This is a genomic window from Methanosarcina mangrovi, assembly GCF_052057765.1.
Lineage (GTDB): Archaea > Halobacteriota > Methanosarcinia > Methanosarcinales > Methanosarcinaceae > Methanosarcina.
The window spans coordinates 3400148-4322893 of record NZ_CP195120.1 but is presented as its reverse complement, the minus strand read 5'-3'; the positions used below and the strand labels follow the sequence as shown (position 1 = coordinate 4322893).

The following is a 922746-nucleotide window of genomic DNA, read 5'->3' as shown; positions in this document are numbered from 1 at the left end:
TCACAGGTCCCGCATCCTACGTCCAGTACCTTTAACCTTCCCGGGGGGAGCAGGCTTTTAAAAACACTTTTCCAGGCTTCCCTTTCCATTTCACTCTGAATTCCGTGTCCCTGCTGGCTGTCGTAGGTCTCGGATGAGACATCCCAGATACGAGCAATATTTTGTTTGATCTGGTTTTCCTGAATGGTCATGTTTTAATGCCTCTGTTCATGTTTTCAATTGAGGTAATAGTCCCGTTTTCAAGGTAGGCGATCCTGTGGCAGACTTTCCTTAACACTTCAAGGTCATGGGAGATCAGCAGGTATGAGACTCCTGTTTCTCTCTGGAGTTTCTGCATAAGGCGCAGGATCTGAGCCTGGACTGAGACGTCAAGCATGGAAGTGGGCTCGTCAGCGACTATAAAATCAGGAGACAAAGCCATGATCCTGGCGAGCACTATCCTCTGGACCTCTCCTCCGCTGAGGTGGCCCGGATAGCGGGCAAGGTGTTCCGGGCGGAGACCTGTAAGTTCTGCCAGTTCTTCTCCTCTTTTCAGGAGGGCGTCCTGTTTAAGCCCGGAATGAAGTTTCAGGGGCTCAATAAGGTTTTCGAAGGCTTTCATACGAGGGTCAAGGGAAGTTTCAGGGTGCTGGAAAATCATCTGGATTTTAGGGCGCAGTTTCCGAAACTCTTTTTTGCCCATGCCCAGGATATCCACCCCCTGGACCAGGATCTCTCCCCCTGTGGGTTTTTCAAGCCCTACAATACATCTGCCAATAGTGGTTTTTCCTGACCCGCTTTTTCCGAAAAGTCCCAGGGTTTCTCCGCGGGATACCGAGAAACTGACGTTCCTGAATACCTCCGAAGTCCCGAACCTCATTGCCAGTTCGTTTACTGCAAGGACCGGAAGTGGCACCTGATCCAGCCTCCCTTGTGATTTTTTATTTCAGGATGCTTCCTGGAACACTCGGCCCCTGAGTACCTGCACCTTTCATGGAAAAAACAGCCCTCAGGAAGCTTTATCCTGCTCGGGCTCTGCCCGCTCAGAGGGACAAGCCCGTTTCTGGGCTGAGCCCGGACAAGCCCTTTCGTATAAGGGTGAAGGGGTGCTCCGAGGACTTTTGAAGCCCGGTCCAGCTCCACAATCTCTCCCGCATACATCACAGCTATGCGGTCGCAGATCTCAAGAGCCAGATCAAGGTCATGGGTGATCAGGAGCATTGTCTTTCCATACTCTTTTTTGATTTTAGTGAAAAGCTCCACCGCTCCTTCCTTTGCCTCGGGGTCCAGCCCCTTTGTGGGTTCATCCGCTATCAGGAGCTCGGGCTCGAAGGAAAGGGACATACAGGCAATCAGCCGCTGCCTCATACCTCCGGACAGCTGGTGAGGATAAAGGCTACAAAGCTTTTCAGGGTCTCTCAAAAAGAGCTGTTTCATGAGCTTCAGGGTTTTTTTCATCCCTTCCTTTCTTTCCGTCCCTTCGAATACCTCCTTCACCTGAACCCCGTTTTTCAGGACAGGGTTAAGGGCTCCGGCCGGGTTCTGGGGCATGAGCGAGATGCGTTTTCCCCGGATTTTCCGGAGTTCGGAAGGCTTAAGGGAAAAAAGGTCCTTGCCCTGAAAATAGACGGTTCCTGAAACCTTTGCATTTGCCGGAAGAAGCCTGAGCAGGGCAAGCCCGATTACGGATTTTCCTGACCCGCTTTCTCCTATGATCCCGAAAGTCTCCCCTTCCCTGACATCAAAAGAGACCCTGGATACGGCTTTTACGCTGTCTTCCCCTGCAGGAAACTCTATTGATAGGTCTCTTATTTTAAGCAGGCTCAATATATTTCCCCTCCGTCATGGTTCGGGTCAAGGAGATCCCTCATACCGTCTCCCAGGATACTGAAGATGACCACGATGAAGGTTATGGCAAGCCCCGGAAAGATCGTCTGGTAAGGAGCTGTCCTCATGAACTCCTTTCCTGCGGAAAGCATTGCTCCCCATTCCGGAACATCCGCAGGCAGCCCCACTCCAAGAAAACTCAGGGTGGCAATTGAGAGGATTACGTGCCCGAAGTCGATTGTGGCAAGTACCAGGAGAGGGGCGATGGCATTGGGCACTATATGCTTGCGGATTATACGGAGGTCTCCGGCTCCGCTTGTTACGGCGGAAAGGACAAACTCCTGTTTTTTGATGGAAAGGACCTGTCCCCGCATCATTCTTGCATACTTTGCCCAGTGGACAATCGAAAGGGCAAGCATCAGGTTGAATGCCCCGCTCCCGAGCACTCCCATAATGGTAAGGGCAAAGATAACCCCTGGAAAAGAAAGGAAGATATCTATAACCCTTGAGACGCTTTCGTCCACAACCCCTCCGTAATAGCCTGCTGCACATCCTGCGGCGGTTCCCAGGAACAGGGAAACAAGAACCACTCCCGAGGCAATGGAAAGAGAAGTCTGGGCCCCTACCAGGATTCTACTGAGCAGGTCCCTCCCGAGGTAATCGGTACCAAGAAGGTGCTCTCCTGATGGGCTAAGGTTTTTGTTCTTCAGGTCAATGACATTCGGGTCGTAAGGAGAAATCAGGGGAGCAAAAAGGGCAAGCCCGGCAAAAAGAAAAAGGGCTGCCAGCGCAAAAAGCATATCTTTTCTTTGAAAGATTCTTTTTGCAAATTCACTTTCGTAAGCTTCCGGCAGCAGGAAACTTTTTTTTCTTAACCTGTCAGCAAATGCATTATCCATAGTATCAGCCGTACCTTATCCGTGGGTCCAGATGCGTATAGAGCATATCCACAAAGAAATGCACGAGGAGGAACATTGTAACAATGGCAAGCACGCAGCCCTGGACCATGGGCAGATCCCTGGCCGAGATTGAGTCCACAAGCAGGCTTCCTATTCCCGGCCAGGCAAAGATCTTTTCAATCACAACTGCTCCTCCAAGCAGGCTTCCCATCTGAAACCCGATCACCGTGATGACGGGAAGCATGGCATTTTTAAGGGCGTGCCGGCTTATGATCTTCCATACGGGTAGCCCTTTTGCTTTTGCAAACCGGATGTATTCCTGTCCCAGGGTTTCAAGCATGCTTGTCCTTGTGACCCTCATAACCGCAGCAACAGAATGGAGGGACAGGGCTGCAGCGGGCAAAATTAGGTTTTCCAGGCTCCCGTACCCTGACACAGGCACAAGTTTCAGTTTCAGGGAAAATATCAGGATAAGCAGCAGAGCCACCCAGAAACCGGGCATTGAAACCCCAAAAAGCGTTGCAATCCTGAGGATGTGATCCGAAATCCGGTTTTCCCGGAGGGCAGAATAAATTCCCAGACTTACTCCCACAAGCACTGAAAGAACCATGCTTGCCCCTGCAAGCTGGATCGTTGCAGGCAGCCGCAAAGCCAGAAGGTAAAGAACCGGTTTTTTAAAGACATAGGAAGTCCCGATGTCCCCTCTCAATACGGCTTCTTTTACCCACCTGAAGAACTGCAGGTAAAGAGGATCATCAAGGTTGTACCGGTTTGAGATCTGGTTAATCTGTTCTTCGGTTACGCTTTCTTCCAGCCCCACGAAAGTATGCTTGATGATTAGCTCAGCTGTACTTCCGGGAATCACATTCATCAGGAAAAAAGTCAGAGCACAGGCTGCAAAAAGCGTAAGTGCCATGAAACCTGCCCTTTTCAAGAAATATTTCATGCTTCCTCCTCATGCGAACAGTGAGCAAATCCCCTTTCTTTCCGTTTTACTTTGAGTGGAAGGAAACTCAGGGTACGGGCCCGAAACCTGCACCCTTTCGAGACTCCTTTCTTTTCACTTCTCAAGATACATTTCTGCATTTATGCGGTAGTCGTGGGCTGTAGGGTCGAAAACATAACCCTTTACATAGTCCTTCTTTACAATTGCACAGCCGTAGTAAGCCACAATGATCATGGGCTGTTCGTCATATACAATAGCCTCGACTTCATTGAACTTCTTGTAGCGCTCTTCCAGGTCCGTTATCTTCCTGGCTTCCGTAATCAGGGTGTCTACTCCCGGATTGGAATAGCCGGGGGCATTGTCAGGTCCGTCTGTCATGTACCAGTTTGTCAGAATATATTCGGGGTCCGGAACCATTGCAATGTTGTAGGCGGCAAGGTAAAGGTCCCAGTTGCCCTTTTCTTTCCTGTCATTGATTGACCCCATCTCCATTACTTCTGTCTCCACATCTATGCCTGCCTCCTTCAACTGGGCGGCCATAGCTTCAGCCATTGGGGGAAGGCCCGGCCTTGCGGAATAGGTCATCAGGTTGAGCTTGAGGGGTTCTCCGTCTTTGTCCCTTATCCCATCCCCGTCAGTGTCCACCCAGCCTGCGGCTGTCAGGAGTTCATCGGCTTTTTCAAGGTCCCGGGTGTAGGGGCTCAGGCTCTGATTTGCCCAGACCATTGTGGGGAGGAAGGGGCCTGCAGCAGCTTCTCCTACATTGTAGAGCACGTGTTCCACGATCCCGGACCTGTCAATGGCATAGGACATCGCCTGCCTGACTCTGACATCTTCAAGAGGCTCATGTTTCAGGTTGACGTCGAGCTTGTAAACCCTGGGAGTCTTATACTTCTCCACGGTAATGCCGTCTATGGCATCAATCCGGTCCGTTTCGCTGTAGGGTACATCAACGGTAAAGTCAACCTCCCCGTTTTCGATTGCCATTGCTCTTGTGTTCGGGTCAGGGATTCCTTTAAGGATCATCGCATCAAGCCCTACTTCTCCTCCCCACCAGTTTTCGTTCTTGACGACCGTGAGGACTCTGGTCTGCTCATCAAAGGATTCGAACTTATACGGGCCTGTCCCGATGGGTTTTACGAACTCTCCGCTTTTGTCAAAAGAAGATGGGCTTATTACGGCAGTATCGGGGTAGTGGAGAATTCCGGGCAGGATGGGGTTGATTTCCGTGGTTTTGATTTTGAGGGTATAGTTGTCGACTACTTCCATGGAGTCTATCTTGAGCATGGAATCGACCCTCGGGTTTGCTCCAATGACCTTTTCCAGGGTAAACTTGACTTCATTTGCAGTCATCGGGCTCCCGTCATGGAAAGTAACATTTTCTCTTAGCCTGAACTCCCAGGTATTTTCATCGAGCTGTTCCCAGGAAGTTGCAAGCCCGGGCCTCAGGGAAAAATCTTCATTTGCTCCGACGAGAGTCTCGGTTACCGCGGCTTTCTCGCAGACCAGCGTCCCGCCGTCCCCGTCAATAGTGTTAATTGAATCTATTTCCCACATCTCTCCAAGTACAAGAGTGTTCGATTCGGATTTTCCTTCCGCCTGGGGGGCAACATCTGCCCCGGAGGCAAGTTCCAGCCCGGAAACTGCTTCCTTTGCGTCGCTTTTTTCCGTACTGCTGCACCCGGAAGTCATCAGGATGGCGCAGGTCAGCAGAATAATTAACAATATAAGCAGGGGGGAATTTTTGTTCTTCATTTCGGAATCTCCACTGTTTTTGATGATTTTTATTTCCGGCCGCAGATGAGATAATACTGATAATTGCGCATAATCCGTTCGCCTAAAGGCATATTCTCTTTCTGGGCCTGCCGGACCTCTTTCAAGTTCAAAGTCCGGACTTCCTCAAAACCTGAAGCTGCCAGGTACTCCTTTACTTTTTCAAGCGGAGCCCCTCCGGCGTGCGGGAGCCTGGATTTGAGTTCCTCGGAATATCCGGGGTGTCCTTTTCGGGGGTCTTTCCTTTCAAGAAGCAGGGTCAAAAAGGCGCCTATGTTTCTACGAGCCCTGTCTCCCAGGGTTCCTCTGTCCCATACTCCGTCGATGATCACAACTTTCCCATTTTTTCGGAGTACCCGATTCCAGTTCTCCACAGCCTTTTTCGGATCCGGAAGGGTCCAGAGCAGGTGACGGCTGAATACGATATCAAAAGAAGGGGTCATGAAAGGAGGGTTCTCTGCATCTCCCTCCCTGAAAGTTATTTCGGCCCCGCAGGCTTCAGCTTTTGACTCTGCGGTCTTTAGCATCTTTCTGGAAATATCAATTCCCGTAACTTTGTGCCCCATTTCCGCAAAGAGCAAGCTTAACTCTCCTGTCCCGCAACCGACATCAAGGATTTTCAAGCCCTTTTCCGGAAAAACCTCCCGAAAAGCACGTTTCCATGCATCTCTTTCTTTTTTACTCCGGATTCCGTGCCCGACATGAGTGTCAAACGTCTCAGATGCGAGGTCCCATTTATGGGCTACCATTTCTTTGATCCGGGTTTCTGAAGAAGACATCAACCAGTACTTGCCTATCTTATAATTAATAATTTTCTATTTTGTAACACTAATTATAATTAAAATCTATTTTTGTAGTATTAAGTTGTAGTGTCATCGTTATGGTGGTTACGAAAAGAGTAATGAAATTTGTGAAGATCTTACTACTTTCAAAGGTATTACTGATTCCTGGGGTATTAATGATATGTGAAGGTCTTACTGCAGGCCTTATCCGAATTCTTTCTCAGTTTTTTCCCTCATGATAGGTTAAAGAATCTGGACAGTTCATTATTGAGGCCACCGGATCTTCGGTCTTCTGCCTTTACATTGTTTCTATCCCGGCAGAGTTGCGGCTCTGCAGCCCAAGTTTCGCTTCGGGATCACAGGAAATCGGAAATTTTCTGGGAGTTGCACTGCAAGTGCAACAGCACGAGGTCCTTTTCGCTGCGCTCAAGAGGACTAACTAAAAACAACGGTAAAATAAAGAGACGCAGGAGAGCGGTCTTCCCCGCGAAAAAAGAGAAAGGAAGAACGAAGAAAATAGTAGTTAGAAAATGGCAGATGCCGTAGACGTTTGTGAGTACGGAAAAAAACTAAACAGGTCAAAGTGGCGGATATTTCAGTCTTTGTTTCTCTTCATTTACTCTGCTTTTTTCCTTTATTTTTTTGCATTGTAGATTAGACGAGTTCAGCCCTGCAAGAAATAGAATCGAAAAACAAAAGATTCCAGGGCGGGACCACAAAATCCGGATTATTTCAATCCATTGCTCCGAAATAATCCTCTATTCCTGTTTTTTCGTTGAGAAAAGGCCTTTTAGAGCTTTAATTCTTGTTTTCCTGTTATTTGGGGAGAATCTTTTCTCAATCGATAATTTTATAAAATACCTGTTTATATATTTTGAGCGCAAAAGTTTTGTCTTCCGTTTTTATAGATATGTCAAGCTCTACATATCTGGAAGCTGCAGAAGTATGGCTGGGTTTCTTTCCGATTCCTCTGCCAATTAAGAGGGGGTTTTATCCCTCAGGGAGTTTCATCCCTTTAACTGGAGTTTCGTCGTCTGAATCAACTAAATCCGAGAAATTTCTGTCCAGAAGAAGTCAACTATAAGTACAGTGTATCCTTGTGTGTTATGTTGAAATTTACATAATAACTCTCCAGATTACACATCTATCTGGCATTTACTCTGTCTTGACTTCAATATCTCTGTCGTTATGTTTATTTAAACATAACGGTGAAACCTGTGGCGGTGTATACATTGCATAAAAATTCAGATTCAGAGAAATCCAATATGGAAGCAATTCTAAAGCAGGTAAAGGATCCTGAGCTGCTTTCGCAGATTGAAAAGGTCGTCCCCTTTCACGGCTTCCTGACCTCAGGGGCATTAATCGGCATCCAGATGCTTAATATTGCAAGAAGGGAGCTCGATGTCCGGGACGGGGAGCGCATATACGTGACCTGTGAAACTAAAAGTTGCATGCCTGATCCCTTCCAGGTCCTTGCCGGGGCTACCATCGGAAACAACGGGTTGAAGATCAATAACCTGGGGAAGATGGCGGTTACGGTAAACAAACAGGCGCCTGAAGGAGTTCACGGCATAAAAGGTGTCAGGATCATCCTCGACCCTGAGAAGACAAAGAACTATCCAAAACTCCACGCCTGGTACCTGAACACTGAAAAGCTTCACCATGAAGAGGTCGTGCCCATCCTTCTGGCCGCAGGGGAAAAGGTGTATTCCTGGGAACCTGTGGACCTGGAAGTTCCGGTCAGGAAGAAAAAGAGGATACAGTGCTGCAAAAAGTGCGGTGAAATGTTCGTTCAACATGATAATGAGCTGCTGTGCGGCGGATGCACAGAATAACGCTGAGAGGTAAGCAAAATGCAAGATGATATGCGATTGTCTGTCTTTTCCGAAAAAAAAGACCGGCAGCTGGTCTACAAGCCTGAAAAATGCATTGGCTGCGGGACTTGCGTACAGGCATGCCCCAAAGGCACCCTGGCTGTTGGGGCCGTGGGAGTTATAGAAAGAGGGCTTCTGGATGCTGATTTCCTGGAAATGAAAGAAAGCGAAAACTGCATCGTCTGCGGAATTTGTGCGAGAGTCTGCCCCACAGGTGCTCTTGAGTTGAGGCAGGAAGGAAAAACCCTCAACGACAAATCCTATCTTTTCGAGGCCATGAAACCAACAACAGTAAACGAGAATTGCGTTCACTGTGGGCTTTGCGAAGATATCTGTCCCAGAGGCTGTATTGAGGTAACCCGGGAGATTTCAGGGGATGGGAGCCTGAAGCTGGTCGGAAAGACCCTCATTGATACCGAATGCTGCATTCATTGCGGCTGGTGTGCCGCAGTCTGTCCGGTGAGTGCTATTTCTGTGGAAAAACCCTTTGAAGGACGCTGGACACGGGATGAAAATGTCTGTCAGACCTGCCATACATGTGTGGAAGTCTGTCCTGCGAATGCTATTTTTAATAAAAAGGCTAAATCCGGAGAAAGAGTCGAAAAGATCAGTCACCGGCCGGACGCCTGCATTTACTGCGGGGCCTGTGCTGTTTCCTGTCCTGTGGATGCCATTGATGTCAGGAAAACCGCAATTCTGCCGGATGTGGAGAAAAAGGGTCCCCTCGAAAAAAAGCTGCTTGAAGTCCCTGTTCCGGAAGCTCTGCTCCGCACCCGCCTGGAAACGGATGAAGCCGCATGTCTGGGCTGCGGGAACTGTGTGATTGTCTGTCCGGTAAACGCTCTCGATAACCGTGAACTTGCCTCCGGATACCTTAACGATATGGACGAAAAGGCTCTCCTTGAGGTTAAAAACGGAAAAATTTCGGTCGTAAACCAGGACCGCTGCGGAGCAGACGGAGCCTGCGCCCTTATCTGCCCTGTAAATGCTATCTGGCTCGTGAAAAAAGAGGTGGAATAAATGGCAGGAACAATTGCAATCAAGAACGGATACGTCTTTGACCCCCTCAACGAAATAAACGGGGAGAAAATGGATATCTTCATCAGGGACGGAAAAGTCGTAAAAGAGCTTTCTGCAGCCGAAATGAAAGAGGCAAAGGTTATCGATGTCTCGGGCATGACCGTTATGCCAGGAGGGGTTGACTCCCATTCCCACGTTGCAGGTGCAAAGGTCAACGCCGGCAGGTCGATGCGCCCTGAAGACCATTATAAAGCAAATCTTAAGAAGACCGCACTCACCCATTCAGGTTCGGGTTATACTGTCCCCTCGGTCTACAAACAGGGGTACGATTACGCAGCAATGGGCTATACAACTGTTTTTGAAGCTGCTGTTCCTCCTCTTGAAGCTCGCCACACTCATGAAGAGATGCGTGCAACCCCCCTCCTTGACATGGGCGGGTACCTGGTGCTTGGAAACAACTTCTTCCTGATGCGCTATATCCGGGACGGGGACATGGAGAAGGCTGCTGCATATGTTGCCTGGATGATGAAAACCCATAAGACATATGGGATCAAATGCGTCAACCCTGCAGGTGTCGAAAACTGGGCATGGGGTAAAAACGTAAGTACTCTTGATGAGACTAATATCCATTTCGAGATTACTCCAAGAGAAGTCATTAAAGGGCTTACCGAGATCAACGAAACCCTCGGCATGCCAATGCCGGTCCATCTGCATGCAAACAACCTGGGCCACCCTGGCTGCTATACGATTACCAAGGATTCCCTCAAAATCCCCGATGGGGTAAAAACAAAGCAGAATATGGATGTGGAATGGGCAGAAACCAAAATGGATCCTTCAAGGGACCGTTCCGTATACCTCACTCACCTGATGTTCAACAGTTTTGCAGGCACAACCTGGGCAGACTGCGAATCCGGTGTTAAAGATATTGCTGACTACATCAACAACAGGGACCATGTGGTAATCGACAGTGGATGCACTCCCTTCGGAGAAGCAACAGTTATGACCGGAGACGGACCTGCCATTCACGACCTTTACACCCTTACAGGAAACAAGTGGTCGAACACTGACGTTGAGATGGAATGCGGCTCAGGGGTCCTTCCATTTACCTATCTCAAGTCCAACCCGGTGCACAGCCTGCAGTGGGCAATGGGGCTTGAATGTCTCCTGCTTATCAATGACCCTTGGAAGACCATCATGACCACTGACAGTCCCAACGGCGGACCGTTTACGAAATACCCTGAGGTTATGACCTGGCTCATGTCCGAGGCTTTCAGGAAGCAGACCTTCAGTGAGTGCCACAAGTGGGCAAACGACAGGAGTGCGCTCGGGGGCGTAAACAGGGAACTTTCCCTCTATGACCTTGCGATCCTGACCAGAGCCAACCCTGCAAAGACGATCGGCATGGTCCACAGAAAAGGCTCTCTGGGTGTGGGGGCAGACGGAGATGTTACAGTCTACAACATAAACCCGCAGCAGCTTGACGCAAACAATTACGAGGCTCTCCTCAGGACCTTCAGGAAAGCAGAATACACCGTGAAGGATGGCGAAATCGTGGTTGTTAAAGGAGATGTAGTTTCCCTGCCTGAGAAACGGACTTACTATTCCGAAGTACATGTAGAAAACGAGCGGGAAAAGGAGATGCTCGTCGATGTTAAGGATTGGTTCAGGTACTACACCCTGGGCTTTGCCAACTATCCGACTCCAGAGAAATATCTGGAAAATCCGACTCCCATACAGGTAAACGGTGAGAGGTGAAGTGATGACAGAGGGAGTACTTATTCATAAAAAAACCGATACTGGCAAAATTGCCGGAGAAATGGAAGAAGTAACGCTTATTCCTAAAGGAAAAATCGACATTAAGCTGGAAGCAGACGTGATCACTCCTGACTCCTTTGCAGGCAAAAGTGCCGGAGAAATAGGGATGCTTTCCGTCTGGCAGGGGCCAAAGACCTATCCCCTTTCCGATTTCTTTGAAGTGACAGGCAATGCGGGCAGTTCTGCTGCCGGGACCATGATCCGCATAAAAGGCGACGCAATGAGGATCAAAAGGATCGGGGAAGGCATGAGTGCAGGAAAAATTGAAATTGAGGGTTCCGCAGGCATGCATGTCGGGACCGGAATGAAAGGAGGCGAGATTCTCGTCCATGGAGATGCCGATTCCTGGGCTGGCATGGAAATGCTTGGCGGGCTCCTGCACATCAAGGGCAATGCCGGGGACCATGTTGGCTGTGCTTACAGAGGTAAGTGGCACGGCATGAAAGGCGGGCGCATCGTGATCGAAGGCTCGGCCCGGCACAATCTCGGAGGCGGCATGGACGGCGGTGAAATTCTGGTGGACGGCAATGTTGAAGGCTTCTGCGGGATTCGCCAGAACGGCGGGCTCATTGTTGTAAAAGGCGGAGCTCTCCGCACAGTGGGCGTGGAAATGGCAGGCGGAACCATAGTTATAGGAGGTAAAATACAGCGCTTCTCCCCGGGTTTCGAATTCGTGTCCATGGAAAACAAGGTCACTTCGGGTGAAGTTGAGTTAATAGGCGAATTCAAGAAGTTCACAGGGGACTATGCGATCAGCAAGAGGGCAAAAGGAGCTCTCTATGTGTCTGCAGCCGCAAACCCGGAACTCTGAGGTGAGATGCATGAAAGTATTACTCATTACCGGAAGTACGATTGATGAAGGCAGGCTTGCCAAAGGCGGGGACAAGTTCACGGACGATTACACTATGGAGTGTGCATCCTGCTGGATTTCTCCTGCGGATTTCATCTTGCTCTGCTCCCCTGAGAAGGTGAAAGTAACAAGCAGGGACGGAAAACATTCGATTGTCGTTTATACGAAATGTACGGATTCGGTCCAGCCGGGGCAGGTATTCATGCCGAGGGCTATCTGGTCAAATGTTGTCATCGACCCTGATACCCTTTCTACGGGCTCCCCTCTCTATAAGGGCGCCCCCGTAAATATTGAGCCCTCGGAAGAAGAGGTTCTTAGTGCCGAAGATGTGGTGTTGAAAGTTTATATCGGAGGGCAGTGAGCATGATTTACAAAAACATAATCTGTCCTGTTTGCGGGGCAGCCTGTGATGATATCCAGGTTGAGTTCGGGGACGGAAAGATTGAGGCCAGAAACGCATGTAAAATGGGGAATGCCAAGTTCAAGGAGGTCGTAAGTTCCCACAGGCTCAGACAGCCCCTAATAAAAGATGGCGGCAAACTGACCCCTGCAGCCTGGGACGAAGCTCTTGAAAGAGCTGCCGATATCCTTGTTTCGGCAAAGCGCCCCCTGCTCTTCATGGGCAGTGAGACTTCCTGCGAGGCCCATGAAATCGGGCTCAAGATAGGGGAATACCTGGGTGCGCTTGTTGACTCCAATGCTACTATCTGCCACGGCCCGACAGCAATGGGGATTCAGGAGTCCGGAAAAGTCGGTGCAACCGAAGGGCAGAAGAAAAACAGAGGCGACCTCATAGTCTACTGGGGAACCAACCCTCTCGAGTCCATGCCCAGGCAGATGTCCAGGTACGGAGTTTTCCCGAGAGGTTACTGGACCAAACGCGGACGTTTTGACCGAACAGTTATCACCGTGGACCCGAGAAGAACTCCGACTGCCGTAGCTTCCGACCTGCACGTGCAGCTCAAACCCAGCTCGGACTACGAACTGATAAGTGCTCTCCTCACCCTGCTCCACGGGAAAACTCCCCACCCTTCGGTAGAAGAGATCACAGGAGTCCCCATTCCGGTCATGGAAGAGATGCTCGATATGATGAAGAACTGCAACTTCGGGGCTATCTCCGTGGGGCTCGGGCTCTCTTCCTCTCTGGGAAAGCACAGGAACGCCGAAATTGCCATGAACTTTGTAAAGGAGCTGAACAACTACGCCAAGTTCACCCTCGGAGCTCTCAGAGGCCACTGTAACGTGGCGGGCTTTAACCAGGTCGCCTCCTACATGTACGGCTACCCCTTCGGGCTCGACTTCATGCGCGGGCACCCGCGTTACAACCCCGGCGAATACACAACAGTGGACGTGCTGAGGGAAAAGGACGTGGATGCAGCCCTTGTGATGTGCGCTGACCTTGTCTGTCACATCCCTGCGGACTGTGCAGCCTATCTTGCCGAAATTCCAATGGTCTGCCTGGACATCGCTCCCTGCCCGAGCACAGCCGCTTCGGATGTCGTGCTCCCCGGAGTCATTGACGCCATGGAATGTGACGGAACCTTCTACAGGCTTGATGACGTGGCAGTACACTTCGAGCCTTTTACAAGCTCTCCCTTCGAGTTTACGAAGAGCAACGAAGACACCCTGAAGCAGCTCTTTGAGAAGATTAAAGCAAGGAAGTAAATCATTTACCGGTTTTTTCTTTCTGCATATAAGCTGAAGGAAAAAGCAATATCTATGGGAGGGAGTAGTCTCTCTCCCGCCTTTTTTCTTGAAAACTTAAGGTAGAGATTCAGCGATGATGATCCTTTTTTAAGACTTTAATTTTGAAGCTTCCGTACCCCCATTAAGTCTTTAAGTCTAATACATTATTGCGTGATATTTATATTCATAATACATTGATTGTACGAAAATAGTCTCAAAACCATACTTACTTGCAACTTTTTTAATTGTATTGGGATCGTGGGCAAACCCGAGAATGTCTCTCGGACGATTATTCAAGCTTGCCGATAATATAACCTTTAACTCAAAACCGACTTTACGTAAAATTTTCCAGATGCCTGCTTCTTCTGAGAACAGTCCTATTTTCCACAATGGATATAAGCGGGGGTCCAGTATGTCGAACAATACTATTTTACCCCCTTCATTAAGATAATTTGACGCATTAAAGATGAAGCTATCAACTTCTTCATCCGTGAGGTACTGGATCACTCCAGCTGCGGTTATTCGATCAAAAGAGGATTCCAGTTTATCCCAGACAGTTTTGTTATCAGCCTGGATTAAAGATACATTCCCATATTTTCTTTCCATAATTCTTTTGCTCGCTTCGTCAAGCATGGATGCGGAAAAATCAACTCCTACAAGCTTTTCATATTCCGGTGTGTAGTAAATCAGAAGTTCGCCTGCACCGCATCCGAAGTCAAGCAGTGTTTTGCCCCCATCAAGATGGAATAGTTTTTCCTTAGCTTCCATGGAAATAAATTCTTCAGATGAAGATCTGTGGCCACCGTCTCTCCTATTTGCGAAAAATTCTATCCAGAAATCCTTTTGTTTGGACACGTTCCTTTCATACCCCCCAAACATATTTGTATACCCCCAGGTCTCGCGTTTTTCTTTATCTGTCCCCTATAATATCCTCAAAGATGATCTATTATTTAAGAGCTTATGGAGCTTATTTCATGACTTAACTGTATTCTTATTGCCTTCTTAATAAAAATACAGTATGTCATTAAATTATCTTCAATTCTAACAATTAAGAACGGTTACTTTTTATTTTTAATATTTTATATTACTCATTTCCTGTATTTAATCTAAATTAATGAAAATGATATCAAATGTCATTATTACACATGGGTATAATTTTTAAGAACTACTTTTCATTTCAATTCTTTCCCGGTAGAATCATATAATTTCAATTGAAGATAAAGGTAAATACGAATCAAAATTTCAAAAAGTATTAAAGAATAAATCCGTTCTGCTGGAAATTCAGGCTCCCTTTCTAAAAACTACCCTTTGCTCCACAGTGCATGTGAAGTTTTCCAGTGCCTCCTATCTCTCTGAAAACTGTGAGAATTGTCCGGGGATCAATGATCCGGGTTCCCATTATTGCAGTAATCCCTCTCTTGAAAATGGGGTAGGAGAGAGGTTCGCTTGGGCCGAGCAGGACAACTTACCTTGCTTCGCCCTTTCCACAGAAACTCTTTTTTCATCTTTCACCTTCTTCCTCTTTCATTACTTTATGCATATTTTTCCTTCACTATCAGGTGACTGTTATAACTGCGGCCGTAGTTGAAGTTTAAGGAATTCTTTAATATGTGCGTGTACATCTATTACTTGCTAGAATTGGTTGAATCTCCAGTTAACAAATCATTGAAAAAGGAGTATGTGAAAATGTCACAGGAAAATAAAAACGACAAATCTTATTACGTTATCATTGCGCTATCAGTTGTTCTGGTACTGATGTCAGCAACGATATATGCCATTTCACAGAGTGGGTCCGAAAAGGGTGCGGAAAATACTATTTCCATGAGTGGGTATGCTGAGCAGAAAGTTGTCCCTGACACAGCGACATTGAGAATAGGTGTGGTAGTTCAGGCTGCAACTGCAAAGGAAGCGTCCGATGAAAATGCAGCCCTTATGAGCGCTGTGATAGCAGAACTCAAAGCAATGGGATTGCAGGACAAGGAAATACAAACATCCTATGTTTCCGTGTACCCGCTATACAACTACGATAATGAACGAACAATCACAGGTTACTCTGCATCCAACAGCGTGCAGATCACAACCAAAAATCTCGACAACCTGAGTGAGATCATTGACAGGTCCACAGCCGCCGGAGCTAATGAAATTGGAAGTATTTCCTTTTCAGTATCCGATGATATGCAAAAGCAGCTTCGTGAAGACCTGATGAATGAGGCGGTAGCTGATGCATCATCAAAAGCCACTGCGCTTGCTAAGAGCCTGGGGGTTGAGATTACTGGCGTGCAGACCTCATCCATAAGTGAAAGCGGCGGTTCCAGAGTCTATTACGAATACGAAATGCCAACAGAAGAAAAGGACTCAGGAGCAGGTTCCACTCCTATTCAGCCAGGCGAGTCTACCGTTTCAATGTCAGTACAGGTCACGTATTACATTGAATAAGAAATCCTTATAATTCAAAGTTGGGCTAAGCTGTTTGAGCACAAGCGTACAGGTGATCAGGAGTTGCAGATAAAGAATATTGTTTGCAACTTCTCGGGTCAATTTTTGACAGAGTTACAGCCAAAGTAAACAGAAAAAGTATTTTTAAAAGATTCTCTTTTTAAGTACGTAGCTATAAAAATACAAAAATTTAAAAAGTATTTTATGCTATTCAAATGTCTCATATAAGGAAACTATGCAGTTGAGCTCTGAAGCCAGTAGCATAGAATGCCAAACTGTCTGAACCTTTCATTTTTTATAAACTCGAAGATGCTTGATTTTTAGATTATTTCAAACAATAGTATAGCTAAATTTCCAAAATAACCAATAGGGTCCGATTTAAATGCTCAAAAGAAGGAATCTCGGCAAATGGCTGGTGTTTACGTTATTTATTTGTTTTTTATTTTTCGGTTCTGCAAGTGCAGCCAACAGTGAATCGAACGATTCCGAATCTGATGAAATCCCTGATTCTATAAAGGAATTTGTAAATGATCCCTCTTTCATAGCCTACAGGGGAAACATACCGGAAACAGCTGATCAGAAGTGGAAAAATTCAATTGTAGATTGCTGGCTAAATCTTAACCGAATAGGACCTTCATATTCAGAATTTGATCGCTCTATAAAAAGCGTTGCTGCCAGTGATGTAATAATAATCGAACTGGGATCTGCCTATAAAGGGGAAGTAGATGACCCCAGAATTGACGAGATGTATCAGAAAATTGAGGATTATTGTGAAGAGCAGGAAGGAATAAGTGATATTCCTGTTGTCTTTATGTGGGCATGGGATGAGGAGGATCTCCCGTTACCGGATTATGGGCCTCAGATTTTCGAGGAAGTTAAATATGGACCCGGGTTCATTGCTACTAGGGGAACAATGCCTGTAATTACAGATGCCAGCGAAAAAGTGGAATGGGAAGAGACTGCAGGAAATTGTATCCATAGTTTCAGAGATGAACTTGATCCTTATATGTTGGGAAATGGCGGGCCACTGGTTGCTTATGGTTATGACTATAGAGGATACATATTTGTGGAGTTTGATAAAAACTCACTGAAAAGCGTTAATGACTCAATGATTGATGAAATATATCTGATAATTGAGGACCACTGTGAACAGGAAGGCGTAAGTGAAGCACCAGTAGTTTTTGAATGGGGAGAAGTGCCAATCGAAGATGAAGAGCTTTTACCAGAAGATGAGATTCCAGGTGTGAATGAAAGCGATGGTACCAGCTTATCTGCTAATGAAGAAAAGATTAATGGTACCGAAGCAACCAATCAAACACCTGGCTTTACTTCAATAATGCTAGTCCTGAGCTTATTGTTCCTGGTTAAAACAAGAAAATAGAACTCTCATCTTAAGCAGGTTCCTCAAAAACGACTTTTCTTAAGATTTATTGCCCTGCTGCTGATTAAAACTCACGGTCGGAGTTCTTTATGAAAAGTGAAGATACAAAGAAATTACATATTGCAATATTTGCTTCGCACACAGGAACCAATATGCAAGCGATTATTGACGCTTGCAGAAGAGGAGATTTGAACGGGGAAGTATGTGCTGTTATAAGCAACAATTCAGATTCGCGGGCATTGGAGAAGGCAAGAATAGCAGGAATTCCTGAATATTATCTAAGCAATAAAACATATCCGGAAGAAGATGAATTAGATGAAGCAATATGTAAAGTACTGACTGAAAGTGGTGCAGACATAGTTGCTCTTGCCGGGTACATGAAAAAGTTAGGACCTAAGGTTTTGAAACAGTACAAAGGCCGTATACTCAACATTCATCCTTCGCTCTTGCCCAAATACGGTGGCAAAGGAATGTATGGAATCCATGTACACAGAGCGGTTATTGATGCCGGAGAGAAAACAACAGGAGTTACAATTCATCTGGTAGAAGAGGAATATGATACCGGAAAGATAATCCGGCAATGTGAAATTGAGGTTCTGGAAGGTGACACGATAGATACCCTGTCAAAAAGGGTACTTGAAAGAGAAAACGCCTTCTATGTGGAGACCTTGAAACTAATAAGTGAAGCTGTAATCAAATTATAGTTATAAAAATGGCAATGACAGGTTATTCATTCACCCACTGTGTCCATGTAACCTGGCGCTGATGTTGATATCACAACATCTTCGCGCAGAAGGGGGGATAGGCGGGTTTATTTAGCTTCTTCTGAAAGTAACCTTTTCGCCTCGGTATTTGTGCAGCTTTTCCGGCAGGGTTGCGGCTCTGCAGTGCGCTGTCCGTTTCGCTTCTCTCAAGCAGGCCTATTCTTGTTTTTCTTTTTTATTTTGAAACGCAACCTTCTCACCGCAGTACTGGTGCAGTTTCTTAGTTCCCCCCGCCTCGCTTACAACTGTAAGCATGGTCTCGGGGGCGATGATCCGGGTACCCATTACTGCTGTAATTCCTTGCTTGAAGAAGGGTTCCGGGTAGAGAGGGGCACTTGGCCCGAGCAGGACAACTTCTCTTGCTGCACCCCGGAGGGAAAGGAGTTCATCGAAGGTCCGGTTGGCAAGAGTACTTGCACTGAGGATGATAACATCCGATGCAGGGAGGATTTCTCTGGCTTTGTCCGAAGGGAGGGTCCTGGTTTTGGGAGTTTCGATCTCACGCTTTTCGAGGACTGTGAGTTTCTCGGTTATTTTCAGAATTCTTGGGACTAGAGGTCCGAAATAACCTACCATTGCAACCCTGTCCCCGGGCTTTATCAGGTCCAGGATGTCCAGGTAGGAGCGCTGGAAGTGTTCGGGTTCCAGGTCCCGCAGCATGTGGGAAAGAGCGTTTGCGGTTGCAATCCCGACTGCTGCTTCAAGGGGGTTTTCCGACAGGGCAAGTTCGAGCACCTTATCCGCAGTTTTCCCTTTCAGGGTTTCCGTAAAACCCAGAGCAGGGCAGCAGGAAAACTCGTAGAGAGGAGTGCAGGCAACGCCCCCGTAGTTTTCGGAAATCAGGACTCCGGTATAAGCAAGCCCTATCCTTACATCCTTTACTTCGATTTCTTCAAGGGCAGGGCCCAGGTCTCTTTTAAGCACAGCTACGAGGATGGACAGAATTCCGGTTTCTTCTCCTTCTCCTCCTTCTTTTTCCTCCTTCCTTCTTTCCATTTCTGTTCTTCCCCCCTCCTTTTTTCCCTTGTTTTCCTTTTTTTCCGGAAGTTTTGTCCTTCCGAGATATTTTATTCCCGGCATGCTGCTACCTGCTTGTTCTTTTTTCTCATATCCTGTTAATCTTCGTTGTAAAGTCAAGGGGATTTGCATAATACGGAGCACTTATGACGATAATATCAACGAAGGAAGCATATTCAGGAATCCTTTTCGCTTCAATTCCTCCCACTGCAAGTTCGAGTTTGGGATTGAGCTTCTTTAGTTCGGGCCCGAGTTCCTGCAGTTCTTCCGGGGAAAGGTGATCAAGGAGCATAATATCTGCCATTCCGACATATTTGAATGCTTCTTCCCTTGTCCGGGGTTCGATTTCTATCTTCTTCATAGCTCTGAGCCTTCCCAGTTCTCCAACGGCTTCCAGGTGGTTCTGGCTGATCTGGATGGAATCGCTGAGTGAGTTTCGGTGGATATCTCCTCCGCCTGCCCGGACGGCTTTAAGCTCAAATATCCTGGACCCGGGATGGGTCTTCCGGCTTGTTGCAATAACAAGGTCCGGGTTTGCCTTTCGGCCTGCACTTACCATAGAGGCTGTTTTTGTGGCAATGGCGCACATGAGGGTGAGGAAAGTCTGGGAAACTCTCCAGAACCTGAACAGGAGTTTGAGGTCTCCTTCGGCTTCGAAAATCGAATCCCCGGGCTTGAAAGTCATGCCGTCTCCGAGGTAATTCAGGATTTTCAGGCCTTTTCTTTCATAATACTCCGCCAGCTCCCCGGCGCAGGCACAGGTCCCGTTTTCTCTTGAGATAATCCTCATTTTTCCCCTGCCTTCAAGTCTGAGCAGTTCTGCGCTTTCGTCCTGATAGGGACAATCCTCGTAAAAGTAAAGGTCAAAAAGATCTATCATGTTTTGCCTCAACAATTTTTATTTCATGTTTCTATTTCTTTCCTTGACGTTTTTCTTGATGTTTTTCTTGACGTTTCTGACATTTTGCTTGACTTTTCCTGGCTGCTGGCTTTTCGTATCTATTTCTTTGTTTCTGATCCGTGTTAACTTCATTTCTGATTCCGTTAACCTTACCTGTCCGTGTTAACTTTGACTGCTGTTTACCTCATTCCCGATCGGGTTCACCTTATTATCCTGGCATTTGAAGCTTTGAACACAGCATATGTTTCCCCGCCCTGTTCGAGCCCGAGCATTTCACATGAAGTCGGCGTAATCACGGCTTTAATTTCCGCACTACCCATCTTCACCTCAACCACGACAAGGTGCTCCTTTTTGAAAATTCCAGAGACTTTTCCCCTCAAGGTGTTCCGGGCCGAACTTTCCACAGCCTCTCTGGCAAGAATTATCTCTTCCGGGCGGATGGAGACCGTGACATCTTCTCCGGGCTCGGCGGGGTCTGCGGAATAGATCTCCAGGCCATCGGCTTCGATCACTGCGAGTTTTCCTTCAAGAGCCTTTACCGTTCCTTTCAGCACATTGGTGCCAAGGAACTCGGCCACGAAATCGGGAGACGGCCGCCTGAAAACGGATTCCGGGTCTCCTGCCTGCATAACTTCCCCTTTTCTTATGACGACCACCCTGTTTGCCAGGGCCCAGACGTCTTCGAAATCATGGGTCACGTGAAGGACAGTGGTGCTGTAGTCCGCAATTGCCTTTTTCAGCATCTCCCTGAGTTTTTCCCTTGTCCTTGCATCAAGGGCACTGAAGGGCTCGTCCAGAAGGAGCAGCTTTGGCCTGGCAACCAGGCTTCTTGCAAGGGATGCTCTCTGTTTTTCTCCTCCGCTCAGGGTGTCCGGTTTCCTGTGCAGAAGTTCTTTTATCCCGAGGACTCCGGCAATCTGCGTTACCTCAATTTCGATCTGCTTTTTGTCCCTGAGCTTTTTCTTGAGGGCGTATGCGATATTTTCAAAAATATCCATATGGGGAAAGAGCATGTTGTCCTGGTACACTATGCTGATCTGCCTTTTGTCAGGGGAAAAGAAGGTTATGTCCCTGCCTTCAAGGAATACGCTTCCTTTCCTGGGCCCGTAAAACCCTATTATGGTTTCAAGCAGGAGGGATTTCCCGCTTCCTGAGGGGCCTATAAGCGCTACATAGTCCCCTTTTTCGGCTCTCAGGTCTATGCCCCTGAGTTCGAAGCTCCCCACGTCAAGGCAGATGCCCCTGACTTCCAGGAAACTCACAGCCTTCCCCCTTCAAACCTTTCAAAGCTGAGGATTGCAAGAAAAGCGATCCCCATGAGCAAAATCCCGCTTGTCACCGCCATTTCCAGGTTTCCGTAGGAGATGTTCAGGTAGAGGGTCACGGGCAGGACCTCGGTGTGCATGTAAGAGCCTCCTGCAAGCACGAGTACGGCCCCGAAAGCCCCTATGCAGCGGGCAAAGGTAATTATGCTCGAAGCAAAAAGTCCGCTTCTGGCCATCGGAAGGGTTACGTATCTGAAAGTCTCGAACTCCCCGTACCCGAAGCTTCTCGAGACCTGTTCGTACCGCGGGTTGATGTCTTCGAAGGTGGAGTAGATAACCCTTACAGCATAAGGAAAGGCGACAAAAAACTGGGCAACCACTATCCCGAGCTTTGTGAAGGTCACCTTTATTCCCGCAGCTTCAAGGTAAGGCCCGAGAAAACCATGCCCGAAAAGGAGCAGGAGGGCAAGGCCCATAACCAGTTCAGGAAATGCCATCGGAAGCCCGAGTACTGCTTTTATGAGGCTTTTTCCCGGAAATGAAAAGCGGGAAAGGGCATAGGCTGTCGGGATCGAGCAGCACATGACCGAAAGGGTCGAAGCTGATGAGGTCAGCATAGAAAGCTTCATGGAATAGAACATCTCTTCCGAAAGCAGGGCTGAGAGGATTTCCGAGGGCGTGAGGACGAAGAGCAGGACCCCTACGGATAAAAAAAGAAGCAAAGTGAAGAAGAAGGCAATGCCAATGGTAAAGTTCCTGAACCAGGAGTAATTCGTGCCCGGAGATTTCATGATTTCTGGGGATTTCGAGATATTCAGAGACTTTAAGATATTCAGAGACTTTAAGATATTCAGAGACTTTAAGATATTCAGAGACTTTAAGATATTCAGAGACTTTAAGATATTCAGAGACTTTAAGACATCTGGAGATTTTGAGACATCCGGGAATTTTATGAATCGCATGGCTCAAAGCCCCATTTTTCCCAGACCTCTTCTGCTTCTTCACCTGCAATGTAAGTATTGAATGCTTCTGCCAGTTCAGGGTCTTCGGTATAAACAGAAACCGCGGTGGGGATGGTCTTTATTTTATTCTGTTCTTCGGGAATCGGGATAATTTCGAGTTTTCCGCTGGCTTCACTCCAGCTTGCCATATCCTCCCAGATGATTGTCGCGTCCGCTTCTCCGGATACAATATAGATGAGAAGCTGGTTTACGGTCGCAGTTTTGACAATTGTGTTATTCTCAACTTCAGGAAGGATTCCCTCCTTTGTAAATATTGCTTCCGAGACTCTGCCTATAGCAGGGCCTTTAGGGTCTCCGAGAGCCAATTTTACTCCGGGGTTTGCCAGGTCTTCGAGCTTGCTTATGTTTGCCGGGTTTTCCTCGGGAACTGCAATTATCGGGACGTGCAGGGTCAGGTTGGTTACGCTTTCATTGAAAACATAATTCTTTTCCATAGCCTGCCCGGTGTAGTAGAAATCTCCGGGAATAAAAACATCACATTCCTTTGAGGTCAGGATTCCGAAGAGTTCGGCGCTTCCTCCGTATCGGACCTCAATATCCGCTCCGGTCTCGTTTTCAAAATTCCCTATCAATTCGTTCATGGGCTTTATCAGCCCGGCACCGGAACAAACCGTTATCTGCCTCCCGGCAAACTCTTTTTCCAGGTTTTCCGAAACAGGTGTGGATGTTCCTTTCTCAGCACAGCCGGAGACGGCCAGGGCCATTGACAGTATCATGATAATTATGAATGCGCAGACTTTTTTCATTCAAGAACCTCTTCAGGTGGAAATTCAATGATATGTCTGAACATACATAACGATTAATAAAGTTTTTTATAAAAATATTCTATTAAAATATTATTTAGAAGTATTCTAGAATTAGGGCTGCTTTCCAGCCCCGAATTCTAAAAAATGAAATAAAGGCGTTTTCTTCCTTATTTATAGCTCAGAGATTCTCTTTCTATATCCATCAAGTTCTTCGGCTCCTCTCTCCTTTGTCATACTACTGGCTTCATAGACTGTAAAAGAAGGCAGCACCTTCATTCCCATAAACTCAAAAACGCAGTGAGTTATGGATTCGAGATGTTTATGAATATCTCCGTGTGTCCCGCCTTCGGAATACACTTCCTTCGGGGACCCGGTGGTGAAGGTCAGCATTGCAGATTTTCCTTTGAAGAGCCCGGTGTCATAGGCACTGTTAGTTATCGGATTAAAACCAAACCCCGGAGCCAGGACACGGTCAATCCAGCCTTTCATTATGGCTGGCATGGCTGTAAAGTAAATAGGGAATTGAAAGATCAGCAGGTCAGCCCATTTCACTTTTTCCATCTCTTCTTTAATGTCGGGTGAAAAAGCCCCTGTTTTTGAGGCTCTGATAGCTTCGAGGAAAGGATTAAAAAAATCCGGATTTTTTCTCTCAGGGAAGTCCGAAGCTTTCAGGACAGGGTTAAATTCCATTGCATAAAGGTCTGAGAGCTTCACTTCGTGCCCTTTTTCTTGCAGGGCAGCGATGGCTGTATCTTTCATGGCAGCGTTAAAGGACTTTGGCTCAGGATGTGCATAGACATACAGGACTTTCATTTTATTCCCCCTTGTTGTATTCATGAAATTCGTTTCCCGGAATAAATAGGTGAGGTTGCTTCTTCCGTAGAGTTATGCATTTATTTTCTTCAGTAACCACGCCATGTTCTGTCCCAGCACCTGCATGGTCCGGATGCCCTCTTCGTCTTTTTCGACTTCCCCCTCAGCAAGCCCTATTCCAATATTCCAGTAACTGGACCCTGGAATTACCATCTGGGAAATCGTGAAGAAATGGTTGATAGAATCAAAGACATGGACCGCCCCGGCTCTCCTGACCGCAACAACAGCTGCTCCCACTTTGTACCTGAACATTTCGTTATTGGCTTTGGCAACAAACCCTGCCCTGTCTATAAGGGCTTTAAGCTCAGGTGTCAGGTCTGCGAAATATGTAGACGAAGCAAGGATTATGCCGTCGGCTTCAAGCATTTTTTCAATGCATTCATTGACGATGTCTTTGTCAATTACACACCTCTTGTCTTTGTTCTCATAGCATTTTGCACAGGCTGTACAGCCATGGACGCTTTTCCCCCCGATCTGCACGGTTTCGGTTTCTATTCCTTCTTTTTCGAGCTCGGCAAGGACATGTTTTATCAGGGAGGCGGTATTTCCCTCCTTCCGCGGGCTTCCGTTAAATGCAACTACTTTCATTGTCTGTATCCCCCAATTATTTCCTGCTCATTATTTTTCAGTTTCATCATCCTCAGCTGGTTTGTCCTTTTCAGGCTTTTTTCTTCAGCTGTTAATCCTTTTCAGATTTCTCTTCTTCAGCTGTTAACCCTCTTCGGTCCCTTTTTTAGCCATCAGACTTTTTCCCGTTTTCCAGGCCTCTCCTGCATAGTCCCCTAAGGTCCAGTAGCTGTTATCCGGCATGGTAAGGAGCAGGGGTTCCATCTTCTTGATGTCCGGCCTTCCCTGTGTCAGGTATCGCTCTTCGGAATAAGCTGCAATAATTTCCCCTACAAAAAAGTAGTTTGTCGGAAACTCTAAGGTTTCTGCAAGCTTGCACTCAAGGTTCAGCGTACACTCTTTGATCATGGGCGCGGTTTCAAGTTCTCCGTAGAATACTTCAAACAGGCCTGACTTGTCAACCTTTTCCCCGGAAACAAGCCCGCAATAGTCGGTTTTTTCCACCATTTCGGAATAAGGGAAATTCACACTGAAACTTCCGTTTTCCATTATACCTTCTGGCGTATAATGGGATTTGCTGACTCCAACTCCAAGCATTGGCGGGTTTCCATTCACTCGGCTGACCCAGCCCAGGGCCATGAAATTGGCTTTTCCTTTCACATTTGCCCCGAGGAGGGTCACAGGCATCGGATAGATGAATATGTTGTTATTGATCTTGATTTTCTCTGCCATTATTCCTTTCCCCCAGCCTATTTATGCGTTCATATCTTATATCGAGTTTGATGGAGCTTCTTCAAAAAACGCGTGGGAGCAGAACCCATGGAATGAAAAAGATATGAATGGAAAAGGTAAATCACAGCTTTTTTCTGTATACACTAATTTCAGTTTCTTTCTCAAGGCATTCTGAAAGCAGAGGAAATATTTCTGTAAAATGATTGGATTTTAAGTGTTCGTCAAGGCTGCTTTCATCTTTCCATTCTTCTAACATCGTCAGGATTCCCGAATTCTCCAATTCCTGATATACCCCGTATTCTATGCAGCCTTCTTCTTTTACGGATTCTTCAACCAGATTTTTACACAAATTCATAAATTCTTGAATTTTTTCAGGTTTGACCTGATTTTTTGCAACAACCCTTATCGTCAATAAAATCACCAGCCTGTACAGAGTCCTGTTCTTTCAGTTCTTGATTCTGTCAATTCTTGATTCTGTCAGTATTACAGCCTCATTCTCTCTTCTGACCGTACCGGTTATGGTAAACTTTTTCTTCCCTGTACCTGTCCTGAGATTCGGGCTCCTGGGCTGGGTAGCCGATAGGCACAAGCCCGAGAGGAAATACATGTTCCGGTAGCCCAAAGGCTTTTCGGAAGCTCTCAACCCTGTCTTTTACGGGATAAATCCCTGTCCAGACTGCCCCAAGCCCTGTATCGTGAGCTGCCAGCAGGAGGTTCTGAGTGGCTGCCGAACAGTCCTGTACCCAGTATCCCGGTGCTTTTTCCTGGGCTGTATCTCCGCAGACCAGGATTGCAAGAGGAGCTTCCCTGCACATGCCGGCATAGGGGCTGTATGTGGGAATTTCATCGAGGATTTCCCGGTCATCAATAACAATAAAGACCCAGGGCTGGGCATTAACTGCGGACGGAGCACTCATTGCGGCTCTCAATAGTTCGGTTACAAGCTCTCTCGGAACTGGCCTGTCAGTATATTTTCGAATACTTCTGCGTGTGTGGATTGCTTCAAGAGTTTCCATGTTCAGACGCCCCCTGTTCATTCCTGAAAGATCCGGGTGAGAAAATGCCTCTGCAGTTCTCTCTCACCCCCTGTTTTACTTTCTTTACCTGTTTATTGAATTCGGGTAATTACAGATTTTTTCCGCCATAAGATCTGACATGCTTCCAGGCTTTATGATGGCTGGCAAAAAGATCCTTATCCACATATATTGCATCGTTGTCCCTTTTATATAGCGCTCTATCGTTTCCTACCGGGCAGACCTTGATACATATTCCGCACGGTGAAATGTAACGCTTGTGTAATTCGGCACTGTAAGAGGAACAGGCTTTCTTGTCCGTTAGTCCGCCGGGGTAATCTTCCCGATTTAGTGCATTCGATGGGCACATTTTTACACAACGCATACAGCGGGTGCAAAGTTCAGTCTCCAGCATCGGATCTGGAGGAAGTTCAGCTGTAGACAGAATTGAACCGAAACGGACCCTGGGGCCATACTCCGGGGTAAGGATAGTATTATTTACCCCAAAGTTCCCCAGGCCGGCGAGCAAAGCAGCATGCCTGTGAGAAAAGAATGCAATGGGATTTTCCATAAGTACCTGAATGTTCCCATACCCATCTCTAGGTACGAAAATAGACGGGTATCCTTTATCGGTCAAGAAATTGGCAAGTCGGTATGTGTATTGATCCAGTAAGGTATTTACAGTATTGTACAGTTCGCGGTAATATATCGAAGGGGACGTCTCCAGCACCGGTAGAGGGACAGGCAATCCGATAACTATCACTGATTTTGTTTCTGGATATATGGATTGAGGATAGAATTCTTCAGGTATCCACGGCAAAAAAGGAGGTTTATTCCATCTCTCAATACTGGCAACCCCTACCATGGGTATATCCATACTTTCACATTTCTGCAGGAGGGTTTTTTTCAGATCTTCAGGCGTAGGTTCATCCCTTCTTTATAATTCATTATTGCCACAGAGAGTCGTTTTTTTCTACTATTTTTTCCATTAATTCTAATATTTCACTCATTAACATGTATCAACATGTCCGGGATTAACATGTCCGGGGTTTGTGGCATTGGAGAAGAGGCGCGAACACATCCCGTTGCTTATAGCAGGGTGTGTCAGCGCAGCTTTGATTTTTTTTAATGTCTGCTTACTTAAACAGGTTAAAGCCTGCGTTTTTCGCTTTTTCCATAAGTTCTACATCGCCCTTTACTTCTCCGGGGGCGTGGTATCCGACTCCTACTATCGTATCCTTTACTTCCATGCCCATGAAGTTTGAGATCTGTCCTGCAAACTCCTCAAAGACTCCTTTGAAAGCAGCAGCGTCGGGGGCTCCCTGAGTTCCTATAATTACAGCCTTTTTCCCGGCCGGGACGCGGGAGGAGAAGTCTGCACTTATGAGGGAATAGCAGCGGTCAAGGAAAAGCCGCATCTGGCCTGTAAACTGGCCGAAGTAAATCGGGGAGCCAAAGACAACGCCGTCAGCTGCTAACAGTTCATCGAAAAGCTCCACAAGGTCGTCTTCAAGCTTGCATTTGTCATTGGCTTTGCAGTAGTTGCAGCCCTGGCAGCCTTTGTAGTCCATCTCGTTGAGGAAGAAGTTCCGGGTCTCAGCCCCTGCTTCTGCCGCGCCTTCAAGGACCTGCTGGACGAGGATATTTGTGTTTCCGTTCTTTCGGGGACTTCCGACAATACCTATGACTTTCATTTTGTTCACACCTTTTAATGCTTTTTTAATTACATCAATTCTTTTTTAATTACATTTATCTGTCAGATCTGTAAATGACTTCTATAAATTGCTTCTATAAACAATTTCCAGAAACGATTTGTAAATTTTTTTGCATTACGTAATCTGCGCGTGCTGCTATTTAATTTGCAACTACTATACTTATATACCATACATACAATCCGGATACTTAGTAACAAAAAGGATAGAATGAGAATTTATGGTTAGCGAGAGGAACAACAAAAAACACTATCAATGCCCTGTGGAAGCTACCCTGGATGTCATAGGGGGCAAATGGAAACCCCTTATCCTCTGGCAGCTGAGAGCAGAGAAACTGCGTTTTTCAGGACTGCAGCAGAATATGCAGGGCATTTCTCCCAAAATGCTTACAAAACAGCTCCGGGAACTTGAAGATGACGGACTTGTTTTCAGGGAGGTCTATCCCGAGGTCCCGCCCAGGGTTGAATACTCTCTCACAAAATTTGGAAAAACCGTACTTCCGGTCCTGGAAGCGCTTTGTGAATGGGGAAACGGCTACCTTGGCAGAGAGTGCATTCTTGGTAAAAATGAGGAAGTAAAAGCCGCTGACAGGTTTTCAGAGTAACTGTCTTTTATCAGCGGAGTTAAAAACGTGTAATTAAAAGTGAGCAATTCCCGAAAGTAGCTTAATTCCCTGCAAGCGGGTCGTTTCTTATAGGGTCGTTTCTCATATTTTCTCCTTTTTCGGCTAGCAGTTTGAACTCCCGGATAACCATGATCAGGGTTACTGCAAAAGCCAGGGTATCTGCAAGCGGGAAGGCTGCCCAGACCCCGAAGAGTTCAAGGTATTTCGGGAGTACAAGCACCAGCGGGATCAGGAATAGCACCTGCCTGCACATGGATAAAAACAGGGAGGGCCTTGCTTTGCCAAGCGCCTGGTAAAGAGCTCCTCCTACGACCTGAAAGCCTATCAAGGGAGTTGCCAGTACCACAATTCTTACGGCGTTTTTTCCTTCAATTATCAGCTGGTGGTCTCCGCTGAAAATCCCGAAAAGCTGCTCCGGGAACAGGTATAGTACCAGGAAACCTGCAATGGACATGCCTGTGGTGATAATGATAGCGAGCTTTACCGATTCCCTGACACGCCCAAAGTTTTTTGCCCCGTAGTTAAAGCCTACGATCGGCTGAAGGCCCTGGATAATTCCGAACATGGGCATTAAGGTAAACATCAGGAGCTTACTGATGATCCCGAAAATAGCGATGGCTATATCTCCTCCGTAAAAGGCGAGGAGGTTGTTCAGGATTATTATCATGAAGCTGCTCGACACATTGCGTGCAAAGGGAGATGCTCCTATTGCCAGGACTTCTTTTATGATTTTGCTGTCAGGCTTGAGGTCAGCAGGATGGAACCTGAGTGTACTTTTCCCACTCAGGAAGTACCGGGTAATGTAAAGCACTCCTATCCCCTGGGCCAGGACCGTTGCAATGGCAGCTCCCCTGATCCCCATCCCGAAACCAAAAATAAAGATGGGGTCGAGTATTATGTTCAGACCTCCTGCCATCATCATGGAGTTCATGGCAACCTTTGCATTCCCCTCGGAGCGGGCAACGGAATTTGTCACCATTGCGAGGGAAAAAAGTACTGTCCCGTAAAGGATTACTTCCAGGTATTCGAGGGAGTAGGGGAGAATAGTGTCCGTAGCTCCGAATAGTTTCAGGAGGGGAATTATGAAGGAAATCCCGACTCCCGTGATCAGGAGGCTTGAAAGAATGGACAGGAATATCAGGTTTGAAAAGGTTTTATCTGCTTTTTTCATCTCCCTTTCTCCCATGCGGCGGGAGATTATGGATGAGCCTCCTATCCCTATGGCAAGGCTTACAGCCATCCCTACCATCTGGATCGGGAAGGCTACGGCAATTCCTCCGATAGCCTGGATACTGTCTGCTCCGTAGGCATGACCTACAAATATCGTATCTACGAGGTTATAGAAAGCCTGTACCAGCATTCCTACCATTGCCGGCACTGAAAGTTTAAGGAGAAGTTTACTTATTTTCTCGTTTGCAAGCATCTGACTTCTTTCGTCCACCTGAAAATTCCTCGAACCTTTTCGTATATTTTTTTTATATTGGGTTATGAGTACTCTCAAAATCACCTATATAATATAAGGTTTATCTAAGGGTTTATCGGCAAAAGGCCTGTATCCGGGGAAAATCGGGATTAATACCTCAGAAGAGCTTCCGGAAAATGCATTCGTCTGCCGAAATAATGAGAACCCCGCACCCAACAGGTAAAAATAATACCACTCAACAGGTAGGAATAATACCACTCAACAGGTACATAAGTCTTCCACTTGTACGCCTGCATTAAGTTGAAGCCCTACTTTTATCTGGATGTAAAACGTATGGGATTCAGAACATTGTAATATTTCTTTAGTTTGCTCCGTACAGGGCCCGAATTTATGCCGGGCACAAGGACTAAAGAAGGTCGAAAAAGGTTCGAAGAAGCCCGATGAAGGCCTAAATATTTCGAAATCTCAAATCTCGGTGACAAAAACAGGGTTAAGCGCATGGAACAGAAGAACGGATACATGAGGTACTTTACAAAACAAAGCTGCTACCCTAACCAGGCAGAAGCCATGGAGAAGATTCACTCTGCTCTCCTGCATGAGAAAATAGTGCTTTTTGAAGGGGCGTGCGGGACAGGCAAGACCCTGAGTTCCCTTGCTCCTGCCCTTCATGTGGGCAAGAAGCTCAACAAGGTCGTGATCATCGTCACGAATGTCCACCAGCAGATGGTCCAGTTCATCCACGAAGCCAGGGATATCAACAGGGACAACAGCATAAAAACAATCGTTTTCAAGGGCAAGACCTCCATGTGTCCGGATAACCTTGACTATGAGGAGTGCAGGCTGAAAGGGGAAAACACCTATGATTTCCTTGATTTTGAGCGGGAAGTGTCTTCAAAAGAAAAAGAACTTAAAGACGCCTACGAAAAATACAAACGGACAAAAGACCCTTCCCTTTACGCCCTCCGAAACGAGCTTGAAAAAGAACTCGAAGAAGCCCGAAAAAAAGCCCAGTCCCTGAGGGGTCACTCCTGCTCAAAGCTTTATGAGGTCCTCAGGTTCGAAGGAAACGAGTTTTCTTCCTGGCTATTTTCCGATGTAAGAAGCCCCGAGGAAATCATGGAATATGCGGAAGACCGGGGCATGTGCGGGTATGAACTGCTTAAAAAGGAACTCAAAAATACGGAGCTCCTGATCTGCAATTTCCATCACGTACTGAATGCTGACATTTTCATGACCCTTCTTAAATGGCTGGAGCGAGACCCCGAAGACATTATTCTGATCTTTGATGAAGCCCACAACATTGAGGCTTCGGCACGGTCTCATTCCTCCATAATGCTCTCCGAGCTGACCATCGAAAAAGCCCTTTCCGAGGTGGGGGAAATTCCCGAACCTGACAGTTCTCCCGTATTCGGAGGCGGCTCAGGACCGGGGCTCGGGATCCCTCTTGACCAGGACTATGCCTCCCGGCTCTACGCAAAAAGGCTCTTTTCCTGCCTTCTCACCGCAGTCAGGGAAACCTATGACTCTAAACTGAAGTTCGGGGAGAGAAACAGGCTTGGAAAACACTGGCAGGATATCCAGATCAGCGACCCCTATGAGCGTTTCGACATTCTGAAGGCTCGTTTTTTGCGGGATGCGAAGAAAGAAGGGTTTGCAGATGAAGAAAAGGTCCTGACCAGGCTGCGGGAAATCGGAGAGTTCGGAGGCAGACTGGAAGAGATCTATGCTGAGAACTATAAAAAAGGGCTGCTTTCCGTGCCCAAACGTTCCCAGATCCGGTATGTTGCCGATTTTCTTTCTTCCTATCTTGTGCTTTCGGACAGGCAGAACTATTACCCGATCCTGAACATGCGCAGAGACTTCAAAAGCGATAGGGTAGTCGGCAGGCTTGAACTTTTCACCTGCATTCCTAAAAATGTGACCCAGCCTTTGCTTGACTCCGTCTATTCGGCAGTATTGATGTCGGCTACCCTGCGACCTTTCGAGATGGTAAAGTCCACCCTTGGCATTACCCGGGAAGTGGAAGAAATTACCTACGGAACCACTTTTCCACAGGAAAGGCGGCTTACTCTTGCGATTTCAGTCCCACCCCTCTTTGCAAAAAACAGGGACAGTCCCGAAACCCTGGAAAGTTTGAAAGAAGCGCTTCTTGCAGCCACTGCTGCCTCGCCGGGGAATGTGACCATTTATTTCCAGAGCTATGCGGAAGCCCTCCGCTATACAAAACTCCTTGAGCCCGAGCTTTCGGTCCCTATTTTCCTTGACGAGGTCGGAGTCTCAGCCCAGGAAATCAGGCAGAAGTTTTTTAAAATAGGGGAGCAGGGAGGAAAGGCCGTGCTCATAACCTATCTCTGGGGAACCTTAAGCGAAGGTGTTGATTTCAGAGACTCCCGCGGCAGGACCGTTATTGTCGTAGGTGTGGGATACCCGGCCCTTAACGATAGGATAAAAGCTGTAGAGTCAGCTTATGATACGATTTTTGGCTGCGGGGAAGGCTGGGAGTTTGCAGTCCAGGTACCAACTATCAGGAAGGTCAGGCAGGCAATGGGAAGAGTTGTCCGCTCCCCGGGAGATTTCGGGGTAAGGATCCTCCTTGATGCCCGCTATCAAGGTTCTCAGGCGCGCAAACTGGGCAAGTTTTCGGTTTTTGGGTACTTTCCGCCCGAGGAAAGTAAGGAATTTCTCGATGTAGCTCCGAGGGATGTGGGAAACCTTGTAGAAGAGTTTTTTGCAAATATAGTGCCCTACTTCCCTGAAAAAAAAGAGAATGAAATAAAAAGGACTGGAAAGGAGGGACGGGAATCTCCGGCTTCACGCCGGCTGGAGTTCGGGAGCCTTGCAGAAAAGCTCTGAATGGTAATTTCTGACAGGTAAATAGCTCCTTTCCTCCGGTTTTCTTCTTCCTGCCCGCGAATTCACCATATTTATTATGTGAACTGCAAATTGGGAGATGTGGAACGTTATGTAACGTTCCGTTATTGTCTTTTCATGCTCTTCAGTATTAATCCTACTACTACCAGAGCTCCGATCACGATCCCTACACTTAACATGACTCTGCCGTTCTTGCTGCTCTCCTCAGACTCAGGTTCTTCGTTCTCGTTCTTTTCTGATTGAACGTCACCTACCGATCTTTCTTCAGCTGGAATCTGTTTGCTTTCTTCCTCAATCTGCCGGATAGCCGTACCTGTTATCGCAAAGGAAGAGAACCCTGGGACACTGGCTGTGAAGTAGAGGTAGTTGTCATCTTCAGCTGTAAGGTTTGCCGTCAGTTGCTCCCAGTTTTTCTCATCATTATACCTGTTAAGGGTAATCGAATCCTGCTCTATACTTTCATTCTGCAGCCAGGACTTTTCAACTTTGAAGCAGACCACCGGATTTTCTATGTTCTTTGAGGTCGCATATCCGCTGTTTCCTACCCAGACATTAAAGGACTTGTAGACTTCTCCTTTGGGCAGCTCCGAAACAAGAGCGGATTTACCTTTTAACTGTTCAACAATTGTTGTGGTCTTGCCTGCGTTCTTGATCGCATCAAAGCCGACATAAACAACACAGGTTGCATTCTTTGTGAAATCAAACTTTACCTCTTTTCCGTTTGTGATAAAGACCTGAGCAAGCTCTTTAACCTCTACGTTTCTTGCAGGCTCGGGGGAACCTCCGCCGCCACCTCCGCCGCCTCCACTGCTTCCGCCACTGCTTTTCCTCTTTACGTCTATTTCCATAGTTTTTGTATCCGTGCCGTTAGCATTGGTTGCTATCAGGTTTACAGTATAGGTCCCTCTGGAGGTGAACACGTATACTATGCTACTGGAGCTTACATCGACCACTCCGTCATTGTCAAAATCCCAGCCGGTTTCGGTTGCGTTTTGTGAGAGGTCGGTAAAGAGGACTGCAAGGGGATAATAGCCGCTGGTGACATTTGCACTGAAGTCCGCAGCAGGAAGGCCTTCTTTCTTTTCTGCCTCCAGCACTTTTATTTCTAGAGTTTTTGAAGTCGAACCGTTTGGATTGCTTACTGTCAGGTTAACGGTATAGTCACCTGCTGAGGAGTAGGTATGTACAGGATTTTTATCTGTGGAATTACTTCCGTCTCCGAAGTCCCAGTCCCATGCAGTGGGAGTTCCTGTACTTTTGTCAGTAAAACTTACCTCTAGTGGGGCTTCTCCTGAAGCCACATCGCTACTAAAGTCTGCAATAGGGGGTACCGGTTCGGGCTCAGAGCTCTGGGTAACCGTTATAAGTGCAGTTTTTGAATCCGTTCCGTTTGGATTGCTTACTGTCAGGTTAACGGTATATTCTCCTGCTGAATAATATGTGTATGCAGGGTTCTGGTCTGTTGAATCATTTCCGTCTCCGAAGTTCCAGTCCCATGCAGTGGGAGTTCCTGTACTTTTGTCAGTAAAACTTACCTCAAGTGGTGCTTCTCCTGAGGTAACGTCGCTGCTGAAGTCTGCGTCAGGGAGTACCGGTTCGGGTTCAGGCTCAGGAGCCTGGGTGACGGTTATCGTACCTTCTTTTGAAGCTGCTCCGTCTTCATTGCTTACTGTGAGCGTTGCCGTATAAGTTCCTGCTGAGGTGTATGTGTATTCCGGATTCTGTTCTGTTGAAACATTTCCGTCTCCGAAGTCCCAGTCCCATGCAGTGGGATCTTCTGTGCTTTTGTCGGTAAATTTAACCGTCAGCGGGGCTTCCCCTGAGGTCACGTCGCTGCTGAAGTCCGCGACAGGGGGCACAGGCTCAGGCGAGTGAGACGGGTATACAAGAGGCAGGTTATCTACGTATGAACTGCCCGGTAGAGTGTATGTTGTGTCGGAAATTCCATCTCCATCATTATCTTTTGCTGTGTCGGAGAAACCTGTTCCGTCCGGTTTTCCCCAGTAGTTTCCTCCGATGTAAGGACCGTCAACAATATTTGTTTCTTCGGTTTTTGTAGTATTAAATTTGCTTCCTGACCCGGTTATCACGGTCACATCTGTGTTGTTGAAGTAGTTATTATAAATCAGGTTTCGGTCACACCGGCTACAACTATAGAATCCTACATAATTGTTCAAAGTGACAGTATTGCCTGAAACGTTGTTATCGTCAGAATTGCCCATATAGATGCCACGTTCGGAATTGGTAACCGTATTTCCGGAAATGGCATTGCCGCTGGAACTCCCGAGCACAATTCCATATATTTTATTGTTTACGACTATGTTTTTCGAGACGGTGCACTTTCTAGAACTTACAAGATAAATTCCCTGCGCGTCGGCTGTTAGCTTGTTATTCTCAACTATACAGTTATTGCATCCGGAAAGGCAGATCCCTGAGGTGCCGGAAGCGGTTGCTCTGGCAGCTTTAATGCCGCTAATTTTGACATTATCTGCCTGCACGAAGATCGCGTCGTCTGTCGAGTCGTTAGCCATAATCATTGTATTGTCAGGGTTTCCGGACTCCGACCGGATAGTGAGGCCATCTGTATATATTTTGACATTTTCTGCATAGGTCCCGGGCTGTATGGTAATTATATCCCCTGAACTTGCATTGTCAATAGCAGCCTGTATCGAATCTTCTGGCTTGACTGTTATCTCAGCCGCTGCTCCGATATCTGAAATTAACATTAAAATGAGAAAAGTAATTAGTAAAACAGTTAATTTATTTTTAATTTCTAACTCCTCCGTCCATTCAAGAAATTGGGGGTGAAATCTGTATTATGGATCAAATTTCATTGGTTAACGGCGACTCTGACATCTCCTAAATTCCAACTATGTACAGATTTGATTTGTAATATCTTCACTAATATATTTTTTATAAACAGACTCATTCCTTTATATTAAAGGCTTTAATTAAATTGGAAAGCATGTGAAATGATATAAATATACTGATTTAGATTAATACTTTTAAATAGATATAAAATATGTCATATGAGGCTGAAGTCCGGAGGTCTTCTGGATAAAAGGTTTATAATCACAAACTGGATAAAAGGCTCGCTTGAACCTGAAAAATCTACAAAAAAAATGAAGGGGGAACCTTCATCAATCATTTCTCTGTCTTAAATCCTGCAATAGGCTTTTGATCCACTTTCATTTCTTTTGTATTCTTAACTTTTCTACTTTCTTTTATACAGGAAAATGGCGGTAAGGCAAATTGTCCCGTACACTATCCCAAATCCCGGAGCTTTGGCATCCTCTCCCTGCTCAGAGGTCTGCCCGGTTTCTGACTCCAGATTTTTCAACTCTTCGTCTGCGAGTCGAGTTTCCTGTTCCGGCCCCGATTCTGTTTCATTTTCTTCGGATAACCCTTTTGCCGTTCCTGTTATTGAAAAGGAAGAAAATCCTGGAAGATCAGATGTGAAATACAGGAATTCATCGTCTTCTCCTGAGAGGTTGGCTGGCAGCTGTTCCCATTTTTCGTCACTGTACCGGTTGAGGATAATGGAAGTCCTGTCTATCTTTTTATCCTGAAGCCAGGCTTTTTCAACCTTGAAACCGATGACAGGATTTTCTATGTTCTTTTCAGTTGCAAACCCGCTGTTTCCAACCCAGACATTAAAGGACCTGTAGACCTCACCTTCAGGCAGTTCGGAAACAAGTGAAGACTTATTTTTTAGCTGCTCGACAATTGTTGTGGTCTTTCCGGCTGTCTTTTTTGAATCGAAACTCACATACACGACACAGGTTGCATTCTTCGCGAAATCAAACTGTACAACCTTGCCATTGGTTATGTAAGCCTGTGAAAGTTCTTTTGTTTCAATGTTTCTTGCAGGTTCTGGGGAACCTCCACCGCCACCACCGCCGCTGCTGCTCCCACCGCTGCTCTTTCTTTCCACAGCTATCGGTGTAGTTTTTGAAACAGTACCGTTTGCGTTGCTTACGGTCAGATTAACGGTATAAGTCCCCGTAGAGGTGTACGTATAAACAAAACTTGCATCCTTTGAGTCTTCGATTCCGTCACTGTTGACGTCCCAGCTCCTTGAGGTTGCGTTTTTGGAAAGGTCGGTAAAGAGGACGGAAAGGGGGGCATAGCCGCTGGTTTTATTCACTGTAAAATCTACTACGGGAAGATTGTTATTTTCGTTTTCATTCTCTTCGTTTTCATTCTCTTCGTTTTCTTCCTCTTCCTCTTCTTCCTCCGGTTCAAGCACAGTTATATCCGTAGTTTTCGAATCCGTACCGTTCAGGTTGATTGCTGTCAGGTTAACAGTGTAGGTTCCTGCCAGGGAATAAGAATGGACTGGATTCTTTTCGATTGAAGTAGCTCCGTCTCCAAAGTTCCAGCTCCTTGATGTTGCATTTTCCGAAAGATCGGTAAAGAGGACAGAAAGAAGGGCATTCCCGCTGGTTGTATTTGCCCTGAAATTTGCAGTAGGGAGGATAGGTTCGGGTTCGCTTTCCGAAAGAGTGCACATATATATATCGTATTTCGGATACCCGTTGCGTGTATCGGACCAGACTATCCTGTCACCATAGATAGCAGGGGAAAACTGCTCGGATTCATTGGTAGTTATCTGGACTTCACTGGAAGTGGAAAGGTCATACATGTAGATATCTGAGAAGTTGCCAGTGCGCCAATCCCACCAGACGATCCTGTCCCCGTAGATAGCAGGCGTGTTCGCAACTTCGTTGGTGGTAATCTGAGTTTCCTTCCGGGTGGAGAGGTCGTACATGAAGATGATGCCCATTTCGCTATTGCAATACACTATCCTGTCACCATATATAGCAGGGCTCAGATGGTCGGATCCCGCGTCAGTTAGTTGAGTTTCCTTTGAAGTTGAGAGGTCGTACATGAAAATGCAGGACTGTCCTTCATCCTGGCCATAGCGGAAGTCTGCCCATACAATTCTGTCGCCATAAATGACAGGTTCTATCTGAATAACCGGCTCATCCGTGATCTGGTTTTCCTCCTGAGTGGAGACATCGTATATATATATGTCAGAATTTATCCCGTTTTTATCGTTACGGTCATCTGTCCAGACTATCCTATCCCCGTAAATAGCGGGGTCGTATTGCCTGGAGCTATTGAAGGTGATTTGAGTTTCTGTGGACGTGGAAAGGTCGTACATGTAGATATCCAGGTTTCCGTTGCGGTCATCCTGCCAGACGATCCTGTCCCCGTAGATAGCAGGCATGCTTTGATTTGACTCATTGGTGGTGATCTGAATTTCCCTGGAAGTGGAAAGGTCGTACATGTAGATATCCAGATTTGCAACGTTTCCGTATTCATCCAATATTCCATTACGGGCATCTGTCCACACGATTCTGTCCCCGTAGATTGCAGGGTACAGCTGAGCTGATTCATCGGTGGTTACCCGGGTTTCAGTGAGCAGAAGTGAAGTTGCCAGCGCAGGAGATGAAACGAGAATCAAAAGAAAAACCATAGACGCTGCTGATACTAAAGCTATTGAATAGAATTTTTTAAGTTTCATTTTATCCTCTTCCCTTGCTTTTATTAAAAAAATTTAATACCTGAATTCAGATAATTATACAAAATAAAAATCTTTTCTTTTTATTTTGAAATTTATTTAAAGTATCCAATATCTGACTATTATGTTTGAAATGAAAAGAGTGAAAGAAATCACCTGAGAGTTTCAAGTGAGATTAAGAGGATTTTAGGAAATCCATTCATTAATTAGAGTAAGATCCAAACTGAAAATATTTAATGAGACTTACTTTATTTTTGTTGCTGTGCTGCGATACGAGGCTGGTGTGGCCAGGTTATCGTTAATGAGCAAACAAGCAGATAAAAAAATCATGGCACTCTAAAGGAAATAAGGTTGGCTGTGAAACTCTGGCTGTGAAATTTCTTAAAAATAAGTATAGTAGTGGAGGAAGTTCCTGAATAGGATCAATAACTTTCTTATACCGAATTGCAATTCACCATGTTTTATCTTCTCCACTGCAAAAACACACCAAGAAAACCAGTGACACAATAAACAATTCCAAATCCGGGGGTGTTTTTGTTTATGCTCTCTTCCTTCTCAGGCTCGGGATTAACCTCTGATCTCGGTTGTGGTTCAACTTCTGACCTTATTTCTGGTTCAACTTCTGACCTTATTTCTGGTTCAACTTCTGACTCTGCACCCTTCCCTGAGACAGTGCACATGTAGATGTCATTGTTCCCATTGCGTTGATCCCGCCAGACGATCCTGTTCCCCCAGATGTCAAGCTCTCCCCACTGGTTTGATTCATTGGTTGTTATCTGAGTTTCAGTGGAGGTGGAGAGGTCGTACATGTAGATATCCAGGTTTTCCCGCCCTTTGCGATAATCCATCCACACTATCCTGTCCCCGTAGATAGCAGGCCCGGATTCAACTGACCCGCTTGTGGTTATTTGAGATTCGGCGGAAGTAGAAACATCGTACATGTAGATGTCCGCTTTTCCGTTGCGGGCATCGGTCCAGATTATTCTGTCCCCGTAGATAGCAGGAGAGTATTGAGCTGCAGGGTCCGTGGTGATTTGAGTCTCCCTGGAAGTGGAAAGGTCGTAAAGGTAGATATCCGGATTTCCATTGCGGGAATCCTGCCAGACGATCCGGTCCCCATAGATTACAGGGTGTTCCTGCATCGACTCATTGGTGGTGATCCGGTACTCGGTGGAGGTGGAAAGGTCATAGAGGTAGATGTCCCAGTTTCCTGCCCTGTTACCCTCTTTATCCCAGCCGCCTCCGTTGCGGGTATCCTCCCAGATTATCCTGTCCCCGTAAATATCAGGAGCATATTGACCTGAGATATTTGTTGTAATCTGAGTTTCAGTGGAGGTGGTTAGATTGTACAGATGAACATTCGCGTTTTGATAACTATCGCGAGTATCCTCCCACACGATCCTATCCCCGTAGATAACAGGTTCCCTGTGATCGAAGCCGCCATTCGTGATCCGGCTTTCCTCGCGAGTCGAAAGATTGTACATGTAGATGTCCCAGTTCTTCCCGTTACGCAGATCCTGCCACACTACCCTGTTCCCGTAGATTGAAGGGCAGGCTTCATCCGAACGATTTGCGGTGAGCTGAGTCTCATTTATGGTAAGCCGGTTACTGTGTAGAGAAAATGCTAATGCTACAGGAAAAGTAGAAATAAACAGAACAAAAACCAGAACTGTCGAAGCTAAAACTATTAAGTACCGATCTTCTCTATTTTCCATTCACGGCCCTCAACAATATAATATCTGAACTTCAGGTAATTTTAAATGTTTTCATTTGGATACATATTTTGAGGAAGTCCTCCATTTTAGGACGACTTGCCAGAGACAGGAGGCGGAGCAAAGATTTCGGAAATAAAAAAGAGCATTGATGTTCCTTGCCATTGTTGGCATCTAATTTTGTTGCTTACATCCCCGCTTACTGCCTAAATCTAAAGTTGTTGACGGCATCTAAGTAAACCCGAAACGCTAAAAATATCCGAATCGATTGTACTTTACTTTATACCTCAAATTTACTTATACCTCAAATTTACTTATACCTCAAATTTACTTTCTACCTCAAATTTACTTATACCTCAAATTTATTTTATACCTCAAATGAATATATTGTGATAAAATATAATCAACTCGAGGTTAAAAGCATGGAAAAAGTGATGCCTGTCCTGTTTATAGGTCATGGTTCTCCCATGAATGCTATCGAAGAAAATGAGTTTACAGAAAGTTGGAGGGAGATTTCCGAAAAAATTCCTGAGCCGAAAGCAATACTGGCAATATCCGCACACTATGAGAGAGAGGAAAGCAGTGTTACTTCAAATGAGAAGCCGAAAACAATCCACGATTTTTACGGGTTCCCACAGGAATTATATGACCAAAAATACGATTGTCCCGGCTCAAAGGAGCTTATTACAAAAGTGAAGGACCTTGTTCAGGAGGTCAACTTTGACAGCATGTGGGGCATTGATCACGGAGTCTGGTGCGTACTTTCGAAGATGTATCCTGATGCTGATATTCCGGTAGTCGAACTCAGCATAAATAGAAAACTAAACATGCAGCAGCACTATGACCTGGCAAAAAAACTCTCTAAATTAAGAGAAGAGGGAATTCTTATTTTCTGCACCGGAAACGTCGTGCATAACCTCATGCTGGCAAGAATGTCAAAAACTCCATATAAATGGGCAATGAGTTTTGATGAAAAAGTGAAAAAGTACGTTACAGCCAGAGACGACCCGAAGCTGGTCAAGTACGAGTTACTCGGAGAAGATGCATTATTGTCCGTCAATTCCGCCGAACATTATATCCCTCTAATCTACGCTCTTGGCGCAACAGGTAAAAACGAAAGTGTCAGCTTTTTTTGTGAAGAGATAGTTTTAGCATCGGTTTCCATGCGCTGTATATTGTTTGAAGCTGATGAATAAAAAATAGCTCGCAATTCTTTAACAGATCTATTAAATGGCTGGGTATGTGAATTAGAATATCATCGGCCTACTACACATTTCTACTGTTCTCAATGTCTATTTCAATAATTTATTTTAGCACGCTAAGAGCGTGTTTTTAATTTTGAGTTATCCAATTACGTTACAACTTTTGTGTAATTTGTATTTCACCCTCAAAATCCTCCTCAAAAGCAATGATGAATAGCGATGAAAACTATCAAAGATAAATTCTATTGTAAGCACAGAAATATGGGCTATCTAGGGTATTTACCGTCCATTATCATTTACTTATTTTTTACACTTTCTGGCTAAATAATGGGGTTGAATAGAGAACGGCACTACTCCATTTAAAGAAAAATTGAAGATGTATTTCGAGGATAGTGGAGTTCACCAAGATTTGAAAAGTTGAGAAATAGAATATTGTTGCCAAATAAAAACAGAATATAACTTTTTTTAAATAAAAAGAAATATATATGCTCAGGTTCATACACTAAATCCTAAAATTGAGATAGTAACTTTTGTAATAATATAATTATGAGACAGCGGAGAAACTAAAATGGAAAAAAATGTTTAAAAACCTTCAATGTTTAGAATATTTCAATCTGATTTCACAGCGGGAATGTCATTGGCATTTATTTTAGTAGTATGGGGATTGTATATAATATCAGCCTATTTTAGCGGATTGCTAATTCCGAGATTAACTGCTTCTGATGCACCATTTTACTTGCAGATGGCAATTTGTGCAGTTGTACTATTAGTGCCTGTTATTGTATGGAGACTCAAATATTACAACAAAATGTTCAAAGGTGCCGACGAAGTTACGGGATATATTACCGCTATAAGGTTCTACCGTGACCGAGGACGGGTAAGGTATGAGTATACATACAAAAATGAAAAACATTCTGCGAAAAATCGCATCTTAAAATCGGGAAGAACAAAATACTATCAACTAGGGGATGAAATAACCCTGATGGTAGATCCGGAAAATCCAAAGAAGGCTATAATCAAAGATATTTACATATAAAAGACAATAGGACGAAAAAAGATAACGGAATGGGAAAAAATAACAGGATGAAAAGATGTACTATTTTTGTTCTTTCCTATTTAGTTGGTTTGAGCAGGGGTAACCTGCTCCAGCTAATTATTGTTCACCGTTTTCATTGATTGTACTTATTAGCTCCTTGAAACTTGCCAGTGGCGCCTCCGTATTCTTGATTATCTCGTTTGCAAGAATATAAGTGTCAGAAGGTTGTCCCGGTCAGCGAGGCTTTTGTCTTTGAGCCAGAAAATATCCAGGTTAGTCTTATCCCTTGTTACAATTTCGTCATAGCCGAATTTCCGGAACCTGTCTTCGGGAAATTCTTCATTCCAGGTCTCTTTTGAAGCGGTTTTCCGGGTTGTAGCAACCGATATGTAACAAAGGTTGAAAAATATTTTATTCGCAAAATTATATAATTCTTTAGTCTCTTTACTAATTTATCACATAATTGGTTGGGAAAATATTCCAGGTTTGGATTAATGCGACTTTAGTAACAGATGATTCAGATATTATTACAGAACCTGAAATATCCGAATCATATAAACTGTACATTAACTTTGAAAAATAAAGCTACCTGGGGGAAAATAAATGAAAAATAAGGGAAAGCTATGTTCAATAGCTTTAGCTTCAGCATTCCTGGTTTTTGTTTTTTTGATTTTAATTTCAGTCGCAACTTCAGCGGCTCAAGTTACGAAAATTGGCACCGGATACGATCCTGCTATTTATGGTAACAAGGTAGTATGGACAAATGGGGTTGTTATTAATCTATACGACCTGACCAACGGAACAGATACTAAGTTTGGCTCTTCCGGGGCCTCTAGTCCGGATATTTACGACAGCAAGTTAGTGTGGCATGATGAAAGCGGCGGAACGCCAAGGCTTGCTGTGTACGATATCCCGACAGCCACAAAAAGTTACATCACGCAGAATGTAGATCAATTTAGCAAACCTGCTATTTACGGCAACAGGATCGTCTGGAGTGCAAATGATAGTGTGTATCTGAGGGACATATCTACATCCACACAGACAAAAATAGGAAACGGCAGTAATCCCGACATATATGACACAAAAGTGGTGTATTACTCATATTCGGAAGATCCAGAAGCGGATATGGCTATCAGAATGTACGACATCAATACGAAGGAAAAAACAACTGTCACTTCATACGGAGATCCGAACATACCGCATATATGGGGTACTAAAGTTATCTGGTCTGATGTGTATAATCATCAGGGATATATTGCGATGTATGATACGTTAACAAAGAAAACCATAGACGTCACACATCCACTTGATACCTATTCAGATGGAAAAGAATACGGCGCCAGTACAGGGACACATATTGACATACAAGGTGATAAAATTGTATACAATAAAGCTGTTGATGATTATGAAGGCAAACCCGGAGTATATGTATATAACATATCTACAGGACAAAGCACACTAATATATGAATATCCTGAGGAAGTTTATACGACACCAGAGATATACAATAACACTGTTGTATGGGGAATGGATAAGAACTATGTTGATAGTACGGCTGGCAGTGATATCTATTATGCGACCTTGCAGCCTGACCCGGAAATCTCACCGTAAATAAGTGGTTCATAGTAATAAGTGGTGGATACCCACCACAACATTTTATTGAAAAACATCTGAATTTTTGAATTCGGTGATGATAAAAAGAGTATCAGCATATTCTTTAATCTTTAGACATATGTGGAATTTATTTTTCAATTCTCTTCACTTTCACCGTTAATAGTAGCCATAATCCCCTTAAAACTCGCAAGTGAAGCCTCCACATTCTCAATGATCTCGTTTTGCAAGAATATCAGGGTCCGGAAGGTTATCCAGATCAGCGAGGCTTTTGTCCTTGAGCCGGAAGATATCCAGGTTAGTTTTATCCCTTGGAAGATATCCAGGTTAGTTTTATCCCTTGGAAGATATTCAGGTTAGTTTTATCCCTTGATACAATTTCGTCATAGCCGAATTTTCTGAACCTGCCTTTTGAAGATTCCTCATTTCAGGTCTTTTGCGGCTGTGGCGGTTTTCCGGGTTGTGGCATTTGATGAAGTCTTCGGGATCAGAGTATTTCATAGGGTTTTTCTTCGAGGTGTAGTACACATTTATGCGGTAGTCGTAGATCCGGATTTCTTTGGAATCGTAGATCCACGCTCCCTCTGGTCCTGGGTTCTTTTGATGAGGGTTTTGCTTCAAGTCCGTAAGAGATGCCAATGAGAAATATAATACAAAGTAATTACATATAGTCACATATTCTATGAAAAAGAGAACACTATTCCAGATAGCAGCGAACATCGAATTAAAGGTTAAGGGGGAGCAGATTGAGAATTTCATCGGATAATATTGAAGAGGACCTTTCTCCGTTAAGCATTACAATACTTGAATTACTGAAAATGAACGATGAGGAGCCGGTAAAAGGAAAGGTTGCTTTTCAAAAAGAAATGTTTCTGATATCGAATTACATTGATAAAGTGAATGAGTGGACAGAATTCGGTCCTCATTACCTCGGGCCGTATAGCGAAAATTCCGAGGTCAGTATGGATAATCTGGTATCAATGGGCCTTGTTGAAAAAAAAGAGGACTATACTTACAAAATAACTTCTTCAGGGATAAAGGCATTGGACCTGAAGCAGGACTTTTTCTCTTCAGAAGAAAAAGAAGCAATTGCCGACTTCAAGATATTTCTCAGTAATCTCATCGATGATGAAATTCTTTTGTTTATCTATGCCTCACATCCGGACTTTACCATTGAATCAGTCAAATATCGGGCAATTATGAGAACAAGGGTTAAAGACTCGATTTCAATCTACAGAAAAGGAGTCGTCAGTCTGGAAAAAGCGGCTTTCCTTGCCGGTATAAATATCGAAACTTTTCTTGATTTACAGGAGGCGTAAAGGAATGATAATTTTTGACGCTTCCTCGATCATCTATTTACTTCGGGAAGCTTACTTCCCAAGAGCTTTTGAAATCTCCAAAAAACAGGGGTACGATCCGGCAATTACAGAACAGGTATATGACGAGCTTGAGAAAAGTCCTGAAACCTTCAATTTATTAAATTCCTGCAAAGATTTTTTAGTTATACATAACGTTGACGAACAGTGTATATCAAGAATTTCGAAACGTTATCCCTGGCTGCATGAAGGAGAAATTAGTGTTCTCTGCGCCTGTATAGATAAAGAGCAATCCGGAGAGAATTACAAATGTGTCGTTAATGAAATAGCCGGACAAATAAGTTCCAGGTTTGGGGTAAAAGCAAATGGAACCATAAATTTGCTCTTGGGGCAAAGAGAATAACTGAACGAACTGACAGATGCCGGTTGCAGGGAAGTATATAGCAATATGACACATTTATGAAGATTGTTCAGACAGCAAAGAAACTGTGAGTAAATGCATATCAGTAAATCTGTGGTAAGTCAGCGACAAATTTGAGATGCCATTTCTGGCTCAACTCATCAGAGAAAAAAGCTCGTTGAGTTGAAAGTCAGAGCTTTCCATTCAATTTGAAGAAGATACATAAAAACTTGACATAGGATTTACAGCAAATTCGCGACACTGCCGCAGTACAATAACTATAAGGTTTTGTCACTTTCACTCCACTTGAGTTAGAGACTTATTACTTCAAATTCAAGCCTGAGTGAGGATTATCACATGAGCCAAGCATTTAAAATACTAGAAAACGAATTCGAAGGAAAAGTTGCTATTGTAACCGGGGCAGGAACCGGCAATGGCGAGTCTATTGCTGAGAGACTTTATGCAGGGGGAGCTTCTGTTGCGCTTGTTAGTCGTCATATCGCACCACTTCACGACATATGTAATAGAGTTGATCCATCAGGAAAACGCACTTTTCCCATAGAAGTTGACGTTCGAGATCCACATAGTGTTCAAATAGCAGTGAGCTCCATAATCGAAAGATTCGGAAAGATTGATATTGCTGTCAACAATGCCGGAATTACAGGACCAGCAAACACTCCACTTCAAAATATTGATATCGAAATATGGCGAGATGTTATAGAAACCGATCTAACTGGTGTTTTCTATTGCATGAAATACGAAATACCAGCAATGCTTAAGAATAGCTCTGGCGCTATTGTGAACATGTCATCTGCCAATGGACTTGTCGGCTTGGCTGGCATGGCAGCTTATACAACAGCAAAACATGGCGTAATCGGGTTAACCCGTTCAGCAGCTTTGGAATTAGCAGAATCTAATATTCGAGTATGTGCAGTTGCCCCGGGTTATGTTGCAACTCCCAGAATCATAGATTCTGGAAAGGAAGCTACGGACTACATGGCAGCTGCACACCCCATGAAACGTCTTGCTACAAGAGAAGAAGTAGCTGACTTGGTCGCCTATTTACTTAGTGAGAGAGCTGCATTCATAACGGGCAGTGTTCATTGCATAGATGGAGGATACACAGCCGAATAATAGATATGGGTGCATCCGTCTGAGTCGGGGAGGGATGGAAACACAGATCTTGGCAAGCTTAAGGCATATCCGAACTCCCGATATCAACTTATTCAGTTTTAACTTTTCAATCACAAACCCTGCAGTACCGGCAGTGTACCATAAAAATTGTAATTTCAAAAATTGATTGAGTCATAAATTCCATATCAGAAGATCAACATTTCCAACTGTATACAAAAACTTGATTCAAGATTTACAGCAAATTCACGACACTGCCAACTGGATTGTCTCAAGTGAAAACTATTATAGAAAAAATAAGTGATTTTGTGCACAGTCACGTTGGGACTGAACAATAAAGCAGAGTAGACGAGCTGGAAAGTCGATTAAATTCTGGGTATTGAGGAAAATATCCCGGAACGAAAAGATAAGAGAAGCAGTAAAAGACGAGAAAAAGATATCTGTATACTTTAGCGTTGATTAAAAGAGTGAATAAAGGGTCCACAAGGTTTGGTCTGCAACAATGAAATTTATTGCAGGATCAGAACTCTGTCCTGAATTTGCTTCATTTTTAGCTTACGCATCAATGAAGTAGATTACGGGATCAACTTTTAGACTGTCCTGAATTTACCTCATCTCGCAGTTTACGCCATAAATGAAGTATATTAGAGGATCGGTTTTCAAGCCGTCCTGAATTTTCTCCACCTTATAGCTACGCGTCAATGAAGATTATTACGGGATCAGCCTTCAGCCTGCTTTCAGCCTGTCCTGAATTTACCTCATTTTACAGCTTATGTGTCAATGAAGTAGATTTCGAGATCGGTTTTTAAGCCGTCTTGAATTTGCTCCATTTTACAGCTTACGCGCCAATGAAGTTTATTACGGGATCAGATTATTACTCTGTCCTGAATTTGCTTCATTTTACAGCTTAGTTCCTTGTGAACAATATCTAATATGTAAGTTCTGGTATAAAATACCGTCGGTATTATTACTAAGGGTAATACTTCCCGTTCATTTCTTTACGAAGTCTACACGCAAATCGTTAGTCATATACTTTGTCGATAAGTATGCATATCAAATGCTTCACTAATTCATACTTAAAATGATGTCTTAAAGTTCCCCTATATAGATAACAAACCTTTATTCTCTTTTATGCTTAGTTTTCCACTGCAAGCTGCTTTTTTTATACTTTTATCCTTTTATTTTCACCCCCACTTTTCACCCAGCCCGTTCTTCTCATTTCATTTTCATGCCACCAGTGCCTCATTCAATTCACTAATCACCGTATTCATCTCATCCCCGAAAAGTTGGTACATCCTGCCACGCCCGCCAAGAATATCAAAGGGTGGTAATCGAGGTCCTCTATTTCCAGGTGGAAGCTGTTAGCCACATAATCTTTTATCATACGGAGCCAGTTCATCTGGTCCTCGCTGAACTTGAGGGTGACGGCCTGTTTTTTGAATACCCACTCCTGGAAATTCCGATTCGCTTCCTGGTAGTATGAGGTCAGCACAGGGTCGATTTCGGTTATCCTGCGGACCAGGGAGACCAGGGTTGTGAGTTCGTTTTTCGAGGAGTTGCCGTTCACCTTTTCCAGCTGCTTGTAAGCCTGCCATATCCTGAAGGGGGGTGAAATGGGGTTTTTCGAGTTTCAGTTTATCCGGCACTTCCTTTATCATCATAAAGTAACTTCCCTGCGCTGGTAGGGCTGGTTGTAGAAAATTCCCAGCTGTGATCTCGTCTTTGTTAGCTTACATATATGCCTTGAAGTCGTTTGCCAGCTCATCGACCCCTACTACAACGTCTTTGCCCCATTCGGCTCTGAGGACGGTGTCGGTGTTCACGGTGTCGATTATCTGCTCATGGACTCCGCGGACGTTTTCGATGTACTCGTTCAGCTCGCCGGAAAAAGTGGATCCGGCAATATCAGTTAGCTTTTCCTGCGCCTTTTTCTTTGCCTCAGCGTCCTGAATTTCCGGATGGAACTGTTTGATTTCGGAGGCGTGGAGGTCGATAATATCAGGGTTATACGCATAGAGCAGGTCCCTGATTGTCTGGTTGATGGTCTTTCCGTTCGCTTTTTTAGCAAAAGTGGCTCTTCCGTTCTCGCTTAGCTGCCTGTCCAGCCTTGCCAGCCTGTTTTTCCTTCCGTTTGTGCAACTTTAATTTCATCATTAACGAAAAAGAAGGCAGAAGCATAGTAAACGATTACACAAAAAAGGCCACTGTGCCGGAAAAAGAGAGGAGGAGTAAAAACAATCTCAAAAGGAAAGAGAAAAAGAGATGATGAATTGGGAACATTTTTTATTGGGAACGTTTTTTGCATTCATCAGAGTATTTAGAGTATTTAATTCTGTAATTTATTGCTATGGTCGTCGAGTTTTCATATGGTCGCCCGGTTCTTTCGAGCCGGGCAAAGGAGGTACATTTTGATACTTATCAAGCGATATGCAATTTGGGTATAATCTGGTGTAGGGATTTGTTCGATATGTTTGTTCTGTGTTTAGTTCCGGTCTGTCTGAAAAGATGAGAAGATTCGATATCGTCTCCTTTCCAACTTCCTATCATCTCCTTTTGAGTTTTTCACCATCTGGATTTTTCATCATCTCTTTTCACTTCCGATTTCATTTAGGACTCCCTATCACCTCCTTTTAAGTTTTTCTATCATTTATTCATCGTCAAATATGATTTGTGCATCATTAAGCCTGTTATTCGTCCATTAAGTCTTTAATTCATTCTCAAGCGTTCAAACTTATGTGTTCAAGCTTGTCAGAGTTTACCGTCACAGCTTACTGTCGACAACTTACCCATCACAGGTTATCCGTCACAGGTTCTCAGTATTGTCGTTACTCAGTACTGTCTTCAGTGCTGTCATCGGTACTGTCATCGGTACTGTCATCAGTGCTGCTGTCCTGAGCTTCGGAGGGGGGCATGGGGCAATCGCAGCCACCGTGCTGCATCGGGCCACCGATTCCCATTCCGGGCATTCCCTGGGAAGAGGACATGACCTCCATAAGGTCTTCAAGGGACTCTGCTCCGTTGATATCGTCTATCAGGGCAGTAAGTTCCGTGATCCTGCTGCTGATGTTCTCACTCATGTTGTCATCGGTCTCGCTATTACTTCCCATCTCTTCGAGATGTTCTATTTCCATTTCGAGTGAGTCAACAGCCTGGGTCTGTACATAGGTGAATACAACGTCCTGAAGTTCGTCTGCACTGGAAGCTGCACTTATTTCGCTGGATAGGGTTTCAAGCTCGGTTATTTTTTCATTGAGCATCTCAGTCATATTTTCATCAGTTGTGTTATCCAGCTGACTGTTAAGCATCTCAGTTATATTTTCAAGGGAATCTACAATTGCTGCCCGGGCTTCGGTATAATTGTCGTCAGTTACGCTCTCAACCTGGGCGAAACCGAATAATCCGGGCATTCCGCAGGGTCCCTGGCCCATTCCGCCCGGGCCCATATTCCCATCACGTCCTCCTCCGTTTTCCGGCATACGGCTGGACAAAACTTCCTGGAGCTCCGAGGCATCGGATGCTTCACTCACATTGGAATAGAAGCTTTGAAGCTCCGAAATTTGTTCGCTGAGAGAATCAAGGATCTCTGCCTGAACATCAGCATAATTTTCTTCTGTTATGTTCTCTGCAGGAGCAAATGCAGGAGAATTTTCCGATGCAAAAGCCCCCGAAGGTATTATACATAACACCATTAGTACCGCTGCAACACGGTAAATCGAATTGAATACTGTTGTTTTTATTTTCATAATATACTTCCATTACTGATTTTTGTCCTTTTTATGTTCTTTATATCCTTTTTATGTCCTTTAGATTCGTTTTTCCGTTAGTCTTGTTTTTTCAGTTGTTCGTTTTACCTGGTTTTTCAGTTGTTTCGTTTGTCCTGCAGGACACTCGCCTGCTGACAGTCATGAGATAAGCGGGCTAAAATATAAACTTACTTTCAGAAATAAAGGATCTAAAGCGATTTAATTCAAAGAAGAAGCTTTATAAAAGCTTATAAGAATGAAAAAAACTTAAATATGTAGATTAAAACTAATTAGAGGTATTAAGAGCCGTATTTTCTAAAGGAAAGAAATTATATATTTATCTTCATAAGAGCTCCATGGCGCAGATTTTCTCCTGGACCACTCTTCCTTTTCTTCGAGTATGTGGGGAATAATGAGAAATATGAAACACCGGACTATTGGACAGTGAAGTTTTCTCGTCTGCGACGCAAAAAATAACAGGCAAACTCATGCTGTCACCAGGAAATACGAATTCAGAACCGTTTTCCCTATCCAAAGAATACTTCCCTTGACCGGGGAACCTCATTTTAATTTACAGATAAATGTAAATGCCTCCGTCAATTTGTCTGGCGGCCCCCTCACAAAAAGCAGAATAAGTAAAAGAGAAATAAAGACCTAAATTTCTTTCTCTTTTGTCTGTTTGATTCTCGTTCTTACTCAAAAGCGTCTCCAGTAGCTGTAACTTTTGGCTTGCAAAGCTTATTGCTAAAATCCAAAATTAGTCTGCTTGAGCCGCAGCCCACTACTATATCCCAAAATTGGCCCTCTTGAACGAAGCTTCCAATTTTAACCTGCAAATTAGTCTGCTTGAGCGCAGTTCACTACTTTATCCCAAAATTGGCCCTCTTGAGCGAAGCGAAAAGGGCAGCGTACTGCAGAGCCGCAACTCTGCAGGGATAGCAACCATGTAGAGGTGGACAACCGGCTGTTGCATAAAAGAGACTATCCCATTTACCGGGGCTCCATGTCAACAGTTTCCCGTCAGCGGGAAATTGTTATCCTGATAGGATCAAAAAAGAATTTCCAGGATATGATGAAGAAATAGCATATCCCGGGATTGCGGGACTCAATATTCTGCGTGCCTTAAAATTCAGTGCGCCTTAAAATTCAGCGTGCCTTAAAGTTCCCTTTTCTATTGAAACCTTGAGTTTTTCCGGATGAGGGCTGGCTGCTTTTCTCTTCCCCGGACACTTTGAAGTTTTCCAGGAGTGTATCGACTGTTTTCCGGGAAAGCTCGCTGACATCCTGCACAGCGGTGCTTACCTGTTGCATGGCAGCAGTCTGCTCTTCGATGGCTGCAGAGGTTTCTTCACTGCTTGCGGCATTTTCCTCAGCAGTAGACGCAGCTTCACTGATACTCTTCTCAATATTTTCAATTTTCACCAGGCCTTCATCTGCAAGCCTGTCCAGTTCGACAAGCATGGAGTTGATAGTGGCAACCTCAGTGGCAATTTCGTGACTCTTATTCAAAGCCTGTTTAATATTTTTGCTCCCGGTTTTAGCCTGGACATCTGCGGTGTTAATAGCTTCCGTCACTTTTTTAGTTTCTTTCTGGACGCTTGTAACAATTTCGTGTATCTCATCAGTGCTCTTTCTCGAGTCTGCAGCAAGTTTTCGGACTTCATCGGCAACAACGGCAAAGCCCCTGCCGTACTCCCCTGCCCGTGCAGCTTCAATTGCGGCATTCAGAGCAAGGAGGTTGGTCTGGTCGGCAATCGACTTGATTTTTCCTGTAACGGCTCCGATGTTATTGACAGCATCATCCAGAGAGTGGACAATGTTTCCGAGTTTGAAGATCTCTGCAACAAGCTGTTCCACTTCTTCAAGAGCCATATTGCTGAGTTCCTGGGCTTCTTCACTGGTTTTACCTGCCTGGGAAGCATAGCTGGAAGATCTGGTGGAAGATTCGCCGAGCTTTTTAAAGATTTCCTGAGAAGCTTTTATGTCCGAAGCTGCCGTGCCCGCATACCTCGAAAGGTTTTCAGAACCGGTTGCGATCTGTTCGGCAGCAGTTGAAATCTGATGCATTCCCATAGTCATCTGATTGACAGCTTCTTCGGACTGCCGGGCTTCTTCAAGTGTTTCGAGCATATCTGACAAGATATTTTCAATAATAGATTTCAGATTAATGACAAGTTTATTGAACTCGTCAAAAGTGTCTCCAAAATCGTCGTTTTTGAGCTTCTCCAGATGAGCATCAAGGTCTCCCTTACTAATGTCTCTGATGCCCTTCCCAAGCTCCTTCAGGCAATTGTTGATATAATCTAAATGGCCCTCAATCTCTTTTTCTCTGTCTTTCATCTCGGACATATCAGTTATAACTGTGAGGCTGCCAATAATATTACCAGCTTTGTCATGTATTGGCACAGCTGAGAGCACGGTAAACAGCTGTTTGTCCATAGCCCTGAATTTAAAAGATTTCTCAAGATTATAAATGCCTTCTCCGGTTTCCATTACTTTTTCAGCAATCGTTTTTTTGGAACTCGTCTCTAATAATTCGGAAGGAGCTCTCCCGATTGCTTCATCTGCACTTTTAAACTTACAAACTTTTACAAAGTAGTCATTGATATACTTTATTTTTCCAGAAACGTCTACATAAAGCGCAAGTGATGGCGCCGGAATGCTGCCAACAATTATCCTTTGAGATTCTTCCCTTCGTATTATTTGCGGGGTTACGTCCAGAAACGCCCCTTCGATATAAGCCGTGTTACCTGAGTCGTCATTCACCAGGCAAGCTTGTTCCTGGATAAATACTGTCTCACCATCGGATTTTTTGATCCTGTATTCAACCTGATAAGGAGTTCCGTTTCTCATTGCTTTCTCTATAACCTTATCGATTACAGGAATATCCTCTGGAAAAACAATATCCGACCATGACAGTTTTTGAGAAGTAAAATCCATCTTGGAATAGCCGGTAAGTTCTTCCACATTTTTACTTATGTAATGTATAGGCCACGAAGGCTCATTCGAAACTCTGAAAACAGTTACCGGGAGATTATCTATTAACCAGCTTATCTCCTTTGCTTCCAGACCTACAATCTCATCAATTTTTTTTTGAGAGCATTCTTGCTCCGACTGTTTTAAATCGATATCTTGTAAAGTCATAACCAATCTAGCCCAATAGTTAGTTATATAATTACTGATTGTATAAATAGTGAAAGTATTTAAGTGTATAGGATAGTACAAAAAACGGCCTTATGCCTCATTCATGAACTATATAGATATTTGTAAAGAGAATCCGTATTCTAAGTAGCTTCAAATTTATACCGAATTAAAAGCATCAGGAATCTGTGTTTACTGTCCCGGGATAGTTGTGAGGCTCAAAATCAATATTCAAAACAAAGCAGACAAAAATTACATTATTTACCTGCAAGCATAGTAGAAAAACCGGGGGCAGTACGATGAAACTGAAGGGAAAGTGGAGTTTTAACACAGCTGCAGGCGGCTGGGGTCTGAAGTCAGAAAATAAGTTCGAAGTGGAAGAACCGGGTACCTATGAGCTGGACAACTTATTCGGCTTCGATAAGGAGACCGGGACGCTGCATATTTACAGCCTTACCAATATGGCAGAAATACATGACCATACGGCTGCCTGGTCTGACGAGAATACCCTGAACGGAGGATACGAAGGGTTGAAAGACGGGAAAAATTTTCGGGAAGATTTCACAATTAAGCTTGTCAGTCCTGACGAGATTACAATTGATTACATAGAGAAGGTCAATGGTCAGGTAGACTCGATTATGAATATGATATTAAGGAAGTAAACTTGCGGACAACTGGTAGATAGAAATTACAGGCTATCCATTCAGGTTTCCGGATTCGTGTTCTTCAAGGTTCTCAGATCCAGATTCCGCATCTTGACTAATCTTCTTTCCGAGTGCAGCGGGCATGAAACCCTTCCTTATCAAGAGTGAGAACTCTAAGGAACCCTCCGTTTAGGCTTTTATCGCATAAATTAAATGTCCTGCCGTTTTCAACCGGGAGATTTTCGGGATTCCTGTGGCCATGTATCTGATATGTGCTCTCACCTGTGTTTTTGTTGAAACTTTCAGCAACCAGAGCCGCATCCTCAGGCCCTCCAACACCGTTAATCATCTGTTCGGTTCCCATAAAAACCAGATTATCAGGGAGGTTGCTCAGGCCTCCGTGCGTTACGAGCACACGCTTGTTATGAAATTTATAATAAACGCACGGTACCGTTTTCCTGTATAATTCAGAGACATTGTTACCCGTAAAGTCTGCCTGTTCGAGTTCTGGCAGGGAATACAAGAGCAGGGAGTATGAGGTGTCCCTGAACTCTGAGATATGAGTTTGTGCTTCACCGGCTGCCGGACTGCAGAGGCACTTTTCGTTATCCCCTTCGAGCAGTATCACATTCTCTCTGCACATAACCGAGATCAGGAACTTAATGACCCTGGCGCTTCCGGTCCCTTTGCCTGTGTAATCTCCCAGGAAAATATACAGGTCACTTTCCTTCAGTCCGCATGCTAGGTATTTCATAAGGGCTGTATAACTGCCGTTAATATCTCCGATGTGATGGATTTTTCTGTAGCTGGAAAAATCAGTAATCCCGTACTGCAGTTTCTCACGGAATTCATGAGGCTTTATTACAGTAACAAAGGAAGGCACACTCTGCCTGCTTATTATGGAGTACATATCTTCAATTACCGCCTCCGGTACAATCTCATGTGCAGGCCTCTTCATGTTCCTTTCTTTCGCAAGCTCAAGAGGCACGTCCGAGAAGTCAACACAAAATGCCTTATATCTGTAAGTTTTAACGAGCTGCCTGTACTTTGCGATATCTGCATTTCCAGCATTGGTCGCATTAAGGATCGTAAATTCCCCCTCTCCCATACGGCTTTTAATAAGCGAATAAATGAGCCCCCAGGCTCTGCGGTTGATTTTTTGAGAGATAGTGATCTGTCCGCCAACAGAGAGTACCGGAGGCTTTAAGAGAAGCCTTATCTCATCCGAGGAAATGGTATAGGGCTCAAGCCTGTTTTCCCTAACAAAAGTTGATTTGCCGGACCCCGGTATTCCTCTCAAAAATACCAAATATCTCATATGACACCCCATAACAAATTTTGGAACTGCAGGATTCGATTCTCTTAAACATTCCGGTTTGAACAAACTTATCCGGAAGTAGATAACTTCAAATTCTCTCAAGATTTCGGTCTTTTTTGATTAATCCTGCTTAAACGGTGAATAGCTGGGCTAATACCTGAATTATTATTGCTTGAGTTAATACCTGAGTTTATCTGAGCTAATACCTGAATTATTATTGCTTGAGTTAATACCTGAGTTAATATTACTATCAATTTTTATAATATTTAATTAGATAATTTTAGAACATCTATTCGGGGATAGATACGGGGGACCCCTTTAGCAAAAGGATTGCACGAAACGTGAGTGGACTCCTGATAGTCGTTCCACCTGCGGGGAGGCAGCTCCGGGAAAAAAGCTCACCGGGTCCAGTCCCGGAAATCGGGATGGTGACATACGTGGCGGATCAAAAGAAAATTGGTTATACTCTTCCCGGCAGGGCAGAATCTTACTGGATGGCAACTATGCCGGAATCTGAGTATTCCTCTCTTTCAGGAGATACTCGTGTGGATGTTGCAATTCTGGGGGGCGGGATAGTAGGAATCACATCTGCCTTCCTTTTGAAGGAGGCAGGCGTGCAGTCCGTGGCTGTGGTCGAGGCAGACCGTATTCTGGCAGGAGCGACAGGCCACACTACAGCAAAAATTACATCCCAGCACCACCTGATCTACGACCACCTGATCTCAAAATTCGGGAGAAGGCAAGCACAACAGTATGCAGAATCCAATCAGGCAGCCATCGAGAAGATAGCTTCCATAGTAAACTCAAGGAAGATAGACTGTGACTTTGTCCGAAAGTCTGCCTATGTTTATGCAGGCTCTGAGGATTCTGCAGGAAAAATTCGGGATGAAGTCGAGGCAGCGAGGAAACTCGGGCTTCCGGCTTCGTTTGAGGAGAAACTGCCCCTATCCTTCGAAACACACGGCGCAATCCGTTTCAGTCATCAGGCGCAGTTCCACCCCACAAAATATCTCGGTGCACTGGCAGAAGAGGTTCACGGGGACGGGTGCCATATCTTTGAGAAAACAAGGGCGCTGAAGATAGAAGGGAAAGGTCCCATAGCCATAAAAACGGATAGGGGAACAGTAACGGCGCAGAAGGTTATCCAGGCAACGCATTTTCCGATCCATGACAGGCCAGGGCTGTTTTTTGAGCGCCTTTATCAGTCCCGCTCATACGTACTCGGCGTGCGCATCGGTGAAACTTTTCCCGGGGGGATGTTCATAAATGCCGAAGAGCCTGTCAGGTCCCTGCGCTCTCAGAGTACGGAAGGAGAAGAGCTTGTGCTTGTGACCGGAGAGGGACACCGAACAGGTGAAGAGGGGCGTGAAAGTGATCACTACCGGAATCTTGAGAAATGGATAAGGTCATCCTATTCCGTCAATTCAATTGATTACCGCTGGTCGACCCAGGATACCATAAGCATCGACCATATTCCCTTCATTGGCAGGCTGACCCCCGGTAGCGAAAACTCGTATCTGGCAACAGGGTTCAATATATGGGGTATGACCACAGGCACCGTTGCAGCAATGATTCTTACGGATATAATCCTCGGAAAGTCCAATCCTTGGCAAGAGGTCTATGATCCTTACAGGTTCAAGCCGGTAGAGTCGGCAAAGACTATTCTTTCACAGGCTGTCACAGCTACCAGGAGTTTTGTGGGAGACCGAATACTTCCTACCCATAAAGAAGCATTACAGATTGCCCCCGGGGAAGGGGGGTATTGTCAAAGTAAAGGGGGAAAGGGTAGCAGTGTACAGAGACAACGAGGGGATGCTCCACATACTCGACCCCTCCTGCAGCCATCTGGGCTGTATCGTTTCCTGGAACGATGCAGAAAAGACATGGGACTGTCCTTGCCACGGCTCTCGATACAGTGCAACAGGAGAAGTCATTGACAGTCCGGCAGTTTCCGGGCTTCCGGAAAAGAAAGTTGAGAAATAAGGCACTGCACTATGAAGTGAGAGTGAGGGATGAGAACCGCCAGAAGTGAGAGTTGAGGGATGAGAACAGCCAGAAGTGAGAGTTGAGGGATGAGAACAGCCAGAAAAGAGCACCTGGAAATGAATTTTGGGCTGGGATAACTCTACGAAGTAAGGGAAAGGGGGAATAACAATGTCAGATAGGAATGAAACCGGGTACATTCTGCCTGGAAAAGCAGAATCTTACTGGGTGGCGACCACTCGGGAATCAAATTATCCTGCTCTCCAGGGAGACATTCGGGTTGATGTGGCAATAATTGGGGGAGGAATAACCGGAATTACTTCAGCCTTTCTTTTAAAGGAGGCCGGAGTATCCGTTGCAGTTATTGAAGCAGACAGGATTCTCAGGGGTACTACCGGAAATACGACCGCAAAAATAACCTCCCAGCACGGTCTTATCTACGACCGCCTTATATCGGAAGTGGGAAGAGGGCAGGCGAAACAATATGCAGACTCCAACCAGGCAGCAATCGATAAGATTGAGTACATAGTCCGTTCATGGGATATTGACTGCGACTTTTCTCACAAACCCGCTTATGTCTATGCGGGTTCGGAGGCTTCTGCACAAAAGATTCTGGATGAGGTTCGCGCAGCCCGAAGCCTGGGCCTTCCGGCTTCATTCGAAGGAGATTTGCCGCTTCCTTTTAAAACCTACGGCTCGGTACGTTTTAGCCATCAGGCGCAGTTCCATCCCAGAAAATACCTCTGTGCCCTTGCAAAAGAAATCGAAGGCGGCAGTGGCCACATCTATGAGAAGACCCGGGCTCTCGGAATCGAAGGAGGAGGCCCCGTTATTGTAAAAACGGATAGAGGAAACGTAACGGCCGAAAATATAATTCAGGCAACGAATTTCCCTATAGTGGACAGGCCCGGAGAGCTATTCAAAAAGCTGTACCAATCTATGTCGTATGCACTCGGAGCATACATAGAAGAACCGTTTCCCGAAGGCATGTTTATTAACGCCGAGGAACCTGTGCGATCTCTGCGCTCGCAGCCTACGGAAAAAGGCGAAATGGTACTGGTGGTTGGGGACGGGCACCCTACAGGAGATGGGAACCCCACGCATGAGCACTACAGGCACCTTGAGGACTGGGCAAGGTCGATCTATAGAGTACGTTCCATTGACTACCGCTGGTTGACTGAGGATGTCATGCCTGAAGACAACATCCCGCTTATCGGCAGGCTTACTCCGGACAGCGAGCACCTGTATCTGGCGACCGGCTTTAAAAAATGGGGTATGACTGCAGGCACTGCTGCGGCAATGATCCTTACGGATACGATCCTCGGGAGGGACAACCCCTGGACAGGGGTATACGATCCTTCAAGATCCGGACAGGCACCACAGTTTTCTATGGAAGATATATCCGGAATTGAACCGGGGCAGGGGACTATTTTTGAGAAAGGGGAAGAGGAGCAGGTGGCAGTATACCGGGACCTGCAGGGCGTACTCTACACTCTCAATCCGGCCTGCAGGCACATGGGCTGTTTTGTCTCCTGGAACGATGCAGAGAAAACATGGGACTGTCCCTGTCACGGTTCCCGTTATAATGCCAGGGGAGAAGTTATCCAGAGCCCTGCAGTATACGGGCTCCTTGAGAAGAAAGTCAGGGGGCAGGACAGAAAGCCATATTCATACACAAGAAACAATTCTTAATTCCTATTTTTATAGGACAATATCGAAATAATAGTTTATGCCATCGGAAAATAAGGATGCTGACCCCTTCAAAGAGCTCAGGTGGAGCGACCTGGAGGACTGGGCGGGAGGAAAAGCTACTGAAAAGGGGATAAAGTACCAGGAAGAAGAACGGGTAAAAGAGCTTAAGCGAACCCCGGAAGGCAGCCTTGTAGCCCGGGTGGAAGGAACAAAAGAATATTTCACGGAAATCTCTCTGAAAAATGGAAAATTGAGCTCGGTCTGCACCTGCCCTGTAGGGCATGACTGCAAACACGGGGTTGCAGCCGTACTGGAGTACCTGGAACTCACAGAGCACGGAGAAGAGATTCCCGTAATTTCTGAAGAAGATCCGTTCGTTGCAAGAGCCAGACAGGGATACACAGAAGCTGAACCTCCTCTTAAAGGGGCTGAAAAATTCTCAGCCAGAGCTCTCCGCGAATACCTCGAGCAGCTGACAAAAAAAGAATTAATAGAAATACTTGTGGCATTTGCAGAAAAAGATGCTCTGCTCGACAGGTACCTTAGAGACAGGCAGAGTCTTGCAGCAGAAGATGTGGAAGAAATTATCGGGGAAGTCTATTCCGAACTTGACGAGCTCCTGGAAGAAACCGAGTATCCGGATTATGTGAGTTACGAAATTGATGTGCCTGATTTTTTAGATGTGCAGGTAGGGCTGGAAAGCCTGCTTGATGCGGGGCACCCTGATGAACTGCTTGATGTCGGAAAAGAGCTGATGGACAGGTACGAAAAAATAGCGGAGTATGATGAAGAAGGAGAGATCGGGGCAAAAATATCCTCCTGCATGGACGTGGTGCTTGAAGCCCTGTCTCAATCGTCTCTCCCTGCCCATGAGAAAATGCTCTATATGCTTGAAATCGAGCTGAGAGATAACTACAATATTCTTAACGAACATGCTTTCTGGGAAGGAGCCTTTACACCTGAAGAATGGAAGCGTTTTGCAGAAGCCCTGAAAGTTAAGCTGCAGGAAGCCGAAGAGGAAGAAAATTCCCTCTACAGCCCGCCCTGGCAGAGGGATTACGCCGTTGACAGGTTGATTGATGCCCTTGGAAAAGCCGGACTTTCCGAAGAGATAATCCCGGCCTGCGAAAGCGAAGCTGAAAAAACAGGCAATTATATCCGGCTGGTAGAGCTGCTGCTTGATTCCGGACAAAAAAAGAAAGCAGAAGAATGGATTTACAGGGGAATTAAAAAAACCAGGGAATATCAGCCGGGGACTGCCCGCCAGCTCTGGCAGATCCTGCTTGAACTCAGGGAAGAAGAAGGTGACTGGCTTTTTGCAACTGCCCTTGAAGCAGAAGAGTTTTTCAGGGCCCCTTATACGGCCAATTATTCCGGAATGAAGGAAGCCGCCAGAAACGCTGGAGTCTGGCAGGAAGTCCGGGAGGCTGCCCTCAACTACCTGAAAACAGGAGAGCTGCCGGCAGGTCAGGCTGAGGCCAGTCAGATTAAGGGTAAAGAAGAAATCTCAGGTAAAGAAGAAACTTCAATTCTTCCCTGCATTCTCCCGAAAACCGGACTTCCGGAGGTAGGTTCCATACAGAAGATCAAAACTCCTGCCTTTGACCTTTTAATAGAAATAGCAATTCAGGAAGAAGACCCCGAAGAAGTGGCTCACTGGTATGAGGAACTTAAAAAAAGTGGAGAAAGAGCCGATAGTTACTGGCGTTCAATCTCTGAAAATAAAATTGCAAACGCGGTGAAGGAGAAATATCCGGAAATTGCGCTTGAGATCTGGAAACAACTTGCAGAAAAGCTGATTTCCGAAACAAAAGTAAGCTCATACGAAGAGGCAGCCCCATACCTCCGGAAAGTAAAGGAAACTCTCGAGGCCAGAGGAAGAAAGGAGGAGTGGGAAGCCTATCTCTCTGAGATTAAGGAAGTAAACAGGCGCAAAAAGAGACTGCTTGAGATCCTGGACAGACTTGGGGCAGACAGGATCATCGGGGAGTAAGAAGAAATGGGGTAAAGAGAAGTGGAAAGCAGTATTAAACGGGATAAAGCAGGAGCAAGTTTATATATATAAAAAAAGATATATAAAAATAGGGACAGGATTGCCCTGGACCCGAGCCTTGAACTTTACTTCAAAAATACTGATCCTGACAGAACAACAGAAAAATGAAATGAGGAGTTGAAACAAATGCCGGCAAAAGTTAACAAAGAAGAGTGTACAGGCTGCGGAACCTGCGCAGAAGAGTGTCCTGTAGAAGCAATCATTATTGATGAGGAGGAGGGTTATGCGGTCGTGGACGAAGACGAATGTGTCGACTGCGGAGCCTGTGAAGAAGCCTGTCCCATAGGCGCTATAAAAACCGAATAATTCCGATGTCTGTAACTCGTATCTAAATACTTAATTATCCAGGGAACCGGAACTCACAGTTTAAGTTCCGTTCCGTAAACGAAAACCATAATAACATTATATTAGAAGGGGGGAAAGAGTGGGACAGCTGAAAAGGGAAGCTTTTAGCGCTTCAGAACATTTTCCCATTCATATTCTCTCATTTTTAAATTTCTACGATTAATCCCGCTTGAAGAGGGCAGGACTTTTGTTTTATAGCCCATTGCCCTCAGGACCGGCTCGTATTGTCCTGATTTTTTGCCGTTGAAACAGACCAGCTTCAGCTCTGGAGCTATTTCCTTTAAGATTGAAAACCGGTTTATTTCTTCTTCCCTGATTTTTGAGTCCTCACTTCCTTCTCTTTTTCCGGCTTTAAAAACATCCCAGAGTCCTATTTTGTTGCGCTTCAGAGTCTCAAGTCTTGCCTCATAATTCATGTCCTGAAGATTTTCTCCGATCGCGTTGCCGACCAGCCTCCAGAAATCATTACCAGGGTGCCCGTAATACTGCTGCCTTCTTAAGGACTCATCCCCCGGAAGGGAGCCCATAATCAGGATTTCGGTGTTTTCGTCAAGAACAGGAGGAAAGCCTTTTTTTATCATGCTTAAAGAAAGTTAGACTCCAACGCTACTTTAATTTATGGAAGATCAAAGTAGTGTTTCCTCATAAACTGGTTAATCTACTCCATAGCCCCGGGAGGAAATCTTTCAGTTCTGATTTCCCTGCGCCGCAATGAACCCGGGCCATCGTCAGCCGGATAAAATGCGACCCAAAAACCGGCACTGCAATTAAAATAGACAGATACTGAAGGAAGTAGCCCCAGGACCGAGAGAATACTTTCCTTGACCGTGGGGCCTTTTAAATTCCGGGTAAATACAAGCGTTTCCGCCAGCCTGTCTGGCGTCCCTGCCAGTCTGCTCAAACCTGCGTGATCTGCTCAGCCATATCCCTGTAATAGGCGTAAAGCTCCTGCCCCCATTCAATGGCGCTTTTCTCAAAGCTCACCATTTCATGGTTATAGTACCTTCCATCCTTAGAGATCATAGACATCGAGATAAAGCGGTCCGTAACAAGGCTGGACGCGAGTTCTATCTTATTTTCACAGACAAAGAGCTGCGTATTTTCCAGGTTCAGGAACTCTTCGACTTCCGGCCTGTAATCGGAGATAAGTTTCCCGTAGATGGGCTTTTCGAGAACAAGAGAAACTTCAATGCCTTTATTCGCAAGGTCAAGGTAGAGGCCCGGATATCCCGGACGGAAAAAAGAAGAGACTTCCATGACTGTTTTTGACCTGTAGAGGGGATCCATTATTTCAGGCGGGTAATCAAAAATATGAGTCCTGTCGGGCACAAGCTCCATACACCTGCCGAGATCCCCTATTCGGTCAAGCAGGTGGGAGGGAAGGGTGAGAAGATTTTGCCTTGCCCAGTAATCATGGTTTTCATCAAAGACCTGGAATGTGGCAAGGAGAGGTTCCATTTTGGGGACTATAAGTTTCCCTTTTACAGAAAGTTCGTAACCGTCTTCTTTCTGCACCAGCAGCCCGTCTTTGAGCAAGATACGGATCTGAGCCATAATAGGGCTGGAACTGACTTCAAGTTCAGTCTTGATCTCTTCAATCGTTTTTGGCCCGTTCTTCAGGAATAGAAGCAGATTTTTTCGTTTGTCTGAAAAGAAAATGGTATCTATTAACTGCAGTTCCATACTCATTCGATTCGGCCTCCTTCCGGTAGGAGTTTTAGATTAAATAATGGTATTTATTAAGATTATCCTGAGTTACTGAGGTCGAAGTTGCTGAAGTCTGAACAGGGATATTCCAGCTGTCCGGAATAATTCCCTAATAATTTCCCTAATAATTCCAGTTGCTCCGGATAATCTCAATTCCCTTGCGTATTTCGAGGAAAAGCCTCAAACCTGTATTAAGCCTGTTGATGCACCGGCATAATATCAGTGGAGGCTTAAGAGCAGAGATTCTGAAAAAGCTCCGCTTTCGGACGTGCATATAAAACTGTCAAGGCTCTTCTCCCCATCGACCTTTAATGCCCTTGATTTATAGAAATCAAAGAGCTCTCTTGCCCAGGAAATAGCCTGAGGTTCGGAACAGTACATATACTCATGATAGAACCTGCCCTGACTGTCAAAGAGGGAGATCATCATCCCGAGATCCGAAACAATAAGTTCGGCAATTTTTACGCCATCCTTACAGACGAAAAGTTCGGTATTGTCCATTGTGGCAAATCTTCTTATTTTCTTTTCATAGTTGTACAGGAACTTTTCGAGTACCGATTCCGTGAAAATAAGGGAAACCTCTGACTCAAGCCTTCCGAGCTTTGAATAGAGGGGCAGGAACTCCGGCCTGTAGAAGGATGAAAACACCATAAGGTAGCGGGCAGATGAGAAGAAATCCAGAAGCTCGGTATTGGGCTCGAAAATCTGGCTCGGATCGGCTTTGACCAGATTGCAGTCCTTAATGTCTCCTATCCTGTCAAGAAGGTACTGGGGGATTCCTCCCAGGTCGTGTTCGATCCAGTAGTCGTCTTTTTCAACCAGGGTAAGGACATCCACAAGGGACCTGACTTTTTTGAAGACCTGCTCTCCCATATCTGTCAATTCGTAGCTGCCGTTTTTTTGAATAACAAGGTTGCTGTCTGTAAGCCTCTTGATCTGGGGCAAGATGGCCGTGGGAGATGCATCAAGGAGGACTTTAATATCTTCCATTGTGCGGGGTTCCTCTCCCAGGAGTAAGAGGAGATCTCTTCTTTTCTGGGAACGAAATACTACATCTACTAATTCAGGTTGCATTCAAACCACTCCTATCTCTTTTTTCTGTAATATAGGATAATCTGCATCATGCGGCAAGGAAATATTCGCATAGGAACGAATAAAATTTTGAGTTACACTCGGGCCATGTACGACCTTAATAGGAGGAAGAGTTTGCGCCATATACTGGGGATAACCGATAGACGGATTTATATAAAAGAATTTGGATGAATAATTTAAAACGCAATGTAATCTGTCTGACATAGTTTGTATAGTCGGGGAAAAATGTATAACTTAGGGAGAAACAGTATCTGACGGCATAATTCAAGATGGGAATAATGCTTAAACTATCAGTGTAAATTTTAGATGTTCTTGGAAAAAGTAAATCTGAACATTGAAATTTTTTACCCGCTTTATCTGAATAATAACATTGTTCAAAAAAAGTGCAAATGTTAAAAAAGAGAAAGCTTCGAAAAGTATTGAGTGAGATTTCTCTTCTTCGCCTCAAAAATTCAGAACATAAATCTCTGGAAAAACATGGTCAAAAACTTTGATGCCAGAAAGCAGCGCAATAGCTCCAAAATTTCAGACCCCATGTTGACCTGTAAAAATCAGGAAAAAATTTCCGTCGGTTATGGTATATGTGATGATTTCCCCTAATTATGCTGTAAGCACATGTCGGCATGCAGGCATGAGATACAATAAAAAAAGGAAAAGTTTCGGTAACAGGAGAAAGAAATTCTTTCACCGGTGTCGTACTGCAGAAATCTGGAATTTACCCCCTCAAAAATTGATAAACTTCAGATGTTTCTCAGGGTACCACCACAGGAAGAAAATACTTTTCAAAGGCAAAACCGGAACATCCCATGCCTTCTATATCCGGAAACTGCAGAGCCGGATGGCAAGGACCTTTTTGTTTGATCTAAATGGAGGTTTAGAAATATGTTGGACTTTACAGAGGCAAGTCTGAAAAAAGTATTAACAAGATACAATGTGGCTCTGGAAAAGGCAATGACGCCTGAAGACGCCGCAGAAGAGCTCTATCCTAAGGACGAACTTATTTACCCGATCGCAAAAGCCATCTTCGAAGGAGAAGAAGACGACGTGGTCGAGGGTCTCCAGGCAGCAATGGATGCAGGCAAGGACCCAATCACCCTCATCGACGATGCCCTCATGGTCGGTATGGGCGTTGTCACCAAACTCTATGACGAAGGTGTAATTTTCCTCCCTAACGTCATGATGTCTGCTGACGCCATGCTCAACGGCATCGAATTCTGTAAGGAAAACTCCGAAACTGCCCCTGTAACAAAGGGAACCGTTGTCTGCCACGTCGCAGAAGGTGACGTTCATGACATCGGTAAGAACATCGTTACCGCTCTCCTCAGGGCAAACGGCTACGATGTAGTTGACCTCGGAAGGGACGTCCCTGTTGACGAAGTTGTTGCATCAGTTGTTGCAAACAAGCCCCTCATGGTTACCGGTACTGCACTCATGACCACCACCATGTATGCATTCAAGGAAGTTAACGACAAGCTCCTTGAGAAGGGCATTCAGATCCCATTCGCATGCGGTGGCGGAGCAGTTAACCAGGACTTCGTGTCCCAGTATGCACTCGGTGTGTACGGTGAAGAAGCAGCTGACGCCCCCAAGATTGCTGACGCAATCATTGCAGGTACAACAGATATCGCAGCATTAAGAAACAAATTCCACAAGCACTGAGGTGAATGAGATGGCAGCAACAAGATACACTTCAATGGCATATGCCAGCGCAGATGAAATGAGCTTCGGCGTATCCAAGCACCCCGTAAAGGCAGGCCTTGGTCTTGAGATCGGTGCAGGCTACACAATTCCTGAAGTTAACTACGCACCCAGACCTGAAGCAGGTGCATCCAAGGAAAAACTCGTAAAGGAATACGAGAGGATCACAACCGACATTATGGCAAGAATGGTCCAGGTCGGTTTTCCGGCAGTTATCCTTGAAACTGAACACGTTCAGCAGATGTCCAACAACCCCTCCTGGGGAGCAGAAGTTGCACATGCCCAGAAAACCATCATGGAAGAATACCACGATGAATACGGCATAAAGTGCGCACTCCGCCACACCATTGGTGACATCCGTGAGAACAGGGACTTCCTCCAGCTCAGAGGCGACAAATACTCCGTCTTCCTCGAAGCCTTCGAACAGTGTGCCAAGTCCGGTGCAGACCTGCTTTCCGTAGAGAGCATGGGTGGTAAGGAAGTATTCGACCACGCAGTTCTCAGGAACGACATCCCCGGTATGCTCTACGCAATCGGCTGCCTCGGCTCCATGGACATGGAAATGATCTGGTCCGACATTGCAGCAATTGCACAGAAGACCGGCACTGTCGCAGCCGGTGACACCGATTGCGCTCAGGCAAACACCGCAATGTTCATTGCAGGCGGTCTGCTTGACAAGAACCTTGCCCACACCCTCGCAATCCTCGCAAGGGCAATCTCTGCACCCAGATCCCTCGTTGCATACGAATGCGGCGCAATGGGCCCCGGAAAGGACTGCGGATACGAAAACATCATCATCAAAGCCATCACAGGCAAGCCGATGACCCAGGAAGGTAAGACCTCAACCTGTGCTCACTCTGACGTAATGGGTAACCTCATCATGCAGTGCTGTGACTGCTGGTCCAACGAATCCGTTGAATACCACGGTGAATTCGGTGGTACCACCGTTCAGTGCTGGTCCGAGTCCCTCGCATACGACTGCGCCCTCATGAACACCGCTCTTGAAACCAAGAACGAAAAAGTTCTCAGGGACCTTTTCATGCTCTCCGACAGGTACAGAGACCCCCAGTCCTACGTGCTTGCATACGACAACGCATACAAGGTCGGCCAGGCAATTGTTAAGGACGGAGACAACATCTACCTCAGAGCAAAGAACGCTGCAGTTACATGCTGTGACATCGTCAGCGAAGGTGCAGCCGGCAAGCTCGAGCTCTCCAGGTTCGAATCCAAAGCCCTCGCAGACGCAAAGGCTTCCCTTGAGACCCTCACAGACGACATGGACAAGTTCATGGACGACTGCCTCACAAAGTACAAGAGCGAAGTTAAAGTCTTCCTCCCCGAGAACTACGGCTTCTAAGCCCTCAGTTCTCTTTTTCTTTTTTTCTTTAACTTCACGTACTGCAATTTTATCCTCACTTTTTTCATGCCGTCAGATTAACTACTTTTTCTATCCTTGAAACCAGTGGCTTTTCAGCCCTCATGTACATATAAGCAGGAAGTCCTGAGCGAGAAAAATTCTGGAAAAATTTCATTGCCAGCCCGTTAATCCTGGGAAACTCCTTTATCCTCCCATTTGCAAAGAAATCTATCAGCCTGTCAAAAGTCCTCACATTTGTGGTGAAACCCACTTCTCCTCTTGCATTCCGGTCTATGGAAAAGACCAGTTCTACCCAGGCATTCAATTCTTTTGTAAGGTGGCGCCTGCCTCCTCCTTCGACTACTATATAGGACCTGCCGTTTTTGATGTTATCAAAATATTCTCTGAAAGAATCGCCCTTTGCGAGCGTATAGACGGCCCCCATGCCTCCTGTGTGGCTGTCCGTAGTGGCAGCAATCCCTTTTCCGTATTTCCGGGCAAGTGCAGCCGTTATCAGGTTTTTTTCCGTTAAGTCCTGCATGTTGTATTCGACAACAGGGAATTGTTTTATGAGTTCGGGTACTGCCCGGAGGTTGGGGCGGTCCCCTATGGCAAACCAGAAGGGGTGGTTATAGATGTGCGGAAGGTCGTGAACCCTGAGGTAGCGAATAAAACTTTTGAAGTCGTGTTCCTGGTTTGCAATCGACTCAAGTTCTCCGAACTCTTCGGAATCGAGTTCAAAAACATTAACGTGAAGGGTATGCCCTATATTTTCAGGGTCTTTGATTGCAATCTCAACTCCCGGGACCAGCCCTTCTCTGTCCCAGCCAAGCAGGTTATATGCCTCGACAGTATCATGGTCGGTAAAGGTCACGTAATCAAGCCCCCTGGCCCTTGCTTTTTCAAAAAGAACTGCAGGGTGCATTGCCTTTGCGGGAGGGACGTCGTAGGAACAGGAAGAGTGCACGTGCAGATCCACCTTTTTCCATCCCTCCTGAAGCATAGTTTCTGCAAGCTCAGAGCTTACCGTTGTTCTGGAATTATTTTTGGGTTTTCCTCGCATAATACGCACGACCATTTTATTCGGATACTCTTTCGGTGCGAAATATTCAAGAAATTCTTATCCAGTTAAAAGAAGACGGGGAAAATATAAATATATTTCGTTAAAAAATATGTTTTTCTTAATTAATACATATATTATTTGAAAGTAAATTGATTTGAGATTGGACTAAATACAAGAGCTCAAAAAAGAAAAGAGTTACTGAAAAGGAGAAACAGAAAGAAAAGAAGAATAAACCCGAAAGGAAAAGGAAGAAAAGAAAAAAAGAAGAGATCATGAGGTCAGTGTCCCCTGGTTTTTGCATGAATATAACAAATAAAAAGTTAGGAGAAATTTAAAGCAGATAAAGACCTTCTTTTTGGAAAAAACCCTGATTAAAGGCAAAAATAATCTGACATAAGATCTACGGAAATATAAGGCGTAGAAAAATGAAAAATATAGTTTTCTAAAAATAATAAACATACTTAAGAGAATTATTCCATAGAAAAAAGAAAAAATATATATACAGGAGATGAGTATCTATTAACTAGTAGCGTGGGACCAAAAAAGAACGAGCGAAATATACGAACAGATCAAAAAGCATGCGAACAGACCACAAAATATGCCATCAGTAAAGAGCTAATTAAAATCTTCCTCCCATGTTACTTCCCTTTAAATGGATTTTACCTCAAATCTCTTCTTTTTAATTATTTAGTCATACAGATTTTTTCTGAAACTACTATAACTCTGCAGGCAAGGGGACAACTCCAGAAAAATATTTATTATTCCAGCTTACGGCAGGGAAGGGCGATAGGGATATGAAAATCTTACTGTTCATATGCGGAGAAGGGCTTGGGCACACAAGCCGCTGCCTTGCGCTGGGAAAAGAATTTCTGGCTGCAGGGCATGAGGTGAACTTTGGGGCTTATGGTTACTCAAAGGAGCTTGTGAAAAAAACAGGCTATTCGGTATGGGAGATCCATCCGGAAATCAGGCTGATTGGAGAGACCGGGACCTTTGACATAGGAAAATCCATTAAAGAATCTCTGAACAATCTTTCCCCTGCAGGGTTCAGGCAGCTCCTTAAACTGGTTGAAGCCCTGAAACCCGATGTTGTCCTTTCGGACGGATACTACTCCGGCATCCTTGCGGCACGGTCAAAGAATGTTCCTGTTTACTTCATAGGGCACCAGTTCAATATGGAGGAATTTTTTCAGAAAAAGGGACCTCTTTTAAGAGCAGCAGGGACGCTTGTCAGAAGATTTTACAACTACATCTTCAGCAGCGTTGACGGGATAATAGTCCCTGATTACCCGCTCCCTTACTCTGTAAATCGAAGGAATTTCACCATTTCAAGAGATCTCAATGCGAATATCTTTTTCAGCGGACCCCTTATCCGGCGCAGGTACAGGGAAGTTGAGGCAAAACCCTGCCGGCATCCTAATGTCCTTTCAACAATCGGAGCCTTCGGGTACAGGGCAGCCATATTCCGAAAGGTCCTTGAAGCTGCAAAACTGGACCCGGACATTCACTATACTTTTATCTCAGGCCCCGGGATAGACCCCAAAAAGTTTCCTGAAATCCCTGACAACGTCGAGTTTACGGGTTTTACGGACAACCCCTTTCCTTATTACAGAGGATCGGACCTGGTAATTACGGCCGGAGGACACGGCACTATTATGGAGAGCCTCGCCTTCGGGCTTCCCGTGCTTTCCTTCCCGGACGAAAAACATACAGAGCAGGAAAATAATGCCACCGTGCTCGAAGAGGAAGGGTACGGGAAGCGAATGAGCTATCTGACAAGGCAAGAGGTTATTCTTACCTGTATTCGGGAGGTTCTGGAAGAAGAACAATATCGAAGAAAGACTCGCAGATTAAAAGAGCTTTCCGAGAAACTGGATGGGCCGGCAGCCGTTAGAAAACTTCTGGAAGAACAGCTGGAAAACAGGTCTCATATAAAAAAATAAATGTGTGAGATTAAATGTGTGAGATAAAAATAAATGTCTGAGATTAAAGGTGTGAGATTAAATATTTCAGGTTTCGCGCTTCAAATTCCTGATAGTTTAATATCCCGATTTCTAAACATCTTCAATATTTAGCTTCCAGGGGCATGAATATATTAGAAGATTCATAGTTTTTCTCTTTGTTTTTCCATCTCTATCGTAATTTTCGGATTACATATTTATAAAAGCGGAACTCCGAAATATATGTAAAGTGAAAACCTGAGAAATAATTGGAAAAAATGTTAAGGTATTTTGAAAAAAAGTGATTATAGATGAAAGTAATGATTTTTATATGCGGGGAAGGGCTCGGACATACAAGCCGCTGCCTTGCGCTGGGAAAAGAGCTTCTTGCGGCAGGGCATGAGGTGGACTTTGGAGCTTATGGTTACTCGAAAAAGCTGGTCGAAAAATCGGGGTACAGACCATATGAAATTCCCTCGGAAATAAAGCTTGTCGGAAAGGCCGGGGCACTGGATTTTACGGGATCGATCGAAGCAACTCTCAAGAACGCCAAGCTTCTGGGAGGTCCGAAGCTCCTGAAGCTTACGCGAGACCTTAAACCGGATGTCGTGGTTTCGGACAGCTATTACCTGGGAATACTTGCGGCAAGGGCCTTCAAACTTCCGGTATATCTCATAATCAACCAGTCCAATATGGAAGAATTCTTTAAAAACAGAGGTGTACCTATCAGGGTACTCGGGGAAATGACCAAAAAACTCTATAACCGCACCTTCAAAAAGGTCTACAGAATCATTATCCCGGATTACCCCCTGCCCTATACGGTTTGCAGGAAGAACTTGAATTTTGCCCCCAAACTCCGGGAAAAGCTGTTCTATAGCGGCCCTCTTGTGAGGGAGAAGTATGAAGATATAGACAGTATCCCTCTGGAAAAACCGCATGTTGTTTCCCTTATCGGAGGCTTCGGGTACAGGGAGCCGATTTTCAGGAAAGTGCTAACAACTGCCATGCTTGACCCCGGAATTAACTATACGCTCATTTCAGGTCCTTCCTTTGACCCCTCAAAGCTAGGGGAAATCCCGAAAAACGTTAAGATTCTCAGCTTTGTTGAAGACACTTATCCTTACATCAAAAGTTCGGATGCCGTAATAGCTCCAGGCGGGCACAGCACAATCATGGAGGCTTTAAGCTTCGGGGTTCCCATCCTTTCATTCCCGGACGAAGGACACAGCGAACAGGAGAGTAATGCTGCAGTGGTAGAGGAGGAAGGATACGGAAGAATGCTCAGTTACTCCACTCCTCCCGAGGTCATTCTCGAATGTATAAGGGAAGTTCTTGAAGATGAGGCGTATAAAAATAAAGTGGAGAGACTGCAGCGCCTTGCAGGAGAACTGGACGGCCCAAAAGCGATCAGAGAACTGCTGGAAAAAGAAATAGGGAAAAAAGTTTCCTGAAAACCTTCCTGATAAAGAGCTCATTCGGGCTGAGACTCCCCGGGTATGAGACTTTTCAGGTAGTCGAGCAGGGCAGCATGGTTCTCGAACACGAGATCTGCATGCTTCACCTTTTCAGGAGCAAGCATACTTGCAACCGCTACACAGTAAAGTCCGGCTCTTTTGGCAGCAGTGATTCCAAGAGGTGCATTTTCAACTACAATGCACTCATTCTTTGCCAGATCGAGTTTTTCAAGTGCCTTAAGGTACGGGTCAGGGCAGGGTTTTCCGCGCGCAAGGTCGCCTCCGGTAATAATGACCTCGAAGCAGTCCGGGAAAAAAGAATTTGCAAATGTACTGACGACATCAAAGTTCGACCCCGAAACCATTGCAAGCCTGAAATGCCGTTTCAGTTGATTGAGACAGGAAGGCATACCTTCAAAGGGTTTTATGAGGTCAAACTCGAGAACTTCGCGTTTTTTTACAGGCAACTGCTCATAGTGCCAGGGTTCAGGCTCTTTTCCTGCCTTCTCAAAGACCAATTTGATCAGCCCTAAATTATTTGAGCCTTCAAGCTCGTAAATGTCTTCCCTGCTGACAGTGACACCCACTTCCTTGAAAGTCTTAACCCAGGCCTCAGCCTGAAAACACATGGAGTCGACAAGAACCCCATCCACATCAAAAATGATTGCTTTTAACATCTGTGCGGTAGATTGTCATGCTTCTTAATAAGTTTTGTGAGAAATCCAAGCTTATCAAAGTTTCTATATAGACAATTGGGATAAATATAACTAAGATAGACATATCAGGATAGACGTATCAAGATAGGCCTATCGGATAGGCACATCCGGACCTGAAAGAAACTATATCCTGACTTTGACAGTTAGATAAAAATAAGTGCTCTCTATTTTGTGTAATTCGGTCCAATGAACATCACAAAACAGAGAGCATTCCCTACAATTCCTAACAAGAATATATGTGTTCCTATCGGATCGATTCTTGCCATTCAACTCTTTTATGAAAAGCTTAATTTCTGTGATATTTTTAGCAAACATAAAAGCAAGGGTCTTGATCTCAATAGTTTACTAATCGGATTGTTAAGCTACAAATTGACTGAGAATTTTAGTATCAAAGAAGCTGGCAAATGGTTAAATCAGAAAGAGATTCTCGATATCTTAAATTTTGAAAGGTTTCATGAAAGAGTTCTTTACAGAACTCTTGAGCTTTTAGGACGTAACAGAGAGGAGATTCTCTCTGATATTCTGGATTCTCTGTTTTTTATATACGATTTTGAAGAAACGAATATAAACCTGGATTGGACGAGTATAGTCCTTTACGGGACTAAATCCAACCTTGGTAAATACGGGTATAGCAGAGATCACAGGCCTGATAAGCTGCAGATAACCGTTGGAGTCAGTGAATTAGCTGACCCCATTAACATTCCTATTGGAGTGACAGTGAATAGAGGAAACGTTCTTGATCTGGAGCACTTCTCTGACACATATAACCAGGTGAAAAGCAGACTTAAAAAAGGTTCTCTTATTGTTTTTGATAAAGGAGCTAATACCACAGAGAATATCAAGAGTATACAGAATGATGAAATGGATTATCTAACTGCCATGAAACTGAATACGAGTGACGATAAAATTATAGAGAACTTTGATCTGAAAAGAGCAGAACTGATAGATTCCGAAAAAGGTATATATGGGATAAAAATCGTCAAACCTAGCAGCATTAAGTATTTCTATTTCTCTGAATCTTTACAGAAAAGGCAGTTAGAAGCAAAAGCAAGAGCTGTTGTTAGAAAACTAAAGGAAGCAAAAGAGATTCACAAGGCTGTAGTAAACAAGAAAAAGCTTCCCAAGAAATTCAGAATTAATAATGAGTTGATTGAGATTGATTACTCTTTTAGAACTAAGCTCGAAGAGCTTAGTGACGAGGAAGCTATAGAACTCCTGAAAGCTTCACTGATTAATGGAAGAGAAGGATTTTTCTGTCTGAAATCAAGCAAAGATTTGACACTTGAAGACGCATTGATGACATACAGAAAAAAGGATTCGATTGAGAAAATATTCCATTCATTGAAAAACGAAATTAATATCAAGCCGTTAAGAGTGTGGTCGGAGGATAGCATTTATGGAGCAATTATCCTTGGATTTATCGCTCAATTATTCATATCGCTGATGCGATATGAATTTGAAGATCTAAAACACACGTCTACAAAATTCATTAAAAAAAGCTTGAAGAATTTGACACTTACAATCAAGGTCAAGATAAATGGAGTCAAAAACTATATTTTTGCGAATTTTGAACGGATCAATAGCTTGATAGTAGCAAAATGGAATGGGATTACATAGAATATATCATAAATTTATATAAATTTATAGAACCTGTCAAGAACAGTTGGGGCAAAAATAAAGGGAAATATTCAGTACCAATTAGTGGGTACTGTCAAACTTAGGATATCAAAATCTTGAATTTGACTCCCCGGTTTGTTTACAGGGCATTTCCTGTTCTTATTTCAGCCGGATCTTCGCCCCAGATATTTATCATAAAGATAGCCTCCCAGCCAGTACCCGAGGAAAGCAAAGATAAGAGTTCCGGGAGCGTAAATCGGGTATCCCGGGCCTTTAAAGCGGAATACCAGGTTGAAAAAAACAAGGTAAAGGAACAGAAAAACTAAAAATCCACCAATTTCGGTCTGCCTTTTCGTCAGGTTCAAACTTACCGGGACCTCCTTTTGCCGGATCTAAAACTGACCTGAAAATCCAGTTTTCGGGATATGCTTTCGTGTTTTACTCAATTTCATTTCTTACTTTTTAATTGCTTCTTCTATTGCTTCTCCTCTGCCTGTCTCTATTGCTTCTCTTAATTTCCGATTTCATCTATTGCTTTATCGATTACTTTTTCTCTTACTCCATCTACGTCCTGCTTTTTCTCTTACCCCATCTAATTATTTCTCTTCCTTTCCTGCTTCTTCTTCCTTCTTGAAACCGAGAGAGACGGCATTGATGCAGTAACGTTTCCCTGTTGGCGCAGGCCCGTCTTCAAAAGCATGCCCGAGATGGCTTCCGCAACGAGAGCAGACCACTTCGATCCTGTTCATGAAATAGCTGGTGTCTTCCTTTAGCCTGACTTTGTCACTGGAGATCACATCATAGAAACTTGGCCAGCCGGTTCCGGATTCGAACTTGGTATCGGATGAAAAAAGTTCCTGCCCACAGGCAGCACAGGTATAGACCCCTTTTTCTTTGTTATAGTACAGTTTGCCGGAGAAGGGTCTCTCCGTGCCTTTCTGCCTCAATACGTGATATTGCTCAGGAGTAAGAATCTTTTTCCACTCTTCTTCGGACTTTTCTATTTTGTTCTGTGCCAGTTATATACCCCCTTTATGCACATAATTCAATTTGCCGGAAAAGGCTATCACCCTTCGGGTCAGGGAAAAATCTGACTTCTCCTGACAGAAGGACATTGTGTACTATTAGAGATTATTAGATTATTATATGCCGAAGAAGTATAAAGAATAGTATATACCTATTCAACCGAACTGCATTGCAGGAATAAAAACTCGTGAGTCGGGGGACCATGGAGGAAAACCGGAGGAAAGGAAAAAACCACAGTATAATGGTAGCTGCCCTTTTATTTTTTCTTCTTACGATTGTGTTTGCCCTTGTAGTTACCAGGAAGATCTACCTGGGAAAGTTTACTCTCCCGTTTTATCTCGTTGTCTCAGGAACGTATTTCTTTGCTACCTCCCTGGAAACCGAGGGAGGTATTGGAGAGTGGATTGCTTCTTTCGGCTGGACTCTTAACATGTTTGGCCTGATCCTCTTCTACCAGTACGGAACAGGAGACACGGAAAGCTGGGCTTACGCCTGGCCTCTTATATTCCCGACAGGACCGGGCCTGGGGAAGCTGGGTTATGGGGCGGTGAAAGCCAGAAAAGAGCCTTTCGAACGGGGGAAAGTCCTTATTCAGGTAGGGTTTGGGCTTTTTGTTCTTTCCCTGATAGTTTTCAAGCTCTTTTTTCAATTACTCGATATTAGGTAAAAGAATTTGAAAGGAAAGGGATTTGAAAGGAGAGGAATTTGAAAGAAGAGGGATTTGAAAGGAGAGGAATCAGAATGTGAGGGAATCTCATTCATATCTGAGCGAGTCTACCGGCTTCATTTTTGCGGCTTTTCTTGCAGGGTAGACGCCGGAGACGAAACCGACAGCAACAGCAACGATAAACCCGGCAACTATCAGGCTTAACGGGAATACTACAGGCAGGGAAAGGAGGCTTTCAACGCTATAAGCACCTGCAATTCCGACAGCTCCTCCGATAATGCCCCCGAAGACTCCGAGCAGGATTGATTCTACCATGAAAAGAAAAAGGATGTCAAAGCCCGTGAAGCCGAGGGATTTGAGCACCCCTATCTCTCTTGTTCTCTCGGTAACGCTTACGAGCATGATGTTCATGATCCCAATGGACCCTACTAGGAGGGAGATAAGGGCAACTGCTGTCAGGAAAGAGCTGAGGGCTGCTGCCATCATGTCGGTCTGCTCTAAAATCTCAGCCTGGTTAACGAGCATGTAGGGCCTTGAATCTTTGTCGTCAAGCTCCCGTTCGGAAATCCCGAAGCTCCGGGCAAGGCGCCTGTCCACCTCATCCGAGGTCTCCTGAATAGCTGCCGGGTCTTCAGCCATTGCAAAAACCCCACCATAGTCATTTTCGCCAAGAATCTCATTCATGACATCAATGGGGATCAGGACAGCTTCGTTATCGTTGTACGCCTGGACCATGGTGTTTTCCGGGTTCTGGATTATTCCCTTTACCTTGAAGGTTTTTGTGATTTTTTCGTCTTCTCCGACCCTGAAGGTTATATCTATGGAGTTTCGGACCGAAAGGTTCCTGCCGAATTTCTCGTTTGCAATGTCATGCCCGACAATTGCAACATACCCGTCATTGTCGTTGATAAAAGAGCCTGTCCCGAGCCGGGTATTTGCAACCTCGTCATAAGCTTCCCCCACTCCGCTTACCATGATGTTTTTGGTCTCGGACATGTACGTGACTTCAGCAGTCTGGGACTTCAAAGGCGAAACCCCGGAAATCCCCGGCGTATTTTCAACAATCTTGAGCTGGTTGTCGTAGAAGAGCTTTTGCTGCATCCCCTGAATGTAAATGAAATTTGAGCCGAGGTTCGAGACCTCATTTGTAAAGTGCTGGTTGAAGCTTGCCCCGAGGGACACATTGGCAATTACAGCCGCAACTCCGATAACGATTCCAAGCACGGTAAGGGTTGAACGCATCTTTGCACTTTTAATGCTTCCAAAAGCTATTTTTCCTGCACTGAAAAGAGGGATCATGATGGGGGCTCCGTTTTTCATCTTTCACGGGAAAAGATAAAATTGAGATTGAGGGTCAAACTGAGATCCTTAAACTTTATTTAAATGAATATATCAAACATATAAATCCTGCTAATTAGGGGACATTAATCTGGAATGAAGAATGCCCGTTTTACAGTTGAACCGTATCATCTTACTACTGAAAAATGGTTCCCGTAGTTTTCTTATCTTCAGATTTTCCAGCATCGCAATAGGAAACAAGAGAGCTATAAAAAGAGAGGAAGAGATTTATATGTCCCTTAAAATCCGCCCCGAAACCCCCTCCGACTATCCTGCCATAACTGAAGTAAGTGACCTCGCCTTCGGGCAACCTGCGGAGGGAAAACTCGTTGAAAACCTCAGAAAAAACCTGAAATTTGTCCCTGAACTTTCGCTCGTAGCTGAAGTCGACGGGAAAATCGTTGGGCACATCCTCTTTTTCCCGATAAAAATCAAATCCGAGGCGGGAAAGGAAAAAGAGACTATTTCACTTGCTCCGGTAGCAGTTAAGCCTGAGTTCCAGAAACGGGGGATTGGAGGCGAACTTATAAAAGAAGGGCTAAAGGCTTGTCTGCGCCTGGGATACGATTCTGTCATCGTCCTCGGGCATCCCGAGTATTACCCGAAGTTCGGGTTTGAGCCGGCGGGAAAATGGGGTATAAAAGATCCCTTTGGCGCGCCGGCTGAAGCGTTTATGGCGCTCGAGTTAAAGAAAGGAGCACTTGAAGGTGCCGGCGGGGTTGTGGAGTATCCTGAAGAGTTCAATAACGTGTGAAGAATAACGTGTGAAATAAATTCAAAAAAACCTGGAAATGGGAAATAGAATTCCCACAGAAAAACTCCCTCAGCAAAAAATGATTTAACTGAGTTTTTGGTTTTACGGCTTTAAAGGCTCTTTCCGATTTCTTTTGCTTTTTCAAGGATATCCGGCTGTTGAAGAATATCTTCAGGGGCGCGGGTGCCGGCTGCGACTATACTGCCCTGGACATCGAGATGGATGAAAGAGAAGAGCCCTTCCATATAATCGAAGTACTGTTTGAAGGTATTCGGATCGGGGTTGCCCTGGGTATAGGCAAGGACGAGTTTCCTGGACCCCTTAAGCCGGGTGGAAAAATCAGGATTAATAAAGGCGACCAGACGGTCTATAAAGAGTTTCGTCTGGGCAGTGACTTCCCACATGTAAAGAGGAGAGCCGAGCACGACAGCGTCAGCTTCCTGGATTTCATCATAAAGCTGCTGCATATCGTCATCGATTACGCATTTGCCATCGATCTTGCAGGTCATGCAGCCCTTGCAGGGGTTGAGCTCCAGTCTGGAAAGGTTATAGGCTTTTGTTTCAGCGCCATTTTCTGCAGCTCCTTCAAGAATTGCATTTACAAGCTTTGTGGTGTTTCCATCTACTCTGGGGCTTCCGATTAATCCTAAAACTCTCATCTAAAATCTTCCTCCAAAAAAGAAAATGAAAAGTAATAAAATAGACAGGCTAACCGAGGTATAAAATGTTCCCTCAGAAAATTTACTTTCGACCAGCCTTTACTGTAAAACTGTAGAGAAATTTAGAGTGAGGAAGTCAAGCTAGATTCGATTCTGTTATACTCCATACCAGGAAGGTTCGAAACCGAGATCAATTTCCCGAGGTCCTTTGCGTTCTCCAGCAGCCTGGGCCTGAATGCAACTTCAAGTTTATCCGTGCCTGCTGCAATGATTGTATCAAGAACATCAAAGCCCAGATAATAGAGAAGACCTGCTGTATATTCAAAATACGGTTTAAAGGCATCCCTGTCCTGAATTCCCTGAGTGAAGACAAGGATTAGTTTTTTATGTTCAAGCCTGCTCGAAAAATTTGGCCTTAAAAAAGCTGTCATTCGGTCGATAAGGAGTTTTGTCTGGGCTGTCACCTGCCACATATACACAGGAGAGCCAAGTACAATAACATCGGCTGTCTGAATTTCGCGGTAAAGTTCCTGCATATCATCATTTATGACGCAACAGCCCTGTTCCTGACACCTGCCGCAGGCATCACAGCCTTTGATGTCAAGAGAAGCAATGTTATAAACTACAGTTTCTGCCCCCTTTTCCGCAGCCCCCTCGAGAACTGCATTCACAAGTTTTGAGGTATTACCATCGATTTTAGGACTACCCACCAATCCGAGAACTTTTATGTTAGAACCCCCATTCAAATTTTAAATAAGATATCGAACATTTTTGAGCAAAGGTATAAACGACCGGTCAGGATAAAAAAGTTTCTCTTGTTGAAAAAAATAAGTAGGTTTGTATAGAAAGCTCAAAATAAAACAATAAAAAAGAGAAAAAGAGAATTCTGCTTTTCCTGGTTTGTATCCCTGTTACTTTTTAATTACATAAAACGCGCCAAGAAGCGCTGTAATAAAAAGCAACCCCGTAAAGAATGTTGAATAACCTGATTTTTCGGTGCTTTCGGTTTCCTCCTCACCTGCTTGAGAAACAGGCTCCTGTATGTCAACAGAGCCTTCATTTGCTCCTTCCACACTGGCTTTTTGAGAATCTTCTGCGGAATCGTCTTCTGCGGAATCATCCTCCGTAGAATCCTCAGATTCGGGGTCCTTTTTCACAATTTTGACATCTCCTACCGAATCACCATTGCTACTTGAATCCGTACTGCTTGAACTCTTATTTGTGTCAGCAGAGGAAACGGAAACTTCGAGATCAATTTCAGAGATCAATCCGGGAGTTTTGTTTACAGCTTCAATTTCTGAGGCAGGGATCTTAAAACTGGAATTATCTTCATAGACATAGAGTTCCACATCCCCGAGATTAGTGTAGTTTTCGGGAGTGAGATTCAGGTTCAGGCTGTATTTGCCCTCTTCTTCTACAGTGCTTTTCGCAATTAGCTCCCCTTCATAATATGCCAGAATCTCAGAGCCCTCAGAGACAGGGTCTCCATCTACATTTAGCCCGCCACGCAGGATGAGCGGCAGGGCAGGCACATCTCCAATCGAATCATTTTCTTCGGATAAGGCAGTTACACTTAACACTGCAAACACAGACAATATCATCAGGCTTAAAATAAGCACTCCGAATTTTCGGTACTTAATCAAAATACTTCCCCCAACTCCATTTTAGTTAATGTAAAACTCAAACCACTATCCGGATTTGATTCCCGCTTCATCCAGACTCCGACTGCATGATCTGCAGGTTCTTCGTTAGAAAGGGTTTTTGCTTACAGTTTTTTATCCCTTTTGTTCAGGCAGGATTTACCCCCGACAAAACTCCCAGATATTCGGTTTGAAAATATTTCCTGCCCAGAAATGTAATAGGGCAAGAGTTATTGGAATATAATATTATTAGATATTATAAATAGCAGTATATTGAAAAATAATAATTAATTAATAATAATAACCGGCTCAGCTCGCATGCCCCATGTCAATCAAAATCGAATCTGGCTATTTGGAAAACTGTTCAGCACTCCACACACAGGTTCCAGCTGTAAAGCGATGAAACAATGAAATTCCATGCAGCAACGTAAATGAAAGAAATGAGGACAACGAGAGAAAAGAGATAAGGGCAATAAAAAATAGAAACAGGGCAAAGATAGATAAAAAGAAACAAGGAAGAGAAGGAAAAAACAGCTAAAAAAATGGAGAAAAGGAAAGACAGCTAAAAAAAGGAGAAAAGGAAAAACAGCTAAAAAATGGAAAAAAGGAAAAACAGCTAAAAAAGGGAGAAAAGGACGGAAAAAAATAGAAAAAGATGAAGGAAAAAATAGATAAAAAGGAAAAATTCCCTTTTACTCTTTTTTCACTTTTTATTCTTCCCTTTGCTCTGTTTTCTTGATTAATCTTTTATTTTTCCTATTTTGTTCAATCTTTTCTCACCTTAAGGAGAGCAAATGCTCCGAGCCCTGCAAGCAAAACAGAGAGCGTTTCGAATCCGGGCAGTGCCGACTTCTCTTCTTCGGGTTCGGCCTTCACAGGCAGGTCTTTATATGTATCATAACTGGAAATTGAAACTCCCATAAAAGTCGAATCGTTAGCATAGTATTCTGCCAGGGTGGCAAAAAGATTCTGTATTGAATTCTTATCCTCAAAGCCTTCTTCTACGGAAATTTCAATTATTCCTTTTGAGCTCACGCCTCTGATTTCCCCCATCTCAAGTGCAACGGCATCAACAATATCCGATTCGGAGGTAAGGTCTTTCTTCTCACGGTCATAAGCCCTGAGAACAAAGAAGTCTACCAGAGGAGCAATTTCTTCAACCTTCGATGCATCATAATCGGGAGGAAGACTTGCTGAAATGGATACTTTTTCTCCGGCTTTCTCCCTGGCAGCCTCAAAAAGGGCTACATAGTCTATGCAGCCCTCTTCAGAATCATTAGACGTCTTCATGTAGATGTTAATCCCGTCAAAGGGTGCAAGCGATTTTTCGTTATAGTCAAGAATGGCATCCAGGGAAGCCTGGGAGGTATCCATAGCTCCTTCTTCCGTGCAGTTGAGCTCTTCAAAAAGCACTGCATGCACAGTCATTCCTTCTTCACGAGCCATTTTTACAAAGCGCTCGTACTGCCAGACATCTTCCCCGTTAATGCTCAGGAAGATGGTATCGATCCGTGAGGACTCAAAATCTTTTGTAGGTGCCGGGAAATCGAAACTGTACGGGGAAGAGAGTTTAATGCCCGAAACGCCGACAATGTACCTGGGGAACAGGGGTTCGGGGGCATTAATCGTGTTTGCACTCTGGTTTTCTTCCATCTGTGCCGGGATTTCAGAGGATTCTTCGGGAACCGAAACCTCAGAAACAGGAGTCTCCGTTTCATTGGAATTTAAAGAGTCGGAAATCGAATCAAGTTCAGAAATATTTTCTTCCGGGGTTTCATCTTCGACCTGGGCCGAAGCGAATGTGACAGTTGGTTCGGGGTCTACGAATTTACGGACAAAAGCATAGTCTACAGCCATATAGCCGGTGTTCTTCGAAGCGTCGGAGTAAGAAGCTGCATAAAGATAAACATGCATCGGGATGTTCGTAACATACTCATTTGAAGTATAGTCCATCTTTGTATCCCGAACCCCGTTCTTAAACCAGGCAATGCTGCGATTATCGTTTTCTTCGTACCAGGCAATTCCCGAGGTGTACCATTCTCCTTCGGAAACGCGGACATTTGTAAGATCAAAAGAGTTGTGCCTTTCCTTTCTATAAGAAGTCTCCCAGCGCACACGGGTCTCATTGGCAAACTCGGTCTCGTGCTGAATTTCGTTTTTCTTGCTGCTAATCTGATCTATGAAACCCTGCCTCAGCAGAGGGCCTCTCTCATCCGTTCCTGTGGTAACCTTCATTCTTTTGACCACGAACATGGAATTTATGTCAAAACTGGCTTTGCTGTAGATCATGGAGGAATCATATGCATGAACTTTGGGGGCTGAAACTTTACATATGCCATTTTCGACCTCAACAAGCCCTCCCCCGGCACTTTCGGATCTCCATACAAGGCTCTGGAGTTTGTCTTCCTCAAAGCCATCGAAAAAATCAAAGGTTTCCTCTCCGTTGCTAACTGCCGTAGCTTCCGAATTTCCGCACTTCATAAGAAGCGTAATGCTTTTGTTCGCAGGCAGGAAGGGAACCCTAACCCAGATGAGGGCCTTTTCAGCATCCGGGTCCCAGGTTTCAATCCAGTAACTGAGATTTCGCCCTCCAGATAAGAAACGAAGGTCAGAACCATCTTTATTTGCCTGTGAGAAATTAAAGTTAGTAGAATTCAGGTTGATTGGAACCTGATAGCCTGTTAGATTTTTTCCAGTATTTTCAGTAATTATTATCTCCTGGGAACAGGTACTCGTGTTATTTACTGCAGATAGAGCCCATAGATCATTAGCTGAAGCCAGAGCAAAGCCTGTGATCAAAACCAGGAAAAAAGTAGAAACAATCCCATACGTGAGCAGTCTCTTTTTCATTTTTAGCAGCCTCTTTTTAAGTCATTAATATCAAACACGATAAAGAATACTATCAAGACTATTATCCGACATTATCAAGACATTATCAAGACCATATAACAGGTACTATGTATTTTACCTACTTATTAACCCAAAAACAATAAACCTTTTCATAAATACTTGTACAGAATAATAGTTAAAATGATAATATTGATTAATATAAAAATTGAGTGAAAGAGAAGAGAAAGTCCGAAACGGTAATAAAGAATCTTTACAATTACAGTTTCCAATGACTCTCCTATCCAGCAATGAACTTAGAAAACTTATACAGGCAAACCCCCCCTTGCTTGAAAATGCAGTTGATATCGAAACCCAGATCCAGCCAAACGGGCTTGAGCTTACCCTGAAAGAGATAAAGACGATAGAGGGTACCGGAGCTGTCGACTTTGACAACTCTGAAAGAAAGGTTCCCGGTGCAAAGCCTCTTGAGTTCGGGAGTGACGGCTGGATTCATCTCCACGAGGGAATTTATAAAGTAATATTTAATGAAATCGTAAATATTCCCATGAACCTGGCTGCAATTGCGAAACCCAGGTCAAGCCTTATTCGCTGCGGGGCAACCCTTGAAACCGCGGTATGGGATGCAGGGTACAGGGGACGCAGCGAATCCATGCTTGTAGTTTACAACTCAGCAGGCTTCAGGCTGAAGAAAAACGCCAGGATCATGCAGCTCCTTTTCTATACCCTTTACAGCGAGGTAGAAGAAGGCTATTCCGGAGTCTACCAGAACGAAAATACAAAATGACTTTCGGGATGAACTTCTGGAAAAGAGGACAATATTTTGAAGACCGGAGAGGGGGATCTGTTGAAAATATGTAGATAAAGTATATATCATCTGATTTGTATATCACAGCCTATGAGTACTATAGGGAAATCCGTAAGGATGGAGCGTATTTTCAACAGAAATACAGGTAATGCTATTATCATTCCCATGGATCATGGAGTCGGGGCCGGTCCAATTTCAGGGCTTACAAACCTTCAGGACGCTGTAAATAAGGTTGCAGAAGGTGGGGCCAATGCCGTTCTCGGACACATGGGGCTTGCCAAACACGGGCACAGAGGATACGGGCACGATGTGGGCCTTATAATCCACCTCTCAGCTTCAACCTCTCTTGCCCTTGACCCGAACCATAAAGTGCTTGTAACGACTGTGGAAGAAGCCATAAAAGTCGGAGCTGATGCCGTCTCGGTCCACATTAACATAGGGGCTGAGGACGAATTTGAAATGCTGCAGGGTCTCGGTTATGTTGCAGGAAAATGCGATGAATGGGGAATCCCCCTCCTTGCAATGATGTATCCTCGCGGGAAAAAGGTCCGTTCCGAATACGATGTGGATGTGGTAAAACATGCAGCTAGAATCGGGGCCGAGCTCGGAGCAGATATCGTTAAAACAAACTACACCGGAAGCCCTGAAACTTTCAAGGAGGTCGTCAGTGGATGCCCCGTACCTGTTATTATTGCAGGAGGGCCCAAGATGGGTTCGGAAAAGGAACTGCTGGAAATGATTGAAGGTTCCCTTGATGCAGGAGGGCGCGGTGTCGCAATAGGAAGAAACGTATTCCAGGCAGAAGACCCCACAGGCCTTGTGCAGAGAATTGCAAAAATCGTCCACGAGGGCATGACTGCAGAAGAAGTGGCAAAACTGAACAGTAATGCCTGAGACCTCAATCTTTGAGGCAAACAGGAGAAGGAGTCAATTAATAACTTAAAAAGTAATGAACTTAATTAAAATCTGAATTTCGAATGAACTCAATTAAAATTCGAATTTCAGATCTGACGAAGCGGGAAATTTACCTCTTGGGAAATTTCTCGTTACTCTTTCCATCAGAAATGAAGGATCAGCTCTTTTTCAGGAATAATTTTCCTTCAAATACTTAACGAACAAAAATGAGAAGCTGACTTCAGAAATTCAACTCAGCTTCAGAAATAACAAAAAATACTTAACCAGGATTTTAAGTTTCAACTCAACTCACCTCAGTGTTCTTAACTGAATAAGTCCTGACTTAACAGGTCCTGACTTAACAGGTCCTGACTTAACAGGTCCTGACTTAATAGGTCCTGACTTAATAGGTCCTGATTTGATAAGTCTTAACCGAATAAGTCCTGACCGAGTAAGTAACTTTCAATGTTTTTTCGTGGTTTTTCCTGTAAAATTACAGTTTTTGAATGATGCGTTCAGGACCTGTTAGGGACATCTCCAAAACCCCTGTTAGAAATACGTCCGGGATTGCATTACCTCATCAGGAACTTCAATCTAAGTAGAGAGATGTGAGGCGTTCAACAATATGATTTTCTTTCAAAAATAAGCTTTCCGTCAATCGAAAGCTTACCGGATCAAGACCCTGTTATTGTATACACAAGGAAAAGGGTATTTGTTTACCTGTAGTTTCCAGTGGAAATAAGGGGGTTTGGAGATTACTACCTGAAAGGCAAAAATATGAGGTTTGTGCCTTTCGAAGAGTTAAGAGAATAACATCCGGGTAAGTTAAAGAAAAGGCAGGGAAAAGAGAATTTTTGTGAATCAGGAGTCTCCTCGAGAGTGCAGGTGCATGTAAAAATCCATGACAGTCTAAAACAATAGCAGAGTGAGGAAAAAAATTTCTTCTCTGAAAATAGAAATAAGTGGAACAATCGAGAAAATATATAGAAAAAAGATGAAAAGTTGTAGAACCGGAGAAAATAAAGATTATAAAATAAGTTAATCTGCAAATATCTCCAGTGGAAACAAAGGGGTGCCTGTTGGAGAAGATAAAGAAAATTGAAGGGCTTCGGAGAAGAGTTTGAAAAACCTTTAAAAAAACAGAGGAACTTTCTCAAAACGCTAAAAATTAAAAACCAGGGCATGAGGCCTAGAAAGGATTGCTGTTTCAGACAAGGAATGCATTCAATGAAATCATGCCTGAATCAGGCCATGCCCGAATTAGAAGTCTACAAAGGGCACAAGGTCGCAGCCTGTGCATTTAAGGCACATCGTCTTCGCAAGCCCGGGATCAAGCCCGTATTTCGTCAGGATTTCAGCCTCCATTTTCGCAAGCTTTAGAAGGCGTTCAGGAGACGGGCGTTCGGTAAAACAGTCTCCGGACCTGAGAGGATGAGGGTTTACCGGGCGCAGGACAGGAATTACTCCTATCTTTGCAAGGGTCTCGATTCCTTCCCGGACAGCAGAATCGCTCTCCCCAAGCCCGATAATAAAGTTGCTGAAGACCCTGTTTTTTCCGAAAATATCTACAGCTTCTTTAAGCCTGTCCAGGATATAGTCAAGGGAGAGGTCTCCACAGACTTTCCGGAAAATCTCTCTGTCCATGGTTTCAACATTGTATTTGACCTCGGCAACCCCGGCATCATGGAATTTGCGGGAACAGCCTTCGGTCGGATAAACCGAAACTCCTATGGGAACATTGTATTTTCTGAGAGCGGGAAGCAGCTTGAGCACGCGCTCAACTTCTCTCTCGATTGAGGTCTCTACTCCTGAAGTGAGAGAAATGGCTTTGAGATTTCCGGCCTTTATGACCTCATCAACTATGTTCATGACTTCCTCTTCACTTTTGACGTGCCCCTGAAGTTTGGGCACAGGGCAGTATTTGCAGTCAAAGATGCACCTCTCGCAGAGTGTGATGAAAGCCTGCTCAGGGCAGTGGGCAGGGGCAGGCTCAAGTTTCCCCCTGAGAAGTTCTTTTCCTTCATGTAAAAGCGCAACTGTTCCTTCCTCTCCTGCGGCTTCGATGGAAAGCGGAGAGTTCTTATTTACACTGAGCCGGACTCGTTTTTTCCCAGAACTGAAAAAGACGGAGCTTGTACCTGCCCCAGGACCTGCGGTAGAACCTCGCGCCCTTGGAATGAGCGAAGTGTCCACGGAAACGGAACCTATTGAGATAAGAAAAGCTTTTATTTCCGGCGTAATTTGCGTGCCTTGCATTCGGATGTTCCTCAAAATAATTATTTTTTCTGTAGTTCCGGCCTTTTTTTCATCTCCACCGATAGTATATAAATTATTCTGAAAATATAATTTAAACAGTCTGGAACCAGCTTTGAAATAAGGAAGACTCTTTTCATTGAATATTAATTTATTGTACCCGGACCGAAAAAAAGCCTTTTTTCCCGGAAAAAGTCGAAGTAAGCATATATAAATAAAATAAATGCAATTTAAATTTTGAAATTAATCGAGGAGGAATAGAGTTATGTTGAAGAAGTGGTTTCCAGTACTGGTAATACTCATATGTGTCATTTTTGCTGTTTCCTCGGGGTGTAGTGAAAATAGCGAAGAAGACGCAAATGTTCCAGAAGAATCGATTGAAGACGTAAACGAAGAAGGAACTTCTGCAGAGGGTGCAGGAGAAGAAGTTGAAGTGGAAATGGTATCCTCCGGGGACTCCAGCGAATGGTGCCCTGTAGGTTCTTCCTGGAAGTCCACAAACCCCCAGACCGGCGAAGAAGTCACAATGAAGATCACAGGAACCGAAACCGTTGATGGAGTCCTGATGTGCAAAGCCGTTTATGAGACTAACGTCGAAGATGAAGATGTTTCCAGAGTTGAATATTTATGGTCCGAAGACGGAGCGACCTATTTCTGGACTGCTTATGACGCTTCGGGAGACATAATATCCGAGATGAGCATGAAAGACGGCAAAATGAAAATCGTTGATGAAGAAGGAAATGTGATGGAATACTCTCAGGGACAATAAAATAAAAATAACAACCCTGCAATTCTGCTGGATTTTTTCCAGCATATTCTGTTTTTTTCAGGAAATTCCTGAGCTTATTCGTACTTATTCTGTATCGTATTCTGAACCCTATTCCATAATGGGTCCCCAGATATGTATTAGTAGATCTTTTGACTTAATAGATTTTCTGACTCCTCAAAAAACGGGTAATTCACACTTTTACCTGCCAGGAATTTGCATCATAAACCGAATTTTATAATTCATTTTCAAAGTCTTTTTTGCAGGAAAGAAAGTGCCGGATTAATGTCCGAATATCCTTAAACCCCGATGAAATAAAGAGAAAAAAGATGGCAGATGATCATGTTTTTCTTAGATATCCGGTAGGGATATAAAGGTTCTATAATATTAGATCAGAGATTTAAAGTTAGATTAATGTAATAATTAGATGCGGATGAAATAACATTATGTGTTACATATATTTACAAAAGTGTTATATACATGAAGTGCATAGTATAACCTGCGTTCTCATCCCTTCAACACCCCACGCTAGTACAAGATCCACTCCACAAGTAAAGGGATAAAGAAGAAATAAATGAAAAACTCGCAACCCGTGAGTCCAGTACCTCAATATCTCTTCCCAGACAAAAAGAATCTCTTAAAGCCGTTCGGAACTTCCAGGTTTTTGGATGGGAACGCAAAACTATTTTTGGGAAATTTGTACAACTGCGAATAATTTTTGTTTTTCCGGAATTGTTGACATTGTTTCCAAAGATATCATTTTCAAAGATATCGTTTTTAAAGATATCATTTTCAAATTACGTAAATACTATTTTGGTGATTTCTTTCCACGCCTCGCGCGACGTTTGAGCCTGCTTGCGTACATTGAAATGAGAAATGAAAGCTTTCCTAGCTGAATCTTTGCCCCGATACCACTTACAGGTACAGGGATTACATTCAAAATATTTCGTATCTTCAAACCGGGAAAACAAAATCAAAATAATTATATATTTACCCTCCGGAATCTCAAAGGATATTTTTACGACGCAGGAGGGCATTATTGATGGAAGAAATCGATGAAATTGACCTTTTTCTGGATTCGCAGGTAAAAACCGAAAAAGAACTCATGCAGGAAAAATGTGAAAAAACTTACTATGCAACATCCAGCCAGGTCCGCAGGGATGTAATGCGAGCCGTTTGCTTTCTCGGAAAAAGGAAAGAGGAGCTTCTTAAAGAAACAGGCCTTGATGAAGCTGCTTTAAAGTTCCACACTGAAATTCTGATAAGTGCTGATTTTCTCTCCCAGGACGAAAAAGGCGTTTACAGGCTGACCGAACTCGGGCTACAGGTGCTTCCCAGACTGTGAAAAGTTTTCAGCCTGCGTGGGAATTAACTCTGGGTTCATTCTGGATATTTACCGGTTTTCGTCTGTTTCAAGAAAGATTTCTGTTCAGGGTTCCCTTTTCAACACTGGAAAAAAATGGAAGCGTTTCCTGATACGACAACCCTGGAAGGTTAATCAAACAGCTGTCCTGTGAAAGGAAAGTTCTTTAAAGAGAAATCCGTGAAAAGCCAGCCGTATAGAAAGCTTTACCAATTTTATATATATGAGTAAATATATTGTATTTGTCAGCTCTCAACAAAATATTCTTGTACAGAATCTTTTTTCAGGATAAAAAGGACAGAAAAACATGAAAGTCATGATCATAGGAGGTTTTCTCGGAAGCGGGAAAACAACCGCAATTCAGAAAATCAGCAGGCAGCTCAGTGATGCCGGAAAACGGACTGCAATTATCGTAAATGAAATCGGAGAAATAGGGCTTGATGGAGAGACCCTCAAAAGCCCTGAAATCAAAACTGAAGAATTGACAAGCGGCTGCATCTGCTGTACCCTCAAAATCAGTATGCAATACACTCTTCAGACCCTTGAAGAAGAGTTCAGGCCCGAGATTGTAATCATCGAACCAACAGGAATTGCTTTCCCAGGACAGATAAGGGAAGAAATTAAAATGATGGGCCTCTCCGAGCTGTCCTTTGCCCCGGTTGTGACCATAGTAGACCCGGGGCGTTTCGGCACCGAAGCAAAAGAAATCCCCAGGTTTATTGAGACCCAGGTAAAGGAAGCTGAAATCCTCGGGATAAACAAGGTGGACATAGCCCCTGCAGAAATAGTCATGGCAACAGAACAGATGCTTGCCGAACTGAACCCTGAAGCGAAAATCCTGAAGTTTTCGGCAAAACTGGGAGATGAACAGTTCGAAAACCTGCTCACCCATCTTGCAATTCCGGGGACTGCGAAAACTCCTCAGGAAAAGCAAAATTCCATTGAAATTTCGGAAGTCTCGGCTCACTCGGTGCTCTATACCCTCAAGGCCTGCAGCCTTAGCCCCGAAAAAGGCAGGCTCCTTATTGAAGAGAGCCTTCAAACCATAAGGGACAGGGTAAAGGAAATAAACCCTGAATTTATAGGGCATGTCAAACTTTCCCTGAAACTCCCGGACTCCATGATCAAGGGCAGTGTAACTTCCTCAGAAGAAACTCCGCAGTTGGAATTTATTCCCCGCAAAAATGAAAAGTTTGAACTCAGGTTGCTTTCCGCAATTACAAAAATTCCGAAAGACAGGCTCCGAGGAATAGTGGAAAGCACACTTGAAGCAAAGCTGAAGGAATCAAGCACCCCTTTTGAGAAAAAGGAACAGCATCATGGCACGCTTACGAAAATAGACGGGCTCATGAAAAAGAAGGTTTCATTTTAATTCCAGATATTTTAAGAAATCCGTTTCCAATCAATAAACAATAAAAGCAACCAGTTCCATTCAATAAACAATAAAAACAACCAGTTCCAATCAACAAAAAATAAAAGCAACCATATTCAATATCAAAAACTGCAACAAACTGAGAAATTAAAGGATAAGAATTGGAGTTTCAATATGCACGATGAAATTGATGAACTTGATGATTATTTCGCCTCAAAGGGAGAAGTTACCGAAGGCGAAGCTGTCAAGCTGGAACACATGATGATGGAAAAGGTTTCCGTAAACCCTGCAAGAAGGAAACTTCTCAGGATAGTCGGTATCTTTGGGAAAACCGAGGAACAGCTAAAGGAAGAGTCAGAGTTAACCGATTTTTTCTATAAATTCCATATGGATTTCCTGCTCAAAGAAGGACTCCTCAAATTTGAAGACGGGATGTACCGGCTTACGGATTCCGGAATTTCATTGCATGATTCCGTATGTTAAAAAAAAGATTTTCTCATATTTTTTATTATTTTTGCGTACTTTCAAAAACATAAATTTTGGAAGCGTGAGCCTTAGCTCCTTTCGATTCCTGAAAATTGCCTTTTGCTAAAAAGCGATAAGTTTTTATGTTTATCTGAGTAATGGCGTTATGACCAATTTTTCGATATTCTATGGAAGTTTCAAAAACGCCCCGATATAATTTCCTGGTACATATCGAGCAAACAAATAGGAGTGTGAAAAAATATGCCAGCATTAGTTAACGCAGATGAATGTTCTGGATGTGGAACCTGTGTCGATGAATGTCCCTCTGAAGCAATCACCCTCGATGAAGAAAAGGGGATTGCCGTTGTTGACCAGGATGAATGTGTAGAGTGCGGTGCATGTGAAGAAGCATGCCCGAACCAGGCAATTAAGGTACAAGAGTAAAAACAGAACTCAGTGTGGAATAATTATTTATTCCATTTTTTCTTTTTCCTTTTTACCAAATCATTTTTTATCTCTCCGGAGGCAATTTTTTAGATGGCAGCAGTTAAAGCGGGTATTTTAGGCGCTACTGGCGCTGTAGGGCAGAGATTTGTAGAAGCACTTGCAAACCATCCCTGGTTTGAGATTACAGCCCTTGCAGCATCCGAAAGAAGCGCTGGCAAAACGTATAGAGAAGCGGCAGGATGGAGGCTGGACACAGCCATGCCGGAAAGTGTCGAAAACATAGAGGTCGTCCCTGTAGACCCGAAAGCCGTTGATGCGGACGTGGTCTTTTCGGCTCTTCCTGCAGACCTTGCCCTTACAGTGGAACCCGAGTTTGCAAAAGCCGGGTTTGCAGTTGCAAGCAATGCATCTTCCTACAGGATGGAAAAAGACATCCCCCTGGTGATTCCGGAAGTAAACCCCGAACACCTGGGACTCCTCGAGGTCCAGCAGGACACACGGGGCTGGGACGGATACATCATTACAAACCCTAACTGCTCCACAATTGTCATGACAATTACCTTAAAGCCCCTCATGCAGTTCGGGCTCGAAACCGTACAGGTAGCAACAATGCAGGCGATTTCCGGAGCAGGTTTCTCCGGCGTTGCAGCCATGGCAATCTACGATAACATAATCCCCTATATCGGAAGCGAAGAAAAGAAGATGGAAACTGAAACCTTAAAGCTCCTCGGGGACTTTAACGGCTCGGAAATCGTGCCTGCGGATATGACTGTCAGTGCTTCCTGCCACAGGGTCCCTGTAGTTGACGGCCACACGGAAGCCATCTGGGCAGGCATGAGGGATAAACCCACCCCTGAAGAGGTAAGGGAAGCCTTCCTCAAGTTCGACCCGAAACTTGGAGAACTCCCCTCGGAACCGGGGAAAGCGCTTATAGTCCGGGACGAAGTCGATAGGCCTCAACCGCGCCTTGACCGCAATATGGGAAAAGGCATGAGCGTTTCGGTGGGCAGGATCAGAGAAGGAATTCGCTACATCGCAATGGGGCATAACACAATCCGTGGTGCCGCAGGGGCAAGCGTCCTTAATGCGGAACTCCTGCACTCGATGGGCAAGCTCTGAGTTAAGGCAAACCCAGCTACAGTAAACAGCAGGATTGGATGCGTAAAACCACGGTTAAAACCGTGAAAACCAGTAAAAAATCGTAAAGAATAAGAATGAGAAGTAAAAAGTCGGAAAACCCGGACTTTTACTTTTCTTAAAAATCTTTCCCCAGAAACTTTTTGTTTTGAATCTCTTTTCCTGATCCGGTTCGTTTTCAATTGAGAATTACTTTTTAGAACATTCGGTTTTAGTAAGTTTTCAGGAAAAGAGTTTTCTTGCGACTTCTTCTGTCCTGCGCATGACCTCTCGAACAGGAATGCCGCTGGCTTTTGCAATCTTTTTGCAGTCCTCAAACTCCGCAGAGATATTGAGCAGAACCCCTTCCGAGTCCCTGGCAACCTTGACTGCGGTTTCAAACTCCTGACCTTCGAGTTCTATTTTGATCCTTTCGATGTTGCGGGCAGCCATGAGCCTGTGGCGTGCAGGCATAACCCTGACTCCAAGAGACCCTGTTTCAATAATGATTTTCCTGGCGAGTTTTGCACTGTCTTCGGGCTTTGCAATGACCTTGATGATATGGGCAGGCCTTCCTTTTTTCATGGTCGCGGGCATAATCGCAACATCCCTGGCCCCCATCGAGAGCAGTTCTTCAAAAAGGTTGCCCAGGACTTCCCCGCTTACATCATCGGCATTGGTTTCAAGCACCTCAATTATATCCGAAATCAGGTGGGAGTCAGGTTCAAGAAGCACTCCCTGGAGCACATTGGGCCCTGGAAGGTCGGCATCTCCTGCCCCGTATCCGATGGCTATTGCCTTCCCCTGGGGGAAAGTCTCAACAGGCTTTGCAAAATGTGAAAGGATAGCAGCCCCTGTAGGAGTCAGCAGTTCCTTATTCACGCTCCCTCCTCTGAAATAGAGTTTCCCCTTCCTGAGAATCTCCAGGGTTGCAGGAGCCGGCACCGGAAGGGTTCCGTGGGCACATTCTATTGTCCCGCTGCCCACGTTGATGGGAGCGCAGTAGATCGAGTCACAGTTAAGCGAATGGAGAGCTGCAGAAGAACCTATGACATCGGCAAGGGCATCACTCTGCCCCACTTCATGGAAATGGAGTTTTTCAAGGTCAGGCTGCCCGTGGACAGCAGCTTCGGCTTCGGCCATTTTCAAAAAAATGTCAAGAGCACTTGCTTCCACTTTCGATGGTAGTTTCGCAGCCTTTACAAGATCCACGATTTCAGGATATGTCCGGACATGTTCTTTTTCGGGCACGTTTATGCGGACATCCAGGGCTTTTATTCCCTTTTTCACCACTTCCTTGAGATCCATGGACACGGGCGCAGAAGCTTCAACCAGTTCCTTTACCGCTTGCCTGTCTGCTCCGAGATCGAGAGCGCATGCCAGAATCATATCCCCGGCTGCCCCTGAAAAGGGATTAAAGACCAGTGTTTTCATAAATTCCTCCCTAATACTCCTAATTATCACAGTTATGCTTCTTCCTGTTCCTCTCTCGGTTCTTCTTCCTGTTTCGGGTCTTCGGGATTTTCTCTTTTTCCGGAAGCTGCAGCAATCATGTTTGCGATCCTGGCTGCATAAGCCCCTGCAACAAACCCTGCATCGATGTTTACCACTGCAAGGGTCGAGCAGGACTGAAGCATTGACAGCAGAGCTGCTTTTCCTCCGCCACCCGCCCCGTAACCCGTAGATACGGGAAGCCCTATCACGGGCACGTCGACAAGTCCTGAGACTATGGTCGGAAGCGTCCCCTCTCTTCCGGCTGCAACAACGATTGCCCCCGGGTTCCGGACCTTGAGTTTCTGGAGCTCGGGGAACAGCCTGTGGATCCCGGCAACCCCTACATCGTACACTGCAACGGTTTCACAACCCATTTCGGAAGCAATAACCCTGGCTTCTTCTGCAGCGGGGATATCTGCAGTGCCTGCGGATATGATCCCAACGACACCTCCCGTGCTTGGGGCAGGAGTACCGTCATGAATAACCACTGTATGTGCCCGGCTGTTCCATTCGAGTTTATCCGAATCGAAAGCCCTCATTAAGGCTTCCAGGTGTGGGGCAGAAACACGCGTGATAAGAGCTCTTTTACTTTTTTCTACCATAATCCTGGCAATCTCGACAACATCTTCAGGCTCCTTGCAATCGGCAAGGATGGCTTCGATTACTCCAGTCCTGCTTTTCCTGTGGGTATCCACCTTAGCTATGTTCGAACAATTGACAAAACCCAGGCTGCAAACCTGTTTTTCTGCAGTTTCAAGGTCTATTTTCCCTTCCTTAACAGACTTTAATATATTAGTAAGATCCATGCGCCACCCTTATTCGAAAAGAATTGAATGCTTTAGCAATAAACAGCTTAAATACAAAGCTACCAGACACTAATTTATTATTTTGGAGGCTCTTTAGAGTTTCGTGCTAACTCATACAGATTTGATTTTTATAATTATTTGGGTTACTTCTTTGTAATTTGAGGTGAAAAATCAAAATTCTAAAGCTGGATGAGTATGGTTAACCGAACCTGAAGATCAAAAGCGAAAAATAGAGATATTGTTTTATCTTTCGATAAAAGTCAGCTTAAACAATATCTTCTTTTTGTCATTTTTCACTTCAATCGTTCTCGCTTTTAAGTCTGCTTCTTGAACATCTCCCTTGCCATAGCAACTCTCTGCTCAAAGTCGGGTCCTTCCAATTCTTCCACGACAGATTCGAGAACAGTAGGTATGTCAATGTGCTGGGGACATTTTTCAAGGCACTGTCCGCACTGGACACACAGGGATGCAAACTCGGGTTCTCCGAGACCGACAGCGCCACCCAGCCGTGCCGCATACATGAACCGTTCCCCGTCGGGATTGTCGACCAGGTACAGGTTGTTATATGACTCAAAACAGAGAGGAATATTCACACCTGCCGGGCATGGCATACAGTACTGACAGCCGGTACATCCCACTTTCATCAGTTCACGGTACTTGTTCTCCACTCTCTTTACAAGCTTCAGTTCCTCTTCTGTCAGGGAATTCGGGTACGCCTCGCCTGCCACTTTCAGGTTCTCTTCCACATGGACTTCCTCATTCATGCCGGAAAGGACGACCGTGACCTCCGGGTGGTTCCAAACCCAGCGGAGTGCCCATTCCGCAGGGGACCTCTTTATCGGGGCTTCGTCCCAGATATCTTTCACGGCTTGAGGCACGGTTTTTGTCAGGTTTCCTCCGCGGAGAGGTTCCATGATGATAACACCAAGCCCTCCGGAGGCAGCGTATCTTAGACCGGAAGTCCCTGCCTGGTTCTTTTCGTCCAGGAAATTGTACTGGATCTGGCAAAAGTCCCAGTCATAAGCGTCCACTATCCGCTTGAAATCCTCCCCTGCGCCGTGGAAGGAGAAACCTGCATTCCTGATGCGGCCGTCAGCTTTGGCTTTGTCAAGGAAATCGACAACATCCAGCTTTTCAACATTGTCCCACAGGTCACCAACGAGAGCGTGTATGAGATAATAGTCGATGTGGTCTGTTTGGAGTTTTTCAAGCTGAGCATTCAGAAACTTATTCATATCTTCCCGGCTCTCTATAAGCCACGAAGGAAGTTTTGTTGCGAGTTTCACTTTTTCCCGGTATCCGTCGGCAAGGGCACGACCCAGGAAAGGCTCGCTCTCTCCCATGTGATATGGCCATGCCGTATCAACATAGTTAACTCCCTGGTCGATCGCATAGCGTACCTGCCTGGTGGCTCTTTCTTCATCTATACTACCGTCCTCTTTCACAGGAAGGCGCATGCATCCGAATCCAAGTATCGAAAGTTCGTCTCCGTTTTTAGGCATTTTTCTGTACAGCATTTTTAGTTCTCCTAGTTTATTGAATTATTTTACTTGCTCCTGCTTGATCTTTGATTGACTGCTTATTTTTACGAGAGATCATCCGTTAATTTTTGTACTTGATTGACCGGTCATTCGCGTGTGGAGTGAAATTTTTATTTTGGGGCGAGGTCATTGTATAACGTAAGTTCGGCTGTGACTGATCAGTCAATCAACAAAATACTTAATACTATATAACTATTTGCTCACTCAATAACGACGGAATGAAAAGAGAAACTGATAAATAACTCACGGATACGACTTCTTATTGATTTCCTAACTAGCTGGGTATTTTGAGGCAAGTTTTCAATTAATTTCTAAATCCGATTAACTGATCACTCACGCAATGAGTGAAAAAATTACTTTTTAGCCAGACCTCTCCGGATAATCCGGAATCCATCCTTTCCTTTATGATCTTATTTTCATCCTGGGATGAATCTGAATCAGGGATAAAGCTCGTTACCGCTCTTCCAGCCTGATAAAACATTACAATGGTCAGTTCCTCGGAAAAATCTCTGATCTCTCCTGTTTTCTTTCCTTCATTCACAAAATGCACTAATTTCTTAGTGTTTTCTGGCACTATCTCATTTAAACAATTACAAGAAACGCTGTTAAGCAATTCATAAGAAAGCCAACAAAAGCCAAAATATACATTCGGATCAAAATCGAGGAAATTAAAAAGTTGCCTGCAAAGCAGACAAATGAGTAAGTCCTAAACTCAATGAGCTTTTTTCTCTGATGAGTTAAGCCGGAGATGGCATCTCAAATGTGTTGCCGACTCTATCACATATGTACTTATATGCACTTGCACCCGGTTTCTTTGCTATCTGGACAACTATCTGGACAATCGTCATAATGTGTCTTTCGCCTTTGTTCCTTATCTATTGTTCATGATCTCTGAATCTTAATTTTCTCTAAACCCACTGTCAAATCTGGTTATCACTTTCCCCCGTATTTTATGAAGAATTTAAGACAGATTTCCGGCAGCGATGCAGGGAGAATTCGATTTCAGGTGATAATCATGTTTCTTCTGGTCTACAAAAAGAGGATCTGCATAGATGTCAGTGGTTGAACTCACGTTTTTATAGTTGCCTGCAGAGTTATTGTAAAGGCAGTTATTTTCCAGCATAAGAGTATGCGTTTCAGGTAAATAATTGATCACTGCGTATCCTGTCCCGTCAGGGTCTTTTGTGCGTTTCCGGGTATTTACAATTATATTGTTGCGGAAAATCGTTGTGTATCCTGTACCTTGAGGTGAAAGGTCAACGGTATCACTTGTGCCTGTAGAAACCGAAGGGTACATATTGATAATAGCAGCATGGTATACGCCGTCAAATACGTTATTCTCAATGAGAGTATCGTAAAACCCACTCGTCACTATACCTCCTACCCAGTCAATAGTGGGGTTCGTACCGGTGTCGTAAAAGGTATTTTGATAAATGTGGACATTCTGTGCTTCTTTCTCAGGATATAACTCTCCATAACCTATCAGCCAGATCCCGGGTCCGTAGGTGTTATGGATAGTATTATTGTACACCTCTACATCGTTCACGGTGCCTGTTGATTTCTCTATCAGGATTCCCGGGCCGCCTGCACTCCAGTGGTAAAAGGAGTCGATCACATTATCGTGAAATTGTACGTGGTTTGAGTTCCATATTCTAAGACCGCTATTGGTCCTGCAAGTTATTGTGTTGTTCCAGGCCTCTATATTCTGGCAGCCAATGGCATAAAGGCCATCATGCCCCAATTTGTACACTTTGTTGTTGTAAAATTGAATATTGGACCCTCTCTCTACTTTTAACCCGTCTCCATGCCCGTCATGCAGGTACATATCATGAACCTGTATGTCTTTAGAGTCAAGGAAACTGATCATATTGTAATATCCATCTCCTTTCTTTTTGTCCTCATTGTTGTCATGATTTCCGTTGATCTCAAATCCTTTTATGGTGACTCCGTGTATTCCGGCACTGACCTTCTGAGTTATCAGCGGCTTTCCACTTTCCCAGCCTGCTTCGTCTTTAAGCTTAATAACGGCTGTAGAATCCCCTTCCAGGACTGTATCGCTTCCAATTAAAATGCTGTCAGAGATAACGTATGTATATGGGCCCTTTAAATGAACGGTTGAATACTGTGGATTTTCTGCAACATATGCAAGAGCTTGATTTATCTCTACCTGATCATCACTCCCATCACAGGTGAAGTTTCCGCTTCCATCGCCAGCTACATAAACAGTCTTATCCAACGGTATAAGAGAATAGTCGGATTGTATAGTATAAAGGATGAATATTCCCATTGCAATCAGGAAAATAAGAATTACAATGGAGACTCCTATTTTTTTCCTGTTTTGCCGTACGTACCTCAGATGTTTTTCATTCATTTTATCCCTTACTTTTAATTGGAAGATTCAGCCTTGAAAACCTTTTGGGCTAGGATTTTTGACCACGGCTGATGAAATAAACACGTTGATCCGATTTTGAAACACTATCGGGGATTTTATGATTAAGGTTTGCGGTAAACGACTCAAATATAATGGCTGCCTTAGAATCATCGTTCTGTAAACCTATAAATCTAAATTGAGTGGAATGATGATTTCGGTAGTTATTTGAGCTAATCCCAAAGTCAATTTTTTCTCAAGTCGATAAGAGTTCAAGGACTGCTTTTTCACGATCAGAGACTCACTTAATCCTCCCTCTTTCGAGATTTGGAGAGGCGGTTTTGAGTTTTGAGACGAGCTCATTATATACCGTGAATCCTGTTAATAACTGAGTAATCAATCATCAGAACCCTTTATATTAATCATTAACACCCTTAAAAATTATCGACTGATTACTAACGCGCAGGATGAAAAAAATTATTTTTTAGCCAGACCCCTCCGGATAATCTTTAATTTCTGTTTGCATAAGTTTACTCTTTTTCGTTGTATTTCCTGCTCCAATCAAACCGCCTTTCCCATTTCATATGCCTGTTCCATTGCTTTGCTTCCTTTGATGTCTCCAATGTTCCAGGCACCGGTTCCATAGATAATACCCTTTTCCTTTGCTCCTTCAAGGCAGGAAGTAAATCCCCTGAATCCTTCCAGTGTTCTCTCCATAGCCTGCTTACTCTCGTCGGCTGCCGCTACGATAAAATAAAAATCCTTATCGCTGATTTCTGTGTAACGGGAGCAGGTACGGTCAATTAGAGTCTTCATTTGACCATTCATCGTGTAGAAATAAACCGGTGTTGCCATTACGATCACATCTGCCGCAATCATTTTCCCCAGGACTTCAGCCATATCATCTTCTTGGGGGCAATCCTTTCCCATGCTATAACAGGTTCCGCATCCTGTGCAGTAATTGATCGTTTTGTCTCTCAAAAAGATCTTCTCCGTCTGATTACCTGCTTCTTTTGCTCCAAGCATAAACCGGTCGCACAACAGGTCGGAGTTTCCGCCTCTCCTCGGGCTGGCGGACAATACTAATATTTTTTTACTCATCGAAATTATCTCCGTATTCTGAGCTATTTTTAACTTATCAAAATAATATTTTACTTTCAGCATCCTGCTGTGGATTACCATCTGGCTCTCTTTGCACCATTAATCTACTCGGGTATTACTTCATTCAAACATCTGATTGCATTCAATGTTCTCGGATACCCGACATATGGCAATAGCTGCGTAACTGCGCTAAGCATTGTTTCTTTATCGTTCCCAACATTCAGATTGCCCTGTATATGTCCCTTTAACTGAGGCTCACATCCGCCCAGTGCCAGGATCATAGAAAACGTAAGGAGTTCTCTTGTTTTTACATCCAGACCTTTTCTGGTGTAGTAATCACCAAAGCAGTTTGCAGACAGATATTTCTGAATATGGATCTGGTTTTCAGGTGCTGCCTCGTACATTTTATCGATTATGTCGCCAAATATTTCCTTCTGCACTTCCAATCCTTTTTCAAATCGTGTTTCAGGTGAAGTTGTAGACTGGCATTCCAATGGTAGTTCAATTCCTCTGCTTTTCAGTATTTCATTGGTGGCATGGATAAAATCAAATGTCTTCGCAATCCCGACATATGGTACGGATTGATATACGATCTCCTTGACCTCGATCGGAGTTACACCGACATTAAGTGCAGCACCAAGCATTACTTTATATTCGCTTAAAGTCTGGCTTGCAATCAATGATGCTAAAATGACCATTAACCTGGTTTTTGTATCCAGATTTCCATAACTGATCACTTCATCAAAAGCAAAATTGTCAAAGATTTCTATAAGTTCCGGGTCAGTTATTTTTAGTGTTGACTTATGATCGGGAAATAATTCTTCATGGTTCTTGTTTGCTGTTTCACTGATACTCATAATTTACCTCTTTTTCAGCCCAAGCGGATATTCGGAATCCTTTTTGTTACTTCCTCATAACCCCCAGTTTATTTCGCAAACTGTCCGGTCAAGTTATCATCCATCTTTATTTTGTCGGTAATCCCGGTCCGCCCTCAAATTCAGCTGACACATCTTTTAGGTGCTCTGTTATCTTCAGATGCTGAGGGCATGCCTTTTCACATTGTTTGCAGTCTATACAATCGCTAGCCTTTCCATGAGTTGAAGTGAGGTTCAGATAGTAAACAAACTGGCTTGAAATATTATCAGTTGCAGCACGCTTTGCACTATTATACAATGCAAAGTAATCCGGTATTGCAATATTCTCAGGACACCCTGCTTCACAATATCTGCAGGTTGTGCAGGGAATCGCAGTATTTTCATTTATAATATCAATTATCTGGTTGATGATCCTGTATTCTTCCTCGTTCAGAGGTTTGAAGTCCGCCATATATGAGGTATTATCAAGGACTTGTTCCATGGTATTCATACCGCTGAGTACCATCATCACGCCTTCCTGACTGGCAGCAAATCTGATCGCCCAGGAGGCAACCGACACTTCAGGATTATATGCTTTCATCAATTCTTCCGCTTTTTCTGGAACTAATGCAAGATTTCCACCCTTGATGGGTTCCATCACAACAATTGGCTTGTTATGTTTCCTTGCAACTTCATGGCATCTTCTTGACTGGATACCGGGATTCTCCCAGTCAATGTAATTGATCTGTAACTGAACGAAATCCAGTTCTGAATGAGCAGTTAAAATTTCATCCAGCAGTTCCGGCGTGTCATGGAAAGACATACCTACGTTCTTTATTTTGCCTTCTTCCTTTTTCTTCAAAGCAAAACCGAATGTATCATATTTACATGCCTGCTCATAGGCACTCACACCAATATTGTGAAGCAGATAATAATCAAAGAATTCTACACCACAATTTTGCAGTTGCTCATTAAAAATTCTATCCTGATCTTCCACTGCTTTTAACATTCTGGGAGGAAGTTTCGTCGCAAGAGTAAATTCCTCTCTGTTATGTCTTTTTACCAAAGCTTCTCTGATAGCTTCCTCACTCTTGAATCCATGGTATGTATACGCGGTATCAAAGTAAGTAAATCCTCTTTCCAAAAATGTATCTATCAATTTGTTTAATGCTTCTGTGTTAAATGATGTCTGATCATCTTTGTCCAGAAGTGGTAACCTCATACAGCCAAAACCTAATCGTTTTGCCATTTTTACTCCCCTTGATAAATGATCCATAAATGTCCTGCGGACTTGAACAGTTCATAAGGTCATACTGATTTTATTCAACCAATCCGCAACATCTTTTTTCGCTGCACTTACACGAGAGCCATGGATAGCCAGCCCCTTCAAAAGAGTTGCTTTCGGACAAAGTTTTGCAATATCTTTTTCACTGCGGCCTAATCCGCTTCCTTCGTGTGTACAAAACGGAACAATAATTTTTCCGGAAAGATCATATTCTTCCAGGAATGTAAACACTGGCATCGGCATCGTTCCCCACCAGTTGGGATAACCCAGGAATATCACGTTATAAGAGTCCATGTTCTCCACATGGCTGGAAAGTTCAGGTCTGGCATTTTCATTCAATTCCTTTTTTGCCACGTTGGTGGTTGCAGAATAATCCCTGGGATAAGACTTTACCGTATCAATACGGAAAACATCGCCTCCTGCCATTTCCCGGATCATGTCGGCTACTACTTTTGTGTTACCTACAGGCAAATTCACGATCTTTCCACTGACATAGTTATTCCCCTCACGTGAAAAACAGGCTATCAGACATTTCCCTTCTTTTAAATTCGTCATTTTTTGCCCCTCACATTCTTTTTGTTTATTCATACTCAAAACTTTCAAATAATAATCATTCCCGAATGAAATTTGTGGAGATCCTTTCTTCCTTCATCGGGAGCTGTACGCCAGCCTTCATGCCAGCTTCCTTGCACTTCAGGAACCATGCCATATTCCGTGCAAGCACACGCATGGTCTGCAATCCTTCCAGATCTTTTTTAACATCTTCCGGCTTTGCTCCGTGAACCATATTCCAATAGCGGGAAGAAATAATGGGCATCTCCGAAATGGTGAAATACTTATTAATCTGGTCAAGTGTGGCTGTCGTTCCCGCTCTCCTTGCGGAAACAACTGCTGCCGCTGGTTTCAGGTAAAAAGACTGTCTTCCTCCCTGCAGGTCGGTATAGAAAACGCAATCCATAAAAGACGTAATCGCACCACCTGCGGCTGCATAATGCACCGGAGAGCCGAAAACAAATCCATCTGCATCCTTAGCAATGTCAAGAAAATCGTTGACACGGTCATTAAATGCACAGAGCCCTGTTTTGGCGCAGCTCTTACAGGCAGTGCACCCGGTAAGAGGCTTTTTTCCTATCCAAAAGATTTCTGTGTCAATCCCTTCTTTATTCAAAGTCTTTGCTACTTCTGAAAGAGCCGTATAGGTACAGCCTTTCTCATGCGGACTTCCGTTTACCAATAATACTTTCACTCTTATGCCTCAATTACGTCTTTAACAGTCTTTTTTAACTCTCTCTATTCTGCTACCTGCAATTTTTATTTTTGATGATGCTGTTAGCTTAAATTGTAATATTCTTCATCGGTTACGGGTTCCAGCCATTCTGCCGGGCCTGCGTTAGCATTTGTCTCAACGGAAAGATGCACAAACCAGCTGTCAGGTGCTGCTCCATGCCAGTGTTTCACATTCGGATGAATTTTTACCACATCACCGGGATTAAGTTCCTGTGCAGGCTTTCCTTCTTCCTGGTAGTAACCACGTCCACCTGTTACTAACAGAATCTGTCCGCCCGGATGCTTATGCCAGTTATTCCTGCATCCGGGTTCAAATGTTACATTGCCGATCGGACAATTAAATTCATCATCTCTCTGCACCAGCATACTAAGCCATGCTTTACCTGAAAAATACCTGCTGAACAGTTCCGGAAGTTCTTCTCCTTTAGGGAAAATTACACTTTCACTTAAGTTTGATTTGTCCATATTTTGCTTCCCCTTTGAATTTTTAATTGAGTTAAATTTCTTGAATGTCAAATATTCTTACTGAAAAGTTTACTAGCCGTGGACTGCCGTTAATGACGACAACTTTCATAATGTTCTCTCTGATTTTAGTTTCTTTAAAATTTTCTCGATATTCTTTCTTGATCGTTTCTCGATCAGTTTTTGTGAGTGACTGGTCAGTCAACAGATAAGATTTAATGATATATAAAAGTAAGCCCTACAGAGAAAGGTAGAATGTAAAAAATTGAAAAATAATTTTCCAACATGCTTGGACTTCTCCTTCGCTCAAACTGCTTTTCGCATTCATATCCCGGCTCCATGACTTTGCTTCCTCTGATATCCCCCCACATTCCAAGCATCATCTCCAGATAATGCCCTTTCAAAAATCCCACCATGGAGTTGAAGGCATGTGCAGGTCTGAATCTAATAGAACGGTTTCACCGATTTGAGGGGCAATAATGTTCACTTCTCTTATTTTTGCTTCTTCCAGCGCCCTTTCTATTGGTTCATTCCAGGCATGATTAGCCAATGTAAATGCTCCCCAATGCATCAGCATCATTGTCTTACCACCTACATCCAAATTGGCTTGGACAGATTGTTCAGGTACCATATGGATATCCGACCAGCTCGGATCATACTGGGCACCTTCAATCAAAGTGATATCAAAAGGTCCGTATTCCTTTCCTATTTCCTTAAAATGGGTGTCATATCCTCCATCTCCGCTTACATATATCCGGGTCTTGTTTCCCAGAATGACCCATCCGCCCCATAGAGTAGTATCGATACTAAACGGATCTCTTCCGGAGAAATGTCTGGCTGGTATCAAAGCAACGGTTAAGCCCTGATACTCCGCTTCTTCCCACCAGTTGAGTTCGGTGATCTTTTCCTCCGGAATACCCCATCGAACCAGATGAGCACTAACCCCAAGAGGAACGAAGAAATGTGATACTTTGCTGTTTAGCTTTACAATAGACTGATAATCCAGGTGATCATAATGGTCATGTGTAATAAAAACTGCATCAATAGGCGGCATTTCATCAACAAGATGCAGCATAATATCTTCACTATATTCGTATCTTTTAATTCCCACAAATGAAACCGGTGAGGCAATAGGACTCAGCATAGGGTCTATCAATAACTTTTTATTATCAATGCTAAGCAAAAAAGCAGAGTGTCCGAACCAGGTCAAACTATCATTTTCACTTTTAATTTTGTTCCAGTCAATGGCAGAAACAGAAATTGGACCGGTCGGATTGCGGTCTTTAGCCTCTGAAGCAGGATCCTCATTCGTTGATGAAACATCTGAAGAATTTATAACCAACTCTGCAGGGCCCTCATTAGTAAATTTCCCATCAACATAATTATCAAAATGTTGATACATTTCTTTTTGTTCTGTCGTTGGCTTTCCACCGAAAGCTGGGTCTATGTTTATAAGCAGGGTTATAATAGTGGAAAAAATACCTATCAAAACCGGTATCTAAGGAATCAGGTAGAGGAGCAGCATCTGCAGCCCAGTTTGCCTTAGTAGAATCTTGATATACCAAATTGACACCTGCACGGATTAAATCTTTATGTGGGTTTGTCCCCCACTTAACACTTTGCTGATCTGCCCAATAAGTTTCTTCAATGTACTCAGTTACCGCATCTCCTATTTTTTGAATCACCGGACAGTCTTCTTCCGTGATTTTGTCTGGAACACGACTCCAGATATCTTTCAATTCTTTTTTCATTTCTTTTTTCTCAGCTTTTGATACTGATAAATTGTCAATATATCCTAAAACAACCTTTTTAGTCTCATCATCGGCAGTAACCAGACCTATATAAGGGGCATTCTGAATAGTGTCCGGCATGTTCCTGACACGAGCTACTTCAGCTTCTATTTCTTTCACCTTTTCAGGAGTCAGACCTTCAATTCCATAAGTTTCAATCTCATTGTCAGAAGAATTGTTTGCATTTACACTTTCGGTCGTTGCACTCGCAGCAGGCACAAACACCATGGTCACAAGCAGTGTTGCCAAAATAAGTATTCCGAGTTCAAATTTTATCTTAACCATTTATTTTTACTCCTAAGTTATTTTTACCTTAGGAGGCAGGATCAGGCAAGCTTAAATACAGACAAAGCTAACATAATCATTGCCTCTTATGGCAGATTTATGGAGTTCAGGTGTACCGGAAAATACTTCCAAACTCCATAAACTGGTTTTTATTGGCTCTTTAAATATTTTATGGCCAAATCGTTTAACAATTCGATTTTATAACTAATTTGGAGCTTATATGTTACTTATTAGTCATTCATTGTTAGATGGTTTGGCCAGAAAATATAGATATGAGCATACCGCCGTAACTCAAAATCCAACTGTGGTACTAAAAAGAGAACTTTTCCTAAATATTAGTGGGAGAAAATTTATATTAATATTCCACTACGTATGCAGAATGTAAGAGATCATTATAAATAGAGCATAATAGTTGGGGCGTTACACTTCAAGAAAACACACATAAAATTCTACGAATAAAATGTGAAAAAATTCTTCTCCAGGAGACGCTAAAACAGTGGTTTATTCCAGGACAATGTCATAGATGTCTAAAAGGGAGAGAACTTCAGGAAGAGAAAATACTGTCTTTTTTAGGAAATTGTTTTTGGATTTATAGTATAATTTTTTGCATTCTTGAACGAGGTAAAGCTAAGGTTCGAATTTTTAAAGAGACTGTTCTTAAGATCTGAATTTTCAAAATTCGCATTTGTAAGATTAGTATTCACAAAATCACAGTCATATATCTGGCAATTGGTAAAATCCGTATTTTCTAAATTCATATCGGAAAATACTGACAGGGAAAGAAAAGAATTTTCAAATCCAAAAGCGAGTATAAAAGTATTGCATTTTGAAAAATCCAATCCCAGAATTTTGCAGCTCTTGAATCTTATATTCTGAAATTTTGTGTTATCCAGATCAACGTTTGATAAGTTGCAGTTTTCAAAATCACAATCAATAAACCTTGAATTTTTGAAAGATACGTATGTAAAATCGATATCTATAAAGGTTTCTGCTTCAAACTCTTCGTTCTGGCATTCCACGATTTAGAGGTATTGTTTCTGACTTATATGATTTTTTCGACTTTTTACTATTTAGAGTGGGTAACTTACATTCATCTATCGAATGTCGAAGTAGCAAATCTAAAATTTAGAAGCACCTATAGTTGAAAATCAAATTCAAGCTTGATGTTTCTCTTTTTGGAGTAACACTTTTAAACTGAGCAATTAGCTCGCTGTTTTCCTTAAACTCGGCTACCTTTTGAATTCGCAACACATCACAGCAAATTCCAACCCCATTGTCAGAAATCTATAAAGGCACCAGAGCGAGAAACAACGATAGAAATTCAGGGAGTTTGGCAAGCAATAGAAATCAAGCAATAGGAATCAAGTATATAGGAGAATATAGAGTAAACCAAAACCCCCTTATTTCCAGTGGAGTTTACTGAAATAACTTTAATTCAATATATTCAAAAGCTAAAGTGCTGTATCCTGAAATGGTTTCGCAGATCCAAAACCGTTTGAAAGTTCAATACAAAGTATAACAGCAGGCTATGCGAAAGGTTAAACGCTGAGTAAATTCCATTCCATTTTGGTACTGTGGAATGATCATGTAAAAGAAACAAATTCAATACTCCCTCTTCCCGAATATGGCAGAACCCACACGTACCATCGTGGCTCCTTCCTCGATGGCGATCCTGTAGTCGCCGGACATGCCCATAGATAGTGTCCTGATATCGATGTTGTCCCGGTTTTCCTGCTTCATTTCATCAAAAAGGGCCTTCATCTTTCTGAAATAGGGACGGGTTTGTTCAGGGGGTACGAAAGGAGGGATGCACATGAGACCTTCCACCCGGACATTCCTTAAAGAGCGGACCTCTGTTATTGCGTTTTTTATCTCATCAGGTCCGAATCCGTATTTTTGTGGCTCGTTGCCGATGTTAACCTGGAGATAGACTTTCTGTACTTTGTCGATATCCCTGGCTTTCCTGTCAATATTCCTTATGACCTTCAGGGAGTCAATTGACTGAATAACATCAAATAGATGTACGGCTTTTTTGACTTTATTTGTCTGTAGATGGCCTATAAGGTGTGTCTCACAGGTCAGTATATCATCACGTTTATCCTCGTGCTCCTGAACCCGGTTCTCTCCAATGATAGTGGCCCCGGCCCGAATGGCTTCGTTTATCCTTTCAGGTTCGATCGTCTTGGTGACACAAACCAGTGTTGTGCTTCCAATCTCCTCAAGGGTTAACTTTGTATTTTCATAGACTGGCATTGATGTCCCTAAACTGTTTTTATTCAAAGGTAGTTGTATTTAAAAGATTCCAATTGTGGCTTTATGGAGCGAGAATATAATCATATTAAAAATGAAAATAAACTGATAAACATTTCAAATACGCAATTCCTATAATAATGATATTATCGCTTATGATATTATAATACGACCTAATTTACAATGGTTGATCACTCTGGAAAGTAACAACAGCGGTGAACGAGGTTAAACGATGTTACATGAAGATTTCACCAGACAACATCGCATGCTGGGACGAGTTGCAGCCTTTGCCGTTTTCTTCCTCCTGATAGCATATGCAGTTACGCTGGTTCTTGGATTTCTCTCACTCAAGTCGCCTCAGGACCAGATAGGGGATCCTTATTTCTCCATATTGGAATTGCTTATCGTCGTTGTAGCGCCATTGATGATCATTGTCATGATTGCGGTTCATGCTTATGCCTCTCCCGAGACCAGAGTGTATAGTCTTACTGCGCTTGCATTTATGATCATTATGGCGAGTATTACCTGTACTGTTCACTTCGTTATCCTTACCGTAAGTCGGCAGATCGAGTCTGCAGGATTCCCGTGGACTTCGCTGTTCTTTTCCTTCAAGTGGCCATCCGTAGCTTATACAATGGACATACTCGCATGGGACTTTTTCTTTGCCCTCTCAATGCTCTTTGCAGCACCTGTATTCAAGGTAGGACGGCTTGAGAAAACTGTCCGGATTCTTATGATTGTCAGCGGTTTACTGAGTCTTGCGGGGTTAATCGGTGTGCCACTTGCAAACATGAATGTCCGAAATATAGGAATCCTGGGCTACGCCGGGGTTTCTGTGGTTGTGTTTTTACTGCTGGGAGTAATTTTCGGACGTACCGAGAAATACTGATCGGTTTACAGGTTCGGAACCGAATAAACTCAAAATTTTTTATATTAATATCTGTGGTTCTTGCAGAGTCTTGCGAAATTACTCTATCCTGTAGACGCATTTGCAATCTTCCATCATATGAAATTTAATTATGAATACCGAAGGCACACAGTTAATCAAAAAATCGAGAACAAAAGCTTACGAAGAGCGGCAAACTATAAAAGAGAAACTATGCCCTGATCTGATGAGTTCAAAAATGGAAACTAAATAATTTAACAAATTATAAATATTGTATTATACTAAAATAATAGTGAAAGCCATCTGTAATAAACTGGATTTTGATCAGGGGGATTTGGTAAAAGAATATGACCGAAGAGTATTACAGCCGTACAGCTGAGCCTTCAAGCCTGTCGGCAAAACCCCACGAAGGTTTGGAGGACCTCGTTAACGAACTTCCCCTTGGCATACTTTCATGTGACAGAGAAGGGAACATTACCGCACTGAACGATTTTCTGCTGAACTTACTTGGGTTCCCTTCCGCGGATTTCACAAAAAAACTTAATATATTGACCTTTCCGCCTCTGGTTGAATGCGGCATATCTGCTACTGTTGAAAAGACGCTTAAGACAGACAAGAACTCTTCGATAGAAACGCTTTGTCGATCGGTCTCGGATAAGGAACTTTTTCTGAGTTTCAAGGCCTTTCCCCGAAAGGACGAGAATGGATTTGTTTACGGATGCCACGCTATTATTGAAGACCTTACTGCTAAAAAAAGAGAAAGGGACGAACGTGAACAAAGTAAACTCAGGGACGAACTGATATCACAGATATCTGATCGTTTTATAAATAGTAACTTTAAAGATATTGACAGGGACATCAATAAAACCTTGAAGGACCTGGCAGATTTCACAGGTGCGGATCGTGCAACTGTGTTCAGTATTACTGAAAAAGCAGGATATGTCATCAAAACACACGAATGGCGTGCAGATGCCGTAATCTCCAGAATACCACTCAACGAGAAATGGGATGTGAAAAAGCTTGTATTTGAAAAATTTAGGAATTTACAAATTTTCAATGTCCCTGATGTTGATAAAATCCCGGAAGAAAAAGAGCATGTAAAAAAGATGCTGCAGGACCTCGAGATTAAATCCATTGCGATGATACTTCTCTCACGTCACGGTGTTTTCAAAGGCTTCCTCGGAGTCGATTCAAAAAGTAAAAGACATAACTGGGATGATAAGGAACTCTATGTTCTGAAGATTGCCGGAAGTATGATAGCAAACATCCTCGAACGCAAAAATACGGAAGCCATGTTCCTTAAAAAGGAAAAGGAATATGAAGAGGTTGTTAACTCCCTTGATGCAATAATCTGGAAAGCTACCTTTGACGGAGAAGGAAATGTACTGAGTACCTATATTTCCAAACCTGTGGATAAAGTACTGGGACTCCCGGATGGCACCATAGGAAATGACTGGAATAAGTTTTTTGCGCACATCCATCCGGAAGACATGGCGAAAGTGAGAGAGGCATTTGAACAGTCTATTAAACAACCTGATATTCCACAGGGAATAGATTACAGACTGGTCTCCGATAAAGGTAAACCCATCTGGATAAATACCATAGGGTCCTCCCATAACCTGAATGATGGGACCTTTCTCGCCTATGGAACATCAGTGAACGTCACCGAGAGAAAAATGGCTGAGGAAGAAGTCGTTCGAAGCGAGAAACGATACAGATCCCTGATAGAACAATTAAGTGACGCTGTTTTTATAAACAATCTCAAAGGACAGATACTGGAAGTAAACGACAGTGCCTCCAAAATGCTCGGATATTCAAAGGAAGAATTACAAAAAATGAATGTTTGCGACCTGTTAATTCCGGAACGTCGGAAAAACGGACCGGAAGTGATGAAAAAACTGGAAGTTGAAGGGGCTGTACGGGGGGATACAGGATATCTCACTGCAAACGGGGATATTATAGATGTAGAGGTAAATGCCAGACTCCTTGAAGGGTATCGTGACATAGCCCAGGCAGTTGTCAGAGATATTACACAGCGTAAACGGACAGAGAATAAACTGCGCGAAAGCGAGGCTCTTTTAAGTGAAGTAGGCCGAATTGCCAAAATTGGCGGATGGGAGCTTGATGTAGTGTCCGGAATAGTCACATGGACACCTGAAGTTGCAAGGATTCATGGAAAAGATGAATTTGCCAATCCAGACGAGCATGAATTGAGTAGTCGCCCCCCCGACTCGGGAGAGATCTTTAAAAAATCAATTAAAGATGCTGTGGAAAAAGGTGAATCATACGATCACGAACTGGAACTTATCTCGGCAAAAGGCAAACATAAATGGATCAGGACGATTGGCCGCCCGGTAATAAAAGATGGAAAAGTCGTAAAATTAATCGGTACACTGCAGGACGTCACTGAGCGCAGAGAAGTCCAGGAAGAACTGAAACGCAACGAGGAAAGATACAGAGCACTTTTCGAACAGTCAAATGACGCCATATTCCTGAATCGGCTTGATGGCCGGATAGTGGACGTAAATGAGAAAGCATGTGAGATGTTTGGGTACACAAAGGAAAGGCTGCAGACTATGAACGTGGTAGATCTCCTGGCTCCCGACCATAGAGATGCCGGTACTCTGGGAATGAAAAAATTCAGGAAAAAGAGGTTTGTCCATACCGATACAGTGTACATAAAGGCAAATGGTGAAACCTTCGATGTGGAAGTCAGTGCCAAGGTACTTGAGGGATACCGGGACCTTGCCCTTGCTATAGTGAGAGATATCAGTGAGCAGAAGAAAGCAAAAGAAAAGATAGCAAGAAGTGAGACGAAATACAGGAGCCTTTTTGAAAAATCGAATGACGCCATAATAATCCATGACTTTAACGGAAGGATACTCGAAGCGAACAAAATGACCTGTGAAGTATTCGGGTATAGTGAAGACGAACTGAAACGAAAATCAATATTTGAACTGATTTCGCCGGAAGAGAGGAAAGCAGTCCGATCCGAAATAATGAAAGTAAGGACAACAGGTTCCACGCGTAAGGAAGCCAGAATGATACGATCGGACGGAACTTTAATCTTCATGGACATTAGCGCTTCACTCGTCCGGACACAACATAACAGCATCCAGGCAGTGGGAAGGGACATCAGCGACCGCATACGGGCGGAAGCAGCCATGCTCAATGCCAGGATAGAAGCAGAAACTGCCAGCCGTACAAAGAGTGAGTTCCTCACCAACATGAGCCATGAACTGAGGACGCCTCTGAACTCTATTATCGGTTTTTCGGATATCCTGATTGAGAGAATTTTTGGAGAACTCAACGGAAAACAGCTGAAGTACGTTAACAACATCTCTGCAAGCGGAAAACACCTTCTGGGACTTATAAATGATATTCTTGACCTCTCCAAAGTGGAAGCCGGAAAAATGGAACTTCACTACAGTGAGTTTTCGGTAGACTCGGTTTTCGAAGAAGTGAACTCCACGCTTTCCCCCATTGCCCAGGCCAAGTCCCTTGGAATTGACTTTAAAATAGAGCAGGGCTCAGGCTATATTCAGGCTGATAGAAGCCGTTTGATCCAGATCCTCTACAATCTTGTAAGCAATGCGATCAAGTTTACCCCGGAAGGAGGCAAAATCTCGGTCTATTGTAAAAAGGACGGGAACAGGGCTATTTTTTCCGTTACGGATACGGGAATCGGGATTTCTCCTGAGGACCAGAAAATCCTTTTCCAGCCCTTTACTCAGATCGATTCCTCATGCGCCAGGCAGTACTGCGGAACAGGGCTCGGGCTTGCTTTAGTGAAGGAACTCGTGAAACTTCACAACGGGACTGTCAGGGTTGAAAGTGAAGTTGGAAAGGGAAGCAGCTTCACATTTGAATTACCGGTAGATAATGAAGAGAACATCATCAAATTGGAATTTTGATTAAAATATCCATCACCTTCAAGCCCGAATAAATGTCATATAGACAAATCCAACAGTCATCAGCAGGAAAATATGCAATCTCTGGTTTTGCTTTTTGCTTCTTAATCTTAGATATTCTGAAGACTTCGGCTCTGTTAGAATAAACATGATTAACTCATGTTTCCGGATTTCGGAACCAGATAGTGAATTCCGTTCCTGTATCCCTTTTGAGTTCTATATAACCATCTATCTGCTCAACAAGCAGGTTTACAAGCTGAAGTCCGAGAGAATCCGTATTTGGAAACTCTATTTCTTCTGGAATGCCTTTTCCGTTATCCGCTACGGTGAGTATGAAATGCAAGTTATTTTTACCTGTACAGGAAGGGCAAGGACCGGGGAGATCATCGTTTGCGGCAAAACTTTCTTTTTTGCAGAAACCGATACGGATTTCGCCTACATTTTCGGCGGAGAAGGCATGCTTCAGGGAATTTGAGACGAGCTCGTTTACAATAATGCCAAGAGGTATTGCGATATCCATATCGAGATGAATCCTCTCAAGGTCCAGCTTCAAGCTGATACCGCTATTTCCAAGATTATACGAGTCAAAAAGATCTGCAGCCAGTTTCCGAAGATAAGCTGCAAAATCAAGTGTGTCCAGCTCTTTTCCTTTATAGAGTTCTTCGTGAATCAGGGCCATCGAAGTCACACGATTTTGGCTTTCCCTGAAAGATTCAAGCATTTTTACGTCACTGAATTTTTCAGCTTCGAGGCTGAGGAGAGATGAGATTACCTGCAGGTTATTCTTGATCCTGTGGTGGATTTCTTTTATGTGGGTTTCCTGCATTTTTTCCAGGGCTTCCTCAGCTTTTTTACGTTCTGTAATGTCCTGAACTGTCCCTCTCATTTTAAAAGGGTTATTTTCTTCGTTAAAAATGACTTCACCCTGTGCATGGACCACACGTTCTGTTCCGTCAGCTGAAATTATCCTGTAGTCAATTTCATAAGGTTCTCCATTTAAAGCTCTTTTAACGGCATTATTCATATAGTCCCGATCGTCAGGGTGTATGTAATTCAAAGCTTCGCTGTAAGGTAAGCCGAATTTTCGGGGTGTAAGCCCAAAAATTCGATACAATTCATCAGACCAGTAAGACCTGTTAGTTAAAGTGTCCCAGTTCCAATTTCCGATATGAGCCATTCTTTGAGCTTCGGAAAGACTTTTTTCACTCTCTTTCAACGAGTTGTAGGCTCTCTCAAGCTGCCCTGTGCGCTCCTCAACCAGTTTTTCCAGGTTGCCATGGGCTTTTTTTAGGGCTTTTTCTGCCTTTTTAAGTTCTGTGACATCACGTGCCGAAGCAAAGACCCCAATGACCTTACCGGATTCGTCCTTATAAACTGAGGCATTATACAAAACAGGAGTTACATACCCATCTTTATGCTGAATCTCAAGAGGATAATCCCGTACCAATCCTTCCTGGAACACCCGCTGATAACCCTCTTTGGCTTTTTCAGGCTCGGTGAAATAGTCTGAAAAATCGGTACCTATGAGTTCATCGCGAGAATAGCCGGTAGCTATTTCGGTGGAATTATTGACGTCGGTTATTTTCCCGTCTGACCCGATGGTTACAAGAGGGTCCAGACTGGCTTCAATCAAACTGCGATTATAAATATTTGATAACCTGAGAGCTTCTTCTGCTCTTTTGCGCTCGGTGATGTCCTGCGTTATACCAAAGCCGGCGATCAGCGATCCGCCCCTGTCAAATTCAAGATAAGCTTTTTCACGTACCCACTTTACCTTATCGTCCGCGATAATGCGGTGCTCGATGTCGTATGGTTTGCCCTCCATCCCCGCCTTCCATTCCCTATCGACATATTCCCTGTCACCCGGATGGATCGTTGAAAGAAAAGTTTCATAGGTCAGAGGGATACCTTTCGGGATGCCAAAAATACGGTGATTTTCATCGGACCATGTCAATACATTATTACACAAATCCAGGCGCCAGCTTCCGATATTCCCCACTGCCTGGGCGCGATCGAGATCCTCCCTGATCTCCTGCAGCACATTTACCAGGACTTCGCGTTCCTCCAGCGACTGAGCCAGCTTGATATTACTGTAGCCTAGTTGTGAGAGCATGTTGGCAAATGTCATAAAAAAGGCCATACCTGTGTCCACAGCTTCCCTGCTTAACTTTGGAACTTTTTCAAGCGCTGCTATGTATTCTTCCTCGTTGAAGCCGTATTTCCTGGCCTGGACCCGGAAAAGCTCATAGTCCAGAGGTTCGTCATCAAAAAAGAACTGCCCTGCGAAGACATAGCCGACATGCTGGTCCCCCACCATGATGGGAGTCACTGCATCCCACATATTGTTCTTGCACCTGTAGAACTTAAACTCGCCAGGGGCAACACCTGAGGATAGATTTATATCGCTTTCTACACAGTGCCTGCAGGTTACGGGATGAGCCCTGTGGAATTTGGTACAGATATCCTGCCATCCGGCGCCTGCCAGAACATTGCCTTTGAGGTCGTTTAAGCCTATGGGAATATGAGTAAGTTTATAGAAATTATCCAGCAGAGGCTGGATAGCCTGTACATCAATAATCTCGGCCAGTTCCAAGTTCTCTACCGCCCGAGCAGGCAAGAGACCTTTCTCCAGCTTTAGCCCAAAATGTCGTTCATTCTGGCTCAGAACGTCGTCTACTCGCTTTTTATCTATACCGGAATTTTGCAGGTTTTTCCTCATTTCATACCTTCCCCGACCGGAGAAAATTCATTTCGTTTTTCACTTCAAATAGGACAGGCCCGGTCATCTGTTTCCCAGGAAAATCATACCTGCTTGCGATTGACACCGTAATTATATATAAATTTTTATATAACGGGGACCATATTAAATTTGTAAGGCAATTGCTGAATTTAAAATTATTGCATAAGTGGTATATGTTTTCGATGAATTATACTGAAAAACAGGAACTTCCTTTGTTCAGGTTTGAAGGTATGGATAGAAGGTAAAGTTTTGTGAATAAAATTAAATCCTCTGACGTACCACTCAAAAAAGGTTATCATTCACCATTGTTTTCTAAAAAGGTTATCATTCACCATTGTTTTCTAAAAAGGGTATCATTCACCATTGTTTCCTAAAAAGGGTATCATTCACCGTTTTTTCTAAAGAAATTATCATTCACCGTTGTTTTTTTAAAAATAAGATAGTAGTGGAAGTAGTTATCGAATTAGATCAATAACTCTCCAATACCTGACTGTAATTCACTCCATTTAATTATCTTCTGCCAACTTTATGCAAAAAAATACAGATTAGGCAGAGAACTCCGCTGACTATCCCAAATCCCGGAGCTTTTGCACCCTCTCCCTCCTCAGAGGTCTGCCCGGTTTCTGATTCCATACTTTTCAAACCTTCATCTGCGAGTCGAGTTTCCTGTTCTGGCCCCGACTCTATTTCATTTTCTTCGGATAGTCCTTTTGTCGTTCCTGTTATTGCAAAGGAAGAAAATCCGGGAAGGTCAGCTGTGAAATACAGGAATTCATCGTCTTTTCCCGAGAGGTTGGCTGGCAGCTGTTCCCATTTATTATCATTGTACCTGTTGAGGACAATGGAAGTCTGGTCTATCTTTTTATCCTGAAGCCAGGCTTTTTCAACCTTGAAACCGATGACAGGATTTTCTATGTTCTTTTCAGTTGCAAACCCGCTGTTTCCAACCCAGACATTAAAGGACCTGTAGACCTCGCCTTCAGGCAGTTCGGAAACGAGCGCAGACTTATTTTTTAGCTGCTCGACAATTGTTGTGGTCTTTCCGGCAGTCTTTTTTGAATCGAAACTTACATACATAACACAGGTTGCATTCTTCGCAAAATCAAATTTTACAGCCTTGCCATTGGTTATATAAGCCTGTGAAAGTTCTTTGGTCTCAACGTTTTTTGCAGGTTCGGGGGAACCTCCACCGCCGCCACCGCCGCTGCTGCTTCCACCACTGCTCTTTTTCTCTACATCTATAGTTGCAGTTTCTGTATTCGTGCCGTTTGCATTGCTAACGGTCAGTTTGGTGGTGTAGGTTCCTCTGGAAGTATACGTGTAAACGAAGCTTGCCTCGTTAGAGTCTTCGACTCCGTCATTGTTTACATCCCAGCTCCTTGAGGTCACATTCTGTGAAAGGTCGGTAAAGAGGACTGTAAGGGGGTAGTAACCGCTGGTTTTATTCACTGTAAAAGCTGCTACGGGAAGATTTTTAGTTTCATTTTCACTTTCGTTTTCGTTTTCATTTTCATTTTCATTTTCGTTTTCATTTTCGTTTTCATTTTCGTTTTCATTTTCTTCTTCCTCTTCCTCTTTTTCCAGCACGGTTATCTCAGCAGTTTTTGAATCTGTGCCATTAGGGTTGATTGCTGTCAGGTTAACGGTATAGGTTCCTGCAAGGGAATATGAATGGATCGGGTTCTTTTCGGTTGAAGTAGTTCCGTCTCCAAAGTTCCAGCTCCTTGATGTTGCATTTTCCGAAAGATCGGTAAAGAGGACAGAAAGAGGGGCATTCCCAGTTGTAACGTTCATGTTGAAGTTTGCGACGGGATACACCGGAGCAGGCTCTACTCTGGGAGTTACAAGGGGGAAGTAATCAACAACAATGTCAGAGGTTGTTGTAGCTTCGCTACGACCTTTTAAAAAAAACTCAATGTTGTACGGCTCCTCAGCTATTCCATCGCCGTCAGTGTCGAGATGGGTTTCGGAAAAACCTGTCCCGTTGGGAGTTGCCCAATAGTTGCCACCTATGTATGAGCCTCCAATGATATTCGTTCCCCGTATAGGAGCGCTTTTATTCCATTGATTCACCTGAGGATATTGATACACATAAGTATCTTGATGCAGCTTGACATTCACGGTATTGTTGAATACGTTGTTGTAAACTTCATTAACTCGTGTCTCCAACATCAGAGTGAGACCTACATCACATCCCTGGATCTTGTTCCCGGAAATTTCGCCAATATCTTGCAGCGCACCACCACCGGGAGCGATTACGATTCCATAGTCGGCATCGTAGATCTCGTTTCCAATTATTTTCTGACTTCCGTCTCCTCCGTAACTGAGAACAATCCCCCCGCCATGGAATACATTATACTCAACAACATCGCCAGGACCGTTTAACCCTCCGTATTCCATGGCGCTCAGGTAGACCCCGCAGTTATAAAAACGGTTGTCAGAGATGACATTCCCATCACTATCATGCCCTTCTATCCTGATCCCGTCTTTCACTATTGAAAATCCCTTTATGGTTTCGAATTCATTCCCCACATCAGGGATGCCATAATTATCGAACCCGTCAACTTCTGGATATCCCTTCCCTATAAACGTTAAATTTGAAGAACTCATGTTCACGGTTTCCCTGTACGTCCCGGGCTGCACTATGATAGTATCTCCGTAACTTGAATTGTCCACAGCAGCCTGTATTGTCGTATAATCTGCGGACCCGTCATCGTCCACGTAAACTGTTGCAGCTGATGCACTTCCTCCTGCAGACAGATAAAGTACAAGAATTACCGCAAATAAAAGGCTGCTATTTCTTTTTGCTTGCCACACAATAAACCCCTCAAAATATATTTTTGCGTTTCATTTCAATTAATATTACAAATTCTCGTTTCCGGTTCTTGTAACATGCTCCATTCTGAAAGCGGTGTTGCTTTTATAATATATTTCCAAAGTCGCCAACGCACGGAGCCAGAATCTTTGATTTTAAAACGTATTACTTTTTAGAGGATTAGTACTGTTATATAATATTAACGAAATACTCTCTTATTATTTCAATAAGTATTCCCATTTTTCTTAAGGGAGATGTTTCTCAATGGACAGCTCTCAATCCAAAGCGCCATACATTTTCAAAAATAATCTCAAGTCATCCGGGTATTCGGTTGAAATCAGGGGAGAAAAATTGGAGGAGAAAATATGCCCGGGAAGACAGGCCGGAAGAGAAAAAAGCATAGACTCTGAGAAGCTCCGAAAAACTACAATTCTTACTCAAAAAATTGCATTTTAAGCCGAGTTACGCTTTGAACTGGGAGTACAGGATTACTCAAATATAATGAAGTTAATGTTTATTAAAACTAGATTGGAAATATAAAGAGGATGGACAACATTTATTATCCTCGTAAACAAATGATACCGTACATAAATAGGGGGATAAAAAAGATGGGCGTAGAAGAGACCATTAAAGAAATTGCAGGTGAACTTGAAAGAATCGCAACCACGAAAACTGTCGTAGGAGATCCTATTACAGCTGCCGGGAAAACAATCATTCCTGTTTCCAAACTCACAATGGGTTTCGGAGGCGGAGGCGGAGAAGGCAAAAAGGAGAACGAATCCGGATATGGAGGAGGTGGCGGCGCAGGTGCGAAGATCGAGCCTGTTGCTTTTATCATGCTTTCCGAAGATGATGCAAAAATCTTCCGGATCTCTGAGAAAAACGATGTAGGGACAATCCTCAGTTCCCTTCAGGAGGTTGTGCCTGACATTCTGGAGAAGATCAAAGGCAAGACCGGCAAACATAAAAAAGAAGAAGAAGGCCCGGAAGTCATCAAAACGGAAGTTAAAGAGCATGTGGAACCCGAAGAAAAAGGGGGATGTTTCCAGTAAATCCCTTCGGGTTAAACCTTTTTAAGGGATTTTCCAGGAACCGGAACTAACGGTTAGGGGCTTCGGGATAGTCAGGAGCTATCTTTCCCTCTCAATTTGTTTAGCATGCTTGCCATTTATCTCATCCTTCTGGTTTTTCTGCTTCTTTTATTCGTACTTTTTACAGCAATAGTCCTCACTTTCAAGCTCAATATTCTGAGTGTGGAAGAAAAGAAAGAATTGGGAGGCATATTTACTGTAAAATGGCTGCTTTTTTCCTATACCTTTTCAATCAAAGAGCCCGGGGAAAAAGAATACCCACCTGAAGGGCCAGAGCCGGATGAAGCCGAGCAGAAAAAAGAAATAGAGGAAATAATAGTGGAAGCAGGTACTCCACAGGACAAAAAAAAGTATGAGCAGGCTGAAAGCAGAAAAGAAGACCTCCTAAAAGCAGAACTCAAGATGCAGATGGAAAAAGACAGGGAACTCGGAGAAAAGAGACCTGAAGAGCAAAAAGTAATTCTTGAGGATAAAGAGAAAATTACGATTAAAGAACAGGCTGAGGGCAAAGAGAAAAGAGGAATATTTGCCCGGATAAGAAGGAAAAAAAGAGCTGTTCCGGAAGGTGAGGTTGAGGCAAAGAAAGGAATGAGCACCAGAGAAAAACTTCACTGGGGCCTGGAAGCTTACAAAGCCCTTCGAAAACCTCTGTTCCGGCTATTTTCCGATATGCTTAACGCAATAAAAATCAAAAACCTGAAAGCTAACCTCACTTTCGGGCTTTCCGATCCCGCAGATACGGGGATGCTTTGCGGGTTTATACATGCACTTCTGGGAACGGTTTACAGCCGCTGCCGGAACTGCAGCTTTTCTGTATGTCCCGTATTTATGGAGACGCTACTGGATTTCCGGGGGAGTGCGGAGATCCGTATAAAAATATATTCGCTGATTTTCCCATTCATTAAATTTATATTTAACTGGAAAACTTTATCTTTCACTTATTCGATTGTTAAGGAAAAACTTCGGGGTAGTTCGAAGATAAACTCCTAAGCTTTATGAATAAGCAATGAGGATACAGATGAACATGATTAATGTAGTGTCTCCATCCAGACTGCATCTTACCCTTATCGATCTCAATGCGGAGATCGGCAGGGTCGATGGAGGGGTAGGGATTACTCTCGAGTCACCCGGCCTGGAAATTTCGGCAACTGAAGCGGATGCTGTCGAAGTTGTAGGGGATTCTCTTCTCGCAGGCAGGATGAAAAAGGCGGCAAAAGTTCTGCTTCCGGAAGGGAAAGGTATCAGGATACATATTAAAAGGGACCTCCCCGATCATGTAGGGCTCGGCTCCGGGACCCAGGCTGCACTCTCGGCAGCAGCTGCCGTAAATGAAATTTACGGGCTTGGAAAAAGTGTCCGGGAACTCGCGGTTGCCGTAGGTAGAGGCGGGACTTCCGGAATAGGGGTTGCTGCTTTTGAAAATGGAGGTTTTATCCTGGATGGTGGGCATAAGTTCAGGGATAAAGGGGCATTTTCTCCGTCGGCTGCCAGCCATATGCCTCCGGGCCCCGTGCTTTTCAGGAGAGACTTCCCCGACTGGCATATCGTCCTTGCAATTCCCAATACCAAAGGAGTCCATGACGCTGAAGAAATCGATATCTTCAAAAAGGTCTGTCCCGTCCCTCTCAGGGAAGTCCAGGAAATCTCTCATGTGATTCTCATGCAGATGCTCCCTGCGATAATCGAGGAGGACCTGGAAAGTTTCGGCAGGGCAATCAACCATTTCCAGACTGTGGGCTTTAAAAAACGGGAAGTAGAACTTCAGCCCGAAACCGTGCTCAAGGCCATGAAGTATATGCAGGACAACGGAGCCAGCGGTTCGGGGGTCAGCTCTTTCGGGCCTGTGGTTTACGGGATTGTAGGAAGTCCGGGTGAAGGCAAAAAGCTCCAGAAAGAAGTCCAGCGTATGCTTGACGAATCTCTCGGCGGAGAAGTAATGCTTACAAAAGCAAAGAACCGGGGTGCGGATATCTTCGGAGGCTCCGATTGAAAATCAGCACCTGGTTTGGAGGTCTTGAGGTCGGCAGTAGCGGAGAAATTCTTGCCTCCGATCTTTTCCCCAAAGACATAAGAGAGCTTGCGCTCCGTTCCCTTTCTTTGAGGAGCAGCCGGGAGAACCTTCCTCCCGAAGGTTTTGACCTGAAAGCCGCAGCCTTTGAGTGCGGCTTTGTTACCTCCTTTTCTGAGTATTATTCCATTTTACATGAAGTCACGCTGGAAGCCGCAAAAATCCAGGTCTCAGAGGCTCTTACCCCTGATCAGCGCATAGTCCAGGCAGTAGAAGCCCTGGATGACATCAATGAAACCACCAATTCCCTTTCGGAAAGGCTTTTTGAGTGGTATGGGGGCTATTTCCCCGAAAGCGGGCTTTCAGGAGAAGCTCTTGCACTTTTTATCATAAAATACGGCTCCCGGGAAAATGTTTCTCCTGATGACCCGCTTTACTTAAAAGCCAGGAACTCCATGGGGGCAAAACTCGAAACAGCAGATGAAACGCTTCTTAAGGGTTTTGCAGAAAGCGTATGCAGTCTCTATTCCCGGCGGAAGCAGCTCGAAGCTTACATCGAGAGCAGTATGGAAGCCCTTGCCCCCAATCTGACCATGATTGCGGGCCCTATGCTCGGGGCAAGGCTCATAAGCATTGCAGGCAGTCTTGAAAAACTCGCTGCTTTTCCTTCAAGTACCATTCAGGTAATAGGAGCAAATAAAGCCCTCTTCAAACACCTGCGTGCCCGAGCCCCATCCCCAAAGCACGGGGTAATCTATAGCCATCCCCTTATCAATACCTCTCCATGGTGGGTGCGGGGGAAAGTCGCAAGAGCCCTTGCAGCAAAAATTTCCCTTGCTGCAAGAATTGACTTTTATTCTGCGGAAAAAAACCCTTCCCTTGCAGGGGAACTGGAAGAAAAAGCCCGGACGATCAGGGCTGCAAACCCGAAGCCTCCCCAGAAGCGGCAGGAAGGCGGGGCAAAACCAAAGAAGAAGAGGAGGAAGTAAATGCCCGATATAAGGCTGCTTTCCGAAGGGATTTTTGAAGTTACGAAAGATAAAAGGCAGCTTGCTACCCTGAACCTTGATCCCGGAAAAGTGGTTTACGGAGAAAAGCTGATCTCTGTTGAGGGGATCGAATACCGGACATGGGACCCTCGCAGGAGTAAGCTCGGAGCCATGGTGCTCAAAAAGTTCAACATCCCCCTGAGAAAGGATTCAAAAGTTCTTTATCTGGGAGCGGCTTCCGGGACAACAGTCAGCCACGTCTCCGATATCGTCTCCGAAGGGGCAGTTTATGCTGTTGAATTTGCACCAAGAAGCATGCGTGACTTCATAGGGCTTGCTTCAAGACGCAAAAACATTTTCCCTATTCTTGCTGATGCGGGAAAACCGGACAGTTACGCCCATATCGTTGAGCCCGTAGACCTTATCTTTCAGGACGTTGCCCAGCCCAACCAGGCAGAAATCGCTGCAAGAAATGCAGCCCGCTTTTTGAATAAAGGCGGATATCTCCTGCTTTCGATCAAGGCCCGCAGCATCGACACTGCGGCAAGCCCGAAGGAGATTTTCAAGGAGGAAGTAAAAAAGCTTGAGCAGGCATTCGAACCCGGATTCGAAATCCTCACTGCCAGGGACCTTATGCCCTACCACGAAGACCATCTTGGAGTTCTGGCAAAGTTAAAGGAATGAATCAAAGAAGTGAAAACCCCTGAAAAGAGTGAAACTCCAGAGAGATATTCCGATAAAAACAGCTCTGAGAAGGGCTGCTTTATCTTCTAATATTTACAAACAGCCTTTTTTTCGTGACCGGAATTAGCTTCTTCCATTCAACGATGGCATCCTCGTAAAACTCGTATTCGTCTACAGTTTTATCAGAGAATTTGCCATCCACCTCATAGATATAAAAACCTTCTTCTCCGTCCGTAGAGACAACCTTTATCCTGTCTCCCATTTTCCTTACCTCTACAGCGGCTACACTTTTCAGGGCTTCAAGTAAACTCGTCCCCTCCTCCACCTCAAGCTTCCTGTTTTCTGCAAAGCGATCCAGAAAAGAATATACATTGTTCAGCTTTATGCCTATCATGTGAGTATTTCCAAACTTTTTCCTCTCTATAAGTTTGGCTTTTTCCAGCACTTTCACATGTTTTGCAGCAACGGGCACGGAGATCCCGATTTCCCTTGCAAGCCCCGAGATATGTTTATCTCCTTCACTCAGGCTTTCAAGAATAGAGAGGCGTGTGTCGCTCGAGATCGCTTTGAAGAGGTTTTCTCCGTCACCATTCATTCCCGAATCCCTCTGATACTTACTACCATGATAATTCTCTATTTTACCCCAAGTACTTATAATTGTTGCCCCGCATAAAACAAGTAAATTATGTTATTGTACCTACTAATCGCCTTTTTCCTTGATTACTATAACAAATTTACTTTAATTGCACATTTTCACCTTCTTTAGTCCAAAAAATATTCAATGGTTAACAGAGAGAATTATCGCATAATTTTTGTTAAATTCTGACTTCCATTTGCTATTTAATTCTCTAAATCTTTTTTTTAAGATTTGCTATATATTAATACATTCATATGGCTGCTTCTTCACTTTTATGATTGTTTCTCTTTAATTCCTATCACTGAAAGCCGGGAATTTTCACTTTATTTTGAAAAAACGTCATCATTTGACCTTATTACCCCGGAGACTAACGATCATTACCCAAAAACCAGTTTTTATTTAATTCTACTATAGATGCTCAGAAGGTACTTATGGACTCTTCGACATTGACTGTTATCGGTATTTTGATAGGTATCCTTATCTTCGGGATTAAAACTGGATTAGGTTGTGGATTTTCAAATATTACTACGCGAGAAATTCTTACAATTGGCGGTAGTTATTTTTTTCTTGCCCTTTTATTCGGAAGTGTTGCTGACCACCTGAGCCTGGATGCCTTTGAACGCCTCTCTGCAATGGGTATGGGAATCCATGTTCTTGTCTCCCTGCTCCTTATAGGGGCTGGCATCTATACCCAGAAAAAATGGAATTCCGGAAAGGATGTTTCCAGACACACTTTCCTGGCTATATCCATGCCCTGCCCTGTTTGCCTGGGGGCTCTTGCGGTCTCCTGTATACTACTTTCAGAAAGTCTCAACTTTTCCGGAATAAAAATAGGGCTTCTTGTAGGAATCGCTTTTTTTATTGCAGTAGTAGCTTCTTCTTTTCTTTTCAGGTTTGGGAAAATCCGGTGTGGAAAGACCCCCGAAACTATGGGAAGCGCCATGATGCTTCTCGGAATTTATTATCTTCTGGGGGCTCTGCTAATCCCGGCCTATATGAAATCAAAACAGATGAACCTGGCTCCTATGCAAACCGGAGAATCAGGCATTTTTCCTCTTCTGGCTTTCGGGATACTGGTCCTTGCAGGTTTTTTCCTTGACCGTGTGAGGTCTAACCAATGAGCAATATGGATCTGTTATTCCGGACTATATACGTATTTTCATCGGCTTTGCTGTATCCGGTAATGATACTTCTGACTCTCCTGGTCTTTGCTTCACTTATTCAGTTAGGAGAATTCCTCTCCGAGTATTCAAAAAGGGCCAGAGACCGGAACAATCTGGAAGCTAGTTGCAAAAAAATCAGGCAAAGTCTTCACAGTTCGGCTTTTTCGGAAGCATCGAAGGCTCTTCTGAATATAAAACAAAATTATATGGTCATGACCTTTGCAAAAGAGTCTTCACAATACCTTGAAGAGCAGAATTATCCTGCAATCGGGAAGCTCTCCGAGGAATATGAGATAAGAATGGCAAAACGCCTTGAGCACACGAAAATCATCTCGACTGTTGCTCCCATGCTCGGGCTTATGGGGACGCTGATCCCTCTCGGACCTGCCCTGATAGGGCTTTCACAGGGAGACCTCGAAACCCTTGCCCAGAACCTGATGATCGCTTTTGCAACTACCGTTGTAGGGCTCTTTTCTGCCGGAATAGCTTATGTGCTTACCCAGGTCCGGAGGCGCTGGTACTGGGAGGATATGTCGGATATTGATTACATTCTGGATATAATCGAGGAGAAGAGCGGAAATTGACCGCTTTTTAAAAAGGAGGAATATCATGCGAAAATCCAGACGGTATAGGCGGACCGGGCTTTTAAATGACCCTGAAGAGCAAAACCCCATGACCGGGGTTGCCAACCTCTTTGATGTTGCAATGGTCTTTTCCGTGGCATTGCTCGTAGCCCTTGTGATGTCTTACCATCTCCCCGAACTTCTGAGCTCAAATGAGGATATTACAATTGTAAAAAATCCGGGAGCAGAGGACATGAAGATAATCATCAAAGACCAGGGGAAACCCATAGAAGTCCTGAACATGACCGATAATATCGGCGGAGGCACGGGGGAAGCTCTGGGAACGGCTTACAAGCTGGCTGACGGCAGGGTGATTTACGTGCCTGAAGATTCGGAGGGGAATGAGACCTCCACTTCAAGTGGTACATCCACTTCAGATTAATTTTTTTCAACAATTTACACAAGTTTAATTGTTTTATCTAAATTTTTTTTTAGTTACTCCCTTTAGTTACTCCCTTTAGTTACTCCCTGTATTTCCACCCTTTAGTTACTCCCTGTATTTCCACTCTTTAGTTACTCCCTGTATTTCCACCCTTTAGTTACTCCCTGTATTTCCGCCCTTTAGTTCCACCCACAAATTATAAATCATCAAAACCCTGGCTGCCATTCTTTTTTTGAAGATCGGATGGTGGTGTTTCGTGAGCTGTATCTATGTATAGAAAGAAAGGCGAACCTGGAAGAAAACTCTTTTATGTGCTGCTCCTGTTTTTATTATTTTCAGCACCTGTATCGGCAGAAGATAACAAGATCAATATAACTTATATCTCGCTTTCACAAAGCGATGCACTGGAACTTGCCAGCCAGACAAATCCATATAGAGGCTCCATAGGATACACCTGGATCTCTGCATTTAATTCCAGCACCTACGGGGCAAGTGATGAGTTGCTTGCTGCAGGTGAAAATGGTTTTTTCGAGACGCAGGATGTAGTTCTCTGTGATATGTTCTGGGAACCTGTATATACGCCAATGAATGAAAGTTTCAAAGCAGCCTCTGACAACGGAACTGCATTCCTGGCCATTCGCTCCTCGGACACACCTTCTTATTTTGTTTATGATTCAAACGGCTCCGTTGATGACCCCATCTGTAATTACTACAACAACATGAGCACAAAAGGAGACGGGCTCGAGAATGCGGAAAACATGCTTATCTACCTTGCAACAGAATACGGAGGACTCTCGGAAACCGGTACTGATTCGCAAAATACTGATAATAACTCCGGCAACGAGTCTTTGGTGAATACTACTTCTCCCACTGCTTCTCTCACCACTACCAGCGCTACTGATTCTAGCAGCACGAATATGAACATAGGTAATAAATTCCTGTTTATTCTGGGCACGGAATTCAATGAGCCTGCTCTGAGCAATGCTGCATTAAATTCCGATACTTCATCGGAACTGGATATAACTATTTTCACAAAGAACGATTCGGTTCCTGAAGGGTCTGATTTCTCCGGGTATTCGGTGATTTTTATCGAGTCTCAGGAAGAATCCGTATTTGAAAACTGGGAGACAGGCATAGCTTCTGCCGAAGCAAACGGTTCGATGGTCATAGGCTACAACCTCTCGTCCAATTTCACCCTCTCCAATGTTGACCTGTATTCTGAAAACTACACCGACATCGAAAGGTACTGGGTGCAGGGAGGAGAAATAAACATGGAGAACATGCTCAAAGTAATGGGGCAGAAGTTCGCAGGTTCATGGGCAAATGAAATCTTCACACCGGAGATAGTGCAGACAAAGACGAATATGACTTACATCATCAACTCTGACGTTGAAATATCTTTCATGGAGGATGTCCTTGCCGAAAGACAGGTGATAACGGACAGGTTCAATGTCAAAGTTATGACAGGCATGGAAGCCATAAACAGTGATATTGACGTATCAAACGATGATGTAATAATACTCTACATGGTGGGAGCTAACGAACTTCCTGAACTGAAGGATAAACTTCTTGAAGCTCGGGACAACGGTGCACAGATAGGGATGTTCGGAATGCTGGCGGATGTGTACGGGATAGCAACGTTCGACATGGAAGCATCTCCGTATGATGTGTTGAAAGAATATCGCGTAAATAGCGGGTATGAGAATATGGAGAACTGGATCAGGTGTACCGGTGCGATGCTTGAGGATGTTTATATACAATACTCTCCTGCACAGGTACCTGATGTTCCGAAGAACGGCATCTACCATCCGGACGCTTTCCCAAGGATATTTGAGAACTGTACGGAATACCTTGAATGGTATGCCGAGCACGGGTATGATCCATCTGCCATCACAATAGGTATTATAAGTAACGATTTTGGACAGACTAATATCTCTTTCACAGCTGAGGATGCACTCATCCGGGAACTCGAGTCAAGAGGATGCAATGTCATTCATACGACAGATGATGTTTGCGCCGGAAATCTGGACATTTTTACCAGGGACGGAGAAGTACTGGTTGACGCGATCATTTCAATGAAAGGTTTTTACCTCAACTATGACGACCATGAGAAAGCAGTAGAATATCTGCAGGAAACGTACAATGTCCCTGTATTAAAAGCTGTTACTGATTATTATCAATCTCCTGAAGAATACCTTGCAAATACACAGGGACTCAGTTCCACTTCTATTCCTTCCCAGGTCACACAACCGGAAATAGACGGACTGACCGATTATATATGGATAGCAGGAAGGACTCAAAACGATGAAGGAACGTATTACTATGAACCTCTCACGTACCAGGTCGAATGGATATGCGGCAGAGCTATTTCCTGGGCAGAACTTGGAAAAATGGATAACGATGCCAAGAAAATCAGCATCATCTACTACAACCATGAAGGCGGTAAAAACAACATCGGAGCCAGCTACCTTGATATCGGTTCAAGCTTCACCCTCCTGTTAGAGGACATGCAGGCAGCCGGGTATGACCTTGGAAACAATAGCATTCCAAATGGCAGCGAATTCATTGACCTTTTCATAACGAGCAGAAACGTGGGGACATGGGCACCCGGAGAACTCGAAGAAGTCGTAGAGTCAGGCTACGTAACCCTGCTCCCTGTAGAGGAATACCTTGAATGGTATAGCACCCTGCCTGAAAGCGTCCGCGCAGAAGTCGAGGAAACATGGGGAGAAGCCCCGGGAGATGTCATGACCTATGAGAACGGGAGCGGAAAGTACTTTGTAATACCTACTATACAGCTTGGCAATATCAATTTCATACCCCAGCCGACAAGATCAAAACTTTCCGATGAATCGCTCACATACCATAACTCATCGATACCTCCGACACACCAGTACCTTGCGACGTATTTCTGGATAAACAATGTATACGATGCCGATGCCATTATCCATTTCGGTACCCACGGTACGCAGGAATGGTTGCCGGGCAATGAAGTAGGGTTGTGGAGATACGACTACCCATCCCTCATGGTGGCTGAAACACCGGTTGTATATCCCTATATTATGGATAATGTAGGTGAAGGGACACAGGCAAAACGCCGCGGTAACACAGTTATAATCGACCACCTGACCCCGCCCATCGTTGAAGCCGGCCTCTACGGAGACCTTGCCACAATGCATGAGAAAATCCATAATTATGAGGATGCAAAAGATGACAACGAAACAGAAATGATGGCACTGTACCGCAACAGTACGATACAGCTCTATAACAATCTCAGCCTCGGAGAAGATCTCGGGGTTTCAACTGATGAATTGTCTGCTATGACGGGTAATGAATTTGGGAGCTTCCTTGACAATGTGCTGCATGAATACCTGCACGAACTGCAGTCGGAACTCATGCCTTACGGCCTCCATGTATTCGGTGTTGCACCGGAAGACGAAAAACTTGTCTGTATGGTCAAATCCATGCTGGGCGATGATTTCACAGACCATATCTATGCCGTGTTACCCGGGGACAGCGGAGATGAAGAAGAGCGGGAAAATGAAGCGGATTCGGACGCCCTTTTACTTCTGAACGCTACTTTGCTCAACGGGACAAACGTATCAACTGCCCAGCTTGAGATACTTAACCTCACAGATGACAGCATCACATCGGACCTTGAACTGGCAACCGTATATGCCAGTAACCTGGCTCTGGCAACACGCGAGATTGACCAGACCCTGAGAGCACTCGACGCGGAGTATATCGAACCCGGAACCGGTAACGATCCGATACGTAATCCCGATGCTTTGCCCACAGGAAAGAACTTCTACAGCTTTGACCAGAGGACCATCCCGGATGAAGAGACCGAAGCCATGGGACGTGCAGTTATCAACACATGGCTTGACTCGTATTATGCAGAAAACGGTACCTATCCCAACAAAGTGGCCTTTGTCCTCTGGTCCGTTGAAACCATGCGCCATGAAGGACTGATGGAAGCACAGATTTACGAACTCCTTGGTGTGAAACTTAACAGGACCAGCGGAAGGATAACAGGGTTTGAAGTTATTCCTGAGGAAGAGATGACGCACCCGAGAATTGATGTATTGCTTGTGCCGTCGGGACTTTACCGTGACACCTTCCCGTATCAGCTTGAACTGATGGATAATGCGGTTCGCATGGTTGCCGACCTCAACGAGACGAATGAGACAAATTACGTCAGGATGAATTCGCTCATGATAGAAAGCGCAATGCTGGAAAGCGGGTACAATGAGAGTGTTGCACATTATATCTCAAGGTCCAGGATCTTCAGTGAAGCCGAAGGCACTTACGGTACCGGTGTGACAGAAGCCGTAGAGGCAAGTGATACATGGGAAAACACATCCGAGATTGCTGACCTGTTCATTTCCAGGATGTCAAATGTTTACGGAGCGGATGTATGGGGAGACAATTATGAGGATGTATTCAAGCTCAACCTGATGGAAGTAGATACAGCTATCCACAGTGACACGTCTAACCTCTACGGCCTCATGGACAACGATGACTACTACCAGTATCTCGGCGGTCTCGGGCTTGCCGTAAAAACGCTGAGTGGTGTGGCCCCTTCAATGTTTGTTGCAGACTTTACAAGTGTGGACAACCCTGAGATAATCACCCTTGGAGAGGCCTTCAGTAAAGAGCTGACAGCCAGATACCTCAATCCTAACTGGCTTAACGGAATGATGGAGTATGATTATGCCGGTGCCAGGGAAATGATGAAGGCTGTTGAGTATATGTGGGGCTGGGAGGCAACTACCCCTGACCTTGTAACGGATTCGGACTGGGACAAAATATATGAGACAATGATACTTGACTCACAGAATGTCGGTGTGGACGAATTCCTTAAGAAAAATGCATACCAGTACCAGTCCATAACGGCAAGGATGATCGAAACCATAAGGAAAGATTCCTGGGACGCCTCAGATGAAGTGCTGCAGAACCTGGTCAAAGAGTACGTTGAATCCGTAGTCAAGGATGGGGTTACCTGCTGTCACCACACCTGCGGGAATGCCCTTCTTGACGAATACGTCCAGGGCGTAATGTCAGTCCCGGGTGTTGTTGATGAGGCAACCGCAGAAAAATATAAAGAACTGATGGAGGAAGCTACGCAAGCTTCTCAGTCTTCCAGTGAGAGCAGCAGCCACAGCAGTAAAGGGCACCAGACAAGTGTTGCCGAAAAGCTCAACCAGACTTCTACAAGCACCGAAGAAACTGCCAGCAACCAGACTGTTCAGAATTCTGATGCCGGGTATGACGTTGATTCTCCTGAACCTGCTCCGGATGTCCGACAGGCCGCAGATCCCAATTACGTGGAGGGTTATGAAATGCAGAAAGAATCTGTCGAAGAACCCGAAAGCGGAGGGATGTCTTTCTCTGGCGCTGACATCCTGGGAACCCTCTTTGTGGTGATAGCAGCAGGTGGAATCTATCTGGGATTCAGGAAAAAGAAATTTTAAATCTCCGGTGAAAATACGGCGCAATATACCCGCCGTATTTTTTTCTTTTTACCTGGTTCCGAGTCCAATTTTTTAGTTCGGCTTAATTGCAGACTTCTGGAATTAAATATCTGATGAGCTATGAGTTCCGGTCATTTTCTATCAGAGTGCTCCAGAGTTCATGATATATTGTATGGGGATAAAGATGCAAGAAAAATCTATAATGATATCGATTTTTGTTTTATTGTTGTTAACATCGTTATCAACTGTTCTGTATTTGTGGAGCCTGTCCAGAATTAAGGAATAAGAAGTTTTGTAATCGTATGTGAAATGCGGTGAAAAGTAATTCTCGCCGTATTTTTTTCCTTTTATTTATTGTCAGAAGATTACTTTTTCTGTAAAATTTTATGGTATTCCCGGACAGGGAAACATTGTAAGCAACGATATCAATTCGGACATACGCGGTTGAACTGAGAAATCAATAACATCAAACCTCCAACTGTATAAAACACTGCTCAGTCACAACGCTGAATGTGATTGATTTTGTAATTCAAGTGTGCAAGTCCCAATAAATACTTCATTAACCTTTTTCTGCCGCGTCGATTTTTTGTCTGCTTGTTAGGATTTGCATAAGAATTGTTATCCTTTTATTGAGTATTATATAATGCAGGGGATAAAATCATATACAGGAGTGAGTCTCCAATGCTTAACCGATGACGCATGAAGTTCGCTTGAATACTTCTTTATAAGGGGTGTAACTCAATGGCAGAAGAAAAGAAAGAAGAGAGGAAGGAAGAAGAAGAAGAAGAAGAAGAGGCTGCTCATGTAGATCCGATACATCCTGAAGATGAAAGAGGGGGAAAAAAGAAGCATATGTTAAGTTGTGATAAGAGTAGCTGATCATAACTTTATAATTCAACAGGTTGCTGGAAAGGGCTGAATAAGGCCTTTGATCCTCTGAATGCTGCAATTAACCCGGATGTTCAGGAGACCCTTTCCCATTAGAAAGTCCTGCTTGAAGGGCAGTGTCGCGGATTTACTGTAAATTTTAAGTCAATTTTTTGTGTACTGTGTGTAATTTTGTTCTTCCGGTATGGAATTTTCTACCTTGTAACTTCTTGAGAGTCGTGATTTTACAGAAAATTAGGCATACTGCCGTTAATCACTCTTATCACCTAGAAAAATGGCACATAAAGGTATTAATTATAACTTTAAAGTGCGAGAAGAATATTTTTGCAACACAACCCTTTCATTTGTTTGTGCCTGTTTTGCAAGAATTTCATGCTCGTTTGGCATGAGTAAGGTCTTAAATTTCGGGTTGCAAGAGAAGGGGGAACTGCAGGAGCGGTTCAGGGTGGACCTCTGCCTGCAGGGACGCCGAACATGCAATTAAGTCTTGATAATTGCTGTGCTAGTATTGCAAACTCCTGTCCGAGGGCAACAGCAAGCATCGGATTAAAGCCGCCTCTGAGTCCATCAAGGTCGAGATCGATGTCTCCTTCTATAGTTACACTTTCAAGGGATAGTATTTGTACGTCTTTGAATTGTTCTGTCATTTCTGATAACTTAACTTTCTTTGTCATGCAAACATCACTTTATCCGTAAGTTTTCGTTTGATAGTGACTGTATAAATAAGTATAAATACAGATTTTACTATTCGACATGAAAGTAAAGGTTCTGTTGAAGAAATTCTGAAAGTTAACCACTCTAATCAGCCGGAGAAATGGTACATAAAGGTATTATTAATTATAGTCTTAAAGTGCGAGAAGAAAATTTTTGCAACGCAACCGAAATTTGGGACCCCAATGAGGGACTCCCACTTTGTTTCTATTCGGTTTCTATGTTTTTTCAATCCTTGAGGCAAAGTTCTGGAATGTTTTTCTTTTGGTGAAGTTTCTGGCTTATGTAGTTGATACTAATTTCTCAATACCTTCGCATTAGTTCTCAAGGCGGTAGTAATGCTCTGTCAAATTGTTTGACATCTTTACTTCCAAGCACTGTTTATAGAAGTTACTTCATATAAATTTAACAAAAATGATAACAAGTTTGAGCTTTATGAGTAAAATAAACACATTATAGGTATTTTTGACCAACCCCACCTATCTGGCCTTATCGGGCTTTGGCAAAACAGTCAAGACTGTTTTCCTCTGTAAATATTTGCACTCAGAAGAGTTACACCGGGAAATAAATGAAGGCCTGAATGTTAGGTCGTCCATCATTATGCGGTTGATGTTTTCATGATTAATTTTCCAGTGCTAGAAATTTCTTATGTTTCGTGCATCAAGCTTGCTATTAACCTTATTGAATTGCACAAAAGGCATGATGCACCACTAAAAGTGTTTCGGAAACAACATCAACTAACTAATAATATGAGAATTGCTTCTATTAATTGATTATAAATAATAAAAAAGAAAAAATTTTGGAGGTTTACAGGCAAGTCATTCCCTGAAGACCGCAGGTTTAAGGAGATATAAAATGGCAAATTACTCCTTAAAGACTGCAGATTTAAGGAGGATTCAAAATGGAACCTCATAAGACAAATCAAGTAAATTTGACTTGCTAGTAAATAAAACCACGTTTAAGTATATAAATATTTCATGATCATAAGGGCCTGTTTATAAAGAAAGAAAATAACAAAACAAGTAAAAACGAATAAGTTATTAAATGATGAAAACAAAAATAGTCTGAGATAAATAAAAGACTCCATTGCTTGGGAGATTATCAAATATGTCGCATTTAATAATTCCAAAATACGTTTTGGATGATATTAGCGGGTTCATACATGAGAATTATCATTACTCTTTGCCACACTCTTTGATTATTGCTCAAGCATTTTGTTTAAGGTTTAAAGATTATGGGAATGAATTTGGTGTATCTGAAATAACCGATGCCGTAGAATATGTAAGAAATCGTCAACAGGAAACGAGAGTAGTTAATCTGAACAAAAAAACGTTTGATCCTTGAAAACCTGCAAGATCTTCATTAAAATCGATATCCCGGTAAGTTCTATTTATGGTTCCGATTCCCCGTATCATGATAACAACATTTTAGGGATAAACATTGCTATTCAAGCAGATGAAAAATCAACTGCTAAAGTTCCATGATATTCAATTTTCAATTCAACCTTATCAGCATCTTAATATCCGTAGTTTTTTGTTTTCTTTCTTTAAACAATGTTTTGGCTTTCTCTGCTTGATTCCTGAAATCGGCAATACCATTTGTTGTCAGGTCTATTTCTCCGTTTGAAACGTTTTCAAATTTTATACCGTGGTGCATATCTAAAATCATCTTGCCAATGTACAGATTGTTGTAGGCATCAATATAATTTTCAATAATTCTGATATACGTCATATCTCATATTATCTCTTTTCTTGTATCCTGTAGTTAATACAATTTAATGGCGCATAAAATCAACGATGAATATTGCATGCATTTATCTCTGCAGAATATTGATTCCTTGATCTTTTTTTCTACATACTTTAAACCTTATCCCGCATATTCTCTTTCTTGGGAGAACTGCATGGGAGATGTAACAACTGCTTTTTTTCTTACAACATTTGCAGGAATTTCAACTGGCCTTGGCAGTCTTATAGCCTTTTTAGTGCCCAATTTGAAGTTTTCCTGGATGTCTACGCTGCTCGGTTTTGCAGCAGGGGCTATGATTTATATCTCATTCGTGGAACTACTTGCTGAGTCTGTTAGCACGGTGGGTTTTTTCCAGGCAAACGCTGCTTTTTTCCTGGGAATTTTCGGGATGTTTCTTCTGGACCGTATGGTCGGGCACATCTATATGGATACACTTCGTGGCGGGAACTCTTTTCCCATCGGGAACGCTTTTCCCATAAGTGAAAATAGCAATCTTCGAAAAACAGGCTTGTTAACGGCATTTGGGATTGCCATGCACAACTTTCCGGAAGGGATGACAGTGCTGGTTTCGGCCCTCAGTTCCACTTATCTGGGTTTTTCAGTTGCTGTAGCCATAGCAATCCATAACATCCCTGAAGGGGTTGCGGTTTCGATTCCTATTCTACTATGCCAGTGGCAGCCGGAAAAAAGCCTTTGCTTATTCTTTCTTTTCAGGGCTCACCGAACCCCTGGGCGCGGGGATCGGATATTTTCTTCTTTTCCGTTTCCTGACTCCGGAAACCCTTTTCCTCATGCTTGCTGCGGTCGGCGGGGTCATGGTTTTTATTTGTTTTGATGAACTGTTGCCAATCGCCATAAGGTATGGAAATGAGCATCTGACATTTTTGGGAGTATTTTCAGGGATGCTTGTGGTTGCTCTGAGCCTCTATCTTGTGCATTGAGATTTTTTTGATTCCTGGCTTGAATGTAAGGATAAGCATACCCTCAACAGAAAAGCGGTTGCTAAAGAATTGATTCTGATCTCTTGATTTGATTTAACTACGTTTCTTTCGGTCATTTTACCTTAATAGCTAATAATTGTAAGCCAAAAACCGCGTTTTATGTATTTTATTCCCTAATGCTCCGAATGTTGAAGATATAATCAGAATCGGCTGCTCATTCGTTTTTGGAGGTTCCGGGGTTGATTTATCTGTTTGAATCGAGAGCTTCCACTTTCACTTTAAAAACTTGACGGCTGTTTTCCTGTAAGTTCCTAAAATTAGCAAACTTTCGCTCAAAAATCAACTAGTAGGCCAGGCATCCTGGTTATTTTTCTACCGGGGTGCCGCAGGGTTCATGATAAATTGACTGGGGATAAGATGCGTACGGCACGAAGTAGATTATTGGTTTTATGTGCGGTTGTCCTTTTACTGCTTGCACAGAATGTATCGGCTGATGAAAATCAGGTAAATATTACTTTTATCTGTTATGACGGAAACGCTTTGAATGCGGCAGAGCAGTCCAATCCGTATAATGCAAGTATAAATGTAACGTATATTTCGGGTTATGCGGACTTTTCCAATGTCACTATCGAAAACCAGGATGTAATATTTACCTATATGTTATGGTCTCAATACCAGTATATCGGGGACGACCTTGAAAGGGCTCATGAAAACGGAACCGCACTCGTAGATATCACATCTGTGATGGACCCAACATACATCAACACCTCAAGTTACGACCTGCTCCTGTCGGGGACCAAGCCTTATAATTCTACTGAAGAAAAATACTTTTACAGCATGGGTCCGACAGGAATTTTGCTGAAAAATACTGAAAATTTCCTTATATATCTGGCAAAAACTTACGGAGATAAACCCGAGCTTACGGACAGCTGGGTTTACAATGATCCCATAGAATTTCCCGACGCTGCCCTCTATCATCCGGACGCCCGTTCATCTTTGAATGAGTCGGAACCTGACTGGTTTGAAAACACAACCGATTACCTTGACTGGTACTCCAATTCAACTGTAAATGAGTCTCACCACGTTTACGATAAGAACAAACCCACCATAGGGATCTGGTTCCATGCCTCCGATTATACGGCTGGTAACCTTGAAGTCATAGACTACCTTATCCGGGATCTTGAAAGCAAGGGCTGCAACGTAATTGCAGGTTTTGAAACTTTTAATGATATCCATAATTTTTACTTTGATGAAAATGGAGAACCTCTGGTCCAGTGCGTAATTTCTCTCAAGAGTTTCCGGTTGAATTACGAAGATCCTGATAAAGGAATAGAGGAACTTGAGGCCCTCGATGTCTCTGTCTTGAGAGGTATGGTTGTTTCAAATCCTGCCGAGTCCTCCGATACGGCTGACAGCAACAGGGGCATTCCCAACAGTGAGGTTGTGTACAAAACCCTGCTTCCGAGCATTGACGGAATTTTTGAGTATATTGTGATAGGGATCGATAACTATGATTCCGAAACCGGGGAAAGCAACTACGAACCTCTGCCTGACCAGGTCGACTGGATAGCAAATAGGGCGATAAACTGGGCAGACCTGAAGTTAAAGGATAACGAGGATAAGAAAGTTGCTGTTATCTATTACAACTACCCTTCCGGAAAAGACAACATAGGGGCAAGCTACCTTAATAGCACCCGGAGCATGCTGGACCTTCTCAATGCGATGAACGAAAGCGGGTACGAAGTCTCCGGAATCCCGGAAAACAGCAGCAAGCTTCTGGAAATGATGCAGGCACAGGGCATCAATGCCGGATCCTGGGCTCCGGGAGTTATGAACGAAATGGTAGTAAACAGGACGGAATGGGGCCTGCACCTTATACCCATGGAGACCTACAGGGAATGGTTTGAGTCGGAAATTCCGGAAGACCTGAGATCCGATGTAATAGAGGAATGGGGAGAGCCCTGGGCTGAAGACCTGCCCCAGAATAAGAGCCTCATGATCTATGAAAACGAGACAGGGCAGTATATTGTAATCCCTGCAGTGCGTTTCGGAAATGCCTGGCTCATGCCCCAGCCTGCCAGGGGCTTCCTGCAAAATGACGACACCCTCTATCACAGCAGCCTTGTACCTCCACCTCACCAGTACATAGCTTTCTACCTCTGGCTGAACCATGAGTGGCAACCCGATGCAGTAATCCACATGGGGACTCACGGTACGCATGAGTGGCTTCCGGGCTCTACCTACGGTATGAACAGGACTTCCGATTGGGCACCTTTACTGCTGCAGGACCTGCCAAACATCTATCCCTACATAGTTGCCAATGTGGGAGAGGGACTGACTGCCGAGTACAGGGGCAATGCCCTGATTATCGACCACCTCACTCCTACCCTTGAGCGCAGCGGACTTTACGGAGACCTGCTCAATCTCTCAATCAGTGTGGAGCAGTATTATGATCCTTCTATTTCTTCCCAAACAAAAGCAGCGTACCAGAAAGACATAGTCGACCAGATAATCGAACTTAACCTGGACGTTGACCTGGGAATAGAAAATGTGACCGAGCTTCAGGACTATGACGAAGAGGAGTTTACGGCTTTCGTAAAGAATGTCCTGCATGAGTATCTGGAAGATGTTGAGGGAGAAAACATTCCTTACGGGATGCATGTCCTTGGCCAGGTGCCCTCAACAAACCTGACAGATCCTGAGAAAGACGAACTCTCTGCAATGGTAAGGTCCATGCTAGGAGGAGATTTCGAGGAGAACATCACGGCTGCCTTCTATTCGGAGTCTGTTTACCCTCTAGGGATCCCATCGAATGATACGAGGGTTAACAGGCTTGTCTGGGAGGTAGTGACCAATAATACCGGAGTTACTGCGGCGCAGCTTGAGGTTTACGGGACAAGCAACAGTTCGGTTACCCTTGACCTTGAACGCGGGCTTGAGTACAGGAGCAGGCTTCTTGACTGCGATGTGGAGATTGACAGAGTCCTTTCAGCCTTAAACGGAGGCTTTATCCCTCCAGGTCCGGGTACGGACCCTGTTATGAACCCTGATGCGGTACCGACTGGACGGAACTTCTACGGCATCAACTCAAAGCTCTATCCTTCAAAGGCAACTTGGGAGCTCGGGAAATCCCTTGCAATCCAGCTGCTTGAGGACTACCACGATAAATATGGGGAATATCCGGAAAAGGTTTCGTTCTCAAGGTTCGGGGTAGAATTTATCCGCGACCACGGGACCCTGGAAGCCGAAGTGCTCTACATGCTCGGGGTGCAGCCTGTCTGGGACGAGTACGGTTATGTAATCGGGGTTGAGGCTATCCCGGAAGAAGAACTGCTGCCGAATTATGATTCTTCAAAGCCCGGGAGGCCGCGTATTGACATTGTCTATACAACCGCTGGCATGAGGGACGCTTTCCCGGATAAGATCAAAATGGTAGATCAAGCCGTAAAGCTTGCAAGTTCGCTTCCTTCGGTAAACTATCCCAACTACGTAAACCAGAGTTCGCTTGCGATCTACGATTCCCTGCTTGAGGCAGGATACGACAGTGAGACCGCAGCCAAGCTCTCTACAATGCGCTGCTTTGCGGTAATGGATGGGACCTATGAAATAGGGGTCTCAAACGCTATCGGTGCGAGTGGCAGCTGGGATAATGAAGAAACGATTGCAAACGTATACCTGGATAAGATGGGCTATGCTTACGGAGAAGATTTCTGGGGCATAAAATGCAGAGAACTCCTGGAGGGCAACCTGAAAAACGTAGAAGCCTCCGTGCATTCGGATTCTTCAAACCTTTACGACACTCTCGACAACGATGACTTCTTCCAGTATTTCGGAGGCCTTAACCTGGCAACGAGGTACGTAAGAGGAGACGGCAGAACTCCGGAAATGTACGTTTCGGATACCAGAGACCCCGATAATGCTCAGATGGTTGGAATGAAGGAGTACCTGAGCAAGAACCTGAGATCCAGGTATTTCAATGAGAAGTGGATTGAAGGGATGCAGGGCGCCGGATATTCGGGCGGCAGGCTGATGTCCGAGTTCGTGAACAACCTTTTCGGCTGGGAAGTCAGCGACCCCGACCTTGTGGACGATACGGTCTGGGAGCAGGTATACGAGACCTATGTCAATGATCCCTCCATGAAAGATTGGTTCAAACAGAATAACCCTGACGCTTACCAGTCCATAACTGCCAGGATGCTCGAAGCTGTCAGGCACGGTTACTGGACGCCATCGGATGAGATTATTGAGAGCCTTGCAACAGCATATGAAGAATCCGTGGCTGAAAACGGAGCTACATGCTGCCACCATACCTGCGGAAACCCCCTGCTTGACAAATTCGTCAGCGGGATTGTCTCTGTTCCCGGCTACTCCGAACAACTGGAAGCAGCAACCCAGGCCAAAACTCCGGAAACCACGGAAGAGACGCAGAGCAGTAAAAGCAGTAGCAACAGCCACAGTACCGGAAATGCTACCGTAGTCTCAAAAGAAAGTATATACAGCAACCAGACTACTCAGGATTCTGACGCCGGGTATGGTATGGATTCCCCGGAATCTTCTTCTCCTGAGAAATCCGCAGATTCCAATTATGTGGAAGGCTACGAGATGCAGAGGGACCCGGTTGAAGAAGAAAGTGGAGGCATGTCCTTCTCGGGGTCCGATATTGTCGGAGTTCTCTTCGTGATTGTGGCAGTGGGTGGAATTTACCTGGGAATGCGGAAAAAGAAGATGTAAAATTCGTATGGAGGAAAAGAACTTTTATTTGTGTTCTTTTCTTTTCACTTTTCTTTTCACTTTTCCTTTCACTTTTTCTTTTTATCTTTTCATTCTTTTTCAATTATTTTTTCCTTACACAAACATTATGATATTTTTTTGTTACCTTTCTGGATAATAATTCTTATCCGAAATCACAGGTTTTTATGCAAGTAAAGTAAACTTGAGCTAAAATTGTCAAATATACATTATCATTAAATGAGAAAAGTTGATACTTTCCAAGGCTACAGTTCTTTAAAATGTCTTCCAATTTCATAATCTGGATGATGTTTTCTTGCGGTATTACAAAGTAAAGTTTACTTTATTTATTTGGGAGATATGAAATTTTTTTCCCTCAAACCCGGGCTATCAGGTTTGCTGGTGAAATGTTTCAAACTGAACTTTTTAAAGTACTCCCCAAAAAGCATGCAGTTTCGAGATTGTACTCCGGTATCCTAACAGAACCGAACAATTATCTGGAGAAAAGGTTATGATAAAAAATTTGAAAAAAGGAACAATCCCTTTGAATAAAAAAATTAAAATTTACGGATTAGTTTTCTTGATGCTTTTTTTACTGGTTTCAACTGCTCAGGCATCTGAAAGTGATGATGTGCAGTATGAGCTGGTCGCAAATACGACCTGTGATGAAAACGGATATTATGTTTTTAATAATATCCCTGATGGTAACTATACTCTCGTTGCAACGAATTATTCTGATGATAAAAATATATGGTATACAGCCTCATTGAATATTACGGTGCACGGTACGGACCTGGTTGACCGGAATCTTCGGATAAACAGTAGCAATAATATTGATCCTTATTGGGTGCAGGATTTAATGAATAATTCTTCTGCTACGAATTATTCCGATTCGGGTTTTTCTGTTTCCGGAGTATCTTATGTCAGGAGTCTTGATTACCCGAGAATGAGTACTGTTATTTTGCTAAAAAGTACATCCGATGATGGATTTGTAAATCTTACATACATCTCTGATTCTTCCGACTCTGATTCCTCGGGTTCTGATTCTGACTCTTCCGGTTCTGACGACCCTGATCAAAATGAGACGGAATCTCAGGACTCAGAAGAAAATCAGGACTCTACATCCGGAGCTTTTTTCGAATTCTTTGGCAACACTGCAAGTGATGAGAACGGAGAATTCCTTTTCTCAGATATCCCGAATGGAGACTACCGGCTTTCTGCCGTAACATACAGTTCTTCCATGGGCGGGATGTGGCTTACCAATGAAAGTGAATTCAGCATTGAGGACGGTCAGCCAGTAAATATCACTTTTGCCATGAGAAGTGATGAGAGTATCGATTACGAAGAGATACTTGGCTACTTGAACAGGACTACTGTTTCCGGAAAGACTATAGGCAAGTCAGGGGATATCAAGGCTGGGACGGACCTTGTACTTACCACTCAGGACGAAGAATTCGTTGCCAACACTACGAGTGATGAAAATGGGGACTACCTTTTCCCAGATGTTCCGAATGGAGATTATCGGCTTTCTGCCGTAATATACAGTTCTTCCATGGGCGGGATGTGGCTTACCAATGAAAGCGAATTCAGCATTGAAGACGGCCAGCCTGTAAATCTCATTTTTACCATGAGAAGCGATGAGAGTATCGATTATGAAGAGATACTCGGATATCTTGACAGAACCACCATCTCTGGCCAGACTCTCAGCAAGTCAGGGGATATCAAGGCCGGGACCGATCTTGTCCTTACCACTCAGGAAGAAGAGTTCGTTGCCAACACTACAAGCGATGAGAATGGGGAATATGTCTTTTCAGATGTTCCGAATGGAGACTACCGGCTTTCTGCCGTAATATACAGTTCTTCCATGGGAGGAATGTGGCTTACCAATGAAAGCGAATTCAGCATTAAGGACGGCCAGCCGGCAAATATCACTTTTGCCATGAGAAGTAATGAAGATATCGACCATGAAGGGATACTCGGATATCTTGACAGAACTACCGTTTCCGGCCTGACTCTCAGCAAGTCAGGGGATATCAAGGCCGGAACCGACCTAGTACTCCTGAAAAAGACATCCGGCTCTTTGACTCAGGATTCGGATTCTTCAAATTCCGGCAGCGCTTCCCACCTCAATGTAGCTATAATCACGGGATACTCAAATTATGACCTTAAATTAAGTGCTCTTGCAGAAAGGATCAACGGCAACTCTTCCCTTAATATGAGTGTTTCCTATTACCTGCCTGCCACAAGTGGAGAGGATGTTGATCTCAGTGATACGGACATAATTTATATCAATATGTTCACAGACAGTGCCAGCAAACTTGATAATACCGTCAATGAAGCGATAGCAAACGGGGCCGTTGTCATAGGCTATAACACCTATCTGCCTGAAAGCATAGACAACTCTTCCCTTCCCTCTTCGTTTTCAGATATGGGAGAGTTCAAGGACTATCTTCAGGATTACTGGGTGTACGGGGCTACGAATGACGCAAACTTTGATAACCTGATCTTCTATCTGGCCCGGACGTTCTATGCCCGGGACGACCTTCAGGTCTCAGCCCCGGAAGGAGCTGCCAGCGCCATTTATCACCCGGGTATGGTTAACAGTTCTTATTTTACTGCCAATGCGAGTGAATACTTCGAATGGTATGGAAGCAGGAATGAAAGCGAACATTCTTTTGATGAAAACGCTCCCACGGTAGGGATACTGTTCTATCTCTCCTACTATCCTTCGGATATGCAGCCTATCGATGCGCTTATAGAGGAGTTTGAGTCCAGAAATGTGAATGTCATAGCGTGCTACGGGTCCAGCAAGGAATACGTTGACAAATTCCTCAATCATGACAGCTCTACAAAAGCTGACCTGATAGTCTCGACCACATACCGCAGCCAGTATTTTGATGTTGAAGAACTAGGAGTTCCGGTTATCAACTGCGTCCTCAACGGTTACATGAACCTTAGCGAATGGCAGAATGTCAGCGACCCCCTGACAAGTACCTATATGATCAGGCTGTACAGGCCCGAGACCTGGGGCTGGATCGACCCGATAATGATCGCCTCCAATGAGCTGGATAACGAGACAAATACTGAAGTGTACGTCCCTGTTGAAGCCCAGGTGGAATGGCTTGTTGACAGGGCGATTGCCCAGACCGAACTTTCCGGAAAGAGTGAATCCGATAAGAAAGTTGCAATCCTCTATTACAGCCACGGCTGCGGAAATGACAGCATAGGAGCTTCTTATCTTGAGGTTATCCCGAGTATTAACAATCTCCTTGAAGGGATGGCCGATGCTGGCTATGATATTGATAAGGATTCTATTCCTAATGAAAGCGAATTAACAAACCTGATGTTAAAACAGGGTACGAACATAGGGACCTGGGCTCCGGGAGAGCTTGAAAGGCTTGTCAGGTCAGGGGAAGTCGAACTTATTCCAGAATCAACATACCTTGAATGGTTTTCGGCGCTCCCTGAAGAGAGGCAGCAGGAAGTTCTCGAGACCTGGGGGCCCGCACCCGGAGAAATAATGGTCTATGAAGACGATTCAGGGGATAAATTCCTGGTAGTTCCGAAGGTTGAAGTCAGCAACAATGTAATCCTCGCTCCCCAGCCAACAAGAGGATGGCTTTCGGACAATGAAATTCTCTATCATGACGGGGACCTGCCTCCCCACCACCAGTACCTCGCATTCTACCTCTGGCTCCAGAATGAATACGGAGCCGATGCGATTGTAAATATGGGCCGCCACGGGACTATGGAATGGCTTCCCGGAAAAGAATTCTGCCTCTTCAGTGATGAGTGGCCTGCAATCGTTAGCGGAGACATCCCTATAATCTATCCCTATATCATGGACGGGATGGGTGAAGGAATGCAGGCAAAGCGCAGGGGCAATGCGGTGATTATAGACCACCTGATCCCGCCTGTTGTGCTTTCCGAAAGTTATGGGAATTACACCGAGTTGAGCAGCAAGATTTCCCAGTACCAGACCCTGCCCAGCGAATCCGAATTGAAAGAACTTCGCATGCAGGAAATCGTTAACCTCACCCTGGAACTTAGCCTTGACGAGTTTGTGAACGTAAGCCTGTCCGAGAGTGAGGATACGGAAGAAGAGTTCCTTGACGAGCTTGACGATATTCTGGAGGAACTTAAGACTACTTCCATGCCCTATGGGCTTCACATACTCGGGACCTCCCCTGAGGGAGAAAACCTCACACAGATGGTCTACTCGATGCTGGGAGACGAGTTTTCCGAAGAGGTGGCCGAATACAATAGTTCCGGAAACGCTTCTCTTGACCTTCTGGACCTTGTGCTCCTGCAGAACGTGAGTATTGAAGACGCCCAGATGCAGGTTCTCGGGAGCAGTTCCGAAGAAGTGACCGGTTACCTGAACACGGCTCAGGAATACGCAGAAAAACTCGGAGAAAGTAAAAATGAAATCCAGCAGGTCCTTAAGGCTCTGGACGGTGAATACATCGAACCGAATATTGGTGGAGACCCCATACTCCGGCCGGACGCGCTTCCTTCGGGGAGGAACTTCTACGCTTTTGACGAACAGCTTTCCCCCACGAAGCAGGCGTGGGAACTTGGTAAGGAAATGGCTAACCAGACAATCGAAGCCTACCAGGCCACACACGAAGGGCAGTATCCGAAGAAAATAGGCCTGATCCTCTGGGCTGGGGAATCTACCCGGAATGAGGGCGTAACCGAGGCTGAAATCTTCTATCTCCTGGGAGTAAAGCCGGTCTGGGACGACGACGGAGATGAGGTCATAGATGTCGAACTGATCAATTCTTCGGAACTGGGCAGGCCGCGCATTGACGTGCTTGTACAGATTTCGGGGCTCTACAGGGACACTTTCCCCCATAAAGTAGAGCTGATCGATAAAGCAGTCTACCTTGCTTACAACGACCCTGACAACCAGTACGGAAAAGATGAGGAAAGACCGACCCCGGAGTATATCTCCTATGACCCGGAAGAAAATACGAATTATGTCCGGGAGAATACCAATGACCTTTTCCTTGTCCTTAACGAGTCTTTAAAGAATGAGACCGCTTCAATGACCGTAGCCCTTCTGAGGGTTTTCGGGCCTGAGGACGGCACTTACGGGACCGGATTGTCAAATGTTGTTTCTGCAAGTAACTCCAGCACCAGTGAAATTGCCGAACTTTACATAGACAGGATGAGCTATGTTTATGGAGAATATGTATGGGGAGAAAGTATAGCCGATATAGTCTCGCAGTTCCAGGTAGACGGCAGTTCCCTTGATAATACGGACATTTTTAAGGCTAACCTTGGAGATGTCGAGGTTACCGTTATGAGCCGCAGTTCAAGTACCTACGGAATCCTGGATAATAGTGATGCTTTCGAGTATCTTGGCGGCCTTAACCTTGCAGTTTCCTCTGTTTCAGGCGAGTACCCCGATTCGTACATAATGAACCTGCAAAATCCGGGGGATGAAGAGATAGAAACCCTGAGTGAATATCTAACAAGGGAGATTATCACCCGCGTCCTGAACCCCAAATCCATTGAAGGTATGCTGGGAAGCGGTTTTGAAGGGGTGAGCCAGTTGGCGGATTATGTTGAAAACCTCTGGGGCTGGGAAAAGACAAACCCGGACCTGGTAAGTGACGATATCTGGAACAAGGTGTACGAAACCTATGTCGCCGATTCCGAACTCAATGCCGAGCTCAAAGCGACCAATTCCTATGCATACCAGTCTATCACGGCCAGGATGCTGGAAACTGCCCTGGAAGGCAACTGGGACGCTTCGGATGAGGTCCTCAAGAACCTTGCTACGGAGTACGCAGAATCCGTTGTAGAAAACGGAGTTGCCTGCTGCCACCATACATGTGGAAACCCGACCTTAAACAGCTATGTTGCAGGTCTGGTTTCAGTGCCCGGTTTCACCGAGGCTATTGAAAAGGCAACATCAAGCGAGGCTTCTCAGGATTCAAGTGAAAGCAGTAGCGGTAATAGTGGCGGTCACGGCACTGGAGAAGCTACTGTAGTCTCAAAAGATAGTACCTACAGCAACCAGACCTCAAAAACAAACTCCTGGGAATCGGACAGCAATCAGACCTCTCAGACTTCAGATGCAGGGTATGGTGTGGATTCTCCGGAAACTGCTCCTGAAATCAGGAACACTGCAGATTCCAATTACGTTGAGGGCTACGAGATGCAGAAAGAATCCGTAGAAAAAGCAGAAAATGGAGATTTCTCTTTTTCAGGGGCCGATATTGTCGGAATTCTCTTTGTGGTAGTAGCAATGGGCGGAATTTACCTGGGAATGCGGAGAAAGAAGATGTAAAACCCGGATTGAAGGAGAGCGCATTTCATTCTGTGCTTTTCTCTTTCCATTTTTTTAAAAAAGAATCTGAACCCGGTGTGTGATCCTGTCTTCTAATAATTTCCGGTTTGAATAAGTAATATTTCACTCTGTTCTCTGCACTATTTCACTCTGTTCCCTGCACCATTTCACTCTGTTCCCTGCACTATTTCACTCTGTTCCCTGCACTTTTTTGTTTATTGCATTTCTTGTTCTTTGTATTCTTTCCGTACTATTCTCCATTTTTTGTTATCTTCATAGCTAATAACTATTATCTAAAATCCCAGTTTTTTATGTAAGTAAAGTAAAATTGCGTTAAAATGCCCTGAAATTGTTTATGTTTTGAGGGGAACAGTCAATGATTTATTGAGGCGATAGGCATCCAAAACATTTACAAATTATTCGCATTCGAATGGTGTTTACCTTTCACAATTAAGTAAAGTTTACTTTAGTTGTTAATTTGCTGTGTATTTTGTTTTTCCTGTTGATCTGATTTGCCGTGTCGGCTGCTAAAAATTGAAAGCTGAAACGTCTGGATTTGCTGCAAATGGCGAACAGAAGCAGGATTTCAGTATGAGGTTTTCATAGCGCTAAAATAAATTATCTTCTGGAGTAGGGATTATGAAAGAATTGATAAATAACGAAATAGATCCTTTGAATAAAATAAAAGCTTCCGGATTAGCAATTTTAATCCTTTTAATGCTGTTTTCTGCTTCCCCTGCAGCTTGCAGTACGGACATTCAGTACGAAGTTGTCGCCAACACTACCAGTGATGCTGAAGGCAATTACGTGCTTTCCGGGATTCCGGACGGAAACTATACGCTTGTTGCTCTCTACAATGAGGACAAATGGCGTCGTGCTGACGAACAGGTCCAGGTCCGGGGTGCGGATCTTTCGGTGAATCTTGATACCTCAAGCAGGGATATCGATGCAAACGAATCCCAGGAGCTTCTTGACCTTAAGGGCAGCGGGGGTGACCTTACAGGCAGTGCTGTAATAAGCGGGCTCACTCGCCAGAAACAGATGAATGGAGATCCGATTCCGCTGGGTTTCACAGACGTTCTTTTGTTGAGGGAAGTGGCAACAGAAACTCAAGGGGACTCCGGCACCAGCACAGGCCAGCACCTGGATATTGCCGTTGTGACCGGATACCGGAGCCATGAGCTTCCTCTCAAAAACCTGATGGAAGAGGTCAACAGTAACAGCAGCCTGAACCTCACTTTCAGTTATTTTATGGCGGACTATGTGACGGAAAATGATGTTGACCTGAGCGGGATGGACATTATCTACATCAATATGCTAAGCCCCTCAACCGCCCAGAAGCTTACACCCACGGTGGACAGTGCGATTACTAACGGGTGTGTGGTTATTGATGACGACACCCTGCTAAACGAGAGTATTCCTCTTCCTGAAGACCGGATTGAGAGCTTCAGGGAAAAACTGAACAATTACTGGCTTAACGGGGCTTACGACCAGAGCAACCTGAAAAACCTTGTATTCTGCATTGCCAGCGACTGCTGCGGGAGGACCGACCTTCTGTATGAGGACCCGCACACGCTTCCCGAAAGGGCGATCTATCATACGAACATGACAGGGTACTTTACCGATTCTCTGGATGACTATCTTACCTGGTACTCAAACAGAAGTGACGGCGGGCATGTCTACGACCCGGCAAAGCCAACAGTTGCAATTACCATGTACCAGAGCTATTTCCCCTTCCAGATCGAGCCCATTGATGCCTTGATTTCGGAACTGGAAGCCAGGGACTATAATGTTATCGCCACTTACGGGTCTGATAGTCTTTCCTCCGGGGAGTTTTTCAAGCAGGGGGACGAAGTCCTTGTGGACGCCATCATCTCGTTTACGTATTTTAGCAATAAGTTTGATGCCGAGGAACTTGATGTGCCCGTAATCAACGGCATCGTTAACAATTACATGAACAGGACCGAGTATGAAGCCAGCAGCAGGCCGCTTCCTGCGGATAAGATGATGAAGATAGATTTGCAGGAGCTCTGGGGAGCTATCGACCCGGTAATAATGGCTGCAACGGAAGTAGACCCTGAGACCGAGACTGAAATGTCGGTTTCCATAGACTACCAGGTGGACTGGCTCATTGACCGCGTCGAAAGCTGGGTGAAGCTCGGGGAAATTCCCGAATCCGAAAAAAAAGTTGCTATAATTTATTATAACCACGGAGGGGGAAAGGACAACATAGGAGCTTCCTATCTTGATGTCGTCCCCAGCCTCTCCGGCCTGCTCGACGCTATGGATGCCGAAGGGTACGCCCTGAACGAAAACCAGGCCCCGAACGAGACCGAACTCCTTAACCTGATGCTGACCCAGGGCATAAACATAGGGACCTGGGCTCCCGGAGAACTCGAAAAGATGGTTGATACGGGCAAAGTCGTTCTCCTGCCTGAAAGCACCTATGAAAAATGGTTTTCGGAGCTTCCCGAAGAGAGGCAGCAGGAAGTCATTGACCAGTGGGGACCCGCTCCGGGGGAGATCATGGTCTGGGAAAACGAAAGTGGAAAATACCTTGTAATCCCCAGAATCGAGGTTGGGGAAAACGTGCTTCTGGCTCCCCAGCCTTCAAGAGGCTGGCTTGATGACAACGAGGCCCTTTACCACGATTCGGAACTGCCTCCCCACCACCAGTATATTGCGTTCTACCTCTGGCTCCAGCATTCCGAAGAGGAAGGCGGGTTTGGCAGTGATGCCCTCGTGCATTTCGGCAGGCACGGGACTCAGGAATGGCTTCCAGGAAAAGAGTTCGGGCTTACGCGCTACGACTGGCCTTCCCTGATGCTCGGGGACTTGCCTGTGATTTATCCTTATGTTATGGACGGGCTTGGAGAAGGCAATGAAGCAAAACGCAGAGGTGGAGCAGTTATAGTCGACCACCTTGTCCCTCCGATTGTTTCTGCCGGAAGCTATGGGGACTATGCAAACCTGAGCGAAGCGATCCTTAACTATGAACAGGCAGAAGCAGATGCCACCCTTAAAGCGGCTCACAGATCTGAAGTTTTAAACCTGACCCTGTCCCTTTCCCTGGACGATGAGTTCAACATGACCGAAGCGGAAAACAACGAGACTTACTTTGAGAATGTTTTCCTGGAAGGTCTTGAGGAACTGCTGGATGAGTACAAGAGCCAATCAATGCCTTACGGGCTGCACATCCTGGGCACAAGCCCGAAGGGGGAACAGCTTACGGGTATGGTAAATTCAATGCTCGGTACTGACTTTGCCGATTCGGTAAATGAATTCAACGAGACCGAAGGAGCCCAGCTCTATCTGCTGGACCTGGTCCTGAACCGGGGAGTCAATTCTACCGAGACGCAGATAGAGGTTCTCGGGACAGAGAATGAAACCGTCAGTACCTTCCTTTCCAGTGCGGAAGAATATGCTGCAAACCTGGCTCTTGGGGAAGAGGAAATTCAGCAAGTCCTCAATGCACTTGACGGCAGGTTCATTCCCGGAAATCCGGGAGGCGACCCTGTCAGGAACCCCGAGGCTCTGCCTTCCGGAAGAAACTTCTATGCTTTTGACCAGCGGATAGTGCCAACAGAAGCTGCCTGGGCACTCGGGCAGGAGATGGCTGACCAGGTGCTTGAAGCCTATGTTGCCGAGCACGGGACCTACCCGAAAAAGGTAGCTTACATTCTCTGGGCCGGGGAGACCACAAGGCACGAAGGAGTCATGGAGGCAGAGATCCTCTACCTGCTCGGAGTCAAGCCTGTGTGGAAAAGCGGCAGGGTAGTTGATGTGGAAGCAATCCCCATGGAGACTCTGGGAAGGCCCAGAATTGACGTCGTGATCCAGATCTCGGGCCTTTACAGGGACATGTACCCTGACAAGGTGCACCTGCTGGACAAAGCCGTAAAACTGGCTTATGCCCAGGAAGACTCTCCCAACTATGTCCGGGAAAATGCCGAAGCCCTTAAAGCTTCGCTGATGAGTGAGGGTTCCCTTAATGAAACCGAGGCTCTGGACCTGGCCCTGCTCAGGATTTTCGGGGCTGCGGACGGGGACTATGGCACGGGGCTCCCCAATGCGATCGCTGCAAGTGATACCTGGGAGAGTAATGATGCGCTTGCAGAACTTTATCTAAGCAAGATGTGCAACGCCTACGGAGAAGACGTCTGGGGTGAAAACCTGAGGGATCTTTTCGAAAAGAACCTTGAGGGAGTAGAAGCCACAGTGCACAGCCGGAGCACAAACCTTTACGGGACTCTGGACAATGACGATTTCTTCCAGTACCTCGGAGGGCTGAATCTCGCAATCAGCTCCGTTTCGGGAGGAAAGTACCCTGACTCCTTTATCACGAACATGCTGACCGGAGGAGACGAAAAGGTCGAAACTCTGGAAGAGTTCCTCACAAGGGAAACTTATTCCCGCTATTTCAACCCGAAGTGGATCGAAGGCATGCAGGGGAACGGCTATGCAGGAGCCAGGGAAATGGCGGATTTCATTGAAAACCTCTGGGGCTGGGAAGCCACAAACCCGGACCTGATCAGTGAAGATGTGTGGAACCAGGTGTATCGGACTTACATGGCAGACCGGGAACTCAGCGAATGGATCAGGCAGAACAACCCCTATGCTTACCAGTCCATGACTGCCCGGATGCTTGAGACTGCCCGAAAGGGCAACTGGGATGCATCGGACGAGACCCTCGAAAGCCTTGCTGCAGATTACGCGGAGTCCGTTGTCGAAGACGGGGTCACCTGCTGCCACCACACCTGCGGGAACTCTCTCCTTAACAGGTACGTATCGGGTCTGGTCTCTGTTCCAGGTTTTACCGAGGCAATCGAAGAGGCTACGCAGGAATCCCTTGAGCAGGAAGAAACTGAAAAGCACAGCAGCAAAGGTCGCCAGACAAGTGTTGCCGAAAAACTCAACCAGACTGCGAAACCAAGCCCCGAGGAGTCTGCCAGCAACCAGACTGTCCGGAATTCCGATGCCGGGTATGGCGTTGATTCTCCCGAACCTGCTCCTGAGGTCCGAACGGCGGGTAGCCCCGATTATGTGGAGGGCTATGAGATGCAGAAAGAAGCTGTTGAAAATGAGGAAGGAGGAAACATGTCCTTCTCGGGTGCGGACATTTTCGGGACTCTTTTTGTGGTTGCGGCGGCCGGAGGAATTTACCTGGGCATGCGGAAGAAGAAAATGTAAATTCCGGCAGGTATGGGCCCGGTGAATGCCAGGAAAGTGGTGTATTATCATGCCTTATCCGCCACTTTCTGTCCATTTTAAAGGCCAAATCTAATAGAAAAAACACTCAAAAATATATTATTCATTTTATGTTTTTTCCTTAAAAAAATCCCAAATTTAGAAAAGAATTGAAGATCAGCCCGTGCCTCCGTTTCCACACACAGGCACGGACTGCATACCACAGGTGTTTGATATGATTGAAAACAGATGTATCTCTATTCAAAAAAACTTTTGTATAAAATTCTTAACTTCGGTATTGCTTTTAATGCTCTTAAGCTCGCTGATATCGACAGCTGCGGCAGCGGAAAATACATTCAGTTTCGTGCTGGGAGCGGAGAACAACACGGAGGCACTTGAAGCCGTGCTTGCCGAAGGCGATCCGGGAGTAACTATAAATCTCTATAATGCCACCGAAGCAAATTCCACGGACTTCAGTTCGGCAAAGGTGCTTTTTCTTGCTTCCCTTGATGAGGAGACCCTCGCAAACATTAACAATACGCTGAACCAGAGTGCGCACATCGTTTCTTATGACCTTCCCGAAGGGTTTGACCTGGGGAACTCAAACGACCCGAATATGACGGAGCTCTGGGAAACCGGAGGGTACCACAACATAAAAACGCTCATACGATACATGAACGACACGTTTTACGGGGGTGGCGTTCAGGCTCCGGAAAAGCTTGAAGTTGCTTTTGTCTTTTCCAGGGAAAGTGCCGTACTGACGATGGATAAAGTGGCTCTTGACCCGGAGCTCTCCGGGGTCATTAATATCAGTACGTACTTCGGGCGTTCCAATGAGGACCTGAGCTTCGATCTGAGCGACAAGGACATTGTAATAATGAGAAACCTTGATGCCCAGGTAATAGAAACTATCTCTCCTACCGTCAATCAGGCAAAAGCCAACGGGGCTTATATTATCAGTTTGGGAGACCTGATTCAGTCTTACAACCTGCACAATGTCAACCTCTCAGACCCGAATTATGCTGATATTACTGAATATTTCACATACGATTCGGAAGAAAACTTCAAACGGCTTGCTACGTTTATAGGCGTTAAGTTCGCAGACAGGTATGACGTGATCGAAGAGCCCGTTTCGCGTCCTTTATACGGGCTTTACCACCCCGATGCCCCGGAAATCTATTCCTCTGCCGGCGATTACCTTGACTGGTACCTTAACAGAGGCGATGGTGGGCATGTTTATGACACTGCAAAGCCTACAGTGGGGATTATCTCGGATAGTTTCACGTACATTGACACCAGGGATGCACCGCTTGTGGAGGTTCTTGTCGATTCCTTCGAATCCCGGGGCTGCAATGTGGTTGTTGCTACTTATTCATATAAAGACGAAGGCTCCAGAGACTACTTAATGATGAACGGGAGCTGTATTGCAGACAGTGTGGTCATAATTTCCCGGGGTTCTCGCTTCAACTATGCCGATTCCGAGCAGGGAATCGAGGACCTTAAGACCTGGAATGTGATCCCCCTGAATGGAATCCGCCTTTTCTACGATGTGAGTGCGGAGGAATGGGAAAACTCCTCTCACGGGGTCGGGCCCGAGCAAACTTACCAGCTTTCGGCTGCGGAGATGGACGGGATCATAGAGCCCATAGTAATCGGTTGCAAGGACCCGTCCATTGGGGATTCGGTTTACTATCCGATCGACTACCAGGTGGAATGGCTGGTAAACAGGACAATTTCCTGGACCGAGCTCCACCGCAAATCAAATTCCGAAAAGAAGATCGTAATCCCCTATTATGCCGCAGAAGCCGGGAAAGCTGAAATCGGAGCTGACATTGACTACTACCTGGACGCCCAGGCAAGCCTTGCAAACCTCCTTTTGGCAATGAAGGAAAGAGGATACAACCTCGGAAATGACAGCCTTCCGGACAGAGACGAACTTGCCGAAATCATGACGGAAAGAGGACATAATGTGGGGGTCTGGGCTCCCGGAGTTCTTGATTCCCTTGTTGAAAACGGGGATGTTATCCTCATTCCCGAAGCCAGGTATCTTGAATGGTTCGAAGCTCTCCCTGAAGAGAAGCAGGCTGAGATGGAAGATATCTGGGGACCTGCTCCCGGAAAGATCATGGTCTGGGAAAACGAGACCGGAAAGTATCTCGTAATTCCGAAGATCGAATACGGCAATGTGCTGCTTGCTCCCGATCCTATGTGGGGCTGGGACCAGGACGAGTCCGTGACCTACTATGACGGTTCGATCCCTCCGACTCACCAGTGCCTGGCTTTTTACAAGTACATGGGAGAGGAATACGGGGCAGATGCTCTTTTCACGATTTTTTCCAGTGTAGAGATGATGCCCGGAAAAGAATCAGGGCTTTCCTCAAAGGACTGGGGTGCAATTCTCCTGCAGGACATGCCTATGGTTCATGTACTTCCTATGGATGCCGAAGGGATTTTTGACAGGCGCAGGGCAAACATGCTGATTGTTGACTTCCTGACCCCCACGATCGTTCCTTCCGGGCTTTACGGGAACCTGACGCTGCTTCAGCAGGATATCGGCCTGTTCGAACAGGCAGCTGACCCGGCAGTTAAGGCCGAGTACAGAGAGCTCATCCTTAATACTACCCGTGAGCTTGACCTTGACACTGACCTGGGAGTGGATCTTGAAAGCATTGCCGGAAATGAAACAAAAACCGATGCCTTCATCGAGGACCTGGACGCTTATCTCGGAGAACTGAAGACTGTCTACATGCCTTACGGTTCGCATACCCTGAGTGAGCCCCCGACAGGGGAAAGCCTGGTCGCAATGGTAGAAGCAATGCTCGGGGATGATTTCAAAGCCCATGTTGAGGAGACAAACTCTACGGAAGGGCTGACGACGGAACTTCTCAACGAGACTATACTTTCCGGAAGGACAGCCGAGGAAGCCCAGAACCTGGTGCTGGGTACGACTTCGGAGAATATAAGCTCCGACCTCGAACTTGCCCTTGAGTATACGGAGAGAATCAATGCCTGTACCATTGAGATCCCGCGCATTCTCGATGCTCTGGAAGGGAAATATATCCCTCCGGGGCCTGCGGGAGATCCTGTCAGGAATCCGGACGCTCTTCCGACCGGAAGAAACCTCTGCACCTTTGATGACCGTTTGGTGCCTACTAAGGCTGCCTGGAATGTGGGAGTCGAACTCGGAAACGAACTTCTCGAACAGCGCCTTGCTGAAAATGGCACCTATCCTGAAAAAGTCTCTTTCCTGCTCTGGTCTATTGAGACATCAAGGAACCAGGGAACGATGGAGTCCGAGATTTTCTACCTTCTTGGCGTGAAGCCTGTATGGGACAGCAAAGGGCGGGTACAGGATGTGGAACTGATCGATTCGGATGAACTCGGAAGGCAAAGAATAGATGTTCTGGTCACGACTTCAGGGTCCTATCGCGATATGTACGCAAGCCGGCTCCAGTTGATCGATAGGGCGGTCAAACTTGCAGCAAATGCTCCGGATAATGAAACTTATCCTAACTATGTAAAGCAAAACTCCAGGAAGATTGAGGAGGCTTTGCTGGCTGCCGGGTATGATCAGGAAACCGCTGAGAATCTTTCCACATCTCGTATTTTCTGTCCGCCACCCGGTTCGTATACTCCGGGAATCGAAAATGCCATTTCCGGAGCTGACTGGGAAGATAGGGAAGATATCGCAGATCTCTATATCGACCGTATGGGATATGTCTACGGGGAAAACATCTGGGGAGAACAGTATACGGATGTCTTCCGGGAAAACCTCGCTGATGTGGAAGTCGGGGTCTTCAGCCGGACTTCCAATGTTTACGGGGTGCTCGAACACCCGATGGTTGCAGCTTATTTCGGAGGACTTTCCATGGCAGTGGAAAGTGTTAGAGGCAGCAGTCCCGATCTGTACATCAATAACCTGCGTAGCTCCGGACAGGAAGGCGTGGAGACCCTGCAGCATTTCTTGAGCCGGGACCTCCGTTCTCGTTATATGAACCCCACATGGATCGAAGGCATGATGCAGGACGGGTACGACGGGACACGTTATATGAATGCCTTTGTAGAGAATATGCGGGTCTGGGAAGTTGCTACCCCCGATCTGGTTACGGAGGACATGTGGAACGAAGTCTACAAAACCTATTTCCAGGACCAGTATTATCTGGAGGTTACCGAACACCTGAAAAATACGAACCCTTATGCCTATCAGTCAATTGCCCTGAACCTTATCGAATCCGTAAGGAGGGGAGACTGGAATCCTCCTGAAGAAGTCCTGGAAGAGCTTGCCAGGGAATATGCGGAATCCGTGGTAGAAGACGGGGTCACATGCTGTCACCACACCTGTGGAAACCCCACTCTCAACAGCTATGTTGCAGGCCTGGTTTCAGTCCCAGGTTTCACCGAAGCAATTGAAAAGGCTACACAGGAATCTCTTGAGCAGGAAGTATCTGAAAAGCACAGTAGTAGTGGGAACAAGGGGAGTTCGACACCTGTGATTCGGGGTTCTGAGAGCAGCAATCAGACTGTTATGGAGGAGGATGCAGGATACGGGGTTGATTCTCCCGAACCTGCACCCGAAGTCTCAAGATCTTCTGCCGATCCTGATTATGTTGAAGGCTATGAAATGACGCAGGAGACTGTTGAAAATGAGGATGCAGGAAATATGTCTTTCTCGGGTGCAGATATTTTAGGAACTCTTTTTGTACTTGTGGCAGCCGGAGGAATTTATCTGGGGGTGAGGAAGAAGAAATTGTAAATGAAATTTGAAAGGGGTTTAATCCCCCTTTTCATCTAAAAAAAGACTTTTGATTTACCGTTTTTGAGTTACCGTTTTTGATTTATCGATTTTGATTCGTCAATTTTGGTTTTCCAATTTGTATTACTTTATTGTTCTTTTTCGGTTCGTTATTCTTCATCCTTTTCTTCAATCTTTCTTATATAGGGCTTAATATCCAGTACAGGGGTTCCGTTGATGGCATCAAGACCTTTTACATGGAGCACGTTGCCTTCGACTTTCAAGAGCTCTACAATAGTCAACCCTATCCCATTAGGTCGGAATGGGCTTCGGCTTGCAAAAACCCCTGACATCTCTCCATCATAGCGGCGGCGGTGGATAAGTTTATACCCTTCTGATTTACTAAAGTAAAATAGGATATAGAGTTTTTCAAGCTCATCTACTCTGTAAAGCCCGTCCACAAGGTCTTTATTAAGAATAATTTTTGAGACCTTTCCGTAGATCTCTTCGTTGTACCCCGGTTCAAGGTAGTCATTCTCAACATAGCCTATAGGGGTAAACTCGACTTTTTCAGGTTTCATTTCCGTATTTTCACTCATTTTTTGCCTCAAAACAGGAGATGCAGACTATTTCTCCGTTTTTAACCCTTCCCAGGGGCTCCATAAAGCCTTCTCCACATTTGCTGCATATTACGGTGGGGTAGATTATGGCTTTCTCAGGAGGCTCGATTTCAATTTCAGTGACCCAGAAAAGTTCTTCTGCCGGCATATCCAGAATTCTCTGACTTTTTGCTTCGTGTGAAGTCCTAAACTCTTCTGCTTCTTCAGAGCTTGCAGTTCCTGCTCTCAGTTTTGCGAAGAGTGCCGTGTGCCTGTCGTCCTGGGGGAGAGCATCCGGTTTCATGGAAATTCTGAGGGCTTTTTTGTCTCCTCTCTTGAAAAACGTATACACATGCTTTCCGTGTTCTTTAAAGATGAGATTCCCTTTCCCGCAGGTGCAGCCATTGATCGCCTGAATCGCATCCACTGAACATGACCTGTTTTCCACAATTGCGACCAGTTCTTCGTCTTTGCTCCTGTCCTTGAAACGGTCGGCAGCCAGTGTCGCCACTCTATATCCTATGGAAAGGCCCGGGCAGACATGTCCGTGGAACTTTACAGCAGTATCGAAATTAGCGTTATTGAATTCCAGGTTTTCAGCTCCTACTTTAATTACTTTTCCTGATATCAAGGATTAATTTAATTAATCAGTTTAATATTCTCTGACCATTATTTATAAATTCTGTATTTCATTGATATTACAAAAAAAGTATGAAGTATTAATTGCAGGGCAATCCCATGCATTGTTTTAACAGCTGCAAAGGTGGATACACTCCTTTTTTCTGCGATCTTATTCCTCATTTATCCAGCATCAGAAGAGTCGGACTTCTCCCCCAATTTTATTTCTCATTTACTATTTATCGCAGGTGTGCTTTCATTGAATTTGTCCATTTCTGTATGATTGACATTTATAAAAAGAAAAAAACCCTACTTTGGGAAGTAACATCGGAAGATAAACTAAGTCAGCTTATGAAAAATTGAACTAATTTATGAAATATTAAGTGGATATGCGAAAAATTAAACAGACTTAAAAAATCCTTACGCTTAAAAAAATCCTTACTTCAGTGAAAAGAGTTCAGGCTTTACGTTATTTCATAATTAGGATAATAGGGACCGTAATTTTCCCTTGTACAGGTCCCTACCGATGATCCAACCCCGTTGGACTGAGAGTAAAAACCCCTAACTCTCAATCTCTGTCATTTTTTTACGGTTTCTAATTATATAACATAAACGATATGAAAAATTGCTTACTAACCAAAAAATTAAAGTTCTTATTTTTTTAGATTTTCTTGAAATATTTATTTACATTAAATTTTTTGTTAGTATTAAAACTTTCAACAGAATTGAAAAAGATTAATATTTTTTTGTTTTCTTTCCTCCTCAAAATTTATTATAGGATTCGAAAATACACAATTAGAGTTTTTTCAACTCAAAAAAATTCAAGTCTGAGTTTTTAGCTAACGATTTTCGCAATCAGAAGCCTCACTTTTCATAATTACTCCAACCCAAACTAACTTACAGAATTTATTTTATTAAGTTATACTGTTTTTTATAAAAGTTAAATCCCCTAATAGGCTGGATTACTCAGTTTTTTATGGATCTGAACTCTTAAAAAAGATTGGTGTTAGAATTGGGAGCCGTTTGCCACCTCTGATTCGGCTCCCAATTGTGTGATTCAACCCCTACGATTAAGAGATAAACCCCTTAACTCTTAATCGTCAACTTCTTCTTTATGTTATAGAGGTATATAACCTATACGACCTTAAAATTTGTTTCACATTAAATAATTTAGCAGCTTCAAAATCAAGGTCCTTTGACCTGAAAGTTCGATTTTACATCCCCATTTTTTCTGATTTGTTTACTCTGAAAAATTTATTTAGATATATACTTTTCTGTAAATGCCTTGAAATAAAAATTTTTCACATAGATATATAGTAATTTTTTGTTAATTGTTATTGTTTTTTGGAAAAAGCAGTGAAATCTACGAAAAATACTTATCACGTGCTTACGTATATCTCAAAAACATGAACAGCCAGCTTCTTGAGTTGATTTTCCTTTCTGAAAAAAGAAAAGATATTCTTTTATTCTTAAAAGAAGGGCAAAAAACTACCGGAGAAATAAAAGAATATCTGAATTCCAGTGCGGTAGCTGTGCTTCCTCAGCTAAAAAAATTAAGGGAAGATTCTCTGATATTAAAGACAGAAGATGTTTACACCCTGTCCCCTCTTGGCATAGCAGTTGCCGGGAGAATGCAGGCAATGGTGAGTTTATTAAATGTTTTTGGTAAACACTATGAGTACTGGTCAAAACATGCAGTTGAGTGCCTCCCCCACTCTTTAAGGACCAGAATTGGAGATCTGGAGAACTGCACATTTTCCGAACCGCCTGACTGGACCCACCTCTTTGAACCTCACAGAGAATTTGTGGAAAAACTTTCAATATCAAGACGGATAAGGGGTATCGCCTCTATTTTCCATCCTCTTTACCCGTATCTTTTTCTCTCTTTCGCAGCAAAAGGAGCAGATGTCTCTCTTCTTGTCACCCGTACGGTTTACGGGAGGATAATGGAGGAATACCAGACGGAATTAAGAGAATTTTTAAAGTTGTCGAATTCCAGTTTCTATGTCTGTGACGAAAAAATAGATTTTTCTCATGTTGTTACTGACAGGTTCCTCTCTCTGACGCTTCCTTTTTCAGACGGCACTTTCGACCATAAACAGGATGTCCTGTGCTTCGATCCCGCTGGCCTTCGGTGGGGAGAAGACCTTTTTGTTTACTACAGGGGCAGATCCGAAGAAATAACCGGAGTTTGAATTTAAGTAATCCGGGACTAAATTCCGGCAATGCAGGAAGATAGCTATAAATCGGACTCTATCTATCCTTTATATTATGGAAAAAGTTCAGGAAACCGCAGAAAAGATCCGGACAATGGAAATCCGGGGCGCAGGCAGGATTGCAAAAGCGGCTGCCGAAGCCATCAGGGATTATGCTGCAGGGCTGGAAGCAGCTTCAATGGAGGAGTTTGCAGCCAGCATCCAGGAAGTTTCGAATTTTCTTATCAGTACCCGCCCAACAGCTGTTTCCCTTCCGAACGCCGTAAAACTTGCTTCAAGGTATTCTTCGGGAAATGTGGAAGAAGCAAGACAGGAAATCATCACAAATGCAAACCTTTTTATTGAAAGAGCAGACCGCGCACTTGGTAAAATCGGAAAAATCGGGTCAAGAAGAATTCAGGATGGAGACGTTATTATGACCCACTGCAACTCTCATGCTGCTCTTTCCATAATCACCACGGCTTTTGAAGCCGGAAAAGAGATTTCGGTAATCGCTACCGAAAGCCGCCCGCGGTGCCAGGGCATATTGACGATCCGGCACCTTAACAGCTTTAGCATCCCAACAACCCTGATCGTAGACTCTGCCGTACGTTACTACATGAAAGATGTGGACAAAGTCATCATCGGGGCGGACGCAATTGCAGCCAACGGAGCTCTTGTAAACAAGATAGGAACTTCTCAACTCGCTCTTGCTGCCCATGAAGCCAGAAAAAGTTTTATGGTAGCCGCCGAGACCTTCAAGTTCAGCCCGAGCACCATCGTGGGAAACCCGATAGAAATCGAAGAAAGGGCTGCAGATGAAGTAATCGATCCTTCCGTCCTTGCAGGTCTCCCTCATGTGCAGGTAAGAAATCCGGCTTTTGACTTTACCCCTGCAGAATACATTGATATGATCGTAACTGATATCGGAATCATCCCGCCTGCGATGGCATATACTGTCATAAAAGAACACCTGGGATGGGAAATCGGAGAAATCTGAAGGATAGAATTCTTTTTTAACTTCTTTTCTTCTTTCCTTTCCTTTTTATCTTCTTTTTATTTTTTTCTTCGTTATTCTCTAATTTTCTCTTCGTTATTTCTAATTTTCTCTTCGTTATTCTCTAATTATCTCTAATCGTCCCGTCCGTGATCCTGAGCACCCTTGAACATTCCTTTGCAACCTCGGGGTCATGAGTTACCACAAGAATTGTCTGTCCCTTCTGGCTCAATTCCTTGAAAACCCGCACAATGGAGTCCCGGGTTTTGCTGTCCACCTCTCCGGTCGGCTCATCTGCAAGGATCAGGGCAGGTTTATTTGCGAGTGCCCTTGCAATCGAAACCCTTTGTTGTTCTCCCCCGGACAGCTCGGTGGGTTTATGGTTTAGGCGGTCTCCCAGGCCCAGGTCTTCAAGCAGGGCTTTTGCCCTCTCTTTTCTCTCTTTTTTTGGTACCCTGGAAAAGCGCATTGCAAGTTCCACGTTTTCAAGGGCAGAAAGGGTCGGGATAAGGTTGTAGTGCTGGAAAATAAACCCTATTTTCTCTCTTCTCACGCCCGGAAGCAGCTTTTCGGGAACAGAGGTAAGGTCTGTCCCGTCGAGAATGATTTTTCCGTCCGTGGCTTTTTCAAGAGTGCCTATCAAAGCAAGGAGGGTTGATTTCCCCGAACCTGAGGGTCCCATTATGGCAAGGAGCTCCCCCTTTCTGACGGTTATGCAGGCACAGCGGAGGGCATGGACAGGAATTTTCCCCTGCATATAGGTCTTGGAGAGGTTTTCGACCTGCATAATGATTTTTTGCCCTTCATCTTCGGAACTGCTGAGTTTGTCTTGTTCTTTTAATAGCCTTTCTTTAACCATTTCCAGCCCTTCAGTCCTGTTTCACGCAGCTTCAAAGCCTTCCATAGAGTTTATCTCCAAAGCTTGTTTTGCTGATCACGATTAAGAGCCTACCAGAAAAAGTACTGTGGCCTGCTTAACTCTTACAATTGACAATATATACACCTGAACGGATACTCGATGTTGTACACTTATGGTACCTTTACAGCTTCATTTTTTATTTTTCGGATGGGCTCGCATACAAAGGAATCACTGTTATATCGAATGAATGTTGGCATTTTTGCAGACTACAAGGAAATTGGGAAATCGTGTTAAAATAGTTCCCGCCGTATGGAAGAATCTAAAGCCCCAACTATATAACATCAACTTTTAATTTATATTGGTTTCTGAATTATATTTCTCTGGATATTATATATTCCGGGCAATAATTTTTCATTGTTACATAATTTGAAGACACTTTCATCGGCATTAAAATGGGATAAATTCGCAAATACAACACCAGGAACGGACATGGACTCGTCTGTCCATACAGTAACAGGGGTCGATTTTTAAGAAGTATTGGTTTCTAACGTGGAGATGGGGGTATTCTTTGACTGACAGGGAAAAGATAACTGTAAAACTAAAAGTCGCAGAAGCCGATCAAAGAGATGTCGGAAATGGAATTGTCCGGGTGGACGAAGATTACAGGGAAAAATTGAGCCTTAAGCCCTTTGACGTTGTAGAAATTAGGGGCGGGAAAACAACTTCAGCTCTTGTGGGTCGCCCTTATCCCAGTGATGCAGGGCTTGATATTATCCGTATGGATGGGCTTATCCGTAACAACGCAAAGACCAGTATAGGGGAATATGTGGATATTCGCAAAGCAGACTGGAAGGAGGCAAAGAGTGTAACCCTTGCGCCTGTAGCCAAAGGAATGCAGATCTATGCTCCAAGCGAAACGCTTAAAGCTTTATTCATGAACCGTGCGGTTTCGAAGGGAGACTTCGTTTCCACTACAAGCGTGAGGCGGTCCAGGCAAAGGGACCCCATCAGTAAAGGGACCATGTTCGAAGGTTTTTTCCAGGACTTTTTCGACCAGGATGCGGGACAGTCTTTTGGTCTTGGGGAAATAAAATTGCAGGTAGTCTCTACTTCCCCCTCTGGCATAGTAAAGATTACAGTCGCGACGCAGATTGAGCTTTTACCGGAAGCTGCAGAAATAACCCCGGAACAGAATATTCCCACTGTCATGTATGAAGACCTGGGTGGGCTCAAAGACGCTATTACCAAGATAAGGGAAATGATAGAGCTACCTTTAAAACATCCTGAACTTTTTGACAGGCTGGGAATCGATGCTCCAAAAGGAGTACTGCTTTACGGACCGCCCGGAACGGGAAAGACAATGCTTGCAAAAGCAGTTGCAAACGAGACTGATGCTTACTTTATCTCAGTCAATGGTCCGGAAATTATGTCCAAGTATTATGGAGAGTCCGAAAAAGGGATCAGAGATGTCTTCGAAGAAGCAGAGAAAAATGCTCCTGCAATCATTTTTCTGGATGAACTCGATTCCATTGCACCTAAGAGGGCGGAGGTAACCGGCGAAGTCGAAAGGAGAGTTGTAGCTCAACTCCTTTCCCTGATGGACGGGCTTAAAGCTCGCAAGAACGTGATTGTGATAGGGTCAACCAACCGCCCTGAAGCAATTGATATGGCACTTCGTCGCCCTGGCAGATTTGACAGAGAGATTGAGTTAAGGGTTCCGGACACTGAAGGAAGGCTTGAGATTTTCCAGATTCACACAAGAGGTATGCCACTTGCCGAAAACGTAAATCTCATGGACCTCGCTCAGATAACTTATGGGTTTGTAGGAGCTGACATTGCTGCACTTTGCCGGGAAGCTGCAATGAGTTCCTTGAGACGGATTCTCCCGAAGATTAACCTCAATGAACCTGAAATTTCAAGTGAGATCCTTGACACACTTCGGGTCACAAGGGAAGATTTTGAAAATGCCCTTAAAGATGTCCAGCCGTCTGCTATAAGAGAAATCCTTATCGAGATTCCTAACGTAAGCTGGGAAGATGTAGGCGGCCTGGAGGAAGTAAAACAACTTCTGAAGGAGGCTGTGGAGTGGCCCCTTAAAAGTCCGGAATCGTACAGGGATATAGGAGTTGAGGCTCCCAAAGGAGTGCTTCTGTATGGTCCACCGGGTACTGGAAAGACGCTCCTTGCAAAAGCCATTGCCCATGAGTCCGAAGCTAACTTCATCACCGCAAAAGGAAGCGATCTGCTTTCCAAGTGGTACGGAGAGTCCGAAAAAAGGATTGCCGAGGTTTTTTCACGGGCGAGGCAGGTTGCTCCATCTATTATCTTTCTGGACGAATTAGATTCTCTTGCGCCTATTCGCGGAGCTTCAATAGGTGAGCCACAGGTCACTGCCAGGATCCTGAACCAGCTTCTTTCCGAGATGGACGGGCTTGAGGAACTCAGAGCCGTAGTGGTAATAGGAGCAACCAACCGTCCTGATATTATAGATCCTGCTCTCCTAAGGCCTGGACGTTTTGACGAGTTAATTCTCGTTCCCGTTCCGGATGAAGGAGCTCGAAAGGAAATTTTTAAGGTCCATACAGAGAAAATGGCTCTTGCAGAGGATGTTGACATTGAAAAACTCGTTTCTCTGACAGATTGGTACACAGGTGCTGACATTGCAGCTGTGTGCAAAAAGGCAGGAAGGAATGCATTGCGCGAGAACCTTCACGCTAAAGAGGTAAAGCAAAAACACTTCCTTCAGGCAATTGAAGAAACAGGACCTTCAGTTACTCCGGATACCATGAAATATTATCATGCTGTACAGGGTAGCCTGAGAACAAAACAGTCCAAAGAAATAGAAAGTCCATTTTACATATGAGTGAAAGATGGGAAGTTAAATCTTCTTTTTTCTTTCTCTTTATATTTCCTCAAACTTTTTGGCCTGGGTGGAGCCAATAGTTTCATGATAGAGTTATAAGATTCCTGCAGATGAGTCTTCAATCCATTAAGTAGCTCTTTTCTTCAGGTAAAAGACAAATTGTAGTTGTGGCTGCCATAGTGTCCTATGGGGGCCTATATGATGTAAGCATTATCTTTGCAGGTACTGTCAGGTCTTCGGGGGATCAGATAGTTTTCCAGTGCTCCGGTCCCCATCTCATGCATGCTTCAAAGCCTCCATCGGACTCATCTTCGAAGCCCTGTAAGCCGGATAAAGTCCTGAAAGAGCCCCTATCAGCAAAGCAAAAAGCATGGCAATTACAAGGAGCCTTGGAGTTATCAGGAAAAGGACGATCCTTGTCGTTTCAAGCCAGGCATTCATGATCTGGACAGCCCCTACACCAACTATAATTCCAAGTATTCCACCTAAAAGGCCCATGAATGAAGCCTCTCCGAGAGTCAGGAGCAGGATATCCCGCGTTTCTGCGCCTATGGCTTTCAAAATCCCGAACTCCCTTGTCCTCTCGGCAACGGACATAAGCATCGTATTCATTACGCAAAGCCCACCTATGATTGCTGCAAGGAGCCCTGAGCTGATAGTGATTACACTGAAAATCATGAAGGACTGTCTCGCCTGTACCTCAAGTTCTCCCGGAGAAAGGGTGCTTGTGCCTTTCACGCTTAATTCTATGCGCTTGGAGAGCATCTCGGCGTCCACCCTCTCGTCAGGCACGGCAAAAATATAGGATACCGAATCGCCCACGTTATACAGGTCCTGGGCAGTCTCAAGGGGAATGATCACGGCATTATCAAAGATCGAACCGGTATAATCAAGAATTCCGACTACGGTAAAATATTTGTCGTGGATTTCGAATTTGCTGCCTACCTCAAGTCCGTATTCTCTTTTGATGTTGTTCCCGACAACCACACTGTAGGAATCTCCGGGATTGAGGAAGCGGCCTGCTTTCAGCTCCACCGGGTTTAGGGCAACGCTGGACTTTTCGGGAGGTACACCAAGGATTTGCTTTCCGGTCATGCCCATCTTGTCCTCATCAAAGGTGGTCATCAAAAGCCCGTAGGCGTCTTTTACCCCGGCTACCCGCAGGACATCGCTTACCTTATCGTCCGTAAGCCCCCCTCCGAAGACCCCGCTTTCGGCAAAAACCCGGATCTTATCGCTGGTTACACTCATGGAACGCTCGAAAGTCTGGTGGAAATTCTCGGACATTGCGCCCATAACTATAACTGCAAAAATCCCGAGGGCTATCCCGCAGATTGTCAGTGCGCTCCGGACTTTCCTATTCGTTATGTTTCGGATGATCAGGTCAAACATAATAATCCCGCGTACGGATGCGTTTTAAACTGTCAGCTTAAGTTATTGTTCTGAACTTCTCGAGACACTTAGCACGCTTTTTTCCCTCTCTTTTTTCTCCCCAGCAAAATTGCAAAACACAGGAAAATTCCAAATGCTGCCTTAATCCCGAAGGCTGGTGACTCTTCCGAGGGAGGTATTTCAGCTACTGGTTCAAATATCCGCAGAACCGTTTCGTGGCTGTCAAGGACTTCCCCTTCCAGGTTTAGCACATAAATCTTCACATTATAGTCACCCCTGGGGACTCCCTGCCAGATAATTCCCACGGTATCTTCTTTTCCTGCGGTCAGGATATCGGCAGTTTCTTCAAAGACCTGCGCATCCCCTTCTTCAGGAGTCAGCGCGACCCTGATTATCCCGTCAAAGGGAACCTGGGATTTCCCTACAACCGTAACGCTTGCTCCGTATTCGTCCACATCGATGTCCGTATCGAGGATTTCCACTTTTTCTTCCGCCCTGAAGTCCGATGTATAGGCTGTGGTAACGTCAGGGGAGTGGGAATGTACCTTCAGGAGCGCCGTGTAATTTCGGTCTTTTTCGAGCAGGAAGGGCCAGATAATTGCTTTATAGTATGCGTCCGTTACGGGGACGTTTTCCGTCTTCTCGGAGTATATTATGTCCGTGCCTGAAAGGAGTTTAAGGTCCAGGTCTACCATGCCGGGCTCGGGCATCTGAACGAACCCGAGATTTGCAGAGCTCATAAGGGTTATCAGAACGGAAGCTTTTTCGGAATCTGCAGAGAAATCCACAATTTTGAGGTTTGAAAGATACTGGTTTTTGTAGGAAAAGGAAAGTTTCCGGGATTCGAGCGTTTTGCTTCCGTCCTTTACAGAAAGTTGTGCTGTATAGGAGTCCCTGTCTTTTCCATAGTCCTCTTTAAGCCCCCAGAAAAGGACTTTCGTGATCTCCTGCCCTTTCTCTACGGAGCCAAGGTTAAAAGTTTCCGATTTCAGAATTTCTTTTCCCGAGCTCAGGGTGAAAACAAGGGAAACGTTTTCAAGGGGCTCTTCAAACCTGACTGTTGCATCGCTCAGGTCATGGTCTGAGAAAAAATCAATAATGAGGTTATTTTCTGCTTCGGCAGCTGTCCCGTTCGTTGCCGCTGAAACAGGTCCTGCCTGGACACAGAAGAAAATCAGGAATGCAATCAAAGAAAATAAACGGAAAGTAGAATCTCTCTGTTTTAAACAGTTCTTTTTTCCTGGCAGCATCAAGCCCGGTTCCTCCTTTTTCCAAAAACTGCCGGGAACCAGAGTCGGAGACATATCTGGCTCTCTGCGATATGAATGTATGTAGGAACCTCTATGTTTAAGTTTTGATATCTTTGAGTCTGATTTTTTGATTTATTGGAGTTCGATTTAATCCTCTGAAAAGGGCTTAAAATCCCTGATTTCAAGCTTTTTATTTTCTTGCTGTAATCCAGGTCCCGCATGAGACCGGAGATTTTTTAGCTGCCTCTCCGCCCAGAATTTCTCCAAGCAGGGCAGGGTCCCGGGCGTCCATAACAAGGGCATCAAGCTTGCAGCGTTCGATGATCTTTGCGGCTACGGGATCGACCGGGGATTTGGAGCCTGCCTTCATCTCGATTGCCATGACTATGCTGATGAGCTTTTCAGGGGAGATTATGTCATATTTTACTGCACTCGGGTCGCAATTGGGGTCTGAGGAATAAACTCCGTCAATCGAGGTCGCAATTGTCAGCAGATCTGCCCGCAGATACTCGGCAAGGATTGCAGCTACGGCATCCGTGGTCTGGCCGGGTGTTACTCCTCCCATTACCACAACTTTTCCCGAGTTTATGGCCTTTGAGGCTTCAAGATAGTTTGTGGGAATTTCAGGATATGCGTCAGGCCCGAGAGCTGCAATAAGCAGTCTTGCGTTCAGGCGAGTGATCTCGATGCCTATGTAGTCGCAGGTTACTTCATCTGCCCCCATAGCCCGTGCAGCACCGATATAGTTCCGTGCCGCTTCCCCACCGCCAGTCACTACAAGCAGTGTATGTTTTTTGGATATGTCGCGCAGGACATTTGCATATTTTAAAAAACGATCCGAATCAAGGTTTTTTGCGAGAATTGAACCGCCTAATGAGAGTACCATGAGCATGATGATCTCTACACATTGACAATTCGGATTTTTAAATGTATCGCTGATATTTTTTACTAAAAGTTTTCCACATTATTCCCATTTTCAATGCGATGCAGGGTTTCTGAGGTTTTCCGTTCTACACCTTTTCCAATATTTATGAAGGAGATTTACACAGTTTTACTTGATTTTTATCTGTTTTTCTATCCGAATTTTTATTTTCTTACGGTAGTCACAGTGTTAATACATAACTATTTACATGGCTAATTTTAAACTATTGAGGGAAAATACTCTCAATGTACTTTCTGGAGGAGGCAATATCTTTTGAATAACGAAGTATATGCTGCAGTAATGGCTTCGGTCTCATGCATTCAGAATCTTACGAATGATAGAATAGAAGCCCTTACCAAAGGTCATGGGATGACAAATATAGCTGCTATCTGTGCTGCAAACGCTATCTCTACGGAGCTTTTCCGGGGCGCGAATATCAAGCTTACCGATGACGATAGCGGCAGCCTGGAAATCGATCAGGTTCTCAAAAAAGGTATTGAAGCTGCAGAAGAAGCCGGAGCAAGCCCGGCAAATGCAGCCCTTTTTGCAGCTACGATCTGCTACTTTGCAGGCTCCAATGCCCAGGCCGGGGTTCCCGCGGGGAACAGGAAGCTCGGGGCTCTTGCCCGTATGATCGCCGGAGCCGATAGGACAGGAGTTATAGCAATTCCCACTCCCAAGTCCAATAATAAGGTCTCGGGTTTTGCGGCTGTTCAGGCTATTTACAACGCCATGGCAGAAGGCAAACTCACCCGTATAGATGGAAGGAAGCTGCCTCTTGGCGTTGCCGGAGGTCCTCTTTATGGGCACAACACTCTTGGAGAAGATATCGGTTTTCCTGAAGTTGCTATGAATGCGGCCAGGATTGGGACCGAAGCCATGATGCAGGCCTATTGGGGGGCAGGGATTTCCGCAAGCCCCATAATTTCGGCTGTTCTCGGAGCCGCAGCAGCTCTTGAAATTGTTCATCCCGATGCTTTTGTGGGGGAGGAATACGGCGGTTTCTTTGAGGTAAATAGTGCCTACCTTGCAGGCAAAGCTGCGTGCCAGGCTGCAGGCATCCCGGAAAAGCTCCATATGCGTGGCACGGACGAAGAATATGACTCTTTTCGGCTGGTAGGAGATCTCGGAGTCATCTTGAAAGATATAGGAGCTCCCACTGTTGTCGGGATGATGTCTTTTGGCGAGATGCTGTGCGCTTTTAAAGAGTCTGTGGAAATAGGGGCAGGGTTTTCCGGCGGACCTATAATGCCTCCTCTAGGGCATATGACTGCAGACACCATAATTGTCCTGAGAGCCCTGATTAAGTTTGGAGGCAATACCGAGCAGGCTGCAGATATCGTTGCAGAAGTAAAAAAGAACGAATGGCTTGACCCGGAAATTGCCTCGGTCGCCCTTAATACGATTGCAAGAAAAACCGAACAGGTCCGGAGAGGCCCTATTACACGTACCATGATCCTCGGGACTGACGGCGTTCGCTCAGCCGCCATAGTCAGGAGGGCAAAAAAGGCATATGAGGACATAAAAGCCGGAAAGTCGGTAGAGGACGTTGTGAAGGAACTGGACCTGGAAAGGAAGAAAACTGTTGAAACCAGGGCAGCTGCAATGCTCGGAGCTATGACAGGGCACGATATCAGGATCGAAATCAAAAAAATGGTCGGAGGTGCCCGCAGATGCCATCCTTTCACGAATTCGTATTACGGGTTTGACACGGACGCCGATGTCGAACTAACTGTAGACGGCAGAACTTTCGAACTGCTGGGGCTTGGACAGAACGTGATCCCGGATGCTATTTTCAATGACCGAAAAGACCTTCTGGAGATTATACCCCTTGCAGCCATACCCGTCTGCGAACTTCAGCTTTCGGGGCACTCAATTATTAATATCACGGTACCTGCAGCCGTTGCAGCTGCAATGAAAGTTACCGACCCGAAAGATGTTGCAAAGCTTGCAGAAAAGGGGGGGAAGTCCTGTTCAGCTGCAATTCCGGGAGCCCGGGAAAAGGCTGTGGACGTTGCAAAACTGGCAGTCAGAATAATGGAATCCATGGAAGGTATCTGAGTACCATCCGGATGAAACCACACCAATCCACAAAAAACGGCCCTGAACCGGGCAGAGGAGAAAGGGTTTAAGTTACAGGCTTAACCCCGTTTTCACCTCTGCCCTTTTCCGTTTTTGAAATCAACGGGAGGTCTCTTTTTGCTTTTGATGACTAACATTGACAATATCACCTGCGACCAGGTTCCCTACCTGATCGAGGAACTGATGAAACTTGGAGCCAAAAACGTACATGTAATACCCGCCATTACAAAAAAAGGCCGGAGCGAATATATTTTCCTTATCGACGGGGAGGAGGGGAACTTTGAGACCCTTGCCGAGTTCATGGCTCTGGAAACCGGAACTCTCGGGGTCAGGCTTTTGAAAACCGAGCATTATCCCTTTGACTACGAGCTGAGGACACTCTGCCTTTCTTTCAGGGACGAAAATGACCTGCTCCTCTGGGAAGGGGAAATTGATATAAAAATAGTTATGGGAAAAGAGCAAAAGCCCCTTTCTGCCAGGGTGGAGTACGAAGAACTTAAGGAACTGGCAAGCCAGGTAAGGGAAGCGGGCCTGAAGCTTTCAATGTACGAAATTAAGGAATTGATCGAAGAAAGGGCCCTGAAAGGCATAAAGGACTTTACGGTCAATTTCAATGACTGTGGTCCGGGACCGGATAATGAGCCTTTATCCGCTATGTCGAAAAAACTGTACTGTAAGAATAAGACGAAAACCTGCTTAGAGAATTAAACCCCGGTTTTTATCTTTTTTCGGAGTAAGGACCCTTTTCCCAAAAGCCTTTCTTATTCTGGAATATTTTTATAGTGAGAGGTATCATCATAAAATGTCTTTTATCCATAGTTGCCAAAGATCTCCTGTGTACTACAACACTTAGCAAGAGTTAAGTAAAAGCACCATTAAGTATTTATAATAACAGAATATTAGATCATAACTGACTAATCAGTCAATTGTAGAGAGAATACATGAAAGAACAGATCAAAGACAAAAAAACAGCAATTATGGATGCTGCTCTGAAGCTCTTCACTGAAAGAGGTTTTCATGGCACCTCCACCGCACAAATCTCAAAAGACGCAGGTGTAGCCACAGGCACCCTTTTTAATTACTTTCCCACAAAGGAAGACCTTATAAACAGCCTATATTTTGAGGTTAAAGGAGAGTTAAGCCAGGCTATGGGGAAAGATATCGAAGCTGAGAGTACCTTTCAGGATAAATTAAGAAAAATATGGTCAAATTTAGTCAAGTGGGGAGTAGACAATCAGGAGGAATTCCTTTTTGTCGGTCAGTTCTGCTCATCCCCCTATATCACAAAGTTTACGCGTGATGAAGTGATGAAAGAGTATGTGTTCCTCCATAAGCTTGTGGATGAAGGAATAAGAGCAGGAGAGATCAGAGACTTTTCCGCGGAGCTGACTATTGCAATGTTTTATCAGGGTAGCAGGACAGTAGTGAACCTTATCCTTGATTCAGATCCCTCGCAGGATGAAAACAGGATTACAGAAGATGGATTCCAGATTATCTGGAGAGGTCTGTCCAAATAATATTTTTTTCACCAACTTGTGAGTGATTAGTCAGTCATATACTATATTAAGGTATTCACTATCTAAAAAAAACAGGAAACCAAAGGTATCTTTCCGGGCATTACTTGAAGGATTTACATTTATAAAAACTTAAAACAGCCCAGTACAAATGCGAGGAGGAAATATGAAAAGACATTTTGCTATTCTGTTAGCTTCCCTCCTGATGTTTTCTCTGATTGCAGGATGCATCGCGAATGAAAGCAGCAACACCAAAAGTAACATCTCAGAGAATGTATCTGAACCGTTGATAGTAGATAGCATTTCTGATGAGGAGTCTCAAGCGATAGCTGCTCCGGACAGCGTCGCGGACGGAGCACCACAAGTCTATATGACCACTGATATCAGCTCGGAAGGGCTAATGGCAGTTTACGAAGCACTGGGCCGTGATGGTACTGGTACCGGAAAAGTAGCGGTAAAAATCACCACGGGTGAGCCTGGTGGTCACTATTATCTTTCGTCTTATTTGATTAAAGACCTGGTACAGTCAGTGAATGGAACGATCGTCGAATGTAATACGGCTTACGGTGGCGGTCGGGCTGAGACGGCTATGCATAAACAGGTTGCAGAAGATCATGGTTATACTGCCATCGCGCCTGTTGATATTATGGATGAAGAAGGCTCTATCTCTCTGCCTTTTGAAAATGGCAAACACTTAAAAGAAGATCTGGTCGGTTCCCATTTTGAGAATTATGATTCTTTCATCATACTTTCCCACTTTAAGGGACATGCCATGGGAGGTTTTGGCGGAGCGATCAAAAACATGGCAATCGGCGTTGCATCTGCAGAAGGAAAAGCGTTCATCCATAGTGGTGGAGAGAGTACAGATCTAAATGATATCTGGAATATTTTTACCAATACTGAACAGGATGTTTTCTTAGAGTCGATGGCTGAAGCAATTGGCGCTGTCATGTACAGTCTGGGAGATAATATTGTCTACATCAATGTGATGAATAATCTCTCTGTTGACTGTGATTGTGACTCAAGTCCTTCTGAACCAACAATGGAAGACATCGGCATTCTGGCATCTCTCGACCCTGTAGCACTGGATCAGGCATGTGTGGATCTTGTTTATGCAGCTCCTGACGGACAGGACCTGATCGAGCGTATCGAATCAAGGAACGGTGTACATACGCTTGACTATGCGGAAGAACTTGGTCTGGGAAGTCAGGAATATGAATTGGTGATACTGGATGATTGATGTACTCCAGAGGGAGTTTATTTATCTGTGGTACTACTTCAGCATCCAATTCAATCAAATTGCAAAATATTGGGCATTTGGTATTTTCCTGGGCTCGGTAATTTCCGTATTTGGTAAAGACAGGATCCACAGGTTGTTTGTTTCAATTCAAAACAAACGCCTTGGAGTATTCGGAGTGGTTCCGGCAGGTCTGCTCGGAATCGCCTCTCCCCTTTGTATGTATGGTACCATCCCCATTGCAGCGTCATTCTCCGAAAAAGGCATGAGAGATGACTGGCTGGCTGCTTTTATGATGAGCTCCATTTTGCTGAATCCCCAACTACTCATTTACAGCGCCGCTCTCGGCAGGACAGCGTTTGTCATACGTTTTGTTTCATGTTTAATTTGCGGTATCCTGGCGGGGCTTTGTGTCCGGCTTTTTTTCCGGAACAAGAGCTTTTTCAATTTTTCCGGATTCTCAGAACCGGCAAATCGAGATACGGATCCCAATATGCTGATACGCCTGCTAAAAAACATCTGGAGGAACGTCAAGGCAACGGGAGGCTATTTTCTTATTGGTATCGCCCTCTCGGCAATGTTTCAGCGTTATGTGCCTTCCGATTCGTTTGCCGCTCTTTTCGGCAGTTAGCGAGGATTTGGCGTGTTGTTGGCAGCAACGGTAGGGGTGCCTCTATATGTGTGTGGTGGGGGTACGATTCCCTTGCTGGTGGAATGGCTGCATTCCGGCATGAGCATGGGGGCTGCTGCTGCGTTTATGGTCACCGGTCCGGCAACAAAAATTACGAACCTTGGGGCTGTCAAAATTGTTCTCGGTGTAAGACGCTTTACCATCTACCTGTTATTTGCAATCCTGTTTGCAGTTACAACAGGGGTTATTATAGATTGTTTTTTGTAAGTGCTTTAGTATCGAACCTATACTGGCTAAAAACAATTTTTCACTCCTTTTGTGAGTGATTGGTCAATCAAAGCAAATATATACTACGAACACCACTATTAATGACTGTTCAGTCAGTCAGTAGCAATGCTATTTGATACAATTCTAATATCCAGGAGAACTAAAAATGTCGGAAAATATGGAATCTAAAAATGAATCAAGTATGAAAACTTTTGAACTCAGTGAAAAGGTAACTGTAGAAAAAGTATCCTATAAGAACAGGTACGGAATTACCATTGCAGCAGACATGTACCTGTCAAAGGACATAGATAAGTCTAAAAAATACCCAGCAATTGTCATAGGAACACCTTATGGAGGTGTAAAAGAGCAGGGTGCTGGAATTTACGCACAGAATATGGCAGAAAGAGGATTCGTTGCCATTGCGTTTGACGAATCCTTTAATGGCGAAAGCAGTGGTGAACCAAGACATACTTCATCCCCAGATATATTTGTTGAAGATTTTAGCGCAGGAGTAGACTTTTTGGGAACACGTCCTTTCGTGGACAGGAACAGGATCGGTGCTATCGGTATCTGTGGAAGTGGAGCTTTTTCAGTTACTGCAGCTCAAGTTGACCCGCGTATCAAAGCAGTTGCTACTGCAAGCATGTATGACATGAGCAGAATGATACGAAATGGATGGGAAGATTCAATGACTGACAAGCAGCGTGCTGAAACTCTAGTTCAGCTGGGCGAGCAGCGTTGGAAAGATTTTGAAAATGGTACTCCTGAAGTGCCTATGGGTTTCCCGGGTGAACCAGCTGATTCTATACCAGAAGGATTGGATCCAATTACAAGTGAATTTTTTGAATACTACGGAATGGAGCGTGGACATCATCCTAATGCAGGAGCCGCATTCACTATTACAAGTAGCATGTCATTCATGAACTTCCCTTTGATGAACTATATTGAAACCATTTCACCACGACCAATTTTGTTCATCATCGGTGAAAATGCTCACTCCAGGTATTTCAGTGAAGATGCCTATGAAAGGGCTGCTGAACCCAAAGAACTCTACATTGTTCCGGGAGCAAGGCATATTGATCTGTACGACAGGACCGACATGATTCCGTTTGACAAATTGGAATCATTCTTTGCAAAATATCTAGGTAAAAAATGAGCAGAACAGTATTCTAATAACCGAAATTTGAACAATTATCTGGAGATGACAGGCTGGAGACTTATTTTTGGCCTTGCCTGATGGCGATTAGTCAATCATGATGCAGATAAACAATTAAACAATTCGGGGAACTTAAAAATGTTATACAGAAAAACACCAAAGAACGGGGACGAGCTTTCGATACTTGGATTCGGATGCATGCGCCTTGCCTCTAAGGAAGATGGTAGCATAGATGAAGAAAGAGCCACCAGGCAGGTACGCTACGCAATCGATCAGGGAGTGAACTATATTGATACGGCATGGCCATACCACATGGGAGCAAGTGAGCCTTTCCTGGGCCGTGCCCTTGCCGACGGATACCGCGAAAAAGTGAAACTCGCAACAAAACTTCCTTCGTGGCTTATAGAGAAACGTGAGGATATGGATAAGTTCCTGAATGCTCAGCTGGAAAAACTCAATACCGACCACATTGACTATTACCTCATACACGCTCTCGCTGGTGACCTGTGGGACAATATTGAAAAGCTTGGTGTAGCAGATTTTCTTGATAAAGCCAAAGCTGACGGTTGCATTATCAATGCTGGTTTTTCCTTCCATGGAGCGTCAGAAGATTTCAACCGTATAGTAGATGCTTATGACTGGGACTTCTGCCAGATCCAGTATAATATTCTGGATGAAAAGAACCAGGCAGGGAAAAAGGGTCTGGAATATGCAGCTTCAAAAGGGCTTGGCGTTGTAATTATGGAGCCTCTTCGCGGAGGGAATCTTACAAAGAACGTGCCTCAAGCCGTGAAAGATATCTGGGACGAATCCCCGAGAAAGAGGTCTCCTGCGGAATGGGCACTCCGCTGGGTATGGAACCACCCCGAAGTCACGGTTATCCTTTCCGGCATGAATGAGGAAACTCACATTGGGGAAAACTTGAGAATAGCAAGCGAAGCATACCCAAATTCTCTGACCGAAGCTGAACTGCAGTTAATAAAGAAAGTAGAACAAAAGTACCGTGAACTGATGAAAGTGGGCTGTACCGGCTGCCAGTACTGTATGCCTTGTCCGGGTGGGGTGAATATCCCATTATGTTTCGAAACGTACAACCACCTGTACATGTCCGGCAATGCAGATGAGGCAAAGTTTCTCTATACTGCAAGGTTGGGTGGTATTCTAGGTGGAGAGCCCGGATTTGCATCCCGGTGCGTACAATGTGGAAAGTGCCTTGAAAAATGTCCCCAGCGCCTGGAAATACCAACGATTCTCGAATCCGTTGCAGAAGAACTTGAAGGATCGGATCTGGAGGAGAGAGTTGCCGTAGCAAAACAGCTATTCAAGCGGACTTAAAAGCGAGAATGATTCAAAGTGCCGAAAAGACAAAGTGAAGATATTGTTTAAGCTAACTTCATTGGAATATTAAACAATGAGCTAGTCTCAAAACTCAAAATTGTTTCTTTGAACTTAGAAAATGGGGAAATAAATCGTGTTTTTGATCAAGAAAAAACAGCCCTTAAACTCCTATTGACTTAAGAAAAAAATGGGTTTTCGGATGAACTTATGGATCGAATTCATCAAATGCAGGAGAGGCACGGGATTTACGATTGAGGATTTGATATGAGTTATAGCATGTATGTGCCTACCCGAACTTTATTTGGAGCAGGTCAACTAAACAATCTGCACACCCGGAAAATGCCTGGCAAGAAAGCTATGATCGTGATCTCTAACGGAAAATCCGCAAGAGAAAACGGTTATCTTGCAAGAACCGAAGAGCAGCTGAAATTAGCAGGAATAGAAACCGTAGTGTTTGACAAAGTTTAACCCAATCCATTGAAATCAACGGTGATAGCAGGCGCTGATTTCGCAAAAGAACAGGGCTGCGATTTTATTGCCGCCCTGGGTGGCGGAAGCTGTATGGATGCGGCAAAGGCAATCGCTATTATGGCCACAAGTGATGGGGACTATTGGGATTATGTGTTTGGTGGAACGGGAAGAGGAAAGCCAGTGGAACATAAACCACTCCCCGTTATAACCGTTACGACAACAGCAGGAACAGGCTCCGAAACTGATCCATGGGCAGTCGTAACACATGAAGAAAATCACGAAAAGATTGGATATGGTAGTGACTACCTGTTTCCTGTTCTGGCAGTGGTCGATCCCGAACTTATGATATTCGTACCGCCTGAATTTACTGCCAATCAGGGGTTTGATGCATTATTCCACAGCATTGAAGGATATGTTTCCAACGGTGTCGATCTTATGAGTGACATGTATGCGATCACAGCGATAGAAAATGTCGCAAAGAATCTTGCAAAGGCGGTCAGGAATGGAAACGATCCGGATGCACGTGAAAAGGTTGCTTTCGGGAATACTCTTTCCGGTACAGTGATGTGTGTAGGGTCCTGTACAGGTCAGCATTCACCGGAACATGAGATGTCGGCATATCATCAGGATCTTCCGCACGGTGCAGGTCTGATCATGATCAGTAAACATATTTTACACATCTTATTGACAAGCACGTATGCGACGACAGGTTTGTAAGAATAGCAAAGGCAATGGGAATGGAGGATGCGAAAGACCCGATGGATTTCATCACAATGCCGGTGAAATTGCAGGAAGATTGCGGAGTTGCAGACCTCAGGATGTCCGATTACGGTATCAAACCGGACGAGTTTGAAACAATGGCTAAGAATGCAAAGGATACCATGGGCTTTTTGTTCACCTGTGACAGGACTGAGCTTAGTATTGATGACTGTGTTGCCATCTATGAAGCTTCCTACAAGTAAAATGATGAAGGAAGGTTGATAGAGGTGACGTTTCACTGACATGTAGTTGTTCAGGAGAAAAATATAATGAAAAAAATGCTAGTCCTGAGCTTCGCATTGCTGATGTTCCTCTCTCTTGCTGTTTATGACAGTCATAGGAATAACACGAATGAAACTTCGCCACTATCTACTACACCCATCGAGAGTGAACTTACCGAATCCTGGAATGAGAGTTCAAATGGAGGGGATACTGTGAGTAATAATTCAGATGTTAGAATAAAATTGTTGTTTGATAACGGGGAAGTGATTGTGAAAATGTATGATAATCCAACAAGCAGGGATTTTTTAACATTACTTCCTCTGACAGTTACATTTGAAGATTATGCAGGAACAGAAAAGATCAGCCTTCTGGAAAGAAGATTATCTACAGAAGATGCGCCAGCAGGCAGTGATCCTTCCGTTGGAGACTTCACCTATTATTCTCCTTGGGGAAATCTGGCTATATTTTACAGGGATTTTGGCTATTCAAATGGACTCATAATATTAGGCAATATTGAATCCGGTGCCGAAAAACTTGCAAATATCGGTAGTGATTTCACAGTTAAAATTGAAAAAATTGAATGAATAAGGAAACTAAAGTAGCCCTGAAAAGTGAGAGGAAATATATGGAATACAGAAGTTTACCGCGTTATGGTGACAGGATCAGCACTATTGGCGTCGGAGCCGGAAGCCTGAAAGAAGCCACATCGCAGGAGATCAAAGACATCGTCAGTTATGGCATGGAACAGGGCATAAATCTGATCGATACGGTCATGTCTGATACCAGTGCAGCGGAACCCATTGCACAGGCGTTAAAAGGACAGCGGGATGAGATGATCATGCAGATGCATCTGGGTGCTGTCTACCCCAAGGGAATATATTCGAAGACAAGGGTTCTTTCAAAACTTCAGAGAGGGTTTGAGCAGGAGCTGAAAAAATACGGCACGGATTATGCTGACATCGGCATTATCCATTGTGTTGATGAGGTTCGTGATTTTGAGAAGATTATGTCCGACTGCATTTTTGACTACGCCAGGAAGCTAAAGCAGGACGGAGTCATTCGCTATCTCGGCTTTTCATCCCATTCTGCGGATATTTGCAGACGCTTTATCGAGACCGGAGAAATAGACATTTTTATGTTCAGCCTCAACGCCGCCTATGATTTTAAACCGTCGCGGGGCAAGCTGGCTTTATCACACGAGCGCGTGGAACTCTATCGAGAATGTGAAAAACGCGGCATTGGCGTCACGGTTATGAAGCCTTACGGCGGCGGACAGCTATTGAACGCAAAGACATCTCCTTTCCGCCGTAGCATGACAATCTCTCAGTGCATACAGTATGCGCTGGACCGTCCCGCGGTTCTGTCATGTCTGCCGGGCGTACGCTCCAGAGCAGATTTGGAAGATGTACTCAAATATTACTCCACTTCCGGAGAAGACCGGGACTATTCTTTTATCGGTAGCCTGCCGCACCGGGACATACAGGGAGCCTGCATTTACTGTAACCACTGTCAGCCATGTCCATCAGGAATCGACATCGGTTCCGTAAACAAATATCTGGATCTGGCAAAAGCGGGTGACGAACTCGCAAAAGACCATTACATGAAATTAAGCAAAAACGCACACGACTGCATAGAATGCGGTGTCTGCGAAGAGAACTGTCCGTTCCATGTTAATATCCGTGGCAGAATGCTGGAAGCAAAAAATTATTTTGATAAGTTAAGATGACCCCGAATATGTAGAGTAATTTCAATGAGTAAAAAAGTATTGACGCAGTCCGCCACGCCTAGCGAAAGCGCAAAATCAGAATTACAGAAGTGAAAATATGAAAAGGCTTAAAAAAATGATATTATATTTACTCGGTTTTTTGCTTCTATTTGGCGTTGTTGTTATATTGTTTATAATCAAGGATACGGTGGAGCTCCAGAAAGATGTCTCTATTTCGCACAATATGCTAAAGACTATTATGATGCTGGTCAGTTGTATAATTCTTTTTACAATCTTGGGCTTGCCAGTCACTATCTTTCAGATGTAGGGAATCCTATGCATTCGGCTGGAGAAGTATCTCAAGGCCTTGATTACTTATTGGGGAATAATTATCATGCAGCATACGAAAATTATGTAGGGAGCAATTGGAATTCTGGCTGTATATATTCTCAGTATGCGAATAACAATGCCGGTATTATATCGATAACTGATCCCTCTAAAGCAGTAAAAGACCTAGCAGCCTATAGTAATCCTTACTTTAGTACTTTGTGGGGAGAGATTACCGCTAATCCAAGCAATTTTGATACAACTACTACAAGGTACATAACGGCTAATGTTGTGCTTAAGACAGCAAAATATAATGCAGGTCTGGCAGAGTATATAAGCACGTAATTAAAAGCAAATATTGGAAACTGAAACAAGGATTTTAGCCAATTTATAAGCTGAAAATTAGTTTCCATTTTTTTTATTTTTAAAAACCTTTGACATTATGAAGTTATATAAATGAATCAAATGTCAATAAGCGGGTAGTTCGTTCAATGATATTAGCAACAAAAAAATCTATGTACATACTACATGAAGCAGTATATATAGTCCAGTTCTTTTTGGAATCAATATCTAACTAAATATCAATCACAAAAGATGTTCTCTTGGCGACGGAAAGTACAATATGCGATTTGTAAAGATTAATCCGTAAATATTTCTATTTAAGATAACAGGGCCGGGGTAAAGTGAGAAAAAGAAATCTGCTACTCATTTCAATACTTTTTGTTCTTCTAATTGTGGGCATATTTGCCCATGCTATTATCATGGACCTAAAAGATTGGAGGGAAGATGCTACCAGATACCACTGTAGTTATGATGTTGAAGTGACAGGTCTTTCAGGGAGGGAAGTGAATGGAACTACCGTGATAATGGTTCCTATCCCTGCATCCAAGGAAGGTAAATTTTTTACTCCTTATGTTCAGAAGGATACTCGTACACAGAAGTTATTGCACATATTTTTTAATCGGTCTGAACCAGATCGCAGTGGACCTTATTACCATTATCAAAATATGTCTGAAATTTTTGATAACAAAAAGATAATTGGAAATTGGATGACTTTCATTGCAGAAACCGACAAGGGGTATATGCTCGGATTCAGAACAAACGAAACCAGCCTCGAAGATATTCATTTTAGTGGTAGCTTTGTTGCAGATTATTTTGATATTTTTGATCCCATAAATAATGGAAGTCCTATATTATTCCCAATTGAAAACATTTCAAATAATTCTACTATCTCTTATGGAGACTACACAAAGTATGTCTCATATCCGACTTATGATACCTACGCCTACATAAGTGATAATCTAAAAGGAGGAGATACTGTTTCTTTCGATATTCAGTTGGATGCAAGTAACGACGCAACGGAGTGGCCTAAAAAATACGTAGGTATGTACCATAATTTGCTATTAGCAAAAGTCAATGACACAGGTTATGTGAAAGTCAGGGCCATTCTGGGACAGGAGCTACCTATAGGAAGTTACTCTAATTATTCTACTTCTTCATGGAGTAGTCAATATGTTCTAAATTTTCATGGAAATGAAACGTCTCAAGCTGTAAACGAAACTTCCAGCTACATTGAAATTGCATGAAGTCCTTAAATTGGCCAGATTTTTGTAAATTCTTTTACCTATCTATTCTGTAGTTTCCTTTGATAGCGATGATCAACCTAAAGGTGACAAAGGCATTACAGAATACAATATTTTGAAACTCATATGAGTATTTTTAGACATGCTGTATTTTGAAATAAAATAAGTAACTGCGAATCTGACATTTCGCAGAGATGCATCCTTAATTTGATATTTTTCTAAAAGCCAATTATTTGTGCCCAATCGTAACACAAAAAACAATATTAGTATTATGAATTGTCATAAATTTACACCTTCTGCATATGTCCGTTACGGCGGAAGAAAATATCATCCTTTTAAGATGTCTGCTGAAAGTTAGGTGAAAACTACCTAAAATGGAGTGTTAAGAACATGCGAAAAAAGATAGAAATATCTTCAAAAAATATAGAAATGAAATTACTAAACGTAAGCTGTACATTAATGCTATTACTATCTTTGTTCTCATTTACTGCATTAGCTGAGAACATAAGTGTATCTGACAACACCTGTATAGATGATAAGATATCAGCAACTTTATCTTCAAAAATTACAGAAGGTTCAGAAACCGAGCAAGTTCCAGTAATTATTCTTTTAATGAATCAGAGTATCCCATTTAATACTGCAAAAGGGAGATCTCAAATTGAGAGTGAACAGAAATATCTAATTAAACTCCTTAAGAATGCCGAATCTAACAATAAAGCGCAAAAAATCAAGTCCATCAAAATTGTTAATGCTGTTGCAGCTAATGTAACGCCGGAAGTTATAGCTTCCCTTGCTGAGAGACCCGAAGTTTCTATAATTGAGCTTGATGAAGTTGTTTCCATAACAGAGGGTCAGGTACTTCCCGTAGAAAATATAAATACATCAGGTATTGTGGGAGGTAATGCATGGGGAGTTGATAAAATTGGAGTGCCGGCAGTATGGCAGCAGGGTATAACTGGAAAAGGAGTTGTCGTTGCTGTTGTGGATTCCGGTATTGATGCGCAACACCCAGATCTTGATGATCTTGATGACGATCCGAATACAAATGATCCAAAGGTCGTGGGCTGGATTGATTACATAAATGGAAATAACTCTCCTTATGATGATTATGGGCACGGCACTCATGTCGCAGGAACTATCTCAGGGACCGGTGCTAATGGTTTACATACTGGAGTTGCGCCTGGTACAGAGCTAATTGTAGCAAAAGTGCTTGACGACTCTGGTTCTGGTCATGCATCTAATGTTATTCTTGCTTTTGAGTGGGCAGTGAATAATAATGCTCGTGTTATAAGTTACAGTTGTGGGGGTTTACGTCATTATTCGCCATACACGATTGCCATAGATAATGTTGTGGCAGCAGGCGTAATTCCCGTTGTAGCTGCTGGCAATTCCGGGATGGACTCTTGTACAATAGAGTGTCCTGGCGATGAACTAAATTCTACAACTGTCGGCGCAACTGATTCATCTGACATTATCGCGAATTTTAGTATCCGCGGTCCTGTCAGTCTTGATGGGCAAAATTACACTAAACCTGATATTTCTGCCCCCGGAGTAGATGTCGAGTCAACGTACCCTGGTGGTTCATATGAGGTTGCGAGCGGGACTTCCATGGCTACACCACATGTTTCCGGTACTGCAGCCTTAATGCTGGAACAAAATCCTGCTCTTGAACCTTTAGAGATAAAACAGATCTTAGAAAGCACGGCAGTGGATCTTGGGTCTACAGGAAAGGATAATGACTATGGTTCAGGCAGGGTAAATGCATATGAGGCAGTATTCTACATTAAAGAGAAAACTGTACTTCCTGTTGCAAACTTCAGTACCAATGTAACCAGCGGTTATGCTCCCCTTTATGTTCAATTCACAAGCACATCGGAAAATGCTACAGAATCGAATTGGGACTTTGAAAACGATGGAAATATCGACTCGGTAGAGATAACTCCTGTTTATGTATATGCAAATCCAGGAATCTATACCGTTAACTTAATAGCAATCAATTCAAATGGTACAGATTCAAAACTTGCCACAATAACTGTTTTTGAACAAACATTACCTCCTGTTGCGAACTTCGGCAGCAACATTACTCAGGGTTATGCTCCACTTACAGTGCAGTTTACCGACCTCTCGGAAAATGCAATCGAATGGAACTGGGATTTTGGGGATCATAAGCACTCAACGGACAAAGATCCTGTACATATATACAGTAAGGCTGGAAGGTATACTGTCAGCTTAACCGTGAAGAATGCAAATGGAATGGACATGGAAAAGAAGACCAAATATATTTCAGTATCCAAAAGCTCAAAAAGTAAATAACAACTCAATTGAAAATAGAGATACTCAAGGTTAAAAATAAGTCATTTTGATGAATCTGGCTAAATGTGGTGAATATATCTGCTTGCCAGATTTGAAAACTATTTCTTTGACAATGATTCGCCTGTATAGCTTTGCTGGACAGTTCTTCTGATCCCCTATATATTTTCATAATATGTAACTTTGTACGATAATTTTGCACAGTCTTTCATTTGATCCTTTGACATCCTCTTATTATTGTTCATGAATACTCTGTGTGCTAACGGATTTTCAAAATTGTACAACCAGAAAATTATCTGATCTCGAAGCGAGAATTGAAGCATTGGAAAAGAAGCTCTCTACGCTCTTAGTATCAGAAAAGAAAGAAAAAACAGAGAGTGGGCCTGCTGAGATTCGAACTCAGGACCTCCGCCATGTGAATGTGTCTTATGATTTTTTATGATTTTGAAAATGAGTTCGTCAACTTATATGTAATTAGTGCCATTTTTCATATGAGCAGTTATACTGCTTAAATTAGGTGGGGAATTGATAAGATGGATGATAAAAAACCTATCATCAGACTGTATTTCGCCAAAATCAAGGAAGCATTTTATAACCTGTCTGACGAGGAAAAGCAAGCTTTCATGCGTAAGGATCGCAAGCAGATGGACGAACTCGGCATGAAACTCCTGATGACGATTGACTGCCGCTGGTCCAATGAAGAGTGGGATTTTATTGGGGTCGAGGAATGGCCAAGCATAGAAGCTCTTGAGAAGCGTGCCAGATTCGAAAAAGAAGAACTGGAAGCCTTCAGGTATGCTGAATCGAAAACTTATCTGGGTACCGGTACTTTTGGAATTGGCGAATATGGAAATGAATTAAACCTGAGGCAATAGAGGCCTGGGCCAGTTCCGAAGCGTCTAATATTCCTCAAAGAGCTTGTTGAACTTATTGAGGTGGGTAAGAAAAAATCGGTCATTGATCGCTATCCGTTGGAACCGATTTCCGGGGCTCACAGGTATGTCGAAAAAGGACGCAGAAAGTGAAATGTAGTCCTAACTTCGGAAATAAGGCACAGAGATTAATGCGCTTTGCGAGTTTTTGACAATACAAGTCCTGCAATAATTAAGATCAAAACACAGAAATAACTCATATAAGTAGACCCTACATCCGGCACATTACTGCCCGGAACCGTTACATTAACAGTTTCATACACAGCACCATAAGTTTGAGACTGCGCACTAATTTTGACAGTGTACGTTTTTCCGGAACAGTCAGTTACTATAAAAGAGTCGGTTATCACTCCTACAGGGTTACTTACGTTGTCATTGGTGCCTGAGATTCCAAGAGGTACAAATGTTTTTCCCTCACTCATAGTACCCAGTACAAAAATTAGGTCGCTGGATTGTGATGACGAATCATAATAGCTTGCATTAATATAAGCGGCTGTATTGTTTATCTGTTTATATGTACAATTTGTACTGATCACAGTCTGCATTGGAGGTATTGCAGATGTGTCACCTGAAGGTATTGTAATAATATGTTGATCCAGATTCGGTGTCAGTGTGCTGGCGTACTTTTGACCGTCCAGAGTAATTGTTACAATTTTATATGTGACATCCCGAGTCAAATGGAAAGTTGCTCTACCATCATTATTTGTCCAGGCACAAAAATTCGGTTTTTCATTAGCCAGGTCGTTATTTGGTGCATAAATCCGAATTTCACATCCGGGAACACTCTCGTTTGAATCAGTACAAACATATAACTGTACATAGTGTGGTTCTGAATAATCAGGGGTTTTAACCATTTTCAAATTTATTTCTGTGTTTATACCTGTCATATTTACCGGTAATTCAGGACTGTTATGATAGCCTGTTGCTGAAGCAGTTAAACAATAAGTGCCTTCTCCATTGTTTACGGTGAAATGGTAAAGCCCGTCAACATCAGTAATTTGAGTACAATCCTCCTGATCATTTGATAATGTTATTACAGCACTCTGAACAGGTTGACCTGTAGCTGCATCTGTTAAGTATCCATATACCCCGGAATAAACTGTAGCCGATTTTTTTCCATTTACGGTGAAGAAACTTACGGGACTGTTATATACCCATGAATTATGAACGTCATCATGTGCACCGATTTTTACAGCATACGTCCCGGTGAAGCTTATCGGTACATTTGCAGATGTTTGTGAAGTGTTAAGACTGTATATTATGTGAGAAGAATCGAATTGTGATGCACTGTTATATACATTGATAGAATAACTTGTTGCATTTAAATATGACCAGCTTATACTTACGTATCCGTTGACAGTTGAAATCGTACTGTCATCAGCTGGAAAAGTAACGGAAGGTATTACAGAACCATTGTAATCAGGCAAATTTCTGGTGCCATTATCTGCAACATACCCGTAATCTTCCGTACCCCTGGAGCATGAATAGGAGCTGGTTACAATATTGCCAGTTGATACAATATCCAGCCCGCCAATTCCATTATACGACGGACTGTTATAGAATATATTGTTTGAAACGGTACCGCTGCCTGAACTGGCTCCATCCGCTAGGTCTTGATAAATTGTATTTAGTCGAAGTGTAGAAAATATGTTATTATGAATATTAAGGCCTGTTACATCTCCTCCCATTACTTCTACACCAGCATTCCCGGAACCGGTATCAGTGTAGAAAGTATTTTTGTAAATTTGAACGTTTTTCGTATTATGAATTTTAATGCAAGAATTTATAAAAGTGCCCCAGCAATTATTATACATCGAAATTCCATCCCCAGCTGACCATGCATCAAAACTGTCATGCCCGGGTTTGCATACTGTATTATAAACCTGAATATTGTTCGTATTCCTACTACAGTAAATAAAGTCCCCCATACTGTATTGCATTTTTAAGTCATGAACAGCTACATTTGAACAGCCACGTAAATAAACTCCTTTTTCATACTCCCTATACCTGTTGCTTGCGGCATGCATTATGCTTAAAGACTCCCAACCGCCATCAATTAAGAAATTCGAGATTTCAATGTCTGAAACACCTTCGCAATGAATAATATTTTGAGTTGCAAAATTAGAGCTCGGATTGTCACAATAGATAACGGTAGCCCCAATCCCATTTCCATTAAGGGTTACCCCTGATTTCATGATTATGGGGGAATTTATGTGAAACGTGGTCGATGCAAGCTGTACAGTATCACCCGAATTTGCTGATTCTATGGCAGCGTTAATAACTTTCTGGTCGTCTGAACCTGCAGGGCTAAAGGAAGTTCCCGGACCTACATTGATAACTGAACCTGAACAATTTGTTGAAAAAAAGCAGATAGATATAAGGAAAGAGATAAAAAGATTTTTAGATTTCATGCTTATTAATAACCTCTCTGATAGGCGAACTCAATTATATTTTTTATATCTACTTCCTTTTTTATTATAAAAACCAAAGATAAATTTAAAATTAGTTACAATCAAAGAAAATTTGTTACTTGATTTGAAGTGCCGTGTCAACAATAATTTGTTGCCCCTCCTTAACTTTCCCCAAATGTTAATGTACTGTCCTTCTATAAGTATTTGAGCTAGTCTCCTTTGAATAGCCTTAAATCTCGAATTTCAATTTTAGAAATGTGAATGGAATATGAGCCTTTGAATTCTGTTCAAGGTTGTACAACTCGAAGAAAAATCTGACCTCGAAGCAAGAGTTGAAGCATTTGAAAAAAAGCTCTATAAGCTCTTAGAATCCGAAAATAAGAAAAATAACAACAAGTGGGCCCGCTGAGATTCGAACCCATGACCTCCGCCGTGTGAAGGCTGGGAAGTAAGTGACTCAAGCACCGTGTTCGACGAGCCAAATACGATAAACCTTTCCTTCTTGCTTGAGGAATCAAACCAACAGAATGTTGATGAACAAAACGATAATGCTCTTAACGATATCTGGGCTGAGAATAAGGACAAATTCAAGGATTGGCTGCCCCATAAGAAAATCTCTGAACCTACTAAAAGAAATTATTTCAATGCTCTAATAAAATTCTTTGGAAAAAAATAGTATATACGCCTGTAGAATTCCAAAACATGCTTTTAAAGGATAAGAAAGAACGCGGTTTACGTAATTTATTCTCTTATTTCGAAGACGGAGAAATAGAGAACATCTGCGGTTATAGTTTCGAAAAATGGAGACATTATGTTAAAGAGCTTATCCCAAAACTCAAAATCGGCTCTCTGAATCATGAATCTGAAATAATCAATTGAGTCATAGATAATGAAAATAATTCTGAAATTTTGACAGATGTAGGAATAAAATAGGTTTTGGGATAAGCTCAAAATCAAAAAATCCGGTGTTGTTGAAATTTATGTTACTGATAGGGAAATAAAGGAGGTTTATGAAGCATGCCCGGGTGATTTAAAGCCAATATATCGTTTATTAGTATACTCTGGAAATCTTTTTACTCATATCCATGGAATGCTGCAGAAATTTGACGAACGCAATATAATCATAGATTGTGAGGTTGCCCATTATCCTACTTCTTTTTTTGTCTAAAGGCACAAAACAAACATTTCATCTGTTTTTCCCGACTTCATATGTTTCCGAACTTAAAAAATTGAATATCTGGATTCATATGATGAAACATTGAAAAAATATAAAATAGGCGTGTATCGGCAATCTTTGCACAGATATTGTCATCTCTTGTAATATAAACAGGTAATTAGCTACATATTTTTTAAAATCGATAACAAGAGAGACTGTTGAATCTACGAAAATTCATTGTAATAAGCGGGATTAACATTTCAAAAGAATTTTTATATCATAATTTATTATTTAATAATGTGATATGATGAAATACAAAACGCTGTTATACATTTTATTGATAGTAAGCATTTTTCTATCCGGTTGTGTGGACATTACGGATTCTTATAAACCAGGAAATTTTGGTGCAACAGAAGAAGAATCTGAAATGGTTAATGCAATAACTGAGAAGTATGGAGATATGACGCAGGACGGCGAACCAAGATTATTGGAAGTTATGATGACTTCTTCAATTAACAACTTTATTCCTGTTGATAAAGTACTAAAATATTCAAAAGATTCAGACAAATTATATGTATGGTTTGTTTATGATAATTTCAATAATGATGTCTTAACTATCGAATGGACTTATCTGAACGATGATTATCTAATACACACATTTGAGTCCGAGACGGGAGAAGATTTCGGAAGGGGAGCATTCATTCTCGAAAAGCCAGATAGCGGATGGCCCATCGGTGAATACGAAGTGAAAATAACGGGTGCAGGAGTTTCAGAATCTGTTGAATTCGAGATAATTGATGGCCCCACCGAATCAATACCATTAGAAATTCTGTCTAATGATGTAGCTCTTATTAATTCCGATTCTGGAAATGAAGAAGAACTCATAGCTCCTCAAAGTGGTTTTGAAGTAGAAGAAACGGATTACAGCTTTGTTGGCGAATGGACATCAAATTGGGGAGATATGAAATTTGAGAGAGCTGGAGATCAAATTATAGGCGAATACACCCATGACAAAGGAAAGCTGGTAGGCATCGTAAATGGCGATGTTTTTATTGGAACATGGTCCGAAAGTCCTTCATATACAGGTCCAAATGATGCAGGAGATGTGGAATTAAAGTTAAGTCCCGACGGCAATTCATTTACCGGTAACTGGAGATATGGTTCGGAAAGTGCAACATGGAGTGGAGGATGGACAGGTCAAAGAAAAGAATGATGTATTACTCCCTCTCCAAATTGTTGGAATTAACACCATAATTCGAACAGGTTCACCATGGTAGCAAGAATTTTTGGGTACATTGCAAGCAAGTGATTTGCCTTTAAATTCTTGTCAAATCCTTTTTTATTTGTGGACTTTATATAATCCCTGTTACGCCTTTCAGATTCTTGTTGACCTCTCAGCAATCCGCCTGATTGAATAGGGAAAGATGGATAACAGGGACTTGATGAAAACTGAATGTTACTTTCTCAGGTTCAAGCTTTCAGGAGCAAAGAAGGTTACAAAAATTATATTTCGGAGTATTCTTCAAGCAAATGCTTTGGATAAATACCCTGACAAGTAATCAATCAAGAAAGCCATAAAAGAATGTTAAAAATGGAGATCAGATTAAGGTGATGTGGAATCGATGAGCTGTACAATCCAATCTCCGGCATAGCTTCAAGGATATACTTTATCCCATGAGGGTCAGGCAGGCATTTCCTTGTTCAGGATGTAGCCATCCATGCTGCAACTGCCCCCAATGCTGTTAGTGCACCAATGAAACCCAGGTCCAGATGTCTTTTTACTGAGTTTTCTCCTCCTTAATATTTTTTAATTAAATCATTTTTATTGTTTCGTCCACGATCTTACTCTTAACCCACCTGATCGAGAGTTTTTTTGCGTAGAAGCGCATATTTACATTATTTTTTCAAAGATCGTTGAGAATAGGATAAACAGCAAGTAAGCTATTGGCAATAATACTAAGATCATGTACAGGAGATTTCCAAGAGAACCCAGACCTCTCATTATCCGGACTTCAATGCTGTTTCCCCCACGAATTACAGCACCATCATAGCCTATTACGCTGTCAAACAGCCTGAAATATGTCTCATCCTTTTTCATATATTTCACCTATAGTTTTTCTTCCCCACTGTAAAGTTCTTTTTTACTTGTATTTTAGATAATTAATACAAAAACTTTCTATAAATAGTTATCTTATTAAACTAATATTATTTTGATAGTATTTCAGAGATATCGATAGTATAATATTAGTTGAATGGGCATAATAAAACCTGGAAAATAGGAGTATAAAAGCTCTTTTGCAGAGTAGTTTTTCTATCTTTACTTCAATTTCTACCAGGAAGTTTTCCAAAATTATTTTCAAAGTTTAGCCAAATAATTACTCTCAGTATTTTCTTTCAACTTCATCCCTGGCGAGACTATCTCCATCAAGCTAAAGTCAAAGAGAAAGAGCACATTAGTCTTGTTTGTCCGAATTCTCCAGGATACCCGTATACAGATTTCTTTTCCTTAAAAGTTCAAAAGGGGAGAGACTGTTCTTGGCAGGCAGATGCAGGATACAAAAGCCTATAAAACCTCTAAATCAGAAAAGAAAGAAGATAATACTTGTGGGCCCGCTGAGATTCGAACTCAGGACCTCCGTCGTGTAAAGGCTGGGGAATGCAAGAGTATGAATTGACAGACCATCTAATTGAGTGGGGCTAAATAATCCTTACCTTTATATCACAGTCTTTCAATCTATTTTCAATAGATAAAGGAGGTTTTTGATGTCCGAGGTTACTATTGTCGAACTTAGCCCACAGCCTGTGCTTGGCATGCGCAAGAAGGGAGCTTACCGGGAAATTCCGGTGATGCTTAATAGAATTTGTGAGTTTGCTTTCAGCAAAAATATTCAGATTACCGGCTATCCTGTTTTCCTCTGGCATGAGACTACAGTTGAAGAAGCCCAAAAAGCCGACATAGATGAAAATGCCGATATCGAAGTCGCATTCCCTATCTCAGAATTTGTTGAAAATACCGGGGATGAGGAAATTCGGGTATATGAACTTCCGGGAGGGAAAATGGCAAAGATTGTTCATAAGGGTCCTTATGAAGAGAGTATTCTCACTTATGGAAAACTATTTTCCTGGATTACAGAGAATGAAAAAAGAATTGCTGGTCCTGTCCGTGAAGTATATCTGAATGACCCTCGGGAAGTTCAGCCTGAAGAGATATTGACTGAAATTTATGCTCCTCTAGAATGATAAGAGAAATAATCTTACTCCGGAAAACGTAAATATCCGCAAATATCAGTTAGTTATTAATTAATAACTTTTTATTGCATAATCATCCTTAAAAGCAAGATCCTAAAAGCTGTTGCAAACCTGCTGGAGACAAAGAAATGGCAGAAGCATTAAACTCCGATAGAGCAAAACCTCTCCAACTCTTAACACCATTCTTATGTCAAAGACACTCTGAAAAACAGCCCTGACAGTGTTGTAACAGTTGCCGAACTCAAAAAAATGCTGCCAAGACAGGTAAACCACAACGCACTGATGGTTATTCTGAACTATCTGGAGCAGAGCAATAAAATTGCTGTCGGGCTTAAGGGAATAACCCGGATTCACAGCAGGAATGAAAACCTGAGAAAGGCAGTGGTTCAGGGACTTGAACTATGAAATATGTTCGAGTAATCCTGACTCAGGAAGCCGCAGATGCATACAGTTCTCTCATGAACAAGCACATGAATCAAAGCAGGGAGAGATAATCCTTAATGCTTTTCTTCAGAAAGTGGAACTTCTAAAGGAAAATGTCCATTATGGTCAACCCATTGCTAAAAAACTGATCCCTGCGGAATATAAAACCAGGTATGGAATAACTAATCTGTTTAGAGTTTAACTTTCTACTTTTTGGTTAATTGATGGCGATTCGCAACTTAATAACCTGCTATTCTCTTGAATTTAAGTTTGAACATCAACTGCATGCTTATGTATGTTTTTCATTTACTTTATATTTGATATCTATTGAAGTGAACGTATTTCAGTAAACTCCACTGGAAATAAGGGGGGTTTGATTTACTCTATATTCTTCTATGTACTTTATTTCTATTGCCAGTCAAACTCCCAGTATTTCTATCTTTGTTTCTTCGCTCTAGTGCCTTTATAGATTTCTGACAATGGGGTTGTATTTGCTGTAATGTGGGTTGAAAATAATTTCTCAGTTTAAATGTAGCTATACCAAAAAGAGAAACATCAAGCTTGAATTTGATTTCCAACCATAAACGTTTCTAAATTTTAGATGTGCTACTTCGACATTTAATAGATGAATGTAAGTTACCTACTCGAAATGGAGAAAAGTCGAAAAAATCATATAAGTCAGAAACAATACTTCTAAATTGTGGAATACCAGAACGAAGAGTTTGAAGAAGAAACCTTTAAAGATATTGACCTTACAGACGTATCTTTCAAAAATTCAAGGTTTATTGATTGTGATTTTGAAAACTGCAACTTATCAAATGTCGATCTGGATAACACAAAATTTCAGAATATAAGATTCAAGGGCTGCAAAATTCTGGGATTGGATTTTTCAAAATGCAATACCTTTATACTCGCTTTTGGATTTGAAGATTCTTTTCTTTCCCTGTCAGTATTTTCCGATATGAATTTAGAAAATACGGATTTTACCAATTGCCAGATATATGACTGTGATTTTGTGAATACTAATCTTACAAATGCGAGTTTTGAAAATTCAGATCTTAAAAACAGTTTTTTCCAAAATTCGAACCTTAGCTTTACATCGTTCAAGAATGCAAAAAATTATGATATAAATCCAAATGAAAATTTTCTAAAAAAGACAGTATTTTCTCTCCCTGAAGTTATTTCCCTTTTAAACATTTATGACATTGTCCTGGAATAAGCCACTGTTTTGGCGTCTCCGAGTGAAGAATTTTTTCACATTTTATTCGTAGAATTCTACGTGAGTTTTCTTGAAGTGTAACGCCCCGATTATTATGTCCTATTTATAATGATCTTCTACGTTTTGCACATGTGGTGGAATATTAATATGAATTTTCTCCCACTTACTTTTTGATGAACTTCCATTTTTAGTACAACGATTAGATTTTGAGTTATGTCTGTATGCTCATATTTACACTTTCTGGCCAAACCATCTAACAATGAATGACTAATAAGTAGCATATAAGCTCCAAATTAGTTATAGAATCGAATTGTTAAACGATTTGGCCAGAAAACTTATAAGGAGTTAACAAAAAGGAGTTTATGGAGTTTGGAAGTATTTTCCGGTACACCTAAACTCCATAAAATCTGCCCTAAGAGGCAATGATTATGTTAGCTTTGTCTGTATTTAAGCTTGCCTGATCCTGCCTCCTAAGGGAAAAATAACTTAGGAGTTAAACGAATGATCAAGAACAAAATTACGATAAGTTTGCTTCTTTTGGCAATGCTGGTTGGTATGGCGTTAACGCCGGCAGTAAGTGCACAAGAAGAGAAAAATTATAGTGTAACTGCTAAGGAAGCTTTTAAGCATGCCAATGCGAACATGATAAGTTTCATAGCAGCCGACGCACCGGGCTTTGAAAACTGGACAGGTGCATCTGTTGATCCCAAACCACTGGAGCTTTATGACATAAATGGTCAGAAATTATTTTATCAATTCTCAGTATACAAAGAAAAAAATTGATAGGTGTGATTGACATATGTGCCGATAAAACATTGGGACCTTCACTCTATAATATTGTATTTGATCCTGAACCTTATAAAGCGGCTGAAGCTATGAAAAAATCAACAGAAATAGCCAAAAGTGAATATTCAGATGGGAAAATCAAATCAACCAATTTGGTTGTATACAACTATCCAAGTGTAGGGGCGATGACTGTAGTAAAAGACAAGACCACTGGAGTTGAACACCGGATATTTGTAGATGCGTACTCCCTTAATGAGGTTGAAGATAAACCCGCAACTGAAACCGAACCCGGAATATGGTCACTGTATGACAAGATTTTGACTTATGGAAAAGAAAACAATTTAAAAGAATGGCAAAAAAGTGATGAAATTACCAAATCTATAGAACAAGCAGCAGCTAATAAAGGAGTTAATATTAATGCGGCAGTCACTGAAGAAAATATTACAAAAATCAGTGACGATGTAGTAGTGAGAAGTTCATTTACAGGTAAAATACTTGATATTAACGGTATTGGACAAGAACGAGATGTTTTTTGTGGTCCAGCATGTATCCGAATGCTTTGTGTGTACTATCACAATCCTGACCCCGCCTCTTCACAGGAAACCATCTATATGGGGGAAGGACTGTGGACTTGAGATCCTGATTCCACCCCATATTCATCTGGGCTCACATCTAATGACATTGTAGAATGGGCTGAAGAGAAGTGGGGTAAAACGGGAACCATAACTACTAGGCTTTTTAATAGTGACGCTTATCAGAAATTGAAAATTATAGACCATTCTTCAGTATGACTATAAATCCAAATCATTTTCGAATTTGTAAAGGATACATAACTCAAAATGGGTATACATATTTGCGTCTTAATGATCCAGAACCTGTTGGTTCGCTGTATGGTAATCCAGGATTACTTGAACGCACATATGGTAGATCAGAATCTGTGCGTATATATATAAGTTAAAAATCCCTCAGAGGAGTTCGATAAACTTCTCGTTTCAACGGTTGTTTATGAACCTATAACAACCAGCCAAAGATTGGGGTTTATCGAAACCTCTTTATTTATAGGGTGCTGGTATGAACAAAATATAGGAGGGAGTCGCTGATGTTGTTGCTTTTTAATAAGTTCATAAGTTGGGGTTTAAAATGGAAGAAATTACATGTAATAAAAAATATCAAGAGCACACTCTCATAAAATTTTTGGGAACAACTTCACTTACGATTTTAATATTCGCTGGTGTAGCAGGTGCGGCTCCATTTGCATATGTGACAAATCTGAGAGATTATGATCAGGGAGGTTATTATTACGATATGAATTATAATGGTACTGTTCCTACTCCTTATGTCGCTGTAATTGACACAGCAACTAACAATATTACAGCTAGAGTGCCTCTCGGTGGAGGATGGCCTGTAGGAGTTGCAGTCAACCCTAGAGGAACAATGGTATATGTAGCGTCCGCAACTATAGACAACGTCTGCATTGTTTATGTAATCGACACAGCCGCAAATACTGTCAATGCCAAAGTGAATATAGAAAGTAGTTATCCTTCGGGAATTACATTCAATCCTGCAGGAACAAGAGTTTATGTGACGAAGCAGCGTGACAACACCGATATCTCTGTAATTAATACAGCGACAAACACTTTAATGGCACCGGTTATTGTGGGGCCGAGTACTTATAGTATTGCATTTACACCGGATGGAAAAAAAATCTACGCTACAAACACTTTCAACAACACTATTTATGCAATTGATGCAGCTACAAACAAAGTTACAGCCAATATATCTGTAGGAGACAGTCCTTATGAAGGTGTAGTCACACCGGACGGAAAAAAGGTATACGTACCTAACTATGACAGCAACACTGTCTCTGTAATTAACACAGACATGGATAATGTAATAGCCACTGTGCCTGTAGGAAACTCGCCCAATCTTGTTGCAGTCACTTCTGATGGAAATAAAGTATATGTAGCTAACAATAACACTGTTTCCGTAATTGACACAGCTACGGATAATGTAATATCCACCGTACCTGTAGGAACTTATTCTAGTAAAATTGTAGTCAGTCCAGATGGAAATAAGGTCTATTTAGGAAACTTCTACAATAAAAGCGTCACTGTAATTAATACAGAAACAAACACTGTCACAGCTACAGTGCCAGTCGGAGAATGGCCCATGGGAATTGCAATCACACCGGACGGAAAAAAAGTATATGTGGCAAACGCTGAAAGCGATAATGTCTCAGTGATTGACACAGCCACAGACACTGTTACGGCTACGGTGAATGCAGGAGTCTACCCTACTAATGTTGTAATTGTACCTCTTACAGATTCTGATATGACTGCCCAAAGCACAGGGACAAACTCCAACGTAACTGAAGATGTCGGAACTGAAAAAACTAATTTATCATCTGAAGGACAAAATGCTGTCGACTTCAACAATTCAAAAAATAATAATTCCGAATCTGATAATGGTAGTAGCTCAGGTAGAAATGAATCGAGCAAAAATAACTCTACTCCAGGCTTCGGATTATTGGGGAGTCTGGCCTGCCTGTGTGGTGGATGGAAGCTCAGAACAAAGTAATAGGATTTGGTGGATAAGTTAGAATTGTGCAACCAGACGCAAAATCCTACCTTGAAGCAAGAGTAAAGCACTAAAAGAAGAAGTCTATAAAACCTCTAAATCAGAAAGGAAATAAGATAAAAACAGTGGGCTCGCTGAGATTCGAACTCAGGACCTCCGCCGTGTGAAGGCCGGCGAATAAGCGACGTAAGCACCTTGTTTGACGAGCAAAAGCATATTATGTCTTTCTCGTTCATTGAATGAAAAAAACCGAACAGTAGGATACTGATAAAAAAATGTTAAGTTGAAGATCAGATAAAGGATATGTGGAATCGATGAGCTGTACGATCTAATCTCCAGCTAACCTCAAGGATCATACTTTATCTCATGAGGATCAGACAGGCATGATGTTATTTCTATTTAAGAAAACAGGGCCGGGGTAAAGTGAGAGACAGAAATCTGCTACTCATTCCTATCTTTTTTACTCTTTTTGCTATAGGTATACTATTCTTCTATGCCATCTATGCCATAAATACGGATACCTATCTTGGAAGGGAGCCAGTTCAAAGATACTACTTTGACTATGAGGTCCGAGTGACAGGACTTTCCGGAAAGGAAGTGAATGGAACGACTGTGATAATGGTTCCTATCCCCGCATCTAAGGAAGGAAAATTTTTTACTCCCTTTACGCAGAAACCTGATGCTTTCCAGAAGTTTCTGCTTAAAGTCACGCATAAGCCTGAACGAGATCATATAGGGCCCTATTTTAGAAACATGAGTGAAGAACTTGACAACAAAGAGATTATGGGGAACTGGGTAACTTTCATTGCAGAAACTGATAAGGGTTATATGCTCGGATTCAGAACAAACAATACAAGGCTTGAAAATATCCACGGTGGTGCCTGGTTTGTTGCAGATCATTTCGATATTTTTGATCCCATAAATAATGGAAGCCCAATGCTATTCCCTGTTGAAAATGTATCTAATGCTTCTTCTGTCCCTTATGGAGACTACACTAAGTATACCTCAAATCCGACATATGATACCTACGTCTATTTAAGTGATAATCTAAAAGGAGACGAAAATGTGTCTTTCTTTATCTATTTGAGTGCAAATAATGATCCATATGAGTGGCCTGAAAAATACAGAGGTAGGTACAATAATCTACTATTGGCAAAAGTTAATGACACAGGCTATGTAAAAGTCAGGGCTATTCTGGGACAGGAAGTACCATGGGGAAATGACAGTCTTGAGGTAATGAGTACTCAGTATTTTTCAAATTTTTATGCTGATGAAACACCTGACAATGTAAACGAAACTCCCAGCTACACTGAAATTGCATGAAGTCCTTAAATTTGACATTATGAAGTTACATTAATGGATTGAATTTTAATATGGGGATAGATTGTCCTGCGATATTAGCAACGTAAAAAATCTATGTACATACTACATGAAGCAGTATATATTGACAGTTGGTTGCGTACCGAAAGTTCTGTAAAATTACAAATTTTAAGAGGTTTTTGAGTCAAAAATTCGAGATCGTTAGATTAGTTTCGCATACAATCTCCAAAAAATTGACTTTAAGTTTACAGAACTTTCGCTACACTGCCCAATTTCAAAAAGTTGAATATATTCTGAACTAAAGCATGATCTCGATTTCATGTAAAAATATCAATAATGAAGGAAGATATCAGGTACAAAATCTATAGTTTTAGGCAAAAAATTTCTTAACCGATGATCAATGAAGGTTGCTTGTTATACAAATAATTGGTCTATAATGTTTATCGAACTTTCTTCATTTCTGAGGTGTTGACATGAGCAAAATTAACAAGGAAATTGCGATTTTTATTGTTTTTCTAATTCTTGTAGCGCTTTGGGGGTTATTTGTAAAAGTACCGGTAGAGGAGACAAAAACACCAGATCCTGAATCTCAAGTAAGTGGTATGACTATTCAATTTAAAGATGGAATTTCGGAGTCAGAGGTAAGAACCATTCTTCAAAACTGCAATATGACTCGGAACTATAGAATGACATATGATAATTCTTCAGAAGACTATTACATAATGGCGGACAAAGATAATTGGAGTGACATCAGACTCAAACTTGTAGACGAAATGAAAGAAACTAATAAAAAAAATTGGACTGTATCCACTCCTGCTCACGTTATCAGAAAAGAAGATTATTACGTTCTTCCGATCTCTGGACAAGCGATTCAGGACGAAAAATTTCTTTCAATACTGGACAAATATGGTATTGGGGTAGAAAAGTTTCTCTGGTGCGATATTCGTTTTCTTTATAGTGATGGACCTCTGACGTACTGGATTCCGAAAGAAGATGCAATACGGATAAAAAATGAGTTAGAACAAAATGATAATATTTTTTCTGTACAGTTTGATTACCTTTTTCCTCCATTTGATCCCACAACCTAAGAGCCTGCCTGAAAATTAGATTTAACTATTTCACCTGAAATTATTCTTCTTGTAACTCGTTTATTTTATCTTGAAATTGACTTAAATTAATGAAGATTTTAGAAAAAGATCCCAAGTCCACATTTTTGATAAGGTATGAGCATGAAAGATAAACATTGCCTGGAGATATTGAAAGTTACAATTATATCAACAACGGAGATTGCTATTTTTTCGAGTCTACTCTCATCTGTAGCTACATCCAATAAGGTACACAAGCAGCTTAAAATCATGAAAGTTTCAGGAATAGCTGCACTTCTGATTTTAATACTGATAGGAGTAGCAGGTGCAACTCCATTTGCATACGTTACTAACTCCGACAGCAATAATCTCTCTATAATTGATACAGCTACAAACAAGGTTACAACCACAGTAGATGTAGGAGAACATCCTGCCGGAGTTACAGTCAGTCCGGACGGAAAAAAGGTATACGTGGTTAACTCATATGATGATACGGTTTCCATAATTAACACTAACACAAAAAATAAAGTTATAACCACAGTGAAAGTAGGAACTTATCCTCAAGAAATTGCAGTCAGCCCGGACGGGACTAAGGCATATGTGACGAGTTTCAGCAACAATATTGTTTCTGTAATTGACACGACCATAGACAAGGTCACAGCCACAGTGAAAGTAGGAAACTTTCCTCTTGGAATTGCAGTCAGCCCGGATGGAAAAAAGGTATATGTGACGAATTCCGGCGGTGACTCAACGAACTTTACAGGCACAGTCTCTGTAATTGATACAACCACAAACACTGTTGTAGCTACGATACCTACAGGAAACAACTCTCTCGGGGTTGCGGTCAGTCCGGACGGAACAAAGGCATATGTGATGAACTCCAATATTTATCGTGACTCTACAGCTACAATTTCTGTAATTGACATAAGTACAAACGAAGTTACAGACACAGTGAGCATAGGAGATATTCCTTGTGGAGTTGCAGTAAGCCCGGATGGGAAAAAGGTATACGTATCTATACAGTATCTCAGCAATTCGCTTACAGGTGCTGTTAATATAATTGATACATCCACAAACAAGGTTACAGCCACTGTGCCTGTAGGAAAGGCACCTTGTGGAATTATAGTCACTCCAGATGGAACAAAGGTATATGTTGTGAACTGTGCAAGCCACACTGTTTCTGTAATTGACGCCGCTACAAGTAGAGTTACAGATACAGTGAAAGTAGGAATCTATCCTGCTAAAGTTGCCATTGGACCCTTTATGGATTCTGATGTGACTGATCAGAGTATAACAACAAACTCTACCGTAACTGAAGATATAGAAGTTGGAAATACAGCAAACACACCATCCGAAGAAATAAATGCCGTCGAACTCAATAATTCAAACAATAATAATTCGGAATCTGATAATGATAATAGCTCAAACGAAAATGGACCGAGAAAGAAAAACTCTACTCCAGGATTTGGGTTATTGGGAAGTTTGATCTGCCTCTGTGGTGGATGGAGGCTCAGGAAAAAATAATGCAGTTTGAGAACTCGAAGCTGCTGGCAATTGGTAACCTATTGCCTTTCGAGTCTCAACCAAATTTTCGGTGCTTAAAAAACACCAGGATTTCTTTTTGATGAAAAAAGATTTTACATCAGCCTCAATGCAACTTTCTAATATCTCTGACGCGTTAATATCCTTATGAAATCCTCACAGCTGATTGTCACAATCATCTGCCTATCCTTAACACTTATAGCAGCCGGATGCACGGATTCTGCCGATACTTCTTCAGAGGCAAATCTTACTGAAGAAACATCGTCAGCTGAACAGCCCACAGAACCTCCTGCACCAGTTCCTCCAACTGAACAAACAACCGCCCAAAATGAAAGTAATTTTCCTTCTGACAAAAAAGAAGGCTATACTTTGTATATCATAAATAACCACGGAAGTATAAATCATGAAGTCACTGTAGAATTATTTGACTCCAAAAATACCTCCATATTTAACGAATCATATCTTTTAGCTCCAGATGAAAAAATAGAAAGCGAATCGTCAATTGGATTGGCAGATAGGACACGCATTGAAGTTACATTGGATAACAATACTACAGAAACTGAAGTTGTCCTCGGAGATTTGAGTGATGTAGCGATCTTATATGTCGATATAGATGCGCATCGCGATGGTTCATTGGATCTAAGCATTGCTGTTCCATGAATTTGATGGCATTTAACTGAATAAGAGTCTCTTAAATTTACTTTTTTATAGAGAATGAAGAAAATGCTGCAGTATTGCTTGTAAGGGATGAAGACCCGGTTAAAATTGACATGTCTCTTTTTTATTGTCTGCAGGTATCAAGGACGAGATGTCCTGAATATTATTATTTCCAGAGATGTGGAGGATACAAAAAAGGTAAATGGGCCCTCTGAGATTCGAACTCGGGACCTCCGCTGTGTAATTTGGCAATTTCAAGGTAATTATTGTGTATGTTTTGATACGTCCAGAATTTTCTATATTATTTAGCCCATGAAAAATAGTATAAGTGTTTTAAAATTAAATATCAACATTTTCTTTTTTGGATAAGCTACCTCTTTTTGGAGAAAAATGTTATATCATCCAACGTTTATACTTTATTTATAGTGTTAGTACACAATTAATGCCTGAGGTTTAAAATGAAAGAAATGAAACATGATGAAACAGGAAGGGGTTGTGTTTTCATTAGAGTTTTAGGAGTATCTGTGCTAGTGCTTTTAATATTGGTAAGTATCGCAGGAGCGGCACCATTTGCATATATTACAAACTTACGCACCAATGATGTTTCTGTAATTGACACGGCAACAGATACTGTTATAGCCACAGTGGACGTAGGAGACAAACCTTATGGAGTTGCAACTACCCCTGATGGAACAAAAGTATACGTGGCGAATTCCGACAAAACCACTGTTTCTGTAATTGATACCAAAACAAATACTGTTACAGCCACCGTGAAAGTAGGAGCTAGTCCTCGGGGAATTGCAGTTCCCCCTGATGGGACAAAAGCGTATGTGGCGAACTACGAAGACGATACTGTCTCTGTAATCGACACTTCAACCGATACTGTTGTAGCCACAATAAATGTAGGTGACGGACCTTTTGGGGCTGTAGCCGCGCCAGACGGAACAAAGGTATATATCTCGAATACGAATGCTAAAAGTAATTCTGTCTCTGTAATCGATACAGCAACAAATACTGTTACAGCCACCGTGAAAGCAGGACGTAGTCCTCGGGGATTGGCAGTAACTCCAGATGGGAAAAAGGTTTATGTGGCGAATTACTGGGGCAGCTCTATCTCTGTAATTGATACAACCACAAATACTGTTATAGCCACAGTGGATGTAAGAGATCCTTTAGGGATTGCAATAACTCCAGATGGGGAAAAAGTGTATGTGACAGAAGTCACCACTGTCTCTATAATTGACACAGCAACCGACACTGTTACAGATACGGTAGATGTAGGACTATGGCCTTTTGGAGTTTCAGCCACCCCCGATGGAAGAAAGGTATATGTGGCTAATTCCGGTGGTAAAACTGTCTCTGTAATTGACACGACAGGAAACACTGCTACAGCAACTGTGAAAGTAGGAAAATGGCCCTGTGGCTTTGGGCAGTCTATAGTTTCAACTTCTCATAGCAAAGGCAATACTACAGTTGTCAGCAGTAGTTCAGCCAGCAGCTCGATGGATACGAAAACTAAATCTGAGACTTCAATAAAGCCTGGAAATAGTACTCAGGATTTTAAACACGAAAATATAACTGCCGTATCAAATGTTGAACAGGCGCCTGAGAAGACCCAAAATGCAAATACTCCTAGTTTTGAAGTGATTGGTGGGATAGCTAGTTTATTTGCTATATTCTTAAGAAAGGAAAGTAAGAAAGGTAATTAAGAAGCAAAAAGAAAAATGAAGCTATTCTGGGAATCTAAATCCAAAAACAAGGAAAATAAATACAAAAAAGAAGTGGGCCCGCTGAGATTCGAACTCTGGACCTCCGCTGAGGACTCATTTAACTATTGCATAGCAAGCTAATTTTAACTGCAATTTGCGTAGTAATAAGCTTTTAAGCTTTTGATAGTAAATTCGTTAACAAAAGCAACTTTACCTCACAAAAATTAAAGGAGAAAGAGGAAAGTGATTACTCAAATGCTTAGTTATTTTTGATACTTAATTTTGAGACTTAACTTTCCATTTAAGCATTTCATTCCTCTGCCTTATAAGCGATCTCACCATCTACCAAAACCATGTGAGTGGTAGAAAATGTATCAAATGGGTGACCGTTCATAATGACTATATCAGCGTCCTTGCCCTTTTCAATACTGCCGACCCTGCCATCTATGCCCAATATTTTGGCAGGGTTTATGGTTATTGCTTTAAGAGCTTCATATTCATCCATTCCGTCTTTAACAGATAGTGTAGCACACAAAACAAGATACTGGATCGGGATTACAGGATGGTCTGTCATAATTGCGACCATTATGCCATTCTTTGATAACATCCCCGGATTTTTAAAGCTTAAGTTCTTAAGTTCTATTTTTGTCCGTCCGGCAAGATTAGGTCCGACTATACATGGATATTTTTCTTTTTTAAGCTCTTCAAGCATCAAGTATCCGTCAGTTACATGCTCTAATGTGAGATTCAGGTTAAACTCTTTGGCGATTCTAATTGCAGTATATATATCATCGGCCCTGTGTGCATGAGCTTTTAACGGAATTTCACCTTTCAAGACCGGAATCAGGCTTTCAAATTTGATATTGAATTCAGGTCCGTCTTCATTTTTTGCAGCAGATTTCTCTTTTTTAGACATATATTCAGCTGTCTTAAAAAGGACTTCTCTTAACATGGCTGCTGTTGCTATTCGAGTTGTAGGAGTCTTATTTTTCTCTTTATAAACTCTTTTGGGATTTTCCCCAAAAGCAACTTTCATTGCAACAGGTGCTTTAATTATCATATTGTCTATTCTTGTACCATAGGTTTTTATTGCAGCAAACTGTCCACCAATAACATTAGCACTTCCCGGACCTGTTGCAGTTGCAGTAATCCCGGTACTTAAGGCTTCGCTGAAAGAAATGTCACAAGGATTTATTCCATCGATTGCTCTGAGATGGGGCATAACAGGATCGGTATCTTCATTAGCGTCTGCACCTTCAAAGCCCATAGAATCCTCATAAATTCCGACATGTGAGTGTGCATCTATAAATCCCGGGAAAACAAGTTTACCACTTGCATCAATTATATCGTCTGCTTCTTCACTTATTCTGCCTATCTCTGCTATTTTATTATCTTCAATAAGTATATCTGCATTTTCCAGTATTCCAGACTCTGACATTGTATAAATTTTTGCATTTTTAATTATTTTTCTCATAAATCCCCTTATGTAATTATGTTATTTTTATATTTTACTTAATATTTCTTTTAGATAATATTTACAAATAAAATCCATTTAGAGAAAATGCTTAGTAAGGCTTTTGAGGGAAGTTTGGAAGGGACTTTCTCACTAATTCTTCCTTAACCTAAATACTCGTTATTTAGAGGTTTCATAACCACTATTTGCTGCGACTATGGGAAAAAGTTTCTATTAATTGTGAACCTCTAATTTTGGTCATTCTAATTTTGGTCATAACTATAGGGTACCAGCCTCGATATTAAAATCCAAGAAAAAAAGATGAAAAAGAACTGCGGGTAAAACAATGAGTGACAACCAGATCCCGGAGCATAGAAGTTACCTTTACGATGATTGCTAACCTTGCAAATTTACTATCAAGCTCCGCTCTGATTTTTTAGATTATACATAAAAATCAGAGACCATATCGTTTTCTCAAGTTTTCAACTGTGCCTACTTCTGTCGCTTCAATTTTTTCTATTTCTCTCAATTTTTTAATGTGTTCGGGTTTTAACTCTGGCTCCAAAATCACTTCTTCATACTCTTCAGCCATTTTAATAATGGCTGCACTTTTATCTTTTAGCCCGTACTTTGCTTTAACTATGTTCAGAATTCTGTTTGTGTGATCATCGATGTTAATGATAGCTTTTACCATAATATCATATTAATATGATCTTAATATCATATTAATACATATAGTTCCGCGTCTGAGAAGTTAACTTAAAAAAACTAATGGAATATATTACTCCAGGTAATATCACCGCCAGTATTTTATATTTGAACTTACATATTATATATTGTTCACAAGGAACTAAGCTGTAAAGTGAAGCAAATTCAGGACAGAGTAAAACCTGGTCTCGCAATAAACTTCATTGACACGTAAGCTGTAAATGAAGCAAATTCAAGACGGCTTGAAAACCGATCTCGAAATCTACTTCATTGACGCGTAAGCTTAAAATGAGGCAAATTAAGGACAGCCTGAAAGCTGATCCAGTATATACTTCATTAACGCGTAGCTATAAGGTGGAGCAAATTCGGGAAGGCTTGAAAACCTATATCTCGAAATCTACTTCATGATGCTTTTACTGCGAGGTGGAGCAAATTCAGGACAGAGTAAAATCTGATCCCGTAATATACTTCATTGACGCGTAAGCATAAAATGAAGCAAATGCAGCACGGTTTGAAAACCGATCCCGTAATATACTTCATTTATGGCGTAAACTGCGAGATGAAGCAAATTCAGGACAGTCTGAAAGCTGATCCCATAATAAACTTCATTGACGTGTAAGCTGTAAAATGGAGCAAATTCAGGACTGAGTGAAATCCGATCCTGCAATAAACTTCATTGTTGCAGACCAAACCTTGTGAACCCTTTATTCACTCTTTTAATTAAAGTTAAAGCGTATAGATTTTGTTTTGTTGTTTTCTCTTCTTTTACTGCTTTTCATAGCTTTTTGTTTCAGATATTTTACAAACAATATCATGAAACTGTTTTGAGACAAAATGAACAGAAATACTGGTCACTGATATACTGACTTATCCATTCAGTATAACATCTTCATATTATACGAAATGGTAACCTCCATCACTATATCTCACTACAATTGCATTTCGATTGTCGTCCAGTATAAGATTCTGGTTATTAATCGAAGCGTAAACGTTCATAGGAGTTCCATAAGTACGTTCAAATGAAGTTCTGACGAATATGTGGTTAGTTAAATTCATCTGTGGGACATCTTGAGAATTTCTGGAATAGTGCTTATAGGTTCCATTTCTTAGAAATGCTATTTTTTCAATATCGTATGTGTTAATTAGTTCCTCTCTGGCATCATCAACAGCAAGAAGACTGTATGTATGTGAGTCCCTATTTTTTACTGGAAGCGTTGTTATGTTTATATCAGGTTTGACTTCCAATGCATAGACAATTTTGGTCCATCTGATGCCACTGAGAGAGGAGGGAGAAGACCTCATCATGTTCTCCGAATCTGCCTTATTGAAGAATTCAAATACACTCCTGTTTACCCAATTGCAAAAAAACGGAGTACCATCACGGTTTAAGTCATCAGTTTCTTCTGAATAAGGCGGTACGCCAAATATCGTTGAGTAATTGAAACGTTCTGCCATTCTTAAAGTTTTTATACTTTTTTCGAGAGATGCTGAAGAAACAGGGGTTTTTTTATACATCAGTAAAAATGATTCATTATAAAACGAATTAACCTGAAAAGCCACGGACCCGTTTATAGTTTGTCCGGGAGATAGAGTCGTATTTTCAATTTTATTTTCTTTTTTGAGGCTTGAAAGCACATCAAGCCTCGGTCTTTCATAAAAACCGTAAGGGTCAAGAGTTGTAGTATTAAATCTCTGATCTCCGTCACGCAGATGAAGTTCATTTAATTTGAAGTCGAGGTTTTTTGAACCGTTATTCTTTATTGAAAGACCGTATATCGCGTAATACCTTTCATTGAGATTATATCCGAGATTGACTTCTGCGGGATCACTTGAACCACGGTATTCTTCAATTTTGTATATGCAAAGCTTACCATTTTCGTCTTTTACTTTTAATTGGATGTCATCGGGGGTTATTAAAACAGTTTTTTTATCATCTGAAAGCTTTAACTCCAGAGAATTATCGGGCGTAAAAACCCGGATAGTATTATTGTCATCGGTTTTAATGTTCTGCGCGTTTCTTACCCAATCAATTCCCAGATCATTCCTGAGGTATTCGCTGAGATAATCACTTTCGTTCCCAGGAACATTATCCCAACTAAATAGGTATCTTAATACATTTTCCGAATTATCATGCATATAAATGCTTGAAAAGGATGTCACTTCAATTTCAGGGATATTTTCTTCTTCGGATGACAGGGTTGTTGATGATAGATTTACTGATTCTTGATATGCTGACTCATTTGATTGATTGGCATTATTTTCTTCAACGCATCCACTAAAAATAAGAAATATCGTCAGAATAAATATTAAAATTCGCAATCTCAATCATTCCCGGTTAATTTTTCGATGCTACAGTGTTTTTGAGACTCTTCTTTATTTGTAATTCTAATAAGTGTATATGCCTTCACACAGTTTATATTTTTGACTTAATCCCTTAATAACAAAAGTAGACAATTATTTGATCATCTGACATCTTAAAAGTACTCCAAAATTGATAATAATAGACTGTGGCTGAAAACGAGAATTCGTCAGTGGAATTCTCTATTAATAGTGGTTTTTCCATTATTTTCCGAAGACTTGCGTTAACTCCAGATATGGGGTTGGGAGAAAAGTGGAGTGAAGAATCTCCCGAAGGCAGGTTCCGGAAATTCAGCTATGATGAAATAGTGGTGAGGTATAAAACGAATCTTGATATTTTCTGGCTCAAAGACAAAAGTCTAGCTGACCTCGATAACCTGCCTGACCCTGATATTCTTGCAAATGAAATCATCGAGAATATGGAGGCTTCGCCGGCAAATTTTAAGGAGATCATGCTCACAATTAACGGAAGCGGTGAGTAATAACTGAAATAATTGTCTGCTTATGCAGACAATTATCTATTCTTAAAAAACTTGAAAACCTGGAATAAAAGCCTGATGAACTCTTAAAATCAACAAAGTAAGTTCTAGGGGACGCTTAAAAGAAAAAATGGGCCCGCTGAGATTCGAACTCAGGACCTCCACCGTGTGAAGGCTGTATAGAAGCAGAGAAGGAAAATATCCTATTTAATGCACATATTTTCGATCTACATTTAAATTCGAGAGCCAGACCAACAAAAACAAATTAAAACTTCTTATCTTCATCGATAATCTCACGAATAACCCTGCAAGGATTCCCAACGGCAACAACGCCAGGCGGAATATCTTTTGTCACAACACTTCCAGCGCCGATGACAGTATTATCTCCTATAGTTACCCCAGGTAGTACAACAACATTCCCGCCTACCCATACATTGCTCCCGACTTTAATTGGATAAGCATATTCCAGTCCTGCATTACGACGTTCTGCATCAAGCGGATGTCCAGCTGTATAGAAGCCACAGTGTGGAGCGATCATTACATTATCCCCAAAAACAACCTTTGCTCCGTCAAGGATAATACAATTGTGATTTGCATAGAAATTGTTGCCTATTTCTATGTTGTAGCCATAGTCGCATATAAATGGCGGCTCAATAAGAAAAGAATCGCTGGTTTTGCCAAAAAGTTTCTGAATTAAAGTTGTCCTTTCCCCAATTTTTGCTGGATGAAGCCGATTATATTCGTAGCAAAGTGCTTTACAATAAGCTCGTTCATCGATCAGTTCTTTATCATAGCTTGCATTATATAATAAACCCTGGGCTGCTTTTTCTTTTTCAGTTCTTTCAGTCATTATTGTTTTCCTTCTTAGTAAAACGATAATTCTGTTTATTTAATTGTTCTTTAAAAAGAGGTCAACTGTGAACTTAAAGTTTAACAACCCTAAGAGCGTGTCTTAAAATTATTCTCCTTCTCTTTAATTCTTGATATTAGCGATTCTTTTAATCATTATTCTGATCATAGCCGCATATATCAATGCTTGACTTGATTCTGTTAATCCTTCGTAGTCTTTACTTAACCTTCGATATCTACCTAGCCATCCAAACGTCCGCTCTACTATCCATCTATGTGGAAGTACTTGAAATTCTTTGATATTATCTCTACGCTTAACTATTTCTAGTACCCATCCACATGTTATCTTGACCCACTCAATCAGTTTACCTGAATAACCAGCGTCAGCCCAAATAAGCTGTAATCGAGGGAATGCTCCATTAACTTGTTCCAGAACAAGTCTAGCACCATCTCGATCCTGGATATCTGCTGTATGAACCACAACCATCAACAGTAACCCTATTGTATCTACCAGAATGTGACGCTTTCTCCCTTTCACTTTCTTGCCAGCATCATACCCACGGACTCCTGGAGTTTCTGTGGTTTTAACAGATTGGCTATCTAAAATTGCAGCACTTGGCTCTGGTTCTCTACCATATGCAATTCTCAGTTCTATTCTCAGAACAGTATTGATATGTTCCCAAATTCCATAAATACGCCAAAGACGAAAGTAATGGTAAACAGTTTTCCAGGGTGGAAATTCGTGAGGTAGCATTCGCCAAGCACAACCAGAACGTAACAAATAGAAGATAGCATTCAATATTTCTCGATAAGAATGAACACGTTTTCTACCTCGATTTGTTTTGAGATCAGGAAAATAAGGATTAATTATTTTCCATTCTCTGTTGGATAAATCACTGGGATAAGGAAGCCTTATAGATCGTTTTGACATCGAAGAAAAACCAAGAGAAAAGGATTATTTAATTTTAAGACAGCCTCTAAGATAAACCCGACCTCGAAGCAAGAATAAGAAGCATTAGAAAAAAGCTCAATATATTCTTTGAATCGGAAAATAAGGAAGATAAAGCCAAAAAACAGAGAGTGGGCCCGCTGAGATTCGAACTCAGGACCTCCGCCGTGTGAAGGCGACGTCATAACCGTCTAGACCACGAGCCCATTAAGAAAAATTGAAAACTAATAAGGGTTAAGCAACCATAAAATAGAACTTCTTATGTATAAGCTTATCGCTTGCGGGCTGGTTTTGGGCTTGCCCGGGCCTGTTATGGGAGTACTTTTTTATCTTTTTGGCAAGGGGGTTTCGGTTCCTTTGTATATTTCGAGGGTTTTTAGTCAGGCGATAAAGTAAAGAAGTAAATAAGTAATAATGTTAATAACTATAGAAATAATTTAATTGTCTGGTTTGTATGATAGAAATCCTGAAAATCCTCTTTACCATGCCGTTTTTGTTCTACTCGTGCTATACCGACCTGAAGGAGCGCAGAGTCTCAAATAAGGTGTGGAAATACATGCTTGCATTGGGTTCGGTATTTGTTCTATATGAAGTTTTTACCGGAGGTGTTTCCTATCTTAAGGCCCTTATTTTTTCGGGAGTTATTGTTTTCCTTTCGATTTACATCCTTTTCCAGCTCGGAGCCTTCGGGGGTGGGGATGCAAAGGGGCTGATAGTGCTTTCTATCTTATTTCCGCTCTATCCGGTTTTCCAGCTCTCGGGAAAGGTCTATCCCCTGCTCGGGCTGCCTCCTATAGGGCTCTTTGCCTTCACTGTGCTGGAAAATGCTCTTCTGGTAACCACCCTCGTGCCTTTCGGGATGTTCTGCTACAACCTCCTGCATTTCTCGCCCGGGATGCTCAAAAAGCCCTTCTACATGTTTCTAGGGTACAGGACTGACGTGTCTTCCCTGAAAAATAAGGAGCACCTGGGGCTGCTTGAAAAGTTCGAGCTTGACGAAAACGGGACTGTCATCAGGAAGTTTGCACGGACAGGGCTCAATTTTGATGCAAACCGGAAGCCTGAGCTTGAAGAATACGCAAAAAAAGGGCTGATCGAAAAAGAAGTCTGGGTTACTCCGGGCCTGCCTTTCATGCTCTCAATTACGGCAGGCTTTATTATCGCGGTTACTTTCGGGGATTTAATCTTTTATGCCGTCGTCAGCTTTCTCGTGATCTGAACGGGGATTTTCTTTACTTTTTCCCATCTTTCTTCCCTTCTTTCCTTTTCCTATCTTCCTTCTTTCCTTTTCTTTTTCGGCGTCTTCTTTTTTCACTTTTTCTGTACGACAAGCAGCCCGTAGAGGATTGTTTCGGCAATCGGGGGGTTATCCGGAGTGCCTTTTGCGATCCTTTCTTCGGGGTAGCCGAGGTTTTCGCAGGTATAGAGCTCGGCTTCTATCCCAAGCTCTTTAAGGATTTCAGCAACCTCGCGGGAGCCGAATGCCTCTTCCGGCAGCAGGAAAATGTTTCTTTCGTTCCTCAATTCCCGGATCAGTTCGGCTTTTGCAGGCTCAAAGTCCCTGCCATGGGCTGTTATTGCGCAGAGGTTCGTCAGGTTTACCTTTGTACGCGCACAGGCTGCCTGCATTGAAGAGATTCCGGGAATTACGGTATCCTTTTCCCCTGCAAATTTTCCGAGCCCGGAAAACATGGGATCGCCTGTGGAGAGGACAACGGCATCCGCGGGCAGGAGGTGGAGCGACTTGTAGTCTTTAATCGTCTTTGCTTCGCAGGTGATATATTCCTGTGCGAGTTCAAGGGCTCTTTTTGCCCCGTAAACCACCGATGCCTTCCTGATCGCCCTTATCCCTTCTTCCGTGAGCATGCCGGGTCCGACCCCGACTCCTACCACAATCATAGTTTTTCTTCCCCTCTGTCCGGTTCGAATTCCGAGATCTTAGTCTCTGGATTTTACTTTTAATTCAATTTATGGATTTAATTTCAATTCAAAGTCCTAATTTAGTTTTAATTCAATTTCCGAATTCGTTTTTATTTCCCGCTTTTGCTGTCCATAAGGACAGACCCGTCCCTGTCAATAACAACGATTCTCGCACCTTTGCCTTTCTCAACCGCCATTTCAAAGGCTTCTTTCAGGCGCTCGTGTTCAGGGACTTTTTCAAGCATCTCAACAACGGTTGCATAGCCACTGCCTTCCAGCATCTCGGGGTTTCCCCATTTCAGGACAAGGCCCGGAAGTCCGCAGATAATGATGTCGCCTGAAGCGTTATCAAGCCCTTCCGAAATCCTGCTCCCGACCATAACAACGGTGTAATCGGGAAAGAGCATGTGAGAATACTTCATTCCTATCCGGCCCGTGGTCAGGACTACCCTGTCCGTGCAGCGGATCAGGTCTCCTCTCATCTCTCCCAGGTGGTCGTTCCAGGGCTCGACAAAGCCTGTGCTCCCGAGGACCGAAATTCCGCCTTCGACTCCTATCCTGCTGTTCAGAGTCTCTTTTCCTATCCTTTCCCCTTCAGGGATCGAGATCGTGACCTCGGCTCCCTTCAAACCCATTTCCTCTACAGCTTCCTGTACTGCAGCCCGGATCTGTTCCATGGGTTTCGGGTTGATGGCCGGCTTGCCCTTTGAGACCTGAAGTCCGTCCCTTTTTACAACTCCTATGCCTTTTCCGCCCAGGATGCTGATCCCCTCGATTTCCCTGGCTTCTCCGACAAATTCAAGCCCCCGGGTAATATCGGATTCGTGGTCGTTAGGGATCTTCTTTACAACTGCACGGCCGGGAGAGGATTCGCTGACTTCAAGGTAGGCTCTCAGTCCTACAGGGGTGGGCACGGAGACGCTGTCAACTGTTTTTTTAAGGGAAAGGACAGCGGCTTTTGCAGCGGCACTGGCTGTGGTTCCTGTGGTATATCCTCTCTTGAGTATGGACCCGTCACTCAGGATCACAATCATCCCGGATGCCACGTTTTTTTCAAGCTCTTCCCTGGGCAGCCCCGTAAGGGCAATCCATTCTTCAGGGATCTTGAAATTGTTAACAGGATCTATCATGGAAGAATACTCGGAGGTTTTTTATTATAAATGTATTGACCTGAAGCCTGGAAAAGAGCCTGAAGAGCCTCAATAAAACAAAACTGATACTTATGAAATCCCAGCAGGCTTTCTATGCAAACCCGGAAAAAAAGCCCGGATCTGGAAAAAATCAGCTGTCTGAAAAGACCAACGAAGGCCATAAACGATCAGCAAAGACCATAAAACAGCATAAGAATCACCAGGACAATATAGAAAAGAAGAATCACAGGACAATATAGAAAAGAAGAATCACAGAATATAGAAAAGAGTGGCATCATTCCAGAAGTGGGGATTTTTTTCGTTTTTCTGGAAGTTGGGGTATTTCTCTTGGGGTTTGAATGGGGGGTACCATTCTTGTGGGGGTTTGGGGGTTGGTGTGTGAAAAATAGTCTTGTGGAATGATGCCTTTTAGATGTCAGTATTCGCCTGACATCTATCTTAAATATTCGGTTCTATTATATAAATTTATAGGAAAAAAATGGTAGATTTCCAGTGGAAATCCCTTCGGGCCTCTCCACGAGTGAAAATCAGTATTCTTTCCGCTCATTCTATCGACAGATCGCGTTTTTTGTGGCGACCCGTTCTTCTCTGAACAGTCCTTTTCCTGGATTTTTTCAACTTTGTTCTTTTTTCAGGAGACGTTGTTTACTGAGTTCTTGCAAACATGCGGTCCAGTTCACTTTTTGTAAAGGTTATTACTGTTGGTCTCCCGTGCGGGCAGGAGTAGGGGCTTTCAGCAGCTTTGAGCTGTTCTATCAGCTCTTCCATTTGCCTTGTGTTGCAGGCTGCTCCTCCTTTGATTGCTGCCCTGCAGGCAAGGGTTTTGCTGACCTTTTCCGAGATCCCCGTATCTTTTTTGACCTTCCCTTCAGCCAGCAGGTCCGCTATCACATCATGGATTACACCTGTATCCTCTAGCCGCCCGAAAACCTCGGGCACAAAGGTAACGACATAGGTATTGTCCCCAAATTCCGAGATCCCGAAGCCGTATTCTTCCAGATATGGGATGTATTCCTCCATCAGCACCCTTTCTTTCGGGGCAAGTTCGATCATTACAGGGGTGATCAGTTCCTGCACTCTGGACTTTTTCGTCTTCAGGACCTGCTCGTACAGAACCCGCTCATGGGCTGCATGCTGGTCGATTATCACAAGGTCTTCCCCTTTTTCGGCAAGGATATACATTTTGGACACCTGACCTATGATCCGCAGGTCTTCGAGAAGATCGGTGTTTGCCTTCTGCTTCTGCTTCTGGCTTTGCCTCTCTCCGGCTTTCTCTTCTTTTCCGCCTGCCCTTTCCTCTTCCTTTCTACTTCCCTGTTCTTCTTCACTCCGGACTTCCCGGATTCCTGCCTTTTCTGCAAAATCCAGCAGACGTTCGGATTTCTTCAGCCTCCTTTCCGTATCCTTTATCGGATAGGTGTAAGCTTCGGACTTTTCTTTCAGGAGTCTGCTGGCACTTTCCTGGACCTTCGCTTCCTCTCTAACCTCTGTTTCCTTTCCGGCTTCCTTCCCGGTTACAGTTTCGCTTGATTTCCCTATCTTCTCTGCAGCTACTTTTTCCTGCTTTTCCTTCAGGGTTACAGGGGTCCCCTGCGGCTGAATTTTTCCTGATAATCCCTGATCTTCAAAGGTTTTCTGGAGTCTTTTTCCTTCCTTTTCCCTGACCTCTGGAGCAAGCCCGTGCTCCGAAAGGACCTTTTCAACTGCATGAATTATTGCATCCCCGACTTCCTTTTCCCGGCTGAACCGGACTTCGGCTTTGCGGGGGTGTACGTTTACATCCACCTCTCCGGGATCGAGGGTGAGAGCAAGCACTGCCACAGGGTAACGGCCTTTAGGGATCTTTGTATAATATCCTTCGCGAACAGCCGTGCTGACAGCCCTTGAAGTGACAGGGCGGGTGTTTACGAAAACGTATAACTGGTCACTTCCTCCCCTATTGTTTTCGGGTTTTGAGATATATCCCCGGATTTCAAAGTCTTCTGTCCTGTACTCAAGGGGCAGCATCGAGCGGGCGGTATCAGGTCCGAGCAGGTTGACAAGGCTTTTAAAAAGGTCGCTTGAGCCCGTACTTCTTATGACTGGCCTTCCTTCGCTTAGCAGAGTAAAGGAAATTCCGGGATTTGCAAGGGCAAGCCTTGTAACGGTATCAGTGATATGGGCAAGTTCGGTCCGGTCGCTTTTCAGGTACTTGCGCCTTGCAGGTGTGTTGTAGAAGAGGTCTTTTACGTGCACCGAGGTCCCGGGAGCCGTACCTGCATCCGCTGTTTCCTGCACCTTCCCTCCGTGGATGACCAGTTTTGTGCCGGTAATCTCTTCCGGGGGACGGGTAAGGATTTCTACCTTTGCAATGGCGGTAATTGAAGCAAGGGCTTCCCCTCTGAACCCCATTGTCGAGACCGTGTCCAGGTCTTCGATCCGCGTGAGTTTGCTTGTTGCGTGTTTTTCATACGAGAGGAGGGCATCGGCTCTGTTCATCCCGCAGCCGTTGTCCCGGATAAGGATGGAATGTTTTCCTCCCTTCTCAACTTCGATGCGGATTTCCGTGGCTCCGGCATCGATTGAGTTGTCCACAAGTTCCTTTACCACGGACGCCGGGCGTTCTATTACCTCTCCGGCTGCGATTTTATTTATCGTGTCCCTGTCAAGAATCCGGATTTTGTTTCCCTGCTCTTCCATCTTTTCTTCAACCTGCTCTTCAGCTTGCTTTCCGGTTTGCTCTTCCGTCATTTCTTCAATCTGCTCTCTCATCTGTTCTTCAATCTTCTATTCTAACTGTTCCTCTACCTGCTTTCCATCTGACCTTCCGTTCATTCTTCTATCCGTTTTTTAGTCTGTTTTTAATCTATTTCTTTTAGCCGAGCAGCTTTTTCAGCTCATGGAGTTTGTTCAGGGCTTCTATCGGCGTCATCTCATCCGGATTAACCTTTTTCAGGGCTGCTTCCACAGGGCTCAACCCTTTTGCTTTCCCCGAATTTTCACTTCCACTCCCGGGGTCGAAAAGCAGCATCTGGGTATAGCGGGCAGTTGCCTTGCTTTTCCTCTTTTTTCCGTTTTCGCCGTCCTCGGTTTCTTCAAACACGTTTTCCCTTTCAAGTTCCTTCAGGATCTCATTTGCCCTTTCGATAACCTTTTCAGGGACTCCGGCAAGCCTTGCCACGTGGATCCCATAACTCCGGTCTGTTGCTCCGGGAACGATTTTCCGCAGGAAAACCAGCTCGTGACCATCTTCTTTTACTGCAATATGGTAGTTTTTGACCCTCTTTAATTTCTCTTCAAGGGCTGTAAGCTGGTGATAATGAGTCGCAAAAAGAGCCCTTACGCCAACCTTTCCCCTGTTGTGCAGGAACTCCACAACGGCTTTTGCAATGCTGTACCCGTCATATGTACTCGTCCCCCTGCCGATTTCGTCAAGCAGTACAAGGCTTTTCGGGCTTGCATTATTCAGGATATTTGCAAGCTCCACCATCTCGACCATAAAGGTACTCTGCCCGCTTGCAAGGTCGTCAAAAGCCCCGATCCTTGTAAAGACCTGGTCGATTATGCCTACGGAGGCATGGGAAGCCGGGACAAAAGAGCCCACCTGGGCCATAATTGCAATAAGGGCGGTCTGGCGCATATAGGTGGACTTTCCTGCCATGTTAGGGCCGGTAACAAGCAAAAACTGATTCTCCTTGCAGTCCATTTCAGTATCATTGGGAACAAAGCCTCCTGATACGGTACTTTCTACTACGGGATGCCGCCCGTTCCTGATGAGGATCTTGCAATCTTCGGTGAGCTGCGGGCGTGTATAGTTGTTGTTTTCAGCAGCCTCGGCAAGGTCTGCAAGGACATCAAGGGTCCCTATTCTTTCTGCGGTTTCCTGAAGTTCCTTTGAACGGGAGGAAAGGGTCTGTGTGATTTCGGTGAAAATTTCGTATTCCAGAGCCACTGCCTTTTCGTTTGCTGTCAGGATAAGGCTTTCTTTCTCTTTAAGCTCGGGAGTAAAGAAACGCTCGGCATTTGCCATGGTCTGCTTTCTTATATAATCTTCAGGCACCTGGCTGCTGTTTGCATGGGTAACCTCAATGTGATAACCAAAGACCTTGTTGTATCCGACTTTCAGGGACTTGATCCCGCTTCGTTCTCTTTCCTTCTGCTGAAATGCTGCAATCCACTGTTTGCTGTTGCTTGCAATATCCCGGAGCTCGTCAAGTTCCGGGCTGTACCCGGGCTTTATCATTCCTCCTTCCCTGACAGATACGGGGGGTTCGTCCACAATTGCTTTTTCAATCATTTCAGCCAGTTCTTCCAGTTCGGAAAAGGAGGCAAGCCCTTCTGCAATCTCTTTTAAAATTTCGGATCCGGCTTTTTCCAGCAGGGAATCCCGGAGAGAAGGAACGACGTCCATAGACTTTTTCAGGGCTACAAGGTCCCTTGCGCTGGCATTTCCGTATACTATCCTTCCTACAAGGCGTTCGATGTCTCTTACATCCGAGAGCCAGTCCCTTATATCGTAACGGAGCAGCGAGTCTTCTGCGAGTTCTTCTACCGCGTCCAGCCTGAGGTTGATTTTTTCTACGGAAAGAAGCGGCTTTAAAAGCCATTTTTTCAGGGTACGATTCCCCATAGGGGTCCGTGTGCAGTTCAGGGTCCTGTACAGGGAATTTTCGTCTCCCTCATCCCTCACGTTTTTTACTATCTCGAGGTTGCGCAGGGTGACTGAGTCCAGAACCATGAACTCGGTGTTTGAGTAGGTTCTGAGGGTATTGATATGGGCAAGGTCCCTCATCTGGGTGGTCTTTGCATACTCAAGGGCAGCCCAGGCGGAATAAACTGCAAACTCCAGCTTCTCGCAGCCCATGCCCTCGAGGGTTGCAACCCCGAAATGGGTTTTTAATTTTTCTCCGGCGTCTTCGCTTCCGAAAACCTCGGGAGCAAATTCCTGCACAATTGTCTGGTCCCTTAGCCTGCCTGTAAGCTCCGGATTCCCGTACAGGGACGGGGGCAGGATGCATTCTGCAGGGTGCATGCGGGCAAGTTCGCTGAGGAGTTTTTCAAAGTTTTCCGAGTCTGTAAACTGGGTTGTAAGGAACTCTCCTGTCGAGATATCGAGGAAGGAGATTCCGAATTCCATTTCTTTTTCCCCGCTTTTTCCGGATTTTCCTATCTCTCTTCCTGCGACCGCCATGAGATAATTGTTTGAGGCATCCGAAAACATAGAAGAGTCTATTGCCGTTCCCGGGGTTACAACCCTGACAACCCCCCGCTTCACAACTCCCTTTGCCTGCTTCGGGTTTTCGAGCTGTTCGCAGATGGCTACCTTGTACCCCTTGTTTATCAACCTGGGCAGGTAGGTGTCAATGGCATGGTAGGGAATTCCTGCAAGCGGCATTCTCTCCCCTGTTTTGTCCTTCCCCCGGGCTGTCAGGGTAATTTCAAGTTCCTTTGCAATGGTTTTTGCGTCTTCCCCAAAGGATTCGTAGAAGTCTCCCATCCTGAAGAAGATAAGGGTGTCAGGGTATGCCTGCTTGGCTTCGTAGTACTGGCGCATTGCAGGGGTCATCATTTCTGTCATTTTTCAACTCACTGTAGGCCTTGAATCTTTAATATTCATAGTTATATCCACAGTTAATATCTATATCCGGCACAATACTGAATCTGGAACGGGGAACCCTGAATAAACGGCTGGCCATTTTAGCGGCTGGTTACTCTGGTTAAGCAGCATCTTTTCTCCCCGCATACGAGTTTGGACATCAACTTGAACATCAGTTTGAACATCAGTTTGACTATCAGTTTGACTATCAGCTTGACTATCAGCTTGACTATCAGCTTGACTATCAGCTTGACTATCAGCTTGGAGATCAGCTTGGAGATCAGTTCAAAGATCAGTTCAAAATACTATGTCTTTATCTTGAATCATGCTTCTTATATATAATTTAACAATTCGGGATTGTAAGCCTTATCAAAGGAGGGAATTGCTCTGAGCCGGGAAAAATTAGTTGAAGTCTGTCCTGTCTGCGGGAACGCGGATATTTACTATGAGGTTGGGGGATTTGTAGGTTCAGTCTACCACTGCAAGGAATGCGGGTATGTCGGAGCTTTTGTTGTTGAGGCTAACGAGGAAATGATTGAGAAAATTAAAGAGAAGTATAAGCGGGAAAAGGAGAAGGAAAAGGGAGAGGAAAAAGAAGAGGAAAAAGAAGAGGAAAAAGAAGAGGAAAAAGAAGAGGAAAAAGAAGAGGAAAAAGAAGAGGAATAAAAATTCAACTATACATTTTACATTTTTATATTTTTCTGGGACTTTAAAATTTGCTGAAAAAGCTCCTGTCTGATTCCTTGAAAATATTTTTTGTCTTGCAGTAGTCTGGACGATAGGTAAAAGAAACTAAAGTTATCCATTGTTATCTGTTTTTATAGTTTTCATCCCAGACTGTAATTTATCCACGTATCTGGCTTTCAGGCTTTCTTTTCTTTCTTCGAAGGGCTGCCTGCTTCTCAGTCGGTGAGTATCTGGGTCCTGAAGACAAATCCAAAATCCTGAACCCTGGATCCAAAGTAAACTCAAAAACTATGGATTAGTCTGGGAATGAGTCTGAAATTGATGAGTCTGACATACGGAAATTGTGCTGACAAATAGAATTACACAACATGATGTCCGGTTGTAAAAATGTGGTAAAATATGTAAAAACGTCAAAAAGCTGAACAAATTTTGGTGGGGCCGTTGAGATTCGAACTCAAGTCGCAAGACCCCCAGTCTTGCAGGATGGACCAAGCTACCCTACGGCCCCGCAGAGCAGGTTATATTTCTTCGATGGCAATGGGCTTTTCCTTACTTGCCATCAACAAACTACTGTAATTAAACATGTAGTATAAATGAGTATCGGTAGGGAAAAGCCAGTCCCCTATCTTTGTTATTTTTTCGATTGTTGGCCTGCGTTTTTTTGCATGGGCTTTTCTCCGGAATTCTGGCTTACGGTTTCTGGATCTCGGGTTCGGATGGATTGCTCAGTATGCTTTTTGCCCGCAGGACCCTCTGGATCATGGTAATATGGGAGAAGATGGCTATCAGGACAAGAGCCCAGCCGAGGAAACCTGAAAGGGCTCCCAGAGCCAGGATGAGCATCCTTTCCGTACGTTCGGCAATCCCGACAGAGAGTTTCCTGCAGCCTGCGGACTCTGCACGGGCGCGGGTATAGCTTACCAGAAAAGAGCCTATAAGGGCAAAGCCTGCCCAGAGCCAGCCGTCAATTCCCAGGATCGGGGCAAGTAAAAGTCTGCCGTTAATCACTCCTGCCATTATCCCGAGAAACATCAGCCCGTCGGAATAGCGGTCGCATACCGAGTCAAGGACACCTCCGAAAGGCGTAATCCTGCCTTTTGCTCTTGCGACTCCTCCGTCAAGGATATCAAAAACTCCGCTGAAGAGGATCAGGAGCCCTCCTTCAAAAGGTTTTCCCAGTGCAAATGCAACTCCGGCAGCCACGCTTACTGCAAAACCCAACAGGGTAAGGGTGTTTGGGGACAGGGGTACTGAGCGGGCAAACGGAACTATCAGCTTTCTTGCGCTGTTTTTCAGGTCTTCGAATATTTCAATCCCTTCCTTTTATCTGGCTACTCTTCCTTTTTATCTGACTCTTTTTTCCTTTTATCCGGCTGTTTTATCTGGCTATTGATACTCCATATCCAGATATAGTCTTATCTTTTTTCTAAAGATTTCGGGCTTCAGGGTTCTGTGCAGTCCTTTGAAAGAGCCCTTTAAAAACTTGAAGGGCAGCTTTCCTGATTGAATGGTCTGCAGGAATGAAATTCTCCAGAAAAGGGTTTTAAGGATCGGTACATGAATAAAGTCGCACGAGTTTAAAATGATATGGAGTTAAAATATGAATATAGTGGAAGAACACAGGGAAAAATGTACACAATGCGGACAGTGCCTTTCAGTCTGCCCCCGGTACGATGACCTCGGTTTGCTTGATCTGCTTTACGGATATCTGGAAGGGACTTCCGGAATCGAACCTGCTTCCCTGCTGCGCTGCCTTACCTGCGGGCTTTGTGCCGACACCTGTCCCGATGGCCTGGGCATCAAGATGCTTATCTCTCCTGCCCGACAGAAATGGGTGAGTGAACACGGGCTTACGGACAGGCAAACTATGGCAGACCCTGATGCTGAAAATAATATCTTCAAAAAAATTGCTGAAATGGATGAAATTCCTGCGTACAAAGACAGTCAGGGTTCCGTAGTGTATTTCCCGGGCTGTGCAGGCACCTATATTAACAAAAATATGGCACGTGCAACCGTCGCTTTGCTGGAAAAGGTAGGGGTCGATTACACGGTTCTGAGCGGACTTGAATACTGTTGCGGGGCTGTTTCGGCAGGAGCGGGAAATCCTGCTCCTATCATGCGGAAAGGGCAGCTAAATCTCAATGAAGTCAGGAAAAGGGGGGCAAAAATCCTGCTTACTACCTGCCCCGGCTGTTTTAAGGCTTTTAAGGAAATCTATCCCAGAATGTTCGGGGAACTGGGCTTTGAGGTGCTGCAGGTCTCTCAGTACCTGGAACGCCTGATTAAGGAAGGCAAACTTTCTCCCGAATCTGCTCTTAAACACAGGGTTTTTTACCACGACCCCTGCCATCTGACCCGGGGCATGGGGGTTTACAGGGAGGCAAGAAACGTGCTCGAAAATATCCCCGGCACAGAGCTTGCAAACAAAACTCCTGAAAATTCAGCCTGCTGCGGTTTCGGGGGCGGGGTAAGGGTCAACTATCCTTCCGAGTCCCTTTCAGTTGCTTCGGACCGCTACAGGGCTGCTGAGAAACTGGACTGTGACGTTATCATAACTAACTGCGGGGGCTGTATGCAGAACCTTGTTGAAGCCGGAGGGGACGAGCAGATAAAAGTCTTTGACCTCGCTGAATACCTTTGCCTTGCTTGCGGAGTAAAAATCGAGCGGGAAGATGAGAAAATGCTTGAACTTGTAAACAGGGCTTACAGGCTCTGTATTTCCGGATATCAGGAGCCCGACTTGCCATAAATTCTCCCGGGAATTTTTTTCTTCATGATTCTTTTTCCTGGGATTCTTTTTTTGGAATTCTTTCTCTTGAAATTCTTTTTCCCGGGATTCTTTCTCCTGGGATCCTTTCTCTTTGGAATTCTACTTCTTTTTGATTCCTTCAACTCTCTTTTTTCTCTTTTTCCTTTTCCCCTTACTTTCTATCCTTTTACTGCAGACACAAAATCGTAGCAAAAATCTAGCCCAGCAATATTTCTTATATATAATGTTTTCTCTTTTTTCCGTTTTTCTAACCTGAATTCTGTTCAAATCCCGGGAGAGAACAAAAGTCCTGCGCAAAAAAGGAATTTATGATTGTCCATCAGATTCTACAGCTCAAAATTCTAATAAAAAACAGCTTCAATAGCCCTCTTACATCATTGTGCCTTTAACAATGAAATATTCTACTTTTTTAATATTTTAGCCGAAATTTCTACCGTTAACTTTATTTTTCCTGCTCTTATATACCTTCAAAAGTCCATCTTTAATGTTTTATATTTATATTTTTCGTTATGTCTTCTCTTTTCCTCTCCTAAACACTCCCTTCAAAATATTTTAACCAAAAAGTATTTATGTAACCCTTGGTTTTGCCCTGCTCGTTCTGACAAAATATTTATACCAGTAAATCGAACTTTAACTTGGAGACATCTATAATGATGAGTAAACAGACGGGATTTAAAATGGCACCAAAAACACTCCCTCTGCTAAAGTACTCATGAACCCCAATCAGGATAATAACGGATCTTTCCTGATTTCACAGTTTCGCCTGTAGTAATCATGATTCCCTATCTGTGGTTATCGTGAATTACTTCTTGTGCACTCATGACTCATCGAGCGTGAGCTGACAATTCGAATGTTCATGGTTATTCATGATATTTCTGGGCCGAGACGTCTCCATAGTTGAAAAACTAAAACGGAGGATGCAATATTAGCAAAGAAGAATTGCTTCAGGAACTTGCAGGTGCTGTAATCACCTGTAAAAAGGATGCGGTACTCGCTGCCGTTGAAAAGGCAAAAGGAGAACTGGATCCCTCCGAAATCATTGAAAATGGGCTTGCAGCAGGCATGAACGAAGTGGGTGTCCTCTTTGAGAGGGGCAAACTTTTCTTACCCCATGTGATGATGGCTGCTGACGCAATGACTGCCGGAGTTGACTCCTTAAAGGACCTTATGCCTGAAGGCTCTGCCAGCTCGAAAATGGGCGTTATTGTGAACGGTACCGTGGAAGGCGATGTCCATGACATCGGGAAATCCATCGTATCCACCATGCTCCAGTCCGCTGGTTTTGAAGTGCACGACATCGGTCGTGATGTCCCGGTCAAGAACTTTGTCCAGAAGGCAAAGGAAGTCGATGCTGACATGATCGGACTTTCCGCTCTTATGACCACCACTCTTCCCGGCCAGAGAGAAGTTATTGAACTCCTCAAAGAAGAAGGTCTCAGGGAAAAAGTAAAGGTCATGATCGGAGGCGCTCCGGCTACCCAGGCCTGGGCAGACAAGATCGGTGCAGACTGCTATGCTGAAAACGCAAGCGAAGCTGTTGCCAAGGCAAAAGAACTGCTGGCTTAAATTATTCTTATTCGGAGGTTACAAAAATGGCAAAAAATAATGCAGTTGCAGGATTTAACGCACTTAACGGTGTAGAATTAAACCTTTTTACCACTGACGAACTCAAAGCAATCCACTACGCTACCATGGATGTTCTGATGAACCCCGGGGTCCAGGTCTCTGACCCCGAGGCAAGGCAGATCTTTAAGGAAAATGGCTGCGAAGTCGACGAAAAAACCAATGTTGTAAAGATCCCTGAATACCTTGTAAGAAGAGCCCTTCAGCTCGCCCCATCCAGGTTTGTCCTCTGGGGTCGCGACAAGAAGAACAACACAGTCCAGGAGTGCGGCGGCAAAGTACACTGGACCTGTTTCGGTACAGGTGTGAAGGTCTGCAAGTACCAGGACGGCAAGTACGTAACCGTTGACTCCGTCGAACAGGACATTGCAGATATCGCAAAGCTCTGTGACTGGGCAGAAAACATTGACTACTTCTCCCTCCCTGTCTCCGCAAGAGACATTGCAGGTCAGGGTGCCCAGGACGTCCACGAAACCCTCACCCCTATCGCAAACACCTCAAAGCACTTCCACCACATTGACCCTGTAGGCGAAAACGTCGAGTACTACTGGGACATCGTAAAGGCCTACTACGGCGGCGATGAAGAAGAAGCCAGGAAGAAACCGATCTTCTCCATGCTCCTCTGCCCGACCAGCCCTCTCGAGCTCAGTGTCAACGCCTGCCAGGTCATCATCAAGGGTGCCCGCCTTGGAATCCCTGTTAACGTCCTGAGTATGGCAATGTCCGGAGGCTCCTCTCCTGTTTACCTTGCAGGAACCCTTGTTACCCACAACGCCGAAGTCCTCTCCGGTATCACCCTTGCCCAGCTCACTGTGCCCGGATCAAAAGTCTGGTACGGAAGCTCAACAACCACCTTCGACCTGAAGAAGGGTACTGCACCTGTCGGATCTCCCGAACTCGGTCTTATCAGTGGTGCAGTTGCAAAGCTTGCCCAGTTCTACGGCCTTCCCTCCTATGTGGCAGGTTCCTAGTCTGATTCCAAGGTCCCGGACAACCAGGCAGGCCACGAAAAAACCATGACCACCCTCCTGCCTGCCCTCGCTGGTGCCAACACCATCTATGGGGCCGGGATGCTTGAGCTCGGAATGACTTTCTCAATGGAACAGCTCGTCATTGACAATGATATCTTCAGCATGGTCAAGAAAGCCATGCAGGGAATTCCTGTCTCTGAAGAAACCCTCGCAGTCGAATCTATCCAGAAGGTTGGCATCGGAAACAACTTCCTTGCCCTGAAGCAGACCAGAATGCTTGTGGACTACCCCTCCAACCCCATGCTCATCGACAGGCGTATGTTCGGTGACTGGGCAGCAGCTGGCTCAAAGGACCTTGCAGCAGTTGCACACGAAAAGGTAGTAGACGTCCTCAAGAACCACGAAGTCAAACCAATCGACGCAGACATCCTCAAGGACATGAAGGCAGTCGTGGACAGAGCTGACAAAGCCTTCAGAGGTATGTAATTAAGGATATTCAGGAGATCTAAAAATGGCAAACAAAGAAGAAATCATTGCAAAAGCAAAAGATGCAATCACTGATTTTGATGATGAACTTGCAGCAGAAGTTGCAGAAGAATCCCTCGCCGCAGGGATTGACCCGATAGAGCTCATTGAGAAGGGCTTTACCGCAGGCATGCAGGAAGTAGGAGAACAGTTCGAACAGGGTACCCTTTTCCTCCCCCACGTGCTTGCAGCTGCCGAAGCAATGAACGCAGGAATGGAAGTTATCAAGCCGGAAATGGAAAAGCGCAAGTCTGAGACCAAGAGCCTCGGAACCATTGTCATCGGGACTATCGAAGGTGACATCCACTCCATCGGAAAGGACATCGTTGCCTCCATGCTCAACATTGCAGGCTTTAAAGTCGTGGACCTCGGAAGAGACGTCCCGATAAAGACCTTTGTTGAAAAGGCAAAGGAACTCAAACCGCAGATAATCGCATCCTCCGCCCTTATGACCACAACCATGGTCAACCAGATACAGATCGAGGAACAGCTGAAAGAAGCAGGCATTCGCGACCAGGTCAAGACCATGGTCGGAGGCGCACCCGTTACCCAGGACTGGGCTGACAAGATCGGCGCAGACCTCTACGGAGAAAGTGCCAACGATGTAGTCAGCAAGGTAAGAGCAGCCTTACTCTAAAAAAGGTCCAATAAGCAGAAAATGCAGAAGATCCGATCAAATGCATTTTCTGCCTTACTTTATTTTGTGCAGTTTTTGCGAAACCGATAGCTAAGGGTATACAAAAAAAGTTCTTGCATATCCGGTCATACTCACGGGAGAATCCGGTTACTATAGAAAAAGCAGTGCAGTAAGCTTGCTCAATATTATTTTCCGGTATACTCAGGGGAAATAATGCGGTAAACTTCAAAGCTGCTGATTCCTGGTTAAAAACGGTAATTAAAACTACAGTTATATAATTGTAGTTCAATAAAATCAGGAAAACCAAAAAAACGGTAATGTTGAAATTCAACTTTAATGTCAATCTGATTCCCTGAGATGCAAATGCCCATAGAGACGGTTCGCAAGCTGTACTTTCAGGCTGTGGAATAGGGTTGAGACGGACTCATACCCTGAGGGAATTCCATAGTGCATCTGAAAAATGGAGGGATTTTCGTGGATTTAAAAGCTTTAAAAAAACAGGAGAGTAAACGAAAAATCAGTAAAGGGTATATGTGGGCCCTTTTCTGCGCTGTATTCTGGGGTATCTGGTATCTGCCAGGGACCGTTGTGTGGGTGCTTAACCCCTTCGATGAGATGTACGGGGCTATTGCCGAAGCCGGTGGAGACGGCACAGCTCTGATCATAACTGCTGTTCTGATTACGGCCTTCAATGCGCTTACGGTCATGCTTGCGCTTATGCTCTGGAACGGGGTTCTCGGCAAATTCGGAGAACTTGTCCGGACAATGAAAGAATTCCATCCGTGCTCCAAATGGTTCTTCCTTGCTTCAATTTTCGGAGGTCCGATGGCAATTCTCGGGTCATTCATTGCTATGGGCTTCATCGGCGGAGCATTCGCAGCTGTTGCGGCTCTTCTTTACCCTGTGGTGGGTTCGATTCTTGCCTACTACTGGTATGGGGAAAAGATCTCCAAAAGAGCGGCAATGGGTATAGGAGTCATCATTATAGGAGGCATCACGATCTTCGGAGGCGGGCTTCTGACCGAGCTTTCCTCAGGTAACGTCCAATGGATCGGATACCTCGGAGGTTTGATGGCTGCTGCCGGCTGGGGCATTGAAGGCGCAATCGCAGGCAAAGGTCTCGACATTTCCGAACCCGATGTGGGTCTGACCCTCAGGTTCGTTGGAGAAAACCTGATCTGGTGGGTCATTATTGTGCCGTTGCTCGCACTTGTGGGTTACCCGATGTATTCCTTTGCATTCCAGGCTTTCGAACCTCTGACTTTGCTGGTCCTGATCTTCGCGGGAATTACCTTTGGTTTCTGTTATGTCTGCTGGTACAAGTCTTTCCCGCTTATCGGAGTCGGAAGGGGCCAGGGTATAGGAAATCTCTACGGGTTGTTTGCTATTATCTTCATTTTCCTCTTCTTCGGAGATGTCCCGCAGTGGACCATCCTTGTAGGAGGCACTCTCTGTGTTATTGGTAGTTTCGTTATGTTTACGGAAGACACAAGTGAACTTGAAACTTTGAGAGGTGAGTGAAGTGAGCGGAAACCGCCCTATTAAATTCAGGATTCTGGAACTCTTGCTGGATGAAAAAGAACGCTGGAACTATGAAATTGTTTCAAAGATCCAGGAAGAGTACAACATGCATGGAAATTACAACCGGGACAGCATCAACTTCGATATAATCGAACTGGCATCCGGAGGGATGTTGAAGGACGTGGAGCAGAAAGTCGATGAGGACGGGATCTACAAAAAAGGTTTCCTCCTGCACAAATACGTAATCACCGACTTTGGAAAAGCCCGTGGCTCCGATGCCTGCCTGAGATATGTATAATCTTAACGGAGGTTAAACATGGTACAAACAGCAGCTGCAATGGAAGCTTACAATGCCTACTGGGCAAACTCCTTCATCCCTGCCGGGGACATCATGTGGATGGTCCTCATCCTGGTCCTGGCGGTAATTGCCCTCTGGCAGGCAAGGACTTTCGTATCCAAGTTCTGAACCCCAAGAGAATACAGCTTTTCAGACCTACTGTTAAATAAACAATATAAATGGTGAAAAAAATGGCAACTGAATATGCTTTAAGGATGGGAGACGGGAAGAGAGTCTTCCTCACAAAAGAAAAAATCCTGGAGGAACTTGAGGCAGGTATGGCGAATGCCTCAGACCTCGGGGAAATCCCTGATCTCAGTGCCGATGAGATTGACAAGCTTGCAGAAATTCTCATGATGCCCGGCAAAGCCGTAAGTGTCGAACAGGGCATGGAAGTCCCGGTTACTCACGACATCGGTACCATCAGGCTTGATGGAGACCAGGGCAACAGCGGTGTGGGGATCCCCTCCAGCCGCCTGGTCGGTTGCATGACGCATGAGAGGGCTTTTGGCGCCGACACTATGGAACTCGGGCACATCGACTACAGTTTCAAGCCGGTAAAACCCGTGGTCTCAAACGAGTGCCAGGCAATGGAAGTCTGCCAGCAGAACATGATCATCCCGCTCTTCTACGGTGCAATGCCCAATATGGGGCTTTATTATACCCCTGACGGGCCCTTTGAAAACCCCGGCGACCTCATGAAGGCTTTTAAAATCCAGGAAGCCTGGGAGTCAATGGAACATGCCGCAGAGCACCTGACCAGGGACACTGTCTGGGTCATGCAGAAGCTCTTTGCCTCAGGGGCAGATGGTGTCAACTTTGACACAACTGCAGCAGCAGGTGACGCTGATATGTACGGGACTCTGCATGCAATCGAAGCTCTCCGAAAAGAATTCCCTGACATGTACATCGAAGCCGGCATGGCCGGAGAATGTGTGCTCGGTATGCACGGAAACCTGCAGTACGACGGCGTGACCCTTGCCGGGCTCTGGCCGCACCAGCAGGCTCCCCTTGTCGCAAAGGCAGGAGCAAACGTTTTCGGTCCCGTGTGCAACACCAACACCAGCAAGACCTCAGCCTGGAACCTTGCCCGCGCAGTCAACTTCATGAAAGCAGCTGTTCAGGCTTCTCCTATCCCCTGTCACGTTGATATGGGTATGGGTGTGGGCGGAATCCCCATGCTTGAAACCCCCCCTGTGGACGCTGTCACAAGGGCGAGCAAGGCAATGGTCGAAGTTGCCGGCGTCGACGGCATATAGATCGGGGTCGGCGACCCTCTGGGTATGCCGATTTCCCACATAATGGCTTCCGGTATGACCGGGATCAGGGCCGCAGGCGACCTTGTTGCAAGGATGCAGTTCTCAAAGAACATGCGCATAGGAGAGGCAAAAGAGTACGTGGCAAAGAAGCTTAATGTAGACACAATGGACCTCGCAGACGAGCATGTTATGCGCGAACTCCGTGAAGAGCTCGACATCGGCGTGATCACCTCAGTCCCGGGTGCTGCAAAAGGCATTGCTGCAAAAATGAATATCGAGAAGCTGCTTGATATCAAGATAAACTCCTGCAATCTCTTCAGAAAACAGATCCAGTAAAGAAAAGATCTGAAAAACAGATCAGGTAAGAACAGACCTTTGAAGGAATCTCAGGCATGAGCCTGCGTTCCTTCTATTTCTTGTGTGGCAGGGAGAACTCTCCTGTCCTGAAAACGAGCTAAAAACAGACAGCTAAAAACAGATAGCTAAAAACAGACAGCTAAAAACAGATAGCTAAAAACAGACAGCTAAAAACAGACAGCTAAAAACAGACAGCTAAAAACAGACAGCTAAAAACAGACAGCTAAAAACAGATAGCTAAAAACAGACAGCTAAAAACAGATAGCTAAAAACAGATAGCTAAAAACAGATAGCTAAAAACAGATAGCTAAAAACAGACAGCTAAAAACAGATAGCTAAAAACAGACAGCTAAAAACAGATAGCTTGAAAAAAGCCGATTTCATCGGCAGCAGGTCAGAAAGGTAATCCTCTGATAAATGACAGTATCTCCCTGTCGCTTCTTATTTTTTACTAAACCATTTCGATTGAATGTCTTATTGGATTTCTGATTGAATGTCTTATCTGGTTTCTGAATGAATATCTTTCTCGGATCTCTGATAGAACCCATTTTAACCTGACTTTGACAGTTAGATAAAACGCATATGAAATTCTTCGAATAACATGCACAAAGAAATGAAAGTAGTTTTTTTCCTTCCCTTTTTATCGATCAACCTCATCATTCTCTTTGGCAGTAAGGTTGTACTTATTTTGGTTCTTCGAAGCCGTGATAAAACTAACCAGTGAATTGCCATCGAAGGCTCAACTGTGACTTTGATCACGGATGCTAAATTGGCCTTTGAGGCAATTCTACTGCCCAAATTAATTTGGTGATCTAATTTGGTGATCTAAATTGGTTGAGGTTATAAACAAAGTTTGTGGTTTAGACATTCACAAACTCTTTTTCATTGCTACAATCCTCAGTAGATCTGGTGAAAAACAGCAACAACATTTCTATAGAACCCCTGACGAAATTTTAGCTTTTAAAAACTGGGTTATCTCAGAGAACTGTGACGTTGTTGCCTGTGAATCAACGAGTGACTTTTGGGTTCCGATTTATGATGCGTTGATAAAACATCTACCTGTTATAGTTGGAAATGCCCGAGATATGAAGGCTTTTACACACAAAAAAACAGATAAGATCGATTCCGAATTCATCGCACAACTTGCATTGAATAATATGGTTCAACCATCAAGAGTTTTCCCAAAAAACCATAGAACATTTCGTTCATGTATTCGGCTTCGCCATAACCTTGTACAAAAAAGAACAGATATAAAAAATGAAGCTCACGCCATACTCGCACCTGAAATGTTTAGTCTGAAGAATGTGCTAACAGATATTTTTGGTAAGAGTGGTAGAGCAATTCTATCAGGAATTTGTTCAGGTAAAAGCGTTGACCAGATTATTGCAAACCTTTCTCCAAATGTTCGTAAGAAAAGTAAGCAGATAAGGGAAATTCTGGACAGAGAAATCTCTCAAGATACTGTATTCAGGCTTCAAATCTGTCTGGATATCATAAAGCATCTTGACAATGAAATCAAAATTTTGGAAAAAGAAATTTTCAATTATGCTTATAGAAATCATAAGCAAGAAATGGAAATTTTAATGTCTGTTCCAGGAATAGGAGAACTTGGAGCAGCAACTCTTATTGCTGAAATAGGTGATTTCAAAGATTTTTCTTCAGGAGATAAGCTTGCTTCATGGCTTGGCCTAGTTCCGAAGGTGTACCAATCAGCGGATAAATACCATAACGGTAGAATCACTAAGAGAGGATCTAAGGAAGCAAGGTGGATCCTAACACAGATTGCCCAGGCAGCAGCAAGAACGAAAAATAGCAGGTTAAAAGAGTTTTTCAACAGAAAAAAGAAGTCGATTGGACATTCAAAGGCGATTATTGCCCTAGCAAGAAAAATTGCAACAATTATCTGGCATCTTATTACAAAAGAGGAGATGTATGAAGATGAAACTGGATATAAAAAGGGAGAAATTCAAAAGAGAAAGATAGTTGAGACTGAGATGTTCTCAGTTGATGAAAGGATCAAAATAATGAGTGAAATATACGTAATTGCGAGAAATGACGAAAAAGAGAGTACGTGAGGAAGATCTCCTCATATACTTTCATGCTAAATAAGTGCTCTCTATTTTGTGTAATTCGGTCCAATGAACATCACAAAACAGAGAGCATTCCCTACAATTCCTAACAAGAATATATGTGTTCCTATCGGATCGATTCTTGCCATTCAACTCTTTTATGAAAAGCTTAATTTCTGTGATATTTTTAGCAAACATAAAAGCAAGGGTCTTGATCTCAATAGTTTACTAATCGGATTGTTAAGCTACAAATTGACTGAGAATTTTAGTATCAAAGAAGCTGGCAAATGGTTAAATCAGAAAGAGATTCTCGATATCTTAAATTTTGAAAGGTTTCATGAAAGAGTTCTTTACAGAACTCTTGAGCTTTTAGGACGTAACAGAGAGGAGATTCTCTCTGATATTCTGGATTCTCTGTTTTTTATATACGATTTTGAAGAAACGAATATAAACCTGGATTGGACGAGTATAGTCCTTTACGGGACTAAATCCAACCTTGGTAAATACGGGTATAGCAGAGATCACAGGCCTGATAAGCTGCAGATAACCGTTGGAGTCAGTGAATTAGCTGACCCCATTAACATTCCTATTGGAGTGACAGTGAATAGAGGAAACGTTCTTGATCTGGAGCACTTCTCTGACACATATAACCAGGTGAAAAGCAGACTTAAAAAAGGTTCTCTTATTGTTTTTGATAAAGGAGCTAATACCACAGAGAATATCAAGAGTATACAGAATGATGAAATGGATTATCTAACTGCCATGAAACTGAATACGAGTGACGATAAAATTATAGAGAACTTTGATCTGAAAAGAGCAGAACTGATAGATTCCGAAAAAGGTATATATGGGATAAAAATCGTCAAACCTAGCAGCATTAAGTATTTCTATTTCTCTGAATCTTTACAGAAAAGGCAGTTAGAAGCAAAAGCAAGAGCTGTTGTTAGAAAACTAAAGGAAGCAAAAGAGATTCACAAGGCTGTAGTAAACAAGAAAAAGCTTCCCAAGAAATTCAGAATTAATAATGAGTTGATTGAGATTGATTACTCTTTTAGAACTAAGCTCGAAGAGCTTAGTGACGAGGAAGCTATAGAACTCCTGAAAGCTTCACTGATTAATGGAAGAGAAGGATTTTTCTGTCTGAAATCAAGCAAAGATTTGACACTTGAAGACGCATTGATGACATACAGAAAAAAGGATTCGATTGAGAAAATATTCCATTCATTGAAAAACGAAATTAATATCAAGCCGTTAAGAGTGTGGTCGGAGGATAGCATTTATGGAGCAATTATCCTTGGATTTATCGCTCAATTATTCATATCGCTGATGCGATATGAATTTGAAGATCTAAAACACACGTCTACAAAATTCATTAAAAAAAGCTTGAAGAATTTGACACTTACAATCAAGGTCAAGATAAATGGAGTCAAAAACTATATTTTTGCGAATTTTGAACGGATCAATAGCTTGATAGTAGCAAAATGGAATGGGATTACATAGAATATATCATAAATTTATATAAATTTATAGAACCTGTCAAGAACAGTTGGGGCAAAAATAAAGGGAAATATTCAGTACCAATTAGTGGGTACTGTCAAACTTAGGTTTTAATTGACAATTTTTACTGGTAATTCCGGCCGGGCATTTTTTATAATGTTTTCTTTGTATTACTGGTTTTACAGGCTGTTATTTCTGCGGCTTTTCACATTTTTTATTTTCACATTTTTTATTTTCACATTTTTTATTTTCACATTTTTTATTTTCACATTTTTTATCTTTTTATTTTTTTGCAGTCATTTTTCTTCTTTTTCCCAATTTGCAGTTTTTCCTTCGGGTCTGAACGATTTTTAATTTTAGAGGTCCGTTCAGGTTGTTTTCATTCTTGTTGTTCTGTAAATTTTGTTTTTTTAAGGACGTAATCTACTTAATGCGATAAATTTATATATTTATACCTCCTTTTATTTATTGGGAAATCAAATTTACTTGATTTGCCTCGTAAAGCGCCATTTTAAGTCTCCGTAATTCTGCAGACTCCTGAACCAATTTGCCTTTGAACCTCCATTCTTTTTTTTAATTTTTTTCTTCCTCTGAGTCGATGCTCTCTTTCTCCGCCGGTTTTCTTTTTGCTCCCCTTTTGCTGTCCTGTGCCCTGATATGGAAAGAAACCAGGTAGATTCGGTTTCTTCATTTCCAGCCCAAAGTTTATCAGTTGATACGATAATTATGCAGGAGACCCAAACCTGTAGATTAATGCATGAACAGGGCCTCATTTCTTGTTTCCATACCTGATTCTACGGTTTATCTGATATTCTGGTGAGAACCATGGCTGACACAATTCACTGGGCAGACGTCATAGCCGAAGACGTGTTGAATAAGAGTGGCAAGCACCTTGTTGCCACAGGAATCACCCCCTCCGGGCACATTCACATTGGCAATATGAGGGAGGTAGTGACTGCTGATGCTGCTTACAGGGCTCTTCTTGATAAGGGAGCAGATGCCCGTTTTATCTATATTGCCGATAACTACGACCCTCTGCGCAAGGTTTACCCTTTCCTGCCTGAAAGTTATGCCGAGCATGTGGGAAAGCCAATTTCCGAGGTTCCCTGCCCATGCGGGGAATGTACAAACTATGCCGAGCATTTCCTGAAACCTTTCCTTGAAGCCCTGAGGCGACTGGGCATCAACCCCGAGGTCTTAAGGGCAGACGAAATGTACAGAGCAGGCCTGTATACCGAAGCGATAAAAACCGCCCTTGTAAAAAGGGATGAAATTGTCAGGATCCTCGAGGAAGTCTCGGGAAAAACAGTTGCAGAAGATTGGAGCCCTTTCAACCCCCGCTGCAACGAGTGCGGGAAAATCACGACCACGAAGGTTACGGGTTTTGACTTGGAAGCCGAAACCGTGGACTATGTCTGTGCCTGCGGGCACTCGGGAACGGTGCCTATGGCAGGAGGAGGGAAACTCACCTGGAGAGTGGACTGGCCTGCCCGCTGGTCTGTACTTGGGGTAACCGTGGAGCCTTTTGGGAAAGACCATGCCTCAAGGGGCGGCTCCTATGACACCGGAAAGCGAATAGTAAGGGAAATCTACGGGCATGAGCCTCCCTTCCCTATTGTCTACGAGTGGATAATGCTCGGAAAGCAGGGGGCAATGTCTTCTTCCACAGGAGTTGTTGTCTCTATTTCGGATATGCTTGAGGTGGTGCCTCCGGAAGTCCTGCGCTACCTGATCATCCGTACAAAACCTGAAAAACATATCCAGTTCGATCCGGGGCAGCCTCTCCTTACCCTGGTGGACGAATACGAGCGACTCAGGGACAAATTCCGGGAAAACGATCCCTCCCTCGGGGACTTTGAAAAGAGGATTTACGAACTTTCCAGAGCAACCGGGATCTGCCATCCGGAAATTCCTTTCAAGCAGATGGTTACGATCTACCAGGTTGCCAGGGGAGATTTCGAGCAGGTGCTGAAGATCGTAAATCGTTCGGGCTTTTCAACTGAAGATGAAAAGTGTATCAGGGAACTTGCAGATAACGTCTCCAGATGGCTTGAACTCTATGCTCCGCCTTTTGCCAAGTTCAGTGTAAAAGAAAAGGTTCCTGTGCAGACCGCAACCCTTTCGGAACTCCAGAAAGCCTTCCTCGGAGCTTTTGCCGACCTTATCGAAGCGAAAGGGAAGATCAGCGGAGAGGAATACCATATGCTCGTTTATTCCGCAAAAGACGAAGGTTCCGAACTGAATCGGCTGATTGCGCAAAAGATAAACGTGCCTGTCCCGCAGGCGGACCCAAAAGACCTTTTCAAAGCGATATACACCTCAATTCTTGGCCAGAACTCGGGCCCGAAAGCCGGCTGGTTCCTGTCTTCTTTTGAGAAGGACTTTCTGGTAACCCGGTTCAGGGAAGCTTCAACATACAGCCCGGAAAAAGCAGCTGAATGAAAACGATGAATATGGAAATGGGTAATGAACAGATTATAATGGGTCCTGGAATCCCGGCCTCAAAGATCCCTATCACGGCAGAAATAAAGGATCTGACCGTAACAGAGGGTCTGGACGCATCAAAAGATCCGGACGCACCGGTGAAAAAATCTGCAAGTTTTTCAAAAGCAGGCTTTTCAAAAACAGGTTCTTCAAAAGAGCACTTCCTTGCCTGGGATAAGGAATATGCCCACCTCAAATGGGGAGGCCCTGCGTCTATCCGGAGTTTGCGGGCTTACCTTGCGCCAGAGGCAAAAGTCCTCGATGCCGGTTCGGGGAATGGAAGGTATCTTGGAGAACTTTCGAGGCACTATAGTGCGGTCGGAGTTGACATCTCCTTAACTGCCCTTGGCAGTTCCTGTGCACAGCTCGCGAGAAGTGGCAGGTTTGCAGAACACCTTGGGGCAAGTATACATGCCCTTCCTTTCAAATCCGGGGCATTTGACGGAATTCTCTGTTACGGGGTGCTCCAGCACCTTTTCAAAGAAGAGCGGGAAGCTGCTGTCAGGGAATTCATTCGCCTTCTCGGTTGTGGCGGTTTAATCTTCTTCGAGGCTTTCGGTAGTGAAGACATGCGCTGCGGAGGAGAGCCTTCAAGTCCATTTGAAGAGAATACTTTCGTCCGGCAAAACGGGATAATTTACCATTATTTTACCGAAGAAGAGGTAAGGGAACTTTTTTGCGGGTTTGAAATCCTTGAACTGGAAAATGTAACAAAAGAGAAAACTTTTAGAGGGGAATCTTATGTCCGGCATATGGTCAGAGGGATTTTCCGGAAACTTTGAACTTGATCCATACTTTTTCTGAATCTTCTAATTCCCCTGTTTTTTGCCGTTTCATACCCTCTATACAACTTCAAAAAACCTGAATATTTTATTTTTATTTTAATTTTTACTTTTGTTTTTACTTTCGTTTTTGTTTTTATTTTTATTTTAATTTCTACTTTCGTTTTTATTTTTCACACAAAGGCTAATTTAAGGTAATTGAGCACGATTATTACAAGGGCTCCGAAGATTCCTCCTATTGCGCATATCAGGACTGCTATCCAGGTGATTGCGATTTCAAGTCCCAGCAAAAATTTTGCTACGATCAGGGTTAAGATCCCAAGCACTGCATTTATTGCAAGGCTGGTGGCAGTCTTGAGGACCTTATACAGCACAAAAGCTGCTATAACTGCTATAATTAATACTGAGATTTCGGTAACTCCAACTACCATAGATTATACATAGGGTTCAAATTATTTATATTTATCACTGAGTTTTATGAAACAGTAGTGGCTTTTTGGAAATTTGTGCCCGGTGTACTTGAAAATGTCTACCGATATTTTTTATTTAAGGAAGGAACACTATTTTACGGCATTTTTTCCTTTAGAGAGCCCGGACAAATCCACGAAGAATTTCCTTAAGTGTAGCCTCGTTTGAATAAGTCCGTACTCCCAGTGAAGGGTCAGGGTTCCCGAGTACCATTGCAGAAACTGCCGCCTCGGGCCTGTGCAGGCAGAGCACGGGAATTTTCCGGACAAGTGCCCTGCAGATCTCATAACCCACGCCTGTGGAAGGTACTGTCACCTCTGCAATCAGGGCATCGCTTTTTGCAAGCAGTCCCATATCTCTGGCATAAATCTCCTGTTCGGTCATTTTCGATTCGGTTTCTTCCAGCTCTGGGTCTGCAACATGCCAGCTGACTACGTCAGCTCCTGCTTCTTCAAGGGAATCATACATAAACCGGTATACATCAAGAAGCTGCCTTCCTCCCCGGATCGAGCCTGAAAGGAAAATTTTCGGGCGCTGCTGTTCTGTGCCGTTATTTATTCCCATTATCCTATCCTCCTTTTTTTTATTCTATTCGTTCCCTTCCCGCCTGTTTCTGCCGGTATCATCTTTTTTCTGTTTCGGCCCGCTTACTGCACGCCCCTGAAGTAATGCCCTGCGGTAAAAACTTTTCCGAGACTCTCACATTTTTCCTTTACCTTCTCTCCGGTCTCGCAAAATGCATCAATAGCCTTCCTGTACTCTGCTGTAACTCGCCTGATTTCTTCTGCACTGTCCATCCCGAGCGTTTCAATTCTCAGACTTGCAACTCCGCTTTCGACAAGTAAGGGGATATATTCGAGCATGCAGAGAGACCTCGAGTTCAGCAGGTGAGTCCGGCACTGGTAGTCCATGAGGAGAGGAAATTCATAGTTCTTTTCATCTACCAGAGTAAAGTTCCCTGAGGCACAGGGAGCACTGCATTTGCTTCCTTCTTTTCCGAGTAGCCCGCCTACCAGGCAGTGTTCGGATTCCATCAATTCTAGGCGGCCGTGGACAATGAATTCGACGGGTCCGTAAGTTGCTACTTCTTTGAGCTCTTCAAGCGTTAATTCGGGAGAAAGTACTACCATTTCTGCTCCTTTCTGCAAAAGGAGGTCGAAGGTGTAACCGTTATAGATATTCAGGGGACTGTCTGCAATGCACGGGACCTTTTTCTCTTTTGCAAGGTTAAACGTCCCGAGGTTTGAAACAAGGACTCCGTCAGCTCCGAACTTTTCCGCACGAGAGAGAAGCCCTTCCACCTGTTCCATCTCTGAGTCCTTCACGATTTTTGGAGTATTAAAATAGATTTTTCTGCTTGCAGCCCTGGCTTTCAGAACCGCGCTTTCAAATATAGAACCCGGATCCCTGCTGGTATCAAGCTCCATTTTGGAAACTTCCTCTACTTCGGGTTTATTCTCTTTTCCGGCTGCATTACCGGCTGTGTTTCCGACTGTGTTTTCGACTGTATTTGGCCTTTTAAAGAGTCCTTCTCCGAAGTAAATACAGTCTGCTCCGCCTGCAAGAGCCCCTTCAAGCCCTTCAAAAGAATAAGCGGTAACTGAGAGCAGGGGCTTTTTTGGAAGTTTCCGGGCTTTTATTTCTTTTATTTCTTTTCTCTCGGCTGTTTTCCCTGTTTCCTCTATTTTCTCTGTTTCCTCTATTTCTTTTGCCTTTTTTTCTCCGGGGGCAGGAAGCTGCAGATTTTCGAGAGGCTTCCGCTTCCACTTTGAGGTGCGCAGGTTTTCAAGCTGCAAGACTGCTTTTGTCCTCAGCTCGTTCAGCTGCCCTACGGGAATAAAAATATCTCCTCCAACACTCACATTAAGTTCGACTGCTTCAAAAAGAGTGTTCCCAAGTTTTGTGAGCTGTTTTTCGATCTGGGCTTTTGAAGTCGGGAGCTTTTTTGCTTCCTCAACAAGATATTCGGATTCTACTGTCACTGCATTTGAATCGCTATCTTTTATCTCGAGCCTGGCATGTTTTCCGGGGGTAAGGGTTGCTGTGAGGCATATAGGGATCTTTGGCCTCAGGGTTTCGGATTCGCTTTCTTTTTTAAGGGAATCCATAAGCTTCTTGTCATGTGTCCTGTAGACCGTGCTTCCTGAAGGGGCTCTTGAATCAAAGGGGATCTCTATGACTTCCCCTTTTCCTGCACTGTATACGGGGCCCTTTTTGGTATACATCGAGGATATGATTTTTCCCTTATCTTCCGGTCTGGTCTCGGCGTTTTCGACCATTATCCCGTCTCCCAGGCGGAGGGTGTTTGAAAGTTTTACACGGATGCGCTTTGTGCGCCTGTCATAGCTGACAACCGTGCCTGCAGGAATCCCGCGGTTGTGGGGGTTTTCCCGGCTCATGAGTTTTCCACGCGGGTTTTCGAAAAAGTAACCTGAGGTAAAGCCGCGGTTAAAAAGCTGGGTAAGGGTCTCCTGCTCCTCTTCGAATACCGAATACCCGGCAGGGTTTTTCACGTACCTGTCAATCAGGCGGCGGTAGATCCTGACAACTCCTGCAACGTACTCCGGTCTTTTCATCCTGCCCTCGATTTTGAAGGACTCAATCCCGGCTTCAATGAGGGCTCCAAGACCTGAAGTCGTGTTAAGGTCCATAGGGCTTAAAAGGTAACTGCCGTCCGTTTTAACCTGCTTGCCTGCACAGTACAGCCTGTACTTTTTGCGGCACGGCTGGGCGCAGTATCCTCTGTTCCCGCTCCTCCCCCCTATAAGGCTGCTCAGGAGGCACTGGCCCGAATAGGAAATGCAGAGGGCTCCGTGTACGAAAACCTCGATCTCCATATCACTTTTTTCTTTTATCTTTCTGATCTCTTCAAGCGAAGTTTCCCTTGAGAGTACGACCCTTTCGATCCCCAGTTCCTTTGCAAAAGCAACCCCTTCGCTGTTGTGCAGGGTCATCTGCGTGCTTGCGTGCAGGGGGAGGTCAGGCAGGTATTTCCTGGAAAGGGCAATAAGTCCGGGATCCTGAATGATAATCGCGTCTGCTCCCATTTCTCTCAGCCGGGAGAGCAATATAAGTGCACTTTCCACTTCCCCTTCCTTGAGCAGGGTGTTCACGGTTACGTATATTTTTACGCCCCTGAGATGGGCATAATCAATAGCTTGTTCAAGCTCTTCTTCTGAAAAATTAGATGCATATCCCCGGGCGCTAAAAGCCCTGGCTCCTATGTATACAGCATCAGCTCCGTTTTCCACAGCTGCCTTCAGGGCTTCCATGCCACCGGCCGGTGCCAGCAGTTCAGGTTTTGCAGGTTTCATCAGATGGGATTACAGAGTATGCTCTTAATTAAGCTTTGGCATCCTCTTCCTGCTGGAAAACTCGAGGAAGCTAAAATCAAAAAGTTCTAAAATCAAGGGTAGAAGGAAACAAAAGGTTCTAATATCAAAAGATAGGGAAAACAAAGAATAAAAAGTAAAAGTAAAGTAAAAAGTAAAAAGGGTTAGATTGCGAGCTACCGGACAGAGTCCGATAGAATGTTTTTTCGGGTTATGTCATTGGTCCTACTATCCAGGTCACGATCCTATCGTTTTTCTGATCTTTTGAGGTTTCGCAAAGTATCTTTCCTTCATGCAGGTGGGATTCGCAGGAATAACTGACTTTATCTTGTTTCCCGATGTACTTGAAGTGTATCTTAAAGTATCCTTCTGAACACCCTATCCCATATTTAATCCAGCCTTCAATATCCGCTCCACCCTCGCAGCTTCCTTCGCATGCAACGAGTCTAAAACTCTTTTCCTCATAAGACTCGATCCTGTCTGGAGCAGTGTGACCTTTTTTGTACATTCCCTTCTCAATTTTCTGAGCTTGAAGTACAAAGTACTCATCGGTGTTGTTCAGGATCTTCAACTGCAAACCTTCAAGAGTTTCCATAGTTTCTGTTTCTGACATCTTCGATTACCCCGATAAATAACGAATCCAATAAAACTCAGAACAAGAGATTGCCTCTAATAAATAAAAAAGTATCTCAAAACATTTGAAAGTAGTATCTGTATTATTATATCTAATTAAAGAGATTAAAATTGATAGCATTGGCTCTGGACAAATTAAATCCCTTAAAAACAGATTGTCCTGAAAAAGCAGATTGTTCTGAAAAAACAGGCTGTTTTGAAAAAGTAGATTCCTTGAAAGTTGGGATCATGAGGATTTTCGCTTTTGAATACCTGGGCTCCAATTCTCAGGTTCTTCTGCTTGAATAAAACTGCCTGGACAAAACCTTGAATAAAATCGTTTGAACAAAACCTTGAATAAAATCGTTTGAACAAAACCTTGAATAAAATCGTTTGAACAAAACCTTGAATAAAATCGTTTGAACAAGGCCCAGCTCCGAACTTTTGCATTCTCAGTCAGTGCAAATGCAGGGCTTTTGACTGCAGGTGGGGCAGACCCCGGGGTATTTTTTAAGGAATGCCTCTTCAAGGTCAACTCCATAAAGGTTAGCAAGAGCCCCTATCCAGGCAAAGCAGTCTGCAAGTTCCTCTTCTATATTTTCGGTCTCTTCTCTGCGAATAGCTTCGGCAAGTTCTCCTACTTCTTCGACCAACCAGAGCATGGTAGCCTTTCCGCCCCGCCTTTTGTCATTATGGGCGTAGAGTTCGTACATAAGCTTCTGAAACTCGGAAATCTCCATTCTTCTCTCTCCTGCCTCTCCTGTTTTGCCCTCAATTTTTCCAGCATTCAGAGCCTTACAGGGATTTCCCGCTCTCTCAGATACTCTTTTACTTCCCTTATTGAATATTCACTGAAGTGGAAAATGCTTGCTGCAAGGGCTGCATCGGCTTTTCCTTCGGAAAATCCTTCGTAGATGTGCTGCGGGTTTCCCACTCCGCCGGAGGCGATGATGGGTATGTCGAGTTCTTCGGAGAGCTTTCTTGTAATCGGGAGATCGTAACCAGCGCAGGTCCCGTCCCGGTCCATGCTCGTAAGCAGGACTTCTCCCGAACCCAGTTCTTCCGCTCTTTTTGCCCATTGCACGGCATCAATCCCTGTCGCTTCCCTGCCTCCGTAAATTACCACTTCATACCAGGCGGGGGTTCCGTCTTCAAGTTCCAGGATGGTTTTGTCGGGATTGTTCTTTATGTCGGTATTTCGCCTGCAGTCAATCGCAGTAACGATACACTGGGCTCCGAATATGTCCGAGGACTCTTTGATAAAATCAGGGTTCTTTACTGCCGAGGTGTTGACCGAAACTTTGTCCGCGCCTGCCCTGAGGATCTGGCGGATAGCGTCAATCGAACTGATCCCGCCTCCCACTGTGAGGGGAATGAAAACCTCATCTGCAGTCCTTTCGATTACATCGATCATTGTTTCCCTTCCGTGGGCCGAAGCTGTGATATCCAGGAAAACAAGTTCATCTGCGCCGTCTTCATTATAACGTTTGGCGAGCTCCACAGGGTCTCCTGCCTCTTTCAGGTCCACAAACTCCACACCCTTGACTACACAGCCGCCTGCCCTGTCAAGGGTCACATCAAGGCATGGTATTATTCTTTTGGTGAGCATCTAAGGGATAATGAAATTAACTGTTATTAAAAGCTTATTGAAATTGAGCGGGAGAAGTCCTGAGGGCAGCAAGCTGTCAGAATAAGTAGAGATGAAATAACCCGGTGGGTCTTTATTAACTGGTTGATCTCTTGTAAAGGTCCCGGGAGGAGATCTTTCACTTTTCTCTACCTGCGCCGCAAGGGCCTGTGCCAGCCGTCAGTCCGACAAAAAGTGATTCAAAAGCCGACACCAAATTAAGAAATACAGATATTGAAGGAAATAGCCCGGGCCGAGAGAATACTTTCCTTTTTCCAGAAAATGCTTCTTCAAGTCACATGGAATATAAGCGCCCCAGCCAGCCGATCTGGAGGTCATGCAAAAAAGGCAGAAAAACAGACTTGAAATACTAAAACCCATCAAGTAGTCCTCTTGAGCGAGCGAAGCGAGCGGAAAGGACAGCGCACTGCAGAGCCGCAACTCTGCCGGTTCAGCCAAAAATATTCATTACACGGGCGCCTTCAAGTCTGGACATTTCTATTTCGGAACATTCCAGCACTTTTTTTCTGATCCTTATAGGGGCTCCCACCCTGAGGGCAAGGGCAATGCAGTCGCTTGGTCTTGCATCAAACTGCATTATGTTATTGTCTTTTCTGACCAGAAGACGGGCATAATAGACTTTGTCTACCTTGTCATCGATCATTACGCCTTCGACTTTTATGTCCAGGCGGTCGAAAATATTAACCATGAGGTCGTGGGCCATCGGGCGAGGAGGAGAGATATTTTTAAGCACGTTTCCTATTGAAAGGGCTTCCAGATGTCCAATATATATAGGAAGCATCTCACCTCTTAAATTCTCTAAAAGTACAACAGGCGTAGGGTCGCTGAATACATCAACTATATAGACATCTTTGACACGAATTTCTTCAAAATCCTCGTAGTCGTCGATATCCATATCCAGTAGTTAATTTCACATGTATTAATACCTTATTTAATTTTTTTCAATTTATTAAAGGAGATGCTTATAGCCTTGATTAATACTTTTTAAATGCCAAATCTTCACATTCTCAATTTCTTGGGAACCCATATCTGCCGAGCATGGGCACGAAGATAACCTCACCTTTTCTTTTCTTATGTATATTGCCATTGCTATCTTTTTTAACCCTGATAAGTTCCTGGAAATAATCTCCTACAGGAATTACCATTATGCCCCCGGGCTTCAATTGTTCCAGCAGAGCCTCAGGAATTGAGGGAGCTGCACATGTTACAGCTATCCTGTCGTAAGGGGCATACCGGGGATAACCCATTGATCCGTTCTCAAGTAATACTGTAACATTATCGTACCCTGTTTGCTCCAGGTTCTTCCTTGCAAAATTTACAAGAGGTTTTATGCGTTCCACAGTGTATATGTGTCCGGTTTTTCCTATGAGCTCTGCCATCACTGCAGCATTATATCCGGAACCTGCCCCGATTTCCAGAACTTTATGCCCTTCGGACAGCTCCAGGATTTCACACATAAGAGCGACCATATGAGGGGCAGATATTGTTTGCCCGTGGCTGATTTCTAGAGGTCTGTCCGTATAAGCTGCCCTCTGCTCATATTCCGGAACAAATCCGTGTCTGGGAACACGGAGCATTGCCTTAAGCACTTTTTTTTCCCGTATGGTGCCTTCAAGCCCTTCTACAAGGAGCTTGCGGAGCTCTTCGAATTCTTTTTCTTCTTTCCTTCTTCTCTTGCTACCCACACCATAGTCCTTTTCGGAAATCGCGTTGACCAGAACCGTCCCCCCTTCTTTCTGCCAAATTTTTACGTATTTTATAAGCACGACGTCGTTTTTTCTGGACCTGAATACTTCATCCCTAACTTTTATTTCTAATTCTTATTTTATTGATGAAAAGGCATGTATTTCTAACTTTTTCTATCTGCTCCCTAGTCTCGGTTTTTTTAAAACCCGTATTTGCCTATCAAAGGAACGAAAACAACTTCCCCTCTTTTCTCTTTGCGTATCTTGCCTTCGGGATCTTTTTTAATCCTGATCAGTTCCTGGAAATAGTTCCCTACAGGAATTACCATTATTCCTCCGGGCTTCAACTGCTCCAGCAGAGGCTCAGGGATATCGGGAGCTGCACATGTTACAACTATCCTGTCATAGGGGGCGCAACTTGAGTAGCCCACAGACCCGTCATCAAGCAGTACGGTAACGTTTTCATAACCTGCCTTTTTCAGGTTTTCCCTGGCAAAATTCACAAGGGGCTCGATGCGTTCAACAGTATAAACATGCCCGCTCTTCCCTACCAGTTCCCCCATTACTGCCGCATTATAGCCTGACCCTGCCCCTATTTCCAGGACTTTTAGCCCTTCCGAAAGCTCAAGGAGATCACACATGATAGCAACCATATGAGGGGCAGAGATAGTTTGCCCGAAGCCGATCTCAAGAGGCGTGTCAATGTAAGCTCCCCTTTTCGCGTATTCCGGGACAAATATATGCCTTGGAACCCTGAGCATGGCTTTGAGGACTTTTTCATCCGTTCCGTGGATCTCAAGTCCTCTTATGAGACGCTCCCGCATCTCTTCGAGTTGATGCAGTTCTTCCTGTTCTTCTTCCTGTTTTCTTTTATCCTTTTTTTCGCGGTGGCCTTTTTTACCACGGTCCTCTTCTGCTCCCACCTTGACCTGACCCTTCTCTTTTCTTTCTGGCAAATATGCGTTTTACATATTTTGCAAGTACAACGTCCCCTTTTCTGGATCTGAACAGTCCGTCCCGGACCTTGATTTTGTTAATGAAAAGCCTGGTGTTTCCAATTTTTTCTTCCGCTCCCACTACAAATTCATAGTCTCCGGGAACGCGTTTTTCTATTACTTCCGTTTTTTCAGTCCCTTCCTGTGCGGAGAATTTTACAGTTACTTCATCAATCGCCCTGCCCCACACCGTCTCGATTTCTTCTGCCCTGCCTGCATTGACCCGTTTTCCTCCGGCTTCAAGGGAGGTGATCAGGATAGGACATACCATCCCGCTCTCTTCGTCATCAACAACAAGCTCATCATCCACCTGAAGCACAGTCTCGGAATCAAGCTCGGTTTTGAAGGCATTTGAGACGTCCATCTTGCTGACAATGACCTTCAAGCTGACGTTTTTCGGGGTTTTCATCTTTGCAGGATGCACCTGGCCGCATTCCGTACAGCGGACAAGGGGGCTCTGTCCTTCTTTCAAAACTTCATGCGTGACTTCCTCTTGCGGGGAACAGGAGGGGCACTCAATCTCAATTTCTCTTATCATAGTCTAATCAGTAGATGGATTCAAAATACTAAATACTTAACTTCTCCGGTGATGTTTTCTTCCGAAGGTATTTCGCAGGAGGAGTCAGGACAGGAGAAACTCAATTTAAAAATAAATTTGAGGTAAAGATAAAAGAGTAAAAAAGCTAATAGCCCCCGAATTTGAGCCAAAATTTTATTTTCCTTTGCGAAGACAGGCTCAGTAAACGTTCCGTACGTTGGAATCCAGGCGCAAAACCCTATTATAAGGGTATTTCAGGTAACAAAAGCCAATTTTCCGGGAGGACCTGCAAATTATGTTTCCTGCACTATATTGACGGCTCCTGAAGGGGTGGAAACTCCTATCATATTTTCCAGAGAAGCAGGGTGTTTTTGTCTCGCCTTTCTTCTCTTTGCGAAAGTGATTTCGTCAAGGGGCCTTGCCCAGATTGTGTCAAGCTCCTCCGCAAGAGCAGAAGATACGCGCCTGACGCCTACCTGGAGCGAGGTTATAATATACTGGTTTCCATCATTGTTTCTTCCTGAAGCCAGAACTATTTCCTCATCTTCGTGAAGAAGCTCTCCTGCATCCAGTTTTACCCAGTGGGTGAAGGGACGTTCGATCCTGTTTACATAAACTCTTACGCTTATTTTATCAGGGGTTTTCAGTCCTGAGGCAACGTAGACAAGTCCGCACTCAAGGCAGTGCACCATAGGGTTTATCCCGAATTTTATCAGTTCGTGAGAGACTTTTTCCTCCGGCGAACAGGAAGGGCATTCGATATTGATCTGTTGTGTCATGGCAAGTCTGCATCCCTAATTCTCATTATTCTACTTAATCGTTTCGTAAACCTTTTTATATCAATATTAGGAACACTGCTTCCGTTTGCCTCCTACCTCACCCAATATCAAAAGTTTTATTATAATGAAATGCGTAGTCTTACATCTCATTATTGAGATGCATCTCAAATTTAAGGCAATAAGGGTGCCGACAGTGCCGGACATCGAATACCTGAAGAAACTTGCCCTCAGAGGGGCGGTAAACAAAACTATTAAGGTCTCTTCGAGTGAGTTTCACAAGCATACGGGGGACAGCTCCAAAACCGCAGCAAGGAAGCTAAAGCAGATGGAAGAAGAGCGGTTAATTGAAAGAAAGATAGTTCCCGGTGGCCAGTTGATAAAAATGACAGAAAAAGGGATTGAAATCCTGAAGAATGAATACGTTGAATACAGCAGGATCTTTTCCTCAGAGCCCGATATTCTGGAGCTCGAAGGAAATGTGCTTAAAGGCCTTGGAGAAGGTCAGTATTATATAAACATCCCCGGATACAGGAAGCAATTTGAAGAAAAACTGCATTTTGTGCCTTTCCCCGGTACTCTGAACGTGCAGCTTTCGGAAACCAGCTCGGCTCTTCGAAACAGGCTTCAAGAAATGCCTGCTGTCCGGATAGACGGTTTTAACGACGGAGAACGCACTTTCGGAGGCGGGAATTGTTATCCTATCAAAGTAGAGGGGATCGAAGCTGCTGTGGTCGTCCCTGACAGGACACACTACCCCACGGATTTAATTGAAATTATTGCACCGGTAAAACTCAGGGATGCCCTGAAATTGAAAGATGGAGACAAAATCGTGACAAGGGTAAAAAAACAGGGTACGGAGGGACAGAAATGAACGAGAGCACGGTATACGAATGCCTGAAGTACGGGAATGAAAACATCAACAGGGCACTGGAAGCCCTGCGTACCGGAAAAATGATCCAGATCTATGACTCGGACTCCAGGGAAGGAGAAACAGATCTTGTGATCCCTGCAAAAGCTGTTGCTTACACGGATGTCAAATGGATGCGGAAAGACGCAGGAGGACTTATCTGTGTGGCAGTGGACCCCGTGGCCTCAAAACAGCTCAAGTTGCCTTTTATGGCAGACCTTGTCCGAGAAGCCAGCAAAACCAGCGAATCTCTCGGAGAAGTTGTTGAAAAAGACGGGGACCTTAAGTACGACTCCCATTCCTCTTTTTCTATCTGGGTCAACCACAGGGACACAAGGACCGGGATCCCTGATCTTGAAAGAGCCCTCACAATCCGAAAAATCGGAGAAATCACGGAACAATCCCTCTCCGGAAACGGAGTCCGTTTTGGAAACGAGTTCCGGACTCCGGGGCATGTAGCTCTCCTCAGGGCTGCCGAAGGGCTCCTTGACGAACGCATGGGTCAGACCGAGCTTTCAGTCGCCCTCGCCCGAATGGCAGGAATTACCCCTGCAATGGTTGTCTGTGAAATGCTGGACGACGAGAGCGGAAAAGCCCTTTCGAAAGAAAAGTCAAAAGAATATGGCAAAGATCATGGGCTTGTCTTCCTTGAAGGACAGGAAATCCTGGAAGCTTATATGCTGTGGACAGGCTTAGAGTGCTGAAACACCTTTTTTTCCCTCTTTTGCCCTTATTTTTTATTTTCCACTCTTGATTTCTTTTTTGCTTTCGATTTCTTTTTTACTTTCGATTTCTTTTTTACTTTCGATTTCTTTTTTACTTTCGATTTCTTTTTTACTTTCGATTTCTTTTTTACTTTCGATTTCTTTTTTACTTTCGATTTCTTTTTCGACTTTTCCGGTTTCTTTTTTCCTTTTATTTTTCTCCGGTTTGGGGAGTCAGAGACAGCAGAATATTATAATATAAAACGTAAGTTACTATCTAACAGCAGCCTCTTCCGGCTATACTAAACCTTTTGTTTCTGTCGTTTCGTATTCCTGTATTTTGCAGTTCACATCCGGGGTGCCATCTGATGATCCATAGGTCCAAAAAAGTTCAGCAGGTTCTTATTCTTGTACTTTTCCTGAACCTTGCCGTAGCTTTTGCTAAAATCATTTACGGAACCTTTACTGGCACCTTGAGCATGACCGCGGACGGATACCATTCTCTTTTCGACGGGGTCTCCAATATTGTGGGGCTTGTGGGAATTTATATCGCATCCCGTCCTCCTGACAGGGAGCATCCTTACGGCCATCAGAAATACGAGACAATTGCTTCGATTTTTATAGCTGTCTTGTTGCTGTTTGTCGGTTTTGAGATCTTCCGGAATGCTCTTGACCGTTTTCTTGTGCGGAGTGCTCCCGAGGTTACAGCCATGAGCTTTATCATTATGCTCGGGACAATGGGCATAAACTACCTTGTCACCCGTTACGAATACGGGAAGGGCGTAGCCCTGAGAAGCCAGGTCCTTATTGCGGACTCCATGCATACTAAAAGTGACATCTATGTTTCTCTCTCGGTTATAGCAAGCCTGGTCGCTATAAAAGCCGGGTTTCCTCTTCTGGACCCGGTAATTGCTCTTCTCATATCTTTCCTTATCTTCAGGGCCGGATTCAGGATTATGAGGGAGAGCTCAAGAGTCCTTCTTGATATGTCCAGACTTGAGGAAGAAGAGATCTGCAACCTTGTCCTGGCAGTCGATGGAGTTATCGACTGCCACAAGATCCGGACTCGCGGCGGCATGGGAGATATCAGGATAGACATGCATGTGCTTGTGCGGCCCGATATGCCGCTTGAAGATGCGCACCTTATCGCTCACAGGGTAAGCAAAATGCTGAAAGCCGAATATAAAGACGTCACCGATGTGGTTGTACATCTTGAGCCAGCTTTACCCCAAGGATCAAATAGCAAAAAAACCAGTTAAGATGCATGGCTGGAAACATTTTCGGGCAGATGTTTCGAATCACGACCTGGGGCGAGTCCCACGGCAGGGCTGTCGGGGTAGTGGTTGACGGGCTGCCCGCAGGACTTCCTTTCTCCGAAGCCGACATCCAGAAAGAACTGGACAGGAGGCGCCCCGGGCAGAGTGAGGTTTCCACACCGAGAAGTGAAGCTGACAGGGTGGAGATCCTTTCAGGAATTTTCGAAGGCATGAGTACAGGCACTCCCATCTCCATGCTGGTCTGGAACTCGGATGCCAGGTCTTCTTCTTATGATGCTATTAAAAATACTCCCCGCCCCGGGCATGCCGACTTTACTTACATGGCCCGCTACGGAATTCGGGACCACCGCGGAGGAGGCAGGTCTTCCGCTCGCGAAACAATAGGCAGGGTTGCAGGCGGGGCTCTTGCAAAGCTTCTGCTTTCCCGTTACGGAGTCCGGATTGCAGGGCATGTTCTCGAACTTGGCGGAATCCGGGCAAAACCCCTCTCTTTTGAAGAAATTCTCGAAAACGTGGAAAAAACCCCTGTGCGCTGTGCCGATCTTGAGGCTGCTGAAAAAATGCTTGAAAAAGTTGCAGCCCTGCGGCAGGAAGGAGACAGCGTCGGCGGAATTGTCGAGCTTATTGTAAAAGGCGTGCCTGCAGGGCTCGGAGAACCCGTATTTGACAGGCTTGATGCAGACCTTGCAAAAGCCCTTATGAGCATCCCCGCAGTCAAAGGCTTTGAAATCGGGGCCGGGTTTGAGGCAGCTCGCATGCGCGGAAGTGAAATGAACGATCCTTTCCGCATGGAAATAGGAGAAATAACCTGTCCAAGCAACAACGCAGGAGGGGTCCTCGGAGGGATTTCCACGGGGCTGGATATCGTCTGCAGGGCTGCAGTAAAACCCACGCCTTCCATAGGAAAGGTTCAGCAGACAGTTGACCTCACAACCCGGGAAAACGCCGAAATCGCAATCAAAGGGCGGCACGATCCTACAATTCCTCCTCGTATGGTGCCGGTTGCCGAAGCCATGGTTGCCCTGGTGTTTGCCGACCATATGCTCAGGAGCGGCTTTATCAATCCCAGGACCTTGCTGGAATAATGAAATGCGATTCAATTAATATTCGCAAACCGGATGACCGTCGCAGGCTCGACAAACCATATATATAGCAAAATAAATAAAAGAGAATTAATATTTATTTGTCCCATGGCTGGTATAGCGTTATAAGCTGTCGCCTCCCTTGCCAAATGAGGTCTTTGATCCTTTCAAATCTCGCTCTTCACAGTATTTTTTAAGTGAAAGTCTAATTATGAAGCACGGAAAGGCAAGACCATACTGTATAGAGATAAATGGAATTCTTGCTTTATACATCGTTATGTAGGAGAAACTTTTGGAATGAAAGAAAGCCTGAGAAAATCCGGGATTGATATAATTGGAGACGTGCCTTGGGGAACGCACTTCTGCCAGTTTTACCACACAGAAGAAGATCTGATGGACATACTGGTTCCTTATTTCAAAGCAGGACTGGAAAATAACGAGCTTTGCGTGTGGATTATTTCACAACCTCTTGAAGTAGAAGAGGCAAAAAAAGACCTTCGAAGGGCTATTCCTGATTTTGATGTTTATCTGGAAAAAGGGCAAATCGAAATCATCCCTTACACTCACGGGTATCTGAAGGAAGGTATTTTCGACCCGGATAGAGTCGTAAATAGCTGGGTTGAAAAAATCGATCAGGCTCTGGCAAGAGGCTATGATGGACTTAGGGCTGCAGGGGACAATCACTGGTTGGAAAAAGAAGGCTGGAACGGATTTGTCGATTACGAAAATAAAGTGGATGCCATTATCGACAAACACCATGTAATAGCACTGTGCCCTTATTATCTCGATATGTGCAGCACAGCCGAGATTGTTGATGTAGTCTCAAACCATCAATTTGCTTTGATCAAACGGGAAGGAAAATGGGAGCGAACAGAAAATTCCGGGAGGAAGAGGGCGGAAAAAGAAGCTATTCAGGCTGCAAAAAATTGGAAACATACCTTTGATGCTGTGCCGGACTTGATAGCCATAATCGATGATAAATATAGAGTTGTTCGCGCAAACAGAGCCATGGTGACAAAATTGGGAATAACGCCGGAGGAGTGTGAAGGGTTAACCTGCTATCGCGTTATCCATCGGACAAACAGTCCCCCCTCTTTTTGTCCGCACCAGCAGTTACTTAAGGACGGGATTGAACACACCGCAGAGGTTTGCGAGGATCGTCTTGGGGGTAATTTCGCAGTAATCGCTTCTCCACTACATGATTCGGAAGGAAGACTCGCCGGGAGTGTTTGTGTCGCCCATGATATCAACGAACGCAAACAAGAAGAGCACAGAATACGCAGATACAACCGTATTCTTGAGGGAATCAACCGGATCTTCAGCAATGTGGTGCAGGCAAAAACAGAAGAAGAAGTGGGAAATGTATGTCTATCTGTAGCCCTGGAAGTGACCGGCAGCGAGTTTGGTTTCATTAATGAAATGGGGCCTGACGGGCTGCTGCACGATGTTGCAAAAAGCGAATTGGGATGGGAACGGTGCTCTATGTATAACAAGACAGGGCATCGGCATTCCCCGAGCGATTTCGCTGTCCAAGGCCTGTATGGCAGTGTAATTAACAATGAGAAAGGCTTCTTTACTAACGATCCACCGTCACATCCCGATAGTATCGGAATTCCAGACGGACATCCACCTCTCACATCGTTTCTTGGCGTGCCTCTTGTCCAGGACGGAAAAATGATAGGCCTGATAGCGGTTGCAAACCGTGAAGGCGGATATAGCTGCGAGCAGCAGGAAGATCTAGAAGCTATCGCACCTGCGGTGACACAGGTTCTGCAGAGGAAAAAGGAGGAACAGAAGCGGAAGCAGGCAGAGGAGGCGTTGCAGGTAAGTGAGGAGCGCTACCGATCTCTATATGAAAACAGCCTCGATGGAATTATGCTGACAAAACCCGACGGTACTATTCTCTGTGCAAACCCTCAAGCGTGTCAAATGTTTGGCATGACTGAAGATGAAATTATACGAGCGGGAAGAGAAGGTCTGTTAGTCAACGATGAGAAGCTTGCTGCTGCACTTGAGGAACGAAGACTGACCGGCCGGGCAAGAGCTGAATTGACATACAGACGAAAAGATGGGTCAACTTTAGTCTGCGATGCAACCTCTAAACTCTTTGTGGGTGCCGATGGCAATATAAACACAAGTCAGATCATTAGAGACATCTCGGAACGCAAACGGGTTGAGGAGGCTCTCAGATTATCAAATCTCTATAACCGTAGTTTGATTGAGGCCAGCCTGGATCCTCTTGTAACCATTGGGCGTGACGGTAAAATTATGGATGTAAATATCGCTACCGAACAGGTTACCGGATATTCCAGAAACGAATTAATTGGAACTGATTTTTCAGAGTACTTCACCGATCCTGAAAAAGCCCGTACAGGTTATCGACGAGTATTCACAGATGGCGAAGTCAGGGATTATCCTCTTGAGATCCAGCATAAGGATGGACATATAACTCCTGTTTTGTACAATTCTTCGGTTTATAGAGATGAGAAGGGTGAAGTTATTGGTGTTTTTGCAGCTGCACGTGATATTACTGAACGTAAGAAAGCAGAAGAAGCTCTAAAAGAAGCACATGACAATTTGGAAAAACTAATTGAAGAACGGACAGAAGAGCTTGAGACGGCTTACAATTCATTGAAAGAAAGTGAAAAAGGTCTTGCTGAAGCCCAAAAGATGGCTCATATTGGAAACTGGGACTGGGAACTTGTAAATGGTGGAGGATACTGGTCTGATGAATTGTACTACATTTTTGGGCGCAGTCCTCAGAAATCATCTCCCTCTTATGATGAACTTTTAAATTATATACACCCCGACGACCGAGACTATGTAGATAAAAGCATCCGGAACGGGCTGAACGGGCTAAAAGAAGAATCCAAAAGTGGCATTGATTACCGTATTATCTTGGCTGATGGGGAAGAACGTACAGTCCATTCACAAGCTGAAGTTGTCCTTGACGAGCAGAAAAACCCTGTTCGAGTGAAGGGAATAGTTCAGGATATTACCGAACGTAAGAGAATTGAGGCTGAACTGGAGTTAGTAGCACGCCTGTCTCAGGAAAATCCCGATCCGGTGATGCGCCTGAGCCAGGGAAGTATCATCAATTATGCTAACCCCTCTGCCCAGGTGTTGTTGACATACTGGGGCAGTGCAATTGGTAAGGAAGCTCCCGGAGAAATCACAGAGCTCTCAGTTGCCGCCCTTGGGGATGGCATCCGGCGTAAACTTGAGTGCACCTATGCCAATCGGGTATATATGATAGATATCGCTCCGTTCCCGGGTGCCGGTTATGTCAATCTTTACGCCCATGATATCACAGAGAGTAAAGAAGCAAAAGAAGCCCTGGAGAAAATAGATAAAATTCGGATAAAAGAAATTCATCACAGAATTAAGAACAACCTTCAGGTAATATCTTCCCTGCTGGACCTCCAGGCAGAAAGATTCCAAAATAAGGAAGTGCTGGAAGCTTTCAGAGAAAGCCAGAACCGGGTAACCTCAATGTCTCTTATCCATGAAGAACTCTATAAAGGGGGAGAAAACAATACTCTGAACTTTTCTACTTATCTTCAAAAACTGGCTGAAAATCTCTTCCAGACTTACAGCCTCAAGAGTAAAAATATCCTCCTGTGCATGGATCTGGAAGATAATACGCTCTTTGATATGGACGTTGCTGTCCCATTAGGAATTATTGTTAATGAACTCATTTCTAACTCTCTCAAGCACGCGTTCACTGAGGAAGAGGAAGGGGAAATACAAGTCAAGCTTTGCAGAGAAGAAAAGGGTGACGAAATGTATAAATCCCTTTTCAGTTTGACAATTTCGGATAACGGAAAAGGAATTCCTGAAAATCTGGGGCTGGAAAGCATCGAGTCTCTTGGTCTGCAGTTAGTAAATATCCTTGTTGACCAGCTGGATGGAAAAGTAGAGCTTAAAAGAACGCATGGGACGGGATTCAGAATTACTTTCAACGTAACCGAAAGGTCATAATCCCGGATAAAATAAGTGTCTCGAAAGCATTTACGCTCAAATGACCTTTCCTGCTCTCTTCTCAAGTTTCAATAAGATTAACTCTCAATAAAACTAATACTTATCTATATTTGGTCTTCAGGTTATGATTCTTACGTCGTCGTTATCGTTAATCTGTACCATCATTAACCTTTGACTGTCGTTAATAAAACCCTTAATTTATGATTGCCATGACAAATCCACCAGGGCTTATTGCATGGGAACTTACTACGGGCTGCAACCTGAACTGCGTGTGCCACAAAGAAGCTTCTACATCATCGTTTCCGCAGGGGAGCTTACAACCAGAGAAGCCAGGCACGTCATTGACAAAACTTGTATAGCCTGGAAAAACTATCTTCATCCTGAGCGAAGGCGAGCCTCTCATCAAGCCGGATTTTCAGATGCCGGTTTGAACGTTGACGTAAATAACTGAGGATTCGCAGTTGTTCTTTTTTATCTATGGAATACGTCTGTGGCAAATAGCATCTTATAAGTTTTCCGACCAGAGCCTCTAACAATCATAAATTACTGGTCCTTTGCATACTTGCAATGAGTATGAAAAACCATTAGTTTGATGATCTGGCTAGAAAACTTATATAATGTCTATTAAATGTCAAGTATGGAGTTCTTATTGACTTTCCCGACTCGCTTGAACTCCATGCTCCTGGGGCAGGATTATACCAGTTTTAGAAGTACTGGTTTCTCTGGTTCTGCCTCTCGAGTAAAGAAAAGGGCTGAAGGTGTGATACCAAAGAAGAAACCTGAAGGAACGCTAATTTCAGCAGTGTTGCTGAACGAATTTGTGTTTTTTTGGGTACTTAAATATTGACCGAAGAAACGGTTGTTATAACATTTACGGACTGTTATATCGGTTTTGGAGCTAGGGATAGAGCTGGGGATAATTATTCTGGCAGAGGAACTACTGGTGAAAAAAATTTTGTAAAATAGTATTATTCTTACCTTTTTTAGGGGAGATTTGGTGATAATATGGGTAAAAAATCAGTTCTTATTTTTTTGACGTTAGTCCTGCTTTCAGTACCTGCATCTGCAGATACTTACAATGTGTCCGGCCAGAATGAAATATTAGAAGAAAAGACTTTAGAGGAAAATACTGGCTGGTCAGAGATACCTGTGTATGATGTACCATACTCTACCTGGCACGATAGTCCGGAGAAAACAATCTCCCTGCTCTCAAAATTAAGCGAAGAATCTCTTGCAAACTGTACGAACCCTGAAAGTCCTGTATATGACCCCAACGTGTTACAAGCATATGGAAGTGTTCCGGCGATTAAAAATGCTTCCCAGCTAACTGAGTTCAGTTCAACCCTGCAGGCTGTAAGAGACAGTTCTATTCGCGAGGCAAAGCCTTATCTTTATCCTGATGGTCCGATAGTTTACTACGGGGGCGGTCCTATGCCAGGGTATTTTTTGATCAAACTCTATGACTATGGGGATAACAAAATAACTTATCCCGAAACCAAGTTAAAAGATATCTACAACGTTGTGGAAAAGAACGCTAATAAAGCCGGACTTGATGAAGTCCCGGTCGTATTTTGTCTCTGGGATAAGACAGCAATATTTTGTTTTCCTGAAAATAAACCTGGTTTCGGCAAAGATATTGTCCAGCTAACAGATGTTGGCTTTCCAATGTGGTTTTATTATATAGTTAACTCCTCATCATTACAAATTATAAAAAACAGTTCACTCCCCGAAATAAAACCATACCTCTACCCCGAAGGACCGATAATTGCCTACGGTTCCGACACCATGGATCAAATTTTCCCTGTAGAACTCTATTATGAAGGAAACGAAACAGTCTATTCCCAAAGCGAACTTACTGAAATATACAATATCGTGACAAAACATGCAAAGAGAGCCGGTCTTGATGGCGTTTCCGTTGAATTCTACAACGAGAAAGGTAAAGTGCGTTTTGATAATTACTATAATAAATCATATTTCCGGCCCGGTGACCTGACTTCGTGGAGTAGCGGCGGGATAGAAAATTCTACATTAAACAGCTCGGCCCAATTAAACGATCCGGAAAATACTACCTTTTCGGTGGGAGATAATGTCTTTCCTATAGGGATATTCATCATGCCACACCAATTTGGTTATGCTCAGCATTCCGGGAGATTTTTGGAGTTGTAATTGTAATAAATTAAACTTTACATTCTCCAGTTGCTGTATGCTGCTTAAATTTTCTAATTTTTAAATTTTCTTACTTTTTATGAATTTGCCTTCTAAAACCAAAATCAAGATTTGAGGGATTTGACTTGAAAATAAAGGCATTGAAAATAAGGGCATTGATAGTTATCTTCCTGCTGGCGATAACACTTATTTCCGAGTCCGGTTGCATTGACAGCAGTAGCGAACCGGTTAACGAAACCGGTTTTGAAGAAATAACAGATAACCAAACAGATAATCAGAGCGATTCATTTAATGATTCCATAAAAACCGTTCCTGTAGATAATTTCTCCGAAAAGAGCAATACCCTTGAACTTGAAAGACAAAGTTCCTTTTCCGGATATTACAGTAAAGAAAACCTGCGGTTCGAGGCTGGTGTTCCTGTTTATTCCCTGCCTCTAAAGGCTTCTGAAGTTGAAAATTATGACGATTTCATCCAGAAAATTCCCCTGACGAACGAAAGCAGGTATCTGTTGTACAAAAATGGATTTGTTGTAATTGAGAAGCCGGCCATTGAAAATCTGCCTGGGGCAGGGGATACGCTGGTAAATTCTACTTATAAAGACCTGAAAGTGGCTGATGTTCCTATTTTCATCACATCGGATTCTCTTCTTCACCTTTATCACATCCAGTTTGATGAGACGCTAAAAAGGGCGGAATCTGAGGAATTTTACGACGAGCTCTGGAAACTTGACAAAGCTCTCCTTGATGCCTCCATAGAGGATTATGACAGTGCTTCAGGGCTGGAAAAGGAAGCTGCAAGAAGAAATGTTGCATATTTTGTAGTGGCTTTGAAGCTTCTTGAACCGGAATCTTACCAGGTAGGGCAGTCATGGGAAGAATCGGGAGAAATCCTACTCTTTGATTCTCAGGAAGCAAAACAATACAGTGTCGAAGTCCCCTCTTTTGTAGAAACCGATGTAGAGGATGAATTGAACTTAATAGACTCTCAAAAAGGAGGAACATCTCCAATTTTCAAATACGGAGAAGATTACTCGCAGTACACCCCAAGAGGACATTACACTCGCTCTGAAAAACTACAAAACTATTTTAAGGCCATGATGTGGCACGGCAGAATGAGTATGCTGCTCCAATCGGATATGATTTCTGCAGAAGATCCGGAAAAGGAAGCAAAAATTCAGACTATTCAGGCTTTTTTAATTTCCGACTATTTTGACAGGGACAAAGAGCTCCGAGATATGTGGGATAGAATTTACGAGGTGACGGCTTTTTATGTCGGTTATTCCGACGACCTCGGGCCTTATGAATATGCAAAAGCCCTGGATACCGTCTTTGGGGGTAATAGACATGGAGTGAGTTTCGACAACGAAAGCCTGGCAGAACTGAAAACCGAGCTGGAAATATATGAAAGTCCGAAAATCTACGGCGGAACCGGTGGAATAATTCAGGCAGGCTCCGAAACTGAAAGCAAAACTCTTGAAGCTACAAAAGGCTTCAGGCTCATGGGTCAGCGCTATACCCCTGATTCCTATATCTTCCAGAAGCTCGGTTTCCCTGCCCTGAATATCATGGATCTTCTCGGTTCTGAAAGAGCCACGGAACACCTTAAAAATATGGGTATTTCCGAAAACGAAGAATATGAACTCAGCCATCAATCTCTTGAAAATGAATTCGGAGCTTTTGATGAAGAAGACTGGAACAAAAACCTTTACTGGGCTCAACTATATGCCTTAAAGCCCCTCCTTGTAAGCTATCCGGCGGGTTATCCTACCTTTATGCAGACCGAAGCCTGGGAAGATAAACAGCTTAATGCCGCCCTTGCTTCCTGGACCGAGCTCAGGCACGACACTATACTCTATGCAAAACAGGCTTACTTCATGGGCTCTCCTCAAATTCAGGAAGAAAAACCTGTAGAGGGATATGTGGAGCCAGTTCCGGAATTTTATGCCCGGATGCTTGCCCTTACCAGAATGGCACATGCCGGATTAAATGATATGGAAGTGCTTGATGAGCAGTCGGATAACGACTTTTCAACTCTTGAACACACTCTTGAAAGGCTGTTGAATATCTCGATTAAAGAGCTAGAAAACAAAGAGCTAACAGAGGAAGAGTATGAATTCATCAGGAATTTTGATCAGAATATAGCTCCAATGCTTGAGAATGTGGATATAAAGTCCCAGACATCTGTTCTGGTTGCGGATGTTTATACTTCTCCTGCTGGAGTACTGGAAGAAGGGACCGGAAAACTGGACCTGATGGTTGTAGCTTATAAACAGCCTGACGGCAGGATAGTGCTTGGAGCAGGCCCTGTAATGAGTTATTATGAATTCTGGCAGCTCTCAGGAGAAAGGTTGACTGATGAAGAATGGAGATCGATGCTGAATAATAACCCTCCTGAAAGACCGGAGTGGACAAGTTCCTTCAGGGGGTAAAAGATGCTATTCTGAATAGGCTATCTTTTTTACTTTCTTTTTTGAGTTTGTTCGCTAAAACCAAATTAAAGATGTGAGGGATTTGAATTGAAAATAAAGGTATCGATATTTATCTTCCTGCTGGTAATAACTCTTATTTCCGGATCCGGCTGCATTGACAGCAGCGAACCAGTCAAAGAAGCCAGCCTTGAAGAAATGACGGGTAACCTGAACACTAACAATAGCGACCCTGTTACAGAGACATTCTCGGAAAAAATGACTGATAGACTGGATGGTTCATTTAATGATACCAGGGAAACTATTTCTGTAGAGGATTTCTCTGAAAAGAGCAATGCCCTTGAACTTAAAAAACAAAGCGCCTTTTCCGGATATTACAGGAAAGAAAACCTGCAGTTTGAGGCTGATGTTCCTGCTTACCCTTTGCCCCTGAAGGCTTCAGAGCTTGAGAATTATTATTATTTCACCCAACAGATCCCCCTTACAAACGAAAACAGGAACTTATTGTACAAAAATGGGTTTGTTGTAATTGAAAATGAGGTTACTGAGAACCGATTTAAAGCGGAGCAGGTAAATGCAACTTACAGGAGCCTTAAAGTGGCTGGGGTCCCGATCTTCATCACAACGGATTCTCTTCTTCACCTTTATCATATCCAGTTTGATGAAACTTTAAAAAGAGTCGAAGAAGAGGAGTTTTACGATAAGCTCCGGGAACTTGATAAAGCTTTTCTTGAAGCTTCCATAGAGGACTATAATGAGGCAAAAGAAAACAATTCTTCATCTGAAGAAGTAACAGAGGCTGCAAGAAGAAATGTTGCATATTTTGCAGTTGCCCTTAGTTTGCTTGAAGAGAAACCGGACCCGAACAGGATCGAAGTCAAATCTACAGAGGATCAGGGTTCCGAAGAATACAGCTTTGAAGTCCCTTCATTTGTAAAAGAAGAGGTTGAAGCCGAACTTGCTTTGATAGAAGCCCACGAAGGATTTGCTCTCTCTCCGATTTTCCTGTATGAAGAAGATTACTCACAGTACGTTCCAAGAGGACACTATACGTCCTCTGAAAAACTGATGAACTACTTCAAGGCCATGATGTGGCACGGTAGAATAAGTATGCTGCTCCGGTCGGATCTTATCACTGCAGAAGAGCAAACAGTAGAAGGCTTAGCTACAGAAGGCTCAATAGTTGAAGGCTCAACAGCAGAAGAATCAGCTATGGAAGTATCAGGAAAGAAAGCAAAAATTCAGACTATTCAGGCCCTTTTAATTTCTGACCATTTTGACAGGGACGAAAACCTCCGGGTCAGATGGGATCGGATCTACGACGTAACAGCTTTCTATGTCGGTTTTTCCGATGACCTCGGGCCCTATGAATACGCAAGAGCTCTGGATGCTGTTTTTGGGGGCAATAGAGAAAGGGTAAGCTTCGACGACGAAAACCTCACGGCACTGAAAACCGAGCTGGAACAATATGAAAATCCGAAAATCTACGGCGGAACAGGGAAAATAATTCCTTCAGGTCCAGATACTGAAAATGAAACTCTTGATGCCACAAAGGGTTTCAGGTTCATGGGCCAACGATATGTTCCGGACTCCTATATTCTCCAGGTTCTGCATCCTCCTGCTCTGAATATAATGTATCTTCTCGGTTCTGAAAGAGCCAGAGAACATCTTATAAACCTGAATATTTCCGAAAGCGAAGGTTATAAAGCACGTTACCGATCCCTTGGAAATGAATTTGGAGCTCTTGATGAAGATGAGTGGAATAAAAACCTTTACTGGGCTCAACTATATGCCTTAAAGCCCCTTCTGGTAAGTTATCCGGCGGGCTATCCTGCCTTTATGCAGACCGAAGCCTGGGAAGATAAGCAGCTTAACACCGCCCTCGCCTCTTGGACCGAACTAAGGCATGATACTATTCTCTATGCAAAGCAGGCTTACTCTACAGGTGCACCCTATGTGCCCCCGGAGGAAAAACCGGTCCAAGGCTATGTGGAGCCGGTACCTGAATTTTATGCAAGGATGCTCGCCCTTACCAGAATGGCACATGCCGGGCTGGCTGAAATGGAAGTGCTTGATGAGCAGTCAGATAAAGACTTTACAACTCTTGAAAAAACCCTCGAAAAACTGCTGGAAATCTCGATTAAAGAGCTTGAAAATAAAGAGCTGACGGATGAAGAGTACGAGTTCATTAGAAATTTCGACCAGAATATAGCTCCAATGCTTGAGGACATCGATGGGGATGCCCAGAGCTCTGTCATGGTTGCGGATGTCTACACAAATCTGGGGAGTGTTTTGGAAGAAGGAACCGGAAAACTGGACCTGATGGTTGTAGCTTATAAACAGCCTGACGGCAGGATAGTTCTTGGAGCAGGTCCTGTAATGAGTTATTATGAGTTCTGGCAGCCTTCAGGAGAAAGGTTGACTGATGAAGAATGGAGAGAAATGTTAGAGAATAACCCTCCTGAAAGGCCTGAATGGGTTGAGTCTTTTAAGACGTAAAAGATGCTGTTCTTTATGGCTTCTTTTCCCTTCATTTTTCTTTCATGGATATGTTTGGGTAGCCCGGAAAAAACAGTAACATTTAGAATTCTGTAACTCTACAACTCTGTACCTATAACTCTGTACCTATAACTCTGTACATCTATGATTCTATACCTATATATCATAAATCTTGATAAGTTACAGAACATTTAAAGCTACTGATGGTCAGGGAGGAATAATTCTGGACGGAAGTAAATGGTTTATGCTGGTGATTCTTGGTTTTCTCTCGGCAATTTTTCTTTTATCCCTCTATGAATCCGGATATTTGCCCCTGGGTATGAATGACGTTGATAATTATGGAGGGATTCACAGAGAGCCCGGATCGGAAATATTAAGAAAAATATACGTGAATGATAGTGATTTTCAAAACCTGACAAAAGGGAAATATACCTATGAAGTTGGAATCTTCAATGAAACAGGGGAATCCGTCGCATATATCCGGATTAATGGCTGGTATATTCACGAAGTAACTGTTGAGCTGCAAAACGGTACATTAAAAACCGTTGGACCTTCCGACTCTCTGGAAGATCTTTACATGGAAGCTGATTCCCTGAACGGGTCCGTAATATCCACTTCTTCTAAAATTACAGGCGGAGAATTCTACATAATAACTATTGACACGCCAAACGGGACAGTGAGATCGATTGAAAAGGTGAACAGATTGCCTGACTGGACTGCAGAAGCTGAAGTAGTGGGATCTGAGCTTATTCCCTGACATGACCTGACATGACCTGACATGACCTGATATGACCTGACATTATCATGCAAATCCGTTTGTTAATTTAATAATCTGTGGAGAACTCTATATGAAGAATAAATCCAAAAGATATTTACTGCTCATCCTGTTCCTGGCATCTCTATCCATTTTTATTTCAGGTTGTGGGGAGAAATCCGTTGTTGAAGGGGTTACATCTGACATACGGCTCGACGGTGAAGAAGTCGTATATAACATGCAGATGAAAATGGATAGTCTTGAAGACTATTCTTTCACAATGTATGTAAATTCAAGTTCAAGAGGGCAGAATCCGGAAATATATGAAGTTGTCTGGAAAAAGCCTGATTTAATGAAAATGATTCTTTTAGGTCCGGATAATGATACGAAAATAATTATGGTCTCTGACGGAGATTTCCAATGGATTTACAGTTCCGAATCCGAGACTGTTTTCAAAGCGGAAACTTCGGATGATTTTGACGGTTTGAAACTTTTTGAGCCTGATGTTTACGCTGGTTTTTTGAACGGGTTCGTCCTTAGTGGGAGGTCCCCTTCCCTCCTCGGGACCGAAAATATAGATGGGGAAAGCGTATATTTGCTTGAGCTCACACCTTCTGAGAATAATGAATCACTTCAATGGAAATCAAGAATATGGGTCGACAGCGAAAACCGGATGCTTCTCGGGTATGAACTATATGGCAGCAAAGGAAATGTTTATCTTGACATGAAAATTCGGGACCTGAAATTGAATACGGGAATTCCGGATTCTGAATTTGAGTTTAATATTCCGAATGGGGCACAGGTAAAGGTATTGGAGCCGGAAGACTTCAAAAATGAGCCTGAAAAAATGACGCTTGAAGAAGCAAAACAACTTACTGATTTTGAAATACTTATCCCTGAATATCTCCCGGAAGGATATGAATTTAATTATTCTACGGTATCTTCCGGTATCGATAGGCCTTATTCCACTTTTCTCCATAGCGGCTTCAGCATTTTTGCAGAATACCCTCGCGAAAAGGTCACTTTGGTATATACGAATGGGGAAGACGAAATACGTATTGTAGAAAGCATTTCTGAACAGAGTTTACCTGAAACTCAGGATTTTGAAAGTGAAGGAGCGCCTGTTCCGGTCAATAACAAGTCCGGTACGATTTCTTCGGTATTTGGAGGAAATATGAAAGCTCTGGCCTGGCAAGATGGGGAACTCGAAATTACTATTTTTTCTTCTCTTGATAAGGGGGAGCTACTTAATATTGCAGAATCTTTCTCCTGATATCCGAGAAATTTTAGAACGAATAAAATAAGCGGTGAAGTTACAGACTTCACATTCTTTTTTGTTGTAAAAAAGTACTGGCGACATTTGGGAGTTACAATCATTCTGTCAAAATCATCATGTAATTTTTCACATAAAGTGTTACAACTGATGAAAGTAATCGTAAATTCAGCGTTTATTGTTAGATGATATGGTGAAAAACTTTATACTTTATATAGGATATCTCAGAAAATAGTTTGTGGAGTTCAAACGCACCTTCCAGAGTAGATTTGAACTCCGTTGTGCCCGGAGGCATGGGTTAGTGTTAGCCTTGCGGTTATTTAAGGCTTGCCTGATTCTGCCTCTGGAGTAACAAAAAGAGGTAAAAGAATGATTGCAAACAGAAAATTTGGAGTTGGTGCGCTACTTGCGGCAATATTCCTAATTAGCACGGCTTTTTTGCCGGCTGCGAATGCCGAAACTGAAAAGAATTCTAATGAAGTTTCAATAGAAAACAGTATAACTTATACTGATGCAGAATTGCAAGATTTGTATCTCAAACATAATATAAGTGAAAACGATATAAAATTTGCAAGAGGTGAGTTGCCTAACTTCTTGAAGGAAACAATTCTAAATGGTGATACAAAAGTTATAGTTACTGAAGATGGTAAACCACTCGAGAATATGAAAGAAGGAATAGATTATGATATGATAATAAGTGAATCTGAAATGCTTAGTATCGTTAAACAAGCAGAAAAAGATTACTTTGATAAATATGGTGTTGATCCGTCAAATCCAAAAATAGATATTGTTGATGGTAAAGCAATTCCAACTGAACAAATAAAAATATTTGTAGAGAATGGTGACATTGAATTGTCTGATTCATCCATATCATCAACTGTTACAGACTGCTTAGTACGCTCAGTTTCTTGGAATCCTAAAGAAGTAAACGACAGAATATACGTGCATGTCTATCCAGCAATTGATAGTGTTCATAAACCACGTCAAAACTACTATCAAGACACAATAGATGGAAGTGAAAGATTCGAGGACTTTGGAATAGATGTATATAGAGTATGGCATTATGACAGTTGGGATGCAGGTGACGAATTATATGATCGATATAATGCATCAAATATTCTTGATGACCTAATAGATGATTGCTCATACATCAGAGATAGCGACAACGACATTGTTCTTGGATGGGTAGATCTTCTAGATCATAATGGAATCGCAAAACGAAACGGACCATACAGTCTTTGTGCAGTTGAAGCATCAGGAGTGGATTGGCCACATGATAGCATTGTACAACATGAGATTTCACATAACTTTGGTGCTTTAGATCAAGGGACGTACATTAACGAGCACCCTGAATGCATAATGAACTATAACTGGGCATACTTCGGAACAAATATCTGGTGTTCAGATTGTGCAAATGATGTACAATATGGAATTGATAATTAAATTAATGGATCAATTTCCATTATTTTTTTATGGGTGATAAATTGAATATATTAAAAATAATAATAGCCATTATTCTGATTTTCTTTGTTTTGATAATGCTTCTTATAATGGCACCGCTGGCGTTCACGACAATCGAACCACTATATACAATTAAGAATTGTGACGAACACCCACATAATGCAACAGTCAAAATCACTGGATATAATGGAGAGTATTTTGAAGAAACATATTATCAACTCAACCCGGGACAAAAGGTAAGTGTAGAAAAACCAAATAGGCTTTTACTAAAATGGTCAAACCCATTTAAGGATGGGTATCTGCACTACGCATCCGGGGATTATAACTACCATATTGTATCTGAGAATATATCCGCGACCTATTATTCAACTCCACACCTTACAAACACGGTAATCTTTGAGTTAATCAATGAAAGTGGAGAATTCAATGTGTTTATTACAGAAAATACATAAAAAACTCACATGAAATTCTTCGAATAACAGACACAAAGAAATGAAAATACTTTTCAAATTACAGTACTTTCATGCCAAAGAAAGTAACTATCCAGCCTATTACACTATGTCAATTGATATTGATTTTGATGAACCCGAGGGGTTTGAGAACTAACTGAGGGACAATGGAAAAAACGAAACCAATAACCCAATCACAGAAGAAAGCTTCTACGGTACTTGTTATGCAGCAGTTCTTAGAGGATATTATACAAGCAGCCGACACTTCCAACTAAATGATCCAAATACTTGGACTGGTGAAAGCACGATGTTTTAGTACTATACAAGTAATCCTTTATTTAACTATGAAGAAAATGTCTATGAGTTCACAGGGTCGACTGATACATCATCAATTGAATATTCCTACTTGGGATAAGAGAATAACGTGAAATATTTAAATGAGATCCATTTGATCCGTTTCTTGTTTTTTCTACAAGTACGTAAGGTTATAGTATGAAACTCAAAAATTTATTTACCATGTTGCTGATTATTTTTACAATCAACTGCGCATCTGCTACTACGATTACGGTGGATGACAGTGGAGGAGCAGACTATTCTTCTATACAGGAAGCAATAAACTTTGCACAGGAAAATGACTCAATCCTGATCTACAAAGGAAACTATTCGGAAACTCTTACTATCGATAAACAATTAAAAATCGGTTCTATTTCTCGCAACCCGGAAGATGTAATTATAAACCCTGACTTCTCTTCTCTACCGATAATCCATGTTACATCAGACAATGTAGAAATAACCAACTTGACAATTTCTGGGAACAGCAGTGAAAATCAAACCTCGGGAATCTTATTGGACGGGGTCAGTAACTCGCTTGTTCAAAATAATATCATTTCAAATGTTCAGGATGGTCTTGTTCTAAATGCCTCTTCCAGATGCAGTATTGAAAATAATACTCTATTTTCAAACACTCTGCATGGAATCTATCTGATTAATTCGGCAGACAATGATTTGACGAATAATCTCATCATTGGAAATAAACGTGGGCTTTACCTGAATCTATCAAATCAAAATACTTTAGCCAACAACAATGCCAGTAACAATGAAAACTATGGGATTGCTCTCCGTAAAGCAAATGCCAATAACTTAACAAATAACCAGTTTTTTACGAACAAATACGGGCTTTGCCTAATCGTTTCTCTCGAAAATATAATAGTGGATAACATTGCTGGCAACAACAAACAATCTGGCTTTCTTTTATGGATCTCAGAGTCAAATAACTTAAAAGATAACATTCTAATAGAAAATGGAAACTCTGGTGTCTATCTTCAGGCTTCTGATACAAATACTTTAATTAGAAATTTCTTCTCTAACAATTCCAATGCTATTTCAATGGACTATTCCAGCAATAACCTTGTCATAAACAACACTTTTAGTTCTAATAAGGAGTACGGCATATTCTATTTACACTATTCAAACAAAAGCAACACTATCAAAGAGAATATTTTTTTAAATAATAAAAAAGGAGACGATAACCTCCCTTCTTCCTCCATACCAATTTATATCTTTATTCTTCTGGCAGGAGCTGGCCTTGCATATTACTTACAGAAAAGATCCCTGTTGAAAAAAGCCCTTATAGGCTTAGGCATTTTAACTATAATATCTTTGATTGCAATTGTTGCCTGGTACTTCCCGTTTGAATCCGGTCTTTCCGGGAACAATGTAGAAATTACTGATTTCAGCTGGTATAATTCCTCTAAAATTAATGAAACGCACACACAGGTTACTCTATCGATGGATATTAATTACAGAAATAAACAGGCCTATGACTACAGTTTTGCTGAAAATTCACAAACTGATGTTATCCCAGCCAGAGTCCAGATCCTTTCGAGGGGATATAAACCAGATGTGGACACAGAAATACCTTATTCACTAATTTATGAAGAATATATTAATCTAACGTACCGGAAACCATTCAATTATGAAGCAACTCTCGATTTAGAAAATGGCATGGAACATGACGTTCAGACGATAATTGTGTTCAAACGAGAATTTGATTATCCGAACCCATATGGGGAAGAAATAAGATGGGAACAACTTGGAGGATGGCAGCAACTGATATTAACCTGAGAGGTTTCCAATCTTGTTTCCCCTTCCGCTCAGGTTGAGTCTGCAGGTATTCAATCGTAAAATCTTCTGTACAAAATACTGGCAATAGCCATGGACATATAATCTTTCTGCCCAGGGTATCAAACAATTTACCATTAAGTATCACTGCTGAAGAAGATAATCTGAACTCCAACATCCTTTTTGATTGTTAGAGACTCTGGTCGGAAAATTCATAAACAGTTAACTTCTAGTGGTTTATGGAGTTCAAACGAACCTTCAGATAGATTTGGACTCCGTTATGTCTGGATGCATAGTTATGTTAGGTTTGCGAATATTTGAGGCTTGTCCGATCCTTCTCTCCAGGATATAAACAGCAGTGAAATGGATAATAATAAAGGAGTTTTGTAGTAAAAATTCTACTTTTGTCAATATTTTGTATAGATTTATAGGGGGATTTCAAATGGAAAATGTCAGAAAAATACTTCTCTTCTTGCTGATCATACCCATAGTTGCAATTGTGGGTTATTATGCATTGATATTTCTTCTAGGTGGTCCGGCTTTACCTAATTTTTTTGAAATCAGAAATAATGATGCAGGGACCAATGAAGTAACTGTAGAAATATTGGACTCGCACAACAGTTCCATGTTCAAGGAATCATACAAGCTTTATCCGGATGAAAGGGTTTCAGAAGCAAAACCGTTTAGTCTTCTATATTCTATTGGAATGAAAAAATATACATTCAAGATTACTCTGGATAACGGTATTGAAGAAGAAACTCTCTCAGTACCCTTACATCGTTGGAGCACAGCTGTCATAGATATAGATTCGGAAAATGAGGATCCAATAATGATAATGATGGAAACGGTTTGAGAGGGAGCTTATCCAGGTATTCTCTAACAAATTTCCACATCACTGAAATCATATTTTGTATGGCAGGGAACAAACTCCTCCCCAATGTATAGTTTTCTTAAACAGCCCTTATTGGGACACAAACCCACAGACCCAACTGCATATTTTTTCATCTCAGCTTGCAAGAAAAATCTCAAACTGATTACTGTAAAAACCGAAGCGCATTAATAGCATACTAGAATAACAAATAGTTAGATCTGGTAAGAAGTTATTTTCTACTTAATTCATCGCCGGTGCCAGGCTTCCCGCTGACGGCCATGTTTTTCCTGAAATGTTCTCTCCACCGGAGTGCAGACGGCAAGGCCGATGTAGCTTCCCGAACTCCTCTGTCCTGAGCCGGTAGGGATTTTAAGCGTTTGATAGCAAAATCTTCGGGCTTCAGTCAAATAAACCTGACTTCCCGTTATTTTTTACAGGTTCCTGTTTGAAATGACAGAATATTAATATTACTTTATTAATATGGTCTCTCAAGTTTCAATAAGATTAACTATCAGTAAAATTAATCCTTATCTATATTCAGTCTTCAGGTTATGATTCTTACGTCATTATTATCGTTAATCCGTAACCTTCATTGACCTTTGACTGTCATCAATAAAACCCTTAATTCATGATTGCCATGACAAATCCACCAAGGCTTATTGCATGGGAACTCACTGCGGGCTGCAACCTTAACTGCGTGCACTGCAGGGGAGCTTCCACCTCCTCGGTTCCCGAAGGGGAACTTACTACCGAAGAAGCTAAACATTTCATTGACGAGGTTGCCGAACTTGGAAAACCCATCCTCATCCTGAGCGGAGGTGAGCCTCTTACCAGACCGGATGTCTTTGAAATTGCCAGGTACGGGACTGATTCCGGGCTTCGCGTGGTGCTTGCAACGAACGGGACCCTCCTGACTCCGGAAGTTGTGAAAAAACTAAGAGATTCCGGAGTGCAGAGGCTCAGTATCAGCCTTGACGGAGCAAATGCAAAGACACATGACGAGTTCCGCGGGATGCCAGGAGCTTTTGAAAGGACGCTTGCAGGCATCGAAGTCCTCAGGAAAGCCGGTTTTCCTTTCCAGATCAATACCACGATTTCGAGGCGCAACCTTGAGGAAATCCCGAAGACTTTTGAGCTTGCAAAAGAGCTCGGGGCAGTTGCGTACCATGTCTTTTTCCTTGTGCCGACAGGCAGGGGAGAAGAGTCCGATGAGGTTTCTCCTGCAGACTACGAGCGTATCCTGCACTGGTTCTATGATATGCAGAAAGAATCGGAAATCCAGCTGAAAGCGACCTGTGCCCCCCACTACTTCAGGATAATGCGCCAGCGGGCAAAAAAAGAAGGTATTGAAATCTCCGTAAAGACCCACGGCTACGAAGCCATGACGAAGGGCTGCCTCGGAGGGACTGGCTTCTGTTTCATCTCAAGCGTCGGAGAAGTTTATCCCTGCGGTTATCTCCCCGTACTCGCCGGAAACATAAGGGAGCAGCCTTTCAAAGAGGTCTGGGAAGACTCCGAGGTCTTCAGGAAACTGAGAAATCCCGAAGAGCTCAAGGGAAAGTGCGGGATATGCGAATACAAAAAAGTCTGTGCAGGCTGCAGGGCAAGAGCCTATGCTGCAACAGGCGACTATCTCGAAGAAGAGCCTTACTGCATATACAGGCCCGGAAAAAAGTGATAGTGATCCAGATGATTGGCATTGAAAGTTTAAAAGATCAGCTCCGGAAAGAGGCTGTCGATTTTTCCTGTGATATGGATCATACTGACAGGGAAGTTCCGGTAGTAGAACTTGATGAGACCGACAAAAAAATCCTCAACCTTATCCAGCAGGAAGTCCCTCTCGAAGTCGAACCTTTTGCAAAGTTAGGCGAGATTCTCGGGCTTTCGGAAACCGAAGTCATTGAAAGGCTGCGTGAACTCAACAGGAAAGGAGCGGTAAGAAGGGTAGGCCCTGTCCTCAGCACGAGAAATATGGGGGGCGTAAGTACTCTTGTAGCCCTGAAAGTGCCTGAGTCCCGCATAGAGGAAATTGCTATTTTTATTAACGAGTATCCCGAAGTTTCTCATAATTATCTCAGAAGTGCTGCACAGTATAATCTCTGGTTTACGCTTTCTGCTCCTAATAAAAACAGGCTTGAGAGGATTCTCAGCGAAATTCGGGAGAAAACAGGCTGTCCTCTTCTTGATCTTCCTACAAAGCACCTGTTTAAGATTCAGGTAAAGTTTGATATCAGGTGAAATTATGGATAAAACGGACGTACAACTGCTAAAACTCGTGCAGGATGGAATTCCTATCACTCATTCTCCTTTCAAAGGGTTTGCTTCTGAGCTTGGAATCAGTGAACAGGAGGTTGTTGACAGGCTTAAAAACCTCCAGAATGCCGGGAAGATCCGTCGCTTTGCGGCTTCAATCGGGCACAGAGCCATAGGCATAAAAGCCAATGCAATGTGTGTCTGGAATGTTCCTGATGAGCAGATCGAAACGGTAGGGAATATCATGGCCGAATTTCCCGAAGTTACGCACTGTTACGAACGCCCTCGCTATCCCGACTGGCAGTACAACCTGTTTACAATGGTCCATTCCTATACCCCCGAAGACTGCAAAGAAGTTGCTGAAAGGATCTCGGAAGCTACCGGGATTAAGGATTATACGCTTTTCTTCAGTGATAGAGAATTCAAGAAAACAGGAGTCAGGCTTTAAAGGATGGCTGTAAAAGCTGGCTGTAAAAGTGACTTTAAGGTTGACTTTAAGGCGTTTCCCAAGAGTTTATCTATTATTTGTTACGAATTTATCAAAGATTATTAACTATCTCCTAATTAATTATATTAACAACCCATCAGGTGTTTATTTACTTTGTATCTCGAGGTCCCTGAAAATGGCTGAAACAAATAATTTTATCCCCCTGATGCTTGACCTTTCAGGCAGGAAAGTCGTGATTTTCGGGGGTGGCTCCGTTGGGGAGCGCAAGGCTGAACTTTTCTGCGGCTGCGCAGATACTGTTATCGTCAGCCTTGACTTCTCCGAAAGGCTACAGGAACTCGGGGCATCAGGGCAGGTTCAGCTGCTCAGGCTTGACCTTACAGCAGCAGGGGACTCCGAGCTAAGGGAAATCATTTCAGGAGCTTTTCTTGTCATTCCTGCAACCAGCAGTTCCGAACTTAACCGAAAAATCACTGATATTGCAGGGGAAAGCGATATTTTGATTAATCAGGTGGATGCTTTAGGTAATGTTGTAATCCCCTCGGTTATAAAAAGAGGTGACCTTGTGATAGGGATTTCCACCCTCGGGCGCAGTCCTGCTGTCTCGAAATACACCCGCAGGCAGATTGAAGGGGTGATAACTCCCGCATATTCCGATATGATCCGGCTTCAGGACGAATTGAGGACTTACCTCAAACTGCACGTAAAGGAGCAGAGGAAAAGGAAAGTGCTTCTCTGGAAAGTCCTGGAAAGTGAGAGTGTCTGGAATGGCTTTTCCGAATCTTACGAGAAGGCCGCAGAAAATGCATATGCAATAATCTCGGAGAATTCCGATAACCTCGGATCACTCTGATTAACGTTCGTTGAATGAAAAATCCTTTAATGATGATAAAATGCTTTAATGACAATAAAAATGCTTCAGTAATATTGAAAATGCTTTGATGGCAATAAAAACGCTTCAGTAATATTGAAAATGCTTCGATAACCATAAACACGTTTTGATATGAAAGAAAACACTTTGGATATTTGTCAGTTGAATGGAAACCCTTTAGTAAAAAAAATGGCTGAGGATTTCCGGACAAGTTTAATTTACAACTCCTTATATTATTCATTTTATTTCCTGTATTCATTCTATCCGGAGGCTCTCTGTGACAGAAATCTCAAGTATGGTTATATCCCATAAAAAAGCAAAGGTTGAGGAAATGGAGTCCGCCTGGCACGGAGATCTGGACGGGCTGCTTAATAACCTGTACAACCATGAGTATGTATACGAGTGCGTCGTCTTAAAAACCTGCAACCGTGTTGAAATTTATGTTGTTTCCCCCAAAAGCAGCAGTGTACTTTTCTCTTTTGCAAAAGAAATGGGAGCTTCCACCCATATCATTGACTTTTACGGGCATGACGAGTCCCTGGAACACCTGCTAAGGCTTGCAGGGGGTCTTGAGTCCATGATTGTAGGAGAAGACCAGATACTCGGGCAGATAAAGGATCTCTACGCTTATTCAAAGAAAGCCGGAACCACAGGCAAAGTCCTTGATACGGCTTTTGACAAGGCTATCCAGGTAGGCAAGCGAATCCGAAACGAGACCCGGATCAATAAAGGTTCGGTCTCCATAGGCTCTGCGGCTGTGGATCTTGCTGAAGATATCTTCGGAGGGCTCACGGGGAAATCCGTGCTCGTAATCGGAGCCGGAGAAATAGGAGTCCTGGTCGCAAAGGCTCTTGCCGAAAAGGATATCGAAGCCATTTACATTGCAAACCGCACTTATAAGAGAGCTGAAGAAATTGCCTACGAACTTGGTGGGCATGCAGTCAGGCTTGACGATATCAGGGAATATCTTCCGGGCGCGGATGTCGTGATCAGCGGCACCGGGGCTCCCCATTATATCCTTACGCGGGATATCATTGAGGAAGCCGTGAAGGGCAGGGACAGAAAGCTACTTCTTATCGATATCGCAAATCCCAGGGATATTGAGGAATCCGTTGTGGAGCTTGAAAATGTCGAGCTCTGCAATATCGATAACCTGAGGGTCATAAGCGAAAGAACTCTGAAGATGCGAAAAGAAGAAGCAAAAAAGGCTGAAGCTATTATCCAGGAAGAAATCCGACTTTTAAATATCCAGTACAAACGCCAGAAAGCCGACCGTTTGATTTCCGAGCTTTACAGGCAGGTCTATGATGTCCGTGTAAGGGAAAGGGAAAAAGCAGTCAACCGGCTCAGCGCCTATCATACCATAGGGGAGATCGAAACCGAAGTGCTTGACGACCTCACTCATTCGATCGTTAACAAGATCCTTGCCGAGCCTACCAAAGTCCTCCGTCAGGCTGCAGAACTCGGAAACGAAGAGTTCCTTGATGTGGTTTCAAGGGCTTTCTGTCTCGAAAAGGATAAGGCAAAACTTGAAAAAATAAACCAGGCAAAGTTTGAACAGATAAAACCCGGCTGTGCAAAAGAGCAGGCTCCGGTTAAAGAACAGGCAGTGGTTAAAGAGCAGGGCAGCGGTTAAAGATTAAGGCTGAAACGTACTGGAAAGCAGATACGAAATTATCCGCATGCAGAAATAATTCTGACAGAATCAGTTTCCAGATTAAATCAACTTCCCGGAAAATAATTTCCGGATTAAAGCATTCACAGTTAAAATATCCAGATATCAGGAGTGATCACATGTTTCCAGAAGTCAGGTTGAGAAGACTGAGAAAAGGAAAGATCAGGGACCTTGTGCGGGAGACTACCTTATCCGTGAATGACCTGGTCATGCCTATTTTTGTGAACGAAAATATCGATTCCCCGGTTGAGATCTCTTCCATGCCCGGAATATACAATTTCTCCCTCTCCGAGGTTGCAAAAGAGGCAAAAGAGATCGCAGACCTCGGGATCCCGGCAGTGATCCTTTTCGGAGTGCCTGCCTTCAAGGACGCCGAGGGAAGCTCTTCCTGCGGGGAAACCGACGTTGTCCAGGAAGCTGTAAGAAGGATCAAAGCCGAACTCGGAGACCGGCTTGTGGTGATCACGGATATCTGTATGTGTGAGTACACAAGCCATGGGCACTGCGGGATAATCGACTTTGAAACCAGGGAAATCCTCAACGATCCTACCCTCGATGTCCTCGGGAAGATTGCTGTCAGTCATGCGAAAGCAGGGGCTGATATGGTAGCTCCTTCGGGAATGATGGACGGGATGGTAGATGCAATCCGGCAGGCACTTGATTTCAGCGGGTTTGAGAATATTCCCATAATGTCCTATGCCGCAAAATACCATTCCTGCTTCTACGGTCCATTCAGGGAAGCTGCCGAATCGGGCTATTCCTTCGGAGATCGTTCGACCTACCAGATGGACCCTGCAAACAGCGACGAAGCACTCAGGGAAGTAACCCTTGATGTGGCAGAGGGTGCAGACATCCTTATGGTAAAGCCCGCTCTCCCCTACCTGGATATCGTATACAGGGTCAAGACCGAGTTCGATATGCCAACAGCCGCATACAATGTGAGCGGAGAGTATTCCATGATCAAGGCAGCTGCAGCCAACGGGTGGCTTGACGAGAAAAAAGCCATTTACGAGTCCCTTATCTCGATCAAGAGGGCAGGGGCGGACTTCATTATAACTTACTTTGCAAAGGATGCTGCCCGGATGCTGAGGTAAGGGCTTCTTTTCAGGCGCTTCTTTTCAGGCATTCCCTTTTTCAGGAGCTTCAATCAGGACTTTCTTTCAGGCTCCTTTTACATTTTATTTTTAAGCCTGCCTGTTAATTGCCTGCTGATTTTACCTGTATGCTGTCCTCAAGGAGTGCTCCCATCAATAACTGCTTAATAGGTGAAGGCTCTGTTATAAAGATAAATATGAATCATAGGTAATGACAAATATAGAGCATAGGACGGAGCATTAACTTGATCCGGACGGAGCATTAACTTGATCCGGACGGAGCATTAACTTGATCCGGAAGCTAGCTCGAAAAAGCAAACCTGCTTTACGTTAATTTGCTTTGATTTGCTTTTATTCGCCTTGATTTGCCTTGATTTGCTTTGATCTATTTAATTTACTCAATTGACTAAGTTAACCCGGTTTATTCAGTTACCCTGATTTACTTAATATTCAGTTACCCTGATTTACTTAACTTACTCAAATTAACCTGTTTACAGTCCTTTATTGAACATCTAAGTCCATCCGGTGAGATTCCCATGACGTTTGAGGTAACACTTGATAAGTCCAGACAGATGTATGAGAAAGCAAAAACCCTTATTCCGGGCGGGGTCAGCAGTCCGGTGCGCGCAATCAAACCCTATCCTTTCTATACGGCATCAGCTGACGGTTCGAAGATAAGGGACCTTGACGGAAACGAGTACATCGACTACTGCCTTGCCTACGGGCCTGCTGTCCTCGGGCACAACCATCCGGTGATAAAGGCAGCAATCAAAGAGCAGCTTGATAAGGGCTGGCTCTACGGGACTCCCACCGAGCTTGAGGTGACTCTCGCAGAAAAGGTTGCAGGCTATTATCCGAGCATTGATATGCTCCGCTTCGTTTCTACAGGGACGGAAGCCACCATGAGTGCGCTGCGCCTTGCTCGCGGCTTTACCCGCAAAAACAAGTTTATCAAGATCGAAGGTGGGTTTCACGGGGCTCACGATGCGGTGCTCGTAAAGGCAGGGTCCGGGGCCACAACCCTTGGTGAGCCTGATTCCCTTGGCATTCCTGCCGATTTCACAAAATACACGCTGCAGGCTCCGTATAATGATATTGAAACAATGACCTCGCTTGTGGAAAAGAATAGGGACGACCTCGCAGCAGTAATCATAGAGCCCGTGCTTGGAAATATCGGGCCCGTCCTTCCGCTTCCCGGATACCTGAAAGAACTCCGAAAACTCACAAAGGAGAATGATGTCCTGCTTATTTTCGATGAGGTTATTACCGGGTTCAGGCTCGCAATGGGTGGGGCGCAGGAGTACTTCGGAGTCGTGCCTGACATGACCACCCTCGGAAAGATCGTAGGTGGGGGTCTGCCTATCGGAGTTTTCGGAGGCCGCCGGGAAATTATGGAAATGATCTCCCCTTCAGGAGCTGTCTATCAGGCAGGGACCTTCAGCGGAAGCCCCTGTTCGGTGGCTGCGGGAATTGCCGTACTTGACTACCTGAAAAAGGAAGATATCCACGCAAAGCTGAATTCGACCGGAGAATACATGCGCGCCGTGCTCTCGGAAATCGTTGAAGACGAAGGGCTTGACTATACTGTCTGCGGAATTGCTTCCATGTTCAAGGTCTTCTTCGGGGCCGAGCCTCATAACTATCAGGAAGTCCTGAAATGTGACAAGGAAGGCTACCTTTCCTTCTTCCACAGGATGCTTTCAAGTGGGGTTTTCCTGCCTCCTTCCCAGTTTGAGACCAACTTCATATCTGCAGCCCACAGCGAAGAGGACATTGAAAAGACCCTTGAAGCTTATATGGAAAATCTCTGAGGCTCCATATCTCTGAGGACTCATATCTCTGAGGACTTACATTTCTGAGAACTTATGTCTCTCAGAATTTATCTTTGAAAACGTTTGAGGATTCTACATGATAATAGGTACCCGGGGCAGCCAGCTTGCGCTTGCCCAGACCGAGAATGTTGCACGCCTGCTTAAAGAACGGGGCGTTGAAACCAGCATCAAGATAATAAAAACCAGCGGAGACCGGTTTACTGACCGTCCTCTGCATGCAGTATCCGCAGGAGTCGGGGCTTTTGTCCGGGAACTGGACGATGTTATGCTTGCAGGAGAAATCGACATCGCTGTTCATTCGATGAAGGATATGCCCACAATCCGCCCGCCAACACTTCCTACTGTTGCGGTTCTGAAGCGCGACACTCCTTTTGATATCCTGATCACGTACGACGGGACTACTCTTGACGAACTTCCCGAACAGGCCATTATAGGCACCAGCTCCTTGAGACGGACTGCCCAGATCAGGCGGTACAGGCCTGACCTTATTACTCAGGACCTGCGGGGTAATATCGACACCAGAATCAGGAAGCTTAAAGAAGGGCAGTATGACGGTATCCTGCTCGCAAAAGCCGGGCTCGAACGCATGGGCTGGGAAATCGAAGGGGAAATCCTTTCCCCTGACTTTTTCTGCCCCTCCCCTAACCAGGGCACGGTTGCAGTGGTAACAAGGGCAGGCACCGAGGCTGAAGCTGCGGTTTCCAAACTTGACCATACCGAGAGTCGGATTGCTACCGAAATCGAACGTATCCTTATTTCCGAACTCGGAGGAGGCTGTACAACTCCTGTTGGTTCCTATGCCGAGCTCACCCCTGATAAGCAAGAAATCCATGTCCGGGCTGAAGTCCTTTCTCTTGATGGCAGGGAAGCTGTCCGGATTGACGAGTTTATCCCGATGCTTGGGGGGCTTGAGAAAGCCAGGGAACTCGGGCACAGGCTTGTGGAGATGGGCGGCAAGCGGCTTGCTGAAGAGGCGCTGCTTCAGATCTCCAGAAATGAGTGCGGTACGGAGAATTCGTACGATTATTGATACAGAGCCTGCCTGTGGCAGGAAACGGAGCTATCCAATGTATAATCTCACCGGACTTGAATTAAAAAATCCGACCATTCTTGCAGCCGGGGTGCTCGGGACAACCGGGGCTTCCCTCTGCAGGGTCGCGCGTGAAGGGGGGGCAGGCGCAGTTGTGACCAAATCCATAGGTCCGGCCCCCAAAACCGGCCATTCCAACCCCAGTATGGTAAGGCTGGCCTGCGGCTTCTTAAATGCAATGGGGCTTCCGAACCCTTCCTATCCCGGCTTCCTGCAGGAACTCGAGTTTGCAAAAAATAACTCCGCAGTTCCGGTGATTGCAAGCATTTTCGGCGGGAATCCTTCTGAGTTTGCTGAAGTTGCCGAGGGCCTTCTTCCTGCAAAGCCTGATGCTTTCGAGCTGAATGTGAGCTGCCCCCACGCCGAAGGGTACGGGGCTGCAGTCGGTTCGAACCCCTGCCTGGTAGAGGCAGTAACGGCGGCTGTGAAGGATGTTGTTAACGTTCCTGTCTGGGTCAAGCTGACCCCGAATGTTGCAGACATTACCTGCATAGGGAATGCAGCCGAATCCGGGGGGGCGGATGCGGTTGTTGCGATCAACACCGTAAAAGGAATGGCTATTGATATTGAATCCGGATATCCCGTGCTTGGAAACCGTTCCGGAGGGCTTTCCGGAAAAGCTGTCAAACCCGTAGCCGTCAAATGCGTTTACGACCTCTACACTGCCCTGGAAATTCCGGTAATCGGGGTGGGAGGAGTTTCTTCCTGGGAAGACGCCGTGGAAATGATGATGGCAGGAGCAGCAGCTGTTCAGGTCGGGTCTGCGGTATATGACAGGGTGGACATCTTTTCTGAAATCGGGGCAGGAATAGAAGCCTTCCTCGAGAGAAAAGGCTATTCGGATATAAAGGAAATTATAGGGCTTGCCCACGAGATGGTCTGATGCTTCCTCTTAATGCTACAATAACACAGATAACTGAAGAATCCCCTCTGGTCAGGACTTTTTTCTTTGACCACAGGTTTGAGGATATGGAGCCGGGCCAGTTTGTAATGGTCTGGGTAAGGGGCGTGGATGAGGTTCCTATGGGCCTTTCCAGAAATAATTCCATAACGGTTCAGAAGGTAGGCGAGGCGACCTCAAAGCTCTTTGAGTTAGAAGAAGGTGACTCTTTCGGGCTCAGAGGGCCTTTCGGAAAGGGCTTTACCCTCCCTGCCAGAGGCGAAAAAATCCTTCTTATAGCCGGCGGGGTCGGAGCCGCTCCCCTCTCTCCTTATGCCGAGGCAGCCTCTGCCGCAGGTGCGGAAGTGCATACCATTCTTGGGGCTCGGAGTGCCGGAGACCTGCTTTTTGAAGGGCGTTTCGAAGCTCTCGGAGAGGTCTATGTCTCGACTGATGATGGTTCAAAAGGTGTTAAAGGGTTTGTGACCGATGTCCTCAAAGGACTTGATGTTGCAGCTTATGACCGAATTGCAGTCTGCGGCCCTGAAATAATGATGGCTTCGGTGTTCAGGCTCCTTGAAGAGAGGAAGGTTCTGGAAAAGACAGAGTTCAGCCTCCACCGATATTTTAAATGTGGTATCGGCGTCTGCGGAGCATGCTGCATAGATCTGTCTGGACTCCGGGTCTGCAAGGACGGACCTGTGTTTTCCGGGGTTCAGCTCCTTGGTTCGGAGCTCGGGAAATATTCACGGGATGCCAGTGGGCGAAGAGTTAAAATTTAAGTTTCGATATATCCTTTTAAAAAATAAAAGAGAGCAGGTAAACAGCTCCGTGAAAACAGTATGAGGAAGGCAAAACTATGATTGGAAGGTTCAGGTCAGGAGATAACGTTTTTTATGGAGAAATCGAAGACGGACGGGTGTATCCCAATGGAGGGGTCTCGGCCGGGACATTCGAACTTTCGGAACTTCGGGTTTTACCTCCTTCTTTTCCCTCTAAAATCGTCTGTGTCGGCCTGAACTATAAGGACCATGCCGAAGAACTTTCCATGGAAGTCCCTGAAAACCCTATTCTCTTTTTAAAGCCTCCATCTGCTGTTATAGGGCACGGAGACAAGATCATTTACCCTCCCTCCAGTTCTCGGGTGGACTACGAAGCCGAACTTGCAGTCGTGATTGGAAAACGCTGCAAAAACATTTCCGCCGAAAAGGCTGAGGACGTGATCGCAGGTTATAGCTGTTTTAATGATGTGACTGCCCGTGATCTCCAGCAAAAGGACGGGCAGTGGACAAGGGCAAAGAGTTTTGATACCTTTGCGGCATTCGGGCCTTATATTGTCTCTACGGACGAAATTGATGTTTCTGACCTGAAGATCTCCTGCAGGGTAAATGGGGAAACCAGACAGGAGTCGAGCACCTCAAACCTTATTTTTGACATTCCTTTTCTTATCGAATTCATCACCGAAATTATGACCCTGGAAGTTGGGGATGTAATTGCTACCGGGACACCCCCTGGAGTTGGAGAACTGCAGAGAGGGGATACCGTGGAAGTCACGATCCAGGGAATCGGAACACTTAGAAACGAGGTTGTTTGATGTTGCTTGAGCATATTGGAACTGAACTTGACCTTACGGAGCGCCACCTGATCGTGCTCAAAAAGGTAATTGAAGAAGGTCCCATAGGAATCCTTAAACTTGCAGAAGTTACCGGGATGCAGAACCATAAGGTGCGCTATTCCCTCAGAGTCCTTGAGCAGGCAAATCTTATCAAGCCTTCAGCTCAGGGGGCTGTGCCGGGGGATGCTGTTCCTAAATTCCTGCAGGACTTTGAGCGGGACCTGAGCAAAATCAATGAGAGAGTGTCCCGCATCCGGGAGATTGAAGCTTCCATCCCGAAGTAAAGGTTCTCGCAGTAAAGGTTCTCGCAGTAAAGGTTCTCGCAGTAAAGGTTCTCGCAGTAAAGGTTCTCGCAGTAAAGGTTCTGGCTTTGAAAAGCCCTTTCGGAATATGCTTTTTTTCTACAGGGTCTTTTCTCTGGGCTGACAGGCTTCGGTGACTTTTTATAATGCTATTTACATGTTTTTTCCTCAATCCTCGGATTCAGCGAAACTTATGGATCTATCTTCTTTGCGGGTTTATCCTTTCAGTTGAACCTGCGGGGTATTCTCATCCCATCCGGCTGAGATTAGATTCATGTTCATTCACCTAATCCAGACTTAATTCATGTTCATTCACTCAATCCAGATTTAATTCGTGTTTATTCGCTCAATTAAGATTAAAATCATATTTACTCGACAGATCACGATTTAATCCATGTTTATTTCAGGAGAAACTCCTATGACTTTAAGTCCTGAAGATCTTAAAACAATAGAAAAATACGCTCTTCAAAATGCTGTAAAATACGAAAAAGCACCCCAGCCCAAAGCTGTAATGGGCAAGGTAATGGGGGAGTGTCCTCAGTTGAGGGCCGATCCGGGCGCCGTCTCTGCGGCACTTGAAGCCATTGTTTCCGAAATCGCTAAAGGAAACCCCGAAGCCTGGGAAGCCCGACTGTCGGAAATCGCCCCCGAGCTAATAGAAGCCCTGAGTGTAAAGAAGGAACCTGACAAGGGTTTAAAACCCCTCGAAGGAGCAGAGCCCGGAAAAGTCGTAATGCGTTTTGCCCCGAACCCCAACGGGCCCGGAACCCTTGGCAGTGCAAGGGGTATGGTTGTCAATTCCGAGTACGTAAAGATGTATAAAGGCAAGTTTGTCCTGCGTTTCGACGACACCGATCCTGATATTAAGCGTCCGATGCTTGAAGCCTATGACTGGTATCTGGACGACTTCAAATGGCTCGGGGTCGTGCCTGACCGGGTTGTCTACGCCTCGGACCATTTCCCTATCTATTACGCTTATGCAAGAAAACTGATTGAGATGGGCAAAGCCTATGTCTGTTTCTGTAAAGGGGGAGACTTCAAACAGTTAAAGGATGCCAAGCAGGCCTGCCCGCACAGGGACACGAACCCTGAAGAAAACCTCATGCACTGGGATAAAATGCTTGCCGGGGAATATGAGGACCAGCAGGCGGTGCTCCGGATCAAGACCGATATCGAACATAAGGACCCTGCGCTGAGGGACTGGGGAGCATTCAGGATTAGAAAGATGTCCCACCCCCGCCCTGAGATCGGGAACAAATACGTTGTCTGGCCCCTCCTGGACTTTGCGGGCGCTATCGAGGATCATGAGCTCGGCATGACCCACATTATCCGGGGTAAAGACCTTATAGACAGCGAAAAGCGGCAGGGCTACATCTACAAATACTTCGGCTGGACCTACCCGAAAACAACTCACTGGGGCAGGGTCAAGATCCACGAGTTCGGGAAGTTCAGCACGAGCACCCTCCGAAAAGCCATTGAAGCCGGCGAGTACAGCGGCTGGGACGACCCCCGGCTGCCCACGATAAGAGCAATCAGGCGCCGCGGAATACAGGCTGAAGCCCTTAAGAAGTTCATGATTGAAATGGGAGTCGGGATGACCGATGTGAGTATAAGTATGGAGTCCCTCTATGCCGAAAACCGCAAAATCGTGGACCCCATTGCAAACAGGTATTTCTTTGTCTGGGCTCCGGTAGAACTTGAAATTGCAGATATGGAGCCTACGGTTGCAAAACTTCCTCTCCACCCCACTGACCATTCCAGAGGTGTAAGGGAAATCGCCGTGGGAAACAAGGTGCTTGTCTGTGCCGAGGATGTCGAAAAACTGGAAGTTGGCTCCGTCATCCGCTTAAAAGATTTCTGCAATATCGAAATCATTTCCCTTTCCCCGCTTCAGGCAAAGCGCTCTGATGTCTCTCTCGAAGCCCTTAAAAAAGCAAAAGCAAAGATCATCCACTGGGCACCTGTTGACGGAATCCCTGTGAAAGTGCGTGGACCGGAGGGTGATATCGAAGGAATCGGAGAAAAAGGAATCACTGGAGAACTTGACAAAATCGTACAGTTTGAACGTTTCGGCTTCTGCAGAATTGATTCCGTAAGCGAAGAAAAAGTTGTGGCTTATTTTGCACACAAATGATTTAGGGAAAATTTGCCTTCAATAATTAAGGGTAAATTTTATCCGCAAATAATTAAGGGTAAGAAGAGGGGCAGAAATAAGACAAAAAAGCTGTCCCTTCCGTTTCCTCCTCTTTTTTCGATTTCAAATTAGTTTTATCTTTTCCGCTTCAGGATATAAGCCACTCCTGTTGCCAGAACCGCAAGTCCCAGACCCGGCCCGGGGGCTCCTTTTTCTTCCTCAGTCTCGGTTTCGGGAGTTTCTTCTCCTTCAACTGCAGTTTCGTTTGCTTCTTCCGTTACTTCTTCAAGAGGGGTTTCTGTCTCATTTCCTGCTCCTTCCCTGTCTGCCAGGCCCTGCTCGTAAGCTTCAGCATCAAGCTTGTTTTCGAGGGCTGTGACCGCAGCCTGGATTTTGGGGTAAAGCGGGGATTTATCGGTTCCGCCTCCGCTTACCTCATATGAGGCATCGCATATCCCATTGCTGTTTCCATCCACACAGGTCTCACTGTAGCCGGTGCCTTCAAGGTCTGCCCAGAAATTTCCGCCGATATATGGACCCCGGATAAGATTACTTTTGGTTGAGAGGGTACTCTGCCAGTTGTTATCTGCGTTTACGGTGTTTTCCTCTACATTTTCGGCGTTTTTGAAGTAGTTATTATAAATGATGTTCTTTCTGCTCTCTTTAAGGGAGATTCCGTACTCGTAGTTGTAAGCTATGAGGTTGTCCTGGATTGTGTTTGAGTCCGAGCCTTCGAGCCTTATCCCTACTTCGTTCAGGGTCATGGTGTTGCCGTTTATGTTATTGGTCCCTGCATTCTGCAGCAGAATCCCGTATTCCGAGTTTTTTTCCAGGTTGTTGTTGATATAGCAGTTATTGACTTCTGTCAGCAAAATTCCGGCTTTATTCGAATCCTCAACCCCGAAGCCGCTGAAAGTTACCCTGTCCGCAGTTATCTCTACGGCACTTTCTGCAGGGTCCGCTGCCTTTACAATCGTATCCTCAGGATTTCGCGAGTCCGACCAGATCTTGACCTGCTTGTTGATTTTGAGGTTTTCATTATAAGTCCCCTGGCTCACAAAAATAGTATCTCCGTCGTTTGCGGCGTCAACTGCAGCCTGTATTGTGGTATAACCCCCTTCTGCTTCAGGGTCCACGTTCAGGTTTGCTGCGGAAACGGCAGAGCATGTGCATACGACTGCCAGGATAAATGCTACTGAGACGATTTTCAATGCCTGTAAATGCCTTTCTTTTATTCTTTCCATCTTTAGTTTCCCCCTTTACTCTTCCTTTTCTTTTGGTTTTTTTCATTCGGTTATATCTATTTAGAAACCGCTAAACTTCTCTTTTTCGAATTTAGCCTCTTTTTCAGGAACGGATTTTATCAGGTTTTCGGGAATGAATCCTTTTTGTTTTTTCAGAGATAATTCTTGCAATATTTTGTCAGGAAAAGAATTTTGTCCTGAAAAGATATATTTTTTGAATCACAATTTCTGAACAATTGTTCTTGAAAAGTAAGATCTAAAAGCTTGCAGGAGTAAAATTTGTCTAAAACAACCGTCGTATAAAGGCCCGTAGTTTCAAATGCCTGCAGGCACAAAATAAAACCTAAAACCATAAACCTAAAACCCTTATATCTGAATCGTTTTATTATCGTCTCGAATGGAGGCTTAAAATGGATGAAAAAATTGCGCCCCAACTTGAAGAGCTAACCAGGGCGCTTGGAGATCTTGAAAAAACCGGCATCCGGGCAGAATTCGATAAACTTCTTGCTTATCGTGTTCCTCCGGAGCTTGCAAAGGAGAGTATCCTCCGAAAGTTTGGGGGAAAAAGAAAAGTCCTGAAGGTAAAAGACCTTTCAGCTTCCCTTAAGAATTTTGAAATAACCGGCAGGATCCTTGACATAGGGGAAAAGGCAATCCGCCCTCAGGAAGGGGATCAGGAAGGACCTTCCAGGCTGTACACCGGGGTTCTCGCAGATGAAACTGGTTCGGTCATGTTTTCCTCCTGGAAAGAGCTGCCAGGCTCAGTCGGAGATGTTATCAATATCAGGAACGCCTATACTCGCCTCTGGCAGAACAGGATAAGGCTTTCTATAGGGGAGCAGTCTCTGGTATCTCTGGTTTCTGACTCTTCCCTCCCTCAGCTTTCCGAACTTTCCGAAAGCCCTGCAAAAAAACTGGCCGATATTGGTGCTGCGGATTTCTCCGTAAGTACCGTAGCCTGCGTACTTCAGCTTTCTCACAGGGAAGTCCTGGTTAGGGGCAAACAGTCTAAGGTGATTTCCGGTGTGCTTGCAGACGAGACCGCCAGATTGCCTTTCACCGCCTGGGTCGAACTTCCGGGCATTGACATCGGAAGCATAATCCGGGTCGAAGGAGCCCAGATCCGCATGTTCAGGGGAATGCCTTCGATCAATCTCCTAAACAGCACCAGGATCTCTCCGGTCGGGCCGGAAGATGCCGAAAAACTTGCTTTTACTTTCGAGTCCGTAGCAAAAAATCCTGTTCCCCTGAAAATCGAGGAAATCGCCTCAAGAGACAGCATGTTCGATGTAGCTGCTGCAGGCAATATTGTTTCGGTCAGGCCCGGATCGGGGATAATTACCCGCTGCCCCGAATGCAGCCGTGTGGTTCAGAAAGGAAACTGCAGGGTGCACGGCAAGGTAGAAGGCATAAGGGACATGCGGATTAAGGCTGTGCTGGATGACGGTACAGGGGCAATGTCCGTTATGTTTCCGAGGGAGCTTGCCGAAACCATCTACGGGAAAACCCTTGAGGAAGCTGAACAGATGATGTTCTCTGATATTTCCAAAGATGTGGTTTATGAAGACCTGAGAAGGTTCCTTACCGGGCGCTACCTGGCAGTGCGCGGGAATGCTTCAAAGGGAGAGTATGGGATTTCTTTTGTTGCGGAAAGCGCCTGGGTGCCTGAAGATGACCTTGCTGTCAGGGCAGTTGAACTGCTGCACAGGCTCGGGCAGGACAAAGAAGATTCCAGCTCCGAGGGAGGGGTAAGTCTTGCTTAAGAGGGAAATTGCAAAGAGGGTTTTTGCAAAGGAATTCGAAGCCTGCAGGGAGCTTGAGAAATCCGCAAGGTCTGCGTCCGAGCCTCCTGATTCGAAATCCCCCAACCTGCTCATCAGCCCTCTGGGGCTCATTCTCAACCGGGTCTTTGTCGTAGGGGTGCTTACCGAACTTGACAGCATAGGCAGTACGCAAAATGAAATGTGGAAAGCCCGGATAGTTGACCCTACAGGCGCTTTTACGGTATATGCAGGGCAGTACCAGCCTGATGCATCAATTTTCTTTTCAACGGTCCGGGTTCCTGCTTTCATAGCCCTTACCGGAAAAGCCAGAATTTACGAACCCGAACCTGGCTCGGTTTTTATCTCAATCCGGGCAGAAGAGGCAAACGTCGTGGACGAAGAGATTCGCAACAGATGGGTTGTGGATACTGCGGAACAGACCGTTGACCGGCTGGAGACTTTTTCGGAGGCTCTTGCAAGCGGATACCGCGGAGAGACCCTCAGGGAATACCTGCTTGAGAGGGGAGTTTCCGAAGAGCTCTCGGAAGGGATTTCCATTGCCCTTGAAAGAGACCGCTTCCCCCGGGAATTTGCAAAACAGCTCAGGATTTCCATCCGGGAAGGACTTAAAGCTCTTGATTTTGAAGCCGAAGACACAACAGGAGCCGTCGACCAGAAGGAGTTCGTCCTTGAGCTTCTCAGGGAAATGGGCGGAGGCAAGGGGGTTGATTACGCTGCTTTTGTGGACACTGCAGTCTCAAAAGGCATCCCTGAAGAGGTGGTGGAAGAAGTTGTCCGTTCCCTTCTTGAAGGAGGACAGTGTTACGAGCCCAGGATCGGGATCATAAGGCTTGTAGGTTAACCCGACGGAGCAGGACTTTAACGCCCACAAATGAGGAAATTTGCCGCCAAAAACATGTGATAATGCTTAAGTGTGATTAAGTTGATTGGTATCCTTTGTTAAAATTTAGCATCTCATGTTTATCGTATTTATCTGGAGAAATTGACATGAAAGTATTGGTCAGCGACTCACTCTCCAATGAAGGTTTGGAGATTCTAAAAGAGCACTTTAATGTTGACGTCAACACCGGCCTCTCCGAAGATGAGCTGGTGGAAAAGATCGGGGCATACGATGCCCTCGTAATACGCAGTGGGACCCAGGTTACTCAGAGGGTAATCGAGGCTGCTGACAACCTGAAGATTGTCGGAAGGGCAGGAGTCGGAGTCGACAACGTCGATGTGGATGCAGCCACAAAGAAAGGAATCATTGTGGCCAACGCTCCCGAAGGGAATATGATTTCGGCAGCAGAGCACACAATTGGCATGATGATGGCTATGTCCAGGAATATCCCTCAGGCTAACGCTTCCCTGAAATCCAGGGAATGGAAGCGCAACAAGTTCATGGGTGTTGAGGTTAAGGGCAAGACTCTGGGAGTTATAGGGCTCGGAAGAATCGGGTCTGAAGTTGCAAAGAGGGCTTCAGGGCTTGAGATGAACCTTATGGGATATGACCCTTTCATTTCCGAGAAGCGGGCTATGGAACTCGGAGTCAAGCTGGCTACGGTTAACGAGATCGCAAAAGAAGCCGACTACATCACTGTGCACACCCCTCTTATCAAGGAGACCAGGAATATCCTCGATGATGAGCAGTTTGATCTCATGAAGCCGGGAGTCAGGGTTCTCAACTGTGCACGCGGCGGTATTATCAATGAAGCGGCCCTGGTAAGAGCCCTTGAAAGCGGGAAGGTAGGCGGGGCAGCCCTGGACGTATTTGTCGAAGAGCCTCCTTTTGGCAGCCCTCTTCTTAACTTTGACAATGTTATCGTAACTCCTCACCTCGGAGCCTCCACCCAGGAAGCTCAGGTTAATGTTGCAATCGATATCGCCAAAGAAGTTGTTTCCGTCCTTACCGGCGGGCTTGCAAAGAATGCAATCAATATCCCGTCCGTAAAACCCGAAGCTATGGCAGTCCTTGCCCCGTATATCAGGCTTGCAGAGCTTATGGGCAAAATTGCAGGGCAGCTCGTGGACGGCAACTACGAAAAGGTAGAAATCGGATACAACGGAGAGATTTCCGGAAAAGATACCAGGCCCCTTACGGTTTCCGCCCTCAAAGGATTGCTTGAAATGGCTCTCGGAGCCGGGGTAAACTATGTAAATGCCCCGACCCTTGCAAAGTCCAGACAGATCGCAGTTGTGGAAAGCAAGTCCGAATCCGCAGAAGAGTATTCTTCCACCGTCAGCATCAAGCTCTCCAGCGGAGAAACCGCAAAGCTGGTTGCAGGAACCGTTGTTGGGGATGAGCCCAAGATTGTTTCCATCGATGAGGACAGAGTAGACATCTTCCCGGCGGGCCGCATGATCTTTGCCAAGCATATTAACAAACCGAACGTTATCGGTCCCTGCTGCATGGTGCTCGGGAAAAACAACATCAACATTTCAGGCATGCAGGTCGGAAGGTCGGAAGTCGGCGACGTGACCATGATGGTCCTTAATGTGGACACCGATGTCTCTGATGCAATTCTTGACGAGGTCAGGCAGGTCCCCGGCATCCTCAATGCCAAGCTTGTGATCCTCTGATTCCGAAAAAATATCCTGCTTCGGCACGGGCTTAACGCTGATTTCTGTGCCGGAGATATTTACTTTTTCCAGGAATTCCTTATATGTGAAACGCGCCCGGGGCGGACTTATATACTATCCAGTCCTTCCAGGTGCAGTTATTTTTCGAGTATTTTTCGAGTATTTTTCGAGGTTCGTGAATGGAAGAACTTAAACGTGTAGTTTCGGCTCCTTTTAAGAAAAACCTTGTAGCTTCTCTCCCGGAAAAGGACTTTGAATTTTCCCTTGCTTTTGACCTGAAATGGTTTTCCCCGAAGATTGCTTCTGAGGTAAAGAGCCGCGCCCTCGAAACAGGCCTGCTTTCCCTTAAAGACGGTGCCCTTTTCCCCGGTTTTGAGGTTGAGAGTGTCCGGCTCCCCCATGCATATAAGCCGCCGGAGGGTTTTCTTGAACTCAAGGAGAAACCCGGAAAACCGGGGAACTCTTCTGCAGGACGTCAAAAGGAAGACATATCCTTTGAACAGATCCTTGACTTCGTTTCCGCGGACACGGGCTTGAACCGGCAGCGGCTTGTTGCCGAAATCAATTCCATGCAGGACAGGCTTTCTTATCTTGTGGACATCCGGATAGTGGCCCTAATTGTTGCAAAGAAGTTCGGATGCGATATCGAAGGGGTAATCGGGAAGGTTTCCAGGGCAGTTCTTGGTTCTTCTTATTAACCGCATTATTTGTTTTTCTAGCGGGGACCGGGAGGTTTGGATGAGAGTATGCCTGCAGGATAACTTTGTTTGGTAGGTCTCATAAATTGTTATGAACTGTTTCTATAATCGGGGGTGCCGACATCTCTGGCGTAGTTATCTCTACATATGCGCCTGTTCCGACATTATCCAGCTCTGCCATAATCTTATCCAGGTCGCCGCAGGTTGTAGCCTTCCTTATCACCCAGCCATTACAGCCAAGTGCCTCCGGCAATTTATGATATTGCCATTGTGTCAGGTCATTGTAACAGTAATCTAACTTCCTGGATAGCATCCTTTCTATCAGGTAGCCGTGATTATTCAGCACGAAAATAATAGGTTTCAAGCCATAGCGGTAAAACTGACTGACCTCCTGAGCGGTCATCTGGTGCGCCCCTTCTCCCGTTATAAGGATTACTCGCCTGTCCGGGGCAGCCAGTGCGGCCCCGAAGGAAGCCGGAGTAGCCCAGCCTATCGCACCCCAGAGCGTCTGGTTGTAGAGTCTGGCTCCTTCAGGTAAAAATACTGGCAGTAAGCCGTAGAAAGATGTGCCTGAGTCTACTATGATGATATCGTCGGGCTTAAAAAATTTCATGCAGCTCGCATACAGGTAATCAGCAGTTATCGGGCTGCCGGCATCTGCATCTGGTGTTGCGGGATGCCTGGCCGCAGGTCCCCTTATATCAGTACGCTTACGAAGTCTCCTGGCGAGTTCCTCCAGTACGTCGGACATTTTCAGATTGGTATAACCGGCATATCCGATATGTACATCGGAAGGCATGATACTGATGATGCGGGATCTGTCCAGTTTTGCCGTGAACATGCCCGTATTAACATCAAACAGAATAGTGCCTATGGCAAGTACGCAGTCGCAGGATTCCACAAACTCCCTTATCTCGGGATTTGCAAGCTGTCCCATATATAGTCCGAGATAGGAGGGATTAGTTTCGTCAAGCACTGATTTATCCATCGCCATGGTCACATAGGGCAAGCCCGAAGCATTAACAACGTCAGTGGTCAGGTCCTTGAGCCCGAAACGGTCAACAAAGATTCCCGGCATAATACAGGCTTTCTCTGCACCAGATAGCCTGTTTATAATTGTCGAGACTGCTTCTTCCAGTACTTCAGGATCGCTTTTTACAGGCACATTTGCCGGTGCCTGGGAAGATAAGATCTTTTCATGCACATGTGAGATGTTTTCATGCACATAGTCGTGAGGTATGGCAATGTAGACTGGACGGCGGTATCCCAGGGCTGCCGCAATGACGCGCTCGACTTCCTGAATGCAGTTTTCCGGGGTGAGCATTGTCTTCGCACATACTGTCGGCGTAGCCATGGTCATGAACTGATCAAACTCTCCGTTGCCGAGCGTATGATGTACTACCGCATTTCTCTCCTGAACCGGCGTTGCCGGCATTCCGACAATATGGAACACCGGATTGTGCTCCGCGTAAGAGCCTGCTATGCCGCATAGTGCGGATAGCTCCCCCACCCCAAAGGTAGTGGACAGTGCTGACATGCCATTGATACGGGCATAACCGTCGGCAGCATAAGCAGCGTTTAGCTCATTACAACAACCTATCCAGCGCAACTCTTTATCATCACAAATGGCGTTATTGATAGGAAATGCATAGTCCCCTGGCACACCGAAAATGTCCCTGATGCCCAGCTGCTTTAATCGATTCAGAAGATATTGAATAACTGTCTCAGGCATTATAGTACCACCAAAGTCATGTTTGATTGTTTCATCTTTTTGGACCGGGTCCTGTATTCATCAATCCGCAAAAATTTGATTCCTGTGCGTATCAACCCGAATTTTGATGCCGGCTATTCGAAAACATTTGCAGTCAACGTGCCCATGCCGCTGAGCCCTGATAGTGACCGCCGCACTATAAGGCGGGGGCAACCAGGCGTAAATATCCCGGGCCAATTGCGCGGTTTTCTTCGTTTTGCAGCTCGACCAATCGTCAGTTTTCCATTTTGACATTTTCAAAGCAATCCAATGTTCGTCTGGCGCTTGCTCTCAGATCGGATACTAACTCTACACGACATTGATCATTGCCCAAAATCGATCGTTACCTCAACGTTGACCGTTCCCCAATTATTATAATTCCTTTAATTATAAAAAATAGGACTAATTAAAAATAGGTGTTCTTCTTTTTCTTCTTTAATACATTCCCGGCTTTCTTAAATTGGCTTTGAAAGTCGGCCTTATCCGGTATGCTGTATGTCACTCCAGCTAGACGTGCCAGTACAATTTTAATTCGTGTAGCACTTTGAGATGTACGGGTTGATGGAGCAAGAATGAATATTTCCGGGAACTACTGCTACACATAATCTTTATGTACTAGAAATGTTATTCACATCATACCAATCCGACTAATCGCTTGATTTTTAATTTACTGCCCTGGCAGTTCTGGCGATGTTCGAACGCGATAGGGAATTTTTTCCGCGTGAGTGAGATTTCATACAAATCTTGCGGAGGAACATACATTGGGTAAAAAATCACTTGTAAAACTAACAAGAAAAACGAATCCAAGAATCGTTTCCCTGATTCTTACCCTGAAAGAGAGGGCAAATGGAGATTCTGCCCCTATCTGGAAGGATATAGCGAAACGTCTTGAGGCGCCGTCCAGAAACTATGCGGCTGTGAATATAAGCAAGATCAACAGGCATACTGCTGAAGATGACGTCCTGCTTGTCCCCGGAAAGGTCCTGGGTGCAGGGCTCCTGGATCATCCCGTTACCGTTGCGGCTGTAACATTCAGCGAATCTGCAGTTGAAAAAATTACTGAAGCCGGCGGTAAGTGCTTGAGTCTCGAAGAGATCATGGAAGCAAATCCGAAGGGGTCCGGTATCCGGATATTCCGCTGAGGTGTTGAAGATGACGGTTATCGATGCAAAAGGACTTATTCTGGGGCGTCTTGCAAGTTCGGTTGCAAAACAACTGCTTTCAGGAGACGAAAAGGTTTATATCATAAATGCCGAACAAGCCATCATTTCTGGTTCAAGGGCAGCCATCTCTAAAGAGTACCGGGAGACCCGGGAAAGGGGTGCAACGGAATTCGGGCCTTACTTCCCTAAACGTCCGGACCGTATCCTGAAGAGAACTATCCGTGGCATGCTGCCCTACAAGAGAGCAAGAGGCAGAGATGCAATGTCCAGGCTCAGAGTCTATGTAGGTGTCCCCTACGAACTTAAGGGCGCTGAAACGGTCACCATTCCGGATGCCGATATGAGGCTCCTGAGTTCCAGCAGGTATATGGAGCTTGGTGAAGTGAGCCAGAAAATGGGTTCAAAGTTCTAATGGGTGAGTCCTCATGGTCAAAGTAGTTAATTCATCTGGAAAGCACAAGACTGCAACTGCACGTGCAACAGTCATGAAAGGTACCGGTAAGGTCAGGATCAACAAAATTCCGCTCGAGCTCTACACCCCCGAGCTTGCAATGATGAAAATCTCCGAGCCTCTGTTGATCGCAGGAAACGATGTTGTTTCCGGGCTTGATATTAATGTTGATGTTCGGGGTGGCGGGATCGTTGGGCAGGCCAACGCAGTAAGAACTGCAGTTGCTCGCGGTATTGTGGAATGGACAAATGACACAACCATCAGAGACAACTTTGCAGCCTACGACCGCAATTTACTTGTAAGCGATTCCAGGCAGAAAGAAGCCAAAAACTTCGGTGGACCCGGAGCAAGATCTAAATATCAGAAATCTTACAGGTAAGGAAAAATATGATCCCAGTCCGATGTTTCTCATGTGGAAAAGTAATCTCTAACTATTGGGATGAGTACAAAAGGCGCGTCACCGACGGTGAAGGGTCTGCTGCAGTGCTGGATGATCTCGGGATCACTCGCTACTGCTGCCGCAGAATGTTCCTCAGCCACGTCGAACTTGTTGACGTGCTCTCACCGTACCAGTAAGGGACCGTAGGGTAGCTTGGTCCATCCTTCGGCGTTCGGGACGCCGGAACCTGAGTTCGAATCTCAGCGGTCCCACTTCCCTTTTTATGGGGTACTGGTTTTCAGGTGTATGTACTGACTATTAAATCTATCATGCTTCTCGATTATTGGAATTCATCGGAGCGTTTTTAAGTTTCAGGGTGATCTGTTGGTCAAGGAAAAGTATACCCGGTTCGAGCGTGCACGAATTGTAGGTGCAAGATCATTGCAGATAGCAATGGGGGCTCCTGTCCTGGTTGATGATGACGGGCGGCTGGACCCCCTGGGTGTAGCCATTGCAGAGTTGAAGGCCGGAATTATTCCTATAACGGTCAAACGTAAGAAAAGCTAAAAACGTAATGGGATACATTTCAGATGCTAAATGCGTTTTATTGTTGATTCTATATTTTATGAGGTGACTTTATGGAGGAAATTGAGCAGACAGGGCAGGAGGAAACCGGAGCACAGCCTATGCCTGAAGAAGATGTCGTGGCTGAAGCAAAACCTGCACCTGAAAAGGAAGCCGCAGTAAAGACCGGATCTATACCTTCAGAATCGGAAGACGAAGCTTCTTCTCACAAAGAGGGGTCAACATCCCTCGTATCCATTGACGAGTACCTGGCAGCAGGTGTTCACATCGGTACACAGCAGAAAACTCAGGACATGATGCGTTTCGTATACAGAGTCAGAACTGACGGGTTATACGTCCTTGATATCCAGTCCACAGACGAAAGGATCAGAGTTGCATCCAAATTGCTGTCTCACTATGACCCTTCCAGGATCCTTGTAGTATCTTCAAGGCAGTATGGGCAGCACCCTGCAAGAATGTTCTCAAGAGCACTCGGCACAAGGGCAATGCTCGGAAGGTTTATCCCGGGTTCCCTTACAAACCCTCAGATCCACGGTTTCTTTGAACCGGATGTTATTATCGTAACCGATCCGGCCGGAGATGCCCAGGTCCTGAAGGAAGCTTCAAGCATTGGGGTACCTGTTGTAGCACTCTGTGACACCAACAACCTGACCTCAAACGTAGACCTCGTAATCCCGACAAACAACAAGGGTAGAAAAGCCCTTTCTCTTGTCTACTGGTTACTTGCAAGGGAAGTCTCCAGACTCAACGACACTCTCTTCAATTACGAGTTGACTGACTTCGAAACTCCTCTCTGATTCCGGAACATTTGTCCTGCATACTGCAAGCATTTATAAAAATTGCCCATATCTTATATTATGGGTGATTGGAAATGAGACAGCCAGCAGTTGCAGGGCAGTTCTATCCTCTGCATTGTGAAAATCTGGAGAAAGAGCTTACACGATGTTTCGAAGGTCTGGAGATCAGGGAACGAGAAGTCCTTGGGGCGGTTTGCCCGCATGCCGGGTATATCTATTCCGGGAAAGTAGCTGCACATGTTTATGCAACCCTTCCTGAAGCCGATACCTATGTCCTTTTCGGTCCCAACCATACAGGGTACGGTTCTCCTATATCGGTATCCAGGGAAACATGGAAAACTCCCCTGGGAACTATTGATGTTGACCTCGAACTTGCCGACGGATTTCTCGGGAGCATCGTTGATGCGGATGAACTGGGGCATACATACGAGCACTCTATTGAAGTCCAGCTTCCTTTCCTTCAGTATCGTTTCGGACAGGGTTTTAAAATTCTTCCGATCTGCATGGGCATGCAGGATGAAGAAACGGCAGTTGAGGTAGGGAACCTTGTTGCTGACCTTGTTTCCGAAAGCGGGAAGCGTGCGGTCATCATAGCATCCAGTGATTTTACTCATTACGAAACCGCAGAGCGTGCAAAAGAGACGGATTCGGAGGTTATAGACGCTATCCTGAGGCTCGATGTCCCGGGCATGTATGACCGCCTCTATCGAAGAAATGCTTCTGTATGCGGATATGGACCTATTGCAGCAATGCTTTCAGCTTCTCAAAAACTCGGAGGGTCCAGGGCAACTCTGCTTAAATACACAAACAGTGGGGACGTTTCCGGAGATATGAGTGCAGTTGTCGGGTACGCTGCGATTATCGTGGAGTAAATTCAGTGATTGCAGAGTAAGTCTCACGACAATAAAATAAGCTCGTTTTTGATTATGCGGAAAATACCCAGTACAGAAAACACCCGGGATAAAGTTCAGGCAGGGTAAGTTTTTTTATAGATTTTTTACTTTTACATATGGTCAGCCTTCTCGAGGATAAGGTTCATTAATTTACATGCCCAAATTCACCAAAACTTGAAAATTTTTTGAGGAATAATATGATTTCGTGTTCTGCCCCCGGGAAAATCTATCTTTTCGGAGAACATGCGGTTGTTTACGGAGAAACCGCGATAGCATGTGCGGTAGAGTTGAGGACCCGGGTGCGGGCAGAGTTAAACAGCTCAATAGTTATCCGGTCACAGCTAGGGAAAACAGGGCTTGATTTTGAAAAACACCCTTATGTTTCTGCAGTTATTGAGAAAATGAGGGAGTTTACTCCCATAAACGGTGTCTTTCTGACGGTTGAATCCGATATCCCTGTGGGTTCAGGGCTCGGGTCGTCTGCTGCGGTAACGATTGCAAGTATAGGCGCTCTTAATGAGCTTTTTGGCTGCGGGCTCTCCTCTAAAGAGATTGCAAAACTGGGGCATGAAATCGAGATAAAAGTCCAGGGGGCGGCAAGCCCGACCGATACCTATGTCTCTACTTTCGGAGGGGTTGTTACCATCCCGGAGCGGAGAATGTTAAAAACTCCCGACTGCGGAATCGTGATAGGAGATACCGGAGTCTTTTCTTCTACAAAAGAGCTTGTGGCAAATGTCAGGCAGCTTCGCGAGAGTTACCCTGAACTGATAGTTCCTCTTATGGAGTCAATCGGCAAAATCTCCCGGATCGGGGAATCCCTTGTACTTTCAGGGGACTATGCTTCCATTGGCAGGCTAATGAATGTGAACCAGGGTCTGCTTGATGCGCTCGGAGTAAATATCCTTGAACTTTCAAGTTTAATCTATTCGGCAAGGGCAGCAGGAGCTTTCGGGGCAAAGATTACGGGAGCCGGAGGTGGAGGCTGCATGGTTGCCCTTACGGCCCCTCAAAAGTCCGCACAGGTAGCTGAAGCAATTGCGAGAGCAGGAGGCAAGGTCACCATAACAAGACCCACTGAACAGGGGCTGAAGGTTGAATGAGCCTGAAGTAGCTCCTTGGTTTTCCAGAGGGGGTTGCTTTTCATCCTTTAGATTTGGTTTTCATCTTTTCGCTTTAGATTATGAAGGAAATTGTGTTACCTGACTATTATTGAAAATCGTTTAAAAAAGGCATCAAGTGGTATTATGAATGCTTCAACCGAACCTGTAATCCTTAAACTCGGAGGCAGCGCCATTACCGATAAAGGCGCATACGAAGGGGTTGTGAAAGAGGCTGCCCTTCTCAGGATTGCGCGGGAAGTTTCTGGCTTCCGGGGAAAAATGATTGTCGTACACGGAGCCGGGTCTTTCGGGCATACCTATGCCAAAAAATACGGGCTTGACAGGAATTTTGACCCTGAAGGGGCAATTGTAACGCATGAATCCGTAAAGAAACTCGCTTCAAGGGTCGTGGAAGCTCTGAACGGTTTCGGGGTCCGGGCTATTGCCGTGCATCCTATGGGCTGTACTGTTTGCAGAAACGGGAGGATAGAGAGCATGTACCTTGAAAGCATAAAACTCATGCTCGAAAAAGGCTTTGTCCCTGTCCTGCACGGAGACGTTGTCATGGACCTTGAACTCGGGACCTGCATCCTTTCGGGCGACCAGATTGTTCCCTATCTGGCAAAGGAACTCGGGATCACACGGCTCGGGCTGGGCTCTGCTGAGGATGGGGTGCTTGATAAGGATGGAAAACCGGTGTCTGAGATTACCCCTGAAAACTTTGAAGAATTTCGGCAATGCATCGGGGGTTCGGGGAGTACGGATGTTACGGGCGGAATGCTCGGGAAGGTTCTGGAACTCCTGGAACTTAGCAAAAATTCTAGTATCACTTCCTATATATTCAATGCAGGAAAAGCGGATAACATTCGCAGGTTCTTAAATGGGGAATCCATAGGGACCAGGATCAGTCCGGATAAAAGGGTATGAAGCATGATCAATACTACCTCAAGGCGAAAGATAGAACACCTGAAGCTCTGTGCGGAAAGCCCGGTTGAATCCAGGGGAGTCAGTGCAGGTTTTGAGGATGTGACCCTGATTCACAGGGCGCTTCCCGAATTAAACATGGATGAGCTCGACCTTTCTGTGGACTTCCTTGGAAAAGGGATGCAAGCCCCCTTTTTGATTGCATCCATTACAGGAGGGCACCCTGATACCATCCCTGTAAATGCCGCACTTGCGGCTGCAGCTGAAGAGCTGGGAGTTGGAATCGGTGTTGGCAGCCAGAGAGCTGCAATCGATGACCCCGCCCAGGAAGATTCTTTCAGGGTTGTCAGGGATGAGGCTCCGAATGCTTTTGTCTATGGAAATGTCGGGGCTGCCCAGATCCGTCAGTACGGGGTTGAAGGGGTAGAAAAACTCATTGAAATGATCGATGCCGATGCCCTTGCCATTCACCTGAATTTTTTACAGGAAGCCATACAGCCCGAAGGGGACAGGGATGCTACCGGCTGCCTGGATATGATTACTGAAATATGTTCTATGGTCAGAATACCCGTGATTGCAAAAGAAACGGGGGCAGGCATTTCCAGAGAAGATGCTCTTCTCCTTCAGAAAGCCGGAGTCTCTGCAATTGATGTCGGAGGCGCAGGGGGCACAAGCTGGGCAGGAGTTGAAGTCTACAGGGCAAAAGAAAGAAGCGACTCAGGCTCTGAACGCCTCGGGGAACTTTTCTGGGACTTTGGAATTCCTACTGTTGCAAGCTTAATAGAATCCAGAGTTTCCCTTCCGATAATAGCAACAGGTGGGGTCAGGACAGGGTTTGATATTGCGAAATCCATCGCTCTCGGAGCCAATGCGGCGAGCGCAGCCCTGCCCTTTGTGAGGCCTTCCCTTGAAGGAAAAGAATCGGTTGTCAGCGTCCTCTCCCGCATGCTGGATGAGTTCAGGACTGCAATGTTTCTTTGTGGCTGTGCAAACATCCGGGCTCTGCGTAATGCCCCTGTTGTTGTCACAGGATGGACACTCGAATATCTTGAGCAGCGCGGTTTTAACATAAAAGACTATTCTCTGCCCAAAAATGCGCTTTAATCAAAGGAAGAGAGATTTTAATTATTCCTTCATCTCCTCCTTCTATGTTTCAAGTACCTGCATAACCCTTTACAGATTTATTCGATTACAGATTTATTGATTACAGATTTATTGATTACAGATTTATTCGATTACAGATTTATTCGATTACAGATTTATTCGATTACAGATTTATTCGATTACAGATTTATTCGATTACAGATTTATTCGATTACAGATTTATTCGATTACAGATTTATTCCATGACAATGTTTATACGTAGGACGGAAGTAATGTCTCGAAAGAAAATAGTTAACGCTCGTAAATATTAATCTGAAAAATAGTTATCTCTCTGAATTCTTTATTAGGGAAAAAGTAGTTATCCTTGTTTCCCTTTAGGTATGCCGGAAGAGTAAAAGAATGCCGTTTATTAAGACTGCATGGGAATCCCGGAAGTTTTCCTGATTTCATCTTAAACACTGGAAGCAGTTTAAGGGACATCGGAAGCAGTCCAACCGAAATTTACAGGGTCGAGTATTGCGGTAGGTTCTTTACAGAGCAAATCCAGTTCGTAAAAGATGTACGTAAAAAACTGGCAGAGTAGCTGTTAGTTCAATGTAACCCTGAAGTCAAGAGTTAATTCCCCTTGATAATTCACCCTTCAAACTCATCAACTCATGACCAATTCCGAGAATTGGCTCTTCGAAATCTTGATTTAAGAAATCAACTTCTTTAAATCATTCATTTAAGTCTTTATGGAATTATTGAAGTAAAAGTCACTTATCAAATTCATTAAACCAGGAATTGTTCGTAAGATCGACTGGTATAAGGGATCAATCATAAAAAAGTCATTAAGGCAGGTATTGAAGTGATTTCCATATTGAATCAATTGAAATATGGAAATTCCTGAAGATATGGAAATTCCTGAAGATATGGAAATTCCTGAAGATATGGAAATTCCTGAAAATATGGAAATTCCTGAAGATATGGAAATTCCTGAAAATATGGAAATTCCTGAAAATATGGAAATTCCTGAAAATATGGAAAATAAGCTATTGAAATATTAAAAGTATCATTGAAGGCAAATTACTGGAATCTGAAAAATAGGTAACCGGAATATAGGAAATAGGTTAGTAAAGTCATTTCACGGCAAAAGCTTACCCTTAATCTGGAATATGTTTGGAGTCAGGCTTTTTGAGAAATAGTTGTGACTGAGGAAGGATACTGAAAGTGCCTGTAGGTCAAGCCCGGATCTGGAATTCTCTCAATGGACGGAAAGCCCTGCTAAATTCTGTATTATATGAGAACAGGATCAGAGGTAGTTTCCGGAAGTCTTGCAGGTTGTAATATTTGTATACTGAAACAAATATATATTTAAAGTTGTATTCTTCTTTCAGGAACTGCAACCTGGTGCATTTTCATCCCAGAGAGGATTTCTTAAAGGGTATAAGAAGTAGCTTTTAGAAGTGACTTTTCTAAAGAAGATGATTCTATACTTCTCCATTATCCCGTTTACATTCATGGTCATTGATTTCATACCGTCTCCCGATTTGGTTTTAGGGTTTCGGTTTCCCAAGGATAGAATATTTAACAAGTAAAACACGAGGTTAAAAATATGACTGAAATAGGTATTGTTGCAGTCGGCGGTTACAATGAAATGGGCCGCAATATGACTGCAGTTATTATAGGTGAAGATATTGTCATTCTGGATATGGGGCTCAGGCTCGACAGGGTCCAAATTCATGAAGATGTTGAAATCGACAAGATGCACTCTCTTGAACTGATCGAGATGGGGGCAATTCCTGATGATACTATTATGAAAGAAATTAACGGGACCGTCAGGGCAATTGTATGTACCCACGGACACCTTGACCACATAGGCGCAATCCCGAAGCTTGCCCACAGGTACAATGCTCCCATACTTGCCACCCCCTATACCGCTGCGATTATCAAACAGCAGATAGAGTCCGAGCGCAAGTTTGAGGTCTGTAACAGGGTTATTCCTTTGCAGGCAGGCGGGACCTACCAGGTTACTGAAGACATTTCCATAGAATTCATCCGGGTCCAGCACAGTATTATCGACTGTGTACTTGCAGCCGTGCACACTCCCGCAGGAGCGATCCTTTATGCCTGCGACTTCAAGCTCGACAGGACTCCGACAATGGGTGAGGCTCCTGACTTTGAGCGCTTCAAATCCCTCGGAAAGGAAGGGGTTATTGCAATGATCACCGAAAGCACGAACGCCGGGCGCTCAGGAAAGACCCCCTCGGAACAGATTGCAAAGGATATGGTCAGGGATGTACTGCTCGGAACAGAAGAGTCCGATGTCGGGATGATCATTACGACCTTTGCCTCTCATATTTCCAGGCTCAAAGCGATTATCGAGGCTGCTGAAGAAATGGGCAGAATTCCGGTGCTTATGGGACGCTCAATGGAACGTTACGTGGGTGCTGCCAGGGATCTGGGCTACCTTGAACTCCCCTCCAATGTGGAGATTTACGGCATGAGAAAAGATATAGACAGGGCGTTCAAGCGCATCATGCAGGACGGCAAGAACAAGTATCTGCCTATTGTTACGGGACACCAGGGAGAGCCGGGCTCCATCCTCGTGCGGGTTGCAAACGGGGAGACGCCTTACACAATCGAACCCGGGGACAGGATCATTTTCTCTGCAAACGTAATCCCGAGCCCGATGACTCAGGCAAACCGCTATGCTCTTGAGACCAAGCTTAAGATGAAGGGCGGTCGGATCTATGACAACGTTCACGTGTCAGGGCATGCATACAGGGAAGACCACTGGGAGCTTCTGCGCATGGTGAATCCCGAACATGTAATTCCTGCCCATGGGGATATGGAAATGCACGGGCACTACATCGAGATGGCGGAAGACGCGGGTTATGTCCTCGGAGATACTGTCCACCTTCTCAGAAACGGCGAAGTGTTATATATAGAAGAGTAACTCTATAATGAAAAACCCCCGTACTCTCGTGATGCCTATGATGCTTATTGATGAGATCAAAAAAAGAAGTTCCCATGTTGATGCTGCGATTGACGAATTGCTTCCAGTAGTCCATCCCGAGGAGCTGTACAAAGCTTCCCGTTATCTCGTGGACGCCGGCGGAAAGCGCCTTCGTCCGGCAGTCCTTATCCTGGCAGCAGAGGCTGTCGGCTCCGATCTCAAATCCGTTTTGCCTGCAGCCGTGGCGGTAGAGCTTGTACATAATTTCACCCTTATCCATGATGATATTATGGATAAGGACGACATCCGCAGGGGAATGCCCGCAGTCCATGTTAAATGGGGTGAAGCCGGAGCTATCCTTGCCGGAGATACCCTCTACTCCAAAGCTTTCGAGATCCTGTCAAAGGTTGAAAATGACCCTGCAAGGATTTTAAAATGTATGGATGTCCTCTCAAAGACCTGTACCGAAATCTGCGAAGGCCAGTGGCTTGATATGGACTTCGAAAAAAGGGGCAGGGTCACGGAACTCGAGTATATTGAGATGGTGGAAAAGAAGACTTCCGTCCTTTATGCAGCCGCAGCCAAGATCGGAGCTCTTCTCGGAGGAGCCTCGGATGAGGTTGCCGAAGCCCTATCCGAATATGGGCGCCTTATAGGAATCGGTTTCCAGATGTACGACGACGTCCTTGATATGATAACTCCCGAAGAAGTGCTCGGAAAGGTTAGAGGCAGCGACCTAATGGAAGGAAAGTATACCCTCATTGTCATTGACGCTTTCGACAAAGGCGTAAAACTGGACCTCTTCGGAAAAGGAGAAGCCACCCTCGAAGAAACCGAAGCTGCCGTCCTGACTCTGACCGAATGCGGGTCCATCGATTACGTGAAAAATCTTGCAATCTCATACATCAATCAGGGAAAAGCAAAACTGGATGTCCTCAGAGACTGTCCTGAAAAAACCCTTCTCCTCCAGATTGCCGATTATATGATTGCAAGGGAATACTGAAGTTTCAAAGATTTATTTTTCTCGAAGGGTTGCGGCAGATCCTGCTGCAATTCGAATCTCTTTTTTTGGATTTTCGATTTTTTTTGGATTTTCGATTTTTTTTGGATTTTCGATTTTTTTTTGAATTTTTGATTTCTGGTTTTTGAGAATTATTGCAGCAGGGCAAATTCGTATAAATAATTCATCTTAGTCCCGATGCATCCCGATGCATCCTGCAATGAGCTGGGCGGGATTAGCAGCTCCGCTCCTTAAAGTTACTTTAAAAAAAAGTATTGGAGGCAGGATCACGTCCTGCCGGGGTTTTAAATTTTTTATTTTGTTTTTCTCATTTCCATCGTGCTCTGCGCAGCTACAAGCCTTGCGATCGGGACTCTGTAGGGGGAGCAGCTCACATAATCAATACCTATCTCATGAGCGAAGGCGATGGATCTCGGCTCCCCGCCGTGTTCTCCACAGATCCCCATCTTGAGTTTGGGTTTGACAGAGCGTCCCTTCTGTATACCGATCTTCATGAGCTCGCCAACGCCTTCCTGATCCAGAACTGCGAAGGGGTCGTGTTCAAGGATGCCTGCCTTCTGGTAGATGGGCACGAATTTGGATACGTCGTCCCTGCTGAACCCGAAGGTTGTCTGGGTCAGGTCATTTGTCCCGAAGGAGAAAAAGTCAGCTTCCCGTGCGATCTGGTCTGCGACGATTGTAGCTCTGGGCAGTTCGATCATAGTTCCTACCTTGTAGTCGATCTTCATGCCTTTTTCATTCATTACTGTCTCTGCCGTCTTGCAGACTTCCTCTTTGGTGAGGGAGAGCTCTTTTACAAGGCCCACGAGCGGAATCATGATTTCAGGGACTACTTCCAGTCCTTCGGCTGTAAGTTCACAGGCAGCCTCCATGATTGCACGAACCTGCATGTTGTAGATCTCAGGGTAAGTGATCCCGAGCCTGCAGCCCCTGTGCCCGAGCATGGGGTTGAGTTCCTTAAGGGAAACTACACGCTGGATAACTTTCTTAACGTCCTCGATCTTTCCGCAGTCTCCGGAGGTTTCAAGTTCCCTGAGCTTCTCATCGAGTTCTTCTTTATCCGGAAGGAACTCGTGCAGAGGTGGGTCAAGGAGCCTTATGGTTACAGGCAGGCCTTCCATGCTACGGAAGATTCCGAGGAAGTCTTCTTTCTGCATGGGGAGCAGTCTCTTCAGGGCTTTTTTCCTGGACTTTTCGTCTTCGGCCATGATCATTTCCCTTACTGCAGGGATCCTGTCTTCTCCGAAGAACATGTGCTCTGTCCTGCAAAGCCCTATACCTTCTGCCCCGAGTTCGCGGGCAAGGGCAGCATCAGCCGGGTTGTCGGCATTTGTCCTTACTCCGAGAGTTCTGATCTCGTCAGCCCAGGTAAGGAGCTTTTTAAGGTCCTCATTTATCTCGGCGTCAATCAGGTCTGTTTTCCCGAGAATGACGCTTCCGATACTTCCATCAATCGTGATATAGTCGTGCTCTTTGATGGTGAAGCCGTTTACCATGAAGAGTAAGCTCTTAATATCTATTGAAATTTCTCCGCAGCCAACGACGCAGGGCTTACCCATGCCCCTTCCAACGACTGCTGCATGAGAAGTCATCCCTCCGCGCACGGTAAGGACTCCCTGTGCTGCAGCCATGCCTCCTATATCTTCAGGAGATGTCTCGGTGCGGACAAGAATTGTCTTTTCGCCTATTTCTGCCATCTCTTCAGCAGCTTCGGCAGTAAAGACTACCTTTCCGACAGCCGCTCCGGGGGACGCGGGAAGCCCTGTTGCAATTATTTCAAGTTTTGCTTCAGGGTCGATTCTCGGGTGCAGAAGCAGGTCGATATGTTCGGCGTTAACTCTGTTTACGGCAGTTTCCTTGTCTATGAGCCCTTCTTCGACCATGTCGGTTGCGATCTTAACGGCTGCAGCAGCTGTGCGCTTTCCGGTCCTGGTCTGAAGCATGTAGAGTTTTCCTTCCTGAATGGTAAACTCAATGTCCTGCATATCCTTGAAGTGGGCTTCAAGTTTCTGGCAGATATCCACAAGCTGAGCATAAGCTTCCGGGATTTTGTCTCCGAGAGTATCAATATAGTCCGGGGTCCTTATCCCTGCAACCACATCTTCGCCCTGGGCATTGATGAGGTATTCTCCGAAGAACTTCTTTTCACCTGTAGACGGGTTCCTGGTAAAAGCAACGCCCGTACCTGAGGTATTTCCTCTGTTCCCGTAGACCATGGTCTGCACATTAACAGCTGTGCCCCAGCTATCATCAATATTGTTAAGCTTCCTGTAGGTAATGGCTCTCTGGTTATTCCATGAATCAAAAACAGCGTCAATTGCCATCTGAAGTTGAACTTTAGGGTCCTGAGGAAACTCAAATCCTTTTTCGAGTTTGATTACTTCCTTAAATCTCTCTGCCAAGTCTTTTAATGCTTTTGAATTGAGGTCAGTATCGGATTTTACTCCCAGTTCCTTTTTCTTGTCCTCAATCAAGGAATCGAATTTTCTGAATTCAACCCCAAGCACCACGTCCCCAAACATGGCAATAAATCTTCGGTAGCAGTCGTAAGCGAATCTTTCGTCATTGACTTTATTTGCGAGCCCGATAACGGATTTATCCGTTAGTCCAAGATTCAGAACTGTGTCCATCATTCCCGGCATGGACACCCTGGCTCCGGATCTTACTGAGACCAGCAACGGATCTTCGGGATCCCCCAGCTTTTTGCCGTTTAAGGCTTCTAGCTTATCGATTGCTTCTTTTACCTGGCTGAGCACTTCTTCCGAATATTTTTTCTCCTTTAGATAAAGTACACAGACTTCGGTTGTTATCGTAAAACCTGGTGGTACGGGAACTCCAAGATTTGCCATCTCGGCAAGGTTTGCACCCTTACCTCCAAGCAGGTCTTTCATACTACTTTTGCCATCAGTTACATCCTTTCCAAAAAAATATACGAACTTGGACAATGATTCTCCTCCCTGGAACGAGATCATTAATCGGAGTTAGAGTCTGGATATTCCCCAGACCTATGGTCTGGTTGTTGCCAACAATGTCCATTTAATATATAAGCTTGTGGATTCCCCCCTCCTGTATTTTATACTTTACTGTATTAACTTAATTGAATTTAACGTATAATATAGGTCTTGCGATATCTTTATATATAATAAGCGTAGACTACATATGCTTTTCAGTCTATGATATATATTCTTATTGGGACTGACGGTTAAATCCACTCGAAGCCGGGGTATTCTGCCCTGCGCATAGAGGCATAACTATTCGTGGCTGATATGAAACGACTCGGTACCGTGCTGCACAGGTCAGGTAATAGAAACCTGATAATTAGAGGGGATGAGGTAAGACCCGATAACGTCTCAGGCAGTCTTCCTAAGTTAAATTCGATTGTTGTTGACAAGGCCCTGAACCGGATTGGTACAATTGCCAGTGTCTTTGGACCTGTGAACCATCCATATTTTTTAGTGAAGGGCTTTAAGCGAATTCCCGATTCGGAAACTCGGGCTCTCGTCAATGAAAGAGTCTATATTCGGTGAGATATCTGACATTCGATGAAGGTTTTAATCCTTTGTTATGGTTTAACTTTAACTGGTTTATATGCTTTTTGCTAGTTATAGCCGCAAGTTTTCTTGTCCCTTCTTTTATATATATACTGTCATTTATATTGTGCAGACTTGAGATTGCAGGGAATCATAAACATAGTCATGTTAATTTGTAAGGTGATATAATATGGTAGAAGTCGAAAGAGTTCGCTATTCGGACACTCTTGAAAGGGAAAAAATACGTGCCATGATCAAAGCTCGCAAAGAAAAACAAAAAGAGCAAAGTTTTGAAAACGAAAAGGCCGTGTGTCCAGAATGCGGTAGCAGGAACCTTGTTCACGATTACGAGAGAGCTGAGCTCGTGTGTGGGGACTGCGGACTTGTCATTGATGCCGACTTTGTGGATGAAGGGCCGGAATGGCGAGCTTTCGATCACGATCAGCGCATGAAGCGTTCCCGTGTGGGTGCGCCCATGACATATACAATCCACGATAAAGGGCTTTCCACAATGATTGACTGGAGGAACCGTGATTCCTACGGAAAGTCTATCTCCTCCAAAAATCGTGCTCAGCTTTATCGTTTAAGGAAATGGCAGCGTAGAATTCGTGTAAGCAACGCAACTGAAAGAAACCTGGCTTTTGCCCTTTCCGAACTGGACAGAATGGCTTCTGCTCTGGGTCTTCCGAGGACCGTCAGGGAAACCGCCGCGGTCGTCTACAGAAAAGCTGTGGACAAGAACCTTATCCGCGGGCGCAGTATTGAAGGTGTAGCCGCAGCTGCTCTCTATGCTGCCTGTCGCCAGTGCAGTGTCCCGAGGACTCTTGATGAAATTGAAGAGGTTTCGAGAGTCAGCAGGAAAGAAATCGGAAGGACTTATCGTTTCATTTCCAGAGAACTTGCCTTGAAACTCATGCCAACTTCCCCGATCGACTACGTCCCGAGGTTCTGCTCCGGGCTTAACTTGAAAGGAGAGGTTCAGTCAAAAAGTGTTGAGATCCTCAGGCAGGCATCAGAAAAAGAACTCACAAGCGGAAGAGGTCCGACAGGAGTTGCTGCAGCTGCAATTTACATTGCATCGATTCTCTGCGGGGAGCGGAGAACTCAGCGGGAAGTTGCAGATGTTGCCGGGGTTACGGAAGTTACCATCAGGAACAGGTATAAGGAGCTTGCAGAAGAACTGGATATCGAGATTATCCTCTAAATGCTTCTCTAAACGCTTCTTCTTTTTTTCAGCCAGCCTGATTCAAGTTTTCTGTTAGGGAGGGTATAAACGTGCCCTCTTTTTTCTGCTTATGTTTTCCCGGATCGGGGGCCTTCTAGCTGTGCATATATTCTTTTTCAGACCGTGTTTCACGTTTCATATTTAGAAGTACGGATTTATAATTGGTTCGCAGGTCGAGAATGCTAACAATTGAGACTTTCAAAGCCCTTCTCTTGGGCTTCACTATCGGGCTTACAGGTGCCTTGGTCCCGGGACCTATGCTTTTTGCAACCATAGAGCTTTCTCTCAAAAAAGGCTGGCTTGCAGGTCCGAAAGTTGTTTTCGGGCATGTGCTGGTTGAGCTTGTACTTTCCGTGCTTATTCTCTTTGGAGCTGCTTCACTTGTCGGCAGCGGCACGATCTCAGCGATTTCCGTTATTGGCGGACTTGCACTTGTGACCTTCGGACTGTTCACGGTAAGAGATGCAAAAACTGTGGCTTCTGCAGGAGCTTCTCCGGAAACTTCAGGCTTTAAACTGACTTCAAATCCCGTAGCACTGGGCCTGGTCACCTCGGTTTCAAACCCATATTTCTGGATCTGGTGGCTGACTGCAGGCAGTGCGCTTGTGCTGAGGGAGCATGAGCTTGGAGTTTTCATCTCAATAGCCTATCTCCTGGGGCACTGGGCAGCAGACCTTAGCTGGTTCACTGCCGTATCCGGGTCGTTCAGCCGGGGAAAAGCCCTGTTCTCCAGGCGTACTCATGAAATAATCCTTTACGCCTGCGGAGGGTTTTTGGTGATTTTCGGGCTTTATTTCATGCTTAACTATAATAATCCCATTCAGCTGTCGTGAGGTAAGACCTTTGTTTTTCTTATTTCCAGGGAATTCTTTTTTATTTTTTCTTCAATATTTCTCCTCAGAGTTTTCCAATAAAGGTCAGATAGATCAATACCCCTCCACTGAAAGTGAACACCCATAAAGCCAGCAATATTCTCATATTTCTGCGAGTTTTCCATCTCCATCTGTTAATAACGAAAATAAAGCCAAAAGCCAGGGATATGGCTCCCAAAAGGCCGTGAGTAAATATGAATGAAGGAGCCCTTCCGGTAATTGCCAGGTTGTAAGCCGAATAAAGCATAAAAAGGACCGATAATACGGCAAGGGCATACCCTCCGGTTGTTAGCTTTCCATGTCTTTTTATGCTTCCTTTTTTTGATTTCTTTTTTAATACTATCAGGCTTAGCAAAAATATCAGTAAAACCCCTATTTGCAGCCCGAATGATATCGTCCTCAGGTTATATATGATCGTTTCAAGTACCAGATTACCCCTTCCTTTCCATTTTAACATTTTTCAATTATTCCTATTTTACATGGTTCAATATATAAATATGTCTTTATAGCAAAATTTCTAACTAAGTCTCCGGCTCAATTTCGAATTGAGAAAACTTAATAACAAAAGGATATCTTTAGGGTTTCAGAAGGTAGGAGCTCTATGAAGCGGCAATGCATAAAAATTCCCAAAAAGAAAGGAGAATCTGCAAGAAGGGTACTCCTTGATTTTGAAATCCTTGATAATTCCGTGAAGATAGGTTCGGATGAAACTTTTCTTTATCTTCCCCTTTCCAGAGAACCTCTTTCGCATGAACTGGCAGATCTTCCTGAAGAAGCCGAACTTGCTGAGTTTGATTTTGAGCCTCAGGAGAGAAAACCCACTCATGGAGACCTCCTCGGTTTCAATCCTGCTTATGAGCTAATCGGGGATATTGCGCTCCTGGAAGACCCGGATCTTGATTCCCAAAAAGCTTTAAAAATTGCCGCCGCCCTTCTCCGGACCCAGCCAAACATAAAAACAGTGGTCAAGCCCCTTACTCCGGTTATAGGGGAGTTCAGGATCAGGGAATTTGAGGTAATCGCAGGCGAACGCAGGACCGAAACAGTCCACAGGGAGTACGGCTGCCGCTACAAAGTAGACCTTTCAAGGGCTTATTTTACTCCCCGCCTTTCTACAGAACGTTCAAGAATCCTCTCCCGGGTCCAGGAAGGTGATACCGTTGTCGATATGTTTGCCGGAGTCGGCCCTTACAGCATCCTGCTTGCAAAGAGCAAAAAGCCTTCAAAGGTTATAGCAATCGATAAAAACCCGGATGCGGTCCACTATCTTAAAGAAAATATAAGCCTGAATTCCGTAAAAAACATCGAAGCAATCGAAGGCGATGCCCGGGAAGAAGCAAAAAGGTTTGCAGGAACTGCCGACCATGTGATCATGAACCTTCCCCACAGCGCCCATGAGTTCCTTGACTCCGCTGTCCTCCTTACAAAACCGGGAGGGGTGATCTATTATTACGGAATAACTCCTGAAGCCGATCTGTTTGAAAGTTCCGTCGGGTTTATCCGAAAAGCTGCGGAAAATGCAGGACGAAAGATTGAAATCCTGGAAAAAAGGGTAGTCCGTTCATATGCCCCTTACCAGTATAATATATGCATCGAAGCAAGGGTAATTTGAGATTTCCGTCCCCTGCCAGCTCCTGGCAAGATTCGGAATATAATATGCTTTCTGTGAGCCGATGCTCATGCTGGCAACAGGGGGCGCACCGATAAAAATAAAAAACTCCTTTGCAGGTGATTAAGAAGGAATTGCAGGACCGGGAATTCAGGTGCCTGTATAAAAGAAATGTTTAAACCTTTGCAGGTCAATTTCGGTAAAAGACCTATGTATTGAATTCATGATCCCGGGATTATGATGTTGAGACCAAAAGACGCTTAAACCGTTTAATTACAGTTTATTATAGTTTGGTAAGGAGCTGGTTTCATATGTCCACATTTGCCTACTTTATGATAGGTTTCTCAATTTTGATTGTTCTCCTATTTATCTGGTTCTACCTCAGGTACTTTAAGAAAGGAGGAAAATGATAATCTACATTCAGCAAAAAACAAAATGAAAGAGTAAAAGTAACTGACAGCTTTTGTTTTTCTGTCTATAATTTTTCTTTTTGCAGGAAAGAGATAAATCTTACGAGCGAAATAGTTAAATTCTTATTCGCTCTTTTAAGTCTGCTTATTCTCAAATCTATGTGCCGTCGTGGCTTAGCGGTATAGCGGCTGATTCGTAATCAGCAGGCCGAGGGTTCAAATCCCTCCGGCGGCTTTCCACTTTTTGATTCAAAACTTACATTCTCTAATAGCCTAAATAAATCATGTTTCATGCTAAATTATGTGAAACTATAAGTTTTTCGTAAAAGAATTGGACAGCATGAATCGACCCGATAGGAACACATAATCCGATAGGAACAATGCCTTTCAGGAATTACAGGATATGCCATTTGCTTTGTGTCTATATTCGTTTGACCGAATATCACGAAACAAATAGTATTTGTTTCTATCTGACTTTATTTGACTGTCAAAGTCAGGATAGAGCATCTGCTTTCTTTGTTTTGCATTCTCAATGCCTGAATTCCATTTGGTCCTTATTGCTTAAGTTACTCCGTTTTTACGCTGGATTTCCAGTGCAATCACACTGAAGTCTTTTTGCCCTTCACCATTCTGTACCGCTCTGGAGTATTCCTCGATGGACACCTTTGTCATCGGCAATATAGCCCCGGTTTTAGTTATCTGTTCATTTACAAGCCTCAGGTCTTTGGCTAAATTATTTAGTGAGAAAGCCGGTTCGAAATTGCCTTTTACGATCTTTGGTCCCTTGCCCTGGGAAATATAGTTCCTGATTGGAGTATTGTTAATAGTCTCAACGAAAGTTTTGGCATCGAACCCAAGCTTTTGCGAGAATACCAGAGCTTCAGAGAACGACTCTGCAAGAAGCCCCAGATGCAGGTTTATTGCCAGCTTCATTTTATGACCGTTGCCGTCTGCTCCTAAGTATATTACACTTTTTCCCAGTTCGTTGAGAAATTTCTCATGCTTCCGGAGTACTTCCTGGCTTCCCCCAACCAGAATTATAAGCTCTCCTTTTGAAGCCAGGTCCTTGCTTCCCACCACGGGAGTGTCAAGTCTTTCCAGGCCTGCCTTTTTTGCTGCTTCGGCATGTTTGACTGATGACGAAGGGTCTATTGTACTCAGGTCAATCCATAAACAACCCTTCTTCGCTCCGTTGAGAAGTCCATCTTCGCCAAAGGCTACACTGTTAACAGCGGCTTCATCAGTCAGCGATGTCATAATAATGTCTGCCACCGAAGCAAGTTCGCGTGGTGTGGAATGGAAAGTGGCCCCTCTTTCGATAAGTGGTTGAGCTTTTTCCTTAGTCCTGTTGTAGACGTGAACATTGTAACCTCGTGAGAGAAGATTGGAAGCAAAAGAACTCCCCATAATCCCTAAACCAATCACGCCAACAGTTATGTTTTTATCACAACCGGAAGTAGTCAATTGATCACCTCTTCTCTAATATACAATTTAAAAAGTGAATTTACTCTTTCATAACAATCACATGAGAGCCCTGGATGCTTAGCCTGTTCTCCTACGATAAATCCTCGAATAAGGCCTGGCCTGCATACTGGTGAGGTCTCGAATTACGTCAATTACGAGCATACCCTCAACATCATTTTCCCCGCGTTAACAGATAGATTATAGACAGGGCTTTTAAGTATTCTGCCCCCTGGTGAAGCGCATATCCAGCAAGTTTTATTAAATTTGCGAATATCCGTGACCTGGTGCAATTAAGCATATCCGGGTTCGCACCTTAACTATGTTCGAATTTAGCAGCCACATCATTCTCGCAGTTGCCACCCTTGAAGAGTAGTCCATATGGACAAAAGCACTGGAATGAGTAGATATCTTCAAGATCGTCCTCACTTATCTTCAGGATGCGTTCGTCACAGCAACGGGTAAATTTGCAGCTCAGGGTTCCCCGGATTCGATGGTAGTCGATTCCATTAAGTTGCCTGGCTTCGAATTATGCTGTGTTCACATAATTCTCTAAGTGTCCCGGCGTTTTCTCCGGTCTGTGCCAGTGCGATCACACCTGGTTTGTATGACGTTCTTCTTCCTCCTGTCTCTCGCGTGCCTCAGTAGCGACAAAATGCGTGACCTGGGGCGCACCTCTGGCGTGGTACCGGTTAACGGTGTCCTGAATGATGCGATCCGCATTTGTCACGCGGCCGTGCTGTCTCATGTGCTCCAGCCACGATTCCACCATGAATGTTTCCAGGAAACGCCCCTGATCGGCAACATCTTCGAACACGTACCAGGCGTAGGCGCCGTCACGCCGCCGCTCATTAGACAGTCCTTTAAGAGCGGCAAGGAATGCTTCACGGTCCCCGGGTTCAACACGATATTCGATGGTCACCAGCACCGGCCCCTGGTCATACTCGACCCTGTGGGTGAGGACTGGTGTGGGCCAGTGCATCGACGGCGTGAGATCGACTCCGACACCCGTCTGCAGTTTCCAGCGCCAGGTAAGTGGAATACTGATGAGAACCCCTGCCGCGGCAAGAAAGTGGGCATTGGGCAAGCCGACCAGTCCGGCAATTTGTCCCCATGCTGCGCTACCCAACGTCATGGCGCCAAAAAGGACGGTGACAAAAGTCGCAAGTCCGCGCCCTCGCACCCAGTCCGGCAGTGCGACCTGTGCGGAGACACTGAGGTTCGCAAGGACAGTGATCCAGGACACGCCGGCGATGAGGCTGGCCAGCAGGCCGACGGAGGGTTCTCGCGCCAGGCCAAAAAGCACGAGCGTGACAGCCGTGCCGACCGTTCCGGCTGCCACCAGCCGGTCAGGTCCCAGCCTTTCCTTGAGCCAGGGCAGGATGAACGCACCAATGACGGCACTGACCCCGATCACGCCCAGCAGAAAGCCGTAAAGCTCCGGCCCACCGGCGATCTGGCTGCGAGCCACTAGCGGTAGCAGCGCCCAGTAGGCACTGGCAAACAGGATGAACCCGACCGTACGCATCAGGGTAGCGCGCAGATGTGAATTATATCTTGCATGACGGACACCGGTGATCATGGCAGAGACGAAACGTTCAGCCGGTAGCCGTTGAGCAACTGCTTTGCCTGGCCGCCACCACAGCAGAGCCACGATAATTCCCAGATTACTGATCGCGTTGAGCCAGAAGGGGGAGGCAATCCCGATGCCGGCGATGATCAAACCTCCAACTGCCGGACCCACCGCGCGGCTGATATTGATTCCCATGCTGTCCGCCGCTACAGCCGGAGCCAGGACGTCTCTGGGAACGAGTTGGGGTACGATCGATCGCCAGGTAGGAGCGGTCAGTGCGGCGCCAGTGCCAAGTAAGAATGTGAACAGGAGCAGTATTGAGGGGGTAACAAGATTGAAAGCAACGAGCATCGCAATTATTGCCGCAACGACTGTTGTCGCTGAGGTGACGATGACAAGAAAAAGGCGCCGGTCAACGATATCGCTCACCGCACCCGCGGGCATGGCAAAGAGAAACATCGGCAGGCTGGCTGCCACCTGAACCAGCGATACGATCAACGGATCTGCGTTGAGACTCGTCATCATCCACCCCGAGCCCGCATTGTACATCCACGTACCGATGTTCGAGATTACCGTCGCGGTCCAGAGAACTGTGTATGACGTATAGCGGAACGGAGCCCATGAAGATTCTACTCGCATTCGATTACCTCGTTATCCCTGATCAGTTACATCCACAAGCTCCTGCATGAATTTGATTATAATCAAAAATTACCCTTCATCCTTTTTACATCACGGCGGTGTACATCTACTGAGCCGTGCAGGTATGGAGACCGATGCCCCAATGGCTTGCCTTAAAATCGGACCAAAATCTTTGTGTATGAACGCGAGCACAAACTATGTGGGACGCTAAAACTGTCTGCATTGTTGGCCCGCCTGCAGAGACAGCATTCCTCATGATTTTCTCGATTTCGTTTAGAGTCTCCAGAGAGAGCTGGAATTCTGTAGCGATACCTCTTGCACTATGTCGATTAATAACACCCCAAAACATCATTCCCCCACGTTAACAGATAGTATCATGGATGGGGCTTTAAATATTACGTCTCTGATGACAGTACCAGGCAGGTTTTACGAAAGCTCCTCCTGCTAGAAGCGGACCGTTTCCAGCTTATTGTTTTCGGACAGAATGGACTTCGATGGATATCGTGGCGTTATCAGCATCGGACTGAGCAGTGCGATCTTCAGATCATGAAAATTGTATGCGAGCCCCTTGAGCACTTATTCCTGTCAGCATGCTTAGACAGGGTTCCCAAAAGAAAAAATTGCTCGTGCAACCCGATAGCTATGCCAGTTGAGAGTCTGTGAATTCGTAATCAGCAGGTCGAGGGTTCGAATACCTCGGTGGCTTTCCACTTTTTGATTCAAAACCTGCTTGCTGGAACTGTGAAGGGATAAAAATCTTTTTTAAAATCCTTTATTTTCTCAGAATTTCTATAATTTCCTTTATATCAGGAAGCTCGTGCCCCGGATATTTTTTGAAGAATATCACTTTCCGGTCTTCATCAATAATTATATTCGCCCTTTCGGAAACTCCTTCTTTTTCCTTGAATATTCCATATGCTCTGGCGACTTCTCCATGCGGCCAGAAATCCGAAAGCAACCTTATATGCGTAATTCCGAGTTCTTTTGCCCAGGCTTTCTTTGACGGTGTGGAATCCACACTTATACCAAAGGCTACCGTGTTCAGTTCGGTAAAGAGTTCATGGTTTTCTTCAAGCGACTTCATCTGTTCCGCGCAGACTTTTGTCCAGGCAAGCGGGTGGAAGGACAGGAGGACCTTCTTTCCTTTAAGGTCATAAAGATGCACTTCATCCCTCTTCTGGTTCCTTAAGCGGAAGTCCTGAATTGTTTCCCCGATTTTTGTCTCGTTTGTCATAAGTCTCCCCAATTTAACATTCATCTATATATTTAAGTTCTTAACGGCTTTGCGCTTCTGAATTCTATCCATAAGGTGAGAATTGAAAAATAAAAGGGTAAGCAAATTCTACCGGGAAGTTCCGGGAAAGAACGGGAAGCCCGATAAATCCCAGGGAGCGGTTTACGGTATTATTAAAAATTATCCCTGATAGGTTTTGCCCGAAAAAGAACACGTAGCCCCTGAATTTTTCGGCATATTTTCAGAAAGCCATATTTTCAGAAAGCTTATGATATTTTTTGGATGTCAAAGGGATATTTTGCTTCAAGAGCCCCTGTGTCCGTTATTTTTTCCTTCTTGTTCTGAATAGTAATTTGGGTTTGAACAGGGTTCCACGTGAATTGAGAAGTGACCGTTACTGCCGCAGACCTCCTTTAACCTGTCTTCAACTTGCGTGGAAATTTCGTGAGCATCTACGATGTTCAGGTTCCTGTCCACCTCGATATGGACATCTGCAGCCATGGCATTTCCTATCTTCCGGGTCTTTAGCTCATGGAAACCGAGCACACCATCCGTGGACATCAGAATCTCCTCAATACTTCTGTAGGTTTCCGAGTCAAGTGAAGCTTCCAGCAGTTCGTTCAGGTTTTTGTACGAGATCTCAAAAGCTACCTTGAAGATGAAGAAACTCAATATAACAGCAGCTATCGGGTCGAGCACCACCCACCGGCCTCCAAGCAGGATTGCACCCCCGATCCCTACCATGGTCCCTATGGAAGAGAAGGCATCGGAACGGTGGTGCCAGGCATTTGCAGTAAGAGCATCACTCCTGAGTTTTCTGGCATGTACCATTGTATAACGGTACAGCCACTCTTTTATTACAATCGAAAGGACCGCTGCTGCAAGAGCGACCCTGCTAGGAGCCGGGAGTATTTCTCCCTGGTAAAACGCAAGAACTTTCTGGAGTCCGCTCCAGAAAATCCCGAAAGCCACTGCGGTAAGTGCCAGTCCTATAAATGCAGCCGAGAGGGTTTCAATTTTCCCATGCCCGTAATTATGTGTACTGTCCCTCGGTTTTCTGGCAACTTTCAAACCTGCTATTACCGCTATGTCGGTCATGAAGTCTGATGTGGAATGAGCGGCATCAGCAATCATTGCTGAACTATTTCCCGCCATCCCTGCAAAAAGCTTAAACCCGGTCAGCAAAAGGTTTGAAACCATTGCAACATTCGTTACATAAATTGCCTGTGAATACCGGGAATTTTCAATCTCCTCCGGGTGAGAGAGAGTTTCATTACCTGTGCCATTAGTTCCTCTCATAATTTCTCAGAAAAGCCGTAATTTATTCAAATAATTTAAAATTCATACCTTCATTATTTCTATTAGACAGGAAAATATAGATAAGTCATCAATAGATATAAATATTCTCTTCCTTCAGTTCCAGGATTTTCAATGTCTCTTGATACTACTTTTCCATCAGATATTTGCTGTATAACTCTGATTTGCTGTATTACTTTGGGTAATATGTTTTATTTTTAAAATGATTTCCTAAAACTTTTTCTGCTAAGGCTAATTCGGTCGTGGGACGAGTTGCCGAAAACCACAGGCCTTCGAATCTCTCCATATCTTTTCCGAACATGAGGTATGCGCTTCTTTTTTCAGGCCTGGTCAATTATTCGCCCCGCAACCCTAATTTTAATGTTTAATTTTAAGTTTGCTCTGAAAGATATTTTTTAAACCACTCCCTGGCTAAACGAGCAACCTCTTCCAGCGTCCCTGGCTCTTCAAAAAGATGTGTAGCTCCGGGAACAATCTTCAGTTCCTTCTCAGGCATGACCATTCTCTCTGATGCCCACCGGTTCAGGTCTATTACCTGGGTGTCTTCTCCGCCCACAATAAGCAGTGTCGGTGCTTTTACATACATCAGGGCGCTTTCAGCAAGGTCAGGCCGTCCTCCTCTCGAGACTACTGCTTTTACGGTTTCGGAGTGCTCTTTTGCAGCTATGAGTGCGGCTGCAGCACCTGTACTGGAGCCAAAGTAACCTATGTTAAGCTTTTCAGTATCAGGGTTATGTAAAAGCCAGTTTGTCGTGTCAATAAGGCGTTTTGAAAGCAGGTCTATATCAAAACGGAGATGGCGCGTTAGCATATCGACTCTCTCTTCTTCGACTGTAAGGAGATCAAATAAAAGGGTTCCAAGGCCGCCTTTCTGAAGTTCCTCTGCAACGTACTGGTTGCGTGGACTATGGCGGCTGCTCCCGCTTCCGTGCACAAAAACGACAATCCCCCTGGCTCCTTCAGGGATAGATAGAATTCCCTCAAGATGTATTCCGTCAATAGGAATGCGGACTTCGGCATCTCTTTTATCGGTATTCGATGGTATGTTCGTTACCCCCCGGAAAGATTTTATTTCGATGGAAAATTTCTTGCTTTATTCTGGAAAATTCCTTGCTTTACGCAGCAGTTCGCATACTTCGTCGTCCGTAGTCTGGCTGAAATCCCCATATGAGGCTCCTACCGCATAAAATGGCTCCGGTGTGGCAGTGCAGATTACTTCGTCGACTTTATCTTCAAAGAACCTGCACATATCCGGGGAAGCCGTAGGGACCGCAACAACCAGTTTAGCCGGGTTTTTAGTTTTAATGGCTTCAACTGCCGCATGCATTGTTGCCCCGGTTGCAAGCCCGTCATCTATCAGGAGTACGGTCATGCCGTTTATATCAGGTTTGGGGTGATCCCCGCGATATTTACGCTCCCGGCGTTCAAGTTCCCTGAGTTCGTTTGCAGCTACCGTAGCAATTACACTATCCGGTACCTGGAAATACTTTACAATGTCTTCGTTCAGGACACGGATGTCGTCAGATGCAATCGCTCCCATCGCCAGTTCTTCATTGCCGGGAACTCCCAGCTTCCGTACTATGAAAACATCCATTTTTACATTCAGGGCTTTTGCAACTTCAAAAGCTACAGGGACTCCACCTCTCGGAAGTGCCAGTATCAGCACGTCCGGGCAGTTTGAGTATTTTAAAAGCTCTTTTGCCAGCCGCTTTCCTGCGTCTACTCTGTCTTTAAAGATTGCCATTATTCCCTTCAACCCCCTGTTGAAACGGATTAATCATAAGATAAGTTATGTTAACTTATAGTATCTATGCTTAAATCCTTAAATGTATAGATTATTATAAATTTAAATTCAAACTCCATATTATCCTGGAGCAGGACAGTACGGTTTACAAAAACTGAGGAGAGTAAAAGTAGAAGAGTTAAAGAAAAACCGGACCAAACTTACCATGTGAATAAAGTTTCAAAAATATTCGTTTGATCCTCAAATATTTTGCCGGTTTTGTGCAGGAACCTGGTATTCAATTGAAACCCTGTTTAACGAAAATAATTCGGAACAATTTTATATATTATACTTTTTCTAACCATGTTGTGGATTAAGGGAGGCACATTTCACGTCTCAAGCCAGGGGTAAACCAGTGATAGTAGAGCCCTATGAAGTGGTACTCTGGGCTGCCATAATTAGTGCACTCTATGTGATTAGCTTCGGTAACTACCTGCTCTTCCATACTCTGGCAGAACTTTTCAGCGTGTACGTTGCATACGTTATATTTCTAATAGTATGGAAATCAAGAAACCATCTGGAAAACCGGTACCTTGTATTTATAGGGATTGCTTACTTTTTTATCGGTGGACTGGATCTATTATACACGCTTTCCTACGAAGGAATGGGTGTATTTCCTGAATTTGATTCAAATATACACTCCCAGTTCTGGATTGCTGCAAGGTATATGGAAAGTATATCCTTTCTGCTGGCTCCGCTGCTTTTAACAGGTTACGGTACGAAACATCTGAAGAAAAGTGATAAATATGTCGGAAGAGCAAGGTTTGCCTGGGAAGTCTTTCTGGCGTATGCGGGAATCACTGTTGTCTGCCTGCTCTCTATCCTTGTTTTCAAAAACTTTCCGGTTGCTTATATTGAAGGTTCAGGGTTCACCTTTTTTAAAATGGCAAGTGAATACTTAATCTCTTTTATTCTACTCTGCTCTCTGGTGGCTCTTTACGTAAAAAGGGACAGATTTGAAAACAATGTCTTCAGATTGCTTGCAGCAGCTATTGTTCTGACAGTCCTGGGAGAACTGAGCTTATGGATTTATACGAATGTAGGTGGATTTTTTGACCAGATGGGGCATTTCTTCAAAATCCTTTCCTTTTATCTGATCTATAAAGCGATAGTTGAGACCGGATTTGAAGATCCTTTCAGCCTTCTTTTCAGGGAACTTAAACATAGAGAAGAGGCTTTGAGACAGGAAACAATTTTCCTCAAAGATGATCAGGGTTATCTGTATAAATTACTCGGTTTAAAGGAAAATCCGGTTGAAGCGGAATCGTGTGTAGAAAAGGCCTCAATAGACGATAAAGACTACCCTTCTTTTGTGCAAAACATAGAGGGGCTTCTCGGCTTTCGGCTTGATGAGAATCTTGAACCTGTACTTATGGACGGGGCTGTTGAAGAGATTACAGGTTACAGTAAGGAAGATTTCCTTTCCCGTAAGGTCAAATGGGTTGAATTAATCCTGCCTGAATACCTGCCTCTATTTTTTGACAACATGGACAAAGCAGTTTTCAATCCGGACCTTTCCAGAGAGCTCGAGTATAAAATACGCAGAAAAGACGGAGAAACCAAATGGGTCAGAGAGGTTCTCCAGAAACTTCCGGAGCGTTCTAGGTTGCAGGGACAGACACAGGGTCTTGTCCGTGATATTACCAGACGCAAAACTGCGGAAGAAACTCTGGCAAAAATACAGGAAGCCCGGATAAAGGAAATCCACCATCGAATAAAAAACAATTTACAGGTTATCTCTTCTCTCCTCAGCCTTGAAGCTGAAAAATTCAGTGATGAACGGACTCTTGAGGCTTTTCGGGAAAGCCAGAACAGGGTTATCTCAATGGCTCTCATTCATGAGGAACTCTATGAAGGCAAAGGCATGGACACAATCGATTTTGCTGTTTACCTTCGGAAATTAACCCTTGACCTGTTCAATTCATATACCATGGAGACCCGGAAGGTCAGCCTCAACCTTGATCTCGAACAGGTCTATCTTGGCATGGACACTGCAATTCCTCTCGGAATTATTGTCAACGAGCTCGTTTCAAATTCCCTGAAGCATGCTTTTCCTTCAGGCGGTGAAGACGAAATCCGAATCAACCTGCGTAGAACTGGGGATTCTACTTCGAAACCCGGTAAAGGTTCAGGCTGCCAGAATGGAAAAATTTTCCATTACATGCTTACGGTAAAAGATAACGGAGCAGGCTTTCCCGAAGAGATAAATCTCCAGAACTCCGAATCCCTGGGGCTCCAGCTCGTAAACATTCTTGTTGAGCAGATAGATGGCTGCATCGAACTTAAAAGGGACAGGGGGTCGGAGTTCACTATCTGGTTTGATAATCCGGAGAAAGAGTGAGGTTCAAATTAATGAAATTTGGATGCGTTGAAAACTTGCAAACGCTTTCAACGGATGTAAATCCGTATACAATCTTATGCTCGCTTTGAAATTTTTAGTATAAAATTATTTTTTGCTTGAAAGCAATTTTTTTGGTAATTAATTTAAAATAGTTAATAATATAATGTTATACTCGTGGAGTTAGGAAGTTAGTGGGTATGATGATAAGTAAAGGACTGCCTGGAGGCCATTGATCCTCTCCGGATCAATATGCTTGGGGAGTATATACTTCGGGGATGCTGTATTGGGGAATCCAGTAAAAGGGTTGTGGCGCCTCCGGGCTTCTTCTTACTCTGCTTTTTACTGTTCTTTCTCTATCCGTCATTTTATATCAAGGTGTGTAAAATCAGGGATCTTCAGCCCTCTGGTATTTCAGTATACTTCAATGTAATTTTGTATCAGGTCGATCAGCACTTTCAGGTAATACATTCAAGGGGGCAACTGCATATATCATATTGGGGGAAACACATTTAAAGTAAGTTTTCATGAGGCAGCGGTCTGGATCGCGATAATAAGCCTTCTCTACTTAATCAGCCTTGGCAACTACCTTCTTTTCCATACTCTGGTAGAACTATTCAGTGTCTACGTTGCATATGTAATATTTTTGATAGTTTGGAAATCAAGAGCTCGCCTGGAAAACAGATATCTTATACTCCTGGGAGTTGCTTTTTTTTTCATCGGCAGCGTTGACTTTCTACATACCCTTACATTCAGGGGGATGGGAGTCTTCGAAGTTCCAGGAATTAACCTGACTGTCCAGCTCTGGGTACTTGCAAGATACCTGGAAGGCATTTCCTTCTTAGTTGCCCCTCTGTTCTTAATACGTAGCAGAGAATCTGGAAACAAAGAGTCTGAAAACATGTATGCAGAGCCTCTTGAGGACTCCGTTTTTGCCTGGAAAGTTTTTCTCGTATATGCAGTAATTACTATCTCCTGCCTGCTCTCAATCTTCTTTTTCAACAATTTCCCGATTGCTTATGTAGAAGGTTCGGGGCTCACTCCTTTCAAAATCCTGAGTGAATACATAGTCTCTTTCATACTCCTCTGCTCTTTGTTTCTCCTGTATATGACCCGGGACAGTTTTGAAACCAAAGTTTTCAGGCTGCTTGCGGCTTCCATAATCCTTACAATCTTCGGGGAGCTGTCTTTTGCCCTCTATACCCATGTAGACGAATTCCCAAATCTCATGGGTCATTACTTTAAACTGTTGTCTTTCTACCTGATCTACGAAGCCGTCGTAGGTGTCGGATTTGAAGAGCCGTGCAGCCTGCTTTTCAGGGAACTCAAGCACAGGGAAGAAGACTTCAGGCAAAAAGCAATTTTCCTTGGGGATGAGTACGGCCATATATGCAGAATGATAGGAGTAAACAGGAGTCGTGAGCCGGATAACAACAGCTTTGGGGCTGACGAAGATCAGGAAGGTTTCCACTCTTTTTCACAACACTTCCCGGGGATAGGGTTCCAGCTCGACGAGGTCTTTTCACCGGTATCCATGCAGGGGCCTGTCGAAGAAATGACAGGTTACAGGAAGGAGGATCTCCTTTCCGAAAAAGTGAGTTTGATGGAACTAATTATTGTACCTGAAGATCAGCCTTTGATTATTGAAAGCCGGCAGAAGTTGAAATCAAATCCTAAATTTGTAGCTGAGAATGAATTCCGTATACGCAAAAAAAATGGGGAGCTAATATGGGTCAGGGAAATTACCCAGAGGATCCAGGGCAGGTCTGAAGGCCCGGGAAAATTCCAGGGGCTGGTCTATGATATCACTGAGCGTAAAATGGCTGAAGAAGCCCTCGAAAAAATAGACCGCGTCCGAATAAAAGAGATCCACCACAGAATAAAGAATAACCTTCAGGTGATCTCCTCCCTGCTCAGCCTGCAGGCGGAAAAGTTCGAAGACAGGGAAGTGCTCGAAGCGTTCAGGGAAAGCCAGAACCGGGTTGCCTCCATAGCCATGATCCATGAAGAGCTTCATGGAGGAGAAAACCTGGATTCCCTTGATTTCGCTGACTACCTGCAGAAATTGACTGCAGACCTTTTCGATTCCTATCGTGTGGGCAAGGACGGGGTAAGCCTTAAACTCGACCTTGAACAGGTCTATCTTGGCATGGATACCGCAATTCCTCTCGGGATTATTGTCAATGAACTGGTCTCAAATTCCCTGAAGCACGCTTTCTCAGATAAAAATGAAGGAGAAATCAGCATAAACCTGCACAGTAATGATGCGTCTCACTCTCTGGTCGAACTCTCCTGTTCGGAGCCGGAGTTTCTGGAAAATGATGCTTTCCATTATACATTGACTGTTGCCGACAACGGAAGAGGAATCCCTGAAAAAATGGACTTCCGAAATACTGACTCTCTCGGGCTCCAGCTCATAACTATTCTTGTTGAACAGATCGGCGGCTATATAGAACTTAACAGAGACTACGGGACAGAGTTCGTGATCAATTTTGGCAACTCCGGAAAATTATAATCAGGTTTGAATTTCATTTCTCGAGTTGCTATTCACCTGAATTTTGAGTTTTTCTTTCTACTCCTTCTTCCTTTTACTTCTTTTCCTTTCTGTTTTTTCTACTTCTTTTACAGAGCCGTCAGACAAGCTGGCGGAGGCGCTTATATTTACTTTGCGAATTAAAACGCAGCCTCATGAAGTTAAAGAAAATGTTTTTTTCAGCCTCCGGGGTATTTCTACAGTATATTATCTCTCTTAATTGGGTGTCTCTTTGCATGTTGCTTTTAATCCGGCTGACAGGTCGGCGCAGGCCCCACGCGGCGCAGGAAGAGAAAACTGAAAAATTACTTCATTGCTTCCCGGAGCGGATCAACAAATTTATCCGGAATAGTGCATTAACCACTAGAGGGAAGCCCTGTATTTCCTTCCGGCTAGTACTTTCCAGCTAAGATCTTTTTATCCGGGTCTTTTTCTCCAGGTTTTTTCCCTAAGGGCTTCGCGGCTGAGGGCTTTTCGGCTGTGGACTTAGTACTCTCCTATGTATGTCCATCCCAGTTCTTTCATTTTCGAAGAGTCGCTTTCTTTTACCGTCCCAACATAATACTCTTCCCCGCAGAGGTATCCGAGATCGCAGCTTTCAACTCTCCGTACGTCGGAGATCTCTATACCGTAAACGGTCCCGTAGTAAGCGGTTATCAGTTCTGAGGGGGTGGGAGCTTTAATAAACTGGATGTTCCCTTCTTCGTACCACTGGTCCCAGGGGGTCTTTTCTTCGGATATGAGGTACTTCATTTCTACAGTATTTCCCTCCGCTCCAGATGCTCCGGTGGTATTATCGGTAACATCAGGCTCTTTTTCCAGGGGTCCCTGGGCAATTTCATCCCATTCGCCATCGATTACGGCAGACATTACTTTCCCCTCAGAAACAGTGATTTCTATGCTGTGAGGGGTGAGAGCTTCGGTTACTATTTGGTCTGTCCGGTTTCCGTAGCCTCCGTGACTGCTCGTAAATGTATAGTTCAAAACATGCTGTTCCGGGAAGCTCTCAAGCACCTCGTGGGTTTCCAGTTTGAGGTTAAAGCCGTCAAAACCGTATGTGGGGGCGGTTTCTATCCAGTCTTCGGCTATCCTTTCAGCTTCTTCCGGCGAGGTGGACATGGCGTAAGCCCGCAGTTCGACCAGGGCAGAATCGATTTCCTGAAGGCCTTCAGGCATATATTCGGAATAATATGGGTCCACAATTACGGTTTTTGTGCCGGTCTCCTCAATCAGGCTGATTTCGAGGGTTCCCACGTCTGCGACCACAGGCTGCCCTTCCTGCGGAACATAGCGTTCTTCCATCTGAAGGAAATCGTTTTCTTCAAACAGGTTGGTGAGTTCTCTGAAAGCGCTTTCATTGAAGGGCTTTTCATATATTTTCCTGGATCCCCCTTCATTGTCCGAGGTTGTAAACACAACCGATGTGCCATTTACGGTTAACTCCTGCAGCTGCATTTCCGGGAGTGTGAACGCTCCGTATGTTTTGTGGATTATGGTCGCATTCTCCGAGATCTCTGTCGTTTTTTCGGCGCATCCGGCTACAAGAGTTAACAACAATATCAGTAGTACAGGAATTGTTTTGTTTATCAAAATCTCCTCCTAACTTTTCCTCTTCGGATCTCTACTTCCAGGGTTACCTTTTTAACTAAAACCTTTTTTGTAATATATCATTTTTAAGAATATATCATTTTCAAGAATATATCATTTTTAGGAATATATCTTTTTAAGAATATATCATTTTCAAGAATATTTCTTTTTAAGAATATATCATTTTCAAGAATATTTCTTTTTAAGAATATATCATTTTCAAGAATATTTCTTTTTAAGAATATATCATTTTCAAGAATATATCATTTTTAAGAATATGTCTTTTTGTTCCGGTTTCGTCTAATTATGTAATCTGTAAAAATCTTCTTCTATTTTTTATTCCATGTTCTCTATTTTTTCCGGTTCAGTCCCAAGACAACATTTATATCTGTAAATTAATGATTATCTCAATGCTATAATTATTTGACATTTTTATACTAATGATTTTCTTAAAAAAAATGCTTATTTACGTTAGAAGGCGCAAACCAGATGAAACTGCAACTTGTTAACCTCCTTTTATTTTCAGATAAAAGGAAGAACTTTCTATTACTGCTGGCAGAAGGACCTCGAAATATTGATGAAATTCTTGATCTGCTTCAGGTCTCAAGGATTTCTCTGCTCCCCCATATCAAAAAATTAAAAAAAGAAGGGTTAATCGTCCAGAATGGGGATGTGTACGGTCTTTCGATCATAGGTAACATACTTGTTAAAAAAGCAAGGCCTTTACTGGATGCGGCAAGTACTTTTGAGGAAAACGATTCTTTCTGGAGCCACAGGAAATTGGATTCCATTCCTTCCCATCTGTTAAAGCGGATAGGGGACCTCAAGGGGAGCCAGCTTCTCGAACCCGGACTTACTCACGGATTTGATCTCTTTCCTGAGCTGATCAATCATTTTACCGGGTCTCCGAAGGTTATGCTTCTTTTTTCTTATTTTCACCCTCAGATTCCCTTTTTTTCCCTGGAGCTCGCAAAAAGAGATATTCAGGTGCAGCTCTTCCTTAGCAGAGATTCATTTGGTAGGTTTTCAGGAGATTTCCGGGATACGGGAGAGAAAATCCTTGCTCAGAAAAACGCCTCTATTTTTGTGTACGCAGGAGATCCACTTGATATTCCTGCACTGATCGCTATTTCGGAAAGTGCGTTATTGCTTGGGTTCTTCAATGAGAAAGGAAGGTTTGAAGGGCAATATCTCCTTAATTTTGAACCTCGTGCTCTGTGCTGGGGAAAAGAACTCTTCGAATACTATCTGGGGAAGTCAGAGAAAATCTGTTCAATTAATTATTCAAACTGCAGCTAGGATAGCCAGAAAGCTTCCCATGACCTTTAATTGGGTCATAATTAGAATTAAAATTAGAATTAGAATTAGAATTAGAATTAGAATTAGAATTAGAATCCAAATCAGAACTACAATAAGAATCCGAGCCAGAATACGAGCTGATGTCCGGAGTATGGACCTTCAGTTTTAAATATCTTTTATTCCCGAAAGTTCTTACAGGGATTTCAATGAAACGAACCTCCAAGGAATGGAAAGAAAAAAGGGCTGAATTCATTAAAGGTAAAACCTGTGCCTGGTGCGGCTCTTCCGAGCGCCTGTGTGTCCACACACCCGGAGCTTTTTCTCCGGCAGAGGTCCGTTCCGGGATTTATAGTCTTGCCTATGCCAGATTCAGGGAAGTGTACAGACAAAAGTACCAGAAATTCGAGCATGTCCTTACCGGCAAACACCGCCACAAAAGCCATCCTGCATGGCACAAAGCCTCCACCGTACATAAAGCCGAGCCTGACCATACCGACCTTGAAGAGCAGTGTATCGAGGTGCTTGTTGAGGACACGGGAGAAGGAAACTTCAAAAAGCTTTACCATGAATGGCTTGAAGAAAGCGGGATTGAAGAGCTGATTGAAGAAGAAACTCGAAAAGCCGAAGAAGAATACGCATCTTTTGAACATGCAATTGTGCTTTGCAATCGCTGCCATTTTGCAAGCCTGAGAGGCATGGAGCTCTGCCCTGTATGCAAAAAAAAGTATAAGCCTTCAAGGTATGAGACCTGCTTTGACTGTCTGCCTGATGAGAAAAAGAAAGATGTTATGGATAGGCAAAAGGAAAAAGAGGATTTTCCGGAGAATTCGGAGCAATTTCCTGATAAAGCATTTCCTGAAGAACCATAGTTTCACTCTATGCACCGGGAGGTGTAGATCGGGAAGCCGTAGGGTTTTATCAGAAAAGAGCCCACCCACTTCCTCCGCACGCCCTGCAGGTTCCTGTCTCCGAGTTTCCGGACCCACCGCAGAGAGGACATATTATTGCAGGCTGGGCAACGAGCACGTTCCCCTGTCCTCCGCAGGCTTCGCAGATTCTACCTTCGGCATACCCGGTTCCGTTGCAAAGAGAACATTTTTCCGGAGCATACTCTGTATCGATATAAGTATAAAGCATCCCATCACCTTCCTGATTTACCAGCACAGGGGTATTTCCCAAACAAAAGATTCTTCAATACATATTTTCAGCGTTCTGGATTAAAAAATCTTGCAAAAAGATAAAAAAGAAAGTGTTATAATGTAATTGCCGGATTTTATCCGATATTTATCTCCTTTCCTTTTGTTTCTCACTAAAATATTTTTTCCTGAAGTTCCGGAGATATGTAATCTTTTGGGCTTTTTCCTGGTTAGAAATTTTGCCTGTAAATTCTCCTTTTTTCATTTGCTTGCTTCCAGGATGCTTTAAATCGCGGGGGGACGGCTTTTCATTCTATTCGGGATCGTTTGCCAGTCAGGCACTCCCTGATCTAAAGAAAGCTTTGCAAAAAACATTTTCTTTCCTGAACCTTCTTGATAAATTTTATAGATAACTTCTCCAGATGGTAACATAAAATAATATTTTTAGTGATTCCAGTAGTTTTAAGTAACATTAAAAAAATAATAATCATCGGGAAAGAGGTCTTAAAGTTCTGTCCTGGGGGGACACGGACTTTAAAATACATGCCTCCTACTTTCGGGAGTTGAAACTATGGACGGTAGAGAAAATCCACAATTTTTGTCAGCACATACAATAAAGAAAGACAAGGTAGTCAACAGGGCGGGAGAGGACCTTGGGAAAATTGAGGAATTAATGATCGACCTTCAGGACGGAAGGATAGCGTACGCAGTCCTTTCTTTTGGCGGATTTCTGGGTATGGGCAATAAGTTGTTTGCACTTCCCTGGAAAGCTCTGTCGCTGAAAGTGCATGAACACGCCTTCGTACTTGACGTCGACAAAGAAGTTCTGGAGCAGGCAGAAGGTTTTGATAAGGACAAATGGCCATTAACAGACCGCGAATGGCTTTCCAGGACGTACACTTACTACGGATACGAACCTTACTGGCAGCCGGAAGGGGTGGAAAAAACCGGAGTAAGGGCGGAAAGCGCAGCAGCAGGTAAAGAAATCCCGGATTTTTTGTCAGCAGGTACGATAAAAGGGGATAAGGTCATCAATAAGGCTGGAGAGCACCTCGGGGAAATCGAGGAACTAATGATTGACCTCGAAAATGGTAGAGTCGCGTATACCGTACTGTCTTTTGGCGGGTTCTTAGGCATGGGCGACAAATTATTTGCCGTTCCCTGGCAGGCTCTTCAACTTAAATTGCATGAGCACGCTTTCGTACTTGACGTGCCTAAAGAAACCCTGAAAAAAGCAGAGGGTTTTGATAAGGATAACTGGCCCCTAACTAACCGTGAGTGGCTTGCCACTATGTATAGCTACTACGGGTACCAGCCTTACTGGCACTGGGTAAGAGAAAGAATTGAGAGTCGGCCGGGTAACATTTAAAACCTCCTTAATTTTGCAAACAGATGAAGGCATTAGCCTTACCGATAAATCGGGAGATTGGGAAGAAATTGATCGGAGGAAAAATTTTGGTATTGTGCGGGGGGACGCAGGCTTTAAAATGTACCTCCTCCGAACCAGGGAGTTGGGAACATGGCAGATAGAAAGAATCCAGATTTTTTGTCAGCAAACACGCTGAAAGGGGATAAGGTTGTCAACAGAGCAGGAGAGGATATTGGGAAGATTGAAGAGCTAATGATTGACCTTCAGGATGGTAGAGTGGGATATGCCGTACTTTCGTTTGGGGGATTCCTGGGTATTAGCGATAAATTATTTGCTGTCCCCTGGCAGGCCCTCCAACTGAGAGTTCATGAGCATGCTTTCTTACTCGATATTCCTAAAGAGACTCTTGAAAACGCAGAGGGTTTCGACAAAGATAACTGGCCTCTAACTACCCGGGAGGGGCTCTCCAGAACCTACACTTACTACGGATGCCAGCCTTACTGGCAGCCTGAAGTGACGGGAAAAACTGGAAGAGTTCCGGGGAAGGCAGAACCGGAAAGAGGAGCACGGATGGAAAGCACGGCAGCCAGAGAGGGTCCTGAATTTTTGTCAGCAAGCACGATAATAGGGGACAAGATCATCAGTAGCACCGGGGAAGATATCGGGAAGATTGATGAATTGATGATTGATCTCAAAAATGGTGGAGTTGCATATGCTGCAGTCTCCCATGGCGGGTACCTGGGTGTAGGAAGCAAATTATTTGCTATTCCCTGGCAGGCTCTCCAACTGAAAGTGCATGAGCATGCTTTTGTTCTTGATATTTCTAAAGAGACTCTTGACAGGGAAGAAGGCTTTGATAAGGACAATTGGCCTTTAACTCGTGAGAGGCTCTCCAGAACCTACACCAACTATGGATACCAGCCTTACTGGCAGATTGCAGCTGCAGAACAACCAGAAGTTTCTACAGGGAAAGTCAAGCAAGCTGGAGTTTCGGCAGGAGTCGTTAGAGAGACAGAAACAGAGAAGACTGAAGTAGTAGAAACTGGTGAGGAGATAAGGGTGAGTCAGGAAAGGGAAAGACTGGAAGGACTAAGAAGCACACAGGAAGAGAAGTTATCGCAGCTAGAGAAACAGCAGATAGAAAGAGAGAAGCAGGCAAAGACTGAGAGAGAAAGGCTGGCTCAGCTGGAAAGAGAACGTATTGAGGCAGAAAGGCAGGCAGATGCCGAGAGACAGAGGTTGGCTCAACTGGAAATAGAGCTGCAGGAAGCAAGGAGGCAGGAAGAGACAGAACGAGTGACCAGGCTAGAGAAAGAGCTGAAGGAAGTACAGACACAGGAAGAGATTCGGAGGGAAAGGCTGGTCCAGCTGGAAAGAGAATGTACAGAGGCGAGAAAACAGGCAGAGGTGGAAAGAGAGGGGCTAGCTCAACTGGAAAGAGAGAGAACTGAAGTGGAGAGGCAGGCAGAAGTCGAGAGAGAGAGATTGGCTCAATTGGAAAGAGAGAGGGCTGAGGTGGAGAGGCGGGCGGAGGCTGCCGGTAAAGAGATCCCGGACTTTTTGTCAGCAAACACGATAAAAACGGACAGAGTTGTCAATACAGCTGGAGAAGACCTCGGAAGGATTGATGAATTAATGATTGATCTCGATAACGGTAGGGTAGCATATGCAATCCTTTCTTTTGGCGGATTCATGGGTATGAGCGATAAGCTGTTTGCTATTCCCTGGAATTTCCTTAAATACAGAGTGCACGAACATGCTTTTACCCTTGATATTCCCAGGGACGTCCTGGAAAGTGCAGAAGGCTTTGATAAGGATACCTGGCCTCTGACTCGTGAAGAACTCTCCGGGACCTACACTTACTACGGGTACCAGCCCTACTGGCAGAGAGAAATGGCGGAACGAGCAGGAATGCCTGGGGGGACAGAATCAGAAATGATGACCCGGGCAGAAAGAAAGAGGCACGAAAAGCTAAAAACCGCAGAAGAGATAATGGCGCAGCAGGATAAGGAAAGAATAGAAAAGCAGGAAGCGACAGAGACGGACAAAGAGAAAAAAGAGAGGCTAGAAAGAGAACGCATGGTTGCAGAAAGGCGGGAACACAAATATCAGTAATTGGTACGTCAGGGTACCGATATGTTTTCCTGAGTTTATATTCTGCGTATCAAATTCTGAGTCCCTGTTAAAAGCTGCGCAAGCAGGGACTTTTTTATCTCCACCGCGTCGTTAGGGCAAAGTTCCCTGCAACAGTAGCACAGGATACATTTTTCCGGATTAATCCTGAAAGTTCCGTCTTTTCTCCTTTCCACTGCCTTAGGGGAGCAGTTCAGATAGCAGGTCCCGCATTGAGTGCATTTTCTCTGGTTTATCCTGGGATAAATGGTATAATATTTGCCGAGGTTGCGCTTAAGGAAAGCGGGGGCAGTACTGACCCCTTCGCTCGATGGTTTGAATTTCTTTTTGACTTCTTTCAATTGGGTTCCGACCACCACAGGGCACTGGTTCCCGAATCCTTTCCTCAGGGCTCCCATTGTAGTGGGGATTTTGAGGGGGTCAAAACCGATCATTTCTGCTGCAACAATATCCAGGGAAACACAGTCCCTGCTTGCCAGAATTACCCCTGAGTTCACAGGCTTTCCGTGGGAAGGCCCGTTTCCTTCCATGCCCCAGACCCCGTCCATGACTGAAAACGCGGGTTTGACAACAGAGTAAACATCGGCTACGGCTTCCCCGAAGAGTTCCCGTTTCCCGAGGAGGTGGATTTCTTTCCGGCATTTCAGGGGGAGGATTCCGAAGAAATTCTTGACTGCGCCCGTGTAATATGTAAGCTCATGGGTTTTCAGTTTCGGAAGGGATATTACAACATCGGCTTCAAGGACAGGGTTTGCAATATACAATTTCCGGAACTGAAGCGGCTCCGGGACTTCTACCAGAGTAAAACCTGCAGTTTCAAAATTCACTACCTTTGCTCCGGCTTTTTGGGCAGCCTCTTCTATCCCCGAGGCTTTCAGGGCTGTTGCCGTAGCCCCGGGCTTTGATATCCCGGCTCCGTCCCCTACTATCGGTTTTCCTCCAGCGGCGAGCACGAATTCACACATTGCTGCTACAACCGACGGATGTGTAGTTGTGGCAGCTTCAGGGGGGCTGGCTGCAAGGATGTTTGGCTTGAGAAGTACGCTGTCTCCAGGCTCAATTATGTCTTCAATGCCACCTAGAAGGTCAAGAGCTTTCGCTATTGCTTCTTTCGTACCAGAATAATCAGGGCAGGGAACTATGGAGACTTTGTTCATTGCTAAAAAATAAATGGAAATAATTATTGAATTCTTTTCCGGTTTCAGTTTATTCTCAGTTTCTCGGCTTTCTAAGTCCTTTTATAGGGGGTCTACCTGTTTTTAAGGCCCATCATTGAGTCTATTTCTTCAGCTATGCTTTCCAGTTCGTCGAATATCCTTTCCGAGTCCTTCCGCATCTCCTTTACTGCAGCTTTCAGGCTGCCTCCTCTCAGATAAATCAGGCGCCTTTTCCTGTAAAGGAGCCCGGAGTCATTGAGGTTTCGGAGGTGATGGTTGATTCTTGAGATTTTCATATCAAGATCTTCAGCCAGAGCTTCCGAAGAGCTTATCCTGTCGTTTGAGAGCTTTTCAAGCAGGCTGAAGATTATCCTGTTGACTGTGTTTTCGGTATCTCTGCCCGAAGAAAAGCCAAAGCTGTCACAGAACCATAACAGGTCTTCTTCAAGGCTCTTGATCTGGGGTTTTTCAATATTTCTGAGGATAATCTGCTGAACCATCTGTGTATTATTTTCGAGATTCAGGTATATATACTTTATTTTGATTTGTAGATATCATTTCGATTTTTTTGAAATTATACTTATTTTACTGGTAAAATATCTCCTGTTTTCCGGTAATTTTTAAATATAAGTTTTGCATTATATGCAGATAGTTGGGTGCTTAAAGCCCAATACATTCATCAATTCCCATGCTGACTTATACCAGTGAATGTTCAGCTAATATTGAGGTCACTTACACATAAGGAGGAACAAAGAGTGATTATCAGACCTATTGGCGAACGAGTCTTACTCAAACACCAGAAGAAAGAAGAAGTGACTAAAGGCGGGATCTATATCCCGGAGTCTGCCCGGCAGGAGAAGAAAGAAGGAGTCGTTATAGCCGTGGGGACCTTTGAAGACGGAAAGGATCTCCCCCTGAAAAAGGGAGACCATGTAATTTACGGGGGATACCAGGCCGATGAGATTGAAATCGATGATGAAAAATTCGTTTTTGTCGATTTCAAGGATATCCTGGCAACCGTTGTTGAAGAATAATTTTGAATGAGGCCGCTTCTGAAAATATAACATCAGGTATCTCGCGAAGGTCAGGCAAACCATGACCCGGACAAATCAGGACTTAACTAAGGTAAGAATATTTGATCAAAATTCAGGTGAATACAGATGGCTTCAAAGCAGATAATGTTTGATGAGGGTGCAAGAAAAGCTCTCTTAAGCGGTGTAGATAAAGTTGCAAATACTGTTAAGATCACCCTGGGCCCGAAAGGCCGCTATGTCGTGCTGGACAAAAGCACAAAACCAGTGGTCACAAATGACGGGGTCACTATTGCAAAAGAAATAGAGCTCCACGACAAGTTCGAAAATATGGGGGCAAAGCTTGTCAAGGAGGTTGCTTCCAAAACCCAGGACAACACAGGAGACGGGACAACTACCGCAACCCTCCTTGCCCAGAGCATGATCCGGGAAGGCTTAAAAAACATCAGTGCCGGGGCAAATCCTATAGAGGTCAAGAAAGGGATTGAGATTGCCACGGAAAAGGTTGTAGGCTATCTCAAGAGCAAGAGTGTGGAGGTAAAGGGCAAAGACAAGATCATACAGGTAGCTACCGTTTCCGCAAACAATGATGAAGAAATAGGCAACCTGATCGCCGATGCTATGGAAAGGGTGGGTTACAACGGGGTAATCACCGTTGAAGACTCGAAGACCATGGAAACAAGCCTCGATGTGGTTGAGGGTATGCAGTTTGACCGCGGGTTCGTTTCCCCCTACATGGCACTTGATACCGAAAAAATGATCTGTGAATTTGAAGATCCCTATATCCTTATCACGGACAAGAAAATCAACAGCATGAAGCAGATAGTGCCCGTGCTTGAGAAGGTCGCTTCCGAAGGTCGGTCCCTCCTGATTATTGCTGAAGACGTCGATGGGGATGCTCAGGCAGCCCTGATCCTGAACATTATCCGCGGAGCCCTGAGGGTCTGTGCTGTAAAAGCTCCGGGGTTCGGAAACGAGAGAAAGGAGATGCTTGAAGACATCGCCGTCCTGACAGGCGGGCAGGTTATCAGCGAAGAGAAGGGCATGAAACTTGAGGAATTCAGTGACTACATGCTCGGGAGTGCCAGGAAGGTCACTGTTGACAACCATAAAACCATAATCGTAGAAGGCAGAGGCGACAAAGCAGATATCGATGAAAGGGTCAGGATCATCGAGGCTCAGATCAATATTGCCGAAGCCGACTACAGAAAGACCGAACTTAAAAAGCGCATGGCAAAGCTGGGAGGTGGCGTTGCGGTAATCAAAGTGGGAGCTGCAACCGAAACCGAGCTCAAGGAAAAGAAGATGAGAATCGATGATGCCCTGAACGCCACAAAAGCTGCAGTTGAGGAAGGTGTGGTTACAGGAGGGGGGATCAGCCTCTTCCGGGCAGCTTCAGTCCTTGATGCCCTTGGCCTTGACGGCGACAGGCAGGTGGGCGTAAAGATCGTCCAGAGGTCCGTAGAAGACCCCGTCCGCCAGATTGCCGCAAACGCAGGCAGGGAAGGCGCTGAAGTTGTAGCAACCATAAGGGCCGAGTCCAGTGAACGCTTCGGGTACAATGCAAAGAAAGATGTCTTTGAAGACCTCTTCGAAGCAGGTGTAATCGACCCGACAAAAGTGGTAAGAAGCGGGCTTCAGAACGCCGCTTCAATCGCAGGCATGGTACTCACGACTGAAGCCCTTGTAACCGATTTTGATGAAGAAAAGGACGACAGGACAGCTGCAATTATCATCTGATTGCAGCATTTTTTTCTTTTCTTTTCTTCTTTTTTCTTCTCTTCTCTTCTTTTTTCTTCTCTTCTCTTCTTTTTTCTTTTCTTCTCTTCTTTTCCTCACTCTTCCTTTTACTCTTCTCTTCTTTTCATTTTTCCCTTCTTTTTCTTCCCTTCTCTTCCCTTCTTTTTCCTTTTTTTCTGATTTCATTCTTTCTTTTCCCGAATCACTCTAAAGCCTTTTTCCCTTCTCTTTATCCTCAGCAAGGGCTGAAAACCTTTTTCTGTTATTATCACAATATATTCGTAAAGGCCTAACTCTCAATATTTATAACTGTTGATCTATAGTCAAACTGTTATACTCATCCATAATCATTAATAATCACTCATAATCTCCTGATCATCCGGGTTGTTTAATAAAAACGCCCCCTGCCAGAAAGGTGAAAGTAAAGATGCTTGAAGTCTACTGCGACTCATCCTATAATGAAGGTGAAGATTCCTACATCGGCTGCGTGGTGCTACGGGACGGCATGCAGCTTCATCAATCAACAACTAAAGTCCCGAACCATCCTCAGAACAATCTTGAATGTGAACTTGCAGCCCTTAACTTTGCCATATCCCTTGTCAGGACTTTTTCCGTAGGCGATACCGAAATAGTCGTTTATAACGATTCGACCGAAGCCGTAAAAGCTTTTCAGGGAAGGGCGCAGCAAGTAGAAAAGGAGTTTCCGGGGTCCAGAATTAACTTCGAGTATATCCCCCGGGAGAAAATGAACCAGGCAACTGCAGACAGCCTCTCTAAAAAGTTTCCCGTTTTTTTATCGAGCACGTCCACATCCGAGGTGGAGTCTTTTTCGAGGCGGAAAGACGTTCTTTCAGATATCGCCCGGGATGGAAGCAACGTTTTTTATCTGGAAAAAGTCCCGGAGATGTCTACAAACAAAAAAACCTGCTACAGATTGATAGTTCGTACAATGGAAAAGATCCTTTCTGATGACCTGTTCTATCCGGTAAAAAAAGGAGGTCCGGGTACTCAGATCAAGGCTGCGGAACAGCTTCGAAAAGATCTTTCAAACCCCGAGATCCTTTCTTCTCTGAAAGCAAAGGGGGTCAGGCTTGAAAACTCCTATTTCCTGCTCACGGATGAAACCTGGGGGCTTCGGGGTACGGACAGTCAGGCTTACTCCATTCTGCCCTCTTCCATTCCTCACAGGATCATATGCGATGAAGTGGATCGGTCACCCCAAAACCTCTTCAGAAGAGCAGAACGTTTCAGGTAATTTCCAAGTCCGGCAGCCCATTTTTATATCCTTCTCTCCGGAATCCGATACCGGTGTCATAGAAGCTGAAGTATCCCGCTTATATGTGTCATTCACCCTTAAACCCAACTTAAATCCCTGAGAATCCATGAAACCCATAGATTACAAAACACAGATTTTACTAACCGTTTTCGTCAGCTCTCTGCTCCTCGGGAATCTCCTCGGGAGCAAGCTAATTGAGATCTTCGGAATTGTAACTTCGGTCGGCTTATTCGGATATCCGGTTACTTTTCTTATTACGGATATAGTAGAAGAGGTTAGGGGAAAAGAAGTAACAAAGATTTTCGTACACGCAGGCTTACTTTCACTCTGCATTGCCGTACTTTTCGTATTTGTAAGTACAGGCTTCCCTCCCTCCCCTCTGTATCCGCATAGTGAGGCTTATAATAGTGTTTTCTCAAACTCCCTGCGGATTATCCTTGCAAGCATGACCGCTTTTGTTATAAGCCAGTACCATGACCTCTGGGCTTTTAACTTCTGGAAACAGAAGACAAATGGCAGATTCCTCTGGCTCAGGAACAATCTTTCAACAATTGTTTCCCAGCTGCTCGACTCCATTGTTTTTACGTTTATCGCTTTCTATCATGCCACTCCCGAACTGGGGGCAGTCCAGATCTTCTATATGATCGTGCCTCTCTGGGCTCTTAAAGTGGGTTTTGCTCTCCTTGATACTCCATTTGTATATCTTGGAGTCCGGTGGCTTGCTTCCAAAAGCGTGAACGATCTCTCCTATCATGGGGAAAGCAGGGAGGCAGGTTCGGTTAATAGTTAAAAAGGGGCAGTCCCTGAAATCAGCTTCGATCCGGAAGTGGTTCGGGAATACATTTCCGGGTCCTAAATCCCAATGCTTATGGACATCCCCGTCCTATATTCTATATATTAACGGGGGTGCTGATTATGGCAGAACGTCCTGAGATAAAAATAGGGCAGGCAAGAGTCAATATTCAGAGCAGTGCGGAAAATCCCGAAGAGACTTACGAAGGCAAGGCTGAAGAGCAGGAAAAGTCAGGTAAAGAGTCCGGGACTCAATACACAGGAGTTCCCTCTGAAGAATTCTGTACCGCCTGTATGGATATCCCTGAGGAACAGCGTAAGGGCATGATTCTGGAAATCCAGCAGGTAGCTGAAAGGCTTCTTAAAGCCCATGGGGTTATTAACGAACCTCGAGACCTTTTAAAGGGAGAATGGTTCCTCAAACTGCAGAAGCCGAAGTTCGAAAAGAAACTGGTTTTTGCAAAGTCCGGAGAGGAGGTCTTTGTAGGCTTTTATAGCTATCAGGAAGAAACACCTGTTCCAGATCCCAACTTTGTTTTGCTTTCTCAATACGGTGTCTGGTACCCGCAGAGGATAGAGGAAAAATTTGAAGAAACGGTTGTCTCCTTCTTTACGGGAGCTTATGGAGACTACGATTTTCTCAATATCGTCCCTGAAAACGTTGAAAAATTCCAGGCTTTTCAGCATGATTTTGCAAAAATGCTTGAAGACCAGGGCTGGGACGGACAGGACGTGGAGGTAGTTGAAAAAATCATGCCGAAAGATTAAGTTTCTCTGGAAACTTATGTCTCTCTAAAAACTCATGTATCTTTGAAACTCATGTATCTTTGAAACTCAAGTTTCTATAGAATCTATCCCGTTCAGAGTGTTCGCTTTTTCTTTTCAACCTCTTCCGGGAATTGATTTTTCTTTCCAACTTCTCCCGGGAATTAGTTTTTCTTTTATGCTCTCTCATTTCTGATTCTTTGTTTTTTCCCACAGAATATTTAAATATTGAAAGCATACGCAGTTTCAGGTACATACTCAGTGACGGTATATACTCAACGATGGTATGTGCTCAATGATGGTACACATTTGATGATATTCCTTGCTTTTACCTTGTGGCTTTTATAATAATCGCTTTTCAGAAGGTCTTTTATGTTTTCGATAAATTCCGAATGCATCCTTTCAAAAAAATCCGAAGATATCCCTCCTTTCTATGTGATGGAAGTACTGGAAAGTGCCAAGGAGCTGGAAGCTCAGGGCAGGCATATAATCCACCTTGAGGTCGGAGAGCCTGATTTCCCTACCGCTCCCCATATCTGCGAGGCTGCCTGTGCTGCTATTGGGCAGGGACTTACAAAGTACACCCACAGCCAGGGGCTCCCTGCCCTCCGAGAGGCAATAGTTGAGTCTTATTACCGGAAGTTTGGGGTTGACCTAGACCCTAACCAGGTTATTGTTACTTCAGGGACAAGCCCCGGACTCCTGATGGTTTTTATGGCTCTGCTTGAAAAGAGGGATGAAGTAATTATGTCGAACCCCCACTATGCCTGCTATCCGAATTTCGTAAAATATCTGGGCGGGACTCCCGTTTTTGTCTATACGAGCGAGACAAACGGCTTTGCCCTTGAGCCGGAAACCGTAAGGCAGTGCCTGAGCCCGAACACCAAAGCCATTCTCATTAACAGCCCTTCAAATCCCGGAGGGCATGTTATGTCTCCTGAAAGTTTGCAGGGCCTTGCCGCAATAGCGGACGAAAAAGGAATTCCTATTGTTTCGGATGAGATCTACCAGGGCCTGATCTACAGTGGAGAAGAACACAGCATCCTGGAATATACCAAAAATGCCTTTGTTCTGAACGGCTTTTCCAAACTTTATGCAATGACCGGCTGGAGGCTCGGCTATATTATCTGCCCTCCCGAATGTGTACGTGCAATCCAGAAAATTCACCAGAACTTCTTTATCTGCGCTAACTCCTTTGTCCAGGAAGCAGGCATTGCAGCCCTCAAAGGTTCCCAGGAATATGTTGCCGAGATGGTCCAGATTTATAACATGCGCCGCCAGTACATGCTGAAGAGGCTTCTCGGCATGGGGCTAGACGTTCGAAAAGAGCCGATGGGAGCTTTTTATGTCCTTGCCGATGCCCGCAAGTTCAGCAACGATTCTCTTGAACTGAGCCGCCGGATCCTCAATGAGGCAGGCGTGGCAGTAACTCCCGGCATAGATTTCGGAAACGGGGCGGAGGGATACCTGCGCTTTTCCTATGCCAACAGCCTTGAAAACATTGCAGTAGGCATGGACCGTCTGGAGGCTTTTCTGGAAAAAGAGCTTGATGGATGAGAATTTCCGGAATTCGGAAGCGGTCAGGTTCCGCTAATTAATTTTTCTAATTTCTCTGGCATGAAAGTACTGTGATTTGACAGGTACTTTCATCCTTTTGTGCCTGTATTTCTTTGTGCCTTTGTTTGAAGAATTTCATGTTTGTCTTCTAATCAACCTGTCCGGATAATCGCTTTTGATGTCAATCTTTCTTTTTTACTGTATATGCAAAATCCGGTTCCGAAAGCTTTTCCAGTTCTACCAGCCCGTCAGAAACTGATGATTCTCCTTGCGTTTTTTCATTTTCAGGAACGGCTTTTTTATTCTCTTCCGCTACTGTTTCTTTTGCAGTTTCTTTTGTAGTTCTCGCTGTTGTTCCCGTTGATGTTTCCTTAGTAGCTTCCGTTGTTGCTTCCTGTGATGTGTCCTTCGATGCTTCCGCTGATGTTCCTTTTATGGTTCCTGCCGTGCTCTCTTTTTTGCCATAAACGGGGGTTTCAGCTTTTTCCCTTCCTTTTTCCTCTCTCTTATCAGGCATCTTCCGAAGTTTTTCGATTGATGTACGGTCCACAGGGATTTTTTCCGGGAAGTTAAACTTTAGCTTCTCGGGATTTCTTCTGATAAAAACACCTGCAGCAAGCAGAACGAGGGTTGCAGCAAGGTAAGTAAGGAGACTGAGGTGAAGTTTTTCTTCTACTACAATCGAGGGATCGTCGGAGGCATTGATTTCTTTTGAAACCGTACCGTATCCTGTCTTTTTTATTGTCAGTTTATGCTGCCTTCCTTCTGCGTTAAATACGACGGGGGTCACTCCTTTATATTTCCCGTCAAGGTAGACCCTTGCCCCGGAGGGGTTTGAGGAAACGCTGTATGTCCACCTGTTTATCTGGAGCTTTTTTGAGATTGAATACGTTTCCCCGGCTGTAACAAAAACTCGCTCGAAGACATCCTCATACCCTTCCTGCTTCAGCACCACTTCATAAAAACCGGGAGGGACGTCCTCTATCAGGACCGGGGTTTTTCCAACAGGCATTTCATTTATATAGATCTCGGAGCCGTTTGGAACTGTTATGATTTTGATATTCCCTGAGTCCACTTCCTCTGCTGCCATCGGATTCTCAGTCTCCTGGACTGTGGAATTGCCCTGTCCGATATCTGCGGCAGAAACCTCCGCAAATACAGGACCGACAGCTAAAGTAAGTATCAGGAAGGAAAATACCGTGCATATAAGGGCTTTCCTGAAGCCCACCGGTTTTAGGTCAGATTTCCTTTTTATACGGAACCCCTTCGTTTTGAATGATGGCTCTTCTTTTAAAGTAACTGGTATTTATAACTCATCATTCTTTCATCTGATAGGGCAGAATTTGAGCGAACAGAATTTGAGTGAACAGAATTTGAGTTAGCAGAATTTAAGTGAACAGAATTTGAGTTAGCAGAATTTGAGTTAGCAGAATTTGAGTTAGCAGAATTTGAGTTAGCAGAATCTCTGATTCCTTTTAATCCGTTCAATTCAGGTTACTATTTTTTCCACTGCAGTAGCTGCCTTTTCCTGCTTAAAATCAAAAATATTGCTCTGATTTCTATTCTCTTTTTCAGGACAGAAAATCCCCGTAATCATCCAGGTTCCATATATGAAATGCGTCCCCATGATAAAGTAAAGTTCTTTTTCTTTCTGGAATTCAAATAGCTGCTCTCTGATTTTCTTTTTCACGGCTCCGGGTTCCCTTTCTTCCCTCACAATATTTCTTACGGTTTCATTAAGTTCCCAGTCAAGCAGGATAATTTTATGCCCCCTGCAGGCTTCTTCCCCCTCACACCTGAAAGTGTTCCTCACTTCCACAGGCATCCTGGCTTTTTCCCCTTTTTCCAGAAAATCCCCCATCATGTTAAAGTACTGCTGCCGGTCCCAGGTCTCAATGCTGTTTACCTTGACCTCCATATCCAGAAGTTCAGGCTTTACCACTCCCAGGCTTGCTCCTTCTATGTTCAGCCTTTCCAGAGACGTTACAAGCGGCAGGATAAGCTCTTTTATTTCCCTGTCCTTTGCGGGCCTTTCCAGGTTTACGTAATCAAGGACTTTCCTGCTTTCCCACCTCAGGTCGTGATCAGGTTTCGTAACCGTAACCTCAAGCAGGTCGTTCTTCCTGAAATCCACCAGCCCTTCACCGTACCTGAACCTGAGAGGGTAGAGCCTCAGGAGTTCTCCCGCTTTGTTGATGCCTGTAACTCCAACGGCATGCACGTCCCCGTTTCTTTTGCTCTTCTCCGGGGTAGCTCTGACAAGGATTGCAATTTCTTCTTTTTCTCGCCTCAATGGGGGTAACCTCAGTTGTTTTTGAGTGAATCTGGAGAAAGATCGGCTTTCGGGGATATTAACCTTTGAGAAAGCTGGGTGAAAGTGTTTTTTCTTTCGGGTGTCGGTTCATTTTAATCTGCAACAGGTCAGATCTGCAGATGTCAGGAAGCGGTATTGTCAAAAGGGGGTAAATATTGAGAGGCCGCTACCGGAATTAGAAAATGACTCCTTAAAATGAGAAAGTCTTCTGAAATACAAAATTAAAGAAAAGAAAAAAGGTGGGGCTGGTGAGATTCGAACTCACGATCGACGGGTATCTCCGAACAACTGCTTTAACAGTTCTCTGGTGAGCATCTATCAGTGCTCCAACGGTTCCTCATTGTCCTGCCCCGTCGGGAAAGACTCGGTAGACCCGTTGTTCATCATTTATCCGCTGGAGCCCATCGCCATGCCGGGCTAGGCCACAGCCCCTTTACAAGGATAGTGAAATAGCCTTTCTCTTTTATATAGTTATCGACAGGGACTCATGTTTTCGAGCAAAGATGTCTATTTTTTCCTCAGTACATCCACAGGAAATATATTATTCCTGCAAGAATTGCGAGCACAAGTATTGCAAAGGAAATATATCCGAGCAGACGGACCGTGAAATCGTATGTGCTTACCTCGCCTGTCCATTTACCCGTTCTCCGGCGGTCAAAGTATTTCATCCATTTCTTGCTCAATTTCAATGGCTTCAGGTCTCCCTTTTCAATTTTGTTCTATAACAGGGGTTTTACAAATAAAGCTATTTATATGACTCCCTGGGAACCGGCTTTACTATTTTCTTGATGCCCTTCTGAGGAGGAGGCAGGGACAAGAGTAGCTTTAATAGGTTTTTTAAGCCGAAATTTAAGCCGAAATCTACGGGGAATAATAAAGATAAGTCCAGAGAGCCTGAGAGCTTCTTCAGGATCGGTTCGATGTGAAAAATATTTGTTCAAAATCTCGGGTTTTTGTTTAAAAAAGTTATGGAAAAGGGTTGGAATTGAGAGGTAAGGGTTTCCTCTCAATTTTTGTGATTGGTGGCGGGGTTTGGGGTGAATCCTATCCAGATCTCTTTTCTAACCGTTTTTCCAGGTTATGCATACCTATATTAAAAATATATACTTTTGTAATATATAATTTTTGTGAAGGAGCTCGGAGCTGTTATTTAAAATATCAACTAACTTTTTTAATATTTCTATAAATTTGAAAAAAAGTATTGAGGTGGGTTGGGATTGAGAGTATAAAGGGTTTCCTCTCAATCTCCTAGGTTAATCAACTGATACTTCCGTTTTTCAGGTTATTATAAAACCTGTAATTATGTTTATCAACATTATAATATAAAAATTTTTTCATACTGTAATAGAAAAATTTTTTAATAAGTAGTTCATTTTCCTTAGATGGCGAGCTTCAACTCTGAACGCCCCATTTCTCTCTTTATGTTGAAGCTGGTCTTCTTTTAGGTTTTTCATTGATTACTTCTACCAGCTTTGACGATTTTTTTTATATATTTAAGGACTTTTTATCTCCCGAAATATATGGGAGTTATAAAAATGTTTATATATTACATCCCCTATTTGAGGCATCGCTAGCCTCTTCCGGGCACTATTGTTCTCACAGGGTTGCGCACCCTGGGGCATCTGCATCCTGAAGTATCATGCTCTGTCAGGTGGGATGTATGAGTATGAAAAAGTACATGGAGAGCTTTTTTATCTGTTAGCTCCCGATGTGTTTCACTGACCTTCAGAAACGTTGTTGTCTGAATTGCGGTTTTTAGTCGATTTTTTCGAACCTGGATGCAGGTGCACCACAAATTGGACAGTTCCCTTCAGGTTCGCCTTCTATAGTATGTCCGCAGACCCCGCAGACGTAATAATCAACCTCTTTATTATTCCCTATTTCTTCCAGGGCTTTTTCATATAGTCTGGCATGAACTCTTTCTACTTTATTTGCCACCTCAAAGCTCCAGAGAGCCCTGTTATCCCCCTCTTTCTTTGCTTCCTCTATAAATTCAGGGTACATTTTCGTAAATTCGTATGTTTCACCGTCAATGGCATCTTTCAAATTGTCCATTGTGGTTCCAATCCCGCCCATACGCTGGAGGTGATTGAATGCATGGATCGTTTCCGCAGCAGCTGCGGCTCTAAAGAGTTTGGCTATCTGATGATACCCTTCTTCATCTGCCTTTTTTGCAAAGGCAAGGTATGTCCTGTTTGCCATCGATTCGCCAGTAAATGCAGCCTTAAGGTTATCTTTGGAACTCATGTGTATCTCCCCTTAATTTGAAATCTTTTTTTCACCCTATTTACTGGTCATATATATTATTCTTAACGCCCGTAAGAATGGTGAGTTTTGCTTCCACAACTGTTGTCAATGATATTAATATGATTGTTATTACTAATACTGCTTCGACAGTCGTCCAATCTCTCCAAATTCATTGGTAAAAATAAGTTAGAAATATGTTTCAATTGTGGCATTCTTTTTTAATTCGCCAGATTCGGCAACAACCACATCCAATTTATTTTTATAAGTTCCTTTATCTCCATCGCGTTCATTAACATCTGGATAGACTTCAAGGCTAATATCAAATTTTATAGCTTCAATGTTGATATTATCACTCATTTCAATATAAGTTTCATATGTGAATACCCGGGACATTAATCGAAAGTATTGATAATCTTCTCCTACTAATGATACTTCACTTGCAATCGGATATAAAATAGGACTGTTTTCATTGATAGGGTCTTCATTGTTCATCTGTTCCAATACTACAATCTTTGAAAAGGAAATATCTGCAAGAACAGATTCGTTTGTCCTGAATTCTAGCATTGGACCATGTTTGGTATTTACAATAGAAGTCGTCCAGTTTCCATTGAGTGATTTATTGTCGAGTGACTCAGCAGTATTTTCAAAATATATTCCTCTTATGTACTTCTCTGGCGTGTGGAATACATGCTCTTGTAGGAGACTTTTGAAAAAAGATGGTTCTTCCCGAGAAGGTGTGATTGCAAAAACTCCTTCTTGTGTTGCAGGAATCGGAACTAAAATTTTAGTTGTTCCCAATACTTCAGTTCCTGAAAAACCACTTATTTTAACCGTATATTCGTAATGTGGCCTTAATTCGTCAGCTCTCCAGTCTCTTAAATTTATCTCAACAATGTATAGTCCACTAAAAACTACCAATAAGATTATTAGAAAATAATTGATTGCCTTTTTCATTGTTTCGTCACCGTTAAATAAAAAATGAGATTATTCGACTTCTCATGTATTTAATAAGGCCGATATTGTACTTGGCAGATTTTAGAGCACGCCTTCTGTATTTGATTTTACAGTTTCACTACTTCCCCATGTGTTCTCGTTGTAATAAATTTCCACCCACCAATGAATAATAATTTTATTTTAACATCAACATTAAGTTTACTTTCAATAGTTGAGCTCATTAATATAAATTTTTATTTAATCTTGCTCTGTTCAGAAGTAAAATTAAAAAACTTCCTGTATACACAGGTTCTACTTTAAAACCTGTAATTACTCTTATATTTTGTATTTCCTGCTCTATTCCTCTCTCAAATCTTCAAAAATGCACATGTTTAAACATAACCTACGTATCCATGTGATAGGTGATTCTTTAGAAAAAAATATTAACCCTACTATTGAGAGGAAAAAGCAAGAGAATTTGGAGTAAGAATATGTATGAATTTCAACTTATTTTGTGATTTAATATCGAGCATATGCGATTATGACAAATCTGGCCCATTTTCAACCGGATTCAGGATGTTTTTATTAGGCTTTGCTATAGTGTTTATGGTTATTTTTAGCCCAAGTTTGGGATTCAACACTAAAGGTTGTCCACGAAGTCCGACAAATAATGCTAAAAGGATAATTGTTATAGGTTTAGCTATAGCTATTTCAGGTTTAATTATTTCGATAGCAAGTGTATAGATGGTGAATATATTTTAAAAAGGATTATATATTATTTAGACAAAGAGGAATTTATTTTTTATCAACTTCTTTGATGATCTCTCCGGAAGTTTCCTTTCCTTACAGCTGCATGCCTGATCTGCAGGAAATAGCCTGAAAACTAAAGGAATAGCAACGCTTCAACTTAAAATATTGCTATCAAAATTAGGAAAAGGAACCTTATAGAAAATGTTAATTTATATGTTTAATATATTGAAACAAGATGAATGTAGTGTTGGGAATCATCACGTCTATAATAATACTTGCAATAGCAATTCCATATTTTTCAAAAACGAAAACTTTAACCTCCTCCACATTCCGCGATTCAATTTTTATAGCAGTATTAATTGGAGCATCAGCTGCAAGTAGACAAGAACTAAGCTGGTATTAAAAAGCAGCTAAATTTTGGGAAAAAATGTTCCCGGTCAGGAAATGTTAAACATGGGGAAAGTTTCAAAGAAATACCTATTATTGCAGTTCATTACGGCCTTTATTACATGTACATTATTAGGATACCTGTTTCACGATATAATGAATGGAATAATAACTGGAATTGGCGTTGGAATCGGGGTAATTATAGTATCTGCGATGCAGAACTCCTGAATTCATTACTTTGTTAAAAATTCCTCTTCGATGTTTTACATTAATAAAAACTCGATTATAAAATATGAAATGAGAGTAATTGACCCTTGATAGAGATGCCTTATAAGTCAATAATTCTAAAAAGGAGTAAGGCGTTGTACTGAAAGAGTCACGCCCAGGGCAGGATTCGAACCTGCGCTCTCCCAAAGAAGAAACGGTTTTCGAGACCGTCGCCCTACCGCTAGACTACCTGGGCATTTTGCTTTAAGAATATCTCAGATTGGTTTTAGTTTGGCTTATAGTTTGAAATTGACTTAAATACCGGATGAATTTTAAATAATGAGGAAGTTTCCGGGCAGAGCCCGGTGTTTCCGGTGCAGAGTTAAGTGAATATACTTTCTATCTTATATATTTTATTCTCAGCGGGCTCCCTCATTTTAAAAATCGAAAAGGGATTTCTGACCTGCAGGCTTTTCCGGAGTTTCTTCTTCCGGTTCTTTTGTTTCTTCTCCTGCTGTATTTTCTTCATCAGTTTTTGTTGTTTCTGCCGATTTTATGTTCTCCAGGTCGGCAAAAGAGATCTGAGCTCCAGACTTTCCTGTCTCCTTTTTTGTTGTTTTTGAGGCTTTTTTCTTTTCCTCGGCGCTTTTTTCCGCAGGTCCGGGCTTTTCGGCTTTCAGGGGTCCGGGCAGTTCAAGCCAGCCGTACTGGCCGCCTCCTCCGGGGTGTATTATAACATCGCCTTTCCTGAAAGCGAGAATTGCGTTTACTACCCTGTCGTCCACTATTTTCAGGGCATTGGGCTCTGCATAGATAAGGGCTTCAACTTCGTTTCCGAAATGTTCCACAAGGGTTTCCCAGGCAGATTTTACGCCTTTTGTCTGGATGCTTGCGTGGCCGAGTGCCATCTGTATGATCTCTGCAAGGGGTATCAGGTGGAGGTAAGGAGGCCGATGGTCAGGGTGCCCCGGTTCTTTAAAATCCGCAAGTTCGTTGACCCGGTCAGCCACTCCTTTTTTAATAATCCCTCCGCATTTCGGGCAGCGCCATCGGCTGGCTTCGGCTTCCGGGAGCGAGTACCGGGTAAAACATTTAATGCATGCGGACCTGTTGTACTTCCCTTCTTCAGGGAAAAACCCTACATTCAGAGTAGGTCCGTATCCCTCCTCCCTGAGGATGGCTTTCCTGAGCCCCTCAAAGGTGATGTCAGGGATATTAAACTGAGTAAATTCCCTTGCCAGTTTGTTGGTGTAAGGGGAATGGGCATCGGAGTTTGTAAGGAAGGTCAGCCGGTGCAGTTCTTTAATTCTATCGGCATAATCGCTGTCTGCACTCAGGCCAAGCTCAATAAATGAAATATAATCGTTCATGTCCCCATAGCAGCTTTCCAGGCTGTCGTGATAGGCGTAGAGAGCAGTCCAGGGAGTAAAAGCGTGGCAGGGGCCGATAAGAGCTTCAAGGTCTTTTGCTATCTCTGCAATTTCACAGCCGTCCAGCTTAACTGTAGGGCGCCCGTCTGCCTGAAGGTTTCCGAAAGGGGCAATTCTTTCTGCCAGCTCTTCGGCTTTTGAAATCGAGGGTAAAATAAGAAGGTGGTGCACCCGGTTGCTATCTTCAATCTCGGTAGTGGGGATGAAAAATGTATTTCCTATCCGGATTTCTTCATCTGAAATGGCTGCTTTTTTAATATCTTCCAGCCATGCAGGGTGAGTACAGTCCCCGGTGCCTATAAGCTCCATCCCTTTTTTTGAAGCTTCACTCGCGATTGTGGCCAGTTCCATCTTCGCGGAACATGCCATCGAGTACTTTGAGTGGAGATGGAGGTCTGCATTGACTTTCATTTCCGAACCTTTTGCCAGAAGTTTTTAACTTTCAGGTTCTTTAACCGCGTGTTTTTTATCCGGGTTCTCGATCCGCGTATTCTCTGCCGGAACTTCCCGATCTCTGTATTATCTGTGGATTTATCCTATATAGCGAAGGTCTTCTTCCGTGGGCTTGACTTCGGGGAAGTTCTGCTGCTCTTCTTTTTCTTTTAATTTTTCGAGGATATTTTCCATTTCCTCGGCTTTTTTCTTAAGGGAGTCAGTGTTTACCTCGATCCCGAACATCTTGCACAGCACCTTCAAAAGAGACTGAGCACTTTTAGGGTCCATCAGGTATCCGGGGGTCATTCCCATCAGGCAGGCCGCATCTATGCCTCTCATCCCGCTGAAAGCTACAAGCAGGCCGGATGCACCTACGATTCCTCCGCTGGGCTCCGATTCCCGGAATTCGACTCCGTATTGCTTAATCTCTTCGATCAGTTCCGTGCTGTTGGCAACCCCGAGTACGGTCTCCTCGTAGGTCAGTTTGCCTGTAGGGTAGCCACCGAGGGTGTATATCCTGGGCACTTTAAATTCCTCTGCAATGTCCAGATAAAGAGAGCAGAGTTCATAATGCCCTTGTGAGGTAGTACTCTGGTGGTCTCCTACAAGAAAAAGAACATCAGCATCGTTTGCTTTCCCATGATATATGGTGTTGCTTACCGGACGGACCGTGCAATCTTTATTGACAAGGACCTGGGGTGGAAAATGAGGGGAATAAACCTCTATAATTTTTTCAGCCTCAAGTTCATCTACAAGATGTTCTGCCACCAGCTTGCCCACAAGCCCCACTCCCGGAAGTCCTACTACCAGTATAGGGTTTTTGAGCTCAAGGTTTTCTTTCAGGCGGACAAGTGTACTTTGCTGCATAAAAATCCCTTATCCTTTCTTTGCCAGTCTTCGGTACTTACCGTAAGGATCCTGAGGAGAAAAGCGAGCCGGGATAGCGGGCAAGGTTACTCCCCCGCAGACCGGACATTTTTCCCTTAAAGTGTACCTACCGCAATTTTTGCATTTGCGGATCTTTTGTCCCAAAGGGCATCACGCCTTTGCCGATTCGATGTGCCGCTTGAAAGTCCCATGTCCGCCAAGTTTGGAAATAGTGTCTATTGCCGTCTGGGCGGATTTTTTAAGGACTGATTCGGCTTTCTTATAGTCAGGAGCTATTACCTTGATTCTGTATCTGGGAGCTCCTGTGTAACTTACTTCGAGCCTGACATCTTTTCCATCAACCTCGCTGATGGAATTTGCAGCATGGAGGGACTGTTTTATTACCTCTATGCCGTTTGGAAGATTGCAGGTCAGATCCACATACCCTGCGATATCCACGAAGGGCAGTTTGATGTTTTCTCCTGCGATCTTGGCCATGCTCTTCAAGTATTTTTTGTTGACTTTGAGTCCTTTGAAGGCTTTCTCCCCTTCGATAGCTGCCTCTTCGAAGGCGGAATATGCGCTTCCGAACTCTTCTACAAGTTTATCGTGCAGAGTTTGCAGGCCGTTTTCATCGGTCTTGGTCTCTTCAGCCACAAACTGGAGCCACTTGGCGGCTTTTTGCTCATTCTTCCATTCCTGGATCTTGGCCCGCCGCTGGTGCTCGTTCACGTCTTTTAATGACAGGTCTATGTGGCCGCGGGAAGGGTCCACGTTCAGAACCTTGCAGACAATTTTCTGCCCTTCCCTGACGTAGTCCCTGACGTATTTGACCCAGCCTGCTTTAATTTCGGAGATATGGATGAATCCTTCCCTGCCTCCGAACTCCTCAAGCTCGACGTAGGCGCCGAAATCAGTTACATTCTTCACTGTACAGACAACAAACTCTCCAACTTCGGGCCAGTTATCGTTTCCCATTCGTACCACTTCTCGATTTTTGTCTTTTATTACTCTCTACTGTACTCCTGTGCAGTGCTTTTACCGGTCCGGTTATTCAAGCACTTCCAGAATGTGAGTGGTAATTGTAGATTTTCCACCGGTTGGTTCGGCAAGGGTCCTTCCACAGACAACGCAGGTAATCTTACGGCTTGCGCTTCCGAATATGATCTGTTCGTTTTCGCAGTCGTTGCACTTTACGCGCAGGAACCTGCTTTTTGGTCTCTGGGTGTAGTCTACCATGTTATCTTACTCCTTGAACTCGAACTTCTTTGCCCTGAAACAGGGTCTCTGGTGGGCTTTCTTACATACGGTACAGCGGTACCTGAGCCAGATGCGCTTTGTCGGCTTGTCGCCACCGGGCACCTTGGAGAACTTTCCGCTGTTTCCTATACCTTCCTGTCTCTTCTTCTGCCTTGCAATGTGAGTCATTGATGAAGCCTGCCCCTTCTTAACCCTTTCAACAACGACTTCGTTGTGGGTCTTACAGAACGGGCAGTAAGTTCTGAACCTCTTTGGAATCTTCATTCTTTACACCTTTTTTGATGATTATTGGTATTGTTGTGCATCTTCCGGCTTTTGCGGAAAAGCACCGATAGATATACTTATTCAATATACGTATGGCGTTACGTATGGCGTTTTATTTTTTCCTGGGAAGCTAATTAATTTGGGAAGCTTGAATTGATGAGTTTGAAATCACTGAACCTCTTTTGTCCCGATATCCTGAGTGGCGAACTCATCTCGAGGACGAGGTCAGAGCACGCTAACAAGGTTAAGCTACACAGATATAGCTACACATATAAATACTAATACTATTGTCTGAAAGACTTTTTTTCATAAGGCATAAGTAAGCTGTTTACAGGATATTCGATAAACCTGCTCACACATGTTTTTTCTGGCAAAAATAAGCTGCATCTCTCAAGGAGTCAGTTCTTTGCGGAACTCTTTTCTCCGGAGCTTTCCTCCCCGGCAGCAATCAATTTTGCTGCATTCCGCTTTATCAGCCCTGTTGCATTCAGTTGCGGCAAAACAACCACGTCTTCGGCATTGACCGTATAGTTTCGGCCGTCTGCGCCTGTGAAGGTAGGCAAGTCCTTCAGTATTCGGACAACAACATATCCCTCGTTTGTATTGTTTTTGCCCGGTTCTATTCCTGTTTCCTTTCCCCCTGCAGTTGCGATTACTTCCTCCTCTTTCTTTATTTCCGGATTAACCGCAGCAGGAGCCTGTCTTGAAGCCCATACACAGGGCCAGACAGCAGTCTTCCCGGAATCAGGGTAAAGAATCGGCCCTAATAGTTCTACTTTTGCAGCTTCAATGCCCTGAAGCACAAGGTCATACAACAGTTTTTCCGCAGGAAGCAGTTTTTCGATATCCTTCGAAATAGGTTTATCAGCGTGAGACTGGATTGTTGCCCTGGTAATGACCTTTCCTATCCTTTTCATAAAGATGGTTTCAAGGTCCGAAAGCGCTCTTTCATGCTCGTCGTTGAGCATCTTTGATTCCGGAGAGCGGGGATTATTGATTTTCCCTATCTCTTTTTCAAGCTCCCGGATGTATTTTTCAGCTTCCAGGTAAAAATCAGCCGGAATTGTTTTCAGTGTCTGGTTTTTTTCTTTATACAGGGTCTGGCTGATTTCTTCTATATCCATATTCTGCAACACCTCTACAAATCAGATATACGGCTGCATACTCCGGAACTTCCTGTATGCCTTCCTCTATTCTTAAATCCTTGCCTTTCAGCTGTACCGAGAAAGGCTTTGAGGCAGTTATTTTTACCGGCCTTTCGCCAAAAACAACCGCATCATCAAGCGGGTCAAACCCTTCCAGCTCGAATAAAGCAAGTTTCTTAACCAGCATCCCGGACCCGCCGTGCAGGGATCCCGGTACGCGGATAAGCCTTTTGATGTCGGCAGTCACCGGCTCGTCAACGCTTGCTCCAAACCTGTGCAGGAAATCCTCAGATGATTCCTGCATAAAATATGCCGCAATCTCCTTAAAGTTTCTGACGTCGAAGTCCAGCCTTCCTTTTTCCAGGATGTCCTTTAAGCCGGTTTCGCTGTTTGCAATATTGATTAGCTTTTTTATTGTGGCATCCCCGACTTTCTCATGCCTGCGGAGTTCGGGGAACATGTCTTTTTTGTACTTTTTTTCACTTTCTTTTTTCATGTAATCCGTAAGATAAAGCGCAATCCTCTTTCCCCAGCCGGAGTCGTATCCGACAAGCGTGCACTTCATGGGCACGTTCTTTACCCCTTTAAACGTCTTTGAACCTGTCCCGAAATCCCCGTCCATTGCAACCTCCCTGAAAAAGTACTTGAATTCCAGATCTCTGCCGCTTACGTAATTTACGATTTCCCTTCTTTCGGAGCTCCCGAGCGTCAGGACTTTCGGGTCCGTAATGTGGAAGTGGTATCCCCTCCCTCCGGAAAATACAAGCTGTATATCCTGCTCGGAAAACCCGAAATCATCTAAAAGAAAGTCAAGAAGCTTGAGGGTCTCCTTCTTCACAAGTTCAAGCATATCCGCATAGTTTCTCGGGGCATTGGGCAGGTGGTCTGCGTCCAGGTCAAAAATCAACTCAGCCCCGAGCCAGTTCTTCTCGTTCATCTTCTTTGCATCAGGGTATTCGTAATACGCCGTAGAATTGTAAACATGCGCAGGAGCCATGCCGTACAGATAGTCCAGAGCCTCTCCCGGCGAGCCGAAAGACTTATGCCTGTGCATCATTTTTTCCGGCATGTCATCGTAGAAGATGAAAGCCCATTCCCGGTTAGGCAGGTGGTCGGGAAGCCCTATCTCTGCGGTTTTGTAATAGTTCTGGAAGCGGGATTTCAAAAACTGGGTTGTTCGTGTGTCCATGGTTTTGGGGTTGGATGAGTTTTTAAGGTATATTTATCAGGAATTTCTCAGGTTCAGGCATTTCCTAAGTTCGGGAGTTTCCTGTTAAGGAGTTTCTTAGATAATATTAACTCATATTTTACTTTTGTTTATATGAATTTTTTTAAAACAGTTTTTTTCGTTGATTCGGATCAGGTCAGAGGCTTCGCTGTTGATTGAAAACCACCTGCTCAGGATCAAGAAAAAACATCATATCTGAAAAACATCATATCTGAAAAACATCATATCTGAAAAATATCATATCTGAAAAATATCATGTCTGAAAAATATCATGTCTGAAAAATATCATGTCTGAAAAATATCATGTCTGAAAAATATCATGTCTGGAAGAAAAATTGGGATCTTAAAAGGAATAGCTAACTATTAGGATTTTTCAGGTCTCTTTTTCAGGTCTCTAAACACAACAAAAATAAATTGATTCGGAAGCCTGGAAATGAATTTCCTGTTAATATATATAATATCTCTATAGTTATTCCTGTTAATGTCATGATAACTTCGATGGACTATCTAAATTGTAAACAAAATAAGGACTTTTGGGGGAAGGTCTTATGGGGAGTAAAATTAGCCTTAAAAATCACATTAACTCGTTTTTATGCCGTCTGAAAATGGAAGAAATTGAAGATCCGTATGCGGCTGAGGATGATGCTATTGAAGACCCGTATGTTGTCGAAGATCCGTGTGTTGTGGCAAAGTCTGGAAATCCCAAAACTTCTGAAACCTTTGCCAGCTCTTCTACGGGCATGGAATTTATCCTGATCCCTGCCGGGGAATTTGATACGGGTTCACCTTTTGAAGAGCAGGGCAGATCGGATTCCGAATCGCCGGTCCATAAAGTAACAATTAAAAACCCTTTTTATATGGGTAAGTCTCAGGTCACGCAAAAACAGTGGAAGAACATAATGAGAAATTCTCCTTCCCACTTCAAGGGCGAAGATAGACCTGTTGAGGTGGTTTCCTGGAATGATGCTCAGGAATTTGTTAAAAAACTGAATGCAGCAGAAAACACCGATAAATACCGTTTACCTTCGGAAGCCGAATGGGAATACGCCTGTAGAGCCGGTACAGAAACCAGATACTCTTTTGGGGACGATGAGTCAAAACTTAATGACTATGCATGGTATGCTGAAAACTCAGGTCGTAAAACTCATCCGATTGGCCGGAAGCAGCCGAATTCCTGGGGGCTTTACGATATGCATGGGAATGTCTGGGAATGGGTTCAGGATAACTGGCACGAAAACTACAACGACTCCCCTTCTGATGGTAAGGCATGGGAAGATGGGGCTGGTTCTCTCCGGGTATCCCGTGGGGGGAGCTGGTACTGCAATGCTGAATCCTGCCGGTCAGCTTGCCGTTTCAGGCGCGAGCCTGAGAGTCGTTTCGGTAACCTTGGTTTTCGGCTTGTGAGGGAGCTGTAATCTCCCTAAAGTTTATTATTTTTAAAGGGATTTTTTCCCTAATTCTTAACATTAATCTATTTTTATGTCAACGTCTTCATTTTACATTCGATACATAATTCTTTAAACAAATTTTTACAACAATTTTTTCGCCAATTTCAAAATTCATTCTTCGTACGGAATTCATTCTCCATACTTTAGATACGAAAATTTATGCGGCAAATAGTATAAAGATGGAATGCATAATATTACTAATAATTCAAGGATTCCTTGGGGTTTAAATCATGAGTGGGGAAAATAATAAGTCTTTCTGGACTACATTGCCAGGCATTCTTACGGGAATTGCTGCAATAATTACTGCCATAGGCGGAATTTTGCTTGCCCTTAATACGCTTGGTGCCTTCGACAATAATGGTAATGGTGGTGTGTCTTCTCCAACAATCGAATCTTTCGGTGCAAGTCCTGAAGAGATCTCTTCCGGTCAGGGTAGCACGCTGAGCTGGAGCGTTTCTGATGCTACGGAAATTTCCATAGATCCTGATATTGGAAGTGTTTCATTAAGAGGGTCCAGAACGGTTCGCCCCGTTGAAACCACTACTTATACCCTTACAGCATCAAACGATGCCGGAAGTGTCGATGCTACTACAGTTATATTTGTTAATGAAAATGCGGAGCTTCCAACAATCGAATCTTTTGATGCAAATCCTGATAGTATTGTTTCTGGAGATAGTGCAACATTGAGCTGGAGCGTCTCGGATGCTACGGAAATTTCCATAGATCCTAATGTTGGAAGTGTTTCGCCTAACGGTTCCGTCAGTGTGAGTCCCACTAAAACCACTACTTACACCCTCACAGCCACAAACGATGCTGGAAGTGCTGATGCTACTGCAGTTGTATCTGTTAACGAAAATGTGGAACCTCCAACGAGAACTGAGTATTCGGATACTGAAAGAGTCGTTTCTGGCGATAGTTCATATTGAGCTGGAGCACCTCTGATGTTATATAAATTTCCATAGATCCAATTTGGAAGTGTTTCACACGGCAATTCTATCAGCGTGAATATAGCTGAAACCGTTACTTCCACCCTTACAACCATAAACGATTCTGGAAATGTAATGCCACTCCAGTTGTATTTGTTAACGAAAGCGTGGAGTATCTACCGAAAATTAATTATTATCCACTCCCCATCCATAAGTCCTCTTGAGCGAAGCGAAAAGAACCTCCGCTCCCGAAGCGAAATTCGGGGAGAACAAAACTTATACATGAATCCTCTATTATATCCACTTCATGAAACAGGATATGTCAAGTGCCGACGTTGCTGCAGTTGTTGCCGAACTGTCAGCGGGTCCCAGGTCCATTATTGATGCGAAGATCGGGAAGATCTACCAGCCTGCAAGCGAGGAGATACGCATCAACCTTTACGTTTTTCACCAGGGAAGGGACAACCTGGTTATCGAGGCAGGAAAGCGCCTCCATATGACTAAATATGTCCGGGCAAGTCCCACGCTTCCTCAGGCTTTTCCCATGCTTTTGCGAAAATACCTGATGGGAGGCAGGATCGTATCTGTCGAGCAGCATGACTTCGACAGGATCATAAAAATAGGGATTGAGAGGGCCGGGGTCAGAAGCACCCTTATTGTAGAACTGTTTGCGCGAGGCAATGTCCTGATAGTGGATTCGGAAAACAAAATCATCCTGCCCATGAATCCCGTGACCCTGAAAGACCGCAGGTTGAGGAGTGGGGAGATTTATGAGCTTCCGGAGGCACAGTTGAGCCCGGTGGAGGCTAAGGTTTCGGACCTCATGGAAGCATTTTCGAAATCGACGGCTGATATTGTCAGGACCATTGCCACAAGGCTCAACCTTGGAGGGGTTCTGGCAGAAGAAGCCTGTGCACGTGCAAGTGTTGATAAAGCTAAACCTGCAAAAGAAGCCACTGTCGAAGATGCCGAAAAACTCCGGGATGCGCTGCATGATCTCTTTTCTCCACTCTTTGCGGGCAGGGCGGCAGGTGAGGGTGAAGCGGAAGTAGGGGTTGAAACAGAACCGGTTCTCAAACCAACTACTGAACCCGAAGCGGAGGTCAAACCCGTAACCGGAATTGAGGCCGAAGCTCCTAAACTCAGGCCCCAGCACGTGAAAAAAGAAATCAATGGAAAGATGGAAACCTTCGATGTGGTGCCTTTTGACCTCAATCGCTATTCTGAGTTTGAAAAAGAATATTTTGATTCCTTTAATACGGCACTTGATGAGTTTTTCGGGAAAAAGGCACTGGAACAGGTTGCCGAAGTAAAAGCGGCTGAAAAGAAGGAAAAAACTCTGGGCGTTTACGAGCGTCGCCTGCTCCAGCAGGAAGAGAGCCTTGCAAAGTTCGGAAAAGAAATTGAGAAAAATAACACGCTTGCAGAGACTGTCTATGCCAATTACCAGCTTATCGAAGAGCTTTTTTCCGTGCTCAACGGTGCAAGGGCAAAGGGCTATTCCTGGGATGAAATCCGTTCCGTCCTGAAGCAGGCGAAAAAGACCGTGCCTGCTGCCCAAAAGATTACAAATATCGACCAGAAGACCGGCACTGTAACCGTTGAGCTTGACGGCAGGAGCGTCAACCTTGATATCCGGAAGACTGTGCCCCAGAACGCTCAGGAATATTACGAGAAGGTGAAGAAATTCACCAAAAAGAAGGATGGGGCTCTCAGAGCCATTGAGGAAACGAAGAAGGCAATGGAGAAAAAGGCTGTGTCAAAGGCTGCAAAGGCGGGGAAAAAGCTGCAGGCTTCCCGGAAAAAGCACTGGTACGACCGGTTCAGGTGGTTTGTGTCCTCGGATGGCTTCCTGGTTGTGGGAGGCAGAGATGCCGACACAAATGAGGAAATTTTCAAAAAATACATGGAAAAGCGGGATATCGTCTTCCATACCCAGACTCCCGGTGCTCCTCTGACTGTCGTAAAGACAGGGGGGAAGGAAGTTCCCGAATCTACCCTTCTGGAAGTTGCCCGGTTTGCAGTTTCTTATTCGAGCCTCTGGAAAGCCGGGCAGTTCAGCGGGGACTGTTACTGGATTAAAGCCGAGCAGGTTACAAAAACCCCGGAGTCCGGAGAATACCTGAAAAAGGGAGCATTTGTCATCCGCGGAGAGCGCAATTACTTCAAGGATATCCCTCTCGGAATTGCAGTCGGGCTTGAGCTGAAAGGCGAGACCAGGGTCATAGGCGGGCCTGCTTCTGCAGTCCGGGAGCATGGGGACTATATTCTTGAAATTGTTCCGGGCAAATTCAACCAGAACGATATCTCGAAGAAAATCTATCGTATTTATGCTGACGAGCTCGACGATCCTCGCTTTGTAAAGCAAATTGCGTCTCCTGACCAGATTGCTATGATGATTCCCGCCGGGGAGTCAGACCTCAGAAACCAGAAACCCGAACGGAAAGGTCAGGAAATCGAACCAGAAGGAGAGGAATACGGGATCTCCGAATCGGAAACCGAATCTGAAGGTAGTGGAGAAGAAGCTGAAGGGGAGTTCGGAGAGGAAGGCGGCGAGGAATTCGGAGAAGAGGCTGGAGAAGAAACCGGAAAAGATATCGAATTAGAAGTTGAAACGGAAGTCGGAGAAGGGGAAGAAGTGGAAATTGAAAAGGTAACCAGAGGGGAAATTGAAGAGAAAATCGAAATGCATGGGGTGAAAAAGATATGAGGGTTACGAACCGCTCCCTGAGAGGCAGGGAAGGGGAAATTGCCGTAACAGCCGAGACCCTCGACGACCTCTGGCACCTGAAATACATAATTGAAAAAGGCGACCTTGTCTTTGCCCTCACCAAAAGGAAAGCCGATGCTGCAAGTGACAAGCTCCGCCCGGAAAAAGTCGAGAAAGTAAAGGTCAGGCTCGGAATCCGGGTCGAGGAAATGGAGTTCCATAAATTCGCAAATAGGCTAAGAATCCACGGCCCTATAGAGCACGGGATGGACGTCGGCTCCTATCACACTCTCAATGTAGAAATAGGAACCAACATTTCCATAATCAAGGAGCATTGGAAAAATGACCAGCTCCAGCGCATCCAGGATGCCGAAGAAGCCGGGAAACGTCCTAAAGTCGTGATTGTGGCAGTAGAAGAGGGGGATGCAGACATTGGTTTTGTGCGCCACTACGGAATTGAGGTCTACTCCCATATCCGGCAGTCTTCAGGGAAGCGAGAGAGTGGGCTCAGGAGTGAATTTTTCAGGGAAATTGTTGACCAGCTCAGGCATGCGGTTCCCGAGGACGCCTCTATAGTGATTGCAGGGCCCGGCTTTACCAAAGAAGATTTTCTGAAATATTTCCATGAAACCGAGCCTGAGATGGCTTCAAAGGCGCTTACCGAAGACACTTCCATGATCGGGATGTCCGGCTTCCAGGAAGTGCTCCGCAGAGGAGCCGTTGACCGGATCATGCAGGAGTCCCGTATAGCCCGGGAATCCTCTCTCATGGAAGACCTTCTTAAGGAGATCTCAATGGATGGGAAAGCAGCTTATGGTTTTGCGGACGTAAAAAATGCCCTCAACTACGGAGCTGTCGAAACCCTGCTCATTGCTGACGAAACCTTGCGGGAAGGGAGGGAAAAAGGAGAAAATATAGACAGACTCCTGATGGAGGTTGAGCAGGCACAGGGGAAAGTTGTTGTATTCAGCACCGCCTTTGAACCTGGGGAAAAGCTTCACAAACTGGGGGGAATTGCAGCTCTGCTCCGCTTCAAAGTAACGGGCTGAACTGAGGCTGAATCTGTAATTTCAGCTCTCTTTTCTTCCGCTCCACTTAATTTCTCTTTTGCTTTGTTTTTGTTCTTGCTTTTGCTTTGTTTTTTACTTTTGTTCCTTTTTTCTTTCCTTTATTTTCTTTCTATACCTTCGGTCTTCTATTTTCCATATATCGAAAGGTGTCCATTTTATTTTTGATTTTTTATGTTCTGTTTAGTATTATTTTTTATTTTTCTGATCTAAATTCGTAAAACTTATCTACTACTTAGGTTTATTTGTTGTTACTTTTAATCTAATTTATAGCACTATTTGTCTATAATTTCCAGTAATGTATGGCTTAATTTATAACATTCAATGAAATTAAGTGATGATGTTTATGTGTTCGGGTTTCAAAAAAGCTTTGTCTTCACTTCTTGTTGTATTTGCAATCTATTTGATGCTCCCATCTCCAGGCCTTGCAGCTACGGCTATCAATGGGGAGCCTTTTGACACAAATGCAACTTCTTCCGATGAGTTTTGCTGGGATGCAACCACTTTTGGGGGCTTTTACTACTCTGCAAACAAGCACAAGGATTTCGTAACTTCTGAAAACTGGTTTGGAGAACGTCTTCAGTACATCGAAACCGACGGCCAGTACGAACTTGGGAAAAACAATCCCGGAAACCATGTTATTGGGGAAGAGGAACTTGTTTATTCTACAAAGCAGTTTCCCAACAAATATAAGGTTGTTTCCGAGCTTGGACTTGATGCCAGTACAACGCCTGCAGAACTTGGAGGCATGGTTTTCTACAAGATTCCCTGGTTTGGCAAACCGTATGTTGCGGTTGAAAACGATGCTACCCAGCTTGCAAACCTGGTAATCGACCAGCCTGACAGCGATAAAAAAGTGCTTAAAGCCGGTGACGTCTGGGATCTCGGTAAAGGTTACTCACTGACTGTTAACCAGGTTGATGTCGAGGGTAATAAGGTCTGGTTCTCCTTATCCAAAGACGGAGAAGAACTTGAGTCCGGGATTGTGAATGCGGATGGGACTGTGGAAAATCAAATCTTTGCTGCAAAGACAGACTTTGGAGACAGAAAAGACCAGCTATATTTCATTACCTATGTCGACTCAGTTTTCGTAAGTTCATATTATTCTTTTGCCGTCTTTAAGTATACCTGGCTTATTGACAAAGATGACATCCTTATTATTGAAGAAGGGGATGAATATCAGGGTTTTGAAGTAAAAGAGGCTTCTGAAGATGGCCTTGTCCTCAAAAATTCCGATTCGATTACCCTGAACCTTGATAAGGATAAAAAGAATTACTTTACCGACTCCTGGTATTTCCAGACCTCGGACGAGGGAAAAGGCAGCACCTCTTCAAGTGGATACGTTATCTATCCTGCAAAAGAACTGAGTAAGCCCGGAAACTACACTCTGAGGGGTTTGCCTTATGATACCGGTTCCACTTCTTCAGATGGTTTTTGCTGGGATGCAACCACTTTTGGAGGTCTATACTACTCTGTAAATAAACACAAGGATTTAGTAACTTCTGAAAACTGGTTTGGAGAACGTCTTCAGTACATCGAAACCGACGGTCAGTACGAACTTGGGAAAAACAATCCCGGAAACCATGTTATTGGGGAAGAGGAACTTGTTTATTCTACAAAGCAGTTTCCCAACAAATATAAAGTTGTTTCCGAGCTTGGACTTGATGCCAGTACAACGCCTGCAGAACTCGGAGGCATGGTTTTCTACAAGATTCCCTGGTTTGGTAAACCGTATGTTGCGGTTGAAAACGATGCTACCCAGCTTGCAAACCTGGTAATCGACCAGCCCGACAGCGATAAAAAAGTGCTTAAAGCCGGTGATGTCTGGGATCTCGGTAAAGGTTACTCTCTGACCGTGAACCAGGTTGATGTGGAGGGCAACAAGGTCTGGTTCTCCTTATCCAAAGACGGAGAAGAACTTGAGTCCGGGATTGTGAATTCGGATGGGACTGTGGAAAATCAAACCTTTACTGCAAAGGCAGACTTTGGAGACGGAAAAGACCAGCTATATTTCATTACCTATGTCGACTCAGTTTTTGCGGGTACTGTTGATTCCTTTGCAGTCTTCAAGTATACCTGGCTTATTGACAAAGATAAAATCCTGGTCATTGAAGAAGGAGATGGATACCAGGGCTTTGAAGTAAAAGAGGCTTTGAAAGACGGTCTTGTCCTCAAAAATTCCGATTCGATCACCCTTAACCTTGATAAGGATAAAAAGAGTTACTTTACCGACTCCTGGTATTTCCAGACCTCGGATGAGGGAAAAGGCAGTATTTCTCCAGATGGATACATTATTTATCCTGCAACGGATGTGGTTATTGAAGCTGAAGACACCCCTGAATCCACAGATAATTCTACAGAAGAGATCAACATGACCTCGGGTTCAAACGAGTCTGAAGCCGTCTCCTCTGATTACAGGGCAGCTTCTTCCGAAATAGTGGGCGAAGATAACAGTAGCCATCCTGAGGAAGCCGCAGAGGGATCCCCCACAAAACTTCCCGGCTTTGGAATAGTTTCCGGGATTCTAGGGGTTATAATATGCGTGGCTCTCAGAAAAAAGGTTTAATCTGTTTAGGTGAAAAATAACGAAGGGATTATTCTCTTAGAAATATTCTCTTAGAAAATTACCTCTTGGCGGTTTAATTTTCCGAGAGAATATCTCTACTCTCTTTTTTCCATAGTTTCGAATCGAGATCATAGTAAATTGGATATTTTCTGGGTGTCTCACTTCTTTTTTCTCAGTGCCGACAGACAAGCTGGAGGAGGCACTTATTTTTTCTTGAATTGAAAAACGTTTTTCGGGATTAAGGAAAGTACTCTCTTGAATCCGGGGGCATTTTTCGGGATTATGGAAAGTACTCTCTTAAACCTAGACATTTCTCGGTATATTGTTCCTCTTAATCTCAGAACTGGTTTACAGGTTATTTTCTTTATTCCGGTGGGCTGGCATGTATCCAGGCGGTGCAGGGAGAAAAAAACTGATAAATTCCAGCTCCGGGTCCGGAATATGTTAATCGGTTATTAAATCGGTTGTTAATGAGCTGCCTTTTTCATATCAGGAGAAGGGCAATAAAACCGCTTAAGAAAATCCCGTCAAAGGTACCTGCTCCTCCTATACTTGCAATCGGAGCTCCGAGGTTTTTGATTTTTCCGAGGTTAAGCAGGTCGGCTCCTATAAGGGTTCCGAGCACTCCTCCCGTGTAGGCAATGATAACACGGCAAGGTTCTGCAGGGCAGCCGGAGATCTGGACTAACGAAGTAAACAGGATTGCGGTGAGGGCCGCTGTCAGGGGCGGGACAAGAGCCGGAGTTGCAATTCCTATTCCTCGAATCGGCTTTGCTACGGAATAGGTTACGACTGCAACAACTGCTATACCGGCTCCTGCAAGATAGATGGCAGATGGAAATTGCGTTAGAAGATAAGCGGAAATCAGGACAGGTATAACTGCCCCTCCCACATTGACGGCAAGTATGGTTTCATTTCTGACCATCTCCCGGATGGGAATCCTGTAGGAAATCCCGAAAACCTTTACATAATTTTCCCTGACAACCGGGGTGTCAGACTTCAGGGTTGTCAGGGGGATATTTATCCCGCTGCCAAGGAGGGACAGGAAAAGGATTAAGAGCGCATCTTCTGCGGAAAATCCTATTTTCATGAAGGCAGAGACGATAATTCCAAGAAACAGAGATCCAAGCCCGAAGATCATGATGAGAATTAAAAGGAAAAGAAATTTCAGGCTGAAAGGCATGTAGAAGATCTGTCTACTCATGGAACCACTCTTTTTCTCCGGTTTTTTGCATATTAGGAATTATTTACACTTTCTTTATTAATTAGTATCCGTTTTCATTCGGATTTTCATGCCTTTGCCGGAAACTCATAAAAACAAGGCTAAATATTTTTTCCCTGCGTTGCATGTTCAGATGTATCTGGTTGCAGGCTGTAAAGACTCCATGCAGATGGTTTCTTTTGCATCTTTGTAAACCCTGAGGACTCCGCCTGACTCCGAGACCGTAACTGCGATTGCTACCGTATCCCTGCTGATGGCGGCTGCTGAGACATGCCGTCCTCCCAGTCCTTTTTCAATATCAATATTTTTCCCGTCCACATCAAGGTATCGCCCTGCTGCATGGATAAGGCCGGTTTCGTCGATCACAAAAACTCCGTCAAGCTGGGCAAATTCCTTTATGGACTCCCAGTTTTTCCTATCAAGGATGTTTCTGTGGGCTTCTTCATGGCCTGCATAAGGGTTAAGGATTATCTGGTGGGAGCGTTTCAGGACTTCTTCGGAATCGCCTACAATGAAAGCCGCTCCTATTTTTTTCCCTTCCCTGCCTGTGAGGGCGATATCAAAAGCAATTTTCAGAACTGCATTCATGACTTCGGGCCGGACTCGCTCTTCACATTCTTTCATTGCTTTTATCAGGGGGTTTTCGTCGAGGCTGTGAACTATGATAGAGCTGGAACTGCGGGTTTCGACAACTCCAACAACTGTTCCGCTTTTCGGTCCTTCAAGCACGTACTCTATGGCTGCGGCATGTTGCAGGTGGTCGACATTGCCTGAAGCTTCCCGGTTGAGCTGGTCGCTGAGTTCTTTTGCAGGACTTTTTCCTTCTTTGCCGGTTGCCACGAGGTGATCTATTATGCTTTTCGGGCGCATGGATATATAATAAACCGGAACCCCCCCGGTCTCGATCCCCTCAAAGCTCAGATCTCCTGAGACCATAATTGCGGCAGCATCAAGTTCCTGGGCTATGCGGGCTGCCGCTTCTGCAATTATACTTGCTCTGTCTATGTCGTCCACCCCTTTTTTATTTCTACCCGACTATGTTTGCAGTCCTGCTTTTTTTGTTCTGAGCTTATTTATATTCTGCTGTTTGCTTTTGAAGATAATTATTATTTCTTCGAACTAATGTTATCCCCATAGGTTAACATTAGTTCTCAGAGTTAACATTTGCGGTAATTGCACACGTAACAGGCCTGTTTACTGTGTAGTGTAATATTTTATATATTATAATTGTTCTGGGTCTGGTTCATTTTTCTCTTTCTCTCTTATTTTTTCCCTCAACTCCAGCTACTTATTTTTCCCATGTTTTTGAATCCATTCCGGTCGTACAGGTTTACAATTTTTCTGGAAAATGGCATCCTGAATTAACTTTCTCTGAAAGGAAAAGGGATAGAAACTTTTTTCTGGTTCTTTCATCTAATTCATACTGGTGAAAGCTCTGATCAGGACATTTATCGCAGTGGAACTTGACCCGAATTTCAGGGAGGGAATCCATCAGGTCCAGGAGAAATTTTCCGATTTCAACCTGAAGTTCGTTGATCCTGAAATCGTTCACATAACCCTGAAGTTTCTCGGGGATATCGAGGAATCAAAGGTTAAATCCATTTCAGCAGCTCTTGATTCTCTTCTTTGTGAGCCTTTTGATGCAAAAATTGAAGGCATCGGGGTTTTCCCAAAACCTTCAAACCCTAAAGTCCTGTGGCTGGGGGCAAAAGGAAACTTCGAGGCTCTTCATGATGATGTGGAGACCGTACTGAAGCCTTTTAAATTCAAAGAGGATGAGAGAGCATTTACTGCCCATGCTACCCTTGCCAGGATAAGATTCCTGAATAAAGATCAGAAAAATGCTTTTGCAGGTGCCCTGAATGAATTAAAAGATACGAAAATCGGAAGCATGCGGGTAGATAAAGTGCTTCTGAAAAAAAGCACTCTGACTCCCGACGGTCCAATCTATGAAACCCTGCACACGACATATCTGGACTGACAGGTCTGCTTGCGCAGGGCCGTATCAGCCCTGAACACACCGATTTACCGGTTTGATCTCAGCTACTATAGTCTTCTGCTTCATATTCTTTGAATCCGCTCGAATACACAAGCCGGCGGTCTTCGGTTATTATAAGGCATTCAATCCCTTCGAGATTTTCTATCATCTCAAGCCCTTCTTCTTCTCCCAGCACAAAGACTGCAGTTGCAAAAGCATCGGCATCCATAGCATTTCCGGCAATTACGGTGCTACTAATAATACCTTCCGAAGGATATCCTGTTCTCGGGTCTGAGATATGGGACACTCTTGCCGACTCGTTGAAGTAACGTTCGTAGTTCCCGCTTGTTGCTACTGCAATATCACGGGCTTCAATTGCAGTGACATATTGCCCGCTTCTGTCAGGGTTCTGAAGGCCTACCATCCAGGGTGTGCCGTCGGGCTTCTGGCCTATATATCTCCCGTCTCCTCCTGCGTTTACGAAAGCGTTCTCAATCCCGTCTTCCTTCAAAGCCTCGATTGCTTTATCAACTGCATAGCCTTTTGCGATACCTCCCAGGGCTACTTTCATCCCGGGTTCCAGGCTTACAGTCCCGTTTTCGATGCTTATTTTCGAGTAGTTTACGAGTTTGAGGGTTTCGTTCAGCTCATCTGCAGTCGGGGGTTCCTGCGAGCCTCCGGGGAGGAATTTACTCTTCCAGAGATCGAGTACGGGCTGGATGGTGATATCAAAAGCTCCTCCGCTTTTCTCCGAATAGTACTTTGACTGCTCCAGCACGTAGATAAAATCAGGGTCAGCATTTTCAACTTCCCCTATGGTATCCAGGATAGTAAGCTGACTGTCCTCTTTTGAAGGGCTCATAAGGGTGTCAATTCGGTATATTTCACTGAAGGCGTCATCTATTGCCTTCGAAGCTTCGCTTTCATTAGAAGCGTAGACAGCTACCGTAACCGTGGTATCCATAATGCTTTTTGTCTGTTGAAACTCCTGAAGTTGCTTCTCTTCTTCAGGCTCGGACTGCACACAACCTGATACTAATATCGATATTACAAGTAAAAATGCAAATAGTGTTTTGTATTTTGAATCCATGCTCTATCAATTTTGCCTGCTAGTTTTTTAATTTTAGGTTTATTTCACTGCTTTATCCAGCTTTTTTACAAAGGTATAAATAAAGGTAAAAACGGAATTTCAAATTTATAATGTTTCAAGTTAATAAAGTTTTAAGTGAATGAAATTTCAAATTTATAATGTTTCAAGTTAATAAAGTTTTAAGTAAATGAAATTTCAAATGAATGTCATTTAAAGTAAAAGTATAATTGAATTTAAAATTTTATTCTACAGACGAGGTTTATATTTTGGTTCCCAACTCTCTTTTTTAATTCCCAATGTTTTCATTTCTTTTTTAATTCTTTCTTCTCATACTCTATTTCTTTTCTTTTCCTTTCGCTTTCCATTTCTATTTATCGGAGCTCTCTCATGCTCTTTTGTTAGCTTTTTTGTTTCTATATTTACTCTTGTGTGGGTGGAAACTTAATATTTTTTTTTGTTTTCGTATGCTGGTTGATCCATGATTAATATCTAATTAATGATTAATTATTGATTACTTCTTAAATTTTCACAAGATTTCTATATATCCAGAGTTATTTTTTTTCTGGCAGGATTTTTCGTATTTTTTAGGTTAAAATAGGTCCTTTTTCTTCTGGTTATCTGTGCAGATACTCCTCCTGATTTTAATGTATAATCATGTATATTTTTCTTCAGAAAACTATATATATAAAAAAAGTGTAAGTTTTTACTTATATTTCAGATATTTTATATATTTAATTAATATACGCGATGTGCTATATATTAAGTATATATTTTAATCACATTATAAAAGTCTATATAATTCCCTAAAACTTATTTCGAAAGAAATAAGTATTACCTCACGCAAACATTTTTCGTTGAAGTGGAATTTAGCTTTGTTTTTCGGAGTAAAATGGCTATCTAAAGCAAGGAAAGGAAAAAGCCGGTGATCAAAAAAACCTTCGGGAAAACCAATGATGCTAAAAAGAGCTAGGCTAGCCGTTCATGCCAGTTCCTTCTCGCTTCAGTTTTCCGTTAATTGATTTTCCTTTCGGTCTCTGGATTATGCCACTGGAGGTCTGGAAGGAACGGCAGTGTACACCCCCCATGGCCGTGTACTATTCAGCTGTAAATATCCTTCAATCTCATTCATTACTCAATAATAAGCTTCAAGTTGTTGAAATTTGAACTTTGTCTCTTTCCAAGCATGAACATAACAACGTGAACAAAAAAAGAGAATGTGGTCGTTATGAATAGGTTAAATCTGTTGGTGTCGGGAGTCGCTGTGCTGCTTCTACTGGCTGCTGGTGCCTATTCTTCTCTTGGGTATTCAGGGAATGATGCAATCGCATCCCATTACATGACCAAAGGAGAATGGTCCGATTCGGTCTGCGGAGGCTGTCACTTCGATGTCTACGAAAACGTCAATAATTCTTATCATGTACAGGTAAATATGAGTAGATGGTCTCCCCTCACAAATTTTGATCTTGAAACATCCGGAGAAGAGGAATGGGTCAAAAAATTCGGGATGTATCATCCCGGCGGAGGTCCGCTTGCAAAATATGGTATCGACATTGACTGCATGATTTGCCATGAGAAGTACGGGCTCTATGACTTTGACGCACGTGCAGAAGCTATTGCAAATGGGGATTTTGCAAATGCGAATAGTTTAGCGGTGGCGAATTTCAGTGCTACCGCACAGGCTGATCCTCTGCACCTTTTTGTCTACAGTGCTAACGTCCTTACTCCATACCCTCTACTGATCGTTTTCCATGATGCTGTAAATGGGGCTCCAACGTCCTGTGCTCAGAAGTGTCACAGAACCGATGTGGAAACGAGTGCCGTTATGTGGGCTGATGAAGAGGCCTTTGAGGAGTCTGACGCCCATGCAGCAAACGGCGTTGAATGTACGGAATGCCACCATACTGAAGCGTTCATCATAACCTCCGATCACCAGATCGGACGTGGAAACACCTCTGATACGCCGGACCTTCCGGATAGCCACTATGATGATACCATGCGCAGCTGTGACGATGCCGAGTGCCATGCAGGAATCTCTCACGGGCCGTTTGCGGACTCTCACATGGAATTCCTTGCCTGTGAAGCCTGCCACACCCCTGAGCTTCCTGGAGGAGATTTGCCGGGTGGCAATGTGCTTGAGTCTTTCAGCTGGCAGAATGGAGAACGTGAGGACGTTTACAGGGATTCGGACTTCCAGCCTGTCCTTGCCTGGTATAACGGGAACTTCGGAGATGTCCTGCCAAGTGTGGATGCGAGAAATGATACAGGTGTGAAGGTTACTCCGTTCAACAACATTACCGGAACCTGGTGGGACGCAGGTACTGACCCTGAAGTGCTCGCAAACCCGAACACTAGCATCTCTACTGGAGACCCGATCCCGGTACAGTATGTAAAGGCAGCAGATGCCAATGGGGACGGCGAAGTCACAGTGGAAGAAATGCAGGCTTATGATGCTAACGGAGACGGAGAGGCCGACTACCCGAATGCGGTGTTGAGAACCGTGGAGCTCTACTATCAGGTTGCTCACAGTATTGTGAGCAGTGATATTGGAATCGCTGATCCATACACCTGTAAGGATTGTCACGGGAATGAATCCGTGATTGACTGGGCAGCCCTTGGTTATGTGGAAGACCCCGGAGGAGAGTCCTCAGCAGCGAAGAGCATATCCATTACCTATCCGAGGCCCAAGCCTGTAGAAGTTGAAACGGAGCCTGCACTCTAAGGAGGTGGCAAACCTGAGTGACGTTATTAAAATTGACAAACTGCCTGAAAAGGCAATTATACCCATGAGGCAGCACGATGGAATTGCTTGTGCTCCTCTGGTAAAGAAAGGCGCAGAAGTTATCGTCGGCCAGAAGCTGGGGGAATGCGAGGGCAGTGACCTCGCTTATGTCCATTCCCCTTTCTGCGGGACTGTTGACTCAATTGAGATGATGCCAAACCCCAGCGGAAAGAGAATCCTCAGTGTTGTGCTCACTCCTTCGGAGTGTGCACAAACGGTTGATTTCGTGCCTGAAAAGGATGCATCCCCTTCAAGGTTAATAGAAATAATAAAGGAAGCCGGAATCGTCGAGTACTACGAAAAACCCACATACCTTGCCTTGAAACCGGGAAAGAGGATCGATACTCTGCTCATGAATGCAACCTTCCCTCTGATTACCCATGCTTATCTGGGCTCCATTGACAAAGTTCTCAAAGGGCTCAGCACTATGCTTGAAGCAAGTGGGATCCCGAGGGGAGTAATTGTTGTCCGGGCAGATGACAAGGAGTCCATAAAAGCCTTCAAGGCAGCTTCATTTGACGGCAAACCTCTGACAGTAGCCCCGATAATAGGGAAGAGACACGCTGACTATTACCTTGAAGATGTTGAAGACCAGATCATTGTGGTTGCAGCAGGGAAGGTCACCTATACTCCGACAATGATGAACCTGCTCTCTGCTGATGTGATGGGCAGGAAAATCCCCTTGGGACGCCAGCCCCCTGATGTGCATGTGGTGGTATGCGGAGTAAAATCTGCCAAAGCCGTATACGATGCTGTGTATGAAGGTAAACCCTACCTTGAAAACGCAGTAACGGTTACAGGGGCTGTCAACAGGCCCGGGACTGTATTTGTAAGGTTCGGAACTCCCATAAAAGATGTAGTTAATGCATGCGGAGGTTACAAGGGAGAACCTGGCAAGCTTATCATTAACGGGTCCATGGGCGGAATAGCCGTATACACGGACGAAGCTCCGGTGGTCAAGAACACCACGGGAATTGTCATCCAGTCCAAAGAAGAAGTCATTAGGGACGAAGCGACTGCTTGCATCCATTGTGCCCGTTGTGTTGATGTCTGTCCTGTAAACTTGCTGCCGACCAGAATCGCATCCTATGCCGACCTGGGAAAATACGAGGAATGTGAGCAGCTATACGCTATGAACTGCATTGAGTGCGGGGCATGTGCTGTAGTCTGTCCCTCAAAAAGGCATCTTGTGCAATTGATCAAATACTCAAAGCTTCAGATCAACAACATGGTTGCAGCTGAAGCTCTAGAGGAGGCGACTGAATAAATGGCCTTTACGATATCCCCACCTCCTCATATAAAGGCAGGTGTGTCAGTTAAGAAACTAATGTGGAGCAGAATTATCGTTCTTCTCCCCTTATGTTTAGCTTCGATTTACCTTTTTGGATTCCCCGCTCTTGGAAATCTTCTTGCCGGAGTGCTGGGTGCAGTTTTTATCGAACTGGCAATCCAAAAGACATTCAAACAGAAAGTCACCGTCGGCGACGGAAATGCAGCCTATATGGGCCTGCTGATAGCACTGATGGTCCCACCCTCAGTCCCCTTCTGGATGCCCTTTATAGGGGCAGTCTTTGGGGTAGGGGTTGTAAAGCATGCTTTTGGGGGGCTTGGCTCTTATATGTTCCACCCCGCACTGGCTACCTGGGTCTTTTTGAAGCTTTCCTGGGCTTCACTGATGGTCCCGGCCTCAGTTCCTCAGCTTGGTTCTTTTTCGGACCTCATCCTTGAGAAAGGAGCCGGGTTCCTGGCTGATGCTTCTCCTATCGCTATGATAGGTGTGCTTATCCTCATCGCTATCAAGTACATTGATTGGAGAATTCCTCTCATGTATTTGCTGACAACTGTGGTGCTTGTGCTTGTGCTCGGAGACCCCCTTGCGTACGTCTTTACGGGATCTTACCTGCTTGGGGTCTTTTTCATTGCAACGGAAACCTCTACTTCTCCGGTAACAAAGAATGGAAGACTTCTTTACGGAGTTGCATGTGGATTCCTCACAGTGATCTACGGATACTTCACCGGAAATTATATTGAGGGGACCTTCTATGGCCTGCTGCTTGGAAACTCCATTTTCCCACTGATCGAACGCTCCACTATTCCAAAGCCTTTCGGAGGTGTTGAGGCGTGAAAAATACCCCGGTAAACATTATTGTTAAAATGATTGCACTCTCAGCTCTTGCAGCTATACTTCTTGCGCTGACCTTTGTTCCCACTCAGGCGCAGTTAAAGGTGCTGCAGGCAGAGCAGGAGAAGGAAGCTTTGAAGGCTGTTTTGCCTGCAGCTTCAGATTTCGAGCCGGTGACCGGAGACCAGCTAGATGCTGACGGCAACCCTGTTGTTCTGTATTTCCGCGGGGTTGACTCTTCAGGGAATGTCGTGGGGTATGCCTTCAGGGATACTCAACCCGGTGCACAGGGGCTTGTTGAGATTCTCGGTGGAGTAACTGCGGATTACAGCACTGTGACAGGAATGGAAGTCATGTCCCACTCCGAGACCCCCGGGCTTGGTGCAAAAATTACTGAACCTGCGTTTAAGGGCCAGTTCGTAAACCTGCCTGTTGCGGATTTGAGCCTGTCCAGCAGTGGTGGAAAAGTTGATGCCATTTCCGGTGCAACCATCTCTTCTGTCACGGTGGTAAATGCTCTGCACTCTGGAATTGATGATGTGAGAGCCGAGGAAGGGTGATTAATATGGGTGATAATAGAAGTGTAGCAAGTGAATTCATGCGAGGAATTACCAAGGACAACCCTACAACTGGCCTCGTGCTCGGGCTCTGTCCCACACTGGCTGTCACCACTTCCGTTGCAAACGGGATTGGTATGGCTGCGGGTACGATTTTTGTCCTTGTCGGTTCAAACTTGCTGGTTTCTGTAATGCGAAAAGAAATTCCGGATACAGTGAGAATCCCTATCGAACTTATTGTCATAGCCACTTTCGTTTCGATCGTGGACATGGTAATGGAAGCGTTCACGCCTGATATCTATGCATCTTTAGGTGTGTACATTCCCCTTATTGTCGTGAACTGTATTGTGATCGGCCGTGCTGAAGCATATGCTCTGAAAAATGGAGTCTTCTACTCCCTGATCGACGGGTTAGGTGTAGGTACAGGTTTCTTGATAATGCTTATGCTGATCGGAGGAATCAGGGAGCTTCTGGGAACAGGTATAATCAATGTCTTTGGAATTCAGTTAATTGACCTGGTCTCCACGCTCGGATTCAACCCGATAGGCATGATGACGCTGTCTCCCGGGGCTTTCCTGACCATTGCGGTCATGATGGCTGCGGTCAATTACAACAGAATCTTAAAGGCTATGAGAGGTGCTTAAAATGGCAGATGCATCTCTATTTTCTGTATTTATGGACGGAGTATTCCTGAAGAACTTCCTTATAGTCCAGTTCCTCGGGCTCTGTTCCTTCGTGGGCGTCACAAAGGACGTAAAAAGTGCGTCAGGGATGTCGGGAGCGGTTATCTTCGTTATTACGATGTCCGCTTTAGTATCATACTTCCTGTATACGTATATTCTCGTACCTTTGAGGCTGGACTACTTGACCACTATTGCATTTATTATAGTGATCGCAGCGCTTGTGCAGCTGGTAGAGTTTGTTGTCCGGAAGTTCATGCCCCCGCTGTACAGGTCGCTTGGTATCTACCTGCCTCTGATCTCCACAAACTGTGCAGTGCTCGGAGCCGTACTGCTTAACGTGATGAACGAGTACACCTTTATCCAGAGTGTGACCTTCGGGATTGCCGCAGGACTCGGATATACTGTTGCAATGCTCATCATGTCTTCCATACGTGAATGGAGCAACGTTGTTTATGTTCCAAAAGCAGTTGGAAGAGGAGTTACGTATGCTTTCTTCATTGCACTGATCATGTCGATGTCCTTTGCTAACTACTTCAAGGTGATTCCGCTATGATCGTTGCATCAGACGTTATGCCCGTACTCATAAACACCGTTTCGGTGCTTGTAGGGCTTTGCATTGCGGTAGGCGCCATGCTGGTAATTGCATCCAAAGTCTTTAAAGTGGAAACCAACCCTCTGGTCGACGAAGTTGCCTCCCTTCTTCCGGGAGCTAACTGCGGTGGGTGCGGGTTTGCCGGCTGTGCTGCCTGTGCCGAAGCTATTGTCTTAAAAGGTGCCCCTATTAACAGCTGTCCTGTCGGAGGCTTTGACGTTGCAAAACAGATCGGCGCCGTTTTGGGACAGGAAGCTGTGGAAACCGAACCTGCCTATCCGTTTGTCCGCTGCCAGGGCGGCAATGTGAACTGTACAACCCTTTACGACTATGAAGGAGTTGAAGGCTGTAAGGCTGCCCTGATGATCTGCGATTCAAGGAAAGGTTGTACTTACGGCTGTGTCGGCCTGGGGACATGTGTCCGGGCCTGTCAGTTCGGGGCTCTCTCGATGGGAGAAAACGGGTTCCCGGTTGTGAATAAGGCTTTCTGTACCGGCTGTGGGAACTGTATTGCAGCCTGTCCGAATGGCGTGCTCACCTTTGCCAGGGACTCGGAGAAAATTCATGTGCTCTGCCGCTCCCATGACAAAGGTAAGGACGTTAAGGCAGTCTGTGAGGTCGGATGTATCGGCTGTAAGAAGTGTGAAAAAGAATGTCCCGCAGGGGCTATCAAGGTCACCGAATTCCTGGCTGAAATCGACCAGGAAAAGTGTACAGCATGCGGAGCCTGTGTGGCAATCTGCCCGCAGAAGGCAATCGAGCTCCGGTAATTCCGGGCTCGTTTTTTTGACCTTGATGAAATTGAGGTAGGTGGAAAATATGTCTTACAATACTTCCTTTGGCTTGCCTGAAAATATCGTGGCAGCTCTTTGTTACCCTGTAGGCTGGCTCTCAGGCCTGTTCTTCCTGCTCCTTGAGCGCAAGAACAAGTTCGTTCGCTTCCACGCCATGCAATCTGTCCTGCTTTTCATGCCCCTTGCTCTCTTCCTCTTCCTGGTATCATGGATTCCATGGATTGGCTGGGCCATTGCAGACAGTGTTGGAATGCCCGGATTGCTGCTCATAGTGATCCCGGCGTACATGGCCTTCAGGGGCTCAAAGTTCAAAATCCCTATCATAGGAAAGATTGCCTACAATTTTGCCTATGGTGAGTAAGCAAACAGATTTAACCTGAAAAACAACCTGAAAAATGGGATTGTCCTCAAAAAGGGCAATTCAACCTTTTCTTTTTGGATTCTTTTTCCGTTTTTTTGGACATTTCTCGTTCCGATTTATTCTCTCTTGTTGGAATATTTTCTCTTTTTTGTTATTCTCTCTTTTCGGAGTGTTCTCTTTTTTGGACCCCTCTATCTTTTTTGATTTCCTTGTTTCAGTCCTGTTCAGTCCTTATCTTTCAGTTTTTTATCTCGCAAGAAGAATTCCCACACACACTGTTTTATCAGGTTTGCAAAACTCAAGCTCTATACCTGCCTTTTCAAGAACCTTCTGCAGGTTGACTCCTACGGCTTCCGGGGGAAAACGCCTGAGTTCGGGCTTTACGCACTTTTCCAGATTGCACTTCTCGCATTCGTTACAGGGGCCTGGCCGGAGGAGATGGGCATAGATGAAGCCTTTCCTGAATGCTTCCTGTTCCAGCTCGAACATCCTATGAAAGGACTCTTTCTGGAATTTTCCCCAGGCTTCGAGGATATCCTGCACATCTGCAGTATTGTGTTCTTCCACAAGGAGGAGCGCATCGCTGTATTCCGAAAGGATTTTCCTGAAATCTTCAACGGAAAGGATGTGGGGAGGGCAGCTAAGCCTCTCTCCGTAGTTCCGGCAGCCGTGGGCGCATTTCAGGGCTGTTCGGTTCTCCACCGCAAGATCTACTGCTTCGAGCGGAAAAGCTGTAAGCCCCAGGCTTGAAGCCTTTTCAATTAAAAGCTGTAAATTCTCGGGCAGTAAAATCCCTCTTTCTGCTTGATTGTTCCGTTAAGCTATTCTGCCAGTTTATTCCTCTGAAACAGACTCGTAAAGTTTTCTCCTTTCCGGAGGCATGGCCTTGAGATATTCTTTTGCTTCTTCAGGTGAAACTGCCCTGCGGGTCCCATCGGGTTCCTGTATGACCACTCCGCTTTCTGTGAGCATCCTGTATCTTGCTTTTCGAGCTTCTTTGTCGGGATGGCAGACGAAATGGCAGTTGGAACAGGTATATTCCATCCTGGACCCCGGAATCAGGCATATAAAAAATCCGCCTTTTATCTCCGGCCTTCCGAGGTACGCTTCTATGGTACCGGGCAATGAAGCAATGAAATCTTCATCTTTTTCCGGGATCTCAAAGCGTGCCGGAGACCAGGTTGACCACTTTCCGGAAGTATTCAGACCTGCAAGTCCTCCGCAGACAAGGAAGCAACGGCTATTGCTTCTTCGTTTCCCGTAGCTGAATTCTTTTCCTCCGAGGGTTACAGTGACCTTCTCAACCGGGTCCACGTATCCGGAGGAGCAGACTGAAAGGCAGAGTTTGCATTCGTCACAGTAGTTTTCTTCTTCCGGAAGGGGGTCCGTCGGGACTAATTCGGCATCCGTAACGACCGAAGCCAGGACAATTGCCGATCCGTATTCTTTTGTGATAATGTTTCCCGAGTATCCGAAGTGCCCTATCCCGGAACGGACAGCCAGATACCTGTGGGAAATAGGTGGGTGCATGTCCAGCGTCCAGTTTTCGGTATCCATCCGGTAAACGAAATTTGCGGCTTGAGGTACAGCTTTGTATCCGTACTGCTGCAGGAACCCTGCCATTTCAAGAGCAATCCCGTTAGCAAGGGTGGTAGTTCGTACTTTATTCGTTTCAAGGGACTCATGGTCCTCTTTTTTAAAGTACGGGTCGATAAGATTCTGGTCAAAAGCCAGGGCAAAACATACAGCCGATTTTGCCTCTGGCAGTACGTATGTCAGGTCGGCAGAAGGAGGGCCTCCTGCAAGCGTTTCAGTTGTTGCAATTCCCACTTTGAAAGCTCCAAGAGTTAGAGCCATCTTTTTAAGTTCTTCGGTCAATTCGTTCATTTTCCAGTCCTCCACACAAAAAAGATTAATTTCCGGATTAATTTATGTAAGGTCACTCTTATCTACTTGATCGGCACTGGAGTATACTTTACTGCCGCAGGTATAGTCCAATGACCTTGATTCAGTTGTCTTACTCTGGTACATGCTCTTACGGAACAGAGTGGAAAATTGGGGAAAAGGAAATAAAACTGAAAAAAAGTTAATGAGAGGGTTTTACGCAATCACAACGCCATATTTCGCAAAAACCTGCGCAAATGCCTGTCTCAACTCTTCTGCTACCTTTATCGTTTCTTCCGTATCATTGAGGCTTGCAGCGTTTCCAAGCTCGGTTATTTTTAGCTCTACAGCCAGCAGGCTGGCTTCGTAGTTTTCATCCGCGCTTTCGGGAGGTTCGGCATTGCTTACGCTTTCCCATTCTTCTTCAAGTTCGGGGATAAGGGCCGCAACTGCAGCAGTATTATTTTCATTTGCATCTTCAATTGCAATTTCCATTGTGGTGTGGAACTCAGTCATACGGTCTCCCATCAGGTCGATCCCGTTCCTTGTGTGCAGTTCAAAGAAAAGGTCCCTCATGGGTTCAAGGGCGGTGTGTGCGGCATCGATGTCATTCTCCAGCAATTTTTCCCGCGAATCCACTGCGATTGCAAGGGTTCTGTCAATGGTTTCAGGCCATTGTTCATCGGATGCATAGACTGCAGGGGGTTTTTCAGTATAACCTTCACTTACTGCGGTAAGGTCTTCTACAAGGCCGGAAAGGGCTTCTGAGGAGGCATTGTAGTCTTTTTTGCTGGTTGAAACCAGAGCTTTAGCATAATTTGAGTTCGCTTTCTGCATCAGGGTATCGAATTCAGCGGTCATTAACTCGCTTTCATTTCCGGAAAATCCCTCTTCGTTTTCCTCTTCTCCTGCTTCCGCTTCTTCGATTCCTTCCCCTGTCCCTTCTTCTGCTGCGGTGTCGTCTTCCTCTCCCGAATCCGATACGCATCCGGCTCCGAAGGTTATAAGGGCAAGGGCAATCAAAATTGATATCAGTACTTTTATTCTCGTCTCTCTCCTCTCCTTATCAATTTAACATATTTTCTTCAACTTTCTTTTTCTCTTAGGTCCAGAACTTTTTATTTCAAATCCTTATATTCTTTTATGCTTTCTTTCTTATTTATTTTCGTGCCCGTTTTTTCGCTATCGGTCCTTTCCTGTTTCGAAATGCGGTCGGCATGCCTTAAATATCGCAAACATTCGAAAGTTTAAATATTATCTTCTCTAATTAAGGTGCAAGCATTAATGGAGGACTCTAAGATTAAAGAAGAGATCTGGATTGAAAAATACAGGCCTGTCAGGCTGAACCAGGTGGCAGGGCAGGATGAAACAATCGAGCGCCTGAAGTCTTATGTGGCAACTAAAAACCTTCCTCACCTCCTCTTTTCCGGGCCTCCTGGAGTCGGGAAAACAGCCTCTGCGGTTTCGATCGCAAGGGAGATCTTCGGGGAAGATTTATGGAGGGAAAATTTTACCGAACTCAATGCTTCCGATGAAAGAGGCATTGATATCGTCAGAAACAAGATTAAAAACTTTGCAAAAACCGCCCCTATAGGCGGAGCTCCGTTCAAGATCATTTTCCTTGATGAAGCCGATGCTCTAACCTCAGATGCGCAGTCTGCACTTCGCAGGACCATGGAAAGGTTCAGCAGCAACTGCCGTTTTATCCTCTCATGTAATTATTCTTCCAAGATCATTGAACCCATTCAGTCCAGGTGCGCAGTTTACAGGTTCAGGCGACTTTCCGATGAAGCCATTAAAGAACGTCTTGAATATATTGCAGAGGACCAGGGTCTGTCCATTACCGAAGGAGGGTATGAAGCTCTTATTTACGTAGCTCAGGGAGACATGCGAAAAGCTGTCAATTCTCTTCAGGCAGCTGCCTTCATTGATACGGAAAAGCCTATTTCCAGGGAAACCATCTACAGGACCACGGCAACTGCGAACCCTGAGGAGATTAAGAACCTTATCGAGACTGCCCTGCGCGGAAACTTCAGGATTGCCCGAAAAGAGCTTAACAGGCTGCTCTATGAGGAAGGGCTTTCCGGCGAAGACATCGTGGGCCAGATCTACAGGGTGGTTTCCGGAATGGACAACCTTATGGTTCTGGACCTTGGGCTGTCGGAAAGGGATATCGTCGCCCTTGTGGATATCATAGGGGAAACCGATTTCAGGCTAACCGAAGGAGCCAGCGAGAAAATCCAGCTGGAAGCCCTGCTTGCGCATTTTGCTCTTTCAAGAGAAAACTGAGGTTTCAGAACTCCTGATAAGCGGTTTTGCCGCAGGCTTTAATCCATATCTCTGAAATGTAGGTAAAAAGGCAGATCGAAGCGAGCCTTTTTCCGCCGAAAGATTATAGTAATCACTCCTGATCATCATGTCTGTTGAAAATTTACTGGTCGAAATGCTGGGGTCTGTGCCTCACTGGCTTGCAGTAATGGTTATAGGGGCTCTTCCGATCTCCGAACTGAGGGGGGCAATCCCTGTTGCCATGGGCATTTACAAAATGGAGCCCTTTGAAGCTTATGCACTCTCGGTGCTTGGAAACCTTATCCCTGTGGTCCCCCTGCTGCTTTACCTCGAGCCGGTCTCCGGGTACCTGAGACGATATCACATCTTCGATGTCTTTTTCACCTGGCTCTTTGCAAGGACCAGGCGAAACCACACTGAAAATTTTGAAAAATACGGGCTCCTTGCCCTGACCCTCTTCGTTGCCGTGCCTCTGCCGGTTACCGGAGCCTGGACAGGCTGTGCAGCTGCTTTTGTGTTCGGAATCAAGTTCAGGCATTCGTTCCCGGCAATCGCTGCAGGGGTAATGATAGCAGGAGTCGTTGTAACTGTACTCACGATGACGGGTATGAGCCTGGCCGACCTTATTTTCGGAGTTTGACCCCTGGGTCAGGCTCTTCGAAATCTTCATATACCTTAAAAATATCAAATATATCATTCATAGACAGAACAAATATAAATTTCTCTTTATATTTGCAGCCAGTCCTGCTCTTACAGCTTCATATACGGTATATTTTCCGTTGTCTGGCAATTCTCTGGAGTTTTTCGAGGTGATTTTTTATGGCAAAGGCAGATAAGAAAAACAAAAAAATAGTTCAGTCCGAAAAGTGTATCGGGTGCGGGATATGCTATTCCGTCTGCCCTGTGAATGCGAAATTAATGAAAAAAGATGATTTTGACCCCGAGACTGCCGAACTTGCAATCCGGATCGTCGACGGAGTGGCAATTATCAGTGACGAAGCCTGCATCCGCTGCGGAGCCTGCTCAAGGATTTGCCCTGTGGAATCTCTTACTCTGGTTGAGCTCGAAACTGCAACTGCTTAATCTTCAGTAAAAATAGGAAAAATGCTGTTTTTCAGCATTTCATTCTTTTTATCCCTTCTCATGAAATTCTTATTCTTGAACCGGGATTTCAGAAAACCGGGAATCCGGTTTTTTCCACATTTATCAGGGATATCTCTTTTGATTTACAGCATTTCTTTTGCCAGCTTTATATCTTCAGCCTTTACGGTTTTTCTACCCGCGTGTTCTGCAAGCTTTATAGCTTCCTTCGAAATCTGAAGCCCATATTCTTCCAGGATCTCCGTAAGGGCCATTCCTGCGCTCTCGCTTACTCTGTGGGCACCAGCTGTCCTGATCAGGCGCTCGATTGGTGCAAATGGTATAACTTTTGCTGCCATATTATCCTCCAAGCTTCTTTTTGTTAATATAAATTCCTTCTAATCTCTGATTTTGTAATCAGATTCTATAAATACCTTTGCTTATATCGGAGTTTTCTTTACTTCTTATTCAGGCTTTAACCCTTTTTTTCCCCTTTATTTACTTTGCAAAGCCTGTTTACCTCTTTTTTTGTTTCTTATTATTTTTATAAGGATTCTCCAATATCCGTAAATTCCTGGAAATCTTTTGCCTTTTTATTTCTATGAACTTTTATTTAATTCCTCTCATTTTATTTGAGCCCTCTTTTTCGAAATCTTGATATTAGATTATTCGAATCTAGTCCAGCATGCTCTTACAGGAACTCCTTGGCATAGATGAAGAGATCTATCTTGTAGAAGAAAGTTACACTGCTCAGAGGACTCCCGAGCGTACGCTCCAGTACCTTAACCGGATCCGAAACTTTCCGGGTGCGGAAGGCATTCGACTTATAAGGGTCCTGGAAGGGGAACACACGCTGGGATTGCTGTTTTTCAATCCTGCCGATGAAGATGTCCCTGTAGATTTCTGGTCGGTATTTACCGGAGCCCTTGCTTCAGCTTCCCTGAAGGTGAGTTTTGAAGCCCTTGCAGATTCCCTTCTGGCCTCAAACCCTCCTGAAAAGGAGGTCGAGCTTTCTTCCGAAACCTGGAGGGACGCAATAAACGAATATTATTCCTTGATGCTTGTTAGCCGAAACCTCTGTCCGGGCTGCTCTGTCAGACCCGAGTCCTATAAAAGTGTTTTTTCAGAAAATCGTGTAAAGAGGGTCACGGAAATTTTTGAGCTTCTCCGAAAAAAAGGCTATTATCCTGAAGGCAGGCTCCTTGAGGTTTGCTGTGGGAACGGGATGTCCACTCTTGCCCTCTACAGGCTCGGGATGGACCCTCTGGCAATAGAAATTAATAAGTGTACTGTCTGTCAGGGGCTTGAGCAGCAGGTTCTGAACCCTCAAAGGGCAGTGGTTATGGATGCAACAGCCATTTCAAAATACTTTGAGCCGGGTAGTTTTGATGCGGTAATGGGTTTTATGCTGGGGCTTGTCTACGAATTTAACAAAGGTCTCTGGACCGGCATTATGAGAGAGGCGGTCTCGGTTGCAGCTGATGGGGCTGTCCTGCTCTTTACCGTAAGCAGCAAGCCCGAGATTGAAATTCTTGCCGATACCCTCCTTAAGGCAGGAGTCGAGGGAGAGATTGTGGACAACACGGATTCGGAAGGTACTTATGACCAGTGGCTCTTTGTCGGGCGAAAGCAAAAAACTATGTTCCCCAGAAAATGAGCTTTTTTTTGTTTAATTCTCTTTTTCTTTTGTTTAATTCTCTTTTTCTTTTGTTTAATTCTCTTTTTCTTTTCGTTCAGTTCTCTTTTTCTTCCTTTTTCCCTCAGGCTCTGAAGTTTTTTATTATTGTATTATAATTATCTTTCTGGACCGGGAGCTTCTTTTTGGGAAGGCGCTCTCTAATGTTAACAGCAGCGAAAAGTATTTACTTGTTAACAATGGTATTAATTAAAATATTCCTATCGACGCAGGACACGTTGTGTTTTGCGTGTGTATCATATTAATCCTCTCCTGAGACATCATGCGGTACCGGAGATTCGGTTATCTATGCCGAATTAACCCCCATCTCCAGACAAATTGCAGGCTGCTGCAATCAACCGCAGTCAGGAGACTAACAATGCTTTGACAGAACCGCATCAAAAAACAGGTTCCCATATACTCGAAGCTCCGGATTAATCTCCTGGAAAAGTAGCTGTTGAGTATATTTCAATAGCTTCTGTTTTTTGATCCGATTTAAGAGGCTCATCCATGCGCGTAAGAATTACTGAAACCGTCCTCCGTGATGCACACCAGTCCCTCCTGGCAACCAGGATGCGGACGAGGGACATGCTCGAAGTGGCTGAACAACTGGACCAGATTGGGTATTTTTCCCTCGAGATGTGGGGAGGTGCCACCTTTGACAGCTCTATTCGCTACCTTAACGAAGACCCCTGGCAGCGGCTCAGGGACCTCAAGAAAAAGATGAACAACACATATGCTCAGATGCTGCTCCGCGGCCAGAACCTTGTAGGGTACAGGCACTATTCGGACGACGTTGTTGAAAAGTTCGTCACCAAAGCCTATGAAAACGGCATTGACGTCTTCCGAATTTTTGATGCGGTCAATGATATCCGGAACATGGAACTTTCCATCAAAGTAGCAAAAGGCCTGGGAGCGCACGTCCAAGGTACGGTCTGCTACACCATAAGCCCGGTACATACCGTAGAAAAATATGTGGAGCTTGCAAAGCAGCTTGAAGAGCTGGAATGTGACTCTCTCTGCATCAAAGATATGGCAGGGCTTCTCTCCCCCAATGAGGCTACCCAGATTATCAGTGCCATGAAAAAAGAAATCTCTATCCCAATCTCCCTTCACTGTCACTGCACTTCGGGGATGGCCCCGATGAGTTATATGGCAGCCTGCGCTGTTGGGGTAGATGTTCTTGACACGGCTCTCTCTCCCCTGGCCTGGGGGACCTCCCAGCCTCCTACCGAGACCGTTGTTGCAGCCCTTAAGGGTACTCCTTATGATACCGGGCTTGACCTTGGCGCTTTTGAAGAGGCTGTCAGGTATTTCAAAGACTTGAAGGAGAAGTATCGCGGGATACTTGATCCTATTTCAGAACAGATCGACACCAATGTCCTCATCTACCAGATCCCCGGAGGCATGCTCTCCAACCTCGTTTCTCAGTTAAAAGAGCAGAACGCCCTCGACAAGTATGCGGCTGTTCTCCAGGAGATGCCAAAGGTCAGGGAAGAGCTCGGATATCCGCCTCTTGTTACTCCTACAAGCCAGATTGTAGGCACACAGGCCGTGCTCAATGTACTCATGGGAGAACGCTATAAGGTCATCCCCAAAGAGGTAAAAGACTATGTACGCGGGCTCTACGGGCGCTCTCCTGCTCCACTCAGCCCTGAGATCATAGGAAAGATCATAGGGGACGAGGAACCGATTCACTGCCGCCCTGCAGACCTTCTCAAGCCTGAGTATGAGAAGAGGAAAAGAGAAGCAGAAGAAATGGGCATTGCAAAATCCGACGAAGATGTCCTCACATACATCCTTTATCCTGCAATTGCTCCGAAGTTCCTTAAAGGAGAAATGGAAGAAGAAGCCCTTGCAGTCATCACCCCTACCCCCGCAGCTCCTCAGGAGTACTCAATTCCTACTCACTTCAAGGTCGAGGTAGATGACGAGGTATACGAGGTCAAGATCGAGCCTCTTGGTGGAGTTTCGGTCTCCGAGGCATCTCCTAAAAAGCCGGGTGCCGAATCTATCAAAGGAGGAGTTACGTGCTCAATGCAGGGCATGGTGCTTTCCCTTAAGGTTAAGGTAGAAGATGCTGTCAAAGAAGGGGACACTGTCGCTGTCATCGAAGCCATGAAGATGGAAAACGCAGTCCATGCTCCGCATTCGGGAACCGTTAGGGAAATTTTTGTTTCCGAAGGGGATACAATCGCTCCCGGTGATATTATCCTGTCAATCGAGTGAATTGAGCAAGGTGGAAGGTATTATGTTCAAAAAAGTACTCGTTGCAAATCGCGGTGAAATCGCAATCAGGGTCATGCGTGCCTGCAGGGAGCTCGGGATTTCTACAGTCGCTGTCTGTTCGGAAGCTGACAAAAATGCCCTTTTTGCCAAGTATGCCGATGAGGCATATCTGATAGGCCCTGCCCCTTCCAGCCAGAGTTACCTGAACATGGAAGCCATCATCGCAGTTGCAAAAAATACCGGAGCCGATGCAATCCATCCCGGCTACGGTTTTCTTTCGGAAAACCCCGTCTTTGCAAAACGTTGCGAGGAAGAAGGTATCATCTTTATCGGGCCTCCGAGCCATGTGATTGCTGAAATGGGAAGCAAAATCAGGGCAAGAAACCTGATGATGAAAGCCGGGGTCCCTGTAGTCCCGGGTACGAAAGATGCGGTTGAGGACGTAAACGAAGCCCTTGAAATCGCTGAGAAGATAGGTTATCCTGTCCTTATCAAGGCGTCTGCAGGTGGCGGTGGAATAGGGATGAAAGTCGTTCATTCCAGAGAGGAACTTGCCACGGCCCTGAGTTCCACAAGGCAGATGGCAGGTTCGGCTTTCGGAGATTCTTCGGTATTTATCGAAAAGTACGTGGAAGAGCCCAGGCACATAGAGATCCAGATCCTTGCCGACTCATTCGGGAATACCGTTTATCTCTCGGACAGGGAATGTTCCATCCAGAGAAGGCACCAGAAGCTGATCGAAGAGGCTCCTTCCCCGATCATGACTCCCGAACTCAGGAAGCAGATGGGAGAGGCTGCCGTGAAGGTTGCAAAAGCTATCGGTTATGTTAATGCAGGGACTGTTGAGTTCCTTTACTCTAAAGGCAACTTCTATTTCCTTGAAGTCAATACCCGCCTGCAGGTGGAACACGGAATCACCGAGATGGTCACAGGGATTGATATCGTAAGGGAACAGATCAGGATTGCCTGGGGTGAGAAGCTCAGGTTCGGGCAGGAAGATATAGTTATTGACGGGCATGCAATCGAATGCAGAATCAACGCTGAAGACCCCTTAAACGACTTTGCCCCGTCTCCGGGAAAGATCCGGAGATACCGTTCGGCGGGAGGACCAGGGGTGAGGGTGGACAGCGGTGTGCACACCGGGTACACAATCTCTCCTTATTACGACTCCATGATTTCCAAACTCTGCGTCTGGTCAAGAAGAAGAGAAGATGCCATAGCCAGGATGGAAAGGGCTCTTTACGAATACGTGGTCGTGGGAGTAAAAACCAACATCCCCTTCCATAAAGCTGTCATGAGAAATCCGGCATTCCGCAAAGGTGATCTGACAACCGGTTTTATCGAAGAGCAGAATATCTTAGAGGCTGTGGAAGACGTCGTTAAGGCTGATAGTGAAAAAGGGGCTACTCTGGCTTCGGCTCTGGAGGCAAAGGACAAGAAGGTCGCAGCGATCACGGCTGCTGTACATGCCTATGTTAACATGGCACAGAAAACACAGCGGTGACCCGTTTATTCTCCGGAAATCAGTAAAAAGAGATTTCCGGTCTGTTTGGTATGAACATATGTCTGGACTAAGACAATATATACGGTGGAACGTATACATTTGTATGGGGTGCACGGATGGGAGACAAAAGATCTCGAATTATAAAGGCACTTAAAGATGCACAGAAAACCCCTGTTTCTGGGGAAGAACTGGGGCTCAAGCTTGGGATTTCCAGGACAATGGTATGGAAATACATCAAATCCCTCCAGGCCGACGGATATGAAATCGAATCCTCCCCGAAGAAGGGTTATGTCCTGAAATCCGTGCCTCAACTCCTGTACCCTGATGAGATCCAGATGGGGCTCAAAACAACTCTTCTGGGACAGAAGATCCATTACTTTGAGGAAGTTAGTTCCACTAACAGTGTTGCTAAAGAAATTGCAGCTTCCGAAGAAGAAGGATCTCTTGTTATCGCTGAGATACAGAAAGGAGGCAGGGGCCGCATGGGCAGAGAATGGGTCTCACCGCACGGTGGGATATGGATGTCCGTGATCCTGAAACCCGGGATTCCTCTCAGGCATGCCTCAAGGCTGACCCTTGTAGCCGGGCTTGCAGTTGCAAATGTAATCCGCGATATGGGGCTTGATGCCCGCATCAAGTGGCCAAACGATGTTCGCATAAACGGAAAGAAAGTCTGCGGGATTCTTACCGAAGCAAAAGCTGAAGTGGACCGGGTGGATTATGTCGTTCTCGGGATAGGAATCAATGTTAACATGGAGTTAAAGGATATTCCCGAGTCTTTCCGTGCAGGCTCGACCACGCTGAAAGTCGAACTCGGGAAGCATATCAGGAGAGTTTCGTTCCTGCAGGATTTCCTCTTTGAGCTTGAGCAGCAGTACATAAGGTTCAAGACCCAGCCCTTTTCCCAGATCCTCAATGATTGGCTTGCTCTCTCGGATACTATCGGTAGGGAGGTGAAGGTAACCACTCCTTCCAGGATTATAGAAGGAAAAGCTGTTGGAGTTACTCCGGACGGAGCCCTTATAATCAGGAAGGCCGATGATACTAAGGAAGAAATTATTGCAGGTAGATGCATTTATGCGCGTCCCAAATAAACATGGAAGAAAAAGCAGGAAAGGAACAGGTGTCCTGCCTGCATTTTTTTTCTCCTTCCTGGTCTTATTTTCCTTTTCACTTCTCTTATTTTTAGTCCTTTCTGTCCCGGCATGTGCAGAGGAGGAGAAACTTCCCATTGTGCTAATTGACGGTGACGAAATTTATGTGCGGTCAGGCAACTATCATGGTTTCTTACAGGATTATCGGATTTATGTAAAAGGTGCTGATACCGAAGGCAGCAGAATATGGATCGAACTCAGCAGGGAAGGAGTTTTTCTCGAAGACGCTATTGTCGGAGAGGGCGGCACTTTTGTATATTCGAATAACTCTACTGAGATTTTTAACCTCACAGTGGATACTATTTACGCCGGAACGGATGGCGTACTGGTAAGGTTTTCTCCGGTGTATCAGTACCTCAACCCCAGGCTTCCCATGCCCCAGAACCCGGAGACTCCTCCTGCCAACAGCTCTGAGAACAACTCTTCTGTCTCCCCCGTACCTGAACACCAGGTAAAAGGTTTTGATATGCCCCTTTTTCTTCTGAGCATCGGAGTCGTTTTTCTGGTAACCGGCTTTTTTGCTGAAAGGTATAAGAAAAAGTGATTTCCCTCCCGAGTTTCGCTTCCAGAATTGCGATTCTGGAGCCCGCTGTCCGTTTCACTCGCTTCGCTCGCTCAAGCAGACTAATTTATGGATTTTAGCAATTAATTTCGCTCAGGAGGGCTAAAAAAAACAAAATCACAGATATTTCTGACTCGCAAATCATTTTCTCTATCTTGTGTCATTCTGAAAAACGGTTTCCGTTAAGGAAAGCATCTATCTCTCTGACTGACAGGCCGTCCTCCTTACGGGGCAGCGCCGGGAGAAAAAGAAAAATTCCTTCCCGGGCTCTGGAAATCGATAAAACAATTAATCAGACTGCCAAAAAACCTTTTCCAAAATGAGAATCCAGCTTTAAAGTAGGGGCAGGTTTGAAAGCCAAAACTATCTGTTTAAACGGAAGCGGATTTTAAAAGTGGGAACTGAAGTTTTGAACCAGAGTTCCCACGGAAAAGGTGAATCTGAGACGGGCTTTTTAAATCCCGGTTTTCTGCCGCTGATTTATTTAATTTTTCTTGCTTCTGCCTTCTCAGTCGTTTGTAGAGAACTTCACATCGCCTTTCTCTATAAGGAGTTTGAGGTCTTCCAGGCTGAGGCGGGCATTTTTCTGCAGCTTTTCGCGGGCATCACTGTGTTTCTGGCTTACTTTGTGCTCATCTTTCGTTAATTGAAGGTCTTTTAGCCTATCAAGGTATAACGAGAGCTCTTTTCGGCTGCCTGCGATGCTGTTCTTGAGGGGATCTATTTTTTCTTTAATGGAATTTATGTTGGCAATTTTATCCGTAAGCTGGGCATGGTACATATTTGCTTCTTTTCGGATCTCGTCTGCTGCCTTGAAGTTTTCAAGCATTTCCAGGTGGCATGTCTGAGACTCGTCCGAAAGTTTCTGAATTTTTTCGTGAAACTCGTCCCCTTCTTTATGAATTCCCTTTGATTCTTTATAGCTATCCTGGATCTGTGCATGCAGCTCGTTTGCCTTCTTTGCAGCTTCAAGGCGTTGACTCAGGTCATTTAACTTCTGGAGTATCTTGATTTCCACTGCAAGGGGAAGGTCTTTGTTTAAAAAAGCGTCCAGTTCAGCTTCATACGCTCTTGAGAGAGATTCTACGCTTCCGTGAGAGAGTTTGTTGCACTCATCGCGCTGTTCCTTGAGGTCCGCAATTCCTGAAAAAAGTTCCTGGGTTTTGGAATTTACGTCGCTCCTTTTGTCCTTGTACTCGCCAATTTGCTTATTTATCTCGTCCCGTCGGTCTCTAAGGGACTGTGCTTTTGCAACCCTTTCCTTTACCTGCTGGTTTAGAGAGTCTCTCTTTCCTTTCAATTCGTCGATATCGGTCCTGTTTATTTTCAGTTCCTTAAAAATCGAAGCCAATTGCCTTTCGCTTTTCTCTATCCTGCTCCTGAGCTCGTTTACCTTGCCCTTGAGCTCCCGTTCATTAAGGTTTGAAAGGTCAGCCGTTGCAGTTTCTGCTGTTGAAACGTCGTTGTTCATGTCCTACCACCCACGTGTTTTCCGAAAATTGTTATACTTTTTGTTTTTCCCAGTAACTCAAGGCTTCTTCGTGGCTTTTTATTTTGCTGCTGAGCCATTTGTGCTGGGGCTTGTTTTTGGAAATTTCACTGTTCTTGCTTCCATCATCCTCTTCAAGCTGTTTTTCAGACTCTCTTATCTCTTTTAGCTCCAGATTCGAGTTCCTGGCTTCCTCCATCCTGGCTCTGGCTTGCAGGAGAAGACTTTCTCCGACTCCTTTTTCCCTGGTGCGTTCCTGCAGGTTTTCCATAAAAGAGTCTATAAGTTTCTGTTCCTCTTCGGGTTCGATCTGTCCTTTGAGTTTTTTAATATCTTCCATTATTTTATCGTCAGTTACAGGGTCAAGCTTCGGGAAGAGTTCCTTCTCGAGCAGACCTTCTACCTGATGATAATATTGCTGGCGCTTTTCCTTCAGGACCTCTTTTCGCTCCGCCATCTGGGTTCTGGAGATTCTGGCATTTTTTGCGTCTTCTTCAAACTGGTTCATCCTGCTGTCCAGTTCTTCAAACTCTTTTCGGTATTCTTCCAGAAACCTTCTGTGTTTTTCCACAACTCCGGAAATCAGTTCTTCTTCCGTCAGCATTCTGACCCCGGCTTCTTTGATATTTCCGCTCACAGTATCACGATTTTGCAATTTTATTTTTTTTATATACTTTATTTTTCCGGCTCCGGGAGAGCCAGCCCGGAAACCTAAGCCGGGAATTGCCATATACCACTTTTTAGGCATTTGAACACAATCAGCGTTAAATATGAGAGTTTTTCAAACTCTGAATCCTTGGGCGTGTGGTACGCAGTCGATCATGATTACGGAGTCAGGATCGATAAATCCACACTTTATGGCGCATTTGATTGTTTTTTCCCCGAAGAGGTTTGCAGTCGTAGCTTCCTCCAGAGCTTTCTGAAGCTCTTCCTCCGAGGCAGGCTCCTCACCATAGAAGGCCCTGTTGATCTCCACCACGCTGTTGCCATGTTTCAGGGCTTTTCCGAGCACTTCCTTGTCACAGGCTGCAACAAGCAAGTGCCCTCCATTTTTATAGATTTTTAGATACATATTTTCCCTTTTTAAATACTATTTCGCCCTTTTAGTATTTACAGCTTAACCGTCATTATTTTGTTTATTGGTAGGCTGCTCCTGCCTGTGGGAATTTCCGGCGTGCAGGGACTTCTTTCTGATTTGTAATATCCGTCATTTTTTAACTTAATTAATGAGCCTGATATGGTTCTGGTCCGGAGAAAGAATGTCCCCTCTCTGCTTCATTTTCTTTATATATTCTTCGGCATGTCCTCTATCGATTCCGTGCTCGTTTTCCGCTTCTGCGTAAACTTCTTCGAGAGGAGCTTTGCCGCCGGGATGCCTCTCACAGACCTTCTTTATTATGTCTTTGAGGAGTTTTATTTTATTTCTCTGGCTCATGCTTGTGCCCGAAGCAAGTATGTCTGCATCAAGGGCTCCTGTTTCCGGGTCAACACCCACGTTTTTAAGGCAGTTCATGGTAATCCTTATAGTCCGTTTTGCATCTTCCAGAGTGACCACGTTGCTCAGGCGGATTCTTGCACTGGCTTCAGAAAGGCGGACAAGCGCCTCAAGTTGCCTTGCGGTCACGGGTACGGGCGTATTCTTGCCCTCTCCGCTTTTCCTGAGGTCCGTATAGAAGTTGATGAGGTGTTGCCTTGCGTCTTCTTCCATTACAGGGTACACGTTTTTCCGTGCGTATGCAACGTACTTCCGCATAATTTCTGCCTGGATCACAGGCTCGATTACTTCAAGTTCCGCATCAACAAAATCTTCTGTGACCTGCGATCCCGGAAGTTTCAGCCGCTGTTCGGAAAGTTCTCCCGCATAATGCGACTGAAGGATATGGTTTGCAATCCTGCTGTCCAGGGCATGGTTTGGGGTATCGAGCAAAACAAAGATGAGGTCAAAACGGGAAAGCAGGGCCGGAGGCATGCTGATTTGTTCTGCAAGCCCTTCATACCTGTCAAAGCGGCCATACTTGGGGTTTGCAGCCCCGAGGAGGGCACAGCGAGACTTCAGGGTTGCGATGATCCCTGCTTTGGCTATACTTATGGTCTGCTGCTCCATTGCTTCGTGCAGTGCGCTCTTGTCCTCGGTTTTCATCTTGTCCATTTCGTCAACTGCAGCAATCCCCATGTCAGCCATCACAAGGGCTCCACCTTCTATTGTCCACCTGCCGTCATTCATGTCGTCTTTAACGGCAGCTGCTGTCAAGCCGCTTGCAGATGCACTCCGCCCCGAAGCAAAGACCCCTCTTGGCGAAAGTTTAACCACATAACGCAGCAGCTGACTTTTTGCAATACCGGGGTCGCCTACGAGCATCATATGGATATCGCCTCTGATTCTTGCTCCGTCAGGAAGGTTTTTCACAACCCCTGAAAAAAGCTGGAGGGCAAGGGCTTCTTTGATATCTTCGTATCCGTAGATGGAAGGGGCAATGGACCCTATAATTTTTTCATAGATTGCCGGGTCGCGGGAAAGCTCAAGGATCTGTTCTTCATCTTCGGGAGTTATTTCAAGTTCATCAAAATCCTTGTCAAGGCGCTCGATTGAATTTGCCTCCAGCACCAGGTCGTAAAAAGTGGACTTTCCGTCTTTGAGGGTACGCTGCCTTGACTTCAGAATTCCGTTAATTATAACGCGGTCTCCGGGAGTGATATTTCCTGTGAGGTCGTCTTCGGTATCCACTTCCAGGCTCTGCGGCTGCGACCCTCCTCTCAGGTTTTCCGGGGACTCCTGGATCTGGAGTTTTTGAGCATCGATAAAGGTGGAATCTTCTATTGAAACCTTAAAAGGCCCTTTTTTTCCGCAGGTCTCTTCTTCGCAGCCTGCAAAGGGCTCTTCGAATTTGAAGCTGTTCTGTTCAACAATGGTAAGGTGTCCGCACCTTAAACACTGGAAGGCGGCTTTCGTGATCCTTGGCCTGACCTCTGTGGCTTTCCTTATCATGCCTTCGATTGCAACAAAGCGGGAGAGGTGTTTGCTTCTCAGTTCCCTTATAGGGATTCTGTTGGGGATTTTAATAACTCTCACATGCGCCTGCTCAAGGCTCTTTTCTACGGGCAGGTCAATTTCTTTCAGGGCGGCTTCGGCTGCAAGTATGAGTTCTGCCGGGTGCTCAAGGAACTCTTTCGAAAGCTCCCTGTCAAACTTCTCTATATCTGTAAAATCCACCTCAAGGCTTCGCTGGTCCGGATATTCGTTTGCAAGCTGGAGGATCTCATTCCAGTAGTAGTCTTTAAAGAATCTTTTTAGTTTCTCGTCCCACTTGCTTTCTGTCTCGGTCATGGCTTTCTCAAAAATATTTGGGTTTTATGTAAAACTTTCATCTTGATCCGGTTTATTCCTTAAAAGCAATCCCAAAAAGAGTTAAAAAACGTACAATAGATTCTGATGTAAAACAGGCTTATTATCATATGAACTTTTCTGTGCTTTCCGAATCCTCGGCTTTCTGCAGGTCTTCAGCTTCTGCTGCAAATCCCATTTTTCTCTCCGTTTTCCGTATTATACCCCTCAGGGTCTGGACCTCTCTCGGGGTCAGCCCGGCTCTTCCGAATATCCTCTTCAGCATCAGAGACGTTTTGTCTTTTTTGTGAGCCGGATAGTTTATTTCTTCAAGCAGTTCGTCCAGGTGTCCGTACAGAAGGTGCAGGTCAAAGCCCCCTGCAAGCGGATTGTTTCCTCCCTCCAGTTCCGAAAGCTCGTAAAGCACAATTGAAACCGCATGAGATAGGTTCATAATCGGGTAGATCTCGGAGGTCGGAACCGTAATGAGCATGTCAAAACTTTTAAGTTCGTCATTGCTAAAGCCGTTGTCTTCACGCCCGAAGAGAACTGCAATAGTGCCGCTGTATTCTCTGATTTTTTCTTTGAATTCCCTTACCGGATAAAGAGGAAGGCGGATATGTTCTCCTGTCTTCAGGCTTGAGACTCCCGTTGTCCCTACGAGCAGGTCTGCCCCTCGAACGGCTTCTTCCAGGGTTGAGGTAACTCTTGCCCCTTCGAGCACGTCCCTTGCGTGGGAAGCCATCGCTCTTGCCTGCCCCTCAAGCTCACAGGGATTCACCAGAACCAGATCGGAATATCCGAAGTTTTTCATTGCTCTTGCAACCGACCCCACGTTTCCCTGATACATGGGTTCCACAAGCACTACGCGAATCTCAAGTGACAAATTTCTCAGTCCCGAATGCATTTTTCATTTCTTAAAGTCAGTTTTCAAGGGTGATTGCATCTTCCATACAGACAGTCACACACATTCTGCAGCCCAGACAGTAGGAAGGGTCTTTCAAGACACAGACCTTTCTCCCATCTTTTTCTTCTATGGAGTAAATCCTCGGCCCTTTAGGACAGGCGGCTTTGCATTTTCCACAGCCTGTACATTTCTCTTCGTCGATATAGATTTTCATACTGGCTATTTTCCATTCATTATATAGTTTATCATACTGGTTATTTTTTATTTATATTATTACTATTATTATTATTATTATTATTATTATCTATGACTTACACAGTTGAATAAAAAACAGCAGTATGAAGCACCAAAATGTCTAAATCATATTATTTATGGGGAGTTCTCATGTTCTTGGCTTTACTTCTCAAGTGCATAACTCTTAATTACCTTTTACTTTGCGTCTTTTTAGTATAGTTTTGAGCAAGCATATGAATCAAAATCTTTAAATGTAAGTAAGTAATTACTTACATCCATAATGAGCACAGAACAAAAAATCCTGGATGCAGCTTTAAAGGTCTTCTCCAGTGAAGGATATGCGGGTGCAACTACCCGCAGGATTGCGGAAGAAGCAAATGTTGCAGAAGTGACTTTGTTCAGAAAATTTCAATCAAAAGAGAACCTGCTGAGAGAAGTCCTGTTTAAGAATAGGGCTGCATTTTCAGCACTGGATAATTTATTCCAGCCGGAAAAAGAATCGGATCTTGAGACAGACCTTCGTATTCTGGGCAAAAATGTTGCAAAGGTTATGAAGGAAAACAAGGAGGATAGTAAACGCCGGATGCTGATGTACATGCTCTTTGAAGAAGGACGAAGAAGGCCCGAAGTTGCGGAGGTCTTGTCGTCAGTTTTTCAAATGAACATAACTCGTCTGAAGGAATATTTCGAATTGCAGATAAAAAAAGGAAAAATGCGAAATATCAATCCCCGATCAGCCTCTATAACTTTTATTAGTTATTTTGTTTACACGTCCTTAATGAGAGGGGTATTCGGTGACTCTTTTTTAGGTGATAATGATGAGGAGATTGAAAGGTTTATTGACATATTTACTAAAGGTATCCTGAAGGTCGAGGATACGAAGAGCGGGTGAAAAAATGGAGCCAATTATTGAGGTCAGGAACCTTGTTAAGGTTTTTCATTCAAGAGGACGGAAAATCACTGCAGTAAATGATGTTAGTTTCGATGTATTTGAGGGTGAAATTTTTGGCATGATAGGACCCAACGGGGCTGGCAAATCCACTACATTTTCCATGCTGACCACATTAATAAAGCCTACAAACGGCAGTATAAAAGTTTCAGGCTTTGATGTCGAAAAACAGGACAATAAAATAAGACCGCTTATAGGTATAGTCCCGCAGAAGCTCAGCCTGTACCCGCTCCTCACAGCCAGAGAGAACCTGGAACTTATGGGCAACCTTTATAATGTGCCAAAAAAGGTCATGGAAGAGAAAATCGATTACTACCTGAAACTTGTAGGGCTTGAATCCAGTGCCGACCGCTTTTCAGGAGGCTTTTCTGGAGGCATGAAGCAGCGACTATCAGTAATCGCCGCAGTATTACATGATCCTGAAATTTTATTCTGGGACGAACCTTCAACCGGGCTTGATCCCCAGACAAGAAATGTTATCTGGAAACTTGCCAGAAAATTCAACGATGAGGGGAAAACACTGATTTTTACAACCCATTACATGGAGGAGGCAGATAATCTGTGTGACAGGGTTGCAGTAATGGACTCAGGTAAACTGGTAGCTCTCGATAACCCGGAAATATTAAAAGAAAAAACAGGGAGCACAAATCTTGAAGAAGTGTTCGTACACTTCACAGGAGAAGAGGTGCGTGATTAAATGACAATAAAAACTGAGCTAACGGATTCCTTAATAGTCGCAAAAAAAGAATTCAAAATCCTTTTCAGAAAAAAAGCGCTCATAATCCCTCTTGTTTTATTTCCCATAATAATGATAGTCTTCTTTGGCTATGGGATGGGGGGGACAGTCAAAAACGCGCCTATTCTCATAGTCAATGATGACACAGGCAGAGCCTCAAGTTCCCTTGTTCAGGAAATCGGAAGCTATACTGGCAAGTACGACGGAGATCCGATGTTCTCGGTGACCTACACTAAGGATATGTCGCAGTCGGAGGCTGAGAGTAAAATAAACGACGGAATGTATAAAGGCGTTTTACTTATTCCTCCGGACTATAGCGACAGGGTCGCGGAAAATGAAAGTACGAGTTTGACGCTTCTGACTGATTCCTCAGACACTACCACAAGTGGCATAATCGTAAATTATATGAGACAATTGCTGGCGGAGACCGGAACAGTTTCTTTAAACATCCCCAATATGTACGGTAGTCTGGAATATCTTGACTTCCTGATCCCGGGTGTTATAGCCCTTACCGTGTTTATGGGATCCGTAGCAACTACAGGTTCTGCTATTGCAGGAGAAAAAGAAGACGGTACTCTTGTTCGTATGTTAATGACACCTATCAGCAAGAGATCTGTAATTCTCGGAAAAACGATATACCAGTTAATATTGCAACTGGGCAGAGCTGTTATCCTGATACTTGCAGCTTATCTTCTATTGGGATTCAATATGAATGGTAGCTGGCTTCTTATTTCTCTGGTGCTTGTTATTTTTACTCTTGGTGGTGTTGGGATGGGGATAGTCATGTCTTCAAGGGTAGAAGACATGGAATCTTTCTTCCAATTAAACATGCTGGTTACTATGCCGTCCATGTTTGTTACGGGTGTATTTTTTCCCTTGAGTTCGGTTCCTGACTGGATGCGCTATATAGCTTATTGCTTGCCTCTAACTTATGCAATCGATGCTATGCGTATTATTATGATCAAGGGTCAGGGTTTGAACGCCATATCTACCGATTTGATAATACTTACTCTCTTTGCAATTGTTACTTTCGCAGCAGGTGTACGTCTTTTCAGGAGGGAAGCATAAATGAGAAAAATGATACTAATCTCTCTGCTATTAATTTCTTTGATATCATGTGTAGCAGGCGTTTCTACTACGCCGGATAATTATAACATCCCCAAAAGCTTTGATCTTGGGAAAAATTACTATGATGTTTACGGTAGTCCTGATCTTAATGCCACAATTATTGGAAGTAATGAACTGGAGAGGGATCAAACGGCTACTTTGAATATTGATATAATGAACAGAGGAAAACTTTTAGGATTTGAGAATGATAGGACTCCTTCCGGTGAAGATGAGATGTATGCTGCCAGGACAGAAATGGATCTGGAAAGTGCTATAGTAGACGCCAAAAGCGTAGTTGTTTCTCTCTCGGCAGACCCCGACAGTCCTATTGAAATCAAATCAATCAGCCAGCAGGCAGGTTCTATAAAAAGTGGAGAAAATGCACTGGCACCGGTAAAATTCGATATTAAAGTTGATAAAAAGGCAAAGGCAGGAGAGTACAACCTTTATCTGAATCTCTCTTATGATTACCAGAAGAATGTGCAAATATCGGATGCCGACGCTGCTGCTCAGACCTATGATGTGAGCCGCTGGTATGGAATGATGTCCCAGAGCCAGATATTAAAAATCAACGTAAAAAAGCAGGCTGATTTCGAGATAGTAAATACAACAGGCAGTATTTACCAGGGTGAAGATAACATAATCGAAATAGTAATTAAAAACACGGGTGATGAAGAGGCAAGGAACGTTAAGGCTATAATTAATCCAGCTGATCCTCTAAGCACAACTGATAGTATGGCATTCTTATCTGCTATAGCACCTGGAAGTACGGCGGTTGCAAAGATCAAAATTAAGGCAGATAGTGAAGCTGTGCCTAAACTGTATGGTGTAGACACTGTAGTGAGATATGAAACTCTGGAAGGTGACATTAAATATTTAGATACCCTCCAGGCTCCGGTAGAGGTAAAGGAAGCCGGATTGTTCGAAAGGCTATTCGGATGGCTTTAATGAAAGAATCTCCAGGTTTTTATTACATTGAGAGTGCGGGGGGCCACTAATACCCCACTCTTTTAGGAAGGAGACAAAGTAAACCCTCTCCTTTTTTGATTTCATTTAAACCTTTATACAATCTCTTCTCGTAAAGTGTGGTTTCTTGATGTTGTATTTAGAGTAGTTGGGAATGCAGGCCGATCATAAGGAAATCTTGTTAAGATACTAAATTCTCTCAAGGAACCGAGCGGGCGACCAGAAAAATACTCTATTCTTTGGGTGATATGGCCACACGCTATTTGATTTCTCTTAATTTCTGTATCGGGCTTTCCAGGCTTGGAAGGGGAAGGATCCAGACTCAAGGATTAACGCTTCAGGAACTTTCAGGGATTAAATGCCCCCGGAGCGTTATATATGCCTGAACAAGGAAGAAAGCTTAGATTCAAAAGCCTTCCATGCGTTTAATTTATAAATAAGGCTATTTTAAGGTAAATGGTGATTAAATGGATCTTGAAAAGATTCTGAAAGATACCTTTAGAGGAGAGACCACCGAGGTTGGATGGTACCTTGCAATGTCCAAGGTTGCTGAACAGGAAGGGCTTGCAGATGTTGCGGTTTATCTCCGTCAGATTGCAATGGACGAAGCTTGGCATGCCACAGAAGTGGCTGAAATTCTGGGGCTTGTGAAAGGCACAACAGTTGAAAACCTTGAGATGATGCTTGAAGGAGAAAGCAAAGCTGAGGTCGAAAAAGCCGAAGCTGCAGAACTTGCCCGAAAAGAAGGCAATACCAGAGCTGCTCTTTTCTTCGAGAGGGCGTCCCTTGACGAAGCCAGACACAAAGCAGGGCTCAAGGGTTTTCTGGAAAGAATAAAAAAGCAGCAGTGAAAACTATTAACGGATCTTCTGATCCGTTCTTTCCCAGCAGAGTTGCGGCTCTGCAGTGCGCTGTCCTTTTCGCTACGCTTTACTCCGCTCAAGAGGACTAAAAAAGGACTAAATTCTAGATATTTCTTACCCGGACAACCTTATTCGCTGTATTTTGTCATTTTTGTCCCGGTAGAGTTGCGCCACCCGAGTTTCGCTTCGGGATCGCAGGAAATCGGAGATTTCCTGGGAGTTGCGATGTAATCGCAACAGCACGAGGTCCTTTTCGGTCGCTTCACTCCCTCAAGAGGACTACTTGATGTTTAAAACAATGAGCTAAGCTCAAGCAGACTACTTTATAGTAGAGTTGGGAGCTTCGCTCAAGCGGACGAACTTAAAAACGATAGTAAACTAAAGAGACGCAGGAGAGCGTTTTTCCCAAAAGACAAAAGAGAGCGGAGAGATGAACTAGAACGGAAATAAAAGCCGTCAAGTAAAAACGACCGGTGGCGCTTGTAAGAAATTAACTTAAGTGACCTGTGGAACCAATAAATCTTTTTTTGCTTTTTCTTCCTTTTTTGCAGGGCCGCCAGACAAGCTGGCGGAGACGTTTCTATTTTTCGTGAATCTAAATGAGGTTTTCGAAGTCAATCGCAACCGATTAATCCGAAACCAGTCGCGTATTTGCTCCGGAAATTTAATTCACTCTCTTAAACAGGTCTTTGTGGCACATAGAATTTATATTGTTTCGAGCAATATATTATCTGGTCTGGTCCCCTTTTACGGGTCCGGAAGTTTAATCTCTCTAATCCGGAAGGGTGCCGGATTATCGAGGTTCTGTGGTTATGGAAGGGGTCTAATTTCCTGGGGCTAAAACAGGTTTACATATCTGTTTTTGCACGGGGCAAAGCTATTGTTCGGGAACTTTACTGTTCATCAATCTTAGTTTTTGCTCTGATGTCTGGACATCGGGCTCAGGCTAAGCGATAATTAGATCCTGAAACAAACTTAAACTATTTACCTGGAGTGTGTAGAAATATGACGAAAGAATATGTTAAGGGCGACCTTCCTGAGAAGGCTGCAATCCTGCAAAGAGATGGAGAAACCTATGCAATTGCTCCCCATATTCCCGGAGGGATCGTATATCCGGAGACCCTCAGAAAGATCGCGGACATCGCAGAAAAATATGGAGCTGCGGCTCTGAAAGTTACCTCAGCCCAGAGAATTGCGATTGTAGGCCTCAAGGAAGAAGACCTGGACGCAGCCTGGGGTGAGCTGGGCATGAGTCCTGGAGCTGCCATCGGGCTCTGTGTCAGGAGCATCAAAATCTGTCCTGGGACTACGTTTTGTAAAAGAGGGAAACAGGACTCAGTCGGGCTCGGCCTGAAGCTTGACAAAAAATACCATGGCATGCAGCTTCCCTCCAAATTCAAAATGGCTGTTTCAGGCTGTCCGAATTCCTGTTCCGAAACGAGCATAAAAGATCTGGGCATAATGGGCACGGCAAAAGGCTATAATTTAACTGTTGGAGGAAGCGCAGGGCCGAGTCCGAGGCTTGGGGATTTGGTGGCGAAGGACCTTTCCGAAGAGCAGGTGCTGGACCTTGTTGAAAAAATAATTAATTTTTACAAAGGTTACGGAAAGCCAAAAAGGCTCGGAAAAGTTATAGACGAGATCGGGATTGAGAAATTCAAAGAAGAGATAGGTCTGTAAACAGTTTTCCATCTAAGTTAATAAGAGTTAAGCAGAAAAAATGCCGGGTATAGAATACTGGTTATTTTTTCAGAGCAAAAGGGAGCTTTCGGACATCTGTAGAATCTTATCTGGATGTCCCTTTTCCTCAATTTTTCTTTATAATTCTCAGTTTTTTTCACCCTATTAGTTCTCAGCTTTTTTCACCCTATTAGTTCTCAGTTTTTTCGAGTCCTTTTTTCTTTTTCAGCAATTTTCTTCCTCTCTGCAGTCCTTTTTTTCATTTTCAGCAGGAAGAATTTCAGAATGGAACTTTATAATTCATTTATTATAATTTTCCTCCTCTCTCCCGGATTTTCTTTTTTTCACCCGGCTGGACTTCTTAAATTTTTCCCCTGTTTTCGAGCCTCTTGCGAGCTTTTCGATGGATTGTATGTTAAAGATAATGTTTAAATATAATAGATACAAAGACTAACAGACTATTCAAACCTTATACAGACAGTTGCTACGGTTCCTGCTCTGTCTTTACTGTTATTGATATTCTATAACATTAACGATACTTCTTTAGCAGTATCAGTTCCCAGTTTTTACCCATATATAGGAGGAATAAACTATTAGCAGTGAGATGGCATATTTCTCTGGGCTCTCGGATGCACTCAGGATTACGTTTGTCCAGATAATGATACTCAGCACAATCGCCATTGTGATTTTCTTATACGGTATGATCCTTAACTTCCAGAAATGGGGGGCAGGAGTGACAGGTTACGCCCTTGAGCCTCAGGAAGGAAAGAAAGGAAGTGCAATCAGATTCTTAAAAACCTGGTGGGAACAGGTCATAGAAGAGTCTCACCACGGACATGGAAAACCAATCCTGGAGGTTCTCATTCTTGATATCCTCTTCCAAAGAAGAATCCTCAAAAGAAGCCCTCTTCGCTGGTTCATGCACTTCACGATTTTTGCAGGCTGGATGACTCTGTTTGCCCTGTCAGGGATGATGTTTGCAGTCGAAATGATCGAAAAGTTCGGAATCGAACTCCCGTTCACCCCCGCCGAATTTAGGGATTTCCTCGCCGTCCCGAACTATATCTTCGGATACATCCTGCTTATCGGAGTCCTCATTGCATTAGTCAGGAGAATCGTTGTCTCGGATGTAAGGGAAGCTACCATCATGTATGACTGGATCCTTCTCGGAGGGGTCTTCATAGTCACTATTTCCGGTTTTGTCGCCGATGGTATCAGGACCGGAATTATCTGGGGCTTTGGACTCGATCCCTCCACAGCGCCACCGGCAGCACTCTTCCACTCCGTTATTTCCCTGTTCTTCTGTATCGCATACATCCCGTACAGCAAGTACATACACGTAATCGCCACCCCGCTTGCAATCCTTGCAAACAAGGGAGGAGAATAAAATGGCAAAAAAAACTCCATCAATCGACACCAAAAACCTTACAGCAGTCCAGCTCATGGAGCTCGACTCATGCACCCGCTGCGGTGAATGTGTAAAATGGTGTCCAACTTATGCAGCTTCCGGCCAGAAGCCCGGGTTAGCACCCAGGGACAAAATTCTGCGCTGGAGGCAGTACATGAACAAATCCTACGGGCTTAAAGCAAAACTTTTCGGCCCGACGGAAATCCCCCAGTCCGAACTTGAAGAATTCAAAGACGATGTGCACGGCTGTACCACCTGCGGTATCTGTGCAACTGTTTGTGAATCCGGTATCAACACCGTGGAACTCTGGGAATCCCTGAGGACAAACCTTGTTAAGAAAGGAATCGGTCCTTACGGAAAACAGAACATGTTCCCAAAACTTATAGGACAGTACCACAACCCCTATCTGCTTGACCAGAAAGATAGGCTTGCCTGGGTACCTCCAGATGTAAAGATTGCCGACAAGGCAAACATTGTCTACTTCACAGGCTGTACTGCAGGATACAAACAGCTTGCTCTTGCCTTTGCAACATCCCGTGTGCTTAACAAGCTGGGCATTGAATTTGCGATGCTCGGAGAAGATGAATGGTGCTGTGGCTCTGCCCTTATCAGGACAGGTCAGGTACACATTAATGATGTGCCCCGTGAAGCTGCAAGACACAACGTTGAAGCTATTAAGGCAAAGGGTGCTACAAAGGTTCTCTTTGCATGTGCAGGCTGTTTCCGTGCAGCGAAGGTTGACTGGCCGAGGCTTCTCGGTGAAGAACTGCCTTTTGAGGTTGTTCACATCACAGAGTTCCTTGAAGACCTGATCAAGAAGGACAAAATTAAATGGGAAAAGTCTATTGACAAAACCATTACCTATCACGATCCCTGCCACCTTGGCCGCCACGTAGGCGTCTTTGATGCTCCGAGGTATGTGCTTTCCCACATTCCGGGTGTCAAGTTTGTTGAGATGGGCAGAGTAAAAGAATTCCAGCGCTGCTGTGGAGCAGGTGGCGGTGTAAAAGCAGGTATCCCGGATCTTGCCGTTGCAGTAGCTGAATCCCGTGTAAAGGACGCTCTTGATACCAACGCAGACATTCTTTCCAGTGCATGCCCCTTCTGTAAGAGGAACCTCATGGACGGTCGTGACTCTCTCAAAGCTGACATTGAAGTTGAGGATGTCATTGTGCTTGTTGCACAGGCGCTCGGGCTCAGTGTAGAGTAACCCAAAAAAAAGAGTGAAAGCTGGGTTTTCCGGCTTTCTTCATTTCTCTTTTTCCTGATCCTGTATTTTACTGTCTTATAGTAAGGCTTAAATACCGATACTCTCTTCCCCTTTCATATGCAGATTCCCTACGAGTTCCTTGGAAAAATCTTTGTCTATATGCTGCTCCTTACCCTTGTGGGTACCGGGCTTGCCCTTTTGATAGGGGCTTATTCGTTTAAAAAGCACAAAATCATTTTTCCGGGCTTCGTATTATTCACACTGTATCTTTTCTATTCTCCTGCAAAATGGATCTGCAGAGTTTTCCGGATAAGGGATACCCTTGTTGATGATATCCTGATTGATGTCCGGAATGCTGTTATGTATGATGATTTCCTTAATATAAAAGGGAGGAGAATTCTACTTCTCCCGCAGTGTTTGCGCCATCCAAGCTGTAAGGCAAGGTGCGACCCTGTTTATGGTTACGAGTGCAAACGGTGCGGGCTCTGCGATATCGCAGAACTCTGTGACGCTGCTGATAGGTGTAATTTTAAGGTTTTCGTAGTTCCGGGGGGGAGTTTTGTTAAAAAGATCTTCAAAGAATACAGGCCTGAAGCCTGTCTGGGAGTTGCCTGTTATAATGAACTCTCTGAGAATATGCAGGCTGTCTCCTTTGTCCCCGTTCAGGGGGTTCTTCTCCTCAAGGACGGCTGCTTCAATACGGAAGCAAATGTTGAGGAAATAATCCAAAGAATGGAGATGTGCAATGTATAACATTATCGGGCAGGCTCTTTTTATCTCAATGCTGGCATCCTTTATCCTTTCAGGGATGGCTCTGCTGGTAAGCCGGAGGAGCCTTACACGCAGTGTTTATCTAGCGGGTTTTTTTGCAAATGTTCTTGATTTCTTTTATCTGCCTCTGAGACAGATTTTTCTCAAGTTTTCGGATACTCGCGTTCTGGACAAGTGGATGGCGTCTCTAAAAAACCGGGCTCATAAATCTGCTTTTGCAAAAACGAAAAAAAGGATCATCCTAGCTCCCCATTGCATGCGTAGCCTTGACTGCCCTGCCCATTCCACTCAGACAGGAATCCAGTGCAAGTTCTGTGGGAAGTGCGTCTTTACTCAGCTAAAAAAGGATGCTGAAAAATACGGGTATAAGGTATTTATCCTCACAGGCTCTTCGTATGTGAAGAATATCCTTAAAATGGAAGCTGCGGACGGTGTCCTTCTGATTGCCTGTGACTATGAGATCAACAAAGTCATGCGGGCTCTCAAAGGCAAAAAAGTGACAACCTACGGAGTTACTATGGAAAACGATGGTTGTTTCGGGACATTTGTGGATTACCAGAAAGTGCTTGGGGTTTTTGAAGATTTTAAAAATCCCTATTCAGTTTGAAAAAAATATTAATATTTTCTCCCGATTTTTCTCACTTTTGTTTTTTCCCACAGGACTTATTATTCCGGGAATCGGAGGAAATTGCCAGAGCTCTCCTCTACCTAAGAAAAATGATGCTTCCGGTCTTCTTTGATTCTCTTTTTTCCCTTACCTTTTTATTGTTCAAGCATTAATCTACTTTATGGGGTAAATCATTTACACGAGGCTGTCTTTCCAGGGCATGCCTCTTATCCATAAGCAGGTGTCCTTAGCATGTATGATCTGATTATAGTTGGGGGAGGACCTTCGGGAGCTTCTGCTGGAAAGGTAGCCGGAGATGCGGGAATCTCAACCCTTCTGCTCGAGAAAGAAAATTTTCCGAGGTATAAGCCCTGCGGAGGGGCTCTGTCCCCGTATGCCCTTTCATGTCTGGATTTCGAACTCCCTGCTTCCGTAGTCGAGAGGGATATCTCAAAGGTAAGGATCCATTTCAGGGAGAACTGTGTTGAAAGGCAAAAAAATCACAGGTTAGCTCTACTGGTTTCCAGAATGGCCTTTGACAATTTCTTGCTTGATAAAGCCCGGGAGGCAGGAATCGAGGTCCGCTGCGGAGAGAAGGTGCTGGACTGTGAAGAAGGGGAAGAATACGTTGAGGTTAAAACTTCGCAGAACAATTATCTTGCAAAATTTGTCCTTATCGCGGAAGGTTCCGGGGGCATGCTCAAGTATAAAGTAAGGCCGCAGAGAGCCCGGAGAACAGAATACGACCTTGCTCTTGTTTCGGAAATCCCTGAAGAAGACGAGGTAATAAAGGATCGTTTTCCCGGCATGGTAGACATTCACTTCGGGATTGCACCCGGAGGGTACGGCTGGGTTTTCCCTCATGCAGGGTACTATTCCGTGGGGATCGTGGGAACAGCCGAACATCTGAAGCGTCCGAAAAAGGTAATGCAGGATTTTTTGCAGGCAAACGGCTTTTACGGGGAATCCCGTGTCTGTTCCCATATTATCCCCGTGGGCGGGATAACACGAAAAACCGTGAGTTCAAGGATTCTTCTGAGCGGAGATGCCGCAGGTTTCGTGGATGCTTTCCTGGGGGAAGGCATTTCGTATGCCATCCGGTCAGGGCAGCTTGCAGCAGAGGTGGTAGCGGGTCTTGTGCTCTATAACCGAAAATTGAGCGACCTTAAAGAGTACGAATCCAGATGCAGACAGGAATTCGGGAATTTCCTTGTAAGTTCCCTTAAGCTGGAAAAGGTTATGCACCGTTTCCCCGAGACCTCTTTCAAACTTGCTCTCAGCAGGAAGGAAATTCTGGACAAATATCTGGACGAAGTTGTAATAAATAGAAGCCACAAAGACTATGTCAGGTGGTTGTTGCTCAATTACAGTCTGGCAGAACCTGCCTCCAGAATTATGTCCATTGCGGGGAGGAACCAGTGATAATGGGATAAAGAATGGGATAAAGGGTGGAAAAAAGATAATTAAATGCTGAAAAAGGCAAATTTGATAATAAATAAGGCAATCCGACTATAAAGAAGGTAATTGGGTTAGAAAAGGGAATTCTCTGATAAAAAGGATTATTATATGCGAGTGAGGCGTGTAAGCTCCCTTCTGTTCATGCAAATATTCCTGCCACCCATCAGTGGGAGGAATGGTCCCTGAGGACTCTTGCATCGACGGCATTCGGCTAAGCGTTACCAAAAACAACCGGGATGAGTCCGGACTGCTCGTGATTTCCCGATTTCCAACTTGCACCCACGAGGATTCGCCGTTTCATCCACTCTCCCTGTGACCTCAGCTTATGGCATCATCGCATTTCCAGGGGATGGTTCTCGTTTCTGTGCCAGAGCCCGGGCTCTCGCCCGACATCCTTTACAGACGTTCGTGTGTCCAGAGCGGTGGGGAGACTTTCCTCAGACCAGAAGGTCCGGCAGCCGTCCAGCCTCTCTCGCATTTTGCTGATTAACTGGCTCTATGTATTTTTTGATAGTATATATATTTATGGGACAATATTTCTGCAAAAGGAGCCTGGTCAGAGAGGGCTCCCGAACTGGTGAGACAAAAATTGCTTTTACCGACTTATAATTTCTTTTTTGCCCGATTTTTTCAGTACTTTTTATTGGGTCTTCGAATTTATTTTTCTGGTTGATTTTAATTCTTTCCCGGCTCGGGATAAACAGGCGTATTCCTTCCGCGTACTCTTTATAACTTTTACGTGTCGGGATATGCCCAAATATTAATATATATGTATTGTAATCGAGAAACTAAAACAGATTTTCCATTTCCAGAAATTCTCTGGAAATTGATTTTCTGAAGTTTAAAAAAGATTCGTTAGCTTAATATGTGACTATAACTATCATTTTTGTGTTCAGTTTCCAGGCTTATTTTTAGAGGTAAAACATGAGTGATTGTCTATTTGATTTGCATATTGGATATGTCCGTTTTAGAAATCCCATAGCATTGGCGCCAATGGCAGGAATTGTCGACAGTGCTTTTGCCAACCAGTATGCAGGTGAAGCCGGGCTGGTAGTGCTCGGAGCCTTCAATCTTGATGAAGGATCTATTGAAGTTGCATCAAAGCTCGTAGCCAGAGATAGAAAAGAGTTCATCTCCGATGAACCTTTGGAACTTATAAAGAAGGAAATCAGGGCAGTAAACTCGGGCAGTGCCGTTGCGGTAAACGTAAGAAGCACCACCCTTGAGCCCTTAATTGAAGCTGCAAAAATCGTAAAAGAAGAAGGAGCAATCCTTGAATTAAACGCCCACTGCAAGCAGCCTGAAATGCTTGAGGCAGGTATAGGAGAAGCCCTCCTGCGAGACCTTCCAAGGCTTTCTGCCTGGATTAAGGCAATAAAGGAAACCGGTGTCGTGCTTTCCGTAAAAGTGCGGGCAAATGTGGTGAATGATGTCGCACTTGCCAGGCTTATCGATAAAGCCGGGGCTGATATTATCCATGTGGATGCCATGCTCGAAGGTTTCGGAGCCGACCTTGATGCGATTACAAATTATAGGGATGCCACAAGGCTCTTCCTTATAGGCAACAACTCTGTTACCGACTTCGCCGCGGCAAAAGATATGTTTTCCCGGGGAGCCGATATGGTCTCGGTTGCAAGGGGAGCTATGGAAAACCCTGAGTTGATTTCGCAGCTGGTAGAAAGTGTCACTTCATATCAGAAGTCAATAGGCTGGTATAATGCTCCCAAGCACGTTTGCAGTGAAGGGGACTTCAGGGCCCTGGCTTTCTGCTGCCTTCCGGTAAAACCCTGCCCTGTGCACGAGAAATTCAAAAAGCTGGGCTATACTGCCGAAGAGTTCGCCCGGACAAAAATGGAATTTGCCAGGGGTACAATGCTGGAGTTCGGGGAAGACACCTGTTTCGGCAGTCTTGTCTGGTGCTGTAAAATTACAAAACCCTGCTGGATCAGGGACGGTGTCCTGAACACACTTGACCTCTCCGATGCGGAGTACATGAAGCTTAAGGAGCAGCTGGCACAATACATCCTTGACCATGCCAGGATTCCGGTAAATGAATCACGTTGATACAGCTTTTTCCTCAGACATTCCTGAATGGGCCGAAGGAGCCCCGAGCCTGATTGCACGCTGTGCTCAGCTTGGCATGCTGCTTGAGGTCTCAGCCTCCCCAAAGCCAGGGAATGTTGATAGGGAACACAATTATTCCGATACCTGTTTTGAGCATTTCGTAGCTTCCTCGGTTGCCGTCTATCCTGTCCTTGAACTTGCTGCAAGGAGCAGAAGCGGAATAGGCTCACTTCTCAGGAGGGCGGTTTATGAAAGCTCCTCCTGGCAGCGAGGAGGAAACACCCATTTCGGGGCTTTCTTACTCCTGATCCCTCTGGCAATGGCTGCAGGTGAAATCTCCAGAGAAGCTCCATCCGAGAAAACTGGTTTCCGGCTTGGAGCCGTGGAATTTGGGAACCTAGCTTCCCGCGCCCATGCTTTTGTCCGCGCAACGAGCTGCGAAGACGCGGTTGAGTTCTACCGGGCTTTCGGGCATGCAGGAGTCAGGGTAAACAGTGTGGAAGAATTCGACCTTGAAGACCCTGAAGCAACTGCCGATCTCAGGGAACGGAACATTACCCTTTACGACCTTATGGAGATTGCCAGAGGATACGACCTGATTGCAAACGAGTGGACCTCAGGTTTCGGGCGCTGCCTTGAGGGTGCAGAAAGCATCCTTGAGTTCATGAAGACGAGAAACTGCGAAGCAGAAGCCTTCACCGGGGACTCGGTTTCCACCTGTTCTGGCACGGGAATCAACGAGGCTGTGGTGTACACTTTTCTAAAACTGCTTTCCAGGCACAGGGACACCTTTATCCAGACCAAGTTCGACCCAGAAACTGCGGATCACGTCTCTTCCAGAGCAGGCGAGCTTCTTTCAGGCTGGGAAGCTTCGGGGAAAACAACCGGGGACTTTTCATTCATCCTTCCTGCAGTACGGGAATTTGACTTCGAACTTCTGGAAAAGAAGATCAACCCGGGTTCTACGGCAGATATTGTCATTGCAGGGCTTTTTATTGCTCTTCTCGGAGGTTTGCGCTTTTGACGGGTTTCTCTTCCGGCTGCAGGGAATTTGAAAAACTATCCCAGATACCCGACCTCTCTTCCTTCGGGATCCGGGAGGGGATTTCTGAAGTGATAGTAAGCACGGGCTTCGAAAGCCCCAATGCTGCTCCCATCGGTATCATTACAAAGGGCGGAAAACCTTTTGTCCGGCTCTTCAAAGGCAGCCATACCTGGGCAAATGTGGCTAAAGAGAGATATCTTGCTTCAAATGTAGTTTATGACCCTCTTCTTTTTGTGCGTTCCACCTTTTTCGACCTTGAACCCTCTGAGTTTGAATATGTGCCTGCAGGTGGGTTTAAGTTTCCGGTCCTCAAAGAAGCCATTGCCTGGGTTGTTTTCGAATGTGTCAATGTAAAGAACACGGACCAGGCTCTTATTGCCGACCTTGTGCCCGTGGAGGCGGGCTTTAATGAAGGGCACAGAAAAGACCTTCCCGTTCTCAACAGGGGATTCAATGCCGTGCTTGAGGCTACGGTCCACGCAACCCGCTATCAGCTTTCAGGGGACGAAAAATACCTTGAATTGATCCGTCATTATGAAACCCTTGCTTCCAAATGCGGGGGCGATGGGGAAAAGAAAGCTATGAAACTGCTTTATGAAGTGTTGGGGATTTGAGTTTCTTTTTAACTCCAGACTCTTTTCTGATTTTTTCCAATCTTTACGAGTTTTGATTTTTTTCCTATCTCAGTTCTCTGTTGTAAGTTTAGGTTCCCTGTTCCAGGTTGCTCTTTTTTAGAAAATTATATTATCTCCCTCCTGCATGAGTTCTTTTCATGAGTTATAAGAGCATTGCATGGGGTATTACAGGAGCAGGGCATTTCCTGGACCGCAGTTACCAGGTTTTTAAAGAACTCAAACTAAGAGACCCCGAACTTTCCGTAAACACGTATATTTCCAGGGCAGCCGAAGAGGTGCTCCGGATGTACGGGCTTGAGCAGAAGCTTGTGAAAATTTCGGGAGGGGACTACCTTGAAGAGATCTTCCGGGAGAGCGAGCAGGGTTCGAGTTCCCCTAAGGTCGGGCGCTTTCTCCTTGACAGGTACGATGCACTCTTCGTTACGCCTGCAACCTCAAACACAGTCTCGAAAATCGCCTACGGGATTGCCGATTCCCTTGTAACCAATGCCGTTGCCCAGGCTGTTAAGGGAAAGGTTCCGGTTTATATCGTGCCCGTAGACATCGAAGGCTCGATCATGTCGGAAATGCCCTACAATATTGACCGGAAACAGTGCAGACACTGCGAAACCTGTCCGCCGAGGGAAAACTGCCCTCACGAGGCAATCACTGAGAAAAATGGCGTTACTAACCAGATCGAGCTCCTGAAATGTAAAGGCTGCGGGATCTGCAAGGAACTGTGCCCTTATAATGCCATCAAGGGCGGGCCTGTCGAGGTTCTGGTCAGGGACGTGGATATGCGCAATGTTGAGATTGTAAAGGGGCTGCAGGGGATCACCGTACTTGAAAGTCCGGAAGCCATTCTGGAATTATTTTAAATCCGGGATTTCAGCCAATTTTCTTTTTTCTTTTCCTTTTCTTCTTTTCTCCTGCATCCGCCTGTGAAACCTTTTGTTTTTCACTTGCTGTTAACCAGTTATCTTCAGCTGCCCTTTTTCAAGCTCTCCATAGCTGTCAGACATAAAACGAATCACAGCCTCATCATGGGAGATAAGGAGGTAACCTATCTTTCTTTCAGCCTGTACTTTTTTAAGCATGTGGAGGATCTGGGCCTGCACCGAAACATCAAGGGCAGAAGTCGGTTCGTCAAGGACAATATATTCCGGGTCAAGCAGGAGTATCCTGCCAAGGGCAAGGCGCTGGAGCTGCCCTCCCGAGAGCTGGGACGGGTAGCGGGTAAGCACTTCTTCCGGAAGGCCCGCGGTCATAAGCAGCTCTTCTATTTTTCGGGCATGTTTGGATTTAGGGATCCTCAGGAGAGTGAGGACTTCAGAAACCGAGTACCCTATCTTTTTCCCGGGATTGAAAGCGTCCGTTGGATCCTGAAACATTATCTGGACTTTGCGGCGGAAGGCTGTATACTTTGCTTTTTTCATTCCGGAAAGGGGAGAGCCTTTATAATATACAGTGCCTGCCGTTGGGTTCTCAAGCCCTGCAATGACCCTCCCCAGTGTGCTTTTTCCTTCCCCTGATAGGCCCATAAGCCCGAAAGTTTTTCCCGGACTTATTTCAAGGGAAATCTCCCGGAAAATACATTTTCCCGGACTCAGCAGGCCAGCTCCGTAAATTTTTGAGAGGCTGACCGCTCTCAGGGATATAGAAAACACCTCACAGCCCTTTTGCCTGTTTCCTTAAGCTCAGGATGGTTCTCACCGCATTTTTTTCCCCTTAAGGGACACCTCGGGTGAAATTTGCAGCCTGCAGGAGGGGAGCTGAGAGACGGGGAAAAACCCGGTATGGGAACAAAGCCCTTTTCAGGCAGGCTGTTCAGGAGTCCCCGGGTGTAGGGGTGCAGGGGGCTTTCAAAAAGGCTTGAGGGGTCGGAAATCTCCACAATTTCGCCTGCATACATTACGGCGATCCGGTCGGCAAGCCTCCGCACGAAGCCAAGGTCGTGGCTTATGAGGAGCAGGGCAGTCTTCTTTTCCCTTTTCAATTTCGTAAGTTCGGTTTCCAGTTCAGTTACGCATTTCCTATCAAGCCCTTTGCTGGGTTCATCTGCTATCAGGAGGGCAGGATTAAGTATGGTTGAAGCTGCAATCAAAAAACGCTGGTTCATCCCTCCCGAACACCATCCGGGATAATAGCGAATGTACTCTGCCGTATTTGCAAAACCCGCATTTTTCAGGGCTTTTGTGACTTTTAAGAATGCTTCTTTTTTCTTTTCCTTCCGGTGTACTCTCAGGGGTTCTGCAAGCTGGTGCCCTATGGAATATACAGGGTTAAGGGCCAGGGAGGGGTTCTGGAAAATAATGGCAATTTCTTCCTCCCTTATCTTTGCTATTTCTTTTTCGCTCAGTTCAAGGATGGATCTCCCCCCGAAGTCTACAGTTCCTTTTATTCTGGACTCGGGGGGCAGGAGGCGCATAATTGCGTGTGCGACCACGGATTTCCCACAGCCTGTTTCTCCCACAAGAGCCAGGGTTTCGCTTTTTTCAATTGAAAAGGAAATTCCTGAAAGGGCTGTTACAGTTTTTACTCCCTTGAAAGAGACCTCGAGATCCCTAACTTCAAGCAGTGTGTCCACGGCTTCGCTCTTCGTCTTCATGCTGCTTCCGCTCCTTCTCCCGAGTATTTCTCTTCCTCTGTTTCAAGCCCGAACCCTATCAGTGCGATGGCCATTACGCAGAGGGTGATGCAGATCCCGGGGGGCAGATACCACCACCACATATCCCTGATAAAACCTCCCCGGAAAAAGGCAAAAGAAAGCATGCTCCCCCAGCTTTTCATACTTATGTCACTGAGTCCCAGAAAAGAGAGGGAGGCTTCGGAAATCATCGCCGAAGCCGTAGCCAGCATGAACTTGGGCAGCAAGATGTGGACTATGTTTGGGAAAATGTCCGATATCATGATATGGTTGGAGGAAAAACCCATACATCGAGCACTTTTAACGTAGCCTGCTTCCCTTAGCTGCAGGGTTTTCGAGCGTGTTACCCTTGCAGTTGACTCCCAGGAAAGGAGTCCCAGGACAGGGACAAGTACCCAGATGCTCGGCCTCAGGAACGCGCCCAGGACTATGATTAAAGGGATCTTCGGGATAATAAGGACAACATCGGTAAAACCCATCAGCAGCTCGTCCAGAACTCCCCTGAAGTAGCCTGCACAGAGGCCAATTGCAGTCCCTATAAGGGTTGAGATAAGGGCTGCCGCAAAGCCCACAGTCATTGAGATCCTGGCTCCGTATACAAGTTCGGAGAGGATGTCATTTCCTATGTCGTTTGTCCCGAGGAAGTGTTCTTTCGAAGGCTCTTCGTAGGGTATGAAACGTTCATCCGGGGCATAAGGAGCAAGAAGGGAAGGAAACAGTGCCATAAACAGGAAAAATGCAAGGAGAAAAATGCCTCCTCTATTGAATTTTCCGAGAACCCCTTCCCGTTTTTGGATACCCCTGAATGCTTTTTCTCCTGAAAGGCTTAAACCGGGAGTTTCAGGATGTACCAACTGTTTTTCGGAATGGTCTTCAGCACGGGTTTCTTTGATGGAAGTCCCTTCAATATGGGCAGCTTCCGGGTTCATACGGGCTTCCTCACTCTGGGGTCGATTAAGGCATAGAGCAGGTCAGCAAGCATATTTGCAAACAGGGCCGTAAGGGCAATTACCAGAAAAGCCCCCTGGAGCAGGGGATAATCTTTTCCCATTATTGCGTCGTAGATGAGGGTTCCCATGCCGTTTAAAGAGAAGATTATTTCTATGAAAAGGGCTCCGCTGAAGAGAAACCCGAAATCCAGGGCAAGGAGGGTAATGACCGGGAGTGAGGCATTTTTTATGATGTGCCTGAAAAGTATGCCGGTATTGTACAGGCCCTTTGCTCTGGCATACAAAGAATATAGCTGCTTTTTTTCCTGGATCACGCTTCCACGCATGACCAGAAAATTCCTGGACGCTGAAAATACTGACATTACACAGACAGGCAAAAAGAGATGATGCAGCACACTTCCTATTTCCGGAGCATCATAGAATCCTTTTGAGGGAAAGAGCCCAAGCTTGAAAGAAAAGAGATAGAGGGACAGGAGAGCAAGAAAATAAGGCGGTGTACAGGAGAAAATGACAAAAGCAAAACCGGTAAAACGGCTCATTTTTCTTTCCGGTTTCCAGCCGGCAAGAGCTCCCAGCAGACTCCCCAGGAGGGCTCCGATGAGCACCGATATCCCCACAAACAGCAGGGTCCAGCCCATCCTGTCCAGAAGGATCTCTGCAACAGGAGCATGGAGGTGGTAGGAGTATCCCAGGTCAAGGTGCAGGAGGTCCGAAAGGAAAGACATGAACTGCTCATGGAGAGGTCTGTTCAGCCCCAGTTCTGTCCTGAGCTCTTCCATCACGCCTTCGGGCACATAAACATCTTCCCCTATGAGGTTTTTTACCGGATCTCCGGGCATTAGCCTCGGGAGGGTAAAATTGATGATGGTTATGAGCATGAATGAAGCTAAATATCGGATTATTTTTCTTGTTATTCCTTGCATCGTCATTATTTTCCCATTTTTCTGCTTCTTCTGTCCTTTTACTCCTCATTTTCCTGGTCCTTCTCTCTTTCTATTTCCTCCTTTTCCTGATCCTTTTCTTCTGTCGTTCCTCTTTTTCCTGACTCTTCAAGTCCTTTTTTCCTGTTCCTTACGCCCTTTTTCCGACCCCTCTACTCTTTTATGCCTCCGTTCTTCTTACATTTACAAAGTTGTCCAGGTTGTAAATCCCGTAAAGGGGGTCGGTGTACCAGCCCTCAAAGTACCTGTTATAGGGAGTGAGCACATTGTTCCAGTAGAGGGGAATTGCAGGCAGGTTCTCTGCATAGTAATCCTGAAGTTCGTATGCATAAGCCTGAAGTTCCGCAGAGTCTGTGGTGGCCAGGATATTGTCGCAGAGCTCCAGGAACTCGGGGTCGTCCAGATTATGCATCACTCCCTGGCCTGTCCTCCTTGAATCGAAATAGCCGCTCCCCCAGCTTGCGTGCATGAGCATGCCCCAGGGAGTGGAACGAGTAACTGTTAGGTCGTATTCATAATTGTCTTTCAGGGTCATCCAGGTATCCGAATCCGCAGTCCTCAGGTCGGCGCCAAGGCTTACATTTTCAAAATATTCTTTAAGGAGCTCCCCGGTGCGGGCGTACTCCGGCCGGATAAGGATTTCAAGTTCGATGTTTTTCCCATCTTTCCCTTCCAGAATTCCGTCCCCATTACTGTCCGAATATCCTGCTTCTCCCAGAATTTCTCTGGCTCTTTCGGGGTCATACTCAAGTTTTTCTGTTTCCTTGAAGTTTTCCATTGCAGGCGGTACAAAACCGCGGTTCGGAACTTCTCCGTACCCCAGGGTCTCAAGCCTGACAATTTCTTCATAATTTATGGCATAGGCAAGGGCTTCCCTGAATTCCGGGTCCGAAAAAGGAGCTTTTTCCAGGTTCGGGGCAAGGAAGATAAGTCCTATGTCGGTTTTTTCCAGAAAATCAAAGTTTCCGGTTTCTTCAAGTTGCTCAATTCCGGAATACGGGTATGACCCTGCATATTTGTAATAAGTGTCAGCCTCCCCGTTTTTAAGGGCGAGGGTGGCAACGTCCACGTTTGAGTAAAAGTGGACCTCCACGGTTTCAGCTTCCGGGATCTTTCCCTTCCAGTAGGGGTTTTTCTCGAAAACGAGTTTTCCGGCATTGAGGTCTATAAGCTTGAGATAATAAGGTCCGCAGCCTACATATGGGCCGTTGTTTGTGTATTCCATCGGGTTTTCTACCGTTTCCCACACATGGGCGGGAAGAATATCGTAGGTTGCAAACTCCAGGTCGATGCGGGTGTAGGGCTTGTTGAATTTGAAGGTTACGGAATTGTTTGCTTCCGATACGGCCGAACTCTCCAGGGTCTCATTGATCCAGCTGGCCCAGGGGGTCTCTCTCCCGTAGTATCGGATTGAAAACTCAATGTCTTCCGGGGTCACCGGTTCTCCGTCACTCCAGTAAAAGTCGTCTCTCAGATAAAAGGTCCAGCACGTGTTATTTTCCGAGACCTCGTAGCTTTCGGCAAGCTGGCCTGCAAGGTGTCCCTCTGAATCCATTTTCATGAAGGGAGGGTTTGAGAGACGGGTAAAAACCCCCAGGTTTGAGTCCCCTATAAAGGATGCGGATTTTATTACGTTTGGGGTTGCTATTTTTAAGACTGTCCCTTCGGAATCTATGGACTGCTGTATTTCCGCGGCTTTGGCTTCAGAGACTGCTTCCGGACCCTGCAAATCTTCTCCATCTCCAAACAGGGCTTTTATATACGTGATAAACCGGTCAAAAATTCCACCTTCTGAGGGTGTAAGGTTTTCTCCGAAACCCTCAGGCTCTGTCGCTCCTGCCGGGTGCATGTTTGCACAAAAAATAAAAATGAGTATGGCAAAGGTTAGCCCCTGTTTCAATCCTCTGTTTAGTCCTGATCCCTTGAAATATTTCCCCTGTTTCATTTTGCTGCCTCTTCCTGTCTCAAATTCTTTTCCATGGATTACATCAATAGCGCCAGAGGTCCCGGTTACTTTGAAAAAGACTTCTACCCTGTTCGTTTTTCTCTGTTCTCTGCGGATCAGCAGAGATCGGAACTATTATGCGCGATACATGAGTTTGAAAGATAATAGCGATCTTAAAGCGCTCTTTTCTTCAATTTATTTCCATTATTTATTAATATCTGATATTCAAATAGTTAAAAATAATACTAAAAATTTATTTTTTATGCTTTAAATCTGGCAATTTCGCAATATAAACCTTTTCATTTTTTACGTATTTTTGAAAAGAAGACATTGTGCAGCGGGTTTTTTAATCCCGGGACATTTCTCAACACAGTTTCTGACGCAACTTATTACACGTATTAGAGCTCATATTCTTTTATGTGGGGAAAGAACAAACTTCTATTGATCTAAACACGACACTTGTGTTTCTTCCTCATATCCGCCAGATCAAAACCTGTAAATTTGTATAGAATCTGATATGTTGAGGAGTATCTTTCAGGTTTATACATCTTAAATATCATTTGGGAAATATTATCCAATACTAATTTATGAAAGTGGAAAAGTAATTTTCATTTGCAAATAAATGAATAGAAACATTCAACTTACAAATAATAAGTGTAATTTATTGAGTTAAGAATATTGTATATTACCATTTATATTTCCAATTGTATTAATTAATATATATAATAACATTATTTTTTATAAAATCTGTCTACGGTTCCTGTACAATTATATTTTTATAGTTATATAATGACGAAGTATTTTATATTAGTAAATACTACATTCTAAGTGTCTAAGTATATGCTTAGTGTCTTCGGAAAAACAGAGCCACCCCACTACACTTATTATTGCAATTGTACCAGGTTATACTATGTAGCCTGAGCAATAAGGTTGAATTTGTAAACCGAGCTTTAATGAGCGTAAGCTATGCTTATAGCCTCTTTAAGCGGAGAAAATTGACATACAACAGATGAAAACACCAGGTATGTACAATTGCTCAAAGTTGATAAGTGTGTCTTCAAACTCCTTAAAAAACAAATAATTTAATCAGTTTTAAAAACAGAGGCCCTTAAAACAGAGACCCTTAAAACAGAGACCCTTAAAACAGAGACCCTCAAACATTAGCTGCATATAAAACTTCGTAAAATGGTGACAAAAATGGACCGAGATACAACCCTAAATAAAAACATCGGAAATGATATCAGGATGAACTACTATATGACCCTAAATGAAAACATAGAAAAAGATGTAATTCTAGCTAGTCATTACCCTTATCTCCAAGATATTTCCTTTCCAAAAACGGATAATGTCCTGCATTTGATCCTAAATACTTTAAATCAGGATATATCAACCTTTTATACATTTGTTAAATTCTCCCGATATATTCCCGAAGACCAACTGAACGTTGAAATTCTTAAAAGAAGCATGGGAATTCACAGAAACTTTGGATCTCTATTCCTGCTTACAAAAGGAGAACTGGTATTCATATATCCAGAGTTTTTAGAAGTAATAGAAAGGCTATTGTTTAAAGGAAGAGAGTGTCACAACTACATAAGTTATACTCACAAATTATGTGGAGCTATAAATGATTATAAAATAGCTTTACAAAGAGAAGGATATTTCCCGAACCAAAGAAGGGAGTCGCTTTTGGGCAATATTTAATTGTCTGAAAATTTGTTTACACATATTTCTTTGGCATGAACTTTGGCATGAAAATACGTGAAGATTTTCTTCATAGTACTCCCATGCCTTTTTATCTTCTTACCCCTCATATGTTGAACAAGATGCCATAGTCTCGTTAATTGCCTTCTCTGGAAACTTAACCTGTTATTTTTCTTGCTGCTACTTGAGCAATCTTTCTTAAAACTCACATTATTACTTTTGATCCTCTCAACTCTTATAAAATAGAATTTATCCTTCTAATGAGACAGTAGGATTTATCCTCAGATTGAGAAACATTTGTAATCCTCAAGTATATAATTGGAAATTATTTTTCTATATTTGAATTTTTGTTCGAAGAACATTGTTATTTTTAGTCAAACGCATGAATAACGGAAATTTTGAATCCGTTTCAAATTAAAATTTCTGCTTCATAAAATAAATCAGTCCTAATATATACAGAAAGACATTCTTATATATTTACTTTTTATTGCGTAAAATAAACAAAAGTGTCTATCTTAACTATCAATTATATTTATCTAGTCATACTATTTTTTAATTATGAATGTGAAAAAATAGTTATCATTCGCAAAGAAATATCTGGAAAACGTTCATCTTACAAGTAAAAACTATAATTTATCGAGTCGTAGACTATAGGTTAAAGAGAAAACTGGAAAAAAGAAAAACTACGTTAAAAGAAAAACTACGTTTTTACTTTTGCCCTTTAATCTCAATCTTTTTTTCGATTTCTCTTGCGAAGTTTTCTTTCGAGTGGATATAGAGGGAAGCGGGGAGACCGGTATTTGAGATCATGTAGAGCAGGCTCATGGTTGTTCTGTTAAGCCTTGGAGAGTAGTTTAAAAGTGTGCTCCTCGAGATCCTGACCATTGCATCGAGGGGCTTTATTCCTGTCAGGTACCTTTTTATATCGCGGTTTCTCTGGCTTTTTTCAAATATCAGGTCTATCCATGTATTCATTTCTTCCGTCAGCATTTCCCTTGTAAGGTCTTCAGGAACAATGTAATTTTTTCCCCTCTCTATATTTTTGAAATACTCCCTGAAGCTATCTCCCTTTGCAAGTGTATACACTTTCCCGAGCCCCCCTGAGTGGGTGTCTGTTGTTGCAGCGATGCCTTTGCCGAATTTTTCCGCAAGGGTGATCGTAAGCTCATTTTTCTGCCTGAGCTCATGCATATTGTATTCGAGTACGGGGAAGAGTTTTGCCAGTTCAGGCACCGCAGAGAGGTCAGGCTGCTGGCGAAGCTCAAACCAGAAGGGATGGTTGTAGATGAAGGGCAGTTTATGGCGTTTGAGGTATCTTATAAAACCCTTCAGGTCATGTTCTGTTTTTGAAATCTCAGTGAGTTCCGAAAAGTCTTCTCTACAAAGTTCGAAAACGTTCACGTGCAGCGTGTGCCCTGCAAATTTCGGATCATAAATGGTCATTTCAACGCCAGAGATAAGCTGTTCCCGGTCCCATCCGAGAATATCGTACGCATCGACCGTATCGTGGTCCGTAAATGTGACAAAATCTAGACCCATACCAAGGGCTTTTTCATAAAGGCTCTCGGGGAGCAAATTTTTTGCCGGGAGCACGTCAAAAGAGCAGGTGGTATGTACGTGCAGGTCCGCTCTTTTCCAGCCTTCCTCCATAAGCTCAGCTGCCCGTTCCGGTGAAATCAGCTTTTCCTCGTAATTCCTCTGCCTTCTCCCCATAGGCTTAGAATCCTGAGATTTTAATTTTGTCCGATTATTATAATTCGGCTTTATATCTCCCCTTATAGTATAGTCTTTTTTTAAATTAAGTTTTTCCGGGAATTTCTTGAAGGCGTGCAGTCCATCTTTTTTGTATGCCATACCACCATGTTTATAAATATGCTAAAGTATCCCTGTAGTTTTACAAAAACGATAGTGATCAACTATGGGGTTATTCAGAAAACTAAGAAAAGTCATCAGCGTTATTTTTGAAAACGAAGCTGAACAAAAAGGAGACGATTTCGAAAAGTACGTGGTGGACCTCTTCGATGAAAAAGGCTTCTCCATTGTGCAGTGGACTACGGATATGGCAAGAAAGCATACGCGATTCGTAGAATCCGACTGCGGCCCTGACCTCGTCCTTCGCCACAGGCGCACCAATGAAATCTTCTGCGTGGAATGCAAGTACAGGTCAAAACTCTTCAAAGGCAAACTCCAGTGGTCGACTCCCAGGCAGCTGGGGCGTTACCGAACATTTGCAAACGATAATCTGATCCCGTTTTTTGTAGTTATAGGGCTCGGTGGAAAGGCCGGAAAACCAAAAAGGATGTTCTGCATCCCTCTTGAGGATGCGAAGTACCCTGCACTTTCTCCGGAGCTTTTTGAGAAATTTGAACGCCGCCCTAAGAAGAAATTTTTATGGAAACAAGAGACACTTAAATGAGAGGCACAGAAGTGTGAGACACTGAAATGCGATACACTGAAATGTGAGACACTTAAATGAGATACACTGAAGTGTGAGACACTGAAATAATTTTAGATCTAAAATTTTATTTTTTATTCCGCTTTCCAGCATATTCGTGTGCGCCCCCGGAAAAACGTATCCCTTTCTCTGTACTTTTATTCCGGATACAATAAGGCTTCACCAATACATTTCCTCCTCTCCATGTTTTATTCTCGTTAATTTATAATACAGGGGGAATTCAATATTAATAAGTGACCCTTTTTGGGGGGAGAGCATGAAAATCAAATCCGTTAATCCTTATACCGAAGAAGTAAACCGGACTTATGATTCGCTTTCTATCGGAGAATGCGAAACCCGGATTGAGAAATCAAGGGCTGCTTTTTCAGGGTGGAGTTCGTTGCCTGCAGAGGAAAGGGCAAAATATTTTTTGAAAGCTGCGGAGGTGCTTCGACAAAATACCGAAATTTATGCCGGGATTATTACAAAGGAGATGGGAAAACCCATCATGCAGTCCAGAAAAGAAATTCAAAAATGCGCCAGGCTCTGTGACTATTACGCGGAAAATGCGGCTGGATTACTGAAGGATGAAATCGTTGAGCTCGGGGCTGAGAAAAGTTATGTTACTTTTGAGCCTCTGGGAGTGATTCTAGGTATCATGCCCTGGAATTTCCCTTTCTGGCAGGTTTTCAGGTTTGCGGTGCCTGCAATATGTGCAGGAAATGTCTGTGTGCTCAAAAATGCCTCGAACGTGCCAGGGTCAGCCCTTGAGATTGAAAAGGTCTTTCTGGAAGCCGGATTTCGGGAATATGTTTTCAAGACTCTTTTAATTGACTCGAAAACTGCAATGGAGCTTATTAAAAAAGAACTGGTGAACGGGATTTCGCTTACCGGCAGCACGGGCGCAGGCTCGGAAATCGGAAAACTTGCAGGAGAAGCTATCAAGCCTCAGGTACTGGAACTGGGAGGATCGGACCCCTTCATAGTGCTTGAGGACGCCGATATCGAGAGGGCTGCACAGGCAGGTGTGAGGTCTCGTTTTCTGAACGCAGGACAGAGCTGCACTGCTGCCAAGCGATTTATTGTTGTAGAAGAAGTTGTGGGGGATTTTATCGAGGCATTTGAACGCCATATGCAGGAACTGAAAATCGGGGACCCTATGGATGAAGCAACCGATATCGGGCCTCTTGCAAAAAAAGAATTTGTCGAAAAACTTGAAAAAATTATGGAAGATGCAAGAAGGAAAGGAGCAAAGCCTCAAACTTACGGAGAAAAGCATAAAAAAGGCTTTTTCTTCAATCCGACCATTATCCCTGCAGCCAGTACTGATATGGAAGTATGCAATATAGAGGTTTTCGGGCCTATTGCACCGGTTATAACTGCAAAGGATGAGGACGAAGCAGTGGAAATTGCAAACTCCACAGAGTTCGGGCTTGGGGCCAAAGTCTGGTCCGGAGACCTTGACAGGGCCGAAAAGCTGGCAAAAAGGATCAGGTCAGGATCTGTGGCTATCAATGGAATGATCAGGTCTGACCCGAGACTTCCGTTCGGCGGGACCGGGAAGTCAGGTGTCGGGAGAGAGCTTTCCCACTACGGGCTCAAGGAATTTGTGAATATAAAGACTATAGTGGTTAATAAATAAAGGGTAATAAGTAAGGTTAATAAGTGAAGGTTAATAAGAGAAGGTTAATAAGTGACGGTCAATAAATAAAAGGGTTCCGTAAAATCTGCGTCTGTTAAGTTCTATAACTAATCATATCGTTAGTGGCTGCCTTCTTGAAAGGGGGCATTCTTTTAGCTGACCAGGACTTTACAGAACAATTTTGATTTTAATTTATGTATCAATTATGCGGCAAAAATAATACGGCAATATGTTCAATAGCTTAAGGGGGGAAATGCGTTGTCCGAATTATCTGAGCAGGATATACTGTCTAGGTTGACAAGGTTAGAACAGAAAATGAACACTCTGGATAATACCGCAAATGCTCTGATAGATGAATTGGAGAGTCTGCAAACTGTAGCCAGAGAGTTAAAAATGACAGACTTTGTCGATAAATTCAACGAATATATCGAAGAAGTAGGAATAATTAAAGAAGACTTAAGCTGTAAAATATCCGATGAGATCGAAAACGAACAGATGAAAGAGCTGGTAGAAACAAGGATGAAAACTGTCCCGGTGGACATCGAGAAGCTGAAAAATGAATATAGTAATCTTCGCAGTAAATTGGCAGAGTTAAGGGATGAAATAAACAAAAAGAAATGAAATTAATAAAAAGTAAACCGAACAACCTTAATCAAACATTGAAAAAACGAAATACGGAAGACCGGGAATGGCTGCAACGCCCGCTGATCTTGACGTCCAGAGGTGCAAGATAATTGTTTTTTGTGTCTTATTCAGCTTTTCATAAATGAGTTGGGCGGCAAGGCTCGATCCGATAGGAACACTATATTCTTGTTAGAAATTCTTGTTCGGAATTGTAGGGAACGCTTTCTGTTTTGTGATGTTCATCGGACCGGATAACACTAAAATAGAGAGCATTTAGTTCTATCTAGCTGCCAAAGTCAGGTTTTAAACACTTCAATCTTAAAAACCGATTTCTTTGAATAAAATAAGAATTGTGGCGGTTCGTTTGAACCTCACTTTGTTAATACTATAGGACTTACGCATTTGCCTGCTTTGCAGGCAACTTTTTTAATTTTCTTAATTTTTAGGCTAAGGCATATATTGGCTTTCTTATAAATTGATTAACAGCATTTCTTGTAATATTCCATTTCGTTTCAAACCATGTAATGCCTGTTTTTATTCTTTGCATTTCAAATCTTAGAAATGCCCTTATTGCCATCATAATATGTGCTCTCTGCACACTATTTCTTCTTGCCTGACAGCGTTCTACTCCACAAAACTGTTTTATTCCTCTATGATACTCTTCAATTTTCCATGCTTTCTTTGCCAGGTCTTTTCTTTTTTCTTCCTGCATATCCAGTACATCTGTAGCCCAGTATTGCGTGTCTCCGTCCTTGGAAACTATCCGAAACACCTTGATAAAGCCGTATTCTTTCAGATGAACCGTTATTCCTTCTGGTGGAATAGTTAACAATTCAATTGCTACATTACCAGTCATATCAGGGTTAACTAACCGGTTTTTCTTCAACCTTGTTAACCAGTGCCATCCTTTATTCCTGATTGCCTTGAGATTCTTTATACTGGAATACCACGTATCAAACAGAACAAAGTCGGGTTTAAAACCACGTTCTTCTGCCTTATTTAACATGTCAAGGAAGTGATCATTTTTTGTTTTTCCGTCAGTATCTATATCGTAAATTCTAAAGTCAACAGGGATTATAGCATCATTATATGTCCAGACAACGGTTTCAAGATTGATTCCATTTACGATCTGATGATGTTTGCCACTCCATTGCCTGTAAACAAGATCTATGTGTTTGGAATAAGGTTTATCGAGAACAGTATCATCGATAATAAGAAAACCAACTTCTGGAGTGACAAGGTCCTTGACCTCTTCCCATAAAGCCTCCGTGTCCGGAGGCTGTCTTAGAAGAAGACGAGTAAAAGAGTCATGAGCTGGACTATTCGAGTCTATAGAAATAGAACTACACTTAGAAGCTTCGGTACAGCTAAAGACTCGAGAAGAAGCGATCAGAAAATTGATGTAATCAAGTTCAGTACATTTAGGGGGATTTATGTCATTCAACTCAAAGATTTTTTTGATTATATTATAGATATTATATTGAAAGAAGTATTTTAAGATGATTTACAAAAAATACTTCAACCGCGTAAGTCCTATTCTATATTTTAAACTGCTGAAACAAATTCCTTGTAGGGGACCTCCTTACCGTTGCCTTTCGCAGTACCTTCAAAAACATAAACTGGAATTGCAGATTTCTGTTCATAAATACGAGGCTGCATCAGGTATCCGATTGATATGTTATCTATGGTAATTTCATCTATTTGCATCTTGAGTGCTGGAAGTTCGGTATTTCCTGCAACTAAATCATTATACGCTTCAGTTGGAGATTTGATACTTGTATTCCCGGTTTTGACAATCTCTCTTAGTGTCTTTGTAACACCTACAACTTCTCCTTTATCTCCTATATATACTGTAAATTCATCTCCGTATACCGGAATCCCATCAATATCTCGGGAGTACGTAACTCCAAGTGTAACATCATATGATTCAACAGGTTCTTCTACGCCTGCCTGTACTACCCCGGATCTTACGCAGGATTTTACACTTTCAACTTTTACATCTTCAGGAAGCAAATCTCTACTTAATAGATATTCGTTTGCGATCTTTTTTGCTTCGTCTTCAGAGGGTAAATCGGGTTGTGATTCTATAATGTCCCCATATTTTTTTGCAGGTATTTCATAAACGATTGAATTAGAATACTTGTAGACTGAAACCTGTTCTCTTAGATTTTTTGTATCATCTGTTACCTTGATTTCTCCGGTTGATTCACTAACAATTTCCGGAGTTCCAGATACCCCAAAAATTTCTGCAATTTCCGTCACGTAGCCCATTGTGATATCTGGTGTAACAACTGTATATGTTGCATATGAATTTTCAATTTTTGGAAGTTCGGTGTTAAGTATGAATTTGGCCCCATTTGTTCCCTCTTCACGAGATAATAAACTTTCAGTATCTTGATTTCTTTCAGCATCTCGATTTATATACATTGCCACGCTTGAAGCAGATGCCATCAATATGATTGTAATACTTAACATGAGTAATTGATTCCTTTTCATCTGTACCACCTACTTAAGAACAATCAAAATCCCAGTAGTAAATTGTTCCATCAACTGTGATATCTGATATCACAGAACCTGCCCCCCAAATGTGGTCATATCTACAGTTTGTGGTCAGTTGTGTAGAAACCACAGATAAGATGAACGCCGTTGCTTTAGCGTTCAGGGAGGTTCAAGCCGACTCTGCAAGTTTAGTTTGAATCATTCTTCACATTCTTTGTAATGTTGTATAGAATAATTGAACTTAATCTTATTATGTTTCTATGGATAAATCATTAAACTATAATATAAATTATAATACTATTTGATAAAAAATTGATACTCTAAGTTGGTATTTTAATTGAAAATATAGCTTTATGTGGCTGTTTTTACATTAGTTCGTTTGAGAGATGAACCACTTGAAAATAAAGTAAGATACAACTAATAAAATAAAAAAGGGCTATTAATAAAAAATAAAAGTATGTACTAAAATTAGTTATTTATACTCATATATTGAAACCAGAATCCTGGCAATAGCTATTGAAATTATGGATGTCAATACTGCAGTTAGGGAAACCATGAAAAGATTTTCCTGTTCAGCAAACTGGAACATAAAATAGAAGAAGATACCACTCAATGACGACGCTGCGAATTTGCTGTAAATTCTGATTCAAATTTTTGTATGCCGCGTATAAATAGGTTCTTTTGATATGGATTTTTCTACCCGGGAACTTCTTGAGATTTGTGATTTTGCAGAAAAATCTACACTCTGCACATGTTTTTTCCAGGAAAGCAGCTACTTTTTCTTTTCTCCACTCAACAAATATATATTACTCTTTAAGTATCTTTTATTCATGACCCTTGAGCCCGTGCATATGCATAAAATCTCGGAGCTTGCAGAGAGGATTGACCGTTCATTTGAGCTTGATGAGCCGAAAACGGCAGCGGATATTTATTCTCTGCTTGAGGAGTTGAAGATTGACGGGAAGGTAATCCTGAAGGCTGTGGACAGGCTTTTTAGGGGGATGGTCAGGACCGAGCTGATGGCACAGGGCGAGGACCCGTATCCGGTTACTTACGCCTGTGACAGCGGGAGTACGAATCCCAGGACTTATGACAGTGGGCTTTTTGTGGATTTTTGCCACTGCGGGCTGGCTGCAACCCCTACCGATCTTGATGTCCAGAGGTGCAGGACAATTGTTTGTGCGGCTTATTCTTCTTCGCAGAGGATAGCAATGAGGGCAACGTCAGGCTGGGAAACCTTCGATGAAGGGCTTGGGAGGGCAAAACTGGTCACAATTGCCCCGGACGAGTTGAAAAGAAAGGCTCCTGACATGGTGCACAGTTTTGCCATGTACCTGGCGGAATCCGAACACATGCTTTTCATTAAGGACATGTTAGAACCACAGAGCTTTTTCATAATGGACGGGCCTCTTTATCCGAAACAGCTCATGTACTGGATGGTACTGGACGATGAGGAAGTGCAGATCCGGCGGAACAATGACGCCCGAAAAATCCTCCAGAATTACATTGACATTATGGATCACTTTCTGGAAAAAAAGAGACCTGTGATAGGCTTTGTAAAAAACCCGACTGACGTGCAGATCATGGACAGCGTCCGGAAGAAAAGGGAAGGTTTTGACCTGCCCTGGATGCTTGATTCTCAGTTTTTCCGAAACCTCCTTTCCCCTTACAAAGTCAACGGTCCGGCAGGGCAGGGGCATGAGGGACGGAATTCGAAAACCAACGGGAAAAACGGCAAGTATAACGGTTCCAGAAATACTTACATTACTTACACTAACTGGTTTTTGCAGCCCAACCGGTTTTACGAAAGGATGCTTAACGGGACTTCCCCGCTTGCAGCCGGGGATGCGTTCCAGCAAAAGCTCAGGCATAAGTTTTCGCCTGAGGACTATGCCCTCTGTTTCTTCATGCTTTATGTGCCTTCCACGGATGTGGTTTTTAAGGTTGAAGCTCCTTATGGACTTATTAAGGATGATTTCCTGCGCATGCAAATTACCAAAAAAGTGCTCTTTGACCTTTCTCTGCATGGTTTTCCCCTCACCCTCACAAAGGCAGACCACCTCGCAAAAATCAGGAAAGTGGAGAGGCAGGAGATCGATAAATTCTTTGAAAATATGAGTCCTGACATCTCTTATAACGATACTCGGTGGGGTAAACTCAATGAAATATGAAGACGCCGATATTCTGGCTTTTATCTCTAACAAGACAAAACCGACTTCTGCTCCTGAAAAGGATGCTTCATCACATAAAAATGCAGGCCCTGAGGAAGTTCCCGGAAATAAAACAAAAGACCTGGAACCGAAAGACCTGGAAAAGGACCTGCTTACGGAAGCCTCAGGCCCGGACTCGCTGCCGGCTTTTGAAGAATTCCCTGTTTCCTCAGCTGAAACTCCCATAGAAACCTATCCGCAGATCCCTCTGGATGACGGTTCAAATACAGGATCTAATACAGGCTTCTCCGCTGTTTCCGGAAAAGATGAACTCCCCTTTGAAGCATTTGATGACTATGGTTTCGAAACCACCGGATTTACTTCCTCTCTGGATGAAGCTTTCGGAATTGTCACAACTGGCATAGAGCCTCTGGAAATAACCCACTCAGGGGCTACAATTACAGGGTACATCGCTTCTGCCCGCAGGAGCGAGATAAGGCTCGGGACATATGTTGTCGTGCCGTATGAGGGCGGAGAAAAGCTCTTCGCAAGAGTAGGAAAACTTCAGTACAGGCAGGAGTTTGCAGTGGACGACGCGACCGAAATCCACTCAAGGCGCATGCTGAATGCCCGGGCAAGCCCTATAAACGAAGCCGATTACAAGTTCCTTGCCTGCCTTGACCCGCTCTGTATTCTTTATCGGAAGAAAGCGGACAGCGCACTTACAAGGAGGATGGCAGACCGGATCCCCCGGCCGAATACACCCATACTGCCTGTTACGGACAGGCTTGAAGTCCAGACCGGGCTGAACATTCCGGAAGAGGGAGTTTTCCTCGGGCACCTCAGTGTCGGGGGGGAACTTGTAAAGACCCACTCCGAGCCCGAAACCGTTGCTTATTACTTGAGAAATGACTATTTGATGGGTGACCCTCTTATTTTCAGGCACATGCTGGTCTGCGGGAGCACGGGGACAGGAAAGACTTTCCTCTCAAAAAACATCCTGCGCCAGTTCATGACGGAAGACAACCGGTACAGACTGCGGAATTCTCAGGACAAAGCCAGGAAAAACCCCTGCCTTGTGATTATGGACCCTCAGGACGAATACTCCCAGATTTTCGAGGATAACGAAACCCTGACCGAAGAGGATAAGTTCAGGTTTGAGTCCGAAAACGTCACTTACGGCAGGGTTCAGTCCACAAAGGCTTTTGTGGCAAAGGTCGAGGGGCAGAAGTACCCGGGCGATAAGTCAAGGGCGGAACAGGTCGAGTTCACAATTCCTTTTTCCCTTGTGGAACATAACTCCTGGCTGATTGCAGCAGCCGGGATGTCCGAACTTCAGTATATCGGGCTTGAAGTCCTTCTCGGGGACTTCTTCAAGTCAGGCGCGCCCCATACCTACCAGAACTTCATCAGCCACATTGAAAACGAAGGTACGCGTTCTTATTACGTTGATAGTAACAGAATCCATGAGTCTTCCTATGACGGGATCGTGCGGAGAGTGAGTAGCCGCTTTTTCTCAAAGGTCTTTGATCGGGATGCAACCCCGATTACCGGGGTCCTGGATAAGATCTTCAAGCCGGGGCAGATTTCGGTTTTCCCGACCGAGTACATAAGTTCTCCCAGGATAAGAGACCTCATAGTACTCACAATCATGAGCCTGATCGTTGACAACAAGCTCAATACTACAGGGATTGATGCCATCAAAGAAACTCCGATTATCCTGGCACTTGATGAGGCTCACCGCTACCTCTCAAAGGCAAACGGGGAACATGCCCGCCTTATCATCTCCCGTTTCGCAGATGCAGCCCGACAGGGCCGAAAAGAAGCGCTTGGGCTCTTTTTGATCACTCAGGACCCTCAGGATATCGATGATACTGTCATCAAGCAGATCAACACAAAACTGATCCTTAACCTCAATAATGATGCTGCAATATCGTCCCTGAAAGTCCCTAAAGAATACGAACGCAGGATTCCCTATCTCAAGAAAGGGCAGATGATAATTCACAGCCCTGATAACAGTGACATTGTGGAAATCCTCGGACTTTCAAACTGCGTTGTAAGGCACCGCTAAGATGGTATGAAATAAAAACAAGAAATAAAACGCAAAGGCAAGAAATAAAACGCAAAGACAAGAAATAAAAAGCCGAAGTTGATGAAAAAATGTACAGCGCCTGAATATTTGCGAAACCTTATTTTTTCAAGAAAGGGTCATCAGCGCATGCCTGCTTGAAGTACAGGCATGTGCTTCTTCTTCTTCTTCTTCTTCTTCTTTTGTGTTTCTTCTTTTGTACTTCTTCTTTTGTACTTCTTCTTTTGTACTTTTTCTTTCTTTTTATTTTTCCATGTGTTCTGTCCCTGCTTTTCAGCTTAAATCAGTTCACAGAGTTCCATATTATCGAGAACTGACTTGATCTTCCAGTACACATACCTTTTATATGCAACCGGGTCCGGGATATCATAAATTACATTTGCATGAACGTTCCAGGCAACGTGGTTGACAAGCTCGCTTTCTTGCATTTCATCTACAAAATACTTGAGCTTGCTGAAGTCATCGATACTGTCCCTCCAATCTCCGGCCCTCAGTTCGCTTGACTGATCTTCCTCTGTCATCTCCATCTTCCGCAGGGCAAAAGCATATACTTCGAGCAGGTCGATGTTTGCAGGCGAGACGTTCCTTACAATCGGGGTTCCTTCCCGCATACTTTCTTTAAGCCTATCCGTAAATGCAAAGATGTCTTCGGATGTCAGGGTGTTTTCGGCGATCTTTCCTTTTAATGTTTCAAGAGTCTGTTTCATGATATTTTACCCCTACATTCAATGGCTCACATATTGTAATTTTAATGGGTGAGTTCCAGGGAGTACTTATTCACACCTAAAATAAGTAATCAGTTTCTGTATTAAAATGATTCTAAATCAGTTAATTCTGCAGAGTTCTTCACTCACATCCAATACAAGATTATCTGTTTTCGGTATTAAAATTACTCTTCATTTATAAAGATGGCACCTAAAAATTAATATTTTTGTAATGTAATCCTGACGTGTACTATTTTTTGCGCTGTAAAACAGAGTAAGAAAGCAATTCAGAGGAAGTAAACTCTTAAACAATCCGTCAGGAATTCTGTCTAAAAGATGAAAAAGGATGGGATAGCGCGGATTTGAACCGCGGTCCAAGCGTCCCAAACGCTCGAGGATGGACCAAGCTACCCTACTATCCCATAAGGGCTTCCTCTCAAAGGTGATTATCCTTTATATAGCTTTCGTTAGAACCTGCGCCTGTACTCTGACTTTACGATCCGAAACTTCCGGCTTTACTTGCTTCAATTCTGGAACTTGTGTAGGAACAGCCTGGTCCTCAGCCTTTTTTCTCACTCCCAGCGCTGATAGATGTCGTTTTGTATTCCTAAGAGGTCAAGTGCCCTGCCTGCCATGGTGTCTATGAGGTCGTCCAGAGTCTCCGGTCTGGAATAGAAGCCCGGACACGCAGGGAGAATGCTCGCCCCTGCCTGTTTTGCCTTCAGCATGTTTTCGATGTGTATCAGGTTCAGGGGAGTTTCTCTTGTCATCAGGACCAGTTTTCTCTCTTCTTTCAGGCAGACGTCTGCAGCTCTTGTTATCAGGGTGTCAGATACCCCGTTTGCAATTGCTCCGAGAGTTTTCATGCTGCAGGGAGCGATGACCATTCCTGCAGTTTTGTAAGAACCGCTGGCTATAGGAGCTGAAAAGTCTTTCTGGGAATAACTCCAGGTTGCAAGTTTTTCCACTTCAAGGGGTAAGTAATCAGTTTCGATCTCGAGTATCTGTTTTGCAGCTTCGGTCAGTACAAGATGGGTCTTTATCCCTTTTTGTGCCAGCACTTCAAGCAGGCGGATCCCGTACTGTACTCCTGAAGCCCCGCTGATTCCTACAATTATTTCCATTATTAGCTTCTCCTCTCTTTCGTATCACTTTTTTCACAGGAGGCAATGAAACTTCCAACCATTTCTTCTGCGGCTGAGATTATCTTCCCTATCTCTTCCGTGCTTATATTATCTACATGGATGCCGGCAACAACTACCGAGGTCTTTCCTGTTACCCTGCTTACCCGCCTTGCGCTGTCCAGGGCAAGCTGTTCTTCCCTGTGTCCGGGCAGGGTGAGCACGGAAGAGCTCGCTCTCCCGCTTTTTTCATCAAACAGCCCCACCGCAACTGCCCCTGCATGTTCCTTCCCGCCGGTAAGGGTCAGCAGGTAGTCTTCCCCAAGCTTTTTTGCTTCGAGTATGATCTCTACCCTACCTACTATTCTTGTGTTTTTAAACAAAAGTTTTACTCCCGTATTTTTAAATTTTTTCAAGGTCGCTCAGCTTAAACTGCTTTGTGGCTTTCTTGATGTTAAAGTATTCCTTTGCAGCTTTTCCCACGGCATCACAGTGCTCTTTCGGGCAGTAGACCCCCATTCTCCAGTTGTCCATATGGGCTTCCTGCAGGATTGAGACGAAATGGGAAGCTTCCTTAAGCGGGATCATCTTGTGGTCGGTTTTAATCATTGCTTTCATTTCCAGCATTTCAGGAGTCTTCGGAATGTCCACAAGCACGCATTCCGGGTCTACCCCTGCAAGTTCTGCAATCTCCTTCTCCGCTCTCTCAATTTTATCACGGTACTTGAGCACCCCTTTTCCTGCTTCCTCAAGCCCTGTATAGAGCGCCCGCTTATAGAGTTTGCGTGCGTCCAGCCGTCTGGTGAGCTCTCCTCCATTCCCGCTTGAGTTGCGCATGGCGGCTATCAGGTCTATATCGTCCATCTGCCTGAGCCCGGTCGGGTCGAGTTCTCCGTTTTCGATCATATACTCCACGGCTTTTGAGCACATTGCTTCCGAGATCCTGGTTACGTGGTGATAGTAAACCGAGGTATTCATCCAGAAACGGGAGACCAGGAGGGATTCCGCAGCTTTCAGTCCCCCATGGTCGATAACAAGCCTATCTTCGTAAAAACGCATCTGATTGATCAGGCGGTTGTAGTCCACGACCCCGAAGGCAACCCCTGTATAATGGGAGTCCCGGACAAGGTAGTCCATCCTGTCCACATCGATCTCACTGCTGAGGATCTGCCCTAAAGAGGTCTCACCCTTGATGTGTTTTGCAAGGTTTCCTGGGGAAATCCCGTGCTTTTTCAGGACTTCTTTTATTTCCCCTTTCCCTACAATATCCCTTACATCGTCATGCCTGCGTCGCGTATACTTGTCTATGACGTTCTCGGTTACATGGGAAAAAGGTCCGTGCCCAACATCGTGCAAAAGGGAGGCAGCTCTGATCTCCATTTTTTTATCTTCTTCAATAGAGTCGAGGTTTTTCATCAGCATGGAGGCAAGGTGCATGGCTCCGAGGGAGTGTTCAAAACGGGTATGGTTTGCTCCCGGATAAACGAGATTTGAAAAGCCAAGCTGCCTGATCCTTCTGAGGCGCTGAATCTGGGGGGTAGCCAGAAGTTCCTGGACGATTTCATCCAGTTCGATGTAACCGTGTACGGGATCAAGGACTACTTTCATTATTCTTTAGACAGATGTCATTATATATTGTTGTATCTATTACTTTGATGCTGTTACATTGATTGTGAAAATTGCAGGAGAACCTGCTACCCGATGGCTGAATAAATCCGGAAACAGGTATTATCATGATTATATTGTCAGGCGGCACCGGAACTCCCAAACTCCTTGACGGGCTCAAGGAAATCCTCCCGCCGGAGGAACTGACCGTTGTTGTAAACACTGCCGAAGACCTGTGGGTTTCTGGAAACCTGATCTCTCCAGACCTTGATACGGTGCTCTATCTCTTCTCGGACCAGATCGACCGGAAGAAGTGGTGGGGCATAGAAAACGATACCTTCAGGACTTACGAACGCATGCACGAACTCGGGGTTGAAGAAAGCCTGAAGCTTGGGGACAGGGATAGGGCAACCCATATTATCCGCTCAAACCTCATCCGGGACGGAGCATCCCTTACGGAAACTACAGTAAAGCTTGCATCTCTCTTCGGGATCGATGCAAACATTCTGCCCATGTCCGATGACCCGGTTTCTACCTATATAGAGACCTTGCAAGGGTTTATGCATTTTCAGGACTTCTGGGTCGGAAAACACGGAGACCCCGATGTACTTGGAGTTGACATTCGAGGCGTTTCCGAAGCTTCGGTTGCTAAAAAGGTTCTGGAAGCCTTCGAGAAAAATGACAAAGTCCTCATTGGCCCGAGCAACCCCATTACCAGTATAGGCCCGATCATTTCCCTGCCGGGAATGAGAGAACTGCTGAAACAGAAAAAGGTGATTGCAGTCAGCCCCATAATCGGCAATGCTCCTGTCAGCGGCCCTGCCGGGAAGCTGATGCAGGCATGCGGGCTTGAAGTCTCTTCCATGGGAGTCGCGGAGTACTATCAGGAATTCCTTGACGTCTTTGTCTTCGATGAAAGGGACAGGGCAGACGAATTCGCTTTTGAGAGGCTTGGCTGTGGGGCTTGCCGTGCAGATACTCTGATGACCTCCACGGAGAAAAGCAGAGAACTGGCAGAGTTCGTAGTCGGACTGTTCGACACCGTATTCTGATTTTTCAAATTCTTTTTTTCTTTTCTTTTATTTTTTTCCTTTCCTTCTCTGTTATCTTTACCTTTTTTCTTCTCATTTTTTCTCTTCTTCCTTTCTTTTTCCGTAAATTTCCTTTTTCTTCTCTTTTTTCTGCTGATCCAGTCTTCAACGTTAACAAAATTCGAAAGTTTTATGTATTATTTTTTCCAAATTTTGTAACACTAAAAAACATAAAAATATTATTTTGTCTTAATTGTTAGGCTTTACTTTTCTGACAAATGCTATTATTTTGTCAGTTCTAAGAAATGATTTTTGGGATTAGAGGAAAAAAGCATGATTGGAATACGTGAAATTGCTAACTGGAAACTCAAAAACAAAATCTCAGATTTTGTTTTGTTGACTATACTTGTTTTCTCCTTTTGTTCCATCCCGGGGATGGCAACTGGAGTTGATAACTCGGAGTTGATGGCTCAGGTTTTTACTGCAGCCGAAGAAAGCTTCGGAGACCTTGAATCTGAGGACACTCTCATTATCACAGACATTGGTTCTCCTGCAGAATCTTATGTTTTCCTGGACGACTTCTATTCGGAGTTTTATGATAGGGAGTTATTGTATACAGATAACCTGCTAGTAGTCCAGAATGCCAGGAATGCCCCTCTCTGGTTTGCCTTCTTTGACAAACCCAGCGGGAACTGCACTTATATCGAGGTTTCATACGGAGATGGGAATGAGATCAGCTATCAGGTAACGGAAAATATAGACTTTGATACCCTTTCCAAAAACCAGGAGTCCATAGATGCTTGGAGTGAAAAAGTAAGCTCTAAAGTGTTTGACGGGCGTGAATTTGCCATTCTTACAATCTGCAATGCTTGGGCCACCGGAGATCTTGATTATGAACTTATGCAGTGCCTGGAACTGCACAACCACTTCTGTCCCGGAGTTTCAAGCGGCTATGTACTTGCAAACTGGATGGAAGAGAATTACCCTCTCGAGGATGGGGTAAGTTATACCGTTTTCTCCTGTCCTAACTGGTGTAAAGATGATGTCTTCGTAAAGCGCTGGGATGCCACTCCTGGAAAAGGAGGAATCTGGGTTTCTGCCCTGACGGACGAAGAAATCGAAGCAATTGGGAACTCTCCTGCCGGGATCTTTGTGGTTACGGACAAGGATGCCGGAACTATGAAAGCAGTGGCACTCGGGTTTGACTTCGATGTCGTGAATGAGCAGTGCGGGGCAAAAGACACCGATCCCTCATGGATTTCTAAATATCTAATGGATCTCTGGCTTATGGACAGGGATAACTGGGATGAGGAAGGCCTTGTTACGGAAATCGCAGTTATTGACATTGATGGGGATACCCTGAACGAAATGAAACAGGCGGGAGTCAATCCCTATGTTGTTCTCGGCCTGCTCAACCCGGAAGGAAATGACAATCCCTCAGTTGAGGACAGTGAACTGATGGATCAGGTTTTTGCCGCAGCCGAAGAAAGTCTTGGAAACCTTAGCTCTGAAGATTCTTTCATAATAACGGATATCGGCTCTCCGGAGGGGTCTGATTTTTTTCTGAATGATTTCTATTCGGAGTTTTACGGAAGGGAGTTACAGTACACACAGAATCTGCTTGCAGTCCAGAACGCAAGAAATGCCCCTCTCTGGTTTGCCTTCTTTGACAAATCCAGCGGGAACTGCACTTATATCGAGGTTTCATACGGAAATGGGAATGAGATCAGCTATCAGGTAACAGAAAATATAGACTTTGATACCCTTTCCAAAAACCAGAAGTCCATAGATGCCTGGAATGAAAAAGTAAGTGCAAAGGTGTTTGACGGGCGTGAATTTGCCATTCTTACAATCTGCAATGCCTGGGCCACCGGAGATCTTGATTATGAACTTATGCAGTGCCTGGAACTGCACAACCACTTCTGTCCCGGAGTTTCAAGCGGCTATGTGCTTGCAAACTGGATGGAAGAGAATTACCCGCTTGAGGATGGGGTAAGTTATACGGTCTTTTCCTCCCCTCAGTGGTGTAAGGATGATGTCTTCTTACAGCGCTGGGATGCCACTCCCGGAACAGGAGGAATCTGGGTTTCTGCCCTGACGGACGAAGATATAGAAGCAATTGACAGCTCCCTTGCCGGAATTTTCGTTGTCAATGATAAGAATGCCGGAACTATGAAAGCAGTGGTGCTCGGATATAACTCTGATATTGCGAGTGCGCAGTGCGGGGCAAAAGACACCGATCCTTCATGGGTCTCGAAATACCTGAAAGACCTCTGGCTTATGGAACCGGATAACTGGGACGGCCTTGTTACGGAAATCGCAGTTATTGACATTGATTCGGATACCCTGAGCGAAATGAAACTGGCAGATACGAATCCCTATGAAGTTCTTGGACTGCTCGACTCTGCAGGGGATGTGAACGCCTAAAAATGGAGTCCCCGGAATCGGCACTGGCTGAATGAGTCCGAAACAGGATAGAATGCCCGGTGCTGACGATTGAAAACAAGTTCCTGAATATCGGAGCGTTTGACGGGTTTTCTTCGCTCCTTTTCTTTTTTACCCCGGGTTCTTTTTTATTTTTCACGGTTTTTTACATATCCCTTTACCTTTATATCCTTAAATTTATTAACACTGACTTAACTATTTATTACAAATTCTCCTGCGCCCCCGATGAATGCCCTCCAGGGTGTGAATGGAAATAGTATCCGGAAAACCAAAGCTATATCAAGTACTTCAATGTTTCCTGAATTTGATTTGTCTTTCCAGAAAGCGGGTTTGTTTATCCATATCCGCTTCGAGAGAGAAGATTTGAGGGAGCAGGATATAATTTCAGGGTTTTTTACTTCCCGGAATATTGAAACAGCCAAAAAAGGTTAAAACCATGCTTGAAAGACTGAAAGACTCACTTGTTAATTCTCCTGTAATCAAGCGAGGGGAATATAACTATTTCATCCATCCTATTTCTGATGGCGTCCCTTCCATCGATCCCCGTCTGGTAGAAGAGATTTCCGATTACATTGAAAGGATAGCAGATATGAACGTTGACACTATCCTGACCGTGGAAGCTATGGGCATCCCGGTTGCAAGTGCCCTTTCCCTGAAAACCGGAATTCCTCTTACCATTGTCCGGAAGCGGCCTTACTTCCTTGAAGGGGAAGTTGAACTCTCCCAGAGCACAGGCTATTCGAAAGGAGCCCTCTATATAAATGGGCTCAAAAAGGGAGACAGAGTAATTATCGTGGACGACGTTATCAGTACAGGGGGAACACTTCTTTCCCTTGTAAAAGCGTTAAAGAACATGGGTGTCGAGGTCACGGATGTAATTTCCGTTATCGGGCGCGGAGACGGCTATCTCAAGTTAAGGGAACTTGGAGTTGAACCCAAGATTCTCGTCACAATTGATGTGAGCGAGAAGGGCGTGGAGATTCAGGATGTCTTTGGGGATCAGTGAAGCATTCGATTTAAGGCCTGACTATATAATCAGTGTGATAAAGGATACGAAAGCAAAGCTTGTGGGTTTTCAGTTTCCCGAAGGGTTAAAACGCAAAGGTCCGGAACTTGCAAAACTCGTTGAGGAGGCAACCGGAGCTGAGGTGCTCATCTCGGGAGACCCATGTTTCGGGGCGTGCGACCTTGACAGGACTCTCCTTGACCACGTAGAGCTTCTTTTCCACTTCGGGCACGCGGAACTGGAAGATGTCAGGCTTTCGGATAAGGTGTACTTTATCGAAACCCGTTCCTCGGTTGATGTCCGGCCGGTTGTTGAGAAGGCTCTTCCGGAACTTAAAGGAGAGAAAATCGGGCTGATCACCACTGTCCAGCATGTCCACAAGCTGCCTGACGTGTGCAGGGTGCTCGAGACCGGAGGAAAGACCTGCGTCATCGGGCGCGGGGACTCAAGGCTTGCCTATGCGGGGCAGGTGCTGGGCTGCAATTTCTCGGCAGCAAGGGATGAAGTCTGTGATGAGTACCTTTATATCGGAAGCGGGGATTTCCACCCTCTGGGGGTAGCCCTTTCCACAAAAAAACGTGTCCTTGCAGCTGACCCCTTTTCCGGGGAAGTCCGGGAGGTTGACCCATCAAGGATTCTCCGCCAGAGGAGTGCGGTAATTGCAAAGTCTCTGGATGCACAGGTTTTCGGGATAATTGTCTCAAGCAAAAACGGGCAGATGAGGATGGAACTTGCTTCTTCTCTCAAAGAAATTGCAAAAAAACACGGAAAAGAAGCCCACCTTATCCTTATCGATCTCGTAACTCCCGACCAGCTGCTTCAGTTCAAGGTGGATGCTTTCGTAAACACCGCCTGTCCGCGGCTTGCCGTGGATGAAGTGGGACGTTTTCCCTCCCCCATGCTGACCCCTCAGGAGTTTGAGATCGTGGTTGGAGAACGCGAGTGGGAAAAGCTTGTGCTCGATGAAATTACCGAGGAGCCTGTATAACTTTTTATAGATATAAAATCAGAGGATACTCACAAAACGAAGTGGAGACTACTCACGAAACTAAATTAGAACACATTCACGAAATACGAAACCAATAAAATTCAAAAGATATGAAACAGAGAAAACTTGAAATGCTGCTCGAAGAAGTCGAAGGTTTTTCAAGTCCCGAACTTGAGCTGGAGCAATACCAGACCCCTTCTCTTCTTGCGGCGGAAATCCTCCATTTTGCTTACATGCAGGGAGACCTTGACGAATCGGTCCAGGACCTAGGCTGCGGTACGGGAATTCTTGCAATAGGGGCAAAACTTCTGGGAGCAAGGAGGGTCGTGGGATATGATACGGACCCAAAGGCGCTTGAGGTCGCCAGAAAAAATGCCGAAAAGCTCGGAGTGGAGGTTGAGTTCGTTTGCTCCGATATTACGGAAGTTTCAGGGCATGTAAAAACCACACTCATGAACCCTCCTTTCGGGTCAAGAGTTAAAGGCAGGGACAGGCCGTTTCTTTCGTCAGCGTTAAGAACGAGTGAGGTAATATATTCCATCCACAACCGCGGAAGCCTTGCTTTTATCCAAAAGTTCATTAAGCCTGCGGTCATTACACACTCTTACGTTGCGAAATTCCCTCTTAAACGGACTTTCGACTTCCATCAAAAAGAAAGAGAAATAATTAAGGTAGAGATTTACAGGGTCGCTGTTCATGAATGAGGCCTGTGTTCAAATGCCTGTGTTCAAATGCCTGTGTTCAGGAATTTAGTGCCTCATGTTTTACAGCTTTACATCTTCAGCTTTCACTTTAAAAGGCGGAATTAATAAATCTCTGTATGGGAACGGGTCAATAGTGTAGAGAACATCTCCGCAACAATGGGACAATTTCTCCATAACAATGGAACAATTTATCCGTAACAATGGAGCAGGTCCATGGCGTAGATAGATACTTCGGGAAGGTTATCTAAATAATTTGATGGCTGGTACAATAATATAGTTACTTTATAATAATATAGTCTGTATTCATTGAAACGTATGCCACGCTAAGGGAAGAACTAACTGGAAAATATTGAGGAAGAAGATTGCTCCTGTTCCTCCCGAAAATGAATTCTCTATGGGTCCAGTTGCCGCCAAAAACTCTATAAAAATTACTGAAAACCAGTAGAACGACTTATTTACGTCCACTAATAGCGATAATTCGAATGAGGGATCATGATTAGAATCCGAAAAAATAAGACTACCAGGAAGAAATTAACCGGGCCTGGGGAAGGAAAGCCGGTTGCTGAAAAATCGGTTCCAGTAGCTGCAGAAAGCAGGGAACAATTTAAGGGCCAGCCCAGGGAGCAGTTTAAAGGTCAGCCCCGAAGCCAGTCCAGGGACCAGTATAAAGGCCAGTCAAGAGAGCAGTTTAAAGGTCAGAGGGATCAGTCCAGAGACCAGTTCAAGGGGCAGTCCAGGGACCAGTCAAAGGATCAGTTCAAAGGTGACCTTAACAAAAAGAGAAGGTTCCCATATCCCAAGAAATCTCCCAGAGATAGAAAGGAAATGCCGGGGCCCAGGCCGCCTGCCAGAGAACCTGTGAGATCCGAAGAAGACCTTGAAAAAGGAGGCTTTGTCCTTCCGGGCGAGCTTGTCGGGACTACGGAAGAGTTCAAACCGGGAGGCGGAACAGTAGTAATTGGCGGAGATATCTATTCCACTGCCACAGGAAATGTATTCATTGACAGAAAGGCCAGAGTAGTCTCGGTTAAGCCAAACACCCTTACTCCAAATATCCTTAAGGTAGGGGACATAATTTACGGCAGGATCACTGACGTCCGCGAGTCCGGGGCAATGGTAGAAGTTGCAGGAATCGAAGGAAAGGAGGACAGGGAAATTGTCGGCTCAAGGCCAGGGGATATCCATGTTTCAAATGTGCGGGATTCCTATGTTAAGAGACTCTCAGATGAGTTCAGGCCTTCTGATATCGTAAGAGCAAGAGTCATCGACGTTGACAGAATGCGCCTAACCACATCCGAAGATTCCCTTGGAGTTGTAAAAGCTTACTGCTCAAACTGCAGAGGCGAACTTGTCCTGGAAGGGAAAAAGCTTAAATGCCCTGTCTGCAATATGACTGAAACCCGTAAGATCTCAACCGAGTATGGGAAAGGAATCAGGTAAATTTCTCTTTCCCAATCTTACTTTATGCAGGTTTCGGCATTTTATGGCGGATTATGCATTTTGCGGCAGGCTGTAATAGCCGGCTATATTACTCACCATTTACAGGTGGTCACCAATGGAACTGAACATCCTTAATAAAACAAATAACGAGCTTGAAGTCGAGCTTAGAGGCGAAACTCATACCCTTCTTAATCTTCTTAAGGACCTCCTGATCAAAGATGAAAGGGTTGAAGCGGCTTTCTACGACATGAAACATGTGAGCATCAGTGACCCGATCCTTTACATCAAAACCGACGGTACAGACCCGATTCTGGTCTTAAAGGAAGCGGCAGCAATCATTATTGCTCAATGCGACGAGTTCATCGATGTCTTCAGCAAGGCAGTAAATGCCTGAAGCCGATGACTGCAGGACGTCTCTTTAAAAGACGTTTTGCTCTTTTTTCTTCTATCAGAAACTTTTTCCTGCCCTATACTTACAGGTAAAGTACTGGACAGTATTTTTCTTTTCAACTTTTCCTTTCTTCTTTACTTTTACGCATCGTCTTTTCACTTTATGCTCCCGGAGCAACGAAATCCGGCAATCCTTTTTACAGTGGCTCTCCACGGTAGTTTACTTCCACGTTATTTTACTGCCCTTTTTACGAGTTGTTTCTGGAATACCTTTTTATGAATTCCTGATATATCACTGGATACATAGGGCTTTAAGCGGTCAATTCGCATAAGAAACGATAAATCAATCTACAGTAACTTGTTTGTAACTGGTTTTTTACAGAACAGTGCGGGCTGGACCAGAAATTTATCGTTTGAATAGGAAATTTACCGTTATCACTGAGGTATAAAGAAAATGACACTTGATGACTCATCTTTACAGAAGTTTGGTTTCATAAAACGAGAAACCCTCGGCAGCATAAATATCGACCCTCTGCAGACTGGCGGGCTTTTGACCGAGGCAGCCAGGCAGACCCTTGTGGAATGGGGAGACGGTTATTCTGTCTGCGACTTCTGTGGTGGGGTTCTTGACCAGATTAAAAAACCCCCGATTCATGATTTCGTACATAAGGCTCTCCCTGAGTTTCTGGGCTGTGATGAGGCAAGGGTTACAAACGGGGCAAGAGAGTCTAAATTTGCGGTTATGCATTCCATAGGAAAGCCCGGAGACTGGATCGTGCTTGACGGGCTTGCCCATTACTCCTCTTATGTCGCAGCCGAAAGAGCTGGCCTGAATGTAAAAGTGGTGCCTCATGCAGGCAGTCCCGAATACTATCTCGACCCCGAAGGGTACGGGACCGCAATCGAAGAGGTCACAAAGGAATGCGGAAAACCCCCTGTTCTTGCCCTTGTAACATATCCTGACGGGAGCTACGGAAACATCCCGGATGCGGGAAAGATCGCTTCCGTCTGCCACGAATACGACGTCCCTCTTCTCCTGAACGGGGCTTACTGTGTGGGAAGGATGCCCGTATCCGCAAAAGAAATCGGAGCTGACTTTATAGTGGGCAGCGGGCATAAGTCAATGGCAGCATCCGGACCTGTCGGAGTGCTCGGAGTAAGCGAAGAATATGCCCCAATCGTATTCAGGAAATCCGTATACAGCAAGGTAAAGGAAGTCGAGCTTCTGGGCTGCACTGCCCGTGGGGCAACGATTATGACAATGATAGCCTCTTTTCCCGAAGTGGTAAGGCGCGTCCGGAACTGGGACCAGGAAGTTGAAAATGCCCGCTGGTTCTCTGAAAGGCTTGAAGGTATGGGCTTTGTCCAGCGCGGACAGAAACCCCATTCTCACGACCTTATGTTCTTTGAAGCTCCGGGTTTCTATGCGATCTCCGAAAAGGTCAAAAACGGCAGATATTTCCTCTACAGGGAGCTGAAGGAAAGGAATATCCACGGCATCAAGTCCGGGCTTACAAAGTACTTCAAGCTCAGCACCTTCGGGCTCGGAAAAGAAAAGCTCGGTGCTGTTGCGGACTCTTTTGAAGAGATTCTGAAGAAGTACGAGAATGTTTAAAATCTGCTAAATCGGGTCTTCTTTGATGCCCGGGGTAATCTGACAGTCCGTCCATTATCCCAGGCATACGAATTCCTTTTTTTAATCTGTTCTTATTTTTCTTTTGTAACTTCAAAAAAACGGCAGTTTAAATGCTCTACGGTATCCAGGCTGGAAAATATTACAAAAAAGTTTTGGAACTGTATGTTTTGTTTTCCAATGTTTCCGGGGTTAAAAAAATAAATCCCTGTTTTCGGGGTTTGTCTGTTTTTACTTCTTCATTTCCACGTTTTCCACATACCCTTCTCCCCGCGGGGTTGGGGCATAAAATACTTTTCCTTCCTCTTCTATTTTTTCGATGTAAAGTGCCTCTTCCAGCATGTTGAGGTGGAAATTTGCCATGCTGTCGTTCAGGTTGAATTTTTCTTTTATTTCCTCATAGGATTTTCTCTCACTTCCGAGCGAGATAAGGATCTCTCTTCTCGTGGTATTCTGAAGAACCTTGAGTCCGAATTTATGGTCTTCGGTCGGGTTTCTCGTCAGTTTACCTTCACGTTTCATTCGCTCGAGCCATTCTTCTTTTCTTCTTGCATTTTCATCTGAATCCATATTCGGTCACCTTTCCATGAGCATTCATTTACTAAAAAATCAAGAGTCAAACGATACCATGTAGACCTCATCCCCAAGCTTACGCTCCTTCACCAGTTCGCAGTGTCTTAGTATTGCAAGCTGGTTCATTGTTTCCTGAAGGGTGAGTCCAAAAAGCTTCGAGATTTTTTCGGAGGTAGCTCCTCCATCTTCCAGGATAAAGTTATAGATTTCTTTTTGCAGTTCGGTCAGGCCCTCAGTTCCTTTAAATCCGTGCTGCTTTCTGAAGAGTTTCATTGAGCGCACTGCAATTGGGTCTGCAAACTTTATTTTTTGATGCTCTTCCAGATAGCAGTCCTCACAGATTATCCGATCGTTCTCTTTGACGGATTCGTTTTCCTGAATTTCTTTCCCGCACGCTGGACATATTACAAAATAGGGGATGTCTGGATCAAGTTCCCGGTTACCGAATTCATTCGTTTTTACCAGGCCGTGGAACTCAAGATAACTCACTATTTCGTAAACTGTTGACCTGCATAATCCATATTCGGCTTTTGCCTTTTTGATAACATCCCGGATATGGAAACCGCAGTCCGTGTGAGCTGTTTTAATGCACTCAATTATCCGGATTTCTTCTTCATCCAGCATAAGTTTCATTGAAATCTCCAGGAATATTTGATCGGGCAGAAACAACTTTCTGATGGAAAACGATTTCAAAACCCGAAGTTTTCATTTCTCACAAAATCGGGAATTCTGGAATAGTCTTTATTTTGGTATCCGTCTCTCTATTTTTTCATCTTTTTAGTATAAAAACATATCGTTATCTATATATATATAAATTTCCTCTTTCAGAAGATCTTTCATTAAGATTTCATGTAAAGATTCTATTGCTTTTCAGGTACCTTTACTAATATCACCGGTTCCTTCGTTTCGCAATCCAAAGTTCCAGCACTTAATTTATAAATAGACAAGAGGTTTTTTATTCACATGAGACTGAACCCTGAACTCGAATCAATCGAAACGCTTGCAAAAATCGTCCTTACCGCAGCTCGGACCGCCCCCAAAGGCAAAGGGATTGACGATATCGTAACCTGCCTCCTCTCGCCTGAAGAAAAAACCGAACTTGCATTCAGGATGGAAGAGTTAAGCGAGATCAAAGGCCTCAAATTCCTGCTCCGGGACGCCCGGAATGTCAGGGACGCCGATACCGTCATCCTGATCGGGCTCAAAGCTTCGGGTGTGAGCAGCCTGGACTGCGGAGCCTGCGGCTTTGATACCTGCAAAAAGATGCTTGAACATGAAAAGGTACAGAAGGAATTCTTGGGTCCCCAGTGTATGATCAAGTACCTGGACCTCGGGATTGCCGTGGGCTCGGCTGCCGCAAAAGCAAAAGACCTCTGCATTGACAACCGGATAATGTACTCTGCCGGAGCTGCAGCCTGTTATTTTGAGATGATCGATGCGGATGTGGCAATGGGGATTCCGCTGAGTGTCACGGGGAAAAATGTCTTTTTTGACAGGAAGTCAACGAGATAAAGTTCCGGAATGATATTGAAAAATGGGGGGTCAGGAAAACCAGGTCCCCTGCAAAAAAGAAAGTATTAAATCAGGTATGAACAGCTTTTGTTTCCGCTTTTCACCTGTTTTTACCTGAAACTTTTCAACTGCTCGAAATCGAGGGTCGCAAAGTAGTCCTCGATGGTCTCGGCCCTGCGGATCTGCACAACGCTTCCGTCTTTTCTCAGCAGGAGCTCGGCAGAGCGGAGTTTCCCGTTGTAGTTGAATCCCATGGCATGCCCGTGGGCTCCGGTGTCGTGGATCACCAGGATGTCTCCGACTTCTACTTCAGGGAGCATCCGGTCGATTGCGAATTTGTCATTGTTTTCGCAGAGGGAGCCGGTTACGTCGTATTTATGGACAGGGGGCTTGTTTTCTTTCCCGAGTACGGTTATGTGGTGGTATGCCCCGTACATACCGGGCCGCATCAGGTTTGACATGCAGGAGTCCATGCCCACGTAGTCTTTGTAAGTGCTTTTCAGGTGCCTGACCTGCGAGACAAGGTACCCGTAGGGACCGGTGATGACCCTGCCGCATTCAAGGTAAACCTTGAGGGGAGCAAGCCCGTTAGCTGTTATGGTAGCATCGTAAGCCTCTTTTACGCCTTTTGCTACAGCTTCGAGGGAGACCGGCTCCTGTTCGGGCCTGTAGGGGATGCCTATTCCACCGCCGAGGTTTACGAATTCGAACCGGACTCCAAGTTCCTTTGAAATCTCAACTATGAGTTCGAAGAGAATCCTTGCGGTTTCAACGAAGTAGTCGGAGTTAAGTTCGTTCGAAGCAACCATTGTGTGCATCCCGAAGCGCTTTACGCCTTTATCCCTGAGGATCATGTACCCTTCAAACATCTGTTCCCGCGTAAAGCCGTATTTTGCCTCTTCGGGTTTTCCGATGATTGCGTTTCCTTCCTTGAGAGGGCCGGGGTTGTACCTGAAGCAGACGATTTCCGGAAACCCTGCAGCTTTTTCCAGGTAGGGGATATGGCTGATGTCATCAAGGTTGATAAAGCCGCCAAGTTCCTTTGCTTTTGCAAATTCTTCAGCCGGCGTATCATTGGAGCTGAACATAATATCGTCGCCGATCATCCCTGCTTTTTCCGCAAGGATCAGTTCCGGCAGGGAACTGCAGTCCGCCCCGAAGCCTTCCTCTTTAAGGATCTTGAGAATGAATGGGTTGGGGAGGGCTTTTACAGCAAAAAATTCCTTGAAGCCGGGGACGTCTTTAAAGGCGGATTTCATTCTTCTGGCGTTTTTCCTGATGGCTTTCTCGTCATAAATATGAAAGGGAGTGGGATATTTTTCCGTTATTTTCAATATTTTTTCTTTTGTGAAGGGGAGGTCCTTTGAAACCATTATCTTAACCTTTTACCTGATTTTTGTTCAATCGGTTTTTTAATCGATTTTTGTTTAATCGGTTTTTTAATCGATTTTTGTTTAATCAGTTTTGTATCAAATTGAATTTTTACTCCTTTATTAGTTTTTCCTCCATCTCCTGCACTATCCTAAAAAAAGTATTGATTTACAGAAACGGATCACATTGTCTCAAAAAGATGTTAAGTTTCTGTTATTTTACACAAGTTTCCGATAAACCGGTTACTTTTGGACTGGCGGCGTAAGCTGTTTTTTGATTTTTCTTCTCAATCCCGGAGTTTTTTGAAAATGTCCTTAAGCTTTGAGTAAGGGTAGGTATTGACAATGTCTTCTTTTTCGAGCCAGCCCCTTCTCGCCTGCCCGAGCCCGTAACGCATGGAAGCAAGATCCGACACGGAATGGCTGTCCGTTGAAATACAGAATTTCAGCCCATACTCTTTTGCCCTCAGGATAAGCTCATCGTTAAGGTCCAGCCTTGAGGGCTGGCTGTTTATCTCCATAACCTTCCCGTTTGCCGCTGCCACCTCAAAGATCGTTCCGAAATTAACCGCATAAGCCTCCCTTTTCCCGAGCAGTCTGCCTGAAGGGTGGGCAAGTATGTCAAGGTGCCTGTTTTCAAGAGCGGTGACGATTCTTCCTGTCATCTCCCTTTCCGAAGAGGAAAAACCTGAGTGCACAGCTCCGACTACGATATCGAGTTCTTTAAGAATCTCATCCGGGTAGTCAAGGCTCCCGTCTTTAAGGACCTCTACCTCGGAACCTCGGAGGATTTTTATTCTGAAGCGTTTTGACAACTTTTCGATCTCTTTCCACTGCTCTTTCAGAGTATCGATTTGCATCCCGTGTGCAATTCTCTGGGAACGCGAATGGTCTGTAACGGCGATATATTCATATCCCATATCTTCAGCTTTTTTTACCATTGTCTCCAGGCTGTCCTTTCCTTCGCTGTAGTTCGTATGCAGATGGAGGTCCCCCCTGAGGTCTTTTGCTTCTATAAGTTTTGGAAGGGCATTTTTTGCTGCGGCTTTAATCTCTCCCCGGTTTTCCCGGAGTTCGGGTATGATGTATTCAAGCCCCAGCTTCCTGTAGACTTCTTCCTCACTTTTGCCTGCAACCTGTTTTCCGGAAGCTTTTTCGTACAATCCATATTCTGAAAGCTTGTAACCCTCTCTTTGGGCAATATTCCGGAGTTCTATGTTGTGCTCTTTTGAGCCCGTAAAATACTGAAGCGCAGCCCCGTAACTTTCAGGGGGAACCGCCCTCAGGTCTACTTCCAGTCCTTCTTTGAGGATCACGCTGCTTCTTGTGATGCCTTTTGAGACCACCTGTCCAACAGCAGGGAGGGAAACAAAAGCACTCATTACCTTTCCCACCTGTTCTCCTTCTGCTTCTGCAAGGATATCGATATCCCCTATAGTCTCTTTCAGCCTGCGCAGGGAGCCTGTGTAGATGAGCTTTGAGAGGTCGATTTCCGGGGTTTTGCTCCCGCGTTCGGTTTTCAGGGTAGTTTTGAGGGCAGATATGATCTCTTCGGCGAGTGGGAGTACCTTTCCAAGCGCCATTCTGGAGTGGCTTTTTTCGTAATTTTTAAGTGCCCGGGAAATATTTTCTTCGCTTTTCTCCCCGAAGCCTTCAAGCCTCCTGATCCTGTGCGCATTAACCGCATCTTTCAGGTCCGAAATTGTTTTTATTTTGAGCTCATCGGCAAGTCTTTTTGTCTTTTTTGCTCCAAGACCCCTGATCTCCATCAGCTCGGTGGTGCCTGAAGGGGCTTTCCCTTTTAGCTCTTCAAATTTTTTCACCTTCCCGGTTTCGAGGTATTCGGCTATATGGTCAGCAATGGCTTCCCCAATCCCCGGAATTTCTGTCAGCCCCTTTTTTCCCTTTCTCTCATAGACTTTCTCAATGTCCTCTCCGAGGTTTTCGATATTCTGAGCTGCCCGCCTGTAGGCTCGCGGTTTCCATTCTATCTGCTGGAACTCCATAATGTCAGCAGTTTCATATAACAATTCGGCAATTTCACGGTTTCTCAACAGCTTTCTACTCCTTAGCTCACTACTCCTTAATGGTTTTATACCCCTTTTTCGCCTTTTTTACTTCAGATGTCTCTGATTTCCGAGCCTGTTTTCAAATTCCTTCCTTCAAATCCCTTATTTCCCTAACCGTTGTGGCATCATAGGGCGCTCTGTCATACCTTATACGCAAAAAGCGGGGAAAACGCAGTGCAAGCCCTGTTTCTCTTTCCCCTTCTCCCGCAGTATGTCCCGGGCTCTTTGTAATCTCCGAGCCGAGGACTTCAATAACGACTGCCGGTTCCATGAAGATATCAGGAAGCATCCCTTTTTTTATGATGACATTCTTTGGAGCTTCAATTACCGTGTGGGCTGAAAGCAGGCTGTTGATTTCTTCGGCATCCGCTTCAGAAAAACCCGTGCCCACCTTTGTGAAAGTTTCAAATTGCTGTTCTTCTTCATTCAGGACTGCACAGAGGAGTGCCCCGAAGGAGCCTTTCCTTTTCCCTCTCCCATAATAGCTCCCGACAACCACAAGGTCAAAGGTTTCCCTCATGCCCTCGGAGTATTCCTGTTTCCATTTGAGCCAGAGCCAGCTCCTTTTCCCGGCTTCGTAAACCGAGCTGCTGCTCATGGATTTGACCACAATTCCTTCAAGTCCCTTCTCGATGGCTTCGTTAAAAAAATCCTCAAGCTTCTCTATATTTTCAGTAACAGTTCTTCTGGTGAGGTGCACTATTCCTGACCCGTTAACATGCTCTTCGAGAAGAACTCTTCTTTCAGGGTAGGTTTCCTTCAGAAGGGACTCTCCGTTGAGGTAAAGAATATCAAAAAAGAACACTGCAACAGGGCATTTCTCCCTGTACTTTTCGACCTCGTATTTTCTGCGCCTCTGCATCAGGTTTTGAAACGGGTAGAACTCTTCTATCGGGGTATTATCTTTTTCCTGTTCGGCATATGCAACGATTTCCCCATCAAGCACAATCTCATTCGCAGAGATACTTTTCCTGACGGCTTCGATAACGTCCGGATACTGGGCAGTGATATCTTCAAGCCTGCGGGAGAAAGCTTTAATTTCGTCTCCGGCTTTGTGGATCTGTACCCTTTCGCCATCATATTTCTCCTCGACTGCTTTTTTCCCTTTAATTCTTTCTTCAAGCTCTTCAAAGCTTTCAACACGCTGAGCAAGCATTGATTTCACAGGTCTTCCCGGTTTTATGGAGAAATGCCCCGGAGCCCCGGCTCCGTACTCGGCAAGGGTCTGTGCAAGTTCTCCGATATCCGTGCAGACACTGTAACTCTCTTTTATTTTTCCTGCCTGCTTTTTGTCCCCTGTAAAGGCAATGGAGAAGGCTTCGAGCAAAAACTGGTCCCCAAATCCCAGCCTGAGCCTCCCAAGTACAATCCTTATTATGTATTTTCCTTCTTCGGGAGTGGCCTTCTGAAGAATATCCGAAAGAAGTCCGATCTTTTCCTCCTGACTCCCTTTTCCCGAAGCTTCTTTTATCTGTCTCAGCCTTTTGAAAACCTCCTCAATGGTCAGAGACGCTTCTTTTTTTTCGCTCAGCTCAAAATCCACGTCTCCCAGGTCTCCTGCCCTTGCATATCGCTTTTTGACCTCTTCTTCGGAAACTCCATAGGCTCCTGCGATGGCTTTTGTAGCAAGCCTGTCTTTAATCCCTAACGTCGTGTTCTCAAAGGCAGGGCCTATGCTCCCAAGAAAAAGATAAGCACTATCCTTCACCTCGTCCCCTTTTAGTCCCTCAAAAAATCCGGCAAGCTTCCTTACGATTTCCTTATGGGACGTGATCCGTTCGAGCTCCTCAAAAAGCTCTGCAAGCTCCTTAAACCGCGCCATTGCCCTTTTCTCCACAAAAGCGGTTTGAAATTTCCCCAATTACTATTCCCTGCTCCGGTCTTTATTGCTTTGCACCCTTAAGTTTCTAAAACAGATCCTCACTTCCGGTAAGGGGTAAACCAGTACTCTTCGGCATCTCCCCCCTTTTTACCGAAACATTTAATATCTAAAAGATGCATGAGAAGAGTACACAGCAGTTCCTTAAGATGGTTTGCGACTGTGGTTTAGTGGCTATGACCTGAGCTTCCCAAGCTTAGAACCCGGGTTCGAATCCCGGCAGTCGCATCCTGAGCTTTTTTCTTAATTCTTTTTTCGAAAAATTTAATCTTGTATTTCTCTTCTCATTTTTAGCAAAATTTTTGTAGCTTTTTGAATCAGACATCTGAAAAGTCAAGGAAATTTTTTCCTGTAAACCATTCTAAAGCGTTAAGATGTTTCTCTTTGATATCCATTCCGGCTTTTTCAAGAGTTCGATTTCCTGCTGAGTTCTGAACTTAACCATCCAAATCTTTTTAGCATTAAAATAATATTCTTTCTTTGGGTCGAGGTTGTGGAAAAAGACATGGAGTTTTGGAAGGCGTTTGCCAGACGAACGTCACAGGTTATCACAGGCTTATTATTGTTTATGGTGGTGTTTTTTCTTTCAGCCGGGCGGATCGGCCTTCCAAGAGCATGGTTTTTCTTTGGCATTTATTTTGTCTCGTTGCTCTTCAATATGGCTATTTTCCTCAAGTTCAATCCTGAAGTCATAAGGGCACGGAGTGAAATAAAATGGGGAGAAATGAAGTGGTGGGATAAGCTGTTTGCAGTACTCTATATCGTGTTTCTTCTCTTAGTGTTTATTGTTTGTGGGCTCGATGTTGGGAGATTGCATCTTTCCAGCACCGGGATGGGGTCTTTGGTATTCGGTGTGATGATTTTCGTTGTGGGCTGGGTGTTTGTGGTGTGGGCAATGATTGAAAACAAGTTTTTTGAAACTACAGCCCGGGTCCAGATGGAAAGAGAGCACAGGGTTGTTTCCACGGGACCTTATGCGATTATCCGGCATCCGGGTTATGCCGGAATGATTCTGTTTTACGGTTGTTCTCCGTTTATCATCGGTTCTCTTTATGGGCTGATCCCTGTAGTATTACTTTCTTCTGCTTTTGTTTTTCGCACATACTTTGAAGACAGGCTGCTCTACGAGGAGCTTTCAGGATACAGGGAATATACGAAAAAGGTAAAGTACCGTCTTTTACCATTTGTTTGGTGAGGACTCTATGAGAGAAAAAGTTAAAGTATTTATGTAAGTGCCCCAAAAAAATAAGTAAATGTCCTACAAAAATAAGTAAATATCCCAAAAAAATAAGTAAATGTTACCCAAAAAAAGATGTTTTAAATGTTTTTCTGTATCTCCTGTAAGTAGTCGTTGTAGCATTTTTGAGCCTATCCTTTTTTCGGTTATTCGGGCACGATGAAATGGGTGATCCCGGCAGTTCCAGCAAGAATTTGTAGAATCCCCATAATTTACGGATTCAAACATCCGAAAAATCAAGTGTAAATTTTTTCCTGTAAACCATTCCCTGAAATATTGCCACGAGATCTCCTGAGTCGTCCGTGATGTTCACGGTATAGGTGGCGATTTTCGGGTTTATTGAAGTTTCCTTTGCTTCGGCAGTGAGAGTCCCTTTTGTTGCAGCTTTTACAAAAGAGATGTTTGAATTGATCCCAACTGCAGCAATCCCGTATGCATTCGAAGCTGCGGCAAAAGCAAGGTCTGCAAGGGTAAATATTGCGCCTCCCTGCACTGCCCTTAAAGCATTAAGGTGTTTTTCCTCTATCTCCAGTCTGGCTTTTGCATAGCCTGGAGCAGCTTCCAGCAGTTCTATTCCTGAATGTGCAGCAAACTTATCTTTTTTAAAAAAACGCTTGAGATCTTCCATAATAACGACTCCGATAATTGTCAGTAAAGTCACTTCCCATTTGCCATATTTTTAATTAAAGTTATGCTTTCCGAATTAAATTCGGGAACACATTTTCTTCTCTTCCGTTCGAAAGCCTATTCACGTTTTCCCTAATTTATTTTCAAACTCCAGTTACTTTTAAATCTCTTTTTAAAGCAGATTTCAGTCAAATTTTTGATTTTGAAATTGCGCTTCTTGTTCCGATTTTTAATACTAATTTCACTACTTATTACTAAGTAATTTTACATTACCCGCAAGCGTCTAATAAGCCGGAGTTTTAGATACATTTATGGATGGAAGGAAGAGATCCGAACTCGGGGTTGAAGTACTGGAAACCAATACACTGGGAATTAAAAAAGAAACCGGAGACGGATTTAAAATAGTTATGATTGAAACAGGTCGTGGAAGGGTTGAATGCCGTTACTATGCGGCAGAAGGGGCGAGCAAAGCGGTGATTATGGTCGGAGGGAGAGGAGGGGGTTTTGATACTCCTGCAGGTGGTCTTTATCCCCGTTTGTGTGTGGATTTGCTGGATTCCGGAATAAGTTCGCTAAGGGTCAGGTTCAGGCATCCCACCGATCTGGCAGAAGCTACTATGGATGTGCTTGCAGGAATTGAGTTTTTAAAAGGTGAGGGCATTTCCGGGTTCGGACTGATAGGGTATTCTTTTGGAGGCGCCGTGGTTGTTCAGGCTGCGCATAATGAGGGCGCTGTAAAAACCATAGTCATCCTTTCCACTCAGAGTTCAGGAATTAGCCCGATCTCCGACCTTACCGAAGGGGTTTCAGCACTTTTGATCCATGGGGATAAGGATGAAACACTGCTGTCAGGGAGTTCGATATACGCATATTTCCTGGCTCATGAACCGAAAAAGCTCACGATACACGAAGGGGCAGGGCATGATTTGGCAGAAGTATCAGATGAAGTGTATAAAGAAGTAAAAAGCTGGATTGAAGACTACTTAAAATGAGTTCTTTCCGCCTTTCGGGTTACTATCTTTTATAAGTTTTATAATTTTTTCCTTCTGGTTTCTGTTCAACTGTTATTTCTGTTCAACCTTTATTCATTGAAGCTCAATATCTAATTTTCATTTAACAATTCTGACTTAAAAAGTGTTTACTGATTGTGAAAATCTGACTAACCCTCCATATAGTTAAATAGAGATTAAGTATTTATAAATTCTCCCTTTATTATTAAATTGGTTTATATTAAACCTACTTTTATTTAACTGGGAATTATTAATCTAACTGGGTCAGAAGACCGAATTAGTGTATGGGGGTATAGAATGAAAGTGAAACTAATAGTTTCTCTGATGGCGTTATGCCTAACCCTGTCCATCGTATCCGTGCAAGCGCAGACAGATGCGGACGAGGACATGGATAGCACAAATCTGATCGTGACCGGAAATATTGCTAAAACCGTTACGTGTAATATGACCGGAAACGCTGTTGTGATCGAAGAAATGAATAAAACTACCGAGAGTACGGATAACGCTACCGAGAGTACGGATAACGCTACCGAGAGTACGGATAACGCTACCGAGAGTACGGATAATGCTACTGAAGAGATAACATGTACTGTGACTGGAAAAATGATTTTAATCAAAGATCTGAGTAATATGACCGAAAAGGCGGTTATAGTCGGAAAAACGGATAGCATGCCCGGAAACGTGATTATGTTCGGAAAAATGGATTACATGCCCGAAGGCATGGATAACATGACCGAAGGCATAGGTGACGTGACCGTACTCATGGCCGGAAATATGACCGGAACCATGATGTGCAACATGAAAGAAATGAATAAGACTGTCGAGGGTATGGATAACATGACCGTACTCATGGCCGGAAATATGACCGGAACCATAACAGGTGATATGACCAAAAAAGCAATTGTAATCAAAAATATGGGTGATATGGAAGAAATAGCCGAAAAAATGAGTAATACGACCTGGACGGCCGAAGACCTGGCTAACATGACTGAATCCGCGAAAGTATGTAATATGACCGGAAAAATGCTTATAATCAAAAATATGGATGACATGACCGGAATGGAAGAAGACATGGATGATATGGTCGGGATGGACGGAGATACGGCTGTAATCGGAAATATGGATAAAATGGTGGAAATAGAAGACATGGACAGGACCATGTACAACACAACCGGAAAGATCCTGATAATCAAAAATACGGATAACACGATTGAAGTTGTGACCAAGCCCATTACATTGAACGCGACTGAAAGAAGGTCTACAATCGGAAATATGAAGTGAACGATAGCGTGACCGAAAGAATTGTATGGACAGGTTGATTCAAGTGTTCGTTTCCATTACAAACTTCGGTCTGGAATCAGGGCTGTGAATCTGCATATTCACAGTTCATCATTTTTTATTTCTAAACTACATTATAACAGCTGTGAGTTGTCCTTAATAAAATTTGTTTTTCTTCTGATCCATTGGATAAAAACTATCTTCAATGAAACTATCTTCAGCGAAACTATCTTCAACGAAACTATCTTCAACGAAACTATCTTCAACGAAACTATCTTCAATGAAACTATCTTCAATGAAACTATCTTCAATGAAACTATCTTCAATGAAACTATCTTCAACGAAACTATCTTCAACGAAACTATCTTCAACAAACTTGTTTTTGCAAATCTATTCTCAATAGGGCTATTTTCATCAGAAATGAACTTTTTTGATTTTCATCTTAAAATTAGTTCTCTAACTAAAATATATTCATCTGAGATGTCTTAAATGCCCTTATGAGGCTATAATATTCACAGGTTTTTTATAATTGTGTGCTTTTTCTTTTAATCTTCTGTATAATTTAAGTAGAGAAGGAGATTATGGACAGGGAGCAACTGCAGCAGGAACGAATGGATTTACTTTACCAGATTAACGAGATTCTGGATTTTCCTCTGATTTTGCTGTCAATAGTTTGGTTGGCTCTTATTATTGTCGACCTTGTCTACGGGCTCTCTCCGCATTTGCAAATCACAATTGATGTAATCTGGGGTATATTTATAGTGGATTTTTTTATTGAGCTGTATATTGCTCCGAAGAAAAAGGTCTATTTAATGGAAAACTGGCTTGTTGCTCTTTCTTTATTTTTCCCTGCTTTGCGGATTTTAAAGTTATTCGGAGGATTCCGGGTACTTAAATTCACGAGTTTCGTTCGGTCTTTTAATCTTGTTCGAATTCTCTCTTCATTTAACAGGAGCATAAGGACTGTCAGGCAGGCAGTGAAGCAGAGAGGCCTGGAATATGTCCTCTTGCTTACCGCTTTAATTACTTTTTTAGGGGCAGCTGGTATGTACAGTTTTGAGCGTCCCGGACTCGGTTCCTATTGGGATGCCTTATGGTGGACAGCCATGATTATGACGACGATAGGGAGCGATTACTGGCCCGAAACCTTTGAAGGAAGAATACTGACTTTTTTATTATCCGTTTATGCTTTTGCAATCTTCGGATACATAACGGCAGCCCTTGCAAGCCTTCTTATAGGCAAGGAAAAAGAAACTTCTTCAAAAGAGGTCGCAGAACTGCGCAGTGAAGTACAGCGGCTTTCCAGTGAAATTAGCAGGTTTTCTGACAGGGAAAGGGAAAAAAGGTAATTTTCAAGTAAGTTTCTCTATATATTTCATTGACTGTGCCTCTACTCGTTACTCTTGTTTTTCCTGTCACCCTTATCCTTTCCTTTCCCGTTACTTGTTTTTTCTTCCTTTTTCCGCACCTGTATGAAGGCAGGCTGCTCTGCGGGGAGTTCCCGGGATATGAGGAATAAACGGCAAAAGTAAGGTGCCGGCTGGTCCCGTTTGTCTGTTAAGGCTGCGGAAAAAGCAGAGCCAGGAAGAATAATTCCTGTAAAAAAGATATGGGTGAGATATTGCAGTGAGATATTGCAATAGGATAAAAACAGTCTCAAATTGAAGAGTAAATTTAAACCTATCTATCAGATTCTCATCTGGATTATGATCTCATCATTCGGAATCTGAGATTTTCATCTGGATTGTGAAATTACCGTCTGGGTTATAAGATTACTATTTAAATTCCCGAAGGGGATTCGATCGCGTCGTAAGGGCAGTGTTCAGCGCATCTCCCGCATTCCAGACATATCGACCCGTCAATTTTATAAATTTCCCCTTTGCTGATGGCGCCTGAGGGGCATAATTCTTCACATATCCCGCAGGCTGTACACTTTTCTGTAATTTTATATCCCGGTTCTGCTACTTTTGCCCCTCCGAAGGCGAACCTTTCACGCTTTGGAGGGATGCCGGATAAATCGAACATCTCCCCTACTCCGGAAGATAAACAAAAGACCTCCAGAATATCTTTTGTATCCTCCGGGTATATTTCATCAAGAACCGGATTAATTTCAAATATTTTTTCCAGAAAAATGTTCTCAACGAATTCTATCCTTCCCCTGACCCTTACCATAACATAGTTTTTATCCACGCCTACAAGAGCTATTTCCGGATTTTTCCTTAACTGCCTGTAATAGGTTTTTCCCCTTGCTGTGAGAAAATAGAGCTTCTCATTTTCAACCAGCATTACATCGCTCATCCTGACTGCCGGTTTTCCATCGTCCACAGTTGCAACAGCAACGGATTTGATGTTTCTTAAGAATTCAAGCGGATCTTCCATACCCCCCACCCTTAGATTTTCATCTTTACTTTTTCATCTTTACTTTTCATCTTTACTTTTCATCTTTACTTTTCATCTTTACTTTTCATCTTTACATTTTCATCTTTACATTTCTTCCTTTCAAATCATCTCTTTCTCAAAGTTTTTTTCAAATCTTCACTTTTCCAAATCCCCTCTTCTCATTTCGTAAAATACATAAAAAGGCTTAGCGAGGTCTCCCCCTAAAGGAAGCGGGTTTTGATAATGGCTTCGCTGCCTGTATAGTATTATTTTGGATATTGTGATGATATATACCTTCACCAGATCCGCAAAGAAGCTATAACAGTTCATCAGGGTCAACTCTCTTTTATCCCGGACCCTCTAATCCTTCCTTTTCCAGTAGGTTTCTGTCCCGTTACAGGTTATGTCTGCAGCCGCAGGGACCTGGCTGAGGATGAAGCCCAGGTTCATCAGATCCATGCAGGAACCCATGGAGTTTAACAAAATCAGAATTTCTGCCAATGGAGTCAGCCGGCCCAGAAGTCCGAGGATTAAGGGCAGAGCTGCTGAAATAGTTAGAAAAGGAGCTACCGTGATGAGAACGTACCTTAGCTTTGGCAGGCTTTCTTCCGAATAAACATATCCTCCGGAGTAAGTGACCCCAAAATATGTTTTATCTGACCTGATAACGTTAGGAATGAAGATCAGGTGCAGGAATTCATGGCCTAGCAGCAGCCCCATAAGCCCTGCAAGGCCCTTCAGGTTTATGGTTGCGGATATTCCCTGTGCTGTGAGTCCGAAGTCGGCAAGGGAAAAAGCTGTAAATATATTGAATATTTTTATGGTTGCAAGGGCGCTTAAGCCCATTATGGGAACCACTAGCAATCCGATGCTCACGATATTTTGAGGTTCGCGCAGCTGTATCCAGTTGCTGGCTATTAATTCCGATTGCCTTTCGGGATTTGCTTTCGGCATTCTGTTTCTCAGCCGGATAATACCTTCTCCCTTTATTCGCTCACTGATACCAGTCAGTTATCCGGGTATATCAATGAAACCACCCTATATCGTCAGTAATACGTCAATAATATCATGGACCTGACCATGTGCCATAACCCGCAGTCTGTGCCTCCGTACCACCGGGGCAAGGAATCCCGATTCCCGGAAAGTGGGATTGGGAACTTCATTTTGTCTTTTTCTCTTAAGGATGACATTGGAGATCAGCCGGAACAGAAATACGACGAGGACCAGATGGGTACAGGACCTCAAGGAAAATTCCACCTGTCAGATAGGCAGGAACGGATAAGGGAAAAGCTACATGGATATCTAACAGATGCATTGTCAGGCCGACCCGGGTTTCGATTATGTCAAAACCGAAACCCGGGAGAACCGAATACAAAAACCACCCTTTTTTGAGATTCTTTCGTCCGGGATATCCGGAAAAACGGTTTTCTGGCAAGTTCTATGGCAATAAACCCGAAAAAAGCTGTAAGGATTATTGCTGACCATGATCAGGCCCGGTTTTGTACGATCGGATGGTCCGCGCCGAAATATGTCAGGATCGTTTTTCCAGCCCCCATCAATAAAACCTGGCCCAAAAAGTCTTATCCGAGGTAGTCAGCCTGTTCAGGTTATAATTTTTGTTATGAGTTATTACCTGAATGTATCTCTCAGAGGTTCTGAAAGAGAAATTTGAACTTCAAGGGAGGGTTTTGAAATTTTCCAAAAATTTCGACCTTTTTCCTTCATTCAAAAATTCCAATTCCCGTATCTCTGAAAGTTAATTAAAATAATAATTGTAGATATTGTGGCGTTTCTCTAAAAACGATAACAAGAAAAATGCTGTTTTTTTAAGAACATCAGCTGGAAGGTCTGATACAAAATAATTTTTTAGAGATATGCCGGCTTAAAAACATATCGTGTATTATATATTTCTTACATAACATTCGTTCCTAATTTATATTTCTCTATATATTATATCTTCTGGATGTTAATTCCATGTTGGTACAATTTGTGGGTATAATTTGTTGGTATGATTTGTTGTATAATTTGAAATTACTTACATCGGTAAATAGGGGCGCGGATAGAATTTACCAGTCGATTTTGAATAATAAATCAAGATTGTTGATTGGTAAAGTAGTATTTATTCAATGCATTTGCCGATTGAAAGTAGGCTGAAAAGCCAGCGACCTTAAAATTGTATCAATATGAGAAAACTATGGGAGTGTACACAAATGGGAAAGCTAAGAAAGGCACTGACTATTCTGGTACTAGTCTGTTTTGCACTATCAATGACAGCTGCTTCAGCAAGCGCATGTTATGAGGAAGAAAACGTCTATGACAACAACGATAACTGCTATGACAACAACGATAACTGTTGGGGCTACAACAATAACTGCTGTGGCTTCAACAATAATTGCTGCTGTTTCTTTGGTTTTCTGTGGCTATTTTTCGGAAGTTGCTTTGACAGCATAATATGCTGTTGCATATTCTAATTGGTCCGAGGCAGAAGACGGAAAATCAAGTATAAATGAAAAATGTAAAACCAATGACGACCTGTTCGCACGGTTCTGTTTGATACCGAATGGCAAAAATCAAAGTGGGCCGATGAATTTGTCTGGTTTTACATTTTTTATGATTCTTGTCTGGTAAAAATTAAAGCTTCAAAGGCATCTGATTTTTGATCCGGTTTCGCTATTCTAAATAATTTCCAGGCTCGCATCACTCGTTTTGCTTCATTGATCGGGCTGATTTACATTTTCCCGTTCCTGATTTAGTTCCGGTGCAATTTCTAATCTCCCGATTATCTCGCTGAATTTTTCCGGAAAAGCCGCTTTTATCATTCTTAAAGCAATTTTTGCATCCACACCGTATCAAAGAGCTTTCCTTTCTTCTTTCCTACCTCACGGAACCTCCCGCACTCCGTGAAACCATGTTTCCGGTGGAAACGTATGCTTCCTTCGTTGAGGGAGGAAATATTTGCAAGGATGCAGTGAAGCCCTTTTTCCCCGGCTCCGGTAAGGAGGTATCCGAGCATTGTGGCCCCGATTCCTTTTCCGGTGAACTCGGGCCTGATGAAATAGGTTATCTCGGCGGTTCCCGCCAGGGTAGGCATCGGAGATGCGGGTGGAGCATCCCGAAGCCCAGGACATTTTTGTTTTCATCCTTTGCGGCGACAGTGGGATATCCGGCTGTATTCCGGAGGAATAAGTCAAAAAATTCGTAAGGGACTTTCCTTTCGGGGTAAGCGGCAAAACTGTTTTCGATGTAGTGGTTGAAGATGTCGATTACAGCTTCCCTGTCTTCGGAGGAGATAGGAACCATGTTATATTCCATTTCATGCACCTGTTTTCCTTTTTTTGGAATTTTTGTTCAGAAGTTGTATTGAGAAATCATATTGAGAAATTATACTACAATTTTATATTGTATAGGTACTATACAATAATTGCAAATAACCCCCAAACTATTTTAATTTAGCTGCTATACAAAATCTTCCCCGGGTTTTTTAGCTCATGCCTCTTCAAAAGTTTCAGGCCTGAAACTTCCGGGGCTTCCGCTGTTCATTTCTACTGTTTCATGCAGCGGTCAAGCATCCTTTCAAAATGTTTGTGAACCCTGAGCAGCTTTTCTATATCTGCGTCGCTCATCTGCTCAAGCTCGTCCCGGATTCCGGTTTCAAGGGACTCGTGGAGGGCTTTGTGCCACTCGAAGGCTTCCTGTCCGAAACCGGTAAGTTCAAGCATGATGTTCTTTTTGTTGTCAGGAGTCCGGGCTCTTTTTACGAGCCCTTTTTTTTCGAGCTTCTGCGCCATCTGGGAGATTGCCCCCCTGGTCACTCCGAGATGGGAAGCAATGGACGTCAGGTTCTTTTCCGGGTATTTCCCGACCACCTCTATGATGTGGAACTCCGAGGGGTAGAGGAGTATGCCGTTTCCGAGATTCACGGGTTTTTTTTCGAGCATGTATGCTTTGTTCAGGATGCGGATTCCGGTCTCAAGAAGGATGGTAACCTTTTTGTCCAGGTTCAAAATCTCCACCTGCTGTTTCTTTAGCTGTAATTCCTGTGTATGCCTTTTTTTTTGGAATTGGGAGCGAATTCCTTATATTTTTTTTGATGGAATTCATCCCTGTCCTTTCTACTCTCTCACAAGATCCTTCTTCCGGGACACAGCCTTGCCTTCATATACCTGTGCTTACAGGGTGGGCCTGTCTAGGAGTTCGAAGGCTTTGTTTATAAGGTATTTTCGGTGTTTTGGATCCTTACTCCTCCAGGCCACTCTCAGCAGCCCGTAACTCATGTAGAGAGGGAGAACCTGCTTTATCTGGCGGTATTCCTCTTTGTCCAGGCTGTAGTTTCGGAGGAAACTTTTGATGTGGGGAAAAGCGGCAGAAGCAGTGCCTTTTCGTGCGAAATGGTGGAAAATTTCGGCGCTCAATATCCCGAGGTCGTGGACAAAGTATCCGTGTCCTGTGGAAAGTTCGAGATCGAGTGCATAGATTTTTCCCCTATAGAAAAGATAGTTTGCCGGGGTTGCGTCGCGGTGTATCGTACAGCCGCTGGTTCTGTCCAGGCGGGAGTCGTTTTCCCATCTCTCGAGCTTTTTTTCATATCGCTGTCTGGTAGAACCGTGCAGGGGCATATGGGACAGAGTGCTGCGGATCTTTGTAAAATCCCTCTTTTTTTCGTAATTGCTTTTCGTATCCCTATGGAGCTTGCCAAGCAGGTAAGCTATGACTTTTAACTTTTCGTCCAGGTCCTTTTCGTTTTTCAGGTACCAGGAAAAGGGCTTTCCGGGAATGTATTCCGTAACAAGCACGCAGTCGAAATGCCTGTTTGCCGCAATGGGGCAAGGGATATCTATTGTTTTTTCAAGCCTCTTGAGTTTGTGATACTCGTTCAGCATCGCTCCTTTGCAATCGTATTTTTTTATTTTTCCTGTGGGTTTCCCAAAGAATTTTGCAATAACGCTGAAGCCTTCTCCCTCAAACTCATATCTGCAGACCTTGTGGGACGCCGGCCTGACCCTGAATTCCCTTACATTGCACATGGGATTCTTTATCCTGTGTCCCTGCACCCGGACCAGCCAGTCCCTGAAAGAATCTCCAGGCTTCAATTTTCTAACGTACTCCCGTGAAACTAAAATCCCCCCGGTTTCAGAATCAGATATTGGACTCTTTCCCTGTATTTGACATCAAATATTGAAATCTTTACCTGTGCTGGAATACTCAATCTTCTCTTCCGTACCTAATTTGGGTGTCAGGGTATAAAAGCACCGGGCAGTTCCTGAACTATCCTATTCATAATCAATAAATTTTGAATTATATACAAGACCTGGATTATCCCTTAATCTCCTTATTTTGTTTAATCAGAAAAGGACTAAATCCCACTGAAACAAATTTTATTTGTGTACATCGGACATTTTGCTGTTGCATATTTACTGATCAGCATGTTTCCTGAAGTTCCGCCTTTAGTGCCCCTCATAGGAGTCGGGTTCCCGGATATACTCTGGCCTTTCTTTGTGTTTCTCGGGCTTGAAAAAGTGGAGATCAACAAAGACTCGCCTCTCCAGGAGTATATCAGGTTCGTAAGCTACCCTTACTCCCATTCGCTATTGATCTCTTTTTTAATCTCATGTATTGCAGGTTTTATCCTGGGAATTTTCATGAGCCCTCTTGCAGGAGCCATTTTTATCGTTGCATCTGTTTCGCACTGGTTCCTGGACACTGTCGTGCACCTGCAGGACCTTCCTGTGACCGGATTTAAAGGCGGCAGGAAAGTGGGATTCGGGTTATGGAAATACCCCCTCGTTGCTTTCATGTCCGAGTTTGTTTTTTATGCGCTGGTGACCATTCTGGTTATGCCTCCTGCTTACATCCCGGGTTTGCTGGCGCTGGGGGCTCTCGGGCATCTGTTTAACATCAATTCTTTTTTCGGGTTCACAAAAGACAACCCCACCAAATCCGATAAAGCCTATGCTATTTTTGCTTTAATCGGTTTTATCGGGTTCAGCCTTGTTGCAAATTACATTCTTACAGGGTAACGATTAAAATCTGCTGATAAAGGTAAAGGAATTTTCATTCGGAATTCCCCCTCCCGAAAAAGAATTATGTGCAGGATATTCGGGAAAATGATCCCAGGAAAATGATTCCAGGAAAATGATCCCAGGAAAATGATCCCAGGAAAATGATCCCAGGAAAATGATCTCGGGAAGATAGTTTACAGGGAGAAGGTCTTCAGGAAGAGTGCTCGCGGAAAGGAAAAACTATGTGAACGAAAACACCATAAATAAAATCATTTTCAGAGATCAGCGTTCGGATATCAATACAAAAATAGAGGCTCCGAAAACGAGAGGATCGGATTGAACAAACAGAATTTTATTTATATATCCATTTTTTTAGTTCTTTTAATAGCGGTATTGCTTTTTGCCTTACAGCCTGAAGACAGTCCTTCCGTACCTGAAAGTCCGGCAGGGTTTGAGACCGTGAGTGTCGATGAAGCCAGGGAAATGATCGAAAAAGGTGAGGTTTTCGTGCTTGACGTCCGCACCCCTGCAGAGTTCAAAGAATCGCATATCGAAGGGGCAACCCTGATTCCTGTTACGAATTCCGGCGGGTCAAATTTGAGTTCTGATCAGCTCCTGGAAGCCCGAATAAACGAAGTCCCAAAAGACAAAAAAATACTCGTTTACTGCAGGACAGGGCACAGAAGCACTTCCGCAAGCAATATTCTGGTAGCTGCCGGATACTCGGATGTCTATAATATGCAGGGCGGGATCACAGCCTGGACAGGCGCAGGGTATCCTGTTGTAAGCTCAGCCGGCCAGGAAACCGCCAGCTGACCTGCGGTTGAATCGCCCCGCAGATGACAAGCTCGGTTATGCCTGCTTCTTTCAGCCGGGAAAGGAGTTCTGTCTGGAAAAAGCTATTTGGGAAATTCTTTTCAATGACCGTTTCCCCTGCAAGGGGCCGGACACTGGCGTGGATATCTGCTCCGGGGGTTTCGGATATGAAGAAAGTGGCTCTTTTAATTTTTCCGGCTCTTGAATACAGCTTTCCCCCGGTACGGCATTACCGTTACGGTTGCAGGAGCGGTACTGACAATATTCTGAACAATTCTTCGAGCCTGCGGGATACGGACTCCGGGTATAATACTCTCTGTCCCCTCCTGCTTAATGCGTACTACTTCCTCAGCATATCGGCAGTACTGTTCTTACTTTCTCCATTACCTATATACCAGGTTCAAAAGTTTGAGGGGATTTTTACTGGCAGCAAGTGAGTAGTACACGCAGGGATAAGCCAGCGAGCCCAGAGTTTCAAAAATAAACCTGTTTCTTTCCGAATGCTCCATTTTTTTAATCAAATGCTTCTTTATCAAATCGTTATAAGGTTCATTTCTAATTATACTTCTTGCAGCAAAATAAGCGCTCTGGATTGCGTATCTCATCCCGAATCCCCATAAATAGTCCTGAAAACCGCCGGCTTCCCCTACGAACATTGCCCCGTTTTCGTCATGGAAATCTTTCTTTATTTCGAAATGCCCGTAGCCACCGAATTTTTTTCCGGAAGCCAGATCCCTTTTATCAAAGAAATCTGAAAAATACCCGACAGTATTCTGCAGGAATTCATCGGAACAATGGGCCAGTTTTCGATTAAAAACAGTTGCAATTGTTCCATGGCCGTTTTTGATCAAAAGGTAAGAGTAAAAGCCTGTGGCTATTTCATTTCCAAAAGCCATATGATAGCCACTCTCACAGTTCGTTTTGAACTTTATTCCTTTTACAAAAGCAGTTGCATTTTTCGGGCCTGTAGCGTTTACTTTCATGGGAACTTCCTTTTCCGGCACGGAAGCGAAGTGGATGTTTACTCCAAGTTCTTCAGCCTGCTCAAGTAAACATGTATCCAGGCAGCCTTTGCTGCTCCCTCTTCTGACCAGATAACAGCCGTTTTTCACTTTGATTGTCTTCATTTTACCGGAATAATGAATGTTTAATTCAGAAAGCGGCTCGTAATCGAAAGACAGGCCAATTCCGTATGATTCGATCTGTTTCAGGACATCAATTTTCTCTGACCAGTTCTCAATGCCCTGCCAGTCATCATTGAATCTTGTACCAACAGAATTCTTTTTTTCATAAACATTAACGCTATACCCGTTTTTGCGAAGAATTATCGCACATGCCAGCCCGCTTATCCCTCCCCCCAGGATGTTCACTTCTTTATCCATTTGAGCACCGGCATGAAGTAGAACTCATTAATATTTATACCTTCTTTTTTTAATGAGTTATTGTATCTCCCGAAAAACTTTTCTATTTTTTTCGGGCATTTGAAAGTCCCGGATTCACCTGTATACCATATAAAAAAGTTTAAGTGGATTCTTGCTGGCAGCTAACAAATGATACGCAGCAGGATATGCCAGCGAGCCCAGGGTTTCAAAAATGAACCTGTTCCTTTTCGAATGTTCCATCTTTTTTACCAAGTTTCTTTTTATCAAAGTTTCATAAGGTTCTTTGTCAATTATGCTTCTGGCGGCAAAGTTCGCACTCTGGATTGCGTATCTCATTCCGAATCCCCAGAGGTCGTCCTGAAAACCGCCGGCTTCCCCTATTAACATTGACCCGTTATCATCATACAAATTTTTCTTTATTTCGAAATGTCCGTAGCCGCCAAACTTTTTTCCGGAAGCAACTTCTCTTTTATCAATATAGTCTGAAAAATAGTTGATCGTGTTCTGCAGGAACTCTTCCGAATGGTGGAGATTTTTCCGGCCGAATACAGTTGCAATAGTTCCGCGCCCGTCTTTAATCAGGAGGTAAGAGTAAAACCCTCTGGCTATGTCATCGCCAAAAGCCATGTGATAGCTTTTTTCAATACCCGTATCGAATTTGATCCCCCTGGCGAGGAGATTTGCATTTCTGGGACCTGTCGCATTCACCTTTACAGGCATTTCCTCCCCAGGTCTGGAGTTCATGTGGATATTTACGTCCAGTTCCTCAGCCTGCTTGCGTAAGCTGATATCCAGGCAGTCTGCGCTGCTTCCCCTTCTTACCAGGTAACAGGCATTTTTTCCTTTGATAGTTTTTGCCTTGTTGGAATAATGAATAGTTAATTCGGATACCGGCTCGTAATCAAAAGACAGGTCGATCCCATACGATTGTATCTGTTTCAGGATATCGACTTTTTCAGACCAGTTTTCCAGGCCCTGCCAGTCACCATGAAACCTTCCGCCTGAATCATTCTTCTTTTCAAAAATATTAACATTATATCCGTTTTTGCGAAGAATTATCGCACATGCCAGCCCGCTTATTCCTCCTCCGAGGATATTTATTTCTTTTTCCGTATCGACACCAGCATAAAGTGGAACATGGTATTATTTATAGTTACTTTTTGGAATTTACCGACGACTAAAAGTATTTTTAACGGATAAGCTCGCTCCATCCGGACTTTACGTACGTTGCCCGCAGGAGAGCAGGAAGGATACAGTCGCAGGCAGCGCTGACAATATCTGGAACGGTCCTCCGGTTCTGGATAATGGATGCCGGGAAAATACTTCTCTGTCCCATAAAAAAAACGGCCATTAACTTGTCGAAAAAGGGCCATACGGGTTCAAAAGGCATCAGGCTGGTTCATCAGGCATTCGGCTTATACAGGAAATAATATCTTGCAGGCTGTCGGTTTTTTCCTTACGCTTAATACATGCCGTTTTCTCATCATATGACAGTATCGGCCTTATCCCGAAATTTTTCACCGAAAATATTATATCTTTTGATAAATATTTGCTAATTCGGTTGATGATATTTGCGGGGCAGGTGAGTATAAAAGTGGTTAATGAGCTTATCATAAGCTGGTCATAAGTTGGCCATAAGCTGGTCATAAGTGTTTCATACTTATACTCGTATCTGTCACTCCATTAAAGATTCAAGAAACTTAACTTACAGGAAGTTTTAAAATATCTTGTTCTGATTTTCAGAGGCGCAAAACGAAATGGAATTCTCTGTACTGGCACATGTTGATGTAATTCTCGGCTTTGCCATCCTTATCCTTACCATATTTTATAAATTTGAAGTCCCTCCGGTACTGGGTTTTCTTGTAACCGGGATGCTGATCGGCCCTCATGGGCTTGGGATTCTGGACAGCGGGCAGAACATGGAATTGAATGCCGAACTGGGCATCGTTTTCCTGCTTTTTACTATCGGAGTCGACCTTTCCTTAAAAGAGCTCTGGAAAATGAAAAAGGCTGTAATGGTAGGAGGAACTCTTCAGCTCCTTTTTACGACTACAATTGCCCTCATTGTCTGCACATGGCTTGGGTTCGGCCCGGCTACATCTATTTTTGTAGGGTTTCTGATCTCACTGAGCAGCACCGCAATAGTACTCAAAGTCCTTCAGGACAGAAACGAAGTCTATACTCCGCATGGAAAAACTTCGCTTGCAATTCTGATCTTTCAGGACCTGGCTATCGTACCTCTTATTCTGATCACTCCTGTACTTGCAGGAAGTTCCGTGAGTTTTGAAGGAGCACTTCCCAATATATTCTTCAAGGGCTCCCTGATTATTCTGGCATTTGTCCTGAGCGCCAGGTTTCTTGTCCCCTGGATATTTTACCATGTAGGTAAGACAGGCAGCAAACAGCTGTTTTTCGTAAGTGTTGTTTTCATCTGCTTGTCAGCAGCCGTCTTTACTTCAAGCATCGGGCTCTCTCTGGCCCTCGGAGCCTTTTTAGCCGGGATCGTGATCTCCGGGTCTCAATACAGCCAGCAAGCGATGGGGAATATCCTGCCTTTGAAAGACATGTTCATGAGCTTTTTTTTCGTGTCCGTGGGCATGCTTCTGGATATCGGTTACCTGTTCGATCACCTTCCGCTCCTTATTCTTGCAACGATCACTCTTATTTTCATAAAACTAATAGCAGGTGTGAGTGTAACTTTCCTTCTCGGTTCTCCTCTCCGCACGACTCTACTGACAGGGCTTGCACTGGCTCAGGTAGGTGAATTCTCTTTTGTCCTTTCCAGGCTGGGAATGGAATACTCTCTTCTGACCGAAGAAACCTATCAGGCGTTTCTGGCGGTCTCCATCCTTACTATGGGAGTTACGCCCTTTGTGATCAATGCTTCCTACAGGCCTGTCGATTTCATTGTCAGAAAGGCTTCAAGCACGGCATTTGGCATGAAACTGGTACGGGGCGTCTATTCGGAATCCCTTGAAGACGAAGAACAGGCCGAGCCTCAGATGAAAGATCACCTCATAATAGCAGGGTTTGGCTTTTCCGGAAAGACAGTCTCGAAGGCTGCAAAAGCCGCAGGCATCCCCTATATTATCCTTGAGACGAACCCCGAAACCGTGCAGCAGGAGAAAGCAAAAGGGGAAAAAATCCAGTATGGAGACGCAAGCTTCGGGGCTGTCCTCGAACATGCGGGAATCAAGACTGCCAGAGTCCTGGTAACCGGGATCTCCGATGCTTCTGCCACAAGGAAAATTGTCAAGGTTGCAAAGGAGCTTAACCCCAGCATCTGCATCATTGCAAAGGTCCACGACCTGCAGGAAATGAAGCGGCTCAACGCCCTGGGTGCGGATGAAATCATCCCTGAAGAATACGAAACATCAGTCGAGATCTTTGTCCGTCTGCTTGAAAAATATCTTGTCCCGAGGGAAGATATCGAGAAAATGGTAAATGATGTGCGGGCTCACGGTTACCGGAGACTGCGAAAACTTGTCGTTGACACCGGCATTGACAGCGGGTTCAGCATAAAGGACGGGCTTCCGGGAATCGATATTCAGGTCTTAAAAGTTGGAAGAGGCTCTGCTTTTGACGGAAAAACCCTTGCGGACCTGGAATTCAGGAAAAAACACGGAGTAACTGTGCTTTCAGTCCGCAGGTACTCGGATATGTTCTCTACTCCGGCAGGAGACTTCCTTCTTCAGGCAAACGATGCCTGTATCCTCCTGGGAAAGCCTGAGGAACTGTACAACGTAAGAAAGTTTTTTGAAAGTGTCCGGGGATAACCGGCACTTCTCCTCTTATTTTTCTTTTCTTCTCTTTTCTTTTTTACTTAATTTTTTTAATTTTCCCATCTTTTACTTTTTCAATTTTCTTAGTTTCAGCTCCCAAATTTTCTTTTCATTTTTTTCCTTTTATCCATACAAATATATCCTATCCGTCCAGATTTTTTCCCCATGCGCAGGATAATTCTCGCGTCCGCATCCCCAAGGAGAAGAGAACTGCTTAAACAGCTGATCGGCGACAATTTTGTTGTTTACCCGAGTTCTTATGAAGAACCTCCCCAGCCGGGGCTGGGCCCTGAGGAGCTGCTTTTGAAGCATTCTGTCGAGAAAGCCAGGGATGTTGCAAAACACTTCTGTTCAGGGCTTGTGATCTCTGCCGATACCTCGGTCCTCTATGAGGGGGAAGTACTGGGAAAGCCCGGCTCTCCTGAAAATGCTGAAAAAATTCTGGAAAAGCTGAGCGGAAAAAAGTTCAGGGTCATAACCGGGCTTACCGTTCTGGACCTTGACAGCGGGAAGGGAATAAGCGAATTAGAGTCAACAAACGTCTGGCTGGCTGAATTGAGCAAAGACCAGATTTCGGCTTACGTCAGGACGGGGGAGCCTCTGGATAAAGCCGGGGCTTTTGCAGCTCAGGGAAAAGGGGCTGTGCTGGTTGAAAAAGTAGAGGGGGATTTTTTTAATGCTGTCGGGCTCCCTCTTTTTCGGCTGGGGAAAATCCTGGAAAGGCTTGGGGTTTCGGTGTTTGATGAAGGCTTTTCCTGATTCTTCTTTTCCACCCGGAAACTTCAGGCTTTTTTATTCAGGAGGGTTTGCCAGTCATTGCAAAAGTAATAAAGCAATTGGAAGTAATAGTAGCAGATAAGGCTAATAGCGGATAGGGCTAATTTACCTAGAACTTAATAACCAGAGGTGTTCCGAATGCTGCAAGTCTACAATACCCTGACAAGAGAAAAAGAGGTCTTCAAACCTGTAAAGGAAGGCGAGGTTTCGATTTATGCCTGCGGGCCTACGGTCTACAGCATGCCCCACATAGGAAACTATCGGACCTTTCTGATGACGGACAATATAGTGCGGACCCTCGAGTACCTCGGGTACAGGGTAAAACTGGTAATGAACATTACGGACATCGATGACAAAACTATCAGGGACTCAAAAGCAGCCGGGATGTCTCTTAAAGACTTTACGGACAAATACACGGCCGAATTCTTCAAAGGCCTTGATATGCTGAACATAAAGCGGGCTTTTGCGTATCCCAGGGCTACGGAAAACGTTGACGGCATGATCGAACTTGCATGGGAACTGATCGAAAAGGGGCTGGCTTACGAAAAAGACGGTTCGGTCTATTACAGGATTTCCGGATTTCCGGAATACGGCAAGCTTTCCAAACTCAATTTTGACAACATCCTTATCGGCGCATCTGTAGATGTGGATGAGTATGATAAGGACAACCCGAGAGACTTTGCCCTCCTGAAAACTTCAACGCCTGAGGAAATCGAAAGGGGGATCTATTATGACAGCCCCTGGGGGAAAATCCGTCCTGGCTGGCATATCGAGTGCTCGGTAATGGCAATGAACAGTTTCGGGCCGACCCTGGACATCCATACCGGAGGTGTGGACCTGATCTTCCCGCACCACGAAAACGAGATTGCCCAATCCGAAGGTGCGACCGGAAAACCCTTCGTATGCACCTGGATTCATGGGGAGCACCTGATAGTTGAAGGGGAAAAGATGAGCAAGTCCAAGGGAAACGTTTTCACCCTGCCAGAGATCGTTGAGAAATATGGGGGCGAGGTTGTACGTTTCATGTTCCTGTCAGTGCACTACCGGAAAAAGCTGGACTATTCCGAAGCCTTTGCAGAAAACGCAAAAAACAATTACCTGCGGCTTAAAGAGACGCTCGATAACCTTGAATTTGCCCTGAAGGGGGCAGATGATGAAACATACCCCGGAGACCTGGAAATCCTTGAAACCCTTCCTGAACTTGAGACCCATTTCAGGCAGGCGCTTGAAGATGATTTGAATACCCCCAAAGCCCTGACCGTCTTCAGGGAACTTTCGCGTACAGCCAACTTATACCTTGAAGCCGGAAAAAACAGGGAAGTCCTGGAAAAAGTGCATGTCCTTTACAGGCAGTTTTCGGATATCCTGGGCCTTTTTGCACAGGCAGGCAAAGAAGAAATCCCGGAAGAAGTCGTCAGGCTTGTAGGGGAACGTGAGGCTGCCCGGAAAAAGAAAGACTGGGAAACTTCCGATGCAATAAGGGAGAAAATAAAGGCACTTGGTTATACCATACAGGACAAAAAAGAAGGGCCGAATGTAAAGAAAGCCGAAGAGAGTTGAAAATTTACTTTCCTGCCCCAGCTACGGGAAAATCAAATCCGAATTTCTTCTTTTTCGCCTGTTTTTTTGCCGGCAGGGGTCTGCAGCGGGGAGCGCTGGAGGGAGGAATATAATTCATTCAAGCTCTGCAGGATCTTGAACCCTTTTTCCGTAATCATATAGTCCCCTCTTTCGTGCTGCTGCAGGATAAGCCCGCTGTCCATAAGCTTCTGCAGATGGAAGAGCAGGTTTCCGCCTCTGAGACCTGTTATTTCGGAAAAGCCTGAGAAACTTTTCGTCTCAAAAGCCACACCTCTCAGGATTTCCAGGCGCTGGGGGTTGGATACCGGTTCGAGGATTTCTCTCATAAGTATGCCGGGTTCAAGGGCTGAAATATCAGGTTTCTTTTCCTGGTTGACGGCATAAATCCTCATCGAACGCATAAGGTTGACCTGTTTTGTGAAAAGGCTGGAAACCTCGGAAAAGCATTGCTCACACTTACTATAAGGGGCTCCACATCTCATTTCCTGGAGTTTTTCCCTGTTCCCTGAAACGAGGACCTCATCTACCCTTCCCTGTTTTACAAGCTCTGCATTCCTCTGAAGAAGGGCTGAAAAGGCAGACCTGCAGTTCTCTTTTTCAGGGCATTTCTTCACCATATTTTTTTCAAGCCCTGTTTCGATATCCTCATAAAGGTGGGAGAGAATCGCATTTGAGTATTCCTGCCTTGAACATTCCAGAGCCGTTTCAAAGCGCAGCCTGTTTGAGCATTCCATTACTTTCTTGATATCGCTGTGCATATCGCAAAGCTTTTCCCTGATAGCCTTTATTTCCGCCATTTCCGGGTCTTCCGGAGCTGCAGGGCTTTCAGGGATGTTTTCTTTTTTCCTGTCGCTATCTTTCATATTTTTTACATCTCCCGGCTTTCCTTAAAAAGTTTCTGTTACAACCTTAAAGGTCATTGGGGTATATGAATTCTTTCGAGGTACTGGAATGCATTTAGTATATTTTGATGCCGATTAAGTATAAATCAATAACTTACAGATAACTAATGGCATAAAGGCCAGTACTTGAAGGCGGAGGTGAGAAAAATATGGTAAAGTGCGGTATTTGCGGAGGGGAAGCCCCGAAACAGCCCTGCATAACCGAAGAAGGGACCTGTAACCTTTGCGGTAAAAAGGTTGTTCTTGCAGAAGAGAAGGAAAAGAAGTAACACTGAAAGATGAATGGCAAGACAGCCATTTAGCTGACGACACACCACCCGAAAAGAGGTTTTCAGCATTAATTTCCCTCCTATAAAGGGGGATTACTGCTCTCTCTTTTTTGAAAACTGAAAATCCATATTGCAAAAAATCTATGCTGCAAAAAATCTATGCTGCAAAGTTTCCCTGTTTTTAGTTGTTTTTTCCTCTATTTTCTATTTTTAATTTTTCTCCTTAATTTTCTATTTTTAATTTTTCTCCTTAATTTTCTATTTTTAATTTTTCCCCTTAATTTTCTATTTTTAGAGTCAAATCCCCGGATTTTTCCTCTCTTTTTCCTCTCTCAGCTTGGGAAATTAACTGTGGAAGCCAGCAACATCTGAAATATGTCAACAATTATTTATCCAATTATATACTATTTTATATAATCTTATCTCGCTTTTTCTGGGCCGTATCCTTTTTTCTTTCATACGTCCCTTTATCGTCTACAGGGGGTGGGAATGCATGGGCTTTAAAGACCTGATTACTAAAGATGCGAGCACAAATAACGACGGAAATGAAAAGTCCGGCAAGGAAGCTGTAAAAATAGGCCCGGTTTTAGCCGAACTGGGGCATGCCCCAGGCACGATAAAAATGACGCTCGTATCTCCGAAAGCCGTGGAAGAGAAGTCCATAGATTCGATCAACAGTGCAATGCTTCTTATCAAGGAACTCTCAAAAAAGGTCGGGGATACTGTGGAGGAAATACCTGCTGAGTGCCGTCCTTCTCAGGTACACCTGACTTTTAACATTCGCCTGACTACGGATGGAAGGGCAGTCATTACCAAATCCGAAAAGGAAACAAACCTGAAAGTAACACTGATGTGGAAGCCTGACGGAAAGGATAGCGAAGAAGCTATAGAATAGGGCAGGGAACAATATATGGAGGGAGGTGAGGGAAAACGAAAGCTATACTCCTGAAAGCCCGGCCATAAGAGCTAAAAATAGGTTATGCTCAGCCTTCCTGATAAAATCGGCTATTTCAACCATCCTTATAAGATCACTCATCTCCAGTTTTCCCGGTAGCTGTCTTTCAAGCGAATCCATTTACTCAAAAATAAAGGACTCTTGAAGGAAAAAATAAGTACAAGCCGTGCAAAGTAATTCACTATATGAAATCCAAGCTTCTTACCCTTATCCTTGTCCTTTCGCTTGTTGCGAATGCTTACTTTGTTTTCTTCTCTCAGACTCCGGTTGAGGGGGAGCAGGTCAAGACAATGCAGGAACGTATAAATTCCCTTGAAAAGGAAAATGAAAGACTTGAAACGCAGGTAACTCAGAATAACCAGTCTCTCCAGTCCTATGCTTCCCAGCTGGACTTCTACCGTGAGAGAGTCTTCGAACTCGAAAATAATCTCCAGGCATGCCCTGCAGGTATGGAAGGCTTTGCCACTCTGCAGGCTCCTGCCGTCTTCCAGAACGTTGAACTGGAAAAGTCAGGTCCTTTTATCCGGGAGGTGGTTTCCGAAGAGGGCACCCTTCTCAATATCTCGGCTGAAACCAGGTCCGGAAAAGGTCGGGTGCTTGTCCAGACCACTCCTCTTATGGGCGTGATTTTTCAGGACGCTGCAAATACTGCAGTTTTCGTGGCCCAGCAGGAGACCGGGGTTTCTCTCTCAGGCAGTGACGTTATTTTCAGCATCACCTCCGATCAGGAGATCCCGGGTGTTGACGGTTCAAGTGCAGGAGCTCTCATGACCCTTCTTACTATTTCCGCTATCAACGGCACTGAACTTAATGACAGCATCACTCTTACCGGCACCATTGACGATGAAGGGAATGTCGGGGAAATAGGCGGGGTCTTCGAAAAAGCTACGGCGGCAGAAGCCGGGGGAAAAACTCTCTTCCTTCTGCCCAGAGAAAACAGTAAGCTTGTCACTTACAAACTTGTAACCAGAAAAATCGGAGGAATTGATGTCGTCCAGAGAGTTCCGGAAACTGTGGACGCAGAAGAATATATCGAGAAGAACATCGGGATAAACGTTGAGTACGTGGACACTATTGAGGACGTGCTGGAGTATGAAGGGCTTCAACTCAAATGAAATGTAAAATCAATAAGATGTAAACTCATAGGACATAAAATATATCAGATATAAAATCGATGTCGTCATACGGTTTTGTTTCTAAAAAAGTTAGGGAAAGGGATTTTTTTCTCCCTTATTTTTTCCCCTTTCATTTTGCCTTTGGCGGTTGGAATTCACGGGCCATTTTACAAATCAGACCGGAAAATCTTCTATTTTCTCTAAAAAGTAGACTTCCGGTTTGCCAATTACCCCTGCTTTTTGCATTGTCTCTTTCAGATCTTCGGATTCTATGAATTCAGTTGCATTTTCTTTTTTATCCCACTCAAAAAGAATAAACAGATCGTTTGTTTCGTCTGAACTGCAGAAGAGCTGTCCGCCTTTGCACCCTGCTTTTCCTCTTGTAGTTCCGTGTTCGTCAAAAAAGGGTTTCCATTCGGAATAGTCCTCTACTTTGTGCCTTATAACTACATACACCATAGCAGTTTCCCCTCTTTTTAATAGGGGCGCTTTTATAAAAAAGCTTGCTGAATTCTTGTCAGGGCACCGAGTAATTAATGAGCCGGATCCTGCCATATTTTATATTCTTTGATAGTCATAATTTTTATATCTAAACCTTTATCTCCTATTTTTGAATCACAAAGGTGACCAGAGTGTTTGAAAAATTGATCCCAAAACAGAGGAGGATGTCCACCAGGGTAGGAGGGTTGCTTACTCTTGTGGGAGAAGCGATGTTTCTGTTTTCAATCCTCAATTTCCTGATGATTTCCCGGCTTCAGTATTACAGTGAAGGAGACTCGTATATCAGGACTGTTTTCCCTCATTATTTGCTCTTTCTTACGGGATTGAGTATCATAGGCTTTGTTGCGATGTTGCTTGTGTACATTTATGTCCTGCCGAGCAAACAGCGTTTTTCCCAGGAACAGGCTGTTAAGGACAACCGAAGCCCCATGTATGACAGGATCCTTGAGGTGCAGGACGAGCTTGCCGAGATGCAGGAGATGATGAAAGAGCTCTCGGAAAAGGTCGAAAAACTTTCGGAAAAAGAGTTGAGATGAAGACATAAAAGTTAGTGATAAGGTCCCTGACATTTCTTTCTCATGAGAGACGAAACAAGGGGAGGCTTCTACTTTGTGCCTGATAGCAGTATATACCATTGTAAAGGATCTCAAGTTCGATTTTTAAATCCCTTCTCTAATTTCAGTAACTCGGATTAATATGTCTTTTTTATAAAACCATGAGTATTTTTTATATAATGAGCTATCCACTGTTGCCTCTCCATCTACAGAAGGACGAACTGTAATTTCTATCAGGCATTACCTTCGTGTTGTGGTTCAGCAGGGAGAGCAGGATGAAAGAATTCTGTCGCGGGTAATTGCCACGAGTTTCCAAAAAAGTTAGATCAAGGTGTCCAGGTATCTGACGAGAGCTTCGCATAATCGTTGTGCAGACCACGTGGGAGAAATAATTTCGTATATCAAGGGGAATTGCATCGTTAAAGAAAGAGTTTTTGATTCGTTGCAGATTAAAGATATCGCGGTAGTGGATATGCCTGTGGACGCAGATGCGGCAGCCAAAAGACTGGCCAAAGCCATCACCTTCCCTACCACCTCCAATCAGGATCGCAGCGATTTTGATGAGAAAGCCTTCAATGATTTTCATCAATACCTTGTGGACACCTTACCCGCTTATTCACAAAACCCTGAAATGGGAGATCCTCGGTGATCCCCGCAAGTTCAGCCTGCTCTACACCTGGAGCGGCAAGAATCTGTCTCTGCCACCGATCGTGCTGATGGGCCACCAGGTGTAGTACCGGTGGTTCCGGGCACGGAACAGCAGTGGGAGCACGGCGCCTTCTCGGGAGATATTGCCGATGGCTACATATGGGTCGTGGCTAAGATCATGATCCTTGCCATCCCGGAAGCCGTCGAGATGCACCTTAAACAGGGATTTCAGCCAACCCGCACCATCTATCTGGTCTTCGGACAGGACGAGGAGGTGATGGGCCCTGAAGGCTTGAAGCAGATTGTGAAAGAGCTGAAATTTCGAGGTATCAATGAGGTCGCACTGGTTCTGGATGAGGGCCTGCCACTGACCACCGGCCTGTTCCCCGGTATCACCGCTCCAATTGCCCTGATTGGCACAGCGGAAAAGGGTTACACCACCATGCAGTTGAAGGTAGCGGGCTCCTGCGGGCACTCCGCCATGCCGCCAAATAACTCCAACATCAGCATACTGGCCCAGGCTATCACCAAACTCGAGGCCACCCCATTCCCTTGCCGGATCACACAGCCCGTGCGGGACCAGATGCGTTTCTTGGGACCGGAACTCCCAGAGAAGTCCCACGAGATTCTGGAAGATATTGCTTTTGGCAACGGGACTGAAATGGCAGAGACTACAGAACAAGAACGTGCCCTGGAGTATACGGAAAACCTCACAGTGGGGTGGCAAGCCCGAAACACTAGCGAGGATCAGTTCATCAAATACATGCTCACCAGCTCTCAAACCACTGCGATGCTTCACACCATCACAGCGGTCACGATGGTCAACGGCGGCGTCAAGGAAAACGTTATGCTGCCAATTGCCACTGTGGTTGTGAATTTCCGGATTTTGCAGGGCGAAACCGTGCTCTTTGTTATTCTCTCCATTGTCTCCTGATCTTTCTCAGTTACCTGATTTTTTTCAAGAATCGCGCTTTTGTATCACAATATTCCACTCCTGCCTATTGAATACGATTCGCCAGCGTCCGACCATTTAAATATCGTGAACTACATATTGCTGCGGGTCTGAAGAGTTATGCTCTCTTCCCAAGATCAGCTCTCCTTTCAGAAAAAAATAATTTTTTCAAATCCTTAAAAATGATTTTTCCACCACTATGGCCCCTGAAATCACTCCAATCCTTGAAGAACCTGCCCTTATCGTCAGGAACACGGAAACTGCCCTTGTAATTGCCGACATCCACCTCGGGATCGAGTGGGATCTCTACAAGAGCGGGATCAATTTGCCTAGCCGGATCAAAGACAGGCTTGACCGGGTTCTCGGATATCTGCAAACGTGTTCCACTGACCGTATAGTGCTCCTTGGGGATGTGAAGCACAATGTCCCTCAGGTTTCCTGGCAGGAGAAGGATGAGATTCCCCTCTTTCTTGAAACACTTGCAGAACACGCACATGTGGATATTTTCCCTGGCAACCACGATGGAGGGATTGAGTTTCTTTTCAGCGGGCAAAAGGATATAAAAGTCCATTCTGCAAGAGGTGCTGTCCTTGACGGAATTGGATATTTCCATGGACATACCTGGCCTGCCCCTGAACTTCTTGCTGCATCCCGCGTAATTACTGCCCATAACCATCCCACAGTCCGTTTTACCGATACCTTCGGGTATTCCATAGTTGAACCTGCCTGGATCAGGACCCGATTCAATGTCGAAACCCTTAAGGCTCGTTTCGGAAACCTTGATTTTGAGAATGAGAAAGACTGGGCAGACCCTGAAGTCTTTATCATGCCAGCTTTTAACGAACTCTGCGGAGGCGTCCCCTTTAATGAGTCAACACAGGAAGACCTCCTGGGTCCGGTTTTTTCTTCAGGGGGGATTGAGCTTGATAATGCCGAAGTGTACCTCCTGGACGGGACAAGGCTCGGGCTGATCAAGAATATTCGAAAACTACAGCATACAAGGATCAGAAGCAGGGCTGGAAGTAGAAAACGTCCTTCTGGAAGTCCTCTGTGAACTGACCGGGCATGCAACTTTTGATGCAAAAATAGTTTTTTCGCTTGGATTTTGTAACATGCCCTGGTTTGCACGGAAAATAGATACATTTTCGTTTGGACTTCCAAACTTCCAACCAAAAAAGACACGTTATTCAATTTTTATGTCCTGGCTTCTCTTTTGGAACCATTTAGCAGTAACATTTTTCTTTAGTATACAACTATCTTTATGAAATTGACAATTACCCTCAGACAATTAAACTGGAATTCCAAAATTGTTTTGTGACCGGAGAAGAGTGGAATGGGAGGAAACTTGAGATCGTCTGGGATTGAAGTTATCGGAAATGTGCCCTGGGGGACACACTTCTGCCAGTTCTACCAGACAAAAGAAGATTTGACGGACATACTTATCCCCTATTTCAAATCAGGGCTGGAAAATAACGAATTTTGCTTCTGGGTCATGTCGCAACCTCTGGAAGTAGAGGAGGCAAAAGAAGCCCTGAGGACAGCCATTCCTGATATTGATGCCTACCTGGCTAAAGGGCAGATCGAAATTGTTCCCCATACTCAGGGATATGTAAATGAGGGGATTTTCGATTCCGAGCAGGTCATAAGCGGGTGGGTAGAAAAGTTAGATCAGGTCCTATCAAGGGGCTACGAAGGGCTCAGGGTGGCAGGGGCTACTTCCTGGCTGAAAAAAGAGAACTGGAACGATTTTGTAGCTTATGAGAAAAAAGCGGATTCCAGCATCAGGAAACGACCAATAATATCTCTGTGCCCGTATTTCCTCGAGATGTGCAGTGCAGCCGATATTATTGACGTGACCTTCAATCACCAATTTGCCTTGATCAAAAGGGAAGGTAAATGGGAACGGATGGATAATTCCGGATGGGAAAATCTCTCCGGGAAAAAACAGGCAGAAGAGGCTATGCTCTCAAGTGAGCCGCGCCCCGGGATGAATCTGGAGAACATTTTTTCTCCTTCCCAGGAGATGGCTAACCTTGAGCTTGCTGAGATTATTGATACCGGGGCAGTTCAGTCCCTGATGAACGATTTCTATGAGTTTTCACACGTTACCATAGGCCTGGTCGATCTCAAAGGCAATGTTCTTGTATGGGTCGGATGGCAGGATATCTGCACCAGATTCCACAGGGTCCATCCCGAAGCCTGTAAGCACTGCATAGAGAGTGACACAAAGCTATCCGCAGGTGTTGCTCCTGGAAAGTTTAAACTATACCGGTGCAAGAATAATATGTGGGACGTAGCGACGCCCATCGTGGTTGGAGGGCAGCATGTAGGCAATATCTTCTCCGGACAGTTCTTTTTTGAGGACGAGCCTCTGGACTATGAGCTTTTCCGGGCTCAGGCCAGGAAATACGGTTTCAATGAGGAAGAATACATAGCAGCGCTTGAAAAAGTTCCGCGCTTGAGCAGGGAGTATGTGGACACGGTCATGTCCTTCTTCATGAAATTTGCCCACATGATCTCACAGCTAAGCTACATCAATGTCAGGCTTGCCCAGTCACTGACGGAACGTGAGGCGCTTGTGGACGCACTGAGGAAGAGCGAGAAGTGTGAGCGAGCTCGCTCGGATGAAATGGCAGTATTACTGGATGCGGTGCCCACAGCCGTGTGGATCGCTCACGATCCTCGGGCGCTTCACATAACCGGTAACCGGCTTTCATACGAATGGCTTCGCATTCCTCCAGGTTCAAACGCATCCAAATCCTCTCCTCCGGAAGAGAGGCCCGAGACCTTCAAGGTATTCAGGGACGGAGTGGAGCTCTCGTCTGTAGATCTGCCGTTGCATGTCTCGGCTGCCGGTACAGAGTTACTTGATTACGAGTTCGACTTTGTCTATCCTGACGGCGTGATGCGGCACGTGCTGGGTAACGCCAGGCCCCTGCATGATGAAACAGGTAACCCTCGAGGTTCCGTTGCTGCATTCATAGACATCACCGAGCGCAAACGGGCCGAGGAGGCCCTTCAAAAAGCATACGACAATCTGGAAGAAAAAGTTAAAGAACGCACGGCTGAACTTGAAGAAGCTTATAAGGCCCTGGTGGAAAATGAGAGAAGACTCTCTGAAGCCCAAAAAATGGCTCATATTGGAATCTGGGATTGGGATCTTGTAACCGATGAAATGTACTGGTCTGATGAAGCTTTTCGTATTGCTGGGGGTAGTCCCCGGAAATTTGGCTGGCCATACACTGACATTTTAAATCTCATACACCCCGACGACCGGGAATATGTGAACGATACCGTTAAAAGGGCTTTAAACGGAATGCCCTTTGGCATTGATCTCAGGATTATTCTGGCCGATGGAGAAAACCGCGTAGTTCATGTGCAGGGAGAAACCGTCTTTGATGAGAAAAATAACCCTCTCCGAATGAGAGGGACAGTCCAGGATATTACAGAAAGTAAAAGGACAGAAGAAAAAATTAAGATCCTGGCAGATGCCGTGGAATCCTCGGACGATGCTATCATAACCGAATCTCTTGACGGGGTCATTACCAGCTGGAATAAAGGGGCAGAGCAGATTTATGGGTACTCGGCCGAAGAAATTCTCGGGAAAAATGCGTCAATACTTGAGCCTTTTCATCTTAAAGGGGATATGAAACAGTTAACTGAAAAGCTTAAACGGAAAGAAAAGATCCAGCGTCACAGAACTTTAGGGCTAAAAAAGGATGGTACCATAATAAGTGTTTCAATAACTCTCTCTCCTATTTTTGATGCCTCAGGAGAGCCTGTAGCCATCTCAGCTATTGCCAGAGATATTACCGAGCGTATCAGGGCAGAAGAAGCCTTGGCAAAAACTGAGGAGGCCAGGAAAAAAGAGATCCACCACAGGATCAAGAACAACCTGCAGGTAATCTCTTCTCTGCTGGACCTCCAGGCTGAAAAGTTCCTGGATGAAGAGGTACTTGAAGCTTTCAGGGAAAGCCAGAGCCGGGTACTCTCGATGTCCCTTATCCATGAGGAACTCTATAAAGGTGGAGGAACCGACACCCTGGACTTTTCGGCATATCTTCAAAAGTTAGCTGAAAATCTTCTCCAGACCTACAGCCTTTGCAGTAAAAATGTTCACCTGCATATGGACCTGGAAGAAAATTCCTTCTTCAATATGGACATTGCTGTCCCGTTAGGAATTATTGTTAACGAACTCGTTTCGAATTCTCTTAAACATGCTTTTACTGAAAAAGAAGGAGATATTCGAATCCGGCTTTGCAGGGAAGAACCGGATCGCGAAATAAACAAATCCCTTTTCAGCCTGACAATTTCAGATAACGGAAAAGGAATTCCTGAAAACTTAGAATTAGAAACTGTTGAATCCCTTGGCCTGCAGTTAGTAAATATCCTTGTTGATCAACTGGATGGAAATATTGACCTTAAACGTGATCAGGGGACGAAATTTTTAATCGAATTCAGGGTGACGGAAAGATCCTAAATCCTGTGAAAAAATCCAGTACAAAGATCCTGTGGAAAATCCTGTGAAAATCCTGTGAAATTCCTTACGAAAAGCCCCTGTAGAAAAAATCCTGTGAATTGATAAGCATAGAGTATTTCTGCAGCAATCTGTGGGAGCGATTTTTCTCCTGAAACATGCCATTTTCATTAATATGTCTGCTCCTTTTCTCAACGTTTATATAAAATGCATGGCTGTATGGAAAAAAATAAATGTCAGGAATTCGGCTAATAAACGGTCATTATTCCTGATAATTCAAATTTCAACATTCAGCCGTAGAAGGGATACAGAACTCACAGGACCCGGATAATCTCTTTCAAATTCTCTTCTGCTGTGGGTCCGGCTGATTTATTGATTATTGATTTATTTATGGTTAAATTGCTGAGCGATTTACTGATTGCTTACTGATTAACTATTGATCGGGATAAATCGATTTTCGGATCGATTCCGCTCAGTTTAGCGGTTAGTTACTGGTCAATTTACTTGTTTATTTATTTGTATCACCTGAAAAGGATGTACTGATTCAATGACTATGGAAATTAACAACACGGACCCGTCTGAAAATATGCCTCTGCCTGATGATGTTGATTTATCGGGCTCCAGGGCTTTTGACGACTCAAAACTTGCAAAATTAAACGGTATCATAAGCCAGGGGCTTAATCCCTATCCCTACAGGTTCGAAAAGAACGGGGATATCTGCGAGATCCTGGTAAAATTCGAGGACTTTGAAAAGAACGAGGGCTTATCTGTCCGGACTGCAGGCAGGCTCTACAATATCAGAAAGCACGGTAAAATGATATTTGCCGATCTCGGGGACCAGACCGGCAGAATTCAGGTCCTTGTCAGGAAAGGAAACCTCCCTGACGAGGAATTCGAGACTTTCAAGAACCTTGTGGACTCCGGAGACATTATAGGTATTCAGGGTGAACTTTTCAGGACAAAAAGAGGGGAAAACTCGATCAGTGTAACCGAGTTCTCTCTGCTCTCAAAATCCCTCTGCGCCCTTCCGGAAAAATTCCACGGCTTAAAAGATGTTGAAACAAGGTACAGGAAGAGATACCTTGACCTCATAGTCAATGCCGAAAAGCGGGAGATTTTCGTAATGAGGAGCAAGCTCATCTCGGAAATCCGCAGGTTCCTTGCTGACAGGGAATTTCTGGAGTTTGAAACCCCTATCCTCCAGAACGTGTACGGAGGAGCAAATGCAAGGCCTTTCACGACTTTCCACAACTGCCTCGGACAGAACCTTTTCCTGAGGATAGCCCCCGAACTTTACCTCAAGAGACTTGTCGTCGGCGGCTACGAGAAGGTCTTTGAAATTTCCAAAAACTTCCGAAACGAAGACATCGACACGACCCACAACCCCGAGTTCACAATGATCGAGGTCTACGAGGCTTACAGGGATTATAACGACATGATGGACTTAACCGAAGCCCTGATCTCGGAACTCGTGTTCAGGCTGACAGGCGGCTACGAAGTCAAAATGGGAGAAAACACGATCAACCTCCGCTCCCCCTGGAAGAGGATTTCCATGGAAGACGCCTTAAAAGAGTATGCGGGTCTTGACGTTTTTTCCCACTCGCTTGAAGAACTGAAGCAAATCGCAATCCAGAACAGGATCGAAGATTACGAAAAGGCAAAGAGTCACGGAGAGTTCCTTGCCCTGCTTTTTGAAGGCCTTGTAGAAGACAAGCTGATAAACCCGACTTTCATTTACGATTTCCCGGTTGAAAACTCCCCTCTCGCTAAAAACCACAGGGAAAAAGAAAGTTTTGTCGAGCGTTTCGAACTCTTCCTCAACGGCTGGGAACTGGCAAACGGCTATTCCGAATTAAACGATCCCCTCGAGCAGGAAAAGAGGTTCGAGGACCAGGACAAGAAAAGAAAGCTCGGAGACCTTGAAGCCCAGACCGTCGATTACGACTTCATAAATGCCCTCGGATACGGCCTGCCCCCAACAGGCGGCATGGGACTCGGAATCGACCGCCTTACAATGATTCTTGCGGGTCTCGAGTCCATCAAGGAAGTAATTCTTTTCCCGCAGATGAAAAGGGAAGACTGAACCAGAAGGAAGATTGAACCCCAAGGAATGCTGAACCCTAAGGAATACTAAAACTCACATAAGTTTAGCAGGCCTTGTCGGGGAATTTAATTTTTCCCTGTTTTTTTCCATATTTTATTTTTATTTTTTTGTTTTTTTCATGTTTTCATTTTTATTCTTTCAATTTTGAGCGTTATTTGAAGAATTTCATGTTTGTTTTTTGAAAAAAGGGAATTTATAAGTAAGCAATATGCAAATTAATGTGTGCTAATTTATATATCTGCCTCCATAAATTGAATTGCTTCAGCTCTATATAGACTGCTGCTGGGGGTAGAACTCTTTAGAAAGGGAATAAATCGTGGGGGACATCATGGGGGGACAGACTTTTTCTCCGGGTACCGTTGCTGAGGTCATCTACCAGGGAGGCGATATCATCACTATGAACTGCACAGCGCCGACGGCTGAAGCACTGGCCGTGAAGGATGGCAGAATACTCGCAGTAGGCAGCAGGGAGGAGGTGCTGAAGACACAGGACAGCACCACCAGAATCGTTGATCTCGGCGGCAGGGCGCTTTTGCCTGGCTTCCTTGATGCACACAGTCATTTCAATAATGCATTGCAGATTGTCAGCTGGGCCAATGTTTCACCTCCGCCCGTAGGGCCGGTCACGGACATCCCGGGCTTGATTGCCACTGTCAAGGCACACACTGACAGGATGAAGCCCGAGAAAGGTGAATGGATCATTGCCTATGGCTACGATGCGAACGAGCTACATGAAAAACGTGATGTCACTATCAGCGACCTTGATCCGACATTTCCGGATAACCCTGTCATGCTGATTCACGTATCAAACCATGGGGCGGTGCTGAATTCCGCTGGTCTCGCCAAGGCGGATGTGACGGAGAAGACAGAGACGCCCGATGGCGGCATTATTGCACGTCTTCCAGGTAGTAATAGACCCGCCGGCCTCCTGATGGAAACTGCATTTCTTCCTATTTTTGCCGATATGCCTCAGCCCGCAGAGGGGGAAAAATTCGCGAGCTTTAAGCAGGCGCAGTTGGAGTACGCCCGCAACGGTTACACCACGATTCAGGAAGGTGCGACGAACTATGCTGATTTCGTCACGATCAGAAAAGCAGCGGAGAAAAACCTCCTTTTCCTCGACCTCGTCGTGCTCCCCATGGTCACCGACCTGAGGCAGTTCAGCGGAGAGAACCTTACCGACCCTGCGTATCGCCATCGTCTTAAGCTAGGGGGTGTGAAGCTGTTTGGTGATGGTTCTCCCCAGGGTAAGACGGCCTACTGGTCAAAACCCCTTCTCACACGCGGGCCTGGAGGTGAACTTGCCTGGTGCGGTGAGCCAACTTTTCCGTATGAGACTTTTGCCAAAATGGTGGCAGCTGTCTATGCAACCGGTGCACGCATTTACTGCCACTGTAATGGCGATGGGGCCATTGAAAACCTTATCAAGGCATTTGATGAAATCGGCGTGAAAGCGGATCAGGACCGTCGTGATGTAGTGGTTCATTCGCAATTCGTTCGGGATGACCAGCTAGATCGTTATGTGGAATTTGGGCTTACTCCTTCGTTTTTTACTAATCATGTCTTCTTCTGGGGTGACATCCATGTGCAGAACACCGGTGAAGAGCGAGCTTCCTTCATCAGCCCGATGGCGGCGTCAAAAGCCAGAGGTATTCGTTTCAGCAACCACACGGATTTCTCCGTCACACCGCTCGATCCGTTCATGACCATCTGGACAGCTATTACCCGTCAAACCAGGAGTGGTCGGGTGCTGGGTCCTGACCAGTGCGTGGACGTTTTGACCGCACTCAAGGCCCTCACACTCGATGCGGCCTGGCAATACAGGGAGGAGAAAACCAAAGGTTCGCTTGAAGTTTGCAAGCTGGCCGACCTCGTAATCATTGACAAGAATCCCTTGAAGGTGAAACCTGATGATGTACGCAACCTCAAAGTGATGGAGACAATCAAAGAAGGTCGAAGTGTTTATCGTCGTGAAGAGCAGTAGATGAAGAGCAGTAGACTGCCAAAGAAGGTGGGTCCGGCAATCGGAAGAAGAGAACTTTACGGTGTTCATGAAGATATAACGAAGATATAAAATCTACAAGAACACGCTTGAGAAAGCCTTGAAACTCCAGTCCGATTCAAACAAATGAATTTGTTCGGACGCAATAGGCGGACTGGATATTTCAGGATCGTTTCCGGTTTCGGATATGTGAATTGGGTGTGTAATGTTTAATGTTCTTAACATACCGGTTTTATAGGGTGTGAACATTCTCTGTAATGGGGATAGTTCGGATATCTTTCCTGATATTTTTTAATTCTTTTCTTGATCTCATTTCATTGAACTATCTTACACACAAGCATTTATAACAAGCATTTATATCATCATTAACTACACAGCAACTAAATCATTCGAACTAAAATTTACTATCCAATACGTTTATCCAATACATTCTAAAAAAAACCAATTTCAGGAAAAATGACCTTCAATAACGACTTCAACTCTTTTCACCCGAAAATTCAGGAAGCTCTCATAACCCTGGGCTTTACCCGCCCCACCGAGCCGCAGGAAAGGGCATTTCCTCACATCCTGGACGGAAAGCACACCCTTCTGATTGCACCCACGGGCTCGGGAAAGACCGAGTCGGCTGTACTGCCGGTCTTTAATGCTATCCTCAGGAAAAAGCCGGAGAAGCGGAGCGGGATTTCTGCCCTTTACATCACTCCCCTGCGGGCGCTCAACAGGGATATGCTCTCAAGAATAGAGGTTATGGGGAAGCTGCTGGACATAAAAGTGCAGGTCAGACACGGGGATACTCCCCAGAGCGAAAGGCAGCGCCAGTCCCGAAACCCTCCGGATTTGCTGATAACGACCCCCGAGACCCTGCAGGCGATGTTTTCCGGCTCTCGCTTACGGAAGAACCTGGAGACTGTGACCCATGTAGTCGTGGACGAAATCCATGAACTTGCGGGCTCAAAGCGGGGAACCCAGCTGGCTGTGGGGCTTGAGCGGCTTGTGGAAATCTCAGGGGAGTTCCAGAGGATAGGACTGTCCGCAACTGTAGGGAACCCCTGGGAGATTGCAAAGTTCCTGGCAGGGGCAAACCGGGATTTTACGGTTATTGAAGTGGCGCTTCTGAAGCTGCTGGAGTTCGATGTGGTCAGCCCTCATCTTTCCGGGGGAGGTATGGCCGGAGCCGCAGCCAAAGATGTTTCCGAAGATACGGTCGGGGAAAAAGAAGTCCTGGAAATCGCAAGGACCGTGGGATGTGAGCCCGAGTTTGCCTCCCATCTTTTCCTGATCCGGAAAATCGTTGAAGAAAGCCAGTCTACCCTTATTTTTGTAAATACCCGGCAGAGCGCAGAAGCCCTTGCTGCAGGTTTTCGGAAACTGGGGGCATCCGTCGGAGTTCATCACGGTTCCCTTTCCGTTGAAGCCCGTGTGGAAGCTGAAGAGGCGTTCAAAGCTGGAGCTCTCAGAGGCCTTATCTGCACTTCGTCAATGGAACTCGGGATCGATATCGGAAACGTTGACCGGGTGGTCCAGTACGGTTCCCCTCGCCAGGTTTCAAGGCTGCTCCAGAGGGTCGGGAGGGCAGGGCACAGGCTGCATGAGGTTTCGCGGGGCACGATCCTTTCCATGGAAGCCGATGACACTGCTGAGAGCATGGCAATTACGAAGGCTGCACTCGAAGGCAGGGTTGAAGATATTTCCCCGCACGTGAACTCCCTGGACGTTGTGGCAAACCAGATTGCAGGCATGGTTATGGACTTCGGGGAAGTCGGGATCGAAAAGATTTTCAGGATTCTCAGGCGGGCGTACCCTTTCAGGGACCTGCGGCCCGAAGAACTACAGCGGGTTGTTGACCAGATCGGGGACTACAAACTGGTCTGGCACGAGAAAGGCTCGCAAATTGTGAAAAAACGCAGGAAGAGCTGGGAATATTATTACGATAACCTCTCCATGATCCCGGACGAAAAGAAGTACGAGATCTATGACATCGTGAGCGGAAGGTCCATCGGGGTGCTGGACGAAGCCTTCGTGGTGAACTTTGCCGAACCCGGAGCCGTTTTCATCACGAAAGGGGATATGTGGCGGGTCATTGAAATGCCGGACCGCGAACGGGAGCCCAATCGGGACAGGATCAAGGTCGAGCCGGTCGAAGGTATGGGAGAAGTCCCGAGCTGGACCGGAGAAGAGATCCCCGTGCCCTTCGAAGTGGCGCAGGACGTGGGAAAGCTCAGGGCTGAGATTGCTGCCCTCCTCCTGGAAGGGCTCGAAGACGAGGCAGTTGCCGAAAAGCTGCAGTTGAAATATCCGGTTTCAAAGTCAGCAGTGCTTGAAGTTATCCGCCTGCTGCGGGACCAGGTTGAAGGAGGTTTCCCGCTTCCGGACGCCGATACGATAGTGATAGAAGACGAAGGAGACGCTGTGACCCTGAACGCCTGTTTCGGACACAATACCAACGGGACGCTGGCAAGGGTTCTTACCTCCCTGCTGTCGGCACGCTTCGGGAGCAGTGTCGCTCAGGAGGTAGACCCGTACAGGATCAGGCTGACCCTCCCTCGCAGGGTGGGCCCTATCCAGATCCGGGACATGCTTACATCTCTCCGCCCGGAGCACGTTGAGCCCATCATCGAAATGACCCTGAAGAACACGACCCTCATGAAATGGAAAATGGTCCACGTAGCCCGCAAGTTCGGAGCCCTCTCCCGGGACGTTGACTACGACAGGATCAGCATGAAAAAGCTCCTCGAAATCTACGAGGGCTCTTCCATGTACGACGAGGTGGTCCGTGAAATCTTTCACGACATGCTCGACGTCCCCAGGGCAAAAGAAGTCCTTACAAAACTCGCACTCGGCGAAATTGCAGTCGAGGTCTCGGGCCCGACCCCGATCGGCTCAGCCGGCTTTGCCATGAAAAAAGACCTCGTAGCCCCGGAAAAAGCCGACCGTTCAATTGTGCTTGCCTTAAAGGAACGCATCATGAACGACAACATAATCCTCTTCTGCACGACCTGCAAGAAATGGACCTCCCGCCGCCAGGTCAAAAACGTCCCCGAAGAAATCATCTGCCCGGTCTGCGACTCAAGAATGGTTGCAGCCCTCAAGCCCTGGGAAGATGAGGAAATCAAACTGGTCAGGAAGCAGGGGAAAGGCGTCCCGATTTCCGCCGAAGAGAAAAAACGTATTCAGAGAGTCTACCGGAACGCCAGCATCGTGAACTCGCAGGGGAAAAAAGCCGTTATTGCGCTTGCGAGCAGGGGAGTCGGACCTGAGACGGCATCGAGGGTGATTGAAAAGATGAGGGTGGATGAGGAGGCATTTTACAGGGATATTCTGGTCGCGGAGAGGAATTATGTGAAGACGAAGAAGTTCTGGGAATAAAAAAGGAATTATATTGAAAAAGGGGCAGTATTAGATAGATAGGTCGAGTAAGAAGGAAAGCTAGATACTTACTTTTGGATTATTAAATTAAGTCTGAGTTTTTCTATTTTTTGTAGGTTCTTGTTTGAGTAATATTTAAAAACGAATTATAATTAGTTATATAGTATAGTCTCTTACAAGAGGATACGATTTCAAAAATTTACAACTTTTTGGGTAATTACTATGGTCAGAAAAAATCCAACAAGCCCACTGAGAAAGGGGTTTGACTTTCAAGATTTATGGATTATAAAGCTGTCTATAGATTGGATAAAAGAACCTTCAAAATATAAGTGGATCAAATTTGAGACTAAACCTGAAGTTATAGAAGGATACTTTGCTTTTGATGATATTGTATTATGCGACAAAGATGACAATTATTATCTGTATCAGCTAAAACATAAACAGAATCCAAGTACTGATTATTGGTCTTGGAGTGAGTTTTTAAAACAGGAAAATGGAAAAAAAGGTCCAACAAATTCACTCTTTCAAAAATGGTTCAAATCATATACGGGCAATTCTGAAAAGATATCTTTTATGGCCTTTATTACAAATGGTTTCCCAGACGATGAGCTTAAGGAATATATCTCAGAGAATAAAATTGATATAACGAAAGTAAAGAGTGTTCTTCCCGAGATCTATGAAATCATAAACTCTCAACTTAATGGTGAAGACACAATCCACAACTTTTTTTCAAATTTGACTTTCCTGTTTGGTCAAAAAGATCTTGAAGAACTCGAAATGGAAATAAAGGAATTTTTCTTTAATGAACTCAGAGCTACTGATTCTGGAGTGAATAATCTACTTATTAAGTTGCATAATGAGTGCAGAAAGCAGTATTCAACTTCTTTAGATATTGAACGCATACTAAGTTGGTGCGAATTTGATGTACCTGAAGCTTTGGAACAAAACTTTGGTATTCCTGATGACTTCGAATTTTTTGATGCTGATATCCAAGATAAAGTATTAGCCGATCTTGCAAATCCGGAAGGTGGAATTAAAGTATTTTGTGGAAAGCCTGGAAGTGGGAAGAGCACTTATCTTTCAAAGCTTAATCAGGTTTTAATGGAAAAAGATGTAATTGTTTTTAGACATCATTACTATTTGTCTTCTAGGGATCCAAGCCAGAGTGAGAGATTAGTATCTCAACGTGTTATTGAAGGTATAAAAGCTCAATTTAAAGAATATTCAGAAGAGCTTGGATGCTTAGCAAATAAAAACTCAACAAATATATCCTTAAGAGAATTTATCTCGCAATTAGCCCATTATTTTTACGAAAAGAACCAATCTTTCGTGATAATTATTGATGGATTGGATCATGTTTTAAGGTATTCAGATTCTTCCGAATTAACAAGTTTTCTGAAAGAAATTTGTTTTCCACAACCGGGATTATGGCTTATTTTCGGGGCACAAGAAATTTCTAAAAGTTATCTTCCTCAAATAATCTTTGATAAATGTCCTGAAGATCAATGGATTGAAATAAAGGGATTAAGTGAATACTCAGTAAAAAACATTATTCTCAAAAATACTATTGAACTAAAGCTGCCTATTCACGAACTTCATATTGAAGCACTTTCAGAAAGAATCTATGAATTAACTGAAGGAAATCCGCTACACCTTAGATATACTCTTCATCAATTGAAAACAAATTGTAAAAACGGATTTGTTACAGTTTATGATTGTGAAAATATCATTCCTTATGAGAAGGATATTGAAAAATACTACATTACTTTATGGAAGCAACTCCCAGAAATGAGCAAAACAATAGCTCTAGTTATTTCGAGTGTAGAGTTTAGTTTTCACGAAAAGGAACTTTTTGAGTTACTATCTTCAATCACGAGTTCTCCTTTTGGAATAACCAGCGATTACAACTCCATATCACATTTATTATTTAAAAATAAAAGAATCTTATCTATATATCACAGCAGCTTTGAACTTTTTGTGTTAAGTCAGCCCGAATTTGAACAACAGAAGTTATTTTTAAAGAAGGCAATAAGGAAATGGTTAGTAGAATCCGACTATGAAGATTTAAAATGGGCTGAACTGAAAAAACTTGCTTATGAACTCGGTGATCCTAAAGAACTTCTTGGAATTGACATGGAGTGGCTTATTGAAGCTATATGTTATCCAAGATGTTGTGAAAAAATTATTTCTCAACTTTCATTAGCCGTCAAAGCTGCTTTTGAAAATAACTTATTTGATAAAGCTTTTGAATTAGGAACTCTAATGGAATATTATGTAGACTCTTTCAGATTTCGTGAAATCCAAAGTTCCAAAATTTGGCAAGAGTCATTCAAAAGAAAAACTCCAGATTTGTCATATATTGATGTTAATAAACTTTCTTGGGAAAGGGTGTTTAGGTCTCAAAATAGAAATACAGACATGGATTTCATTTCTTCACCATCTAGGCACATTCAATTGATTGCCGAGATGTCTGAGAAACAGGGAAATTTCGATATAATTTCTGAGTCGATAGATAAACTTGCTGAATTCCATAGTAATTTGAAAGTTCTAAATAAAGAGAACATGAATGCTGAAATCCCTCAGCTAGCTGTTTCTACGATCAAAACTGTTTCTCTTGACCGCAGGCACGATGTGAAAAGAATTTATTCCTATATTAGACAATTTTCTGACTCTGGTTGGTCAGCAGAACTTTTTGGGATATATGCGAGTTCTTTACTGAAGACCGATCAAATTTTAAAAATAGAAGAGTTAATTGAACTCGCCACTGAAAATGCAGATAGACAGGAGATTTTGGATAAATGTGTAGAAAATGATCTTGAACTAAATAGGCAGCAATTTCTAGAAATGGTGTATAGTAATAAGCATGAGGATTTAGATAACCTATGTTTACTATACTTGTTATTAAATGGGAAAAATATCAGTTATATTCCGCCTCTTCCTACCTATGAAGAATTTCCTTATAACGTTCCAATGCTCGAAACTGGAAAAAGAATCGAAAGATCAAAGATTTTTTCTGATAACTTTATTTTGGGGTTAATCTATGGAATATTAAACGAAGACTTGGACCTTAAATACTGGATTCAAGACATTCAAAAAAGATGGCCTTTAGAGATAATGTCACAGATTTTTGCATCTTCTTTAGAAATCTCAAAAAATATTGTAGAACCTCGAAACCCTAGTTTCATCTGTTTATTTGAAAACATCGCTAAAGTCGGTTCACTAAGTTTTCCTCATAACAGGGATCTCTATGAACTTCAAGAGTGCTTGCGAATAGCTCTGTCCAAATGTTTAAAAGTAATTTATATTTATAAATGCAAATTAGGGTTCTCTTCTCTATTTGACGATCTTGAACTGAATAATGTAATTTTTGAAAGGAATTACTATAATGAGAGTGATTCACTCCAATTCTTGTTAAGTTTCGACAAGCCAGTAATTTCAAATGAAATATATACTAAGTTTGTTTCTTACGAAAAAAACCGATGGAAACAAACAATAGTAAATTTCTCAGAAAGATCCGATCGTTATTCTGATTTGGCAAAACTTGCAGCTATTCATAAGGATAAGAAAAACCAAGATTACTTTTTAAAATCAGCTGCAATTAACTTACTGGGGTATCATTACCATAAAGATATGTATCTCGATAGAGTTTTAGACTCTATTAAACTATGTCAAAAAGCTGGATCTCTTAGTATAGAAAACTGGATTCAAAGAATATCTCCAGCTATTGAATATATAAATGAATATACAGATCAAGATCATACACGTTATTTTCCTATAGATTACGCAGAGATTTTGTGGATGCATGATCCTAGACTACTTTATAAATATTATTTCTCTATTGTAGAGGAAGAAAATTGGTTTTTAGCCTCTTATCTTTTTAGGTATATTCTTAGATCATTGAATTTTGATCAAGATGAAGATCTTGCACTTGCTTTCACGGCTTTAGATGAATACTCTTTAAATGAACTTAGGTCTATGGCAGAAGAGAATACTGACGTTAAAAGAGTGTTAGAAATTGTTGAAATCTCCATAGGAAAGATAGAATATCCTAAAAATGAACCTTCAAATACTTGTTCGGAACCTCAAGCACATGATTACTCACTGGTAGAACCTGATACATTTTTTGAACTTGTAGAATCTTTTGAGTCTGATTGGGAGAAAGATAATTTTTTAGTAAATTGTTTTAAATATTGGTTAGATGAGAAAAGGCATGATAATAATAAGATTTATAGAACATTTGTCAAATACATAGACGAGCATGGAATAAAAAGTGTCTCGTATAGAGTTTTAAATGTTCTTTTCCCTTTAATATATGAATTCGAAAGCAATATGGCTTTTAAATATCTAGACTTCCTTGAGTCTGATTGGGAAAAGGATACAATTTTAGCAGATTGCATTACTTTTTGGTTAGATAAGCAAAAGTATGATAAAAATAAAATCTACCAGGTACTTGTCGAATATATAAGTAAGCGTGGATTAAAAAATCTCTCGTATAGAGTATTGGATATTCTTTTCCCTTTAACATATGAATTCGATAGTAATATGGCTTTTGAATATGTTTGTTTAGCTCAAGCAGAGAATTATTGGTTTACTAACACAACTGACAGAGAAAAATTTATTGAAAAATGTAATTTTGTAAAAAAATGTTATCCTGAGAGATATATGGAATTTTACAGTGAAAGCATAAAGAGATCTTTTAACATTTTAGGAAGAAAAGGAAATTTTTTTGTTCCCATTCCTCATTCAATAGAGTTTTTTTCCATTTTTGAAGAACTTGAAACTATGGAAAAAATAACTGATGCAAGTGTTAAATTTGTCGATTTTTTAATGGGCGATATAGAGTTCTCACCTGTTAAATGGACTGAAATTGGAGATATTGATAAAATAGATCTATTGTTACAAAGACTAGAATATCCAAATGAGTTTGTAATAGAAGGGGCTACGTTAGGACTAGAGAAGATAATGGAGGACCCATTAAAGAATGAGATCATTCTACAAAGAATAGAAAGCAGTAAAAAATAAGCAACTATTCATTCTGCCAAAATCCGTTGATTGATATCTATTTAGATGAAACCTGCATGTATAATTCTGACCAATGATCATTAAAGACTGTGATCTATGGCCAACAACCAAATAAAGTTGATTTTCTGAAAATTCACTTTCATCTTATTAAATGTGGTTAATGATATTGTTTTTGCCCAGTTGAATAGTTACAAAAGTAATTCTATTACAGATTTTTTCAGTGTCTCCATTTTTAAAAAAGAAATACATTTCTTCTTTTAAAATCTAACTAAATAACTTCAAACCAGCGGCGCAATCATAAAATTTCCAATCGAAGGGTTTGAGGGGGGGCTGGGGCGGAAATATGAAAAACTGTTCAAAAAAGATTGATTCTTCAATTTACATTTCCCGATAAACACGCTTTCTCGAATCAATATTGACTATAATTATGATAATTTCTTCATAGTCTATACGATAAAGAACCCGAAAATCACCGACTCTTATTCTAAAAAGTTTTTCGCTGGTGCCGTAGATTCTTTTGGCGTCGTGAGGGATCGGGTCTTCGGCAAGTTTTTCGATGGTTTTGATGATTCTCTGGCTGTTTTTGGAATCAAGTTTTTTGATGAAATTCTTCGCGGGGGTATCCAGAAAAATCTCAAACATGTTAGAGTCCCAGTTCTTTCTTAAATTCTGAAAGGGATGTCAGTTTTTCTTTTTTCTGGTGCTCATAACTTTTATCTACGAGCTTCCTTTCCTTATCAGTGAGTATACAGTCTACGTCTACCATATGCTCTCTTATGTCTGTCAGTTGTTTTTTTATAGAATCGAGTTCTCTGATGACTCTCTCCTCAAAACCAGCCTCTGCCATAATAAATGGTTAATATGAATCTTATTTATATGTATGCTTTCTTTGATATACCTGCTTTTTTAAGGTTCTTGAGTGGGCTTTTGCGGTTTATATAGAATCAAGACACTTCTTAATTTGTGCCGATAAAAGAGTTCATTGCAATGTGCTTTCAAAAACCGAATCTGCTTCAAACAACGGCGCAATCGGAGGATTTTCGGTCGAAGGATTTGAGGGGGGCTGGGGCGGAAATATAATAATAGAGTGATATACATCCGGTCTTTCTACGTCTTTTTGTGGTTTTTGTCTCCTATTCTTGTTTCCATATCATCTTTAAATACTCACAGACCTAATGTTATTCTGGTAAAGATGGAAGGCAAGAGCTTGAATTACACGGTTCTGATCGAACAGGACGAAGATGGTGTATACGTTGCAAAGGTTCCTGACATACCGGGTTGTTATACTCAGGGAAAAACAGTTGAGCAGGCTATGGAGCGTATAAGAGAAGCTATTCAGGTTTGTCTTGATGCTGAGGAACTTGAAGATGTCCTGCCGCTGAAATTTATTGGAATTCAGCAGGTAGAGGTAAAAGTATGAGCAGGCTCCTTCTTTTTTATACATTTTGGAAATTTTTGGCTATTTTCATTATCTAAATTTGGTTAATATTCTCTGAATTCTTTCCTTCTGATAACATTAAAATAAAATTTCAGACTAATTTCCGTACATTTTTATAATCTGTTGTATGTATCTGTTGGGACGGGAAATTCTGAAAATAGATCATTTTCTGAACATAAGAATAAGTCCTGTCTTGTTACGGGGTGTTATAAACGAAAATCAGAAATATATTTAAACCGTTAATTCTTGTATTTTTTGTAATGGTAGCGTTTTCAGGAGTTGCTCTTGCAGGTCAGAGTAATAGTTTGATTGGAGAACTCAAACAGGTTGATGCTTTTCACCCTCCCGCAGATGACAATCTCATGCCTCTGTACAACGAATGGCATTACTTCAATATAATAGATGAAGAGCAAAATCTTTCAATCATCTGTGTATTTAAATTAAATGGATGTTTAAGTGCTTCTGAGATCCTTCTTGAGTATAATACTGATAATGGAAATTCAAACGCTTATTATAAAGTTTATCCTATAGATATTGCAGAATACTCTTCTGAAACGCCAGATGTTACGATAGCCAGTAACACGGTTAAATTGACTCCACAGGGCTACTCGGTTCATATCATATCCGAGGACGGATCTAAAGTTTTTGATGCATTATTCAAACCGGAAGTGGAGCCCTCGCCTGTGTTTAGCGCTGCTGATTTCTCCCCTGTATATGGAGGAGTCATCAACTGGATAGTAACTTCACCGAAAATGAAAGTTAATGGGGAGCTTACTGTTGATGGGAAAATGTATACTCTGAAAAATGCGAGAGGCTATCACGACCATAACTGGGGATACTGGTCCTGGGGAGATAATCTTGGATGGGACTGGGGCCAGACTACTCAGACCAAAAATAGTTTAAACGGGAGTGACCTTGGAAAATATTCTCTTAACTTTGGGAATATCACTGATGCCAGTTTTACCCAATCATTCAGTTCAGTCTTAAGGCTATGGAGAAACCGGGAAATCATTGCTACTTTCAGTGATGCGGATATGCAAGTAATACATTCAAATTTTGTTGGCGGTCCTGTCCCGGTACCATATCTGGGTGCTTATATGCCTCCAGATTCATTCCCTCTGCCTCTTGACACAGATATACTCGCCTCATCCGACTCTGGTGATTATCTTACTATAAAGTTCACGACAGAGTCAGTTCATTGTGTTCCCCTGCTGGTAGCTGTACCAATGACTGATTCAAATGGAAGTCCGTTAACAGATGAATATGGGAATATAATAATTAAATATCGGATTATCTGGGAAATGATAGGGACTTATCAGGTTGATGGAGAAATAGACGGAAAACCAATTTCGTATATTGCTGACGGATTCATGGAATATGTATCTGGAGAACCTGCTACTCCCATATCTTTTCCCTGAATGGATGAGCCTTTAACGGGTAATTAATCGAAAAATTATAAAGATCCTTGAAAAAGGATTTTTAACTTTTTTATCTGAGGCCGTTTCGTTCGCTTGATATTATATTTCTTCAGATACCTGGATAATTAAAAACTTAATTTGTTACTTGTGTTTTCAATAATTTAGCCAACTTCAATTTAGCGGCAATAGGAGGATTTTCGATCGAAGGATTTGGGGGGGGACTGGGGGAAATATATTAAAAAAGTTATACTTTCTCGAAAGCCCTCCTTTTCCAAATCTATTTTCTCCTTCTTTTGCCGTTATTTCGCTCCAGCATACCTTTAAATGATCACAAACAAAATATACTGACATGGAGAATGCTGACCGGCACAAAGAGTTATTCGAAAAAATCTCTTCCTTCCTTGAAAAAGAAGGAGCGACAAAGGTTGCTGTTTTTGGCTCTTATGCAAGAGGAGAAGAAAAGCCGGAAAGTGATATCGATATTCTTGTGGAGTTCTCCGAAACAAAAGGTCTGCTGACTCTTGTACGGATTGAGAGGGAACTCTCAGAGTTGCTCGGGTTAAAGGTCGATTTGCTTACCGAAGAATCAATAAGTCCGTATCTTATTGATGGGATCAAAAGGGAAGCAAAAGTGATCTCAATATGAAAAAGAATGATATGGTTTACCTTCACCATATTTTCTCCCTAGTTTCTCAACTTTTTTGTATCTTATTTCCTGGTCACTACCCAGTGTCCTGTTTTGTCTGATCCGATCCTTGTGAGGATGCCTCTATCTTTCAGTTTTTTGATATTTCTCATTATTGTTGTTCGGTTTTTTCCAAGGGATTCTGCGATAGTATCATAAGTTATATTGATGTCGTTTTCTATCAGTCCGAGAATTTCTTCTTCTGAAATTGTCAATTTTACAGGTGCATTTACAGGTGCATTTACAGGTGCATTTACAGGTGCATTTGAATCTCTTATTTCAGTCGCTCTTTCGAGGGGAAACACGATCTTATAATAGTCAACTTCCCCCGAAACCTTCGGCTCTACTTCATAATAGGACTTCCATCCTCCGAACATCTTATCAAATCCTGAACCTGCGTTTTCCGAGAGCCGGATTACCCGAAAAATTCTTGCAACGGTCGGATTTCTGGGCATTGTGAAGTCCTCTTTCATAATAGATTCCAGGTCTTTTGGGAGGGCCCCGGGGTTCATGAACTCGATCCGGTCGAGGAAGACCCGGATTCTGGGTTTCATGGGACTGAAGTAGTCGGAGTGCATCAGGAGGTTTACCAGGGCTTCCCGGATTGCTATTAGCTGGGGCTGCCGGTCGGTTGCAAAACCGTCTGCTCGGAGGGTAAAGGGCAGGTCTATTTTCTTTATCAGGCGCTCGAATATGCTGAAATAGAATCGGAAAAGGTTTTCTTCTTCAGAGAGGCGGTAGCTGTAGCGGGTTGGGGCATTGGAATATGAGGTGCCAGGGATTTCCAGGTAGTCGATCCTGAAGTCGGTAAGCAGGCGGTTGATGTTGTCTTCGGTGCCGAAGACAAGTAGGCCTCCAATGGTGACTTTCCCGTCAACTATGGCCTGAAGTTTCTCCAGCAGAGCCTCGGTGGAAAGTTTGTTGTACCTGTGCTCAGGGTTTACATTTTGTAAATATGTCTTGTAGTCCTCAATCGTTTTCCGGTCAAGGTTTTCAAATGTGAAGTCCGTAAGCTCCTTGTCTTTTGTCCCAAAAGCGGAGTCCCTGTACATTGCATCGATTTCCGCGTCCGTGGCTCGCTGGTCTCCACTTCCGGTTCTTATGAAGGTGTTTTTCCTTGAGTTGAAGTAGACAGGTCTTTTTTCGGAAGCTGGGATATAGAAGGCAAGCACGTTTTTTCCTTCTATCAGGTATTTATTACAGGTAGCGATTATTTTCTGATTAAATTTCTCTCCTCTGAGAGCAGTTGTAAAATCCTGTTCGATTTTTTCGGCGTCTTCTACGCCAGTGATGTTATAACCTCTTCCGTCTTCCTTTATTCCGAAAACCAGCCATCCGCCATTTGTGTTGGAAAAGGCGCTGACCGTCTCAAAGCTGCTTTTCGGAATAGAGTTTTTTGCTTCTTTTACTTCAAAGTCTTCCCATTCCAGTTCTTCCAGTTTATCTAACAGTTCTTTCTGATTCATATGGGTGACCTGCAACACTCGTTTAATTCTTCTTCATGCTTTACAGTTTTCATAAAAGTTCTTTGAGTACTTATATTTCTGCTCTTCTCTACCTAACGATTTGACTGTGAGTTGTTGGTTTGCAGAATAATATAATAAGACAGTTGGTTTTTGTGTATCGGAAATGAAAATAACCCTTCGATTTTTCTGCTGAAATATGGATATTCCTACCGTGTACTTCAAAAGCTAAATCAAATCAAAGGTGGTTCAATCTTCAAATTTTCGGTCGAAGGCTTTGAAGGGGCTGTGTTAGAAATATAATATTAAAGTGTTAACTACTGGCTCATTTTTGATTTAGATGTCTCCATATACAAGTTTTCTCAAAATGATTTTTTCATACATTCTTTAGAATAAAAAGAGTATAGGTAATACTTATAATACATATCATCTTAATTTAGATAGTCCTTAATGGACTTTTAGGGGGAGTGTATATGAAAAAATACATCTACTTCGTCTTGTTTATTCTACTAGTTGCACTTATTGGCTGGGTTATCGGTGGAGTACAAAACGATGAAAATGCTTCTCAATCGGGTTCACCGCTAAATACTCTCCAGTCAGCCCATCAGGATATTGCATGGGGAATTAATGTTCAGAATAATTTGAAGATACTTAAAGCGGATTTGGACGGTATATCCAACGCTTCAAACAATTCTGATTATGTCACTCTCGCAGTGTATGCACAGCAAACAGTAAATGATACCCAGAACGCCATTCAGGAAAATGATCAATATACCGTATCTCCCAAACTTCAGGATGCACAAAATGAGTGGAGGATGGCTCTTCAGGACTATAACTCTGCAGGTCAGTTTTTGCTGCAGGGAGCAAATGAAGCGAAAAACGGCACTGGGGGAGCTGAATATTTTCTAAATGCCAGCATATATCGCAATTCCGGTACGGATCATCTCAAGAACGCGTCTGAGTTGGCAGGAATAACATAAAATGTATTTTCTGATTATCAAATCCAAGCAATCTGTTTCAGGGCGGAATGATTAGACTTTTTCCCCATAAATTAAATGAGATTGAGGTTTGAAGACTATTCTTTTTCGGAAAGACATTTTTTCCTTCTGAATTTCGGAGATTTCTTTCAGGTCCAGATCCTTTATGTTTTCAAACCCTGCCTTCCTGAAGTATTCAATCGTTTTTTTCGGCGGAACTCCATTGGGGTTTGGGAGTTCGTTTTTGATTTTGTCAGGGTACTGTCTTCTTCCGGGATATCTTCTTTCAACAAGCAAAGTTAAGAAATCACTGATAAATTGCCTTGTCTTTCTTTCAATCAAGCCGCCATTATAAAGCCCATCTATGACGATAATCACTCCTCCTTTCCTGAGTACTTTCTTCCAGTTCCTTACAGCAGTCTCAGGGTGCGGAAGGGTCCACAGTAAGTGACGGGTTACAACAACATCAAAAATTCCTGCTTCAAAAGGAGGGTTTTCGGCATCTCCTGCTCTGAAAGTAATGTCATACTGTTTCCCGGATGTTTTTTCTCTTGTCTTTTCTCTTGCTTTTGCAAGCATTTTCTCCGAGAGGTCAAGCCCGGTAACATGGTTACCCAGTTCTGCAAATAAGATCCCGACTTCCCCTGTCCCGCAGCCTGCGTCGAGCACTTCCAGCCTGCCTGGGGGAAGCAGACTTTGAAATAGGGTTTTCCATGCTTCCCTTTCGATTTCACCCTGGATTCCATGCCCTTCCTTGTCATCGTAGGTCGCGGATGAGACATCCCAGACATGGGCAATATCCAGTTTCATCTGGTTATCCTGAATAGTCGTATCTTAATTCCTCTTTTAGCGCTTTCAACTGTGTAATAGTCCTTTTTGCCTATAAGATTAATTCCTTGAAAGCTTCCGGTAGACTTTACGGCTGCTAAAAATCACTATACTCAGGAAAAATTCTCTACATTAGGGATGTTTTGACAGGTTAGGGCTGCTGACCATCTTTTTTATGTATCCCGGAAAAGCCGCACCTGGAACGGAAAACTACATCAAAAAAGAGGCAATAGTGAGGTTTATATAAAAATAATCTGTTTTCCGGTTAATCCTTATCAACCGAGTTTAAAAAACGAAAAAGGGAAAAGAAGAAATGTAAAGTTAAGAGTGGGGTTCAGACCACTACAACATTAAGTGTGAAGGTTGGCTCATCACCTGTTACTGACTCCCAGGGTCTTTTATATACTGCGTTTACCTGCTGATCGCCTTCAGCTACAGCTTCAATCCTCCATAAATGGAACCCTCCGGTACCGATGGAGAAAGTATTCTCAGAAGATTCAAATGGATGGTATTTGTCCGAGAGCTGGTTAAGTCCGTCACTCAGGCTGAGTTCCCAGGAATAGCCCGTGGTCGGATTTTCTTCAAGCTTCAGGAAAAAAGAGTGTCCTTCTTTAATATATATGGTATTTCCGTTGTCACTTTCAGTTATCATCTTATCTTGAATTGCTGTATCAGGTTTAGCACATATAGCTGTCGGAAGCGTTGCCAGTATCAAACATATCATCAAAAATGTTATCCCATGCACAAATTTTGACATCATATCACCCTGCCACTTACAGTAGTTTATTTACTGAATTATCCTTTACACATCTCTTTTTTCATACCTCTAACATTAAATCGGATTTTCAAGCTCAGATTTGCCCCACCAGATTTATTCCAATATCATAAGTCAATCAAAAGCGTGGAAATCAAATATTATTCTACTGTTGGGAAGATAAAACAATCAGAATGAAACCTCCTTACAATAAATAATTATAAAAACCCCGGACGATGTAAGGTAATAATGTCATTTATTAAAGGATGCTTCCTGTACCTACTTCTCAAATTTTCTCAAGACAAACTAAGAGAGCTCTTGATACCGGTTGTTTTACAATAAATGGAAAATGATTCTCTTATAATACATCCGCCGAATGATAAGGAATATTATAAGGAATATTAAAGCACGCTTTTAGGTGATAGCAGAAAACATCAAAGCTCTTGCGTTTGCGGTCGGGGAATTAATCAAATGAAAAGTAAAATCCTCCGGATCGTACTGTCTTCGTTGGGTTTTTAAGTGGCATAGGTACTGTGCTTATCACAATGACTTGCCCCCGTTACCAGCGTGAAATGCTCGGGAACTCAAATGGAAAAAGTTGGAAGAGAATTAAAAAAATTCTTAAGTGCGGTTCCGTAAATCCTTCATAGGTGTATTAAAATTCAATTGTAAGACCTGCTCCAGGCGCGGTCCGTATCTACCATACGATATCCTACGCTATCTTGACCATAATAACTGGTTAGTATTTACAAAATCAATATCAGTAGCTCGTTTTCCAGGCTCTGTATTTTTCCAGGTCCTCTTTAATAAGGCTAAATGCAAAAGCAAGCACAGCGATGTCATCTGCAAATCCGATTAAAGGAAGGAAATCCGGAGAGATGTCAATCGGACTTACCAGATACAGGAGAGCGAGTGTGATCACTAATGCCGTTTTCTTTGGAACCGGGTATTTCCCGTTGAAGGTAGCTACTAGCATTGAAAACAATAATTCCAGGTAATACCATATTTTCCTGGGATCTGCTTGGCGATGACGAGCACCTCTTAGTTCTTCAGGAAAAACCGTGCTGGTATCAGAAGCTTTATCTGGATTTTCATTAAATTGGTCAAGATTTGATCCAACTTTTTTCCTTCTGAAATTATAGATTTTATCCATTATAATCCCCCAATTTTATATTGGATTGTATATCTGGTCTCTTAAGTTAATTGTCAAATTGATTATCGTTTCTCTTTTTGCATCAAACGAGGCAATTAATGGTCTTTCCAAAAACAAATCAAATTTTGGCTCTGTAGAAATCCTGATTTGTTGATTCTTATAAAATCGATTTTTAATTCAATTCCCATCCCGGTTTCTGTCAAAAAATATATGTGTACTAAAATAATCGACTACAAATAAAAATAGCGATAATAAGATATTAAGTTTATCTTAATAATTCCTTTTCCATTCTTTAATTTTAGCATGAAAATGCTTTCAAGCACTTTCATTTGTTTGTGCCTGTTATTCGAAGAATTTCGTACCCGTTTATATAAACTCAAATCCATATTAACCGGATGTAACAGATAAGTTTCACTTCAATGTCCTTTACAGGATGTCGCTATGCCAGGAAACATGAAATTTCCGAAATCCTATCCGAACTCGGGGGATGGGCTTTAAACAGGAAATAAATTGAAAAATTTTAAAGATCTTTGAAAAAAAATTTCTAATTTTTTTATCTTTTTTGTCTTTTATCACTATTTTCACTGCGGATCCTCTGCCACTCTTAGTACGATTTTTCCTCGCGTATGGCGGCTTTCACTCATCTCATGCGCCTTTTTGGCTTCGGAAAGAGGAAGTACTGTCGTTACCACAGGCTTAACTGGCTGTTCGTCTATTAAGGCCGCGATTTGAGCAAGTTCTTCTCCGTCAGACCGGGTCATGAGGGTTTGTGCACGTACACCATATTTATCGGGTACTCCTTCCGGAATCCTTGCCACAGTACTCACCAGGAACCCACCGGGTTTCAACACTCCCCAGGACCTCTCGAAGGTATCTCCTCCAATAGTATCCAGTACCACGTCTACCTTTCCAACGACGTCCTCAAACCTCTGTTTTTTATAGTTGATAAATTCATCAGCCCCTATGCTCTTCAAAAATTGCTCGTTTTTCTCGGAAGCGGTGCCGAAGACATAAGCTCCTTTCCATTTAGCGAACTGGACTGCAAAAATCCCAACCCCGCCTGCTGCACCGTGGACTAGGACTGACTGTCCTTTACCGAGCCCGGCAATATCAAAGAGGGACTGCCAGGCAGCCAGCCCTGCGGTCGGAATTGCTGCGCTTTCAATGAACCCGATACTTTTGGGTTTTCTTGCCACCTGTGCGGAATTGACAACCGTGTATTCGGCATAACCACCCTGTCCTATCGAGACTTTGGCAAAGACCTCTTCTCCGGGCTGAAAGGAGACTTCTCCCTGCCCCATATCTACTACCCCTGCAACGTCCAGTCCCATAGTCATCGGCAAAGGCATTTCCCCAACCATGCCACTGCGTATCTTCCAGTCCATAGGGTTGACCCCGGCTGCAATGACTCTGATTCTAACTTCTCCCGGACCTGGCTGTGGCTCTGGAATATCCTCGTACTTCAGAACCTCCGGTCCGCCAAACTCATAAATCCTTATTGCTCTCATATTTACACCTCCAAAAAGATCTCTTTAACCGCTACCTATCCCCTTCTACTGTCACAGGAATCCCCCTCATGCATTAACCCGTGAGCATCCAAGTACCTGCAAGTACCTGAACCAGAGCTAACGGTTCTGACATTCCGTTTTTTCCATAATCGGAGAAATTATTCCCTCGTTATGATTGCTTTATTCCACTTTTTAATCATTTCCTCAGGCTCATGCCGCACTCAGTATATTCTCCGATAACGCAATACTTGAATAGCGGACTCCTTGAATAGCGAACTATTTAAATAGCGAACTATTTAAATAGCGAACTTATGCATTTCCGGTATTTTCAGCAACAAGCATGGATCCTGTCGGGTATCCCGGATTTATGAAATAATCAAAATTATCGACCACGCCATCCCTGTACTTTCCACCGTTTTTGAGGTTTATTTCTCCTTCTGTCAGGTCCGCTGGCAAATCTCCTTCTGCAGAGCCGGAGCTTTCCATATACTTCATCCAGGATATGTTTGCAGCCAGATGCACAAGAAATAAAACGAGTACGAATAACAGCAAAGCTCTCTTCCCCTTCAAATTAACTCCCCACCATCTATTTATATTCTAATTATTCTATTTTAGCTTTCCCTGTTTTTCAAAAGAATGTTAAAAAGTCCTGTGCTTCTTTAAATTTGTAGTGGAATCGGCATATTTAAAACAGGACGTCAGGAACCCTGTTTACTCTTAAAACAACTTCTTCACATCTGGGTTAATTTTATATATTCGCTCTACTTCTTTACATATCAATAAAATTTAAAAACTATGGTGTCAAGGCTTAAGACGTTGCTCTTATACAAATAGGGGCAGCGAGGCAGCCGTATCAGTAACTCGGATAACATTCAAATCTTAAAATTTTAATATAGTCTGACGATTTTCTTTCAGGTCCTGGTCGTAAAGACCTTTTTAAAAATCTGAAGTTAAAAGGAAACCAGCCTCAATCTCCTGACCTGACTGTTTTCCGGTAGTTATTCGGTCACCTGTAGCGTTTTAGAGAAGTTCTCTTCTCCGAACTTCTTTAGATCCAATCATTAATCCAGAAAATTGTCATAATAACATGTTTCGTTACAGAATTCAAGAATTTTGTTGCGGAGTTTACCATGCATCAAACAAAAAGAAAAGGCATAACCATCTTTATAGCAGTTCTCACGTTCAATTTTTTGTTTACGGGAAATGTAGCAGCTGTTTCAATTACTGTAAACAACAGTACTGTTTCAGATGCCGATTTTGCGTCCATACAGGCTGCGGTAGATGCTGCAAATCCAGATGATGAGATTATTGTCAAACCGGGCATTTATGTGGAAAATATTGAGATTCCGAAAGCTCTGTCGATTCTGTCCGAATCAGGCAGCCCCTCCGATACAATCATTCAGGCAGCTGATGGTTCCAGAGATGTTCTCAGCATCTGGGCAAATGAAGTGAGTGTTAAGGGTTTCAGCATAAAAGGAGCGGATTCGGCTTCTGGGATTCACTTTTTTGGCGTTGCGGGTTGCAGCATTGAGAGTAATGTACTCTCAAACAATAGTTGCGGGATCGATCTTTATATGTTTAGTTCGGGGAACTCCCTGGTTAATAACGATATCTCGGATTGCCTTACAGGCATCAGCCTTGGGGACAGCCTGAACAATACGCTGAGAAACAACTCAATTTCATACTGCAGCAGTGGAGTTTCTCTTTTTGATTCCCCGAAAAACACTCTGAAAAACAACACGGTCTCGGAAAATAAAGAGGGTATTTCGCTTATAGGGGAGTCAAACAGCAATACATTGACCAGTAATACTATAAAATCTAACGAAGAAGTGGGCCTGCACCTCTACGGGACCTCCGGCAACCTGGTTTATAACAACTATTTCAATAATACCAAAAACATAGAATCCGCGCTGGTCGCAGGGGAAAATATCTGGAATATTACGAAATCCGAAGGCATTAATATTGCAGGTGGCTCCTACCTTGGGGGCAACGTCTGGGGAAAACCCGATGGGACGGTTTATCCGAGGGGGGCCAGAGACATCGACCTTGACGGCATTTTCGATTCCGCGTATGATATTGAAGGCAGCGGGTTCATTGATTACCTCCCACTCAAAGAGTCGGAGTCCGTGGTAATTACCGTAAGCAACAATGCGGACCTTGCTGCGGATTTTTCCTCCATCCAGACTGCGGTAGATAGTGCATATCCAGGGGATACGGTGCTTGTTTATCCGGGCCTCTATGAGGAAAACGTAGAAATAAACCTGGAAGATCTTGCTGTTGTTTCGGCATCCGGCAGCCCTTCCGATACCAGAGTTCAGGGCGTTCTGAACTCGGAAGATGTTTTTTATGTCACAGCTGATGGAGTTGGAATTCGCGGGTTCGGTATTGAAGGGAATATAAGTTCCCTTAATTCCGGAATTCACCTTTATGGGGTTGAAGACTGCCGCATCGAAAACAACGAATTATTTAACTCCCGGGGAATTCTTCAGAACTCCTCGGGGAACTCTGCTCAGGGAAACACTTCCAACTCAAATCCCGGATTCGGCATCCGTCTGGATTTCTCAGGTAACAATACTCTCGGCAACAATACCGTATCAGACAGCAACGTCTGTATCCTGCTGCGCAACTCAAGCAAAAATACCCTGCTTGATAATATGGTTTCGAATGGCAATTACGGAATCTGGATTGATTCTTCCCTCGGCAATTTACTGGACAGTAATACTGCATCAAACAATAAGATCGGTGTATACCTGAAAGCTTCCAGCAAAAATACGGTTTCCAGAAGTAAGGCATTCGCCAACTCCGAGTCCGGCATCAACCTGTGGGATTCCAGTGAAAACGAATTGAGTAACAATACAGCTTCAAACAGCAGCAATGTCTGTATTATTTTGCATAACTCAAGCGGAAACATGCTTGGCAATAATGCTGTATTTAATAGCAGCTATGGGATCTGGCTGGACTCGGCAAGTAATAACAATACCCTGAATGAGAACAGGGCATCATATAATAGGCTGGGTATTTACCTGAAAGCTTCAAATGAAAACTTGCTTGACAACAATACGGCTTCAAACAACAGTCAGTACGGTATCGGTCTGTGGAATTCCGCTGTAAACAAACTGAAAAACAACACAGCTTCCTACAATTATGTCTCCATTCTTCTGCATAATGCCAGTGAAAATGTGCTTTCCAGCAATGCTGCATCTGACAGCAGTTACGGTTTCTGGCTCGATTCTGTCAGCAATGAAAACACCCTGAATGGCAGCAGGGTCCGGAAGAATAAGATTGGCATATATCTGAAAGCCTCCGGCGAGAACATTCTGGAAGGCAACAGCGTGAATTCGAATTCGAAGTTCGGGGTCTGCCTGAGCGCTTCCAGCAATAATACGTTTAACAGCAATACCGTGGATTCGAATTCCGAATACGGTATTTGCATGCTGAGCTCAAATTCCAATACTGTCTACAATAATTATCTGAACAACACGAAAAACGTATATCTTGATGGCAAATGTTCAGGCAATGTCTGGAATATAAGCAAAAGCTCAGGCACAAACATTGTTGGGAACTCTTTCCTCGGGGGGAACTTCTGGGCTTCCCCAAAAGAGAACGGCTTCAGTCAGACACATCCGGATACCAATGGTGATGGCATTTGTGATGCGATCTACGATCTGGGTAAAGGAAACACTGATTACCTGCCCCTTGCAGGTTCTGTTTAACGTTCCTTCTCCCTTTCTCTTTTTTACTTTTGATCTCTCTCAAGGAACTTTTGCAGCCATATAATATCAAAATAGGTCTCAAACTTGGTTCCCACTTCACGGAACTTTCCGCATTCGATAAAACCGTGTTTCAGGTGAAAGTTCAGGCTGGCTTCGTTTTTTGAGGACACATTTGCAAGAAGGCTTTTCATCTTTTTCTCTCGGGCTTTCGTACAGAGTTTGTCCAGCATCCTGGACCCAAGCCCTTTTCTTGTGTGCCCGGGAAGGATGAAATAGGAAACCACGCCTGTGTGCCGGAAATTCGGGAACGGGAAATATGGCCTGAGGGTTCCGATTCCTGTTATTTTGCCCTTTTCTTCAATAACGTAAAAAGGAAAATACTCATTTTCATCCTGTTCTTTTTCACTCTGAACAGCTTGAAAAAACTCGGGCCCAACAGGAGTTTCGAGATAAGCCGCAAAACTGTTTTCCACATAATAGTTAAAGACCTCAAGCATTCCGGAGACATCTTCGGCTGTGGCTTCCCTGATTAAATATTTCTCGGAATTTTTGCTTCCTTGCATATATAAGTAGTCTGGAGATTTGTATTTAAATTTTTTTGATTAGTTTTGTTCATCCTTGAATAACCGAATTGGCGATGAGCCTTTGAATTCAGAATCCAGGTTCAGAAGATGGGCTGCTCAGTGAGAAAAAGTACGGGACCAGTGAAAAAGGGGTAACAGGCCAGTGAAAAAGAGGCAACGGACCAGTGAAAAGTAGATAAGGATCGGTGAAAATGGAGTGCCGGATCAGTGAAATGGAAACACTGGATTTTTCAGGTGGAACCCGGGATTTTTCAGAATTCTGTGCCTTAAACTTTGCGGTAAACAGGGATTTTCTTCTTCACCTCTTTATATTTTATTATCTATTAAGCTGCTTCTGAGAGTCCTCCTCTGAAACTCAAAGGTCGCAGCATCTCGTTTTTTTGTATCGGCCCTTATTTGCTCCGGGCATTTATCATGATTTATATTTATAATTATTTTTCAGTGCGAATATATTTATATACTTATGCTATTCTACTATTCCCTGCAGGTAATTTCCAGATCAAGGCCTGCGTTTCAGACCGGATTTTGGTGATGTTAACGGGGCATCAGAATCCTGAGGGCTGAAAAAATTATTTCTTAATTACTCAGGGAAGATCCAACTCTGAGAGTAAAAACAGGAGAAAAACAGGAGAAAAGAAATTTTCTCAATATATTTTTACAGAAGTGAAAAATAGATGTTCCTTAAAGAAAACAGAATTGTAGAAAAAATCTGTGAACTTCCGACCACCCTTGGAGACATCTCTGAAAGCATCTTCGGAGGCATCAGCACCAAAAATGGTTTAATGCACAGGCTTGCTGTCCCCGAAGGAAGCGATCCTGACTCGCTTTATCTTTGTGAGGGTCTCTGTAGACCAGTATTTTTAGAACCTGAACTTGTTTATCCCTATGTCTCAGGCATATTTTCCGAAAAATTTGCATTTAACTCCTCCCCTTACCGCTTTATGCTGCCTTATGAGTTTTCGGACAAGGGCAGCAGGAAAGAGTACAGGGTAATCCCTCCAGATGAGCTGAAAATCAGGTTCCCTATGGCATATGGAAGGATTCTGGAATTCAAAAATCAGTTCAGCCACGATAACTCTCCACTTGACTCTGCAGACTACTATAGTGTAAGAGGCAGAAAACTTCTGGAGCACCTTGGCACTCCGAAGATCATCGCTACCGAAGGCTACCATCTGCAGGCAGCCTATGATATCTCCGGAAACCATGTCTTTGAGAACGGCTGCGGTATTGTCCTTAAAGAACCTGAAAAATATCCTTATGTAACTGCAGTCCTTAACAGCCAGATTGCCAGGCTTTTTCCGGCAGTCTGCGAGTCTGAAATGCTGTACTCAAGTTCTGTAACCCCCGCAGTAATGAAACGTTTTCCCATTGTATTTCCGGAAGACAGGCTGACCGAGGACCTGATAACCAGTATCTCCGGCTATCTCATGTTCCTCAACCGGCAGAAGAACGCGAACGGGGCTGCAGGCTGGCTTGATGAGCTCACTGATTTTTATGGGCAGACTTCGAACCTTCTGGTTATGGATACCTACTTTGGAGATGGTATTGACCCGAAGCTTCTGGATGCTCTCGAAGATAATATCCACCCTTATGCAGGAGATATGGAATCCGAAAACAGTGACAGCCTTCTGAGTGTACTCTACTACATAAAGCAGAGGATCTCGGAGACCTCGAACTTTAAAAAGTATGCCTTCGACACCGGATTCTCTGGAATCCTCAGCTTCCTTTAAGCAGGAGAGACTCTGAATTACCTCTTATTTGAGGTTTTATTCGGAGCCCTTTATTTTTTCCCATTTTCTTTTAATTTGCCTCTTTTTCGTTTTTTCTCTTATTGTAATTTCTTTAGTTGCTTAATCCTTCATTATTTTACATTTAGATTTTTATGAAAAAGTTTATATATATCCACCTTTTTTAAACCATGGGGTAAAAGTGCTCTCAGGGTCGAATAGCAGTTTTTTCCGGTTGGAATCGCTGAGCCCGTGAAAGGTTCAGTTCTTTGCTGTGCAGAAGGATTCATTTTCCCTGGCTCCGTTGCTGCGGGAGCATGGAGATCAATCCTGGAAGGTTATTCCCCTCCTTAATGTTCGAAAACTTTAACGAAAATGGCCCTGAGAGAATTTTTAGCCTTTACAGGGCCGGATTAAACTGGCTGCTTATTAGAAGCTAATATTCAAGGTCCGGCCCCTTTCGGATTTTTTCCCTACGGAACTGCATCCGTTTTTCTTTTTGTTTCCGGGGCGGATTCTGAATAATTTGAGTCAGCTCTTAATGATTTAATCCGGCTCTGAAAGATTAAACTGGTTAGAGTGAACCAGTTTGCAAAGTAAGGATAAGTCTACTCATAGATAAATTCCAAGCTTATAAAGAAGTATCCCAAGCTTATAAAGAAGTGAAACCAATCATGTTCTGGAGCAAAAACAGTATTATAGAAAAAGTAAGTGCGATTTCGAATACCCTGGATGATATTGCAGCAGACATTTTTTGCGGGATCAGTACTGACAGCGAATATCTGCACAAGTTAAGCCTTTCGGAAGAAAGTTCTCCTGAAATCCCTTATAAATGCCTGGGCCTGAACAGGGGGATAAACCTCGAACGTGAACTTGTGTATCCTTTCATGGACAGTACCCTCTCTAACGAATATGCTGTCCATCCCTCATCTTATTGTTTTATGCTGCCTTACGAGCTTAAAGCCGATGGGCTGAAGAAAGAATGTCGACTTCTTGAACCCCAGGAATTAAAGGAGAGATACCCCCTGACATATTCCCGGATTACGAAGTTCAAAAACAATTTTAAGCATGATTCCGCACCTCTTTCTTCTACAGATTACAGTGTTAGAGGATGCAAATTGCTGCAGTACCTCAATACCCCGAAAATTGTTGTTTTGGACCATTACAGCTTTCAGGCTTCTTTTGATTCCGCAGGAAACTATCTCTTTGAAAATGGCTGTGGTCTCGTGCTTCAGGACACTTCCAGATATTTTTACGTCCTGGCCGCCCTTAACAGCTCAATTTCAAGGGTCTTCTCCGAGATCTGCCAGAATGACAGACTTTACAATGGGAGTCTGACTCCTGCAGTTTTGAAGCGTTTCCCTCTTGTTTTTCCTGAAGAAAGAAACCTTGAATATCTGATAAGTACCCTTTCCGGTTATCTTACCTATATTCAAGGATATATTTACCGGAATGCTTCTCCTGAGATTTCCGAAAGCGAAGACTACGAACTTCTAAAGTTCTACGAGAGAATCGTAAATCTCCTTGTGCTGGATACTTATTTTACAAAAGATCTTGACCCCCGGTTCCTGGAAATCCTTGAGGAGAATATCGTATCTTCCGGAGAACGTCCCGGAAGCTCTGGATTTTCAGGTTCTGAAGATCCCGGGTCTTTTATGGATAAACTGCAGGCTGTAAAGCAGAATATCCTGGGTACGCCTGATTTCGGAAAATGCAGGTTCAACAGCGAATTTACCAATATCCTTGCAACTCTTAAAAATAATGGAGTCTGGTAAGCAAATAAATCGCAATTTTCCTGGGGTTTTCTGAAGAGACTGCCCTTTTTTAATAATCTCCCTTTTTAAGGATGCTTCCTTTAAGGATTTCCTTTTTTGTCAGATCCCAACATGCAAAGTTTATCTAAAATTTCAGACTTTTTTTTCTTAAGCGGGTGCTGGAGAGATATTCCCTGGGAGAGTTATTCTCGGGGAGAGTTATTCCCGAGGTTACTGTTTTCGAACCTGTCCCTCATGTGCTTTATATGTGCATGAAAGGAGCCTGCATGTCAAATCGCAGGTTAAAATATTTTGTCTATCATTTCTCTTTTTTTTATTTGAATTTGCATTTGGGTCAGACTTTATGTGAGTAAATTCCAGGCAAGCACATAATATAATAAGAGGAAATGTCATAATATATGTCTAATAAGAAGAAACATCATAATATATCTAATCGCAGAGGGTTTCGATAAAGAAGAAATGTCATAATATATCGAATATGAAGAAATGTCATAATATATCGAATATGAAGAAATGTCATAATATATCGAATATGAAGAAATGTCATAATATATAGGGGAAGTTTCATACAAAACTTAAATATGTGGGACACAGTAAGAAAATTCCTACAGGTAATGGAAAGTATAAGAACTCTGGAAAGCTTCAGCCTTTTCAATTCCCTGCTAACCTATCAGTAATTATAATCCGAATGTGCTTCTAAACAGTCCGGGTAAAGATCTGAAAACCCTTGAAATTATATAAATGCTTAATCTGGGCAAAAAATAGTTTGTTTTTCGCAGAGCAAACTTTGTAGCTCTTTATTTTTTTGTTCGGCAAATATAAATCGCGGGAAGTATCCGGAGACCTCTTCTCCTCAACATTTGATCCATAAATTTATATAGATAGTCTTTGTGTACTATTAAAACATCTGGTGTTTTTTTTATTTCTATTTCCTGACTCTCCCGATTCCCTAACAATAATTGAAACAAGGAAGGTCGTCTTATCAGCCTGCAAATCCATACCGCTGCGTTGCCCTTTATGGGAGCATTAATCTTTTCAGGGCTTATATCTACCTTGCTTGCAATCAGGGCATACAAAGCCTTTAATTACCGCAATTTGCCTTTTTCGAAACATTTTGTAATAATTATGCTCTGTATGGCTCTCTGGTCCGTGAATTACGCTTTTGAGATCGGGTCAATGGATATCGAGTATAAGTATTTATTTGCCCGTCTCCAGTACCTGGGGATTGCCTTTGCTCCCGTAGCCTGGTTTTTATTTGCAGCTGAATACTCTGGAGTATGCAGACAACTTGCACGAAGGTATGAGAAACCACTTTTTATTTTTCCCATAGTTGCAATTCTATTGATGCTTACAAACAGCATCCACGGGCTTTACTTTGAAGGTTACTATCTTGACTTCACAGGAGGCTTTCCTCTCCTTGTATTTAAGCATGGGGCCTTTTTCTGGATCTTCTATATATACTCCTTTGTTCTGATCTTTGCGGGAATCTTTTTCTTCTTCCGGCAGTTTGTCCGCCTTACAGCACCTTACGGGACCCAGGCAGCCATTGCCCTTTCGGCAGCCTGTGTTCCGGTACTTGGAAATATACTGCACATATCAGATATAGGGCCCTTTGAATTTTTTGATCCCACACCCTTTTCCTTTGCAATAACCGGCTTGATACTTTTCTGGGGAACAATCGAGCATGAGTTCCTTAACATTATTCCAGTTGCCAGACAGAGTGTGATAGAATCCATGAACGATGGGTATATTGTTGTGGATCTTTCAAACTCTGTAGTGGACATCAATAAAGCAGCCCTTGAACTTGCCGGAAAAGGAAGAAAAGAAGCTCTGGGGACGAACATAAATGAGCTTTTCGGGGAGGGGGTAGAGGTTTTAGGTAATTCGCCCGAGGGAAGGTTTGGGAGGGAAATTTCTCTTCAGATCGGTCTGGAAACAAAGTTCTTCACCGTCAGTGTCAGTCCCCTTTTAACAAGGGATGATGAAGAGGGTGAGCTGGTAATGATCCACGATATCACGGAAATATACCGGTACCAGGAGGCTTTGAAACAGGCAAACAAGAAGATAAACCTGATGAGTAATATTACCAGACACGATATTCTCAATCAGGTGAACGTACTTTCAGGGTATACCGAGCTGATCTCGGAAATGCTTCCCTCCGATGTAAAAGGAGACCCGAGGATCTCAAAATACCTCCGAAATCTTAACAAAGGCATTGAAACAATCCACAGCCAGATCATTTTCACAAAGGATTACCAGGAACTAGGAGTTGTTTCCCCCACCTGGCAGTCTATAAGCGGCCTTGCAAAAGAAGCCGCTTTTGCCTTTTCCGGGCAGGGGTTAAAGTTTTCCATAGAGGATAACGGGCTTGAAGTATATGCCGACCCTCTGCTCAAAAAAGCTTTTTACAACCTTTTTGACAATGCAAGAACCCATGGAGATCACGTCAGTGAGATTGAGGTAAACTCTTACATCACCGGGGAAAGTGTTGTGATCGAAATAAAGGATAACGGCATAGGGGTTTCTCCTGTGATGAAAGAACTTATTTTTGAGAAATCCATAGGTAGAAATACGGGGCTTGGGCTTTTCCTCGTCAGAGGCATCCTTTCCATTACAGGCATGGAAATTACCGAGACTGGGATTGAAGGAGAAGGCGCAAGATTTGAAATCAAAGTCCCGCCAGGGAACTGGCGCAGAGCCTCACCTCAATAAAAAGTATCGGATCTGAATCAAATTTTTTTTCTGATTGAATTATTAATCTTAAAAAAGTTTTCCGCTACATATAAGAACGCATAGAACACGACTTCAAGAAATTAGGCAGAACCTGAGTATGCCATAAATACAGTTGATAGGACAAGTATCAAAGTTGCGATCACCACCGCGATCAGCAGCTTACTTTCCCGGTTGTTAATTTTTTCGGGTCTTTCCCTTGCGTCAAGGAATGCTCCCAGACTTACTCCGGCTCCGATCCCTATTGCAATTCCTATAGCTGCCCCTTCCATAGTACTGCCAAGCGCAGGCCCGAGAATGAAAGCTCCATAAAGGCTTCCGATGGCAGCACCTATGGAAAAGGCAATTACTATCCACCGGTTCTCTTTTTTGTGCTCATCCTGTTTTCCCATTTTTTTCTTCTCACCCGCAATTTCTACATACTTCTGTGAAGTCTCTTAATTTATATTTTTTTATATTTGTTCTTTAGTATATTATAAAAACAAATATCTCCAGAATCCTTCTTTGAGTTAGCAGCCGAATCTCAATGTTCGTAATCTCAACATCCGCAATCTCAACATTCGTAATATCTCTTCATTATGTCTGGTGAAAATATGAGTGAATTTACCCTGAATAAAAGATTTGAAAAGGCGCTGAAAGGCGTGTCCACTGGTACGACTCCTGTCTGTTCCGTAACCCAGACAGGTACTGTCGAACTCATGGAAATGACAGGAGCTTACTGGCCCCAGGCTAACTATGATGCCAGCGAAATGGCGGACCTTGCCCTTGCAGGGCACGAGCTTGCAGGGTTTGAAAACGTGCGCTGTCCTTTCTGTACCACAGTGCTTGCCGAAACTCTGGGCTGTACGGTAGCTGAGGGCAGTATAGATATACAGCCTTACGTGACGGATTTCCCCTGTAAGAAAAAGAAAGATGTAAAGGACATTACAGTTCCTGACTCGCTCCTTGAAAGCCGGAGGACATCGGTAGTCCTGGATGCGGTTGGGATCCTGAAAGAGCGCGTAGGGGAGGATGTGCCTGTTGTTGCAGGACTTGTGGGGCCTGCCGGACTTGCCTCCATGCTTGCGGGCATGAAAAATTACCTTATGTGGTTTGTGACAAATCCCGATGTTGTTGAGGAACTGATGGGAATTCTGACCGAAGCCTGTATAGAATACGCAAACGGCCTACTGGAACGTGGGGCAGACGCCGTAACTCTGATCGATTCCGAAGCAGGACCTGATATTATTGCCCCTCAGATGCTTGAGACCTCGGTTTTTCCCCTCTACAGGAAGTTTTGCCGGGAGGTTCCAGGCTTGAAAATCCTCCATATGTGTGGGGACGCCACAGCCGTCCTTGACCCTCTTGCAGATGCCGGATTTGAGGGCATCAGCATTGAAGAAAAGGTTGGTGTCAGTTTTGCAAAGGGGATTGTGGGCAACCGGGTACGCCTGATAGGAAACGTCTCTTCCTCCGATACCCTGCTGACAAAAGGGCCTGAAGAGGTTATAATCGAAGCCAGGGCATGCCTTGAAGACGGGATCGATATTCTTGCTCCGGGCTGCGGGCTTGCTCCCCATACCCCACTCGAAAATATTAAGGCGCTTTTCAGGGCAAGGGATGAATTCTGCTCATTGTAAATCTTCCGGAGGGACCCCGGGAGGAACCTGTGGTGGAAATTCTTTTAGAAAGCCAGGAGGCGTCCCTTCATTTCTTTTTTTAGGAAGCCTTTCTGAGTCCTTAAGACTTATTATCAGTGCCGAACCCATAATTAAGGCACAACCCGCAAGCGTTTTTGAAGACAGCGTGATTCCAAGCACTGCTATATCAAAAAAGACTCCGCTTACAGGCTCGATAAGGGAAAGGATGCTTCCTGTCTGGGCTTTGAGGTTGGCAAGCCCGAGAACTGTAAAGATCTCCCCGAAACCTATGGAGACTATCCCGAAAGTAGCAAGTATTTTCATGTTACTGTAAAGGATTGCCGGGGATACCTTAAATGCAAAGGGACTCAGTAACAAAAGGGCTATCCCCATGGGCCAGAAGACGATTGCAAGCTCAGGGTATTCTGTTTTCAAAACTTTTACGTTCAGGATCAGAGCCGCAAAGACCACTCCAGAAAGCAGCCCTGCGATCATGCCCAGCATGTAGGTGCCGGTAAGTTCAATGCCGGAAAGCCCGCCTTCGGGCCTGACTATCAGAAAGACCCCTGCGATTGCAATGAAAAGGGCGGCTATACTTTCCTTTCCTATTTTTTCATTCAGGAGAAAAGGGGAAGCCAGCATTACATATATAGGGGCCGTATACTGGAGTAATATTGCAATGGAGACGCAGGTAATCTTCAGGCAGGTAAAATAAAGCATCATGCAAGTAACCACGAGTATTCCCTGCAGGAAAAAGCTTTTTTTCTTTTTCTTTAACCTGAGGTCCGAAGTTTTCCCTCTCGCAACTATATATATAAAAAGAAACAGAAGTCCGAAGAGCAGCCTGTAAAAAATTACTGGAGAAATATCCATATCATGGATACGGGAAATAAAAAGCCCGTTCATGCTGTAGAAGACGCAGCCTGTAATTACTGCCAGATGCGCCTTTTTGCTCTCCAGAAACATTCTGCATCATATACGTATAAAATTTATATATTTATTGGATCTGCATCTGTTGCATAAGATGAAATTATGGTAAAATCGGGTAAAGATGGTGAATTCATATGAAATCTCCCGCAGAAAAAGGGCCCAAAGCGGTCAGGGACAGAATCCCGGAAATTATCCGGAACTCGGGCAGGGAGTGTGCCGTAAAAGAACTTTCAGGCCCTGAATTTCTTTTTGAGCTGGAAAAAAAGCTCGGAGAAGAACTGGTTGAGTACCTTGAGAGCAAAGAGCTCGAAGAGCTTGCCGACCTACTTGAAGTTATCTTTCGAATTGCCGAACTCCGGGGCTCTTCAAAAGAGAGCCTTGAAGCACTCAGGCTGCAGAAAAAACTTGAAAAGGGAGGGTTTGAAAATAACCTGCTCCTGCTCAACCCGCCTGACGAAAAATGCTCTCTTTCGGAATCCCCTGCTGATTCGGCAGAACTCCCGCAGGTAATCCGGCAGGTAGTTTTCAGACCTGAAAATGCGGCAGTAATCGAGAAACACGGGGTCCGGATGAGGATCTATACCACTAAAGAAAGCAGCCGGAATGCAGCTGTCCTGTACCAGGAAACCGAAACCGGGCATGCAGAAGAGTTTGTTCACGAAAAAAGTGATTTCCTGTATTATATTCTTGAAGGGTCCGGTACCTGGGTAATTGAGGGCAGGGAGTATGAAGTAGGGGCGGGGGATGTGGTCATGGTGCCTGCCGGGACAAGGTTCTGGTTCCGGGGCAGCCTGATACAGGTTTGCATAACGGCTCCGGCATGGGAAGAAAAGTATGAGCGCCATATAAGGGATATTGAGCTATAAGGGATATTGAGCTATAAGGGATATCCTGAACTACAACCTTTGCTCTACGATAATCCTTGCTCTACACTGTTTTTCTTCCCCTTGTCTTTATTCTTTACTTATCCCGGGTCCGAAACTTTATTCTTAGTTTATCCGAGTTCGAAACTCGTAACCCCATAAACCTTATCAAGCTCTATATCAGGTTCTTTTCGGCTGTACATGCGGATAGTTTTGAACATCACATCCATGTGATATTTTTTTGCTATTTCCATTGCTTTTTCGTTGGGTTCGGGAACATCAAGATAAATGGTTTCTCCAGGAACCGAAGCTCTGAGAGCTCTGAATATTTTCTCTGCCGTATCCCGATCGTCTGCAAAAAGAGGCCCGATTTTGTATCCTGCCCCGCACCTCCTTATCACCCCGTACCCTTTCAGGGTTCCTTCTTCAAAGGCTGCAAAGGCGTAAGAGTCAGGTTGATTTACCCATTTCTTCAGAAAGCCGGGCCTTGGGGCAGGAAACATCTTCCTGTCGTAGGCAAGCAGTTTTTCAAAGGGGATTTCCTGAATCCTCACAAGCCCACCCGGAATTTCTCCTCCGCCTTTCCCTTCAAAACGCAGGTTGCTGTAAGAGGAGCTGAATTTCATTACTTTCCGGTATTTCTTTTCGTTTTCCACAACGCCGTCAAGCCCGATATTCCTGTCTCCAAGGTGTCCCAGGCATTTTTCGGTCAGTTTCATCCCGATGTCTTTTTTCCGGAATTCGGGTTTGACCACATATAGCCCGAGAAACCCATACGAATCATCATAAGCAACAGCAGAGGCACAGCCTGCAGGCTTGCCTTCAAGCTCTGCAATAAAAAAGCCTTCGTTATCAGCTTCGTAAAAAAGTTCTCCGTCATGGATACCGGGGTTCCAGCCTTCGGCAGCTGCCATCTCAACTGCGAATTCGACTTCTTCCCGGCTCATTTTTCGGATTACAAGTCCTTTTATCTGTTCCGAATCTTTTCCCATGACAGTTTATACTCTCATTTCCTATTTATTTTTTAAGTGCTTCGATGCGGTCTTTTTTTCCTGATGTCAGAGCTTGCAAGGAGTTAAAGTTTTCTTCTCCTGTTCTTCCCTGAGCTTACTATAAGGTAAGCCGCTATAACCGCAGCTGATACGGGATAGATCCCGAGAGGTGACTCTTTTGCTCCTGCCTCGTCTCCCATTTCTTCTCCGGCAGCTGCGCCTGTCTCGTAACCCTCTTCTGTGAACATATAGATGTCCATGGTACCCTTACGCTTGTCCTGCCAGACTATCCGGTTGCCGTCGATTGCAGGGTTACTTTCATATTCCGAGGAAGTGGAAACTGTTTTTTCCTGCCCTGTGGCTATGTCATATATAAAGATGGTCGTTCCCTTAATCCGCCCGTCAGCCCAGACTATTCTTCCGTCCGAGATCGCAGGGGTTTTCTGGGGGGCCGGGTCGATACAAACAGGGGTCGTTTTTCCGCTTGAAAGGTCATACATATAGATATCAAGGTTTCCGTCACGTCTGTCCTCCCATACGATGTAGTTTCCTTCGACCACAGGGTTTGTCTGTCCTGCGGAGTCCGTAACCACAGGGCTTTCTTTGCCTGTGCTGATGTCGTACATGTAAATATCGTCATTCCCTTTGCGTGAATCTTTCCAGACGATGATATTCCCGGAGATTGCAGGCTGGCTCTGGTCCGCCTTGTCTGTTGTTATCTGCGTTTCCTTTTTGGAGCTTATGTCATACATGTAAATGTCAGTATTCTGGTTTCTGCGGTCCGTCCAGACAATGTAGTTCCCTGAAATTGCTGGCTCTTTCTGGTCTGCCCTGTCCTCGGTAACCTGGGTTTTGGCCTCGGAGTCGAGATCGTACAGATAAATATCATAATTGCCTCTATTATCGTCTGAGAATACAATGCGGCTGCCTGAGATCGCCGGTTCGATTTCGTCTTTTGAGCCTGTAAACAGGGCAGTTTCGGTCCTTCCTACGGACATATCGTAGACGTAGATGTCCCAGTTTCCATTCCTTTCATCCTGCCAGACAATGTAGTCTCCTGAGATCACAGGGCCGACCTGGTTGCTGAAAGCCGAGTTAATCTCCTGCTCAGTCCCTTTCAAAGCTTCACTGGCAGCTGAACCTGCATATGCGCTCATTACGATGAATAAGACAACTGAAATAACAATAATCGAAAATTTGCTGTGCCTCAATCTTACACTTCCAATATTCCCTCTGGAGTTTCAGTGCGGGTTTTTTGAGTATAAATACTTTCAACTTCGGATTCTATTTCTGTTTAGTCTTCCGATTTTATTTTCAACTAAATTGTTCCCAGTATAGAATATTTCCAATAGCTGGTTGATCTCTAAAGGATGTATATCTCCCATAGTTTTTAGCGGTTTCTTGCATTTTAGTGTTTTCTTTATTTGAGGGAACACTTCCCTGAATTTCAATGCAAGCCCCGGCCCCACTTCCTGAAGTTAAATCTTCTCCAGCTCAACTTCATTCCTTGTCAGTTTTGCCAGTTTTTCAAGAAATTTCTCTTCATAAGTCTTTTTTACAAGAAAAATAAATTCAACGACATCAGAATATTTTTCTTCTTCTACTTTTCCGTAGTCCTCTATGAGATTTTTAAGCTTTTGAATTTCCGGATATTTGAAACGTATCCTGAACCTTACTTCTTCAAAAACCTCGACAGCACCTGCGTCTTCAATGGCTGAAATTGCGGTTTCCCTGTACGCTCTGGACAGTCCCCCGAAGCCCAGCTTTATCCCCCCAAAGTACCGGGTCACAACCACAGCTGCATTATAGAGCCCTTTTGATTCGAGAACCTTAAAAACGGGTTTTCCGGAGCTGCCTGCGGGCTCTCCGTCGTCATCGTATCTGAAGGCAAAGGAACCTCCTTCCTGTACAAGATAGGCTGAAACATTATGGTTTGCATCTCCATGAAGCTCCTTTATCTCTTTTATGAAAGCTTTTGCTTCGTTTTCATTTCTTACGTGCCTGGCATATCCGATAAATATAGAGTTTTTGAATTCTCTCCGGGCTCTGCCAGAGCTTTTCAGGGTTTTATAGTTATTCAGGGTCTTATCCTCAGCCATCTTTTTCAATTAGTTTCACACTTGAGGCTTTTAAGTTTTGTATATGCGCGCCGGAAGAACTCTATGATATCTTTAATTAATTTTCTGCCGTCCGATGGCTTGCGGCTTTTCCATCTATGCACTTATTTTTCCCGATATCCTTTTTTATAGTCTTGTATCTTCTTCTATTCTTATGCTCGGTGTGTACAATTCCCCTCCTTCTTCTAAAAAAGTCTGACTGGGTTATTTATTGGATATATACCGGGTCCTTCGTTCTCTTATTTTTTTGTCAAATCGAAAAGTTTTAATCTAATTGGCTGTTCATGCATAAATATCTCATATAAAGGTTTCATGAATTTGTATGAGATGGGTGTAAAAAAGGAAGAGAACTTTTAGAGGTAAAACTAATGAAAAAAATGTTAAAGATCATAGCAATGCTCCTTGTTATTGCTACTGTTGTCTTTGCAGCTGGCTGTTCTGACAAGTCCGCTGAACCAGCAGAAGAAGGAGCTTCTGAAGAAGCAGTAGAAGATGCCCCCGTAGCAGCTGAAGATACAGCTGAAGGAGAACTCGCCGCTGAAGAAGAGCCTGCTGAAGAAGAGCTCGAAGAAGAAGAGATTGAAATAGAAGAGACTGAAGTCGAAGAAGAGACTGAAGTAGTCGAAGAAGAAGAGACTGAAGTCGAAGAAGAGACTGAAGTAGTCGAAGAAGAAGAGACTGAAGTCGAAGAAGAGACTGAAGTAGTCGAAGAAGAAGAGACTGAAGTCGAAGAAGAAGAGACCGAGGTCGAAGAATAAACTGCTATGCAGTTTATTCTGACTACAATCCGTGTAGCCTTTTAAGGCTACATTTCTATTTTTAAAATTCCGGGTATAATCAGCTTATAGCCGTGTAAAGCTTGCAATAAGGCATTTTTCAGAGGATTTCTCTTCTTTTGAGTGTTTCTCTTCTTTTGAGTGTTTCTCTTCTTTTATATCATAAATCCAGAAAGCACTAAACAAAAAGTTCTAAACATAATATGGAAAAAATTGGAACTTCATGTAAATATTGGGCTCGCTGAAATCTTCTCAAGGCATCAGGCTTCCTGATAAAATTTTTACTAATAAGTTTCCGGGCAAAGCCGCATTAACTTCAACATCTTTTCTTACTCGAGCTCTGGCGAGAATTCTAACTTTCTTTTACATGCTACTCAGACCTGCTCAAACTCTCTTCTTTTTTCCTGAATTATACCTGAATTTTCAGTTCTGAATCGGGTGTATACGAGCCTTCCAGTGGACTCAAAAAATAAATGGAAACACATATTCGCAAATTTGTTGAGAATCCCTCTTCCGTGAAAAGTGCAGAAAAGTTTTCATTTTTTTTACCTGATTCTTCTGCAACAGCGGTTGATAACGGTTGAAGCAAAGGTACCGTGAGTTCCGGTTCGATTTTATTAACTTCAAAGTTTTTCTATTTAAGTTCAGTTTTCCTTTTAAAAAATTTAGTTTTGCGATCTGAAGAAATTAATTTAAAATCCAAAGCTATTAATCTTTTAGCTTACTATTTATAAAAGTTTAATTATTTTACATACTCAATATTACGGAAGAGTTTTCAGAGGTACTGATATGCAAAAAATGTTAAAGATAATGGCACTGCTCCTTGTAGTTACCACAGTCGTCTTCGCAGCCGGCTGTGCCGAGCAGGGTGAAGAAGGAGCTTCCGAAGAAGGAGCTTCCGAAGAAGGAGCTTCCGAAGAAGGAGCTTCCGAAGAAGCTACCCCTGTCGAGGAGGGATCCAGCGTTGAAGAGAGTGTTTCTGCCGGAGAAATGCCGACCTATATTGTAGGCACTGAAGCCCAGTTCCCCCCCTTTGAGATTGTGGATTCCGGCGGGAATGTGATCGGCTTTGACATTGATCTCCTGAATGCGATTGCTGAAGATCAGGGCTTTAAGGTTGAGTATCTTGACCAGGACTTTGCCGGCCTGATCCCGGCCCTTCAGACCGGAAATATTGACATTATTGCCTCAGGCATGACTATTACCGAAGAACGTGAGGAACAGGTCGACTTCAGTGAGCCCTATATCACTGCAGGCCTGGCTCTTGCAGTAACCGTCGATAACGACGAGATCCAGAGTGTCGATGACCTGCAGGGCAAGACCGTAGCCGTCCAGACCGGGTCCACCGGCTTTATGAAAGCAGAAGAACTCAAGGAAGCCGGAGTCATTGCCGGGATTAAGGACTTCCCCCACGTGAATGAAGCTATTGAGGAACTCAAGATCGGCGGTGCCGATGCAATGATCAATGACCTGCCAGTTACAGAAGCTTTCATTGCAGCCCAGCCAGGCGTAATCAAGATTGTGGGAGAGCCTCTTAACAGCGAGTCCTATGGGTTTGCGGTCCGCTCCGGCAACACCGAGCTCCTTGAAATGATCAATGCCGGTCTTGAAAACGTAACCGCAAGCGGCAAGTACGATGAACTTTTGACAAAGCTGCCCAACTACATGGAAGAGTAAACTTAATTTGTCTCGAGAGCCCGCACATTTGTGCTGCTCTCTCATCTCTTTTCTTTTTTCTCCTGCGTCCCATCATTCTCAAAATATGTACACTGATATCTTTGTTACAAATGATTGGTTTTATATAATGGAAAAGTGTTTTCAGTTATGTATTTCTGTAAAACGCGTATTTGCACTGGATGCAGCTTAAAAAACTCATGTTTGAAAGGCTCTGCTGCGGTCTATTTGCAGGGATATTTTGCTGAGGAGGAACCTCTCCGTTCAAGTTAAATCTGGATGCCTGTACACTGTAAACTAAATCTCCTCAACAGATTTGTTATTCGTATAAAGTAATTTAATTTATATTTCAGAAGTAACTGAGGTTAGAGTTTGTCTCTTTTAGCGTCATATCTTGAACACGCTATTAATGTATTTCCGAGTTTGTTGCGAGGTGCGGTAATCACCGTAGAGGTCACTACCTTTGCGATATTTTTCGGGCTAATCCTGGGGACAATTGCAGCTTTCGGCAAGCTCTCCAGAAGATCGGTTTTCAAAATTCCCAGTACAATATATGTTGATTTTATTCGAGGCACCCCCCTTTTCGTCCAGATCCTGCTTTTTTACTACGGAATCCCGGGCCTTATTATCGGGATTACAGGAGATCCGTTCAGGATCGATCCGATTATCGCAGGCATTGCCGTATGCAGCATCAACAGCGGAGCTTACAACGCGGAGATCGTACGCGCAGGTATCAAATCCGTTGACAGAGGTCAGATGGAAGCCGCCCGCTCTCTGGGTATGACCGAAGGGCAGGCCATGAAGGAAGTTATCATGCCGCAGGCTGTAAAGCTGATTATTCCCCCTCTCGGAAACGAGTTTATCGCCCTTCTGAAAGACTCATCCCTGCTTGCAATCATTAGCGTGCACGAACTTTCCAAAAATGGTATGCTCTATGTCTCAAAGACCTTTGCAGCTTTCCCCACATACATCTCAGTTGCCTTCGTATATCTGGCATTGACCATGGGAATCTCTCACGCACTCGGTTACATTGAAAGGAGGCTTGGTGTAAGTGATAGAAGTGAATAACCTCCACAAAAGTTTCGGAAACCTGAAAGTCCTTAAAGGAATAACCGAAAAAGTTGAAGAAAGCGAAGTCGTCTGCGTGATAGGTCCCTCAGGTTCCGGAAAAAGCACCTTTCTCCGCTGCCTGAACCTTCTTGAAACCCCCACCTCGGGAGAAATCTGGATCGATGGGGTAAAGGTCACGGATCCCAATGTGAATATCAACAAGATCCGCGAGGAAGTCGGAATGGTCTTCCAGCGCTTCAACCTCTTCCCTCACATGACAGCCCTTAAAAACGTAGCGATTGCCCCTATAAAGGTCCGTGGCCTCCCCGAAAAAGAAGCTTACGACCGCGCCTACGACCTCCTAAAAAAAGTAGGGCTTGAAGACAAAGCCGATGTGTACCCGAGTTCCCTTTCCGGAGGTCAGCAGCAAAGAGTTGCAATCGCCCGGGCCCTTGCCATGCGCCCGAAGGTAATGCTCTTTGACGAACCCACCTCCGCACTTGACCCTGAAATGGTCGGAGAAGTCTTAAACGTCATGAAAGACCTGGCAAAAGAAGGCATGACAATGGTCGTTGTAACCCACGAGATGGGCTTTGCCAGGGAAGTCGGAGATCGCGTCCTCTTTATGGACGGGGGTATCATAGTCGAAAAAGGCACGCCCCAGGAAATCTTCTTTAATGCCCGGAACGAGAGGACAAAGTCGTTTTTGAGCAAGGTGCTGTAACGAGATTTTGTGATAAGATTTTGTATCTCAGTAGTTTCTTGAGTGGTTCCTGATTAATCGGGGAGTTTGCTCCGGAACCCGGAGAGGAAATCTCAATTTTTTCTTTCCCTGCACCTCGCAGGCCCTGAACCAGACTGACGGCCCAGTAAATCACAAATTAAAAACCAGTGCCGCAATTAAGAGAGATAAACGGAGATAATTATCGGAAATGCCCCCTGGCTGAGAGAATATTTTACTTAAGCTCAAAACCTTTTTTCAATTCAAGTAAATATCAACTCTTCCGCCAACCTGTCTGGCGGCCCTGCAAAAAAAGCAGAAATGATGTAAAAAGAAACAGAAAATTATTGTTTTTCCTGGTAACTATTACATATTAGTTTCTTGAAGCTTTCATCATTCGTTTTTGCTTGCCGGCTTTTTTTTCTTTTTTCTTTCTCTTTTTTATGGGAAAGACCGCTCTCCTGCGTCTCTTATATTTTACCATTGTTTTAGTTAGCCCTCTTGAGCGCAGCTCATTTCTTTCCGCAAATAGTCTGCTTGAGCTTAGCTCATTGTTTTAAACATCAAGTAGTCCTCTTGAGGGAGTGAAGCGACCGAAAAGGACCTCGTGCTCCCGAAGCGAAACTCGGGTGGCGCAACTCTACCGGGACAAGAAAGGTTCGGTATAGTGAGTAGGGTTGCACAGGTAACAATAGTTCATAACTTCCTCCTTGTAAACAACAGTCTTAACCTGTACTCATAATTTTTATGGAATGGTTTCCCTTATTCATCACTATTGTTACTGAGGCCAAAAAAATGAAAGAAACCCTTAAAGCTTGTATCGACCTCACCCGTGCTCACTTTCTTCCTGCCTGGCCCCTTATTTTCTGTTCCGGGCTGGTGCTTGCTTTTGCTAATTACGGCGGCTTTTCCTGGGCACTGATCATCAAAGCTGCGCTGATAGGCCTGCTGGGGTTTGAAGCCGGTTTCGTGCTCAATGACTACGTGGACAGGAACAGGGACAAGCTTGATGTGGAAAATACCATGACAAGGTACTGGAGGCTTTTTAAAGATAGGCCAATTCCTTCAGGCAAGATCTCTTCCAAAAATGCTTTCTGGCTGTTTATCCTGCTTGTGGGGGTTACTTCAGCCCTGATTTTTACCCTTCCCTACCCGAATTCCCTCTATGTTTTTGTAATCATGCTGTACTCTTACGGCGTTGAGGCATTTTACCAGGTGAAAAAAAGAGATCAGAAGTACCCGGTTGCCCAGCTTCTGGGCAGGACTGATTTCACCCTCTTTCCGGTAGCGGGTTATCTCTGCTACGGGCAGCCGGATATGACTGTGCTGCTCTATATGATTTTCTTCTACCCCTGGACGATGGCACACCTCGGGTTGAATGACTTTATCGACCTGGAAAACGACCGGGCAAGGGGCATGAAATCGATAGCCGTCCTTTATGGTCCAAAAGGGGCTATGTACTGGATTACGGGCTTTACGATTCTGCATTTCCTTGCAGCCGTCTTCTTCCTCAGGGAACTCGGGACTATTGCGCTCTATGGCTTTCTTGCGGCTTTTGTACTCCTTGCAGGGTCAAACCTTTACCTGTGGAAAGAAAAAAGTCAGGGTGCCGGAATGAAGATATTGCCTGTTTACCACATGACTCTGGTAATCTATTCGGTTTCGATCATTCTTGATTTCATTTATTGATCCGGGAAAGGCGGAATCGGAGCAGATGAGGGCAGAGGTGCTTTATACAATTTGCTTTATACAGTTTGCTTGAAACTGACCGCCTTTTTCTCTCCTTCCTTTCTTTCTCGCCATTTCCCTCCTTCTCTCTATTTCTACTCGCCATTCACTTACTTATCCAGGCTTTTAGGGCAACAGTTTTTAGTTTCCACTTTTTGGCTTACAAAAACTATAAACATATAATTCTCTTTTATATTATCGGGGTTGAGGGAACGAAGGTTGAAGGGACGAAAGAGACTATTAAAGCCTTGATAGACCTGACCAGAGCTCATTTCTCTCTTGTCTGGGTTTTGCTTTTCTACTCGGGTCTTGCCCTTGCTATTAAAAACTATGGAGAATTTTCCCGGGAAATGACCTTCAAAGCTGTTTTTATAGGACTTTTCGGATTTGAAGGAGGGCTTGTGCTCAATGATTATGTCGACAGGAAAAGGGATCGGCTTGATGTTGAAGGTTCCCTTACGGCTTACTGGCGCCCTTTTAAGAGCCGTCCGCTCCCTTCCGGAAGGCTCTCGCCGGGATTTTGCCCTGGCACTGTTCCTGTTATTCTCTGCGTTAACAGGGATTCTGATGGCGACTTTGCCTTACCCGAACTCCCTGTATGTGTTTATCACAATGCTTTCCTCATGCGTTATTGAGTACTTTTATCAGGTGAAAAGAAAAAACCAGAGTTTTCCCATCGCTCAGCTTGTGGGAAGAATGGACTTTACTCTTTTTCCGGTTGCAGGTTATCTCTGTTACGGAAAACCTGATACTACCCTGCTGCTCTACCTTGTCTTTTTCTATCCCTGGACTCTCGCCCACCTTGCGGTCAATGATTTTATTGATACGGAAAATGACAGGGCAAGGGGAATAAAATCAATCCCTGTACTCTACGGGCTTGAAGGGACGCTGTTCTGGATTTCCGGCTTTACGCTCCTGCATTACCTTGCAGCCCTTCTCTTCTTAAAACAGCTTGGAGATATTGCACTTTATGGTTTTTTGCTCGGTTTTCTGGTGCTCGGATTTGCAAACTATAAGCTTTTGAAGGAAAAAAGCCAGAGGGCAGGTCTGTTTGCCCTTTTCCTTTTCCACGTTTCACTCGTGCTCTATTCCTGTTCGATTATCCTTGACTCCTTTTTCTAACCGCAAATTTTTTAGTTTTTCGGATCTCGGGCCGTCAAGTCTTTATTTTTTCCTCCTGCAGAGCCTCAGGGTATGGCAGCGCAGGCTTCCCCCTCCCGCAAGCAGAGCTTCAGGATGAAAAGGAATAATCTCAACACCTTCTTCTGCAAGTTTTTTCCTTGTTTCCCGGTCAAGTGCAATGTCATAGTGGAAAATTGTCCCGCTTTCAAGGGGAACAAAAGAACAGGCAAGACGGCTTTGCTCGGAATCCGAAACAGGGACGATCTCCATGCCTTTCTCCTGCATGTACGCTTTAAAACCGATCCTTTCGCTGGAGTCTTCCGTAAACAGGCAGGTCTCTTCAAAGGCAGGAAGGTAAGCAAGAGCCAGGTCTTCTCTTATCCTGTTGAAGACGGTATCGGGGTGCATGTAGCGCCTGGCTTTCGGAATGCGGGCATAGATGACCTCTTCGAACTCGTTAAGGATATTCGAAATAAATTCCCGGATAAAGGGATAGGTATGCCTTTCCGTATCCGCAACAAAAATAGTATCTTTTGAGAGCAGGAGGCAGCCTTCAAAAAACCCTTCGCGTCCGTTGAACTCGTTGAGTATGGGAATTCCCAGATTGTTCAGGGCCTCTTTTACGACAATCTCTTCATTTTCCCGCGCAGGCGGACGCATTTTTGAAAGGAGTGCGCCTTTTCTGGAGATTACCGCAGTATCATGCAGAAAAGTAAGATTTGGCATCTTCCGGATCAGTTCCCGGTTTTCGTCCACATGGTCCGAAAGCTCATAGACCCTGACCCCATTTGATTCCAGCAGTTCCTGATATTGCCTGTGTTCTTCAACATATCCGGGAATATCAGGGACCTCATCGTAAAGCCAGTGTTCATAATTTGATTCGTTGACCAGGGTGAGTTCGTCTCCCGGGGTATGTACAATTACGCTTTTCAGCCTCCCCAGTTCATCACAGCCGTAAGCAATACTTGATCCGTTTTTTTTCTCCCCCTTCAATTTTTCTATCTGGCAACCCATTTCCAGAACCCCCTTTTGATTTATTGTCCTTTTCATATACGTTTTTTTGCCAGGACCATCACATTTGTCCTGTCTTCACTCAGGAAATCCTTGAGAACATCAAACCCGCAGATGTCCAGGAAATCGAGAACCTGGTCATATGTATATTTATAGGTAAAGCCCATGCGGATGACGTCTCCTTCCTTAAAGCTTATGGTCTCTTCCCCTATCCTGATCTCAGAATCTTTCAGGATGTTCAGGCTCTTCCGGGTCCTGCACAGTGCCCCTATCCTGGAATCCACCTGTGCGAGCAAGAGCTCGAAGTCGAAATCCTCAGGAGCCATCCCGTAATGAAGCAGTGGATACATATTGAAGAGCATGTTCTCTCTTGAGGCATAGGTGCCCAGGATGGATTTTCTTGCAGCCTGTGCCTCTTCCCCGGAACCCTGTGTTGGGAGAAGGTTGGCATCGAAGAAGAATAGATCTCCCTGCTCAAGGTTTTCATGGACGAGCTTGAGAATGAATTCAGGCTCGTAATTGCAGAAGGTGTTTCCCAGAATGCAGAACAGCACCGGGAGATGCCAGTGCTTTTTCAGGAGCGGCATGTCCTCGATTAAGCCGACTATCCCTTTCTTTTCCACAGGCAGGTCCTTTACCTTTTCAAGGGCAAGGTCTACAAGCTGGCTGTTTATGTCTACGGGATAATAGCGTATTGATACTTTTTCCGATTCTGGTTTTTCATTCCGGTTTTTCTTTATCAGCTCTTCGAGAAGAATTCTTTCTTTTTCCCCGCTCCCTACCCCGACACTCACAAGGCTCATGCATGCAGGAATAAATCGGACAATCGAAGCAACATTCTCCTCAAGCATTATTTTGAGCTGCCTGGCAACAGGAAACGTTCTGGATCCGTCCAGTTTCAACCAGTTGTTTGCCCCTCCTGCGCCTGTATACAGAAGATAATCGGGCAGTTCGTACTTTTTCAGGCTCTCGTACAGCTTCTCTTCGGGACTTTTCTCGCTGATAGTTATGATCTTTTCTTCTTGCTCCTGAGCCTGCTCCAATATTGCTTTTCCTGTGCTGTTCACCTTCTCACTTCCCGGAAGCTATCCATTCTTAATAGATGCGCCCCTTACCTGAGCAATTTTCAGACTTCTTGCCTGGATCCGGTTTTTGTTATTTTATCATTCTTTGAAGCACTGCTGGCATTCCATCCTCAGGGCTTCAAGCGGATCGGCTCCGTTATTTATCCCGACGCTGTAGGCATACCCGCGGCAGCCTATGCATTCTTTGATGTATTCGCAGTTCCCGCACCTGCCTTCGAGCACTTTGTCGATATTCCTTACATATGTGAAGAGCTCGGAGTCATATATCTCCTTCAGGCTCATCCTGTTTACGTTATAGGGATATTCCCCGTTAACCCTGAGTGCAGGATGTTCGTCCAGTTTCGTGGGCGCACAGGGCCTGACATTCCCTTCTATATTGATGTACAGGCTGTAAAGGTGCTGAAGGCAACCGCTTGCAGTGATAGGAGTATAAGGCAGCCAGTCATACCCGTAATATTTCCTGTCTATCTCAAGGAGTCTTAACTTGTAGTCTTTTATCTCATCGGCTGTGAGCAACTTATCTTCAAGTTCGTCATTTGCCCTGCCCGTCGGCGTAAGGATCTCCATATTGGGAAAGATGTTATTCTGCCGACAGAAATGCCAGATCTCCTCGATCTCTTCAAGATTCAGTTTATTGCTCACAAAAGAGATTCCCAGGCGGAGTTTTCCTGGCTCTGCGGGTTTTGAAAAGCCTGCTTTCAGGAGGTTTCCAAGCCCGGTTTTTATATCCTCGAAAGCCCCTTCCCTGCCTGCCAGATAATCCTGGACCTCAGGCCTGAGGGAATCGAGCTTTCCCATGACAGAGGCGTTGTGTTCGTACAGGAAGCCTGCAAGCTCCTCTGTCATTAAAACAGTGTTTGAAAACAGCATCGGTACGATTCCGAGGGAATCAATGTAGGCAATCAATTCTCTAAAGTTCGGGTACAGAGTCGGCTCTCCTCCCCCGATCACAACCACAGACCTGATCCCGAGTTCTTTTGCTTCGGATATTATGCGCTTAAGGACATTAAAATCCGCTATTTTTACCGAATCCTCTCCGCTTTGTGCATAGCAGTAGCGACAGTGGAGGTTACATGAGGTGTTTGTTTCAAGCCGTATGGCTAAAAGCCTGTTTGAGTCCCGCGCTTCATAGGCTTCCTGCGCCCCGTACATGTATCCCCTCAGGACGGGAGGCGGTGAAAGCAGGCTCAGCACATCTAAATTCTTTAACTCTTTCCCCAACATATTAAAAGGTATATATATCCCCCCTTTATCAAGTTGCAAGAAACTAAGTGTTATTTTCGAGATCAGATGGTTGATTTTGTTCTGATGTTTTTATTTTTTATTTCGGATTTGTTTTTGTCTTTTCAAATGTTTTGCCCCATTTTTTTATTGAAATTGCCTATTTTATTCTAAGTTATTCTGTTCTCAAGTTTCTTATAGCTTTCAATCCAATCTTATTCCGGGATGTTTGAAGAAATTCAGGTTAAAAACGCTCTGAATAAAATAAAGGAAACTAGCAGGCTCAAATTGCCCTTCCGCTGGGACCTGAACCTTTACAGGGGATGTGAGCACGGCTGTAACTACTGTTATGCAATTTATTCTCACAGCTATCTGGAAAAAGCAGAAAAGCCCGCATGTTCGGTTGAAGAAAACTCTGATTTTTTCCAGAAGGTCTATGTGAAAGCAAACATTGCAGAAGCACTTGAAAAACAGCTTGGAGCCCGGTCCTGGAAAAAAGAGATAATCAACATAGGCGGGGTGTGCGACAGCTACCAGCCTGTCGAAGCAAGGTACGGTCTGATGCGGGAAGTCCTGGGGCTGATGATCGAGCACAAAAACCCGGTTACCATCTCCACAAAATCGGACCTTATCCTCAGAGACTTTGACCTGCTTGAGGAACTTGCCGAACTGACATACGTAAATGTCGCGGTCACGGTCACTACGATGGATAAAACGCTCAGCTCTCTTCTGGAACCCCTGGCTTCTTCTCCGGAAAAACGTTTTTCAGTCCTGAGGACTTTCAAAGATACAGCGGCTACTACCGGGCTACATATGATGCCTGTACTCCCTTTTCTTACGGACAGCCCTGAAAATCTCGAACAAATTCTTTCCCTTGCGGCCGAATGTAAGGTAGATTACGCCCTTCCGGGAGTCCTTTATCTCAGAGGCGAAACCAGAAAGCATTTTTTCAATTTCCTTGCCCGCAATTTCCCCGAATTTTCTGCCCCTTACCACAGGCTGTATGCAAAAGGAGGAGCCGACAGCAGCTATAAAGCTGAACTTTACGGGAGTCTCAGGACTCTTATGGAAAAATACCGGCTTTCAGGGGACTATATGAAACCCGTGGAAACAGGGGTTTCCCACTCTAGGCAGCTTAAGCTCACTGATTTTTAAGGAACTTATTTTTGAGCTTTTCATAAAAGCATTTAAAAAAGGAAAACAAAAATCTGAACTTTCATGCCTCAGATTTTACCTATCGGTTCGGATATGCATATGGGAAAACAAGTTCCGAAAGCTCTAACTTTTGGCTGCCGGTTTATGTAAATTCGAAAACCTTTTCCTGCGAATGTTTTTTCTTTATTTTTCGCAGCTACAGGAAATGTTGCCTTTCAGGATCTCTTTCCAGTCGCCGATTACGTCATGAGTCCAGCAGTCGTCGGCTCCTGCAGCTTCCCGCATGACCAGGGCAAAGATGTATGAGAGTTCCTTGACTGTAGCTCCTGCTTCGAGGGCACCTTTGAAGTGCTTCAGGACGCAGGGTTTTGACCTGGCTTTGATCGAGAGGGCAAAGCAGATGAACTGATAGGTCTTTTCGTCAATCATCCTTTTTTCGGCATAGAGCTGGTCAATCTCGTCCAGCTTCTGGGTGAATTCGGGGAAAAATTCTTCCAGCATTCTCATTTCTACAGCTCCTTTTTTACCCGCACACCTGCAGGTTCACGCTGTTAAGGCGGTACAGGTATTATGATGTTTTTTTATATTTAAGGATTAGTTCAAAATCTTTTGAAACCATCATTTTTAATCCCAGCTCATAATTTCTCGAGGGATGCTCTTTCTTCCAGAGTTAAAAAAAGGCAGTTTTCAGCTTTAGAAGCATGTATCAGAGCCTTAAGGTTTTTAAGGGCTTTTTCTCCGGTATTGAATTTGCAGTCCGGACGTACAGACATTCCGGACATATCCACAAATTCCCAGGGATGGACAAAAATTACAGGAGCTGTTATATGCCTGATCAATGGGAGAAAAATATCCTGGGGTAATCTCAGAAAAGAGGAGGTAATAGTTGCCGGAATCCTGATTATTTTGCTCTTTATTCTTGCTTTTTGGGAAAAAGGGGGTTTGTAAGCCGCAAGGGAGGAGTCATACCGAAAGCCCTCTTTTTCCAGAAATCCAAGGTAGCTTTCCGGGAACTGAAGGTTCGGAGCCCTGAAGGAGACAACCCGCTTTTCGAACTGCCTGAGCACGTTTCCCGCCTGCTTCAGGGCAATTTTTGCCTCTTCCTTCCCCATACGGTCAAAACGGGCATGGGTATATCCGTGACAGCCCAGCTCATGTCCCTCTTCCGGGATTCGGCAGATAAGATCCGGATACTGCTCTGCCATCATACCTGTCACAAAGAAAGTAGCCTTTATTCCTTCTTTTTTGAAGAGTTCCAGCAGTGCTGGCATCCCTTCTTCCATTCCCCATGTACTTGTAAGCATGGGGGGGCAGTCTTCTTCCACATCAACTGTTATGGTGATGTTTTTCATAAATTACCTCTCTATATACCTGGCAGGTCTGTTCATAGATTTTGTTCCAATCGTAATTTGAAAGCCCTTCGCCAGCCTTTCGGGCAAACTCGGCTCTTAAAGCCGGTTTTTCTATCAGGTTCCGAACGCAGGATTCAAATTCCGAAAGGTCGTTTGCAAGGTAACCGTTTACTCCGTGCTTGATAATATCTGAGACTCCGCTATGGTTCATTGCCACAACAGGGACATTTTTTGAGATCGCTTCCAGAATCGAAATTCCAAAGGCTTCATCACTGGAGGGGAGGGCAAAGATATCTGCCTGTTCCAGATATTCCAGTACCGTCTTTCGGGGCACTTCTCCTGTAAAGTAGAAGTTTTCGGACAAACCGGATTCTTCCACTTTTTTTTCCAGATTTTTTCGAAGGGGGCCGTCGCCTATCATCAGAAATATCAGGTTTTCATATTTTTTAAGGAACGTAGATGCAATTTCTATAAGGTTCTGGACCCCTTTCTTTTTTGTCATTCGGGCGACCGTTACGATTACAAGTTTTCCTTTTCTGTCAAAAGGAAGAGGGACTATGGGGCTACTTTCCTCATATTCCATACCGTTGAAGATCCTGTAAACGGGTTTTTTTGTCATCAGTTTCGTATCCTTTTCAACTGCCGAACTGACAGCAATTACAGCATCGGCATTTCCTACAAGTAGTTTTCCTGCAAGATACAGATAAAGACGAAGCGGCGTATGTCCTACGAGGGAATGATTGGTAACTACCGAGGGAATCCCGAGTTTTCTGGCTGCGATAAGGGCTATCATGCCGAGCGGAGAGTCCAGTCCGTGAGAGTTAATAATGTCATAATTCCCTTCTTTAAGAAGCTTGTAGAGCTCTTTATACGCACCTGGCATCAGAAATCGTTGCTGTCCGGGAAAGGGGCGACTTTTGATTCTGATTACCGCAACTCCGTCTCTGATGTTGTATTCCGGGATGCCCAGATAACTTCTGGTAATGACATGTACTTCATGACCCTGCTGATTCAGGGTTTTTGCAAGGGCGTGTATGGAATATTCGATTCCCCCTACCTTTGGAAAATACCAATCGCTGATCAGCGCGATTTTGTGTTTTTCCATGCCGTAACCCCTCCGTAATAAGACAGATACAGAAACCCTATCATGCTACTGAGCCCATAGGATATGAGACGTTCAAGAAACACAAAACTACCAGCAGATGCAAGAGGCAGCCCGAAATACAGGAGCAGGTAGACAAGTCCTCCTTCGACAATTCCAAGCCCGCCAGGTGTGATAGGGAGGCATCCGAGTACGAGGTAAAAGATCGAAACCGTTGCTATAATATGCAGGGGGATGGGGAGTTTCAGGGCTGAGGCGACCATTTCCAGGCGCACAATATCAAGAACCCAGACTCCACACGAAAGCAGGAGCACAGAAACAAAAGATTTGCGTAGCTGTTTCCAATTTTGATGAAGCCTGTTCAGAAAGGGCTCAAGTCTTTTTCGGAATAACCAGGTTCCTGTCCCTGCTCCAAGGAGGAATAACGGAAGGAAAAGGGCTGTACTCCACGATAGCATACCTCTATGGAGCTGGAAGATATTCCTGGTGAAAGGGAAAAAATAAAGCGAATAGAGAAATAGCAGGGAAACTGGAATTGCTTCGACCAGCCTTTCGAAGAGGATCGTTATAAGGGCATGGGTATGGATGATACCAAAGCGTCGATTAACCCAGATTATTCGGAGAGGTTCCCCTCCAAACCTGCTCGCCGGAGTGAAGTTATTCACGAATATTGCTCCGAAGAAAACGGGCAAAAGGTCTGTTGCTTTTAGATCGTACCCGATGGAAGAGAGCACCTTTTGCCAGCGAATCGCAAAGAAATATACACTCAGAAGGTAGACTGAAAATGCCAGGACAAAATAACGGATCTGGATTTGCCGGAGCATCTTCCGGCTTTCCTCCAGAAAAAGTGTTATTTCTGTCCAGTGAACATATACAAGAATCGATGCTGTTATAAGCAGTAAGATAACTGCAACGCCTCGTCTTAAGGCTCCCCGGTCCAACAGTACACCCTCGTAACAGGTTTTGAGTGGGAGTTCCCATCAGTTGGTTTTCATCTTTTAAAATTCAGTTTTCGTTTCTTGACCCGTGGGTCATTTTATAATCAAATTCGGTTTTTGATATTTCCTGTCCATAGGGCCGGAAGTTAACTCCGATCCTTCATTTATCAAGACTAAAATTCGATATCCAATTGCTGAAGATGCCCCTTTTCTGGAAACTTTTTGATTCAGGTATTTTGATCCATTCGATAGGGGCTCTCCCAATATAGAGTCCCACCCTTCCCCCCTTCCCATAAAATTCGTATTTTCCTTTTTTAATTTAATACCCTTATGTCCCAGCACTTCTCCCCTTACCCTAATTCAAGTTTGAATTCTTTTTATTTAAGGTCTATGATCATCTTTTTTTTAAATTTCGGGCTTCTTCTGTCTTATTTTTTAGTTGAATCCCCTCTCTTCAGGTGGCTCTTTTCTGCGAAGTTTCTCCCTTTCTTCTTCCAATAATTTAGTTCACTGGGAGATGAAAAGATACTCCATGCAGAAAATCTGGTAAGCCGGGTGAAAATATCTCAACACTGGATTTCGATGCCACACAACTTCCCACAATATGGGGAGGTGATATCCGGGTTGATGAGGAAAAAGATGAATATGTGATCCGTTATGCCTTCGATTCCAGTACCGATTACATTGATATGTTTTATCCTTATCACGGGATATGAGCTCCCCCATTCCCGGAAAGCACTTAAGGAAGGCTACCGGGAAAAGGTCTGCCTTTCAACCGGACACGTAGAAAAAAGACATGCAGGAAAATAACATACAGGTTGCAAATGAAAGTTCTTTCGAATCTCTTCAGGCGAAAAGTCTCTTTCAGGTGAAAAATGATTTTTTGTGTAATGGAGTCGATTGTGGAAGCAAGCCATTGGTCACTTCTTAATGAATGAGCACATACGCCGTGTTTTTCAAAATGGAGGGAGATATTTGGGTGCTGAGGTTTTTCGATGACTTACTTCCACAATCTTTAATTTTACCTTCGGGGCAGATCAAATCCGGTTTATAGTGTTTTATTGGGTTGGTGACAATGTTTTTCAAAATTTACCCATTTTTGTGACCTGTTTTTTGTGACCTGTTTTTTGTGACCTGTTTTTCTTTATTTGTTTTTGCGACCTTTATTCTGCACACAAGGTTCAATCTGTTTTTTCTTTTTATTCGATTACGAGGCACTCTTTTGTTTCGATATTACGAGGTATCTTTTTTAGTTTATGTTTTTCGAGGCTGCTTTTTAGTTTATGTGTCGTGAGGCTGTTTTTTAGTTTATGTGTTTTGAGGCTGCTTTTTACGTTACTATGACTGTAGCTTTTGCTTCCGGCATGGCCTCCAGGCTGAAGGTGTAGGTCCCTGTTTCTTCAAAAGTATACGAAAATGCTTTTCCGTAGTACAGGGTGATGTCTTCCCACAGCCCGTCGTCACTTACAAGCACTGAGGCCCCCTTTGGCCTTTTGAGGTTAATCCAGATAACTGTATCCCCTTTTTCTATTTCTATGGTTTCGGGAGAAAATGTTGTTGAGTAGATTAACATTTTTTCTTCATTCCGGACATTTTTTTCATCGCTTTTTCCTGAATTCGAAGCTGAGGATGCTTCTGCCGTAGCCTGGGGCTTTTCTACAGTGACGGTTTCGTCGGGAGTTTCCGAGTCCTCTTCCCGCGGCTCAGAGGCGGATACCTTTACTGTTCCCTTTATCTCCGGGTTATCTTTGAGGGTAAGGACATAGGTACCTGGCTCTTCAAAAGTATATGAAAAGGCTTTTCCGTAGTACAGGGTAGTTTCTTCCCACAGCCCTTCTTCACTTACCAGCACCATTGGGGTTTTTGGTTTCTTGAAGTTGAACCAGGTTACCTCCTCTCCGGCGTTTATTTCGATTGTCTCGGGTGCAAATGTGCCGTAAATAACCACTTTGTTAACAGAGGTATCAGCACTTCTCACAACCAGCTTTGTCTCTTTTGCCGCTGCCGTACCCGTTGACATGAAAAGGATTGTCACTATCAGCAGGGCAAAAATTATGGTTTTATCGTGTTTTTTCGTCTTAAAACCTCCAAGTTTTCACAGCTTTTTATCCAACTCCTTTCTGGGAATACCACTTTACATTTCGATTTATTTTCATATAGCCAAAACGGTATTGTTTTTTCTCTTCATTGCAGGCACGGTTCGGGTCGTTTTGCCTGGCAAATGCCCCTGGAAAAAGCAAAAAGCACTGGCCATTTTGAGCTGTCTTGAGCAGTGTCGAAAAGTCATGATCTTCTGGCGCTTCACCTGGTCTTTGATGCTTCACCTGAGAGAGACTTTTCACTGATCTTTTGACGCTTCACTTTATCCGTCAATTTTTTAGAGAAAAAAGAAAGGGGAAATTTACATGGGGAAAGAGAATAGAGGGTTTTCTGGCCTCTTTTCCAGAAGAGAAGACTTTTTTCAGTGACTTTATATAATCCTTTCAAGTATTATTGGGACGAGATGAAATCAAAAGCACATATCCGGGTAGAAACCAGACCGTCGCTTCTGGATACTATTTTTCTGTCTGAAAAAAGAAAGGGCCTTCTCTTGCTCCTGAGAGAAGAGGGGCCTAAAAGCGGTGAGGAAATTAAGGACGTGTTTGATTTTCCCTGGAAATCGATTACCCCACAGATAAGAAAATTAATCGACTGGGGTCTGGTGCTTGAGGAAGGGGAACTGTACGTTCTCTCCGATATGGGTTCGGTGATTGCCGAGAAGGTTCAGGTTCTCCTGAATACGCTTTCTATATATGAAGAAAACCTGGATTTCTGGTATGATCATGATCTGAGTTCTATTCCTCTCCATCTGCTTTCAAGGGTTGGAGAGCTGGAACACGTTAATATTCTGGAGAGAGATCTTTCAAATATTTTCCTGATTCCGGAAGAGATCACAAAGAATCTTGTGGACTCGAAGCGTATTATGTCTTTTGTTTCGGTATTCCATCCCTCTTCTCCTTTTCTTTATTTCGAATATCTGGAAAAGGGCATCGAAGCTACGGCAATTGTTACGAAACCCATTCTTGAAATTCTTCAGACTGAATGCACTTCCGATCTTCCATTTTTAAAAACGAACAATTCGATCCTTAACAGAGCCCTGATCGAATACAAGCAGGAGATAAAGCATATTCTGAACAGTAAGGCTCCCAATTTTCTGGTCTACGAAGGTGACTTAAAACCGATGTCAATGATTGTTACTGATAGGATTTTTTTGCTATCTCTTCTGGACAAAAAAGGAAGATTAACAACCAAATTTCTTATCAGCTCCGAGCCTGCGGCTCTAAAATGGGGAGAAGAACTTTTCATGTATTATAAGGAGAGATCAAAACCTATCACCGAATCTCTGTCTACCCTATGATATTTGTTTCAGATAGGCTGTCGTTTCAGATAGGCTGTATGAAGATAGCTGTCGTTTCAGATAGGCTGCCGTTTCAGATATGGCTATCGTTTCAGATAGGCTGTAGTTTCAGATAGGCTGTATGAGGATAGGCGGTTCCCGGTTTCAAAAAAGATTAGTTTTCCTGAAAGTTTTCTTAAAAATCAAAATTGTATTAGCTGTAGGTTTTACCTCAGAGCTTTTAGAAATGCATTGATGATGAGGCTTCTTTCATCAACAGCGTCCTACCCGGAGAGAGTATTATGGTTTCTTGACGGCTCTTGAAGAAAACCACAGCGTATCTACCACATTTTAATATTCACCCAATCGAAACGACGATAGAAAAGTATTATCTATCTGCCGAATTTATATAATTCCTGCTCCTATATAGCCAAAGCGATGAAGATTTTTACTTTGCGATTGGAATATTCCAATGGTATTGGAAATGACAACTCCCATTGGAATCACTCACTTTAATGTGGGTGTCGAGAAGTATGAGCTTCATCCTGAATTCCTTGAAGGCTTTCCAGTAAAACATATCTTTTTGCAATAAATTCCAGGTGAGACAAAACCATGAGCTCAGTTTCTGGTACCAGTTCTTCGTTGCTTGACGCAATTTTCCTTTCTGAAAAAAGAAAGAACCTTCTCCTGCTGTTAAAAGAGGAAGGTCCTAAAAGCAGTGACGAGATCAAAAATGCGTTTGATTTCCCCTGGAAGTCAATGATTCCCCAGATCAAAAAGTTAGTTGATCTGGGTCTGGTTATACAGACAGATGGAGTATATTCTCTTTCCGAAATGGGGGTAGTAATAGCCACAAACGTACAGTTTTTACTTAACACTCTGAAGATATATGACGAAAACAGGGATTTCTGGTCCGAACACGATCTGAGTTCAATTCCTTTCCATCTTCTTATAAGAATCGGGGAACTGGGGCAGTGTAAGGTCCTGAAACCCGATCTCTCTCATTTATTTAAAGTTCAGGAAGATATTGTAAAATGTATGCTGAATTCTTCCCGCATTATGGTATTTGCTTCGGCAATTCATCCCGCTTATCACCTACTCTGTCTGGAATTTCTTGAAAAGGGGATTGATGTTACAATTATTCTTACTGAGTCGGTTTTTGAGAGTATCCATAATGAGTGCCTCCCCCAGGCAACCACATCTTTCAGTGACAGCTCCGTTCTCAAGCTGGACCTTCCTGAATACAAAAAGGAAGTTCAGTTCTTTTTGACCTGCGAAAAATCACATTTTTTTGTGTCGGATGGGGAGAAAAAACCAATGATGCTGGTAGTAACCGATAAGATCTTTGCACTTTCCCTGCTTGATAAAAATAACAGAATTGACCGCAACTACATTGTAAGCTTTGATCCCGGAGCTCTAAAATGGGGAGAAGAACTTTTTGAATATTACAAAACGAATTCCGGGCAGATTTTTTCTTTCTGAGTTTTCCACACGCTGAATTTTTCCTATTTTCTCTTTTTCCGCTCGCCGGATTTTTCTACTTTCTCTTTTACCGTTCTCTGGATTTTTTCCTACCCTTTTATTTCCCTGCTCTCTGAGCGTTCCCTATTTAATCTTTTTAAGGCCCGTATTTTTAAGGCCGATACCTTTTGAAACCCTGTCTTTTATTTCATTCCCCTGCCTTTAAAGAAGGTATAGCAGAAAGTCTCTCCGGGTTTTGCAGTTTGATGGAATTTTTCTATCCCTTTTTTCATGCTTCTTCTTTCATCATTTGCACTTCCAGAGTTTTCTTTTATACCTTCTGTCATGGGGATGATGGTCTTCCGGATAAAGCAGTCCAAAAGTTCAGGTTTGTCGGAATATGCATAAACCATGCTCAGCTCTACTCTTATGCCCTTGAGCCTTGATGAACCACAAATCAAGGAGTTAGATTAACTCGCTTGATTATGGGCAAATTTCCAAAAGGCTGGTTCATGCATACACTTTTCTCTTTACTCTGATTTTCGCATGGTCACCATATACAGTTTTCTCGGTAGTTCTCCCTCCTCAAACTCTTCCACTTCGTAGCTCCGGTACTCTTTTGCAAGGTGCTCAACCATTTCTTTGCTGAAAAAATGCACTATAAAGCCGCCTGTAATTTCGTACATGTCCTCTCCTCTGTGAGTTCCCGTCCCGTAATGGGCGTCTCCGGTATGCCTGGCTGTATAAATGTTTACCCCGCCAGGCTTGAGCACCCTTTTAATCTCTTTGCAGAGGAACTCCAGTTCATCTGTGGTAAGGGCCATGCAGTAAAGCATATGAGAATAACAAGCATCAAATGTCTCAGCTTCAAAGGGGAGGGGATTTCTTACATCGTGCCTGAGGGCCGTAACATATTTCCCAACCCCCGCTTTTTCGGCTTTTTCTTTTATCTCTTTTGGCCCGCTTTCGGTGTAGTCAAGCGAATGGACTGAAAACCCCCTGATGGCAAAAAAGCAGGTATCTCTCCCCTGGCCGCCTCCAAGTTCCAGGATTTCCTTTTTCCCTTCCTTTTCAAAAATAGCCGCAGCTTCCCGGGCCGGATAACTTGGCTCATCTCCAAACCTCGAGCAGGTGTTTGAAAACACTTTTTCCCAGTGGGGCTGCTGCCCGTTAAGGATCTCTTTTTCCGTGCAGTTTCCTACTTTTTCACGACCTGTTGTAGTTTCCTTTTTCATCTCATACACTTCCTTCCTGTTAACTTCCCTCTCAACCTGCATAGTACTGTTTTATAATCTCGATTTAATATAACTGTCTATTTTATTCCCTGGAGAAAAACGAACCGGGAAGTTAAGCCATTCTGAATTGTGGAAGTTTTTCTGAGCCCCCTAAAGGGTTAAATCATTTTGAATCAGAAATGTCAGGTTATTCTGAACTAAAAAAGATTAATTTGCCGGCACCGAAAAAAAGATAAAGTTATTCAGGACTATGCTGATCATTTTCTTGAAAAAAAGGTTAAATTTTTCAGGCTTTCATGGCTAGATCGATTTCTGATTATTGAAGGGTAATGGAGGTTTGCTCGAGAGAATCTTATTCCCTCGAACGATTTATATTTGATTTTGAAGACTGGATTCTGTTCTTTTGAGCTCTTTTTTAAGGATGAAAACTTTCACTCTAAAGCTTATTCTAATGTTTTTATTCTAATGTTTTTATTCTAAAGCTTTCACTCTAAGCTTTTATTCTAAAGCTTTCACTCTAAGCTTTTATTCTAAAACTCTCACTCTAAGCTTTTATTCTAAAACTCTCACTCATCATCTATGGCACTGACATACCTGGGAAACAAGAGCATGTAATTTTCCTCGTAAGATTTCCCATCTTTATTGATATTGAGGTCCCACATGACCTCAGGTTTTTTAGCTATTTCTTTAGCTTGAATCATCTTATTCCTCCCTGTTTCACCTCTCGGTTTTAAGCATTTGTTCTTTTTTATCCTGCTGGATATCTCCCGGGGTTGCACAGTTCCCGGGATAAACACCAGCTGATTTCAGATATGTTCGCCTTGCATGACAGCGGATTAATTTCTATCCACTTTAATTAAAACTCGAAAACTACGTAAGGGTAAGGATTTGGGTAACAGGTCTTAGTTCGGGAGGTAATGAGTTCAGGCAATATGTTTTTAACTTTACGTTCCGGATTACGAGCCATGTCAGGGCAGAGAATAAATGAGGCTTTATATAGATTCATTTTTTTGAGCTGAAAAGGACTAAATTTTCTTGTTTTCGAGGCCAGATCCGCCTCAAAGTAATTTTTTCTTCTCTCTTTCATATGCTTTTATTTCTTCTCTTTCAAATGCCCTTTTTCTTATTTGTTCACACTATTGTATATATCCATAGTTCCCTATCTCTGATTTTCAGAGCGACTTTTTGAAGAATTAATATCTTTTTGCTGATATGTGGCAATTCGTAAACTTAAAAATAAAAATGTTATTTAAAAATCAAACATCTGGTCTCAAAATAAAAAGCTGGATTTCCCGAAAAGCAGTCCTTTGGAGAAAAATCGATGTCGTTTTCAGTTATTCCTTTAAGGTCTAAAATACATCCCTGCCTCGGGTAATAAATATTCAATTTTTTGTAATTTCCCGGGGGCCCCGAAGTAGCCGGCATAAATGAAAGAACGCTTTTTTATGCTATTTTCCAAAAAAAAGGTATGATGGAATGCATAATAAATTCTTTTTTAAAGATAAATACCTATTTATAAAGCTATTGTCAAGTTTAATATTGAGAACCTAATCAAAATGAGGGGAAGTGAGATGTCCGGATCTGATCCCAGCAATCATCTGCATGACAATAAGAGCGCTTCTGAGGAGTCCCGGGAGCGAAGCCATAAGCACAGTGGGCTTTTCAATCCCCGGCTTTCCCTCCACTCCCTCACTCACAAATTCCCCCATTCCCATTCTCATGAGCATTCCCATGGACATTCTCACGGGCACAGCCATACGCATGGAAGGGTCGACCCTTCCATAATTGCTACTCGTAAAGGGCTCTGGGCGGTCAAGTGGTCCTTTATAGGGCTGATGGCAACAGCGGTTCTGCAGATTTTCATTGTTATTATGTCGGGCAGTGTTGCCCTCCTTGCCGACACCATTCACAACTTCGGAGATGCATCGACGGCGATTCCCCTTGCAATCGCTTTTTCCCTTGCGAGAAGAAAACCGAGCAAACGCTTTTCCTACGGGTACGGCAGGGTAGAAGACCTTGCGGGGGTAATCATTGTTTTCCTGATCCTCTTCAGTGCAGCAGTTGCGGGTTACGAATCCGTGACCCGCTTCTTAAACCCCCAGCCTGTAGGGCATTTGCAGGCTGTAGCCCTTGCTGCAATCATAGGGTGCATCGGAAACGAGGTCGTTGCGCAGTTCCGCATGAAGGTCGGAAAGGAAATCGGGAGTGCAGCCCTTATTGCCGATGGATACCATGCGCGAGTGGACGGTTTCACCAGCCTTGCAGTTCTCATCGGGGCAATGGGCGTCTGGCTCGGATATCCGATCCTTGACCCTCTTATTGGAATGTTAATAACAATTGCCATCCTCAAAATAGTCCTCGACTCGAGCAAACTGGTTTTTACCCGCCTTCTTGACGGTGTTGAACCCGAAGTCCTTGATCAGGTTAAAGACATTGCTGAGGGAGTCGAGGGGGTCTGTGAAGTTACAGACCTCAGAGTCCGCTGGATCGGGCACAGGCTCCATGCGGAGATCAATGCTTCCGTTGACCCTTCCCTTTCGGTTGAAGAGGGGCATGAAATTGCCAATGCCGTAAGGGAAAAACTTCTGGAGAATTTTTCCTACCTTTCCGGGACTACTATCCACGTCGATCCCGTTACAGCCTCAGGGGAGTGCTGTCACTGTGGGTCCGGAAGTCCGGAAAAGAAGCGTGGAAGGCAGAAGCGTGTTTTAAACGTTTATCCCGGTTGAAGCCCGAAGGATTTCTTTTCTCTTTTTTCTTCTTCGCTTTTTTTCCCCGTTTTCCTACTTTTTTCCAGACGATTTTACCTTAGGGTCATTCCTTCAAGGGCGACGGTATATATTTCCATTTTTTTGTCATATCTTATGGAATAACTGGTAGGGTAATAGGCTTCTGTCGGATAACTTTCCGGTAGCTTAAGGGGTTTTGTGAGTTCAGGTTTTGTTTTAAGGAAGTCTATTGTGGCCATCGGTTCGACAAATACCATCTCTCCATCATAAAAGCCGTAGATGAAGGTCTCTTCAAAAGGCTGCCCGTTGAATTCCGGGGAAGTCGGGTCAATCCAGTGTGCCCCTATCCTGGGGACTCCTCCGGGAGTTGCGACATACCCTTCCGGAATATATTCGGGTTCAGGCTCTCTTGACAGGTTTGTCATATCCTCTTCAGTCGCCGTAATTCTGTCCCTCTCCTTCTGATCTGTCATATAAAAGCGGACATCAAAGTGCGGCCTATCATAAATTCCCTGAGGTTCATGACCTTTAGGGCTCCATTCAATCCCTATGTGGTTAAAGGCAGTAGCTGAAGCTTCCCCCGGAAGGGGAAGAGTGTATTCCGCAGCCTCTGCGGGCAGTCCTGAGACGGCTAACTCCGTGAAGTTTACCCCTACTGCACAGGTTTTTCCTTCAGCATCAAGGGTAACCCAGGAATAAACTATTCCGTCTCCCAGGGCTTTACTTTCCGATGTAAATGTTTCCGTCAGGGGCTGGTTTTCTTCCTGAGTTGCAGCCTGTATCCGAGACTCTTCTTCGACGCAACCTGAAAAAATAAGTGATGTTAAAGCGAGCATGCACAAACAGCATACAATTCGGCTTTTGTTCATATTGGCCCCGCGAAGTTTATTCAGGCTGTAAACACCACGTCTACCTTTTCCACATCCCACAAAGAGCCCAGTTTTTCTATTATGTCCTCTTTTATTGCCGGAGCAAACTGATGGTCTGCGGGCAGGTCAACAACTACCCTGACCACTCCGGCTTCGACGCTAATTTTAAGAATCAGATTCGTGCGGATAATATCAAGCCCCGTAAGCGGGTTCATAACATGCTTGAGCCTCCGCCGGACAACATCTTCGGTTGTGGGTTCTTTCTCAGTAACAAGCCCGTGCTTTTCCTCGTAGTCCCGGATTGCGGCACGCAGGCCTTCAACTGCAAGCACGGAGCAGTGAGCTTTAATCGGAGGCAGCCCTCCCAGTTCTTCGGAAGCCTGTTTCCAGGTTATTTTCTTTGCTTCATCCAGAGTTTTCCCCTTTGCAAGGTCCGTGATTACGGACCCTGTAGCAATATTTGAAGCACAGCCGTAAGATTCGAATTTTATATCTTCAATAACCTTTGTTTCGGGTTCGACTTTAATGTATACGGCAACCATATCCCCGCATGCCGGACTTCCTTCAAGCCCTTTTCCGTCGGGGTTCTCTATCTTCCCCACATTATGCGGGTTCCTGAAATGCTCCAGCACTTTTTCGCTATAAGGAAACTTTATACCCTCACTTTTCTTTTCGATTTTCATTTTGCTGCTCTCCCTTTCCTTTTCTTTTCCTGCCTTTTTTACACGTGTCCTCTTTCTTTCGGCTCATTTTTTTGCAAGCGGGCTTATTTCCCTGAGTCTTGCTACAATTTCACTCATTGCATCAATAGCCGCATCAGCATCTTCCATCCGGTTGTAGCGCCCAAAAGTAAAACGTACCGAACCGTGAGCCCTCTCATGGTCTCCTCCGATCCCTCTTATCACATGGCTGGCTTCCAGGGAGCGGGAAAAACAGGCTGAACCCGTGCTCACCGCAAATCCTCTCATGTCCATATGCAGTGTTACGGATTCGCCCTCTACATAGTGAAAAGTCAGGTTTGCGTTCTGAGGCAGGCGTTTTTCCCTGCTTCCGTTGAGGGTAACTTCAGGGATTTCGGAAAGGGCTCTTTCAATTACCCGATTCCTCATAGCCTCAAGCTGCCTGTTTTCCTCTTCGGTTACAAGCTCTACTGCTGTTGCAAACCCTACGGCTCCGGGGATATTCTCAACGCCTGCTCTCAGGTTAAACTCCTGAAAGCCCCCGTCCATGAATTTAACTATGGGGGTATCTTTCCGGACATAGAGCGCCCCTATCCCTCTGGGCCCGTGAATCGTATGGGCTGACATTGTCACAAGGTCTATGGGCAGATCCTTTACATTGAGGGGAAGCCGGGTAAAGCTGTGGGTAGCATCGGTATGCAGGAGCACATCTTTTTCTTCGCATATCTCGGAAATAGCTTTAAGGTCCTGGGCAGTCCCTATTTCCTGATTGGAATGCTGGATCGAGACCAGGACGGTTTCTTTTGTAATTGCTTTTTTGAGCCCTTCAAGGTCGGCAAACCCTTCTGCATCCACATCCAGATAAGTCACATCAAAACCCTGTTTCTGGAGGGCTTTTGCGGTGTTTAAGACCGGAAAATCTTCTATCTTTGAGATGATGATATGCTTGCCTTTTTTCTCCTTAAGGGCCCAGGCTACTCCTTTAAGTGCCATGTTGCTTGATTCCGTATCCCCCGAAGTGAACACAATTTCTTCGGAAGCCGCCCCGAGCCCTGAAGCTATCCCTTCCCTGGAATTTTCCAGGCCCTCTTTTGCATCGATGCCCATAGAATAGCCAAACTCAGATGTAGCTACCGCATAGGTATCAAAAAAGTAAGGCTTCATTGCTTCGAACACCCTTTCATCCAGCCGGGTGCATGCAGCATTGTCAAGATAAATCATATTTTCAAATATCTCGTTCCCCTCCTCAGGTAATTCGATTTCCTCAGATTCTTCTATTTATAGTGAGACTTTCAGCCGAAATGGACATGCCGAGGTTTAAACCTCAAAGCAAAACCCGGAAGATCCGGACTGACGCAGAAATTTTAATTCAGGGTCCCCTTCCGGATCAGATAAAGAGAGTTATGTTTGCGTCCCTTGCTTCCTGAACATACGAGCCAACAGCACCCCATTCGTCTACCCATTCCGTTCGAAGCTCGTCTTTTGTTATTCCCATTATCTCCATGGTCATTTCACAGGCTATGATCTTCCCGCCAAGTTCCTTGAAATCACTCATCAGCCTTTCAAGTGAAGCAACATTGGCTTTGTCCATCCTTTTTTTGATCATCTGCCTGCCCAGACCCATCATGTTCATTTTGGAAAGCGGTCCCTTTTCAAGCTCCCCTTTTTTAAGCCGCATGAGCCCCCAGAATGTGAAGTATATGGAGGCTTCCATTCCCATTGCCAGGGCTCCGTTTCCTATTATAAGCGCGCTGTATACCTTGTCCATATCCCCGCTGTGCAGGATAATAACTGCTTTTTCCCCCATATCCCCTCCTTTTCCGGCCTTACCTCCGGATCTTTATCTCCCACTCTTTCCCTCCCTCTTTGTCTTCAATTTCCAGCACTTCGAGTCCCATTGCTTCACATGCCATGGGAATTTCTTTTTTTGATGCCGGATGCGTCCCCTTTACAATTACAAGGTCTCCTGGAGAGGCTTTTTTGAACGCTTTTCTGCACTCTACCAGCGGGACCGGGCAGGTCTGCCCTCTAACGTCTATTTCCAGTTCTGCCAATGTTCTTGCCCCCGAAGTAAGAGAAATGGAACGTTTCTAAAGGTAACTATGCCTTCTTCCCCTAAATTCACTATATTCCAAAAAATATATTATCGTTTCTTATTGATAATATTATCCGGAAGCCGTCTCTGCCCTCTCCAGTTGTTCATCTTCATTTTGGTTGTACAATTTTTTAGCAAAAGTCTTTTCTTCATAAGGCTTTTCTGATCTTCTCTGCGACTTCTTTCAGATTGGTAGTATCGGGTTCGGTCCACACGATTGATTTTATTCCTCTTCCTCCGTCCCCTTTTTTCCTCGGGATGACGTGTACGTGCACATGGGGAACTTCCTGTCCTGCAACTTCCCCGTTATTTATACCGATGTTCGACCCTTCTGCTGAAAACGCTTTTTCAACTGCAGCCGTAACTTTTCTTGCAGCTTCAAAAAGAAGGGCAACATCTTCTGCGTTCATATCCGTAAAGTTGCTGAAATGTTTTTTGGGAGCAACGAGCGTATGCCCCTCGCTTGCCGGGTAAACATCAAGAAATGCGTAAACGGCATCATCCTCATATATCCTGTGTGAAGGGATTTCTCCTGATATTATTCTACAAAAAAGGCAGTTTTCTGTCATACTGTATCCCCATAGAGGTTTAGGAGAGTACACTTATATCAGGGTTCTGTTTCTTGAATAAGTTTAATTGCATTCCGGGAATTTACTATCCTTAAGATATTGTAAAGTTAGTGAAAATCATTTTTCTCAGCAAAGGATCAGAGTCCCGGAGAATAAAACTATTGTAATCGGATATATTGCAAGGTGCCCTTACAACCATAGCTTTTGCCCCTCAGTTTATAAAAGCCCTGACAACGAAATCCGCAAAAAACGTATCGTTTCCAATGCTTCCCTGTTCAACTTCCGGCATGACCCTCCGGCTGCTCTACGGAATCCGGGTAAACGATCCCTCAATAATTGCTGCAAACAGCGTCTCAGTTATGCTGGCTGCCCCTCTTCTGGGGATTCAAGTTCAAAAATGACGGCATAAGTTCTGTTTTTGAGTTCGGCAGAAAGATGAAAAGGCCTAAAAATAAAAATGCCTCTTTCTGGAAATGAAGTACAGGAAGCAACTGTATATCCAGCAGGGCACAACTATATATTTAGTCGATTATTAAATTGTAATTATATTCATCTCAGGTTCGACTTACTCTATCGTGGGGGATATAAACATTGGGTAGAACCATAAGTGGCGCATTAATAGGTCTGGTCTGTACTTTAATTTTTTATTTTATTCCACTCGTAAACTCGGTAGCGCCTTTTCTGGGAGGCTTACTGGGTGGTTATTATGCAGACGGAGGTCCCGGAGGGGGGTTTAAGGCCGGAATCCTGATGACAATTTTCATGATAATCCCTGGTTTTCTTCTTGGGGGAATCCTTGGAGTGGTGCTGCGTAGTGCACCTGTCCTTGGAGGGTTTATAGCAGCTTCCGCTTTTATAGTTACAGTGGTCATCGTAGCTCATACTGCGATAATAGGTATTATTGGCTCTGTAATCGGGGCTCTTTTCGCTGAAAGAAAAAAGGTCTGAAGCTCCTGTTCAAACGCTAAAAATCCGCTACCTTATGGATGGAAAAATAGGGATTGAAGAAAAGAACCTTTTCAGATCTTTTTCTTCAGAACAAAGTACTCTACAAGGATCATGAAGAGTGGCAGGGAAATAGCAAGAAGTACTTTAGCCGCTCCCATCGGGTTCTTTGTGATGCCGCCTTCTTTTTCCGCACTGCTGTTCAGAATCGCCTTTCCGTCCTCCCAGCCTCTCAGGGTTTCCTGTATTCCTTCCCCTTCTTCTACAGCTCCTTCTTCTCCCGTATATTCACTTATTGCAAAGCACGAGAAGGCGGTCGTTTTTGCCTTGAAATAAACGTAGTCTTTGTCTTCACCTGTTTTTTCGGTACTTAGAGGTTTCCATTCGCTGTCATACCAAAGCATGGTTACATTGGATTCATTAACATTGTTGTTTTCTATCCATTCTTTCTCAACTTTGAACCCCGTATAGGCGCTCTTAATGGAATCTTCACGTCCTGCTCCTTTATTTCCCAACCAGATGTTCAATTGCCTGTATACCCTTCCAGGCGGTTGCTTCTGGACAAAAATAGATTTTCCTTTGAGAACTTCTACGGTTGCTGTCGTTTTCTTAAACGTCTTCAGAGGGTAAACTTCGACGTATACGACACAGGTTGCATTTCTAGCGAAACCATATTTGACAGGGTAACCGCTCATAATGTTTCTTGTATCGAGCTCTTTGACCTCTACATTTTTGGCTGGCTCTTTGGAAACGCCACTTCCCATGCTGTTGCTTTTGCTACTGCCGCTACTGCTGCTACCGCTGCCACCGCTGCCACCGCTGCTACCGCTGCTGGAAGTAGTTTCTTTGGAAATGCTTATGGTTTTTGTCAGTTCATTGTTCGTTTCGTCGTCTTCGCGTATGGCATTTTCAGGATCTGCTATCAATCTAACGTCTATGTTTCCTTCTGCTTCAGGGACCCAGTGAAAAGTACCCGTTGTGGTTTCCCCTATAGTAATTTCAGGTATCGATACTTTTCCTTCCTGAGTTAGATTGGTCCCGTTTATATAATATTTTAGCTCGCCGCTTGCTGAATCCCTGAGCCCGTTGTTCTTTATTGATACTGTAAAGGTAACGTCGTCCCCTACCTCGGGGGATGCCGGGCTTAAAGAAAGGGATTCTATTATAAGGTCTGGAAGTATGGTTTTTACATCGACAATTTTTGTGAACTCATTGTTATTTTCATTACTCTCATAAACGTCTGTTACGGAGTCAATACGTACTTTTACTTCCATTTGTCCTTCTCTATCCGGGACCAGAGAGAATATGACATCTGCCCCTTCTCCTTCTGAAAGAGCTGGAATCCGGATGCCATCCTGTGCTGGGGCGGTCCCGTTAATATAATATTCTGCCTGAGTTTCCTCAGAAGGGGCCGTACCCTGGTTCTTTACTTTCAGGGTGAGGTTCAGGGTCTTTCCTACTTCCCCCTCCGATTCAGGCACGATGTCTTCAATAATCAGATCCGGAAGAAATTCTTCTGCTGCCGTTACGGTGGCTGTTTCTTCGTTGTTCCCTTCGTTACTCTCGGCTACCACGTTGTTCTCGTCAACAACTGCTCTTAGATTTACAGACCCTTCGGATGTCGGAATCCATGTATATGAGACAGAACTGCTTTCTCCGCTGGATAACCCGGGTACATCCCATTTTCTAACCGAACTTCCGTCAATGTAGAGAATCAGAGTCGTTGCTTCTGAAGTTGCTGTTCCCTGGTTCTTCACACTTATCCGTATCCTCTGGCTTTCACCCGGTTCGGGATCCTCAGGATAGCTAAAGGTGCTTATTATCAAGTCCGAAAGACCCTTTTCTGCTACCGTTACGGTGGCTGTTTCTTCGTTGTTACCTTCATCGCTCTCGGCTACCACGTTGTCTTCATCAACAACTGCTTTCAGTTCTACAGACCCTTTGGATGTCGGAACCCATGTGTATGAGACAGAACTGCTTTCTCCACTGGATAACCTGGGTACATCCCATTCTCTAACCGAGCTTCCGTCGATGTAGAGGGCCAGAGTCGTTGCTCTTGAAGTTGCTGTTCCTTCATTCTTCACATCTATCTGTACTCTCTGCTGTTCACCCGATTCGGGATTCTCAGGGTAGCTAAAGGTACTTATTTTCAAGTCCGGGAGATCCTTTTCTGTTACTTTCAAGGTGGCTGTTTCTTCATTATTACCTTCATCGCTCTCGGTTACCACGTTGTCCTCGTCAACAACTGCTTTCAGTTCTACAGACCCTTTGGATGTCGGAACCCATGTATATGAGACAGAACTACTTTCTCCACTGGATAGCCCGGATACGTCCCATTCTCTAACCGAACTTCCGTCAATGTAGAGGATCAAGGCTGTTTCTCCTGAAGCTGCATCCCCCTGGTTTTTTACTGTTGCTGCGATGGTTACCTCTTCCCCAACTTCTGGAGTTGTCGGGCTCCAGGAGACACCCTCGACTGCCAGGTCAGGCAGTAGAACAGTTGAATTTCCGTCATCTTCGGAAGGTATGTCCTCGGCTGCAGCAACCACAACCGGAATAATTCCCGAAATTAGCAGCGTTATTATCAACACATTAATCAAAGAATGAAAATAACTTCCTTTCATTTTTTTTAGCCTCCGCCCCACAAGTCTATGAACAGAAATTTCTGGCACATCATAGCTTATGACAAGTAGCCGTCTAACTCGTCGAAGTTAAGGTATACTGGTAGCTTATGATAGGTAGCTTCTAACTCGTCGAAGTTAAGGTATATTGGTAGCTTATGACAGGTAGCCATCTGATTCGTCGAAATTAAGGTACATTACTAGTAGCTTATTGACAAGTAGCTATATAATTCATCGAAATTAAGCTTCTGATTTTTATCTCGGATCAAAGTTTTCGGGCAATTCCTGACCCGGGATATTTATACCTTGCCCGAGGGTTACTTCGTACAATACATTACTTCTTCTGCTTCATATTTAAGGCTCTACACTCTCAATTCCTTTTTCCTTCTAAAATCCCGCTTCCCAGAGGAGAAACAGCCTCAATATTTTTTTTGAAAGTTTTCCTCTGTCTGATCCTTTACAGCATACGTAAAAACACCTCTTATGCTGTATGCAGGGGACCTTCTATCAAAGCAATTTGAATGCTTACCTTTCTCAGGCTTTATCATTTGTGTTTCTGCAGAACTAACCTGACATATCATAAATTTATCTATTTTTGCTTATTTTATTTCGGAGGTAAACCCCGAAGGATTTTCCTTGAAATTCTATTTATCCGCTCATTAATTATCTCTGCTCACTAATTTCTCAAAAAAGTATCAGTATTCCGCAGTGATGCCCTTTTATTTTCCTTTCTCCAGATGTTCCAGTTCATGAGTTTAATCTAAAAATCGGCGGGTGATAAAAGAAGTGAATAAAGATCTAAAGAATTGATGTATAAGAAAGGAAAGAAATAGGGATGTTAAAAAAGATGTTAAAAAAGAGATGTAAAAAACTTAGACAATCAGGTATTTACTGTCCTTTATCTGAGCTCTGCTGTCAACACCGAGGATTTCGGCGATCTCAACGCCCTCGCTTCCTACATCGGAAAGACGGGTGTACATTTCAGCTTTTGAGATATATTTCTCAGTTCTCGTCCCGTCAGCCTCTTCCATTTTGATGGTAATTTCTCCTTTATTGTGCCCTCTTACCAGGCATTCGTGGACGATCACGCCGTACTGTTCGGCGATCACTTTCAGGCAGTCGAAAATCTGGTTTGTTGAAACTGCATCCTCTTCGTCAAGCAGGACTTTTGAAAGGGCATAGGTTCGGAGATTTTCCCGGAGATAATTCTGGACTTTCCCCGGAATTTTTGTAATATCCCCCATGTCTATATAAGCCCCAAGCTCTTTGTCGGCAGTAATCTCCTTTTCATCTTCATATACGAAATACTTGAGTCCCCCGCCTTCTATCCTGAACTTCCGGTTTGCTTTTTTATTTTCAAGAATAAGCCGGATATTTTTCTCATTGTCATATTCAAGGGAAGTTACAAGAAACTCGGAGAGATCCTGCATTTTTATTTTCTCTTCTTTTCTCAGGATTCCTGTCTTTGTCCACCCCGGAAGACCCAGGCCGCCTATAAGCCTCTCTACTGTCAGAGGTTCTTCCGTAAACCAGAGTCTATAATAGTATTGCAGGCCTGAAACCGAACCTTCCATTTCCCCTGAAACTCCGCTTATACTGCTGGAAAGCTCAAATCTCTTTTCTGCTCCATATATTCCTGAGATCAAAAAAGGAGTGAGAACCTCAAGAACCTTGCTCTCGATTTTTTGGTATTCCTGAGCAGCTCCACTTTCTATTTTTCTGGACTCCGTTTCGAGAATTTCACGCTTTCGCTGGAAATTCTCACTGCATGTGATCCGGATCGCATCAGCACAGGACATTAAATCCTCTGTACCGATATCTTTTGCCAATTTCTTAACCAGTGAGCTGAGTTTCTCCTCAAAAATATCCATTCCGGCAATTCTGTTGTTCAATTCATGGAGCACTTCTTTATTTTTGCACTTGATTTCTATTATGGAATTCTCCAGAGGTATTACTCGGCCAGTTATGTCTATGAATGATTTCAGATCTTCAATGAAATCCCTCTGTACAGGCAGTTCCGTAGAGTCCTGATAAATATATTTCATGAAAAGCACCCTGGATATCTGAACTAACTCTCCAAATATTCTATGCCTTATAGCTATATAACATTTTATCCGGAATCTTCATGTTTTTTTAGATGATGTCCCCCACTCCCAATACGCCGGGCATCTGCCAGAATTTTTTCCTAAAATCTTTGGGAAGGATGAAACCCTTTCGGAATTCACAGAAGAACTTTTCGGACAGGGTCCAGAATCTCATTTATATATTTTGCAGCTGCGTTTTTAAGGTCCATCGGGTGGACTTTTTCTTCTATAAAGTTGCTTTCCATCTCAGCATAACTTTGGTATGTGAGGTTGCCCCCGAATTTTTCCGGCCTTTCGATAACAACTGTCTCGTACCTTGGGAAAATGTGGTAGCGGAAAAGAGCAAGGATCGGGTTTTCTTCTACGTCTCCTATCTTGCAGAAAGCTTTCTTAAACTTCCTGTAGATATCTTCTTCCGTATCATCTATCGAAATGAAATTATCTTTTGAAGAAGCCATCTTTGTTCCGTCAAGCCCGAGGAGGATAGGGGTGTGAATACAGATCGGAGTTTCAAATCCGAGACTTTTTAAATTTTCGCGAGCAAGCATGTGGATTTTCCTCTGGTCAATCCCTCCCACTGCCACATCCACCTCAAGCAGGGCAATGTCAATAGCCTGCATCAGGGGATAAACCATCTGGGAAACTGTTGGGTCGTCCATTGCACGTCCGACTTCGTCCATGCTCCTCTTTGCCCTGTTAAGGGTAACTGCTCTTGAAAGTTTGAGCACGTTTAACATGTATTCGGCTCCCAGCTGGAAGTCTGACCCGTAAACGAAATCGGTCTGTCCTTCATCAAGTCCGAGAGCGATAAAGCAACGCCTGTTGTAGTCTGCAATCTTCCGGACTTCTTCCAGTGTGCCTTTCCTATTCAGATAAGCGTGTACATCCGCAAGCAGGACAGTGATCTTGAACCCTGCTTTTTGCAAATCTATTAACTTGTTTACGGTAAGGACGTGCCCCATATGGATTTTTCCGCTTGGCTCGTAGCCTACATAAGCACGGGGAGCTTGTTTATTGTTAAGAAGTCCTTCCAGTTCTTCTTCGGTTACAATTTCCTGAACATTTCTTTTTATAAGCTCAAGTCTGTCCATTGCATCTACATTCCTTTTCTTTTCTTATTCTGAAAAACTCAGTTTCTATTAATAAGTTTCTCTAAAAACGGGACCCCTTCTTCGGATTTGAATTTTGGGATTTCCCAGTTCTGAGTAATTTTTCTTCGCAGGGATTTTTCCTCTTTGCCGGATACCGGATTAAAGCCCCGGACTTCCGATTCTTCTTTTGAGATAATGACTCCCCTCCTCTGCCAGGCAGGAAGCGCCGCAAGGTTGATTCCTCTCTTAAAAAGCATCTCATGGATTTCAGACTCTTTTTTTCCTTTCAGACACTTTGCAGCTTCGTTCTTCCCCAAGCCTTCGTTTCTGAGGGCATAGTATCCCCAGGAAGCCACAAAGTTGCGCCAGGCTTCCAGTTGCCTCCAGTGAAAGTACTTAGGGATTTCTTCCTTTTGAAGGGCCACAAGTCTGGAATCAAAAGCTATGGGTTCTTCAAGCCGCAGTTTTATCGTAAGGGCACTTCCCAGGAAGCTAGCCACAACAGAATCCATTTTTTCCACTCTGCCGTCAAAAGGAAGGTCTGTGAACAGAAAGCTGATTTCATCTGAAAAAGTATAGGCAAAAAGAGGGCTTAAACCGCTTTTTTTAATGAAGAGTTCGGCAGTATCCGCCATTGCTCTGGCGAAGGTTTTATCATAGGGTTTCTCAAAGCCCAGGCCTGAAAGTGTATTTTTGAAATTCCTGCCGTCAGCGCGCAAGACCACTGGCGGGATACAGCGCATTTCAGCATAGATTTCCCGGGTTTTCATATACCTTTTCTAAAGACCATTCAGTCTTCTTTCCTCTTTTTGTATCTCTGGATTACGTCTCTGATTATGATAATGTCTGCTGCTGTTATAACCCACCGGTAGGGAATGATAATACCTCTGCTGCTGATATCAAAAAGTTCCCTGTTAATGTCCGAAACAGCAAGCCCGGTAACTTTCTGTTCCTCTACATCAATTACAAGGTCCTGCAACTTCCCTACATAAACACCGTTGTTTGTGTATATGTTTAGGCCAAAGAGTGATGTGAGTTCTGCGCGCATTATATCCCTGCTCTATTAATTATTTAATTAATTTAAGTTATCTATGCATCCTAAATTTATTTAAATATCTTCCTCTACCTTATATGAAAAACATACTTATATATCTTACAGTTTTACTGAGCTCTTTTTTCTATAAATAAATGATAATCCCGGATTTTACAGTTCTACTAAATTTTAATGTTTGCGATTAACGAATTATCTATTGTCTTTTTAAGGGAAAAATGATTTTAAATCTACTTTATAGGATAAATACTCCATGTTTAAGTTTTATCTGAGGTGAGGGAGTTTTTCTCTATTAAGTTCTTTTTCTAACTGTCCCTACAGGAAATTTTGCTTTTTTATAGTTCAATAGTAGAATGAACCGGGAGATCAGGCAAAACTGGGAAATTGGGCAGGTCTCCGGGAGTCATTATAACCCGCCGGGAAAAATCTGCTGATTTTTTACCTTTACAGAGCCCACTCCTTTGTTTATACTTCCCTTTCAGCTCTGCTCTTTTTTCACTTGATCTATTTTCAGCTTGATCTTTTTTCACTTGATTTTTTTTCACTTGATCTTTTTTAGCTTGATCTTTTTTAGCTTGATCTTTTTTAGCTTGACCTTTTTTAGCTTGATCTTTTTTAGCTTGATCTACTTTCAGCCTGATCTGTTTGGTCTGCTGGATTTATTTCTTATACCTCCAGCTTTGAGATTTCCCTTTTGATCGTTTCGGAGGATTTTCCGAGTATCTCGTACTGGTTTTCATCAAGCTTGAGCTCCAGGACTTCTTCTATCCCGTTTGCTCCCAGTTTTGCGGGCACTCCAAAGTAAATTCCATCCTGCCCGTACTGTCCTTCAAGGTATGCAGACGCCGGAAGGATGCGCTTTGAATCTTTAAGCACGGCTTCTGCCATGCGCACAATTGCCGCAGACGGGGCATAAAAAGCACTTCCCTGTTTGAGAAGTCCTACTATTTCGGCTCCTCCGTTTACCGTCCTTTCCACAAGCCTGTCAATTGTTTCGTCCGGGAGCAGTTCCGGAAGCGGAACTCCCGAGACTGTGGTATACTGGGGAAGGGGGACCATAAGGTCTCCGTGTCCTCCTATTACCAGTGCCTCGACATCCTTTTTCGAACACTTCAGCTCTTCTGCTACAAAGCTTGCAAAACGCCCCGCATCAAGCACTCCACTCATCCCGAAAACCTTTTTTGTCTCAAAGCCTGTTGCTTTCAGTGCCACATATGTTATAATATCGAGCGGGTTTGTGACGTTTATAACAATGGAGTTCGGAGCATACGTTGCAATATTTCGGGAGATCTCTCCTATTATTTTCGAATTAGTTTTCATCAGGTCTTCCCTGCTCATTCCGGGCTTTCTGGCAATTCCGGCTGTAATGATCACAAGGTCAGAGCCGGCAATATCTGCATAATCGTTAGTACCTGTTACCCGCGTATCATAACCATTTATTGCCCCTGCCTGCATGAGGTCAAGGGCTTTTCCCTGCGGTAGCCCTTCCACAATATCTGTCATGACAATTTCGCCAGGTTCCAGTTCGGCCAGCCGCTGGACTGTGGTCGCACCTACATTTCCTGCACCAATTACAGAGATTTTAGCCATAACTTGTACACCTGTATCAAAGATTTATTCTCAGGAGGCTTTTTTTACTCTTTCCTTACTTCTGCATTTAAAAATCGATTCTGAATTTCAAATCGGTCTGGTGGTAACTATTCTTTGTATTTATTTTTTTGGCTTTCTAGAAATCCTGGACTTGCCTTTTCCCCCAATCTCATTTAATTGAACTATATAGCCCACTTTAGATTTACCCCGCAAGAGATAGAATAAATTCTATTATAACTGACTAAGTATATTAACCTTGTCTGCATGCTTCCTGGCTGAGTTCTTATGGCAGGTTGACCATTAATAATTCCTCAACATCACCTGACTCAGATTAATACCGTTCAATAGGGTTCTGTTTAGTGAATAGTTCTGCTTAAATAGTTCTGTTTAAATAATTCTACTTAAATAGTTCTGTTTGGCGAGTAATTCTTCTGATGGTTGATCCTCTGCTCTGACCCTTGATCCCGGGTTTATATTTCTTGAAAGCTACTGTCTGCGTTCTATATCACTTTCAGTCCTCATGCAGTATTTTTATTAAAGATCACCTCCAATGAGTCAGGGGAAAAATGCTGAAGAACACATATATTCACATTCCGGGCATAGGCAAAGCTCTTGAACAGAAAATCTGGGCTTTGGGAATAAATAGCTGGGACGAGTTCCTGGAAATGGAAGATAGAATCTCAATTCCTCTCTCAAGGAAAACAAGAATATGTGAGGAAATAAAGATCTCTTCCAGGCATCTGGCTGAAAAAGATTGCTTCTTTTTTTCACAGCGCCTGCCGTCTGCAGAACACTGGAGGACTTATTCTCTGTTTTCCGACTCTGTCGCTTTCTTTGACATCGAAACCACAGGGCTTTCCCCGGGCAGGGATAGGATAACCGTTGTTGGAATCTATGACGGGAATGAGTCCAAAATGTATGTGAGGGGAATCAACCTTGATGACATAGTGGAGGAGTTTTCAAAATACAGGCTGCTTGTATCCTTTAACGGAGCTCGCTTTGATATTCCTTTCATAAAATCCGAATTTCCCGAACTGGAGTTCAAGCAGCTCCATATCGACCTGATGTATCCCCTCCGGCGTATCGGGTATGGCGGAGGTCTAAAAAATATCGAGAAGGTGCTTGGAATTCGCAGAAGTGAAGATACGGATGGTATGGACGGGTTTGATGCGGTCAGGCTCTGGAGGCAGTACGAGAAGGGCGATAAGGGAGCTCTGGATCTGCTTCTTAAATATAACCGGGAGGATATAGTCAACCTGAAAACTATTATCGAACTTACTTACCCTAAAATGGTTCAAAAGGCTCTGAAGCCGTGAATCAGTGCGTTTTCCTCTCAGGAGCTCGCCAAAAAGTAGAAATGTCAGCAACAGGTATATATTGTCAGTTAGTAACTTATATACCTATATTTCTGTTCTGGATTTTGGCCTTACTGATTCATTGCTAGCTTTTATGGCAAAATCTTGCATGAAATCTTGTACGTAATTGCACAGGCTCACTATGGTATTGAACGCTATCCGTATGCTCTAAAAGAAAGGGGAATTCAATGGCAGTAACACTGAAGTTCGGGGATAAAGTCACCGTTGCAGATGTAAGAAAACTCCAAGACATGGAAGATGTGGTGTTTGACAGAGAATGGTTTGAAAGGACCTATGAGCGAAATAAAGACATGTATTATATGTTCAGGGACCTGGCCAAAAGTGATGCCGATCATGGGGCAATCGAATCCCATCACCTCAGATACGATATTACAAAAATCCCTCCCGGGATGCTCGGGTCGGAATATGTTAAAACCGTAGGTCACTACCATCCGCCGGTTCCCGGTACGGATGTCTCCTATCCCGAAATTTATCAGGTGCTTGACGGTTCTGCTACCTATCTGTTGCAGAAAGTGGAGCCTGGAGAAGAGGACATCGTTCTGGATGTGGCAGTCATCAAAGCAGAAAAAGGAGATCTTGTGCTTGTCCCGCCCGGATACGGGCATGTCACAATAAACGCTTCGGACAAGACTCTTGAGATGGCAAACTGGGTTTGCCGTGATTTCTCTTCGGTATACGAGCCTATAAAAAGACTTTCCGGAGCTGCTTATTTCCTTCTTAAAGACGGCTTTGCCAAAAACCCCCTTTACAGGGATATCCCGCCCATTCGTTATCTTAAGCCCCTGGGTTTTGACGAAATCGGGCTTGTATCCGGTGAAAGCATGTATGATCTTGTAAATAGAGCTGAGAAATTAAGGTTCTTATCGGCTCCTCAGGACTATATGGGTTTCCTGGCGGGAGTGCTGTGATGAGGTTCCGGGATATGTGCGATTAACACTCCACATTTTTTCTGAAGAATCCTCTCAGAAACCTTAATTTTAAACCTTATTTTTATTCTCTTAAAACCTAATTTTTATCTTTTTATTGTATCCTTAAATGGTAGGGACTTATAGCCATGGATTTGCAGACATAGGGCTGACGCCAATAGGAAATATATTTTTTTCTCAATGCGATCGAGAGGATATTTTTTTCTAGCGGGAGGATAATTTTTCTCCTGCAATACACAACTTATAATAGGTATTAATACTTTCAAATACAGGAGGGTTGAAATGCAAAAAAATGGATACCGTATTCAGTTTACATCATCCAGAATCAGAGATCTCATGTACAGGACTACATTTAATCCTAAAAAGATGGATGGCGACGTCATACTTAATCTCTCGCTTATCGATAAAAAAGACCTGGACGATGTGCTCGGGATCTTCAAGATGGTAATTTCAAGCGGGCTTTCCGTGACACCTTACGTAAAAGTCATTTCCGAAGGGGAGTCAATCGGAAACCTGACCGTTGGAACAGGAAAAGTAGGCATCGGGACTGTTTGCAGTATAACTATTGATGGCGTACTACTAAAAGCAGGAATTCCTGTACATCCGAAGCTCGGAGGGGTTGTTCAGATCCGAAACGGGATTCCCGTACGTTTTACTGATGTGCTGACATATGTGAGCACAACCGTAGATCCTCTGGAAGTCCTGATGTCTCAGGGAATAACTTCCGTATCTGAAATGCTCAGGACAGGTTCGGGCAAGGTTCTTGCAAACCTGAGGGAGGCTCCCATGGTTGCAAGAGATGCGATCGAAAGCACACTTTCTGACCTTCTGGACGCAGGCTTCAGCGGAATTTTAGAAGTAGGAGAGCCAAACACAAGGGTTCTGGACATCCCTATTGAGAGAGACCATCTCGGGATAGTCGTCATCGGAGGAACAAATCCGATGGCTGTCGTGCAGGAGTATGGAATTCCTATCGACACGAGTGCAATGTCAAGGTTAATTCCTTTCAAGGAAATGAGCCGGATTGAAGATTTGGTCTGAAATCTGTTTATGACCTCTATTCCAGCCTCTCTTTCCCTTATTTCAGCGAGCTCTGAATTTGCTTTTCAAGGAAGCCGGCTTTTCGGAATTCTTTCCGGAGGGCGGCTTTAATCATCTTGAGCCTGTTTTTCGTCGAAGCTGTTCTCCTATGAAAAGGTCAAGTTTTCGGGCAAAATCTTCCTTCATGTTTACAGGAATAGTTGCTCCTGCGGCAATATCGTGTCCGCCGCCTGCTCCCCCGACCTCGGCCGAGACCGTTGACATTGCTTCAGACAGGTTTATTCCCCTGCGGATCAGGTCCTGTGTCCCTCTTGCCGAGACCTTAATTCCTCCTTCCGTGTTTGCAAAGGCGATAATCGGAAGATTTCGGTTTTCAACTATTGTGGAACTCATGCCTGCAATTATTCCTACAATGGTCTCCTTTATCTGCGAACCTGCATCGAAGTACTGGATGTTCTCGAGCTGAGTTACCCCTTTTTCTTTAACGTACATAAGCCCGTTAACGAGGTTCTGCCTGTGTTCGGCAAGCAGTTTTCTGGCGTCTTCATAGGCGTTTTCCCTGTCCCCCATGCAGACTGCAAGCCCTATATCAGCATGGTCGTACCGGGCAGTAGCATTTAGGAGCGTGGAAAACTCCGATGCATCCCTCATTTCCGTTCCTTCTCTTTCATTGAGAAGCACGTACACCTCGCCTATCAGGCGCTCGATCCGGTATGAAGGGATTCCTGATTTAAGGCAATACTGGATGAGGCCTGAGACAATTTTCTGTTTTTCCGAAACCTCAAGGTCTATCCAGCGTCTCCAGCGTTCATCCTGGCTGTAACGAATATTCAGGGTATGAAGAAATTCTATGCAGGCCTCTTCATTTCCGGTGAGTCCGGGGAGGTAAGGGTCAGAAGAGTACTGAAGAAGTTTGTAAATCGGGCGAGTCTGTTTTCCGAACAGGGTTAGATCTTTTCTGAACTCAAGGTGCCCTCCTTGCACCCCTTCTTCCAGAATTCGCCTGTTAATTCCTACGAGCTGCCCCATTTTCAGGTGCTGCATATCCCCCACAGCCCCTACTATGGCAAGCGAGGAAAGGTCTCTGTTCTTTCCGAGGGCTGAAGCCAGAAGGTAAGTGGTTCCTGACCCGCTCAGTTCGTAAGACCCGTTTGCCCCAAAAAGGTGCGGGTTGAGGTGAAGATCCATAGTTCCCTGGGGCTGGTGGTGGTCTGAGATGACGGCATTGATCCCGCGGGATTTTATCTGTTCGCACATCCCGCTTCCGAGGTCCGTAAAAACTACAAATTCGTGATTTTCATCCGCGATAGCGTCAAGGGCTTTTTCATCGAGCTGCTTTACAAAACGCGCTGTATATTCGAAATTTCCCCGCTCAAGTGCTGTGCAGATAATCCCTGCAGAGGTCAGCCCGTCCGCGTCAATGTGGGATACGATGTGTACTGACCTGTGCTTTTTTATCTCTTCTGCACACCTGTCTGCTTCTTTTCTGAATGCTTCCATAATTTCAGTCATTGCTCTCTCCGGGATTCTCTGCTGCCTCAGTTTGACTGTTTTTTTCCCAGCGGTTTTTTCTTTCCCATTCCTTCGGGTTTATCATGTAATCTTTTCCGTCCCTTTTCATTTCCGGAAAATTTCGAATTTCCTGTACTGTGAGTTTAAGATTTTCTGCATGATAACTCTTCTCCAGCTCTTCCCAGGGGACCATATATGCTGCTCTATCGCGGCCTGTCCCGAAGCGAAGTTCCACTGCAAGGAATCCCCTCCTTCCCGATCTGTTCAGGTAGTCTGAAATCCTGTCTATCTGATGGACGCCTTTTTTGTCTACGGTAAAATGCTGGGAAAAGTAAAGTGCGTTTGCTCCTTTATCTACAGAAATACTCTTGCATTCGATCCCCAGGTACAGGTCCGGGTCCAGGGAATCTACAAGCACGTCAAGGAACTGGGAAGTAAACCTGTGCTGTTTAAGCCGATAGGAGATAGCTCTTATGCCGTTTTCCTCAATGTATGCGTTAAATGAGTTTACAAGCACGCGTTCGAACTCGGTCATAAAATCTTTTCTCCTGTTTTTCTCTATTTTATTTAATCTTTTTATTTGAAATGTGAGGGCTATGCCCTGTTATCTATAAACTCCTCTAAAGATGGCAAGAATAATGCATACATGCAACAAATGGTATATGCCGATGGTAATAAGGTAACGAATATCTATGACGGGAATATTGGCGTTAGGGTAAGTTAATCGTTATACGTCTGATTGTTATTTCTAAAAGTAATTTTTAACCTGAAGGATAGTTTCCTTTAAAAGCTTGCTGGTAACTGGAAAATCCAAATCCATTAATTTCGGACACATTTTTCCTGAATCAATTATGGAATATATGAGACTTACTTCAGGATATGTCTCTGGCTAATTAAAAAAAGTAAAGCAGGGAATTTTGCCGGAGAATAAATGCCGATCAGGATTCTGATCGGCTTATCTGGAGTTTTATTTCAATTCGATATGATAAAGGTCACAAAGTCCGGGCTGAGCCTTGTCTCTCTTACAAGTCGTTCTATAGTGTCTTCATCAGAAAGACCTTCTTCCTTTAGTTCCTTTATGCGGTCAAACACATGCTGGGAAACTTCGGAATATTCGTTGATGTCTTTTCTGTGGCCCCAAACATCGCCTTCAAGTAAAGCAATGTTCTGCATTGAAAGATACATCTGTGCAGAACTGGAAATGGTTCTCTTGTACGAGCTTGGGATGTGGATCGCTTTTACTTCCGGACACTTCAGAATGAGTTTAAAAATGTCCTTGTTAGACGGTCTGAATGCGAGATGGACAATTTCCTCATTGAGCTTTAAAGTGTCAATTTCTTCTTTTGAGCTTACAACTCTAATTTTCATTTTTATCACCGTTCTTTCCAGGTTTTTTAGAGTTTGTTTTAGGGTTTAATTCAGGGTTCTTTTGGGTTTCTTTGTTTAATTAGGGTTTAATTTCGGGTTTCTTAGTTTTAATTAGGGTTTAATTTCGGGTTCCTTAGTTTTAATTAGGGTTTAATTTCGGGTTTCTAGTTTTAACTCGAATTTAATTCGGGTTTTTTTAGTTTAATTCAGGGTTTTTATGTCTGATTCAGGGTTTTTTTCGGGTTTAATTCTTTATTCGTTTTTATTTTTAAATTCAAAACCTGAATGGAGCTTTGAATCGGATATATTACGTTTTTTATTATGTTAAGATCTCATAATATTTATTTTTTTATGAATGTTTTTTTACTTTTATTTTAATCAAAAATTTATTCCTGAAACTAAATCTATTAATAGCCTTAATTTTGAGCATTCTGATTTTCGTTCTCAGAATTTAAAATTCATCTTTTACGGATTTACCTTTAAATGGTCAGCACCCTTTACCTGAATCTTGAAGAGTATTTTTTTCCCGAACCAAAATTTGACATTTCATTCTAAGGGTATAAGTATTTTACATAATTAGCGAAGGTGGGTATACGTTAATATACCATACTATTTAACATTTTTCTGCAAATTTTTTCCCTGTGAAATCCATTAATTCGGATGCTACGGACAGGGATTTTAGTTAAATAGTTCTTTTTTATTTTCTATTTTTTCCTTATCTTTCAGGTAACACGGATAAAATACTCCCCATTTCTATTATGTTTCTAACTTTTTTTAGGACCCCAATAATTATTTTCCCCTCGACGGATAAACAACAATTATTCAAAATGTGTTCTACCGTCTTTGGTTATTCAATCTGACTAACGTATATATTTTGACTTCTGCTTCAATATTATTATTCAGTTGACTTACTTTATTTACACAGTACTATTTATATTTTTACATTAATTATATTTGATAGATCTTATATCTTTAATATATATGTGGTGGTATAAAGAAAAAGTTATGATATTCAATTTTGTTGCTCTCCTTTTATTGATTTCTTATTTCTCTCTATTGACCTGATTATTGAGACTGTAGTTATCTTCCTAGAATGTTTGACTCCCACAAGCAAATCTCTCTAAACTTTGTCTGTCCAATAATACTACTATATTTTTATATTAATACAATTTATTGGTACCTTATATACAATCAAAATTTATATATTTCATCTACTGTTTAAGCCTCTTCCTTAAATCTGAACTAAACTGTAGGGGGAAAATTTTCCGTAATCTGAGTTTTTGCAGGAGTCAGTTTCAGGTAAATTGGAAAATAAAAGAGAGTCGAAAAAAAGTTATTGTAATGAGAGTTAAAAAAAGTTGTTGTGTTAAGTCCAGGGTTGGAAAACTCAGTTTAAAAGCATTGTATTCAGTTTAATGTATAAAATTTGTTTACGGCATAAAGGGAAAAAGAGGGCTATTTTTCAGCCCTTCAGGGTCTTTGCCATATAAACTCCGTCGAGAGTATACCCGAGTTTTCGGTAGTATTCTCTGGCCCCGATTCCACTGATTATTGCAAGTTTCCCGTAGCCGGCTTCGGATGCGATCATTTCCGCGTGCTCAATAAGTTCTTTCCCATAGCCCCGGTGCTGCCATTCCTTTTGTTTTGCCCCTTTTCCGACAGGAACCATGGAGCCGTAAACATGCAGTTCTCTTATCAGGGCGGAGTCCTGCAGTTCCTGGCGGTGGGGGGCTGCCGGGAAACGCAACCGGGTAAAACCTATAAGGACATCTGCCGAAATATCCTCAAAAGCAATGAAATGTTCTGTACCGTTGCAGGCTTCGTAGGTTTCCATAGTAAGTTCGATATCTTTTTCGTTTATCCTTCTTCCTTTCAGGCTGTTATGTCCTACTTCCCTGCAGCGTATACAGCGGCATTTACCTCCTTTTTCCCGGAGTTTTTCCTCTGCAAGCTGCCTGAGGTTACTCTTCCTGACGCCTGCAAAGATCTGGTGGGCGGGAATATCCCGCTGGATGCGCTGGAGTCTTACCCATTTGGGCAGGACGGCTTTTATGTCTGCAACAAGCTCTGCAGCCTCTTCATCGGAAAGGGCCTGATATTCTCCGGCTTCCCACATCCTGTACAGTGCTGTGCCTTCGGTCACAAGGGTCGGATAAATTTTGAGGTAATCCGGCCTGAAACGCGGATCTTCAAAGAGTTTTTTAAACCCTCTCAAGTCGAGTTCGGAATCCGCTCCCGGAAGGTGGGGCATCATATGGAAGCCTACCTTAAAAGCGCTGTCTCTTAAAACCCGGTTAGCTCTGACTATTTCTGCAACTCCGTGTCCTCTCTGCATCCGGGTCAGGATAAAATCATAAACACTCTGGACCCCAAGCTCAACCTTTGTCCCCCCAAGCCTGAGGAACTCGTCCACATGTTCTTCTGCTGCCCAGTCGGGACGGGTCTCAAATGTTATGCCCACGTTCCGGATATCAGCTACTTCGTTAGCTTTCTGGACCTCTTCAAGCGGGATGTAAGGGGAGGCTTTGCCGATCTGCCAGGCGTTTTCCCTCCATTCGGTGCCTGTGAAATCGTTCATTGCCTCAAGACAGCGTTTGCTGAACCACTCCTGATAGTCGAGGCTGCGGGCTGAAAATGTGCCTCCCATGACTATCAGCTCCACCTTCTCCACATCGTGGCCTATCTCCTTTAACTGAGATAGCCTGGACTGGACCTGGGTGTAAGGGTCAAACTCGTGTTGAATTGCTCTCATCGCTGCAGGTTCTCTTCCCATATAGCTCTGAGGGGATTTAAACGCTGAATTGGGGCCGCCGGGGCAGGGCAGGCAAACGCCGTGAGGGCATGGGGCAGGGGATGTCATTACGGCAATTACCGCAACTCCGGAAATTGTCCTTACGGGTTTTCGCCTGAGGAATTCTTTTATTACCGCCTGCTCCCCGGGCGTACCCTGCATAATGATATCTCCGTTTCTGGGCAGGCTGGCAAGACGATGTAGTTTACTTACGTCTTTTTTTACTTTGTTCAACTGGTCTTCGTCTTTTATTTCACCGGCAAGTACCTTTTCAAGGACACTCCTGCAGGCCCTGTTATAATCAGCTTCCTTCATTTCAAATTCCGTCTATTCCGGGTATTTTTCCCGGCTCTTTCTTTCCGATAGCAGTTTTACCTGAAAGGTTCTTTTGGGACTGATAATTTAGTTGTGGGACTTTCGGGTCCGTGTATTTTGAGTTCCCGGTTTTGCCGCTTTCGATAAGCTCGCTCTGCTTAAACCTGTGTGTAAACCTGTGTGTAAACCTGCTACTGCATTTTAAAAAAGATAATTTTATTTTTCTTTTCGTACGGATGACCGTTCAATCCTTTTAATATTGTATAGGTGAGTGTATCATAAGATTTCTATAATTGACTTTCATAAGATCTCTGTAATTGACTTCTCTGAATAGAGTCTCAATTATGGTACCTGATTATCAACTGCTCTGAATGGAGTCTCAATTATAGTAAACAATGAGCCTCAATAATAGTAGCAGTTATAGTGTAATATAGTCAATTAGTATAATATAGTCAATTGATCTGAAGAGAGAATCAATTGACCTGCGTCATGGCTGTTGTTTTCACGGATATATTTCTCAGGTATCCGGAAGGGTTAGCAATTTCGTTTGTCTGGCTTTGATCAGCAGAAATCGAATCCTATGATAAAAGTTCCCTGACCCACTGCTGGCTTGAGGCCCATGACAGACCTTATGTATTCATCCGAAGGCGTGGAAGGAGATGCGAGCACAATGTTGTTTATGCTACCCACGCACTCTAAGTCCTTACATTTTTGGGGAGGGAGGACAACGGTGATAGGTTCCTTCCCTGCCTCCTTTGGCTTCGGTACTGCACTTCTGTAAATTACAAAATTTCCCATCACCATCATATCTTTACACTTTTTGCACTCTTCGAGTTTTTCGGGGTCATAGATATCCTCGCCTACTTTTTCCCCGTACTGCATGAGAACCACATTCGGTCCTTCAGGCCAGACATAGTCCATGTTGGTTGTAAAGGCTATGATTATCTCCCGCTTGAGAACTTCCTTGATCCCCTGATTGTCTCCGATTCCCATGCCCATCAGGACGGCACCTTCGGCTTTTTTCTCGAGCTCAAATATCTTTTCCTTATCTTCTTCATTCAAAATGTACGTATCTTCCACGCCTTTGATGGCTTTAATCCTGCAGAGGACATCCTGGATAATATCTTGGCATTCCAAAGCTGATACCCCGTGTTGTTTTTCAATCCTATGTTGCGTTGTTCATATAAAATATGATCTTATATAGTTTACCTGTCCGAAATCCGGGTACCCTCTCTTCAGGGCATCCTTTATTGAAGCTATTTCTCTACTCTTTTCTTTTATATATTCTTCCTATTTTATATTTCTTTTATTATATCGTCAATTTCTAATAGGCTGTATAATAGGCTGTATAATAGCTGTATAATAGCTGTATAATTATACTGTCGTTCGTGCAATATAATAAATTTTGACTTTTATTTATGTAAAATTAATGAAAGTCTATGTAAAAAATAACTCAATTGTTTCAAAAGTTTATTCTTACTTTCCCTTAATTCCCTAAATTTACCGGCTTTCCCTGGCCGGTTTCTTTACCGGTCTTTTTCCCGTCTTCTGGTGCGCTCAGCAACAGGACATACGTAAAAGACAGCTCTGTTTATGGGGTATTCAGGCACGTTTCTTTCTGGAAAATGCCTGCCAATGTATAATATGCGATGTATTCCGGTTGTCGGAATAATAAAGCCCTGCTCTGTTATGCAGTTGAGAACCGGCTGATATGCTCGAGGCGTAGAACAATTTTTCCCGCTTCAATAGCTTAAAATAAGCAAACCTCAAATAAATGGGGTTCTACATAATTGGTTTTTAGAATTAGTATTGTTTCAAATTCTTTAGCCCTTCTTCCAGAAACACATTATCCCTTTTCCATAGTGTTTTATAAGTATTTCGACTTTGTCTTCTATGTTAACCTCTGACGAATATTCTGCCCGGGTTCTTTCGACATTTACCGTCATTTGTATCGTTGTTTTGCGCTTTTCCTCTCTAATTTCTCTGAAATAGACCACAAAAGATTTAATAATGCAATTATTTTATAGAACACTTGTAATCCAATTTAGAGGGATACGGAGGGAATGAAATCCTCTTCGGCAATAGACGAAATGGACATGTCTGATTTGGTGAAGAATGGTGAAACCCTTTAAGTGTTTGATCCCGACACTTCTTCTTACATACGATATATCTTAACAAACATGGAGGAAACAACAAAATGAAGAGATTTGCAGCATTATCACTGGCTGCCCTCATGATTCTCACTGTATTTGCTTCCGCCGCAAGTGCAGTAGACGTAATTGAGATCCGTGGTCCAGTGTACAATGGCTCTGATATCGACGACATTATTGATACATATGGCGACGGTACCACCCTTACAATGGATGCAACTGACTTTGCAGCATTCTACTACGACATTGACGACAATGTAACAACCGAAACCCTTTCCATTAAAGACGTTGCAGGCACTGAAGGCAATGTCATTGGAGAAGGTGGAATTGTTTACGAGACAACTATCCAGCAGGTTGCATACGAATATGAAAATGCGGATGCCGGATGGGACAACTACAGCCTGATCGGCTTCTTCGCAGAGAAGTACATCCCGATCAACCCTGACAAGGCTGACAAGCTCGCAAAGCTCATCCTTGACAGCGATGACAAGTACACCATCAGAACCGGCGAACTCCTTGACCTCGGCGAAGGCTATGCTATCGAAGCCAAGCAGGTCGATGTTGACGGTGAGAAAGTCTGGCTCGAATTCACCAAGGACGGAGAATTCGTAGATGACGAAATCATCTCAGTCGGTACCGGTGACAACACCTGGGACGTCGAACTCGATGACATCGAGGACGAAGATGATGTCATTGTCCTCAGAGTCCATGTCAACCAGGTCTTCCAGGGCGCAGTCGACAGCATTGCCCAGATCGAAGGTCTCTGGCTTATTGACTACGCAAACGCAATGACCATCGAGTCTGACGACGAATTCGGTGAGCTTGATGATGTTTCAATCGACGGTGACACCCTTACCATCAGCAATGAAGACACCTTTACCCTCACCAGGGACTCCGACGAAGAAGTCGCTGAAGGCATCTTCTTTACCACAGCTGACACCCCCTCCAGTATGCTCAGGTTCTATGCAATGAAGGAAATCACAGACCCCGGCACCTACGAAATCAGAGGAAGGGTCGCTTCCGGCTTCGGTGACCAGGAATGGGATGCAACCAGCTTCGCAGGTTTCTACTATGACATCGACGACGACATCTCCACTGAAAAGCTCACAGTCTCCGACCTTAACGGAAACGTGATTCCTGAAGGCGGTCTCGTTTACACCACCACCATCGCAAACGTTGACTACGAGTACTACAACGAAGATGCAGACTGGGGACAGTACCCTGTTATCGGCTTCTTTGCAGAAGAGTACATCCCACTCAACCCTGACAAGGCAGACAAGCTCGCAAAGCTCATCCTTGACAGCGATGACAAGTACACCATCAGAACCGGCGAACTCCTTGACCTCGGCGAAGGCTATGCTATCGAAGCCAAGCAGGTCGATGTTGACGGTGAGAAAGTCTGGCTCGAATTCACCAAGGACGGAGAATTCGTAGACGACGAAATCATCTCAGTCGGTACCGGTGCCAACACCTGGGAAGTCGAACTCGATGACATCGAGGACGAAGACGATGTTGTTGTCCTCAGAGTCCATGTCAACCAGGTCTTCCAGGGCGCAGTCGACAGCATCGCCCAGATCGAAGGTCTCTGGCTCATTGATTACGCAAACGCAATGACCATTGAGTCTGACGACGAATTCGGTAACCTTGACGATGTATCCATCGACGGTGACACCCTTACTATCAAGAATGAAGACACCTTCACTCTGACCAGGGACTCCGAAGAGGAAATCGGCGAAGGCATGTACTTCATGATTGCTGACACCCCATCTTCCGAACTCAGGTACTACCCATACGTTGAGAAGACCATCGGTGAAGAAGAAGGCGAAGCAGAGACTCCTGAAGAAACCCCAACCGAGGAAGTTACTGAAACCGAAGGTGAAGAGGCAACTCCAACCGAGGAAGTTACTGAAACCGAAGGAGAAGAAACCCCAACCGAGGGAGGAGAAACTGAAACTGAGGAAGAACCCTCACCTGGCTTTGGATTCGTCTTTGGCCTTGTCGGACTCCTTGCAGTAGTCTACCTCGTCAGGAGGAACAACTAAATTTTCTGAGTGAAGGGTTTTCCTACCCTTCTCTCTTTTAAATTCTTTTTTGGTTTCTTTTTGCAGATAACTTTTTATTTGCAGATTTCTTAGTTCTGGCGATTCTTTATTCTGAAATCCTGATTCTTTAAACCGTCTGGTTTTTCAGGGTTTTACAGATCAAGGTGAAATACCATGAAAAAAAGTATAGCTTTAATATCTGTGTTTGCGGTTTTGATGATCGCGTTTTCAGGCTGCGTGGACAACAATTCCCCTGCAGTTAACGGGACAGACTCGGCCACTCCGGAAACAAATGCAATTTCTGAGGAAGATGTAGCCGGAATAAGCACACTTGAAACCCTTCCTGCAGGCTTTGAGTACGTTGATACCGTTCTGCTCTCCACAGATGAAATTAAAAGTGACTACAACGCTGAAAATGTCTCCGGGGTCCTTAACGTCTCCGAAGGGATCTACAAAGACTCTAATGAAACTAATTATTATGTAGATGTTATCGAACTTGAAGATGAAGACGCTGCAAACAATTTCATCGATGCATACAAAGCTTCTTTCCCTCCACTTAGTAATGGTTCCCGTTTTACGGATGTTTCTTTTAACGGGCACTCTGCCGTGATAATCACCGACTACATGACATCCGGAGGAAAAACCGTTCCCAGATATACCTACATCTGGAGCAATGAAAACTATGTGATAGTAGTCTTCGGAAACACTGCTGAAGAAGCTTCCATCAGGCAGCTGGCAGAAGCAACCGGATACTAATTCCTTTTCAGTAAAGTTGATACTTTTCAACTTTTTTATTTACTTTTTAAAGTCCGCGTCTCCGGATAAATCGGTTGATACTCTGAATCTTCAAAGTTGAAATTTTCTGTTTTCCTGTTCTACTACTTACAGGGCTGAACCTGCCTAGCCCGCCGTGAGAGAAAAAAGTAATACTTGAATTCGTACTGTCAACCGGAAGAAACTGAAATCAGAACTTTTCCGTATCCGAAGAATACTCCCCTTGACCCTGGAACCTTATTTTAGTTCACAGTTAAACATAAGCGCCTCCGCCAGCCTAGCTGGTGGTTCTTCCCAAAAAAGAAATACAGATTTAAAGAGAAATGAGATCGGAATTTCTTCCCTTTAACCTTTGAATTATCTAGACCAACAAGCGTTCTCAGAAACTCTTAATCTCCTTCTGTCTCTTTCTTCTTCTTCTTCTTCTTCTTCTTCTTCTTCTTCTTTTCCGTCTTTTTGAGACGACCGCTCTCCTGCGTCGAGCGGGACAAGAACGATTAATATAGCGAATAAAGTTGAACTGGCCAGCGATACCCTTAATTTAGTCCGCTTGGCTCAGTTCATTGCTCAGACTATCAAGTAATCCTCTTGAGCGAAGCGAAACGGACAGCGCACTGCAGAACCGCAACTCTGCCAAGGCGCAATTCGGGCAGCGAAACTCGGGAAGAACAACTCCGGTGAGCATCGGGAAAATAGGCAAATAAATAGGAGGTTATGAAGAACCGAAATGTAAAAAAAGGGCAGTAAAACGGATAAGAAAGAAACTCTTTGGAGTCTCTGTTTAATTCGATTTTATCCGCCATACATTTATTTCAAGTACTTCAAATAGTTCACTTTATAAGCAAAACGCCTTTTCCGCCGACGTTAACATCGCCTACGAACTTGCGGTATGTAACGCCTTCGACTTCTTCTGTCCCTTCTTCTTTGTAGGAGGGGAGCAGGTCGGACACCTCACCGTTGATTATGACGGTGCCGTTCTTCATTTCGCTTGCAGGCATGGTTGCATCGCCTTCGATGACTATTTTTCCGCCGTTGTTCGAGATTGCGGGAAGGAGCCCTACATCACCTTTTACGTGGATCTCTCCTCCGCACATGTGTTCGCCAAGGTAGTCCTTCGTATTGCCGTTGACGGTAATCTTTCCTCCGCGCATCCCGCAGGCCTCTCCGCGGTAACCTGCTCCGACATAATAGGAAGCGTTTCCGTTGAGAATAATTTCCCCGCCTGACATCTCGCAGCCTAGCCAGCTGTCAGCATTGCCATTGATTACGACTTTTCCGCCCGTCATGCCAAAGCCGCAGTGCATGTCCACGTTGCCGTTGATCTCGATCTCTCCTGCGCTCATGTTCTGCCCTATGCGTTTTACCCTGGAGACATCGCCATCGAAAACAATCTTTGTGTTTTCTACGGAGTCGTTACCCTCTACCTCTACATTGAAGAAATCTCCGAGAGGGAACTGTCCGTTTCCGTACCAGACAGGGATCGCCTTTATCTCTTCTGCGGGCTTGCCGGCAAAGTTGTCAGGATTTATGTTATCGGCTTCGATGGGGATTTTATTTGCTTTTTTGAGGGCAAGTTTTACGACCTGCATTTAGAACACCCCCTCCGTGTCGATTTCAACAGGCTTCTGGAGGTACGAGTCCTCAACCATGTAATTGGCTTTGCTCACGGTGTAGTACTTCCTGAATTTGCGGTCGATATCTTTCTGCATCGCAGCATCAATGCTTTCCGGAACTTTCGCGTTCACCCAGTAAGTCTTTCCTTTCGGGGTTTCTTCGATTTCTCCGTCTTTTACAACGATTTCTCCGCCTTTCAGAGTATATGCCGCACCTGAGAAAGCTTCCTTAACCTTTACGTACTCTGTCGAGGGGTCAACCTGGTCGGGCAGGAGGTCATAGATTGCAATGTCTGCATCCGAGCCAGCTTTCAGGTTTCCTTTCTCAGGCCTGCTGTACATCTTTGACTGGGTGCTCCTTGTCATGATAGCAAGCTCGTAGAAGTCCAGTTCCCTATCGATCCCGGGCAGCACCATCCTGTCAAGAGCCATCTTGGAAAAGCCTGAGATAACCTCTGCTCTCCTCTTTGCGCTCATAAGATAGGTAAAGGCTTCAGGGTAGTTAACAAAGGAGCCACCGTTAGGGCTGTCAGTTGTGAACATGACCTTCCAGGGGTCCTTTACGAGCAGGGCGAGTTCAAGCCCTATTGCCCACTGAACTGCATTTACGAAGCTTTTTGGGGAATAGAACAGAGGAACGACTCCGGACGCATCTTCCAGTTCGATGTCCTGGTTGCTCCATTTCTCGTGCAGCATTCTTGCATTTGCGTATTCCACAGGGCCGTCTGCAGTCATGGTCACTGCAGGGCCAAAGATTACCTGTCCAAGATCGAAAGTCAGGTGATCTGTTCCGTTTACATAGTCTGCAACCATCGGAGCTCCGGTCTCAAAGTCTCTCCAGGAAGTTCCTGCGTAGGCATTGAACTGTACGTGAGTCACGTGGAGAGCCTGCCTGTCCCGGCTAGGCTTAACTTTCTCAAAGAGCTTCATGGTCTCTATGGTGGTTGCATAGTTACCCGGCTTTCCGAGATTATTACAGTGCACGTGTACGGAGTGCGGAAGCTGCAGGCGCTCATTAGCTTCTGCGAGCCCCATCAGTATCTCGGCAGGAGTTACATCGAAGTTGGGGACAGGGTCATAAAGGCCGCTTACGTTCCTTCCCCAGCCCCAGGCTTCTCCGCCTCCGGGGTTTACAATCTTTACTCCGTAGCCTCTTGAAGCTTTCAGACCCCAGGCAATATAAGCTGCAAGTTTTTCAGGTTCCTTGTCCCGGATATACTCCATAACCTGCCAGTTGCTTCCGAAGAGAGACAGTCCCATTTTGTCGAGAATGGGGATTTCCTTGAATTCTTCATGGGTGTGCCTTGCGGCGAGCAGGGGGATTGCAGCTTCACAGATAGTTGTGTATCCGAGTTTTGCGTATCTGTATCCGATTGCGTAAGTGTTGGGAGTGTTGTATCCTACCTGCGCTCTCGTCTTCTCGGTGCGTGCGACCTGCCCTGACAGTCCGGGTACAGGGGTTCTCCTTGCATCGTTTGGGTTCATGAAGCGGCCCACGTTAATTTTACCTGCACTGTGGGTGTGCCCGTCAAAACCCCCTGCCATGGTAAGCTTGCCTTTTGCATCGATGACCTTCGCATTTCCGGAAACGCTGTCCACGATCTTTCCGTCTCTGATACAAATATCCATGGTTTCGCAGTTAATGCCCTGTGCCGGATCACAGACGCTGGCGTTTTTAATCAGAATTTCCGACATCTTATGCACCTCTTTTCAGTTCCCTTACCTTTGCAGTCAGGTCTTTTACGATTTCTTCGTCGGTCTTGAATCTGGTATCAATCAGTTTCTTCATGCGGAGGGAGATTGCATCCATACGATAAGCCGTACCTTCTGCTTCGATTCCTACGATTGCCGATGGGATTACCACGTCTGCAATTTCGGTTGTCGGGTTGGCATACGGGTCGATCTGGATTACAGGAATCCTTGCAAGGTGCCTGACTGCTTTTTGCGGGAAGTGGGCTCCTGCATCAGCTGCAGCTATAATTGCAGCATCCGGTTCCTCGCGCACAAGCAGGTCGTTTGCTCCGGTTTCTCCGGGGTTGTAGTATGGATAGCCTCTGGCAAAGTCGATTGCCATCGGGAAACCGGTTTCCCAGGTAGCTACCTGTCCGAAACCGGTAACGTTATAGTGCCCGCGCATCCCGATCATCACGGCTTTTGTGTGCTGGTTAAGATCTGAAATCAGAGAAGACATAGCGTCTCCGTTCTTGTATTTGGAACGGGATTGGGTGACTCCCATTCCGAAGAAAATACAGACAAACTTTGCATTCTTCAGGGTCTCTGCAAGTTCAAGGACTTCAGCCTTTGGAATACCTGCAACCGTCTCCGGAATAACGTCTTCGTGCCCGTTTATGATTGAACGAAGGGCGGTAACGAGGAGAAAGTCCGATCCCTGGTCAATCTCTACGTATTTATCAGCCAATTTTGCAGTGTCAGTTTTCCTGACATCAACAACTATCATTGTCCTGCCTTTCCGCCCTTTCTCCGTAAAGAGGCCTTTTGAAAAGCTTGAGTAACGGACCATGTGCCTGGGGTGGGCATGCACAGGGTTGCAGCCCCAGAAAATGATTACATCTGCCCGGTTCTTTATCTCTCCGAGGGTGGCTGAAGGTGACCCCTTTTCCTGGGCAGCAAGGGCTGTCGGCCCATGGCAGACGTTTGCTGTAGAATCTATTACCGAACCTGTTTCTTCGGCAAGCTGAATCGCTCCGCTTACGGCTTCACAGGAGGTGGAGCACCAGCCGTAGGAAAGGGTCCTCCTGGAATTTACGAGAATTTTTGCGGCAGCTTCGATCGCCTCTTCGTAGGAGACAGGGACAAGTTCTCCGCCTTTTCTGATCATCGGGGTCTCTATTCTGTCGTGTTCGAACATACCGACAAACTTGCTGTGCCCGAGGATGCAAGCGTTTTCTATTTTTGTTATTTTGTTGTTTTCAACGGTGACCGTGATATCGTCGCAGAGGGACCCGCAGAGGGAACATACTGCGTCTTTAATTACTGGCATATTTTTTCCTCCGAATTATTCAGTTCTTCCGGACCTGATGAAAATGTGATTTTTTGCTTCCCACAGGGCTGTTCACTCTTCCCTGTACTTTTTCATAAGGGACTTCATATCCAGGGGTTTTTCTTCCGTGGCTTCGATCTCTGCAGGGACGCCTTTGAATCCGGGCATTCCGCAGCCGTGGGTGTCAGGGTCCAGTACTGCGTTTGCCCAGGGGCCCATAGGAATAAAGGCAAGACCGTCAGGGTTTCCGTCGTTTGCCTTTGCAAATACCACCACTTCCCCAAATTCGGTGGTAACTTTCAGGCTGTTGCCTTCCGAGACGCCGAGTCTCTCGAGGTCAGCAGAGTTCAGCTCGCAGTAAGCACAGGCATCAAAGTAGCCTTTATGTGTCTTTGCTTCCAGATGTGCGCCCTGGTCGGCGGTCCTTCCGGATATGAGATTTGCTTTTATTTTCATGGAAATTCCTCATCTGGGGTTATACTAAAGTCTCTATAAGCTGAATCGTCATCTTGGTTGGATCTTTTAGTGTTAATTGATCAGATTAAACAGGTTCAGAAGTCCGTTGATAACGTTTAAATGGAATCTAAGGCCAGATTCGTAGCCGAGTTTCTTCTTTTGGGAGTAAACATCCGAAAGGTCCGGCTTTCAGTCCCCGTAGTTTCGGTGACTTTACTGTTTTATATGGGTCTAAGGCCTGACCTTCCCATCCGATGTTTATATCAAATTTTCGTTATAATTATATACTTTATATATATTTATACAGATTCAATAAATCTGTGGCATTTCCATAGTCATGCCTGATTGATAGGACCCCTTCATGGGCGACTTTCCGGGGTTTCCTTCGTTTTTAAAAATCCATTTGAAATACAAATATTATATCTTCTAAATTATATATTTATCTATTATGCTAACCATACCCCAATAATCCCTTTTATTATATATTACCATATTATGTTACGTTCGACATAACGTGCTTACTGTTACCCTTTCCATTTCCAAAATTCTGCTGTTCCGTCTGTTTTATTTTCCTGCCGCATTCCGGAGCAACAAATTATAGGTCTGGGGGGCAGTTATCGATTAAATTAGCAAAAAAGACACAAACTTCAGCTCATATTTTCCTTTATGAAAAAAAGCGGAGAGATTCGCAGGCTTATGGTTTTCATGGTAACTTCCTCATGCTCAAATTATGAAAAAAGCCCTGTCCCCCCTTTTCCGATCGTTACCCTTTAATATATGTTAATACATTTGTGTGTTGCAAGCCCGGATAGCCTAGTCGGTTGGGGCGCCAGACTCATAGGGACTTTATATGAGGCGTCTTTAATCTCCTGAGATATCTGGAGGTCGCGTGTTCGAGTCACGCTCCGGGCACCTTATTTTTTAAGATACTTTTCATTCTGTTTTCATGTTTCTTTGGTTTGCGGGATAATTTGTTATCATTTCCCCATACTGTATCTCGGCAGTTTTATTGTCTATCTAGGTAATGTAGAATAATAAGTTGATTTATAATAAGTTGATTTATAATAAGTTGATTTTTCAGGTTACTTGGATACTTGCTCTTTACATCCCATTTTCCGCGCTTTCTTGTTTTTTCTTTACCGGAGGTAAGCGCAAAAAACAGATTAAGCCGGCAAGGCAATCGAGGGTACAACATCAAAACTGAGGGGGTACGACCTCAAAAACCAAAATCTCTGGTGCTCACTTCCTTCTGATTTTCACCAGATGTGACGGAAACTGCTCTAACCGAATTGGAGTGACCTTTTTTGAGTTTCAGCATATCCACTACTGGCGCTGACAGAAGTACAAAATAGGACTGGAAATCAAATTTTTAAGAAAAGATTATTAAATTATATCTGGTTTTAAAATTTAATTCGAGATTATGTATAGTTAAGGAGAATTTAGTAATACTTTTATATTTTTATGTGCTACAAATGTTTGTTGTTAATATCTTTTATTCAGATTATCAGGTGATTAGTAGGGTAATTTACAAAAAAGGGTGTTTTGTAATGGAGAAAAAAAAGTTATTTGTATTATTTTCTGTTTTCCTGACAGCCCTGATCTTAATGACAGCGGGCTGCATTGGTCAGGACAGTGCTCAGGCTGAAGAGACATCGGCTAAGGGGGCGCTGGCTGAAGAAGCACTGGCTGAGGAGACACTGGCTGAGGAGACACTGACTGAGAATACTGCTGAAGGATCACAGCATGCGGACGTTGCTTATCTTGGCGGTGGGGATTATGGCTATCCCCAGCCGTTTACGATATATCCGAGGGGTCCTGGCTCATCAAAGGTTGGAATGATCTTTGACAGTCTGTTAGAAAGAGACGAAGTCGGTATAATTCCCTGGTTGGGTGAAAGCTGGGAAGTCAGTGAAGATGGAACGGAATACACATTTCATCTCCGCCAGGGCGTCACCTGGAGCGATGGGGAACCTCTCACGGCAAATGATGTCAAATTTACTTTCGATTATGAGCAGGAAAATGTACCTATCTCAGGTGGAATTGAGTCAGGGGTTATAGATAACGTTCAGGTTGTGGACTCAAACACTGTCAAATTCGTATTGAAGCAGCCGGTTTCAACATTCCTTTACAAGCTTACGAGTTTTAAGATCATACCTGAGCATATATATGAAAATATCTCGGATCCTTTCAGTTTCCTTGATCCTGAGGCAGTCACCGGTACTGGCCCGTTCCTTCTTGGCGAATACAATAAAGAACACGGAACATACCGCTTTATAACAAACGAAGATTTCTGGGGACCGGAGACTGCAGTTAAAACCGTTGAATTTATTCCGGTCAGCGATTCGTTAATAGCTTTCGAACAGGGGCAAATAGATTTCACAAGCATATCCCCTGACATTCTTGACCGGTTCACATCAGACCCTGATATAAGAATAGTCCAGCAGCCGGCTTTCTGGGGTTATCAGTTCTACTTCAACATGAAAGAATGTCCGGAGCTTAATGACAGCAGAATAAGGCAGGCCTTTGCTTATGCCATCGACCGTGAGGAACTGGTGGAAAAGATCGCAAGAGGGGCAGGAAAACCCGGTGAAATGGGCATACTCCCGGAAGATCACATCTGGTATAATCCTGACCAGCCGGAATACAGCTATGATCCGGATACAGCCGGAGCATTGCTTGAAGAGGCCGGATGGACTGATACGGATGGGGACGGAATACGTGATAAAAACGGGGAAAAACTGTCATATGTATTGTCCCTTAGCAGTGGTGAGGTCCGTATAGGGGAACTCATAAAAGAGAGGCTGAGTGAAGTGGGGGTTGACGTTCAGGTAAAAGCCCTGGAGAGCAAGTCCCGTGATACCAACCTGAAGAACGGAGACTTTGAACTTATGATCAACGGCTTTGGCGGCTGGGGAAAAGATGCCGATTATCTCCGTACGAGGTACTGTGATACAACAGAGGCAGGAAGCGTTTCGTCAGGTGCGGAAGCATTCGGTTACCACAATGACACCCTGAATGCTCTCGGTTCTCAGGAATTGCAGGAACTGGACGATGATAAACGGAAAGAAATAGTATACGACATGCAGACCGTGCTTGCAAATGATGTGCCCGCAATTCCGCTCTATTATACTACATCGTATGATGTATGGCGCATTTCAAAATATGACGGCTGGATGAACATGTATGACCACCATGCAAGAACACACAGTATTCTTTCGTACCTTGAGAGGGATGGAATTGCAGAAAAAAGATGATATTAATAACCTGATCGATTGCTGGAAAAAAGCTGTGGGTGACGGGCTGATCCATGATGAGGGCAGGATGGCAGATTTCTGGAACAAACGTTCTGAGAACTATGCCAATAACATTGAAAAAGACAAAAGAAAGAAGCGGACCGATGAGATTCTTGAATTTCTTGAAGAAGCCGGTTTTAATCCGGAAGGTTCCAGGGTCCTGGATATCGGGTGCGGACCCGGTACCCTTTCTCTTCCTCTTTCCAGGCTTGGAGCAGAGGTGACTGCGCTTGATATCTCGTCCGGAATGCTCAACAGACTAAAAGATGCCGTAAAAAGAGAGTCTCTTCCGGTAGATGTCATTGAATGCTCCTGGTGGACGGCAGACATAGATGAGCTTGGATTCCGGAATAAATTCGACCTTGTAATTGCTTCCATGACTCCCGGGATAAGGGATGTTGAAAACTTTAATATGATGATGGCCTGCTCAAAAAATCTCTGTTATTACAGTAACTTCCTTAGAAGAGTTGAGGATAAGGCGTATCGTGATATCCGGAGTTCGATACTCGGGGAAAAATCCGAGAATAACATGAACGGCATAATTTACCCCTTCATGTATCTCTACCTCTCAGGCTACAGTCCCTCCCTTAAGATCAACAATTCCGAATGGAAGGACGAAACAAACTGGAAAGAAGCGGCAGAACAGGCAATGGGGTTCATTGGAAGGGGCAGGGATTTTGATGAAGAAACAAAGGAAAAAATAATGGATTATTATCAGAATGCCTCTCCGGATGGAATCTACCGTTCCGAGTCGGATGTATATACCGGGATGATGGTCTGGGAAGTTAACGGCAGATGATCTGGAAAGGGTAGATGATCGGTGGTAAAGGGCAGATGATTGGATGGTAAAGGACAGGAATTCGTTTATTTTCAGGTTGTTATCGACCCTTTTTGTAATTCTTGCCATAAACTTTTTCCTTCCGAGGATGATGCCCGGAGACCCGTTCTCAACCACTTCCGCAGATGAGGTAGGGGAAGAAATTATCGTAATGACCGAGGAGCAGCGGCTTTATTACCTGAACTATTACGGACTTGACAGGCCGCTTCATGAACAGTTCCTGGTATATATGAAAAACCTGATGACAGGCGATCTGGGCAGGAGCATTTATTACAAAATGCCGGTCAAGGATGTGATAATTCTCCACCTCCCCTGGACTGTGTTGATTGTCATGGGTGCTACGGTAATCAGTACAATCTCCGGGGTGGTTCTCGGAACCCTTTCGGCAAAGAACCGGAAAAAAGGGAGTGACAGACTTATGATGACGGGTATGATTGCCTTTGCGGAGATCCCCTCATTTCTGCTCGGCCTGATCCTCCTTCTGGTTTTCAGTGTATATCTCAGGCTTTTCCCGCTCGCAGGTGCTGTTACTCCCTTTGCGGACTATAATGGCCCGGCAGAACAGGCCTGGGACATCCTGTACCACGCCTTTCTGCCCATTGTGACCTTATCCCTTTCACAGCTTACCGGGGTGTACCTGCTTACCAGAAATACCCTGATTACAGTGACTACCAAGGATTATATCCGGACTGCCCGGGCCAAAGGGCTGGGGGAAAAAACCGTATGGATCCGGCATGCCCTCCGAAATGCCCTGCTTCCTGTAGTGACAAGAACAGGTTTTATGATCGGCATAATGATGGGTGGGGTTGTGCTTGTTGAGAGTGTTTTTTCTTATCCCGGCATAGGGATGACACTCCGAAGTGCTGTAGTCGGCCGGGATTATCCTCTTATCCAGGGTATTCTCCTGGTAATTGCAGTTTCCATACTTATCTGCAATCTGCTCGTTGACAAAATATACGGGAAACTTGACCCGAGAGTTGGGATTTAATGAGAGTTGGATATGATAAAGGATATTGCTGCCTCTGGAAATGCCGGAATACTCTCTTTTATCCAGGCTTTGAATATTAACAGAATTGTCAGCAGTAAGGCCAAGACATTCTCCAAGTTTAGGGCTATAGCCAAGCCGTTCTCCAGGTTCAGTACTGAAGGTAAAATTGGGATCTTTGGCGTTCTCTGTATTATTCTAATGGCAGTTTTTGCTCCTGTGATTACAATGTATCCTCCTCAGAAGATCACAGGGGATTCCCTTGAACATCCGGGTCCCGGACACATTCTCGGAACCGATGAACTTGGGATGGATATCTGGTCACAGATATGTTACGGGGCAAGAATGAGCCTTACAATAGGACTTGCAGTAGCCCTTGCGTCTGGGTTTGGGGGAGGAGCTGTCGGAATACTGGCCGGATATATGGGAGGGCACATTGACCAGGGCCTGATGCGAGTAATCGATGTGACAATGGCCCTTCCGAGTTTTCCTCTTCTGATTGTAATATCCGCTTTTCTCGGACCGAGTATCCTTAACGTAGTCTTTGTACTCGTGCTTTTCAGCTGGGCAAAACCCGCACGTATTGCACGTTCCCAGACTCTGGCATTAAAGAAGAACAACTACATTATTGCTGCCAGGAATTACGGAGCAACGCCATTTTACCTGCTCCGGAAGCATATATTTCCTGAAGTTTTGCCTGTTCTGTTTGTACTTGTCATCGGCATATCTTCCCACGCAATCATAGCCGAAGCGGGCCTTGCCTTTCTGGGCCTTGGGGATCCCACTTCCAAGAGCTGGGGGATGATGCTTAATCATGCAACCGGTTTTCGTTCGATATATTTTACGCCTTACTGGCAATGGTGGCTCTTGCCTCCGCTGTTCATGCTCATTTTCCTCCTGCTCTGTCTGGCTTTCATAAGCAGGGATATGGAAAGGATACTTGATCCGAAATTAAAGATCAAAAAAGGGTTCTGATTATGAGTCTGCTTAAAATCAATGATCTTAAATGCCATTATCTGACTGACATTGATACTGTTAAGGCTGTTGATGGTATTTCTTTTGAAATCGAAGAAGGAGAAATTCTGGGCATTGTCGGGGAATCAGGTAGTGGCAAGACCACTGTTGCCCTCGGGATAATGGGGCTTTTGCCGGAAAATACGGCAATTTCCGGGGAAATTCTGTACAGGGGTGAGCTAATCTCTTCTCTGCCCGAAGCCGGGATGGATAAACTCAGATGGAAGGATATCGCAATAGTTTTTCAAAACGGCCTGGAGGTTATGAACCCTGTTATGAAAGTAGGCATCCAGATAACGGAACCAATGGTCAGGCATCTTGATCTCGGCCCTGAAAAAGCCAGGAGTAAATGTGCCGATCTCTTCCGAACCGTTGGCCTTGACCCTAAATGGATGGATTCATATCCCCACCAGCTCTCCGGGGGCATGAGACAGAGGGTTCTTCTGGCAATGGCCCTTTCCTGCGATCCCAAATTACTGATCCTTGATGAAGTTACCTCCGCCCTTGACGCATTTACCCGAAAGGAGATCAGGGACCTTCTGGTCGACCTTCAGAAAAAGAACGGGTATACGATGTTAATGATCTCTCATGATATCACTTTTGTGTCTTCTGTGGCGTCCAGGATTGCTGTTATGTATTCGGGGAGGGTTGTGGAAACCGGCCCCGTAAGGGATATTCTCGTATCTCCCCGTCATCCTTATACGAGGGGGCTTGTCCACTCGACCCCGGATATTTTTGTTTATAAAGATTTATGGGGAATTCCCGGGGATGTCCCGGCGGGGGACGGGTTTAAGGGCTGTCCTTTCAGCCCGAGATGCACACAAAAAATCGACGTTTGCAGTAAAACTTCCCCAGCCCTGGTACCCATAGGAGGCGGGCGGGAAATTGCATGCCATAGAGGCGGCATAGCAGATCTTCTGGAGGCAAAAAACCTGAATTTCAGGTATCGTCTTCCGGATGGCGAATATCTTCAGGCAGTTGATAATGTCAGTCTGGAAGTGAGGGAAGGAGAGGTTCTTGCAATTGTAGGCCAGACCGGTTCGGGTAAGTCAACCCTGGCACATATCCTTGCAAACGTAATAAGGCCCGAATGCGGAGATGTATTGTTTACGAACGGGAATGTCAGTGGGGGAAACTATGGAAACAGGTTCAATGGCATTCAAATTGTATTTCAGGATCCTTTCAGTTCGACCAGCAGCAGGTTTACCGTGCTTGATGCAGTCAAAGAGCCTCTTGATATCAATAAGATAGGGTCCGGTGGGGATAGACTGCAAATGGTTAAAAATGCCCTTGAACTTGTTCGTCTTCCATGTACTGATAATTTCCTGCGTAAATATTGCGGGGAACTGAGCGGCGGGCAGAGGCAGAGGGTTGCACTTGCCAGAGCAATGGTTATGGAGCCAAAACTCCTTATTGCCGATGAGATAACTTCGGCTCTGGACGTTTCAACCTCTGCAAATGTATTGCGCCTTTTAAAGGGTCTTCAGAACAGGAGAGGGTTTGCAATGATATACATTTCACATGATCTCTCCCTGACCCTGAAAATTGCTGACAGAATAGCCGTTATGAATTCGGGAAAGATTATAGAAATGGGTAATTCCCACGATGTAATGCTTTCACCTTCCGATGAGTATACAAAAAGGCTTGTGGGTTCAAGAATAGGGTTGTGCTGTCATACTCATTAAGCATTATGGACCTTGTTTTTACAATTCATAAATCTGCGCTGCTTATTTTTTGTCAGTGAAAGGTGAGTTTCTGATAAGTGAATTTCTGATAAGTGAATTTCTGATAATTGTTCAAAAATCCCAGTTTAATTTTTGTTCAGGTTTGAAGGTTTGTTCAGGTTTGAAAGTTCTGTTCAGGTTTGAAAGTTCTGTTCAGGTTTGAAAGTTCTGTTCAGGTTTGAATGTTTGTTCAGGTTTGAAAGTTCTGTTCAGGTTTGAAGGTCTTGTTAATATGAGTGCAATAATAGTTAAAGAGCTGACAAAAAAGTTCGGGGAATTTACTGCTGTAGACAGTGTTTCTTTTTCGGTTGAGCCCGGGGAGCTTTTCGGGCTTTTAGGGCCTAATGGCGCGGGAAAGACGACTATAATCAATATGCTGACTACTCTTCTTCTTCCTACGGCCGGTGAGGCTGAAATTGCAGGATATGACCTTAGAAGGGCTCCTCATGAGATCCGGAATAATATAGGAATAATATTTCAGGACCCTTCACTTGATATAGGGCTTACGGGGCGGGAAAATCTTGAATTTCACGCCATGATGTACAACATCGGTTCGGATGAGCGGAAAAAAAGAATCCGGGAAGTGCTTGACGTTGTGGGGCTGGCTGATAAAGCCGATATCCTTGTTGAAAATTATTCGGGAGGGATGAAGAGGCGGCTTGAAATTGCAAGGGGGCTCCTTCATTATCCGAAGGTTTTGTTTTTGGACGAGCCTACCCTCGGGCTTGATGCCCAGACCAGGAGATCGATATGGGAGCATATCAGAAAGCTGAACCGAAATTACGGAACCTGTGTCATTCTGACTACCCATTATATGGAAGAGGCTGATTTTCTCTGCGACCGCATTGCGATAATTGATCATGGAAAGATAATTGCACTCGATACTCCGGCAGGTCTGAAGAACTGCCTTCGGGGGGATTGTGTTAGCCTGACTGTTGAGGGGAGGGTTGAGCTCATTGCTGCTGCCCTTGGTGAGAAGGAATGGGTGAGGGAAATTGTTCCTAACGGAAAAACGCTTGATGTTATTCTATCGGATTATGGGAAAAATATTCCTTCTATTTTTCAGACTGCCGGCAATCTGGGGATCGGGATCAGTTCGATAAATTTCAGCAAACCAAGTCTTGAAGATGTTTTCCTCCGCCTGACAGGTTCGATAATACGGGAACAGGAAGGCAGCAGGCAGTCAGCCAGGAGGGACCGGATGAGAAGGAGGATGCTCCGATGATTCAGGGAAGAGTTGTATACGTTCTCTGGCGGCGTGAGATGATTAAGTATTTCAGGGCAAGGTCCAGGATAGCGGGTGCGATTGGCATGCCAGCTTTTATGCTGATCTTTCAGGGTATGGGCTTTAGAAAAGTGGAATTCCCGGGCCTGCCCGAATCGATAGGATATTTTCAGTATCTTGTGCCGGGTATTATCGGGATGACCCTTCTTTTTACGGCTGCCTATGCAGGTATGAGTGTCATAATGGACAAGCAGTTCGGATTTTTAAAAGAGGTTATGGTAACTCCTGCAAGCAGAGTCTCTATTGTCCTCGGGATGATCTCCGGAAGTGCAACCACATCACTCATTCAGGCCCTTATTATTATGATGATGTCGGTATTACTTGGTTTTAGACTGCCTTTTCTTCCTGCGATTCTGTCCTCTTTCGTGATAATGGTTCTTATATCGATGATCTTTATAAACATAGGCTTGATTTTGTCCTCCGTACTGAAGGATTTTCACGGGTTCAGCACGGTTATTAATTTTATTGCGTTCCCACTTTTTCTTTTATCCGGGGCTTTATTTCCGGTCTCAAATTTGCCTGCCTCGATAAGAATTTTATCTTACTTTGATCCGCTGACATATGGTGTGGATGCTCTGCGGGGAGTATTGATCGGTTATTGTGAATTCTCAATTGTTCTGGACGTCTGCATTCTTTTATCACTGTCGGTCCTGATGGTCTGCGCCAGTAGTTATTTCTTCCGGAGGGCAGAGACAATATAACGTGTTTTTGTTTCAAAACGGAAGGATATGGATTTTCTTTCCTGCTCTGTGAATCCTGCGCAGGCTATATGAGATTTTTCGATCTCTTTGTTCGACTTGTTATTATTTCGGCATATATTTATGTCCTAAGTTACATATTTTTAAAAAAAATAAATAGTGGAGGAATAATTCCAATGGCATCCAGAATGACATCAGCGGAACGTATGGCGGCTGTTATATCCGGCCAAAAACCTGATCGTGTGCCAGTGATCCCGTTTATAGAGGGGTATGCTTCACAAATTACTGGCATATCTCTTGGAGATTTTTATGCGGATGGGGACAAATGTTTTGAGGCGCAGTTTGCATCCATGCGGCTTCACGGTTATGAACAAACTCCGATGTACGGGTATGCTTCGTGCGGAGCGTGGGAATTTGGAGGAGAGATAGGTTTTCCTTACGGAAAAGGGCAGGGTGCACCTTTTGTAAAAAAACATCCTGTCGAAACTATTGAAGACATAGACAAACTTGAAGTCCCGGATTTTGGCAGGGAATTACCTGGCGCATACAAAATTGCAGATAGAGTCGCAACCCGGTGTTTTGAGCTCGGGATGCCAGCTACCGTGCAAATAGGCAGTATTTTTACCGCAGCTTCGGTTGTTGCGGATACATCTGAATTTCTGGCATGGCTCATTATGGAACCGAAAGCTGTTCATCTCTTACTTGATAAAGTAAGTGACATGTTTGTTAATGCTCTGGATTATTTTGCAGATAAGTATGGGTCCGAAAGCCTGCTTCCTTTTGACGGAGGGCCGTCCGAATCAAATAATATGATTTCCCCGCAGATGTTTGAGGAGTTTGCATACCCGTATATGAAAAAAGTTCATACTCGTGTAAAAGAACTGGGCATACATGCCGTGCTTATGCACCCATGTGCTAATCAGAACCTGAACCTCCCATACTATGCAAAGTTAAGGGAAGAGACGAACTGGTCAGGTAAATATTTCTGGCTCTTCGGACCGGAAACGCCTATTAAGGATCAGATCAAAGCTTTTGGCGACCACGATGTTATCTGTGGCAATATCAATCCTCCGCTTTTCCTCACGAATTCATATGAAGAACTCCTGGAAATATGCAGGCGGAATATCGAAGAAGGTATTAATTCTCCTTCCGGGTATGTTCTGTCACCCGGTTGCGAGTTTCCGGTCAATGCCGCTCCTGTAAAGGTGATGGCAATGGTAGATGCAGCAGAAAAATACGGTAGATACGAATGAAGAAAACAGAACTTGAACAGCATGTTTGAGAAGTCTTGAAATACCTTAAGCAGGATAAAGCAGGAGAGATAACTCTAAAACATCTTAAATTCAAAAAGAGACTTAAATAGTAAAAAATCACTATGTCCCGAATCTTAAAGAAGAAAGGGAATAAAAGACTATCGGGACTCTATAAACGGTTCCCACCTTCGCCTTTTAATTTCTCTCCTTCTGGCCGTTTTTAAGCCCTGAGCAGCAGTCACTGGAACTCTGATGTGGTATATGTCGTAACTCCCAGAAAAGGTATTTTTACAAGTTCCATGTCTACGAGTTCTGATTCTGCGAGTTCCATGTCTGCGAGTTCTGATTCTGCAAGTTCTGATCCTGTAATTTCTGATCCTGTAATTTCTGCTTCTACCAGCTTCTTTTTTGCAAGTTTCTTTCCTATACTGACTGCGTTGAGCACTGCATTAGGAATCAGGCATCCTCGCGTACAATCAAGAGCGCATTCCCTGGTGCATTCAAGGGAGCAGTCCGTTTGTCTTTCCAGCTCAAGGGTGAGCTCGCTCCGGTTCTCGGGCAGTTCCTGAAGGGGAAAGTCAAGGTAGGTGAGTTCTCGGAACTTCTCGCAAGGGGTATCGATTTTTATGATAATCCTGCTTCCTTTCACCCTTCCCGTTATCTTATGGCTAAAACCGCACATGCAGGAAGATATACTTATTTTTATCATTTCCAAAGCCCCTGCCAATTGATCTGTTTTCGGGGATTTTCCCCTCAGTAGACCCCGCCGGTGATACTGCCTTTCTGAAGCCCGCCTGTGTTTTGAATTGCGATATTCTTGAAGTCTATCGCTTTTATCGGGCAGGCCCGGACACAGCGCCTGCAGCTGGTCCCCAGGCAGTCCTGAGTTCTGCAGCTTGCAAAGAAACTCCCGTTTTTCTCGATGGTCACAAGGGCATTTTCCGGGCACTCTTCATTACAACGGCTGCACTGAATACAGCCTTCCACAGGCACCTCTATGGTAATTCCCACGTCTTCCACGATCTCTACGGGTACGTTTCCTGTTTCTTCTATATCCTTTGAGGCCCTCTTTTCCATCACTGCATCTTCTACCGGTTCCGGGAGAGGAGGGTATTTGTACATCTTAAAGAACTTTTTGTACAGCTTCATGCTCATGCCTTCGGTCCAGTAGGAAAGCTCGCATGTGTAGATGTTCTTGAAGGTCTCGCTGGTAGCCATCATCAGGTGGTCGGCTTTTATGGTCCCTGCAAGGGCAGTTACCTTCTCGAGCCTGGACTCGTCAAGGAGAAGTTCGCGTGCAAGGGCGATAGAAGTATTCCCGAACTGAACTGCCTTCTTTGAGAAATCCGGGCAGGAACCTATTTTTCTGGCTTTTCTGCAGTCCACATATGTCCCGGAAGCTCCTGACATGTAGACGTTTTCCAGTTCCTCAAAAGGCACTCCTGCTTCAAGCAGCAGAGTGAGCTGGGCTGCCCGGATTGCTCCTATGGCTTTTCCTGCTTCGGCAATATCTTCGTCTGTAATCTCTATCCCGTTGCCAAGGATCAGCCTTCCGTCGGGCAGTTTCGGAGGCTGTTCCATAAGCCCCGTTTCCATTGCAAGCGCAATAACTGCGATTACCCCGGTCCCGGTAATTCCCACTGCCTCGATTTCCCCTCTCTCCACAATCTCACCGGTGACGGGGTCGATAAGGGCTCCGGGTCTTCCTTCCATCTTATCATCCAGAACCGTAAGCCGCCAGAGGTCATTTTCAGTACAGTCTTCCATACATTTCCTTTCGAGGTTCACGTCGGAAATCGCACCCGGGCTTGCAATCATTCCGCAACTGATACCCTGTCCCTCGATGGCCGGGCCTGCAGCCGCACTGCCTGTGATAATCCTGTCTCCTGCTTTTATTGCCATTTCCGCATTCGTCCCGTAGTCGGTGACAATGGAGACCTCTTCCTGATTCAGGAAATCGGTTTCTATCATCATCGCCAGGGCATCGGCTCCTATCTCATGGGCAATAGCCGGAGGCACGGTTATTTCGCAGTTCGGAAGGTCCAGCACTCCCCTGAAAAGCTCGGATGCCGGAAAGACCCTGGCACTCCGGTCCACGTTCTCGACTCCAAGCCTTCTCTGCATATTTTTCCCGGCAAAGGCCAGGTCCCTGATCTCCGAGTTCTGGAAAAGCGAAAGCTGGATAGGGTTTCCGCATACAACCAGTTTCTTAATGCAGGCAGGGTCTACCCCCAAGGTCCCGATAATCTTACTAACCGCATCCAGTATGATGCTGTTTGCAATATCTTCCCCGACTTCCAGTGCGAAGTCCAGGTGGTCGATCACATTGCCCCCTGGAAGGGGGTGCCTCATTGTCATGGCAGTTCTTACAACTTTTTTTGTATCCAGGTCTATGAGCTGCGCTCGAAAGCCGCTGGTACCCAGATCAAGTGCGATCCCGTACATTTTTATACTCCACTTGCAGCAATCGTTGAAAATAAAGAAAAAAATACCCTCTATCCTGTCCACATCAGGATACCGTATACTCAGAATACCGTATACAGGGTTAACTTCAGGCAGTGAAATTGGCTGCGCAGCGTCATCACTGTTATTCAATCCTTTTTATCTAAATTTTGGGCTTAAATGTATATAACATAATTCGCGGCTTATCGTAAAGGGTCTTGATTTCGGTAAAGGCATTGATTTTTGAAGGGGCATTGATTTTTTAAGGGCATTGATTTACAGAAGCTATGACACTATCGGAGGGAGAGATTTTAGTCCCGGAAATCCTTTACTTTTGGTATTTGAGATAAAAAAAGTAAGACGAGAAGGAAGTAAATACTTCACCGATGACAAGTGGAAAATGATCCGAGCCTATTTCAGGCCGTGGTCGTTGAAGCACTTTGTGTATCTCTTGTCTGACCCGTTGATGTGGTTTGTCAGCCATTCTTTCAGGAAGTTCATGACTTCTATTGATATTATTGCATTTCCTGAGTCAAAGTCTTTTTTGAATTTTGTCACTATTTCGGTGAATTTTTCGTGTTCGGCTTTGTGGGTCTCTTTTTCAGGGTAGCGATATAAATCGAAGTACTTTTCTTCTGTCTTGAAGTGGGTTTCTGTGTATGATATCAGATTGTCCAGTATTTCTCCCATCACATCTTTACTTTTTCCTACTTTCATTGCATCGTATAGCCTGTTTATCATCTCTACGAGCTTTTTGTGCTGGGCGTCGATTTCTACTATATTCACGCTAAATGAATCTGTCCATTTTATTATGGGCATATGTAACACCTCTATATATTTTATCTTGTTTATTAATATAGATTTCGAAGATTTAAAATTATGATTTTGATTTTCAAGTACTGTTGCAGTTTATATTTGCCAGTTTGAAAAGAGAATAATGAAACATAAATGAAAAAAATTTTGAAACTATACTGGGGTATATAAAAGACAGCCCTGATGTAGGCAGAGAAAGAATGTCAGTAGAGAAAGATTTAGAGGCGAATGGTTTGAATAAAATAACAATAGAACAAAGATCAAAAAAGAGTTTGAAGAGAGGGAAACAAATCCTTTCCCTATGACTACTGTATTCTGTTTTGTTCACATCTTCCAGATTTTTTATTTTATGTCTTTATGTCTGGTCCGCGTAGCGCCACCATGCAAGTGTACCGAAAAACCCGATACTGCCCGTAATAAAAACAATTATCCAGCTTGTGGCGCTCAACTGTCCTTCCATTCCTTCTGTGGCATACAGCATTGCTATAGCCCATGGATAATATTGCCCATAACCAAGGGTCAACGCGAAATTGACAATCACCACGGCAAAAATTATAAAGCCAATAGCTGCCAGATACCCGCGGGTATAGCTTGCGATCAGCGCCACAGTCATATCTAAAAATACTGCGAGAAAAGCAACTTCGAAAAGGACAATAAATCTGTCAAAAACATGTCCGAAGGACCAGCCCGAAAGCTGTATCACGTTTCCGGCTATGATGGCTAGCGCGAAAGCGAATAAATATAAAATGACGCACCATATCAAAATCACGATGAATTTTGAAATAACTATGGATGTCCTTGATACCGGTAAAGCAAGCAGGTCTTTGGCGGTATGATCGGAATATTCCCTCCCAAAAACCCAGCTACTAACAAATCCGAATATGACCATCTCCATACCCGGCATGCTCTCGCTGAATATCGTAAAAAAAGATGGCCAATCAGCTGCTCCGAAGAGCTGGGCTTTCACACTGAGCAGGCCAAGGTCTTTTGCAAGGACCGGGTTTTTTAGTACGAACATCATTAGTCCCATCATCATAATCATTATGGAGACAACCGCAAATGTTGCCCAGAACGCAGTAGAGCGCCTCATTTTCAGGAACTCCGCCCATATCGCACTTTCAATGCCTTTCATTTTACGCTCACTTTTTCACGTATACTCCTCAGGAAATATGATTCAAGGTCTTCTTCTTCGACCATTAATAACACGGGCGGACATCCCGAGTGGACAAGAACTTCAGCTATTTTTTCAGGATGATTAATGGCCCTTTCATCCGTTATAATCAGATTTCTATCCTGGGATAAAACAGCATCATAACCTCCGGCGAGAAGTATTGTTTTTGCCTTTTCATTATCTACGGTATTAACGACAAGTTTTTTTAATCGCAAGTGTTCCAGTCTGTCTGCATCAATTTCCTGTATAAGCACGCCTTCGTGAATTATCCCTATCCTTGACGCTATCTTTGATACTTCGCTTAAGATATGGCTGGAAATAAAAACCGTGACTCCTTTATTTAAAGCAAGGTCAAGGAGTAATTCTCTTATTTCCACAATACCAGCCGGGTCCAGGCCGTTTGAGGGCTCGTCAAGAATTAGAATCTCAGGGTTGTGAATCAGTGCTTTAGCAATCCCTAACCTCTGCCTGTTTCCCTGGGAGAGTTTTCCGGCCTTTCTGTCCGCATATTTATTCAACTGCAACTTTCCCATTCCCGCACTTATGGCATTCGTATCATCTATGCCTCTTAACCTGCGGATAATCTCAAGTTTTTCCTTTACAGTCAGATCAGAATAGGAGTAAGGCAATTCGACTAAATACCCGACATTTTTCCATAATTCGGTTTCCCCTGCATTTACCAGTTTGCCGTTCAGGTAGGCTGTTCCTGATGTGGGCTTTATCATCCCGAGCAGCATGCGGATCGTCGTTGTCTTTCCAGCCCCGTTCAAGCCGAGAAAACCGTATATTTCACCTTTTCCCACACTCAGAGAAATAGAATTAACAGCGTGTAAATTGCCAAAATCCTTTGATAATCTATCTGTTTTAATCACCTCATTCATTTACTTTTCCTCGGTCTGCAAAGCCCTTTTGCTATTGTTTCAATTAAGAAAAATGCCGTCGTCTGACTATAAACTTGCTCGCCGCCCTCTTCAACAAGCTTTTCTTTTATCATTTTTTACCGTTATCTTACCACACTATTCTTTTTACTTTTTTCTGAAGACCACTATCCTGCGTTGAGAACTATAAAAAAAATTAAAACAGCGATAAGGTTGCCTGGGTCAGAGGTATTTATTAATCGCATGGTTGCAATAAGAAATATTATGGATAGTCAGAAGGACAAAGACATTACGATACGCACGCAAAAACCTGGTGATGCCGGGTATATAGCTTATAGGCATTGTGTCCTTTACGAAAAAGAATATGGGCTTGGCGGAACTTTTGAGCAGTACGTGTTAGATAGCTTAGCAAAATATATTGAGCACCGGCCTGCGGGGGAAATCTGGGTAGCAGAGTATAATGGCCAGATTGTTGGCTCTATAGGAATTGTCAGTACGGACAAAAGTACGGCACAGCTCAGGTGGTTTTTAATAGAGCCGGAATTTCGCGGAATAGGTTTGGGCAGACAGCTAATGACCAGAGCAGTCGACTACTGTAAGCAAAAAAAGTTCAGTCGAGTGTTCTTATGGACAATACAGAGTTTGAAGGTTTCACATCATTTATACGGTAGCTTTGGATTTATTCCTGTGGAACAAGCCGAAAATAATACCTGGAAAAGAGGTGTGGTAGAAGAGCGATGGGAACTTTTATTAAAACCTGTGTAAAATCGGACTGTCCTATTAACTCTTCTATGCGTTTCAAATACGTTTTTTACGTTTCATTTTATTTAACCGGCCAAATAATGCCTATTCCTATATGTGATGGAACAAATAAGTGAACAATCCACTTTAATAAAGCGGCAAAATAAAAATCATTTTGTTAAATCTGCACGAGTCGATTTTTACCTGGCTTTTGTCTTTTTCTTTCAAAAATTCTCAGAAAAACTATATTGTTTTTTGATTGTGTGATGTTTTTTAAGGTTTTAGTTTGAGCTATTTTGTGGACCGGGTTGGGTTTATATACCGAAGTTAGACTGGCTTTTAAGGATTGGAGGGCAGTTTAGAGGGTAGATGTTCGGGCTTGCAAAGGCCTGGATTCGAAGAAAATGAACTGGTTCGGGCCGGAGAAAGCTGGAAAAAGAGGGTAGTACCTGCTTGCAAGGGACCTATCCGGATTGAAAAAAGGGTTAGATTAAAGCTGCGATAGCTATTTGCCAGCCTTTTATGGCCGGTTTGAACAGGATTATCGCCAAAACATCCACCATGGTTTTCTATTTTCCAGATTCTCCGGAAGCAGTTTAATGTTAGGTCTGCCATTCTCCCGGATCAAGGTTTGAATATTTTGGCTTATTTGTTCTTTATTTCTTCTTTTTTCGTGGGAAAGGCCGCTCCCCTTCGTCGAGCGTGATAAGAACGGTTTCAGTATAGCGAATAAGGTTGTAAGGGCTAGCTCTCATTTATGGTTTAGTCCGCTTGAGCGAAGCGAAACGGACCTCGTGCTCCCGAAGCGAAACTCGGGTGGCGCAGTTAGAGCGGGTCAGAACTCTGATTTTCCCAGTCAGGTAATATTCATCTCTCGCTTCAACAAGTGCCTTTATATTTTTTATCGGGGTTTTCGGGGCAATCCCGCATCCGGGAGCGAGTATATCAATACCGTCTTCCAGGCACTTCTGCGCTTCCAGTTTTATCTCCTCGCAGGTTCCGTTGAGCATGACGCCCGAAGAGGAAAGGTTTCCTATCAGGCTTGTTTTTTGCCCGACAAGTTTTTTTGCAGCTTGCAGGTCAGTTACTTTTTCTTCGATACTGATCCCCTGGAAGCCGCATTCTGAAAGAGTTCTAAGGATAGGGGTCGAGTTTCCGCAGACATGTATGAGTTTTATGCCTTTTTCTGACCTGCAGAAGCTTTCATATTCCGGTCTTATGAGGGCGTCCAGATGTCTGGGGTCAAGCATATCCGGGCCTGCTATTCCGTCTACAATGCAGACAGCATCTGCTCCGGCTTCGGAGAGGATTTCCGCATACGCCGAGCAGGCGGCTCCTGTAACTTTTAGGCATTGGCTTAAAGTTTCGGGCCTTCTGATCATCCACGTAAGAAAATTGTAAGTCCCAAGCAATCTTGAAGCAAGGGATGCCGGGCCTTCCATGCCTGCTATGAGGGGAACTTCTTCTCCTGCTTTTTCTCTCAGGATCGAGGTTACTTCTGCAACAAGGGGAATTCTTCCCCGTCCCGCAAAGTCTGAGGGAAGTTCCAGCTTTTCCGGTTCCTTTGCAAAAGGGTTAGAGCCTGGAGAAGGCTGAATGTCCTATCTGCCCGGGTTAACCCTGCAGCCCAGAGCTTCGGACAGTACCGTGAGGCAGAAGGGATAGCGAACGGCTTCAAGGCCTGCAAAGGTATGGGCTGAAAGGGCAAGGTCTGCCATTTTTTCCGCATTAAAATGAGCATCGGGCCAGGCCGCTCCGCTCTTTCTCATGAGTTCGACTGTTCCGGTCTGGGTTACTGAAAGAACGGGGACCTTATCCACGGCTTTCCCTTGCAGCGTGTTCAGGAAACGGTCTCTTAATTCTGGATCTGCCATTAAAATCTGCCATTAGAGTTCTTTTTATCACATTAAGCGCTACGGAAGGGCCTGTAACTTTTTTCTTCTGAGAAGTAATACTAACAGCATCACTTTTATATTTTTCATTTAAAATATCTGTGAACTCATTATATAAATTAATTCACATATGCAGCATTTTAATGATCAATATTCAGACTGTTTACTTTCTTTTACGGACGGGATGCGATTAACAGGATGCTCTTACCCGGGGTAGGTTGACATCTCTGATATCCAAAAGTAAAGTCTCCGGCTCTTTCCCCGATAGGGCCGGATCGATACAGGACAAAATGATGTGGGATGTCGCACGACGTACGTATGGATATATTATGTATGCATGACGGTATAATGGGCAGAAACATGTATTTTCGAGCCTTGAGCAGGTATTTCGAATTTTACCTCTTCGGCACTATCTCGTCAATTCTGAGTACGTTTCTTGCCGTCTCCGTGCCCGCAATAATTGCGAGTTTCTTTACCGTTGCCGAGTCGTAGACTTTTGGCCCCTTATCCGTTATCTTTCTTGAGAGGTCTATCCTTGCCTCCACCCCTCTTGCATACGAATTTCTCAGCTGCGCCATTGCATCGATCTCATTCATTCCCATATTTCTGGCAAGGATCACTGGAATTTTTTCAAGGGCCTCGGCATAAGCCCGGACTGCCAGCTGTTTCTTTCCCGTCTGCGTTGCCGCAAATAGCCTGACCATATGCGCAAGCTCAAACTCAATTGCCCCTCCTCCGTTTACGATTTCCCTGTTTTTCCCGAGGAAGGCCGCATTGTTCAGGGCATCATCAACAGCCTCTTCCACCTTGTCAAGCCCGTATTTTACAGGTTCCCGGATCAGGATGGTGGCTATTGCCTTCTTTTTCACGGTAATGAAAACAAAATTTTCCCCGTTTTTCTTTTCAAGTTTTATACTGTCTGCCTTTCCGAGGTCGTAGGGGTGAATCTCATCCGACCTGGCCATCAGGGCCGTACCTGTGGCTTCCGCAAGCTTTTCGAGGTCTTTCATCTTCAGCTTCTTGAAAGCCAGAATATTACCGTCCCTGAGCAGGGTTTCTATGTAAGGGTCGATATCTCCCTCACAGAAGAGGACATCTGCTCCCGAATCAATAATCTTCCGGGCAATTTCCCCGCACATCTGCTTTTTCCTCTCCTCAAAAAGGAGCGCAGTCTGCACTGAATCCATTTTTAGGTTGTGCTGGGGGTTCAAATATCCGCTTTTTATTTTGAGGTCATAATTTATGATCAGGACCGCAGGGTTCTCGAACTCGGCTGGCATATCCTTCCTTGCCGGGTTTTCGTCCATAATCAGGCCTTCTACTGCAACGATTTCCGGTCCGCCTTTCTTCTTGAGGATCTTGACGTTCCTATTCAGGTCAAGCCTTCCGGCCTGTTTTTCTGAAAGGTGGCTTATAACCTTCAGGACAATATCCGTAACGGCCTGTGCCTGCTGCCTTTCAATCCCCTTCCCTGTTGCCGAGCACATTATGGTTGTGCGGATATCCTCTTCCGATGCCTGCCTTATGCTGTACTGCAGCATCTCATACGTTTTTTGCATGGCAAGTTCGTACCCTTCGATAACAATTGTAGGGTGCACTCCTGCCCTGATTAGCCTGACTGCGTTTTTAATCAGGTTGCTTGCAAAAATGACTGCCGTTTTCGTGCCGTCTCCGCAGGCTTTGTCCATTGATTCCGCAAGTTTTTTGAGGGAGGTCACTACCGGGTGAAGCACATCCATTTCTTTCAGGATTACTTTTCCGTCGCTCGTAACGAAAATGTCTCCCACGGGGTTTACTATTATCTTGTTCATCCCTTTCGGTCCGAGGGATGAGCCCAGCAGCTCGTCAATTTCTATTGCTGCCCTTTCAAGCTGGTCGATCAGCTCCTCTTCTTTTACCGGCTCGTCGATCAGGATCTTGTCCCTTATCGTCCGCGCCAGTTTTGCCATTCCGTCCTGGCTTTCAGGGCTCGTGCTGCCCGGTGTTTTCAGTTCGCTTGCCATGTCCTCTCCTCATTTGCTGCGATTCCTGCTGTTTCTGGCCTGCCGGAAGTTTTATTTCCGGTTAATATTCAACCATTCTTCGAAATTGCATCCGAATCTCGGATCTTTTTTTTCGGGTTTTTATCCGGGGATTTTCTGTTTGATTTTTGGTAGTTGCCGTTTTGGAAGTTTTGCTGTTTTGTTGTATCCTGGTGGGTGCTATTTTGGAAGTTTTGCTGTTTTGGAGGTTTTGCTGTTTTTTGTTGTATCCTGGTGGGTTCTTTTCTGGAGGTTTCTGCTGTTTTTTGTTTCTGCTGCTAGTTTCTACTGCTACGACCCGCTGAGCCTGCCTTTTTTATTCCTGCTTCGTATTCCGTTTTTATATTCTGTCTTATGCCAGTTTTCCGGTCGTGCCTACCCCGACTCCGACCAGGCGGGTTTCCAGAGGGGCTTTTCCCCGGCTTCCCACATCGTTCTGTTTGAGGTCAAATTTCACATTGTCCATATCGAGCCCGTATCCGTCCATGTACTCCGAAATCAGCCTGTGGCTGAGCTTGAGCCCGTAGTCAAGAGCTTCTCCATAGTCCTCAAAGACATCTTTTCCAAGCCTGGAGAATACCGAGTATTCTGCATTTCCTGCTGCCGAAGGGCGGATAAGGATCTCTGTCCTGTGGACGATTTTTCCTGCAAGGGCTCCGACAGCGTTTCCTACCTCATGGAAAGCGGGGATCCTTATGTCTGCGTCCACAGCCTCATTCAGTTCTTTCAGGTATGCCCTTACAGGGGCCCCTACAAGGACTATGGGGACCTTTATGCGGAATTTCAGAACCTCTTCTTTTTCCAGAAGCTTTTCGATGTCCTCTTTTTTCATGTCTTCCGCAAAGAAGGAAACCAGTTCAAGAGTAAGTTTTCTCACAACTTCAGCCTTGATCCGGGCTGAAAACTCCTCTGCTCCCTGTCTGAGAGTTTTTCCAAGTATTTTCGCTCCTGTAAAAGAAGCCCTTCCGTCCCATCTTGCATATTCTCCAAGCACGTGCAGGGCATCGGTTGGAGTAAACCCTATCTGGCTTATATGCCTTTTACGGATGAGATTTTTAAGAATCCCTGCAAACATAAGCGGGTGTTTTCCTGTCCTTTCCGAGATCTCGGATACCGAAAGAGGCTCTGCCCCGAGATATTCGATAATTGCCCTCTCGTCTTCTTCGAGCTCTCCGCTTAGAAGTTCGGGGGAGTTTATCCCGTTCCTTATGAAAAAAGAGGTCGGCTGTATGATCTCATCCATTATGCGCTCGTTAGGGGCCTCATTTTTCTCCAGTTTCTGCAGAATCTCCGGGAACTCCGAGGCTGCAAGACAGAGGGGAATAACCCTTGCAGGGCCCAGGAACGGCTTTCTTCTGATCCAGACAAGGCTGTCTCCCCCAAGGGCTGAGGTCTCCATCCTGATCGCTTTTACCATTGTTTTCCAGCCCCCAACCCTTGCTCCGGAATCGCTTATCTCGGGTATGCCTCCGGTAATCATGGCAATGTCGGTACTGGTGCCTCCCACGTCCACGGTTGCACAGGTATCCAGGCCCGTGAGGTGGGCAGCCCCTACCAGGCTTGCTGCGGGTCCGGAAAAGATCGATTCTACGGGTTTTTGCAGGGCTTCTTCAATGCGGACGAGGGACCCGTCACACTTCATCATCATCAGGGTCGCCTTTATCTCTTTTTCTTCCATTACCGCCTGGACGGATTTGATGAACTGCTTGCTTACCGGGATCAGTTCGGCGTTCAGGAGAGCGGTCACTGCCCTTTCGTAAGCTCCCAGGCTCAGGGAAAGCTCATGCCCGCAGACAACAGGCATGTCCGTTATTTCCTGAATTACTTCCTTGACCCTGAGTTCGTGTTCCGGGTTCCTGACCCCGAAGTAGCCGGAAATGGCAAAAGCAGCCACTTTGTTCTTTACCTGCCTGACAAATTCTTTTACGGTTTCCAGGTCTTCAAGGGGGGCAACTTCGTTCCCGTCGGAGTCGTGCCCTCCTCCGATCGATATTACATAACGGCTGGCAAGTTTTTTCGGGATTGTATGCCCTATAAGGACAAGTCCTGCAGGATAGCCTTTGCCCTCAAGAGTAGTATTGGTAGCAAGGGTTGTAGAAACAGAAACGAATTTTATCCTTTTCAGGTAATCAGGGTTCAGTCCCTCAATTGAGTTCTTTATTCCCCTTATAAGGTCAGGATAAGTTGTAAGCGCTTTATTCGACTCGATCACGGTCCCGTTTGACATATCCATAACAGCGGCATCGGTATATGTCCCACCGGTATCAATGCCCAGTCCCAGATACATAAAATTCCTCCTCTTCAATTTCTATGGCTTTTCACCTTTTATGGCCGGTCTTCTCCCGCCTGCTTCAGTCTCGTCTTTAACGCTTTTGTCCCTGTTTCTAACATCTCTACAGCCAGCCTTCCCTCTGCTTTTTCACAACCTTTGAGAGCCAGGCGTAATTTCAAAGGCGAAAATCTTTCTCAAAAAAAGATCTTACAGTTTTACTTTACGGCTTTTATATTGGGAGAGGCGGTGAAGACAAATTAGTCTTTAATCCGCCGTTCCTGTTTTTTGGTGCCTTTATGGCAAATCCAACTATTTTTGTCTCCTTTTACTTCAAGTTCCGTTTTTATCCTTATATGGACTGCTCGTTTTTCTTTTGTTTTTTAAATGAGGTCTGTTGCTTTTTTAATGAGGTCTGTTGCTTTTTTAAATGGAGGTCTGTTGCTTTTCTAAATGGAGGTTTACCGCCTTTTGTTCTAACATATGACTCCCGCAGTCTCCTGTTTATGCTCTGGAGCTCAGGAGTCGGATTAACTTCTGTATGGAGGTTAAAATGTGGTTTTTATTCGCCTGGAGGGTGTTTTTCGTTTTTCCGAACTTTTACAGGCATTATGAAGATACAGGCTCTATGAAGATACAGTCTCTATGGAGATTTTCCACTTTAGGGCTCTGAATACTATTCTTAAACATTCCGTCCTGATTTTAACTTGAAATGGGGAGAGGAGATCTCCCCATTAGAGAGTTTACTCCATTATTTTCTTCTGGAGTTCCGGGCCAAGTTCCTTTACAACGTTCACCATTGCCTGCACGGTTGTCAGCGGGCCCCCTGGTGGGATTTCACAGCCGGAGGACAGGACATACTTGGACTGCAAGCCGTTCTCCTTAAGCACTGGCAGCACGTTTTCGAGAAGGTTCTTTGTGTCGTCCTTTACCTTCTGCACGCCGGCTGCCGATCCGTCCATGAACTCAACAGGGTTTACTTCTCCCATCATACAGCATATGTCTCCGTATTTGGGGATGAGGTCTGCGTAGTTCTGGGATCCCTTGTCCCTGGACTTCTCGTAGTAGGCATAGCTGTAAAGGGCTGTTCCGAACTTCCTGATCTGAGTCTCAAAGTGCACGGCGTCAGCACAGTTGTGGATGATGTAAGGCTGGTTGTACTGCTTGAATATGGGGATCTGCTGGTCGTAGACGAACTTTCCGTCAAACTTCCAGTAGTCCTGCTCGCTCATGATCACGTTATTGGACCAGAGGTTGTCGATACAGAGAGCGTCACAGGCGTCTTCGTTGAAGAAGAGCTCTGAGAGCTGGCAGACATAGTCAGTACACTTCTGGACAGCTTCAAGGACAACATCCGGCTGGGTCTTCATGTCCATAAGGACGCGGTCCGCACCCATCAGCTGGGTAAGGGTGAGGAGCGGGCCCTCGTGGAAGCCGACAAAGGGAGTGTTGAGTTCCTTGTTGAGTTTTTCCTTTGCTTTCTTTGAAGCCATGACCAGTTCATAGCCTCGGGTACCTTCCTTAAGTTCGGGGACTTCGATCTTCTCATAGTCCTTGATATGCCCTTCGGAGGATGGGGTGTCATCTTCAGGGTATTTGATCTTACAGCCGAAGTCTGCAGATGTTGCGGAAAGGTCAATCAGGCCTACAAACATGTCAAGGTCCAGGTATTTTGAGCCAAGATATGCGCTCTGTACAAATGCATCTTCATTTGTGGCATACTCTTTGTAGGTTACAGGGGCAAACTTCCTGAGCACTCCGCAGGCAAGCGGATAGACGGGCAAGCGGTCGACCTTCTTATCGGACATGGCAGAAACAGTCCTGTCGACGTGGGTCATTTCCTCCTTGGTCTTCACGCCAATGCTTTCGAATTCTTCTTTGATCTTGTTTGCAGTTTCAAGCCCGACATCCACTTTATCGGAAACTGTCTTCTTTGCAAGAATCTCCCTGTACTTGATCTTCCCGAGGTTGATCTTCTCTTCACTCCATCTTGCAGCCTTGGGCTCAAGTTCCTTTACGGCTTCGGATGCCCAGGCGCTTGCGTGCATTGCATCGGGATGGGTTGAGTCTGCGCCGATTCCGGAGGCATACTCTTCGGAAACCGGAGCTCCTCCAATCATGACTTTCATGGAGTCTCGGATGCCTTCTTCCTGAAGGATTTCAATGACTTTTTCCATATTGGTCATGGTTGTGGTCATCAGGGCACTCATGGAGATGATGTCGGCTTTGCGCTCCTTTGCGGTTTCGACGAATTTCTCAATCGGCACATCTGCTCCGAGGTCAATCATCTCAAACCCGCCTGCACTGAGCATGGTTTTTACAAGGTTCTTCCCGATGTCGTGCACATCTCCTTCAATCGTCCCGATGACTCCCACAGCCTGCATGGCTTCTCCTTCCTTTACCATTTCGGGGCTGAGGATGTCCATGCCTGCATACATTGCGCCTGAAGCCAGGAGCAGGTGAGGTACGAAGGCTTCTCCTTTCTCGTACTGGTCACTGACAATTGCCATTCCTCTTGCCAGCCCGTTGACGATAGCGTCGTAGGGGTCAACGCCTTCTTCCAGGGCTTTGTATGCCAGTTCTTCTGCAAGGTCATCGTCTCCGTCGACGACAGCTTCCGCTAATTGGTTCAAAATATCTGCTGCCATAAAAAACGCTTCCAACATATTTTTATGATTATTCCCTGGTTAACAGTAAGTAGCTCAATCAGGAACTTACTCCTCCGGTAAGTCCCTGTATAACTGTTAACTTGAACGATGATACATTAGCTGCAAAACATATAACATAAACGCAGAGATCAAATTAACGCAGTTAACCTCTCTCCTGATGCTTAATTCGGTGAATTGTCCTGATATTATAAATTTGCCTGATCCGGTAATATTTCCTGATTTCGTTAACCTTTGTGATCCTGTATGGAACTCTCATTTGATCAGAGGCTTTCATCTGATCAAAGCCTTTGATCGAATAGTGGGTCTTACCAGCCGGGGCGGAAACCCGATCAGCTAGGATATTGGAAAAACAGTGAACTCTCTTAAATATGAGTTCCTCTTCTCCAACTTATAAAGAATCATGCAGAACTAAAAAAGTACAAATAAAGGAACTCCTTTTTATTAAGAGTCAAATAAAGGTTCTAAGGAGGAGCCTTTTTGAATAAATGCATGAGTGTGTCCTTATTTCTGATCTCCATGTGTTGGGTTTTAAGTGCCGTTAGCGGTTGTGTGGCTTCCTATGGAGGCGAACTTTCTTCTGTTTCTGTTGAAGATATTGAAGTGAAGTCCTTATCTGAAGAGTATTCGACACCTGTCAACGGAGAGAGGGGAAATATCCTGAATGTAACCGCTTGCATTGTAAATGCAGACAAGTCGGATAGTTCGGCTCTTCTGGTTCGGTTTAAGTTAGAGAAGACCGCCTCCTCTGAGCCGTCCCCCTCCCGCGAGGTGGCAATAAAAAATGTAGAGCTTGACTGCATGAAAGGCAGGTCCATGCTTTATCAGTCAGTACAAATAGCCGTTCCCGGTCCGGGAACATATGATGTTGAAGTCTCCGTTTTTGAAGAAGGAAAAGACCCTTCACCTACTGTCGGTACAACATTTGTCGTAGGAGAAGAAGGGGAGGTTGAAATGTTCTAAACATGAAGGTGAGGCTATGAACAAATATTTCAAAATACTGCTCATTCTTCTTCTGGTTGTACTGGTTCCGATAACAGTGCTCTACGGGAGCTTTATGTTCATGCTGATCTATTATGACCAGGCATACTATTATTCGGAGGGCACCAACCTTGGTTCTCCTGAATATTATGATAAAGCAGTCTACAATGCTGGAGAGGCCGGATATAAGACAGAAATTTATTATGTGAATGCTAAGGAAAAAGAGATTCCGGGTCTTCGTCCCGGTACCATTGAAGGGCTTGATCCCAGGCTGGGTTCTGATTATCTGGTGAATTCCCTGGATATTTACTACTCCGATTCTTCCTGGATTTCAATCTCTTTTTTAGACGATCAGGAATCAAGTGTTTCTTTTTACAGTGATGATTCGCTTGCAAAATACAGGCCAGACGAACTTCCAGAAAGAGAATGGATAGTCCAGATATTCAAAATCATTTTTGGCATGAGTGGAGAGGAAGTCGAGGCTTATCTCCCTGCAGAGGACTGGGAGGTTAACGATGTCTTTTTTGATCAGGTAATTGTAACCGAAACTCCGGATTTTGCAGCAATTCATAAATACCTCGTAAAAGAAGCTACTGACTCCACTTTTGATGCTCAAACGTCTGGAGAGGGATGGTGTACGGAGACATTTTACAATGAGAGTCAGAAAATCGGAAGTATATATTATATTGTCCCAAACGTGGAAATAAGCCATAGAGAAGGCTGGAGTGTTTATACGGTCAAGATCGATAGGCTTGGAGGGCTGTATCTTAAGGTGTCTCTCGGGCCAGGTAGTTCAGGAAAAACCATCCCTGAAGACGAGTATAGAGCTGTGTTTAAAAGAATGTTTACAGATCTGGGACTCCCCCCTGAAAAAGTGGATGAGTTTGAGTTTAGATACAGCGGAGGTAACTGGTAACACGTATCCGCAGTTTTATTTTTTCTTTTTTTGTTTTCCCCGAGCAATACAGGGCTGAAGCCGTCTTACCAGCCACGCAGGAATAGTAACAGCAGATGAATTCCTGTTGTTCTGAGAGAAGTTGAGTACAGAAATGTATTTCTTTTTAAAAGAATACTTTCCTGACCCTAGAAACCGAAGTTTAATTCACATTCCTAGGGCGCCTCCGCCAGCTTGTCTGGTGGCCCTTCCCAAAAAGCAGAAAGAGTCGAAGGAAGAAGTCTCAAAGAGGTAGAGAGAAGATCGTGAAAGAGGTAGAAAGAAGATCGTGAAAGAAGTAGAAAGAAGAGCCTAAATATACTGTAATAAGCATTAAAAGCAAACGTAGATTATTTTTTGCGTATTTTTCTCTTTTCTTCATTTTTACGGGAAAGACCGCTCTCCTGCGTCGAGCGGGACAAGAAAGGTTCTGTATAGTGAATATGGTTGTACAGTTCAGAATTTTTCGTAATCTAATTCTTTTTAGTCCTCTTGAACGAGCGAAGCGAGTGAAAAGGACTGCGGGCTGTTGCACTTGCAGTGCAACTCCCATGAAATCTCCGATTTCATGCGATCCCGAATCGCAATTCGGGTGTCGAAGCGAAACTCGGGTGCTGCATCTACCGGGTCGTGTAGAGATTAATTTCCTAACTTTTACTGATGGTATTTTTCCGATGGAACTTTCAGGTCTTCTCGAATTCGATTTCCTTTATTTCCTTTGAGTTTTTCATGTAGTGCAAAAAGAGGTCTTCTCCCCATTTGAGGGCGGTTTTTTCCAGACTCATCATTGCATGGTTGTGATAGATCCCGTTTTTATAGAAGAGGGACAGAGCCATGAAGTGGTCCGTTACCAGGCTTGAAGCAAGCCTTATGGGGCAGTCGCAGACGAAGATTTTTGCATTATCCCTGTCCAGGTATTCATTAAGGGCTGCGCTGTATTCCTTTTTCAGCCTTTCAAATACCGGTTTTGTGATTATCAGGGATACGTCCGTTCCTTTTTTGATGAGCTCTACATAGGTTGAGGGGTAAGCAGGGTTGAAGTAGGACGAGACTTCCATGACGTGGACTGACCGGGTCAATTTTTCTTCGATTTTCTGGGGAATTTCGTACATTCGGTCCAGGTCAGGTTCGACAAATTCGCAGTGTCCCAGGTCGTCAATCCGGTCCAGGAGGTGGACAGGGATTGCGCTTATGTTGTGGTTTTCCCAGTAGTCCATGTTCTCTGAAAACACTTCCAGGGTGTTCAGCAGGGGTCTCATTTTTTTAACGACCACTTTCCCTATATCCGAGAGCTTGTAAAGATCGTCTTCATGGATGATAAGCCCCTGGCTGATGAGGATCTTGATCTGGGTCATGATCGCACTTGAAGTCACGTTGAGGATGTTTTTAATGTCATCAATATTCCTGGGTTCCTCCATCAATAGTAGAAGAAGGTCTTTTCTTTTGTCCGAAAGAAAAAGGGTACCCAACAGTTCCAGTTTCATCGTAAATCTCCAGCCGCTTCATTTACACATTTTTTTAGTTAAAGCTCTATTCAGGGCTCTGTTCAAGGTTCTGATTCAGTTTCAGATTTTATCAGGACTTTATCGAGGTCAAGAATCTATCAAAGACTCATTAAAGACTCATTAAAGACTCATTAAAGACTCTATTCAATTCATGCTTCAGGTTTCTTTTTCGGAAGCCTTACATGCATGGTTGTGCCCGAACCTTCTTCGCTTTCTGCCCAGATTTCCCCGTCATGGGCGTTGACAATGTTCTTACAGATATAGAACCCCGATTCAAGGCCCTGATACCTGCGGGTGAGGGAGTCGTCCACCTGGTAGATCCTGTGGAAGAGGTGGGGGATAAGCCTTTTCTGGATACCTGTTCCGCTGTCCTTTACCATTATGTGGACTGTTTCCTCTTCTTCTTCGGCTTTCACTTCCAGGGTCCCGCCGTGGGGGGTGAACTTGATAGCGTTGCCCATCAAGGTCGTGAACAGGTCTGTCAGTTTTTGTTTGTCTCCGCGGATAGGCGGGAGGCTTGCAGGGAGTTCCTTTTCGACCCTCAGTTCTTTTTCATCAATCAGGAGGACCAGGTTGAGGTAGACGTCCGAGAGTATCTTCTTAATTTCTACCTCGCCAAAGGAATACTCTATCTTCCCTGCCTGTTCCAGGCTCAGGTAGAGCAGGGAATCAACCATATGCTTCAGCCTCTCCGAGCTGTTGATGACGGTGTCGATTGCCTTCTGCTGCTGGTCTTCAATTGCCTCCCAGGTCTCTAAATCAATAAAGTCTCCGTGGTCAACCCTCATAAGGGGCAGGCTTTCGGTCATAAATTCCGCTTTTATCCTGTTCAGGGACCTCAGTTCGTCGTTGGCTTTGGAAAGATCTTCCGAGTAAGCTTTCAGGGCGTCTTCAAGCTGCTTTCTCTGGATGAGCTGCCACATGCCCTGCATAAGCAGAGTGAGCTGGCGCAGGTCCGATTCATCATATGGCTCGTCTTTGTTTCCAACCCCCGCAACCGCAACGATCCTGTCCCCGTCAAACACTGGAACGTTCATATGGCGGGTAAGGTGCACATGGTCTTTCGGGTATCCTTTTTTCAGGGAACTCGGGGCTGTATAATCATTTGTGATTATGGGTTTGCGCTGCCGGACGGCTTCTCCCCAGAGCCCTGTAGTTTTCACCGGATAAATGAAACGCTTGTCTTCGATAGCACATTCTTCCATGGCACTCTTTGACCAGGAGTGCATGATCAGGGAGGTTTCGTAGGCGTCCATGAAAGCAAGATACCCGAGTTTACTGCCCGTAAGCCTGACCGCCTCTTCGCGGGCAAAGTCCGTGATCTCTTTTAAGGAAGCTCCTGTCATCCGGTTAAGTTTTTCCAGGGCTTCGAGCCGGGCCTCGTTCAGTTTCTGGGCAGCCTCTGCTTTTTTGCGCTCGGTGATATCCCTGGCAACCGAGAGGATTGTTTTCTTGCCTTCATAATCAATTATCCTGGCGCTTACTTCAAGGGGGACAACAGTGCCGTCCTTGCAGACCGCCCCGGCTTCATAGATCCTGGACCCCTCGCTCTGGATTTTCTTGAGGTTCTCCCGGACCGAGGCCCAGTACTCGGCAGGGATAATCTCTTCGGCTTCCATTTTCAGGATCTCTTCCTTGTCATATCCGAGCCTGCTTACCACTGCCTGGTTTACGTCCATGTAACTTTCTCCTTCGGGCTCGCGGATGTACAGCTGGTCATTGATGTTATTGAAGATGGTCCTGAACTTGTGTTCGGATTCTTTGAGGGTTTCTTCTGCCAGCTTATGTTCAACTGCAATGGCTGCCAGCTGGGCATTTGTTTTCATAAAGTCCAGGTCTTCTTTTTCAGGCCTGTGCACTTCCCCGTAGTACATGGAAAAGACTCCCAGGACTTCTCCTGAGGACGAAATGATTGGTTCGGACCAGCAGGCTTTAATCCCGGCTTCAGCCGCAAGGTCCCTGTATTCAGTCCAGTAGGGGTGCTCCATCACGTTATCTGTGGTAACCCTTTTTTTCATGTAAGCCGCAGTTCCGAAGGACGCCGCCCCAAAACCGATCTCAGTCCCGTTGGTCTTCTGAATATAAAAAGCAGGGAGTCTGGGGGCAACGCAGTAAAAGAGGCGCTTTTTCTCCCGGTCGAGCAGCATGACCGAACATCTTGAACCTGGCCGGATCTTTTCAACATTCTGGACGAGGAGCAGGAGCATTTCTTCCAGGGGGGCTCCGGAGGCGAGCTTTCCCAGGACCCTGTTTTGCCCTTTTATCATCTCCTCAGCCAGCTTGCGTTCGGTGATGTCCAGGACGATCCCCTGGTAATGGACAATTTCTCCTTTTTCGTTCCTTTTGATGAGGGTCCTGTCGTCTATATGCCGCACTTTTCCCGACTTTGTCAGGACCCGGTACTCCTAGGTACAGTCTTCATAGCCTTCTCTGGAAAACTTTGCCACTTCGGCGCGTATTCTTTTACGGTCTTCAGGATGTATCAGGTCTTCAAATTTTATTTTTCCGGAGGTGAAATCTTCGGGGGTATATTCCAGCTTTGTGATATTTTCAGAGACAAATTCTACGGGCCAGCCTTCTTCCGGCTTGCATAAAAACACATATACGGGGCTGCTTTTGATGATGTTTTTGAGTTCGTTCTTCTTTTTCAGCGCCTTTTGTACCGATTCTTCGGCTTTTTTGCGCTGGGTAACGTCGCATAGTGTGCCCTGGTAATGGCTCACATTTCCGTCTTCATCTCTCCTGATCAGGGTCTTTACCTCAATCCAGCGCACTTCTTCTGAAGCTGTCAGTATCCTGTACTCCTGGGTCAGCTCTGCACAACCCTTTTCCGAACACCTGGCAATTTCCTCTTTTACCCTTTCCCGGTCTTCAGGGTGGACGATATCAAGGTATCGGACGCCTCTTAATGTGAAGTCTTCAACTTCATGACCGAAATTCCTGATGTTTTCAGTGATGAGTTCGACAGGCCAGTTTTCAGTTGCCTTGCATAAAAAAATGACTACAGGGCTGCTGTTTATGAGCGATTCAAGATTTATATCGAACTTTTTCATCGATTCATTTCCCGAGTTTTATTTTTATTTACCTGATTTTGAATACCGTTTTGAGCTACTGTTTATGTTCAGGATACAGGGAACAAACTCTTATGTAGTCGACTGTTTTTGAGCTACTGTTAATGTTCAGGATGGAGGGAGTAAGATTCCATATAATAACTGGCTTTGAGCTACTGTTAATGTTGAGGAACAGGGACATACCTGCAAAAGCACTTCAAGGATATTTTTCCCTTCCGTAACCGAATACCCCTGGAATTTTTCATTTAAGGGGCTCAGGATCTGCCTGAGTTTAATAAAGCTTCATTCTTTTCAAATAAAATGGCAGTACTGGCTTATTTATTTTTTTATTTTTTTTATTTTTTTATTTTTTATTTATTCCTCTAACAATTTAAATTGCATTTCTCTTATATTTTTGATTTTTCTCTATTTTTTATAATGGTCTGCAGAATCTGATCAATCGGTTGATGTAAAGACGAGCAACCTGATTTTCTTCTCAGCAATTTTCTTTTCTGTAGGGTTACTGGGCAGGCTTTATTTTTCCCAGGGGCTGATATTTTCAGTTTCCACCGGAGTCGTTTATGAAAAAAGGTATTTTTTTATAAACCTCTTTTTTATACACAAATTGTATGTAATACCCTTAGCAATCCTATGTTTTTTCATTATTCGTTCTCAATCCTATATACTATACTTAGACTCCGGAATCACGAGTCATTTTTTCTTTTGATCTGCTACTTTTTGGATACCTTTATATATCAATATCTTCTATATAGATCTTGTACTACTCATTAGCATCTCCAAGGGGGCTTATTTATTACCAAGGATAAAAGAAAAGTTCAGTTTACCGGAAATTCTACCTATATAGTGTCTCTTCCCATAAAATGGGTTCGAGATATAGGGCTTGAGGCCGGAGACACACTGACCCTCACACCCATGCCGAACAAAACCCTGCTGGTTTCCTCCAGTGCGGTTTCGAAAGAACGTTCTGCCCTTAAGGCAACTATAGACTACCTCCACTCCGATAGTGCGGAAAACAATCTGAGAATCCTTATTTCTCATTATCTGGTCGGGTATGACGTAATCAGGTTGACCACCAAAAAAGGTTTCAGCGCCTATGACCGCAAATTCATAAAGGACTCTGTGCGCCAGAAACTCATAGGTCTGGAACTTGTGGAAGAGTCCCGAAACGAACTCGTCTTTCAGTGCCTCCTGAACTACAACGACCTCCCTCTCAGCCGTGTAATTAAAAACATGTACGGGCTTGTTCTTTCCATGCTTGAGGACTCTATGACCGGCCTTCGGGACCGCAATGTGGAGATCGCAGAGGACGTCATCCAGAGAGACGACGATGTTGACCGCTTCTACCTCCTTGCCGTCCGCCAGCTCAAGGCTTCAATTGAAGACATCGAGCTTTCAGAAAAAATTGGAATCAGACATCCGCGGGAATGTCTTGGCTACAGGCTCATTACCAAGAGCATCGAGCGCGTAGGGGACCACGCGGTAAGGATTTCCAGAAATGTCCTTAAAATGGATTCCGGAATCAGCAGTGATGACCCGATTTTCAAGATGGCTGACCTCTCCAGGAAAGTGTTTGAAAGCTCCATAGATTCCATGCAGCAAGAAGACCTCCAGGCTATAAACCAGATCGTTGTTGAAGCCAAGAAAGTCTCCCAGTTTGGCGTTTCCCTGGAGTCGAGAGACGGCGAAGGTTCGGGCAGTATCGAACTCAGCATGGTTCTTGAGAGCCTGAGAAGAGTAGCCGAATACAGTGCCGATATCGCAGAAGTCTCAATTAATATGAACATAAAGCAGCTCTGACGCCTGAATTGTGCTTCGGCACCCTATTTTCGCTTCCCTGGTTTCGCTTCGGGATCACAGGAAATCGGAGAGTTACTGTGAGTTGCATTGCAAGTGCAGTAGCACGAGGTCCGTTTCAGCAGAGTTGCGGCTCTGCAGTGCGCTGCCCTTCCAGAATTGCGCCTCGGGAGTACGCGGTCTGTTTCGGCAGAGTTGCGGCTTTGCAGTACGCTGCCCTTTTCGCTTCGCTCAAGAGGGCCAATTTTGGGATATAATAGTGAACTGCGCTCAAGCAGACTAACTTGCAGGTTAAAATCGGAAACTGCGCTCAAGAGGGCTAATTTAGAAGTTATTAGAGTGAGCTTCTCTCAAGAGAATTAAATCAAATGAAGGTCTCCAGAAAGGCTGACCGAGTCACTTAAAGACGTGGGTTAGCCCCATTTTCCGGGGCCGATGGAAGTATTTCTCGGGTTGAGGGGGAATTTTCCCCTAATTATTTTCCCCTAATTATTTTTCTCTGATTATTTTTTCCCTAATATTTGCTTTTTTACACAACCGCTTTCCGGAACTGATGCGTTCCTAGAATCACCACAACTCCGGCTCCTATAGCAAGGCCCATAATCCCGTGAACAGGTATTCCTCCTTCGAACAGCATTCTTGTGCTGTCTATGGCATAGCTGACCGGATTGAGTTTTGCCAGTGTCCTCAACCAGGCAGGCATGACCTCGTAGGGCATAAGTGCGCTGCTCGTAAAAAAGAGCGGCATGCTGATCATGCTGTTCACGGCGGCATAGCTGTCATGGTCGCTTAAGTGCAGCCCGATCATGGTTGAAAGGGCCGAGAAAAATACCGAAAACAGGAATAGGGTCAGATATATCAGAACTATGTTTATCGGGTCCGATATTCTTACTCCAAGTATGGTGGCAATCAGGAGAATCACGGTTGCCTGCAGCAGGCCCCTTACGCTGATAAACAGGATTTTTCCGTACAGCATGCTTTCTCGTGGGGAGGGCATGGCGAGGAACTTATTCAAAAAACCCAGTATTTTATCAAAAATCATAAGTGATCCGCCCTGCAGGGAGGAAAAGAGAGTCGTCATTACAAGGATGCCCGGGGTGATAAATGCAAGATAATTATCGGTAAACTTTGTGGGCAGGGCAAGCCCGACAAATACAAGCCAGGCGGCAGGCATTACAAGAGAGGAAATAACGGTTACCCTTCCTCTGAGCCATTTTACGAGGTCCCTTTCAAAATAGTAGAATATTGCTTTCATTATCTCCGCCTCAGAAGGTTTCTGAACTGGGTTGAATTAAACCCTGCCTGCTCTTCAGGGGTCTTGACTTTCTCAAGGAAAACATCATTAAGGGAAGCATCTTTTCCTATGGAACTTATCAGGTTTTTGGGCGAGCCGACAACTGCAATTTTGCCTTTGTCAATAATGGCAACCCTGTTGCAGTACTTTTCTGCCTCTTCCAGGTAGTGAGTGGTCATGAAGATAGTCATTCCTTCCGCCTTAAGCATCCTGATATGCTCCCATATCTTCTTTCTGCCGCTCACGTCCAGGCCGAGGGTGGGTTCGTCCAGGAAAAGGACTTCAGGCTCGTGCACAAGGGCCTGCGCAAGTTCAAGGCGCCGTCTCATCCCTCCCGAATATGTTGCAACAAGATCCCCTGCCCGGTCCGAGAGGGACATCATTTCAAGCACTTCGTCTACCTTTGAGTTTCGGTTCGGAATCCCGTAGAGCTTTGCATAAAGCAGCACATTTTCCCTGCCTGTAAGTTTTCGGTCCACTGCCATGTCCTGAGGGACATAGCTTATCTTTGATCTGACTTTTTTAGAGTCTTTCACAATATCATATCCGCAGACCTTTGCAGTGCCGCTGCTGGGTTTTAGCAGGGTTGTGAGCATCATGACCGTCGTACTTTTGCCTGCCCCGTTGGGCCCCAGGAGGCTAAAAATCTCGTTTCCGACGTCAAGGTCGAGATTATCAACAGCAAGCAGGTTTCCGAAGGACTTGGATAATTTCTCTATTTCTATCACAGATATCCCCTTGCAAGTGCGTAAATAGGCCTTAAACCTGAGGTATAGTAAATTCCACTTGTGTACATGTTGTAAAGGAGTTTTATGATCACGATACTTATGGCAGCAGAAATACAGACTGTGACCAGTGCCTTATCAAACTCCGAAAATTTCAGTTTTTTGAGGTATGTCCTTTCCGGATTTGCCCGAAAAGCCCGGCTCTGGATCGAAACTGCAAGGATACCTGTTCTTCTCACGCAGTTTGAGAGCGTCGGGGTCAATATGTTCAGGGACGTTTTCACGATCCCTGACCCGAACCTTTTAGGGTTAAAACCCCTGAGCCGCTGTACCGTTATCACGGTAAGCACTTCAGTGATTATTATTGGCAGGAACCGGACTGCTGTTACCACCATGAAGGCCACGCTGTAAGGAACCCTGAGCCCCACAAGCCCGTTTAGCATATCTCTTGAGTCCGTGGTCCAGCACATCAACAGCCCTAGGGACAGGATTGAAGCCGCCCTTAAGCCCTGAATTGCACCGTGATGAAGCCCTTCTTCGTATACGAATAACCCTCCGTTTGTCAGCCATCCCAGAACCGGAAAATCAGGACTGATTATGGTAAAAATCACGGTCCTTGGAAGCTGGGAATAAAAAAGAGCCTGAGAGTAGATAGTCCCCCAGACCAAAAGCACGAGGAGTAGAGCCAGGGTTTTGAGTTTTATTACCGGCATCCTTGCAAGTGCAAATCCGGAAAGTATGACCAGAAACATCAGAAGCATGGATTCGGGATTGTCCACGGTTACCGCCACAAAAGCCGTGGAGATAAGGATCAGGATTTTTGCCCGCGGGTCAATCCTGTGAATTATTGTATCTTTAATCGTTGGTTCTGCAATTGATCTGGCGCCTATCATATTATCACTCCAGGCTTTCTACAGGTCAGCATTTTATCACTTCACATTTTATCCCTTCAGAATTTACCACTTCATATTTTCTCACTTCATATTTTTTAACTTCAGAACGTCTACGGGTTAGCGTTTCCACAAGTTCCGTGACTGAAAAAGCATCCACTCCCAGATAGTTCGCAATCTCAACAACCGGGGGCTGGGCAAGGGAAGCTTTCTTCAGGATCTCGATATTCTTTATGACCTCTCTTCCCTTCCCATCTGCTATAATCCGTCCCTCGTTCATCACAAGGATTCTTGTTGCATAGAGCATTGCAATCTCGATATCATGGGTACAAAAAACCAGTGTTGAGCGGTTGTTTTTGAAATAATCCATCATCTGTTCGATATTCACCCTGTCCTGCCCTGTTGTGGGTTCGTCAAGGAGGATTATTTCAGGATTTATGGAAAGTACCGAGGCAACGGCTGTCCTGAGCCTCTGCCCCCTGCTCAGGGACTGGGGAAGGTCCTGCCTGAGGTTCAGAATCGACATGGCTTCAAGCGAGGTTCTTGTCCTTTCCTCGATATTTTTATACTTTAACTGGACCGGCCCGAACCTTGCCTCCTCCTCAGCTGAGTCACAGAAGAGCATGAGGTCAGGGTTCTGGAATACGAATCCGACTCTCCCTGCAAAGGAGTAAGGATTTCTGGACCTGGTATCCTCTCCGAAGACCTTTACATTCCCTTTGTATGGTTTAAGCATGGATGCAAGGTTCAGAAGCAGGGTCGACTTGCCCGAGCCGTTTGTCCCCATGACCGCAACTCTTTCGCCTTTACGGATTTCCAGGTTTATTCCCTTAAGCACCATACTGTTTTTTTCATAACCAGACCACAGGTCCCGGATAGATATTACAGAATCCTTATTTATAGAATCCTTATTTTCGGAATCCTTATTTCCGGAATCTTTATTTCCAGAATCCTTATTTCCAGAATCCTTATTTCCAGAATCCTTATTTCCAGAATCCTTATTTCCAGAATCCTTATTTCCAGAATCCTTATTTCCAGAATCCTTATTTCCAGAATCTTTATTCCCAGACCCGTTATTTACAAACTCGTTACTTCCGACAGAAGCAGCTCGTCTGCCAGTTTCTTCTTTCGGGTTTGAAAAGTCCCGGAGGGTTTTCACTTTCTCTTTAAAATTTCCAGTGCCCAGCACGGCAAGAGCTTCCTCCGCGCTGAGAGGGCTTGCCTTTATCCCCAGGGTATGGCAGAGTTCAACAGGTTCGGGAACCCGAAGCCCCAGCCTGTGAAAGATCTCAAGATAATCAAAAGCTTTTGAGGTGGGCTGATCAAAGATTATTTTTCCTCTGTCCATGATGATGACCCTGTCTGCAAAGGGCACAAGTTCGTGCAGCCTGTGCTCGACCAGCAGGATGGTTATCTTTAGTTTTCTGTTGAGTTCTCTTACGGTATTCAGGACTTCCTGGGTGCCCAGAGGGTCCATCTGGCTTACGGGTTCGTCCATGGCAAGGATTCCAGGCATCATCGCAAGCATGCTTGCAATGCAGATCCTCTGTTTCTGCCCTCCTGAAAGCGAATTTGTAGAAGCCAGCCGGTGTCCTGACATCCCGACCATCCGAAGGGCTCCTTCTACCTTCTTATCAATTTCTTCCCTCTCTAAGCAGAGGTTTTCGGGCCCAAAGGCTACCTCGTCCTCAACGGTTGTGGAAAAGATCTGGTCATCAGGGTTCTGAAAAACAAGCCCTACAGCTCTTGAAAGTTCCATCTGGTTTGAGTCTCGGGTTTCTATCCCGTTTACCCGGATGCTGCCTGAAAATGTTCCTCCTGATTCATGAGGAATTATGCCGTTAAGGGTTTTGAGTAAAGTACTTTTCCCGCAGCCAGTAGGGCCAGTAAGGAGAACAAATTCTCCCTCTTCTATTTTCAGGTTAACTCCTTTTAACGTCGGATCTGTTCTTCCGGGATAGGTATACCACAGGTCTTTGATCTCTATCATAGTATCACCTTATCTGCCTCGCTGTACTGCCATAGTATCACCTTATCTGCCTCGCTGTACTTCCCTTGCTATCTTATTCGCCTCACTGTATCGCTTTATTCCTCCTCGCTGTACCACCTTATTCCGCCACCTTTTTCAGCCTGTTTCCCAGGCTTATTCCAAGCCAGGCTCCTATGAAAGTATATAGGAAGCCGTCGATCAGGATATTCGCTGTTATGTACCAGTTGCTGTAGAACAGCCTGTAGAGCACCATCCAGACGCTGAAAGATGCATACCCGCTGGCCATGTCAGCAATTCCGCAGACAACTCCCATCCTGAACCTGCTTCCGGGGTTCGGGTTTTTTCCGGTTATCCCTGCAACATACATCATGCCCTCCAGCAGTATCGCGCTCAGGGAAAATGTTATGAAAGTTATCGGGGTGAAACTCCCGGTTATAAATCCTCCTAACAGGAACCTGACCAGCATAAAAAGGCTTACAACTCCGGGTTTTGGAATCAGGACAACAAGCGAGGCGATGAGCATGTAAAGAAGAATCTCATAGAAGAGCCCTGTAAAGAGGAAACTGAAAGGCCCGAATATTGCATGGGACAGTTCCCAGAGGATTGTCATGGGGAGGTTTATGGCTGCAAAAGAAACGGTCCCGAAAAGGGAAATCAGCACAAGGTTGCGGGTCTTAAACCTGTCCATTATCTCCTTTGATCTTGAGAAAAAGAGGCTTAAGGCAGTAAGTCCGAGTAAAGCGGAGACAAAAGTAATTGCTATGGGGCCCCATTTTCTCGAAATTGCGTTTATTTTCCGGTCCTCTGTCACTGCAACCCAGTCGCTGCCTGTGAGCTTTACCTCAACCCTCAGCAGGTACTCTCCTCCCATCGTATCCCTGGACATATAAAGGGGAAGACTTACAAGTGAACTCGAATTCGGGGTAAGCGTTAAAGTGGCATAGCACAGTGTACCTGCGTCCATCCCCATAATGGAAGGATTAAAGGCTTGTACAGGTTCTCCGGTCTTGATGTCAAGGACATCATAAGTGATTATAACAGGAACCGTACTATCTCCTTTATTGGTAAGCTCCACTCCTATGAAGGTTGAAATGAGGTCTTCCTTATCGATCCGGAGGTTTGTGACCTTCAGCAGCTTTTTGAGAGCAGGAGATGTTTCCCTGACTACCAGAGTGTTAGACGGATGGCTGGGATTTCCGTATCCGTCCTCATCTGATGGTATTATAAGTCCGGATACCGTGATTTCCTCTGTGATTTCCTCTTTCGAAGCGACCTTAAGCCGGGTTTTGCGCACAATAGTATGCTTATCCCCTTCAACATCGACAACTGCAGTTGCAGTTATGTTATAAGTTCCGGGGGGGAGTTCGTCAGGTATATAAAAATCAACGAACCTGTACCAGTTATCGTACTCGGTCTGAAGCGTAAAGGAATGGACAGGGCTGTCCCGGAGCATAAAACCCTCGGGTAACTCGAGTTCCGTTGTCACATTCATATTTCCGTCGTAATAACTCTCAAAAAAAATATATGCAGAAAGATTGCTGCCTCCGACAGCAAGGCTATTCCCCTCCACTCCGTACGGGACCTGGATCATGAATGTGGTCATATCTTCAGGTTTGAATTCCTCCCGCATCTGTGCTGCTGCAGGCTGGATTGCCAGCATCAGTATAAGGAAGAAAAAAACTGGGTTTTTCATTCCGCTACCTTTTTCTTATTTAAGGATTTTTCGGATTTCCTGCAACTTCTGGTCCCAGTCCGGGACATCTTCAAAGCTCACGATGTCCACAGCCCCTCCCTGAAACTCTCCTTCTCCTGCCAGTTCTTCCATCCAGCTCTCGATTTCAAGATAAGAGTTTTTCAGGGCTTCAAGCACCTGCGGGTCAGGGTTCCAGAGCCCCCTGGACTGCGCTTCAAGGAGCCTGCGGGACATTTCTTCCAGAGCGTAGGGATTGTTCTCTTCAAAGAACCTGCGCATTTCTTCGTCAAGCACGAACGCCTTTGTGATGTCATCAAAGATCCAGTCGTCCACTTCCCGGGTGGAAGCCTCCCAGCCGTAGACCCTCCCGACTCTCTTCGAAATGTCCTCTGCGCCTTTGTATCCGTGCTGTTTCATACCTTCGATCCATTTGGGGTTCAGAAGCTTGGTCCTTACCACCCTGCGCACTTCGTCAGCCAGATCCCTGACCTCAACATGTTCGGGTTCTCTCGTATCCCCATAATAGACTTTCACATCCCTTCCCGAGGCCTGCCTGGCAGCAGCGGTGAGACCTCCGTGAGTCCCGAAATAACAGCAGCAGCCCAGGAGGTCATGCTCATCTGTAACCACCTTGTTGAAGGTAGCATCAACGGTCTTAAGGGTTGAAGCAAGCTGGGAAGGAGCTTCCCGGCCTTTTACGTCTTTTCCGTAGGCATAACCGTTCCAGTAAAGGAAGATCTCCGCAAGGTCCTTTTCACTCTTCCAGGCACTTGCATAGACTGCAAGCTGCACTCCTGCCGAATAAGTCCCGGGTTTGCTTGAAAAGATTCTGAATGTAGCTTCTCTGGGGTCCTTTCCCTCCTCAATCATCCGGAGACTGTGTTTTCTCGGATAATTCAGATCCTCCGTCTCATCAAGAGATGCTACCGCCTGGATTGCCTCATCTATGACCTCCATGCAGTTTGGAAAATTATCCCTGAGGATTCCCGAAACCCTGGCAGTAATATCAATCCTTGGTCTGCCCAGTTTTTCAAGAGGGATCACAGAAAAACCTTTAAGATGGCCGTTATTGAGCCAGACAGGTTCGACTCCGAGCAGGCTCATGAGCTGTGCCATTCCCTCTCCGTCAGCCCACATGATATCGTTTGCCATCCAGTAAAATGCCACATTCTCAGGATAGCGTCCCTCATCCTTGAGGTGTTTGTCAATCAGCACCTGCGTGAGCTGCTGCCCCACTCTCCAGGCAGCTTTTGTGGGTACCCTTTCCGGATCAAGCGAATAAAAGTTCCTGCCTGTCGGCAGTATATCATCTCTTCCGCGCATAATCACGCCCGAGGGACCGGGGGTTATGTATCCCCCTTCAAAACCATGTAAAAGAGATTCGATCTCCAGAGAGGCCTCCATCCTTGATTGAAGGTCAAGGATCCTTTTACAGATCGTGGCAGCATCCTGGAGAAGGGCCGGGTTTATGTCCTGCTCTTTAAAAACCTCTCCTATTATCCCGGCAGGCTCTTTTTCCGGGTTACTTAAAAATGTTCGGATGTAATCTTTTGAAAGGGAATCAATCTCTTCAAGCCTCTGGCCGTTTGCCATTCCGTTTTCCGAAATCCGGCTCTGGTCGGAAACCAGTTCATCAAGGTCGAGCCCCAGGACCCCTGCAATCACCCTTCGGATAGAAACCCTGTCCCCCACGCTTTCCCTGTCATCATACCTCAAAATCGAATTTATGAATTCAACTCTGTTCTCGCCCTCGGGGATTTGCCCGAAGATGTGCATCCCTTTATCGATCTGCGTGTTCCTTATCCTTCCGAGGGCTTCATGCGCCTTTCTTACAATTTCATCAAAGGGAGTCTGATGATCGGCTTTTATCTCCGAGTCAAGGTTGGATTTTTTAATCTCTTCAAGAATCAGGTGCTTCAGGGCATGTGCCCGGCCTTTGTCATGCTTTACCTGCTCATACTCCCCAAGCAGTCTGTCAAGTTCTTCCAGTCCTTCATAAAGCCCTGAAGAGGTCATGGTGGTCTGCATGTGGTCAACCAGGCAGGCAAGGCTTCTGCGTTTGGCAATGGTACCTTCCGGGGGGTTATCGGAGTTGTAGATGTAAAGATGGGGAAGAGTCCCGATTCCTATATCCGGGTAGCAGTCTTCTGAAAGCCCCACACCTTTTCCCGGCAGGAACTCAAGGTTTCCGTGGGTTCCCACATGTACGATTACATCAGCTCCGAAAGTGTTCTCCAGATAATGGTAGGTGGCAAGGTATTGATGTGTCGGGGGAATATCGGGGTCGTGCAGGATCTTGCAGACCTTTCCATCACATCTGGCACCTGCACAGCCGCGTTTCGGCTGCACGCAGACTACGGCATTTCCAAACTCCACTCCTGTCACAACGATCTTATTATCATAGACCATCGCAGCAGGAACCCCATTTATCTCTTCTCCGGGAGGGTTTCCCCATCCTTCTGTCATCCTCTGCCTGACTTTCGGGTTCAGGGTATTGAAAAATTGTTCATATTCTTCTTTTTCCACAAGAGCCAGAGCTCCTCCCTTCTTTACGATTTCATTGATAGGGGTCCACCTGAACTCTGAGATTGCTTTTCTGTTGAGGATAGTCTCAATAAGCTCCTTTCCGTCCGAAGGAGGATTAACTACATAACCTGCCTCTTGCATTCGGTTTAATATCTTTGCTACGCTTTCGAGAGAATCAAGCTTTGCAGCTCCTCCTACCGTAGCTTCAACACTGGCACAGGGGTTGTTGTGGAGGATAAAAGCAACCTTTCTCCGGCTAACCGTCTTTTTCCGAAGAGTAATCCATTTTGAGATCCGGGCTGCAAGTTTTGAGCAGCGGTCCGGGATAGGGAGGCGCCCCATATAATTTTCCTCAATCCCGCCTGCTCCTATTATAATAGGCTCGATCCCGCCTTCAAACTCAGGCAAAGCCACACCCCATCCGATCTCCGTGCTTAAACCCGTGGACTCCTTCCACTGTTCGGCAGTCATATAATGTGAAACAACCGGTTGAAATACAGGGACATCAAGCCTTTTTAACAGTTCGGTCCCCTTCCCTGCACATGAGGTCTCGTCTTCTTTAGCCCGGGTCTTCATAATAAAAAAAGGTGTGAGTTTCACGAGAGCGTCGATAACAGGTTTGCCTTCTTTTATGAAGTAGTCCTCAATAACCTCGTTTACTCCCCTGGTCCCAAGTTCTTTATCTTTTAATGAATAGGCAAAAACCGGGACTACACGAAGTCCCAGGTTTTCGAATTCTTTTATAAGGGCTTTCTCAATCTCCATGTCATTGTTTACCCAGGAAGTCCTGGAGGTCAGCAAACCTACTGTTTTGCTTCCTAAGGACCCATACCAGTTCAGGTATTCCTCAAGGTTTGAGAACATATCCCCGGAGTCCGGATGATAGAGCCCGTCCCAGGGTATCATTTTCGGAGGTTTTGCTTCATAGTCGAGCCCGAATACCTGTTTTAAAAGGTAGCGAAGCATATTGCTAAAGTTTTCCTCTCCACCGTAGATTACATAAGAATAACATGCGGCTGCAATTTCGAGTTTCACTGAAGAGAGGGTTAAAGAGGACGGGTCACTTCCTACACAAATTACCGGTACACTGGTTGTCAGAGGTTTGATCCTTTCATAGAATTCTTCCCAGAACGGGTTAGCTATATAGTATAGAAATACGGCATCGGCATTCTCACATTCATGGAATATTTTTTCAGCTTTTTCGGGTTCTTCTTCAAGAATTTTAGAGTGATAGGCTTCAAGCTCTATTCCGAGTTCTTCAGCTGCTTTGAGAAGGCAGGGAATATACGAGTTCCATGTGATCGAAACTATTTTCATATTTTCACCTCACGTAAGGATATGCACTTTATATTCTCCGAGCACTGTGCCGTCCTCAAGCCTTGAAGGAATTTCCAGGGCTGAAATATACCTGCTATCAGGAGAGATATCAGCAGATATCGTGGCGCCTTCGGTTCTGTAAATCTGGTCCAGCTTGGAGCTTGCACCTCCGCTTTTAGACACGTCAAATACATAGATTCCGTGAACGCTTCTGTCCTCGGTTATCAGGTTCTGGGCAAGCGGGACCACAAGATAGCGGTCATTCCGTGCACATTCCCCGGCATAGCCGTCAACTCTCCATTTCCACAGCAGATTCCCTTCATAATCATAGGCAAAAAGGGTGTTTCCGTTGGGATGTTCTATGGGGGCATCGTTTTTACTATCTCTGGAGAAAGTACTCCCTATTGAAAAGATCAGGGTGTCATTGACAATATAGGCATAATTTGCACTGCCGTAGATGGGGACTCCACTCACGACTATCGGGGTTGAGATGTTCTGCTGCCACGTAATCTCAGGAACTCCTGTTTCAATGATCCTGGAATTATTAAACAAAAAGGCCCGGCCGTCGCTTGTCATTGTTATTATCTGCTCCCCGTCAGGGGTGATCTGAGTACTGTACCAGATTGCAGAATAGTCAAAAAACGGCTCAAGAGCGGGTATCTGGTAGCTCCAGTGTTCTTCTCCGGTATTTCCGTTCAGGACATGGACAGTCCCGTCTTTCCACTTATCCGCCTTTGAAAAACAGGTGGTGCCAAAGGCTGCATATTCCCCGTCAGGGGTGGTATCAATCCATGAAACTCCCGAGTCCATGAGTTCGGATTCGGGGAATTCCCAGCGCAGGTTGCCTTCAGGGTCAAAGGAATAAACCTTTCCCAGGTACTTGTATTTCTCACCTATGTAGCCACAGGCCCGGTTGGTCGCGAAATAAATATTCCCGTTTGAGTCAAGTTTTATCTTTCTAATGGAAGGCATGTGGTCAAGGTCCGAACCAAGTGTCTCTCCTGCCCCGAATTTCCAGATTTCAGTGCCGTTGAGATCAAAACAATAGATAAAAGCATCCGGGCTCTCTTCCCCTACAATAAGGCGTGTGGCATCTTCTGAAAACTCTATGTCTGAGATTCTTGCATCGGTTATCCCTTCAACAAGCTGCTTTTCCCATATCTTTTCACCTGTGGCAAGCTCTATAAGTCTCAGAGAGCCTCCGTGAGTTCCGATAGCAAGATACTTACTGTCAGGAGAAAATTTCGTTACACCTTTTATATTCGATGTGGTTTTTTCAATGGTTCCTGGAGTTACATCCTCAAGCTCTATATTGTACTCCTCTTTCAAAGCCGGTTTTTCAGGAGCATATGCCTCGAGAGTACCTGAGGTCCCCGAGCCCGTTATCACTTCAAACATATACCGGGTTTCCGGGGTCCAGTCAAAAGATACAAAGGCCTCGTCTTCGGTTTTTTCAACATCAAGAGATGTCACCTGGTTGTCGCCCGAAGAAATCCTGATCTCCGAGATCTCGACTTCATCTTTCAGAGTTAGCAGGGCTCCGGTCCTTGAGAAAACTACCGAGTCTATCAATACCCCGGCTTCGGGACTACTTATCTCCTGCATATCCTCTATCCCGGAAGCCTGAGCCGATGTGCTGCTGCCTGACTCCTTGCTTTTTTCAGCACATCCCGCAGTCATTAAAACCACAATAAGCAGGGCTATCAAAAGTTTCCATTTCATTTTCTCACCTGACAATTATTAACCTGTGTTTTCCGGTTACATCCCCATTTTCGAGTTTCAGAGGGACTTCGACTGCGGCTACGGTGCAGTCCGAAGAAATCGCAGCGTTTGCAACAACCCCTTCGGTCCTGAAGGTCCAGAGCAGTTTTGAATTCCCGTTTCCGGATTTCTGACTATCAAAAATATAGACTCCGTGGACCTGGGTATCGCCTGCGGAGGTATCTTTTCCGACTGGCAGGACAAAGAACCTCATATCGGGAGAGAAAAAGATCCCTGCACAGCGCCCTCCGAGGCTGTAAGTCCAGGAAGTTTCTCCTGTTTCTGCGTTGCATGATATGAGGGAATTTTCAAGGGGGTGTGCCATCGGAACATTATCGGGATAGTATGCGGTAAGGGTGGCTCCCGTAAGATAGAGTATCTCATTTTCGGCAGCGATTTTTGCATTTTCGCCATAGGTATAGATGATACTTCTTTCAACTTCCTCCGGAGCTGTCACGTTGGACTGCCATTCCTCGGAGTACCATTCGGATTCCCCGTCTCCCGGCTCTTTCATCTCCGAGTCCGAAAAGAGGTATTTTCTCCCGTCCCCGGTATAGACTGTTATAAGGGTTCCGTCTTCCGAAACATCAAGCCCGTGCCAGATGGCTGCGGATACAAAATAAGGCCTGAGGGCAGGAATTTCGTATTTCCACCGGAGCTTTCCACTGGCATCAACGGAGTAGACGGTTGCATCAGATTCAAGGGAATTTGTCCAGTCCCCTGTTGAAAAAACCACATTTTTTCCGTCCCGGCTTGCATCAATCCAGTTTACACTCCGGGCATAATTTTCTGTTGCCGGGAGTTTCCAGGAAAGGGTGCCATCGGGATCGAACCTGTAAACCCTCGAAGCCAGCCCGTATCCGGAATCTTTCCAGTATCTGCCTGCTGCAACGTACACTGCATCTTCGGCAGCCGTTATCCTGTATATGCAGGGCTGGTATTTCGGATTGGAACTGGTCCCCAGATCATCGGCAGTCCTGTATTTCCGAATTTCCTCACCTGTGCTTGCGTCAAGGGAATATATGCATCCTTCAACACTCCTCTCCCCTGCGAGCAAGTACTTCCCTTCTTCCGAGAATACGAGGTCCGAAATGTTTCCCGATAAGGTCTTTGTCCAGAGCACTTTTTTTTCTGACATGTCAATGACTGTAAGGTTCGAGCCTGTCCCTACAGCTACGGATTTCCCGTCCGGAGCAAAACTCACACAGTCCTGGACGCTCGATCTTCCGACCAGGATATTCTCAGGGGTCGCGGCTCCGAGTTCATACTCCCAGTAAAGATAGGGGGAGGATTTTTCATAAGGCGTTATATTTGCCTGATTCGGTTCACTGCCTGCATTCTGTGCTACGTTTTCATCGGTTTCATCCGAAGGCACGTTTCCGGAAGACATTAAATCGGAAGATATGCATCCCGAACAAACTGAAAAAATGAGTAAAAATATGAGTATCAACACGACAATATTCTTTTTCATTTTCGGGCCCCTCTGGTTTTCAGGTTCCTTTGACCAATTTTATGATCAGCCGTAGATTTTCAGGTCTGATATTTTCAACGCGTTCCTGTGCCGGGTACTATTGTCTCCGAGACCCGCACTCACGCTCACGACCTTAACATTTTCAGCAGGGCCGCAGTACCTGGTATAATCTTCAACCAGATCTCTTTCAACCAGGCTCAGAGGAATCCCTGCGATTGTAACGGAAGGAGAAAAACGCCGCCTGCTTTCCTGATCCCTGTAATATTCCCCTTCCGATTGCGGATTCATGCTCCCTGCAGCAACATAATAAATTGACTTATGGTTGCTGAATGTGACCTTTAACCAGAGGCTGAAATTGTCCAGGTCTTCACCCCTCCAGTTCCATGAAATTTTTCCCGGAGACAGGCTCACGTCTTTATTCCACACTCCTTCCCCGGTCATGGAAGGGTTTTGAGTATCAAGATAGAGTTCGTTGCCTGCACAGCTGAGAAAATCGCCTTCAAGGTTGCAGTCATTTTCGAAATTTCCTTCGTATACTATCTTTTCATCAGAGGTCGTTTGAAAATACAGTATTAACAGAACTGCAAAAAGCAGGAATACGAATCCCAGTACGATCTTTCTTCCAGGCAGCATGAAAATTATTCAATGTCTGGATGTTAATAAACATTTCGAAATAAGTTCATTTTTTACAAATAAAGTTATACTTTTTTTAACTTTATGAATACTTATTAGTACTATTTTTTGTATTTATGACTGGAAAAAATGACTTTCTGACTCCTCAACAATCTTTTTGCAATCCTTTTTTGAATCTTTTCATTACTCTTTTAGATATCTATAGGCTGAATTAACAGTCCTCGATCTTAGGGGTAAACTTTAAACTGTCTACGATTCATCTTTTTTGGCTACTGTTTTCCTGAAGCCCACTTTATTTCCTGACTGTATAAAACGAAAAGGTTATTTAGTTTTATTATTGTCTCATTTCTTATGACTATTGTCAACGCTAAAATAAATCTTTTACACATATTTAGCTTATTTTTTTTTATATTTATGATTTTATGTATTATTGTGCCTGCGGAATGTGCTATTGAACAGCGCGGGCAAATCATAAATATTGCAGCAGGAGATCATCCGATTCTCAATGCAGAAAATTGCCCCGGATTTTATTATTCAACCACTTCAGGGACATACTATGAGTCGCTGGAACTTACTTTTTCAGAGGACGGGTTTATTAAAACCGGGGATGCAATCTATACCTCAAAGATCAGCTCCGGTTCAACTGCCTTTTTCGGGAAGAAATATAAGGTCCTCGAAGACGGGTTGCTCAGCGAAAACCTGGTGAGCTATGGAAGTCGGGATCTTCAAAAGGGGAATGATTTCGATCTCGGGAACGACTATAAACTGGTGCTTCAGGGGATAAATGGAGACTATGCCCTGCTTGAGTTTCAGAGAAATTCAGTCCCTGTTACCACCGAATCCGTGGAAGAGGGCTCAAAATTTAGCTTCAAGACCCGGATAGAAGGCACGGAATATGTGATCCTGGAAGGGACTCTTGATAAGGTTCTTGATAGTAAGGACCCGGTTGTGCGTCTTACAAGCGTAAACCAGTATTCGGATACGCCTCTTAAGCTTGAAGTAGGAGATGAATACGGAAAGTTCGAAGTAACTGCTATTACGAGCAAATATATTGAGCTGAGAAACAGAGTGCCTATCAGGCTGCAGCCGGGAGATTATTCAACCATCCTTGACAATCTGATCGATTTCCGGGTTGCCGATAATGTGTACAGGGCATGTTCTTACAATATGACCAAGGATACAATCAAATCGTATAAAATCAGGGGCACATCTCTGGCTGTAAACCGCTCGGATTCTTCTCCGGATTCCTGTTTCTGGACAGCTGACTCTTTTGGTATACTTTTTTACGACCCTGAGTACAACCTCAGTACGGAAAGCCTTGAACTTTCCCTTGATGCTGGTAATGACTGGATTCCCGAAGGAGGGCTGGTTTATGAATCCCTGCCTGTTAAGGTGGCATATAAAAACCCGGAGATGGGAGATTACGGGGAAGACTGGTTTAATGAAGGATATTCCGTGCTTGGCTGGAACGGTAAAGAATACGCATATCTCGGCAGTGACAGGGGAATTGTAAATATCCTTCTGGACGAGGACGAGAAACTCCTCCATCCGAATGAAGAATATAGCCTGAAAGAAGGGTATACTCTGAAAGTCACCGATCTGGATTCGGACAATGCCTGCCTGACGGTTTTCAGGAACAACCTCCCGGTTTATTCGAGCATAATCTCTCCCGGCAAGTCAGCGGACCTGGGTACCCATACCCTCCTTTACACTAAGGAATTAAATGGGGTTGAAGTGCCCCTCTTTTCGGCATATGTTGACAGCATCATCCGGGGGGATGAGCTCTCTGCTGTCAGTCTGAAGTATCTTCTGCATTTCTCTGACAGCCCGCTGGAACTGAGTTACGGGGAGGAGGTCGGAGAGCTTACTGTTGTTGAGACTTACCCGAAACTCAGGCTTGAAAATAAGCATGAGGTCTGGTCCGGGTCGGACATCAATGTATCGGAAGATATCTGGATTGGCAGATTTGAAAAGAAGACCTCCGGGAATCTCTACGTGACCTTTTACCCTTACATGAATAAGGTGGAAGATGTGAAGTCCGTTCTTCCTTCGACTACTCCCGCGTCCATACCTGTTATGAGTATTGAAGAATACCTTGTCGGAATCTGAATGCTTTTTGAGGCTAAACCATGAGGAACCACAACATTATAACCTACCCTTTTACCGCTATAGTCGGGCAGGAAAAAATGAAAAAAGCCCTGGTCTTGAATCTCATCAACCCTAAAGTGGGAGGGGTCCTGATCCGGGGGGAAAAAGGTACTGCCAAATCGACCGCCGTCCGGGCGCTTGCCAGCCTCCTGCCTGAAATTGAGGTGGTTGAAGGTTGCAAATTCAAATGCGATCCTTCCCATACAAACGAGCTGTGTGAGGAGTGCCTCGGAAAACTAAATGCAGGGATCCTGAGAATTTCCCCGGTAAAAATGAAAGTTGTGGACCTGCCCGTAAGTGCCACCGAAGACCGGGTTGTCGGGACCCTTGATATCGAACATGCCATCAAAACCGGGGAAAAACGTTTCGAGCCCGGCGTGCTTGCAATGTCTCACAGGGGTATCCTGTATGTGGACGAGATCAACCTTCTCGATGACCACCTTGTCGATGTGCTCCTGGACTCTGCAGCAATGGGGGTAAACACTATCGAAAGGGAGGGGATTTCCTACACCCATCCTGCGAACTTTGTGCTTGTTGGCACCATGAACCCGGAAGAGGGGGAACTGCGGCCTCAGTTGCTGGACCGTTTTGGGCTATGTGTGGATATAAAAGGTATCAGTGAAGTGTCCCGGAGGGTTGAACTCATAAAATACAGGCTCAATTATGAGGCGGACCCCGAAGCTTTTGCAGCAAACTGGGAGTCTGCCGAAGCCGAGCTTTGCGGGCAGATCCTCAATGCAAAGCAACTGCTTCCTGAGGTCAGGATTTCCGATGACATGCTTGAGCTGATAAGCCAGATCTGTATTGACATGGGGGTGGACGGGCACAGGGCAGACCTCACCATGATGAAGACCTCAATTACGCTTGCAGCTTTTTACGGAAGAACTGAAGTAACCGAGGACGATGTCCGGGAGGCTGCAGGGCTTACTCTTTCTCACCGCATGCGCAGAAAGCCTTTTGATAATCAGCCCGAAAAACAGGATAAACTGGACGAAAGCATCGAGAAACATAAAGACAAGCAGAAGGAAAAACAGAAGGAAACGCAAAAGGAAAAGCCTGAAAACCAGGAAGATAAACCGAAAAACGAGGAAGAGAAAGAGAAAGAAAAAAAGAAATACGAGCATCAAAATAAGGAACGGCACGAAAGCCCGGATCAGCAGCACAAACCGGCTGAAGGACATCCTCCGGAAGAGTCCGAGGCCCAAAATGCAGAGCAACCGGATGCTTCTATGGAAACTACTTTTGAAATAGGGGAAATCTACCAGATAAAACAATTATCCCCTGAATTTCGCAGGGAGCAGCGGAACGGCTCAGGCAGGCGCAGTAAGACCCTGACCCGATCCCGAAAAGGCAGGTATATAAAAAGTTCAATTCCTCATGAAAAAACCACGGACCTTGCTTTTGATGCTACCCTGAGGGCTGCCGCTCCCTTCCAGCTCACGCGGGAAAAGAACGGCAATTCCGTAGCTATTCACGAGTCCGATTTCCGGGAAAAAATCCGGGAGAAAAAGATCGGAAACCTTGTACTCTTTGTGGTTGATGCCAGCGGTTCCATGGGAGCCCGTCAGCGTATGGTTGCGTCCAAGGGGGCAGTCCTTTCAATGCTCATGGATGCTTACCAGAAACGTGACAAAGTGGGGCTTATCGCTTTTAAAGGAGAGGGCGCGGAACTGCTGCTGCCGCCAACCTCCAGTATCGAACTGGCTCAAAAGTATTTGCAGGAAATGCCCACGGGAGGAAAGACGCCTCTTTCCCGGGGCCTTGTAAAAGGGTATGAGGTCATAAAAACCGAGCTCCGGCGTGATCCTGATACCTGCCCCTTTATGGTCCTGATCTCGGACGGCAGGGCAAATGTCAGTATGAACGGAGAATCTCCTCTTCAGGAAACAAAAACAGTCGCTTCCCGCTTGAGGGAAGAAGGCATACAATCTGCCGTAATCGACACGGAAAGCAGCATGATAAAATTCGGGCTTGCCCAGCAGATTTCTGCAGCCCTCGGAGCTACATACCTGACTCTTGAAAATTTGAAGTCCGATTCCATAGTTAGCGCCGTTCGGGCTCTGTCTCCTTTTGAGGTCCGGGCACTGACGGGCGATTTCGCAGTTTAAAGGTTGTTTTTCAATGTAAATTTTCTATATTTTGAATAACTGAAAGCATTTAACTTGCTAGGCTTTGCTTTTTTTCCTTCATTTTATCAATATATATCTTTTTAACTGATTCATCTTGTTTTGTTGTTCTGAAAACGGGCATATACTTATAATACTACTCATAATACTGATTAAATCACATAATTTAAAACTAAACTTTTTTACAGGAAGTTCCGAAATGACTGATGATCTGAAGTCTGTTTATCACTTGTTTAGCCCCGATAAGGCACTTTTTGATGAAGAATTGAAGAAATACTATGTTGCTATTGGGGAAAATGAGACTCGGATTTCAAAGCTTAAGACGCGTTTGGAGCTGGGACTAGAGACCGGAGAACCTATAAAAATTCTGTTCACTGGTCACAGGGGTTCAGGGAAATCAACTGCTTTAAACCGACTTGTTTCTCATCTAAGTGATAATTTTTTCGTTGTAAATTATAATGTTCTGGACTTGCTGGATCCGAACGACATCAATTACACTGATGTACTTCTTTCTATTCTCGCACAACTGATTGAAAATGCTAAGGTAAATAAAATATTTCTCAGAAGCGATTTAGTTGAGCGAGCAAACAAATGGGGTCAGACAATAACTGAAAATCTTATTTCTAGTACAAAGGAGGGTCTTGGTTTTGGAGTTGGTTTGCCTGCTCTTATCAATATTTTCACTTGGATGAAAAACGAAACTGAGACCAGAAAAGAAATAAGAAAAGAGATCGGTCCTCGAGTTTCAGAATTAATCAGCATCATTAACGACACTGTCATTGAAATAGAAGATACTGGGAAGCAAGTGCTTGTAATCATCGATAATCTGGAAAAATCAGACCCTGAAAAAGCCTTGGATTTATTCGGGAATCATGGTACACAGCTATCTCAGCCAAAGTGTAAGATCATATATACTTTTCCAATCTCACTGAAAAGTTCGGACAGATTTACACAAATCCGTATGAATTTCAGTGATGATATTATGTATCCCAATATCAAAGTCCACGAACCAGATGGTAGTGTGAACCGGGAATCAAAAGAACGTGCGCTCATGAAAGAGATCGTTGCAAGAAGGGTGAGTTCTGATCTTTTTGAACCTGAAGCCCTTGAGTATATTATTGATATGAGTGGGGGAGTTCTAAGGGACTACATCAGGATTATTCGAGATTCGGCTGTCACTGCCCTTACAAGAGGCAAAAGGACTATTGATCGGGCTGTTGCAGAAGAAGTGGTCACTGATCTAAAAAATACCTATCAAGCTCAGCTCAGCGATGACGACTATGAAATTCTTCGTGAAGTCTCCCGCTCCAAAAATATAAAGCGTGATCGTGATCTTGTAGGTCTACTTCACAATCTGAGCGTTCTGGAATATACAAACGGAAGAAGCTGGTGTGACCTGCATCCTATTGTCCGTACCATCCTTGAAGAGAAACACTTGCTACAGTAGGATGCAAATCTCGATTAATTATATTTTTGTTGAATTTTATCTTAAAAGGTAAACAGATTTGATATTATCTAAATTTGCACTTACACGAAATAAATGAAACCAATTAATAAGTCTGCAAACGAGGTGCAAAAGTGGAGCTTGAACCTGAACATCTTTACAAACTGGATAAATTGGTTACTCTCCTAAGTATCTCAGAAAACCTTACAATTATTTTTGTGCGTTGCAACGAACCAGTTCTTTGCAATGCGCTTTACATGGAGACTGTTAGAAGGCTAGAAGGCGAACTTTTTATTTACGATATCAATATGAGTGAGTCTTCTTCTGATCTTTTGAAGTTGTTAAATGAGGCGAAAGCCTCGGAATTATATGCTCTAAATATAAAAGAAAATAAAAAAATAGCATTCTTCGTTTTCGGATTGGACAAAGCAATAGAGAAAAAGACCACTGAGGGAAAATCTGAAGCGCTTCTTCTTTTGAATATGATGCGTGATCGCTTTCTGACTATTGAGCATCCTGTAATTATCTGGATTAACAGTACTTCTCTTTCAAAGGTCCTCAAGGAGGCACCGGATTTTTTTTCCTGGCGCACCACTGTCCTTGAATTTGATATGAAAAAAGAAGAAGTTGTAAGGACAGCTATTGATTTTGGTGATACAGAGCTTATATTCTTAAGCAAAAAGGAACTTGAAGATAGGTGGGCTTATTACTCTCGGCTATTGAAGAAATCTCAAGAAAAAGGAGTAACTGATAACCAAAAGTCTGCTTACTGGAATTACAAGCTTGGGACAATTAAATTACTTAGGGGTTATCCTAATGATGCAATAACCTATTTCAAAGAATCTCTTCGAATTTCGCGGGTCATTAGGGATCATCGTGGAGAAAGTTTAAGCCTTGGAAAACTCGGGAATATCTGCAGTGATCTTGGTGAGGATATTAAAGCTATTGAATATTATAAGCAGGCTCTTTTAATCTCTCGAGAGATTGGCGACCGCCGCGGAGAAGGAAATCACCTTAACAACCTTGGTAATTCCTACCTTAATCTTGGTGAAGTAACTAAAGCTATTGAATATTATAAGCAGGCTCTTTTAATCTCTCGAGAGATTGGCGACCGCCGCGGAGAAGGAAATCACCTTAACAACCTTGGTAGTTCTTACTATCATCTTGGTGAAGTAACTAAAGCTATTGAATATTATGAGCAGGCTCTTTTAATCTCTCGAGAAGTTGGTGATCGCCGCAATGAAGGGTCGCTTCTTGGCAACCTTGGTAGTTCTTACTATCATCTTGGTGAAGTAACTAAAGCTATTGAATATTATGAGCAGGCTCTTTTAATCTCTCGAGAAGTTGGTGATCGCCGCAATGAAGGGTCGCTTCTTGGCAACCTTGGTAGTTCTTACTATCATCTTGGTGAAGTAACTAAAGCTATTGAATATTATGAGCAGGCTCTTTTAATCTCTCGAGAAGTTGGTGATCGCCGCAATGAAGGGTCGCTTCTTGGCAACCTTGGTAGTTCTTACTATCATCTTGGTGAAGTAACTAAAGCTATTGAATATTATGAGCAGGCTCTTTTAATCTCTCGGGAAGTTGGTGATCGCCGCAATGGAGGGTCGCTTCTTGGCAACCTTGGTAACGCTTTCCGACAACTGGGTGAGGTCGCTAAATCCATTGAGTACTATAAGCAGGCCCTTATTATTTCTCGAGAAATTAGTGATAAGCATGCCGAAGAAAATCATCTTGGTAGGCTTGGAGGTGCTTACAGCGACCTTAGTGAATTTACTAAAGCTATTGAATATTATGAACAGGCTCTTTTAATTTCTCGAGAAATTGGCGACCGACGCGGAGAAGGGAATCATCTTGGTGGTCTCGGTAATGTCTATAGCGACCTTGGTGAAATCACTAAAGCCATTGAATATTATGAGCAGGCTCTTTTAATTTCTCGAGAAATTGGCGACCGACGCGGAGAAGGGAATCATCTTAACAACCTTGGTAGTTCTTACTATCATCTTGGCGAGGTTACTAAAGCCATCGAATATTATGAGCAGGCTCTTTTAATTTCTCGAGAAATTGGTGATCGTCATGGGGAAGGAAACCGTCTTGGAAACTTAGGCAACGCATATAAAGATCTTGGTGAGCTTACTAAAGCTATTGAATATTATCGGCAGGCGCTTGCGATTTCACAAAAGACTGGATTTCGGCGTGGAGAAGGCCACCATCTTTGCAACCTTGGCACTGTATACAGTGATCTTGGTGAAGTAACTAAAGCTATTGAATATTATGAGCAAGCTCTTGTTATCTCTCAAGAAGTTGGTGATCGGCGCAACGAGGAATCAATTCTTGGTAACATTGGTAGTTCCTATGGTGCTCTTGGTGAGCTTACTAAAGCTATTGAGTATTATGAGCAGGCACTTTCAATTTCGCGAGAAGTCGGTGACCGACGTGGGGAAGGGTCATGGCTTTGTAATCTTGGTGCCGTTTATATGCGACTTGGTGACGTAAAGAAATCACTTGAACATTTTGAAATGTCTCTTTTAATAGGTAAAGAGCTCAGAGACCCAAAAATAATTGATTTTTGTGAGTACTACTTAAATTCACTTAAAAATTCCACTAAATGAATAAACCTTCATTTCTCTTTTTCCTTTCCGAAATTCCTCTTTATCAACTCATATTCCTTCTAAATTCTATTTCTTTTTTATTATGTGCTGCTTTCTTCTGTATAACAAAAGCTATATGTCTACCTAAAGCTGTAAACCTGCCTATGGATTTTCAGATCTTGGATGCAGATTACGAAATCGTCGACAGTAGTCCTGTCATCCGTCTCTTCGGCAGGGGAGCGGACGGAAAAAGTGTATGCTGCTTTGTCCCGGATTTTGAGCCTTACTTTTATCTCAAGGCCTCTGGAGACCTGCATGCCGTAGCAAGGCTTGTAACAGACACTTTTGAGCAGGTCAAAAAGGTAGAAATTGTCGAAAAGTTCGAACCCGTGGGTTACCAGGAAACAAAGAAAGAAATGCTCAGGATCACCACCCGCCTGCCGAGGGATGTGCCTGAGATAAGGGACGAGATTCTGAAAATCAGGGATGTTCTGAGAGCCGAAGGCGACTGGCAGGTTTACGAAAGTGATATTCTCTTCAGAAACCGCTTTTTAATTGACCGGGACCTTGGAGGCATGGTCTGGGTTTCTGCAGACGGAAAGCCGGTTGACCCTGTAAGGTACTTAAGGGCAGGCTTTGCAGGAAGCTCCCGCTGTGAAAACTTTGCATGTGATTCTGCAGTTCTTGCTTCCGGGCTAAAGAGAGTCGAAAACCTGACCATTGCTCCACTGAAATATCTTTCTTTTGATATTGAATGTCTGCCTCTTGACGGAGGAATGCCTTCTCCGGATGTCTCGCCGATAATCATGATCAGCTTTTCTTTCGAGCCTGAGTATAAAGGGCATAAGACCCTTATTCTGCTGGCAAAACCTGCTGCCGGGATGGACGGGGATGTCCTTCCCTGCAGGGACGAAACCGAGATGCTGAATAAATTTTTCGAGATCATTTGCGAATACGACCCTGATATTGTTGCAGGGTATAACCACCAGGATTTCGATATTCCATATATCACGGACAGGATCAAAGCCCTCGTTGCAAAAGGGGAAACTATCAACCCGGTTGTTGGCAGGGACGGCAGCCCGATAGGGTATAGAAGGTTCGGGCTCATTACCCGGACCGAAATGAAAGGGAGGGTGGTTGTTGACGCCCTTCCTCTTGTAAGGCGGGCTTTCAGCCTGAAGCAGTATACCCTGAGAGCCGTTTCCAAAGAACTGTTGAGCCGGGAAAAACTTGATGTTGCTCCTATGGAAATGGAAGAGCACTGGAATGACTCGGGGGGGAAATTCCGGAAATTTGTCGACTATGCCCGCAGGGACTCCGAGCTTGCCCTTGAGCTTGTCCTTGAGCTGAGGCTCCTTGATAAATACATTGCTCTTGCCCAGGTGAGCGGGAGCCTGCTCCAGGAAATCGTTGACGGGGGCCAGACTTCCATGGTTGAAACGCTTCTCCTCAGGGAATTCGGGCTGAAGGACAGGGTTATTCTCCCAAAACCGGGGGATGAACTTTCGGCTGAAAGGTACGATATGAGCTCGGACCTGAAAGGCGGAGAAGTCCTGGAACCGAAGAAGGGGCTTCTGGAAAATGTGCTGATCCTTGACTACAAGTCTCTCTACCCGACCATCATGATGGCTCACAACCTCTGTTACACAACTGTCGTGACCGGGGACCGGCCTGATGGGAAAACAATCAAGCCTCCTTCGGGGGGAGAATTCGTACCTCCTGAGGTGTTCAGGGGTATTGTGCCTTCCATTCTTGAAGACCTTCTTAACAAGAGGGGAGAGACAAAGAAAAGGATGAAGCGGACCTCGGATGAAAACGAGTATCGTGTACTTGATGCCACCCAGCTAGCCATAAAAATCCTGCTGAATAGTTTTTACGGCTATTCGGGATATGCCAGGGCAAGGCTCTACAGCCTGACGCTTGCAAACGCCGTAACCAGTTTTGGACGGAGCAATATACTTAACACCCGGGATCTCATCAACAGCGGGATAGGAAAAATCGTCCTCAGGGACTCGGAAGCTTTACTTCTCAAAGAGGCAGGAAAACTCTCCTCTCAGGACAGGATAGTCGAATTGTCAGTTGCTTACGGGGATACGGATAGTGTTTTTGTACACTGCAGGTCAAAAGGAGACCTTTCGCTTGAAGAGGTCAGTTTTGTAGGGAACAGACTTTCGGAAATCGTTTCCGCATCTCTTCCCGATCCCATGGAACTCGAGTTCGAATCCGTTGCAAAGCGCGCCCTGCTCATTGCAAAGAAACGTTATGCTCTCTGGCTTTTTGAGCCCAGAAACTCGGGCTGGGAAAGCAAGATCAAGGTCAAAGGCATGGAAACCGTGCGCAGGGACTGGTGCGAACTGACTTCGATGACCCTTAACAGGGTTCTTGAGCTTGTGCTTATAGAGGGTGATGTCGACCAGGCTGTAGAACATGTCCGCAACGTGGTCAGCGATGTCAAAAACCTTGATCCGGGAAAGGATGCCGGGATTATTGAGAAGCTTATCCTGACCCGGACCCTTACCCGGAAAGCAGACAGCTACAAGAATAAGCAGCCTCACCTGACCGTTGCGGAAAATCTGAAAAAACGTACCGGAGTCATGCCTTCGATAGGGACAAGGATCCCCTTTGTCATCACTGCAGGAAAAGGCCTCTTTGTAGACCGGGCTGAGGACCCTGACTATGTCCGAGAGCACAATGTGCCGATAGACGTCGATTATTACGTTAAGAAACAGATCCTGCCTCCGGTTGAACGTATTCTGGAAGTCTTCGGGGTCAAAATGTCCTCTCTTGACTTTGATGCAAAGCAGAAAGGTCTCTTTGATTTTGAAGTGAAGAAACCTGAAGTGAAAAAGCAGGAGAAAGTGTCCTCTCAAAAGGGGGTCAAAGGGAAAGTCCCGGAAGAAAAAGCCCCGGAAGAGAAAGCCCAGTGCCTGGAAAACGGGCGTGCAGAGCAGCGTTCCCTGTTCGATTTCTGACGCCCGACTCACTCCCGGATTGCGCTTCCCGAATTGTGATTCGGAATCACATGAAACCGGAGATTTCCCGGGAATTACGATGTAATCGCAACAGCCCGCAATCCTTTTCACTCGCTTTGCTCGCTCAAGCAGACTAAATAAATATTTTTCTCCCCCATACAATGTCATTCGCTGCGTTGTGTCGTTTTTGTCCCTCTTGACGAAAGAGAGCTGTCTTTCCCTAAAAGACAGAGAAGAGATAGAAGAATAGAGAGAAACAAGCCAGTAGTTAGGAATGATTTGTGATGCCTGCAAGGGAACCTATACTTTTTTCTTTTGCTTCTTTTTTTTGCAGGGCCGCCAGACAGGCTGGAGGAGACGCTGATGTTTACATGTAAATTGAAATGCGGTTTCCGGAGTTAAGGAAAATATTCTCTTGAACCGGGGGACATTTATCAGCGTATTGTTTCTCTTAATTGCGTCACTTGTTTAAAGATTGTTTTTTTCCGGGCTGGGCTGGGCGGTAACAGGTCTCTGTGATTCGGAGGGAGGAAAACTGAATTTTTTTTCTCTGTAATTTCGGAATGATCAACTAATTGATCAGGGACTGCCAGTTCGTTTGTTTCTTCGATAATGATTTGTATCGTTTCAAAAAATCATTAACTGCATCTCACTCTTTTTCTCCTTTCCGGGTTAGCAGACTGATACGAAAGAATCAGCCTGTTGATACGTGTTAGAATATTAACATTCTGACTGCTGTCTGCCAGTTCTTTCAAAGGTTATTTGTTATGTTAATATATATTTTATATATCTGCTATATAGCAAAATGGTTTAATTGAGGTGTATTGATTGTATATACTTCAATACATTATATATGGCGAATCTTTATATATTCTTCTCTTTTTATAGTGAATTGTTCTGGAAACATCTTAGACGGATATAGATTGTTAATTTGTTAATATTTAATTTAAGGAGCACTTTTGATATGGTAAATAAATTAAAAACTTACGCAGTCCTGACCTTAGTGGTTATCGGGCTCGTGTTTCTGGGAATTGGTTGTACTGGTAATGAAAATAGTGAGGGCTCTTCTTCAGTTCAGGAAACCTCTTCTGAGGGAACTTCTGCAGCTGAAGCTCCTGCAGCCGAAGCGCAGAGCATTTTTCTGAAAGGCTCGGACACAGTTCTCCCTCTTGCTCAGGCTGAAGCTGAAGAGTTTATGATTGAGTACCCTGAGAAAAGTGTAACCGTTACCGGGGGCGGATCCGGGGTTGGGATTGCAGCTCTAATCGACGGCGAGGTGGATATTGCTACCGCATCCAGAGAAATGAAAGCTGAAGAAATCGAAGCTGCTAACGCAAACGGCATCACTCCGGTGGAGACTACTATTGCTTATGACGGTATTACCGTAATTGTAAATCCTGAGAACCCTGTTACCGAACTTACTTTTGACCAGCTGCGCGGCATCTACAACGGGAGCATCAGCAACTGGAAAGATGTTGGCGGAGAGGATCAGGAGATTGTAGTTATTTCCAGGGACAGCAGTTCTGGAACTTACGAATACTTCAAGGAAGAAGTTTTACTCGAGGACGAGTACAGACCTGATGCTCTTACACAGCCTGCAACAGGCGGAATTGTGGGTGAGGTATCTCAGAACGCCAATGCTATCGGTTACATCGGTGTTGCGTACCTCGATGACAGCGTAAAAGCCTTAAGTCTGGATGCCGGGAACGGCTTTGAAGCTCCAAGTCCCGAAAACATCCTCAGTGGTGCATACCCGCTTGCGAGAGCTCTCTACTTCTACACCGACGGGGAACCCTCGGGCCTCACCAAAGAATTCGTCGACTTTGTGCTGGGTGAGACCGGGCAGAGCCTTGTGACGGAAGTCGGGTACTTCCCTGTAGATCAGTAATTAAACGGTAAAAGGTATTTCAAGGGAAAAATATGTTTAACAGGAATTATAAGGAAAAGACGATCGAGTCGGTGCTGTTCTCGGTAAGCGCCCTTACGGTCGTCATCCTTTTCCTTATATGCCTTTTTTTATTCAGGGACAGTTTACTTCTCTTTAAAGACACGTCACTTCTGGACTTTCTTACGGGAAAATTCTGGTACCCTACATCCGTGAACAGACAGTTCGGGCTATTACCTCTCTTTTTCGGCTCTCTTATTGTCACTGCCGGAGCAATCCTTTTTGCAGTACCTCTGGGGATTGCTTCTGCGATTTATATTTCTGAGATTGCACACCCGAAGGTTGCAGATGCCCTGAAGCCTTTTATCGAGATCCTGGCAGGGATTCCTTCTGTAGTATTCGGGTTCTTCGGGCTCGTAATTCTGGTTCCGGTCGTGCAGAAAACCTTTAACCTGCCTACCGGGCAAACCGCTCTTACGGGTTCCATTATGCTTGGAATTATGGCTCTTCCTACGATAATTACTATTTCAGAAGATGCCATAAGTTCGGTCCCAAGCACTCTTAAGCAGGGTTCACTTGCTCTGGGGGCTACAAGGTGGCAAACCATGTACAAGGTCATAGTCCCTGCAGCCATTTCCGGAATTTCAGCCGCCGTAATGCTCGGCATAGGGAGGGCCATAGGGGAGACGATGACTCTCATGATGGTTACCGGAAATACTGCAGTGATCCCTGCTTTTCCGGGGGGCATCCTTGATCCTGTAAGGACAATGACTGCCACAATAGCACTTGAAATGGGGGAGGTGCCTCAGGGGAGTGCTCACTTCCATGCCCTCTTTGCAGTCGGAACTGTGCTTTTCATCATAACTTTCCTGATTAACCTGATTGCGGATTCGATCAAAAAACGATACAGGTTCAAGGTGGACTGAGCATGGAATTAAATTCACAGGTAAATGAAAATGATCATAAATCTTTTCGGGTGCAGGGTGGACTGGGTCTGGGATTCAATGCAAAAACAAGTGAAAGAGTCGCCTTTACACTGCTCGGCCTTTCAGCAATGCTGGTAGCCGGTTTTGTGGTCGTTATCCTTGCCTATATTATTTACAACGGGTATAGTGCGATTAGTGTTGAATTCCTTACTGAGATGCCTCGCATGAGAATGACTCAGGGGGGCATCTATCCGGCAATTGTAGGCACTGTTCTCCTCATCATAGGCTCAATGGCTGTAGCTCTTCCTATGGGGGTTATGGCTGCCGTCTATCTGAACGAATATGCAGGAGAAACACGCACCACCTGGCTTATAGAAATGGCAATCAACAACCTTGCAGGGACACCTTCCGTAGTGTTCGGGCTTTTCGGGCTGGCCCTGTTTGTTAAGTACTTCGGTTTCGGTTCTTCCATACTGTCGGCTTCCCTCACCCTCTCTTTTCTGATCATCCCCGTGATTATCCGTTCCAGTCAGGAAGCCCTGATTGCAGTGCCTAAAGAGTATAGGGAATCTTCTCTTGCGCTTGGAATCAGCAAATGGCAGACTGTAAGGCATGTAGTGCTACCGGCAGCCATCCCTGGAATAGTCACCGGTTCCATTCTGAGTATTGGAAGAGTTGCAGGGGAAACGGCTCCTATTCTTCTTACGGGTGCCGCTTACTTCCTGCCGAGGCTGCCTGACTCGATATATTCTCAGTTCATGGCTCTTCCCTACCATCTCTTTGTGCTGGCCACGTCGGGGACGAACATTGTTAAAACCAGGCCCCTTCAGTATGGAACTGCACTTGTCCTGTTGATGATCGTGCTGGGCTTGAATGCTATAGCGGTTTTGATCCGCAGGCATTACAGAAAAAAATTGCAAATCTGATCAAATTTTTAATAATTTTTCAAAGTTCATGTGATAATTGAGGTACACTAAATGACTGAATCTCTTAAAAACGTAGCTCAGCCCCAGATAGAAGTAGAAAACCTGAATCTGTGGTATGGGGAAAAGCAGGCCCTTAAAAATATCTCCATGCAGATCCCCAAAAACAGCGTAACCGCCCTTATAGGGCCTTCAGGCTGCGGAAAATCCACTTTCATTCGCTGCCTGAACCGAATGAATGACCTTATTAAGAACTGCAGGATAGAAGGCAAAGTCTCAATTGAGGACGAGGATATTTACGAAAAAGGTGTGGATGTCGTTGAGCTCCGGAAACGCGTGGGCATGGTTTTCCAGAAGCCTAACCCTTTTCCAATGTCAATTTACGATAATATTGCGTACGGACCACGCATACATGGTGTGAATAAGAAAGACCTTGACAGTATTGTTGAGTTTGCCCTCCGTTCGGCTGCCCTCTGGAATGAAACCTCGGACCGGCTAAAGTCAACTGCATTTTCCCTGAGCGGGGGGCAGCAGCAGAGACTTTGCATTGCCCGGACGCTTGCAGTGAAACCGGAAATTATCCTTTTTGATGAGCCGTGCAGTGCTCTTGACCCGATTTCGACGTCACGGATTGAAGAACTCATCATGAACCTTAAAAAAGATTATACCATAGTAATCGTAACTCATAATATGCAGCAGGCAGCCAGAGTTTCGGACTATACCGGATTTTTCCTTATGGGGGAATTGATTGAGTTCGGGCAGACAAGACAGATTTTCCACAATCCTAAAGAGCAGAGTACCGAAGACTACATTACCGGCAGGTTCGGGTGATCTATAATGGCTCGAGAACGATATCTTGCACAGTTGGACCTGCTGAGGGAGTCCGTATCTTCCCTCGGAGAAATGGCTGAGTTTGTCTTCAGTGATTCCATGGATGCGGTTATAAATCTCGATGTTGAGCTTTCTAAAAAGACGCTTGCCCTCGAACCAAAAATGGACAGGCTTGAGGAAGGAATCGAGACTTCGATTTTCGACTTGCTTGCGCTTCAGCAGCCGATGGCAAGCGACCTCCGGCTTGTTGTGTCAGCTCTCAAGATTGCAGCAGACCTCCGGCGGATTCTGGGGCTTTCGATCAATATTGCCAAAATCCCTGAAAAAATCGAAGGTGACCACGTTAAGCCTCTCGTAGATACGAGAAAAATGGCCGATATTGCGGGGGATATGCTTACAAATTCCCTCAAGGCTTTCGAGACTCAGGACCCGGAACTTGCAAGGGCGACAGCTGCCAGGGATGACGAGGTTGACAAACTCTTTTACTCGGTCTGGGTAGAGTTAATAGAAATGATGGCCAAAGACACAAATATTATTTCCAAAGCCACCTATTTGCTCTTCCTGATCCGCTACCTTGAAAGGATTGCAGACCACTGCTGCAACATCTGCGAAAGTGTTGTCTATCTTACCACGGCTGAACATGTCAAACTAAACTAAAATGGAGTTGTGACTATTCGGTAGCTTCCGAAAGGATATAATTTTCCTTTTTTCTTTTTCACTCTTATTTTTCTCCTTTATTTTCAGTTTCTACTCTTTACTTTGTTCCCCTTTGTTTTGTTCTTCTTTGCTTTGTTCTTCTTTGCTTTGTTCTTCTTTGCTTTGTTCTTCTTTGTTTTGTTCTTCTTTGCTTTGTTCTTCTTTGCTTTGTTCTTCTTTGTTTTGTTCTTCTTTGCTTTGTTCTTCTTTGTTTTGTTCCTCCTCTTTTCGCTTCAGAAAGCTTTTCCTTACGCTTGCTTTCGCTTTTTCTTCATGCCTGGCTCTCAATTTCCGTCGATGTACATGTTTTAAGTACGTTTTCAGCATATAGACGCCCATGCCTGATATTCACATCAAAAATACGAGAATTTATTACAATAACTCTCTTCAGCCTGCTGAACTCCTTATTGAGAACGGTAAAATTACAAAAATCGGAAAGGATTTCAGGGTCTCAAGTTCGGATATGGTGATAGATGCAGGGGGAGCGCTTACCCTGCCTGCCGGAATTGATGTGCACGTCCACTTCAGGGAACCGGGCATGACCCTAAAGGAAAACTGGTATACGGGATCCTGCTCTGCAGCTGCCGGGGGCATTGCCACTGTTATTGATCAGCCAAACACCCTGCCTCCTACAACGGAAAGGCGTTCTTTTGAACAGAAGCTCAAACTTGCCCGGAAGAAGTCCATTGTTGACTTCGGGATTAACGGGGGAGTTACGGGAAACATAGAAAAGCTCAAAGAACTCTGGAGGCTGGGGGTCACGGCTTTCGGGGAGATCTTCATGGCTGAGTCTACGGGCGGGCTGAACATCAATGAAGAAACCTTTGAAGAAGCCCTGGCTGAGATCAAAAAGCTCGGAGCCCTTGCTACAATCCATGCCGAAGATGAAAAGATGCGCCTTGAACTGGAGCAGCTGTTGAAAGGGGATGTTTCTTATGATTATCATTCAAAGGTGCGCCCTAACGCCTGCGAGGCCTCGGCTGTCCAGAGCGCTCTTGAACTCATTTCCAGGCTTCAGGTCCGGGCACATTTCTGCCATCTGAGCACGCTTGAAGCTGTGGGGATGATCCGAAAAGAAAAATATCTTGCAAAAAGAGAGAACAAAAAACCTCTTTTTACCTGTGAAGTCACCCCTCATCACCTGTTTCTCTCTACAAAAGACTGGGAAAGGCTCAGGGCTTTTGGTAAAATGAACCCTCCTCTGCGGGGAAGCCACAGCATTAAAGCGCTTGTAAACGGGCTGAATGACGGGACTATCGACATGGTGGCATCAGACCACGCTCCCCACCTTGAGTCTGAAAAGGATCTCGACATCAGGGCAGCTCCTTCCGGGGTGCCGGGGGTTGAAACCCTTTTGCCTCTCATGCTTGCCGCGGTTCGGAAAAATATCCTGCCCCTTTCGCAGATGATAATGGTTACGAGCTGGAATCCTGCAAAGGCTTTCGGGCTTGACTGCCTGGGCAAAGGTAGGCTTGAGGTAGGTTTTGATGCAGACCTTGTGATTGTGGACCCGCGAAACCTTCAACCCATAAGAGCTGAAATGCTGCACAGTAAAGCCGGATGGACTCCTTTTGAAGGGATGGATGCGGTCTTTCCTGAGTATACGCTCTCCCGGGGGGAGGTAATCTGGATGGAAGAAGCCATTAATGCAAAGCCTGGGAGGGGTAACTTCCTTGAGGGCAGTGGGAAAAGGTCTGAAGAGGACGAAGAAAGCGAAGAAGAATATTTTGAAGAGGCCGGATCGGATTGAGGTCCCGGAACTCTCCTTTTTTAATCATTTTTTCAGTAAAAGTCGATTGAGTCCAGCTGCGAGTGCAGCAATTCCTGGTGCTTCTTTTCAAGGAATTTGTAGACTGCGCCGTGGGTAGCTCCGTCAAGCAGCATTTTTACGGCTGTCCGTATTATGGTGTTCTGCTCGGGGTACCCGAGTATGGATACGGTTTTTCCGTACACGGAGATCTTGACATTTATCAGGCTTTCCGCAAGCTCCCGGGTTCGCCCATTTCTGCCTATAATCCTGCCTTTTATGCGCTGGAGCTCTTTTGGGGTGCTGGCAACGTCAGAGAGGTCGATGACCTCAAGCATCAGCATGTCATCTTCAAGGATTTCTAGAGCTTTTTCGGGACTGAAACCTCTTCCTATGGCTTTGAGGGTTTCAAGAATCCGGAATTCTTTTAATGGGTCATCCTCGCAGGTAACATCTATTTTCCCGCTATCACTTTCGATTTCCAGTTGACAGGCAGTTTTCTCCTCGATAAACTTCTTTGTTTCTCCTTTCGGACCAATAATTACTCCGATTCTTTCTTTGGGAATTTTGACATACTGGGTCATGTTGTATCAGCCTGTATTTTTGAAAGTAGTTCTTCAGGTTTGTCCGTTATCCCATAGCGGCCGAAGAACCTGAGTATATTTTGCACGTCTCTGTAGAGAAACTCTCTGGCATTAGGATGTTCCAGCGTCACAGACTGCCCCATATCGATGAAAATAGGGGTCGTATCTGCCGGATCGATGAGGATATTGTATTCGCTCAGGTCGGCATGTACGAGGTTCGCTTCTTTATAGAGAAGGCGCATATATTCGACGATCTTGTCATAAACAAGTTTTGCTTCATCATTTTTCAGGGGCGTGTTTTTCAACAGGGGATAGGGTGCTTTTTCTTCTCCCATAAACTCCATGATAAGGATATTTTTCTCTGCAATAATCGGCTCAGGCACTCGCACTCCTGCGCTTTTTGCACGCTTCAGGTTTTGCAATTCCTTGCGTGTCCATGCAAAAATGATATCTCGCTTGTTATTTCGGATATTCGTGAAGCGAGGGTCTTTCATAATATAGGCATCCATTGCCTTAAAAGTGCTGCTGGCAATTCGGTATATCTTTATTGCCAGTTCCCTTTCCTCGCCTTCAGCATAGAAGACATTCGCTTCCTTTCCAGTACTGATAGCTCCCCCCATTGCCTTTATTATGCCTTTGTTAGAAAGGGTATAAAGGATTTTAAGGGTGGGTACGTCGAATACATTTTCTTCCACCTTCAGCCTGTCGGAGTCTTTCTCCCTTGCACGCGACTTATCCCTTGCGCTGTCAATGCGCTTTATTTTTTTGTCCTCGTCCATTCCCATGTTATCCTTTCAGGTACCCTTTTCTCTCGAGCCAGTCTACCTGTGGCCTTGTGTATTTCCATATTACGTCTGCCTTTTCGTTCTGGAACTCCCATGGGACAACAATTACAACATCTCCCTCTCTAATCCAGGTTTTCTTTTTCATCGAACCCGGGATTCTTCCCATACGGACGACTCCGTCCATGCAGCGGAGTCTGAGGCGGTTTGCACCAAGGAGGCTTTCCACGGTTGCCAGAATCTCGTTATTTTCCCTGCGCGGGGTGCGTACTCTTGTGACTGTTTCTTCTGTGCTGGGAGAGGCTCTTGATGTAGGTTTCTTTAAGTCTGCCAGTGTGATACCTCGTTAAATTAGTTTTCAATTATTATTGTTTTTTTTATTTTTATAGCCCTAAATATCCTATATCTCTTTTTTCGGTCTTTAAGGTTATTTGTCGTGCGACTTTCAACTTCCTGTTGTTATTTTAATGCTGCGCTTTTCGGCTTACTTTTTGTCTCTTCATACTATTATTTTTTTCTAAGTAGATTACAGGGCGACAGGTATATATATCGGATGTGTCTTTGTATGTCTCACACGCAGAACAAGCGTGCTCCGCTCTTGAATTATTAATTCCAGGGTGGAATTCGGGAACTGAAAAAACAAAATTTCATTATATGTTATGTTTGTTTTTCTTTCAAATGTATCCTGGATGAAAAGCTTTATATATTAAAACTAATGTATATGTGTTTCCCGTTCCAGCATGAATATTGTTGTGCTGGCTGGTTTTCTCATAGTCATTTTGTTTGATATTTTCCCCTGAAAAGGGAATAGTTACATTTAAATACTATGAGCGCATACATATATATTCCCGTTCTAACGTGGATCTAAACACATGTTAGATGGTTTTTCTCATGGTGATCTGGTAAAGATCCTCTCTGTTCAGGGGGCAAATCAATACCTTTAAATACTATGAGCGCATAACTATATTTTCCTGTATTATAAATGCAGCAATTACTTCTCATTTAAATGGAGCCAGGAGTTATTTCCTGTCTGACGAGGATTTGTCGGTTCGGTTAATTCTGGGTGATAGATGTTTTCTACAATATCTATCGCGAAATGAACTAACTGAATTGATGTTGTTAGTGCAAGTTTCTGCGACCAAGACCTTTAATTTTGAAGTGTGCGATACATTAATAATTCTGGTTGATCCTGCCAGAGGTTACTGCTATCGGTGTTCGCCTAAGCCATGCGAGTCATATGTTCTTCGTGAACATGGCGTACTGCTCAGTAACACGTGGATAACCTGCCCTTGGGTTCGGGATAACCCCGGGAAACTGGGGATAATACCGGATAACGCATATGTGCTGGAATGCTTTATGCGTAAAACGGATTCGTCTGCCCAAGGATGGGTCTGCGGCCTATCAGGTAGTAGTGGGTGTAATGTACCTACTAGCCGACAACGGGTACGGGTTGTGAGAGCAAGAGCCCGGAGATGGATTCTGAGACATGAATCCAGGCCCTACGGGGCGCAGCAGGCGCGAAAACTTTACAATGCGGGAAACCGTGATAAGGGGACACCGAGTGCCAGCATCATATGCTGGCTGTCCGGGTGTGTAAAATACACCTGTTAGCAAGGGCCGGGCAAGACCGGTGCCAGCCGCCGCGGTAACACCGGCGGCCCGAGTGGTGATCGTGATTATTGGGTCTAAAGGGTCCGTAGCCGGTTTGGTCAGTCCTCCGGGAAATCTGATAGCTCAACTATTAGGCTTTCGGGGGATACTGCCAGGCTTGGAACCGGGAGAGGTAAGAGGTACTACAGGGGTAGGAGTGAAATCTTGTAATCCCTGTGGGACCACCTGTGGCGAAGGCGTCTTACCAGAACGGGTTCGACGGTGAGGGACGAAAGCTGGGGGCACGAACCGGATTAGATACCCGGGTAGTCCCAGCCGTAAACGATGCTCGCTAGGTGTCAGGCATGGCGCGACCGTGTCTGGTGCCGCAGGGAAGCCGTGAAGCGAGCCACCTGGGAAGTACGGCCGCAAGGCTGAAACTTAAAGGAATTGGCGGGGGAGCACAACAACGGGTGGAGCCTGCGGTTTAATTGGACTCAACGCCGGACAACTCACCGGGGACGACAGCAATATGTAGGCCAGGCTGAAGACCTTGCCTGAATCGCTGAGAGGAGGTGCATGGCCGTCGCCAGTTCGTACTGTGAAGCATCCTGTTAAGTCAGGCAACGAGCGAGACCCGTGCCCACTGTTACCAGCATGTCCTCCGGGATGATGGGTACTCTGTGGGGACCGCCGGTGTTAAATCGGAGGAAGGTGCGGGCCACGGTAGGTCAGTATGCCCCGAATTTCCCGGGCTACACGCGGGCTACAATGAATGGGACAATGGGTCCCTACCCCGAAAGGGGTTGGTAATCTCACAAACCCATCCGTAGTTCGGATCGAGGGCTGTAACTCGCCCTCGTGAAGCTGGAATCCGTAGTAATCGCGTTTCAATATAGCGCGGTGAATACGTCCCTGCTCCTTGCACACACCGCCCGTCAAACCACCCGAGTGAGGTATGGGTGAGGGCACGGACTCAGTGCCGTGTTCGAACCTGAATTTTGCAAGGGGGGTTAAGTCGTAACAAGGTAGCCGTAGGGGAATCTGCGGCTGGATCACCTCCTAAGCCGAAAAACACTATCACCCAGATGCCGATAAACCGAACAAATCCTCAAATCAGAAATCTCAGGATTTCTCCATTAATCTTATAATCATCAAGTGCACCCGGAAAGTAGTTTTTCGGGGAAGGATGGATAGCCTGCGCGGAACCGCAGGCATATGAAGTCGTGTATAGGTGCTGTATACTGGACGCTTACTGGACCTGGTTAGGTAATTAGGAATTATGCTATCAGGTGGATGGCTCGGCTCAAGAGCTGATGAAGGACGTGCCAAGCTGCGATAAGCCCGGGGTAGGTGCATGGAGCCAATGAACCCGGGATTTCCGAATGGGACCTCTCCCTAGTGATCAGTCATGATCGGGAACGCTCCGAATTGAAACATCTCAGTAGGAGCGGGAAAAGAAATCAATTGAGATGCCGTAAGTAACGGCGAGTGAAACCGGCACAGTTCAAACCGAATCCCTTCGGGGACATGTGGTGTTGTAGGGCTGTTCAAACGTCTGGCGGCAAAATCGAACTTGCCTGGAACGGCAGACCATAGAGTGTGACAGTCACTTAGATGTACGCCAAAAGACCGGAACATGTCCCTGAGTACCGTGCGTCGGATATCGTGCGGGAATCTGGGGGGCACCAACCTCCAAAACTAAATACTCCTTGAGACCGATAGCGAAATAGTAGGGTGACCGAACGCTGAAAAGTACCCCGAGAAGGGAGGTGCAAAGTGCCTGAAACCTGATAGTGATGGAACGATACGGCATGAAAGGATCTTTGACATGAAGGAATCATTCGCGAGGATGTTGTACGAATGTCACTGCCAGTGTCGTATCTTACGTTTTGAAGAACGGGCCAGGGAGTGTATCTTGGTGGCAATGGCTAACCTTTTACTTGGGCAGCCGAAGCGAAAGCAACATGTGCGCAGCCTTTGGGCGAGGCACGACGTATACAAGTGCGTGGAGTCACCGGGGTACGACCCGAAGCCGGGTGATCTAGGCGTGGGCAGGTTGAAGCGTGGCGAAAGCTACGTGGAGGACCGCAAGCGGTGTTGATCTGCAAATCATTCGTGTGACCTGCGTCTCGTAGTGAAATGCTAATCTAACCCGGCATCCGCTGGTTCCTTCCGAAACATGTCGCAGCATGACCTGACTGGAGACCGTCGGTGGAGTAGAGCACTGATTGGCGGTTCCGGGGGGGAAACCCCTCGCCCGCTTGTCAAACTCCAAACCCACCGTCATCTGAGAAAGTCGGAGTCCGGACTGCTGGGGTAAGCTTGTAGTCCGTAAGGGAGACAACCCAGCCCGTGGTTAAGGTCCCCAAGTGTCGACTAAGTGTAAACGCTAAAGGGCGTCCCAAGCCCAAGACAGCTGGAAGGTTAGCTTAGAAGCAGCTACCCTTCAAAGAGTGCGTAACAGCTCACCAGTCGAGGTTTGGGGCCCCGAAAATTGACGGGGCTCAAGTCGACCACCGATACCACGGAGTACCGCAAGGTAATCTCGTAGGAAGGCGTTGTGTTCGGGCAGAAGCAGGGCTGTAAAGTCCTGTGGACCGTTCACAAACGAAAATCCTGGTAATAGTAGCAGCAAAGCAGGGTGAGAATCCCTGCCGCCGAAGGGGCCAGGTTTCCTCGGCAATGATCGTCAGCCGAGGGTTAGTCGGTCCTAAGACGTACCGTAATTCGAGTACGCCGAAAGGGAAACAGGTTAATATTCCTGTACCATTTAGCGTTTAGTCTGACGTCTCAGGGCAGGCCGAGCGGCGTCGTCGCGCCGTCTAAGCAGCGAATCCCGTGGAGAGCCGTAATGGCGAGAATCGGGCGAATCTGTTATGGCTAAAGTCGGCTGCACCCAGGGACCCGTGAAAAGGACAGCTAAATGTCCGTACCGAGAACTGACACAGGTGCCCCTAGCTGAAAAGGCTAAGGCGTGTCGGAGTAATTCAGTTAAGGGAATTCGGCAAATTAGCTCCGTAACTTCGGGATAAGGAGTGCCTGCTGTGTAGACAGCAGGTCGCAGTGACCAGGGGGCTCTAACTGTCTAATACCAACATAGGAGATTGCAAACCCGTAAGGGCTAGTACAATCTCTGAATCCTGCTCAGTGCAGGTACCTGAAACCCCGGTTCAACGGGAAGAAGGGCCTGTAAACAGCGGGGGTAACTATGACCCTCTTAAGGTAGCGTAGTACCTTGTCGCTTAATTGGCGACTTGCATGAATGGATCAATGAGAGCCCTACTGTCCCTAACTGGAGTCCGGTGAAGCTTACATTCTAGTGCACAGTCTAGAGACCTCTAGGGGGAAGTGAAGACCCCGTGGAGCTTTACTGCAGCCTGTCGTTGGGTTGTGGTTCTGGATGTACAGTGTAGGTAGGAGACGTCGAAGCGGGTGCGCCAGCATTCGTGGAGTCGCAATTGGGACACTACCCTTCCGGGACTACGACCCTAACTCTGAGAAGAGGACCCCGATAGGTGGGCAGTTTGCCTGGGGCGGGACGCCCTTGAAAAGATATCAAGGGCGCGCAATGGTTGACTCAAGCGGGTCGGAAACTCGCTGAAGAGTGCAAGAGCATAAGTCAGCCTGACGTTATTCAGCACAGCAGTGGATGACGAGACGAAAGTCGGCTCTAGCGAACTTTTGAGCCTCCTTGGTGGGGGCCAAAAATGACAGAAAAGTTACCCCGGGGATAATTGAGTCGTTGCCGGCAAGAGTACATATCGACCCGGCAGCTTGCTACCTCGATGTCGGTTCTTTCCATCCTGGCCGTGCAGCAGCGGCCAAGGGTGAGGTTGTTCGCCTATTAAAGGAGATCGTGAGCTGGGTTTAGACCGTCGTGAGACAGGTCGGTTACTATCTACTAGAGGTGCCAGAGGTCTGCGGGTAAGCTGCTTTTAGTACGAGAGGAACCAAGCAGCGGCGCCACTGGTGTACCGGTTGTCCGACAGGGCATCGCCGGGCAGCTACGCGCTAAGGAATAAGAGCTGAATGCATCTAAGCTCGAAATCTGACCTAAAAAGAGACCTCTTTAAGGATTCCGGTAAAAGACCGGTTTGATAGAAACGGGATGTAAGCACCAAGGCAACGAGGTGTTCAGTCCGCGTTAACTAACCATTCGTTCCTTTCACTTAATTCAGGTCCAGGCGAAATCCGGTATGCAGCACATCTATACATGACTTTTCCCATATCCTATTTATAGGTCGAGTTTGGCGGCCATAGCGGCAGGGCAACTCCTGTACCCATCCCGAACACAGCAGATAAGCCTGCCCGCGTTCCTTACTGTACTGAAGTGTGCGAGCCTTCGGGAACTCTGGATCGCTGCCAAATTCACCCTATATTACTTTCTATTTTAAAATTGCTTTTTGAATTACTCTTTCTCTAAATTACTGATTTTATCTGACATTTTTTCTATTGTTTTTCTAAGGTTTTTGTTTATAATCTTCCTTTATTGGGGATATTGCCTGTTCCATCACCTTTTTCCGGTTCATAAAAGCGTTCCTATTTGAAGCAGATGTCCTTTTTAGGAACAGAAACAGAAAAGAAATATCTCAGGTACTGTTCTTCCTAAAATCTTTTTTATTCGGCTTATACTATTTGTTTTATCTCAATATAATCCATCCATCCTTTGATGAGTACTATAAGTATAATTAGCGGGAGGAAAGAGCGTACGTAAGGTTTGAGCCATTTAGGGAATTTGAAACCTATTCCTGTGTCAGCCTCTTCTATAAAACTCCTCCAACCCCAGCCGGAGTTTCTGGTGCAGAAGAACACAAAAACGAGGGCTCCTATTGGAAGAAGATTATTGCTCAGGATGAAGTCTTCAAGGTCCAGGATCATAGTGCCTTCTCCGAGGGGTTCAAATCTACTCAAGGAGCCAAAACCAAGAGCACACGGAAGAGAGAAAATAAACATACCAACCCCGTTTCTCAGAGCAGCTTTTTTCCGTTCCCAACCCCACGTCAATCGTGAAGGCCATAATGTTTTCGAATACTGCGATAACGGTTGTCATCGCTGCAAAGGTCAGAAACATGAAAAAGAGGCTTCCCCATAACTGGCCTCCTATCATCTGGTTAAATATGTTCGGGAGGGTTACGAAAACAAGGCCGGGTCCAGATCCGGCATCCACACCGAAAGCGAAAGCAGCAGGGAAAATCACCAGCCCTGCAAGGAGCGCAATCAGAGTATCAAAAGCAATGACACCCAGGGCTTCTCCTGTAAGGGGGCGTTCTTTTCCTATGTAGCTGCCAAAAATTGCCATGCTTCCTATCCCGAGGCTCAGAGTGAAGAATGCCTGTCCCATTGCAGCGTATGCGCCTTCCCAATTAAAATTCGAAAAATCCGGTTTAAGGTAGAAACTCAGGCCTGCAGATGCCCCGGGTAAGGTCACAGCTTTGGAGACAAGTATTAAAAGCATTATGAACATGCCGGACATCATGAATTTGCTTATTCTTTCAACACCTGCTTGAAGTCCAAGGGAGCACGCGAAGAAGCCGAGAATTACCACCAGAGTCATCCAGAAGATCAGTTCTCCGGTATTTCCAAGGAACGTTCCGAAAGTGGTTCCGATTTCTTCCGGGGAAAGTCCGTTGAAAGCACCTGTAAGTTCTTTATAAAAATAGGCAAAACCCCATCCAGCTACAGTTGTGTAAAACATCATCAGGATAACATTTCCTACGATCGCAAGGTATCCGAAGATATGCCATTTACTGTTTACGGGTTCCAGGGCTCTCATGGACCCTGCGGCGATATTGAGGCGTCCGGCCCTACCAATTGCGAATTCCATTACCATGATCGGGAGACCAAGTGAGAGCAGGAATGCCAGGTAGACCAGGACGAAAGCTGTTCCTCCATATTTTCCGGTGATAAAGGGAAAGCGTCAGACGTTTCCCAGTCCGATTGCACACCCGGCTGAAATAAGTAGAAAGCCTATCCGGCTTGCGAATTGCTCCCTTTCGACATTTTTCTTTTCTGACATCTTTTTCCCTAGCTTTCTCCATTGCACCGTTCTTTCAAGTCCGTCTCTCCGATTCCAAATCTGAGGGTTCCCAGTGATGAATTTCCGTGTGTTGAGTTATTTGCTATACAGGATAGTATTCCAGCTTTTATGTTTCTCTAATCCTGTACATAATCCTGTACAGATTGAGGCTATGCCGGGTTCTTCGAAGGAATATTCTGAAAAACGATGTCACATTTGCCTATTTTTCAAAATAATCGGTTTAGCAACTTAAAAATATATCCTTTTTGTATTCTTTTTTATATTTTTGAAGTAAAACTATATGCCCCCTCGATGGATAAATTCTTTATATTATTTGCAGCCGACACTCGAGGATGCAACATTCCTCTGAATGTTAATTCTTTACAAAAATGAGAATGAAAATTTTGTAAATATTACAACATATCTTCTATTTTCAAGGATAATGATGCTGATATCGTATATATTCTTAAAACGTTTGGATTTTTTTTCCGGATTTTTTTTCCGGATATCTGATGAAATGTGTTGATACGATTCTGATAAGATCTTTCCGGCAAGATCTTCAGGATGCTGTCTTCAAAATAATTTCTTTCAAGAATACGGCAAAATGGGAACTTTTGTAAAATGAGAAGTTTGTAAAATGAGAAGTTTGTAAAATGAGAAGTTTGTAAAATAAGGATTTCGTAAATGAGGACTTTATAAAATGAAAAGGAATCAGGCAGAAGAAAGTGCCACAATGGCTTCTGCCAGATCTCCGTTTGAGTTCTTCAGGGCTTTCCTGGCTTCTTCTTCGGAGACGCCGGTCTGCTCCATTACAAGTTTGATGTCATCGGCAGGGATTTCCAGAGATTTTGGGACTTCCTTTGCATCGCCTACAATCTGATATGTTTCCGAACCCTGGACTGTCATTATAGTGACGTTTGCGTTCTCAATAACTATGTTAGAGTCGGCAGTCTTTATAACAACCTCTTCAACATCCTTAAGTTCTTTAACATCTATCCCCATCTGCTTCATCATCTGTTTCATTTTAGCCGGGTTCATTCCCCGGCCTCCCACGCCTCCCATTCCTGGAAACATAGATTCCCTTCTCCTTTGTTTTTATTTTCTTATTTGCTTCTGCAGGTTCGGGTATTTTTCATACCCTAGCGCGGTTTTACTTCTATTTAGTGGCAACCGCCACAGGTTCCGCATCCGCCGGCACTGGGGTTGCGAATAAGGAAGCCTTTTCCATTTTCATCTTCAATATAATCGATGCTGCCGTCAGTGAAGCTCCTCTCAATGTCTTTTGCCATTACCAGCTTAATTCCGTTGCTCTCCATCGTCACATCGTCTTCGCTCACTTCATCATCGAGGGCGAGCCCATACTGGACCCCGCTGCAAGCTACTCCAGCAACAAAGATTCTGAGTGCAAGGTCAGACTTACCTTCCTGTTCCAGCAGTGTTTTAAGCTCTGCAGCGGCTTTTTCTGTTACTTCAATCATTTATATACACCTCTATTTATTTTTTATAACTTTAAAATACTGAAGACCTTAATCTTCTGTAAAATGCCATCCGTTACAGCTTACAAATAACTCCTCAGCGTTATATACTCTTGCATCGAATACATATAATGCTATGTGAGGTAATATCTCTTTTTTCTGGAGAATTTTGTCAAAGAAGTCTTCAAAAGGTAGATTGGAGATTTCCATCCTTTTAAAAATCCGTTTTCTACCAATATGTAAATATATTTTCTATCTTATATATTTTTCTTCTAATATTTTTTTAACATTTCTCTTAAATGAATTCGGCATCTTCATCTATGGGCTCTTCAAGCACGCTGGCATTATAAGCATTGATCTCGAGGGAATTGCGTCTACCCTTTACTTCCCAGACAGGAATATACACAAGCTCCATGTCGAGTTCTATTTCATCAGCTTTTGGGCTAATACTCTTTTGTTCGTAAATAATTGCCTGCCCTTCCAGGTTGTTAAAGCGCATCTCACGTGTATTTTCCTTTATAATCAAATCAAGAAGAACCTTTTCAGCCAGTTTTTTATCCACATTAGGGCGTTTTATCTCGTACTCCACTGCCGGAATCCTGGTTGGCATCCCAAGACCTTCGATATCCATGTTTTCTTTTGACTTGTTCAGAGCATTGAGAAAGCCGTTCCCTTCTCCCGTAATGCTCATAACTTTTGACCTGAACTTCTTTTCTGCTTCAACACTATAGGAATACTTCCAGAAAGGCACGAATTTCAATATAGCGTCTTTTGGACTGCTGAGATAGGGTTTTGCAATGATAATTGCCTGATCTTTCGAGATCTTGGGTTCTACGGATTGTATGTTCAGGACCTCGTATGACTCGACTCTGGAAACCTCTTCATCCTCCAGTCTCTTTAAAGGTTTTCTTTCCTCAACCGACTTTGGCAGGGTTCTGGGCTCAAAAGAGATTTTTTCTATTTCTCTCGAAACATCCTGAAGAGGTACAAGTCTTCCCCCGGAGTAAAGTTCCTGTCCAAAGTCACCTTCTTTTTCTTCCTCCCAGTTTTCTCCAGCGAATTCATAGACAGTTTCTACCTGTTTCTGAGTTTCCTTTGAAGGTATTTCGGATTCTGTCCGATAAGTACTCGATTTTCTTTCCATATTTGCCAGAACCGCCCTTCCGATCTGGAGAGCCAGCTCGTCCCTATCCCAGGTGTATATTCCGAGTTCAGCTGCATAGTCATTCAGTTCTTTCGAAATTTTCTGAGTCACCACATAGATTCCGGTACAAGCTTCTACTTTTTCGGAAAAAGATTTTATCTCCTCGTAGTCGGGCTTCAGGGCGCACATGACATAAGCCTGATGCCCATTTTTCTCTACAAGGATCTCATACTGGCTGGATATTATAACATTGTATCCGGATGATTTGAAGATGTCAGCAAGGATTTCTAACAGGTCTTGATTCATGATTCTCACTTTCTTATGTCCTGTACAACTAAAATAGTTTATGTTTACACAATTGAAATATAATTATCTTAAAACTTATTATACTGTATACTTCCTTCTATGTTTAAAACCCTCCTTCCGAACATACAACTATATAAGAAATCAAGTCCTAATCAGGTATGTATGAGTGGGATCAGGCTTGGAGCAAACTCTTTTTCTACTTATGAAGAAGGTATTAAAAAAGAATGGATTATAGGGAACGGATTAGGAGGATATTCTTCATCCACAGTCATCGGGGCAGGTACAAGGACTTACCACGGATTGCTCGTAGCAGCCCCAGAAAATTCACCCGGTAGAGTTCTGTTACTTTCTTCTCTTGATGAAGAAATTTCTACCAATGAAGAGGTCTATCGCCTTGCGACCCATAAATATCCTGGCACTGTTTCTCCTGCGGGCTTCAACTACCTTTCCAAATTCATTCTAGCTCCCTTTCCAATCTGGGTTTACCAGCCCGGTGTTTTTACTGTGAAGAAAAAGGTCTTCATGGTCCATAATAACAATACGACCTGTGTAGTCTATGATATCAAATCCAGAAAAGAGGGCGCTGTACTAAGAATTTTCCCTATGGTAAACTCCAGAGATTTTCATTATACTACTCACTCAGGGTACCTTTCCTTTTATCAGGAAACTAATGATACAGGCTTAAAACTGGAAAGTTCTAATGGTTTTTCTTTCTCTTTTTCGTCCAATCTCCAGTATCATCGTGATCCTATGTGGTACTACAATTTTGAGTATGATGCTGAAAAGAAGCGTGGACTTGCCTTCCAGGAAGACAATTTTAACCCCGGTTATTTCGAAAGCAAACTCAAAATGGGAACTTCTCGCTTTTTTATTGCTGTTTCAACCGAAGATATTTCTGATTTTACCCCTGAACAGGTTGATGAACTCTATACAAGGGAAGTATATCGGCAGAACCTTCTTGCTTTCAATTCCAGACTTACCGAACCCTTTGCCCTTAAGCTTCTCAGGGCAACTGACTCTTTTATTGTGAAAAATCCCTCTACAGGCGAGAGTTCGGTGATTGCGGGATATCACTGGTTTGCGGACTGGGGTAGGGACACCATGATTTCTCTGCCAGGGCTTTTTCTAGTTACTCACCGCTTCGATGAAGCCAGGTCCACTCTCAAGAACTTTTCAAGGCACTGCCGGAGAGGGCTGGTCCCGAATGCATTTCCGGCTCTCGGGGGGGAGGCAGTATATAATACAGTGGATGCTTCTCTCTGGTTTATTCATGCCCTTGGCCGATATTTCGCATACACAAAAGATTTACTGTTTCTCTCTGAGGTCTGGGATACTGTAGAAAGTATCATAGATCATTACCGTAAGGGAACAGACTTCGGGATCGGCATGGACTCGGATTTTCTTATTCGGCAGGGGCCTCAATTGACCTGGATGGATGCTAAAATAGAAGATACTCCAGTGACTCCAAGAGCAGGTAAAGCCTGCGAAATAAATGCCCTCTGGTATAATGCTCTGAAAACTGCTTCCAGAATCGGAGGTCTACTTGGCAAAGAAACTTCTTCATACGAAGCCCTTGCGGCCGGGGTAGCATCTAGCTTTGAAGAAGTTTTCTGGAATCCGGAAGCTAACTGCCTCTATGATCTCGTGTCCGAAGATGAAGCCGGGAATCAGGTTAAGGACCCATCAATTCGCCCTAACCAGATTTTTGCAGTTGCTCTTCCATATACTTTGCTCTCCCCCGAGAAAGAAAAGGCTATTGTGGACCGGGTGGAAAAGGATCTGCTCACGCCTTTCGGGCTAAGGACACTTTCAACGGAAAATCCTTCTTATAAAGGCCGCTATCAAGGGGGGCCTGAGGAAAGGGACCTTGCCTACCACAACGGAACCGTCTGGCCCTGGCTCCTTGGAGCTTATGTTAAAGCTTACCGGAAGGTTCATAATTATTCCAAAGCAAGCCTTGAAGATATGCGTTCCCTCCTGAAGGGCTTTGACATGCATCTTGAAACCGCAGGTATAGGCACTATTTCCGAGGTATTTGACGGGGATTTCCCTTACTCTCCAGGGGGCTGTATTGCTCAGGCATGGAGTGTTGCAGAGATTTTAAGGGCATATGTTGAGGACGTTCTCGGGATCAAACCGTGAGGACAGAACATTTGGTTTTTCAGAAGTTTTTCTAAAAGAAAATATTTTCCCTAAAAAATTTTGTCCCTTTTAGGGACATGAATCTAACTTATTTTCTTTTTAATTTTACTTTTTTTCAGGCTCATTCTGGCTTTAAGGATATGTTCCTTCTCCGGATGTGACGGTTTTGTCCCATGGGATTGTATGACTTAAACCGTTCACTGTAAAGGTAAATGTCAGTGTGCCACTTTTGTATTTTACTTCATCTGAATATACCATCACTTTTCCTGCCGCATTTGTTACGGCAGAATCCAGATCGCTGCTTGCACCGCTCCAGTAGCCTGAGACTGTTGCTCCCTCAACAGGATTATCACTGCTATCCAATATGGTCACGACTGCTCTAGCAGAAACAAAAATGTTTTTCCCGGCTGTTCTGGAACTGGTTTCAACACTCACGTCAGAAATATGGATTTTGTTTTCTGAAGAGGCTTCAGTAACTTCCACAGTAGCCGTGTCAGTTCCCACAGCGTTTTCATTGTCCGTTACGGTAAGGGTAACGGTATAGGTCCCGGCAGTTGAGTAGGTGTTTTCCGGATTCATGTCTGAGCTTGTATTTCCGTCCCCGAAGTCCCATTCATATGATACGATACTCCCGTCGGAATCAGACGAAGCTGATCCATCAAATGCTAATGCGGTTCCTGTGCCTCCTGTATACGGACCCCCCGCTTCGGCTACTGGTGGGTTGTTTACAGTCTGCTGGTTTTGAATAGAGTCAAGGGCAGCTGTTGCGTTCACCAGTCCATATCCGTACTCAGGGTCCCAGCCCGAAGTTCCCAGATCTGTCGCCGTGTTTTGTATCACAGCCCTTACTTCTTCAGGTCCGTTTGCTCCTTTAGCTATCAACAATGCGGCAATACCTGATACATGTGGAGTCGCCATGGATGTACCCTGGAAGAACTGGTAACCAAAGTCCGTAGGGTCCTTAGTTGTGGTGTTGAATGTATTCTGAAGGATTCCGTCCCCGTATCCGTCCCCATTCTGGTCTACCCTGATGTCTCCTCCCGGAGCTACGACATCCAGGGCCGAACCATAATTTGAATAGTATGCGCGACTTCCATCATATCTTGTAGCCCCAACTGCGATACATTTCTCATAGGCAGCAGGATAGCTTACCTTATTTCTCATGTCATTTCCGGCAGCAGCTACAATGGTAACCCCACTATTATAAGCATTATCAAGAGCAGCTTTAAGGACAGGATCTACTTTGGGAGTCTGATATCCAAGACTCATGCTTATAATATCTGCATCATGCTCAGTTGCATAGTAAATTCCATCTGCAATTTGCGCGAGAGTCCCACTGCCGTCACTATTAAGGACTTTTACGGGCATTATTGAGCAGTCATAAGCCACCCCTGCGGCCCCTATGCCGTTATTGGTACTCTGGGCTATGGTTCCGGTAACATGGGTTCCATGCCCGTTATCGTCGTTAGGGTGAGCATCGTTATTGACAAAGTCGTAACCTGAAACAAAATAGGTGTTCGCAAGGTCCGGAGCTACAATATAAGAGCCGTAATTTTCGTACGCTACACCGGTATCAAGCACTGCAACTACGACTCCCTGTCCGGTGGAAATGTCCCATGCGGGTTCGAGGTTTATGCCACCGACTCCGTTCTTGAAATTCCACTGGTATGGGTTATAATAAGGATCATCGGGCACCGCAAATGCGTAAATGATGGCGTTGGGTACGGCATATCCAACGTTCGGATTTTTGCTGAAGATCTCTACCATCTCTTCAACTGTTTTTGTAGTCGGGATTTTCAATATCTTGAATCCCGCGTAAGGGCTGGTGTAGGTTACCTGTGTCCCGTGTCCGGCATTGATACTTTTTATCTTTTCTTCGGAGGCTCCGGGATCGAACTTTACAAGGATTTCCCCGGGTACGTACTTCTGATCCCCGGGCACGTCGACAGTCAGCTTTTCAAAGATATCGTAAGATCCGCTGTCCGCTGTATCCAGTGCATAGACTGGAATAATTGACCCTATTAGTAATCCGCATAGCATCAATAGGGGCACAATTTTACTCCTAAGCCTTAAACTCATCCTTTCACCCACAGGTTTAATGAATTGTTACTATGGATCCTTTTTTGTTCGAAAACAAAGTGCTATACTTTGTCTTCTTTCATAAACTTTTAAGCAGGATGTAATATATATCTTTGTAAATTTTATTACTTATTTTACATAATTGGGATATTATCATTCTTTGTCAGACCCGGGTATTTATTCTCGGGATGGGAGACCTCTCTTTTTATACTAGTTTGGCAATCTATCCCCCATGATTGACTTTGATACCCTGAAGTATGAAAACGGTCTGATCCTTGCCGTAGTTCAGGACCAGATTAGCAGGGAGGTGCTGATGTGCGCCTATATGAATCGGGAAGCCCTCGAAAAAACTGTCAAGACCGGAATTGCCCATTTCTGGAGCCGGAGCCGAAAGCAGCTCTGGAAGAAAGGTGAAACTTCGGGGCATATACAGAAAGTAAAGGAAATCAGAATCGACTGCGACATGGACTCTGTCCTCCTGCTCGTGGAACAGGTCGGAGGGGCTTGCCATATGGGTTACAGGTCCTGTTTCTACCGAAATCTCGAAGGAGAGGTTGTAGGAGAAAAAGTCTTTGAGCCTGAGGATGTTTACTGAACCTTAATATTGCCTCAATATTAAGTCAATCTTGCCTAATATTGCCTCAATTATGTTTATTGAACCTTAATATTCTATTTTTTTCTATTTTTCATTCCCGGATCTTTTTTAACTTTATTTTTCGTCAGTCCTGTTTTTTTAACTTCGTTCATCTAAAAAAAAGCAGCAGAAGTTTTATTATATACTTTCTGGCTCTATATCCCTTTATATGGCTGATGAGAAGCGGATATGGAGGATCGTTCCGGATACCAGCGTGATAATTGACGGGAGGCTCTCGTCCCGCGTCAAAAGTGGTGAGTTCAGGGGCGCTGAGATTATTGTTCCCGAAGCTGTGGTATCGGAGCTTGAAGCCCAGGCAAACAGGGGCAGAGAAATAGGTTTCAAAGGGCTTGAAGAGCTTTCGGAACTTCGAAAACTCTCGGACAGAGGGGAGATTCATCTTCAGTTCAGCGGGGTCCAGCCCACTCTTGAGGAAATTAAGCTTTCTAAGGAGGGACGGGTGGATGCCCTTATACGGCGCACGGCTCTTGAGGTCGGGGGGCTATTCGTTAGTGAAGACCGCGTACAGTCTCTGATAGCCAGGGCAAAAGGCCTTGAAGTTGAGTACATACCTCCCAAAGTTATGGACCCGTCAGAGTTCGGTCCCCTAAAAATAGATCATTTTTTCACTGACGATACGATGTCAGTGCACCTCAAAAATGGAGTCTACCCAATGGCCAAGAAAGGTCCCGTTGGAAATGTGCGTTATGTACGGGTCCGGGACGAACCTGCAAGTTCCCAGGAGCTTTCCAGCATCTCAAAAGAATTTATTGAAAGGGCTAGGCTTGACCCTGAATCTTTCATTGAGATGTCTTCGAGCGGGGCTACGGTCCTGCAGATCCGAAACATGCGAGTTGCAATTGCCCATCCGCCTTTCTCCGACGATATGGAGATAACTGTTGTCAGACCCACGGTTGTTGTTGACCTCGAGCATTATCGCCTGAGCGATAAGCTCAAAGAGCGTATAGTAAGTCAACGTGGAATCCTTATTGCGGGTCCTCCCGGAGCCGGTAAGTCCACTTTTGCAGCCGGAGTTGCTCGCTATCTGAATGACCACGGGCAGGTAGTCAAGACCATGGAATCTCCAAGGGACCTGCAGGTGCCTTCTGAAATCACTCAGTATTCCCCCCTCAATGGGAAGATGGAGAACACTGCTGATCTCTTGCTTCTGGTCAGGCCGGACTACACTATCTATGACGAAGTCCGGAAGACCGGCGATTTCCTGATCTTTGCGGATATGCGCCTCGCAGGAGTCGGGATGATCGGGGTCGTGCATGCAACACGGGCAGTGGATGCCATTCAGCGCCTCATCGGAAGGGTTGAACTGGGGGTGATTCCGCAGGTCGTGGATACCGTAATTTTCATCGACAAAGGAGAAGTCGCAAAGGTCCTGGTACTTGCCTTTACAGTTAAGGTCCCATATGGGATGACCGAGCAGGATCTTGCAAGACCGGTAATTACCATTGCGGATTTCGAGACTGGCAAGGTCGATTATGAGATTTACACCTACGGAGAACAGGTTGTGGTTATGCCAATCGGGTCTCCCCGGGAAAGCCGGAAACCTGCCTGGAAGCTTGCTGAAGAAGAGATAAGGAATGTCATCAGCAGGTATGCAACAGGTCCCGTTGAAGTGGAAGTGACTTCAGATGAGAGTGCAATTGTAAAGGTTTTCCATGAGGATATGAGAAAGGTTATCGGCAAAGGCGGAAACGTCATTGACAGAATCGAAAATATCCTTGGGCTACACATCGACGTCAGGGAGATCGAAGCTGAGGCTCCGGGAAGAACAAAGGGCCTGAAACGCGGGGCAGAACGCAAAACTTTCCCGGGAAGAGCAAGGGAACCTGTGGCTGAAAAAGGTATTCCTGCATCCCCGGTCCATCCCATCATCGAAAGGACCAAGAAGCACCTTATCCTTGGGGCTCCCGAGCTCGCAGGAAAGGACGTGGAGATTTTCATCGAAGACGAATATCTCTTCAGTGCAACTGTTAGCCGGCACGGGGATGTGAAGCTCAGGATGAACTCGGATCTGGCATCGGAAATTATGGAAGCTCAGGACAGCGGAGACCTTGTTGAGGTCAGACCTATCTGATCTTCTCTCTTCTTTTTATGTCCTTACTTTTATTTTTATACTTTGTTTGTTTTTATGTTCTCTTCTTTTTTCATATCTACTCTTTGTTTTTCTATGTTTTCATTTTCTGTTTTTCCAACCCACTCGAATTTTTTAGATCTAAAGGGACATTTTCCGATTAATAAAGAGTTCCGTGTTCTTTCTTTTTTCTATTTGCACGTCATAGAACTTCCTCTATTTCTTGTCTCATTGTCAAAAAATTTATATACTGTAGGGGCATGATTTCATAGTAGAAACTTTATGGGTTGTGGTTCAATTGGGTAAATCATATCAGTTAGAGTCCGAAATCAGGGACGATTTGCAGGGAAGGATCGAGGTTTTTGACCAGAGTATCAGAAGTTTTGAAAAGCGGCTGAGAGCAGTTGAGCGCCGTCTATCCCTTGAAACACCTCAAACGTTGCAGGCCGGGAAATTTTTTTCAGGCATGTCCCCGGATTCTTTTCAGGAGGGGAACCCCATAAATCTTGCTGCAGGCCCTTCAGTTTCTCCACAGGGCATTTCTGTTTCTCCTGAAGCTTCTTTTCCTCTGTCGGGGAATTTTCTGCTTACAGACTCCGTTTCCTCACTGACCGAAGAGGATATTTCATCTTTTGCCTTCAGTGCCGTGCTCCCTTCTTCCGGAGCCTCAAACGTTTCCTCGGTTTTTCTTGACAGTTCCTCGGAAGTTTCCGGGATTAGTTACCGGGTAAAGGATCTGAGTGCTCTTTTTACCAGTCTTTCAGAAAGTCTCCATTCTCTGCAGGTTGCTATCTCCGAACTCTCCGATTTTGTGCATAAAAGCCTTGAGCCAGAGGTGGAAAAACTGGAGGATGGAGTCCAGGATATTCAATTCAGGGAAAGTGTATCCGAAGAACATATGCGAAAATTCGAGTCCCGGATTGAAGCCATTGAAAACCGGGATAGGTTTACCCTGGGCTCGATAAAAGTCCCGGTAGAAATCTCAGGAATCGCCGGGTCTTCCGTCCTTTTCCTAACAGGGCTGCTGATCTGGTCTGGACGTTGGGATATAATAAGGTCTCCCTACTTCTCAATCGGACTCGCAGTAATTCTGGCCGGAGCTGTACTTCTGAAATTTTACACGGTTAACCAGAAGCAAAAATCGTTAACTAACTGATAATTGGAATGCAAACTGATGATTGGAATGAGAAGGAAGCAATAAATGGGCGTGTAACGATATAAGTATTGGAAATAAGTTAGCAACAATTACTCGCTCATCGATAAAGTAATTATCATGGGAATTAAGGTTTTTTTATTCTGTCTTACGAGGCTTAATACCTCGTCATCTTTAGAAAATATTCCTCGCTAAAATCTCTATCTCCTGTTCTCATTACTTTTACTGCAAAGTAACCTTCGGATTTTCCGGCAGGCAACTCAGGATTTAGAACCTTTATTATGACATTTCCATCAGGGTTCGTGATGCCTGAATACGCTTTCTTTCTGTCCGGGCTCCAGACGATTACGTTTGCTTCTCCAACCCCTCGGTTTTCCCTGTCAAACACACTTATTTGCAGGCTAAAGTCAGACTCTTCTCCTCCCGAGGAGAGTGAAAGTGTGCTTATATTTGTTGTTACATACATGGGCTCATCAGGGGCAGGAGCAGCTGCAAGGGCTGAGAGAATCGCATAAAACCCGACAAAACCAACGATCGAAAGAACTACAATTCTAATTGGAAGCCCTACAGTCCCTGCTTCACTTTCTTTCAAGTTTTCAGGCAGCATATGTGGCTTCTCTCCAGCTCTGCATTATCGAGTTTTGATAATCATAATTACATCTTTTTTCTCGTAGTCATAGAAGCCGTCTGCAATGATTTTCAAGTCCATCATCCCGTCGTTCTGGTTCGGGTCAAGTCGGACTCGTGCATTTGCTGGCGTAGTCAGCACCGTGACTCCGTTGATGTCTGTTGTGTTTGAGGCTACCCCGCCGAGGCCGCTGAGGACAACATTTGCATCTCGAACCGGGTTCCCGTCGTTATCTGTTACCTTTATTACCGCTGATACGGCAAATGGGTTTTCCGCAACGGCAGCACTTACTATTATTGAGTTCCCCGGCTGGATGCTTCCTCCACCGAGTGCTGTTCCTTCAACAAAGACTGACATTTCCTTCGTAGGAGTCGGTATTATTGTAATAAGCGCCGCAAGGGCCACCATCCCGACAACGAGCATCACAACGATATTTATCGGCAATTCCATTGCTTTCTCATCATTTCTGAATAACTGAAATCCCTTCATGTTTTACCCCCCCCGTTTTAACAAGGTAAGTCCACCTCGTTACTATCAAACATTCTATGAATATTCAATCATTCTATTTATAACTTCTCAATATTTTGTCCAATCAGGTCATTAATCGTCAAGATGTTGTATAATTCTCAAAAAAATCTATATCTTTATATACTACTTTTTACTATACGCTTCTTACTATCGTATGACCAGCCTTACTAACTGCGAAGAAGGGGAAACAGGTTTTTGACTCAAGAATGTTCTGATGAGCCAAGTGAATCGGACCATAGACGAAATTTTTTGTGTCTTTTCGGACTGCATGACTGGAAACGAAAAAGCGGAGCGCTCTGTTGTATGCCAACAGTACTCGAAAAACGTTACGAATGTGTACGCTGTGGCAAGTACAAGGTGATTTTTGAGCAGGAGAAAAGGCCCTGTAATCTTTCTGCGGATCGATACTGACCTGAAATTTCTATATTTATATTTTCAGGTGTATTTTCTCATTTTTTCCTTTTCTCATTTTTTTCCTACGTTTTACAAAATCTTTGTTCGTAAGCTTAATCTATCTTAACTTTGTTTGTTAGGACTATGAAAAGAATCGTAATTATCGATTACGGGCTTGGAAATCTAAGAAGTGTTCAAAAAGGGCTTGAACACGTTGGGGCAAGTCCCGCAATCTCAGGGAACCCCGAGGAGATCCTTGCAGCCGATGGGATTATTCTCCCTGGGGTCGGTGCTTTTATAGATGCAATGAAGTGTCTTGTTCCTCTCAAAGGGGTTATCGCAGAATTTGCAGACTCCGGAAAACCAATGCTTGGGATCTGTTTGGGGCAGCAGGTTTTGATGAGCTCTTCCGAAGAAGGTGGGCTGACCGAAGGGCTTGACCTCATTCAGGGCAGAGTGCTCCGCTTCCCGAAGTCCGAACTGAAAGTGCCTCACATAGGCTGGAACAATATCAGGATCAAACAGGATCATCCTCTGTTTAAAGGCATTCCTGACGGTTCTTTCGTATACTTCGTACACTCGTATTATGTGGACACAGCTGCGGAAAATACCCTTGCTTCGTGCGGATACGGTCTGGATTTTTCAGCTTCTGTCGTAAACTCAAAAGGCAATGTTATGGGTACTCAGTTCCACCCTGAGAAAAGTGGAGCTACCGGGCTTAAGATTCTGAAAAACTTCGTTGAAATGTGTTGAAATATATTGAAAATATGTGCCTTACAGGCACTTCGGCTTTGCAGCCAAACCTTTATTTCTCGTTTTTTCGGCACTTAAGCTTAAAATCCGGGATATTTTACATCAAAATAGAGATTAATGCTTGAATTCCAAAATTATCTGCCCTGCACCTTTCAAAGCAGTGACAGATGTCTGCGAGAGGATGGTTACAATGGATATAGAAGGCTATGCAAAACGGGCTCTCAGGAAGGACCCTTCAAATGAAGACGGGCTTGAGGCACAGCTTGCTTCAAGAATTCTTGAAATCAAGAACATAAACCCAGAAAGGGCCCATGAGATTGCAGCTGCAGTTATTTGTGAAGCAAAAGCAACTCTTCACACGGAAGGGGATGTATTAAGTCCCACTCTCTCAGGGGTTTCCATGGGAGAGTTCGGAGTAGGTTCGAGGGGCACAGGGGACTTTTACGTTCATTCCAAGCTGGGGGAGGTCATAGGCCAGACCGGGGCAGTAGTTGACAGCGCCCAGCTTGACGACTCAGGGGTTGTAAAAATAGGGGACGAATACCTGGTTGTTACGATTGATGGCATTCACTCCCGCCTGAGTGATTTTCCCTTCCTTTCGGGTTTCCATGTAGCAAGGGCAGCCCTGCGTGATGTGTATTCAATGGGCTCCCGCCCTCTTGCCATGCTTTCAGACATCCATATCGCAGACGATGGAGATGTGGCAAAGATCTTCGACCACATTGCAGGAATCACCACAGTTTCAGAGCTAACCGGAATCCCCCTTATTACCGGAAGCACTCTCCGGATAGGCGGGGACATGGTCATAGGTGAAAGGATGACAGGAGGCGTGGGAGCTGTTGGCATTACGTCTTCTCTTACTTCACGCAACCAGACCAGACCAGGAGACCTTATCCTTATGACAGAAGGTGCAGGCGGAGGTACGATTTCCACAACTGCACTCTATTATGGGATGCATGACGTGGTGGAGGAGACCATTAACATCCGTTTTCTGGAAGCCTGCGAAGCTCTCCTTCAGTCCGGCCTGTACAAAAAAGTCCACTCCATGACCGATGTCACCAACGGTGGAATCCGCGGGGATGCCCGGGAAATCTCAAAGACTGCAAAAGTAAAAATGGTCTTTGAAGAAGAAAGAATAAGAGCCCTTGTTAACCCAAAGGTGCTTTCCATGCTTGAGACCCTCAAAATCGATTATCTCGGCGTATCTCTTGATGCTTTGCTGGTTATTGCCCCTCCTGAACATGTCGAAGAAATTCTTGAAACAGTTCGGGCTGCCGGGGTTGAGATTGATATCATAGGGCGTGTGGAAGACGGAATCGGGGCTGAAATTATTGTCAACGGCGAGACCAGGGACTTTGCGCCCAGGTTCAGAGAATCTGCTTATACTCCTGTCAAAAAGGTTCATGGGGAAGAGAACCCGCGTGATTTCGAAGAGATGAGGGATGCAATTGACAGGGCAGCCGAAGAAGCCATCAGTAAAAAGCAGAGGGTTCTTGAAAAAATAAAAGCCAGAAAGGAATTTTAAAACCGGTAAGAGATCCGGAAAAATAACTCTGGAAAAATAACTCTGGAAAAATAACTCTGGAAAAATAACTCTGGAAAAATAACTCTGGAAAAATAACTCTGGAAAAATAACTCTGGAAAAATAACTCTGGAAAAATAACTCTGGAAAAATAACTCTGGAAAAATAACTCTGGAAAAATAACTCTGGAAAAATAACTCTGGAAAAATAACTCTGGAAAAAGAAAAAGCAGAAAGAAAGTGTTATATTTTTCTTTTTACCAGCAACACTTCCATCTCTTTTCCTATAATTTCGACTTCTTCCTCAGCTTCTATTTCTTCTTCGGACCTGGCTTTCCAGTACTCTCCCTTATAGCGGACAAAACCCGGGTTTTTCGGGCCTATAGGGTCTATTGTCCGGGCAATATCTCCGATAATGGCTCCGATAACTGGCTTTTTCTTCCTCGTTTCGGCGACTTTATATATTGCAAAGACCAGAAAAATTCCGAAAACAATTGTAGGAGTAACAATTGTCAGGATCATAAGTCTTCTGAACTCCGGTGTGTAAATATTCTCACTTCCCAGCGGCACAAGGAAGATGCTTCCTATCACCAGGCAGATAATTCCGGCAAGCCCGAATATCCCGAACCCGGGGGAATTAAGTTCCAGGAGAAGGAGCCCTATTCCGACGATTATCAGGAAAAATGCTGCTATGTTAATGTCAAAGCCGGTGCCTATTAGCCCGAGCACAATTGCAATAACTCCGAAAAGTTCGGCTCCGGCTCCGGGGTTTGAAATCCCGAAGATGATCCCGTAAAGCCCTATTGTCAGAAGAAGGGAGGATAGAATTGGGTTTGAAATGAGTGTCAGGAAAGAAAGGGGAAGAGGAGGTTTGTAGATCTCTATTGTTGCATTTGCGGTATGCAATTCTTTACCTTTTACAATTTCCCCATCAACCTGGTTCAGCAAATTCGGAATGGAAACGGCTATGTATTCAATTACTCCTTCTCCCAGGGCTTCTTCGGCGTTCAGGTTTCGGTTCTTGGTAATTACTTCTTCTGCAAAAGTTTCATTTCTCCCGTGTTTTCTTGCCGTTTCAGTCGAGAATTTAACGAGAGCATTTATTGTTTTCTCATCCTCTACAGGTATTGTACCTTCAGCGGACACCTTCACCGGCTGGGCCGACCCTATTACTGTAAAGGGAGCCATTGCGGCAATATCGGTTCCCATAAGGATAAGGGTTCCTGCAGACCAGGCTTTTCCGCTCTCAGGCACATACCCAATCACAGGCATGGTCGTGTTCTCTATTGCCTTTATGATTATTTGAGTCTCTTCCAGCCCTCCTCCGGGGGTGTCCAGGGTAATTACGAGAGCTTCATAGTTCCCGCTCTCCGCGCTTTGTATCGCGTCAGCTATCAAATTATCGGAAGCCGGGGTAATAGCTCCGCTTATTTCAAGCACAAGCACTCTATCTTCGGCTGCTGCCCCCGCTGGAGGTGCAAGAAAAGCCGTGAGGGTCATGCAGATACAAAAAATAAAGAGAGAGCGGGAAACCCATTTCATTTGCATAATTAATGATCCTTTCTTGCCTTTACATTCTTTTCGGCTCTTTATCTGGCTTTAATCTTCCTTTCCGGATAGGGGTTGAGCCTTCCCGGACACTGCCTGAGAAAGGGCTGCTATGTTTCCGATTTCAAGAGACTTTCCGGTTTCCAGGGGCTGAGATTCTGTAACCACGATAAGGTTTTTCTCCCTGGCAATCTCTGCAAATGTCTGCAGTTCTCTTAACTTGATGGCAGTCGGAAGCCCCTGGTAAAGAGTTGCAGCATCTTTCATCTTTTCAGCAGCCTGATATTCTCCTTCGGCAAGGATAATCCTGGCACGTTTTTCTCTTTCGGCTTCAGCCTGTTTTGCAATTGCCCTTTTCATGGTCTCGGGAAGGGCTACATCCCGGATAGTCACCCCGGTAACCTTGATTCCCCAGGGGTCGGTATACGCATCCAGTAGCTCCTGAATCTGCTTATTGATGTTCTCTCTTTCCGAAAGTAGCTCATCCAGTTCCATCTGGCCCAGCACATCTCTAAGTGTAGTCTGGGAAAGGGTCGAAGTTGCGAACATGTAGTTTTCAACCTGTGTAATTGCGGCCCCTGGCTCCACGACCTTATAATAGACAACGGCATCCACTTCAACTGTGACGTTGTCCCTTGTGATAACAGCCTGCTTGGGGACATCGATTGCAACAACTCTCAGGTCTATTTTCAAAGCCCTATCAACGAAAGGAATAATAAGGAAAAGTCCGGGGCCCTTTACGCCACTAAGACGACCTAGCCTGAATATAACAACTCGTTCGTACTCATTAACCATTTTTATGGATTGTGAGAATATTAATATTACAACTATTAATACAGGAAGCAATAATTCAACCATAGTAACCATATTTTGTGCCCTCCTATACATTAACTTGAAATTTGGTTTAATAATAATTGTTCTTTATTGGGAACTTTTACTAAAAAAACTTCTGTAAAATAAATAAAGTAAACAGTCATAAGTTAAAATTTTTATATTCTGTCGTCTATCTAAAATATCTATGAATATATATAAGCTCTCACTCCAGACCTTCACTCTGATTTTTCTATGGGCTGCAGTCCCTGCCTTCGACTCTCTAATTAATCAGAATGTGCCGGGAAGCGCCTCAAAAATCTGAAGTTCTGGATATCTGTAAACACTATGCAAAATAACCTGCTGACAAATACTTATATCTGGCATACAGAAGATATTGGACTGAAATACGGGAAATATGCAAACGGATACCGAGTTAGATAGGCGCTGATTTCGAGTCGTTTAAGGTCATACCGTTATAAGTAGACTGAAAGGTTAGTTAAAAACATAATCTCCTGTGAGTTTAAAGCGAACTTTTTAACCCCATAAAATCGTGAGAGTAAGAAAACGCAGGTTCGGAAGAACCACTGGTGTTGATATTAATGAGTAAGGAATGTCCAGACTGCCACGGGCGTGGCTATGAGGTTATTTCAACTGAAGTCTGCCCTTTGTGTAAGGGAAAAGGCAAGTCAAAGTCAGTTGATTTCATGAAAATTTCAGAAAAAGATATTGACAGTTTTTTGAAAAATGGTGCAGTATGTGAGAAATGCAAAGGAAAGGGGAGTATTGAAGTTACCAGACCCTGTGAAGCCTGCGAAGGGCTTGGAAAAATCTATACATGTAAAATCTGTGGAGTAAGAATTCATGATCCGCAGGAAGCAGAAGACGAGATCTGCAGTTCCTGTGCACGTTCCCAGCACGTTTACGCTCTGGATGAATCCTGCGACCTTAAAGATGTGGAAGCAGGAAAACTTTATCACGGCATAGTGAGCAGCATCGCTTCTTTCGGGGTCTTTGTGGACCTGAACCCTCACATAAGAGGGCTTATGCATTCCAGTAACGTTGGGGTCCCGCCAGAAGTAGGGGACGCCGTAATCGTCCTGGTGAAAAGTATCAAAGCCGGGGGAAAACTGGACCTTATCCCGAAGACGCTTACAAAGTACGATACCATCGAGCTTGAAAAAGAGCTACCACTTAAGAATTCCTCCGAAATAGATACCAGCATGAAGGGCAGGCTCATCCGGATAGAAGGAGAGGTAATCCAGGTTAAGCAGACAAGCGGCCCTACCATTTTCACCATCAGCGATGAAGGAGGCTTTATTCCCTGTGCGGCTTTCGAGAGTGCCGGGAAGCGGTCCTATCCCCACATTGATGTAGGGATGATCGTATCGATTACCGGAGAGGTGACCCCGAGGGATGAGCAGGTCCAGATTGAAGTCATGAGCATGAAACTTCTGACCGGAGAAAAGGAAGCTGCCGTCAAGTTCAGGGTTGAGAAGGTGATTGAGGAGAAAGCAGCGCCTGCTGATATTCCTTTCCTGGTCGAAAGTGCCGTTATGGAGAGACTCAAACCCAGAATGCTCCATGTCGCCAAGGAAATCAAAAAGGCAATATTCCATTCAACCCCTATTATCCTCAGGCACCATGCCGATGCTGACGGGATCACTTCAGCAATTGCTATCGAAAGGGCAATCCTTCCCTTGATTACGGAAATAGGCGGGGCAGATGCGGAATACTATTTCTACAAACGGGCTCCTTCCAAAGCTCCTTTTTATGAGCTTGCGGACGTTACAAGGGATATTTCCTTTGCACTTGAGGATTATGCCAGGCACGGGCAGAAGATGCCTCTCGTGATCCTGGTGGACAATGGCTCAACCGAAGAAGATGTACCCTCAATGCGGCAGGCAAGGGTCTATGGCATCGATATGCTTGTCGTTGACCACCATCACCCTGACGACATCGTTGACCAGTACCTTATAGGGCATGCAAACCCTGCTCACGTAGGAGGCGACTTCGGGGTTACTGCAGGTATGCTCTGCGCGGAAATCGCCCGGATGATCAATCCCGGTATCAGCGATACCATAAAGCACCTCCCGGCTGTTTCGGCAGTAGGGGACCGTTCTGAGGCGCCTGAGGCCGGAAGGTATATCTCGCTCGTCTCGGACCGTTATACCCTTGAGGAATTAAAAGATATGGCCCTTGCTCTTGATTATGAACAGTTCTGGCTTAAATTCAGCAGTGGAAAAGGGCTTATTGACGATATCCTGGACCTGGGAGACCATAAAGTCCATAATAATCTGGTCTCTCTGCTTTGCGAACAGGCAAATACCATGATAAAGGAGCAGCTTGAGACATGCCTCTTTAATGTCAAGTCCCAGAAACTGGCAAACGGCGCTATCATGAATGTGATAGATGTCGAAAACTATGCCCAGAAGTTTACCTTCCCTCCACCGGGAAAGACCTCAGGGGAAGTGCATGATGTACTTGTTAAAAGAAATCCCGATAAGCCAGTTGTTACAATTGGCTACGGCCCGGACTTTGCTGTCATCCGCTCAAAAGGCGTATTAATGAACATCCCCCGGATTGTGAGAGAGCTCCGCGAGGAAATGAAAGGGGCCGGAGTCAGCGGCGGTGGCCACCTCGTTGTGGGCAGTATTAAATTTGTAGAAGGAATGAGGACCGAGGTGTTATCCCGGCTTGCCGAAAAGATAGCATCTACGGAAGTTGAGCATTAAACAGGCTTTCATAAAGCCTCTTTTTTCCTTCTCTCTTCCTTAATTTCTTTCCGGCTTTTACCTTCTCTTTTCTTTTAATGGAATCTAGCCGCAGGCCGGTTAAAGTTTACAGCATTATTCTTTGAGTAAAGTTTGCAGCATTATTCTTTGAGTTCAGATGCAGAATTGAAAAACCGGAAGGTCAAGAGTGTCCGAATTCATGTCTTTGGTCATATTCCAGGCCATATCCCGGATCAAATCTCCCTAACGTCCCAGGTCATGTCTAAAATCCATAGAAAAAGAGTCACCTTTCATTTAGTAAGTTCAAATTTCCCCAGTTGCATTCCCGGCGCCTCGTCTGGACGGATAAAAAAGCCATGCCTTTCGTAGAACTGGGCCTTTCCGGGAGCTGCAAATAACCAGACCCTCCCGATATTTGATTCCTGGCACTTTTTAACTAACCGTGTTAAGATCTCAGTGCCGATTCCCATGTTCTGGCGGTCTGGCATTACTATTATGTCACAAATCAGCGCGTATAGGGTGCCGTCAGAAAGCAAACGCCCGACACCTGCAATGTTCCCGTCCTGATATGCTGTTATCCAGTACCAGGTGTTCTCAAAGACCTTCTTCAGATCATTCTCGGAAATTTTCAGAATTTGCACCCAGCCCGTGCTCGAGAACAATTGGGAATACTCTTGCAAGGTGGGAGGTTTTTCTTTGTATGCTATTTCGGAAGGAATCATGTCTTTCATCCATTACCCCATTACTCTTAACACTGTTTTATCCCGTGAATTTTCGATGCCCAGAGCTCATTCATTCTGGACCTTTTAAAAGAGGTAAATTTTGGGAAAGCTTTCTTCTGGAAAAACTTTCCGCATAAATTAAATTGTTTCTGCTTTCGGTCTTTGTTTTATCTATCAGTCCACGCGCACGATTCTTACCAGGGACTGGATTGGGACATTGGCAATTGTATCTGCGCCTTTTTTGTCCACGAGAACAGCTACAACTCTGGGTTTTGCGCCCATTTCCCGTAGCTGCTCAATTACTTCCATTGTAGTGGAACCGGTTGTAATAACGTCGTCCACGATTACACAGTTCTTGCCTGCAACGCTTCCGAAGTTTCTGCTGATGGTCCCTTTCTGGCCTGGCTGGACAACGTCCTGTCCTTTCCGGGAATGATAGAGGGCAAAGTCTGCTCCGAGTTCATTTGCCATCATGCTTGCCAGGGGTATTCCGCTTGCGGCAACGCCGACTACCACATCTACCTCGGCGTTTGTCTTTTCGAGGGTCTCAAGCACCATGTCGCAGAGTGCAAGCGAGATATAGTGAAGCCTTGTAGCGCTTTTCCCTATACTGCTCCAGTTTACGGATATGTCTTTCGGAGCGGGGACTGCTACTTCTTTTTTTGAGCGGGTTAAAAGCCATGTAACCGTTTCTCTTGAGACGTTAAGTTCGTCGGCAATCTGGCCGGTGACAAGTCCATTGTTCTGCAGTTCCACAGCTTTCTGAATCAGATCTTCTATATTCTTCATGCCTCCATTCCCACCTGAAATTTTTTTGTCTGGCGGTATTTCCGGCCGATTTTGCAGTTCTTCTCACGAATACTGCCTGGAATTACTGCCTGAAAAATTTTAATTCAAGGTTATCTTTTCTCAGTTAAAGACATTATTACACTATCAAGCGTTATATCTTTTTCTTCAGCTTTCCTGATGACTCTTGCTTTTAAGTCTTTTTTTTCTCTTTTTTTTCAGAGGCGAACCGCAAATCGGGCATTCGTCCCCTTTCTCAAAGGTCTTTTTACAGCCAATACACTGTTTTTGCCAGATAAGTACGTCCTTTATCTTTTTCTGGGCAATCGGTTTAACCTGAATTCCCAGCTGTACGGCAACATTCTGGACTGCATAATCATCCGTGAGCAATATTGCCGTCTCCCTGTGCTCAAACGCTTTTGCAAGAATTTCCAGGTCTGTTTTTGAAAGCTCTTCCGAGTCCCGGGTCTGTTCAGCTTTTTCTCGAACCTGTTTTACCATTTCCGGTTCTGGCCATTCTACCCTCAGCCCTCCCTCTTTTGCAAGGTCAAAACGGAGCACGGCGTCCCTGCTTTTTAACTCTTCCACAACCGAAGGGACGGTAATAAGCAGCGAACTGTCCACGTTGCAGTTTCCCATTATAAAGACTGCCGAATCTGCTATGTAAGAGGTCATTTTCCTTCTCTTCTCTCTTTTGGTATAATAATCCATTGTTGCCCGAGTTTCGCTTCGGGAGCACGAGGTCTGTTTCACTCGCTTCGCTCGCTCAAGCAGACTAAATTATGGATTTTAGCAGTGAGTTTCATTCAAAGGACTACACTATATGGGTACTTAATTCTACTTAAGAAGGGCTTGCGATGATTTATTCAATCTATCTTATAGTCCAGCGCGAACCTTTTCTTTTAATTTGTGCATGGCTTTCCACGGTGGCGGAGGCTCGCGTGGTCAGGTTTGAGAGTTATTTTCGGAACTAAAACAGATTGGTTAGATCCTCTGAAAAATCGGTTGTAAGGGCATTTATTAAGGAAAAAGGAAGAAATAAAATAGTTCTCAAATATGACACGGCAAACAATTGTGTTTGTTATGTCATATCTGATCAAGACTCGCCCCATAAAGACTTGCTCTATAATTAGGGGCTTGGGGCATGGAGGAATTTCTGTCTGAATTAAATCTGAGGATTTTGAGTTAATTAGGGCAGATTTCTCGGAGTCCGGCTGCCAGGTCAGGGAGGAGGCCGATTGGGATGCCCATTGTCATTTCTTCATCTGAAATCTCGGTGTATGCCCTGCTGCCACTGCAGCCTACTGTAACTCCTATTTCGCCTTGTTTAGCCTGCACCACACCGTCGGAACAGAGGCTCTGTTTGCCTGCGAAACTTACTTCAAGCCTGCCTCCGGTTTTGTACATGTAAGCCTGGGTGAGCAGCATTATCTGCTTAGGGTTGCATATGACCACTACAACATCCGGCATGAATGTAGTCTTCTCAAGGGGGGAATACAGGACAGCCTCTGTAGTATCTGGAGCCAGGGTCGGCACCATATCAATAGTGAGCTTTGCAGCTTCCTGGGTTCTGAACTGCTTTAAGCCTTTATAATAAAATTCTCCGCTTGCGACTTTCGGAGGCAGTGCTCCAAGGCCCATAACACCTGCTCCGCCTTTGCACATCTGGTCCTCTCCCAGAGCGTATAATTCCTCTCCGCTTCTTCTTACCCGATCCATGAACTGGCAGTGTCTCATAGCTTCATCCGCTTTCTTAATCCCTTCAGGAATTTCTTCTCCTTTTGGAACCAGTTTTACTGCAACCGGGGAAGTTTCGAGTTTAAGGCATTCGACCATTTCCTGTCCGATGTCGTTGATTTCTTTTAAGTCCATCTTTATCACTCCAGGTATGAGTTTTCATTAAGTTTGATTGAAGGAAGTAAATTGAAGGAAACTAATGTTGCTTAAGGGAAGCAAACTAAGGGAGGCAAATTGAAGGAAGTAAAAAGATCTGATCTCTCTTTTATATATGTTTGTTTGTTAAGTTTTGACTAAATTATACACAACCCAATTTGATATAAATATTCTCGAGTTCGGATCATTAAAGGGATTTTCTTGCAGTACTCTTTATTTTTTGGAAAGTTTCGTTTTTTCAACATCCTGCCTCAAACAAAAAAAGTGAATTAAGAAGTATTAGAAAATATTCACTCAAGTTTGTCAAAAATAATCTCCATTTTTCCCATTTCCCTTGCAAGATTTTTCGAAATCATGCCGTTTTCGAGCCAGCAGGCATTCATTACTGCAGCCGGGACGAGGCAGGTTGGAGTGAGAGGAGCTTCAGCCATTTTCTGGGCAAGCATAGTTTCAGGGCCGCCCATAAGGTCTTTCATGCCCATATCGAAGTGCGTGCCCCATTTCCTGAGTTTTTCGCAGGTGGTTTTTATATGTACGTTCGTGTTTTTGCCTTCTTTTGTGGCAATAATTTTTGTTGTGTGTCCACATACGGTATTGAGTGAAAGTTCCGTAACCATTGTTTATTTCTCCTGTAATCTGGATGCTCGTCCGGAATTTGAGGGCTTTCAATGTACTGTTGGAGATGAGATTCTCATTTTGTCTTTATCTTGACCTGTTCTCATCTTTCATTTTTATTAAATTCTGCATATATATTTTTCTATACTCTGCTTATTGTATCCTTTTTTTTGCGGGGACTTTCCATTCTTCAGATGCTTCTTTTTCAATCACGGCTTCCTTTATTCAGGGGGTGTCCCGAAGTAAAGGATTTTCTGGCGGCATGATCGCAAAGTTCTTATACATCTCTATTCGTATTGCTAAGTCCATAGCAAATATGCTAATTAGGGTACTCCTGTTAATACATTAATATATTAGCAGAGCAATTAAGCTACTGATAGGTATACTTATGCCCTGAAAAGGATCACCAGATCAGGATCACCAGGATTACAGGATATTTACTCTCCGGACCATTTAAGGTTCCTTCAAAACCAGCTTAAGTAGCACTAAAAGTAACGTTAAATCCAAATCTTGGCTTAAATTTCAATACAATAATGAGGTTTTAATAATGAGATGGCAAGGCAGCTCCAGAAGAAAAGCTACCGGCGGGAAAGTCATTGCTGCCCGCGGAAAGCGCAAGTTTGAAATGGGCCGCGAATCTGCGGACACCCGTATCAGCGAAGTAAAAAGAAAGAACGTTCATACTATGGGTGGCAACAGAAAAATAAGGCTTCTCCAGTCCGACATTGCAAACGTGACCAATCCTAAGGACGGAAAGACCGTTACCGCACCCATTGAGACCGTGATTGATAACACTGCAAACAAACACTATGTCAGGCGTAACATTTTGACAAAAGGTTCCGTTATAAGAACTTCCATGGGCACTGCCAGAGTTACAAGCAGACCCGGACAGGACGGAGTTGTAAACGCTGTATTAATTGAGTAATTGAAGAGAGCCCTGACCCCCGTATCAGGGGTTCTGTGCCAATTTTCCCTAAACTTTGTGCCGGTGATCAGCATGGACGAAATGATTCGACATATACTGGAAATTCTTGAGAATGATGCCCGAGCAAGTCCGGAAGAAATTGCAGCCCTGACAGGAATGTCTGCACAGGAAATTTCCCAGACTATCGCAAAGCTTGAAGAGACAGGAGTTATCCGGCACTACAAGACCATAGTTGATTGGGACCTGATCGGGGAAAACTACGTTTACGCCGTAATTGAGCTGAAGGTCACTCTCGAGCGTAACCAGGGCTATCAGGCAATTGCAGAAAGGATCTATAAGTTCCCGGAAGTCAGGTCTGTCAGGCTTCTGTCCGGGGACTACGACATCTCTCTTACCGTCAGGGGGAAGTCGATGAAGGATGTGGCTTTTTTTGTGGCAGAAAAAATCGCCACCCTTGATCAGGTTCAGAGCACGTCCACGCATTTCGTGCTGAAAACCTATAAAGAAGACGGGGTAATTCTCCACGAACCGGAGTCAATTAAGAGGCTCCCGGTCTCGTTTTAATATGGAAACGTTTAAGGTCTGATCCACCTTATCCCGTTTTACATCTATCCAACTCATATAGTTTTTTATAGGGGTGTTTGCTTGAGACCTCCATGCGATCCTTCAAAATTCGTTGCGGAAGCTGTAAAGAGTATCCCTCCATCAGGAATACGCCGTTTTTTTGATCTGGTTTCCGGACTTGAGGATATAATCTCTCTTGGTGTAGGAGAGCCTGATTTCATTACTCCCTGGCATATCCGTGAGATGTGTATCCACTCTCTCGAAAAAGGGCAGACTTCATATACCTCAAATTACGGACTTCCGGAACTCAGAGACGAACTTGCAAGAACCTATTACAAACGCTACGGTCTGGACTATGACCCGGCATCCGAAATCCTGGTTACCACGGGAGTAAGCGAAGCTCTTGATATAGCAGTTAGGGCTGTGGTCAATCCCGGAGACGAGGTAATCGTGGTTCAGCCCTCCTATGTGGCATACGTCCCTTCAGTTATTCTGGCAGGAGGCAAACCTGTTATTGTTTCTACTCACAGGGAAGACGATTTCAGTCTTACTGCAGAAGCCCTGAAACCTGCAATCACCAGCAAAACGAAGGCGATCATCCTGAATTTCCCCAACAATCCTACAGGCGCAATTATGGAACAGGAGGGGATGGAGGATATCGCTGACCTTGTTGTCGAGAACGATTTATTTGTGATCTCCGACGAGGTTTATGAATGCCTGACTTACGAAGGCACCCATGTTCCGTTCTCATCTCTCGAAGGTATGAAGGACCGGACTGTCATGCTGAACGGCTTTTCCAAGGCTTATGCCATGACAGGGCTAAGACTCGGTTTTGCAATGGGTGCTCCTGATATAATCCATTCAATGATGATGATCCATCAGTACTCCATGCTCTGTGCTCCCATTACTGCCCAGGTAGGGGCAATCGAAGCCCTCCGCAATGGTAAAGAGGAAATGGAGCGGATGGTCCGGGAATATGATCGGCGCAGGCGTTTTATCGTAAGAGGCTTCAACAGCATAGGACTTGAATGCTGCAATCCCAAAGGTGCTTTTTATGCTTTCCCTTATGTGGGAGGTACAGGCCTTTCATCTTCTGATTTTGCAGAGAGTCTTCTGGAAGTAAAGAGGGTTGTTACAATTCCCGGAGATGTGTTTGGAGAAGCAGGTGAAGGTTTCCTGCGGTGCGCTTATGCGGCGTCTCTGGATGACATCAGAAAAGCAATCGAGAGAATGGGAGATTTTGTAGAAGGATTAAAACAGTGAATTCGGCCGAATCTTTATTCGGTCTATTTTTTCTGGTAGTCAATTGTGATGGGTTGAAATATAACGCTGAAAGAGGCGCTGAATACAAAAATCCGTCTGCGAAAGAATGTGGGATCACCGATCCAAAGTGGACACTGTGAAATGTTCTAACATTTAAGTTTTTTCACACCAATCATATCTCATTGGATGATCTATTCGTTCTAAAACAAAATGAAGTGTTATAAAGCTTTAAATTTACTTTTTCGTATTATTTCAAGCCTTTTTAATGAAGTATTTTAATCCGTTCCTTTTTTTCAGTTGTTTTTCTGATTACGTACATTTTCGGGTCAAAATCATCTAATACTGGCCATCAATTCTTTATAAAACAAAATAAAGTGTTATAAAGCTTTAAATTTCTTTTTTCGTGTCATTTAACATCTTTTGCTATAAGTATCTTAATATATTCCATCGTTTTTTTATCATGTGCATTCCCGGATCAAAAATAAGCCTCATAAAAGGAATAAAGTGAAATTGTAATTCAATCTTGAAGGCAATAGAATCCTTTTCTGTTGTTTTAATGTTGTTGACTTTTAATTCCTGCAGGACTGCAGTTTCTACAACATATGACCGGACCTGTTGTGAGGTGAAGCCTGTTGAGAATATGTACCAGGGAAAACTACAATGGATACTGGAGCTCGGAATGCCTTAGAGAAGGAACATGCAGCCTGCTCTATGTCGAGGACGACTTCTACTGTCTGCAGAGAAGAGGCCGGGACCAGACCTGTCCTTACCCAGGTTTAGTTAAAATCCTTTGTTTGACACCTCACAGACGTTTTAAGTTTGAACTGATCGTTGAAGAGCACATAATATTCACTCAATCGTACGAAAATACATCTCCCTTTAAAATCGGAAGGTTTAAAGAAATATTGTATTTTCATTGCCAGCGAGAATTGGATTTAATATCTCTTATCTTTGGAAATTATGGTTGAATGGATACTATGGAGGAATTCTATAACGAGGTTTAAATCAAGTATTGGGATGATCTCTAATGAAAACTTTAAAAAATTATTTTACCGTATTTACTCTTGCATTTTTTTGTTTTATGTTAAGTGACCCTACTGCTCTGGCATCAAACATCGTAATTGACGACGATGCTCAACCGGCGGTTTCCGGTCTTTATCTGACATCTGATTATAAGAACGACGCCGCTTGCATTCAGGCGGCGCTAGATAACTCAAAAAGCGGAGATACCATAACTATTCGCGAAGGGGACTACTATATAACACAACAAATATCTCAAAAAGATAAGAGTCTGAACATAGTAGGCGAAGGGGAAGTTACTCTTCATCTTCAAACTGCCGAAAGTCAGAGTAGTACAATTTTTTTCACCGGGTCAATGATCACAAACGAACCTCTCTCTGCTGACGCTCAAAAAGGTTCATCTCAGATTACTCTAACCGATGCTTCACAGGTTCGCCAGAATGACCTGATAAAGATTTGGAAAAATGTTCAATGGTGTCCTTTGGACTACCCGGACCAAATGACAGGAGAAATATATGCAGTACAAAGCGTGAATGAAAACGTTATCACTTTAAATCAGCCGCTTTTGAGAGACTACAAATTGAGTGAGACAGTTCAGGTTGAAGTATACAGACCCATTGAGATACATATTAAAAATATAAGAATACAAGATAGTGGTGCTACAACATCTCATCATGGTCTGGCCCTGAGGTATTGTAAAGATAGTTCTGTTACGGACTCATGGTTCAAAGACAGTGGATTGGCTGCTCTCTCCTTCTACTCCTGTTTTAACGTGGATGCTAAAAATAACGAAATATACAATTCAATTCTTCCGGGGAGCGGATATGGTATAAACGTAGCTAGTGGATCGGCTTTTGTTAACATTGAAAATAATCGCATAGAAAACTGCAGACATGCTATAACAGGCAATACGAATGAACGCAAGACTTTAAATCGAGATATCTATATTGCGAGCAATATCCTGATAGGGGCAAATACTAACGGTGCTAATGTTATCGATGCTCATCCTGTTACTATTAGCTATGTAGTAACTAAAAATAAAATATACCCGCAGCTTCCTTACTTCTTTGCGTTTCTTGACGGAGCTCAATATTCAGAGTTCACAGAGAATGAAGTTTATGGTGGATACGGGGCAGTCGCAAGAAGTGGCAGTGTAAACGACGGAACCCATGTAATAAAAGATAATATTATGAATGGAATTTCTGGATGTACTTATCAAGGAGGCGAAAATGGGATTGGCAATACGCTTACGATTATGAATAATGTTCAAAAAGGTGGGGCATATGGAGTTATTTTCCCAAACTATGAGAGTTTCAAGAATATAGAAATAAGCGGGAATATATTCAGCGATCTCTCGAAGAAGGGAATGTATCAGGAGTTCCATATAAACGGAGTAAACTTGGAGATTTCTGATAATACTTTCAAAAATATCAGAGAAGAAGGAATATATCTCGACGGAAATTCTCACACTAACGGTAATGTCGAAATACAAAATAACATCTTAATAAATGTATATCCTTCTAGACCAGGTTCAGAAATCACAATCATAAATGTTCAAAATGCTTTAGTAAGCGGAAACCAGATATTAGAAGAAGGTGCTTCAGTTAGTATAGGAGAAGTCGTTTCTGAATCAATGCCTTCCCCTGAAACTGAAGAAGTTATTTCTGAATCAGTGTCTACCCCTGAAATTGAAGAAGTCGTTTCTGAATCAGTGCCTTCATCTGAAACTGAAGAAGTTGTAACTGAAGCATTACCGGAGCCTGAAACAGAGGAAGTCGTGACTGAAGAAGAAACTGAAGAAGAAACTGAAGAAGAAACTGAAGAAGAAACTGAAGAAGAAACTGAAGAAGAAACTGAAGAAGAAACTGAAGAAGAATCAGTGTCTGAATCCTCGCCTTCGAGTTCAAACTCCTGCATAAGAATATGCAGCTTTTCAAAAACTAAAGTAATTCCTGTTCTTGAAAAGGAAAATGTAGTCGTGTCTAAATCATCGTCTTCATGTTCAAGCTCCTGCGCAAACACATGTATCCTTTCAGAAAAATCTGTGACTAAAGCAGTAGTGTCTGCATCTGAAACTGAAGATGAAACTGAAGACGAAACTGAAGAAAAATCCTCGTCTTCATGTTCAAGCTCCTGCACGAACACATGCAGCCCTTCAGAAAAATCTGTGACTAAAGCAGTAGTGTCTGCATCTGAAACTGAAGAAGCTAAAGAAGAAACTGAAGAAGAAACTGAAGATGAAACTGAAGATGAAACTGAAGATGAAACTGAAGAAGAATCCTCGTCTTCATGTTCAAGCTCCTGCACGAACACATGCAGCCTTTCAGAAAAATCTGTGACTAAAGCAGTAGTGTCTGCATCTGAAACTGAAGAAGCTGAAGATGAAACTGAAGAAAAAACTGAAGAAGAATCATCGTCTTCATGTTCAAACTCCTGCACAAACACATGCAGCCTTTCAGAAAAATCTGTGACTAAAGCAGCAGTGCCTGCGTCTGAAACTGAAGAAGCTGAAGATGAAACTGAAGAAAAAACTGAAGAAAAAACTGAAGAAAAAACTGAAGAAGAATCATCGTCTTCATGTTCAAGCTCCTGCACAAGCACATGCAGCCTTTCAGAAAAATCTTTGAGTGAATCAGTGTCTTCCCCTAAAACCGGAGAGATGACTGAAACTGAAGAGATGACTGAAACTGAAGAGATGACTGAAACTGAAGAGATGACTGAAACTGAAGAGATGACTGAAACTGAAGAGATGACTGAAACTGAAGAGATGACTGAAACCGGAGAGATGACTGAAACTGAAGAGATGACTGAAACCGGAGAGATGACTGAAACTGAAGAGATGACTGAAACCGGAGAGATGACTGAAACTGAAGACGAAGACGATGTAGACGAAAACGAAGACGAATTTGACGAAGGCGATGTAGACGAAAACGAAGAAAATGAAGACAAAGAAACTGAAGAGATGACCGAAACTAAAGATGAAGAAACTGAAGGAGAATCTTTGAGTGAATCAGTGTCTTCCCCTGAAACTGAAAAGATGACTGAAACTGAAGACAAAACCGAAGAGAAATAAATTTAACAGTCTCTAGAGTCGTTTCGTCTTCCTTGTAGACAATTTTGTAAGGAGGGACCTGAACTCGATGACTCAGGTTTTCCTCCTTAAAACGTTCGAGAGGGATTTGATAAGTTGTTCTATGTAAAGTTAAATTTACTCTTTTCAATCATGTAATAACACGGGCCTATCCTCTTCTGACTTTGCAGAATGTCTCTTGGAAGAAAAGAAGGTTGTTGCAATTCCCGGAGATGTGTTTGGAGAAGCAGGTGAAGGTTTCCTGCGGTGCGCTTGTGCGGCATCTCTGGATGACATCAGAAAAATAATCGAGAGAATGGGAGATTTTGCAGGAGGATTAAAACAGTGGATTCGGCTGACTCTTTATTTGGTCTAACTTTTATTTTCCCATTTTATTTTTTGTGATATTTTTACTTTTATTTTTACTTTTATTTTTACTATGATTTTTACTTTTATTTTTACTATGATTTTTACTTTGGTTTTTACTTTGATTTTTCTCTACTCAACTTTCCTCGTCGTCCATCCGCATGACGAGGGCGCTCACTTTATCATCCATTTTTTCGATTAGCTCGTTCATCTGGGTGTACCATTCATCGACGTTTTTCTTTACCATTTGTTTCATTTCCTGGGGTTCGATAGCTACGTATTCGTAGTAGTAACCCCCGCTGTCGATGGACCGTGTTTCCCTGTAAACAATGCCGCAGGCTATAAGATTCTGCAAGGAACGATATGCAGTGCTCCTTTCCCTGTTGAGGATCTCTCCCAATTTTTCTGCGGTCAGGGGACCATGCATAAGTAGAGCCTTGTATGCGTCGATGTCAAGGGACTTCAGCCCGAGTACACATTTTACCATGTCCTCGCATCTGAAGCTTGCTCTGATCATCTCATGGATAGAATTCGCCATAAAACCACTATTTGGTGACGGTTTGCCCTATTTCCTAAATTTATTTTGAACTTTGAGGATGCTGGCCAGCACGTTCGGAAATTATCTAAGGCGGGTTGAGGATGCTCATAAATAGAAAACTTGTACCGGTCTCAGAGTTTGCTTTTTAAAAGCGTACTCCCCAATTGTGTTAAATATCATTATGTGTTATTTAACTACCAATATTGATGAATATATTTATAAACTTATTTATCTCTTCTAAGCTCCATTATTTTCGCCCGGTAATATCCGTTAAGTATAGTTGCTAAATATTCATTATATCTTTTCTGGCTGTTTTCAAAAAATAATAACTCTAAAAGAAGTCTGGTTAGTTAATTATATATATAATTTCCTGACTCAATAGGCTTTGGAGTCTTATGAAGCCCATTATCCCCGAAGACGAACGTTCCAAAGAGCCTCTTGATACCGAGAGAATCATCTACCATCCCGATATGATAAGAGCCAATGATTGGGTTCTCAATGAGTATGAAGCTCCTTTCAGGGAAGTCTGTATTTTTGTTCCCTGCGCCAAGAGAAAGCCTTACCATAAAAGCCCGTCCCATAAAAAATTTGATCGGATAATTTTCGGGATTCTAAAGCCGGAGGATGTACACATAGTAACCTTCGGAACTTGCGGGATTGCTCCGAGGGAACTTGATACTGAGTACCCTTTCATGCATTACACTTTCATGATGGGCAAATGCAATGTGACGAAGATCAAGAGAGATTTCATCAAAATCGAAAGTGAAAGGATTGCTGCCTATCTTGAAAAGACAAGGAAAAATTACAGGCACAGGATAGCCTACTGTATCGGGGATTTCCGGACTGCAATGGAAAAAGCCCTGGAAATGGTCGATATAAAAGTGGACATCGTTCCGAGGGAATCCACAATTCAGAGGATGCTCCAGCCTGACAAACCCTTCATTTATAACAGCCTCTCGTCCAGAGAATACCTTCAGGACCTTTCCGATGCAATTACCGACGCTTTCGAGCTTCCCAGACGGGAAGTAGGCTTAAAGGAAGATCTCTCTGTTGACGATACCGACTGGTATGTCCTTTAAAATTTAGCTACCTTTTTACTTTTTATTCGGATAAAGCTTGTAGTTCCTTTCTTTCATTGTTTTTTGGCTCTGTAGAAATCCTCAGAAATGATTTCCCCATCAATTTAAACTGAATGTCATGATCTCTTTTCATCTATTTTAGTCTCTTGAAGCTGGTATAGATGGATTTCTACAAAGCCATTTCTTTCGATCCGGGATATTTACTTACTAATTACGATGTATCTGGACCTGGTTTCAGTACTGATGCTTTCTGAATTATTTACCGTTAAACTGACAGTATATCGTCCTGTTTTATTGTATATGTATACAGGATTTTGTTCTGTTGAAGTATTTCCATCGCCAAAAGCCCATTTCCATGCAGCTGGCGATCCGGTGCTTTTGTCAGTAAAGCTGACACTGAACGGTAAAGGCCCTGAAGTTGGAGATGCAGAAAAAGCAGCGACAAGGGAGTTTGAAACCGCAATATAACTGGATTTTTTTAACGTATTGCTGCCGTTTGCATTACTTGCTGTCAATGTAACAGAGTAAAGTCCTGATTTATTGTATGTGTGTACAGGATTCTGTTCTGTTGTTGAGTTACTTCCATCTCCGAAATTCCATTTCCATGACGTTGGAAATCCTGTGCTCTGATCAGTAAAAACAACAGTAAGAGGGGTACTTCCTGAAGTGGGGGATGCGGAGAAACTGGTGACAGGAGTATCTAAAACACTTGAGACAGCAATATAGCTGGATTTTGTCAACGAATTACTGCCATTTGCATTACTTGCTGTCAAAGTAACGGAATAAAGTCCTGACTTATTGTATGTGTGCACAGGATTCTGTTCTGTTGTTGAATTACTTCCGTCTCCAAAAGTCCATTTCCATGCGGCTGGTGACCCTGTGCTCTGGTCAGTAAAACGAACGGTATGTGGTGCTTTTCCTGAAGTAGAAGATGCAGAGAAGCTGGTGACGGGACCGTTTAAAACGTTTGAAACAACAATATAGCCGGATTTTGTCAACGCATTGCTGCCGTTTGCATCGCTTGCTGTCAATGTAACAGAATATTTTCCTGATTTATTGTATGTGTGTACGGGATTCTTTTCTGTTGAACCATTTCCATCCCCGAAATTCCATTTCCATGACGCTGGTGACCCTGTGCTCCGGTCAGTAAAGTGAACGGTAAGAGGCATGTTTCCTGAAGTCTGAGACGCAGAGAAACTGGTGACAGGACCATTTAAAACGTTTGAAACAACAATATAACCGTATTTTGTCAACGCATTGCTGCCGTTTGCATTGCTTGCTGTCAATGTAACAGAATATTTTCCTGATTTATTGTATGTGTGTACGGGATTCTTTTCTGTTGAACCATTTCCATCCCCGAAATTCCATTTCCATGACGCTGGTGACCCTGTGCTCTGGTCAGTAAAACTGACAGTGAGAGGCATACTTCCTGTAGTTGGAGTTGCTGAAAAGGCGGTGAAGGGGATAATATAGCCTGGATTCGACGTTACAGTACCGCTTTCGGAAACTACACTTATATAGTTTGTTTTTTGTACCTTATTACTGCCTCCTTCATTAGTCGTTGTCAAAGCGACAGTATAATTTCCTGATTTATTGTATGTGTGTACGGGATTCTTTTCCGTTGAATCACTTCCATCTCCGAAAAACCATTTCCATGACGCTGGTGATCCTGTGCTCTGGTCAGTAAAACTAACTGTAAGAGGAGCTTTTCCTGAAGTCCGGGACGCAGAGAAGCTGGTGACAGGAGTATTTAAAACGCCTGGAACAGCAATATAGCCGGCTTTAGTCAACGTATTACTGCCGTTTGCATTACTTACTGTCAATCTGACAGAATATAGTCCTGATTCATTGTATTTATGTACAGGATTTTTATCTGTGGAATTATTCCCATCTCCGAAAAACCATTTCCATGCAGTTGGTGACCCTGTGCTCTGGTCAGTAAAACTTACAGTAAGAGGCGCTTTTCCTGAAGTAAGGGACGCAGAGAATTTGGAAACAGGGACAGCTGAAACGCCTGAGACAGCAATATAACCGGTTTTAATCAACGTGTTACTGCCTTTTTCATTACTTGCTGTCAATCTAACAGAATATAGTCCTGATTTATTGAATGTGTGTACGGGATTTTTATCTGTTGAAGTATTCCCATCTCCGAAAGCCCATTTCCATGACGTTGGAGATCCTTTGGCCTGGCCTGTAAAATCAATAATAAGAGGCACTTTTCCTGAAGTCCGAGATGCAGAGAAGCTGGTGACAGGACCATTTAAATCGTTTGAAACAACAATACAGCTTGACTTTGTTAACGTATTGCTGCCTTTTTCATTACTTACTGTTAATGTAACAGAGTATGATCCTGCTTTGCTGTACCTGTGTACAGGTTTCTCCGCTGTTGAATGCGTGCCGTCTCCGAAATTCCACTTCCTTGAGGTCGGAGAACCTGTACTCTGGTCAGTAAAACTTACGGTAAGAGGCGCTTCTCCTGAAGCTGGAGATGCAGAAAATGAAGCAACAGGGGTTTCATACCCGTTTGAAACAGTAATATAGCTGTATTTTGTTACCGCACTCCTGTCCCCTGTTTCGTTTAATGTCAACGTAACAGAATACTTTCCTGATTTTCTATATACATGTACGGGATTCTTTTCCGTTGAATAAGTTCCATCTCCAAAAGTCCAGTTCCATGACGCTGGCGATCCTGTGCTCTGGTCGGTAAAACTAACACTGAGAGGCGTTTTTCCGGAAGTTGTGGCTGCGGAAAATACTGGGTGTGCCAGAACGGTTACTGTGGCAAATTTCGAATCAGTACCGTTTTTATTGTTTACTGTAAGCGTTACTTTGTAATTCCCTGCTGTGGAGTAAGTATGCGCTGGATTTTGATCTGTGGAATTAGTTCCGTCTCCAAAGTCCCAGTTCCATCTCTCCACATTCTTCGAGAAATCCGTAAACTGGACAGAAAGAGGAGCATAACCGGATGTGAGACTGCTGCTAAAGTTTGCAACAGGAAGTACCGGTTGTGCCGGGAGAGGACTTATAAACTGACCGAAAGCAACAGGACTGAAACCTGTTTTTACCGTCGCTGTAACCTTGTTTGTGGTCGTGTCAATTATAGAGACAGTATTTCCGGGGTCATCGCTGTTGCCACAGTTCGCTACATATACCTTTGTTCCGTCCGGTGTGACTGCAATTCCGTATGGATTTTTTCCGACTTTCACAGCAGCTATATCAGTTTTTGTTGCGGTGTCAATTACGGAGACATTGTTACTGCGTTCATTTGCCACATATGCTTTTGTTCCGTCCGGTGTGACTGCAACTCCCATAGGCCATTTTCCTGCAGGCACTGTGGCTGTAACAGTATTTGAACCCGTGTCAATTATAGAAATAGTGTTACTTTCACAATTCGTCACATATAGTTTTGTTCCCGCCCGGTTTATTGTAACTCCACAGGGGCCGAGTCCGGTTTTCGCAGTAGCTATGACTTTGTTTGTGGCTGTGTCAATTACAGAAACAGTGTTGCTGTAACGGTTCGTTACATATACTCTTGTTCCATCCGGTGTAACTACAACCCCTAAAGGGTTAATTCCTGCAGATATCGTGGCTGTAACCGTATTTGTAGATGTGTCAATTACAGAAACACCGTTGATATCACGATCCGCCACATATAGTTTTTTTCCGTCCGGCGTTACCGCAATTCCGCATGGACTGTATTTATCTCCTACATCCACGGTGGCTGTAACCTCGTTTATGGCTGTGTCAATTACAGAGACAGTACCACGGTAGCCGTAGTTAGAGTTAGTCACATATACCCTTGTTCCATCCGGGCTTGCTACAACTCCCAGAGGACCGATTCCTACCGGCACCGTGGCTGTAAGGTTGTTGCTTCCCGTGTTTATTACAGAAACAGTGTTGCTGTTAAGGTTCGTAATAAATGCATATGAAGGTGCGGGAGAACCCTTTGGTATAACATTTACCGTAGCGAGCTTTGAATCCGTGCCGTTTGGATTGCTTACTGTCAGGTTAACAGTATAGATTCCTGCTGCAGAATAGGTATGCGTGGGATTCTGCTCTGTTGAACCAGACCCGTCTCCAAAGTCCCAGATCCATCCGGTTACATTCTCCGATAGATCCGTAAACCGCACAGGTACGGAAAGGAAAACATAATCAGATGTGATGTTGCTTCTGAAGTTCGCTAAAGGATAAACTGGTTGTACCGGGATAGAACCTATAAACTGGCCTGAAGCGTAAGGACTCTTCCCTACAAGCATGGTGGCTGTAACGGTGTTGGTCGCGGTGTCAATTACAGAGACGGTGTTGCAGAGATTGATTGTTACATATACTTTTGTTCCGTCCGGTGTGACTGCAGCTCCTGCAGGATTGGGACCTACAGGTATTGTGGCTGCAACTTCGTTTGTAGAAACATCAATTACAGAGACCGTGCTGAAATATTTATCATTATTAGTCACGTATACCTTTGTTCCGTCCGGTGTGACTGCAATTCCAAAAGGAGCTCCCTCTACCTTCACAGTATCTGTAACACTGTTTGTTGCCGTGTCAATTACAGAGATGCTCCCTCCATCGGAGTTCGCTACGTATACTTTAGCCCCGTCCGGTGTGACCGCAATTTCCCCAGGACCTTTTCCGACAGTTACCGTGCTTATAACAGCCTTTGTGGCAGTGTCAATTATAGAGACGGTTTTATCCCCGTTATTTGTTACATATATCTTTTTTCCATCTGGACTTACCACTACTCCTGTGGGGGATCCCCCTGTTTTCACTGTACTTACAACAGTATTTGTGGCAGTATCAATTACGGAAATAGTGTTACTTGCCAGGTTTGTCACATATACCTTTTTTCCATCTGGACTGACTGCAACCCCCTGAGGAGACCTTCCTGCAGGCACCGTGACTGTAACAGCATTTGTTGCCGTGTCAATTACAGATACATCGTTGCTATGATCATTTGCCACATATACCTTTGTTCCATTCGGATTAATTGCAACTCCGACAGGATTGGCTCCTACGGGTATCGTAGCTGTAACTTTGTTTGTTGCTGTGTCAATTACAGAGATGCTGTTACTTCCTTCATTTGTAATGTATGCAAATGACGAGGCGCCTGCGATACTCACCAACATTAAAAAAGCAAGTGCTGCTATCCCTAAAGCTTTATTGAAGGTCTGCCCCCTAAATATTTTATTACATTTCTTTCCTTTCATTTTAGACCCCTAATGTATGAATTATTAAATTTTCTGAGCATTTGGAAAAATCTTGAAATTTGACCGTTTCTATAGCGGATAATTAGCAACTCATTGAAGTCAGAGTTTTTTCTGGTTAGGCTGGTTCTTACAACCGAGTACGATTACAAAAATGACTATGTGGAAATGATTTAACAGAACTGTGCAAAATAATTGTAACCTCAACGATAATAATCTTTCTTTTCTTAGTATGTTTAAAAACAATAAATTCTTTTTTATGGTATATAACTTAATTTTCAATTTTTATACCATTCTAATTTTTTTCTATAATAAGAAAATTTTCAAAAAGTGAATCTCAAAAATAAAAATTTGTTTTCTGAATTGAGAAGTATGAGAACTCAAAAAGTTTCTAATTTAATCTAAAAAAAATTACTTCTATATTTTTGCTTTTGGATTATTCCAGATTCAAGATTTTGGAACATAGTTCTGAGTTTTGGGGTCAGCTCAACGTGTAAAACTCAACGTGTAAAACTCAACGTGCAAAATTCAACGTATAAAGCTCAACGTGTAAATTTCAAAGTATAAATTCGTACATCTCCGGATAAAAAGAGGTTCTGAAAAGCGCGTCAAGCTCTTGATACTGACAGCGTGCTCGTTAAGAAAACTACAGAAATTGGTAAAATACGTGAGTTTTGCCTGCAGCCAGCTCAGTCGTCCTCAAGTCCAGAGTTTTCCCCGACTGAGAGCATAAGTTCTCCGTAGAGCAGTTTCTCGAGGGTTTCGGCAACATATTTTCTTTGCTGGTATTTCTGGATGTCTTCGTGCATCCTTATATCCGAATCGACCTGGACCCTGAGCAGGGCAAAATGAAAAGCTTTTTCGTTCTTTATCTGCGCAGTATAAAAGGTTTCCAGCAGGTAAGGAAGTTTTCTTGGGTCTTCGATTACTTCGCTTAAAAGCAACATTTCTTCGGGAATATCCATCGTATGCGAACTAATGTCCTTTTTTCCGGTAATGAGCTGCAGGTTTCTTTCCGAATACCTTTTCTCAGAGATGATTATTTCACCACCCACATTTTCCACCTCCATCCATGTTGAGACCTCTAAATTTTCCTGATAAATTGTTTGATTGGCTGAACCCCATTACAAAATGTTTGATTAGAATAAAAAGAAATAGAATGGCAGGTTTTAAGCCAGCATTCCCTTTACTATAATGTCTATTGCATCGTCTTCTTCAAGCCCGCGAGCCATCAGGGTTTCTACTTCCTTTTTGTCCACACAGCCGATAGCAGCTTCATGCGTAACCTTGGCAAGGGGGTTGTCCACCCGGACAATCGGTACGGCTTCAGCTTTTGCATTGCCCTGGATGACCTCCATACAGTCAACGTGTCCGCGGGCTCTCGGGGCATGTCCTTCGGTTATTCCCCTGAATACGGACTCTGCGTTGTCGGTTATGGCAAGCCGGCTTTTAATTACGCTGCGTGCGTTTTCTCCATTAAGGGCGATCCTTTCGAGGATCTTTATTTTATCGTCCGCCTTTCCGTAGACCTTGGTGACCATCTCACAGATCGAATCTTTTTCGGCGTCCACACTGTAATCGAATTCCAGGTACCCTACCCTTCCGGAAATGAGGGAAAAGTTCGTGTAGTATTTGCCCCCTTCCTCAATCATTATATGGGCTTTCGGGATTACCTGAATTCCTCCGTGGGGCCCGTGGAAATGGGTCTCGGTGTATTTCAGGGACGCGTTCTTTCCGATAAGCATCTCAGCATCCATTTTGTGAATAACCTTTTCAGCGTTCGGGAAAGTGCAGTGGGCGATAAGTTCCACAGCCGAATCTTCTTCGGCTACGAAGTCCATTTTGATCTCCTGGAGCCCGTCTTTAGGGACCAGCCCAAAGCAGAGGTGGACAGGCAGGGGAATTTTGTATCCCTTTTTAATGGTCAATTTGATGTCCACGCCGTGTTCGGTTTCTTTCTTCTCAAGTACTATGCCTTCGGTTGCATTTGCGCTGAGCACTTTGTTCCCGCTTACCACAAGGCTTGCAAGCCCGTGGTTATGCAGGACTGCAGCGTCTCCTCCGGCTGCTGTATAAGCTGCAGTTATGTCTTCTGCTTCTCTGGAAAGCGCATTCAATGTAATCTGAGTCATTTTTCAGACCACCTTCGGCGGTGATACCCGGCTGTCACAGGGTATGCATCTGTTTTTGAAAAATTCGCTGATCTCTATGGGATCCCCGCTTCTGAGGATTACTCCTTCGCACATCAGGGAGGCTTTATCCGAGGCTGCTGCAATTTCTTCCCTGTGCGTAATAACAAGCACCGAAGAGCCGTTTTCTTTGAGCGTCCGGATCAGGGAGACGATCTCTTTTAAGGAGACCACGTCAATTCCGGAGTCCGGCTCATCAAGGATTGCAAGTTTCGGCTTCATGGTAATGATGGAAGCAAGCTCGATTCGCTTTCTTTCGCCCCCGCTCAATGCCTCGCCTACTTCTCTGTCAAGGTATTTTTCGGGTTTCAGGTCAACTTTCCTGAGGGCCTCTTTTATCTCTTCTTCCGTAATGCCGCCATTGCCTCTTGCCCCTATTGCAAGGTAATCCCTGACCTTCAGCCCCTCAAAGCGGGCGGGTTCCTGCCAGGCAAGGGTTATGCCTTTTCTTGCGCGTTCGGTTATCGAAAGTACTGCAACATCTTCCCCGTCAAAAATGATGTCGCCTTCCTCATGCTCATAACCCTGGAGCCCCATCAGGGTGTAGGCAAGTGTACTTTTCCCCGCGCCATTTGCGCCGATGATGCTGTGGACCTCACGGTCTCCGACTTCGAGGTTGACTCCACGCAGAATTTTTTTCCCATCACGGCTCAATATCAGGTTTTTTAAGGATAGAATCTATGACACCTCTAGCAAATTTTAGTTTGAGCACTGCAGCAAATCCTTGCATCGCTGCAGGTCTTTAACGGTATTTATGTTTATTGCTAGTTTGGGATTATCAAGTATCAGATTAAAGTCTTCCTGTTCGTTTCGGATTTGAGAACTGTCAAGGATATTTATTCCCGCGGGCACGATAAGTTTTCCATCCTTGTTAAATACGGTATCCGGCCTGGTTCCTGCTCCCTTGCAGACGTTGATAGGGACATAAACGGAAAGTGCCGGCTTTCCTTCTTCCCGGTATTTTTCGATTACCGAATCAATAAGTTCGGAGTCGATCAGGGGTAGGTCGGACATGATAATCATTACGGGACCCGTCGTCGCTGAAGTCTCCACTGCATGGATCATGTCTCCCACATAGTTTCCTCCGAAGGTCCTTATTACCTGGACCTCGCTTTTGTAGCGTTCCTGGATCATGATTTCGGTCTTCGGGGTAACAGGGGAGACCGCTACGAAAACTTTGTCTATACTTTTTGTTGATCTAAGGGTATCAATCACATAGGTTATGAGCGGCTTTCCGAGCAGTTCGACACAGGGCTTTTCCCCCATTCCAAGCCTCTGTCCGAACCCTCCTGCCATTACAATAGCGTCCATTCCAGACCTCCAGTATTTAATGAAAGTTTGAGGGTAACTGCAATAATTATCAGGGCAGTTATCCTTCCAATCTCGTTAGCCGTGCCGATTCCATCGCCGTTCAGGCCTCCAAAGTGGGCATAACTCCTGTTAAGGAGTATGAGAGCCGAGATGCATGCTGCCAGGTAGGGAATCAGCCCTATCAGCCCAAAGGGCAGGAAGCATACGACCGCTCCGAAAATAAATCCTATCAGGAAGTTTTTCCGGGTTGCTCCGTTTATCGTCATTTCCCCCAGGCCGGGATATGCCTGTTCTTTTGGCCGTGGGAGAGGTTTTCCAAAAGCTGCAATTGTTAACATGGACTGCTTGGCGCTGACTTCCGCTATAAACATGGATGCGAGCATAAGAAGCGGAAGATTGGAACCAAAAGCAGTAATGCCTTCTTCCTGCACCGATCTTATGGAGCCGTAAAAGGCAAGCAGTACAAGCATGCCGAAAGCGACTCCTCCTGTCCCAAGAGTCGTGTCTTTTAAGGCCTTGATTTTTTTCTCACGGGATCCGTGGGCCATGAAGCCGTCTCCCATGTCAGTGACTCCGTCAAGGTGGTTAAAGCCTGTGAAGTAATATACGGACCCCATGATAAGAGCTGCCAGGACGGGACCCGGGAAAATCAATTGCCCTATGTATGCAATTGCCCCTATGAGAAGCCCGAGTACGGCTCCAACGACAGGGTAGAAGTAGATCTTTTTCATGAGTTCGTCGATCCCTTCCATACTGATTCCTACGGGGATCGTGGAAAGGAAACCAAAACCCGACTTAAATGCAAGTAAATACGAATTCATTATGTACCGCCTGTTTTTCAGTCTTTCCCAAACTCTGCCATACCTCTTGAATACATATTGGAGGAGACTCCTCCGATAAGCCCGCCGATAACATCGTCCATAAAAGGCCCCAGGTTTGCAAGGATTCCGGGTTTTATTTTGTCATACCTGACAAACTCGAATGTCCCTTTGGAGCCGCTGATGTAGTTTGCGATGCTGTTGCCCAGCACTTCGTCTGCAATTATAAAACTCAGGTCTTTTTCGTAGGAACTTTTGCTGAGGTTCGGAAGGCTTCCTGCTCTGCCTTCTCTCTCCAGCAGGATCCCGGAATAAATCAAAAGGCAGAGGTTCGGGTCCGAAAGGGCGAATTTGAGTTCTCTTTTAAACAGGGCTTCGGCTTTTTCCCTTGTTTCAAGTCCCGGGTGAGGGACGTACATTTCAAGAGCCGTGTCCGCAAGATCCTGAACACTTATGCCTTCTTCGGCCAGGACGTCAAGGATATCAACGGTAGCTTTTCCCTCTATTTTTTCAGGCTGCCCTTCTTTCAGGTCCCTTTCCTCAATATCGGATAACTTCATAATGATCACTCCGGGTTGCTAAAACGGTTATTTCCTGTCTTTGCGAAGTTCTTATAACGTTTGATCTTGAAACGGTCGGGCTTAAGACAACAAACCGGTTTCAAGCTTTTATGCCGGTTAGCATAATGGAGTTTACGGCTTCCATCATCACCTTGCCGGGCATATTCCGGTTTCATCTATAGATCAAAGATACGTATGGATTCCAGTTATCTGGATCACTGCCACAAAAGCAACAAGTGAAAACCCTGAGGCAATTGCTATTAATTGGGATACCCGTTTTATATCTTTTACTTCGGTGGGCGGGTATGAAGCTCCCAGCACATAGGTGTCAGGTTTTTCGAGTTTGACTCCCAGAGCCCCGGCAGTAGCAGCCATCGGATAGCCGGAATTGGGAGACGGAGTCTTCATCCCGTCTTCGAGAGCTGTTTTTACGCTGTCGAGGGGATTGATTTTTCTTCCTTTTTTAAATAAGGATACTGTAATGGCTGCAGCAAGAATAAAGATAACTGAAATCCGTGCCGGGATCCAGTTCAGTACATCATCGGACTTTGCTGAGAAGTATCCGAGTTCCCTGTAAGGCTCGGTTTTATACCCTACCATTGAGTCAAGGGTACTTATGGCTTTAAAGGCGTAAGCAGCCACAAGCCCGAGTTCTCCGAAAAGGGCATAGTAGAAAATCGGACTCAATATGCCGTCCACATAGTTCTCTGATACCGACTCCACAACTGCCGAAGACATCTGGGTTTTTGTCAGTTTGGAAGTGTTCCGGCTTACATAGATCGGGAGGAGTTCCCTGACTTTCTCCAGCTGGTTCTCTTCAAGATGTTTATAAATCTCCCTGGCAGGGCTCAGCAGGCAGTTGATTGCAAAGGTAGCTTTCAGGAAGTAGGCTTCTATAAGGAGAGCCAAATAGCCCGGAATTCCCGGAAGAGCTGTGATATAGAGGACGGAATAGCCCAGTAAAGACGCGAAGAAAACGCAGCAAAGAGCCATTGCAGTGCCGTAAAGTTTCCTGTGGGTTTTCGGAGCTGCATTTTTCAAAAAGTTGATTAATTTTCCTATCCAGACAACGGGGTGAACAGCAGCAGGAGGTTCCCCGAAGACGACATCTATGCCTGCGGCAAGCAGGAGTACCAGAGCAAGGTGCCCGCTGTCCGGGAGGATCATAAGATAGGCTCCATTACTTTTTTCCAGGCGACTTTTACAAGTTCGTCCGTGTCTCCTTCCTGCATAAGGCAGTCAAGGATCTTCTGGGCGATTTCTTTCTTATGGACAAGGTGGCAGTCAACACAGCTCCACACCCTACCGCCTCTTGAGCTCTGGATCCATTTTCCCCCGGTTTTCTCGTTTCCACAGGGATAAAACGGGCAGAAGCAGAAGGTACAGTTCTGGCCTTCAAAGTGGCAGGGGTAATATTCGCAGGTCTTCCTGCCGCCGATGCCTTCTTCGCTGGCCTTTTCGATAACGTGCTGCAGTTCGTTCTTTGCCTGTTCCCGGCCCCATTCGGTGATAACTTCCCCGATTGCAGCAATGAGCCGGTCGTTTTCTTTTTCGGTCCTGACCGCAACCCTTATGTAATCTTTTCCAAGGCCATGGAAAGAGACGCAGTCCCGGATGAGGACTCCGCGGGCTGCAAGGCGTGCAGTCAATTCACTCGAGTTAAGCATGAATTTGCTTATATCGACAAAGATGAAGTTAACATTCACTTCCCCGGCTTCAAAGCCCCTTATCCTGTCAATTTTGGCTTTGAGCGTTTCCCCTTCTTTCAGGATCATTTCCCTGGCTTTTTTCAGGTATGGACTGTCAATCCCGCCTTCGATATTCAGAAATGCGACTCCGGTAGCGTTTGCAATAGCTCCGAGGTTCCAGGACAGCCTTGCTGTGTTCAGTATATCAGCCATAGCAGGAGATGCTATCCCGAAGCCCATCCTGATCCCGGGGATTGCAAAATCCTTAGTAAGGGAGCGCATGACAAAAACATAGTCATTGCCTGCAGGAAGGTCTGCAACGCTCTGTGATGGATCTGCAAGCTCAATAAAGGCTTCATCCACGTAAAGAAGGGTTTTATGCTCTCTGCAGCGTTCTGCAAGGGCTTTAAGCTCTTCTCTGCTGCGGAGTTTTCCCGTAGGGTTGTTCGGGTTACAGATAAAAAGGATTTTTGCTTCTTCGAGAAGCTCATCAGAGAGGATATTTACATCTTCCTGTGAAGGGTATACCGGTTCTGCTCCCACGATCCGGCACTGCATTTCATATTCTCCGAAAGTGGGCCAGGGTAAAAGGACCTTGTCTCCTTTTTCGACCACAGATTCGACTACAAGCCGGACTATTTCCGTTGAACCGTTGCCGGGAATAATATTTTGCGGTTTTACTCCCAGACCTACAAATCTGGCTGCAGCTTCCCTGAACTCCAGATACCTGTTGTCAGGGTATTCCAGGAGTTTCGCATGAATCCTGCTAATAATCTTGTCAAAGTTTAGCCCGCTTTCCGGATAGTCAAAGGGACTTCCAAGAGGGTTAAAGTTTGCACTGAAGTCGAGGATTTCGTTTTCGGGGATCCCGTACATCTCCGAAGTTTCCTGGATTAGCCCTCCATGCAAGCAGGGCTTCAGGGCCAGCAGATGCTCCCTTAAAGGTACACTTCTTTGCTCTGACACGTTGATCGCAAATATTTAGCGTGAATCCTGTATATTAAGTTGTTTATTATATTAGCCGGTTCAAACTTGCCTTTATTTGCTTTGTGGTTATTTGATCGCGAAAACTCTGCCTTCGGGAATCCATTCTACTTTATTTTACAAAACAAATATATTTCTTATGTGTTAGTCCCTTTGCAGAATACGGTTTTCTAACCCATGATCTGTGGATTTATTTTTAGTCTGTACAGGGTAAATAACGAAAAAGTAAAATAGCTTGTTTTTGACTACTCCATCCAGAAAAGCTGAAGAGGAGCAGAAAAAATCCCGTACAATTACATGGATACGGGCTATTTACGAGAATTTATATCCTGTTTGTGGAATGTATAGAAGAATGTATAATGACTTTCCGAACGGATGTCTGCGCATTCAGCAGAGTATGTCTTCAGCATAAATTCTCTAAATTCGATATATACCAGGTGCATTAAAAAATGACAGTTAACAGGCCAAGAGGGACCCGGGACTTTTTACCCGCAGATACTGCCCGGAGAAGGTACGTGGAAAATGTTATGCGAAACGTTGCCCGCAATTGGGGCTACAGTGAGATCATTACGCCCACGTTTGAACATCTGGACCTTTTTACCCTTAAGTCCGGAGAAGGAATTGTAGGGGAACTCTACAACTTCACGGACAAAGGAGGCAGGGATATGACCCTCAGGCCGGAACTTACGGCTCCTGTCATGCGGCTGTACGTAAACGAACTTCAACCTTTCCCAAAGCCGCTGAAGTTATTCTACTTTGAGAACTGTTTCCGCTATGAACGCCCCCAGAAAGGCCGTTTCCGAGAATTCTGGCAGTTCGGGGTCGAACTTATCGGAAGCGGAAAATCCGATTCTGATGCCGAGGTTATTGCCCTTGCCGATGCTCTGTTAAAAGCCGTGGGCATACAGGGCGACATGAAGCTTGGAAACCTTGCAGTGATCCGTACGCTTTTAAAAGGGCTTGAACCCGAGATCGTAAGTAAGGTTATGAGGCTTGTGGACAAGAAAGAGTATGCAGGCCTTGAATCCCTGCTTGAGGAGATCGGGGCAGAAGAACAGTTGAAGTCTGACCTCTTCCACCTGATACACCTTGAAGGCAAGTATATCCTCCCGAAGGTAAAAGAAATAGTCGGGAATATCCCCGAGCTTGTAAGCTTTGAGAAGACCCTTAAACTTCTTGATGCATACGGAGTTGATTACTCGCTTGATTTCGGGATTGCCCGCGGGCTTGACTATTATACGGGCATGGTCTTTGAGGTTTATGCTGAAGGTCTGGGGGCTCAGAAGCAGGTCTGCGGAGGAGGCTCTTACCAGCTTATCCAGCTTTTTGGAGGCGGAGACGTGCCTTCAACAGGCTTCGGAATAGGTTTTGACAGGATTATGGAGATCTGCCCGCTCGTGCCGACTGCACCCAAAAACCTTGTGCTGGTCTCAAAACCCGAAACTCACATCGAAGCTGTAAAGGTTGCAACCGAATTAAGAAATTACCTGCCTGTCCAGATAGACCTGATGGAGCGTAACTTCAAAGCCCAGCTTTCCTATGCAAATGCCATTGACGCCGATTATGTGATCATAGTCGGGGAAAAAGAACTCGAGGCAGGAAAACTGACCCTCAGAGATATGGTTTCCGGAGAACAGGAACTTCTAACGCTGGAAGAGATTATTGGAAAGATTACGGGACAGCAGGACTGAAAGTTTTCCTTGTCCGGTTTCGGCTTATTTCTTTCCTTTCCTTTCCTTTTTCTTTTCGTGTGTATTCTGTTAGTTCCCGATTAATTGGTGATCTATTCCGGAGCCCGGAAGGAATCTTTCAGTTTTCTCTCCAGGCGCCGCCCAGGTACGGAGCCATCCTGTCACCCGGATAGTACTTTTCTTAACCCGGAAGCCATTTTTTCCAATTCAGGTAGATATAAGCGTCTCCATTAACCTGTCTGGTAAGCATGCAAAAAAGAATCGAATGCCGGGTTTTTCTAAAGTTTTCGATTTCACTCTTTTGAACTATGCATTATAAATCCCAATATGTATATTTATCAACTTTCTTTTCTATTAAAACAAACACAAACATTTTTATAGACAAACAACTTAAATTTTATTGCACCGAGTTTCCAAAATTTTCCGGAATCTGGATCGAGGGAGGGGGGTAAAGTTAAGGCTGGTAAGGTGCAGGTTTCAGCCTGTCAAATTGTAACTGATGAATCTGCAGTGTGCGGGCTTCCCTTCAGGCTCACAGTTACGGGGATTGTCTTTGCCGTACTTTTGCTCCTCTCTTCAGTCCATGTTTCTGGTTTTCTGGAGCAGGCAAGGGAACAGGAAACTCTGGACGAGGTTTCAAAACTAACTGCAGTTGCCGAACAGCTCTCCATGCGTGGAGAGGGAAGTGAAATCACCTTTGAGCTAAGGATACCCCGGGGGGTGTCTGTGGACTTCGGAGCCCTGCCTGGTCGGGAGGGGAACTGGCCTGAGGATGCGGATAATTACTGTATAACCATAGGAAGAAAGTCAACCTTTTATCCTGCAGTTGCTTCCTTTTCGAATACGGAGCTTAACGGGTCCTTTTCACTTGGTCCGGGCAGGCATACGGTAGTCCTCTCAACAAAGATCGAACCTGAATCTGGAAGGCTTTTCGTCCTGATTTCCGAAACCGGAGCTGATGAGAAAATATGAGGTCAGGGAAAATCCGTGGGGGAAAGGACCTTTTAGAGAACGAATCGGCATGGGCTGACTTTTTAATTTCAAAGGGAGCCCTCATCCTTGCCAGCGTAATTCTCTTTGCAGCCCTTTTCCAACTGGCTGCCGGGTTTAAAGTACTTGAGACCCGGGAACAGCTTGATCTCCTTGCCAGGGATTTCAAAGCAACGGTGGACGAAGCTGGAGCAGGGTATTTTCAGGAGGAGGTTTCGGAGGATTTTTCCTACCGTTTTGATGAGAACGAAGTCTTTCGAGCCTCTTCATTTAGGGAAAATATAGAGGTCTGCATCTCAGGAGAGTATGTCCACTTGAAAGCAAAATGCGATGAAAAAAGTTTTAGCGCTGTAAAGCCCTTTGCTTTCAGAGTTCTGCCTTTCAACGAATCCGTACTCAGAGGGAAGCTGCATACAGAGTTCGGAGCTGAAGGAAACGAAGACTCTCCCCTCACAGCTGAGTTTCAGGAAATTAAGGCTTTCCTTCGGGTCTCTGGAGCCAAAGAAGTAGTTTTGAACGCAGATGAAAACATCTCCATTAAGAAAGAACTTATTTACGTGAGGGACAGTGAGGGGGTCTCTGCTTTTGCTTGTGTCCTTGTTTATCAGTAAGTTTTTCTCCCTTCTTACTAATAATTTCCTAATTGTTGGGGATATACTGGCGGGTGGGAGAAAATTTGGGAACAAATATAGCACTTCATCCGGTACTTCAATCCTCAAGGATGAAAGGGGAATCCTTGAGCCCCATTCCGATCTTGTCGCCACTGCTCTTGCTGTTATCGGGTTCGTGGTCTTTACAACCCTCCTGTCCAGGGCATATATGGGATATGAGGACCGTTCTTTCGCCCTTGAGAACTACGAAAGTGCCTCCCTTCTTGCCGGAACACTGGCAGAATCGCCTGCTCTTCGGGCTGAAAACCCGGGCACGCTTTCGGCGTCAGCCCTTGATAAGCTTTCAGGTCCCGGCGGGCTTGATGAGAGAATGAAATTCTTTGCAGCTTTTTCAGGAAACTATCCGTTTCTGGTCGAAGTTCGAACCGAAGATGGGGGCTGGCAGTGGCTTCTTGAACCTGATATGATCGAACCTGCCCACCTTCTGGGGAAACAGGAAAAAGTTGCGGCTTCGGTGCCGGTTGTAATCGAGTTAAGCCCTGCAGAGTCGGTTCCGGGAACTCTCACTGTGGTGCTGTATAAAACTCCATGGGTGTAAAAAATCAGACTGAAGCAACATCGAAAGCATGAATTGACAGGGTCCTGGGAAGGATCTCTGATTCAGGGGGTGGAATCTCTGAAGTCTTTGAAAGTTTCTAAAAATTCCGGAGTGTCACACAATGTAAATAATGAAAAAGTAAAGGAAGAAGCTGTTAAGGAGTCTTCTTTTTATGTCAATAAACCTTCTGATCATGTCAAGGAATCTTCGGGTTATTCCACAGTTTTTGATGCCCTGTTTTTGCTTGTGTTGATTTCACTTTCCGGGGTCCTTCTCATGCCCTCCTTGCAGGCTGATGAACAGTATATTGCAGCCGGATATGTGACTTCTTCAGAAATGGATACTTATCTGCTCGAATCCCTTCTTTCCTGCAAACTTGAGGACTTCGAGTACGAAATCTCTCCTCTTTCAGTGCTGAATGTTTCAGTCCCTGAAAACTCGGTTGTGGAAAATCCTGCCCGCACCCTTTTCGGAAAGGAACAAAAACACAGGACTTTTGCTGACCTGACAGCCGATTACCTCTCCATCTCCCTTACCCTGTCAGATAACGGTTCAGCCGTTTCACTCAACCCCCTTGCCGGGGACTATTCGGACCAGGCTTCCGAAGCTGTCGCTGTTTATCTGGACAGGAAAATTGCAGGAAGGTTTTCTTATCGGTTTGAAGCTTACTGGTATCCTGTGGAAGCTTTTCCTCTGGGGAGCGAACTTATAGTTGGGGACAAACCTCCTGCAGATGCTATCCGGCAAAGTACAAAGCTCTCCATGCCCCTTTATGTCAGTGTACCTTCCAGGGATTCCCTTCTTGCCTGCGTAAATGATTCCGTGCTTGAAGCTTCCCTTAACACTTCTGATGAAAAGGCTTCAAGAGAACTTCTCCGGGCTTTTAATGCTTCTCTTGACGCTGCAGCACTCGAAGGGGCGGAAACGGTTGTTGGACTTATTTTCCCGTCGGACTATTCGGGGTCAGTTTTCGGAGAGGAAGCAGATGAGTCTTTTGAGACCCTGCTTTACGGGGTATCTGAAAATGCGGGTGAGGCCAATTCCTCCTCAACGGAAGACGAATTTAATGCATATTTTTCAAACCTTCTAGAATCCGGGTTTGCCCTTGATTCAGAGTCCTATCCCGAAAACTATTCTGAAAACTATTCCGAAAACTATTCCGAAAACTATTCCGAAAATGTATCTGCGGCAGAACTCTCTCTGCTTGAAGACCTGCTGACGGACCGCATCCGAGCAGAGATAAGGGCAGAACTTGAAGCTGAGTTTTCGGGTGGGATCAATGAGACGGTCTATGCCATACTCGAAGCTGAAGATCTCTCTGAAGCTCAGGCTCTGCGGGATGCCCGGATAGAGGCAATTTACAGACAGATAAATCCCGGAGGGGCAAGAGTAGTCCTTTATCTCTGGAAACCGTTTTAATAACCTGAAATCCCGGAATTCCGACACAAAGTATATATCCTATGGTGCGTTCTCTAGTGATGTTTTTACCGAAAAACTTACGCTTTTGCAGGAGTTCCTGAAAAAAGCCACGCAGCAGTTTGCTGTGGCGGATTAAAATCTCCCGATCGATTTGTTGGTCCGTTATAATCGGTAAAGATATAACTTCAACCCGAAGGTTACTCTTTCGGGTATCGATCAATTGATATCAGGAGAATCATATATGGCAAAAATGCATACCAAAAGAAAAGGTAAGTCCTCTTCCACCAGGCCTATCAGAACCGAGCCGCCTGAGTGGTGCAAGATTGGAGCAGACGAAGTTACTACAATTGTACTGGATCTCTGGAAACAGGGTGTCTCCACAGCCGAAATCGGCATGGTTTTAAGAGACCGCTATGGAGTCCCTGACGCCAAGCTCATTACAGGCAAAAAGGTCACAACAATCCTCAAGGAAAACAACGTTGCTCCTAACATTCCCGAAGACCTTACCAACCTTATCGTAAAGGCTCTGGGACTGAGGAAGCACCTTTCCGTTAACAAGAAAGACGTCCACAACAAGCGTTCCCTTAACCTTACAGAATCCAAGATCAGAAGGCTTGTTAAATACTACAAGCAGGAAAAGGTACTTCCGAGAGATTGGTTCTACAAGCCTGAAACTGCAGAAATGATGATTACCAGGTAATCCTTGATTTTTGATTTAGTTAATAGGGTTTGCCAGAAGGCAAACCTTTCTGTACTTTTTTAATGTGTGAATTCCTTCTGTACTCTAATATGAGGGTTCAGAAAGTGTAATCCAATTTCTTTTCGCATGCAGTCGTGCTGTTTTTCATTAGTTGTGCCGTTTTTTCGTCACTTCGTCGTTAATCATTTCTTCTTTAATTACTTCGTCGTTATCTACTTGCAACGTAGCCTGTGTTGCAGTCCCATGCCGGGTTCCCCGGGACTACACAGCGAATTCCTGAAATCTCCCCTATCACGACTGGAAGGCCGTATACCTCTTCGATCACCTGAGGGGTGATTACCTCCACTCCTCCGTGGGCGTGAATTTTCCCTCCCTTCAGGAGGATAAACCTGTCTGCATATCTGAGGGCCTGGTTAAGGTCGTGCATCGTCATTACAGCCGCAATCCTGTGTTCAAGGACTATCTGCCGGATAATTGCAAGGATTTCCACCTGGTTCTTCAGGTCAAGGCTGCTTGTCGGCTCATCAAGGAGCAGGACTTTTGGCTCCTGGACAAGGGAACGGGCTACTGCTACCTTCTGGAGTTCGCCTCCGCTCATTTCATCGATATAGGACAGGCGCAGGTTTTCCATCGAGAGTAACCTGAAGACCGAATCAACGATTTTAAGGTCCTTTTGCGTGACATCCCATTTTATATGGGGACGCCTGCCCAGCAGGACCGCATCAAAAGCGGTCAACCTTCCTGTTTCCACTCTCTGCGGGACGTATCCGATACGGCGGGCAATTTCCATTGTCCCGAGATCAAAAAGGTTTTCCCCATCGATATGGACTGTCCCTCCTTTCGGGTGGAGGATCCTGTTAAGGCATTTTAACAGGGTAGTCTTGCCAACCCCGTTGGGTCCCAGGATTGCGACAACTTCTCCTTCATCGATTGAAAAGGCAATCTCATGAAGGACCTTACGGTTACGATACAAAAACTGGAGTTCTTCTACTGAAAGAATCATCGTTGATACCCCCTTATAAGCAGATAAATAAATGTGGGCGCTCCCATGAAGGCGGTGAGCACTGCGACTGGAAGCACATAAGGTGCAACTACCAGTCTTGCAGCTGTATCCGAAGCAAGCAGGAGGATCCCTCCCATAACGGCAGAGCCGGGAATCAGGTATCTCTGGTCGTCTCCTATGATCCTCCTTACCATATGTGGACAGACTAACCCCACAAAGCCGATCACGCCGAGAAAAGCGACTACCACCGCCGAGACCAGCGCTGCGGCAACCATGCCTATGAGTCTTATCCTTTCCACATTGACCCCCAGCCCCTTTGCGGTCTCATCCCCCGCATCGATGGCGTTGTAGTTCCAGCGGTTGGCGGTGAAGAACAAGATTGCAAGCAGGACGATCCCTGTCATAATCCCGAGTTCTGTCCAGTTTGCTCTCCCCACATCCCCAAAAGTCCAGAAAACGACAGCAGCAAGCTGGGTGTCGTCAGCAAAGTACTGCAGGAACATTGTCCCTGCCGTAAAGAGAGAAGAGAGAGCAACCCCGGCAAGCACCATTACTTCGGGGGAAGCCCCCCGTATCCGGGAGATGACCAGGATCACTCCAGTGGCCAGGAGGCAGAAGAGAAAAGCGGTCATAGTTGTCAGGTAAGGATTATTGATTGTGACCGCATCTGCAACAGTAGAATGCATCTTTCCTGTCCCCAGAACGATTACCGAAAAAGCAGCTCCGAAAGCTCCTGCATTCGAGATCCCGAGAGTAAATGGGGATCCGAGAGGGTTTCGGAGGATTGACTGCATAACCACTCCTGTAACGGAAAGCCCGACTCCCGCTACAATTGCCGTAAGGGCCTGGGGGAGACGGATGTTCCAGACGATTGCATCCCACTTGGTAGAGATATTTTGCCCCAGCAAAGTTTGAAGCACCTCATAGGGGGGGATGGACACGGCCCCGACAGAAATGGAATATATGAACAAAAAGAAAAGGAGAGTGGCTCCTCCCAGGATACATATTGACTTGTGCCGCACATACCCGAGGTAGTCAGCCGGAATCTCTCCATCGTTAAAATGCACTTCCTTATACCCTCCGTTTTACAGAGAAATCTGGGTGAAGCCCAAATCGTCGTACTGAGCATTCAGCTCTGAAAATACGGGCTTTTCCACAAAGAAGGTGAATATCTCCTCGGCTTTGGTCTCAGGGTCGATATCTTCAAACCGGTCCGGGTAGAGAACTGTCCCGACAAAGTAGGCGTTTGCAAGTACTGACTCGTAGTTCGTGCTGTAGTAGTTGTAGGGCACCACTCCGTAAATCTTGCCGTTCTCCGTAGCTGAAAGCCCTGCAAGTGCCGAATCTGTCTTAAGCTCATTGATGGCTCCGCCGTCCCCAAGCTGGATTGTCCCTACGTCTATGAAGATATATTCAGGGTCCCACTCAACGAGTTTTTCTTTGGCAATGTCGGCATGGTCCACACCTATTCCCGAAGCAACATTGTCAGCATGTACCCAGAGGAACGGGGCGTACGAAGGCTCTGTGGAAATTATCCCGTGAGCTCCTGCACTGCTCACTCCTCCTACATAGACCGTCTTCTGTTCGGTCTCGGGAATATCTGCCGTCCTGCTTTCCAGGTCTTCCATTGTTTCTTCGAAGTAAGTAATTACTTCTTCTGCCCGTTCTTCCTTTCCAACAACTTCTCCCATTAACCGGAGCGAACTGTACATATCAGCTTTATCTTCCTCACTCCGCATGGATCCTGAAGGGAAGGACACTACAGGAATGCCAGTCTTTTCCTGGAGCTCGTCGGCAGTTGCGGCAGCAGTTGCAGGATCGCTTGTATCCGTCTTGAGAATGACCTGCGGGCCGATTGCAATTATTTTTTCAGGGTCATCATTGCCTCTGAACTCCCCTATCAGGGGATAGTTCTTCAGCTGAGGGTTTGCAAGGGCATAGGGACGGCCTTCAATCTCTGATTCTCTCGTCTCTATGCTGTCAACTCCGACAATGAGGTCCTGAGCCTGGAGATATACCAGGTAGCGCAGGCACCCAGACCCGGAGCAGACGACACTTTCGACGTTTGCGGGTATGGTGACCTCCCTGCCGAACCCATCTGTGATTGTGATTTCTGCAGACTCTACCAATTCATCGGTGCCTGTTGTGATTCCTTCAGATTCTGCCGGAACCGTGCCTTTTGCATCTTCGGAAGATGTGGTGTTGTCCGTACATCCTGAACTTGCAACCAGAGCAGCGATAAGCACTCCGATGAAAATAAGTTTCCCTAATTTAATACATGGGGAGATTTTCATGTTACTTTCCTCTAATTTACTAGAGAATGTGTATTACATAAAGTTAACTAATTTTTTCAGATAATTCTTATAAGATCAATTATTTATTAGAATTGGTGTGATTTATTACGATTTTAATTTTGATTGATGATATCCATGCTTGTGAAAGTAAGTTTTATGACCCCCGTATTATGAACCCGTTATTTTTCATTCCTGACACTGTGATATATTGTGACCATTAACTTTCTTGACAGGTTCGGAACGGAAAAAACCTGACTTAAAAGAAGTTCCAATAGAAATCTCGGAATAGAAAATTCAGGCTCAAAAAAGGTCTCAATCGAAAAATCGGAATAGGAAAATCGAGTTCAAAATAAGTTCAATAAAAATGCCTGAAAAACCTGAAAAACGAAAGAAAAATATCAGAAGGAGGAGGACCTGAATTTTAGTATTCGGGCTCCATCCCTTCAATTTGCGAAAAGGCTTTTTCCATTTCAGATCCTTCTTCCACACGCTGTTTTTTTGCCTTCTCCTGATTAATCGCCTGGACAGCTACGCTGTAGAGATTTTCCATTTCACGGGCTGACTCCAGGGTGAGTACAGATAGGACCTGAGGATACTCGCCACTGCGTACGATTATTCCCTTAAATACATGCCCTACGGCTCCCGATAGCTTTTCGATTTCAGTAGAGATATCATCTATGCTCAGGTATTTGCGGTCTCCCTTGATTACAATCATTGCCCTGTTTGCTTCTTCATAAACATTGGTTGAAAACAGAAGGTATGAAGGGGAAAGTGAATTCTGGATTGCTGTTTTGATAGATATTTCCTTATCAGCCCTGAAAAAGCCCATCGTTGCAAGCCCTGCGCCCCCTCTCATGACAGTCTGAAAATCCCCCAGATCCGTTACCATCATCATCTCGCTGTCAAGGGCATCAAGCAGGAAGAGGATACGTTCGGCAATCATGTCGTTAATGCCATCATAGGCTTCCTGAATGCTTCCTCCGATTTTTTTCAGGTACTGGTTATCTGCAAGGATTATTCCATCAGCTCCGTTCTGGCGGATTTCCTGGATCGAAAAGGCAGTATTTTGCAGATAAAGCGTTCCCTCTTCCCTGAAAGGGAGGACAACGAGACAATAAACAGGATAATTATATCGTTTTTTCATCTCTTTTACGAGAAGAGGAGTAAACGAAGAACCGGTCCCTCCGGAAGCCGAGGTTATCACAAATGCCATATCAAAATTGCCCCTTTCCTCAATCTGCCGCATTATTATCTCCTTTTTCTCCTCAAAAACCTGCTTTCCGATATTCCGGTTTGCACCAACCCCATGAAGGTGCTCAATATGGATTCTATCCTTCGCTTTTGTAAATTTCATCTCTTTCAGGTCATTAATTGCAGTGTTCAGTGCAAGAGTTTCGACATGGCTTTTAAATCTCTGCGTGGAATAAAACCTGGCAAGTTTGCCGCAGCTTTTCCCCCCTCCCAGTGCATGCCGGTTAATGGAATCAAGAATCCTGTTCCCGCATTGCCCGTTTCCTATTATCAGTATATTGAGCAAAAAATTCCTCCATTTCAAGAATATTTCCACATTTTTCCTGTCTGGAGTTATCCTATTAATATCGGTATTGCCTGTGTCTTCTATATATATGGACCCCAGCGGCTGCAAGGATAATTATAAAATTATGATATAACGCGGATTTTTAATGAGAAAATCGAACTTCCCTTCTTTGACATTGATACTCGACGTTGTTGACTTATTGCTCCCTTTCAGGTTCCCGGCATCTATGCCGTTGTTGTATTCATAAGAAAGCTCAGAACTTACATTATAAGTACCAATTTCTTTTGCTTTTAAGGTATATGTAAACTCTTTGTCGTTATTGGGCTCCAGTGTCTCGATATATATTCTGGGAGTTCCGCCGACGGTCTCAATTCCATCTTCGCCTTCCACATACTCAAGGCCTTCCGGAACAAGAATATCAAGGCGGACAGCCTGCGCAGGAGCATTGCCTGTGTTTCTCAGGACGACTGTAGAGGTTATCTCTCCATTTCTTTCTACGGATGAGACATCCACATTCATTGCGGTTTCAACATTTGCACTTTGCTTATTTCCTTCACTTACGTTTATAGAAGGAGTGTTGGAAGAAGATTGGTAGGTTTGGCTGGCACTGTTCGTATAAGTAGCAGTCACAGCTCTGAGGTCGAAGGTTCCTGCCTCGGTTGCCTTTAATTTATATATGTAAACGAGAGTCTCAGGAACCGACTCTCCATAATCGATTTTAGGAACTGCGCCTGAAACTTCATATGTGGTCTCTTCAAGGACAAAGTGTTCCTGTTTCGGGTCTGTAAACGAAACGTTATTTGCAGTGTCGTTTCCGGTATTCTTTGCCTTTACTGTAACGGTTACGTTTTCTCCGAGTTCGATTTTCGATTTATCTACAGACTTTGTTATTACAACCTCCGGGTCCCCTGCGAAAGTTGCTTCAGAGCGCCCTTTTTCAACAATTTCACTCACGTAGAGGTCTCCGATGTTGTAGTTTGATATGCTGATCTCAACCGTTGCTCTGGGTAATACACCTCCGCCGTGCACGGACTTCAGGCGCATCTGGATTTTACCCCCCTCTTCAAAGTCAAACTCAACACTCTCGTTTACATCCAGCAGACCATTTGCTACTTCTTTATCCTTTTCATACACATAATATGAGGCTGTATTTGCTTCAGGAAAGATATCAGTGATTTCGATTATGTAATTGTTAAGCTGATATACCTGTCCTTCCTCAATATCCCCCTCATATACTGCAGTTTTTGCCGAAACTGTACTGCTTGATATCAGCAGGACAAGAAAAGCAAACAAAACAGTTATGTAAATCCCTTTTAGTTTCACTTCTGTTACCCCAACCTGATATAAGCTTGTCTACGCCAATTATTGCCTGAATATCTTCATAGAGGATGTCTTAAAATTCAAATCACTTCCACATCTGGATCTTCCACATTTGGATAATAGGCATTGTGGAATTAAAATTCAGGCCGTAAATTAATTACATCGGACTTACTCGCTCGAGGTATAAAATCAAATACATAAGACATCATAGTTAAAATGTACACTTTGGACGTTTAACGGTTTAAATCTACCGTTTTTCAGTTCAAATGCGTAAGTCCGGTCCCAATCGTATAATCGAATTTAATTTTAAGACACGCTCTTAGATAAATCGTCTTAACAGTAACCTTATTCCCTTGCCCCCAAATATCTTCTACAAAACCAGATATATAGTTTGTGATCCTTTCTTTTTCTTCTTTAAAAGATAAAATCAAAGTTGAGCTGGCGCATCCCACTGCAAGCAACGGGGTATGTTCGCCCCCCGCTCCATATTCCGTTAAAAGAGACAATGACCTTAAACAATTTTGTTTGAGCAGAAGTTAACAATCAAAAAACAGATTTGATAAATCATATTATCATTAATGTTTACCGGGGAAATTTTCCCGTCTCCGCAGCAAGCTAGAGGGGTATTCGGCTGAAATAATAAATTCAGGATAAAAAAGGTTAGAAGAAGACGAGAAAAAGGTTAGAAGAAGACGAGAAAAAGGTTAGAAGAAGACGAGAAAAAGGTTAGAAGAAGACGAGAAAAAGGTTAGAAGAAGACGAGAAAAAATCAGAAGAAGACGAGAAAAAATCAGAAGAAGACGAGAAAAAATCAGAAGAAGACGAGAAAAAAATCAGAAGAAGGACCTGAATTTCAGTATTCAGGCTCCATCCCTTCAATCTGCGAGAAGGCTTTTTCCATTTCCGCTCCTTCTTCCACACGCTGTTTTTTTGCCTTTTCATAATGGATTGCGTGGACTGCCACATTATAGAGTTTTTCGAGCTCATGGGCGGACTCCAGAGTCAGGAGTGAAAGGATCTGCGGATATTCCCCGTTGCTTACGACTATCCCTTTAAAAACATGTCCTACTGACCCTGAGAGTTTTTCGATTTCAGTTGAAATGTCGTCTATGCTCAGGTATTTGCGGTCACCTTTGATTACAATCATTGCCCTGCTTGCTTCTTCATAAACATCGGTTGAAAACAGAAGGCCTGAAGGAGAGAGGGCATTCTGGATTGCGGTTTTAACAGGCATTTCCGTATCAGCCCTGAAATAGCCTATCGTTGCAAGGCCTGCCCCCCCGCTCATTACTGTCTTGAAATCCCCCAGGTCCGTTACCATCATCATCTCGCTGTCAAGAGCGTCGAGAAGGAAGAGAAGGCGTTCTGCAATCATGTCATTGATGCCGTTGTAAGCTTCCTCGATGCTTCCTCCTATACTTTTTAGGTACTGGTTATCCGCAAGGATAATTCCGTCTGCTCCGCTCTGACGGATGTCCCGGATAGAAAAAGCTGCATTTTGAAGGTAAAGGGTTCCTTCTTCCCTGAAAGGAAGGACAACAACACAATAAACGGGATAATTATAGCGTTTTTTCATTTCTCTTATGATAAGCGGGGTAAAAGAAGATCCTGTGCCTCCCGAAGCTGAGGTCAGTACAAAGGCAATATTAAAATTACCCCTATCCTCAATCTGCCGCATGATCATCTCTTTACTTTCTTCAAAAACGTGCTTTCCTACATTCCGGTTTGCACCTACTCCGTGCAGGTGGGGGATGTGGACTCTGTCCTTTGCTTTTGTAAATTTCATCTCTTTTAAGTCGTTGACAGCGGTATTGAAGGCAAGGGTTTCAACATGGCTTTTATATTTCTGCTTTGAATAAAACTTAGCAAGCTTGTTACAGTTTTTTCCCCCACCCATCGCATGCTGGTTGATGGAATCCAGAATCCGGTTTCCACATTGCCCGTTTCCTATTACTAATATATTGAGCAGAAAAACTCCTCCATTTTTATGGTGAATTTCCATTTTTTTTCTGTCCGGAATCTATCCCGGATTTCAATTTTTTTTAATATTGACCAGATTTCACTCTTTTAGTTTCACTCTTTCAATACCTGTATTCACTGTGCCGCCTGTATACATGAAATCCGATAACTACGAGAATAATTCCCGGAATTATAATGTATAAAGGATTTTTTAGCAGAAAATCGAACTTTCCTTCTTTTACACTGATGCCGGAAGTTGCGAAATCCTTGTTCTGCTTAATGTTCTGGGCATCTATGCCGTTACTGTATTCATAAGAAAGATTTGAATTTATACTGTAAGTTCCCATTTCTTTTGCTTTTAAAGTGTACCGGAACTCTTTGTCGTTATTGGGTTGCAGAGTTTCAATATAAATCCTGGGGGTTCCACCTATGGTTTCAATCCCTTCGTCTCCGCCCACGAACTCCATGCCATCCGGGATCATAATGTCAAGGCGGACTGCCTGGGCAGGGGCACTTCCAGTATTCCTCAGGATAATGGTTGAAGTAATTTTTTGGTTCCTTTCCACAGATGAGAGATCCACACTCATTATGGTGTCAACATTCGCACTCTGCTTATTTCCTTCATTTACGGTAATGGAAGGCGTGTTGGATGAAGACTGATAAGCCTGACCGGCGCTGTTCGTGTAAGTAGCAGTCACGGCTCTGAGGTTGAAGGTTCCTGCTTCGGTTGCTTTTAATTTATAAATATAAACAAGGGTTTCGGGGACCGATTGTCCGTAATTAATTTCCGGTATACTGGTTGAAACCTCGTAAGTGGTTTCTTGCAGGACAAAATGTTCCTGCTTGGGGTCCGTAAACAGCACATTGTTTGCAACATCGTTTCCGGTAGTTTTTGCGGTTACAGTAACAGTTATGACTTCCCCTGTATCGATTTCGGATTTATCTATATTCTTGCTTATTACAAGCCTGGGATCTCCTGCGAAGGTTGCCGCAGAGCGCCCGCTTTCAATAACCTCGCTTACATAGAGGTCTCCTATGTTGTAGTTTGATATGCTAATCTCAACCGTAGCTCTGGGTAACACGCCTCCGCTGTGCACGGACTTCAGACGCATCTGGACTTCCCCATCATCCTCGAAATCAAACTCGAAGCTTTCGTTAATATCCAGCAGGCCATTTGCAATTTCCTTGTCTCTTTCGTACACGTAGTATGAGGCTGTGCCGGCTTCAGGGAAGATATCGGTAATTTCGATTACGTAATTGTTAAGCTGATATACCTCTCCTTCCTCGATGTCCCCGTCATACACCGTGGTTCTTGCCAACGCCGTGCTGCCAAGCATCAGCAGGATGAGAAACGCAAATAAAACAGTTTTGTGGATCCCTTTCAGTTTCACTTCTGCTACCTCTAATTCCTGATAAAAAAAGTTAATTTATGGCAGGTTATTCTCCTTCAAATTATTTTCAGACTAATAATCCTGGATTATCGGTTTAAACTGTGAAATTAATAGTTCTAAGTTGGAGGCGGGCACTGGCCTCTTTATTCTCAATTACATTATCAATTTTTTTGTGGATCTTCAGGCTGGATGCCTGTAAAACTTTTTTATTTTTCTTACTAGATTTATGCCCAATATTTGTGCGTGAGTGCACGAATTTTCATATCATTTTCTGATCTAAATTCCATGTCGAATGAACTCTTTTTGGCAGAATCTATCTGCTTTTTTATCTTAGTTTCCTATTAATTTTTGTTCAATAATTTTATATTTTTTGACTATTATCTTTGTACTGTTTATTCTTTTCTTCCTATTTATCTTTTCGGTGTTTTCAACTTTTAGGCCGAAAAATGAAGGTTGCTTCACCTACCATGGCGCTCGCACGTGTATAACTATTTTAAAATTAACTATGTTCAACAGGAGATCTTTAATCTAAAAAAATAAGTAGTGTCCACTTCCAGCTACTTTCAGGCAATCTCAAAATTTCTGCATTAGCCCCAAAAAAGATGCGGGCCCGGGAAAAAGATGTGGGCCAAAAGGAAAGACATTGTTCACAGAAAATGCATATTCCGCGGGATATGAGGAATAAATACAGTTTCAGTTTTAGTTTCAGTTTTAGTTTCAGTTTTTGGAGTTGATTATTTCCAGGCTAATATCTATCCATCTTGATTTATGGATAAGGGAACCCATTGATATTACATCCACGTCTGTTTTTGCATAATCTTCAAGGTTTGCAGGGGAAATCCCGCCGGAAGCTTCAATAAGAACCGATTTTCTGAGCCCTTTTTCTTCAAGCAAAGCGAGAGTCTCTTTGACTACATCAGGCTGCATATTGTCAAGCATTACAATATCAGCTCCCAGTTTTGCAGCAAGAACCGCATTTTCTGCAGACTCGACCTCTACCTCAATTTTCCGCGTAAAGCTGCTTTTTCGGGCTGCTTTGATTGCGGCTTCTATTCCCATGAGTTTGATGTGATTGTCTTTAATCATAACCGCATCCGAAAGGTTAAATCTGTGAGTGTCTCCTCCCCCCGCAGCAACAGCCAGCTTTTCGAATTTCCTTATTCCGGGGGTGGTCTTCCTCGTACATGCTACCCTTGTGCTTTCCGAATGCTTCCTTACGACATCCACGCAGCTCCTGGTCAGGGTTGCAATCCCACTAAGGTGTCCTAGGAAGTTCAGGCTAAGGCGTTCTGCCCTGAGAATGGATACGGCTCCTCCCCTGAGCCTGAATATTGTATCTCCTTTGCTGAGGCTGTCCCCATCTTTAAAATCGGTTCCTGCCTGAATTCCAAAGTAACTGAATATTGATGCAGCCTCACTTATCCCGGCAACCGTACAGTCCTCTTTTGTGAAAATAATGGCTTCTGCAGGCCTGTCAGGAACAATAGTGCATGAAACATCATCATACCCCAGGTCTTCTTCTATAAAGCTTTCTAATTCTCTGATAAGCATAATTTTTACCCCCCTATTTTATGTCTCCCGGATTTATAAGAGGTACGGGCATTTTTTTTCTTTATCTTCTTTTTATTTCGTCCTATTTTCTCTTTATTTAGTTTTTACTTTATTAAATACTAAACAGCCAGGGAATAGAAGCTTTTAAGTTAGAGAACGGAATACAGTTATCCCGTTTCCGGATTTCCTTCTCTGCCGGACGTGTAAAGAAAATTATAATGCAAGCAATTATAACGGATTGATAAATACCAGCTAAAACAACTTAAGTTACTGGCTAAAGCAATTAAAGTCTACTGATTATTCTCAGGAGCCTGGAATACTGAAAATAGGAATTGTTGGTTGCGGATTCATTGGCGGACATATTTGCAGGGCAATTGATAACGGGGAGATTGATGCGGAGCTGTACGCCCTCTGCGACTCTTCGGAAAGAAAAGCCTTTGAACTTGCAGCTTCCCTGAAAACGTGCAGACCTGCGTATATGAAAATTGAAGAACTCATACGCAGCGTGGACCTCGTCATAGAAAGCGCTTCCCAGAATGCTGTCAGGTTCATTGTACCTCAGGCCCTCAAGGCTGGCTGTGACGTGATGATCCTGAGTGTGGGCGCCCTTGCTGATAAAGAACTAAGGGTAACTCTTTTCGGACTTGCAAAGGAGCATAACTGCAAGCTTTACTTCCCCTCGGGAGCAGTTGTCGGGATCGATGGGTTGAACTCGGCATCTGCGGCTGGAATTTCCTCGGTAACCCTGACTACCAGGAAACCTCCTTCAGGGCTCATGGGAGCCCTTTATGTAGTGGAAAAAGGCATAGAACTCGAAAAACTTGAAAAAGAAACCTTACTTTTCGACGGGCCTGCCTCGGAAGCCGTAAAAGCTTTCCCTGCAAACGTTAACGTAGCAGCTACGATCAGCCTTGCAGGCATAGGTTTTGAGCGAACAAGGGTAAAAGTCATAGCTGATCCTTCTCTTTCCAGAAACGTGCATGAGATCACCGTAGAAGGGGAATTCGGAAAATTCAGTACGAGAGTAGAAAATCTCCCTTCCCCGGAAAATCCCAAAACAAGTTATCTTGCAGCCCTTTCTGCAGTTTCTACCCTGAAAAAGATCCTGAGTCCCGTCCAGGTAGGGACCTGAATTCCTTCAGTTTTTGAGGCTTAACTTTTGAGTTCTGCCTGATGAGTTCTGCCTGATGAGTTCTGCCTGATGAGGTCTGACTCTTGATTTCTGGCTTTTAATTCACTGGAATCCCGGATCTCAAGTTCTATTTTCGGATTTAAGACAGGTGGGGTTCACAAACATAAGGTTCACAAACATTATATAGTCCGGAGGAGTTAAGCACGTAAATCCTTCGAAGAAGGTGGCATGTATGCAAAAAAGCGCCTTATGGATAGCATTTTCCTTATTGCATCCCTTTACGTATGACATGCCTTTATAATTTCAGATTCATATTTTTCTTTCAAATATTATGGTGGTCCCATGCAGCAAGCAGACCTTATAAAAAGGATCCAGGAATTGAAGGTAAAACGAAACGCAGTTATTCTTTCTCATTATTACTCCCGCCCCGAAGTCCAGGACGTTGCGGACTTTGTCGGGGATTCCCTTGCCCTGAGCCAGGAAGCTGTCCGCCAGGACGCGGATGTTATCGTGTTTTGTGGCGTTCATTTTATGGGAGAAAGCGCTGCAATCCTCTCCCCGAAAAAGACGGTTCTGTTGCCGGAAATCGATGCCACATGCCCTATGGCAGATATGGTGGATGTGGAAGGCCTTAAAAGCCTGAAAGAAAAACATCCTGACGCTCCGGTCGTCTCCTATGTGAACAGCTCGGCTGCAATCAAGGCTGAGTCCTATATCTGCTGTACCTCTGCCAATGCCGTGGAAGTGGTAAATTCCCTGGATGCCGAAGAGGTCATCTTTGTGCCGGATAAGAACCTGGCAGCCTACGTTGCAGCCCGGACCGACAAGAAAATCATTCCCTGGGAAGGGCACTGCCCCACTCACCACCAGATCCTGAGGGAAGATGTCCTGAGAATGAAGGAAAAGCATCCCCTTGCCAAATTCATCGCTCATCCCGAATGCCGCCCTGATGTCCTGGGACTTGCAGATTATGTGGCAAGTACGCGTGGAATGATCCTGTATGCGAAAAACTCTCCTGCCAGGGAGTTCATCATAGGCACCGAGTGCGGACTCATCCACGGGCTCCATAAGGCAGCTCCGGAAAAAACCTATTACTGCATCTCTGAATTTGCCTGCTGCCCCAGTATGAAAATGGTCAATCTTGAAAAAGTCCTGGCTTCCCTCGAAAAGATGCAGCACGTAGTTACCGTCCCCGAAGAAGTGCGGGTCAGGGCAAAAGAGGCTCTTGACCGGATGCTTGCGGTAAAAGTAAAATAAGCACCTGAATTGTCATGCTAAACGCAGGAGAACGGTCTTTCCCAAAAACAAGAAGAATTAGACGAAGGAAGAGAAAAGAAGCTAGCAAATAAACGGTTTGTGATGCCTGAAGGACCAACATACTAAAGTGACCAAGGAAGCCGATAACTTTCTGCTTCTGTTGTCTTTTCTGCTTTTCTTTTTTGCAGGGCTGCCAGACAGGCTGGCGGAGGCTATTATATTGGCTATATTATATCGGCTATTATTTTTATTGATTAATTGAAAAGCAGTTTCCGGGATAAAGGAAAGTATTCTCTTGGTCCTGGGGTTATATTTTCCTTCAATGTTTGTCTCTTAATTGCGGTGTCGGTCTTCAATTCCCTTTTATCTGGCTGACAGATCGACTCAGGCCCTGTGCGGCGTGGGAAAAAGGACTAAAAGGGCTGAAAGTTTTCAGCTCTACGTACCAGAATAGACCAACCAGTTAATTAGGGACCACCGATTTTCAGAATTATGGGAAAAACAATGAGAAGCAGGTGAGGGAACAAACTCTCACCTCCTTTCATGCCAGAAAATCTTTCAGATCTTTTTCTTCAAAATGGCATATCCCACAATAAACGCAAACAAGGGCAGGGCAATTATCATAAATGTCTTGGCCAGTTCCATCGGATCTTTGACTATGCCGCTTTCTCCCGCGCTTCCGTTCAGAAGGGACTTTCCTTCAGTTCCCAGACTTTTCAGAGTTTTCTGTATTTTTCCTTCCTGATATTCCGTTATTGCAAAGGAAGAATAGCCAGATGTTTTTGCTTTAAAGTAGGTATAATCCTTGTCTTCACTGACTTTTTCCGTAGAGAGAGGTTTCCAGCCTTTGTTATACCACTGAAGGGTTATCAGGGATTCATTTACATTATTATCTTTAATCCATTCTTTTTCAACTTTGAATCCTACTGATCCGTTTTTGAGGGAAGTCGGAAGTCCTTCTCCGCTATCTCCTACCCAGATATTTACATATTTGTAGATTCTTCCGGAAGGACTCTTTGGGACAAGCATAGATTTGCTTTTAAGTACTTCTACAATTGTTGTTGTCCTTCTGAATGTCTTTTTTGCATCATATTCGATATACGTTATGCATGTGACGTTTTCAGGGAACTCATAATTAATATGATACCCACTTATCACATTTCTGGTAGCAAGCTCCTTGATTTCGATATTCTTGGCCGGTTCTGCCGAAACACCGCTTCCTATGTTGCTGGAACCGGAACTTGAACTGGATTTGGAACTACCAGAACTTGAACTTCCGTTGTCTTCTTTGTCTACAGTACTCGATTCTTCAGCAGCTGTGTCTTCGGTTGTTGAATCATCGTTTGAATCATCGTTTGAATCATCGTTTGAATCATCGGTTGTTGAACCGTCGTTTGAATCATCGGTTGTTGAACCGTCGTTTGAATCATCGGTTGTTGAACCGTCGTTTGAATCATCGGTTGTTGAATCATCGTTTGAATCATCGGTTGTTGAACCGTCGTTTGAGTCATCGGTTGTTGAGTCATCGGTTGTTGAATCATCGTTTGAATCATCGTTTGAGTCATCAGTTGAATCATCAGTTGAATCATCGTTTGAGTCATCGTTTGTTGAATCATCGTTTGTTGAATCATCGTTTGAATCATCGTTTGAATCATCGTTTGTTGAATCATCGTTTGTTGAATCATCAGTTGAATCATCGTTTGAATCATCAGTTGAATCATCGTTTGTTGAATCATCAGTTGAATCATCGTTTGAATCATCGTTTGTTGAATCATCGTTTGTTGAATCATCGTTTGTTGAATCATCGTTTGAGTCATCAGTTGAATCATCGTTTGAGTCATCAGTTGAATCATCGTTTGAGTCATCAGTTGAATCATCGTTTGAGTCATCGTTTGAATCATCAGTTGAATCAGTTACTGAATCTTCAGTTGTTCCTGAGTCCGTGGCTCCAGCACTTGAATCTCCAGTGCCTGAATCTCCACCACTTGAGTCTCCAGTACCTGAGTCTCCTGTGTCCGAACTTCCGCTGTCTCCAGCGATTTCATCTGCAGCAGATGCCATTCCGGGAGCCATTCCTGGAATTATTAGCATTACTAATAGTACATAAATTAAAGAATTAAAAAAACCAGTTTTCATTTTTTTTAGGCCTCCGGCTACACAGACGTAAACAAAGGTCTCTGGTACCCAGTAAGTCAAAAGGTCTCCGGTATTCAGTAAGTCAAAAGGTCTCCGGTATTCAGTAAGTCAAAAGGTCTCCGGTATTCAGTAAGTCATTGACAATTTATTATATTATTCATATAAACAAAATTTAGAGTCTTGATTTGAGTGTATTTTTCCAATAGACTGCTTTCAAAAACAAGACGTTTGCCCAAATAAAACAACCCTGGCTCAAGTTTACATAATGTAAGCCGATTATTCCTCTGGATAAGGTTATATTCAGGCCCAGATTCCTAAATTTATGGAAGTTGATGATGCACGTTTTTCATACTCTTGTTCTCTTCCGGGGGGAGGAACCACTTTCTCCTTAATAAACCTGGTGGATTTTTTCACCACTTTTAATTGTTTTATCCGATAGTTAAATTGCACTCCTATCCGATTTCCAAACATGACCGAGGGTTCAAAACTTAAATTTTCTTCTTCACAGGAAGAGTTTTTTCATTTAAACGTTCCAACCTTATTTTGAGTGGGCTCTTTTTGATTGTAACTTTTTGATTCAATCTTTCAGATTCAGTTCCACAGATCCGATACTTTTAATACTTTATGATGCTGCTTTCTTCTAATGTCTGCCGGAATACGCACATACCTGGAACTTATGAGGTACGGAAACTGCCTGATGGCAGGTTTTGCAGCCGTCATAGGAACTTTGATAGCCTTTAATATCCTGACTTCCGGGTCTTTAAATTCAAATTTTGCGGGGCCTTTTCCTTTTCTTGATACAGGGCTCGTGTTTCTGGTAGTATTCCTTGTTTCAGGCGCAGGAAACGCTATCAATGATTATTTCGATATAAGGATAGATTCAATTAACCGTCCGGAAAGGCCCATTCCATCAGGAAGGGTGCAGGCAAAAGAAGCCCGTTACTTTTCTTACCTTCTGTTTGCCATTGGAACTCTGCTGGCTTTCTCAATAAATTCGGTTTGCGGGTTAATTGCCCTTTTTAACTCCCTGCTCCTGATCCTGTATGCAAAAACCCTTAAAGGTACGCCCCTTCTGGGGAACCTGAGCATAGGCTACCTTACTGGCTCTGTTTTTCTCTTCGGAGCTTCGGTTTTCGGATTTGGAGGGATTAAAGCTCTTTCCGTGCTTTTCCTGCTTGCAGCTCTTGCCATTACGGCCCGGGAAATCGTAAAAGATATCGAGGATATGGAAGGGGATAGACTGGAAGGCGCAAATACCCTGCCTCTCAGGATCGGGGCAAAAAAAGCAGGCTATCTTGCAGTGCTCATAGGACTCTTTGCCGTACTTTTAAGCCGTCTTCCGTACTCTATGTCCATCCTTGGCCTGCGCTACCTCTACATCGTCTTGCTGGCAGACCTTGGCTTTCTTGCAGCCATTTATCAGCTCCTTGTGAAAAATAACCCGACAAAGTCCTCTAAAATGTTCAAAATAGCCATGTTCTTTGCGCTAATCGCTTTCATTGCCGGAGTATAAATTAAATAAACTCCCCAGATCCCTACTTATCCTCTTGTTCTCCTTTACTTAGCAGGACCTGTGGATTCGGCGGATAGGTTAAGAGCAGGTTCAGGTCAGGAAACAGGTTATTAAATAGGTTGGCAGGTCCAGGTTAGCAGATAGGTCTCTTTCCTGCTACAAGTTCCATGGAGAAGGAATGGATATTTTCAAGTTCTTTTTCTATAACTTCTGCCGCCTCTTTTTCCACATCTCCTGCCGCACCTTTTTTCATAATCAGCTGGGCAGTTGCAATCTGGGGCTGGTCAATAGGGGTTCCGATTTCACTCAGGAGCCATACATACACCTCGGAGACATCGGGGACCTGATTGTAAATCTCAGCTGCGATCCTGTGGGAAAGGAGATTGTAGATCTTTCCGATATGGCTTACGGGATTTTTCCCTGCTGCAGCTTCACTGCTGACCGGACGGTTTAAGGGAATTATCCCGTTTACGCGGTTTCCGCGCCCCACTTCTCCGCAATCGGCGTCCTCGGCGGATGTGCCGGTAACCGTCGTGTAAATCCCTTCCATTCCCCTGCCGGGCATGTCCAGGGTGTTAAGAGAAGCAGTTGGTTTTACACACATACAGGCTTCAAATTCGGCCCTTTCTTTTTCTGCAAACCCGGCAGCAAACTCTTCGATCCGGTCATGCAGTTCTATTTTCTTTTTGAAGTAATCCTCTTCGGATTCGACAAACCTGTCCACAAGAGGAGCAGCGACCGTGAGGTGAACGTCTTCTTTGTGCCTGAGCCCCATGACTTTTATGTCTTCTCCTGATTCCGGATATTCTTTCTTGAACCCCTTTGAGTTAAGGTAGCGTTCGGTCTCGAGTACCAGCCTTTCAGTAGGGCTCAGGGGTGCATATCCCACTGCTGCGGACGTATCGTTTGCCCCGAGAACCTTTCCTCCCCTGCTGAAGATATCCGTAAGTTCTGCAGAACCTCTCTTGAGTTCTACCTGGTAGATGACGCTTTCTGGGTCCACGAAACGGAGGTTCTCCGAAAGCCAGTCCTTTGCCGTCTCGACTGCAAGCCCTGGAACATCAAGCTCAATTCCTTCGTATTCGAAGGTTGCCCTGTCCCCTATGATCAGTCGCATGGGGCTTACAACCTTTCCCCCTCTGAATTTTCCTTCCACCTGCCCTGCAACAAGCATTCCTTTGTCTATGTTATGGTGCAGGATGGTTCCGAAGGTCTCAAGGTATTTCTGGCTGAGATTCACGGATATCTGTTCCATAATAGCATCGCAGATATAATCCGGATGCCCTAGCCCTTTTCTTTCAACAACCTCTACCTTCTGGCGGTAAACTTCCGAAGCTTTCAACTCTTCTATAACAATATTTCTCAAACTCTTTCCCCCGGATTGCCCCTGAAGGGCATGACAGATACTGCATTGATCTTGTTAATGCATATTAAGACAGCTTATGTTTGCCAATAAATATATCTCGGTGAAGTCCGGATATTCGGCGGGACCGGATGAGGTCTTCGGTGAAGTGATATTCGGTGAAGATATGTGGTGAACGCAGGCGATAAAGGCAGGTCGGTCAAGAAAGTCCCCAGAATAAAACTAAAAATACCGGTCGAGATCCTTAGGACTGTCTGCCTCAAGTCTGTTGAGTCTGTTACAGGGTCCTTCAGGCCCGTTAAATAAATTCTGCTTCTTCTGAATGGCTCTTTTTCTTTTTCTCCGCGTCCCCTTTTTCTTTTTCTCCTTCCGGAGTATGCCTCAGGTACTCTTTGATCATCATCGGAAAGGTGTTTGCAGGCACGAAACGAACCCCAAGCTGCTCTGCCCATTTTTCGATTCCGTAGTCGCTTGCAACGACAGCAGCATCAAGTTCTTTGGCAAGGATCAGGACATCGATATCAGGAGCACTATCAAGGATACCATACCTGAGAGCTGCCCTGTACTTATTCCTGAATTTGCCTATTATCCCGCCAATAACTTCCCTTTCAACCTCTTCCCTGTATTCCTTTTTCTTGTTTTGAGGGTTTTCCATGAAAAGGCATTCGGTTGCTGCCTCCCATATTGCATCTTCTGCAACCCCCATCCCCCGGTTAATCCTCTCCCTCATGTAGGAGACGTATTCGTGGAAGATCTGCGAGGTTACATCAACTCTGTAGCGGTCAGGAGCCTTTTTCACAAGCCAGGTATCTATCTTTGCCGTAACCTCCCTGTCACAGCCGTTACGGCTTGCAAATTCGTACATCTCCTTGTATACTGATGGATAGGGAACATAACAACTGATCCCGAACTGCAGGCGAGCATCGGCTATAAGGTCAAGTATCGCTTTCATCCCCTCACAAAGGGATGTATAACCCATAACCTCCCGTGTCTGCAGATCCGTTAGTGCCGTGGTATCCAGCACGAATCTCTGCTTGAGCATTTTTTCGAGTCCTTTTGTAGTCTTCTTTACCCTTCTTATGTATTGATCAAGGAGCAATAAAATTCTTTGTTTTATTTTCCCCTCCTACCCCTGAGTACTGTACTTTCCATATTTACGTATTTTCTCCGGATTTTTTCTGGAAAAAGGTACCTGATTTTCATGAATTGTTCGTCTATCCGTAAATACTATGCTTATAAACTGTTTATCTATTATCCGTAACTACGATGCTTATAAATCGTTCCTCTATCCATAACTATTATTTATGTTATTATTCACCGGATTTTGATCAAAATGAATAACTGTATATACTTTTAAAACTTATATTTACATAGGGAAGTTTAAGCCGGAAGCTGAAAAGCGGTTTGAAACATATTTTGTATATTGTTTTCTCGGGTTGTTCTTGCTTAAGGCGTAAAGTATTTCCGGGCACACATTGTAATAAAAATAAATATGTGTTCTTCTTATCGCTTTCCCCTCATTTCGGGGCCGAACTTCTCGGGCTGATATGCCGGCAGCTTAAATGTTATCCGGCAGGGTGAAAATTCAGATTGAAGGTGTGAAAGATACTGAGCCGGAGTGGAAGTTCTGGAAAATGGCCCGGTTCGGTATGATACGGATAAAACAGGCTAAAAATGGGGAATCAAATGAGTGCAAACACTGAGAGTTTAAAACCTTTTGTAGGCTCAGCACAGGGTTTTGTCAGGAATCCTCTTAAGAAGGGAGGCGACACAATGAAAGAGTATTGCAATATCTGTGGTCGGGAATTGCTGGAAGATGTACTGGTTGTGGACACCAGTCTTGATATGAAACCAATCCCATTCAAGGACGTTCACGGGGACAAGTCCGATCTGATATGCATTGAATGTGCAATTGATTCGGTTGAGAATCCGCCCTTTGTATGTACCAGGTGCGGACAGCCAATAGAGTTTAACGAAAAATTCTATGTGTTTAAGGAAGCAACCACAAAGCCGGGTGGTCCCAAGGTAGATTTCAAAGAAACGTGCCTCGATGACAAATACATCTGCAGCACATGTTTCGAAGAGATTATGAACCCGGAGTACGAAGAAGAGGAAGTCTGAACAGAAAGCATGGCAGTAGGATTTGACAGATTTGACAGTTAGAATTCTGTTCTCCACTCCTCCTTGAAGTTCAAACCATGGGTATCGGTAACAGGGGGTAAAGAACCGGGCTCAACTACCCGATAAATTACCGTATCCGAGAAGAGGCAGGACTGAAAAATCAGTTCTGTCCCCAGCTTTTCTCAATCTTCTTCTATTTCTTTATTTTCTTATTTCATCTTTTTCTTTTATTTCCTGACTCTTTCTGCAGATGAATGAATTTTAATTCCATAAAGGCATAAATATTGCTTTAATAATAGCATAAAGTATTGTTACCATAAAAACCACATATTCCTTCAAAATGCGAGAACGGATTCATTCCCAAATTTAATTCGTTGAGTTCATAATTTCAGGGGGTAGTTGATTGGACGAAAGTTATGTGCTTGAAATTGAAGATGCGACTTGGGGAAAGCTGGTGGAAGATTCTGAGAAGCCTGTTATTGTAATGTTTTACAGCCCTGTCTGCCCGTATTGTAAAGCTATGGAACCGTATTTTGCGGAGTATGCAAGGGAATACAGGGCTTCGGCTGTTTTTGCCAGAATAAATATAATAGTAAACCCCTGGATTTCAGAAAGATACGGGGTCCAGGGCACGCCTACATTCAAGTTTTTCTGCCACGGAAAACCGGTATGGGAACAGGTCGGCCAGATTTACCCTTCCATCCTGGGGAACGCGATCAGGGACATGATCCAGCATGGGGAGGAGTGCATAAGGAAAACCACTCCCGTGGGGCAGGACATCACAGGATACGTATGACCTGCTGGTAGGGTCAAAGATTTCTTGTTCTCATTTTTTCTTTTTCTCTCACTTTTTCCCTGTATATTTCTTTATTTACGAGCCCGTACTCGTCAAAAGTGGTATGGATAGTGCTAAGGATGCTGAAGGTCGTGCTCATGGATGTGGCTACATACAGAGCAACCATGATTGAAATCTGGTACTTGATTGCAAGGATAGGGCTTGTCCCTCCAAGGATCTGCCCTGTCATCATTCCCGGAAGGAAGACAACTCCTGCAGTTGCTATATTGGCAAGAGTAGGCCTGAGTGCGGAGCGAAGGCATTTTCGAATATAGGGCATGAGGGCTTCATACCTGCTTGCCCCGAGAGAAAGGCAGTAAAGGTATCTGTTCTCGTTTCTGCGGATATCTTTGTAAAATTCTTCCATCCCCACAATATTGCCCCTGAGCGAGTTCCCGAGAATCATGCCTCCTACGGGGATCAGGTATCGGGCCTCTAGCAGGTTCCCAAGATCAAGCACGAATTCGTTGAAGTACAGCAGCACGCTTAAATTTGCTATCGTAAAGGAAAGTATGACCGGTAGGAGCAGTTTTTCCATTTTGAGTTCTATGTTGTTTATGGATGTGTAGCTTGCAATTATAACCATTCCCAGCACCCATGCCAGGTTAAGAGCCATATTGTTCAGCTCGAAGACATAGGTCAGAAACACGCCTGCCATCCCAAGCTGGACTGTCATGCGAGCAACCGCATTTATAGTTTTTCGGGAGATGCGGAGCCTTATCATGTAACTGATTGCCAGAGGAATCACAAGCATTAAAAAGCAGAGTATCATAGAGGGGATCGATATTTCGGGGCTTGCCTTCTGAAAAATCCTCTTTTAATCTTCGTGCCGGTTTCCTACAGTCACAATTTCAATACCGCCCCTTTCCCATTCGGTATCATGTGAAATTACAAAGAGGGTCCAGTGGTCATGTTTAAGGAAGTGGTCAACAACCTTTTTTTAAGCCCTGCATCGAGAGCCGAGGTTGCCTCGTCAAGCAGGAAAATCTCTCTCAAGCAGTAGGGCTATCAGGATCCCTATCCTCTGTTTTTCTCCTCCGGAAAGGGTTTCAAAATCTTTCTCCAGGATGTCTTTTTCAAGTTCGAGTTCCCTCATCAGGATCCGGAGTTTTTCAGGGACTATTTTTTCCCTATTAGGCCTGTAAGAACGAACTTCTTCAAGCAGGTTCTTAACAGGGCCTTCGCCGAGGTCCGTGTCCTGGGAAACATAGGCTACTTCTTTTCGGACCTGCCAGGCTACCTGAGGGTTTAGAGACTCTCCCATGTAATAGACTGAGCCTTCTGAAAGCTTTTCAAACCCCAGGAGTATTTTGAACAAGGTTGATTTGCCGGTTCCTGATTTTCCTTTCATCAGAATTTTTTTTCCTTTCGGAATGCAAAGAGAAAAATTAGAAAGTACTTTCTTGCTTCCGAAATGTATGCCAGAATTTTCATACCTTATTATTTCATCCTGCATTTTTGTCCCTGAGCTCCGCACTCTATTAATATATTTCTTCTATGTTTCTTATATTTCTTGCAGGTATTTCCTGCAGCTTTTTGCTTTTTTCTTTACTGCTATGGGAGCGCGGAGGGTCACGAATGCCCAGACTTTCAAGTCTGGGATGAAGTGAACCCTCGCAGGTTTTTGGATATACCCCTTAAAAATCTAAAATCGTCACTTTTTTCAATATAATGTTTTTTGACACCATAGCCACAGGGGGTTGCAGCCACCTATGGCTAGGATGTGATAAGCATTGGAATTGCGTAGTTTTAGCCATGGGGCTATGGTCAGATCACCTACCACATCGTATTGGCGCCTAAGTACAGATTCAAAATATTCTACAACAAGAAAGTTAAAAAGGATTGCGAATCAATCCTCAAAAACATTTGTACTGAGAAAGGATATAGAATACATGCCATGGAAGTAGTAGAAGATCATGTGCACTTGTTTGTGGAATTCCATCCAAGCACCTCACTATCCAAGGTAATTCAACACCTAAAAGGAGGAAGTTCTTACAGATTATTTAAGCTTCATCCTGAATTAAGGGAAAAATACTGGGGTGGAAGTTTATGGTCAAGTGGCAAGTTCTATAGATCAATTGGGAATGTAACTGCTGACACAATCAGGCATTATATTAACGAATCCCAAGGAAAACCAAAAAAAGAGATTAGATCTAATAGAATAAAGAAATCTGGACAATTGAAACTAACCGATTTCGAACTTCCCCAGAAATCGGCGGACGGCCCGAAGCATACCCTACCTTTTAAGGTAGGGTGGCCGTCCGCAATTTGATTTTTATAGAAGCTTCTTTCCTGCAGCCCTATAAGAGAAAGTTTATCTATACAGAAGTGTTCACATAAATCAATTCATATAAGCAGTTCCATACAATTACGTGCAGGATAGATAAACTTAAAATAAAATGCTACAAATGGCATGCTGATCTCAATGATACATGCCAGTCTTATTTACAGGCATCAATTATAAACATCAATTATAAACATCAATTATAAACATCGACTATAAACATCAATTGTAAGCATCAATTATAAGCATCAGTTATAAGCTTCTAACTTCACTGACCTTCTTACAACTGAGTACTTACTACAGAACACCCACGCATTAATATAATTACATTTTAATATATCTGCGTTTTAACATAATTTCTCTTCAATATATTTATGGTTTTCATGCAACGTCTTATAATCTTGTAATCTATGAGGAAAAGAAATGGACTTTGAAGCTTCTGCTAAAGATCTTACAACTCCGGTCAAAGGGGCAAAGATAGTTCCGAATATGACCGTAGACGAGCTTGTGAGGGAGTACGCCGGCTGTGCTTTTGGAGCAGGCAGGCTGGCTGAAGCCGTGGACATCTATTATGAGATGCTGGCTTCTGAAAAAACTACGAAGTTTTTCGGGCTTGCAGGGGCGATGACACCTGCAGGTATGAGGAATGTTGTTGCAGACCTGATCCGCGACGGACATATCGATGTGCTTGTCACAACCGGTGCCAATATGGTGCACGACACGGTCGAGGCTCTCGGCCTTCACCACTATAAAGGTTCGGACTGCGCAAACGATATCCAGCTCAGGCATGAATGTATCGACAGGATCTATGATGTTTACCTCCCTGACCAGCACTTCACTGACCTTGAAGAGTTTTTACAGAGCGTCTATGCAGGGCTTCCGCAGGAAAAGCTCTCTATCAGGCAGGTACTTACCGAGATCGGGAAGAATCTGGACGATGACTCTTCCATCCTTAAGACCGCAGCCGAAATGGGCGTGCCTGTCTACTGCCCCGCCCTTCAGGACTCGGTTATAGGGCTTCAGGCCTGGCTCTATAAGGAAGGAAACCCTCTGCATGTGGATGCTTTTGCGGACATGCACGAGTTCATGGAAATCTGCTATGAGGCTGAAAGTGCAGGCGCTATGCTGCTTGGAGGGGGCGTTCCCAAAAACTACATCCTTCAGTCCATGCTTGTAACTCCCAAGTCCTTTGATTACGCAATCCAGCTGACAATGGACCGCCCGGAAACGGGAGGGCTTAGCGGGGCAACCCTTGACGAAGCCCAGTCCTGGGGAAAAGTCGGGGAAGATGCAAAATCAGTAACCGTGTACGCAGATGCAACTATTACTCTCCCACTTATCGTTTCCGCTGTGCGGACGCGCCTTTCAAAGAGGTGATCTGATGGAAAGGAATACCTGTATGATCCTTGCCCTGGACGTAACCGACAGGGAAGAAGCGCTGAAGATTGCAGAAGACGTCTGGGAATTCGTGGACGCAATAAAAGTAGGCTACCCTCTCATACTTGCCACAGGGCTGGGGATTATCAGGGAACTTGCCGAGTTCGCCCCGGTTATAGCCGATTTCAAGGTTGCCGATATTCCCAATACCAACCGCCTTATCTGCGACCAGGTCTTTGAAGCCGGAGCCGATGCGGTCATCGCACAGGGCTTTACAGGCAGGGATAGCCTTGGTGCCTGCATCGAAATTGCTTCCGAATATCGAAAAGACGTTTTTGTTGTCAGTGAAATGAGCCACCCTGGGGGAGCCGATTTCATGCAGCCTGTGGCAGAATCAATTGCAAAGATGGCGCTTGAAGCAGGAGCATTCGGGCTTGTTGCTCCCGCTACCCGTCCCGAAAGGGTGAAGAAAATCAGGAAGATCATCGGGGATAAACTTACCATCATCTCCCCCGGCGTAGGTGCCCAGGGAGGAAAAGCCTCGGACGTGATTGCTGCAGGGGCAGACTGGGTGATCGTGGGCAGGAGCATCTACAAGGCTGAATCCCCAAAAGAGGCTGCCAGGCAGATTGCCGAGGAAATTCAGGCTGAGCTCCGGGGAGAATACTAAAAGGATATTTTCCTCTGGAAGAGGCAGCTTTTTAAAAATACCCTTCCAATCTCAATTACGTGCCTGTGATGAAAAATCTGGCTGATTCCATGATGAGCCCTATGAGTTCTGAGGCACGAAAATTGTGGGATTCAAGCCAAAATCATTGATTTTGTTGAGCATGTGTACACAGCTGATCCAATAAGCTTATTCAGTTGTTGCAAAAATCACCTTATTTTTGAGAGGGGGGTCGAAATGTGAGATTAATTATATTTTCATGGAGCAATTATTAAAAAAATATACGCAAGAAAACCGATTTATTCCTTAACCGATGGCAATGAATTGAAATTATCTTTCAAGTATCTCTCATAATGATTGTTTTTTACTTAATTTGATATTTGTATATGTGTGAGTTCCTATTAACTACTTTTCTCATAAATTTTAATAAAATGGCTAAATTTAAATGAGTGTATGAATGGATTTTTTTGTAAGAAATTTTTTGAAGGGGCATTTAAGGCAATGGATGACGATAAACTTCAACTCCCATTCTTGCTCCACGACCTCGGTATATTTTTTGAGATTTCAGGCTTCCCTCCCAAAAATTCAGTAATTTTACGGAGGCTGGAAATGATAAGGAAGGTGTGCACTCCATCTGGGGTGAATCATTAGTTGAAGAACTTGATCTGAGTCAGAGTATCCAGAATGTAATATTATAAATCACTATAATCGATTATAATGATATAATCGATTATATCACTATAATCGTGATTTTGGAAGGGGGAAATCCAAGAACACCGAATCGAAAGTGAGGGGGATGCCATTGACAAAAGTTGTAGAGATATCTCCAACCACGAGACATGAAGGCCACTCCAAGCTCACCCTGAAGGTGGATGATCAGGGTATCGTCGAGCGAGGAGATTGGCTCTCCATCACCCCGGTCAGGGGTATTGAGAAGCTCGCCATAGGTAAGACGATGGACCAGGTCCCGAAGATTGCCTCCCGGGTCTGCGGTATCTGTCCCATCGCACACACCCTGGCAGGCGTTGAGGCAATGGAGGCCTCAATCGGCTGCGAGATCCCCAAGGACGCAAAGCTCCTGCGGGTCATTCTACATGCAGCGAACCGTGTCCACAGCCACGCCCTGCATAATATCCTGATCCTCCCGGACTTTTACATCCCCGGGACGGAGACGAAGTTCAACCCGTTCGCCAGGGAGCAGCCTTTCAGGAGCGTTGCTACGAGGATCTTCCGCATCCGTGAGATCGCACAAACTATTGGGTCTGTCGCAGGAGGAGAGGCGATCCACCCCTCCAACCCGAGGGTCGGCGGAATGTACCGCAATGTGAGCCCCCGGGCAAAACAGAAGATGGCCGACCTGGCAAAGGAAGGACTTGTCCTTGCCCACGAGCAGATGGAGTTCATGCTCGAGGTCATCAGGAACATGCAGAACCGGGGGTTTACCGACATCGGAGGCAAGGAAATCCCGATTCCCAGGACACTCGGTTACCACAACCAGGGGATTATGGCCACAGCCCCGATGTACGGCTCATCCAGTCTGGACGAGAGGCCCATGTGGGACTTCGCCCGATGGAAAGATACCCGGCCATGGGACTGGTACATGGATGAGGTTACCATCGATCTTGAAGACCCGAGCTACCCGATCGGCGGCACCACGAAGGTCGGCACTAAAGCCAACCCCAGGATGGAGGCCTGCAACACTGTTCCGACCTACGACGGGCAGCCAGTTGAAGTCGGCCCGAGGGCAAGGCTCTCCACCTTTAAGAACTTCACCGACAAGGGTACTTTCGCCCAGCACATCGCCAGGCAGATGGAGTACACCGACTGCTTCTATACCATCCTCAATTACCTTGACAACCTGGATACCTCGGGAAAGGTCCTAGCCGACCACATCCCCCAGGGAGAAGGGTCCATGGGCTGGGCTGCAAACGAGGCCCCGCGAGGGACCGATGTCCACATCGCACGGGTGAAGGACGGTCGGGTGCTGTGGTACGAGATGCTTGTGCCCACAACCTGGAACCTCCCGACCTGTAGCCGCGCTCTGACGGGAGCGCCCTGGCAGATCGCCGAAATGGTCATTCGGGCCTATGACCCGTGCGTCGCGTGTGCAACCCACATGATCGTAACGGACGAGGAAAACAGGATGGTCGCCCAGAAGCTTATGCAGTGGTGAGGGGAATGGAAACGTTGTACTCCGAGATCGTGGTGGCAGGCTGTGGCAACCCGCTCTATGCGGACGATGGGTTCGGACCTGCAGTCGTGGAGAGTCTCAAGGGCCTCGAGCTCCCAGAGAACGTCACGGTCATTGACGCGGGGCTAGGGGGACCCCATTTCGTTTTTACACTTCTCAATCCCGAATCCACAAAGACTCTTATCATCGTGGACATCGCGGACTTCGGGGGGGAACCCGGCGAACTCAGGTGGCTCGTCGTTGACGAACTCCCCGCTGGGAGCTACCGGGACGCCCACTCCTGGGATCTTACCGAGCCGCTCCAGTACATCAAGGATGATATCCGAATCCGGGTCCTTGCATGCCAGAAGAAGTACGTTTCTACTCCTGAGATGGTCATCGGGATTACAGATGAGGTACAGAAAGCCATTCCAGGTGCTGTATCCGAAATACTGAAGGAAATCGGGATGAATTATGGAACTGCTTAAGAAGGTGGAAGCTACAAAGGAGGCGAAATCAGTGGCAAACAAGATCAAGCTTGGGCATGTACACCTGAGCGGTTGTACCGGCTGCCTCGTGTCTGTGGCCGATAATTACGGGGGACTTCTCAAAATCCTAGACGACTATGCCGACCTTGTCTACTGCCTCACGCTCGTCGACGTCCGGCATATCCCGGAGATGGACGTGGCGCTCGTCGAGGGATCGGTCTGCATCCAGGACCGTGAATCGGTGGAAGATATAAAGGAGACGCGAAGGAAGTCCAGGATCGTGGTGGCCCTCGGCTCCTGCGCAACCTACGGGAACATCACCCGGTTCTGCCGCGGCGGGCAGCACAACCAGCCCCAGCACGAGTCTTACCTCCCAATAGGGGATCTCATCGATGTTGATGTCTACATCCCGGGATGCCCCCCGAGCCCGGAGCTAATAAGGAACGTCACTGTCATGGCGTACCTGCTCCTGGAGGGGAATGAGGAACAGAAGGCCCTTGCGGGCAAGTACTTAAAGCCCCTCATGGCCCTTGCGAAGCGCGGCACAACCGGATGTTTCTGCGACCTGATGAACGACGTGATCAACCAGGGCCTCTGCATAGGCTGCGGTACCTGCGCTGCAGCCTGTCCCGTGCGGGTGATCACCCACGAGTTCGGGAAACCGCAGGGTGACCTTAACCTCTGCGTCAAGTGCGGCTCCTGCTATGGCGCCTGTCCGAGGTCGTTCTTTAACTTCGACGTGATTCCTGAATTCGAGAGCATTAGCGAGCTAATCGCAGACGTGCTTAAGTGAGGTGAGAAAGATGGTTTCAGATCCGTATCTCGGAAAATACACGACCTGCATCTCGGCACGGAGCACGGACAGGGAGATCCTGAAGAAGGCACAGGACGGCGGAATCGCCACCACTCTCATGGTCTATGCCCTCGAAGAGGGGATAATCGACGGGACCATTGTGGCAGGTGAGGGCGACCTGCCCTGGAAGCCCAGGCCATTCGTCGCGATGAGCCGCAAGGATATCCTCAAGGCACAGAAGGCTAAGTACAACATCAGCCCCCAGATCTCCTGGATCAAGGAGGCGACCCGGTCCTTCGGCCTCGACAAGGTCGGGGTCACCGGTGTCTGCTGCCAGATACAGGCGGTCAGGAAGGCCCAGCTATATCCCATCAACATGCGGGACATCCCCGGCAAGATCGCGTTCGTAGTAGGGCTTTTCTGCATGGAGAACTTCCTGTACGATTCCATACAGGCCATTGTCGAGGACCACACGAACCAGAGCCTCAGCTCCGTAGAGAAGATGAGGATCGGGAAGGGTAAGTTCCAGGTCTACACCGAGCGTGGGAACGTAGCCACCGCGCCGCTCCAAGCAACCCATAAATACGGGCAGCCCGGCTGCTACGTCTGTCTCGACTATGTCTCCAACCTCGCCGACATATCGACCGGCTCGGTCGGGAGCCCCGACGGCTGGTCCACGGTCTTCGTCCGCACCAGGGTGGGGAATGACATCTGGTCCAAAGCAGTCGATGCAGGCCTTTTCGAAACAAAGCCCATCGAGGAAGTCAAACCCGGCCTGGAGCTCGTCATGAAGCTTGCAAAGATAAAGCTCGACGGGAACCGGAAGACGCTCGAGGAACGCAGGAATTTCGGAGTTAATAAGGCGTTAAGGGATCCTTACGCCTGAAATTTTCTTTTTTTCGTCATAGAAATTATTCGGGGTTATATTCACCGAATATGAGGATGGGATAGGTTCCCATCTCCAATTTGATTCCATTTATATAATTTGTATCATTTAAGGGCACAATGTCAAAATCTAGTGATAACCATGAAAATCAAAAATCACTAGATTTTGAATATGGCTACAATCCTTTGAACATGAAATATTGACCTGTGCCAGAAGAGCTCGAATATTGATTTTGATCGAAAATTGAATTCTGCTTAGGAATTCAAGATTTCAATCCAAAAATGTAAAAATCACTAGATTTTGGAACTGAGTCCATTTAAGAGCTAAAAAATACAGAAAAATGACAAGCTTTGAAAAAGGTTTGATACTGCAACTCAATCAAAATATACCGATTTTAAATTGATCCTAAATTAATTACTAATGGAATAAGTTGGCAAAGCTGTATGCACTTATTTACTTCTAAACATAACATCAATTATCCATTGTAACGAAAAAATTGCTCATCCTTTCACTTAATGTTTTATACAAATAGTCAAACATTGGTAGTCGATCAAATATGAATCCAAGCATTCCAGGACCTTTAGATTTAACAATAGTGTATAATTTACCGTCAATCCATATTTTGGATTTGAAGTCCATTTCTCTATTGATCGGAATGTGATCTCGATCTTTCATAAAAATTTTGATTTCTGTTTTGTTGTTTGATTTCTCATCCTTTAGATAGTAATACTCTATTAAAGGGCACCATTTAGAATACTCGTTGTTATTACTCGTATAGTTATCATGGACTTCGATTACAACAATTAAAGTGTCAAAATCATTAAAGAATCTTAGTTCATGTTTTAGTTTTGGAAAGCAATAATCTATTGTAGCATCATAAACATTAGGGAATTCGTTAAAAAATATCTTGATATTTTCGAGCACTTCTTCTTGTGTGTTGTGAGACCAACTATAATTACTGCTTGTGGGCCTGTCGAAGTTTTTAGGAATATAAAGCCTGTTAATTTCATTAAAATCATCTAGAGAAGCATTTTCTAAAAAATCAGAAACGAGTTTTAATGGAAAATTTCTTGTGCCCATAATTAAATTTCTAGTATTGAACTGGCAATTCCTAATTCTTTCATTCATTCTTTTATCTATATCTTCTTTTTTTTCTTGATTCAGTTGATGAAGTAGAAATACTGGGTCAATATAAGGAGAAAAAAGAGGATGATATCCTAAGTTTATATTTTCATTATTCAAAACTTCATCTACCCATATTGGGAGGTAGACATAAAAAGAATGTCGAATTTCTCGAATTGTATAACTATTTTTTACTTTTAAACTCAGACATTCATGAAGGTTATCAATAATTCCAAAGATTACTTCACGAAAGAGAGAGATATTGCTCAAAGGTAGTAATTTTTTATCACATATTTCGGTCACTTTTTTAATTACTAATTCTTTTGCATAACTTTCTGGCTGGAAATGAATAGGGTTTGTTGGACCCGTACTTTTTATAACATAGTCTCGTAACTCATCCTTCAACTTATCTGATATTTCCCTAATTTGCAAGTCATTTTTAAAGTAATTAATAGGATAAAGTAAATATGTAATCTGACTTTCGGAATAACTATTGTATGCAATGCCCAATTTCCAACAAGAATCATAATACAGATCTTTTACAATAGAAAAATCTGTATCTAAATACATGTTGAAACTATCCAAAAACTTATGAATGTTTTTGAATTCCTTTCATTCCAATCTAAGAAGAGGATCTGAATTTTCTAAAAGTATTTTATATTTTTCTTGAATATTTTTTATTTCCTCTCTTTGTGAATTAGTAAACATTAGTTTTTTAAGATCCTGAACCTCTTTAGACAGTTCTCTAAGTCCTTGATTTGCTTCTTGCACTCCTTGATTAGTTTCTTGGGATACTTGGTATGTTTTTTGAGTAGTTTCGTTTATTCGTTTTTCTAAGTAAAGCTCAAGATAGTCTCGAAGTTCAGGATTTTTCTCAATTTCAGAATCTATAACTTCAAAAAAAGTATTTAAGATTAAATTTGCGTCTTCTCTAGAGAAATCTTCCTGGCTGAATAAATTAAAAAATTCATCAATTAAAACATTTAAGCAACTAGGCTTATTAGGATTTTTTAAATATTCTTTAATTGCCGTTTCTACTTTTTCCTGATGCAAAAACATATCAATGTTTATTTCATCAAATTTGGGATTCTTATTTGAAAGTTCTTTAATTACTTCATCACATACTTTCCAGTATGTGTCAAAAATTTCATCAGGAATTTTTTTGAAAGAATCGATAAAACAGGCTTTTAAGAATTCTGAAACTAATTCTGAGATTACCATTTATTTTCCCGTTGGTACAACATATTTATTCAATAATTATGAACATGTCATTTATGAATCAATATGAATTAACTCTTTCTATTTTATACTAAATCAGAAATTATAGCATGTCGATTCTACTTTACTTCTTTTTTGCCAGCATCTGCCCGATATCTTCTCCTTTCGTTAGCATACGGGCGTGGAGGGAAGTTTCAGATAAATTAAATTTACTCAAATCAAGCTTGAAAACGCTATTGGAAATATGTCTTAGTAAATCGGAGGAAAATTTAAGCTTCCGGTTAAATAAGGTTATACGGAATTAAGACTAATTGATATTTATGGGATCAACAGCAGAAATCGAGAAGAGACTTATCGAACTCGATAAGGAAATTCATTCCATCCTCAACATGGTTAGAAAAAAAGAAGGAAAAAGCTCAAAGGAAATTGTAGAATCGGCCTGTGGGGCATGGGGTTACGATGTAGAGAGCGAAGAGTTTGTTGACCAGCTGAGGAAATCTTCACGTCTGGATTGGGTAGAATGAAATTTTTTGTAGACACATCGATATTTGTTGACTGTCTTTAAAAAAGAGGTCATTCCGTCTTCCAAAAGCTTTCTGGAACGTATCGGAGATGAATATTCAGGTTATATGTCATCAATTACCGTCGCCGAACTGAGTGTTGGCGCTCACCTTTCAAGATCCCAGGATGCTCTTGAAAAAACATTTTAGGAATAAAGAAGATACAATTTCATGATTTTTGTTCTTGATATTGTCTTCAGCAATGGCTATGAAGTCATTCCCAAAGTAAATATTTGAAATTATATTTTTACCATTCCATAACATCCTTCCAATTCTGATTTTACCTCATTCGATTTTAAAATATTCGCACTTTCTTTATCTAGATTTTTTTAACAAAATATTATAAAAAGAAATTAAGAAGCTAATTAGTAAAGAAGTACATTTTAGTCACTGAAGAATGACTAACAAAACCAGTAAATCCAAACAAGTTAATATTTTCACCCAACTCTCTTTATTCCTTTTGTATTTTTTCATCTAATCTTAGGTAATACTTGCGTTTAATCTCAAAATAAACAATACTGAAAGACGCATTTTACTAAGTGATTCCAAAGTATATTCATAATAATTGACAGTTGAATCTATTCCACAATTACGAATTTCTCAAGAAATAGGGAATTTATTTTGGAGAATCTAGGCACTAACGTTGGAAGTTATGTTTCCAACAAGTCCTTAACCAACAATTAATTTTGAAAGCAATGAAAATATGAGGTTATAACTATCTGAATATGAATCCTAGAACTTTTTATTGTTCATCCTTTACTTTTAATTTATCTCGATAACTGATAAGATACTGTTTGATCAGAAAGTATTGAAGTATAAAATGGATAAGTAATATAATAGCTAATTCATACATTGGTTTTATCTTTGTCTATTTCTTCCATTCTCACATTTATACCATGTTTGGTTTTAAAAAATGACACCTTATAAGTGCAATTTCCAATTTTAAAACCTTCAGTACTCACACCTTCAATTAATGTATGACTGTCATCTCCAAAACGGAATATTTTTGAAAAGGGTATATTCAAATATTCAATCCACAATTCACATTCGCCAGCAAAACTTTCTAAATAATATTCTACACAATCTGGCGCTATAATACTATATTTCTTTGAAATTTTTAAATTGAACTTTTTAATCTTTTTTAATCCATTTGCTTCGATATCATTGTAGATTTGAGGGTTTTTTTCTAACGCTTCAATATGAAAAATATCGTTAAAGCTATAACATTTATCTTCAAATGAAAATATCTTCCGATCACATTTTATCTCAAAATTCTTAGTGTTATATCCTGAAAGTCCAATACTCGCATTAATAATATTAAAATACTTATGATAACCTTCTAATGAACTACACATAAACCATGATTTAACGTCTCCTAAACTGATTTCGTTGATAGTATGAGTAATAATACCGTAATGTTGAGCGGATGTCATTGCAGGTTGTGTAAAACCAGTAGATGAGACTGCAACAACTTTATTAACGTTTAAATTCGCGCATTTCATTACTAGTTGCTCTATCCATGTCACATCTTCTTTATTATTACGATCTCGGCATTCTACAATTATCACAATTGGGATATAACCAAAATCATATTTAATTGATATATCGACCTCACGTGGTTGACCTGTTATTTTATCTATTAAATAGTCTGGAGATTTAATTTCGCATTTTGGGTCTAAAATTAATCTATGTAATAATTCCACAGTTAGTTCAACGTCTCTTCCTTTTCTGGTTATATAAATCAACTCACATTATTATGAAATTATAAGTATTCTGGATAAAGAAATAATAGAAATCATTTTCCTTAATAAATAGTGTTTTATTTGTCGACCAAGTAAAAACTAGTAGTAACTCTTTCATTGAATGTACAGAGGCTGGATCTTCGCCATAAAGAAGTACTACGAAGTTTACGTAGCAGGTACCAAATGAATTAGGGTTTTATGCAACATCTATTTTGGGAATAGCAGGTTCTTTCAGCTCTGTTGGCTATTTCCATGGTATTGTTCCCAGTGTTTTGGAAAAGTTTGAGTTTTAATCCTTTTGGCCTGTATTGTGGCAGTTGCTGACTCTACTTTTCTTCTTTTTGCCAGCAACCGCCTGATATCTGCTCACTTCGTGAGAATGCGGGCGTGGAGGGAAGTTTTAAGATGAGTCCAAAAAAGCTTGTTTTAAGCAGATTGTTAAAGCTGAGAAAGTAAAAGCATGAGTAACTTTATCAGTTTTTCAATTGTCATAATATAAATGCTATAATCGCTATAGTAACTATTATGTCAGAAACTACAACTATACAGATATCTAAAGACACCCGTGATGAGTTAAAAGCCATTGGGAAAATGGGGGATGACTACAATACAGTTATACGAAAATTGATCCATGAACACAACTGCAATAAACTTATAGACGAAGGCGATAGGCTCATAAGAGAACATCGTGATGAGTTCGTGAGCATCGATGAGCTTTAAAGTTCTGATCCACCCTAAGGTCTTCGAAAAGGTTCCTGTAGATCGTAGGGATCAAATAAAAGATGCCCTTCAAGAACTAAAAGACCCCTTGCCAGGGGGAAACAAAAAAGAAGTAAAAGGAAGTCACAAAACTGTCTATCGGCTTCGTGTAGGCGATTTTTGCATTTTATACGAAATTGATTTTGAACGAAGCGAGGTTCTTGTTTTTAATATAATAACGGCTGAACAGGCGCATAAGAAGTACAACCGTTTTAAATAATCCCAAAACGTTTTTTCTCACGATTGAAAAGAGGCAGAAAAATGTGAGAGTTAGAACGTCGAAGACAGAATAAAAAGACATCCAAAGAGGTGAGGGTTCACTTCATCCTCATCATGTACGCTCTCCTTGGGATCCTGGATGTTTTCTCTTCGGGCTACTGGGTTACTATCTCCCTTTCTTCCTGGACTATATGAGCCTCTCACGGCTTCTACTTATCTCTTTTTTGCCAGCAGCCGCCCGATATCTACTCTCTTCGTGGGCATGCGGGCGTGGGGGGACGTTTTAAAATGAATTTTTAAAAAAAATTGAAAACTCTTTCATAATCAACAAGGTGCTATGGGGGGAGTAGAGTTCATCCCGGGATGATGAATCTTAAAGCAAAATAATTTTAGGATTGAACAATCTGTCTCTTGTAATAAATTATTGAGAATGATGTGCTTAAAAGTTATGAAAGAATGATGAACAGTAATTTGGAGAGAGATAAGACGAAAAAAAACATATGGTTCGTGATTGCCTCGTTGAGTTATATTATAGCAATTGGTTTTATTATTGCATATTTTATCGGTGGATACTCTCCCTATATAGTTATAGCTGTGATGTGGGCGTGTATAGGAAGTCTGGATATAGTACTTGGTATACTTAGCAGGAGAAAAGAAAAATGAACGGTGAAAGCGAGACAGGACTAAATAGTCGCTCCAGGGCAGTGTAGCTTTGGTTGAAACTCCATAGATGCTGCGACTTCAGTCGTGGGAGCTGTCACTTCTGAAGCATTCCTGGATAAAATCCATATTGACATTGCTTGCGGATAATAGCCCAGCGATCAACCCTTGAGATTTGAATGAGATTGAGATATTCAAGTAAGAAATTTGGGAACTGGATAGATATTTATTACCTGCAAGCTCATTTTAATACTCTTTAAGGCTCTTTTTATAATATATTTAAAATAATGTCCATGGATAGTTAGAATATCACCCGTTTGTAAGGCGGGATCATTTACTCTTTCCTATCCCTCGCCATCAGGCGGAATGCTAGTTTTTTCTAATACTAGCAAAAACACTAAAGTTTGCCACGGCGCCAGCTAATTTTCAAAGCTAATTAGCAAAAGCTTAATGCTATATTATATTTACAACTTATTATAATTATCGTAGTCGTAAATACGAAAATCAGTATAGAACTATAATCAGTATAGAACTATAATCAGTATAGAACTATGGTACGAACGCACAACGACAAGGCGCTGAGCAGGGATATATCCCTGACAGCAGGTTTTAACCTTTCTAATGAAAACGCATTTATGCAAAATCCGTAATCAGTGTCTGCCTCTGATCCCTTTCCCTGAGTCCTGGAACTCCAACACCCACAAGCCTTATCTTTTGACTTCCGATAAACTCAGAAAGGAGCTGCATGGCTGTCCTCTTAATTGCGAAAATATCCGAAGTCCAGACCGGGATAGTCTTTGAGCGCGTATACGTAGAGAAACCATCATAACTAACTCTTATTTTACAACTTTAGGGAGAGATTTTATATATCCGTGTATGACAGACTAAATAAATGTTTTTGCAATAAAAGTTTAATTTCAAAACCCTCTCTAAGCTGGTTTACGATAACAGTTTATTATTAATATACTAAGAGTTACGAATAAATACGGAAAGATAGATTCCAATATAGATACAGTACTTGCATTCATAATAATAAAAATAGTATGGGTAAACCAGAAAGTATTACACCACGATTCGGCATAGACATTGTAAAACCATGAACTGTTATACATATTATACAGATTATAAAAAAATAACGGGATAAATAAAGCAAAAAACAATTTTAAGTAACTCGATTTACTCATACGGTGTCTTTCTTTTCTTGTCATCCTACAGTATAAATATAAAATAAATAATACAAATAATGCTACAATAACAATGTAAACAACCGGTATCCCATATAATGTTACAGTATGACTCGTTGCTACAGCATGACTCGTAACTTCTATTTCTCCTGTACCAGAACCAATGATTGCACTTTCATTGTTCACGCTTCTTTATATGTTTTAAAAAGTTAAAAGATTTTTTGTTTCACCCGGCACCCTTAGACTTGATAAACCTTATTTTATCTCCAGTGGAGAAGTGAGATTTAGAAATCCGTAATCATTGTCTATCTCTGATTCCTCTACCTTAGAATCCAGAAGCCAAAGTGAATGCAATCAATCCCACTTTCCGCAGATATATACAAAAATGCCATCAAAGTTCTCAATGCGGCGGAATTAAAATGATCATCTTGCTTTTATAGAGTAATATTAGACAAATCGGCAATAAATTCTACACTTGTGTACATCTGCGAAATGTCGGATCAATGGGCTATTCCGCGATAAAAAATCGAGAATTCGAGGGTAGCCTTCTTTATTTCAATATATCCTCGAACTCCTTCTGGCTCCACAGATGCTGCCAAAGTCTCATCAGCCTGCCGCAAGTTTTCGATTGCAAGTCTCTGAATAGCTAAAATGGTGACATTGCCCAGGTTCACTACAAGGCTGCCAATCATATGTTCCTGTCTTGTCTTGTCAAGCGACCAATACCTTTCTCCAGCCTGAGCAAAGTCATTTGTTTTGAAAATCTTCAAGCCCTTGAAGACATTTACTCGATCAGGCGAGGTCGAAGCGATCAAGGTTCATCACTTTGGTCCAGGCCGCCACGAAGTCCTGGACAAACTTCTCCTGCGCATCCGCGCTTCCGTAGACCTCGGCAAGAGCCCGGAGCTGGGAGTTAGAACCGAAGATGAGATCGACACGCGTGCCGGTCCACTTGACTTCACCAGTCTTGCGATCGCACCCTTCAAATATATCCTTGAAGTCCGAAATCGCCTTCCATTCCATACACATGTCGAGCAGGTTCACGAAGAAGTCGTTGGTTAGCGCTTCCGGCTTCTGGGTGAAAACGCCGTTCCGGGTCTGTCCGAAGTTGGTATTCAGCACTCGCATGCCGCCAACGAGCACCGTCATTTCGGGCGCGGTCAGAGTCAGCAATTGCGCCTTGTCAACCAGCAACTCCTCGGCCGGTACGGTGTATTGGGCCTTGAGATAGTTGCGGAAGCCATCCGCGGGCGGTTCGAGTAAAGCGAAGGAGGCCACATCAGTCTGCTCCTGCGAGGCATCCATGCGCCCCGGCAAGAAGGGAACAGTCACATCGTAACCAGCATTCTTCGCAGCCTGCTCGACGCCTGCACAACCAGCCAGAACTATCAGGTCAGCAAGCGAGACCTTCTTGCCGTCAGAGGCCGCGCTGTTGAACTCGCTCTGGATACCTTCGAGAGTGTTCAGCACCTTCGCCAGTTCAGCCGGCTGGTTTACTTCCCAATCCTTCTGTGGTGCGAGACGAATTCGTGCGCCGTTAGCACCGCCACGCTTGTCGGAACCACGGAAGGTGGACGCCGATGCCCAGGCGGTCGAAACCAGTTGCGAGATTGACAGCCCGGAGGCGAGGATCCTGTCCTTGAGGGAGGCGATGTCCTTCTCATCGATCAACTTGTGATTGACCGCGGGGATGGGGTCTTGCCAGATGAGCTCTTCGGCAGGAACCTCCGGACCGAGATAGCGGGCACGCGGACCCATGTCGCGGTGCGTCAGCTTGAACCATGCGCGTGCGAATGCATCCGCTAATTGATCCGGGTTCTCGTAGAAGTGCCTTGAAATCTTTTCGTAGACGGGGTCGAACCTCAAGGAAAGGTCAGTGGTCAGCATGGTTGGCGCGTGACGCTTGGACGGGTCGTGGGCGTCCGGAATCGCGCCTGCGCCTGCGCCATCCTTCGGTTGCCACTGATATGCGCCGGCAGGGCTCTTCGTCAACTCCCACTCGTAGCCGAACAGGATCCTGAAGAAGTTGTTACTCCACTTCGTTGGCGTGTTGGTCCACGTGACCTCCAGGCCGCTGGTGATCGTGTCATTGCCTTTACCGGTGCCGAAGCTGCACTTCCAACCGAGGCCTTGCTCCTCGATACCGGCCGCTTCCGGCTCAGGCCCGACATGGGGCGCAGGACCGGCACCGTGGGTTTTGCCGAAGGCGTGACCGCCAGCGATGAGCGCAACGGTCTCTTCGTCATTCATGGCCATGCGAGCGAAAACCTCGCGGATATCCCTGGCCGCTGCGATCGGATCCGGGTTGCCGTTCGGGCCTTCCGGGTTGACGTAGATCAGCCCCATCTGCACGGCAGCGAGCGGATTTTCGAGGTCCCGGTCGCCGGAGTAGCGTTTATCACCCAGCCACGTGTCCTCAGAGCCCCAATAGACATCCTGGTCCGGCTCCCAGACGTCCTCGCGACCGCCTCCGAAACCGAACGTTTTGAATCCCATTGTTTCCATGGCGACGTTGCCCGTAAGAATCATAAGGTCGGCCCATGAAATCTTCCGGCCATACTTCTGCTTGATCGGCCAGAGCAGGCGACGCGCTTTGTCCAGGTTGACGTTGTCCGGCCAACTGTTGAGCGGCGCGAAGCGTTGCTGGCCTCTACCGCCGCCGCCGCGGCCGTCACCGGCGCGATAAGTGCCGGCGCTGTGCCATGCCATGCGAATGAACAAAGGGCCGTAGTGGCCGAAGTCAGCCGGCCACCAGTCCTGCGAGTCAGTCATCAGTGACGCGAGATCTTTCTTCACAGCCGCCAGGTCGAGGCTTTTGAACTCTTTCGCGTAGTTGAAGTCCTCGCCCATAGGGTTGGACTTGGAAGAATGCTGGTGCAGGATCTCGATCTTCAAATGGTTCGGCCACCAGTCGCGGTTCGACGTGCCTCTGCCGGTTTCTAGTTTGCTTGTTCTGTCCATTACAGAGTTTTTTCTGTCGTCAGTCATAACGTTATCCACCATTGATTAAAAATTCAAGACCAAATCTCCAGTAGCAATCTCTTCAATCTTGTCTCCTCTTGGAAGAATTGAGTGCCGATTACTAGAGGGCTTAATTTCGGTTCGCGTTACAAGAGTTTGAAATTCTCACATGCTGTTTTTCCATGTCCAATTTGTCATCTTTTAAGGTATGAACGACATAAGCTTCTTTATAGGCTTCATTATAATACAGCTCACGTCAAGTCTATCGGCTATTATTTCAAACAGTCATCCTCTTGTCGAGTTTGCCTTTCCAATCCTGGAAGTTCGTTATTTTAGGTCTTACGACTCCGATTCTGGCTATATTCCCCCTTTAATCATTACTAAAAGTTTACTATCCTTGAAAGCCTGATTCCAGTTCAGTAATCAACTTCTATAACCATGGATATCTATTTAAGATTGATTATTACATAATAATGAGCTATGACTAGCCTTAAGGACTCAGACTCATACATAATCAAAGCCCTCCGCGGAAAAGGATACAAGGCTACGCCCCAGAGAATAGCGATCGGTCAATTTGTTCTCCACAATCATGCCCACCCAACGGCTCAGAGAATTTATAGCGAAGTCAAGAAAGTCTATCCAACAGTCAGTCTTGCAACAGTTTATAAAACTGTTCAAATCTTGAAAGAGGCAGGTTTGATTCAGGAATTGAATTTAGAGAAGGATCATACCAGATTTGATCCCAATATGAAGCCACACGCTCATCTAGTTTGCTTCCAGTGCAAGAGCATCAGTGACTGCACAGACCCGATGATTTCTGAAATTGTGGATCGGATGTCAAATGAAGCAGATTTTTCTGCTGGAGAATGGAATTTTGACATATTTGGTATTTGTAGTAGCTGTAAAGGAAAGCAGTAAAACAGTAAGGATAAGGAGCGGAATGATGCCGGCAAAGAATTGTGCGAAAAAATCTTCGTTCTTAGCTCTCACTTTTCCAGCTTCTTCAAAACACCCCAAAAACCACAAATATTTAAAACCATTTTTTAAATAAATGATTACAAATAGCTATCATTTCCCTTCCGAATGCACAAACTTCAGGTTAATTTGGAAAAATGAACGAGTGAGTTATAAGACACTCACAACTCCCCGACCTTTTCCTCCTTTTGGATCTGCATCTACTACAACAGGAAGCCCTTTAAGTTCGGGCTATTCTCTGACCTCTACTGGTGCAAAGAAACTATCCATGTCTACGTGGAGATAATATGTTTTTCGCAGTGGTTCGATGAGGATTGAGTGCAGGCATTACCTGTAACTACTAAAGAACAGAAACTTATTCTGTGATTTGTAGATTAGTGCTTTTAAATTTGCAAAAAGAGGTACTCAGTTAATGTCCATAGTCTCAAAGTATAACCGAATTGCACCTATCTATGAGCTGATAAATTTGCCTCTTGAAATTTTCTTTTTCCGGAAATGGAGAAAAGAAGCACATTCAAACCTGAAAGGGAAGGTACTTGAAGTCGGAGTGGGGACTGGAAGATATTTGAAGTTCTATTCGTCTCACTACCCGGTAACAGGAATCGATTGCAGCGAAAAGATGCTTGAGAAAGCCAGTAAAAAAGTTAGAAGAATGACGAATGTCACCCTTTTTCTTATGGATGCCAAACGCCTGGGATTTCCGGATAACAACTTTGATTATGCTGTAGATTATGCTGTAACAACTTTTACCCTTTGTTCAATTCCCAACCCTTTGAAAGCTCTTATGGAAATGAGATGTTTCTTGAAACTGTCCGGTGAGCTGATAGCTATCGAATATGTCCGCAGCAGTAACCATCTTATTGCCTGGTTGAGGATTTGATCAATCCTATTACATGTTCTCTTATTGAAGACAGTAAGAATCGGAAAGACATAGAAATCACCAAAGAGGCGAATAGTCAGACTAAACATCCAGTACTGCATTATAAGAGGTAATGGGGGATTATGATTATGGCAGTCAATGAGAAAGAAATGAGGATTAAGATAATCAAAGAGGGACCGTATCGCGTTACAGGTGGAGTGCCGCTTTTAGAACAGGTAATTGTTACCGATGATGCCGGCCACACCAGAGAATTAATTGATATAAAGGAGTACCCCCGGCGGGAATCCTATACTTTATGCCGCTGCGGCTCATCCGAAAACAAGCCCTTCTGTGATGGGACCCACAGCAAGATCGGTTTTGACGGTAGCGAAACAGCCAGTAGAAAGCCTTACCTGGAAATAGCGGAAACGTTTGAAGGTCCTGATCTAAAACTCACCGATGCCTACGAGCTCTGCGATCATTCCCGTTTCTGCCAGCGGTCCGGCGGAATAAGGGATCTCATTCAAAAATCAGACGACCCGGAAGCCCGACAAACTGCCATAGAAGAAGCCATGATCTGCCCTTCGGGACGGCTGGTCCTGTGGGACAGGAAGACAGGCAAACCCTTTGAAAAAGAATTTGAACCATCTATTGTACTGGTTCACGACGAACAAAAAGGTTGTGAAGGTCCCCTCTGGGTTCGAGGCGGTGTCCCCATTGAATCTGCAGATGGCAGCATGTACGAAATCCGGAACAGAGTAACCCTCTGCCGCTGCGGGAAGTCAGAGAACAAGCCCTACTGTGACGGCAGCCACTGGATGAACAGCCAGCAGAAGCTCGAGTTCAGGAAGAAGTGGGGCCTGGAATGAGCGAGTTCGTTGATTAATAGAGATTCTGAACTTGCGGAAATAGTAATCTCGCATAACAGTCAGGCAATCCAAAAGCCAAAATGAAAGCAATCAATGGGCAATTCCGCGATAAAAAATAGAGAATTCGAGGGTAACCTTCTTTATTTCAATATATCCTCGACCTCCTTCTGGCTCTACAGATGCTGCCAAAGTCTCATCAGCCTGCAGCAAGTTTCCGATTGCACGTCTCTGAATAGCTAAAATGGTGACGTGGCTCAGGTCCTCTGACAGACCTCCAGGGAGATCACGACCCTGCTCTGCTCTATGCTCCGGCGAGAGGTCGAGAGAGGACGGATCTCAGAGTCCGATAGCTGCAAATGGCCAAAGAGATACTGGCGGAGGAGATGATTCGGATGAGCTGGAGTAGAAGAGCTAGAGGGGAGAGGCGGATATATTGCTGGTGGAGAGCTGGGAAAAGCTGTGGCCTGCGACATTCTGGTGGGCATCAGAGTCGAATCCAAGATATTGACGCTGGAATTAAGGGGAAATCCATAAAAGAGGAAGGACATGACGACGACAGAAGAATGTTTTTCATTGCGTTTTCCCAATTTCATTATGATAGGGCTAACCATCAAAATTATTGACAACCATTTTTAAAAGTTCTAAAAACAATTCTTTCTGTTCCTTGGTCATTCCTTGTACAATTTTATTCTCTGTCTCACTAAAAACTGAATTAAACGTAGCAATCAACTCTCTTCCTTTTGGGGTAAGAGACAGCTCTTTGACTCTATCATCAGATGCGCTCCTTATTCTCTCAATAAATCCCTTTTTTTCAAGTCCACGCAATAAGTTTGAAACTGAAGCGCCAGTAATATCCATATACGATTCAATATCTTTTTGATAAACAGTAATTCCTTCGTCTTGCTTTTCGCCGATAAAACCAACAACTCTTGCCTGTTGATTAGTTATATCATACTGCACTAGTTCACTATCTACCTGCATCATAATTTTATGAATTGAATTTCTTAAATAAAAATGATAAGGATATTTATGCTCATTTGTTGTCAATCTTAACCTCCATCATGAATAACCTATTGGTCATGTTTCGTTAATAAGTGTTTTTCGTTAATGTTGTGCTTCACCTCTTTTTTGGGGGAGAAAACGTACAATTGCGAAACATACTGCTATCGCCACAATAATTAAGATCAAACTTAGCAGCATCGAATAAACAAATCCTTCCGACCTGGTTGATAAGAAAAACACAGAAGTTATAGCTGCAATTCCTATGCTTCCCGATAATTGCTGGGCAGCACTCAAAGAACCACTGGCGCTACCTGCTTCATCTGGAGAAATATCACCAATGGCGAAATCAAATAATGTTCCAATACAAAAGCCCATACCAAATCCAATTATAAAGATGGACGGAAAAAGGCTCCACAGAGTAATCGTAACTGCTTGATTAATGAAAACGTAGAAGAGAAACAACCCCGCAGCAGTTGTAAGAAGTCCAATCGAAATGACTTCTCTTCCTAGCTTATTGATAAGCCTAGGCGCTATTATTGATGATATGATCACTCCGATCGCTAAAGGACTCATCCCAAGAGAAGCTTCAAATGGAGATGCCCCCAAGCCTAATTGTAGGAAAATAGAAATTATATAGTTAAGACCGCTTACAACAGCAAAATAAACTAAACCAAGGGTAAGCCCAGCTGTGAAACCTTGATTTTTAAATAAGGAAGGTTTTATCAGGGGATGTGTTGCCGTCGTTTGTCGCCAAGAAAAAAGACAAAGGAATAATGTGCCCATTCCAATCGAAAATAGGGAAATTGTACTCCAACCATTATTCGAACCCTCAATCAATCCATACAGTAAAAAGAACATCGTACCTCCTAAAAATCCTGAACCGAGAAAATCTAAATTAATTGAACGATCTCCATTATTCTTGGGAAGAACTCGGTATGCAATGATAAAACCTGAAAATCCGAGAAAGACATTAATCAGAAAGATTGAACGCCAGCTTGTATGTAAAATATCTGCATTAATTAAGAAACCAGCAAAAATTGGACCAAGTACCATAGATATACTTATAATAGGTCCAAAAAAGGCGAAAGCTTTAGTAAGCATGTCCCGCGGAAAATTTTCAGCCATTATTGCCATACCTTGAGGGATCATCATCGCTCCAAATGCTCCCTGAGCAAGTCTGGAAATAATAATCATCGTTGGATTTATAGAAAGACCACAACTCAAGGAAGAAACTGTGAAACCTGCTATACCTATTAAGAAAAGTTTTCGTTGTCCATACTTGTCACCCAACCGTCCTCCGATAATTAAAAATACGCCCATTGCAAGCGCGTAGGCTGCTCCTAGCCATTGCATTAGCATTTGGCCACCATTTAGTGATTGTGAGATTGAAGGGGCTGCGATATTAGTCACCGTTAAATCTAACATATCCATAACATCAGCAACCAATACCACAGCAAGAATTATCCAAAGTATTTTGTTTCCATTGGTTTTATCCATTATCATACACCTAATAATTAGATATCTATTTATTTGATATCTAATTATTAGGTATTTAATTTTTCCGGTAGCTACTATAACTGTACATTAGCAGTAGCATAACAAGATCATTTTTATAATGATCTCAGTATCGGCGCAAGGGGCAACACCCTCAAGATCCTTGAACACAACTGATTCGATTAAGATCCAATAGAGGACCTCAAAGGCTACGTGGTCAATCTCTCAAATCCGCCAAATATGCGCAGATCCTGAAAAACTTTGTAGCCTTCAAGGAGACAGCAAACGAGAGGATATTTCTGATGAAGCTTGGTTTAGGCAGGTAAGTTAAATTTTCTCATATGTTTCTATTGGTGGCGTTTTTGTGGGAAACGCATTATTTTTCATATTAAACATTCTTGCAAAAATGGTTCGTTGTTTATATAGGCTGTGAGAATTGAATCATAAGTTAACTAACTTTAAACATAATATTAATTTTAGAATGTTAAGAACGTTATCGATAAAAACATCTAATTTATAATGTCGACCTGCCGAATCTAAGTTTCTGTTTCGAACTTAGAATTATCAATTAACCCACCGATTAAGAAAACATCTATATAATTATTCCAAAGTGGTGGATAAAGTTGGTTTTGGGATCGGCTCATCCTAAAAACTCTAAGCCAAGATCTGAACATTCCAGTTCAGCGGCGGCGATACGCCATCCGCTGAAATTGGTTGTTAGCTGACCGTTTTTTTCTCTGCCCTGTATAAAGTCCTTGAAGAAGTTTATGATACGATCATGCGAGGTCGAAGCGATCAAGGTTCATCACTTTGGTTCAGGCCGCCACGAAGTTCTGGACAAACTTCTTCTACGTATCTTTCTCTATCCACAGGACATCATGTCCATAGTTTTGGATTATATTATGCAACCTGTGATTGAGGGAAATAAAAAAATAAATAAGATACTTAATTGTTGTAAATCGCACTACATATCGGAAGAAACACCATGATTCGAAAAAAGGACACATTTCAGACCGGAAGTGTCCCTGAGCCAGGCAAAGGGCTTGTCTTCGCTATGGCCTGTGCATGCGGAATCGCGGTGGCCAACATCTACTATAACCAGCCAATGCTGGGAGTTATTGCACGCTCTTTTCCCGGCGAACTGGCTCCCAGCCTTATTCCTACTGCTACTCAATTCGGTTATGCAATCGGTTTGCTGTTTCTGGTACCCCTTGGAGATCTGATGGAACGTCGCCGGCTAATTGTGTCGCAGTTTCTTGTTCTGGCTTTATCGCTGCTTTTTGCAGCCATCGCGCCTACCGGTTGGGCCCTGCTGTGCGCCTCACTTTTCATTGGATTCAGCGCCTCCGTTACGCAGCAAATAATACCGGCTGCTGCATCGCTGGTCTCTGATAATCGCCGGGGTTCAGTCGTCGGCAGCGTTATGAGCGGATTGCTGAGCGGCATGCTTTTGAGCCGGATTCTGGCAGGTTCCATCGCTACTAATTACGGCTGGAGAGCCATGTTCTGGCTTGCAATCCCCCTGGTTATAGCCGGTGCGACAGCAATGGCACTGGTATTGCCGTTCAGCCGACCAGCGACTTCGATGAAGTACGGATCGCTGCTTGGTTCACTTCTGCAACTCTGGCGCGGGGAGCCCGGATTACGTCGAGCTACCTTTATACAGGGATTGATCTTCGCCGTGTTCAGCGCCTTCTGGACAATCCTCGCGCTGCATCTCGAACAGCCTCCTTTCCACCTGGGCGCCGATGTCGCAGGGCTTTTTGGTATTATCGGCGTGGTTGGAGTGCTTGCTGCTCCCGTAGCCGGACGTCTGGCCGACCGTCGGGGCCCGGGCCAGGTTGTTTCTACAGGTGCGTTTGCCACTCTGCTAGCCTGGCTGATTCTGGTAGGCTGGAATTCCATTGCCGGCCTGGTATTCGGGGTCATGCTTCTGGATTTCGGGATGCAGACCGCCATAGTCGCCAATCAGAAGGTAATTTACAGGCTTAAGCCACAAGCTCGCAACCGGGTGAACAGTTTGTTCATGGTAGGGATGTTTATCGGCGGCAGCGTGGGGTCCGGAGGTGCAATGCTGGCCTGGAAGGTAGCAGGCTGGCAGGGGGTTGCCATTTCTGCCATTGCCGTAGCGCTTACAGCTTCCCTGGCTCCCCTTTTGCTCCGGCATAACCCCTCATGAACAGGCAAGAAAAAAGGAAACGGATAATGACTACTTCCTTTCAAGAAATTCTATGAACGAGTCTAAATTCTGCTCTTTCATTTCAATACAAAAATCATTATTTTTATCTATGTTTTTATACTGTTCGTACAAGTCATTTAATCGACTGTACATTGTTGAGTTTACCGACTTATACCACTGTGCATAATCCTGAATTATGTTAACAGACATCGGACACAATAACAACGTTAAACCGAGTCCTGTTTCTTCATCCTGATAAATTACAAAAGGAAAATTTCTACATGCTTGCGGCCTGTTATCGTATATTCTGCACTTTGAGTTAATTAATAACGGACACTGTCCGACGATTGATTTATAACATCCTTTCAACTCTGATTTTACCGCATTCGATTTTAAAATCTTCGCACTTTCTTTATCTGCATTCTTTAAGATTTTCTCATATTCTTTTCTATGAAAATCAATAATATGAGTTTTGCAGCAACTCGCATTACACGATTCAGGACAGCTATAATGTTTAAGTATGCTTTGAGTTTGTGAGGTTAACCAGTCGTATTTTTCAGAACGTTGTCTTTTATCCATAGCATTCACCCAGTTGAAAGAAAAAAAGAGATGTTAAGTATATAATAGCTGTCAATTACCCTATTCTATGAGAACTTAAGATACTGATAATAACAGAATACGATATGAATCCTTTTCCACCGAGTTTAAGTTGTGGGTAAGCTATATTTACACAAAAAGAAAAGTTTTTCGTAATTATTCAGCTACCTTTATTCCTAACTTATTTTTCTGCTACACTCAATGCTGATAATTTTCATCTGGATTATTATATAACCATCTGCTCGTGTTTTACATGGAACGTGAAGAAATTTTGTCTTTATGCCTCTTGAATTCCGTGGCTCTTGTTACCTATATCGAGAATCTTGAGACTGAATTGAATGATATTAAAGAAGAAGTGCGAAATTTAATAGTTTTTTTGAATCAGAACAGTCAAAATAGTAATACGTCTCCTTCTACTGATACTCTTGTCAAGAAGAAAACTCAAAACGATGATAAAAAGAGTGATAGACTTCCCGGTGGTCAGAAGGGACATTCTGGCTTCATTCATTCTCTTCTGGCGATGACGGGCGAGGAGAAAGCATGGAGGTGTCGCAAAGAAGTTATGACAGAAATAGGAAACTATAACGAATCGTTTCACCGGATCGGCAATAAAAGCGCCTGGTTCCCTGTGAACTTCCCGTTAGACTGTGCGAATATACCTTCCAAAGAAATGACATTTCTTTATGCACCGAACGGCAATCTCATCGTGCCTGTTCTAAAAGGAGGAACCGAATGCGAGCATCGACCATAGCATCCTCTGCCTATTTCACAACAAGTGATGGTGTAAGGCTTCACTACCTCGATAAAGGCAATGGGCCGCCGCTTGTGCTATTGCCGGCGTGGACGCAGCCTGCATCGGGGTTTGCAGCACAACTCGAGGTTCTATCCACCAAATATCGTTGCCTGGCGCTCGACTTTCGCGGATACGGGGGGTCGGAGCGACCGGCTCACGGCTATCGCGTTTCGCGGTTTGCCAGAGACTGTTTTGACTTTTTCAATCATCTCGGACTGCACGATGTGGTGTTGCTCGGTCATTCGGCTGGCTGCACCGTAATTTGGAGCTTCATCGACCTGTTTGGACAGGACCGCATTCGTGCACTGGTGCTCTGCGACGAGATGATCGCGGGAATAAAGCGACCTGAGTGGTCCGAGGCAGAGTGCCGGATGTACGGGGCGTCGAGCGGCGGAGACGAGGCTCTGGCCCTAGCTGCAACCATCGCCGGACGGGACGGCGAGCAGATGCTACGTAATTTCCTGGTCAGCATGTTCACTCCGGAGTTCCCGAAGGCCGACATTGCCAGGGTCGTTGAGGGCAGCCTGGAAATGCCACGTGGCGCCGCGGCAGAACTCCTGCTCAGCGTGATGCAGGCGGACTTCAGGGATGTGCTACCCCTGATCAAGAGGCCCACGCTCTGCATCGGCGGGAAAGAGAGCCACCTTGGGCCCGAGGTGATGCCCTGGATCGCCTCGCAAATCCCCGGGGCGAAGGTGGTCATGTTCGACACGCCCCACTTCGTTTACCTGGAGAAGCCGGTCGAGTTCAACGCAACGGTGTGCGCTTTCCTAAAAGAGGTCGATGCTGCCTCTCGCTGAGTCTTGACGTGCAAACGGCGTCGGATTAAGCTAAGCTGTTATATAATTCCTCTGAAAACTTCCCTCCACGCTCGATATCTACTAACTTCGTGAGCATGCGGGCGCAGAGGGAAGTTTTTAGGGTCTGTATAGTCTGCAGGATAAATTTTCAGTAAGTTCTGGATCCAGTCCGAAGATCAACTTCCGCAATACTCAGTACCCTGAAAGTCTCTTATGAAGAGCAAAATTGGTGAAGTACTGAAATTGGCTATTTCAGCTATTCGGAACTATATCCTATCGGAACTACTGATAATATGAGTTATCTAAAGCCCGGCCATTTTCTTAGGGTCAAGGGGCATCAGGAACACATTTCCACTATCTGAAACCAAACGCATGCGACACCGTGCCGCTAATTACTTAAGAATGGTTTCGTAGACTTATTTATCGTGGAGATGAATTGATGAAATCCAGTAAATTAGAACAATACATAAGATGTATAGAGTTAGATAGAGAAAAAGTACCCTCGTTTTCTGAATATCCGTTTAATTTACCTGCGGTAAGAGATCTACAGTCACTATCATTTCATCCTAAAGTCACATTCATTATTGGAGAAAATGGTTCCGGGAAATCCACAATTTTAGAATCGATAGCTGTTGCATACGGGTTTAATGCCGAAGGCGGAACAAAGAATTTTAATTTTATCTCCAGAGCAACACATTCTAATTTAAGTAATTATATAAAAGTTGTTAAAGGTACCAAAAAGCCTCGTACTGGTTTTTTCTTAAGGGCAGAAAGTTTTTATAACTTTGCTTCAAGTGTTGATGACCTGGATAAAGAGGCATCTTTCGGACCTCCCATAATTAATTCTTATGGTGGCCGTTCATTACACGAACAATCTCATGGAGAATCGTTCTTTGCAGTATTTTTAAATAAATTTACTGGTGAGGGTATCTATATATTAGACGAGCCTGAAGCAGCGTTATCACCATCGCGGCAAATGTCTATGCTTACCAGAATGCATGACTTAGTAAAAGAAGGATCCCAGTTTATTATTGCAACGCATTCACCGATAATAATGGCATATCCCCAGGCCGTGATCTACCAAATTAAAGAAGGATTTGAACAAATAGGTTATAAAGAAACGGAACATTATCAAGTTACGCAGTCTTTTCTAAATAATACACGGAAGATGCTTAGCATTTTACTGGAATGATCGAGGATGAAGTTTAAGGCTCAGCCATCACCCTGAAGACGGGGGACGTCGGGAACGCAGCGCTGTTAGGCGAAATCTTCACAATTATAAAATTGAGAGTGATATTTATGACTCTTCAGGAAGAATTAAAAAAAATTGCCTTAGCTAACGGAGTTTATTATTTCGGTGTATCGGACTTATCAAACGAAAGAGAGTTTATTGTCGAACAGGGTGGAGATGAATTAGCTTCATATCCGTATGCAATTTCACTTGGCATAAAGCTAATTCATCCGATTGTAAACAAACTACCATTCAGAAATGAAAGATCGGTAGCATTGAATTACCAGCACCATGCTTATGATGTAATAAACCAGAGACTTGACCTGGTTGCTTCAATTCTAAGCAGCTACATCCAGGAACATGGGCATAGAGTATTACCTATCCCTGCATCTGAAAGAATTGATGATGAAAGAATATGCGCTCAGTTTTCTCATAAGTTAGGGGCTCATTTAGCCGGACTGGGCTGGATCGGAAAGAGTTGTCTCTTAATTACACCGGAAAATGGACCACGGGTTAGATGGACAACAGTACTGACAGATGCACCTCTCACCCCAACGGGAAACAAATTGGATGAAAGGTGTGGCACGTGCAACGAATGTGTAAAGATTTGTCCGGTTCAAGCTTTTACCGGGAGAAATTTTGATGAAACTGAAAACAGAGAGTTAAGATATGATGCAAAAAAATGTCAGGAATATTTTAATGAAATGAAAAATAATGGGCAAATGCCTGTGTGTGGGTTATGTTTATATGTTTGTCCATATGGTAGGAAAAAGAGATGATTGAAACTATTAAGAGTACTATGAAGGATGAAAATAATTAAAGAAGGCCTGCAGCTGTCAGGCCTGAGCCGATCTTTCATATATCGGGCGGTCACTGGCAAAAACTCTTATCCACCGTAAACTTCACAGAACTATTTGTTTAAAATGAGATAAGAAAAATCTCTTTTTCAATTCCGGATTACGTAATTTCCAGTCACCAATAACTCATCTGCCGTTACAAAATTAAACCCCTTTTGCTGTAATTCCGGAATCGCTCTGTCTAAAGCCGATACAATCCCGAAATTTGCGTCATGGGTTCCGCTATGTCCATCGTGACATAAAATAATAGATCCGTTTTCAGTGTTTCTCATTATGTTATTGTAAATATCTGCTGGTCCGTATGTGTATTTGAGAGATCCGTCAAGAATAATACCATGTTCGGTAGAACTATCTGCTGAGCGACAACTCCATAAAACGATTTTTAGGTCAAGCGCTTTTGCTATCTTGTTTACTCTATCGTCAACGCTTCCATATGGAGGACGAAAGTACACAGGGTTTTTTCCGATCAAATCCGTGATTATATTTTTGGTTCTGGATATTTCATTGTTAAGAATTTCTTCATTAGTAATTCCGGGAAGAGCTAAATGATTATAAGAATGAACGGCTATGAGATGGCTTTCTTCATTTGCACGTTTGACAATTTCACTGCCCGTTATGTATTTGTCCTTCTGATATTGAGCAGCAATGTTTTTCTCAATACAGCAGCCAAGGCAAAAAAATGTAGCTTTAACTCCATATTTTCGAAGCACATCAAGAATATTCGGGGTTACTCTGCCAGAACCATCATCAAAGGTCAGAGCAATATTAGGGATGTTAGGATCACCTTTTACAATTATCTCGCTTGACATCAGAAACACCTGTGTAAGTTTTTATCTGGTTTTTCTCATTTTTTGCCAGTGACCGCCCTATATCTGCTCATTTCTTTAGCATGCGGGCGTGGGGGGTTTTTAAGATGAGTTGATTAACAAGAAATTTGGAAACTAAGACCCATCGGAAAATGATTATTACATTAGTAAAACAGAGTATTAACATCAAGTGTTTAAGCTTATTTTAAGAAAAATAAGGGGAAAAATTGACTAATCAATTTCCATATGTCTTATTGCAGGCTCTTAATCTCATATCCTGATTATATATGAGTTCAAAGTACTGCTAAGCCCTCCGCTTCAAAGCAGCATCGACAGAAAGCTAAAGAAAAGCCGAAGAAGACCGGATTACCCGGGTTGGGAAATCGGTCTAGCACTGCTTTAAAGTCCTCAGCATTGCGACTTTCGGCGCGTTATGAGAGATTCTACTCGTTCCAGGGTTCGACTGGGTCGAATAGAATCTGCTTGAACGGTTGCACGGTTTCCCTGCGGTTCCAGTCGCGTTTGAGCTCACAGATGTTTGCACCCAGCTCGTTGGCTTCGCACCGGCCTGGACAATGCGCCACAGCGCCGCTCGGTACGCTTCCGCGAAGGTCCCACCGACCGTATCAACAACAGGACAGACTTTGTAGCCGTCGCGCATTGCGTCGCGCGCGGGAAGTGAGTATGTCTTGTTATTACTTCTCCTGTTTAAGGACCTCTTGTGCTTTCTGGTAGCTCTCCACGGCTGCACGGTAATTCGGCGACACCATGGTGTACAATTCCGCGATTTCTGCGGCGTCGGGGCGGTTCCAGGTTCGGTGTACTTCACAAATAACCGCATTGGCGCTCGTCGGGATCACGCCAGCTTGTGTAAAACGGGCAAGCGTCGTTCTCGATACCATCTCGCTTGGGTCGCCTGAAGCATCCATTACGGCGTAGACCTTGAATCCCGCCGCTTTGGCATCCAGCGCCGGGAACATGACGCAGACGCTGGTCCACACACCGGCAATGACCAGGATTTTCTTGCTGGTTTCCCGCACTGTTTTGACGAAAAGTGCGTTGTCCCAGGCGTTGACTTCTCCCTTACGAGGGACGTAGACAGCGTGAGGGGCATATTGGTGGATCTCCGGCATTAGCGGGCCATTAGGCCCATCCGGAACCGAAGCCGTCGTGATGACTGGAATGTTATGCAACCTCGCCAGTTTTGCCAGAGCGGTGGTATTGGCCCGCAACTCGGCCACACTAATGTCTTTCACGGTTTGGAGCAGACCTGTTTGGTGGTCGAGCAACAACAGGACCGTATCCGTGGGGTCTAGCAAAGCTTTGCCTCCGCCGGGATCATGTTCGATTCCATCATGAATTGAGTTTTTTCCGTCCGGTTCGAAGATATTTTTTTTCTGGTTGACCATAATAACCTCCTTTTTATGAGTGTGAACTATGGTAAATGAACCATGGCCGACGGTTCTACTCCTCGATGTTCTTGCGGAGGAAGTCCCGCATTAGGTCGGCTATCTTGTCGCCGTCCTCTTCAAGCGCGAAGTGTCCTGTGTCGAGATAGCGGGGTCCGTGCCACCTCGGTCGCCTACTCCTTAATGAACGCGAGCAAGTCTTCGTTGACCCGATCCTTAAGTGTTGTGCACATGCCATGTGGTGCGCCCTTGTAGACCTTCAGCGTGGCGTCCTTGACAAGCCTGGATGAGAGCATGGCTGAGGCGCCGATCGGCACAATCTGATCGTCATCTCCATGCAGGATCAGAGTTGGAACATCGAATTTTTTGAGATCCTCCGTCAGGTCCGTTTCGGAAAAAGCTTTGATGCAAAAGTATGCTGCCGGAAATCCAGCCATCATTCCCTGGAGCCAGAATGAATCACGCACGCCTTCCGAAATTTTGGCGCCCGGTCTGTTATAGCCGTAGAACGGCAGGCTGAGATCCTTCCAGTACTGCGAACGATCGGCTTTGACGCTTGCACGAATCTGGTCGAACACTTCGATCGGAGCGCCTGCCGGATTGGCTGGTGTCTTGAGCATCAGCGGCGGCACCGCTCCGATCAGCACAGCTTTGGCCACACGATCCGTGCCGTGGCGTCCAATATAGCGGGTGACTTCACCGCCTCCCGTTGAGTGGCCAACAAGGATTGCGTCCTTCAGGTCGAGTGTTTCAATAAGCTCCGCAAGGTCGTCTGCATATGTATCCATGTCGTTACCGTTCCACGTTTGGCTCGAGCGCCCGTGGCCACGGCGATCGTGGGCAATACATCGATATCCTCGGGAAGCCAGAAAGAACATCTGGTCTTCAAAAGCATCCGCACTCAGCGGCCAGCCATGGCTGAAGACCACCGGCTGTCCACTGCCCCAGTCCTTATAATAGATTCTCGTCCCGTCCTTAGTTGTAATCGCGGTCATGAAACGTTATCTGTCATCAAATCATATAATATCTCAAGAATAACTTCTTCTTAATATTAATAGTCTTTAAAAAAACTGGGCAAATCTTTCACTAAAAAGCGAGTTTTCTTATAAATTTAATTCACAGTTTTAGTTTTTCGAACTAATTTAGGGCTTTAGATCCGCTTTTGATTTCAGGATTTCAAAGTAAGCAAGGGCTGGTTCCGTTGCAAAAAGAATTATGAAAGGGATTTACTGAAATAAGTATAAATTAGGAGTATATGTTATGCCAGTAAATTCCTTTAAATGGAAGCATCGGTGGTCCTTTATTAATCAGTTGATATTATTCCTATATCTGAAACTAAGATCTTTTGTTTTTTGATTCTACTTTTTGCAGGGCTGAACTTTTCTCTTCTGCAACGCAAAAAATGAACAAGCGAATTTTATATCTTGATCCGGGGGATCTCTTTAAAACTCACTAAAACTCACAGTTAAATATAAACGCCTCCGCCAGCTTGTCTGGCAGCCCTTCACAAAAGGAAAAAAGCAGAATAAATGAATGAGAAATGATACTGAAATTGGTACCGTTTTAGCTCTTTTTCTTCTTTTAAACTCACAAACGCCTACAGCAGCTTTTACTTGATAATCTGTTGTTTTCATCCTTCTATATCTTTTTTGTCTTTTTGGGAAAGACCGCTCTCCTGCGTCGAGCGGGACAAGAACGACACAATATAGCAAATGACATTGTACGGGGCAGAATTCAGGTATTTGAGTCAGACTTATTTTTTCAAAAATATCAACCATGTAAAAAGGGACGACTGAAGCATTATGAAGGGGAGATTCTTTTATTAAACGTGAGATTGTACTTAAAATATGCATTAAGTTATCGTAATTTAAAGGAAATGATGGCAGAAAGGGGAGTAAAAGGTGAATGGAAATACCTTTATAGAGCAGTTGACTCTGATGGAAGCACAATCGATTTCATGCTAAGTACAAAACGAAATAGAAAAGCTGCAAAGAGATTCCTTAAAAAAGCTTTGGGCTCAAAGCATAATCAAATACTAGGAGCAATAACGGTTGATAAGAATCCAGTTTATTCCATTGCCGTACACGAACTGAAAAATTACAGAATATTACCTAAAAACGTAAGAATTCGGCAAATTAAGTATTTGAATAATACTGTTGAACAGGATCATAGATTTATAAAACGAATAGTGCGTCCAATTTTAGGCTTCCAGTCTTTTCATACAGCTATCAAGACTTTAAAAGAAATTGAAATCATGAATATGATCAAAAAAGGACAATTAAATGATCTACATTACTCTGTTTTTAATGAAGTCAAATACATTAATCAATTGTTTGGTTTAGTTTTATAATGTTAGTACATTTTCCCTGAATATTTTGATTTTATTCATTACTTACAGATTTACATGTTTTTTTGAATTTTTTGCAACGGAACCTCAAACTGGGGAATAAAATTTTTGCTCCGCAACCGAAATTATTTCTCTCCTCCCAATTCTATAACTCTCTGTTTTAACCTACTAAAAAATTCGTCTTTGTTTATCGTTGAAATATTATCAACACCCCAGTTTATATCTTCTGAAATTATATTATACTTAGAACATTGAGCCATAAATTCTATAAGTTTCTCTGCGGTGTCAAATTCAAGAATTAAAGTTGGAAACTTTTGCTTTTTCCCGAACATTCGATCACAACCAGTATTTGATAAACAGAAGTACCGACCTGTAATAAATCATTTTTTTTAATGATTAAAATATCTTTGCGATTTATCTTTGAATTTTAACAAAGATAAGCTTTGTAAGAAACTATAATCAACAGTTTCGATCAAAGCTAGTCTTAACAGAAGCATTTAGGAAAAGAGAGGTGTGAACGGGAGATGTGGCTTTAAACTCCCCTGTTTGTCATTTCATGAGTAAAGCTCTTAGACCAACATAAGTATAAAAACGGTTCTGTCAAGTCTTCGGAGGAGGATAATTTTTTTCAAGCTAGTGTAGATTCAAGCTATATCAACCCATAATATACCCATTCCCAGAAGACCTTACAGTACTGAATGTCTAAATAAATAAAAAAAGAAAATCGGTAAAGTTTACTCCTGCTCTGAAGCCGGCTTCAGGTCGTGTCGCGGATTCCCTACCATCTTCTTCGGATCCACAATCCTGTCAAAATCCTCCGCGCTTATAAAACCTCCTTTCACTGCAGCCTCCCTCAGTGTAGTATTCTCATCCAGTGCTCGCTGGGCAATTGCGGAAGCCTTGTCGTAGCCTATAACAGGGTTAAGTGCTGTCACCAGCATGAGGGAGTCGCTCACAAATTTGTCGATCCGACTCCGGTCGAGCATGATTCCCTTGATTCCGTACTCACCGAACTTGACGCAAGCATCGCCGAGAATGCGCGCGGAATGTAAGACATTATTTATGATTATCGGGCACATTGTGTTAAGCTCGAAATTTCCCTGCGACCCGGCGAATGCGACGGCATTGTCTTCCCCGATCACCTGGATGCAAACCATTACCATGGCTTCCTCCTGCGTCGGATTGACTTTTCCGGGCATTATCGAGCTTCCCGGCTCGTTACTGGGCAGGAGGAGCTCGTGGAGTCCCCCTCTCGGGCCCGAACCAAGCCATTGCAGGTCATTTGCGATCTTCATCAGTGCAACTGCTAATGCACGCAAGGCTGCGCTTGAGGTTACCATCGCATCAAGGGAGCTCTGGGCTGCGAATTTATTTGGAGCTGGGACGAATGGATGACCTGTGAGCCTGGCAATCTCACCTGCAACTTTTTCACCGAAGGCTGGTGGGGTATTGATGCCGGTCCCGACCGCAGTGCCTCCGATGGCCAACCGATATAATCCCTGGAGAGAATGCTTGACAAACGCCAGCGCGTCATCGAGCTGTGTGGCGTAGCCGGACCACTCCTGGCCCACCGTAAGTGGTGTTGCGTCCTGAAGATGCGTTCGACCGATCTTGATGATATCCACCCATTCCCGTGCTTTAGTCCATATGGACTCTTCAAGGGCGGTAACTGCGGGAATGAGGCGGTTGCTGAATTCGAGCACAGTTGCAATGTGCATGGCCGTGGGAAAGGTGTCGTTGGATGACTGACTCATATTAACATCGTCATTAGGATGGACAGGGTGCTTGCTGCCGAGGCTTCCACCAACAAGCTGGATGGCGCGATTGCTGATGACTTCATTCACGTTCATGTTCGACTGAGTGCCTGAGCCAGTCTGCCAGACATAGAGCGGGAATTCGCTGTCGAGTTTCCCTGCGATAACTTCATCTGCAACCCTTGCTATCAATTCGGCTTTCCACTGCGGTATTATTCCGGCGGCTTCGTTGACCAGAGCAGCTGCCTTTTTCACGTACCCATAAGCATGATAGACTTCCTTTGGCATGTGGTCGTCACCGATGGAGAAATGAATCAGAGACCTCTGGGTCTGAACACCCCAGTAATGGTCGGCTGGAACCTCAACTTCCCCCAAAGAATCTCTTTCTTTTCGCTTGCCAGTCGCTCCAGTGCCGACAGGCAGGTCGAGGATTGAAGGCACTTTTTCGGCATTTTTTCGTTGTATATCCACGTCAATCGGCAAATTCTGCCCTCCTATAGATGGATTAGCTGTATTGGGGTTTGTAGAGCATCTTTCGGAGCCAGGCGTTGATGTCCTCTGGCTTATCGACTCCTGCCAGATCCCGATTGAAAATTAAAGTGGCAATTTGTACGGCGGTGCATACTTCGGTCTCCAGAACATTGCTTTGAGGTGGGAACAGCAAACCTTCTTCGCAGCCTCGATGAATATCTCGCCAGTGGCGCGCTTTGCTCGCATGATGTAGACCGCGAGGCCGACTGCCGGATATATGTAAAAATTGTTCGCTTGCTCGGGCAGAAAAATGTCACCGTTATAAGGAACTGGAAGGAATTGAACACCGGATGCATAAATAGCTCTGCCACCTGCAGGGCCGGCAGGTTACGCCGGTCGAGGATTATCTCCAGCTACCGGTCGCCGGCATCCTTGACAAGCCTGCCTGTCTCTTTCAAGTCTTCTGGGCTCGAAGGCTTGACACCGGAACGCGGGTAAACCGGCGCACAGATGCCGATGCCGATTACGCTCGCTCTCCCCCTCGCGGGCAGAGGTGATAGCCGTAGCGCAGCCGATCTCGAGGGCAGCACCTGTGACAACAGCCACCTTGCCTTGCAGGCACTCCTCCTGTCCTGAAGTTGCTTTGCTCATTATTGTTCCTCTCTCTGAGCACCTCGTGTACCCAGGAATTGATACTTCATCACAGCCTAGTTTACAGATTTTTTACTAACAGAGTACTTTGTAGTCTATGGAGGCTGCGATAAATTTTAAGTAAGTCCTGAATCCAGTTGACGGTCAGCCTCGCAAACTACACAGTATCTATAGTACCACGCTTTGAGCCGCATCATCTATTGACCAGCGCCGGATAGTCCGTGTAGCCTTTTGCGCCGCCCACGTAGAAGGTGGCCTCATCCGGCTCGTTCAGTGGCTCATTCTGCCTGAAGCGCTCTGGCAGGTCAGGATTAGCCAGGAACGGCACTCCGAAGGCGATCAGGTCAGCTTCGCCGCTGGCAACGACCTCGTTCCCGCTGTAGAGACCATAGCCTCCGTTCAATATGAACGTCCTTTCAAAAATTTTGCGCAGGGTAGGCCCAAGCCGCGCCTCGGGCGGCACGAACTCCGTCCGGCCTCCGATGGACTCGATTAAATGAAGGTATCCTAGGCCCGTTTTGTTCAGCTCTCTGGTGAAATAAGAAAATGTCTCCCTGGGATTGGCATCCGACATAGAATGCGCGGTATTGTGCGGGGAGATGCGGTAGCCGACATGGTCGCCGCCCCATACCTCGATGACGGCTTTCGTGACCTCAAGCGGCAGACGGGCTCGGTTCTCAAGGCTGCCGCCGTACTTATCGGTTCTTTTGTTGGACCCGCTCCGCAGGAATTGGTCCAGCAGGTATGTGTTAGCTCCGTGGATTTCTACACCATCGAAGCCAGCGGTTTTCGCGTTCTCCGCCGCCTGCCGAAACTGTCTAACGATATCCGGCACCTCATCGGTCTTTAGGGCCCTTGGCACCTGAATTGGTTTTTTTCCACCTGGTGTGTGGACAAAGCCTTCGACGGGTAATGCAGATGGTGCGACTGGCAGAGAGCCGCCCAGTAAGTCGGGGTGAGAGACCCGCCCTACGTGCCAGAGCTGGATGAAAATCCTGCCGCCAGCCCTGTGGACGGCGTCCGTCACCTTCTTCCAGCCGGCGACCTGTGCTGCAGAGTATATGCCCGGTGTATGGATGTAGCCCACCCCCTGCGGGCTAACCTGCGAGCCCTCGGTGATAATCATGCCGGCAGAGGCTCGCTGCACGTAATAAGTGACCGTCAGTGGGATCGGGACGTCGTCATCCCCTGCGCGGTTGCGGGTCATTGGTGCCATCACCATGCGGTTTGGCAGCATTAGATCGCCCATTCGATACTGTGAAAAAAGATCCGTGTCTCCTGCCATGATGACCATCTCGTTAAGCCTGCAAAATCAATAGCTACTTTTTTAGCTGGATTCTTAGAATATCATTGATCTCTTCAATGCTCCCCAATCATTAAACCGGTTATTGTCTCAGCGCCTGGCAGCATCCCCCTTGTGCGACGCTTGCAATTTAAACTTGAATCACTAGATACGAGTTCCGGGTAAAAACTTATATGATAATTATTACGGAATTTTTATTTAAATATTCGTAGCTTGCCTGATGGATTATCGGGTGTTTAAATCACCAGATCACATTTTAAAAAGCCAAAGATGACGTTTTGTAAAAGTCGTGGTAAGCATATAAAACAGAATACCGTCGGTACTAAACAGAATACCGTCGGTACTGTGCAGTCTATGGAGGACAAGTATTCTTTCCAGCCACAGTCGAGCTTATAAATTGTCTATCCTTCGTAGACTGCACAGTATCCACAAATTAGGTTTAAAAGTTGAGCCAGGAGATCCTTCCGAATCCGAATCTTCTTATTATAGGCACATCTTCTATCTTCTTATTATGGGGGTGCTCCTGGAGGCTCCACCCGCTTCTTCGGAACGGCCCTCCTTCTGTCTCCAAGTACTCCTGATCTGGTGGTTTCCTGAAGAAAATAGTCATTACTCAATATACGGAGATGGAGAGAATGGGAGGAATCTCACCAGATACTTGCACCGTAATTTAATTCGACTTCATCAACTTTCTCGACAGGTAGGCCAAGATTTTCGAACATTTCCCTGAATACTGTTCTGTACTCCTCTTCAGGGATTTCTTTTCCGGCGCTGCCTGCAGGCATCGAAATGTCTGCACGTACAAGTCCCGAGCTGCTCACATAGATATTGTATTTATTGGAATTATGTATCCGAGTGATGGTAGTTTCGGGGATAACAAACCTTACGTACCCAATCTTTTTATTATTTCTGTAAAATTTGTCCTCATATTTGTCTTCGTTCCACGTATCAGGTCCAGTGACAGTTTTTGTGCTGCTCTGGTTCAGGTAGGCATAGATTGCCGGAAAATCCACATTTTCATTTGTAGCCAGACTCACGAACCCCTTCTGGTCTGGTGCCTCAGTCTTTAGCTTTTTAAGAAATTTCTCAGAATCAGTTTCGTTAAGTCCTAAACTCATTCCAAGCATTTTAAGCATCCAGGAATCGTCCGGAAACATGGAAGGTAGCTGCGATGTAATATTACCGGCGTCATCATGGTAAGAATAATTATAGAGTGTTACAAGCGTTTGATTATTCTCATCTTTTTTAAATTCGAGATACGTGTTTAAGTTGTAGTAGAGCTCGATTCTTGATGTCCTGTAGTCTGTTTTAAACCTCTTCTCAAGCGATTCGATATTTCCGGGTTCTATTAAATTTGCATTACCGAGTCTGGTATAGGGTCCACTGAGATCATATCCTGCTTTCTCTGCATTTGTGACAACGAAATGTAATCAATTGGTCCGATGTCAACCATATCTCCGTAATAAGAGGCTTGATCACTATTAGCAATTGACATAAAAAGCAAAAATAAGCCCTCACAAAAAAGCGCAATCAAACCTGCAGATATCAATAGCAAATATATTAAAAATATCAGCAGCAAATATGCTAAAATTTTGAGGGTTTTATTCATCTCAGAAACCTCCGATTTCACATTATTTCGCAGGATGTGCCCTTCTTAAAACCCGAAATGTCAGAAAAAATTTCAAAAAACATTTATTCAAAGATGGCTAAAATACATCACTATCCGATTATTTATTTCCAATTATCACTAAATAGTTTATTAACTATTATAAATCTTTGTGAGTATTTCAAAATTCAATATACTTTTAAACTTTATACAATTAAAGGACATAAAATAAAGAACTAATCTCCAATGCCACGTCTGCCTCGATTATGTCTCCAATCTGGGTGACATATCAACCAGCTCGGCCGGGAGCCCGGAAGGTTGGTTCACGGTCTTCATCCGCACCGGGGTGGGGAACGACGTCTGGTCAAAGGCGGTTGCAGATGGCATGTTCGAGAAGAAACCTATTGAGGAGATCGAGCCCGGCCTCGAGCTTGTCATGAAGCTCTCAAAGATGAAGCTCGGCGGGAACCGGGAGACGCTCGAGGAGATGAAAAACTTTGGCGTCAATAAGGCGCTGCAGGCGAATTGTTTTGTACATCAGATGCTGATGCCACAGATGGAACGAGATTAAAAAACAAAATTATGGCTATTGAAGTCAAAAAAACGAATGCAAATTGTCCTCATTTTTCATTGTTTCCATCCCCTTTTTCCGTCTCTTTTATCTGGTCGTAATTGTAATTAACTTCACAAATATTATACATATTTTATTATAACCTTAATTTGACAGATTCTGCTAATTGATACAGTAAATTTGTACAAAAAACAGATCTCAGCGACATCGAATTTTTTAGAAAAATGAAAATATCAAAAATTGAAGGAAAATACCTAAAAATCCGAATTGTTAGGAGAAACACATGCATGAAGCCCATTTTTCATTGTAATATTTATGCTTCTGTCAAATTAGGGTTATAAATGCTATTTCAAATGATAAAAATTACTTCTTAGATAAATTTATCTTCATTTCTATGACGAAACAAAAAGTGTTCGGACTATAGAAAACAGGGTCATGGAAAATCTATCATGTCTGCGAATTACCGAAAAAGTGAGCACAAGAATCTCTTTTTATTTCAGTCGAATGCCCCGCAGCTTGCTGCTGGGATGGAAATCTTCCCCGGTAACCTTTGTAATATAACTTTTTTTATATTCTTGATCACCTTTTTTACTGTAGATGGAATTAAGACATGTAAACCATTGTGTCTATAAAATAAGATCCCACATGGTTTTTTGTGTGAAGTATCGTAAAAAACTTCTTTTAGATACAGAATTTGTAACTTTTTTTAGAAATGTATGCTTTGAAATTAGTGAAAGATATTGTTTGAATTTGATGCAATTGGTAGTGATGGTGATCATGTACATCTTTTTGTTGGAGTTGAACCAAAGTATTCTCCTTCAAAAGTTATGCAAACTATAAAAAGTATTACTGCAAGACTAATCTTTAAACAATACCCTGAAATCAAAAAACAGCTTTAGGGTAGCGAACAGTGGAGTGACGGAGGATACATTGGAACTGTTGGAGATTGAACAACCTCCGATATTATCAAAGCCTATGTTGAAAATCAGGGAAACAAAGAAGAAAAAGAAGCATATCAGCAAATGAAAATATTCGATTTTCAGTAACCATATAACCAGAGCACTGGCGCGAAACATACCCCATTGCTTGCAGCGGGGTGCGCCAGCACAACTTTGATTTGAATTTCATTGTTTTTCATTCTTCCAATCGTGAATGCTTATAGGAATTTTAGATTCTGATATTAGATTCGGTAGTGAATATAAAGATCCAATTAATATTATGACGCGTGTATTATATAAATTAGATTTTTAAAACACATTCTAGAATACGATAGGGGGAACTATATGCCTAAAAGGGGAGAAGAGGAAAAGAGCGAAGTTAGAGTTTCAGCCAGCATTGAAGAGATGGTGCTTAAGGCACTGGACCGTGAAGAGAAAAATCTACAGACCGGCCGATATATCGTCACATTCCGAGAGAGTGCAGTTGAAGAAGGACTAAAGTCTCTTGATGCCAGGGGTTTCCGTGTAGCAGACGCCAGAGACTTCAAGAATCAGGCTGTGACACTCCGGGATGTGGGAGATGCTGATGCCTTAGTGTTCCCGGAGATTGGCTCCGCTGTTGTGAGCGGTGCTGTGCAGCAGGAGTTTGGTATGACTGCTCAGGGAGAGATGATAGCCGAAGGACCTATAGAGACCATTGAGCCTGAGTACTTCGTATTTGCAAATAACAACGAATATCTTCGCGGTTTTGCCAGCGCGGCTAATGCTATTGCGATGGATCTCGGAGCCATGAAGGAGGAAGTCCGCGAAAAGGGACAAGTAGGTTTGCAGGTTCTGGGAGCAACATGGGGTTTGGTTCAGTGCAAGGTACCATCGAGCCCATTCAGTGGCCTGGGTATAAAAGTAGCCGTGCTCGACACCGGTTTTGATATAGGGCATCCAGACTTTATAGATCGATCTTTCACTACGGAGACTTTTGTCGGCCAACCAGTGCAGGATATGCATAGTCATGGGACACACACTATTGGCACAGCTTGCGGTCCAAAGGAGCCTTCCGGTGACACTCCTCGCTATGGAATCGCGTATGAGTGTCAGATCTTCGCGGGGAAAGTACTATCAAACGCAGGAAGCGGCTCAACGGCAAGTGTGCTGGCTGGAATAAACTGGGCTATAGCCAATGGTTGTGAAGTGATATCTATGTCTCTTGGCTCTTCGGCTCCAGTCCAGACCGCGTACACGAAAGCTGGCTCCGAAGCTCTGAAAAAAGGATGCCTGATCATAGCCGCCGCAGGGAATAATTGGTGCTCTCCTACAGGAGCTCCAGCCAATTCGCCGACCATAATGTCCGTTGCTTCTCTTGATCCGACACTCACCCCATCACCTTTCTCGAACTGCGGTAAGATCGACATTGCAGCACCCGGGGGTGATGTCTTTTCTTCGGAACCACGTCCAAGACTCCACGGCACAAAGAGCGGGACGAGTATGGCAACTCCGCATGTGGCTGGTTGTGCGGCACTATGGGCGGAGAGTAGCCCCACACTCCGGGGTATGAATTTGTGGCAGCGTTTACAGTCATCTGCACTCAAGCTTAACTTTCCGCCATCCAAGGTAGGAAGTGGATTAGTGCAGGCACCTTGAGCAGCATAAAATATATTATCTGTAGCCCCCGGCTGGTAAGCATCCAGCCGGAGTATTTAATTAAAGAGGAGGATGTATATGGACAAGAATAAATCATGGATCGTTACTACAGGCGACGACCGGCCTATCCATGAGGTTGCTAAGGATCTAGTCGATGCCGGGCTCAAGGATGTCCAGGTCCTCCAGGATGTCGGCATCATCACCGGGTCAGCTGAGGACGATACAGTTGCAAAGTTGCGTAAGGTGCGTGGTGTCAAGGATGTCTCGGCAGATCTCTCAATCAATATAGGACCACCCGACTCACGAGAAACATGGTAAAGCGGGACACTGGTCTATCGTAATAAGGATTGACAGGTATATTTCCACCATCCGTCTCCTGTGTCTTCTGCTATAGAAAGGAATTCGCAAACCTGGGTAAAGAAGGTGGATCTACCCTTTTTCTCGTTAGACTTAGAGCCTACCCGAATAGTGTTGTGTACGTTGCCTAATATTAGACACAGAGGGAATAACACTTTTCGGATAGATTCTTAGTTGATTCCCCCAAAAAAATACATTAAAATTTTGATTTATATTCCTATTAAGGTTATAAGAAGCTTTAAATTTTATAAAAAAGGACTTAAAATCCTCATATGGCGATTTTATCTGAAAATACTCTTTTTTAGTGTTCTTTTAGCAGGGAAAACTGCAATTTACGGCATTAGGAAATGAAGGCAGTTACATTCCTTCTCTGAGTAAAGAAATACAGAAGATGATAGAAATTGTTAAATAATAATGAATATCATTTAGTAATGGATATCATGTATATCCGAATAAACCTGCTTTCACAGGTAATTTAGGTGGACGGCAATGAAGCCCACAGAGAAAACTGACATGAAATACACAAACCAGAGAGTCGAAATACTTGATTTCCTGCGCGAACACGACGGTCATCCCACTGTAGACGAAGTTTATGATGGGGTTAGAAAAAAACTGACGCGTATAAGCAAGGCTACCGTATATAAGAATCTCAAATTCCTTACGGAGAAAGGATTGCTGGAGGAGGTGAATGTAAAAGGGGTTTCGAGATTTGAAGCGAATTTCATTCCACATCACCATCTCATCTGCCGGGAGTGTGGAAAGATGGAGGATTTTAATTCGGAACAATTGCTGGATTACTCGATGAAGATAGCTGAGGAAATAGAAGGATTTACTATTGTTTCAACAAGCACTAACTTCTATGGTATCTGTAAGAATTGTAAGGCGCGTAAAGAGGAAACATAACTTGAGCAGAACGTCAAGGGGGAACATGTGTTATCCGGGTGTACAATGGTATATCTTTCAGATAATCAAGGATAAAGATCGGGTGACATACTGCATTCTGTTTCAGATTCTCATTTGTTAGATTGAGCATGAAGAATTAGATTGAGCATGAAGAATCAGATTGAGCATGAAGAATTAGATTGAGCATGAAGAATTAGATTGAGCATGAAGAATTAGATTGAGCATGAAGAATTAGATTGAGCATGAAGAATTTGATTGAGCATGAAGATGATCTGCAAGCCGTGATGGAAGACATCGACTTGCTTCAGCGCAAATATGTCTTGTGCAGTAAGTAATAAAACGAGGGAAAACGGATGGTTGAGTTGCTTTTATTAAGCCGGCTTCAGTTTGCCATAACAGTTGCGTTCCATTTCCTGTTCGTTCCGCTAACACTGGGGCTCGCACTCCTGGTAGCAGGCATGGAAACGGTATACTACAAAAACAAAGATGAAACCTGGCGAAAAATGGCTGATTTCTGGGGTAGGGTATTCAAGATAAACTTTGCAATAGGTCTGGTAACAGGTCTTGCAATGACTTTTCAGTTCGGTACGAACTGGGGCGCCTATGCGGAATTCATGGGAGATGTCTTCGGACCGCCTTTAGCGGTGGAAGCGTTACTGGCTTTCTTTCTTGAAGGCACTTTCTTTGGCGCATGGATATTCCTTGACCGCTCCCGTCAGAAACTGAAGGCGTTTTCCATGTGGATGGTCGCTCTGGGTACCAACATCTCTTCATTATGGATTATCACTGCTAACGGTTTTATGCAGAACCCCGTAGGGTATGAGATGGCTGCCGATGGGAGCAAGGTGGTTATGACAGATTTCCTTGCTCTGGTTACAAACAGCTATGTGTGGTACATGCTGGTACATACCCTGCTTTCAGCATACCTGTTGACCGCATTCCTTATCATGGGAATCTGTGCGTATCATTTCCTTAAAAGGAACAATAATGAAGTGTTCAGAAAGTCTTTTGGCATAGCAGTTGCCATAGCACTTGCCACTGCAGTCCTGCTTCCGGTTCTCGGTCACGGTTATGCACAATATGTTGCTGAACTTCAGCCTGCTAAAGGGGCGGCAATGGATGCGATATGGGATACAGGTTCCTCGGTGCCCATGTATCTGATACAGGTACCTGATTCAAGCACCGGTTCCAACAGTGTCCAGTTGCTGGGAATTCCGGGGCTTGCAAGTTTCCTGTATACGGGAAGTTTCAGCGGAACGATAACAGGACTTAACCAGCTAGCTCAGGACGAATTACCACCTGTAGGAATGGTATTCTGGAGCTTCAGGCTGATGACGGTTCTCGGGTCCCTGTTCATCATAGAGGCTCTTGCAGGTTTATATCTTCAAAAGTCAGGCAAGCTGTACACATCGGATAAGTATCTGAAACTGCTGATGTGGTCTATTCCTCTTCCGTATATTGCCATCACTGCCGGCTGGATTGTAGCCGAGGTAGGAAGGCAGCCGTGGATAGTATACGGGCTGCTAAAAACAGCTAATGGTATATCATCGGTTCCCACATCGGATGTGTTGTTAAGCGTTGTCCTTATCAGCGCATTCTATCTTATCCTGATAGTCTTTGAGATATACCTCATAAAGAAAACCGTAGTCAATGCGACAGGAGTTGAGTGAAGATGTTCGATTTCCTGACTCATGATATGCTTGCTGTTATCTGGTTCTTCCTGTGGTGCGTAATATGGGGAGTTTACTTCATTGTAGACTCGTTTTCCCTTGGAGCAGGGCTTCTGGCACCCTTCATTGCCGCAGATAAGGTGCAGAGGATCCAGATCCAGAGCTCTGTTGGTCCTTTCTGGGGTGGTAATGAGGTATGGCTCATCCTCGCTGCAGGAGGAACATTTGCTGCATTCCCTCTGGTATTCTCGAAGATGTTTACTTTCCTGTATCTGCCTATGATGTTGCTGCTCATCGGCCTGATTGCAAGGGGCATTTCCGTGGAATATCTCCACAAGGATGATAATCCCCGGATACAGAAGGTCCTTATGTGGGGATGGTTCGCTGGAAGCCTGCTGATCTCTCTGGTCCTGGGGGTTGCGTTTGCGAACTTCTTCAAGGGGCTCGAAATCGCTTCAGGAGGAGTTTATAAAGGGACTCTTCTCGGACTTTTCAGCCCTTATGCATTGATAGGCGGCATCCTCTTCGTGCTTATGAGTATTACTTCAGGTGCACTCTGGATCAATGTCAAGACCGAAGGTGCCATAGCTGCAAAAGCAGGTGATCTGGCAAAGAAGAGCACTCTTATTGCACTTGTACTTGCTCTGGTCTACCTGGCATATTCATTTGCGGGCATAGAAGGCTTTACAACCAACTATTCAGCCACGCCAGCTCTGTACTTATTGCCAGTTCTTGCGGCAGTGGCAGCCGTCTTTGCCGTATTCTTTGCAAAAAAGGACAGGGGGTTTCCGGCCTTTTGCAGTAATCTCCTGGCGCTTCTTTTCGTTGTTCAGACCGGACTTGCAAGTATCTATCCTTACATGCTTAAGTCATCTGTTTCTCCTGAATACGGAATAGATATCTTTGAGGCAGCATCAAGCCAAATGACTTTGAGCATCATGCTGGGAGGAGCACTGGTGTTCGTGCCCATAGTCATCATCTACCAGCTGTGGGCATATACTCTGTTCAAGGAAAAGATAGCAGAAGCAGAACAGGTCGATTACTGACCTGTTTTCTCTTATTTTTTCACTTCTTTTGTCATTTTATCTACGAAGCGTAAACTCAATCATAAAAAATACAAAATCAAGTTGAGGGCAGCCATTCCAGTACCTTTTTCTCATTTCAGGTTAGAGCTTGAATGGTCTGTAAAAACTGTCTTCTTTCAGGTACTGAATTACCCCGGATAAAGGGGTTCTGGATAGAAATTCCAGAAACAATGTGCCATTTTTAACACGCTTTTTATGACATCTGCTTACTCTACTTTTCTTCTTTTTTGCCAGTGACCGCCCGATATCTGCTCACTTCGCGAGCATGCGGGCGTGGAGGGAAGTCTTCAGTTAATTTAAAAGAAATTTGACAACTAAAAGCCTGTTGTGAAAATCGATAATGATACTGGTAAAACACTGTAGATAGGTTTTTAATTAGCTTAAATAGGCTGAAAAATATAGAAATAACTATATAATGTCATTCAATTAAATATTGGAACTTCTTTATTCTGAAGATTTCTACAGAGCCCGAATAAGTCCTTCAGTACAGCATCCAACCCAAAGTAAGTGACAGGGTTCTGCAAATGAAAAGGAGCCTGCTATCAACAAATCAGGCAGAATGAGGTACATAATATGATATGGAAAGACAATAGAGAGCTGTTCCAGAGGAATATAAAAAACCCTATACTTACCGTTGATGATTGGCCATATCGAGCTCACTCGGTATTTAACCCTGCAGCAGCTATAGTTAACGGGACTACTTTATTAATGGTGCGGGTCGAAGACCACCGAGGCTTTTCTCACCTTACAGTAGCTAGAAGTAAGAATGGAGTTGACGGCTGGGAAATTGACCCGGAGCCAACCTTTATGCCGGACCCTGTAAATTACCCTGAAGAAATATATGGCATTGAAGATCCGCGTATAACTTACATAGACGAGCTGGGAAAATGGGCTGTAACGTATACGGCTTTTTCGGACTCCGGCCCCTTGCCGGCTCTTGCTTATACCAAAGATTTCCGTAATTTTGATCGAGTAGGAGCTACCCTGCCACCTGAAAACAAAGATGCTGCTGTTTTCCCCGTAAGATTTAATGACAGGTGGGCAATGTTACACAGGCCTGTATCCGGTATGGCGGGTGCGAAGGCAAATATCTGGATATCCTTTTCTCCAGACATGAAATATTGGGGAGAACACGAGGTTCTTCTATATGCTCGGGAAGGCGGATGGTGGGACGCCCGCAAAATCGGATTATCCCCGCAGCCGCTACGTACACCTGATGGATGGCTGATTATGTATCATGGGGTACGCCAGACAACTTCTAAAGCAAGTTATAGACTCGGGCTGGCTCTCCTTGATCTTGAAGATCCCAGAAAAGTGCTCCACAGGTCTGAAGGATGGGTTTTTGGACCTCGCGAGCTTTACGAACGCACTGGCGATGTTAATGATGTTGTTTTCCCCTGCGGCTGGGTCCTGGTGGATGATGAAATCCGTGTTTATTACGGAAGCGCGGATACTTCTGTGTCATTAGCTACTGCAAAAATGAGTGATGTCCTGGAATATATACATGAATGCCCGGGAACTCAATGCCCCGAGGAACACTGTAGATGGTTTGAAGAAGACAGTGGGTTTTCAAGTGATGCAAAAAAAGGTGACGTTAAAATAAAAATCAAAAATGAAACTCCATCAGTACGCGGTTGATGTTTTCATTATTGGTTTCCAGCATTAAGTACGATTGCATTTTCATGGACCGGAAGACAATCGAGGAGCGCAAGACCTTCAGCGTCAATAAGGCGCCGTGAGACCCCCTACGCCTAAAACTTTTCTTTTTTCATTGTAGAAATTATTCGCGTTATCTAAAGCGAATATGGGATGGGATAAATTCTCATCCCCAGATTATGATTCCGTTTCTGTAACCAATCCATCGGGCTATCGCAAGTCTGATTTTCAACATGTTCGCCATTTATGATCGAGCTATGAATCCAGCATTTTACAGGTTCTATTGTCAAGAGCTCTATGAAGCGTCAAGAGCTCTATGAAGCTGGAACCGTTTATATCCCGCATCTTCAAGAACCCTCTGGCTGAATAGTCAGACTTCAACCAGTATTGGAATAATAACTCTACGTTTTAAGAGTTTTGAGGTCATATTTACCTCAAAATTTGAAGTAAAAACCGAAAAATGCCTGGATTTTGTCAAAAACCCTTGCATAAGTGAAAAAGGAAGTTCTGTTTTTTCTTTTGAAAAAACAGGATACAGAGCGTTTCGAATTTACGGAATTTCAGTTATACTGCCTGGATTTTTTGAATAGAAATTCAAAAAAATGTTTTTTAATAGATAAAACATAAATGAATATTGTAGTTTTATGTCATTTTTTAGGCCCTTCAACTATTTTGTATGAGAGAAGGAGGAAGCTGGAATGGCTGAATACTGTACATATGAAAAATATGTGTTTAAAAAGAAGCTTGAAACTCTAAGAAGTAAAAGTGGAAGGGACACAGAATTAATTTCCCTTTATATTCCTTCTAATCAACGGATTTCTGATGTTACAGATCATTTGAGAGAAGAACATGAGCAGGCTTCGAACATCGAGTCTAAACTTACCAGCAATAACGTACAGGAAGCACTTGATTCTTTGCTGGCAAAGTTTAGATCTCTTAAAAAAATACCGGAAAATGGGATAGTTTATTTTACAGGAACTGTCGATACCGGAGCTGGCAGGACAAGCATGGTAAATGAAGTTCTTATTCCTCCGGAACCCATTGTACATTACATATATCACCGTGATTCCGTTTTTTATCTTGAGCCTCTTGAGGAAATGCTCAGGGAGTGCAGTACTTATGGGCTTCTACTTCTTGATTTAAGAGAAGCTACTATCGGAATGCTTGTAGGTAAGCAAACTGAATTTATCAGACATCTCCATTCTACTGTCCCTGGCAAGCAAAGAAAAGGAGGTCAGAGTGCACACCGTTTTGAGCAACTCAGGCGCATTGCTATTCACGATTTCTACAAAAGAATAGGGGATGCTGCAAGTGAGGCATTCCTTGAAGTAGAACCAGCCGAACTTAAAGGCATTCTTATAGGAGGGCATTCCCCGACTAAAGAAGAGTTCTATGAAGGTGGATTTCTACATTATGAGCTTCAGAAAAAGGTTCTCGGATTGTTTGATACGGGGTATACGGATGAATCGGGTTTTTCTGAGCTAATCAATGCAGCAGAGGATACGCTCCAGTGTATTGACTTAATTAAGCAAAAGAAAGATATGGGAATATTTTTTAAAGAAATCGCCACCGAGTCCGGTAAAGTATCCTATGGGGAAGACAATGTACGGGCGAATCTTGAAATAAAGGCAGTTGATGTGCTTTTACTTTCTGAAGACCTGCGATCTGAAAGAGTAATTCTCAAATGCAGCGTTTGCGGATATGAGAATAAACGGACAAGAAAATGGAAAACCAATGAAGCCGTTTCTGCGGCTGTAAATTGTCCTGAATGCGGTTCTGCACTTGAAGTCACGGATGTTATCGATACCGTTGGTGAACTCTCAGAACTCGCTGACAAAGGCGATGCAAGGATTGCTTTTATATCAACAGATTTCGACGAAGGCTCTCAACTTATGATAGCTTTTGGCGGAATTGCTGCAATCCTTAGATATAGCACAGGGGTGTAATTACCAGCATTTATTTCATCAATTAAATGATGGCTCGTAAAACTATATATGTATGAATTAAATTGAATGTTTAAGACACTCAATTTTAGTTTCTACTGAGTTGTTTCTACTGAGTTCATGCTTATTTATCTGAAATTTTGAATTGCCATGTATCTGTCTCAGAATTAGGATTTTATAACAACAGGTAATACCCATTTTACCAAAATTGTGAGAATAGCAAATATAATAACAAGCCAAATTACCCAACCGGGTAAATTTTCGGGTGTATCAACCATAATGACAGATATTTCAGAATCATATAAAAAGACGTATATATAGATGGATAACTCTTACTTACCTTTTTCGAATCAAAATAGCTAGCTGCTCAATTATTTTATACATGACCCTACAAAGAATAATTCAATTTAAAAGTAGAGTTTTGAGTTTTGGGATCAGCTCAAATAGTACTCCGGATATTCAGACCGAATACCCGGAATCTTCAAAAACCTGAGTTTCATAGAGGCTTAAAACCCAAGGGCTTTATTTGTTTTCTCGACTGACTTTGCTCTGTCACTTTCCAGTTCCATCATGGCCCTGATAGCGTCCACATTTTCGGGAACTACTATAGATTCCTGGTGGACGGCCTGGAAGAAGTAGAGCTCCTTATCAGTTACTGTTATGGATTCAGGCCAGATACAGAGCTCCCACATGTCATTTCTTGGGCGTTTCATATCCCTGGCAACTTCGATAATTTCAGCTGTTGAAGTAATGCCCTGTCCTACGAAACGTATTCTGGACTGGGAAGAGAAGATTTTCTTGATGTCTTCTGCAGTACAATCAGTGTTAACTTCCATATTCACGGTATGTATATGCATAAGAGTTGTCGGGACTACCAGGGCTGCAGTTGTGATATTAATGTGTGAAAGTACACTCTGTACATCAGGTCCGTGGTGGGACGGAATTTTCGCCGGATGGAGTACGATTGCGTTAACTGGTCCCTTCTTTATTTCATTGGGGTCGACTGCCCTTCTTGTAATAGTTGCCCTTACTTTCTTTACCCCGAGTTCCCTGTCTATCGGTGTAATAGCCCTGCAAAGCCCTGTGGTGTTGCAGGAGACAACCCTTACCAGGTCGCGGCCCAGAGCCTGTTCGTAGTCACTCTCTGCATTAAAGGAGAAACCCGCAATCGAGTGACTCTCGCCTCCCTGCCAGATCGCTTTTACCCCCGCTTTTTCATATAAGGGCTTATTCTTTTCCCCGACTCCCCCCGGAGTACAGTCCACAACCAGGTCAGCCTTCTCTATCATTTCTTCAACGGACCCGGCTGCAGGCATCCCTGCCTTCTCAAAAGCTTCGACATTCTCAGCAACAGGGGCATATATATCATATCCCAGCTGATGGGCCACTACAGCTTCATAGTTTGGCGTTCTCTTGGAAATTCCTACAACTTCCATGTCGTCCTGAGCCCTAACGGCGTCTGCAACTCTTTTCCCTATGGTCCCGTAACCGTTTACTGCAATCTTTGCTTTAGCCATTTGTCATCCTGTCCTGTTTAAATTATTCTATCCTGAGACTTTTTGTATTTTTATGTCTAAAATCAAGTGCAATAGACGTTATTGTCGCATTTTTTCGGCAATTAAAAGTTTAACGACATCGGCTTTTCAGCCCAATCCCGTAACTTTATACCGTGAACGATGCATGATCTGAAAATCGAAACTGCCTGGAATAAATCGAAGAGGTCCAGAATCCTGTTTATCCTTCTGAAATCAGGCGTTAGAAGGTAAGTTTGAATGTCTGCTTTTGGCTTTTACCGAGTATTTACAGCATATAAGGAATATCCGAACATACGGTTGGATAGGAAAAAATCATCTTTTTCATATCAGATGCCTTGAGCCCGAGCCGCATTACTGCAGCGAAAATGTTGATGGCTTCTCCCGCATTCGGCCCCAGGATATGAGCTCCCTTTATACGGTCGCTTGCTTCATCGATAATTACCTTTGAAGCCACAAAATCCATTCCTTCACTCCGGGTTGTTTTCCCGCTGCTCCTGTCCCGGAAGATTACCTTGCAGTTATCGCTGTTGTCAGCGGCATTGATTCCTACCGAGGCCAGTACAGATACGGTATGAACTGCACTCGGAATACCTGTGTAGTCTACCTCGACACTATCTTCAGTGAGGATGTTGGCTGCTGCAACTTTTCCCTGGTGGGCTGCTACAGGAGTAAGCTGCATACCCTCAGATGCGCAGTCCCCACCTCCATATATTCGAGGGTTTGAAGTCTTCATGTGCTTATCAACTTCAATAGCTCCCTTTTCAACCTTGACCCCGGCTTTTTCGAGATTCAGATCTTCTATATCCGGAACACGGCCTGCTCCATGTACTACCATATCCGTATCGAAGTTCTGGGTTTCGGATTCGAACTCAGTCCTAACAAGAAAGCTATCACCTTTTTTTTCGACCGCAACCACTGGCTTATTTGTAAGGACTTTGATTCCTGCAGCTTCGGATTCTTTTATAAGCAGATTCACCATATCAGCATCAAAGTGCCTCAGGAGGCGTTCACTCCTGTGCAGAATTGTAACCTCTGACCCGGCTCTTCGTGCAATATGAGAAAATTCCATGGATATATAACCGCCTCCGATGAAAATAATTCTTTCAGGAAGTTTTTCGGTTTCCATGAACTCCTTACTCGTAATTATGTATTCTTCCCCGGGAATGTTGAGTTTTCTTGGCTTTGCACCCGTAGCAAGAAAAATATATTCTCCTTTAAGCTTATCCTCCCCGACAACGACCGTATTTTTATTTTCAAAATAAGCTCTCCCGTGATATGCATCAATCCCCAGCCCAACAAAATGGTCCTCAGTTTTCCTGGAACATTCTTCCGCAAATGTCCTCCTGAACTCGATAAGCGAAGGCCAGTCAATCCTTAAAGGATTTTGAGTTCCGGCACCTTTACCTATCAGTCGATTATTCCAATCCGTAACCTCGGCAATATCCACAAACATCTTTTTCGGATCACAGCCTACGGGAGGAGAGATGCCCCCGTATTCTCTCGAGTCAACAATAGCTATCTTTAGCCCTGAGCATGCAACTTTGTCCGCAAAGGTCCTGCCTGCGGTTCCGGTCCCGATAATTACGATATCGTAATTCTTTTCCATGATCTCCTCCCTTCTCCACTCGCTCCCCGGAAAAATGATCGCAGGAAATAGCTACTTCTCCTGTACCCTTTTATTCAATCTATTTGTAAGAATAAGTAATTCACCTGAACTTTTTTCCTGAGAAAAGTTCCTGATACAATGCCAACAGTTCCAATTTTGTAGTTCCGAATGACAACTTTCACTGTCAATGGTTTTTCTCCAGATATACTTTAACCCGCTAGTTTTGCCGGCATGTGAAGTAGGGGGGTTAAGGATAATGGTGTGTTTTCCGGAAATCCGACCCGCTGCTCCGAAAATTGAGAAAATTCCGGTTCCAACCATAGTCCCAATTTATTGAAGTCCCAGAAGCCCTGCAAACCTGTATTTTCCCTCTCCCCCCATACACTCCCAGGCACGATATCCCTTTGAAGCCAGAGAATCTACTTTTTCATTTACTTCCTGTCCTATTTCTTCCTCATCACCCGACATGTCCAGAATAACCTGAGGCGCACCTTTAGCAACTTTAAACTTCCCCTCGGGTCCTTCAACCGTAGCTTCGGTGTGCTTTATGACGGGGTCAAACGGCGTGAACTCCTCGATTTCATAAGTATCTATTTTTTCTTTAATCGATTCTTCAGCTTTGCCTTCTGGAGGATTGCATTATCAATCGGGTCGTTGTCCTCCTCTCTTGAGGCCAGAGAGCCGTAGAGCAGGAGGTAATTTTCTTTAAAATCTCCGAAAGGCGCAAATTAGGACAATTTTAGCTTATTCTGGGTGATTGTACCGGTTTTGTCCGAACACAGGACATCCATTCCGGCCATTTCCTCTATGGAGACCAGCTTGCTGACAATGGCTCCTTTGTTTGCGAGTTCGGTGGCTCCCACAGCTATTGAAACGGACTTACGGCAGGGAGAGCTGCCGGAATTGTAGCTACGATCAGCACAAGAGCAAACTGGAAGGTTTCCGGAAAAGGAGTATGCCTGAAAAAAACTCTATGACTAAAACAATCGCAACAATGCAGGCTGCAAGGACAATCAGGTAGTCTCCGATTTTTAGGACCGCTTTTTGGAAATGACTCCTGGTCCGAATTTCGAGGTTTTTAATCGTGTAAATTTAAGCATGTTCAGGGTTTTTGTTTTTCCTGAATTTCCTTCAATTCCTTTTCCAGTTTTTTCCTCCTGATATCCAGGTGGTCGGCTTTCAGGTTAAGGCTTTGAAGCTGCCTTGAGCGCATTTCCGGTTCAACCGTTTCCTCGGTTTCTTCCATTTGCTTTTTAATGGCTTCAAACTCGGTTTTGACCTTTTCTTTCCGGGCTTTTAAGAATTCCAGTTTTCCTGAAAGTTCTGCTTTCCTATTTTGTTCCGGTACACTGCTTACCTGCTGTTTCAGGTCCTTTTCTTTTCCTTCCAGGTTCGAGAGGACAAGTTCGATCTTGCCCAGGATTTCGGCTTCTATTGCTTTGTCAAAGATGATTTCTTCAGGCTTCTTTTCCTGAGGTTTTTCAGGCACTTCGGCTTTCGGGGGCTCTTTTGGGGGGATAAAAACGGTCCCTTCTTTCAGGATCCTCTGGTTCATGAAGTTGGGGGAGACGATTTCTACACCAGCCTCGTGCAGGGCGTCCAAGACTGCTTTATTGAAGTCCGATCGGGCCGTGATCAAGCTCTCGATATCCTTTAAGAGCCCTCCAACCTTGTATGTGACCGAAAAGTCCCCGAGTTCCAGAACGTGGACGAAAGGGTTTTCAAGCCCGATTTTTTCTGCAGCCAGAAGCAGGCTTTTTTCGATTTTCTGGCGGGGGACATCGTATCCCAGGGAGACGCGGGTAGAGATAATGGTGCCCGAAGTCCTGATCGTTTTTAAAGGGTTAGAGACCAGTTTGAGGTTCGGGAAGGTTACCAGGTCCCTGTCTATCGACTGTACCTTCGTGTGCAGGATATGGATGTCGGTTACCCTCCCGAAGACGTTCCCGCTTTCTATGTAATCCCCTGCTCTGAAGGGCTTCATTATCCGCAGCATGATCCCGGACATCGCATTGGCAATAAAAGTGGTGGAAGACAGTGCAACTGCAGCTCCGGCAATTATCCCGAGCAGGCTGAGAATTGATTCCTTATACTGGCTTGCAATGGGGAGGCTGAACACTACAAAAATGAGGCCGATGCTGAGGATGACAAACTGGATGAGCTGCTTTGCGAATTTCACGTCTGTGTGGAAGATCTTTGTCCTGACAAGCAGGCGGTCAACTGCAAAAATCAGAAAAAGGGTAACCGCTACCGCAATAATACTTACGAGATAGTCCCCAAGAATCTGGGATAAATAACTCAGTTTCTTCCCCCCCTCAATAATTTCCTTTAATTTCTCTTTTTTCTCCGAACCTCAAGTCCTTACTGCCTTTTCAGTCCTGTGCCCTCTTGATTTTCATCCTTCTTTCTCAGCCCTCATTTTTCTTTTTCAATTCTTATTATCTTTATAACTTATTTCCAGTTAACCTTTCTCCAGTTAATCCTCTGATGTTTGATACTATTAACTCTAAAGCCTTCTGTTTACTTCAAAGCTTTCTATTAACTTTAAACTATTAACTTCAGATCTCTGATATAAAAGGCAGTTTCAGGATTTTGCCTCCGAATGAGGAAGTTTTTTCTTCAGAAGTCTATGGCAGGAAATAACTTTAAAAGCTCCCGGATAAATTATTGTAGTAAATTATTGTAATAGGTGAACTGGATATGAGAATCGCAGTGTGCGGGAAAGGAGGAAGCGGAAAGAGTACGATTTCGGCTCTCCTGGCAAAGCAGATGGCAAAAACAAAAAATGTACTTGTACTTGACATAGATGAGTCCAACTACGGGCTGCACAGCCAGCTAGGATTGGCAGCCCCGCGGGACCTTATGGAATATTTCGGGGGAAAAAAGGGCTTTAAGGAAAAACAGAAAGCTGCTCCGAAGAAAACGCAGTTCTGGGGGCTTGCAGCTGAAAATAACGTGGGGCAGCCAGAGAAACAGCAGTCCAGGTTTTTTGAGGAAAGATGGAGTTTCTCTGACATCCCACCTGAATTTATGGAAGAAAAAGGGAATCTCAGGTTGATGGCTGTTGGCAAGATACATGATTACGGCGAGGGATGCGCCTGCCCCATGGGAGTCCTGACAAGGGAGTTTCTTGAAAACCTTGACCTCGGGAAAAATGATGTCGTAATTGTGGATACCGAAGCCGGGACTGAACACTTCGGGCGCGGAGTTGATAAGGACTTTGACCTGATCCTTGTGGTTGTTGACCCTTCCTACGAATCTCTCAAGCTTTCAAAGAAGTTCGATGAGTTTGGCGGACAGTGCGGGTGCAGAGTCTATTTTGTGCTTAATAAGGTAGAGCCGGATATAAGGGAAGAGATGCTGGCTTCCGTCAATTGCGTGAATGTCGTGGCCGAAATCCCTGCAAAAAGAGAGCTTTTCAAAGCTTCCCTGAAAGGTGAAGAACTCGACCTGAAGCTTGATGAGATTGTAAGGCTTGCAGAGTTTCTGGGGAAAGCCGGATCGCTGGTCAATTGATCCATTTTCCCCTTCTGTTTCTTCCTTTTTTGATGCCTTCAGTTTACTTTGACTGCACCATAGCTTCTTTTCTCGGATCACCCGGAGCAGGCGGATGCGTTCACCTGTCAGGGTTTTTCTACGTCCGGGAATGCAAGCTTAACCCCGGACTTTTATTTTCCGGTTGTTTATCGGCTGTGTACTGTCAGGCCGGAACCTGGCTGGAGAAATTCCGGACAATTATCCGAAAGTATATTATTGATCGTGTTATTTTGAATAATGCAAAAGTTTCACTCAGTCTGCGGACAGCAGGTTTTATTTGCTGTGGCTGTCCTTTTCTGGACTTTCTATTATTGATTTATTGATAAAAACCATGTTTGAAATGTTTGACATGTCTGGATGTTGCTGGAGTTATATTTCATCATTATAACGCTGGAGAAAGTAAAATGACTACACGCGAGTACATGCTTGGAAACGTGGCAATCGCCCGGGGCCTTCTGGAAGGCGGCGTACAGGTAGCTGCAGGTTACCCGGGAACCCCTTCTTCGGAAATCATAGACACGCTTGCTTCCCGTGAAGACCGGGACTACTATCTAGAATGGTCGGTGAACGAAAAGGTTGCAATGGAAGTTGCAGTCGGAGCCGCATGGGCGGGAGTTCGCTCGGTGGTGACCATGAAGCACGTGGGGTTAAACGTTGCAGCCGACCCCTTCATGACCCTTGCCTATGCAGGGACAAAAGGCGGGTTGATCGCAATCGTGGCTGATGACCCCTCCTGCCACTCTTCCCAGAACGAGCAGGATACAAGGCGTTATGCCCAGTTTGCCCTTGTGCCCTGTTTTGACCCTTCGACTCCTCAGGAAGCCAAGGATATGATACCTTATGCTTTCGAGTTTTCTGAAAAATTTGAAATCCCGGTAATCTTCCGTCCCACAACCAGGATCTCTCATGGGAAATCCGATATCGAGCTCGGGGAAATTCCGACAGATAAGCCTGGACCTGATTTTGAAAAGCTTCTCGACCGTTGGGTCATGCTGCCCAAGAATGCCCGGCCCAGGCATACCCATCTCCTCTCGATCCAGCAGCCAATGGAGGATGCACTTGCAGAATCTCCCTGGAACTCCCTGGAGCTGAAACCAGATGCAAAACTCGGGGTAATAGGGGCAGGTATTGCATCCGTTTATGCAAAAGAAGCCCTGCAGGAACTGGGGCTTGAAGCTTCCTTCCTGAAGATAGGGACCTATCCTGTCCCGAAAAAGCTTATTCTGGAAATGCTTGAAACCGTAAACACTGTTCTTGTCTTTGAAGAACTTGAACCGATTGTGGAAGAGCAGGTAAAGCTGATTGCACAGGAAGCCGGCCTTCCGGTTTCCATTCTTGGAAAAGCTGGCGGTTTTGTCCCGCGAGAAGGAGAACTGGACATAAGTGCTTTCCTTGAAGCCCTTAAAAGAGCTTTCGACCTGGATGTCGAGCCTGAAACAGGAAGCATTTCCCTTGAACTTGCCCCCCGCCCGCCTGCTCTCTGTGCAGGCTGTTCTCACAGGGCAACTTTCTATTCCATGAAGAAGGTCTTTGGAAAGGATGCGGTCTACCCGAGCGATATCGGATGTTACACCCTCGGGATTCAGAGTGGGACTGTTGAGACCACGCTCTGTATGGGTTCAAGCATTAGCATTGCGTCGGGGCTTTACCATGCAGGGGAAAAGCGCCCGATCTGCTGTTCCATCGGGGACTCGACCTTTTTCCATACTGGCATGAACTCGCTCCTGAATGCGGTCTTCAACAAAGCCAATATTACGGTCACCATCCTCGACAACCGCATCACAGCCATGACCGGCCACCAGCCAAACCCCGGAGTCGGCTATACGGTTACCGGAGAGCCAACTGTCGAGGTTTCCCTTGCCGAACTCTGCAAGGCTATGGGAGCCGGGTCCGTAACTGTTGTTGACTCTTACAACCTTGAAGAGACACAGGAAGCTTTCAAAGCCGCAAAGGATTTTGAAGGCACAGCCGTGGTTATTGCAAAACAGCCCTGTGTGATCTCAGGCAAGAGGGCAGGGATCAGAAGGGTCCCGTATATTGTTGATCCCGAAAAGTGCGAAGGCTGCAAGCAGTGTGTCAAATTTGGCTGCCCTGCAATCGAATTTGATGAGGAAAACAAGCGTGCTGTTATTACTGCCCTCTGCAGCGGGTGCGGGGTCTGTGCGCAGATCTGCAAGTTTGAAGCTATCCGGGAGGTGAAGAGATGAGCCAGGGAGCAGGAGAGAAGAAAATCGACCTCCTTATCACGGGAGTCGGCGGACAGGGGGCAATCCTTGCATCTGACATCATTGGAAAAGCCGCAGTCGTTTCAGGGACCCCTATCCGGGCGGCAGAGACCCATGGCATGGCACAGCGCGGAGGCTCGGTTGTAAATCACATAAGACTGGGTTCCGATCTCGGGTCAATAATCCCTAAAAAAGGTGCAGACATCATGCTTGCCCTTGAGCCCATGGAAGCAGTCCGGTATCTTGATTTCCTGAAGGACGGCGGAGTAGTTATCGTAAACACGCAGACAGTCATCCCGGTAACCGTTACTTCCGGAATGGCAAAGTACCCTGAGGTCCAGGAAATCCTTGACGTCCTGTCTGAAAAATACATAGTCAAAGCCTTTAATGCGGACGAACTGGCTTATGAGGCCGGGAGCAGGCTTGCAATGAACGTGGCAATGGTCGGGGCAGTTTCCGGTTACCTGCCCATCCCGAAAGAAGCTTTGCTAGAGAGTGTGAAAGCTCTTGTGCCGCAGAAGACAATTGAGATTAATGTCAGGGCTTTTGAGATGGGGAGAAGAAAAGTCGAAGAGAGTTAAACTTAGAGGAGGCGTAAGCCTTCTACTTTTCTTATTTGTATCTGTTCATCCAATAATTATGTTGTTTTAAATATTTCTCTTCTATATAATAAAATCCAAATACTGTGATGATTGAAAAGCAGGTTTTGGATTAAATAGGGAAAAATACACTCAATTAATATAGAATTAACTTTATAGAGTGGATCTATGACAGTATATGACCCGCTAAGTGAAAACGAAGGAGATTGCGGCATATGGAGCAGATAAAAAATTGTATAACTGATTATCTGAAGGCTAATTCTTTTATGGACAAAGACACTCACCTGAAAGACAGTGATTCTCTCACTCAAAATGGTATCATAGATTCTATTGGTCTGCTCGAACTGATAGACTATATCTCTGAGAAATATTCTATCGAAATTCCAGAAGATATGCTTACACCGGAAAATTTTGACACGTTACAGGGAATTAGTAGCATGATACACAAATTGGTGAAGTGAACCGAAGTGAAAAGCCATGCGAATCGATGCGTATATCACAGAATACGCCAGAAAAACTCCCCTAAATATTGCCCTTGAAGAAGGTAAAAATTCAATTTCTTATAGCTGTCTCGAAAGAGATATAAGTGATATTTCTTTACTCCTTATGGATTTTAAGCATTGCAGATTTGCGATACTGGCAGAATCCGGCATACAGTACGTAAAATTACTCATGGCTGTGTACAGGTCAGAAAACATCGCAATTTCTCTGCCAATAGAATTTCCAAAGTTTAGTCTTGAGCGAATCCTTGATTCTGCCCATATCAACAATATAATAACGACAGATACTCAGTATGCGAGGTTTGGGGAGAGGTTTTTTGAGCGTTTTGGGACACCAATCGTTGTTTCCGGCGATACGTCAGTAAAGATCCTTCGTAAAGAGGTCAAAGCCGAAAACAACGCCCCTGGAATGCGGCTGGTTCTATACACGTCGGGAACGACAGGCACTCCAAAAGGGGTCATGTTGAGTGATAGAAATCTCATATCAAATGGAGAATCAATAATCGAGGTTCTGAACATAACTTCTAAAGATAAAGGGGCATTGGTAATATCTCCTCACCACGCTTTTGGAAATTCTATACTTGATTCCCATCTGATGGTCGGTGGTTCTATCCGAGTTGGAAACATGAATTTTATGAGTTCGGTTTTTAATCTGATAGAAACGGGAGTATCAATCTTCTACGGGGTACCCAGCACCTATCGCATGCTTCTCAGGTATCCGGATAGATTCCGAAAAGCTTTTGCCAGTGTCAGAACTGCCGCTTCAGCAGGCGGAGGCATGGATAGGGCGATTGTAAAAGAGATCAGGGAACTTGCGCCCGGGCTTGAGATCCTGCCAATGTATGGGCAAACCGAAGCTACAGCAAGGCTTGCTTACGTGCCAGCAGAAGAAGCGGATAAATTCATTGACACGATCGGAAAAGCTATTCCCGGAGTTACTCTTGAGGTTTTCGATTCAGAATGCAGACCCGTAGGGCCAGACATAACAGGCGAACTGGTCGCCAGAGGCGAGAACATCCTGCTAGGCTATCTTGACGATGAAATCGCCACTGAGAATAAGATCGTAAATGGATGGCTCCATACCGGAGATCTTGCGCGAAAACTGCCCAACGGGTATATCCAGCTTCTTGGACGCAAGGATGACCTTCTAAAAATTGGGGATCATCGTGTGAACCCCAGAGAAATTGAGAAACATATCGAGGAAAACAACAGGGTTTCCAGGGTTTTTGTGGTGCCTGTAGCCCATGAACTTATGGGAACTGCGATCAGCCTCATGGTCATACCTACAGAAGAGACAGAAATCGAGAATTTGTTTGCGTTCTGCAGGAAGAGTCTTCCAGGTTACCTTTGCCCGAGAGAAATACTGTTTATCGACCATCTTCCGTTGAGTGAAAACGGGAAAATATCCAATCGGTCTATAATAGAGGAATACCAACATGTCAAAGCTAGTGTGTAAAAAGTGTATCCTGGATTCGGATATTCCAGGTATAACTATTAATAAGGAAACCGGTCTCTGCCATTTCTGTGAGATATATGCTCCTCTTTCTTCCCGGGAAAAGACGGAGTATCTTACAAAAATTGAAGAACTTTTTGAGGAACATAGGGGGAAAGGTGATTACGATGTTATTTATGCACTTTCCGGGGGAAAAGACTCTTCCTACACGCTTTACAAACTAAAAAAAGACTATCCTTTCCTGAAAGTGCTGGCTGTTCAGTTCGATAATGAGTTCATTTCCGAAGGCGCAATAAAAAATGCAAAAAAGATGTGTGAGATCACAGGCTCCGATTATTTCCAGCTGACAATGGAAAAGGAAATCCTCTGCGATACATTCAGAAAAGCAGCTGACTCGTATGATGCGTTTCCCAGGTTCGCTAAATACAGGGCCAGTGATATATGCAATATCTGTATCGCTATCATCAAACAGAAACTGATAGAACAGGCTATTATTCGGAAAGCACCTTTTATTGTTTTTGCTTTCACAGCCGGGCAGTCTCCAAATCCCATAATCAACCTGTCAGCTAATTTCATACAATGGTCAAGGAACCTTTTTGAAAAACAACTTCAAAAAATAGGTGTTGATGATAGGGATGAGCAGTTTATTATTAAAAATGAGGTTATCAAACAGATAGGCGGGATTGCCCCATCCATTCTGCACCCGCTCTGTCTATGGGAATATAGTGAAGATAAAGTGCTGGACACACTTCTGAAAATTGGATGGGAACAACCTGGCATCAATGATAGTAATTCAACCAACTGTACATTGAATGCTTTTGCCTGCTATAACCACCTGGAAAAATATGGCTTCCATCCATACGCTTTTGATATAGCAGGGCTTGTCCGAAGCGGGGAAATGTCCAGGGAGGAGGGAATTGAAAAAATCAGCCAGGAGCTTTCAAGACCATTAATAGAAGAAGCTGCAAAGAAGCTTCAAGTGGAAATTAAAATAATTGAAAATAATAAACTTAAAAAATTTTAACTAATATCGGATTTAAGATTACAATCCAATATTAATTGAAAATACTAGTCTGGTGGTGAAAAATTGGATGTAAATATAATGGGAGAGCTCACAAGGGATATTGAAAATGCAGCCTTAAGCCTCAAGGGCTTTATAAGAGAGCAGGTTACGGTTTTTAAGAAAAAAGGAGTTGTTCTGGGAGTTTCCGGAGGCGTTGACTCAGCCGTAGCCCTTACCCTCTGCGTACAGGAGTTTGGCAAGGAAAACGTATACGGTCTTCTTCTCCCTGAGAAGGAGTCGGCTCCTTCCAGCAAAACCCTGGGAGCGGAAATCTGCGAAAGCCTGGGAGTTGCATATGAGGAAGTCCCCATTTCTCCAATTCTGGAAGCCCTTAATATTTATGAGAAGAAAGACCAGGTTCTAAAGCGTGCCTGTCCCGAATATGATCCCGGAATCCACAAGACTTCACTTGTTCTGCCTAATTTCCTTGACCTGGAACTTTTGAATGTTCCTTATATTCGACTGATAAAGGACGGGGAAACGGTTTCCAAACACAGGTTGAAGGCGAATGACTATCTTGAACTTATCGGGCTTCAGGGTGCCAAACAGCGGTCCAGAATGTTAGTTCAGTATATGTATGCTGAAAAGATGAACTACGTTGTTTGCGGCACAACCAACAAAACCGAAGTTGTCCTGGGCCAGTATGTGAAATACGGGGACGGTGGCGTGGATCTCGAGCCGCTTGCAGACTGCTATAAGACTCAGATCTATGCTCTGGCAAAACACCTCAAGGTAAATGAGGAAATCATAAAGCGCCCGCCAAGTGCCGACACCTGGAGCCACTATACGACTGACGAGGAGTTTTACTGGCGTATGCCCATGCATCTTATAGACCAGCTCCTGTATGCCCAGGAACATAAACTGTCTTTAGAGACAACTGAAAAGAATACAGGGCTTCCCGGAGATACTATAGAAAAAGCCTGGAGGCATATTAACCGGGTAAAAGATACCACAGAGTATATACGGGCTGTCCCACCTGTATACTACTTAACAGATAAGCTTGAGAAATGTAGATGACTAAAGGCAAATGTAGATGACTGAAGGCAAAGTCGCAAATGTCCCAAACTAAGGATTTTGTGGCTTTGCCCGAAGCAGAAATTAACAAAGCTGGTCTTGAACCACATCTGAATGATTCACAGTCGGAAAGCTATTCTAAAAATGGTATTGTTCTTTGAGCTTGTCTTTTCCAATCGATGCAGGATGTAATGTTGTTTCAGAGAGAAAGATGAAGCGATTGTAATTTAATATCGATCATTTTAATTTAATACAGATTGATTCAGTAAATCAAGTGTGTAATTATGAATACCAGGGTTTCTATTGTTCGCTGTAATGATTATTCAAAAGTAAATGATGCGGTTAGAGAATCGCTCAATCTGATAGGCGGCCTTGAAAAGATTATATCTCCCGGCGACCGCGTACTTCTCAAACCCAATGTACTTGCCATTCGGCCTCCGGAGGATTCTGTCACAACCCATCCGGCAGTAGTCTCCGCAATGTGCGAACTGGTTTCAGAAGTAGGAGGTATTCCAGTTATAGGGGACGGTTCCGGAATTATAGGACCCGGAGCTACCAGCACTTCGCAGGCTTTTAAAGTGTCAGGTGTCGAAGATGTCGCTTCCAGCTGCGGTGCGGAACTCATCAATTTTGAAACCTCAGGGTATGTTGAGGTCGATGTCCCCAACTCCAGGCAGTTTTCGCGTCTTCATATCTCAAAAGCCGTACTTGATGCAGATGTAATAATTTCTCTTCCCAAGCTCAAAACACATGAACTCACTCTTTATACAGGAGCGGTCAAAAATTTCTTTGGCACTATTCCTCAGAAAACAAGAAAGCAGGCACATGCCCTTGAAAACCGTACCCGTTTTGGAGAGGCAATTGTTGACATCTATTCTGTTGTCAAACCTCAGCTTGTGGTTATGGATGGCGTGGTCGGGATGGAGGGCAACGGTCCTTCGAGAGGTACATCTGTCCTTACAGGTGTGATCATGGCGAGTTATGACTGTGTAGCCCTGGATATCGTAGCTTCCGAGCTCATAGGAATTGACCCTTTAAAAGTTCCTACAAACAGAGCTGCACTTTCAAGGGGATTTGGGGCAGAACATCCGGAGATTGCAGGAGTATCTCTGGAAGAAGTAAAGGTCAGGTTTAAAATGCCAGAAGGAGGAATTACTGCCTACGTCCCTTCTTTCCTCATGAGAATCCTCCGAAAGCAGTTAATTGTAAAACCTTTTATCAACACATCAGGCTGTGTGCTTTGTAAAGCCTGCGTTTTGAATTGTTCGGTGCATGCTATAGAAGAAGCAGACGGAGTCCTCAAAATCAACCCGGAAAAATGCATCCATTGTTATTGTTGTCGCGAACTTTGCCCTAATGATGCAGTGGAAATAAAGAAATCATTGCTTTTGAGGTTTGTAACCAGAAATAAAAGTTAAAAGAAGTTATTTTAAACTAATTGCTGCATCAATATTAGTTCATATATGGACCGAAGGAAAGAGGTATTTGTTGGTGAAGAAGTATGGTAAGTAATTAAATGGTTTTCACCGCAAAGTTGTGAAGGTAATATCATGATATCTGACAGAGATAAAGTCACTTTTGGGGAAGTAGCCGGTTATCATCATAGTAATACATTCCTGTTTGGAATAAGGTATTTTAAGAATTGGATTTTGGAACTACTTGCATCAAACGCTCCTGTTCCTTCCTGGAGAGCAAGACTGCATAAAATGCGGGGTGTAAATATTGGGAAAAATGTGTACGTCGGTTATGGTGTAGTTTTTGATCGTATTCATCCTGAATTAATCACAATAGGGGATTATGCAGAAATCGGGGATAGGTGTATACTATCTGCCCATACAAGAGGTAGTTTAACTACAAGACAGGCATATCCGAGAAGTACGGCTCCTATAAAAATTGGGCGTGGGGTTTCTGTAAACCCCGGATGTATAATTACTCAGGGAGTCGAAATTGGAGAAAATTCCATCATAGGAATCGGGTCCGTAGTTTCCCGAGACATTTCTCCGAACAGTCTGGCTCTGGGTTATCCGGCTAGAGTTGTTAAAAAGCTTGATGGTGTAGGTGAGCTTCAAACCTGATTTTGACAGTTCTTGCTGTCTTCCGAAGATTTATATTTTTTTATATCTCCTCTTATTTTAAAAGTTCAAATTCTTTCTTCTGGTTCTATTTCTGGAAACTCTGGGCTTTATGTTTGTTGTTCTCAGCAGCTAACTCTCAAGCCCTGAGTATATTAAAATAAAAATGAGATGAGAAAATAAGGTGAAATCTGAAGAAAATAGGCTACTTTTGAAAACAGGCTACTTTTCCGGCTTGTATTTGAACTCGAAACCAAGTTTATCCAGGGCAAACAGCGTCATCATTATTACAATGCAAACAAAAAAGACCGATACAAAAGATGCTATCATATAACGAAAAAGTCCGATTTCCTGAAAACTTACATCCATCAATGAAAATACACTGACCTTTCCATTGTATACAGGGTAAAAGTACTCACATCCGCCTTCCCCTATATCATCAAGCAATAGATGAGTAAGAAAAGCAGCTTCTCCAAAAAGCCCCAGATATATTGCCTTTCCAAACTTCCCATATGCAAGATATCCTACAAGCGTTCCGAAAAGGAATGCGATAGGACTGAATAAAAATGAATGTGTTGCTATCGGGCCTATCCAGCAGTGTTCGAAAGTGCCGTGTACCGGTAGATTATAAGCGATCATACTATCCGGAAGTAGTGTGCCTAAACTGCCAACAAATAGTAGAGGTAAGAGCTGGATCAGATCCCCGGACGAAAGCTCCCTGCGAAAAACTGATCTGGCAGCAGCGTAGACTGCTACTGCACTGACACAGAACACAAAGAACAGAACATGTGAGACTGGGTAGGGCATAACAATACACTTTTTTGAATATACTGATCAAAAAGCAAGTTTTAAAAATATATAAGACTTGTCACAATAATCAAAGGAAAGTTTAAATTGGATTTAATTTTTGAGAAATTATAATTTTTTTCATTTTCCAAATACTGTTCGTACATGGACATAAAATGCGTATCTGGAAGGGAATTAAATACTTACCTGAAAAGCATTGAACCTGACTGATATATTACGAAAAATTCGTAAGTGTTGCAAATTTGATGTATACTCTAAGTCAAATTTTTAAGCGCTGTGCCGGAAACTAATAGAAAGTCTTCCATCTGAATTTTGATCTATGTCCAAATGAAGCGCTGCTGAGACATATACGCAAACTATCATAGCAATTGAAACAAAGTAACAGTAAATTCCGCTCAGATCCATTTTTCCCACCTTTCCTTTTTTCTCACCCTCTTTACAAAGATGACTGTCAATTCCCATTTTTTATATCATTATTTTTACTCTCAGTGAGAACAGCCCACACTTTTTTGTCCACTTTTCTCTCACGGTAGTTTATCAACTCTCTCATCATTAATTTGCTCGTAAGTGCTAGTTTCAATCCTTATTTATACGGATCCTACTAGGAAACTAAAATAAGTTTTAATTTTATATATACATGTCGTTTTTGTTTTGGTATTATAGTGGATCTTGCTTGCGAATATTTATCAATTTTTATATTTATATAACTCTATATATATTAGTTCCAATCTACCTGAAAAACTTTAAACCAGTTTTTGGTATGAGCTCCGAAATTTTCATTGGCTCGAAATTGTAGCAAAGTATTGATTTCTGGTTAAGATTAGAGATTTGGTACCTATTTTTCTCTCCATTGTTCTAATGTAGGCAAGAAAATTCCTTCTTCAGCGTTTTCTTTAATTATATTCATTTTTAGCAATGTTGCAGGTATGCTGGACAAAAAAACGGTTGCTAATATCGGTGAGTAACCAGGCATCTGTTATAGAAATAAAGTGAGGATGAAACTGAAAGAATATTGTAAATTCTATTTGGAGTTTAAATCAAAAATTGCTTCCTGATTCAGCGTAATTTGTAAAGTTAACATTCGAAATTATATGTGCGTAAATATCAATAAAAATTTATATGGGATCTGCAATAATAGCGTATATTCACTATTCGGTAAGTATAAGTCTTAATTTATATGAGCTTTCTATAATGTTTTTGATCATTCGATAAATAAGCATCATTCTAAATCTGGTTAGCGTCTGAAACAAATCTCAAGAAATATATAATGGTATTCTTTTATTCTCTATTAACATAAAGGATTGGGTGTTTTACAGTAAAAATACTATAAATGAACAAATCAAGAAAAAGTAAATTATTTTTCAAAAATAGGCTCTCAAATTTCAGGACAGTATAATATCCTATAATCCAGGTAGAAACTTGTCAGATATTTTAAATAAACGTAAAATAATTCTGAACTCTCTTCTATTTTAAAAAGGAGTAGCTCCCGTGAAAAAATTAATTGATTCCCACAAAAAGAAAAAAGAATCGAACTCTCAAATCATCAATTCTTCTCTGATTCTGACTTTACTGGCAATTTTTCCTTCAATTGTAAGACCTAAGGGAATGATTCTGGAAAAAGTAGAGTCAAAAGACTTCCGACTATATATTGCAATCCCAATCCTTTGTATGGCCTTAGCCGAACTTCTATTCTTTTCGGGCAGAATAGCAGTAGCTATATGTGTACATATTGGAATCCTAATTGCTCTATCTCTCTCAAATATATTCATAATAGATCCCAAAATCCATAAAATATACATGCCTTTAATGCTTCTCCCGCTCCTTAGACTTATAAACCTTTCAACACCTGTCTTTTTTGAGACCACTCTTTATTCATTTATCTTCACGTACATTCCTTTAGCAGTCTCAGTAGCAGTTATAATAGCATACCAATCGTATTCACTCGAAGAAATTGGTGTTACCACAAAGAATCTTCCTACCTATATGTTTCTCTCTGTGCCCCTTGGTTTTTTTTTGGGGCTTGGAGAATATCTGATCATCCGCCCAGAGTATCTGATTCCTGATCTTACTTTTGGAAATCTTTTTAAACTCACTTTTCTTATGGTTTTTTTAGTGGGGCTGGTAGAGGAACTTCTCTTCCGATCAATCTTGCAGACCAGATTTGAGAAAGTATTGGGTGTACGAGAAGCTCTTATAATTACAAGTCTCCTGTTTGGGCTTATGCACTCAGGATATGGTACTTTCTATGAGATTTTCTATACTGTTTTTGCTGGGTTCGTTATAGGGGCTCTCTTTTACAAGACAAAAAGTCTGCCCTTTATTACTGTTTTGCATGGTTTCGCCAATGTTTTCCTTTTCGGCATTTTGCCCCATCATCTGATCGGTTGAGCATCATTCAGATTTTTTTGAACAATTTTCCTATTTATTCTCCAAAAACCTTAGAGCTTTCTTAATTCTTCGTTCTCGCAATATCTGCAAATAGCCTCAAATCGGGGGAATTGAAACAAAGAGGAAGTTAAATTTAGAAAACGAGTTAAAAAGAAAAATCAGATCGGGAAAAAAATATACAAATAGGGTTTGTCTACATTATTGAATAAAAAGAAAGGTTTTCTTTAAAGGCCTGAATCGGATAAAATTCTTATGGCTTTGTAAACGATGACCATTGCAAAACATAAAACTAAAGGTATAATTGTCAGGTTAAAAGAATTATCAAGATCTTTGCTTCCTATTTTGGACTGAGAAAGGATTACTTTCAGAGAAAGGATAATCATAAGCCCTATCATCACTAAAGTCCAATATTGAGGAAGGTCAGGACTTGTAATCATAGAAACCGTAATCGAGGAGTTCATATTTGAAGCAGTTACACTCGGCGAAATAAAGGTAGATGATACTGAGTTTAATAACATAAAAATACCCTATAAACAACAAAATGCATCAGGTAAAGGTTTGTAAACTTATTGAGTTAATTGTACTCTACTCAAGTAACTATATTACTGGAGTAGTGGCACAGTATATTATAAAAAACTTTTCCTCTATGTTCCTGGCTTTAATTGTATATTGTCCTTTTTTGCTCTTAATTACAGTTGTTTTTCCTTCATAATGCTTCGCTTTCTGTGTAAGCAAGTATGAAAAAGATAAAAGCTTCACAGGCATGTTCAGGGAACAACTACCCATATATGCAGCAAAGTTCGCAGAAAACTGACAATCCTATTTGAGTAATATTATTCCGGCAGTATACTTTCAATAAAAAGAAAAATCTCTCCAACTCGTTCTGATGAATGGGATATTGGTTATGGAAACTGCAAAAGTAATCGGAATGAAGACCTTTACTCCACATTAAAGGAAAATGAGTCCAAACAGATATTATAAAGTGACTCAAAAAATTCCTTTTCACCGGCTTTCCAGGCGAGATTTTGACTGATTTTGAATACTGAGAAATTTTTTAAAAAATTCACCGAGCTAACCACTCACAGTTTATCTTATTTGTATAATAGGAACTCTGCCTGTCATTCTTATTTGAATTCCAGGCAAGTTTCCCAGTAGCCGAGATTCTGAAAAAAGTAATCAACTTTCTTCTATCTTTCTTTTCGTCATTTCTTTTTTGACCTGTCGATTTGGATTCTCATTAGAGGCAGTAATATGTCCAACCAAGGTTTAGTGTCATTGTCAGTTTCATTTTCTGCCATTATGATAGCAGTGTGTTTCCTATATTACTGAACATGTGTGCACTGGATTTTTGCCTAATAACGGTCACTTTTATACAACTGCTTTTGTCATTTTTCAACTGACTAATTTTTCAATTTTATTCAAACTGCATAGTCCTTGCTCCTGTTCTGATTAGCCATTTTGTTACCATACTGTTGCCTGCGGAGTTTGTTGCTTTGAGCGTTATCGAGTAGTTTCCTGCTGATGAATATGTATGTGTCGGGTTCTTAGCTGTTGAAGTTGTTCCGTCTCCAAAGTTCCATTCCCATGCAGTGGGCGAGTTTGCACTTGTGTCGGTAAAGACAATATTTAAGGGTACACTTCCGGAAGTAACACTACTGCTGAAATTTGCAACCGGTTTTTGTACAGCATTCACCTCCTCTACATCAAACTGCATAGTCCTTGCCCCTGTTCTGATTAGCCATTTTGTTACCGTACTGCTGCCTGCAGAATTTGTTGCTTTGAGCGTTATCGAGTAGTTTCCTGCTGATGAATATGTATGTGTCGGGTTCTTAGCTGTTGAAGTTGTTCCGTCTCCAAAGTTCCATTCCCATGCAGTGGGCGAGTTTGCACTTGTGTCGGTAAAGACAATATTTAAGGGTACACTTCCGGAAGTAACACTACTGCTGAAATTTGCAACCGGTTTTTGTGAAGAAGCTGCGGTCACTTTTATGTAACTTGACTTTGTTACCGTGTTACTGCCTGCAGTGTTGCTCGCTGTAAGCGTTACCGTATAGCTTCCTGCTGATGAATATGTATGTGTCGGGTTCTTAGCTGTTGAAGTTGTTCCGTCTCCAAAGTTCCATTTCCATGCAGTGGGTGAGTTTGTACTTGTGTCAGTAAAGACTACATTTAAGGGTGCATTTCCTGAAACTGGTGATGCAGAAAATGCAGCAACAGGAACTTTGAATGCCTGGTTTCCGTTAATGACTTGGTTCCCGCTAACTAAAACATTCTGGATGTCTTTGATTGTAATTTCTGAACCTGGATTAGTGGGATATACATTTACTAAGATATTATTTTGTACTTTGACTACGCCGTTTGTGAATGAATTCCCGTCAATATATATCCCGTCTCTTTTGATATTTTCAAAAGTATTGTCAGAAATTTGTAAATTTACTCCGTTTATATGGAACTTCTGATATACTCCTTGATACGAGATGTCACTAAACTGATTCCCGCTTATTTCTATGTTCTTGAAACTCTCATAGTTTGGGAAAATAATTCCATATTCTCCACCTTTTTGAACATTATTCGTAATCGTAAGCGTATTGCCAATCCCATTTTCGCCTCCTTGATAAGTACATCCAGAAATTCCATTCATAAGATTATCTTTTATTATATGGGTTCCGTCGTTTACACTGCCTCGTCTTGCAACTGCCCCGTATCCACCATAAACTTCGTTCTCTGTAAACTCTGAATATTGAGCTCCGTCAAGAAACGCAAAGAAATAAGGAAGCTGCGGGTATATCTTATTTTTAGTTACTATATAGTTAATAGTAACAGGATGAGCATCGATAACATTAGCGCCGTTAATATTTGCCCCTATCAGAGTATTGCTCGCAATATAAACATCTCGATTTAAAGCTTTGCGTTCATTCGTATTGCCTGTTATAGCATGTCTGCAGTTTTCTATGTGATTATTTTCAATATTAACAAAAGCCGATCCGCTCCACACTGCTACTCCATATCCGCTCCCCGGAAGAATTGAATTGTATATTTCGTTATTTTTAGCATCCACGTTAAAACAGGAGTAGAAGGAGAGAGCAGCCAATCCACTGTCTTTGAACCATGAGTCCGTAACAGAACTATCTTTACAATACCTCAGGGCCAGACCATGATGAGATGTTGTAGCACCACTATCTTGTATTCTTATATTTTTAATATGTATCTCAATGGGTCTGTATACTTCAACCTGAACTGTCTCACTCAATTTGTAGTCTCTCAAAAGCGGCTGATTTAAAGTGATAACGTTTCCATTCACGCTTTGTACTGCATATATTTCTCCTGTCATTTGGTCCGGGTAGTCCAAAGGACACCATTGAACATTTTTCCAAATCTTTATCAGGTCATTCTGGCGAACCTGTGAAGCATCGGTTAGAGTAATCTGAGATGAACCTTTTTGAGCGTCAGCAGAGAGAGGTTCGTTTGTGATCATTGACCCGGTGAAAAAAATTGTACTACTCTGACTTTCGGCAGTTTGAAGATGAAGAGTAACTTCCCCTTCGCCTACTATGTTCAGACTCTTATCTTTTTGAGATATTTGTTGTGTTATATAGTAGTCCCCTTCGCGAATAGTTATGGTATCTCCGCTTTTTGAGTTATCTAGCGCCGCCTGAATGCAAGCGGCGTCGTTCTTATAATCGGATGTCAGATAAAGACCGGAAACCGCCGGTTGAGCATCGTCGTCAATTACGATGTTTGATGCCAGAGCAGCAGGACTACTTAGAGTAAGGTATAAAAGAGCAAAAGCAAACACTGTCACATAGTTTTTTAAATTTTTCATTAGAAAGCCCCCCAAGCTTGATTAAATCTCCATATAAAGTTCGTCCATAGTATCCACTCAACCATAATTCCCAAAGACAGTAGATTTTAAATCCAAGTCTCACTGGTAATGAAAAATATAATCTTTCTTTAAACCTCCCGATTTAAATGGAAGATATATTTTCATACGATTGAGTGAATTTTATGTGTTTTTTTCGACAAACAGTTCAAACTTAAAAAGTCTGTTCTGCGGCTTTATGTACTTTTCACTTTTTCAAAAGACAAATGTTAATCAATGCATTTTATTTGACTATCCATCATGGCAGTAACCTTAACTATCAAACTTAAGGTTAATTGGAAAGTATTATCATAAAATGCAGAGAATTACCCCCTCGTTATTTGTCTGAAAAAGTTAAGAAAGTATTTCAAGTATAAATAGATCTTTCTTCTATAAAAAATTTCTCTATAGCATTTCTCTAACGATTTGTTTGTTAAACTTATGATATATTTATGGTGTCTATGGATTTTGTTTCTATCAAAATATGCCATAGATATACAGTTACATTTAGATCAATAAAAGGTCCAAATGTTACTAATGAATTCTCTCAAAAACTTCACCACTCTCTTTTAGAATTTTAGGAATAGAGCAAAAAAGCTACCATGTACTTTCATAGTAGTTCTTTGTATGTCTGTAGCATCCACAATAATGAACGCAGATTCTTTCAATACTGCTGATAACAAATTCGGGTCTAGTGATAGCGAGAACAGTCACATGCTTTTGATAGTTATTGCAGTCAATAGTACTAATAATGTTGACAGTTACAATGAAGATCTTGAGAATATAAGAGAATGATCAGATCGCTCTTTGCCCAAAAACAATCTATTTTGCTTCCGAAAGCTGCACTCTCTATGCAAGTATATATGAAAAACAAAGGCTTAGTAGGCATAGATCGGAAATTACTGCCTATATATGCGGAACAGATTACCTGCTGAAAAAATAGAATTCTACTTTCGAAGTTAGAAATTATGAATCTTATGTTTTGGTACTTATACCGAAAATAAGAACGAAAAAAGTTCTTACAAGTAGATAAGACCTGTATTTTTCGAGTAATCGCTGTTTTTAAAACTCTCGTTATAGGAACTTTACGATTCTTATCCTTTTAAGCAAACAGTTCTATTTTTCTCTTTATTGTGTTGGGGGTTCCGAAAGTGCAGCAACAGGAACTTTGAATGCCTGGTTTCCGCTAACTAAAACATTCTGGATGTCTTTGATTGTAATTTCTGAACCTGGATTAGTGGGATATACATTTACTAAGATATTATTTTGTACTTTGACTACGCCGTTTGTGAATGAATTCCCGTCAATATATATCCCGTCTCTTTTGATATTTTCAAAAGTATTGTCAGAAATTTGTAAATTTACTCCGTTTATATGGAACTTCTGATATACTCCTTGATACGAGATGTCACTAAACTGATTCCCGCTTATTTCTATGTTCTTGAAACTCTCATAGTTTGGGAAAATAATTCCATATTCTCCACCTTTTTGAACATTATTCGTAATCGTAAGCGTATTGCCAATCCCATTTTCGCCTCCTTGATAAGTACATCCAGAAATTCCATTCATAAGATTATCTTTTATTATATGGGTTCCGTCGTTTACACTGCCTCGTCTTGCAACTGCCCCGTATCCACCATAAACTTCGTTCTCTGTAAACTCTGAATATTGAGCTCCGTCAAGAAACGCAAAGAAATAAGGAAGCTGCGGGTATATCTTATTTTTAGTTACTATATAGTTAATAGTAACAGGATGAGCATCGATAACATTAGCGCCGTTAATATTTGCCCCTATCAGAGTATTGCTCGCAATATAAACATCTCGATTTAAAGCTTTGCGTTCATTCGTATTGCCTGTTATAGCATGTCTGCAGTTTTCTATGTGATTATTTTCAATATTAACAAAAGCCGATCCGCTCCACACTGCTACTCCATATCCGCTCCCCGGAAGAATTGAATTGTATATTTCGTTATTTTTAGCATCCACGTTAAAACAGGAGTAGAAGGAGAGAGCAGCCAATCCACTGTCTTTGAACCATGAGTCCGTAACAGAACTATCTTTACAATACCTCAGGGCCAGACCATGATGAGATGTTGTAGCACCACTATCTTGTATTCTTATATTTTTAATATGTATCTCAATGGGTCTGTATACTTCAACCTGAACTGTCTCACTCAATTTGTAGTCTCTCAAAAGCGGCTGATTTAAAGTGATAACGTTTCCATTCACGCTTTGTACTGCATATATTTCTCCTGTCATTTGGTCCGGGTAGTCCAAAGGACACCATTGAACATTTTTCCAAATCTTTATCAGGTCATTCTGGCGAACCTGTGAAGCATCGGTTAGAGTAATCTGAGATGAACCTTTTTGAGCGTCAGCAGAGAGAGGTTCGTTTGTGATCATTGACCCGGTGAAAAAGATCCCACTATTACAACTCTCGGCAATTTGGAGATGAAGAGTAACATTTCCTTCGCCTGTTATGTTTAGACTCTTATTTTTTTGATATATTTGTTTTGTTATATAGTAGTCTCCTTCGCGGATAACGATGGTATCTCCGCTTTTTGCGTTATCCAGTGCTGCCTGAATGCAAGCTGTGTCGTCAGTATTATCAGATGTCAGATAAAAACCGGAGACTGCTGGTTGAGCATCATTGTCAATTATGATATTTTTTGGCACCACAGCAGCAGGACTACTTACAATGATATATAAAATAGTAAGAACTAATAATGACACATAAACTTTTAGTAGTTCCATTAGGTTTCATCCCAAAACTTGATTTAACATCGATATTGCTGTTAACACTATAATTTCAAGTATGATATTTCTCTGATTTCATACTTGGAAATTCTTACTCACATGAGTCTGTCTTTTTCTTGCCCGTCTACATTTTCATTGGTTATAAACCTTGAATGAATTAAGTCAATTATCACTTTCGAAGCTATAATTAATTCTTTAAAAATGCAATTTACGAGTGAGTTTACATTAATAATGTTCTTACTTTTAATGAGTATATTTATAATTAATTATATTTCTGGTTATGCATGTTTTATCCTGAAATAATTTCACTTTGAATCTTTTTTCTTTTTGTCCATCTTTTCACAACCCAAACAATCTCATTCCTATTCTGAATTTTGCCTCTATTGGGGTCAATTCCAGAATGCATCTTGTGGCGATTCTAATTGTCCAAGTTTCAAGGCTTTATGAGACCTTTTGTTATACCATTGTACGAATTCGTCGAACGATTCAAACTCTTTTTTAAACCTTTGATATGTATCGAACTGTTTCTCTATTTTTTTCCATTAGTCTGAGTATGTCTTACCTTGTAAGTATTGGTTTGGTTTGATTCCGAGTTCTTCAATGCACCTTTGCTTTATATGATTTTTAATTTAAAGTGCTTCAAATAGTCCTTTAGGGGAATAAAAGGCATAAGATGAAAGAACTTCAATCAGTCTGTCCAGAACATAAACAAAGTAAAAGATTTCTCTCTAACAGACAAAAACCAAATAACTTAAATACTTACAGACAATTCTATTAAAAATTTATTTAGTAAAATAAATTTTTTACAGAAAAAAATATAAAAAATGAAGAGAGAAGTTGTCATTTGTATGGGCTTCAATTCCTAAAAATGAGCCTATAGCTGGAGAAAGCTAGGCAAAGAAATGGAAATTTAAAAATATCGCTCATAGTTGCTTTCGTTTAATGCATAGCATTTTTGTAAAATACATGGGGTTATATCTAGTAGGTTATCATTAGAGTAAAAGTGTAAATTGTGGTGAAAATAGTAAATTGATATTTTTTACAAGGGTACTCGTATACTTCACTTCTGATTTCCGCTTTTTATACTTTGGTTACTTAGCAGGTAGTATTAGAGAACTGATACCCGGAGAAAAATTATGGGGACGAATATCAACCAGTTAACGATACATGACTTAAGTTCTGATCTATATATTTAGTGAAGCAAATAATACTATGTGAAAATATTCGTAAATAGTTTTTTCGTCAAGGATTTAAGCACATATGTTCCAACACTGTTTTGGAAGTGAGTGCAACCTCAAGTGAACATAAGAACCCAAAAACTTTGAATTTAGAACAATCAGAGAGCCATGGCTAGCAAATCAGTTGAGTTTGAGCAAGATCCATTAACTTTACAAAAAAACAAGTTTGTTAATGTTTACAGGATATTATTTGCTAAAAAAATGAACGCAGATATAAAGAATTTTTTCAAAAATATTTCCTATGTTACCGCTGGAACTGCTATCGAAGCCATCAGTTGGTTTATGTTTAATGTTCTGTCCGGCAGATTCTTAGGTCCTAATGAATATGGAAAATTCACCCTTATTTATTCTGTGGGAATGTTTTTATATTTACCCATGACTCTTGGAATAAGCACAGGAATAATCAAATATAGTTCCGAAAAAATCGATTTTAACCGACAGAGAAATATAATAACTACGTCCTACACAATTGTACTAATTATATCAATTTTATGCATTTCTATATACATTAAGTTTTCAACAGCACTTAAGGAAGTCTTTTTAGTATCACAAAATATCCTCAATCTGGGAATTATTTTCGCAATTGTATATACTTTTTATATAATTACCACAAGTACACTTCAAGGTACTTTTCAAATAAGGAAATATGCGACTTTAAAGCCGATTTGTGGTTTAATTATACTGACTTCATTTTTAGTTTTTGTGTTATGTGGGAACTTTTCTTTTAAGTCGCCTATCCTTTCAATGTATTTGGCTTATTTAGTCACAGGAGGTATTATCCTCCTGTCAATCAGGAGATACCTTAGTTTTCAATCTTTTGACTTTGAATGGGCAAAGATTATCACAAAGTATGGAACTTTTTCTTTTCTTAGTGCAGTGTCGTATATCGTCTGTACTAACGTTGATAAAATACTTATAAATAAATACCTTACAACCGAAGCAGTAGGCTTGTTCAATGCATATTTCATCTCCTCATTGAAAATAATGAGCATGGTTTCTGGAATCCTGATTACGGTTTTATTTCCATTGATATCAGGGCATAAAGAAAAGAATTTTATATTAAATAAATATAAATCACTCATTCCTTATATTATTCTTTTCGGAATTCCCCTTATGATACTCACACAGGTTATAACTTTAAAGTTTTATGGGGATAGCTTTGAATTAAACTTAAGGCTTGTACTTATTTTTAGCATTACATCCGTACTTTTTTTGTGGTATGATATTTACGGTTGGATTTTTAACTCAATGGGAATAAAAGGTGCAAAGCTGACAATGTATGGGACTATTATGATAGCTATAGCAGATATTATTCTGGATATTTACTTGATCCCTCCATTAGGGCTTGAAGGGTCAATTATTGCTACTGCAATTTCATATTGCATAGGCTTGATGTTTTTCTACATAAAAAGATCATATAATACGCACTTACCTGAGCAGTTATAAACTTAAGTCCATCTCATGAGCTAGTCCTAAAAATCAAAATTACTTTTCTAACCGAAGTTTTTAAAATCCTGAAATGAAATCTGGAAATCTTTGAGGGTGTATCTTAAATAAATATCTACTATAGTTTTTTATGGCATGTTCAATACTGCTGCCATAAAATATTTTATTCAAAATGTCTATATTCTGAAAGAAGGCTCAAAACTCTCTGATTTAAATCTAAAATTGGTTCAGGATTAGTTCACATATTAATATAACCTAATAAAAGTTATAATTTTTTTCTATAAAGTTGCTAAAATTAATGCCAAAGGTGAGCCTATCTACCTTTGCATTATTAAAAGTCAGAATAATTGTATCTAATCAGGCATTTTTTTCTGTTTGCATTAAACTATTATTAAATATGTTTTAAATCCTCCATTTTCATATATTTTGAAAGTGTTTTTACATTCATTTACTTTTTCAAAGTCTTCTTTTTTGAATCTGTAGGTGTCTTTCCATATATTAGTATAGGCCTCTTCATCATATGGAGAAAGAACCAAATATCTATCTTTATCAATAGGGAATTGGCCATCAAACTGATCAGTAAATCCAAAGTGATCAGGCAATGTGAAATCTCTTTTTAAATCTTTTCTAAGTACCCTAAATTTTAATCCATAAATAAAATCTGTATATCTATCTACAGGATTTGCTAAATCTACTGTTTTAATGAGGGGATTTTTATTGATGATTAGCCAGTCTGAACCATTATATTCGCTGGGAGTCATGTAATCGTTTGCTCTCATGGTAAATGGTGATTGGTACAATGAAAAGTAAGTAGAAACGGTGGCGAGAAGAATTAAGCTTATTAAGAAAACTGTCTTCAACTTATTCTTATTATTTATATATAATAGGTAGGCTACCAAAACAGGTGAAAGCATTATGTTGAAATTCAAGTTTAGTAACCTATCAGGTCTATGAGTTACAGTAAAACCGAAAAGAAAAAGTAACAAAATAGTTCCAGATACGAAACAAGCTATCAATGGGGTAAATTTCTTTTTTTCTAATAAATTTCCTTTATATACTATATAATATATTGCGACAGCCGCTAAAGAACAAAATACTAATTCGTCGAATAGTAGATGTGAAAGCGTATAAATAGTTGCAGAAATTCCCAACTTACTCGAATAGTAGGCAGCTTGACTAATTGTAGAGACGGCCGGAAGCATTCCAAAAAGATTCTCTATTATTATAATAAGTGACCTACTGATCGCATATTGGTTAATAAACCAAAAAAACAAGGATACTGATGCTAATACTAGCAAGGCAATAGGTATGTAGTGTTCCTCAGCGCCATTGAGAGTATATTTTTGAGCTATGTATGAGATAAACAGATAGAATAATACAATTATAGCTGTAATGGGATGGAATAATGGATATACGATACAAAAAATGACCATTAAAATCCTGAAACGCAAATCTTTAAAATTAGTTAAAATATATAAAAGTAGTGGTAAAGTAAAAACTGATAATAACATGTAATATATAGATGTTGAAAACCAGGCATAAAATAAAGGTGTAGCTGCTATAACTGCAGAGATTATATATTTCTCATCACGAATTAGTGATTTACTAAGACAGTAGACTGAAAGTACTGAAAAAATGTAAAAGAGAGTGGGGATATATTTTGCTAGTGTGGGTATGGGAATGTCTGACATTTGAGATAATTGAGAAACCAGTATCGATACAAGAGGATAAAAATCGTCAGCTACATTCCCATAAATAGTCACATCCTTTATAAGACCAATATATGATGCTGTATCTCCTCTTAATAGATAAACAATATAATTCCGTAAATAAGACAATAAAAGGACTAGAGAGTTTACAAAAAGTATCTCAAATATACCCAGAACGTGAGCTCTTTTTACTTGGTCGGTAACTCCAAGATAAACCAGTAAAAATCCATTAATTAACCCTAAAATCACTGAAATCCAGAAAATTTTCGGTGTTGAAGAATAAATCGAGATTTCATAGCCCATTACAGGATTTTTTGCAAGATAGACCAGGGAGATAGTTATAATTAGGAATGTAATAGATGTTGACAACAGGGCAAGCCGGCGTAATATATTTTTCATTTAATTTCCTCAAAAGTAATAATTTTTTATTCATTTAGTATCTTTTCATATTCTTGTATACATTTTTCAATTGCAAAATCTTTTGCTCTTTCTTTTGATTTTTGAGAATAAAAATCTCTAAGTTCCAAATTATCGAGAAAGTTCATCATAGCTTTACTCATACATTTTTCACTTGTAAACAACGGTTCCAAAGCACTACGAAAATTTCCGTCCATTGGTGGAACGAGTACTCCATACTTGCCATCACTCAGTATTTCCCGGGGTCCGTATTTACAATCCGTGGAAATGATTGGACAACCGCAAGCCATTGCTTCGGTAAGTGCATAAGGAAGGGCTTCCCAAACTGAAGATAAAACAAAAAAAGAAGCTCGTGAGATATACTTATACGGATTCTCCTGCCACCCTAAAAAGATAACATCATCTGATAAATTAAGTTGTTCTACTAAGCTTTCAAGATAATCCTTTAGTTCTCCGTATCCTATTATTGCTAGCTTACATTTTTTGTGCTGTCTGAGTTCAGAAAAAGCTCTGATTAAATGCCATTGACCCTTTGCTCTTGTCAATCTCCCCATATTGACGATCAATGGGGTGTCCTCATCAAACCAGTCATTACTGTCGATCTCTTTTTCTGCGAGCTTTTTTACGTTATCAAGATCTACAGGATTATAAAGTACTTTTACTTTATCAGGATTGATGTTTAAATCGCAAATTAATTCTCCTCTCACTCCTTCAGAAACAGCTATTATTAGGTCTGCTCTTTGATATGTTTTACTCATCATATATTTAATGATTCTATTTTTTAAAGAATCTGGATATTTCATTGATATTGAAGTGTGGACTGAAATTATATTGGTAATTTTATTATTCCCATAGCTCGAAGCTATATTGATAAGGTTATCAAGTGCTAAAAAGCTAAGAGAAAATTGGGGTTTGTTCTCTTTTATCAATCTTCTATATGTCACCGTTCCCTTTATAAATGCGTAAAAGACACTTATTGCTAGAGGCTTTTGGAATTTTATATCCAGAGACAAGGGGGATTCATTTGATGGATAGGTAACTTTGTCTGTTAAAATAACTATTCGTCTATCAATATTCTGATTTAAATTTAGACTTAACTCCGAAGCAACCCTTTCAGCCCCTCCTCCTGCAAGTGAAGTTATTAACATTAAGAGTTTAGTCAAGAGAAACCTCCTCAAATAACCTAAGATATTCGTTTGCTATAATACCCCAATCGTATTTCTTTCCAGTTTCCAGTGCATTAGCAGAAATTTTTTCTCTAAGATATGAATCTTTTAAGAGTTCTAAAAGAGCATCGGAAATCTGGTCTGCATTTTTCTGATCTACTAAAATTCCATTATATCTATCTTTAATGGCTTCCATAATTCCTTTAGTTTTTGTTGAAACAATAGCTTTACCGGCTGCTAAAGATTCAATCAAAACAACTGGAAAGCCTTCCTGAAACCCAAAAGAATCTACAATTGAAGGAATTACAACAATATCTGCCATTAAATAATATTCATGAACATAACTATTTTCGACGAAACCCTTAAAAACAACATATTCTTCCAATCCAAGGTCTCTCACTTTTTTTTTCAAACTTTCTTCAAGAGGACCGTCTCCAATTATAACCAGCTGAACGTCCTTAAATGAGTCAACTACTGTCCTGAAACCTTGAATTAAGTATTCGCATCCTTTGACTTCCACAAGCCTACCAGCAAATAGCACTATAAATTTAGACTTTAGTCCATATCTTGCTCTTATAGACTCTTTATTTTCAATGTATGTGAACCTGCTGATGTCAACTCCCAATGGAATTACATGAATTTTACTTTTTGCTTTTTCTGCAAATCCACTGGAGGCATGTGATAATAGTTCACCTGCCCGATGTGAACTTGCTGAGACAACATAGTTGCTATTTGCTAAAATAAACTCTGTAATTCTATCTTTCATTGGAAGTTTTCCAAGTAATGTTACTTCAGAAGAGTGCATGCTGGCAATATGTGGAATCCCTAACATTTTACTGCAGATGGCACCGACAAATCCCTGAGGAACTAACCAGTGAGAGTTTATAAAACTTATATTCTCTTTTTTTATTATTGATATTGCACATATCAACTCGCATAGAGAAAACAATGGAGCTTGGAGCTTTGCAAGAAAACTGTTTTTTAAATTATATGGAATTCCGCCCCCATAAGCAAACTTCTGAAGTTTCCATGGATAAAAGTATGGAAACCTGTAAACATGAATACCATTAAAATCTTCCTCAAATAGGGACTTATCAATATGTGGAGCAAGAACAAATAACTTCACTTTATCTTGAATAATTTTGTTGGAAAATAGTTGTGTAAGAAAGTCCGAGGTTGTATTATTTATTGGGAAGTTGCTTGTGATAATTAAACCTTTTTTCATAAGTCCACCTCCTTCTGATATACTAAAACTCAAGTTTTTTAATTCAGCAGAATTTCCCAGATATGCTTCTTCCCAAAGTCCTTTTAAATAACTTGGCGTTGAAACTTTTCATAAAGAACATTTCTTGTATAGTTGAAATCCGATATCTGTAATTTTGATCTTTACAGGGGAATGAATGTGGGAGTACCTGCCATAATTGACTAAACTTCCACCAAATCTTCTCTTAAATTCTCTTGGGCCGTATTCTACATCTGGTTTACCCGCACCTCCAAAGTCAAATACTTTGTAATTGTTTTCCGTTCCCCATTTCAGAATATGCCATACTAAACAATCGTTGGGATACAGTGATAAAGCATTATCTAAGGCTCCGGCGTACCAATCATGAATCCAGTTGTTGTAGGTTAAAACCACTCTGCAACCAATATATGTATCCTCATTTTTTGCTAAAAAAAATCTTGCCATGTTCTTTGGCACAAGCTGGTCAAACGCTGACTCAAATAATGTCATATCAGAAAGCGGTACTTTTACTCGTTTATATGTTTCTTTTAGCAATTCGTAAAAAACAGGTATCATTTTTTTATTATTGATTTCTTCAACTACTACACCTGCTTTAGTTGCACGATTGATATTTTTCCTTTTTGATTTATGGATTTGTCTCCATAGATCTTCTTCTGACACCGCTAAGTCGATTAAAAAGTTTAGGTGATCTTCGTAAGTATAATTATTTACATTGTTTAGTAGAGATTTCACCTCATGTAAATTTCGTATCTCTGTATAAAGGGATCTTTTTTGGACTTTTTTATCATATTCAAATATCATCTCCGACAAAGTATCTATTGAGTTACCCGAAACAAGGGGGCCTCCAGATATTATGGATCGTGTAGAAAAATCCCCCAAGATGCCTTTCCCCAATAACCCCTTCATTTCACGCATTGTTACTCCAAGTAACACACCATTAATTTCACCTGTGACTTCATTAATAGCACATAGTTTAATTGGAGAATAGTTTTTTGTGTTATTATATACGTTGTACATTGCAGTTGTTTGGAATATATTCCCAAAAGGATGATGTCTCACATACTCATCCCATTTTTTATCTTCTACATCAAATGTGATATGAACTATTGTCTCACCGCCATCACAATTTTCTTCCCCGTATTAAGTACAAAATCATATAGCCAGAATATACTCCAGTTTGCAATATTGGACTTCCATCGGTCTGGATGTAGCGAAATATAGAAGTTGTTGATTTCGCAGCTATCAACCAACTTAATAAGATCATCAGTCCTTTCGGCAGAGAATTTCTCAGTTTTACCGGGGATGAAGTCTCTCATGTTGTTCTTTGAGTTCCAGCCTCTTCCTGTATCAGTGAAATAATTGAGGTTTTTTCCGGCAGACAAATAAGCCTCTCCAAGAATCCCAAAATCTCTTAAATTGTAGGATTTCCATAGATCCCTGTTATCATATTTTGATAACACAGCTCCATGCATACATACAGTTTTGATATTGCAGATTTCTCTAAACTTCTGTACATCATCTTCGAATAGTTTTATGGCTTTTTCATAGTCTCCTTTCGCAGTACTCAGGGCCTCATAGTGATATCCTACCTCATGGCCCATTTTCTCGATCTCCTGTATTATATCGGGAACAAAGGCTTTTTTATGAGTTCTGAAATAGTAAGTTGCTCTTATGCCATATTCTTCTTCTACACTTGCTGTTTTCAATGCGTTTTTTGCCCAGTTATCAACATCGTGACGCATCAATACAAATCTCTCGGGAAGCTTGTTACCTGCAGTCACATATTCGTGCATTGTAAGGAATGTGTATTTCTCTGATAGAGCAGAACAAAGCTGACGGTATTTGTTAAGCGTAAAGTCTAAATTGTGAATATTTAACATGAAGTTCACCATCATCTAATTATTCAGGCATTTGCGGCCTCATTTTAATAGGATAAGTATGATATCCGATCTTTGTTTGCCTTTTTCTTTTATTGGCTATTTTAGGCTCCTTCTTGTTTTTGATTTCAATAATTTGACCTTAAGCTTCACAATAGCTCCCCACTTGATTTCGTAAAGGTACTTTCTTAATGTTTTCAAGCTTGTTAAACACATAACGAAGTCTTTCTTCAACGATCTTTCCTTTTATAGTCCAATAGAACGGTCTTCTGTGCCCAATGGATGGGAATTTCTCCTGAGAAATGTCAATAGGGTGAAAATAAAAAATCGTATGGCCCCTGTTCAAACTCTGTCTTAGTCCTTTAAAGATCAAGCGAGATCCTAAAAACCTGAGAGTCGGGCCACCATACGTAGGAATCTTAATTCCCATATCATAATAGGCCCATGGGAACTCAACAAAGTTTCTTTTTTTACGGGTAGGTTCCAGACTGCCTGAGGCTGGATAATAGGGAAAAGAAGAAACATCTCTTAGAGAAGAGTCTGATTTGTTGTACAGTGAGTTAACAGATACTGAAGAGTCATACTTAAACCCTATTTTTTCAAGTGAGTCTAGCATCCATCCTGTAACCGCTCCATTTGGAGCTCTGTATCCAACAACTTCTTGACCAGATATTCTTTCAAGTAATTTTTTTGCTTTCAGGGTTGTCGCTTCAAACTCTTCAACACCTATAAGAGGTTCTTTTGTTTTTGTATCGAGCACGCATGTATGATCTGCCCCGTGACATGCAATTTCATGTCCTCTCTCAGAGATGGATTCGATCAGGCCTGAGTAATGCTCTGCAACATCTGCAACAACAAAGAATGTTGCAGTTATTTTAAATTCATCCAGAAGATCCAATGTTCTTTTTGTCGGCTCACTCAGATAATCATATCTTTTGTTCCATTTTTCAAAAAATTCACTTACATTTTTGTAAGTCGAGAAACTTGATCCACAAACCGATGGGATATGATACCAGTCTTCTATATCAACCGTAATCGATAAACAGTTGTTATTCCTGGAATGAATACTAAGATTCTTTCCGCGGCTTCTCATCAAAATTTTCTTTCCAAAATTGACTGAATGATCTGTAAAATAATACAGACTCCATCCAAGAGCACTTGAAGGCCATCTTTCTGGATGCGTTAGAATATAAAGATTATTTAATTCTCTTCTCTCTATCAATTTAATAAGTTCATCAGTCGTATCAGCAAAAACTTGATCCTTTTTACCGGGGATATAATCCCTTATACTGTTTTTATAGCCCCACGTCCTTCCGGTATCAGATAAGTAATTGAGATCGCTTCCTATGGAAAGATAGGCTTCACCTGTTATTCCGAAATCCCTAAAATCGTGTGTCTTCCAGAGCTCGCGGTTGTCATATTTTGAGAGGGGCTGTCCGTGCATGCAGATCGTTTTTACCTCACAAATCTTCCTCAACTTTTCTAGATTTGATTGAAACATATCCAGTGCCTTTTCGTGATCTCCATCTGCATCGCTTAAGGTCTCGTAGTGATAGCCGATTTCGTGACCCATGTCTTTTATCTGGCATATGATTTCGGGTTCGAATGTGCTCTTTATCGTCCTGAAATAATATGTTGCCCTGATGCCCAATTCTTGTTCTATTTTGGCAGTGACCAGGGCACGTTCCGGTATCCTGTCAACATCGTGGCGCATCAATACAAAACGGTCAGGGTGCTGTTTTTCCATATATTCGGTCATTGTTACTGTTGGGTAGTTAATGGATATTGCTTCACAAAGCCGAACAAATTTATGACTCGTAAAATCGCGATTTTTAATGTCAAGCATCAGAGATCACCATCAAGGTTTGAGCAGATATGCAGGATATTAAGCCTCCATCTCTCTTTGAAAGTAACATTTTTATCCTCAATCATCTGGCAACACACTCTAGATACCTTTTTTGCATACTTTTTAGTTCTTTCAAGGACTTTTTAGTTCTTTCAAGGACTTTTTAGTTTTCTCAAGTAAACCTGATCTCTATTATCTTCCTTGCTCAGATGGCTCCTCGATATGAATCTCTACTGGTTGTAATCAAAGAGTTCACATGTACTCAACAAACTCAACAGTTGATTTAACTATTCAGCCTATAATAATAAGTTTATTGATATTGATTTTGAGGGAACCGATGAGTCTGATGACTAACTGATGGGTAATGAAAAACGCAATCAATTGCCAACAATCAAAGAAAATCAATTCATAGGGATTTATTCATTGAATTTTTGTGAATGTGGCTATTGATGTTGTTTTATCCAGGTTGAATACTTGCCAATTAATTTAAGTTCGGATAATTCCAATTTGTTGTCTTATTCACCTGCATGTCAAAGAACATAGCAAAGAGAAGTAACTGCACACCCATAAGCGAAATAAAAACATCAAGTAAGGGATAGTTTGTGGAAACAGGAGCATGCAAGACTAGCTTTTGCAAAAAAATCCACAACCCGAACAAAAACCCAACTGGTACCAGCACCATACTGGCAATATAAAACAGCACCAGCGGATGGAAATCAAGAATCATGTATTTCATCTTCAACCTCCATAAAAACCCTCTGAAAATCATGGGAGCAACTTTCATTATGTAGACACCATACTTGATGGTGGACTTTTCCCTCCCATAGCGAGCAGGCATTGCTATGTCCATTGCTTGAAGACCAAAAGCATTGAGTTTTATCAGGATGTCATTGCAGTAACCATAGTAAGTGTAAACCGAGTCCAGGTCAAGGGCTTCCAGTCCTTCCCTTGATATTACCGTGTAGCCGTTTTGAGGGTCGGTAATGTGCCAGTATCCACTCCCTATTTTTGTGATCAAAGTAAGGAGCCCATTACCAAAAGCTCGCCAGGTGCTCATACCTTTTCTCATCTCTTTTGAAAGTAGGCGATTGCCTTTGGTGTAGTCGGCTTTTCTTTCAATAATGGGAAAGAGTAGACGAGGTAGTTGTGAAGGATCCATCTGGTTGTCTCCGGCCATAACTGCAACCATATCCATTTCATCGGCCAGAGCGCGCTTGTATCCGTTTATTATGGCCGCTCCGACTCCTTTATTGACTTTGTGTTGTATTGGTACTACTCTTGGGTCGGTCATCTGGTCGATGATTTCTCCTGTCCTGTCGGAACTGCCATCGTTTATGACATAGATCTTATCCACATAATTGGGGATTCCTTCAATCGTTTCCCGGATCAAAAGTTCTTCGTTGTAGGCAGGGACTACAACTCCGATTTTATAGGCTTTGAAGAGAGTTTTTTCGTGTTCATCCTGCAGATCGATATGGCATATCTTAATTTTTTTTCTTTCACAGAGTGACATGATGGAACGAATGGAATTAAGATAGACTTCGGAAAGGTCAAGTTCTTTGAAACAGGCTTTTGAAAATGCCAGAAACCCCACTGGTCTTTCTTCTGTCTTTCTATTTTTTATCAAAAGAAGTTTTTCGGAACGACTATGGTTTTTGTCAATGCATGTTCCAACCACCAAATCAAAGTTTCCTTCTCTAATAGGCTTGATCATTTTCGGAATTAATTTTGGATCTCTGCAAACATCCATATCCATCGTGACCAGAATATCGGCACCTTCTGCCGCTTCAATACCTTTTTTAAGTGAAAAATTTCTGTTCGTGCCTGCAAAATCCGGTATTACTTCGGCTCCTGCAAATTCGGCTACTTCTGCGCATTGATCCGAACTACCATTATCCATAACGATGACCCTGTCTGCATAACGTTTAGCGATCAGCACGACTGTCCCGATCTCAACTTCTCGATTAAATGCAGGAAGAATAACTGCAATCTCCGATAAACCCTCCTCATACATGTCCATTCACCCACAGCCGAAATACTATTTTTTACTTTATTCCTGAATCAGAAAGATTAATCTAAGTAAATAAATTCGGAATAACTGTATCTTAATTTGTAACACACCAACTACTAATTTGTAACATACTCACTATTAATTTGTAACATACTCACTATTAATTTGTAACATACCCACTAATAGTTTGTAACACGCCAACTACTGATCTTTTTATAAAGGAATATTTGCTAAAAAATAGCAACCGATTCCTATTTCTTCTTGACATTCTCTTGTTTATTAGATCGACTTGCGAATTGAACCTATAAATATAAATAGTTTTGGATATTACCTCGTTTCATGATGGGTAAATATCGATTGAACTAAAACTCTTTTTTAATTCTGTTTCATTATTACTATTTATTGAAACTCTAAATTATTAACTGAAATTTCTTACTAAATATATTATCAATCTCTCTCTGGTCATTTCTACATTCTGTTCAATGCTTCTTAAACTCATTCTATTGGTAGTAAAAGTTAAAAACAAGAGTAATAATCTTTGAATCGATGCTTCTCATAACCATTCTCTGAAAACGTAGCCACTTTGAAAAACTGACGGAAGACCCAGTTTAACGTATACTCATAAAATGAAATAAAAACTGGAATACTTTACGAAAAATTCGAACCTAAGGTAAATCATATGAATTTTATTTTATATTGTTTACATAAATAATAATATGTTTATATTATAATCTAAAAATAAATATAAATAAAGAAATTTTGATATTTTATTAATAATTTTAAATTACTTTCTCAATTTTTAAGAATGCTCAAAGGTTGAAATAAATATTTATATGTAAATATAAAAACATCTAATTAAAATTGAACACTATAAACTATTATATTTATAATGCATATTCATGAAATAATCATGAATAACATTTTTCAGAGAATAGTGATATTCTTAGAGCGTGTCTTAAAATTATTCTCCTTCTCTTTAATTCTTGATATTAGCGATTCTTTTAATCATTATTCTGCTCATAGCCGCATATATCAATGCTTGACTTGATTCTGTTAATCCTTCGTAGTCTTTACTTAACCTTCGATATCTACCTAGCCATCCAAACGTCCGCTATACTATCCATCTATGTGGAAGTACTTGAAATTCTTTGATATTATCTCTACGCTTAACTATTTCTAGTACCCATCCACATGTTATCTTGACCCACTCAATCAGTTTACCTGAATAACCAGCGTCAGCCCAAATAAGCTGTAATCGAGGGAATGCTCCTTTAACTTGTTCCAGAACAAGTCTAGCACCATCTCGATCCTGAATATCTGCTGTATGAACCACGACCATCAACAGTAACCCTATTGTATCCACCAGAATGTGACGCTTTCTCCCTTTCACTTTCTTGCCAGCATCATACCCACAGACTCCTGGAGTTTCTGTGGTTTTAACAGATTGGCTGTCTAAAATTGCAGCACTTGGCTCTGGTTTTCTACCATATGCAATTCTCAGTTCGATTCTCAGAACAGTATTGATATGTTCCCAAATTCCATAAATACGCCAAAGACGGAAGTAATGGTAAACAGTTTTCCAGGGTGGAAATTCGTGAGGTAGCATTCGCCAAGCACAACCAGAACGTAACAAATAGAAGATAGCATTCAATATCTCTCGATAAGAATGAACACGTTTTCTACCTCGATTTGTTTTGAGATCAGGAAAATAAGGATTAATTATTTCTCATTCTCTGTTGGATAAATCACTGGGATAAGGAAGCCTTATAGATCGTTTTGACATTGAAGAAAAAGCAAGATAAAAGGATTATTTAATTTTAAGACAACCTCTTAGATTTAAACCTTGGAAATCCATGTTTCTCTCGAAATTTCAATTATGGATTTGCGTAAATAGTGAGATTGATTAAACTTTTTGAGGCCTCATAAGTATTTCCATATCTTCCAATGTTGGTCCTGTCTCCGTTATTTTCAGGTTCGTTTGAATAATCAGATGACGGGTACCCTGCATCAATACAGGGGGAACTTACGTTATCAGTTATCCATCCGGTATTACTCCATCTTCCGGCTTTTGATTTGAGGTGGTAATCATGATTTGAGATGTCAGCGTACAATGGATCAACATTTATGTCTGTAGTCGGGGTAACATTTACGTAATTTCCAGCAGCGCTATTGTATACACAGTTGTATTCCAGTATAAACGTGTGATTCGAAGGATCACAATTTTTCACTCCCCAGCCTGAACCCACATCTGCGACATTTCGAATAGTGTTTGAAATTATATTATTTCTAACAATAGTTACGAATCCATTATCTTTTGGGATTCCGTAGGCTGGATATAGTTCGTATGCAACACCGTATTTTCTGTTTCCATCTATTACATTATTTTCAATTATGGTGTTATTAAATCCCTGAACTACAATTCCACCTGCTTCATGAAGGGTAGACGATGTTCCTGTGTCATAGATAATGTTATGATGAATCCATACTCCCTTAGCTCTGTCTTTATCATATTTGCTGTAGCCTACTATCCAGATTCCCCATGCACGTGTATGATAAATTCTATTGTTATAAATTTCTATATCGTCCATTAATGGAGCAGTCATTTTTTTATCCAGCTCTATTCCAGCATATCCCTTATTATCTGCTGTTATCGTGTTGTTGTAAATCTTGATATGCATCGTTTCTGTTAATCGAATGGCTGCGTCTGCCTTTATAGTGATAGTGTTGTTATATATAGACGCGTTTGACGAATGCTTCAACCATACAGCATCATGTCCAATTTCAAATATAGTGTTGTTGTACACATTGATATTTGTCGGAACAGTTTCATATTCTCTTGAATAATCATGGAAGACTTTAATTCCGTCCCCCAGTCCATCATAGAGATACATATCATGGACAGTTACATTATAACTGTTTTTCAGGTTAATCATGTCATAGAAACCTTTTCCAATGTCTTCATACTGTTTTTTGCAGTTTCCGTCAATTTCAAACCCGCGTATGGTTACATTTTTTTCAAAATCCTGTTTTGCTTCTATAAGCCCTTTATATGTTTTTCCCCAATTTGCGTGATTAACCAGTTTTATAACGGCGTCTGAATCCCCTTCCAATATTGTGTTACTTCCAATATATAGCGTATCGTTTATCCAATATGTATTTGAACCATTGAGATGAACGGTCGTAAAATTAGAGTTCTCGTTTACAAATGAAAGTGCTTTATTTATTTCGATATGGTCATTTATTCCATCACAGTTATAATCACCACTACCATCTGTATCAATATATATAATGTATGGGGTAGGAGAGTGGGAGGTCGTTTTGGTAGAGATTACTATCCCGATAATTATTATGGTTACAAATATAAAAAATATGATATCTCTTCTTGCTTCTGAATCTCTTCTACTACTCATTAAACCTTCCTCTCTTATTTTTCCAGTGACCCGAAGAGAATGATAATTATATAGTTTTTTAATTAAAAACGTTATCTTTTCTTTTTAATTTTTTCTGGTTTTTCTTCAATTTAAGAAAACCACAAAATTTCATTCCAATTTGAGCAAATCAATTCACTCATTTAGAAATGTTGATTCATTCACGCAATCACTCACCGAAATTTTCTAAATTGTGGAACTATTTTTGTGGGAATTTCCGACAGCTACAGCTAAAAGCCATCAAGTTTAATAACTAATTATTCTCCTATTCTAGCCTTATCCATATTGGAATCTTGCTCTCATTAAAGGTGAGAAACCTTTCCATTCTCCAGTGCTGAAACACTGTTTGTTGAAAAAAATAAATAGATTGTAACAAAAATTAGTTAGCCCATTACCGGTTTTGAACAACCTTGCTTTGTCCACGATATCACATATCAAAGAAAATATCTGTTCCATTGTATTATCTGTCTCAGGCGTAAAACCTTTTTTCAAGAAGCTCACATTCTTGCTGAAAATCTCTTCGGCATAAGAAATCGCTTTATGAAACGCTTCAGAAAGTTCAAGATCAGAGTTAAATTCTCGTATCTTTTGAATATACGCAACAGCACTGATACCCGTATCAGAAAGTATCAATTGAGATATCTCATTGTAGGTAATCTTATCATTATCTGGAATCTCTTCAATAGAACTGAATTCCTCATAATACCTCTTACTGACGTTTTTTAATTGATGAAACACGCAAAAAGAATGAGTCACTTCAGGAAAGACCATTTTTACGGCTCCAATGATCGCTTTATCCTCATCAGAAACAATCTTTTTGATTTTACCTTCAGGAAATCGGTTCTTTATTCGTATAAAAAGAGGTATCAAAGCCTCAATTGTTGGTATCCTCTCAGTTACTTCAAAATCTAAAATGATCTTTTCTTTGGTAGCAACAACGTAAACAGATTTATATCACATTTTTTTCCATTCTTTCTTTGTGAGTTTCGTTCCGATAAATTCTTCAAGCTTTTTTTCCATCCGTTCTTGATCCAATTCCCATCAACATGCAATATTTCGTCAAAGCTAACTTCTTGGGTCAAAAGTTCTTTCTTTGAACGTTTTGCTAGTTTCTGTTCATATAACCACAATGAAGTGGGACAAGGAGCTCTTCCACAGACATCTATTACTCCTTCTGTATATGTTTCCCCAATTCGCCGAGAATTGTGCAGACTGCATCATCCATCGTATCTGACATTCATTTGTGTACCATAATATTCAGAACTGTAATTTGCAGAACTCTAAACACCAATAACATGATAATGTTTCTTACAAGCAGGACAAAACCAGTATGTAACATTCCGAGCTATAGTGCCGTAAGTTGATAAAAGAAAACGAGTGTAATGAGAGTTCACATGTAATTTTCTGCCACAAACATCACAATGAGTAGGAGAAAGTATAGAGAACATAGGATAGTATCGATTTTCAACCAAAACTTTTGGTAGAGGAATTATTATTTTTCCACAAGCAACCGTTTTTACCATTGATTTGTCTATTGCGATGTTACCTTTTTCCATCCACAAATATATTATCTCAATATAATTAAAATTTTATTGTTTTGCATGGTGAGAGAAGAAAATAAGAAGACCAGAAAATAATAAAAAGTCTCTTATTTCGTTGCAGGCACTTAGCGATATATCTTGTCAATTCGAAATCAAATCCCTCTAAAACAAGGATTGAAATCCCTCTATTTTTTTAACTGCTCATTACCACAGATTTTCAGTGAAGACCATCAAATTACAATAAAAAAAAGTTAAATAAGATGACGACTAAAAACCTATTGTATATTTGCAAGTGAGATCCACTCAAACATGGATTAAAACCTCACTGCTGCACAGTACTTCAGGTTCGGGAGGTTATTTTTTCACTGATATTTTTAGTTGATTAACCGCGAGATATCTGATATTTTAGTAGTTAATGCAGTATGCTTTTAACAACGTGGAAGCTCTTGCTCTAGCTGTTCCTTTTGTGATCATCTTTTTTTAGATTGCGTTTGGGAGCATGGCGGAGAAGCTCGAAAAAACTTATCTCGAGCTATCAGGGTCAAAAATGGGATTAGTTCAATTACGAGGTTTGATGTTCTTTGTTTTACTGGATCAAACTTAAGAATATACTTATTGGGAATTTTTCATTAGGGGGTTTTTAAATGGTGCGGAATTTTAGACATGAAATAAAAGCAACTGGTAAATTTATTTACACACAGAATCGTGGTAGAAAATTCATTTTAGTATCAATTTTTTTATTATTATTATTATTTGTAGGAGTAGTGGGAGCTGGTGATGAAACCTGGATAAACTCAAAATTGCAGTCTCATGCAGGAGGCACTTACAAACTTCCAGCTGGGACATTTGAAATTGAAGATACAATCTATATCCCGGATGGTACTACACTTGAGGGAACCGTAAAAAATGGGAAGCTCTTGTCAAAAATAATACTTGTTGATGATGCAGGCTGGCCTTCTAAAAAAGCAATGATCGAAGTTGAAAATACTAAACAGAAGAATATTGTCATTAGGAATTTTGAGATTGATGGTAACTGTGAAAATCAAGATGAGATTTACGGCAAAGGATACCATGATATGATAGTGCTTTCCCATCCATATAATGTAGAAATTTATGGAATGTATTTGCATGATGGTTTATCCGATGGGATCCGTATTCATCATGATTATACTAATGAATATGAGACAGTCCCTACAAACATCAAAATTCATGATAATGTAATTTTCGAGTCCGGTCATGATGGTATCTGGATCAAACATTCATCAAGTGTCGATATTTATGATAATGAAATTACTCTCAAAGGGAATAGTGGAATTCGACTAACTGAATGTAGCAATGTCCAGATCTATGATAATGATATTTCTTCGAATAACAGGGGATTTGCAGGAATTGAACTGGATAAGGGTGCTTCCAGCACATCAATGGAAAATATTGAAATTTATAATAATAACCTTCACGATTTACGTTGCTGGGGAATATGGCTGTATGGATATTATAAAAATGGTGCCGGCTATGATTCAGATCAAATAAACAATATCCATATTCATGATAACTCCATACTTAGGTGCGGAAGATCTGAGAATTCATATCAATATAGAGAAGCTGGCGGAATTATCATTCAAGGTTTTAACGCTCTGATTGAGGATAACATAATCGATGATAATGCTAAATTCGGGGTAGCCTTTGAATACTGGAGTTATAGTAAGCTTGGTGAATCTTACAAACCACCTGCAGGAGAAAAGTTTACAGTCATTCTAAAAAATAACAAAATTAGGAATGCTGTAAAATCTGAATATCCCAAAGATAAACAGGGGTATGGTGTAGCGAATATCCTTGATAGTAATCATGTTTTCGTTTTGAAAGGTAATACCGTTAGTGGAAGCGAGACGAAAAATTATTTATGTTGATCGAGTAGATCCTTAGTGCCCGCAACGAAATAACCTATGCGACTAATTATTTATTGTAACTTCGATTGGCGACCTTGATATTGAAAATCAAAACGTCAAATAGGAAATCTGCATAGGGTGTTCTGTAACGGCTACTTACACAATAAGGATTGAAACTAAACATTCTGACACTGAAATTGAATATAGTGATGTGGATCTTGAAGGCTTCAATGATTTCGATATGCTGGAGGGTTAGTTATCCATCTGGATCATTAAATCACGGCGTATTCGAATTTCAAATCCGCATCTACAATTTTTATTTTCGGAAGTGTAGAACTAAATACAAGGCAAGAAGTATCCTCTTCAAATTTAATGGATTTTCAGGTCGTCTCCCCGAATTATTGAATTAGTTTTTTAAGCTTTCTTATTATGTAATCTTTGTATGGATCGAGTTTGCTTTGTCTTTTTGGACGTTTCTGAGGCTCAGGAGCTGTCTTACGGCGGAGATATTTCCTCACAGTTTTCCTATCATGACCTGTTCTTTCTGAGATTTTACTGATGCTCAAGCCTTGTGAATACAAATCTCGTATCAACAACCATTCCTCCTTTTTCAGCATGATTCACAATCCTCGAACTTTTCTCAAGAATTGAGAATTGGGGAATTTTAAACCGCCGAAAAGGAGGAATTCTTAACCGCCGTTGACACTCTTTGGCTGTATTTTTAGCAGGGGTGATTACTGCATTCTTTATTAGCGATAAAAAGGGATTACAACGTTTGGCGGAGAGTTAAGAAAAAAAGCATCTTAAAATGTAAGGTTTATAGTTACCATCAGTCGTAACATCATTACATAATTATAGGATTATAATTCTGTGTAGTGATGTTACAATTACTTTTATCACTAGATTTTGGAACTGAGTCACCAGAGGTCCCGTTGCATAATAATGCAGCGGAACTAGCGGTAAGAGCAAAGGTCAGAAAAAGAGATGTCAGCCTTCAAAACTATAACAGAGGAAGGAACAAAGGCAAATGACACTTTCATGACGATTGTTCAGACAGCAAAGAAGCTGGGTGTAAGCGCATATCAGTACATATGCGATAGAGTTAAATTAGAAATGCCATCTCTGGCTCAAGTAATCAGGGAAAAAAGATCATTGAGTTGAAAGCACAGATTTCCATTCAATTTGAAGAGGATACCATGATATTATTAAAAACAATCGAATTTAAAATATGAAGTTATCAGGTATAAGCTGGAATTTGATTACAAAATTTAAAAGGAAGAAAACTTTGAGAGGTTATTATAATATTTTTATACTTTATATATATAAAATTGTGGGAACCCCCCCAAAGTAAAATTGTTGTGACTGAATACTTTCATTTGTTAGACAATCGAAATTGATGTTTATTTAGAAAGAATTATATCATAGCAGTAAGTTGAACTGTTCTAGAAAAATGAAATAAGAATATTAATCTGTAAAACAGTGTTACCTAATGTCTCATATTACTCATAAATCTCTTAAGAGGGTAGCTCAAAGTGCTACGATTATTTTTATTGGAACAATTATTAATTTGTTTTTGGGATTTTTAGGTAGAATTCTTCTTATAAGATTCACAACTCAAAATGAATATGGGCTTTACTCAATGGCCTTTACATTGATGAGTGTTCTTATCACAATATCTACTCTCGGTTTGTATGATGGAACTACTAGATATATTGCAAAATTTAGAGCAGAAAATAAATCCGATAATATACAAGATACTGTTCTTTCATCAATGTTAATCGCATTAATTTCCAGTGTCTTGATTACTATACTAGCCTACGCTGCTTCCGGCTACATAGCTATAAATATATACGATTTACCTGAACTTTCTCCAGTATTCAATATATTGCTAATTGCAATTCCTTTGTCGGTTTTGAGCAATATATTCATATCAATCTTCCGAGGGTTTGGTGAGTCCAAAATAAAGGTTTTTTTAAATGAAATTTTGAGACCCGTTACTTATCTCTTGTTTTTGATCCCTACAGTCTTTTTACGATTCTCGTTTCATACTATGGTTTACGTCTATGTCATATCTATTTTAATAACATTTCTTGCATTTTTGTTTTATTTTATCAGAAAACCTCCGCTTAAGCTGAACTGGAACAGGGTACGCATTAATCATGTTACAAAAGAACTGTTAGTGTATTCTCTGCCACTTCTTGCAGTAAATATACTGCTTACAGTAATGTCATGGACCGATACTTTAATGCTCGGTTATTTCAGAACACCTGAAGTAGTTGGGATGTATAACGCTGCTTACACTATAGCTAATCTTCTTTCAGTCTTTATTAATTCTGTAGGCTATCTCTATGTCCCAATCATTTCTCAACTGTATAGTAAAGATCAAATTGAAGAACTCGGGGTTGTTAATGCAACTTCAACTAAATGGGCTTTCATGTTTACATTTCCAATGTTCGTTTTATTCTTTTTGTATCCCGATTTTATCCTGACGTTTTTTTATGATTCTCGCTATGTCGCGTCAAGTACTGTTTTCCAGATTTTAGTATTGGGATTTATTACAAACGCTTATTTTGGTCTTAACTATCATACTTTAATGTCTGCTGGGAAATCTTATTTCCTTATGAATTGCTCTTTAATCAGCTCCGTTTTAAACATAATATTAAATCTGATTTTGATTCCTCCATTTGGGATGGTTGGAGCAGCTATTGCATCAGCTTTATCTTTTGCCTCTATAGAAGTATACATGACTGTAAAATTGTATAAATTTTTGAAAATCCATCCCTTTACAAATGTCTATTTAAGGTTTACATTTGTAGCTATCTCAATTGTGTGTTTTTTTTATTTTGTTACGCACTTAATTCTCACAACATTTTGGACTTTGGTAATTTTGTATTCCTTGTTTTTGCTAATCTATGCTATTTCTGTGCTATATACAAAATCACTGGATAAAGATGATCTAAAACTAATGGCTGAAATTTGGGAAACCAGTGGGATCAGGTTTTCATTCCACAAATTTTTAAAACTATGGGGTGATAAAGGAGTTAACTAAATTCGTAGATTTTTTTTAAAAACATCCCAAGAATTTGAATTTACTGTATTATCTATGACTTTCTCGATATTTTATATCTTCAACCAAATCCTCAATATTTTAAATTATTTATAACTTTATTGTTTACTAGGTGGGTATATGAGTTTCATCGAAAAAATAATCAATAGCGATGTTAAAAAATTTATAATTATTGTATTTTCTATACAATTTGCACTTGTAGGTTCAATTATATTGGACTTTCTGAACTTTCCGATTCCAATCTTAAGGCAAGTAATGGGTTTCATTTTTCTTACTTTTGTACCTGGGCTTATTATTTATAGAATCTTCAAGCTGCAAAAACTAAGTTTTTTTGAATCAGTTGCATGTATTATTGGTCTGAGTCTATTATTCGTAATGTTCTCAGGATTTTTTATAAACGAATTTCACTCTTCTATTCTACCAAATCCAATTTCATCTATTTCTCTAACTTTAATTTTATGTGCTATAGTATCTATTTTATCTCTTCTATACTATATGAGTAATAAGGATAAAAATACGTCTGATGTGTTGCATTTAGGTAATACAAAAGATTCATTATCTTTATCTCTATTATTTTTATGTACGATTCCATTTTTCAGTATCTTTGGAAGTTATCTCATTAACTTTTTTCATACTAACATCCTTATGATTTTATTTGTTATCTTGATTTGTGGGGTACCAATTCTAATCACATTTACAGATTTATTGACAAAGCGTCTATATCCTTTTGCAATATTCATAATTTCAATTTCAATTTTATACCATAATTCATTGTCATCCACTTTTTTAGATGGATGGGATATTCACGATGAATATTATTTTTCGAACCTTGTTATGATGCACTCTTTATGGGACTTTACAATACCCTCAAACATTAACGCAATGTTAAGTATTGTAATGCTTGCCCCCATATATTCAGAGATATGCAATTTAGAGCTGACATACGTATTTAAAATAATATATCCCTTCCTCTTCTCGATAGTACCTGTTGGAATTTACCACATATCTCAAAAACAGGGAATTAATGACAAAATTTCTTTTCTGTCAGTATTTTATTTCATGTCTATATACACATTTTATACAGAGATGCTGGCATTAGCAAGACAACAAATTGCAGAATTGTTTTTAGTTTTAATCTTCATAATTATGTTAAGTAATTTAGATCTGTTTAAAAAACGGGTTTTGTTAGTTTTATTTACATTCGGTTTAATCACGTCTCATTATGGTTTGTCTTATTTGACTATTTTATTCATACCAGTAGGATATCTATTCATGATTTATGTTTTAAAAGCTAAGAGTGATACCTATACGATTAATTTTATGCTTATATTCTTTGTTTCTGCATCTATCTGGTATCTTTATGTATCTGGCGGATCCATATTCGAAACAATAGTTAATATATTTAGTCACATTTACGCAAATATAATGATGGAATTTTTTGCAACAAAATCAGTTGAACTGGCTACCAGTAATTCTCCTTTTTTGAGTGGGCAAATTTTAAAGATACTATATCTGCTGTCTCAATTCTTTGTAATTATTGGATTCGTGCGAGTATTTGTTAAATCAAAATATTTTAGAATTTCCAGTGAATACTTTAGTTTCTCGTTCATTCTTCTATTTGTACTAATCACGTCATTTTTCACTTCTTTTACAGGTATGAATATCCACAGGTTGTATCATATTACATCAATTTTTTTAGCAGTTTTTTGCGTGATTGGTGGGATTACTTTTATTCATTTAATTTATAATGCCCTCAATAAAAAATGGTCTGAGGAATCTTTTAAGCACTCATTAAGAATCTTGTCTGTTTTTTTTGCAATATTTATGATTTTTAATATCGGACTTGGTCAGGAAATAATACATGATAACCCTACTTCGGTTTCTATTAATCGAGAATGGATACAAAATTCAGATAATCTCGAATATCAGTACTTCCTCTACAAAATGCATTTTCCCATTCAAGATGTTATCAGTACTAAATGGTTATCAAAAAATAGAAACTTACAGACAAAGATATACGCTGATTTGTCATCGACAGACCTATTATTTTCCAGTTATGGTATGATTCCTAACGAGACCAGATTATCCAATAACACGAAGGTAGAACAAGGTTCCTATATTTATTTGAGGTATCCTAACGTCCATTATGGTCTCATGTTTGGGCCAAAACAGGGGATGAAGTGGAACATTGTTGATAACCCCATACTACTTGATCAAAAAAATCTTATTTATTCAAACCAGGATAATTTTATATATAAATATTAAGGGCACAGCATGAAAATATCCATTAAACTCAAAAAATTGCCTGCACAGAAAGATTATTCCTTCTGTGCAGCGTATTTTGATATCTTTTCCACATTTGAGTAATGAGGAAAATTTATTGTACTATACTCATATTCAGTATCGGTCTCTGGCTTTCGATTTCCCAGTCATTGCTGTAGAATGCAATGTAGTTATTGCTTTCAGTTTTTGCTTTGATCAGGAAACCTGTATTTTCATACTTATTCGTGGTATATTCCTTCACCAGATCTGTTACATCAAGCTCATAGTACCCATTGTCTGGAAGGTCTTTTCCTTTTATGGTGAACTTAGCATATGGTGTGTTTCCCTGAGAAACATCTTCTTTGTCGTACCAGTCTCCTCCAGCATTCGTCCATTTCACGTCATTATCCCTGTTATTCCAGCTCACATAACTGGGATTCCAGGAAACCGGCCTGTAAACTTCAATGACTGTATCTTCAGGCCTTGATTCTTCTGGATAGTACCAGTAAAGAGAGAGAATTGCCTTACTGATTTCCTGGTCTGAATATTCGCTCAGGTTAAACCACATAACGTCTCTGTACCTTCCTACGTTGTCAGTGCCCCCTACATCAATGAAAGGTTTGTCCTGGAAAACCGTATCCGGGGAAGCTTCCCGCAGGCGGTTATCCTTGGCACCAGTAATTGTTACGTTTACTGGTTCTGCGGGTACTTGCTTTGTTATCTTAAGCTTTGGCTCCTGACTTTCGTTTCCGCAGTCACTGCTGTAGAATGCAATATAGTTATTGCTTTCACTACGAGCTTTAATCAGGAATCCAGTGTTTTCGTATTCCCCACTTACATATTCTTTTACAAGATCAGTTATATCAAGTTCGTAATACCTGTTGTCTGGAAGGTCTTTTCCTTTTATGGTGAACTTAGCATATGGCGTGTTTCCCTGAGAAACACCTTCTTTGTCGTACCAGTCTCCTCCAGCATTCGTCCATTTCACGTCATTATCCCTGTTATTCCAGCTCACATAACTGGGATTCCAGGAAACCGGCCTGTAAACTTCAATGACTGTATCTTCAGGCCTTGATTCTTCTGGATAGTACCAGTAAAGAGAGAGAATTGCCTTACTGATTTCCTGGTCTGAATATTCGCTCAGGTTAAACCACATAACGTCTCTGTACCTTCCTACGTTGTCAGTGCCCCCTACATCAATGAAAGGTTTGTCCTGGAAAACCGTATCCGGGGAAGCTTCCCGCAGGCGGTTATCATATATTTTTATGTCCTCATCCGGGTTGCTATCATTTTCGACTACTGTTATATTTGCAGTAATGGAGTCTTTCAATTCTCCGTCACTCACTTCAAAAATTACTGTGTAGGATCCTTCCTGGCCCGAAACCGGGGTCCAGCTGAATATTCTGGAATTTCCATCAAATGTTGCTCCTTCCGGAATGTCTAAAACGGAGTATGTAAGGCTGTCTCCGTCTTCATCTGAAGCATTTACTTCAAAATTAAGAGTTTTTCCGATCTCAACTGTAGCAGACGGGATAGGATCCATTACAGGGGGATGGTTGATGTTTATCGGTGCGTCTCCTGAATTTGAAGCATATTTTGTGTTCCCGTAAGCTCCTATATTGATCCTGTCTCCGTTATCTTCAGGTTCGTTTGAATAATCAGACAACGGGTGCCCTGCATCAATACAGGGGGAACTTACGTTATCAGTTGTCCATCCGGCATTACTCCATCTTCCGGCTTTTGATTTGAGGTGGTAATCACGATTTGAGATGTCGGCGTACAATGGATCAACATTTATGTCTGTAGTCGGGGTAACATTTACGTAATTTCCAGCAGTGCTATTGTATACACAGTTGTATTCCAGTATAAACGTGTGATTCGAAGGATCACAATTTTTCACTCCCCAGCCTGAACCCACATCTGCGACATTTCGAATAGTGTTTGAAATTATATTATTTCTAACAATAGTTACGAATCCATTATCTTTTGGGATTCCGTAGGCTGGATATAGTTCGTATGCAACACCGTATTTTCTGTTTCCATCTATTACATTATTTTCAATTATGGTGTTATTAAATCCCTGAACTACAATTCCACCTGCTTCATGAAGGGTAGACGATGTTCCTGTGTCATAGATTATGTTATGATGAATCCATACTCCCTTAGCTTTGTCTTTATCATATTTGCCGTAGCCTACTAACCAGATTGCCCATGCATGTGTATGATAAATTAAGTTATTGTAAATTTCTATATCGTCCATTAAACGATCAGTCATTTTTTTATCCAGCTCTATTCCAGCATATCCTTCATAATTTGATGTTATCGTGTTATTGTAAATCTTGATATGCATCGTTTCTGTTAATCGAATGGCTGCGTCTGCCTTTATAGTGATAGTGTTGTTATATATGGACGCGTTTGACGAATGTTTCAACCATACGGCATCATGTCCAATTTCAAATATAGTGTTGTTGTACACATCGATATTTGTCGGAACAGTTTCATATTCCTTGGAATAATCATGGAAGACTTTTATTCCGTCCCCCAGTCCGTCGTGGAGATACATGTCATGGACAGTTACATTATAACTTTTTTTCAGGTTGATCATGTTATAGAAACTGCTTCCAATTTTTTCATACTGGTTTTTGCAGTTTCCATCTATCTCAAATCCGCGTATGGTTATATTCTTTTCAAAATCCTGTTTTGCTTCAATAAGTCCTTTATATTCTATATTCCAGCTTGCGTAATCAATCAGTTTTATTACAGCATCTGAATCTCCTTCCAATATTGTGTTGCTTCCAATATATAGCGTATCGTTTATCCAATACGTATTTGAACCGTTGAGATGGACGGTTGTAAAATCAGAGTTTTCGTTTACAAATGAAAGTGCTTCATTTATTTCGATATGATCATTTTTTCCATCGCAGTTGTAGTCACCACTACCGTCTGTGTCGATGTATACAATTGGCGCTGTAGGCGAAGCGCATAGTACTATTTGAATATTAACCAATAGAGTTAATGCTACTAGCAATAGCATCAGTAACTTTCTTTCCATAGTGTTCACTCCCTTTCACTCCATCGTGGTTTTTTTAGTGGACTTTGAGCGTTTTTGCCCCCCCTCGTATAGTCCATATTCTCATTTAAAAAACTTATTTTATGTTTTAAATGCAACTCTTTTTTATTTCATACTTTCTTTTAATAGTTTCGATGGTTTACTTCTTATATTTTACGCTTAAGTTTTGGGACTTTTCCATTTTTACTGCTCTGTTCCATTTTTATGTTTTTTAAGTAGTATTACATTTAAGAGGTTTCAATGAAGTTTGAACAGCTTTTTTGTCTTTATTGTCCTTTGTCCCAATAGGGGTGAAAATTTTCTAGTTTCCAATATAATGTATGAAACTATCTCAATAAATATTTAAACATTCTAAGAAATACTCAAATATGTTATTTTTTTTACTAGTTTTCAATTTTATAGATAAACTATAATTAATTTATGAACCTGTGTCAATGCCGGTTTAATTTTCCCCATTTTGGCCGGATTACTTTTCCCCACTTTTTGATTTAAAGGTTACTCAATATTTCATAAACTTGTTAGAAATTACTGGTACATATTTCCTGATTTTATACCATGTTTCTTCCTTTCTTTCAGCCTGTAACTTTCCCCTTTGATGTTGATCGTGGTAGAATGGTGGAGTATCCTGTCAAGTAAAGCAGCTGCTATTACCTGATCCTTGAATATCTCTCCCCATTCTCCATATGATTTATTTGATGTCAAAATTGTTGAACTCTTTTCATAACGTCTTGAGATTAGCTGAAATAGACAGTGAGCTCCTTCTTCATCAAATGGTAGATATCCTATTTCATCAATTATCAGCACTTTATACTTCATCAAGTCCCTGAGTTTCTTTTCAAGTATTCCTTCTCGATTTGCTGTTTTCAATCTTTCAATAAGGTTTCCTGTATTGGTAAAGTAAACCGAAAACCCTGCTTTTACTGCTTCAATTCCAAGAGCTATTGCAAGGTGCGACTTTCCAACTCCGGGAGGACCAAGGAAAACAACATTCTCTGAGTTATGAACAAATCTCAAGGTTGCAAGGTCTTCGATTACTTTTTTATCAATGGATTTTTGAAATTCAAAATCGAATTCCTCAAGAGTCTTTTTAACGGGAAAAACTGCACTTTTCATCCTTCTCTCAATTGCAATAGCTTCTCTGTGCTTCTTTTCCTGTTCTAACAGATAATCAAGTACTTCCATTGTTGTCTTGCTATCTCTTGCAGCAATTTCAAGATAGTTGTCCAGAAGCTCTTCAATAGTATTCAGTTTCAGATACTGCAGGTTAGTGTGAAGTCTCTCATAACTGAAGTTGTTCATTCAAAACTCCCCTGGCTAAATGTTTCATAGACATCAAGAGACCTTTTTTCAACTTCAGGACCTGAGAATTTCAACGGAATCTGTGAACCTTTTTTGCATTTTGAGTTCTCTTTAAGGATCTCACTCAGGAGACCCTGAAAATGTTCCTTTTTCCTGGCAACCCTACAGTTACCTGGGAGAATTTCATGTTCACAGACTTTTTCATAGTCAATGTATACATCGAATTTTCCTTCAAAAATATGAAGTTCTGCAGTTCTTCCTGCAAACCTGTAAGGAACAGAATACTTATTTCCAAGGAAAGAAATATAACAGTCTCTGGAGACCTTTCTGGTCTCCTTATGGACAACTTTGTAAGGAGGAACATGATTCATAGGGCTAAGTTTCTCCTCCTTAAAGCGTTCAAAAGGGATTTGGTAGGTTGTTCCGTGGACAGTTGAGTTTACCCTTCCTAACCACCTGTGAACTTGGCCGTTCAGGTCTTCGAGAGAGGTAAACCTTCTTCCAAGGAAGAAATCCCTCTTGACGTAACCGACTGTATTTTCAATTTTGCCTTTTGTCTGAGGTCTGTAAGGCCTGCATAATCGGGGAATAAAACCAAAGCATTTGAAGAAATCCTCAAACTGTGAGTTCCATTCAGAATCAGATGATTTTAAGGCTCTTTTGATAACAACCTGTTTCATATTATCGTATAGAATTTCCTGTGTAAATCCTCCGAAGTACTCAAAAGCGTTCAGATGACACTGGATAAGAGTAAGTGTGTCTATACTCAGTGTAAATTCAACATATCTCATCCTGGAATATCCAAGAATCATGTTGAAGCAAAAGAGTTTCTTTACCTTTCCATCAACCTCAACTGTTCCTAATTCTCCCCAGTCTACCTGAGCCTGAACACCAGGTTTTGTTTCGTAGCGGAGTACAGCAGGGACTCCTTGCTGAGGTCGGACTTTTTGTACAAAGTCCTTGACTATGGTTTTTCCTCCATCAAAACCCATTTCTTTGATTTCCCGATAGAGGCGAGCAGCAGTATAGGGACCTTCTGTGAGTTTCTCAAGAATGTAAGGTTTGAAAGGATCAAGCTTGCTCTTTCTTCCTGAACGTTTCTGGGGTTCAGGCAAGGTTTTCAGCCGAAGATATTTACTCACAGTTTTCCTGTCAAAACCTGTTTGCTTGGCGATTTCACTGATGCAAAAGCCTTGTGAATACAAATCTCGTATCAATAGCCATTCCTCCATTTTTAACATTATTTCTAATCCTCGAGTTTTTCTCAAGGATTAGAAATTGGGGAATTTTAATCCGGCCAAAATGAGGAATTATTCACCGGCCTTGACACCTGGGTAATTATTATTCCTAGACGATTATTCATCTTAATAAATACTCAATTTTTATCGTAATTTTTGGGGTCAAAAAAAAGAGATTATAAATGCAGAAGACTTTGTGTATGTTGATGGATGGTACAATTTTCATATAAACTGTTCCTTCTATATCAGAAAGTTTAATGTGGAACACTCATTTTTCCAGGAATGAAATGTTATTTTTAAGAAATTTTTCAATATACTAAGCTATCTTATGTAAAATTTTAATCCAAAAAACAATAATACTTAAAATAATATTTTATAATGAAATTCTTGTAAATTTCAAAGAACTAATACGCAAATAGAAGGAGTTCAGATCCGTGAAATCAATCTAGAAGATGCAAGTGAAGAAGGCATATTCTCTGTAGAATTTCAAGGATTATACAGAGATTTGTTCAAAAGTACTATTTTTTAGCTGAGAACTTTCAGTGGGATTTACAAAAATCTGAGATTAAAAAAAGGATTTAGATGCCTTTTCTGAATGACGAAATCAAGGGGAGAGCTTCTGATAGGAGGTTTAAGTTCATTCCCTTGAGTATATAAGTGAAATGTTAGGAACACTTACTTAGAGGGCCTTTGCTCAATTAGGTGAAGAATTGTAAGCAGTCAATTTTTTATAAACATTTATCTGGGTTTCTGTCAACTTTTTCCAGTCGTATCTGTCTTCAACCAGTTTTCTTGCATTCATACCGATTCGACTTGAAAGTTCTTCATCTTCCAACAAGGATATAATTAAACTCGCAAATTTGGGCCACTCATCCGCTATTAAAATATCTTTGTTGTCGCTAATTTCCAAACCTTCAGCACCAATTGTAGTTGAGACCACAGGTTTACCCATAGCCATGTATTCGAGTATCTTCAAACGAGTCCCTGAACCGCTCATTAGCGGTGCAATACAAACATCTGAGTTTGAGATGTATGGCCTCACATCCTCTACAAATCCAATAATCTCTACTGAATTATCTGTTTTTGAGTAGTCATTAAGCCAGTTTGGGCAGTTTTTACCCATAATATAGAGTTTTATGCTCTGGAATTTCTTTTTTATTAATGGATGTACATGTTCTAAGTAATTTTTAATCCCGAATTCATTTGGAGGATATGTTAAATTCCCCATGAATAATAAATTTGGATGGACTAATTTCATGTCATTTTCAATTATTCCAATTTTATAAAAATCACAATCTACTCCATTCGGAACTACATTGATTTTATCTTTTGAAATTCCGTAAGATATATATATATCTCTGTCTACTTCTGAAACTACAAAAATATGGTCAAATTCGTTAAGAATATTTAACTCATATGCCTTGAATCCAGAAACAACTCGCTTATGTGCAAATCTCATCAATAAGCTTTTTTGATGATTGATTTGTCTTATAAAATTCAGATGGTCAACGTTATGAAGAGTTATGACCTTAGCTCCTTCAAAGTGGGAATTTGATGCAGCCTGTATTACAGGCGCTGCTTCTATGGTGTGTTGGGCGTGAATAATATCGAAATTGCTTTTTTTTAGTACAGATTCAATGGTTTTTATATTAATTGGTGAATTGTATCTGTAAAATGGGGGATACATCCCATCTAAAAGAACGGTTTTTATTTTTTTTAATGCTGATAAATCCGGGATTTCTCTTGTGTATATTTTTCCATTTAACTCTTTTTCAAGTTGAGTTATGTTATACATTGAATTATCAAATTTATTATCATTATAATAATTGCAAATTATCTGTGACTCGATTTTTTTCTCAGAAAGTTTTTTTATAATATTGTAATCTCTAACAGGGGCACCACTTATAGTAAAAGGGATATATGGCATTACATGTAGAACTCTCACGGGTTTCAAACTCCCACTTTTTTATATACCTTCAGAATTTCTCCAACAACGGTATCCCATTTGAAATTCTTAGCGTATTTTTTTATCTGTTCATTGTCCCATTCTTTATCTAAAGCTACCAGTATTTTTGCTGCTAATTCCTTTGAGTTCGCTGGTTCAACCAGATAACCATAATTTTCAGAAATCAAAACTTCTTCACTTCCCCCATTGTATGTTGCAACTACAGGTTTACCACAGCTCATTGCTTCTATCTGAACTATCCCAAAGCTTTCAAGCAGGCTCGGTAAGACAAAAACATCGCAGGCATTCATCCATAATGGAATTTCAGTATGTGGCCTGCTCCCTACAAGCTTTATGCAATCCTCCAGCCCTGCAGATCTAACCTGCTTTTTTAACTTCTTCTCTAATTTTCCTCCTCCAACTATGAAGCACATTATATCTTTTCTCTTTGATGTGATTTTGCTCATAGCTTCAATAAGGTACCTGTGTCCTTTTACTTCCCCGTACAGGCTCCCAACATTTAATATTACTTTCTTATCTGGGGGTAATCCAAGTTTTTTTCGGCAACTTTGTGAATCTAGATCATGAAAATATTTTTGGCTATAACCATTTGGGACATAATACACTTTATTCAGGGGGACTCCAACATTCTGGAAAAGTGATATATCACCTTTCCTAACACGAATTATTGCGTCACATAAGTTCCATGCTCGAATAAATTGAGATTCTTTCTTTTCTACAGCATGGGTGAATGTCCGAGAAGTATGTTCTGTAATAACTACCGGGACATCATATTTTTCCTTTAATTTTATAGCGACCGTTCCAGCTCTCCATGTAAAATGAGCGTGAATTAAATCAAAGTGCAAATTTTTATCTTCAATTAATTTTTTAATGGCTTTTTCTTCGAAATGTATCCACAGATCTCGCCCGTATTTAAAAAATAGTGGGCAATTTAAGTATTTTGGAAAATATACGTGAACGTTGTCAAATTCATAATTCTCATGCCGTGTATGTCTTAAAAGTTCCATTCCAAAAGCAACTGGAGATACTACATATATGTTCTCAAAATGTTCTTTGAGAACCGTAACCTGTTCTTTTACGAAGATTTCTCTCACATACTTATTATCAGCATTTGGAAAATCATTGGATATTATGAGTAAGTTTTTTGATGTCATATTTATAACTCACTCAATATAAATTTGTATTTTCCAGCTTTTGTCCTTTCGATTTCGTCTACATAGAGGAATTCTATTTCCCATTGCTCAGATTTACTTTTAATTATCTTTCTAATAATATCCAGTTGATTCTCATCAAAATTCTCTTCTAAAACCATTTTTATGGTTATCAAATTCAACTTTTTTTGTATTATCTGGAATTCTTTGACTCCATCAATTTCCCAGAAAATGCGTGAAAATAAACCCCCGTAAATAAATTTTCCTTCCGGGGTTTGCAAAATTTCCTGTTGTCTTCCCATGACTTCCTTTAATAATCTGGAACCACGGCCGCATCCACAATCATCACTTACAATATGCCCCATATCGCCGGTATCATATCTGATAAAGGGCATTGCATAGTTATGAAGACTTGTTGCAATTATTCTTCCAGATCCGTTTTCTAATTGAAAACCCTCATCATCCACAATTTCCAGGATGCTCCGCTCAGTGTCAACGTGAAGGCCATTATGCTCTTGGCACTCATAAGCCCCTAAACCGCCATCATTTAATCCATATCCATCAAATACATCACATTTGAATACGTTTTCAATGTTTTTCCGCATATGGGGAATTAATTTTTCTGCAGCGGTGAAAACTGCCTGAGGAGTAATAATATCAATTTCATTATCATCAAGATATTTTGAGAAAAAATTTAACGAAGAAGCATAGCCTCTTATGAATTGGGGTTTGAAGGAGTTAATTGTTTTTGTATATTGCTGCATATCTTCATTACTCATGTCATAAGAAGACAGTTTCCGAAGATTTCTTGTGATTCCATGAGCTTTCTGGACAACAAAGGAGCTGGGGCCAACGTCCAGGGAGGAACCTGCCAAAAATACCATCTTATCTCCTAATTCATATCCCGCATATCCCCACCCGCGATAGAGAGAGGCACCATTGAAAAATCTATCATATTTTAGAAGTCTGAAATGAAGGGGGTTGCCCGTTGATCCGCCTGTTGAATTTATGTAGTATTTCATCGAGTTCAGGTTAACTGGTTTGAAATCTTCAAAGTTCTCTTTGATTATTGCTTTATTCAGGATGGGAAGCTTTTCAAGATCTTCGAGTGTCCTGATCTCGCCGGGATCCAGCTTGAGTTTATTAAATAATTTATGGTAGTAGGGCACATTTTTATAAGAAAAGTTGAGCAGATGCTTCAGTTGTTTTTCCTGAGCTTTTTTCTGTTCAGAGTAAGGTTTCCACTGAGTGGCTACTAAATTTTTATATGTTGGATAAAATCCCCGCTCTCCTAATTGATGGGCGAATATGAATAAAGATTTATGAAACATGTTTTCTTCCATAAGCAGTTAGTTTGATGAATTAATTATCTATTTTCCGTATTTTTCTATAACTTCCATCATAAATTTCGTCACGTCTATTTTTTCTATGAGTAATTTTTCTCTTTTTTGTCTACCTTCTTTTTTTAGAAGCGGATTATTCAATAGTTGCAGTGCCCTTGCTAAAGAGTCTTTGCCCATCGAATCTTCATTATAAAAGTTGTATACTAATCCATATCTCTTTTCTTCTTCGTCTGTATATCCTCTACCTGCATAATCACAGAATATTGCATGTGTGCCCAGAACTGCGCATTCTGAAGCCATTGTTGCACTGTCTCCGTACAGTAATGTTGCATAATATAACAGATCGTGCATCTTTTCCGGTGAAACATTTATCCGATATTTCTCAAACTCTTTCTGAAGAGGTTTTTCTGAACTCATAAGGACACGTCCATATTTTTCAAATTCTCTTACGGCATTTCTTTTATCCTCTAAAGTTAAACCGGCATGTCCAACATCGTGAATTGCGCCCCAGGAGACAAATCGCAAAATAATAAAAGTATCGTTTTCTTTGATTCCAAGTTCTTTTATAACTTCTGGATTGGGTGTGAAATAATCAGGATGGAGATAGGCAAGTTCATGATTTCCACTATACCGTATTTGCTTCTCACCCAGATCAGTCCTGTAACTTGATGGCGTACAGATAACAGTTGCAAAAGGATCCATCAAAAAATGTTCAACTTTTGAATGTTCGGTGTCATCAAATATAATAGAAGTTTTTCCAATCAATTTCCCAAGATGTGAAATATATACATTCCCAACGCCGCCAACCAGGATATTGGGTTTAAATGATTTAGCAGTCCTGTACAATATATATTCTATTTTTATCATTTCAGTTGCTTTAGTAAAGGATGTGAATTTTGCATTCCCTACTACATCGTATTCAAATCCATAAGCATCCAGCAAATTCAATGAAACTTCCTTATCAACAGCTGTAATTTTACAAATATGCCCTTTTTCTTCCAGATTCCAGAGTAAATTCTTGAATAAATGAACTTGAGCAGGATGGCCTATGTTGAAAAGTATCCTCATTTCCTCACCCTATCAAAATCATTTTTGAGTTAAATATTTGATTCTGTTATTTGTTCTTTCTTCTTCACAATAAAAACTAAAGAACAAGGTAACTTTGTTATTTTCGATATTAAGATATGTATTTTTGTTGAAAAGTTATTAAATACAAAAGAATGAAATAATTTCACAATAATATGTCTGTCATAAAAATAAGTTTTTACAATTGTGCAATCCAGATCCTCATAAAATGATTTTAGCTCTTCTATCTTATGGTTTCTCCAGCGTGTCTTTCTAACTTCCCCTGTTAGATTTGAATTATGGACAAATACCAATTTACCTCCCTTATCAAGTAACAATAGATATTTTTCCATTAATTTTTTGTTCTGGTTGATACCAAATAACGCAAATCCGGAAAGAAATATAATCCCGAATTTATCAGTAAAATATTTTTCAGGATACCTGCCGTCAGCAACCAGAAACTCGACTTTTGAGTTCAATTCCTTTTTTCTCTCATTTGCTTTTTTAATTAGGGCTTTATCATAATCAAAAGCAGTTACTTCTGCCCCACAAGCTTCAAACAAAAAAGAGTAATGTCCGTTTCCACACCCAACGTCAAGAACCTTAGTATTTTTATTTTCAGAAAATTTCAAAATCTGCTTTATGAAATACCTGTCTTCCGGATAGTATCTGAATCCCCTGCTTAAGACCAGTTTATGAATAATTCCGTCAATGAATTTCACGGTCTCACAGCCATCAAAATCTTTTTTCCCGAATTAAGTATAAAATCATATATCCAGAACAAACTCCAATTGACTATATTTGACTTCCAGCGATCCGGATGTGCGGAGATATAGAAATTGCTGATCTCACATTTCTCGATTAATTCGATAAGGTCATCCGTTTTTTCGGCAAAAATCCGTTCCTTTTTACCTGGAATGAAGTCTCTGAGATTATTTTTTGAATTCCAGCTCCTCCCAGTATCTGTAAAATAGTTGAGGTTCTCTCCTGTAGATAAATAAGCTTCTCCAAGAATCCCTAAATCTTCTAAATTGTAGAATTTCCATAGTTCTCGGTTGTCATACTTTGACAGTATCGCTCCGTGCATACAGATAGTTTTGAGGTTGCAAATTTTTCGAAACTTCTGCACATCGCTTTCAAATAATTTTATGGCTTTTTCATGGTCTCCTTTTGCAGTGCTCAGTACCTCATAGTGATATCCTACCTCATGTCCCATTTTCTCAATTTTCTGTATGATCTCGGGAACAAATTCTTTCTTATGGGTTCTGAAATAGTAAGTAGCCTTTATGCCATACTCTTTTCCTATATTTGCTGTTTCGAGCGCATTCCTTGCCAGTTTATCAACGTCGTGACGAATTAATACAAATTTCTCAGGAAGATTATCGCCTGCTATCACGTATTCGTGCATGGTGAAGAATGTGTACTTATCAGATATGGCAGAACAAAGCTGACGATATTTATCATGCGTAAAATCCAGATTATGAAAGTTTAACATTCAAATTCACCATTCCCAATTATCTGGTTCTCCGATCCAATTGTCCTATCGATAAGCAGCGGGCGCAATTTTATTTAACATTCTAATTTTTATTCAAATTTCAAAATAACTTCTTGCTTGATTTTTTAACGGAACTTTATTGATATTTTCAATCTCTTTAAACACGTAACGAAGCCTCTCTTCAACGATCTTTCCTTTTATAGTCCAGTAGAAAGGCCTCCTGTTTCCGATAGGTGGAAATTTTTCCCGGGAAATGTCAATAGGGTGAAAATAAAAGATTGTATCGCCTCTGTTCAAACTTTGCTTCAGTCCTCTGAATATCAAATGAGAACCTAAAAACCTCAGAGTAGGCCCGCCGTATGTAGGAATCTTAATACCTACATCATAGTAAGCCCAGGGAAATTCAACAAAATTTCTCTTTTCGGAGGAAGGTTCGAGGCTTCCCGAGGCCGGATAATAGGGAAAGGAAGAAACATGCCTTAAAGAAGAATCCGATTTATTATACAGTGAATTCACCGATACCGATGAATCGTACTTAAAACCGATTTTTTCTAGAGAGTCAAGCATCCATCCTGTAACTGCTCCGTTTGGTGCTCTATATCCGATAACTTCCTGACCGGATGTCCTTTCAAGTAATTTTTTTGCCTTCAGGGTCGTTACTTCAAATTCTTCAACATCGATAAGGGGCTCTTTTGTTTTCGTATCGACCACACATCTATGATCCGCTCCGTGACATGCAATCTCATGCCCTTTCTCAGAAATGGATTCGATAAGTCCAGGATAACGTTTTACAACATCTGCAACAATAAAGAATGTCGCAGTGATATTGAACTCATCAAGAAGGTCCAATGTTTTTCTTGTCGGTTCACTCAGGTAATCATACCTGTCATTCCATTTTTTAAAAAATTCGTTCACATCTTTATATACGGAAAAACTGGACCCGCAGACCGATGGAATATGATACCAGTCTTCAACGTCAACCGTAATTGACATCTTGTTTTTACTTAACATCTTGTTTTTACTTGTAACCCGGAAATTCCTGTTTTTTTCACGCCATTTTATCAAGATTTTCTTCCCAAGATTAACTGACATATCTGTAGAGTAATATAAACCCCATCCGAGTAAACTTGAAGGCCATCTTTCAGGATGCACTAAAATATAAAAATTATTTAATTCTTTTTTCTCTATGAGCTCAATAAGTTCATCAGTTGTTTCGGCAAAAACCCGTTCGGTTTTTCCGGGAATACAGTCTCTTATACTATTTCTATGACCCCATGTTCTTCCGGTATCTGAGAAATAGTTAAGGTCGTCTTTTACGGATAGGTAGGCTTCGCCGGTTACACCGAAATCCCTGAAATCATAATTTTTCCAGAGCTCGCGGTTGTCATGTTTTGAGAGAGGTTTTCCATGCATGCAGATCGTTTTTATCTCACACATTTCTCTCAACTTTTCCAGATTTGATTGAAAGAGGGCAAGTGCTTTTTTGTGATCTCCCTTTGCCTCACTTAAGGTTTCGTAATGATAACCGATCTCATGACCCATACTTTTTATCTGCTTTATGATTTCAGGTTTGAGTACATTTTTTACAGTCCTGAAATAATATGTTGACTTTATTCCAAGTTCATGTTCTATTCGGGCAGTGACCAGGGCACGTTCCGGCATCCTGTCAATATCGTGGCGCATCAATACAAAACATTCTGGATGCTCTTTCTCCATATATTCGGCCATTGTTATTGTGGGGTAATTACTCGATATTGCTTCACAGAGCCTAAGGAATTTATGGCTGGTAAAATCACGAGTTTCAATACTAATAAACATCAGGGATCACCGTAAATTTTAGGGGAATGTATGCGAGACATTAAGCCTCTACTTTTCTATGAAAATTTTTATTCCCGGTTGCAGGCATACTTTACCCAATTAATCAGTTTAGTTTTGCATAATTCAGCGACGTCGTCTTATTAACTTGCATATCAAAGAACATAGCAAAGAGTAGTAGTTGCATACCTATAAGTGAGATAAAAACATCCAGAAGTGGGTAATTTGCCGAAACAGATCCATGTAAAACCATTTTTTGAAGAATAATCCATAGGCCGAATATGAATCCAACTGGTACCAACACCATACTTGCGATATAAAAAAGTACAAGTGGATGGAAATCGAGAATCATATATTTCATCTTCAATCTCCATAGAAAACCTCTGAAAATCATAGGAGCAACTTTTCTTATGTAAGTGCCGTATTTGATGGTTGATTTTTCCCTTCCGTAACGCGCAGGCATTGCTACATCTATTGTTTGTAGCCCAAAAGCGTTGAGTTTTATAAGGAGATCATTGCAGTAACCATAGTACGTATAAACTGAGTTTAGGTCGATAGCTTCAAGTGCTTCTCGTGATATTACGGTGTAACCGTTTTGAGGGTCGGCAATGTTCCAGTACCCACTTCCAACTTTTGTGATCAAAGTCAGGAGGCCATTCCCGAAAGCTCGCCAAGTACTCATGCCTTTTCTCATCTCCTTTGAAAGGAGACGATTTCCCTTGGTGTAGTCGGCTTTTCCTTCAATTATAGGAAAGATGAGCCGGGGTAGTTGAGAAGGATCCATCTGGTTGTCTCCGGCCATAACCACAACCATATCCATTTCATCGGCCAGAGCGTGCTTATACCCATTTACTATTGCTGCTCCAACACCTTTGTTGACTTTGTGATGTATTGGCGCTATTCTTGGGTCGATCATCCCATCGATAATTTCTCCTGTCCGATCAGAGCTACTATCGTTTATGACATAGATCTTATCCACATAATCAGGAATTCCTTCAATCGTTTCTTTGATCAAAAGTTCTTCGTTATAAGCCGGAACCACAACTCCGATCCTGTAGGCTTTGAAGAGACTTTTTTCGTGCTCTTCCTGTAGGTCTATGTGGCAGGCCCTGATTTTTTTTCTTTCGCAGACAGATAAAATAGAACGAATGGAATTAAAATAGACATCAGATAAATCAAATTCTTTGAGACAGAAATTTGAGAATGCCAGAAACCCCACTGGTTTTTCTTCTGTTTTTTTATTTTTCATCATAAGAGCATTTTCTCTACTTCGTCTGCTAATACATGTCCCTACTACCAGGTCAGAATTCCCTTCTCTAATAGGCTTAATCATTTTAGGGATTAATTTAGGATCTCTGCAAACATCCATATCCATTGTGACCAAGATATCAGCGCCCTCCGCAGCTTCAATACCTTTTCTCAGAGAGAAATTTTTGTTTGTGCCTGAAAAATCCTGAATTACTTCAGCTCCTGCAGCTTCGGCCACTTCTGCGCATTGATCCGAACTGCCATTATTTACAACGATGACTCGTTCTGCATAACGCTTAGCGATTAGCACGACTGTCCCGATTTCCAATTCTTGATTAAAAGCAGGAAGAATAACTGCAATCTCCGATAAACCCTCCTCACACATGCCAACTCACCCAAAGCCGAAATACCATTTTCACTTTATTTTCCTGAATTGGAAAGATTAACCCAAGCAAATAAACTCTGAAACTATATATGAATTATAACACTCTGAATTATATCACACCAACATAACACTCTGAATTATATCACACTAACATAACACCCTGAATTATATCACACCAACTATTAATTTTTTAGCGAAAAGCTTGCTAACAAATAGCAATAAATTCTTCTCTCTTCCTAACATTCCATTGTTTATTTGATTGATTTGCGAATTGAACTTGTACATATAAGTAACTTTGGATATTACTTCATTTCAGAAAGAATAAATATCTATTAAACTCGAGTCACTTTTAATTATATTTATTCTTTATTATTTATTGGAATTATTTATTAACAAACGAGATGCCCTGGTAAATATATTATTCATCTATCTGTAATCATTTACAGTCTCTGTTCAATTCTTCTTCCGTACATTAAATTGAATATGATTGTTAAAAACAAGATCGATAATCTTAGAATAGGTGCCTATCATAACCTTTCTTTGAAAACGTAGCTGCTTTGAAGTAAAGAAAGGATCGGTTTAACCTGTACTCGTATAACGAAATAAAAACAGGAATTTTTAATGAAAAATGCGACTAAACGTAAGATATACAAATTTCAATTCATTAAGAATTATTAGAAGTTTGTTTTGTGCTCTGACAATAAATATGTGTAAAGAAATTTTAATATTTAGTTAATAATTGTAAATTCCTTTCTCATTTTTAAGATCTTTTCAAAATCTAAAATAAAAATTTATAAGTAAATATAAAAATATTTGAGCAAAATTTAACGCATAAACTATTAAATTTATAATGTGTACTCGTGATTGTTTCATTAATAACATTTTTCAGAGAATAGTTATATTCTCGGGAATTTATGTCTGGACATAAAAATAACTTTCTTATAATCTGTGATTCATAATAATTATAATACTAATCAATAAATTCTTGCCTGCTAGATTTGGAGAGCCATTTAAGGTTTCCTCTCCTTTGAGGTAAAATACGAACCTCTAATTCCTACTTTACAATAGGAAGTGAGAAGAGTATCTCCTATCACGATCTTTACATCATGATAAACTTATTGGAGGCTTAGAGCCTATCCGAAAAATATAGAAATCACGCTCTAGAGTAATGTTATAATGACAAACGTAAAATCAGTTACGACTATGGGATTTCTGATGAATTCTGGACTAAAATCAAACCTTTACTCCCACTCCCTAAGCCAAAAAAGAAGGCTGGATGACCCAGAAAAGATGATAGAAAAATAATGAGTGGTATTTTTTATATTCTTCGTACTGGCTGCCAGTGGAAATTATTGCCACGGTTTTATGGAGCCCCAAGTACCGTACACGATAGATTTCAAGAGTGGCAAAAAGCTGGATTATTTGAGAATATGTGGAAAGCTGTTCTTCTTGAGTATGATAATAAAAAAGGATTAGATTGGGAATGACAAGCAATTGATGGAGCTATGACAAAAGCTCCATTAGGTGGAACTGAAACCGGAGCTAATCCCACTGATCATGGAAAAAAGGGACAAAAAGGAGCATCTTAACTGATGGTAAAGGTATGCCACTTTCAGTAACAGTAGATGGAGCAAATCGTCACGATAAAAAGCTTGTAAAAAGGAACTCTTGATGCCAGAATTATTCAAAAACCTTCGCATAAAGTAATTCAAAATATATGTATGGATAGGGGATACGATTTCCCTGATATAAGGGAGCCGGTTGAGGATTATGGTTGCACTGCTCACATTCGAAAACGTGGAGAAGAAAACATAAGAAAAAAAGAGATACCAAGTTACAGAGCAAGAATGTGGGTAGTGGGAAGAACGCATTCCTGGCTCAATAGATTCAGAAGGCTGCTTATTAGATGGGAAAAGAAAATTGAAAATTACATGGCTATGCTGCATTTAGCATGTGCATGCATAACATTCAGAGTAACAGGACTTTTCGGATAGGTTCTTAGTAAATATGGAGAAATCAGTATGACAAACTTCGATAAAAATATAAGAAATTTCTGGAACTCAGCAGAAAATCCAGAAGTACGGCAGAAAAACTCAAAACATCAAAGGAGAGAGGTCCTTGGAGGCACTCTACTTCTCCTTATCGTTCTCCCCGAATCTTTGATTTATTCTGGAAACATTAAAATTGCTCTCTTATTGTATGTAGGCGCACTAGTAGCTTTATCTCTTATCTCTTTATTTTTAAAAGAGCAGGAGATTCGTAACATCTGCCAGGTTTTCTTGTTACTTCCTATTCTCCGCCTTATGAATTTTTCAGTGCCGTTCTTTCCCGAAAGCCCTCTTCTCTCCTTTGTGTTCGTTTACACTCCCATGCTAATTCCTTTAACCATTGTTGCTATTCGTCAACAGTTAACATATGACCAGCTAGGACTCAATTTCAAAAACGTAGGGTATTATCTCCCGATCTCCATTCTTATAGGTCTTGTCCTCGGGTACGTGGAATTTCTTCTCATTCAAACAACCCCACTTATTCCTGATCTTCCTTTGATAAACATCTTAAAACTTACAGTTGTGATGGTTTTATTTGTCGGGATTACTGAAGAACTCTTATTCAGATCAATCCTCCAGACAAGACTTGAGGAAATATTTGGGTCACGGAATGGTCTGGTCCTTTCAAGCCTAGTTTTTGGGCTCATGAACTCCGGTTATGGAACTTCATATGAAATTCTATACGCTTCCGTTGCAGGATTCTTAATTGGATACTTATTCTATAAGACGAGAAGCCTTCCTTTAATTGCGCCAACACACGGCTTTATAAGCGTATTTTCGTTTGGAATTCTCCCTCTTATGGGTTATGGATCTGGTTTTTTCTGAATATGAATCAACATTTTTGGAAAAAACAGCAAATTTTAAAATTTAGTTCTCTGGATAAAATACAAAATTGTTAAGTACCAAGCTTCGAATAGTATAAGTGTTCAATTTTATAAGAGTTAATATCGTATGTTTACAAGCATAATCAATACTACACTATCAAGTACAATTTTTATGAATATGGTATGCAATCTCCCAGATTACTGTAGTTTCTCTATGGTTGGATTGGGTTTACTTCTTAGTATCAAGTATGTACTTTCAGGATCAAGTTTCTGGGAGGAGTTTACAGAAAGTTCTTTCAATATGGGGATTTTTCCATTGTTATTGTTATTTATTTGGATAATCATTTATCGTATTTTTAATGTTTTGTAATTCAGCAAGTGACTTCTGAAGCTGGAGCAGGCTTGCAATGAACGTGCCGTGGTCTGCCCATTGCGAAAGATGCTCTGTCCAAGGGTTCGAAGACTTTTGTGCCTCGGAAGGTAGTTGAGATTATTTCAGTAATTTTGAAACGGTGAGAGGGAAAGGTCGAGGAGAGCTAATCAGAGGAAAGCTAAAGCTTTTTTATTACCAGTAGAGGGCTGAAGGTCACTGATGCCTCTGCTTTTACAGACCTTTCGACAATAACTTTAGGTAATTGAAGTTTTCTGTTCAAGTGTTATTATGTTTTTACCTAAATTATTTCGCGCTAACTATGTTGGTTACAATCCCTTTCTTTTATGAAACTTAGGGAAAAATATACTTTGGGTCGTTGCTCAAAAGTTTAAAGAGGAATCCGCCTCGGTGAGATCTTAGATCAGGGGACCTCAGCCTGTCGAGTTCAGCAGATCTATAAAAACTGCTTTGAAACTGGTCAGCTTCATCAAGTTGGCTCTAATCCTAGAAGACAAAAGAATCCATTATCTTCTAATAATAAGGAACTGATTGACCAAACTTAATTTGATTTCATTTGTCATCGTTTAGCATACGATCTGTAGTAAACATATTATTTTTGATGCGCTTTTGTGTAAACCTTTTAATTAAATCGAGATGTGTGAAAAAATCGAAGTAGCCACTTTATGGTTAACATATTCCTTAACCGAATACAAATGAATTTGATTTGCTATATTTCTCCACTCAATATCTCGAAAATCCCGTAATCATCTCCACAACTTCTTCACTTTTCAAGTACCTATCTTCAGAACCTATGTTTCCTAACGTTATTTACTCATCTAACATCTAGCTATAAACAATCGTATTTACGATTAAAATGTGGGTTTGAGTAAAATTCTGAAAAGTAATTGATCTGGCAGCGTATTTTCTTACTTGGGATATAACTTAAGTACCAATACTCCGCTACGCATTTAATTCTTTATAGTAGGATAAAATACGTGGTAGCTGCCTGTCAAAAAATGCCGTCAAAACTGGAAGTTAAAACGAGTGGGTGATATTAATGGAGTACGTAAGAAAAACATGTCCTATTTGTGGAAGTGAGTTCATAGTCCTGAAAAAAGTTGAGGAAAAGGCAATCTACTGTACTCTTGAGTGTCTTTCAGCGTCTCAGGGGAAGATGAAGCGGGAGAAAGTTTCCTCGTTTGTGTCTGTATAAATTTATTCTGTTTCATCGCAAACAATATGATTAATTTACTTTTTACTTTTTCCTCATTTTAATTCCCAATCTCTTCTTTTATTTATATAGTTTTTCCTTCCCTATTCTATTGATGTTCTGCAAAATTACGTGCGTATCAGGATAGCTACTTTATAATTATATTTTAAAACACTTGTTATTTTCTTTACAAAGTTTTTTATAAATTGAAGTCTTACTTTTTTTAATCAATCTTTGTTAATTGTTAGGAGATTAGTAATATGGGAATTGTCGGTCCGGAACTTTTTAATGTCTTCCCTGGGGGAATGATTCGAGAAATGGTCCTTACGATTGCAGAGGGACGGATGGTCCTGCCTGCCAGAACGCATCCTCGAAACTGGGTAATAAAACAGGTCGGTGAGATTTAATGGAGTACGTAACAAAAATCTGCCCGATTTGCGGGAGCGAGTTCATAGTTCTGAAAGAGGCGGAAGAAAAGGCAATTTACTGTACTCTGGAATGCCTTTTAATCTCTCAGGAAAGGATGAGGGGAGAAGACTTTTCTTCTTTGATTTCTGCATAAGTTCATGCTTTTAGTTCCTGCTTTGCATCTTCTGCTATTTTTTTAAAAAACTTATTATTTTTTTGAAAAAGTATTTTATATCATTAAGTACTTAAGTTTTATACTCAGTTTTTATTTATTTTAAAGGGGATAAATAACTATGGTAAGTGTCGGTCAGGAACTATTGAATGTTCCCTTTGGGGACATGATTCGAGAAATGGCCCTTGCTATTGCAGAGGGGCAGATGGCTCTGGACATGAATTCGGTGCAGGTTGCCCAGACTCTTGCGTCAACCCAGCTTGATGCCGGAAGCGTTGTAATGTATATTGAAGAGACCGTGGATGAGGACGGGAACGTTACTGCAAGCAGTGTGGTTACCAATGACAAGCCAATGTCGCTTCTGACTTACGGGCTTGAACCCCGGTTCTACGAATTTACGGAGTCGATTATCGAAGTTAAAATGGCAATCACCATGATGAGGGAGTCTTCAACAGATCTCACTTACGGGAGAGAATTCAAGTTTAACAACCAGTCAAAGGTAACCGGCAGCATGGAATCCGGCGGGCTCGCAAAAATCCTCTTCGGAAAGGCAAAAGGGAGCTTTGAAAATACAACATCTGTTGCTTACACCTCCACGTTTAATGCAAAATACAGTTCAAAATTTTCCTTTAAGGAAGAAGGCACAAGCCTGCTGAGGACAACCCTCAAGCCAGTCCCTGCCCCTGAGAGGACGATTCCCAAGGTTAAAGTCAAGACTGCCGAATCATCCAGCTCTAGCTGAAGCTTTTAATCAAACATTTTCTTGCTACGGGAAGGTTCTCCGAGAATTTGGGGGGACCTGACCGCAGTCGAGGCAGGTATGGCTCTAAATGCCCTTTTTACAGGCTAAATATTCTGCCTTATTTTTCTATTATCATTTCCGGAACTAATTTCCAGGACTTATTTCAAGGAGTTGTTATTGTGGTTAATTACGGGGAAGAAATCGAGGAAGTGCTTATAACCCCCCTTTCCAGGCTTCTGGGGGAAGTCGGGCGTTCCGTTGCCGAGACCCAGCGGGCTCTTGACAGGAATTCCATAAAGACCCAGATAGAGATTGACGAAGAAAAAGCCCTCAGCGAGTATGATATTCAGGCTACCTGGTATCATATCCCTGAGGTGGATCTTGAACTCAAAATGTCGCTTACTGTGAAGCTTGAAGAGGAAAGGGACTCTAAAAACCGGGTCCGGGGCTACAGGCCTGTCCTCAACGCCTCTCCCCTCAATGCCTCGTACAACTCCCTTTACAGTTACGATGTGCAGGGTTCAAGCTGCATCAAAGCAAAGATAGTGTCCATTCCTGCCTCTTCAAAAATAAGGGAGGAATAACGCCTTTTCAGGAAATGCTCTTTCAGGAGGAACGGAATGACAAATATAACTGATCTCAGGAGCAGCCTGGAAGCCTTCAGGAAAGCAGGTACGATAGATACCAGCATTTACGCGAACCTTACGAGCAAACTGAAGGCTGCGGAAATAGAATTTGAATCCGTGGAAAAGGAAGCCCTTGTTTATAAAGAAAATCTGGACAAGCTGCTCGCAGAAAAACTCGTCCTTGAACGGGAAAAAAGCAGCCTTGCAGCGCAGGTGATAAAGCTCTCTAACGAGAAAGCGGAACTTGAGTCCCGGATTTCCACTTTGCAGAAAAGCAGGCCTGTCCTTTCGTCTTCAAACCTCGTCAGCTCTTTTGCGTCCTCACTGGCGGAAATGGACAAAGGACTCAAGAAAGTGCAGTCCGGTTCAAAGTACCTTGTCAGCAATATGAATGTGACCTTAAAGACCAACATCGCTCTCGAAGAGGGAGAGCTAAGGTTCCAGCTGCCAAAAGCCGATGATATCATCAGCCCCGAAAACCTCAGCACAATAGAATTCTCCCTGAGAGCCTCTCCTGAAAAACCTGGCATTGATTCCTACGTGGAAGTTCCCGGCCTTGTGTGGCTCTCAAAAGAAGAAGCCGAAAGCAAACTGCTTGAATCCGGCTTTAAGGTAGGAAATGTCCTTGAAATAGAAAGCAGTAAACCCCAGGGTACGGTCCTTGCCCAGCTCCCCTCGGAAGGATCCCTTGCAGAACCGGGGGCAGATGTGGATCTTACAGTTTCCAGGTTTCTTTCCGTAAAGGTCCCGGACCTTGTGGGGCTCGGGATTGAAGCTGCAAAAGTCCTTCTTGAAAAATCGCGGCTCCTGCTTGAAGGAGTCAAAGAACAGCCTTCGGACAAAGACCCGGGCACAGTCCTTGCCCAGAGTCTCGGTCCGGGTTCGGAAGTCGAAGCTAATTCTGCGATTGTCCTGACGGTTTCTACAAAGGTCTACAAAGTCCCAAACCTGCTCGGGCTTGAGCTTGAGAGTGCAAAAAAGGTCATAGAAAAGTCCGGGCTCCAGCCCGGAGGGGTAAATGAACAGCCCTCGAGCGGAAAATCCGGAGTCGTACTTACTCAGAGCCCCAAACCCGGGCTTGAAGTTGAAGCAAACTCAAAGGTTGACATTGTCGTTTCAACGGAAGAAAAGGAAGTGGTGCCTGAAAAACCCCTGCGGCCAATTCCCGAAACCATTGTAAAAGAAACAATACCTAAAGTCACGTTAAACACTTCTTCAAAGCTGCAGCCCGAAACCACAACTAAAGTGTCCCGTGAAACTTCTGTCGGCGCATCTGCAGGAACTCCCGGACAGGATTATAAATTAGTTCCGGGGGTAACCGGGATGTCCCTTGAAAAGGCGGTCGCTTTACTCGGGGCTCAGGAAATTAAAGTCGGGACGATTTCCGAAGCCGCTTCAACGGCTACTGGGGGGACGGTCATAAGCCAGAATCCGGGAGCAGGTTCAATGGTTAACCTGTCGGTCCCTGTGAATCTTACGGTCTCAAAAAAGGCGCCTGAAACTCAACTTCGCAGCAGCACTCTCTCCAGAATCAAACTTTAATCTGCAGGTTTTCCGATGTCGTTTGAAACATATCTGATAAAGGTTGCAGAAAATGCTACCGCCCTTCAGGTTCAGGGAATCCTTAAAGTGGTTCTGGGCGCCGGTGGGAGGGTTGAAATGGTAGCAGGAAGGACAATCATCGCTACACTTGACGGCAGTTCTGCCGACTTAGTCAGGAAAACACAGGGCGTGGCGCTTGCAGGCGGGATAAACTTCAGGGGCAGGAAGATCCCTAAAATCGTAAAGCAGGTTTCTGCGAAAAAGCAGGCAGAATCCTGAGCTTTTTCAGGTCCTTTTCCACTCGAAAACCTTTTTACTTCCTTTTTTAGGACTCTGTTTTCCTAACTCCAATCCCGGCACTGATAACTTGTTGCTACTGATAATTTGCTTCTACTGATAATTTGCTGCTACCAAAAGAGGCTTGTTTGTTGTCCTGAATGTATTATATAGGCGCTTCACAATAGTGTAACAATATGGGTAATTAGAATTGAGTATTTAGATGGGTAAATTCAGAATTGAGCATTAGTATGGGCAGCTCAAAATGGGGGTATTCTCCAGATTTTTGCCGGGATACCCGAACCTTCTTGTCGTATCAGCATGGCCGTCGCAGCTTTTAACTTTTTAATTTACTGGCTTTTTTCGCCCCTGCAATTGATTCTTCTTTCTGATTTTCTCTCTCGCCCTGCAAAGGCTTTATATATTAGATGTGCTATTTAAAGGCAAAGTACATCAGAGATGTGAGGTTTCAGGCATTATGGTGTCTGGAACTCTTTATCAGATCAATGTGATGCTTAATGCTAAACTCCCGGAAATCTCCGGAAGTAAGGGTTTTCTACCGTTTTTACGGTTGAATTTCCTGCATTGAATATAAACCAGTGAGAAAAGTCGGATCAACATGAGTGTCAAAGGGCCAATGCTTTGAAACGCCCGCTTTTGGCGCCTAAAGGTGCCTAAAATCGCACGAAACTGTTCAGGTTTTCGATGAGTTGCGGTTGCAGTTGCTGAATACTGAAGTTTCAAGTCAGGTTAACTGAGTTAGAGATCAGGTTTACTGAATACTGAAGTTTCAAAATCAGATTGCTATATGTTTCAAATCAGGGCAAGGTGCCTGGATTTGGGTCTGCCAGGATCGTAAGGTCGGTCCTTCAATCAGAGGGTTCCTGCAGAGGCAGGAACGGAAGGGAACCGAATATCTGCAGATGCCTGAAGGAATGTAGGGTACCGGGAGCATAGATCTCCGGTCTGCTCGAGGCTTTCCAAGCCGGCAGGTCTGAAATGGACATCCCTCCCCCACCTGGTAGCGTTCGGGGAATCCAGTCATTTCTCTTTTGTAGCTCGTGTTGTCCCGACCGGAGGGGCTGGTATTTCAATTGAAGTTTACGGAGTAGAAATATGGCAAGCATACACCGACCAAAACGAGGTTCCCTTGCATTCAGTCCGCGCAAGAGGGCTAAGAGCCACATTCCACGGTTCAGAGCCTGGCCGGAAGCGACAGGTGAGCCAAAGCTGCAGAGTTTTGCAGGTTATAAGGTGGGTATGACCCACGTGATCATGGTTGATGATATTAAGAACAGCCTTACCCAGGGTATGGAAATCTCCGTGCCTGTGACTATAATCGAAACTCCTGCAATAAGGGTTGCAGCTATTCGGGCTTACACAGAAGACAGCGCCGGGGAAAAGGCAATTGCTGAGGTATGGGCAACAGACCTTGATCCAGAACTCAAACGCAGAATCCCCATTCCGGCAGCAGGGAACCAGACTGAAGCTCTTGAAAATATCGGAAAACTGATTGAAGAAGGCAGAGTAAGCGACATCAAGGCAGTTATCTATACCCTGCCAAAGAGCCTTACCGGTGTCTCAAAAAAGGTGCCGGATATCATGGAATCCGGGATCAGTGCAAGAGACCTCAGCACCAAATTCGAATACGCAAAGTCAATCATCGGCACCCTTGTAAGCGTTACCGATGTTTTCAAGAACGGAACACTTGTTGACACCGCTGCAATTACCACAGGAAAGGGTACCCAGGGCCCTGTAAAGCGCTGGGGTATACAGATGCAGAAGGGAAAGCACTCCAGGCAGGGAAGCCTCAGGCAGGTCGGAACCCTTGGTCCCTTCCACCCGGCCCGTGTTTCCTGGAGAGTCCCGCAGATGGGTCAGATGGGATACCACCAGAGGACTGAGTTTAACAAGCGCATCCTCAAGATCGGGTCCGAGGGGGAAGAAGTCACTCCTGAAGGCGGGTTCATTAATTACGGGCTTGTCCGTGGTGACTATATCCTGATCAAAGGCAGTGTGCCTGGCCCTTCCAAGAGGCTTATAAGGCTCAGAGACCCTATCAGGGCAAAGAAAGCCGACCTTGGCGAACCCAACATCCTGCACATAAGCAGGGAGTCCAAGCAGGGGTGATCTAAGATGGCTACAGCAAAAACCATAGACCTTACAGGAAAAACGGTTGGGGAAGTCGATCTCCCTGCAGTGTTTGATGCAGACTACCGCCCTGACCTGATCAAAAAGGCAGTACTTGCAGCTCAGGCAAACAGGCTTCAGCCCTACGGTCCTCGCCTCTACGCAGGCATGGAAACCTCGGCAAGAGGCTGGGGTTCCGGAAGGGGTGTATCCCAGGTCCCGAGGCTCGTAAACAGCAGCAGAGCTGCAAGAATCCCGCACGCAAAGGGCGGAAGGAGAGCTCACCCTCCAAAACCCGAAGCTGACAGGAGCGAGAAAGTCAACACAAAAGAGCGCCGCTATGCAATCCGCTCTGCAATCGCAGCAACAACAGACCCTACCCTTGTAAGCTTGAGGGGGCATATCTTTGAAGCCGAACTTCCGATTGTTGCAGTAAACGACCTTGAAAACCTTGAGCGGACAAAGCAGGTAATCGAGTTCCTCGAAGCTGCCGGTCTGTATGAGGACGTCCTCAGGGCAAAATACGGAAGGCACATCAGAGCCGGCCGCGGAAAGCTCAGAGGCAGGAAATATAAGCACAAAAAGAGCGTCCTGATCGTTGCAGGAGAAGACTCTCCTATCCTGAAAGCCGCAAGAAACCTTTCCGGAGTAGACGTCGTGACAGTGGACTCACTGAATGCCGAACTGCTCGCACCGGGCACGCACGCAGGTCGCCTTACTGTCTGGACAGAGTCTGCAATTGGAAAACTGGAGGGCGCATTCCAATGAGTTCTATCAATTATCCATTTGTTACTGAAAAAGCGATGATGCTGCTTGACGAAAACAAGCTTCAGTTCATCGTTGATACCAGGTCAAACAAAAAGCAGATCGTAGAAGATGTTGAGAAAATGTACGGGTTCAAAGTTAAATCCGTGCGGACAATGACCACTATGAAGGGTATGAAAAAAGCAGTCCTTGCCTTTGAAGAGCCCGAAGCGGCACACGAGATTGCAACCCGGATAGGACTTATGTGAGGTGTGATCCATGGGTAAAAGACTAATATCACAGAACAGGGGTCGAGGCACTCCGACCTACAGAGCTCCTTCTCACAAGTACAAGGCAGAACTGAAGCATCCCCGTGTGGATGAAAATAACTCCCTTCAGGGAGAAGTCATAGACATCGAGCACGACACCGCCCGTTCAGCCCCGATCGCAAAAGTTGCCTTTGAAAACGGAGAAAAACTTTTCCTTCTTGCATCCGAAGGCGTTGCGGTAGGGAATATCATCGAGTGCGGAGACGATGCCGAGGTTAAGCCGGGGAATATTGTACCTATCGGGAATGTGCCTGAAGGTTTCTTCATCTGTAACATCGAATCAAAGCCAAACGACGGCGGCAAATTTGTCCGTTCCTCCGGAGTATATGCAACCGTTGTAACCCACGAACCTACCAGGACTGCAGTGGCTATGCCATCCGGGAACATAAAGTGGCTTAACCCAAAATGCAGAGCAGTTGTCGGTATCGTTGCCGGCGGGGGCAGAGTGGACAGACCCTGGCTCAAAGCCGGGAAAAAATATCACAAACTGAAAACAAGGGCTGCAAAGTATCCGAGGGTTTCAGGTGTTGCCATGAACCCGCGTGACCACCCGTTCGGTGGAGGGGCCTGGAAACACCCGGGTAAGCCAACTACAGTTAGCAGAAACGCCCCCCCCGGAAGAAAGGTCGGACTGATTGCAGCAAGAAGGACCGGAATGAAGCGCTGATGAGGTGTATTCGTTATGGCAAAAAAATCATCATCAAGGTTACCGAAGAGAAAGGGTGAGTATACCTACCGCGGGAAGACCGTCTCAGAACTTCAGGAACTGAGCCTTGAAGAGTTTGCAGAACTCCTGCCATCAAGAGAGCGCAGGAGCATCAAACGCGGGTTCACCGACGGGCAGAAGAAAGTCCTGCACGAGTTCAAGGAAGGCAAAAAGGTCAGGACCCACCACAGGGACATGATCATCCTTCCCGAAATGATCGGAAAAGCTATCGAAATCCACAACGGGAAAGAGTTTGTAAGTGTAGAGCTCCAGCCTGAAATGGTCGGGCACCGCTTCGGAGAATTCGCACCTACAAGATCAAAAGTTAACCACGGCAGTGCCGGTGTGGGAGCAACCCGTTCAAGCAAGTTCGTACCGCTGAAATGAGGTGAAAGGGAATGGCAAGAATCAATTATTCAATCAACGGAGACCCTGAAACTACCTCTAAAGCAATGGGTTCCGAACTTCACATCTCCCCGAAAAAGTCCCGCGAGGTTTGCTGCAAGATTAAAGGCATGAAGGCATCCGAAGCCAGGAAGTTCCTTGAGGACGTAATTTCCATGAAGCAGGCAGTCCCTTTCAAGAGACACCATGAAGGAACAGGTCACAGGAAAGGGCCCATGGCTGCAGGAAGATACCCTATCAGCGCCTCAAAAGAGATCTTAAAGGTCCTTAAAAATGCAGAGAGCAATGCCGAATATAAAGGCCTTGAACCTGCAAACATGTACATCATCCACGCTGTCGTTCAGCGCGGAAGAGTGATTCATGGGTTCATGCCGAGGGCCAGGGGAAGGGCAACGCCCAAAGATACGGAAACTGTAAACATCGAGATGATCCTCTCCGAGGTGCGCTAAATGGCAATAGAGAAAAAGTTCGTCAATGACGGGTATGTCAAAGCTTCCATGGACGAGTATTTTGCAGAACAGCTCAGCAGGGCTGGATACGGCGGTATGGAGTTAAACAGGACCCCCATGGGCACCCAGATTGTTATCTACTCCGAAAAGCCGGGGATGGTAATCGGGAAAGCCGGGAAGGTCATCAGGAAACTTACCCGTGACGTTGCAACAAAATACAACCTCGAAAACCCGCAGATTGACGCTCAGGAAGTCAAGAGGCCTGAACTTAACGCCCAGATGATGGCGTCCAGGCTTGCCGCTTCCATTGAGAGGGGCTGGTACTTCAGGAAAGCCGGACACAATACCCTCAGAGCAGTCATGAATGCAGGCGCCCTTGGCTGTGAAGTCGTAATCTCCGGAAAGCTTACCGGGGCAAGGTCCAGAGTCGAGAAATTCGTTGACGGGTACATAAAGCACTCCGGAAACCCTGTAGAAGAAGTCGTGGACGAAGGGTTTGCAGTAGCAATTAAAAAGCTCGGAACCCTTGGCTGCAAAGTCAGGATCATTCAGCCTGGCGTTGTCCTTCCCGATTCCTACAAAGTCAGGGAATCCGTCGAAGTTGAGGAACCCGTTGAAAAACCTGCCGAGAAGCCAGCTGAGAAAGTAGCCGAAGCTCCCAAAAAGGAAGCAAAAGCCAAAGCTCCTGCTCCTGCAGCTCCTGAACCGGCACCCGTAGAGGAAGCCGAAGTTGCAGAGCCCGAAGAAGCAGAAGAAGTCCAGGCTGAAACATCCGAGGACGTTGAAGGAGCCGAACTTGTCTATGTCGAAGGCTCGGATGAAGTCCGCAGGCAGGTCAACGGCGTCTGGCAGCATAAGCATGAGAGCTATGATTACTGGCATCCCATGGCAAGGGTCCACAAGGAGGCTAAGGAATAATGGCAATTCTCAGGACCAGCGAAATCCGAACCATGACGATTGAAGAACGGGCTGATGAACTCGAAAACCTGAAAAACGAACTGGTCAGGGAAAGAGCTCTTACCTCTGCAGGTGGGGCTCCGGATAACCCTGGCAGGATCGGAGAAATCAGGAGAACGATTGCCCGGATAAAGACAATTCAGCATGAGCTAAATGAGATCTAAAGTGGAAATTCTGCCTTCGACTCTTATCTTTCATGAACTGATAGGACTCGAGATCAAGGTGATTAACTCCACTAATCCATCATTAACAGGACTCCGGGGCAGAGTAATCAACGAGACGAAAAATATGCTTGTTGTGGAAAATTCTCAGTCCCGGGAACTGAAGATTCCCAAGGCGGATTCGGAATTTCTTTTCCGGATCCCTGCCGAGCTCTCAGAAAAAGGCCGCAGATCCGATACATTCGTTAAAATTCAGGGAAACCTGCTGCTCTCACAACCCGAAAATCGGATCAAGAACATTAAAAAGCTACGTAAATGGGGCTAAATTCATGGCAAGAGATATTGGATTAAATATACCGGCGCCATCAGAGGAATGTGACGATGCGTACTGTCCCTTCCACGGAACACTCCCGGTAAGAGGTCAGATCCTTGTGGGTACCGTGGTCAGCAGTAAAATGGACAATACGGTAGTCATTGAAAGGCAATACATGAAAATGGTGTCGAAATATCAGAGATATGAAAAGAGACGCTCGAAGATTCATGCACATAATCCATCCTGTATCTCCGCAAAAGTCGGTGACATTGTCACTATTGCGGAATGCAGACCTATAAGCAAGACCAAATCCTACGTTGTCGTCAAAGCAGAGGTGCCCAAATGAAAGGCATACGCTCAAACATCCCGAGAGCTCTCAATGCAGGCGCCCAGATCGCCTGCGTGGACAACACCGGGGCAAAAGTGGTTGAGATTATCTCTGTCAAGAAGTACAGAGGCGTCAAAAACAGAATGCCCTGCGCAGGAATTGGGGATATGTGTGTTGTGTCCGTGAAGAAAGGCACACCCGAAATGAGGAAACAGGTTCTCCTCGCAGTCGTGGTTCGCCAGAAGCAGGAGTTCCGCCGTCCGGACGGGTTGCGTGTCTCATTTGAAGACAATGCAATGGTAATTACGGATGAAGAAGGAATCCCAAAAGGCACGGACATAAAAGGCCCTGTTGCCAGGGAAGTGGCGGAAAGGTTCCCGAAGATCGGGACAACCGCATCCATTATTGTCTGAGGTGATTGCAATGGTATCCAAACAGCCAAGAAAGCAGAGAAAGGCAAGATACACCGCACCTCTCCATATCAGGCAGAAATTCATGGGTGCAAGACTCAGCGAGGCACTTGCCAAAGAGTACGGCACAAGGAGTGCTGCAGTCATCACTGGCGACACGGTAAAGGTCATGCGCGGAGACTTCAAGGGCACTGAAGGAAAAGTCCAGTCCGTATCCCTTATGGACGGCACAATCGCAGTGGACGGGGTCATTTCCACAAAAGTGGACGGTACCGAAGTCTCGAGGCCCATAAACCCCTCCAATGTCATGATCACAAAACTGGAAATGAAGGACGGGCGCAGAGCGTCAAGCATTAAGAAGTGAGGCAGGTGATTTTGTGACACACCAGAAAAGATTATCAGTTCCAAAGAGCTGGAAGGTCGGGAAAAAAGGTAATAAGTGGATCTCCACTACCCGCCCGGGGCCTCACAGCCAGGCACGCAGTCTTCCGCTCGGAATTATCATCCGGGATATTCTCAAGCTTGTTGACAACAGCAGGGAAGGTAAAAGGATCCTCTCCGAAGGAAAAGTCCTTGTTGACGGAATCCCCAGGAAAGACCTCAGGTTCCCGGTGGGGCTCTTTGATGTAATTACACTCCCTCTCGTAAATGAAGCATACAGGATGCTCCAGGACGAAAAGGGACGTCTGACTCTCCACAAGCTCAATGAAACCAATGTAAACAAGCTGTGCAGGATCAACAACAAGACAACCGTCAAGGGAGGGAAAGTCCAGCTTAACCTTAATGACGGGACAAACATCATCGGATCCAACGAATACGGAACAAAGGACTCCCTGATTCTTTCCATTCCTGACAAGCAGGTAGTAAAACACCTGAAGTTCGAGGTCGGAAACCTTGCAATGGTTGTAGGTGGCCAGCACTCGGGCGAAACCGGAAAGATTATGGAGATCAGGGAAGTTAAGAGTTCCAGGCACAACACAGTAATGATTTCCGGAGAAAACAACTTCGAAACAATCGAAGACTACGTAATCGTTATCGGCGAGGACAAACCCGAAATCAGGCTTGGCGGTGAGATTAGTGAGTAATCCTATGCGCATCCCGGTCGTTGAAAAGGTAATAGTCCACATGGGTGTTGGAGAAAGCGGTCAGCACCTGGTAAATGCCGAAGACATTCTCCGGACTATCACCGGGCAGGGAGTCGTAAGGTGCTTTGCCAAAAGGACCCTCCCTGCTTTCGCGATCAAAAAGAACGAACCCATCGGCTGCAAGGTAACCCTCAGGGGCCAGAAAGCCCAGGAGTTCCTTGAGACTGCTCTCGGGATTGTCGAAAAAACCCTTAGCAGGTCCCAGTTCGATTCCCTCGGAAACGTCTCTTTCGGAATTGAAGAACACACTGACTTTCCGGGTATGAGATATGACCCTAACATCGGGGTTTTCGGAATGGACGTAACCGTTGTGCTCAAGCGCCCGGGAGAAAGGATCTGCAAGAGGAGAATTGCAACCCGAAAGATTCCGACAGGCCACAGGGTCACGGTGGATGATGCGATCGCCTTCCTTAACGAAAGTTACGGCGTGGAGGTCATGTAAATGACAGAGACAATAAACAAGTCCGGAAGAGGAGTAAACGAATGCAAACGGTGCGGAAGAAAACAGGGGCTTGTCCGCAAGTACGACATTTACCTCTGCAGGCACTGTTTCAGGGAGATTGCCCACGAGATGGGCTTTGAGAAGTATTCGTAAGGTGATTAAAATGGTATTACTTGATCCTCTTGCAAACGCCCTTTCCACTATCAAGAATGCGGAAGCCATTGGGAAGAGCTCCTGTATTGTCAGGCCTGCTTCTAAAAATATTGGCAACGTCCTGAAGGTTATGCAGGATCTTGGCTACATTGGAGATTTCGAGTTTATCGACGATGGAAAAGCCGGAATCTACAGCGTTACCCTTGTGGGAAGAATCAACAAGTGCGGTGCAATCAAGCCGCGGTATTCCGTAGGAACAGCCAGCTTCGAACGCTGGGAAAAGCAGTTCCTGCCAGCAAAGAACTTTGGTGCCCTTATCGTAACCACTTCAAGCGGGGTCATGTCTCAGTACGAGGCCCGTGATAAGAAGATTGGTGGGCAGCTTCTTGCTTATGTGTACTGAGGAGGGAACAGGAAATGGTTAAGGAAATTGCAAGAACAATAGAGATTCCTGAAGGAGTTTCCGTCTCTCTCGCTCAGGACGTCTTTTCAGCCACGGGTCCCAAGGGAACTGTCGAAAGAAAGTTGTGGTACCCCGGAATCAAGATCGAAATAAGGGAAGACGAAGTAGTCGTGGACGCCGAATCCTCAAGGAAGGAACAGAAAGCCATGGTAGGAACCTTTGCTTCCCATATCAAGAACCTGGTCATAGGCGTAAGTGAAGGTTTTGAGTGCAAGATGTCCATTGTGTACGCTCACTTCCCGATGCAGGTCAAAGTTGATGGCAAAACCCTCATAATCGGGAACTTCCTTGGAGAAAAGAAGCCAAGAGTTGCAAAAATCCTTGGCGAGACAAAGGTTAAGGTAAGCGGGAACGATGTCACAATTACCGGAATCAACAAGGAAGATGTCGGGCAGACTGCCGCAAACATAGAACAGAAGACCAAGATTAAGAGGTTCGATCCGAGGATCTTCCAGGATGGAATCTACATAGTGCAGAAGGCCTGAAGGTGATTATGATGGCAGAAGAATTCAATGAAGTTGAAGGTACTTCGGTTCCCGCCCTCGATATGGATCCTGAATCCAGGCGCTTATTCAACGTGAGAAAGGTTCAGAAAGGAAAGAAACCTCAGTTCAAGAGAACCTGCAGCCACAAGTTCAAAAGGCTTGACGACAACTGGAGGCGCCCGAGAGGTTCTCAGGGTAAGCAGCGCAGAAAGTATGTTTCGAAAGGTGCACTTGCCCAGGTAGGATACGGAAGCCCGGCTGCAGTTAAAGGCCTGCACCCTTCGGGTTATTCCGATGTTCTTATTTCCAGCATTGCTGAGCTTGAGCTTGTTGACCCGTCTTACGAGGCTATCAGGATAGCAGGGACAATAGGCGCACAAAAGAAAGCCTTTATTCTCGCAAAAGCTGAAGAAGCCGGGATTAAAGTCCTGAACCCTGGAAGGAGTGAGTAAAATGTCCGATCTCTCCAACCAGAGGAAGCTGGCTTCCAAAATTCTTGAATGCGGGCTTGACAGGGTATGGCTTAATCCCGAAGCTTCCGAAGAAATCTCCTCGGCAATCACAAGAGAAGATATTCGCGGGCTCATTGAGAAAGGCACAATTAAAGCAAAGCCTGTAAAAGGAGTCAGCAGAGGCAGGGCCAGAGCACTTGCTGCCAAACGTAAGTACGGGCACTGCAAGGGGCATGGTTCCAGAAAGGGTAAGAAAGGAGCCCGCACTCCCAAGAAGGAACAATGGATCAAAAAGATCCGGGCTCTTAGAAGAAGACTCAAGGAGCTGCGCGCAGATGGAGCCCTTGATAAGTCCGTGTACTGCAGACTCTACAGAAAGGCAAAAGGCGGAGAATACAGAAGCGTTTCCCACCTTAACTCCCACCTTGAGTCCGAAAAACTGTTAAAGAAAGAATAACCTGGAGGAGCTGAAGATGGCAACAGGACCAAGATATAAGGTTCCTTTTAGAAGAAGAAGAGAAGGGCGCACCAACTACCACCTCCGCCTTAAATTACTAATCTCAAGGCAGGACCGTGTGGTCGTCAGAAAGAGTGCAAGAAATGTTCAGATCCAGTTAATAGCTCCGACCCCCGAAGGGGACATAACTTATTCCTCAGCCGTTTCGAGTGAGCTTGCAAAGTACGGTTACACAGGAGCTACCGGAAACACGACGGCTGCATACCTTACAGGGCTCTTATTCGGGCTGAAAAGTTTGCAGAAAGGCTATGACGGAGGCATTCTGGACATAGGACTCCAGGCTTCCTCTGCAGGTTCAAGAGTCTATGCCGCCCTTAAAGGGATTGTAGATTCAGGTTTTGAAATTCCCTGCAGCTCGGAAGTGTTTCCCTCGGATGAGAGGATCCGCGGAGAGCACATAGTCGAATACAGAGAAGAGAGCTCAGACCTGCCAGAGCAGTTTGAAGCAACCAAAGAGAAAATCTTTGCTGAGTTTAGTTAAGGTGATTAAATGGCATTCGATCAAGATTGGGTTCCGAAGACCAGGCTCGGAAAATTAGTTGTTGAAGGACAGGTTGCTTCCATGGACGAGGCAATCAAATCAGGCCTGCCTATAAGGGAACCCCAGATAATTGATATGCTGCTTCCTGACCTGGAAGATGAGGTGCTCGACATTAACATGGTCCAGAGGATGACTGACTCCGGACGCCGTGTAAAGTTCAGAGCAACCGTAATCGTAGGAAACAGAAACGGCTATGTAGGGCTCGGACAGGCAAAGGACGTCCAGGTCGGGCCTGCGATCCGTAAGGCAATTGACGCTGCAAAGCTCAATATCACCTACATCCGCAGAGGCTGCGGATCCTGGGAATGTGCCTGCGGGCTGCCGCACACCGTACCTTACGAGGTTACAGGGAAGGCAGGCAGTGTAAGTGTGACCCTCATCCCGGCCCCCAGGGGCCTCGGGATTGCCGCAGGAAACACTGCAACCAAGGTGCTTGAAAAAGCCGGCATTAAAGATGTATGGACCAAGACCTTCGGGACTACCAGGTCAACCCTCAACTTCGCAAAGGCTACCTACGACGCCCTTAACCAGGTCAACGTTGTAAGGCTGCCTGTCTACTACGGTAAGGAGGAAGTCTGAGATGTATGCCGTTGTGAGACTGAGAGGTCAGGTCAACGTACGCTATACCATTGAGGACACCATGAAGATGCTCCGCCTGCACAAAGTTAACCACTGTGTGTTTGTGCCGGAGAATCCTCACTACAAGGGTATGGTCCAGAAAGTGAAGGACTACGTTGCATACGGCAAGATTGATGCAAAGACCCTTGCGGAAGTCCTTGAAAACCGCGGAAGGCTTGAAGGCGACACCCGCCTCACAGAAGAATACATCCGTGAAAACACGGACTATGATTCCATGCAGGCCTTTGCCGAAGCCGTTATCGAGGGAAAAGCCTCCCTTAAGGATGTCCCCAAACTGAAGCCTGTTTTCAGGCTTCACCCGCCCAGAAAAGGGCATGCAGGGATTAAGAGGACAGTCCAGCAGGGCGGTGTGCTCGGAAACCACGATGAAGAGATCAACGTGCTTCTGCACAAGATGAGATAAGGTGGTTTAAATGGATATTAAGAAGTTCAGAGGGTCCAGGACCTGCGGTGGCGGGACCCACAAAAACAGGCGTGGAGCCGGAAACCGCGGAGGCCGTGGGAAAGCCGGTGGCTGCAAACACCACTTCGTCAGAGCTATGATGCGTGGGTACAGCTACGGGAAGCACGGTTTCAAACGCCCTGACGAAGTATCCAGGGACGTTTCCATAGTAAATGTCGGAGAGCTCGACGAACTTGCTCCCTATCTTGTTGAAGAAGGGCTTGCGGAAGTTAAGGACGGGGCGTACCACATTAACCTTGAAAACCTCGGAATCGAGAAGGTACTTGGAAGCGGACGTGTCACAAAGAATCTTGTGGTCACTTCAGAGGAGTTTTCCGCCTCTGCCCGTGAAAAAATCGAAAACGCTGGTGGAAGCTGCATCGATGCCGAATAAGTAGTGTCACCCCGACATTACTTATTTCATTCTTTTAGTAACTTTTTATATTAGATGTGCTATATACCATTATCTTACGGTAAAACATAATCTAATATTTAATATAGTATCAATAAACGTATATTTTGAATGGTGTAATCGATGACTCTCAGGGATACCTTAGAACCGTTTTTTAACAAGTTACCTGCAGTAGCAAGTCCGGAAAAACACGTCCACTTCAAGGATAAACTCTGGTGGACTCTGGGAGTTCTGGTGCTGTACTTTGCTCTTGCAAATGTACCGCTCTTCGGGATGTCTCAGGATTCTATTGACCTTTTTGAATCTTACCGTGCCTTCTTTGCCGGGGCTTCGGGATCTTTAGTCCTTCTCGGTATCGGGCCAATTGTCACTGCTTCGATTGTTCTGCAGCTTCTTGTTGGGGCAGATATTATTAAAATGGACCTTTCGGACCCCAAAGATCAGGCATTCTTCCAGGGAGCTCAGAAGTTTCTTGTCTTTGTCATGATCATACTGGAGGCTCTACCGCAGCTTCTTGGCGGATACATCCAGCCGGACCCGGGGCTTGCTGCTACTCTTGGTGTAGGCCTGGGAGTGATCACTTTACTGCTCCTTGTCCAGATCTTTATCGGAGGCACGCTGATCCTCTTCATGGATGAAGTTGTTTCCAAGTGGGGCATCGGGTCAGGAGTCGGGCTTTTCATTGTTGCGGGAATCTCCCAGCAGATCGTTACAGGAATATTTAACTGGGAGCTTGAGGAAGGGCTTCCTGTAGGACTCATTCCCAAGTGGATCTACATCGCCCAGAACACCGGGGCAGACTACCTTTTCTCCGGTGAAGGTCTGATGTTCCTGCTGGTCAGAGGAGGAATTCTCGCTCTCCTGAGCACGGTTACTATCTTCCTGCTCGTCGTATACGTGGAGAGTACAAGAATCGAAATCCCTCTCGCACACAGCGCGGTTAGAGGGGCAAGGGGCCGTTTCCCCGTCAAGCTCATCTACGCTTCAGTTCTGCCCATGATCCTTGTCAGGGCTCTTCAGGCTAACATTCAGATGGTCGGGATCATCCTTGCCAGCAGAGGGATTACCTTCCTCGGAGAATTCAGCGGCTCAAAGCCCCTGAACGGGATAATGTATTACCTGGCTCCCATCCACAGCCCGTATGACTGGATCCCGTCTCTCGTACGGGAGTCCTTTGCAAGCTATGGGGCAACGGCTCCGGCAATCTGGCAGATCGGGCTTCACGTCTTGGCGGACGCTATTATGCTGATCGGAGGAGGGATTATCTTTGCTCTCTTCTGGATAGAGACCACAGGTATGGGGGCAAAGCCCACAGCCCAGAAGATCTTCAATTCAGGAATGCAGATCCCGGGTTTCAGGCGGAACATCGGCAGTATTGAAAAAGTTATGCAGCGTTACATTCCAAAGGTTACCGTTATAGGTGGAGCTTTCATCGGGATTCTTACCCTTATTGCAAGCTTGCTCGGTACGCTCGGAAGTGCCGGAGGTACAGGGCTTTTGCTTACTGTCAGTATTGTGTACCGGCTGTACGAGGATATCGCATCCGAACAGATGATGGAGATGCACCCGATGATCCGTTCCTTCTTCGGGGAGCAGTAAGGCTGGTAAACCTCTAACTACAGGATAACTGAAATAATAGATCAGAAAGAAAACAATCCAAATAAAAGGACAAAAAGGGGATCTTCGAATGAACATAATACTCTTCGGGCCCCCGGGTGCCGGCAAAGGTACCCAGGCCAAAAAACTGGTTGATTTCTACGGAATTCCGCAGATTTCCACAGGGGATATCCTGCGGGCAAATGTTAGAGAAGGAACCGAACTGGGTCTTGCAGCCAAGGCATATATGGACAAAGGAGAACTTGTCCCCGATCAGGTGCTTATCGGCATAATTAAAAACCGTCTGAACGAGGCAGACTGCGAAAAAGGTTTCATTCTTGACGGATACCCGAGGACTGTCCCCCAGGCTGATGCCCTGGAAACAATCCTTGTTGAAATCGAAAAGCCCATCGATGTCGTCCTCAACCTTGAGGTGCCTGACGAAGTGCTTGTAGAAAGAATAAGCGGGCGCCTTATGTGCAAGTGCGGGGCAAGCTACCACATAATCTCCAACCCCCCAAAGAAGGACAATATCTGTGACATATGTGGTGGTGAGGTCTTCCAGCGTGCTGACGATACCGCAGAAGCCGTCCAGAACCGCCTGGATGTCTACAAAAAGCAGACCCAGCCGCTGATCAACTACTATAAAGAGAAAGGCATCCTTGTCACCCTTGACGGAACAAAGGATATAGATGTGGTCTTTGAGGATCTTAAGGCAATTTTGGCAAAGTTTGCCTGAATTCCTCCTTTCTTTTTCCTTTGTTTTTTCTTTTCTTCATTTAAGTTCCTGTGTTTTCAATCTATCTTTGAAATTTTGATATTTTTAGGTCCTTAAATCCTCTCTCCTGATGATTCCCAATGCTACAGAGTGATTAAATTTTAAATATTATGCGGCTGCTTATTTCCCTAGGAAGCTTTTGCTGGAGAATCTGACTTATATGACTGAAAACTCAATTGAAGAACTGATGAAATGGGTTATCAGCGTTGACCGCCGCCTGATACTCATGCAATACATGAAAAAGCACACTGCAGTAAGGGCTTCGGATATCGCCCATGAAGCAAGCAGATCCACGCAAAATATCAGTCGTGCCTTAAAAGAACTTGAGGACAGGGGTTTAATCGAATGCCTGACTCCTGAAAAAACGACATGGAAAAAATACGTGCTTACAGATAAAGGAAAAACGGTTCTGGAAAAGCTGGAGGGTAAATACCTTTAACCTCCTGCCAAATTTTTTCGATTCGATTTCCTGCTCTATTTTTTCCCTTAGCTTTCCTCTCTGAGTTTCATATACCCTTCCACAAGTTCGATATTTGCTCTAACCACCGACCTTTTGAACTCGGTCATTTCTTTTGTGATATGTTCAAGCGCATCGGCACAGGCCTGCCTGGTGATTACAGTCCCGTCAGGAACCATCCTGCCTGAGAAAATATCTATCCCCCGGACAACGGACCTGTGAAGGACAAGCGTGTCTTTCCCGATATTGCAGTCAAACACCACTGCTCCGAACCCTATAAAGCAGCCTTCTCCGATCCTGCAAGGCCCGTGCACGATGCAGCTGTGCGCAAGGGAAGTGTTTTTGCCGACCAGCACCTCGGAATGCGAGAGCGAATGGACGACAACATTGTCCTGTATATTGCAGCCGCTTTGAACCGTTATGGACGACCCGGGTTCATCTGCCCTGAGAACTGCGTTTGGCCCCACGAATACGTCGTCTCCAACACTCACGTTTCCGATTATTACCGCAGTTTCGGATATCCACGCCCTTTTGCTGACTCTCGGATGCTGTTTATGGGGATTTGGAAGGTTCATTTTAAAACTCCTTTTTCCATGCCTGAAGGGGCTGCCCCGAATCCCGTTTGAATTTTCTATCCCGAATCCGGTTCGCTATTTCCAAGGCTTTGATGCTTTTTATGATAAATTATGATAAGTTATTTAAATTTATGTTTTGATCTTTCCCTTCCCGGTCGAAGAATAATTTCTTGATCCTGAGAGCCTCATTTAAATTCGCGTAAAAATCAGCACCTTCCCCAGCTTGTCTGGAGGCTCTTCGGGGCTCTCAAATTAAAATTTTGACTTAAATATTTCAATCTTTTTTCTCTTCCTTTTGGATTCTCTTCCTTTTGGATTCTCTTTCTTCGGAATAGCTCCTGATAGGTACGGTATTTTTGCTTCAACTGTAATTTTTGCCTTCTTTTTTGAGTCTTAAAAGGTTCTGGTGCTCCCCCATTAAGCGGTTGATATTTTAAAAGGCTTATAATTCAACAACTCTTTTAAAGTCCATTTTTTCTGAGTTATTCCACATTCTTGTGAGGGAGCATCTTACCCAAAAGACCATTTTCGTTTTCTTTTGTTAAGCCATCATGCTCTCTGCAATCGTTAAAATAAGTGCAATAAACCCTTATTTGGCAATATACCTCCTCAATATTTGTTATTTCTGGAAACAAGTTTTCATCTGGACTTATCCAGGGCTTAACAAGATAAAGGCCAACGATTCTTATTAGGAGCTTGCATTCACATACCTTGTTATGTCATCTCCTTCCTCATCCGTTCCTCTGAAAATCCAGACTGGCTTATAGAAATCCTGCTTCTCTCCCGGTGTATCCGAATAGTAGCCAATCTCTATTTCGTTGATTTCCACAGGTTTATTGATGCTTTTTACGGGTTGAACCGAATCTCCATCCTGCTTTCGGCAGGTTTACATAAAAATCCATTCAATTTTTCTATTGATATCGTTTTTTTCAGAAATTTTTAAATTAATTTAAATTAAAAATTACTAAATGATACCCATAACATCATTAATATATATTTATAACAAAAGGAGAGAAATGACAAATTGGATTAGATATCTAGTCCTCATGGCGCTGATTTTCAACCGAAACGACGAAACATAACGATAAAGGATATTTAAATGTTTGAATGTGCTTGCTGCCGAATGCAGGCTCCATGATTAAGTTTTTCGATTGCAGAGTTTATATCAAGAATTGATACTTCTCCAAGCTGCGTTTTTACAGTCTTTTTGCTGTATCCGTTTCAATAATCTACCATCTTTTTTTATTACCAATGTTCCCTATTTTGAAATTCCGCTACTTATTTTTGTGTAACTTTAATAAAAAGGGGCCGTGACGAAACTTCTGTTTTGTTATAGCCCTTTTACAAATTCTTTTCTTTACCTTTCCGGTTGATGTTCATCAATAGTACTCTTCTCAATTAATAACTGTTTATCCTCATTTAATTCTTTCATTTCTCTTTTTACATTCTTACGCCATTCATATACAGTACAGCAAATACTTTCTACTTGGCCATGAAGGTTTTGGGATCTGTTTTGGGCCTCATTTATCCTTGATTGAACAATCAAGTCTACTACTAATCCATCAAAGGCATAGTCGGCAAATGTAGCTAATCCTCCAATATTTATCTCAACTTCATCAGGATCAATTTTTTTTATATCCCCAAGTTCTCTCTGCAGGCTGTTTAGATTTTTCTGTACAGCAGCAATCTGCTCCCTTGCATCCCCTATCCTGGAGTGTTTGATAGCAGTTGTTATTAAACCGCCGCCAAGTATGTCCACTTTCCCCCAATTATCGGCGCTCTTAAGGGTTTCCATCAGTTGATTCAAAGAGGAGATAGCATTTTGCGCAGCATGTTCAGCCTCCATTAATTCTTTTTCTTCGGCTGCCAGCCTGCCCTTTTCTTCAGCAATATATAGCAGTTTCTGTGAGGTTTCCCCCGGCTGTCCTTTTAACACTTCTTCTTTCTCTCGCAGCAACTGTCCGTATTCACTTTCTATATCATAGAACGATTTCTTTCTTTGCCCCAATAGCGAATTTATTTCCTTTTCCAGTTCTTCAATAACTTTTTCAGAAGCTTCATATTTTAACTGTGCTGCCCAATACTCCTGGCGTTCTTTTTTTATTTTCTTGTCTTTAGTTCCTTTAATTTTAGCTATAATCTGAGTAATACTGAGCTTCTCCAGATTTTCTACATCATTTTTTTCTTTTGTTAGTTCTTTTGCCAGTTTTTTGCTATCCGTTTGAGCTGTTTTAAGTTGCCGTCTCGCAACCGCAAGTTTACTCTCCAGCTTTTGAGCAATCTCCATTTCATGCCGGGCTAAACGCAGGCGCTTTTCTAAATCTTTGCGCGAAACTAAATCTTCATCCATACTTTAGTCCCCATAACTTAAATTAAATGACAATATATTTGCTGAAAATCCCCCTTGAAACAAGTCACAGAACAAAATTTGAAGAAAGGGGGGATATCCTGTTAACTACATTATATACTATTGTCAATATTTGTCAATACATTTACATATTTTATACTTTATATTACCTCATATCCATTCACAGGCTGTCGCCAAAATTCTTTCTAAACTTTGCTGCCAGTTTGGTTTGCCAATCCGAATCTGTCACGAGTTTACCAAAGAAGAAACGTAAAATTTTCGGTTCATCCGTTTTAGCATTCTACTTGCATTTATAACAGGTTTGAATTTCCTATGCTCATACATTTGCGCTGTTCCACCCTATTTTTTATGAATATCTTCTGTTCCAGCTTCCAATGCAGTCTTGTAATACCAGCATTTAAAAATTGATAATCTCCATAGTTTTTTTCAGTTCTTCCATTTGAGCACTTACAACTGCCTTCCGTTCCACAAACATGTCATAGCGCTGTTGCAAGGTGTAATCTCTTTGGGAACACCAATCAATGAAATACTTGATGTCTTTAAGGGGCATTCCGGTAGATTTTAGACTCTGTGATAAATTGCATTCGGCAAAAGGGTAAAGGGTTTTTATTAGTTCTTGAAGGAGAATCTTTTCATTCGATTTGATCAGTTCATACATGTTTGGTTTATTAAGGTGGTATCGCAGGGATGTTTCACAAGCAACTTCCTGATACTGTGTTGAGACTGTATGAACAGAATTCCTGTTGATTGCCATACTCACGACAGTACGAAAAATGTCTTCACTTGTTAGAAAACAATTGATCTTTATAGTTACATGGTCGTTGAGAGGTCTTAATACGGTATCAATGCATTCTTTTGATTTTAATTCAATTTTAGGGCTATAGCCGGGATTATATGATGAATGAGACATATGGCGGCGTTTTCATCATATAATGATAACGGAGGAACTTGTTTTTGAGGGAATGAAAATTAGTGAAGTACTGATATTATCCATGAGTCTGTATAACAATCGATTCCGAATTTAAAACGAAAATTTCATTATATATGCAGGTGAAACTAACTTTTATCCCTAGCCTGAAACTGAATCAGACTGTAAGCTGAGATATATGAAAGTCGGACTCTCAAATTGAGACTGAGTGAGAAACCGATTCGTAATCCTGCAAAGCTACCTCCTCGACCGAAGCTTCCGAAGTCGCCAGGACTGAGTACTGAGCCTGCTAACCTGGGCCGGAATTTGGATTTTTAAATGGTGTTATTTATGTTTGGAAGAGCGAATAAAAAAGTATTCATTACTTTAGTAGTTATACTCCTCTTTTGTGGGGTGCTGGGTTGTACCGAATTCGGAAAATCAGCAGATGACTCTGACAACTCAAGTTCAATCGAACCGGAACATAACTATACAAATTCGATAGGCATGGAGTTCGTGAAGATTCCCTCAGGGGAATTCATGATGGGGCCTATCTGTCAGACAGTACTCGTCAGGACGCCTTCAGGTGAAATTATAACTGAAGAATATATCAATGAAGATTTGGCAAAGAAAGTTGAGATTAAAAAACCGTTCTATCTGGGTAAATTTGAAGTTACCCAGGGACAGTGGCGTGAAGTGATGGGCAGCAATCCTTCATATTTTGAAGGGGATGACCTTCCAGTCGAACGGGTATCCTGGGATGAGGTTCAGGAGTTTATCGAAAAACTCAATGAAATAGAAGGTATCGATAAATATCGTCTTCCATCTGAAGCTGAATGGGAGTATGCCTGCAAGGCCGGGACAACAACCAGATACTCTTTTGGGGATGATGAAGCAAAATTTGGGGATTATGCGTGGTATGGGCAAAATTCCGGTCTTAAAACTCATCCTGTAGGGCAAAAGAAACCAAATCCCCGGGGTCTTTATGACATGCATGGAAATGTCATGGAATGGGTTGAAAGTGACACGCATGGGAGTGTTATGGAATGGATTAATGAGGATATCCTGGAACGGGATAAAGACGGGGGGGTTGGAAGTAGTGTTTTCCGTGGAATTCGAGGAGGCGGCTTTCAAGACGGAGGTGGCCTTAATGTTTATAGAATTCAGAACTGTGGGTATGCTGGCGAAGGCTACTCCAATCTCCACCGCAACGATCTTGGGTTTCGAGTCCTGAGGGAAATTTAAGCATCTTCTACTTTATCTGCTTAAAGAAGCTAAAAGGTGAAAAATTTTTAATGAATCCGTTGCAGTAGAGCTTGTTTCAAAACTACCTCTTAATCCCTCCATGCCTATTTTTTGGAGTAGATAATTCAAGATCATCAAGCTAAATGGAATTATCTGCTTTAGGTCAAAAACATGAATAATCGGAATTTTGAAACCAGCTCGTAATAACGTTTATGCCATGATAGGAAGATAATTGCGCAGGGTTCTTATTTTAGAAGGTCCGGGACTTGAAGTTATCGAGCATTGAAAATGGCTTTCCTCCTTAACATCTCTTCATGCTTCCAGATTGAAAACCCACTACCAAATTTTGAGTAAATAGTATAACTTATATATACATCGAAACTTATTAACCTGAAAACCCTGCGTAAACAATTTAAATAGGGCTCTCCTTAGAGCTTGTTTATTTGTGCGTTATGTTTTATCAGGTTTCATTTTCTTGGATTCGTTCTTAATTTGAAGGAATCGTAAAATCATAATTAAAATTTCAGAATTAACATTTATTGAATCTTAATGGTGAGGACAACTTGGTTTCGGAGACATTAAAAAAGCAAATTGACCGGTTCCTGCTGGCTTTTGGTTTTTCCCTCATGTTCGGGATAATGATCCTTGGACAGGAATTCAGGCAGGCTGTGGGCGAAGCAGTAGGGGTGTTAATGGACCCCGTACTTGCTCTGGTCGGACAGGAAAATTTCCATCTGATCCTTTTAGTAATGGCGGCTATTACTGCCCTCTATGCATCTCTTATCCAGAAATACACTATCGACTGGGAACTCATGCGAAATACCCAGGAACGCATGAAGGTTTTTCAGAAGGAGTTTAGGGAGGCACAGCTTTCCCAGAACACCTATATGCTGAAAAAACTAGAAGACCAACGCAAGGAGATGATGGAAGACCAGATGAAGATGTCCAAGCAGCAGTTCAAGCCCATGGCTTACATAAGTATTATCTCCCTGCCTCTCTTCATGTGGGCTTACTATTTCATAAGTGGACACGGGAATGCCACCATGGTCTTTCCCTTCTGGGGTGAGCAACTGCTTACTTCCAAGGCTTTCGGTCCCTTCCAGCACTGGATCTACTGGTACTTTATCTCCTCTATCGGGGTCAGCCAGCTAATCAGGAAGGCGCTGAACATCGGTGGGGTCTAATGCAAATCACAGTGAGTGGGCTTCCCGGAAGCGGGACAACAACCCTCTCAAGGCTCCTGGCTGGGTACTATGAGCTCGAGCTGATTTCTTCCGGAGAGATCTTCAGGAGAATGGCAAAGGAGAGGGGAATGAGCCTTTCAGAGTTCGGAGCCATGGCAGAAAAAGACCCTTCCATAGACCTGGACATCGATAAAAACCAGAAATCCATCATCCACACTCAGGACAATCTCATTCTCGAAAGCCGGCTTGCAGGTCATATGGCTGAAGGAGTGCCAAATGTGCTTAAAATCTGGATAAAGGCACCCCTGCTGACAAGGGTTAAGCGTATCCAGAGGCGTGAGAAATCAGTTTCCTTTGACGAGGAATTGGCAAAAACGGTTGAAAGGGAAAAGTCCGAAGCCCTTCGCTATAAGAACTATTACGGGATTGACATCACAGACCTGTCAATCTACGACATCGTTATCGATTCTGAAAAATGGAACCAGTACCAGACTCTTGATATCCTCAGGGTCGCTATTGACGCTCTTGTCGGGCCGGAGTGATTTTTCCCGGCCCGATTATTTCCGGGAGATTTTTCGGGACATTTTCCCGGACAGGTTTTTAAGCAGGAGCAGGGTTTTATCTGCGAACCCTGATATTATGGATATCCGTACTGAGAATCCAAACTGAAAATCTCAATTGAAAATTTCAGCTGGATGCCCATGCTGAGAATCTTAGCTGAGAATCTCAACTGGGAACCTTAACTGATATCCATACTGAAAATCTCAATTGGATCTCTCAGCCGGATATCCATACTGGAAATTTATGTGTCTGCTGGATATCTGCTCACAATATATGTGCCGAACCATAACCAGAACCCAGGAGTTTTGAAAAACCATGTCATCCGCCGGCAAACTGCCATCAGAAGTTGAAAGAACCCTTGTCCGGAAGTCCGGCGCCTGGACAAATCCGGCCTACGGCTGTGCTCCGGAGAAGCGCCCTATTCTTGAATATATCGAAAAAGGAGTGGTGAATATCGATAAGCCCAGCGGGCCCACAAGCCACGAGGTTGCAGCCTGGGTAAAAGCCATCCTTGGCGTTAATACTGCAGGGCATGCAGGTTCTCTTGACCCTAAGGTTACGGGGCTTTTGCCCACCCTGCTCGGGAAAGCCACAAAAGCCGTACCTGCCCTGCGCCTTTCAGGAAAAGAGTATGTATGCCACCTGAAACTTCACAGAGCCATGCCTCCAAAGCTGGTCCGCCAGGTCTGCGATGAATTTACAGGGCCTATTTACCAGATGCCACCTATCAAATCCGCTGTTAAACGGGTCATAAGGGTAAGGACAATCTATTATATCGAGGTGCTTGAAATCGAGAGCACGTCCGTGCTCTTCCGCGTTGGGTGTGAGGCAGGGACCTATATCAGGAAACTCTGCCATGACATCGGGCTTGCTCTGGGCTGCGGCGGACATATGCAGGCCCTCCGCAGGACCAAAGCAGGCCCATTTACGGAAAAAACCCTTGTCACCCTCCATGAGCTGAAAGATGCCTATGTGTTCTGGAAGGAGGACGGGGATGAGTCCGAACTGAGGAGGGTTATCCGGCCAATGGAATCTGCCGTATCACACCTACCCAAAATTATCCTGCGGGACAGTGCGGTGGATGCGGTCTGTTCAGGTGCTTCCCTGGCAGTCCCGGGCATTACGAGCCTGGACTCCAGTCTGGCTAAAGGGGAACTTGCAGCGCTCTTCACCTTAAAAGGGGAACTTGTAGCACTTGCAAAGGCGGAAATGAACACCGAAGAGATCCTCAAAGCATCTGCCGGGATTGCAGCTTCTCCTATCCGCGTGCTTATGGAAGCAGGAACTTACCCGAAGGGCTGGACTAAAAAAGAGGAGAGTGTCCGGCTCTGACCTTTAAAATTCCTTCTTCCTGCTTTTTAATTTCTTTCTTCCTTATCCATTCTTAGAATAAGATTTATATACCACTATTCCGTTATGGTATAAGCTGTGCCATAAGCTCTGTGCCGAGGTAGTCTAGCGGTAGGGCGCAAGCCTGGAAAGCTTGTGGGGCTTAGCCCCTCGGGAGTTCAAATCTCCCCCTCGGCGTCATGTTTTCAAGTCTTCTCTAAATTACGTTTACAATCCTTTTCTAAATTATGTTTAAGTTTTTTTCTAAATTATGTTTACATCTGTAGCTATTGATAGCCAGGAAGGAATAAGAGAAGAAGTTTTAATTTTCATACTTCAGACTAACCAATAAATTAAATTTTGGCCTGTTTACATGAAATCGATACAATTTTTCATCCCGTAACCTATCAAAATATTTATTAACTTTTGTGGAAATGGAAGCAATTTGTCACGTTTCCTCACTTAACCGGAAACGCATGAAATTGAATTAATTCTTGCTCTTGAGACTGGTAAATCTACATTTTCCTGGTACTGGTTGCAAATTTGCAACAGATCAGGCTCTCAATAAAAAGAAATAGGATGTGAATAATGAAAAAGTGAATAAAAATCTGTTAAGCATGGAGTAGACGGGATTATAAAGGAATTGGGATCGAAAAAAGAAGTTAATCTGACAATGTTAAGGCAAGGACCCCGTTGAAAAATGATCGATTGATTTCAGGCGGGAACGAAAGAAATAAACGGAAACAAGCAGAGAAGGAATATTGAAAATGAAACTGATCCTGAACGATATCGTGAAAAGCTTTGACAAAAAAGAGGTTTTGCGGGGTGCAAGCTTTGCCTTTGAAAAGGGGGAAATTTACGGCCTCCTCGGAAGAAACGGCTCAGGCAAAACTACGCTGTTTAATTGCATCAATGAAGATTTGAGGATTGACGGCGGCTCAATTCTCCTTGAAGAAAACGGAGTGAAGAGAGAGGTTTGTCCGGACGATATCGGATATGTTCTGTCGACGCCGGTTGTTCCGGAGTTTTTAACAGGTAGGGAATTTTTAAAGTTCTTTCTTGACATCAACGTGAAAAATATTCCGGACATTAAGCCCATTGATGAATATTTCGATTTTATAATGATTGGAAGCGAGGATCGCGACAGGCTTTTGAAAGATTATTCCCATGGCATGAAGAACAAGATGCAAATGCTTGTAAACTTCATCGCAAATCCCGGAATTCTGCTTTTAGACGAGCCACTGACCTCATTTGATGTTGTGGTCGCCGACGAAATGAAGACACTGCTACGCCAAATCAAAAAAGACCACATTATTATTTTTTCCACTCACATCATGGAGCTTGCGCTGGATTTATGCGACGAGATCGTGATCCTGAGCGGGGGGGTTCTGGAAAAAATGGAAAAGGATGGCCTCAGTAACGAGGTCTTTAAGGATAGGATTATTCAGGCCCTCAGAAGGGATGAAAGTGATTGAAACTTTTCTTACGTCCTTCAGGCTGAAAAACACATATAGAGCCAATGGCATCATCTATTCGCTCAAATCCATCCCTGTAATCAACGGACTGCTACCGGTCTCGCTTTATGGAAGCCTGGGGCTGAAAAGATTTGCCAATTTTGTCAGCATCCTGTGGGAGCTTGTCTCGATGTTTTTGGGCAAGCTGTTTTATATGTTTATTCTGGTCTTCCTTCTAAAAGACTCTATGAAAAGCAGTTCTGCAAACAGCTTCATGCACATGTTTTTCTTTCTGACCATAGCAGGTGGTTTTCTTAACACGCAGATATTTCGCCCCACCAGAGACAAGTATTATGCCATTTTTCTCATGCGAATGAGCGCGCGGGAGTATACGCTTTCGAATTACTTCTATTTCCTTTTGAAAACTGTTGTCGGATTTTTGCCTGCCACGCTGCTTTTAGGACTGCTTTCCGGGGTAGATCTTGCTATCTGCCTTTTGATGCCGCTTTTTGTTGTTTCCGTAAAACTTATTTTTACTGCCCTCGCGCTTCATAGTTATGTCAGGACCGGCCATGCAAAAAATGAAAATCAGCTCAATCCGGTTTCTCTGGTTGGCATTGCTGTATCATCGACTGCGGCATATCTCCCGCCGTTTCTCGGCTATGCCATGAACGGAGCTGTTTTCCTCGCTCTGTTTGTCATTTCCGTTGTTATGGCGTTGTTTTCCTTTTTTTATGTGCTCAAATTCCCCGAATACCGAAGGATTTGCAAGGAACTTCTCACAGCGGATAGTTTTGCTATGAACAGAAAAGATATGGTTGCACGGGCTACTCAAAAATCTTTGCAAAAGAAAATAGACCTTAAGGCAACAAGTAGCAAAAGCGGCTATCGGTATTTCAACGACCTTTTTGTTAAGCGGCACAGCAGTCTGCTGACCAAATCGGCCAAACAAATCACCTTGATTTCCCTTGTAGTGCTTGCGTTTTCCATCATGGCCTGCTTTCTTCTTCAGGAGGCAAAGCCGATAATAAACGGGATGATGCTGACCTTTTTGCCTTACTTTCTGTTCGTCATGTATTTTGTTAATCGCGGAAAGGTTATCACCCAGGCCATGTTCATGAACTGTGACCACAGTATGCTTGCCTACAGGTTTTACAGGCAACCGCGTGCAATTCTGCTCCTCTTTACGGAACGGCTGAAATCCATTCTATTGATTAACTTGATGCCAGCTTCGGTAATTGCACTCGGGCTACCGTTTCTGTTATGGTTTACAGGCGGAACGGATAATGCGCTCAATTATGTGCTGCTGTTTGTTTCCATTATCGCCATGTCGGTATTTTTTTCGGTGCACAATATGGTGCTCTATTATCTTTTGCAGCCTTACAATATCAATCTTGAAATGAAAAGCGGCACTTTTGCCATTGCCAATTCATTTACTTATATCGTCTGTTATCTTGCTATCGGCAAGGAAGTTCCAACTCTAATTTTCGGCACGTTGGTTTCCGTATTTTGCATTGTATATATCGCCGTCGCCTTGCTTCTTGCATACAGGCTTGCACCAAAGACATTTAAGTTGCGGTAATAGCGGCTTTATGTCGAATTAAAAAAGAGGGTAGATGTTGAACCGCCCTTTTCTGCAGTAGCAAGTCAAATAAGTTTATACCTGATCCGGACCCAGGTTACTTTTAATCCTCAGAAAAAACACCGTTCAAGAAAATAAATTATTCGTAGGCATGCATATGCAGAAAGGTCATGACAATTTTAGCTTAATTTTAATTATGCATCCTTTCTTCACGTCTTTTAATTATTCAGTAACTCTTCCGCTATCAGCTTTCAGTTCCTCCGAACATCCGCTTTCAGTGGGGGGTGAGCGCAGATATCCTTATATACTGGCAGCTTCATGTAAAGGAACTCATCAGTATGTGCTGTAAAGAAGCTCCTTTTGAGAGCTGCTCCTGAGTTTTCCGCATATTCTTTGAGGGTATTCGACAGGGGCTACAGGATGCTGTATGCACTCCAATGGAGGAAGTATATGGTAGAAGAAAATAACAACGAAGAACTAAGGCATCTTGTTCGGATTATGAATACCGACCTGCAGGGGGCAAAGCCCGTACAGTATGCTCTTACAGGCCTTCCCGGAATCGGGAGACGTACCGCAAAACTCATTGCAAAGGGCGCAGGCGTTGACCCGTCTGCTACACTTGGATACCTTCCGGAAGAGGAAGTAGCCAAACTCGACGCTACAATCGGAAAATTTGAAGACATTGTCCCTACCTGGATGCTTAACAGGCAGAAAGACCTTACTACCGGCCAGGACAAGCACCTGCTCGGAACGGATATCTTACTGACTTTCAGGGAAGACATTAACAACCTGAAGAAGGTCCGTGCCTACAGAGGGCTCAGGCACGAGAGAGGCCTCAAGGTCAGAGGACAGAGGACAAAATCCACAGGCCGCCGCGGATCAACTGTCGGTGTGAGCAGGAAGAAGTAATTTTTCGGTTAAGGTGATTTTAAATGGCATATCCAGGTAAGAAAAGTAAAAGTTATGAGACTCCCAAGCACCCCTGGCAGGAAGCCAGGATGGCTACTGAAGTCCAGCTCGTAAAGGCATACGGCCTCAGGAACAAGAAGGAAGTCTGGAAAGCAGCCAGTATGCTAAGGATGTACAGGTCCGAAGCCAGGAAACTTCTTGCACACGTCGCTGGCGGGCAGGAAGGGGGGCTCGAGGGCCACTACAGGACCCAGTCCGAAGAAATTCTTTCCAAGCTCATCCGCTACGGCATTATAAAATCTGATGCCAACATTGACGATATTCTCTCTTTGAAGACTGAAAATATCCTTGAAAGAAGACTCCAGACCCAGGTTCTCCGCCTCGGGCTTGCCAGAACCGTTATCCAGGCACGCCAGTTCATTACTCACGGCCACATTGCAATTAACGGAAGAAAAGCTACGATTCCGGGAATGCTGGTCTCAAAAGAGGACGAGATGCACATCGGGTACTATGGAAACTCCCCTCTAATGAGTGAATCCCACCCTGAAAGACCTGTCCAGGTCGCATCCTTCCTTGCAGACAGCGCAACAACCCTCAAAGCTGTTGCCGAGGCAAAGCAGGCAAGAGAAAAGCCCGCTGAGAGAGGCGGCGGAAGGAAGAAGAGAGGAGGGAGGAGATAAACATGGCAGATATGAAATGGGCTGTAGCTCACATCAAATCCTCATTTAACAACACAATTATCACAGTTACTGATATCACCGGGGCTGAAACCATTGCAAAGTCCTCCGGTGGTATGGTTGTAAAGGCTGCAAGGGACGAAAGTTCTCCATACACCGCCATGCAGATGGCAGGCCAGCTTGCTGACCAGCTCAGGGACAAGGGTATCAACGGCATCCACATCCGGGTAAGAGCTCCCGGAGGAAACAAGCAGAGAAGCCCCGGACCCGGTGCACAGGCTGCAATCAGGGCTTTTGCAAGAGCGGGAATCCGCATTGGCAGGATTGAGGACGTCACTCCTGTCCCGCACGACGGCACCCGTCCGAAAGGCGGAAGGCGTGTATAAAGCGAATTATTCAGAGAATTCTTTAAAATTCTCTTTTTTTAAGGTATTCAAAATTAAGGGGAATTAAGGTATATGACGATGGAAGTAGACATTCTGGAGTTATCGGACAGATCTGCAAAGTTTGTGCTGTCCAAGGTAAGCACGGCTTTTGCTAACGGCATCCGGCGTGCCATGGTCGCCGATGTACCCACTCTTGCAATCGAGTATGTAAACCTTTACGACAACACCTCCGTACTCTATGATGAACAGCTGGCTCTCCGTCTCTCCTTAATCCCGCTTGTAACGGATATAGAGACGTATGTGCCTCAGGCCGAGTGCGAAGTCTGCGGAGGAGAAGGCTGTCCTGCCTGCGAGGTCTCCCTGACCCTCAGTGCAGAAGGCCCCGGAACCGTTTATTCTCGGGACCTTATTCCCTCTGACCCCAAGATCCAGCCAGCAGACCCGAATGTTCCGATTGTTGAGCTGAAAAAGGGACAGAAGCTTGTGCTCGAGGCTATTGCCCACATGGGCTACGGCAAAGACAGCGTCAAGTGGCAGGCAGGCGTTGCATGCGGTTACAAAAACATGCCTATAATCATCATTGAAAACTGCGATGCCTGCGGGCACTGTGCAGCAGAATGTCCCAAGGGCATTATCAGTGTTGAAGAGGCCGGAGCAAAAATTGCCGAGGATGACATCATAAAGTGTTCCATCTGCAGGCTCTGTGAGCAGGTATGCGACATTAACGCGATCAAGGTGGACTTCTACGAAAACGCTTTTGTTTTTACCATGGAGTCCGATGGTTCATATTCAGCCAAAGATCTTGTCCTCAACGCCGCAAATGTGGTTAAGGGCAAAGCCGAAGAGTTGCTGGCAATTCTGGACCAGCTCTGAGCTTTCTGCTCAGATGCAGGCCCAAATCTAATTTTTTCAGGTCTTCTTATTTTGAGAACTCCTGAAGGACTGCTTTTTCTCTGGAGATTCATTTTGTTTCTCTTCTTTTCCTTCAGGTACAAGTTAAAAATGTGGATAATTAACTTATTTCTGATAAGTAAGAAATAATAAGAAAATATGAGCCCTACTACAAAAGCTAATATATAAAGTGGTAAAGTGGCTGTAAAAAAATTGCTAAATTATTTGTTGCCGGAAATATGTATCTATTAAACTTGAAATAAACCGGTTTATCTGGTTTGTAACTTCAAGGGGATTAAAAGGTACATTTGCCTTTACTTTGTTTCTGGATGGACAAGCATTATTCTGTGAGCTTTTTCCGGATACTCACAATGCTGATTGACCTGTTTATCAAAATAAACCCACGGGTAATCAAGTATATATTCAGGCAGGCGATTCGGAGGGAAGATTAAATCTGTTTTGTATTCCTGGATAGGTATTGAAATTCTTCAAAGCCTTACGGAAAATCTTATTATATTCTTCGCCTACATTTTTCCAGGTCATTTTTCTGCCAAAATTATATGCATTTTTGCGCATATTATTACACTCTTCTGGATTTTCAATCAAGTACAGGAGGGATTTTTTAAAGCCATCCGTATCTCCGAAATCTACAAGTAGCCCTCGATTTTCGGAAAGCATTTCCCAGGCGTACCAGTAAGGAGTTGATACTATTGCTTTTCCCATACCTATGGCATAGGTCAGAGCCCCGCTTACTATCTGTTCTCTGGAAAGATAGGGAGATGCGTAAATATCACCGGCAAGTATATAGTTGCAGAGCTCTTCTTTTTCGACAAATTTGGCATGGAACATTACATTGTTCTCAAGCCCGAGTTCCAAAACTTTATTCTCAAGATACTGCCTGTATGCTTCTCCGTGGATCTTTTTAATCATGGGATGCGTGGCACCCAGTACAAGATAAACAAGGTCAGGATATTTATCTACAATATCAGGAAGAGCATCGAGAATGTTTTCGACACCTTTATTCTGATTCAGCAGCCCGAAAGTAAGGATAACCGGAAAACCTTTGAGGTTCAGTATCTTTTTATACTTCTCGCAGTTGTTAAACGGATATTCGGGCATTCCATGAAATATGATTTCTATTTTGTCTTCGAGCACTTTGTATACATTTTTTAGAACCTCGACTGCAGTATGGCTCATTACAACCAGTTTTTCGGAATACTCTATGAGTTTTTCAGTAGATGCCCGATATTCGGGTTTCGGGTCACGAATCACGGTATGCATTGTAGTTACTACAGGCTTGTTTATCCCTGATAAAGTCGCGAAGATGTAATCACCTGCATCTCCATAAAAAATACCGAATTCATGTTGAAGACATACGATATCGGCATCGGACTGATTTATATAATCCGCAGCCAGGTAATAATCCTCAAGTTTGTCTCTCTCAATTTGAAAAACGACTTCTTCCGGATAATTATAAGTTTCAGAAGGATCGTTCAAAGCAATAACTTCACAAATAACGTTGTTATATTCCCCGGAAACCGAATTCAAAAGATCATAAGTGAATGTAGCAATCCCACATTCCTTCGGAACATAAGTTCCTATAAACAAAGACTTTCAGTTGCTTATTCAATTAATGCCCCCAAACTTACGATAATATAATTTTCATTCCCCACTTCTGTCATAAAATATAACTTATCATATTATATTTATTCATCGATACTATTATAGTTAGTATTTATTATCGGTTTATGCCGTCATGTTTTTCCCCTTACATTCAGAAATGAATATCTGTGAATGGCTTCAAATTGTTTCACGCCAGGTTATTTTTTGCTTGAAAACAATTTTTTAGATAATTAATCTAAAATATAATGTCTAATATTCTATCGCGAGCCACAGCTTAAGGACCTGCTACGAAATAACCCGGTAATAAATAATTATTTTGAGTTTAAATTGTGGGCTTGCCTGCGAAAATGATGGAACACAGTCTAAAAGGTAAACGTCTAAAAAAGCTGGCATTATTTTGAGGTGGATCCTGACACAAATCGGACACAAATCGGATACAACAAAACTTTCTGGAAGCTGCTGGGCCTTCTTCCGATTGATATGTTTAGAGAAGTATATTATTTCGAAGAGATAGATATTGGGATACAGTGAACGGACTCAGCGCTTCAGGGTATCCTCTTTTGATAAACTGTACTTGAAATGACACGATTTTATTTTCCAATCACTTTTTCATATACTTCAAAAGTTTTTTCAGCTATTGTTTTCCAGTTATATTTCTTTATGAGAAGATCATGCCCTTTTTCCCCCATTCTGTTATGGCCAAGTCCTTCAATAACATAATTAAGGCCCCATGCAATGGAAGAAGGTTCTTTATGGGCAACAACACCTGTTCTGAAGTTTTCCACAAGGGCAACTGCATCGCTTGCAACTACCGGTTTCTCTGCATCCCAGGCTTCAAGCACAACAATTCCGAAGGGCTCGTTCCGGCTGGGCACGCAGACAAGGTCACAGGCATTAAACCAGTCGATTACGGTATTATCCGGGGCATACCCGAGGAAATTACAGGAATGACCTATGCCAAGCTTTTGAGCCTGATATTCACAGTGAGCACGCATTTCTCCTTCTCCGATAAGTACAAACTGTGCATTCCTTTTTTTGAGGAACTTTGCCGCAGCTTCGACCAGCAGATCCGGCCCTTTCTGATACGCCATCCTTCCGGTGAAAAGCACAACCGGACGGTAAGGATGGATGCCATAGTGCCTTTTTATATTTCCTGCATCGATTTCTCTTTTTACCCTGCCCACATTTATGCCGTTAGGGACTTCCCAGAGCTTGTAATCCGGAATTTTGTAAATGTGCCGAATTTCTTCTTTCAATATTTTCGAGGTCGTGATCACATCGGAGGCTTCATATCCCCCTAGCCACTCCCTGTGCGATATCTCCTTTGCCTCCCACCATTCTCCGTGACGATTTCCGTTGCGCCCCCATTCTGTGCTGTGAAAGGTTAACACAAAAGGCAGCCCGAAACTGGCTTTAATCCTGCAGAGAACATTTACCGGATGCCAGTCGTGCCCGTGCAGGACGTCAAACTCCCCCGCCATTTCTCTCACATCCAGGAATCGGCAGTACATACTGTCGCACATCCTGTTCATCTGCTCCACTATCCCCCCATTTTGATCACAGGCAACTCTGTGATAGTGGACACCATTGATTATTTCGTCGTTATTTTCACGGTTTCGCGTAAAGAGATGAACCTCATGTCCCTCTGCTGCAAGAGCTTCAGAGAGTTCAGACACATGAGGCGAAATTCCTCCTATACGTATCGAATACAAACTTTCCCAGGAAAACATTCCTATCCGAATCTTTTTCATAGACCCACTGACTCCTTTTTGTTAATATTAGAATTAGGAAACTGAGTAATGGAGAGTAACAGGCCTTCCTTACCTGTTACATGCCATTATATATCTAAAACTTTAAGACATCTTCTGGACTGGTCAAAATTTACCATTATTTTCAGCATCAAGTGGCTGGGTGGTCTCTGGCTAATCAACCGGTATTATTCCAGAGCAACCTTAATTGCATCTTCCGATCGGATTAGCCCTATAATAAAGAAAAGTATGCATCCTTTAACTCAGTAATTTTTGTAATGATTCTTTTACCAGCTGGAAGTTACCACACTTTTTTCCGAGCTTCTTAAACCTGTTATTCTTGTTAAGGTCTATGCTTCAGAATAATAAGGCACTGAAAATTTTGACTCAACGGAATCCCTGTGAAAGATATTGTATGTGCAGAAAGGAATTATTCTGCCGTCCGGCTTGCATAATGTACCCCACATTTTTTGATCCTTTCGAGATCTATGTTGTACAGGTCCTGAAAGTGCATTGTTCCGATAAATAGAGCGTTTCTGTGAAAGCGTGATGTCGTCTCCATGTCACCTTTTTTAAGGAGGTCGAGGACCATTCTGGTGGTATTTGCCGATTTTGGTCCCTTTTTTTCGTCGATGAATTTGGGTACTTGCCTGGTAACCTTTGCAAGGCTTAGAACCCTGCTCACTCTTCCATTTATCTCAGGGGTTATTTCCTTCCGGAGTTCAATAAAACTCTCAGCATCAAAAAAATTTGTAATGGGGATAAAATGCCTTTCTTCAAAGAAAACGTAGGTTCCGGCTCCGCAGTGAGGGTGGGCTGTCAACTCAGGAATCGGGATATTTCCCATAGCTGATAGGAAACGGCTTATAGGAACCACAAAAGATACCGGGTACCAGGCATTGCAGGGAATCTCCCCGACGGTCTGTTCTTCCACGAGTTTCATGACATCGGGTATGGTAATCCTCTTCTTTTCTCTCCGGGATTGGTCGATTCTTCCTGTAAATGCAACTGGCTGGAAGTTTACTCCTTTTACGATATCAAGGTTTTCGGCGGCAAAACGGATAATCCCCCCTAGCTGGAAATCGTTTACACTTTTTGCAAGGGTTGGCACAAGTACGATACTTTCAGGCCCAAAATTCCTGCAGTTCTCAATGGCTTATGATTGTTTCTGACTAAAATTCCCCAAGTTCTTTGTGCTATATTCCACTGATTAAACGCAGGATATTTGTTCATTTTTTTTGAGTTGACCAATAATTCACGGACATAACCTGTATATGAATACATTTTAGTATGTTTTTTTGGGATCTTCCTTAAATTCTTGTCAGCATCCTTCACGACTCGAAACGTTTATATATTATCCATGATATTGTGAGGGAGTGCAAGGCGCAAGGCGCGCCGGAATTTAACAGAAAGAACACGATGCGAGGGTTGCCCAGCCAGGTCAAAGGCGCTAGGTTGAGGGCCTAGTTTCGTAGGAATTCGTGGGTTCGAATCCCATCCCTCGCACCAGATTTCTTAATTGTGTTAAATCTAAATCCAATATGTTTTTCCAGAAAAATTTTATAAAAGGTAATTAAAGCTCATTCAATTGCTTACTCGAAATGCGAGGGTTGCCCAGCCAGGTCAAAGGCGCTAGGTTGAGGGCCTAGTTTCGTAGGAATTCGTGGGTTCGAATCCCATCCCTCGCATCCAAATCTTTTCTTTTTGGGTTAACTATTTTGATTAATTCTTTTGTCCTTCCCGAATTGCGCCTCGGCAGAGTTGCGCCACCCGAATTGCGATTCGGGAGTCCGCTGTCTGTTTCGCTTCGCTCAAGCAGACTAATTTGCAGGTTAAAATCGGGAACTTCGCTCAGGAGGGTGACCCGTAAAATCTGATTAACTATGTCGTGTCGTTTTTTGGTTAAGAAGAGTACTCACTCAACCTCTGTGATATTTCTCCAGTGTATTGTTCCTCATAATTGCAATGTCGTTTTTCAGGTCACTTTTACCTGGTTGAGGGTTAGCTCAGGCCCATTCAGCGCAAGGAGAGAAAAATTGCAAGGCTTTCTTCTTCCGTGGCTCTGGAATAGATCTCCCAGTTTATGAGGGATCGCTGTCGGCTTCAACTCCATGTAATTCTCTTAAATGTTTTAAGATAATCCGGAAAACTTCACACCCGGAAGCTTTAATCCTCAGTTCCATTCGAACAGAAGGTTTAACTGCAACATGAAATAAAGAACTGTTTATGAGTGATAGAGAAAAAAACGTGGGGTTTGCCGCATCTTTGAACATACTCTTCACAATTATAGAATTAATTGGAGGGCTCTTAACAAACAGCCTGGCGCTGCTGGCTGATGCGATGCATGATTTTGCTGACAGTTCTGCATTAATAGTAGCGTGGTTCGCAGAGAAGAAAGCAAAAAAACCCGCAACGAGTAAAATGACTTTCGGGTATCGGAGATTATCTCTTTTATCTGCAGCGTTTGCTACCATTGTACTTATAGCCGGGTCTCTGTTTATACTGTCCCAGGCAATTCCACGGCTGTTCAATCCGGAACCCGTAAACGCCGAAGGAATGTTTTTAATTGCAATCATCGGAGTCACCATAAATGGACTGGGATATTTCAGATTGAAGAAAGGAATTAGCCAGAACGAGAAAATATTATCATGGCATCTTCTGGAAGATATTCTGGGATGGGTAGTCCTGCTCATCGGGTCGGTAATCATAGGCTTCTGGAATCAACCTATCATTGATCCTATAATGACGATAGGATTCACTATTTTTGTATTATGGGGGGTTTTTAAAAATGCAAAGGGAACATTTAACCTTCTTCTGGAAGGCTTCCCGGAGTATATCGATATTGATGAGGTTAAGGAATCCGTCTTATCGGTCGAAGGAGTGAAAGCAGTTCACGATATCCATATATGGTCTCTGGAAGGAGAAACGGATATTTTAACAGCTCATATTGTTGTGGAAGACAAATACCTGGCAAGACCGGATAAAATGAGGCAATCTATCAAAAGTAAATTAGAGAAACACCAAATAGAACATTCTACGCTTGAACTGGAAAGCGAAGGATTCTGTTCCGGAACAGAATGTATTTTTGAATTGAAAAAATAATGTACGGAGAAAGGCGATAAAAGCAAACCTTCCATTTTATGTAACTAAATACCCTATGCCATACCTTGAACCAGTTTGAAGGCTTTTTGTCTTCCTTTCCCGTAGTTCTTCTTTTGAGAGTCCAGCCATCGAGAGTTCATTTCGAGAATTCATCCTTCAAGAGCTTATCCTTCAAGACTTAGTTTTTATTTCAAATCCTGGAAATCATAGGCTTTAAGGAAGGAATAGTTCCATTCCTTTTTTCCGTTTATCTGTTTATTCGTACCTCAATGAGTCTACCGGCTTCAACTTCAAGGCTCTGTATGCAGGTAAGCAGGTACTACACCTGAAATCATTCCCATCAGAATTGCCAGGAAGAGTCCTTCAATCATCAGGTAAGGACTTATACTCCTCCCTCCTCCGTCATATCGCTTCCCATCATTGCCCGGAGACCGGCTGAAACGATCTGTTCCGGCATAACTCCAAGGATGCCGCCGACAGGACACGCCCTTCCGGAGTTAAAAAGGGAAATCATGGAGCTATCCCTGTTTTTAGCTCCAATGGTTTTCATGATCCCTATATTTTATGAGCTGTCAGATGTGTAACGTTTTATCTGTCGCTTCCAGCTCCGGGATGACTTTTGAAGAAATTTTTCTTTCTTTGAAAATCCTGTATATCCTAAAAAGCATAAATCCGGAAAGCGTAAATGCCAGAAGGTCCGAGACCGGAAAGGCTGCCCAGACCCCGTTCAGAGCATAGAAACGGGGAAGAAGGACAACGGCAGGAATCAGGAAGAGAAGCTGTCGACTAACAGAAAGAATGAATGCCGGTCTGGCTTTCCCGAGTGCCTGGAACAGGATGGTTGTAACCACATTCAAACCTATCAAAGGTGTTCCCAGGAACATAATCCTTGCAGCAATTTTCCCAAGCTCCAGATATTCCGGATCTGCACTGAAAATAACGAGAAGTTTTTCCGCAAAGAGGTAAACGATAAGCAAGCCAAGAAGCCCAAAGGTCGTTGCCGCTACTAAAGATAATTTTACGGCTTCGACTATTCTTCCGTATTTCTTTGCTCCGTAGTTAAACCCGACAATCGGTTGCAGGCCAAAGGCCATACCAAGGAGGGGCAGGAAGATGAAGGAATTAATTTTCATTGTTATGCCAAAAACGGCAATTGCAACATCCCCTCCGTAATCTGCAAGCGCGTTGTACACGAAAATCATCATTAAACTGCTCGCACTTTCCATCACAAAGGACCCGGTACCGATAGCTCCGATTTCCTTAATGATTTCCGGCTCCGGTTTCAAGGTTTCTGATCTGAAATGAACAGACCCCTTTCCTTTAAGGTAGTATAGCAGGAGAAAGACTGAAGCTACGGCCTGGGACAGTACGGTTGCAATTGCAGCACCCTCAACCCCCATCCCGAAACCAAACATGAAGACCGGGTCAAGGAAAATATTGAGACCGCCTCCTATAAGCATAGCATTCATTGCAAGGCGGGAGTTTCCTTCAGACCTGACAATATTCTGAACAGCCACTCCAAAGACAAAGAAAATCCCTCCTATAATTATGATTTTAAGATAATCTCTGGCATATGGCAGGACTCCGGGGGTTGCCCCGAAAACCTCCAAAATCGGTTCGAGATAGAGAAGGCAGGGTATGGCTATTAGTGCGCTTAAGATCAGACTCAGGGAAAAAACATTCCCAAGAACTCTTTCAGCTTTTTTAAATTCTCGCGCTCCAAGGGCACGTGAGATTATTGAGGAGCCCCCTGTCCCGAGAACTATCCCAAAAGCCATGATTATCATCTGGACCGGAAAAGCTATTGAAAGACCGCCTATAGCCTGAACACTCTCTGTTCCGTAGGCTATTCCCACGAAAAAGGTGTCTACAACGTTATAGATAGCCTGTACCAGCATTCCGATGATCACGGGAGTTGAAAGTTTGAACAGGAGTTTTCCTGTACTCTCTTTCCCCAAAAACTCGCTTTTTTCTTCCATGTTTTTTCTTCTCTGTCGTAAGATGCTGTTGTTTTTACTGAATGTCATTTAGCTTTTCAGATGGAGGTTCGAACCCGGGCTCGAAGAATTTTAATGCAGCTTTACGGGTCAGCAGCCTGAAAATTTCTTTTTCTTCCGGTGTAAAATCCGAAAAAAGGATATCAATAAAAGAAACCAGTTTTTCAAAAATTATATCTCTCATTTCCTTCCCTTTTTCAGTCAGGTAAACTTTGTAAGCCCGAAGGTCATTTTCGTCCCTCTGCCTGTACACATAACCCTCTTTTTCCAGGTTCTGGATTGCCCTTGTGCTTGTTGCTTTGCTTACTTTCAACATTCTTGCAAGGTTTTCCTGAGAGATGCCGTCTTTATGGTACAAAACTAAAAGAAAATCATGTTGCCCGCTTCCAATCCCGTAAGCTTCGAGTTCTTTTGTCATATATTCCATGTGACTCCGGTAGATGTGGACAACCGGGCCGAATATTTCTCTTGGGTCATGCATAGTTTTACCTTTCGTCGTTTATGAAACTGGAAAGTTTTTTGAAATAAAGGTTATTTGATAAATAGTTTCATGTGAAACCAATATGATGCTTAATCGCATTATATGGTATATATTAGTTTCGTATGAAACTAATATGTGGGTGATTATCATCAGTTTTTCCTGTGGAAATGTAATTTATGGGATTTATTTACTCCAAATCAAATGCTTGAGGCTTGTTAATCATTATTCTACATTAATTTATTCTGTTAATTTTGATTTCATATGAAATCAAATTCGAGTAAGGGTTCTGGTATAAAGGGGATTTTGGGAGGTTTTGAAGAAGTGAAAATAGTTTTCAGGGCAGAATAGAAAATTATTTTATTCATACTGAAGTAGAATTCTTATTGTGAATAAAAGTCAACTAAGATTATATATAGTCTTATATGTGGGAAATAATGATAAAAAAGCTGAGTAATAATTTTATCTTTACTTATATATGTTTAGCTTATTATTAATTGGAAAATATTCTTTATATTAATCAAGATCAGGTGTCTCTGAGGAAATGATATTAAGTAGCTAACTCTCAGGATGGATGATTTCCTGGAACTTGTCCCGAGGTATTCATGTTTCATGCATGTGGGGGGGGAAAATCTTCAAAAAGTTACGGTAAGTTCTATATTTAAAGGGAAATTCAGAAGAGGATGAGAATGGAAGATTCGGGCAAGAAAAGAAAAGTAAACCCGGACTCGGGACAGGGAAGCCGGAGTTTCGGGGTTTTAAAAATATTGGCCGTAGCTATTGCCGTATTATTTATTGTTGTTGTTATCATGGTCGCCCCACTCATAACGCAGAAGCTTCCCTGCGGCCCTACTTTATGGCTCACCAAATTAAATTCTGAACCTGAGTATTATGTGGAAATAACATCTGAAGAACTGGAAGATTTTCCCACGCTTCAGGGTTTGAATAATAAGAGTACATACGGGCACATCACCGAACTGGAAACAACCAGTGATGCGAGGGATCGGATATTAGACTTGATATCGCAAAAAGAGGCTAAACTGGCTTATCCATTTGAAATGTGGGTCCGCGCCGTGGTATGGAGTACAGATGAAGTCCCAGCCGATACCCCTCCTTATTCTGAGCTTACTGCTAAAGACCTGGATCGATTCCCTTCAATTAAAAAAGCTGTGAGCCAGCCGGATAGGTGGTACGGGATCTCTTCAGATGAATGGGGTATTTTCCTGGAATCCACAAACGGATATAATGAAGAATACGGTGGCGTATTTCTCAAATTAGGGAATCAAGTCTATTACATAAGTAATACGTATGACAAAAGGTCTTATCTCAAGATAGGGGATGAATATTATGAATTCAGTATCGGGCTTGTAGGTTGAAATTAACATTGATCCTCAAAAATCCTGTTTTATTTCCCTTATCCAATATTCATCTCAAGTCCCGGTTACCAGAGGAGTCATTCATCTTTTCCTCTGAACCCTGGCGGAGGTAATAAAGAGAATCTTCTCAGGTAGGATCTTCTCAAATTACGCAGAAGCACCGTTTCTTTTCTTCTCAACTCTGTCATTTTGTTTGTTAACCATTTTGTATGCGTCTGAAACTGCAAATATCCAGGTAACAAAAAATATGAAAAACCCGATAACAAGAGCTATCAAACAGAGGCTGACTACAAGTGCGGCAAACGGTGCAAGTCCTCTATACATGTCTCCTGTATTTTTGAGAAAAAGAAGGGATTTGGGAAAAATGGTAAAAATTTAGATATGGGAATATATGTGGTGTCCTCTTATACGCCATCAGGACTGATTCACGACTTTTCCCACCACAGCCAGGCAGTGTATGATTTTTCCTTCATCCTGATGTCTCCGTTCTCGCAGGAAAATGCTTCGGATATATACTTTTGTAGTATTGCATCGTGTTCGGCTGTAGTCGCGTTGACGATCCGTCTGTAATGAGTAACCGCTTCTTCCATTCCCGGATAGACCAGTTCCCAGTAATCAGGATATACGGTGACGTTTGGGTATATCCCCATATCGTACAGCACTTTGTATATGCAGTCGATCTGCGGGTAGATGTTATATGGGGTGCCGTGAACCCTCTGCCAGGCTTCAGCATACGTTTTTTCCCAGGACGGCATACCTGCGAACCAGTTCAGGTAGACGTATTTCGAGGACGTTTCGTTCATTTTAATCACCGCCTCTCTGATATCCGGCATGGCCAGGGAAAACGAGGCAATAACTATATCGTACGGTGCGTCCAGATCTTTGATATCGACGTCTTCCCACCTCTTCTGGATCCAGGAAACGTTATTTAACCCCTTTGCTTTGATGTTCTCTTTCAGGCAGTATAACATACCATCCGAAGGCTCGATGGCAGTGACATGCTTAACCATGCCTGCGAGCGGTATGGTTAGTGTACCGGGACCGGATCCGATATCCAGGATTTTTGAATCCGGAGTGAAATCAATCCGTTTGATCAGGTTTCTGGAAAAACTCCAGTTTTCCATCTTGATCTGCGTGTCGTATTTTACCGCCTCTTCCCTTGTCCAGAATCTGTCGCTTTCAAAGTTTGTCTTCTTACTCTCTGCCATCATCGTTTTCCAGATCTCTCCATAGTCTATAGTGCTATTCATCATGAAAATTCTCCTCAAAAACTCTTCAAATTCTTCTCCAAATTTTTCTCATACAAATTTTTCTCATAAATTCTCAAAAGTCCTCCTCTTCCATCCAGTCGAGCCATTGTGCTGACCTGAGACCTCTAGCGGTTTCGTCATCGACATCGTAGACATGCTTGTAGAAGTCCAGTACCCACTCGTGAACCTTGATGTCCTGGAATTTATCCGGGTAAGCGGCTTTTGCAGTTATCATCAGGTCGATTGGGTATTCCAGGCGCCGGGCGCAGTTTGAGGGTGTCCACGGCATCGGATAGACTCTCTTATTCTTGATCGCACTTAGTTCCTTCAGATCCTGGTAATATGGTGCTTCGTAAAGCTCTTTGGACGGATGGTATCCCCATGAAGTGGCCAGTAGTATGACATCAGGGTCCATGGCGAGAATCTGTTCGGTGTTCAGTATCTTTGCGGTACCGGTATCCCTGTAAGCGTTTTTCGCATGCACTATGCCCTCAATGGTGTATGACTCAGGTGTATCGATACCCCATGAATGGCCTGAACCTCCAGCTTTCCTGGCATTGGGCGAAAGGCCGAAGTACAATAACGATGGCTTGCTGGCCTCAGGTATATCCATGGTCCTGTTAGATATCATCTTCTCAGTGCTCTGGATGTAATCGGCTAACTCAAGAGCATCCTTCTCTTTACCGAAAATTTGTCCGATAATTTTGATCTCTTCTCTTATGGTAGATAGGTCCGAATTCGAGTAATATGTAGGGGAATACAGGACTATCACAGGGATTCCAAGCGATTCCATCGTGTTAATCGTTTTATTCATTGTGTCACGGTTATCCCACCCGACCGAACAATCTCCCACCCTGAGAATGATGACGTCAGGGTCCGAACTTGCAAGCGCTTCGTAGCTGACGACGTTGTATTGCTGTGGTGTTAACCTGACAGTTTCGTTTAACGAAGGGTCCAGGTAAATCATCGTGTTTTTGCCATTTTCATACGTGAAATTTTCTCCCTTGACACTCGGGAATACATAAGTATAATCATTGGTGATTGTGGTACCAACAGCCACGATAGTATCCTGGACATCCAGGCTGATCATCGTACATTCGACGAATCCATCGCTGATCACGGCAGCCCTTGTAATGTTTTTCGGCACTTTTACCTGGACACCTCTCATATCCGTAATATTATTGGATTCATCGTTTGTCGGCGAATCCATTACTGACGATGTGGCTTTTTCTGATATGCATCCGGAAAAAGGCAGGCTAATGAGTAAAATCAGAAACACACTAACTATCAATTTTTTCATAAAATCCTCAATCTCAATTGTTTATTAATTGACCATTATTTGCAGCCCTTTATAGTCGGTCAAGGAATACTACACTTGAAAGCGTTATTTTCATGCTAAATCGCTAATTTTTAAGTTAGAAAATCGCTGATTAAATGTTCAAAATTATATAAACAACTATTAATAATTACAATTGATTTGTAGCAGTTTAATTTAGCTTCTTATTAATAAACTTGCCTCTTTTTTATAATATATACTACTAAATGTTATCGATGTTACAAAAGATCTTATTAAATCTCTGGAACACTTTACTGTATTGATCTGCTTTAGAATTCTGATAGATGCCTGTCACTTCAGTGATGAGAGTAATCACCTATCGATTATATTACATTAAATGCCAGCAATGCGGCCAGAATAAAAAGAGTGATTCCAGTTGAAACATCTATAATAGCCCGGTATTGCTTCCTGATCGAATCCAACCTGTGGGCGGGAAATCCTAGAGAGAGGAGAACCCCAAGGCCCATTACCGGTAACACGATGCCTGCATCGTAAGCCAGCAGGTAATATAATCTCTGAAACGAGCTGCTCTGATCTGCCATTATGCCAAGTATCGCGAGATATGGCCCGCCAGCGCAGGGCATTTTTATCATGCCGAATCCCATCCCGATGGCAAAGCTGTAGCTAGCCATGCTTATTTTGCCATATGGCTGCAGCAGAGCAAGGAACTTTTTGAACCCTACATCCGAGAAACTGCGCCCATAATTGAATAATGTCCTGATTATCGTGGCAGAGCCAATGACGAGCATTGAAACGACGATAGTATATTTGGCTACATTATACATGGAGGGCATGGTAACACTGAGCCTGTAGAAGCAGACACCGATAAGTGAATACATGAAGAGCAACCCTGCAGAAAAAGATATTACATTAATCAGCAACGAATACCGTCTCTCACTGGAAGCTGCAAGCGTGGCCATATATGCTATGACTGCAAGGATACACGGGGAAAACGCAGCTATGATTCCGGATACAAATGCGATGGGAACCGAGATCGTCGGCATAGTGCCAACGGGTATGTAACTGTCTGTAATAACATGACTGCCAGAGTTATCTTCATAATATACGGTAGAAGGGGATACGTAAGAGGTGTTGCCACCCGATAACACGTATGTTACCTTTTCTTCAACACCCGGTTGTAACGGGCCGCTCCAGAAAAATTGTCCTGAAATTAATCGAGAGCCTTCTGTCAGCCCTCCAGAGAGATTGACATTAATTGGCGCGTTACCCTGGTTGGACAGATATGCCGTTACAGTGACGTTATTGTCATTTTCACTTTTTTTTACTGCAGTTGTATGTACAGTCACTGGTGGAGCATACCCATAAGAAGATGCAATTGTATCCTTAATATTTCTTAGAACTGTCACGTAATCTCCATCCAGGTTTGCGGGCCCAATAATCGTATGGTTATCTATGATCAGATCCGGAATATCTATCAGACCATACCGGTCGACATAGAATGCGCCTTTTTGCGAATTGACCCTGATTTCCTGATAATCGACAGAGAGCCCTCCTCCACGGGTTTCCTCAATTGCCTGCCTGACTACTGGCATTACTTCGGTACACCGGTGGCAGCCTTCTTCATAGAGATATACAACGGTGACGGTTTTCGTATCATCCGCATAAGCTATCAAAGGCAGTGCAGTAAGAAGTAAAAGAATAGTTATTAAAAAAACAAGCGGATAAAATATCGCCTCCCTTCTCTGGTTCTCGGAAAACCAACGATCGATAGATCCTGCCATTTTTGACCCTTTACGCTAAGCTTCCTTACTATACTTCGGCATATCATATACAATTTTTAGCAATAATTGTTATCATTTGATTTAATCATAGCTATAAAAATTAATTAGATAATGTTATGTAGTAAAATATAATACTAAAAGATAAATAGTTGCTACAGGTATTATATATGATCGATAAACCTGAAAATGATAACCAGATAACTAAGCCTTCTAGTTATTTTGATTTTAAAAAGGGCTTTGTGTTATGTGTACTCATAATGCTCCTTATTGTATCGGTAGAAGGATGCACCGAACAGACAGGCCAAATTAAAACAACCGCCGCAAACTCATCGACGACAACAGACTCGTCTGATGAACAATACCGTTACGTAACGGATATGCGTGGTGTCCAGGTGAAACTGCCGAAAGAGATCCAGCGTATCGCTACCATCGATGACGGGTTCGTTGAAGGCGTCCTGACGAATCTTAGTGAGGTTGAGAAAATAGTTTCCATCGGCTCGGTCGGGCTTGGTTCCCGTTCATTTTATCAGTCAAATATTACTCTAAACTCCGGTATAAATTATACTTTTAGCGGCGGATCAAATACGATGTGCGTCGTTAATCCATGGCTAGCGAATGTGTCCTGTACAGAGTCTTCGTCAGGCATGACCATCATTAACTACGAAAAACTGGCTAGTGCGAATCCTGAAGTACTCATTATAAGAGTCGGTGACTGCTCGATGAGTGCTAATGATCTCGAAAATAACAATAAAAAGATATCAACGATCGAGTCGCTTGGCATACCCGTAATCGTGCTCTATTCCCCGAACAACTACAATAATTCCGGTCTGAACACCATGCGCAACGAAATGCGTGTAATCGGTCAGTTGTTCGATAAGGAGGAAGAGGCAATGGTTCTGGCAGATTATCTGGATAATACGGAAAAGATGATTCTGGACAGGACTAAAGATATCCCTGAAGAGGAAAAGGTCACAGCACTCTATCTCGGGATCTCTTCCAAGGCCAGGCAAAGCGGCGGTGCCGGGTATGTAAGCGGCATCGATACTCCGGAATCATACATCCTCGAGACTGTTGCCAATGGCAGGAATGCTTACCAGGATACCGGTTCTGGAAAGTTGCTTAACGCCGAACAGGTGCTTGCATCGAACCCTGATGTGATTTTTTTACCCACATATTCCGGATACCATCCGCCTATCGAACTTCAGGATGCGATATATTACCAGAATATGCAGGAACTTCAGGCAGTCAAAAACAAGCGTATCTATTCCATGCCTTACACGCCAAGAAACTGCGACCGCCGTGTCGAGTATCCTCTGGATTTGCTAATTGTTGCAAAAGGCTGTTATCCGGATCTTTTCCAGGACATCAAGGTCCATGAGTTTGCATTGAAACTGTATCAGGACGTATATGGAGTGGACCGTGCAACAGCAGAAAAAATCAGGTCGGCCCAGTACCTTGACTGGACAGTGGAGTACGATTTCTAAAAACGCGGTGGAACGGATAAAGGTGTGTTATAGCATGCATGGTGTGCAGATGAAAGTGTCGAAATGTATCAAGAGTACTGCTTCGTTCAAACCGGTAGCTGAAATAAACGGTGGAGTCTGATTTTTAGGTGTTATTATGGAAGAAGTATCGATTGACGTGAAAAAATCAACCTCCACTGCCCTCAATTTTTTTGAGGAGAGAAAGATGTGTGTCATGCTCTTTCTCGCTGTTGTTATGGTGGCAGGCGGGATGGTCACGATCTGTTTAGGGACCTATCATATCTCTATACCGGAAGTATATTCTATCATCGCCACTCATCTGTTTTCCCCAGATAATGTAGATTCCCTGAATAAGCTGAAAAACACAATCGTCTGGAATATCCGCTTCCCCAGGGTCATTATGGCTATAACTGTCGGTATCGGGCTTTCTGTTGCCGGGGCGATTTATCAGGGATGTTTCCGCAACCCTCTAGTGGAACCGTATATTCTTGGAGTATCTTCGGGAGCGGCATTTGGCGCAGCCCTGGGGATTGTCTATCCTCATATCTTTATTTCTATACAGCTGGGTGCTTTCGTGTTTGCCTCTCTTTCCGTATTCCTTGCATATACACTGGCAAGGAGCAGGGGTCAGACGCCTGTTGTCACGCTGGTACTTGCCGGTATTATCATAGGCTCGATATTTTCCGCCTGTGTTTCCATCATGAAATACCTCTCAAACGATACACAACTGAGAGAAATTGTCTTCTGGATGATGGGCGGCTTTTACTACACAACATGGGATGACGTGTATCTGACTGTGCCTGTTGTGCTAATATCCGTAGCTATCATGTGGTTCTTCGGGTGGAAGCTGAACGTCCTTTCCATGGGTGACGAGGAGGCTAGGGCACTGGGTGTGAACCCGGAAGTTTTTAAGTTTATTTTCATTGTACTGGCTACACTGGTTACTGCTATCTGCGTATCTTCGGTCGGGATTATTGCATGGGTCGGCCTGATGATGCCCCATGCAGCCCGCCTTATCCAGGGTCCGGATAACCGTTTTGTCATTCCCACGGCAGCACTGATGGGAGGTGTTTATATTATCTTTTGTGACACGATTGCGCGTACTCTGACTTCGGCAGAAATCCCAATAGGGATCATTACGGCTATCGTAGGTGCACCTTACCTGGTGTATCTGTTGCGTAGTAAAGAAAAGGAGATTTTTGGGTGATTATATGTTGAAAGTAGATAACCTCAGCTTCGGGTACAACAGCATACCCGTATTCAAAGGGATTTCATTCAAGGTAGAGAAAGGTTCTTTATGTGGGCTTTTCGGGCCAAATGGTTCAGGGAAGACAACCCTGTTCAAGTGCTGCATGAGCTTCCTTAAGTACAGCAGCGGCAGCATATCCGTTGACGGATGCGATGTCAGGAAGAAGAAGATCGGAGAGCTGGCAAAACTTGTCGCCTACGTGCCCCAGGAACACAAGCCTCCTTTTCCTTACCTCGTCAAGGAAGTCGTGCTGATGGGCAGGACCCCGCACATGGGCGGCATCTTTGGCATTTCCGAGGAGGACAGGAACAAGGTCAGGGAAGCTATGGAAATGCTCGAGATCTCTCATCTCGCCGATAAGCCTTACAACCAGCTTAGCGGTGGTCAGCGCCAGCTCGTGCTTATCGCAAGGGCTATGGCACAGGACACGCCTTTAATGCTGCTGGACGAGCCTACATCCGCTCTGGACTTCTGTAATCAGATCCGAATCTGGAATATCCTGAAGAAGATATCTGCGAAAGGGACGACCATACTGGCCTGCAGCCATGATCCAAACCATATCTCATGGTTCTGTGATGATGTCGTTGTCATGTACCGGGGAGGTCTGGTCGCAAAAGGGAATCCAAGAAGTGTAGTATCCGAGCAATTACTGAGCACTATATTTAACAACATTTGCAGTGTTGGTTATATGGACCGCCTGATGATGGTATACCCGAAGAATATCCAGGCCGAATGTCCAGTAGCTGCGCTGCGATAACCAATTGTTCACCATAAGTTCGTTATAATAGTTTTAAACAGATGGAAAGGATTTCAGTATGGAATGCTTTTGAGCTAAATCTCCTGCTAAAATAGCTTGCTAGTAGCCATTCTCGCAATAACAGCAGGAACGATTTCTGCAATCCTGCATTATTCCTCTTTCTTCTGTTTTATGGGCTGTCTTATAATAGTTTTAAGTTTTTCCGGTTTCGTCCTGCGCATATCGCTCAGATATATTTCGTGGTGTCTCTCCCCGAATATGCTGCCGTCAAATCCATACCCTTTCTCTTTGATGAAATTATGCAGCTTTTCAATAGTAGGCCCTTCCTCGGAATAAGGACCGATATGCATTAGCTGGGCTGATAAGCCTTCATGCAGGCTTTCAAATCTTATCCTGGAAAGTGCAGGGAGATTTTTCTTCTTTTCCGCTTCTTCCATGGCTTTTTCTATAATGTCTTTCGTGATAAAATCGGGCTGCCTTATCATTGCTGTCCATTTCCAGTTGCTTTTATCCTGAATATCAAAGTCCTCCATATTTTCAACCCACCAGAGTCCTTCAAGAGGCATTACTGCATAATCCTGCAAGATCTCTTTTTTAGAAATGAATTTGGCTTTGAAAGATACAGAAAACAATGCTTCTATTGCGTCCTGATATTCCCTTGATGTATTGGGGTCTCCTTCTCCGTCTATCATTAAAAAATTCATTTCAGGGACATCTGTAACTGAGACTTCTTTTGCGGATGGGTTGTAAAGTTCTTTGTTTTCTTTTTTCAAATCCAACTTTGACATTTTTCGGTCTCCCCCCAATTCTGTCCTTTCCTTCACTCCTTACTTCTTCCCCTTCTCCTGCGATGACTTCCTGTTCAGGTCATTGAATTTGATTTGGCGAAGGCAAATTTCTTCATCTCTTCCCTATACTCTTTTGCCATGTCCACATACTCGTCAGCATTTTCCTTTATAGCCTCAACCTCTGCCTCGTTTGTCTCCCTTTTTACCGTTCCCGGGACTCCGATAATAAAGCTGTTAGCCGGAAACTTCTTCCCCTGGGGCACAAGCGCATTTGCTCCGACTATGGAATTCTTCCCGATCTCTGCCCCGTTCAGCACGGTTGCGTTCATGCCGATAAGCACGTTATCTTCGATCCTGCACCCGTGAAGTATGGCACCGTGCCCGACTGTTACATTATCTCCAACCCGGACTCCGTTTTCAGGGTCTGCATGAATCACGACCCCGTCCTGGATGCTTGTCCGGCTGCCTATCCGTATTTTGTTCTGGTCTCCTCTAATCACGGCATTGAACCATACGCTTGAATAACTCTCTATCTCTACATCTCCGATTATGTCTGCCGAATCCGCAACAAAAACCGTTTCCGAAATTTTCGGGGTCTTTCCGTTAAAATATATTCTCATCTTTATCCCTCGACTTTTTCCGGTGTTTCCTTTTCTTTATCTTGTTCTTTATCGGCATTGTTTATTTCGTTTCTTAATTTAGCTCCTGCTACCATGGACTCTTCTGCAAGTTTCAAAAATATATTCAGGTGCAAACTGCAAAAGGTTCAGACCGCATAACGGAACACAAGGTACGCGATGATCATCATTGTCAGAACAGGCCGGAGGTTTGGTCTCAACTCCGTATATCCTGTATTCTTTCTTTCAGGCTTCTGTCGCTTAAGCATGTGGTCCATTACTGAACTGAGTGAAGGGTCTGTCAAATATTCTTTTTTCCTGTACCTGACCATGAGCGTAAAATGTATTGCTGTCACAATAAAAGCCAGGACGAAGGTTGAAATCCCGCCGATCCGGACGTATCCGGTATAGCCCAGCACTCCAATGGCTAAAAAGGAAACAAAATATACCGGGATTGAGCGCCATAATTCTTCTTCCACAATGTGATCACGTTTCAAGCCTTAACTCCTTCCTATCTCCTCTCAGTATATGTTTTTTTGTTACGTGCTAACTCTTGTTCATGACTTTAAATATGTTGCGCCACCCGAATTGCGATTCGGGAGCCCGCCGTCCGTTTCGCTCGCTTTGCTCGCTCAAGCAGACTAATTTATGGACGAATAACATTCCTTTTCGCTCAGCTCCGCTTCGCTCAAGAGGACTAATTAAAGGAGAGAGAAATAAAGTTAAAAAAGTTAGGTAGCCGGTAAGAAATTTAGAAGAATGGGGGAATAATGTGTAAAAGAAACCGCCAATTAAAAGCGACTGGAAAGCCTGTGGTTCCTGTGGTTAACAGACTCTGGGGATCGGGTCTCCGGCGGGGACGTCTACATAACGCATTCCACCGAAACGGTTTCTCAGGATTACTTCTCCTTTGTTTTCTGGGGTGACCTCTCCGATTAGGGCTGCGTCTTTGCCGTAGGGGTGCTGTCTGAGGAGGGAGAGGACTTCTTCTTCAAAGCCGGCTTTGACTCCGATGACGGCTTTTCCTTCGTTTGCAACTTCGAGGGGATCAAGGCCGAGCATTTCACAGGCTGCGGTGACTGCGGGCTTGAAGGGGATCAGGTCTTCTTCGAGGAGAATTCCTGCTCCGGCTTTTGCTGCCATTTCGTTCAGGGCGTTTGCAAGCCCTCCGCGGGTAGGGTCTTTCATAGCCGTTACAACCGGGTTTCCTTCCGGGGTCCGGAGTTTCAGGACGGGTTCTATGAGTTTCCAGAGAGGGGCGGAGTCCGAGGCAAGGTCTGTATCGAAGTCAAAGCCTTCCCTGTGGGCCATAAGAGAGATTCCGTGGTCGCCAATCGTGCCCGTGACAAGAAGCCGGTCTCCCGGTTTCAGGCCCGAGTCTCTGACGGGGCTGTCCGTAATGCCGAGGCCTGCCGTGTTCAGGATGATAGAGTCAAGGGCGGTTTTTTCCACGGTCTTGGTATCGCCTGTAATTATGGGTACTCCTACTTCGGCAGCGGTTTCGTCCATTGTTTTGATGATCTCTTCAAAGTCGCGGATCGGAAAACCTTCGGGGACTATGACTGCACAGGTAAGGGCAAGAGGTCTTGCTCCCATCATGGTGAGGTCGTTGATGGTGCCTGAAACTGCCAGGCGTCCTATATTGGTGTCCGGGAAGAAAGCAGGGGTTATCACATGGCTGTCTGTCGTCAGCACGAGTTCGGAGGCAGGGTCAAAGTTCTCAAGCCTGACCGTGGACCCGTCATCAAGGTTTTCAAGCCCTATTGAGCCTGCGCTTTTGTTGCGGAAGTTTTTAAGGATAATCTCTCCTATAAGCGCCTGCATTACCTCTCCGCCTGCACCGTGTTCCAGAGAAATTGTATTTGCTTTCATATCCGGTTTCCCTTTCCTTGTGTCCCCGTTTTAATCTCTTTTATTTTGCCTTACTTTCTCTGAACTTCCTGTGCTCTTCCAATTCCGAGTTCGATAAAGCCGATCCAGGTCTCAAGGCTCTCCCAGTCATGCTTTGAAGTAAGGATGACCGGTATGTCCGGGTTTAAGGAATGGATGTCGTCCCGCATTTTCTCGGCATCAACGTCAACTGCATGGGCAATATCAACTTTGTTTATGATTGCAAGTTCCGCGGTTTTGAAAATCATGGGATGTTTGAGGATTATGTCGTCTCCTTCGGTGACACTCACCGCAACTACTCTGAGGTGCTCTCCAAGCTTGAAGTCCACAGGGCAGATCAGATTTCCCACATTTTCAATAATAAGGAGGTCCGTATTGTCAAGGTCAACTTCTCCGAGGGCTTTTTCCACCAGCTTTGCGTCAAGGTGGCATTCCTTTCCCGTGTTTACAGGGATTGTCGGCACCCCGAGTTTCCTGAAACGGGAGGCGTCCATCTCTGCGATAACGTCACCTGCGATTACTGTTGTTCTGTACTTATCTTTGAGGTGCCTGACCGCTTCTTCGATCAGAGTGGTCTTTCCTGACCCGATGGCTCCCATGACGTTGACTGAGAAGACTCTGTGTTTGTCAAGGGTCTTCCTGTTTTTTTCGGCAACTTTGTCATTTGCCTTGAAGACATCGTGTCCCATGTGGATTACATGCATTAACATAAACATCACTCGGGGTTGCTTGGTTATCTTATGGAAATCTTGATGGAAATCTTGATGGAAAATCCGTTTATTGCATTAAATTTGGTCTTGCGGAGCAGTACGTATAGCAGGGTTTACGATTTTATATCCCTTATAATTTGATAGACCTGCTACCTTTTACCACATTTATATATTTGCCTGCCCGAAAGTTCACGTTTCTACTTCTGTCTCAATCTCGATGCTTTTTACGATCAGTTCTCTGCCGCCTGTAATACGGGCGTTTTTTCCGCATATAGGGCATTCGAGCGCTGCAATGTATTCCAGAAGTTCACTTTGGAGTCCACCGTTCTCTCCTATCTGTGTTTCGTTGACAGTGCCTGTATATCCGCATTCACATTCCAGAGAGGGGGGGATCATCTCTACGGCGAATTCCGCATTTTCGGCTATGCTTCCCTCGGCAATGGCCTTGAAACAGAAACTAAGCTGCTCCGGATTTATATGGGCAAGCCGTCCCATTTCCAGAATTATGTGCCTTACTTCCAGGGCTCCGTGAGCTTTTGCAGTTTCTATTACCTGCTCAAAGATCTCACAGGCGATGGAATACTCATGCAAGCCTGCTTCCTCCTTCCCGCGAGTATCTGAACCAGTTGTAGCACATGCCCTCCTGGCTGACCATGCAGGGGCCCGCCGGGTTTTTCGGGGTACAGTCTTTCCCGAAGTTAGGGCACTGGGAAGGTTTTGCTTTCCCTGTGAGGATCGCTGCACAGATGCAGCGCTTCTTATCCTTATTCTCCGCTTTTGCCCTTATCTCGGCAAGGGAAGCCGAATAAAGGTCTTCGTGCTTCTTTGAGGCATCTTTTTCTTCGTACTCTTGCCTGAGCACTAGCCCTGAATTCTCTATGTTTCCAATACCCCTCCACTCCGACTCCGAGGTTTCGAATACCTCATTCATCATTTTCAGGGCTATCGGGTTTCCTTCAGGCTTTACGACCCTCGGATAGCCATTATCGACCCTTGAAACTCCCTGTTCTATCTGGGTCAGGAGCAGATTTATGCCGAGGAGGATATCCCTTGCCTCAAATCCGCTTACCACAACAGGAAAGCCTTTTTTTGCAAGAGGTTCAAAGGTTTTTGTCCCTATGATGGTTGCCACATGTCCGGGAGCTATGAAAGCGTCAACTACGGTATCATTGGCAAGAAGCTCAATCGCAGGAGGAGTCTGCTTCTGGGAGGCAAGTAGGCTAAAGTTTTCAGGAGGATTTCTCAGAAGGGCTGCTGCATTGGCAGGGACTGTGGTCTCAAAGCCGATCCCGAAAAAGACCACTTCGAGTTCAGGTTTTTTGTTTGCGAGGGCTACGGCGTCATCAATGCTGTAGACCATTCTTACGTCTGCTCCCTCAGCCTTTGCGTCCAGCAGGCTTTCTGCCGAACCCGGTACTCTCATCATATCCCCAAAGGTGACCACAGTTGCTCCGCTTTTTGCAAGGGCAATCGCAGTGTCAACGTCTCTTTCGGGGGTAACGCATACGGGGCATCCGGGGCCGCTTATGACTTCGATATTCTCCGGAAGCACGCTTCTGAGTCCGTATTTTGCTATAGTCCTTTCATGCGTACCGCAAACATGCATTATACGGAGCGAGGTTCCGGATACCTGAATTCTTTCCAGGAGTTTTTTTTCAATTTCAGGCATCGATGGCTTTAAAGAAGAGTCCTCGTTTTTCATTTCACTCAGTCCGTTTCGTCGGAGAACCCCGGTTCAAAGATATCCGTATCTTCAAGGCCTGATATCTGCTTGAGGAGGCGCATAGTTTCTTCACTATCTTCTTTCGAGATTTCTGATATTGCATACCCCACATGGACAAGGACATATTTCCCGAGCAGATCCTTACTGGCACCTCCGAGCAGGTCCATATTTACATCTCTGCAGATCCCGCCCATATCGACCGTGGCAGTGTTTTCATTGACGATGGCCTTGATTTTACCAGGAATAGCTATACACATATTACCTCTACTGTTTTTCCCTGTTTTTCTTTTCAAAATCTAAATTATGAAATTTAATTTTCAGCGAGCCCAATCCTTTAAAAGGACTGGTGTTAATGCGATCACTTGCAATTTGAACTTGTTTTATCGATTACCCCTATCTAATATATCATCTATATCTGACATATCATCTATATCTGACGGCACCTAAATTATATTTGAATTCTATTTAAATTCTATTTAAATTGATACCATATTCTATTTAGATAATTCTTGAATTCTGTTTAGATAATTCTTGAATTCTGTTTAGATAATTCTTGAATTCTGTTTGGATAATAATCGGATTATATTTGAATGATGCTCAAATTGATATTTAAACTGATATCCGAATTAATATTTGGAGAATTGATATCTGGATTAAATTTGATGGCTCTTTTGAGAAGGAACTTTTACAAAGTTAGGTTGTGAGGTTAACGAGAATGAGGGACTTGCCTGTTACCAAAATATCCCTTCCCCATATACTCCTTTTTCATTTTGCTCAGGCTTCCCGGGACAAAGAAGGCAGATAAATAAGCAAGAGTTAGTAAACACAATGGAATATGCCTGGAACTGAGGCTCTGGGTTTAAAAATACATATATTGGCAATATTATTTCACACAATTGTATAGTTATCTTTTATATCTTTTTTGTTTCTGATTTAGTCTCCAAAGTTGAGATTGCATCTGATAACTGGTAAAAACAAGATACAGAGCGGGGATTTTTCAGGCACAGGATTTGAAGCACAGCCCGGGACTTAAAGTAAGGCGCAGAAGAGAACATAAATACAGGTTGATGGGTTATTAAGATTTAGGTTAACAAAAAAAAGAGGGGACTCTTTAAAGATAAACCTAAGGAAATAAGCTATACAGTTCTTTCAGGGATATGACTGGGGCTGATCAGATGCCGTTCCGGTCGTGCAGGAGCTCCACATCATTAAATTTCGTCTGCATACCTTGCAAATGGTTTTTTGCTTTTCCCGGAGATTTATTAATTTTGTATTTATTTTATTTATTATATTCAAAAAATATCCCTTTTTCAGGCTTATTTTTTCACATTTTTAGCTTTAACTTTTTGGGTGAAAAATTCCTCCGGGACTGAAATTATTTTTCTTTCCAGAAGGTCAACCGATTCTGCTAATTCTTCTTTTGCTGATTTGTTGCGTACATTAGAGCTTATTATTAATTTTATCAAATTATTATATTTTTTAATATATTAAATAAATTCCATCTACCGAATTAATATATTAATTATATTGTGTAAAAAACCTTAAATACTATTCCCTCATTCAAAACATTATTGGTATATTTATATACACATTTATATATTTAACACGAATTTAAATTTAGATTTTCATTCGCATATAATATTTGGGTAAAAAACAAGATGTGGTAGAGATGAGTACTGGAATGAAAAACCTTGCCCGTACACTGGATAGTTTAGATTTCTTAAAACTGGACAGGCGTACTTTCATGAAGGCTGTAGGTGCACTCGGAGCAACCGCTTTCCTCGGCACCTATAAAACAGAGATTGTAAGTGCGCTTGAGTTGGCAGAAACCAAGATTATCTGGCTTCACGGTGCCGAATGCACTGGCTGTTCCGAATCCATTTTAAATGGAGGCAATCCTGATATTGTTCAGGCAATCAGCAAGCTCAATGTCAACCTCGCTTATCATGAAACTCTTCTTGCCCAGCAGGGGCTATTTGTCGATGGCGAACCCGTAAACACCTCTGAACTGAACTCCGAGCTTCTAGTTGACGAACTCATCGAAGAAGGCAACTATATCCTTGTCGTCGAAGGTGCAATTGCAAACGGGCCTGATGGCTCGGGGCGCTATTGCGTTATCGGGAACAGGACTTTCAAAGAGCTCTTTGAAAAAGCTGCAAAAAATGCCAATGCTATCCTTGCAGTCGGAACCTGTGCCACCTACGGAGGAATCACCTGTGCTGACAGCGCCGTTGCCGATGTTACGGATTACAGGGGAGTGGCCTTCACAAAGGAAGACAGCTCAAAAGGCATGCTCACGGAGCTAGGGATCCACAAACCCGTAATTAACATCCCTGGATGTCCTGCACACCCTGACTGGATTCTCCTTACCGTAGGTGCGGTAATCCTTGGCAAGATCAAGATTCCCGACGACCTCGATACTGTCCTTGACCAGTACGGAAGACCCGTCGTCTTTTTCCCAACAGACCATACAGTGCATGAAAACTGCCCGCGCCGCGGCTACTATGACCGCGGAGAGTTCGATGAGCAGATCGGCGGAGAAAAGTGCCTCTGGAAATTAGGCTGTAAAGCTCCTTATTCTCACGCAGATTGTGCCATCCGCCGCTGGAATGGTTCTGTAAACATGTGTACTCAGGCAGGCTCCCCCTGTATCGCCTGCGTTGAACCCGGCTTCCCGGACTCATCAAGACCTTTCTATGTTGAAGCTGAAGACAAGGGTGTGCTCCTTGGCGCAAATATTGACACATTATCCAAAGCTGCAGTCGGCGCTGCTACCGTAGTTGCCGGGGTACACGCTGTTCGGAGAATGAAAGGAGAGTGAGTAAAAAATGGTAAACGTTACAGTAGACCCCTTAACAAGGATTGAAGGTCACCTTCGCCTTTCCACTGAAGTTAATGCCGACGGTGTCATCACTGATGCCCAGAGCTCCTGCCTCATGTTCAGAGGTTTTGAACGTATTCTGCAGAACCAGGACCCAAGAGATGCAGCCCTTCTTGTCCAGAGGATCTGCGGAGTTTGTCCCACTTCTCATTCTCTCACCGCTGCCAATGCCCTTGACGACCTTTTCGGTGTGGCTGACACAATTCCAAAAGATGCCCTCGTAGCAAGGAACATTAACCAGGCTCTGAACTTCATTGCAAGCCACGCAACCCACATTTATATCCTCTGGGGCCCGGACCTTGCAAACCCTGCATACCGCGACGTCCTCACCCCCCTCGGAGAGACCGGAACTGCAGTCTGGAAAGAAATGGTCGGCAGGTTTGCCCCGATCAGCTACAAGATCGATGGGGAATCCGTGCCTGTAGGGTCTTCCTACCTTGCAGCAATTCCTGAAAAAAAACGCCTCCAGGAAGCCATTGCAGTCATTGGCGGCAAAATGCCCCATCAGGTCACATCCTATCCCGGCGGATACACCTACAAGCCAAATGTGGCAGATATCGGTAAACTTTCCTCTTATTATCTCCAGGTCATGGACTTCGTTTCCAGTTACACTCTGAAGGTTCCTTTCGATACCTGGATTGAAAACACCTACAAGGCAAGCTCTCCTCAGAAAGCCGTAAACTTCGTGGTTGAACACCTCACCGGTCTTGTTGAAAAATCCGTAGCTTCAAACGATTTCAGCAGGACAGCCGGCTGGGGAGATGCGGAATTCTATGCAGCCTTTGGTTCCGAACTTGTCGGAGAGACCCTGCTCGGGCTTCCTGCAAGCCTTAAGCATGATCAGATCGGCGGGTACAGCGACCCCTCAAAGATCGCTTTCCTTTCATACGGTGGCTTCTACAACCCTGAGAACGGGGACGGGTACGATCCGAGCAGCCCTGCTGGTGACCGTTTCCTGACTTCAGGCATTGTAACAGGAAGTCTCGAATATCAGAACCTCGATACAAGTAAGATTACCGAGAGTGTTGCTCACGCTTTTTATGAAGACACAGCTGACCTTCACCCCTCAAAAGGTGAGACAAATCCGTTTACCGATCCTGAAGCTATCCGCTTTGACCAGGGCTCCGAGAGCAGATACACCTGGAACAAGGCTCCGAGATATGACGGCATCCCCTGTGAGGTGGGACCTCTTGCACGTATGCTTGCAGCTAAAGAACCGCTTGTGACCGGACTTGCTCTGGCCTTTAACGAGAATGGTTACTCTGCAGCTAACGTCTACACCAGAATGATGGCTCGCATCCAGGAAACCGCAATTATCGCAAACGAGCTCCTTAAATGGGTAACTGTCGATTACGACCCTAACGGCAGGATCGCTGTTGATACCGACCTTTCAATGGCAAAGAGTTCGGAAGGTATGGGCCTCTGGGAAGCTCCTCGTGGCGCTCTCGGACACTGGGTTTCCACTGACAGCAACTCCAGGGTTATCACCTATCAGCCCGTGGTTCCGAGCACCTGGAACCTCTCTCCAAGAGACAGTGCAGGTGTCCCCGGACCTCTTGAGCAGTCCCTTATAGGGGCAAAGATCAATGCCGTAGAAAATGCTCTTGGTGTCAATTATACCAATCCGGTTAACATCCTTCATATCGGTAGGTCCTATGACCCCTGCGTTTCATGCGCAGTCCACACCATTGACCTTACCGGGAAAAACACTCCACGTACTTTAAGAATAGTATAAGGAGGCGACCTATAAATGAAATCCAAGGACAACCCGATGATTGTTGAGCGTTATACCGTCCTTGACCGAACGGCACACACCATTCACGCTGCGGCGATGCTGGTGCTCATCATTACCGGGTTTAAAATCTACGCAGGCTGGGACTTTATGAGTTTCCATAATGCCCGCGCCCTTCACATGATCGCGGTTCCTGCCCTGCTTGCAGTGAACTGGATCCTTATTCCGTACAACATCTTCTCTGCAACTGAAGGTGGGGTTCAGGAAAAAATTGCACATTTCATGGACCATTATGTCTTTGGTCCTGAAGATGCCAAGCGCCTGAAGGCAATAATTCTCAATTTCTTCGGAAAGGGTGAGTACCCCGCATTCACCATTTATGATGAGGTGTCGGGACACTATAAGACCAAACTCCACCCCTTAATGAAGATCCTTATCGTGCTTGAAGGCACCGCCATCTTTGTGATCGCCGTTTCAGGCATTGTCATTTACAGGCTTGACTGGGCACTCTTAGGACTCCCTATAGGGTCATGGATCCTTCTGGCAGGAGACCTGGTTGCACCTGCTTTCAATATGTCTTCCCTGCAGTTTTACAGGGCTCTCCACCTGTTAATGACTTATTTTTTTGTCTTTGAACTGGTTGTTCACGTGGGTATCCTTGAGTTTAACCCGCATGTCTGGAAGTACCACAAGACAATCTTCTGGTCCGGAAAAGAGGACCTTTCAGATTCCCGCTACGCAGAAATCGTTAAACCCAAACCAAAACATCTTCCTGACAGCGAGCTCTGGCACGACTCGTCAGAAAAGTCTCATGAAGCCTTAAAGGAGTAATTTCCGGAATAAATCGGTAAACCGTAATATGGGCATGTTCGAAAAAAACGGAAAAATCCGTAAGGCAGATGTATGATTTAAAACCAATAGCACCTTAAAAGTGAGAATATGCCTATATTACAAGCTCCTGTGCGGATTTTGGGCTGTGGAAGCCCGCTAATGGGAAACGATGGCATTGGGCTGAAAGTAATCGAAGCCCTTGAAAAAACGGAACTTGACGGACTTGACGGGCTTGATATCGCGGATGCCGGGGTCTGTGGGCTTGATCTCCTGAACCTGCTCGACGGGGCAAGCAAAGTCATAATCGTCGATGCAGTCCTGACTGGCAGCCGGAAAGGTTCGGTACACCGCATCGAAGGCAGGGACCTGATAGAGGGCACTGAGCCTCGCACTCTGGTCTCGGTTCATGATCTCACAATTACCGATGTGTTGAGAATTGGAGAGCAGGTGCAGCACCTTCCGGAAATTGTGGTGATAGGAATAGAGATTGGAGAGCTGGCTACTGAATTCTCCCGGGATATCAGTCCTGAAGTCCTCGGGGCTGTGGATGAAGTCATATGGCTTATCAGGAAAGAGATTTCTTCTCTACTTTGACCTTGTTTAATCCTATTTTTGTAACCCGATTTCATTTTTCTCACTTAATTGTGTATCGAATCCTTTTTCCGGAAGACATTCTTGTTTATTCCCTCTCAAGTACCTGTCAGATTTCAGACTTCCTAAATATAGAAAGGTAGAACTGGAAAAGTGAGAAGAATAAAAACAGGTTCAGCGTGAAGGTACCGGAGTTAAAACAGATTGAGTTCTCTCGTTAAAACAGGTTGAGTCATCGGAGGCATAATGCCTAATAACCCGATGCTCCGGAACAATCTCACTTTTGTAGCCTGAATCTCTACTCTACAATTTAGCAATGATAATCCAGAAATCAATTGTACCAGGTACAGTTTCTAATTATCTTAAGGTTTACTTGTTTTTGTTTACTCCGGTACCCAGGTACTGTAGAGGTGCCACTCAAGTAAAGCCGTATCGCTATCAACTTCGATATCGAATCTCCAATCAAATGGCTCTTTCCCGGGCATGGAAAACTCAAAATCGGCAGTATTTTGAGATTGAATCGCAGCACCCTGGGATTCTCCATTATTGGCTTTTATCCGGATAGTTGACGCATGGACATGGAGATTTTTTACCTTGAAGTGCATCGATTGACCACCCTGAATTTCAAGATAACTATCTTCATTCCATATCCCTGAGGAGTGGAATTTGCGGCCCTGGCTGTCAGCCTGAGGGATTTCTGGAGGCACAGGTGCAGCGAGAGGTGCAGTTGAAGGCGGCTTTGTTTCTACATGCCTGAGTGTATGTTCCGGTCTGGCCGAAACTTCCCGTACCGATGGGACAGGGGGTACGTGTACTTGTTTGACCGAAGGTACATGCAATGTTTTAAGATCCGGAACTGCCTCCACAGGAGGAACTTTTGGTTCCTTTACTGACGGGACAGGAGGCACTTTCGGCTCAACCGGGGATTCCCCTTCCAGTGTAATTGTAGACTCCCTTGCTGACCTGACCGGAGATTCCGGTTTTAATGGAGTTGGAATCTTAGACATCTGAGGTTCCGTTGATGGTGAAGTCGAAGGCTCCGGGGGTCCGGTGTAAAATTCTGAGTCCAGGCTGCCTATAGTCTCTGCCCCTATTATCCCATCAACCTTCAATCCTCGCGCTTCCTGGTAACTTCTGACAGCTATCTCGGTTTCGCCCCCAAAGACACCGTTTGCTCCCTTTCCGGGCACGGGAATGCCCAGAATTATCAGAGCTTCCTGAACTTTCTTCACTGCAGAACCGCTGTCTCCTCTTTGAAGAACCCTTTCGTTGTCATAGCAAGCCTGCAAAACCTCTTCGCCTGCAAACATCTGCGATTTTAAATCGTGACTGTCCCCAATAGTCATATTCTATCCCCCACATTACGCATAATTCTATTCCCTATGATATTCAGCGCATCTTGTTTTTTCTACACTAATCTGCGAATACTAAATTTAAAAATTCAATATATATTTCAATATATAAAATAGATATTAAAATATATAAATCTTTAGAAAAACTATATTTATTTTAACTGTAATCGGAATGTTTAGATAAATTAAAAAGCAAATATAACAAGTAACAGAATAAGTAATAGAATACTGGGTGGCGGTAATATTTCCAGTATATCTGGTTTAAGAGGAATCCCTTCGAATTTGATATGTTTGTAAATATTCTTCTTTAAAAATATTTTATATTCTCCAGAACCTATCTGCGTAAGAGCTGGAGGGAGTATAGCTTCCTCATTGAACCAGCGGACGAAAACCGGGTGCTTAGAAGAGGCTTTCTTCGATCCCTGAAGGCTTAACAGGCTATTCAAGGCCTCAATAGCCTTTTCCATAATACTCTTTTAATACAATATCAAGGCCTCGATAGCCTTTTCCATAATAGTCTTTTAATACAATAGAGTCTTTGTCTTATTATATCTCTATATAAAAAAATATTAATTATCCCGGGGGAAGCAGAACGGGTGAAGAATCTTTACTTGAAAAGTTTAAAAATCTCGATTTCATGAAGATGGACCGTCGGACTTTTATAAAAGCCGTCGGGGTACTGGGAGCTTCGCTGTTTTTACAAACCTATAAAAGTGACCTGGCAAAAGCCCTTGAACTTTCGGAAACTAAAGTATTATGGCTCCATGGGGTAGAGTGCACAGGTTGCAGCATATCGATGCTTGACGGAGGGACGCCGGATATCGTAGAACTACTCCAATATTTAAACCTCAACCTGCTCTATCAGGAAGTCCTGATGATGCAGCAGGGAATTTTCGTAGACGGAAAACCGGCAAATACCAGTGATCTGAACTCTGAGCTTCTGCTGGATGAGATTCTGGAAAACGAAAAAGGATATGTTTTTATTTCTGAAGGGGGGGTCCCGAACGGGCCTGAAGGTACGGGAAAATATCTGGTACTCGGGGGCAGGACATATAAGGAAATTTACGAGAAAGCTGCAAAAAACGCCTCGGTAATTATAGCAATCGGGCAGTGTGCTACTAATAGTGGAGTAAATGCTGCGAAAAGTGATGTAAAAGAACTTCTTGACCACCGTGGAATCGCTTTTACTATGGAAGATTCTTCAAAAGGAATTACTGATCTGCTCGGGATAGATAAACCGGTTATCAACATTAACGGCTGCCCTGCCCACCCCGACTGGGTATTTCTGACAATAAGCGCGGTTGTCCTGGGAAAAATCAAGGTTCCCGACGATCTTCCTTATGTGCTGGACAGATGGAACCGTCCGAAAGTTTTCTTCCCTCCGGATCATGTTATACATGACAACTGCCCGCGCCGCGGATATTATGACCGCGGAAAGCTTGATCTGACAGTAGGCGGACCGAATTGCCTCTGGAAACTGGGGTGCAAAGGGCCGTATACCCATGCTGACTGTGCCACTCGCCACTGGAACGGGCATCGCTCTTTCTGTCCGCAAGCAGGCTCTCCCTGTATAGGCTGCGTACAGCCGGGGTTTCCGGACAGTACCAGGCCCTTTTTCGTGGAAGTTGAAGATTCCGGAATTGTTGGGACGCATCTTGGTACTGTAGCAGGTGTGGCAATAGGAGGTGCACTCCTTGCTGCAGGTGCCCACGCCGTAAGAAGGACTGTTTTGAAAAAACCTGAGGAAAAAGAGGAGGATACGGGAGAAAATATTTCCGAAAAGGCCGGAGGTGAAAAGTAATGGTACAGGTAACCATAGATCCCCTTTCAAGAATTGAAGGACATTATAGGATTAATACTGAGGTCGACGGAGATGGCGTGATTACCGATGCTCAGAGCAATGCTCTGCTCTTCAGAGGTTTTGAGAAATTTCTTCTGAATCAAGACCCGAGAGATGCGGCACTTCTAACCCAGAGGATCTGCGGGGTCTGCCCGGTCTGCCACAGCATAGCTGCAGCAAATGCTTCGGATGAGCTTTTCGGAATTATAGAAGAGATTCCCAAAGATGCTCTTGTAATGAGAAATATTCATCAGGGTCTGAATTTCATAGCCAGTCATGCAGCCCACATCTATGTACTCTGGAGCCCGGACCTTGCAAACCCGGCTTATCATGATATACTTATGCAACACGGAGAAATGGGGAATGCAGTGTGGGGAGAATTGTCCGGACGTTTTATGCCTGTAGTAAATCAATTTAACGGAACACGCTATCCTGCCGGATCTTCTTACCTTGGTGCCATAAGGGAACAGCGTCGCCTGCATGATGCCATTTCCCTTGTTGCAGGCAAAATGCCTCATTCTGTTCTACAGCATGTCGGAGGAGTGGTTTATTCTCCGAGTATTGCAGATATTAATGAGCTTGCGGCTTATGTTTCAAAAACTGCGGAGTTCGTTGAAGCATTTACTCTTGGGGTCTCTCCCGACACCTGGATTGAAAATACTTACAGGGCTTCTTCTCCGCAAAAGGCTGTCAATTTTGTCCTGGAACGCCTGCAGGAGCTTCTGGATAATTCCCTTACCAGCAATGACTTCTCCCACTCCTCCGGCTGGGGGGATGTTCCTCTTTTTGCAGCTTTTGGCTCGGAACTGATCGGGGAACAGCTTCTCGGTCTGCCTATCAGTATGAAAATGGACCGGGCAGGAGTCTATCCTGATCCTGATAAAATCGGTTTTCTTTCTTACGGAGTTTTCTTCAAGCCTGAAAATGGAGATGGGTACGACCCTAAAAGCCCTGCCGACGACAGGGTGATCCCTTCCGGATATATGGACGGAAATCTGGAACTTGAAGAATTCGACTACAGAAAAATCTCCGAAAGCGTTACTCATTCCTTTTACATTGACGGGGAAGAAGATCGCCCTCCCTGGAACGGAGTTACGGTTCCTGAAGGAGATCCTGACAAAATTGATTACACGAGAGGTTCGGAAAGTCGTTACTCATGGGCAAAAGCCCCCAATTATGGTGGCATTCCCTGTGAAGTAGGGCCACTTGCTCGCCTCATGGTCATGGGAGAACCCCTCACAACCGGACTGGTTCAGGCTTTCAAGGAGAACGGTTACTCCCCTGTAAACAACTATACCCGCATGATTGCAAGGATGCAGGAAGTCCTTGTAGTAATGTCTGAACTGATGAAGTGGATTTTGCAGGATCTTGAAGCGGAGGCAAAGGTTGCGGTGCATACCGATCTTTCGATGGCAAAGGATTCGGCAGGGATGGGCCTGTGGGAAGCTCCGCGGGGAGCTCTTGGGCACTGGATTGCTACAGGTTCGGATTCGATGGTTACTCTGTATCAGGCTGTGGTTCCGAGTACATGGAACCTTGCTCCGCGGAACTCACAGGGAATTCCGGGCCCTGTTGAACAGGCCCTCATAGGCACTAAAATCTCGGCTGCGGAAAATGCCCTCGGCGTTGACTATGCAAACCCTCTCGGGATTTTACATACGGCCCGTTCCTATGACCCCTGCCTGGCATGTGCGGTCCATACAATCGACAGAACCGGAAAGCATCCGGATCATACCATCAGGGTGCTTTAAGGGGGGCCTGGGATGGTACGGTCTGCTGAGAAACCTGCCTCCGGAAGGATGGTCGTTGAACGCTACACCTGGCTTGAGAGGGTTACTCACCTGGTTCACCTGCTTGCCATGTTGACCCTTCTTATCACGGGGTTCAGGATCTACTTTGGCTGGGATTTCATGGCATTTCAGATTGCCCGGTCGATCCATCTGATTGCGGTTCCTTTTTTTCTGGCCGCGAACTGGATCCTTGTTCCCTATAATATCTTTTCCTGCAAGGGAGAGAGGTGGTGTGTCAGGGACAGGATAAACCATTTCAGGGAATCTTACATATTCGGGGAGGAGGATGCAGAACGCCTTTTTGATATCATCAGGAATTTTTTCGGGAAAGGCAGGTATCCTGCTTTTACGCTCTATAATGAACGGGAAGGGCATTATATTACAAAACTTCATCCCATGCTCAAGCTGCTGGTTATTTTCGAAAGCACCGCAATTGTTCTCATTGCCATAACAGGAGTAGTGCTTTACGATATTAATTGGGCTCCTCTCGGGCTCCCCGTATCCGAATGGATCCTTTCAATAGCCTGGTATTTTGCGTCTTTGCTTAACGCTAATGCTCTGGGCCTGATCCGTACGGGACATCTGCTTGCAGGCTACTGGTTTGTCTTTGAACTTGTCGTCCACGTGGGCATTCTTGAGTTTGACCCGGACGTATGGAAATACCATAAAGCAATTTTTTGGTCCGGAAAAGAGGATTTATCAGATAGGAATTTTGTCAGGGTAGTGGAAGAAGATTGATAACGGAACTACTTGACTGAATGAGTTTAATAGAGACTAATAATGGCTGATAAGGGCAGAACTACGGACTTGATGAAGTAATAGAGACTAATAATGGCTGATAAGGGCAGAACTAGCGGACTGAACTAACTGACTTATTGGGAATAATAAAGGTCGATTAATGATAGTAAGGGCTAAATAAGAATTAATTCGCTTAATACGACCTGGTGGAGAACATTAAATATTTCTAAAAATTAACGGTCACAGAAAAAAAGTTCCTGGTAATTTGGGATATTTTGCCGGGAATAGGTTAAAAAAGCAGGATAAGGCTTTATCTCCCTTTTTTATATTTTGTCATGTATGAATATTTTAATAAGTTTGAAAGATTCCAAATGGTTATATATCTTTTCCTACATAATTAATATATGGGAATATGCATGTATGAGCTGGCGTCCGTCAGGGCGAAAGTCGGCCAGATCATCCTCAACCTTTTGATTCTTTTTTTTATGGTGATATTCGGGTTGTTTGTGGTTGAGGTTGCTCTCAAATGTTTGATAATTCAGGGCCCATACTGAAAATTTCGGCTTTTCTTTCCTTTTTTTCCTTTTCTTTTTCTTTTTAGACCTCCTATTCTATCCCTTCCCTTCTGTTCCGTTTCTTCAAATTGCTTTTACCGTTTTTTTTCTCTAATTTTTCTTCTTCCTTTTCAATTTCAAGACTATACAGGGTCTGTAAAGGATTTGTGACTTCTTTTTCCTGGATTTCCTTTTCAGGTCTTTTTGGAATTCTGAAGGTGAAGGTACTGCCTTTTCCGGGGCTGGCTTTAACCCATACATGTCCTCCGTGGAGTTCTACAAACCTTTTGACAAGCGCAAGTCCGAGCCCCACTCCGCCGTGCTTCCTGGATATGGACTCATCAATCTGCACGAATGGCAGGAAAACTCTGGCATAATCAGCTTCATGGAGGCCGATCCCCTCATCCTTTATACTGATCTTAACCATGTTTTCCTCAGACCTTGCAGTGATGTTTACTTTTCCGCCTTCGAATGAGAATTTAATTGCATTATTCAGGAGATTATAAAGGACCTGTTTGAACTTTACCCTGTCCGCAATTATGGTTTCCAGGTCCTGCTCAACTTTATAATCTATGCGGATCTTTTTTTCCGCGGCGAAGGAAGAGAGAACTCTCTGTACCTCTTCAATTACTCCGGGGATGTCCACTGTTTCATAGTAAAGTTCAATGTTTCCGAGTTCAAGCCTTGAGATGTCCAGTACGTCATTGATCACGTCGAGAAGATGACTCCCACTTTTCGAAATATTTTCTGCATATCTTTTCTGTTTCTCGTTAAGGGGGCCGAAAGTTTCACTTAAAAGGAGGTCGGAGAAACCTATAACTGCGTTCAGTGGTGTCCTCAGTTCATGGCTCATGTTGACAATGAAAGTGGTTTTCGCCTGATTTGCAGCTTCAGCAGCCATTTTTGCCTGAAGCATTTGCTCTTCGGCCTGCTTGCGTTCTGTTATATCAATCATAATACCGAGAAGCATCGAGTCTTCTTCGGTCACGCCGCTGAATACTAATTTATTGAACATTATCTGATGCATCGAACCGTCAGCAAACCTAATAGAGGTTTCATAAACTCGGGTTTTTTTATGCTTCAACAATTCTATATCCATTGTGTGGCATTTTTCGGCAATTTCGGGGGGGGCAAAATTATACAGAGATTTTCCGAGGATTTCTTCTTTTTGCATCCTCATAAAAGTTTCAAAAGCCGTGTTGCAGGCAATATATATTCCACTTCTGTTTTTACAAAACGCGGGGATAGGTACCGAATCTACCAGTTTTCGAAGAGATTCTGTCTGCTGAAGCCGTACAGCTTCCAGCCTCTTTACTTCGGTGAGGTCCTCTACAAGCACAATACCGCCGACAAGTCCGGAGTTTTCAGATATCAGGGGTTTGTATGTCATCGCAACCGGTATCATCCCGTTTTCATTCCTGAAGATATACTTCAGATCATGGTGAACAGGAACTTTGGGGAGGCATTTTCCACTTTTTTCTTCAGGGTTTCCTCCGTCCAAAAGGCTCAGTAAACTAAAGCTGACTTTTTCTTTTTCACGACTTCCAGCGAGGTTTACAAAGCTCTCATTACAGAGAGTAATAACTCCCTCGGTATCGAACTGGGCGATTCCTCCGGGAAATTCTTCAAAAAGCGTTCTATATTTTCTTTCCGAAGCCCTCAGGGCTTCTTCGTTTCTCTTTCGTTCACTGATATCCCTTCCAATGGACAGTACGGCGTTTTCTCCTTCGTATTCAATTAGTCTGTTATTGATTTCTTGAGGAATGACCGTTCCGTCCTTTCGCAGGGAATCCATCTCAAAAATAAAATATCCGGTTTGCTTTAGCTTCTCTATCTGCTGTCCGAACTCGGTCAGGTGGATGTTGGTCCGTAAATCCTTAATGTGTTTTCCGAGCATTTTACTGCGCGTATATCCGAAAATTTCACAGGCTACATGGTTTGCTTCCATGACCCTGCCTTTCATATCGTGTATAAGAATAGAGTCGTTTGAACTCTCAATCAATGTCTTAAATTTTTTATCTTGACTTTCTTGTTTTATTTTGAGAAATTTCCATTTTCCATCCCTGTTGATCAGCAATTTCTCCCCGGCTTCTACAAGGTCTAAAACCTCTCCCGGGGAAAGCTCCTCTTCTCTAATCGTGAAAAGTGGTCTGATTTTCTTTTCGGGTATGTTTTCGTTAAGGATACGTCTAAGTTCCTTAAGGGGGCCGGAAATTGACTTTCCGAAGGGTTTTATTTCGAGATTAATGCGCAGGTACCGCCAGTTTCCGGTATGGATAAATTTAAGGATCTCTTTCTGAGGAACCCCTGCGTTCCAATTAAAATAGATCCCTGAGCCTTCGCTATGTTCGACAGAAAGGGCATCTGTTTCCTGCAGGGGAATTATCTTAAACCTGGATTTCTCTATGCAGCTTTCGATGTCAAGTTCTGAGTTTGAAAGTAACTCTTTTGCTATTTCTGCACTTTCAGGGTCCGGGACAAGCCAGATACAGCGCTCGTTTTGTTGCAGCCCTGCTTTAATATAAGCTGCTATAAGTTCCGTCCTTTCTCCCGTTTCCTTATAGACCGCGGTAAGGCCATTGGATGGAATAGTCGAACAGAAACAGAACTCCGACTTGACTTTTTTCTTCAGGATTTCTAACACCTTCCTGGAAACATGCGAGTTCAGTTCCCTGCCCCTCTTAAATGCAAATTATTTTATTAACTTTCATACTATATATATATCTACTTCCTTAATTTTATTCTTAGCTATGTCTATCACTTCGAAGAATAAAAGCTTTTATATCAGGGTTCAGAGTGCCTGTTAATTTCCTCACGCATTTTTTCCGACCGAAATCCTTATTGTAAAGCCCGGGATATGGCAGGAGTATGGAAATGCAAAGGGAAATCCAGGTTATTTGTGGAGCGGTGAGAATCCCGGACCTTCCCGGTTTTCTAAAAATAATAACCACAACCGCTTCCGAAAACGAGGTGACCATTCAGGGCCTGAATGCCGACCTGATCGCGGGCGAAAGGCATCTTCATTTTGCAGTGGGAAAAGCTCTCCGGGCTGTCGCGGCAGGTAGGAACGTGGCAAAAGATCCGGGCATCGAGATCATGCGTTATGCAGCAGGAGAGCGGCAGATTGAAAGGAGTTTTTCTATAGGGCTGCACGAAGGAGAAAATAATGCGGTTTTCGTGCTGCTCGGAAAAATGGATAATCTACTCCTGGCCTTCTCCGAACTTCGGAAGCTCATCGCAGAAAAACCCTGTTCCGAACTGCTTGCTTATTCCGATTCCAAAAAGCAAGGAATCCTTTCTCTCTTCAGAATTACAGATGCAGAAATTGAAGCCTCTGGTGAAGAACATGTTCCGGAACTCGTGCTTGAGAGGGTTGCGCTGGCAGATTTCTTAAAGTAAACAGGATTTAAAACAACAAGGATCTGCCTTGATTATTTTAGTTGTCAACTTATAGTCATCTGGAATTTATTGCCAGCTTTTAGCTCCTAATTTATAGCCATTTTTTAGCTCTTAATTTATGACCAGCTGTTAGTTCTTACTTAACACTCAGTTGTTATGTTACTTTGTAGTCAGCTGTTATGCATACTTCAACGTCTTCGCCTTTACTTTACTTTTTCACACTTTTCCTCAAACCAGTCCATCAGGGAAAAAGCAATACTCTGAGAGTCTTCAAGAAGGTGTTCGTGCCTGAGTATTTCTTCTTCGGGCTGGATGAACTTTCCCTCAACAAGCTCATGCCCCGAGTCTTCTATCAGATTTCTTATCCACTGCCTGTCAGCTTCAGGGTGAAACTGCAGCCCGAGAATGTTACCCCTGTAAATAAAACCCTGGTTCGGGCAGGCTTCGCTTTCGAAAAGTCTTACTGCACCTGCCGGGATTTCAAAGGTGTCTTCATGCCACATGAATGCGAAAAATTCGGGAAAAAGGCATGACGGAAGTTCTGAACCTGTCCCCGCCCCACTGTTCAGGTTTTCTCCTGCCGGAGCTTTTACCCTGTGCCAGCCTATTTCCTTGAACCTGTTTCTGGCAACCTTTCCGCCCAGGACCTCGGCAATCAGCTGTGCCCCAAAACAGCTCCCAAGCACAGGTTTACCAGCATCTATCACCATTTTTACAAACTCTTTTTCAGCCCTCAGCCATGGGAACTCTTCTTCCTGATAAACACTCATGGTGCCGCCCATTATCAGGAGCATATCGAACTCTTCAGGTTCGGGAAAGACAGGGTTTTCATAAAGCAGGGTTTTTGTAAGCCTGTGCCCTTTCAGGGACACCCATGTCCCTATGCTTCCAAGGGTCTCGTTTTTAAGGTGCTGGAGGCAATGTATTTTCATGGTTTTTTCACTTCAGTTATTGGTGAGATAAGGGATTTCCGCGTTTGATATGTTTAACGTTTGGTGTTTAATGTTTGGTGTTTAATGTTTGGTGCTTAATGTTTGGTGTTTAATGTTTGGTGCTTAATGTTTGGTGCTTAATGTGTTTAATAATGGATTCAGCTCAACCAGATACTGTTTTATTAACGTTTTTCAGGATAGAACACAGGATTTTCTTCGATAAACATTTCATAAGATAAATATCTGTCCTCAGGTCTTTCCAATAAATATTAATATACTATTGTGTTAACAGGTCACATTAACAGACAAAGGGAATAGCCAGAAAAGGATTATTATCATCAGGATATTATCAGACTATTATCTGGAAACAGAAAATAAGAGTTTAAGAGTCGATTATCATGCCTCATCCAAAGACCGTAGAAGAAATGATTGAGTGCGCCGGGCCCATCGAATGCGAGTTACTGCCCAGGCTCATTCAGGTAACTGAAGCTGCTGCGATTGCCGCAGCCTATCAGATGGGACGCGGGGACAAGCGCTTTGCAGATCAGGTGGCAGTTGCCTCCATGCGAAGGATGCTGAACAAACTTGATATGAAAGGCATAATAAAGATCGGGGAAGGAGAAAGGGACGAAGCTCCCATGCTTTATATAGGGGAAGAAGTCGGGACCGGGAAAGGGGACCTTGAGGTTGATATTGCAGTCGACCCTCTGGAAGGCACAAACCTTACTGCAGACGGCTCTCCGGGTTCGGTTGCTGTCATGGCAATGGCTGAAAGGGGAGGGATCTTCCACGGTCCGGATATCTACATGGATAAGATAGTTGTGGGTCCCGATGTCGTTCGATATGAAGAAGAGCATCCTAACGAAAGAATTGACCTTGATGCTCCTGTTAATCACAACCTCGAAATCGTTGCAAAAGCCCTCGGAAGAAAGGTTGAGGAACTTGTAGTCGTGATTCTCGACCGCCCTAGGCATGCCCAGAAAATAACCGAAATCCGGGAAGCCGGCGCCCGTGTAAGGCTGGTTACAGATGGAGACCTCATGCCTGGCGTTGCAACTGCGGTCCGCGGCTCAGGCATTCATATGGTCATGGGGGCAGGCGGTTCGGGAGAAGCTGTCCTGACTGCAGCTGCAATCAAAATCCTGGGGGGGAAAATCCTTGCAAGGCTTGTTCTGCCGACCATAGCAAACGGTAAAACCAAGGATAAGATTGATGAAGAAATAGAGGAAAAGATGCCCAGGCTCGAAAAGATGGGAATTACCCTTGAGAACATTAATGACATCCTTGATACCGACAAACTTGTTCCGGGTAACGATGTCATTTTTTCCGCAACAGCCGTAACTCCCGGCCACTTCCTGCGCGAAGTCAACCTTTTCGGCGGTGGGGATGCCAGAGTACACACGGTTTCCATGGGGGCATCCGGAGCTGTCAGGTTCACGGACAGCATTTATATCAAGGATAAGCGGGAGACTCCACTCTACCTGTAAATCCTTTTTTCATCTTTTTCATCCTTTTTCTTTCACCTCTTTTGAAACACAAACCTCAAAAATTTCGAGTTAAAACATGAAGGTCTATCTTGAGAGTTTTGGCTGTTCCGCAAGCCAGGCATCAGCCGAGATCATGAAAGCAAGTGTTGAGAGGCTAGGGCACGAATTATTGAACCCTGTTGCTTCCGGGGAGGCAGAGGTCTATATCTGCAATTCCTGCACGGTCAAGTACACAACAGAACAAAAGATCCTCTATAAGATCCGCAGTATGGGAGAAAAAGGCGTGGAGGTGATCGTTTCTGGCTGCATGCCCGAGGTCCAGCTTGAAGACATCCTCCATGCAAATCCCGAAGCCCATATTCTTGGAGTAAATGCGGTTTCCCGTCTGGGAGAGCTTCTCTCCTCAATCGAAAAAAGGAAAACGGAAGGGCTGCCTGCAGGAGGACACCTGGAACTTCGGACTTCCGAACCTCTGGGCTTTCTTAATGTCCCACGCGAGCGCTCAAATCCCAATATCCATATCTGCCAGATCTCTCAGGGCTGTAATTTCGCCTGCTCTTACTGCATCGTAAAACATGCCCGGGGCAAGCTCCTCTCCTTCCCGCCTGAGGAGATCATAAAAGATATCCGCTCCGCAGTTGCAGACTGCTGCAGGGAAATCTGGCTTACCTCACAGGACGACAGCCAGTATGGGATGGATACGGGAGTGAAACTTCCTGAGCTCCTGCGCATGATCTCGGAAATCCCCGGGGATTTCAAAGTGAGGGTCGGGATGATGAACCCCTTTTCCGTTCTCCCCATCCTGGACGAGCTTGTGGACGCCTTCGACTCTGATAAGGTTTTTAAGCTCCTGCACCTCCCCATCCAGTCCGCCTCCCACTCGGTTCTGAAGAAAATGAACCGTCTGCATAAAATGGATGCTGTGGACGAAATCATTACGAAATTCCGCGCTCGCTTCGGAGACCTTTCTCTCTTCACCGACATAATTGTCGGCTTCTGCGATGAAACCGATGAGGATTTCGAAGAAACCGTAGAGTGGGTAAAAAAATACCGACCGGAAAAGATCAATATTTCCAGATATTCTCCCCGCCCGCATACCAGAGCCTTTTCCTACCGAAACCTCGATTCCCGGATTTCCGTCCAGCGCTCTCACGAGCTGCACAAAGTGTGCGAGCAGATAAAGCTTGGGTCCAAGAAGGAAATGATTGGCTGGAGAGGCAAAGCTTTTGTCTCGAAATACACGGAAATGGGCGATGTCCTCACGCGTACGGACTCTTACCGTCCTGTTGTGATCAGCGGCTCTGGCCTCAAGCCAGGGGAATACGCTAATGTAGAAATTACAGGTGCAAAGCCAGGTTATTTTCTTGGAAAGCTTATTATTTAAGTCTGAAAATCCCTTCCGGGAAAAGGAACGCTGTGAAGGTCGGGGAATCTCGGTAAAGGCAGAATGGTCTCAACAAAGGGTGGCGGATCTCAGCAAAAAATTCAGCAAATAAAAAGGATCAATCTTTTCTTCTTTTTGATTTTTTCCTTGTTTGGATGTTTTATTCTACTTGGTTTTTGGTTGTTTACGTCGTTTTTGCCTATTTACTTAGTTTT

At 43.7% G+C, this 922746-nt stretch carries 775 protein-coding genes, 12 tRNA genes, 3 rRNA genes, 1 other RNA gene and 16 pseudogenes (1 of these 807 running past the window's edge); 434 read left to right on the top strand and 373 right to left on the bottom strand.

Features of this window, described 5'->3' with window-relative positions; translation table 11 throughout:
* The 7 genes from ACSAZL_RS19070 to ACSAZL_RS19040 all read right to left on the bottom strand — a co-directional run.
* Positions 1 to 191: the start of a class I SAM-dependent methyltransferase gene (locus ACSAZL_RS19070; protein ID WP_440946149.1), read on the bottom strand. It extends 577 nt beyond the left edge of the window; 191 of the gene's 768 nt are visible here — the first part of the coding sequence; the start codon lies at positions 189 to 191; its stop codon lies off the left edge, out of view.
* A complete protein-coding gene (locus tag ACSAZL_RS19065; RefSeq protein WP_440946148.1) occupies positions 188 to 895 on the bottom strand; it encodes an ABC transporter ATP-binding protein in 708 nt (235 codons plus the stop codon). Before ACSAZL_RS19065 ends, ACSAZL_RS19070 begins: the two co-directional genes overlap by 4 nt.
* Positions 871 to 1806, bottom strand: coding sequence for an ABC transporter ATP-binding protein (locus tag ACSAZL_RS19060; protein ID WP_440946147.1), 936 nt, complete (start codon positions 1804 to 1806; stop codon positions 871 to 873). Before ACSAZL_RS19060 ends, ACSAZL_RS19065 begins: the two co-directional genes overlap by 25 nt.
* Positions 1803 to 2705 (bottom strand): ABC transporter permease, encoded by a 903-nt coding sequence (locus ACSAZL_RS19055; protein WP_440946146.1) that lies wholly within the window; start codon positions 2703 to 2705, stop codon positions 1803 to 1805. The genes ACSAZL_RS19060 and ACSAZL_RS19055 overlap by 4 nt, the downstream gene beginning before the upstream one ends.
* 4 nt (positions 2706 to 2709) lie before the next feature.
* Entirely contained in the window at positions 2710 to 3651 is a 942-nt protein-coding gene (locus ACSAZL_RS19050; RefSeq protein ID WP_440946145.1) for an ABC transporter permease, read from the bottom strand.
* A gap of 114 nt (positions 3652 to 3765) precedes the next feature.
* Positions 3766 to 5406 carry an ABC transporter substrate-binding protein gene (locus ACSAZL_RS19045; RefSeq protein ID WP_440946144.1) on the bottom strand — a complete coding sequence of 547 codons (1641 nt, stop codon included), beginning with the start codon at positions 5404 to 5406 and terminating at the stop codon, positions 3766 to 3768.
* A gap of 29 nt (positions 5407 to 5435) precedes the next feature.
* Positions 5436 to 6203 (bottom strand): class I SAM-dependent methyltransferase, encoded by a 768-nt coding sequence (locus ACSAZL_RS19040; RefSeq protein WP_440946143.1) that lies wholly within the window; start codon positions 6201 to 6203, stop codon positions 5436 to 5438.
* A gap of 1268 nt (positions 6204 to 7471) precedes the next feature.
* On the opposite strand from ACSAZL_RS19040, the gene ACSAZL_RS19035 reads away from it, so the two are divergent.
* The 6 genes from ACSAZL_RS19035 to ACSAZL_RS19010 are packed head-to-tail and all read left to right on the top strand — an operon-like array spanning position 7472 to position 13430.
* The gene (locus tag ACSAZL_RS19035; protein WP_440946142.1) at positions 7472 to 8041 is read left to right on the top strand and encodes an FmdE family protein; all 570 of its coding nucleotides are present in this window, start codon (positions 7472 to 7474) and stop codon (positions 8039 to 8041) included.
* A gap of 18 nt (positions 8042 to 8059) precedes the next feature.
* Complete coding sequence (locus ACSAZL_RS19030; protein WP_440946141.1) at positions 8060 to 9100, top strand: 4Fe-4S binding protein; 1041 nt, start codon at positions 8060 to 8062, stop codon at positions 9098 to 9100.
* Positions 9101 to 10855: a formylmethanofuran dehydrogenase subunit A gene (locus ACSAZL_RS19025; protein ID WP_440946140.1), complete on the top strand. Its 1755-nt coding sequence runs from the start codon at positions 9101 to 9103 to the stop codon at positions 10853 to 10855.
* A 4-nt stretch (positions 10856 to 10859) separates the two neighbouring features.
* Complete coding sequence (locus ACSAZL_RS19020; protein ID WP_440946139.1) at positions 10860 to 11726, top strand: formylmethanofuran dehydrogenase subunit C; 867 nt, start codon at positions 10860 to 10862, stop codon at positions 11724 to 11726.
* A gap of 10 nt (positions 11727 to 11736) precedes the next feature.
* Complete coding sequence (locus tag ACSAZL_RS19015; RefSeq protein WP_440946138.1) at positions 11737 to 12126, top strand: molybdopterin dinucleotide binding domain-containing protein; 390 nt, start codon at positions 11737 to 11739, stop codon at positions 12124 to 12126.
* A gap of 2 nt (positions 12127 to 12128) precedes the next feature.
* Positions 12129 to 13430 carry a formylmethanofuran dehydrogenase subunit B gene (locus tag ACSAZL_RS19010; protein ID WP_440946137.1) on the top strand — a complete coding sequence of 434 codons (1302 nt, stop codon included), beginning with the start codon at positions 12129 to 12131 and terminating at the stop codon, positions 13428 to 13430.
* A gap of 177 nt (positions 13431 to 13607) precedes the next feature.
* Here ACSAZL_RS19010 and ACSAZL_RS19005 read toward each other — a convergent pair whose 3' ends face one another.
* Together ACSAZL_RS19005 and ACSAZL_RS19000 are read right to left on the bottom strand one after the other, a co-directional pair.
* Complete coding sequence (locus tag ACSAZL_RS19005) at positions 13608 to 14330, bottom strand: class I SAM-dependent methyltransferase (RefSeq protein WP_440946136.1); 723 nt, start codon at positions 14328 to 14330, stop codon at positions 13608 to 13610.
* Positions 14331 to 14745: 415 nt separating this feature from the next.
* Complete coding sequence (locus ACSAZL_RS19000) at positions 14746 to 14862, bottom strand: hypothetical protein (RefSeq protein WP_440948905.1); 117 nt, start codon at positions 14860 to 14862, stop codon at positions 14746 to 14748.
* A 275-nt stretch (positions 14863 to 15137) separates the two neighbouring features.
* Between ACSAZL_RS19000 and ACSAZL_RS18995 the strand changes: the two genes are divergently transcribed.
* The 3 genes from ACSAZL_RS18995 to purN all read left to right on the top strand — a co-directional run bounded on the left by ACSAZL_RS18995 (position 15138) and on the right by purN (position 17972).
* Positions 15138 to 15887: an SIMPL domain-containing protein gene (locus ACSAZL_RS18995; RefSeq protein WP_440946135.1), complete on the top strand. Its 750-nt coding sequence runs from the start codon at positions 15138 to 15140 to the stop codon at positions 15885 to 15887.
* Between the two features lie 382 nt (positions 15888 to 16269).
* The gene (locus ACSAZL_RS18990; protein ID WP_440946134.1) at positions 16270 to 17268 is read left to right on the top strand and encodes a hypothetical protein; all 999 of its coding nucleotides are present in this window, start codon (positions 16270 to 16272) and stop codon (positions 17266 to 17268) included.
* An 89-nt stretch (positions 17269 to 17357) separates the two neighbouring features.
* A complete protein-coding gene (purN, locus tag ACSAZL_RS18985; RefSeq protein ID WP_440946133.1) occupies positions 17358 to 17972 on the top strand; it encodes a phosphoribosylglycinamide formyltransferase in 615 nt (204 codons plus the stop codon).
* Between the two features lie 216 nt (positions 17973 to 18188).
* On the opposite strand, the gene ACSAZL_RS18980 is transcribed toward purN, so the two are convergent.
* The 12 genes from ACSAZL_RS18980 to ACSAZL_RS18925 all read right to left on the bottom strand — a co-directional run bounded on the left by ACSAZL_RS18980 (position 18189) and on the right by ACSAZL_RS18925 (position 27862).
* On the bottom strand, positions 18189 to 19112 hold the full coding sequence (locus ACSAZL_RS18980; protein ID WP_440946132.1) for a Rossmann-like domain-containing protein: 924 nt from the start codon (positions 19110 to 19112) through the stop codon (positions 18189 to 18191).
* Between the two features lie 25 nt (positions 19113 to 19137).
* The gene (locus ACSAZL_RS18975; protein WP_440946131.1) at positions 19138 to 19929 is read right to left on the bottom strand and encodes a nicotinate-nucleotide pyrophosphorylase; all 792 of its coding nucleotides are present in this window, start codon (positions 19927 to 19929) and stop codon (positions 19138 to 19140) included.
* Positions 19930 to 20150: 221 nt separating this feature from the next.
* On the bottom strand, positions 20151 to 21212 hold the full coding sequence (locus tag ACSAZL_RS18970; RefSeq protein WP_440946130.1) for an ATP-binding cassette domain-containing protein: 1062 nt from the start codon (positions 21210 to 21212) through the stop codon (positions 20151 to 20153).
* Positions 21209 to 22006, bottom strand: coding sequence for an ABC transporter permease (locus tag ACSAZL_RS18965; RefSeq protein WP_440946129.1), 798 nt, complete (start codon positions 22004 to 22006; stop codon positions 21209 to 21211). The genes ACSAZL_RS18970 and ACSAZL_RS18965 overlap by 4 nt, the downstream gene beginning before the upstream one ends.
* Before the next feature lie 158 nt (positions 22007 to 22164).
* Entirely contained in the window at positions 22165 to 22983 is an 819-nt protein-coding gene (gene modA, locus ACSAZL_RS18960) for a molybdate ABC transporter substrate-binding protein (protein ID WP_440946128.1), read from the bottom strand.
* A 171-nt stretch (positions 22984 to 23154) separates the two neighbouring features.
* Positions 23155 to 23796, bottom strand: coding sequence for an NAD(P)H-dependent oxidoreductase (locus ACSAZL_RS18955; protein ID WP_440946127.1), 642 nt, complete (start codon positions 23794 to 23796; stop codon positions 23155 to 23157).
* Between the two features lie 72 nt (positions 23797 to 23868).
* Positions 23869 to 24444, bottom strand: a complete 576-nt coding sequence (locus ACSAZL_RS18950; protein ID WP_440946126.1) for a flavodoxin family protein — start codon at positions 24442 to 24444, stop codon at positions 23869 to 23871.
* A gap of 123 nt (positions 24445 to 24567) precedes the next feature.
* Complete coding sequence (locus ACSAZL_RS18945) at positions 24568 to 25155, bottom strand: flavin reductase family protein (protein WP_440946125.1); 588 nt, start codon at positions 25153 to 25155, stop codon at positions 24568 to 24570.
* 121 nt (positions 25156 to 25276) lie between these two features.
* Positions 25277 to 25510 (bottom strand): putative quinol monooxygenase, encoded by a 234-nt coding sequence (locus ACSAZL_RS18940; protein ID WP_440946124.1) that lies wholly within the window; start codon positions 25508 to 25510, stop codon positions 25277 to 25279.
* A 136-nt stretch (positions 25511 to 25646) separates the two neighbouring features.
* Complete coding sequence (locus ACSAZL_RS18935; protein WP_440946123.1) at positions 25647 to 26171, bottom strand: nitroreductase family protein; 525 nt, start codon at positions 26169 to 26171, stop codon at positions 25647 to 25649.
* Positions 26172 to 26280: 109 nt separating this feature from the next.
* Positions 26281 to 27045 carry a 4Fe-4S binding protein gene (locus tag ACSAZL_RS18930; RefSeq protein ID WP_440946122.1) on the bottom strand — a complete coding sequence of 255 codons (765 nt, stop codon included), beginning with the start codon at positions 27043 to 27045 and terminating at the stop codon, positions 26281 to 26283.
* A gap of 259 nt (positions 27046 to 27304) precedes the next feature.
* Positions 27305 to 27862 (bottom strand): flavodoxin family protein, encoded by a 558-nt coding sequence (locus ACSAZL_RS18925; protein WP_440946121.1) that lies wholly within the window; start codon positions 27860 to 27862, stop codon positions 27305 to 27307.
* A gap of 238 nt (positions 27863 to 28100) precedes the next feature.
* On the opposite strand from ACSAZL_RS18925, the gene ACSAZL_RS18920 reads away from it, so the two are divergent.
* Positions 28101 to 28484, top strand: coding sequence for a winged helix-turn-helix transcriptional regulator (locus ACSAZL_RS18920; RefSeq protein ID WP_440946120.1), 384 nt, complete (start codon positions 28101 to 28103; stop codon positions 28482 to 28484).
* A gap of 61 nt (positions 28485 to 28545) precedes the next feature.
* Here ACSAZL_RS18920 and ACSAZL_RS18915 read toward each other — a convergent pair whose 3' ends face one another.
* Positions 28546 to 29946, bottom strand: a complete 1401-nt coding sequence (locus ACSAZL_RS18915) for an MATE family efflux transporter (protein WP_440946119.1) — start codon at positions 29944 to 29946, stop codon at positions 28546 to 28548.
* 480 nt (positions 29947 to 30426) lie between these two features.
* Between ACSAZL_RS18915 and ACSAZL_RS18910 the strand changes: the two genes are divergently transcribed.
* Positions 30427 to 32781 carry an ATP-dependent DNA helicase gene (locus ACSAZL_RS18910; protein WP_440946118.1) on the top strand — a complete coding sequence of 785 codons (2355 nt, stop codon included), beginning with the start codon at positions 30427 to 30429 and terminating at the stop codon, positions 32779 to 32781.
* Positions 32782 to 32903: 122 nt separating this feature from the next.
* On the opposite strand, the gene ACSAZL_RS18905 is transcribed toward ACSAZL_RS18910, so the two are convergent.
* From ACSAZL_RS18905 to ACSAZL_RS18895, 3 genes are all read right to left on the bottom strand, one after another.
* Complete coding sequence (locus ACSAZL_RS18905; protein WP_440946117.1) at positions 32904 to 35525, bottom strand: PKD domain-containing protein; 2622 nt, start codon at positions 35523 to 35525, stop codon at positions 32904 to 32906.
* A gap of 488 nt (positions 35526 to 36013) precedes the next feature.
* Positions 36014 to 38329 carry a PGF-pre-PGF domain-containing protein gene (locus tag ACSAZL_RS18900; protein WP_440946116.1) on the bottom strand — a complete coding sequence of 772 codons (2316 nt, stop codon included), beginning with the start codon at positions 38327 to 38329 and terminating at the stop codon, positions 36014 to 36016.
* Between the two features lie 458 nt (positions 38330 to 38787).
* Positions 38788 to 40041 (bottom strand): PGF-CTERM sorting domain-containing protein, encoded by a 1254-nt coding sequence (locus ACSAZL_RS18895; protein WP_440946115.1) that lies wholly within the window; start codon positions 40039 to 40041, stop codon positions 38788 to 38790.
* A 419-nt stretch (positions 40042 to 40460) separates the two neighbouring features.
* Between ACSAZL_RS18895 and ygiD the strand changes: the two genes are divergently transcribed.
* From ygiD to ACSAZL_RS18880, 3 genes are all read left to right on the top strand, one after another.
* Positions 40461 to 41234, top strand: a complete 774-nt coding sequence (ygiD, locus tag ACSAZL_RS18890; RefSeq protein WP_440946114.1) for a 4,5-DOPA dioxygenase extradiol — start codon at positions 40461 to 40463, stop codon at positions 41232 to 41234.
* A 643-nt stretch (positions 41235 to 41877) separates the two neighbouring features.
* The gene (locus tag ACSAZL_RS18885; RefSeq protein ID WP_440946113.1) at positions 41878 to 42276 is read left to right on the top strand and encodes a DUF3592 domain-containing protein; all 399 of its coding nucleotides are present in this window, start codon (positions 41878 to 41880) and stop codon (positions 42274 to 42276) included.
* Positions 42277 to 42879: 603 nt separating this feature from the next.
* Positions 42880 to 43887 carry a TolB family protein gene (locus tag ACSAZL_RS18880; RefSeq protein WP_440946112.1) on the top strand — a complete coding sequence of 336 codons (1008 nt, stop codon included), beginning with the start codon at positions 42880 to 42882 and terminating at the stop codon, positions 43885 to 43887.
* 351 nt (positions 43888 to 44238) lie between these two features.
* Here the strand turns inward: ACSAZL_RS18880 and ACSAZL_RS18875 are convergent, their stop codons facing one another.
* On the bottom strand, positions 44239 to 44607 hold the full coding sequence (locus tag ACSAZL_RS18875; protein ID WP_440946111.1) for a hypothetical protein: 369 nt from the start codon (positions 44605 to 44607) through the stop codon (positions 44239 to 44241).
* 26 nt (positions 44608 to 44633) lie between these two features.
* Here ACSAZL_RS18875 and ACSAZL_RS18870 point away from each other — a divergent pair, with 26 nt between their 5' ends.
* The 3 genes from ACSAZL_RS18870 to ACSAZL_RS18860 all read left to right on the top strand — a co-directional run bounded on the left by ACSAZL_RS18870 (position 44634) and on the right by ACSAZL_RS18860 (position 46737).
* The gene (locus ACSAZL_RS18870) at positions 44634 to 45206 is read left to right on the top strand and encodes a hypothetical protein (RefSeq protein WP_440946110.1); all 573 of its coding nucleotides are present in this window, start codon (positions 44634 to 44636) and stop codon (positions 45204 to 45206) included.
* Positions 45207 to 45210: 4 nt separating this feature from the next.
* The gene (locus ACSAZL_RS18865) at positions 45211 to 45606 is read left to right on the top strand and encodes a hypothetical protein (protein WP_440946109.1); all 396 of its coding nucleotides are present in this window, start codon (positions 45211 to 45213) and stop codon (positions 45604 to 45606) included.
* A gap of 354 nt (positions 45607 to 45960) precedes the next feature.
* Positions 45961 to 46737, top strand: coding sequence for an SDR family NAD(P)-dependent oxidoreductase (locus ACSAZL_RS18860; RefSeq protein ID WP_440946108.1), 777 nt, complete (start codon positions 45961 to 45963; stop codon positions 46735 to 46737).
* A gap of 1223 nt (positions 46738 to 47960) precedes the next feature.
* Here ACSAZL_RS18860 and ACSAZL_RS18855 read toward each other — a convergent pair.
* The 3 genes and pseudogenes from ACSAZL_RS18855 to ACSAZL_RS18845 form a co-directional block, all read right to left on the bottom strand.
* Positions 47961 to 48301 (bottom strand): annotated as a pseudogene (locus ACSAZL_RS18855) (type I restriction-modification enzyme R subunit C-terminal domain-containing protein).
* Positions 48302 to 49559: 1258 nt separating this feature from the next.
* A complete protein-coding gene (locus ACSAZL_RS18850; protein WP_440946107.1) occupies positions 49560 to 50477 on the bottom strand; it encodes a hypothetical protein in 918 nt (305 codons plus the stop codon).
* A 1146-nt stretch (positions 50478 to 51623) separates the two neighbouring features.
* A complete protein-coding gene (locus ACSAZL_RS18845; protein ID WP_440946106.1) occupies positions 51624 to 53621 on the bottom strand; it encodes a methyl-accepting chemotaxis protein in 1998 nt (665 codons plus the stop codon).
* Positions 53622 to 53917: 296 nt separating this feature from the next.
* Here ACSAZL_RS18845 and ACSAZL_RS18840 point away from each other — a divergent pair, with 296 nt between their 5' ends.
* A complete protein-coding gene (locus tag ACSAZL_RS18840) occupies positions 53918 to 54280 on the top strand; it encodes a hypothetical protein (RefSeq protein ID WP_440946105.1) in 363 nt (120 codons plus the stop codon).
* Between the two features lie 97 nt (positions 54281 to 54377).
* Here the strand turns inward: ACSAZL_RS18840 and ACSAZL_RS18835 are convergent, their stop codons facing one another.
* The gene (locus ACSAZL_RS18835) at positions 54378 to 55580 is read right to left on the bottom strand and encodes an AAA family ATPase (protein ID WP_440946104.1); all 1203 of its coding nucleotides are present in this window, start codon (positions 55578 to 55580) and stop codon (positions 54378 to 54380) included.
* Between the two features lie 425 nt (positions 55581 to 56005).
* On the opposite strand from ACSAZL_RS18835, the pseudogene ACSAZL_RS18830 reads away from it, so the two are divergent.
* The 6 genes and pseudogenes from ACSAZL_RS18830 to ACSAZL_RS18805 form a co-directional block, all read left to right on the top strand.
* Positions 56006 to 57103: pseudogene (locus ACSAZL_RS18830) on the top strand (NAD(P)/FAD-dependent oxidoreductase); the annotation flags it as partial.
* A 172-nt stretch (positions 57104 to 57275) separates the two neighbouring features.
* A complete protein-coding gene (locus tag ACSAZL_RS18825) occupies positions 57276 to 57563 on the top strand; it encodes a (2Fe-2S)-binding protein (protein WP_440946103.1) in 288 nt (95 codons plus the stop codon).
* A gap of 171 nt (positions 57564 to 57734) precedes the next feature.
* The gene (locus ACSAZL_RS18820; RefSeq protein WP_440946102.1) at positions 57735 to 59255 is read left to right on the top strand and encodes an FAD-dependent oxidoreductase; all 1521 of its coding nucleotides are present in this window, start codon (positions 57735 to 57737) and stop codon (positions 59253 to 59255) included.
* Positions 59256 to 59292: 37 nt separating this feature from the next.
* The gene (locus ACSAZL_RS18815; RefSeq protein WP_440946101.1) at positions 59293 to 61248 is read left to right on the top strand and encodes an SWIM zinc finger family protein; all 1956 of its coding nucleotides are present in this window, start codon (positions 59293 to 59295) and stop codon (positions 61246 to 61248) included.
* Positions 61220 to 61429: a hypothetical protein gene (locus ACSAZL_RS18810; RefSeq protein ID WP_440946100.1), complete on the top strand. Its 210-nt coding sequence runs from the start codon at positions 61220 to 61222 to the stop codon at positions 61427 to 61429. The genes ACSAZL_RS18815 and ACSAZL_RS18810 overlap by 29 nt, the downstream gene beginning before the upstream one ends.
* Before the next feature lie 5 nt (positions 61430 to 61434).
* Positions 61435 to 61614, top strand: a complete 180-nt coding sequence (locus tag ACSAZL_RS18805; protein WP_440946099.1) for a 4Fe-4S binding protein — start codon at positions 61435 to 61437, stop codon at positions 61612 to 61614.
* Positions 61615 to 61757: 143 nt separating this feature from the next.
* On the opposite strand, the gene ACSAZL_RS18800 is transcribed toward ACSAZL_RS18805, so the two are convergent.
* From ACSAZL_RS18800 to ACSAZL_RS18785, 4 genes are all read right to left on the bottom strand, one after another.
* A complete protein-coding gene (locus tag ACSAZL_RS18800) occupies positions 61758 to 62234 on the bottom strand; it encodes a DNA-deoxyinosine glycosylase (RefSeq protein WP_440946098.1) in 477 nt (158 codons plus the stop codon).
* Positions 62235 to 62311: 77 nt separating this feature from the next.
* Positions 62312 to 62554 carry a hypothetical protein gene (locus ACSAZL_RS18795; protein ID WP_440946097.1) on the bottom strand — a complete coding sequence of 81 codons (243 nt, stop codon included), beginning with the start codon at positions 62552 to 62554 and terminating at the stop codon, positions 62312 to 62314.
* Positions 62551 to 63342: a helix-turn-helix transcriptional regulator gene (locus tag ACSAZL_RS18790; RefSeq protein WP_440946096.1), complete on the bottom strand. Its 792-nt coding sequence runs from the start codon at positions 63340 to 63342 to the stop codon at positions 62551 to 62553. The genes ACSAZL_RS18795 and ACSAZL_RS18790 overlap by 4 nt, the downstream gene beginning before the upstream one ends.
* A 237-nt stretch (positions 63343 to 63579) precedes the next feature.
* Positions 63580 to 64434 (bottom strand): helix-turn-helix transcriptional regulator, encoded by an 855-nt coding sequence (locus ACSAZL_RS18785; RefSeq protein WP_440946095.1) that lies wholly within the window; start codon positions 64432 to 64434, stop codon positions 63580 to 63582.
* A gap of 900 nt (positions 64435 to 65334) precedes the next feature.
* On the opposite strand from ACSAZL_RS18785, the gene mtaC reads away from it, so the two are divergent.
* Both mtaC and mtaB read left to right on the top strand, forming a co-directional pair.
* Positions 65335 to 66111, top strand: a complete 777-nt coding sequence (mtaC, locus tag ACSAZL_RS18780; protein WP_440946094.1) for a methanol--corrinoid protein MtaC — start codon at positions 65335 to 65337, stop codon at positions 66109 to 66111.
* Positions 66112 to 66121: 10 nt separating this feature from the next.
* Positions 66122 to 67507, top strand: a complete 1386-nt coding sequence (mtaB, locus tag ACSAZL_RS18775; RefSeq protein WP_440946093.1) for a methanol--corrinoid protein co-methyltransferase MtaB — start codon at positions 66122 to 66124, stop codon at positions 67505 to 67507.
* Positions 67508 to 67571: 64 nt separating this feature from the next.
* Here mtaB and ACSAZL_RS18770 read toward each other — a convergent pair whose 3' ends face one another.
* Entirely contained in the window at positions 67572 to 68570 is a 999-nt protein-coding gene (locus ACSAZL_RS18770; protein ID WP_440946092.1) for a PHP domain-containing protein, read from the bottom strand.
* Between the two features lie 794 nt (positions 68571 to 69364).
* On the opposite strand from ACSAZL_RS18770, the gene ACSAZL_RS18765 reads away from it, so the two are divergent.
* Both ACSAZL_RS18765 and ACSAZL_RS18760 read left to right on the top strand, forming a co-directional pair.
* Positions 69365 to 70513, top strand: a complete 1149-nt coding sequence (locus ACSAZL_RS18765; RefSeq protein WP_440946091.1) for a UDP-N-acetylglucosamine--N-acetylmuramyl-(pentapeptide) pyrophosphoryl-undecaprenol N-acetylglucosamine transferase — start codon at positions 69365 to 69367, stop codon at positions 70511 to 70513.
* A gap of 308 nt (positions 70514 to 70821) precedes the next feature.
* The gene (locus ACSAZL_RS18760; RefSeq protein ID WP_440946090.1) at positions 70822 to 71961 is read left to right on the top strand and encodes a UDP-N-acetylglucosamine--N-acetylmuramyl-(pentapeptide) pyrophosphoryl-undecaprenol N-acetylglucosamine transferase; all 1140 of its coding nucleotides are present in this window, start codon (positions 70822 to 70824) and stop codon (positions 71959 to 71961) included.
* 20 nt (positions 71962 to 71981) lie between these two features.
* Here the strand turns inward: ACSAZL_RS18760 and ACSAZL_RS18755 are convergent, their stop codons facing one another.
* Positions 71982 to 72641, bottom strand: coding sequence for an HAD family hydrolase (locus tag ACSAZL_RS18755; protein WP_440946089.1), 660 nt, complete (start codon positions 72639 to 72641; stop codon positions 71982 to 71984).
* Between the two features lie 225 nt (positions 72642 to 72866).
* Between ACSAZL_RS18755 and ACSAZL_RS18750 the strand changes: the two genes are divergently transcribed.
* The gene (locus ACSAZL_RS18750; RefSeq protein WP_440945983.1) at positions 72867 to 74297 is read left to right on the top strand and encodes an IS1634 family transposase; all 1431 of its coding nucleotides are present in this window, start codon (positions 72867 to 72869) and stop codon (positions 74295 to 74297) included.
* A 164-nt stretch (positions 74298 to 74461) separates the two neighbouring features.
* Here the strand turns inward: ACSAZL_RS18750 and ACSAZL_RS18745 are convergent, their stop codons facing one another.
* Together ACSAZL_RS18745 and msrB are read right to left on the bottom strand one after the other, a co-directional pair.
* Entirely contained in the window at positions 74462 to 74662 is a 201-nt protein-coding gene (locus ACSAZL_RS18745) for a hypothetical protein (RefSeq protein ID WP_440946088.1), read from the bottom strand.
* 231 nt (positions 74663 to 74893) lie between these two features.
* Positions 74894 to 75316 (bottom strand): peptide-methionine (R)-S-oxide reductase MsrB, encoded by a 423-nt coding sequence (gene msrB, locus ACSAZL_RS18740; protein WP_440948904.1) that lies wholly within the window; start codon positions 75314 to 75316, stop codon positions 74894 to 74896.
* A 209-nt stretch (positions 75317 to 75525) separates the two neighbouring features.
* On the opposite strand from msrB, the gene ACSAZL_RS18735 reads away from it, so the two are divergent.
* Positions 75526 to 75990: a hypothetical protein gene (locus ACSAZL_RS18735; RefSeq protein WP_440946087.1), complete on the top strand. Its 465-nt coding sequence runs from the start codon at positions 75526 to 75528 to the stop codon at positions 75988 to 75990.
* A gap of 87 nt (positions 75991 to 76077) precedes the next feature.
* Here ACSAZL_RS18735 and ACSAZL_RS18730 read toward each other — a convergent pair whose 3' ends face one another.
* A complete protein-coding gene (locus ACSAZL_RS18730; protein WP_440946086.1) occupies positions 76078 to 77289 on the bottom strand; it encodes an ABC transporter permease in 1212 nt (403 codons plus the stop codon).
* A 271-nt stretch (positions 77290 to 77560) separates the two neighbouring features.
* On the opposite strand from ACSAZL_RS18730, the gene ACSAZL_RS18725 reads away from it, so the two are divergent.
* Complete coding sequence (locus tag ACSAZL_RS18725) at positions 77561 to 78082, top strand: GNAT family N-acetyltransferase (protein WP_440946085.1); 522 nt, start codon at positions 77561 to 77563, stop codon at positions 78080 to 78082.
* A 110-nt stretch (positions 78083 to 78192) separates the two neighbouring features.
* Here ACSAZL_RS18725 and ACSAZL_RS18720 read toward each other — a convergent pair whose 3' ends face one another.
* The 4 genes from ACSAZL_RS18720 to ACSAZL_RS18705 form a co-directional block, all read right to left on the bottom strand.
* Positions 78193 to 78741 carry a flavodoxin family protein gene (locus tag ACSAZL_RS18720; protein WP_440946084.1) on the bottom strand — a complete coding sequence of 183 codons (549 nt, stop codon included), beginning with the start codon at positions 78739 to 78741 and terminating at the stop codon, positions 78193 to 78195.
* A gap of 122 nt (positions 78742 to 78863) precedes the next feature.
* On the bottom strand, positions 78864 to 79487 hold the full coding sequence (locus ACSAZL_RS18715) for a flavodoxin family protein (protein ID WP_440946083.1): 624 nt from the start codon (positions 79485 to 79487) through the stop codon (positions 78864 to 78866).
* A gap of 165 nt (positions 79488 to 79652) precedes the next feature.
* Positions 79653 to 80384, bottom strand: coding sequence for a hypothetical protein (locus ACSAZL_RS18710; RefSeq protein WP_440946082.1), 732 nt, complete (start codon positions 80382 to 80384; stop codon positions 79653 to 79655).
* A gap of 762 nt (positions 80385 to 81146) precedes the next feature.
* On the bottom strand, positions 81147 to 83231 hold the full coding sequence (locus ACSAZL_RS18705; protein WP_440946081.1) for a DUF2341 domain-containing protein: 2085 nt from the start codon (positions 83229 to 83231) through the stop codon (positions 81147 to 81149).
* A gap of 268 nt (positions 83232 to 83499) precedes the next feature.
* Between ACSAZL_RS18705 and ACSAZL_RS18700 the strand changes: the two genes are divergently transcribed.
* Both ACSAZL_RS18700 and ACSAZL_RS18695 read left to right on the top strand, forming a co-directional pair.
* Positions 83500 to 84015, top strand: a complete 516-nt coding sequence (locus tag ACSAZL_RS18700; protein WP_440946080.1) for a deoxyuridine 5'-triphosphate nucleotidohydrolase — start codon at positions 83500 to 83502, stop codon at positions 84013 to 84015.
* Positions 84016 to 84126: 111 nt separating this feature from the next.
* Positions 84127 to 84930: a 2-amino-3,7-dideoxy-D-threo-hept-6-ulosonate synthase gene (locus ACSAZL_RS18695; RefSeq protein WP_440946079.1), complete on the top strand. Its 804-nt coding sequence runs from the start codon at positions 84127 to 84129 to the stop codon at positions 84928 to 84930.
* Between the two features lie 1260 nt (positions 84931 to 86190).
* On the opposite strand, the gene ACSAZL_RS18690 is transcribed toward ACSAZL_RS18695, so the two are convergent.
* Positions 86191 to 87186 (bottom strand): radical SAM protein, encoded by a 996-nt coding sequence (locus tag ACSAZL_RS18690; RefSeq protein ID WP_440946078.1) that lies wholly within the window; start codon positions 87184 to 87186, stop codon positions 86191 to 86193.
* Positions 87187 to 87448: 262 nt separating this feature from the next.
* On the opposite strand from ACSAZL_RS18690, the gene ACSAZL_RS18685 reads away from it, so the two are divergent.
* From ACSAZL_RS18685 to asd, 6 genes are all read left to right on the top strand, one after another.
* Positions 87449 to 87952: a hypothetical protein gene (locus ACSAZL_RS18685; protein WP_440946077.1), complete on the top strand. Its 504-nt coding sequence runs from the start codon at positions 87449 to 87451 to the stop codon at positions 87950 to 87952.
* A gap of 1039 nt (positions 87953 to 88991) precedes the next feature.
* Positions 88992 to 89294: a hypothetical protein gene (locus ACSAZL_RS18680; protein WP_440946076.1), complete on the top strand. Its 303-nt coding sequence runs from the start codon at positions 88992 to 88994 to the stop codon at positions 89292 to 89294.
* 325 nt (positions 89295 to 89619) lie between these two features.
* Positions 89620 to 90684, top strand: coding sequence for a CobW family GTP-binding protein (locus ACSAZL_RS18675; protein ID WP_440946075.1), 1065 nt, complete (start codon positions 89620 to 89622; stop codon positions 90682 to 90684).
* 174 nt (positions 90685 to 90858) lie between these two features.
* Positions 90859 to 91167 carry a hypothetical protein gene (locus tag ACSAZL_RS18670; protein ID WP_440946074.1) on the top strand — a complete coding sequence of 103 codons (309 nt, stop codon included), beginning with the start codon at positions 90859 to 90861 and terminating at the stop codon, positions 91165 to 91167.
* Between the two features lie 243 nt (positions 91168 to 91410).
* Positions 91411 to 91593 carry an indolepyruvate ferredoxin oxidoreductase subunit alpha gene (locus ACSAZL_RS18665; RefSeq protein ID WP_440946073.1) on the top strand — a complete coding sequence of 61 codons (183 nt, stop codon included), beginning with the start codon at positions 91411 to 91413 and terminating at the stop codon, positions 91591 to 91593.
* Positions 91594 to 91686: 93 nt separating this feature from the next.
* Positions 91687 to 92715, top strand: a complete 1029-nt coding sequence (gene asd, locus ACSAZL_RS18660) for an aspartate-semialdehyde dehydrogenase (protein ID WP_440946072.1) — start codon at positions 91687 to 91689, stop codon at positions 92713 to 92715.
* Positions 92716 to 92955: 240 nt separating this feature from the next.
* Here asd and larC (ACSAZL_RS18655) read toward each other — a convergent pair whose 3' ends face one another.
* The 15 genes from larC (ACSAZL_RS18655) to ACSAZL_RS18585 all read right to left on the bottom strand — a co-directional run bounded on the left by larC (ACSAZL_RS18655) (position 92956) and on the right by ACSAZL_RS18585 (position 108238).
* Positions 92956 to 94146: a nickel pincer cofactor biosynthesis protein LarC gene (gene larC, locus ACSAZL_RS18655; RefSeq protein WP_440946071.1), complete on the bottom strand. Its 1191-nt coding sequence runs from the start codon at positions 94144 to 94146 to the stop codon at positions 92956 to 92958.
* 32 nt (positions 94147 to 94178) lie between these two features.
* A complete protein-coding gene (larB, locus tag ACSAZL_RS18650; protein WP_440946070.1) occupies positions 94179 to 95012 on the bottom strand; it encodes a nickel pincer cofactor biosynthesis protein LarB in 834 nt (277 codons plus the stop codon).
* A gap of 314 nt (positions 95013 to 95326) precedes the next feature.
* Positions 95327 to 96529 (bottom strand): aldo/keto reductase, encoded by a 1203-nt coding sequence (locus ACSAZL_RS18645; RefSeq protein WP_440946069.1) that lies wholly within the window; start codon positions 96527 to 96529, stop codon positions 95327 to 95329.
* Positions 96530 to 96857: 328 nt separating this feature from the next.
* The gene (locus tag ACSAZL_RS18640; RefSeq protein ID WP_440946068.1) at positions 96858 to 97094 is read right to left on the bottom strand and encodes a hypothetical protein; all 237 of its coding nucleotides are present in this window, start codon (positions 97092 to 97094) and stop codon (positions 96858 to 96860) included.
* A gap of 420 nt (positions 97095 to 97514) precedes the next feature.
* On the bottom strand, positions 97515 to 98924 hold the full coding sequence (locus ACSAZL_RS18635; RefSeq protein ID WP_440946067.1) for a right-handed parallel beta-helix repeat-containing protein: 1410 nt from the start codon (positions 98922 to 98924) through the stop codon (positions 97515 to 97517).
* A gap of 558 nt (positions 98925 to 99482) precedes the next feature.
* Entirely contained in the window at positions 99483 to 100022 is a 540-nt protein-coding gene (locus ACSAZL_RS18630; RefSeq protein ID WP_440946066.1) for a flavodoxin family protein, read from the bottom strand.
* 104 nt (positions 100023 to 100126) lie between these two features.
* Complete coding sequence (locus tag ACSAZL_RS18625; protein WP_440946065.1) at positions 100127 to 100879, bottom strand: carboxymuconolactone decarboxylase family protein; 753 nt, start codon at positions 100877 to 100879, stop codon at positions 100127 to 100129.
* 106 nt (positions 100880 to 100985) lie between these two features.
* Positions 100986 to 102125 carry an aldo/keto reductase gene (locus ACSAZL_RS18620; protein WP_440946064.1) on the bottom strand — a complete coding sequence of 380 codons (1140 nt, stop codon included), beginning with the start codon at positions 102123 to 102125 and terminating at the stop codon, positions 100986 to 100988.
* 51 nt (positions 102126 to 102176) lie between these two features.
* Entirely contained in the window at positions 102177 to 102716 is a 540-nt protein-coding gene (locus tag ACSAZL_RS18615; protein WP_440946063.1) for a flavodoxin, read from the bottom strand.
* A 55-nt stretch (positions 102717 to 102771) separates the two neighbouring features.
* Positions 102772 to 103407 (bottom strand): flavodoxin family protein, encoded by a 636-nt coding sequence (locus tag ACSAZL_RS18610; protein WP_440946062.1) that lies wholly within the window; start codon positions 103405 to 103407, stop codon positions 102772 to 102774.
* 83 nt (positions 103408 to 103490) lie between these two features.
* Positions 103491 to 103913 (bottom strand): cupin domain-containing protein, encoded by a 423-nt coding sequence (locus tag ACSAZL_RS18605; RefSeq protein WP_440946061.1) that lies wholly within the window; start codon positions 103911 to 103913, stop codon positions 103491 to 103493.
* 397 nt (positions 103914 to 104310) lie between these two features.
* Positions 104311 to 105399: an MBL fold metallo-hydrolase gene (locus ACSAZL_RS18600; RefSeq protein ID WP_440946060.1), complete on the bottom strand. Its 1089-nt coding sequence runs from the start codon at positions 105397 to 105399 to the stop codon at positions 104311 to 104313.
* Entirely contained in the window at positions 105296 to 105985 is a 690-nt protein-coding gene (locus ACSAZL_RS18595; RefSeq protein WP_440946059.1) for a hypothetical protein, read from the bottom strand. The genes ACSAZL_RS18600 and ACSAZL_RS18595 overlap by 104 nt, the downstream gene beginning before the upstream one ends.
* Positions 105986 to 106554: 569 nt before the next feature.
* A complete protein-coding gene (locus tag ACSAZL_RS18590; RefSeq protein ID WP_440946058.1) occupies positions 106555 to 107004 on the bottom strand; it encodes a pentapeptide repeat-containing protein in 450 nt (149 codons plus the stop codon).
* 583 nt (positions 107005 to 107587) lie between these two features.
* A complete protein-coding gene (locus tag ACSAZL_RS18585) occupies positions 107588 to 108238 on the bottom strand; it encodes a YggS family pyridoxal phosphate-dependent enzyme (RefSeq protein ID WP_440946057.1) in 651 nt (216 codons plus the stop codon).
* A 229-nt stretch (positions 108239 to 108467) separates the two neighbouring features.
* Between ACSAZL_RS18585 and ACSAZL_RS18580 the strand changes: the two genes are divergently transcribed.
* A complete protein-coding gene (locus ACSAZL_RS18580) occupies positions 108468 to 109124 on the top strand; it encodes a hypothetical protein (RefSeq protein WP_440946056.1) in 657 nt (218 codons plus the stop codon).
* A 344-nt stretch (positions 109125 to 109468) separates the two neighbouring features.
* On the top strand, positions 109469 to 113035 hold the full coding sequence (locus ACSAZL_RS18575; protein WP_440946055.1) for a PAS domain S-box protein: 3567 nt from the start codon (positions 109469 to 109471) through the stop codon (positions 113033 to 113035).
* Positions 113036 to 113189: 154 nt separating this feature from the next.
* Here the strand turns inward: ACSAZL_RS18575 and ACSAZL_RS18570 are convergent, their stop codons facing one another.
* Both ACSAZL_RS18570 and ACSAZL_RS18565 read right to left on the bottom strand, forming a co-directional pair.
* The gene (locus tag ACSAZL_RS18570; protein WP_440946054.1) at positions 113190 to 115751 is read right to left on the bottom strand and encodes a PocR ligand-binding domain-containing protein; all 2562 of its coding nucleotides are present in this window, start codon (positions 115749 to 115751) and stop codon (positions 113190 to 113192) included.
* Positions 115752 to 116282: 531 nt separating this feature from the next.
* Positions 116283 to 118388 carry a PGF-pre-PGF domain-containing protein gene (locus ACSAZL_RS18565; RefSeq protein ID WP_440948903.1) on the bottom strand — a complete coding sequence of 702 codons (2106 nt, stop codon included), beginning with the start codon at positions 118386 to 118388 and terminating at the stop codon, positions 116283 to 116285.
* Positions 118389 to 119195: 807 nt separating this feature from the next.
* Here ACSAZL_RS18565 and ACSAZL_RS18560 point away from each other — a divergent pair.
* The 5 genes from ACSAZL_RS18560 (at position 119196) to ACSAZL_RS18540 (ending at position 123359) form a co-directional block, all read left to right on the top strand.
* Positions 119196 to 119639, top strand: coding sequence for a GerW family sporulation protein (locus tag ACSAZL_RS18560; RefSeq protein ID WP_440946053.1), 444 nt, complete (start codon positions 119196 to 119198; stop codon positions 119637 to 119639).
* Positions 119640 to 119744: 105 nt separating this feature from the next.
* Positions 119745 to 120668, top strand: coding sequence for a DUF2953 domain-containing protein (locus tag ACSAZL_RS18555; RefSeq protein ID WP_440946052.1), 924 nt, complete (start codon positions 119745 to 119747; stop codon positions 120666 to 120668).
* Positions 120669 to 120702: 34 nt separating this feature from the next.
* Positions 120703 to 121668, top strand: a complete 966-nt coding sequence (locus tag ACSAZL_RS18550) for a beta-ribofuranosylaminobenzene 5'-phosphate synthase (protein WP_440948902.1) — start codon at positions 120703 to 120705, stop codon at positions 121666 to 121668.
* A complete protein-coding gene (locus ACSAZL_RS18545; protein ID WP_440946051.1) occupies positions 121665 to 122675 on the top strand; it encodes an NOP5/NOP56 family protein in 1011 nt (336 codons plus the stop codon). The genes ACSAZL_RS18550 and ACSAZL_RS18545 overlap by 4 nt, the downstream gene beginning before the upstream one ends.
* Positions 122676 to 123359: a fibrillarin-like rRNA/tRNA 2'-O-methyltransferase gene (locus ACSAZL_RS18540; RefSeq protein WP_440946050.1), complete on the top strand. Its 684-nt coding sequence runs from the start codon at positions 122676 to 122678 to the stop codon at positions 123357 to 123359.
* A 79-nt stretch (positions 123360 to 123438) separates the two neighbouring features.
* Here the strand turns inward: ACSAZL_RS18540 and ACSAZL_RS18535 are convergent, their stop codons facing one another.
* Positions 123439 to 123954, bottom strand: a complete 516-nt coding sequence (locus ACSAZL_RS18535) for a winged helix-turn-helix domain-containing protein (protein WP_440946049.1) — start codon at positions 123952 to 123954, stop codon at positions 123439 to 123441.
* Positions 123955 to 124427: 473 nt separating this feature from the next.
* Here ACSAZL_RS18535 and ACSAZL_RS18530 point away from each other — a divergent pair, with 473 nt between their 5' ends.
* The 5 genes from ACSAZL_RS18530 (at position 124428) to ACSAZL_RS18510 (ending at position 132517) form a co-directional block, all read left to right on the top strand.
* Entirely contained in the window at positions 124428 to 125117 is a 690-nt protein-coding gene (locus tag ACSAZL_RS18530; RefSeq protein WP_440946048.1) for a DUF2162 domain-containing protein, read from the top strand.
* Positions 125114 to 125743: a MotA/TolQ/ExbB proton channel family protein gene (locus ACSAZL_RS18525; protein WP_440946047.1), complete on the top strand. Its 630-nt coding sequence runs from the start codon at positions 125114 to 125116 to the stop codon at positions 125741 to 125743. Before ACSAZL_RS18530 ends, ACSAZL_RS18525 begins: the two co-directional genes overlap by 4 nt.
* Positions 125744 to 125768: 25 nt before the next feature.
* Positions 125769 to 126164, top strand: a complete 396-nt coding sequence (locus ACSAZL_RS18520; RefSeq protein WP_440946046.1) for a DUF2149 domain-containing protein — start codon at positions 125769 to 125771, stop codon at positions 126162 to 126164.
* A 269-nt stretch (positions 126165 to 126433) separates the two neighbouring features.
* A complete protein-coding gene (locus tag ACSAZL_RS18515; RefSeq protein ID WP_440946045.1) occupies positions 126434 to 131638 on the top strand; it encodes a cobaltochelatase subunit CobN in 5205 nt (1734 codons plus the stop codon).
* Between the two features lie 741 nt (positions 131639 to 132379).
* Positions 132380 to 132517 (top strand): hypothetical protein, encoded by a 138-nt coding sequence (locus tag ACSAZL_RS18510; protein ID WP_440946044.1) that lies wholly within the window; start codon positions 132380 to 132382, stop codon positions 132515 to 132517.
* Positions 132518 to 132966: 449 nt separating this feature from the next.
* On the opposite strand, the gene ACSAZL_RS18505 is transcribed toward ACSAZL_RS18510, so the two are convergent.
* Entirely contained in the window at positions 132967 to 133200 is a 234-nt protein-coding gene (locus ACSAZL_RS18505; protein ID WP_440946043.1) for a hypothetical protein, read from the bottom strand.
* A 502-nt stretch (positions 133201 to 133702) separates the two neighbouring features.
* Between ACSAZL_RS18505 and ACSAZL_RS18500 the strand changes: the two are divergent.
* A pseudogene (locus ACSAZL_RS18500) lies at positions 133703 to 133822 on the top strand (Tn3 family transposase); the annotation flags it as partial.
* 909 nt (positions 133823 to 134731) lie between these two features.
* Here the strand turns inward: ACSAZL_RS18500 and ACSAZL_RS18495 are convergent.
* A complete protein-coding gene (locus tag ACSAZL_RS18495; protein ID WP_440946042.1) occupies positions 134732 to 134968 on the bottom strand; it encodes a hypothetical protein in 237 nt (78 codons plus the stop codon).
* Between the two features lie 169 nt (positions 134969 to 135137).
* Here ACSAZL_RS18495 and ACSAZL_RS18490 point away from each other — a divergent pair, with 169 nt between their 5' ends.
* The 5 genes from ACSAZL_RS18490 to ACSAZL_RS18470 all read left to right on the top strand — a co-directional run bounded on the left by ACSAZL_RS18490 (position 135138) and on the right by ACSAZL_RS18470 (position 156893).
* Positions 135138 to 135818, top strand: a complete 681-nt coding sequence (locus tag ACSAZL_RS18490) for a ZIP family metal transporter (RefSeq protein WP_440946041.1) — start codon at positions 135138 to 135140, stop codon at positions 135816 to 135818.
* Between the two features lie 523 nt (positions 135819 to 136341).
* Positions 136342 to 140655, top strand: a complete 4314-nt coding sequence (locus ACSAZL_RS18485; protein WP_440946040.1) for a cobaltochelatase subunit CobN — start codon at positions 136342 to 136344, stop codon at positions 140653 to 140655.
* A gap of 1237 nt (positions 140656 to 141892) precedes the next feature.
* Positions 141893 to 146953, top strand: coding sequence for a cobaltochelatase subunit CobN (gene cobN / locus ACSAZL_RS18480; RefSeq protein ID WP_440948901.1), 5061 nt, complete (start codon positions 141893 to 141895; stop codon positions 146951 to 146953).
* A gap of 639 nt (positions 146954 to 147592) precedes the next feature.
* Positions 147593 to 152143 carry a cobaltochelatase subunit CobN gene (gene cobN, locus ACSAZL_RS18475; RefSeq protein ID WP_440946039.1) on the top strand — a complete coding sequence of 1517 codons (4551 nt, stop codon included), beginning with the start codon at positions 147593 to 147595 and terminating at the stop codon, positions 152141 to 152143.
* Between the two features lie 304 nt (positions 152144 to 152447).
* Positions 152448 to 156893, top strand: a complete 4446-nt coding sequence (locus ACSAZL_RS18470; protein ID WP_440948900.1) for a cobaltochelatase subunit CobN — start codon at positions 152448 to 152450, stop codon at positions 156891 to 156893.
* Between the two features lie 149 nt (positions 156894 to 157042).
* On the opposite strand, the gene tsaA is transcribed toward ACSAZL_RS18470, so the two are convergent.
* Both tsaA and ACSAZL_RS18460 read right to left on the bottom strand, forming a co-directional pair.
* Positions 157043 to 157471 (bottom strand): tRNA (N6-threonylcarbamoyladenosine(37)-N6)-methyltransferase TrmO, encoded by a 429-nt coding sequence (gene tsaA / locus ACSAZL_RS18465; protein ID WP_440946038.1) that lies wholly within the window; start codon positions 157469 to 157471, stop codon positions 157043 to 157045.
* Positions 157464 to 158102 (bottom strand): FmdE family protein, encoded by a 639-nt coding sequence (locus ACSAZL_RS18460; RefSeq protein WP_440946037.1) that lies wholly within the window; start codon positions 158100 to 158102, stop codon positions 157464 to 157466. The genes tsaA and ACSAZL_RS18460 overlap by 8 nt, the downstream gene beginning before the upstream one ends.
* 1393 nt (positions 158103 to 159495) lie before the next feature.
* Between ACSAZL_RS18460 and ACSAZL_RS18455 the strand changes: the two genes are divergently transcribed.
* The gene (locus ACSAZL_RS18455; RefSeq protein WP_440946036.1) at positions 159496 to 160284 is read left to right on the top strand and encodes a helix-turn-helix transcriptional regulator; all 789 of its coding nucleotides are present in this window, start codon (positions 159496 to 159498) and stop codon (positions 160282 to 160284) included.
* A 76-nt stretch (positions 160285 to 160360) separates the two neighbouring features.
* The gene (locus ACSAZL_RS18450; protein ID WP_440946035.1) at positions 160361 to 161284 is read left to right on the top strand and encodes a ribose 1,5-bisphosphate isomerase; all 924 of its coding nucleotides are present in this window, start codon (positions 160361 to 160363) and stop codon (positions 161282 to 161284) included.
* 121 nt (positions 161285 to 161405) lie between these two features.
* On the opposite strand, the gene ACSAZL_RS18445 is transcribed toward ACSAZL_RS18450, so the two are convergent.
* Positions 161406 to 162068, bottom strand: coding sequence for an ABC transporter ATP-binding protein (locus ACSAZL_RS18445; RefSeq protein WP_440948899.1), 663 nt, complete (start codon positions 162066 to 162068; stop codon positions 161406 to 161408).
* A 640-nt stretch (positions 162069 to 162708) separates the two neighbouring features.
* On the opposite strand from ACSAZL_RS18445, the gene ACSAZL_RS18440 reads away from it, so the two are divergent.
* Complete coding sequence (locus ACSAZL_RS18440; RefSeq protein WP_440946034.1) at positions 162709 to 165003, top strand: CDC48 family AAA ATPase; 2295 nt, start codon at positions 162709 to 162711, stop codon at positions 165001 to 165003.
* A gap of 276 nt (positions 165004 to 165279) precedes the next feature.
* Here the strand turns inward: ACSAZL_RS18440 and ACSAZL_RS18435 are convergent, their stop codons facing one another.
* The 3 genes from ACSAZL_RS18435 to pyrH form a co-directional block, all read right to left on the bottom strand.
* Positions 165280 to 166395, bottom strand: a complete 1116-nt coding sequence (locus ACSAZL_RS18435) for an ABC transporter permease (RefSeq protein WP_440946033.1) — start codon at positions 166393 to 166395, stop codon at positions 165280 to 165282.
* 68 nt (positions 166396 to 166463) lie between these two features.
* The gene (locus tag ACSAZL_RS18430) at positions 166464 to 167645 is read right to left on the bottom strand and encodes a hypothetical protein (protein WP_440946032.1); all 1182 of its coding nucleotides are present in this window, start codon (positions 167643 to 167645) and stop codon (positions 166464 to 166466) included.
* A gap of 190 nt (positions 167646 to 167835) precedes the next feature.
* On the bottom strand, positions 167836 to 168537 hold the full coding sequence (pyrH, locus tag ACSAZL_RS18425; protein WP_440946031.1) for a UMP kinase: 702 nt from the start codon (positions 168535 to 168537) through the stop codon (positions 167836 to 167838).
* 303 nt (positions 168538 to 168840) lie between these two features.
* On the opposite strand from pyrH, the gene ACSAZL_RS18420 reads away from it, so the two are divergent.
* The 17 genes and pseudogenes from ACSAZL_RS18420 to ACSAZL_RS18340 all read left to right on the top strand — a co-directional run bounded on the left by ACSAZL_RS18420 (position 168841) and on the right by ACSAZL_RS18340 (position 185194).
* Complete coding sequence (locus tag ACSAZL_RS18420) at positions 168841 to 170628, top strand: hypothetical protein (protein ID WP_440946030.1); 1788 nt, start codon at positions 168841 to 168843, stop codon at positions 170626 to 170628.
* 147 nt (positions 170629 to 170775) lie between these two features.
* Positions 170776 to 171357, top strand: a complete 582-nt coding sequence (larC, locus tag ACSAZL_RS18415; protein ID WP_440948898.1) for a nickel insertion protein — start codon at positions 170776 to 170778, stop codon at positions 171355 to 171357.
* Positions 171358 to 171590: 233 nt separating this feature from the next.
* Positions 171591 to 172166: a TetR/AcrR family transcriptional regulator gene (locus ACSAZL_RS18410; protein ID WP_440946029.1), complete on the top strand. Its 576-nt coding sequence runs from the start codon at positions 171591 to 171593 to the stop codon at positions 172164 to 172166.
* Positions 172167 to 172533: 367 nt separating this feature from the next.
* On the top strand, positions 172534 to 173403 hold the full coding sequence (locus ACSAZL_RS18405) for a DUF362 domain-containing protein (RefSeq protein WP_440946028.1): 870 nt from the start codon (positions 172534 to 172536) through the stop codon (positions 173401 to 173403).
* Positions 173396 to 174298, top strand: a pseudogene (locus ACSAZL_RS18400) (permease). The gene ACSAZL_RS18405 and the pseudogene ACSAZL_RS18400 overlap by 8 nt, the downstream one beginning before the upstream one ends.
* A 166-nt stretch (positions 174299 to 174464) precedes the next feature.
* A complete protein-coding gene (locus tag ACSAZL_RS18395) occupies positions 174465 to 175454 on the top strand; it encodes an alpha/beta hydrolase (protein WP_440946027.1) in 990 nt (329 codons plus the stop codon).
* Positions 175455 to 175592: 138 nt separating this feature from the next.
* Positions 175593 to 176789, top strand: a complete 1197-nt coding sequence (locus ACSAZL_RS18390) for an aldo/keto reductase (RefSeq protein ID WP_440946026.1) — start codon at positions 175593 to 175595, stop codon at positions 176787 to 176789.
* A 267-nt stretch (positions 176790 to 177056) separates the two neighbouring features.
* Positions 177057 to 177260 carry an iron-containing alcohol dehydrogenase gene (locus ACSAZL_RS18385; protein ID WP_440946025.1) on the top strand — a complete coding sequence of 68 codons (204 nt, stop codon included), beginning with the start codon at positions 177057 to 177059 and terminating at the stop codon, positions 177258 to 177260.
* A 9-nt stretch (positions 177261 to 177269) separates the two neighbouring features.
* Positions 177270 to 177980 (top strand): iron-containing alcohol dehydrogenase, encoded by a 711-nt coding sequence (locus tag ACSAZL_RS18380; RefSeq protein WP_440946024.1) that lies wholly within the window; start codon positions 177270 to 177272, stop codon positions 177978 to 177980.
* A 20-nt stretch (positions 177981 to 178000) separates the two neighbouring features.
* A complete protein-coding gene (locus tag ACSAZL_RS18375; RefSeq protein ID WP_440946023.1) occupies positions 178001 to 178225 on the top strand; it encodes a hypothetical protein in 225 nt (74 codons plus the stop codon).
* Positions 178226 to 178291: 66 nt separating this feature from the next.
* The gene (locus tag ACSAZL_RS18370; RefSeq protein ID WP_440946022.1) at positions 178292 to 178828 is read left to right on the top strand and encodes a cyclophilin-like fold protein; all 537 of its coding nucleotides are present in this window, start codon (positions 178292 to 178294) and stop codon (positions 178826 to 178828) included.
* A gap of 41 nt (positions 178829 to 178869) precedes the next feature.
* Positions 178870 to 179970: an aldo/keto reductase gene (locus tag ACSAZL_RS18365; protein ID WP_440946021.1), complete on the top strand. Its 1101-nt coding sequence runs from the start codon at positions 178870 to 178872 to the stop codon at positions 179968 to 179970.
* Between the two features lie 315 nt (positions 179971 to 180285).
* A complete protein-coding gene (locus ACSAZL_RS18360; protein WP_440946020.1) occupies positions 180286 to 180621 on the top strand; it encodes a hypothetical protein in 336 nt (111 codons plus the stop codon).
* Between the two features lie 338 nt (positions 180622 to 180959).
* Positions 180960 to 181862, top strand: a complete 903-nt coding sequence (locus ACSAZL_RS18355; RefSeq protein ID WP_440946019.1) for a hypothetical protein — start codon at positions 180960 to 180962, stop codon at positions 181860 to 181862.
* 387 nt (positions 181863 to 182249) lie between these two features.
* The gene (locus tag ACSAZL_RS18350; RefSeq protein ID WP_440946018.1) at positions 182250 to 184172 is read left to right on the top strand and encodes a S8 family serine peptidase; all 1923 of its coding nucleotides are present in this window, start codon (positions 182250 to 182252) and stop codon (positions 184170 to 184172) included.
* A 530-nt stretch (positions 184173 to 184702) separates the two neighbouring features.
* Positions 184703 to 185044, top strand: coding sequence for a hypothetical protein (locus ACSAZL_RS18345; RefSeq protein ID WP_440946017.1), 342 nt, complete (start codon positions 184703 to 184705; stop codon positions 185042 to 185044).
* A gap of 60 nt (positions 185045 to 185104) precedes the next feature.
* Positions 185105 to 185194 (top strand): hypothetical protein, encoded by a 90-nt coding sequence (locus ACSAZL_RS18340; RefSeq protein ID WP_440946016.1) that lies wholly within the window; start codon positions 185105 to 185107, stop codon positions 185192 to 185194.
* Between the two features lie 35 nt (positions 185195 to 185229).
* Here ACSAZL_RS18340 and ACSAZL_RS18335 read toward each other — a convergent pair whose 3' ends face one another.
* Complete coding sequence (locus tag ACSAZL_RS18335; RefSeq protein WP_440946015.1) at positions 185230 to 187512, bottom strand: carboxypeptidase regulatory-like domain-containing protein; 2283 nt, start codon at positions 187510 to 187512, stop codon at positions 185230 to 185232.
* Positions 187513 to 188014: 502 nt separating this feature from the next.
* Here ACSAZL_RS18335 and ACSAZL_RS18330 point away from each other — a divergent pair.
* The 3 genes from ACSAZL_RS18330 (at position 188015) to ACSAZL_RS18320 (ending at position 189881) form a co-directional block, all read left to right on the top strand.
* Complete coding sequence (locus ACSAZL_RS18330) at positions 188015 to 188188, top strand: hypothetical protein (RefSeq protein ID WP_440946014.1); 174 nt, start codon at positions 188015 to 188017, stop codon at positions 188186 to 188188.
* Between the two features lie 276 nt (positions 188189 to 188464).
* Positions 188465 to 188680: an integrase gene (locus tag ACSAZL_RS18325; RefSeq protein ID WP_440948897.1), complete on the top strand. Its 216-nt coding sequence runs from the start codon at positions 188465 to 188467 to the stop codon at positions 188678 to 188680.
* A gap of 325 nt (positions 188681 to 189005) precedes the next feature.
* Positions 189006 to 189881, top strand: coding sequence for a hypothetical protein (locus ACSAZL_RS18320; protein ID WP_440946013.1), 876 nt, complete (start codon positions 189006 to 189008; stop codon positions 189879 to 189881).
* 678 nt (positions 189882 to 190559) lie between these two features.
* Here the strand turns inward: ACSAZL_RS18320 and ACSAZL_RS18315 are convergent.
* Complete coding sequence (locus ACSAZL_RS18315) at positions 190560 to 190766, bottom strand: hypothetical protein (RefSeq protein WP_440946012.1); 207 nt, start codon at positions 190764 to 190766, stop codon at positions 190560 to 190562.
* Positions 190767 to 191431: 665 nt separating this feature from the next.
* Between ACSAZL_RS18315 and ACSAZL_RS18310 the strand changes: the two genes are divergently transcribed.
* From ACSAZL_RS18310 to ACSAZL_RS18255, 12 genes are all read left to right on the top strand, one after another.
* Positions 191432 to 191908, top strand: coding sequence for a GyrI-like domain-containing protein (locus ACSAZL_RS18310; RefSeq protein WP_440946011.1), 477 nt, complete (start codon positions 191432 to 191434; stop codon positions 191906 to 191908).
* Positions 191909 to 192166: 258 nt separating this feature from the next.
* Positions 192167 to 192322: a hypothetical protein gene (locus tag ACSAZL_RS18305; protein ID WP_440946010.1), complete on the top strand. Its 156-nt coding sequence runs from the start codon at positions 192167 to 192169 to the stop codon at positions 192320 to 192322.
* 718 nt (positions 192323 to 193040) lie between these two features.
* Positions 193041 to 193559: a pentapeptide repeat-containing protein gene (locus tag ACSAZL_RS18300; protein WP_440946009.1), complete on the top strand. Its 519-nt coding sequence runs from the start codon at positions 193041 to 193043 to the stop codon at positions 193557 to 193559.
* Positions 193560 to 194060: 501 nt separating this feature from the next.
* Positions 194061 to 194342 carry a hypothetical protein gene (locus ACSAZL_RS18295; RefSeq protein ID WP_440946008.1) on the top strand — a complete coding sequence of 94 codons (282 nt, stop codon included), beginning with the start codon at positions 194061 to 194063 and terminating at the stop codon, positions 194340 to 194342.
* Positions 194339 to 194980, top strand: a complete 642-nt coding sequence (locus tag ACSAZL_RS18290; RefSeq protein WP_440946007.1) for a hypothetical protein — start codon at positions 194339 to 194341, stop codon at positions 194978 to 194980. Before ACSAZL_RS18295 ends, ACSAZL_RS18290 begins: the two co-directional genes overlap by 4 nt.
* Positions 194981 to 195485: 505 nt before the next feature.
* Complete coding sequence (locus ACSAZL_RS18285) at positions 195486 to 196922, top strand: beta-propeller fold lactonase family protein (protein WP_440946006.1); 1437 nt, start codon at positions 195486 to 195488, stop codon at positions 196920 to 196922.
* 423 nt (positions 196923 to 197345) lie between these two features.
* Positions 197346 to 198245 (top strand): hypothetical protein, encoded by a 900-nt coding sequence (locus ACSAZL_RS18280; RefSeq protein WP_440946005.1) that lies wholly within the window; start codon positions 197346 to 197348, stop codon positions 198243 to 198245.
* A 470-nt stretch (positions 198246 to 198715) separates the two neighbouring features.
* The gene (locus tag ACSAZL_RS18275) at positions 198716 to 199330 is read left to right on the top strand and encodes a UPF0228 family protein (RefSeq protein WP_440946004.1); all 615 of its coding nucleotides are present in this window, start codon (positions 198716 to 198718) and stop codon (positions 199328 to 199330) included.
* 141 nt (positions 199331 to 199471) lie between these two features.
* Positions 199472 to 200851, top strand: a complete 1380-nt coding sequence (locus ACSAZL_RS18270) for a YVTN family beta-propeller repeat protein (protein WP_440946003.1) — start codon at positions 199472 to 199474, stop codon at positions 200849 to 200851.
* Positions 200852 to 201016: 165 nt separating this feature from the next.
* Positions 201017 to 201529, top strand: coding sequence for a hypothetical protein (locus ACSAZL_RS18265; RefSeq protein WP_440946002.1), 513 nt, complete (start codon positions 201017 to 201019; stop codon positions 201527 to 201529).
* A gap of 74 nt (positions 201530 to 201603) precedes the next feature.
* Positions 201604 to 201741 carry a hypothetical protein gene (locus ACSAZL_RS18260; RefSeq protein ID WP_440946001.1) on the top strand — a complete coding sequence of 46 codons (138 nt, stop codon included), beginning with the start codon at positions 201604 to 201606 and terminating at the stop codon, positions 201739 to 201741.
* A gap of 243 nt (positions 201742 to 201984) precedes the next feature.
* Positions 201985 to 203235, top strand: a complete 1251-nt coding sequence (locus ACSAZL_RS18255) for a YVTN family beta-propeller repeat protein (RefSeq protein WP_440946000.1) — start codon at positions 201985 to 201987, stop codon at positions 203233 to 203235.
* Positions 203236 to 203545: 310 nt separating this feature from the next.
* On the opposite strand, the gene ACSAZL_RS18250 is transcribed toward ACSAZL_RS18255, so the two are convergent.
* Together ACSAZL_RS18250 and ACSAZL_RS18245 are read right to left on the bottom strand one after the other, a co-directional pair.
* A complete protein-coding gene (locus ACSAZL_RS18250) occupies positions 203546 to 204709 on the bottom strand; it encodes an amidohydrolase (protein ID WP_440945999.1) in 1164 nt (387 codons plus the stop codon).
* A 433-nt stretch (positions 204710 to 205142) separates the two neighbouring features.
* Positions 205143 to 205382 (bottom strand): DUF2683 family protein, encoded by a 240-nt coding sequence (locus ACSAZL_RS18245; RefSeq protein ID WP_440945998.1) that lies wholly within the window; start codon positions 205380 to 205382, stop codon positions 205143 to 205145.
* A 504-nt stretch (positions 205383 to 205886) separates the two neighbouring features.
* Here ACSAZL_RS18245 and ACSAZL_RS18240 point away from each other — a divergent pair.
* Positions 205887 to 206015 carry a hypothetical protein gene (locus tag ACSAZL_RS18240; protein WP_440945997.1) on the top strand — a complete coding sequence of 43 codons (129 nt, stop codon included), beginning with the start codon at positions 205887 to 205889 and terminating at the stop codon, positions 206013 to 206015.
* A gap of 275 nt (positions 206016 to 206290) precedes the next feature.
* Here the strand turns inward: ACSAZL_RS18240 and ACSAZL_RS18235 are convergent, their stop codons facing one another.
* Positions 206291 to 207721 (bottom strand): hypothetical protein, encoded by a 1431-nt coding sequence (locus ACSAZL_RS18235; protein WP_440945996.1) that lies wholly within the window; start codon positions 207719 to 207721, stop codon positions 206291 to 206293.
* Positions 207722 to 208002: 281 nt separating this feature from the next.
* Between ACSAZL_RS18235 and ACSAZL_RS18230 the strand changes: the two are divergent.
* A pseudogene (locus ACSAZL_RS18230) lies at positions 208003 to 208236 on the top strand (SAM-dependent DNA methyltransferase); the annotation flags it as partial.
* A 262-nt stretch (positions 208237 to 208498) separates the two neighbouring features.
* Here the strand turns inward: ACSAZL_RS18230 and ACSAZL_RS18225 are convergent.
* The 3 genes from ACSAZL_RS18225 to ACSAZL_RS18215 all read right to left on the bottom strand — a co-directional run bounded on the left by ACSAZL_RS18225 (position 208499) and on the right by ACSAZL_RS18215 (position 210237).
* Positions 208499 to 209083 (bottom strand): sugar O-acetyltransferase, encoded by a 585-nt coding sequence (locus tag ACSAZL_RS18225; protein ID WP_440945995.1) that lies wholly within the window; start codon positions 209081 to 209083, stop codon positions 208499 to 208501.
* Between the two features lie 123 nt (positions 209084 to 209206).
* Positions 209207 to 210013 carry an IS5 family transposase gene (locus ACSAZL_RS18220; protein WP_440945022.1) on the bottom strand — a complete coding sequence of 269 codons (807 nt, stop codon included), beginning with the start codon at positions 210011 to 210013 and terminating at the stop codon, positions 209207 to 209209.
* Positions 210014 to 210163: 150 nt separating this feature from the next.
* Positions 210164 to 210237: transfer RNA gene (locus tag ACSAZL_RS18215), tRNA-Val, on the bottom strand.
* A gap of 248 nt (positions 210238 to 210485) precedes the next feature.
* Here ACSAZL_RS18215 and ACSAZL_RS18210 point away from each other — a divergent pair.
* On the top strand, positions 210486 to 211250 hold the full coding sequence (locus tag ACSAZL_RS18210; RefSeq protein WP_440945994.1) for an A24 family peptidase C-terminal domain-containing protein: 765 nt from the start codon (positions 210486 to 210488) through the stop codon (positions 211248 to 211250).
* A 92-nt stretch (positions 211251 to 211342) separates the two neighbouring features.
* Here ACSAZL_RS18210 and ACSAZL_RS18205 read toward each other — a convergent pair whose 3' ends face one another.
* The 4 genes from ACSAZL_RS18205 to mutS all read right to left on the bottom strand — a co-directional run bounded on the left by ACSAZL_RS18205 (position 211343) and on the right by mutS (position 218659).
* Positions 211343 to 211930 (bottom strand): cobalt-precorrin-7 (C(5))-methyltransferase, encoded by a 588-nt coding sequence (locus ACSAZL_RS18205; RefSeq protein WP_440945993.1) that lies wholly within the window; start codon positions 211928 to 211930, stop codon positions 211343 to 211345.
* Between the two features lie 131 nt (positions 211931 to 212061).
* A complete protein-coding gene (locus ACSAZL_RS18200; RefSeq protein WP_440945992.1) occupies positions 212062 to 213081 on the bottom strand; it encodes a cobalt-precorrin-5B (C(1))-methyltransferase in 1020 nt (339 codons plus the stop codon).
* A 666-nt stretch (positions 213082 to 213747) separates the two neighbouring features.
* Positions 213748 to 215853 carry a DNA mismatch repair endonuclease MutL gene (gene mutL / locus ACSAZL_RS18195; protein ID WP_440945991.1) on the bottom strand — a complete coding sequence of 702 codons (2106 nt, stop codon included), beginning with the start codon at positions 215851 to 215853 and terminating at the stop codon, positions 213748 to 213750.
* 103 nt (positions 215854 to 215956) lie between these two features.
* The gene (gene mutS / locus ACSAZL_RS18190; RefSeq protein WP_440945990.1) at positions 215957 to 218659 is read right to left on the bottom strand and encodes a DNA mismatch repair protein MutS; all 2703 of its coding nucleotides are present in this window, start codon (positions 218657 to 218659) and stop codon (positions 215957 to 215959) included.
* A 553-nt stretch (positions 218660 to 219212) separates the two neighbouring features.
* Here mutS and ACSAZL_RS18185 point away from each other — a divergent pair.
* Entirely contained in the window at positions 219213 to 219416 is a 204-nt protein-coding gene (locus tag ACSAZL_RS18185) for a hypothetical protein (RefSeq protein WP_440945989.1), read from the top strand.
* Positions 219417 to 219794: 378 nt separating this feature from the next.
* Here the strand turns inward: ACSAZL_RS18185 and ACSAZL_RS18180 are convergent.
* Positions 219795 to 219872: transfer RNA gene (locus tag ACSAZL_RS18180), tRNA-Pro, on the bottom strand.
* A 182-nt stretch (positions 219873 to 220054) separates the two neighbouring features.
* Positions 220055 to 220588, bottom strand: a complete 534-nt coding sequence (locus ACSAZL_RS18175; RefSeq protein ID WP_440948896.1) for a CDP-alcohol phosphatidyltransferase family protein — start codon at positions 220586 to 220588, stop codon at positions 220055 to 220057.
* A 376-nt stretch (positions 220589 to 220964) separates the two neighbouring features.
* Between ACSAZL_RS18175 and ACSAZL_RS18170 the strand changes: the two genes are divergently transcribed.
* The gene (locus ACSAZL_RS18170; RefSeq protein WP_440945988.1) at positions 220965 to 222113 is read left to right on the top strand and encodes a (Fe-S)-binding protein; all 1149 of its coding nucleotides are present in this window, start codon (positions 220965 to 220967) and stop codon (positions 222111 to 222113) included.
* Here the strand turns inward: ACSAZL_RS18170 and ACSAZL_RS18165 are convergent.
* Entirely contained in the window at positions 222092 to 222256 is a 165-nt protein-coding gene (locus ACSAZL_RS18165; protein ID WP_440945987.1) for a hypothetical protein, read from the bottom strand. The two genes, ACSAZL_RS18170 and ACSAZL_RS18165, sit on opposite strands and share 22 nt — an antisense overlap.
* Before the next feature lie 802 nt (positions 222257 to 223058).
* On the opposite strand from ACSAZL_RS18165, the gene mtbC reads away from it, so the two are divergent.
* The 11 genes and pseudogenes from mtbC (at position 223059) to ACSAZL_RS18110 (ending at position 236196) form a co-directional block, all read left to right on the top strand.
* The gene (gene mtbC / locus ACSAZL_RS18160) at positions 223059 to 223700 is read left to right on the top strand and encodes a dimethylamine corrinoid protein MtbC (RefSeq protein ID WP_440948895.1); all 642 of its coding nucleotides are present in this window, start codon (positions 223059 to 223061) and stop codon (positions 223698 to 223700) included.
* Positions 223701 to 223726: 26 nt separating this feature from the next.
* A pseudogene (gene mttB, locus ACSAZL_RS18155) lies at positions 223727 to 225214 on the top strand ([trimethylamine--corrinoid protein] Co-methyltransferase).
* Between the two features lie 25 nt (positions 225215 to 225239).
* Positions 225240 to 225890: a methyltransferase cognate corrinoid protein gene (locus ACSAZL_RS18150; RefSeq protein WP_440945986.1), complete on the top strand. Its 651-nt coding sequence runs from the start codon at positions 225240 to 225242 to the stop codon at positions 225888 to 225890.
* Between the two features lie 474 nt (positions 225891 to 226364).
* Positions 226365 to 227411, top strand: coding sequence for an EamA family transporter (locus ACSAZL_RS18145; protein WP_440945985.1), 1047 nt, complete (start codon positions 226365 to 226367; stop codon positions 227409 to 227411).
* A gap of 1 nt (position 227412) precedes the next feature.
* Positions 227413 to 227709: a hypothetical protein gene (locus ACSAZL_RS18140; RefSeq protein ID WP_048179477.1), complete on the top strand. Its 297-nt coding sequence runs from the start codon at positions 227413 to 227415 to the stop codon at positions 227707 to 227709.
* Between the two features lie 18 nt (positions 227710 to 227727).
* A complete protein-coding gene (locus ACSAZL_RS18135; protein ID WP_162829674.1) occupies positions 227728 to 227877 on the top strand; it encodes a hypothetical protein in 150 nt (49 codons plus the stop codon).
* A 62-nt stretch (positions 227878 to 227939) separates the two neighbouring features.
* A pseudogene (mtbB, locus tag ACSAZL_RS18130) lies at positions 227940 to 229343 on the top strand ([dimethylamine--corrinoid protein] Co-methyltransferase).
* Positions 229344 to 230194: 851 nt separating this feature from the next.
* Positions 230195 to 231439 carry an IS110-like element ISMac14 family transposase gene (locus ACSAZL_RS18125; RefSeq protein WP_440945984.1) on the top strand — a complete coding sequence of 415 codons (1245 nt, stop codon included), beginning with the start codon at positions 230195 to 230197 and terminating at the stop codon, positions 231437 to 231439.
* A 63-nt stretch (positions 231440 to 231502) separates the two neighbouring features.
* Positions 231503 to 232933, top strand: coding sequence for an IS1634 family transposase (locus tag ACSAZL_RS18120; protein WP_440945983.1), 1431 nt, complete (start codon positions 231503 to 231505; stop codon positions 232931 to 232933).
* Between the two features lie 822 nt (positions 232934 to 233755).
* Complete coding sequence (gene lysS / locus ACSAZL_RS18115) at positions 233756 to 235372, top strand: lysine--tRNA ligase (protein ID WP_440945982.1); 1617 nt, start codon at positions 233756 to 233758, stop codon at positions 235370 to 235372.
* A gap of 17 nt (positions 235373 to 235389) precedes the next feature.
* Entirely contained in the window at positions 235390 to 236196 is an 807-nt protein-coding gene (locus ACSAZL_RS18110; protein ID WP_440945981.1) for a class I SAM-dependent methyltransferase, read from the top strand.
* Between the two features lie 173 nt (positions 236197 to 236369).
* On the opposite strand, the gene ACSAZL_RS18105 is transcribed toward ACSAZL_RS18110, so the two are convergent.
* The 4 genes from ACSAZL_RS18105 to ACSAZL_RS18090 all read right to left on the bottom strand — a co-directional run bounded on the left by ACSAZL_RS18105 (position 236370) and on the right by ACSAZL_RS18090 (position 240609).
* Complete coding sequence (locus ACSAZL_RS18105; protein ID WP_440945980.1) at positions 236370 to 236627, bottom strand: pro-sigmaK processing inhibitor BofA family protein; 258 nt, start codon at positions 236625 to 236627, stop codon at positions 236370 to 236372.
* Positions 236628 to 236778: 151 nt separating this feature from the next.
* A complete protein-coding gene (locus ACSAZL_RS18100) occupies positions 236779 to 237228 on the bottom strand; it encodes a nucleoside 2-deoxyribosyltransferase (protein WP_440945979.1) in 450 nt (149 codons plus the stop codon).
* 83 nt (positions 237229 to 237311) lie between these two features.
* Entirely contained in the window at positions 237312 to 239978 is a 2667-nt protein-coding gene (locus ACSAZL_RS18095; protein ID WP_440945978.1) for a DUF3656 domain-containing U32 family peptidase, read from the bottom strand.
* Between the two features lie 229 nt (positions 239979 to 240207).
* Positions 240208 to 240609, bottom strand: a complete 402-nt coding sequence (locus ACSAZL_RS18090) for a hypothetical protein (protein WP_440945977.1) — start codon at positions 240607 to 240609, stop codon at positions 240208 to 240210.
* 131 nt (positions 240610 to 240740) lie between these two features.
* On the opposite strand from ACSAZL_RS18090, the gene ACSAZL_RS18085 reads away from it, so the two are divergent.
* On the top strand, positions 240741 to 240917 hold the full coding sequence (locus ACSAZL_RS18085; protein ID WP_440945976.1) for a hypothetical protein: 177 nt from the start codon (positions 240741 to 240743) through the stop codon (positions 240915 to 240917).
* Between the two features lie 143 nt (positions 240918 to 241060).
* Here the strand turns inward: ACSAZL_RS18085 and ACSAZL_RS18080 are convergent, their stop codons facing one another.
* From ACSAZL_RS18080 to ACSAZL_RS18050, 7 genes are all read right to left on the bottom strand, one after another.
* The gene (locus tag ACSAZL_RS18080; protein WP_440945975.1) at positions 241061 to 241348 is read right to left on the bottom strand and encodes a MazG nucleotide pyrophosphohydrolase domain-containing protein; all 288 of its coding nucleotides are present in this window, start codon (positions 241346 to 241348) and stop codon (positions 241061 to 241063) included.
* A 47-nt stretch (positions 241349 to 241395) separates the two neighbouring features.
* Entirely contained in the window at positions 241396 to 242217 is an 822-nt protein-coding gene (gene hisF / locus ACSAZL_RS18075; protein ID WP_440945974.1) for an imidazole glycerol phosphate synthase subunit HisF, read from the bottom strand.
* Between the two features lie 469 nt (positions 242218 to 242686).
* Positions 242687 to 243151 (bottom strand): bifunctional nuclease family protein, encoded by a 465-nt coding sequence (locus ACSAZL_RS18070; protein ID WP_440945973.1) that lies wholly within the window; start codon positions 243149 to 243151, stop codon positions 242687 to 242689.
* 112 nt (positions 243152 to 243263) lie between these two features.
* Positions 243264 to 244022, bottom strand: coding sequence for a protein-L-isoaspartate O-methyltransferase (locus ACSAZL_RS18065; RefSeq protein WP_440945972.1), 759 nt, complete (start codon positions 244020 to 244022; stop codon positions 243264 to 243266).
* A 119-nt stretch (positions 244023 to 244141) separates the two neighbouring features.
* Positions 244142 to 244897 carry a protein-L-isoaspartate O-methyltransferase gene (locus tag ACSAZL_RS18060; RefSeq protein ID WP_440945971.1) on the bottom strand — a complete coding sequence of 252 codons (756 nt, stop codon included), beginning with the start codon at positions 244895 to 244897 and terminating at the stop codon, positions 244142 to 244144.
* Positions 244839 to 245474: an HVO_0476 family zinc finger protein gene (locus ACSAZL_RS18055; RefSeq protein ID WP_440945970.1), complete on the bottom strand. Its 636-nt coding sequence runs from the start codon at positions 245472 to 245474 to the stop codon at positions 244839 to 244841. The genes ACSAZL_RS18060 and ACSAZL_RS18055 overlap by 59 nt, the downstream gene beginning before the upstream one ends.
* Before the next feature lie 293 nt (positions 245475 to 245767).
* Positions 245768 to 246253: an HVO_0476 family zinc finger protein gene (locus ACSAZL_RS18050; protein WP_440945969.1), complete on the bottom strand. Its 486-nt coding sequence runs from the start codon at positions 246251 to 246253 to the stop codon at positions 245768 to 245770.
* 157 nt (positions 246254 to 246410) lie between these two features.
* Here ACSAZL_RS18050 and ACSAZL_RS18045 point away from each other — a divergent pair, with 157 nt between their 5' ends.
* From ACSAZL_RS18045 to ACSAZL_RS18025, 5 genes are all read left to right on the top strand, one after another.
* Positions 246411 to 247124 carry a winged helix-turn-helix domain-containing protein/riboflavin kinase gene (locus ACSAZL_RS18045; protein WP_440948894.1) on the top strand — a complete coding sequence of 238 codons (714 nt, stop codon included), beginning with the start codon at positions 246411 to 246413 and terminating at the stop codon, positions 247122 to 247124.
* Entirely contained in the window at positions 247121 to 247864 is a 744-nt protein-coding gene (gene ribB, locus ACSAZL_RS18040) for a 3,4-dihydroxy-2-butanone-4-phosphate synthase (protein WP_440945968.1), read from the top strand. Before ACSAZL_RS18045 ends, ribB begins: the two co-directional genes overlap by 4 nt.
* A 368-nt stretch (positions 247865 to 248232) precedes the next feature.
* Positions 248233 to 249123 (top strand): cation diffusion facilitator family transporter, encoded by an 891-nt coding sequence (locus tag ACSAZL_RS18035; RefSeq protein ID WP_440945967.1) that lies wholly within the window; start codon positions 248233 to 248235, stop codon positions 249121 to 249123.
* Positions 249124 to 249128: 5 nt separating this feature from the next.
* Complete coding sequence (gene aroC, locus ACSAZL_RS18030) at positions 249129 to 250226, top strand: chorismate synthase (RefSeq protein WP_440945966.1); 1098 nt, start codon at positions 249129 to 249131, stop codon at positions 250224 to 250226.
* Between the two features lie 294 nt (positions 250227 to 250520).
* A complete protein-coding gene (locus ACSAZL_RS18025; RefSeq protein ID WP_440945965.1) occupies positions 250521 to 254204 on the top strand; it encodes a PAS domain S-box protein in 3684 nt (1227 codons plus the stop codon).
* A gap of 193 nt (positions 254205 to 254397) precedes the next feature.
* Here ACSAZL_RS18025 and ACSAZL_RS18020 read toward each other — a convergent pair whose 3' ends face one another.
* On the bottom strand, positions 254398 to 254607 hold the full coding sequence (locus ACSAZL_RS18020; RefSeq protein ID WP_440945964.1) for a hypothetical protein: 210 nt from the start codon (positions 254605 to 254607) through the stop codon (positions 254398 to 254400).
* 629 nt (positions 254608 to 255236) lie between these two features.
* Here ACSAZL_RS18020 and ACSAZL_RS18015 point away from each other — a divergent pair.
* The 22 genes from ACSAZL_RS18015 (at position 255237) to ACSAZL_RS17910 (ending at position 282418) form a co-directional block, all read left to right on the top strand.
* Positions 255237 to 256370 (top strand): hypothetical protein, encoded by a 1134-nt coding sequence (locus ACSAZL_RS18015; RefSeq protein ID WP_440945963.1) that lies wholly within the window; start codon positions 255237 to 255239, stop codon positions 256368 to 256370.
* 125 nt (positions 256371 to 256495) lie between these two features.
* Positions 256496 to 258799 (top strand): DUF3160 domain-containing protein, encoded by a 2304-nt coding sequence (locus ACSAZL_RS18010; RefSeq protein WP_440945962.1) that lies wholly within the window; start codon positions 256496 to 256498, stop codon positions 258797 to 258799.
* Between the two features lie 87 nt (positions 258800 to 258886).
* Positions 258887 to 261295, top strand: a complete 2409-nt coding sequence (locus ACSAZL_RS18005; protein WP_440945961.1) for a DUF3160 domain-containing protein — start codon at positions 258887 to 258889, stop codon at positions 261293 to 261295.
* A gap of 244 nt (positions 261296 to 261539) precedes the next feature.
* Complete coding sequence (locus ACSAZL_RS18000; protein WP_440948893.1) at positions 261540 to 262052, top strand: hypothetical protein; 513 nt, start codon at positions 261540 to 261542, stop codon at positions 262050 to 262052.
* A gap of 91 nt (positions 262053 to 262143) precedes the next feature.
* The gene (locus ACSAZL_RS17995; protein WP_440945960.1) at positions 262144 to 263322 is read left to right on the top strand and encodes an outer membrane lipoprotein-sorting protein; all 1179 of its coding nucleotides are present in this window, start codon (positions 262144 to 262146) and stop codon (positions 263320 to 263322) included.
* Between the two features lie 369 nt (positions 263323 to 263691).
* Positions 263692 to 264765 carry a hypothetical protein gene (locus tag ACSAZL_RS17990; protein ID WP_440945959.1) on the top strand — a complete coding sequence of 358 codons (1074 nt, stop codon included), beginning with the start codon at positions 263692 to 263694 and terminating at the stop codon, positions 264763 to 264765.
* A 29-nt stretch (positions 264766 to 264794) separates the two neighbouring features.
* A complete protein-coding gene (locus tag ACSAZL_RS17985; RefSeq protein ID WP_440945958.1) occupies positions 264795 to 265235 on the top strand; it encodes a hypothetical protein in 441 nt (146 codons plus the stop codon).
* 489 nt (positions 265236 to 265724) lie between these two features.
* On the top strand, positions 265725 to 267356 hold the full coding sequence (locus ACSAZL_RS17980; RefSeq protein ID WP_440945957.1) for a right-handed parallel beta-helix repeat-containing protein: 1632 nt from the start codon (positions 265725 to 265727) through the stop codon (positions 267354 to 267356).
* Positions 267357 to 267795: 439 nt separating this feature from the next.
* Positions 267796 to 268206, top strand: a complete 411-nt coding sequence (locus ACSAZL_RS17975) for a hypothetical protein (protein ID WP_440945956.1) — start codon at positions 267796 to 267798, stop codon at positions 268204 to 268206.
* Between the two features lie 646 nt (positions 268207 to 268852).
* Entirely contained in the window at positions 268853 to 269902 is a 1050-nt protein-coding gene (gene ahbD, locus ACSAZL_RS17970) for a heme b synthase (protein WP_440945955.1), read from the top strand.
* Between the two features lie 11 nt (positions 269903 to 269913).
* A complete protein-coding gene (ahbA, locus tag ACSAZL_RS17965; RefSeq protein ID WP_440948892.1) occupies positions 269914 to 270462 on the top strand; it encodes a siroheme decarboxylase subunit alpha in 549 nt (182 codons plus the stop codon).
* Between the two features lie 4 nt (positions 270463 to 270466).
* A complete protein-coding gene (gene ahbB, locus ACSAZL_RS17960; protein WP_440945954.1) occupies positions 270467 to 270925 on the top strand; it encodes a siroheme decarboxylase subunit beta in 459 nt (152 codons plus the stop codon).
* A gap of 175 nt (positions 270926 to 271100) precedes the next feature.
* Positions 271101 to 271778: a precorrin-2 dehydrogenase/sirohydrochlorin ferrochelatase family protein gene (locus ACSAZL_RS17955; RefSeq protein ID WP_440945953.1), complete on the top strand. Its 678-nt coding sequence runs from the start codon at positions 271101 to 271103 to the stop codon at positions 271776 to 271778.
* Positions 271779 to 272073: 295 nt separating this feature from the next.
* Positions 272074 to 273432: a glutamyl-tRNA reductase gene (gene hemA / locus ACSAZL_RS17950; protein ID WP_440945952.1), complete on the top strand. Its 1359-nt coding sequence runs from the start codon at positions 272074 to 272076 to the stop codon at positions 273430 to 273432.
* A gap of 158 nt (positions 273433 to 273590) precedes the next feature.
* Positions 273591 to 274565, top strand: a complete 975-nt coding sequence (gene hemB / locus ACSAZL_RS17945) for a porphobilinogen synthase (protein ID WP_440945951.1) — start codon at positions 273591 to 273593, stop codon at positions 274563 to 274565.
* Positions 274566 to 275101: 536 nt separating this feature from the next.
* Complete coding sequence (hemL, locus tag ACSAZL_RS17940; RefSeq protein ID WP_440945950.1) at positions 275102 to 276376, top strand: glutamate-1-semialdehyde 2,1-aminomutase; 1275 nt, start codon at positions 275102 to 275104, stop codon at positions 276374 to 276376.
* 97 nt (positions 276377 to 276473) lie between these two features.
* A complete protein-coding gene (gene hemC / locus ACSAZL_RS17935) occupies positions 276474 to 277427 on the top strand; it encodes a hydroxymethylbilane synthase (RefSeq protein ID WP_440945949.1) in 954 nt (317 codons plus the stop codon).
* A 37-nt stretch (positions 277428 to 277464) separates the two neighbouring features.
* The gene (locus tag ACSAZL_RS17930) at positions 277465 to 278370 is read left to right on the top strand and encodes a dihydroorotate dehydrogenase (RefSeq protein WP_440945948.1); all 906 of its coding nucleotides are present in this window, start codon (positions 277465 to 277467) and stop codon (positions 278368 to 278370) included.
* On the top strand, positions 278370 to 279149 hold the full coding sequence (locus tag ACSAZL_RS17925) for a dihydroorotate dehydrogenase electron transfer subunit (protein WP_440945947.1): 780 nt from the start codon (positions 278370 to 278372) through the stop codon (positions 279147 to 279149). The genes ACSAZL_RS17930 and ACSAZL_RS17925 overlap by 1 nt, the downstream gene beginning before the upstream one ends.
* Before the next feature lie 77 nt (positions 279150 to 279226).
* Positions 279227 to 279961: a fumarylacetoacetate hydrolase family protein gene (locus ACSAZL_RS17920; protein ID WP_440945946.1), complete on the top strand. Its 735-nt coding sequence runs from the start codon at positions 279227 to 279229 to the stop codon at positions 279959 to 279961.
* The gene (locus ACSAZL_RS17915; protein WP_440945945.1) at positions 279961 to 280266 is read left to right on the top strand and encodes a hypothetical protein; all 306 of its coding nucleotides are present in this window, start codon (positions 279961 to 279963) and stop codon (positions 280264 to 280266) included. The genes ACSAZL_RS17920 and ACSAZL_RS17915 overlap by 1 nt, the downstream gene beginning before the upstream one ends.
* 436 nt (positions 280267 to 280702) lie before the next feature.
* Entirely contained in the window at positions 280703 to 282418 is a 1716-nt protein-coding gene (locus ACSAZL_RS17910; protein WP_440945944.1) for a glutamate--tRNA ligase, read from the top strand.
* 134 nt (positions 282419 to 282552) lie between these two features.
* Here the strand turns inward: ACSAZL_RS17910 and ACSAZL_RS17905 are convergent, their stop codons facing one another.
* Complete coding sequence (locus tag ACSAZL_RS17905) at positions 282553 to 283662, bottom strand: NosD domain-containing protein (RefSeq protein WP_440945943.1); 1110 nt, start codon at positions 283660 to 283662, stop codon at positions 282553 to 282555.
* A gap of 410 nt (positions 283663 to 284072) precedes the next feature.
* Between ACSAZL_RS17905 and ACSAZL_RS17900 the strand changes: the two genes are divergently transcribed.
* The 4 genes from ACSAZL_RS17900 to ACSAZL_RS17885 all read left to right on the top strand — a co-directional run bounded on the left by ACSAZL_RS17900 (position 284073) and on the right by ACSAZL_RS17885 (position 288703).
* Positions 284073 to 285425: a Single-stranded DNA binding protein gene (locus ACSAZL_RS17900; RefSeq protein ID WP_440945942.1), complete on the top strand. Its 1353-nt coding sequence runs from the start codon at positions 284073 to 284075 to the stop codon at positions 285423 to 285425.
* Entirely contained in the window at positions 285418 to 286287 is an 870-nt protein-coding gene (locus ACSAZL_RS17895) for an RPA family protein (RefSeq protein WP_440945941.1), read from the top strand. The genes ACSAZL_RS17900 and ACSAZL_RS17895 overlap by 8 nt, the downstream gene beginning before the upstream one ends.
* A 146-nt stretch (positions 286288 to 286433) precedes the next feature.
* A complete protein-coding gene (gene serA, locus ACSAZL_RS17890) occupies positions 286434 to 288005 on the top strand; it encodes a phosphoglycerate dehydrogenase (protein WP_440945940.1) in 1572 nt (523 codons plus the stop codon).
* Positions 288006 to 288184: 179 nt separating this feature from the next.
* A complete protein-coding gene (locus ACSAZL_RS17885; protein ID WP_440945939.1) occupies positions 288185 to 288703 on the top strand; it encodes a DUF2240 family protein in 519 nt (172 codons plus the stop codon).
* Positions 288704 to 288782: 79 nt separating this feature from the next.
* Here the strand turns inward: ACSAZL_RS17885 and ACSAZL_RS17880 are convergent, their stop codons facing one another.
* The gene (locus ACSAZL_RS17880; RefSeq protein ID WP_440945938.1) at positions 288783 to 290435 is read right to left on the bottom strand and encodes an alpha-keto acid decarboxylase family protein; all 1653 of its coding nucleotides are present in this window, start codon (positions 290433 to 290435) and stop codon (positions 288783 to 288785) included.
* A gap of 779 nt (positions 290436 to 291214) precedes the next feature.
* Between ACSAZL_RS17880 and ACSAZL_RS17875 the strand changes: the two genes are divergently transcribed.
* From ACSAZL_RS17875 to ACSAZL_RS17820, 12 genes are all read left to right on the top strand, one after another.
* Entirely contained in the window at positions 291215 to 291595 is a 381-nt protein-coding gene (locus tag ACSAZL_RS17875; protein ID WP_440945937.1) for a 50S ribosomal protein L18e, read from the top strand.
* A 10-nt stretch (positions 291596 to 291605) separates the two neighbouring features.
* Entirely contained in the window at positions 291606 to 292028 is a 423-nt protein-coding gene (locus ACSAZL_RS17870) for a 50S ribosomal protein L13 (RefSeq protein ID WP_440945936.1), read from the top strand.
* Positions 292029 to 292041: 13 nt separating this feature from the next.
* Positions 292042 to 292446, top strand: coding sequence for a 30S ribosomal protein S9 (locus ACSAZL_RS17865; RefSeq protein ID WP_440945935.1), 405 nt, complete (start codon positions 292042 to 292044; stop codon positions 292444 to 292446).
* Between the two features lie 8 nt (positions 292447 to 292454).
* Positions 292455 to 292643 (top strand): DNA-directed RNA polymerase subunit N, encoded by a 189-nt coding sequence (locus ACSAZL_RS17860; RefSeq protein WP_011020647.1) that lies wholly within the window; start codon positions 292455 to 292457, stop codon positions 292641 to 292643.
* Positions 292644 to 292718 (top strand) — tRNA-Pro (locus tag ACSAZL_RS17855).
* Positions 292719 to 292830: 112 nt separating this feature from the next.
* Positions 292831 to 293013, top strand: coding sequence for a DNA-directed RNA polymerase subunit K (locus ACSAZL_RS17850; protein ID WP_440945934.1), 183 nt, complete (start codon positions 292831 to 292833; stop codon positions 293011 to 293013).
* A gap of 71 nt (positions 293014 to 293084) precedes the next feature.
* Positions 293085 to 293828: a 30S ribosomal protein S2 gene (gene rpsB / locus ACSAZL_RS17845; protein ID WP_440945933.1), complete on the top strand. Its 744-nt coding sequence runs from the start codon at positions 293085 to 293087 to the stop codon at positions 293826 to 293828.
* Between the two features lie 68 nt (positions 293829 to 293896).
* Positions 293897 to 294700, top strand: a complete 804-nt coding sequence (locus ACSAZL_RS17840; RefSeq protein ID WP_440945932.1) for an MEMO1 family protein — start codon at positions 293897 to 293899, stop codon at positions 294698 to 294700.
* A gap of 218 nt (positions 294701 to 294918) precedes the next feature.
* A complete protein-coding gene (locus ACSAZL_RS17835) occupies positions 294919 to 295824 on the top strand; it encodes a mevalonate kinase (RefSeq protein ID WP_440945931.1) in 906 nt (301 codons plus the stop codon).
* Positions 295825 to 295968: 144 nt separating this feature from the next.
* Positions 295969 to 296751 (top strand): isopentenyl phosphate kinase, encoded by a 783-nt coding sequence (locus ACSAZL_RS17830; RefSeq protein ID WP_440945930.1) that lies wholly within the window; start codon positions 295969 to 295971, stop codon positions 296749 to 296751.
* A gap of 3 nt (positions 296752 to 296754) precedes the next feature.
* On the top strand, positions 296755 to 297852 hold the full coding sequence (gene fni / locus ACSAZL_RS17825) for a type 2 isopentenyl-diphosphate Delta-isomerase (protein WP_440945929.1): 1098 nt from the start codon (positions 296755 to 296757) through the stop codon (positions 297850 to 297852).
* A gap of 875 nt (positions 297853 to 298727) precedes the next feature.
* Positions 298728 to 298898 carry a hypothetical protein gene (locus tag ACSAZL_RS17820; protein ID WP_440945928.1) on the top strand — a complete coding sequence of 57 codons (171 nt, stop codon included), beginning with the start codon at positions 298728 to 298730 and terminating at the stop codon, positions 298896 to 298898.
* Positions 298899 to 299224: 326 nt separating this feature from the next.
* Here ACSAZL_RS17820 and ACSAZL_RS17815 read toward each other — a convergent pair whose 3' ends face one another.
* A complete protein-coding gene (locus ACSAZL_RS17815; protein ID WP_440945927.1) occupies positions 299225 to 299368 on the bottom strand; it encodes a hypothetical protein in 144 nt (47 codons plus the stop codon).
* 78 nt (positions 299369 to 299446) lie between these two features.
* On the opposite strand from ACSAZL_RS17815, the gene ACSAZL_RS17810 reads away from it, so the two are divergent.
* Together ACSAZL_RS17810 and ACSAZL_RS17805 are read left to right on the top strand one after the other, a co-directional pair.
* Positions 299447 to 300790, top strand: coding sequence for an RNase J family beta-CASP ribonuclease (locus ACSAZL_RS17810; protein ID WP_440945926.1), 1344 nt, complete (start codon positions 299447 to 299449; stop codon positions 300788 to 300790).
* A 37-nt stretch (positions 300791 to 300827) separates the two neighbouring features.
* Positions 300828 to 301793 (top strand): polyprenyl synthetase family protein, encoded by a 966-nt coding sequence (locus tag ACSAZL_RS17805; protein ID WP_440948891.1) that lies wholly within the window; start codon positions 300828 to 300830, stop codon positions 301791 to 301793.
* Positions 301794 to 302104: 311 nt separating this feature from the next.
* Here ACSAZL_RS17805 and ppdK read toward each other — a convergent pair whose 3' ends face one another.
* Positions 302105 to 304756, bottom strand: coding sequence for a pyruvate, phosphate dikinase (gene ppdK / locus ACSAZL_RS17800; RefSeq protein ID WP_440945925.1), 2652 nt, complete (start codon positions 304754 to 304756; stop codon positions 302105 to 302107).
* Positions 304757 to 305077: 321 nt separating this feature from the next.
* On the opposite strand from ppdK, the gene ACSAZL_RS17795 reads away from it, so the two are divergent.
* The 3 genes from ACSAZL_RS17795 to ACSAZL_RS17785 all read left to right on the top strand — a co-directional run bounded on the left by ACSAZL_RS17795 (position 305078) and on the right by ACSAZL_RS17785 (position 307399).
* Positions 305078 to 305338, top strand: coding sequence for an H/ACA ribonucleoprotein complex subunit GAR1 (locus ACSAZL_RS17795; RefSeq protein WP_440945924.1), 261 nt, complete (start codon positions 305078 to 305080; stop codon positions 305336 to 305338).
* 193 nt (positions 305339 to 305531) lie between these two features.
* On the top strand, positions 305532 to 306545 hold the full coding sequence (locus ACSAZL_RS17790; RefSeq protein ID WP_011020659.1) for a transcription initiation factor IIB: 1014 nt from the start codon (positions 305532 to 305534) through the stop codon (positions 306543 to 306545).
* 200 nt (positions 306546 to 306745) lie between these two features.
* Entirely contained in the window at positions 306746 to 307399 is a 654-nt protein-coding gene (locus tag ACSAZL_RS17785; protein WP_440945923.1) for a LysE family transporter, read from the top strand.
* A 64-nt stretch (positions 307400 to 307463) separates the two neighbouring features.
* On the opposite strand, the gene ACSAZL_RS17780 is transcribed toward ACSAZL_RS17785, so the two are convergent.
* Positions 307464 to 307895: a hypothetical protein gene (locus ACSAZL_RS17780; protein WP_440945922.1), complete on the bottom strand. Its 432-nt coding sequence runs from the start codon at positions 307893 to 307895 to the stop codon at positions 307464 to 307466.
* Between the two features lie 144 nt (positions 307896 to 308039).
* Here ACSAZL_RS17780 and ACSAZL_RS17775 point away from each other — a divergent pair, with 144 nt between their 5' ends.
* Both ACSAZL_RS17775 and ACSAZL_RS17770 read left to right on the top strand, forming a co-directional pair.
* Positions 308040 to 309050, top strand: a complete 1011-nt coding sequence (locus tag ACSAZL_RS17775; RefSeq protein WP_440945921.1) for a class I SAM-dependent methyltransferase — start codon at positions 308040 to 308042, stop codon at positions 309048 to 309050.
* A 570-nt stretch (positions 309051 to 309620) separates the two neighbouring features.
* Positions 309621 to 309692, top strand: a tRNA-Thr gene (locus ACSAZL_RS17770).
* A 326-nt stretch (positions 309693 to 310018) separates the two neighbouring features.
* On the opposite strand, the gene ACSAZL_RS17765 is transcribed toward ACSAZL_RS17770, so the two are convergent.
* The 6 genes from ACSAZL_RS17765 to ACSAZL_RS17740 form a co-directional block, all read right to left on the bottom strand.
* Entirely contained in the window at positions 310019 to 310921 is a 903-nt protein-coding gene (locus ACSAZL_RS17765) for an NAD(P)-dependent oxidoreductase (RefSeq protein ID WP_440945920.1), read from the bottom strand.
* A 589-nt stretch (positions 310922 to 311510) separates the two neighbouring features.
* Positions 311511 to 313130, bottom strand: coding sequence for an MFS transporter (locus ACSAZL_RS17760; RefSeq protein WP_440945919.1), 1620 nt, complete (start codon positions 313128 to 313130; stop codon positions 311511 to 311513).
* Positions 313131 to 313902: 772 nt separating this feature from the next.
* Positions 313903 to 314364 (bottom strand): peroxiredoxin, encoded by a 462-nt coding sequence (locus tag ACSAZL_RS17755; protein ID WP_440945918.1) that lies wholly within the window; start codon positions 314362 to 314364, stop codon positions 313903 to 313905.
* 303 nt (positions 314365 to 314667) lie between these two features.
* Positions 314668 to 315663 carry a cation diffusion facilitator family transporter gene (locus ACSAZL_RS17750; RefSeq protein ID WP_440945917.1) on the bottom strand — a complete coding sequence of 332 codons (996 nt, stop codon included), beginning with the start codon at positions 315661 to 315663 and terminating at the stop codon, positions 314668 to 314670.
* A 388-nt stretch (positions 315664 to 316051) separates the two neighbouring features.
* Positions 316052 to 316615 (bottom strand): dienelactone hydrolase family protein, encoded by a 564-nt coding sequence (locus ACSAZL_RS17745; RefSeq protein ID WP_440945916.1) that lies wholly within the window; start codon positions 316613 to 316615, stop codon positions 316052 to 316054.
* A gap of 159 nt (positions 316616 to 316774) precedes the next feature.
* Entirely contained in the window at positions 316775 to 317425 is a 651-nt protein-coding gene (locus ACSAZL_RS17740) for a phosphoribosyltransferase (protein WP_440945915.1), read from the bottom strand.
* Between the two features lie 394 nt (positions 317426 to 317819).
* Here ACSAZL_RS17740 and ACSAZL_RS17735 point away from each other — a divergent pair, with 394 nt between their 5' ends.
* Positions 317820 to 319805 (top strand): MASE3 domain-containing protein, encoded by a 1986-nt coding sequence (locus ACSAZL_RS17735; protein ID WP_440945914.1) that lies wholly within the window; start codon positions 317820 to 317822, stop codon positions 319803 to 319805.
* A gap of 484 nt (positions 319806 to 320289) precedes the next feature.
* A complete protein-coding gene (locus ACSAZL_RS17730) occupies positions 320290 to 322317 on the top strand; it encodes an MASE3 domain-containing protein (RefSeq protein ID WP_440948890.1) in 2028 nt (675 codons plus the stop codon).
* 504 nt (positions 322318 to 322821) lie between these two features.
* Here the strand turns inward: ACSAZL_RS17730 and ACSAZL_RS17725 are convergent.
* Positions 322822 to 323925: a hypothetical protein gene (locus ACSAZL_RS17725; protein WP_440945913.1), complete on the bottom strand. Its 1104-nt coding sequence runs from the start codon at positions 323923 to 323925 to the stop codon at positions 322822 to 322824.
* Positions 323926 to 324411: 486 nt separating this feature from the next.
* Between ACSAZL_RS17725 and ACSAZL_RS17720 the strand changes: the two genes are divergently transcribed.
* Together ACSAZL_RS17720 and ACSAZL_RS17715 are read left to right on the top strand one after the other, a co-directional pair.
* A complete protein-coding gene (locus tag ACSAZL_RS17720; RefSeq protein WP_440945912.1) occupies positions 324412 to 325221 on the top strand; it encodes a helix-turn-helix transcriptional regulator in 810 nt (269 codons plus the stop codon).
* A 206-nt stretch (positions 325222 to 325427) separates the two neighbouring features.
* Positions 325428 to 326090, top strand: coding sequence for a hypothetical protein (locus tag ACSAZL_RS17715; protein WP_440945911.1), 663 nt, complete (start codon positions 325428 to 325430; stop codon positions 326088 to 326090).
* Between the two features lie 49 nt (positions 326091 to 326139).
* Here ACSAZL_RS17715 and ACSAZL_RS17710 read toward each other — a convergent pair whose 3' ends face one another.
* Positions 326140 to 326400, bottom strand: coding sequence for a transcriptional regulator (locus tag ACSAZL_RS17710; RefSeq protein ID WP_440945910.1), 261 nt, complete (start codon positions 326398 to 326400; stop codon positions 326140 to 326142).
* A gap of 528 nt (positions 326401 to 326928) precedes the next feature.
* On the opposite strand from ACSAZL_RS17710, the gene ACSAZL_RS17705 reads away from it, so the two are divergent.
* Together ACSAZL_RS17705 and ACSAZL_RS17700 are read left to right on the top strand one after the other, a co-directional pair.
* Positions 326929 to 327726 carry a PRC-barrel domain-containing protein gene (locus tag ACSAZL_RS17705; protein ID WP_440945909.1) on the top strand — a complete coding sequence of 266 codons (798 nt, stop codon included), beginning with the start codon at positions 326929 to 326931 and terminating at the stop codon, positions 327724 to 327726.
* Between the two features lie 150 nt (positions 327727 to 327876).
* Positions 327877 to 329841 (top strand): PRC-barrel domain-containing protein, encoded by a 1965-nt coding sequence (locus ACSAZL_RS17700; protein WP_440945908.1) that lies wholly within the window; start codon positions 327877 to 327879, stop codon positions 329839 to 329841.
* Positions 329842 to 329876: 35 nt separating this feature from the next.
* Here the strand turns inward: ACSAZL_RS17700 and ACSAZL_RS17695 are convergent, their stop codons facing one another.
* Positions 329877 to 331016, bottom strand: a complete 1140-nt coding sequence (locus ACSAZL_RS17695; protein ID WP_440945907.1) for a DUF362 domain-containing protein — start codon at positions 331014 to 331016, stop codon at positions 329877 to 329879.
* Positions 331017 to 331108: 92 nt separating this feature from the next.
* On the bottom strand, positions 331109 to 331516 hold the full coding sequence (locus ACSAZL_RS17690; RefSeq protein WP_440945906.1) for an ArsR family transcriptional regulator: 408 nt from the start codon (positions 331514 to 331516) through the stop codon (positions 331109 to 331111).
* 255 nt (positions 331517 to 331771) lie between these two features.
* Between ACSAZL_RS17690 and groES the strand changes: the two genes are divergently transcribed.
* Both groES and groL read left to right on the top strand, forming a co-directional pair.
* Complete coding sequence (gene groES, locus ACSAZL_RS17685) at positions 331772 to 332050, top strand: co-chaperone GroES (RefSeq protein ID WP_440945905.1); 279 nt, start codon at positions 331772 to 331774, stop codon at positions 332048 to 332050.
* 126 nt (positions 332051 to 332176) lie between these two features.
* Complete coding sequence (gene groL, locus ACSAZL_RS17680) at positions 332177 to 333787, top strand: chaperonin GroEL (protein WP_440945904.1); 1611 nt, start codon at positions 332177 to 332179, stop codon at positions 333785 to 333787.
* On the opposite strand, the gene ACSAZL_RS17675 is transcribed toward groL, so the two are convergent.
* Entirely contained in the window at positions 333698 to 333973 is a 276-nt protein-coding gene (locus ACSAZL_RS17675; RefSeq protein WP_440945903.1) for a hypothetical protein, read from the bottom strand. The genes groL and ACSAZL_RS17675 overlap by 90 nt on opposite strands.
* A 241-nt stretch (positions 333974 to 334214) precedes the next feature.
* On the opposite strand from ACSAZL_RS17675, the gene ACSAZL_RS17670 reads away from it, so the two are divergent.
* The 4 genes from ACSAZL_RS17670 to ACSAZL_RS17655 all read left to right on the top strand — a co-directional run bounded on the left by ACSAZL_RS17670 (position 334215) and on the right by ACSAZL_RS17655 (position 338177).
* Positions 334215 to 335042 (top strand): hypothetical protein, encoded by an 828-nt coding sequence (locus tag ACSAZL_RS17670; protein WP_440945902.1) that lies wholly within the window; start codon positions 334215 to 334217, stop codon positions 335040 to 335042.
* A 127-nt stretch (positions 335043 to 335169) separates the two neighbouring features.
* Positions 335170 to 335853: a queuosine precursor transporter gene (locus ACSAZL_RS17665; RefSeq protein WP_440945901.1), complete on the top strand. Its 684-nt coding sequence runs from the start codon at positions 335170 to 335172 to the stop codon at positions 335851 to 335853.
* Between the two features lie 125 nt (positions 335854 to 335978).
* Positions 335979 to 336623, top strand: coding sequence for a hypothetical protein (locus ACSAZL_RS17660; protein ID WP_440945900.1), 645 nt, complete (start codon positions 335979 to 335981; stop codon positions 336621 to 336623).
* A gap of 369 nt (positions 336624 to 336992) precedes the next feature.
* A complete protein-coding gene (locus ACSAZL_RS17655; RefSeq protein WP_440945899.1) occupies positions 336993 to 338177 on the top strand; it encodes a pyridoxal phosphate-dependent aminotransferase in 1185 nt (394 codons plus the stop codon).
* A 181-nt stretch (positions 338178 to 338358) separates the two neighbouring features.
* Here ACSAZL_RS17655 and ACSAZL_RS17650 read toward each other — a convergent pair whose 3' ends face one another.
* The 6 genes from ACSAZL_RS17650 to ACSAZL_RS17625 form a co-directional block, all read right to left on the bottom strand.
* Positions 338359 to 339405, bottom strand: a complete 1047-nt coding sequence (locus ACSAZL_RS17650) for a PEGA domain-containing protein (RefSeq protein ID WP_440945898.1) — start codon at positions 339403 to 339405, stop codon at positions 338359 to 338361.
* A gap of 261 nt (positions 339406 to 339666) precedes the next feature.
* The gene (locus ACSAZL_RS17645; RefSeq protein ID WP_440945897.1) at positions 339667 to 340470 is read right to left on the bottom strand and encodes a hypothetical protein; all 804 of its coding nucleotides are present in this window, start codon (positions 340468 to 340470) and stop codon (positions 339667 to 339669) included.
* Between the two features lie 261 nt (positions 340471 to 340731).
* Positions 340732 to 340923: transfer RNA gene (locus ACSAZL_RS17640), tRNA-Trp, on the bottom strand.
* Between the two features lie 86 nt (positions 340924 to 341009).
* Positions 341010 to 341159, bottom strand: a complete 150-nt coding sequence (locus tag ACSAZL_RS17635; RefSeq protein ID WP_440945896.1) for a hypothetical protein — start codon at positions 341157 to 341159, stop codon at positions 341010 to 341012.
* A gap of 1087 nt (positions 341160 to 342246) precedes the next feature.
* On the bottom strand, positions 342247 to 342738 hold the full coding sequence (locus ACSAZL_RS17630) for a rubrerythrin family protein (protein WP_440945895.1): 492 nt from the start codon (positions 342736 to 342738) through the stop codon (positions 342247 to 342249).
* Between the two features lie 186 nt (positions 342739 to 342924).
* A complete protein-coding gene (locus ACSAZL_RS17625; RefSeq protein WP_440945894.1) occupies positions 342925 to 343692 on the bottom strand; it encodes a hypothetical protein in 768 nt (255 codons plus the stop codon).
* A gap of 1146 nt (positions 343693 to 344838) precedes the next feature.
* Here ACSAZL_RS17625 and ACSAZL_RS17620 point away from each other — a divergent pair.
* Positions 344839 to 345036, top strand: coding sequence for a hypothetical protein (locus ACSAZL_RS17620; protein ID WP_440945893.1), 198 nt, complete (start codon positions 344839 to 344841; stop codon positions 345034 to 345036).
* 151 nt (positions 345037 to 345187) lie between these two features.
* Here the strand turns inward: ACSAZL_RS17620 and ACSAZL_RS17615 are convergent.
* The 9 genes from ACSAZL_RS17615 to priS all read right to left on the bottom strand — a co-directional run bounded on the left by ACSAZL_RS17615 (position 345188) and on the right by priS (position 351605).
* Positions 345188 to 345271, bottom strand: a tRNA-Ser gene (locus ACSAZL_RS17615).
* 181 nt (positions 345272 to 345452) lie between these two features.
* Complete coding sequence (locus ACSAZL_RS17610; RefSeq protein WP_440945892.1) at positions 345453 to 346856, bottom strand: TIGR00375 family protein; 1404 nt, start codon at positions 346854 to 346856, stop codon at positions 345453 to 345455.
* Between the two features lie 120 nt (positions 346857 to 346976).
* Positions 346977 to 347747: a proteasome assembly chaperone family protein gene (locus tag ACSAZL_RS17605; RefSeq protein ID WP_440945891.1), complete on the bottom strand. Its 771-nt coding sequence runs from the start codon at positions 347745 to 347747 to the stop codon at positions 346977 to 346979.
* A gap of 9 nt (positions 347748 to 347756) precedes the next feature.
* Positions 347757 to 347912 carry an RNA-protein complex protein Nop10 gene (locus tag ACSAZL_RS17600; RefSeq protein ID WP_011020690.1) on the bottom strand — a complete coding sequence of 52 codons (156 nt, stop codon included), beginning with the start codon at positions 347910 to 347912 and terminating at the stop codon, positions 347757 to 347759.
* Positions 347913 to 347918: 6 nt separating this feature from the next.
* Positions 347919 to 348725 carry a translation initiation factor IF-2 subunit alpha gene (locus tag ACSAZL_RS17595; protein ID WP_440945890.1) on the bottom strand — a complete coding sequence of 269 codons (807 nt, stop codon included), beginning with the start codon at positions 348723 to 348725 and terminating at the stop codon, positions 347919 to 347921.
* Between the two features lie 72 nt (positions 348726 to 348797).
* Positions 348798 to 348986, bottom strand: coding sequence for a 30S ribosomal protein S27e (locus tag ACSAZL_RS17590; protein ID WP_011020692.1), 189 nt, complete (start codon positions 348984 to 348986; stop codon positions 348798 to 348800).
* Between the two features lie 6 nt (positions 348987 to 348992).
* The gene (locus ACSAZL_RS17585) at positions 348993 to 349271 is read right to left on the bottom strand and encodes a 50S ribosomal protein L44e (RefSeq protein ID WP_011020693.1); all 279 of its coding nucleotides are present in this window, start codon (positions 349269 to 349271) and stop codon (positions 348993 to 348995) included.
* 398 nt (positions 349272 to 349669) lie between these two features.
* Entirely contained in the window at positions 349670 to 350395 is a 726-nt protein-coding gene (locus ACSAZL_RS17580) for a DNA replication complex subunit Gins51 (protein WP_440945889.1), read from the bottom strand.
* Positions 350361 to 351605, bottom strand: a complete 1245-nt coding sequence (priS, locus tag ACSAZL_RS17575; protein WP_440945888.1) for a DNA primase catalytic subunit PriS — start codon at positions 351603 to 351605, stop codon at positions 350361 to 350363. Before priS ends, ACSAZL_RS17580 begins: the two co-directional genes overlap by 35 nt.
* A 587-nt stretch (positions 351606 to 352192) precedes the next feature.
* On the opposite strand from priS, the gene ACSAZL_RS17570 reads away from it, so the two are divergent.
* The 5 genes from ACSAZL_RS17570 to ACSAZL_RS17550 all read left to right on the top strand — a co-directional run bounded on the left by ACSAZL_RS17570 (position 352193) and on the right by ACSAZL_RS17550 (position 360361).
* On the top strand, positions 352193 to 353059 hold the full coding sequence (locus ACSAZL_RS17570) for a formylglycine-generating enzyme family protein (protein WP_440945887.1): 867 nt from the start codon (positions 352193 to 352195) through the stop codon (positions 353057 to 353059).
* 299 nt (positions 353060 to 353358) lie between these two features.
* Entirely contained in the window at positions 353359 to 354018 is a 660-nt protein-coding gene (locus ACSAZL_RS17565; protein WP_440945886.1) for a hypothetical protein, read from the top strand.
* Between the two features lie 307 nt (positions 354019 to 354325).
* Positions 354326 to 356728 carry a ribosome rescue protein RqcH gene (rqcH, locus tag ACSAZL_RS17560; RefSeq protein ID WP_440945885.1) on the top strand — a complete coding sequence of 801 codons (2403 nt, stop codon included), beginning with the start codon at positions 354326 to 354328 and terminating at the stop codon, positions 356726 to 356728.
* Positions 356725 to 357777 carry an mRNA surveillance protein pelota gene (locus ACSAZL_RS17555; protein WP_440945884.1) on the top strand — a complete coding sequence of 351 codons (1053 nt, stop codon included), beginning with the start codon at positions 356725 to 356727 and terminating at the stop codon, positions 357775 to 357777. The genes rqcH and ACSAZL_RS17555 overlap by 4 nt, the downstream gene beginning before the upstream one ends.
* Positions 357778 to 358141: 364 nt before the next feature.
* Positions 358142 to 360361 (top strand): S-layer protein domain-containing protein, encoded by a 2220-nt coding sequence (locus ACSAZL_RS17550; protein ID WP_440945883.1) that lies wholly within the window; start codon positions 358142 to 358144, stop codon positions 360359 to 360361.
* A gap of 484 nt (positions 360362 to 360845) precedes the next feature.
* On the opposite strand, the gene ACSAZL_RS17545 is transcribed toward ACSAZL_RS17550, so the two are convergent.
* Together ACSAZL_RS17545 and ACSAZL_RS17540 are read right to left on the bottom strand one after the other, a co-directional pair.
* Positions 360846 to 361565 carry a DUF1614 domain-containing protein gene (locus ACSAZL_RS17545; RefSeq protein WP_440945882.1) on the bottom strand — a complete coding sequence of 240 codons (720 nt, stop codon included), beginning with the start codon at positions 361563 to 361565 and terminating at the stop codon, positions 360846 to 360848.
* Positions 361566 to 361712: 147 nt separating this feature from the next.
* Positions 361713 to 362588, bottom strand: a complete 876-nt coding sequence (locus tag ACSAZL_RS17540) for a DNA integrity scanning protein DisA nucleotide-binding domain protein (RefSeq protein WP_440948889.1) — start codon at positions 362586 to 362588, stop codon at positions 361713 to 361715.
* A gap of 430 nt (positions 362589 to 363018) precedes the next feature.
* Between ACSAZL_RS17540 and thpR the strand changes: the two genes are divergently transcribed.
* Positions 363019 to 363564 (top strand): RNA 2',3'-cyclic phosphodiesterase, encoded by a 546-nt coding sequence (gene thpR, locus ACSAZL_RS17535; RefSeq protein WP_440948888.1) that lies wholly within the window; start codon positions 363019 to 363021, stop codon positions 363562 to 363564.
* A 58-nt stretch (positions 363565 to 363622) separates the two neighbouring features.
* Here the strand turns inward: thpR and ACSAZL_RS17530 are convergent, their stop codons facing one another.
* On the bottom strand, positions 363623 to 364651 hold the full coding sequence (locus tag ACSAZL_RS17530) for an FAD:protein FMN transferase (protein WP_440945881.1): 1029 nt from the start codon (positions 364649 to 364651) through the stop codon (positions 363623 to 363625).
* A 1246-nt stretch (positions 364652 to 365897) separates the two neighbouring features.
* Here ACSAZL_RS17530 and mmcA point away from each other — a divergent pair.
* Genes mmcA through ACSAZL_RS17490 form a run of 8 tightly spaced genes read left to right on the top strand, consistent with a single transcriptional unit; the run spans position 365898 to position 372539 of the window.
* Entirely contained in the window at positions 365898 to 367370 is a 1473-nt protein-coding gene (gene mmcA, locus ACSAZL_RS17525) for a methanogenesis multiheme c-type cytochrome (protein ID WP_440945880.1), read from the top strand.
* A 4-nt stretch (positions 367371 to 367374) separates the two neighbouring features.
* Positions 367375 to 368697 (top strand): Rnf electron transport complex subunit RnfC, encoded by a 1323-nt coding sequence (rnfC, locus tag ACSAZL_RS17520; RefSeq protein WP_440945879.1) that lies wholly within the window; start codon positions 367375 to 367377, stop codon positions 368695 to 368697.
* Positions 368698 to 369555, top strand: coding sequence for an Rnf electron transport complex subunit RnfD (gene rnfD, locus ACSAZL_RS17515; RefSeq protein WP_440945878.1), 858 nt, complete (start codon positions 368698 to 368700; stop codon positions 369553 to 369555).
* On the top strand, positions 369552 to 370112 hold the full coding sequence (gene rnfG / locus ACSAZL_RS17510) for an Rnf electron transport complex subunit RnfG (protein ID WP_440945877.1): 561 nt from the start codon (positions 369552 to 369554) through the stop codon (positions 370110 to 370112). The genes rnfD and rnfG overlap by 4 nt, the downstream gene beginning before the upstream one ends.
* Before the next feature lie 5 nt (positions 370113 to 370117).
* Positions 370118 to 370753 (top strand): RnfABCDGE type electron transport complex subunit E, encoded by a 636-nt coding sequence (locus tag ACSAZL_RS17505; protein ID WP_440945876.1) that lies wholly within the window; start codon positions 370118 to 370120, stop codon positions 370751 to 370753.
* A 1-nt stretch (position 370754) separates the two neighbouring features.
* Positions 370755 to 371345, top strand: a complete 591-nt coding sequence (gene rnfA, locus ACSAZL_RS17500) for an Rnf electron transport complex subunit RnfA (protein WP_440945875.1) — start codon at positions 370755 to 370757, stop codon at positions 371343 to 371345.
* Positions 371342 to 372154 carry a Fe-S cluster domain-containing protein gene (locus tag ACSAZL_RS17495; RefSeq protein WP_440945874.1) on the top strand — a complete coding sequence of 271 codons (813 nt, stop codon included), beginning with the start codon at positions 371342 to 371344 and terminating at the stop codon, positions 372152 to 372154. Before rnfA ends, ACSAZL_RS17495 begins: the two co-directional genes overlap by 4 nt.
* 49 nt (positions 372155 to 372203) lie before the next feature.
* Positions 372204 to 372539 carry a DUF4870 domain-containing protein gene (locus ACSAZL_RS17490; protein WP_440945873.1) on the top strand — a complete coding sequence of 112 codons (336 nt, stop codon included), beginning with the start codon at positions 372204 to 372206 and terminating at the stop codon, positions 372537 to 372539.
* A gap of 246 nt (positions 372540 to 372785) precedes the next feature.
* Here the strand turns inward: ACSAZL_RS17490 and ACSAZL_RS17485 are convergent, their stop codons facing one another.
* The 3 genes from ACSAZL_RS17485 to ACSAZL_RS17475 form a co-directional block, all read right to left on the bottom strand.
* Positions 372786 to 373241 (bottom strand): DUF2284 domain-containing protein, encoded by a 456-nt coding sequence (locus ACSAZL_RS17485; protein WP_440945872.1) that lies wholly within the window; start codon positions 373239 to 373241, stop codon positions 372786 to 372788.
* 132 nt (positions 373242 to 373373) lie between these two features.
* Positions 373374 to 374426, bottom strand: coding sequence for an epoxyqueuosine reductase (locus tag ACSAZL_RS17480; RefSeq protein ID WP_440945871.1), 1053 nt, complete (start codon positions 374424 to 374426; stop codon positions 373374 to 373376).
* Positions 374427 to 374639: 213 nt separating this feature from the next.
* Complete coding sequence (locus ACSAZL_RS17475) at positions 374640 to 375446, bottom strand: hypothetical protein (RefSeq protein WP_440945870.1); 807 nt, start codon at positions 375444 to 375446, stop codon at positions 374640 to 374642.
* 249 nt (positions 375447 to 375695) lie between these two features.
* On the opposite strand from ACSAZL_RS17475, the gene ACSAZL_RS17470 reads away from it, so the two are divergent.
* The 3 genes from ACSAZL_RS17470 (at position 375696) to ACSAZL_RS17460 (ending at position 377795) form a co-directional block, all read left to right on the top strand.
* Positions 375696 to 376712 (top strand): replication factor C small subunit, encoded by a 1017-nt coding sequence (locus ACSAZL_RS17470; protein WP_440945869.1) that lies wholly within the window; start codon positions 375696 to 375698, stop codon positions 376710 to 376712.
* A gap of 127 nt (positions 376713 to 376839) precedes the next feature.
* The gene (locus ACSAZL_RS17465) at positions 376840 to 377352 is read left to right on the top strand and encodes a COG2426 family protein (protein ID WP_440945868.1); all 513 of its coding nucleotides are present in this window, start codon (positions 376840 to 376842) and stop codon (positions 377350 to 377352) included.
* Between the two features lie 179 nt (positions 377353 to 377531).
* The gene (locus ACSAZL_RS17460; RefSeq protein ID WP_440945867.1) at positions 377532 to 377795 is read left to right on the top strand and encodes a 4Fe-4S binding protein; all 264 of its coding nucleotides are present in this window, start codon (positions 377532 to 377534) and stop codon (positions 377793 to 377795) included.
* Positions 377796 to 377938: 143 nt separating this feature from the next.
* Here the strand turns inward: ACSAZL_RS17460 and ACSAZL_RS17455 are convergent, their stop codons facing one another.
* The gene (locus tag ACSAZL_RS17455) at positions 377939 to 378151 is read right to left on the bottom strand and encodes a histone family protein (protein WP_011033762.1); all 213 of its coding nucleotides are present in this window, start codon (positions 378149 to 378151) and stop codon (positions 377939 to 377941) included.
* A gap of 326 nt (positions 378152 to 378477) precedes the next feature.
* Between ACSAZL_RS17455 and ACSAZL_RS17450 the strand changes: the two genes are divergently transcribed.
* The 5 genes from ACSAZL_RS17450 (at position 378478) to ACSAZL_RS17430 (ending at position 384898) form a co-directional block, all read left to right on the top strand.
* The gene (locus tag ACSAZL_RS17450) at positions 378478 to 379449 is read left to right on the top strand and encodes a class I SAM-dependent methyltransferase (protein WP_440945866.1); all 972 of its coding nucleotides are present in this window, start codon (positions 378478 to 378480) and stop codon (positions 379447 to 379449) included.
* Positions 379450 to 379977: 528 nt separating this feature from the next.
* Positions 379978 to 381696, top strand: a complete 1719-nt coding sequence (gene oadA, locus ACSAZL_RS17445) for a sodium-extruding oxaloacetate decarboxylase subunit alpha (RefSeq protein ID WP_440945865.1) — start codon at positions 379978 to 379980, stop codon at positions 381694 to 381696.
* Between the two features lie 22 nt (positions 381697 to 381718).
* On the top strand, positions 381719 to 383200 hold the full coding sequence (locus ACSAZL_RS17440) for an acetyl-CoA carboxylase biotin carboxylase subunit (RefSeq protein ID WP_440945864.1): 1482 nt from the start codon (positions 381719 to 381721) through the stop codon (positions 383198 to 383200).
* Positions 383201 to 383316: 116 nt separating this feature from the next.
* Complete coding sequence (locus ACSAZL_RS17435) at positions 383317 to 384294, top strand: biotin--[acetyl-CoA-carboxylase] ligase (protein WP_440945863.1); 978 nt, start codon at positions 383317 to 383319, stop codon at positions 384292 to 384294.
* Positions 384295 to 384433: 139 nt separating this feature from the next.
* On the top strand, positions 384434 to 384898 hold the full coding sequence (locus ACSAZL_RS17430) for an S-layer protein domain-containing protein (protein ID WP_440945862.1): 465 nt from the start codon (positions 384434 to 384436) through the stop codon (positions 384896 to 384898).
* 526 nt (positions 384899 to 385424) lie between these two features.
* On the opposite strand, the gene ACSAZL_RS17425 is transcribed toward ACSAZL_RS17430, so the two are convergent.
* From ACSAZL_RS17425 to ACSAZL_RS17400, 6 genes are all read right to left on the bottom strand, one after another.
* Positions 385425 to 386387 carry a coiled-coil protein gene (locus tag ACSAZL_RS17425; protein ID WP_440945861.1) on the bottom strand — a complete coding sequence of 321 codons (963 nt, stop codon included), beginning with the start codon at positions 386385 to 386387 and terminating at the stop codon, positions 385425 to 385427.
* Positions 386388 to 386418: 31 nt separating this feature from the next.
* The gene (locus ACSAZL_RS17420) at positions 386419 to 387153 is read right to left on the bottom strand and encodes a hypothetical protein (protein WP_440945860.1); all 735 of its coding nucleotides are present in this window, start codon (positions 387151 to 387153) and stop codon (positions 386419 to 386421) included.
* A gap of 33 nt (positions 387154 to 387186) precedes the next feature.
* The gene (locus tag ACSAZL_RS17415; protein ID WP_440945859.1) at positions 387187 to 387477 is read right to left on the bottom strand and encodes a DUF424 domain-containing protein; all 291 of its coding nucleotides are present in this window, start codon (positions 387475 to 387477) and stop codon (positions 387187 to 387189) included.
* A gap of 147 nt (positions 387478 to 387624) precedes the next feature.
* Positions 387625 to 389730 carry a minichromosome maintenance protein MCM gene (locus ACSAZL_RS17410; protein ID WP_440945858.1) on the bottom strand — a complete coding sequence of 702 codons (2106 nt, stop codon included), beginning with the start codon at positions 389728 to 389730 and terminating at the stop codon, positions 387625 to 387627.
* A gap of 124 nt (positions 389731 to 389854) precedes the next feature.
* Positions 389855 to 390613: an RNA methyltransferase gene (locus tag ACSAZL_RS17405; RefSeq protein ID WP_440945857.1), complete on the bottom strand. Its 759-nt coding sequence runs from the start codon at positions 390611 to 390613 to the stop codon at positions 389855 to 389857.
* Positions 390614 to 390650: 37 nt separating this feature from the next.
* Positions 390651 to 390848 carry an ATP-binding protein gene (locus tag ACSAZL_RS17400; RefSeq protein WP_440945856.1) on the bottom strand — a complete coding sequence of 66 codons (198 nt, stop codon included), beginning with the start codon at positions 390846 to 390848 and terminating at the stop codon, positions 390651 to 390653.
* 300 nt (positions 390849 to 391148) lie between these two features.
* On the opposite strand from ACSAZL_RS17400, the gene ACSAZL_RS17395 reads away from it, so the two are divergent.
* The 5 genes from ACSAZL_RS17395 to ACSAZL_RS17375 all read left to right on the top strand — a co-directional run bounded on the left by ACSAZL_RS17395 (position 391149) and on the right by ACSAZL_RS17375 (position 395477).
* Entirely contained in the window at positions 391149 to 391760 is a 612-nt protein-coding gene (locus tag ACSAZL_RS17395) for a TetR/AcrR family transcriptional regulator (protein WP_440945855.1), read from the top strand.
* Positions 391761 to 391764: 4 nt separating this feature from the next.
* The gene (locus ACSAZL_RS17390) at positions 391765 to 392514 is read left to right on the top strand and encodes an ABC transporter ATP-binding protein (protein ID WP_440945854.1); all 750 of its coding nucleotides are present in this window, start codon (positions 391765 to 391767) and stop codon (positions 392512 to 392514) included.
* Positions 392515 to 393621, top strand: a complete 1107-nt coding sequence (locus tag ACSAZL_RS17385; protein WP_440945853.1) for an ABC transporter permease — start codon at positions 392515 to 392517, stop codon at positions 393619 to 393621.
* Complete coding sequence (locus ACSAZL_RS17380) at positions 393622 to 394608, top strand: COG1361 S-layer family protein (RefSeq protein WP_440945852.1); 987 nt, start codon at positions 393622 to 393624, stop codon at positions 394606 to 394608.
* 485 nt (positions 394609 to 395093) lie between these two features.
* Positions 395094 to 395477, top strand: a complete 384-nt coding sequence (locus ACSAZL_RS17375; RefSeq protein ID WP_440945851.1) for a ferritin-like domain-containing protein — start codon at positions 395094 to 395096, stop codon at positions 395475 to 395477.
* A 140-nt stretch (positions 395478 to 395617) separates the two neighbouring features.
* Here ACSAZL_RS17375 and ACSAZL_RS17370 read toward each other — a convergent pair whose 3' ends face one another.
* Entirely contained in the window at positions 395618 to 395755 is a 138-nt protein-coding gene (locus ACSAZL_RS17370; RefSeq protein WP_440945850.1) for a hypothetical protein, read from the bottom strand.
* 739 nt (positions 395756 to 396494) lie between these two features.
* Between ACSAZL_RS17370 and ACSAZL_RS17365 the strand changes: the two genes are divergently transcribed.
* The 6 genes from ACSAZL_RS17365 to ACSAZL_RS17340 all read left to right on the top strand — a co-directional run bounded on the left by ACSAZL_RS17365 (position 396495) and on the right by ACSAZL_RS17340 (position 402587).
* A complete protein-coding gene (locus ACSAZL_RS17365) occupies positions 396495 to 397169 on the top strand; it encodes an NAD(P)/FAD-dependent oxidoreductase (protein WP_440945849.1) in 675 nt (224 codons plus the stop codon).
* 604 nt (positions 397170 to 397773) lie between these two features.
* Positions 397774 to 398556, top strand: a complete 783-nt coding sequence (gene hdrE, locus ACSAZL_RS17360) for a dihydromethanophenazine:CoB--CoM heterodisulfide reductase subunit HdrE (protein WP_440945848.1) — start codon at positions 397774 to 397776, stop codon at positions 398554 to 398556.
* Position 398557: 1 nt separating this feature from the next.
* On the top strand, positions 398558 to 399787 hold the full coding sequence (hdrD, locus tag ACSAZL_RS17355) for a dihydromethanophenazine:CoB--CoM heterodisulfide reductase subunit HdrD (RefSeq protein WP_440945847.1): 1230 nt from the start codon (positions 398558 to 398560) through the stop codon (positions 399785 to 399787).
* A gap of 117 nt (positions 399788 to 399904) precedes the next feature.
* Entirely contained in the window at positions 399905 to 400540 is a 636-nt protein-coding gene (locus tag ACSAZL_RS17350) for a DUF116 domain-containing protein (protein ID WP_440945846.1), read from the top strand.
* Positions 400533 to 401165 carry a DUF116 domain-containing protein gene (locus ACSAZL_RS17345; protein ID WP_440945845.1) on the top strand — a complete coding sequence of 211 codons (633 nt, stop codon included), beginning with the start codon at positions 400533 to 400535 and terminating at the stop codon, positions 401163 to 401165. The genes ACSAZL_RS17350 and ACSAZL_RS17345 overlap by 8 nt, the downstream gene beginning before the upstream one ends.
* Before the next feature lie 252 nt (positions 401166 to 401417).
* A complete protein-coding gene (locus tag ACSAZL_RS17340) occupies positions 401418 to 402587 on the top strand; it encodes a geranylgeranyl reductase family protein (protein ID WP_440945844.1) in 1170 nt (389 codons plus the stop codon).
* A gap of 148 nt (positions 402588 to 402735) precedes the next feature.
* Here ACSAZL_RS17340 and rnpB read toward each other — a convergent pair.
* An RNA gene (gene rnpB / locus ACSAZL_RS17335) (RNase P RNA component) lies at positions 402736 to 403097 on the bottom strand.
* Between the two features lie 450 nt (positions 403098 to 403547).
* Between rnpB and ACSAZL_RS17330 the strand changes: the two genes are divergently transcribed.
* The 4 genes from ACSAZL_RS17330 to ACSAZL_RS17315 all read left to right on the top strand — a co-directional run bounded on the left by ACSAZL_RS17330 (position 403548) and on the right by ACSAZL_RS17315 (position 407224).
* A complete protein-coding gene (locus ACSAZL_RS17330; protein ID WP_440945843.1) occupies positions 403548 to 404687 on the top strand; it encodes a methanogenesis marker 9 domain-containing protein in 1140 nt (379 codons plus the stop codon).
* A complete protein-coding gene (locus ACSAZL_RS17325) occupies positions 404674 to 405711 on the top strand; it encodes a triphosphoribosyl-dephospho-CoA synthase (protein WP_440945842.1) in 1038 nt (345 codons plus the stop codon). The genes ACSAZL_RS17330 and ACSAZL_RS17325 overlap by 14 nt, the downstream gene beginning before the upstream one ends.
* Positions 405708 to 406346, top strand: coding sequence for a DUF447 domain-containing protein (locus ACSAZL_RS17320; protein WP_440945841.1), 639 nt, complete (start codon positions 405708 to 405710; stop codon positions 406344 to 406346). The genes ACSAZL_RS17325 and ACSAZL_RS17320 overlap by 4 nt, the downstream gene beginning before the upstream one ends.
* Before the next feature lie 158 nt (positions 406347 to 406504).
* The gene (locus ACSAZL_RS17315) at positions 406505 to 407224 is read left to right on the top strand and encodes a dihydromethanopterin reductase (acceptor) (RefSeq protein ID WP_440945840.1); all 720 of its coding nucleotides are present in this window, start codon (positions 406505 to 406507) and stop codon (positions 407222 to 407224) included.
* A gap of 90 nt (positions 407225 to 407314) precedes the next feature.
* Here the strand turns inward: ACSAZL_RS17315 and ACSAZL_RS17310 are convergent, their stop codons facing one another.
* The 5 genes from ACSAZL_RS17310 to ACSAZL_RS17290 all read right to left on the bottom strand — a co-directional run bounded on the left by ACSAZL_RS17310 (position 407315) and on the right by ACSAZL_RS17290 (position 412829).
* Positions 407315 to 408013 carry an ABC transporter ATP-binding protein gene (locus ACSAZL_RS17310; protein ID WP_440945839.1) on the bottom strand — a complete coding sequence of 233 codons (699 nt, stop codon included), beginning with the start codon at positions 408011 to 408013 and terminating at the stop codon, positions 407315 to 407317.
* Positions 407995 to 408954: an ABC transporter ATP-binding protein gene (locus tag ACSAZL_RS17305; protein WP_440945838.1), complete on the bottom strand. Its 960-nt coding sequence runs from the start codon at positions 408952 to 408954 to the stop codon at positions 407995 to 407997. The genes ACSAZL_RS17310 and ACSAZL_RS17305 overlap by 19 nt, the downstream gene beginning before the upstream one ends.
* Positions 408951 to 409922: an ABC transporter permease gene (locus ACSAZL_RS17300; RefSeq protein WP_440945837.1), complete on the bottom strand. Its 972-nt coding sequence runs from the start codon at positions 409920 to 409922 to the stop codon at positions 408951 to 408953. Before ACSAZL_RS17300 ends, ACSAZL_RS17305 begins: the two co-directional genes overlap by 4 nt.
* On the bottom strand, positions 409919 to 410866 hold the full coding sequence (locus ACSAZL_RS17295; RefSeq protein ID WP_440945836.1) for an ABC transporter permease: 948 nt from the start codon (positions 410864 to 410866) through the stop codon (positions 409919 to 409921). The genes ACSAZL_RS17300 and ACSAZL_RS17295 overlap by 4 nt, the downstream gene beginning before the upstream one ends.
* A gap of 178 nt (positions 410867 to 411044) precedes the next feature.
* Positions 411045 to 412829, bottom strand: a complete 1785-nt coding sequence (locus ACSAZL_RS17290; protein WP_440945835.1) for an ABC transporter substrate-binding protein — start codon at positions 412827 to 412829, stop codon at positions 411045 to 411047.
* Between the two features lie 1197 nt (positions 412830 to 414026).
* Between ACSAZL_RS17290 and ACSAZL_RS17285 the strand changes: the two genes are divergently transcribed.
* Positions 414027 to 414530 carry a hypothetical protein gene (locus ACSAZL_RS17285; protein WP_440948887.1) on the top strand — a complete coding sequence of 168 codons (504 nt, stop codon included), beginning with the start codon at positions 414027 to 414029 and terminating at the stop codon, positions 414528 to 414530.
* A 708-nt stretch (positions 414531 to 415238) separates the two neighbouring features.
* Here the strand turns inward: ACSAZL_RS17285 and ACSAZL_RS17280 are convergent.
* Complete coding sequence (locus ACSAZL_RS17280) at positions 415239 to 416180, bottom strand: PHP domain-containing protein (RefSeq protein WP_440948886.1); 942 nt, start codon at positions 416178 to 416180, stop codon at positions 415239 to 415241.
* Positions 416181 to 416448: 268 nt separating this feature from the next.
* Between ACSAZL_RS17280 and ACSAZL_RS17275 the strand changes: the two genes are divergently transcribed.
* The 3 genes from ACSAZL_RS17275 (at position 416449) to ACSAZL_RS17265 (ending at position 419227) form a co-directional block, all read left to right on the top strand.
* Positions 416449 to 416946 carry a hypothetical protein gene (locus tag ACSAZL_RS17275; protein WP_440945834.1) on the top strand — a complete coding sequence of 166 codons (498 nt, stop codon included), beginning with the start codon at positions 416449 to 416451 and terminating at the stop codon, positions 416944 to 416946.
* A gap of 295 nt (positions 416947 to 417241) precedes the next feature.
* Complete coding sequence (locus ACSAZL_RS17270; protein ID WP_440945833.1) at positions 417242 to 418606, top strand: NAD-dependent succinate-semialdehyde dehydrogenase; 1365 nt, start codon at positions 417242 to 417244, stop codon at positions 418604 to 418606.
* A 258-nt stretch (positions 418607 to 418864) separates the two neighbouring features.
* Positions 418865 to 419227, top strand: coding sequence for a hypothetical protein (locus ACSAZL_RS17265; RefSeq protein WP_440945832.1), 363 nt, complete (start codon positions 418865 to 418867; stop codon positions 419225 to 419227).
* 445 nt (positions 419228 to 419672) lie between these two features.
* Here ACSAZL_RS17265 and ACSAZL_RS17260 read toward each other — a convergent pair whose 3' ends face one another.
* Positions 419673 to 420674: an IS701 family transposase gene (locus ACSAZL_RS17260; protein ID WP_440945831.1), complete on the bottom strand. Its 1002-nt coding sequence runs from the start codon at positions 420672 to 420674 to the stop codon at positions 419673 to 419675.
* Positions 420675 to 420775: 101 nt separating this feature from the next.
* The gene (locus ACSAZL_RS17255; protein WP_440945830.1) at positions 420776 to 421726 is read right to left on the bottom strand and encodes a hypothetical protein; all 951 of its coding nucleotides are present in this window, start codon (positions 421724 to 421726) and stop codon (positions 420776 to 420778) included.
* Positions 421727 to 422559: 833 nt separating this feature from the next.
* Here ACSAZL_RS17255 and ACSAZL_RS17250 point away from each other — a divergent pair.
* Positions 422560 to 423900, top strand: a complete 1341-nt coding sequence (locus ACSAZL_RS17250) for a DNA double-strand break repair nuclease NurA (protein WP_440945829.1) — start codon at positions 422560 to 422562, stop codon at positions 423898 to 423900.
* Positions 423890 to 425950, top strand: coding sequence for an ATP-binding protein (locus ACSAZL_RS17245; RefSeq protein WP_440945828.1), 2061 nt, complete (start codon positions 423890 to 423892; stop codon positions 425948 to 425950). Before ACSAZL_RS17250 ends, ACSAZL_RS17245 begins: the two co-directional genes overlap by 11 nt.
* 296 nt (positions 425951 to 426246) lie before the next feature.
* On the opposite strand, the gene ACSAZL_RS17240 is transcribed toward ACSAZL_RS17245, so the two are convergent.
* The 5 genes from ACSAZL_RS17240 to ACSAZL_RS17220 form a co-directional block, all read right to left on the bottom strand.
* Positions 426247 to 426675 carry a hypothetical protein gene (locus ACSAZL_RS17240; RefSeq protein ID WP_440945827.1) on the bottom strand — a complete coding sequence of 143 codons (429 nt, stop codon included), beginning with the start codon at positions 426673 to 426675 and terminating at the stop codon, positions 426247 to 426249.
* A 344-nt stretch (positions 426676 to 427019) separates the two neighbouring features.
* Positions 427020 to 427094 (bottom strand) — tRNA-Pro (locus tag ACSAZL_RS17235).
* A 150-nt stretch (positions 427095 to 427244) separates the two neighbouring features.
* A complete protein-coding gene (locus tag ACSAZL_RS17230) occupies positions 427245 to 427796 on the bottom strand; it encodes a UbiX family flavin prenyltransferase (RefSeq protein ID WP_440945826.1) in 552 nt (183 codons plus the stop codon).
* Positions 427797 to 427798: 2 nt separating this feature from the next.
* The gene (locus ACSAZL_RS17225) at positions 427799 to 428176 is read right to left on the bottom strand and encodes a hypothetical protein (protein ID WP_440945825.1); all 378 of its coding nucleotides are present in this window, start codon (positions 428174 to 428176) and stop codon (positions 427799 to 427801) included.
* A 19-nt stretch (positions 428177 to 428195) separates the two neighbouring features.
* Positions 428196 to 429401: an HD domain-containing protein gene (locus ACSAZL_RS17220; RefSeq protein ID WP_440945824.1), complete on the bottom strand. Its 1206-nt coding sequence runs from the start codon at positions 429399 to 429401 to the stop codon at positions 428196 to 428198.
* Positions 429402 to 429526: 125 nt separating this feature from the next.
* Between ACSAZL_RS17220 and cofD the strand changes: the two genes are divergently transcribed.
* Positions 429527 to 430450, top strand: coding sequence for a 2-phospho-L-lactate transferase (gene cofD, locus ACSAZL_RS17215; protein ID WP_440945823.1), 924 nt, complete (start codon positions 429527 to 429529; stop codon positions 430448 to 430450).
* Between the two features lie 4 nt (positions 430451 to 430454).
* Here cofD and ACSAZL_RS17210 read toward each other — a convergent pair whose 3' ends face one another.
* Complete coding sequence (locus tag ACSAZL_RS17210; RefSeq protein ID WP_440945822.1) at positions 430455 to 430598, bottom strand: hypothetical protein; 144 nt, start codon at positions 430596 to 430598, stop codon at positions 430455 to 430457.
* A 164-nt stretch (positions 430599 to 430762) separates the two neighbouring features.
* Between ACSAZL_RS17210 and ACSAZL_RS17205 the strand changes: the two genes are divergently transcribed.
* Positions 430763 to 432856: an FmdE family protein gene (locus ACSAZL_RS17205; RefSeq protein ID WP_440945821.1), complete on the top strand. Its 2094-nt coding sequence runs from the start codon at positions 430763 to 430765 to the stop codon at positions 432854 to 432856.
* A gap of 209 nt (positions 432857 to 433065) precedes the next feature.
* Here ACSAZL_RS17205 and ACSAZL_RS17200 read toward each other — a convergent pair whose 3' ends face one another.
* Positions 433066 to 433296, bottom strand: coding sequence for a hypothetical protein (locus ACSAZL_RS17200; RefSeq protein ID WP_440945820.1), 231 nt, complete (start codon positions 433294 to 433296; stop codon positions 433066 to 433068).
* 14 nt (positions 433297 to 433310) lie between these two features.
* Here ACSAZL_RS17200 and hpt point away from each other — a divergent pair, with 14 nt between their 5' ends.
* The 6 genes from hpt (at position 433311) to pscS (ending at position 439017) form a co-directional block, all read left to right on the top strand.
* Complete coding sequence (gene hpt, locus ACSAZL_RS17195; protein ID WP_440945819.1) at positions 433311 to 433880, top strand: hypoxanthine/guanine phosphoribosyltransferase; 570 nt, start codon at positions 433311 to 433313, stop codon at positions 433878 to 433880.
* Positions 433861 to 434868 carry a diphthamide biosynthesis enzyme Dph2 gene (gene dph2 / locus ACSAZL_RS17190; protein ID WP_440945818.1) on the top strand — a complete coding sequence of 336 codons (1008 nt, stop codon included), beginning with the start codon at positions 433861 to 433863 and terminating at the stop codon, positions 434866 to 434868. Before hpt ends, dph2 begins: the two co-directional genes overlap by 20 nt.
* Positions 434869 to 434978: 110 nt before the next feature.
* Positions 434979 to 435572 carry an METTL5 family protein gene (locus ACSAZL_RS17185; protein ID WP_440945817.1) on the top strand — a complete coding sequence of 198 codons (594 nt, stop codon included), beginning with the start codon at positions 434979 to 434981 and terminating at the stop codon, positions 435570 to 435572.
* A gap of 492 nt (positions 435573 to 436064) precedes the next feature.
* Positions 436065 to 437012, top strand: a complete 948-nt coding sequence (locus ACSAZL_RS17180) for an exosome complex RNA-binding protein Csl4 (RefSeq protein ID WP_440945816.1) — start codon at positions 436065 to 436067, stop codon at positions 437010 to 437012.
* 115 nt (positions 437013 to 437127) lie between these two features.
* Positions 437128 to 437406: a DNA-directed RNA polymerase subunit L gene (locus ACSAZL_RS17175; protein WP_440945815.1), complete on the top strand. Its 279-nt coding sequence runs from the start codon at positions 437128 to 437130 to the stop codon at positions 437404 to 437406.
* A gap of 450 nt (positions 437407 to 437856) precedes the next feature.
* On the top strand, positions 437857 to 439017 hold the full coding sequence (gene pscS, locus ACSAZL_RS17170) for an O-phospho-L-seryl-tRNA:Cys-tRNA synthase (RefSeq protein WP_440945814.1): 1161 nt from the start codon (positions 437857 to 437859) through the stop codon (positions 439015 to 439017).
* A gap of 249 nt (positions 439018 to 439266) precedes the next feature.
* On the opposite strand, the gene ACSAZL_RS17165 is transcribed toward pscS, so the two are convergent.
* Positions 439267 to 439605: a winged helix-turn-helix domain-containing protein gene (locus tag ACSAZL_RS17165; protein WP_440945813.1), complete on the bottom strand. Its 339-nt coding sequence runs from the start codon at positions 439603 to 439605 to the stop codon at positions 439267 to 439269.
* A gap of 39 nt (positions 439606 to 439644) precedes the next feature.
* Entirely contained in the window at positions 439645 to 440241 is a 597-nt protein-coding gene (locus tag ACSAZL_RS17160) for a hypothetical protein (RefSeq protein ID WP_440945812.1), read from the bottom strand.
* A 330-nt stretch (positions 440242 to 440571) separates the two neighbouring features.
* Between ACSAZL_RS17160 and ACSAZL_RS17155 the strand changes: the two genes are divergently transcribed.
* The gene (locus ACSAZL_RS17155; RefSeq protein WP_440945811.1) at positions 440572 to 441120 is read left to right on the top strand and encodes a ferredoxin domain-containing protein; all 549 of its coding nucleotides are present in this window, start codon (positions 440572 to 440574) and stop codon (positions 441118 to 441120) included.
* A gap of 110 nt (positions 441121 to 441230) precedes the next feature.
* Here the strand turns inward: ACSAZL_RS17155 and lysA are convergent, their stop codons facing one another.
* From lysA to ACSAZL_RS17140, 3 genes are all read right to left on the bottom strand, one after another.
* The gene (gene lysA / locus ACSAZL_RS17150; RefSeq protein ID WP_440945810.1) at positions 441231 to 442493 is read right to left on the bottom strand and encodes a diaminopimelate decarboxylase; all 1263 of its coding nucleotides are present in this window, start codon (positions 442491 to 442493) and stop codon (positions 441231 to 441233) included.
* Positions 442494 to 442777: 284 nt separating this feature from the next.
* Positions 442778 to 444544: a DNA polymerase/3'-5' exonuclease PolX gene (polX, locus tag ACSAZL_RS17145; protein ID WP_440945809.1), complete on the bottom strand. Its 1767-nt coding sequence runs from the start codon at positions 444542 to 444544 to the stop codon at positions 442778 to 442780.
* A 94-nt stretch (positions 444545 to 444638) separates the two neighbouring features.
* Positions 444639 to 446420, bottom strand: coding sequence for an ATP-dependent DNA ligase (locus tag ACSAZL_RS17140; protein WP_440945808.1), 1782 nt, complete (start codon positions 446418 to 446420; stop codon positions 444639 to 444641).
* A gap of 174 nt (positions 446421 to 446594) precedes the next feature.
* Between ACSAZL_RS17140 and ACSAZL_RS17135 the strand changes: the two genes are divergently transcribed.
* Positions 446595 to 446666, top strand: a tRNA-Gly gene (locus tag ACSAZL_RS17135).
* A gap of 177 nt (positions 446667 to 446843) precedes the next feature.
* Here ACSAZL_RS17135 and ACSAZL_RS17130 read toward each other — a convergent pair.
* Positions 446844 to 447071, bottom strand: coding sequence for a hypothetical protein (locus ACSAZL_RS17130; protein WP_440945807.1), 228 nt, complete (start codon positions 447069 to 447071; stop codon positions 446844 to 446846).
* Positions 447072 to 447084: 13 nt separating this feature from the next.
* Here ACSAZL_RS17130 and ACSAZL_RS17125 point away from each other — a divergent pair, with 13 nt between their 5' ends.
* On the top strand, positions 447085 to 447633 hold the full coding sequence (locus ACSAZL_RS17125; protein ID WP_440945806.1) for a methyltransferase family protein: 549 nt from the start codon (positions 447085 to 447087) through the stop codon (positions 447631 to 447633).
* 262 nt (positions 447634 to 447895) lie between these two features.
* Here the strand turns inward: ACSAZL_RS17125 and ACSAZL_RS17120 are convergent, their stop codons facing one another.
* Positions 447896 to 448303, bottom strand: a complete 408-nt coding sequence (locus ACSAZL_RS17120) for a PaaI family thioesterase (protein WP_440948885.1) — start codon at positions 448301 to 448303, stop codon at positions 447896 to 447898.
* 310 nt (positions 448304 to 448613) lie between these two features.
* On the opposite strand from ACSAZL_RS17120, the gene ACSAZL_RS17115 reads away from it, so the two are divergent.
* From ACSAZL_RS17115 to ACSAZL_RS17100, 4 genes are all read left to right on the top strand, one after another.
* The gene (locus ACSAZL_RS17115; protein ID WP_440945805.1) at positions 448614 to 449294 is read left to right on the top strand and encodes an alpha/beta hydrolase; all 681 of its coding nucleotides are present in this window, start codon (positions 448614 to 448616) and stop codon (positions 449292 to 449294) included.
* Between the two features lie 315 nt (positions 449295 to 449609).
* Positions 449610 to 450593 carry a hypothetical protein gene (locus tag ACSAZL_RS17110; RefSeq protein ID WP_440945804.1) on the top strand — a complete coding sequence of 328 codons (984 nt, stop codon included), beginning with the start codon at positions 449610 to 449612 and terminating at the stop codon, positions 450591 to 450593.
* Positions 450594 to 450740: 147 nt separating this feature from the next.
* Positions 450741 to 451079, top strand: coding sequence for a pentapeptide repeat-containing protein (locus tag ACSAZL_RS17105; protein WP_440945803.1), 339 nt, complete (start codon positions 450741 to 450743; stop codon positions 451077 to 451079).
* Positions 451080 to 451171: 92 nt separating this feature from the next.
* Complete coding sequence (locus ACSAZL_RS17100; RefSeq protein WP_440945802.1) at positions 451172 to 451939, top strand: potassium channel family protein; 768 nt, start codon at positions 451172 to 451174, stop codon at positions 451937 to 451939.
* Between the two features lie 430 nt (positions 451940 to 452369).
* On the opposite strand, the gene ACSAZL_RS17095 is transcribed toward ACSAZL_RS17100, so the two are convergent.
* The 3 genes from ACSAZL_RS17095 to ACSAZL_RS17085 all read right to left on the bottom strand — a co-directional run bounded on the left by ACSAZL_RS17095 (position 452370) and on the right by ACSAZL_RS17085 (position 453923).
* Positions 452370 to 452969, bottom strand: a complete 600-nt coding sequence (locus ACSAZL_RS17095; RefSeq protein WP_440945801.1) for a 4Fe-4S binding protein — start codon at positions 452967 to 452969, stop codon at positions 452370 to 452372.
* 156 nt (positions 452970 to 453125) lie between these two features.
* Entirely contained in the window at positions 453126 to 453308 is a 183-nt protein-coding gene (locus ACSAZL_RS17090) for a hypothetical protein (protein WP_440945800.1), read from the bottom strand.
* A 21-nt stretch (positions 453309 to 453329) separates the two neighbouring features.
* On the bottom strand, positions 453330 to 453923 hold the full coding sequence (locus ACSAZL_RS17085; protein ID WP_440945799.1) for a DUF3267 domain-containing protein: 594 nt from the start codon (positions 453921 to 453923) through the stop codon (positions 453330 to 453332).
* A gap of 1359 nt (positions 453924 to 455282) precedes the next feature.
* Here ACSAZL_RS17085 and ACSAZL_RS17080 point away from each other — a divergent pair.
* Positions 455283 to 455420, top strand: coding sequence for a hypothetical protein (locus ACSAZL_RS17080; protein ID WP_440945798.1), 138 nt, complete (start codon positions 455283 to 455285; stop codon positions 455418 to 455420).
* A gap of 260 nt (positions 455421 to 455680) precedes the next feature.
* Here ACSAZL_RS17080 and ACSAZL_RS17075 read toward each other — a convergent pair whose 3' ends face one another.
* From ACSAZL_RS17075 to ACSAZL_RS17050, 6 genes are all read right to left on the bottom strand, one after another.
* Entirely contained in the window at positions 455681 to 455812 is a 132-nt protein-coding gene (locus tag ACSAZL_RS17075; protein WP_440945797.1) for a hypothetical protein, read from the bottom strand.
* Positions 455791 to 456060 carry an N-acetyltransferase family protein gene (locus ACSAZL_RS17070; protein WP_440945796.1) on the bottom strand — a complete coding sequence of 90 codons (270 nt, stop codon included), beginning with the start codon at positions 456058 to 456060 and terminating at the stop codon, positions 455791 to 455793. The genes ACSAZL_RS17075 and ACSAZL_RS17070 overlap by 22 nt, the downstream gene beginning before the upstream one ends.
* Positions 456030 to 456281 (bottom strand): hypothetical protein, encoded by a 252-nt coding sequence (locus tag ACSAZL_RS17065; RefSeq protein WP_440945795.1) that lies wholly within the window; start codon positions 456279 to 456281, stop codon positions 456030 to 456032. The genes ACSAZL_RS17070 and ACSAZL_RS17065 overlap by 31 nt, the downstream gene beginning before the upstream one ends.
* Positions 456282 to 456511: 230 nt before the next feature.
* Positions 456512 to 456982 (bottom strand): MarR family winged helix-turn-helix transcriptional regulator, encoded by a 471-nt coding sequence (locus tag ACSAZL_RS17060; protein ID WP_440945794.1) that lies wholly within the window; start codon positions 456980 to 456982, stop codon positions 456512 to 456514.
* The gene (locus ACSAZL_RS17055) at positions 456939 to 457070 is read right to left on the bottom strand and encodes a hypothetical protein (RefSeq protein WP_440945793.1); all 132 of its coding nucleotides are present in this window, start codon (positions 457068 to 457070) and stop codon (positions 456939 to 456941) included. The genes ACSAZL_RS17060 and ACSAZL_RS17055 overlap by 44 nt, the downstream gene beginning before the upstream one ends.
* Positions 457071 to 457138: 68 nt before the next feature.
* Positions 457139 to 458059: an aminoglycoside phosphotransferase family protein gene (locus tag ACSAZL_RS17050; RefSeq protein WP_440945792.1), complete on the bottom strand. Its 921-nt coding sequence runs from the start codon at positions 458057 to 458059 to the stop codon at positions 457139 to 457141.
* Between the two features lie 291 nt (positions 458060 to 458350).
* Here ACSAZL_RS17050 and ACSAZL_RS17045 point away from each other — a divergent pair, with 291 nt between their 5' ends.
* Together ACSAZL_RS17045 and ACSAZL_RS17040 are read left to right on the top strand one after the other, a co-directional pair.
* Positions 458351 to 458986, top strand: coding sequence for a hypothetical protein (locus ACSAZL_RS17045; protein WP_440945791.1), 636 nt, complete (start codon positions 458351 to 458353; stop codon positions 458984 to 458986).
* Positions 458987 to 459361: 375 nt separating this feature from the next.
* Positions 459362 to 459784 (top strand): rhodanese-like domain-containing protein, encoded by a 423-nt coding sequence (locus ACSAZL_RS17040; RefSeq protein ID WP_440945790.1) that lies wholly within the window; start codon positions 459362 to 459364, stop codon positions 459782 to 459784.
* Here the strand turns inward: ACSAZL_RS17040 and ACSAZL_RS17035 are convergent.
* The 4 genes from ACSAZL_RS17035 to ACSAZL_RS17020 form a co-directional block, all read right to left on the bottom strand.
* Complete coding sequence (locus ACSAZL_RS17035; RefSeq protein ID WP_440948884.1) at positions 459720 to 459929, bottom strand: isochorismatase family protein; 210 nt, start codon at positions 459927 to 459929, stop codon at positions 459720 to 459722. The two genes, ACSAZL_RS17040 and ACSAZL_RS17035, sit on opposite strands and share 65 nt — an antisense overlap.
* A 238-nt stretch (positions 459930 to 460167) precedes the next feature.
* Complete coding sequence (locus ACSAZL_RS17030; RefSeq protein ID WP_440945789.1) at positions 460168 to 461166, bottom strand: NAD(P)/FAD-dependent oxidoreductase; 999 nt, start codon at positions 461164 to 461166, stop codon at positions 460168 to 460170.
* A 114-nt stretch (positions 461167 to 461280) separates the two neighbouring features.
* A complete protein-coding gene (locus tag ACSAZL_RS17025; RefSeq protein WP_440945788.1) occupies positions 461281 to 461910 on the bottom strand; it encodes an NAD(P)/FAD-dependent oxidoreductase in 630 nt (209 codons plus the stop codon).
* Between the two features lie 445 nt (positions 461911 to 462355).
* Positions 462356 to 462502, bottom strand: coding sequence for a hypothetical protein (locus ACSAZL_RS17020; protein WP_440945787.1), 147 nt, complete (start codon positions 462500 to 462502; stop codon positions 462356 to 462358).
* Positions 462503 to 462923: 421 nt separating this feature from the next.
* Between ACSAZL_RS17020 and ACSAZL_RS17015 the strand changes: the two genes are divergently transcribed.
* From ACSAZL_RS17015 to cysS, 3 genes are all read left to right on the top strand, one after another.
* Complete coding sequence (locus ACSAZL_RS17015; RefSeq protein ID WP_440945786.1) at positions 462924 to 464942, top strand: cation:proton antiporter domain-containing protein; 2019 nt, start codon at positions 462924 to 462926, stop codon at positions 464940 to 464942.
* Positions 464943 to 465113: 171 nt separating this feature from the next.
* Positions 465114 to 465707, top strand: a complete 594-nt coding sequence (locus tag ACSAZL_RS17010; protein WP_440945785.1) for a Maf family nucleotide pyrophosphatase — start codon at positions 465114 to 465116, stop codon at positions 465705 to 465707.
* Positions 465708 to 465863: 156 nt separating this feature from the next.
* Positions 465864 to 467285, top strand: coding sequence for a cysteine--tRNA ligase (gene cysS / locus ACSAZL_RS17005; protein WP_440945784.1), 1422 nt, complete (start codon positions 465864 to 465866; stop codon positions 467283 to 467285).
* Between the two features lie 32 nt (positions 467286 to 467317).
* Here the strand turns inward: cysS and ACSAZL_RS17000 are convergent, their stop codons facing one another.
* Positions 467318 to 468169, bottom strand: a complete 852-nt coding sequence (locus ACSAZL_RS17000; RefSeq protein ID WP_440945783.1) for a winged helix-turn-helix domain-containing protein — start codon at positions 468167 to 468169, stop codon at positions 467318 to 467320.
* 801 nt (positions 468170 to 468970) lie between these two features.
* Here ACSAZL_RS17000 and ACSAZL_RS16995 point away from each other — a divergent pair.
* Positions 468971 to 469372: a CU044_2847 family protein gene (locus ACSAZL_RS16995; RefSeq protein ID WP_440945782.1), complete on the top strand. Its 402-nt coding sequence runs from the start codon at positions 468971 to 468973 to the stop codon at positions 469370 to 469372.
* Positions 469373 to 469414: 42 nt separating this feature from the next.
* Here ACSAZL_RS16995 and ACSAZL_RS16990 read toward each other — a convergent pair whose 3' ends face one another.
* Positions 469415 to 469552: a hypothetical protein gene (locus ACSAZL_RS16990; RefSeq protein WP_440945781.1), complete on the bottom strand. Its 138-nt coding sequence runs from the start codon at positions 469550 to 469552 to the stop codon at positions 469415 to 469417.
* A 65-nt stretch (positions 469553 to 469617) separates the two neighbouring features.
* Here ACSAZL_RS16990 and ACSAZL_RS16985 point away from each other — a divergent pair, with 65 nt between their 5' ends.
* Positions 469618 to 470547: a S16 family serine protease gene (locus ACSAZL_RS16985; protein WP_440945780.1), complete on the top strand. Its 930-nt coding sequence runs from the start codon at positions 469618 to 469620 to the stop codon at positions 470545 to 470547.
* A gap of 174 nt (positions 470548 to 470721) precedes the next feature.
* On the opposite strand, the gene ACSAZL_RS16980 is transcribed toward ACSAZL_RS16985, so the two are convergent.
* Positions 470722 to 471006: a hypothetical protein gene (locus ACSAZL_RS16980; protein WP_440945779.1), complete on the bottom strand. Its 285-nt coding sequence runs from the start codon at positions 471004 to 471006 to the stop codon at positions 470722 to 470724.
* 206 nt (positions 471007 to 471212) lie between these two features.
* On the opposite strand from ACSAZL_RS16980, the gene ACSAZL_RS16975 reads away from it, so the two are divergent.
* From ACSAZL_RS16975 to ACSAZL_RS16935, 9 genes are all read left to right on the top strand, one after another.
* The gene (locus ACSAZL_RS16975; RefSeq protein WP_440945778.1) at positions 471213 to 471584 is read left to right on the top strand and encodes a hypothetical protein; all 372 of its coding nucleotides are present in this window, start codon (positions 471213 to 471215) and stop codon (positions 471582 to 471584) included.
* A 349-nt stretch (positions 471585 to 471933) separates the two neighbouring features.
* Positions 471934 to 472251: a hypothetical protein gene (locus ACSAZL_RS16970; RefSeq protein ID WP_440945777.1), complete on the top strand. Its 318-nt coding sequence runs from the start codon at positions 471934 to 471936 to the stop codon at positions 472249 to 472251.
* Between the two features lie 90 nt (positions 472252 to 472341).
* A complete protein-coding gene (locus ACSAZL_RS16965; protein WP_440945776.1) occupies positions 472342 to 473184 on the top strand; it encodes a M20/M25/M40 family metallo-hydrolase in 843 nt (280 codons plus the stop codon).
* Between the two features lie 217 nt (positions 473185 to 473401).
* On the top strand, positions 473402 to 474256 hold the full coding sequence (locus ACSAZL_RS16960; protein ID WP_440945775.1) for a metallophosphoesterase: 855 nt from the start codon (positions 473402 to 473404) through the stop codon (positions 474254 to 474256).
* A gap of 279 nt (positions 474257 to 474535) precedes the next feature.
* The gene (locus ACSAZL_RS16955) at positions 474536 to 477682 is read left to right on the top strand and encodes a PocR ligand-binding domain-containing protein (protein WP_440945774.1); all 3147 of its coding nucleotides are present in this window, start codon (positions 474536 to 474538) and stop codon (positions 477680 to 477682) included.
* 544 nt (positions 477683 to 478226) lie between these two features.
* Complete coding sequence (gene lysS, locus ACSAZL_RS16950; protein WP_440945773.1) at positions 478227 to 479762, top strand: lysine--tRNA ligase; 1536 nt, start codon at positions 478227 to 478229, stop codon at positions 479760 to 479762.
* A gap of 349 nt (positions 479763 to 480111) precedes the next feature.
* On the top strand, positions 480112 to 481767 hold the full coding sequence (locus ACSAZL_RS16945; RefSeq protein ID WP_440945772.1) for an amidohydrolase: 1656 nt from the start codon (positions 480112 to 480114) through the stop codon (positions 481765 to 481767).
* Between the two features lie 474 nt (positions 481768 to 482241).
* Positions 482242 to 485151, top strand: coding sequence for a DEAD/DEAH box helicase (locus tag ACSAZL_RS16940; RefSeq protein WP_440945771.1), 2910 nt, complete (start codon positions 482242 to 482244; stop codon positions 485149 to 485151).
* Between the two features lie 222 nt (positions 485152 to 485373).
* Positions 485374 to 490173, top strand: coding sequence for a dsDNA nuclease domain-containing protein (locus ACSAZL_RS16935; RefSeq protein WP_440945770.1), 4800 nt, complete (start codon positions 485374 to 485376; stop codon positions 490171 to 490173).
* A gap of 378 nt (positions 490174 to 490551) precedes the next feature.
* Here the strand turns inward: ACSAZL_RS16935 and ACSAZL_RS16930 are convergent, their stop codons facing one another.
* Together ACSAZL_RS16930 and ACSAZL_RS16925 are read right to left on the bottom strand one after the other, a co-directional pair.
* Positions 490552 to 490815: a type II toxin-antitoxin system RelE family toxin gene (locus ACSAZL_RS16930; RefSeq protein ID WP_440945769.1), complete on the bottom strand. Its 264-nt coding sequence runs from the start codon at positions 490813 to 490815 to the stop codon at positions 490552 to 490554.
* A 1-nt stretch (position 490816) separates the two neighbouring features.
* Positions 490817 to 491020, bottom strand: coding sequence for a hypothetical protein (locus ACSAZL_RS16925; RefSeq protein ID WP_440945768.1), 204 nt, complete (start codon positions 491018 to 491020; stop codon positions 490817 to 490819).
* A gap of 360 nt (positions 491021 to 491380) precedes the next feature.
* Here ACSAZL_RS16925 and ACSAZL_RS16920 point away from each other — a divergent pair, with 360 nt between their 5' ends.
* The 3 genes from ACSAZL_RS16920 (at position 491381) to ACSAZL_RS16910 (ending at position 493675) form a co-directional block, all read left to right on the top strand.
* Complete coding sequence (locus ACSAZL_RS16920) at positions 491381 to 491593, top strand: type II toxin-antitoxin system HicB family antitoxin (protein WP_440945767.1); 213 nt, start codon at positions 491381 to 491383, stop codon at positions 491591 to 491593.
* Between the two features lie 278 nt (positions 491594 to 491871).
* Positions 491872 to 493029 (top strand): hypothetical protein, encoded by a 1158-nt coding sequence (locus tag ACSAZL_RS16915; protein ID WP_440945766.1) that lies wholly within the window; start codon positions 491872 to 491874, stop codon positions 493027 to 493029.
* Positions 493030 to 493378: 349 nt separating this feature from the next.
* On the top strand, positions 493379 to 493675 hold the full coding sequence (locus tag ACSAZL_RS16910; protein WP_440945765.1) for a nucleotidyltransferase family protein: 297 nt from the start codon (positions 493379 to 493381) through the stop codon (positions 493673 to 493675).
* Positions 493676 to 493737: 62 nt separating this feature from the next.
* Here ACSAZL_RS16910 and ACSAZL_RS16905 read toward each other — a convergent pair whose 3' ends face one another.
* Positions 493738 to 495180 (bottom strand): RNA-binding domain-containing protein, encoded by a 1443-nt coding sequence (locus ACSAZL_RS16905; protein WP_440945764.1) that lies wholly within the window; start codon positions 495178 to 495180, stop codon positions 493738 to 493740.
* Between the two features lie 470 nt (positions 495181 to 495650).
* On the opposite strand from ACSAZL_RS16905, the gene ACSAZL_RS16900 reads away from it, so the two are divergent.
* Positions 495651 to 496157 carry a hypothetical protein gene (locus ACSAZL_RS16900; protein WP_440945763.1) on the top strand — a complete coding sequence of 169 codons (507 nt, stop codon included), beginning with the start codon at positions 495651 to 495653 and terminating at the stop codon, positions 496155 to 496157.
* A gap of 51 nt (positions 496158 to 496208) precedes the next feature.
* Here ACSAZL_RS16900 and ACSAZL_RS16895 read toward each other — a convergent pair whose 3' ends face one another.
* From ACSAZL_RS16895 to ACSAZL_RS16875, 5 genes are all read right to left on the bottom strand, one after another.
* On the bottom strand, positions 496209 to 496964 hold the full coding sequence (locus ACSAZL_RS16895; RefSeq protein WP_440945762.1) for a class I SAM-dependent methyltransferase: 756 nt from the start codon (positions 496962 to 496964) through the stop codon (positions 496209 to 496211).
* 352 nt (positions 496965 to 497316) lie between these two features.
* Positions 497317 to 497739 (bottom strand): protease inhibitor I42 family protein, encoded by a 423-nt coding sequence (locus tag ACSAZL_RS16890; protein WP_440945761.1) that lies wholly within the window; start codon positions 497737 to 497739, stop codon positions 497317 to 497319.
* Between the two features lie 757 nt (positions 497740 to 498496).
* A complete protein-coding gene (locus ACSAZL_RS16885) occupies positions 498497 to 498889 on the bottom strand; it encodes a YkvA family protein (protein WP_440945760.1) in 393 nt (130 codons plus the stop codon).
* Between the two features lie 581 nt (positions 498890 to 499470).
* Complete coding sequence (locus tag ACSAZL_RS16880; RefSeq protein ID WP_440945759.1) at positions 499471 to 500397, bottom strand: NADP-dependent oxidoreductase; 927 nt, start codon at positions 500395 to 500397, stop codon at positions 499471 to 499473.
* Positions 500398 to 500706: 309 nt separating this feature from the next.
* Complete coding sequence (locus ACSAZL_RS16875) at positions 500707 to 500967, bottom strand: hypothetical protein (RefSeq protein WP_440945758.1); 261 nt, start codon at positions 500965 to 500967, stop codon at positions 500707 to 500709.
* Between the two features lie 560 nt (positions 500968 to 501527).
* Here ACSAZL_RS16875 and ACSAZL_RS16870 point away from each other — a divergent pair.
* Positions 501528 to 504110: a NosD domain-containing protein gene (locus ACSAZL_RS16870; protein ID WP_440945757.1), complete on the top strand. Its 2583-nt coding sequence runs from the start codon at positions 501528 to 501530 to the stop codon at positions 504108 to 504110.
* Between the two features lie 23 nt (positions 504111 to 504133).
* Here the strand turns inward: ACSAZL_RS16870 and ACSAZL_RS16865 are convergent, their stop codons facing one another.
* Positions 504134 to 504673 (bottom strand): N-acetyltransferase family protein, encoded by a 540-nt coding sequence (locus ACSAZL_RS16865; protein ID WP_440945756.1) that lies wholly within the window; start codon positions 504671 to 504673, stop codon positions 504134 to 504136.
* A 695-nt stretch (positions 504674 to 505368) separates the two neighbouring features.
* Between ACSAZL_RS16865 and ACSAZL_RS16860 the strand changes: the two genes are divergently transcribed.
* The 3 genes from ACSAZL_RS16860 to ACSAZL_RS16850 all read left to right on the top strand — a co-directional run bounded on the left by ACSAZL_RS16860 (position 505369) and on the right by ACSAZL_RS16850 (position 510908).
* On the top strand, positions 505369 to 506424 hold the full coding sequence (locus tag ACSAZL_RS16860) for a hypothetical protein (RefSeq protein WP_440945755.1): 1056 nt from the start codon (positions 505369 to 505371) through the stop codon (positions 506422 to 506424).
* Positions 506425 to 507083: 659 nt separating this feature from the next.
* Entirely contained in the window at positions 507084 to 508196 is a 1113-nt protein-coding gene (locus tag ACSAZL_RS16855; protein WP_440945754.1) for a hypothetical protein, read from the top strand.
* Positions 508197 to 509213: 1017 nt separating this feature from the next.
* The gene (locus ACSAZL_RS16850; RefSeq protein ID WP_440945753.1) at positions 509214 to 510908 is read left to right on the top strand and encodes a histidine kinase N-terminal 7TM domain-containing protein; all 1695 of its coding nucleotides are present in this window, start codon (positions 509214 to 509216) and stop codon (positions 510906 to 510908) included.
* Positions 510909 to 511009: 101 nt separating this feature from the next.
* Here the strand turns inward: ACSAZL_RS16850 and ACSAZL_RS16845 are convergent, their stop codons facing one another.
* Complete coding sequence (locus ACSAZL_RS16845) at positions 511010 to 511318, bottom strand: hypothetical protein (protein ID WP_440945752.1); 309 nt, start codon at positions 511316 to 511318, stop codon at positions 511010 to 511012.
* Between the two features lie 201 nt (positions 511319 to 511519).
* Between ACSAZL_RS16845 and mtaA (ACSAZL_RS16840) the strand changes: the two genes are divergently transcribed.
* Positions 511520 to 512545 carry a methylcobamide:CoM methyltransferase MtaA gene (gene mtaA / locus ACSAZL_RS16840; protein ID WP_440945751.1) on the top strand — a complete coding sequence of 342 codons (1026 nt, stop codon included), beginning with the start codon at positions 511520 to 511522 and terminating at the stop codon, positions 512543 to 512545.
* Here the strand turns inward: mtaA (ACSAZL_RS16840) and ACSAZL_RS16835 are convergent.
* On the bottom strand, positions 512537 to 513511 hold the full coding sequence (locus tag ACSAZL_RS16835; protein WP_440945750.1) for a DMT family transporter: 975 nt from the start codon (positions 513509 to 513511) through the stop codon (positions 512537 to 512539). The two genes, mtaA (ACSAZL_RS16840) and ACSAZL_RS16835, sit on opposite strands and share 9 nt — an antisense overlap.
* Before the next feature lie 98 nt (positions 513512 to 513609).
* Between ACSAZL_RS16835 and ACSAZL_RS16830 the strand changes: the two genes are divergently transcribed.
* Entirely contained in the window at positions 513610 to 514341 is a 732-nt protein-coding gene (locus tag ACSAZL_RS16830) for a cupin domain-containing protein (RefSeq protein ID WP_440945749.1), read from the top strand.
* A 128-nt stretch (positions 514342 to 514469) separates the two neighbouring features.
* Here the strand turns inward: ACSAZL_RS16830 and ACSAZL_RS16825 are convergent, their stop codons facing one another.
* The 3 genes from ACSAZL_RS16825 to ACSAZL_RS16815 form a co-directional block, all read right to left on the bottom strand.
* Positions 514470 to 515330: a GNAT family N-acetyltransferase gene (locus ACSAZL_RS16825; RefSeq protein ID WP_440945748.1), complete on the bottom strand. Its 861-nt coding sequence runs from the start codon at positions 515328 to 515330 to the stop codon at positions 514470 to 514472.
* Between the two features lie 83 nt (positions 515331 to 515413).
* Positions 515414 to 516541, bottom strand: a complete 1128-nt coding sequence (locus ACSAZL_RS16820) for a DUF5050 domain-containing protein (protein ID WP_440945747.1) — start codon at positions 516539 to 516541, stop codon at positions 515414 to 515416.
* 267 nt (positions 516542 to 516808) lie between these two features.
* On the bottom strand, positions 516809 to 517429 hold the full coding sequence (locus tag ACSAZL_RS16815) for an IMPACT family protein (protein ID WP_440945746.1): 621 nt from the start codon (positions 517427 to 517429) through the stop codon (positions 516809 to 516811).
* 386 nt (positions 517430 to 517815) lie between these two features.
* On the opposite strand from ACSAZL_RS16815, the gene ACSAZL_RS16810 reads away from it, so the two are divergent.
* The 7 genes from ACSAZL_RS16810 (at position 517816) to ACSAZL_RS16780 (ending at position 524518) form a co-directional block, all read left to right on the top strand.
* Positions 517816 to 518205: a hypothetical protein gene (locus ACSAZL_RS16810; protein WP_440945745.1), complete on the top strand. Its 390-nt coding sequence runs from the start codon at positions 517816 to 517818 to the stop codon at positions 518203 to 518205.
* Between the two features lie 807 nt (positions 518206 to 519012).
* Entirely contained in the window at positions 519013 to 519900 is an 888-nt protein-coding gene (locus ACSAZL_RS16805) for a basic amino acid ABC transporter substrate-binding protein (RefSeq protein WP_440945744.1), read from the top strand.
* A 369-nt stretch (positions 519901 to 520269) separates the two neighbouring features.
* Entirely contained in the window at positions 520270 to 520965 is a 696-nt protein-coding gene (locus ACSAZL_RS16800; protein ID WP_440945743.1) for an amino acid ABC transporter permease, read from the top strand.
* On the top strand, positions 520949 to 521671 hold the full coding sequence (locus tag ACSAZL_RS16795; RefSeq protein WP_440945742.1) for an amino acid ABC transporter ATP-binding protein: 723 nt from the start codon (positions 520949 to 520951) through the stop codon (positions 521669 to 521671). The genes ACSAZL_RS16800 and ACSAZL_RS16795 overlap by 17 nt, the downstream gene beginning before the upstream one ends.
* A gap of 792 nt (positions 521672 to 522463) precedes the next feature.
* On the top strand, positions 522464 to 523357 hold the full coding sequence (locus ACSAZL_RS16790) for a prenyltransferase (RefSeq protein ID WP_440945741.1): 894 nt from the start codon (positions 522464 to 522466) through the stop codon (positions 523355 to 523357).
* Positions 523358 to 523551: 194 nt separating this feature from the next.
* Positions 523552 to 524031, top strand: a complete 480-nt coding sequence (locus ACSAZL_RS16785; RefSeq protein ID WP_440948955.1) for a hypothetical protein — start codon at positions 523552 to 523554, stop codon at positions 524029 to 524031.
* Complete coding sequence (locus tag ACSAZL_RS16780) at positions 523922 to 524518, top strand: UbiA family prenyltransferase (RefSeq protein ID WP_440948883.1); 597 nt, start codon at positions 523922 to 523924, stop codon at positions 524516 to 524518. The genes ACSAZL_RS16785 and ACSAZL_RS16780 overlap by 110 nt, the downstream gene beginning before the upstream one ends.
* A 42-nt stretch (positions 524519 to 524560) precedes the next feature.
* On the opposite strand, the gene ACSAZL_RS16775 is transcribed toward ACSAZL_RS16780, so the two are convergent.
* The 3 genes from ACSAZL_RS16775 to ACSAZL_RS16765 form a co-directional block, all read right to left on the bottom strand.
* Complete coding sequence (locus tag ACSAZL_RS16775) at positions 524561 to 525532, bottom strand: dimethylarginine dimethylaminohydrolase family protein (RefSeq protein WP_440945740.1); 972 nt, start codon at positions 525530 to 525532, stop codon at positions 524561 to 524563.
* Between the two features lie 32 nt (positions 525533 to 525564).
* Positions 525565 to 526596, bottom strand: a complete 1032-nt coding sequence (locus ACSAZL_RS16770; RefSeq protein ID WP_440945739.1) for an L-histidine N(alpha)-methyltransferase — start codon at positions 526594 to 526596, stop codon at positions 525565 to 525567.
* A gap of 96 nt (positions 526597 to 526692) precedes the next feature.
* On the bottom strand, positions 526693 to 527838 hold the full coding sequence (locus ACSAZL_RS16765; protein WP_440945738.1) for a radical SAM/SPASM domain-containing protein: 1146 nt from the start codon (positions 527836 to 527838) through the stop codon (positions 526693 to 526695).
* 222 nt (positions 527839 to 528060) lie between these two features.
* Here ACSAZL_RS16765 and ACSAZL_RS16760 point away from each other — a divergent pair, with 222 nt between their 5' ends.
* The gene (locus tag ACSAZL_RS16760; protein WP_440945737.1) at positions 528061 to 528990 is read left to right on the top strand and encodes an SPL family radical SAM protein; all 930 of its coding nucleotides are present in this window, start codon (positions 528061 to 528063) and stop codon (positions 528988 to 528990) included.
* 183 nt (positions 528991 to 529173) lie between these two features.
* Here the strand turns inward: ACSAZL_RS16760 and ACSAZL_RS16755 are convergent, their stop codons facing one another.
* The 5 genes from ACSAZL_RS16755 to ACSAZL_RS16735 all read right to left on the bottom strand — a co-directional run bounded on the left by ACSAZL_RS16755 (position 529174) and on the right by ACSAZL_RS16735 (position 532724).
* Positions 529174 to 529497 (bottom strand): carboxymuconolactone decarboxylase family protein, encoded by a 324-nt coding sequence (locus ACSAZL_RS16755; RefSeq protein ID WP_048180005.1) that lies wholly within the window; start codon positions 529495 to 529497, stop codon positions 529174 to 529176.
* A gap of 128 nt (positions 529498 to 529625) precedes the next feature.
* Positions 529626 to 530342: a polysaccharide deacetylase family protein gene (locus tag ACSAZL_RS16750; RefSeq protein WP_440945736.1), complete on the bottom strand. Its 717-nt coding sequence runs from the start codon at positions 530340 to 530342 to the stop codon at positions 529626 to 529628.
* Complete coding sequence (locus ACSAZL_RS16745) at positions 530317 to 531447, bottom strand: glycosyltransferase family 4 protein (RefSeq protein WP_440945735.1); 1131 nt, start codon at positions 531445 to 531447, stop codon at positions 530317 to 530319. The genes ACSAZL_RS16750 and ACSAZL_RS16745 overlap by 26 nt, the downstream gene beginning before the upstream one ends.
* Complete coding sequence (locus ACSAZL_RS16740) at positions 531423 to 532385, bottom strand: lysylphosphatidylglycerol synthase transmembrane domain-containing protein (RefSeq protein WP_440945734.1); 963 nt, start codon at positions 532383 to 532385, stop codon at positions 531423 to 531425. The genes ACSAZL_RS16745 and ACSAZL_RS16740 overlap by 25 nt, the downstream gene beginning before the upstream one ends.
* Before the next feature lie 90 nt (positions 532386 to 532475).
* Positions 532476 to 532724 (bottom strand): hypothetical protein, encoded by a 249-nt coding sequence (locus tag ACSAZL_RS16735; RefSeq protein WP_440945733.1) that lies wholly within the window; start codon positions 532722 to 532724, stop codon positions 532476 to 532478.
* A 315-nt stretch (positions 532725 to 533039) separates the two neighbouring features.
* Here ACSAZL_RS16735 and ACSAZL_RS16730 point away from each other — a divergent pair, with 315 nt between their 5' ends.
* A complete protein-coding gene (locus tag ACSAZL_RS16730; RefSeq protein ID WP_440945732.1) occupies positions 533040 to 533192 on the top strand; it encodes a hypothetical protein in 153 nt (50 codons plus the stop codon).
* Between the two features lie 520 nt (positions 533193 to 533712).
* Here the strand turns inward: ACSAZL_RS16730 and ACSAZL_RS16725 are convergent.
* Complete coding sequence (locus tag ACSAZL_RS16725) at positions 533713 to 534402, bottom strand: cupredoxin domain-containing protein (RefSeq protein WP_440945731.1); 690 nt, start codon at positions 534400 to 534402, stop codon at positions 533713 to 533715.
* A gap of 483 nt (positions 534403 to 534885) precedes the next feature.
* On the opposite strand from ACSAZL_RS16725, the gene ACSAZL_RS16720 reads away from it, so the two are divergent.
* Positions 534886 to 535779, top strand: a complete 894-nt coding sequence (locus ACSAZL_RS16720) for a helix-turn-helix transcriptional regulator (protein ID WP_440945730.1) — start codon at positions 534886 to 534888, stop codon at positions 535777 to 535779.
* 591 nt (positions 535780 to 536370) lie between these two features.
* On the top strand, positions 536371 to 537240 hold the full coding sequence (locus ACSAZL_RS16715; RefSeq protein ID WP_440945729.1) for a helix-turn-helix transcriptional regulator: 870 nt from the start codon (positions 536371 to 536373) through the stop codon (positions 537238 to 537240).
* 182 nt (positions 537241 to 537422) lie between these two features.
* Here ACSAZL_RS16715 and ACSAZL_RS16710 read toward each other — a convergent pair whose 3' ends face one another.
* From ACSAZL_RS16710 to ACSAZL_RS16700, 3 genes are all read right to left on the bottom strand, one after another.
* On the bottom strand, positions 537423 to 537680 hold the full coding sequence (locus ACSAZL_RS16710) for a hypothetical protein (protein WP_440945728.1): 258 nt from the start codon (positions 537678 to 537680) through the stop codon (positions 537423 to 537425).
* Positions 537681 to 537749: 69 nt separating this feature from the next.
* Positions 537750 to 538496: a class I SAM-dependent methyltransferase gene (locus ACSAZL_RS16705; RefSeq protein WP_440945727.1), complete on the bottom strand. Its 747-nt coding sequence runs from the start codon at positions 538494 to 538496 to the stop codon at positions 537750 to 537752.
* A gap of 524 nt (positions 538497 to 539020) precedes the next feature.
* Positions 539021 to 539155 (bottom strand): hypothetical protein, encoded by a 135-nt coding sequence (locus ACSAZL_RS16700; protein ID WP_440945726.1) that lies wholly within the window; start codon positions 539153 to 539155, stop codon positions 539021 to 539023.
* A gap of 870 nt (positions 539156 to 540025) precedes the next feature.
* Here ACSAZL_RS16700 and ACSAZL_RS16695 point away from each other — a divergent pair.
* Complete coding sequence (locus ACSAZL_RS16695; RefSeq protein ID WP_440945725.1) at positions 540026 to 541183, top strand: cation diffusion facilitator family transporter; 1158 nt, start codon at positions 540026 to 540028, stop codon at positions 541181 to 541183.
* 74 nt (positions 541184 to 541257) lie between these two features.
* On the opposite strand, the gene ACSAZL_RS16690 is transcribed toward ACSAZL_RS16695, so the two are convergent.
* The 6 genes from ACSAZL_RS16690 to ACSAZL_RS16665 form a co-directional block, all read right to left on the bottom strand.
* Entirely contained in the window at positions 541258 to 542052 is a 795-nt protein-coding gene (locus tag ACSAZL_RS16690) for a DUF5602 domain-containing protein (protein WP_440945724.1), read from the bottom strand.
* 20 nt (positions 542053 to 542072) lie between these two features.
* Entirely contained in the window at positions 542073 to 542735 is a 663-nt protein-coding gene (locus ACSAZL_RS16685) for an iron-sulfur cluster assembly scaffold protein (RefSeq protein WP_440945723.1), read from the bottom strand.
* A gap of 63 nt (positions 542736 to 542798) precedes the next feature.
* The gene (locus tag ACSAZL_RS16680) at positions 542799 to 543953 is read right to left on the bottom strand and encodes a cysteine desulfurase family protein (protein ID WP_440945722.1); all 1155 of its coding nucleotides are present in this window, start codon (positions 543951 to 543953) and stop codon (positions 542799 to 542801) included.
* A gap of 166 nt (positions 543954 to 544119) precedes the next feature.
* Entirely contained in the window at positions 544120 to 544539 is a 420-nt protein-coding gene (locus ACSAZL_RS16675) for a DsrE/DsrF/DrsH-like family protein (protein WP_440945721.1), read from the bottom strand.
* A gap of 19 nt (positions 544540 to 544558) precedes the next feature.
* The gene (locus ACSAZL_RS16670; protein ID WP_440945720.1) at positions 544559 to 544786 is read right to left on the bottom strand and encodes a sulfurtransferase TusA family protein; all 228 of its coding nucleotides are present in this window, start codon (positions 544784 to 544786) and stop codon (positions 544559 to 544561) included.
* A 190-nt stretch (positions 544787 to 544976) separates the two neighbouring features.
* Positions 544977 to 545396 (bottom strand): HIT family protein, encoded by a 420-nt coding sequence (locus tag ACSAZL_RS16665; RefSeq protein WP_440945719.1) that lies wholly within the window; start codon positions 545394 to 545396, stop codon positions 544977 to 544979.
* A gap of 176 nt (positions 545397 to 545572) precedes the next feature.
* Here ACSAZL_RS16665 and ACSAZL_RS16660 point away from each other — a divergent pair, with 176 nt between their 5' ends.
* Entirely contained in the window at positions 545573 to 545797 is a 225-nt protein-coding gene (locus tag ACSAZL_RS16660) for a SemiSWEET family sugar transporter (protein WP_440945718.1), read from the top strand.
* 190 nt (positions 545798 to 545987) lie between these two features.
* Positions 545988 to 546344, top strand: coding sequence for a DUF5518 domain-containing protein (locus ACSAZL_RS16655; RefSeq protein WP_440945717.1), 357 nt, complete (start codon positions 545988 to 545990; stop codon positions 546342 to 546344).
* A gap of 71 nt (positions 546345 to 546415) precedes the next feature.
* Here the strand turns inward: ACSAZL_RS16655 and ACSAZL_RS16650 are convergent, their stop codons facing one another.
* The 7 genes from ACSAZL_RS16650 to mdh form a co-directional block, all read right to left on the bottom strand.
* Positions 546416 to 548965 carry a CARDB domain-containing protein gene (locus tag ACSAZL_RS16650; RefSeq protein ID WP_440945716.1) on the bottom strand — a complete coding sequence of 850 codons (2550 nt, stop codon included), beginning with the start codon at positions 548963 to 548965 and terminating at the stop codon, positions 546416 to 546418.
* An 869-nt stretch (positions 548966 to 549834) separates the two neighbouring features.
* The gene (locus tag ACSAZL_RS16645; RefSeq protein WP_440945715.1) at positions 549835 to 551007 is read right to left on the bottom strand and encodes a chromosome segregation ATPase; all 1173 of its coding nucleotides are present in this window, start codon (positions 551005 to 551007) and stop codon (positions 549835 to 549837) included.
* Positions 551008 to 551183: 176 nt separating this feature from the next.
* On the bottom strand, positions 551184 to 552137 hold the full coding sequence (locus ACSAZL_RS16640; protein WP_440945714.1) for a tyrosine--tRNA ligase: 954 nt from the start codon (positions 552135 to 552137) through the stop codon (positions 551184 to 551186).
* 38 nt (positions 552138 to 552175) lie between these two features.
* Positions 552176 to 552907 (bottom strand): tRNA(His) guanylyltransferase Thg1 family protein, encoded by a 732-nt coding sequence (locus ACSAZL_RS16635; protein WP_440945713.1) that lies wholly within the window; start codon positions 552905 to 552907, stop codon positions 552176 to 552178.
* A gap of 20 nt (positions 552908 to 552927) precedes the next feature.
* On the bottom strand, positions 552928 to 553185 hold the full coding sequence (locus ACSAZL_RS16630; RefSeq protein ID WP_011020862.1) for a PRC-barrel domain-containing protein: 258 nt from the start codon (positions 553183 to 553185) through the stop codon (positions 552928 to 552930).
* A gap of 338 nt (positions 553186 to 553523) precedes the next feature.
* The gene (locus ACSAZL_RS16625) at positions 553524 to 553733 is read right to left on the bottom strand and encodes a hypothetical protein (RefSeq protein ID WP_440945712.1); all 210 of its coding nucleotides are present in this window, start codon (positions 553731 to 553733) and stop codon (positions 553524 to 553526) included.
* Between the two features lie 121 nt (positions 553734 to 553854).
* Positions 553855 to 554778: a malate dehydrogenase gene (gene mdh, locus ACSAZL_RS16620; RefSeq protein WP_440945711.1), complete on the bottom strand. Its 924-nt coding sequence runs from the start codon at positions 554776 to 554778 to the stop codon at positions 553855 to 553857.
* 566 nt (positions 554779 to 555344) lie between these two features.
* Here mdh and ACSAZL_RS16615 point away from each other — a divergent pair.
* From ACSAZL_RS16615 to nrpRII, 3 genes are all read left to right on the top strand, one after another.
* On the top strand, positions 555345 to 556094 hold the full coding sequence (locus tag ACSAZL_RS16615) for a ribonuclease H-like domain-containing protein (RefSeq protein WP_440945710.1): 750 nt from the start codon (positions 555345 to 555347) through the stop codon (positions 556092 to 556094).
* 227 nt (positions 556095 to 556321) lie between these two features.
* Positions 556322 to 557062 carry a glucose-6-phosphate isomerase family protein gene (locus ACSAZL_RS16610; RefSeq protein WP_440945709.1) on the top strand — a complete coding sequence of 247 codons (741 nt, stop codon included), beginning with the start codon at positions 556322 to 556324 and terminating at the stop codon, positions 557060 to 557062.
* Positions 557063 to 557362: 300 nt separating this feature from the next.
* Positions 557363 to 558121: a global nitrogen regulator NrpRII gene (gene nrpRII / locus ACSAZL_RS16605; RefSeq protein WP_440945708.1), complete on the top strand. Its 759-nt coding sequence runs from the start codon at positions 557363 to 557365 to the stop codon at positions 558119 to 558121.
* Positions 558122 to 558232: 111 nt separating this feature from the next.
* On the opposite strand, the gene ACSAZL_RS16600 is transcribed toward nrpRII, so the two are convergent.
* The 5 genes from ACSAZL_RS16600 to ACSAZL_RS16580 all read right to left on the bottom strand — a co-directional run bounded on the left by ACSAZL_RS16600 (position 558233) and on the right by ACSAZL_RS16580 (position 565244).
* Positions 558233 to 559633 carry a DHHA1 domain-containing protein gene (locus tag ACSAZL_RS16600; protein ID WP_440945707.1) on the bottom strand — a complete coding sequence of 467 codons (1401 nt, stop codon included), beginning with the start codon at positions 559631 to 559633 and terminating at the stop codon, positions 558233 to 558235.
* Positions 559626 to 560168: a hypothetical protein gene (locus ACSAZL_RS16595; protein ID WP_440945706.1), complete on the bottom strand. Its 543-nt coding sequence runs from the start codon at positions 560166 to 560168 to the stop codon at positions 559626 to 559628. The genes ACSAZL_RS16600 and ACSAZL_RS16595 overlap by 8 nt, the downstream gene beginning before the upstream one ends.
* Positions 560169 to 560605: 437 nt before the next feature.
* On the bottom strand, positions 560606 to 561001 hold the full coding sequence (locus ACSAZL_RS16590) for a DUF1699 family protein (protein ID WP_440945705.1): 396 nt from the start codon (positions 560999 to 561001) through the stop codon (positions 560606 to 560608).
* A 1462-nt stretch (positions 561002 to 562463) separates the two neighbouring features.
* Positions 562464 to 564107 carry a tRNA uridine(34) 5-carboxymethylaminomethyl modification radical SAM/GNAT enzyme Elp3 gene (locus ACSAZL_RS16585; RefSeq protein ID WP_440945704.1) on the bottom strand — a complete coding sequence of 548 codons (1644 nt, stop codon included), beginning with the start codon at positions 564105 to 564107 and terminating at the stop codon, positions 562464 to 562466.
* 561 nt (positions 564108 to 564668) lie between these two features.
* A complete protein-coding gene (locus ACSAZL_RS16580; RefSeq protein ID WP_440945703.1) occupies positions 564669 to 565244 on the bottom strand; it encodes a hypothetical protein in 576 nt (191 codons plus the stop codon).
* Between the two features lie 1060 nt (positions 565245 to 566304).
* Between ACSAZL_RS16580 and ACSAZL_RS16575 the strand changes: the two genes are divergently transcribed.
* Both ACSAZL_RS16575 and ACSAZL_RS16570 read left to right on the top strand, forming a co-directional pair.
* Entirely contained in the window at positions 566305 to 568299 is a 1995-nt protein-coding gene (locus tag ACSAZL_RS16575; protein ID WP_440945702.1) for an S-layer protein domain-containing protein, read from the top strand.
* 174 nt (positions 568300 to 568473) lie between these two features.
* Complete coding sequence (locus ACSAZL_RS16570) at positions 568474 to 569055, top strand: hypothetical protein (RefSeq protein ID WP_440945701.1); 582 nt, start codon at positions 568474 to 568476, stop codon at positions 569053 to 569055.
* A gap of 848 nt (positions 569056 to 569903) precedes the next feature.
* Here ACSAZL_RS16570 and ACSAZL_RS16565 read toward each other — a convergent pair.
* The 4 genes from ACSAZL_RS16565 to ACSAZL_RS16550 form a co-directional block, all read right to left on the bottom strand.
* Positions 569904 to 570662, bottom strand: coding sequence for a formylmethanofuran dehydrogenase subunit C (locus ACSAZL_RS16565; RefSeq protein WP_440945700.1), 759 nt, complete (start codon positions 570660 to 570662; stop codon positions 569904 to 569906).
* Complete coding sequence (locus ACSAZL_RS16560) at positions 570663 to 572381, bottom strand: formylmethanofuran dehydrogenase subunit A (RefSeq protein ID WP_440945699.1); 1719 nt, start codon at positions 572379 to 572381, stop codon at positions 570663 to 570665.
* 1 nt (position 572382) lies between these two features.
* Positions 572383 to 573687 (bottom strand): formylmethanofuran dehydrogenase subunit B, encoded by a 1305-nt coding sequence (locus tag ACSAZL_RS16555; RefSeq protein ID WP_440945698.1) that lies wholly within the window; start codon positions 573685 to 573687, stop codon positions 572383 to 572385.
* A 72-nt stretch (positions 573688 to 573759) separates the two neighbouring features.
* A complete protein-coding gene (locus ACSAZL_RS16550; protein WP_440945697.1) occupies positions 573760 to 574143 on the bottom strand; it encodes a molybdopterin dinucleotide binding domain-containing protein in 384 nt (127 codons plus the stop codon).
* 802 nt (positions 574144 to 574945) lie between these two features.
* Between ACSAZL_RS16550 and ACSAZL_RS16545 the strand changes: the two genes are divergently transcribed.
* The 9 genes from ACSAZL_RS16545 (at position 574946) to ACSAZL_RS16505 (ending at position 585233) form a co-directional block, all read left to right on the top strand.
* A tRNA-Met gene (locus ACSAZL_RS16545) sits at positions 574946 to 575055 on the top strand.
* 635 nt (positions 575056 to 575690) lie between these two features.
* A complete protein-coding gene (locus ACSAZL_RS16540; protein WP_440945696.1) occupies positions 575691 to 577397 on the top strand; it encodes an ABC transporter substrate-binding protein in 1707 nt (568 codons plus the stop codon).
* Positions 577375 to 578235: a class I SAM-dependent methyltransferase gene (locus tag ACSAZL_RS16535; protein WP_440945695.1), complete on the top strand. Its 861-nt coding sequence runs from the start codon at positions 577375 to 577377 to the stop codon at positions 578233 to 578235. The genes ACSAZL_RS16540 and ACSAZL_RS16535 overlap by 23 nt, the downstream gene beginning before the upstream one ends.
* A gap of 43 nt (positions 578236 to 578278) precedes the next feature.
* Positions 578279 to 579262, top strand: coding sequence for an ABC transporter permease (locus ACSAZL_RS16530; protein WP_440945694.1), 984 nt, complete (start codon positions 578279 to 578281; stop codon positions 579260 to 579262).
* A 12-nt stretch (positions 579263 to 579274) separates the two neighbouring features.
* Positions 579275 to 580234, top strand: a complete 960-nt coding sequence (locus ACSAZL_RS16525) for an ABC transporter permease (RefSeq protein WP_440945693.1) — start codon at positions 579275 to 579277, stop codon at positions 580232 to 580234.
* 2 nt (positions 580235 to 580236) lie between these two features.
* Complete coding sequence (locus ACSAZL_RS16520; RefSeq protein WP_440945692.1) at positions 580237 to 581958, top strand: dipeptide ABC transporter ATP-binding protein; 1722 nt, start codon at positions 580237 to 580239, stop codon at positions 581956 to 581958.
* Between the two features lie 271 nt (positions 581959 to 582229).
* Entirely contained in the window at positions 582230 to 583222 is a 993-nt protein-coding gene (locus ACSAZL_RS16515) for an ATP-binding cassette domain-containing protein (protein ID WP_440945691.1), read from the top strand.
* The gene (locus ACSAZL_RS16510) at positions 583219 to 583983 is read left to right on the top strand and encodes an ABC transporter permease (RefSeq protein ID WP_440945690.1); all 765 of its coding nucleotides are present in this window, start codon (positions 583219 to 583221) and stop codon (positions 583981 to 583983) included. Before ACSAZL_RS16515 ends, ACSAZL_RS16510 begins: the two co-directional genes overlap by 4 nt.
* Before the next feature lie 173 nt (positions 583984 to 584156).
* On the top strand, positions 584157 to 585233 hold the full coding sequence (locus ACSAZL_RS16505) for a uroporphyrinogen decarboxylase family protein (protein WP_440945689.1): 1077 nt from the start codon (positions 584157 to 584159) through the stop codon (positions 585231 to 585233).
* A gap of 238 nt (positions 585234 to 585471) precedes the next feature.
* On the opposite strand, the gene ACSAZL_RS16500 is transcribed toward ACSAZL_RS16505, so the two are convergent.
* The 5 genes from ACSAZL_RS16500 to ACSAZL_RS16480 form a co-directional block, all read right to left on the bottom strand.
* Complete coding sequence (locus ACSAZL_RS16500; RefSeq protein ID WP_440945688.1) at positions 585472 to 585942, bottom strand: DUF6951 family protein; 471 nt, start codon at positions 585940 to 585942, stop codon at positions 585472 to 585474.
* 44 nt (positions 585943 to 585986) lie between these two features.
* Positions 585987 to 587678 (bottom strand): methylamine methyltransferase corrinoid protein reductive activase, encoded by a 1692-nt coding sequence (locus ACSAZL_RS16495; protein WP_440948882.1) that lies wholly within the window; start codon positions 587676 to 587678, stop codon positions 585987 to 585989.
* Positions 587679 to 588086: 408 nt separating this feature from the next.
* Positions 588087 to 588494 carry a bacteriohemerythrin gene (locus ACSAZL_RS16490; RefSeq protein WP_440945687.1) on the bottom strand — a complete coding sequence of 136 codons (408 nt, stop codon included), beginning with the start codon at positions 588492 to 588494 and terminating at the stop codon, positions 588087 to 588089.
* Positions 588495 to 588843: 349 nt separating this feature from the next.
* Positions 588844 to 589620 (bottom strand): ABC transporter permease, encoded by a 777-nt coding sequence (locus ACSAZL_RS16485; RefSeq protein ID WP_440945686.1) that lies wholly within the window; start codon positions 589618 to 589620, stop codon positions 588844 to 588846.
* Positions 589617 to 590540 carry an ABC transporter ATP-binding protein gene (locus tag ACSAZL_RS16480; RefSeq protein WP_440945685.1) on the bottom strand — a complete coding sequence of 308 codons (924 nt, stop codon included), beginning with the start codon at positions 590538 to 590540 and terminating at the stop codon, positions 589617 to 589619. Before ACSAZL_RS16480 ends, ACSAZL_RS16485 begins: the two co-directional genes overlap by 4 nt.
* 240 nt (positions 590541 to 590780) lie before the next feature.
* On the opposite strand from ACSAZL_RS16480, the gene ACSAZL_RS16475 reads away from it, so the two are divergent.
* Positions 590781 to 591302, top strand: a complete 522-nt coding sequence (locus tag ACSAZL_RS16475) for a GNAT family N-acetyltransferase (protein ID WP_440945684.1) — start codon at positions 590781 to 590783, stop codon at positions 591300 to 591302.
* 731 nt (positions 591303 to 592033) lie between these two features.
* Here the strand turns inward: ACSAZL_RS16475 and mtaA (ACSAZL_RS16470) are convergent.
* From mtaA (ACSAZL_RS16470) to ACSAZL_RS16455, 4 genes and pseudogenes are all read right to left on the bottom strand, one after another.
* Positions 592034 to 593152 (bottom strand): annotated as a pseudogene (gene mtaA, locus ACSAZL_RS16470) (methylcobamide:CoM methyltransferase MtaA).
* A 413-nt stretch (positions 593153 to 593565) separates the two neighbouring features.
* Positions 593566 to 595173: a TCP-1/cpn60 chaperonin family protein gene (locus ACSAZL_RS16465; RefSeq protein WP_440945683.1), complete on the bottom strand. Its 1608-nt coding sequence runs from the start codon at positions 595171 to 595173 to the stop codon at positions 593566 to 593568.
* A 370-nt stretch (positions 595174 to 595543) separates the two neighbouring features.
* On the bottom strand, positions 595544 to 597478 hold the full coding sequence (locus ACSAZL_RS16460; RefSeq protein ID WP_440945682.1) for a hydantoinase/oxoprolinase family protein: 1935 nt from the start codon (positions 597476 to 597478) through the stop codon (positions 595544 to 595546).
* Between the two features lie 725 nt (positions 597479 to 598203).
* Positions 598204 to 600108, bottom strand: coding sequence for a methyltransferase cognate corrinoid protein (locus ACSAZL_RS16455; protein WP_440945681.1), 1905 nt, complete (start codon positions 600106 to 600108; stop codon positions 598204 to 598206).
* Between the two features lie 498 nt (positions 600109 to 600606).
* Here ACSAZL_RS16455 and ACSAZL_RS16450 point away from each other — a divergent pair, with 498 nt between their 5' ends.
* Together ACSAZL_RS16450 and ACSAZL_RS16445 are read left to right on the top strand one after the other, a co-directional pair.
* Positions 600607 to 601089 carry a hypothetical protein gene (locus ACSAZL_RS16450; RefSeq protein WP_440945680.1) on the top strand — a complete coding sequence of 161 codons (483 nt, stop codon included), beginning with the start codon at positions 600607 to 600609 and terminating at the stop codon, positions 601087 to 601089.
* A gap of 16 nt (positions 601090 to 601105) precedes the next feature.
* Positions 601106 to 602023 (top strand): hypothetical protein, encoded by a 918-nt coding sequence (locus ACSAZL_RS16445; RefSeq protein ID WP_440945679.1) that lies wholly within the window; start codon positions 601106 to 601108, stop codon positions 602021 to 602023.
* Between the two features lie 701 nt (positions 602024 to 602724).
* Here ACSAZL_RS16445 and ACSAZL_RS16440 read toward each other — a convergent pair.
* The 3 genes from ACSAZL_RS16440 to ACSAZL_RS16430 form a co-directional block, all read right to left on the bottom strand.
* Positions 602725 to 603525 carry a helix-turn-helix transcriptional regulator gene (locus ACSAZL_RS16440; RefSeq protein ID WP_440945678.1) on the bottom strand — a complete coding sequence of 267 codons (801 nt, stop codon included), beginning with the start codon at positions 603523 to 603525 and terminating at the stop codon, positions 602725 to 602727.
* 170 nt (positions 603526 to 603695) lie between these two features.
* Positions 603696 to 605921 carry a GAF domain-containing protein gene (locus tag ACSAZL_RS16435; RefSeq protein WP_440945677.1) on the bottom strand — a complete coding sequence of 742 codons (2226 nt, stop codon included), beginning with the start codon at positions 605919 to 605921 and terminating at the stop codon, positions 603696 to 603698.
* 30 nt (positions 605922 to 605951) lie between these two features.
* Positions 605952 to 606599, bottom strand: coding sequence for a PAS domain-containing protein (locus ACSAZL_RS16430; protein WP_440945676.1), 648 nt, complete (start codon positions 606597 to 606599; stop codon positions 605952 to 605954).
* An 861-nt stretch (positions 606600 to 607460) separates the two neighbouring features.
* Here ACSAZL_RS16430 and ACSAZL_RS16425 point away from each other — a divergent pair.
* On the top strand, positions 607461 to 608414 hold the full coding sequence (locus ACSAZL_RS16425) for a phosphate signaling complex PhoU family protein (protein WP_440945675.1): 954 nt from the start codon (positions 607461 to 607463) through the stop codon (positions 608412 to 608414).
* Between the two features lie 23 nt (positions 608415 to 608437).
* On the opposite strand, the gene ACSAZL_RS16420 is transcribed toward ACSAZL_RS16425, so the two are convergent.
* The 10 genes from ACSAZL_RS16420 to ACSAZL_RS16375 form a co-directional block, all read right to left on the bottom strand.
* Complete coding sequence (locus ACSAZL_RS16420; RefSeq protein WP_440945674.1) at positions 608438 to 608725, bottom strand: hypothetical protein; 288 nt, start codon at positions 608723 to 608725, stop codon at positions 608438 to 608440.
* 215 nt (positions 608726 to 608940) lie between these two features.
* Positions 608941 to 609666 carry an ABC transporter permease gene (locus ACSAZL_RS16415; RefSeq protein WP_440945673.1) on the bottom strand — a complete coding sequence of 242 codons (726 nt, stop codon included), beginning with the start codon at positions 609664 to 609666 and terminating at the stop codon, positions 608941 to 608943.
* Positions 609666 to 610433: an ABC transporter ATP-binding protein gene (locus ACSAZL_RS16410; RefSeq protein WP_440945672.1), complete on the bottom strand. Its 768-nt coding sequence runs from the start codon at positions 610431 to 610433 to the stop codon at positions 609666 to 609668. The genes ACSAZL_RS16415 and ACSAZL_RS16410 overlap by 1 nt, the downstream gene beginning before the upstream one ends.
* Positions 610430 to 611323, bottom strand: coding sequence for an energy-coupling factor transporter transmembrane component T family protein (locus ACSAZL_RS16405; protein ID WP_440945671.1), 894 nt, complete (start codon positions 611321 to 611323; stop codon positions 610430 to 610432). The genes ACSAZL_RS16410 and ACSAZL_RS16405 overlap by 4 nt, the downstream gene beginning before the upstream one ends.
* A gap of 25 nt (positions 611324 to 611348) precedes the next feature.
* Positions 611349 to 613310: an energy-coupling factor transporter ATPase gene (locus ACSAZL_RS16400; RefSeq protein ID WP_440945670.1), complete on the bottom strand. Its 1962-nt coding sequence runs from the start codon at positions 613308 to 613310 to the stop codon at positions 611349 to 611351.
* Between the two features lie 118 nt (positions 613311 to 613428).
* Positions 613429 to 615003 (bottom strand): hypothetical protein, encoded by a 1575-nt coding sequence (locus tag ACSAZL_RS16395; protein WP_440945669.1) that lies wholly within the window; start codon positions 615001 to 615003, stop codon positions 613429 to 613431.
* Between the two features lie 15 nt (positions 615004 to 615018).
* Positions 615019 to 618846: a cobaltochelatase subunit CobN gene (cobN, locus tag ACSAZL_RS16390; protein ID WP_440945668.1), complete on the bottom strand. Its 3828-nt coding sequence runs from the start codon at positions 618844 to 618846 to the stop codon at positions 615019 to 615021.
* 9 nt (positions 618847 to 618855) lie between these two features.
* Positions 618856 to 620568 (bottom strand): WD40 repeat domain-containing protein, encoded by a 1713-nt coding sequence (locus ACSAZL_RS16385; protein WP_440945667.1) that lies wholly within the window; start codon positions 620566 to 620568, stop codon positions 618856 to 618858.
* 4 nt (positions 620569 to 620572) lie between these two features.
* Complete coding sequence (locus tag ACSAZL_RS16380; protein WP_440945666.1) at positions 620573 to 622078, bottom strand: outer membrane protein assembly factor BamB family protein; 1506 nt, start codon at positions 622076 to 622078, stop codon at positions 620573 to 620575.
* Positions 622079 to 622123: 45 nt separating this feature from the next.
* Positions 622124 to 622711 carry a hypothetical protein gene (locus tag ACSAZL_RS16375; protein WP_440945665.1) on the bottom strand — a complete coding sequence of 196 codons (588 nt, stop codon included), beginning with the start codon at positions 622709 to 622711 and terminating at the stop codon, positions 622124 to 622126.
* 414 nt (positions 622712 to 623125) lie between these two features.
* On the opposite strand from ACSAZL_RS16375, the gene ACSAZL_RS16370 reads away from it, so the two are divergent.
* From ACSAZL_RS16370 to phoU, 10 genes are all read left to right on the top strand, one after another.
* Positions 623126 to 624820, top strand: a complete 1695-nt coding sequence (locus ACSAZL_RS16370) for an S-layer protein domain-containing protein (protein ID WP_440945664.1) — start codon at positions 623126 to 623128, stop codon at positions 624818 to 624820.
* Positions 624821 to 624840: 20 nt separating this feature from the next.
* Positions 624841 to 626967 carry a putative cobaltochelatase gene (locus ACSAZL_RS16365; protein WP_440945663.1) on the top strand — a complete coding sequence of 709 codons (2127 nt, stop codon included), beginning with the start codon at positions 624841 to 624843 and terminating at the stop codon, positions 626965 to 626967.
* A gap of 217 nt (positions 626968 to 627184) precedes the next feature.
* The gene (locus ACSAZL_RS16360; protein ID WP_440945662.1) at positions 627185 to 628432 is read left to right on the top strand and encodes a P-loop NTPase fold protein; all 1248 of its coding nucleotides are present in this window, start codon (positions 627185 to 627187) and stop codon (positions 628430 to 628432) included.
* Positions 628433 to 628563: 131 nt separating this feature from the next.
* A complete protein-coding gene (locus tag ACSAZL_RS16355) occupies positions 628564 to 631041 on the top strand; it encodes a tetratricopeptide repeat protein (RefSeq protein ID WP_440945661.1) in 2478 nt (825 codons plus the stop codon).
* Between the two features lie 143 nt (positions 631042 to 631184).
* Positions 631185 to 633992, top strand: a complete 2808-nt coding sequence (locus tag ACSAZL_RS16350; RefSeq protein WP_440945660.1) for a DNA-directed DNA polymerase — start codon at positions 631185 to 631187, stop codon at positions 633990 to 633992.
* Between the two features lie 964 nt (positions 633993 to 634956).
* Entirely contained in the window at positions 634957 to 635880 is a 924-nt protein-coding gene (locus tag ACSAZL_RS16345; protein WP_440945659.1) for a PstS family phosphate ABC transporter substrate-binding protein, read from the top strand.
* Between the two features lie 32 nt (positions 635881 to 635912).
* A complete protein-coding gene (pstC, locus tag ACSAZL_RS16340; protein ID WP_440945658.1) occupies positions 635913 to 636803 on the top strand; it encodes a phosphate ABC transporter permease subunit PstC in 891 nt (296 codons plus the stop codon).
* Between the two features lie 2 nt (positions 636804 to 636805).
* Positions 636806 to 637729, top strand: coding sequence for a phosphate ABC transporter permease PstA (gene pstA / locus ACSAZL_RS16335; protein ID WP_440945657.1), 924 nt, complete (start codon positions 636806 to 636808; stop codon positions 637727 to 637729).
* A 51-nt stretch (positions 637730 to 637780) separates the two neighbouring features.
* Complete coding sequence (gene pstB, locus ACSAZL_RS16330) at positions 637781 to 638557, top strand: phosphate ABC transporter ATP-binding protein PstB (protein ID WP_440945656.1); 777 nt, start codon at positions 637781 to 637783, stop codon at positions 638555 to 638557.
* A 6-nt stretch (positions 638558 to 638563) separates the two neighbouring features.
* A complete protein-coding gene (gene phoU / locus ACSAZL_RS16325; protein WP_440945655.1) occupies positions 638564 to 639214 on the top strand; it encodes a phosphate signaling complex protein PhoU in 651 nt (216 codons plus the stop codon).
* A 90-nt stretch (positions 639215 to 639304) separates the two neighbouring features.
* Here the strand turns inward: phoU and ACSAZL_RS16320 are convergent, their stop codons facing one another.
* Positions 639305 to 639541, bottom strand: a complete 237-nt coding sequence (locus ACSAZL_RS16320) for a hypothetical protein (protein WP_440945654.1) — start codon at positions 639539 to 639541, stop codon at positions 639305 to 639307.
* Between the two features lie 49 nt (positions 639542 to 639590).
* Between ACSAZL_RS16320 and ACSAZL_RS16315 the strand changes: the two genes are divergently transcribed.
* Complete coding sequence (locus ACSAZL_RS16315; RefSeq protein WP_440945653.1) at positions 639591 to 641003, top strand: dihydroorotase; 1413 nt, start codon at positions 639591 to 639593, stop codon at positions 641001 to 641003.
* Between the two features lie 32 nt (positions 641004 to 641035).
* Here the strand turns inward: ACSAZL_RS16315 and ACSAZL_RS16310 are convergent, their stop codons facing one another.
* The 3 genes from ACSAZL_RS16310 to eif1A are packed head-to-tail and all read right to left on the bottom strand — an operon-like array spanning position 641036 to position 642706.
* The gene (locus ACSAZL_RS16310) at positions 641036 to 641584 is read right to left on the bottom strand and encodes a KH domain-containing protein (protein ID WP_440945652.1); all 549 of its coding nucleotides are present in this window, start codon (positions 641582 to 641584) and stop codon (positions 641036 to 641038) included.
* Positions 641581 to 642369, bottom strand: coding sequence for a serine protein kinase RIO (locus ACSAZL_RS16305; RefSeq protein WP_440945651.1), 789 nt, complete (start codon positions 642367 to 642369; stop codon positions 641581 to 641583). The genes ACSAZL_RS16310 and ACSAZL_RS16305 overlap by 4 nt, the downstream gene beginning before the upstream one ends.
* Before the next feature lies 1 nt (position 642370).
* Positions 642371 to 642706: a translation initiation factor eIF-1A gene (gene eif1A, locus ACSAZL_RS16300; protein WP_440948881.1), complete on the bottom strand. Its 336-nt coding sequence runs from the start codon at positions 642704 to 642706 to the stop codon at positions 642371 to 642373.
* Between the two features lie 836 nt (positions 642707 to 643542).
* Here eif1A and ACSAZL_RS16295 point away from each other — a divergent pair.
* The 3 genes from ACSAZL_RS16295 to rrf all read left to right on the top strand — a co-directional run bounded on the left by ACSAZL_RS16295 (position 643543) and on the right by rrf (position 648327).
* Positions 643543 to 645020: ribosomal RNA gene (locus ACSAZL_RS16295) — 16S ribosomal RNA — on the top strand.
* 207 nt (positions 645021 to 645227) lie between these two features.
* Positions 645228 to 648131: ribosomal RNA gene (locus ACSAZL_RS16290) — 23S ribosomal RNA — on the top strand.
* 74 nt (positions 648132 to 648205) lie between these two features.
* Positions 648206 to 648327: ribosomal RNA gene (gene rrf / locus ACSAZL_RS16285) — 5S ribosomal RNA — on the top strand.
* The 16S, 23S and 5S rRNA genes sit together here, the layout of an rRNA operon.
* Before the next feature lie 258 nt (positions 648328 to 648585).
* Here the strand turns inward: rrf and ACSAZL_RS16280 are convergent.
* The 6 genes from ACSAZL_RS16280 to ACSAZL_RS16255 form a co-directional block, all read right to left on the bottom strand.
* Complete coding sequence (locus tag ACSAZL_RS16280; protein ID WP_440945650.1) at positions 648586 to 648837, bottom strand: hypothetical protein; 252 nt, start codon at positions 648835 to 648837, stop codon at positions 648586 to 648588.
* Positions 648838 to 648862: 25 nt separating this feature from the next.
* Complete coding sequence (locus ACSAZL_RS16275; RefSeq protein WP_440948880.1) at positions 648863 to 649822, bottom strand: sodium-dependent transporter; 960 nt, start codon at positions 649820 to 649822, stop codon at positions 648863 to 648865.
* An 864-nt stretch (positions 649823 to 650686) separates the two neighbouring features.
* On the bottom strand, positions 650687 to 651049 hold the full coding sequence (locus ACSAZL_RS16270; protein WP_440945649.1) for a nascent polypeptide-associated complex protein: 363 nt from the start codon (positions 651047 to 651049) through the stop codon (positions 650687 to 650689).
* A gap of 86 nt (positions 651050 to 651135) precedes the next feature.
* Positions 651136 to 651453 carry a HesB/IscA family protein gene (locus ACSAZL_RS16265; protein WP_440945648.1) on the bottom strand — a complete coding sequence of 106 codons (318 nt, stop codon included), beginning with the start codon at positions 651451 to 651453 and terminating at the stop codon, positions 651136 to 651138.
* A gap of 48 nt (positions 651454 to 651501) precedes the next feature.
* Complete coding sequence (locus tag ACSAZL_RS16260; protein WP_440945647.1) at positions 651502 to 651660, bottom strand: hypothetical protein; 159 nt, start codon at positions 651658 to 651660, stop codon at positions 651502 to 651504.
* An 85-nt stretch (positions 651661 to 651745) separates the two neighbouring features.
* Positions 651746 to 652900 carry a hypothetical protein gene (locus ACSAZL_RS16255; RefSeq protein ID WP_440948879.1) on the bottom strand — a complete coding sequence of 385 codons (1155 nt, stop codon included), beginning with the start codon at positions 652898 to 652900 and terminating at the stop codon, positions 651746 to 651748.
* A 162-nt stretch (positions 652901 to 653062) separates the two neighbouring features.
* On the opposite strand from ACSAZL_RS16255, the gene ACSAZL_RS16250 reads away from it, so the two are divergent.
* Positions 653063 to 655042 carry an amylo-alpha-1,6-glucosidase gene (locus ACSAZL_RS16250; protein WP_440945646.1) on the top strand — a complete coding sequence of 660 codons (1980 nt, stop codon included), beginning with the start codon at positions 653063 to 653065 and terminating at the stop codon, positions 655040 to 655042.
* A 132-nt stretch (positions 655043 to 655174) separates the two neighbouring features.
* Here ACSAZL_RS16250 and ACSAZL_RS16245 read toward each other — a convergent pair whose 3' ends face one another.
* Complete coding sequence (locus tag ACSAZL_RS16245; RefSeq protein WP_440945645.1) at positions 655175 to 657094, bottom strand: S8 family serine peptidase; 1920 nt, start codon at positions 657092 to 657094, stop codon at positions 655175 to 655177.
* 259 nt (positions 657095 to 657353) lie between these two features.
* On the opposite strand from ACSAZL_RS16245, the gene hisI reads away from it, so the two are divergent.
* From hisI to ACSAZL_RS16230, 3 genes are all read left to right on the top strand, one after another.
* Positions 657354 to 657716 (top strand): phosphoribosyl-AMP cyclohydrolase, encoded by a 363-nt coding sequence (gene hisI / locus ACSAZL_RS16240; protein WP_440945644.1) that lies wholly within the window; start codon positions 657354 to 657356, stop codon positions 657714 to 657716.
* A gap of 208 nt (positions 657717 to 657924) precedes the next feature.
* The gene (locus ACSAZL_RS16235) at positions 657925 to 659847 is read left to right on the top strand and encodes a PINc/VapC family ATPase (protein ID WP_440945643.1); all 1923 of its coding nucleotides are present in this window, start codon (positions 657925 to 657927) and stop codon (positions 659845 to 659847) included.
* A gap of 286 nt (positions 659848 to 660133) precedes the next feature.
* On the top strand, positions 660134 to 661000 hold the full coding sequence (locus ACSAZL_RS16230) for a hypothetical protein (RefSeq protein WP_440945642.1): 867 nt from the start codon (positions 660134 to 660136) through the stop codon (positions 660998 to 661000).
* 154 nt (positions 661001 to 661154) lie between these two features.
* On the opposite strand, the gene ACSAZL_RS16225 is transcribed toward ACSAZL_RS16230, so the two are convergent.
* Both ACSAZL_RS16225 and ACSAZL_RS16220 read right to left on the bottom strand, forming a co-directional pair.
* On the bottom strand, positions 661155 to 661604 hold the full coding sequence (locus ACSAZL_RS16225; RefSeq protein ID WP_440945641.1) for a hypothetical protein: 450 nt from the start codon (positions 661602 to 661604) through the stop codon (positions 661155 to 661157).
* A 24-nt stretch (positions 661605 to 661628) separates the two neighbouring features.
* Complete coding sequence (locus ACSAZL_RS16220) at positions 661629 to 662114, bottom strand: carboxypeptidase regulatory-like domain-containing protein (protein ID WP_440945640.1); 486 nt, start codon at positions 662112 to 662114, stop codon at positions 661629 to 661631.
* Between the two features lie 576 nt (positions 662115 to 662690).
* Here ACSAZL_RS16220 and hisH point away from each other — a divergent pair.
* The gene (gene hisH, locus ACSAZL_RS16215; protein WP_440945639.1) at positions 662691 to 663299 is read left to right on the top strand and encodes an imidazole glycerol phosphate synthase subunit HisH; all 609 of its coding nucleotides are present in this window, start codon (positions 662691 to 662693) and stop codon (positions 663297 to 663299) included.
* Between the two features lie 190 nt (positions 663300 to 663489).
* Positions 663490 to 664824, top strand: coding sequence for an AIR synthase-related protein (locus tag ACSAZL_RS16210; protein ID WP_440948878.1), 1335 nt, complete (start codon positions 663490 to 663492; stop codon positions 664822 to 664824).
* Positions 664825 to 665063: 239 nt separating this feature from the next.
* On the opposite strand, the gene ACSAZL_RS16205 is transcribed toward ACSAZL_RS16210, so the two are convergent.
* Together ACSAZL_RS16205 and ACSAZL_RS16200 are read right to left on the bottom strand one after the other, a co-directional pair.
* Positions 665064 to 666368, bottom strand: coding sequence for an NfeD family protein (locus tag ACSAZL_RS16205; RefSeq protein WP_440945638.1), 1305 nt, complete (start codon positions 666366 to 666368; stop codon positions 665064 to 665066).
* Between the two features lie 51 nt (positions 666369 to 666419).
* Positions 666420 to 667235 (bottom strand): slipin family protein, encoded by an 816-nt coding sequence (locus ACSAZL_RS16200; protein WP_440945637.1) that lies wholly within the window; start codon positions 667233 to 667235, stop codon positions 666420 to 666422.
* A 545-nt stretch (positions 667236 to 667780) separates the two neighbouring features.
* Here ACSAZL_RS16200 and ACSAZL_RS16195 point away from each other — a divergent pair.
* The gene (locus ACSAZL_RS16195) at positions 667781 to 669913 is read left to right on the top strand and encodes an OB-fold nucleic acid binding domain-containing protein (RefSeq protein WP_440945636.1); all 2133 of its coding nucleotides are present in this window, start codon (positions 667781 to 667783) and stop codon (positions 669911 to 669913) included.
* A gap of 290 nt (positions 669914 to 670203) precedes the next feature.
* Here the strand turns inward: ACSAZL_RS16195 and ACSAZL_RS16190 are convergent, their stop codons facing one another.
* The 5 genes from ACSAZL_RS16190 to ACSAZL_RS16170 all read right to left on the bottom strand — a co-directional run bounded on the left by ACSAZL_RS16190 (position 670204) and on the right by ACSAZL_RS16170 (position 673931).
* Positions 670204 to 670644: a GNAT family N-acetyltransferase gene (locus ACSAZL_RS16190; protein WP_440945635.1), complete on the bottom strand. Its 441-nt coding sequence runs from the start codon at positions 670642 to 670644 to the stop codon at positions 670204 to 670206.
* A gap of 165 nt (positions 670645 to 670809) precedes the next feature.
* The gene (locus tag ACSAZL_RS16185) at positions 670810 to 671424 is read right to left on the bottom strand and encodes an orotate phosphoribosyltransferase-like protein (protein ID WP_048170317.1); all 615 of its coding nucleotides are present in this window, start codon (positions 671422 to 671424) and stop codon (positions 670810 to 670812) included.
* A gap of 165 nt (positions 671425 to 671589) precedes the next feature.
* On the bottom strand, positions 671590 to 672096 hold the full coding sequence (locus ACSAZL_RS16180) for an NOB1 family endonuclease (RefSeq protein ID WP_440945634.1): 507 nt from the start codon (positions 672094 to 672096) through the stop codon (positions 671590 to 671592).
* A gap of 510 nt (positions 672097 to 672606) precedes the next feature.
* Complete coding sequence (locus ACSAZL_RS16175) at positions 672607 to 673293, bottom strand: DUF169 domain-containing protein (protein ID WP_440945633.1); 687 nt, start codon at positions 673291 to 673293, stop codon at positions 672607 to 672609.
* A 311-nt stretch (positions 673294 to 673604) separates the two neighbouring features.
* Positions 673605 to 673931 carry a DUF6951 family protein gene (locus ACSAZL_RS16170; protein ID WP_440945632.1) on the bottom strand — a complete coding sequence of 109 codons (327 nt, stop codon included), beginning with the start codon at positions 673929 to 673931 and terminating at the stop codon, positions 673605 to 673607.
* Between the two features lie 545 nt (positions 673932 to 674476).
* Here ACSAZL_RS16170 and ACSAZL_RS16165 point away from each other — a divergent pair.
* The 4 genes from ACSAZL_RS16165 to ACSAZL_RS16150 all read left to right on the top strand — a co-directional run bounded on the left by ACSAZL_RS16165 (position 674477) and on the right by ACSAZL_RS16150 (position 680774).
* Positions 674477 to 674854, top strand: a complete 378-nt coding sequence (locus tag ACSAZL_RS16165; RefSeq protein ID WP_440945631.1) for a 30S ribosomal protein S8e — start codon at positions 674477 to 674479, stop codon at positions 674852 to 674854.
* A gap of 72 nt (positions 674855 to 674926) precedes the next feature.
* Positions 674927 to 675418 carry an Lrp/AsnC family transcriptional regulator gene (locus tag ACSAZL_RS16160; protein ID WP_011020962.1) on the top strand — a complete coding sequence of 164 codons (492 nt, stop codon included), beginning with the start codon at positions 674927 to 674929 and terminating at the stop codon, positions 675416 to 675418.
* A gap of 81 nt (positions 675419 to 675499) precedes the next feature.
* Positions 675500 to 676681, top strand: coding sequence for an aminotransferase class I/II-fold pyridoxal phosphate-dependent enzyme (locus tag ACSAZL_RS16155; protein WP_440945630.1), 1182 nt, complete (start codon positions 675500 to 675502; stop codon positions 676679 to 676681).
* 1027 nt (positions 676682 to 677708) lie between these two features.
* Positions 677709 to 680774: a hypothetical protein gene (locus tag ACSAZL_RS16150; RefSeq protein ID WP_440945629.1), complete on the top strand. Its 3066-nt coding sequence runs from the start codon at positions 677709 to 677711 to the stop codon at positions 680772 to 680774.
* A 5-nt stretch (positions 680775 to 680779) separates the two neighbouring features.
* Here the strand turns inward: ACSAZL_RS16150 and ACSAZL_RS16145 are convergent.
* Positions 680780 to 680922: pseudogene (locus ACSAZL_RS16145) on the bottom strand (IS21 family transposase); the annotation flags it as partial.
* A gap of 48 nt (positions 680923 to 680970) precedes the next feature.
* Here ACSAZL_RS16145 and ACSAZL_RS16140 point away from each other — a divergent pair.
* Positions 680971 to 681147, top strand: a complete 177-nt coding sequence (locus ACSAZL_RS16140) for a hypothetical protein (RefSeq protein WP_440945628.1) — start codon at positions 680971 to 680973, stop codon at positions 681145 to 681147.
* 126 nt (positions 681148 to 681273) lie between these two features.
* Here the strand turns inward: ACSAZL_RS16140 and ACSAZL_RS16135 are convergent, their stop codons facing one another.
* Positions 681274 to 681675, bottom strand: coding sequence for a helix-turn-helix domain-containing protein (locus ACSAZL_RS16135; RefSeq protein WP_440945627.1), 402 nt, complete (start codon positions 681673 to 681675; stop codon positions 681274 to 681276).
* Between the two features lie 395 nt (positions 681676 to 682070).
* Between ACSAZL_RS16135 and ACSAZL_RS16130 the strand changes: the two genes are divergently transcribed.
* Positions 682071 to 682754, top strand: coding sequence for a DUF5591 domain-containing protein (locus tag ACSAZL_RS16130; protein WP_440945626.1), 684 nt, complete (start codon positions 682071 to 682073; stop codon positions 682752 to 682754).
* A 200-nt stretch (positions 682755 to 682954) separates the two neighbouring features.
* Here ACSAZL_RS16130 and ACSAZL_RS16125 read toward each other — a convergent pair whose 3' ends face one another.
* From ACSAZL_RS16125 to cobD, 9 genes are all read right to left on the bottom strand, one after another.
* On the bottom strand, positions 682955 to 687958 hold the full coding sequence (locus ACSAZL_RS16125) for a PKD domain-containing protein (RefSeq protein WP_440945625.1): 5004 nt from the start codon (positions 687956 to 687958) through the stop codon (positions 682955 to 682957).
* A 686-nt stretch (positions 687959 to 688644) separates the two neighbouring features.
* On the bottom strand, positions 688645 to 689010 hold the full coding sequence (locus ACSAZL_RS16120; RefSeq protein ID WP_440945624.1) for a hypothetical protein: 366 nt from the start codon (positions 689008 to 689010) through the stop codon (positions 688645 to 688647).
* A gap of 114 nt (positions 689011 to 689124) precedes the next feature.
* Entirely contained in the window at positions 689125 to 690087 is a 963-nt protein-coding gene (locus ACSAZL_RS16115) for a SufB/SufD family protein (RefSeq protein ID WP_440945623.1), read from the bottom strand.
* 3 nt (positions 690088 to 690090) lie between these two features.
* The gene (locus ACSAZL_RS16110; protein ID WP_440945622.1) at positions 690091 to 690798 is read right to left on the bottom strand and encodes an ABC transporter ATP-binding protein; all 708 of its coding nucleotides are present in this window, start codon (positions 690796 to 690798) and stop codon (positions 690091 to 690093) included.
* 45 nt (positions 690799 to 690843) lie between these two features.
* Complete coding sequence (locus tag ACSAZL_RS16105) at positions 690844 to 691455, bottom strand: NTP transferase domain-containing protein (RefSeq protein WP_440945621.1); 612 nt, start codon at positions 691453 to 691455, stop codon at positions 690844 to 690846.
* Positions 691440 to 692276, bottom strand: coding sequence for an adenosylcobinamide-GDP ribazoletransferase (gene cobS / locus ACSAZL_RS16100; RefSeq protein ID WP_440945620.1), 837 nt, complete (start codon positions 692274 to 692276; stop codon positions 691440 to 691442). The genes ACSAZL_RS16105 and cobS overlap by 16 nt, the downstream gene beginning before the upstream one ends.
* A 17-nt stretch (positions 692277 to 692293) precedes the next feature.
* The gene (gene cobZ, locus ACSAZL_RS16095; RefSeq protein ID WP_440945619.1) at positions 692294 to 692833 is read right to left on the bottom strand and encodes an alpha-ribazole phosphatase CobZ; all 540 of its coding nucleotides are present in this window, start codon (positions 692831 to 692833) and stop codon (positions 692294 to 692296) included.
* 183 nt (positions 692834 to 693016) lie between these two features.
* Positions 693017 to 694000: a cobalamin biosynthesis protein gene (locus ACSAZL_RS16090; protein WP_440945618.1), complete on the bottom strand. Its 984-nt coding sequence runs from the start codon at positions 693998 to 694000 to the stop codon at positions 693017 to 693019.
* Positions 693997 to 695487: a threonine-phosphate decarboxylase CobD gene (cobD, locus tag ACSAZL_RS16085; protein WP_440945617.1), complete on the bottom strand. Its 1491-nt coding sequence runs from the start codon at positions 695485 to 695487 to the stop codon at positions 693997 to 693999. Before cobD ends, ACSAZL_RS16090 begins: the two co-directional genes overlap by 4 nt.
* A 467-nt stretch (positions 695488 to 695954) precedes the next feature.
* On the opposite strand from cobD, the gene hisS reads away from it, so the two are divergent.
* The 6 genes from hisS (at position 695955) to ACSAZL_RS16055 (ending at position 701514) form a co-directional block, all read left to right on the top strand.
* On the top strand, positions 695955 to 697196 hold the full coding sequence (gene hisS, locus ACSAZL_RS16080; RefSeq protein WP_440945616.1) for a histidine--tRNA ligase: 1242 nt from the start codon (positions 695955 to 695957) through the stop codon (positions 697194 to 697196).
* A 468-nt stretch (positions 697197 to 697664) separates the two neighbouring features.
* Positions 697665 to 698168 (top strand): hypothetical protein, encoded by a 504-nt coding sequence (locus ACSAZL_RS16075; RefSeq protein ID WP_440945615.1) that lies wholly within the window; start codon positions 697665 to 697667, stop codon positions 698166 to 698168.
* Positions 698165 to 698797, top strand: a complete 633-nt coding sequence (locus tag ACSAZL_RS16070; protein WP_440945614.1) for a hypothetical protein — start codon at positions 698165 to 698167, stop codon at positions 698795 to 698797. Before ACSAZL_RS16075 ends, ACSAZL_RS16070 begins: the two co-directional genes overlap by 4 nt.
* The gene (locus ACSAZL_RS16065) at positions 698778 to 699395 is read left to right on the top strand and encodes a hypothetical protein (protein WP_440948877.1); all 618 of its coding nucleotides are present in this window, start codon (positions 698778 to 698780) and stop codon (positions 699393 to 699395) included. Before ACSAZL_RS16070 ends, ACSAZL_RS16065 begins: the two co-directional genes overlap by 20 nt.
* Positions 699396 to 699506: 111 nt before the next feature.
* Entirely contained in the window at positions 699507 to 700814 is a 1308-nt protein-coding gene (locus tag ACSAZL_RS16060; protein ID WP_440945613.1) for a DUF7284 family protein, read from the top strand.
* A 241-nt stretch (positions 700815 to 701055) separates the two neighbouring features.
* A complete protein-coding gene (locus ACSAZL_RS16055) occupies positions 701056 to 701514 on the top strand; it encodes a 30S ribosomal protein S15 (protein WP_440945612.1) in 459 nt (152 codons plus the stop codon).
* A gap of 208 nt (positions 701515 to 701722) precedes the next feature.
* Here ACSAZL_RS16055 and ACSAZL_RS16050 read toward each other — a convergent pair whose 3' ends face one another.
* From ACSAZL_RS16050 to nadC, 8 genes are all read right to left on the bottom strand, one after another.
* Entirely contained in the window at positions 701723 to 702517 is a 795-nt protein-coding gene (locus ACSAZL_RS16050; protein WP_440945611.1) for an ABC transporter ATP-binding protein, read from the bottom strand.
* On the bottom strand, positions 702514 to 703584 hold the full coding sequence (locus ACSAZL_RS16045) for a FecCD family ABC transporter permease (RefSeq protein ID WP_440945610.1): 1071 nt from the start codon (positions 703582 to 703584) through the stop codon (positions 702514 to 702516). The genes ACSAZL_RS16050 and ACSAZL_RS16045 overlap by 4 nt, the downstream gene beginning before the upstream one ends.
* An 18-nt stretch (positions 703585 to 703602) precedes the next feature.
* Positions 703603 to 704811, bottom strand: a complete 1209-nt coding sequence (locus ACSAZL_RS16040) for an iron ABC transporter substrate-binding protein (RefSeq protein ID WP_440945609.1) — start codon at positions 704809 to 704811, stop codon at positions 703603 to 703605.
* Between the two features lie 421 nt (positions 704812 to 705232).
* Positions 705233 to 706348, bottom strand: a complete 1116-nt coding sequence (locus ACSAZL_RS16035) for a tubulin/FtsZ family protein (protein WP_440945608.1) — start codon at positions 706346 to 706348, stop codon at positions 705233 to 705235.
* Positions 706349 to 706462: 114 nt separating this feature from the next.
* The gene (locus tag ACSAZL_RS16030; protein WP_440945607.1) at positions 706463 to 707671 is read right to left on the bottom strand and encodes a BatD family protein; all 1209 of its coding nucleotides are present in this window, start codon (positions 707669 to 707671) and stop codon (positions 706463 to 706465) included.
* An 850-nt stretch (positions 707672 to 708521) separates the two neighbouring features.
* Complete coding sequence (locus tag ACSAZL_RS16025) at positions 708522 to 709670, bottom strand: cell division protein FtsZ (protein ID WP_440945606.1); 1149 nt, start codon at positions 709668 to 709670, stop codon at positions 708522 to 708524.
* Positions 709671 to 709749: 79 nt separating this feature from the next.
* Positions 709750 to 711018, bottom strand: a complete 1269-nt coding sequence (locus ACSAZL_RS16020; RefSeq protein WP_440945605.1) for a BatD family protein — start codon at positions 711016 to 711018, stop codon at positions 709750 to 709752.
* 717 nt (positions 711019 to 711735) lie between these two features.
* Positions 711736 to 712569: a carboxylating nicotinate-nucleotide diphosphorylase gene (gene nadC, locus ACSAZL_RS16015; RefSeq protein ID WP_440945604.1), complete on the bottom strand. Its 834-nt coding sequence runs from the start codon at positions 712567 to 712569 to the stop codon at positions 711736 to 711738.
* A gap of 316 nt (positions 712570 to 712885) precedes the next feature.
* Here nadC and ACSAZL_RS16010 point away from each other — a divergent pair, with 316 nt between their 5' ends.
* The gene (locus ACSAZL_RS16010) at positions 712886 to 713701 is read left to right on the top strand and encodes an aspartate dehydrogenase (RefSeq protein WP_440948876.1); all 816 of its coding nucleotides are present in this window, start codon (positions 712886 to 712888) and stop codon (positions 713699 to 713701) included.
* A 342-nt stretch (positions 713702 to 714043) separates the two neighbouring features.
* Positions 714044 to 714958: a quinolinate synthase NadA gene (gene nadA, locus ACSAZL_RS16005; RefSeq protein WP_440945603.1), complete on the top strand. Its 915-nt coding sequence runs from the start codon at positions 714044 to 714046 to the stop codon at positions 714956 to 714958.
* A gap of 558 nt (positions 714959 to 715516) precedes the next feature.
* On the opposite strand, the gene ACSAZL_RS16000 is transcribed toward nadA, so the two are convergent.
* The gene (locus ACSAZL_RS16000) at positions 715517 to 717094 is read right to left on the bottom strand and encodes a PGF-pre-PGF domain-containing protein (RefSeq protein ID WP_440945602.1); all 1578 of its coding nucleotides are present in this window, start codon (positions 717092 to 717094) and stop codon (positions 715517 to 715519) included.
* Positions 717095 to 717737: 643 nt separating this feature from the next.
* On the opposite strand from ACSAZL_RS16000, the gene ACSAZL_RS15995 reads away from it, so the two are divergent.
* A complete protein-coding gene (locus tag ACSAZL_RS15995) occupies positions 717738 to 718607 on the top strand; it encodes a geranylgeranylglycerol-phosphate geranylgeranyltransferase (protein ID WP_440945601.1) in 870 nt (289 codons plus the stop codon).
* 133 nt (positions 718608 to 718740) lie between these two features.
* Here ACSAZL_RS15995 and ACSAZL_RS15990 read toward each other — a convergent pair whose 3' ends face one another.
* Both ACSAZL_RS15990 and ACSAZL_RS15985 read right to left on the bottom strand, forming a co-directional pair.
* Positions 718741 to 719973, bottom strand: coding sequence for a methionine adenosyltransferase (locus ACSAZL_RS15990; RefSeq protein ID WP_440945600.1), 1233 nt, complete (start codon positions 719971 to 719973; stop codon positions 718741 to 718743).
* 295 nt (positions 719974 to 720268) lie between these two features.
* The gene (locus ACSAZL_RS15985) at positions 720269 to 721012 is read right to left on the bottom strand and encodes an RNA ligase partner protein (protein WP_440948875.1); all 744 of its coding nucleotides are present in this window, start codon (positions 721010 to 721012) and stop codon (positions 720269 to 720271) included.
* A gap of 644 nt (positions 721013 to 721656) precedes the next feature.
* On the opposite strand from ACSAZL_RS15985, the gene ACSAZL_RS15980 reads away from it, so the two are divergent.
* Together ACSAZL_RS15980 and ACSAZL_RS15975 are read left to right on the top strand one after the other, a co-directional pair.
* Positions 721657 to 722091, top strand: a complete 435-nt coding sequence (locus tag ACSAZL_RS15980) for a hypothetical protein (RefSeq protein WP_440945599.1) — start codon at positions 721657 to 721659, stop codon at positions 722089 to 722091.
* Positions 722092 to 722494: 403 nt separating this feature from the next.
* Positions 722495 to 722887 carry a thioredoxin family protein gene (locus ACSAZL_RS15975; protein ID WP_440945598.1) on the top strand — a complete coding sequence of 131 codons (393 nt, stop codon included), beginning with the start codon at positions 722495 to 722497 and terminating at the stop codon, positions 722885 to 722887.
* 13 nt (positions 722888 to 722900) lie between these two features.
* Here the strand turns inward: ACSAZL_RS15975 and ACSAZL_RS15970 are convergent, their stop codons facing one another.
* Complete coding sequence (locus ACSAZL_RS15970; protein ID WP_440945597.1) at positions 722901 to 723680, bottom strand: ABC transporter permease; 780 nt, start codon at positions 723678 to 723680, stop codon at positions 722901 to 722903.
* 219 nt (positions 723681 to 723899) lie between these two features.
* Positions 723900 to 724277, bottom strand: a complete 378-nt coding sequence (locus ACSAZL_RS15965) for an ATP-binding cassette domain-containing protein (protein WP_440945596.1) — start codon at positions 724275 to 724277, stop codon at positions 723900 to 723902.
* A gap of 382 nt (positions 724278 to 724659) precedes the next feature.
* Here ACSAZL_RS15965 and tnpA (ACSAZL_RS15960) point away from each other — a divergent pair.
* The 7 genes and pseudogenes from tnpA (ACSAZL_RS15960) to frhB all read left to right on the top strand — a co-directional run.
* Positions 724660 to 725123 (top strand): annotated as a pseudogene (tnpA, locus tag ACSAZL_RS15960) (IS200/IS605 family transposase); the annotation flags it as partial.
* A gap of 510 nt (positions 725124 to 725633) precedes the next feature.
* A complete protein-coding gene (locus ACSAZL_RS15955; protein WP_440945595.1) occupies positions 725634 to 726587 on the top strand; it encodes a deoxyhypusine synthase in 954 nt (317 codons plus the stop codon).
* A gap of 4 nt (positions 726588 to 726591) precedes the next feature.
* Positions 726592 to 727257: an orotidine-5'-phosphate decarboxylase gene (gene pyrF, locus ACSAZL_RS15950; RefSeq protein ID WP_440945594.1), complete on the top strand. Its 666-nt coding sequence runs from the start codon at positions 726592 to 726594 to the stop codon at positions 727255 to 727257.
* Positions 727258 to 728056: 799 nt separating this feature from the next.
* Positions 728057 to 729427 carry a coenzyme F420 hydrogenase subunit alpha gene (gene frhA, locus ACSAZL_RS15945; protein WP_440945593.1) on the top strand — a complete coding sequence of 457 codons (1371 nt, stop codon included), beginning with the start codon at positions 728057 to 728059 and terminating at the stop codon, positions 729425 to 729427.
* 5 nt (positions 729428 to 729432) lie between these two features.
* Positions 729433 to 729912 carry a coenzyme F420-reducing hydrogenase, FrhD protein gene (frhD, locus tag ACSAZL_RS15940; protein ID WP_440945592.1) on the top strand — a complete coding sequence of 160 codons (480 nt, stop codon included), beginning with the start codon at positions 729433 to 729435 and terminating at the stop codon, positions 729910 to 729912.
* The gene (gene frhG, locus ACSAZL_RS15935) at positions 729899 to 730705 is read left to right on the top strand and encodes a coenzyme F420 hydrogenase subunit gamma (protein WP_440945591.1); all 807 of its coding nucleotides are present in this window, start codon (positions 729899 to 729901) and stop codon (positions 730703 to 730705) included. The genes frhD and frhG overlap by 14 nt, the downstream gene beginning before the upstream one ends.
* A gap of 10 nt (positions 730706 to 730715) precedes the next feature.
* Complete coding sequence (gene frhB / locus ACSAZL_RS15930; protein WP_440945590.1) at positions 730716 to 731591, top strand: coenzyme F420 hydrogenase subunit beta; 876 nt, start codon at positions 730716 to 730718, stop codon at positions 731589 to 731591.
* Between the two features lie 471 nt (positions 731592 to 732062).
* On the opposite strand, the gene ACSAZL_RS15925 is transcribed toward frhB, so the two are convergent.
* Both ACSAZL_RS15925 and ACSAZL_RS15920 read right to left on the bottom strand, forming a co-directional pair.
* Positions 732063 to 733283: a hypothetical protein gene (locus ACSAZL_RS15925; protein ID WP_440945589.1), complete on the bottom strand. Its 1221-nt coding sequence runs from the start codon at positions 733281 to 733283 to the stop codon at positions 732063 to 732065.
* A gap of 42 nt (positions 733284 to 733325) precedes the next feature.
* A complete protein-coding gene (locus ACSAZL_RS15920) occupies positions 733326 to 733934 on the bottom strand; it encodes a hypothetical protein (protein ID WP_440945588.1) in 609 nt (202 codons plus the stop codon).
* A gap of 317 nt (positions 733935 to 734251) precedes the next feature.
* Here ACSAZL_RS15920 and ACSAZL_RS15915 point away from each other — a divergent pair, with 317 nt between their 5' ends.
* The gene (locus tag ACSAZL_RS15915; RefSeq protein ID WP_048065018.1) at positions 734252 to 734455 is read left to right on the top strand and encodes a hypothetical protein; all 204 of its coding nucleotides are present in this window, start codon (positions 734252 to 734254) and stop codon (positions 734453 to 734455) included.
* An 881-nt stretch (positions 734456 to 735336) separates the two neighbouring features.
* Here ACSAZL_RS15915 and ACSAZL_RS15910 read toward each other — a convergent pair.
* On the bottom strand, positions 735337 to 736194 hold the full coding sequence (locus ACSAZL_RS15910; protein ID WP_440945587.1) for a hypothetical protein: 858 nt from the start codon (positions 736192 to 736194) through the stop codon (positions 735337 to 735339).
* A 564-nt stretch (positions 736195 to 736758) separates the two neighbouring features.
* Between ACSAZL_RS15910 and ACSAZL_RS15905 the strand changes: the two genes are divergently transcribed.
* Positions 736759 to 736953: a hypothetical protein gene (locus ACSAZL_RS15905; protein WP_440945586.1), complete on the top strand. Its 195-nt coding sequence runs from the start codon at positions 736759 to 736761 to the stop codon at positions 736951 to 736953.
* Positions 736943 to 737212: a type II toxin-antitoxin system RelE family toxin gene (locus ACSAZL_RS15900; protein WP_440945585.1), complete on the top strand. Its 270-nt coding sequence runs from the start codon at positions 736943 to 736945 to the stop codon at positions 737210 to 737212. Before ACSAZL_RS15905 ends, ACSAZL_RS15900 begins: the two co-directional genes overlap by 11 nt.
* Positions 737213 to 738504: 1292 nt before the next feature.
* Here the strand turns inward: ACSAZL_RS15900 and ACSAZL_RS15895 are convergent.
* The 3 genes from ACSAZL_RS15895 to katG all read right to left on the bottom strand — a co-directional run bounded on the left by ACSAZL_RS15895 (position 738505) and on the right by katG (position 742043).
* Entirely contained in the window at positions 738505 to 738663 is a 159-nt protein-coding gene (locus tag ACSAZL_RS15895) for a DinB/UmuC family translesion DNA polymerase (RefSeq protein ID WP_440948874.1), read from the bottom strand.
* An 892-nt stretch (positions 738664 to 739555) separates the two neighbouring features.
* The gene (locus ACSAZL_RS15890) at positions 739556 to 739870 is read right to left on the bottom strand and encodes a catalase-related domain-containing protein (RefSeq protein ID WP_440945584.1); all 315 of its coding nucleotides are present in this window, start codon (positions 739868 to 739870) and stop codon (positions 739556 to 739558) included.
* Positions 739848 to 742043, bottom strand: coding sequence for a catalase/peroxidase HPI (gene katG, locus ACSAZL_RS15885; protein WP_440945583.1), 2196 nt, complete (start codon positions 742041 to 742043; stop codon positions 739848 to 739850). The genes ACSAZL_RS15890 and katG overlap by 23 nt, the downstream gene beginning before the upstream one ends.
* Positions 742044 to 742496: 453 nt before the next feature.
* Between katG and ACSAZL_RS15880 the strand changes: the two genes are divergently transcribed.
* The 3 genes from ACSAZL_RS15880 (at position 742497) to ACSAZL_RS15870 (ending at position 744719) form a co-directional block, all read left to right on the top strand.
* Positions 742497 to 742934, top strand: a complete 438-nt coding sequence (locus ACSAZL_RS15880) for a Fur family transcriptional regulator (protein WP_440945582.1) — start codon at positions 742497 to 742499, stop codon at positions 742932 to 742934.
* A gap of 469 nt (positions 742935 to 743403) precedes the next feature.
* Positions 743404 to 743871 carry a class I SAM-dependent methyltransferase gene (locus ACSAZL_RS15875; protein ID WP_440945581.1) on the top strand — a complete coding sequence of 156 codons (468 nt, stop codon included), beginning with the start codon at positions 743404 to 743406 and terminating at the stop codon, positions 743869 to 743871.
* Between the two features lie 128 nt (positions 743872 to 743999).
* Entirely contained in the window at positions 744000 to 744719 is a 720-nt protein-coding gene (locus ACSAZL_RS15870) for a CDGSH iron-sulfur domain-containing protein (protein WP_440945580.1), read from the top strand.
* Between the two features lie 254 nt (positions 744720 to 744973).
* Here the strand turns inward: ACSAZL_RS15870 and ACSAZL_RS15865 are convergent, their stop codons facing one another.
* From ACSAZL_RS15865 to ACSAZL_RS15855, 3 genes are read right to left on the bottom strand one after another with little or no spacing between them, the layout of a single operon-like run.
* Positions 744974 to 745312 (bottom strand): hypothetical protein, encoded by a 339-nt coding sequence (locus ACSAZL_RS15865; RefSeq protein ID WP_440945579.1) that lies wholly within the window; start codon positions 745310 to 745312, stop codon positions 744974 to 744976.
* Positions 745313 to 745322: 10 nt separating this feature from the next.
* Positions 745323 to 745766 carry a MarR family winged helix-turn-helix transcriptional regulator gene (locus ACSAZL_RS15860; RefSeq protein ID WP_440945578.1) on the bottom strand — a complete coding sequence of 148 codons (444 nt, stop codon included), beginning with the start codon at positions 745764 to 745766 and terminating at the stop codon, positions 745323 to 745325.
* Positions 745767 to 745823: 57 nt separating this feature from the next.
* The gene (locus ACSAZL_RS15855) at positions 745824 to 747218 is read right to left on the bottom strand and encodes a DHA2 family efflux MFS transporter permease subunit (protein WP_440945577.1); all 1395 of its coding nucleotides are present in this window, start codon (positions 747216 to 747218) and stop codon (positions 745824 to 745826) included.
* Positions 747219 to 748200: 982 nt separating this feature from the next.
* On the opposite strand from ACSAZL_RS15855, the gene ACSAZL_RS15850 reads away from it, so the two are divergent.
* Complete coding sequence (locus ACSAZL_RS15850) at positions 748201 to 749394, top strand: MFS transporter (RefSeq protein WP_440945576.1); 1194 nt, start codon at positions 748201 to 748203, stop codon at positions 749392 to 749394.
* 30 nt (positions 749395 to 749424) lie between these two features.
* On the opposite strand, the gene ACSAZL_RS15845 is transcribed toward ACSAZL_RS15850, so the two are convergent.
* On the bottom strand, positions 749425 to 749973 hold the full coding sequence (locus ACSAZL_RS15845; RefSeq protein ID WP_440945575.1) for a YkgJ family cysteine cluster protein: 549 nt from the start codon (positions 749971 to 749973) through the stop codon (positions 749425 to 749427).
* A 271-nt stretch (positions 749974 to 750244) separates the two neighbouring features.
* Between ACSAZL_RS15845 and ACSAZL_RS15840 the strand changes: the two genes are divergently transcribed.
* The 4 genes from ACSAZL_RS15840 (at position 750245) to ACSAZL_RS15825 (ending at position 753594) form a co-directional block, all read left to right on the top strand.
* Entirely contained in the window at positions 750245 to 750742 is a 498-nt protein-coding gene (locus ACSAZL_RS15840; protein ID WP_440945574.1) for a DUF6444 domain-containing protein, read from the top strand.
* Positions 750724 to 751584, top strand: a complete 861-nt coding sequence (locus ACSAZL_RS15835) for an alpha/beta fold hydrolase (protein WP_440945573.1) — start codon at positions 750724 to 750726, stop codon at positions 751582 to 751584. The genes ACSAZL_RS15840 and ACSAZL_RS15835 overlap by 19 nt, the downstream gene beginning before the upstream one ends.
* Positions 751585 to 752023: 439 nt before the next feature.
* On the top strand, positions 752024 to 752776 hold the full coding sequence (locus ACSAZL_RS15830; RefSeq protein ID WP_440945572.1) for an AAA family ATPase: 753 nt from the start codon (positions 752024 to 752026) through the stop codon (positions 752774 to 752776).
* Positions 752777 to 752883: 107 nt separating this feature from the next.
* Positions 752884 to 753594, top strand: coding sequence for a 4Fe-4S double cluster binding domain-containing protein (locus ACSAZL_RS15825; RefSeq protein WP_440945571.1), 711 nt, complete (start codon positions 752884 to 752886; stop codon positions 753592 to 753594).
* Positions 753595 to 753761: 167 nt separating this feature from the next.
* On the opposite strand, the gene ACSAZL_RS15820 is transcribed toward ACSAZL_RS15825, so the two are convergent.
* The 3 genes from ACSAZL_RS15820 to ACSAZL_RS15810 all read right to left on the bottom strand — a co-directional run bounded on the left by ACSAZL_RS15820 (position 753762) and on the right by ACSAZL_RS15810 (position 756882).
* Positions 753762 to 754481: a polysaccharide deacetylase family protein gene (locus ACSAZL_RS15820; protein ID WP_440945570.1), complete on the bottom strand. Its 720-nt coding sequence runs from the start codon at positions 754479 to 754481 to the stop codon at positions 753762 to 753764.
* Between the two features lie 692 nt (positions 754482 to 755173).
* Positions 755174 to 755887, bottom strand: a complete 714-nt coding sequence (locus tag ACSAZL_RS15815; protein WP_440945569.1) for an isochorismatase family protein — start codon at positions 755885 to 755887, stop codon at positions 755174 to 755176.
* A 173-nt stretch (positions 755888 to 756060) separates the two neighbouring features.
* The gene (locus tag ACSAZL_RS15810) at positions 756061 to 756882 is read right to left on the bottom strand and encodes an alpha/beta fold hydrolase (RefSeq protein WP_440945568.1); all 822 of its coding nucleotides are present in this window, start codon (positions 756880 to 756882) and stop codon (positions 756061 to 756063) included.
* Between the two features lie 797 nt (positions 756883 to 757679).
* Here ACSAZL_RS15810 and ACSAZL_RS15805 point away from each other — a divergent pair.
* Positions 757680 to 758237, top strand: a complete 558-nt coding sequence (locus ACSAZL_RS15805; protein WP_440948873.1) for an IS6 family transposase — start codon at positions 757680 to 757682, stop codon at positions 758235 to 758237.
* 122 nt (positions 758238 to 758359) lie between these two features.
* On the opposite strand, the gene ACSAZL_RS15800 is transcribed toward ACSAZL_RS15805, so the two are convergent.
* The 7 genes from ACSAZL_RS15800 to ACSAZL_RS15770 all read right to left on the bottom strand — a co-directional run bounded on the left by ACSAZL_RS15800 (position 758360) and on the right by ACSAZL_RS15770 (position 764022).
* Positions 758360 to 758566 carry a hypothetical protein gene (locus ACSAZL_RS15800; protein ID WP_440945567.1) on the bottom strand — a complete coding sequence of 69 codons (207 nt, stop codon included), beginning with the start codon at positions 758564 to 758566 and terminating at the stop codon, positions 758360 to 758362.
* 402 nt (positions 758567 to 758968) lie between these two features.
* Positions 758969 to 760471 (bottom strand): class II fumarate hydratase, encoded by a 1503-nt coding sequence (gene fumC, locus ACSAZL_RS15795; protein ID WP_440945566.1) that lies wholly within the window; start codon positions 760469 to 760471, stop codon positions 758969 to 758971.
* 111 nt (positions 760472 to 760582) lie between these two features.
* Positions 760583 to 760771 carry a malic enzyme-like NAD(P)-binding protein gene (locus ACSAZL_RS15790; RefSeq protein ID WP_440948872.1) on the bottom strand — a complete coding sequence of 63 codons (189 nt, stop codon included), beginning with the start codon at positions 760769 to 760771 and terminating at the stop codon, positions 760583 to 760585.
* A gap of 211 nt (positions 760772 to 760982) precedes the next feature.
* A complete protein-coding gene (locus tag ACSAZL_RS15785; protein ID WP_440945565.1) occupies positions 760983 to 761132 on the bottom strand; it encodes a hypothetical protein in 150 nt (49 codons plus the stop codon).
* 171 nt (positions 761133 to 761303) lie between these two features.
* Positions 761304 to 762404 (bottom strand): alkene reductase, encoded by a 1101-nt coding sequence (locus ACSAZL_RS15780; RefSeq protein WP_440945564.1) that lies wholly within the window; start codon positions 762402 to 762404, stop codon positions 761304 to 761306.
* 656 nt (positions 762405 to 763060) lie between these two features.
* Positions 763061 to 763570, bottom strand: a complete 510-nt coding sequence (locus tag ACSAZL_RS15775) for a hypothetical protein (RefSeq protein ID WP_440945563.1) — start codon at positions 763568 to 763570, stop codon at positions 763061 to 763063.
* A 191-nt stretch (positions 763571 to 763761) separates the two neighbouring features.
* Entirely contained in the window at positions 763762 to 764022 is a 261-nt protein-coding gene (locus ACSAZL_RS15770; protein WP_440945562.1) for a hypothetical protein, read from the bottom strand.
* A gap of 274 nt (positions 764023 to 764296) precedes the next feature.
* On the opposite strand from ACSAZL_RS15770, the gene ACSAZL_RS15765 reads away from it, so the two are divergent.
* From ACSAZL_RS15765 to prf1, 9 genes and pseudogenes are all read left to right on the top strand, one after another.
* Complete coding sequence (locus ACSAZL_RS15765; protein ID WP_440948871.1) at positions 764297 to 764590, top strand: Coenzyme F420 hydrogenase/dehydrogenase, beta subunit C-terminal domain; 294 nt, start codon at positions 764297 to 764299, stop codon at positions 764588 to 764590.
* A 597-nt stretch (positions 764591 to 765187) separates the two neighbouring features.
* Positions 765188 to 765489, top strand: a pseudogene (gene tnpA / locus ACSAZL_RS15760) (IS200/IS605 family transposase).
* Positions 765490 to 765873: 384 nt separating this feature from the next.
* Positions 765874 to 767166 (top strand): S8 family serine peptidase, encoded by a 1293-nt coding sequence (locus ACSAZL_RS15755; RefSeq protein ID WP_440945561.1) that lies wholly within the window; start codon positions 765874 to 765876, stop codon positions 767164 to 767166.
* Positions 767167 to 767244: 78 nt separating this feature from the next.
* Entirely contained in the window at positions 767245 to 767484 is a 240-nt protein-coding gene (locus ACSAZL_RS15750; protein WP_440945560.1) for a hypothetical protein, read from the top strand.
* 528 nt (positions 767485 to 768012) lie between these two features.
* Positions 768013 to 768426 (top strand): Fur family transcriptional regulator, encoded by a 414-nt coding sequence (locus ACSAZL_RS15745; protein ID WP_440945559.1) that lies wholly within the window; start codon positions 768013 to 768015, stop codon positions 768424 to 768426.
* 353 nt (positions 768427 to 768779) lie between these two features.
* Positions 768780 to 770096 carry a cytochrome ubiquinol oxidase subunit I gene (locus ACSAZL_RS15740; RefSeq protein WP_440945558.1) on the top strand — a complete coding sequence of 439 codons (1317 nt, stop codon included), beginning with the start codon at positions 768780 to 768782 and terminating at the stop codon, positions 770094 to 770096.
* 2 nt (positions 770097 to 770098) lie between these two features.
* Positions 770099 to 771142 carry a cytochrome d ubiquinol oxidase subunit II gene (gene cydB, locus ACSAZL_RS15735; protein WP_440945557.1) on the top strand — a complete coding sequence of 348 codons (1044 nt, stop codon included), beginning with the start codon at positions 770099 to 770101 and terminating at the stop codon, positions 771140 to 771142.
* A gap of 612 nt (positions 771143 to 771754) precedes the next feature.
* Positions 771755 to 772819: a glycosidase gene (locus ACSAZL_RS15730; RefSeq protein ID WP_440945556.1), complete on the top strand. Its 1065-nt coding sequence runs from the start codon at positions 771755 to 771757 to the stop codon at positions 772817 to 772819.
* A gap of 716 nt (positions 772820 to 773535) precedes the next feature.
* Positions 773536 to 774783, top strand: coding sequence for a peptide chain release factor aRF-1 (prf1, locus tag ACSAZL_RS15725; protein WP_440945555.1), 1248 nt, complete (start codon positions 773536 to 773538; stop codon positions 774781 to 774783).
* A 503-nt stretch (positions 774784 to 775286) separates the two neighbouring features.
* On the opposite strand, the gene ACSAZL_RS15720 is transcribed toward prf1, so the two are convergent.
* The 5 genes from ACSAZL_RS15720 to ACSAZL_RS15700 form a co-directional block, all read right to left on the bottom strand.
* Entirely contained in the window at positions 775287 to 776297 is a 1011-nt protein-coding gene (locus ACSAZL_RS15720; protein ID WP_440945554.1) for a type II glyceraldehyde-3-phosphate dehydrogenase, read from the bottom strand.
* Positions 776298 to 776580: 283 nt separating this feature from the next.
* Complete coding sequence (locus ACSAZL_RS15715; RefSeq protein WP_440945553.1) at positions 776581 to 777921, bottom strand: dihydrolipoyl dehydrogenase family protein; 1341 nt, start codon at positions 777919 to 777921, stop codon at positions 776581 to 776583.
* Between the two features lie 330 nt (positions 777922 to 778251).
* A complete protein-coding gene (locus tag ACSAZL_RS15710; RefSeq protein ID WP_440945552.1) occupies positions 778252 to 778389 on the bottom strand; it encodes a hypothetical protein in 138 nt (45 codons plus the stop codon).
* Between the two features lie 260 nt (positions 778390 to 778649).
* On the bottom strand, positions 778650 to 778784 hold the full coding sequence (locus ACSAZL_RS15705; RefSeq protein ID WP_440945551.1) for a hypothetical protein: 135 nt from the start codon (positions 778782 to 778784) through the stop codon (positions 778650 to 778652).
* A 239-nt stretch (positions 778785 to 779023) separates the two neighbouring features.
* Positions 779024 to 780100, bottom strand: a complete 1077-nt coding sequence (locus ACSAZL_RS15700) for a mechanosensitive ion channel domain-containing protein (protein WP_440945550.1) — start codon at positions 780098 to 780100, stop codon at positions 779024 to 779026.
* A 521-nt stretch (positions 780101 to 780621) separates the two neighbouring features.
* Here ACSAZL_RS15700 and ACSAZL_RS15695 point away from each other — a divergent pair.
* The 9 genes from ACSAZL_RS15695 to ACSAZL_RS15655 all read left to right on the top strand — a co-directional run bounded on the left by ACSAZL_RS15695 (position 780622) and on the right by ACSAZL_RS15655 (position 790387).
* Positions 780622 to 781437 carry a nucleotide-binding protein gene (locus ACSAZL_RS15695; protein ID WP_440945549.1) on the top strand — a complete coding sequence of 272 codons (816 nt, stop codon included), beginning with the start codon at positions 780622 to 780624 and terminating at the stop codon, positions 781435 to 781437.
* Positions 781438 to 781862: 425 nt separating this feature from the next.
* The gene (gene iorA, locus ACSAZL_RS15690; RefSeq protein ID WP_440945548.1) at positions 781863 to 783665 is read left to right on the top strand and encodes an indolepyruvate ferredoxin oxidoreductase subunit alpha; all 1803 of its coding nucleotides are present in this window, start codon (positions 781863 to 781865) and stop codon (positions 783663 to 783665) included.
* Positions 783662 to 784264: an indolepyruvate oxidoreductase subunit beta gene (locus ACSAZL_RS15685; protein ID WP_440945547.1), complete on the top strand. Its 603-nt coding sequence runs from the start codon at positions 783662 to 783664 to the stop codon at positions 784262 to 784264. The genes iorA and ACSAZL_RS15685 overlap by 4 nt, the downstream gene beginning before the upstream one ends.
* Before the next feature lie 284 nt (positions 784265 to 784548).
* The gene (locus ACSAZL_RS15680; RefSeq protein WP_440945546.1) at positions 784549 to 784743 is read left to right on the top strand and encodes an acyl carrier protein; all 195 of its coding nucleotides are present in this window, start codon (positions 784549 to 784551) and stop codon (positions 784741 to 784743) included.
* A gap of 16 nt (positions 784744 to 784759) precedes the next feature.
* A complete protein-coding gene (locus tag ACSAZL_RS15675) occupies positions 784760 to 786238 on the top strand; it encodes a class I adenylate-forming enzyme family protein (RefSeq protein ID WP_440945545.1) in 1479 nt (492 codons plus the stop codon).
* Entirely contained in the window at positions 786219 to 787259 is a 1041-nt protein-coding gene (locus tag ACSAZL_RS15670; protein ID WP_440945544.1) for a hypothetical protein, read from the top strand. The genes ACSAZL_RS15675 and ACSAZL_RS15670 overlap by 20 nt, the downstream gene beginning before the upstream one ends.
* 63 nt (positions 787260 to 787322) lie before the next feature.
* A complete protein-coding gene (nadE, locus tag ACSAZL_RS15665) occupies positions 787323 to 788315 on the top strand; it encodes an NAD(+) synthase (protein WP_440945543.1) in 993 nt (330 codons plus the stop codon).
* 281 nt (positions 788316 to 788596) lie between these two features.
* Positions 788597 to 789730 (top strand): DUF362 domain-containing protein, encoded by a 1134-nt coding sequence (locus ACSAZL_RS15660; RefSeq protein WP_440945542.1) that lies wholly within the window; start codon positions 788597 to 788599, stop codon positions 789728 to 789730.
* Positions 789731 to 789862: 132 nt separating this feature from the next.
* Positions 789863 to 790387, top strand: coding sequence for an acyltransferase (locus tag ACSAZL_RS15655; protein ID WP_440945541.1), 525 nt, complete (start codon positions 789863 to 789865; stop codon positions 790385 to 790387).
* 219 nt (positions 790388 to 790606) lie between these two features.
* Here ACSAZL_RS15655 and ACSAZL_RS15650 read toward each other — a convergent pair whose 3' ends face one another.
* Positions 790607 to 791191: a metal-dependent hydrolase gene (locus ACSAZL_RS15650; protein ID WP_440945540.1), complete on the bottom strand. Its 585-nt coding sequence runs from the start codon at positions 791189 to 791191 to the stop codon at positions 790607 to 790609.
* Between the two features lie 1488 nt (positions 791192 to 792679).
* Between ACSAZL_RS15650 and ACSAZL_RS15645 the strand changes: the two genes are divergently transcribed.
* The gene (locus ACSAZL_RS15645) at positions 792680 to 793579 is read left to right on the top strand and encodes a lysostaphin resistance A-like protein (protein WP_440945539.1); all 900 of its coding nucleotides are present in this window, start codon (positions 792680 to 792682) and stop codon (positions 793577 to 793579) included.
* Between the two features lie 1414 nt (positions 793580 to 794993).
* Here the strand turns inward: ACSAZL_RS15645 and ACSAZL_RS15640 are convergent.
* Positions 794994 to 797402, bottom strand: a complete 2409-nt coding sequence (locus ACSAZL_RS15640; protein ID WP_440945538.1) for a PKD domain-containing protein — start codon at positions 797400 to 797402, stop codon at positions 794994 to 794996.
* 663 nt (positions 797403 to 798065) lie between these two features.
* Here ACSAZL_RS15640 and ACSAZL_RS15635 point away from each other — a divergent pair.
* The gene (locus ACSAZL_RS15635; RefSeq protein ID WP_440945537.1) at positions 798066 to 798233 is read left to right on the top strand and encodes a hypothetical protein; all 168 of its coding nucleotides are present in this window, start codon (positions 798066 to 798068) and stop codon (positions 798231 to 798233) included.
* 333 nt (positions 798234 to 798566) lie between these two features.
* On the opposite strand, the gene ACSAZL_RS15630 is transcribed toward ACSAZL_RS15635, so the two are convergent.
* Together ACSAZL_RS15630 and ACSAZL_RS15625 are read right to left on the bottom strand one after the other, a co-directional pair.
* A complete protein-coding gene (locus tag ACSAZL_RS15630) occupies positions 798567 to 800192 on the bottom strand; it encodes a right-handed parallel beta-helix repeat-containing protein (protein ID WP_440945536.1) in 1626 nt (541 codons plus the stop codon).
* Positions 800193 to 800534: 342 nt separating this feature from the next.
* A pseudogene (locus ACSAZL_RS15625) lies at positions 800535 to 800806 on the bottom strand (IS481 family transposase); the annotation flags it as partial.
* 735 nt (positions 800807 to 801541) lie between these two features.
* Between ACSAZL_RS15625 and ACSAZL_RS15620 the strand changes: the two are divergent.
* A complete protein-coding gene (locus ACSAZL_RS15620) occupies positions 801542 to 802879 on the top strand; it encodes a lipopolysaccharide biosynthesis protein (protein ID WP_440945535.1) in 1338 nt (445 codons plus the stop codon).
* 380 nt (positions 802880 to 803259) lie between these two features.
* On the opposite strand, the gene ACSAZL_RS15615 is transcribed toward ACSAZL_RS15620, so the two are convergent.
* The 10 genes and pseudogenes from ACSAZL_RS15615 to ACSAZL_RS15570 form a co-directional block, all read right to left on the bottom strand.
* A complete protein-coding gene (locus tag ACSAZL_RS15615) occupies positions 803260 to 804987 on the bottom strand; it encodes a hypothetical protein (RefSeq protein WP_440945534.1) in 1728 nt (575 codons plus the stop codon).
* A 26-nt stretch (positions 804988 to 805013) separates the two neighbouring features.
* Positions 805014 to 806168: a glycosyltransferase gene (locus tag ACSAZL_RS15610; protein ID WP_440945533.1), complete on the bottom strand. Its 1155-nt coding sequence runs from the start codon at positions 806166 to 806168 to the stop codon at positions 805014 to 805016.
* On the bottom strand, positions 806161 to 807396 hold the full coding sequence (locus ACSAZL_RS15605) for a glycosyltransferase (protein ID WP_440945532.1): 1236 nt from the start codon (positions 807394 to 807396) through the stop codon (positions 806161 to 806163). The genes ACSAZL_RS15610 and ACSAZL_RS15605 overlap by 8 nt, the downstream gene beginning before the upstream one ends.
* Positions 807397 to 807504: 108 nt before the next feature.
* Positions 807505 to 808473, bottom strand: coding sequence for a lipid II:glycine glycyltransferase FemX (locus tag ACSAZL_RS15600; RefSeq protein WP_440945531.1), 969 nt, complete (start codon positions 808471 to 808473; stop codon positions 807505 to 807507).
* A gap of 44 nt (positions 808474 to 808517) precedes the next feature.
* Positions 808518 to 809207, bottom strand: a complete 690-nt coding sequence (locus tag ACSAZL_RS15595) for a hypothetical protein (protein WP_440945530.1) — start codon at positions 809205 to 809207, stop codon at positions 808518 to 808520.
* A 226-nt stretch (positions 809208 to 809433) separates the two neighbouring features.
* Entirely contained in the window at positions 809434 to 811137 is a 1704-nt protein-coding gene (locus ACSAZL_RS15590) for a polysaccharide deacetylase family protein (protein ID WP_440945529.1), read from the bottom strand.
* Positions 811138 to 811618: 481 nt separating this feature from the next.
* Positions 811619 to 813151: a glycosyltransferase family 2 protein gene (locus tag ACSAZL_RS15585; RefSeq protein WP_440945528.1), complete on the bottom strand. Its 1533-nt coding sequence runs from the start codon at positions 813149 to 813151 to the stop codon at positions 811619 to 811621.
* A 973-nt stretch (positions 813152 to 814124) separates the two neighbouring features.
* A pseudogene (locus ACSAZL_RS15580) lies at positions 814125 to 814871 on the bottom strand (IS5 family transposase).
* A gap of 151 nt (positions 814872 to 815022) precedes the next feature.
* Positions 815023 to 816558, bottom strand: coding sequence for a right-handed parallel beta-helix repeat-containing protein (locus ACSAZL_RS15575; RefSeq protein WP_440945527.1), 1536 nt, complete (start codon positions 816556 to 816558; stop codon positions 815023 to 815025).
* A gap of 294 nt (positions 816559 to 816852) precedes the next feature.
* Positions 816853 to 817446 carry a hypothetical protein gene (locus tag ACSAZL_RS15570; RefSeq protein WP_440945526.1) on the bottom strand — a complete coding sequence of 198 codons (594 nt, stop codon included), beginning with the start codon at positions 817444 to 817446 and terminating at the stop codon, positions 816853 to 816855.
* Positions 817447 to 818761: 1315 nt separating this feature from the next.
* Between ACSAZL_RS15570 and ACSAZL_RS15565 the strand changes: the two genes are divergently transcribed.
* Positions 818762 to 820024 (top strand): right-handed parallel beta-helix repeat-containing protein, encoded by a 1263-nt coding sequence (locus tag ACSAZL_RS15565; RefSeq protein ID WP_440945525.1) that lies wholly within the window; start codon positions 818762 to 818764, stop codon positions 820022 to 820024.
* Positions 820025 to 820413: 389 nt separating this feature from the next.
* On the opposite strand, the pseudogene ACSAZL_RS15560 reads toward ACSAZL_RS15565, so the two are convergent.
* A pseudogene (locus ACSAZL_RS15560) lies at positions 820414 to 820620 on the bottom strand (helix-turn-helix domain-containing protein); the annotation flags it as partial.
* A gap of 872 nt (positions 820621 to 821492) precedes the next feature.
* On the opposite strand from ACSAZL_RS15560, the gene ACSAZL_RS15555 reads away from it, so the two are divergent.
* Together ACSAZL_RS15555 and ACSAZL_RS15550 are read left to right on the top strand one after the other, a co-directional pair.
* On the top strand, positions 821493 to 823052 hold the full coding sequence (locus ACSAZL_RS15555) for a flippase (RefSeq protein ID WP_440945524.1): 1560 nt from the start codon (positions 821493 to 821495) through the stop codon (positions 823050 to 823052).
* A 789-nt stretch (positions 823053 to 823841) separates the two neighbouring features.
* Positions 823842 to 825335, top strand: coding sequence for a DUF2206 domain-containing protein (locus ACSAZL_RS15550; RefSeq protein WP_440945523.1), 1494 nt, complete (start codon positions 823842 to 823844; stop codon positions 825333 to 825335).
* 112 nt (positions 825336 to 825447) lie between these two features.
* On the opposite strand, the gene ACSAZL_RS15545 is transcribed toward ACSAZL_RS15550, so the two are convergent.
* The 11 genes from ACSAZL_RS15545 to ACSAZL_RS15495 all read right to left on the bottom strand — a co-directional run bounded on the left by ACSAZL_RS15545 (position 825448) and on the right by ACSAZL_RS15495 (position 841407).
* On the bottom strand, positions 825448 to 828384 hold the full coding sequence (locus ACSAZL_RS15545; protein ID WP_440945522.1) for a disaggregatase related repeat-containing protein: 2937 nt from the start codon (positions 828382 to 828384) through the stop codon (positions 825448 to 825450).
* Positions 828385 to 828927: 543 nt separating this feature from the next.
* Entirely contained in the window at positions 828928 to 829701 is a 774-nt protein-coding gene (istB, locus tag ACSAZL_RS15540) for an IS21-like element helper ATPase IstB (RefSeq protein ID WP_440944912.1), read from the bottom strand.
* On the bottom strand, positions 829698 to 830942 hold the full coding sequence (istA, locus tag ACSAZL_RS15535; protein WP_440944911.1) for an IS21 family transposase: 1245 nt from the start codon (positions 830940 to 830942) through the stop codon (positions 829698 to 829700). Before istA ends, istB begins: the two co-directional genes overlap by 4 nt.
* Before the next feature lie 691 nt (positions 830943 to 831633).
* Positions 831634 to 832884, bottom strand: coding sequence for a glycosyltransferase family 4 protein (locus ACSAZL_RS15530; protein WP_440948870.1), 1251 nt, complete (start codon positions 832882 to 832884; stop codon positions 831634 to 831636).
* 5 nt (positions 832885 to 832889) lie between these two features.
* On the bottom strand, positions 832890 to 834059 hold the full coding sequence (locus ACSAZL_RS15525; protein ID WP_440945521.1) for a glycosyltransferase family 4 protein: 1170 nt from the start codon (positions 834057 to 834059) through the stop codon (positions 832890 to 832892).
* A gap of 2 nt (positions 834060 to 834061) precedes the next feature.
* Positions 834062 to 835399 (bottom strand): phenylacetate--CoA ligase family protein, encoded by a 1338-nt coding sequence (locus tag ACSAZL_RS15520; RefSeq protein WP_440945520.1) that lies wholly within the window; start codon positions 835397 to 835399, stop codon positions 834062 to 834064.
* 27 nt (positions 835400 to 835426) lie between these two features.
* Positions 835427 to 836467, bottom strand: coding sequence for a DUF354 domain-containing protein (locus ACSAZL_RS15515; protein ID WP_440945519.1), 1041 nt, complete (start codon positions 836465 to 836467; stop codon positions 835427 to 835429).
* A 29-nt stretch (positions 836468 to 836496) separates the two neighbouring features.
* Entirely contained in the window at positions 836497 to 837186 is a 690-nt protein-coding gene (locus tag ACSAZL_RS15510; protein ID WP_440945518.1) for a class I SAM-dependent methyltransferase, read from the bottom strand.
* The gene (locus tag ACSAZL_RS15505; RefSeq protein WP_440945517.1) at positions 837183 to 837959 is read right to left on the bottom strand and encodes a polysaccharide deacetylase family protein; all 777 of its coding nucleotides are present in this window, start codon (positions 837957 to 837959) and stop codon (positions 837183 to 837185) included. Before ACSAZL_RS15505 ends, ACSAZL_RS15510 begins: the two co-directional genes overlap by 4 nt.
* Before the next feature lie 93 nt (positions 837960 to 838052).
* Entirely contained in the window at positions 838053 to 839777 is a 1725-nt protein-coding gene (locus ACSAZL_RS15500; protein ID WP_440945516.1) for a polysaccharide deacetylase family protein, read from the bottom strand.
* Between the two features lie 103 nt (positions 839778 to 839880).
* A complete protein-coding gene (locus ACSAZL_RS15495) occupies positions 839881 to 841407 on the bottom strand; it encodes a glycosyltransferase family 2 protein (protein WP_440945515.1) in 1527 nt (508 codons plus the stop codon).
* A gap of 1190 nt (positions 841408 to 842597) precedes the next feature.
* Here ACSAZL_RS15495 and ACSAZL_RS15490 point away from each other — a divergent pair.
* The 35 genes and pseudogenes from ACSAZL_RS15490 (at position 842598) to ACSAZL_RS15320 (ending at position 865064) form a co-directional block, all read left to right on the top strand.
* Positions 842598 to 843401: pseudogene (locus ACSAZL_RS15490) on the top strand (IS5 family transposase).
* A 27-nt stretch (positions 843402 to 843428) separates the two neighbouring features.
* A complete protein-coding gene (locus ACSAZL_RS15485) occupies positions 843429 to 844280 on the top strand; it encodes a lysostaphin resistance A-like protein (RefSeq protein WP_440945514.1) in 852 nt (283 codons plus the stop codon).
* 1429 nt (positions 844281 to 845709) lie between these two features.
* Entirely contained in the window at positions 845710 to 845865 is a 156-nt protein-coding gene (locus ACSAZL_RS15480; protein ID WP_440945513.1) for a hypothetical protein, read from the top strand.
* Positions 845866 to 846122: 257 nt separating this feature from the next.
* Entirely contained in the window at positions 846123 to 846269 is a 147-nt protein-coding gene (locus ACSAZL_RS15475) for a hypothetical protein (RefSeq protein WP_440945512.1), read from the top strand.
* Positions 846269 to 846424: a hypothetical protein gene (locus ACSAZL_RS15470; RefSeq protein ID WP_440945511.1), complete on the top strand. Its 156-nt coding sequence runs from the start codon at positions 846269 to 846271 to the stop codon at positions 846422 to 846424. Before ACSAZL_RS15475 ends, ACSAZL_RS15470 begins: the two co-directional genes overlap by 1 nt.
* Before the next feature lie 139 nt (positions 846425 to 846563).
* On the top strand, positions 846564 to 847184 hold the full coding sequence (locus ACSAZL_RS15465) for a hypothetical protein (RefSeq protein ID WP_440945510.1): 621 nt from the start codon (positions 846564 to 846566) through the stop codon (positions 847182 to 847184).
* A gap of 179 nt (positions 847185 to 847363) precedes the next feature.
* Positions 847364 to 847768 carry a hypothetical protein gene (locus ACSAZL_RS15460; protein ID WP_440945509.1) on the top strand — a complete coding sequence of 135 codons (405 nt, stop codon included), beginning with the start codon at positions 847364 to 847366 and terminating at the stop codon, positions 847766 to 847768.
* Between the two features lie 36 nt (positions 847769 to 847804).
* The gene (locus ACSAZL_RS15455) at positions 847805 to 849352 is read left to right on the top strand and encodes a PASTA domain-containing protein (RefSeq protein WP_440945508.1); all 1548 of its coding nucleotides are present in this window, start codon (positions 847805 to 847807) and stop codon (positions 849350 to 849352) included.
* Positions 849353 to 849367: 15 nt separating this feature from the next.
* Positions 849368 to 849631 carry a hypothetical protein gene (locus ACSAZL_RS15450; protein ID WP_440945507.1) on the top strand — a complete coding sequence of 88 codons (264 nt, stop codon included), beginning with the start codon at positions 849368 to 849370 and terminating at the stop codon, positions 849629 to 849631.
* A gap of 1113 nt (positions 849632 to 850744) precedes the next feature.
* A complete protein-coding gene (gene rpl3p / locus ACSAZL_RS15445) occupies positions 850745 to 851758 on the top strand; it encodes a 50S ribosomal protein L3 (protein WP_440945506.1) in 1014 nt (337 codons plus the stop codon).
* Positions 851759 to 851764: 6 nt separating this feature from the next.
* Entirely contained in the window at positions 851765 to 852526 is a 762-nt protein-coding gene (rpl4p, locus tag ACSAZL_RS15440; RefSeq protein WP_440945505.1) for a 50S ribosomal protein L4, read from the top strand.
* Positions 852523 to 852771: a 50S ribosomal protein L23 gene (locus ACSAZL_RS15435; RefSeq protein WP_440945504.1), complete on the top strand. Its 249-nt coding sequence runs from the start codon at positions 852523 to 852525 to the stop codon at positions 852769 to 852771. The genes rpl4p and ACSAZL_RS15435 overlap by 4 nt, the downstream gene beginning before the upstream one ends.
* Positions 852772 to 852781: 10 nt before the next feature.
* On the top strand, positions 852782 to 853498 hold the full coding sequence (locus ACSAZL_RS15430) for a 50S ribosomal protein L2 (protein ID WP_440945503.1): 717 nt from the start codon (positions 852782 to 852784) through the stop codon (positions 853496 to 853498).
* A gap of 15 nt (positions 853499 to 853513) precedes the next feature.
* Entirely contained in the window at positions 853514 to 853924 is a 411-nt protein-coding gene (locus tag ACSAZL_RS15425) for a 30S ribosomal protein S19 (protein WP_440945502.1), read from the top strand.
* An 11-nt stretch (positions 853925 to 853935) separates the two neighbouring features.
* On the top strand, positions 853936 to 854391 hold the full coding sequence (locus tag ACSAZL_RS15420; protein ID WP_440945501.1) for a 50S ribosomal protein L22: 456 nt from the start codon (positions 853936 to 853938) through the stop codon (positions 854389 to 854391).
* Positions 854392 to 855309 (top strand): 30S ribosomal protein S3, encoded by a 918-nt coding sequence (locus ACSAZL_RS15415; protein ID WP_440945500.1) that lies wholly within the window; start codon positions 854392 to 854394, stop codon positions 855307 to 855309.
* Positions 855309 to 855512 (top strand): 50S ribosomal protein L29, encoded by a 204-nt coding sequence (gene rpmC / locus ACSAZL_RS15410; protein WP_011034062.1) that lies wholly within the window; start codon positions 855309 to 855311, stop codon positions 855510 to 855512. Before ACSAZL_RS15415 ends, rpmC begins: the two co-directional genes overlap by 1 nt.
* Positions 855502 to 855834: a ribonuclease P protein component 1 gene (gene rnp1, locus ACSAZL_RS15405; RefSeq protein ID WP_440945499.1), complete on the top strand. Its 333-nt coding sequence runs from the start codon at positions 855502 to 855504 to the stop codon at positions 855832 to 855834. Before rpmC ends, rnp1 begins: the two co-directional genes overlap by 11 nt.
* Before the next feature lie 4 nt (positions 855835 to 855838).
* Positions 855839 to 856168: a 30S ribosomal protein S17 gene (locus ACSAZL_RS15400; RefSeq protein ID WP_440945498.1), complete on the top strand. Its 330-nt coding sequence runs from the start codon at positions 855839 to 855841 to the stop codon at positions 856166 to 856168.
* Complete coding sequence (rpl14p, locus tag ACSAZL_RS15395) at positions 856165 to 856563, top strand: 50S ribosomal protein L14 (RefSeq protein WP_440945497.1); 399 nt, start codon at positions 856165 to 856167, stop codon at positions 856561 to 856563. Before ACSAZL_RS15400 ends, rpl14p begins: the two co-directional genes overlap by 4 nt.
* 10 nt (positions 856564 to 856573) lie before the next feature.
* Positions 856574 to 856924 (top strand): 50S ribosomal protein L24, encoded by a 351-nt coding sequence (rplX, locus tag ACSAZL_RS15390; RefSeq protein ID WP_440945496.1) that lies wholly within the window; start codon positions 856574 to 856576, stop codon positions 856922 to 856924.
* 13 nt (positions 856925 to 856937) lie between these two features.
* Entirely contained in the window at positions 856938 to 857645 is a 708-nt protein-coding gene (locus ACSAZL_RS15385; RefSeq protein WP_440945495.1) for a 30S ribosomal protein S4e, read from the top strand.
* A 4-nt stretch (positions 857646 to 857649) separates the two neighbouring features.
* Complete coding sequence (locus tag ACSAZL_RS15380; protein WP_440948869.1) at positions 857650 to 858147, top strand: 50S ribosomal protein L5; 498 nt, start codon at positions 857650 to 857652, stop codon at positions 858145 to 858147.
* Positions 858148 to 858300: a 30S ribosomal protein S14 gene (locus tag ACSAZL_RS15375; protein WP_440945494.1), complete on the top strand. Its 153-nt coding sequence runs from the start codon at positions 858148 to 858150 to the stop codon at positions 858298 to 858300.
* Between the two features lie 10 nt (positions 858301 to 858310).
* Positions 858311 to 858703: a 30S ribosomal protein S8 gene (locus tag ACSAZL_RS15370; protein ID WP_048126191.1), complete on the top strand. Its 393-nt coding sequence runs from the start codon at positions 858311 to 858313 to the stop codon at positions 858701 to 858703.
* A gap of 14 nt (positions 858704 to 858717) precedes the next feature.
* Positions 858718 to 859248 (top strand): 50S ribosomal protein L6, encoded by a 531-nt coding sequence (gene rpl6p / locus ACSAZL_RS15365; protein ID WP_440945493.1) that lies wholly within the window; start codon positions 858718 to 858720, stop codon positions 859246 to 859248.
* A gap of 11 nt (positions 859249 to 859259) precedes the next feature.
* Positions 859260 to 859700: a 50S ribosomal protein L32e gene (locus ACSAZL_RS15360; RefSeq protein WP_440945492.1), complete on the top strand. Its 441-nt coding sequence runs from the start codon at positions 859260 to 859262 to the stop codon at positions 859698 to 859700.
* 1 nt (position 859701) lies between these two features.
* Positions 859702 to 860157: a 50S ribosomal protein L19e gene (locus ACSAZL_RS15355; protein WP_440945491.1), complete on the top strand. Its 456-nt coding sequence runs from the start codon at positions 859702 to 859704 to the stop codon at positions 860155 to 860157.
* Positions 860158 to 860173: 16 nt separating this feature from the next.
* The gene (locus tag ACSAZL_RS15350; RefSeq protein WP_440945490.1) at positions 860174 to 860698 is read left to right on the top strand and encodes a 50S ribosomal protein L18; all 525 of its coding nucleotides are present in this window, start codon (positions 860174 to 860176) and stop codon (positions 860696 to 860698) included.
* 9 nt (positions 860699 to 860707) lie between these two features.
* Entirely contained in the window at positions 860708 to 861337 is a 630-nt protein-coding gene (locus ACSAZL_RS15345) for a 30S ribosomal protein S5 (protein WP_011021121.1), read from the top strand.
* Position 861338: 1 nt separating this feature from the next.
* The gene (locus tag ACSAZL_RS15340) at positions 861339 to 861800 is read left to right on the top strand and encodes a 50S ribosomal protein L30 (protein WP_440945489.1); all 462 of its coding nucleotides are present in this window, start codon (positions 861339 to 861341) and stop codon (positions 861798 to 861800) included.
* Positions 861801 to 861810: 10 nt separating this feature from the next.
* Positions 861811 to 862233, top strand: coding sequence for an uL15m family ribosomal protein (locus tag ACSAZL_RS15335; RefSeq protein ID WP_440945488.1), 423 nt, complete (start codon positions 861811 to 861813; stop codon positions 862231 to 862233).
* A gap of 141 nt (positions 862234 to 862374) precedes the next feature.
* A complete protein-coding gene (secY, locus tag ACSAZL_RS15330) occupies positions 862375 to 863850 on the top strand; it encodes a preprotein translocase subunit SecY (protein WP_440945487.1) in 1476 nt (491 codons plus the stop codon).
* Positions 863851 to 863938: 88 nt separating this feature from the next.
* Positions 863939 to 864586, top strand: a complete 648-nt coding sequence (locus ACSAZL_RS15325; RefSeq protein WP_440945486.1) for an adenylate kinase — start codon at positions 863939 to 863941, stop codon at positions 864584 to 864586.
* A 199-nt stretch (positions 864587 to 864785) separates the two neighbouring features.
* Entirely contained in the window at positions 864786 to 865064 is a 279-nt protein-coding gene (locus ACSAZL_RS15320; protein WP_048065040.1) for an HVO_A0114 family putative DNA-binding protein, read from the top strand.
* Between the two features lie 47 nt (positions 865065 to 865111).
* Here the strand turns inward: ACSAZL_RS15320 and ACSAZL_RS15315 are convergent, their stop codons facing one another.
* The 4 genes and pseudogenes from ACSAZL_RS15315 to ACSAZL_RS15300 form a co-directional block, all read right to left on the bottom strand.
* Positions 865112 to 865657 carry a gamma carbonic anhydrase family protein gene (locus ACSAZL_RS15315; RefSeq protein ID WP_440945485.1) on the bottom strand — a complete coding sequence of 182 codons (546 nt, stop codon included), beginning with the start codon at positions 865655 to 865657 and terminating at the stop codon, positions 865112 to 865114.
* A gap of 688 nt (positions 865658 to 866345) precedes the next feature.
* Positions 866346 to 866486: a hypothetical protein gene (locus ACSAZL_RS15310; protein ID WP_440945484.1), complete on the bottom strand. Its 141-nt coding sequence runs from the start codon at positions 866484 to 866486 to the stop codon at positions 866346 to 866348.
* 528 nt (positions 866487 to 867014) lie between these two features.
* Positions 867015 to 868007 (bottom strand): hypothetical protein, encoded by a 993-nt coding sequence (locus ACSAZL_RS15305; protein ID WP_440945483.1) that lies wholly within the window; start codon positions 868005 to 868007, stop codon positions 867015 to 867017.
* Positions 868008 to 868623: 616 nt separating this feature from the next.
* Positions 868624 to 868935 (bottom strand): annotated as a pseudogene (locus ACSAZL_RS15300) (ISH3 family transposase); the annotation flags it as partial.
* 348 nt (positions 868936 to 869283) lie between these two features.
* Here ACSAZL_RS15300 and ACSAZL_RS15295 point away from each other — a divergent pair.
* From ACSAZL_RS15295 to ACSAZL_RS15245, 11 genes are all read left to right on the top strand, one after another.
* Positions 869284 to 870177 carry a formylglycine-generating enzyme family protein gene (locus ACSAZL_RS15295; protein WP_440945482.1) on the top strand — a complete coding sequence of 298 codons (894 nt, stop codon included), beginning with the start codon at positions 869284 to 869286 and terminating at the stop codon, positions 870175 to 870177.
* Between the two features lie 563 nt (positions 870178 to 870740).
* Positions 870741 to 871361, top strand: a complete 621-nt coding sequence (locus ACSAZL_RS15290) for a DUF106 domain-containing protein (RefSeq protein ID WP_440945481.1) — start codon at positions 870741 to 870743, stop codon at positions 871359 to 871361.
* Entirely contained in the window at positions 871361 to 871903 is a 543-nt protein-coding gene (gene cmk, locus ACSAZL_RS15285) for a (d)CMP kinase (protein ID WP_440945480.1), read from the top strand. The genes ACSAZL_RS15290 and cmk overlap by 1 nt, the downstream gene beginning before the upstream one ends.
* Positions 871904 to 872237: 334 nt before the next feature.
* Positions 872238 to 873254, top strand: a complete 1017-nt coding sequence (locus tag ACSAZL_RS15280) for an RNA-guided pseudouridylation complex pseudouridine synthase subunit Cbf5 (RefSeq protein ID WP_440945479.1) — start codon at positions 872238 to 872240, stop codon at positions 873252 to 873254.
* Between the two features lie 112 nt (positions 873255 to 873366).
* Positions 873367 to 873449, top strand: a tRNA-Ser gene (locus tag ACSAZL_RS15275).
* Between the two features lie 569 nt (positions 873450 to 874018).
* The gene (locus tag ACSAZL_RS15270) at positions 874019 to 874726 is read left to right on the top strand and encodes an ATP-binding cassette domain-containing protein (RefSeq protein ID WP_440945478.1); all 708 of its coding nucleotides are present in this window, start codon (positions 874019 to 874021) and stop codon (positions 874724 to 874726) included.
* A complete protein-coding gene (locus ACSAZL_RS15265) occupies positions 874713 to 876287 on the top strand; it encodes a hypothetical protein (protein ID WP_440945477.1) in 1575 nt (524 codons plus the stop codon). The genes ACSAZL_RS15270 and ACSAZL_RS15265 overlap by 14 nt, the downstream gene beginning before the upstream one ends.
* A 420-nt stretch (positions 876288 to 876707) precedes the next feature.
* Positions 876708 to 877196: a 30S ribosomal protein S13 gene (locus ACSAZL_RS15260; RefSeq protein WP_440945476.1), complete on the top strand. Its 489-nt coding sequence runs from the start codon at positions 876708 to 876710 to the stop codon at positions 877194 to 877196.
* A gap of 23 nt (positions 877197 to 877219) precedes the next feature.
* Entirely contained in the window at positions 877220 to 877876 is a 657-nt protein-coding gene (locus tag ACSAZL_RS15255; RefSeq protein WP_440945475.1) for a 30S ribosomal protein S4, read from the top strand.
* Positions 877877 to 877878: 2 nt separating this feature from the next.
* Positions 877879 to 878259, top strand: a complete 381-nt coding sequence (locus tag ACSAZL_RS15250) for a 30S ribosomal protein S11 (protein ID WP_011034088.1) — start codon at positions 877879 to 877881, stop codon at positions 878257 to 878259.
* Positions 878260 to 878331: 72 nt separating this feature from the next.
* A complete protein-coding gene (locus ACSAZL_RS15245; RefSeq protein WP_440945474.1) occupies positions 878332 to 879132 on the top strand; it encodes a DNA-directed RNA polymerase subunit D in 801 nt (266 codons plus the stop codon).
* Between the two features lie 441 nt (positions 879133 to 879573).
* Here the strand turns inward: ACSAZL_RS15245 and ACSAZL_RS15240 are convergent, their stop codons facing one another.
* From ACSAZL_RS15240 to ACSAZL_RS15230, 3 genes are all read right to left on the bottom strand, one after another.
* Positions 879574 to 880647: a glycosyltransferase gene (locus tag ACSAZL_RS15240; protein WP_440945473.1), complete on the bottom strand. Its 1074-nt coding sequence runs from the start codon at positions 880645 to 880647 to the stop codon at positions 879574 to 879576.
* 716 nt (positions 880648 to 881363) lie between these two features.
* Positions 881364 to 882524, bottom strand: coding sequence for a glycosyltransferase family 4 protein (locus ACSAZL_RS15235; RefSeq protein ID WP_440945472.1), 1161 nt, complete (start codon positions 882522 to 882524; stop codon positions 881364 to 881366).
* A gap of 427 nt (positions 882525 to 882951) precedes the next feature.
* The gene (locus tag ACSAZL_RS15230) at positions 882952 to 883632 is read right to left on the bottom strand and encodes a hypothetical protein (RefSeq protein WP_440945471.1); all 681 of its coding nucleotides are present in this window, start codon (positions 883630 to 883632) and stop codon (positions 882952 to 882954) included.
* Between the two features lie 310 nt (positions 883633 to 883942).
* Between ACSAZL_RS15230 and ACSAZL_RS15225 the strand changes: the two genes are divergently transcribed.
* The 3 genes from ACSAZL_RS15225 to ACSAZL_RS15215 all read left to right on the top strand — a co-directional run bounded on the left by ACSAZL_RS15225 (position 883943) and on the right by ACSAZL_RS15215 (position 885623).
* A tRNA-Leu gene (locus ACSAZL_RS15225) sits at positions 883943 to 884030 on the top strand.
* A gap of 94 nt (positions 884031 to 884124) precedes the next feature.
* Positions 884125 to 884209 (top strand) — tRNA-Leu (locus ACSAZL_RS15220).
* A gap of 538 nt (positions 884210 to 884747) precedes the next feature.
* Positions 884748 to 885623, top strand: coding sequence for a cation diffusion facilitator family transporter (locus ACSAZL_RS15215; RefSeq protein ID WP_440945470.1), 876 nt, complete (start codon positions 884748 to 884750; stop codon positions 885621 to 885623).
* Between the two features lie 382 nt (positions 885624 to 886005).
* On the opposite strand, the gene ACSAZL_RS15210 is transcribed toward ACSAZL_RS15215, so the two are convergent.
* The 3 genes from ACSAZL_RS15210 to ACSAZL_RS15200 are packed head-to-tail and all read right to left on the bottom strand — an operon-like array spanning position 886006 to position 888101.
* Entirely contained in the window at positions 886006 to 886173 is a 168-nt protein-coding gene (locus ACSAZL_RS15210) for a hypothetical protein (protein ID WP_440945469.1), read from the bottom strand.
* Between the two features lie 22 nt (positions 886174 to 886195).
* The gene (locus ACSAZL_RS15205) at positions 886196 to 887602 is read right to left on the bottom strand and encodes an MATE family efflux transporter (protein WP_440945468.1); all 1407 of its coding nucleotides are present in this window, start codon (positions 887600 to 887602) and stop codon (positions 886196 to 886198) included.
* Positions 887603 to 887636: 34 nt separating this feature from the next.
* Positions 887637 to 888101, bottom strand: a complete 465-nt coding sequence (locus ACSAZL_RS15200; protein ID WP_440945467.1) for a MarR family winged helix-turn-helix transcriptional regulator — start codon at positions 888099 to 888101, stop codon at positions 887637 to 887639.
* A gap of 686 nt (positions 888102 to 888787) precedes the next feature.
* Here ACSAZL_RS15200 and ACSAZL_RS15195 point away from each other — a divergent pair.
* A complete protein-coding gene (locus tag ACSAZL_RS15195; protein WP_440945466.1) occupies positions 888788 to 889474 on the top strand; it encodes a hypothetical protein in 687 nt (228 codons plus the stop codon).
* Positions 889475 to 889621: 147 nt separating this feature from the next.
* Here the strand turns inward: ACSAZL_RS15195 and ACSAZL_RS15190 are convergent, their stop codons facing one another.
* From ACSAZL_RS15190 to ACSAZL_RS15175, 4 genes are all read right to left on the bottom strand, one after another.
* Complete coding sequence (locus ACSAZL_RS15190; RefSeq protein ID WP_440945465.1) at positions 889622 to 889798, bottom strand: hypothetical protein; 177 nt, start codon at positions 889796 to 889798, stop codon at positions 889622 to 889624.
* Between the two features lie 101 nt (positions 889799 to 889899).
* Entirely contained in the window at positions 889900 to 890724 is an 825-nt protein-coding gene (locus ACSAZL_RS15185; RefSeq protein ID WP_440945464.1) for a class I SAM-dependent methyltransferase, read from the bottom strand.
* A 73-nt stretch (positions 890725 to 890797) separates the two neighbouring features.
* On the bottom strand, positions 890798 to 892024 hold the full coding sequence (locus ACSAZL_RS15180; RefSeq protein ID WP_440945463.1) for an iron ABC transporter substrate-binding protein: 1227 nt from the start codon (positions 892022 to 892024) through the stop codon (positions 890798 to 890800).
* Between the two features lie 359 nt (positions 892025 to 892383).
* Positions 892384 to 893802, bottom strand: coding sequence for a cytochrome c biogenesis CcdA family protein (locus ACSAZL_RS15175; protein ID WP_440945462.1), 1419 nt, complete (start codon positions 893800 to 893802; stop codon positions 892384 to 892386).
* Positions 893803 to 894059: 257 nt separating this feature from the next.
* Here ACSAZL_RS15175 and ACSAZL_RS15170 point away from each other — a divergent pair, with 257 nt between their 5' ends.
* From ACSAZL_RS15170 to ACSAZL_RS15160, 3 genes are all read left to right on the top strand, one after another.
* Positions 894060 to 895286, top strand: a complete 1227-nt coding sequence (locus ACSAZL_RS15170) for an iron ABC transporter substrate-binding protein (RefSeq protein WP_440945461.1) — start codon at positions 894060 to 894062, stop codon at positions 895284 to 895286.
* A 136-nt stretch (positions 895287 to 895422) separates the two neighbouring features.
* The gene (locus tag ACSAZL_RS15165; protein ID WP_440945460.1) at positions 895423 to 896493 is read left to right on the top strand and encodes a FecCD family ABC transporter permease; all 1071 of its coding nucleotides are present in this window, start codon (positions 895423 to 895425) and stop codon (positions 896491 to 896493) included.
* 4 nt (positions 896494 to 896497) lie between these two features.
* Positions 896498 to 897292 (top strand): ABC transporter ATP-binding protein, encoded by a 795-nt coding sequence (locus tag ACSAZL_RS15160; protein ID WP_440945459.1) that lies wholly within the window; start codon positions 896498 to 896500, stop codon positions 897290 to 897292.
* A gap of 149 nt (positions 897293 to 897441) precedes the next feature.
* Here the strand turns inward: ACSAZL_RS15160 and ACSAZL_RS15155 are convergent, their stop codons facing one another.
* The 9 genes from ACSAZL_RS15155 to ACSAZL_RS15115 all read right to left on the bottom strand — a co-directional run bounded on the left by ACSAZL_RS15155 (position 897442) and on the right by ACSAZL_RS15115 (position 904486).
* Positions 897442 to 898080, bottom strand: a complete 639-nt coding sequence (locus tag ACSAZL_RS15155) for a GyrI-like domain-containing protein (RefSeq protein ID WP_440945458.1) — start codon at positions 898078 to 898080, stop codon at positions 897442 to 897444.
* 74 nt (positions 898081 to 898154) lie between these two features.
* Entirely contained in the window at positions 898155 to 898700 is a 546-nt protein-coding gene (locus ACSAZL_RS15150) for a gamma carbonic anhydrase family protein (RefSeq protein WP_440945457.1), read from the bottom strand.
* A 146-nt stretch (positions 898701 to 898846) separates the two neighbouring features.
* Positions 898847 to 899194: a hypothetical protein gene (locus ACSAZL_RS15145; protein WP_440945456.1), complete on the bottom strand. Its 348-nt coding sequence runs from the start codon at positions 899192 to 899194 to the stop codon at positions 898847 to 898849.
* Between the two features lie 328 nt (positions 899195 to 899522).
* Positions 899523 to 900569 (bottom strand): hydrogenase expression/formation protein HypE, encoded by a 1047-nt coding sequence (gene hypE, locus ACSAZL_RS15140; RefSeq protein WP_440945455.1) that lies wholly within the window; start codon positions 900567 to 900569, stop codon positions 899523 to 899525.
* A 50-nt stretch (positions 900570 to 900619) separates the two neighbouring features.
* Positions 900620 to 901291: a hydrogenase nickel incorporation protein HypB gene (hypB, locus tag ACSAZL_RS15135; protein WP_440948868.1), complete on the bottom strand. Its 672-nt coding sequence runs from the start codon at positions 901289 to 901291 to the stop codon at positions 900620 to 900622.
* A 195-nt stretch (positions 901292 to 901486) separates the two neighbouring features.
* Positions 901487 to 901888, bottom strand: a complete 402-nt coding sequence (gene hypA / locus ACSAZL_RS15130) for a hydrogenase maturation nickel metallochaperone HypA (RefSeq protein WP_440945454.1) — start codon at positions 901886 to 901888, stop codon at positions 901487 to 901489.
* Entirely contained in the window at positions 901881 to 902966 is a 1086-nt protein-coding gene (hypD, locus tag ACSAZL_RS15125; RefSeq protein ID WP_440945453.1) for a hydrogenase formation protein HypD, read from the bottom strand. The genes hypA and hypD overlap by 8 nt, the downstream gene beginning before the upstream one ends.
* 38 nt (positions 902967 to 903004) lie before the next feature.
* The gene (locus ACSAZL_RS15120; protein ID WP_440945452.1) at positions 903005 to 903277 is read right to left on the bottom strand and encodes a HypC/HybG/HupF family hydrogenase formation chaperone; all 273 of its coding nucleotides are present in this window, start codon (positions 903275 to 903277) and stop codon (positions 903005 to 903007) included.
* Between the two features lie 1059 nt (positions 903278 to 904336).
* Entirely contained in the window at positions 904337 to 904486 is a 150-nt protein-coding gene (locus ACSAZL_RS15115; protein ID WP_440945451.1) for a hypothetical protein, read from the bottom strand.
* A gap of 203 nt (positions 904487 to 904689) precedes the next feature.
* Here ACSAZL_RS15115 and ACSAZL_RS15110 point away from each other — a divergent pair, with 203 nt between their 5' ends.
* From ACSAZL_RS15110 to ACSAZL_RS15095, 4 genes are all read left to right on the top strand, one after another.
* Positions 904690 to 905841 (top strand): hydrogenase small subunit, encoded by a 1152-nt coding sequence (locus ACSAZL_RS15110; protein WP_440945450.1) that lies wholly within the window; start codon positions 904690 to 904692, stop codon positions 905839 to 905841.
* A 7-nt stretch (positions 905842 to 905848) separates the two neighbouring features.
* Positions 905849 to 907636, top strand: coding sequence for a nickel-dependent hydrogenase large subunit (locus tag ACSAZL_RS15105; protein WP_440945449.1), 1788 nt, complete (start codon positions 905849 to 905851; stop codon positions 907634 to 907636).
* Positions 907637 to 907651: 15 nt separating this feature from the next.
* Entirely contained in the window at positions 907652 to 908464 is an 813-nt protein-coding gene (locus tag ACSAZL_RS15100; RefSeq protein ID WP_440945448.1) for a cytochrome B, read from the top strand.
* Positions 908465 to 908623: 159 nt separating this feature from the next.
* Positions 908624 to 909058, top strand: coding sequence for a hydrogenase maturation protease (locus ACSAZL_RS15095; protein WP_440945447.1), 435 nt, complete (start codon positions 908624 to 908626; stop codon positions 909056 to 909058).
* 380 nt (positions 909059 to 909438) lie between these two features.
* On the opposite strand, the gene ACSAZL_RS15090 is transcribed toward ACSAZL_RS15095, so the two are convergent.
* Both ACSAZL_RS15090 and ACSAZL_RS15085 read right to left on the bottom strand, forming a co-directional pair.
* A complete protein-coding gene (locus ACSAZL_RS15090) occupies positions 909439 to 910401 on the bottom strand; it encodes a peptidoglycan-binding protein (RefSeq protein ID WP_440945446.1) in 963 nt (320 codons plus the stop codon).
* 191 nt (positions 910402 to 910592) lie between these two features.
* Positions 910593 to 910874, bottom strand: coding sequence for a hypothetical protein (locus tag ACSAZL_RS15085; RefSeq protein ID WP_440945445.1), 282 nt, complete (start codon positions 910872 to 910874; stop codon positions 910593 to 910595).
* Between the two features lie 170 nt (positions 910875 to 911044).
* Between ACSAZL_RS15085 and ACSAZL_RS15080 the strand changes: the two genes are divergently transcribed.
* From ACSAZL_RS15080 to ACSAZL_RS15065, 4 genes are all read left to right on the top strand, one after another.
* Complete coding sequence (locus ACSAZL_RS15080) at positions 911045 to 912208, top strand: hydrogenase small subunit (RefSeq protein WP_440945444.1); 1164 nt, start codon at positions 911045 to 911047, stop codon at positions 912206 to 912208.
* A complete protein-coding gene (locus tag ACSAZL_RS15075; protein WP_440945443.1) occupies positions 912208 to 913998 on the top strand; it encodes a nickel-dependent hydrogenase large subunit in 1791 nt (596 codons plus the stop codon). Before ACSAZL_RS15080 ends, ACSAZL_RS15075 begins: the two co-directional genes overlap by 1 nt.
* Positions 913999 to 914010: 12 nt before the next feature.
* Positions 914011 to 914775: a cytochrome B gene (locus ACSAZL_RS15070; protein ID WP_440945442.1), complete on the top strand. Its 765-nt coding sequence runs from the start codon at positions 914011 to 914013 to the stop codon at positions 914773 to 914775.
* A gap of 404 nt (positions 914776 to 915179) precedes the next feature.
* Positions 915180 to 915329, top strand: coding sequence for a hypothetical protein (locus tag ACSAZL_RS15065; protein WP_440945441.1), 150 nt, complete (start codon positions 915180 to 915182; stop codon positions 915327 to 915329).
* A gap of 52 nt (positions 915330 to 915381) precedes the next feature.
* Here ACSAZL_RS15065 and ACSAZL_RS15060 read toward each other — a convergent pair whose 3' ends face one another.
* Entirely contained in the window at positions 915382 to 917973 is a 2592-nt protein-coding gene (locus ACSAZL_RS15060; protein WP_440945440.1) for a PAS domain S-box protein, read from the bottom strand.
* 230 nt (positions 917974 to 918203) lie between these two features.
* Between ACSAZL_RS15060 and cgi121 the strand changes: the two genes are divergently transcribed.
* Positions 918204 to 918728 carry a KEOPS complex subunit Cgi121 gene (gene cgi121 / locus ACSAZL_RS15055; protein ID WP_440945439.1) on the top strand — a complete coding sequence of 175 codons (525 nt, stop codon included), beginning with the start codon at positions 918204 to 918206 and terminating at the stop codon, positions 918726 to 918728.
* Positions 918729 to 918931: 203 nt separating this feature from the next.
* On the opposite strand, the gene ACSAZL_RS15050 is transcribed toward cgi121, so the two are convergent.
* Complete coding sequence (locus tag ACSAZL_RS15050; RefSeq protein WP_440945438.1) at positions 918932 to 919660, bottom strand: type 1 glutamine amidotransferase; 729 nt, start codon at positions 919658 to 919660, stop codon at positions 918932 to 918934.
* 398 nt (positions 919661 to 920058) lie between these two features.
* Here ACSAZL_RS15050 and glpX point away from each other — a divergent pair, with 398 nt between their 5' ends.
* Entirely contained in the window at positions 920059 to 921147 is a 1089-nt protein-coding gene (gene glpX / locus ACSAZL_RS15045; protein WP_440945437.1) for a class II fructose-bisphosphatase, read from the top strand.
* 76 nt (positions 921148 to 921223) lie between these two features.
* Positions 921224 to 922531 carry a tRNA (N(6)-L-threonylcarbamoyladenosine(37)-C(2))-methylthiotransferase gene (locus ACSAZL_RS15040; RefSeq protein WP_440945436.1) on the top strand — a complete coding sequence of 436 codons (1308 nt, stop codon included), beginning with the start codon at positions 921224 to 921226 and terminating at the stop codon, positions 922529 to 922531.
* Positions 922532 to 922746 lie beyond the last annotated feature (215 nt).

What these genes read in the sequence shown, in the direction of transcription:
- ACSAZL_RS19055 (WP_440946146.1), bottom strand. Translation starts at nt 2,705, where the DNA reads ATGGATAATGCATTTGCTGACAGGTTAAGAAAAAAAAGTTTCCTGCTG.
- ACSAZL_RS19050 (WP_440946145.1), bottom strand. Translation starts at nt 3,651, where the DNA reads ATGAAATATTTCTTGAAAAGGGCAGGTTTCATGGCACTTACGCTTTTT.
- ACSAZL_RS19045 (WP_440946144.1), bottom strand. Translation starts at nt 5,406, where the DNA reads ATGAAGAACAAAAATTCCCCCCTGCTTATATTGTTAATTATTCTGCTG.
- ACSAZL_RS19040 (WP_440946143.1), bottom strand. Translation starts at nt 6,203, where the DNA reads ATGTCTTCTTCAGAAACCCGGATCAAAGAAATGGTAGCCCATAAATGG.
- ACSAZL_RS19035 (WP_440946142.1), top strand. Translation starts at nt 7,472, where the DNA reads ATGGAAGCAATTCTAAAGCAGGTAAAGGATCCTGAGCTGCTTTCGCAG.
- ACSAZL_RS19030 (WP_440946141.1), top strand. Translation starts at nt 8,060, where the DNA reads ATGCAAGATGATATGCGATTGTCTGTCTTTTCCGAAAAAAAAGACCGG.
- ACSAZL_RS19025 (WP_440946140.1), top strand. Translation starts at nt 9,101, where the DNA reads ATGGCAGGAACAATTGCAATCAAGAACGGATACGTCTTTGACCCCCTC.
- ACSAZL_RS19020 (WP_440946139.1), top strand. Translation starts at nt 10,860, where the DNA reads ATGACAGAGGGAGTACTTATTCATAAAAAAACCGATACTGGCAAAATT.
- ACSAZL_RS19015 (WP_440946138.1), top strand. Translation starts at nt 11,737, where the DNA reads ATGAAAGTATTACTCATTACCGGAAGTACGATTGATGAAGGCAGGCTT.
- ACSAZL_RS19010 (WP_440946137.1), top strand. Translation starts at nt 12,129, where the DNA reads ATGATTTACAAAAACATAATCTGTCCTGTTTGCGGGGCAGCCTGTGAT.
- ACSAZL_RS19005 (WP_440946136.1), bottom strand. Translation starts at nt 14,330, where the DNA reads ATGTTTGGGGGGTATGAAAGGAACGTGTCCAAACAAAAGGATTTCTGG.
- ACSAZL_RS18995 (WP_440946135.1), top strand. Translation starts at nt 15,138, where the DNA reads ATGTCACAGGAAAATAAAAACGACAAATCTTATTACGTTATCATTGCG.
- ACSAZL_RS18990 (WP_440946134.1), top strand. Translation starts at nt 16,270, where the DNA reads ATGCTCAAAAGAAGGAATCTCGGCAAATGGCTGGTGTTTACGTTATTT.
- purN (WP_440946133.1), top strand. Translation starts at nt 17,358, where the DNA reads ATGAAAAGTGAAGATACAAAGAAATTACATATTGCAATATTTGCTTCG.
- ACSAZL_RS18980 (WP_440946132.1), bottom strand. Translation starts at nt 19,112, where the DNA reads ATGCCGGGAATAAAATATCTCGGAAGGACAAAACTTCCGGAAAAAAAG.
- ACSAZL_RS18975 (WP_440946131.1), bottom strand. Translation starts at nt 19,929, where the DNA reads ATGATAGATCTTTTTGACCTTTACTTTTACGAGGATTGTCCCTATCAG.
- ACSAZL_RS18965 (WP_440946129.1), bottom strand. Translation starts at nt 22,006, where the DNA reads ATGAAATCTCCGGGCACGAATTACTCCTGGTTCAGGAACTTTACCATT.
- modA (WP_440946128.1), bottom strand. Translation starts at nt 22,983, where the DNA reads ATGAAAAAAGTCTGCGCATTCATAATTATCATGATACTGTCAATGGCC.
- ACSAZL_RS18955 (WP_440946127.1), bottom strand. Translation starts at nt 23,796, where the DNA reads ATGAAAGTCCTGTATGTCTATGCACATCCTGAGCCAAAGTCCTTTAAC.
- ACSAZL_RS18950 (WP_440946126.1), bottom strand. Translation starts at nt 24,444, where the DNA reads ATGAAAGTAGTTGCATTTAACGGAAGCCCGCGGAAGGAGGGAAATACC.
- ACSAZL_RS18945 (WP_440946125.1), bottom strand. Translation starts at nt 25,155, where the DNA reads ATGGCAGAGAAAATCAAGATCAATAACAACATATTCATCTATCCGATG.
- ACSAZL_RS18940 (WP_440946124.1), bottom strand. Translation starts at nt 25,510, where the DNA reads ATGAATTTGTGTAAAAATCTGGTTGAAGAATCCGTAAAAGAAGAAGGC.
- ACSAZL_RS18935 (WP_440946123.1), bottom strand. Translation starts at nt 26,171, where the DNA reads ATGGAAACTCTTGAAGCAATCCACACACGCAGAAGTATTCGAAAATAT.
- ACSAZL_RS18930 (WP_440946122.1), bottom strand. Translation starts at nt 27,045, where the DNA reads ATGGATATACCCATGGTAGGGGTTGCCAGTATTGAGAGATGGAATAAA.
- ACSAZL_RS18925 (WP_440946121.1), bottom strand. Translation starts at nt 27,862, where the DNA reads ATGAAAGTCATAGGTATTGTCGGAAGTCCCCGAAAGAACGGAAACACA.
- ACSAZL_RS18920 (WP_440946120.1), top strand. Translation starts at nt 28,101, where the DNA reads ATGGTTAGCGAGAGGAACAACAAAAAACACTATCAATGCCCTGTGGAA.
- ACSAZL_RS18910 (WP_440946118.1), top strand. Translation starts at nt 30,427, where the DNA reads ATGGAACAGAAGAACGGATACATGAGGTACTTTACAAAACAAAGCTGC.
- ACSAZL_RS18905 (WP_440946117.1), bottom strand. Translation starts at nt 35,525, where the DNA reads ATGTTAATTTCAGATATCGGAGCAGCGGCTGAGATAACAGTCAAGCCA.
- ACSAZL_RS18900 (WP_440946116.1), bottom strand. Translation starts at nt 38,329, where the DNA reads ATGAAACTTAAAAAATTCTATTCAATAGCTTTAGTATCAGCAGCGTCT.
- ACSAZL_RS18895 (WP_440946115.1), bottom strand. Translation starts at nt 40,041, where the DNA reads ATGGAAAATAGAGAAGATCGGTACTTAATAGTTTTAGCTTCGACAGTT.
- ygiD (WP_440946114.1), top strand. Translation starts at nt 40,461, where the DNA reads ATGGAAAAAGTGATGCCTGTCCTGTTTATAGGTCATGGTTCTCCCATG.
- ACSAZL_RS18880 (WP_440946112.1), top strand. Translation starts at nt 42,880, where the DNA reads ATGAAAAATAAGGGAAAGCTATGTTCAATAGCTTTAGCTTCAGCATTC.
- ACSAZL_RS18875 (WP_440946111.1), bottom strand. Translation starts at nt 44,607, where the DNA reads ATGTTCGCTGCTATCTGGAATAGTGTTCTCTTTTTCATAGAATATGTG.
- ACSAZL_RS18865 (WP_440946109.1), top strand. Translation starts at nt 45,211, where the DNA reads ATGATAATTTTTGACGCTTCCTCGATCATCTATTTACTTCGGGAAGCT.
- ACSAZL_RS18860 (WP_440946108.1), top strand. Translation starts at nt 45,961, where the DNA reads ATGAGCCAAGCATTTAAAATACTAGAAAACGAATTCGAAGGAAAAGTT.
- ACSAZL_RS18850 (WP_440946107.1), bottom strand. Translation starts at nt 50,477, where the DNA reads ATGAAAATAAAAACAACAGTATTCAATTCGATTTACCGTGTTGCAGCG.
- ACSAZL_RS18845 (WP_440946106.1), bottom strand. Translation starts at nt 53,621, where the DNA reads ATGACTTTACAAGATATCGATTTAAAACAGTCGGAGCAAGAATGCTCT.
- ACSAZL_RS18840 (WP_440946105.1), top strand. Translation starts at nt 53,918, where the DNA reads ATGAAACTGAAGGGAAAGTGGAGTTTTAACACAGCTGCAGGCGGCTGG.
- ACSAZL_RS18835 (WP_440946104.1), bottom strand. Translation starts at nt 55,580, where the DNA reads ATGAGATATTTGGTATTTTTGAGAGGAATACCGGGGTCCGGCAAATCA.
- ACSAZL_RS18820 (WP_440946102.1), top strand. Translation starts at nt 57,735, where the DNA reads ATGTCAGATAGGAATGAAACCGGGTACATTCTGCCTGGAAAAGCAGAA.
- ACSAZL_RS18815 (WP_440946101.1), top strand. Translation starts at nt 59,293, where the DNA reads ATGCCATCGGAAAATAAGGATGCTGACCCCTTCAAAGAGCTCAGGTGG.
- ACSAZL_RS18805 (WP_440946099.1), top strand. Translation starts at nt 61,435, where the DNA reads ATGCCGGCAAAAGTTAACAAAGAAGAGTGTACAGGCTGCGGAACCTGC.
- ACSAZL_RS18800 (WP_440946098.1), bottom strand. Translation starts at nt 62,234, where the DNA reads ATGATAAAAAAAGGCTTTCCTCCTGTTCTTGACGAAAACACCGAAATC.
- ACSAZL_RS18790 (WP_440946096.1), bottom strand. Translation starts at nt 63,342, where the DNA reads ATGAGTATGGAACTGCAGTTAATAGATACCATTTTCTTTTCAGACAAA.
- ACSAZL_RS18785 (WP_440946095.1), bottom strand. Translation starts at nt 64,434, where the DNA reads ATGCAACCTGAATTAGTAGATGTAGTATTTCGTTCCCAGAAAAGAAGA.
- mtaC (WP_440946094.1), top strand. Translation starts at nt 65,335, where the DNA reads ATGTTGGACTTTACAGAGGCAAGTCTGAAAAAAGTATTAACAAGATAC.
- mtaB (WP_440946093.1), top strand. Translation starts at nt 66,122, where the DNA reads ATGGCAGCAACAAGATACACTTCAATGGCATATGCCAGCGCAGATGAA.
- ACSAZL_RS18770 (WP_440946092.1), bottom strand. Translation starts at nt 68,570, where the DNA reads ATGCGAGGAAAACCCAAAAATAATTCCAGAACAACGGTAAGCTCTGAG.
- ACSAZL_RS18765 (WP_440946091.1), top strand. Translation starts at nt 69,365, where the DNA reads ATGAAAATCTTACTGTTCATATGCGGAGAAGGGCTTGGGCACACAAGC.
- ACSAZL_RS18760 (WP_440946090.1), top strand. Translation starts at nt 70,822, where the DNA reads ATGAAAGTAATGATTTTTATATGCGGGGAAGGGCTCGGACATACAAGC.
- ACSAZL_RS18755 (WP_440946089.1), bottom strand. Translation starts at nt 72,641, where the DNA reads ATGTTAAAAGCAATCATTTTTGATGTGGATGGGGTTCTTGTCGACTCC.
- ACSAZL_RS18750 (WP_440945983.1), top strand. Translation starts at nt 72,867, where the DNA reads ATGAACATCACAAAACAGAGAGCATTCCCTACAATTCCTAACAAGAAT.
- ACSAZL_RS18735 (WP_440946087.1), top strand. Translation starts at nt 75,526, where the DNA reads ATGGAGGAAAACCGGAGGAAAGGAAAAAACCACAGTATAATGGTAGCT.
- ACSAZL_RS18730 (WP_440946086.1), bottom strand. Translation starts at nt 77,289, where the DNA reads ATGATCCCTCTTTTCAGTGCAGGAAAAATAGCTTTTGGAAGCATTAAA.
- ACSAZL_RS18725 (WP_440946085.1), top strand. Translation starts at nt 77,561, where the DNA reads ATGTCCCTTAAAATCCGCCCCGAAACCCCCTCCGACTATCCTGCCATA.
- ACSAZL_RS18720 (WP_440946084.1), bottom strand. Translation starts at nt 78,741, where the DNA reads ATGAGAGTTTTAGGATTAATCGGAAGCCCCAGAGTAGATGGAAACACC.
- ACSAZL_RS18705 (WP_440946081.1), bottom strand. Translation starts at nt 83,231, where the DNA reads ATGAAAAAGAGACTGCTCACGTATGGGATTGTTTCTACTTTTTTCCTG.
- ACSAZL_RS18700 (WP_440946080.1), top strand. Translation starts at nt 83,500, where the DNA reads ATGACTCTCCTATCCAGCAATGAACTTAGAAAACTTATACAGGCAAAC.
- ACSAZL_RS18695 (WP_440946079.1), top strand. Translation starts at nt 84,127, where the DNA reads ATGAGTACTATAGGGAAATCCGTAAGGATGGAGCGTATTTTCAACAGA.
- ACSAZL_RS18690 (WP_440946078.1), bottom strand. Translation starts at nt 87,186, where the DNA reads ATGCAAGGCACGCAAATTACGCCGGAAATAAAAGCTTTTCTTATCTCA.
- ACSAZL_RS18685 (WP_440946077.1), top strand. Translation starts at nt 87,449, where the DNA reads ATGTTGAAGAAGTGGTTTCCAGTACTGGTAATACTCATATGTGTCATT.
- ACSAZL_RS18680 (WP_440946076.1), top strand. Translation starts at nt 88,992, where the DNA reads ATGGAAGAAATCGATGAAATTGACCTTTTTCTGGATTCGCAGGTAAAA.
- ACSAZL_RS18675 (WP_440946075.1), top strand. Translation starts at nt 89,620, where the DNA reads ATGAAAGTCATGATCATAGGAGGTTTTCTCGGAAGCGGGAAAACAACC.
- ACSAZL_RS18670 (WP_440946074.1), top strand. Translation starts at nt 90,859, where the DNA reads ATGCACGATGAAATTGATGAACTTGATGATTATTTCGCCTCAAAGGGA.
- ACSAZL_RS18665 (WP_440946073.1), top strand. Translation starts at nt 91,411, where the DNA reads ATGCCAGCATTAGTTAACGCAGATGAATGTTCTGGATGTGGAACCTGT.
- asd (WP_440946072.1), top strand. Translation starts at nt 91,687, where the DNA reads ATGGCAGCAGTTAAAGCGGGTATTTTAGGCGCTACTGGCGCTGTAGGG.
- larC (WP_440946071.1), bottom strand. Translation starts at nt 94,146, where the DNA reads ATGAAAACACTGGTCTTTAATCCCTTTTCAGGGGCAGCCGGGGATATG.
- larB (WP_440946070.1), bottom strand. Translation starts at nt 95,012, where the DNA reads ATGGATCTTACTAATATATTAAAGTCTGTTAAGGAAGGGAAAATAGAC.
- ACSAZL_RS18645 (WP_440946069.1), bottom strand. Translation starts at nt 96,529, where the DNA reads ATGCTGTACAGAAAAATGCCTAAAAACGGAGACGAACTTTCGATACTT.
- ACSAZL_RS18635 (WP_440946067.1), bottom strand. Translation starts at nt 98,924, where the DNA reads ATGAATGAAAAACATCTGAGGTACGTACGGCAAAACAGGAAAAAAATA.
- ACSAZL_RS18630 (WP_440946066.1), bottom strand. Translation starts at nt 100,022, where the DNA reads ATGAGTAAAAAAATATTAGTATTGTCCGCCAGCCCGAGGAGAGGCGGA.
- ACSAZL_RS18625 (WP_440946065.1), bottom strand. Translation starts at nt 100,879, where the DNA reads ATGAGTATCAGTGAAACAGCAAACAAGAACCATGAAGAATTATTTCCC.
- ACSAZL_RS18620 (WP_440946064.1), bottom strand. Translation starts at nt 102,125, where the DNA reads ATGGCAAAACGATTAGGTTTTGGCTGTATGAGGTTACCACTTCTGGAC.
- ACSAZL_RS18615 (WP_440946063.1), bottom strand. Translation starts at nt 102,716, where the DNA reads ATGACGAATTTAAAAGAAGGGAAATGTCTGATAGCCTGTTTTTCACGT.
- ACSAZL_RS18605 (WP_440946061.1), bottom strand. Translation starts at nt 103,913, where the DNA reads ATGGACAAATCAAACTTAAGTGAAAGTGTAATTTTCCCTAAAGGAGAA.
- ACSAZL_RS18595 (WP_440946059.1), bottom strand. Translation starts at nt 105,985, where the DNA reads ATGGTTAAGATAAAATTTGAACTCGGAATACTTATTTTGGCAACACTG.
- ACSAZL_RS18585 (WP_440946057.1), bottom strand. Translation starts at nt 108,238, where the DNA reads ATGCCAGTCTATGAAAATACAAAGTTAACCCTTGAGGAGATTGGAAGC.
- ACSAZL_RS18580 (WP_440946056.1), top strand. Translation starts at nt 108,468, where the DNA reads ATGTTACATGAAGATTTCACCAGACAACATCGCATGCTGGGACGAGTT.
- ACSAZL_RS18575 (WP_440946055.1), top strand. Translation starts at nt 109,469, where the DNA reads ATGACCGAAGAGTATTACAGCCGTACAGCTGAGCCTTCAAGCCTGTCG.
- ACSAZL_RS18570 (WP_440946054.1), bottom strand. Translation starts at nt 115,751, where the DNA reads ATGAGGAAAAACCTGCAAAATTCCGGTATAGATAAAAAGCGAGTAGAC.
- ACSAZL_RS18560 (WP_440946053.1), top strand. Translation starts at nt 119,196, where the DNA reads ATGGGCGTAGAAGAGACCATTAAAGAAATTGCAGGTGAACTTGAAAGA.
- ACSAZL_RS18555 (WP_440946052.1), top strand. Translation starts at nt 119,745, where the DNA reads ATGCTTGCCATTTATCTCATCCTTCTGGTTTTTCTGCTTCTTTTATTC.
- ACSAZL_RS18550 (WP_440948902.1), top strand. Translation starts at nt 120,703, where the DNA reads ATGATTAATGTAGTGTCTCCATCCAGACTGCATCTTACCCTTATCGAT.
- ACSAZL_RS18540 (WP_440946050.1), top strand. Translation starts at nt 122,676, where the DNA reads ATGCCCGATATAAGGCTGCTTTCCGAAGGGATTTTTGAAGTTACGAAA.
- ACSAZL_RS18535 (WP_440946049.1), bottom strand. Translation starts at nt 123,954, where the DNA reads ATGAATGGTGACGGAGAAAACCTCTTCAAAGCGATCTCGAGCGACACA.
- ACSAZL_RS18530 (WP_440946048.1), top strand. Translation starts at nt 124,428, where the DNA reads ATGGACTCTTCGACATTGACTGTTATCGGTATTTTGATAGGTATCCTT.
- ACSAZL_RS18525 (WP_440946047.1), top strand. Translation starts at nt 125,114, where the DNA reads ATGAGCAATATGGATCTGTTATTCCGGACTATATACGTATTTTCATCG.
- ACSAZL_RS18520 (WP_440946046.1), top strand. Translation starts at nt 125,769, where the DNA reads ATGCGAAAATCCAGACGGTATAGGCGGACCGGGCTTTTAAATGACCCT.
- ACSAZL_RS18515 (WP_440946045.1), top strand. Translation starts at nt 126,434, where the DNA reads ATGTATAGAAAGAAAGGCGAACCTGGAAGAAAACTCTTTTATGTGCTG.
- ACSAZL_RS18510 (WP_440946044.1), top strand. Translation starts at nt 132,380, where the DNA reads ATGGCAGAAGAAAAGAAAGAAGAGAGGAAGGAAGAAGAAGAAGAAGAA.
- ACSAZL_RS18505 (WP_440946043.1), bottom strand. Translation starts at nt 133,200, where the DNA reads ATGACAAAGAAAGTTAAGTTATCAGAAATGACAGAACAATTCAAAGAC.
- ACSAZL_RS18495 (WP_440946042.1), bottom strand. Translation starts at nt 134,968, where the DNA reads ATGACGTATATCAGAATTATTGAAAATTATATTGATGCCTACAACAAT.
- ACSAZL_RS18490 (WP_440946041.1), top strand. Translation starts at nt 135,138, where the DNA reads ATGGGAGATGTAACAACTGCTTTTTTTCTTACAACATTTGCAGGAATT.
- ACSAZL_RS18485 (WP_440946040.1), top strand. Translation starts at nt 136,342, where the DNA reads ATGCGTACGGCACGAAGTAGATTATTGGTTTTATGTGCGGTTGTCCTT.
- cobN (WP_440948901.1), top strand. Translation starts at nt 141,893, where the DNA reads ATGGGCGGGATGTGGCTTACCAATGAAAGTGAATTCAGCATTGAGGAC.
- cobN (WP_440946039.1), top strand. Translation starts at nt 147,593, where the DNA reads ATGAAAGAATTGATAAATAACGAAATAGATCCTTTGAATAAAATAAAA.
- ACSAZL_RS18470 (WP_440948900.1), top strand. Translation starts at nt 152,448, where the DNA reads ATGCTCTTAAGCTCGCTGATATCGACAGCTGCGGCAGCGGAAAATACA.
- tsaA (WP_440946038.1), bottom strand. Translation starts at nt 157,471, where the DNA reads ATGAGTGAAAATACGGAAATGAAACCTGAAAAAGTCGAGTTTACCCCT.
- ACSAZL_RS18455 (WP_440946036.1), top strand. Translation starts at nt 159,496, where the DNA reads ATGAACAGCCAGCTTCTTGAGTTGATTTTCCTTTCTGAAAAAAGAAAA.
- ACSAZL_RS18450 (WP_440946035.1), top strand. Translation starts at nt 160,361, where the DNA reads ATGGAAAAAGTTCAGGAAACCGCAGAAAAGATCCGGACAATGGAAATC.
- ACSAZL_RS18445 (WP_440948899.1), bottom strand. Translation starts at nt 162,068, where the DNA reads ATGCAGGTCGAAAACCTCTCCAAGACCTATATGCAGGGGAAAATTCCT.
- ACSAZL_RS18435 (WP_440946033.1), bottom strand. Translation starts at nt 166,395, where the DNA reads ATGTTTGACCTGATCATCCGAAACATAACGAATAGGAAAGTCCGGAGC.
- ACSAZL_RS18430 (WP_440946032.1), bottom strand. Translation starts at nt 167,645, where the DNA reads ATGCTGCCAGGAAAAAAGAACTGTTTAAAACAGAGAGATTCTACTTTC.
- pyrH (WP_440946031.1), bottom strand. Translation starts at nt 168,537, where the DNA reads ATGCTCATGGTACTCTCATTAGGCGGTTCAATTCTCGCAAAAAACCTT.
- larC (WP_440948898.1), top strand. Translation starts at nt 170,776, where the DNA reads ATGACTAACATTGACAATATCACCTGCGACCAGGTTCCCTACCTGATC.
- ACSAZL_RS18410 (WP_440946029.1), top strand. Translation starts at nt 171,591, where the DNA reads ATGAAAGAACAGATCAAAGACAAAAAAACAGCAATTATGGATGCTGCT.
- ACSAZL_RS18405 (WP_440946028.1), top strand. Translation starts at nt 172,534, where the DNA reads ATGACCACTGATATCAGCTCGGAAGGGCTAATGGCAGTTTACGAAGCA.
- ACSAZL_RS18395 (WP_440946027.1), top strand. Translation starts at nt 174,465, where the DNA reads ATGTCGGAAAATATGGAATCTAAAAATGAATCAAGTATGAAAACTTTT.
- ACSAZL_RS18390 (WP_440946026.1), top strand. Translation starts at nt 175,593, where the DNA reads ATGTTATACAGAAAAACACCAAAGAACGGGGACGAGCTTTCGATACTT.
- ACSAZL_RS18385 (WP_440946025.1), top strand. Translation starts at nt 177,057, where the DNA reads ATGAGTTATAGCATGTATGTGCCTACCCGAACTTTATTTGGAGCAGGT.
- ACSAZL_RS18375 (WP_440946023.1), top strand. Translation starts at nt 178,001, where the DNA reads ATGGAGGATGCGAAAGACCCGATGGATTTCATCACAATGCCGGTGAAA.
- ACSAZL_RS18370 (WP_440946022.1), top strand. Translation starts at nt 178,292, where the DNA reads ATGAAAAAAATGCTAGTCCTGAGCTTCGCATTGCTGATGTTCCTCTCT.
- ACSAZL_RS18365 (WP_440946021.1), top strand. Translation starts at nt 178,870, where the DNA reads ATGGAATACAGAAGTTTACCGCGTTATGGTGACAGGATCAGCACTATT.
- ACSAZL_RS18360 (WP_440946020.1), top strand. Translation starts at nt 180,286, where the DNA reads ATGCATTCGGCTGGAGAAGTATCTCAAGGCCTTGATTACTTATTGGGG.
- ACSAZL_RS18350 (WP_440946018.1), top strand. Translation starts at nt 182,250, where the DNA reads ATGCGAAAAAAGATAGAAATATCTTCAAAAAATATAGAAATGAAATTA.
- ACSAZL_RS18345 (WP_440946017.1), top strand. Translation starts at nt 184,703, where the DNA reads ATGGATGATAAAAAACCTATCATCAGACTGTATTTCGCCAAAATCAAG.
- ACSAZL_RS18335 (WP_440946015.1), bottom strand. Translation starts at nt 187,512, where the DNA reads ATGAAATCTAAAAATCTTTTTATCTCTTTCCTTATATCTATCTGCTTT.
- ACSAZL_RS18315 (WP_440946012.1), bottom strand. Translation starts at nt 190,766, where the DNA reads ATGAAAAAGGATGAGACATATTTCAGGCTGTTTGACAGCGTAATAGGC.
- ACSAZL_RS18310 (WP_440946011.1), top strand. Translation starts at nt 191,432, where the DNA reads ATGTCCGAGGTTACTATTGTCGAACTTAGCCCACAGCCTGTGCTTGGC.
- ACSAZL_RS18305 (WP_440946010.1), top strand. Translation starts at nt 192,167, where the DNA reads ATGCTGCCAAGACAGGTAAACCACAACGCACTGATGGTTATTCTGAAC.
- ACSAZL_RS18295 (WP_440946008.1), top strand. Translation starts at nt 194,061, where the DNA reads ATGATCAAGAACAAAATTACGATAAGTTTGCTTCTTTTGGCAATGCTG.
- ACSAZL_RS18285 (WP_440946006.1), top strand. Translation starts at nt 195,486, where the DNA reads ATGGAAGAAATTACATGTAATAAAAAATATCAAGAGCACACTCTCATA.
- ACSAZL_RS18275 (WP_440946004.1), top strand. Translation starts at nt 198,716, where the DNA reads ATGAGCAAAATTAACAAGGAAATTGCGATTTTTATTGTTTTTCTAATT.
- ACSAZL_RS18270 (WP_440946003.1), top strand. Translation starts at nt 199,472, where the DNA reads ATGAAAGATAAACATTGCCTGGAGATATTGAAAGTTACAATTATATCA.
- ACSAZL_RS18265 (WP_440946002.1), top strand. Translation starts at nt 201,017, where the DNA reads ATGAAATCCTCACAGCTGATTGTCACAATCATCTGCCTATCCTTAACA.
- ACSAZL_RS18255 (WP_440946000.1), top strand. Translation starts at nt 201,985, where the DNA reads ATGAAAGAAATGAAACATGATGAAACAGGAAGGGGTTGTGTTTTCATT.
- ACSAZL_RS18250 (WP_440945999.1), bottom strand. Translation starts at nt 204,709, where the DNA reads ATGAGAAAAATAATTAAAAATGCAAAAATTTATACAATGTCAGAGTCT.
- ACSAZL_RS18245 (WP_440945998.1), bottom strand. Translation starts at nt 205,382, where the DNA reads ATGGTAAAAGCTATCATTAACATCGATGATCACACAAACAGAATTCTG.
- ACSAZL_RS18240 (WP_440945997.1), top strand. Translation starts at nt 205,887, where the DNA reads ATGAAGCAAATGCAGCACGGTTTGAAAACCGATCCCGTAATATACTTC.
- ACSAZL_RS18225 (WP_440945995.1), bottom strand. Translation starts at nt 209,083, where the DNA reads ATGACTGAAAGAACTGAAAAAGAAAAAGCAGCCCAGGGTTTATTATAT.
- ACSAZL_RS18220 (WP_440945022.1), bottom strand. Translation starts at nt 210,013, where the DNA reads ATGTCAAAACGATCTATAAGGCTTCCTTATCCCAGTGATTTATCCAAC.
- ACSAZL_RS18210 (WP_440945994.1), top strand. Translation starts at nt 210,486, where the DNA reads ATGATAGAAATCCTGAAAATCCTCTTTACCATGCCGTTTTTGTTCTAC.
- ACSAZL_RS18205 (WP_440945993.1), bottom strand. Translation starts at nt 211,930, where the DNA reads ATGATTGTGGTAGGAGTCGGGGTCGGACCCGGCATGCTCACGGAAGAA.
- ACSAZL_RS18200 (WP_440945992.1), bottom strand. Translation starts at nt 213,081, where the DNA reads ATGATAGATCCTGTTAACAATTTCAAGATCCCTGAAGAATGGATTGCC.
- mutL (WP_440945991.1), bottom strand. Translation starts at nt 215,853, where the DNA reads ATGAGAGAGCAGATTGAAGAAATGACGGAAGAGCAAACCGGAAAGCAA.
- mutS (WP_440945990.1), bottom strand. Translation starts at nt 218,659, where the DNA reads ATGACAGAAATGATGACCCCTGCAATGCGCCAGTACTACGAAGCCAAG.
- ACSAZL_RS18170 (WP_440945988.1), top strand. Translation starts at nt 220,965, where the DNA reads ATGAATATAGTGGAAGAACACAGGGAAAAATGTACACAATGCGGACAG.
- ACSAZL_RS18150 (WP_440945986.1), top strand. Translation starts at nt 225,240, where the DNA reads ATGGCAAACAAAGAAGAAATCATTGCAAAAGCAAAAGATGCAATCACT.
- ACSAZL_RS18135 (WP_162829674.1), top strand. Translation starts at nt 227,728, where the DNA reads ATGGTACAAACAGCAGCTGCAATGGAAGCTTACAATGCCTACTGGGCA.
- ACSAZL_RS18120 (WP_440945983.1), top strand. Translation starts at nt 231,503, where the DNA reads ATGAACATCACAAAACAGAGAGCATTCCCTACAATTCCTAACAAGAAT.
- lysS (WP_440945982.1), top strand. Translation starts at nt 233,756, where the DNA reads ATGGCTGACACAATTCACTGGGCAGACGTCATAGCCGAAGACGTGTTG.
- ACSAZL_RS18110 (WP_440945981.1), top strand. Translation starts at nt 235,390, where the DNA reads ATGGGTAATGAACAGATTATAATGGGTCCTGGAATCCCGGCCTCAAAG.
- ACSAZL_RS18105 (WP_440945980.1), bottom strand. Translation starts at nt 236,627, where the DNA reads ATGGTAGTTGGAGTTACCGAAATCTCAGTATTAATTATAGCAGTTATA.
- ACSAZL_RS18100 (WP_440945979.1), bottom strand. Translation starts at nt 237,228, where the DNA reads ATGGGAATAAATAACGGCACAGAACAGCAGCGCCCGAAAATTTTCCTT.
- ACSAZL_RS18095 (WP_440945978.1), bottom strand. Translation starts at nt 239,978, where the DNA reads ATGAAACCTGCAAAACCTGAACTGCTGGCACCGGCCGGTGGCATGGAA.
- ACSAZL_RS18090 (WP_440945977.1), bottom strand. Translation starts at nt 240,609, where the DNA reads ATGTCAGAAACAGAAACTATGGAAACTCTTGAAGGTTTGCAGTTGAAG.
- ACSAZL_RS18080 (WP_440945975.1), bottom strand. Translation starts at nt 241,348, where the DNA reads ATGGAGATTTCCGAGTTTCAGAAGCTTATGTACGAACTCTACGCCCAT.
- hisF (WP_440945974.1), bottom strand. Translation starts at nt 242,217, where the DNA reads ATGCTCACCAAAAGAATAATACCATGCCTTGATGTGACCCTTGACAGG.
- ACSAZL_RS18070 (WP_440945973.1), bottom strand. Translation starts at nt 243,151, where the DNA reads ATGGATATCGACGACTACGAGGATTTTGAAGAAATTCGTGTCAAAGAT.
- ACSAZL_RS18055 (WP_440945970.1), bottom strand. Translation starts at nt 245,474, where the DNA reads ATGATAAGAGAAATTGAGATTGAGTGCCCCTCCTGTTCCCCGCAAGAG.
- ACSAZL_RS18050 (WP_440945969.1), bottom strand. Translation starts at nt 246,253, where the DNA reads ATGACACAACAGATCAATATCGAATGCCCTTCCTGTTCGCCGGAGGAA.
- ACSAZL_RS18045 (WP_440948894.1), top strand. Translation starts at nt 246,411, where the DNA reads ATGCATCTCAAATTTAAGGCAATAAGGGTGCCGACAGTGCCGGACATC.
- ribB (WP_440945968.1), top strand. Translation starts at nt 247,121, where the DNA reads ATGAACGAGAGCACGGTATACGAATGCCTGAAGTACGGGAATGAAAAC.
- ACSAZL_RS18035 (WP_440945967.1), top strand. Translation starts at nt 248,233, where the DNA reads ATGATCCATAGGTCCAAAAAAGTTCAGCAGGTTCTTATTCTTGTACTT.
- aroC (WP_440945966.1), top strand. Translation starts at nt 249,129, where the DNA reads ATGGCTGGAAACATTTTCGGGCAGATGTTTCGAATCACGACCTGGGGC.
- ACSAZL_RS18025 (WP_440945965.1), top strand. Translation starts at nt 250,521, where the DNA reads ATGAAAGAAAGCCTGAGAAAATCCGGGATTGATATAATTGGAGACGTG.
- ACSAZL_RS18020 (WP_440945964.1), bottom strand. Translation starts at nt 254,607, where the DNA reads ATGAGAGGCTCGCCTTCGCTCAGGATGAAGATAGTTTTTCCAGGCTAT.
- ACSAZL_RS18000 (WP_440948893.1), top strand. Translation starts at nt 261,540, where the DNA reads ATGCTGGTGATTCTTGGTTTTCTCTCGGCAATTTTTCTTTTATCCCTC.
- ACSAZL_RS17995 (WP_440945960.1), top strand. Translation starts at nt 262,144, where the DNA reads ATGAAGAATAAATCCAAAAGATATTTACTGCTCATCCTGTTCCTGGCA.
- ACSAZL_RS17990 (WP_440945959.1), top strand. Translation starts at nt 263,692, where the DNA reads ATGATTGCAAACAGAAAATTTGGAGTTGGTGCGCTACTTGCGGCAATA.
- ACSAZL_RS17985 (WP_440945958.1), top strand. Translation starts at nt 264,795, where the DNA reads ATGGGTGATAAATTGAATATATTAAAAATAATAATAGCCATTATTCTG.
- ACSAZL_RS17980 (WP_440945957.1), top strand. Translation starts at nt 265,725, where the DNA reads ATGAAACTCAAAAATTTATTTACCATGTTGCTGATTATTTTTACAATC.
- ACSAZL_RS17975 (WP_440945956.1), top strand. Translation starts at nt 267,796, where the DNA reads ATGGAAAATGTCAGAAAAATACTTCTCTTCTTGCTGATCATACCCATA.
- ahbD (WP_440945955.1), top strand. Translation starts at nt 268,853, where the DNA reads ATGATTGCCATGACAAATCCACCAAGGCTTATTGCATGGGAACTCACT.
- ahbA (WP_440948892.1), top strand. Translation starts at nt 269,914, where the DNA reads ATGATTGGCATTGAAAGTTTAAAAGATCAGCTCCGGAAAGAGGCTGTC.
- ahbB (WP_440945954.1), top strand. Translation starts at nt 270,467, where the DNA reads ATGGATAAAACGGACGTACAACTGCTAAAACTCGTGCAGGATGGAATT.
- ACSAZL_RS17955 (WP_440945953.1), top strand. Translation starts at nt 271,101, where the DNA reads ATGGCTGAAACAAATAATTTTATCCCCCTGATGCTTGACCTTTCAGGC.
- hemB (WP_440945951.1), top strand. Translation starts at nt 273,591, where the DNA reads ATGTTTCCAGAAGTCAGGTTGAGAAGACTGAGAAAAGGAAAGATCAGG.
- hemL (WP_440945950.1), top strand. Translation starts at nt 275,102, where the DNA reads ATGACGTTTGAGGTAACACTTGATAAGTCCAGACAGATGTATGAGAAA.
- hemC (WP_440945949.1), top strand. Translation starts at nt 276,474, where the DNA reads ATGATAATAGGTACCCGGGGCAGCCAGCTTGCGCTTGCCCAGACCGAG.
- ACSAZL_RS17930 (WP_440945948.1), top strand. Translation starts at nt 277,465, where the DNA reads ATGTATAATCTCACCGGACTTGAATTAAAAAATCCGACCATTCTTGCA.
- ACSAZL_RS17925 (WP_440945947.1), top strand. Translation starts at nt 278,370, where the DNA reads ATGCTTCCTCTTAATGCTACAATAACACAGATAACTGAAGAATCCCCT.
- ACSAZL_RS17920 (WP_440945946.1), top strand. Translation starts at nt 279,227, where the DNA reads ATGATTGGAAGGTTCAGGTCAGGAGATAACGTTTTTTATGGAGAAATC.
- ACSAZL_RS17915 (WP_440945945.1), top strand. Translation starts at nt 279,961, where the DNA reads ATGTTGCTTGAGCATATTGGAACTGAACTTGACCTTACGGAGCGCCAC.
- ACSAZL_RS17910 (WP_440945944.1), top strand. Translation starts at nt 280,703, where the DNA reads ATGACTTTAAGTCCTGAAGATCTTAAAACAATAGAAAAATACGCTCTT.
- ACSAZL_RS17905 (WP_440945943.1), bottom strand. Translation starts at nt 283,662, where the DNA reads ATGGAAAGAATAAAAGAAAGGCATTTACAGGCATTGAAAATCGTCTCA.
- ACSAZL_RS17900 (WP_440945942.1), top strand. Translation starts at nt 284,073, where the DNA reads ATGGATGAAAAAATTGCGCCCCAACTTGAAGAGCTAACCAGGGCGCTT.
- serA (WP_440945940.1), top strand. Translation starts at nt 286,434, where the DNA reads ATGAAAGTATTGGTCAGCGACTCACTCTCCAATGAAGGTTTGGAGATT.
- ACSAZL_RS17885 (WP_440945939.1), top strand. Translation starts at nt 288,185, where the DNA reads ATGGAAGAACTTAAACGTGTAGTTTCGGCTCCTTTTAAGAAAAACCTT.
- ACSAZL_RS17880 (WP_440945938.1), bottom strand. Translation starts at nt 290,435, where the DNA reads ATGCCTGAGACAGTTATTCAATATCTTCTGAATCGATTAAAGCAGCTG.
- ACSAZL_RS17870 (WP_440945936.1), top strand. Translation starts at nt 291,606, where the DNA reads ATGACGGTTATCGATGCAAAAGGACTTATTCTGGGGCGTCTTGCAAGT.
- ACSAZL_RS17865 (WP_440945935.1), top strand. Translation starts at nt 292,042, where the DNA reads ATGGTCAAAGTAGTTAATTCATCTGGAAAGCACAAGACTGCAACTGCA.
- ACSAZL_RS17860 (WP_011020647.1), top strand. Translation starts at nt 292,455, where the DNA reads ATGATCCCAGTCCGATGTTTCTCATGTGGAAAAGTAATCTCTAACTAT.
- rpsB (WP_440945933.1), top strand. Translation starts at nt 293,085, where the DNA reads ATGGAGGAAATTGAGCAGACAGGGCAGGAGGAAACCGGAGCACAGCCT.
- ACSAZL_RS17835 (WP_440945931.1), top strand. Translation starts at nt 294,919, where the DNA reads ATGATTTCGTGTTCTGCCCCCGGGAAAATCTATCTTTTCGGAGAACAT.
- ACSAZL_RS17830 (WP_440945930.1), top strand. Translation starts at nt 295,969, where the DNA reads ATGAATGCTTCAACCGAACCTGTAATCCTTAAACTCGGAGGCAGCGCC.
- fni (WP_440945929.1), top strand. Translation starts at nt 296,755, where the DNA reads ATGATCAATACTACCTCAAGGCGAAAGATAGAACACCTGAAGCTCTGT.
- ACSAZL_RS17820 (WP_440945928.1), top strand. Translation starts at nt 298,728, where the DNA reads ATGGAAATTCCTGAAGATATGGAAATTCCTGAAGATATGGAAATTCCT.
- ACSAZL_RS17815 (WP_440945927.1), bottom strand. Translation starts at nt 299,368, where the DNA reads ATGAAATCAATGACCATGAATGTAAACGGGATAATGGAGAAGTATAGA.
- ACSAZL_RS17810 (WP_440945926.1), top strand. Translation starts at nt 299,447, where the DNA reads ATGACTGAAATAGGTATTGTTGCAGTCGGCGGTTACAATGAAATGGGC.
- ACSAZL_RS17805 (WP_440948891.1), top strand. Translation starts at nt 300,828, where the DNA reads ATGATGCTTATTGATGAGATCAAAAAAAGAAGTTCCCATGTTGATGCT.
- ACSAZL_RS17795 (WP_440945924.1), top strand. Translation starts at nt 305,078, where the DNA reads ATGAAACGACTCGGTACCGTGCTGCACAGGTCAGGTAATAGAAACCTG.
- ACSAZL_RS17790 (WP_011020659.1), top strand. Translation starts at nt 305,532, where the DNA reads ATGGTAGAAGTCGAAAGAGTTCGCTATTCGGACACTCTTGAAAGGGAA.
- ACSAZL_RS17785 (WP_440945923.1), top strand. Translation starts at nt 306,746, where the DNA reads ATGCTAACAATTGAGACTTTCAAAGCCCTTCTCTTGGGCTTCACTATC.
- ACSAZL_RS17780 (WP_440945922.1), bottom strand. Translation starts at nt 307,895, where the DNA reads ATGTTAAAATGGAAAGGAAGGGGTAATCTGGTACTTGAAACGATCATA.
- ACSAZL_RS17775 (WP_440945921.1), top strand. Translation starts at nt 308,040, where the DNA reads ATGAAGCGGCAATGCATAAAAATTCCCAAAAAGAAAGGAGAATCTGCA.
- ACSAZL_RS17760 (WP_440945919.1), bottom strand. Translation starts at nt 313,130, where the DNA reads ATGCGAGTAGAATCTTCATGGGCTCCGTTCCGCTATACGTCATACACA.
- ACSAZL_RS17755 (WP_440945918.1), bottom strand. Translation starts at nt 314,364, where the DNA reads ATGACAAACGAGACAAAAATCGGGGAAACAATTCAGGACTTCCGCTTA.
- ACSAZL_RS17750 (WP_440945917.1), bottom strand. Translation starts at nt 315,663, where the DNA reads ATGAGAGGAACTAATGGCACAGGTAATGAAACTCTCTCTCACCCGGAG.
- ACSAZL_RS17740 (WP_440945915.1), bottom strand. Translation starts at nt 317,425, where the DNA reads ATGGCAATCTTTAAAGACAGAGTAGACGCAGGAAAGCGGCTGGCAAAA.
- ACSAZL_RS17720 (WP_440945912.1), top strand. Translation starts at nt 324,412, where the DNA reads ATGAAACTGCAACTTGTTAACCTCCTTTTATTTTCAGATAAAAGGAAG.
- ACSAZL_RS17715 (WP_440945911.1), top strand. Translation starts at nt 325,428, where the DNA reads ATGAAACGAACCTCCAAGGAATGGAAAGAAAAAAGGGCTGAATTCATT.
- ACSAZL_RS17705 (WP_440945909.1), top strand. Translation starts at nt 326,929, where the DNA reads ATGGACGGTAGAGAAAATCCACAATTTTTGTCAGCACATACAATAAAG.
- ACSAZL_RS17700 (WP_440945908.1), top strand. Translation starts at nt 327,877, where the DNA reads ATGGCAGATAGAAAGAATCCAGATTTTTTGTCAGCAAACACGCTGAAA.
- ACSAZL_RS17695 (WP_440945907.1), bottom strand. Translation starts at nt 331,016, where the DNA reads ATGAACAAAGTCTCCATAGTTCCCTGCCCTGATTATTCTGGTACGAAA.
- ACSAZL_RS17690 (WP_440945906.1), bottom strand. Translation starts at nt 331,516, where the DNA reads ATGGTTCAGCAGATTATCCTCAGAAATATTGAAAAACCCCAGATCAAG.
- groL (WP_440945904.1), top strand. Translation starts at nt 332,177, where the DNA reads ATGGCTTCAAAGCAGATAATGTTTGATGAGGGTGCAAGAAAAGCTCTC.
- ACSAZL_RS17675 (WP_440945903.1), bottom strand. Translation starts at nt 333,973, where the DNA reads ATGAAATCAGAAAAAAAGGAAAAAGAAGGGAAGAGAAGGGAAGAAAAA.
- ACSAZL_RS17670 (WP_440945902.1), top strand. Translation starts at nt 334,215, where the DNA reads ATGCTTGAAGTCTACTGCGACTCATCCTATAATGAAGGTGAAGATTCC.
- ACSAZL_RS17665 (WP_440945901.1), top strand. Translation starts at nt 335,170, where the DNA reads ATGAAACCCATAGATTACAAAACACAGATTTTACTAACCGTTTTCGTC.
- ACSAZL_RS17660 (WP_440945900.1), top strand. Translation starts at nt 335,979, where the DNA reads ATGGCAGAACGTCCTGAGATAAAAATAGGGCAGGCAAGAGTCAATATT.
- ACSAZL_RS17655 (WP_440945899.1), top strand. Translation starts at nt 336,993, where the DNA reads ATGTTTTCGATAAATTCCGAATGCATCCTTTCAAAAAAATCCGAAGAT.
- ACSAZL_RS17635 (WP_440945896.1), bottom strand. Translation starts at nt 341,159, where the DNA reads ATGAAATACTTTGACCGCCGGAGAACGGGTAAATGGACAGGCGAGGTA.
- ACSAZL_RS17630 (WP_440945895.1), bottom strand. Translation starts at nt 342,738, where the DNA reads ATGAGTTCCAAAGATAACCTTAAGGCTGCATTTACTGGCGAATCGATG.
- ACSAZL_RS17625 (WP_440945894.1), bottom strand. Translation starts at nt 343,692, where the DNA reads ATGAAAAAGGCAATCAATTATTTTCTAATAATCTTATTGGTAGTTTTT.
- ACSAZL_RS17610 (WP_440945892.1), bottom strand. Translation starts at nt 346,856, where the DNA reads ATGAAAGTCAATGCAGACCTCCATCTCCACTCAAAGTACTCGATGGCA.
- ACSAZL_RS17605 (WP_440945891.1), bottom strand. Translation starts at nt 347,747, where the DNA reads ATGCAGCAAAGTACACTTGTCCGCCTGAAAGAAAACCTTGAGCTCAAA.
- ACSAZL_RS17595 (WP_440945890.1), bottom strand. Translation starts at nt 348,725, where the DNA reads ATGGGAAACGATAACTGGCCCGAAGTTGGAGAGTTTGTTGTCTGTACA.
- ACSAZL_RS17590 (WP_011020692.1), bottom strand. Translation starts at nt 348,986, where the DNA reads ATGGTAGACTACACCCAGAGACCAAAAAGCAGGTTCCTGCGCGTAAAG.
- ACSAZL_RS17585 (WP_011020693.1), bottom strand. Translation starts at nt 349,271, where the DNA reads ATGAAGATTCCAAAGAGGTTCAGAACTTACTGCCCGTTCTGTAAGACC.
- ACSAZL_RS17580 (WP_440945889.1), bottom strand. Translation starts at nt 350,395, where the DNA reads ATGGATATAGAAGAAATCAGCCAGACCCTGTATAAAGAAAAAAACCAG.
- priS (WP_440945888.1), bottom strand. Translation starts at nt 351,605, where the DNA reads ATGGACACACGAACAACCCAGTTTTTGAAATCCCGCTTCCAGAACTAT.
- ACSAZL_RS17570 (WP_440945887.1), top strand. Translation starts at nt 352,193, where the DNA reads ATGGGGAGTAAAATTAGCCTTAAAAATCACATTAACTCGTTTTTATGC.
- rqcH (WP_440945885.1), top strand. Translation starts at nt 354,326, where the DNA reads ATGAAACAGGATATGTCAAGTGCCGACGTTGCTGCAGTTGTTGCCGAA.
- ACSAZL_RS17555 (WP_440945884.1), top strand. Translation starts at nt 356,725, where the DNA reads ATGAGGGTTACGAACCGCTCCCTGAGAGGCAGGGAAGGGGAAATTGCC.
- ACSAZL_RS17550 (WP_440945883.1), top strand. Translation starts at nt 358,142, where the DNA reads ATGTGTTCGGGTTTCAAAAAAGCTTTGTCTTCACTTCTTGTTGTATTT.
- ACSAZL_RS17545 (WP_440945882.1), bottom strand. Translation starts at nt 361,565, where the DNA reads ATGAGTAGACAGATCTTCTACATGCCTTTCAGCCTGAAATTTCTTTTC.
- ACSAZL_RS17530 (WP_440945881.1), bottom strand. Translation starts at nt 364,651, where the DNA reads ATGGATTCAAAATACAAAACACTATTTGCATTTTTACTTGTAATATCG.
- rnfD (WP_440945878.1), top strand. Translation starts at nt 368,698, where the DNA reads ATGGCCTTTACGATATCCCCACCTCCTCATATAAAGGCAGGTGTGTCA.
- ACSAZL_RS17505 (WP_440945876.1), top strand. Translation starts at nt 370,118, where the DNA reads ATGGGTGATAATAGAAGTGTAGCAAGTGAATTCATGCGAGGAATTACC.
- rnfA (WP_440945875.1), top strand. Translation starts at nt 370,755, where the DNA reads ATGGCAGATGCATCTCTATTTTCTGTATTTATGGACGGAGTATTCCTG.
- ACSAZL_RS17495 (WP_440945874.1), top strand. Translation starts at nt 371,342, where the DNA reads ATGATCGTTGCATCAGACGTTATGCCCGTACTCATAAACACCGTTTCG.
- ACSAZL_RS17490 (WP_440945873.1), top strand. Translation starts at nt 372,204, where the DNA reads ATGTCTTACAATACTTCCTTTGGCTTGCCTGAAAATATCGTGGCAGCT.
- ACSAZL_RS17480 (WP_440945871.1), bottom strand. Translation starts at nt 374,426, where the DNA reads ATGAACGAATTGACCGAAGAACTTAAAAAGATGGCTCTAACTCTTGGA.
- ACSAZL_RS17465 (WP_440945868.1), top strand. Translation starts at nt 376,840, where the DNA reads ATGTCTGTTGAAAATTTACTGGTCGAAATGCTGGGGTCTGTGCCTCAC.
- ACSAZL_RS17460 (WP_440945867.1), top strand. Translation starts at nt 377,532, where the DNA reads ATGGCAAAGGCAGATAAGAAAAACAAAAAAATAGTTCAGTCCGAAAAG.
- ACSAZL_RS17455 (WP_011033762.1), bottom strand. Translation starts at nt 378,151, where the DNA reads ATGGCAGCAAAAGTTATACCATTTGCACCAATCGAGCGCCTGATCAGG.
- ACSAZL_RS17450 (WP_440945866.1), top strand. Translation starts at nt 378,478, where the DNA reads ATGCTCTTACAGGAACTCCTTGGCATAGATGAAGAGATCTATCTTGTA.
- oadA (WP_440945865.1), top strand. Translation starts at nt 379,978, where the DNA reads ATGCGCGTAAGAATTACTGAAACCGTCCTCCGTGATGCACACCAGTCC.
- ACSAZL_RS17440 (WP_440945864.1), top strand. Translation starts at nt 381,719, where the DNA reads ATGTTCAAAAAAGTACTCGTTGCAAATCGCGGTGAAATCGCAATCAGG.
- ACSAZL_RS17435 (WP_440945863.1), top strand. Translation starts at nt 383,317, where the DNA reads ATGGGAGACAAAAGATCTCGAATTATAAAGGCACTTAAAGATGCACAG.
- ACSAZL_RS17425 (WP_440945861.1), bottom strand. Translation starts at nt 386,387, where the DNA reads ATGAACAACGACGTTTCAACAGCAGAAACTGCAACGGCTGACCTTTCA.
- ACSAZL_RS17420 (WP_440945860.1), bottom strand. Translation starts at nt 387,153, where the DNA reads ATGCCTAAAAAGTGGTATATGGCAATTCCCGGCTTAGGTTTCCGGGCT.
- ACSAZL_RS17415 (WP_440945859.1), bottom strand. Translation starts at nt 387,477, where the DNA reads ATGTATCTAAAAATCTATAAAAATGGAGGGCACTTGCTTGTTGCAGCC.
- ACSAZL_RS17410 (WP_440945858.1), bottom strand. Translation starts at nt 389,730, where the DNA reads ATGACCGAGACAGAAAGCAAGTGGGACGAGAAACTAAAAAGATTCTTT.
- ACSAZL_RS17400 (WP_440945856.1), bottom strand. Translation starts at nt 390,848, where the DNA reads ATGAAAATCTATATCGACGAAGAGAAATGTACAGGCTGTGGAAAATGC.
- ACSAZL_RS17395 (WP_440945855.1), top strand. Translation starts at nt 391,149, where the DNA reads ATGAGCACAGAACAAAAAATCCTGGATGCAGCTTTAAAGGTCTTCTCC.
- ACSAZL_RS17390 (WP_440945854.1), top strand. Translation starts at nt 391,765, where the DNA reads ATGGAGCCAATTATTGAGGTCAGGAACCTTGTTAAGGTTTTTCATTCA.
- ACSAZL_RS17385 (WP_440945853.1), top strand. Translation starts at nt 392,515, where the DNA reads ATGACAATAAAAACTGAGCTAACGGATTCCTTAATAGTCGCAAAAAAA.
- ACSAZL_RS17380 (WP_440945852.1), top strand. Translation starts at nt 393,622, where the DNA reads ATGAGAAAAATGATACTAATCTCTCTGCTATTAATTTCTTTGATATCA.
- ACSAZL_RS17375 (WP_440945851.1), top strand. Translation starts at nt 395,094, where the DNA reads ATGGATCTTGAAAAGATTCTGAAAGATACCTTTAGAGGAGAGACCACC.
- ACSAZL_RS17365 (WP_440945849.1), top strand. Translation starts at nt 396,495, where the DNA reads ATGACGAAAGAATATGTTAAGGGCGACCTTCCTGAGAAGGCTGCAATC.
- hdrE (WP_440945848.1), top strand. Translation starts at nt 397,774, where the DNA reads ATGGCATATTTCTCTGGGCTCTCGGATGCACTCAGGATTACGTTTGTC.
- hdrD (WP_440945847.1), top strand. Translation starts at nt 398,558, where the DNA reads ATGGCAAAAAAAACTCCATCAATCGACACCAAAAACCTTACAGCAGTC.
- ACSAZL_RS17350 (WP_440945846.1), top strand. Translation starts at nt 399,905, where the DNA reads ATGCAGATTCCCTACGAGTTCCTTGGAAAAATCTTTGTCTATATGCTG.
- ACSAZL_RS17345 (WP_440945845.1), top strand. Translation starts at nt 400,533, where the DNA reads ATGTATAACATTATCGGGCAGGCTCTTTTTATCTCAATGCTGGCATCC.
- ACSAZL_RS17340 (WP_440945844.1), top strand. Translation starts at nt 401,418, where the DNA reads ATGTATGATCTGATTATAGTTGGGGGAGGACCTTCGGGAGCTTCTGCT.
- ACSAZL_RS17330 (WP_440945843.1), top strand. Translation starts at nt 403,548, where the DNA reads ATGAGTGATTGTCTATTTGATTTGCATATTGGATATGTCCGTTTTAGA.
- ACSAZL_RS17325 (WP_440945842.1), top strand. Translation starts at nt 404,674, where the DNA reads ATGAATCACGTTGATACAGCTTTTTCCTCAGACATTCCTGAATGGGCC.
- ACSAZL_RS17315 (WP_440945840.1), top strand. Translation starts at nt 406,505, where the DNA reads ATGAGTTATAAGAGCATTGCATGGGGTATTACAGGAGCAGGGCATTTC.
- ACSAZL_RS17305 (WP_440945838.1), bottom strand. Translation starts at nt 408,954, where the DNA reads ATGAAGACGAAGAGCGAAGCCGTGGACACACTGCTTGAAGTTAGGGAT.
- ACSAZL_RS17300 (WP_440945837.1), bottom strand. Translation starts at nt 409,922, where the DNA reads ATGAACCCGGAAGCTGCCCATATTGAAGGGACTTCCATCAAAGAAACC.
- ACSAZL_RS17295 (WP_440945836.1), bottom strand. Translation starts at nt 410,866, where the DNA reads ATGCAAGGAATAACAAGAAAAATAATCCGATATTTAGCTTCATTCATG.
- ACSAZL_RS17290 (WP_440945835.1), bottom strand. Translation starts at nt 412,829, where the DNA reads ATGAAACAGGGGAAATATTTCAAGGGATCAGGACTAAACAGAGGATTG.
- ACSAZL_RS17285 (WP_440948887.1), top strand. Translation starts at nt 414,027, where the DNA reads ATGGACCGAGATACAACCCTAAATAAAAACATCGGAAATGATATCAGG.
- ACSAZL_RS17280 (WP_440948886.1), bottom strand. Translation starts at nt 416,180, where the DNA reads ATGGAGGAAGGCTGGAAAAGAGCGGACCTGCACGTACATACCACCTGC.
- ACSAZL_RS17275 (WP_440945834.1), top strand. Translation starts at nt 416,449, where the DNA reads ATGGGGTTATTCAGAAAACTAAGAAAAGTCATCAGCGTTATTTTTGAA.
- ACSAZL_RS17270 (WP_440945833.1), top strand. Translation starts at nt 417,242, where the DNA reads ATGAAAATCAAATCCGTTAATCCTTATACCGAAGAAGTAAACCGGACT.
- ACSAZL_RS17255 (WP_440945830.1), bottom strand. Translation starts at nt 421,726, where the DNA reads ATGAAAAGGAATCAATTACTCATGTTAAGTATTACAATCATATTGATG.
- ACSAZL_RS17250 (WP_440945829.1), top strand. Translation starts at nt 422,560, where the DNA reads ATGACCCTTGAGCCCGTGCATATGCATAAAATCTCGGAGCTTGCAGAG.
- ACSAZL_RS17245 (WP_440945828.1), top strand. Translation starts at nt 423,890, where the DNA reads ATGAAATATGAAGACGCCGATATTCTGGCTTTTATCTCTAACAAGACA.
- ACSAZL_RS17240 (WP_440945827.1), bottom strand. Translation starts at nt 426,675, where the DNA reads ATGAAACAGACTCTTGAAACATTAAAAGGAAAGATCGCCGAAAACACC.
- ACSAZL_RS17230 (WP_440945826.1), bottom strand. Translation starts at nt 427,796, where the DNA reads ATGGAAATAATTGTAGGAATCAGCGGGGCTTCAGGAGTACAGTACGGG.
- ACSAZL_RS17220 (WP_440945824.1), bottom strand. Translation starts at nt 429,401, where the DNA reads ATGAAAGTAGTCCTTGATCCCGTACACGGTTACATCGAACTGGATGAA.
- cofD (WP_440945823.1), top strand. Translation starts at nt 429,527, where the DNA reads ATGATTATATTGTCAGGCGGCACCGGAACTCCCAAACTCCTTGACGGG.
- ACSAZL_RS17205 (WP_440945821.1), top strand. Translation starts at nt 430,763, where the DNA reads ATGATTGGAATACGTGAAATTGCTAACTGGAAACTCAAAAACAAAATC.
- hpt (WP_440945819.1), top strand. Translation starts at nt 433,311, where the DNA reads ATGCTTGAAAGACTGAAAGACTCACTTGTTAATTCTCCTGTAATCAAG.
- dph2 (WP_440945818.1), top strand. Translation starts at nt 433,861, where the DNA reads ATGTCTTTGGGGATCAGTGAAGCATTCGATTTAAGGCCTGACTATATA.
- ACSAZL_RS17185 (WP_440945817.1), top strand. Translation starts at nt 434,979, where the DNA reads ATGAAACAGAGAAAACTTGAAATGCTGCTCGAAGAAGTCGAAGGTTTT.
- ACSAZL_RS17180 (WP_440945816.1), top strand. Translation starts at nt 436,065, where the DNA reads ATGATTAGAATCCGAAAAAATAAGACTACCAGGAAGAAATTAACCGGG.
- ACSAZL_RS17175 (WP_440945815.1), top strand. Translation starts at nt 437,128, where the DNA reads ATGGAACTGAACATCCTTAATAAAACAAATAACGAGCTTGAAGTCGAG.
- pscS (WP_440945814.1), top strand. Translation starts at nt 437,857, where the DNA reads ATGACACTTGATGACTCATCTTTACAGAAGTTTGGTTTCATAAAACGA.
- ACSAZL_RS17165 (WP_440945813.1), bottom strand. Translation starts at nt 439,605, where the DNA reads ATGGATTCAGATGAAAATGCAAGAAGAAAAGAAGAATGGCTCGAGCGA.
- ACSAZL_RS17160 (WP_440945812.1), bottom strand. Translation starts at nt 440,241, where the DNA reads ATGAAACTTATGCTGGATGAAGAAGAAATCCGGATAATTGAGTGCATT.
- ACSAZL_RS17155 (WP_440945811.1), top strand. Translation starts at nt 440,572, where the DNA reads ATGAGACTGAACCCTGAACTCGAATCAATCGAAACGCTTGCAAAAATC.
- lysA (WP_440945810.1), bottom strand. Translation starts at nt 442,493, where the DNA reads ATGGTTTCAAAGGACCTCCCCTTCACAAAAGAAAAAATATTGAAAATA.
- ACSAZL_RS17130 (WP_440945807.1), bottom strand. Translation starts at nt 447,071, where the DNA reads ATGCCAAAGAAAAACCATGCTCTTGGAAGGCCGATCCGCCCGGCTGAA.
- ACSAZL_RS17120 (WP_440948885.1), bottom strand. Translation starts at nt 448,303, where the DNA reads ATGGAAGATCTCAAGCGTTTTTTTAAAAAAGATAAGTTTGCTGCACAT.
- ACSAZL_RS17115 (WP_440945805.1), top strand. Translation starts at nt 448,614, where the DNA reads ATGGATGGAAGGAAGAGATCCGAACTCGGGGTTGAAGTACTGGAAACC.
- ACSAZL_RS17110 (WP_440945804.1), top strand. Translation starts at nt 449,610, where the DNA reads ATGAAAGTGAAACTAATAGTTTCTCTGATGGCGTTATGCCTAACCCTG.
- ACSAZL_RS17100 (WP_440945802.1), top strand. Translation starts at nt 451,172, where the DNA reads ATGGACAGGGAGCAACTGCAGCAGGAACGAATGGATTTACTTTACCAG.
- ACSAZL_RS17095 (WP_440945801.1), bottom strand. Translation starts at nt 452,969, where the DNA reads ATGGAAGATCCGCTTGAATTCTTAAGAAACATCAAATCCGTTGCTGTT.
- ACSAZL_RS17085 (WP_440945799.1), bottom strand. Translation starts at nt 453,923, where the DNA reads ATGCCGAAAGCAAATCCCGAAAGGCAATCGGAATTAATAGCCAGCAAC.
- ACSAZL_RS17080 (WP_440945798.1), top strand. Translation starts at nt 455,283, where the DNA reads ATGACAACAACGATAACTGCTATGACAACAACGATAACTGTTGGGGCT.
- ACSAZL_RS17070 (WP_440945796.1), bottom strand. Translation starts at nt 456,060, where the DNA reads ATGCCTACCCTGGCGGGAACCGCCGAGATAACCTATTTCATCAGGCCC.
- ACSAZL_RS17065 (WP_440945795.1), bottom strand. Translation starts at nt 456,281, where the DNA reads ATGGAATATAACATGGTTCCTATCTCCTCCGAAGACAGGGAAGCTGTA.
- ACSAZL_RS17055 (WP_440945793.1), bottom strand. Translation starts at nt 457,070, where the DNA reads ATGAATTCCATCAAAAAAAATATAAGGAATTCGCTCCCAATTCCAAAA.
- ACSAZL_RS17030 (WP_440945789.1), bottom strand. Translation starts at nt 461,166, where the DNA reads ATGGATAAAGAAGTGAACATCCTGGGGGGAGGGATAAGCGGGCTGGCA.
- ACSAZL_RS17025 (WP_440945788.1), bottom strand. Translation starts at nt 461,910, where the DNA reads ATGAACTCCAGACCTGGGGAGGAAATGCCTGTAAAGGTGAATGCGACA.
- ACSAZL_RS17020 (WP_440945787.1), bottom strand. Translation starts at nt 462,502, where the DNA reads ATGGGACAGAGAAGTATTTTCCCGGCATCCATTATCCAGAACCGGAGG.
- ACSAZL_RS17015 (WP_440945786.1), top strand. Translation starts at nt 462,924, where the DNA reads ATGGAATTCTCTGTACTGGCACATGTTGATGTAATTCTCGGCTTTGCC.
- ACSAZL_RS17010 (WP_440945785.1), top strand. Translation starts at nt 465,114, where the DNA reads ATGCGCAGGATAATTCTCGCGTCCGCATCCCCAAGGAGAAGAGAACTG.
- cysS (WP_440945784.1), top strand. Translation starts at nt 465,864, where the DNA reads ATGCTGCAAGTCTACAATACCCTGACAAGAGAAAAAGAGGTCTTCAAA.
- ACSAZL_RS17000 (WP_440945783.1), bottom strand. Translation starts at nt 468,169, where the DNA reads ATGAAAGATAGCGACAGGAAAAAAGAAAACATCCCTGAAAGCCCTGCA.
- ACSAZL_RS16995 (WP_440945782.1), top strand. Translation starts at nt 468,971, where the DNA reads ATGGGCTTTAAAGACCTGATTACTAAAGATGCGAGCACAAATAACGAC.
- ACSAZL_RS16990 (WP_440945781.1), bottom strand. Translation starts at nt 469,552, where the DNA reads ATGGATTCGCTTGAAAGACAGCTACCGGGAAAACTGGAGATGAGTGAT.
- ACSAZL_RS16985 (WP_440945780.1), top strand. Translation starts at nt 469,618, where the DNA reads ATGAAATCCAAGCTTCTTACCCTTATCCTTGTCCTTTCGCTTGTTGCG.
- ACSAZL_RS16980 (WP_440945779.1), bottom strand. Translation starts at nt 471,006, where the DNA reads ATGGTGTATGTAGTTATAAGGCACAAAGTAGAGGACTATTCCGAATGG.
- ACSAZL_RS16975 (WP_440945778.1), top strand. Translation starts at nt 471,213, where the DNA reads ATGTCCACCAGGGTAGGAGGGTTGCTTACTCTTGTGGGAGAAGCGATG.
- ACSAZL_RS16960 (WP_440945775.1), top strand. Translation starts at nt 473,402, where the DNA reads ATGGCCCCTGAAATCACTCCAATCCTTGAAGAACCTGCCCTTATCGTC.
- ACSAZL_RS16955 (WP_440945774.1), top strand. Translation starts at nt 474,536, where the DNA reads ATGGGAGGAAACTTGAGATCGTCTGGGATTGAAGTTATCGGAAATGTG.
- lysS (WP_440945773.1), top strand. Translation starts at nt 478,227, where the DNA reads ATGACTATGGAAATTAACAACACGGACCCGTCTGAAAATATGCCTCTG.
- ACSAZL_RS16945 (WP_440945772.1), top strand. Translation starts at nt 480,112, where the DNA reads ATGGGGGGACAGACTTTTTCTCCGGGTACCGTTGCTGAGGTCATCTAC.
- ACSAZL_RS16940 (WP_440945771.1), top strand. Translation starts at nt 482,242, where the DNA reads ATGACCTTCAATAACGACTTCAACTCTTTTCACCCGAAAATTCAGGAA.
- ACSAZL_RS16935 (WP_440945770.1), top strand. Translation starts at nt 485,374, where the DNA reads ATGGTCAGAAAAAATCCAACAAGCCCACTGAGAAAGGGGTTTGACTTT.
- ACSAZL_RS16930 (WP_440945769.1), bottom strand. Translation starts at nt 490,815, where the DNA reads ATGTTTGAGATTTTTCTGGATACCCCCGCGAAGAATTTCATCAAAAAA.
- ACSAZL_RS16925 (WP_440945768.1), bottom strand. Translation starts at nt 491,020, where the DNA reads ATGGCAGAGGCTGGTTTTGAGGAGAGAGTCATCAGAGAACTCGATTCT.
- ACSAZL_RS16915 (WP_440945766.1), top strand. Translation starts at nt 491,872, where the DNA reads ATGGTAGCGTTTTCAGGAGTTGCTCTTGCAGGTCAGAGTAATAGTTTG.
- ACSAZL_RS16910 (WP_440945765.1), top strand. Translation starts at nt 493,379, where the DNA reads ATGGAGAATGCTGACCGGCACAAAGAGTTATTCGAAAAAATCTCTTCC.
- ACSAZL_RS16905 (WP_440945764.1), bottom strand. Translation starts at nt 495,180, where the DNA reads ATGAATCAGAAAGAACTGTTAGATAAACTGGAAGAACTGGAATGGGAA.
- ACSAZL_RS16900 (WP_440945763.1), top strand. Translation starts at nt 495,651, where the DNA reads ATGAAAAAATACATCTACTTCGTCTTGTTTATTCTACTAGTTGCACTT.
- ACSAZL_RS16895 (WP_440945762.1), bottom strand. Translation starts at nt 496,964, where the DNA reads ATGAAACTGGATATTGCCCATGTCTGGGATGTCTCATCCGCGACCTAC.
- ACSAZL_RS16890 (WP_440945761.1), bottom strand. Translation starts at nt 497,739, where the DNA reads ATGTCAAAATTTGTGCATGGGATAACATTTTTGATGATATGTTTGATA.
- ACSAZL_RS16885 (WP_440945760.1), bottom strand. Translation starts at nt 498,889, where the DNA reads ATGGATAAAATCTATAATTTCAGAAGGAAAAAAGTTGGATCAAATCTT.
- ACSAZL_RS16880 (WP_440945759.1), bottom strand. Translation starts at nt 500,397, where the DNA reads ATGAGAGCAATAAGGATTTATGAGTTTGGCGGACCGGAGGTTCTGAAG.
- ACSAZL_RS16870 (WP_440945757.1), top strand. Translation starts at nt 501,528, where the DNA reads ATGCATCAAACAAAAAGAAAAGGCATAACCATCTTTATAGCAGTTCTC.
- ACSAZL_RS16865 (WP_440945756.1), bottom strand. Translation starts at nt 504,673, where the DNA reads ATGCAAGGAAGCAAAAATTCCGAGAAATATTTAATCAGGGAAGCCACA.
- ACSAZL_RS16860 (WP_440945755.1), top strand. Translation starts at nt 505,369, where the DNA reads ATGTTCCTTAAAGAAAACAGAATTGTAGAAAAAATCTGTGAACTTCCG.
- ACSAZL_RS16850 (WP_440945753.1), top strand. Translation starts at nt 509,214, where the DNA reads ATGGGAGCATTAATCTTTTCAGGGCTTATATCTACCTTGCTTGCAATC.
- ACSAZL_RS16845 (WP_440945752.1), bottom strand. Translation starts at nt 511,318, where the DNA reads ATGGGAAAACAGGATGAGCACAAAAAAGAGAACCGGTGGATAGTAATT.
- mtaA (WP_440945751.1), top strand. Translation starts at nt 511,520, where the DNA reads ATGAGTGAATTTACCCTGAATAAAAGATTTGAAAAGGCGCTGAAAGGC.
- ACSAZL_RS16835 (WP_440945750.1), bottom strand. Translation starts at nt 513,511, where the DNA reads ATGTTTCTGGAGAGCAAAAAGGCGCATCTGGCAGTAATTACAGGCTGC.
- ACSAZL_RS16830 (WP_440945749.1), top strand. Translation starts at nt 513,610, where the DNA reads ATGAAATCTCCCGCAGAAAAAGGGCCCAAAGCGGTCAGGGACAGAATC.
- ACSAZL_RS16825 (WP_440945748.1), bottom strand. Translation starts at nt 515,330, where the DNA reads ATGGGAAAAGATTCGGAACAGATAAAAGGACTTGTAATCCGAAAAATG.
- ACSAZL_RS16815 (WP_440945746.1), bottom strand. Translation starts at nt 517,429, where the DNA reads ATGGCTGAGGATAAGACCCTGAATAACTATAAAACCCTGAAAAGCTCT.
- ACSAZL_RS16810 (WP_440945745.1), top strand. Translation starts at nt 517,816, where the DNA reads ATGAAAAAAATGTTAAAGATCATAGCAATGCTCCTTGTTATTGCTACT.
- ACSAZL_RS16805 (WP_440945744.1), top strand. Translation starts at nt 519,013, where the DNA reads ATGCAAAAAATGTTAAAGATAATGGCACTGCTCCTTGTAGTTACCACA.
- ACSAZL_RS16790 (WP_440945741.1), top strand. Translation starts at nt 522,464, where the DNA reads ATGAAAGAAACCCTTAAAGCTTGTATCGACCTCACCCGTGCTCACTTT.
- ACSAZL_RS16775 (WP_440945740.1), bottom strand. Translation starts at nt 525,532, where the DNA reads ATGGGTTGCCAGATAGAAAAATTGAAGGGGGAGAAAAAAAACGGATCA.
- ACSAZL_RS16765 (WP_440945738.1), bottom strand. Translation starts at nt 527,838, where the DNA reads ATGTTGGGGAAAGAGTTAAAGAATTTAGATGTGCTGAGCCTGCTTTCA.
- ACSAZL_RS16760 (WP_440945737.1), top strand. Translation starts at nt 528,061, where the DNA reads ATGTTTGAAGAAATTCAGGTTAAAAACGCTCTGAATAAAATAAAGGAA.
- ACSAZL_RS16755 (WP_048180005.1), bottom strand. Translation starts at nt 529,497, where the DNA reads ATGAGAATGCTGGAAGAATTTTTCCCCGAATTCACCCAGAAGCTGGAC.
- ACSAZL_RS16750 (WP_440945736.1), bottom strand. Translation starts at nt 530,342, where the DNA reads ATGAAAAACATCACCATAACAGTTGATGTGGAAGAAGACTGCCCCCCC.
- ACSAZL_RS16745 (WP_440945735.1), bottom strand. Translation starts at nt 531,447, where the DNA reads ATGGAAAAACACAAAATCGCGCTGATCAGCGATTGGTATTTTCCAAAG.
- ACSAZL_RS16730 (WP_440945732.1), top strand. Translation starts at nt 533,040, where the DNA reads ATGCCTTCGATTCCAGTACCGATTACATTGATATGTTTTATCCTTATC.
- ACSAZL_RS16725 (WP_440945731.1), bottom strand. Translation starts at nt 534,402, where the DNA reads ATGTCAACGGGTACGGCAGCGGCAAAAGAGACAAAGCTGGTTGTGAGA.
- ACSAZL_RS16720 (WP_440945730.1), top strand. Translation starts at nt 534,886, where the DNA reads ATGAAATCAAAAGCACATATCCGGGTAGAAACCAGACCGTCGCTTCTG.
- ACSAZL_RS16715 (WP_440945729.1), top strand. Translation starts at nt 536,371, where the DNA reads ATGAGCTCAGTTTCTGGTACCAGTTCTTCGTTGCTTGACGCAATTTTC.
- ACSAZL_RS16705 (WP_440945727.1), bottom strand. Translation starts at nt 538,496, where the DNA reads ATGCAGGTTGAGAGGGAAGTTAACAGGAAGGAAGTGTATGAGATGAAA.
- ACSAZL_RS16700 (WP_440945726.1), bottom strand. Translation starts at nt 539,155, where the DNA reads ATGATTCAAGCTAAAGAAATAGCTAAAAAACCTGAGGTCATGTGGGAC.
- ACSAZL_RS16695 (WP_440945725.1), top strand. Translation starts at nt 540,026, where the DNA reads ATGTCCGGATCTGATCCCAGCAATCATCTGCATGACAATAAGAGCGCT.
- ACSAZL_RS16690 (WP_440945724.1), bottom strand. Translation starts at nt 542,052, where the DNA reads ATGAACAAAAGCCGAATTGTATGCTGTTTGTGCATGCTCGCTTTAACA.
- ACSAZL_RS16685 (WP_440945723.1), bottom strand. Translation starts at nt 542,735, where the DNA reads ATGAAAATCGAAAAGAAAAGTGAGGGTATAAAGTTTCCTTATAGCGAA.
- ACSAZL_RS16680 (WP_440945722.1), bottom strand. Translation starts at nt 543,953, where the DNA reads ATGATTTATCTTGACAATGCTGCATGCACCCGGCTGGATGAAAGGGTG.
- ACSAZL_RS16675 (WP_440945721.1), bottom strand. Translation starts at nt 544,539, where the DNA reads ATGGGGGAAAAAGCAGTTATTATCCTGCACAGCGGGGATATGGACAAG.
- ACSAZL_RS16665 (WP_440945719.1), bottom strand. Translation starts at nt 545,396, where the DNA reads ATGACAGAAAACTGCCTTTTTTGTAGAATAATATCAGGAGAAATCCCT.
- ACSAZL_RS16650 (WP_440945716.1), bottom strand. Translation starts at nt 548,965, where the DNA reads ATGAAAGGAAGTTATTTTCATTCTTTGATTAATGTGTTGATAATAACG.
- ACSAZL_RS16645 (WP_440945715.1), bottom strand. Translation starts at nt 551,007, where the DNA reads ATGAAATATATTTATCAGGACTCTACGGAACTGCCTGTACAGAGGGAT.
- ACSAZL_RS16640 (WP_440945714.1), bottom strand. Translation starts at nt 552,137, where the DNA reads ATGGACAGACTTGAGCTTATAAAAAGAAATGTTCAGGAAATTGTAACC.
- ACSAZL_RS16635 (WP_440945713.1), bottom strand. Translation starts at nt 552,907, where the DNA reads ATGAAAACCCGGGAAATCTATGCTGAAATGCGCTGTATCCCGCCAGTG.
- ACSAZL_RS16630 (WP_011020862.1), bottom strand. Translation starts at nt 553,185, where the DNA reads ATGCGCGCAGAACTCACATCACTCTTTGGCCTAAACATATACACAAAC.
- mdh (WP_440945711.1), bottom strand. Translation starts at nt 554,778, where the DNA reads ATGGCTAAAATCTCTGTAATTGGTGCAGGAAATGTAGGTGCGACCACA.
- ACSAZL_RS16615 (WP_440945710.1), top strand. Translation starts at nt 555,345, where the DNA reads ATGCTGAAGAACACATATATTCACATTCCGGGCATAGGCAAAGCTCTT.
- ACSAZL_RS16610 (WP_440945709.1), top strand. Translation starts at nt 556,322, where the DNA reads ATGGCAGTAACACTGAAGTTCGGGGATAAAGTCACCGTTGCAGATGTA.
- nrpRII (WP_440945708.1), top strand. Translation starts at nt 557,363, where the DNA reads ATGCAAAAAAATGGATACCGTATTCAGTTTACATCATCCAGAATCAGA.
- ACSAZL_RS16600 (WP_440945707.1), bottom strand. Translation starts at nt 559,633, where the DNA reads ATGACTGAAATTATGGAAGCATTCAGAAAAGAAGCAGACAGGTGTGCA.
- ACSAZL_RS16595 (WP_440945706.1), bottom strand. Translation starts at nt 560,168, where the DNA reads ATGACCGAGTTCGAACGCGTGCTTGTAAACTCATTTAACGCATACATT.
- ACSAZL_RS16590 (WP_440945705.1), bottom strand. Translation starts at nt 561,001, where the DNA reads ATGAAAATTAGAGTTGTAAGCTCAAAAGAAGAAATTGACACTTTAAAG.
- ACSAZL_RS16585 (WP_440945704.1), bottom strand. Translation starts at nt 564,107, where the DNA reads ATGAAGGAAGCTGATTATAACAGGGCCTGCAGGAGTGTCCTTGAAAAG.
- ACSAZL_RS16575 (WP_440945702.1), top strand. Translation starts at nt 566,305, where the DNA reads ATGAAGAGATTTGCAGCATTATCACTGGCTGCCCTCATGATTCTCACT.
- ACSAZL_RS16570 (WP_440945701.1), top strand. Translation starts at nt 568,474, where the DNA reads ATGAAAAAAAGTATAGCTTTAATATCTGTGTTTGCGGTTTTGATGATC.
- ACSAZL_RS16565 (WP_440945700.1), bottom strand. Translation starts at nt 570,662, where the DNA reads ATGCAGGTCGTAAAACTTGCCCTCAAAAAAGCAAATAAAATCCCCATC.
- ACSAZL_RS16560 (WP_440945699.1), bottom strand. Translation starts at nt 572,381, where the DNA reads ATGTCGGAAATTCTGATTAAAAACGCCAGCGTCTGTGATCCGGCACAG.
- ACSAZL_RS16555 (WP_440945698.1), bottom strand. Translation starts at nt 573,687, where the DNA reads ATGCCAGTAATTAAAGACGCAGTATGTTCCCTCTGCGGGTCCCTCTGC.
- ACSAZL_RS16550 (WP_440945697.1), bottom strand. Translation starts at nt 574,143, where the DNA reads ATGAAAATAAAAGCAAATCTCATATCCGGAAGGACCGCCGACCAGGGC.
- ACSAZL_RS16540 (WP_440945696.1), top strand. Translation starts at nt 575,691, where the DNA reads ATGGAGAAAAAAAAGTTATTTGTATTATTTTCTGTTTTCCTGACAGCC.
- ACSAZL_RS16535 (WP_440945695.1), top strand. Translation starts at nt 577,375, where the DNA reads ATGGAATTGCAGAAAAAAGATGATATTAATAACCTGATCGATTGCTGG.
- ACSAZL_RS16530 (WP_440945694.1), top strand. Translation starts at nt 578,279, where the DNA reads ATGGTAAAGGACAGGAATTCGTTTATTTTCAGGTTGTTATCGACCCTT.
- ACSAZL_RS16525 (WP_440945693.1), top strand. Translation starts at nt 579,275, where the DNA reads ATGATAAAGGATATTGCTGCCTCTGGAAATGCCGGAATACTCTCTTTT.
- ACSAZL_RS16520 (WP_440945692.1), top strand. Translation starts at nt 580,237, where the DNA reads ATGAGTCTGCTTAAAATCAATGATCTTAAATGCCATTATCTGACTGAC.
- ACSAZL_RS16515 (WP_440945691.1), top strand. Translation starts at nt 582,230, where the DNA reads ATGAGTGCAATAATAGTTAAAGAGCTGACAAAAAAGTTCGGGGAATTT.
- ACSAZL_RS16510 (WP_440945690.1), top strand. Translation starts at nt 583,219, where the DNA reads ATGATTCAGGGAAGAGTTGTATACGTTCTCTGGCGGCGTGAGATGATT.
- ACSAZL_RS16505 (WP_440945689.1), top strand. Translation starts at nt 584,157, where the DNA reads ATGGCATCCAGAATGACATCAGCGGAACGTATGGCGGCTGTTATATCC.
- ACSAZL_RS16500 (WP_440945688.1), bottom strand. Translation starts at nt 585,942, where the DNA reads ATGATAAAAATAAGTATATCTTCCTGCATGTGCGGTTTTAGCCATAAG.
- ACSAZL_RS16495 (WP_440948882.1), bottom strand. Translation starts at nt 587,678, where the DNA reads ATGTACGGGATCGCACTTGATCTGGGTACCAGCGGCTTTCGAGCGCAG.
- ACSAZL_RS16490 (WP_440945687.1), bottom strand. Translation starts at nt 588,494, where the DNA reads ATGCCCATAATAAAATGGACAGATTCATTTAGCGTGAATATAGTAGAA.
- ACSAZL_RS16485 (WP_440945686.1), bottom strand. Translation starts at nt 589,620, where the DNA reads ATGAAAGGCATTGAAAGTGCGATATGGGCGGAGTTCCTGAAAATGAGG.
- ACSAZL_RS16480 (WP_440945685.1), bottom strand. Translation starts at nt 590,540, where the DNA reads ATGAATGAGGTGATTAAAACAGATAGATTATCAAAGGATTTTGGCAAT.
- ACSAZL_RS16475 (WP_440945684.1), top strand. Translation starts at nt 590,781, where the DNA reads ATGGTTGCAATAAGAAATATTATGGATAGTCAGAAGGACAAAGACATT.
- ACSAZL_RS16465 (WP_440945683.1), bottom strand. Translation starts at nt 595,173, where the DNA reads ATGGCAAGCGAACTGAAAACACCGGGCAGCACGAGCCCTGAAAGCCAG.
- ACSAZL_RS16460 (WP_440945682.1), bottom strand. Translation starts at nt 597,478, where the DNA reads ATGTATCTGGGACTGGGCATTGATACCGGTGGGACATATACCGATGCC.
- ACSAZL_RS16455 (WP_440945681.1), bottom strand. Translation starts at nt 600,108, where the DNA reads ATGGCAGCAGATATTTTGAACCAATTAGCGGAAGCTGTCGTCGACGGA.
- ACSAZL_RS16445 (WP_440945679.1), top strand. Translation starts at nt 601,106, where the DNA reads ATGAACAAATATTTCAAAATACTGCTCATTCTTCTTCTGGTTGTACTG.
- ACSAZL_RS16440 (WP_440945678.1), bottom strand. Translation starts at nt 603,525, where the DNA reads ATGAAACTGGAACTGTTGGGTACCCTTTTTCTTTCGGACAAAAGAAAA.
- ACSAZL_RS16430 (WP_440945676.1), bottom strand. Translation starts at nt 606,599, where the DNA reads ATGAAAAAGTTCGATATAAATCTTGAATCGCTCATAAACAGCAGCCCT.
- ACSAZL_RS16415 (WP_440945673.1), bottom strand. Translation starts at nt 609,666, where the DNA reads ATGAAAGCAATATTCTACTATTTTGAAAGGGACCTCGTAAAATGGCTC.
- ACSAZL_RS16405 (WP_440945671.1), bottom strand. Translation starts at nt 611,323, where the DNA reads ATGATAGGCGCCAGATCAATTGCAGAACCAACGATTAAAGATACAATA.
- ACSAZL_RS16400 (WP_440945670.1), bottom strand. Translation starts at nt 613,310, where the DNA reads ATGATAGAGATCAAAGACCTGTGGTATACCTATCCCGGAAGAACAGAT.
- ACSAZL_RS16395 (WP_440945669.1), bottom strand. Translation starts at nt 615,003, where the DNA reads ATGAAAAACCCAGTTTTTTTCTTCCTTATACTGATGCTGGCAATCCAG.
- cobN (WP_440945668.1), bottom strand. Translation starts at nt 618,846, where the DNA reads ATGAAAATAGTTTCGATCACATGGAACTCGTATATTCCCTGCCTTCTC.
- ACSAZL_RS16385 (WP_440945667.1), bottom strand. Translation starts at nt 620,568, where the DNA reads ATGAAATGGAAACTTTTGATAGCCCTGCTTATTGTGGTTTTAATGACT.
- ACSAZL_RS16380 (WP_440945666.1), bottom strand. Translation starts at nt 622,078, where the DNA reads ATGAAAAAGAATATTGTCGTGTTGATACTCATATTTTTACTCATTTTT.
- ACSAZL_RS16375 (WP_440945665.1), bottom strand. Translation starts at nt 622,711, where the DNA reads ATGCTGCCTGGAAGAAAGATCGTACTGGGATTCGTATTCCTGCTTTTT.
- ACSAZL_RS16370 (WP_440945664.1), top strand. Translation starts at nt 623,126, where the DNA reads ATGATTTTATGTATTATTGTGCCTGCGGAATGTGCTATTGAACAGCGC.
- ACSAZL_RS16365 (WP_440945663.1), top strand. Translation starts at nt 624,841, where the DNA reads ATGAGGAACCACAACATTATAACCTACCCTTTTACCGCTATAGTCGGG.
- ACSAZL_RS16360 (WP_440945662.1), top strand. Translation starts at nt 627,185, where the DNA reads ATGACTGATGATCTGAAGTCTGTTTATCACTTGTTTAGCCCCGATAAG.
- ACSAZL_RS16350 (WP_440945660.1), top strand. Translation starts at nt 631,185, where the DNA reads ATGGATTTTCAGATCTTGGATGCAGATTACGAAATCGTCGACAGTAGT.
- ACSAZL_RS16345 (WP_440945659.1), top strand. Translation starts at nt 634,957, where the DNA reads ATGGTAAATAAATTAAAAACTTACGCAGTCCTGACCTTAGTGGTTATC.
- pstC (WP_440945658.1), top strand. Translation starts at nt 635,913, where the DNA reads ATGTTTAACAGGAATTATAAGGAAAAGACGATCGAGTCGGTGCTGTTC.
- pstA (WP_440945657.1), top strand. Translation starts at nt 636,806, where the DNA reads ATGGAATTAAATTCACAGGTAAATGAAAATGATCATAAATCTTTTCGG.
- pstB (WP_440945656.1), top strand. Translation starts at nt 637,781, where the DNA reads ATGACTGAATCTCTTAAAAACGTAGCTCAGCCCCAGATAGAAGTAGAA.
- phoU (WP_440945655.1), top strand. Translation starts at nt 638,564, where the DNA reads ATGGCTCGAGAACGATATCTTGCACAGTTGGACCTGCTGAGGGAGTCC.
- ACSAZL_RS16315 (WP_440945653.1), top strand. Translation starts at nt 639,591, where the DNA reads ATGCCTGATATTCACATCAAAAATACGAGAATTTATTACAATAACTCT.
- ACSAZL_RS16310 (WP_440945652.1), bottom strand. Translation starts at nt 641,584, where the DNA reads ATGACCCAGTATGTCAAAATTCCCAAAGAAAGAATCGGAGTAATTATT.
- ACSAZL_RS16305 (WP_440945651.1), bottom strand. Translation starts at nt 642,369, where the DNA reads ATGGGAATGGACGAGGACAAAAAAATAAAGCGCATTGACAGCGCAAGG.
- ACSAZL_RS16280 (WP_440945650.1), bottom strand. Translation starts at nt 648,837, where the DNA reads ATGATCCTGGACCTTGAAGACTTCATCCTGAGCAATAATCTTCTTCCA.
- ACSAZL_RS16270 (WP_440945649.1), bottom strand. Translation starts at nt 651,049, where the DNA reads ATGTTTCCAGGAATGGGAGGCGTGGGAGGCCGGGGAATGAACCCGGCT.
- ACSAZL_RS16265 (WP_440945648.1), bottom strand. Translation starts at nt 651,453, where the DNA reads ATGATTGAAGTAACAGAAAAAGCCGCTGCAGAGCTTAAAACACTGCTG.
- ACSAZL_RS16260 (WP_440945647.1), bottom strand. Translation starts at nt 651,660, where the DNA reads ATGGAAATCTCCAATCTACCTTTTGAAGACTTCTTTGACAAAATTCTC.
- ACSAZL_RS16255 (WP_440948879.1), bottom strand. Translation starts at nt 652,900, where the DNA reads ATGAATCAAGACCTGTTAGAAATCCTTGCTGACATCTTCAAATCATCC.
- ACSAZL_RS16250 (WP_440945646.1), top strand. Translation starts at nt 653,063, where the DNA reads ATGAGTGGGATCAGGCTTGGAGCAAACTCTTTTTCTACTTATGAAGAA.
- hisI (WP_440945644.1), top strand. Translation starts at nt 657,354, where the DNA reads ATGATTGACTTTGATACCCTGAAGTATGAAAACGGTCTGATCCTTGCC.
- ACSAZL_RS16235 (WP_440945643.1), top strand. Translation starts at nt 657,925, where the DNA reads ATGGCTGATGAGAAGCGGATATGGAGGATCGTTCCGGATACCAGCGTG.
- ACSAZL_RS16225 (WP_440945641.1), bottom strand. Translation starts at nt 661,604, where the DNA reads ATGCTGCCTGAAAACTTGAAAGAAAGTGAAGCAGGGACTGTAGGGCTT.
- ACSAZL_RS16220 (WP_440945640.1), bottom strand. Translation starts at nt 662,114, where the DNA reads ATGAAGGGATTTCAGTTATTCAGAAATGATGAGAAAGCAATGGAATTG.
- hisH (WP_440945639.1), top strand. Translation starts at nt 662,691, where the DNA reads ATGAAAAGAATCGTAATTATCGATTACGGGCTTGGAAATCTAAGAAGT.
- ACSAZL_RS16210 (WP_440948878.1), top strand. Translation starts at nt 663,490, where the DNA reads ATGGATATAGAAGGCTATGCAAAACGGGCTCTCAGGAAGGACCCTTCA.
- ACSAZL_RS16205 (WP_440945638.1), bottom strand. Translation starts at nt 666,368, where the DNA reads ATGCAAATGAAATGGGTTTCCCGCTCTCTCTTTATTTTTTGTATCTGC.
- ACSAZL_RS16200 (WP_440945637.1), bottom strand. Translation starts at nt 667,235, where the DNA reads ATGGTTACTATGGTTGAATTATTGCTTCCTGTATTAATAGTTGTAATA.
- ACSAZL_RS16195 (WP_440945636.1), top strand. Translation starts at nt 667,781, where the DNA reads ATGAGTAAGGAATGTCCAGACTGCCACGGGCGTGGCTATGAGGTTATT.
- ACSAZL_RS16190 (WP_440945635.1), bottom strand. Translation starts at nt 670,644, where the DNA reads ATGAAAGACATGATTCCTTCCGAAATAGCATACAAAGAAAAACCTCCC.
- ACSAZL_RS16185 (WP_048170317.1), bottom strand. Translation starts at nt 671,424, where the DNA reads ATGAAGAATATAGAAGATCTGATTCAGAAAGCTGTGGAACTGCAGAAC.
- ACSAZL_RS16180 (WP_440945634.1), bottom strand. Translation starts at nt 672,096, where the DNA reads ATGACCTCTTACATAGCAGATTCGGCAGTCTTTATAATGGGAAACTGC.
- ACSAZL_RS16175 (WP_440945633.1), bottom strand. Translation starts at nt 673,293, where the DNA reads ATGGACTTAAAAGAAATCAACGACATCGGACAGGAAATGGTCGAATGC.
- ACSAZL_RS16170 (WP_440945632.1), bottom strand. Translation starts at nt 673,931, where the DNA reads ATGGTTACGGAACTTTCACTCAATACCGTATGTGGACACACAACAAAA.
- ACSAZL_RS16165 (WP_440945631.1), top strand. Translation starts at nt 674,477, where the DNA reads ATGAGATGGCAAGGCAGCTCCAGAAGAAAAGCTACCGGCGGGAAAGTC.
- ACSAZL_RS16160 (WP_011020962.1), top strand. Translation starts at nt 674,927, where the DNA reads ATGGACGAAATGATTCGACATATACTGGAAATTCTTGAGAATGATGCC.
- ACSAZL_RS16150 (WP_440945629.1), top strand. Translation starts at nt 677,709, where the DNA reads ATGAAAACTTTAAAAAATTATTTTACCGTATTTACTCTTGCATTTTTT.
- ACSAZL_RS16135 (WP_440945627.1), bottom strand. Translation starts at nt 681,675, where the DNA reads ATGGCGAATTCTATCCATGAGATGATCAGAGCAAGCTTCAGATGCGAG.
- ACSAZL_RS16130 (WP_440945626.1), top strand. Translation starts at nt 682,071, where the DNA reads ATGAAGCCCATTATCCCCGAAGACGAACGTTCCAAAGAGCCTCTTGAT.
- ACSAZL_RS16125 (WP_440945625.1), bottom strand. Translation starts at nt 687,958, where the DNA reads ATGAAAGGAAAGAAATGTAATAAAATATTTAGGGGGCAGACCTTCAAT.
- ACSAZL_RS16115 (WP_440945623.1), bottom strand. Translation starts at nt 690,087, where the DNA reads ATGACTCAGATTACATTGAATGCGCTTTCCAGAGAAGCAGAAGACATA.
- ACSAZL_RS16105 (WP_440945621.1), bottom strand. Translation starts at nt 691,455, where the DNA reads ATGGACGCTATTGTAATGGCAGGAGGGTTCGGACAGAGGCTTGGAATG.
- cobS (WP_440945620.1), bottom strand. Translation starts at nt 692,276, where the DNA reads ATGAATTCGTATTTACTTGCATTTAAGTCGGGTTTTGGTTTCCTTTCC.
- cobZ (WP_440945619.1), bottom strand. Translation starts at nt 692,833, where the DNA reads ATGAAGTTATCCGATATTGAGGAAAGGGACCTGAAAGAAGGGCAGCCT.
- ACSAZL_RS16090 (WP_440945618.1), bottom strand. Translation starts at nt 694,000, where the DNA reads ATGATCCTCCCGGACAGCGGGCACCTTGCTCTGGTACTCCTGCTTGCC.
- hisS (WP_440945616.1), top strand. Translation starts at nt 695,955, where the DNA reads ATGACAGTTAACAGGCCAAGAGGGACCCGGGACTTTTTACCCGCAGAT.
- ACSAZL_RS16070 (WP_440945614.1), top strand. Translation starts at nt 698,165, where the DNA reads ATGAGGTCAGGGAAAATCCGTGGGGGAAAGGACCTTTTAGAGAACGAA.
- ACSAZL_RS16055 (WP_440945612.1), top strand. Translation starts at nt 701,056, where the DNA reads ATGGCAAAAATGCATACCAAAAGAAAAGGTAAGTCCTCTTCCACCAGG.
- ACSAZL_RS16050 (WP_440945611.1), bottom strand. Translation starts at nt 702,517, where the DNA reads ATGATTCTTTCAGTAGAAGAACTCCAGTTTTTGTATCGTAACCGTAAG.
- ACSAZL_RS16040 (WP_440945609.1), bottom strand. Translation starts at nt 704,811, where the DNA reads ATGAAAATCTCCCCATGTATTAAATTAGGGAAACTTATTTTCATCGGA.
- ACSAZL_RS16025 (WP_440945606.1), bottom strand. Translation starts at nt 709,670, where the DNA reads ATGGAAATTCACCATAAAAATGGAGGAGTTTTTCTGCTCAATATATTA.
- nadC (WP_440945604.1), bottom strand. Translation starts at nt 712,569, where the DNA reads ATGCTTATCAGAGAATTAGAAAGCTTTATAGAAGAAGACCTGGGGTAT.
- nadA (WP_440945603.1), top strand. Translation starts at nt 714,044, where the DNA reads ATGCAGCAAGCAGACCTTATAAAAAGGATCCAGGAATTGAAGGTAAAA.
- ACSAZL_RS16000 (WP_440945602.1), bottom strand. Translation starts at nt 717,094, where the DNA reads ATGAAAACTGGTTTTTTTAATTCTTTAATTTATGTACTATTAGTAATG.
- ACSAZL_RS15995 (WP_440945601.1), top strand. Translation starts at nt 717,738, where the DNA reads ATGTCTGCCGGAATACGCACATACCTGGAACTTATGAGGTACGGAAAC.
- ACSAZL_RS15985 (WP_440948875.1), bottom strand. Translation starts at nt 721,012, where the DNA reads ATGCTCAAGCAGAGATTCGTGCTGGATACCACGGCACTAACGGATCTG.
- ACSAZL_RS15980 (WP_440945599.1), top strand. Translation starts at nt 721,657, where the DNA reads ATGAGTGCAAACACTGAGAGTTTAAAACCTTTTGTAGGCTCAGCACAG.
- ACSAZL_RS15970 (WP_440945597.1), bottom strand. Translation starts at nt 723,680, where the DNA reads ATGCTTGTGATTCCTCTGGCAATCAGTTACATGATAAGGCTCCGCATC.
- ACSAZL_RS15965 (WP_440945596.1), bottom strand. Translation starts at nt 724,277, where the DNA reads ATGAAAGGAAAATCAGGAACCGGCAAATCAACCTTGTTCAAAATACTC.
- ACSAZL_RS15955 (WP_440945595.1), top strand. Translation starts at nt 725,634, where the DNA reads ATGGACTTTGAAGCTTCTGCTAAAGATCTTACAACTCCGGTCAAAGGG.
- pyrF (WP_440945594.1), top strand. Translation starts at nt 726,592, where the DNA reads ATGGAAAGGAATACCTGTATGATCCTTGCCCTGGACGTAACCGACAGG.
- frhD (WP_440945592.1), top strand. Translation starts at nt 729,433, where the DNA reads ATGGAAACGTTGTACTCCGAGATCGTGGTGGCAGGCTGTGGCAACCCG.
- frhG (WP_440945591.1), top strand. Translation starts at nt 729,899, where the DNA reads ATGGAACTGCTTAAGAAGGTGGAAGCTACAAAGGAGGCGAAATCAGTG.
- frhB (WP_440945590.1), top strand. Translation starts at nt 730,716, where the DNA reads ATGGTTTCAGATCCGTATCTCGGAAAATACACGACCTGCATCTCGGCA.
- ACSAZL_RS15925 (WP_440945589.1), bottom strand. Translation starts at nt 733,283, where the DNA reads ATGTATTTAGATACAGATTTTTCTATTGTAAAAGATCTGTATTATGAT.
- ACSAZL_RS15920 (WP_440945588.1), bottom strand. Translation starts at nt 733,934, where the DNA reads ATGGTAATCTCAGAATTAGTTTCAGAATTCTTAAAAGCCTGTTTTATC.
- ACSAZL_RS15915 (WP_048065018.1), top strand. Translation starts at nt 734,252, where the DNA reads ATGGGATCAACAGCAGAAATCGAGAAGAGACTTATCGAACTCGATAAG.
- ACSAZL_RS15905 (WP_440945586.1), top strand. Translation starts at nt 736,759, where the DNA reads ATGTCAGAAACTACAACTATACAGATATCTAAAGACACCCGTGATGAG.
- ACSAZL_RS15900 (WP_440945585.1), top strand. Translation starts at nt 736,943, where the DNA reads ATGAGCTTTAAAGTTCTGATCCACCCTAAGGTCTTCGAAAAGGTTCCT.
- katG (WP_440945583.1), bottom strand. Translation starts at nt 742,043, where the DNA reads ATGACTGACGACAGAAAAAACTCTGTAATGGACAGAACAAGCAAACTA.
- ACSAZL_RS15880 (WP_440945582.1), top strand. Translation starts at nt 742,497, where the DNA reads ATGACTAGCCTTAAGGACTCAGACTCATACATAATCAAAGCCCTCCGC.
- ACSAZL_RS15875 (WP_440945581.1), top strand. Translation starts at nt 743,404, where the DNA reads ATGTCCATAGTCTCAAAGTATAACCGAATTGCACCTATCTATGAGCTG.
- ACSAZL_RS15870 (WP_440945580.1), top strand. Translation starts at nt 744,000, where the DNA reads ATGGCAGTCAATGAGAAAGAAATGAGGATTAAGATAATCAAAGAGGGA.
- ACSAZL_RS15865 (WP_440945579.1), bottom strand. Translation starts at nt 745,312, where the DNA reads ATGAAATTGGGAAAACGCAATGAAAAACATTCTTCTGTCGTCGTCATG.
- ACSAZL_RS15855 (WP_440945577.1), bottom strand. Translation starts at nt 747,218, where the DNA reads ATGGATAAAACCAATGGAAACAAAATACTTTGGATAATTCTTGCTGTG.
- ACSAZL_RS15850 (WP_440945576.1), top strand. Translation starts at nt 748,201, where the DNA reads ATGATTCGAAAAAAGGACACATTTCAGACCGGAAGTGTCCCTGAGCCA.
- ACSAZL_RS15845 (WP_440945575.1), bottom strand. Translation starts at nt 749,973, where the DNA reads ATGGATAAAAGACAACGTTCTGAAAAATACGACTGGTTAACCTCACAA.
- ACSAZL_RS15840 (WP_440945574.1), top strand. Translation starts at nt 750,245, where the DNA reads ATGGAACGTGAAGAAATTTTGTCTTTATGCCTCTTGAATTCCGTGGCT.
- ACSAZL_RS15835 (WP_440945573.1), top strand. Translation starts at nt 750,724, where the DNA reads ATGCGAGCATCGACCATAGCATCCTCTGCCTATTTCACAACAAGTGAT.
- ACSAZL_RS15830 (WP_440945572.1), top strand. Translation starts at nt 752,024, where the DNA reads ATGAAATCCAGTAAATTAGAACAATACATAAGATGTATAGAGTTAGAT.
- ACSAZL_RS15825 (WP_440945571.1), top strand. Translation starts at nt 752,884, where the DNA reads ATGACTCTTCAGGAAGAATTAAAAAAAATTGCCTTAGCTAACGGAGTT.
- ACSAZL_RS15820 (WP_440945570.1), bottom strand. Translation starts at nt 754,481, where the DNA reads ATGTCAAGCGAGATAATTGTAAAAGGTGATCCTAACATCCCTAATATT.
- ACSAZL_RS15815 (WP_440945569.1), bottom strand. Translation starts at nt 755,887, where the DNA reads ATGGTCAACCAGAAAAAAAATATCTTCGAACCGGACGGAAAAAACTCA.
- ACSAZL_RS15810 (WP_440945568.1), bottom strand. Translation starts at nt 756,882, where the DNA reads ATGACCGCGATTACAACTAAGGACGGGACGAGAATCTATTATAAGGAC.
- ACSAZL_RS15800 (WP_440945567.1), bottom strand. Translation starts at nt 758,566, where the DNA reads ATGTTCGGGAAAAAGCAAAAGTTTCCAACTTTAATTCTTGAATTTGAC.
- ACSAZL_RS15780 (WP_440945564.1), bottom strand. Translation starts at nt 762,404, where the DNA reads ATGGTCATCATGGCAGGAGACACGGATCTTTTTTCACAGTATCGAATG.
- ACSAZL_RS15775 (WP_440945563.1), bottom strand. Translation starts at nt 763,570, where the DNA reads ATGTTTCCGGACGATTCCTGGATGCTTAAAATGCTTGGAATGAGTTTA.
- ACSAZL_RS15770 (WP_440945562.1), bottom strand. Translation starts at nt 764,022, where the DNA reads ATGAATAAAACCCTCAAAATTTTAGCATATTTGCTGCTGATATTTTTA.
- ACSAZL_RS15755 (WP_440945561.1), top strand. Translation starts at nt 765,874, where the DNA reads ATGCCTAAAAGGGGAGAAGAGGAAAAGAGCGAAGTTAGAGTTTCAGCC.
- ACSAZL_RS15750 (WP_440945560.1), top strand. Translation starts at nt 767,245, where the DNA reads ATGGACAAGAATAAATCATGGATCGTTACTACAGGCGACGACCGGCCT.
- ACSAZL_RS15745 (WP_440945559.1), top strand. Translation starts at nt 768,013, where the DNA reads ATGAAGCCCACAGAGAAAACTGACATGAAATACACAAACCAGAGAGTC.
- ACSAZL_RS15740 (WP_440945558.1), top strand. Translation starts at nt 768,780, where the DNA reads ATGGTTGAGTTGCTTTTATTAAGCCGGCTTCAGTTTGCCATAACAGTT.
- cydB (WP_440945557.1), top strand. Translation starts at nt 770,099, where the DNA reads ATGTTCGATTTCCTGACTCATGATATGCTTGCTGTTATCTGGTTCTTC.
- ACSAZL_RS15730 (WP_440945556.1), top strand. Translation starts at nt 771,755, where the DNA reads ATGATATGGAAAGACAATAGAGAGCTGTTCCAGAGGAATATAAAAAAC.
- prf1 (WP_440945555.1), top strand. Translation starts at nt 773,536, where the DNA reads ATGGCTGAATACTGTACATATGAAAAATATGTGTTTAAAAAGAAGCTT.
- ACSAZL_RS15720 (WP_440945554.1), bottom strand. Translation starts at nt 776,297, where the DNA reads ATGGCTAAAGCAAAGATTGCAGTAAACGGTTACGGGACCATAGGGAAA.
- ACSAZL_RS15715 (WP_440945553.1), bottom strand. Translation starts at nt 777,921, where the DNA reads ATGGAAAAGAATTACGATATCGTAATTATCGGGACCGGAACCGCAGGC.
- ACSAZL_RS15710 (WP_440945552.1), bottom strand. Translation starts at nt 778,389, where the DNA reads ATGTCGGGTGATGAGGAAGAAATAGGACAGGAAGTAAATGAAAAAGTA.
- ACSAZL_RS15695 (WP_440945549.1), top strand. Translation starts at nt 780,622, where the DNA reads ATGAGAATCGCAGTGTGCGGGAAAGGAGGAAGCGGAAAGAGTACGATT.
- iorA (WP_440945548.1), top strand. Translation starts at nt 781,863, where the DNA reads ATGACTACACGCGAGTACATGCTTGGAAACGTGGCAATCGCCCGGGGC.
- ACSAZL_RS15685 (WP_440945547.1), top strand. Translation starts at nt 783,662, where the DNA reads ATGAGCCAGGGAGCAGGAGAGAAGAAAATCGACCTCCTTATCACGGGA.
- ACSAZL_RS15680 (WP_440945546.1), top strand. Translation starts at nt 784,549, where the DNA reads ATGGACAAAGACACTCACCTGAAAGACAGTGATTCTCTCACTCAAAAT.
- ACSAZL_RS15675 (WP_440945545.1), top strand. Translation starts at nt 784,760, where the DNA reads ATGCGAATCGATGCGTATATCACAGAATACGCCAGAAAAACTCCCCTA.
- ACSAZL_RS15670 (WP_440945544.1), top strand. Translation starts at nt 786,219, where the DNA reads ATGTCAAAGCTAGTGTGTAAAAAGTGTATCCTGGATTCGGATATTCCA.
- ACSAZL_RS15660 (WP_440945542.1), top strand. Translation starts at nt 788,597, where the DNA reads ATGAATACCAGGGTTTCTATTGTTCGCTGTAATGATTATTCAAAAGTA.
- ACSAZL_RS15655 (WP_440945541.1), top strand. Translation starts at nt 789,863, where the DNA reads ATGATATCTGACAGAGATAAAGTCACTTTTGGGGAAGTAGCCGGTTAT.
- ACSAZL_RS15650 (WP_440945540.1), bottom strand. Translation starts at nt 791,191, where the DNA reads ATGCCCTACCCAGTCTCACATGTTCTGTTCTTTGTGTTCTGTGTCAGT.
- ACSAZL_RS15640 (WP_440945538.1), bottom strand. Translation starts at nt 797,402, where the DNA reads ATGAAAAATTTAAAAAACTATGTGACAGTGTTTGCTTTTGCTCTTTTA.
- ACSAZL_RS15635 (WP_440945537.1), top strand. Translation starts at nt 798,066, where the DNA reads ATGTCTGTAGCATCCACAATAATGAACGCAGATTCTTTCAATACTGCT.
- ACSAZL_RS15630 (WP_440945536.1), bottom strand. Translation starts at nt 800,192, where the DNA reads ATGGAACTACTAAAAGTTTATGTGTCATTATTAGTTCTTACTATTTTA.
- ACSAZL_RS15620 (WP_440945535.1), top strand. Translation starts at nt 801,542, where the DNA reads ATGGCTAGCAAATCAGTTGAGTTTGAGCAAGATCCATTAACTTTACAA.
- ACSAZL_RS15615 (WP_440945534.1), bottom strand. Translation starts at nt 804,987, where the DNA reads ATGAAAAATATATTACGCCGGCTTGCCCTGTTGTCAACATCTATTACA.
- ACSAZL_RS15605 (WP_440945532.1), bottom strand. Translation starts at nt 807,396, where the DNA reads ATGAAAAAAGGTTTAATTATCACAAGCAACTTCCCAATAAATAATACA.
- ACSAZL_RS15595 (WP_440945530.1), bottom strand. Translation starts at nt 809,207, where the DNA reads ATGCACGAATATGTGACTGCAGGTAACAAGCTTCCCGAGAGATTTGTA.
- ACSAZL_RS15590 (WP_440945529.1), bottom strand. Translation starts at nt 811,137, where the DNA reads ATGCTTGACATTAAAAATCGCGATTTTACGAGTCATAAATTTGTTCGG.
- ACSAZL_RS15585 (WP_440945528.1), bottom strand. Translation starts at nt 813,151, where the DNA reads ATGTATGAGGAGGGTTTATCGGAGATTGCAGTTATTCTTCCTGCATTT.
- ACSAZL_RS15575 (WP_440945527.1), bottom strand. Translation starts at nt 816,558, where the DNA reads ATGAGTAGTAGAAGAGATTCAGAAGCAAGAAGAGATATCATATTTTTT.
- ACSAZL_RS15565 (WP_440945525.1), top strand. Translation starts at nt 818,762, where the DNA reads ATGGTGCGGAATTTTAGACATGAAATAAAAGCAACTGGTAAATTTATT.
- ACSAZL_RS15555 (WP_440945524.1), top strand. Translation starts at nt 821,493, where the DNA reads ATGTCTCATATTACTCATAAATCTCTTAAGAGGGTAGCTCAAAGTGCT.
- ACSAZL_RS15545 (WP_440945522.1), bottom strand. Translation starts at nt 828,384, where the DNA reads ATGGAAAGAAAGTTACTGATGCTATTGCTAGTAGCATTAACTCTATTG.
- istB (WP_440944912.1), bottom strand. Translation starts at nt 829,701, where the DNA reads ATGAACAACTTCAGTTATGAGAGACTTCACACTAACCTGCAGTATCTG.
- istA (WP_440944911.1), bottom strand. Translation starts at nt 830,942, where the DNA reads ATGTTAAAAATGGAGGAATGGCTATTGATACGAGATTTGTATTCACAA.
- ACSAZL_RS15525 (WP_440945521.1), bottom strand. Translation starts at nt 834,059, where the DNA reads ATGACATCAAAAAACTTACTCATAATATCCAATGATTTTCCAAATGCT.
- ACSAZL_RS15520 (WP_440945520.1), bottom strand. Translation starts at nt 835,399, where the DNA reads ATGGAAGAAAACATGTTTCATAAATCTTTATTCATATTCGCCCATCAA.
- ACSAZL_RS15515 (WP_440945519.1), bottom strand. Translation starts at nt 836,467, where the DNA reads ATGAGGATACTTTTCAACATAGGCCATCCTGCTCAAGTTCATTTATTC.
- ACSAZL_RS15505 (WP_440945517.1), bottom strand. Translation starts at nt 837,959, where the DNA reads ATGTTAAACTTTCATAATCTGGATTTTACGCATGATAAATATCGTCAG.
- ACSAZL_RS15500 (WP_440945516.1), bottom strand. Translation starts at nt 839,777, where the DNA reads ATGTTTATTAGTATTGAAACTCGTGATTTTACCAGCCATAAATTCCTT.
- ACSAZL_RS15495 (WP_440945515.1), bottom strand. Translation starts at nt 841,407, where the DNA reads ATGTGTGAGGAGGGTTTATCGGAGATTGCAGTTATTCTTCCTGCTTTT.
- ACSAZL_RS15485 (WP_440945514.1), top strand. Translation starts at nt 843,429, where the DNA reads ATGACAAACTTCGATAAAAATATAAGAAATTTCTGGAACTCAGCAGAA.
- ACSAZL_RS15480 (WP_440945513.1), top strand. Translation starts at nt 845,710, where the DNA reads ATGGAGTACGTAAGAAAAACATGTCCTATTTGTGGAAGTGAGTTCATA.
- ACSAZL_RS15475 (WP_440945512.1), top strand. Translation starts at nt 846,123, where the DNA reads ATGGGAATTGTCGGTCCGGAACTTTTTAATGTCTTCCCTGGGGGAATG.
- ACSAZL_RS15470 (WP_440945511.1), top strand. Translation starts at nt 846,269, where the DNA reads ATGGAGTACGTAACAAAAATCTGCCCGATTTGCGGGAGCGAGTTCATA.
- ACSAZL_RS15465 (WP_440945510.1), top strand. Translation starts at nt 846,564, where the DNA reads ATGGTAAGTGTCGGTCAGGAACTATTGAATGTTCCCTTTGGGGACATG.
- ACSAZL_RS15455 (WP_440945508.1), top strand. Translation starts at nt 847,805, where the DNA reads ATGACAAATATAACTGATCTCAGGAGCAGCCTGGAAGCCTTCAGGAAA.
- ACSAZL_RS15450 (WP_440945507.1), top strand. Translation starts at nt 849,368, where the DNA reads ATGTCGTTTGAAACATATCTGATAAAGGTTGCAGAAAATGCTACCGCC.
- rpl3p (WP_440945506.1), top strand. Translation starts at nt 850,745, where the DNA reads ATGGCAAGCATACACCGACCAAAACGAGGTTCCCTTGCATTCAGTCCG.
- rpl4p (WP_440945505.1), top strand. Translation starts at nt 851,765, where the DNA reads ATGGCTACAGCAAAAACCATAGACCTTACAGGAAAAACGGTTGGGGAA.
- ACSAZL_RS15435 (WP_440945504.1), top strand. Translation starts at nt 852,523, where the DNA reads ATGAGTTCTATCAATTATCCATTTGTTACTGAAAAAGCGATGATGCTG.
- ACSAZL_RS15430 (WP_440945503.1), top strand. Translation starts at nt 852,782, where the DNA reads ATGGGTAAAAGACTAATATCACAGAACAGGGGTCGAGGCACTCCGACC.
- ACSAZL_RS15425 (WP_440945502.1), top strand. Translation starts at nt 853,514, where the DNA reads ATGGCAAAAAAATCATCATCAAGGTTACCGAAGAGAAAGGGTGAGTAT.
- ACSAZL_RS15420 (WP_440945501.1), top strand. Translation starts at nt 853,936, where the DNA reads ATGGCAAGAATCAATTATTCAATCAACGGAGACCCTGAAACTACCTCT.
- ACSAZL_RS15415 (WP_440945500.1), top strand. Translation starts at nt 854,392, where the DNA reads ATGGCAATAGAGAAAAAGTTCGTCAATGACGGGTATGTCAAAGCTTCC.
- rpmC (WP_011034062.1), top strand. Translation starts at nt 855,309, where the DNA reads ATGGCAATTCTCAGGACCAGCGAAATCCGAACCATGACGATTGAAGAA.
- rnp1 (WP_440945499.1), top strand. Translation starts at nt 855,502, where the DNA reads ATGAGATCTAAAGTGGAAATTCTGCCTTCGACTCTTATCTTTCATGAA.
- ACSAZL_RS15400 (WP_440945498.1), top strand. Translation starts at nt 855,839, where the DNA reads ATGGCAAGAGATATTGGATTAAATATACCGGCGCCATCAGAGGAATGT.
- rpl14p (WP_440945497.1), top strand. Translation starts at nt 856,165, where the DNA reads ATGAAAGGCATACGCTCAAACATCCCGAGAGCTCTCAATGCAGGCGCC.
- rplX (WP_440945496.1), top strand. Translation starts at nt 856,574, where the DNA reads ATGGTATCCAAACAGCCAAGAAAGCAGAGAAAGGCAAGATACACCGCA.
- ACSAZL_RS15380 (WP_440948869.1), top strand. Translation starts at nt 857,650, where the DNA reads ATGCGCATCCCGGTCGTTGAAAAGGTAATAGTCCACATGGGTGTTGGA.
- ACSAZL_RS15375 (WP_440945494.1), top strand. Translation starts at nt 858,148, where the DNA reads ATGACAGAGACAATAAACAAGTCCGGAAGAGGAGTAAACGAATGCAAA.
- ACSAZL_RS15370 (WP_048126191.1), top strand. Translation starts at nt 858,311, where the DNA reads ATGGTATTACTTGATCCTCTTGCAAACGCCCTTTCCACTATCAAGAAT.
- rpl6p (WP_440945493.1), top strand. Translation starts at nt 858,718, where the DNA reads ATGGTTAAGGAAATTGCAAGAACAATAGAGATTCCTGAAGGAGTTTCC.
- ACSAZL_RS15360 (WP_440945492.1), top strand. Translation starts at nt 859,260, where the DNA reads ATGGCAGAAGAATTCAATGAAGTTGAAGGTACTTCGGTTCCCGCCCTC.
- ACSAZL_RS15355 (WP_440945491.1), top strand. Translation starts at nt 859,702, where the DNA reads ATGTCCGATCTCTCCAACCAGAGGAAGCTGGCTTCCAAAATTCTTGAA.
- ACSAZL_RS15350 (WP_440945490.1), top strand. Translation starts at nt 860,174, where the DNA reads ATGGCAACAGGACCAAGATATAAGGTTCCTTTTAGAAGAAGAAGAGAA.
- ACSAZL_RS15345 (WP_011021121.1), top strand. Translation starts at nt 860,708, where the DNA reads ATGGCATTCGATCAAGATTGGGTTCCGAAGACCAGGCTCGGAAAATTA.
- ACSAZL_RS15340 (WP_440945489.1), top strand. Translation starts at nt 861,339, where the DNA reads ATGTATGCCGTTGTGAGACTGAGAGGTCAGGTCAACGTACGCTATACC.
- ACSAZL_RS15335 (WP_440945488.1), top strand. Translation starts at nt 861,811, where the DNA reads ATGGATATTAAGAAGTTCAGAGGGTCCAGGACCTGCGGTGGCGGGACC.
- secY (WP_440945487.1), top strand. Translation starts at nt 862,375, where the DNA reads ATGACTCTCAGGGATACCTTAGAACCGTTTTTTAACAAGTTACCTGCA.
- ACSAZL_RS15325 (WP_440945486.1), top strand. Translation starts at nt 863,939, where the DNA reads ATGAACATAATACTCTTCGGGCCCCCGGGTGCCGGCAAAGGTACCCAG.
- ACSAZL_RS15320 (WP_048065040.1), top strand. Translation starts at nt 864,786, where the DNA reads ATGACTGAAAACTCAATTGAAGAACTGATGAAATGGGTTATCAGCGTT.
- ACSAZL_RS15315 (WP_440945485.1), bottom strand. Translation starts at nt 865,657, where the DNA reads ATGAACCTTCCAAATCCCCATAAACAGCATCCGAGAGTCAGCAAAAGG.
- ACSAZL_RS15305 (WP_440945483.1), bottom strand. Translation starts at nt 868,007, where the DNA reads ATGGATGAAGATTTAGTTTCGCGCAAAGATTTAGAAAAGCGCCTGCGT.
- ACSAZL_RS15295 (WP_440945482.1), top strand. Translation starts at nt 869,284, where the DNA reads ATGTTTGGAAGAGCGAATAAAAAAGTATTCATTACTTTAGTAGTTATA.
- cmk (WP_440945480.1), top strand. Translation starts at nt 871,361, where the DNA reads ATGCAAATCACAGTGAGTGGGCTTCCCGGAAGCGGGACAACAACCCTC.
- ACSAZL_RS15280 (WP_440945479.1), top strand. Translation starts at nt 872,238, where the DNA reads ATGTCATCCGCCGGCAAACTGCCATCAGAAGTTGAAAGAACCCTTGTC.
- ACSAZL_RS15270 (WP_440945478.1), top strand. Translation starts at nt 874,019, where the DNA reads ATGAAACTGATCCTGAACGATATCGTGAAAAGCTTTGACAAAAAAGAG.
- ACSAZL_RS15265 (WP_440945477.1), top strand. Translation starts at nt 874,713, where the DNA reads ATGAAAGTGATTGAAACTTTTCTTACGTCCTTCAGGCTGAAAAACACA.
- ACSAZL_RS15260 (WP_440945476.1), top strand. Translation starts at nt 876,708, where the DNA reads ATGCTGTATGCACTCCAATGGAGGAAGTATATGGTAGAAGAAAATAAC.
- ACSAZL_RS15255 (WP_440945475.1), top strand. Translation starts at nt 877,220, where the DNA reads ATGGCATATCCAGGTAAGAAAAGTAAAAGTTATGAGACTCCCAAGCAC.
- ACSAZL_RS15250 (WP_011034088.1), top strand. Translation starts at nt 877,879, where the DNA reads ATGGCAGATATGAAATGGGCTGTAGCTCACATCAAATCCTCATTTAAC.
- ACSAZL_RS15245 (WP_440945474.1), top strand. Translation starts at nt 878,332, where the DNA reads ATGACGATGGAAGTAGACATTCTGGAGTTATCGGACAGATCTGCAAAG.
- ACSAZL_RS15235 (WP_440945472.1), bottom strand. Translation starts at nt 882,524, where the DNA reads ATGAAAAAGATTCGGATAGGAATGTTTTCCTGGGAAAGTTTGTATTCG.
- ACSAZL_RS15215 (WP_440945470.1), top strand. Translation starts at nt 884,748, where the DNA reads ATGAGTGATAGAGAAAAAAACGTGGGGTTTGCCGCATCTTTGAACATA.
- ACSAZL_RS15210 (WP_440945469.1), bottom strand. Translation starts at nt 886,173, where the DNA reads ATGAAAACCATTGGAGCTAAAAACAGGGATAGCTCCATGATTTCCCTT.
- ACSAZL_RS15205 (WP_440945468.1), bottom strand. Translation starts at nt 887,602, where the DNA reads ATGGAAGAAAAAAGCGAGTTTTTGGGGAAAGAGAGTACAGGAAAACTC.
- ACSAZL_RS15200 (WP_440945467.1), bottom strand. Translation starts at nt 888,101, where the DNA reads ATGCATGACCCAAGAGAAATATTCGGCCCGGTTGTCCACATCTACCGG.
- ACSAZL_RS15195 (WP_440945466.1), top strand. Translation starts at nt 888,788, where the DNA reads ATGGAAGATTCGGGCAAGAAAAGAAAAGTAAACCCGGACTCGGGACAG.
- ACSAZL_RS15190 (WP_440945465.1), bottom strand. Translation starts at nt 889,798, where the DNA reads ATGTATAGAGGACTTGCACCGTTTGCCGCACTTGTAGTCAGCCTCTGT.
- ACSAZL_RS15185 (WP_440945464.1), bottom strand. Translation starts at nt 890,724, where the DNA reads ATGAATAGCACTATAGACTATGGAGAGATCTGGAAAACGATGATGGCA.
- ACSAZL_RS15180 (WP_440945463.1), bottom strand. Translation starts at nt 892,024, where the DNA reads ATGAAAAAATTGATAGTTAGTGTGTTTCTGATTTTACTCATTAGCCTG.
- ACSAZL_RS15175 (WP_440945462.1), bottom strand. Translation starts at nt 893,802, where the DNA reads ATGGCAGGATCTATCGATCGTTGGTTTTCCGAGAACCAGAGAAGGGAG.
- ACSAZL_RS15170 (WP_440945461.1), top strand. Translation starts at nt 894,060, where the DNA reads ATGCTCCTTATTGTATCGGTAGAAGGATGCACCGAACAGACAGGCCAA.
- ACSAZL_RS15165 (WP_440945460.1), top strand. Translation starts at nt 895,423, where the DNA reads ATGGAAGAAGTATCGATTGACGTGAAAAAATCAACCTCCACTGCCCTC.
- ACSAZL_RS15160 (WP_440945459.1), top strand. Translation starts at nt 896,498, where the DNA reads ATGTTGAAAGTAGATAACCTCAGCTTCGGGTACAACAGCATACCCGTA.
- ACSAZL_RS15155 (WP_440945458.1), bottom strand. Translation starts at nt 898,080, where the DNA reads ATGTCAAAGTTGGATTTGAAAAAAGAAAACAAAGAACTTTACAACCCA.
- ACSAZL_RS15150 (WP_440945457.1), bottom strand. Translation starts at nt 898,700, where the DNA reads ATGAGAATATATTTTAACGGAAAGACCCCGAAAATTTCGGAAACGGTT.
- hypE (WP_440945455.1), bottom strand. Translation starts at nt 900,569, where the DNA reads ATGAAAGCAAATACAATTTCTCTGGAACACGGTGCAGGCGGAGAGGTA.
- hypB (WP_440948868.1), bottom strand. Translation starts at nt 901,291, where the DNA reads ATGCATGTAATCCACATGGGACACGATGTCTTCAAGGCAAATGACAAA.
- hypD (WP_440945453.1), bottom strand. Translation starts at nt 902,966, where the DNA reads ATGCCTGAAATTGAAAAAAAACTCCTGGAAAGAATTCAGGTATCCGGA.
- ACSAZL_RS15120 (WP_440945452.1), bottom strand. Translation starts at nt 903,277, where the DNA reads ATGTGTATAGCTATTCCTGGTAAAATCAAGGCCATCGTCAATGAAAAC.
- ACSAZL_RS15110 (WP_440945450.1), top strand. Translation starts at nt 904,690, where the DNA reads ATGAGTACTGGAATGAAAAACCTTGCCCGTACACTGGATAGTTTAGAT.
- ACSAZL_RS15105 (WP_440945449.1), top strand. Translation starts at nt 905,849, where the DNA reads ATGGTAAACGTTACAGTAGACCCCTTAACAAGGATTGAAGGTCACCTT.
- ACSAZL_RS15100 (WP_440945448.1), top strand. Translation starts at nt 907,652, where the DNA reads ATGAAATCCAAGGACAACCCGATGATTGTTGAGCGTTATACCGTCCTT.
- ACSAZL_RS15095 (WP_440945447.1), top strand. Translation starts at nt 908,624, where the DNA reads ATGGGAAACGATGGCATTGGGCTGAAAGTAATCGAAGCCCTTGAAAAA.
- ACSAZL_RS15090 (WP_440945446.1), bottom strand. Translation starts at nt 910,401, where the DNA reads ATGACTATTGGGGACAGTCACGATTTAAAATCGCAGATGTTTGCAGGC.
- ACSAZL_RS15085 (WP_440945445.1), bottom strand. Translation starts at nt 910,874, where the DNA reads ATGGAAAAGGCTATTGAGGCCTTGAATAGCCTGTTAAGCCTTCAGGGA.
- ACSAZL_RS15080 (WP_440945444.1), top strand. Translation starts at nt 911,045, where the DNA reads ATGAAGATGGACCGTCGGACTTTTATAAAAGCCGTCGGGGTACTGGGA.
- ACSAZL_RS15075 (WP_440945443.1), top strand. Translation starts at nt 912,208, where the DNA reads ATGGTACAGGTAACCATAGATCCCCTTTCAAGAATTGAAGGACATTAT.
- ACSAZL_RS15070 (WP_440945442.1), top strand. Translation starts at nt 914,011, where the DNA reads ATGGTACGGTCTGCTGAGAAACCTGCCTCCGGAAGGATGGTCGTTGAA.
- ACSAZL_RS15065 (WP_440945441.1), top strand. Translation starts at nt 915,180, where the DNA reads ATGGGAATATGCATGTATGAGCTGGCGTCCGTCAGGGCGAAAGTCGGC.
- cgi121 (WP_440945439.1), top strand. Translation starts at nt 918,204, where the DNA reads ATGCAAAGGGAAATCCAGGTTATTTGTGGAGCGGTGAGAATCCCGGAC.
- ACSAZL_RS15050 (WP_440945438.1), bottom strand. Translation starts at nt 919,660, where the DNA reads ATGAAAATACATTGCCTCCAGCACCTTAAAAACGAGACCCTTGGAAGC.
- glpX (WP_440945437.1), top strand. Translation starts at nt 920,059, where the DNA reads ATGCCTCATCCAAAGACCGTAGAAGAAATGATTGAGTGCGCCGGGCCC.
- ACSAZL_RS15040 (WP_440945436.1), top strand. Translation starts at nt 921,224, where the DNA reads ATGAAGGTCTATCTTGAGAGTTTTGGCTGTTCCGCAAGCCAGGCATCA.